This is a genomic window from Enterovibrio litoreus, assembly GCF_045679545.1.
Taxonomy (GTDB): Bacteria; Pseudomonadota; Gammaproteobacteria; order Enterobacterales; family Vibrionaceae; genus Enterovibrio.
In genome coordinates, this window is sequence record NZ_CP166194.1 from 634,385 (window position 1) to 1,557,130 (window position 922,746).

The window sequence follows — 922,746 nt, forward strand, 5'->3', positions numbered from 1 at the left end:
GTAGCTGTACTCTCTATATCCGCATCATTGGTCACTGCTGCAGGGGTGTCTGTTTCTTCTCTCAATATTCTTGTCGTAGCAAAATCGCGTGCCGTTGCTTCACTATCGAACCCCGCCTGCGCAATTGTCGCCGCACCTTCTCGTCCGATCGCTTGGAAACCCCAAGAGCCTGAGCCTGACGCGGTGTTACCCGCAGCTGTCGCTTCTAATTCTTGCGTCGGGTCAAAGTCTTCATTAAGAAGTAATTCTTGAATCGCGGCGATTTCGTCATCAACGCTGAATTCGTCCGTTGATGCAATGTTGGATTCCATTTCACCTACAGGTATTAAACTGCCATCTTCCAATTGAAGAAGCGCTCCCGCACCTAGGGGGAGGATGAGCTCAGTGCCTGACGTTAACTCTGCCAGTTCTGCAACGGGGACTTCTTGTCCGTTAATCTTGACGTGAGGGTTACCGTTTACTGAAACTACTTTTGCAGCCTGCTTGGTGATAATCGAATCCATGAATCTTATTCCTGCAGAAAGATAAATTTAGATGCGTGTTTCTCACGCGATACATCAGTCTCATCCATATTACTATGCAAGACAACAATAAGCACTCGGAGTTGTTACATGAAATGCCAAAAAGGTGACGCAATTTGTAAATATTTTTTCTTTTTTGACGCAAACCATATGGTTGAAAAATGAGCACTTTTTTGGTTAAGTGCGATCGGCTTCGCATTTGTCAGTGTGGTTTACAGCGTGTCTTATTTATCAGATAGTCAATTTGTTGTTGTTTCGATCTTATTTGTTTTAGTGAATTAACTTTTGGCAATATAGATAGGGATTTTATTGAGCAGTCGTTGAGTATGATCGTCAGATCGTACAAAATACCCGCCGATTTGAATTGATGTACAATGCGCGAACGCCTTCAAGATCATTAACCGTATTGTCTAACCCGGAAAAACCTAAGCATGACAAACTCTCCTTTCCAGCAAGAAGTCGACAAGCGCCGTACGTTTGCGATCATTTCGCACCCGGATGCCGGTAAAACTACCATCACTGAAAAAGTGTTGTTGTTCGGAAACGCGCTCCAGAAAGCCGGTACCGTAAAAGGCCGTGGGTCTAACCAGCATGCGAAATCAGACTGGATGGAAATGGAAAAAGAACGTGGTATCTCTGTCACCACCTCGGTCATGCAGTTTCCATATAACAGTTGCCTCGTTAACCTGCTTGATACGCCGGGACACGAAGATTTCTCAGAAGATACTTATCGTACTCTCACCGCGGTTGATTCTTGTCTGATGGTGATCGACGCCGCGAAAGGTGTTGAAGATCGCACCCGTAAGCTAATGGAAGTTACACGTCTTCGTGACACACCTATCGTGACATTCATGAACAAATTGGACCGTGAGATTCGCGACCCAATGGAACTGCTTGATGAAGTAGAAAACGAACTGAAGATCGCTTGTGCACCTATTTCTTGGCCGATCGGCTGTGGTAAAGAATTCAAAGGTGTTTATCACATTCATCGTGATGAGACGATTTTGTACCAATCAGGCCAAGGTCATACCATTCAAGAAACGCGCATTATTAAAGGGCTCGACAATGAAGAGCTTGATGCGGCTGTGGGGAGCGATTTGGCGGCGCAGTTGCGTGATGAGCTTGAGCTCGTTATCGGCGCTTCTCATGAGTTCGATCGCGAGCTTTTCCTGAGCGGTGAACTGACACCGGTATTCTTTGGTACCGCACTCGGTAACTTTGGCGTTGACCACATGCTAGATGGTTTGACTGAGTGGGCACCACGACCACTGTCTCGTCAAACCCATGAGCGTGTTGTCGAGTCTGCTGAAGAGAAGTTCAGCGGATTTGTCTTTAAGATCCAAGCGAACATGGATCCAAAACACCGTGACCGTATTGCGTTTATGCGTATCGTATCTGGCAAATACAGCCAAGGTATGAAGATGAAGCATGTTCGAACCGGCAAAATAGTCTCTATCTCTGATGCTGTGACCTTTATGGCGGGTGATCGCTCTCGCGCCGCTGATGCTTACGCGGGCGACATTATTGGTTTACATAACCACGGTACGATTCAGATTGGTGATACGTTTACACAAGGTGAAGATCTGAAGTTCTCAGGCATCCCTAACTTTGCGCCTGAATTGTTCCGTCGTATCCGTCTGCGTGATCCATTGAAGCAAAAGCAATTGCTCAAAGGTCTGGTTCAATTGTCAGAAGAAGGTGCGGTGCAGGTATTCCGTCCGCTTATCTCAAATGACTTGATCGTGGGTGCAGTCGGTGTGCTTCAGTTTGATGTGGTTGTTGCCCGTCTGAAATCTGAATACAACGTTGAAGCGATTTATGAGCCAATCAACGTTGCCACGGCGCGTTGGGTTGATTGTTCCGATGCGAAGAAACTCGAAGATTTCCAGCGTAAGAACCAAACGAACCTCGCGTTAGATGGTGGTGACAACCTTAGCTACATCGCGCCAACCATGGTGAATTTGAATCTGACGCAAGAGCGCCACCCAGATGTTATCTTCCGCGCAACTCGTGAGCACTAATTCACGCTGATTGCGATTTCGCGATTTTGTTATCTAACGAAAACCGAAAATTGGCATTTGAGTACAAAACTGGCCGTCTATTTAGACGGCTTTTTTGTATGCTAAAAGGATTGGATAAGGATTCTGTATGATAGACACACATTGCCATTTTGATTTTCCGCCCTTTGATGATGAAACGGCGAACTGGGTAAGTCGCAGTGCGGCTGCGGGAGTTCACCATCTTATCGTGCCATCGGTTGCGGTCAGTAACTGGCAGTCCACCGCGAATCTGGCGAATACATTTCCCTCTATATACTTTGCTCTTGGCCTTCATCCTGTTTGGTTGCATGAGCATCATGATGACGACATTGAAAAGCTTGATCACGCATTGTCTTTTGCCCCTAAAGCTTGTGTTGCTGTTGGGGAGTGTGGATTGGACTTTGCTATCGACAATCCACAGCCGGAAAAACAAATAACACAGCTTCGTGCTCAACTCGCATTGGCTGAAAAATATCAATTGCCCGTGATCTTGCATTGCCGAAAAGCGCACAATGAATTGCTACAACTTCTTAACGAATTCCCGCGTGTAAAGGGCGTATTACATGCGTTCAGTGGCAGCGAGCAACTAGGAATGAACTACATTCGTCGTGGTTTTTTGCTAGGAATCGGGGGAACAATTACTTATGAGCGAGCCAATAAAACGCGAAATGCTGTTAAAGCATTGCCGCTTTCAGCCATGGTGTTGGAGACAGATTCGCCAGATATGCCTGTATCCGGATTTCAAGGGGAACCTAATTTACCGGAACGATTGCCATTGATTGCGGCTGCACTGTCTAAATTAAAAGGAGTGGATGTCGAGGAAGTTATTCACACAACATCACGGAATGCGAACGATTGTTTTGCATTCAACAGCTGATCGTCATCGTTTGCCCAATCGTTTGCGTCGTGCATAGGTCACAAAAATAGATCTGCATCACTGTTTCGAGTGAATTGCATCGAAATTTTCATCCAAACCGTGACTCGTGCATTCCTTTGCAACCGATCTCATGAGTATAATCTCGGCCGGAATAACACTCCCAATCTGTCGATACGCCAAGACTTCTTTAGGAACCCATATTATGAGCCTGATTATGAGCATTGTAGGGATGGTTGTACTGCTGCTAATCGCCGTACTTCTGTCTGACAACCGCAAAGCAATCAACCTGCGTACCGTTGGTGGTGCGTTTGCTATCCAGTTCCTCCTGGGTGGATTTATCCTGTTTGTTCCGTGGGGACAAACCTTGTTGAACGGCATGGCTAATGCTGTTCAGAATGTTATCAACTATGGTAAAGATGGCATCGGCTTCCTGTTCGGTAGCCTAGTGAACTTCTCTGTAGATGGCATCGGTTTTATCTTTGCGTTCCAAGTTCTGCCGACCGTTGTTTTCTTCTCAGCGTTGATCAGCGTTCTTTACTACCTAGGCATCATGCAGCTTGTTATCCGCGTATTGGGCGGTGCACTGCGTAAGGTTCTGGGTACGTCTCACGCGGAATCAATGTCAGCAACAGCAAACATCTTTGTTGGCCAAACTGAAGCGCCACTGGTTGTTCGTCCATACGTACCAAAGATGACTCAATCTGAGCTGTTTGCGGTAATGTGTGGTGGTATGGCATCTGTAGCAGGTGGTGTACTCGCTGGTTACGCAGCGATGGGTGTTCCACTTTCTTACCTCATTGCAGCGTCGTTCATGGCAGCACCAGGTGGCCTGTTGTTCGCAAAAATCATCAAGCCTGAAACTGACAAGCCAATTGAACAGTTTGGTACTGATTCAGATGATGCTGACGAAGACAAACCTGCAAACCTTATTGATGCAGCCGCTGGCGGTGCTTCATCTGGTATGCAACTGGCGTTGAACATTGGTGCAATGCTGTTGGCATTCATCGGTCTTATCGCACTGGTTAACGGCATGTTGAGCGGTATCGGTGGCTGGTTCGGCGTTGAAGGTCTGACGCTTGAGTGGGTACTGGGTAAAGTCTTCGCACCACTGGCATTCTTGATTGGTGTTCCATGGGCTGAAGCAGATCTTGCCGGTTCTTTCATCGGTCAGAAGATCGTTGTTAACGAATTCGTTGCTTACCTGAACTTCACGCCAATGATTCCAGATCTGTCTGACAAGACTGTCGCTATCATCTCGTTCGCACTGTGTGGCTTCGCTAACCTATCTTCAGTAGCAATCCTACTGGGTGGCTTGGGTAGCATCGCACCAACACGTCGTCACGACATCGCTCGTTTCGGTATGAAGGCTGTTGCCGCTGGTACGCTATCTAACCTGATGAGTGCAACTATCGCGGGCTTCTTCCTGACGCTGTCGATGATGTAATACGCGCAACGTAAAATTCTGAAAGCCGCCTCCTTGTGAGGCGGCTTTTTTGTGTCTGTCGTTTTTGGCAAAGGGGGGCGAATGCGGGTGGTAAAGGCAAGCTTGCCCTAGCAATAAGACAGGGAAAGCTAGGTTCAATGCATATATTGGACTTATGCTTGAGCTTGCTCGGTATAACATGCCGATTTGGACACTAAGGGCAACAGAGTGTTTTTCAACAGAAACAGGTAACACCTAGTTCTGCCGCCCGAACATTGGTAAAATTGGTGAGCGCTGTCAAAGATTCGATAGGATGATTTCATATATTTTCAACTCTGTTTCATCTAGACAGCGGAATGATGAAATATCACTACTCAACAATCAAAGACCCATCGCGGGTATTGTGGTTGAGTTTGCACCCTCAACGATGACGATGAAGGGTGTGCGGCAACAAGGAATGTTGATTGGCGAACCGATTGCCAAACTTCAAGGAGCCAAGGCCGCTCATCAAATTGTAACGTGCCGATGTGGCCGTGCATTTTGTTACTTGGTTTTGAATATATAGACTGGAGAAAGTCATGAGCGATCTTAAAGCAGCAGCCCTACGTGCCCTTAAATTGATGGATTTGACCACCTTGAACGATGACGACACTGATGCAAAAGTGATCGCGCTGTGTAAGAGTGCAAAGACCCCAGTTGGCAACACTGCTGCTATCTGTATCTACCCACGCTTCATCCCTGTGGCGAAAAAACAACTTCGCGAGCAAGGCACGCCTGAAATTAAAATTGCGACAGTAACCAACTTTCCACACGGTAACGATGATATCGAGATTGCTGTTGCTGAAACCAAAGCAGCTATTGCATATGGTACAGATGAAGTCGACGTGGTTTTCCCATACCGCACACTGATTGCGGGTGACGAGAAAACGGGTTTTGAGCTCGTTAAACAAGTGAAAGAAGCCTGTGGTGATATCACGCTGAAAGTGATCATCGAAACCGGTGAACTGAAAGAAGCGGCATTGATCAAGCGTGCGTCTGAAATCTCTATCGAAGCGGGTGCAGATTTCATCAAAACTTCAACTGGTAAAGTGCCAGTTAACGCGACGCCTGAATCTGCTGAGATCATGCTAACGGTGATTAAAGACATGGGTGTTGCTGAGAAAGTTGGCTTCAAACCCGCTGGCGGCGTGCGCACAGCAGAAGATGCAGCAGAATACTTAGCGATGGCTGATCGCATTCTTGGTGGTGATTGGGCTGACGCGAATCATTACCGTTTCGGTGCATCGAGCTTGCTGGCGAACCTACTTAATACCTTGGGTGAAGGCGAAAAAGCAGCGGAAGGCGGCTACTAAGCCATTCAGTAGGGGAGTGTTCTCGCTCCCCTGATGTTGCAGATCACCAAGATTGCGAGGTCTACTATGTACCTTCCCCAAGAAATTATTAGAAAAAAGCGCGACAACATTGCGCTAACTAATGACGAGATTAATTTCTTCGTTCAAGGCATTGCCAAAGACACGGTATCAGAAGGTCAGATCGCCGCGTTTGCCATGGCGATTTACTTCAATGATATGACCATGAACGAGCGCGTTGCGCTGACATGCGCCATGCGTGATTCTGGCATGGTGATCGATTGGTCACACATGAATTTTGATGGCCCTATCGTCGATAAACACAGTACCGGCGGTGTGGGTGATGTCACCTCATTAATGCTTGGCCCAATGGTGGCAGCATGTGGTGGCTATGTACCGATGATTTCAGGCCGAGGCCTAGGTCATACAGGTGGCACACTGGATAAGCTAGAAGCAATTCCAGGCTACAACATTACCCCAACCAATGATGTGTTTGGTCAGGTAACCAAAACGGCGGGCGTCGCGATTATTGGCCAAACTGGCGATTTAGCGCCGGCGGACAAGCGTGTTTATGCCACCCGAGATGTCACCGCGACGGTTGACAACATTTCGTTGATCACTGCGTCGATTCTGTCGAAGAAACTGGCGGCAGGGCTAGAATCACTGGTGATGGACGTCAAAGTCGGGTCGGGCGCTTTTATGCCGACCTACGAAAAATCTGAAGAACTCGCGAAATCGATTGTTGCTGTGGCCAATGGCGCAGGCACTCGCACCAGTTCATTACTGACAGACATGAACCAAGTGCTGGCATCCAGCGCAGGTAATGCGTTGGAAGTGAAAGAAGCCGTACAGTTTTTAACGGGTGAATATCGCAATCCGCGTTTGTATACCGTGACCATGGCATTGTGTGCAGAAATGCTGATGATCAGTGGTCTTGCGAAAGACAAAAACGACGCGATGAACAAGCTGCAAACCGTGTTAGACAACGGCAAAGCGGCAGAATGCTTCGGCAAAATGGTGGCAGGTCTCGGTGGCCCGTTAGATTTTGTTGAGAACTACAGCAAGTACCTTGCAACAGCAAACGTGATTAAACCTGTGTTTGCTAATACCTCTGGCTTTGTTTCTGCGATGGATACGCGAGCAATTGGTATGGCCGTTGTCGGTTTAGGTGGCGGTCGCCGTGTTGCGAGCGATACTATTGACTACTCAGTGGGCTTCAGTGACGTCATCCGACTTGGAATGCGCGCTGATAGCACCTTGCCACTGGCGGTTGTGCATGCCAATGATGAAGAACAATGGCAACAAGCTGCACGCGCACTTCAGGCTGCCATGGTCGTCTCTGATGAGGCGCCACAAGCGACACCAGAAGTGTACCGTCAGATTGGCCCAGAAGACGTCTAAAGGAGGCGATCATGAAACGCGCGATAATTTTGGTTCTCGATTCTTTTGGGATCGGTGCTTCAGAAGACGCTCATAAATTTGGTGATGTGGGTGCGAATACCCTGGGTTCTATCGCGAAAGCGTGTGCGGCAGGGAATGCAAATAATGAAGATCGCCACGGCCTACTTAATCTGCCGAACCTAAACAAACTGGGCTTGGGCAAAGCCTGTGAAGAAGCGTCTGGTTACTTCCCAGAAGGGCTTGATCAAAACGCCGAAATCATCGGTGCTTATGGTCATGCTCAAGAATTGTCTTCAGGCAAAGATACGCCATCGGGTCACTGGGAGATTGCAGGTGTGCCTGTACTGTTTGATTGGGGCTATTTTAGCGACAAAGAAAACAGCTTCCCGAAAGAACTGACCGATCGCATCCTTGCACGTGCTGGCATTTCTGATTACTTGGGTAACTGCCACGCATCAGGCACGGAAATTCTTGACCGATTAGGCGAAGAACACATGAAGACAGGCTTACCTATCTTCTATACGTCTGCTGACTCCGTGTTCCAAATTGCCGCACATGAAGAGACGTTCGGTTTAGATCGCCTGCTTGAGCTTTGTCAGATTGCGCGCGAAGAGTTAGAAGATTACAACATTGGCCGCGTAATCGCGCGTCCGTTTGTCGGTGAAGGCAAAGGCAAATTTGCACGTACCGGCAACCGCCGTGATTTGTCGGTAGAGCCACCGGCTGCAACTGTTCTTCAGAAACTGGTTGAAGAGAAATCAGGCGAAGTGATTTCTATTGGCAAAATTGCGGATATCTATGCCCACGTTGGCATAACGCAGAAAGTGAAAGCGACAGGTTTAGAAGCTTTGTTTGATGCCACCAAAGATGTGATCAACAAAGCCGGAAACAACAGCATTGTCTTCACCAACTTCGTGGATTTTGACTCACATTACGGCCACCGTCGTAACGTGGCAGGATATGCAGCGGCGCTTGAATATTTTGATGGTCGTCTTCCAGAGATCATCGACATGCTGGATGAAGACGACGTGTTGATCCTGACGGCTGACCACGGTTGCGATCCAACGTGGCCAGGCTCTGATCACACTCGTGAATATATTCCTGTTTTGGTTTATGGCAAAAAAGTGCCAGCGGGCTCATTGGGGCGTCGCGAAACCTTTGCAGATATTGGCCAGACGTTGGCGGAGTACTTCGGTACCTCCGACATGGAATACGGTAAATCATTCTTGTAATACCCCGTTGAACAGCCATCGCAGCGACGCGGTATTCCCACGCTGCGATAGGCATTCGACAGGTTGAATCCCAAATTTGATCAAAAGGAAAATACAAATGGCAACTCCACATATCAATGCCGAAATGGGTGATTTTTCAGATGTTGTTCTGATGCCGGGCGACCCGCTTCGCGCTAAGTACATTGCAGAAACGTTCCTGCAAGACGTTAAGCAAGTTTGCGATGTTCGCAACATGTTTGGTTACACCGGTACTTACAAAGGGCGTAAGATCTCTGTCATGGGCCACGGTATGGGTATCCCATCTTGCTCAATCTACGCGACGGAGTTGATCAAAGATTTCGGCGTGAAGAAAATCATTCGCGTGGGCAGCTGTGGCGCAGTACGTGAAGACGTGAAACTGCGTGAAGTGATCATCGGTGTTGGCGCATCAACAGATGCAAAAATCAACCGTACTCGCTTTAACGGTCACGATTTCGCAGCGATTGCTGACTTTGAAATGACCCGTAACGCAGTCGATGCCGCGAAAGCAAAAGGCATTAATGTTCGTGTAGGTAACATTTTCTCTGCGGATCTTTTCTACTCACCAGAGCCAGAATTCTTCGACACCATGGCGAAGTACGGCATTTTGGGTGTGGAAATGGAAGCGGCGGGTATTTACGGCGTAGCGGCAGAGTTTGGCGCGAAAGCACTGACTATCTGTACCGTGTCTGACCACATCAAAACGGGTGAGCAAACCACATCTGATGAGCGTCAAACCACGTTCAACGAGATGATTGAAATCGCACTAGAATCTGTACTGCTGGGCGATGCTGACGAAGCGTAAATTCTGCTGAGTAACAGAAATGAAAAAGGATGGCTCAGGCCATCCTTTTTGTGTTCTACGTTGTGGCAAGCTTGCTCTTTAGTACCTGCTACCTGCTACCTAATATCGCTTTCGCTCTCTAATCATTGTTCTTCAGCAAAAACGTCGATCGCCACAGATCTTTTCGGTTGGCAAAAGTAAAGATAAGCAATGCCCCTGTTACGATCGCGACCAGAATCATGGCGCGAACCAAATTAATGCTTTGCTCCAGACGATTAGACGCCGCTTTTATCACATCGCCGTGTTCTAGGGTGATGCGAAGAAAGCCCACCACATTACCATTTTCTGCAATAGGCTCAACCAGTTGTAATCGACCAATGCTGGCAACAGACAGTGGTGTATTTAGGCCGGTGAGTTGTTCAAGCGGCATTGCACCCACCGAATTAACCACAAGGTTACCCTTGATATCGTACACCGAGGAATCCAAAATCAAATTCTCACGTTGCAGGTTGGCAACCATACGTTGAAGCCCTTCCATGTCATCGTTGGCGATAGCATCATGAGCGGTCGCAGCAGCTTGGCGCAAGATCACACGAGACAGGGATTCAGTCTGATCATATAGCATCTTATAGTTACGGTTATTTAACTGATTACTGTACATAAAAAGCATCATTACCGTAGCGAAACATGCCACAAGGATGATGAACTGCCACAGTTTTTTTAGGCGTTTTTTATTTATTTGTAGCATATGCCTTCCAAGCAATAGGCGAAGCCATAAAATACTTCGCATCAAAATCAGCGCGCCATCAGTTTGCTGCCCGTGCTCAAAAAATGCAAGTCAGCCCTTGGCTTATCCAAATTCTCACTGACTCAGTATTTTGATGTCACTCGTCGATCGCGCTACTGTGATCATACGCACTCTTTGATATAGTAGTGTGAGTTTTCGAAAAGGAATTTATGCAATGGATGCATTTTCAGCTTATCCGATAAAAAAGCACACCAAACTGTTAAACCGATTTCCGTCTATACGTGGCTTTCGTCCATCTGACTGCCGCCAAGCAGGATGGCTACTGTTTGGTTTACACATCAGCCCGTCTTATCTTGATGATTTCTCGTTTCTCACGGGCGAACGCGTACTTCCAATTGCAGGCTGGACGGTAGGTCCTTATGACGTGTTGCTAATGCGTGGTGAGTTGACACCTGAAATTGTCGCATTGTGTGATGCGCTGTTTCTTGATTGCTCAGCATTGGAAAATATCCCCAACCTTTACGAACCCGGTTTGGCCCTGTTTGATATGGACTCGACTGCTATTCAAATTGAATGCATTGACGAAATAGCCAAACTGGCGGGCGTCGGTGAGCAAGTTTCTGAAGTCACTGAGCGTGCCATGCGTGGCGAGTTAGATTTTGAGCAAAGCTTGCGTCAACGTGTCGCGACACTGAAAGGCACGGACGTATCCGTGCTTGAGCAAGTGCGTGACAATATTCCCTATATGCCAGGCATGCGTCGTCTAACGGCATCTCTTCAGGCTCGAGGCTGGAAAGTGGCGATAGCTTCTGGTGGGTTCACTTGGTTCTCTGACAAACTTAAAAGTGATTTGTCATTGGCCTATGCGGAATCAAACCAATTGGTGATTGAAAACGGCAAGCTGACAGGCGAAGTTGCTGGCACGGTTGTCGATGCGCAGCGAAAAGCGGATATTTTACGCGATCTGGCGGAAAGTTATGAATTGCCGCCATCGAGCACCTTAGCTGTGGGTGATGGGGCGAATGATCTGACCATGATGGCCGCAGCAGGATTGGGTATCGCCTATCATGCTAAACCTAAAGTGCAGCAAGCGGCCCAAGTGGCGATTCGTCATGCTGATCTGGGCGGCGTGATGTGTGTGCTGTCAGCGTCTTTGCTGCCGCAGCGCCTTAGCTGGTAGCGCTGTTTTACCACCTAGGTTGCGAACCAGAACCGCGAAGCCAGAAGTCTAACATTGAGTGTTAGCTTCTGGCTTTCTAGCTTCTAGCTTCTAGCTTCTAGCTTCTCGTTCTTGGCGTGGGGTTTATCACCCTATTTCCAATCGCATCATCACTTCGTCAGTGATGTCGCTCATTTCCCCGTAGACACACAAATCAGCAAATTCACTCTCAAGTTGCGCGGCTCTTTTGGTAGATAGCTTCATCAATTGCTCTGACGTTTCAGTGCTTAGCCATTGGCTGCCATTATCGATAGGCTGCATCCAATTTCGCACCGCAAAAAACTTCCCACGCTTTCTCGCTTGAGAGATGAAAAACTTCCTTTCCTCCGGTGTTTCAAAACTGTCTAACGAACGCGAAGTGACACCGACCACGGCACCATCGGCAATGGTTGCGGCAACATAAAACTCATGTTTTATCTGCTCAAGTCGGTTTCGTTGACGCGCGACGCCACTGGCATACTTAGACAGGTGCTCACCCAATACAGGCGCGAGTGAGATCATACCTGACGCTGCACTTTTGTGCAGAATACGACTAAGCTCGCTACCCGGATAGTTCGTACCCACCCCAGACACTTGAAGCGTTTCACCACGGCGAACAAGGAAGTAGGGCGTGACAGACAAGCGCGTCAGCAGCATTTGATGCATGGCACCGAGCAGCGGGGCATCAGGCAATTTTTCGCTGTCGAGCAGGAGTTTATGCTGGTTGTGTTCAATTAACCGCTGCAAGTAGTGGCTGCGATGCTTACTGTGCCTGTCCTTGAGCAAAGCAAGTTTGACGTTGGTTCTGTCTTCGCTAATTTGAATCACTTTATACGGCACATTTCCCAGCGGCGCGCTTGGATCCACGCGCTTTAAATCAGTAAAGGTGACAGCCACTTCCTGCGATTTGCTGCCAGCAAAAGGGCCGGTCAATAGAATGTTTAACCCATGAGGTGAAAAATCAATGGTTTCACCATGGAGTTCACCGCTGGAGTGATGAATTAAAATGGTGCCCGTTTTATGCTGGTAGCGTGGCTCTTTGCGCTGCGGAGCAAGCACCGAAGGCACGGAATCAATCGCTGAAATAGGATCGCGCGGGTGAACATATTGATTCAGAGATCGAGTGGGGTGTTTCGGCTTGATCGGGATTCGAAAATCGCTATTCACGGTTTCAAGCGTTAAATCCTGAATGGTCGCGATGTGTGTCAGTTCATCAATTTGTTGGATATAGGCTGGAGAAATATCCTGTAAACGCTGGGTATCTTCTTCACTGATTTTTGTCATGGTGATACGTAATACTCGCCATGACGGACGAGCACTGCCCACGTGCCAGAATAAGCGTCGAAGTTCAGGTGTTAGCTCGTTAGGGCAAGCTGAGAAAAAGAAGGTTTTATTGCTGTGCTGATGGCTAAAGCAATACACCAGCGTTTCGCTGTTAGTGAGTCCTTCTAAGGCCAAATGCTGTAATCGATTGGCGGAAAAGAGTTTATCAATCACGGGCAGATTGCGTTCATCATGCCAATAATCCCAAAGCGAACGATTCTGCTCAGTCAATAAGCTATAACGCAATGTATTTCCGCAGAAAAAAAGCGGTAACGACGGGGTTTGCTCGAGGAATATTTGTTCATAACTTCTTGATCGCGTCGATAAGAATTTGTCTTCATTCTCGTTGCGTGAAGCAATGTTCCCAGTTGAACTCTTGGCCTCAATCGCCATTTGGATCGCATCAGAGCTGGTCATGAGGCGTAGGCGTAGTCGCTGAAAACTGTCTTTGTTGAGATTAAGTTCAACCCCGACCACGCGATATTTTAGCCCGCTAAACAGCTCTGGCAACTGGCATTCGTCGCCCAGTTGCGGGAAGTAAATGATCAGTGTTGAGCCTTCGTCATAGCGAAATGATGCAGGTAGCTTTACCTGCATGCCTGAATTAGAAAGGTCGATTGTTGAGCCGTTAACTTCCGTTCCGTCAGGCAGGAATGCTTGAATGCGACTGGAAAGTTGAATGCGATTTTCACTGCGTGATAAGTCATGACCAAAACGCAATGGCACGGCTTCGACGGTATCCAAAGACTCAGACGCACGTGCTCCTCCCTGACGCTGCAACACACGATAGCTGTTCGAGGTGTTGTGCAGTTCGTCCCATAACCCTTGGGTCATCTTTCCTTGATAGACATCGAGGCGACGGTGATACAGGTTGATCGCGACATCATCCAGCCAATGGTTCACGTCGTGGAGGAAATAGCGACGGCATTCGCCCACCACTTTGCCACGCAAGTCAACGGGGCGGCTGCACGCAGACATGAGCTTGCGCACTTCCATTTTAATGATCAAGCGTTCAGAGTTGCTTTCTGTAGGTGTTAGCTTAAACAGCAGTTCATCAAATCCTTCCATCTCATAGAGCGGAAGTAGCTGATCATACAGTGTCTTATCGTGGTCCTTCATCATGGTAAAGTCTGATAGAATCGTGTGTTATTTAACGGCAGGAAAGAGGCATAGTTTACCTTTTTTCGTGTAAGTGTCGCGAAGATATGCATAAACTTGCCTTGTCTCGCACTTCTCTATCTGCATGTGCTATTTCAGGAGAAATCATGTCGAAAGCAAAACGCGCCTATGTTTGTAATGATTGCGGCGCAGACTATCCGCGTTGGCAGGGGCAATGCTCTGCGTGTGGTGCATGGAACACGATTACAGAAGTCCGTTTAGCGGCGTCGCCTCAGGTCGCCCGCACTGAAAAATATGCCGGTTATGCTGGCAAAGCCGACGCACAAGTGCAGACGTTAGCCTCGATTGACCTGCAAGAAGTCCCGCGCTTTAGCAGTGGCTTTAAAGAACTCGATCGTGTGCTTGGCGGCGGTGTTGTGCCCGGAGCCGCCATTTTGATTGGTGGTAGCCCTGGTGCGGGTAAAAGTACCTTATTGCTTCAAACTATGTGTTGGTTAGCCAGCCAAATGCCAACCTTGTATGTGACAGGCGAAGAATCATTACAACAGGTTGCTATGCGTGCTGAACGTTTGGGTTTACCGAAAGATAAGCTGAAAATGCTGTCGGAAACCAACGTCGAAACCATTTGTCAGATTGCACGCCAAGAGCAGCCAAAAATCATGGTCATCGACTCGATTCAGGTAATGCACTGTGCGGATGTGGTGTCTGCACCCGGCAGCGTGGCACAGGTTCGCGAGTCTGCCGCTGCCCTAACCCGCTACGCCAAGCAGCACAATGTGGCGATATTTATGGTCGGTCACGTCACCAAAGACGGTTCATTGGCGGGGCCGAAAGTGCTCGAACACTGTATTGACTGTTCAGTGATGCTTGATGGTTCGAGCGATAGCCGTTTTCGTACTCTTCGTAGCCATAAAAACCGATTTGGTGCCGTGAACGAACTTGGCGTGTTTGCTATGACAGGGCAGGGGCTTCGTGAAGTCAGTAATCCTTCCGCCATTTTCTTGAGCCGCGGCGAAGAGGTGACATCAGGCAGCGCAGTTACTGTGCTGTGGGAAGGCACGCGACCTTTGTTGGTAGAGATTCAGGCATTGGTGGATTACAGCCAATTATCGAACCCTCGTCGTATCGCCGTCGGTCTTGAACAAAACCGCCTAGCGCTATTGCTCGCAGTGCTGCACAAACATGGCGGCTTGCAAATGTCCGATCAAGATGTGTTTGTGAACGTGGTCGGTGGCGTAAAGGCCACAGAAACCAGTGTGGATCTTGCGTTGCTGCTGGCGTTGATTTCCAGTTTTCGTGATCGCCCTTTGCCTCGGGATCTGGTGGTCTTTGGCGAAGTGGGGTTAGCCGGTGAAATACGCCCTGTGCCAAGTGGTCAAGAGCGCTTAATGGAAGCCGCGAAGCATGGATTTACCCGCGCAGTTGTGCCTTCTGCCAACGCACCGAAAAAAGACACGGCGGGGATGAAAGTCTACGGCGTGAACAAGCTATCAGAAGCGCTTGCTGTGTTGGATGAGTTTGATTAATTCTGCTAATCAGCAGAAGCAGAAGCAGAAGCAGAAGCAGAAGCAGAAGCAGAAGCAGAAAACAGAAAACAGAAAAAGGCACATTGCGTGCCTTTTTTCGTTTGGTTTGACAGGGGAGCGATTGCGCTACTTGGTGCTCTCAATCTCGACAGTGTCTGCCACGGCAGAATGATTGGCAGCCGTCACTAGGCTCGATTGCCCCGCCGCATCAGACGCTAATTGAACCTGCGTCGCGGCCATGCTTTCGACGATCTTCACCAAGCTTGCCCACTTCACTTTGTCTTCCTCTTTGAAAAGCGATTCAAAATTGTCAGGCGTCCAAGCGATAAAGCGTTTCGGATTCAGCGCACGGCCTAGAAACCTCACTTCGTAATGAAGGTGCGGGCCTGTTGATAATCCCGTATTGCCAGACCAGCCAATCAAGTCGCCTTTTTTCACAAACTCGCCAGTGTTGACATTGAACTTATCGAGATGGGCGTAAAGCGTCATAAAGCCAAATGCATGATCAATCTTGAGCAAGTTGCCATAGCCAGTCTTGCGACTCGGGCGCTTGTATTCCACCACACCGTCTGCGGGCGCATAAACCGGTGTACCTATGTCAGCGGTTAAATCCAAACCAAGGTGAAACTTTTTGTTTCCTGTCACCGGATGGGTGCGTGAGCCATACCCGGACGAGCGGCGGTAACTTTCAATTGGCTGACCACTTGGGATCAGCCTCAGCATGGTGGCGCGTACGGCAGAGTTGATGACAGCGACATCTAATCGCTCGGTTAGAGGTACTTCGCTGCCGTCTTCTTTTTCGAGTCCTAGCACTTCTTCAACGCTGGAAACACGCTGAGTGAGATAGCTCAGCTCGCTGTCTTTCTCTTCGATGGTCTGTGCGTATTCTTCTTCTTTATTGCTGATCTGCTGCTCAAGTTGCTGACGCTTTTGTTTAAGCGATTCGAGTTGACCCACTAGCGCAGAGCTCTTCTCTGTCATGTTCTTAACGGTCATTTCAGCAGCTGTAGAGCGGTGATTGAGGTAATAGATCGTGGCAATGCTGGCGACAATACCGACCACGAGTGTGAGCAGCAGTGTGAGCAGCACTTTTTTCAGCGAAGGAGAAAGCACAAAGTGGCGAGATCCATTCGCATGTGAAACGGCAATTCGAATGTTGTGTGGCATGGTTACTACTACTTCATGTATCTATGCACGTAATGGCGCTTAGTGTTTAGTTGAGCCAAGCATTGGGTAACGCAAGGCACTGATGAAAAAACGAGGCGCTTGACCAACCCCAGCGCGATGATAGCTCCCTGAGTGCCCCTTTCTTTTAACGGTATTGCTGAGAGCGGTGGCCTCTAGCGGGACAAAACCGAGGGATTATACGGTATCTTTTAGATCTGTCAGTTGTGCTAATTCACGGTGAAGCAAATCATCGTTACCGACGTTCAGTTCTACCAAGCGTTTTAGGTGACTCGCGCTGTCGATATCAATGTGATCAATCTGGAAGCGAAGATAGTCTCCGCCGTCTTGAATTAATTGAAGCTCCATGCAGAGTTCAATGTCGGAGTCATGCAATTTGAAGCTCACGATATAATCCGTTTCGTTGCCAACGCCCCAATCAGAAGGTGTGGAAAGCAGTGCACCTTTCAGAGACAGATCAAGGACGTTAGATGTCCAGTTTTGATCACCCTGCTTAATATTGGCAGGCGTGAGATAGACGACGCGCGAAAACATACGACGTTCTGGCATTTATTAATCCTCAATTCACTTTACACCTAGTGTAGGAGAGACGACGCGATATCTCTACTCTTGCGTTTCTTCTCCGTGATGCGCTGCGCGTCTTATTAACAAGATAGACAAAAGCGCTGGTCATAAACGCAAAAAGGGCCACCGAAGTGACCCTTTGTCTCATTGCAGTTGAATGAGGAGCGCGAATTACTTGGTAACGCGCTTGTACTTCATGCGATGAGGTTGGGCTGCTTGTGCGCCCAAGGTCTGCTTAAGCCAATCGCTGTATTCGTTGTAGTTTCCTTCGAAGAAGTTAACTTTACCTTCATCGCGGTAATCAAGAATATGCGTTGCGATACGGTCAAGGAACCAACGGTCGTGCGAAATAACCATGGCACAGCCAGGGAATTCCAGCAGCGCTTCTTCCAATGCACGCAGAGTTTCTACGTCCAAGTCATTGGTTGGTTCATCCAGCAGCAATACGTTGCCGCCTGATTTCAACAGTTTCGCCAAGTGAACACGGTTACGCTCACCACCTGACAAATCGCCGATGCGTTTTTGCTGATCGCTGCCTTTGAAGTTAAAGCGCGAGCAGTAAGCACGAGCAGGAAGTTCAAAGTTGTGGATACGAATGATTTCCGCGCCTTCAGAGATCTCTTGGTAAACCGTGTTCGTGTCAGTCATGCTGTCACGGAACTGCTCAACAGAGGCCAATTGAACGGTTTCACCCAGTTCAATGGTGCCGCTGTCTGGCTGCTCTGTGCCGCTCAACATTTTGAACAAGGTCGATTTACCAGCACCGTTCGCACCGATGATGCCGACGATGGCACCTTTTGGCACGCTGAACGACAAATCGTCAATCAATACGCGGTCACCAAACGATTTGGTCAGGTTGTTAATTTCGATGACCTTGTCACCCAAACGCAGACCCGGCGGAATGAACAGCTCGTTGGTTTCGTTACGACGTTGGTGTTCAGTGTTGTTCAGCTCTTCAAAGCGCGCCATACGTGCTTTAGATTTCGCCTGACGGCCTTTAGGATTCTGACGAACCCACTCAAGCTCTTTCTCAATGGTCTTTTGACGGGCACTTTCTTGCGACGACTCTTGTTGGAGACGCGCATCTTTTTGCTCGAGCCAAGAGGTGTAGTTACCTTCCCATGGAATACCTTCACCACGGTCAAGTTCTAGAATCCAGCCTGCTGCGTTGTCCAAGAAGTAACGGTCGTGCGTGATAGCCACAACGGTACCGTTGTAATCCACCAAGAAACGTTCCAGCCAGCCCACAGATTCTGCATCCAAGTGGTTGGTTGGTTCGTCAAGAAGCAACATGTCAGGTTTTTCTAGCAATAGACGACAGATAGCGACACGACGACGCTCACCACCAGACAGGTGCTTAATTTTCGCATCCCACTCTGGCAAACGCAGTGCGTCAGCAGCGCGCTCAAGGGCGTTATCAAGATTGTGACCGTCTTTTGCTTGGATCAGAGCTTCAAGTTCGCCTTGCTCTTTTGCCAGGGCATCGAAGTCTGCATCCGGTTCGGCATATGCCGCATAAACCGCATCAAGACGAGACAGTGCGCCAGCAACATCTGCGACCGCTTCTTCCACGGTTTCACGTACGGTTTTATCTTCGTCCAGTTTCGGTTCCTGTGGTAGGTAACCGACTTTGATACCCGGTTGGGCACGTGCTTCACCTTCGATATCGGTATCGATACCTGCCATGATGCGAAGAAGGGTGGATTTACCTGCGCCGTTTAGACCCAATACGCCGATTTTGGCGCCTGGGAAAAAGCACAGAGAGATGTCTTTCAGAATCTGACGCTTCGGTGGCACGATTTTGCCAACGCGCGACATGGTATAAACGTACTCAGCCATTTCTGCTCGCGTTCTCTTGTCACATAAAAGGGATATTCTAACTGCTATACCGAAATATTGTAACAGCCATGCTGCAAAGCAACAGAGTAGGGAACCAAACGCTGAATTTGATTACAAACTATAAGACGATGTTTTCAGTAGTCGTAGGAAGTAGTCGTAGAAAGTAGTCGTAGAAAGTAGACGGTATGTATATGGATGAACGTGAGTCTCCCCAATGCAGATAAGCACGGATCAACATCCCGTTTTGACGTTGCGACGCATTCAGCAACAGTTATTTTGCGGCATATCTCAAATGAGTTTGGTATATATCCTTTTTACAACCCGTGACGCGTTGTACGCCGTAAAATCCGCCCGGCTAGACAGATAGGGTATAAGCTATAAAATCAGGTGCGCCTTGGAGAAGCATTTAATATGCTATCGATAGAAAAATCAATAATTACAAAAGCCTATAAGGGTTCCGTGAAAGACGCTCTGCGTTCAGTACGTTTCGGGCTGATTGCGATACTCAGTGGGTCACTTCCTGCGCAAGCTTTGACGCTAGAAGAGCAGCGTACACGCTATGAAAAAGCTATTTCGGCCATTGAACGTAATGACGTGGAGACATTTTCGACACTCAAATCCGGCCTTAACAGCTATCCGCTGTATCCCTATCTTGATTATCGCGAATTCATGCGTGAATTAAGCTCAGCTGATGTAAAAGACGTTGAAGCATTCGTGGGACGTTATGACGAGTTACCGTTTACCAACACTGTACGTGCTCGCTATTTGAATGTGTTGGCATCGAGAGGGAAATGGGCCGAGTTGATTGCTTTCCAAACCACGGTGCCGCGCGGCGAGAGCTATCAATGTCAGTACTATTATGCCCACAGCCAAGCGGGAGACAAAGCACTGGCGCTTTCCGGAGCAAAGTCGCTGTACTTATCCGGTTCATCTGTTGATAGTGCGTGTGACAAGCTTTTTGATAACTTGCAGGATAAAGGCAAGTTGGATAATGCCCTCGTGTTAGAGCGGATGCTTTTGGCATTTGATAATCGAAACAAAACCTTGCTGACGTATTTGGAAAAGCAACTGACAGATAGCGCCTCGGCAAGTGGTAAGCAAATCATTGCGCTTTACAACAAGCCGCAAGGTGTTGGGGATTTTGCTAAAAAGAGTAAAGTTACACCATTTAATCAGCATTTAACGCGCCTAGCCTTTGAGCGTCTGGCGCGAACTGATGCCGAAGAAGCCGTTGCTCAATTTACCCGCGTAGTGCAAGGGCAGCACTATAAAAAATACGAGCGACAGGAAATCGCTGATTTTCTCGCTAGTCGTCTGATGTCTACCGATGATGCCAAGCTCGCCAAGTGGCGTGATAAATCGCTAAAGCAGTCTACAAACCCATCTTTGTTGGAACGCCGTGTTCGCGTCAGTTTGGTGGAGGCTGATTGGAAAAACGTTGAGCGCTGGTTAAACGTGCTTCCGGAAAAAGATGCACAAAAACTGAAATGGCGATACTGGCATGCTCGCATCGAATTGGAGAAAGGCAATAAAGCGAAAGCCGATAAGCTCTTTGCTGACATGATTGGCGAGCGTAACTTTTACAGCGTTGCCGCGGCCATGCATCTCGACAAACCGATCGATATTCCTTACCAGACCACTTCGCTTAATATTGAGTCCATCAAGCCGTTTCGCCATGCGCTAGATCGTGTCGGTGAACTTTTGGTGCTCGACAAAGTGATAGCCGCTAAGCGCGAATGGCAGAATATTCTTCAACGCGCAGATCTCGAACAAAAAGCCATGTTGGCGGCGTTTGCGTCTGAAAGTAAGTGGTATCACCTTTCTGTGCAGGCAACCATTGCTGGTAAATTGTGGGGGCACCTTGAATATCGCTTCCCTGTCGCTCATCGCTGGTGGTTTGAGTTTTTCAGTAAAGAGCGCGATCTTCCGTTGACCACATTGCTGGCATTGTCGCGTCAGGAAAGCGCCTTTTACACCAACGCGGTATCGCCGGTTGGTGCACGAGGTCTGATGCAGCTCATGCCAGCCACAGCCAAAGAAACCTCACAAAAGCTGGGTTTTCGTTACCTTGGTAAAAGTACACTGAACGATCCTGGAATCAATATCCGTCTCGGCAGTGGGTATCTACGAATGTTGCTCGACCGCTTTGACGAGAATCGAATTTTGGCCTTCGCGGGATACAACGCAGGGCCGCATCGCGTGTCGCGTTGGTTAGATAAATCAGATGGCAACTTAGATGCCATTGCGTTTATTGAAGCCATTCCGTTTAACGAAACCCGTGGCTATGTGCAAAACGTGTTGATGTACGATATCTACTACCGCAAGTTGCTGGGTAAGCCCTTGTACTTATTGAATGAAAGTGAATTGAGCCGACGGTATTAGCGCTTTTAGGTAACACCATGATTGAGCCAATCTCTGGCTGTGCGTAAACTACGCCAGAGTTTTCTCTTCCTGTGAGGCTAGTATGCAAGAGACGCCTGAGTATTCTGACTGGCAAGATGTGCTGGATTTGATTCACAGAGCAATAGATTCAGGGCACGAAGCTGAGCTGCTTAAAATGCTACTGACACAAGATGAACGCACGGCGCTGATTGCGCGTGTGAATATCGTCAATGAGCTGCTAAAAGGTGAAATTAGCCAACGTCAGCTAAGCCAAATGCTAGGTGTGGGCATCGCGACGATCACCCGAGGCTCGAATGAGCTGAAGCAACTTGATGACAGCCAGAAGGCGTGGTTGGGGAAAATATTAGAAAAATAGGACCGAGAGGTCCTATTTTTTTGAGTAAACGTTTCGTTGCTGACTTTTATTCACATGAGCCGCTGTTCAATTCGCGGCCCTTTTAACGGCGAACCAGAAGCATTAAGCCGTGTGTTGATCCGTGGTCGGGTAAAGATCTGGATGCATAAACGGGATCAGCGCCAAGATCAGTGCTTGATGATACACAGAACTGCGGGTGAGCAAGTGCCCCGTTAACATACCAATTGCCCCGCCTTTTTGTTTTACGTTCTGTTCATTGAACATTTCATCCATCACATCACCCAGCTCTTTGCCTTGCGCTAAGGCGGCGAGTGCTTGCGGTGGAAGCGGCACAGAAGCCGAACGCGATTCACCCATTCGATTTGACGATTCAATCACCATCCACGCAAACGTGTACGGGCTGTCTAGCCCCGCTTCTACACCCACGTAAAAGTTGCCATCTATCACTTTTTTGGCGTTATGTACGCGGTTTCTCGCACCCGCTAGCGTCTCTTCACTGGTCATGGGCTGGTCGGCCACATCACTGGACACAGAAATGCCTTCAAACGTCATGTCGTTATCGGGAAAAACGGCGCGAAATGCAGTTTCTACCGCCGCAATCTTGGCAGGGTTGAGCGAAGTGACGATCACTTTTGTCATGGTGCTAATTTCCTCGACTAAGGCGTTTTTTTTGAATTTTTGTTCGAAACTGACTTGTCTGGTCTCGATGGGCTAAACAACCTAAAAGGCAGTGCCAGTAAGCCCGTCAGCCAGACAACATGTTGATCCTCACGATGCGCTTTTATGCCAATGGTCATGCCGTAGTGGCCTTCGTCGGGCTGGGCGCGATAGGTGTGAAAGAGTCTGTCCCAAATCGCCAGATTGAACCCGAAATTTGAATCACTCTCGTAGCGATGAATGGAGTGATGAACACGGTGCATATCTGGTGTGACAACCAACATGCGCACCCAGCGATCAATGGCAGGTGGAATCGCCACATTACTGTGATTAAACAGCGCCATGCCACTAAGAATGACCTCAAACAAAATCACAGCCACAACTGGTGCGCCAAGCAAAGCAATGGCAGTAATCTTGATCACCATCGACAGTAAAATCTCGAGAGGGTGGAAGCGTGCACCCGAAGTGACATCCAGATCTTTGTCAGCATGGTGAACCGCGTGCAAGCGCCACAGCAGTGGGACTTTATGAAACAGGCGGTGTTGGAACCAGATAATGCCATCCAGTGAAATGATGCAGACTAATACGGATAGCCATAGCGGGGCACTAACCTGGTTAAACAGGCCAATGTTTTGGTTGGCACACCACGCAGCAAAGCCTGCTGCCGCCAACGGGAAAATGGCACGAAGGATGACGGTATTTAGGAGCATCAGAGAAATGTTATTGAGCCAGCGTTTTGCTTTGCTCACGGTAAGAAGACGCTTAGGAAAAAGCCATTCGGCGAGCCCCATTGCCGCAAAAATTGAGAAAAATACGAACAGTCGGAAGGTTAATTCTTGCGACTCAATGTATGTCAGCACGTGCGCTCCTGCGATGAATGAACGGTTATCAGCTTATCACACAATACGGTTCTGCATGACGATCAGCGCAACGCTCTTATCAAACAATTGATCTTATAAAAATTGATCTTATAAAAAATCCCCCGTGAAAATAATCGCTAACGAAAAAGAGCGCCTAACAGAGGGAATGCTAGGCGCAAAGTACATGTTGAGAATAACGCCGCTAAGTGAGTTACCAAACACGTTTAATGGTGATTTTCGCGCCGGGGTTAAGGAAGCGATGACGATAGCTCAGCGCGGAAGAGGAAAGCCCTTCATCTTGCGAAAGCACGCCAGGGTGAATACGAATGCGGTTCGCATCATCACGAGCGGCATTGAACCCTTCGCCACCTGCGGCAGGGCCTGGAACTGAACCTTGAGATTCGCTGTTAGCCTCAGTGCCTGCATCCCACACGGGTAAGGTGATAGTCATGCTTTGGCCGGGTTTCAGCTTGCCAAAATCAATCCCTGATTGTGCCACCAATGCATCATTGGTATTGACGAGCATGGAAGCCACAGAGAGATAACGTGTTTTTTGGTTACCCAGTTGCAAGGTAAACGTTTCCGAGGCGCCGGGACCAAGTGGTGCTTTTCCTGACACGGTATCTTCAACGGAACGTTGCTTCTTGTATTTCATAACGTCGCTGTTATCGCCACTTTCGGCGAGTTTTTCTAATGCCACACTCACCGGTTGCCCAACTTCAAATAGATCGAAGTTTTTACGATGGGTTACTAGCGTCACGGGTGACATAGGTTGCGCATCAGTCAGATTTTCCACCGTAACGGTGTACTCTTTTTGCAAAGGACAGCCCGCCAATAGCAGCGCGGTTATCCCAACGAGAGATAAGCGAAACATGGTACGCCCTCCCTTAATAAACCGTGACGGTGATAGTGGCCACCGGATTCAACCAACGATGTTTGGTGCTATCAAAATCACTGATACCGCCTGTAGCGTTAGTGTCGCCAAGATTTCCTGGGTGAATATGAACATTTCCATTTGCTACTTCAGTGTCAACGCCTGTGCCGTTCGTGCCAAAAGTTAAGAAAGGAGGGGTAGGGACATTGGCGGCCAGTTCATCATTGGCTTCCGTGCCGGCATCATAGACATTGGCGTTAATGACATAGGTGCCTTTTTTCTTTGGTATTTTCCAGCTGTCGACACCGATGAATGCATCGTTTGAAGGGAGCAACATAGCGGCAATAGAAAGCACGTCGCCGTGTTGAGTATAAAGACGCGTAGAGGCCGTTTCGCCTGGGGCGAGAATGCCTTCTGCAGGGTTAGCGCTAACGGCTGCGCCTACGCTCAGTGCAATGTCTTCTAATCCACTGATATCGCCACCTTCTGCCATGGCTTCAAGAGCCTCAGAGGCAGGTGTGCCCGTTTGAAACAGATTGGCGTCGTCATTGTGTGCTGCAACGATGAGTGGGGTGAAATAGATGCCGTCTGTTGCGTTGGTGATGCTCACATCAATGTTTGCGGCTTGCGCGGAAAACGCTGCGCCCATTGCGATGGCTAAGAGTAATGGTTTCATGTTTCGCTCCATGTTCAATGAAAGGCTCAATAATGCGTTGAGACTTTCAAAGCATGGCGCGGAAAAGTGGCTAAACCCTCTCGAATTTGTTGCGAAATTCTCACAAAGTCATGTCAATTTACTCAGAGACAAGGTTTGTGCTGCGACGGCTGAACATAGCAGGGAGCAGGGCAACTAAGTCGACAATATCGCGACATCCGACGTTAGGCGTGATTTTTTTTGTTCGCATCTAATTCCACATGGGTGACGACTTGGTTGCGACCTTTTTCCTTGGCAATATACAAAGAAGAATCTGCCGCTTCAATAATGGACTCTACCGAATCAAACTCTGGGAAGGTCGCGACGCCGGCGCTTAAGGTGGCGTAAAAGGTGTCCGAGCCATTGGAGAACGGCGTTTTTGCAAAGGTGACCCGAAATTCATCGATAAGCCTCAAGGCAATGTCGGCGGGCGTATCCGGTAGAATAAGCGCAAACTCTTCGCCACCATAACGGGCGCAAGTATCAGTTTTTCTGAATCGATAATTGAGCAAACGGGCAACGCCTTTGATGACTTTGTCTCCCACGGGGTGACCATATCTGTCGTTAACAGACTTAAAATGGTCGATATCTATCATCACAAAACTTAATGGGGAATGGTGACGACGCGCCCGAGAGAGCTCACGATCAAGGGCGACTTTTAGGTTCGAGTGATTGAGTAACCCTGTGAGGCTATCCCTGTCCATTAAGGCGCTTAATTGACGGAAGCGTTTAGCGCGAATGGAGACTGCTTGCGTTAGGTGCAGATCATTGATGGGTTTGGTAAGGAAGTCATCCGCACCCACTTGTAGCGCTTTCATTTGCAGCTTTAAGTCGGTTTCACCAGAAAGGTACACGATAGGCACATTGGTGTGGGAAGCGTGCTGGCGAATAACACTGGCGGCTTCCACGCCCGAGCAATTGGGCATATACAAATCCATGAGTATCAAATCGGGACTGAATTCGCCGAGTTCATCAAGCAAGTGCTCTGGATCGTCAACAATCAGGGTTTTCATTCCCGCCCCTTGCAGCACAATGGAGTAGTGCTCAGCAAGTATCTGTTCATCTTCAACGATCAGCACACGGTATTGGGCGTTATGACTTTCCCACAAAGAATCTAGCAGACTGAGAATGTCATCATATTCAATCGGCTTATGGAAAAAGGCAAATGCCCCTGCTTTTGCTGCAAGCAGTCGACTGTTCCAGCACTCAGTGCTGCTTAATACTACCAGTGGAATGCCACTGTTTTTACGCCATACTTTGGTGACTTTGTCGAGCAGTTCAAAGTCTTGGATATCAACAATGATCACCGAGGGGGACTCTTTGCTCAACGCTTCTTTTAATGCGTCAGTGCAATCGAATGACAGTACGTCATATTCCAGATATTGCAGCTGTTCGACCATTTCTTGAATGTCACTGAGATCGTCAGCAAGCACATACACCAGTTGCTTGGTTCGCCCCTGTTCGTGAAGCAGTGTGACTTCACCATAGGTCAAATCTTCAGGTCTTTTTGGCTCCATGCGAGCCACATCTTCGATGCTGGCAATGAGCGCATCAATGTCAGTATTTGGCCAAGGGTTTTCTTGGTTCTCATGTGAAGGCTTGAGCAATACTTCGATATCGCGGCCTCGTTCGCCAAGATCAACAAAACCGAGCGTGGTCGCTGTCCCCGCTAACTTGTGCGCTTCAAGCACGAGCTCATCAAGTTCGCCATGGGTCGATTTCTTGTTCGTTTGGATGGCTTGCCATAGCGTCGAAATTCTTTCGATGCGTTTACCGATGCCTTTGGAAAATTTGGCTTGTTGTTCCTGAAATTTTTTTAATTGAGATGGTCTCATAAGCCTTCCCTTGTCATCATGCTTTTAATTTTGCCGGCAAGCGTCATGGGATCAAACGGCTTGCTGATAACACCAATAGCACCGCATTGGTGGTAAGACGCTATCTCCGAAGGCTGAACTTTTGCTGTCATGAAAATGGCCGGCGTCGTACCCAAGTGGGGCAATTTTCGTAAGTTCATCAATGTGGTGGGGCCGTCCATGTCAGGCATCATGACATCCAGCAGCAGCAAGTCTGGGTCAGCAAGGGCGCCCTTCTCCAATGCCTCGTTGCCGGAACTGCACGCAAGTAGGATAAAGCCGTCGTCCTCTAGGGCCATTTCGGCGACATCACGAATGTCTTCGTCATCTTCTACATACAAAACAGTAATTGGCTTGCTCATTACATTGCCTTCTTGGGGAATGTTTTCTTAAGTATAAGACGGACTTCGGATTTGAGTTTGTGGATATTTAATTGCGATTTCTCATGGCATGACGTGATATTGGTCGGCAGGGGTATTTCGGGTTGTGTTTCTGATATCAAAATCACGGGTTTTGCGCTTGCAAAAAGCGCGTAAAGAAATGGTTGGAGTAATTTTTCGTGCCATGTGTTGTCAACAATGACCAATTCGAAGTGTTGCTGCTCCAAAGCCAGTGTGGCGGCTTCAATAGAATGGGCGGTAGACACTTCAGCGATAGCGGTAAGCTCACTGCGTAATGCATGGGTTAGTCCATCGTCATTGCCCACATACAATATCTGAAATTGGGAGATAACTTTCTCTGCATGGACAGCCAGACGTTTTGTTTCGGATGCATCAATCGGCAGCGAAAAGAAAAACGTCGACCCTTCTCCAGGCACTGAGATGAAGTCTAATTCCCCTTTGTGTCCTTCTATAATGGCTTTGGTGATGCTCAGCCCTAAGCCTGTTCCGCCGACCCTGCGTGTGTCTGAACTGTCAGCTTGCGAAAATCGCTCAAAAATGTGTTTGTGGAACTCTGGTGGGATGCCTGTGCCAATATCCGTGACTTCGACGCGATAGAAGGCATCTTGGCGCATGAGTGTCACGGTGACCTGGCTGTTTGCGGGCGAGTATTTGATGGCGTTTGATAACAGGTTCGCCATGACTTGCTGTAACCGCCCTGAATCCGCGTTGATATAGACATCATCAATCTCGTTGATATACACCACAGACACATTGTGCTTTCGAGCGAATCCCTCGTTGTCGTCGACGGAGCGCTGAATGATGGTATTAAGATTAATTCGATTAAAGCTAAAGGTAAGTTGCCCTGATTCCAGCTTTTCGATATCAAGAATATCGTTGATTAATAGGGCAAGCCGCTCACTGTTCCGCAGCGCGATAGTGAGCATTTTTTTACTTTTAACGGGTAACTCATCGCCAAACTTACCCAGCACTAAGCCCAGCGAGCCGCAGATGGATGTCAGTGGTGTTCGCAATTCATGGCTAACGGTTGCGACAAATTCATTCTTAACACTTTGCGCTTTTTTGCGCGCGGTGATGTCTCGAATAACGCCGGTGAACATGCGCTTGCCTAATACCCGCATCTCGCTGACAGAAAGTTCGGCGGAAAATTCAGTGCCATCTTTGCGCTTTGCTATGATTTCACGTCCTATCCCTATAATTTTCGCAGGTTTCCCGCTGATATAGTTGGTCAGAAAGGTATCGTGTTGTCGGGCGAAATCCTGTGGCATAAGCATGTTCACTTTCTTTCCGATCACTTCGTCAGCGTAATACCCAAATAGGCCTTCTGCCGCAGGGTTAAAGGTCGCGATGTGGCCTTTTTCATCAATGGTGATGATGCTATCAACCACGGTATCAACAATCGCAAGGAGTTGGCTCTGGCCTGATTGCCTTTCGGCCTCGATGTTTAATTCACTGGCTGTACTAATTTGCTCCGTGGCTTGGTTAAAAGCATTCACCAGTACTTCTAATTCAGAGGCGGTTTGAGACAGCGCAATAGGATAGGAACCCTCTTCTACTTTTTTAGACAGTTGCGTAATTGGATGCGCCATCTTCCTACCCAATCGACGTGCAATGGCAATGATGGGAAATAGGGATATGAAAGTGAGAATGCTGAAACTGGTGAGCCACGGAGCGATATTGTAAAGCAAGGACATGTATGGCTCTGAAATGGATATTGAAATATCAAATTTATTGAGCATCATGTCTGGCGTAGGAACCATCGAGACAGTGATGGCTTTATCTGGATGGGTTCCGTCCGTAAATTCGACCCTCACGCCCACTCTGAGTGAATAGTAACGGTTAATGTTTTCTAGTGCGGGTGCAACGAGCTCAGATAGGTTTACCCTCGCAATAATGCCGCCTTGTACCGCGCCAAAATACGTAATGGGTTCAATGATGAAAAACGCCCCATGATGAAATTTTATGTCGCCGTTGCCTGTGGCCAGTGTTTCTCTGACAAATGATGATGAATACCACGACGGAGATAGGGAGGATTGGTGCAATTGATTGCCTGCGTAATCAAAAAGTAGCGCATCATCAATAGCGGTGTATTGGGTAAGATCATCCAACGCATAATCAAAATAGAGATTGCTGCCGTTGATGTCGATTAAGCTATTGATTGAAAGCTGGCTTTCGGCGGTTCGTGTGACAGCCAATCGTTGGATCTTGAGTTCTTGTTCCAAAATGTTTAGGCGGGTTAATGCTTGAAGATGTAGGTCTTCGTGCAGTTGTTTATTTATTCGAAACAGCTCCATCACCGTGGTCGCGCCGACCACAAAGAAAAAGAAACTCACCAGCAGTACTAAGATGAGATTAGCAAAACGGTTGGCAATGCTTTTAGTGGCGATCATTCGTTTGCGAACTCTAGAGGATAAAGCGAGCCATTTTGATAGAAGGCGAAGATGTAATCGTCTGACGTTAATGCGTCTTGGTGCCCGTTTTTAAAGGGCTGCTTATACGTTTTCATGACGCCTTCATGTTGTTCCAATTTTGTCATTTCTTGACGGATTTTCTCCATATCTGGCTCACCTGATTGACGAGTTGCTTGTGCCAGCAAGTGCATGAGATCGTAAGCGTGAGCGGTGCCTGAAGGGGCAAAGATATCGCTTGCTGATGTGGTGTTGTATCGCTGGTGGTAACGGTTAGCCAATGACATGACAAGAGGCTTGTCGTTGCCAAGAAAGGAAAAGGTTTGCAGTACACGAAGGTCTATTTTCTCTATCGCGTGGGCTGCCTTCTGAGCAAATTCTGACCCCGTGATCCCCCAATGAGAGATCACGACGGGAGGATCGGGATATGGGATTAATGATGACAGAAATTTTTGGCCTTCAATCGCGTTGCCAACATAAATAATGACTTCTGCGCCTTGCTCGATCAGTCGATTTGTTTTTGATGCAAAATCACCTTCAGCCCAATCAAACCACTCTATGGCGATCGTCGAAACCCCGCGATGTGACATAGCTTCGAGCAGGCCTTCATAGTTGCTTCTTCCCCAGCCATTATTGACCAGCATTAAACCTATGTTGGGAGAAACGTCTAGCGCGCCATCAAGAAGAAATTCTGCCGCATATTCATCTCGAACAGATACGCGAAAAACGAAGTTGGGGTTTCGATTGTTCGCCACAATAGGGGTGGCGGCAGCCCATGGCGCTAACATCAATATTTTTTTCTCATGGATCAGGTCGAGTTCGGCGAGCACCACAGGACTGCTGATCCCGCTAAATACGGCGATAAGATTGGGCAGTTTGGCGAAGGTTTTTATGTTGTCTATACCCCGAGATGGCACCATGGAGTTGTTCCGTGCCACCAGTTTTACTTGTTTACCGAGCAGGCCGCCTTGCGCGTTAATTTCATCCATTGCGAGTTCAATGCCTCTGCGTATCGCGAGTCCAGACAATGCTGCGCTGCCTTGAAGGTCGGCATCTAACGCGACCAATAGTGCCTCAGGGTACATTGACTCCCAATTATCACGCTCTTGCAGCACTTGCTCGACAAGTGTTGTGCCAAACATCATGCGATGGCGTTCGAGGAGGGGCTTGGCGGCTTCTTTCATTTGGTTTATCAGTTCATTAGGTGCTTGAATGACAGTCATTGGGGTGTTTTTCATGTCATCACTAGCCTCTTTTTCTTGGGCGACAAGCGTGAATTGACGTTGTGTTGCTGCTTTTACCGCCTCTAGCAGGGCATCTTGATATTGTGCTGGCAATCCGCTGAAGGACTTTGGGTTCATCATCATGACCAAGGTAAGAAAACCATGGTTTGTCTTTGTTATCTGCAACCCATCCGCGTTGAGGGCAGCGATATTTCTGATGGTCTTTTCTGCCGCATCAATGGCTTTCTTTTCAAAGGCGTTCGACAACTGATTTGAAGCAATAGAAACGCTGGAGCCCCCCCATAATTCAATTTGTTCACGCAAGATCAGGCTTTCCATAATCCTAAAACGTCGGTTATTAAAATCAGCCATCGACACAAGCGGGAAGGTAGTGACGAACTGCTTAAATCCGGCTGGCCAGAATGCAAGCCCTTTCAGGTTGTGACTGTCCAATGTCGCCAATAATGTTCGCCCAGCATTGCTTGCATACACACGGCCTGCAGCCGCCTGATCTTCGAACAGGAAGGGAATGTCAAAAATCTGTATTTCAGGCGTGAGGTGAGACAGCTTGGGGGTTGGCGTAATCACCATATCCAGCTCGCCTTTTTGCACTAGCGCAATCAATTCTCGTTCAGATATTGATGATTCCGCACGCGTGACTTTTATCGTCACCTTGCTTTGTGTTGCCGTGTTGACGAGTGATGCGAGATGCATAGCGGCACTGTATTCAGCACTGTCAGTGGAACTTGTCAAAGCAAGGGTTAATTCACGTGTTTCTGATGATTTTTGAGAAACGATCGGTGAAGTGTCGTTGTTGCGGTCACAGCCACTAAGCAGCCAAATTATTGCGCCAAGTAAGAGAACTTGTTTCATCAAAATTCCTTGATCTCGCGATATCAGTGACCAGCGAGTTTTCCTGTTAAATGACGGGATTGCTCTCTACAAGATTAGAAATTGGATGAGTGTTTCGCCAGTGAGACTTTGAGTTAATGCAGTAAATGAGGGGAGTATCGGTTTAACGATTTTACAATCTGGTGATAAGACACAAACCTGCGGCACTGAGTTTCTGGTCTAGTATGTTAATTAAGTAGTTAGTTAATAGTGGTTTCTTGCCACGCGTTTTTAACATCAGGGGCACCCTATGCTTTATGAACTGAATGCGACATACATGGAATCCATCAAACCGCTTAACAGTTGGGTGAAGTTTGTCAGAGATTTTAACGCTGCGCCTTGGAATTGCCTGCGTGACTCGTCGATAGCGCGCACCTTTGATGCCTCGATGGAGCTGGTGGAGCGCCTGACTGATTGTTATGACGAGCCAGCCTGGGGCTTGGATCATACGGTGATCAACGGCCAAAGCTTGGCGATTCAATACAACGTGATTGCCAACAAACCGTTTTGTAATTTGCTTCATTTTAGACGAAGCAAGGCGCAGCCGAATCAGCCAAAAGTGCTTTTTGTTGCCCCTCTTTCTGGTCATTTCGCCACACTACTTCGCGGCACGATTCGCGAGTTTTTACCCGATCATGACGTGTATGTGACTGACTGGCAAAACGCCCGTGATGTGCCCAATAGTGAAGGTGAATTCCACTTTGATGACTACGTGGATTATCTGATTGAGTTTTTGGAAATGCTGGGCCCCGATACGCATGCGATTGCGGTATGTCAGCCGTGTGTGCCGCTAATGGTGGCTACTGCCCTGATGTCAGAACAAAACAACCCAGCCACACCGTCGAGTATGACGCTAATGGGCGGGCCTATCGATACCCGTATCAATCCCACGGAAGTGAATGATTATGCCAGCGGCAAAGATTTAGAATGGTTTGAATCGAACGTGATTTGTACTGTGCCTGAGCAATATAAAGGCATGGGGCAACTGGTGTATCCGGGTTTTGTTCAGCTTTCTGGCTTTATGTCGATGAACCTTGATTCCCACGTGCAAAAGCACTTTAAGTTCTTTGGTGATTTAGTCAAAGGCGATGGTGACAATGCCGAGTCTCACCGTCAGTTTTACAATGAATATTTGGCTGTGATGGACTTGCCTGCGCATTATTATCTCGACACCATTCGTAAGGTATTCCTTGAGCATAAGTTGCCCAATAAAACCATGACCTATCGTGGCAAGCTCATTGATCTTGATTGCATCACGGAAACGGCGATCCTGACCATAGAAGGCGAATTGGATGACATTACCGGACGCGGCCAAACTGCGGCGGCACTGGATTTGTGCACCAAACTGAGAAAATCTAAAAAAATGCATTATGAGCAAAAAGGCGTCGGTCACTACGGTATTTTTAACGGTCGCCGTTATCGCGAAATGATTGCACCGAAGATCAAAGGGTTCATTAAAAAATACGAGCCGAAGATCGTGAAAGCTGCATAGTCTATTTGCGCCTGTCGAGGTGAAAAAACACTTTTGCCTGAGGCGCGATTTTGTTCCTTCTCAATCGCCGTTATAACAGAAATGGTCATCGGCATTGAAAAGGATAACAACGGATGCTCACAAAATTACTCATCCTTACCAAACAACTCATTTTCATAAAACGCCCTCTTTTTATATTGGCTGCCTTAAGTCTAGTGAGTGTATCAACCGCGTATGCGCATGGACCGTCAAGGCTCAAAGTCTCTGAGTCTGTCACCATCAACGCCCCCGCTGAAAAAGTATGGAAAACCGTGGGAGCGTTTAACAGCCTTGCATGGCTGCCGCCGGTAACCAAGGTGGTAATGGAAAAAGAGCCAGCCAATGAGAAAGGCGCGGTGCGTGTGGTGTATGTCGGCGAGCAAAGTGTCGAAGAGACACTGAAAAAGTTCGATGACCAAGGAATGACGCTTAAATACAAAATCAGCCAAGACAACACGGCGCTGCTTCCTGTGACCAATTACCAATCGACGCTCTCGGTAAAAGCGGATGGCGACAACAGTGTGGTGACATGGAAAGCGGGCTTTTACCGCGGCGATCCAAACAATAACCCACCAGAAAATTTAAATGATGAAACTGCCATTGGTGCGATCACTGGGTTATACAAAGCGGGGTTGGACAATCTCAAAAAGGTGATGGAGCAATAACAAAAAGAAGTGCGGCCGATTCAAATAGCGTTGTTGTTGGCGTAAAAAAGAGGAGACATAAACAAAGAGGAGACCTAAACGTCTCCTCTTTTTGGTGTTAAAACCTGATGCCGCGGTTTAACTGGCGTAGCGAAAATAATCAAGCCCTTCCACTTTGCCAGTCACCTGTTCGGTGATCATCTGTGTCAGCAAATCGCCTGAACCACACGCCATGGTCCAGCCTAAGGTGCCGTGCCCTGTATTGGTGAACAAGTTGCTGTAAGGCGTTTTCCCAATCACAGGCGTGCCGTCTGGTGTCATTGGGCGGAACCCTGTCCAGAACTCGGCTTTTGCAAAATCGCCACTGTGCGGGAAGAGATCTTTCACCACCATCTCAATGGTAGCTTTGCGTTTTTCTGGAATAGCCGGATCAAACCCTGCCAATTCCGCCGTGCCCGCCACGCGAATACGATCATCAAAGCGCGTCAGCGCCACTTTATAAGTTTCATCCATCACGGTAGAAACGGGGGCTTGTGATGCATCGGTAATTGGCACGGTTAGCGAGTATCCTTTAACCGGATAAACCGGAATGTTTACGCCAAGCTTGGCCAAAAACGGGGTAGAGTAGCTGCCCATGGCGACCACGAAGGTGTCGGCTTCTAGCGTGCCTTTGTCTGTCAACACACCCACAATACGTGTGCCTTCACGCTTCACGTCCAGCACTGGCGTATCAAACAAAAACTCGACGCCATGCTGCTTGGCAAGTTCGGTCATTTGTTGACAGAACAGATAACAATCGCCCGTTTCGTCATCAGGCAGATACAAACCACCTTTTAGTTTGTGGCTCACAGCAGTCAGCCCGGGTTCTTGCTTAATACACGCTTCTACCGACATGCGTTGGAAGCGTGTACCACTTTGTTCTAGTAGGGCGATGTCTTTTTCTACCGCATCCACTTGTTTTTGGTTACGGAAGATTTGCAGCGTGCCTTGTTGACGACCTTGATACTGAATGTTGTGTTGTTCACGCAGTTCAATTAGGCACTCACGGCTGTGATTGGCAATGCCCAGCATGCGTGATTTGTTCACTTTGTAGCGGTCGAGCTGGCAGTTGACCAACATTTGACTGGCCCACTTAATCAGTTGTGGGTCTAGCGTGGGTTTCACCTTTAATGGGGCGTGTTCTTCCATCAACCAGCGAATGGCTTTTTGTGGAATACCCGGCGCCGCCCAAGGGGAAGAGTAGCCATAGGAAATTTGCCCAGCATTGGCAAAACTGGTTTCTTCACCGCTGCGTGATTGACGATCAACCACCGTCACTTGATAGCCTGCTTTTTGTAGATACCAAGCACTCATTAAACCGACAACACCACTTCCCAATACCAAGGCTTTCATCTTTTTTCTTCTCCAACTGAAAACAAGGCGAGTGTGTGTTGTTTACAAGGTGCTAACAATCGATATAAATTAATCACAGCGTATAGAAAAACTAAAAGCAGAAAGATGCAGACAATCAAAAGCAACCACTTGGGTGCGTTACTCACGTTTACGGAAATGGCCAAACACACCAGCCTTACCAGCGCTGCCAAGGCGTTATGCCTGACGACAGGGGCGGTTAGCCAGCAATTGTTGCAGCTTGAGCAACAATTGGGCTTTAGCCTGTTTGAGCGTCATTCACGGGGAATTCGCTTAACAGACAAAGGAAAGCAGCTGCTGCAAAGTGTGAGCTTCCATTTAGGAGAAATAGACGCTGAGATCGCTGCGCTTCAGCAATTGCAGGGAAAAAAGCAGGAAGTGCGCCTGAAACTCACCCCGTCGTTTGCCTTCAAATGGCTAGTGCCAAAGCTTGAAAGCTTTCACCAGCAATTTCCGGAGATTCAAATTCAGATCTTTGCCGAAGGCGCACTGGTGAACAGTGACACGCGAGATTTTGATTTGGCGATTGATTACCGCCAGCACCCTTATCGTCATCCCAATGCCGAGCTGTTGCTGGATGAATATTTACTGCCCGTGATGAGCCCAAGGTACCTTGCAAAACACCACTGGCTGTTGGATGACCCATATAGCTCAGAGCATTGGCAAACTGTCACCTTGCTGCACGATGCCATGCCGTGGCAAAACGCCGCACGGGATCATGAGTGGCGATATTGGGCATTAGAGCAAGGGCTTGAGATGCCCACAGATAAAGGCCATTTTTTCAACCGTACTGATATGGCCATGTCTGCTGCCGAAGCCGGTGTCGGGATTGCGATGGCGCGTATTGCGCTCATTGATGACGAGTTGGACACCGAGCGTTTAGTGTCGCCTTTCGCACCGATCAAAGCCAACGCAGGCTATTACTTGATAAACACCACCCAAAATGAAAGCACCGCCTGTTTTGTGGGGTGGTTGAGGGGGCAAATTGGGGAGGGACCGTCAAAGCGCCTTTGACATCAAGGACAGCAACAGCGCACCAATCACGCTCCACATTCCCAAACAATTGAACCACATAAACAATGAAAACTTTGTTGAGGTTGTGGTTACTCTACGACGAATGAGTGGGTAGGCAAGCCAATAGCCAAAGAGGCGTGTTGCAATGTTACTGAAAATCATGCTTGACCAGTCAGCGTGGAGCTTCCGGGGATCTTTTGCTAATTGTTGATCAATGAAAACGATACGTTGCGGATCTCCCAAAGAAACTATTGCACTCATGATGGTTCCGGGAAGAGCCCACAATATGGCGTAGATTGCGAGTAAGCCTGATGCCGCTATTTTTAGCTCTTCAATGTGCATGGGTATCCATTTTTAAGGTCAGAATTAGGGAATAATTCCCAGCAACTTTGCCAAGCAAACAAAAAACGTTGTACCAACCAAACTCCACATTCCCAGGCAATTTATCCACATGAATAGCCTGAATTTTTTAGACCGAGTGGTAGCTCTTTTCTTAATAAATGGATAAGCAATCCAGTAGCCAAATAGTCGTGGGCCAATTGAAGTATACAATTGATATTCAGGCTTTAAATAACCCCTCTCGTCATAATACTTCTTCAGGTTCTTAGCAAGTTGTTTATCAATAAATACAATTCGTTCAACATCACCGAGTGCAACCATGGCACTCATAACCGTTCCAGGAATTGCCCAAATGACTAGATAGCCACCGAAAAGTGCGCTGATGAGCACAATTGCTACTTCGTACCATTCGATTGTGATTTGCTTGTGTCTAACTCAAGATGTGTAAATGTCGAACGAGAAAGGCCAGAAGCATCGTGACCATAAGGCTCCAGAAGCCAACAGAGTTCAACCACATAAATACTTTGTATTTAATTGGCATTGATTGGGCATGCTTTTGAATAAATGGAAAAGTAAAACAATAGGTTATGAAACGGCCGCCAATATTCAAAAAATTCATGTTCTTTAGGTTGCCTTCCTCATCATAAAGCTCGTTTAATTTTCTGCTTAGCTGGCTATCAAGATAAATGATGTGTTTAAAACTCCCCAGAGAAACAACGCAAAAAGAGATAATGCCCGGAATAATCCAAGCGAGAGATAGCGTCCCTACAATGGCAAGCATTAGTATGAGTGTTGAGCCAAAATCCGACATAACTAGAAAATATCCCCAATCCATTCATATGCTAGGTACACAGTATCTCCAGTCGCTTTACCAGCAGTTGAACCAGCTATACCACCAAAGGCTCCTCCTCCCACAACTGCACCGACTGTGGCTATAGCGATTATAGGTGCGGATGTAATGCCGGCAATGCCAATTAATAGCGCCATACCCGCCATAGCGAGATTACCACCAATAACCCCTCCCAAAATACCTGCGCCAAATCCAAAGGTTTCTCTGGTTACAACCCTTCCGCAATTATCAGGGGTGTCTATCGAACAAGCTTCGTAAATATTGTTAATTCCGCTTGCTGCACCTAGGGCAATACTGACATATCCAAGCCCTTTCGATGCGAACATTCCCATGGCTACATTTGCCATGCGCTTGCCCAGATTTGGGACAACGCCTTTCGCGATAATTTCATTGGCATTGTGGATAACCGACTTAGTGGACAGTTTTAAGTTCTTTCGAACTTGCACATAGGCTGGGACTTTGACACTGCCTTTCGAAAGGGCAGCGAAAGACCCATCCAATTTTTTAAATAGAGCAGCTCGCTCGGTGACGAAGGCTCCATAGTTTATCCCACCAACACGGTTTGCCATTGCCACATGCGATACATACAAGCTATTAATTTCCAGTAATATGCCATTAATGTTATCAAGATGCTGTCCAATACCTGCAGCTATAGCCCCAACTCCCAATGAGGCATGCGCGTAAGCATCTGATGGAAGTCCATCTTCCTTAACTGTTTTTAATGTTTCCGACGCATAGTAGTCCAAAAGCTCAAAGTGACGGTTTACGGTAGCCACTGCATCATCCGTCAGTTTGCCCAGCTCTTTACTTGCCGCTTTCGCTTCTTCAATCAGTGCATCAAGACGGCTTCTTTCTTCCTCGGTCTCTGGCTCTGCTGTCGGCAGAACAACAATCTCCCCCTGTCTGGCGGGATTATTCAAATGCTCATTGTATTTCTTGATAAGTTCCTGAATGTCAGTGGGTGTTTCGTCTGAAAACAGGTTGCTCCAGAACTGTTCTAATGGTTGGGTTTCTTCAATCTGGCAATAGCCCAAATCGAACGCCAACTTGGCCTCCCTCCATGTCTTAACATTCACCACGGGCAACCCACTCTCCACCAGACGCGTATTGTTTATCGCTTTTAGTGTCGAGCCCATCAGCAGGCGTTCTTTGTGCTCATAAGTAACATCTGTATGGGTATTGTAAGTTTGTGGCTTGTAAGGTTTCTCGGCGACTGTGGTGGTTTTTATGACAGCAAGCAGGGCTGGTATATCAATCGCGACGCCGTTTTCAGCTAGCCAATCTTCATTGAGGTTATCGAGTTGTTCCCGCGTGATAGGGGAACTAAGGTGCACAAGGTGCTGGTTGGTGACGACTTTGCTGTCGATTTTCCAATAAAGCAGGATAGCGCCTTGATACTTATTCAGCCCAGGCTCAGTGTTGAGTGCGGTATGGGTAGAGCGAGTCGCCTGAAATGCCCAGCGGCCTTCTCCTAAAATCTTGTACTCTTGAACCAGTTTTCCTTCATGGAAGTGGTAGAAATACCCGTCGGTAGGAAAGCCTAAACGCGACCCTAGCTGCATGGCAGGGACAATAGGAATAAACGCTTCCCGAACCGCATCGGTGCCTTTGGGTTTTAACTTCACAGGAGGCTGACTACTCACGCCTTTTTCAGTTGCCGCGACTTTAGCGATGAGCCTGCGGGGCGTGTCATCCGTGGCCTTGGCAGAGAAAATTGTGCCTATTTCAGAAAGCTTGGTCTGCCAACTGACAATACTGGCTTCTTTGGGCGTTTTACCCAATGCAAACTGGCAACCGATTTCACTGGCGAGCACGGCCTCAGTGCAGGCAACCTCAAACAGATACTCATAATCTTGATCAGGTTTTTTTGTTTTTTCTACGGCCTTGGGTTCGGGGGTGTAAGGCACATCAGGGGCGGATTGAGATTCAGAGCCTGAGCGAGAGGTGAAGCCAGACGCTTTGGAGCGAGACACAAACGCCGTTTTTGCCTGTGGTGAAAAGCTAGCTTCAGCAGCAGGGTTAACTTGCCAGACTTTGTCACCATAGGAGGTGTTGGATGCTCTGAGAGCGGGCGTGATCGGCGCGTCGCTTAGCAATACAAATTCGCCGGCTTCAAGTTTCGATTTGAATTTATCTAACGCCATATCCTGCGGCAACACCGCGGCCAGCGCTCTTTCATCTAACGTCGAAAACGCCCCCTCAACCTGACCAAACTCATACGATGCGAGTTCGGACATTTTCACAACCCTGTACGCCACTGATTCTTCCCTGATGATTTTTGTTTGTAGGTTAAATACCGAACAAACGGGGGGATTACAATGACGCGAAACCAAAAGCGAAAGGCAGATCATGCGGGGGCAATTTCTTGCTCGAAATGGGCACTGAATTGCGTATTTGATGTGGGTGATTTGATGGATAGCTGCTCGGCGTTGTAACAAAAAGCCATGATTGGAGGTGTTCGCCATTCTTCACTGATCAAGGCAATTCGATGGCGTATGGATATCGGCCCCTCAATTCAACCCAAACTCAGTAATGAACTTACTTTGAAGGTAGAGATCAGTCGATTGCTTTGACCAACTAGGGTTTTGTTTGAACCAGTCGTCCAGCAACGGCATCACCTGTTTTTCACTCATGCCAGCGCGAACCTCAGATGAATAGAGCAACCGAAGCAACGTGATGTCTAGCGGCGTCATCAGGTTGTTCTTCGAGGCATCGTTAAAAATGGAGGGGAAGACCTTATCTGAATCGTTCGGCAGCCCCATCACCTGAGTGATTTCTTCGACCACGCAGGCAAACAGTTTGCCGCGTTCACGGGCAAGGTCGACAGGAATAACAATCAGCGCCTTTCGGATTTCTGTCTTTGGCGTCACCGAAATATGCGCCATGCAGATCGCGCCATGAAAAGGGAAATTATCCTCTGTCGGCCACAATTCTCGGGTTTCATCCTGCCAACGGCCTTGGCGGGTAAACACCATCCGAATGTTGGCGTCTTCTGGATCATCGACCAGTTTGATGTCATGCCCAGTGGCGCGTGCTAAATCGTTGATCTGAATGGTGGTGAGCATGGTATGAAGCTTGTCATCACCCACGCGGTGATCAATAAAAATCCGTATTGGCTGGTGCCACTTGCGGATGGGGTGGGTTTTATCATCATACTCATTGTTGAGGGCAATAATCTGGAATGCATTTTTCACGTAGGCAGTCTCGTCCCATGCTGCCAGTGTTGGCGCTGCAAATACAACAAACAATAACCCCAAGACCAAATGTCGCACCGCCGCTCTCCATCGCTTGCATTGCTGCGCACCAAACTTAGAACGCACAAGCGTAATGATGGCAACTAAGCGAGAAGGTTTCAATTGTAGGGGGAAAATGACCCGTGGCGATATGTGATAAGGGCTTAATGGCCTGCTGTCTTTGTTCAATGCCACTGCCTTTAGAACCGGCAACCACGGTCGCGTTTTTCTTTGTTAGGCGTACATAAAAGTCCATACAAAGTACAATTGATAAATCACGTATAAACCTGTCTCTTATGAACCGAACTATCCAGTTTTACCATCAACATTCAGAACAGCTGGATAACCAGTATCAGCAAGTGAGCTTTGAACAGGTTCATGACAGTTGGCGATCTTTTTGGCCTGATGGCAGCAATGGCACCTGCAAAGTGCTGGATGTGGGCGCCGGCAATGGCGCGGATGCCACGTGGTTCGCGAACCAAGGCTGTGATGTGTATGCCGTCGAGCCTGCTGATAGCTTTCGGGCAATTGGTGAGTCACGCACGCAATCTCTTCCTACCACTTGGCTTTCAGACACCTTGCCTGAACTGAAAGTGGTGAATCAACTTAGCCTTCGCTTTGACTGTATCTTGCTTTCTGCCGTGTGGATGCACATCGCGCCGAGCGACAGAGAACGCGCATTTCGAAAACTGGCCAACCTGCTAGCACCCAATGGGCGGCTGGTGATCACGCTTCGTCACGGCGGCTTTAATGATGCAAGGCAAGCTCACTCTGTTTCCGTTGAAGAGATTGAGCAGTTCGCCAAAGATCATGCGCTTCAGATAAGGCTGCAAACACCCTTGCAAGCCGATGCGCTGGGCCGTGATGACGTGAAATGGCAAACCGTCGTATTAACCCTGCCGGATGATGGTTCGGGTGATTTGCTCACCGTGCGTCACGTTATCGTCAACGACAGCAAATCAGCCACTTACAAGCTTGCGTTGCTGCGAACCTTACTACGCATTGCCGATGCACATCCCGGCGCGGTCATTGATCGTTCTGATAAGCGTATTGCCATTCCATTGGGCTTGGTCGCACTGTATTGGATGCGCCAGTACAAACGCCTGATTGATACGGACGTGGGTGACGGACAAGGGATTCAACAAAACAGCGACGCCAATAAAGGGCTGGGGTTTGTTAAAGACGAGGGTTGGCACAAATTAAAACACCTGACGCCGGACGATCTTTCTATCGGGGCGTTTTTCACTGGTGAAGATGCACAAGCATTGCAAAAAGCGATGCGGCATACCATAGACACACTCAAAGCGGGGCCCGTCAAATTCACCTATCGTGGTGATATCACCAGACCTTTGTTTGAGATGGAACGCACCAAGGTTCACGCCAAATCCAGCTTTATTATTGACAGTGAGTTTTTGCAAAGCTTCGGGGTATTCACCTTAGAAGAAAGCCTGTGGGATTGCTTGAGGCTTTACGCCAGTTGGATAGAGCCGCTGGTGGTGAACCAGTGGATAGCGGAAATGAAGCGCTATGAGCTAAACCAACGCCGCGCGATTTCACTGCAAACCTATCACGATTGTTTAGCGTGGATAGATGCCAGTCACGATACGCGAGATGTGCGAAAACGCATTGAATTGTTGCGTGAAAACCAGCATCAAATCGTCAGTGTGTGGAGCAATACCAAGCTCAACGACAAATACCATGTCGATCATTGTCTGCCATTTGCGTATTGGCCAAACAATGACCGATGGAACCTGTTCCCTACCACGGAAAAAGAAAACCTCACCAAACTCAATCGTGTGCCATCCAAGCAACGCCTGCAAAAAGCCAAGCCGCTGATCCTCGATTTCTGGCAACTGGCATGGGATGAAGATCTCGCGCAATCGCGTTTCTTCTGTGAAGCCGCGTTGTCGCTGCCCAACATCACGTCAACAGAAAGAGATTTTGAATGCGTGTTTGAAGCCATGAAGCTACAAGTGGCGGGTGTTCAGAGTCGGTTGCTGGTGGGGGAGTGGTGATAGTCGTTTTTTATTTTTGAATAATGCTTAAAGTATTCTCTGTGAAATGTTTTTAACCAATTAAAATGAAACGTTTTTATTATTATTTTCAGGTCGATATACACTGTGTGTTTTGGCCTGTATGAAAGGCAGACTATGAAGCAAAGTGGTATCTACGAGCAGCTCATTACACAACTCATTAATAGCCGTCTGGATCGAGACCGATTCTATGTGGGTGAGCGTGAACTCAATGTCAACGAAGCGTCTGTTTGGCTATCTCGTTTTTTGACCCATATTTTGGATTATGCGATTGGCTCAGTGCCTTCGGGGGACGACCAGTTACAAAAACAGATAGAGCTTTCTAATGATTTGTTGATGTGGTTAAGAGACCAAATCCAAGATAAAGAATTTATCGAAGAAAACTTGCTTGATAGCCAAGGGAAAATACTCACTGCGCTGTATGAGTTAGAAAACCCTATTTCAGCCAATTTGAAGCAGTATGTTGAAAATATCTTTCCGCTTACTGGTCTGACGCAGAGCGAATTGTTCTGTGGTAGCAATGCAGGATTGTCATTGGAATCAGAACTTAAGCGCGAGATCTTGTCGGCAGATAAGATCTATTGGCTGGTGTCGTTTATCAAATGGACAGGTATTCGAATTTTCCGTAAAGAATTAGAAGCGTTTACCGCCAGTGGGCGTGAGCTCAAAATTATTACCACCTCTTACATGGGGGCGACGGATGCCAAAGCGGTTGAGTATCTAGCAAGCCTTCCCAATACCCAGGTCAAACTAAGCTACAACACTGACCGCGAGAGACTCCATGCGAAAAGCTATTTGTTCTTGCGTGATACTGAATATCACACGGGCTACATTGGCTCATCTAATCTGTCTCATTCGGCGCTCACCAATGGCCTTGAGTGGAACCTGAAGATCACCTCGAAAGAAATTCCGCACATTATTAAGAAGTCACTCAGTACGTTTGAAACCTATTGGGCATCGAACGAATTTGAGCTTTTTGATGGTCAAGCAGACAGCGCGGAAAAGTTAAAGCGAGCATTGAAACAGCAAAAATTTGGGAATGACAAAAGTGTGCAGCACTTTTTCGATATCACGCCTTTTCCTCATCAAAAAGACATTCTTGAGCAACTCTTGGTTGAGCGCGAACTGCATCAACGCTATCGGAACCTTGTTGTAGCAGCAACAGGGACGGGAAAAACGCTGATATCTGCTTTTGATTTTGCCCGTTTTATCAAAGACAAACCGAATGCGACGTTTTTGTTTGTTGCGCACAGAGAAGAGATCTTGCGTCAAGCGAGAGAAGCTTACCGAGGTGTGCTGAAAAATAGCGGATTTGGCGAGTTGTGGGTTGGAGGGCAAACACCTGAACATTATCGTCAGCTGTTTGTTTCGATCCAGACGTTGAACAATCAACTCGATTGTCTAAAACTGACATCTGGCTACTACGACTACATAGTGATTGATGAAGTGCATCATATTGCGGCCGCAAGCTACCGAGCTGTGCTTGGTTATTTTGCGCCTTCGATTTTGTTGGGTCTAACTGCAACACCTGAGCGCCATGATGGTGGGGATATACTCAACGATTTTGGCGGTGTGATCGCCGCTGAAATTCGGTTACCGGAAGCCATTAATCGCCGACACCTTTGCCCATTTCAATACTTTGGCATTGATGATGATACGGATCTTCGCAGTATCACGTGGAATCGCGGTCGTTACGATGTTTCGCAGCTAACCAATCTTTATACGCATAACCAAAATCGAGTAGATAAAATTCTCCGTAGTTTGCAGGAGATCGTGACTGAAATTAGCAATATAAAGGCTTTGGCGTTTTGTGTGAGTCGAGATCATGCGAATTACATGGCTCAGCAGTTCCTATTAAAAGGGATTAAAGCGGATGTATTGACCAGTGATAACAGCCATGAACGACAGCAAAAGCAGCAAGCTATTCGCTCTGGTCAAATTAACATTTTGTGTGTGGTTGATATCTTTAATGAAGGTGTCGATATTCCTGAAGTTGATACGTTGCTGTTTTTACGCCCGACAGAAAGTTTAACTATTTTTCTACAGCAACTCGGTCGTGGCTTGCGCTTAGCAGAAGGGAAAGAGTGCTGCACTGTGCTGGATTTTGTTGGTAACTCGCGCCCTGAATATGACTTTGCGAATAAGTTTAGAGCGTTGGTGGGAAAAACAGAGAAAGCCATTTCGGATGAAGTGAAGCTAGGGTTTCCGCATGCTCCTCTTGGTTGTCGTATAGAGCTCACTAAGCGTACACAAGAGATGGTATTGGATAACATCCGCAAAGCCACGTTGACACTCAAAAGACTTGTGGAGCTGATCCGTCAGTATCCGCAGCACTCTTCGCGACCATTAACGCTGAAGAATTTCTTATCTCTTCACCCGCATATTAACTTAAATGAGCTGTATAAACGCGTCAGTTGGACCGAGCTTGTTAATAAAGCCAGTGACAATATAACCTCTGATGAATCATCAATAAAGCTGGTCAAAAAAGCGATACAAAACCGTATTTTGACCTGTGACGATCATTACTACTTGCAGTTCTTACAGCAGCTTTGTCTGAGTAGTTTTAGCTCTGATGAAAGCGAAGATCCGCGAACGCTAATGTGCCACTATGATTTTTGGCAAAAAACGGGGCCTGATTTGGGTTTTCGAACGCTTTCCGAGAGCATGGCGAAACTTAATCAACTGGGGCTCAATCAAGAGTTAGCCGATGTGATCGAGTGGAAGCTGGCACAAACTAAACACGATCAACCAGCGATGCCCTCTTTACCCAACGTTCCACTTCGCCTGCATGCACGCTACGCGCGTGAGCAGATATTGGTAGGCTTTGGCGCAACCACTTTTGAGCATCAACCGCCTTCACGAGAAGGTTTATTTAATATTAAAGATCAGAATATTGAGTTGTTTTTTGTCACCTTAGACAAAAACGAAAAACAGTTTTCTCCAACTACGATGTACCACGATTACGCGATCAATGAGAGCCTATTCCACTGGCAATCACAGAACAGCGCGAGACCTGATCGCGGGCGCGGTAAAGAGTACATAGATCATCGTGAAATCGGTAAGCGCCTCTTTCTTTTTGTGCGAGAACAGACCAAGGACAAATACGGCCGCACTATGGGGTTTGTAAACTACGGGGAAGTGGAATACGTGAGTCATACGGGTTCGCAACCGTTAAGCATCACTTGGAAACTTCAAACGCCAATGCCCAACTTTATGTGGCAACAGGCTGCTAAGCTCGCAGTGGCTTGAGTTGGATGGCAATCGGTTGAATATAACAAAAGCGGGAGTTTCTCTGGCCATAGCTAGAGACTCTTTGCTTTGTTAGTCGTCTGTCAGCCGACTCGCCTTTAGCAACGACTGCTCAAAAATCGCCGTCGAAACATGCGCCGGAAATGCTTCTGGAAGCTGTCGTTTGACCTGCTCGATGGCTGAAGGAAGCTCGTTGGCAAACTCATCCAAGATTGCCTGCATTCTCTGTGTACTAAAGCCCACCTCTTTGGCTGTGGCTAAGAAATGTCGAGCAAAAATCTTATCAAGTTTGTACTTCCTGCCTTTGTTGGCTTTTAGTCCCATGGCTAACTTAAGGGAGCGACGGTGCAGCCCTTTGCCGCCAACACCCTCGTTACTTGTATTTTTTTAGGTTGAAGTTTCACTTTGCAATAGCGCTCTCAACGTATTGGGTGAGGATGGGGTCAACCCCACTTTCAAGCCAAATGGCTTAAATGCCTTGTTCAATATGTCCGTCTTGTAACTGCCTCGATCATTCTCGATATCTGAAAGCGTTTTTCGAGAAATGCCCACCAGTTTGGCGAACACATCTTGCTTCAGCCCCAGTACATTGACCCTAAGTGCTTTCAAGGCTTGCCCCTGAGTTAACTCGCCGAACAATAATTGCTTGATGATCTGGTTGGCGACATGTTTGCGTTCCGCTGCATTCACAGATGTTTTGTGCTTTGAAACCCTTTGAACTGCACGAGAGTTTGAAGCGTTCTTTCGCGTTGCTCCCTCAGTATCCAATTGCACTTTTGAATGCTGTGCTCGGTTGGCTTTAAGGCGAGCGACGGTCGCTTTAGCAGACGCGTTGAGTGCCAATTTTTTTATGCTCATAGAAGCCCCCACTTCGCCAGTTTGTCAGGAATATAATTGAACCCAATGCCTGGTAGTTCGAGAATTTTTTCTGGTACGCCTTTTGCCGTCAGTTTTTCCTTGAGATCAATGCATTGGCTCGCTGTCCCTTGCAGTGCCGAAAGCAAGTTTTCGCTAGGCACTAGGTCTGACAACGTGTTTGCTATTTCCACAAAATCATAGGTTCCGCCAATCTCCAAAGGTGCTTTCCATTTGGTTGTTCTTGGTATGCCTACGGGGTCCGCTTTCATCGGCGCAAAGTCATAAATGGGCGAGAGTTTGATGTCACCCTCTCCTTTGAGAAACGATGTATTACGCCCATGGTTATCGCTATTTCCAAAGAGGATATTGATAAGGTCTCTTTTGACCCATTCGACAACGAATTCCTGAATATCAAAGTGATATCCTTGGTGTGTCACCATGTAACTTTGAGTGATTTTATCGATGAGTGCTCTGATGGTTTCTTCATGATCTAGGGGCACGCCAGCACTTTTACCTAGGATGGAATAGACGGACTCCATGCCAAATCTTTCCGCCTGTCCTTGAGAGTTATGGCCAACATCAAAACGTGGCAACCACAATGACGGGTAGTTAGGTCCTTCTTCCAGACGCATGTGTTCGATTGGGATAGTGTCAAACCCCATCTCTGTAAGCTCATGATAGTAATGAAACTCTGCACGGAGAATATCGCAATCTATGTCACTTTTTGAGCCTCTTGGGTATTTGACTAAGTAGTGCAAATCCCGATTGCTGTTGTCGTCCTGGTAGGGGTCTATCCATATTTTACAATTACTTGGATTATCTTCGATAGAAGCGCGAAGAAGGAGCTTAGGCGCTTCTCCACCTGCACCTGTTGCACCCCCAGCCGCCGCTCCTCTCTGTTGGGCATAATCTAAGAAGTCACTGGCGCGGCTTTTCACATCGTCAACGGAAAAGAAGAGGTTATCGGCAAGCTCAAAACGATCAGGGAGAGAGTCTTTGACTCTCAGATTACCAACTGGAGACAGGGTGCCATACCTCAACAAGACGTAGTCTTGCTCGGTAGCGGGAAGATCTTCAATGTCTAATTGTTTGACCCAGTATTTCCTGCTGGCACCACTGGGCATGATGTCGTCGAGAAACGTCAACCAACCGGGCTCTCCCTTATCATCAAAGAAAAAAGCGACAGGGTGGTTGATGGAGACTGCGTGCAGGTCATCTTTTTCATAATGATCAATGGCATAGTCCTGCAGATAGTCAACAGCGGTCACTTTGTAGTTGTTTTGGTCACTTTCAGGGAATGAAATGATGGCGATATCGCGCCATTGTTCGTTGATAAATGCCTGAATCGTCAGTTGTTCCATCACGAGCACCATAATCAGATTATATGTACAAATTTACTCATAACCTACAATGCAAGCAACTAATGAGTAGTTATGTAGTCATTATATACTTTGATAAATGGTAATGCGTAATTAAATACTCACGGGCTGATGTTTTGGCATTGCTACCTATTCATTTGGGCGTTCACTTAGTCATAATGGTGGTCTATTGATTGCTGATCCTTACGACATTGGCTATTCAGGCGCAAAGCACCGCTTCACCATTTTCAACGACTGCTCAAAAATCGCCGTCGAAACATGCGCCGGAAATGCTTCAGGAAGCTGTCGTTTGACCTGTTCGATGGCTGAAGGAAGCTCGTTGGCAAACTCATCCAAAATCGCCTGCATTCGCTGCGTACTAAATCCCACCTCTTTGGCGGTTGCCAAAAAGTGACGAGCGAAAATTTTCTCGAGTTTATACTTCCTGCCTTTGTTGGCTTTTAGTCTTACGCCATCAGGGATTAGTCCGAAGATCTTCAATACTTGAAAGAGACGTTCTACGACAGATGGTTAGATTTCCCCTGACCCTACATTGATGAATAACGTTACGCGCTGGACTGGAACTAAAAAAAGTTAGCGCACGTTTTTCCTTTCCTAGTAAGTCAGAAACGCCATCAATTCATCCATATTTCCCACCACAATTTGCTGCCCTTGGGGCCTGTTTTTTTGCATGTGTATATCAATGTTGTACGCATCGAGAAGGTATCGGACGAGTGAGGCGTTGGTGGCGATGCTGAGTGTGCCATTGCTCATACCATAATCTTTTTCGATCACGGCTTTTTGCTTTTCGTTGAAACGAAGATCGGGGATAAGCTCGATCGTCACATCCGTATTCCAAAGCGCATCATCTTCCTTACCGTGCGAAGCATTGTCATTGATGTCTGGTACACCATGAATACGACTCAATACAAAATCACGATAGCCATCAGCATGCTCACAATAGGCGCGAACATGCCAGCGAAGCGGTGTGCAAACCAAGGTGTGAGGAGAGATGATACGTTCCACGGTCTCGCCATCTTTTAAAGATGTGTAACAAATATCGACACGTTTTTTCTCTCGAATGGCTTGAACTAAGGGTCGCAGTGCCTCTGGTGAAATATTGCGTGTGACTGGGCGAACCATCGCAGTGTGCTCAAACCCCATATCCAACTCTGCAAATGTCACCGTCATGTCTTCACGACGAGAGAGAATATGAAGGTACTCATCTGCATGACCTGAAGTCAGCTTCGGACTGAAGCAATCGCTAGGCTTGTAGCCTTTGAGGTGCTTGTCGTAAACAAGGTTGCCGGGGGCTATGTCGGCTAAGTAAGAATTGATGTCTTTTGATGCTTGCTGGCGGACGATACCAAAGCTTTGTGTTAAGTGATTGGTGGTTAAGCGCCCCTCCCATAGAGCAACAATTTCAATCACTCGGTATCGCAAGAGTAGGTCCCACCTAATCGGCCACTTTGTCATTCTTCGAGTCCTGTCTAGTTATTTTACATGTTTATGTAATCAGTATTTACCTGTCATTAATGGTGACATAGTATTTTTTGGACAATTTATCGTCAAGTCGGTAGACAGCTGGCAGGGCAAGGAGCATATCGGAGCGTGGGTCATGAGTGCATTACTTGAAACTTATCTAGAGATGGCAGGGCCTGAAACGTGCCAGTTAAAAGACGGATTTTTGGCCATCATTGATGCTCAGACTGGTCTCGGAAAGACGTATCAAGCCACTGAGCTACAACTGGCACACTTGATTGCAGATTCGAAAATAACGCTTATTTACGCCACGAACTTGCGGGTTAACGTGAAGGAAGCGTATGAGGCATTGCTTGAACGCATCGACAGCAAATCGGCGCTTAGTGAGGAGCGAAAAGCAGAGCTGAAACGCAACGTCATTTGGATTCCTGCCCAAGACACTGCCATTGCCGAATTATCGGAGGTCGATTGGGCGACGATATTCGAGGCGCTCGATGTACAACAGCAAAGAGAAGTCAAAACGATACTCGACAAAATCGCGTTGCTAAATCAGGCAAAAAGCGGCAGCAATAATTCGCTGTTTGATCAGGAGCTACGCGATGAACGTAGCAAGGTTTTCACTCTGCTCAAGGCATGTCTAAAAGGCATTGAAATCAAAGACGCAACGTTAAATGATGTTATAGACCGAATATTCCCGGCAAGAAGGATAGATCGGGACAAAACGCAGGTACTCTTTTTAACTACATCAAAGTTGCTCTATCCGTGGCATAGCATTGATAAAAGCTACAGAATTAGTGATTTCCTTGATAACTCACTGTTGATCCTTGATGAGTTTGACCGCCAGCAAAGTGAGTTTTTGACCCACTTAATCAATACCGTCTCTGACTACGACATTATCGCCTTAACACGCAAGTTCTATTCGAGTTTTGACAGTTTCAAAATTCATGGTTCGCCAGAATTTAATGGGGTTGATCAATGTTTTGACCGCTTTCGCAATGCGCTCGTGGAATATAAAGATAAGTGGCATGTTAACTACCGGCCATTCATCACCGCAGCAACGATTCAAAAAGGAAGTGAAAATCAAAACCGGATATTCACGCTCCTCTCTGACAGGATGTCCATTCATGCCATCAACTTTAAGGACGAAGCGTTAAAGTCACAAGTTAACCATGCGCTAGGGAGCCATGAGATTGGTCCTGGCGGCACCGAAAGTGCAATAAAGTTTGTGAACAATGGCGCCCAGCTCGTCAGAACATTCTGCAATGGCATGCTAAGCGCAGTTCTTGCGCTGAAAAAGAACGTAGAGAGCTCTGAGGATTCTAAAACTTATACGACAGAAAATCTGGTGGGAAAAATTCTCAATAACCTGGGCCTGGTGGAGCTTACACCAAGCATCATGTCGTTAATCTCTGCTCGGCTAAGTTTCAAAGTTCAAAAAGAACACAAAGCTTATAGCTTTCACGATAGCGGGTTCGAAATTGCCAATATTGCCAAGTACAGCGACACAGACAATACCGCTAAAGCCTCCACGTTTGATTTGGCGTTAACATCAACAGGCTTACTTGCTCACTGGGTGCTGGCGGGGGCTAGAGTCCTTGGTGTGAGTGCGACCGCCACCAGCCGTACCGCGATCCATAACTTTGATCTTGAGTATCTCAGTGATGTGCTTTCTGACCGTTTAGTTCTCCTCAATCCCGAACAAAAAGCGGCGATACAATCGGAGTATCTCGAAAAGCGCAGATACGAAGAAAACCAGGTCCAGATTCATGTAAAAGGTATTTCTGAGCGTGTGGAGTGGGGAGGGATTGCAGAACTCTATCAAGAGTTTAGAGGGGCACGGTTGCATCCAGTGTTACTTGAAAATGAAATGTGTAAGCTCTTAAACGTGGACATGGGGCAATTAAAGTTCGCCGTTAACAGAGCCAATAAGCTCATCGAATCCATTCGTCAGTTCTCACTGCACCCAAGCAACCGGTATCACTTCTGTATGCTCAATAGAAGCTATAGAAACCGCGAGTTTATGGAGTTTATGGGCTGTGTGGGCGAAAAATACGGTGTCACTATTTTTGAGAACATCAATGCAGCCTCGTTCAGGAACGATCAATTCCAAGCCATATTAAATTTGTTGGAGAGCACCTCGAGAAAAGTCGTGGTAATAACAAACTACCAGGCGACTGGGGCGGGGTTATCGCCTTCGTACACTATGGGTGAAAACCATTCGTTGACTTACGTTGGCCCCAAAGGCGTTGCGCCATTCCAGAACAAAACGGATATTGATTCTATCTATTTAGAACAACCCATGAGTTTGATTGGCAGTCGAATTGGCGAAGACTTGGCGATGAAGGAGCGAGATCTTGCCATTAAAAAGAATATCCACGATGCGTTAATGCTTCACGAAAAAGGCATCGTCGTCGCCAACGAAGTTAAATTGAAACTCAAATCCCTCATTTCAACACGAGTCAATGGCTATGCAGTTGGTGATCTGAGAAGCACTTACAAACAGAGCGAAGATTACCGATATGCGGTTTACCGTTTTATCGAGCAAGCGCTTGGCCGAATGTGCCGTACTGAGTGGAAGCAAAGTGAAATCACCATTATGTATGACGCTGTCACCGATTTTGTTGAAACGCTGGCCAAAGACAACCGCAACCTTTCATATCTGTCGCATGAGTACCAAGCATTGATAGCGGAGATCAAACAGTGCTACAAAGCGATGGAGCATGAAAAGCAACGTATGTCTTACCACCCAAGGGCTTCACGAAATTTCGCGCATATCCAAAGGCTAGTGAGCAGTGTGTATGAACACCAGAACGAAAACGCGATTGGTCAGTACGAGAGATTGCGAACATGGATGCTGAAAAAACCCGCCATGTCGCCATCGCCAACAGGCGAGGAGGTTCGCTACTACATTGATGTGCAGGCGCCTCTGGGCGAGTACCAGTATCAAATCGATTATTCCGAGGAGAAAGGGATCACTGAGATTTTCATTGATCCAGCGGACGAGCCCAGCTTACGAGAAGTGTCTGAGCAGTCGGCCCGTTTGCCATTGCTGATGAAGAACGATCTAGTTGCTGCACATTTCGAAGCGAACGGCTTTGCGACCACATTTGGCGGTGGTCAGTTTGTGTTAGCGCCAGCCATGTTTGATCTCTACATGGGAGCGCTTGGCGAGGAAGCGGTTAGTGCGATCTTGCTGGCTTTTGGTTATGAGATTCAAAAAATGCCAGAGGGATGCGTAGAGTGGTTTGATGGATACATTGAACTAGGAAACCGAATCCTGTTGGTTGACGTCAAACATTGGGATTTAGAACTGGGCTGTTTGGTTCATGACAACTCCTTGCGTAAATGCCAAGCCAAGTTGGAACAAATGAGGGCCAATCCTCCTGCCGAGTTTGCGAACAAACGTCTGCAGGCGTTGTACATCAACACCATCTGGAGCGGAGCCGAGGGGATAAATTCGCGCCAATACGTGAGTGATGGTGAACAGTTTGTCGCGCACGCGAATCCTGATTTAGCGGACGTTATTGAAATCCCGGGGATCATCGATAGTGAATCAGGTGCGAATAACGTTCCTACAATGACCCAATTACTCGAACTATTGAACCAATTTGCGGAGTGAAACAGATGAGCCGAAGTTTAACTACCCTCATTGACCTAACCTTTGATTCTGATGCACTAAGCCAAAAGTACGTGATTTACAAAGCGTCACTGGACAAAAGCAAGGGGTATGCGGGGTACGCTCAGCAACTGAGTATGGTAGAACGCGCGTCTACGCCCAAAGCGCTTATCAAGCATTCAGGCTACTACTGGATATTGCGTGACAAACATGACAACACTAGACCGGAATCGGCAGACATCGCTTTTGAGCGGGTGAAGTTTGAAGATTGTGATCAGTTAATGTTGGGACGCCTCTTTGTGCGTGCTCTCGGGAAAGTGGCGCCGAGTGAGTTTTTTTCAGGGCTTGGGGAGACGTTTCTTTTTGTTGAACCGGATACGTTTTTTGAGCATACCGTCTACAAATGCTTGAAATTTGATCTCAAAGAAAGCGTGCGCTTTAACGCCTTATTCATCTCCATGGATGGAACGACATTTTCGCCGATTGAAACGGCTTACAAGCCAGCGGGCGTTATTGAAAAACAGCCCAAATTTGAGTTCGACATGGAAAGTGGGCTGTTGCGACGCAACCCTAAAGGCAACCTCATTGAGCACAGTCCTGGTAAGAAAAAGTTCACGACTAATGCCATCGATATTTCAGGTCAAGAGCCGATATCGCTGCAAAAGACCAAAACGGGCGCTATTTATCAGTTCGTTGAGTTGATGAACCAGCATTTCTCAGGCTGCTTATCGCTGCAACTAAAACCCATAGAGGCGACTTGGCGAGAGCACTACAAAAAACGCGATGTTGAAAAGGTGTATCAACGTATCTATCAAGTGATTGATGCTGCTGGTGGTTTACAAATTGTGAATGCATCACTGAAAGATGAGGGCGTTGAGAAGCTCAAACAGCAACAATGGCCTGTGAAGGTCGAGTTTGTGGAAGCCGCAGATATCGATGCCAGAAAGCCATTACTCGTGGTTTTAGACACAGCAGAAGACTACGACAAGGCAGGGCTAGCCGATCCTAAATCTGGTTTCTACACTTCGGACAGAGTGACACAAAGTGTCTACAACTCGACGATTGCCACTGTACGCCCAAAAGCGAAAGGCAATGCGCTGAGCCCGATCATTGATGCGTTAGTAAAAGAAATCGCAATCAAACAAGAATGCTTAGAGCGCAAGTTTCTTATTCAGAAATTGAATGGAAACTATTGGTTTGTGGAAAGAGAAGACCCTACGTATGGCAACAAAGATCCGATTTTTCATATCTTAAAATGTAACGACGGTAGCTTTCGGTATGAGCAGCAAGATGAGTATTACTTTGATGATCTCGGTATCGATCCACCTGAAAAGCGACGTTATTTTGAAACGCTGAACTATGTGATCGACATGGCGCAGCAACCCCCTCAAATCTGTACCATTGTTCATGAGAAAATCGCTGCTATTCCGGACGCAGCCCAACTCTTTGACGTACTTGAGCATTTAAAGAGAAGCAACCAGCACGGAATAAGTCGAGAGTTTATCGAGCAGTTCCTCGATGATTCTGCTTATAAACACGATCCAATCCGCGACAAACTGGTGTCCATGATGGAGACGCACCCTTTGCAGGCAGAGTTTTACAAAGAAGACCTCAAAGCTGCCAAAATAGGGTACCGCTCGACCGCAGAGCAAGCACTGATTGATGGCTATTTTGAAGAAACAGAAGTCATGCTCAATTACTCATTGAAAGGAGGGCACAATGAATACCTCGAAGCCTTAACGGGGCATTTCTACGATGCTGAGCATTCAGCGTATTTTGTGGGCAGTGAAAAAGGCGGCTTTAAGTTCAGCCGAGGGCAGTTCAACCACCTGAGATACCTCGACGGACCAGAAGAGTTGAAGCAAGTCTGCTTAGAGCTAACCAAGAGTTATTTCGTCCGTAACAAGCTTGCCACGGTCAAACCTTTCCCGTTTAAGTATTTGTCTGAATGCAAAGACAGGGCGAAGTATGGCAATGATTAGATAGCGAACGGGGTCTTGGCGACGAGCGTCCATTTCGTGCATAAAACAGAGTTTTCTCTATCGGGGAGTTACAATTGGTAACGTGGGAAATGACTTGAGCGAGTGGATGGAAGAGCGTTTGCAAACCAGAGTGGTTGCCATGTGACCAACTAAGCAGAGGCAGTGCACAATGCGCTGCCCAGATCATTGTTCATTCCCCAATTTTCCCATATTCTCTCACCATCAAACTTGTCAATAAAATCAGTTAGGACTAGTGCGCTGAAATGAATGACCAAATTTTAACCTTGAAAGAGGTGGCCACGTACCTAAAGTTGGCTGAAAAAACAGCGTATCGACTGGCGAGTGAAGGGAGGCTACCAGGCTTTAAAGTCGGTGGATCTTGGCGCTTTAAGCTGGAAGATATTCAAGCTTGGATAGAAGAGCAAAAGGCTAAAGTTTGTTGAGAAAACTAGCCAGGTTGAAAACCATTAATTTTCAAGTTCTGAGGTAGAACCTATGTACCAGATTTCTTCTTCATCAAAAGATGAATTGAAAAGATTGGTAGCGCGAGCTTCGAGGGCCGCTGAGTATTGCTCGCATAACCTCGTGCTGGTGGTTTTAGAACAGGAAGTAAGAGTATCGCTGGATAAAGACTCTCAGATTGAAGATGTTGAACTAATCAATGTTTCAAAGTCATTGTCCCAACGCATAGTTTGCCTTTCAGCCAACGAACGTATCAAACGGCTAGATGTCGAGTTTGAGGAAGTTGCACAAGAGTGCAATGAAAATATATGGCTCACAAAACTAGACCTGCTCTTCGAACCATCACTTAAAGCGGATCCCATACTGTTACTGAAATGGCTGTCAAAGTCTCGATCTGTGGTAGCTATTTGGCCTGGTCAAATTTACGAAAAAACGCTGGTATACGCGGAACCAGGCTCTAAAGATTACAGAACATTTTCCTTACAAGAATTAAAAGATATACAGGTTGTAAACGCCTGCAACGGAGTTATCAAATGAAAAAATATGGCGATTTAATTCAGTTTGAGTCAGTCACGGCTAATATCCAATTGAAGAATTCAAGTGACCATGACAAAGCTGTTGGCCTTGTTTCGTCTTATGTCATCTCTGAAAAAATGTCCTCAAAACTCAGTAATATCATTATTGAGCAACTCCAGTATGAAGAGTCTGTAGACAACAAAGCACTTTGGATCGTGGGCAACTACGGCTCTGGTAAATCGCATTTGATGTCAGTGATCTCAGCTGTCGCTGAATTCCCAGATCTTGCTAGCCACATCTCAAATGATTCCGTGCGAGAAGCCGCCGATAAGATTGCAGGCAAGTTCAAAGTAATCCGCTTTGAAATTGGTGCATCTAAAATGGCACTGACAGATATCATCACTCAGAACTTGACTGATGGCTTAGCTGAAATGGGGGTGGAATATGAATTCCCACCGATGACGGAAATTTCATCCAACCATAAGCCTTACTTTGAAGAGATGATGGCCACATTTCACCAGAAGTATCCAGACCATGGCTTACTTTTGGTTTGTGATGAGATGCTGGATTACTTCCGTTCGCGCAATGAACAAGAACTGCCATTAGATATCGCAATTTTGCGCGTCATTGGTGAGGTGATTGACGGTACTCGTTTTCGTTTTATGGCTGGTGTGCAGGAAGCGATATTCGATAGTACGCAACTAGAGTTCCTTTCTAAGGAAGTTAAGCGTATCCGTGACCGTGCTGAACAAGTGCTTATTGCCCGAGAAGATATCAAGTATGTCGTGGCAGAACGCCTTCTTAAGAAAGATGCTCTGCAGCAAGCTTGGATCCGTGATTACCTTCAAAAATTCACACCTTACTACGACAAAATGAACGAACGTCTTGATGAGTTTGTTCGAATGTTCCCTGTGCACCCTGACTACATCAATACGTTTGAGCGAGTGCGGATGGCGGGCCTAGAAAACCGTCAGGTCTTAAAAAGCCTCTCGCGCCAAATGAATGAGCTGATGAAAGAAGATGTGCCCTTGGATATCCCAGGTATTTTTTCTTACGACACATACTGGAATGAGCTCAGCAGTGAGCCAAGTATGAAAACCAATCCTGAAGTCGGACAGGTTATCGAAACGGGTGAGCTGCTGGTTGATCGTATAGACCAAGCTTATCCAACGCCGGGTGAAAAAGAGTTTGCAAAGCGTTTGGTGGCTGGTTTGGCCATACACCGCATGGCCGTTGGCGATATCTATGCTGAAATGGGGGCCACTGCAGCAGAACTCCGAGATTCTCTCTGTTTGTATCTCAAGAACATAGAGATCATGCCTGGTGATAAGAGCAAGAATTTAGAAAATCACATTGTGACGGTTTTGACCAAAATCCGCCGGACAGTGAATGGACAGTTTTTCTCTAAAAACAAAACCAACGATCAGTTCTATCTGGACCTGAAGAAAACCGAAGATTTTGATGCTCATATCGAGGCAAAAGCCGCGACATTAGCGCCAGATAACATCAATTGGGCGTACCGAGCAGCAATGCTCGAAATTCTTGAACAAACGGATACTCAGCAATCAAAGACAGCAATGTGGCAACATGAGCTGAAGTGGTTGGACAAAAATGTAAGTCGACCTGGTTGGCTGTTCCTCGGTTCACCAAATGAACGAGAAACGGCGAAGCCTCAACTGGATTACTACATGTACTTTATCCAGCCAGAGAATCCTCCAAAGTTGAAAAAAGAGTTCGTTCGAGATGATGAAGTTTTATTCGTTCTTAAAAATCGTAGCGAAGAGTTCAATCAATCACTTAAGTACTATGCAGCTTCTGTAGCGCTTCGGGCTCAGGCAACGGGTGGTGCCCAGCAGACATACAAAATCAAAGCTGAAAAGTATCTTGGCGAGATGATCAAGTGGATTCGAGCCAACATCAAAGATGCTTTTGAAGTTCAATACAATGGAACGTCCAAGCCCATCATGGAGTGGCTAAAAGGTGCTACGGTACGTGAGATTACAGGCATTGCTGATAGTGATCACGGAAGTGTGAAGGACATTTTTGAAGCCGTTGCGAGTTTCATTTTAGAAAGTTATTTCCAATCATTGGCTCCACAATATCCAAAGTTCTCTCAGCGGATCACCGAAGATACTATCTCGGGGGCGAGTGGTGATGTACTGAAATACTTGGCTGGTGGTGCGGCAACTAAACGAGCGATCGCTGTGCTTGATGCGCTAGAGCTTCTGGATGGTGACAAGCTAAAACCAAGTAGTTCCCGCTACGCTAAAGCAGTGCTTGATGTTTTGGCCAGCAAAGGCCATGGCCATGTGGTAAACCAAGGTGAACTGCTTGAGAAAGTGCATGCTCGTTTTTACTTTAAGCCGGATCTTTACCGCCTTGAGCCTGAGTGGCTACTGGTCGTGCTCGCCAGTTTAGTCCATGCCGGTGAGCTAGAGTTGGCAGTGCCTGGCAAAGTGATCACAGCCAGTGATACGGATTCCTTGCAGGGGATTGGGTTTAGCACACTGCTCGATTTTAAACACATTCAAGCACCGAAAGATTTCAATGTTTCTTCAATCAAAGCAGTTCTTGCTTTGCTTGGAATGAATGAAGGTCTCGCAACATCCATCCAGCAAGGTGATGAGAATGTTGTTCGTAGTATGGGACAAGCCATTGATGAGTTGGTTAAAGCACTTGTTCAAGATCAACAGGCCGTTAAGCAACGTCTCATGCTTTGGGGAAATCACGTACTCTCTGAAAATGAAGCTATCGTTCTCACTGATCGCTTAGGGAAAACGAAATCATTCTTGGAAACGCTTCAGCGTTTCAACACACCAGGAAAGCTGAAGAACTTCAAAGAAACGGTTGACGTTATTAATGAGCATGAAGAAACCCTGCAAGAGTGGCGAAATTTCAAGCAGCTTTCAGATGTGGTTAGTGTTCTTTCTGGCGATACGCAATACCTGAGCCAGGCTCAGTTGGTGCTAGATGAAAATGATCCTTGGCAAAATGACGTGAAAGTAGCGGCTCAAGAGCTGAGAAATGGGATTGAAGACAAAGCAGCTCGTTTGGAGACGAGCTTTAAACAATCACAGCTATCTAAATTCGAAGCGTTGAAAAAAACGTATAAGAGTCGCTATGTTTCTCTTTACCAAGCCGCCCGCTTAACCGTTGAGCAAGGCAACCAAAAAGCAGCGTTAATCAATGATGAGCGTTTGAATACATTGGAAGTTTTGGCTGGTATCTCCATGCTGCCTGCTGAACAGGTGAAACAGTGGCGCAGCCAGCTAGGTTCTTTGCTGGTAGCAGAATCAATTGATCCTAAAACACTAGATTTAACGCCAAACCCAGTTAACTTTTCGCCAAGGTCTGAAGGACAGCTACCTCCGGCAGCAAACAGATTAGCCGCTCTGGATGATCAGCTCTATGCCATGTTGCTTGAGTGGACCAATAGTTTAAAAACAACGTTGGAGGACCCGTTCCTGCAATTAGAACTGTTGTCTGAATCTCAGCGAAACGAAATTCAAGAGTTTGTTAAATCGGGGCAACTTCCGACGCCAGTCAGTAAAGAGTTTATCGCTGGTGTTAACGAAGCTTTATCAGGCTTAGAAGAAGTAAAAATCACGACAACGGATCTAGTAGCAAGTCTAGGTAAAGGCACACCCCAGACGCTTGATGAAGTAAAAGCACGTTTTGAAAAACTAATTGCCCAGCACTGCCAAGGTAAAGACTTGAGCAAAGTGCGCATCATCATTGAATAACATCGAAGTAAATAATTAACCAGAGGCCCGAGTGACAGCGGGCCTTTCTTAGAGAGTTAACCATGAAACAAGAAAGCCTATTAGGTAACGAGTTTGAATCACATACGTCAGGTCCTGTTGAATGCTTGGGTATGACATTTGAAAATGATGAAGCTCGACGTACTCATTTTACAGTTCTACTGCGTGATAAATTAAAAGATCTAGAATTTAGAGCGATTGAAGGCTTTCCGATTGGCACAGATGAAGCGATTCTTGAACTTTCAGATCCACCATATTATACAGCCTGTCCAAATCCTTGGCTGAATGATTTTGTAGAGCTTTGGGAATCGCAAAAGGCTGATATTGAAGAAAACTATCATCGCGAGCCTTTTGCTGCGGATGTTAGTGAAGGGAAAAATGACCCTATTTATAATGCGCATTCTTACCATACAAAAGTGCCTCATAAGGCGATAATGCGTTACATTCTGCACTATACGAAACCCGGTGATATTGTTTTTGACGGTTTTTGTGGTACTGGGATGACAGGTGTAGCTGCACAGATGTGCGGTGTAAAAGAGGAAGTAATAGCTCTTGGTTACAACGTCTTGAGTAATGGAATAATTCAAAAAAAGGAAACTGACCAAGAAGGTAATGAGACATGGGTTGATTTCTCAGAGTTAGGAGTTCGAAAGGCTATTCTCAATGACTTATCTCCTGCTGCAACTTCTATAGCGAGTAACTTTAATAAGCCAGTTGATATAGAGAAATTTCAACGTGAGGCTAAGGCTATCCATAGTAAAGTTGAAAAAGAGCTTGGTTGGATGTTTGAGACCAATCACAACGATGGTCAGAAAGGTAAGGTCAATTTTACCATATGGTCTGATGTTTTTTCTTGCCCTGAATGCGGTGGAGAAGTTGTTTTTTGGGATGATGCTTTAGATGCATCTATTGCTGGTGTAAAAGACAAGTTCAATTGTAGACATTGTCACTGTGAATTGAATAAGAGAAATTTGGAAAGAGTGTGGGAAAATGTTTACGATCCTTTTCTGAATGAAACTTTGAAGTTTGCGAAGGAAGTTCCGAGCCTAATCAACTACACAGTTAACGGTAAACGCTATGAAAAAAAACCAGATGAAAATGATTTAACAATAATCCGGTCCGTTTTGAATGATTCAAGTTGTGATGAAATTCCAATGGTTTTTTTGCCCGATGGCTACAATTTAAAACAACCTAAAAGATCTCATGGACTTACGCATGTCCATCACTTTTATACGCGCCGGAATCTCAAAGTCCTTGGTAAGTTTTGGCATGAAATAACACAGAGGACGGCATATTGCCCTCACCTAAAATTATGGTTTACGTCTGCGCATGCTTGGGGAACTCGTTTAAATAGGCTTTTAACTTCGAATTATTTTAAAAAACGAGGTGGTGTTATTGGGCAAACTCTGCAAGGAACTCTATACATTAGTTCTTTGTCAGTTGAAACGAATATTATAGAAAGATTCTACTTGAGGATTAAGTCGTCCCCCTTTACTGCAGCATTCTCTGACTCCGTCATAGAAACATCTTCAATGAGTTATAAGTCGATTGAAGACAACAGCCTAGATTATATCTTTGTCGATCCACCTTTTGGTGCAAATATCATGTACTCGGATCTTAATATTTTGTGGGAATCTTGGTTGGGCCCTAGGACGAATATAGAAAAGGAGGCGATTGAAAACTCCACTCAGGGTAAGACATCTGATGACTATAGAGACATTATGTCACAATGTTTTAAAGAGGCTTATAGATTGTTGAAATCAGGGAGGTGGATGACAGTCGAGTTCTCTAACACTAAAGCATCTACATGGAATAACATTCAAACAGCTATATCTGGAGCTGGCTTTGTTATATCGAATGTATCAGCTCTTGAAAAAAAACATAAAGGATTTAAGGCCGTTACAACACCAACAGCAGTTAAACAGGACTTGGTTATCTCTGCGTACAAACCTGATGAGTCGATAGAGCAATGTTTTAAAAATGATGGGGTAGCTCCCAATAGTGTTTGGGACTTTGTTGAACCTCACTTACGCAAGTTGCCGATAATCAGAGATGGATCAATTTCCTTTGTTCCAGAGAGAGAGCCTAGAATTCTTTTCGATAGAATGGTCTCATTTTATGTTCAAAGAGGCCTCCCAGTTCCTTTATCCAGTAGTGATTTTCAAAGTGAGCTAAAGAAAAGGCTTTATGAAAGAAACGGTATGATCTTTCTTTCTGAACAGATTGCTGCATATGAAATAGTTCAATCTAAAAAAAATTATATCATTCAAAGAAGTATATTCGTAGATGATGAAATTTCTGCAATTGACTGGATGCGTCAAGAGCTAAAGGATAAGCCAAAGACTTACTCGGAAATTCACCCATTATTCTTGAATGAACTATCTGGTTGGAAGAAAAACGAATTGTCTCTCGAGCTATCAACATTGCTAGAACAGAACTTCCTTAAATATGATGGTATGGATGAAGTGCCATCACAGATTCACACATATCTATCAACAAACTTTAAAGACATGCGCGGACTGGACAAAAGCGATTCAAAACTCAAAGCTAAGGCTAAAGACCGTTGGTATGTGCCCGATCCAAACAAAGCGGCTGACCTAGAAAAAGTACGTTTACGTGCGTTACTTAAAGAATTTGAAACTTATAAAGCAGAAAAGAAAAAGATCAAACAACCGCGTGCAGAAGCATTGAGAGCTGGCTTTAACAGAGCCTGGGAGGCACAAGTCTTTCAGACGATTTTGGATGTTTCAGCTAAGATCCCACCAGCAGTTCTCCAGGAAGATGAGAAGCTGTTGATGTTCTACGATAATGCATTAACGCTAACCTCTACTGAGGACGATGAGTGGTAAGCTCGATTTAAATTATAATTTTCAAGGAAGAGTGGATACTCTTCCTTTGCTTTATTAAGAAGAGATTTATGAATCAAGAAAGCCTGTTTGGTACTGAAGGCGAGAAAAAACTGCCTGGACCAGTAGAATGTCTGGGGATGATTTTTGAGAGTGATGAGGCTCGTAGAGCTCACTTTAACGAACAATTGCGCGAAAAATTAAAAGATCCAGAATTTAGATCGATAGAAGGTTTTCCTATCGGGACAGACGAAGCGATCTTGGAGCTTTCTGACCCACCATACTACACAGCTTGCCCGAATCCTTGGTTGAACGAGTTTATTGAATTCTGGGAATTAGAAAAAGAAAGCAATAAGGAGGGTATTCGTAAGGAGCCATTCGCAGCCGATGTAAGTGAAGGCAAAAGTGATCCTATTTATAATTCACATCCATATCATACTAAAGTACCGCCAAAAGCAATTCAGCATTATGTAGAACATTATACTTCTCCTGGAGAAATAATTTTAGATTTTACTAGTGGAACTGGAATGACCGGAAGGGCTGTCCAGCAAACATCAGTGAATGATACAGATACACCAAACAGAAAAGCTATTCTCTGCGACCTTTCACCTATTGCAACCTGGATTTCTTATGGCATAAACAACTTATTTAACAAAAGTCAGGCTGATAGCCTTTTTAATTTTTTTGAAGGGTTACTAGAGAAGCTAGATTCGCATTATGTCATCGAATATAAAAGCCAAAAAAGAAAGCTACTATATCTGGTTTGGTCTGATATTTTCATATGTCCAAGTTGTGAAGAAGAGTATGTATTTTGGGATTTAGCCATTAATCAAGATTCAGGGACGATAAATGATACTTATTTTTGTAATCATTGCAGCTCTAAAATAAGTAAAAGTAAATCTTCGGTTTCTACTACAGCAGAGTTTGATTTTGCTTTAGGTGAAGTATCTCATGTTGGTAAAAAAGCACCTGTAATTGCCGTTTTCCAAAATGGCTCCAGAAATGAAAGACATCTCCTATCTACTGAGGATAGAGAGTATTTTTCTAAACTAAACTACCCTGAGATATCCGATGTCCCAAGGGAACGTATTGATAAAGATTTTGATATTTGGTTTGATCGGGATTATCGAAAGTACGGAATATACTCAATAGACAAGTTTTTCACCAATAGAGCGCTATGTATACTTTCTGAATATAAAGAAACTCTTAAAGGAATGGGCTATCCGTTTTATCATTTCGGTATGTGGATGCTGACTGCTGTCATTAGAGATTGTTCTCTGATGACAGGATTAGATATAAAGAAATATTTTCATGGCGGGGGAGGGCCTTTCTCTGGTGGCGTGAAAGGCACCTACTTTATTCCATCTTTGGCAGTTGAGAAAAATGTAGTATTTGCCTTAAGAAACAGAGTGAAAACCATTTCCAAGGCATTTCTAGAAAATGCTAAACCTGTAGATAACTCTATCATCACCACACAATCTGCAAGTGATTTATCAAGAATCCAATCTAGTAGTATAGATTACATATTTGTTGATCCGCCATTTGGTAGCAATTTCATTTACTCAGAGCTCAATCTGATTTCAGAATGTTGGTTAGGTGTGAAAACCCATGATGATAAAGAAGCTGTAATTCATAGAAGAAGAAAGCAATCTAAGACTAACTCAGATTACCAATCGCTTATGAAAGATTGTTTTTCTCAAGCTTATAGATTACTTAAACCTGGTAAATGGATAACGGTAGAATTTTCCAATACAAAGGCTGCAATCTGGAATAGCCTTCAGTCTTCACTTTCAGATGCTGGTTTTATTGTTGCTAGTGTTTCCGCGCTAGATAAAAAGCAAAAAAGCTTTAAAGCCGTAACAACAACCACCGCAGTGAAGCAAGATTTAGTCATATCAGCATATAAGCCAGATGTTGATTTTGAAAGAAAGTTTGATAAAGGTAATTGTTGTGAGGAAAGTGCATGGGAGTTTGTAGAAAACCATCTGAATTACCTTTCAGTTGTTAGGTTTAGTGACGGTGAGTTAACATTTATCCCAGAGAGAGACCCTAGGATCCTGTTTGACCAAGTGATTTCATACTATGTTAGAAATAACTTGAAAGTCCCACTATCTAGCCAACAGTTTCAGTTTGGTCTAACGGAGCGCTTTGTAAGTCGCGACGGAATGGTATTTTCACCTGAACAAATCATCGAGTATGATAAAGCCAGATCTACTTCTCATTCAGTCAAGCAATATTCAATATTCGTAGACGATGAAGCATCAGCGATCGAGTGGATGCGCCAAGAACTAGGAAGCAAGCCGAAAACTTACTCAGAGATCCATCCATTGTTCTTGAACGAGCTCTCTGGTTGGAAGAAAAATGAGTTAGAGCTTGAGCTTTCGACCCTACTTGATCAGAACTTCCTAAAGTATGATGGAAAAGATGATGTCCCATCTCAGATTCATACCTACCTATCTACCAACTTCAAAGATATGCGTGGTTTAGATAAGAGCGATCCTAAACTTGTTGCGAAAGCTAAAGACCGTTGGTATGTGCCAGATCCAAACAAAGCGGCTGACCTAGAAAAAGTACGTTTGCGTGCGTTACTTAAAGAGTTTGAATCGTACAAAGCAGAAAAGAAAAAGATCAAACAACCGCGTGCAGAAGCATTGAGAGCGGGCTTTAACAGTGCCTGGGAGTCACAAGACTTCCAAACAATATTGGATATTTCAGCCAAGATCCCACCAGCAGTTCTTCAGGAAGATGAGAAGTTGCTGATGTTCTACGACAACGCACTTACGCTGACAACCACCGAGGATGATGAGTGGTAATGTCTGCTTTATTACAAGTGGGTGAGTGGGCTTGGAGCCAAGCCCACCAACAACATGTGAAAGTGATAGAAAGCTCTGCCCTGTGGGGGCAGAGCTTTTATCGTGTTTGGCTGCAACAGCAAGATTCTGTTGTGAAGGTTTCAGCCAAAGACTTAACCCAAGCTACAAACATACTCACGCCAAGTGCTTATTACATTACTTACATCGGCGTTGCGGCAAAGATAGCTAATGCACAACAAGAAGATATCTTGCTTGCTCCTGTGGAGTCGAACGTTATACCGCTTCCTCATCAGTTAAAAGCGCTCGATAAAGCCATGTCCCGTAGGCAGGTTCGCTATCTGTTTGCCGATGAGGTCGGCTTGGGTAAAACCATTGAAGCTGGTTTGGTCATGCGTGAACTCAAATTGAGGGGAATGGCGAAACGCATATTGGTTTGTGCGCCTAAAGGGTTGGTGAGTCAGTGGGTGAGTGAAATGCAAACGCACTTCAATGAATCATTTCATTTGCTTTTACCTGGGGAGCAAAAGCCACTCGATGAGAATGATAACATCTGGCTAAAGCACGACTTAGTTGTATGTCCGGTTGACAGTATTAAGCCTATCGAAAACCGAAAAGGTTGGTCTATCAAGCAGCTCCATGAGTACAACAAGCATCGTTTTGATGATCTGCTCGCGGCTGGTTGGGATCTGATTGTTATTGACGAAGCACATCGTTTGGGGGGAAGCACTGAACTTGTTGCTCGTTACAAGTTAGGACAAGGACTTGCTGAGGCATCACCCTATTTACTGCTATTGTCAGCTACACCTCATCAAGGCAAAAGTGATGCTTTCCACCGGTTAATGGCACTGCTAGACAAAGAAGCCTTTCCCGATGTGGGGAGTGTGACAAAAGAACGTGTTCAGCCTTACGTGGTGAGAACTGAAAAACGTATCTCTATTGATGGTAAAGGCCAGCCTCTCTTTAAACCCAGAAAAACGGAATTAATTCCTGTCGCTTGGGGAAGCAAGCATGCACTCCAACGTCATCTATACCAGGAGGTTACAGAGTACGTCAAAGAGGGCTATAACCGCGCCAAAGCAAAAAAGCAGAATGCAATTGGTTTTCTGATGATTCTGATGCAGCGGTTGGTAAGTTCAAGCAGTGCAGCTATCGCAATGACGTTATCTCGTAGGTTGCAAAGCTTAGAAAACACTGTCGTTGAAGACGAATTGCCATTAGTGTTTGCTGATGATTGGGCAGAGCTCGATGGGCAGGCCCAGCTAGATGAGTTGATAGCTAGCACCAAGCAGGCTTTAGAAAATGAAAAAGCCGATGTGCAGAGACTACTGAATATCGCGAATGATTGCGTTTCGAAAGAGAGCGATACTAAAGCCGAAGCGTTAATAGATTGGCTATATAAGCTTCAGCAGGAAGAGCAAGATCCTAATTTAAAAATGTTGGTCTTTACTGAGTTTGTACCAACACAACAAATGCTCTCAAAGTTCTTTCGTGATCGAGGGATCAGTGTAGCCACACTAAATGGCTCAATGGATCTTAGTGAGCGCAAAAAAGCGCAAGCTGATTTTGAACATAGCGCTCGAATACTGATATCTACCGATGCGGGTGGTGAAGGTTTAAACCTTCAGTTTTGCCATGTCATCGTCAATTACGACATTCCGTGGAATCCCATGCGAATGGAGCAGCGTATCGGGCGTGTTGATCGTATTGGGCAAAAGCATACAGTCCGTGCGCTTAACTTTGTGCTTGAAGATTCAGTTGAATATAGAGTTCGTGATGTTTTAGAAAGCAAGTTGCAAATTATTCTCGATGAGTTTGGTGTTGACAAAACGAGTGATGTGCTTGATTCAGCAGAAGCTAACCATTTGTTCGATGAGCTCTTTATGGAATCAATCTCTAACCCAGAGACAATGGACCAAGAGCTGGCAAAAGCACTACAAATAATTCAAAGCGGTGCTCAGGATAAAAAAGCGCAAGATGGACTCTTCTCAGATGGTACACCATTAAACGCCAGTGACTATCAGCAACTTATCAATCATCCATTGCCATTTTGGGTCCAAAAGATGGTTGAGAGCTATCTGGTTGATAAATCCACCCAAGGAGTAGATGCTAAGTTTATTCGCTCTGCGGATGGCACGATTGCAATCACATGGCCTGATGGTGCGGACTGGGACAATGTGACCTTCTCCGGAAAAGAAGCACAGCAAAACAGTGCATTGACCCACGTCACTTTGGAGAACCCTAAAGTGCGAGGATTGAGTACACATCTCCCCATTTGGAATGAGCTGCAAAGCATTCCGGCTATTCACATACCTTCATTGCCTAACGGTGCTACTGGCTTTTGGTCTCTGTGGAGTGTGAGGTTTTCGGGCCAAGATGAACGCCAAATGCAGTATTTTCCTATTTATATCAATTCTGCTGGCCAGTATTTTTCGACTGCTTCAAATCGAATTTGGGATGCGATTTGTACTGATGAGGTACAGGTAGTTGAAAACGATGGGGAAGCCTTTGAAGTCTGCTCTTTAGCGTGTGTTTCGTTGAGAGAAACGGCTGAGAAACAAGGGAAATCTGTATTTGAAGCAATGTGCTCGGCATTCTTAGATGAGTTGGATCAACGCATTGAAAAAGGAGAGTACTCTTTTGCGGCTCGCCGAAATGCGATAGAGCGTATAGGACTGCCAGAAGTGAGGAATTATCGCTTACGCCAACTGGACTCTGAGTATCGTCATTGGCAACTAGAGATAGAACAAAAAAGAGACATATATCCAGAACTAAATTTGCATTTGGCCTTGGAGATAAAGAATTGAAAATGCGCTGGCATGAGAGCCTACTTAATAAGCTAGCAATGAATGAACGGCTTATTTTCGTTATTCATGATCCGTTTGGGCTTTGTTTTGAGCCTGTTATAGCGAAAGAAATTTCAGAGTCTGGTGCCTCATTTTGGGACGCAAATGATCCCATTGCTTTGCGTCTTCTCTTTGAAGAATGGAGCGAAGGAGTGGCACAGAGTGCTCTCATCATTCGTATTAGTGATAAAGACTGCTATCTTCCCTTCGATATCGTTAAACAGGCTAGGCGAGTAGACTTTCATATTGGGCTGCTCATTCCAAGCTTGGATACAGAAGTTCTGAGCCAAATCGAATCAAAGCACTACCAGTACCTGATTGACGTGACAGAAATGTATCGTGTTGGGAAATTGAGTCAGCTTGATAGCTTAGATTTTGTGCTACGACATATTTTTAAAATTGCTCCAGAAGTGATTCAAACTGATGTGGATTTGGTTCGACTTCTGATCCGAAAACACTATTTGGGTACTGAGATGCCCAGCGTTGTTGAGGCCAGGTTGATTTCCCTTTTAGGCATGAAGATGCAGTTTGATAAAAAAGAGTGGAATTTTTCAAAGCTTATCTCTCACCGAGCAGAATTCTTTGCTTTTTTGCAATCTCAATGGCGTCTCTACTTGGACACCCAAGTAATACACAATGAAGTGAGGGAACCAGAAGCCACTTACCCTAGTAATCGTTTAATCGTTCCCTTTGATGATCAAGACATACGTGTATTTGTAGATAACTTGTTCGCAGAAGGGCTTATTAAGGCAGTAGATATTGAAGGGCTACCAAAAGAACATTGGGCTTGGGTCGGTGTTATCTGCAATAGCGAATTCACGGATTTAATCAGGTTTGAGCACCTTCTCTCTAAACTTGAAGCCACCACGAAAACATTAGATAGCGACATTTTTTCTGAGAGCTTCTGGGGCGACGTGTCGCAAGAGCTTGGTACCTTGAATGCAAGCTCCTACCTACTAAATGACAAAAACGCTACTGAACACAAAGACAGGCTACGCCGAGTTAATAATGAGCTGAATACACGGTTTGAATCATGGTTGCTTGACCATTTCGGACGTTTGATAAACATGCCGTCCATTAATCAGCCAAACATGTTGCACAAAGTGCCAGCTTGGATTAATCGACGAGTTCAGAACGGTGAAAAAGTCTGCCTATTGGTGATGGATGGAATGGGCTTTCAACAATGGACAAGGATTAAAGCTTGCCTTGCTGAGTTAGATGATACTCAGTTGGAGGAGTCATATAGCTTTGCTTGGGTACCCACTATTACCTCAATCTCTCGACAGGCACTTTTTTCAGGCAAGCGACCCCAACTCTTTCCAGACTCTTTGCTGGATACCAATAAAGAAGAGGCATTGTGGAGAGCATTTTGGGAAGACCAAGGATTGACGCGCAATCAAGTTTTGTTCAAAAAAACCGTTGAAAAATATGCTGCCATCGAAGACTTCGAAGACCTGTTCCATTCTCCTTCACTTAAAGTGATCGGTTTTGTTATCAACTTTATTGATGACCAAATGCACGGCATGAAGGCGGGGATGTCTGGGCTGAGTGCAGTTCTGGATGATTGGTTAAAAACCTGGTCCTATGCTCAGAAAATTAATAGCTTGCTTGAATCTGGTTTTACCGTAATCGTAACAGCGGACCATGGAAACCAAGAAGCCATTGGTCAAGCATGGGAGCATGAGGGTGTTAAAGCTGAGACCAAAGGGGAAAGGGTTAGACTGTATAGACAACCAGTAGACTATTCGAGCGAAAACGCGAATGTGCTAGAATGGCCGGCTAAGAAGTTTGGTCTACCATCAGACATATACCCGCTTGTTAGTAGAGGCCAGCACGCTTTTATCCAGAAAGGGAAAAAAGTTGTTGGTCATGGTGGGATAAGTCTACATGAAGTTGTAGTGCCATTTGTGACGATTGCGAGAAACCATCATGCCGAAGAGAGTGAATTTTAGCCGACATTTAGAGAAGCATTGGCTTGATCAAGTAGCAATTTGGAGTTCACAAGGGTTCGGAAAGGCTGAGCTAAATGAAAACATTGAACGCATGCTTGAGCCTTATGTGCACTGCAAGGTAAATCGAGGGAAAACTCGAAACCAACTAACGAATATGTGGTTTGATGCCTCGAAAGTCGATGAAAATTGGCAGAAACGAGCGATTGATTTTGTCCAGCAGAACGATGATGTCCCATTTATTCTTCACTGGGGAATGCTCATCGCAAAAAACGTCTTTTTTGCGGACATAGTGAGATTTATTGGTCGAAAGAGTAAGCACAATGATTATTTCACTTATGGGCAAGCTCAGAAGCATATCGCTGAGCTCTATGGTGATACGGAAACAGTGAAAAGAGCACTTCGATCGGTTCTAAAAACTCTCGTTGATTTCCAGATTATTCTTCGCGAGAAAAGTGGCTCTTATAAACCGCAGGTAACAGGTTATGAGATTGAAAAAAAATACAAAAATTGGCTTGTTGTTGGTCTAATGCAAAATCGAGGGACGAGTAGTCGTTCAGTTTTGGATTTGCTAGATGATCTGGTGTGGTTCCCATTTTCTTTTACTTTGTCTGTTAATGAGATCGATCAATCGTTGTTTGAGCTCCATCAGCAGGGGAATGACCTCGTTCTTTTCAGGAAATAGAGAAATTTAAGTGAAATTATCCATCGGTTTTAACCGGCATTTAGAAGCAGATTGGCTCGCACAATCTGCATCATGGGTTTCTAATGGCATCGAAGGGCAAGATTTAAAAGATCGCATCGATTCAATGCTTGAGCCTGCGTTTACCAGTAAAGTCGCGAAAGACAAAACTCGGAATCTCCTATTTGGTGTTTGGAATAAACTGCCTAAGCATGTTTCCAAAGATTTCCAAGATCGAGGAGCGGAACTCTTACTTGACTATAGTGAATGTCATTTGGTCTTTCATTGGGGCATGATGCTAGCCAAGTATCCATTTTTTACGTTTGTGGTCCGCCAAATTGGGCGTTTAACTAAGCTAAATGATACGTTTATGTATTCGCAGCTTGAAGACCGCGTTACAGAACACTTTGGTGATACATCGACTATTAAGCGCAGTATGCAGTTTGTCGTGCGTACGCTTATGAACTTGGGCGTATTGAAGAATCCTAAGCAAGGGGTTTACACCTTAAGCCGCCCCATTGAAATCAGTAGTAGTAAGGTTAAGGGCTGGCTTATGGAGGCTGCTTTGCTATCCGAAAGCTCAACTAGTCGAAGTCTATCAAGTATCAATAATGATAGCGTTTGGTTTCCATTTACAATCTATTTTGATTTGGCGGATGTTCAGGCTAATTCAAAATTGGAAGCGCATATTCAGTCTTCTGACAGCGTGATCTTCTTGTACGGCTAGAGATGTCATAACCAATGCTCAGGAACATTGAGTTCAAATGAGCTTGCAACATACTGAAGCATCGTGATGATTTCACGGTGCTTTTTTTCATCATATGGCTGTCCGTTTCTCTTTTGTTCGACGATGGTTTTGAGTGTGTCCAAATCGAACATACCTAATTTGTAGAAATTTCCCCAGTTTGGCGTTCCGAAAAGGTTATAGATAACCTCGGTGGCGTCTCGTTCGCTGGCAAGTCGCTTTGGCTCATCAATTTTGGCTAATGCCGCTTCGCCTTCATCTTTTGTGTCATAGGTGTTGATAAGTTTCATTTACTTGCCTGAGGATTCTTTTGTGTTCTTTAAAGGCATTAGTTTAAGCACCTGAAACGGACAATAAAAGTAAACTCAGATATATATCACCTCCCCGAAGCAATTAACGTCGAGGTGATTTTATGCAAAAGCAACCTATTAAGTTGATTCGGTTGAAAGAAGTGATGGCAGTAACGGGGCTTTCACGTTCAAGTATCTACAACTATATCAACGACAAGCGATTTCCTGGGCAGGTGTCCCTTGGTTGTCGCTCCGTTGCTTGGGTCGAGAGCGAAATCCATGACTGGCTTGAACAAAAAGTCGCTGAGCGGCGCCATTGAGACAAAAAAGAGAGGGGGCTACGGCTCTCTCTTTTTTTTGTTTTAGATGACTTTTAGCTTGGGAAGGGCTGAGACAGAGAGGCTGCCTTTTGACGCTTCCTCAATATGTCCACTCCACCAGCACATCATCGGAAGACGGCGCTCTAAGTAGTCAGTGCGGTTGTAAGCACTGCGTACTTGGTTATCGTCGACGTGTGCTAGCGCTGCTTCTACCAAGTCTGGATCAAAGCCCTGTTCGTTGAGCGTTGTACTGGCAAGCGAGCGCAAGCCGTGACTAACTAACCTTCCGGCAAATCCCATACGCTTTAACGCCATATTGGCGGTTTGGCTATTACAAGGTTTAGTTGGGTCTCGATCGGAAGGAAACACAAACTCTCGATGACCGCTTATTGGTTTGATGACTTCTAGGAGGGTGAGTGCTTGCTCCGTTAATGGGACACGGTGCTCGCGGCGCTTCTTCATTCTCTCCGCGGGAATGGTCCAAACGTTGTTATCGAGATCTATTTCATCCCATCGTGCACCGGACGCCTCCGCTGGCCGTGTCATGGTGTGCAGTTGCCATTCAATCAAACAACGCGTCGTACGTTTGATGCTGGCGTTGGCAATAGCGGCCATCAGCTCAGGCAGTTCCGCAGGTTCAAGCGCGGCCATGTTCTGTTTGCTGGGCTTTTTGAACGCAGCACTTATGCCTGTTAGCGGGTTTGCATGGACAAAGCCACAGTTAACGGCATAGTTCATCATCTCGTTCATTCGCTGCACAATGCGCTTTAAGGTTTCAAGGCTACCTGAGGCTTCCACCGGCCTTAAAATCTCAATAACAAGCGGGGCAGTCAGTTTGGTAATGGGTACACTGCTAAGCCGCGGAAAAACGTGTTTCTCCAATGAACGCCAAATGTCTTCGGCGTAACCTTCGGTGACCTGGTGCTGTTTAAGCTCAAACCATTGACGGCTAATGTTTTCGACCGTGTGTTCAGTCAGGGCCACTTCTTTGTTTTGCAGTTCGTCGCGGTGTACCTTTGGGTCGATGTCTTGTGCGAGTAAGACTTGGGCTTCAATAACCGCTTTGCGTGCTTGAGAGAGGGAAACAGAAGGGTAAGCGCCGAGGCTTAAGTTGGTGCGTTTGTTGAAGTAGGGGCGTTTGTAATTGAAAAGCCAAAGCTTTGAGCCTGAAGGCTTTATCCTGAGCCGCAGACCATCACCATCAAAGAGAACGTATTCCTTCTCTCTGGGTTTGGCGGCTTTAATTTCCTTATCTGTCAGTTTGGTAGTGACCTTTGCCATAATGGGTACACCTCTCTCGCTTCCTTTTTGCCAGTGTACACCTCAGTGTACCCAAAAATCAAAGCAATAGTTGGACGTTAATGGACCTAAATGGATGGTAGGTTATTGATTTTAATGGTTTACAGGCAAGAAAAAAGACGTCCGAGGACGTCTTTAAATCGCGATTTGGTGGAGCTGGCGGGAGTTGAACCCGCGTCCAAAATCAGTCTAACTAATGGCGCTACATGCTTAGTCTATCTTTATTCTCGGCACCACACTGCGAATAGACACGCTATGTAATGACATACCTAATTTAGTTTTAACGCTTTGGCTATTAGGTGTAAGCCTCCACGCGATTCTGTTTGGGTTTGACTGCCCTTGATCCACGTCCTACAGACAGAGGCTATGGAGGGCAGGCTCTAGCAGGTTATTAAGCTGCTAGTGCGTAGTTTTCGTCGTTTGCGACTATTTTTTTGCGGCTTTTTACGAGGCAAACCGCCCCTCGGCATGCTCCACGAGCCTTCTTGATCCTGTCGAATCCTGAATCAGCCCCGGAATTTTTATGACGCAGATGTTAGCATAAAGCTCTGCTGCGTCAATGTTTATCTGGATGAATGCTTCATGATACGCGCTTTATCGCGTTCCCAATCGCGATCTTTTGAAGCATCACGTTTGTCATGAAGTTTTTTACCTTTTGCCAGACCAACTTTCAGTTTAGCCCATGACTGCTTCCAGTATAGGGATAAAGCAACAAGGGTATAACCTTCACGGTTAACCTTGCCCATCAGTGTGTCTAGTTCACGACGTTTTAGCAATAATTTGCGAATACGCGTAGGGTCAGCCACTACGTGAGTAGAGGCAACATTAAGTGGTGTGATAGTGGCACCCGACATGTAGGCTTCGCCATCTTTGAAAAACACATAGCTTTCAGTGATGTTGACCTTGCCAGCACGTAGGGATTTCACTTCCCAGCCTTGTAGCTCTAGCCCGACTTCAATGTCATCTTGAATGAAGTATTCGTGGCGAGCTTGGCGGTTCTGCGCAATTGTATTGCTGCCCGCTTTATTCTTTGAATTTTTCTTTACCATAATGGCGGCATTATACGTAGTGGTAGTGACGGGCGATATAGTTTTTATAGGAATTTTGTATTCTCGCTAGCGTCGTTCACAGAAAGGACGGTTTAGGTGGCTAAAAGATGGTCTATCGTCTGCATTTTTAAGACGTTTGGGGATAAATACGCTCCGATGATATGATGTGGCATCAGGCAAAGAGGAGATGGTATGCCGCGAATTACCCGTTCTGCACTCGTGCCGTTTAGTGCAGATCAAATGTTTAAGCTTGTGAATGATGTCGAAGCCTATCCTGCGTTTGTGCCGGGTTGCTCTGGGTCGCGTGTGTTAGAAGCTAGCGACAGGGCAATGACAGCGTCGGTGGATGTGGCCAAGGCGGGCATCCGCAAAACCTTCACCACACGTAATGAGTTGGTGGAAGGACAAGCGATTAAAATGGAACTGGTCGATGGCCCGTTCCGCAAGTTGGTCGGTGGCTGGCATTTTACGTCGCTGGATGCGGATGCCTGCAAAATCGAGCTGAATCTGGATTTTGAATTTACCAACAGTTTGGTGGAGATGGCGTTTGGCCGAGTATTTAACGAGTTGGCTGTAAACATGGTGACGGCCTTTACGCAAAGGGCGAGAGTCGTTTATGAGCGATGAAAAGTTGCTGCATATTGAAGTGATTTACGCGTTGCCGAATGAGCAGCGGGTGTTTAAGGCGATTGTGACGCCTGATATGCATGTGGAAGACATTATTCGTCATTCTGGCATTTTGGACGTGTACCCTGAGATTGATCTGAAAAAGAACAAAGTGGGTGTATTTAGTCGCTTAGTGAAGCTAGATGCTTTGGTGCATGATGGCGATCGCATTGAAATCTATCGCCCATTGATGGCTGATCCGAAAGAGATCCGTCGCCGCCGCGCTGAACGCATGAAAGCGGAAGGCAAATCTGACCCTGTGACGGGCGGAAAGCTCAACCCGATGCGAAAGGGGGATTAGCGGGTTTCAACTGACATTCGTCTGAAGACAAAGATATAGATATAGATATAGATATAGATAAACATAGAAAAAAGCGGTGAACATGGTCACCGCTTTTTTGTTCCGTTCTTTTTAGATGAACGAGTTCCAGGCATCTTGCCAAAACGGCGTTCTACCCGGTGCATAGCTTGGGTTTGAGCACCAGCCGGAGTTTGGCCAAGGCTTGCATTGATACAGTTTGTTGTCACTGCCTTTCACGATATCCCCTTCCTGATACGCAAAGCCCGGTTGATACGCTGGGTATTCGCCTGGTGGTGGCGGTGTCACTTCTGGATCTGGATCAGGCGTTGGTTCTGGGTCGCCGCAACTGTTGTCGTCAGTTTGTTTCCAAACGCCCCATTCACCCGTCGTGCCTGGCTCTTCACCTTTGGTCCACCAACCCGCTAACCATACGACATGGTTGTGTGAAACTTTGTCGCCACCTACGTAAATGGTGTGTTTATCCCAGTTGGTGATACAAACCGCACTTGCTTCCACGGTTACGGTACGGGTTAATGAAACCGTTTGACCTTCGCTGTCAGTTACGCGATACGTCAGCAAGTAGCTGCCCGGCGTTTGGGTATCAACGTTGCCGATAACCTCAATCTTGGCGGTAATGTCGCCATCTTCCGCATCAAACGCAGTAACCCTATCGAGCGCATTAAATGCGTCACCTTGTTGCAGAGTGATATCGCTAACGCCTGAAATCGTCGGTGTTTCACCTCGCTCTGTCGTTACTATGCCGGCTTTAAGTTCCAAAGCTGGCTCGGTCACTGTGATGCTATGAAGCAATTGATTGTTACAGTAAAGCTCGGCGCGATAAGGAGATAGAGCACTTTCCACATTGATATGGAAGCGGTTCATCAGGCCTTCTTTGAAACGGCGGTTGTGCAAGTTGTAGGTCTTGGTGCCGCCTTTCTGTGTGAGTACGTCCAACTGGCACGAGGAAACGCTGAAGTTATCGACATACACTGAGCCATAAGCGCCGTGAAGGGCTGGGTAAATGTAACTTGGTAGCGTGTTTTCTGGGTCGTAGTAGCCGACTAGCGTGGTGACAGCAACACCTTGCTTTTCTGGCACGCGGGCAACGGTTTTATCAAGTATGCCGTTATTTACGGCTATCCATTGGCCGGACTCGAAACGGAATGCGTGTTTGTTGCCATTGGACAGCAAAATGGAAGTATCGCCAATGTGGATATGGGAGTTGTAGCCCGCACTGGAGCTAAATACCACGATTTTACCTTCGAAGGCGTTGTCTGCAGGCAGGTAGAAATCACGCGCCCAATGTCCGTTGCCTGTTTGAATGCGAACGGCATTAACGGTCTCGAACAATTCATGAAATTTGCGATTGTCTGGGCCAAACGCTGCGAGCTCATTGTTGCCACTCACGGTAGTCACAGAAAGGTTGAGATCATCGGACAGGTTATTACCCCAAGGCTGCATGGTTTGGGTTTCTTTGTCCCACTTACTGAAACCCGTTGGGGATGAAGGGTCAAAGTTAGCTTTGCTTTCCATAAAGCCCTGAAACACATTCAGCTCGTAAGGGGTGTGAAGTGTGTATTCGTTGCCATTCGGGTGCAATGGCCAACCACCGGCCATGGTTCCCCAGCCAAAGCTGTGGCCTTCGAACGGTTCCGCGCATTGACCTTCATAACACGATGAGCCGTTGTTTCGCCCTTTACTGAGATTGGGGAGGAAGGTGTTGTCGAACAGGTTCCAACCCCAAGTCGCATTGATGTTGGTTGAACGGTTATGCACTGAGCCAGCAAAACCGCCCAGATAGTGCGCTGCTGCGTGTGTGCCAGCGCCAAACTCGTGACCGACTTCATGGCTGAATTCATTGCCCGTTGAGCTAACAACTGACGCCACACCTGCGTAGGAACCCAGCATGCCGTGTGTGATAAGCCCGTTGCTGTAATTGCCGATGGCGTTATTAACGGTAACTTGCGCCGCATGATAGGGCGCACTGATATTCCACACAGAGCTGTTCATCACATCAGCACTGTTTACGCCGTAGTTGGCGCTGTTGATACCCGAAGAGATCAACTCGCGGGCAATACGATAGTGCGAGTCACTGCCGTAAGCATCGGCCACGCTTGGGTCAACATCGACTAATAGGCGACCATCCGGCAACATGATTTCTTCCAGATGGATCGGTGCGTAAGGGTTGACGATAAGTTTGCTGATTTGGATTGACTGGAAGTAATCACGATGCAGTTTCTCATCGGTCATAAAACGGAACTCACCACGTGGTTCAGTTAGCAGACCAACGTCTACCGTGTTGATGATCAGTGTGGTATTTGCACCGATCTTAATGCCTTCCACGACACCTTCACGATCACCATTGCTGAACGTCAGGCTCAAGCCGGGCTTAATGACTTCGGCCGGAAGTACCGTTGTATAAGCGTTGTTACTGTAAGCCAGCTTGCCATAATCAACATCAGATTGCGCGTACCAAAGCCCGCCCACATTGTTATAGGTGATGCGATTGCCTTGGCTGAGGGTGTCAGCGCCATGAGAGTATCGAATGGTTGAATTGTAGCCAGCTTGTGAGGAGAAGGTCACGATCTTTCCATCAAGATCGGCGCCTTCTGGCAGCATAAAGTCATAAGCAAAGTTGCCATTGCTTGTTGCGACTTCAAGCGTGCCATGTTCGGTTAGCAGTGCGCTTAGTTCAGCCTGCCCTTGTGTGCCTGCGATAGCGCTGATGGCGTGCTGTGAAGAGATACGGTGCGCGTAGCTCTCTGGCACAACAATGGTCATGTCTATGTCGATCTGGCCCGTGGGTTTTGGCTGTGCCGAAGGCGGGAGCATGGTTGCTCGGTGTACTTCGCTACCCTGGTGGTTTTTCACGACAACCGTGATCTCTTCGTCTTGGCGAACTTCACGCGTATGGGGTTCGAAAATCACCAGCGTTTTGCGCAACGCGGCAACGTGTGGCTGGCGATCGCCTTCAATGCCATGCACGGTCGGCATAATAACGCTCTGTGCCATGCTGACACTGGCGGCAAGCGTGCCTTGAGTATCGGAAGGGAGGGCCTTTTGATTAAAGTAAACGGTTTGAGCGTTTTGTGTGCTAGCCAGTGCGGCTGGGCTGCAAACACCTGCGAGTAATGCCGTGATCAGGCATGCTAACTGTTTCTTTTTCATCTGCTTGTTATTGATATTAGTGAACGATGGGGCGGGAATATATAGATGGATTAACGCGTGAGTGATGAGAAGGTATCGTTATTTGAAGCAGTCCCACAAATCACAGTGATGAATTGGCAGTGGGGGCAAATCAGCGCCAAATAACCGACAGAATAGGGAAGGGAGACGGCTTTTTGGCGATGCCTAAAAAGGTGCGCAGACAGAAAAAAAAGCCAGATAAAACAAAGTCAGATGAAATAATTTCAGATGAAATAATTTCAGATGAAATAATTTCAGATGAAAAAATGCTAGATAAAAAAGGCTAGATAAAAAAGGCACAACCTTTTCAGATTGCGCTTTTTGTTGAAGGTTCGAGGTTCGAGGTGTTATTCCAGCTTGGTTGTTACATCCGGCACAAAGCTTTGGCTTTCTAATGGCACACGCACGTAGCCCTCTTTGCTGATCTCTGGCAGTTCGATCTTGTCGTAGTGAATTTCCTCGTAAGGAATGCTGGAAATCAGATGGGATATGCAGTTGAGGCGAGCGCGTTTCTTGTTGTCGGCGTCAACCACCCACCAAGGTGATTCTTTGGTGTCTGTATAGGAGAACATACGATCTTTGGCTTCGCTATAAGCCACCCAGCGGCTGCGAGACTCTAAATCCATGGGGCTGAATTTCCAGCGCTTCATTGGCGTATCGATACGTTCTTGGAAGCGTTTTTCTTGTTCTTCATCGGAAACAGAGAACCAATATTTCAGCAAGATAATGCCAGATCGCTGCAGCATGCGCTCGAACTCAGGGCATGTTCGGAAGAACTCTTCATATTCGTCGTCGCTGCAAAACCGCATCACTTTTTCCACCCCAGCACGGTTGTACCAACTGCGGTCAAACAATACGATTTCCCCGGCCGCAGGCAGGTGCGCGACATAACGCTGAAAATACCATTGTGTGCGTTCTCGCTCGTTGGGTTTATCCAATGCGACAATACGGCAAACGCGAGGGTTGAGTTTTTCGGTGATGCGTTTGATCACGCCACCTTTTCCAGCGGCGTCACGCCCTTCAAACACCACCACGACTTTTAGCCCTTGGTGTTTTACCCACTCTTGAAGTTTTACGAGTTCAGTTTGAAGATCGGCCAGCGTGTTTTCGTAGGCTTCTTTTGTGAGTTTGCGTTTTTTGGGTGTGTGATCGGATTTCTCTGTTTTTGCCATTCAGCTGCAACTCCTTATGCGTTGTGAAGCCAAGGAGCTTGAGGTGACGTGCTACTTGGTCTTGTTCACCCTAAGAAGGAAGGGGGATCATTGCAATCCCCCTGCAGGAAAAGTGCGAGCTTGTCTTATTGCAGCGCCAAAACCGTCTGTTTAATGATCTCTGGGTTCGTCACAGTGATAGCGAAGTCACTTTCACCACTGCCCATCGTGGCTTTTTCGTTGCGATAGCTCATTAGCGAAGGGCGAGTCGTTTTTCCTGAAAGGTGAATTTCGTTTGCGCCGGTTTCAGTAATAATACGCTTTGCATTGTCAGGAGAAACGCCAGCGCCAGGCATAATGCTCAGTCGGCCTTGGGTCAGTCTAACCATGTCTTTTAGCGTGTTAATGCCTTCGTCTGCGCGCTTGGCTAGGCCAGAAGTCAGCACGCGTTCGACGCCATGAGTCATCAAGAACTCTAGTGCCTCAAACGGGGCAGAGCAATGGTCGATGGCGCGATGGAAGGTGATACCCATACCAGAAGCGACCTTGATCATGGCTTTTACGGCGACGTCATCGATTTTTCCATCGGCACGCAGAGCCCCAATCACCACACCGTTTAACCCTGCCTGTTTAGCGATATGAATGTCTTCCAGCATGATCTCTATGTCGGCGCTGGAAAACAGGAAATCCCCTTCACGAGGACGAATAATTGCGTACACAGGAATATTAGCAACACGAGCAGCTTGCTTCATGTAACCCGCGCTGGCGGTTAATCCACCTGTGGCTAATGAGCTGCATAGCTCAATACGGCCCGCACCTGCAGTTTGTGCAATAGGAAGAGATTCAAGGCTATCGATACAGACTTCGATCAATACAGACATTACGCATTCCTCTAAAAATGACTGCGAACATCATCAGGGAGTTAGCGAAGAAAGAGAAGCGGGTAGGATGTAAAATTTGGGTAAAAAAAAGGGCCCGGTGGTCCGGGCCTCATTCTATTTTTCGCTGACTTTCGGCTTTACGCTTACGCGTTAGTTAGGGGGAACTGCGTGAAACAGTTAGCCAAAAATATTACAGGTCGTCAGAGTGCTCAGACAAGAACGCTGCAACACCTTTAGGTGATGCGTCCATGCCTGCTTTGCCTTCTTCCCACTGTGCTGGGCAAACTTCACCGTTTTTCTGGTGGAAGTTCAATGCGTCAACCATGCGTAGCATCTCGTCGATGTTACGGCCTAGTGGCAGGTCGTTAACCACTTGGTGACGTACCAGACCATCTTCGTCGATCAGGAAAGAACCACGGAAAGCAACGCCAGCCTCTGGGTGCTCAACGTCGTATGCTTTGCAGATTTCGTGCTTAACGTCAGCAACCAATGGGTATTTCACTTGACCAATACCGCCGTCTTCAACAGCAGTGTTACGCCATGCGTTGTGAGAGAATTGAGAATCGATTGAAACACCGATAACTTCAACGCCTTTCGCTTGGAAGTCAGCGTGGCGCTTGTCAAAAGCGATCAGCTCAGAAGGACATACGAAAGTAAAATCCAGTGGGTAGAAGAAAAGAACCGTTTTCTTACCTTTGGTGAATTCTTTCATGTTGAAGTTATCTACGATTTCACCATTGCCCAGTACTGCTGCTGCAGTAAAATCTGGGGCTTGACGGCCTACTAGTACCATTTCTCAGCTCCTAAAATGTGTGTTGTCAGGCGATAACGCCTTAATTCATCTATGAACAGGACAAACTATAGTGGAACTGTTAGATTGGAAAAAGTGAATTTAATAGATTATTGCAATCGGAAAAATCGATGACAAAATTCCCTTCTCTCAAACAGCTACACTACCTCGTCACACTGCATGAAACGCGTCATTTTGGTGAGGCGGCCAAACAATGTTTCGTTAGTCAGTCTACACTAAGTTCCGGCATTCAGAACTTAGAAGATCTGATCGGCACTCAACTTATTGAGCGCGATAACAAAACGCTGGTTTTCTCCGCCATCGGAGAAGACGTTGTGGTGCGAAGTCGGGAAATTTTGGCGCGCAGCCAAGATCTGATGGAGCTTACTCAAGTGCGTGAGCGACCGATGCAAGGCAAGCTGCGCGTGGGTTGTATTCCGACCATTGCACCGTTTTTGCTGTGTGATTTGGTGCGAGCGGTGAATCAGCATTTTCCAGAGTTGGACTTACTGCTTCGTGAAGACACCACGATTAACCTTTTGGCTGCGCTGAAAAGTGGTGAAATGGATGTGCTGATTTTAGCCTTGCCCGTTGATATTGGCGGCATGGAAAGTCGAGTGGTGGGCGCTGATGCTTTCAAAATGGTACTGAGCAAATCTCAGGCAGAAAAAGTGAATGTACCAATACGCTATGCCGATCTTCCTGATGAATCCGTCTTTTTGCTTGAACGCGAACATTGCCTAACCGATCATGCTGTCTCGGCGTGCCAGTTAACCACCACAGAAAAAATCAATCCGTTCTCAGCAACCAGCTTGCATACATTGGTACAAATGGTTGCCAATGGCCTAGGCTCTACCTTTATTCCCCAGATGGCCATCAATCACGGCTTATTAGATAACCTTGACTTGGTGGTCGTAGAGCCGCCGGGTAGAAAGGCGTATCGTGATATCGGTTTGGTGTGGCGTCCTACATCCAGCCGCAAGCCAACCTTTGAAGCCTTGGCTGATTTGGTTAAAACGCTACTTTAACCGATGCGATAGTGCCGGCTTCATCATATTGCCTCGATCTATGTTTTGTTGGTTTACTTCAGAGGTAAATGATTACGTTAGTTATGTGTTACATGACCTAAAACGATGAAATTACCTCTGACTTTTCAAGATTCTTTACCTCCCATTGCTTTTCCTTATAACTTTGGTTCGTTCCACTAGTTTTTATTCAGTTATTGGACGAATGCTCTGTTAATGGTTTGGTAACTCATTGGCATTCCTGAAATTAAATTAAGTCGGTATCGCGACATAATTTTTTTCAATTATTAAGCACTTAGTGAGAAGTTTTGTTGGGTGTTAATATCTTTCACTTATGTTAACTTTTTGTTATAGAAAGAATTTCTGCAAAATCACGGTTCTGCTGCTACGTTTAAAACAGGCTTGTTTTGTGTTTGGCTTATGATTGTCATTGGTAATTTAATTACGTAAGTCATTACAAAAATGGCACCAAAGGATGAAAAGATCACAAACGGGAGAAGAATCTGAGATTTGTTTTAATTCAGTGTTTTGAGTTAAAACTCTATTTTGTGGTAATTGATTGATTTTAAGGGTTTTAAATCATTTTATACTTAAGTCTAATTCGACTTGAGGTGTTGACGTTCCGCGCTATTTACGTCAGTTTAATTGTGTGTTTCGGCGACATGAAAGAAATCGAAGCAGTGCGGCAATAACTGATATTGTTGTGATTTAGTTACAAATGGAATTGGAGGGCAGTTTATGGATACACATGCACAACAGGCTTCACAGGAACTCTCATGCGTTCCGCCGATCACTCAGCAAGAATCCGATGTTTTGACTGATGATGCGCTTTCATTTCTCCATACTTTGTCTGTACGTTTTGCTGACCGCGTACCGGCCTTATTGGCGGCTCGAGAAACGCGTCAGGCCCAATTTGATGCTGGTGAGCTACCTGATTTCCTTGCCGAAACAGCAAATATTCGTGAAGAGTCTTGGAAAATTCGTGGTATCCCCGAAGATTTGCAAGATCGTCGATTAGAGATCACAGGGCCTCCCGAGCGAAAAATGGTGATCAACGCATTGAACGCCAATGTAAAAGTATTCATGGCGGATTTTGAAGATTCGTTTTCTCCAGCATGGGGGCCGGTACTTCAAGGTCAACGCAACCTGACTGATGCGATTAATCGTACCATTTCCTATGAAAACCCTAGCAACGGTAAGCAGTACGCATTAAGCGAAGACCCAGCGGTACTTATCTGCCGTGTACGTGGCCTGCATTTGAAAGAAAAACACGTATTGCTCGACGGTAAACCTATTCCCGGCGCATTGTTTGATTTCGGTTTGTATTTTTACCGTAATTACAAAGCGCTTTTAGAAAATGGCTCAGGCCCATATTTCTACCTACCTAAGCTGCAGTCGCATAAAGAAGCGGCGTGGTGGAGCGATGTGTTCTGTTTCACTGAAGATCATTTCGAGTTACCGCGTGGCACGATCAAAGCAACCGTGTTGATCGAGACGCTACCCGCTGTGTTCGAAATGGATGAAATCCTCTTCAGCTTAAAAGATCACATTGTGGCGCTGAACTGTGGCCGTTGGGACTACATTTTCAGCTACATAAAAACCTTCCGTAACCATCCTGACCGTGTCTTACCGGACCGTCAGGTGGTCACGATGGAAAAACCGTTTCTTAATGCCTATTCACGCCTGTTGGTGAAGACTTGTCACCGCCGCGGTGCAATGGCAATGGGCGGCATGGCAGCGTTTATTCCATCGAAAGACCCAGAGAAAAACGCGTGGGTATTGGACAAGATTCAATCTGATAAATCGCTCGAAGCGAAGAACGGCCACGACGGTACTTGGGTTGCCCACCCAGGCCTGGCTGATACCGCCAAAGCCGTTTTCGATTCCGCACTTGGCGAGCGTAAGAATCAGCTTGATGTGATGCGTGAACAAGATGCACCGATTACTGCTTCGGAGTTGGTTGCCCCTTGTGATGGCGACCGCACTGAGGAAGGTATGCGTCACAACATTCGTGTGGCGGTGCAATACATCGAAGCATGGATTTCAGGTAATGGCTGTGTGCCCATTTACGGCCTGATGGAAGATGCCGCGACAGCAGAGATCTCACGCGCCTCTATTTGGCAGTGGATCAAGCATCACAAAACACTGAGCAACGGCAAAACCGTGACAGCAGATTTCTTCAGAGATTGCCTAGCAGAAGAAATGTCGGTGCTTAAAGACGAGTTAGGGGAAGACGTATTCAATCAAGGGAAATTCCAGCAGGCCGCCAGTTTGATGGAACAGCTGACGACCAGTGACGAGCTGGCTGATTTCTTAACCTTGTCTGGATACGAATTGCTGGACTAAACCACTTCAAAATTGACTGAAACATTGAGAGAGGGAATCACAATGACTTTGACAAGACAGCAGCAAATTGACGCTTTGAAAACAGATTGGGCTGAGAACCCACGCTGGAAACACGTAAAACGCACCTATACAGCTGAAGAAGTGGTTGCGCTGCGCGGTTCTTTCATCCCTGAGCAGACGATTGCTCAACGTGGTGCCGACAAACTGTGGGAACTGGTGAACGGTTCAGCGAAAAAAGGCTATGTGAATTGCCTTGGCGCACTGACTGGCGGACAAGCGGTCCAACAAGCGAAAGCAGGCATTGAAGCTATCTATTTGTCGGGCTGGCAGGTTGCAGCGGATAACAACACCGCATCAAGCATGTACCCAGACCAATCACTGTACCCCGTTGATTCTGTACCAGCAGTGGTTAAACGTATCAATAACTCGTTCCGTCGCGCTGACCAAATTCAGTGGTCAAAAGGCGGTACGCCTGAAGAGGGTACGGATTACTTCCTGCCTATCGTAGCTGATGCAGAAGCGGGCTTTGGTGGCGTTTTGAATGCTTACGAGCTGATGCGCTCAATGATTGAAGCTGGCGCTGCCGGTGTTCACTTTGAAGATCAGCTGGCGTCAGTGAAAAAATGTGGTCACATGGGGGGTAAGGTGTTGGTTCCTACCCAAGAAGCCGTTCAAAAACTGGTTGCAGCTCGCCTTGCTGCCGACGTTGCAGGCACCACCACCCTTGTGATTGCTCGTACCGATGCGAACGCAGCAGACCTTCTGACGTCTGATTGCGATGAATACGATAAAGACTTCATCGTGGGTGAGCGCACGTCAGAAGGTTTTTACAAAGTGCGCGCGGGTATTGAGCAAGCCATTTCACGTGGCCTGGCCTATGCACCGTATGCTGACTTGATTTGGTGTGAAACAGCTAAACCTGATTTGGAAGAAGCGCGTCAATTTGCGGAAGCAATTCATGCGAAATACCCAGATCAGCTGCTGGCATACAACTGCTCGCCGTCGTTCAACTGGGAGAAAAACCTGGACGCAGACACCATTGCACGCTTCCAGCAAGAGCTGTCAGACATGGGTTATAAGTACCAATTCATCACGCTCGCTGGTATTCATAACATGTGGTACAACATGTTCGAATTGGCTCACGCTTACGCGCAGGGTGAAGGCATGCGCCACTACGTTGAAAAGGTTCAGCGTCCTGAGTTTGAAGCGGCAACGCGCGGTTATACGTTCGTGGCTCACCAACAGGAAGTGGGTACCGGTTACTTCGATACCATGACTAACACGATTCAAGGTGGTAACTCGTCAGTCACAGCATTGACAGGTTCAACCGAAGAAGATCAGTTTTAATTAACGCGTAGACAGCCAATACGTGTTTGTAGAACGAGTCTAAAGAGGCCAATTTAATCGAGCCTCGTAATCCACGCTTTGAGCGACCTTCGGGTCGCTTTTTTTATTCTCTTTTTAACCTTTGTCTTGCATCTTGCATCTTGCATCTCTTTTTTCATCTTCTATTTTTCAAGCTTTTGCGTCTCACTAAACGCTGATGCAGCGTTCAACACTTGGCGGTAAATAGGTGGAAAGGCATCGAGCAATTGATCTTGATGGGCAATCAATACTGCTGCGGTATCGGCAAGTGGGCTCATTCTTGGGCTTCGCGTGGACATGCGCTCTAAAACAAAAGGCAGGGTGTTGATATCCGCGTAGGACTGGATCCAACGCTCTTGCCACATCCTCGAGGACAGAAATGCAAAGCGATCAGGCAGCGGGGAGGGTTCTAAGTCAGACGCTTTTTGGCAGGCAGCTTCTGCTTGTTGAACAAAGCACTCCAAAGGCGTGTCGTGAAAAGCTTCCCATTGGGTGACTAGTGCGTGATCCCAGAAAATATCGAGTGCAATGGCGCTGTATCGATAAAGCTCGGGCGGAAAGAGGGCGCGACAGACCTTTATGTCATCCAGCGCATCAATATAACCATCAACGAAGCGGTGCAGATAAATGCCTTCGACGGTTTCTGGTAAATAGAGACCGTCTGGTTTCCCTCTAACAAAATCCGCCAACAGGTTGCCAAGCAGCTGACTTTTACAGCTTGATGCAACATGCAAGTGCGCAAGATAATTCAATCAGCCTCGCTTGATGAGTGCCTTAACGTCGGCTTGAACACAGTGCTAACGAGTATGACCAGTCATCGCGTCTTTGTCGTGACTAAACATTGCGTTTAGGCGATGTTTTCTTGCATCTCGTCTACCTCCATTGGCTCGGAGTCCTCTTGGATTTCGAGCAAGTTAATGGCAATCGCAACAAAGTCGGTATCTGTAATAATTCCCACCAGCTCGTCATCGTTGACGACAGGCAAGCAACCAATCTTGTGCTGTTGCATAAATAATGCCGCGGATTTCAGCCCAGCGGATGGGGCAACGGTATATAACGAGCGCTGCAGAAAACGAGAGAGAGGCGCCTTCATCGGATCGTTGTTTCCCAGCGATTTTTCAAGGCTAGATGTTTGCGCAGCCAACACATCTCTTTGTGTGACAAGGCCTTGCAATTGATGGGTGTCAGACACAATAGGGATGTGGCGAATACGTTTTGAATCCATCAGGCGCTTTGCGTCATTTATCGTATGCTTAGAAGATAAGGTGATGGGTTCTGGTGTCATCATTTCTTTGACTGTAAGCATATGGCCTCCAAGAAGACATATAAAAATAAGGGGCATATGTCGAATGTAGCCAAATTATGGCGCATGAAAGGTGACCCTAATCAAAGATCTGTTTGACCATGTTTTCGGATTTTCATTGTTGTTCCGTCAGTACATTGCTGTTCCGTCAGTACATTGTTGTTCCGCAAGTAGCAGCAATCAGGCGTGTGCTCCATGTTGACGTATCCCCGAGCATCTAGGGCAGCTTGGGTAAATACACTGTGATGAGGGCTGTTAGAAATGCGTAAACGTTTTGTTCTGACACTTATCTTTTTAATGACCTTTGTTGCCCATAGTGCTGAGCGATCGCCCTATGTGGTAGGTGGTTCAAATGCTGCGATAGCGGATGCGCCGTGGCAGGCATTTGTTCGAATCGGGAATTTATACTGCGGTGGTGTGGTTCTCTCGAACTATTGGATACTCACTGCTGCCCATTGTCTAGACACGGCTGATGAGAACGATTCGTTTGGTTTGGCGTCTGCCAATTCGGTCTCCGTGTACACGGGAACGGCGCAACTCTTTGGTTCGAATTTCGCCAACTACCAATCTAGCGTTGAATCTATCTACGCCAACAGTAGTTATGACAAGAAAACCCTTGCCAATGATATTGCTCTTATCAAGCTTTCATCACCGGTACATGGAAACGCATCAAGTGTTGTGTTGGCGAGCTCTCAGGTTCAATCTGCGGTCGATGCCACGGCTGATTTATCCCAGAAAGACTTGTTGCTAACGGGCTGGGGCTACATAGATACCGGCCGCAGCACGTCGACGACTGCTTTACAAAAAGCGTCGCTATCAACGGTTTCGGACTCATCGTGCGCAACAAGTTGGGGGTCGACAGTCACCAATGTGTCGGGTTACCAGAGCAAATATTTTTGCGCTCAGGATACGGGAAAAGGGGCGTGCAATGGCGACTCTGGCGGCCCTTTGGTTTGGTTTGACCCCTCTCGCGCAGCGGATTCAGATGGCGGTGCAACGCTGGTGGGCATCGTCAGTTTCGGCGTCAATTTCCAATGCGCAGCCGATGCGTTCCCTGATGTGTATACCCAAGTCTCCAATTACATTGACTGGATCAGCAGTTGTCAGGCTGGAAGCTGTGCGAGTAATAGTTCACAGGTGGTGACTGTTTCTTCATCGTCGAGTGGTGGAGGTGGGGAAGTAGGGCTAAGTGCACTGCTTTGGCTCTTCGTAATCACAATTTTCCGCAGATGTTTTCTTCTCGATCTTCTTTGTTCGAACAACCCCAGCGTGCCATTTTAGTGAGCGCTTTCTGATTCGGTTTTCCAAAAACTAGATCTGTGACGCCTCGTCGTGAGTTTTACTTATTGTACACCGCTGTAAAGTCGAGAAAAAGACCGCATGATCGTCCTTGTCAGCTTTTTCTTTGTGCAATCTTGAGATACCGTCTCTTATTGCTCTAAGAAATGTTGGCGAGGAATAACCATGAAAACTTGGCAAAGGAAGGCTGCGTTTGTTTTTTTGACTCTGAGTGCCGCGGGCTCAGTATTTGCGGAAAACACAAAAGATCCAAGGATCATTGGTGGTGATTATGCGTCTATTGCATCGACACCTTGGCAGGCATTTCTTGATATTGGGAATGATGTCAAAGGCTACTTTGCGTGTGGTGGGATCATTATTTCAGAAAGTTACGTACTCACTGCTGCGCACTGCGTCGATGGTTTCTCTACGCGAGATGTAAGAGTCTTCGCTGGATTTGAAGAAATCAGTTTTGCGGGAACGGGCATTGCGGTCGCGAATATTAGTGTTTACGAAGATTATGACAATGAAATGTTTACGGGCGATATTGCGCTCGTTCGATTAGCGGCAGGACTCCCCCCGAATGCTCAACCGATCAAAATTCTTCCACCAGGTAGGCAAGATGAATTAGATCAAGAGTTTGTTGGTGCTGCTCAAGATAATTTATACATCTCAGGGTGGGGTGCAACAGCTACAGGTGGTCGCATCACCGAGGCGTTATTAAAAACAACAATGAATGGCGTCGATGACAATACCTGTAGTTGGACAAATGTATCTGGCGCAGATAGCGGTGAACTTTCAGCCGCTTATGTTTGTGCGGATAAATCATACACTGCGGGAATCTGTTCGGGAGATTCTGGCGGCCCTCTTGTTTGGCAAGATAAAGATTACGCTGGTGATGCAGACCGTGGATACCGAGCTGTCGGCATTGTGAGTTTTTCTAGTAGCCTTTATGGTTGTGGAAGTACAAGTTCTGAAGATGGGTTTACCCAAATTAGCACTTATTTTGACTGGATCAGTAAGAATATGATTGGGGGTTATCAATCACCAAGTCCTTCATTTAGTGAAGATATCTTTGACCTATCTTCACGCTACAATCCGTTTGATAACCCGCCAGTTGAGCCTCAATACCCTTCCGATGATAATGTAGTTCCTCCCGTATCTGGCGGCGGTGGTGGTGGTGCGTTACATTGGCTCGTTGTGCTGTTTTTAAGCGTGTTTGCCTTGCGTAGGCGTTTACATATTTCGTAATACTACTGCTTAATGCGTCAAGTATTTGCTCGCTATACCTTTAGCGAGCAAATGTTTTGTTAGTTGATCTTTTTCTCTCTTTTCTACTTTCCCTTACTTACAACGCTAAGAATTCAGGCTTTTCATCTCGCCATTTACTTTGCCTAATGACCATTTTTTGCTTGCCTGTGACCGATTAACATCGATGCCATCTACGGAATACGCTGCTTGCGTATATCACTTATTGCACCACTTTGGTGCCGATCTTTTATTCTCTTATTTTATTTAACACGCCTGCCTCATATTGGAATCACATGATTGAATTTTGACCATTTAATGCGTGATTCTTCCTCTCTTGCTCGTTACCGTTTCTCAATAATTGTCTATGTGTCTTTTTATTGGGGTGGTAATGATGAAGTGGACATTGTTGAGCGTGTTCATGTCGCTAGCAGGCATGGTGACAAGCAGTCACTTAGCCTTTGCGAATGAGAAAATGCCAGCCATTGTAAAAGGATCAATAATTTCCATTGCTGATGTGCCTTGGCAAGTGCTTGTGACAACGAGTAAAGGAACACTGTGTGGCGGCACCTTGATAACAGCATCGCCTGACGATAAAACAAATTATGTACTGACAGCGGCACATTGTGTGGATGAGAACTTACGCGCATCAGATGTCTCTGTGACGGCTGGTATTGACGATTCCACCATGAGAGGAGAAGCCATTACTGCCTCTGAGTTGTTGATCCATCCTGATTACAATGCAACAAATCTGATTGCAGACATCGCCATATTGCGTGTCAATGGCGTGCTACCTGAACATGCCAAACCCATCGCCTTGGCGGATGCCAACGTGAATGCAAGCGCGGAGCTCGAATTCTCAGCAGGCACACAACAAAACTTATTGGTTTCGGGTTGGGGGAAAACGTCAACAATCGGCTATATAAGCCGATATTTGCAGTCCACCTATTTAGATGGTGTCGCAGACAGGCAATGTCGCTGGGTCATGAATGGTGGCACATATGATTTAACCAAAGCAAATGCCTATGTGTGTGCCAATCAACGCGAAGGGGCGGGGATATGTAACGGTGATTCGGGAGGACCGTTGGTTTGGCAAGATCAAAACCATGCTGGGGACAATGATCGTGGTTATCGGCTAATTGGTGTGGTGAGTTTTCGGCATAAGTATAATGGCTGTGGCGACCCAAATACGGAAGACGGTTTTGTTCAGGTCAGTCATTACGCTGACTGGATACGCTCTTCCATCAAGGGCGGTTATCAACGTCCCTATGAAACGTTTGAACAAGATATTTTTTCGAACTCAGACAGAGTAATCGTACCGCCATCGAACGAAGCCTATCCTGATGCGTCAGATGTTCCGCCGCCTTCAGATATTTCGTCGTCACAAGGGGGAGGAAGCATAAGCGTGCTGTCTGTCATGATGGTGATGATTGTGGCCGTACGTAGGCGTTTTCTCTTTTCATAAATTCTGACAAATTTACGTATCAGATTTTCGGCGAGCAAGCTCCATCTTGCTTGATATTGCAGCGTGTGTCCCTATACTAGCGTGCTGCTGCAGAATGGGGCTTTTTCAATGCAAGTATCCGATTTTCATTTTGACCTTCCAGATTCACTGATCGCACGTTATCCGCAACCGGAGCGCACGGCGAGCCGCTTATTGCAACTGAACGGAAATACCGGTGAACTCAGCCATAAGCAATTCACTGATATCCTCGACCTTGTTGAACCTGGCGATCTCATGGTGTTTAACAACACCCGCGTGATCCCAGCGCGTGTCTTTGGTCGAAAAGCATCAGGCGGCAAGATTGAAGTGCTGGTGGAGCGTGTGCTGGACGAGAAATCGATCCTTGCGCATGTGCGTGCGTCTAAATCCCCGAAGCCTGGCAACCTATTGCTTCTTGGCGAAAATGACGAATTCGAAGCGGAAATGGTAGCGCGACATGATGCACTGTTTGAGATCCGCTTCCATGGTGAGCAAGCTGTGCTGGATATTCTCAACCAAGTCGGCCACATGCCATTACCCCCGTATATTGATCGCCCAGATGAAGATTCTGACAAAGAACGCTACCAGACGGTATACAACCAAAAGCCAGGTGCAGTTGCTGCACCAACAGCTGGCTTGCACTTTGATGAAAAAATACTGGCAGCACTAAAAGAGAAAGGCGTTGAAACCGCTTTTGTGACTTTGCATGTTGGTGCGGGTACATTCCAGCCAGTGCGCGTGGACGATATTAACGATCACATCATGCACTCTGAATACGCAGAAGTACCGCAAGATGTGGTTGATGCTGTGTTGGCGGCAAAAGCGCGTGGTAATCGTGTAATTGCCGTTGGCACGACGTCAGTTCGCTCTCTTGAAAGTGCCGCGCAGCGTGCAAAAAAGGAGGGAACCGACCTCAAGCCTTTTTTTGATGATACGCAAATATTCATCTATCCGGGCTATGAGTGGCAGCTAGTTGATGCACTGGTAACGAATTTCCATTTACCGGAATCAACCTTGATCATGCTGGTATCGTCTTTTGCAGGTTACGATCATGTCATTAATGCCTACCATGAGGCGGTAAAGAATGAATATCGCTTCTTTAGTTATGGCGATGCGATGTTTGTCACGCGTCAGACTGAGGTATAATCGGCGGCTGACGCCAGAATACCGCGTTTGTTGAGAGAAAAACTTGGCAAACACGGACGATAATTTTTGACTGGCTGTCCACTGAATAAGTTGGCAGCCAGTTTTGTCTCTGTGTCTTAGGCACACTTTCGCCAGACTGTTTATCTGGCATTTCGGAGGTATCGTGAAATACGAACTGATTAAAAAAGAAGGTCGCGCACGTCGTGGTCGTTTGATTTTTGAACGTGGTACGGTGGAAACCCCTGCGTTTATGCCTGTTGGCACCTATGGCACCGTAAAAGGGATGACACCAGAAGAAGTGGCTGAAACCGGTGCACAGATCTTGCTAGGTAACACCTTCCACTTGTGGCTTCGTCCTGGTCAAGAAGTGATGCGCGCCCATGGCGATTTGCACGATTTTATGAACTGGCAAGGTCCTATCTTGACCGATTCGGGCGGTTTCCAAGTATTCAGCTTGGGTAAAACGCGCAAAATCACCGAAGAAGGTGTGCATTTTCGTAACCCAGTAAACGGCGATCGCGTGTTTATGGATGCGGAAAAGTCGATGGAAATCCAGTACGACTTGGGTTCAGACGTTGTCATGATTTTTGACGAATGTACGCCATACCCAGCGACTCATGACGAAGCGAAAAAGTCGATGGAAATGAGCTTGCGTTGGGCACAACGTAGCCGTAACCATTTCGATAAAATGGGCAACAAAAATGCTCTATTCGGTATCGTGCAAGGTTCAGTCTATGAAGACTTGCGTGACGTGTCTGTTGAAGGCCTCACCAAGATTGGATTCGATGGCTATGCTGTTGGCGGTTTGGCGGTAGGTGAGCCAAAAGAAGATATGCATCGCGTATTGGAACATACCTGTCCAAAACTGCCTGAAGACAAGCCACGCTACCTGATGGGTGTGGGCAAACCTGAAGATTTGGTTGAAGGCGTGCGCCGTGGTGTAGACATGTTTGACTGCGTGATGCCAACCCGAAATGCGCGTAATGGCCACCTGTTTGTGACTGGAGGTGTGATCAAGATCCGTAATGCGAAGCATAAAAGTGACACAACTACACTGGATCCAGAGTGTGACTGTTACACTTGCCGCAATTACAGCAAGGCGTATTTGTATCACCTTGATCGCTGTAATGAAATTCTTGGCGCTCGTCTCAACACTATCCACAACCTACGCTATTACCAGCGTCTGATGGAGAGTTTGCGTAACGCTATCGACGAAGGTAGATTAGATACCTTCGTGAAAGAATTCTACGAACGCCGTGGCCGCGAAGTGCCACCGTTGAAAGAAGACTAAGAAGTTCTGCCTCTTCGAAAGCTCGCTCTCGGAGAGGTAAAATCGCAACAATATTCAAATTAATACGAGGACGTGACTGAATGTTTATTTCACAAGCTCATGCAGCAGCAGAAGGCGCACCACAGGGTGGCGGTATGCAGCTATTTATTATGCTTGGCCTGTTTGCCGTTATTTTCTACTTCATGATTTACCGTCCGCAGGCAAAACGTGTTAAAGAACACAAAAACCTGATGGCATCTATGGGTAAAGGGGACGAAGTTCTTACTGGTGGTGGCCTAGTTGGCAAAATCACTAAGATTTCCGAAGAAAACGACTTCATCGTTATCGCACTTAACGACAACAACGAAGTAACTATTAAAAAGGATTTTGTGACTGCAGTTCTGCCTAAAGGCACGATTCAGTCGCTGTAACCTGATAACCATAAAGGATCATAGCAGTGCTAAACCGTTATCCTTTGTGGAAGTACATCATGGTGGTGTTGGTCTTATTTGTCGGCGCCCTTTATGCACTTCCCAATATTTACGGTGAAGATCCAGCGGTTCAAATCACCGGGGCGCGTGGCGCCTCGGTTGATGTTTCAACTCTGGATACCGTAAAAACCACCCTCGAAAAAGACAGCATTCCTTATAAGTCTATTGCGCTTGAAAACGGCACAGTACTGGTTCGCTTTTCCGACACCGAAGTTCAAATTGAAGGCCGCGACGCATTAAACAGTGCGCTCAAAGACGACGGTTTGATTATTGCGTTGAACCTTGCCCCAGCCACACCTGATTGGCTCGAAGCGATTGGCGCAAACCCAATGAAATTGGGTTTGGATCTTCGCGGCGGCGTGCATTTCCTGATGGAAGTGGACATGGATGCGGCGATGGAGAAGCTGCTAACTCAGCAGGAAGACACTTTCCGTACCGAATTGCGTGAAGCGAAAATTCGCTATCGTAGTATTCGTGTTGGCAGTAACGACAACATCGAAGTGATGCTGCGTAACGAAGCTGATATGGATCAAGCGGAAACAGAGCTCGCGAAACTGCACCCAGATATGGTGTTTAGCACCGACAGCGCCCGTTTTGCAGTATCAGCGATCTTCACTGAAGCGCGTCTTCAAGAAATTCTTAACTACGCCGTCAATCAGAACATCACGATTCTGCGTAACCGTGTTAACGAATTGGGCGTTGCTGAGCCATTGGTTCAGCGTCAAGGTTCAAGCCGTATTGTGGTTGAGTTGCCAGGTGTTCAAGACACTGCGCGCGCAAAAGAAATCTTGGGTGCAACGGCAACACTGGAGTTCCGCGAAGTGGATGACAGTGCTGATTTAGCCGCGGCAGCAGCGGGTCGTGTACCCCCAGGTAGCGAAGTAAAATACACCCGTGACGGTCGTCCGGCGGTATTGAAAAAACGCGTAATTCTGGGTGGCTCAAGCATTACAGATGCAAGCTCTAGCTTTGATGAATATAGCCGTCCTCAAGTTAACATCTCGCTCGATAGCGACGGTGGTAGCAAGATGGCTGCGTTTAGTAAGAACAACGTCGGCAAATTAATGGCGACAGTGTTTGCTGAATACAAAGACAGTGGCAAGCGTGATGAGAACGGTAAGGTCATCCTGACTAAGCATGAAGAAGTGATTAACCAAGCGACCATTCAAACGGCGCTGGGACGTAACTTCCGTATTACCGGTATCGATTCACAAGCTGAAGCACATAACCTTGCTCTTCTATTGCGTGCAGGTGCATTGATTGCACCAATCTCGATTGTAGAAGAACGCACCATTGGTCCATCGATGGGTCAACAAAACATCGACATGGGTATTAAAGCCTGTTTGTGGGGTTTGGTTGCGGTCATGCTCTTCACCTTGTTTTACTACCGTCGATTTGGCTTATTTGCTAACTGTGCACTGGCGGCAAATATTGTGCTTATCATTGGTGTGATGTCGATGATCCCAGGGGCGACAATGACGCTGCCAGGTATTGCTGGTATCGTCCTAACCGTCGGTATGGCGGTCGATGCTAACGTGCTTATCTTTGAGCGTATCCGTGAAGAATTGCATGAAGGGCGAAACCCTCAACAAGCGATTTCTCAAGGTTATGCGAATGCGTTTAGCACCATTGCCGATGCCAACATCACCACCTTAATCACTGCAATCATTCTGTTTGCTGTGGGCACAGGTGCGGTGAAAGGTTTCGCTGTGACACTGTCTATCGGTATTCTCACTTCAATGTTCACTGCTATTATCGGAACCCGTTGCCTGGTTAACCTGGTATACGGCGGTAAGCGCATTGACAAGTTATCGATTTAAGGGGGCATTAAAATGTTTCAACTTTTAAAACCCGACCTGAATATCGATTTCATGCGTTGGTCTAAGCCGGCCTTTATTTTGTCGGCTCTGATGATTGCAGCGTCTATCTTTAGCTTGTCGACGAAGTGGCTCAATTGGGGTCTCGACTTTACTGGCGGTACGCTGATTGAAGTGGGCTTTGAGAAGCCCGCTGATCTGCAACTGATCCGAGATTCTCTACAAGCTGAAGGCTTTGGCGATGCGATTGTTCAGAATTTTGGTACCTCACGTGATGTGATGGTGCGCCTGCGTCCACGTGAAAACGTGCAAGGCGAGCTGCTAGGTACACAAATCCTTGAGGCAATCAAAAGCGGTACTGGTGAAGTGGTCGAAATGCGCCGCATCGAGTTTGTTGGCCCGAATGTGGGCGACGAGCTGACCGAAGCGGGTGGCTTGGCAATCATTGCATCTTTGCTGTGTATTTTGCTGTATGTCTCTGTTCGTTTTGAATGGCGTCTTGCGGCAGGTGCCGTAACCTCTTTGGCGCATGATGTCATCATTACCTTGGGTATTTTCTCGTTCCTACAAATCGAAGTGGACCTAACCATCGTGGCAGCATTGCTGACGGTAGTGGGGTACTCCTTGAATGATACGATTGTTGTTTATGACCGTATCCGTGAGAACTTCCGAAAAATGCGTAAAGGCGATGCGGCTGAGATCATTAACTCCTCGGTGTCACAGACATTGAGCCGTACTTTGATCACGTCAGGCACAACTTTGTTCGTGGTTATTGCCTTGTTCTTGCAAGGCGGTGCGATGATTCATGGTTTCGCTGCAGCATTGTTGATTGGTATTACCATTGGTACTTACTCTTCTATCTATGTGGCTTCGGCACTGGCGCTCAAATTGGGCATCACCCGCGAGCACCTTCTTCCTCCACCGCCAGTGGATAAAGAAGGCGAAGAGTTCGATACAATGCCTTAACGCATGCCTATGTGGTAACAAAAATGGAGCCGAAAGGCTCCATTTTTTATTCTTTTCCCCAAACAAAAACGGCGTCCCGAAGGACGCCGTTTTTTTATTCAGAACAATCTTATTTCTTCATTGCTTCGTTCGCGTTATCGCGAACTTTCGCCAGCATACCTTTCAGTACTTTCGGGCTAGCAGAGATAATGTTGCCGGTTTGCATGTAATCAGTGCCACCTGCGAAATCTGTGCAAAGTGCACCAGCTTCACGTGCGATCAACTCACCTGCAGCCATGTCCCAAGGTTTCAAGCCAAGCTCGAAGAAGCCGTCGAAACGACCTGCGGCAACATAGCAAAGGTCGAGTGCCGCTGAACCTGTGCGACGGAAGTCTGCACAATCAACAAACAGCGCGCTAACCACTTTCATGAAGCCTTCTGAGTGTTGTTTCGCTTTATAAGGGAAACCTGTCGCCAGAATTGTGCCATTCAAATCTTTAGGGCTGCTAACGCGAAGACGTTTGCTATTTAACTGTGCGCCTGAACCGCGCTGAGCAGAGAACAACTCGTTACGGACTGGATCGTATACACAAGCGACTTCTGTACGGCCTTTAATGCGCAGTGCAATAGAGACAGAGAAGTGAGGAATACCTTTAATGAAGTTAGACGTGCCATCCAGTGGGTCGATGATCCATTGGTAATCAGCATCTTTACCTTTAATCACGCCCGCTTCTTCAGAAACGATGCTGTGGTCAGGGTAAGATTTCTTGATTACATCGATAATAATGTGCTCAGCAGAAGTATCGATATTGGTAACGAAGTCATTAGTGCCTTTTTGAGTGGCTTCTACGTTATCAGGGTTTTCAGCAGATTTAGCGATAAAGTCGCCAGCCTTTCGCGCAGCGCGAATGGCAATGTTTAGCATTGGATGCATACAATTTTTCCCAACGGATGTTAAAGAACGGAAAGCGGCGGCGAGTATATCAGAGCTGGGCTAAAAGGGAAGTGGTGATTTTTTGCGCACCCGCTTTTGTACAACGGTGTAATAAGGGTAAAACAAATACCAGTGTGGTAGAATCGCGCGGCTCAATGCTCAAACACCATTTAGGGTCGTTTGAGCTGAATTTCCCGACGTAATTCAGTGATCGCTAAATGTTAGATAATATTCGAATTGTACTGATTGGCACTACCCACTCTGGCAACATTGGTTCGGCTGCGCGAGCCATGAAAGTGATGGGGTTAAAACACATGGTGCTGGTCGCGCCGGATTGCACCGTCGACGGCCAAGCTATCGCGCTCGCGGCGGGTGCAAGCGATATTGCCAACAATGCACGCATCGTGAATACCATTGAAGAAGCGGTCGCAGATTGTGGTTTGGTTGTAGGCACCAGTGCGCGAAGCCGAACCCTTGAATGGCCAATGCTAGACTCACGTGAGTGCGGTATAAAGGCGATTGAAGAAGCCAGCCAACATCCTGTGGCATTGGTATTCGGCCGCGAACGCACGGGGCTGACGAATGAAGAACTTCAAGCTTGTCATTTCCATGTGGCGATTCCCGCCAACCCTGAATACAGTTCGTTGAACCTCGCCATGGCAGTGCAAACTCTTTGCTACGAAGCGCGCATGGCATGGCTAGACAGCCAAGCCTACCAAGGTGAAGTGAAAGAGCAGCTTTATCCATTGGCTGAAGATCTAGAGCGTTTTTATGTGCATCTTGAGCAGGTATTGAATAAAACAGAATTTATCAACAAAGCACATCCTGGCATGGTGATGACTAAATTACGTCGCCTATTTAACCGCGCACGTCCTGAAAGTCAGGAGCTGAATATTTTGCGTGGCGTGCTTTCTGCTGTTGAAAAAAGTATCAAAAAGACGCAAGAATAACCTTTTTATCTACAGGGCTAAAAGCTTGACTAAAATGGTAGGTTAAATACTTGACCGTTTTAGTCGGGTATGTCAGACTCATTGCATTACTCGCTCACAGGTAGGATGTTATGAGACTGACTTCTAAAGGCAGATATGCCGTTACAGCGATGCTTGATGTCGCGCTGCACTCCGAAATGGGGCCCGTACCTCTGGCTGATATTTCAGAGCGTCAAGGTATATCTTTGTCATATCTTGAGCAGCTTTTCTCGCGTCTTCGCAAGGCTGGACTGGTATCTAGCGTTCGTGGTCCAGGCGGTGGATACCGTCTCGGTGTTAACGCAAATGAGATCGCAGTAGGTATGGTTATCGCTGCGGTTGATGAATCGGTAGATGCAACCAAGTGTCAAGGTAAAGGCGACTGCCAAGGCGGAACTCGCTGCCTGACACACACGCTTTGGCGTGACCTAAGCTCGCGTATTAGCAGCTTTTTGAATGACATAACGCTCGGCGAACTGATGCAAGACAACGAAGTCAAGCAGGTCGCGGGGCGTCAAGACTCCACGCGTGAGTCAACCACTATTGTTAGACACGGTTTAAACGCCAGTGGCAGTGAAAATACAGTCACTATGGGTGTGAATTTTCGCTCGTAACGAGTCGTGCCGGAGTACTTGGAGACACAAATGAAATTGCCAATTTATTTTGACTATTCAGCAACATGCCCAGTAGATCCGCGTGTTGCGGAAGTCATGATGCAACACCTGACGCTAGATGGCGTGTTTGGTAACCCAGCATCTCGCTCGCACCGTTTTGGTTGGCAAGCGGAAGAAGCGGTTGATACGGCACGTGAAAACATTGCGAATTATCTGAATGCTGACCCACGTGAAATTGTATTCACCTCAGGCGCGACAGAATCAGACAACTTAGCGATCAAAGGCATTGCGCACTTCTACGGTAAAAAAGGTAAACATATTATTACCTGCAAAACCGAGCATAAAGCAGTGTTGGATCCTTGTCGTCAGCTAGAGCGCGAAGGTTTTGAAGTCACGTACCTCGAGCCAGAGTCAAACGGCATTGTTGACTTGAACAAACTGGCTGACGCAATGCGTGAAGACACCATTTTGGTTTCTATCATGCATGTGAACAATGAAATTGGCGTGATTCAAGACATCGCAGCCATTGGTGAACTGTGTCGCGAACGCAAAGTGGTCTTCCACGTTGATGCCGCGCAATCAGTTGGCAAACTGCCACTCGATACGCAAGAAATTAAAGTTGATTTGGTATCAATGAGTGCACACAAAGCCTACGGTCCTAAGGGTATCGGCGCATTGTATGTACGTCGTAAGCCACGTATTCGTCTAGAAGCCCAAATGCACGGCGGTGGTCACGAGCGCGGAATGCGTTCAGGTACGCTGCCGACCCACCAAATCGTGGGCATGGGTGAAGCGTTCCGTATTGCAAAAGAAGAGCTTGAGAAAGATCAAGCACATTCATTGGCACTGCGTAACCGTTTCCTTGATGGTGTGAAAGATTTAGAAGCCGTTTACGTGAACGGTGATTTGGAACAGCGTGTTGCCGGTAACTTGAACGTGAGCTTTGCCTTTGTCGAAGGTGAGTCACTGTTAATGGCACTGAAAGATTTGGCTGTGTCTTCGGGTTCTGCATGTACATCTGCAAGCCTTGAACCATCTTATGTTCTACGCGCTTTAGGCCTGAACGATGAGTTGGCACACAGCTCAATTCGTTTCTCTTTTGGTCGTTTTACCACAGAAGAAGAAGTGGACTACGCGATTGAGCAGGTTTTGAAAGCGGTTACCAAGCTTCGTGAAATGTCACCTCTTTGGGACATGTACAAAGAAGGTATTGATTTAAACACCGTTGAGTGGGCACACCACTAATCGGTCAAAGGATATTGAGGAATAGATCATGGCTTACAGCGAAAAAGTAATCGACCATTATGAGAATCCGCGCAACGTGGGCGGGTTTGATAAAAACGACCCAAGTATTGGTAGCGGCATGGTTGGCGCACCCGCATGTGGCGATGTAATGAAGCTGCAAATCAAAGTGAATGATCAAGGCATCATCGAAGATGCGAAGTTCAAGACTTACGGTTGTGGTTCTGCGATTGCATCAAGCTCACTGGTTACTGAGTGGGTTAAAGGTAAATCACTGGACGAAGCGGCAGCGATTAAGAACGCTGAAATTGCAGAAGAGTTAGAATTGCCACCAGTGAAGGTTCACTGCTCAATTCTGGCGGAAGATGCAATCAAAGCTGCTGTTAGCGACTACAAGAAAAAACACGAAGCTTAATACGTAAGAAGGGTTGTTGTATCTATGGCCATTACTATGACAGATGCTGCTGCATCACGCGTTCGCACTTTTCTTGAAAGCCGAGGTAAAGGCATCGGACTTCGTCTAGGTGTACGAACTTCAGGTTGTTCAGGCATGGCTTATATTTTGGAGTTCGTTGATGAGCTTCAAGAAGAAGACCAAGTGTTTGATCACGACGGCGTGAAAGTGATCGTTGATAGCAAGAGCATGCTGTATCTTGAAGGTACTGAGCTCGATTTTGCCAAAGAAGGCTTGAACGAAGGTTTTCAGTTTAACAACCCGAACGTAAGCAGTGAGTGTGGTTGCGGCGAGAGCTTTAACGTTTAACACGTGAGATGACATGAATCATTTCGAACTATTCGGGCTATCATCTCAGTTTGAACTGGATGGTAGCTCTCTTTCTTCGCAGTATCGCGAACTCCAACGACGTTTTCACCCGGACAAATTTGCTACGGCCTCTTCTCAAGAGCGCCTGCTAGCTGTTCAGAAAGCGGCGCAAATCAACGATGCCTATCAGACGCTGCGCGACCCCGTTCGCCGTGCTGAATACCTCCTTTCACTGAATGGGCTAGAGCTGCGCGACGAACAGCAGACAATGCAAGATCCTGAGTTTTTGATGCAGCAAATGGAGCTGCGTGAAGAGCTCGAAGAGATTGCAGACAGCGATGAGCCGGATGTATTGTTGTTTGGCTTTGAGAAACAGGTATCGACACTCCACCAAGCCCTGCTGAGCGAATTGATAGAACAACTCAATAATCAGCATTGGCCAGATGCGGCGGTGACGGTGCGTAAGCTCAAATTCTTAGTCAAACTCAAGCAAGAAATCGAACGAATCGAAGATCGGCTGCTGGGTTAATTCACGGCGCGGTGGCAGATCAGGCTACAGGAACCAACATGGCACTGTTACAAATTGCAGAACCTGGTCAAAGTGCTGCACCGCATGAGCATAAGCTCGCGGTCGGTATCGACCTCGGGACAACCAATACGCTCGTGGCATCTGTTCGCAGTGGCACCGCAACAACCCTTGATGATCTAGATGGTCGTTCACTGATCCCATCAGTGGTGCACTATGGCGATACCGTCACCGTGGGTTACGATGCGCAGGCAATGTCTGAAACAGACAGTGCCAACACGATTATTTCAATCAAACGTATGATGGGGCGCTCACTCTCTGACGTTCAATCACGTTACCCGCATTTACCTTATCAACTGTCTGCGTCTGAAAATGGCTTGCCGTTGATCAATACGCGCTTAGGCGCTAAAAACCCAATCGAAGTGTCCGCAGACATACTACGTGCGGTTAATGCACGAGCGGAAGCGTCACTCGGTGGTGAGCTTGAAGGCGTGGTAATTACCGTTCCTGCCTACTTTGATGATGCGCAGCGTGCGGGCACGAAAGATGCTGCCAAATTGGCCGGTCTTAACGTGCTTCGACTTCTCAATGAACCAACGGCAGCCGCGATTGCTTATGGTCTGGATTCAGGCCAAGAAGGCGTGATCGCGGTTTATGATTTGGGCGGCGGTACCTTTGATATTTCCATTCTTCGCCTGTCAAAAGGCGTGTTTGAAGTCCTAGCGACTGGCGGCGACTCGGCGCTTGGTGGCGATGATTTTGACCACCTTGTAGCAGATTGGATTGCGGCACAAGCAGCCTTTGGTGAATTGTCTGGTGATGATCGCCGTCGATTACTTAATGTGGCGACGGCTACAAAAGTGGCATTGAGTGATAACGCCAGCGCAGATATTGATGTTCTTGGCTGGAAAGGCTCACTGACGCGCGCGCAGTTTGATGATTTGATTGGTGCATTGGTTAAGAAAACCTTACTGTCTTGCCGTCGAGCGTTAAAAGATGCCGGCGTCAGCACCGATGAGGTGCTGGAAGTGGTTATGGTCGGGGGTTCAACGCGCGTACCTTTGGTTCGCGAACAGGTGGGCGAGTTCTTTAGCCGCACTCCACTAACCAGTATTGATCCAGACAAAGTCGTCGCGATTGGCGCAGCAACGCAGGCCGATATTTTGGTGGGCAACAAGCCGGATGGTGAAATGTTGCTACTGGATGTGATTCCCTTGTCGCTGGGTATTGAGACCATGGGTGGCTTGGTAGAGAAAATTATTCCACGCAACACAACCATCCCTGTTGCTCGCGCGCAAGAGTTTACCACGTTCAAAGACGGCCAAACGGGCATGAAAGTCCACGTGGTGCAGGGAGAGCGCGAGATGGTTGACGATTGCCGGTCACTCGCCAATTTTACCCTGAAAGGGATTCCGCCGATGACGGCAGGTGCCGCGCATGTACGTGTGACCTACCAAGTGGATGCTGATGGTTTGTTATCTGTCACGGCGATGGAAAAAAGCACGCAAGTGCAGTCTTCTATTCAGGTTAAACCTTCTTACGGTTTGAGTGATGATGAAGTGGTTAACATGATCAAATCGTCGTTCACCCACGCACAAGAAGACAAAGACGCGCGCTACCTTGCAGAGCAGCGTGTCGAGGCTGATCGTGTGATTGAAGGTCTGCTGGTTGCTATTCAAGCCGATGCTGAAGCGTTACTTACTGAAGACGAGCAAAAAGCCTTGGTTCAAGCGATCGAAGCACTTATCGCTCTGCGTAACGGTGACGATGCCGCTGCAATTGAGCAAGGTATTAAAGATACAGATAAAGCGAGCCAAGAGTTTGCGTCGCGTCGTATGGATAAATCCATTCGCGAAGCATTGGCTGGCCATTCCATTGATGAGGTTTAAACATGCCAAAGATTGTTGTTCTGCCACACCAGGATCTCTGTCCGGAAGGGGCGGTGTTGGAAGCGAAAGCTGGCGAGACAGTGTTAGATGTAGCGCTGCGTAACGGTATCGCGATTGAACATGCTTGTGAGAAATCGTGTGCATGTACTACATGCCATGTGATCATTCGTGAAGGTTTCGACTCTCTGAATGAAAGTGATGAACTGGAAGACGACATGCTGGATAAGGCATGGGGGCTTGAGCCTGAGTCACGCTTAGGTTGTCAGGCGAAAGTTGCCGATCAAGATCTAGTGGTAGAAGTACCTCGATACACCTTGAATCACGCGTCAGAGCACCACTAATTCAACCTTAGGGAGCAGAAGCAATGAGCTTAACATGGATTGACTCTCGCGATATCGCGATTGAGCTTGTCGAAAAATTTCCAGACACGGATCCTAAAACGGTACGTTTTACTGACCTGCACCGTTGGGTGATGGAGCTGGAAGATTTCTCTGATGACCCTAATCACTCCAATGAGAAAATATTGGAGGCGATCATCCTGTGCTGGATGGACGAAATGGATTAATCTTTGGGTATAGCCCTTGTGTTAGTCGTTTAATGCAGGCACATTGATCATATTGAAGCGGGCTAAAGCCCGCTTTGTTTTATCTGATAAAAACATTACAAACTAAAACTATAATCAGTCAAAAAATTAATACGTTTTGCCCGAGATTGGCAAATCGAGTTGAAAAAGGAGTTCAGCATGACTAACAAAATGCGTATCGCGCTTTCCCATGAATCTGCCGCAGAAGTTTGGGGCGCCAATGCCGTTGTTTCTTTTGACCAAAAAGGTGCGACTGTTCATGCTACGGGAGAAGATAGACTCTCTCCAGTACAACAAGCCGCACGTAAGCTTGATTCTCAAGGTATTCGCAAAGTCAGCCTAATCGGGAAAAACTGGGATCTTGAGACCGCGTGGGCATTCTACCAAGGTCTTCGCGGCCCTAAAGCGGGCGTCGAGTTTGAGCCACCTTCACTTGACCAAAAATCACTGAAAGCCTTGAACGATCGCATCACTGCGATTGATTGGGTGTGTCAGATCATCAATGAAACCGCAGAAGAAGTGGGCCCGCAGCAATTAGCTGTGCGTGCTGGCGAATTCATCAAATCACAAGCCCCGAGCCCTGAGCATGTCAGCTATAAAATTTTGTCTGGCGCAGACTTGCTTGAGCATGGTTGGGTAGGCGTACATACCGTAGGCCGTGGCTCTGCCCGTAAACCGGCCATGCTGCAACTGGATTACAACCCAACCGGTGATGAAAACGCGGAAGTGTTCGCCTGTATTGTTGGTAAAGGTATAACGTTCGACTCCGGCGGTTACAGCATTAAGCAATCAAGCTTTATGGATGCGATGAAAGCAGACATGGGCGGTGCGGCGATGGCAACGGGTGGTTTAGGCCTAGCGGTTGCCCAAGGCTTGAACAAGCGCGTGAAGCTCATCTTGTGTTGTGCAGAGAACATGATTTCCAGCAATGCCTACAAATTGGGAGACATCATCACTTACAAGAACGGCGTAACCGTAGAAGTGTTGAACTCTGATGCAGAAGGGCGCTTGGTACTGGCTGATGGCCTTTTGTATGCCAACCAGTTCAATCCAGCACTAACCATTGATTGCGCCACCCTGACTGGCGCAGCGAAAATGGCGCTGGGCAATGATTATCACGCACTGTTTAGCTTTGACCAGTCATTGGCACAACGCTGCTTGACAGCAGCTGATGCGGAGAATGAAGGTATGTGGCAACTGCCGCTGGCTGATTTCCATCGCAACATGTTGCCATCCAGCTTTGCCGATCTGGCTAACGTGGGCGCGGGACAATACTCGCCAGGCGCAAGCACCGCGGCGGCGTTCTTGTCCTACTTCGTGGATGATTACAAAAACGGTTGGATTCACTTGGATTGTTCAGGCACTTACCGTAAAGGTGCGAGCGACAAGTGGGCCGTTGGCGCAACAGGCATGGGTGTGAAGACCTTGTCTCGTATTTTAATGGATGAATCTTCACGATAATTCAAACAAAAGTTCTCTAGAATTATCAACACAGTTAACGGTTCCGCAATGTCAAGGTAGGGTCTGACATTGCGCTCTGGTACGCTACCTTTGACATTACAAGCAGATAACCCGTTTTCTATCTGCTGTCTGAAAATATAATAAGGAAGATAGAATGACTATTGAGCGCACATTTTCAATCGTGAAGCCCGACGCTGTTGAACGCAATCTGATTGGCGCTATCTATCAGCGTGTTGAAGCTGCTGGGCTGCGTGTTATCGCAGCAAAAATGCTTCACTTGAACAAAGAAAAAGCGCAAGGCTTTTACGCAGAGCATGAAGGTAAGCCATTCTTTGACGACTTGGTGGAGTTTATGACATCAGGTCCGGTGATGGTACAAGTGCTGGAAGGCGAGAATGCGATTGCAAACTACCGTGAGCTGATGGGTAAAACTAACCCTGAAGAAGCTGCATGCGGTACGTTACGCGCGGATTATGCTGTTAGCATGCGTTTTAACTCAGTACATGGTTCTGACAGCCCAACTTCTGCCGAGCGCGAGATTGCATATTTTTTCGCCAGCGATGAGATTTGCCCTCGCAAAGCCTAGTCGACTGTGATTGAAAAGAAAAAAGGGAGCATTTGCTCCCTTTTTTGTTTTAAGCGCAAAATACACCTATAAGTAACAGGTGGAATCCGGATCACAAAGCCTGTACAATTTCGCGCCTTGATTTAAGGCTGTAAGCCACTATCAACCCCGTATATAACCTGTTTCACGAGGCAATCTGATGACAACGGAAAAAATCAATCTGCTGGATTTTGATCGGCAAGCACTGCGAGCGTTTTTCGCTGATGAGTTAGGCGAAAAAGCATTTCGTGCTGATCAGATCATGAAGTGGATGTACCATTTTGGTGTTGATGATTTCGATCAGATGAACAACATCAATAAAAAGCTTCGTGAAAAACTGAAAGCGAAATGTGAAATTCGCGCGCCAGAAGTCACGCTTGCTAAGCATTCAAGTGACGGCACGATTAAGTGGGTGATGCGTGTGGGCAACCAAGACGTAGAGACCGTTTATATCCCTGATGAAGACCGTGCGACGCTGTGTGTTTCTTCGCAAGTAGGTTGCGCGCTTGACTGTAAATTCTGCTCAACCGCTCAACAAGGCTTCAACCGTAACCTGAAAGTGTCTGAAATCATCGGTCAGGTATGGCGTGCAGCGAAAGAGATCGGTATTGAAAAAGACACCGGTCGTCGCCCCATTACCAATATCGTCATGATGGGTATGGGCGAGCCATTGCTCAACATGAAAAACCTGGTTCCTTCACTTAACATCATGCTTGATGATCTGGGGTTTGGTCTTTCTAAGCGTCGCGTGACGGTATCCACATCGGGTGTGGTATCCGGTTTGGATCAGATGACAGGTAAAATCGACGTTGCCTTGGCCATCTCTTTGCATGCGCCGAACGATGAGCTTCGCAGCCAGATCATGCCAATCAATGATCGCTATAACATTGACACCTTCTTGGAGTCGGTGCGTCGTTACATAGCATCATCAAATGCTAACCGTGGCCGCGTGACGGTGGAGTATGTGCTCCTTGATCATGTCAATGATGAGATGGACCATGCGCGCCAACTCGCAGAGCTGCTAAAAGATACTCCTGCGAAGATAAACTTGATTCCTTTTAACCCTTATCCTGGGTCACCATACAAGAAGCCGAGTAATTCGCGCATCGATCGCTTTATGAAGACATTGATGCAATATGACTACACGGTCACCGTGCGCAAAACACGAGGCGACGACATTGATGCGGCATGTGGACAACTTGTCGGTGATGTTATTGATCGAACCAAGCGTACGCAAAGCAGACTGAATGCTGAGGAGCAAATTCCTGTAAAATCAGTCTGATCACTAAGACTGATAGGATGAGATGATGGCAAGGACGCTTAGTACACTGTTATTGATGGGATTATTAGCAGGCTGTGTCACAGTAACGGATAAGCAAAGTAACGTTAAGTTTGATAGTATTGACGCTGCTGAATCTCGAATTGCATTGGGCATTGCCTATTTGAATGCAGGCCAGTGGGAGCGTGCGAGGCAAAACCTCGAAATGGCGGTGCAGTTTGCCCCTACTTATTACCGTTCTCTCATCTCGTTTGCTCACTACTTACAGCAAGTAGAAGAGTTTGATCAAGCCGAGCAGCAATACATCACGGCTCTTCGCCACTCTCCTAAAAACGGAGACGTTCAGAATAACTATGGCGTCTTTTTATGTCGTCAAGAACGTTATGATGAAGCGCAAAAGGCATTTGCGAAGGCCATTGCACAGCCGTACTATTACAAGTTGTCTGGAAGCTTTGAAAACGCTGCACTGTGTGCATTGAAAGCGGGTGATACAGAAAGCGCGAAGCTTTGGTTTGCAAAAGCGATTGACCATGAACCGAATCGACCTTTGTCTTCGGTTCAACTTGCGCGACTCGAAATCAAAGATAATCAGTTGAACGATGCTCGTTTACGTTTATTTAAGTTCCATAAACGATATGGTTATCGCCCGGGTTCGCTTTACACGCTGATAGAGCTGGAAAACAAAGCCGAAAGACCTAGTGAAGTGGCAAGGTATGCCAGTTTGTTGGCCAGACAATATCCTGAATCTAACGAATATAGACAGTACTTAGCGAATGAATACTGAACAAAACGAAGAACAAGTGTTAGAGGTAGAGTCGACGCAACCGGGGCGGGTTCTCAAAGACGCCCGTGAAGCGCTGGGGCTTTCCGACCAAGACGTCGCAGATCGTCTACGGCTTCGTGTTTCCGTTATTCGAGAATTAGAAGAAAACTGTTGCGATAACAAACAAATAGCCACGTTTACACGCGGCTACATTCGCTCTTACGCTAAACTGGTTGGCTTGAATGCGGATGATCTTCTTCGCGGGTTTCAGGCCGCACCACAATCGGAAGAGTCTGCACAGAAGATGCAGAGTTTTTCTCGCCAAACGCGTATTGATAAACATGATAGCCGCGTAATGAGCTTAACGTGGGTTATCTTGGCGGTTGTTGTCGGGATCACGACATTTTGGTGGTGGCAGAACCAACAAAATGATCCTTTGATGTCATTGTCTGATGATTTCGTCGCGTTTACTCAATCTGATAGTACCTCAGAGGCCAATGAACAAATCACAGAAACGGAGATAACGTTGATTGCGCCTTCGCAAACAGACACGATCGATGCTTCAGATTCTGAGTTGGTTGAGCCTGAAATCAGCGCGCAAGGCGATGCTTCTGCCACGGATAACAACACAACGAACAACATAACGGCATCGGATTCTGTCGATACTCAACCCGAGGTTGAGACAACCCCTGCGGTAGACCCTGCAACACCTGTTGTCACCGCATCGAATACAGTATCGAACAACGCTGATGTCGCTAATCAAACACCTTCACTTGTCCTTTCATTCAAAGGCGATTGCTGGGTCGATATCCGTGATGCCAGTGGTAAGCGTCTTTTGACTGGCATAAAATCGGCGGGTGAAACTGTTGATCTGTCTGGTCAAGCGCCATTTAAGGTTGTACTGGGCGCTCCCGCCGCAGTGAACCTTGTCTACAACGGCAACAAAGTTGATTTAAGTAGTTACCCTTCTGGACGGGTAGCCCGTTTGAGCCTTCCGAAGTAATTCAGAGTACACCTAATGCATACCGAATCTCCTATTAAACGTCGCCAGTCAACGCGTATTTACGTGGGTAACGTGCCGATCGGCGATGGCGCGCCAATTGCCGTCCAGTCAATGACGAATACCCGAACCACAGATGTCGCTGCGACCGTCGCGCAAATTAATGCGCTGGAAAAAGTCGGTGCCGATATTGTTCGTGTTTCAGTGCCGACCATGGAAGCGGCAGAAGCATTCAAATTGATCCGCGAGCAAACCAACTTACCCTTGGTGGCCGATATCCATTTCGATTACCGCATCGCACTGCGCGTTGCTGAGTATGGTGTGGATTGCCTTCGTATTAACCCTGGCAACATTGGTAATGAGCAACGCATTCGCTCTGTGGTAGACGCCGCTCGTGATAAAAATATTCCAATCCGCATTGGCGTCAACGGCGGATCGTTGGAACGTGAAATCCAAGAGAAATATGGCGAGCCAACACCGGAAGCCTTGGTAGAATCGGCGATGCGACATGTTGATATTTTAGATCGTCTAAATTTCGACCAGTTTAAAGTCAGCGTGAAAGCCTCGGATGTTTTCTTGGCAGTTGAATCTTATCGTCAACTGGCGCGACGCATTGATCAGCCATTGCATTTGGGTATCACCGAAGCTGGTGGCGCCCGTGCGGGTGCAGTGAAATCAGCGGTCGGTTTAGGTATGCTGCTGAGTGAAGGTATTGGTGATACGCTGCGTATTTCACTGGCGGCAGATCCAATTGAAGAAATTAAAGTCGGTTTTGATATATTGAAATCACTGCGCATTCGTTCGCGTGGTGTTAACTTTATCGCTTGCCCAACATGCTCCCGTCAGGAGTTTGATGTGATTGGTACCGTGAATGCGCTAGAGCAGCGTCTGGAAGACGTTGTGGTCCCGATGGATGTGTCCATCATTGGCTGCGTGGTTAACGGTCCTGGCGAAGCTGAGGTTTCTCACATTGGTGTAGCCGGAAGCAATAAGCGCAGTGCTTATTACGATGATGGCATTCGTCAGAAAGAACGTTTTGATAATGACAACCTGATCGATGAGCTGGAAGCGAAGATTCGGGCTAAAGCCTCAATGCTGGACGAAAAAAACCGCATTGACGTAAACACGCAGGAGTAAGCCCAAGGCTTGCTTCAAGACAGAATATAAAAGATCGGTTTCGAGAGTAAACGTGGCGAAAACAATTCAAGCGATTCGAGGCATGAACGACTGCCTCCCAACACAAACTCCACTTTGGCAAAAAGTTGAGGGTACGGTTAAAGACGTGATCAGTGCTTACGGCTACAGCGAAGTGCGCATGCCGATAGTCGAAATGACCAATCTGTTTTGTCGTGCTATCGGTGAAGTCACCGATGTGGTCGAAAAAGAGATGTATACCTTTGAAGATCGCAATGGCGACAGCCTAACCTTGCGTCCTGAAGGGACGGCAAGCTGTGTGCGTGCCGGTATTGAAAACGGTCTGCTGTACAACCAAGAACAACGCCTGTGGTACATGGGCCCAATGTTCCGTCATGAGCGTCCTCAAAAAGGCCGCTACCGTCAGTTCCATCAGTTTGGTGTGGAAGTTTTTGGCCTAAATGGTCCTGACGTTGACGCAGAGTTGATTATGATGACAGCACGTCTGTGGCGTAAGCTGGGTATTCATGAGCATGTTCGTCTTGAGTTGAACTCGATTGGTTCACCTGAAGCGCGCGCGGATTATCGCGAAGCGTTGGTGGACTTTTTGCTGCAACACGAAGCGATCTTGGATGAAGATTGCAAGCGTCGCATGCACACTAACCCATTGCGCGTGCTGGATTCTAAAAATCCAGAAATCCAAGCCGTGCTGACAGATGCACCTAAGCTATCTGCTTACCTAGATGATGAATCAAAACAACATTTTGCTGGTTTGTGTGAACTGTTGGACGCTGCAGGCATCCAATACACAGTCAACGAGAAGTTGGTGCGTGGTCTTGATTACTACAATCGCACTGTTTTCGAGTGGATCACCGAAAGTTTGGGATCTCAAGGTACAGTGTGTGGCGGCGGTCGTTATGATGGTCTGGTTGAACAGTTAGGTGGTAAAGCAACCCCTGCCGTTGGTTTTGCGATGGGCGTTGAACGTCTCGTGCTACTGATGGAAACCCTCGCGCTGCATGAAACTCGCCCTGCTGTTGATGTTTACTTGGTCACGGCAGGCGAAGGGACATTAGCGGCAGGCATGAAACTAGCAGAAGCATTGCGTGAACGCGTGCCAGGCCTACGTGTCATGACTCACTTCGGTGGCGGTAACTTTAAGAAGCAATTTAAACGTGCGGATAAAGTGGGCGCATCGGTCGCATTGGTACTGGGTGAAGACGAAGTTGCCAACAATGTCGTGACATATAAAGATCTTAAAGGTGGCGAACAGCTGACCATTTCTCAGGATGATGTAGCCGACAAACTGGCTCAATTGGTTTAAGAGAGGACTAAACGTGGACGTCTACACCACAGAAGAACAACAAGTCGAAGCGATTAAAACGTGGTGGCGGGAGAACGGCAAAGCCGTTTTCCTCGGCGCAGTGATTGGTTTGGGCGGTCTTTACGGATGGCGCTATTATCAGTCAGAACAAGAAACAAGCCGCGAGCAGGCATCAGAAGCCTACATGCAAGTGGTTGGTGCTTTGGCGGCAGGTGATGCTGAAGCGCAAGAAAAAGCGACTGCTTTCCTTCAGTCTCACGATGGTGCTTACAACGCATTAGTGGCGCTGCAATTGGCGAAATCTTTTGTTGAAACGGGTGAGTTAGCTAAAGCAGCAGAGCAACTGCGCTCAGTGCAAACCGCAAAAGATGACGCTCTGAAAGTCACCGCAACCGTACGTCTCGCACGTATTGAAGCGCAGCAAGGTAACTTCGATGCCGCGCTAAAAGAGCTAGATAGTGTGACAGGTGATAGCTGGAAACCACAGGTTGAAGAGCTTCGTGGTGATATTGAATTGCGCAAAGGTGATGTTAACGCCGCGCGTTCAGCTTATGCAGCATCGATTGCCGCCGCGTCTAACCCTGTTGTTCAAATGAAATTGGACAACCTGCCTCAATAAGGTTTGAGTATGATGCGCAAGGGATGGAAACATGTTGGTGCAGTAGCCTTGCTAGGAACACTGCTTATTGGTTGTGCGGGTGAAGAAGATTCTATCGTCATGGCACCTGTGCCTGTGGTCGAGAGTACGTTTACACCTAAAGCGCTTTGGTCATCCCAAGTGGGTGATGGTGTGGGACGTTATTTCAGCAACCTCACACCTGTCTATGAATATGGCAAAGTGTATGCGGCGGATCGTAATGGTGAAGTGAAAGCCATTGACGGAGAAACCGGAAAAACGCTGTGGATGGTTAACTTAGGTGAAGAAAGGCCTGCGTTGATCTCTGGCGGTGTGACTGCATCGTACAGCAAATTGTATCTAGGTACGGAAACCGGTGACTTGATCGCGTTGGATGAAGAGACGGGCGATCTGGTCTGGCGAATTAACGCTGGCGGCGAAATCTTGTCGAAACCACTAGCGGATGAAAGCCTGATTGTGGTAAATACCAGTCGCGGTGAATTGGCTGCCTTTGATGCTGAAACTGGTGAAGAGCGCTGGCGCATTTCTACCGATGTTCCTAACTTGACGCTGCGCGGTGATAGCTCACCCGTTGCGATTTCAGGTGGTGTGTTTTGGGGAATGGCAAACGGCCGTCTGGGTGCTGCTTTCATTGAAAACGGTAATATCATCTGGCAGCAAACTGTGGCAAGCCCGAAAGGTGCAACAGAGATAGATCGTTTGGTCGATGTTGACGCAACACCTGTGATTTCAGGTTCGTTACTTTATGCAGTTGGTTACAATGGCCAGCTAGTGGCAATCGATTTGCGCTCAGGACGACCTGCGTGGAAACGTACCTATAGTACAACCACGGATTTCTTGGTGGTGGGCAGCTATTTGTTCCTTGTCACCGACAAAGACCACGTGGTCGCTGTTGATGCACGAAGTGGTACCGAGCTTTGGCAAAATCGCGATCTAGAATATCGACAGCTGACAGCACCGGCTGCCATTTCTGGTTATGTTGTTTTGGGTGATGCAGAAGGTTACCTGCATTGGCTAGACCCCGCGACAGGCGAATTTGTCGCGCAACAACAGCTGGATGACAGTGGCTTTGCAGTCGCGCCAGTGAAAGCGGATGACGCTTATATTGTTATCACGCGCGATGGTCGTATTAGTAAGAAGCAAACGCAGTAACATCAAGCGTTTATAAATTATTCGGCTCCTGGACCTCAAGGTTCAGGAGCCGCTGTTATTAATGAATATGAGATTTTAAGAGGTCAGTATGATTCCTGTAGTAGCCCTTGTTGGGCGTCCAAATGTGGGGAAGTCGACACTCTTTAACCGGCTGACAAGGACGCGCGATGCGCTGGTGGCCGATTTTCCGGGTTTGACCAGGGATCGTAAATACGGAAAAGCCATGCTGGGTGAGCATGAGTTCATCGTGGTAGACACTGGTGGTATCGACGGTACCGAAGAAGGTGTTGAAACCAAAATGGCTGAGCAATCATTGGCGGCAATTGAAGAAGCAGACGTCGTATTGTTCATGGTTGATGGCCGTTCAGGTTTGACGGTTGCCGATGAAGCGATTGCACAACACCTTCGCAGCCGTGAAAAGACAACCTTCCTTGTGGTTAACAAAGTCGACGGTATCGACGCTGATGCCGCGAGTGCGGAATTTTGGCAACTGGGCATGAGTAACATGTTCCAAATCGCTGCAGCTCATGGCCGTGGCGTATTGGGCTTGATTGACCGTGCATTAAAGCCATTTGCAGAAGCACTTGCTGAGCAAGAAGCTGGCGAAGCAGGCTTGGTTGATTTGACGGATGAGCACGACCTTGACGAGGAAGACAAAGAGCTGACCGAAGAAGATGCGGAATCAGCATTGGAGCGTCTGCTTAATCGTCCTATCAAGTTCAGCATTATTGGTCGTCCGAACGTAGGTAAATCGACACTGACTAACCGTATTCTTGGTGAAGACCGCGTGGTCGTTTTCGATATGCCGGGTACCACACGTGATTCGATCTACATTCCTATGGAACGTGACGGTCGTGAGTACGTGATCATTGATACTGCCGGTGTTCGTCGTCGTAAGCGTGTGAACGAAAAAGTCGAGAAATTCTCAGTTATTCAAACACTGAAAGCGATTGAAGATGCCAACGTGGTGTTGTTGGTGATTGATGCGCGCGAAAATATTTCAGACCAAGACTTGAGCTTGTTGGGCTTTGCATTGAACGCAGGTCGTTCAATCGTTATCGCCGTGAACAAGTGGGATGGTTTGGACAGTGATGTGAAAGACCGTGTGAAGTCTGAACTTGACCGTCGCCTTGGCTTTGTTGATTTTGCTCGTATCCACTTCATCTCTGCATTGCATGGGACAGGCGTTGGTCACTTGTTTGAGTCAATTCAGGAAGCGTATGAGTCTGCGACCAAGCGTATTAGCACCTCAATGCTTACTCGAATCATGAGTATGGCGCAAGACGATCACCAGCCACCAATGATCCGCGGACGTCGTGTGAAGCTGAAATATGCACACGCAGGGGGTTACAACCCACCCATCATAGTGATTCACGGTAACCAAGTGCGTGAGCTACCTGCTTCGTACAAACGCTACCTGATGAACTACTACCGCAAATCATTGAAAATCATGGGTACGCCAATTCGCATTCAGTTCCAAAATAGCGAAAACCCATTTGAAGGCAAGAAAGAAAACCTGACTATTTCACAGGGTCGCCAACGTAAGCGATTGATGGATATGGTAAAAAATCGCGGTAAGAAGTAATCATATTGCGTAATCAAAAGAACCGACCCTCGTGGTCGGTTTTTTTATGTCGGTTGTTTAGCCGAAACGATGAAGATTGAATGACAGCTCATGTAATTTAGACATGGGCACTATTCTTCCGGCATTCAATGTCGAACGAGGTCATGTATCAGTGCATATGTGGGACAAATTGACGAAATTTGGTGACATTCATGAGTGATCTGTTGCTAAAGTTGCAGTAAAAATAAGATCTTAGTCACGTTTTTAGTGGGGGTAAGCCGGAAATATCGTTCTAGGAGGCTTAGCTGTTTTTTTACTCGGTCATTAAACCATCTTGCTTTTACTAAATTCTTTAAATTTCCATATTTAAAATAAATATTGGAATATTATCCTTTCATAAATCCAAATACAGAACATGTAACTTATGCTTTCGGGAGTTGTATTGATAAATATTCTTTTAGGGGTAGATCGCTGATCGGATCCCATAAACGCTGAGATCTGACGATCTTGATAGGATCCAGCGAGAGGCTGTTCTGTTTGATCTTGAGTTTCAGTTAGAATAGCGCGCAAAAGTGATACGTGAAATGTTGAACAGCGAAAGTGCGATGTGGACAGCTAAGGGGAAATAGTCATGGAAAACAATTGCCCAGATTGTGGCGTGGTGATGTATTGGGAACAGGGGAGCTATCGCTGTGAGCCTTGCAATAAAGTCTTTATAAAACAGGGGTATTGCCAATCCTGTGAGACGCAATTGGAAAAGCTGCAAGCGTGTGGTGCGACGAATTACTTCTGTCATCAATGCAATGAATTAAAGTCACGCTCGAGTGCGAGAATTGTCTTCGAAGCACAAAAAACGGCGTCGTAACGACGCCGTTTAAACGTATGTGGAACAATGAAAAGAGCGATCCTAGATCACGGTGGAGTGGATCTCTCCGCTGGCAAGCGCGGTAATGATCCTATCGCCGGGCTTCACATCACCGTCAGACTTGATCACCTTATTGTTCTCGTCACGTGTTATCGAATATCCGCGCGCCAGTGTGGCCAGTGGGCTCACGGCATCTAAGGTTTCCATCTTCAGCGCCAGTTCATGCTGCTGTTGGCGTAACTGGCGGCGTATGGCTTCCACTAATCGTTGCTGCGTATATCCCAGTTGCGTGCTGAGCCCCGGCAGTTGGTTTGCTGGTGAGAAACGCGCTAATCTCTGGCTGGCTCGGTCTAATCGCTGCGCATCAGTTTGCAGTTTGGTGCGCATGGATTGATACAGGCGACGCTCAAGCTCGTCAAACTGCTGTGCTTGCTGTTGAAGGCGAGCTTGTGGGTGTTGCATTGCCAGTCGGTGTTGCAGACGTGTGAGGCGATCTTGGCTGCGTGAGAGATGCCTGCTGAACACATGTGCCAGCCTATCTGTTCGCTGCGAAAATTGCTGGGCGCGAATAGACGTATCTCTGCTCACTAACTCTGCGGCCGCAGATGGTGTCGGGGCGCGAACGTCTGCGACAAAATCGGCAATGGTCACATCCACTTCATGGCCCACTGCACTCACAATAGGAATACTGCTCGCGGCAATGGTACGCGCCACTATTTCCTCGTTAAAACACCACAAATCTTCTAATGAACCGCCACCGCGCCCAACAATTAGCACATCACATTCATCGCGACTGTTCGCGCGTCCGATCGCCTGCGCAATTTGTATTGCCGCATCTTTACCTTGCACTTGAGTCGGATAGATCACGACAGGCAGGCTTGGGTCACGGCGTTTTAATACGTGCAAAATATCGTGCAGGGCTGCACCGGTTTTTGAGGTGATGATTCCAACGCGTCTTGGTTGTTCAGGGAGTGCTTTTTTCGTGCTAGCCGCAAACAAGCCTTCCGAGGCCAATTGCATTTTTAGCTTTTCAAATTGCTGCTGTAGCATGCCATCGCCTTCAGGCTGCATGCTTTCAACAATGATTTGGTAGTCGCCGCGAGGTTCATACAAGGACAATCTCGCGCGAACCAATACCTGATTACCGTTTGCTGGTTTAAAGGTAACGCGTCGGTTATTGCCTTTGAACATGGCGCATTTAACTTGAGCGCGGCTGTCTTTTAGCGTGAAATACCAGTGACCAGACACAGGGACAGTGAGATTTGAGATCTCGCCAACCAGCCAAACGATACCCATTTCGTTCTCAAGCAGAAGGCGAACTTCAGCGTTTAAACGAGAGACGGTGAAAATATTTTCGTTGGGGCTTGTCATCACCAGTTAGCCTTAAATATCAGCGGGTTTTGGTCATGGTACTGGGGCAAAAAATGAATGCCAAACGATTTCGTGAAAATCTATAGCCAAACGTTTGCGTCATCAGTATAATGCGGCGGCAATATTTAGTCCCCCGTATTTAATTTTGGCGTGAGATATTGCAATGTTACGAATAGCTAAAGAAGCACTAACTTTTGATGATGTATTGCTGGTTCCAGCACATTCCACAGTTCTTCCAAACACTGCCGACTTACGCGCTCAACTGACGAAAACTATTTCATTGAACATCCCTCTGATCTCAGCGGCGATGGACACAGTGACAGAAGCCCGTCTCGCGATTGCGTTAGCTCAGGAAGGCGGTATCGGTTTCATCCACAAAAACATGACCATCGAGCAACAAGCTGAACAAGTTCGTTTAGTGAAGATTTTCGAAGCCGGTGTGGTGTCTAATCCTGTTACTGTGACTCCAGACCAAACTATTGCAGATGTGAAAACACTGACAGAGCGCAACGGTTTTGCGGGTTTCCCTGTGGTGACTGAGACTAACGAGTTGGTCGGTATTATCACGGGTCGTGATGTTCGCTTTGTGACAGATCTGAGCCTGAAAGTGGCCGAAGTGATGACACCCAAAGAGCGTCTCGCAACAGTGAAAGAGGGCGCAAGCCCTGAGCAAGTGCAAAAGCTAATGCAAAAACACCGTGTTGAGAAAGTGCTGGTTGTGAATGATGACCACCACCTAAGCGGTATGATCACTGCAAAAGATTTCCAAAAAGCAGAGCGTAAGCCACATGCATGTAAAGACGAGCAAGGCCGTTTGCGTGTTGGTGCTGCTGTTGGTGCGGGTGCAGGTAACGAAGAACGTGTTGCAGCACTGGTTGAAGCGGGCGTTGACGTACTGCTGATTGATTCTTCTCACGGTCACTCTGAAGGCGTTCTTCAGCGTATTCGTGAAACTCGTGCAGCCTTCCCAGATCTACAAATCATTGGCGGTAACGTCGCAACAGGCTCAGGTGCTCAAGCGCTGATCGATGCTGGCGTTAACGCAGTAAAAGTGGGCATTGGCCCAGGTTCAATCTGTACCACGCGTATTGTAACGGGTGTGGGTGTTCCACAAATCACTGCAATTTCTGATGCAGTGGAAGTGGCTGATAAAAATGGTATTCCTGTTATCGCTGATGGCGGTATCCGTTTCTCAGGCGACATGTGTAAGGCTATCGTGGCTGGCGCATCTTGTGTGATGGTTGGCTCAATGTTAGCAGGTACGGAAGAGTCTCCCGGTGAAGTTGAACTTTACCAAGGCCGTTCATACAAATCATACCGTGGCATGGGTTCATTGGGCGCGATGTCTAAAGGCTCATCTGACCGTTACTTCCAGACAGATAACGCAGCAGACAAGCTTGTCCCTGAAGGGATTGAAGGCCGTGTGGCTTACAAAGGCCGCTTGAAAGAAATTATTCACCAGCAAATGGGTGGCTTGCGCTCTTGTATGGGCCTAACGGGCTCTGCAACGATTGAAACCTTGCGTACCAAAGCAGAGTTTGTCCGTATCACTGGCGCAGGCATGACCGAATCTCATGCACACGACGTGACGATTACCAAAGAAGCGCCTAACTACCGTACTGGCCAGTAATAACGACGATAATTTTTGAAGGGGCTTCATGCCCCTTAATTTGATGACTTTTGAGAAAATCTGAAATGACCAAAAATATTCACGACCAACGCATTCTGATCCTCGACTTCGGTTCACAGTACACGCAGCTTATCGCGCGTCGTATCCGTGAAATTGGTGTGTACTGTGAATTATGGGGTTGGGACGTAGACGAACAGGATATTCGTGACTTCAATCCCGACGGTATCATCTTGTCTGGTGGCCCAGAGAGCGTCACAGAAGCGGGCTCTCCACGTGCCCCTGAGTACGTATTTACTGCAGGTGTGCCTGTTTTGGGTGTGTGCTATGGCATGCAAACCATGTCAGAGCAGCTTGGCGGTAAAGTTTCAGGCTCGACTGAGCGTGAATTTGGCTATGCGAAAGTGGTTCTCGACAACCCTGGCAGCCTGTTCGAAGGCATTGAAGACGCGATCAATGAAGAAGGTCTGGGTGTTCTTGATGTATGGATGAGCCACGGCGACAAAGTGGTCGAAATTCCTTCTGATTTCGTGAAGGTAGCATCGACTGACACTTGCCCATTCGCAGCAATGGCCAATGAAGAAAAGCGCTTCTACGGTGTTCAATTCCACCCAGAAGTGACGCACACTCGCCAAGGCCATCGCATGCTGGAGCGTTTCGTGATGGACATCTGTGGCTGTGAAAAGCTGTGGACGCCAGCGTCAATTATTGACGATGCGATTGCACGTATCAAAGAACAAGTGGGTGATGACGAAGTTATCCTCGGTTTGTCTGGCGGTGTCGATTCTTCCGTAGTTGCAATGCTTATTCACCGTGCCATTGGTGACAAGCTGACGTGTGTATTCGTCGATAACGGCTTGCTTCGTCTTCACGAAGGTGAGCAGGTCATGGAGATGTTTGGTGATCACTTCGGATTGAAGATTGTCCATGTGAAAGCAGAAGATCGTTTCCTTGATGCGCTAGAAGGCATCGCAGATCCAGAAGCCAAGCGCAAGAAAATCGGCCACGTGTTTGTTGATGTTTTCGATGAAGAATCGAAGAAACTGAAAAATGCTAAGTGGCTAGCGCAAGGTACTATCTACCCAGACGTGATCGAATCTGCGGCCTCGAAGACCGGTAAAGCACACGTGATCAAATCTCACCATAACGTTGGCGGTTTGCCTGACGACATGGAAATGGGCTTGGTTGAGCCACTGAAAGAGCTGTTCAAAGACGAAGTACGTAAGATTGGTCTGGAATTGGGCTTGCCGTACAACATGCTTTACCGTCACCCGTTCCCTGGCCCAGGTCTAGGTGTTCGTGTGCTTGGCGAAGTGAAGAAAGAGTACTGTGATTTGCTGCGCCGTGCAGACGCTATCTTCATTGAAGAGCTGCACAAAGCAGACCTTTACAACAAAGTGTCGCAAGCATTCACCGTATTCCTGCCTGTGCGCTCTGTAGGCGTAATGGGTGATGGTCGTAAATACGATTGGGTTGTTTCTCTGCGTGCCGTTGAAACCATCGATTTCATGACCGCGCATTGGGCACACCTGCCATACGATTTCTTGGGTAAGGTATCAAACCGTATCATCAATGAAGTCGACGGCATCAGCCGCGTAGTTTACGACATTTCTGGTAAGCCACCTGCGACGATTGAGTGGGAATAATCTTCCATTAGGAAGTGTCTGGCACTAACAGGCAATAAACCACACCTAAGTCCGCGTAATTGCGGACTTTTTTTGTTTTTAGATTGGTGTTTTTTGGCAATGTCTGGCAACGTCAAGCACGGTTTGACCGTGGTATTTTGGTGGGTATGATTCATCGGTAATACCATGGTTCACGCCTGATACCATGCTGAGTATTTTTAGTAGTGCATGGTATTAAATTTTTATATCTATCTGTTTATTAATGATTAATTTCTAGTTTTTGATGAGTTTTCCAGCATGGTATCAAAGAACAACTAGAGGCCGATTCATGCTCACCGATACCAAGCTCCGCAATCTCAAATCTAAAGACAAACTTTATAAAGTAAATGACCGCGATGGTCTTTACGTAGCCGTTACAGCTGCAGGATCTGTTTCTTTCCGATACAACTATTCAATTAATGGTAGGCAAGAGACCATTACGTTTGGTCGATATGGCGTTGGAGGGATTACCTTAGCAGAAGCGCGTGAGCGGCTTCATGAAGCGAAGAGAATGGTCGTAGATGGGAAATCTCCTGCCAAAGAGAAGGCTCGTGCGAAAGCCAGGACGAAAGGGGCTGAGACGTTTGGTGCATGGGCACAAAAATGGTTACGAGGCTATCAGATGGCCGATTCCACGTGAGACATGCGCCGGTCTGTCTATGCGCGAGAGCTGGAGGGAAAATTTGGTAATCAGAAGCTCACAGAGATCACTCATGAAGACCTGAGAGCTCTGACTGACTCCATTGTGGCTCGAGGCGCACCAGCCACAGCTGTGCATACGCGTGAGATTGTACTCCAGGTTTATCGCTGGGCGATTGAGCGCGGCCAAAAAGTAGATAATCCTGCTGATTTGGTCAGGCCTGCAAGCATTGCTCGATTTGAACCAAGAGATCGCACGCTAACACCAGCTGAGATTGGGCTTATGTACCGCTATATGGAAAAGGTTGGCACAACTCCATCGATTCGTGCTGCGGTAAAGTTGCTTTTGCTGACGATGGTACGCAAAAGCGAACTAACCAATGCAACCTGGAACGAAATTAACTTTAGTGAAGCACTGTGGACGATCCCCAAAGAACGCATGAAACGTCGCAATCCTCACCTGGTATTTTTGTCACGCCAGGCGATGGACATTCTGATCGCCTTGAAGACATTTGCAGGTGGTTCTGACTACATTCTTCCTTCTCGATATGACTCGGATGCACCAATGAGCAGTGCGACGATGAACCGCGTACTGGCGTTGACTTATAAAGCAGCACAGAAAGACGGTCAGTCGCTCAATAAGTTTGGGCCACATGATCTTCGCAGAACCGCAAGCACTCTGCTCCATGAGGCTGGATACAACACGGATTGGATAGAAAAATGACTGGCGCACGAACAGAAAGGGGTGAGGGCAGTTTACAACAAAGCTGAATATCGAGATCAACGCGCAGCAATGTTACAGGACTGGGCTGACATGATTGATGAATGGGCAAATTAGATTATAAAAGGTTTGATTGATATATACGAAAGAACTAGTGTTTAACAATTAAATCTGTAGCAAAAATGATGTGTTAATCCAAAAAATACTTCAATAATCTACTTTTTGATTTTTATTTTATGGCTTAAATAAAAAACCACAACTTTAATGGTATGATTGCTTTTGGTAATTTCTTCATCAGTTTGATCTCATAAGGTTGATTTGAGGATAAATGGAATACTCAGTAAGAAATAGACTTGTCCGTGTGATTAATAAGAGGGACGAGAGTTGTGAACATATTTGATTACACCCGTTACATTCTATCATTGAATGCGGACGAACTTGAGATATTGGTTAGAAAATGGGCAAAGGCTCAGTCAAGTGAGTATCATTCAGTGCATAGGCCTGCTGGAGCAGGTGACCGAGGATGTGATGTAATCGGCTTTTGCTCTCCAGGGAAGTTTGAGGGAGATTGGGATAATTATCAATGTAAGCAATACAATAAAGCCGTCCCTACAGATAAAGGAATGCACGAACTTGGAAAGGTCCTTTATTATTCTTACTTAGGAGAGTTTTCAGCACCTAGAAACTATTACTTTGTTGCACCTAAGGGTATCAATAGAAATTTAAGGAATTGGATTTTAAATCCATCAAAACTTAAGTTTGAATTGATCGAAAAATGGAGTAAGTACTGTGAAGATAGTATTATCGATGGTAAGAAAATATTACTAACATCAGATCTGAAAGATTTTATTTCAAAATATGACTTCTCAAGTGTTAGTATTATTGGAATAGATGATATTGTTGATGACTCGAAGTTTAGAGCAATTTTAGTAGATTTATATGGAGGAGATCTTCCTAGTGCTCCTTCCGGTGAAGTTCCTTTAAGTATCGATGAAAATGAATTTAACTATGTAAATAAAATATTAGATACTTATAGTGACCACGATAAAAAATCATACTCAAAGCCTGAAGAGATCATAGGTCATGAAGATTTTGAAGAAGACTTTACAGAGCAGAGAGAGCGATTCTACAGTGCTGAAGCATTTCGTGTTTTCTATCGGGATAACATGGTAGATGATGTTTTAGAAAACTTCGAGAAAGAAATATTAAAAGGTATAAAACCAGCCCTGAGGCTAGATTATTCAAACTCATTTTACCGAATGTGTAATGTTCTGTCTGAGGCTGGAAAGTTGCAGCCGTCTGGGAAATTAGCCATCCATGGAAAGATTGACGTCAAGCAGGGATACTGTCACCAGTTTGCTAATGAGGATAAGCTAGAGTGGAGGAAGAAATAATGTCTAACTCATACGTTTTTAATAGCCCTCTAGAGGCTGGTGTGCGGACAGTATGTTTTCTAGATTCATATTTTCCTAGAAGTATGGATTTTGATGGATTAATGAAAGTTGATTTTATTATCGTACATTCTGGTGACTTTGGTGGGCCAGATAGTCTGCACCCAAATACCCCAAATAGAAATGGCGAGTATTATTCTCGCAGAGAAAAAGTTAGAACTGGACTCGACCTTATGAAGAAGTTTGGCCTTATTGAGGTTGAGTATACTAAGAATGGTATAGCTTATAAGGCGTCAGAAAATGCCAGTCCTTATCTTGAGTTAATGCGAAGTAACTACTCGTTATCATTGAGACGAATTTCTAACTGGTTAACAGAAGAGATAAATAAAACTGGATTTGAAGAGTTAAATATCACTTTAGTAGATAAGGTTTTTTGATGAATTCTGGAATTAATATTAAAAAAATATTCTTTATAGATGATAACGAAAATGCATCTATAAGCTTTTCCAATCATCTTCATATAGTGCATGGTGCTTCTAATACGGGTAAATCACTTTTAATCGAAGCTATTGATTATATGCTTGGTTCTGAGGGGCTAAAAGAAGTTAAACCTGAGAGTGAAAGGTATAGTGAAGTAGCTATGCAAATTCACTTGAATGGCGAACCTTATACAGTTTTTAGAAAGTGGCCTTCTGATTCTTTTGAGGTCTATCATGACCTTATCGATTCTAAGGATGAAGCTAAATTCTATAGTTATTTTAAACATGGAAAAGAAACAAAGTCAGTGAAAAACATAAGTGACTTTTATCTTTCTGGTTTAAGGAATGTGGAAATCTCATCAAACCTGTATGGTGAGAAGAGCGCTCTATCTATACGTTTACTATCAAGAACATTTTTTTCAAGCGAAGAGAAAATAATTAGCTCAAACTCTCCAATAGTTGCTGGTGATACTAGTGAGGATAGTAAGAACAAAAATGTCTTTAAGTTTCTTTTGACTGGTAGAGATGACTCTAATATAAAAACAGTTGTTCGCGGTAAAGAGTTTAAAAGTGAGAAAAAAGGGCAGTTAGATGTTTTAAATGAAGTTGTAGAAACTTTGAAGTCTGACCTGAGTTTCCCGGACGAAAGCTATGATAGCTTGCAAGAGAGAAAGGTCAAACTAGAAACGTCTATTGATGACCTTAGAAAATCTCTGAGTCAGATTAATAAGTCTCTATCTGGAATAGTAAAGGAAAAGAGAGATACTGCTTTAGAGTTATTTAGTGTTGAAGAAAGAAATAATAATATTAGAACTAATCTAGTGAATTTTGAAACATTAGAGAAAGTATATATAAGTGATATCGAAAGGTTGCGCTCTCAAGAGGAAGCCGCATTTTTATTAGGGATCGGGCATCATGCTCAATGTGAGTTCTGTGGGAACACACCTAAAAACATATGCAAGGATTTGAAGGACGTTGAAAGTCTAGGCAACTTTTCTCAATTAGAAATTGAGAAGATAAAATTAAAGCTGTCTGAGCTTAATGAAACTAGATTGAGGTTGCAATCTCAACTTGATATTTATAACTCAAAGGCTAGTGGTTTGAGATATAAATTAAAGGAGTTGGATGATGAGGTGGAAAAAAGAACCCCTGAGCTTACGATAATTGATGGGGAATTATCGGAGTGTACAAAAGAGAAAAACCTGATTTCAACTGAAATACGGCTACTAGAGCGCATAAGTGTTTTTTATAAGCGACTTCAGGAAACTGAAGTTACAGCAGTGCCTAAAAAGTACAAATCGCCAGACTTCTATCCTGAATCCGATGCTATTGATAATTTCTGTAGAATATATAAGGAAATTTTGGACGAAATTCACTTTCCTGATGTGAGTGAGGTTTCATTTGATTATTCGACATTTGATGTGGTTATCGATGGAAAACCAAGAAGTCTAAATGGTAAAGGAGTTAGAGCTATATTGCACTCAGTTTTTAAGATTGCCCTTCTCCAGCACTGTAAGGAAAAAGGAATTTATCATCCAGGGATTATTATCTTAGATTCTCCTTTAGTTACCTATCGAGATCCATTAAAAAGTAAATATGGAGAACTAGATGCTGATGAGAAACAGTTATCTAACACAAAGGTTAGTTATCATTTCTTAAAGTATTTAAGTGAAAATAATTCTGGTCAATTTATTATTGTTGAAAATATAGACATACCATCTAACCTTACGAGTACTATCGGTGTAGATACATTTTATGGTAAGAATGCTGAAATAGATCAGCGATCTGGCTTGCTCTAAATTTACACATAGTCGGTGTTAGATCTATTTTAATAGGTCTGACACCAATTAAGCCCAATTGGTTTTCAAGTGTTTTCTATTAAACTCTTGTGCTTGGAAAATGTTATTTTTCATAGTCAATAGATTTTAAATGCTTCCCGAACAGAGCCTAGAGCTTTAGAAACGGCCTGGTTTGACAAAGGCTTACCTGTGATTTCACCCAGCTTTATACCTATTTGTTTATTAGACTTGTTTTGCCTACGAAGAACCAGCATGCGTTTTTTATTGTCCGTTAGCCTAGAATCTACCATCTTTCGGGCTAAATTCCGCAGTTCGGGCACATTAGTTGGGTCCAGTGAAGAGTCAAGCATGAAGTAGTAAAAGTACTCATCAATCAATTTATCTCCGGACTTAGCGTTTTGACGGTCTGGATGCGCGATTTGGCGTCGCAGTCTCAAGACTTCTTGCTCAAATTGTTTTGCAGAGCGTTTGGCTTGCTTATATAGAGAATTCCAAGAACCATCATGAAGCTTGGGGCGATGGTTTATACAATAATTCGTACTCAGATCCGGCCGCTTCTTCTTACCTTCTTTTTCATCATTGTTACGCTCATTGTTTTCTCTCTCAATATATCCGTGCTTTGTCCATGTATGCATGAATTGTGAAAACTCTGTTGTGTTTCCACACAATGCACACAGTCGCGTTTTTTTATCCGACTTTAAGTTGATATCAGGCGCTAGTTTTGATCGATTAGGTTTCTTTCCTTCACAAATCATAAACAATGATTTGAGCATATCTTGAGTTGATATGAACAGTATGTCTTGCTCTGTCTGGGAACTCTTATCAACAAAGTCGCGTAAATAAAAATGAATTTGGTCGGCTGCATAACGAAAACCTCTCAACTTGATGAGGTCGCTATAGTGACACTTTTCTCTTGAGATAGGACAAAAGGACAAATACTGGTTTGGAAGGCTGCTCAAATATCCTGATACCACTGGATCAATCACCTGCTTAATCAAGGTTATGATGTTGTGCCTTTTAGACTCTTCCGAGTATGAGCGCCATTTCTCCCTAAAAATGCGAATGGCATTCGCCACGGACTTGTCAGAATTCTCCCATACAGGAATATAAAACTGACCTAGTCTTTCTAACGCATCCTTCTTTGATTCAACTTTTTTCATATCCCACTTTTTTGTCCAATGATTGGTCTAACCTACAGGCAGCTCCAGGCATTATCAACCAAAGAATGTTGAAAAGGAGAGGGTTATGAATCCATCAATGACAAAAAAAACGCTGATAAATCGCAAGACCTTACTCAGCATGGTCCCTTTGTCTGATCGAACCATCTATAACCTCGAACAGCGTGGAGAGTTCCCTCGGCGGATTGTTCTGACAACCCGCAGTGTTGCTTGGGATTTAGCTGAGGTTGAAAACTGGATAGAGGAAAAACGCAGGTCTGCTTTGAAGGCCGTAAGACCTGGTTTTATTTGGTAACCCCTGAGTCACTTTGTCGATGAGAGATGTTATTAACACTCATTCGCGGGTACCAGCCAGTCGCAAGGTTTCCTCGGGTGGGCATTGTAAGGTTCCTATTGAGACGACCGACAGATATGTGGCTATCCAAGAGTCCAGTGCTAAGGATGCAAATGAACTTGGGTTTGTTGCTCGACTTTTGATACAGGCAACCATCCCCCACAGTAAACCAAAATCGAATGAATGGAGCCGTAAGAATGGAAATCTCACGGTGCACATGATGGCACCGTCGTCTGTCGGCTTGCCTTATGGTTGTTATGCTCGTTTGCTGTTGGTCTGGTTGACTACGCAGGCAATAAGAAACAAATCCAGGATGGATAAGGGAGTCATTACACAGCAAGAAGCATACAGGATCGAACTGGGGCACTCCCAGAGAGGTTTTATGGCAGAGCTTGGGTTGATAGGAACTGGCGGTAAAGAGGGGTCTATCGGACGTTTGCGTGACCAGATGAACCGGCTTTTTAAAACCACAATCAGCGCCATTATTACCGAATATAGCGAGGAAGGTGGATATGTTACTCAGAATGACGCTGGAGCTAGGGTCACAGATTTTTGCCATATTTGGTGGAGCACAAACCAGCCTGAGCAAAATTCTTTGTGGGGAGCTTGGGTTGAGCTGTCTCCTAAGTTTTTTCAATTAATAACCGACAAGCCAGTGCCATTGGATATGCGAGTGTTGCGTTTAATTAAACGTTCTCCCATAGCCTTGGATATCTATTGTTGGGCGACATATCGGGTCAGCTATTTGAAGAAGGCCACTGTCATCCCTTGGGGGGCTCTGATGGAGCAAATAGGTACTGGTTATCCTAATACTCGACAAGGTTCCAGAGACTTCAGAAAAAGGTTCCTTGATGGGCTGCAGAAGGTTCAATTTGCTTGGCCGGAGTTAAATGCATCACCCAGCGAAAGAGGGTTGCTTTTAAAGCCTTGTTCTCCTCAGGTGCCTAGATTGATGAAGCGAAAGGTTGAATATGAAATTTAATCGATGGTTGCTATCGGGGGCAGGTGTTTTCGATGTTAGTAAGGCTGGGAATTTGGAAAGTTATCCACGCATGTTCTGTCCCGCTTTTGAGGTGAATTGTGCGCATGTTCTATCCCGGAGTACGCATGTTTTGTCCCGGAAGTGCGCATGTTCTGTCCCGCGGAGTGCTTATAAATTATTTAATAACATGAGGTTACAGAACCCTCCTGTAGTTCTTCCTGTAGTTATACCTATATAAAAATAAATTACCTGTAGTTGAGCGAGTGAAAATGTGGATAACGGGCATTTTCTCTTGGCGTATAGAGGCTCGTTAATGCTTGGGACCGCGAATGGTGAAAGCTCCCAATAGCTCTTTAAAGGTCAGGTTTACACAGCATTAAACAGCTAAATGCGCAGAGATACCGACAAATACTTGAAGAATCACAAAGGAGTACACAGCTTTCCTAGATAAATCCGTCGTTGAAATACCGGGCAGGATAGGTGAAGTAGGCCCACCAACAAGTTGATGGTTCCTACTTCACTGTCACCTTATTCGCACTTCGTGCTCAACGGAATCTTGCTCTGCGAGGCAATCGGCTACCGCCGAAAGGAGAAAGCATGACAGACAAAGTTACTCGAAAATCGAGCCCCCCTATCAAGGTCTATTGCCTGCCTTCGGAGAAGAGAAGTATCGAGCTACAGGCGAAGAAGGCGGGATTAAGTGCAGCTAAATACTTACGAGATGTAGGGCAGGGATATCTGATTACCAGCGTGGTGGACTTTCGTGCAGTGAGAGAGCTCGCACGCATTAATGGAGATTTGGGGCGACTTGGCGGACTGCTGAAGTTGTGGCTTTCAAATGATGCCCGTACTGCGCATTTTGACCACGCAACATTGCGAGCCGTACTGAATATGGTTGAGGAGAATCAGTTAGAGCTGTCATTAGCGATGGCGAATCTTGTTTCACCTCACGGAACTTTAGCGGCTAAATTTTCGAAGGCTAGAAGGTGACTCACTATGAAAAAGGTATTCATTTTAGCGGCTAAAAAAATCGTACTATCGACATCTCTAATTCTTGCACCTATTTCGTCATCTTTTGGAGGCATCCCGGTAATTGATGGCACTAACCTCAGTCAAAACATTCTTAGCACGATTGAAGCCGTCGCTCAGACAGCAAAACAGATCCAGCAGTATCAAACCCAACTACAGCAGAACGAAAACATGCTGCAAAATACGTTAGCCCCAGCTGCATTTATCTGGGATCGTGCCAGTTACACCATGAACCAAATGGTGGAAGCGACGAATACGCTGAGGTATTACCAAAACCGACTTGGTAGCTTGGATGCCTACCTGAGCAAGTTTCACAACGTTTCTTATTACAGAAGTTCTCCCTGTTTTAATGGCTCGGGTGGTTGTACAGCAACAGAAAAATCCCTCATTGAAGAAACTCTCCTTCTATCTTCTCGCAGCCAACATGAAGCCAACCAAGCCGTGATTACAGGCGTTAGCTTACAGTTTGACTCGCTTGCAAGGGATGCCGAAAACCTTGAAAGCCTTCAACTCCAAGCTCAAGGTGCGGACGGACAATTGGCTGCTATTCAGTATGCGAATCAATTCGCCAGTAACCAGGCCAATCAGCTTCTGCAAATTCGGAGCTTGATGGCCGCCCAATACAATGCTGTGGCAACAAAGATGCAAGCTGACGCTGATAGGGATGCCAGGCAAGAGGCCGCCCGTGCAAAGCTGTTTGATTTTGGTTCGCCAACTGATCGCTCTCAAAATCGAGGTTTCTAGCCATGAAACGTTACCCGATACTTGTATCTAAGATTGGTTGCGTGTTCGCTGTGCTGATGAGCTTGGCTGGTTGTGAAGAACAGCCACAATCAACGGATGTCGATTGCAACAATTAAGACAAAACCCAAGAGCAGAGCGAGACTAGAAGCTGTTTATGGGACATGGGTGAACCTACCGATAGAAGCAAAAACAGGGGGTTCTAACTATGTGCAGCATACAATTGAGATTCTTGTTTCTTCTGGCACTGTCTTTCGTTCCTGGGGGCGCCCTCGCTGATATTTCGACCAACGGTGTGCTTGATGAGGTCGCCCATAGATTTTTGACCGAAAGTGCCTCTTGGGCAGACGTCATCACGGATTATGCCACTTGGCTTTTTTGGACGCTTGGAACCATTTCCCTGGTATGGACTGGCGGAACATTGGTACTAAAACAAGCAGATATAAGGGAATTCTTCGCGGAATTTGTACGGTTCATCATCACGTTTGGTTTTTTCTTGTGGCTACTGCGCAATGGCCCTGCAATGGCGAACTCTGTCATTGATTCGCTAAGGATGATTGGTGCTGAAGCCGGAGGGTTGCCAAGAGAACTGACACCCTCAGAACCCATCAGCATTGCGTTCGACATCATTATTAAAGCCGCTGAAGCGTACAGCTTTGCAAGCCCTATCGATAACCTTTCTATTTTCCTCATCACTTTAGCCATTCTTGCTTGCATGGCAGTGGTGGCTGCGAACGTCTTACTGGCTTTGATTTCGGCCTGGATTCTCATTTACGCAGGTGTTTTTGTCCTTGGTTTTGGCGGTTCTAAGTGGACATCAGACATTGCTATTAACTACTTCAAAACCGTTCTCGCGGTTGCCTTGAAGCTGATGACAATGACGCTGTTGATAGGTATCGCCACATCAATAATGGATGGTTTTTATGCCGAACTATCCAATGACGCCCCCATGGACGAGCTGCTGGTCATTTTTGTTGTCTCTTTGGTGTTATTGCTCCTCATTCACTCCATTCCAAATGTTGTAGCTGGGCTTATTCCCCATGGTGGTTCTGCGGTAAATGCAGGGAGTTTTAGTGCCGGTTCATTTATTGGCGGAGCGTTGGCTGGCGGCTCTATGGTAACGGGCGTTGCAGCGGGAGCAGCTATGAGTGCAATGGGCGGTGCTTCGGCTATTCATGCTGCATTTAAAAGCGCACAGTCAGCGGCTTCTCAAGGCAATACGGCGAGTTTCGATGCTGGAAGCTCATCCGATGGAATGGAACAGTCGGAATCTTCCGGTTCGGCATTCGCCGAGGCGTCAGGAAGCTCAGCAGCCGGAGGGTTATCACGAGCAGGACAAATCGCTTTAGGTACGGCAGGAAATCTAGTTAAAGGCATGGGATCAATGGCCAAGAGTAGCGTGTCCGGGACGACGGGTGGCCGACTAGCAGATGCAATTAGAAGTAACTCAGCTCAGCGTAATAGTGATGTAGCCGGCTCTTTAAATGACATTCATGCAGGTGACGAATTCGAAGGAAACAGCATCGGTGAAGCGAGCTGGGTCGACCAGTCAGGTGGTTTTGATTCCCTTTCACCTCAGCAACAAGAGGATGCAAGAGAAGCCCACGGTCAGTGGCAGGCCAGCAACCCCACTCAACACACATCAGACCTACGAAGCTTTGTTTCACGTTCTCAGGAGCGGCAAAGAGAACGTAACGAAGAGATTGCCAGCTTTGTTAATCAAGCGCACGTAACCGAGTGATAAGGAGTAGATGATTATGTTCCTGAACTTCCCACCTCAAAATATCTTTGATTTCATTAATTTTTTCATTTTGATGTTCTTTGTAATGCTCGCGTTTTATCTGTTGGGGCAATGGCTCCACTCCGTATTTGATAAAAGCAAGCTAGAAGGACTTGCTAACAAGCTCACTGGCTATGGAGACGCAATTGCAGACAAGTCATACAAGGACATGAAACAACTAATCAAGATGGTCAGAAAAGTCAGTTATCGGGCATTTGACAAAGACAAGTAAGTAAAAGTGCAGGCCGATGTTGCAGCATCGGCCTGCGATACCACGTAACACCTAATCAGGAGGTGAAACATGACAACGGCGACTATTACAGAAATCCGTACCGCGATCCATCACGCAGCGACTCAGCTTGCAGGCCTTCCTTACGTTGACCAGAAATCAGCAATAGAACTTAGTGAGGTAACAGAATCTATCGTCAACATGTGCACGGTGCTGCGCTATCAGGCCGAGTCAGGGACGTTGAACCCAACAGACTTTAAGCTGGCGAAAAGCATCATAGAGCGGGCTTTAAAGTGACATGTATACGACCAGAGGCAGCATTGGCTGCCTCATTGATTCTATGATGTGTACGACATTCATCAACGTTCACACTACGCACTGCCATAACCATCTGTGAGTCGTCACGCAGGCTCCATAACCTTTCTCTCATGAAGTTTAAATAGTGAGTTAATTTAAAGGCTATCGACTGAAGAAATGCACTTCAAAAACCAGCGGTTATCTATAACAGTTGAGAGTAAAAATATGCATCAGCCACTTATGACGACAGCCATTGGGCCACTGGGAAATAACCACATAGTTACAATAAAAGATGTGCAAAGTGGGCTCGGTTGCAACTGTAGCTGTGCAGATTGCGGAACGCCTTTGGTTGCCAAAAAAGGTGAAAAGAAAGCGCATCACTTCGCTCATGCCCCCAATATCGAAACGGCGCAAAACTGCGAGTGGTCACCAGAAACTGATATTCACTTAATGGCGAAATACATCATCGCGAAGGATAAGAAAGTGCTGCTTCCAATCGGCACTATCGAACCTATTCTTCGATGGTTTGAGCTGGACTCTGTTGTATTGGAAACTCGGGAGGGCACCAGAATTCCAGATGTTATTGCCATATGTGAAGGGGAGAAGCTTCTGATTGAGATAGCTGTTACCCACTATTGTGACAAACAAAAAATCTCTGAACTCAAAGCTCAAAAGCTCAATTGTATCGAGATCGCTATCGATACATATCTCCTTCCTGAAGATGGATTGGTAACCGAAGATTGGGCTCGAAATGTCTTGGAAGATGCTAGTTCGAAATGGCTTTCTTTGTTTTGTTCTGGCGTTTTTGGCGTTCTATGTCATCGAGCAGATGCGGAAAAGCTTATGGCAATAAAAAGTGAGTATATAGGCATTAAACCTTCCATTGATTCGCTGAGGATACAGAAAAGAGAGCTATCCGCTCACGTTTTTCAAATTGAAAAGAAAATTGAAACGCTTTCATCAGAAAGTGCTGAAATTCAGCAAAGAAACAAAAATGCCAGAGAAAAGTACCATAAGCTAAGAGCAGAAATTCACGCAGGCCAGGACGTGATCAATATGATCAAAAACCATAGCGCAGTGATCGATCAAAAGCAGCAAGATGCATGGCGTGAGTTGGATCATTGGAAGCGAAATGCATTAAACGAAATCAATTTGAAAGCAGAGAATGAGCGTGCCGCGATCGTTCGAGAGCGAGAGGCGTTTTCTCAGGAGGTGGCAATCGCAAATCACAAGATGTACGAGAGAGAAGCCAAACTCAGACAAGCCGACAGCATGCTAAAGGAGGCAGAGGAGAAATTGTCAGCTGCCAACTTGAGAGGCAAGGAACTCGATTCTCGCACGACAAGAATAGAAGCATTAGAAGCAGAGCTGGAAAATACTATATCAAGCCGAGCTAATGAGGTCGCACAAACTCGATATAACGCCCTTTGCTATGAAAAGGATAGCTATCTAAAGAGGCTTCTCCGGCAAATAGATGAAGCTAAAAAGGATGGGCAGGAAGCGAAGCGTAAGTACAGCTCATTCAGCTATAAAGCTCAAAAGCTCAAGCTTTAAGGGGCAAGATATCAACTAGAGAGATGTTGAAAGGATTTGGCTATGTTTAAGGTGATTACCGACAAAGATCTCGTTAAGGACATTTTTCAATCGTTTGCATACTTCGTTTTCATTGCAGGTTTGATCAAACTGTCTTTCCCAGTGGCGAGAGAAGATCCATTGTTTTACGGAACTATAATTGGCATCACGATAGGTATTTTATTTGTAGCTGCAGCAGTTTTCGCGATGCTTCATGTGGTCCCAGGTATCGTCGAAAAATACTACGCTGAGTTCAGAGCATCAAAGGTAGAAGAAGGTAGCAAAGATAAACGCGGATATCTTCTCTTCGGCGCTCTATGCTTTCCCTACCTGATCATCGGTTTGGCGATTGTTCATTTAGGCTACCATCAGATGACTCTATGAAGCCCTTTCGATATTAGTGGCATTTAGGTCACCTTAATAATAGTGAAGGCTCCCGCGATTCTTCTAACCCCAATATCGCTTCGATTAATGGAGCACTGAGAAGGTATCTTCAGATTTAAAACATGGGGTTAAGTGGAGTTTTGCTGTCAAGTTGAGACAAGTGCTCGTTAAACACAGCTTCTCATCCTACTGTCAACTTTGGACACACGTTGGGTGTTTTTGTCCAAAGTCGACTGGCAGCTTTGGACAAGGTGTGGCATATTTATACGAAATCAGCCACTGTTAATTGATTTCACATTTAGAGTCGGAGAATTAATGACCCAACAATCTGTCGCGAGTAAGAAGGTATCCCACAACATCTCGCAGATGGTGACTAGTTATGTCAGCCACCTGCACTTGGGGAAGCCGTTTACGCTGGATCAGGTTGCGAGCAAATACAGCCTCTCCCACGATGAACGTCAAACCGCCAGCAAGGCATTGCAACGATTAGTGAGCACTAAGAAAATCGCTCGTTTGACTAATGGTACTTATTACCGTCCTAAAGTTTCCCGTTTCGGCCCTTTGCCGCTTGAGACTGCAGAAGTCGTAAAAGTCGTTACCCGCTCAAAAAAGGCCACGGTTGTTCCTGCGGGTGCTGCAGCGGTCAACCAACTCGGTTTAGACACCCAGTTGCCGATGGTGTCGAGCTATTACGTGTCAGTCAGAACGCGTTGCCAATTGGCCCAAAAGTCAGTGAAATTTGAGTACAAGGAATCACTCCACTACTTTGTGGACCATTTCAAAGTGGCAGACAAAGACGTCAAGAACACGGCCTTGTTGATGTGGAGTGCCCTGTCATATTTGAATTTGCATGGTTCAGAACTGTACGCAACGAAACTGACCCAAAAGTTCAACGAATCGTTTGATAAGCATTCGAAGAAGAAATTTTTTGAAGCGCTACCTCGCTCCATGCATTGGGCAAAGGATTTCTTCCAAGCCAGCACTCACTAGGACACATAAGTAAGTGAACCCTTTTTTTACAGAAAGCGATAGTGGCCGCCGAGAAGCCCTCTTGGCGGCATCTAACATCCATCCCCAGCAACTCCCCGCGTACATCATCGAAAAAGACCTTTACGTCACGTGTATTCTGAGGATTTTGTACGTGGATATCGTGCCAACACTGCTTGACCGATGTAATGATCCTTTTATTTTTAAAGGGGGAACCTCGCTGTCGAAGTGCCATCACTTAATCAACCGGATGTCGGAAGATATCGATCTCTCTTTTTCAATGGAACTGTTCGGCGAAAAAGAAGTGGTTCGTGAGCCTAAACGTGGCCGCGGCAAGATGCAGGACGAAGCAAAAGCGATTGATGACAAGGCCCGTGAGTTTGTGCAAGCGGAGTTGATTAAACCCTTGACAGCGGCCTTGATGGCTTTGGACTCAAGGATAACCCTCGAGATTGAAAGTGAAGAGCCTCTGAACTTGGGAATTCACTATCCTTCAGTGATGGAAGAGGGCAATGCAGTCTTGCGACGCGTGTTGCTTGAGACGGGGAGCCTGTCACAGAATAACCCGGTTTCGACCGTGTCAATCAACCACATGCTTGGCGAGCATATTGACGCTTTTGAGGAAGCTCCGTTTGATGTTGTGGCACTCGATCCCGCACGAACGCTGCTAGAAAAAATGTTTGCTGTGCATTGCAACTTAATGAGCCAAGCCTCCAAGCCTAAGTACGCCAGGCACTTGTACGATATCTTGCAGTTACACAACAAAGACAATAACTGGTGCGAAGATAAGGCACTCATGGATCAATTGGTTGAGTTTTGTGATATTCATTACAGAACCAATAAGGAACAGTGTGATGCTGCGCGAGAGCAGCAACTCTTCCTTGTGCCTGTTGACGATATGTATGATCACTACGAGAAGGACTGGAAAGAAATGGCGGACATGTTCCCCGAAGGCCAGTTACCTTACGTTTTTGAAGACATGCTGGCTGAGATTAAAGTCCTCGAATCCCATGTAAATCAAGTCTACTACGGCAAATAAAACCACGGCCGTATTATCCTTAATACGGCCCTAGTCATTCCCTCAAGGCATTATTTTCGATTGTCAGAGGCATCTTAAGGTAGTTCTCGATTACCTTCGTAATACGGCAAGATGAAACAAATCAATCCGATCTTTACGAATATGTTTGGCGTGGTACAAGATGCTTGATATCCGTACTAAGTCTGAGCTAATCTTGGTTTGTATATCATGACAATGACAAAGCCCGCGAGGTGTTGGCGCACCGTTTGAGCGGGCTTAGTTATTTGTTAAATCTGACTCCGATATTTGGCGATGTGGCATAGCTCTTTAGTAGTGCTTCAGAGGGGGGAAGAATGCATATAGCCGCGTATGAGCTAAAGCTGATCAGTGTGGATATCGCCTAATGTTCTGCTCTGGGGGAGGAATAAAGTTTCATACTGTTGATCTTGTCTGAACTTGGACATCTGAACACATCACTTTTTGTCTTGCCAAAATTGGGTAATCTGATACTTTGAGTATCGGAGCTGATTGCCAAGGCTGTAAGTGACCTAAAAGACAGCAAATCTAACTACCTGCCCATTGCAGTTGATCTTTATTAACCATGCTGGCAAGAGTAGTGATTTAAACACTTACCACTACCTTTAAAGTCCGGCATCGTTAAGAAAGGATTACTCCCATGAGTATTGACCTCTCAAAACTGTGCGCAGATTTCATGCGTCAAAATCATGCCTCCCAATCTACGACAAAACTGAAAGCTTCACATGCTAGAGAGCTTGTTGCTGCTTTTTTTGGGTATAAGAGCCATGCGGCTCTTATGGCCGAGAAGACTTATCCACTGGTTCAGCTAGAAGAGGCATATATATTCATTCCTGACATACCTTTGATGAATGAGAGGCGATCTAGGCTAAATGGCTTGCCAAATGACCTTGGACGCTCAATTGACCTTGCCAAGCTTCTATCAGACATGCTTGCTGATGAAGGGTTAGGTGGTGAATATACTTGGCTCTATGACTCACTAGAAAACTACATTGTCGAAGTCCTACTACCCGATTGCCAATATCTTATAGATGATCAGCTTTCGGGGGCTATGGCTGAAACTAATGCGGAATTTTTCGATAGTCCTTATTACGATGATGTACAAATTGAAGATCGTGGTGATGAACTGGTAGCTATTGCTAAATCCCAGTACAAAGGCAATCCAATGGACGATAAACCATTTTGTGGAGACACTCTTGATATGGTTGTACAGGTTACATTGCCTCGCATAGCTGGCAAGCGTGGTTTTTACGAATACGAGCTTGAAGCTGGAGGCTGCGTCAATGATGATTGGGTAGATCCGGAACTGCGGTATGGTAAACGCTATCAGAGCAGGTTGGCAGAAGAGCTTGGCATAACAGAAGAAGAGCTTGAGTATTTGGAATGGGATACGCTGGAAAACAGCAGTGATGATGGTTTGATCTATGGCTTTGTTTTAACTTTTGCCGAAAGTTGCCCTCGAGAGATATTGGATAAGATCAGAGGGTTATCTGATTCTCTGACTGTCCGCGTTTCAGCCAACGCTTTTGATAGTCCTTATCCGGACGAACCAGAAGAAAATTTGCATTAGGGGGGGGAAGCTCATCCCAACCAATATGGCACCCCACGGGGTGCCTTCTGATGTTTTTTCAGGGGGTTCAAGCCCAAGGCGACGCACAACGGGTAGTGGTTATCTATCGGTTTAAAACCATATTAACTTCTACATTTAATCAATATTATTGGTTTATAGGATCAAACTTATTCCTCTCCCACAGCTGCCTAGGCAAAAGCTGAGCTAAAACGTCAACTTGCAGCAAAAAAACGAAAAAAATCTGAACATGGTATAGATGATGGTATCGCAAACCGGTTCAAATCTAACTTGCTGTAATAAAAGGTGGCTTTCCTCTTATTGATGTTAGAGTGGTAATAATTCCTCTTTGATTGAAATGTGAAAGAGAAAAACGAAAGGCACGCATCGCGTGCCTTTTTTGTATCGATTTTGTCTACCTTTCTGCCATTGTCTCTCAATACCGTGACGCTGTGTCGTCTTACCCTGCCTAATACTCTTCCTTTCCGCCTGAAGTAACGGTTTCTTTGACATTGTTGCTGATCAGGATTCACCTTGTATCCATTGTGTTTATTTGTTGTGTGTAAATTGAGCTGATCTTCTTTTTTTGTGACTTTAATTGATATTAGTGGCTACAAAACTGGGAATAAGTATGTATTTTATTCTGCTCAATAATGATGACGTTGTTTGAATGTAAAAATTTAAAACGCGCAATGCAAACACACACAATTAACCATGGAGCTTTACATGAGTAACCATGCTATGGACAACATTCCAGACGCGCCAAAAAGCGCAATGGACAAGTTTCTCAATGGGATTGAGAAAGCAGGGAACAAAATTCCTGATCCAGCATTACTGTTTTTTTATGGGCTATTAATCGTATGGGGCCTGTCTGCCGTTCTTTCTCAGGTTGATTTTGGCCTGATACACCCAATTTCTGGTCAGGCTGTCGAAATCAACAATCTGCTGACGGGGACTGCGCTAGCCAACTTCCTCGCTAATATGGTCACCACCTTCACCAGCTTTGCCCCTATGGGGATCGTGCTGGTGGCAATGCTGGGTGTGGGCGTGGCAGATGCGTCAGGCTTTATCACCACAGGCCTGAAGAAGATGCTAAACGTTACCCCTAAGAAATTGCTGACTCCGGCACTTATCCTAGTGGCTATCGTGTCGCACACCGCAGCAGATGCGGGCTACGTTCTGGTTATCCCGCTAGGTGGCATTATCTTCCACGCGGCGGGACGTCACCCGTTAGTGGGTATTGCTGCAGCGTTCGCTGGTGTATCAGGTGGTTTCTCAGCAAACTTTGTTCCTGCAGGTATCGACCCACTGTTGGCAGGTTTTACACAGTCTGCTGCGCAAGTATTAGACAAAGACTATGTGGTTAACCCACTGGCAAACATCTACTTTACGGGCCTGTCTTCGATTCTTATTGTCGCGATCGGTTGGTATGTCACTGAAAAAATCATCGAGCCGCGCCTAAGCAAACTGCCTATTGATGAAGATGCAGAAAAAGCCCCTGATCTAGGTAGCTTCAGCGCAATCGAAAGCAAGGCGTTCAATCGTGCAAGTTTTGCGATGTTGACAGGGATTGCGATACTGATTTTTGCACTGCTACCTGAAACATCAGCACTGCGTTCGCCAGAGGGCGAGTTGACGGCATTCTCTGCGCCACTGATGAAGTCGATTGTGCCACTGATCTTCATTCTGTTCGTGATCCCGGGCGTGGTGTACGGACGTGTTGCAGGTACGTTCAAGAAGCAAGGCGACATTATTGTGGCAATGAGCCAGACCATGTCTACCATGGGTAGCTACTTGGTAATGTCTTTCTTCTGTGCGCAGTTCCTTGCGGCATTTAGCCAATCAAACATTGGTACATTGTTGGCGTTAGAAGGTGCAGATCTTCTGAAAACATTGAACATGCCAGGTCAGATGACCATCATTGGTATGATCTTGCTGACAGCGTGTGTGAACTTGTTGATTGGCTCTGCGTCTGCGAAGTGGGCATTGATTGGTCCAATCCTTGTGCCAATGTTGATGGCGTTGGGTATATCCCCTGAGCTGTCACAAGCGGCTTACCGTGTGGGTGACTCTGTTTCTAACATCATTTCTCCGTTGATGGTGTTCTTCCCTCTGGTGGTTGTTTACTGTCAGCGTTACGTGAAGAGCACAGGGATTGGTACCTTGGCTTCAATGATGATGCCTTACTCGATTGCGATGCTGATCGGCTGGAGCATCTTCTTGTTGGCATACTGGGCGCTGGGTATTCCATTGGGTATACAAGCACCGTACACCTACCAGATGTAATAACAGCCTCAGCGATAAACGGTTCGTCGTTTTTTACAATATGCCTAACTTCAAGCCCTGCTTTTTAGCGGGGCTTTTTCTTGCCCGTTGTTCTGTAAAGCACACATCATTGATTTGGTTAAATGCCGACTTGTTAATTTATTGAGCTACAAAATGGCAACATAAACAAAACATAAAGCCATTGATTTCTTTTTTATTGGTTTTTTGTATATAAGCGGTATGTTCTGGATTGTCACCTAATTATCACACTATTGACTAATTGAATGATAACGGGCGAGCTTTGATCGTGACCATTTAAACCATGCTAGTTATTAATGCTTTTTTATCTTATAAATTGGAATTTTACTCTAAAAGAGGCATCTGCTAAGTTCTTGGCGCAAACGAAACATAAAACTCAGCGATAAGGTGGTACGACATGAGTCAAGCTTCACAAGGAGCATCGCAACCGCGTGGTGCAATTGCGTTTATTGAGCGCATAGGTAAGAAAATCCCCGATCCCGTCATCATTTTTATGTTCCTTCTTGTGGCCGCTTTGGCCATTACGGGTCTCATCGGTGGTATGGAATTTCAAACAACCGGTGCCGACGGCTCTCCGGTTGAACACACAGTAAAAAGCATGCTGGCCGCAGAAAATGTGCGTTGGATGTTTGATAACGCTATCTTGAAAAACTGGTTGTCGTTCGGCCACGGTGTCCTAGGCGTTATTCTGGTGGTGATGCTGGGTGTTGGTATTGCCGAGAATTCAGGCCTGCTTAGTGCGGTGATTAAACGTGTTGGCCTGAAGCTGAATGAAAAATGGCTGCCAATGCTACTGGTTTTCCTCGGTATCATGAGTTCGATTGCCACCGATGCAGGTTATCTGGTACTGATCCCGCTAGCGGGTATGCTTTACGCGGGCGTGGGTAAAAACCCACTGATCGGTATGGCTGCAGCATTTGCTGGTGTATCGGCCGGCTTTAGTGCGAACTTGATCCCTGCCACGCCAGTGGATGTCATCATCGGCTTAAATGCACGTGTTTTTGCTGAATCTCAGAATGTGCCATTCGAAACGGCGGCGGGTGAAGCGTTAAACCCAGCCACCATGCACTACTTCTTTATTGTCGCTTCAACGTTCTTGCTTGCTTTCCTTGGTGCATGGGTCACTAAACGCTTTGTTGCACCGCGTCTGGAAAAGATGGATTACGTGCTACCAGAAGATCTGGACCAAAGTGATTTCAGCGTGAGTGAAATCGAGCAAAAAGGCTTGCGTATGGCTGGTCTGGGACTGATTGCGTCACTGGCAGCGATTGTCGCATTGGCAATGGGCCCATTGGCGCCGTACACCAATGAAGCGGGTCGAACGGTTACACCGTACATGAACAATGTAATCTTGTTGATTGCGATGGTGTTTGCGGTAACAGGCATTTGCTTCGGTTACACCACTGGTAAATTCAAATCGCTTCAAGATGTGGTGAATGCCATGGTGAAGCAGATGAACACCTTTGGCTACGTGCTGGTACTGACCTTCTTCAGCCATAACTTCTTGGCGGTATTGAGCTACTCAGGTCTGGGTGTGTATATCACTTACCTTGGCGCAACAGGTTTGATGTCAATGGGGCTGGAGCAATTCCCTGTTCTATTGATTATTGGCTTTGTGATTACGACTGCGCTGATCAACTTGTTTGTGGGTGGTTTGACATCGAAGTGGATGCTACTTGGCCCGATCTTCATTCCAATGCTGTATCAAGTGAACCCAAACATGACGCCGGATCTGGTCTCTGCGGCTTACCGTGTAGCCGACTCTTCGACCAACATCATTACACCAATGATGACCTATGCCGGTGTGATCTTGGCCTTCATGCGTAAGTACAAACCTGACCTGACGTTTGGTGATGTGATTGCAATGATGGTGCCATACTCGGCAGCGTTCCTGACGGTGTGGACTACCATGTTGATTGTGTTCTTTAGCTTCAACATTCCACTGGGCTTCTAACGCTTCCTTTGCATTGCCTCGTCAGAGAAAGAAAAACCGGCCTCGGCCGGTTTTTTTGTTTTCAAATGCGAGATATTCAGCCTTTGAGGTGCTGAGCGTGAAAACGAAGATGGTCATCGATGAAACTGGCAATAAAGTAATAGCTGTGGTCATAACCTTCTTGCATGCGAAGTTCGAGGGGGTAACCCGCTTCTTCAGCCGCGAGCAGTAAATTGCCCGGCTTGAGTTGATCGTGTAAGAACTGATCACCATCACCTTGGTCAATCAGCATCGGTAAATGCTTATCGGCTTTTTTGATCAAAGCGCAGGCATCGTATTCCAGCCATGTTGCCTGATCGTCGCCTAGGTAATTGGTGAACGCTTTCTGTCCCCAAGGCACTGTGGAAGGATTAACAATAGGGCTGAATGCAGATACGGAACGGTACGCATCGCTATTTTTCAGTGCAATCGTTAGCGCGCCATGTCCACCCATGCTGTGGCCTGAAATGGCTTTTACATCGCTGACAGGGAAGTGGCCTTCAATCACGGCAGGCAGTTCTTTCACCACGTAATCGTACATGTAGTAGTAACGGTTCCATGGGGCTTCGGTGGCGTTCAAATAAAACCCTGCACCCACGCCGAAATCATATGCGCCGTCGGGATCATCAGGGATATTGTCACCACGCGGGCTGGTATCGGGCGCGACGATGGCGATGCCAAGTTCAGCGGCTAATTTGTGCGCGCCAGCTTTTTGCATGAAGTTTTCATCAGTACACGTTAAGCCTGACAGCCAATAGAGCACCGGCACTTTGTTTGACTCAGAGGCCTGCGGCGGCAAATAGATAGCGAATCGCATGTTGCAGTGCACGGTACGAGAGGTATGCGTATACTGCTTGTGCCAACCGCCACAGCTACGATTGCTGCTGGTATTTTCAAGACTCATATTGGGCTCCAGTTTGGGCGCACTGCGAGTACGCCCGCGTTGTTGTCACTGTGGAAAGGCTACTTGTCGAAGTGAATGACAGAGCGGATGCTCTTGCCTTCATGCATGAGATCAAATGCTTCGTTGATTTTATCCAGCCCCATGGTGTGGGTGATAAAGTCATCCAGCTTGAATTCTCCCGCCATGTAGCGCTCGACTATTTGTGGTAATTCTGAACGGCCTTTCACCCCACCGAAAGCGGTACCGCGCCAAACACGACCAGTGACAAGCTGGAACGGACGGGTTGAAATTTCTTGGCCCGCGCCTGCCACGCCGATGATCACTGATTCGCCCCAACCTTTGTGGCAGCACTCTAATGCTGAGCGCATTACATTGACGTTACCAATACACTCGAAAGAGTAATCCACGCCGCCGTCAGTCAGTTCAACAATCACTTCTTGGATTGGTTTGTCGTATTTGCTTGGATTGATACAATCGGTCGCGCCAAGTTTCTTCGCCAGTTCGAACTTACTTTCATTGATATCGATGCCCAAAATGCGGCTCGCACCTGCCATGGCTGCACCAATGATCGCTGACAAGCCAATGCCACCAAGACCAAATACCGCCACGGTATCGCCTTTTTGCACTTTGGCTGTGTTGAGTACCGCGCCCATGCCAGTTGTAACACCACAACCGAGCAAGCAGACTTCTTCTAATGGCGCCGTTGGGTTCACTTTTGCCAATGAAATTTCTGGCAATACTGTGTATTCAGAAAACGTAGAACAACCCATGTAGTGGTAGATAGGCTTGCCATCTTTGTAAAAACGCGTGGTGCCGTCTGGCATTAAGCCCTTGCCCTGCGTTTCGCGGATTTTCTGGCACAGGTTGGTTTTGCCAGATTTACAGAATTTACACTCGCCACACTCTGGAGTGTAAAGCGGGATCACATGATCCCCGACCTGAACGCTGGTGACACCTTCACCCACTTGTTCGACGATGCCGCCACCTTCATGGCCTAGAATCGCAGGGAAAATACCTTCAGGATCATCGCCTGACAGAGTGAATGCGTCTGTGTGGCATACGCCAGTCGCAACGATGCGTACCAAGACCTCACCGGCTTTAGGTAGCATGACATCCACTTCTTCGATGCTGAGCGGTTTACCCGCCTCCCAAGCAACTGCTGCGCGAGATTTAATAAATTGTTCCGCCATTGACTCTGTCCTCTATGGGTGTGATCAGTCCTTCTCGACTAACCGTAGGTGATATTTGAAGCGAACATGTGTCCGCTTCTGTGACAACCCTATTTTCACTTTCATTATGTATGTAGTTTAATTGTTCCGTAGATATTGATAATCCATAATCCTAGCAATTAACTTTTACTGGTGTGTAACAATGGCGAGTTGGCAGGGTGTTTCGGAGTTTCTGGCCGTGGTGGAAACCGCCAGTTTTACCAAGGCGGCAAAACGGCTGGGTATTTCGACGGCGCACGTCAGTCGACAAGTTGCACTGCTGGAGGAAAGGCTAAATACGCGTTTGTTTTATCGAACCACTCGCCGCGTGTCGACGACCGAAGAAGGTGACGTCTATTATCAGCACTGTCGCATGGTAGCTGACGCATTAAAAGAAGCGGAAAGTGCGGTGACACAATTGCAAGAGACCCCGAACGGTCACATTAAGCTGACAGCACCCGTCACATATGGGGAAAAAGTGGTGATGCCGCTTCTCCTCAACTTTATGGCAATGTACCCCGACATTCAGATAGACGTTGACCTTACTAACACGCCGCTTGATCTGATTGATTCTGGCTGTGATTTTGCGTTGCGGTTGGGACGGCTAGCCGATTCCTCTATGGTGTGCAAACGGCTTGCGACGCGTAAATTGATTGTGTGTGGCGCACCGAGCTTTCTGTCAAAATTTGGAACACCGCATACGCTGTCAGAACTTCCTCAGTTTAACTGTTTGCTCGGTCAGCATGATTATTGGCGTTTTCGTGAAAATGGAAAAGAGCGCACCGTTCGCGTGAAAGGCAGCCTGCGATGTAACAGCGGCGTGGGTTTGGTCGATGCCGCAACACGAGGCTTAGGGCTGGTGCAATTGCCGGACTATTACCTCAATGATGCGCTGGCATCCGGTGAACTCGTGCGGGTACTCAATGCCTACCAAGACATGGAAGAAGGCATTTGGGCGCTGTTTCCTCATCGTCGTCTACAGCCACTTCGGGTCAAGCTGCTGGTGGAGTTTTTGGCTGAACACCTGATAAAAATAGGGCCGCCAAATGGCGACCCTGTTTAGTATCAATTAATGAACTGAGCCACAACTTTCGTGGCTGTGCACGTCATCAGCAACATCGAATGAGAAACTTCTCGATGTTGGCGCAACCCAACTTTTGCTGTATGTCAGCGGCGACCAGCCACTGCTGAACACCCAGCGATTGCCATTCGACCAGTAAACGTTCGGCAGTTGAGCACATTGTCCCCCCGCATTAACAAAGCCGGTTCCATAGAAACCGCCACGGTTTACCTGACACAAAGGCTGACCATTTTGGTGCATCACAGCCTCGCCACTTAGCGCAGGGTTGTGAATGGACAGCCAATCAAAGGCATTCAGCGCGGATTGAAGTGGCACGCTTGAACCATCTGCGCGGCGGTAAGAAATGTCTTTACCCGCGTCACAGCGCGTATCGTCGCCATCTTGAGTCACATAACCGACGTACTGCTCGCCATCTTCAAACGTGAAGCGGCACAGGTACGGGGTTTCGCTACCCATTGAATACTTCGCCACGTGGGCGCGTTCCAAAAAGTCGAGTTTCTCAAGCGCACTGATGTTCATATCAGGGCCGTTTTGTACCCAGCCTTGAGGCATGTCTGATTGCATCATGAAGTAGTTTTCGACAGGGTACATGTGGCTAGCTGCGCGGTGCTTACGCTTGCCTGCGTCGACTGCCACATGGTGATAGGCTGCATTTTCAGGTTTATAGAACCCGTTAATGTTGTCATCCATGTAAGGCAAATCGCCTTTACGAATATGATAGTTTGCCAGCTGAGTCATCAGCAGCTGCCAGCCATTGCCACCTTGTGCAAAGCTGGTGTGGTGACCGTAACCCGATCCGCGGCCATCAAAACCATGGCCAAACTCGTGGGCAATGATCCCCCAACTGCCGTAATAGTGGGTGTAGAACATCCAGGTGTCGACACCTGTAATGCCAGTGCCGCCCAAACCGCCGCCGATTGAGGTGATGCCCGCATTGACGTTTGGTCGTACCATCAGCGTATCGTAGTAGTACTGGTAATCTTCTGCGGTGAAGTAGCCGTTTGGTCCATCGACCTTACCGGCAGAGCCGTTCATGTTGTGGCCGAAAATGCTTTCGAAATTGAACCACAAATGCTTGAACTCATCTTGAGAGACCATGTAAGCCAGGTTTGTCAGGATGATCAGCCATTCACGCGCGTAAAGACCATTCATCTCACGCCACTTAGCGTCAATGTTCGGCGCAAAGCGAATGTCCCACGTCGGTTTCATGGCTGCCAGTTTTTGCGCGAAGGTATCGGATTGAGAATTGAAACGATAATCGAACAGGGTCTCGTAAGGCTGCGTACTGGTGAACACAGGTTCCAGATCCACAGAGCCACTGTTATCAGCAGTGTTAAATTGACCTGGGCCGAATGCTGATAGCGGCAAGGTGATTTGCGCATAGGCAGGAATGCGGTCAAGCGTGGCGAGAACCACCCAGTGGTCCGTGCCCTCTAGCTTCACTTCCAGGGTCAAGTCGCTAAGCTCGATTGCGGCGTAGTTGGTGATTTGAATCGTATCTCTATCGATGAACGCTGTTTTGACCGGAGAGTTCACTTTTACTGAACGCAAGGCGCGGTCGGTCAGAATATGGTGCGGCTCATCATTGGTCAGAATTTCAGTGATGGAGAAAGGTGCGAGTTCATCAAAGGTCAGTTGCGTGGTGTCAACCTGCTCATTGGGTGTAAACGTCACAGTATTGGTACGCAGCAAATCAAAACGCACTTCGTTAGGCGTTGCTGTGATGAGCTCGTTATCACCAAAATGCAGATCTTTCAGGTTGCCAATGGCTGTGTTGTTAAGCTTTGAGATCACGCGAGTCGGTTGGGTAAACGCGAACCCGTTGGCGATGACATCGTCGATGTTATGCCATTCCACACGACCATTCTGGTTGACGATGAGCTGATCGCCATCTTTGTCGATTTTCAGTATTTTTGACGCAATACGCTGGTCTGCGACAAGTGGAGTGCCTGAAGCGGCCGCTTCTTCTAACTTACGCAAGTCATAAACGTAGAAATTGCGGTTTTCTGTTGCCACCAACAGGAAATCGCCCAACTGGTGCATCTGTACTTTACGGTTGGAGTACTTGCCTTCAAATTGTAGGTAGGCGAAATGCGGCGTGCGATAGTGGTTGTCCGGCGTAACATCGTGTTGGCGGTATACCTTGATGGTACTCGACGCATCTGACACAAACACGTAATCAGCATTTGTCATCACAGATTGAGGGTGCATCAGAGAATGTGTGCCTGAGTATTTGCCTGTTCCCAGACTCATCAGATGTTGGTGTGCATTATCCAGATCAAAAATATCGACACGGTTTGACGAAAGAGAGGCAACGTAAAGGAGATTGTTGTCAATATACAGTTCATTAATGCGGTTATAGGATGAGGTGCTCGAACCATGCGGGATGCCATCAATTTGTCCCAATACCGCACCGGTGCGCGCGTCGAGGATCAGCACGATGCCAGGCGCTGTATCGTGTGTTACGTACAGACGATCCTGATAGCGTTCAACCGCTGAGATAGCCAGATTGGAGATGCCGATAGCGTCACCCGTGATGGTCAGATCGCGCTCAAAATACTGAATATCAGTGGATACGATGTCGCCAGTAGGCGGCGTGGTCCCACTGGTGTCTTCTGACACCCATACCCAAGGTGAATCCCAGCTGTTTTGCGTAATACCCGCTGGCGATTGGCCCTGATCGGCCCACCATTGGGTTTCGTAAATATGGCCGTTGAAAGAGACCTGCTCGCCAGCGGTGTAGTTTTTCATTGGGTTATACAGTTCTGCCGCTGATAGCGATCCCGACAGCAAAAGGGAAAGTGCTAACAATCTTAATTTCATGGTTAAAACCTGCTTATTATTCTCATTATTGAGAGGTGGATTTTGAGGTTAAAACCGTTAAAAACAAATGACATAAATGTTTATTGATAGAGTTGTGAGAGCTTGCTTCAATAATTTTCCTCGCGAATTAACGAGGTTTTTACTCTGAATGATCAACGGGTTTATTTGTGATCTGTGTGTTAAATTTAGATTGCTTGAAAAAGTGCCTAAACGATACGTCGTGGACGTTTTGTCTCTGTGTCGCTGCCCAACTCTGGGTATTTGGGTTTATACTCTCCGCCTTCGATGCCGCTTGTATTAAGTATGGGTATGATTCCAGTGACACAGAGTGATTTAGACCAACAATTTATGCGCCGTGCTATGGCACTGGCTGCCAAAGCAGAAGCCGAAGGGGAAGTACCAGTCGGCGCCCTTGTCGTGCTTAACGGTGAAGTGATTGGCGAAGGTTGGAATCGACTCATTGGTCAACATGATGCCACAGCACATGCAGAAATGATGGCGCTTCGTCAGGCCGGTAAAGTGCGACAAAACTACCGACTGCTAGATGCTGTGCTGTATGTGACGCTGGAGCCTTGTCCTATGTGTGCGAGTGCCATGGTGCATAGTCGCGTAGGTAAGGTTGTTTACGGTGCGCCAGACTACAAAACAGGCGCGGCTGGTAGTGTGATGAATTTGCTGAGCTATGAAGGGGTAAACCACCATGTCGCTTATCAAGGCGGTGTGTTGGAAGAGGAATGCCGAGCTCAGTTGCAGGCATTTTTCCGTCGTCGTCGCGCCGAGAAAAAAGCTGAAAGAGAAGCACGCAAGTACATTCAGGACTCAGCTAAAGATCCAGAGTGAAGCAATTTTTTGCCGAACATGATGGACTAGAAGTTTTCGTCCATCATGGCAAATTCTCGAATAGCGAAGGTGCGTTGACGCCAAAGCACTTTTTTCAAGTTTACGCTGCGCATGCGTTTACGGCGGTTGGACGCTGAGCTTGAATTACGCGCAAAAGTAGACTGCGTTTTTCGTTTACTAGCCAACATAGTTTCCGTTCCTATTTAAACAAAAACGCAGCCAGTGCTGCGTTTTTGTTGCCTCTGACACGTAAGTTATAACCTGCCATTGTGAACACTCTATGACAAGGGCGATCCCCTATTTGTCATCTGCTTCTTGGCCTGAATTTTCTTCTGAGACAGGTTCAAGGACTTCAGTTGGTGTGAATTCCTCCACTTCATCCGGCGCTTCTTCAACATTGATCGTCTGCAAGCCATCAAGATTGTCTGCGAGATCGGCATCAATCGCGAGTGCCTCTTCCTGCTCATAACCCACAATACTTTGATAATAACGACGAATATTCTCTACGTAGCTTAACGCTTCGTAGCCGCGAGCATATCCATAGCGTGTTTGTTGATGATATTGACGTTTGGCGAGTAGTGGTAAACGTTGCTTCACATCGGCCCAGGAATCAGGGTTGCCACCTTGAGATTTTGTCAGGCGACGGGCATCCATCATGTGACCAAAGCCAATATTATAAGAGGCAAGGGCAAACCAAATTTTCTCATTTTCGTTCACACTGTCTGGAACGCGTTGCAGCATTTTGTGTAGATACTCTGCGCCACCCCGAATGCTCTGTTCCGGATCGAGTCTGTTTTTTACACCCACGGATTTTGCGGTGGGTAAGGTCAACATCATCATGCCGCGAACCCCTGTTGGTGATACGGCTCGGGGGTTCCAATGCGATTCTTGATAGGAAAGCGCCGCCAATAAACGCCAATCAAATTGGTCTGCGTATTTTTTAAATAGCGGTTCCCATTTAGGCAATTTGCTGTCGATGGCACGCAGGAAAGCACGGGTATCGACGTAATCAAAGCTGTCGACATGACCGAAGTATTTTTCTTCTAGTGCTGCCAGTTCACCGCTTTGTGTCTTCTTGCCGAAAAATTCAATCATCAACGCATACACGCTGTCGTCTTGTGTCTTCTTCATAAACCAAGCAACGGGTTCGTCTTCGGTCAGCTCCAGTGCCACTGTGATATCAGGGTTAATGCGCTGAATTAAGGCAATATCGACGGAGTCCGCAATGGTGAAGTCGAGCTGACCATCTGCAACCTGCTTTAACAACTCATCATCATCTGTGTCTTTTACGCTTTCCCAAATCATCTCAGGATATTCGCGCTGAACCGCTTGCAAAGTGAGTGCATGGCTTGAATCTTCCACCACGGCAACGCGTGCTCCGTCTTTATTGAGCTCTGACAAGTTACGCGGACGCCAGTGGCCTTTTTTGTAAACCAATTGCTGGCTGACATAATAATATGCAGGGCCAGGGCGAAAATGGTCGAGGCGATCTTTGGTGATGGTCAAGCCAGCCGCAATGATGTCTACGTCGCCACGCTCGAGCGCAGGGAATAGCCCCGAGAGGGTATAAGCGGGTTGCATTTCCAATTGCACACCAAGGCTTTGCGCGAATTGCGAGGCAAGTTCTAAGTCAAGGCCAGTTGGGCCATCGGGGCCGATGTAATAGGACAGTTGGTTGTTCAGTGTGCCTACGCGAAGTACGCCACGGTCACGAATTTTTTCTAATTCAGTTCTGTCATCGTATTTCCATTCACAGCCGGAAAGAAACAGCACTAACAGGGTGCCAACAAGTAGTTGATAGATTCGTTTTACAGCATTCGCGTTCAAAAAGTTATGCTCACTCTTTATTGATTCCCGACTGTTATATCAAAGCTGGCATCCCGCATAAAGTGAAGCAGGATGGGTACCTAAGTTTAGACGCACAATAGTGACAGTTATCGTTGGCGAAAAAAAGTTGCGCAAACGGTTGCGTCAAGTGTTACGTCGCCCACATTTTTCCCCTATAATAGCGCCCCGAACACAAGTGGATGCGCCAGAAGCAACAACAGAAGTGGTATCGACGTAACTCTCCCATCGATTTTACAACATCAAAGTCATGGAGTTAGGTCAATGTCACTTTAATTCACCGCTAACCGAGAGACGTACGCACATGGAAATTTTGCGTGGTTCCCCCGCTCTGTCCGAATTCCGAGTCAATAAACTTCTAGAAAACTGCCAGGCGAATGATTTGCCTGTGACGGGTCTCTATGCAGAGTATATTCATTTTGCCGATGTCAGCACTGCTTTGAGTGCCGATGAGAAGCAAAAGCTGGATCGCCTGCTCACCTACGGGCCAACTATCGCTGAGCACGCGCCTGCGGGCACGCTTATTCTTGTTACCCCTCGCCCTGGTACCATTTCTCCTTGGTCTTCCAAAGCAACAGACATTGCACACAACTGTGGTTTGCATGCGATTAAGCGCTTAGAGCGTGGCACGGCTTACTATGTTGACATGGCCTCTGAGCTGACAGCGGATCAACACAAAGTGCTGGCTGGTTTGCTGCACGATCGCATGATGGAAGTGGTGTTTGCGGATATGGAAGCCGCGTCTGCGCTGTTTTCTGCTGCAACACCTGCGCCAATGAAAGCGGTTGATATCCTTTCTACGGGACGTGAAGCACTGGAAGTGGCCAACGTCGAGTTGGGCCTTGCGCTGGCTGACGATGAAATCGATTATTTGGTGGAAAGCTTTATCAAGTTGGGTCGTAACCCTAACGACATCGAACTGATGATGTTTGCTCAGGCAAACTCAGAGCACTGCCGTCATAAAATATTCAATGCGGATTGGACGATTGATGGTGTTGAGCAGGACAAGAGCCTGTTCAAAATGATCAAGAATACCTATGAGCATAACAGCGACTATGTGTTGTCTGCTTACAAAGACAACGCTGCGGTGATGGAAGGTTCAAACGTTGGACGTTTCTTCCCTAATCCTGAATCACGCCAATATGATTACCATCAGGAAGCCACACACATTCTGATGAAGGTGGAAACACACAACCACCCAACCGCGATTTCTCCTTGGCCGGGCGCAGCAACAGGTTCGGGTGGTGAAATCCGCGATGAAGGCGCAACCGGTATCGGTGGTAAGCCCAAAGCGGGTCTGGTTGGTTTCACTGTGTCTAACTTACGTATCCCAGGTTTTGAACAACCGTGGGAAACGGATTTCGGCAAGCCTAGCCGTATCGTAAATGCACTGGACATCATGCTGGAAGGCCCTTTGGGTGGCGCGGCATTCAATAATGAGTTTGGTCGTCCTAACCTATTGGGTTATTTCCGTACCTACGAAGAAAAAGTCACGTCGCACAACGGTGAAGAAGTGCGTGGTTACCACAAGCCAATCATGATTGCGGGCGGCATGGGTAACATTCGCGACGGGCATGTGCAGAAAAAAGAGATCCCTGTTGGTGCGAAACTTATCGTACTTGGCGGCCCTGCCATGAACATTGGTTTGGGCGGCGGTGCGGCGTCTTCAATGGCGTCTGGTCAGTCAGCGGAAGATTTGGACTTTGCTTCGGTACAGCGTGAAAACCCAGAAATGGAACGTCGCTGTCAGGAAGTGATCGACCGCTGCTGGCAGTTGGGCGACGACAACCCAATTGCATTTATTCATGATGTGGGCGCAGGCGGTATTTCGAATGCGTTGCCTGAACTGGTTGATGACGGCGAGCGCGGTGGTAAATTCCAACTGCGCAATGTACCGAACGATGAGCCGGGCATGAGCCCGCTGGAAATTTGGTGTAATGAATCTCAAGAACGTTATGTTATGGCGGTTGCGCCAGAAAACATGGACGTATTCGATGCGATTTGTCAGCGTGAGCGCGCACCTTACGCTGTGGTGGGTGAAGCGACTGAAGCGCGTCATTTGACCCTTGAAGATGAGCATTTCGACAATACGCCAATCGACATGCCGCTCGACGTGTTGCTTGGCAAACCACCGAAAATGCACCGTGATGTGCAAACACAAAAAGTGGAAGGTAAAGCCATTGATCGTGATGGCATCTCTGTAGAAGAGGCATCACAGCGCGTACTGCGTTTGCCTTCAGTGGCAGAAAAAACCTTCTTGATCACCATTGGTGACCGTACGGTCACGGGTTTGGTGGCGCGAGACCAAATGGTGGGCCCATGGCAGGTGCCTGTGGCGAACTGTGCCGTTACGGCCGCGAGCTATGACACTTATCACGGCGAAGCGATGTCGATGGGTGAGCGCACACCAGTCGCTTTGCTTGATTTCGCTGCATCAGCACGTTTGGCGGTCGCGGAAGCGCTAACCAATATTGCGTGTGCAGATATTGGCGATTTGAAGCGCATTAACTTGTCTGCAAACTGGATGGCTGCAGCTGGTCACCCGGGTGAAGATGCGGGTCTGTATGAAGCCGTTAAAGCGATTGGTGAAGAATTGTGTCCTGCGCTTGATTTGACAATTCCTGTGGGCAAAGACTCTATGTCGATGAAAACCCGCTGGGAGCAAGATGGCGAGCAAAAAGAAAACACCTCACCGTTGTCATTGATTATTACCGCTTTTGGCCGTGTGAACGATGTGCGTAAAACCGTGACGCCGCAGCTTCGCACGGATAAAGGCGAAAGTGCACTGGTGCTGGTTGACCTTGGTCAAGGTCAAAACCGCCTTGGTGCAACAGCACTGGCGCAAGTCTACAAGCAATTGGGTGACAAGCCTGCAGATGTTGACAGCCCGGAGTTGCTAAAAGGTTTCTTCCTTGCCATGCAATCGTTGGTGCGAGACGAGAAACTGCTGGCCTACCACGATCGTGGTGACGGTGGCTTGTATGTCACCTTGGCGGAAATGGCGTTTGCGGGTCACACTGGCGTGGAAGTGGACATCAATACCTTGTCTGCCGATGGCGAATGTAATGACGATCTGGCGGCACTGTTTAACGAAGAGTTGGGTGCCGTTGTTCAGGTTCGCACTGAAGATTTGGATGCAGTTCAATCGACCTTGGCTGCGCACGGCTTAGAAGCGTGTACCCATGTTATTGGTACGCTGAGCGATGAAGATACGGTGCGCATTTGGAATGGTGATGATTTGGTGCTGGAGCAAAACCGCACTGAACTTCGCGCGATTTGGGCGGAAACCACCCACCAGATGCAAGCCATGCGTGACAACCCTACGTGTGCACAACAAGAATTTGATGCCAAGAAAGACGTGACCGATCCTGGTTTGTCTGCCGCACTGACGTTTGATGTGAAAGAAGACATTGCCGCGCCGTTTATTGCGACAGGCGCGCGTCCTCAAATGGCGATTTTACGTGAGCAAGGCGTTAACTCTCATGTTGAAATGGCCGCCGCGTTTGATCGAGCAGGCTTCGATGCCAAAGACGTTCACATGAGCGACATTCTGGGCGGCAAAGTATCTCTTGATGGCTTTAATGGTCTGGTTGCCTGTGGCGGCTTCTCATACGGTGACGTACTGGGCGCAGGCGAAGGTTGGGCGAAATCCATTTTGTTCAACGATGACGCCCGTGATCAGTTCGCTCGCTTCTTCCAGCGTGGAGATTCTTTCTCGCTGGGCGTGTGTAATGGCTGTCAGATGCTATCAAACTTGCAGGAGTTGATCCCTGGTGCCGATTTGTGGCCACGCTTCGTGCGCAATGAATCTGAGCGCTTTGAGGCGCGATTCAGCCTGGTAGAAGTGCAAGAAAACCCATCTCTGTTCCTTGGTGGCATGGCAGGCTCTCGTATGCCGATTGCTGTTTCGCATGGAGAAGGTCGTGTGGAAGTGCGTGATGCCCAGCATCTTGCTGCGATTGAGCAATCTGGCACCGTTGCACTGCGTTATTTAGATAACTTCGGTAGCGTGACTGAAAACTATCCGTCAAACCCGAATGGTTCGCCAAATGGTATTACAGGTTTAACCACCACAGACGGTCGCGTGACGATCATGATGCCGCACCCTGAGCGTGTGTTCCGCACGGTCGCGAACTCATGGCACCCAGATGGCTGGGGCGAAGATAGCCCGTGGATGCGTATGTTCCGCAACGCACGTGTAAAACTGGGTTAACGACATGCAAGCCGTAAAAATGCAAAACTTGTGACACAAGCCGCTACCTTCGAGTAGCGGCTTTTCTATCTGATTGCGCCCAGTATTGGCGAGAGGGTAAAGTGTGGCGGCAAAACATGGAGAGAAGAGCAATGGATAGTGCAATCAGTTTAACGCTAATTCCGACAGGGCAAGCGCCTGACACCCTTCAAGCCCGTTTTCCTGCTTTGGCCAAATTGGCGAGTCCATCAAGTGATCAGGAATTGCCTATGCTGGTGGCGGAGAAAAATGGTGAACCTGTTGCTGTGGCTGTATTACAGCATGAAAAACGTCATAACGGCATTATGGTCAGCAATGCGACTATCACCTTGCTTGAAGTGGATGAGGCATCTCGGCTTCAGGGGATAGGTAAGGCTCTACTTAACGCATTGGAAGCTTATGCCGCGACCGTGACGCATGAATTAAAAGTGGACTGTGGCGCCGTGATTGGTCGCAAGCCCATGCAGGCGTTGTTAGCCAATTCGGGTTACCAACAGCCGTTTGCTTGCGAAGAAGCCAAAACCACCCAATGGAAAAAATCACTGGTTTAACGGACTCATTTTTTTAGTGAAAGCTGCGCGAACTGAACTCGGTAGGGTTACAATTAACAGGTTGATGCTAGCGCTTTAGCGGGTATTTAAAGGGAATGCAAAATGAAAAAAATTGAAGCGATTATCAAACCGTTCAAACTTGACGATGTGCGTGAAGCGTTGGCGGAAGTCGGTATTACAGGTATGACCGTCTCGGAAGTGAAAGGTTTTGGTCGTCAGAAAGGCCACACAGAGCTATACCGCGGTGCAGAATACATGGTGGATTTTCTGCCAAAAGTGAAATTAGAAATCGTTGTGTCTGACGATGCCGCTGATCAGTGTGTTGATACGATTGTTGAAACCGCGCAAACTGGCAAGATTGGTGATGGTAAGATCTTTGTCACCGAAGTGGAGCGCGTTGTGCGTATCCGTACCGGTGAAGAAGACGAAGAGGCGATTTAATCGCACTTTGCATGCGTTAGAGCGTTACACTTGCTATTGAAACAAAAAGACCGCCTGATGGTGGTCTTTTTGTTTTGTGTCTCTATAAGTGGCGATGTCAACCGTGAGTTCAGTAGCACACCACGTAGCGGTCGGGCCTGTGGTTCATGGTGAGGACGAGGTTGAGCACAAACGCGCCTAGCACTGAGCAAAGAAGTAACCATGGTGACACAAAGAAGAATGAGGCGAGTAAAATACAGATATCGATCGCCATTTGTACATTACCCGCGCGAATGCCAAATTTATCCTGACAAATCAGCGCCAACACATTGAACCCGCCCAAACTTGCGTTATGACGAAAAATCATCAGCATGCCGACGCCCATCAACAGGCCGCCAATTAACCCACAGTAGAGCGGAGACAGCCAACCGATGGTAAATACATGGGAAATATGGTCGACAATCAGCGAGACCATGCCGCCTGCAAACACACTGCGCAACGCGAACTGAGTGCCAAAGCGATGCCAGCCCATGATGTAAAAAGGGATGTTGAATAAAAAGTACAGCGTACCAAAGGACAGATCGACAAATTGGGTGACAAGCAAGGCGAGACCCGTTGTGCCGCCAGTGAGTAGCCCTGCTTGCTGAAGAAAATACACACCTTGAGCGACAAGAAATGTGCCAGACAATATGGCAATCATGTCTTCAACGCTGGTGTGTTTGGGCTGTAGGTTCAACGTCTCTACTCCTTAGAGCTGGAAAATGTGGCTTGTCGCGAATGAAGGCGAAAGTGGCGCAACGACATGCAAGACAATATAAAAAGCAGGGCATCTTAATGACTATGCAAAAGGCAGAAAAGAGGGAGAGAAAACTTAGCCTTACGAAAGTGTCAGCGCTTTGTTACGCAGTGTAAAGATCAAAGGTTTACAGTGGCTGGTTTTGGTCAAAATGAATTCAATTCATGACAAGAATGAAAAATGACCATGTTTACTGAGATAAAAAAAATGTGATTGCTACTACCTGTTGCGCAACAAATTTTGTAGAATCGCAGCCATAGAATGGTCATGACGAAAACGTTTGCGTCTGTATGGATACTGGCGTTATTGAATTGGCAGCATTTAACCCATTCTGAGGTTACAACCAGGTTGTCCTGATGGTTTGTTTTAACGAGTCATTTGGTCAACTTGGTTACATTGGGAACAATCTGAGTCAGGAGATACAGATGCTAAAGCGTGACATGAATATTGCTGATTACGATCCGGAACTATTTGCCGCGATCCAAGAAGAAACAGCACGTCAGGAAGAGCACATCGAGCTCATCGCGTCAGAAAACTACACCAGCCCTCGCGTTATGGAAGCGCAAGGTTCCCAACTGACTAACAAGTATGCGGAAGGCTATCCAGGCAAGCGCTACTACGGCGGTTGTGAGTATGTCGACAAAGCAGAAGCATTGGCGATTGACCGTGCGTGTGAACTGTTTGGTGCAGAATACGCAAACGTGCAGCCACACTCAGGTTCACAAGCGAACAGTGCGGTTTACATGGCACTGCTTAACCCAGGTGATACTGTGTTGGGTATGAGCTTGGCACATGGTGGTCACTTGACTCACGGTTCACCAGTAAACTTTTCTGGCAAGCATTACAACGTAATCCCTTACGGTATCGACGAAGCGGGTCAAATCAACTACGACGAAATGGAAGCGCTGGCGCTTGAGCACAAACCTAAGATGATCATCGGTGGTTTTTCTGCTTACTCACAAATCGTAGATTGGGCGCGTATGCGTGAAATCGCGGACAAGGCAGGCGCTTACCTGTTTGTTGATATGGCGCACGTTGCGGGTTTGATTGCAGCGGATGCTTACCCAACGCCAATCCCACACGCACACGTTGTGACGACCACTACGCACAAAACGTTGGCAGGTCCTCGTGGCGGTTTGATCCTGTCTAACGCAGGCGAAGACATGTACAAGAAGTTGAACTCAGCGGTATTCCCTGGTGGTCAGGGTGGCCCATTGATGCATGTTATCGCAGCAAAAGCGGTCGCATTCAAAGAGGCCATGGAGCCTGAGTTCAAAGACTACCAACATCGCGTTGTTGCTAATGCAAAAGCCATGGTTGGTCAGTTCCAAGAGCGCGGTTATAAAATCGTCTCTAACAGCACCGAAAACCACCTGTTCTTGGTTGATCTCATCGACAAAGACATCACAGGTAAAGAAGCAGATGCTGCATTGGGTGCTGCAAACATCACTGTGAACAAAAACAGTGTCCCTAATGACCCACGTAGCCCATTTGTGACCTCGGGTATTCGTGTTGGTACGCCAGCGATCACTCGCCGTGGCTTCACACAAGATGATGCCAAAGCATTGGCAAACTGGATGTGTGATGTACTGGATAACATCAACGATCAGCAAGTGATTGACGCCACAAAAGCGAAAGTGTTGGATATTTGCAAACGCCTTCCTGTTTACGCGTAAGTTATCCGTGATTGAAAAAGCACCTTCGGGTGCTTTTTTTGTGCCTGAAATCCCCGTAACACCGCTTACCCTTGCGATTAAATCGGGTACACTGTTGGTCAATTGTTTGAGGAGGTGAGATGCACTGTCCATTTTGTGGTGCGAATGACACCAAAGTCATTGATTCACGATTGGTCGCAGACGGCCATCAGGTGCGCCGTCGTCGTCAGTGTTTGGCGTGTAGCGAACGTTATACCACGTTTGAAACGGCAGAACTGGTGATGCCGCGTATCATCAAAACCAATGGCAATAGAGAACCGTTTGACGAAGACAAGCTGCGCGGTGGTATTCAGCGCGCACTGGAAAAACGTCCTGTCAGCACTGATGATATCGAAAAAGCCATCAACACGATCAAATCCACCATTCGAGCCACCGGTGAGCGCGAAGTATCGTCAACCATGGTGGGGAATTTGGTGATGGAAGCGTTGAAAGAGCTCGATAAAGTGGCTTATATCCGTTTTGCGTCTGTGTATCACAGCTTTGAAGACATCAGAGACTTCGGCGAAGAAATTGCCCGTCTGGAAAAGTAAGCGGTCACATGTTTTCTATTTTTGATTCTGACATGATGCTGCGTGCTATTGCTTTGGCAAAACGCGGCGTCTATACCACTGCACCTAACCCCAATGTTGGTTGCGTGATCACGCAAGACGATGACATTGTCGGTGAAGGTTTTCATTTTCGGGCGGGTGAACCGCACGCCGAAGTGTATGCTTTGCGCGCTGCCGGTGAAAAAGCCAAAGGCGCGACAGCCTATGTCACGCTTGAGCCTTGCTCGCACCATGGAAGAACGCCGCCTTGTGCCGACGCATTAATTGCTGCCGGCGTTAGCCGCGTGGTGTGCGCCATGGTTGATCCCAATCCGAAGGTCGCAGGGCGTGGTGTTCAGCGAATGCGAGATGCAGGCATTCAAGTGGATGTTGGTTTGATGCAAGCGCAAGCTGAAGCGCTGAATGCGGGATTCATCAAAATGATGAAAACTGGTTTGCCGTATGTGCAGCTCAAACTGGCTGCGAGCCTCGATGGTCGAACGGCGCTATCCAATGGCAAAAGTCAATGGATCACCGGGCCAGAAGCCCGCGCCGATGTGCAGGTGTTTCGTGCACAAGCGGGCGCGATACTTTCAACCAGCCAAACCGTATTGGATGACAATCCTTCTCTCAATGTTCGTTGGGCTCAACTGCCTAGGGGCATTCAAGCTGACTATGATATCAATGCTTTGCGCCAACCTACCCGTGTGATTCTTGATACACAGGGGCGCGTCAAACCGGACGCGCATTTGTTCTCCCTTGATGGTGATATCATTATTCTCACCGCGTCGGCTGACGTGTCTTATCCTAATGAAAACGTTGAAGTGATTTGCGTCCCTAAAGATGAGCATGGGCTCAACCTGAACGCAGCGTTTCGAGCGCTCGCCGCAAAAGGCATTAATCATCTTTGGGTGGAAGCGGGCGCCACTTTGGCAGGCAGCTTGCTCAACGCAGATCTGGTGGATGAGCTTATTCTCTATCAAGCCCCTAAACTGATCGGGCAAGATGGTCGCGCACTGGCGAATTTCGGCGGTTTGACCGCCATGGATCAAGTGCCCTCTTTTGAATTGATGCATGTTAGCCAAATTGGCAATGACGTGCGTCTTCGTATGAAAAAGCAGTAAAGAATCGTATGTTTACAGGAATTATCGAAGCGGTAGGTCGCATCGGAAAAATCACACCAAAAGGCAAAGACATTTCATTGACCGTGGAAAGCGGCGAACTCGACTTGTCTGATGTGAAGTTGGGTGACAGTATTGCCACTAATGGTGTGTGTCTGACCGTGGTCAAGCTCACGGGAAATGGCTATGTTGCTGACCTTTCAATGGAAACGCTTCAGCGAACGGCGTTTGCTACCTATCAAGCTGGTCAGGCAGTGAACCTTGAAAAAGCCATGCTGCCCACCACGCGATTTGGCGGTCACATGGTGTCAGGGCATGTTGATGGCTTGGCGACTGTGGTCTCTCGCACACAATCCGGTCGTGCTATTGAATTTTGGTTAGAAGCCCCTGCAAGTCTTGCTAAATATCTAGCAGAAAAAGGCTCAGTGACCATTGATGGCATTAGTCTTACCATTAATGACGTTGATGGAAATCGCTTTAAGCTGACTATTGTGCCTCATACGGCGCTTGAAACGACCATTGAAGTGTTGCGAGTTGGGCAGCAGGTGAACCTTGAAGTTGATGTCATTGCCCGTTACTTAGAGCGCCTTATGATGGGCGATCGCGCTGCACAACAAGCAGGATCGGGTGGACTTACTATGGCAAAACTTGCCGAATCAGGTTTTCTTCGATAGCGCGTTGAGTGCATTTGCATAGACAAATAACCGCCTAGACAAATAATTGCTTAGATAAGCAATCGCATAGACAAATACTACCGTGCCAATGTGCACTGACTGTAACAGGGAAAGAACAATGCCGATCAGTAGCGCTGCAGAAATTATTGACGATATTCGTCATGGAAAAATGGTCATCTTGATGGATGACGAAGATCGTGAGAACGAAGGCGATCTGATTATCGCCGCGGAAAAAATCTCACCGGAAGCGATCAACTTCATGGCCATGTATGGCCGCGGATTGATTTGTTTGACCATGACCAAAGAACGCTGCCAGCGTCTTGGCTTGCCATTAATGGTTAGCGACAACAATGCGCAGTTTTCTACCGCGTTTACTGTGTCTATTGAAGCCGCGGAAGGCGTCACAACGGGCATTTCTGCGGCAGACCGAGCGCGTACCGTCGATGCTGCGGTTGCACCGAATGCAGTTGCTGCCGACTTGGTGCAACCAGGGCACATTTTCCCATTGATGGCGCAAGATGGTGGTGTGCTGACCCGTGCGGGTCACACGGAAGCAGGCTGTGATTTGGCGCGTTTGGCGGGCTGTTCACCAGCCGCTGTTATTGTTGAAATCCTCAATGAAGACGGCACCATGGCGCGTCGTCCTGATCTGGAAGTGTTCGGTGAAAAGCACGGTATCAAGCTTGGTACGATCGCGGATCTGATTGAATATCGTAACAACAATGAAACCACCATAGAGCGTGTGGCAAAATGTAAGCTGCCGACAGAGTATGGTGAGTTTGATCTGATTACTTACCGTGACACCATTGATAATCAAGTACACTACGCGCTGCTCAAAGGCGAGGTGTCTAATCAACCAACTTTGGTGCGTGTGCATCTTCAAGATACCTTCACTGATCTGCTCCATTCCGATCGTTCGGCGGAAAGAAGTTGGTCGCTGACTGATGCCATGAAACGTATTAATGCCGATGGTGGCGTGTTGGTGATTTTGGGTAAAGAATCGACCTCGGACGCCATTATCAACAAAGTGCGTACCTTTGAAGCGCAAGATAACGGCGATCAGCCAGCGTCTGCAAAATGGCAGGGCACCAGTCGTCGTGTGGGCGTGGGTTCGCAAATTTTGGCGGATTTGGGCGTGACGGAAATGCGTCTGCTTTCATCGGCCAACAAGCGCTATCATGCGTTGTCAGGTTTTGGCCTGAAAGTGGTTGAGTACGTGTGTGACTAAACCATAGCGCAGTAGAAAAAAGTGAGTGCCACAAACAAAAACGCAGCCCTTGCTGCGTTTTTTGATCAATAAAGAATAAGTTTGAAGCCTTCTTGTTGGGCTCGATGCAGGACTCAAGCCAAGAGGGATAAGCGCTGGATGCATTACAGAAAAGTGTGATAGAATCCCGCGGTTTCTAATCCGGATAAAAAAGTCACAGGAAGGCCCATGAAGGTAATCGAAGGTGCATTCGCAGCACCAAATGCTCAAGTTGCTATCGTTATATCTCGTTTCAACAGCTTCATTAACGAAAGTCTGCTGGACGGTGCTATTGATGCGCTGAAGCGTCAGGGCCAAGTTAGCGAAGAAAATATTACTGTAGTACGTTGCCCTGGTGCTTACGAGCTGCCATTAGTGGCGCAACGTGTTGCAAAAAGCGGTCGTTACGACGCAATTATCGCGCTAGGATCTGTGATCCGAGGCGGTACGCCACATTTTGACTATGTGGCCGGAGAATGTAATAAAGGTTTGGCACAAGTAGCACTAGAGTTTGATACTCCAGTTGCTTTCGGCGTGCTAACCGTAGATACCATCGAACAAGCCATCGAACGCGCGGGTACCAAGGCTGGTAATAAAGGGGCAGAGGCTGCACTGAGCGCGCTTGAAATGGTAAATGTCCTGTCCCAAATCGAATCCTAACGGGGGTTATCGTGAAACCAGCCGCACGACGCAATGCGCGTCATTTTGCACTACAAGCCATCTATTCTTGGCAATTGACCAAAGGCAACGTTGCTGATATTGAAGCACAGTTTCTCGCGGCAGATAACTACGAAGAAGAAGAACACCAGGCTGATGAGCCACGTCTTCGTCAACCAGACACAGACGTTGAGTACTTCCGTGATTTGTTCTCGGGCGTAGTCTTGAACTACCAAGAAATGGACAGCAAAATGCGTCCGTACTTGTCTCGTCCGATCCAAGATCTGGATGAGATGGAGCACGCACTGCTGCGTCTTGCTATGTATGAACTGTGCAAGCGCCAAGATGTTCCTTACAAAGTGGTTATCAACGAAGCGATTGAGTTAGCGAAGCGTTTCGGCGCTGAAGACAGCCACAAATTCGTGAACGGGGTACTGGATAAAGCAGTACCTACTCTGCGAAAGAAATAATTAAATAGTAATGACAAGGCCAGCCTCGCTGGCCTTTTTCTTATTCTCGTTTGCTTGGAAAGGAATGATGGCTGGTAACGAATTCGATTTAATAAACCGTTACTTCAAAGCACAGCCGGTCTCAAGAAAAGACGTTGTGCTGGGCATTGGTGATGATGCTGCAGTGATTGCCATGCCTGAGAACAGTCAGCTTGTAGTCACCACAGACACATTGGTGGCGGGGAACCACTTCCTCATTGATGCCGATCCGGTAAAAGTCGCGCACAAAGCCTTGGCGTCGAACTTGAGCGATCTTGCTGCCATGGGCGCAATGCCTGCATGGTGCTCTCTAGCACTGACAATGCCGTCGTCAGACGAGGCATGGCTAAAAGGATTTTGCGAAGGCTTTTATAAGCTCGCGGAATACTATCACGTCCAACTCATTGGTGGAGACACGACCAAAGGCCCTCTGAGTATTTCGATTACGTTGCAAGGCTTTATCCCATCAGGCAAAGCGATTTGTCGCCATGGTGCAAGCGCAGGTGATTGGTTGTACGTCACCGGAACACTCGGTGACAGTGCGGCTGGGCTAGATGTGATCTTGCGTGACAACTCCCCCTCGAACGACATTGAAAACACGCTACTGCATCGTCACTACTATTCGACACCCAGAGTATTAGCGGGACAAGCGCTGCGTGGCATCGCTTCTTCGGCCCTTGATGTTTCTGATGGGTTGATTGCCGATCTCAAGCACATTCTCAAAGCCAGCGATGTCTCTGCCGTGGTCAATGCTGATCAATTGCCGCTATCTGACGAACTGTTACAGTATGCAGGCAGCCCTGAGGCAGCCGCGAAACTGGCATTGTGCAGTGGCGAAGAATACGAGCTTTGCTTTACTGTGCCAGAGAGTCATCGTGGCGCGTTGGATGCGGCACTTGCCCATACCAACACGCCAATTACCTGTATTGGTCAGATCCGTCATGGCGAAGGTTTGAACGTCATGTGGGAAGGAAAACCAGTTGATTGGTCTCTCTCTGGTTGGGACCATTTTTCGGCGTAAGGTTGTAGAAGTAAATGAATAATCCTATCAGTAAAATTCGACTGTCGAACCCTGTTCATCTTCTCGCCACAGGTTTTGGCTCCGGTCTTTCTCCTTGGGTACCCGGCACCATGGGCACCTTGGCTGCTGTTCCTGTTTATCTTTTGATTCTCTGGTTGTCCAGTGCATTACTCCCGGTTGCGATTGTTTTGGGCAGTGCTATCGGCATTTATCTTTGCGGTCGTACATCCCAAGACATGGGGGTGCATGACCACGGCAGCATCGTATGGGATGAGTTCATTGGCTTTTGGATCACCATGTTACTTGTCCCAGTGATGGACTGGCAAACCGTCTTGGCTGGCTTCGTGATTTTCCGTTTCTTTGATATGGTCAAACCTTGGCCTATTAGCTGGTTGGATGAAAAAGTTCACGGCGGTATAGGCATCATGCTCGACGACATTGTGGCCGGTTTGATGTCGATGGTGACCCTTTGGGTAGGACACGCCTATCTGGGCTGGTGGTAAGAAAAAAGCGGTGGTTTGCTTTTAATTTCGTTCAGATAAAAACGGCACACTGATGCCGTTTTTTTCTGCCTATTAACGACGGTTCTTTTTTGTTAGATATGATTGCATTCGCTCGATGCGAGCACGATTGTTGATAACTGAGTCAATGAGAGGATGTAGTTCATCCTTGATTTCAGGACTTTGGTGCCACGTGGGGTCGAGTTTCCACTCATTGACCCAAGAGAGTACCTTGTCAGCGTGAATAGGTCGCGAAATACCATACCCCTGTCCTAATTCACAGCCAAGCCAAAGCAGCAATTGTATTTGTTCTCTTTTTTCCACACCCTCTGCCAGAACCTTTCTGCCAAAGGTGTTCGCCAAGGTGATAATCCCTTCCAAGATGGCCAAATTATCCGTGTTATTGAGCATATCGTGCACAAAGCTCTGATCTATTTTTAGCGTTTCTGCCGGTAATTGTTTTAGGTACGTGAGCGAAGCATAACCTGTGCCGAAATCATCAATCGCAAACGAAACTCCCATGGACTGACAACGTTTGATGATTTCAGAGACGGCCGTGATGTCTTCAAGCGCGCTAGTTTCTAATATTTCTAACTGCAATTGTTTGGGGCTTATATGAGGGAAACGCGCCAGCAAAACGATGAGCTTATCCATAAAGTCAGGCTGCAAAAGCTGGTGTGGCGCTATGTTTACACTGACCTGTGTGATAAACCCTTTTTTTTGCCACTCGGTCAATTGATGAAGAGAGGTTTCTAATACCCAATCACCCACGTCGATAATCAGTCTATGATTTTCGATGGAAGGGATAAAATCGTTTGGCATGAGAATGCCTTGAGTGGGGTGCTGCCAGCGAATCAGGGCTTCTAATCCAATGATCTCGCCCGTTCGAAAGTTGATCTTGGGTTGATAGCATAAGAAAAATTCTGCTTTTGCTAGGCCATAGCCGATTGAACGCAAATGCTCGTTTTGGCTTTTGAGGGCGTGTTCCAACTCAGCGTCGAAGAAGTGGCTGCGCCGCTTTCCATTTAACTTGGCCTGATACATGGCGTAGTCGGCTTGACGGAGAAGCGTGTCAGCATCAACGTCCTCTGCTTGTGGAAAAAGGGTGATACCAAAACTTGCGGATACTTGAACCAAATTGCCATTGGCATTGACGGGCTCAGAGGTTGCGGCAACGAGTCTTGGAAGCAAAGGAGGGCAGTCCTCTGGTGAGTTGAGCCCCGTTAAAACTGCGACAAATTCATCGCCACCAATACGGGCGATTGTGTCGCTATCGCGCATTGAACGTTGCATTCTCTTTGCGATTTCTTGAAGGAGTATGTCGCCAACTTCGTGCCCGTGGGTATCATTCACTGACTTGAATCCGTCAAGATCAAGAAAAATGATCGCCACATATTGCCCATTGCGTTTTGCATGTTTCATGGCACTTTTTAAGCGATCGCCTAACAAAAATCGATTGGGCAACTCGGTGAGCGTATCAAAATGCGCAATTTGTTTCAGTTCGTGCTCGTGTTCTTTGTATGACGTAATATCTGAAAAAACAGCGACATAATTCATGGGCTTATTGTTTTCGTCGAATACGCAACTGATGGTGAGCAGTTCTGGGTATATTTCGCCATTTTTACGGCGATTCCAAAGTTCTCCGCTCCAATGGCCTTTATCGGTCAAGGAATGCCACATCTTCTTGTAAAACTCGGCATCTTGGTGGCCTGAGTGAAGAATGCTCGGCTTTTCACCTCGAACCTCGTCAATGGAATAGCCAGTAATACGAGTGAAAGCGTCATTGACTTCAATGATACGTGATTGACTGTCTGCAATGATGATCCCTTCCCGAGTGTGGGTGAACACCTTTGCCGCTAATCGCAATTTATCCTCGTTTTTTTTATGAGCGGTAATATCTTGATGTGTTCCCAGTATTTTTAGTGGATGTCCATTTTTATCCCATTCCACAACGTTTGCGCGGCCTAACGCGTTAATCCAAACGCCTGTGCGATTTTGTAGTCTGACTTCACAGTCGTAATACTCAATTTCCTTATCAAACAGTTTTTCCATAAGAGCATCAGAGTTAATTCTGTCTTCAGCGTGGATAAACGTCTTCCAATCTTGATTGGGTGGGCCATTGAGCAAGGCGATATCCCATCCCAATATTTCTTGCCATGCGCCGTTGTATTCGATGTGACCTGTTTGGATGTTCCATTCCCATGTGCCTGTTCGTGTTCCATCAATAACGTTCTGTAAGCGAGAATGCTCTAGCTGTAAGGAGTCATGCGAACAACGAATAACATCCAGCATATTGTTCATTGTTTGGCTGAGTGAGGAGAGTTCGTGGTGACCAAAATGAGGAATGTGAGAGAGTGGGATACCACTGGCATCTTGGGTCGCGATGGCTTGCGCGATTTGTTTAATCGGTCGTATGAGTAGGCGTTTGGCAAAATACAGCAACACGCTGAGCAGTAAGATAGCAATAGTGATGCTGGTCAATGTGGTGTGCATTAATTGATGATTTAACTCATCTTGGATAACGTCATCGCTTACATGGAGGGTAACTTTGCCGAGATTTTCGTTCTGTTTGGAAAGAATAGGGGCAGAGACACTAAAGAGGCTCGCTTCAGCATTGTCGTTGAGTGGCATGCCTTGGTGGTAGGGATGAAATTGTTTGTCTTCTGTCCTCACGTAGCCAGTCATGTAGGCTGACTCACCGACAATATCTCCCATCTTGTAATCTTCAATAACAACGGCATGAAATTTCTTGAGTTTTGCTTCCGCATAAATGAGTTTTTCATATTCGTTGATCGAATAGGACGATAAGTAAGGTGCAAGTGTGCTGGTTAACCGCAGAAGACTTTCTTGGGCACTGCCCTCAAGGTCTGCCACGAGTTCATCACGTTGATTGTTGTAAGTGATGAGAGCGGACAGCGTAAATGTACCAATCACAATGAGGCAGACAACGAGTATGAGATGCGTAAAAAGTGATGGTTTACTATCTGTCGATCTGTTCATAGTTGAATGTCTTTCCCTAACACATTTCGTTGAATGTCAGGCAATAACAAAGAGAGATTGGATTGAGACACGGAGAGTACGGGCAATGAAATTGTCTTTTCTACAGATTCTCCATTCAAATGTTTATCTAGGGTTTCTAGTGCCTGCTCTCCCATCAAAAAGGGTTGCTGCATCCCCGCACCCACCAGACGACCGCTGGCGATCATTTTGGTAAATTCGGGCTCAGCATCAAAACAGATCAACAAGATTTCATTTTGCTTTTGTGCTTCTGCGATCGCATCTATCGCGGCTTGGTATTGTTGAGAGGTTTGAAGCCAAATAGCTCTCATGTTTGGGTTTGCTTTAATCAGTGACGCGGCAAAGTCATAGGTTTCTTTATAGGAAAAATCACGCAGCTGGTGAATGTTTGCTGACTTGTAACCTGCAGTCGTTATAGCTTCCAAAAATCCACGGGTTCGTGCGCGGCCATTTTCTCGTTTTTGCGGAATCGCAATGATGCCAACAGTGCCACTTCGCCAACCTTTTTTTTTCATGGTATTGATGAGCATTTGTCCGAGATTAAATGCTCCCCTGAAATTGTCTGACGAAATGTAGCTGATGAAGTCGTTGCTATCAGATCCCACATCGGCAATCACAACGGGGATATTGGCCTGATTGGCGAGTTTGAGCACAGTGACGGCACTCGAGGAATTAACCGGAGACAAAATGATGCCACTGACCTTGTCTCGAATGGCGGCTATCGTGTTTTGTAATTCTTTTTGCCTTGAGTTGTCAGCGCTATAGACAATAACTTGATAGTTTAACGGTTGTGCGCTGCTGTCGATGCCGCGAAGGAGGATATCCCAAAAATGGATGCGACTGTCTGAGACGATATACGCGATTTTTTTTGGGGGCTCGTTGTCCGCAACAGCATGCTGCGAAGACAATGCCATCAAGATAATAACGGTGAAACACTGACGGATTCTTTTCATCGCCATCATAGTTTTTTATCGCACCTAGTGATAAATAATTGATAAAAAGCACTTACTTATATTGGCTAAGTGTAGTTTTAAAAGTGAGACATTGCTTGGAGTTTGCGACGACCAAAATATTATAAGAACGCAGATATGAAAACGGCGCCTGAGCGCCGTTCTTTTGGATGGGTATGTTGAACCATTACGAGGTTGAAATACTATTCGAGGTAGCGGCGAATTTGTGCCTCGATACCTCTTCCGTCAAGTTCCAGTTCTGCATGCAGTTCTTGCTGAGTACCTTGGTGAATGAAGGTATCAGGTAGGCCGATTTGAAGCACAGGTTTGATTTGGCGAGACTTCATCAAATACTCCACCACACCAGAGCCTGCGCCACCGGCAATAGCATTTTCTTCAACGGTCACTAATACATCGTGTGTCGAGACAAGTTCGTCGATCATGGCTTCATCCAATGGCTTCACAAAGCGCATGTCTGCCACGGTTGCATTGAGATTTTCTGCCGCCTCCAGAGCAGCGGGTAGCATGGTGCCAAAACTCAGTATCGCCACCTTTTCACCCTGTCGGCGAAGGACACCTTGACCAATAGGTAATTCGGTCATGACGGCTTCGACGTTCGCTCCACAACCTGTGCCTCGCGGATAACGTACTGCTGACGGCCCTTGGTGTTTGTGGCCTGTGTAAAGCATCTGGCGACACTCGTTTTCGTCGCTTGGTGCCATGATCACCATGTTAGGAATGCAGCGCATAAAGCTCAGATCAAACGCACCTTGGTGAGTTTGGCCATCTGCACCCACTAATCCGCCACGATCGATAGCAAACATCACAGGCAAGTTCATGGTGGCAACGTCGTGGATAAGCTGATCATAACCACGTTGTAAGAAGGTCGAGTAAATGGCAACAACGGGGTGATAGCCACCAATGGCCATGCCTGTGCCTAAGGTAACGGCATGTTGTTCGGCAATAGCGACGTCAAAGTAGCGATCTGGGAATTCTTTGGAAAAGCGCACCATGCCTGAGCCTTCGCGCATGGCGGGAGTGATAGCGAGCAATTTTTCATCTTCTGCGGCCATGTCACATAGCCAGTCGCCAAAGATTTTAGAAAACGTTGGCCCTGACGCCTTGGCTTTGGGCAGTGTGTTTTCGGCAGGGTTGAACTTAGGCACGGCGTGGTAGCCAATCGGATCTTTCTCCGCAGGCTCATAGCCTTTACCTTTTTTGGTCATCACGTGAAGGAACTGCGGGCCTTTCAGTCCACGCATGTTCTTCAATGTTTTAACCAATTCTTCCACATCGTGACCATCTACAGGACCGATGTAGTTAAAGCCGAGTTCTTCGAACAAGGTGCCAGGGACTACCATGCCTTTAAGGTGCTCTTCTGCGCGACGAACCAATTCTTTGATCGGTGGTGCACCAGAAAGCACCTTTTTTCCGCCTTCGCGGATTGAGGTATAGAAATTACCGGATAGCAACTGCGCTAAATGGTTGTTGAGTGCGCCGACGTTTTCAGAAATCGACATCTCATTGTCATTGAGGACAACCAGCATGTCGGGGTGAACATCACCGGCATGGTTCATGGCTTCAAACGCCATGCCTGCGGTAATCGCACCATCACCAATCACACTCACGACCTTGCGCTCACGACCTTCTTTGGCTGCAGCAATGGCAAGGCCTAATGCTGCGCTGATAGACGTAGAGCTGTGGCCGACAGACAACACATCGTATTCACTTTCTTCTCGCCACGGGAAAGGGTGTAACCCGCCTTTTTGGCGAATAGTTGGCATTTTTTCACGGCGACCAGTTAAGATTTTGTGGGGATAGGCTTGATGACCAACATCCCAAATCAAATGGTCAAATGGTGTGTTATAGACGAAATGAAGTGCTACCGTCAGTTCAACCGTGCCCAAGCCAGACGCAAAGTGCCCGCTTGAGTGGCTGACGGAGTTCAACAGATAAGTTCTTAGCTCATCACATAGCGAAGGCAGAATGTCTCGCGGAAGTGTCCGCAGTTCATCGGGCGTATTCGCCAGCGCAAGCGTTGGGTATTTAGCGATATCGAGAGTCATAAATTCGTTTTGGCGCAACGTCATTGCTTTTAATTATTTCGCTCGACAATGTATCGGGCGAACAGCTCCAATTGCTCTGTATTGTAGGGGATCGCATCCAAAGCCTGAAGCGCTTCTTGATACAAAAGCGCGGCTTTTTCTTGCGCCCCTTCAAGACCGAGAAGGGCAGGGTAAGTGCTTTTCTCTGCAGCTAAATCTGAACCCTGTGGTTTTCCAAGTGTTTCAGTGTCACTGATGATATCCAGAATGTCATCTTGCACTTGAAAGGCAAGTCCAATGGCATTTGAAAATGTATCGAGTTGTGTAAGGCAGGCGACCCCTTTTTCACCAGCAGCGTAAGCGCCTAGCCTGACAGCACAGCGTATCAGAGCGCCCGTTTTGTTGCGATGAATAGTTTCTAACGCCGCTAAATCGACTTGTTTGCCTTCAGCAGCTAAATCGAGCGCTTGACCAAGGCACATACCCATTGCACCGGATGCAGTTGCCAATTCTTTGACCATCTGGATGCGGTAAGTGTCACCTTCTGCTGAAAGTTGACCGTCAGCCAGAATACTGAACGCTAACGTTTGTAAGGCATCTCCAGCAAGGATCGCGTTGGCTTCATTGAAGGCAATATGGCAAGTCGCATGGCCACGACGCAGACTGTCATCATCCATGGCGGGCAAATCATCGTGGATCAGTGAATAAGCGTGAATGCATTCAACGGCCGCGGCTGGCGTATCTAATGCATCGTCAGTCAGGCCAAACAACTGACCAGTAACATAGGTGAGATAGGGACGAATACGCTTCCCTCCCATCAATGTGCCGTATTTCATCGCTTGAATGAGCGGCTGATCGGCGTTACCAAGCGCATCAATCCAACGTCCTAACTGGTCATTATTGCGCTTTTGATAATGAAGGAGGGTGGATTTTAAACAGCTGTTACTCATCACGTGCGTCTTCAAAAGTCTCTAGTGGGGCATTGTCGTCTTGCGCCAGAAGGATTTCGACGCGTTGCTCGGCATCAGACAGGGTCTTTTGACCTTGGCGTGCAAGTGAAATGCCTCGCTCGAATTGCTTTAGCGCGGTGTCTAACGGTAAATCACCGTTCTCAAGGCCGTTAACAATCGTATCTAGTTCCTTGAGGGTTTCCTCAAAGGTCATGTTTTCGGGTTTCTTAGTCGCCATGATAATCCTAGATAGTAGGGAATGGCGGAGAAGTTAACTCAGCGCCAGAAAGGGGTCAAACCCTTGAGCGAATTTCTGTGTATCTGGAAGGCATTTCAAGACGATTCTACTCGGCAAGCGAAGAGTGCGGCAAAATTAGAGACGATTTACTCTCGTTTTGCGCGCATTTTTGCCTAATACTGGATATTGGGCTTAAAGTTGCGAACGAAATCTGCATCTTGAGACCAGTTGGGTATAAAATCATTAATACACGCTAAATCTATTTCTGTTGCTGCCGATAAGTTGGTCAGCGCATAGCGTAACGCATACTTCAATATTCACTCTTTTGTCGAAAATTAAGGGGATCGTTCTGTGGATTTGGCGACACTCATAGGACTCATTGGCGCCTTTGCCTTCATCATAATGGCGATGCTACTCGGTGGTACCTTGAGCATGTTTGCCGACGTCCCGTCTGCGCTGATTGTATTTGGCGGTAGTCTTTTCGTTGTCATGATGAAATACCCAATGGGGCAATTTTTTGGGGCATTTAAAATTGCCGGCAAAGCATTCATGTTTAAAGCCGATGATCCAGAAGACCTCATCGCAAAAATTGTTGAAATGGCCGACGCTGCCCGTAAAGGTGGTTTTCTTGCCCTAGAAGAAATGGAAGTGACCAATTCTTTTATGAAGAAAGGCGTCGACATGTTGGTGGATGGACATGATGCAGAGGTGGTGAAAATGACTCTGCAAAAAGACATCGTTATGACAGATGAACGGCATGACGGTGGAGCGCAGTTTTACAGTGCGCTTGCTGACGTTGCACCGGCGATGGGGATGATAGGAACACTGGTTGGTCTGGTCGCCATGCTTTCAAACATGGATGATCCCAAGGCGATCGGTCCCGCAATGGCGGTAGCACTTCTTACAACACTCTATGGTGCGATGCTCGCGAATATGCTCGCGATCCCGATTGCGGACAAATTGCGGTTGCGCAAAGATCAGGAAAAGCTGAATCGTCGTTTAATTATGGACGGTTTGCTTGCGATACAAGATGGGCAAAATCCACGAGTTATCGATGGCTACCTGAAAAACTACCTCAACGAGAAAAAACGCGCCGTTGACGTAGACGCATAAGGAGTCTGGTATGGATGAAGAATGCAAATGTCCCCCCCCAGGCCTACCAGCTTGGATGGGTACGTTCGCGGATTTGATGTCGCTGTTGATGTGCTTTTTCGTACTTCTGCTTTCGTTTTCGGAAATGGACGTACTGAAGTTCAAGCAAATTGCGGGCTCAATGAAATTTGCGTTTGGTGTGCAAAATCTTCTTGAAGTGAAAGACATACCAAAAGGTACGAGTGTTATCGCGCAGGAATTCCGCCCAGGCCGCCCAGAACCGACGCCCATTGAAGTCATCATGCAGCAAACCATCGATATGACGCAGCGTACGCTGGATTTTCAAGATGGGGAGTCTGACAGAGCGGGTGGTTCACAACGTGATTCGGCCACTCTCGATGGTGGCTCAACCGCAACCGATGCCTCGATGCAAGAAGAAGAACAAGACACCGAACAGATGTCGAGCACGGCGCAGATGATGGTGCAAGCCTTGGAACGCGAAGTTGAAGAAGGGGCAATAGAGGTTGAAAACCTTGGTCAGCAGCTCATCATTCGTATTCGTGAAAACGGTGCCTTCCCTGCGGGGTCAGCATTCTTGCAGCCGAAGTTTAGACCTTTGGTGAGGCAAATTGCCGATTTAGTCAAAGATGTGCCTGGCATCGTGCGTGTTTCTGGCCACACAGATGATACGCCGCTAGATTCTGAGCTTTACCGTTCCAACTGGGACTTATCTGCACAGCGTGCGGTATCTGTCGCGCAGGAAATGGAAAAGGTGGAAGGGTTTGACCCGTTACGAATGCGAGTTGAAGGTATGGCTGGCACAACACCCCGTGTCGCGAATGATACACCGCAAAATCGCGCGCAAAATCGCCGAGTGGAGATCGCTGTCATGCAAGGTAAGCCTCGAGAATCTGATGAGATTTCAGCAGACTCACCGGTTCAACCGATACAGGAAAACTAATCTCATCACGACAGTGACATAGAGAAGGCAGTGCGAAGGCGCTGCCTTTTTCGTTTTTAGTAGGTTATTTCGAATACGTTATGCTTGATGTATAATCCGCGCCTTTAACGAAGCTGTAGCGAAACCTGTTATGAAATTTATCGTAAAAATTCACCCTGAGGTGATGGTCAAAAGTGAATCTGTACGGAAGCGCTTCACGAAAATTCTGGAAGGTAACATCCGAAATGTTCTTAAGCGGAAGTCAGTTGCTATGGCGGTATTTAACCGTCGTGACCATATCGAGGTTTCGCTAAAAGACGCTTCCCAACGTGAACTTACATTGTCAGCCCTGACAAGTACGCCGGGCATTCACCACGTACTAGAGGTTGAGCAAACCGAGTTTACTGATCTGCACAATATTTACGAGATCGTCGCTGCAACGGTCAGCCATCAACTGGAAGGCAAGTCGTTCTGTGTGCGTGCCAAGCGTCGTGGTAATCACCCATTTACTTCCATTGAGGTAGAGCGTTACGTAGGTGGTGGCTTGAATCAAGATGTGGAATCTGCGCGCGTTCAGTTGAAAAACCCCGACGTCACCGTTCATCTTGAAGTGGACAAAGAGAACGTCAACGTTGTGCGTGAGCGTTTCAAAGGTTTAGGTGGCTTCCCGCTTGGTACCCAAGAAGATGTGTTGAGTTTGATTTCTGGTGGCTTTGATTCAGGCGTATCAAGCTACTTACACATTAAGCGTGGCAGTAAAGTACATTACTGTTTCTTTAATCTTGGCGGCGCATCTCATGAGATTGGTGTTCAGCAAACGGCTTATTACTTGTGGGAGAAATTTGGTTCTTCTGCAAAAGTGAAGTTTGTTTCTATCAATTTTGAACCTGTAGTGGCTGAGATCTTGGAAAAGGTTGAAGACGGTCAGATGGGCGTTGTGCTTAAACGTATGTTTATGCGTGCGGCATCGATGATGGCGGAGCGAAATGGTATTCAAGCACTGGTGACGGGTGAAGCACTGGGACAAGTCTCTAGTCAGACGCTGACCAACCTTCGACATATCGACAACGTGACAGACACGCTGATCCTTCGTCCTTTGATCAACTGGGACAAAGAAGACATCATCAATATGGCGCGTCAAATTGGCACGGAAGACTTCGCCAAGACCATGCCAGAATACTGTGGTGTGATTTCTCGTAAGCCAACTATCAAGGCTGAAAAAGAGAAACTCGATTTAGAAGAAGCGAACTTTAACTTTGAGATCCTTGAGCAAGTGGTTCGCGAAGCGCGCACCATGGACATTCGTGAGATTGAAAAGCAAAGTAAAGAAAAAGCCCCAGACGTTGAATTGGTTGATGAGATCGCTCATGGTGCTGTGGTGCTAGATATCCGCAGCCCTGAAGAAGAAGAGAACAGCCCGCTGGAGATTGACGGCGTGGAAGTGGCTCACATTCCGTTCTTCAAACTGGCAACCAAGTTTGGCGATTTAGATCAGAGCAAAACCTATTTGCTGTACTGTGACCGTGGCGTAATGAGCCGATTACAGGCGCTTTACTTGCAAGAAAATGGTTATGCGAACGTGAAGGTATATCGCCCTTAAAAGCAGGCGCTAGGGACGAGAAAACCAAAGCCAGCATTTATGCTGGCTTTTTGTTTGTATTATGGGCTTAGGCCCTTGGATTAACTACGCAAACTTCTTGTCATAGTGAAGGCTCGGGATCATCACCATAGGATCGGTAACTTCCTTCGCCTTCTCTTTTCCTGCCAGCACCAACACAATCTCAACGGCAAACTCTAACGCAGTGCCCGGACCTTGGCTGGTGATCAGCTTGTGGTCGTGATCGGTAAACACACGCTTGCTATTACGCTTTTCCGCGTTAATCTGTTCGATAAACGCAGGGTGGCATGCTTTGTGTGCGTCTGGGTATAAGCCATTTTTCTCTAGCACTAGCGCAGGGGCTGCACAGATAGCGGCTACCCATTTTTGATCGCACTGCTGCTGACGGATCATTTCTAATACCAACGCGCTTTCGCCTAAACAGGTTGCGCCACCGACACCACCTGGCACCACAATACAGTCGTACTCTTCGTCTGCCACTTTGACTAATGGTGCGTCTGCAACCAGTTTTACGCCGCGCGAGCAGGTGATGGTGAGGTCACCATTTTCGGCAGCACTGGCGGTGGTCACGTTGAAGCCTGCACGCACCATGACGTCTATCACTGCTACGGCTTCGATTTCTTCGGTGCCGGGCGCAAGGCACACTAATACGCTAGGTGTGGTCATAGGATTGCTCCAAATTCTTAATGGCATGATATAAAACAGTGTTTTCAGGTGTAGCGATACCGTGTAACGCAGCGCGTTCGACAAGATAACCGGTAATGAAATCGATTTCTGATCGTCGCTGGTGGAAAATGTCGCGATTCATCGACGAGTAATTGCTGGCGGTTGCTTGAGCAACGTAAAGGGCTCTGTTAAGCACTTCTTCTCGGCTTATTGCTATTCCCTCTGCATTCATGACAAAGGCAATTTCTTCGCTCAGGGAAATCAGTTGATCCCTATAGTGAGGAAGCAGCAGATCGCCATTCGTTATTTGATGAATGGCGCTTAATGGGTTGATCATACAGTTGATGGCAAGTTTGTGCCAAAGTGCTTGTTCAATGCTCTCATCCCAACAGCAAGGAGCAAGAGCGTGAGAGAATACGTCTGCTAGAAAATCGCAGCGCATACCGAGTGTGTTAAGGCCACCCATTCGCGTCTCACCAATACCCGTATGTTTAACTTCGGTAGCGGTTAGCATCAGGCTACCGTGAGAGGTGGTAGCAAACAGCAAAGGATTGTTACTCACCAAACGCAGCGCAGTGTCAGTGGTTCCCATCCCGTTATGCATCAGTATAACGGGCGTATCGGGATGCAGGTGAGGAAGTATGTGTTGTATGGTGGCTTCGACGTTGAAGGCTTTCACGCAGATCACTATGCAATCACTGTCTTTGAGTAAATCTGGCTGGTTGGCGGAAAATTTGACTGGCTGAGTCTTCTCAAAACTACGCTCAAGCGTGACTTCTTCGTGGCGAGTGACAAGGTGTACTTGATGGCCAGCTTGTTGAAGTTTTAACGCCCACAAAGAACCTACTGCGCCAGCGCCGACAAGGGTAAATCGCATCTTAAACCTACTATTAAAAGTAATGGTAGAAGAATATCATGCTTATCAAAGAGTCCGAATTTCAAGTATAAAAAAAGCACCCAAAGGTGCTTTTTTTAAAATCATTTTGATTACAGGTGCATACCGATGCGGAAGATTGCAGCATCGCCGTAACCGTCTACGCCTAGCTTGTTAGCAAAGTAGCGGTAAGTGAAGCCAGTGTATACGGTGTCAGTGATGTCGTACCAAATGCTAACGCCACCGTTAAGGCCGGTTGAACCATTTTGCGCAACTTTGTATGCATCGTTACGTGCAAATTCAACTTCGTTCCAATTGGTTACCATGAATGGCTGACCCGCGATTTCGAAGTTGTAGCCTGCAGTCCAACCCAGCATACCGCCGTTCATGCCAGAAGCTTCGCCTTTACCAGAAGTCAGATCATGTACACCTACCCATGGTTTGAACCAGTAGTTTTCACCAGCTAGGCCAACAAAGCCAAGACCTAGAACACGGTTTTGCTCACTCATACCAACGCCAGCGCCGTTTTCAGAGTAATCGTAAATTTGACCGTATGCCGTTACGTTACCAGCAATTTTATAGTGCATAGAGAATTTAGCTGCTTGGCTGCGCTCTGAAGATGCGCGATCTACTTTCTCAAACTCGTAGAAACCGTAGATTTCACCCCAAGTGAAGCCTGCGCCACCCTCAGCACCGATGGTTACATGATCGTCACGACCTTCGCTAACATCTAGGCGATCACCGTAACCTTGAGTACCGTTAGTCCACGTCAGGTAGTCAGTGTATACGTTACCGAAACCGTATAGGTATTCCGCTTGTGCAGGGACAGCAACTGCTGCTGCCAGAACGCTCAGTGCTACTACAGATTTACGCATCTTAAGTTCTCTTTACATCGTAAGGAATGAAGTGGCAAAGAAACCGAATGGTTGGACCTCGCCGTTGTGAGCGCCATTCTATGGGAAACTTCAAAAAAGAAAATGCAATGAAACCGCAATCGTTTGCTAATTGTGATTTAGATCTCGTTGAAACGGATTACATAAGAGATAAGTGTTTCAAATCATGACAAAGATAAAAGATTCAACAGTTTTCGGAGGGAAATCCGCGACAATTGTCGCGGATTAAACACATTTAGGCAGGGTTTTGCTTATCAGAGAGAGAATTGAAGTGGTGTCTGAGCCCAATAATCATGGCGAGACTTGGTAACACCATGACCGTGGTGAGGATAAAGAAGAATGACCACGGATTCAGCCATGTAATGTCATGTAGCCACTCAAAGCCTTCTATCCAGTCGACAGTGGCACCACTAAACGATGACAGGGTTGTCCGACCTAAGTTGCCTAGCGATGCGAGCAGAGCATACTGTGTGGCCGAAAAGGCGCGTCCTGTTAGGAAGGTCAAGAAGGAGACAAAAGCAATCGTTGCAAAAGCACTCGTGAAGTTATCAACAATGATAGTGGCGAGGAACAAATCTTCGTTCGGACCAACCTGCGCCATGAGCGCAAACATAAGGTTACTGGCGGCCATGGAAATACCGCCAATCAGTAGGCCTTTCACCACGCCGAAACGAACGTTAATAGCACTACCAATTAAGGTGAAGACCACCATGGCGCCCCAGCCAATGAGCTTGGAATAGTGGCCAATTTGTTCGTTGCTGAAACCGACTTCTTTGTAGAAGACGATCGACATGCGCCCAAGAAATGCCTCACCTATTTTAAACAAGAAGACGAACAACAGCAGAGTGAGCGCAACTTTTACACCGTTTCGGCGAAAGAATTCCGCAAAAGGCTCAATAAGGGTGACGGACAGCCATAGTAGCACTCTGTTTTCACCATGTTTGAGTCGCTTGGCATAACGCGCTTCGGCCTCTGCCTGCAACGCTTCGCGCTCAGAATCAGGCTCCCCGACGAAAAGTGTAAATAGAATCAGCAGTCCAATGAAGACGGCCATGCCGTAGTACACGCCGTTCCAGCCAATACTGTCAGCATTGATGAAGGCGAAGTAACCAGGGAGGCTGTAGCCGGTCCACCATCCAATCACAGCCATGGCGGCAGCTTGTGGCATTTTTGACTTTTCTTGCTCGGTGAAGCTGTCGATACGAAAGGCATCGATGGCGATGTCTTGTGTCGAAGAGGCTAGGGCAATGGTGAGCGCTAATACCGAGGTGAGCCATAAATTAAATGAAGGATCAGTGTTGGCGATAAACAAGGTACACACCAACATGATCGATTGCATGAGCACAATCCAACTGCGGCGCTGACCTAACTTATGGTAAAGATAAGGAAGCTTGATGCGGTCAATAAGCGGTGCCCACATCCAATTAATTGCATAAACCACAAAGATGGAACCAAACAAACCAATCGCTGTTCGAGTGAGGCCTGCATCCTTGAGCCACCCCGACATGTTTGAGCCAATTAAAAGCCAGGGAAAGCCACTTGCACAGCCAAGAAGAAAAACCCATAAGAGTCGGCGATCAAGATAACTGTGAACCGTTTCTCGCCATGTAGGGGATGATGCATGGGACATGTAGTGACGTCCTTGTGAGTAACATAAGTAACGTCATGCTACCGTGCTTCAAGGACGAATGCCACGCGCGTAATCAGGAAATTTTCCCTTATTCATCAGATAACAAGCACATTCTTTTACGCGCCTATTGGCGAAGCGATTACCTCGTAATTCGTCTTCACGTCTCGACTCGATTAAGTACAGCAAGTACCAATAAACAGATTCGTAGTTGTTTTTTGGTGAGCCGCTGGGCATTGAAAGCTTCCACCAGTCAACAAATTGCTGTCGGCATATTTCTTTGAGCTCATCATAAGGTGATTGCCTTAAAATGAAGCGGATGACCTCTGCGGCAAACGCCGGAGCATTGGTACGTATATGCTCATCGGCGAGTGCTAGATTTACATCAGGTTCGGGATTGTCTGCAATGAGTTTTAGCATTCCCTGATTCCTACGACTAATTGTTAATGATAATTTTCTCAATTAGTATAGGTTGCTGAGGAACATCTCGCATACCCGCTTGCGGGATCGTGACGGTTTTCGTGTTCGCCATGTTTTCGATGACGTTGAAACCTTCAATCACTTTACCAAAAACGGTATAACCAAACTTGTTCACTGAGCCATTTAAGTTGCTGTTATTTTGCAAATTAATATAAAACTGTCTGGTTGCCGAATCTGGTGAGGATTTGCGAGCCATGGCAATAGTGCCGCGGTCATTATTTAATCCATTTTTTGATTCGTTAACGACCTCACCATATGTGCTTGGGCGAGGATTAAAATCGGCATCGTAGCCACCACCTTGCACCACAAACCCTTTGATCACACGATGAAACTGGGTATCCACGTAACTGCCGTCTTCGACATAACGTAAAAAGTTCTCAACGGACTTGGGCGCTTTCTCTGGATAGAGCTCAATCTTGAAATTTCCCATGTTGGTTTCTACATCAACGACCGGATTGGCCGCGAATACAGGAAGTGTCAACGTCATTGTTGCCGCGACAACGATCGATTTAATCAAAGTTCGCATTAAAAATTCTCGTTCATAAAGGTCGTTAGTTGTTTGTCTTGAGCAATGTCTTGCAACACAGCTTCTAGCAGACTGTTAAGTGCGATTTCCATATCTTCAACTGACGCACTGGTCGCGCCTTCAGATGTTGATTTACCGGTGTATCGCTTAACAAACTTATTCTCATCAGTTTCGGCAACCAATTGGATTTGTACATTGGTCGTCATAGTGTGTGAAAACACAGAATGCTCCACTTTCACCAAGGCATCTAACAAATCTAAGCGAAGCTTGCCTTTCCCATCGGCAACAACACGATAGCCTTGAGAGTTCAACTGGCGGGTGAGGGCATCTTCCAATACCACACGGACATTTGACGTTGCTTGGATAGGCTGCACATTTTTACGCCCGTTATCGACCACAGCAACAAATTGTGCAGTTCGTAAATCACGGCTTTCTACCGCAACTGACTTATTTTGCACGATAGGCACTGATGAGAGCGAAGGCTGAGGCGCGATAGTCAGCTGAGGTTCTTGAGGTGCTGAGCAGGCGCTCAAGCCAATGACGAGTCCGGAAACAAGCAGAAGTTTTTTCATGAGTAAATGCATCCCTTTATAGTCTGACTATTTATAAGCTTCGACGATAACAAACTTACGGTTGGAAGCAATGACTTGAGCATTGCCAAAAAGACGTTTCAATTTAGTATGATAGCCGAGGTGTCTATTACCAATGACCACAATTCGCCCCTTGGGTTCAAGAACTCGCTGAGCATCACAAAACATTTGCCAAGCAATGTGATCCGTCACCGCTTGTAGTTGATGAAACGGCGGGTTACACAAAACCACATCTGCACTTTCAGGGGGGAACCCATCAAGGCAGTTATTGACCAAACAACGCGTTCTTGTTGGTTCAATACCATGGTTAGCTAAATTGAGCGTGGCAGAAGCTACAGCCATGTGGCTTTCATCGACGGCGGTAATACGCGCTTGAGGATTTAGCTTCGCCGCTTGTATCGCTAAAACGCCGTTTCCACAGCCAAGGTCAATAATGTGTTTGATGCTGTCATCATTAGGCATGTGTTGAAGCATCAAATATGCCGCGATATCGAGGCTCTCTGAAGAAAATACGTTGGCATGATTAACCAGAGACAACTGATAGTCCGCAACATCAAATGAGGTCGTTGCAGGAGGTAACACATCCAACTGCTTCTCTTTGTGGCAGAAAACCAAACGCGCCTTCTTTTTTGCCAGAGAAGTGTGGGTTGTCCCTAAATGCTTTTCGAAGAGTTTTAGTGTTGATGTATGTATGTCTTTGGCTTTCGCGCCTGTGATAGTAGTGAGTTGAGCCTTTTCCTGTTTTGCGATTTGTTGCAATTGCCAAACCAAAAGACGGTTGTTTTTTGGTAGTTTCATCACAACAAGATCGACATCCGCTGGAAGTGCATCCAACGATGACAAACACTGAACGTGCGACAATGAATTATTATTCAGGTTTTGTTCAATACTTTGCTGCGATAGCAAAGAATCGTTAACCGCAGTCACTTGGTAGCCTTTCAGTGAGGCCCAGCAACTGAGCGCACCGAATCCGTCATTCATGATCAGAATATGTGCGCCTGGTTCCAAGTCCAGAGCTTCGATGTGCTCGATGAGGTATTCATCGGCAGCATCCCAAGCTTGTAAGGTTTCATTTTTTTGAAGCGGATAGCGGCGCAATTCCAACGCTATGCCTTCGATTTGTAATGTGGTTTTCATGGGAGGTATCAGCGAAGCGCTTGTGAGAATGAGGTATATTGTCGCAGATGACAGGAATACTGCAATTGTCTTGCAGAGATCGCGTAAAGACAATGCAGAAAAAAAGCCGATATACAAAAGAGGGACGTATGATTGTTCAACAAAACATTGAGCAGAAACTGAACACCACTTTTTCGCCTATCTTTTTAGAAGTGCTTAATGAAAGTAATATGCACAATGTGCCCGCTGGGTCAGAAAGTCACTTCAAAGTGACAATTGTTAGTGCCGACTTTGAAGGGCAACGCTTAATCACAAGGCACCGTGCGGTAAACCAAACACTGGCACATGAGTTGAAAAATGATATCCATGCATTGGCAATTCATACATATACTGAGAGTGAGTGGCATGATTTGAATGGTCATTCACCTAACTCGCCACCTTGTCATGGCGGGTCTTTACACGATAACAAATAACCATTTCGCGATGGGCGGTTAAACAAACGGCCCATTACTGTGCAGTGATACGTTCGACTTAGATGTTCAACTGTTCGACACTATGGCTATGAATTCACGTATGAGAATGGTCGCCAGTAGAATGTTAAGAAATGTAGTGTATTAATCGATTCAGCATTGAGACAGGCTTTCATCGCTAATGTTGATTTTGTAACACTTTTCACACACTACATTTGCATGACATTTTGCGTACCGGCTCATACTTATCACCATCAATTGGCGATACTTTGCTCAGTTGCTGAAAATTCAGGGTGCGTCACGGTGATTGCCGTGGAATAGCATCTTTGGTTGATGATAGAATCCATCGCTTGAAAACTGACCCTGCTCGCTCAATTGTTGCGGGTTGGTGATGAGGAAGTTGCGAAGGTTTGGGGTGTTTATCACCCTACCAGACAGTGGAAAGTCGTGTATTAACTGCGCAATAACAGATTTTTTTCCCGTTAATGTAGTGCAAGTGCGTATGATTACAATAAAAAAGGGCTTGGATATCCCAATTTCAGGGACTCCTGCTCAGGTGATAAATGATGGCGCAGCCATCACAAAAGTCGCCTTGCTAGGCGAAGAGTATGTAGGTATGCGTCCAACGATGCATACTCGTGTTGGGGATGTGGTGAAGAAAGGTCAGATTCTTTTTGAAGATAAAAAGAACGCTGGCGTTAAATTTACTGCACCTGCAGCGGGTACTGTGGTTGAGATAAACCGCGGTGCGAAACGTGTTCTTCAGTCAGTTGTCATCGAAATCGAAGGCAACGAGCAAGTCACTTTCAATAAATATGAAGCCTCTGAAATCGCAGGCCTTGATCGCCAAGTGATCGTTGACCAATTGGTGGAATCTGGTCTGTGGACTGCGCTTCGTACCCGTCCGTTTAGCAAAAACCCTGCGGTTGATGCTAAGCCTTCTGCTGTGTTCGTCACCGCGATGGATACCAATCCTTTGGCAGCAAACCCTGAGCTGATCATTAATGAACAGCAAGAAGCGTTTGTCGCAGGTTTGGATATTCTTTCGCGCTTGACTGACGGCAAGGTTTACGTGTGCAAAGGCGAGTCTAGCCTGCCACGAAGCTCACAGTCCAACGTTGAAGAGCAAGTGTTTAATGGCCCTCATCCAGCTGGTCTGGTGGGTACTCATATTCACTTCCTCCGCCCTGTTGGCGTTGACTTGCAGGTTTGGCACCTGAACTACCAAGACGTTATTGCGTTCGGTAAGCTTTTCCTTGAAGGAGAGCTTTACACAGATCGCGTGATTGCCTTGGCAGGACCGGTGGTTAACAACCCACGTCTTATCCGCACGCAAATCGGTGCGTCAATAAACGAATTGACTAACAGCGAATTGATGCCTGGAGAAATCCGTCTCATTTCTGGTTCCGTACTAAGTGGAACACAAGCTGGCGGTGTTCATGGTTATCTTGGTCGTTTCCACTTACAAGTAAGTGCGTTACGCGAAGGTCGTGAAAAAGAACTGTTTGGCTGGATCGCTCCAGGCAAAAATAAATTCTCAGTAACGCGTGCGTACCTGAGTCAGTTCTTTAAAGGTCAGCTGTTTAACATGACAACTACCACTAACGGTAGTGAGCGTTCAATGGTGCCAATCGGTAACTACGAGCGTGTTATGCCACTGGACATCGAGCCAACACTGTTGCTACGAGATATCTGTGCAGGCGATCTGGACAGCATGGCTCAGCTAGGTGCACTTGAACTGGATCCTGAAGATCTTGCTTTGTGTACATTTGTTTGCCCTGGCAAATACGATTTTGGCCCGATGTTACGTGAGTGCCTTGATCAAATTGAGAAGGAAGGGTAACCGATGGGCCTGAAAAAATTTCTTGAAGATATCGAACCGCATTTCGAACCGGGCGGTAAGCACGAGAAATGGTTTGCGCTTTATGAAGCTGCAGCAACACTGTTTTATACCCCTGGTCTTGTGACCAAGCGTGGTGCTCACGTTCGTGACAGCATCGATCTGAAACGCATCATGATCATGGTGTGGCTGGCTGTATTCCCAGCGATGTTCTTCGGCATGTACAACGCAGGTAACCAGGCTGTCATGGCGCTGAACTCGATGTACGGTGCTGAACAGCTTGTTTCTATTGTTGGCGGCAACTGGCATTACTGGCTAACAGAAATGCTGGGCGGATCGCTCGCGCCGGATGCAGGTTGGGCGAGCAAAATGCTGCTTGGTGCAACTTACTTCCTGCCTATCTACGCAACGGTATTCATCGTTGGTGGTTTCTGGGAAGTGCTGTTCTGTATGGTGCGTAAGCACGAAGTTAATGAAGGTTTCTTTGTTACTTCGATTCTGTTTGCGTTGATCGTTCCACCTACACTTCCTTTGTGGCAAGCAGCCTTGGGTATTACCTTCGGTGTTGTTGTCGCTAAAGAAATTTTTGGTGGTACAGGTCGTAACTTCCTGAACCCTGCGCTTGCTGGTCGTGCATTCCTATTTTTCGCTTACCCAGCTCAAATCTCTGGTGATTTGGTATGGACAGCGGCTGACGGTTTCTCTGGCGCTACGGCTCTAAGCCAATGGGCTGCAGGCGGTCAAGGCGCACTGGTGAACAACGTTTCTGGTAACGCGATTACTTGGATGGATGCTTTCATTGGTAACCTTCCTGGGTCAATCGGTGAAGTCTCGACGCTGGCTATTTTGATTGGTGGCGCAATGATTGTTGCAATGCGAATTGCATCATGGCGCATCATTCTGGGTACCTTGATTGGCCTTGTGGCAACCGCAACGCTATTCAATATCGTCGGCTCTAACACCAACCCAATGTTCAGCATGCCTTGGCACTGGCACTTGGTTCTCGGTGGCTTCGCGTTCGGTATGATGTTCATGGCGACCGACCCCGTTTCAGCGTCTTTCACCAATAAAGCGAAGTGGTGGTATGGCATCTTGATTGGTGCGATGGCAGTCATGATTCGTGTGGTTAACCCAGCGTACCCAGAAGGTATGATGCTGGCTATCCTGTTTGCGAACCTGTTTGCCCCACTGTTCGACAACCTGGTAGTACAGGGCAACATCAAACGGAGACTGGCTCGTGTCAAGCAATAACGATAGCATTAAAAAAACGCTGACCGTAGTTGTCGCGCTGAGCCTTGTTTGTTCAGTTGTGGTTTCTTTTGCAGCGGTGTCTTTGCGTCCACTTCAGCAGGAAAATGCGGTACTTGATGTTCAACGTAACATCTTGTCTGTTGCAGGTATTCCTGTTGGTGCGAGCAAGACTGAAGTTAACCAAGCTTTTGAAAAGTTCATCGTTCCTCGCCTTGTTGATCTTTCAACGGGTGAACTGACGGGTACGGAAGCGGAAGCGGAAGCTTACGACCAACGCATTGCAGCGTCGGATCCTTCCCAATCAGTCAAGCTTGCTGCAGAGCAGGATTTGGCGAAGATTGGTCGTCGCGCTAACTTAGCGAAGGTTTACTTGGTCAAAAATGAGCAAGGCGAAACTGACGAAGTGATTCTTCCAATGCATGGCAATGGCCTGTGGTCAATGATGTATGCTTTTGTTGCTGTTGAAACTGACGGTAACACATTAGGCGGCATCACTTACTACCAGCAAGGCGAAACGCCTGGACTGGGTGGTGAAGTTGAAAACCCACGCTGGCGTTCACAGTTCGAAGGCAAGTTGTTGTTTGACGACAAAGGTCAGCCAGCAATTCGCATCGTTAAAGGTGGCGCACAACCGGGCGACATTCATGGTGTAGATGGATTGTCGGGTGCGACACTGACTTCAAACGGTGTTCAGCACACATTCGACTTCTGGCTCGGTGACAATGGCTTTGGCGCGTTCCTGAAGAAGGTTCAAAAGGGAGAGCTGAACAATGGCTGATACTAAAGAACTGAAAGAGAATCTATGGGCTCCGGTACTTAGCAATAACCCGATTGCCCTTCAGGTTCTGGGTGTGTGTTCTGCGCTTGCAGTCACCACTAAGCTTGAAACTGCATTTGTTATGACGCTAGCTGTTACGTTTGTAACTGCGTTTTCTAACTTGTTTGTTTCGGCTATTCGTCATCACATCCCTAACTCTGTGCGAATTATCGTACAGATGGCGATCATTGCATCGCTGGTCATCGTGGTTGACCAGATCTTGAAAGCTTACGTTTACGATATCTCTAAACAGCTATCTGTATTCGTTGGCCTGATCATCACCAACTGTATCGTTATGGGACGTGCAGAAGCGTATGCAATGAAGTCTGCGCCGCTGCCTTCATTCATTGACGGTATTGGTAATGGTCTTGGCTACGGCTTCGTACTGATCACTGTTGGTTTTTTCCGTGAACTGTTGGGTTCTGGCAAATTGTTCGGTGTGTCTATCCTCCCTCTGACTTCAGAAGGCGGCTGGTATCAACCAAACGGTATGATGTTGCTGGCTCCATCAGCGTTCTTCCTGATCGGCTTTATGATCTGGGTTATACGTGAGTTCAAACCTGAACAAGTAGAAGCGAAGGAGTAAGGACGTAATGGAACATTACATTAGCCTTATGGTTCGTTCGATTTTCATCGAGAACATGGCGCTGTCATTCTTCCTAGGTATGTGTACTTTCTTGGCTGTATCCAAGAAAGTAAAAACATCTTTTGGCCTAGGTGTCGCAGTTATCGTCGTACTGACCATCGCTGTTCCTGTCAATAATCTGGTTTATAACCTCATTTTGAAAGACGGCGCGTTGGCACCAGGCATTGATCTGAGCTTCCTGAACTTTATCACCTTCATCGGTGTTATCGCTGCGTTGGTTCAGATTTTGGAAATGGTCCTAGACCGCTTTTTCCCGCCACTTTACAACGCACTGGGTATCTTCCTTCCGCTTATCACAGTTAACTGTGCGATCTTCGGTGGTGTATCTTTCATGGTTCAGCGTGACTACAATTTCGCAGAATCAGTGGTATACGGCGCGGGGTCGGGAATCGGCTGGATGCTAGCGATCGTTGCGCTGGCAGGTATTCGTGAAAAGATGAAGTATTCTGACGTTCCTCCTGCTTTACGTGGTTTGGGTATTACCTTTATCACTGTAGGTTTGATGGCGTTGGGCTTTATGTCTTTCTCTGGTGTTCAACTGTAAGTCGGGTAAACCGCGATATAAGGATTAGTCAATGGACATTATTCTTGGTGTAGTGATGTTTACTCTTATCGTACTGGTATTGGTTCTGGTGATTCTGTTCGCCAAATCTAAGCTAGTACCTTCAGGTGACATCATCATCTCTGTAAATGGCGATCCCAATTTGGCGATCACCACACAACCAGGTGGTAAGCTGCTAAGTGCACTTGCTGGCGCTGGTGTATTCGTTTCTTCTGCTTGTGGTGGCGGTGGCTCTTGTGGCCAGTGTCGTGTGAAAATTAAATCGGGCGGCGGTGATATTCTGCCAACTGAACTTGATCACATCAGCAAAGGTGAAGCGCGTGAAGGCGAGCGTCTAGCGTGTCAGGTTGCAATGAAAACTGACATGGACATCGAACTTCCGGAAGAAATTTTTGGCGTGAAGAAGTGGGAATGCTCGGTTATCTCTAATGATAACAAAGCAACCTTCATCAAAGAGCTTAAACTGCAAATTCCTGATGGTGAATCAGTGCCTTTCCGTGCGGGTGGTTACATCCAAATCGAAGCACCCGCTCACCACGTTAAGTATGCAGACTTTGACGTACCAGAAGAGTACCGCGAAGACTGGGACAAATTTAACCTGTTCCGTTACGAGTCTAAAGTTAACGAAGATACTATTCGTGCTTACTCAATGGCGAACTACCCAGAAGAATTTGGCATTATCATGCTAAATGTGCGTATTGCTACGCCGCCACCTAACAACCCAAATGTGCCGCCAGGCATCATGTCTTCGTACATTTGGTCTTTGAAAGAAGGCGATAAGTGTACGATTTCTGGCCCGTTCGGTGAGTTCTTTGCGAAAGATACCGATGCAGAAATGGTCTTTGTGGGCGGTGGTGCGGGTATGGCACCAATGCGTTCTCACATTTTTGACCAACTGAAGCGTCTGAACTCTACACGTAAGATGTCATTCTGGTACGGTGCACGTTCTAAGCGTGAAATGTTCTATGTGGAAGATTTTGACGGCCTAGCTGCAGAAAACGAAAACTTCGTTTGGCATTGTGCGTTGTCTGATCCACTGCCAGAAGATAACTGGGAAGGCTACACTGGCTTTATCCATAACGTGTTGTTTGAGAATTATCTTAAAGATCACGATGCCCCAGAAGATTGTGAGTTCTACATGTGTGGACCTCCAATGATGAATGCGGCAGTTATCGGCATGCTGAAAGACCTTGGTGTTGAAGACGAAAACATCCTGCTGGATGATTTCGGTGGCTAATCACCGCTGAGTCAAAAAGATAAATGGCTGGCCTTTGGGTCAGCCATTTTGCATATACATAGATATGAATACACAGATACCAATCTCAGTAGATATTTTCGCGATTCAGCAGTTGGCTGTTTCTACAACTGAGATATGTCGTTATCTCACCGCAAATACATACTGCGATTCGTATTAAGCAGACCTCAATTTCCCATTGTTATCATGGTCTGTATGTCCAATTTCAACCAACCGGATGAAGTAATGAATAAATTCCTGTTGTCTCTCGGTCTTATTGTCAGCAGCATGTTGGTGCTGGTGGGATGTGAGCAAGCGCCAAAGCAAGTTCATCTCACGGGTTCTACCATGGGGACTTATTACTCTGTGAAATACTTACCGGAAGGTAATGTGCCGAGCCAAGATGCTATTCAAGCTGAAATCGATGTTCGCTTGGAGCGCGTAAACGATCAGATGTCGACGTATCGCAAAGACTCTGAGTTAAGTCGTTTTAATCAGCAAAAGGGCAGTGAGCCGTTTTCTGTATCGGATGATACCGCAACCGTAGTCGCAGAAGCTATTCGTCTAAACAAGCTGTCTGGTGGTGCTCTGGATGTCACGGTAGGCCCTTTGGTTAATCTTTGGGGTTTTGGGCCTGAAGGTCGACCTGATCGCGTACCGAGTGATGAACAGGTTGCTGAGCGCAGAGCGATGACTGGTATTGGGTATTTGTCGGTGGAAGGCAACTCACTGGTCAAAACGAACCCTGATCTTTATGTTGATTTGTCATCTATTGCAAAGGGGTTCGGTGTTGATGTGGTAGCTAGCTATTTGGCTGAGCTAGGGATCGAAAACTACTTGGTTGAGATCGGCGGTGAGCTTCAACTCCGTGGGGTTAATGCGGAAGGCGTACCTTGGCGTATCGCGATTGAAAAGCCAAGCACTGACCAGCAAACCGTCCAAGAGATTATCGCACCGGGTGATATGGCGGTGGCTACATCTGGAGATTATCGCAATTACTTTGAAGAAGGTGGTGTGCGTTACTCTCACACCATCGATCCTAAAACCGCTAAGCCAATTAATCATCGTTTGGTATCCGTGACTGTACTGGATAAATCATGCATGACGGCTGATGGCCTTTCGACCGCTTTTACGGTGATGGGACCTGAAGATGCATTGGCGTTGGCCAACAGAGAAAATATTCCAGCATTTTTCATTGTAAAGACGGATAATGGATTTAAAGAGATCGCATCGGATGCGTTTAAACACTATCTAACACGTTAAGGGTAATGAGATGTCTGAGTATCTGATAACGTTTTCGGTTTTCTTGCTAGTGATTGCTGGCATGGCGATCGGCTACATTATTCAACGCAAAACCATCAGTGGAAGCTGTGGTGGTTTGGGGTCGGTTGGCATTGAAAAAGAATGCGATTGCCCAGAGCCTTGTGATGCAAGGCAAAAGCGCGAAGCACGAGCCGCGAAAGCAGCAGAGTGGAAGAAGAATCAAATTATTTAAGACAAGCAAAAACCGCCGCAAGGCGGTTTTTTAATAGACGACGTTATTCCTTCCGTTAGATTTCGCCTTGTATAGGTTGTCATCTGCACACTTGAGCAACTGAGGCACAGACTGCTCTCCGCTTGCAACACCAACGCTAACCGTCACGTGTATCGTCTTGCCATTGTAACTAATACTGGTCTTTTCCAATTGGTCGCGAAGAGCCTCGACCTCGGCATTAAATACATCAATATCGCTGGTGCAAAGTACGACAAACTCTTCTCCGCCAAATCTAGCGGGCAGTGCTGTAGAGAAAGCGGTATTGAGAATTTGCCCAATCGTTTTTAAAGCATGGTCACCGCCACCGTGTCCAAATTCATCGTTGACCTGTTTGAAGTGATCAATATCGATCATGGCAATGCTTTTGAAATTTACTGGGTTTTCGGCAGCAAAATTAAAAAAGTATCGACGATTCCACAAGCCAGTTAACTCGTCGCGATTAGTGAGAAAGTAAAGTTGTTCGTTGGCATCTTGCCTATCCAGTAACGAATGTATGCGGCAGTAAAATTCTTCCTGATTAAATGGCTTGTTGAGATAGTCGTTTGCACCTGCTTTCAAAAATTGGGGCGTCAGATCGGGATTGGTTGACGCAGATAACCCAATAATAGCGACTTGCTCTCGATCCCATTCCATCCGTAAATGTTGTGTTAGCTCTACACCATTCATTAAGGGCATATCGTTGTCAGTGATGACAAGGTCTATCTTCCAACAGTTGTTTATCACCTCGAGTGCTTCGATGCCATTCGATGCGGTATGTACCGTGAGATACTGACGCTCTAGCAATTCAGCCAGGTATTGTGTGATGGCAGGGGAGTCGTCAACGACCAATGCAATTTTATCGATGTTGTTGACTAGACGGTTCAGCAGAGGCGCTAAAAACGCCAATGAGACGGAACTGTCTTTCAGAATGTAATCAACAATGCCCTTTTTCAAAAGCTCATCACGGATGGTCTTGTCTGCGTTTCCGGTGAGAACAATGGCGCGATAACCCGCTTCTAGCACTTCGTCAATCACTTCCCCTTTTGGCGCATCAGGCAGGCAGTAATCTAACACTGCACAGATCAAGGAAGGTTTAGTATCAATAAATGCTAGGGTATCGGTTTTATTGCTGAATATGATGGGCTCAAACCCGGCATCCTCAAGCAAAGCAGAGACGTAGTTTTGAAAAGTCGGGCTGTCATCGACAACAAGCACTTTGCGATTCATTACCATGAGGCACTCTTATTTAATGGGGTTCATTTATGGGGCACATGTTTCCTTTTGATTACTGGTCTAAGTATAGACAAGACTTGGTGAGGAATGGCGAATTGACATCACCATTGGTTACTGTGAATATAAACAGTATTCTGATTGATTCGATAGAGTTCATGAGAAAGATTATCCACGTTGACATGGACTGTTTTTATGCCGCTGTAGAAATGCGAGATAACCCGGCTCTAAGGGATATCCCTCTTGCGATTGGCGGCTCAGAAACACGCAGAGGCGTGATATCGACCTGTAATTACCTTGCACGAAAGTATGGTGTGCGTTCGGCAATGGCAACGGCTCATGCAAAGAAGCTTTGCCCAGACCTCACGGTAGTTCGTGGTGATATGAGCAAATACAAAGCTGTTTCCCACCAAATTAGAACTATTTTTGCACGGTATACCGACAAGATCGAACCTCTCTCTCTTGATGAAGCATACCTTGATGTAAGTGACTGCTCACTATTTAGAGGGTCGGCAACACTGATCGCTGAAGATATTCGGCAGTCCATAAAGCGGGAGCTTGGGTTAACCGCATCAGCAGGTGTTGCTCCGGTAAAATTTATCGCCAAAATCGCATCAGATCTGAATAAACCTGATGGCATTTATGTCATAACACCGGATGAGATTGATGGCTTTGTGAAAACACTGCCACTGGAGAAAATTCCGGGTGTTGGGAAAGTCACCTTGGCTAGATTGCATGAACTGGGTTTGTTCAAGGGGGAAGATATTCAGCAGTTTGATCGAAACTTGCTGCTTCAGCGGTTTGGTAAATTTGGTCATGCGTTATACAACCGTTGTCAGGGCATTGATGACAGAAACATAGAAACTGATCGAGTTCGTAAATCGGTAGGGGTAGAGCGAACCTTGCCTGAAGACATCCGCACCGAAGCTGAGTGCTTGGCGGTGATGGAATCGCTTTATGACGAAATGGAAACACGGTTAAAACGAGTCTGCCCTGATATGGAGATCGCGCGCCAAGGCGTGAAACTGAAGTTTTCAGATTTTCAGTTAACGTCGGTAGAGCACCGTCAATGGCGTTACGATTCTGCTGAATTTCCAGCGCTGATGAAAGAGGCACTTACCAGGCAGCAAGGCAGGGGGGTGCGTTTGATTGGGCTTAGCGTTGGGCTTAAATCAGAAGATAAAGACAAGGCCGCACAATTGAGCTTCGAATGGTAAAAGAGCGCCGATTGGCGCTCTTAGTGTATGAATTAGTGAGTGTTCGGTGTCATTATACTTTCTCTGGAATTGCGCCAAGCATGGCAATCATTTGTTCCCAGAACAAACCAACAGTGGCAATGTTCACTTTCTCGTCAGGCGAATGGGGATACTTAATCGTTGGGCCGAAAGAGATCATATCCATGTCAGGATAAGGCTTTTTGAAAAGTCCACATTCCAAACCCGCGTGGATCACCATGATGTCCGGTACACGGCCATAGATATCTTCATAGATTTTACGGAAGATATGCATGATTTCTGATTCAGGATCTGGCTTCCAGCCCGGGTAAGCGCCTGAAAATTCGACGTTTGCATCAGCAAGTTCACCGAATGAGCGAAGCATGCTTTCTACATAACTGCGGCCGCTATCTCCTAGTGAGCGGATAAGGCACAGTAATGTCATGGTGCTCTCTTCAGTGGTGATCACACCAAGATTCAGCGACGTTTCAACCACACCTTCAATATCATCACTCATGCGGATCACGCCGTTAGGGCAGGCGTTGATCGCAGCGATAACGCGCTTTTGAACACTGGCGGTAAGCGCTTGCTCACTGATGTCGTGATCCGACACAGTGAGGGAGATCGATGATTCCACTGCGCCGAGCTCATCTTTTAGCAATGCTTCAAAATGCGCAAATAGAGACGCCATTTTGTCAGCATTTTCAGAAGGAACGGCAAGGTACGCAAACGCTTCGCGTGGGATAGCATTACGTAATGTGCCACCGCGAAGAGAAAGAAGGCGTAACCCGAGTTCTTCAGCATGTCCCGCCAGAAAACGGCCCAGAAGTTTATTGGCATTCGCGCGACCAGTGTGAATATCCACACCAGAATGTCCGCCTTTTAGCCCTTTGATTTGCAGTGCTTTACCAAGGTAACCTTCACTCAGATCTTCGCGTTCAAGCGTGAAGGTTATCGCGGTGTCAACGCCGCCAGCACAACCCATGTAAATTTCACCTTCCTGCTCGGAGTCAGTGTTCAGCAAAATATCACCGTCTAACCAGCCTTCTTTGAGGCCAAATGCGCCAGTCATGCCTGCTTCTTCGTCGATGGTGAGCAGCACTTCGAGAGGGCCGTGTGCAATATCATTGGCGGCAAGAACAGCAAGACAGGTTGCCATCCCCATACCGTTATCTGCACCAAGTGTTGTGCCATTCGCCGTCACCCATTCGCCATCAATGTAAGGACGAATGGGATCAGTGACGAAGTCATGCTCAGTGCTTTCGTTTTTTTGAGGCACCATGTCTATATGAGCTTGAAGCACTACGCCTTTTCGGTTCTCCATGCCTGACGTTGCCGGTTTTTTGATGATGACATTACCGACATCATCACGACACACAGACAAACCTTCATGGGTTGCCCAATCCACAATGTATTGGGCAAGCTGGTCTTCATGCTTTGAAGGGTGGGGTATAGAACAAATCTTATCGAAAAACTGCCACACAGGTTGTGGCGACAATTGGCTGATCTCTGACACGGGCAATCTCCAGAAAAACACAGAATAAAGAGGCATACAGTGCTGCATGCCAATAAGCTAACAGAATTTGTAGCGGAAAAGTATGCCTTGTTAAATGCATACTGCTGCATTGCGGCTAGAATTCCTGCCAATAATGCTATTTATTTGGTACGGGATGGGATAGAGACGTTGCGGTACATTTAAGGCATAGGTTATGTGTCAAATCCAGGCATCTAACGCTAAGCCCTTATCAGCGATACATGGTCACAAGTTCCCGATCCATTTTTGTAATTAAATTACGAAAGTGATAATTTTGGTCTGTTTATGTGATTCATGTCACTTTTATTGTTGTACTAAAATAACGAAAAGAGTATTATCTCACCGTCTTCTGGATGGGCAGTAAGCCCAAAGACACAGCCATGCGCTAGCATTTGTTTATGGATAAACCCGAAATTATTCGTCTCCACGGAACCGAGCTTTACTAAAGCTGCATTTATTCGATTCGAATTTTTTGAGGTACAAATGATGAAAGGCAACTCTGCGTGTCAATACTGGAATCGTGGTTCTGTATACACCAACAATTTTCGTTATCCGGCAACGTTCGGATACAAAAGCAAGTAATCAATCACTCGCTTGAAAGAAGTATTACCCCGCTCTAACAGATATTTTTCCATTTTTGGAAATCAGATTTTCATCTGGCGCCACTTTTTAGTGGCGTTTTTTTTATCTTAATTTCTCTCCCGCCTACGCTGTCTATCCCGTTGATGGGTCGCAATGAATCTCGCATTTTGACATCACTGGGCTGTATGGCCGTCTCAGATTAATGGTTTGTACATTTATCAATCCAAATTCCTCCCTAATATAGACACCCTAAATCGACGAAATCATCAGGATGATGGTAAGTCGTCTGTTTCGTCAGCGATCGGAGTCTAAGTGATGCAATTCTCACTGGAAATTTCACGAAGTGGCGAGTAAGATCCGCGTCAAATTCCGACGCAAACGTTTTCGTTAAGCGTTTGTGTCACATTGACTGGCATACACACACTTTCCAAGGAACCGAAAGCCATGCTTGAGCGTCTATTTAAGTTAAAAGAGCAAGGTACAGATATACGAACCGAGATCATTGCGGGATTGACCACTTTCCTGACAATGGCTTATATCATTTTTGTAAACCCTGCCATCTTGTCTGAAACAGGCATGGATCGTGGAGCGGTATTTGTTGCCACCTGTTTGGCGGCAGCAATTGGTTGTTTCGTGATGGGTCTTGTTGCTAACTACCCAGTTGCACAGGCACCAGGCATGGGCTTGAACGCCTTCTTTACCTATACCGTTGTATTCCAAATGGGGTATTCGTGGCAGGTCGCTTTGGGTGCGGTATTCCTATCGGGTCTTTGTTTTATTGCCCTAAGCTTGTTTAAAGTACGTGAATGGATTATTCACTCCATCCCTCTTTCTCTTCGAACGGGCATTTCAGCGGGTATTGGTATGTTTTTGGCGCTTATCGCGCTGCAAAACTCTGGCATCGTTGTTGCGCACCCTGCAACCTTAGTGTCTATGGGTGACTTGTCATCGTTTGCTCCAGCGATGGCGGCATTAGGTTTCTTCTTGACAATTGGCTTGGTGAATCGCGGCATTAAAGGCGCGGTGATGATTGCCATCCTAATCGTGACGGGTATTGCTGTTGCTACGGGTAACGTGCAATACGGCGGTATCATGTCTGCGCCACCGAGTATTGCGCCAACCTTTATGCAGATGGATCTATCTGGTGCATTTGAAATTGGCATGATTTCAGTGGTGTTCGCATTTCTTTTCGTCGATCTGTTTGATACTGCTGGCACCTTAGTTGGTGTGGCGCAAAAAGCAGAGCTAATGGATAAAGACGGTAAGCTACCACGCTTGAATCGCGCACTGTTGGCTGATAGTACAGCAACCACAGTAGGCGCGGTGCTGGGTACATCGAATACGACGTCTTATATCGAAAGTGTGTCGGGCGTTGCTGCAGGTGGCCGCACAGGATTGACTGCCGTTGTCGTGGGTATCTTGTTCCTGCTTGCACTGTTCTTTTCACCATTAGCGGGTATGGTGCCAGCGTATGCTACGGCAGGTGCTTTGTTCTATGTTGCGATCCTGATGATGTCTGGTTTGGTCAGCGTTAACTGGCGTGATCTGACAGAAGCGGCACCCGTTGTCGTTGTTTGCTTGATGATGCCTTTGACATATTCCATTGCAAACGGTATCGGTTTGGGCTTTATCTCTTACTGCGCAATCAAAGCGTTTAGTGGTAAAGGACGTGACGTACCTATCAGTATTTGGGTTCTGGCTGCCCTGTTCTTGCTGAAATTCGTTATGTAAGACACAATACGCCGCAATATTTTTTAGTGAGTTAAAAGGCGACCATCGCCTCCGAGGTTTTCTGAAATGAGCAACAAGTTTGTTATCACCTGGGACAACATGCAAATGTATACCCGCCAGTTGGCTGAGAAGCTACTACCTGCTGAGCAGTGGAAAGGCATTATCGCGGTGAGCCGTGGTGGTTTGGTTCCCGCTGCTATTTTGGCGCGTGAGCTGGGTATTCGTCATGTAGATACGGTTTGTATCTCTAGCTATGACCATGATCATCAGCGTGATATGCAAGTAATAAAGAAAGCTGACGGCGATGGCGAAGGTTTTATCGTGGTTGATGATCTCGTTGACACTGGTGGTACTGCGGAAGTGATTCGCAACATGTATCCAAAAGCCAAATTTGTGACCGTCTGTGCGAAACCTGCGGGCAAGCATCTGGTTGATGACTATGTGGTCGATATCGCTCAAGATTGTTGGATTGAGCAACCTTGGGATATGGCAGTGACGTTTGTTGAGCCGGTTGCTAAGCGCTAAAAAAATGACTTATTGAAAAGCCCCGAAAGGGGCTTTTTTTATACCCAAAGTTAGGTAAATTTTGTTCTATATTGTTCTCCCTCGTTGAGATCATGTTTTTATGTTTGCCATGGTTTACACTGGAGCCAGTTGAAATGAATGCTCTGGAGATATTCCGTGAGAGAAACAGAGTCAGAAAACTTATCCGTTAAACTTTTCAAACCCACCAAGCACGCAAAGGAAACGTCCACCATCGTTGGGACGGCAAATGACCCCCTAAGCGACACGGATAGCGTGTTAGATGGTAACAGTCACAATAGTTGGTATCGTGTTCTGCGCCGTCCGCAATGGATATGGCAAGGTGTTGAAGCCATTGAGATGGAAGAAACGCTTGCGCGAATTGCAGCCTCCGATAACACCAGAAGCAATGATAAGCTGCTTGATACCGTAGTGGGTTACCGATCAGGCAACTGGCCCTATGAATGGACTCAGACGGGCACCAGCCATCAAAAAAAGGCGCAGCTCAAAGAGGAGCAAGGCGATAAAAAAGGGGCGTTCATAGATTGGCTGCGCGCTAGTACCTGCTTCAGTATTGCAGGTTATCCGCACTTGAAAGGCGACCCGCTTTCCCAACAGACTGAAATTCTCGCCAATAAAGCGTTTCACTTTGCAATGGAAAAGTCGCCGTTCAAAATTAAGAGCGTGGTGACTAAAGTTGATGGCAAGTCGTTGGAAGGATTTCTTTATCTCCCTCATACTGACGAGCCGCTTCCGACCGTGATTGTCAGTGGCAGTTTAGATAGCCTGCAGACCGATCTCTGGCATCTGTTTGAAACCTATTTCGCGCCTGCAAACATTGCGATGTTGACACTTGATATGCCCTCTGTTGGCAGAAGCAGTGCGTGGAAACTCACTGAAGACAGCAGTCGTTTGCACCAAGCCATGTTGCATGAACTGGAGACTGTGCCTTGGGTCGATCACCATCGCGTCGGTTGTTTGGGGGTTCGATTCGGTGCCAATGCCGCAGTGAGAATGGCGTTTGTTGAGCAAAATCGGATCAAGTCATGTGTTTCGGTGGGCGGCATTCTTCATGCGATGCTAACCGATCCGCAGCGGCTTCAGCATATTCCTCCGATGCATCTCGATACCATTGCTTCTCGCATGGGCAAAGACAGTGCATCTTTTTCGTTACTCACACAACTGCAGGCACTTTCGCTTCGGCATCAAGGTCTACTTAACGGTAGAAAAACTAAGGTACCGATCTTGGCGCTTGGTTTGCAGGGCGATCCTGTGTGTCCAGAATCTGATAATCAACTAGCTGCGCTATATAGTTACGGAGGCAAGGCGAGAACCTTACCAAACAAACCTATTCATGACGGATATCACAGAATAATGCTGGAAGCCATTGAGTGGTTTACAAACACATTGTGATCTAGATCTTTTTAATGTCTTGGGATAAAGACAGAGTAATCAAAGCTCTCTGCCAAAGGACGAATTTTTATCGGTTGCATGTTATACAGTAATTGTTTGCTGTTTAGGCGTTTCCCTTTTAATTAAGGGGTTATAGAAAGTACGGAATGGCTACACAGTCAACTTTTACGCGTCAGCAAACATGCGATTGATAATAACGAGATGAATATTCGCTTTAAGGGAGCTTGCTATGACCGAAGAAACCAAAACCCTATCTCATGGACGTTTGCTGACAAGGTTTGCTCAGCTTGGTCCTTATTTACGTCAAAAAAAATGCTCCGAAGACAGTTACTTTTTTGATTGCCTCTCTGCGTGTGTTAATGCCAAAAAAACACCTGAAAGCCGTGAATTTTGGGGTTGGTGGATGAAGCTAACACCAAAAGAGGGCGGATTTGAGTATTCGTATACTTTTGGGAAATTCAACACGGAAGGCGAATGGCTGGAAGAAAAATTACCGAAAAAGTGTGTGCAGGAAGTTACTGAATCCCTCGATACCTTTTATCAAAAAATTTCGGGTTTTGTTGAGGGTGAGCTGGCGCTTGAAATCACAGCGCTGCCATCGTTGAAGAAACCGAAATTGGGCACTGCGGCATAAAGGCCCTAATTTGTCGATTATCGCGAGACAGTTGCTTTAATCACTTGTTATCTTGGTCTGGGATTGATAAAAGAAAGGCATATTCGCTTTTATGTAGTCAATGTCATGTCAGGCCAAGAAAACGTGTCATCTTCTATTTCTGAATCTGGCGATACCCAAGTTCGCCAGACCATCGTTGTAAAATTGGGAACCAGTGTACTGACTGGTGGCTCAACCAAAATCGATCGCGCTCACCTCGTCGAATTGGTGCGTCAATGTGCCAAGCTTATTCGTCAGGGCCATAAAGTGATTGTCGTCACTTCTGGTGCGATTGCAGCCGGTCGACAACACCTCAATTATCCCGCTCTCCCCAATACTATCGCCAATAAGCAAATGCTGGCGGCGGTAGGGCAAAGCCGTTTAATTCAAGAATGGGAAAGCCTGTTCGCTATTTATGGCATTAATATTGGGCAGATGCTGCTAACGCGTGCAGATCTTGATGATCGCGAACGCTACCTCAACGCTCGCGACATGCTGCAAGCCTTGTTGGATAACCATATCGTTCCCGTCGTGAATGAAAACGATGCTGTCGCGACAGCTGAGATTAAAGTCGGTGACAATGATAATTTGTCAGCGCTGGTGGCGATTCTTGCGGAAGCTGACAAATTACTGCTGCTGACCGATCAACCGGGCTTGTTTACCGCAGATCCGCGCAATAATCCTGACGCTGAACTGATCCGTGAAGTACACACGATCGATGAGACATTACACAAGCTCGCTGGCGGCAGTGTCAGTGGCTTGGGTACTGGCGGCATGGCAACCAAGTTACAGGCCGCAGACGTGGCACGTCGTGCTGGCATTGAAGTCACTATCGCGGCAGGTAGTCGTCCAGAGGTGATTCAACATTTAGTGGAAGGAAAGCCTGCAGGTACGCGTTTCTTGCCGTTGGCATCGCCGCTGGAAAGCCGTAAGCGTTGGATTTTGGCTGGTCCTCCGCCAGCTGGAAACGTCATTATCGATCAAGGCGCAGCGAAAGCGGTGGTTGAACGCCACAGTAGCCTGCTGTCTAAAGGCATTATGGCTGTGGAAGGTTGCTTTGATCGCGGCGCGGTTGCACGTATTTGTGATCAAAATGGTAAGCTATTAGCGCGAGGCATTTGCCGGTATTCAAGCAAAGATTTGAGTGCCATTGCAGGCCGACATAGTCAGGACATTCAAGAAATTCTAGGTTATGCACATGGTGCAGTGGCCGTACATTGCGACGATCTCGTCGTCATTGATTAATAAATTTGGTTAGTGGTATTGCTACTAACGCTATGGATAAGCAATAGAGGCTGACATGAGTCTGCAAACAACCAGTCTACAAACCATGGGACGCGCAGCCAAAGATGCTGCATATGCATTGGCAACGGCACCAACAGCGCAAAAGAACCACGCGCTGGCAGTGATCGCTGATGAACTCGAGGCGAACGCCGCTGCGATTCTAGCGGCTAACGCAAAAGACATCGATGCAGGCAGAGAGGCAGGTTTGCCCGAAGCCATGCTTGATCGTCTATTACTCAACGAATCTCGATTGGCGGGCATTGCCGCTGACGTGCGCAATGTCATTTCCCTGTCTGACCCCGTCGGCAGCGAAATGGATTGTAAAGTGCTGGAAAACGGCATGACGTTGAGCCGTCGTCGCGAGCCCATTGGCGTTATCGGTGTGATTTATGAAGCGCGACCGAATGTGACGATCGATATTGCGTCTCTGTGTCTGAAAACAGGCAATGCGAGCATTCTTCGCGGTGGCCGAGAAACCTTCCATTCAAACGTGGAATTGGTCAAGGTCATTCAAACCGCGCTTGAAAAAGCCAACCTGCCTGCTTCGTCTGTTCAGTACATTGAAAAACCGGATCGTGAACTCGTCGGCGAACTGCTTCGTCTTGACGATTATGTCGACATGATCATTCCTCGTGGTGGCGCGGGCTTGCACAAGATGTGCAAAGAGAACAGCACTATCCCAGTGATCATCGGTGGCTTTGGCATCAGCCATATGTACGTGGATAAAACCGCAGATCTTGATCGCGCATTGGATTTGATCATCAACGCGAAAGCGCAGCGTCCATCAGCGTGTAACGCGCTGGATACCTTACTGGTGAACAAAGACATTGCGGCTGCATTGTTTGAAAAGTTGACGCCACTGCTTAACGACAACAAATTGAAGGTTGTTGCTGAGAAAGCGGCGCTGCCACTGCTGAATGGTGTGGCAGATCTGCACGAAGCGGGCGAGGGTGATTTCGACACGGAATGGTTGAGCTACACGCTAGGTGTGGCATTGGTTGCTGATGTTCACGGCGCACTTGCCCATATGCGTGAGCACAATGCGAGCCACTCAGATGCTATCTTGACCAACGATTTGCTGGCGATGGAAGCTTTCATCAATGGTGCAGGCTCTGCAGCTGTCTACGTGAATGCCTCTACACGCTTCACAGATGGCGCTCAGTTCGGTTTAGGCGCAGAAGTTGCTGTGTCTACCCAGAAACTTCATGCTCGCGGCCCTATGGGCTTAGAGGAGCTGACAACCTACAAATGGGTGGGTAAAGCGGATTACCTGTCTCGCCCATAATCTGGAAGCAGTTTTCGATGAAAAGGCGCTGATTCAGCGCCTTTTTTGTGTCTGGCGCTTGTATATCCCCAAGTTACTTCGGCATACCTCTACCTCTAGGGGAGGTTTAACGCTACGCTATGCCGTGATTGTTTAAATGATGATGACCTTCGATGGATTACGCGACTCTTTCCCGCATTAGCGTTAAACACTTAACCGTGATGCATGTGCTCTTGATGACGCACAGTGTGACGGCGACAGCCAATATTTTGTGTGTCACGCCATCAAGCGTTAGCAAGGCATTGGCGCAGCTTAAAACACAGCTGAACGATGAGCTTTTCTTCCGAACGGGGAATCAACTCGCCCCTACGCAATATGCCTTGAGCATAGGCCCTGCCATCCATAATGTGCTGTCGAACATTAACGGCATATTTCAACAAGGCGAGTTTGCGCCAGAGATCTTCACTGGCACGCTTTCCTTGTCAATGCGCGAAAGCACGTTTGAGCTTTTCGCCCCGCAGATTGGGCACATTTCTCAGCAATTGAGTGATCAGGCTCAGTTGGTGATTTCCACCAAAGAGCAATTCAGTTTTGAGGCGTTACTGAGCGGGAAGATAGATTTTCTTCTGCTGCCCCACGACATCAGTCAGCCACCGACGCACAGCAAGAATTTAGTGTGGAAGGCGATTTTGAGTGATGAAATGGTCTGCTTGATGAATCGCCATCATCCGCTTGCCAAGGGTGAGCTGACGATAGAGAACTACCTGAGTTATCGGCATATTCGTGTGATCGACAAAGACTTGGCGGAACCTTACTTTGAGCAGACACTCACGCAGCGTCATGGTGCGAGAAACATTGCGACCATGGTGGCGGATTTCGGTTCGGCGGCATTAATGTGCCAGCACTCGCCGTATTTGTTTACGTGCTCGAAGCGCTGGGCTGAAACTGCGCTGCAAGGAAAAGGGCTGGTGGCTAAACCCTTGCCGTTTGATTACGGGCAAGTGGCGTATAGCTTGGTGTGGAATACCGTGAGTTTGAACAACCCAGCGTGCCGCTGGCTGCATGATCAACTGGTTGGCGACACGGCAAAGATTTAGGTGTAAATCGTCGGTAATTGCATGGGGCGATTGATCTTCGAAAACAGTAAATCATGAAAGCGGTTCATCTCAGTTTCACTGCATTTCTCCCACGTCAGCGCTTCACCAATCACGCCATGATGTTGAAAAGCGTTTAGGCGGATCTTTACCTCTTTAGGCAGAGTATTGAGGTAATCTCCAACGGCATCGACTTCGGTATCCAAATCGCTTTTTCCCGGTATATGCAGCAAACGCACTTCGTGCAGTTTGTTCTGCGCCGCCAAGTAATCAATGGTGTCGATAACGCGGTGCTTATCTCGACCGACGAGCCATAAATGCGTGTCGGATTGCCAAGCTTTGAGATCAATCATGGCACCATCAAGGTAGGGGGAAACACGCTCCCATCCTGTGCGTGATAGCGAGCCATTGCTGTCGATAAAGCAGGTGAGGTGTGCAAGTTCAGGGTCGGATTTTACCGCTTTGAACAGCGCAATAATGAACGGCAGTTGCAGTGTCGCTTCACCACCTGAAATGGTGATGCCATTGAGGAAAAAATGGTGTTGGCGGATCAACGAGAGCATGTCATCCACACTGCAGCGGACGATTTTCGGGTTGGATTTGTCAGGACACACATCGATGCAAAGATCGCAGTGCGTACACTTATCTGCATGCCAAATAACGCGTTGTGTGCCGTTTTGCTGTGAGGCAATGGAAAGGGCATCGCTTGGACAGCTTTTCACACAATCACCGCAATGGGTGCAGTGATTGATGGTGTGAGGGTTATGGCAAGTGATGCAGTCAAAATTGCAGCCCTGCAAAAACACCACCAAGCGGTTACCCGGCCCATCAACACAAGAGAATGTCAGAATACGACTGACCAGTGCTTCATTTTGCGCAGGCTTCACTGACATTCTCCTTATCTCGCTTTAAGACTTATTTATAAACTGGCGTTGATTCAAAGCTCACGACGCGTGGCGCACGGTTCAGAATACCGGTGTTTTTCGATGCTTCTGCACCCAACCACGTGGTGTTCTTACGTGAACCTTCGTCATCAAACTTCGCGATATCGGACAGTTTGATCATGTAACCTGTGACGCGAACCAAATCGTTTGATGCAACGTTCGCGGTGAACTCACGATAGCCTGAATTGATTGCGCCTTTACACAGGTTGAACATCGCTTCTGGGTTTGATTTTACCGTCTCATCAATCGTCAGAATGTCGCTGATGCCTGAGGTGTAGTGCTTGTGGTGACCCGCAGTTGCATGCACGTAAGTCACTGGGTCTGGTTCAGTACCGTAAGGAATACGCACGCCAGGGGTTGCGTCCAAATCTAGGCTGATACCGCCTTGTGCGTGCAAAAGTGCTTTACCGTTGTAACCATGTTTGACTGGGTTTTCGTCAACCAAAGTCGCCAGTTTCGCGGAAATCGCGTGGCCCAATTCGTTAGCGCTGATGTCGTGACCGTACTTGCCTTGCTTGCCGTCTTTTTCGAACAAGGTATTTACAGCCTCAGCCATGCCGTAGATACCGAACATTGGCGCAAATCGGCTTTCTTCAATCAGTCCTTCAGTCGCAAGGAAGTTGGTGAAGAAGTTCGATGATTCATGCAGGTACGTGCTGCGTACATCCATCAGTTCAACCATCAGTTTGCTGTAGGTTGGCAGAACATGGTTGATGAAGTCGTCGCTGTTGGTTGCTTTGCTTGCCGCTTCTTTTAGGTTCATGCGCACTAGGGTATTTGAACCGCCAGCCAATGGCAGAGAGTTGTAGCAGCTAACAATACCAAATCGCTTATCACCGTATGCGTCCGCGTGCATTGGGTAGTTTGCAATGTGCGGCTTGCTGCATTCACAGATGTTGCTGGTGGCTTGACGAAGCAGATCGTCAGGCGTCACGGCAGGGTCGTACATGAACGTCAGGTTTGGCGCGATTTGTTTTAGTTCAACATCTACGCGCAGGATGGTGCGGCAGATGATGTTGTCAGCAGGGCCGATGTTCGCGTGCATGAAGGCGTCAGGTAGGGTGCGGTCAAGCATTATCCAGAAGCGTTTGATCTTTTGGTAGATCTCTTCTTCGGTCAGTGTGCCCACATACGGCATCAATACGTCATCAAGTTGGCCAACATACACAGGGATGTTGGTCACTGACGGTACGTGATGGTAGATGATGTTCAGCATGTTCAGCGCATCATCAAGGTTTTCCGCTGGCGCAAGTTCTAGGTACTCAGAACCTTGCGACAGGAACTTTGCGTAATCTGGTAGCACGTAACGTGGTTTGAAGGGTGCATGGCCTTCGAACATGTCACAAATCACACCGTCCTTCATCGCTTGCTCGATGCTGTCTGTGATTGACAGGTAAGGCAGGCTAGCTTCTGCTTCTAGCGCAAGAAACTGGTTCTTTTGCTTTGGTGAAAGACTTGGGTTGTTGATGATGTCGTAAAAACGTTGCTGCAGTTCAGATAGGTTGTTGTTCATGGAAAAGACCCTACTTTAATTTGGGTTTATTTTACGGTGGATAAAGGTTTTTCCACTATTGATATGATGAGAAGGCAGTGTTTCCATTTTGGAAATCCGAAATCCGAAATCCGAAATCCGAAATCCGAAATCCGAAATCCGAAATCCGAAATCCGAAATCCGAAATCCGAAATCCGAAATCCGAAATCCGAAATCCGAAATCCGAAATCCATATAAAAAGTCGGTAGCGGCAGAAACAAAAACGCCGAGGCAGTGCTCGGCGTTTTCGTATTTAGATTTGCGTACGCGCTTACTTGATTTCCACGCCCTGTGCTTGCAGGTCTGCATGGTAAGAAGAACGCACGAACGGACCACATGCTGCGTGTGTGAAGCCAAGCTCCAACGCGATGTCACGTAGCTCGTCGAACTCTTCAGGTGGCACGTAACGTTCAACCGGCAAGTGGTGACGGCTTGGGGCAAGGTATTGGCCCAATGTCAGCATGGTCACGCCGTGCTCGCGCAAATCCTTAAGGACTTGGACGATCTCTTCTTTGGTCTCGCCTAAGCCCATCATGACGCCAGATTTGGTTGGCACGTTCGGATGCATTTCACCAAACTTCTTCAGTAACTCCAGCGACCACTTGTAGTTCGCACCTGGACGCGCTTTACGGTAAAGACGCGGCGCAGTTTCAAGGTTGTGGTTGAATACGTCAGGCGGGTTGTCTTTAAGCAACTCAAGCGCTGTATCCATACGACCTCGGAAATCAGGTACCAAGGTTTCGATACGGATTTCTGGGTTCAAAGCACGAATTTCACGGGTACAGTCAGCAAAGTGTTTTGCACCGCCATCACGTAAATCGTCACGGTCAACGGAGGTGACCACCACGTATTTCAGCTTCATGTCGCTGATGGTTTTTGCCAGTTTCGCTGGCTCATTTTCATCAGCTGCGTTTGGACGACCATGGGCAACGTCACAGAATGGGCAGCGGCGAGTACAAATCGCACCCAAAATCATGAACGTGGCTGTGCCGTGGTTGAAACACTCAGCCAAGTTCGGGCAAGACGCTTCTTCACAGACAGAATGCAGATTGTTTTTACGCAATGCAGACTTAATCTCTTGAATACGTTTGCTGTCAGAAGGAAGTTTAATCTTCATCCACTCGGGCTTGCGTAGCATCTCTTTTTTCTCGGTCGGCATGTTTTTGACCGGGATGAGCGCCATTTTGTCTGCATCGCGGTATTTAACGCCGCGTTCCATCTGGATCGGTTTGCTCATAATTGATTGCTTTCTGTTAGGGACTCGACCTGATCATAGTTCAGGTGCGATGTCAGTTTATCTACTAACACAGGGTAGAGCTCAGTCAGTGAAGCTGGCCCCCCTAAATCGACGGTTTGTGTCATTGCCATGCCTGCATAGCCGCAAGGGTTAATACGCAGGAATGGTGATAAATCCATATTGACGTTTAATGCCAATCCGTGGAATGAACAGCCGCGACGGATCCGAAGACCCAGCGAGCAAATTTTGTTGTCACCCACATACACACCTGGTGCGTCAGGTCGTGCATTTGATTCAATACCATAGTGAGCAAGCGTATCGATCACTATGTTTTCTATGCTGGTAACCAGCTCACGTACACCCAGCTTCTTGCGTTTTAAGTCAATCAGGATATACGCAATTTGTTGGCCCGGACCATGATAGGTGACTTGTCCGCCACGGTCACTTTGCACAACAGGAATATCGCCTGTGGCGAGCAAGTGCTCTGCTTTTCCCGCTTGGCCTTGCGTAAACACGGGGTCGTGTTCAACCAGCCAGATCTCATCACAAGTTTCAGCTGTGCGCTCGTCGGTGAAAGCGTGCATGGCTTTCCACGTCGGTTCGTAAGAACGTAATCCAAGTTGTCTGATAATGAGGCGGTTCTGCTGCAAAGTACACCTGCTTGACTAGATAAGGGCTGGAAGTTTAAGGCTACGAGCTCGTCTGTTACGCCATTATAATGACAGACGGCTGAATTAACAGCCGTCTATTTGTAAGGGCATTGTGGAAAAGCATTGTGGTGATCTTGTCTTTGCGTGAGCGCTTACAGAACCATACGAACGATGTCAATATCACCCAGTTCTTTATACAGCGTTTCAACTTGTTCAATAGAAGTGGCTGTAATGGTGACTGAAACGGCATTGTAAGTACCTTTGCCACTTGGCGTCACTTTTGGTGAGTAGTCACCCGGTGCGTGTAGCTGAATGACTTCCAAAACCAGATCTGTGAGTTCTGGTTTGGCGTAGCCCATCACTTTGTAAGTGAAAGTACATGGGAACTCCAGCAGGTCTTTTAGTTTTGGTTGCTCTTGCATTTTCTACTCCAGAATGGGCGTCGAAGTCAGTATTCGGCGGCCGAAATTTTGTGCTTATGATCACGTATTGCGTTGAGGGGAATATTAATCGTCCTGTTATCAGAAAACAAGGTGGGATGTTTTATGCGGGTTCCCTCAACGTGAGGACGTTCGAGTATATATGGGGATGATTGTGAAAATAAAAAGGGCGGTCATTTGACCGCCCTTGGTAGTTCTGCTTGACGCTTAGAACAAGCTCTTGAAGAACATGATGATGTAATCCACCAAGCGACTAAACAAACCGCCTTCTTTCACGTCATTGAGTGCAACCAGTGGGTATTCAGCCACATCTTCGCCGTCAACTTGGTAGAACAACTTACCAACCACATCGCCTTTAGCGATTGGGGCTTCTAAGGTTTGCTCTAGCACAAAGCTGGCTTCTAGATCTTTCGCTTTACCGCGAGGTAGAGTGACATAAGTATCTTCACTCACACCCAGCGCGACTTGATCCGTGTCACCCATCCAAACTTTTTCAGTCACAAAAGTCTCATCGGCTTTGTGTGGTGCAACGGTTTCGAAGAAACGGAAGCCATAGTTCAGTAGCTTCTTGCTTTCTGCTTTACGTGCGTTGGCACTGTTAGTGCCCATCACGACAGCAATCAGGCGCATTTTGCCTTCGGTCGCAGAACTGACGAGGTTGTAACCCGCTTTGTCGGTGTGACCAGTCTTAATGCCATCAACATTCATGCTCTTGTCCCAGAGCAAACCGTTGCGGTTGTATTGGGTAATGCCGTTATAAGAGAACGATTTTTCTTCGTAAATCGCATACTCTTCTGGCACATCGCGGATTAGCGCTTGTCCCAACAGCGCCAAATCATATGGCGTTGAGTAAAGGTTATCATCGTCCAAACCGTGAGAGTTGGTGAAGTTAGAATCGTTCATGCCGAGCGTCTTCGCCCAGCCGTTCATCAAATCAACAAACGAATCTTCAGAACCTGCAACGTGTTCAGCCATGGCGACACACGCATCATTGCCTGATTGGATAATAATACCGCGATTCAGATCTGCCACAGAAACGGTGGTGCCAACCTCGATAAACATCTTGGAGCTGCCAGGGAAATTCTTTGCCCAAGCATTTTTACTGACAACAACTTCGTCTTCGAGGCTGATATTTCCGCGTTCAACTTCCTGACCGATGACATAGCTTGTCATCATCTTGGTCAGGCTTGCTGGGTTTAAACGTTCATAGGCATTGTGTTCAGCGAGCACTTTGCCTGAATTGTAGTCCAGTAACACGTAGCCTTTCGCCGCGATCTGAGGCGCATCAGGGACAACGGACGGTGCAGCAACAGCGGCTGCAGAAGAGGATACGGCAGTCAATAAGACTAAAGAGCGCAACAAAGAAGGTGATTTTTTCATAGATATAAGTACTTACTTGAATATTTCTCTAGTCAAAAGCTGTCGACACTATATCAGATAGGTTGGATGAGTGTCAGACAGGGTTACAACAACTTACTAATTAATGACACTCTATTTCAGAGTCGGTTCAGTCGTAATTGGCTCAACAACGATGAAAGCCTCATTTATCTGGTGTTCTCGCGCAATCATGGCCGCATTTTGCGTTTGGTCGTAGTCATGAAATGGACCTAAGCGCACACGATACACCTTACCCGCCTGACGAATGTCAGTAGGAAGTTCGAACTGTTTGCTAAAACTTTCGGCCGCTTTCTGTGCTTTTGTTTGATCTGAGGTTGCGACCAATTGAACAAAGTAGCGATTGAGTCGCGCACTTTGCCATTCATCGTCTTCCACAGGTTTGTCTACTCTCAGCAAAGTCACTTTGACCGGAGCAGTGCCTGAGGCCAGAACGCCCAACTTAGATGCTGCTGCGTAGCTTAAATCAATCACTCGACCTTCATGGAATGGACCGCGGTCATTGACCCGAACAATGGCTTTTTTACCATTGGCGGTATTTTCTACTTCGACATAGCTCGGCAGTGGCAAGGTTTTGTGGGCTGCCGACATGGAGAACATGTCGTAGATTTCACCATTCGAGGTTTTGTGACCATGGAATTTCTTACCATACCAAGAAGCAATGCCCGTTTCATAGGTAAAGCTCTCAGGGTTCTTGATGACTTCGTAGTTTTGGCCAAGAACCGTGTAATCCTTGTTGCCAGCGCGGCTGTAGGGTTCGTAACGAGGTTGTGCATCTTCGATATGTGCCAACGTTGGTGTTGCTTCCGGCGCTTTGTCTTGCGCAATACTGTAACGCTCGTCGTTTTGAGTTGCGCAGCCAGACAATACGATCGTAAAAAATACGAATAGTTTTTTCATTACAAAGCCTTTGAAAGCATTTTTCTGTGAGTGTGGATAGACATAAGAATCCCGAAGCCTGCCATCAATGTAACCATGGATGTGCCGCCATAACTGACCAGTGGCAGTGGTACACCAACAACCGGCAATATACCGCTAACCATACCAATGTTAACGAATACATAAACAAAGAAACTTAGCACAATACTGCCTGCCATCATGCGCCCGAATGCCGTTTGTGCTCGGCTTGCAAGCATTAAGCCGCGGCCGATCACGAATAGATACAGCATAAGCAGACAAGCCACCCCGACCATGCCCCATTCTTCCGCAATCACGGCAAAGATAAAGTCGGTATGGCGCTCTGGCAAGAACTCCAGTTGCGATTGCGTGCCTTGTAGCCAGCCCTTACCGGTAATACCGCCAGAACCAATGGCTATTTTGGATTGAATAATGTGGTAGCCCGCACCGAGTGGGTCTGACTCAGGATCGAACAATGTGCGTACGCGTGTGCGTTGGTATTCCCGCATGAGGAAGAACCACAACACAGGAATGAATGCAGCAACCAACGCGCCTGCACCAAAGATAATGCGCCAGCGGATCCCCGAAAGAAACAGTACGAAGATCCCCGATGCAGCAATCAGTATTGATGTGCCGAGATCCGGTTGTTTTGCGATGAGTATGGTGGGTACAAAAACCATCACCAAGCCGATAATCAGGTTTCTAAACCTCGGAGGTAGGGGCTCTTTGCCAATAAAACGCGCCACCATTAAAGGCACAGCCAGTTTGATCAGTTCAGAAGGCTGAAAAGTGAGAATACCTAAATCCAGCCAACGTTGCGCCCCTTTGGCTGTTTCGCCGAACAGCAATACGGCAACGAGCATAATGATGCCAGTGACGTAAAGATAGGGCGCCCAGAACTCGTAATGACGCGGTGATATTTGTGCCAGCACAAACATAACAGCGAGCGACAACAGCATACGGAAAACCTGACGTTCCATCATGGCTATGCTTTGTCCGCTGGCACTCCACATGACCAGTAAGCCAAACCCCATGAGAGCGACAATGCCTAGCAACAGCGGTGCATCCAGATGCAGGCGTTCAAATATGGTCTTTTTTTGACCCGTAGAGGCAAACATACTCATTGAACCTGCTCCTCGTTGTTTTTATCTTTACCGAGCAACATGTGATCAAAGATACGGCGAGCAATAGGCGCGCCATTGGTCGAACCACCACCTGCATTTTCTAGCACCATGGAAACAACCACTTGAGGATCATCAAACGGGGCAAAGCCGGTATATAAGGCGTGGTCTCGAAGGTGCTCGGCAATCTCATCCGCATTGTACTCTTCATCTTCTGCCAATCCGAAAACCTGTGCGGTTCCCGATTTACCCCCAGTGATATAAGCGGCATTCGCGAATGACCGACGTGCTGTGCCTTTTTTACCATGGTTAACGAGTCGCATGCCTTCCAGCGCTGCATCCCAGTATTTATCGTTAACATCCGCAATCGGTGGATAAGGCGCGATGGGTTCAATGACCTCTTTGCCTTCTGATTCCGTTTTGAGCAGAAGATGGGGCGGGTGAACAATGCCTCTATTCACTAACACAGTGGTCGCTTTAGCGATCTGCATTGGTGTGGCTGTCCAATAGCCTTGACCGATGCCGACAGGAATAGTGTCACCTTTATACCAAGGTTGCCTGTAGCGTGACATTTTCCATTCTCGGGTTGGCATGTTGGCCTTGCTTTCTTCATGAATGTCGATGCCGGTGTAGTCACCAAATCCGAATTTACTCATCCACTCGGAGAGCTTGTCGATCCCCATGTCATAGGCAATTTGATAGAAGAAAGTGTCCACGGACTCTTCAATCGACTGGACGATATTGACTCTGCCATGCCCCCATGCCAACCAGTCTCGGAAAGGACGAGAAGTGGAATTGGGCAAATGCCAATAGCCTGGGTCGTTTCGTGTGGTGTTGAGAGTGATCGTTTTTTCTTGAAGCGCCGCCACCGCAATAAACGGTTTTATTGTTGAGGCTGGTGGATAGATACCGAGCGTTGCACGGTTCACTAATGGTCGATTTTTGTCTTCAAGTAATCCTCGGTACTCTGGGCCCGATATGCCATGAACAAACAGGTTTGGGTCGTAGCTTGGCGATGAAACCATGGCTAAAACCGACGAGTCTTTTGGATCCAACACCACAACAGCGCCGCGGCGCTCACCAAGAATGCCGCGAATATAGAGCTGCAGATCAACATCAAGGTTGAGCACCAGATCTTTACCTGGCTCAGGCGGCACGTATTTCAATGTGCGGATAATACGGCCACGACTGTTTACTTCCACCTCTTGATAGCCAGCAGTACCATGCAAGACTTCTTCATAGAAGCGTTCAATGCCGAGCTTGCCGATGTCACGTGTGGCCTTGTAATTGGAGCTCATTTCTTCGCGGTCAAGACGCGCGAGGTCCTTGTCGTTGATTTTGGCGACATAGCCCAATACATGCGTTAGTGAATCGCCATAAGGGTAATAGCGCTTGAGGTAGCCTTTGATTTCGACGCCAGGAAATTTGTGCTGATTGGCTGAAAATATTGCAACTTCTTCTTCGGAGAGTTGATTTTTAAGTGCAATCGCATTGAAGCGGCGAGAGCGTTTTTTATCCTTTTCGAATGCGGTGATATCACGATCTGAAATGTCGATCAGTTGTTGCAAACTCGCAATGGTCTCAGGAATGTTTTTCACCTGCTCTGGGGTGATTTCGAGTGCGTAAACAGGGCGGTTTTCTGCCAGTAGTTTGCCGCTTCTATCGAAAATTAGCCCGCGATTAGGCGCAACCGGCACCACTTTGATTCGATTGTCGTTGGAGCGGGTGATGTAATCATCATGATCTTTTACCTGAATGGTATACAGGTTGAGCAAAAGCAGGCCGACTAAAATAACAATACCGCCGAAAGCCACGACAGCTCGGCGGATAAACAAAGAAGACTCGGCATGATGATCGCGTATTGGACTACGCTTGTATCTCATGAACTATTCCCGATGATAAGGGTGATTCGCGGTAATACTCCAAGCGCGATAGAGACTTTCCGCCATCACCACGCGTACCAGTGGGTGTGGAAGTGTCAACGGAGACAAAGACCAACTCTGCTCTGCCGCGGCTTTACACGCAGGTGAAAGCCCTTCTGGGCCGCCAATCAAGATAGAGACATCTCGTGCGTCTAACTTCCAGCTTTCCAGTTGTTCTGCCAATTGCTCTGTGTCCCAGCGCTTTCCTGGAATGTCTAACGTCACGATGCGGTTTCCTTTTGGAACAGCCGCCAACATTGCTTCGCCTTCTTTTTGCAAAATACGCGCAATATCGGCGTTTTTCCCGCGCTTACCCGCGGTAATTTCGACCAGTTCCAGCGGCATATCTTTAGGGAAGCGGCGACTGTATTCTTTGTAGCCTTCTTCGACCCATTTCGGCATCTTGGTGCCAACCGCAATCAGTTGTAATTTCATCGAATCAGTTCCACAGCTTTTCAAGCTCATATAACTGACGCTGCTCGTCTTGCATGATATGTAGCATGACGTCGCCAAGGTCTAGTACAACCCATTCGCCTTCATTTTGTCCTTCCATGCCCAATGAGCGAACGTTGGCAGCGAGTGCTTCATCAGCAACATGCTCAGCAATAGAAGAAACATGACGCTTGGAGTTACCAGTGCAAAGCACCATATAATCTGTGATGCTGCTTTTGTCTCTCACATCAAGAGTCACAATGTCTGCCGCTTTCATATCATCAGCTTTGTCGACAACGAAGTGTTGAAGTTGTTCAGGAAGCAATGTTTTCCCCTTAATATTGGGTGTTTGTCAGTGAGATCTTATCGAGAAAATTATAACACTGACAGTTGGGATTTAAATACGGTGGTTAACAGTGAATAGAGGCAAGGTGCACAGGGTGACCGCACATATCGAGACAAAATGCAGACAGTGCAGGCCATGGCTGGCTGTCAAAGTCGGTTTTAACCATCAATTCAATGTCAGCAAGGTTATTTACCAAGCTCATCAGTCGAGCAAGTGGCAGACGATGTAAGGCCGAGGTTAACGGTGCTCGGCGAGCTTGCCATACACGATAGTGGTCAAAAATCTTATTCAGTCCCATGCCAGACGCGCCGTATTCTTGCATCTTGCAAAGTTGTATCAGTTCTTTTTGGATCACGCGAAGCAAAATCGTGATCTCTACGCCTTCGGCTTCCAGTTGACGAACAATGCGCACAGCGCGTTTTGCCTTGCCATCAATTAAGGCGTCGGTGAGCTGAAACGGTGTGTAGTGATTGTTTCGCGATAGCGCATCTTGCAACCGAGGCAAGGTGAGAGCGCCATCGGGATAGAGCAACTGTAGCTTCATTAAGCTTTGTGACAAGGCGAGAAGATTTCCTTCGTGCCACTGCGCGAGTAATTGTACGGATTCATAGTCTGGCTTTAAGCCCAGCGCATGGCAGCGTGTTTCGACGAAGCGAGGCAGTTGGCGAGCATCAGGGGTATTACACGGCACATAAAGGCCGTTCTTTTGAAACAGCGTGAACCACTTTGCCGACTCTTGCTTTTTGTTAAGGCGTGGACCTTCTAGAATCAACACCAAGTCTTGATGCAATAACGGTTCAAGTTCTTTCAGCGCATTGGCTTGCGCGGTTGTTAATGCGTTTTCAGGTAACGTTAGGACAATAACCTGACGACTAGAAAACAGGCTCAGTGCCTGACAGGTGTCGTAAATATCTTGCCAGTTAAGTTGATTGTCGACCGTGTAGCGGTGCTTTTCATCAAAACCTTGGCGAGCTGCTTCTGCAATAATGCTTTGTTGGGCTTCTTGCTTAAGCAGTGGCTCGTTGCCGAACAGAAGGTAGGTCTGACACAAGCCTTGATGCAGGCGTTGTGTCAGTTGTTCTGGGTAGATCCTCATTCGACGTTTTCACTGTCTGTGGTGAAGCTGGACAAGGGTTTACCACGTGATTCCTCATCCTTGCCGTCAAAGCGTGTTTCGATCGTCAGATCAGCGTTGGTGCTATCAACGCCCTGATAAAGTTCGCGTAGTGCTTTTTCTTCGGCTTCTTCACGCTCATAAGCTTCGATGTGCGCATTCAAACGCGCCAGCTGTCGCATGATTTGCTTGGTCGCTTCGACTCGCATCTCTTGCGCAAGCATTTCCTCTTCCACTGACTTTGCTAATGCAGTGAGTGGGTTATCGAGGTATGTGCGGCTAAGCGACGTGGAAAAACTGTAGTTCCCTTTACCGGGTACAGTCACGGAATAGCTCACGGTGTAAGCAAATTGCTTTTCTGCAACACGGCTGTTTTGGTAAAGAGAAAGCGTACTTTCACCGTAGCTTTCGCCGTTCAAACTCAGGTTTGAGATGGTTTCAGCAGGCGGCACCAGATCGATGTCATAGAGACGAAGCTGTGATTTCATTTCACGGGTTAGTTTGCCGTATTGGTCAAAACTCGTGATAGAAAGCTTCTGGATTTCGTCAGGCAGATTGTAGCTGCCACGAAGTTGGAATCCGCAAGACGCGGTGGCCAAAGCGGCCACCACGACAAGCAGGGTTCGGAGAGAGCGAAAGATCGATGTCACCGAATTCTCCCTGTTTTTATTAGCAAAGATGCGAGCAAACGAGTTAGCAACAGTTAGTTTGCAACAATGTTAACCAGTTTGCCTGGTACGTAGATCACCTTACGAACGGTTTTTCCTTCGATGAATTTCACTACGTGCTCATCGTTTTGTGCCATGGCTTCAACGTCAGCTTTTGCTGCGTCAGCGGCAACGGTGATTTTAGCGCGAAGCTTACCGTTCACTTGAACGATGATAAGTTTCTCGTCTTCAATCATCGCATCGTTGTCGGCAACAGGCCATTGCGCGTGGTCGACATCGCTTTCACCCAGAGCAGTCCACAACTCATTGCTGATGTGCGGTGTGATTGGGTAAAGCATAGCAACGACGGCCTTCAATGCTTCGTCAAGGATTGCGCGATCCGTGTCAGTCTCTTGCGGTGCTTTCGCCAGACGGTTCATCAACTCCATCACAGCAGCAATGGCGGTGTTGAAAGTTTGACGACGGCCAATGTCATCGCTCACTTTGGCGATAGTCTTGTGCACTTCGCGGCGCAGTGTTTTCTGTTCTGCATTGAGTGCAGAGGCATCTAACGCAGATACAGCACCTTTTGACGTGTGCTCAAACACTAACTTCCAGATACGTTTCAGGAAGCGATTTGCCCCTTCAACACCAGATTCTTGCCATTCCAATGTCATGTCGGCAGGGGATGCGAACATCATGAACAAACGCACGGTGTCAGCACCGTACTTGTCCACCATTTCTTGCGGGTCGATACCGTTGTTTTTCGACTTAGACATTTTGGTCATGCCTGAGTGAACAAGATTGTTGCCTTCGGTATCAACGGCGCTAGTGATGCGACCTTTTTCATCACGCTCAACGGTCACTTCCGTTGGAGAAACCCACACTTTCGCGCCTTTCTCGTTGTTGTAGTAATACGCATCAGCCAACACCATGCCTTGGCAAAGGAGTTGTTTGAACGGTTCGTCACTTTCAACCATTCCTGCGTCACGCAGAAGCTTGTGGAAGAAGCGAGAGTACAACAGGTGCATGACGGCGTGTTCAATACCACCTACATACTGGTCAACAGGCAACCAGTAGTTCGCCGCATCTGAATCCAGCATTTGGTCAGCTTTTGGTGAACAGTAACGTGCGTAGTACCAAGAAGACTCCATGAAGGTGTCAAACGTATCGGTTTCACGCAGCGCGGGTTGACCGTTGAACGTCGTTTCTGCCCATGTTTTGTCGGCTTTGATAGGGCTAGTCACGCCATCCATTACCACGTCTTCTGGCAGAAGCACTGGCAGTTGGTCTGCAGGTACTGGGTGTACTTGGCCATCTTCAGTGGTCACCATTGGGATTGGAGAACCCCAGTAACGTTGACGAGAAACACCCCAGTCACGCAGGCGGAAGTTCACTGTTTTGTGTCCTTTGCCTTCTGACTCAAGTTTTGATGCTATCGCGTCAAACGCTTGCTCAAACGTCAAACCGTCGAATTCGCCAGAATTGAACAGAACACCTTTTTCGGTGTACGCAGCTTCTGAAATATCTAGCTCGCTGCCATCTTCTGGTTTGATAACACCGATGATTTCGATGCCATATTTTGTGGCAAATTCGTAGTCGCGCTGGTCGTGACCAGGAACCGCCATGACAGCGCCTGTGCCGTAATCCATCAGAACAAAGTTAGCCACATAGATTGGCACTTCACGGCCGTTAAGTGGGTGGATAGCCTTCAGGCCAGTATCCATGCCTTTTTTCTCCATGGTCGCAAGCTCAGCTTCAGCAACCTTGGTGTTACGGCATTCGTCGATAAACGCAGCTAGCGCTGGGTTTGTCTCTGCAGCTTGCGCAGCAAGAGGGTGGCCTGCTGCGATACCCACGTAGGTAACACCCATCAGAGTGTCAGGACGTGTGGTGTAGACTTCTAGGTCTGAATTGCCGGCAACCTTGAACGACAACTCTACGCCTTCAGAGCGACCAATCCAGTTACGTTGCATGGTTTTCACCATGTCAGGCCAGCCATCAAGCTTGTCTAGATCGTCCAGCAGTTCTTGTGCGTACGCGGTGATTTTGATGAACCACTGTGGAATTTCTTTTTGCTCTACTGGTGTGTCACAACGCCAGCAGCAGCCATCTTCTACTTGTTCGTTCGCCAATACGGTTTGGTCGTTAGGACACCAGTTTACAGAAGAAGTCTTCTTGTAAACCAAGCCTTGGTCGTACAGCTTGGTGAAGAACTCTTGTTCCCAACGGTAGTATTCAGGTGTACAAGTCGCGAATTCGCGGTCCCAATCATAGCCAAAGCCCAGCAGTTTTAGCTGGTTCTTCATGTACTCGATGTTTTCGTAAGTCCATGGTGCTGGCGCTGTCTTATTCTTCACTGCGGCGTTTTCCGCTGGCAGGCCGAACGCATCCCAGCCGATAGGCTGCATCACGTTTTTGCCTTGCAGGCGCTGATAGCGAGCAATTACATCACCGATCGTGTAGTTACGAACGTGACCCATGTGCAGGCGACCACTTGGGTATGGGAACATTGATAGGCAGTAGAACTTTTCTTTGCTAGGGTCTTCTTGAGCAACAAAAGTTTTGTTCTTGTCCCAATCGGCCTGAACCTTAGGCTCTATGTCCTGTGGACGGTATTGCTCTTGCATCGGGTTTTGTTCTTGCATCGATGACATCCGGGAAATATGTGAGATAGGTATAAAATGTACCAAAATAATCGACATAGAATAACTAAAGGTAGAAGGCGCAACAACAGTTGAATGCAGAGGTGACCTATGTCAGAGCAAAAAACGGAGTATAAGTTGCTAACTCAACGAATTAGCGACGCCTTAAAGAACAGCCCTGAGGAGCTTCAACGTTGGGTTGACCTGTCTGAGCGTTATTTTGAAGCTGCGTCAGACATGACCAAAGATGAACTCGCCCTAATTGAAGCGTATTTCAAACGTGATGTTCAGGCGTTCAGTGAGCGCTACAATCAACCCGAAACGGAAGTGGATGATGGTCAGTTGTTCCGCAGTCTCATCGCCAATTCAATATGGCAACAGTTAGCGGAGATTACAGACAAAACGCAACTGGAATGGCGTGAAGTGCTGCAAGATATTCAGCATCATGGTGTGTATTCTGCGGGTGAAGTGGTCGGTTTGGGTATTCTGATTTGCGAGAAGTGTGGCAATCAGACGGAGCATACCCATGTCGGTGTGCTGATCCCATGCATCAAATGTGGCAATAAGCAGTTCAGCCGGAAGCCTTTTCCCGCGTAGATGTGGGGAATAGCAGGACCAGAGAAGGGGCGGGGAAAGAAGGCCCTAGGAGGAGAGGGGCCTAGGACCCAGTACGCAGCTTGCGTCCTATTTTAGCGGTTCGACATTGAATTTTTGTCCTGCGAGTGCCGCTTCTACCATTAGCCCGCCTTTGGCTTGGGTGAAGATAGCTGTGCCGTTAATGTAATACGCCTTAGATTGTGCGTTCCCTGCGCTTGCTGACGTCCCCGTTGTTCCTACATGCGCAGCCGCTCCCTCGGTGAGTGCAGTCGCCGACGCTTGAGCGCCGAGTTCAAAACTGCCCGACATAAAGTTATCAAACGTTTCTTTGTCTTCAAAAAACAGTATTTCGCTAAATGCTTGCCCACCGAACGTCAAACCAATCGACACTTGAATAAGCTCGGCTTGTGCGACGGTATTATTGCCTTGAAAGACCAAGCCTTTGCCATAGGCACCGCCTATCCAGAATCCGCCTTTTCCAACAGATGGAAATACCGCGTAGCCGTAGGCTTTCTCGAAAAACGGTTTTACTTCATTAAACCGGTGGTAATTAGCGAGGGCGGCACGGGTATTGGCAAATAACTCTGGATCGGCTTCGGCTTCGGCCGAGACTGGCGTAATGAAAAGCGAAGAAGAAAGGATCACGGTCAGTGACAAAAATCTGGCTAAAGCGCGCATTTGAATCTCCCTGTGAATCAAAAAAACAAGGCCGAGGATAAACGCTCGGCCTTGATTAAGACATAAGAGGGCAGTGTATGTTCGCTCTTATTATTGAGACTTGTCGCCAGATGATGCGGTTTGACCGCGCGCTAACACAATCAGTGCAACCCCTGACATCAATATCCACACATAAAGCGGCCAATCACCAAAACGGGTATAGGGTGTTTGCCCTCGCGTTGTAGGAACATCGGCACGAAGTACGACGGTTTCAAATTGCGGGATTTGTGCGATCACGTCACCTTGATAACCAATAGCAGCAGTAAGACCTGTATTGGTTGAACGTAGTACGGGTTTACCGTTTTCCAGCGCGCGCATACGCGCAATTTCAAGGTGCTGATGCGGGCCGATAGAGGTGCCAAACCAGGTGTCGTTAGACAGCGTCAAAATGAAATCAGATTCGGGTGTCAGGCTTTGGCGAACTTGATCGCTAAAGGCGATTTCGTAGCAAATCGCAGGCGCAAGTTGATAGCCTTTTGCATCAATGTTCGGCTGCGTATAGTCGCCACGGCTAAACGATGACATGGGCAGGTTAAACAGCGGCGCTAGTGGACGCAAAATGTCAGCAAACGGCACAAACTCACCAAATACCAGCAAATGGTGCTTACTGTAGCTTTGCTGCGCCGGGTAATTGTATCCATCCATGCCGTTGTCACCGAGCGTGATCACGTTATTGTAGAACTGACCGTCTGCGTTTTGATCAAGCACGCCCGTGATGATGGCAGTGTCGTTGTTGATTGCTGCCGAGTCGAGACGGGCAAGAAAATCGGGCATGTCTCGCTCAAGAGCAGGTATGGCTGCCTCTGGCCAGATCACGATATCAGCTCCCCAGTTTTGTCGCGTCATGTCTTGATAGCTCAGTAGCGTTGGCCAACGCTGACTCGGAAGCCATTTCAATTCTTGAGGAACGTTACCTTGGACCATGGCAACATCAACGCTTTCGCCTGTTTCTTGTACCCACGGAGTTTGGCTGGATACTGCGGCAACAATGGCCACCACAAGTGCTGGCAATAGTGCCGAGACTTTACGAACGATGATGGTGTGCGCAATCGATGCTGAAATGATCAGCAGCGCGAGTGTAATGCCCTGTACGCCGAGCAAAGGGGCAAACGCCGAGAGTGGGCCATCAATTTGACTATAACCCGGCCACAGCCACGGGAAGCCTGTTAAGAACCATCCTCGGAACCAATCAATCACGAGCCAAAGTGATGGCGCAAACAGCAGATACGATAACGCGAGGGGCAGACGCGTTCGTCTAAGGATAAATGCGAACAGCGCAGGGAAGAGCGCTAGGTACATCACCAGTAAGCCGATAAGACAAAGCCCGACCGCTGTGGGTAAGCCACCGAATTTTTCGATAACCACGTATACCCAACCTACGCCTGTGCCAAATTGGCCCATACCCCAGCTAAAGCCGATTAACGCAGCACGTTTGGGGGATTGCTCATGAATGAGTAAGAGGAGGGCGACAAGCGAGACCAGCATAGCCGGCCAGAAGGCGTAAGGCGCGAACGCCAGAGTAGCAAGCGCACCAGAAAAAGCGGCCCCGAAGATCCGCATGAATACTTGGGGCCGCTTTAAAGTTTGAATATTTAGCATTTGACGATTAAGCCGTTTCCTCTGCAGTAGTATCGGGGATAGTAACCTGCAATTGGATAACGCGTCGACTGTCAGCTGCAGTGACTTTGAAATGGAAGTTTTCAATGTCCACTTCTTCACCACGTGTTGGCAGGTGACCAAAGCTGGTCATGACCAATCCACCAATGGTGTCGATATCGTCATCATTGAACTGAGAACCAAATTTCTCGTTGAAATCTTCCAGCGTGGTCAGCGCTTTCACCGCGAAGGTGTGCTTGCTGAGCTGGCGGATTTCCTGCTCTTCTTCGTCGTCGTATTCGTCTTCAATATCGCCAACGATTTCTTCAAGAATATCTTCGATAGTCACCACGCCTGAAACGCCGCCGAATTCATCGACAACGATCGCCATGTGATAGCGTTCTTCCTGAAACTCTTTCAGCAATCGGTCAACACGCTTGCTTTCCGGCACTACCACAGCAGGGCGGATCACTTTATCAATGTCGAACGGTTCGCTGTCGGCCATCAGGTAGCGTAGCAAGTCTTTTGCGAGCAGAATGCCTTCAACATGGTCTTTGTCATCGCTGATCACCGGGTAGCGTGAGTGCTGGGCGTCGTTGATAACCGTGATGATCTCTTCGAGAGGTTGTGAGCGTTCGATGGTTACCATCTGCGAACGCGGAATCATGATGTCTCGAATGCGCATTTCAGAAATCTGCATGACGCCTTCGAGCATATCCCGTGTATCGTGATCGATCAGATCGTTCTGTTCCGAATCACGGAATACATCTACCAGTTCCTGACGATCTTTAGGTTCGCCCTGAAAGATCTGTCCTAAACGTTCGAAGAAGGTCTTTCTACTCGGACCTTCAGAGCTTTGTGAGTTGTCTTCGTTCATTGTCTCAATATTTACAACGTTAATTTAGATAAAGTCTGCTGCGTAAGGGTTGTCGAACCCTAACGCATTCATAATAGAAATCTCGAGAGATTCCATTTCTTCTGCTTCTTCATCATCAATATGATCATAACCTAGCAGATGGAGACTGCCGTGTACAACCATGTGTGCCCAATGGGCAAAGAGGTCTTTATTCTGTTCTTTTGCTTCTTTTTCGACTACCTGACGACAGATAACTAAGTCGCCGAGTAGATCCAACTGTACACCAGGAGGTGCTTCAAACGGAAATGACAATACGTTTGTTGGCTTATCCTTACCGCGATAATCGCAGTTAAGGGTTTGACTTTCAAACTCATCCACCACGCGGATGGTCACTTCTGCTTGTTCGCAAAAAGATTTTACTGCCTGTTCAAACCAGTGTTGAAACTGCTCTTCACTCGGCAAATTTTCGGTGTTCTGTGTCGCGATTTGAAGATCGACAAAATACTGCATGTTACTGTTGGTTCTCTTCTGATTGCGCCACCGATAGTGCGGCTTCTCGCTCCTGACGGCGGCGATCTTCTGCGTGTTTACGTGCTTTGGCGTCTTCGGCTTCCCACGCTTCATAAGCAAGAACAATGCGTGCAACCACTGGGTGGCGAACAACATCGTCTGCTTGGAAGAAGTTGAAGCTAATTTCATTTACATCTGCTAACACTTCAATGGCATGACGAAGGCCTGATTTTGCGTTGCGTGGCAAATCTATTTGCGTCACATCACCGGTGATCACCGCGCGGCTGTTAAAACCAATACGGGTTAGGAACATTTTCATTTGCTCCACGGTGGTGTTCTGGCTTTCATCAAGGATGATGAAAGCATCATTAAGTGTGCGACCGCGCATGTAAGCCAGCGGTGCAACTTCAATCACGTTACGTTCAATCAGTTTTTCAACACGCTCGAAACCCAGCATTTCAAATAGGGCGTCGTAAAGTGGGCGAAGATATGGGTCCACTTTTTGGCTCAAATCACCGGGTAAGAAACCCAGTTTTTCGCCTGCTTCAACCGCCGGACGAGTGAGCAAAATACGGCGAATTTCCTGACGCTCTAACGCATCAACTGCCGCAGCAACCGCGAGGTACGTTTTACCTGTTCCCGCAGGGCCAACACCAAACGTAATATCATGCGTCACCATATTGGTGATGTACTGCGCTTGATTCGGTGTGCGTGGCTTGATCACGCCTTTTTTGGTCTTGATGTTGATTTCTTTTCCGTAAGGAATTGAAGACTCAACAGATTGCTCAAGTACGCCATTTTCTTTGATAGCGAGATGAACGTCCTCTGGCTCTAAATCGGGATAGCGATTTTTGACCGGGGCAGTCTCTACATATAGCGTTTTGAGAATCTCAATGGCCGCAGTGGCAGTGTGTGGTTTACCCACAACGGAGAAGTGGTGGCTGCGGTGGTTAATTTCAACACCTAGACGGCGTTCAAGTTGCTTGATATTGTCATCGAAAGGGCCGCATAGGCTGGCTAGGCGTGAGTTATCAGCTGGTTCCAGTGATACTTCTTCGGTAATTATCTTGTTCAATACTATCCTCGCAAACCTGTCCTCAAAAACATTACCGGTGCTTATCATACGCACCGGTAACCATTGATTATCTCCGCCAATGACGGCGCTTGGTAAAGGCGATATGCCTCCGTGCTACTACGGAGTATACACGCCTACGCCAAGATCATCTTCTTTGCGTGTTTTTGCGATCATTTCGGCAGGTGAAACCGCGATACGCAGGTTCATTTCCTTCTCGGTACGAACCAGTTCGCCTCGCAGCGAGTTGGCATGTACAGAAGTGATTTTGACGTCAACAAATTGGCCGATCAAATCCATCGAGCCTGCAAAGTTCACCACTCGGTTATTCTCTGTGCGGCCGCGTAGCTCCATGACGTTTTTACGCGATGGGCCTTCAACAAGAATACGTTGTTCTGTCTCTAGCATTTGGCGCGCAAAGATCATGGTCTGAGCGTTAATCTGTTGTTGAAGCTCTGCTAGGCGATCTTTCTTCACTTGTTCTGGGGTGTCATCCGGCATGTCTGCGGCTGGTGTACCCGGGCGTGGCGAATAGACAAAGCTGAAGCTCATGTCGAAATTGATGTCTCGGATCAGCTTCATTGTTGCTTGAAAATCGGCTTCAGTTTCACCCGGGAAGCCAACAATGAAATCAGAGCTCATTGCGATGTCAGGGCGCACTTCGCGTAACTTGCGGATTTTTGACTTGTATTCAATCGCCGTGTGCGGGCGTTTCATCATCGTCAAAATGCGGTCTGAACCACTTTGAACTGGCAGGTGCAGGTGGCTAACCAGTTCTGGCGTGTCGCGATACACTTCGATGATGTCATCAGTGAATTCAATCGGGTGGCTGGTGGTATAACGAATACGGTCAATACCATCAATCGCAGCAACGTAACGTAGTAGCTCTGCAAACGTACAAATGTCGCCGTCATGCATATCGCCACGGTAAGCGTTGACGTTTTGACCCAGCAGGTTAACTTCACGCACGCCTTGCTCTGCAAGCTGAGCGATTTCGTACAGCACATCATCCAGTGGGCGGCTGACTTCTTCACCGCGTGTGTATGGCACGACGCAGAATGTACAGTACTTGGAACAGCCTTCCATGATTGAAACGAATGCTGTGGCGCCTTCCGCACGCGGCTCTGGCAGGTTGTCAAACTTTTCAATCTCAGGGAAAGAGATGTCCATCACTGGACCGTGGTCTTCGCGAGATTGTTTGATCATCTGTGGCAGACGGTGCAGGGTTTGTGGGCCGAAAATTACGTCAACATAAGGAGCACGTTCACGAATGTGGTCGCCTTCTTGAGTTGCCACACAGCCGCCTACGCCAATCACCAGATCGGGCTTCTGATCTTTCAGGTTTTTCCAGCGCCCCAACTGGTGGAACACTTTTTCCTGAGCCTTTTCGCGAATAGAGCACGTGTTAAGAAGCAGTACATCGGCTTCTTCAGGCACTTCGGTCAGCTCGTAGCCGCCAGCCGCATTAAGTAGATCCGCCATTTTAGATGAATCGTATTCGTTCATCTGGCAGCCCCAGGTTTTGATCAAAAGTTTTTTAGCCATGTAACTTATTGCTCATAGTAATGTTTTACGTGTTTCGGCTGAAAGGTGATGTGTGGTAACGCTGTGTTATAACTGCAACCTCAGCCGAAAAGCATTGTCCAGTTGGTGGCCAAACCGTGAGTATTTCAACGAGGTTTGGGCATAGGGGGCGTATTGTACTGCTTTAGCTAAACTGTGACCAGATCACCTTCTCCCCAATTTTTTTGCAGGATTTACGGGGCGCAGAGGTTTGTAGCAGTCGCAATTGGTGCCGTGACGGGTAAAATGCCCCAAGGACTTAAAGAGATTGTGTTATGAAACAATTCGATATTATCGTCGTCGGTGGCGGTATGGTAGGGGCCGCGGCAGCGCTTGGCCTTGCCAGACAAGGAAAACGCGTCGCCATGGTTGAGCGGACTGCGCCACAGGCTTTTTCGCCACAGCAGCCGATGGACTTGCGTGTGTCGGCGATTTCCCCCGCCTCGGTATCACTGCTCTCGTCGCTCAAGGTGTGGGATTCGGTACTCAAGATGCGTCTGTGCCCGTATCGTCGCCTTGAAACGTGGGAGCATCCTGAATGTCGCATTCGCTTTGATGCGCAAAGCATGGATTTGTCTGAGCTGGGTTTTATCGTTGAAAACCGTGTGCTTCAATTGGCTCTTTGGCAAGCTTGCGAAGCACAAGCCAATCTTGATGTGCAGTGTCCCGCCAATATTGTTGCGATGCGACCAGACAGTGATGGGCATTGTGTCCAATTGGACAATGGCGAGGTGCTGCATGGACGCTGGTTAGTTGGCGCGGATGGCGCGAATTCCCGCGTTCGAGATTATGCCAAGATAGGCGTGACCGCGTGGGACTATCGCCAACATTGCATGTTGATCAACGTGAAAACTGAATTGCCTCAGCAAGATGTCACATGGCAATGGTTTACACCGGATGGGCCGCGCTCCTTCTTGCCACTATCAGGTCATCAAGGCTCGCTAGTATGGTATGACTCGCCCTCACGCATTAAACAACTTGGGGCCATGACGCCACACGCGTTGAAGCAAGAAATTCTGACCCATTTCCCTAAAGAGTTGGGTGACATTGAGGTGCTTCAACACGGGTCGTTTCCGCTCACTCGACGTCACGCACAATCTTACTCGCGCAATCATGTGGTGTTGGTTGGGGATGCGGCGCACACCATCAATCCTTTGGCCGGGCAGGGCGTGAACCTCGGCTTTAAAGATGTCGACGCCTTATTGGATGTGGTTGCGGATGCTGGGGGGGAGTGGCTGAATGGCAATGTGCTGACGGCTTATGAGCGCAAACGTAGGCCCGATAACCTCATCATGCAAACCGGAATGGATATCTTTTATGCCGGGTTTAGCAATGAAATTGGCCCATTGAAATTGTTACGCAACGTGGGATTAAAGTTGGCTGAGAGCAGTGGCCCGATAAAAACACAGGTATTGAAATATGCAATGGGGCTTTAATGCCCCATTTTTGTATTTGCGTATTTTTTAGTGTGCCAGGGAAAACTACGTACCGCAGAAGGTTCTGAGTACACGCTCGTTGGGGGTGGGCGCGGCTTGCAAATCCCGATTGTCGTCACTGACGGTATAGGGTGTTTTCAGCGCCTCACTCAAGCGATGAAAAAGGGTTAAGTCGTCACGCTCCATGGCATCTTCAATGGCTTGCTCTACTTGATGATTTCGCGCAATCAGTGTGGGGTTAGCAAGACGCATTTCTTCAATGGTTTCTTTTGAGTCATTTCTTACAGCGTGCCAATTTGCCAACCACTGCCTACCTTTTTCCCTGTTTGAAAATTTCGACAGCAGTGCTTCCTCTTCATCTTCGCCTTGAGCAATACGTGTCAGCGCGTCAAAGAAATGGGTAAAGTCCATGCTTTCGGTGGCGACCATTGGTAGCGCTTCATTGATGAAATCATCCGCTTCTGGCGTCGATGCCGTGACACCCAGTTTTTGTTTGAGCCCTTGCTCAAAGGCTTGCTGGAACGTGCTGATATAGCGCGTCAGTGGCGCTTGCGCCATCTCAACGGCGGTATCTGAATCACTGTCAAATAGCGGCAAGAATGTCTCAGCAAGGCGCTGCAAATTCCAATAACCGATGTTGGCCTGTTGATCCCAAGCATAACGACCTTCTCGGTCAATCGAACTGAACACTTTGTTCGCTTTGAATTCATCCATAAATGCGCATGGACCGAAGTCGATGGTCTCGCCAACCAACGACATATTGTCAGTATTCATTACGCCATGAATGAAGCCAACTAACATCCACTGTGCGACTAGCGTTGCCTGACGTACGCAGATGGCTTCATACAATGCAGCATATTTATCCTCGCGGTCGGCAACATGAGGGTAGTGATGCGCTATTAGGTGATCCGCTAATGCTTTTACACCGCTTTCGCCCAATTTTGCGTACGCATACTGAAAAGAACCGACACGGATGTGGCTGGTAGCTGTGCGGACTTGAATCGCGCCCGGCACCATTTGGTAATCGCGCATTACCTTATCGCCGGTTGAGATCATCGCTAATGTGCGCGTCGTAGGAATACCTAATCCTGCCATGGCTTCGCTGATGAGGTATTCGCGGATCACGGCACCTCGCGTGGCGCGGCCATCGCCACCACGAGAATAAGGCGTTCGACCAGAACCTTTTAGTTGTACATCAATGTAATGGGCATCTTGAGTTTGGAATTGACCCAACATATGTGCGCGGCCATCACCCAATTGCGGCGAGTAGTGACCAAACTGATGACCGGCATAGCCCATCGCAATAGGATGCTGTTCGGCATAGTCACAATTACCGGCAAGGAAGTTGATGCCATCAGCGCTTTCGAACCACGATGAGGCCAGGCCATATTGTGTCAGTAGTTCGTGATTCAATGCCAGCAGAGAAGGCTGCTCGACGCGCACAGGAGCGACGTCGCTGTATAGGTCATCAGGTAGCGTCAAATAAACCTGATGTTGAATAGGGTTGCTGAGACTGTCGTTTTTGTTCATGTTTTACTGCGTCCCTGTCGTCCAAACTGTTTGATACGCGATCAATGCATGATTTGGATAAGCCTACAGGGATTCAATGCCAATTCAACCACACAGATAAAAAGGGAACCTTGTGGGAGCGAAGAGAAGCAGAGAGTAAAGAAGTAAGAGCAAATATGGTGAGCAAAAGTCGGACGTCAGAAACAAAAAAAGCTCGCGAGAAGCGAGCTTTTAAAGATTGGCTGGGGTACCTGGATTCGAACCAGGGAATGGCGGCATCAAAAGCCGCTGCCTTACCGCTTGGCGATACCCCAATTGCTGTCACGCTAGAAAGCGTGATGCTTAAAGATGGTGCGGAAGGAGAGACTTGAACTCTCACACCTTGCGGCGCCAGAACCTAAATCTGGTGCGTCTACCAATTTCGCCACTTCCGCATTTTTGATCAGTTTTACCTTGTCTGATCGTCTTTATTCTGCCAAAAGCATCAGTAAAGAACAAGAGGATTGGTGCGGAAGGAGAGACTTGAACTCTCACACCTTACGGCGCCAGAACCTAAATCTGGTGCGTCTACCAATTTCGCCACTTCCGCAATCCTAGTCGTTTCAGTTTTTTAGTCTTGTCTGAAACCTTCTATTCAACGTTAAACGTTGAGAGAAACAAGATATATGGTGCGGAAGGAGAGACTTGAACTCTCACACCTTGCGGCGCCAGAACCTAAATCTGGTGCGTCTACCAATTTCGCCACTTCCGCAAATTTTTCAGACTAAAGCTAATGCTTTTGAACACGTGACAGTGTCAGTCTGTTTTGAAAGCCAAACGCCTTCGAATAAATGGTGGCTACGACGGGATTCGAACCTGTGACCCCATCATTATGAGTGATGTGCTCTAACCAACTGAGCTACGTAGCCATCCTGAAAAATGGCTGGGATACCTGGATTCGAACCAGGGAATGGCGGCATCAAAAGCCGCTGCCTTACCGCTTGGCGATATCCCAACAGTTATCACGCTCTAAGGCATGACCTTTTCAATTCTTTTGCTCTTCACAAGAGCAATGGTGCGGAAGGAGAGACTTGAACTCTCACACCTTGCGGCGCCAGAACCTAAATCTGGTGCGTCTACCAATTTCGCCACTTCCGCTCTATATTGCTTGGCACTGAAAACAAAATGGTGGCTACGACGGGATTCGAACCTGTGACCCCATCATTATGAGTGATGTGCTCTAACCAACTGAGCTACGTAGCCATCTTGTTTTCTCTGGGGTATGCCCCAGAGTGCGGGGCGCATTATGCGAATAAGCTAGCTACCCGTCAACCTTTTTTCCTTGGTTTTTTCAGTGATCCGTCGCCTTCGCTGAGATTTTGAGCAAGAAGGAACGTTTTCTTATCTATTCCTGCTAAATGTCGAGAAAGTAAAGGGTGTTAAAAAGAAAAAAGCTGGCAAGAAGCCAGCTTTGGGATTTGTGTAAACGCTGAGAAAAAATCTATACGTTAAAGCGGAAGTGAATAACATCGCCATCTTTGACGATATATTCTTTGCCTTCCAAGCGCCATTTGCCAGCCACTTTTGCGCCAGCTTCGCCGTTGTGCTCGATGAAATCGTTATAGCCAATGATTTCTGCGCGGATGAAGCCCTTTTCGAAGTCAGTGTGGATCTTACCCGCTGCTTGCGGCGCAGTTGCACCCACAGGAATAGTCCATGCACGCACTTCTTTCACGCCTGCAGTGAAGTAGGTTTGCAGGGTTAGCAAGTCGTAGCCCGCACGGATCACGCGGTTCAGACCAGGTTCTTCCAAGCCCATCTCTTCCAAGAATACCGCTGCTTCATCTGCTTCTAGTTCAGACAACTCGCCTTCGATTTCAGCACAAACAGCAACAACTGTAGCGCCTTCTTTTTCAGCGATCGCGTGCACGATGTCTAGGTATGGGTTGTTTTCAAAACCGTCATCGTTAACGTTCGCGATGTACATGGTTGGTTTCATGGTCAGGAAGTTGAGGTAATCAACGGCTGCTTTTTCTTCTTTAGTCAGTTGTACTGAACGCAGCATGTTGCCCTCTTCCAATACTGGAAGCAGCTTCTCAAGCACCGCGATCTCGATTTTCGCGTCGCGATCACCGCCTTTCGCTTTCTTTGCTTGGCGCTGAATGGCACGCTCACACGCTTCCAAATCTGACAGTGCCAGTTCGGTATTGATGACTTCAATGTCGTCAGCAGGGTCTACTTTTCCCGCAACGTGGATGATGTTGTCGTTCTCGAAACAGCGAACCACGTGACCGATCGCGTCAGTTTCACGAATGTTTGCCAGGAATTTGTTACCTAGACCTTCACCTTTTGACGCACCAGCAACTAGACCTGCGATATCTACGAATTCCATCGTGGTTGGCAAAATACGTTGTGGGTTAACGATTTTCGCAAGCGCATCCAGACGCAGATCAGGCACAGGTACCACACCCGTGTTTGGCTCGATAGTACAGAACGGGAAGTTTGCCGCTTCGATACCGGCTTTGGTCAGAGCGTTGAACAGTGTTGATTTACCTACGTTTGGCAGGCCAACGATACCGCATTTAAAACCCATGAGATGGTAACCTTTCGTTAAAAATATTATTGCGCCTTGAATGTATGAAGGCGGTTCTGCGCCTTGGCCAGATCATCTTTCAGCAGAATGTCGATACAGCGAACGGCTTCGTCAACAGCTTGCTCGATTTGGCTTTGTTCATTGGCAGGGGCTTTGGTTAATACAAAACCCGCTACTTTGTCTTTGTGACCGGGATGTCCGATCCCGATGCGAAGACGATAAAACTCTTTGTTGTTGCCCATTTTACTGATGATGTCACGCAGACCATTATGTCCGCCATGACCACCACCTTTTTTGAACTTGGCAACACCCGGCGGCAAGTCTAGCTCATCATGAGCCACCATGATTTCTTCCGGTTTAATTTGGAAGAAATTCGCCAGAGAAGCCACTGATTTACCGGACAGATTCATGAATGTGGTTGGGACCAATAAACGCAGATCCTCGCCACCCACACTGATTCTGGCCGTTAAACCGAAATATTTTTTGTCTTCTTTCAGTTGCACATTATGAATACGTGCTAATTCTTCAACGACCCAAGCCCCCGCATTGTGACGGGTTTTTGCATACTCTGGTCCAGGATTCGCCAGACCCACTAAAAGACGAATTTGGTCGCTCACGGTGAGATTCTCGTTGTAATTATTGTCATCAGTTAGGCTATCAAGATCAGATGACGTCACCCGACCACCGCTAAAGGCGGCATATCCTAACACTATACGCAAGCGACCTCAAAATGATGCCGCAAAGAGATTGCCTTTGGGATGTCAGGTAAAACAAAAACGCCCCGCAAAAGCGAGGCGTTTTTCTCTAACAAGGTGTCGATTAAGAATCGAACATTGCAGAGATTGATTCTTCATTGCTGATGCGGCGAATGGCTTCAGCCAGCATGCCTGACAATGTCAGCTGGGACACTTTACCCGTCGCTTGCATTTCTGCACTCAGCGGGATTGAGTCGGTGACAATCACTTCGTCAATCACAGAATCTTTGATGTTTTGAGGCGCGTTACCTGAGAATACCGCGTGTGTTGCGTAAGCGAATACACGCTTCGCGCCACGGTTTTTCAGTGCTTCTGCTGCTTTGCACAGAGTGCCACCGGTGTCGATCATGTCGTCAACGATGATGCAGTCACGGCCTTCAACATCACCAATCAGGTGCATAACCTGAGACACGTTTGCACGTGGGCGACGTTTATCGATGATAGCGATGTCAGTGTCGTCCAGCAGTTTTGCTGTTGCACGAGCACGTACAACACCGCCGATGTCTGGAGAAACGACCACTGGATCTTCCAGTTTCTTCGCCAGCATATCTTCAAGCAGTACCGGTGTACCGAAGATGTTATCTACGGGTACATCGAAGAAACCTTGGATTTGCTCTGCGTGTAGGTCAACCGTTAAAACGCGGTCAACACCGACGTTAGACAGGAAGTCTGCAATCACTTTGGCAGTGATTGGAACACGCGCAGAACGCACACGGCGATCTTGGCGAGCGTAACCAAAGTAAGGGATCACAGCGGTGATGCGACCAGCAGATGCACGACGCAGTGCATCGATCATCACAACCAATTCCATTAGGTTGTCATTGGTAGGTGCACACGTAGACTGGATAACGAATACGTCGCTACCCCGTACGTTTTCGTTGATTTGTACACACACTTCGCCATCAGAAAAACGGCTAACGGTAGCGTCACCTAGTGACATATATAGGCGATTCGCAATGCGTTGGGCGAGCACAGGCGTTGCATTACCAGCAAACAGCTTCATATCAGGCACGGTGGAAAACCTCGGGGTTGTATCCATTGAGTTTTGTCTGTCTCATTGTTTCTGCGCTTTTAGCGTGGTTAGGAGCGGTGAGGTGTTCACACCACGAGCTACAAAACCAGTGAGCCAGTCGGGCAATTTGTTAAATGTTAAACGGGCGTCATCCTCATTTTCGAACTCCGCGAAAATACAGGCACCTGTTCCTGTCAATCTTGACGGCGCGTATTCTACCAGCCACGAAATGGCCTTATCAACCTTTGGAAACAACTCTCTGACTATCTTTTCGCAATCGTTTTCGTAATTTCCCGCCAATAGCACATTTAATGCACGTTTTGGCGTGTTGCGAGTCAGGTTAGGATGACTAAAAATTTTTGCTGTCGCGATACTAACATCCGGTTTTGCGACCAGATACCATTTTTCTTCAGCGTAGGCGGGTTGGAGTACTTCGCCAACACCTTCTGCAAATGCTGTCACACCGCGCACAAATACCGGGACATCGGCACCCAGCGTCAGTCCTAGCTTTGCGAGTTCATCGTTTGATAGCGCGGTACGCCAAAGGTGGTTCAATGCAACCAGTGTAGTTGCTGCATTGGAAGAACCCCCTCCAAGCCCGCCACCCATGGGAAGAATTTTCTCAACATGAATATGCGCGCCCAGTGCACAGCCTGACTGGGCTTTAAGCAACATGGCTGCGCGATAAATCAGGTTTTCCTCAACGGCGACCCCTTCAATGTCTGGCGAAAGGGTGATTCTGTCTGATTCATTAGGCGTGATACGTAATGTGTCACCATAATCGAGAAATTGAAACAGGGTTTGTAAATCATGGTAGCCGTTTTCGCGCTGGCCTGTGATATACAAAAAAAGATTAAGCTTGGCAGGTGAAGGCCAAGTGCTGGTGCTTGGGCATTTTTCTATTGCTTGTTGAGTCATAGCCGATTGTGTCATTGCGGGTAAATCCACTCCGAAATCACCAGATTCACTTTTTGCACGTTCTGGTTCATTTTAATTTTGGCGGGAAGCAAGCTGTTGGTGTTGGCATCATAGGCACTGTATTCAAGTTGCCAGCCAGGTTGATTGGTGTCAGCCTTGTTTTCACTTAGAAAGGCCAGACGATTGTCGGCGCCCAAGGTGAAATCATTTTGCTCGGTAGGCAGGCCTTTTATCCATTGCGTCATGTCATCAACGGGTAAAGCAATGCCAGTTAGTTTCTGCAATAGGCTAGCGGCATCTCGACCCACGTAGCGCTGCCCTTCATTATCCACCAAAATAGCCATGTTTGGTGTGGCATCGAGCGTAAATAGGGTGGTACCAAGGAAATTGGTTAGCCTCAAAGAGAGTTCGTCGTCTTTTTGTTGCCAGAGGAAATTAGCAGAAACGCGCTGTTCTGGACTGATCAGGGCCACTTTGCCTTTCGCAGTGAAGTTTTTAATTTCTGTAAGCGTGTCTTGATGGGTTTGCCATTCAGTAGAAGGTGCAGGTACAGATGAGCATCCTGAAAGGGCGAGAAAACCCAACATGAAGGTAAGAGCAAGCCTGATAGTGCGAGACATGGTGAAACTCCGTTTGTGCAGCTGTCGCCGATAATTATACAGATAATTGTCGGCAATCATCAGTGGCTTATCCGCGACAGAACAAGAAATTTCCCGTAAACGGGTCCATCATAGATAAAGCTCACCAAGACGTTAAATTTAATGGACGATTAGTTGTTGAAAAAATGGACGAAAATTTTGCTTTGAGGGCGAAATAGTCACACTTCTCACTGTTAGCAGAGATAGGAAACTAATGTTATCTTTTATTCGACGAGCCCATAACGTAAAATCCACGGTTCGGATTTCACCTGGCGCTGTCGGTAACCCTGCTTAATGAGCTTGTTAGTTCTCGGAATTAATCATAAGACCGCTACGGTCGATTTGCGTGAAAAAGTGGCTTTTTCACCGCAACAACTTCGCGATGCGCTACACCAGCTGAAAGAAAAGCAGGTTGTGCAGAGTGGGGTCATTGTATCTACCTGTAACCGAACCGAGATCTACTGCGAGTTAGACCAACCAAGTCCTGGTGCTGTTGTCGATTGGCTTCGTGAATTTCACAGCCTCGACAGTGATGCGTTGCTTCCTTGTTTATACACACATCATGACCAAGCTGCAGCACAGCATTTAATGCGTGTTGCCTGTGGACTAGATTCGCTTGTGTTGGGTGAACCTCAGATCTTAGGCCAAGTGAAACAAGCCTATGCAGATTCTGTTGAACTTAATGCGATCAGTGGCCCATTAGAGCGTCTGTTTCACAAAACTTTTACGGTAGCCAAGCGTGTTCGAACCGAAACTGACATTGGCGGCAATGCTGTTTCTGTTGCGTTTGCGGCTTGCTCACTGGCTCGTCAGATTTTTGAATCATTGGAAGCATCGACCGCGCTATTAGTGGGGGCAGGTGAAACTATCGAGCTTGTTGCCAAGCACTTGTTCGAGCACGAATGTAAAAACATTATCGTGGCAAACAGAACCCGTGAAAGAGCCAAGCCGTTTGAAGACGCTTTTGGGGCAAAAGTGATTTCGTTGGAAGAAATCCCTGAGCACATGCACAAGGCAGATATTGTGATTAGCTCAACGGCCGCTCCATTGCCGATTATCGGTAAAGGAATGGTAGAAAAAGCCTTGAAAGCGCGTCGTCATCAGCCCATGCTGCTGATCGACATTGCAGTGCCACGAGATATTGAAGAAGAGGTGGGCGAGCTGAATGACGCCTATCTGTATACCGTTGATGATTTACATTCGATTGTTGAACGCAATCGAGAACAACGAAAAGCCGCAGCTGTTCAGGCTGAAGCCATTGTTGAAGAAGAAAGCCATGGGTTTATGACCTGGATGCGTTCACGCGACGCCGTGGACAGCATTAAACAATATCGTGCAGATTCTGAAGCACTAAAAAATGAATTGCTTAGTAAAAGCTTACAAGCGCTGGCTAGCGGTGCAGACCCACAAAAAGTGCTGGCTGAACTGAGCAATAAACTGACCAATAAATTGATCCATGCGCCGACTCAGGCCATGCAGGAAGCTGCCAGAAATGGCGACGAGCGTACACTCGACACGCTGCGTCAGAGCTTAGGTTTGGATCCCCTGAAATAGTTGTAAAACTTACTATGAAACCATCTATTCTTGCCAAATTACAAGCGCTCGCTGAGCGTTACGAAGAAGTGCAACATCTACTGGGTGATCCTGGTGTTATCGGTGACCAAAACAAATTCCGAGCCCTGTCCAAAGAGTACAGCCAGCTGGAAGAAGTGACCAAATGCTTCAACTTGTACCTGCAAGCGGAAGAAGACTTGGCTGCGGCTAAAGAAATGGCGGACGAAGACGATGCTGAAATGCGCGAAATGGCGCAAGAAGAAATCAAAACCGCCAAAGCAGAAATCGAACGTTTAGAAGAAGAACTTCAAGTTCTGCTGCTGCCAAAAGATCCTAACGATGACCGTAACTGTTTCTTGGAAATTCGTGCCGGTGCGGGCGGTGACGAAGCGGGTATATTTGCCGGTGACTTGTTCCGCATGTACAGCCGCTTTGCAGAATCAAAAGGCTGGCGTGTTGAAGTCATTAACGCCAATAGCTCTGAGCAGGGCGGTTATAAAGAGATGGTTGCTAAGATCTCTGGTGATGGTGCTTACGGCGTGATGAAGTTTGAATCAGGCGGTCACCGTGTTCAGCGTGTACCTGCAACAGAATCGCAAGGTCGTGTTCACACCTCAGCGTGTACGGTCGCAGTGTTGCCAGAAGTTCCAGAGGCTGAAATCCCTGATATTAACCCTTCGGATTTAAAAATCGACACCTTCCGTTCGTCGGGCGCGGGTGGTCAGCACGTCAACACCACTGATTCTGCTATTCGTATTACTCACTTGCCAACGGGCACAGTGGTGGAATGTCAGGACGAACGTTCACAGCACAAGAACAAAGCCAAAGCGATGTCTGTACTGGCAGCGCGTTTGATTAAAGCGCAAGAAGAGAAACTGGCTGCCGAGCAGGCAAGCACACGACGCAACTTGCTAGGCTCTGGTGACCGATCGGATCGTATCCGCACTTATAACTATCCGCAGAGTCGCGTGTCTGATCACCGTATCAACCTGACGATTTACCGTCTCGATGAAGTGATGGAAGGCGATATGAATTGCTTGATCGAGCCAATCGTTCAGGAATTCCAAGCAGACCAATTGGCGGCGTTGGCTGAACAGCACTAATGCCAATCAGTATCGAACATGCGCTGCGTGATGCGGCGCTTTTGTTAGCCGAACACCAAAGCCCATCACCGAGGATTGACGCCTCGGTGTTGCTTTGTCATGTGCTTGATAAACCGAGCAGCTACTTGTACACCTGGTCGGACAAAGCTTTGTCGGAGCAAGAAACCAAAGACTTTGAAGCACTGATTGAACGCCGCAAATTGGGCGAACCTGTTGCTTACATTATTGGTTATCGCGATTTTTGGTCGTTGCGGCTGAATGTCGAACCCAGCACATTGATCCCTCGTCCAGATACCGAGCGGTTGGTTGAATTGGCTCTAGAGCGATTACCTAAGCGCGAAGGAACAGTGCTAGATCTTGGTACGGGAACGGGTGCTATCGCATTGGCTATCGCAGCTGAGCGCCCCGATATTCAAGTCACGGGTGTGGATTTACGACCTGAAGCGGTGGCACTTGCTCAACGCAATCAGAAAGAAAACCACATTACCAATGCGCAGTTTCTGCAAAGCAGTTGGTTTGGTGCAGTGCCAGCACAAACCTTCACCATGATTGTCAGTAACCCGCCGTATATCGATCCCGAAGACCCGCACCTTTCGCAAGGTGATGTGCGCTTTGAGCCGAAAACGGCATTAATTGCAGATGACCATGGTTTAGCGGATATTCGCCATATTTGCCAGCACAGCCCTCACTATCTTGATCGCGATGGCTGGCTGCTGATTGAGCATGGTTACGATCAAGGTCAAGCGGTGAGAGCATTGTTTACCGAGGCAGGGTTTAGCGATGTTGAAACCCTGCAAGACTATGCGGGGCAAGATCGTGTTACGCTAGGTCGTTCGACGCATTAATCGCTGTTATCCCCCAAGTTCTGCTGACAATGTGAATTGTTGACAGAGAAAACTATCAATAACGAAATAGAGAATTACGGATTATGTACGCTGCATTGAAGCACTCCCACTTTTTGTTTATCGCCTTAAGCGTAAGCCTTTTTATTCTTCGTTTTGCATGGCTCATGATGGGCAGCAAAATGTTACAGAAAAAGTGGGTTAAAATCGTTCCACACATTATTGATACAGGCCTATTGGCAACTGGTGTTGCGCTGATTTTTGTGACGGGCTTTATTCCTTTCACCCCAAGCGCAGTGTGGATGACAGAAAAATTGACCTGTGTATTGGCTTATATTGCGCTGGGCTATGTGGCTCTGCATTATAGTCAGGGCACCTTGTTTAGACTCTTTGCCTTCTTTGGTGCTTTAGGTTGGGTATTTGCCGCCGCTAACTTAGCTATCACCAAAACACCGCAGTTATTGGGGTAATAATGATCGAGTTTACTGATCAGGAATTAGATGCGCTGACGATGGTTGAGGGTGCTTTAGCACTCAATGCCGCTATCGATCCGACCACATCCATGCATTGGGTGCGTGCGGAGCTAGAGCAGCTTGCCAAGGACGCAGAACATCTCTTGGCAGGCGAAATTAACGATGAACTTCGTCTTGAAGGCTTGCTCCGCTTGTTCTACAAGGAGTGGGGTTTCAAAGGCGACTTCGAGCAGTACTTTGCATCCGACAATGCTTTTGTCGAGAAAGTACTGAAGCGTCGTAAAGGCATCCCTGTCAGTCTGGGCGCCATTTTTATCTTCTTTGCCGATCGTCTTGATTTGCCGCTAGAACCTGTTGGTTTTCCGACTCAACTGATTCTGAAAGTAGATTGGCATCATCGTGAAGCGCAGTATATCAACCCGTTTGACGGCGAGTTCTTATCGCCGCGAGTATTGCGCGGTTGGCTGGTGGGTAAAGAAGGATCGATGGCGAAATTGTTGCCAGAACACCTTGAACCTACTGATAACCCAACCTTGATTGGTCGTTGGCTCGCTGTGATCAAAAGTGCGTTACTGCGAGAAGAAAACTATGCCATGGCGTTGCGTTGCAGCGAACTCGCACTGTCTTTTAGCCCTGATGACCCGTATGAAATTCGAGATCGTGGCTATATCTTCCAGCAGTTAAAATGTGACTGGGTAGCCGCAGAAGACTACGAATACTTTATCGCTCAGTGCCCTAACGATCCGGCCGCTGAGCTATTGAAACTGCAGGTCAAAGTATTGACCGCAGAAGCCCCTATTTTCCATTAATCAGGAATGTAGCATGACAGCACAAAAAACAGTTCAGATTGGCGATATAAACGTTGCTAACGACAATCCATTTGTTCTTTTTGCCGGAATGAATGTGTTGGAATCTCGCGATCTTGCCATGCAGATCTGTGAGCATTACGTAGAAGTCACCCAAAAACTGGGCATCCCTTACGTATTCAAAGCGTCATTCGACAAAGCAAACCGTTCATCCGTGCATTCTTATCGCGGTCCTGGCCTCGATGAAGGCATGAAAATCTTCCAAGAGCTGAAAGAAACGTTCGGCGTGAAAGTGATCACCGACGTGCACGAAATTTGGCAGGCTCAACCTGTCGCTGAAGTCGTTGATGTGATCCAGTTGCCTGCATTCCTTGCTCGTCAAACTGATTTGGTTGAAGCATTGGCAAAAACGGGCGCGGTGATTAACGTTAAAAAACCGCAGTTCATGAGTCCAGGCCAAGTGGGTAACATCGTGGACAAGTTTGCTGAATGTGGTAACGATCAAATCATTCTATGTGAACGCGGTTCATGTATGGGCTATGACAACTTGGTTGTTGATATGCTCGGCTTTGACGTAATGAAAAAAGCCAGCAATGGCAGCCCAATCATTTTTGATGTGACGCATTCACTTCAGTGCCGTGATCCACTCGGCGCGGCGTCTGGCGGCCGTCGTTCACAAACGGTTGATTTGGCGCGTGCAGGCTTGGGCACCAAGATTGCGGGTCTGTTTATTGAAGCACACCCAGATCCAGACAACGCGCGTTGTGATGGACCTTCTGCATTGCCATTGGACAAGCTAGAGCCATTCCTGAAGCAAATGAAAGCATTGGATGATCTGGTGAAAAGCTTTGATGATCTAGATATTCGCTAAGGCGTTTATTTCGATAATCGAGCGCTCAAACTCGCGCTCAAACTAATGAAATACAAAAGCCGGCTTGTGCCGGCTTTTTCATGATTTTTCGTGAGATGCATTAATGCGCTGGCATCAATGTGTCTTACAAATGAAAACGAGAAATTTCCGCATTTAACTGTTTAGACAAGTGTGACAGCTCGCTCGCTTGTTGGGTGGCATTGATGGCTTCGTTTGCTAACTCATCAGAAGCCGTGCGCACGGCTTCAGTATTACGCGTGATCTCTGCTGTTACCAAAGATTGCTCTTCTGCCGCAGAGGCAATTTGTGTCGCCATATCACTGATGGTGGAAACCGAGGTCGTGATTTGCGACAAGCTGTCGGTGGCGCTATTCGCATCTTCAACGCTCGTGGTTGCAAGATGACGGCTGCCTTCCATGATCTTAACGGCTGACTGCGTGGTGCTTTGCAGCGTTTCTATGGTGGACTGAATTTCACGGGTTGAATCATGGGTACGCTGGCTTAACACACGAACTTCATCGGCAACAACCGCAAAGCCACGACCTTGTTCACCCGCACGCGCAGCTTCAATCGCTGCATTCAAAGCCAACAGATTCGTTTGCTCTGCAATGTCCTGAATGGTCGACAAAATAGAGTTGATGCTTTGGGTATGCGATTGCAGTTCAGCGATAACAGACGTTGCCGATTCAACTTCTACTGACAAGTTACCAATTGATAGCTGGCTTTGTTTAACCTGGGAAGCCCCTGATTGCGAAGAGCCAACAGCATCTTGCGATAGCTTCGCGGTATTTTCAGCGCTGCCTGCGATCTCCTGTGTTGCCGCTGCCATTTGGTTAATGGCGGTGGCAACCATGTTGATTTCATCTTGCTGACCGCGAATACGTGCACTTCGAATACCAGCTTGATCAGCCGCGTTATTCGCTTGCTCTGACAACGATTCACCCACGTTCTTCAGGTGAGAGACCATGGTGTGCATATTGGCGACAAAGGTATTGAAATTATGGGCAAGTTGACCCACTTCATCGTTGCTATGAGGGGTAAGGCGCTGAGTGAGATCGGCATCACCGCTGGCAATTTCAGCCATTGCCGTCGCTACACGATTGAGATCGCGAAACAGCACGTTCACCAGCCACACTGATAGAACTAATACGATTAGCGTCACGGCGAGACTGGTCAGAATCAGTGTGGTGACGGCTTTGTTGTGCTCAGCCAGTTCCGTTTCCATGTCCATTTCAATACCGATAAACCATTTGGCTTGTGGTAATTGAGTGAAGAAGTAGGCTTTTGGGCTGCCATTGAGCGTGCTTTGTACCAAATCACTGTTCTGCTCGGCTTGACGCACGAGTGACAGATTTAGCGCCGCGTTATATTGGGTAATGGGCTTGCCGTTAAGCGCAGGGTTTTTGTGCGCTATCAAGGCACCACTGTGACTGAACAGCATACCAAATGCGTTTTCACCAAAGTTAAACTGCGACAAATCGCTGACCACTTTGCGAAGGCTAATATCACCACCCACCACACCGGTAAGCTGACCGTTTTTGTAGATCGGCGTGGCTATTGTCACCATGGTTTCGCCTGTCAGTGCGTCACGGTATGGGTCAGTGAAAATCGTTTTGCTTTCTTTGACTGCTGCAAGGTACCAAGGACGCTGTCGAGGATCGATATCGACGTTTGCACCATTGGCCAAAACAAGTGTGCCATTGGTTTGCGCGTAGAATGTCATGGAAAATTTGGCGGATAATTGAAGCATTTCGAGTGCGTTGACTTCATCGCCATGCGGCATGGTTTGAATAAAACCAGACATCGCCACTGCGTGAGTCTCTAGCCAATCGGAGAAGCCCACTTTCGCCACTTGAGACAGGCTTTTGACGCGATACTCAAGACTTTGTTGAGTTTGCGTGGACAGTTGATTAGCCGCCAATAATGAAAGGATCGTTGCCATTGCAATAACGGCAATTAGGCAGGTGCCTATGAGTTTTTGTTTGAGAGTGAGTGTCATCTTACGTTCCTTGCAGCTTACGCGATAATTCATGGGAAGGGCGTTAAGAGCCATTGGTTATTTTTGTTATTGGTATGTCGTGTTGTATCGACTCAGGTCATATTTGCTTTAGCAAAAAGAAGTCATTTTGTGATTTTGTGTCAAATTAAGAAGGAGTGGCGTGGTTTCTTATTCAGACGTTTAGACGGCTATTTATTGACGTGGTGTGCGTTTCCTTTTACTCTGCGCTCAACCTCACAAAAAATATGCAACATGGCGTGACATGACACAGAAGCAATTAGACATTACACCTTCAGCGCTAGCGCTATTGCCTTTAGGGCTTTTTCTGTGCCTTTTCATTGGTACGGGCGTTTATTTCTCCACCCAGAATATTGAATTTGCGTTTTATCAGCTTCCCGCTCCGATAGCGGTGCTGCCAGCCATTATGCTGGCCGTGTTGATGAGTAAAGATAAATTGAACACAGTGATTGGTCAGTTTATCGAAGGCGTATCGCATCGTGATATCACGGCAATGTGTCTGATTTATTTGCTGGCTGGGGCATTCTCTGCAGTCGCAAAAGCCACGGGCGGCGTGGATGCGACGGTTAATTTAGGCTTGGCAATACTCCCTTCTAGTTTCATTCTGCCTGGCTTATTCCTCATTTCTGCATTTATTGCGACATCAATGGGCACCTCCATGGGCACTATCGCCGCGGTTGCTCCTGTTGCATTGGGTATCGCCGATAGCACAGGCATTGATGCCGCGCTGATGGCGGGTGTGGTGCTCAGTGGTGCCATGTTTGGTGACAACCTCTCCATTATTTCTGATACCACTATTGCGGCGACTCGCTCGCAAGGGTGTCAGATGAAAGATAAATTCCGAGAGAACGTGAAAATTGCGGTTCCAGCTGCGCTGGTCACATTGGTGATTTTCTTTTTTGCCAATGAAGTCACACAAGCCCCCGTTGCGGGTAGCATTGATTGGTTGGCAGTATTGCCGTATCTGACCATTCTGGCGTTAGCGGTGTATGGCATCAATGTGTTTGTTGTGCTGACGATTGGCATTGTCTTCGCGGGTATCGTAGGTCTAGTGCAAACCGACGGCTACAGCGTGATGACCTTCAGTCAGGATATCTACGCAGGCTTTGGCAACATGCAGGAAATCTTCCTGTTGTCTTTGCTTATTGGCGGTCTGGCAGAGCTAATGCGCCAGCAGGGGGGCCTTGCTTTCGTCACGGAAAAGCTCAGCAAACTTATCATGTCCCGTGCTGATAAAGCGGCGAAAAAAGGTTCACCGCGTGCGAGTGAGGCAGGGATTGCACTTCTGGTCAGTATGACGAACTTGTGCACGGCCAATAACACCGTCGCCATCATAGTGGCAGGTGGCGTGGCGAAAGAGCTGTCAACGCAACATGATGTGGCACCAAAACGCAGTGCGAGTTTGTTGGATATATTCTCTTGTGTGATTCAAGGCATGTTGCCTTATGGTGCGCAGGCGCTTTTGCTGGGTTCAATTTTTGAATTGTCGCCACTTTCCGTCGTTGGACAATCTTATTACTGCTTCCTTCTGGCGATTTCAGCGGGTTTTGCTATCGCGCGATCAAAGGGGCAGCACACGGCGAAATAATCGCCAGAAACACCCTGTAGCCTCGGCACCATGTCTACCTATGGGGTGTTTTTCAGTGATCTGGATGGCAGTTTGTTGAAAGAACAATGTGATGGTTGATGGATATATTTAGACTGTTTCGTGAAGATGGAAAAAGTCTACATCAATCAAGCTAGAAGCTGGACTTAGCGCCAGCTTTATCGTTCCCAACAAATATAGGTAACACCCATGAAGGATCGCCTTTCTCTCAAGCTAGCCATTAGTGCTGCATTGCTGGCCTCGTTGGCTGGCTGTTCAACCACCACTGAAACCACGGAAGTTGTTCCAGGTTGGCAACCAGACACCACCTATAACGTCACTATTCTTCATACCAATGATAACCACGGTCGCTTCTGGCATAACCGCCACGGTGAGTACGGTATGGCTGCACGTAAGACCCTGATTGATAAACTGCGCGCGGAAGCAGAAGCGCAAGGTTCTTCTGTACTGCTGTTATCTGGTGGTGATATCAATACGGGCGTTCCTGAATCTGACCTGCTTGACGCAGAACCTGATTTCAAAGGCATGACCATGATTGGTTACGACGCAATGGCGTTGGGTAACCACGAATTTGATAACTCACTTGACGTATTAGAAAAGCAAATGCAGTGGGCCGATTTCCCCATGCTGTCTGCGAACATCTACGACAAAGCAACGGGTGAGCGTAAATATCAAGCGTTTGAAATCTTTGAGAAAAATGGCTTGCGCATTGCGGTCATCGGCTTGACAACAGAAGACACCGCGAAGATTGGTAACCCAGAATTTATTGGTGAGTTGGAATTCCGTGACCCGAAAGCAGAAGCGAAAAAGCTGATTGCTGAGTTAGAGAAAACGGAAAAGCCAGACATCATTATCGCGACCACGCACATGGGTCACTATGAAGATGGCAACCGTGGCATCAATGCACCCGGTGACGTAGCGCTAGCACGTTATTTGGACGGCGGCTCACTTGATATGATTGTGGGTGGTCACTCACAAGAGCCTGTTTGTATGGAAGGTCCGAACGTTTACAACAAAACCTTCAAACCAGGTGATGAATGTAAGCCTGACAATCAAAATGGCACTTGGATTGTTCAAGCCCATGAGTGGGGCAAGTACGTCGGTAAGGCTGATTTTGAATTCCGTAACGGCGAATTGAATCTGGTTTCTTACAACTTGATCCCTGTTAACTTGAAGAAAAAAGTCAAAGTTAACGGCGAAAGCAAACGCGTGTTCATTCAGAATGAGATTCCAAAAGACAAAGAAATCTATGACTTCCTGAAGCCTTACCAAGAAAAAGGTCAGGAGCAACTGAACGTTAAGATCGCAGAAACCAACGGTAAGTTGGAAGGTGACCGTAACGTGGTTCGTTTCCAACAGACGAATCTGGGTCGTATGATTGCTGCTGCACACAAAGATCGTGCAAAAGCTGACTTTGCAGTGATGAACTCAGGCGGTGTACGCGATTCTATTGAAGCGGGCGACGTGACTTATAAAGATGTTCTGACTGTTCAGCCATTTGCTAACATGCTGACTTACACAGACATGAGCGGTGCGGAAGTACTGGATTACCTGAACGTGGTAGCAACCAAACCGGTTGATTCTGGTGCTTACGCCCAGTTTTACGGTATTGCAATGACCATTGCGCCAGAAGGCGTGAGTGATGTTGTCATTGGTGGTGAGCCACTGGATACAAATAAAACGTATCGTTTCACTGTGCCAAGCTACAACGCGGCAGGTGGTGATGGTTATCCGAAACTGACGGATCATCCTGGCAACGTCAATACGGGCTTTGTAGATGCAGAAGTGCTTAAAGACTTCTTAGAGAAAAACTCGCCAATCGACGTAAACAAGTATGAGCCAAACGGCGATATCGTTTACAAGTAAACGCACCCGAGTTGAAGCGCGAGTAAATACACGCGCTATGACGCTCTAAACAAAAAGGCACTGGTGACGGTGCCTTTTTTTATGTCATTATCAACGCAGTATTAGTAAGGTCATTCGCCATTAACATGACGTTGGCCTTAGTCACGCTTGAGAGTAATCACTATGACACCGGCCATCACCCTTGCAGAAAAATCTGGCATTCCGTTTAACGTTCATAGCTATGAGCATGATCCTAGTAACACAAACTTTGGTCTTGAGGCGGCATCTGTACTTGGGCAAGATCCTGCTCGTGTATTCAAAACCTTATTGTTTGCCATGAATGGCGATCCCAAAAAGCTTGGCGTCGCCATTGTTCCAGTGGTCGGTCAATTAGACTTAAAAGCGGCTGCTAAAGCGGCGGGGGCGAAAAAGGCAGAAATGGCAAATCCTGATATTGCTGAGAAAACTACGGGTTATGTGGTGGGCGGTATCAGTCCTTTGGGTCAAAAAAAACGCTTACTGACACTTCTTGATGCGAGCGCAGATCAGTTTGAGACGATTTATGTCAGTGCGGGTCGCCGCGGACTAGAAATCGAACTCGCGCCAGCAGATTTGGTGGCACTAACACAAGGAAAGATGGCTGCAATTGGAAAGGAGAGCAAATGATGCGCAAAGAATTACCCGCATTCATACTGATGTGCTTACCATTCTCTGCGGTGGCAGATAAGTCTGAATCAGCACTTCTAGCTTGCTACAAGGCGCACGAAACCCATGTTGAAGTGACGGCTTGCCTTGATAATTATTGGCAGGCTGCACAGGCCGAATTGGACAAAACTGAGGCTGCGCTCAATACGCACTTCGTGAAACTGGATCAAATTTCATCGGTATCTAACGCTGTGGCAGCAGAAAATAAAGCCGTTGCTAGCTTTGAAGTGTGGCGAGAAGAGCAGTGCAAGATGGTCGAAGCCAGCTATGCCTCTGGTACTGGCAGCGGACAAGGTTATCTGAGTTGTATGATTGAACTCACCAATGAGCAGGTTGCTCGTTTAAATGGACTGATGGGTGTGAAGGGGAATGCCGAGTGAGTTTGTCTGTTTGGTTAAGCCTGGTATTGGTCTGCATGTTGGGGGCGATGTCCCCAGGGCCTAGCTTGGTCGTGATGGTTCGCCATAGCCTTGCTGGTGGGCGCTTACACGGTATTGTCGCCGCATGGGCACATGCCTTGGGAGTGGGCTTTTATGCGCTGCTCACCTTGCTGGGTTTGGCCGTTATCTTAAAAGAATCACCAACGGTATTCACGTTTATTACTTATGCAGGGGCGGCGTACCTTGCTTGGTTAGGGATTAAATCGCTACGCGCAAAAGGCGGCGTGGCAGCAAAACTCGAAAAAGGTGAAAAAACCACGCTATTGGAAGCGGCAAGAGATGGCGCAATGATCTCAGTGCTTAATCCAAAACTCGCTTTGTTCTTCTTGGCTTTGTTTAGTCAATTCGTTGCGATTGGCACGGATACCTTCAGCCGATCGGTGATTGTCGTGACGCCGTTCTTGATTGACGGTTTGTGGTACACGCTGGTGGCACTGGTTCTCTCATCTAGCCGCATGCTGGAGAAGCTAAAACAAAACGCAGTGTTGATTGATAAGCTTTGTGGGCTGGTGTTGCTAGGTTTAGCTGCGCGCGTGATTGTGACGCTGTGACCTAAGTTAATTTGCGATATAAGAAAAAGGAGCGACATTCGCTCCTTTTTTGCGTGATTTGTCCAACGAACAAGGGCATTTCTATCCCTTACGGTGCAAATGCCGTTCGCGTGTCTCTAATTTCTTTTCTTGGCTCTTTTTGATCAGCACGTAAACCGCGCCGGCTCCACCTTGATGACGCAGTGCAGAGTGGAAGCATTGCACATCACTGATCTGTTCAAGCCACTGGCACACGTAGCTTTTCATCTGAGCTTGAGGCGTAGAACGTTCACCTTTGCCATGCACAACAATAACAGTACGAATATCCATACGTTGGCATTGCTTAAGAAACTTGAGAATTTCTTCCCGTGCGTCTTTCAGCGTGAACTTGTGAAGATCCAGTCGAGCCTGAATATCATACTTGCCCAAGCGAAGTTTCTTGAACACACCATCCTGAACACCAGCACGCTTGTAAGCAACGGTATCGTCAGGCTTTAGCATCTTGGCATAATCAAGAGAGAGGTACTGCGGATCGCCGTCTGAGAGCCTCTGCGCAGCGAGTTGACGTGCGAGTTGAGCGTCCGAGGGTTTGTGCGGATGACTGGTTCTTTCAATTGTATCGTGATCGATAGGCGCTACATCAGCCATCATTTCCCGAAAAATTTCGGACTCATTATTACCGTTCATAGTCGTTACGGATTGGTGAAGCATCGCTGGAGTATAATTGTAATTTGCGCGTAGGTCTCGTAGATCGTGTCGCGGAAAATGTCCCAATGCACAAAATTGCGGCAAACCGCGTTGCTTACAACACGAAAAAAAAGCCAGCGCACCTTCTATGCTCTGGCGTAAGCAACTAAATATATTTATTCGCTTTTTAAGCGCGATCAGTTAGATTCCGGCTCTTGCAGTGCTTTGTACACAAAGAAACCACCCATGAACGTGATCATGCCAATGGCAACAAAAATGACGATCATTGAGGAGAGGCCAATTGCGTTTCCGAAAAGTAGGTCTAACCAGAAGTCCATTTTTGTGATTCCTATGTCTATGAAAGTTAAGACTAGGTTGCCAATTGGTGAATGATTCATCGATGATCCAGATCAAGTGAATGGTGTGTTAGTGATTCGTGATATTTCAACTGTGCTCAAGGTCGCAAATTGCTTCCGATTGATGATCCTTTGAGCGAACGGTCCGTAACGAACAAAAATCGCGACAAAACACTTGAGTCTCGTACGAGGATGAGTATTATAGCGACCTCTGAGACGCACAACGTCACAGAGTTTGTCGGTGAATAGCGCAGTTTTGTGGCGCATCCGGCTCTTGGGAGTAGCGGACCAGAGGGTGACCCTCTGAGATTACTTCGAAGAAACACAAAAATGTTCGGTAAATAGCGCAGTTTGGTAGCGCATCCGGATCTTGGGAATAGCGGACCAGAGGGTGACCCTCTGAGAGCATCTCAAAAAACGCAAAATCTCGGTGAATAGCGCAGTTTGGTAGCGCATCTGGTTTGGGACCAGAGGGTCGGGGGTTCGAATCCCTCTTCACCGACCACTTTTAGGCAGACAGCCGCCTCTGAGTAATCAGGAAGTGTTGTGATTCGGTGAATAGCGCAGTTTGGTAGCGCATCCGGATCTTGGGAATAGCGGACCAGAGGGTGACCCTCTGAGAGCATCTCAAAAAAACGCAAAATCTCGGTGAATAGCGCAGTTTGGTAGCGCATCTGGTTTGGGACCAGAGGGTCGGGGGTTCGAATCCCTCTTCACCGACCACTACTTTATCATCTTGGGATATCTGAGATGAAATGTCGGTGAGCCAGAGGCTCATGGGTCGGGTACGGAAGGCCGCCCCGTTCGAATCCCTCTTCACCGACCACTTACTTTATCATCTTGGGATATCTGAGATGAAACGTCGGTGAGCCAGAGGCTCATGGGTCGGGTACGGAAGGCCGCCCTTTCGAATCCCTCTTCACCGACCACTTTTAGGCAGACAGCCGCCTCTGAGCAATCAGAAAGCGTTGTGATTCGGTGAATAGCGCAGTTTGGCCGCGCATCCGGATCTTGGGAATAGCGGACCAGAGGGTGACCCTCTGAGAGCATCTCAAAAAAACGCAAAATCTCGGTGAATAGCGCAGTTTGGTAGCGCATCCGGATCTTGGGAATAGCGGACCAGAGGGTGACCCTCTGAGAGCATCTCAAAAAAATAGCAAAATCTCGGTGAATAGCGCAGTTTGGTAGCGCATCTGGTTTGGGACCAGAGGGTCGGGGGTTCGAATCCCTCTTCACCGACCATTTTTTAAGGCCTCGCAGCAATGCGAGGCCTTTTTCGTTTGGTTTGATAAGTCATGCGTGCCGCATGATGGTCGGGTACGGAAGGCCGCCCCGTCCGAATTCCTCTTCACCGACCAAACATTGAAAAGCCTCGCAGAAATGCAGAGGCTTTTTCGTTTTTTGGCTGCTGAGAGTGTAACAAAATCAGAATTGTCACTGCGTTGGAGGGGGTGTTTACGTTAAACTGAATTCACTTTCAGCGCGTATCGCGCCCACGTTGTAAGGACATCTCATGCGCAAGTCATTCATCATCTGGTTCATTCTGCTTTTCGTGGTTTCTATGCTTGTCACAAATGTGGTGGTTAGCGGCTAAGTTTTACGACCCACCTTCTCGCGACAGGAGCGCCGAAATGTCGCAATCGGCTTTTCGGCTTTCAGTTAACGTTTCAATGGTAAACCCTTTGCTTTCGAGCAAAGCAAGTAAGCCCTCTTCGCCATAAAAATGAAGTGCACCGACAACAACCGTGTAAGTGCCATTAGTAAAGCGACCCGTATCACTTAATTGCTGTACCCAATTTTCATTTCTGTCTGTGAATATGACGTGTTCCAGCACACCCGCCTCTTGCATCATGTCATCAACGATTGCCGTCATGGTTTGGCTGTCGCCGCTTTCCCAAGCGCTGAACATGCAAGGTAGTAGTGCTTTCGAGTCTTCCCAGTAGTTCAGGGTGTCTGCGAGCAACGGTAGGCCGTCTTTTCCCATTGAAGCAATCATATCCAGTTGTTCTTGAACCGTTTCAAACGCAATGATTGGGATATCTTTTTTTTGCGCCAGAGAGAGAAAGTGCAGATCGACCCCAAGGGTTGCGTCGAGCCCAAACTGCGCACTTTGCGCCTGTTGAATGGCCATAGCTGCTTGCCATGGCGGCATGTTGTATAAGGCGATTTCGGGTACCCCAATCTCTTGGGCTATCTTAGTCAGACGGCGAAGTTCTTGTTTGTTCAGCAGAGATTTTGTTGTTGCTCCCTGCGGGATATCAAACTGGGTATCTCTAGTCAGATCGGCTTCAACGATTAAGCCTTTGGCGTGTGAGAAAGGGTCGAGAATGCTGCTAGGAAGGGGATAGAAATCAGGTTTGCCCATATGGACAGAACCCATCAACACAAAAGTCAGTTGCCCTTTTTTTGCTTGCCAAACGGTGGGTTCGGCGAGCGAGAAAGTGCAATAAAACAACGAGAAAAGAACGGTGATTACTTTAAGCATTGAGCCTCCATACCGATGAAGTCTAAGTGTGGAGACCCAGTGCAAATAAGTCACTATGCGTTGTTAGTTGTGGCTGTTGAATACCATTGTCATGCCATTTTTTGAGAAACCGATCACGTCATAAGCATCTTTTTGATCACCGTATTCCATGCCCGGTGAGCCCATCGGCATGCCGGGAACAGCAAGGCCCGCAAGCTTAGGCTTTTGTGCTAAGAAGTCTTTCACGTCACTGGCTGGGATGTGGCCTTCAAATACGTAGCCATCAATCACTGTGGTATGGCACGAAGCGAGCTGCGGTTTGATGCCAAACTTTTGCTTGATGGGGTTCATGTTCACATGGTCTTCGGCGGTCATCTCGAAGCCATTGTCTTCCATATGTTTAACCCACTCTTTACAGCAACCGCAATAAGGGGATTTATACGTGATGCCTGCCGCTGCAAAAGAGCTTGCTGAAAGAAGAGCGAGGGAAAAGGCGGCAAGTTTAGGTAGAGTTTTCATGATTATCTCCTCAGTATTTTCAAGATTTTTATCGCCATGCGCACTCAATAAGGGCGCATGGTTAAATGTTTTGTTTTGTTTTATTGTTTGTCTTTCTTGCTAGACAGCCAGAACCACCAAATGATTAAAGCAATCAGACCAATACCAACCAGATTAACCAACATGATGACCTCCTTTGCGAGGCTTAAACCAGCGCAGTCGATTTGCGTTACTCACCACGGTGATGGAAGACAAAGCCATGGCAGCGCCCGCTACCACGGGGCTTAACAATGCGCCGGTGAGGGGGTATAGCACACCTGCTGCAATGGGAATACCCAGAGAATTGTAAACAAATGCGCCAAACAGGTTCTCTTTCATATTACGTAACGTTGCTTTTGACAGTTCTAGCCCATCAGTTGCAGCATCAATGGAATGACGCATCAGGGTCATTTGCGCACTTTCAATCGCAACATCGCTACCGCTGCCAATAGCGATGCCTACTTCGGCTTTCGCAAGCGCAGGCGCGTCGTTAATCCCATCACCTATCATGGCGACTTTACGGCCTTGAGCTTGTAGCGTGATAATGGCGTCGGCTTTGCCATCAGGCAGCACCCCTGCAATCACGTCATCAATGCCTGCAAGTGCCGCGATGGCGTTGGCGGTGTCAGGGTGATCGCCCGTTAACATCACGACCTTGTAGCCCAAACTCTTCATGCGTGCGACGGCACTGACCGAATCATGTCGTAGTGGATCGCTGATGCCAATTAGACCGATCAACCTCGTACCTTGGGCGAGATAAACCGCCGTTTCACCGCGTTTTGCTTGTTTCGCTGCAGCGTCGCTTGCGCTGCTCACGTCCACGCTTTTTTCTTCCATCAGACGCGCATTACCTAACAGGTAAGTGTCACCGTCGATGACAGCTTGAAGTCCTTTGCCAGGAATACCTTCAAATTGGTCGATATTCGACAATGTCAGTGATTTGTTCTTGGCCGCATCGAGTACTGCTTTTGCTAGCGGGTGCTCTGAGCCTTGCTCTAAGCTTGCGGCGAGTTGCAGAACAACATTATCGTCGAGTCCAAAATTTACCAATGACGTGACTTGAGGTTTACCCTCTGTCAGCGTGCCAGTTTTATCCAAAACAACCGTATCGACGCCTGCCGCATGTTGAAGCGCTTCTGCATCACGGATTAACACGCCGAGCTCAGCCGCACGCCCAACGCCTGTGGTGACGGACATGGGCGTTGCTAACCCAAGAGCGCAAGGGCAGGCAATGATGAGCACTGTGGTCGCTGTGACCAGCATGAAGCTGAGTTTTGGATCAGGGCCGAAGTTGTACCAACCCAACGCAGTGAGAATCGCAATGATCATCACAGTTGGGACGAAAATCGACGATACCGTGTCAGCCATTCTTGCTAGGGCAGGCTTACTGCTTTGCGCCTGACGAACAAGATTGATGATGCGTGACAACATGGTGTCGCTGCCAATGCCTGTGGCTTTAAACAACATGCTGCCGTTTTGGTTGACGGTACCCGCATGCAAAGTATCACCGAGCGTTTTTCTTACTGCCAATGGCTCGCCTGTGAGCATGGATTCATCGACAAAGCTATCACCGCTTTCTACGATGCCATCGACAGGAATTTTTGAACCCGGCTTGATGCGAAGCACCATGCCAGCGGTGACGGCAGCCAGTGGCACTTCACGTTCTTGCCCGTTTTCGACAACTAGCGCGTTTTGTGGCTGCAGATCGAGCAGTCGATCCAATGCTTTAGAGGTTGAAGCACGTGCTTTGGCTTCAATGGCATGACCAAGAGTCACCAAGCCAAGGATCATGGCTGTGGCTTCGAAGTAAACATGCCGAGCTTGCTCAGGGAACAGTGTTGGTACGACAACAACAGCAGTCGAATAAAGCCAAGCAGACCCTGTGCCTAGCGCCACCAAGGTGTCCATGGTGGCCCTATGATGACGCGCTGATTTATACGCATCGACAAAGAAATGTTTGCCTGCTGTGCACAGCAAGGCGAACGTCATGACAGCAACAATGCCCCATGCAATTTGGCTGGTAGTGCTGTTAACGGTCATTGAACCACCGAACAGACCCCACGCCATTAGCGGTGCGCCTAATCCTAACGCCAACCATGTATTGCGTTTGTGTTCAGTAAACTGCTGCGCATGCATGGTGGCTTGGCGCTCGCGACGTGTTGTTTCATCTTCACTAAGTTCTGCGCCATATCCAGCGTCTTCAACCGCGTGAATCAGAGCTGCGGCAGGGGCGTGACCGGATACCAGTGCGGTACGCTCGGCCAAATTGACGTTCACGCTATCAACGCCAGCAACGCCTTTTAGTGCTCCCTCAACCGAAGAGACGCAGCTAGCGCAGCTCATGCCTGACAAAATGAATTGTTGTGTCACGTTGTCAGTTATTTGGTTTGTGGCCACGGTATCTTTTACTGACTCAGCATCGATAGACAGTGGTGGTGATTGATCCACTGATTCAGTTTGTGCCTCAGCGTTAGCCTCAGTGCCTGCGATCACTTCGTCTTGCAGATCTGGCACCTGATAGCCCGTTTTTTCGATAATAGCGACAATGCCCGCCCTGTCGATTGTGCCTGTCACTGTCGCTTCTGTTTTGCTCACAACGGCATAAAAAATGGTGTCGCTTTGCTCGAAGGCACTGGTGAGTTTGGCAATGCAGCGTCCACAGCTCAACCCTGCCAATGGCACGGTGAGGGTTTCTCCCACTTGATAGCCTAATGACTCGACCGCTTCGATGACCTCTTTAATCGGCGCATCTGCATTTATCGTCAGGGAGGTTTTGTCAGCGGTGACAGACGTAACCCCTTCAATCGCCTCAACAGCCGCCATGACTTTGCGCGCACAGTTCATACAACTGAGCCCTGCCAGAGGCAGAGTAATCAGCGCCGGTGCTTGTTCTGGCACGGTTGGGTTAGTCAATTTAGTATCAGCCATAGCGATAACCTTGTTGCACATTTGCGTGACTTGCAGTCAGGCATGGTAAGTGTTCATAATGCAGATCATAAACCTTCCATCAACTGTAAGGTCAAGCGTGAATTTGAGACTGGGAGTGATTGATGAAAATAAATGAGGTTGCCCGTTTAACGGGGCTGACAGCGAAGACCATTCGATTCTATGAACAGAAGGGCGTGATCAGCGAACCGGATCGCAGTGATAACGGATATCGCGCCTACAGCGAACGTCATATCAATGAACTGCAGATGATCAAGCGCTCGAGGTTGGTTGGATTTAGCTTGGATGAATGCCAAGCCTTGCTCGATATGTCACGCAACCCTAATCGCCGCAGCGCCGATGTAAAACAAAAAGCGTTAGAAAAAATTGCTGAGATTGACGACAAAATCAAAGAGCTTCAGGCGATGAAAACGTCTTTAAAATCTCTTGCTAGCGCATGTCCTGGAGATGAAAGTGCTTGTTGTCCGATCATTGAGGCCTTGTCTTTGGGCAACGAAACGGATGAGAACGCGGCTGAGAAAACCGAACTTGGGAAATAAAAAAACGCCAGTTGGCGTTTTTTTGGTTTTAACGTTAACGATGAGCGCCAGACATATGCTTAATCAATACAGCAGCGAGTAAAGCTGACGACGATAGCGACTTGCCACCTCATTGCCCTGACCCAGAGCAGCGAGAAGATCCATCATGGTCTTTTTCGCGTCGCCATTGGCACAGTTAAGATCTTTGCGCAATAGACCAATCAAAATCTCCAGCGCTTCTTCTTGTCGGCTAACTTGGCTGTACTGAACAGCAAGTTCATAGGCGACTTCAGCATTGCTTGGGTCTGCTTCATACGCTTGCTCAAGCTCGCGAATTTCCGGCGTATCAGCAGCTTGCTTGTGCAGTTCAACTTTGGCAACGAGTGCTTTGTATTGCGCATCCTGATCTTGCATTAATACGGTCGCAAGAATCGCTTCTGCCGCATCATATTGCTGCGTTTCCACATAACATTCCGTCAAGGCCAACTTATAGGCGCCTGCTTCACTCAGCGTAGCTTCTAGTGCCTTCAATTGCAGCAGCGCTTCTGTGTGGTTACCTTCGGCAATGTGTGCCAGTGCTTGCTTGAATGCCATCTCATCTTGGCTCGGCAGGTGACGCGTCAGCATTTCGCGAATGGTGTCTTCGGTTTGTGGCCCTGCAATACCATCGACAGGTTGTCCATTGCTGAACAGGGCGATGGTTGGCAAAGCACGAACGCCAAACTGTTGCGCCAACATTTGCTGCTGCTCACAATTGAGCAGTGCCAGTGTGAAAGCACCAGCGTATTCATGGGCAAGTTTTTCGATCGCAGGAATGATTTCCGTACTTTCAGGGCTCATTTGTGCCCAAAAGTGGATCAGGACAGGTGTTGTTACTGAATTCTCCAGCACTTGCTGAAAGTTCTGCTCGGTCAGTTCAACAATATAATTCGGTTGCATGATATCGCCTGATTAAAGGAGTAATGCTGTAAAGGTGGGGGGAGGGCGTCGAAAATTCAAGGCATTAGCGCATGAAATTAGTGCTTGATGGCAAAGATGAGAGTTTTCATGGCTATCACTGGCGGGAAATGAAAAAGGCCACTGAAAATCAGTGGCCTTCCTCTTGGCGTTTGTCGATATGAAACGCTGACTTAGAACACAAGCAAAATAGCCAGCGTTACACTCAAACAGAGCCAGTTCAATTGGCTTAAGGACATAGTCCGGCTCCTTGAGGGGAATTATTGTTTTTGTTTTCGTCCCCGTTCACGTCCTGTTCCGACACGCATCACATTGAAGTGGAAGGTAGGGGCAGGTGTTTCACGGTACAGAGTTAAGCCTACTGATCATTTATGACAAAAATATGAACTTGATAAGTTTGTTTTTCAGCATTTTTTTGAAGCAAATCGATAATTGGCCTCCCCTTTAGCCTCCTTTCGCCAACAGACGGTCGAGCATGCGAGCGGGGAGCAACCTTTTACATATCGCCATGTAGTGCGTTGGTTTCGTCACACGGTAACGAATTTTTGCGTTTTGCGCGGTTAACGCGTGCACCAAAGGCGCAATAATAGATTCGGAAGGCAAGGTGTACTTATTGGTTGAATGCTCGCTTTCCATGCGAAATTGTTGAGCGCGGTAATCCTCTTCAAAGCGACTGCTGTTGATATTGATCGCCTGAAAAAACGCATCAAGCGCATTGGCGCGAAAACGGCTGTTGATGGGGCCGGGCTCAATCAAACTGATTTGAATCGGTGTGCCTTTTAGCTCCAATCGCAATGTGTCAGTCCAGCCTTCAATGGCAAATTTACTGGCGTTGTATGCGCCGCGAAACTTCAGCGCAATAAAACCCAGCACAGAGCTATTTTGCACAATACGGCCTTTGCCATTTGCCATCATCATGGGAATAACCGCTTGAGTAAGCGTGTGCCACCCAAAGAAATTGGTTTCAAATTGTTTCCGAAGTGCATCCGTGGGAAGGTCTTCCAATGCGCCGGGCTGGCCATAGGCGCCATTGTTAAATAAACCAAATAGCTTTCCGCCAGTGTGCGTTCTGACTTCTTCAACCGCAGCAAGAATGCTGCCTGTGTCTGCTAGATCGAGCTGAATACAGTGTAATCCTTCCGCTCTTAGCCTTGCCACATCCTCTTCTTTTCTACATGACGCAATCACGTCAAAGCCCTTTTTTGCCAATGCATGGGCGCAAACGTAGCCGATCCCCGTTGAACATCCAGTTATCAAAACGGTATTTGTCATTGTTTTTACTATCCTTGTTTGTTCAGATGAGGAAGAAGTTGTTCGGCCATAAACTCAGCAATCCAAGGTTGGGCAATTTCTTTGGGGTGCAGGCCGTCAGACATCATCCAGCCTTCTGTTAGCACCACCTTCTCCATAAAAAACGGAATGAGTGGGATTTGCATTTCTTTACTTAAGCTTGGATAGATATCGGCAAAGGCCTTGCTGTATCGTTGACCATAGTTAGGTGGGATCTGAATCTGCATGATAGCGACGTTTGCGCCGCTTTCCTGACTGAGGGTGATCAATTTGGCGAGGTTGTTTCGTATTTGTTTGGGTGGAAAGCCACGCAGGCCGTCATTGGCACCCAACTCTATCAATACCCAGTCAGGGGAATGCTGCTCAAGCAAGGCAGGTAATCGGTCTAGGCTGTTGCCACTGGTGTCTCCCGAAATACTGGCATTGATAACACGATTGATAGGGCTAACAGACACAACTTTGGGCTCTAAAAGGCTGGGCCAACTTTTTTCAATGGCCATTTGATAGCCCGCACTCAGGCTGTCGCCCAACACAAGCAGCGTCTGCGCCGCAGCGCTTTGACTCAGAACTAAAAGACAAAAAGAAAGGATGCGAATCATGACAACTCCAGTGATCAGGGCCAGGAATGTTTCTAAAAAGGTGACGACGAATACGCAGTCTCTGACCATTCTGCAGGATGTTTCGCTTCAGGTCGAGCAAGGGGAAAGTATTGCTTTGGTGGGAGTTTCTGGCGCAGGTAAATCAACGCTGATGACACTCCTTGCCGGATTGGACACGCCAAGCACGGGCGAAATCGAACTCTTGGGTAAGCCTCTTAGTCAACTTGATGACGATCAGCGCGCTGCGCTGCGGGCCGAATCGATTGGTTTTGTTTTCCAAAGCTTCTTATTAGTACCTTCATTGACTGCTGTTGAAAACGTATTGCTACCTTGCACCATTCGTGGCGAGGATGAAGACGAAGAGCGCGCCATGGCGTTGCTGAAATCGGTAGGGCTTAATGGCCGTGAAACCCATTTGCCTTCGCAACTTTCGGGCGGTGAGCAACAGCGTGTTGCTATCGCTCGGGCATTCATGACCAAACCACGCGTACTGTTTGCGGATGAACCGACGGGCAACCTCGATCAGCATACTGCTGCCACCGTCATCGATCTGCTGTTTTCTCTTAACCGCGATCACGGCACAACGCTGATTCTTGTCACGCATGATCCATTGCTGGCTGAACGCTGCCACCGAACCTTGCACATTAATGCAGGCGAAATGGTGGGGGCGGCATGAGAAAAAATTTGGTTTGGCGCTGGGCTTGGCGTGAATTGTTTCATGGGCAGCTTTGGCCTGTTGTCGCCGCACTCGCGCTGATTATTGCGTGTGTCTTTGCACTGTCGGCCCTGGCTGGGCGTATTGAGTCTGTTTTAACCCAACAAGGCCGTTCGATGCTGGCGGCCGATCTGGTACTGCGCAGTAATCAACCATTGGCACCAGAGGTACTGACTGCGCTTGACGCCTCGGGCGCAGAAGCCTCCGATCAAACGCGCTTTGGCACCATGGCGTTCAGTGACAGCAATATGCAACTCATTACCGTTAAGGCGGTTGAGAGCAACTATCCGTTGCGTGGGGCGTTGGAGCTTCAAAGCGGCGCCGAGATGCATGACAAGGTTCAGCCGGGCGAGTTGTGGCTGGAAGAGCGTCTGTTCTCGCTATTGAACGTGAAGCGCGGCGATCAGGTTGATGTGGGGGATTTAACCCTTACCGTGTCGGGAATGATCGTTTCTGAACCTGAACTTTCGTTCAATCCGTTTAGTCAAATGCCAGCGGCATTGATGCACCAAAGTGACGTTGAAGCCGCAGGTGTTGTGCGACCCGGCAGTCGAGTGAGTTACCGCTATTTCTTTCGTGGCAGCGACAGCGAGTTAGCAGCGGTAAAATCTGGATATACCCTGACAGACGGGCAGCGATGGATTGATGAAAATGACGGTGATCGCACGGGGGACATGCTTGAGCGCAGTCGCGGGTATTTGTCGTTAACCGTGGTGCTTGTCATCATCATGGCAGCGGCGACTCTGCTGCTAACGTGTCAGCATTACGCGGACAGTCGCACCCAAACATTGGCGATGGTGAAAAGCCTTGGCGCACAGCGAAACTGGGTTCGACGCTGGCTAGCAAGGCAGTTGCTGATGCTGATGGTCATGGCGACCGTGCTGGGATTGGGGATTGGCGCTGCGCTGGAATACTTACTGCGCTTGCCTTTGGCTGATGTGTTGCCATCGCCACTGCCAAGGTATGGCATGTTACCGTGGTTCTTGGGCCCACTGGTGGCCTTGCTCGTCGCATTGCCAGCGTTGGGGATTCCGCTGATCCGCTTGATTGAAGCGCCCGCCATGAGCGTGCTGCAAGAACAAAGCAAAGTGCGAGCAAGAAAGAACCCATGGAGCTGGGCGCTTGCTTCTGTGCCAATCTTGGCTTTGATTGCTTGGTCCTATGACAATCGTTTGTTGTGGTTGGTATTGGCAGCGCTGGTGCTGATGCTTAGCCTGTTAGCCGGACTTGGTGTCATGGTGCTTCGCTTTGCACAAAAACGTGTAAAACGCCCTGCATTCAAACTGGCTTTGAGCCGTATCACGCGAAACCCTGCCTCGAGCGGGGCCCAATTAGGTGCGCTGGCAACATCGTTTATGTTGTTGTCGATTATCTGGCTGCTCAGAACGGATTTGTTAGAGGATTGGCAGCAAACCTTACCTGCTGAAGCACCGAATGTGTTTGCGTTAAATATCGCCAAACAAGAATTGGGAGATTACCTCGCTCGTATTGACGAAAACAACATCGAGCGTTCGGAAGCATACCCAATTATTCGTGGCAGATTGATAGGCAGAAATGGGCAAAACTATGCAGACCTTGAGCCTAACCGCGAAGCGCGAGACGAAGCGCTGCAGCGTGAGCTGAACTTCACGTGGCGAGACACATTGCCCAGCCACAACGAGATATTGGAAGGCAGTTGGCCTAGCCAAGGAGGCGTGTCGGTTGAGCAGGGGATTGCTGAACGTTTAGGCTTGCGCTTGGGTGACGAATTAACCTTTAGCGTCAGCAGTCAAGAATTTACCGCTACCGTGAATTCCATTCGTGATGTGGAATGGCGAAATATGAAGCCAAATTTCTACTTCATTTTTGACCCCGCGCTGGTGGATACCTTGCCCGCAAACTGGTTGATAAGCTTCCGTTTGGAACAAGAGCAAAGCGATATCCTCAATCGCCTAGGGCGGGATTATCCTACAGTGACCTTACTCGATTTGCGCACCATGAGCGGAAGAATCCAGGTGATTTTGAAGCAAATTAGTCTGTCGTTGTCCGTGTTGGCAGGCTTGGCGGTGGTGAGTGGCTTGTTGCTGTTGTTGACCTTGCTGCGCATTACACTGTCAGAGCGACAGCGCGAAATCATGCTTTATCGAACATTGGGCGCGAGCAAAAAGCGTATCAATACCACCTTGTGGGCGGAATACGGCATTATGGCGTTTGTGTCCGGCTGCATGGCGGTGGGCGGTGCTGAGTTAGCGATGGCGGCGCTGTTGAAGTGGGGCGTTGAATTGCCTGTGCGCTTACACCCTGAAGTCTGGTTGACCTTGCCAATACTCGCGGTTGGCTTAGTTTTCCTAACCGTGGCGTGGATGATAAGAGGGCTATTAGAGCCGCTAAAACGTTAGCGTAAAGAAAAACCGAAAATCGAAACCCCAAAAAGGCACGTGAAAGCGTGCCTTTTTGCGTTGGGTCTGTTGAAGGATTATTTGGTTGGTGGGGAGAAACCAGTGGCTCGCTAGCGGAGCAAGTCATCCAATGCCGGTGGCAAGTCCGGATACTCGAAACCAAATCCGAGATTTTCTAATGCGCGAGGCACAGCACGTTGTCCTTCTAAAAGCAGTTGGCCCGCTTCGCCTAACATCAAGGATATCGCTACTTTCGGTGTGAACAGCAGGTGTGGGCGTCGAAGCGTTGATGCCAATGTTTGGCTGAAGGCTTTATTCGTCACAGGGTTTGGCGCTGTGAGGTTAAACGGGCCACGCGCTTGTGCATGCTCAAGCAGGAAAATAATGCCAGCCACCATGTCCTGAATGTGGATCCACGGGAAGTATTGGCTGCCATTTCCAATCGGGCCACCCAGTCCAAGCTGATAGGGCAGCAGCATTTTTTTCAGCGCACCGCCTTCTTTGCTCAGCACAATGCCGGTTCGCAGCAGACAAACGCGGGTTTGATCTGAATCTGCCTTCATCGCGATTTTTTCCCAGTTGGCACAGACTGAGTGAGCAAAATCGGTGGCATCAACCTGGAGAGACTCATCCACGATCTTATCGCCTTGATTGCCGTAGTAACCCACAGCTGAGCCACTGATAAAGGTGTGCGGAGGTGTTTCCGCGGCAAGGATGTGATTCACCAGTTTTTCAGTGATGCCCCAGCGGCTGGTGCAAATAATGCCTTTTTGTTGTTCCGTCCATCGTTTGTCAACAATAGGTTCCCCTGCCAGATTAATGACTGCATCAATGTCATTGAAGTCTGATAGCTCTTCCAGCTCTCCGATCAGGTGAACTCGACTGGGTAATTTTTTCTTGGCTTGCTCTGGTGAGCGGGTAAGAACAGTGACCTGATGATGTTCCAGTTGAGCAATGAGTGCGCGACCAATTAAGCCCGTTCCCCCAGTGACAAGAATGTGCATGGGAATAATCCTTTCGATGAGCGATAAGATTAGTATGCATTCAATCGGTTAAATGATCACTATCTCGCAGAATACAGAAATGATCCTGATACCGATTATTGAGAAAACCTTGTTAACTTTATCACCCTATAGACATTGTGGGATGGCAAATACCTGTACAGTGGCTCAGGGTTATAAAGACAGCATATATTCAAGCATCTTAAGGTTGTTTGAGTCTATTTTCTTATCGTCTTTATTGTTGGTTTGCCGCTCGTACTCGGAAAGCGCTAGTGACCTGAGTATCTTCAAATGGAATGAGTGTGAAGGGATTTACTGCATTGCTCACAGCCATGTTAGGAAGCTTTAAAGATTTGCTGCCTATCATCTTGGTCATTGGTTTTTTTCAGGTCGTCGTCTTGCAGCAACCGTTGCCAGACTGGATTTCAATTGTTGTTGGGCTTGTCCTTGTCGTGATGGGTTTGACGTTCTTCGTTTTTGGTCTCGAAATGGGGTTGTTTCCCATCGGTGAATCCATGGCGCATGCGTTGGCACAAAAAGGCAGTGTGTTCTGGCTCATGGTGTTCGCGTTTTTGTTGGGGTTTGGCACGACGATAGCTGAGCCTGCTCTCACCGCAGTCGCGGCCGAAGCCGCAGAAGTCGCTGCTGAAGGTGGGATGATCCCTCTCACTGAAGAAGCACAGTCTTCCTATGCTAACGGACTTAGACTAACGGTCGCCTTTTCGGTTGGTTTTGCCATCATGCTCGGCGTGTTGCGTATTCTAAAAGGCTGGCCTATTCACCGTATTATCATTGGTGGCTACATGCTGGTGGTGGCGATGACCATGGTTGCGCCGCGCTACATTATTGGTATCGCTTACGATTCAGGCGGTGTCACTACATCAACGATTACCGTGCCGCTTGTGACTGCTTTAGGCGTAGGTTTAGCGACTGTGATCAAAGGGCGGAACCCGATGATTGACGGTTTTGGTCTCATCGCGTTTGCGTCACTCTCCCCCATGATTTTCGTGATGGTGTACGGGATGGTCGCCGTATGAATCTATTCGCATCACTGATCCCTACATTCATCGACACCTTGTTCTCCACCGTCCGAGATGTGTTTCCTATCGTGTGCATCATTTTTGGCTTTCAGTTTGCGGTTTTGCGCAAACCTGTGGTTAACCTAAAGAAAATCATCTTCGGTTTTGTCTACGTTATCTTAGGGCTTTCACTGTTTCTGATGGGGCTTGAAATGGCCTTGTTTCCGCTGGGTGAAGCGATGGCTATTCAGCTTACTGCGCCGGAGTTTTTATACGGTGAAGGGGCGATCATGCCGAACATCGTGGATTGGCAGCATTACTACTGGGTTTACATTTTTGCGGCGGCCATTGGCTTTAGCACCACAGTGGCAGAGCCTTCATTGATTGCAGTTGCCATTAAAGCCTCACAAGTTTCAGGGGGGGCGATCAGTGTCAATGGGCTGCGCTTTTCTGTGGCGCTGGGGGTGTCGATGGGGATTGCGTTGGGGTGTTACCGCATCGTCGCTGGCGATCCTATTCATTACTACATTATTGCGGGCTACGTACTGGTGGTAATTCAGACCTTTTACGCACCGAAATTTATTGTGCCGTTGGCGTATGACTCGGGAGGCGTAACAACCTCAACCGTCACCGTGCCTTTGGTGACGGCGCTGGGTCTTGGCCTTGCTTCCACAGTACCGGGACGAAGCCCGTTAATTGATGGTTTCGGTTTGATTGCCTTTGCTAGCTTATTCCCAATGATCACCGTCATGGGATATGCCCAGTTAACCGAGTGGTCGGCAAAACGCGGATCGGCTCAAAATGAAACGAGGAAACCATAATGCGATTCAAACTAATTGTCGCTTTCATCGAAGATTCAAAAACCGATGCGGTGCTTGATGCGGCGAGACAAGCAGGGGCAACAGGCGCAACCGTGATCAATAACGCCCGCGGGGAAGGGCTGACCAAACAGAAGACCTTTTTTGGTTTAACCCTCGATGTACAGCGCGACGTGTTGCTGTTTGTGGTGGAAGAACATTTGGCGCGAAGCATTTTGGAAACCATTAACGAAGTGGGTGAGTTTGATGCGACGTCTGGCAAAGGAATAGCGGTGCAACTGGATATTGAAGATGCGGTCGGTGTGGCGCATCAGGTGCAAGAATTGAGTAGCGTGATTGGGGATGAACTATGAAAGTAACGAAACGCGTTGGTGACGTGATGAAAGATGATTTCGCGCTGGTGGATGGGTTAATCACAGTCGCCGAAGCCATCCGCATTGCTCGAGACAAACACATTAAAGCCCTCGTAGTGAACAAGCGTGATGAGAATGATGAATACGGTTTGGTGCTGATGAATGACATCGCCAAAAAGGTACTGTCACAAAATCGCTCGCCTGAACGCGTTAATATTTATGAGATCATGACCAAACCCGCGTTGGGCGTTTCGCCAAACATGAACGTGAAATACTGCGCGCGTTTATTTGAACGTTTTGGTATCAGCCGAGCGCCTGTGATTGATAATGGCAAGGTGCTCGGCGTTGTTAGCTACAACAGTATTGTTATGTATGGCATGTTGGCGGACTAGGTTGCTACCCTAGGTAGCGATGAGTTAGGGGCAGTTTTAGCGGTCGCTATGGCCCAAATCTCGATCGGGATCGAACACATCGCGAACGCGCTGTTTCAGTATTTTGGCTTCGGGAAAGCCACCATCGCGTTTGCGCTCCCATATCATTTCGCCGTTGCAGTGGATTTCAAAACGGCCACCGGTGTCAGGGTGAAGGGCCACGCTACTAACCTCTTCGCTGAAGGTGGAAAGCAGTTCTTGCGCCATCCAAGTAGCGCGCAACATCCAGTTGCATTGGCGGCAGTAGTAAATGTCGATGTCCACGTTGTTTATCTTATCCATCATGTTCCTTACCACACACCCCAAAGCAGTTTGATACCGACAGCAAATGTGAGCAGTTCAAACGCGACTTTAATCAGTTGATTGCTGTATTTATCAGCCATATATGCACCGAGATAACCACCCAGCAGTGAACCTGCAAGCAATGCAGGAATCCAAGGCCAATAAATCTCTGCACCTGCCAAAGCCAGTGTTACCGCGCCTAATCCATTCCAAAATAGACCCACGCTCACCAATGTGAGTGCCACCGCTTGTTTGTAATCTAAACCGAACCAACGCACTAAAAACAGCGTGACAAATAAGCCTGTACCAGCGGTCAGCGAGCCGTTGAGTATGCCGATCAGACTCAGCCCTAAGCAGCCTAGTATCATGCCTAGGGTATCGCGGTGTTTGGGTTCAGGTTCGTGTCCCAGCGATTTACGTAAACGCGAATAAACGCCAAGCAGAATAATGAGTCCGCCGAGTAAGCCTTCCGCCCATGGGCCGGGCACAAACAAGATCAGGTTCGCACCTGTTATTACACCCGCCGCGCCAGCCAATACCACATAGAGAGTCAGTGCAGGGTCGAGATTGCCACTTCTCCAGTGTTTGAATGCTGCGCCCAAGCCAAGGGCAACAGACGCCACTTTATGTGTTGCAAGCGCAATAGAAAACGTTAGGCCGAGAAACAACAGAAGCGGAAGCTGTAACAGGCCGGAGCCGCCGCCAGCCAGAGAGGCAAGTGTGTTTGAAATTAGTGAGCCAATAAATAGGCCAAGGGTTGCGAGAATGTCCATATTCGCTCAGTTAACAAGGGATTGATTGGCGCTCGTGATGCCGTTGTTAGGTGTTGATACCATGGCGGGCAAACAGATGCCAGCGCCAATGAAAAGAAAAAGCCTGTGACGAGCACAGGCTTTAGAGGTAGGTCAGAAGCTCGGTGATTACCAGCCTTTCACTACACCACCATCAAACGTTTCCACTGCCGCGTTAAACACCGCATCAGATTGGTACGCTTGCACGAACTGCTGAACATTCTGCGCTTGAACATTATCAGTTCGCGCAACAATCAGGTTCACATACGGAGATTCTTTGTTTTCAACGAAGACACCGTCTTTCTCTGGTGACAGGTTAATCGCACTTGCGTAAGTGGTGTTGATGATCGCCAAAGTTACGTCTTCCAAAGAACGCGGAAGTTGTGCCGCTTCTAGCTCAACAATTTTCAGATCTTTTGGGTTGCTTGTGATATCTAGCACTGTTGCATTCAGACCTGCGGTATCTTCAACTTCAATCAGACCTTGTTGCTCAAGTAAAAGCAAAGAACGGCCAAGGTTGGTTGGGTCGTTCGGCACGGCGATTTGTGCGCCATTTTCGATTTGATCAACTGACGTTACTTTGCTTGAATAACCCGCAATTGGGTAGACCAGTGTGTTGCCAGCAACGGTAAACTTGTAACCACGGTCGCTGATTTGCTGATCCAGATACGGTTTGTGTTGGAACGCATTGGCATCAATTGAGCCTTCTTCCAGTGCCGCATTGGGTGATACGTAGTCAGTGAAGGTAACCAGCTCTACATCCAGCCCGTATTTTTCTTTGGCAACTTTTGCCGCGATTTCAGCAACCTGTTCTTCAGCGCCTGCCATCACACCAATTTTCACTTTGGTCAGATCAACCGCTTCTTCTTGACCACAACCTGTCAGTGCCAGTGCAGAAACCAAGCCCGCAGCCGCAGCCAATTTTTTTAGTGTAAAGTTCATAACGCATCTCCTTAAAAGTTATGTAAATTTCCATTTTTATCAGGTGGGTACCCACCCGTTTTTATCTGTGATCGACTCGCTTCACCAGGTGATCGCCAGCGGATTGAATCAGTTGAACCAAAATAACCAGCATCACCACGGTAATCAGCATGATGGTGCCGTCAAAGCGTTGGTAACCATAGCGAATACCGACGTCGCCCAGACCACCGCCGCCGACAGCCCCCGCCATCGCGGAATAGCTCACCAGCGTCACCAAAGTAATGGTTGCGCCGTTGATAATCCCCGGCAAGGCTTCAGGCAGTAGCACTTTGTGAATAATTTGCAGCGGGGTTGCGCCCATGGCTTGCGCGGCTTCCACAAGGCCAGATGGCACTTCCAGTAATGCGCCTTCAACAAGGCGAGCTATAAAAGGAATCGCACCAACGGTGAGTGGCACAATTGCCGCGCCAGTGCCAATTGAACTGCCGATCACAAAGCGTGTGAACGGGATAATGGCCACCAACAGAATGATGAAAGGGATCGAGCGGCCAATATTCACGACAATGCCGATGACTTTGTTCAGGATTGGGTTTTCCAACAATCCACGCGGTTTGGTCAAATGCAGCAGTACGCCCAGTGGAATACCAAACAAAAAGCCAATGATGCCTGATACGACAACCATGGTGAGAGTTTGACCCAGAGCATCAATCAACAGACCCACAAGTCGTTCGTTGTCCGTGAACCAGCCAGAAATGGCAGCAAGATTAAGCGACATATCCCAGCACCTCGACGTTGATATTGTGATCTTTCAAAAAGGTCAGCGCGTTGTTGACGTTTTCTTCGTCGCCAAAGAACTCCGCCAGCATCAGGCCGAACTTCACGCCACCGGCATAATCCATGTCTGAACTCAAAATGCTGATGTCGATGTTGTATTTGCGCGAAGCCTGACTGATCAGCGGGGCATCCACACTTGCGCCCGTGAATTCAAGACGAACAAGTGGCGGCAACGTGCCCTTGCTTTGCGATTGAAGACGTTCGGCATAATCTTGAGGGATTGATAAATCCAGGGTTGAGCGAATAAAGGTGCGTGCCAGCTCCGTTTTAGGGTGGGCAAAAATATCACCAACTGGCCCTTTTTCAACCAATTCGCCATCACCGATGATTGCGACTTCGTGACAAATACGCTTCACCACATCCATTTCGTGGGTGATCAGCAAAATGGTCAGTCCCAATTTCTGGTTGATGGTCTGAAGCAGATTCAGAATGGAATGGGTGGTGGCAGGATCCAATGCGCTGGTGGCTTCGTCGCACAAAAGCACGTTTGGGTCGCTGGCGAGTGCCCGCGCAATCGCCACGCGTTGCTTTTGACCGCCACTCAGATTCGCCGGATAAGTATCATGTTTGTCTTCAAGGCCAACCAGTTCAAGTAACTGCATCACCTTGGTGTGAATGTGTTGTTGGTTTTTCCCTGCTAGTTCAAGTGGCAGTGCCACGTTGTTAAACACGGTGCGGGAAGAAAGAAGATTGAAGTGCTGGAAAATCATGCCGATTTTCTGGCGCTCTTTAGTGAGTTCGGTTGAAGAAAGGGCCGTGAGATCCACGCCGCCCACAATCACTTGGCCGCTTGTTGGGCGTTCTAGCAAATTCACAATGCGGATCAGGGTGCTTTTTCCTGCACCAGACGCACCAATCACACCAAATATTCTGCCTTGAGGTATGTGAAGGTCAATATCGCGCAGGGCATGAATAGTGTGTGTGCCCTGTTTGAACTCCTTATTAACCTGTTTTATTTCGATCATACGCCTTCCTGGACTAAATCATGTTAATAAATAGTTAAGAATCCAGCTATAACGTTTGGTTTTTAACAATCTTATGGCATTTGATGCTATTGATACTCGAACGGCAAGTCAATAGATATTTTTACGGCTAGACGTCTAAATGTTTGGGTGGCTTTTTTGGGGGAGTTAAGCGCCTGAAAAAAGAGGCAGGTACAAGGTTGTTGTGTGTGAATAGAAGCGACGAGCGACAAAGGGGATGTGCCACTACATCAGGTAAAACATGAAATACACAACATAATCGAGTGTCATATCAATCATGCAGTTTATCAATGCAGGTCATTGTATGACCAACTTCAAACAACCTTGTGTTTGAACTACTTGCTGAACGAGATAATAGGTAAAGTTATTGCAACAACTTATTAACCCATCGCTGATGCGTTCAGACGATACCCGTTGTTTAAGCAGTAACTATTTTTACACGATTTTTTTCTGTGCTGCTTGAGTTTTTTCGCCTTTCGAAGCAAGGAGATTACCAAATGTATAAACGTCGTTCGTTTATTGCCGCCACGGCAGTTGCACTCAGCGTGCTATTGACCGGTTGTGGTGAGCAAAAGCAGGAAGCTAGTGCGCAGGCACAGCCCGTTGAACAAGAGAAAATTACCTGGAAAATGGTCACGACTTGGCCGAAGAACTTCCCAGGTCTAGGTACTGGTGCCAACAATTTGGCAGAACTGATCACTGAAATGAGTGACGGTCGCCTTGAAGTCAAAGTATATGGTGCTGGTGAGTTGGTTGGTGCACTCGACGTGTTTGATGCCGTTTCGCGCGGAACCGCTGAACTGGGTCACGGTGCAGGTTACTACTGGAAAGGTAAAGCGCCAGCAGGGCAGTTCTTTGCAGCGGTTCCTTTTGGTCTGACAGCACAAGAAATGAACGGTTGGATCTACAACGGTGGTGGCCTTGAACTTTGGGCTGAAGCCTATGAACCTTTCGGTATCATTCCTATGCCTGCGGGTAACACCGGTGTGCAAATGGGCGGTTGGTTTAACAAAGAAATCAATACCATTGGCGATCTCGAAGGTCTGAAAATGCGTATTCCTGGCCTTGGCGGTGAAGTGTTGAAACGTGCTGGCGGCACACCGGTATTGCTACCAGGTGGTGAAATTTTCCCATCACTGCAATCTGGCGCCATCGACGCGACTGAGTGGGTGGGTCCATACAATGATCTGGCCTTTGGTTTGCACAAGGCTGCGAAGTACTACTACTACCCAGGTTGGCATGAGCCAGGTACAACGCTGGAAGCGCTGATCAATAAAGACGCATTCGAAAAACTGCCTAAAGATCTGCAATCGATCGTTTTGGGTGCAACGCGCATTGCTAACGCTGACATGCTGGCTGAATTCACCGCACGTAACAATGCGGCACTGGAAAGTCTGGTGGGAGAGCATAAGGTCGCACTTCGCCCGTACCCAGCAGAAGTTCTGAGCCAGTTGCAAGTGCTGGCTGACCAAGTGGTTGCCGAGCAGGCAGAAGTGGATGCGATCAGTAAGAAAGTGTACGACTCTTACAAATCATTCCGCGATCAAGCGATTGATTGGCATGCAATTTCTGAGCAATCCATGCTAAATGCCCGTAACCCGCAATAACCTTTAAGAGGCTGTCTTTGGCAGCCTCTTAGTCTTTTCCATTAAGCCCACAGGCTGAAGTTAGAGTAGTAGTATGGATACCGCCTCTCCTCGTCTTATTGCCCTCATTAAGGGCATCAATCGTTTTAGTGACTGGACAGGACGCATTGTTTCTTGGTTCGTGTTGGCCATCGTGCTGATCACCTTTGTGGTCGTCGTGATGCGCTATTTACTGAACTCAGGGTCGGTGTTTCTGCAAGAATCTGTCCTTTATTTTCACAATTACGTCATCATGCTTGGCGCCGCCTATGCGCTGTTAAAAGGCGCTCATGTTCGCGTTGATATTTTCTATCGCCCTGCGTCTGAAAAGAAAAAAGCCTGGGTCGATCTGCTTGGTTTTTTATTCTTATTGCTTCCAACGTGCGCGTTTATTTTCTATATCGCGTGGGATTACGTGGCTGCCTCATGGCAAATCATGGAAGGCTCACAAGAAGCAGGAGGCGTAGACGCTAAATACCTCTTTAAAACCAGTATTTTATTAATGCCCGCATTGGTGATTTTGCAAGGTATTGCCGAAGCGCTTAAATCCGTACTCACGATTGCAGGACATCAAGACATTGCTAAGCAACTCGACGATCACGACGAGGAGCATGCGCTATGAGTGAATTCCTCGCCTTATTTCTCTTCTTGTTTACCTTTGGCGTGCTATTGGTCGGCTATCCCGTGGCGTTTACGCTCGGTGGTTCAGCGCTATTGTTCGCGTTTATTGGGGCCGTTACAGGGACATTTGACCCAGCTTTTCTCGAAGCCATTCCAAACCGTATTCAAGGCACCTTAGCCAATGAATTGCTGGTGGCGATTCCGCTGTTTGTATTCATGGGAGTCATGCTGGAAAAATCCCGCATTGCTGAAGATTTGCTCGATACCATGGGGCAAGTGTTTGGTGGTTTAGCGGGTGGCCTTGGCATTTCCGTGACGATCGTTGGGATGTTACTGGCTGCCAGTACAGGTATTGTTGGGGCGACCGTGGTGACCATGGGGCTGCTCTCATTGCCCTCGATGATGAAGCGTGGCTACTGCCCGAGGCTGTCTACCGGCATTATTTGTGCTTCTGGAACGCTAGGGCAAATCATTCCACCGTCAATTGTTTTGGTATTGCTGGGGGATGTCATTTCCTCTGCGTATCAACAAGCGCAACTGGATCAGGGGATTTTTTCACCAGAAAGTGTCACCGTGGGTGACTTGTTCTTGGGCGCATTGATCCCTGGCTTCATGCTGGTGGGTATGTACATTCTTTACCTTGTTTTCATTGCCATTACTCAACCTGAGCGTGTGCCGCCTATCCCAGCGGAAGAACGCAAAGTGAGTAAAGAGCTTTGGATGCAGGTATTAACCGTATTGTTCCCGCCGGTGATGTTGATTGTTCTGGTGTTGGGCTCAATATTGGGCGGCATAGCAACGCCAACAGAAGCGGCGTCAGTCGGCTCAGTGGGGGCGATTGTATTGGCCGCCAGTAAAGGCATGTTTAATCTGTCTATTCTTCGTCATGTGCTTCGTAGCACCACTGAAGTGACGGCCATGGTGTTCTTGATCCTCATCGGTGCCTCGCTTTTTGCTTTGGTGTTCCGTGGCTTTGGTGGCGATGACATCGTTAGAGACTTTCTGACAAGTCTTCCTGGTGGTGTGTTTGGTGCGATGGCGCTAGTGATGCTGGTGTTGTTCTTGTTGGGCTTCTTTCTCGACTTCATCGAAATCACGTTCGTGGTTGTGCCGATTGTGGCACCGATCCTGCTCACAATGGGTGTCGACCCGGTGTGGCTGGGTATCATGATTGCGTTGAATTTACAGACATCCTTCCTCACTCCGCCATTTGGTTTCTCCTTGTTTTATCTGCGTGGTGTTGCGCCAGATTCCATCTCTACGACGGATATCTACCGAGGTGTTGCACCATTCATATTGATTCAACTGCTGATGTTGGGCTTGCTTGCCTATTGGCCAACGCTTGCCACATGGCTGCCTGAATTGGTATACGGATAAATTGGTGAGTTTAAAGCCTCTTTTCGAGGCTTTTTTGTCTTGCTAATTACGCTTGACGAAATGACCCTGCTCAGTTTCTACTAAGCGACTTTTTGTTTGCTTTTGTCTGGAGATAACGTGACATCTGCTGTTGATATCGCCATGTTAGCGGTGTTTATACCCACATTTTTCTTTGTTTCAGTGACCCCTGGAATGTGTATGACTTTTGCCATGACGCTCGGCATGAGTATTGGCGTAAGAAAAAGTCTACATATGATGTGGGGGGAGTTGATTGGCGTCGGGCTGGTCTCGTTGGCGTCAGTGGTCGGTGTCGCGGCGATCATGCTCAATTACCCGAGCTTGTTCATGGTGCTCAAGTACGTTGGTGGTGCCTACTTGTTTTATCTGGGCGTTCAGATGTGGCTATCTCGCGGAAAAATGGCCATTCCAGATGATTTATCGGTCAATGGAAACACCTCTCCGTTGTCTTTGGCAATGCAAGGGTTTGTTACCGCCATTGCCAACCCTAAGGGCTGGGCCTTTATGGTGTCTTTGCTGCCGCCATTTATTAACCCCCAAGCAGCGCTTCCTCCTCAGCTAGCGGTGTTGATTGGCATAATCTTGATAACAGAGTTTAGCTGCTTGATGTTATATGCGAGTGGCGGGCGCACGTTACGTCACTTCCTACAAAAAAGCGGCAACGTTCGTATGATGAATCGTATTGCGGGAACCTTGATGATGGCTGTTGGGGTTTGGTTAGCAGTGGGTTAGTCTTTGTAGGTCTCTGCAATTTTAATAAAGTCATTTTTCATATCAAACATCAAATCGACAAGCATGGGATCAAAATGGGTCCCTTTGCCTTCGCGAATGATCTCAAACGCTTCATCGTGCGACATGGCCGATTTGTAAACGCGTTTACTCACCAAAGCATCAAACACATCGGCCACAGCCATTAATCGGGCGCTGAGAGGAATGTCTTCGCCACTCAGGCCTTGCGGGTATCCAGAGCCATCCCATTTTTCGTGGTGACCATAAGAAATCTCTTTTGCCGCGCTCAAGAAGGGATAATGCGCGTCCACTTCCTGCTCTGCCTTTACGATGGCGTCATAACCTAGCTTAGCGTGGGTCTTCATCGTCTCGAATTCTTCAGCCGTGAGCTTGCCTGGTTTTAACAAGATCGCGTCAGGAATCCCCACCTTGCCAATGTCGTGCAGTGGCGCGGTTTTAAATACCATGGTGATGTATTCGGCAGTAACAAGGTCTGGGTATTTTCCACGAAGAAAGAGTTGGTCAGCTAAAATTTTCACGTAGTATTGGGTGCGAATAATGTGGTTGCCCGTTTCCTGATCGCGTGTTTCAGCAAGGCTTGCGAGCGCATTGATGGTGACATCTTGGATAACACTGAGTTCTTTGACACGGCGTTGCACTTCGGCTTCAAGGTACTCATTTTGATCATGTAGAAAATCTTTTGATGCTTTGTTTTCCAAGTGAATCTTGATGCGTGCCATGGTGATCGGCGGGCTCAATGGCTTTTTGATGTAGTCCGCCGCACCCACTGAAAAACCGAATTCTTGGTCTTCAGATTTTGATTTTGACGTCAGGAAGATCACCGGGATATCGCAAGCGCTTTTTTTCGCTTTAATCTGGCGACACACTTCATAGCCGTCCATGCCGGGCATAACGACATCGAGCAGAATAAGGTCGATAGAGAATTTTTCAACGATGGCTAACGCTGTTTGACCATTCGTTGCGGCTTTCACTTCATAGCTGTCTTTAAGCATCTCACTAACGAAAACGAGATTCTCGGGTGTATCGTCAACGACCAGAATGGTGGCGCGTTTTTTCTGCTTACTTTCCGGTGACACCATTTAACGAGATCCTGATTCACTTTTCACTAATTCAATCCTAGGTCTACTCTTAATATTGTTCCAATTATGAATCACATTAATTTAATTCGAGACATGCATTTAGCGTCAAAACAAGGCGCTGATGTACCAGCGAAAGCCTTGTTGGTTTGTTGGCAGCGAGCCAGCGTTGTCTTTGGGTGGCAAAGGTAGGTGTTCGTAGTGATGTCGACACGGGCGGATTGCAATGTTGAAACGATGGAAGCGTGTTGTTTGATACAACGCGCCTTACGCGGATTATGACCAAATTAGTGACCTCAAGTGTTGCATTGTTAGTGGCTACGCCTTTGTCTGTTTTGGGCAAGGAAGAGCATGGGTATTTGTCGGGAGTGAGCCTGCCCCCCGTAGATAAAAGCGTTGTGGCAGATGCAACGAGCATCATTACATTGCTGGTTATCCTTCTTCTGGCTCTTGCTGGGGCGTTAATCTTTAACAGCGTGACCAACAAGCGTGCGCAAGAAGAACTTCGCGAGCAACGACAAGCGCTCAGGCAATTAGAGAAGCAACTACAAATTGCCAAAAAAGCCGCGCAGGCATCGCAGCAGGCCAAGCGTGATTTTCTCTCCAATATGTCCCATGAATTCAGAACACCGCTGAATGCGATTCTAGGTATGTCTCAACTTGCTCTAGATAGCGGCTTAGAATCTAAGCAGCAGCGCTACATACGTCGTGTAGTCACCTCTGCGCACTCTTTGTTGGAAGCCGTCAATGCCACGTTAGATTTTACCAATGTAAAAGCGGGCAACCTCGAGATTGAATGGGTTGAATGTAATGTTGAAACCATCCTCTCTCCGGTGGCGAAAACATTGGGGGAACGCGCAAATGAAAAAGGTATTTTGTTGTGTATCAACGTCGACATGACGATCCCCAAGGTCATTGACGCGGATATCGTTCGCATCACTCAGGTATTAATGGCGATTGGTGACAATGCGATTAAGTTTACTGACGAGGGTGAGGTCACGATCTCTGTTTCCTTGGAGTCGCGTCGCGAAGACGATGTGAAGATCCAATTTGCGGTCAGTGACACCGGGATAGGTATCAAGCGAAAAGATCTCGATCTGTTGTTTCAGCCATTTTCTCAAGCCGATTCATCGGCGTCTCGCTCCAAGGGGGGGAAAGGACTCGGTTTGCCGTTGTCAAAAGAGTTGGTGGCGCTGATGGGCGGCAATATTCACGTGGAAAGTCGGTTTGGTGAAGGAACGATGCTGTCTTTCACGCTGCCTTGTCAGTCTGGCGTGAGGGGAAACACGCGATTGGGTGGTGCATGGTCGCGCGCATTAACGACAAAAAGTGTGTTGGTGATAGCAACCAATACGACCTTGCAAGGCAACATTTGTGACCCACTCGTCTATGCCGGGGCAAACGTTAGTCAATGTCGCAATCTTGCTGAATTAGAAGAGTGTCAAAAAGGAATCGAAAGAGGAAGTTACGCACACATTGTCGTCGATTGGGCTGGTATTAGCGCAGAAATGACGTCGTTATTGACCTCTGTTCTGTGCGGCTTAAAGACATCGCCATCGGTATTGCTGCTCTCTGGTCCCGATCATTGTTTGGATATGCCGGAAACTCGCCCATCCTTTACTTTCAAATGGTTAGCTCTGCCGACGTTACCTTCCGCATTGCTTCGCGCGATTACTGATGAGCACAATATCGTCACGCCAATTAGGCATAGTGCCTATGATCGCGACGCTGAGTTAGAGCTTGAAGACATTCCTGAGTGGGAGTTGATGATACGTGATCGCATGGTACTGCTGGTTGAAGATAACTTGATCAATCAGGAAGTCGCCATTGGTGCCATGGAGTGTTTACCCATCAATGTCCTGGTCGCAAATAATGGCGATGAAGCCATTCAAATACTGAAAGAGCATGCCGTCGATTTGGTATTAATGGACATGCAAATGCCCGTGATTGATGGCGTGACAGCGACAAAAATTATCCGTCGAGAAATGGGGATGACGGATTTACCCATTCTGGCCATGACGGCGAATACCGATGCCCATGATGTGGCGGCCTGTCGGGAAGCGGGCATGAATGAGCACATCGCGAAACCCATTGATTTTGAGTTCTTGAAAGATCGTCTGGTTCATTGGTTGACGGGTCGTGACCCGGCGTCTTCATCTTTTGAGCCTGCTAACGCACACAAGGCATCTTGCTTAGATCAAATAACAGATGTAGGCGATGAAAGTGACAAGACAAGTGCTGAGTGGGAAGCAAAAACGGAACCTGAAAATGACGTTGAATTAACACCAATATCGATACCTGAGCTTGAGCAAGCGCCAGAAACCGAAGCCGCACCTCAACCGCAGCAACAGGATACCGAAGCCGAGAAAACCCGAAGGAGAGCAACAATGGAATACACAGACACCATGTTCGATCTGATGGTGGATAATGTCCCTGGTATCAATCTTGCGGATGGCGTTAAACGCTTGGGGGGCAACAAGGCAAAATACCTCAAAATACTGTCGCTTTTCCTCAACTCTCAAGTGAGCTCTGTGGAGCAATTGCTCACGTCCGATGACAACAGCGAGAAGGGGATTTTGGCGCATTCATGTAAAGGTGCGGGTAGCAACATTGGCGCGGATGACATGGCCGTTATAGCCTCAGCGTTGGAAGATAAATACAACGCGGGTGAGCCAGTACAAGAAAGTGAAGTGTTGGCATTGAAAGCGATGATAACTGCCGCAATTGAAAAGTTTGATGAAATTGCTGCCAGTGCAGAACAAGCGCCAGCACCGCAAGTGGAAGAAGAGATCAAGCCGCTTGATGCTTATCTTGTTGAGCAACTCAATGCGTTGCAGGTTAGCTTGCAAGAGTTTGATATTGAGGTGCAGGACAAGGTGACTGTTTTGGCGAAAGCCCTGCCGCAATGGTGCAACCAGCTTGAGGAGTTCCAGCGTTTGCAAGAGGCGATAGGCCAATTTGATTTTCTGACAGCAGAAGACCATCTGAAAGAACTCAAGAAAAAAACTGGCTAACAGAACGACGGGCAATATTGCGACATAAAAAATATGGCGACAAGAAATGGTGAAATAAAAAAGCCGATGCAAGAAGCATCGGCTTTTTTGTCAAACAAGTTTGGAGACTTATTCAGCGTCTTCTGCTTGTTTCGCTTGAATCGCAGTCAGAGCAACGGTGTAAACGATATCGTCTACCAGTGCGCCGCGAGACAGGTCATTTACCGGCTTACGCATGCCTTGCAGCATAGGACCGATAGAAACCAAATCAGCAGAACGCTGTACCGCTTTGTACGTGGTGTTACCGGTGTTCAGGTCAGGGAAGACGAACACGGTAGCTTTACCCGCAACAGGAGAGTTAGGCGCTTTAGAAGCGGCCACGTTTTCCATGATTGCTGCATCGTACTGCAAAGGACCGTCGATCATAAGATCAGGGCGTTTTGCTTGAGCAAGTTTGGTTGCTTCACGCACTTTATCAACGTCTGCGCCTTTACCTGATTCACCGGTAGAGTAAGAGATCATTGCAACGCGTGGCTCGATACCAAATGCGGCTGCAGAGTCTGCAGATTGGATCGCGATCTCAGCAAGTTGCTCAGCGGTTGGATCCGGGTTGATTGCACAGTCACCGTAAACCAGCACTTGATCAGGCAAAAGCATGAAGAATACTGACGATACGATAGACGCGTTAGGCGCAGTCTTGATAATTTGGAACGGAGGAACGATGGTGTTTGCTGTGGTGTGAACCGCACCAGAAACCAGACCATCAACTTCGCCCGCTTCAAGCATCATAGTGCCAAGGAACACTGAATCTTGTAGCTTCTCGCGAGCCACAACTTCCGTCATGCCTTTTGAACCGCGTAGCTCAACCAAGCGAGCAACGTAGTTTTCACGTACTTCATCAGAGTTGATGATAGTCACGCCAGCGCCAAGCTCAACACCTTGTTGCGCAGCAACGCGACGGATTTCATCAGGGTTACCCAAAAGCACACATTCAGCAATCTTGCGCTCAGCACAGATAGCCGCAGCTTTCACGGTACGTGGCTCATCACCTTCAGGCAGAACGATGCGCTTAGCCGCTTTACGAGCAAGTTCGGTTAGCTGGTAACGGAATGCTGGTGGGCTTAGGCGGCGTGCACGAACAGAACCTTCAGAAAGAGACTCAATCCAGTTGCCGTCGATGTGGCTAGCCACGTGCTCGTTAACGAACTCAACACGCGCTTTGTCGTCTGCAGGCACTTCTAGGCTGAAGCTTTGAAGATTCAAAGACGTCTGCCAAGTGTTACCTTTGGTGGTGAATACTGGCAGGCCAGATTCAAACGCACGCGCACAAAGGCCTTGCAGCTGTTCTGGGATGTTGTAACCGCCAGTTAGCAGCAGCGCACCGATTTCAAGACCATTCATCGCAGACAGACATGCTGCAACGATAACGTCAGGACGGTCTGCAGAAGTTACCAACAGTGAACCTGGACGGAAATGCTCGATCATGTTTGGAATAGAACGTGCACAGAACGTGACGCTCTTAATACGACGCGTTTCGATGTCACCGGCGTTAACGATCTCAGCTTTCAAGTGCTTCGCCAAATCGCTCGCACGTGTTGCAATCAGATCGATGCTCCAAGGCACACAACCCAGCACGCGGATAGGGCTAGAGTTGAAAATCTCCATCACTTCTACGTTGGTAGGTTTCGCCGCGTTTGACTCGTCAAAGATGTCAGACAGATCAGGGCGAGTGCGGCCTTCTTCGTCAACAGGCGCGTTGTGCTTGTTGATGATCAAACCAGAGATGTTCTTGTTCTTCGAACCACCGAAGTTAGACACGGCAACTTCAATGCGCTCGCGAAGCTGCGATGGGTTATCCGTACCTGGCGTCGCCACGAACACGATTTCCGCATCTAGCGTTTTCGCGATCTCGTAGTTCACTTGGTTAGCAAACGGGTGGTTACGAGTTGGTACTAGACCTTCAATAAGCGCAACTTCTGTATCAGCAGTGGCTTCTTTGAAACGTGCGATGATTTCTTCCATCAACACGTCATTTTGGTCAGTACGGATAAGCTCTTCAGCTTTTGCCATGCTTAGCGGCACAGCCACTTTCATGTTGCTGTTTGCTTCGATAATAGTGGTGGTCAGGTCAGGCTGGTTGTCGCCATGACGAGGTTGCGCGATTGGCTTGAAAAACGAAACGCGAACGCCCTTGTGTTCCATCGCACGCAATACGCCTAAGCTAATGCTTGTTAGGCCAACGCCAGCGCCGATTGGAATGAGCATAATAGTACGGGACACGGTTAATTCCTCTTTACTACGTCAGGAGCAAAGCCCGCGCAAGGCAGGCTTTGTGAATGTGTTCAATGTGGCCAATTACTATGCCAAATTGAAACGACTGGTCGCATTGACCAGTCGCAAGTTCACGTCAAATACTGATTAAATACCCGTCAGACGTGCAGTATCTTGAGCGATAACAAGTTCTTCGTTGGTAGAGATAACCATCGCAGGAACACGGCTGCTATCAGAAGTGATAACGCCTTCGCCGCCGAAGCGTGCTTTCAGGTTGCGCGCCTGGTCAACTTCAACGCCCAGAAGACCTAGACGGTTTAGAACTAGCTCACGGATTGGGCCAGAGTTCTCGCCGATACCGCCAGTGAATACGATTGCGTCAAGACGACCGTCAAGACATGCAGTGTAACCTGCTACGTATTTAGCAAGACGGTGACAGAACACGTCCATCGCACGGGTTGCTTCTTCTTTCTGACCGTAGTTGTCTTCAACGAAACGGCAATCAGAAGTCACTTCAGTTAGACCCGCAAGGCCAGACTCTTTGGTTAGCATGTTGTTGATTTCTTCAACGCTGTAACCCAGTGCATCGTGCAGGTGGAAAATGATCGCAGGATCAAGATCACCAGAACGCGTACCCATGACCAGACCTTCAAGCGGCGTCATACCCATTGAAGTGTCTACAGATTTACCGTTTTTGATAGCACATACAGATGCGCCGTTGCCCAGGTGGCAGTTGATGATGTTGAGTTCTTCAACTGGCTTGCCAAGTAGGTTTGCTGCTTCTTGCGCGATGAAGAAGTGAGACGTACCGTGCATGCCGTAACGACGGATACCGTTCTCTTTGTACAGCTTGTATGGCAGAGCGTACAGGTACGCTTCTTCTGGCATAGTTTGGTGGAACGCGGTGTCAAATACTGCAACGTTTTTCAGTTCTGGGAATGCAGCTTTAGCCGCTTCAATACCAACAAGGTGTGCTGGGTTGTGAAGCGGTGCGAAGCTAGACGCATCTTGAATGCCTTTCAGAACGCTGTCACAGATAAGTGCAGATTGCGTGAATTGCTCGCCACCGTGAACAACACGGTGACCAATTGCGCCCAAGTTTTCTGCCAGTTCAGGCTTAGAAGCCAGAATGGTTTCAACGATGAAGCTCAGTGCTTCTTTGTGTGCAGCGCCGTCGCCTAGTTGAGCTTCGTGTTTGCCGTCCAATTTCCACTTAATGCGAGCTTCTGGCAGGTGTAGACACTCAGCCAGACCAGACAGGTGCTCATCACCTGTTTGTGCGTCAATGATAGCGAATTTCAGCGATGAGCTGCCGCAGTTAAGAACAAGAACCAGCTTAGACATTTGATACTACCTATTCGATGTAAAATAGTGTTTGTTAACTAATCGGAGAAGGATAGTAGATAAAAAAGTCACTATTCTTCTCACAAAAGCAATAAGCATAAAATTTGTCGCGGAGTAGATACATCGCTCATCGGTCCCTGATATGCAACGAAAAACGCCAGACAGACTAACCTACAGGCTCACCATCGTTGGTGATTTGTTGCGCTGCCGGTCATCCATTTGGCGTTTCTGTGGTTGCGAGATAATCAAATCCGAGCAACAATTGATTTAGGTCGGCTAAGGATAGCGATACTTGCGGCAGATAACAAAAATTTTTAAGTCATTATTGATTTGAATTAATGTTTATAAACTTTATTTTAAAGCTTGCAGCAGGATTTTAGCTGACAATACAGAGACATCGCTGGGAGGTATGCACCGTATGAGCAATAAATCGATGTGGAACAGTTTTCGTGATGGTCAAAAATACATGACGGAATGGCCAATCCGAAAAGAATTGGCACCGATGTTCCCAGAAAACCGGGTGATTCGAGCAACACAGTTTGCTACCAAAGTGATGCCTGCTGTCGCAGTGATGAGTGTGTTGATGCAAATGGCCTTTAATAACTACGCAGGCTTGCCTCAAGCAATGATCATGGCGTTGTTCGCATTAAGTATGCCACTACAAGGTATGTGGTGGCTGGGAAGACGTCGTGATACACAACTTCCGCCCGCATTGGCGGGGTGGTATCGCGAACTTCACGAGAAAATTGTGAGTGAAGGTGGGGCAATACAACCCATCAAAAGTCGCCCTCGTTACAAAGAGCTGGCGCAAACCTTGAATCGTGCGTTTAAGCAATTAGACAAATCGTCGTTGGAACGCTGGTTTTAACGACTTGATATGACAGTCGTGTAAAACGAAAAACCGCCTCGGGAAACCGAGGCGGTTTTGTTTTTGACAATACCTCATGCGCTATCCCTCTTGTTTATCTCTCGTCGGTTAAACCAAACCCGCAAACGTCACGTAAAACTGGATTAACCATTAACCATTAACCATTAACCATTAACTATGACCCGTAAAGTCAGGTGGTGAGTTAACGCATCAAGCCATTCACTGGTGTGCTCATGACTAACGGTTACACGATAACCCGACGTTGAGTGACGTTTTACGCCAAAACGACGAGGGATAACCGTGGCTATTTCCATTGTGTGGTTAAAGCGCGACTTACGCTTATCTGATCACGAACCTTTGTTACGCGCTGCGCAATCTGGGCTGCCTGTGCTGTTGGTATATTGCTTTGAGCCCATCCTCCTTGATGACCCGCATTACGACGAACGCCACTGGCGTTTTGTTGGCGAGTCCCTGAATGATATGAAAGCGCGCTTACCTAAAGGGGCGCTGTTGGTCTCATCTCAAAACGCGCTAGATACGCTTAAATCGCTCCACCAAACCTTCGGCATTGCACACCTGTTCTCGCATCAAGAAGTCGGCCTTAACAACACCTTTGAGCGCGATAAAGCCGTTAAAGTGTGGTGTGACGTACAGAGTATCAATTGGGAAGAAACCTCGTTTGGTGCCGTCATACGTGGCTTAACCCACCGAAAAACGTGGGACAAACATTGGCAACGCGTCATGCGCGCCCCTCAGGCCGATTGTGATCTATCAAGTATTTCTTGGGTGACAGCAAGGGCTGAAGCGCTGCCTCGCCGCGTGGAAAAATACCTTCAGCCAACCAGCAGTTCTGAGCGCTTTCAAAAAGGCGGTGAAGCAGCAGCATGGCAAACCCTCAATGACTTTTTTGAAGGTCGAGGGAAAGACTATGCCTATTCGTTATCTAGCCCGACGCTCAGCCAAACTCACTGCTCTCGTGTTTCTGCGTATTTAGCGTGGGGGAATCTGAGTCTTCGTCAGGTATACCAAACCGTGCTGAAACATTGGAGCATGGCAGGGTGGCGACGCTCATTGGTTGCTTTTAGCTCGCGTTTGCATTGGCACTGCCACTTTATTCAAAAATTTGAAAGTGAATCCAGTATGGAATTCCAACCGGTAAATCGTGGTTATCTGGCATTGCCTCGCGCCACTGGTGAGGTTGCGCAGCAGCGATTAACCGCATGGAAAGAAGGTAAAACAGGCTTTCCCATGGTGGATGCCTCCATGCGTTGCTTACAAGCGACCGGGTATTTGAATTTCCGTATGCGTGCCATGCTAGTGAGCTTTTTGTGTCACCACCTCGCGCTGGATTGGCGACATGGTGTACAGCATCTCGCACGCGTCTTCCTCGATTTCGAACCCGGTATTCACTACAGCCAATTTCAAATGCAGGCGGGCGTGACGGGGATCAACACCATTCGTATTTATAACCCCGTAAAGCAAGGTGAAGAGAAAGACCCTTATGGCGTGTTTGTGAAAACGTGGCTTCCGGAGTTGGCCGAGGTGCCAGCACCTCTCGTTCACGCCCCTTGGCAGTTGTCGCCCATGGAGCAAATGCTGTACGCCGTGAATATCGGCGAAGATTACCCCGAGCCCATTGTCGACTTGAAGCAAAGCTACGCCGAAGCGCAAGCGCTACTTTGGCGCTGGAGAAAACTGCCCGATGTTCAACGTGAAGCGCATCGATTACTCAAACGACACGTAAGGCCAGATTGATGATATTGGTGGACACTGAATGAAGAAAAAAACGTTACCTTCGAAAACCTGTGCTGTGTGTGAGCGCCCGTTTACGTGGCGCAAGAAATGGGAACGTGTGTGGGATGACGTGAAGTATTGCTCTAAGCGATGTGCGGGAAGCCGAACTCCAAAGAAATCCAGTCAGCAAGAAAATCCTAGCAAGCGAGATAAAAATGACAACGAAAGCCGCTCGATTACGTTTGATTTTGGGTGATCAACTCAATGCCAGTCACTCTTGGTTTCGTGAGCAAGATGACGACACCTTGTATATCATCGCTGAGCTGCACCAAGAAGCCAGCTATGTGCCTCATCATGTACAAAAGGTCTGTGCCTTTTTCGCCGCCATGTCTGCATTCGCGCAGGCGTTGCAACAGGCAGGGCACAGAGTATTGCACCTCACCTTGGACGACACCGCGCCGTTTTCGGATTTACCTGCTTTGCTTACCCACCTCATTGAGCAACATGGTGTGAGTGCATTCGAATACCAATTGCCCGATGAATATCGCTTGAGGCAGCAATTGGCAGACTTTGCCAGCGCGACAAAGGTTGAGGTCTCTGCGGTTGAAACTGAGCATTTTTACTTGTCTGAACAGCAACTCCGTCGTGATTTTCAAACGGGTAAAAAGCACCGTATGGAAGCCTTCTACCGCAAGATGCGTGTACGCTTCAATGTGTTGATGGACGGCGAAAAACCTCAAGGCGGACAATGGAATTTCGATGCGGATAATCGAAACAAACTCAAAGCGAAAGACATCGATGATGTGCCGGAACCACTGCTGTTTGGTCATGATGTTACTGACATTCTTGCGCGCATCGAACGCCACAACATCAAGGTGATTGGAAAGCCTGACTCAAATCTACTGTGGCCGATAACACGCACGCACGCGAACGAATTACTGACTTTTTTCTGCCAGCATTGCTTACCCAGCTTTGGACGCTTCCAAGATGCGATGACTGGGCAGACCGATGAGGAAGGCAAGCGCAAACAATGGAGTCTGTATCACTCAAGGTTGTCGTTTGCGCTAAACAGCAAAATCTTGAGCCCTCAGCATGTGGTGGACGCGGCGATTCATCACTATCACACGCGACCCGATGAAATCAGCTTGGCGCAAGTGGAAGGCTTTGTTCGCCAAATCATCGGTTGGCGCGAGTTCATTCGCGGGATCTATTGGGCGAATATGCCGGAATACGCCACGCTGAATAGTTTGTCCGCGACGCGCGATTTGCCTTCATGGTTTTGGACGGGCAACACCAAAATGGCCTGCATGAAACACGCGATCGAACAATCGCTGGATTACGCCTATGCGCACCATATTCAACGTTTGATGATCACCGGTAATTTCTGCCTGATCAGCGGCATCGAACCCGCTCAAGTGGATGAGTGGTATCTCGGGATTTATATCGATGCGATTGAGTGGGTGGAACTGCCCAACACCCGCGGCATGAGCCAGTTTGCTGATGGCGGCATTGTGGGGTCGAAAGCGTACGCAGCAAGCGGAAATTATGTGAAGAAAATGAGCGATTACTGCGGAAATTGCCATTATCAGGTCTCGAAAATCACCGAAGATGACGCTTGCCCATTGAACGCGCTTTATTGGCATTTTATGGATAAACACCAAGACGATTTTGGCGGTAACCCCAGAACCAAAATGGTGTATGCGAATTGGAATAAGAAATCAGATGAGCAACAAAGAGCGGTGTTGGGCAAGGCGGCTCATAGCCTCAAAAACATCGAGAAATTGTAGTGGCTGAACGTTTTCGATTTGCCTTGAGCTTTGAGCCTTGAATCAGGAACAATCTGGAGCTTTCCGGCGGCTATGGCGCATGGTTCCAATCGCATCCTGCATTTCTTTCTCTGATAGCCATTGCTCGGGCAGTGGGTTGACGACTAATCGATAGTCTTTAACCTCGTTGGGCAGCGGCGCATCTAGGGTTTGTGGTGAGATGATGGCGATGTTGAGGTCGGGGTTTCGCGCCAAAATGCGGCTTGCGATACCCAAGCCATTTTCAACATGGAACGCCCCTGCAATGTGCATCACTTTGTAATTCGGGTTCGTTGCCAAAAATTCGACCATGCTTTCGGCCATGGTGTCGTCCCACGCGATTTGCGCCAGATACTGGTTATTGGTTTTCTCTTCGTTGCCGTGGAACATCACGGACAAGAATTTCTCTTTGTAAGGCGAGGGTTCGCTCGAGAGGGTTTGTGCCACGTAGCGACGTTTCTCCGAAGGCAATGTATCAAGGTAGCCTTCACCCTTAGCGGCGAGGCAACGCACGATCTCTTGCGTGGTGTTGGCGGCAACAACGGGCATGGCATTGGCTTTCGCGATTTCAACCAAAGGTCGATAGTCACTGGCGTAGTTTGGCCACTTTTCAGTTTTCTTCAGTAACGCACTTTCACCAAAATCACCTTGAAGGTAGCCGTCTATCACGCTTTGATCGGGGCGTGAAAATTGCTCCATAGACAGCGCAGTGGCGGGATAACGCGCGGCGAGAGTAGAAAGCAATTGCGCTTGAAATAAGTGAATGCCGGGGTGGGTGTGCCACTCGCCAACCAGTATGACGTCAGCGTCACTCAGCGCGTTAGCCAGCTCATTGAGGGAGTATGGCACGCCATTGGGAGATTCAATGCGGTAGTCGTAAAGCGTGCCCGTGGGGGCTGGGGTTTCTCTAGGCGTAAGCGGGTGGCTACAACCTAAAAGCGTCGCGAGAATGAAGGCGGCGGAGAATGCGCGTATCGACATGAATTCGTGTCCTTGAATATCAGGAGATACGCACCAGTATGACGGAAAACGCGGGCAATTGCCTTGTTGCGTTTCCTTTGTGCTCTATGTGGTCTTTTTAGGCTTTTTTTCGATAAACGCGCAGAGTGAAATCCGCTTCGCAATCAAATTGCTCGCTCTCTTTCAGTGTTTGCCACAACGCGTCTGGCGCGCGCCATGCGAACGGCGTCATTTGAAGCAGGGTGGTGGCGTCTTCACTGTTGAGCGCCATTGGATAAGCGACGCTGTGCTCCGCTTCCAGTTCAAACCCGGGCAGATCTTCCACAGGGACATCATGAAGCTTCACGCCATCATAAATGCCTTCTTTGAGCTGATACAGGTGACGTGGGCCCGGCGTCACGGTCACGACCACGCCGTTATCTTTGATGGTGCGCTGAAGTTCTTCACCGTTACAAGGTGCGTAGATGCGTACCACGGCGTCGAGTTGCGCGTCGGCAAACGGCAGGCGTTGGCTTGAGGCGACCAAAAAATCACATTCAGGGTAGCGTTTCGCCGCATGGCGGATCATCACTTTGGAAATATCCAAACCGACGACCTTTACACCGCCTTGTGCCTTGGTATGACTGAGTGCCTTGGCAAAATGGCTGGTGTAATAGCCTTCACCACAACCGATATCCAATAGCTGACAGTATGCCAGAGCCTGTGTTTGCTCGGCCAATAACCCTGTGAGTAAGTTGCATACTGCATCACGCATGGGCTGATAGTGACCGCCATTAAGAAATTGGCGACGCGCCTGCATCATCTCTTTGTTGTCACCGGGATCTTTTGACCGCTTGTGCTGCACAGGCAAAAGATTCACATAGCCTTCTTTCGCTACATCAAACTGGTGGTTGTTAGTGCATTTGTAAGTACGTTCTTTGAGATATAGCGATTGCTGACACAGCGGACAAAGGTATGACATAGCGATGTTTCGACAAGAATGGATGAGCGGTAAGGATACGGTGGGAGGGCGGGGGGTTCAAGGACTATTAGGAAACGCAGAATAATGGGTAGAGAGTAAGCTGGAGTTTGTGAGTTTGTGAGTTTGTGAGTTTGATATTGAAAGGTGCAATTTCTGCTTGGTCAAATGTTTGGGCGTATACTTGAGTCGAAATAACTCAATATGAGCAAAGCTCAGTATGCGATTTGGCTATTCTGAATTCACTGAAAAAAGCCCGCAATCGCGGGCTTTTTTACGGAAGGTTTATTGATAGATAGCCTGCTCGAAAAACTCTCTTTCAAATTCAGTCATCTTTTCTATCTGAACTCCACTTCTTAACGTAGAACTACACACATCTCTTGGATTGCACTTATTGGCTTGTAAGTTGTTTGCAGCACCCCACCAATTAGACTTTCGGCCCGCTTTTCGTTCCATATAGTCATGTTTATTCGCTACTTGATTAGCTAAAACGCCACAGTCTAAGTCATATTTTTGGGCTACTTGAATGACAGAGTTCTTAAGCCAAGAAATATTACCTTTTGCATTTAAAAAACACTCTTTGACATATTCTTCGGCGTTGAGTCCAAGCAATACTTTTGAAGCAAAGTCATTTGCATCAATCTCCTCTTGGTCATTTCGTCTTTCATCACTAGTTTCACTCAATTCAATGACGGAGAACTCGGGTAACTCCGGACGTTGACTAGCATGATAAAGTTCATGAAGTAAATCGAATGCCCAACGAGATGCATGAGATGTTTTTTGCTTTAACACAACAACATTTCGGTAGTTAATACGCCAAGTTGCACCATGAAATGCTCCTGAATCATTTAGACCAAGAACAATAACACCTTTATCGAAAGCGTAAGCTAACACTGATTCAAAACTGACATCTCCGTAACTTTGAGTAATCTCAGCTCTTACTATCTCAGCATCATCTGGTAAGCTAGAAATAGGTTTTTCAAAGTGTTTGGAAGCTATTTGGGCGATTGTATATGCATATTGACAGTATGCACTCGCATATTGTTGGTTGGCACCTGCTGGCATTTTGAATCTCGCAACAAGGGCACCATCTCTACCAATGGTTAGAGGTTCATCTCCCAAAAGCTGCTCTTTCGTCCAACCAAACACCTGATTAATCCTGTCACATACGCGCTCTATCCAAGATTCATGCTCAAAATTTAACAACTCACGAGGTGCGATTCGTTTCTCAATAAAACTTTTTTCTAGGCCAGCGTCAGCTAACTTGCTAAATAGCAGGTTTTTGGTCCTATTTGATTGAGGGAGAAATACATCTTCTGTAATTTTTAAGTCCAATGCATCAATTACTGATAACAGCGTAGTAAAACTAGCTGAACTATATTCAGTATTCTCGTATCGTTGGATTTGCTGCTCTTTCATTCCAAGCTTTTCGGCTAAATCTTTTTGTGTTAGACCGAGGTAAATTCTTGATCGAATTAGGGCTTTAGGTAGTTTTGCTATATTGTCCACATCGAACACTGCAAACTCGCCGGACAAAAGTTGTTCATATTCTTCAATCTCACTGATCAAATCATCTCGCTGAAAAGTGAGAGCATTGATTTGAGCTTGAACAAGCAAGGGATGTATGTCACCAACATTACTCTCCATAGCTTGGATTGCAGCATCAAACTCTTCCACTTTCCTTTGTGTAAGAGCAAGTTGTTTTGAGTTTTTAATCATTGCTCGTCTCCAATACTGACCGCCACAATTCCTTTTTTGTCGCCTGTATTTTTATCCTCTTGGAAAAAATCGAGAAAACGTTTGCCGCTCGCACCTTCGGGAAGTTCCGCAGGGAAAACGTCGCCGCGATATTTTGCCTCAATTGCATCACGGTCTGAGCGGTTAGCAAGTATGAGGCATGGGTCTAGTCGTGTTGGATCTACCCCTACTACACTCCAAGCCATATCATAGTCGCCCGGAATTTCTTTGTTTGTAACGAAGCTTCCATCAATGTATATCAGCCCACATCCCGCAGTCTGTAAGTTTCTAACCAATAAATTGAGGCCATCTATCAACCATGCTCGCTTTGGGTTGTAGCCAAAACGCTCGATCACTTCCTGCATAGTCGCATAGTGAATGCCTTCAGGAAGGTTTCCTTGATCATTAAACTCTGGAATCATTACCCAACTATATTGTTGTGTTTAAAGTGTATGCTATTTATCATCTTTACGCCATTAAATCAAAATAAACCATTGTGTATTTGGGCTAAGTTACTGTTTTTTTAGTCTCTGTGAGACATGAGGTGGCAAAATTGTGATGGTCAATACACAACCTCATCGTCTAGAAGATTGGACCCAGTCCAATACCTTGACGGGTTCCTAGATGCGCACCAAATATGAATATCCCTAAAGTCAAAACTGGCTGATTAATTGTCATCCACCATTTACAAAAACACCCGCCGAAGCGGGTGTTTTCTCGTATTCGCTGGTGCGAATCGAATTACTTGTTCTTACGATTCGCCGCCCAAACGTAAAGCAAGTCGGTGGCAATGGTTGCCGCGGCAAGAGACGTTAGCTCTGCGTGGTCATAGGCAGGTGCGACTTCGACCACGTCCATGCCAATCAGGTTGATGCCTTGTAATCCTCGGATGACTTTCAGGACTTTGTCCATCGTCATGCCGCCACACACTGGTGTGCCAGTGCCTGGTGCAAAGGAAGGGTCTAAGCAGTCAATGTCGAACGTGAGGTAAACGGGACGATCACCCACGCGCGCTTTGATCGCGTCAACGATTTGGTCTGCTGACCAATCATTGGCTGTGGCTGCATCCACCACTTGATAACCCAGCTTGTGGCTGTGCTCAGTACGAATACCGATTTGAATCGAGCTGTGAGGGTCAATCAGACCTTCTTTAGGCGCATGATAGAACATGGTGCCATGGTCGTATTGGCTGCCCATGTTGTAGGTGTCTGTGTGCGCGTCAAAGTGCACCAGTGCCATTTCTCCGAACTGTTTCGCGTGTGCGCGAAGCAGTGGCAGGGTCACAAAGTGATCGCCGCCAAAGGTGAGCAGTGTTTTGCCTTCCGCCAACAAGCTGGTGGCATGGGCTTCTAAACGCTCACACATTTGCGCCGCGTCGCCGCAATCGAAGACCAAATCGCCACAGTCAGCCATTTTGATTTCTTTGGTCAGGGAGAAATCCCATGGCCAGCGTTTGCTTTCCCAAGCCAAATTGATTGAAGCTTGACGAATAGCACCTGGGCCCATGCGGCTGCCTGAGCGTCCCGTGGTCGCCATATCAAAAGGCACACCCGTGATGATCACGTCAGCGTCGCAACCTTGTGGTTGGAAAACCAAAGGCTGACGGAGGAAACCGAATGCATTGGAATACAGTGAGTAGTCTGGGTGGTTGGCCAGTGTTGCCATTAAAAAATTCCCTATCAAATAAGTATTGCCCGCCGAAACGGGCAACCAAACATTAACGGTTTGAGCGAATATCTTCGAGGTAGGTGTAGCCCTCTAAGCCTTCTGCCAATTCTGCCAGAATTGCATCGTGCTCTTCTTCAGGTAAATGCTCTTTCACCATCTCTTCGTATTGCATTAGGAACAGTGATGGGTCGAGGTGCACATAGCGTAAAACATCGCCCACGCTGTCGCCGCTATCAATGGCTTCGATATCAAAACCACCGTCTTCGCGGCTGCGAACAACAGCGGTATCGGTATCGCCGAACAGGTTGTGCATGTCGCCCAGAATTTCCTGATACGCACCAACAAGGAAGAAGCCCATGCGGTACGGTTCTTCGTCTGACCATGCTGGCACGGCAAGCGTGCTTTCAATGCCTTGACCTTCCACGTACTGATCAACTGCACCATCGGAGTCACAGGTAATATCCAACATCACGGCGCGACGATCTGGCGCTTTGTCCAGATTGCTCAGCGGCAGAATAGGGAAGACTTGGTCGATACCCCATGCGTCAGGCAATGATTGGAACAATGAGAAATTCACAAAGAATTTATCCGCCAAACGCTCGTTCAGCTCGTCCAGTACCGGACGGTGTGCGCGGTTTTTAGGCGACATTCTGCATGATAGCTCGTAGCAAATACGCAGGCTGATTTGTTCTGCCCACGCACGCTCTTCAAAGCTCACCATGCCCATGGCGAATTGCATATGCACTTCAGCCAAATCACTTTGGTTATCGTGATAAATTTCGACCAATGAGCGCTGATCGCCAGACTGACTCAGATCTTTAAACGAATGCCACATGTTGTGCAGGTTTTGCGGCGAGCTTTCATCGGGTGCGAACACTTCTTCACGCTTGTAGCGCTCAACGCCAACCACATCCGTGACCAGTACAGCATGGTGTGCGGTGAGGTTACGGCCGGATTCCGAGATAATGCGCGGCATAGTGATGTCATATTCTTTGCAGACATCGCCAATCACATATACCACGTTGTTGGCGTATTCGCGCAGGCTGTAGTTCATAGAACAGCTGCTTTGGCTGCGGGTGCCTTCGTAATCGATAGCCAAACCGCCGCCTACGTCGACCGTGGTAATGCCAGCGCCCAGTTTATGCAGTTCTGCATATACACGGGCAGCCTCGCCCACACCGGAGCGTACATCGCGAATGTTGGCGATTTGCGAACCTAAGTGGAAGTGCAGCAGTTGCAGTGAATCCAGCATGTCTTGTTCGCGTAGCTTGTCCATCACGGTGAGTACTTGCGAGGCAGATAGACCAAACTTGGACTTCTCGCCGCCGCTTGCTTGCCATTTGCCTTTGCCTTGAGAGGCCAGACGCGCACGCAGGCCAAGACGCGGTTTCACGCCTAGTGCTTTGGCTTCTTCCAACACCACGTCTAATTCGGAAAGCTTTTCAAGCACGATATAGACTTCGTGCCCGAGTTTTTCGCCGATCAGTGCAAGGCGAACGTATTCACGATCTTTGTAGCCGTTACACACAATCACTGAGCTTGCTTGACGCGCCATGGCTAGCACTGCCATGAGTTCTGGCTTGCTGCCCGCCTCAAGGCCCAACTGGCGTTGTTGACGTGCATATTGGCTTTTCAGAATTTCGCTAACCACGGCTTCTTGTTGGTTAACTTTGATTGGGTAAACCAGTAGGTATTCGCCCAAGTAACCATAATCTGCAATGGCATCATTGAAGTTGGCACATAGGCTGTCTACGCGGTGGTGCAAAATTTCTGGGAAACGCACCAATACAGGCAGCGATGCCCCTTTCGCGATAAGCTCATCAGCCAATGTTGACAACCCGACCGCATTGTCTGGGCGTGCCACATTTGGGCGAACAATGACTTCCCCCTGCGCGTCAATATCGAAGTATCCCTGACCCCAATACGGTGTGTTGTAGACATCGCGGGCGTCGTTTATAGACCAATCACTCATGTTCATTCCTCGGCGGTGATTGGGTACAAGCATGAAATATGATTACGGACAAATTCGCGCCTTCACTCGTTGCTTGTACCAAAGAAAATTATCAGATAGCGGTAAACGCAGTCAGAGCTTATTCGGGCATCTGTAGCGAGAGATCGAGAAGCACGGCATCCGCACTTCGTGTTCGCTTCAATGATGCTCTTTTCCTGCGTGCATGCACTGTCAGGGATTGGGGGCGGTTTTGCAGATTAAGTGTAGCTGCGGCGTCGCAAACTGGGGTCAGGATTTTTGCCTGATCAAGCGGTTTTGCGAAAGATTTCATTGCCATTCCTAAAAAGGCCGTGCTGCAGACAGGCACGGTATGACAGATAACGCGGCTGTTTTTGTTAGCAATAATAAGGTTGGATATTGCTACTCAAAAGCCCGTATACACCTCTGGGGTTTTATCGAAACCTAAACGGGTGCGTGGCGATTAGACAATCGTTTTACGCTAGGTGCAAATAAATTAATTTGCACGTCACGAGTAAATGTTCTTATCGAATGGGCGGTGTATTCGGTAGGGCTGATAGCAGGCGGACTCACGCTTGATGACGCGAGGTTACCCTGCAATGTTGAGGTGACATTTGATACAAAAAAGCCGTTCAGAAGAACGGCTTTGCGCGAAATTTTCCAGAATTATGCGTTCACGATCTGGCACAGTTCATTACCACACAAGTGATACTGACGTGGGCAGTTGCGCCATACTTGCAGCATACGCTGATATTTGTCTAGCATCGGCATTTGGCTGTTGAAATGGTGCGAGCCTTTATCGAACTGTGGGTATAGACCTTCCACGTTGGTAAGGAAACGAACATAGTTAACCAAATGCGCTTCAGTGGCAGCATCAAAGCCCCAAAACTGAAGACGACGTTCGTCCACATCACATTCACAGCGAGTGCCGCTTTCCAGCATGCGGAATGATTCTTGAAGTGCGTGGTGCATCTCCATGATATCAATAACTTGACGACATAGTGCTTCAGGCATGTCGCCGAAATCTTTATCCAGTTCGCGCATTTGCAGTGCGTAGCCACGTTCTACAATGGTTTGTAGGCGACGATACTTTTCTGCGTTTTGCGGATCAAGTTGCGACATCAGGGTGTACTGATTAGATAGGATAAGACGCTGAGCGTGGGTCATTTCCATGGTATAGCCTCAAAAGATTAAAATTGGTTATCCAAACAGTCTCTTAATTGTTATATCTGGTGAGCATATTTGGCATTTCATGTGCCACAGATTATCAGTTCGCCAGTTGTGTTTTTTTGATCTCAACACAGGTTAGTTACGGTTTTTTAACTTAAACAAACCGTCGTGATTTTTAGGTGAAAGTTCGATGGCGACAGAGCGTGTGATGGAGCACTCATGGTTTATTGGCAAGGGTTAGGGTGGGCATGTTTACTGCTTGCTCTGTGGTTATGCTGGACGCCATTTGCATGGCAGAAAATGCGGCAAGACAAAGGGTATCAGCACTTGGTTTTTGCCAGCGCTATGGTGTTATTTTGTTTATGGGCGCTGAAAGCGGGGATCAGTGATGGCTTAGATATTCATTTTCTGGGCATGACGGTTCTGACCTTGTGTCATGGCCCTAGAATTGCCGTTTGGATCAGTGTGCTCCCCTTGGCGCTCATGGTGGCCTTTGGCTTGTTGCCATGGCAAGACGTAGGTCTATATGCGGTGACAACCGCTGTGATCCCGGCTTTTGTTAGCTATGGGATATTTTGGCTTTCCTACCAGTACCTAAGCCGTCATTTGTTTATCTATATTTTTATCGCTGGGTTCTTAAACGCGGGGTTTACCATTGTTCTTCATCTTTGTGTTGTATCCGCTGGATATTGGATTTCAGGGCTTCATCCGTGGGGGATCATTGTTGATAATTACCTGACCTTGGCATTGCTAATGTGGTTTCCCGAAGGCTTGCTTAATGGCATGGCGGTGACCTTGCTAGCCGTGTATCGACCACACTGGCTGCGCACGTTTTATGACAGGGAATATCTTTCGCCAGAGCGTTAAATATCAATAGCGTTAAATACCAAGAGCGTTAAATACCAAGAGCGTTAGGTGGGGGTAGGGTGCTCTATTGGTAAGCAAACGTAGATTCTAGAAACAAAAAAAACGGCCAACGCGGCCGTTTCTCATTTTGTATCTACATAGTGATAGTGTTTCTAAAAGAAAATCATCATGGCAGAAAGGTTAGTACATGACCTTGTGGCCGTAACCTTCCAAAATGCTTTTCAGCTTCTCCATGGTTTCTTTCGTTGGTGGTTTCACGTCTTTGAGTTCGTACTCGTAACCCAGCGCTTCCCACTTGTGCTCGCCCAACTGATGGTAAGGCAGCATCTCGATTTTCTCGATATTGTCCATGTCTTTGATGAACTCACCGAGACGATGCACCGAATCTTCATCATCTGTGTAACCTGGAACCACCACATAGCGAATCCAGGTCTTTTGGCCGCGCTGATGCAGGTAGCGGGCAAAATCCAACACACGTTTGTTTGGCACGCCAACAAGATTTTGGTGGATCTCGTCGTTGATTTGCTTCAGATCAAGCATCACCAGATCGGTTGCGTCGAGCACTTCGTCAACCACGTCGGTGTGTTTACGAATATAACCATTGGTATCAAGACAGGTATGAATGTTTTCTGCTTTTGCTGCGCGGAAAAAGTCACGCACGAACTCAGGCTGAAGCATGGCTTCGCCACCTGACGCAGTAACACCGCCGCCCGATGCGTTAATGAAATGACGATAAGTGATCACTTCTTTCATGATTTCTTCGACAGACACTTCACGACCATCATCCAGATCCCATGTATCGCGGTTGTGGCAGTATTTGCAGCGCATTAGGCAACCTTGCAAAAACACGATAAAGCGAATGCCAGGACCATCTACGGTTCCACAAGACTCAAAAGAGTGAATACGGCCCATCACCGACATGAGATTCTCCAAAACTACTGTAAAAAGTAAGGAGTTATATTATACCGAAACCCCTTTCAGATACAGGGGTTCAGCCAGTTTGGTGTAGACATTATTAGTGGCGTGAAGAAAGGGGGTAAGTGATGGATGTTGATGCGAGGGAATGGCGGTTTGTCGCCCTTGTTGGCAAAAGATAAACGCCTTTTCAGGCGTTTATGTCTGGTTATTTTAAATGGTATTGAGCACCGAAGGTGGGCAAAGTGAACGGTGATTTTTCAAGTGCCCCCACAAGGTGTACCAATCGCCTAAACTGTCTGCTGGCATTGGCTTGGCTATAAAAAAGCCTTGAGCATAATCGCACCCCATATCCCGAAGGCCATGCCATGTCTCAATGCATTCCACCCCTTCTGCAACAGAAGCAACGCCGATGCGTCTTGCGATCAAAATACTGGCTTCGACCAGTGCGCTGGCGGTAAGACTGCTTAGCATTGGCAGAACCAAAGACAGCCCCACTTTGAGCGAGTCGAGCGGGAGGAATTCCACTTCTTGTAGCGAACTGTGACCGGTACCAAAATCATCGATGGCAATGCGGAATCCATTGAGAAGCAGGCGTGAAGCTGCCTCTTGCACTTGTCCAATATGGACAAAGTGTTCCGGCTCCATCAACTCAAAGTACATAGTCTCGCAAAGCTCTGGATGGGCATTTCCAAGCTCGATGACTTGGTCGACGAAGTTGAGTTCGATGAGGTTGTTCATTGAAATGTTGACACCCACCGGCCGTCCTTTTAAGCGTTCTTGATTGGCAATGACGGATTGGATAACAGAAAGCGTGAGTTCAGATTCCAAGTTCAACGCTGAAAGTTGTGGTAAGAAATGCCGAGGTAACAGTGTGCCGCGCGTCGGATGGTGAAGGCGCTGAAGTGCTTCACAGGCAATCCATTCTCCGTCGTTCAAACGAACGATGGGTTGAAACCAAGTCTCAAACCGTTTTGTGTTCCACGCTTCAAGTATCTCATCTTCTGTCAGCGGCACCAGATCTTGAGGGAAGTCGGTGTCATGTTCATTGGCGACATTGATGTAGTACTTGAGCAATGGAATGGAGGCAGGCTTGGGAAGGATGCCAAGCACATTGAGGTGAAGGTTTTCACACATGTTTTTTACGGTGTCGAGTATCTTTTGCGATACGGCACTGGTGATCACAATGCAGCCTAAAAAACCTCTTTCTGCCATATTGCTCAGCAGCTTAATGCCATCAATATCGGGCAACTGTAAATCACAAAAAACCAAGTCAGGTTTATGAACGAGAACCTGTTCAAGCGCTTGGCCACCGTCTTCAGCGGTTAGCAGCATGTCATCTCCAGATAATAGCTGCATCAGTTGTCCGGCTATCATGTCTCGTTGAAAAGGATGATCTTCGACAAGCAGTATCTTCATGTTTCCTCACGAGTGCTTCGATCTAGGTGCGCTATCTGTTTGATGGACAAGTTTTCTCTACAGTATGGTTAGCTTTTTGGGAGACGTCGACAGAACGCTGTACGGCCAGCACGGAAGGGAAATAAATATCGCAGAGTACGGGAAGAGAATTGGGGATATAGCGGGGCTATCTGGGGCAGACGCAGGGGAAAGTAGGCATAAAAAAACACCTCCGCATGGGAGGTGTTTTTTGATTCAATCTGACTCTAAAAAATTATAGAGATTCAGTGAAAGTACGTGCGATAACGTCTTTTTGCTGTTCAGCAGTCAGAGAGTTGAAACGCACAGCGTAACCCGATACACGGATAGTCAACTGTGGGTAGTTCTCTGGGTGCTTAACGGCATCTTCCAGTGTTTCACGGTTCAGAACGTTCACGTTCAGGTGTTGACCACCCTCGATGCCTGATTCGTGGTGGAAGTAACCGTCCATTAGACCAGCAAGGTTCGCTTTCTGCGTGTCGCCATCTTTACCCAGTGCGTTAGGCACGATAGAGAAGGTGTAAGAGATACCGTCTTTTGCGTGAGCAAATGGCAGTTTACCTACAGACGTCAGAGATGCTACCGCACCTTTCTCGTCACGACCGTGCATTGGGTTTGCGCCTGGTGCGAATGGTGCACCTGCACGACGACCGTCTGGTGTGTTACCTGTTTTCTTACCGTATACCACGTTTGAAGTGATAGTCAGGATAGATTGAGTAGGCACAGCGTTACGGTACGTTTTCATCTTACGAATTTTGGTCATGAAGCTTTCAACCAATTCACATGCGATGTCATCAACACGTGAATCGTTGTTACCAAATTTCGGATAGTCACCCTCGATGTCGAAATCGATCGCGATGCCGTCTTCGTCACGGATAGGCTTAACGGTTGCGTATTTAATAGCAGACAGTGAGTCAGCTGCAACAGAAAGACCTGCGATGCCACACGCCATGGTGCGGTAAACGTCACGATCGTGAAGCGCCATCAAAGAAGCTTCGTAGCTGTACTTGTCGTGCGAGTAGTGGATAGCGTTCAGTGCGGTCACGTACTGAGTCGCCAGCCAATCCATGAAGCTGTCAAGACCTGCCCAAACTTTATCAAAGTCCAGAACTTCGTCAGTCATAGGCGCTTGCTTAGGACCCACTTGCAGTTTCATTTTCTCGTCAACACCGCCGTTGATTACATACAGCAGCGTTTTAGCAAGGTTTGCACGCGCGCCGAAGAACTGCATGTGCTTACCGATAACCATTGGTGATACACAACAAGCGATAGCGTAGTCATCGTTGTCGAAATCAGGGCGCATCAGGTCATCATTTTCGTACTGAATAGAAGACGTATCGATAGATACCTTCGCACAGAACTTCTTGAAGCCTACAGGCAGTTGCTCAGACCATAGAACAGTGATGTTTGGCTCTGGGCTTGGACCCATGGTGTAAAGCGTGTTCAGGAAGCGGAAGTTAGTACGGCTTACCAGAGTACGACCGTCAACACCCATACCACCCATTGATTCTGTTGCCCAGATTGGGTCACCAGAGAACAGCTCATCGTACTCAGGAGTACGTAGGAAGCGAACCATACGCAGCTTCATCACGAAGTGGTCGATCATTTCCTGTGCTTCAACTTCGGTGATCTTGCCTTCAGCAATATCACGCTCGATGTACACGTCAAGGAACGTAGAGGTACGACCCAGAGACATTGCCGCACCGTTTTGAGATTTAACAGCAGCTAGGTAGCCGAAGTAAACCCACTGAACAGCTTCTTGTGCCGTTGTTGCAGGACCAGAGATGTCACAGCCGTATTTCGCAGCCATTTCTTTCATCTGGATCAGTGCACGGTACTGCTCTTGAATTTCTTCACGCAGTTGCATGGTCATTTGAAGGTCGTCGCCCGCTTCCAGTTTCGCTTGAAGCGAATGGAATTGCTTAGCTTTGTCCTTCATCAGGAAATCAACACCATACAGTGCTACGCGACGGTAATCACCGATGATGCGGCCACGGCCGTAAGCATCTGGAAGACCAGTCAGAACACCAGACTTACGGCAGTTCAGGATATCAGGGGTGTAGATATCGAAAACGCCTTGGTTGTGAGTCTTACGGTATTCAGAGTAAATTTTTGAGATCATTGGGTCTAGCTCGCGGCCGTAAGCCTTGCAAGAACCTTCGATCATACGCACACCGCCGTTAGGGATAAGTGCGCGTTTTAGTGGTGCTTCAGTTTGCAGACCAACAATCTTTTCCAGATCTTGGATAATGTAACCTGCGTCGTGAGCGGTAATGGTAGAAACAACAGAAGTATCGAAGTCTACAGGGGCGTGAGTTGAGTTCTCAAGCTTGATGCCTTCCATGACTTTTTCCCAAAGCTTGTTAGTTGCTTCAGTACCTTCAGTCACTAGGAATGATTCATCGCCCTCATAAGGGGTGTAGTTCTTCTGGATGAAGTCACGAACGTTGACTTCGTTCTGCCATTCGCCTTCAGCGAAACCTTCCCATGCTTTAGCAAATTGCTCAGACATGATGTACCTACCTTTTTAGTAGAAGAAAACAAGCACTTAGCGGTTTGAATACCGCTCCACTGTGGAGGCAGTGGTTAGTGCGCGATCATTAAAAAATGTAAAAGCAAAAACGCTTTATTAAACGAACTTGATTTTACGCTTTCTTAGCCTTGTGTGGATAGTAATTTGGGCAGCCAAAATGACTGCCCAAACCGAGTATTACATTAGCGCTGGAATACCGAACTGATCTTCGAGCATACCAACCGCCAGCATAGCAACCAGACAGATAACTAATACTGAACCTGGAATCACGATACGGTCTACAAAAGAGAGCTTTTTCGCACGCTCTTTGTCACCGATGAGACCATTGTTGTCCAGCAGCATTGCCAGTGCCCATGCAAGCACAGGGTTCGCAACCATGGCAGCAAAGATACAGATACCAGCAGATTGTGAATCTTTAGTTTCACGAATCATCTGAACACCGGCTTCAAGCAATGGCAGGAATACACCAACCAGCAGCGCGATACGCATAACCGGTGGCCATACTGCAACGTCCATTGGGAAACCAAGGATGGCGATAATGATACACAGTGAGCCAAGCAAGATTGCACCCGCTGGAATTGGGCGTTTCGCAATAGCAGCAGGGATCATGTACGTACCCCAAGATGACGTGATGTTACCACCACCCACTGCTGTACCTACGATTTGACGTAGTGAACACGTGGTCATGGTGTCATCAACATCCATCAGAACTTTTTCCGTTTTTCTCGGGTAGTTCAGCTCTTGGAAGATACGGTGACCTAGGAAGTCAGGTGACCACATTGCTACCGCAAGAATGGCAAATGGTAATGATGCAATGAAGTGCTGCAGATTTGGCAGACCCAACATCCAGCCTTGCTCAGTGCTTCCCCACCAGTAAACAGGGTTTAGGTTTGGCAGACCCATTTCGGTTGTGAACGTCAAGTCGAAGCCAGCGCCCAGTGCCAATGCCGTGATTAAGCCCGTTACTGCACAAGCAGGGATCGCTAACCAGCGTTTGCCGATACGCGCTAGTAGTGCGTAAAGGATAACGTTAACGGCCAGAACAACCAGACCGACATAGCCCATGCTGCCTTGAGCAATCGATGCAGATTCTAAGCCTTTGGCCCAAGATTGTATGTCGCTGATTTGGCTCATTGCACCGGTAAAACCAAGGAAGACTAGCAGGCCACCTGCTACACCTTCACTGGTGAGGTTAACCAGTTTTGAACCGCCCTTGAAGTAACTCAACGTCAGGCCAAACACACCAAGAAGTAATGCTAAAGCGAGGGGGTGAGCGCCTGCTAGTGCAATGGTACCGATCAACGGAATCATTGGACCGTGGTTACCGGCAAGGTTTGCACGTGGGTTGATAAAGCCAGAAGCCAAGATACAGAACAGCAGGGCTGGGATAAGCATCTCAACACGTGCTACTTCAATGGCGAATTCTTTACCGAGGTTAATGTGGTCCCAGGCTTGTGTCAGACCGTCAGCCCAAGACATCATTACCGCAGAGTACATCGCGATAATGCCAATAGTACCCGCTAGTGCAGGAACCAAGTCTTCGAGTTCAAAACGGAAGTCACGTCCAGGAAGGTTTAGCTTCCAACGGCGTGGGTTCATGATTTGAAGTTCGTGATCCAGATAATCTGAACGCGTTGCGAACTCCGATGCGGGACGGTGCTTAGCTTGATACTCGCTTTGCGCCTGATCACCGATTTGCTCTGATGGGGCTTGGGTTGACATAAAGTCCTCTACGTACAAAAGCAAACAGAACTGACTACACTCCCCGCATTTCATGCGATGGTTTAATGCTTAATAAGCAGCTAAACCGTGTAAAAGCCGAGAGCCAAAATTCATAACATGAATACTAACAAACCTCTCCTTGGCTAACTTGATTTAGATCATTTTCGTGAAAATAAATTACACGTTGAGCGGGTGAGGATTGGTTAAATAGCATTCAATTGGCGGTATTTACGGCTATTTTTGCCACTTCGAAGGCAAAAGTGAAATAAAATTACCAAAGTGGGTGGGGTGTGTGTGCTACAAAAGTGCGTGTTTCGTCGTGTTTTACAGCGAATGAGAGACGCCAACCAGTGGCGGTGAATGAATTTTAGATGCATGTCACTCTCGCGCGGATAACGCAAGAAACTGGCTCAACAAAAAAACCTTGTTTTGGTGAGAGCGATGAAGGCGGCGTAAAAACGCCCACATTGCGTGATGACAATGTGGGCGCTGAGCGTTTTGGGCGTTAAACGTTTTACAAGCGGGTTAGCCTTGCGCGGCAGCTTTCGCTTTTTGCAGCTTTTGGTAAGACCCTAGCAGCTTTTGGTGTGCGCCAAAGGCCGTGAGTGATGCCTCTGGTGCAGTCAAGCCATGGAAGCGAATGTCGCCGGTGATGGACTGCCAAACCGCTTCTGTCACGCTGTCACCATAGGTAAAGCCAAATGCGCGTCGGTATTCAACCGGGTCACGTTCTTTGTCTTGGGCAAGCTCTAGGCTTGCGACCAGACAGCGCATGAACACAGTGCGCTCTTGGCTGTAAATTGTGGCGTTATAATCCAAGCTCCACACGGCGAAGTCTTGTGCGGATTCCAAATCGCCCATGGCCAATGCCAATAGGCATTTCAGTTCGCCAATGGTGAGTGATTTCCAGACAGTACCCGCGTCGGGTGCAATACCCATCAGTTCACATACCATGTAGCTGTCGTCGAAATCAGCCATTTCTAGCACATCGAACAAAAACTCACAGGCATCATCGCTGTATTCAGTTGCTAGCAGCATGCCAATGGCATCACGTAAATCGGTGCCACGGTTGTTATTACACAGCTGCACTTCTTCCGGTGGGTAAATTTCAGACCAGCCCGGTACGATGATACGACAACAATTCACGCCTAAATGGTCGTAATCGGCAATGTAAGCGTCGGCGTCTTCAGCGTGTAGTTTGGATAGTAACCAATCCACTTCTTCTTGCGACGTTCCTTCAAAGTTCCATTCTGCAAACGCGTAATCTGGCGTGTCTTTAAACATATCCCAAGACACAGTGCCTGATGAATCGATGAAGTGTGTTTCGAGATTATGGTGATCGGCCACATCTTCATCATGGAAAGAAGGTGCTTCGAATACATCCAAATCTTTCAGGCTGCGGCCTTGTAGCAGCTCCGTTACGGTGCGCTCTAGTGCTACTTGGAAGCGAGGGTGTGCGCCCCATGATGTAAAGCAAGTACCGTTATGCGGGTTAAACAAGGTCACGCAAACCACCGGGTAGTTTCCGCCCATTGATGCGTCATACACAACGATTGGGAAACCTTCCGCTTCCATAGCTTCAATGGAGGCTTTAATCGACGGGTAACGATCCAGAACCTCAGCAGGCACTTCTGGCATGCTCAGGCGCTGAGAAATAATGCGGTTTTTAATGGCACGTTCGAACACTTCTGACAGCGCTTGGCTGCGGGCTTCTGTTTGCGTGTTACCCGCAGACATGCCATTCGACACATACAGGTTGCCGATAATGTTCATCGGCACATAAACGGTTTGCTGATCTTTTTGACGAGCAAATGGCAAGGCACAAATACCACGATCTTCATTGCTGGATTGCAGATCGATCAGATCTGAGCAAGTGAGCATTTGCTCAGGGTCGTAGAATGCGCTCATGGGTTCGTCCAGCAGACCCTCTGGTAGGCTGTCGTCATCTGTCAACGGGAACCATTTCTCGTTCGGGTAGTGAACAAATGGTGCGTCAGCGATGTCTTTGCCGAGATAGAAATCGGCATAGAAATAGTTGCATGACAAGCGTTCAAAATATTCCCCCAGTGCAGACGCTAACGCGGCTTTTTTGCTGGCGCCTTTGCCGTTGGTAAAGTTCATCGGTGCATCAATGTCACGAATATGAACGGACCAAACGTTAGGGACAGGGTTTAGCCAGGAAACAGGTTCAACGTTAAAACCCGCAGCGGTTAACTTGGATTCAAAACGATTGATCGACTCTTCCAGTGCGGCATCTTTGCCAGGGATATAGGTTTTCATGGGATTCTCAATCTCATAGAGGGGCTGGGAGTATATACGGATACACAAGCAACCAGAAGGTGCAGGGTTTAGCTCGCATGTGTATTGATCGAAAAATATTGCTACATAGCTGAAAAAATAGACGTTCAGTTAACCAGCAGTTGTCCAATTTACGTTATAGTCGAGATATCAAATCGTTAATGGCTGAGGGATATGAAAGTATTTGGTGTTGGCATCCTCCTATTCAGTGTGATTTTTCCGGTTCAGGCCAGCGATCCTGACTTCTCCAATCACCTGAATCGCATTGAGCAGTTATTGTCACAAGACAAATTCAGCGATGCTGCAAATCTCGCAAAAGCCATTGTGGCAGATAACGAAGAACAAGAAGCGCTGCACCAGCGTCTGCTTGGGTTCATTTATCTCCATGAGGGTAACTATGAACGTGCCTATATTGCTTACACAAAAGCCATTGAATACCGAAAGTTACCCGCCAGTTTGCGTCAGGACACATTGGGTGCATTGGTCTCTTTGTCGATGAAAAGAAACAGAGCAGATTTGGCCGTGAGCTATGGGCGTAGTTACCTCGAAGAATTCCCGCCATTTCAGCCGGTTGAGCAGTTATATACGCGCGCCTTATTCACCGAGAAAAACTACATCGATGCGTTGAAACAGGCCAATGCGATAATTGCGCGTTATGCCGATGTGCCTGAGTTCATTTGGCAGATCAAAGCGCTCAGTGAAGAGCAGCTTAAGCAGCACCGTGCGCTTGTAAACACGACGCGGATCATCCAGCAGAAGTTTGGCGATGATTTTCGCTGGCAGCAGAAGCAAGCCATGGCGTACGCCAGATTGGGCGAAGTGCGCCAGGCGCTTTCAATCTTGAAGTCTGAACAAAAGAAAGGGTCAGCGCTCAGTGAGGCGGATTATCTCGATATGGCGCAATTTGCCAGCATGCTTGGTGAGCCGGAGCAAGCGATAGCCTTTCTTAATCAAGGTATCCAAAAAGAGCAGGTCAGTGCCAGTCGGGACGTGTTAATGCGGAAATTGCAATATCACATGCAGGCGAGCCAATGGTCACAAGCATGGGAAGTGGCTTCTGTGCTGAATAAAGAAGCGCCAGAACTCTACTTGCTTAAAGCACAATCTCGCGTTGCTTCTGAGCTGCAGCGCTGGTCTGATGCCGCCAGGTTGTCGCAACAAGCGATTGATATGGGTGGCCATAGAGATGCGTTCTTATGGGAAATATTGGGTTATAGCGCGATGAAATCCAATCAATTGTCACTGGCACGTAGTGCCTATGAAACGCTGATAGAGCTTGACCCTTCGAGTGATGCAGACGTTTGGCTAAAGACGCTTGATCTGATGACGAAAGAGTCAGCGACCAACAATTGATAACTTGCTGAGTGATTGATTATTTTTCCTCGACGGGCTCAAGTGCCAATAACTGAATGAGACGTGGCCTTTCTGTGTACCAAATTGGCGGAACATTGGGCGTGCCATCAGCATGCCGACGCCAGCCTTTAAATCGCGTGGTGGTGAACTCCACCGTTTCCAGCTTGTAGTAAAGAGGCACAGTGACTTGCTGGGCAGCGATGCGCAAGTGGAGACGGTTAATCACTTCCCGTTGTCCTTCTTGCGTCGTTTCCAATAAAAACGCATCCAGCAGTTCATTGATTTCTTCATCATGAAAATAGTGTTGTGCAAATCGAGGATCATGCGGCGATTGGTACCGACTGTTAAACGCTGCGTTGAGATAACGAAAAGGGGTAACGCCTGAAAAATAATTGGTAATACTCATCCCATAGCGGGCTTCTGCCATTTGGGATGTGTATTGCGAAAAGGGGAGCTCGAGGGTATGAATGTCGATGCCAATCGCCATCAGCATTTCTGCGGCGATATTGGCGGCAGAAGTAAAGTCAGTCCAACCAGATGGCGCGATGAGACTCAGTGAGAACGGTGCGCCGGAAGGTAATTCACGGAACCCATCACCATCGTTATCTTTGAGGCCCAGTTCATCAAGCAGGCGTGCGGCTGTGTTGGGATGAAAGCGAATAAAATAAAGATGCTGCTCTGCCGCTGAATTCTCAATCCAGTTGTCAAATCTAGACTCCAATCCACTGGCAAATGCCGCTTTTTCCCCTTGACCAAATACTGCAATGTCGATGATGAGATCGCGCGCCAAGCTCATGGAAACGGCGCGACGAAATCTGACATCTTGAATAATCTTGCGCGTTTCAAGATCGGGATGATTAAAATTAAAAAGCAAGCTGACAATGGTCGAAGGCTTGTGGTGATAGTGATAGTCAGGGGAATACGACGCGTAATTGCGCTCGATATCAGGAATAAACGCACTTGCCCAGTCAAACTCCCCGTTACTTAAACGGGAAACCAGTTCGTCGTTAGTGCGTACCATAGGGTAGCGAATGCAGTCGATCTTTAGGGCATCTTGTTGCCAATAGTGAGGGTTGCGACACTGTACTATGTTGTTGCTACTAAACGCGCGGATATCGGTAAAAGGACCTGTACCCACTGGGTTGGCATTAAGATGGTAGCGTTTGTCTTTAATATCTTGCCATTGGTGTACTGGGACGATAATCGCCTCTTGCAGTCTCTGGGCAATTTGCGCGTTTGGGCGAGTTAACGAGACGTACACCTCATTTTTACCACGTTTTTCGACACGTTCAATCCACTCACCGAGTGAATTGTAATCCAGTTCTGGCTCATTTTTGAGCAGTGATAAACTGAACACCACATCATCGGAAGAAAAAGGCGTACCGTCAGACCACTGAATGCCTTTTCTTAGCGTCAGTGTAATGCCTTTTAAATCAGGGGACAGGGTGTAGCTTTCCGCCAAGCGATAGTGGACCTGCTCATCTTCAAACACCATTAACGATTCAAAGACAAAATCCTGTGTCGTCGCGAGTTGATCGGGGCGAAATGGGTTGTAGTTACGCACGAAACCGTTCGATAACTCGGGGATGATCGTCAGAGTATGAGGTGCTGCGATGCTTGTAAAAGAGATAAGCGCAAAACACAGAGTCAGCAAGCGAGAAGGCATATTTATCTCGATATTGAAATATAAGAATATTCTACCGAAACACACCCTACACTAACCTTAACGAGCCATCAATGAAATCGATGGCATAGTAAACATTCACACTGGTTATTTATGCACTTAAAATGACTTATTTTTTACTAACTTAAAGGTTAACAAATTGTTGCTGTTGGAACTAATGGGTGTTATTTTCACAGAAACGAGCTTAAGCAGTGAATTATGTTGTAGCACGGCTAAAAATTACAGGATTGTCAATTGAATCGCCGAGCTTACCTTTTTAGTCTTTTATTTTTGCGCTTATGGTTTACAGAAACGCACTGTTTTACAGGCTAAGAACAAGATTCAACGAAAAGCGACGTGCTAATAGAATGACAGGAGTCAAGCGCATGACGGAAGCAGTAGCGCTGCAAATTAAAGACCTACACAAAACGTTCGGTCAACACGAAGTTTTAAAAGGAATTTCGCTGGATGCACATCGTGGCGATGTGATTTCAATTATTGGTTCTTCCGGTTCAGGTAAAAGTACCTTTCTTCGCTGCATCAACCTACTTGAAACACCAACCAGTGGACAGATCTGGGTCAATGGTGAGCTGATAGAAATGAAGAATGGTCGCGGTGTCGATGCCATTCCTGTCAGTGACAAACAAGTTCAACGTATTCGCTCTCGCCTTGCCATGGTTTTCCAAGGGTTCAACCTCTGGTCTCACATGACCGTGATGGAAAATGTTATCGAAGCCCCTATCCATGTTCTTGGTGTATCAAAAGCAGAAGCCATAGAACGCGCAGAAGCTTATCTGCAGCGTGTTGGCCTGTATGAGCGTCGAGATTATTATCCCGGGCATTTATCCGGCGGTCAGCAACAGCGTGCCGCGATTGCACGCGCACTCGCTGTTGAGCCAGAAGCGCTATTATTTGATGAGCCAACCTCAGCACTCGACCCCGAATTGGTTGGTGAGGTACTAAATGTGATGAAAATCCTCGCAGAAGAAGGACGAACTATGCTTGTGGTAACTCACGAGATGGCGTTTGCTCGCGATGTATCCAATCACGTGATGTTCTTGCATCAGGGGCGCGTAGAAGAGCAGGGTCATCCTGAAAAGCTCTTTACCTCGCCTGAGTCAGAGCGTTTAAAACAATTTATTTCTTCAATTTACTAACGCGTATTGACGCATATTCGACAGATGGCAAAGGAATATCCCCATCTGGTTCAAATATCCATAAGGAGACAGAAAGATGAAAAAATGGTTAGTTGCTGTAGCAGTCACTGCTGCACTTGGCGCGACAGCTGTTCAAGCGAAAGAGTGGACAGATGTACGTATCGCTGTGGATGTACCTTATGAACCGTTCGAATACAAAGCACCCGATGGCACGTTGACTGGTTTTGAAGTAGACCTCGGTAACGCAGTGTGTGAAAACGCAAAACTTAACTGTAGCTGGGTTGTGCAAGCATGGGATGGCATCATTCCGGGTCTGCAAGCACGTAAATACGACGTGATCTTCTCGTCAATGTCGATCACTGAAGAGCGTGCGAAGCAAGTGGCATTCTCTGAACCTTACTACAACACCCCAAGCGGCTACTTCGCGCCTAAAGATTCTTCGTTGAATCCAAGTGATGTCGCCTCATTGGCAGGCAAGCGCATTGGTGTTCAACGTGGCACGATCCAAGACAACCATGCCACTGATACTTTCGGCAAAATTGCTGAAATCAAACGTTACACCACCGGCGATGATCTGGTTTTGGATCTGCAAGGCGGTCGTCTTGACTTGGTATTGATTGACTTCCCTGTCGGTGAAGCGGCAATCCTGGGTGCAGAAGACGGCGCTGATTTCAAAACCGTGGGTGAAAACATTCAACTGGGTAATGGTGTTGCTGCTGCATTCCGTCAGCGTGATAAAGGCTTGGTAGAGATCTTCAATGCATCGCTAGCGGAAGTAAAAGCGAACGGTACCTATGACGAGATCATGAACAAGTACTTCAAGTACGACATTAAAATGTAATTCTGCATTGCTGGTCTTAGATGGCACTGAATCTGCGTTAACAGCGCTATCTATTTCCCGCAATTCTGAGTAGGCGGAGTCATCATTGCTCCACTTATTTGCAGGATGCATTGCTGGCTTATCGCTGGCAACAAGGCTCAAAGGGGAGCGTCATGCGCTCCCTTCTACCGATTGGCGAGAATTGAACAAAAATCCATAGAGCGGTAGTTTCGCTATCGGTTTATTCGTGCAGGAGGAAAGGATGTTAGATCTGCATGGTTATGGCCCTTCCATATTTATGGGCGCTATTCTGACCGTTGAGCTGGCGGTGCTTTCAGCGATTATTGCTTTGTTACTAGGACTGGTAACAGCAATGGCTCGTGTCTCTAAAAATCGCTTTGCGCGTGGCGTGGCAACGGTGTATTCCACGGTTGTTCGTGGCGTGCCTGACTTGGTGCTGATGCTACTGATCTTCTTCGGCGTTCAGATCATGCTCAATAACTTCTCTGACTGGCTTTACGATACCTATGAATATGACGTTTTCTTTAACGTCGACGAGTTCACTGCAGGTGTATCAACCATTGGTTTTATCTTTGGTGCATACATGGCTGAGACCTTCCGCGGCGCGTTTCTCGCCGTTGACCGAGGCCAACTTGAAGCCGGAACTGCGTATGGCATGAGCGATTGGATGGTTTTCCGTCGCATTATGTTCCCGCAAATGATGCGTCATGCCTTGCCGGGTATCGGTAACAACTGGCTGGTATTGGTGAAAACAACCGCATTGGTTTCTGTGATTGGCTTGGCCGATATGACCCGTTTAGCCAAAGAAGCGGCGGGCGCGGTGAATGAACCCTTTAAATTCTTTATTCCGGTAGCGATTGTCTACCTGTTGATCACGTCCGTTTCTGAACTAGGCCTTAAAAGACTGGAACGTAAATTCAGTGCTGGTGTGGTAAGAGGCTAAGGAGAGTCGGAATGTTAGAATCACTGTATGCTTTTCTCGATCAAAACGAGATATTCACATCAACCACTATTATTCATTACTGGAGTGGCTTAACCACCACGATTCAGTTGGTGGTGTTATCGCTTTTCCTCGGTCTCATCTTGTCCGTGCCGCTAGCGGTAGCAAGAACCTCAAAGAACCCTTGGATCAACCGTCCTGTTTGGGTCTACGTTTATGTATTCCGCGGCACGCCATTGCTGATCCAGCTTTACCTGATTTACTACGGCGTGGCGAAAATTGAAGGCATCCAGCAATCCATGTTTTGGGCAATTGTTGAAGATGCCTTCTACCCATGTCTATTGGCTTTCGTGTTGAATACTGCAGCTTACACGACTGAGATTCTGCGTGGCGCTATGATGGCGACGCCGAACGGTGAAATTGAAGCGGGCAAAGCGTATGGCATGTCGCCATTTACCATTTTGCGTCGTATCATTTTGCCATCGTCATTCCGTCGCGCTCTGCCAGCCTACAGTAACGAAGTTATCTTTATGCTGCATGCCAGTTCCATTGCGTCGGTTGTGACCATCATTGACCTGACAGGCGCAGCACGAGACATCTACGCGCGTTTTTACGCCCCGTTTGATGCGTTCTTGTTTGTGGCGGCCATTTATCTGTGCTTAACCTTCAGCATTGTTTATGGCTTTAAGCGATTAGAGCATCGCTGGCATAGGCATTTAAGGCCGTTGGAAAGCTAAGAGCAGGGCCTAGTAAACATAGGGTCCTAGGTGCTAGGAAAAGCAGGTCCTAGGAAGAGCAAAAGAACAAAACCCCAAAGCAAAAAAGAAACCGCCATATATCGGCGGTTTTTTTGTGGGCGTTGTAACCCAATGCTCTTCCTAGGATCTTCTCTTCCGCTCTTATCCGAAAGTGGCCCAAATCGGCGCGTGGTCTGACGGCTTTTCAATGCCGCGCAGTTCGTAATCAATCCCCGTATCGACACATTTTGCTGCCAATGACGGCGTTGCAAGAACCACATCAATGCGCAGGCCACGGTTGTCGTCAAAGCCGCGTGAGCGGTAATCAAACCACGAGAACTTGTCATCTGCATCAGGGAACTGCTGACGGAAGGTATCGACAAAGCCCCAGTTCATTAGCGTTGCCAACATTTCACGCTCTTCCGGTTGGAAGGAGCACTTGCCTGTTTTCAACCAGCGCTTACGGTTGACTTCGCCGATGCCGATATCCAAATCGATAGGGCTAATATTGATATCGCCCATCACAATCACATTCTGATCATTCGTGTGATAGTCGTTAAGGTAACTCATCAGGTCTTTGTAGAACTTACGCTTGGCAGGGTACTTGGTTTCATGCGCAATGTTTTCACCCTGCGGGAAGTAGCCGTTCAGCACGGACACTTCACTGCCATCAGCCTGTTTGAAGGTGGCCATAATCATGCGGCGCTGGGCATCTTCATCGTCTGTTGGAAACCCTTTTTGCACCTTAATCGGCTCATCTTTGCATAAGATCGCCACACCATAGTGCGCTTTCTGGCCGTGGAAATAGACTTTGTAACCCATAGCTTCAACGTCTTCCATGGGGAAGGCTTCATCGTGAACTTTGATTTCTTGCAGGCCAATGACATCGGGTTGATGCTTCTCGATCAGTGCTTGAAGTTGGTGAAGACGTGCTCGTAGGCCATTGATATTAAATGAGATGACTTTCATGTCTTTGTTCTACTCTTGTTTTTGTGAAATACGTTGAGCGCGGCTTAGTGTAACTGATTACGGTTAAAATTGATTCTTGGGAAAAGCACAAACTCACGCGTCACAACGCAGATTCTTATATTTGCAACTATGCTGTAGTTAACATTGTTATTGGCAATCAATACGTTGCCTGTATATCTAAATAGATTCTCGTTGAATACGCGTCTTGAGGTCGTTTGGGTATCGTTCAAATAGCAGGAGGATTGCAATGGAAACGCTCAACCTGATCAAAACGGCGACACTCTCATCGGCATTGCTTCTCGTTGCAGGTTGCGGCGAGTACGGCGATTTTTCCACTGAGCAGATTTGCCGCGCAAGTCTTGCCGCGATTAAAGGCAAAAGCCCAACGATTGTTGTCGTCGACAAGAAGACGATAGAAGCTGAAACTGAATTGGATGTCTTTCATATCTCTTATAAGCGCCCAGACGACGGCAAGAAGTGGAGTTATCGCTGCAAAGTAGATAAGAAACGCGCGGTATGGGCACAAGGTGATGGTAGGTGGCGTGATCAGGCTCAAGACCCTACTGTCCGGTTCAATATAGACGGCGATGATATTCAAATCCTTGAAACCTTCCCCGATGGCAGTGCTGCGACCTCAGTGAATTTCAATATCAGCATGTTAGGTGGTAAATCTTAACCTCTCCTTATTTGAGCCTTTCGCTATGAGAGGCTCGATATCAATCTGTTCAATATTTTCGAATAAGTCTGCCAACTTATTACTGCCGACATTGTCGTGTTTGCTCAATACACTGATAGTGATGTGATTGCAGGAGACGAATGATGGGAAAATTAGTAGAAGGCGTATGGCACGACGTGTGGTACGACACCAAAGCGTCCAACGGTAAGTTCGTGCGAGAAGATGCAGGCTTTCGATCTTGGGTAACACCCAATGGTGATGCTGGGCCAACCGGCGAGCCAGGCTTCAGCGCTGAATCGGGTCGCTATCACCTTTACGTGTCGCTAGCCTGTCCTTGGGCACATCGCACCTTGATCTTCCGGAAACTGAAAGGTCTTGAACCACACATTGATGTTTCTATCGTCAGCCCAGACATGCTTGAAAGCGGTTGGGTGTTTGATTCGCCTGAGCCATTGTTCGGCTTTAACTTCATGCATCAAATCTACACTAAGGCAAAATCGCTGTATTCCGGACGCGTGACCGTGCCTGTGCTGTGGGATAAGAAAACCCAAACCATCGTCAGCAATGAATCGTCAGAAATCATCCGTATGTTCAACTCAGCGTTTAATGAATTGACGGGTAATACCGACGATTACTACCCAGAAACGCTTCGCGACGTGGTTGATGAATGGAATGAATTTATCTATCCAAATATCAATAACGGTGTGTATCGCAGTGGATTTGCGACCACACAAGAAGCGTACGAAGAGGCGTTTGATAGCTTGTTTTCTGCGTTGGATAAAGTGGATGCGCATTTGGCGAAAAATCGCTATCTGGCAGGGGACCAAATCACAGAAGCGGATTGGCGATTATTTACCACGTTGGTGCGATTTGACCCAGTGTACGTCGGTCATTTCAAATGCAACCGTCAGCAGATCGCGCAGTACTCAAACCTTTTCGGCTATATGAAAGAGCTGTACCAAGTGGAAGGGGTGGCAGATACGGTTGATATGCACCACATCAAGCGTCATTACTATTACAGCCATGGCGGTATCAATCCAACCCGTGTTGTGCCGAAAGGGCCAGAGCAGGATTTATGGGCACCTCATGGTCGACGTGTCGTTGGTAAGCGTTAAGCTAAAGCGAACAAGCGTAAACCGGCAGAGACCTAAACGAAAAAAGCCAGCTCTGAGAGCTGGCTTTTTAAATGATGGTGGTGGGAGAAGGATTCGAACCTTCGAAGGCGGAGCCGTCAGATTTACAGTCTGATCCCTTTGGCCACTCGGGAATCCCACCACGAGTTTTTCTTTTACATTTTCTATCTTGCGTTGCGTTCTCAATGTTTCCATCAAGCCACAAAGCGAATGATGGTGGTGGGAGAAGGATTCGAACCTTCGAAGGCGGAGCCGTCAGATTTACAGTCTGATCCCTTTGGCCACTCGGGAATCCCACCACGAGTTTTTCTTTTACTTTTTTATCTTACGTTGCGTTCTGATGTTTCCATCAAGCCACAAAGCGAATGATGGTGGTGGGAGAAGGATTCGAACCTTCGAAGGCGGAGCCGTCAGATTTACAGTCTGATCCCTTTGGCCACTCGGGAATCCCACCACGAGTTTTTCTTTTACGTTTTCTATCTTGCGTTGCGTTCTGATGTTTTCATCAATCCACAAAGCGAATAATGGTGGTGGGAGAAGGATTCGAACCTTCGAAGGCGGAGCCGTCAGATTTACAGTCTGATCCCTTTGGCCACTCGGGAATCCCACCACAAGTGCGGGGCGCATATTATCAAACGAAGGGAAGCTGTAAAGCGTTTTTAACCAAAACAACGTGCGTTTGCTGGTTTTTTCGGCGTTGATGCGCGATAGGGGAGGGAATTGTTGAATTTTGCTATGTATTGGCAATCCATTGATGTGTTCTCACAGTAAGCATCTATAACACGCTTTAATTTTTGTAACGCAATAGGCTGTAAATTTTTTCTCTGATTTACATTTCTTTACCGCACGTGAGATAGGCATAGAGTAGACTATCTCGAGTTGTTATTTACGGTTAATAAAATGAAAAATAAACTTCTTTTTACCGCTGTCATTGTCCTTGGTGGCGCGGGTTTCTTTGCTTGGCAAGGTAAAACTGAAGCAGCGGATAGCCCCTCTGGGCGTCCTGCTCGCCCGGCTATTGCTGTTGCGACCGCGCAGGTGGAAGAATACCCGGTTGCTCGCAACCTATCGCTGATTGGAAACCTCAAATCTGAAAACTCTGTGATCATCTCTCCTGAGGTTGGCGGTAAAATTGATGCGATTCATGTGCGTGCAGGGCAGCAAGTGAAAGCTGGCACACCCCTTCTCACGTTGGAAACGGCTAAGACACAAGCGTCCGTGGCCGAAGCGCAAGCCTACTATAAAGACGAACAGCGCAAGTTGGGCGAGTTTGCCAAACTACATAAGCGTGGCGCATTGACCAAAACTGAACTCGACGCACAACAATCAAGCGTCGACATCGCCAAAGCACGTCTAGATGCCGCAAAAGCGGATCTGGATGATCTTCATCTTAAAGCTCCCTTTTCAGGGACGGTCGGGCTGATCGATATTACTCGTGGTCAACTGGTTTCAGCGGGCGAAGCGTTGCTGAACCTCGATGATCTGGCCTTGATGCAACTAGACATCAATGTACCAGAGCAATACCTCAGTGAGCTGAGCAAAGACATTGAAGTGACCGCGCAGACCAAAGCGTGGAAAGGCAAAACCTTTGACGGAAAACTCACCGCAGTTGATTCGCGTATCAACAACGACTCGCTCAACCTGCGTGCCCGTATTGATATCGATAACAGCGACCGTTTGCTGCGCCCTGGAATGATGATGGAAGCCGTGCTCGGTTTTGCCCCAGAAGTGACCACGGTGATCCCCGTTCAGGCCATTGAGTACTCAGGCACAAAACGCTTTGTGTATCTTGTTGATGACCAAGGCATCGCACATCGTACCGAAGTGAAATTGGGTGCGCGTGTCGAAAACAAAGTGACGGTTGAAAACGGCCTTGAGCTTGGCGATCGCATCGTGGTGCAAGGCTTGGTCAGTATGCGTGACGGCACAAAAGTGAATGATCTGACAGCGGCGAAAGCAGCGAAAGACGAGGGCAAATAAATGTGGCTTTCGGATGTCTCTGTTAAGCGACCGGTTGTCGCGATTGTACTGAGTCTGTTGCTGTGTGTGTTTGGTATTGTCTCGTTCAACGATCTGGCTGTGCGTGAGTACCCAGATGTGGATAGCCCGGTGGTATCGGTAACAACCCGTTATAGCGGGGCTGCCGCCAGTATTATGGAAAGCCAAATCACACAAGTATTGGAAGATGAACTTTCCGGTATCAGTGGGATTGATGAAATCACCTCTGTGAGTCGCAACGGCATGTCACGTATTACGGTTGAATTTCATATCGACTGGGATCTGACAGAAGGCGTGAGTGATGTACGTGACGCCGTCGCGCGGGCACAACGTGGTCTTCCTGAAGAAGCCGATGAACCTGTCGTGTCCAAATCCAACGGCTCGGGTGAAGCCTCCATCTACATCAACCTTGCTTCCCCTGAAATGGACAGAACGCAACTGACAGAATACGCACAGCGCGTGCTGGAAGATAAATTCAGTCTGCTGTCGGGCGTGAGTTCTGTTGAGCTATACGGTGCGTTGTACAAAGTGATGTACGTGCGTCTTGACCCTGTTTCAATGGCAGGGCGTGGCGTGACCACAGAAGATATTACTTCGACACTTCGTCGTGAAAACCTCGAAAGTCCGGGCGGTGAAATTCGTAACGACATCACCAAGATGACGGTGCGAACTCAGCGCTTGTATCAAACACCGGAAGATTTCGATTACCTTGTTGTTCGAACCGCAAAAGACGGCACACCGATTTATCTGAAAGATGTGGCTGACGTTTACGTGGGCTCCCAAAACGAAAACGCCACCTACAAGAACAATGGCATCAACAACCTGAGCCTAGGTATTGTTCCGCAATCTGATGCCAACCCGCTAGATGTTGCTATCGGTGTACGCGCGTTGGTTGACGAATTTCAGCAATTCTTGCCTGCAGGAGCGAGCCTGTGGGTGGACTATGACGCCACTATCTTCATTGAACGCTCAATTGATGAGGTTTACAGCACCCTGTTTATAACAGGTGCGCTGGTGATATTGGTGCTGTACATCTTCATTGGGCAGGTACGGGCAACATTGATCCCTGCGGTGACGGTGCCCGTGTCGTTGATCTCAGCGTTTATCGCCGCTTACTTCTTTGGCTTTTCCATTAACCTGCTGACCTTGATGGCGCTTATTCTCGCTATCGGTCTGGTGGTCGATGACGCCATCGTGGTGGTGGAGAACATGTTCCACCATATTGAGAACGGCGAGTCACCGCTGGTCGCCGCCTACAAAGGTACGCGAGAAGTAGGCTTTGCGGTGGTTGCGACCACGGCGGTTCTGGTGATGGTGTTCCTGCCGATATCCTTTATGGACGGTATGGTTGGAAAACTGTTTACTGAATTCTCTGTTTTGCTTGCCATGGCAGTGATTTTTTCCTCCATTGTTGCGTTAACACTGACGCCCGTACTCGGCAGTAAAATCCTTAAAGCCAATGTGAAACGTGGCGCGTTCAACCGCATGGTCGATAATTTCTTTGAGAAGTTCGAGAACGGCTATCGCTCAGCAGTAACCGTCGCTGTAAAAGCGCGCTTTGTGGCGCCGCTGATCATCCTCGCCTGTATCGGCGGCAGTGCTTACCTGATGAAAAACCTGCCTGCGCAATTAGTGCCACAGGAAGACCGTGGCGTGTTGATGGCGTTTGTGAAAGGTGCGGAAGGTACGGCGTATAACCGTATGGTCGGCAATATGGAAGAAATCGAACGCCGTTTGATGCCATTGGTGGATGAAGGCATTCTGACTTCCATTAGTATTCAGGCTCCCGCGTTTGGCGGCATGGCCGGTGACCAGACAGGCTTCGTGATTATGCAGCTCGAAGACTGGGATAACCGTGACCAGACTGCAGCACAGGTGTTGGGCGAAGTGCGAAAAGCGCTGGGCGGTATCCCTGATATTTTTGTGCGTGCATTCATGCCCGGTTTCCGTGGCGGATCCAATGAGCCTGTGCAGCTAGTACTTGGTGGCCCTGATTATCAGGAGCTGAATAAATGGGCGCAGGTGCTGGTGGATGAAGCCAATGCCAGCCCGATATTAGACGGCGCAGATCTGGATTACGCCGAAACCACGCCTGAGCTTGTGGTGAACATAGACCGTCAGCGTGCAGCCGAACTTGGAATTAGTGTGGATGAAGTCTCCAGCACCATGGAAATCATGCTGGGTGGCCGCACTGAGACGACGTTTGTTGACCGTGGTGAAGAGTTCGATGTCTACCTTCGCGGAGACGAATCGCGCTTCAATAGCAAAGACGACATCAGCCAGATTTACATGCGTACCCGCAATGGCGATTTGGTGAGCTTGGACACACTGGCGGAAGTGGAAGAAATTGCGTCCGCGCAAACGCTTCGTCACTTCAACAAGCAAAAGTCGATCACGCTGAAAGCCAACTTGGGTGATGGCTACACCTTGGGCAATGCGCTTGATTTTCTTGATGCCAAAGCCATTGAGTTGCTGCCAGCCGATATTTCTGTCAGCTACTCCGGTGAATCCGCCGAGTTTAAAGACAACCAAAGCAGCATCTTGGTGGTGTTTGGCCTTGCGTTGCTGGTGGCTTACTTGGTGCTTGCCGCGCAGTTTGAGAGCTTTGTGAACCCGCTAGTGGTCATGCTGACTGTACCGATGGGGATCTTCGGTGGCTTTATTGGGCTTTGGCTGACCAATCAAGGGTTAAACATCTATTCCCAAATCGGCATGATCATGTTGATCGGCATGGTGACCAAAAACGGCATCCTGATCGTCGAGTTTGCCAACCAGCTTCGTGACCGAGGTGTGGTGTTTGAACAAGCGATCATCGATGCGTCTGTGCGTCGTCTTCGCCCGATCATGATGACGGCGTTTACCACCATTATCGGTGCGATTCCGTTGATTATTTCGACGGGAGCAGGCTATGAAAGCCGTGTTGCCGTGGGTACGGTGATTTTTGCGGGTATGACGTTCGCGACAGCCGTGACCTTGTTCGTGATTCCGGCCATGTATCGCCTGCTTTCTGTCAAAACCCACTCACCGGGTTATGTTGAAGCGCAGTTGAATGCGGAGCTAGAGAAGATCAAGCCACATCGTCCGGGGCATGGTGAATTCGACACGAATTGATCGCCAGACGCAAGATAGGAGAGGCGAGTTTAGAGAAAAGTAAGCGCGAGTGAGGCTGCATGCCATCACTCGCTTCTCGAAACTTGTCACTTTCGTTTTAAAGCATCCGTTGTTATGTTCTATACACAAGAACACGTTTTACCGATAAACGAAGATTAAGGAAGAAATTCATGTCTGATAAATTGACGCAAGAACAACAAGATCAACTGGATGCCGCAACGTTCCGTCGTTTCCTGTCGCATCTGGATAATAATAAAGATGTTCAGAATATCGACCTGATGATTCTGGCGGATTTTTGTCGTAACTGCTTGAGCAAGTGGTACAAAGCAGAAGCCGATAGCAAAGGCATTGACGTGAGTGACGATGAAGCGCGTGAGCGTGTATACGGCATGCCTTACAGCGAGTGGAAAGCGAACCACCAAACGCCTGCGACCGACGAACAAATGGCTGCGTATAACGAACGTAAAAAGGCAAGAGAAGCAAAATAACGGCGAGTTGATTTAGGCGGCGATTCTTGCAAAGGGGACTTATTCCTATGCAATATCGCCCCCTTACAAACGTATTAGAAAGCGCCTTCTCGGCGCTTTTCTTTTGCCTGTTTCGCGTTAATGCTAGCACTGAGGTATTGAACCGCTTTGGGTTTTATTAACGTCGGGAACCTGACCGCCAAGGCTTTAAGCTTCGGCAATATGGTGTTTTGACAAAATGGCTTGTCAGGTTGACGCCAGAAATAGTGCTGCTGGGTGTTGGGGTTTGGGTAAAACGCCACAAATGGCTTCGCCTGCGTGATCACCGCTTCTGAATATGCTTTCGCTGCAAGGCCAATGGCAAAATCACACTGACCGAGTCGATTGCTTTCCATCGGATAAATGGCGCTAGGGTATTTCTTGCGTGCGCTATGGTTAGCCGTGCTTGAATGGGTGGCGAGATGCACACTGACGATATCTTCAAGACGTGTAATAGATTCATCAATGCGAAACACTGCCGCTTCCACGTATCGCCCGTCCTTTGATTTCACAAAACCTTGTTCAACATCCGAAACGCCGCGTAGAGAGCTAAACACGGCTTCCATACACCAGTAACACGTGCCACTAACTGCAAGATACATGCTTCCTCCTTTGAATTTCGCTATCAATAGAAACCGGACAGTAAGAGGAAAACTTTCATCAGACGTAAACCAAGGCAGACTGCGCTGCCTTGTTTTTTTTGGCTATCTGATTTTTCTTGGCTTAAAACGAGGTTAGGATTTTTCGTTCAACGATGCCATTACCGCCTCTTTGTCTTCGAGGTAGCTGTCTAGCCCTTTTTGGCGTAAATCACAGGCAGGGCAATCACCACAGCCTTTGCCAATTACACCGTTGTAGCAAGTCAGGGTGTTATCACGAACATACTCAAGTTTACTGAACTTGTCTGCCAGCGCCCAGGTTTCCGCTTTATTCAGCCACATGAGTGGCGTGCGGATTTCAAGATCGCGATCCATTCCCAGCACCAGTGATTTGTTCATCGCCTGCACAAAGTCATTACGGCAATCGGGGTAGCCAGAGAAATCGGTCTCACACACACCCGTGATCACGGTTTGTGCGCCCAACTGGTAAGCGTAAATGCCTGCCAGTGTCAGGAACAAAATGTTTCGACCCGGCACAAACGAGTTTGGCAGGCCGTTTTCTTGCAGTTCGTGTGAAACAGGAATGTTGTCACGGGTCAGCGAGCTTATCGCCAACTCATTCAGCAGACCCACATCCATCACCTTGTGTGACGTCGCGCCGAGCGTTTCAGCCACATCACGAGCGACTTCAATTTCTTGTTTGTGGCGTTGACCATAATCGAAGGTAATACAATGCACTTCGTCAAACTCAGACAGCGCCTGAATCAGGCAGGTTGTTGAATCCTGACCGCCACTAAAGACGACAACCGCTTTTTTCATGGGTAAACCTTTAACCGTTTGTAGATAGTTTCTTAGGTGCGGAGTTTAGCGCAGAAGGGAGAGGAGCTCTATGCATGAGCTGTATAAATCGATTTGACAAGTAGGATGTTTAGCGCGTTATCGATTAGGTATTGCTTGGTTGAATATCCCCTTGAGCGGAGCCAGATCTAAATGTACACCAGCAATATTTGCTTCAACCCACTGCTGTTGGTTAATCTCCGGCCAAGTGATGTCATACCCAATATCAAAAAGCATTTCTTCGAAAAAAAACCTTAGCGTTCGTCCATTTCCTTCTCTGAATGGATGCAAAAGATTAAGCTCACAAAAAAGATCTGCAACCGCGTCAATGAGTTGTTCACGGTGTGTGATTGTTTGTAACGAAGGGATTTTGATAAAAAGTTTGTTTGCTTCTGGCACTATTCGAGTGAAGGTGCAAAACCTTGTATTTCCTTTGGAGATATCTACATCTCTTAGTTGACCTGCCCATTTGTACACATCTTGGAATAGGTGATAGTGGAGGTGGCTCAGGTGGGCGAGATCAAACCTTTCTATCGATTTTTTTTTACTTTGATAGGTTCGATAGCGTTCAGCAGTGAATTCAGATTCAGCTTCTGCCAAGTCGTCAAAATCTCTGATGTTAAGTAGGTTTATCAGAACATCAGAATCTGCGTAGCAATATTTGTCTTGTGCTACGCCATATTTATCTCGCATACGCTTGTTTCAATTCTTCAATTGAACGATTCTTGTTAGTTTTATTAAGTGATAAGCCTTCATAAGCAAGGCTGGTTTTAAAGTTTTCAATTTTTGGTTTGAATTGCGTTTGATTTTCAGATGGTGCTTTCGAACACGTTTTCGTCATGTAGCCTCCCACTTTGCAATTAGGTCAATTATAAAGCAAAAAAGCACAGTCTGTCATCAATGTGGCTTTGATGCAGACTATGCACATATTGGGTTATCTAGTTAGCGCAATACAGGGAAACAATATGCTTATTACCCGCCAAACTTCTGCAAATACGCCAGCGTTGGCGCAACATCACCGATATTTGCTTCTACCCATGCTTCATCGAAATAGGTATCAAGATAGCGATCGCCGCTGTCGCACAACAGGGTGACGATTGAGCCTTTCTCGCCGCGCGCTTGCATCTCTTCAGCCAGTTTCAACGCGCCGAACAGGTTGGTGCCTGTCGATGCGCCTGCTTTGCGGCCGAGGATGCCTTCCAGCCAATGAACGGTTGCCACACTGTCGGCATCAGCAATGGTTTCCATGCGATCAATCACGCCGGGAATAAAGCTCGGTTCAACGCGCGGGCGACCAATGCCTTCAATCTTTCCGCCGCGATCGAGCGTCAGGGAACAATCGCCCGTTTTGTAGTATTCGTGGAATACCGAGTTTTCAGGGTCAACCGCCAGCAATTGGGTTTCATGGCAACGGTAGCGAATGAAACGACCAATAGTGGCCGATGTACCGCCAGTGCCCGGGCTCATCACAATCCAGCTGGGTACAGGGTAACGCTCGAATTTCATTTGACCGAAAATGCTGTTAGCGATGTTGTTATTACTACGCCAGTCGGTTGCGCGCTCGGCATAGGTGAACTGATCCATGTAATGGCCGTTCAACTCTTTTGCTAAGCGACGGGATTCCGCATAAATCGCATCAGAGCGATCCACAAAATGCGCTTCGCCGCCGTAGAACTGAATCTGTTCGATTTTCTTTTTCGCCGTGGTGCGTGGCACAACCGCAATAAAGCGCAGGCCAAGCAAGCGGGCAAAATAGGCTTCAGAAATGGCCGTGCTGCCTGATGACGATTCGATAACCGTAGTGCCTTCTTTAATCCAACCATTACACAAACCGTAGAGAAAAAGTGAGCGTGCAAGGCGGTGTTTCAGGCTACCTGTCGGGTGGGTGCTTTCGTCTTTAAGGTAGATATCAATATCGCTGAAATAGGGTAAATCCAGCTTGATCAAGTGGGTGTCGGCTGAGCGCTGGAAATCCGCTTCTATTTTACGAATTGCCTCGCAAACCCAGTGAGACGAAGTGGCGGTGCTAACGGTGTCGGTCATCATTGGTCAAACTCTTACTGCATAGTTGATACCTAAACTATAAGCGCTTGTTAAGAGTAATGTTTTGCCATTTACCGTTTTTAAATCGCCTTCGATGGTAAATAATTCTATTATTAGTGCCAATGTGGAAAATTTTTCTCCTATTGCGTTATGTGGAGAATGATTAACCTTAAATTGTGCAAAAACGGTAAACCATCAATGGCTATTTCTTTAGATAATGTTGATCGTCAACTGCTGGATTGGTTGCAACAAGATGCGTCTTTGTCGCTGGCTGATTTGGCAGAAAAGGTCAACCTCACTACGACCCCTTGCTGGAAGCGGCTAAAACGCCTCGAAGAATCCGGTGTGCTGCGAAAGCGCGTGGCCTTGTTAGACCCACTCGCGTTGGGGCTGTCATTCACCGCGTTTGTGCATATCAAAACCTCTGATCATTCAGAAAACTGGTATCGCAAGTTTGTAGATGTCGTGACACCTTTTCCAGAGGTGATGGAATGTTACCGCATGGCAGGGGAGTATGATTACATGATGAAGGTGCAAGTCGCCGACATGGCGGCGTTTGACCAGTTCTACAAAAAGCTGGTTAACAGTATGGATGGCCTGACAAACGTCACCTCCACTTTTGCCATGGAGCCACTGAAGTACACCACAGCATTGCCAATTTGACGTTTCACTTTATATGAACATAAAAAACATAAAAAACATGAGAAATAAAAGTCATCGCGCACGGGAGGATGGATGCGCATTTTTGTTGAGCTAGGTTGGTACTTCCGGCAAGCGTGGAAGCGCTATGTCGGTGCCATTGTCATTTTTGTTTTCGTCGCGACATTTGAACTGATCCCACCGAAAGCGATCGGTTGGCTGGTGGACGGTGTCATGGCTGGAGATATCACCCGCGAGCACATGTTAATGGCGCTTGGCGCTGTCGTCTTGCTGTGGGTGCTGGTTTATGTACTGCGCATTATTTGGCGCGTTTGGCTGTTTGGCGCGGCGGCAGGGCTAGGGACTGTGCTGCGCGATAAGTTATACCGTCACTTCACCACTCATTCGCCGCGCTTTTTCGAACGCTATCGCACTGGCGATCTCATGGCGCGTTCCACCAATGACGTAAAAGCCGTGGTGATGACGGCGGGTGAAGGTGTGCTCACGTTAGCAGATTCGGTGATCACGGGTTTGGCGGTATTGATCGTGATGACCACCACCATCAGTTGGGAGCTTACCCTACTGGCGCTCGCGCCAATGCCTGTTATGGCGTTTATGGTGAACCGATTTGGTACGCAGCTGCATCATCGTTTCTCAGCGTCACAAGCCGCGTTTTCTGATTTGTCTGATGAAACCCAATCCTCGCTCAATGGCATTCGCATGATCCGCGCGTTTGGCTTGGAATCTCAGCAAATTGCGCGTTTTAACAAGGTCGCCGATGACACGGGCGAGAAAAACATGGCGGTGGCGAAAGTTGACGCCATGTTTGATCCGGTGATTTTTGTCACCATCGGCACCTCATTCTTCTGTTCCATTACAGGCGGTGGTTACATGGTCGCCAATGGTATGTTGACGCTGGGTGAGTTGACCGCGTTTACCCTCTATCAAGGCTTGATGATCTGGCCGATGTTAGCGGTCGCATGGCTGTTCAATATCATCGAACGTGGTGCGGCTGCGTGGAAGCGTATCAAAGAAGTGTTGGATGAAACCTCAGAGCTGCAAGACGGTGAGGTGGCCCTGCCTGATGCACCACAAACACTGTCTATTACGCTCGATCAGTTTACGTGGCGCGGGCATGATGTACCGGCACTGCGTGATATCGCCATCGACCTGCATGCAGGAAAAATGCTCGGTATTGCCGGGCCAGTCGGCAGCGGAAAATCGACCTTGCTCTCATTGATACTGCGCTTTGAAGATCCGATTCAAGGCAAGGTGGAATATGGCGGCACGAGTTTACGTGAGTTTAAGATTGGCGAGTGGCGCAGCAAGTTGGCTGTGGTCACCCAAACCCCATTTTTGTTCTCGCGTTCCATTGCTGACAACATTGCACTGGGCAAACCAGATGCGACACGCGAAGAGATCCGCGCGGCGGCAAGGCTTGCGTGTATTGATGAGGATATTGTCCAGTTCCGCGAAGGCTATGAAACCCTCGTCGGTGAGAAAGGCATTACCCTATCTGGCGGTCAAAAACAGCGCATTTCGATAGCGCGAGCCTTGTTGCTTGATGCGGAAATTCTGATCTTGGATGATGCGTTGTCGGCGGTGGATGGTCGCACCGAACATCACATTTTGAAAAACCTGCACGATCGCGCCCAGCACCAAACTACGATCGTGATTGCGCACCGACTGTCGGCACTGGAAGCCGCCGATGAGATCATCGTGTTGCAAAAAGGGCATATCGAGGAGCGCGGCACACATAGAGAGCTGGTGGCAGCGAATGGCTGGTACGCCGAAATGCAGCACTATCAGCAACTTGAACAAGCGCTGGAGGAATCACTATGAGTAAACGTGACGTCTTAGCGCGACTGCTGCGTTACTTGCTGGATGATAAAATAGGTTTCGCTATCGCCGCCGCATTGTTGCTGGTTGCCGCTATAGCGGATGTCAGTGGCCCTTGGCTGATACGCATCTTCCTTGATGACTACCTCGCGAAATCCTATTTCCCGCCCATGGTGTTGTGGGGGCTGGCGATAGGCTACATTGGTGCCACGGTACTTTCTGCGGCACTGCATTACAGCTATGGCCTGCGGTTCAGCCGCATCGCGATCAGCATCGTGCAGACCATTCGAAAAACGGTCTATGCCAGCATCATCAACCAACCATTGTCGGCGTTTGATTATGTGCCAGCGGGCAAGTTGGTTTCGCGCGTCACGAACGATACTGAGTCCCTCAAAGAGCTCTATGTGCAAGTGATTGCCAGCTTCTTGAAAAGCATTGCGCTGATTTCTGCCATGTTGGTTGCTATGTATTTACTCAGCCCAATCCTTACCATAGTGGTCGCTATTTTGCTGCCATCCGTGGTGTTCGTGATGTACTACTATCAGCACCGCTCGTCGCCAGCGTATCGTGATTCGCGTGACCTGCTCACTGATATTAATAGCGTGATGAGTGAGTCGGTTCAGGGCATGAGCTTGATCCAGTTAATGGGGCAAGAACAGCGCTTTTCTGAACGCTTTGCGTCGCTCACAGATCAACACCTCAAAACAGAGGTGAAGATCGTCAAAATCAACGGTATTTTCCTGCGTCCATTGATTGATCTCATGTCCGGTATTGCATTGCTTTCATTGGCAGCAATATTTGGTTGGCAAGGCAGTGAAGTGATTGGCGTGGGGGTTCTGTATGCCTTTATCAGCTACCTTGGGCGCGTCACAGAGCCCTTGATTGAATTGATGCAGCGTTTGTCTTTGCTGCAACAAGCCATCATGGCAGGTGAGCGATTGTTTGAATTGATGGATGCCAAACCGCATCAATACGGCAGTGATGACGCACCGATTGAAAACGGCGATATCGAGATTTCAAACCTCACTTTCAGTTACGACGGCAAAACCACGGTATTGAGCGAGATTAGTGCCTCCGTAAAGGAAGGCGGATTCCTCGCGCTTGTTGGCCACACGGGCAGCGGAAAAAGCACACTCGCTTCGCTGATGATGGGCTTTTACCCCGTGCAATCGGGCGAGATAAAACTCGGTGGACGTTCTATTTCATCGCTGACGCAAAACGCGATGCGATCGGGCATTGCCATGGTGCAACAAGATCCGCATGTGTTGTCCGCCTCATTTCGTGAAAACGTCACGTTAGGGCGCGATGTGACGGACGAAGCAATATGGCAAGCGCTGGAGCAGGTCGACTTGGCGGACTACGTGCAGCACCTCCCATCGGGACTAGATACCGCTATCGGTACGGGTGATGTCACCTTGTCGGCAGGGCAGAAACAGTTGTTAGCCTTGGCTCGCGTGCTGGTGGAGCGGCCACGTATTTTGATTTTGGATGAAGCCACCGCCAACATAGATTCCGGCACAGAGGAGCGCGTGCAGCAAGCGCTGTCGTCGCTTCGTCATACCATGACCATCGTGGTGATCGCGCACCGACTCTCAACAATTTCCGATGCAGATAAGATTCTGGTGCTGCATCGCGGCCACGTAGAAGAGCAAGGCAATCATCAGCAGTTGTTGGCTAACAAAGGGCGATATTGGCAGATGTATCAGTTACAACAGACGAAAGCGCATCTGGTGGAGCTGGAGCAAATTGCCAGTGGTGAAGCGGAAAGCGCGGAATAACGCGATTTTCGCTAGTCATAAAAGATAAGCTTAAAAGTGGCACAACGTTCGCGTGCACAGAGAACTATACCCAAAGTACTGAGATTGAAGTACAGAAACGAAAGTACAGAAACGGAAGTGCAGAGAGATAAGCACTAACATCGAAGTGCTTTGGGTATCACGCTATCGGAGTGCCACATATGAAAACAAAACTTGCCTTGTTGTTGATGGCGCTACCACTGTTTGTTTTTTCGACAGCAGAGGCGGCAGAAGATCTCGATGAAATGAACAACCCAGACGGCATACCACCCATGACGTTACAACCTGATCCCTTTCCCAAACCCGCGTTAGAGCCGGGAAATGCTGAATTGCCGCAAGCTGTGACCGACTATCAACTCCAGCAAGACGAGCAGCAGCCGTACTTACATAGCGAACAAATGCAGAATTTGGAAAATCAGGATGGTTCGGAAATGTCGGACTATCAGAAAGAAAACCTGTCGCTTGAATAGCAGCGGTCGAGAGCAACGGATGTTTCTACTCAGGGTGTTGTTCTTTTCTTAACGGCGATCTCTTTCTAAGAGGCCATCTTTGAAAATAACAATGGCCAGCATTTCTGCTGGCCATGTTAAGTTTTTAGCGTTTGGCTTGGATGCGTTCAGTTTGCCCTGTTCATTGGGGATCAGGGCAGGACAACCAGATTGGCGTGACTTAACTCGTGCGCTTGCGCAGCAATCCTTCTTGTACTGCTGATGCCACCAATTCGCCGTTCTGGTTATAGATACAGCCACGAACCAAGGCGCGAGAACCGCTGGCAGATGGGCTGTCGATAGCAAACAGCAACCACTCATCCATACGGAATTCACGGTGGAACCACATGGCGTGATCAATGGTCGCCATTTTCAATCCCGGCGACATCAACGTGACACCGTGTGGTTGCAATGCCGTGACCAAAAAGCCCCAGTCAGAGGCATAACCCAGCAGATATTGGTGAATACGGAGATCGTCCGCCATCTTGCCGTTCGCGCGTATCCACAAATACTGCTTTGCTTCGTGGACTTCGGGCGCAAGTGGGTTCACCACCACTACAGGACGCACCTCAATAGGGCGTTCTCCACCAAAAGTATCAATGATGGGTTTTGGTAAATGCTCAGCAATAGAAGCGACCAATTCTCTTTCTGACAACAAGCCCTCAGGGCCGGGTACGTTAGGCATGGTGAACTGATGCTCAAAGCCCGGCTCATTAAGGTGATAAGAGGCCGTTAAGTAGAAAATCGGCTTGCCTTTTTGTACCGCTTTCACGCGACGAGTGGAGAAACTTTGGCCGTCTCGAAGGTTTTCAACATCGTAGATAATGGGCTTTTCAGGATCGCCAGGGCGAAGGAAGTAGCTATGAAAAGAGTGAACGAAACGATCGCTCTCAACTGTACCTTTTGCCGCAGAAAGCGCCTGTCCGATAACTTGACCACCATAAACTTGAGGTAAGCCAAGGTCTTCGCTTTGCCCTCTGTATAAGCCTTCATCGAGCTGTTCGAGGTTAAGTAATGATAACAGTGCGTCAAGTTGTGTACTCATAGTGCTCCTAGCAGAACATAACGGGATGAATTCAAATGAGTTGACAGAAAAATGACAGAATTCTCTCAATCTCCGCATATTTCCGAACTTTTTATTGGATTATGCTTCTAATTAGTCACTGAATATTATTCCAGTCTGTGATCTCAAATCCACAATTGTTGAGAGGACAAACCTCTCGTGGTGTTAAACTGTTGTTATTACTGTCAATAACATTGTCGCCTTGGAGTGCATGCAATGAAAAAAGCGTTTTATGGTTTCTTCTTGGCGCTTGTCGCTGTGGTCTTTACCGCGTGTAGCGGCTTCACTAAGGAACCCGATATGGCGACAGTTAACGGTGACGTTTATTACCTACAACGCATCGCGCTTCCTGATAACGCTAAGCTGACGGTGACGCTTGCGGACGTGTCACATGCTGATGCGCCAATGGAAGTGATTAGCAGCCAATCTTATATGACAGAAGGGCAGCAAGTCCCATTGCCATTTAGTCTAAGTTATTCACCATCAGAAATTAAACCGGGTCACACGTATACCGTGAGTGCGCGTATCGAAGTAGATGGTCAATTACTGTTTATTAGCGATACCGCGAACCCAGTGATTAATGACCCCGCGAAAACGCAGAACGTCAGCATTCAGGTGGTGAGCGCGGTTCGCTGATCATTTACGACGTGATCAGAATAACAGAGGGGAGCTTAGCTCCCCTTTTTTCATGCCGTTGTCATCATCTTTTTTCGATCAAGGCTCAAGCCAGCCTGCAACGGTTTGGATGGGATCGCCTCCGCCTTGCGGTGTTAGCCAGACCGCGATAGCCGACGGTGTTTCTTCTGTGTTCTCATCCAACACGAACTGCCAATGTCGCTGACCAGTTTTGGCGTCAAAATCCACTACCACAAATTCATGTTCAAGGGTTTTCCCTCGGTTCTCGCCACGTTTCACTTTCGTGGTGACGTCCATTGCCAATAAAGCAAAATTCGCATTCAGCCGTTCATTGCCGCCATATTCCACTCGCAGCGTGTTTCCGTTTATCGACGCTTTTAATGTGGATGCCGCTGGGCCATTGGTGTAAGGCACAGATTGACGAGCAAAAAAGCCTCGCCATTCTTGGTCGTTAATAAACCAGCCGGGGGTGTAAACGCCACTGGCACCACTTTGCGACACTTTCTGGCGCTGACGCTGACTAAAATCAGGTTTGGAGAAGCGATCCGGCCAGCCGATGTAATTCCAGTAATCGACATGGAACGCCATAGGGATCACCTGTGTCCACAACCCATCGCTGGCTTTCAGTTGATTGAGCGCGGCTTCTGCGGGTGGACAACTGCTGCACCCTTCTGACGTGAACAGCTCCACCACAGTGGCAGGTGAGCCGCTATTTTCAAAGCTTTGGGCAAGCGCAGGCAATGTTGTGCCCATGGAGATGGATAAGAGCAATAAGCGCCCGATTCGCATAGCAGCATCCTGCATCGTGAGGTTACTCGCGTGAGTGGGGGGTATATTCAAAGACCTTAATAACCCCTTTTTGCTTTCATCAAGACAGGAATGATTGCTCGCACAGAATAAACAGACGCAAACTAAGACCAGAGAGAAACAAGAGAAGAGAGAAACAAGAGAAGAGAAAGAGAGAGGGGGTAAGCCATGACAACATCAGAAGACGGCTACATTGTTGTGTTAACCACGTTTGCCAACGAGCATATCGGCAAGCGAATCATCGAATCGTTACTAGAGAAAAAACTGGCCGCTTGTGTTCAAGTGATGCCGATTCAAAGTTACTACCATTGGCAAGGCAAAATCGCCGAAGATGCCGAAAAGCAAGTGATGATCAAAACGCAAAAATCGCTCTACAAAAAGATAGAGTTAGAGATATGCCGTTTGCATGATTACGACGTGCCGGAGATCATCCAACTGCCAATTGAGCAAGGGCTAGAAGCGTATCTAGGATGGATAACCGAGAGTTGCGATCAGGAAACGAATTAAAAGTTAAAAGCTAAAAGCCCAAGACATTTCATCAGCGCGTTTGCTTCTCAAGCTGGCAACCCATCCCAGCGAAAACGTCGCAACGAGACTGTGCCGTTATCTTTTACCTCAACGCCGTCATCCAGCAGTTTTTCGCGTTGACGATCGAAGCGTTCACCAATCATCGAAATTTTGCCTTGCCCATTGATTACCCGAAACCAAGGTAGACGACTATCTTTGGGTAAGGAGCCTAATAACTTGCCAACATGACGCGCATGTCTCGGGAAGCCCGCCATTTTTGCGACATCACCGTAAGTTGTTACTTTTCCTTGGGGTATCTGTATCAAGACCGCATAGATCTGATCGTCAAAATTAGGCATATTGATATCGAGCACAATGAAAAAAGAAAAGGGTTATTGCTCGCCATCATATCAATTGTGAACAGAAATTGTGGATAGGAAAGCAGCAGATTCTCTTCGCTGCGAAGATAACTCTCAAGGACAAGCAGAAACAAAGACAACCCACCAAGATGATATTGGTTCGATGTCAGCATAAGGCGCAAGGAGGTGCGGTTATGTGGTATGCGACAATGTTAATGGTCACCGCCGCTGTCATGGTTATTGGAGCGGCACTCTCCGCCGCCATTGCCGACGGCAACATTCCGCTGATTGCTTTCGCAATCCCAGCGCTGTTTTTTATTGGTTCGGGCGGCATTGCTGTCTGGTTACTTGCCATTGGGCTTATCGGTTTTGGCGCACTTATGCCATACCAACCTATTGCCATCTCGTTAAGCCTTTGGATGATCCTGCCCGCACTCGTGCTCATCACGGGAGAGCGGCGCAACTGGCAAGTATCACTGCTGGTTATTTCTGTGGTGATTGCCATGGAATGCGGCGTATTAGCCTTGCAAGGGGATCAAAAACTCGGCGGCGCCATGAGCTACACCTTGCTGCAAATCTTATGCGTGATCACCGTCTGGGTGTCTGCGTACTTCTGGAAGCCAGTAAAAAACCTGAGCTGGTGGCCAGTGCTTTTGATTTTGGCCTTGCTGGCAGGTGGCTGGTTACAGGCTGCATTACTCGCGTTTTGTGGCAGTGTGTTAGCGATAACATTACAAGAATTACAACGTGTTGGCGGTGAAGCTCGGGGCGACAAACTTAGCGTGATCTTACCGGCCATTGCTTTTGCTACCATCGTTGTTTTCCCGCAATTTAGCGTGCCTAACCCCGTGTTCGTCGCGTGGCTGTTGTCACTGACTATTGCATGGTTAGGCGATTACTTGCTCAACGCGGAAAACGAAGAAGAGTAGGGCGGGCAAAAACTCACCAGTTGAACAACGATAGCCAGATAAGCCCTTGCAATGGGCTTAGGGTTCACACATAATGCGCTCGAACCAACGGTTTCTTTCATAAGAAATTGTTCGGTAAAAGAATCTATGGAGGCCTCCTTGGTCCTCCCGCAACACTATCTTGTGTAATGGGTCAGATCCGGAAGGAAGCAGCCCCCGCTTGGGACGTGTGTGCCGGGATGTGGCTGGGGAGGCTTCCACCCTTCTAGCGTTCTTGTTTCTGACACCATAAGTCTGCAAATTAGCACCATAAGCCTGCAAATTGACACCATAAGATTGCACAACTACAGTTATTTGTAATAAAACAACATGCGGTAAAAGCCCATGTATCGTCGCAATCTCAAACACTCTCGCGTAAAAAACCTCTTTAAATTCGCAAGTATAAAGAACAATTCAGTGCTTACTGTCGAGTCAGCTCTTGAGTTCGATAGCTGCTTTCACCTCGAATATTGCAAAGAAATCGTTAGTTTCGAAGCGCAGCCCGAAGGTTTTTACTATCCCTTTTTGGGAAAAAGGTTGCCTTACACGCCTGACTTTAAGGTTCGCTATGCCGATGGCCGTGATGCATTTCTTGAAATAAAGCCTTTAAGCAAGATTGAAGGTGATGAGTTCCGACAGAAATTCATTGCTAAAATGGAGATGGCGAAGTCGTTAAATTGTCCTCTCTCCCTCGTTACAGATAACCAAATCAGAGTTAACCCTGTCCTTTATAATCTAAAATTGTTGCACCGCTATACAGGTATTGTTGGCGTAAATGTCATTCAGGCACAGTTGCTAAAGGTGGTGAGAGCAAGTGGGTTAGTCTCCATCAACGACCTATCACAACGGATTCATGTCCCTAGTGGAGAGTTAAAAGCCAACGCTCTGGCGTTAATTTCACGTGGGCAATTGCAGGCAGAACTGAACAAAGAGAAATTTGGTATGCACAGCGTGGTGTGGGTTGGAGCATGAACTCCAGCGATTGCGACAATAGCCTACCACTGTTCAGCAATGAATTTTCGCCGTCATCGAGTTCGGAAAATAGACCAAATAGTTCCCCATCCAAAGAACCACAAAAGCTGATAGAAAGAGATCTTGATAGCTATCCTGCACACCTGAAAGAAGAAGCCATCAAACGCTTTCGGCTACTCGCCTTTATCAATAAAAACCTCAATGGTGGCTGGACACCTAAAAACCTTAACCCGCTCATCCAGCAGCATTTTGAAGAAACAGGCCAATCAGACCCACCAAAAAGCCGAGTAGTGTGCGATTGGCGGAAAAGCTATGAATTGTCGGGTGGAAAGATCACAGCGTTGGTTCCAAAGCATCATCGAAAAGGTAATTACGAATTAAAAAATACCGGTGATGGCGCAATTTTTCATGATGCGCTGGAGCGATTCTTAAACGCTCGTAGACCTTCAATGACAACGGCCTATGAATATTACAAAGATCAGGTGTTGCTCAACAATGAAGGAGTAGTGGAAGGAACAATAAAGCCACTGTCCTATTCTGGCTTCAAAAAACGCATTAAGCAGCTTCCTCCCTATCAAGTCGCTGTCGCAAGGCATGGCAAATTCATGGCAGATCAGTGGTATGGACATTTCAGTGCGCACAAACCACCTACTCGCATTCTAGAGAAAGTTGAGATTGACCATACACCTCTCGATCTGATTTTGATTGATGATGAGCTTCTTGTTCCGCTCGGTCGCCCGTACTTAACGTTACTCGTTGATGTGTTCAGTTCCTGCATTGTCGGCTTTCATCTTGGCTATAGAGCACCAAGTTATGACTCAGTGAGTAAAGCCATTATTCACGCAACAAAGCCAAAGGATTACCTTGATAACATCGCGAGTGATTTCCAAAACGACTGGCCGTGCAGCGGAAAAATCGAGACGTTAGTTGTCGATAATGGCGCAGAGTTTTGGAGTGAGAGCCTTGAGCAAGCATGCTTAGAATCGGGTATTAATATTCAATTTAACCCTGTTAGAAAGCCGTGGCTCAAGCCATTCATCGAACGGCTTTTCGGTACTATCAATAAGAAATTTCTCGACCCTTTCCCTGGTAAGACATTCTCGAACGTATTGGAAAAAGAAGAGTACAACCCAGAGAAAGACGCGGTGATACGCTTCTCTACGTTCATTGAGTTATTTCATCGTTGGATAATTGATGTATACCATCAAGATTCAGATTCTCGACACTCCCGTATTCCGGCCAAGTTGTGGCAGCAAGGTTATGATGACTTTCCTCCACTTGCGATGACGCAAGAGGATATCGACAAACTCACTGTTGTTATGGGAGTGAAATGGCAGCCGACACTTACTCGGCTCGGTTTCAAAATCAAGCATCTGCGATACGATTCACCTGATTTGTCTGAGTATCGAAAGCGATACCCTCAAACCGAAAGCAGCCGCAAGAAATTGGTCAAAATTGACCCTGATGACATCTCCCGAATCTTTGTTTATCTCGAAGAATTAGAAGGGTATTTGGAAGTGCCTTGCGAAGATCCAATTGGCTATACCAAGAACCTTTCATGGCACCATCACCAAGTCATTTCTCACGCTCATCATAAATTCATTGAAGGCAGTGTTGATGTGCTGAGCCTAGCGAAAGCGCGACAGGCGATTCACCAAAGAGTGCTTCAAGATCAGGAAACTTTCCAATTAATACCCAGCAAAAAGAAACGAATGAAAGGGCAGCGAAAGTTAGCCGAGTTCTCGGGCGTTGGCAGTGAAGGGAAAGCGAGTGTCGCGTTACCTAATCCTGAAAAAGCTGACGCTAGCCAAAAAGAAAAGGGTCAGACGCTGTTTGACAATTGGGATGACATGATCAGCGACTTAGATGGGTATTAACGTGAAGCGCATGACGGAAGAGCAAAGCATCAAACTCAAAGCCTTCTGGGATTGCTTTGTTGAATATCCGCTGCTGAAAGAAATCATGAGTGATTTCGATAGGTTGAGAGAAAATCGACTGCTTGGTGGTGATCAGCAATGCATGTTACTGACGGGTGATACTGGCTGCGGCAAGTCCCACCTTATTCGTCATTATCAAAGCCGACTTCAATCTGACCCCATCAGTAAGTTTGATTCTTTGCCAGTGCTGGTCAGCCGCATCCCAAGTAAGTTCACGCTGGAAGAAACGGTTTTGCAACTGCTCAAAGATCTTGGGCAATTCGGAACCACCGCCAGAGGTCGTTCAAGGATCACGACGGATTCCAGCCTGACTTACTCGCTTGTCGAGCTGCTTAAAGTGAAGCAAGTAGAACTCATTATTATCAATGAATTCCAAGAGCTTATCGAATTCAAATCAGTAGAGAAGCGACAAGCGATTGCGAATCGCTTCAAATACATCTCAGAGGAAGCTGGCGTACCTATCATTCTTGTCGGTATGCCGTGGGCTGAGATGATAGCTGAAGAGCCTCAGTGGTCGTCTAGGTTAGTTACCCGCCGATCTATTCCTTACTTTAAGCTTTCGGAAGACCCCATTCACTTCATTCAGTTTCTAAAAGGCTTGGCTAAGAAAATGCCGTTTGATACTCCACCAAAGCTAGAAGCCAAACAGATTTCCGTTGGACTATTTGCGGCGAGCAGAGGCGAAATGAGAGCGTTACGGCATTTGATAAACGATGCAGTGAAAGACGCGGTGTTTGACGGAGAGCGTGAGTTTGACATGCAGCGACTGCGAAATTCTTACGCGAAGCTTAACTCGAAAAAGCTGAACCCGTTTGATATTCCTTTCAATGAGCTGAGACTTTCTGAAATTGAACGATACTCAGGTTACAACCCCAAAGCATTGAGCAGTGACGAGGCTTTGACCGACAGGGTGTTCAGCAAAAACATTCCAATAAAAGAGCTTCTAAAGAAAAAGGCGTAGTGCTGGTCTTTTAAACCTAAGTAATCCTTAGTACATTTGTTGACGTGATACTAAGAGAATCTTAGTTACTTATCCTAAGTAGCTGAAGATTTATGGAATCACCTTTCCCAACTAGACTGCGTGCTGCGCGTAAAGCCGCAGGTATGACTCAACAACAGTTAGGCATAAATCTCGGTATGGATCCCAACACAGCCAGTGCGCGCCTCAATCAGTATGAAAAAGGTAAGCATGCACCAGATTACCAAACAGCCAAGAGACTCGCTGATGAGCTTGGTGTGCCTGTTGCTTACTTGTATTGTGACGATGATATGTTGGCTGCTTTGCTACTAGCAGCATCTAAACTCTCCCCAAATAAACAGCAGGAGCTGCTGGATAAAATTCGGGCAGACTTCTGATCATTGCCTGCTAGAGTTGAAAAATTTGATGGCTTAAAATTGGACATTTCTAAGTTAGCGGTTTTGTGCATCAAGCAGATGTTGGATTAGATCAAGTATTGCAAGCGCGTTTTTGCTGGCTTAAATACTCGGTCCGATTTCGCTACGTCGGCACGGTCCTAGTGAGCACGGCAACCACAATAAAGAACAGGCTAGCACCGTAAACACGGGGCTAGCCATATCAATAATGCCGAATGTAACGCATCACTTTGATTGTTTTGTTAGGGCTTGACTGTTTTGGAGAGGTCAATGAAGTCTCTTGCTCCCGGCTTAAAGCCTAAAAGACAGTCAAACATGTCTTCCGTTGGCTCTGGTAACTTATCGCGAGAAAGAGACTTTCGAGTGTCATTAACTAATCTTGCTCTAGTTAAAAATTGACTACTTTTTCCGCATTTCTTTTTCATCATTTAAAAACCTAATGATATCCGTATCAGTAATGTCGTCCTTACAATATGCTGTAATTCTTCTCGGCTCTGACGAACCTGTTTTACGATAAGCTTTTGATTTCCTTTCATTACATACACTTATCGTCTTAGTGACACCATCAACATTTGACTCCCATACTTGGTGAGTCTCAGTTGGTTTATACTCCCAGTGTAGTATGGAACCATCAATATCAGCAAGTGCGTTTACTACTTCAATAGCTGATCCAAAGCGATCTCCTGGATTAACTTTTAAGCATTTATTTATGGTTCGTTGTAATTTTGTAGGTATGTGCAATGGATATGCTTCACGATCTGGAAACTTACCCGATATTACATCTTGACCAAACTGCGGGCCTGTCTGGTAAACAGAAAATTGTTCATCAAAAGCTTGATCACCTACGCACATTCTGTACATAGTCAAACCAACTTGATAGATATCAAACCTATTGTCAAACTCACATTCTCGATTTCCAAATACCTCTGGAGGAAATTGCTTAACGTATAACTTAGGTTGTTTCGCTACACCTTCTTTATCCATAACTTTTGTCAATCCGAAATCTGCCAGCAATGCTTCATTGCGATTGGAAATCAGAACATTATCAGGCTTAATATCAAAATGAATTAATCCTTTCGAATGAACATTATGTAAGCCGTTAAGAATATGTGTTGAATAACGAATAATTTCCTTTGTCGTTAAAAACCTTGTCGACATAAGGCGCTTAAGTGAACCATTTTTATAATATGGTGACGCCACATATATTTTTTTAGCATCTTCACAGGCGTAACTAACCTGTACAACATATGGATGGCTACTACGATATAAAGTTCTGGCTTCTGAAAAATAATCAGCAGCAGAGAAGTTATCGTTTTTCTCGACTTCTTTTATGACCATTTCAGCATCGAGATATTCATCATGAACACGATAAACTTTTGAGTTTTGTCCTTCTTGCCCAATCTCTTCAATCTTTTTAAAAGATACTTGTGCTTTCTGATATGGATACATTATGCTAAAGCCCCCATTGCAACTAATGCAGCCTCTCTTGCATTATTATTTTTTAGCAACTCCCAGTGACCTAACAATTCATAACCATTACTACCTTTAATAATCAATTCTAACTGCTTAGGTTTCATATTTAATCTAGATGCAATAGATGTTTTTCTACCTGTGAAATACTTGTTAACACTACTGCTAGCAAACGCCTCTTGTATGACACCTTCTATATGAAGCCTAGTTACATCTAAGTTTTGAGAATTACTCTCAGCTATTCTTATGCCAGCAATACTTATTGTATACTCTCTTAAAATATCCAAAACGCAGCTTCTTATATATTTCAACTTTTCAGGAAAATCCAGTGCTGCTGGAACTTTAATGCATTCATTATTGATGATTGTAAAGTTATCTCCTTCACAGTTAATAACAACAAATGTTGTTTTTTTTGGTTCAACCCTAATCCCAAGAATTTTCATTTAATTACGTCCATTTTATTTTTATCTTAACGCGGTTTGAAAGCCCTAACGCCAAACTCTCGCGAATCCCCTCATAATTTCTCGCAAAAACAATGAGTAGATGCGCGACATTCAAATTCTACAGCAAACTCTTGAAGACCAATGCCCTGACATTCACAAAAAACGACTTAGATCTCTTATAGTTGCCACCCCAAAAGTGTCCTCAATGGTGCTGATTTAACCTTAACCAAACTTGGCAGAAAACTTGAAACTGTAATGATCTCTTCAGGAGCTATTTTAAGTTGAAGATCAGACAAACATCGGTCCCTGATACCCACTCAACTTTTTACCCAAATATCAAACTCACCTAAGCGGAGAAGAACCGCTCACGTATAGAAAAATATCAACATCTTGTTCTCCAGAAAATTGGGAGCGAAGCGAGTAATTTTCCCGAGTTCAACAACCTGCTAGGCCTTTTCGTTAGTAATGACTTTATCATATCCTCCTTCAGGCCGGTGTATGCGGGCTTCAAAACCTGAACTAGCCGACTTTGTTTCGTTAAGAAACTGCATTAACTCAATTAATTTTAATTGAGCTTCTACCGGATCGGAATCATCATTCAACGGTCTTGTTTCAGTAAAGAAAAGAATGAAATCTTGCCCGAATTTGTCATAGCCACATTTCATGATAGCCGCTGACATTCCTCGGTTTTCTGTTTGAAAGGAGCAGCTTAGTGCATTGCCCCACGCTTCCATTTGTGAATGCTCACAAAAACCAGACATTAGAAAACATATAACCGCATCTTCAAATCTATCTTCATGCGTCAAACTAATTGCTAGATGGAACCAAACTTCTCCGCACAGCACATCCTTCTCTTTTAAATGAGAAATAAAACTCTCTTCATCACCCCTAATTAGTGATTCTATATCATACTCTCCACGAAAAGGGGTCTGTTCTTCAACGCCTAATGTTTCAACGATCGCTTGTAAGCAAATACTTTTCAGGTGCCATTCAGAATCAAAGTTATCAGTATCATCAATTTCAAAGTAACGATGAAATTCATTAAGTGATTTTCTAAAGTTGCCTGAATACATCAAAGAGTCGGCATATAGACCAAGCACATGTAGACTAAACTCTGCATCAATTGATGCTTTATAAAACTTAGACGAGTAGCGGTAACGCTTAAGTAAGAAAAGACAACTAGCCACTTCTGATAGCCAATAGCTTCTCTCTTTATATCCTTGAAAAAGCTTGGCAGCGTTATTGTAGTGTTTTAAGGCATCTTTAAGTTTGTCGCCTGTTGCTCTCAATATATTGGCATGGTTATATTCGACGACTGCTGCTATTTCATTTATGTCTCTCTTCTGCAATGAGTCACTAATTTGGGAAAGTGATTTAGACAACAGACTTTTATCCGAAGCCTTTATAGATCCATAACATTTAATGATTGACATTAAAGCGGCCTGTGCTGCATTTATTCCTTCGTTTTTACTGAATAAATCTTCCGTTAGTTCTAATGCCTGTTCATGTTGTCTGGCTTGAATAAGACCTGCAATAACTGCCGATATCACTTTTATGTCATGCTTTAGCGTCGATGCTTTGATGTTATCTGAAAGCAAGCGTCCAGCTTCAACCCTGTAGCCTCTGAAAAACAAACCTAGGCCGATTGCTACAAAAATGTCACTCGTAATGTTATCCCGAAGTTTTTCGCTCAAACCATCTTTAAAGTGCAAGCATGATCCAGTTCTATTTGCTAGAACAACATGTAACTTCTCACTATCAAAGATAACGTAGCTCGGAGGTTTTTCATTATTGTTTGGTGAAAAACTAATATCTAGAATGTCATTGTAATTATCCGACATGCTCATAATTTGAGCGGTCAGCTTTGCTGCTTCTGATGCTAAAGGGAAATCAGGTGTAAAAAACATTGGCAGCGAAATCGGAAAAGGGTACTTGTTTCCTGTTAAGGATAAGTATTCATTTAGCTCTGACTCTATAGATTTTTCGCGCCCTTCAAACCAGGCATTTGATTCATCGAAATTAAAAGCCAAGCTGTTTTCAGTTGTGGATTCCCAATAAGGGTCAAAAGAATGAAACCATCTAGTATAAATTTTCTTGCTTACAGCTAAATACCTAACAACCAAAACGGGTAAGTTTAGACTGTCAAAGTAATTTGCCTTTTCCACCGGCAGTCGCAACTTTAGTGCTTTGTTTAAATTATCTTCGTCAGTAGCTTTAAGCTGAAGCAAAAACTTTCGACCCGTTGCGAAACCCTTATCGTCAAATATTTCAACTTCACCATCGATACCATAATCATCTGTTGGGGTTCTGTATACCCAAGTAGATGGCAATTTGGACTGAAGTTCTCTTACCGATTCAGTTTCTAGCTGATGGTTGCGATGTCTTTTAGGGAGTTTCATTCTAAATCCATTAATTTTGATAATCCGGAAGCCTTACACTTTATGAATCGACAGGCTGCTTTTCTAGTAGCTTCTCACCTGATGATGTCCTTATAACCACCTAAATTATCACATAAAAATAAGCAACCACCACAAATCTCCGTTGGAAAAATGAGAAGGTTCAGATTTCTGACATACCTTCCCTGAAACTTTACTAAGTTGATAATTCAATGTAGCTAAGCCGTGTTTAACCGATAATAACGAGTTCGTTCGAAAGATCTGACTTTTGGCGCTTCCGTACTTTTTAACGTCATGTACGAGATAAGCTGATCATAGCGACAGTGTTTTTGAATCAAATGTCAATATGCAAATTCCCGTTATAATTTTTTCTAATGCAAATTTGCTGACAATAGAAGCTAGGAGTATTGATGAAACTCATTTAGGGGCAGAAATGTGTCAGAGCAGATCGGTTTGACACGCTTTGGTGGTGTTTTAACCAGTATCTCAATTTGTGGTAAGTTGTGGTAAATCATTTACCACAACTTACCACAAACCATTTTGGGCAGATCCGTTCCTGCGCCCTTATGGGAAAATCGTCGAGTAAGCAGCTATCTAGAGTCTCATAGCGAGATTTGGCATCATAGGTTTCTCAAAAATGATCCAACTTTGCTCGCTAGAGTGGCCACTCTTTACTAAGAAATCCTTAGTGTGTGGCGTGTATGTCTAAGCTTTCAGTCAGAATTGAACATCGGATAGATGAGTCCCTCGAAGGTTACCTCCTTCGTCTAAGTCAAGCTAACTACTTTGAATTATATCAGTTACTTAGTCGCGCTGTTAAAGACTGGCTTTATCAGCATGACGAAGAGGCTTTTGGGGCATTCCCGCTTCAGTTGAAGACGGTAAACGTATATCACGCTGTGCAAAGCAGCGGGTTTCGTGTTCGTGCTCTTCGTTTGCTCGACAATCTAGCCGATACACAACTACCCCTGTTACAGCTTGCCTTACTTGGCTCCAGCACTCGCTTTTGTTTCTCGCATTCATCCGTATTTCGGCAGGGAACTCATATACCTCTTTGCTTTGTGAGAAAGAATGGAGTGCCAATATGCCCCGAATGCTTAAAGGAAGATGCGTATATTCCTCAAGTCTGGCACTTCACTCCTTACACTGCATGCCACAAACATCAACTGGACTTGATTGATACATGCCCTAGTTGTGGCGCATTGATTGACTACTGCACCAGTGAAAGCATCACTGAGTGTGAGTGTGGTTTTGACCTTAGAAATGCACCTACCATTAAAGCAGGAAAACCTCGTAACGCGTTGAGCTGTTTGATGGCAGGTGAACTGGATAGCCTCAATGACTGCGTACTTGAACAATGCAATCAATCTACTCGCCTTGGGGCGTTGCTCTGGTATCACTTGGAGTTTGTTGGGCAACTAGAGCCTGATAACACCGTTAATGTCGATGGTCTCTATAATGCCATTGAGTTTTTCAACCAATGGCCGAAGTCACTCCATTCTGCGATGAATGAGAGGTTGTATGTGTGGGATTCAGCCCGTTACACCGAATACAACCACACGTCGTTTAGAAAGGTCTTCGGTGATGTATTGCTTCATGCCAGCAGCTTGCCTTCAAGACAGCTTTCAGAGAACTTTGTGCTTCGTGAAGTGGTGGGGTACTTGTCTAACCTGATTGAGCAAAACCCTAAGACAAAGAAAGCCAATGTTGGCGATACTCTTTTGACACTGGCGGAAACGTCGGCGCTTCTCTCAACAAGCTATGAGCAGGTAGACAGGCTCTACCAAGAAGGTTTTCTCAAACTCGCTTACAGGCCACATCAACAAACGACCATTCCACCACATAAACCTGCATTCAGGCTTCGCAATGTTATTGAGCTAGGCATTGCGAGAATGCAGACCGATCTTGCCAGCGATGTTTATCTTCCAGCGTGGTGATGATGAAAACACTGAGTGAAGCAGTTAAGAGTGATGAACCCGATGTTGCACTCCGTATGGCGTTCGCCGCTTATTCGGGATTGGTTGAAGTAACAGGAGAGGAAACTCTCGCACTCATCGTTTTACTGAATCTGACGCTAAAGCGCGTTGAGGTTGAATCACTGACTTCTCGTTCTTCAGCAAAAGCACTGCTGCAAGACGATGATCATGTATCGTCATGTATTCAGGAAGTTCGCTGGCTTCATTCTCACAACGTTAAATATCCTGATACGCGAGTCCAAGCGCAAAGAGTGCTTTGTGATGCGTTACCTCTTAATGGTGAGGCATTGAGTAGTGCGCATTGTGAACGTCGGTTAGGGTGGTCTCATAACTCTTCGATGGTGAACAAAGCCAAGCTATTTTGTGCGAGTTTTATTTGGGAAGGAGAGTCGACCTGTTTGGCCGAGTGTGTGGTTCGCAATCAAGGAGTTTGGCGAAAAGCGTTTCGAGGTTTGGGTGTCACTAAACCTCAGTTCGATAGTTGGCGGGATCTGCTGAACCAGGCCATGAACACGGATCGTTTCCCTACAGAAGTGAGTGACTATTCCAAGCAAGTCCGTTTTCCTTGGAGTAATGATTATTTAGCCGTAACGCCTGTTGTTTCGTGTGCTGTGCAAGCTCAGATCCAGCAGCTTCATACACAAAGAATTGGCCGATTTAGAACGATAACGCATGGACACCCCGCGAGTGTTGGCGATCTTACGTCATCAAAAGGCGGGAACGTCTCGGTGCTCAATTATCCATTGTTCATTTCGCAGTATAAACGGAGAACGCTTAGCCAAAGCCGAGCGTTGAAGGTAGCGTCTGGTAAACCTGTTTTCAACATTGGTGCGGTGTTAAACAAACGTTTTATGGGCGTTTTGCATAGCCTGACGCATCTGGAAAAGGAGCTGACACTTCGGCAACGTCGGAGGCACCGCGTTGCATTGGTTCGTCAGTTACGGCGAGGTCTTGCTGATTGGCTTCTTCCCATCATGGAGTGGCGGGACAGCGTCCAGAATGATGCCGATAATGAAATCATAGCAACGGAACCAGAGCGCTCACTACTTAATATGCCATTGGCTGACAACCGCAAATTGCTACGTTTAGTGAATCAACGTTTTCATGAGACGTTGCAAAGTGCAGGGTTTAGCAAATCAGAATATGCCTATCACCCTAAATTGCTAGAACCGGTATCAAACCAACTACGATGGATTCTAAATGGTCTTGGTGAAAAAAATGATGCTAAGGAAACATCTTCGATAGACGTTATCCATCTCGAAAACCTTCGAGTGTTCGATGCGTTATCTTTGGCAAATCCCTACTTGGTTGGCATTCCGTCGCTGACCGCGCTTTGGGGTTTTGTGCATGCTTATGAACGAAAGCTCAAAAGCTTACTTGATCACAGGGTAGGGTTCACTGGTGTTGCTTGGCATATACGGGAGTATTCAGCAGTGTCTGGATTGAAATTGCCAGGACTGACACTAGAAAGAAAGCGGAGCGATCATTTAAAGCGAACGGGCATCATCGAATCGACACACTGCGACGTAGTGATGGATTTAGTGATACGCGTTAACCCTGATTGTTTGGCACATGAGTCTCGTGATGAATTAGTCGAATTGGTAAAGGCTGCACTGCCATCCCGTTTCGCTGGCGGGACGCTGCAACCGCCGTCGCTCTATGAATCGAAAGATTGGTGTTCACTGCGCTCGTCTCAGTCCCTATATCAACGTGTTTCCCGATTACCAGCAGCAGGTCGATGGGTTTGCCCCTCTGTAACTACTCCCAAATCTTTTGAGGGTCTCTGCGAACTTGCCGAGTTAGATAAGGATTTGAAGCCTGTTATGGTGGGCTATCAATTGCTAGAAGAACCCACAGAACGACCAAATAGTGTTTCTCCTGGCCACGCCTACGCAGAGCCATTGATAGGGCTTTGCGTTTGTAAATCTCCCATAGATATTCGCCTTAAAGGTGAGAAATATTTCAATGCGATCTGTTTTTGGAAAATGGATGTCGTTGGCGGTTCTATCCTAATGCGAAGAGCATAAGGGGGAATCATGGAACTCTGCACTCAGCTTTCTTACCAAGGTTCTCTGCGGCCAAGTAAGGGCGTGTTTTTCTACGAAGAAGCAGATGGCACGATGAAGCCTTTGCCCATTGACCAAGATGCAATTGTCGGCCAGAAATGCAGTTACGCTGAAGCTTACCAACCAAGCGGTTCACCCAAGAATCTGCAACCTCAGGACTTAGCATTCGGAAACCCCGTTCGCAGAGAATCGTGTTACGTCCCCCCGACGGTAAACAAAATTGTTTGCCGTTTCTCTTTGCGCGTTGAAGCAAACTCTTTGAGCCCTTTCGTTTGTAACAGTCATAGTGTGGGTGAAGTACTTCGTGGTCTAGCTGCTGCTTATCAAAGAGCGGGTGGGTATGACGTGTTAGCGCGGAGGTATTGTAAAAACCTGCTGCTAGGCCAATGGCTCTGGCGAAATCAACGAAGCATGGGTCTCGCGATAGCTGTAACCACATCTGCGGGTAGCGAATACAGAATCGATAATGTTCTTCATCTTGATTGGCATGAGCCTTGGCAGAATGATTCCCAAAAAGTGCTGAACGGTTTGACCGGAGAACTGGCGGCGGCCTTGTCTGGTGAACAGCCATTTTGGTTTGCCGATATCAAAGCGAACGTTTCAGCCTCGTTCATGCAAGAAATCTTTCCGAGCCAAATGTTCAGTGACTCTAAAGACGGTTCCAACCTTGGTCGTGAATACGCAAAGGTAAGAAGTGGAGATGGTCAGATTTGGCCAAGCCTGAATGCTGAGAAAATAGGAGCCGCAATTCAGCTAATTGATGATTGGTGGGCTGATGAAGCGGATAAGCGTTTACGGGTGCATGAATACGGAGGCGATAAAGAATACCTTATTGCTCACCGTATCCCTTCAAGTGGGATTGACGCATACAGTCTACTGAAGAGTGTCGATGAGAAAGCAGCACTGTTAGAAGGCTTGAAAAGTAGCGATGAGATCCCCTCGGATGTCCACTACCTGATGGCCATTTTGGTTAAAGGCGGTTTGTTCCAGAAGTCGAGGTCGGCGTGAAGCGTTATTACTTCGTGATCACTTATTTGCCAGAGCAGGCTAGCCAAGAGATTTTGGCGGGGCGATGTATTTCAACCCTGCATGACTTCTTAGTTTTTCACCACATTGGTGGTATTGGGGTTGGGTTTCCCAGATGGACAGAGCAAAGCCTCGGCAATCAAATCATGTTTTGCTCTTCCAATCTGCAGCGGTTGAGTCAGCTTCATCAAACTCAGTATTTCACAATGATGCTTGCTCAAGGGCTGTTTGCTGTCTCTGATGTAGAGCCAGTGCCTGCAGATACCGCAGAGGTTCGGTTTTACCGAAACCAGGGCATTGCCAAGCTGTTTACAGGCGAGAAAAGAAGACGGCTTGAGAGAGCAAAAAGGCGAGCAGCAGAGCGTGGTGAAGTATTTGATCCCGAGAGGATAGGAAGCAATCAGCCGATTGGATTGTTTCATCGAATACTCATGGATAGCCAGAGTACCCAACAACGATTTGTGCTGCATGTCCAAAAGGAAAAGGCCGCTGAAGTTTCTGATGCAGAGTTTAATGGCTATGGACTGGCAACCAATCAATCGTATCGAGGAACAGTGCCCGATATTCGTATTGTGATTTAACCCTTTTTATTCTTGGTATGTTTATGGCTATTAAAATCATAGGGTTACGGAGCGTTCGTCAAAAAGAGGTTAATTGGCACGAATGAGCTAATCGACTGATTCAATTGCAAATATAGCCGTTTGATAATGGTGTCCTGCCGTACAGGTAGCTGAGAAAAATATTCCGGTTAAGTTTTCCAAATATACGGCGTGTCCTGCCGTACAGGTAGCTGAGAAAGTTCGCAAGTACGCGCACGTATTCACAGAGAGGTGTCCTGCCGTACAGGTAGCTGAGAAATGTGCTTGAGGTAGCCAGAATCGCTGAATTAAGTGTCCTGCCGTACAGGTAGCTGAGAAAATGCCGGGACTTGATAGGTGTCGGCGGTCAGTGTGTCCTGCCGCAAAGGCGGTTGAGATAAGATCAGGAAGTTAGCAACCCACTCTTGGAACCTAAACCTGCCGCAAGGCAGAGATGGAAAAGCGACATACCAGAAATTTTTGGTTTGTTTGAAACAATGGAAACCCCATAGGTTTCCTCGCAGCGTGACTGTATGTAATTGGTCAGAGCCGGAAGGCAGCAGCCAGCATGCAGATAGCGGGTGCCGAGGGTTGGCTTGTGGGGTTTCCACCTACATAGGTTCGTAAAAGGGACGTGTAGAGTAACTAAATACGACATAGAAATGATACCTAGGTACATAAATATCTTGATCTTTTAGCTGATATTCAGATTATATGTATGTCAATGCATACAACCTGAGGAAAATGTAGAACTTGGTAGATATCATAAGATTTAAAGAGCTTGGTAGATTTTACAATAAAGTCGATATCGAAGAAGTTCTTCACGGGAATAAAATATCGAATTTTAGTGCGCACGAAGAAAATTTCATTGAAATACAGATAGATAAAGACTGCCGTTTTTTGGCTGATGCTCAGCTAAAGTTGTTATGCTTGTGTCACCACCTTGTAAATCAAGGGGCGGATTTGTCGCTTGTATTTCTTGGCGGAAAATGCCGCTGCTTCACATTCATGGATAGGTGTGGTTTTCTTCTTCATCTTCCCACCTCAGTCACCGTAACCCCAACAAAACCCAGCTCAAGAGAAGCCGCTTCTATTCGTTTTCAAGGGCAATCGGTGAACCTACACGAAATTCGAGCCGTAGACCCCGTCGTTAGTCGCAACAACAGACCAATTCCCGGTCAAATGACGGATGCCCTCAGTGAACTACTTAAAACAGATTGTGAAAAATTTTTAACCGATATTCAGACAGTTATTTGTGAATTTTGCGATAATGTTAGCCAGCATAGTCAGTCACAATCTCCGGGGTTTGTGTATATGCATCACTATCCGACAACACAAAAAATATACATAGTCATTGCGGATGTGGGGGTTGGTCTGCTCAATAGTTTGAGGCAGGGGTTGCAAGAACGAAATGATATTTTCAAGGATAGTAGCGACGAAACTCTCTTGTTAGAAATGTTCAACAATGGCTTGAGCCGAAAGAATGACCAAAGAGGATCTGGGCTAAACCGGATGGCTGAAATTGCCATAAAATACAATGGTTCGCTTCATCTTAGGTTAGATAAGTGTTTAGTCGACCTAACCCCTGTTGGAAACGAGTTTGCATCTGCACACTTTAAACCTTGCGCTGATATGGCAGGAACGCACATATCCTTTTCATTCGAAGTTCCAAAAATTTAAGTATTTCTTGCCAAAAAAGGAACATTCTGCTTCAATAAAAAACATGAAACAGATAATTTCTCGTATAAAACTTGTAGATTTTATGGACTTCGATGCCAACCCAGACGGGACAAAAGACGGTTGGGGTGTCGAAGATGGCCAACTTGTAGCAAAGGGAATAGCTGAATTTATCGCATGGAAAACTGAGGTGGATATCTTTGATATCTCACTCGAAGGTGTTAGAAGAATTGATGCTTCTTTCCCAAGAGAAGCGTTTCTTCGTCAAGCACTGGAACATGTTGGAAAGAAAGGCTTCTTTATTTCTCATGTTGCGAATGAAGTGCTTTTGGATAATATTCGAGCGGGAGCCGATAAGCTGTCATTTCCAGTTCATGCAGAATGTAATGGCTTTTGGGAATTGCTTGGACCTAAGCCAAAACGTACGCAGCAAGCCTTGTATGATTTTGTAATGGATAAAGGCTGGGTAGCGGCATCTGACATTGCTGAATCTCTAGATTTAAAGATCAATAATGCTAGTAATAAACTAAAAGAGCTTGTTACTTCGGGACTGTTGATGCGCAAAGAAGGTATTGCTGAGTCAGGCGGTGTGGAGTACTACTACTTTCCGTTAAAGAAGCAATAAATCTCGTTCACAAAAAACATTGACACAGAAGTGTTTTTGGTGTTATTATATAAGTAGAGCTCGTGATTTAGAGCTCTAATAAAGTGATTTGGTTCATTTTATTTTATGAACCGGAGTTGGCCTTAGGGCCACATAAAAGACTTTAGGTTCATAATTTTATGTGAACGAGGCGCATGAAGAAGCTCTTTAAGAGTTTTCTTCTTAGTTGAGTGTTCATTAAAAATAATGAATGAGAAATCATGAGAAATCATGAGAATCAAGAGGAGGTGAATAGAACAAGAGAGGACTAAGCAGATCTAAGAAGGCAATTTAAATCGTTAACTATAGAGAGATAAAAAATGTTGAAAAATAACAAAGATGTGCACGTTTGTTCGTACGTAAGACGCAGGAAGGGCAAACTAGAGTATGTGATTTCCCACTGGCGCTCTTCACCAGGATGCAAAAATGTGGACTAGAGACAAGAAATCCCCATTCTTTTGAAATGAGGACTTCTAAGGCTTAGGTGAAGCAACTCGTCAACCGAGCCACAAACCCTTAGCGATACTTTGTTTTGGCGAATTGAGTATAGCGCTAGCCCTTGGGTTTGCCAAGAACTGAGTTGCCAAATTGATTTTGGTGGTGGTATGGAAAAACGAAAACCTGCACCTAGAGGCTTTAAATGGGTATTTTGTCGTTATAGACGAGTTAAAAACTCAAAAAAGCTTCTAGATGCTCGTGATTACGGCTACGACACGTGGTGTTTTCTTGTGCGTTCAGGTGCTTAAAGGCTATCAGGGCTGTTTCTTCAGCCCTGTCACTTGATAAAACTAACAATGGCTTCCTGCGTGGAAGTAGAGAGCATTTTAACTATTTAATGTGAAACAATGAAAATGGAGAGCAATGGATGAATGCCGACTTTTTTTCGGGGCTGGACTCATGGGCATTGATGGTGATAGCCGTAATGGTAGCTATTGCAGCATGGTTAAAAAAAGATAGGGCTTCGTTGTGGGTATGGGCCCTGTTTGGCGCTGGGCTGGTTGCCATAGCAGTAATGACTTATGTCATCACCGCTAATATGGATGGATCCGTTTTTAGTCACCCTTGGATAATAGTGTCATCTGTGGTTTTTTTAACTATTGGTGGGAGATTCATTGGCGAATGGCTGACAGTTGATGCGAAAGCAGATGCAAAGAAAAAAGAGTCTGCTGAAGCTCAGAAGTCTGAGAGCAGCTCATCTCTTCAGAATAATTGGAAGCAATGTACAACAGAGCAGGGTGAAGCCTACTGGGTGCGTTATATAAGCGACGCAGTTTCATTTCGAGCTTATCCAAGCCGCGGATATGTCACAGCAGATGGTGTGGATGGGCGGATTTCCATAGCTGGCAGTTGGGAAGACCAAATTGAGCGAGATCGTATCTCTAATGTCATAGGCTCAATTTATGCTGATTTATCAGAAAAAGTAATGGTCAGATAAGGTAGTGTGTACCTGCAAGAGTTCTGGCAGGTACATAAAGAACCACTCATAGGCTAGGTGGTTGATACATAAGATAAAGTCCTTATTTGTAACTTTCTTTCTTGGTGATTTTGATTTGGTTCGAAGAAAACTAATTTGCAAATTTATGGTGTTAGACCTTGCAAACTTATGGTGTCGCAAATCTCCTAACCCATTGATCTAACGTTACAGCTTTGAAGCTTTATGGTATTGGCAACAGTTCTGCTTTTAAAATCAAAAAATAAATCACGCCAAGCTTGAGTTTACTTAAGTTGCTCGTTTCGCTTCATCCTCAATACGTTAGCGTTTCTATTGATTCATTCCCCCGTAAAAAAAGATTTTTCATTGCCATGACTTGGTGACTTATTGCGCTGTCAGAAAAGCGGGATCTTGCTTGTAAGACGAAAAGCGCTAAAATGAATACTGTATATATAAACAGTATATTTAATGAACATTATCCCTATTTTTGCAAGCGCAGGTATCACTGGCTTTGAATCTCCGGCAGGGGATTACCGTCAGCTGCCACTAAGCCTCGATGAGCTGCTTGTTGAGCATCCTAGCGCCACCTTCATTGGTAAGGCGTCAGGTGACTCTATGCAAGGGGTTGGCATATTCGATGGCGATATTTTGATCGTAGATCGGCACGTTAACGCTAGGGATGGTGACGTGATTGTGGCGAACCTAAATGGCGAGTTTATCTGCAAATTGCTAGATGTCACCCGTCGGCTCTTGCTATCCGCCAACGATAGTTACTCCTCGGTACCCATCACGCAGCACGATACCTTCTCGATTGAGGGTGTGGTCGTGCGCTCCATACGTTGCCATCGCCAGAGTCCATTGCTGTGTTCGCGTTAGTTGATGCCAACTCCTTTTACTGTAGCGCCGAGCAGGTATTCAGACCTGACTGGCGAGGCAAGCCGGTTATTGTTCTATCAAATAACGATGGTTGTGTCGTTGCAGCAAACCGACAGGCAAAGGAAGCAGGCATTGAAAAGTTCAAACCCTACTTTCAGGTTCGCCAGCAATGCGAACAAAAAGGCGTGATTGTTTGCTCGTCAAACTACGAACTCTACGGCGATTTGTCAGACCGGATGATGCAAGTGATAGGGCGTTTCGCGCCTGAACAGCATATCTACTCTATTGATGAGTCGTTCCTTTCATTCCACCGCTGCCGCGCCATTCCAAACTTGAGTGACCATGCTCAAGCACTTCGTCGTGCGGTTTGGAAAGAATGCAGATTGCCCGTATGCGTTGGCGTGGGAACAACGTTAACGCTCGCCAAAGCGGCGAATCATGCCGCGAAAAAGATATCGGGCTACAAGGGGGTGTGTGTTTTGGACAATGAGCAGGAACGCGTGGCGGTGCTTTCCCGAATGGATGTCGGCGATATTTGGGGGATTGGACGACGGATCACGGAGAGATTGAAACGTCAGGGCATTAACACCGCTCTTCAGTTATCTCGGCAGGTGCCAGCCTTGATGCGCAGAGAGTTTAGCATTGAAATGGAGCGCACCATCCGAGAATTGAATGGCGAGGTTTGCAAAGGGTGGGACGTCGCAAGGGCGGATAAACAGCAAATCTTTTCGACTCGCTCAATGGGGGAGCGGATTGTGGAAGAGGAATGCTTACGCCAAGCGCTTTGTAAGCACGCAGGCATTGCCGCAGCCAAGCTTCGCGAGCAAGGTTCAGTCTGTTCGACCTTGATGGTATTCGCAGGTAATTCCCCTAATGACGACAGCCCTAAAAGCTTTAAGCAAATCCATCGGTTCGCGTTCCCGTGTGATGATACCGCCGTTATCACCAGTGCTGTTTCTGCCTTGGTGCCCTATTTGTTCCGTGAAGGAGTCAGGTACTACAAGGTTGGGGTGGGGTTGATTGAGTTAGCCAACGGCAAACACGTTCAGCCGGACATGTTTAACAGCCAGCCTGGTAATGCAAAACTGATGAAAGCGTTTGATGGTTTGAACCAGCGCTACGGCAGCGAAGCGATCTTTATGGCAGCGCAAGGCATATCGCCAAAGTGGGGAATGCGGCGCGAGTTCTTGTCGCCCCAGTACACAACGCGATGGGGAGATCTGCCAGTAATCAGTTGCTGATGGTCTTCTTCGAAGTCACACGAACGAGGCATCCGAAAGGCGAACAGAATAAGGCAAATGGTGGTCATTGAATCGAAGGGGAAGCGGAGAAATAGACACACAGCGACGGGCTTGCTCAACACCCGAATAAAGTGTCTGTTGCAGCTTAGAGACCTCTGGCTGCCCGATTATGCTTTTTTTGATTTACTATCACGAACAATGCAAATAATCCCACCGATAACAGCACTCGCTATGCATATTTGATGAAGCGTAGCCGTGCTCACCATGCCATGAAACGGATTGTCATCAAATAAGGGATAAAATGGTGAAACATCAACATGCATTATTGAGTCAATAAAAACATGACTATATGTTCCTAGAAAGGCGCTTAGAAATGCAGTTTTCCACTTTATTGGAAGAAAGCGCTGCCACCGAATAATAGCCAACCCAACTTCACTCAGATACTTCCCCGTTATTGCTGATAACAAACCCAGCAAAGCAGCACCGGCAATTGTGTGACTCCAACCATGCAACTCTCCAGAGCCACTCAGCATCACAACTAAAGGCTGAATATCCATGACTATTTGAGACCAGCCAAAAACAGTCAACGAAAAACTTGCACTAGCCACTGATTTCAAAACTAACGCAGGCCCCATATGCAAAGGTGTAAATGGCATATTTACTCTCTCAACTAATCCTTAAGTCACCAAAAAGCATAACGTCATGATAATGGGCGTTTACTAGCTAAAACTGATTGTCCACCGGATAACCCCTCTCAACAACAGCGCCAAACCGACTTCGTGAACCTTATCGAAACCCACTATTGGATTCCCTTCCCACAGAACGCGTAACACGGTGTTGCCTGAGTTTAAAACGTTCATTTGTTGTCCTTACGCGCTTAGGGCGATGGAGGTTAATAACGGGATATTGAAAGAGGGGGCAATGTTCGAAAAGTGTATTTAAACGCAAACACAAAAGGCGACTTGTTGTGGAGAAGTCAATACGTGGTGTGTGGGTATGCCTGCAGATAAATACTTGGAATGGAAAAATGGCCAACCAAATTGGCCAGCCCTTTCTGTTGGAAGTGATTACTTACTTTTTTGCTGCCTATTACTCATAGTCTGAGGCGTAAGTTTCTTCATACGTGTGCGAGTAAAGTTCAAACAGGTTACCGAACGGGTCTTCGAGGTAAACCATTTGGGCAGGTTTGCTGTCATCTTCTGGATGATAACGCATGATGTCCATTCTTACTTTGCCGCCAAACTGCTCGGTTCTTTCGATAACACCTTCAAAATCGTCAGTTTGTAGGCAGAAATGGAAAATGCCGATTCGTTTAAAATCAACCTCGTGGCGCTCTTCGCGCTCTTTCATTTCAAATAGCTCAACACCAATACCATCTGAAGTAACGAGGTGCGCGATGTTGAAGCCTTTAAAGCCTTCACCAAATACGGCAATACACATTCTGCCAATGGCGGTCTCGCGCTCTTCTTCGACTTTGGTGTTTCCCATCACCACGTTGAGGCCAAGCGCTTTGGTGTAAAATTCAACGGCTTTGTCCATGTCGCCAACCATGATACCAATGTGATTCATTTTCATAATGTGCTCTCAATTCGTTTGATTAAGGTGTTTCTTGTTTCGATGGGATGAGTATATGGCGGCTGAGGTGTGGGTAAAAATTATCAATAATTATTAAATTAATAATTTTAATTTATAAGCGGTCGCTTGGTGCATGTTGCGTTGACATAGGGGTTGACGTTAAGCATCAGCTTATTTGTGTCTTCCCCTTCGCTTTGATATGCAATAGAGGCGGAGTTTAGCCACAAAAAGTAAGTAATGGTAATGTACCTTTTGAAAATCTTATCCTCCCGCTTTAGCTTATTGTTCTGTCTCTAAACTTTGAGCCAATTTGGGAAATTAAAGCGAACTATACTTACGCAATATTGCTCGGTTTATGAAGGTTTACACTGACAGTGTCATTCTTTTTTGTTGTCTCCCTTTTCTTGTTTATTCTTGGCTATCTTGCACAGACAACCGGGCTTTGTATGGTGCGGGGCGTTAATGAAGCGCTGGACAAGCGCCCGCAATTTCTTTTATCAATCTTGCTCAGTGGTGTGTTGGGCTGGGTGTCTTTCTTCGTCGCTGATCTGCTTACGATTGATGTATCGTTTAAGGTTTATGAGGTGCAATGGACTGCCTTTTTTGGCGGTGTGATTTTTGGTCTTGGTGCGGCACTGAATTCAGGTTGCGGTGTGTCAACAATCAGCAAGCTTTCCCGCGGCGATACCTTGATGATCGCCACTGTGTTTGGGTGGCTTATTGGTTGGTTTTTGCTGACTGGCTTTTCTGGATATTTTCCTTCTCGTGTTGCCTCAATCCCTTCTAGTGCGCATTTCATGGTGCTCATGATTCTTTCACTGTTGGTGATTGTGGGGGGGACTTTTGTTCGTATGATGAATACGCGTTTGTGGCTCAGTATGCTGATGATAGGGTTAATGGCTAGCCTGACGTTTCTCTATGAACCTAAATGGACACCGAGTAGCTATTTATTTGATATGAGTTCCTCATTTTGGCAAGTAGATGCGGCCCGTTGGCCTTCGACAGAACGTACCCTATTTTTGGTTGCTTTGGTCGGAGGGATGGTGGCAGCAGCCCTGAAAACACGCTCGTTTCATTGGAAGGTGAAAGGGATGTCTGCGTACGGATATCATCTTATTGCGGGAGTGATGATGGGAAGTGGGGCATCTATCGCGGGGGGCGGGAATGACAGTCAATTGATGCTTTCTCTTCCTGCGTTTTCTCCTCATGGTTTTGTTTCTGTCTTGAGTATGCTGCTTGGCATTGTATTGGGCATTAAGCTGCCACGGTTACTTAAATAATCGTGTTTTCTGCTTCTCTTCATTCGCCATCATTGATTGATTAAAAGCCAAAAGAAAAGGGCTGCTTAAAATAGTCAGCCCTTGATGGTGGAAACGATTATTTAGGTCCGTTTCAGATCGACAACTCTACGCGATGGCGTTTTCTAAAATCTCGCGGCTTTTCTCTAGGGTAATGGCTTGGTTTTCGCCCAATGCAGTCATACCGTGTTTGGCAAGCTGCTCCATGACGGCGTTAATGGCTGTTTCTTTGTCTGTGCCGTGCGCGGTGAATTGAGTTTCTAAACCAAGCTGACGATAGAAAGCTTCAATGGCATCAATGGTGCGTTCTGCCAAATCTTCGCTGTCGGTGAGGCCAAATACGTTGCGGCCCATTTGTTCGAGCTTGGCACGTTTGCTTTCGATTTGGTTACGCAGCAACGAAGGCTGAACAATGGTCAGAGATCGGGCGTGGTCGACATTCCACAGGGCAGTGAACTCATGGCCTATCATGTGCGTTGCCCAATCATGCAATACACCGCTACCAATCAAACCAAACAGCGCTTGGTTAGCACTCCACATCAGGTTGGCGCGCCATGCGTCGTTGTCACGCTCATCAAATTGCTCGCCTAAGGTTTTTAGTGTGCGCAATAGGGTTTCTGCGTAGCCATCTTGCACCATGGCACCAGTTGGACGGGTGATGTATTGCTCACAGGTGTGAACCCATGCATCTGCAATACCGTTCGCAAGTTGGCGCTCTGGTAGGGTTTTCATCACGTCAGGGTCGAGTACGGCAAATTGCGGGCGAACGCTTGGGTGCATGAAGGGCAGTTTGTCTTGGGTTTCTGCTTTGGTGATCACGGCTGCCGGGTTTGACTCTGAACCTGTCGCTGGCAGCGTCAGGATTGCACCAATCGGCAAGGCAGTTTCAATGGTGTATTGACCAGTAAGAATGTCCCAGCCATCGCCTGCGTAGTGTGCGGCAGCAGCAACGTATTTTGAGCCATCCACCACCGAGCCGCCACCCACGGCCAAAATAAAGTCGATGTTTTCTTGCTTGGCAATCGCGACAGCTTTGTCCAAGGTTTCTTTGGTTGGATTTGGCTCAACGCCTGAGAATTCGAGCCAAGTATGACCGTTAAGCGCCTTGCTCACTTGATCGTAAACGCCATTTTTTTTGATTGACCCACCGCCATAAATCACCAGCACGTTGCTTTGCGCTGGAATCGCGCTTGTAATGGCAGCAATTTGGCCTTGGCCAAAGTGAATTTGTGTTGGATTTGAATACGTAAACTGCATTAGAGAGCCTCATGCGTTTTGTGGCGTTTCGCCAGATGAATATGCTGTGATCATAGTCGTGCCATTGTTGGCAGCGATAGAAAATTCCTCGCGATTGTTTGCCTATTTGTACGGAGTACAGAGGAAAATGCGCGTTAGAGAATGAGGTACGACGTATAGGGGAAAGGCGGATCAGTCCTGCGCGAGCTTTATTCTGATATCAATCTGAATCTTAGTCTCGATCTTGTTGATGGATGTTAAGCAGAATTGAAGGCAAGAATGGGCTGACTTAGTAGCCCATGAACTTATCAATCAGTTTTTCAAGTTTGTCTTCAAACAAGGCTTCAAAGTTGTCCAAATTCTGATCGAGGCGTTCAAGGTATTGCTCGGCTTGTTTACGCGTCATCATTTTTCCCATCACAGTGAACTGTATTTCTGGGAGGGATTTGTCGTTTCTCGGCACCACATTCAGCGTCACACTGTCACTGTTCAGCGCTAGCATGTCTTGCTTGATGTATTGGCAGAAGTCATCAATTTTACTCGCCCCTTGTGGCCCTAAACAGCCGGGTTCGAGTCGACAAAGTATGTTCAATTTCATTTCTTCTGAAAGCAAAGCGGCAATTCCCATGTCGATATTATAAAAAAATAATAACCCACAATTTGAATATGCGCCCCATTGAGTGTGTTGTTAGTTGGTGTTGAGAGATGGCGTTATCTATTGGTATATAGCAGGTTTATCCTTGGCAGGCTCCGTCAAGCCTCAGTTTTTGGGCGAGATTGGCCGCATGCGTGCGACGGTGGAGAGGGGTGGCTCTGTGACTATCGATTGGGAAAAAGTGTGAGTTCTGTTACACTTCTGGCCTCTCCAGTAAGTCGTGTTGACTACACTGGATTACCTAAGACTAGGATTTGCTTTGACCAATAATGATATTCTGCGTCGCATTCGTTACGCCTTCGATTTTAAAGATAAAGCAGTGATCGAAATTTTCGCACTTGCTGATGTGGTTGTAACCAAAGAGCAAGTGATTGCTTGGCTGAAAAAAGATGAAGATGAAGCGTTCGTAAAAATGAACGCTGTTGAACTGTCTTCATTCTTGAATGGCCTGATCAACTTGAAGCGCGGCAAACGCGAAGGCGAACAGCCAAAACCTGAAGCACGTTTGAGCAATAACATGGTGTTCCAAAAGCTGCGTATTGCGTTGAACCTTAAAGCCGAAGATATTTTAGACATCTTGGCGCTGGTGAACTTCAACATTAGTAAGCATGAACTGAGTGCGTTTTTCCGCAAGCCGGACAACAAGCATTACCGTGAATGTAAAGATCAGATTCTGCGCAATTTCTTGACGGGTGTTCAGCGTCAATTGCGTCCAGACGACGTGACCGAATATTCTGAATAATCGCGTCATGTCTTAATGTGCTGAGTGCGGTGTGTTGATTAACATGCAATGACATTTGGTACAAAACATAGCCCGACTTGTTCGGGCTTTGTTGTATCTGGGATTTGGCTTTTCTTGGACGGCTGACCTAGATTGCCAGCCTAGCGCGATGGCTTCGCTTAATTAGCTTTGGGCTTAAATTGCTTGATGCTGCGTTTTGTGTTGCTGCGACGGTTGGCTTTTTTGTCTCGCGGGGCGCGTTTACGTTCACCAGTCGTGGCGGCTTCTGCGGGTTTGTCGGTCACAGGAAAACCGTCTAGTTCATTCAGGGCAAGTTCGCGGCCTGTGAGTTGACGAATCGCTGCTAGCGCGTCTTGCTCACCGTGGCATACCAATGACAAAGCAAGGCCATTTTCGCCCGCGCGTGCGGTGCGTCCGACGCGGTGGACGTAAACGGGGGCATTCGGTGGCAAGTCGGCGTTGATCACCACGGGTAGTGCATCAATATGAATACCGCGAGAGAGCAGATCGGTCGAGACCAGCACGGTGATCTTTCCTGCTTTAAAATCGGCCAGTGTGCTTTCGCGCGCGGTTTGATCTTTGTCACCGTGTAACGCGGCAACGGACACCCCCGCTTTTATCAATTTCTTTGCCAGTGCGTCGGCGGCATTGCGTTCACTCACGAACACTAACACTTGTTGCCAGTTGTGTTGCTTGATCAAGGCGATCAGTGCTTGTGCTTTACTGCCTTTGTTCACTAAATACAGGCGCTCTTCGATGTCTTCGACCACGCTGTTTTTCTCATGCGCTTCAATGCGCACGGGTTTGAAAAGCAGTGCCATGGCGGCTGATTCCAGTTCAGCAGGCAAGGTGGCAGAGAACAACAAGGTTTGACGTTTGGCGGGCATGGCAGCAATGAGTCGCTGCACATCCGGCCAGAAGCCCATTTCTAGCAAGCGGTCGGCTTCATCCAGCACCAAGTGCTTAACCTTGTTAAGTGTCACGATGTTTTGGTGAATAAAATCCAGTAAGCGGCCTGGCGTTGCAACCAAAAGCTGTGGTGCGGCGTTTAGCTCAGCAATTTGTAATGCAGGCTCAACACCGCCACACAACATGACGGTTTTAATGCCCATTGGCGTGGCGATTTCTTGCAGTGCAGCGTTAACCTGTGCGGCAAGTTCACGGGTTGGTACAAGCACCACACCTTGCACAGAAGCACCTTGAATGCCTGAGTTGTCTTTCTCTATGCGCTGAAGCAGGGGCAAACCAAACGCGAGCGTTTTGCCGCTGCCCGTTTGTGCCATGGCAAGCAAATCGCTTCCAGCCAACGCCGCGGGAATCGCTTGGTTTTGGATCCGAGTTGGTGAAGAAAGGCGGCTTGGCAGCGCATTGAGCACGGCAGGGGTAAGGTTCAGCGCAGTAAAAGTCATGGGCATTCACGGTTAGAGGTTCAAGGCGCGAAGTCTATCAGCCTGTAAGCAGAAGTCTATCTGCTGGCAACGAGAAATGTTATTAGAAAGCGATTCATGAATTTGGCACGAGCGCAGCAATATTGCGGCATTTGAGCCCAGTAGCTTGTTTATTCGATATCTTCTTGTTTGTGTTCGTTGTTAGGTTTTGTGTGTATTGTTGAAAACATAAATTGCTCAAAAAAATAGCCCTTGAAAAATGCAGGGAAAGGAGAGATTATCCGCGCCTTTCGTGTTTCTTACTCAGTGCTATCGGCTATGAACTTTACTCAGTTTGATTCGTTACCCCCTCCTCAGATTGCTGAAAGAGCGGCGGAAATTGGTGTTGCTAAGGCAACGAAAGATCCGGCGAAATCTTTCCTTCTGGCAATTTCTGCCGGTATTCATATCGGTATCGCGTTTATCTTTTACACCACTGTCACCACGGGTGCAGGCGACTTGCCTTGGGGCATGACACGCTTTGTCGGCGGGCTGGCATTTAGTTTAGGGCTTATCCTAGTGATCATTACCGGTGGCGAGCTTTTCACAAGTTCAGTACTCACTTTGGTGGCGCGAGCCAGTGGTAAGATCACCTGGAAAGCCTTATTCAAAAACTGGGCGGTGGTGTACGCGGGTAATCTGGTGGGTGCGGTGCTTTTGGTGATATGTATGCTGATTGCTAAGCAGTACATGTTTGATAGTGGGCAAGTCGGCATTAATGCCATGAAGATTGCCGAGCACAAGCTTCATCATGGCTTCTTCCAAGCAGTTGCACTGGGGATTATGTGTAATGTGCTGGTGTGTATCGCGGTGTGGATGACATACAGCGGCCGAACATTGACGGATAAGATCGTGGTGATGATTTTGCCTGTGGCAATGTTCGTGTCAGCCGGTTTTGAGCACTGTATCGCTAACATGTTTCAAGTGCCAATGGCGATTGGGATCAAGTTCTTTGCGCCAGAGTCGTTTTGGCAGATGACGGGCACGACAGCGGCCGATTTCTCTGACCTGAGTATGATGACGTTCGTGATCAACAATCTTGTGCCTGTGACGCTGGGGAACATTATCGGTGGCGGTTTGTTTGTCGGTATGTGGTATTGGATGATCTATCTGCGCGATTAATGCCGCAGGCGCTAAATAGATTCACACGCGCAGGCGCTAAACAGAAAAAAGGGTAAGGCCAATGGCAAATGCCACTGGCCTTTTTTGTTGCTCGAAGGTCGAGGTCGAAGCGACAAAATTGAAGATAGGAGGTTCTTTAGTTAGTCGAACCGCTATCGTCTTTTTGCATTTGGCACTCTGGCGCTTCTGACCCTTCAGGACAATTTTCTGTGCTGGTGTCAGTGGCTAACGCCATGCCCGAAAATAAAACCGCCATCGCTAACATCATTGTTTTGAACATATTCATAGGTTGTTCTCCTTTTCCTTTAGAGTCTTGGGTTAAAAAGTTTTTGCTGCAGCCAGTACACTTTGGTTCAAAAGATCGGGCGCTATGTTAGGGTTCGGTAATGGTTGTGTTAGGCGGAATGCGAGTCCAATAAAGTGGACATGCGTTGATAAAATGTCAGAAGTGAGATGCGCTTTCCCAAGCAGAATTTGGAAGCGCGGATCTATTTTTGGGGATGTAAGGATCGTTGTTAGAAAGAGAAATTTACAGAGAAAAAACGCAGAAATATAAACTTAAAATAGCGCGTTGATGTTAACCCGCGAATTGCCACATGGTCAGTGGCAATCAAGCGATGATGCGGTTAGCGTGAATAAGTGTTGGTAGTGCAGCGATCAGGTCTCAATCGACACATCCTTGATGGGGGTGCTGCAGCAGCTAAGAATGTAACCTTCCTCTATTTCTTCATCACTGATCCCGCCGTTATGTTCCATGTTCACTTCACCGGAAAGCAAGCGAACTTTGCATGAGCCACACATGCCCATGCCACAGGCTTTTGGCACATAAATGCCAAGTTTTGCGCTGGCAGCGTGAATGGTTTCGTTATCGCTTAATGTCACAGACATGCCTTCATCAATAAACTCAACGGCAAAGCCATTGGCTGGCAGCTCGTCAGCAATTTGCGCCAATTCTGCCGATTCTTCTGCATCTTCAATTGCATCAGCAGGTGTCGCGCCAAAGCTCTCTTCATGATACCGGCTCATGTCATAACCAAGATCAATCAGCATGGTGCGCACAGCACGCATGTAAGGCTCAGGGCCACAGCAGTAGACTTCGCGCTGTAATACGTCAGAGGCAATCAATAGCAGCAGCTCTTTGGTCAAAAAACCGCGATAGCCGTGCCAGCTTTCTCCGATGTCATAGCGTTCGCAAATGATGCTGAGTTCGAAGTTATCAATGCGCGAAGCAATGAGTTCCAACTCTTTAAGAAAAATGATGTCTTTGGGGGTTTGGGCGCTGTGGACAAACTTCATGTTTACTGCGCCGTTGGTGTCATACCACCATCGTGCCATCGACATGACGGGGGTGATCCCCACACCGCCAGAGAGAAATAAGGCTTTTTCGGTAGGGTGATCGATACAGTTAAAATTGCCGATTGGGCCATGCACGGCGACTTCGTCATCCACCCGCAAGTTATCGTGTAGCCAATTAGAGACCTGACCGTTTTTGACTCGTTTAACGGTGATGGAAAAGCTGTAAGGCACGGCGGGGGACGATGACATGGTGTAGCTGCGCATGATCTGCTGATCATCAATATTGAGCTCAAGGGTGACAAACTGCCCCGGTTTGAAGAAGAAAAGCATGGGAGATTGGCTGGCAAAACAGAAGGTTTTGACGTCGTGGGTTTCTTGAATCACTTTTACGCAGCGAACAAGGTGGCGTCCATTGACCCATGTTTGCGTATTTACCGGGTTGAGACTGTTTTCAGCGCCAGCGTCCAGTTCACTCATGCCTTTATCCCTAATCAGTTAACGCAACGTATTGTCTCTAAGTGATAAACCCGAGCATCTTGAGGTCGCTCGGGTATAGATGATTTTGTTTGGCTTTCCCGTTTGTGAATTACGCAAACACGACGCTGACATATCTGAATTCACCACGGTTAGCCTAAGTTTTCTTTTAGCCGCTCGCAGTACCAATTCACGAAATTGATCACCCCAAACTCAAAGGTTTTGGAATAAGGGCCGGGCTGGTAGGCGACGGAGTTGACGCCCCGTTGGTTATTTTCCGCCAGTGATCTGTCTTGGGCGTTGGTGGCTGTCCACACTTTGGCAAGATTTTCAGGGTCGTAATCCACGCCTTCTACAGCGTCTTTGTGCACGAGCCAGCGAGTGACAACACGGGTCTCTTGGGGGCTCACAGGAATGACCTGAAACGCGATCAGGTGGTCACCCATACCGTGGTTCCAAGAATTGGGCAGGTGCAGAATACGCAGTGCGCCAAGATCTGGTGAGGTAATGCGTCCCATGAGTTTTTTGCTGGCAACCTTGCCGTCTAACGTCATGGAATGGGTACCTGCTTTCAGAGGGGTTCTGACTAATCGACTGCGGTTGTTGTAGGTGCCTCGAAATAGGTACGGAATGTCTAGCGTGTCCCAGAATGCTTGTTTTTCGGCGACTAGCGCTTTGAATTCTGGTGTAGAGCGAGGGTCGTTGTTGTCATCCCATTCCAGCAGCGAAGCGAGTAACTCGGGGTGTGAGCCATCACAGTGATAACACTCACGGTTGTTTTCAACCACCAGTTTCCAATTGGCTTTTTCGATGATCTCGCTTTGTACCGCGATTTTGGTGTTTTCCATGCCATGCGGTTCAAGGTAGAGGTTCAGGTCATCGAGAAACTCTTGAATCGGCGGTGGGTTGTCTGCCAAGCAGACAAAGATATAACCACCGGCTGAAGCACAATGTACGGGATGAAGAGAGAACTGTGATTTATCAAAATCGTCGCCCATGTCCGAGCCAGCGTAAACCAAGCTCCCATCAAGATCGTATGCCCATTGGTGATAAGAACACACCAGCTTGGGCGATTTCCCGCGTTGAGTCAGACACAGTTTAGAACCACGATGGCGACAGACATTGTGAAAAGCGGTGATTTCATTGTTGTTGTCGCGCAGAATCACAATGGGGTTATCACCGAGTTCTAGCGTGATGAAACTGCCTTTCTTTGGCAGTTCACAGGACATACCTGCGAAAATCCATTCCTTGCCAAAAATCTCTTCCATGTCGATGCGGAACAGTTCAGGACTGGTGTAGAAGGGTTGTTCTAACGTGTAGTCGGGAATACGCCGCTCGAGCATGGTTTTTACCATTTCTCTGTTGATTGGCGTTGTGTCGATATTTTTCACAGGCAGATGACTCATGGCCCTTTCCTTACTTCCAACCGTCCCAAAACCTTCTGCCGTCTCAAACTGTGGTCGACCGTATTTGGTGTCGAACGTCTTGGGTCAGGCCATAGCGACGGGCATTGGTCAGATAATGCCGTGATTCAAATAGGGGTATTTATGTAATTACGACCTGTTTTGCGCCGTTTTACGACGGCGAAGGAGCTAGGTGACGACATCAACAACTCGCAAAGACGCAGGTCTGTACTCGACGTGATGATATGGCGATAGGCTTTGAATCCAGTATCTTGAGGTTTTTTGGGTATAAAACCCGCCATCAAATAAATACTTTTTGTATTTCAATAGAGAGTGAAATTGGTTTCAGTGAATCGCATGTTTTGAGTGAAGGTATAGATATTAATATTTCAGTCATTTATGTCGCATTTATACAATCTGTGTCTTTAAATACTTCGATTTGTTCATTTTAAATTTCCGAAATAAGCGAATGGGATCAAGATCAATGTTAATGAATTGTTATATTTATTTCACTGTTCTAGGCTGTTCGAAACCAATAAAAAAGGATGGTTTGAAATGAAGAGATTCATCGCAATGCTCTCACTCGCTGCTGCAACGTTTTCTGTTTCTACTTTTGCCGCGATTGGCCAGCATCCCGTCGTTCTTGTGCATGGGCTGCAACCCGCACAATTGCAAGCAAGACCAGACGCGACAGAGGTTCGTGCTGATGGAGAAGTCTATTGGCAGGCGTACTGGCTAACCCATGCGGATATGCGTATCGATTGGCCTTCTCATGAAAGAGTCGCAGGCAAAATCGCCAGTGATTATGCATGGCCAAAATTAAAACAACTTGCACAAAGTAATACCTGTGTGAACGGTTGTATTTTTGTCACCCATTCAACGGGAGATCTCGTCACCCGTTATATTTTAGATAATCAAGAAAACTGGCTTTTAAACGAAGGCTTAACACCATTAAATATTATTTCCACGTTTGATTTCGCTGGCGCGGGCGGCGGTTCAGAGCTTGCTGACCTGGCGGTAAATATTGCTGAAGGAGGCGGCGTTTTAAACGCATCGCTGAGATTGGCTATCTCACTTTGGCTCGGAGATATACCCAACTCCAACAATGTTGGTGTGTTGAATGATCTAAAAGTATCGAATGCTCGTCAAATCGCCCCATTTCCTGATGGACGCGTGCCAAGGGTTCGTTTTGTCGGTGATGCTTCTGAATACTTGGGATTAACCTCGCCTTTCCTACCGGGGCATGACGATGGTGTGGTGTCGTCTCACTCAACTTGCGGTGCAAGCCGCGCTGGCAGCTTTGGCAGTTGTTCAAGATCGGTGGCGTTTGATGGCAAGGTGGCATATCAATCTAATGGGGTTTCTAGCTTTATGCCGCGCCACTACCCTATGTTGATGGGCAGCGGTTATGCTCACGGTGAATTGATTGGTGACCGCCATCAAGGCAAAGTGACAACAGCACGTAACAGTGCAGTATTAGCTAATGGTCAGTCAATTTCTGTCTCCACGCAGGATAAATGGTCGTGGTGGAACTGGGCAACGTACCGCTATGTGAATGGCTCAGATGACAGCACCATGTCTGAACTGGTTGCGGATTTGCTTTGATAGCGCGTTGGCTTAGCGTTAAAGCATGAGAGCAATGAAGATGCAGTATGAAGAAGATACGGCATGAAGAAGATACAGTATGAAAAAAAGGGGGGGGGCTGACCCCCTTATTTGTATAAACAAGGATTGTCAATGAAACGACGTTGGATTGTGGTGGCTCTAGTGAGTATTGGTGCCGGTGTTTTTGGGTTTGCAGGTACGCAAGACGCACCGCCACAAAGCATGGATTTGATGCCAACGAAAAAGAGCGAAGAAAAACGCCCTTCCATGGTGTTGGCAGATGCGGGGTCAAGCACCATTAAACGCGAGGTTTCACCTGTTGAACATCGCGAGCCAGCTGATGAGAACGTCGTTGTACCAGAAGCTATGTCCGCGCAGTTTTCCCGCATTGCTCAAACCTTTGAAACCGAACTGAATTACCCGCCGTATTCTCAGCCTATTGTTGATTTGGCTAGCCCTTACCTGACGCCGAATCATTTTTCCGTGGTGGAAATGCCCGTTCTAGATGGCAAGCACTCTGCAGCGCTGGTGGTCGACAAATATCGTTATTTCTACCCAGAGCCTATCGCGTTTCAGGTAAAAAGTGGCGTGCCTGTTGAGGGCATGCAGTTTTCTTTGATCGATATCGACTCACGAGAAATCGTGGCGACCGGCAACAGTGACAACGCACAAGGGAAACTGACAGCAAAAGAGGATTGGCCAGCCAATGTGCGCCTTCGCGTGAAGGTGCAATTTGATGGCGGTGAAGATGTATTAACCGCGGATGTGAATTATCAAAACCCCGTGGCTTATGTTCTTGGTGCACAACCCGCTTATGTGCAAGGTGCGGACTGGGTGATCCCGCTGGACATTGATGCTAAGCAAGCCGGCTTATATCGCGTGCGCGCCAATCTTTATCGAGAAGACGGACCTCCTGTCGCGGTGTTAACCAGCAAGCAACGGTTAACCGAAGGCGAGAGTACGATTGATGTAAAAGCGCATCAATCGGTGTTTGGTAGTGAACGCGGCGACTACCAACTTCGTGACATTCAAGTGGAGCGCATGTCGGGGTTTCCTGGTGAAGAAACGCGCTATGGCGTGTCGAATGTTTCGGTGATTGAACTAGGCCCTTTCAATGCCAATAGTCTGTCACAAGAGTCTTATCAGCCGTCGGATCAAGAACGTCAACAGCTGCTATTTTTGAAAAGTTTGGCGGGAGAAATCTAGCAGTGTCATTGCGCTAATCATCCCGAGGTTGCCCTGAGTGAGTTGCTTGGGTCAGCGATTTGACGTCACATAGGCTCAAACCCGCTCATTCTGTGTGATTCTTTACATCTGTCCGCAAATCTTTCCAGTCTATTTGGTTGTTACATCGCTTGTTTCATAGCGATTTCATATCAACAGTGATATATATCGCGCTCTTTTTATTTTGCCTACTTTTATTGACGTCTCAGTCACTAACTATCTGCTTCATTGAGAGTTATCAATGTTGTTGTTTGGTGGGGGAAATGGACAACTTTTTGGTCATTTGCTGAGTGCAGCAGTTATTTTGAAGGTTTTCGGAATCAATGAAGCTAGATAAACAGGATGCGGTGTATTACCTCGTTTTGCTTTGCGTGCCGATGTTTTTTTGTGTCTCAGTAGGATTGTATTTGTCCAAACTGACGATTGATCAAAATGCCGAAGAATTTGGCGCGTTTTATCTGCAAACCTTGGACCGTAGGTTGGCCATGCTTTCTACCCAGGTCAGCATGGCGTTGGGCGAGCCAGAGTCTTGTGAGGTCACCCACGAGAGAATGGCGTTATGGCCAAACGTGGAACACTATGCAACGGTCAGAAATGGCGAAATACTCTGTCGCTCTAATCGGTTTTTTGATTGGGCTGATGAAGCACTTGTCGCCAGAAAGCTAGAGCCAGGTATGCATACATATCGCAAGGTGAGGCCGGATGGCAGTGCAGAGGTTGTTCTGGTGCTTACTACCGATGAAGTAGAAGGTAACCAAGGTTTTGTGGTGCTGACCCGCCAGGCGTTTCATGACTACCTGAATCTGGCTCCTTCCCCACGCTATGCCAAGATGACGCTTTGGGTGGGTGATGTGCCAATGGTGGGAGTGCACAATGCCGATGAGGTGTCGACTAATGTGGTTGTTTCCGAAAAGCATCATATGAAATTTGGCACAACGACTTCTGATTCTTACATTCGTAAAATCATGGCGATGTTTGTCCTATCGAGTATATCGATAGGGTTGTTTTTCTCTTTGCTCGCGCATTTTCTGATACGTTCACTTGCGCCGCGTTTTTCGCTCATCGAAGACATTAAACGTGGTTTGGAACGCAATGAGTTCTATTTGCAGTATCAGCCTATCTATGACAAAGACAATTCGCAGCATGGCTTTGAAGCCTTGGCGCGTTGGCAACACCCAAAAATGGGAAGCGTGAGCCCAGAGATTTTTATTCCCGAAATCGAAAAACAGCAATTGAGTATGTTGTTTACGCGATATGTGTTTGAGCAGGTAGTCCAAGATATGGCCAGTTTGAAGTTATCACGGCCTTATCATTTGGGCGTCAACGTGCCGCCTGCGTTTATGTGTAGCGACGAATTGGAAGAGACACTAAAAATCGCGATAGATGCTTTTAAACGCGTGAATCTTTCACTCACGTTAGAAGTGACCGAGCGGCAACTGTTAGATGAGCAAGCCATTGTTCAAATCAATGCGGTGCGTGATATGGGCGTTCGCGTGGCGATTGATGATTTCGGAGTCGGGCATACCTCTTTGTCTATGTTGCAGCGGCTTAAGTTTGACTACCTAAAAATAGACAAATGCTTTGTGGATACAGTGGGGGTGGATTCCATTAACGCCCCCGTGCTTGAGTCAATCATCGAACTTGCTCACCGCTTAAACATCGACATTGTGGCGGAAGGGGTAGAAAACGAAGAACAAGCGGCGTTTTTGGCGGACCGAGGCTGCGAATACCAGCAAGGCTTCTTCCATGATAGACCCTTGTCGATTGAGGCCGTAAAAAGTCGATTGAACACTGTTCAGAATAATGAACGTAATACTCAGCTTAATATTGAGCCGTATGCTGAGCTTTCTCTTTGATCAAGTATCTTAACGTTGCTCGAGCATGCCCGTGTCACCTCAAGTCTCAATACTCACGTTTCACTGAGAACTATTGGTTAGATGCTAAAAATATAAGCTATTCTTTTTAATGGTATTAACAGTAAGAGTGAGTATGGCGTTTGGAGGCGGTAAAGCAGATTGAACCTATTTGTATGAATCGCCAGTGGCGAGCAGGTCTGATCAGAACCGAAATGTTCTGGACAGATCTTCTCGTTGATGAAAAATTTTCTGACGAATCAGGCAGTATGAGTCAGTACGTGGTGGATTACCGTGCGAATTTAAAAAGCCATATGCGTCATCAGCTTGTTCAGCCAAGAGTTTTCTTACTTGGTCTTCGAGATAAGGTTCGTTTTAATCATTTCAAACGCCCAAGCTATAACTTTTTTACGAAAAAGGTGAAATTCTATCTGCTGGTGGGAGCCGAGTCTAAACCGGTTTCAATCACCGTCAAACTGGCGGATTTTTTCTTCAATGATTTGCCCAAGCCTAAGATTATCCTTGAACCGCATTTTGTGACCCTGCTAAGAAATGAATCTGACAATGTGACCTTATCAGTACATGACTTCCTTTCTACCGTGGGAGTCAACCTTGGTCGAAGTTGTGATGTCGTCGCGACCGGATGTAGCCCGTCACCCTATTGGGGAGAAGAGATCGATGAGGTGGTAGCGTTAGCTGCGTTCACGCTTGAAGCTAAGCAACACATCACAAAAGGGAAAGACTTGTTGGTGTATTTGAATGAGTACCAGCTTGATGCGGATTACATCTCCGGCGTTAACTTTGTGTCGGACCTTAGTGTTGACCCTGTGAATGGCGTTGAACAAGAATCCGAGAAGCTTGAAGCGGCGGCTAAGACGTTAGGTGGCGAATCGGCAAGCTCGAAAGAAGAGGGTGCGGCAGAAGCGACTGCGGCAAATCCGTCACAGCTATTGATGTTGGCGCGTTGTTTTTCTCTGTACTTCCTTGGGTTGGATAAGCAAAAATCCGTGCCAATCAAAAACGCGAACAACAACCTTTCTCGATTTATGCAGCGCGAAGCAATGACGCGAATTTGGGTCGATCACGGCTATGAGTCGGACGGCGAGTATTTGCGTTTAGGATCAGAGGAAGTCAAACACTCACCGAACCATGTGTTTTCGATGACACACAAGGACGGTGAGGTATCTGTTGATCGGCAGAGTGACTAAAGCAAACGTCGTTTCCCATAAGCGCTGATGCTGAACACAAGCGAATAAACGAATAGCTAACCGAAACGATAGAAATCATACAAACTGTGGCTGATATTCCTGTAAGGCTTTCTCTAGCATTGCCACGCCGCGTGGCAGATTCGCCTCTCCATCCAACCCTTGAATCGTCGAACCTAACGCGTGAATAGTGCGGAAAATATTGTGCACGCGACACTGTTCGCCCATTTGTCCGATACGGACAATATCTAACCCAAATGAACCTGATATTTCGACTTTAAAATCGTTCGAAATGCGTGCAAGAATTGTTTTTTGATCAATCCCCTTCGGAACATGAATGCCCACCACAGAGTTCAAGCGTGATGCTTTGTCGGCATACAACGACAGTCCTAATCCTTCAATGCCTGCTTGCAGTGCTAATGAGCAACGCAAATGACGGTCGAAACGGCCAGGCAAGGTTTCTTCACAGACCAGACGCAATGCTTCATGAATCGCCATGATGCCGGAAACCGGCGCTGTGTAGTGATAAGAGCTTTGATACCAGAATTTGTCCGCCAGTTTAGCGTCCAAACACCAGTGGCGCAGCGTGTCTTGGCGCGAGGTGATTTTGTCCCATGCTTGTTCAGAAAACGCGACTAAGGAAACCCCGGGAATGCAGCTTAGGCCTTTTTGTCCGCCCGTGATAACGGCATCAACACCCCACTCATCCATGTACAGTGGCATTGTGCTCAGGGTACAGACGGCATCAACAATCACCAGACAGCCTGCTGCTTTGGCCGCGCGGCAAATCTCAGGTAAGGCACTGTTGCACACAGTGTTTGACGTTTCACCCTGCACAATGGTGAGCACTTTTGGCGAGCATTTGGCGATAGCTTGTTCAACCAATAAGGGATCTGCCGCTTTGCCTTCTTCAATGACAAAACGCGTGACATTGCCTTCTACACGTTCAGACATTTCGGATAAGCGGGTACTGAAGAATCCGTTACACACAGACAAGACGTTATCGCCCGGTGCAACCAAGTTGGCAACCGCCATTTCCATCGCGGCAGAGCCGGGGCCTGCCACACCCAAAATGTGTGATGATTCTGTTTGGAAAACGTAGCGCGACATGGCTTTTACCTGCTCGATAATGCGAGACATGGTTTCACCAAGGTGGTTGATCACGATCCCATTGGCGGCGGCCACTTTGGCAGGAATTGGCACTGGGCCCGCACCCATCATTAAAAGAGGTTCGTCCGGCAAGATGCTGTCTAATGATTCTACGATTGGGGCGGAAATGCGCACGCAATAACTCCTGTAAGGTGGTGACGTCCAATGTCTCGATGTCTCGATGCCTCGATGTTTTTCGGGTTTTGGGCATCAGCTATCAGCGCATCTTAGAACAGCGAGTGATTGATTACTATGCGCGTAATGACTTTATCTTCCCGATCTCGTTCAAGAAGCGTACTGAGCGAGTGTGGAGGGTTACTCCACGAAACAACGGTTGAATCACCGCTATTTGGCGGGAAGCGTGGCGACAAACGTCATCGCCAGATCAATCCATTGCCGCAGAACGGTGTCATCCACCGCGTGCTCATCGACAAAAATCAATCCAGACATTTTGCGTCCACCGAGTTCCATGGCTGAAGCACCGGGCCGTGACAATGCCTCTACTTCATTAGCTTTTCCGACTCTGAACATGAAGCGGCCTTTATCCGCACCGCCTAGCATGTTCCCTTGATAGAGAAAGCAAACGCCGCCCATCATGCGTTTGTCTGTGATGCCTTCTTGATCTGCTACCGCCAAACGAAAACGTTGTGTGAGTGCTTCGTCGTATGCCATCAGTTCATCCTGTTCTATGAGTTAGCGTGGCTTACTTAGCTATCTTGGTTATCTTAGTTTCTTGATTTTCTTAGTTTAATGAGGCGTAAAGAAGATAAACGGCGGGGATAATCATAGACGTAAACGTCAGTGTCATTCCCACTGCGCGCCCTAGCGTTGCGCCAGAGTCTGTGAACACTAAGGAATGGTAGTGAATTAAACGCCCTGCCAGTAAGCACGTCCCCGCGATAATAAGCCAAATTTGTGCCATGCCAGTCAGTTCGGCAACAGTGATAGCAATGAGTGTGATGGGGACGGTTTCAACAAAGTTTCCGTGTCCTCGAATTTTTCGCATCAGGTTGGTGTCATCATCCCAGCCGAAGTTGATGTGGCTCGCTAACCGCCGAAGCCCAACCGCAAAGGTAATAGGAACCTGAATCGCGACACACAGCGCGATGATAATAGGGGCAATGTTCAATAAATTCATAGTGATGTCTCATTTTATGCGTCGGTGTTATTAAGCGTATTTCTACTTTGTGTTTAATGCCCCCCCCCAAAAAAAAGCGCTTTACTCTGGGAGGAGGGGAGCACACGGATCAGTGCGCCATATCGACGAGTTCTGACACTTCTAACGTGCCGCCAATCGAAAGGAAGGGACAGGTTTTCGCCATAGAGATGGCTTCCTCCATATCGCTCGCCCCAATGATGGTGAACCCAGACATGGCGATTTGACTGCCGTGAGAGATTTCACCATTAGGCGTTATTCGCACCGTGGCTTTTAACGGGTTGGCAGGGCTGATTGCACGTTCACCTATTTCGTTTAGCCACGCTTGATACTCGGCGAAATGCTGCTTGCCTGCTTCCGGGGTGGTAGGGCGATTCCCGCCTAAATAAGTCAGTAAGAATTTAGCCATTCTCGTTCCTCGTTTTGCTTGCCTGTTTTAGCGCTGTGGGCTGGCATGACTAAGCGTTGCTTTTGTCGTATTTGATCAACGCCAATTTCGCCCCTTGAGGGTCCTTGAATATGGCAAGACGGCCAACAGACGGAATATCAGAAGGGGGCATGATTTGCGTGCCGCCAAGAGAAAGGGCTTTTTCATATCGCGCATCCACATCATCGACCGTGATGTAAACCAGCCAGCCTGGTTCGTTATCGGGAAAGGGTTTGAAGCCGCCAACACCGGATTCGTTCACCGCAATAATGGGGTAGGTAGAGCCGTTTAGCATGGGGTGTTCCATGATCTGCCATCCCAATACGTCCTGATAAAATTGGCGCGCCGCTGCAAAATCTTCACTGCAATGCTCAATCCAGCTGGGTGCACCGTGGGTCAGTTGTGGTGAACTGTCTTGTGTTGTATTTGGTGTGTTGTTTTGTTGGTCATTTGATGTACTCATCACATTCTCCTTTTGTTGAGTTCGTAAGGAGGACGTTTGAGCAGAGCGTATCCGGACAGCAAAAGTGAAAAAAATTAAAAATTTTCCTCAGTGCATCAGGTCTTGGGATAAATTACTGATTTCATTTTGAATATAGTCAGCTTCCCACGGCTGCGTAGTGAGTGCGAAGGCCTGTTCGAATGCCGATATCGCCTGTGCATTATCGTTCATCATTTTAAAAAGGTGCGCGCGGGTAGCATGGAAATACTGATATTCGTGGAGTGCGTTTGCCAATAAGGTCGTTGCTTCAAGTGCGCGTTCTGGGCCTTCCACATAGGCGAGGGCGGCAGCACGATTGAGTGCCACAATCGGTGACGGGGTGAGTGATAACAGTGCATCATAAACGCATAAAATTGCGTGCCAATTGGTTTCTTCCCAACTTGGGGCACGGCAATGCTCTGCGGCAATTCGTGCTTGTAGGCGATAGTAGCCCGCAGCTTGGTCGCCTTGCGATAGCAGTCTCGTCGCTTCTAAGATCATGGTGCGATCCCATTGTTGTCTATCTTGTTGCTCCAAGGGGATCGGTTTGGCATTGATGAGGCGCGCATCTCGGCGTGATTGTTGAAATAACATGAGCGCTAGCAAGCCCTTAATTTCTGAGTCTGTGGGTAGAAGGCTATGCAGCGCGCGAGTCAGGGTGATGGCTTGGTCACTGATGCTGAGTTTGTCCCGTTCTGGACTAGAAATAGCGCTGTAGCCCTCGTTAAACATCAAGTACAACATGCTTTTTACGGCCTTGGATCTTGTGCTGTCGAGAAACGGTGCATCAGAGGAAAGGGCATGGCGACTGACATTGTGCTTGGCTCTGGCGAGACGTTTTTCCATCGCACTCACTGAGACCACAAAGGCTTTGGCGAGCGCGTGAGCCGTCATTCCAGCTAACACGTTTAACGCCAAACAAATTTGTTGCTCTTTGCTGAGCATTGGGTCGCTGCACACGAAAAACAAATGCAGTGTGTCGCTTTGATACAGCATATCTTCTGCTGATTGGTGTGATGCCGTCAGTGTTGATGCGTCGCTGCTTTCAAGGTGAGGTCGATGAGTAGATTGATGACTATGGCGTCGAAAGGTGTCGGTCATGGCGTTTTTGGCGACCACAAACAGCCATGCTTCTGGGTTATCTGGCACGCCTTGTTGTGGCCAAAGTGATAAGGCGCGCATCATGGCATCTTGCACGGCATCTTCTGCCAAGGCGATATCGTGATAACGCTTGACCAAAGCGCCAAGGACTTTGGGGCGCGCTGCCAGGTAGATAGCGCCTATGTCGGGCGTGTTTGTCATATTTTTCGGCTCAGTGTCGACACCATCCGACTGGGCGCACTTCCACGCGATGATGGCGCAGAGGCAGTGATTTCGCATAACCAATGGCGTCAGCTTGGGCGTCACAATCTAACAAATAGAGCCCCAGAAATTGTTCTTTGGTATCCGCGAAGGGTCCATCGGTCACTAGTGGTGCGCCGTCATCGTCTGATGACACGGTGACAGCTGTTTCTGTCCAATCTAAGCGCGCAGAGGCCACAAATTCGCCTTTTTCGACCGTGGCATCTTGGAGTTGGCGGTGCAATATCAACATTTCCTCTTCCTGCTCAGGCGTTAATTGCTTGTTGATGTTTTCTTTGCCGTAAATCAGCAACGCAAATTTCATGAACACACTCCCTGTCATTATTCATTCTAAGTTTAGAACTACATTTTTGAATAACCGTCTGATGTTTAGGATTTATTGCGTTAACGCTTTATGAGATTGGTTGCATTCTCTTGGATAGAACACGTGTCAAAACGGCGGCGGATTACACTAAAGGAAATGAACCAATACGCAGTTGAAAAGCGGTGGGAGGCCAGATGTTTGAGCTTTGGTTGGATGTGGCATTAGGCGCGTTGTGGGGTTTTTGGCTCGTTATGTACCTTGATAGGTTTTACAACAAGCAAGTGGCCGCTATTTATCTTTGCGTGTTTGTTTTTGTACAAAAGAGCTTCAAAGCGAATCGTACGTTGGCCTCTTTCATTAACCTTTTTTTGCTTTGCCTTTTCTTAATGAGTGCGTCTGCGGCGTTTGGCAGTGTGGTGCAGAGTTGGGGCTTGTTTGTTTTTGGCTGGTGTTTGGGGTTCGGTGTTTACTCTCTTTGCTTTTCATTGCCCAAAGCTGCCACTCGTCGCAGAGCATGACTTAGTGAAGCAATTTCCCTTGTTTTACCGATTTAGGGTCATAACTCGTCCAATAGGTATCGAAAGTTGGCAATTTAGGGCTTTTCACCTTGACCAAGGCTAGGTTTTGCACGATAACGCAAGTAGATGATATTACCTTGATATAGCGCTGATATGGATACTGATTTACTACGCACCTTTTTGGAAGTCAATAAGACCCGTCACTTTGGTAAAGCCGCGACAAACCTGTATTTGACGCAGTCTGCAGTGAGTTTTCGCATCCGTCAGCTTGAAATCAAACTTGGCACGCCGGTTTTCACCCGTAAACGTGGTGACTTGCGTTTAACAACTGCGGGTGAGCGTTTTGTGCCTTATGCTGAAAATATCCTTCAAACATGGGGACGTGCGCGCCAAGATGTTGCACTAACGGGATCGTACCAGCAACAACTGACGGTGGGCGCAACCTCGCTGATCTGGGAACTGGAAACGAGCAGTGATTGGCTTGAGCGCGTGCAAACGGTGCAACCTGAATGGGCATTGCGTACCGAATCATTAAACCGCCAGCAAATTTCTAATGCCTTATTGGAAAAGCTGGTGGACGTGGTGCTAACCAGTGAGCCGCCTAAACTGGCTGATCTGCAACAGTTACGCCTAACCAGCTTTGAGCTGGTGCTTGTGTCGAGCGAGTCCGATCAAAATATGGAAAGCATTGCGGAATTACCCCTAGTGTATTTGGATTGGGGAACACGCTTTGGTGTTGAGCATAGCCGTATCCCGGCACTGCAACGTACGCCTGTGCTTCACAGCCATGGTTGCCAACCTGCACTGAAGTTTCTACTTAATCGCGGTGGAGTGGGTTTTCTTCCTTCATCGGTGGCTCAGCCATGGATCGAAGCGGGTGAGCTGCATATGGTTAATGACAGTCCATCAATGGCAGGCGAGCTATTTATGGTCTGGTTATCGAACAATGACAAGAATGCCGATATCGAGGAACTTGTTGCGGCTTTATCCGAAAACGAATAGGCACTCATTTTTAGACCTTGCGTATGCCTTACTTGGGATATGCAAGGTTTCCTCATAGACTTTCGAATACTTACCTACTTACCTACTTACCTACTTACCTACTTACCTACTTACCTACTTACTTACTTCCTTCCTGACGTTTCGTTGCTTCTAATTTGTCTTTATATCTGGGCGGCATGGATACTTCACGTCCTCTCTATTCTTTGGCTGAATAATGGCCCATCACCTGATTGTTTTTTAACCTTTCCATGCTGGGGGAACGTGTTTTTTTGACGCTTTCGGCAGCTATTTGACGCGTAGTTACCATGCTGAAAAAGAATAGGGGAAAATGAGAATTTCATGTGGAGTTTTGGTGACTTAAGTCACATAATGCGCCGGATTTTGATACCTTGGCACACGAAATACTTCAGGTTTAAACGACACATGTCCCTTAACAATATTTCCATTCGATACCAAATTCTGATCCCCATTTGTATTCTGGTTCTCAGTGTTTTCACGGTTCTTATTTTCGCCAAAAGCGAAATGGAATCCTCCATGATTGCGACGAGTAATACTGCTCGTCAAGCAGGGGCCGACAAAGATAGAGTAGCCAGTCTTTCAGACATCGCATGGGCCATGCGCGTAGAAGCTGTCTATGGCATTTACGACCAAGCAAGAACAAAGGACATGGAGAAAAACGTTTCACGTCTTGGTAAAGACGCGTTCGATATTACTCGTGCTATGGCACAAACGGCTGTATTGCGTGAGTCGGTGCAGCAGGTGGAAAGAAGTATGGGTGAATACGTTCGCTATACCAGCAACACAGCAAAACCGACTATTGAAGCGTATTTTGAGAACAAGGTTGATTCATCGCGCTATAACGCCATGGTGAATGAATATCGCCGTATGGGCAGTGACATGATGAATGACATTGCTGAGTTATCTGCCTTTATCAATCCTTTGATTGAGAACGATATTCAGGCATCCGACCAAGACGCTGAGCAGACTATCATGATGACGAGTGGTGTGCTTTTCGCTGCCATTCTTGTCGCGATGATGATTGGTTGGTGGCTGTCGGGAGTGATTGCTAAGCCTCTCGCTATTTTGCAAGATGTGATGCGCAAATTGGCCACGGGTGATTTGAACGTGCGAGCCAACGATGAAGGTTCTAATGAACTCGCGCGTCTTGGCCAAGATACGAACAAAACCATTGATCAACTTCGTCACACGGTAAAAATGCTTGTTAGCATCAGTGATGAAGTGGCGGCTGCGTCGACTGAGCTGGCTGCGGTGATGACGCAATCAGCGGACAATGCAAAGCAAGAGCAAGGCGAGATTGAACAAGTTGCCTCAGCGGTGACAGAGCTTTCTAGCACGGCTGACAATGTGTCTGATAATGCGGTGAATGCTGACCATGCGGCGCGTCAGACTGACGAACTGGCATCACAAGGCTTAGCAATCTTCGAGCAAAGTTCGCAAGCTGCGGTGCAAATGGCAGAATCCATCGAGAACACGGCAACCGTCGTCTCGTCTTTGCGTGAGCAATCAGATCGTATCAGCCATGTGGTTGAAGTGATTCGTGGGATTTCAGAACAAACGAACCTACTGGCATTGAATGCGGCGATTGAAGCAGCGCGTGCGGGTCACTCTGGGCGCGGCTTTGCGGTGGTTGCAGATGAAGTGCGTATGCTGGCAGCAAGAACAGAAGAATCGACCAAAGAAATTCAGCAAATCATCGAAGGGTTGCAAGGGCAGTCTTCTCAGGCTGGTGAAAGCATGGGGATGTGTATGGATGTCCTTGCTCGCACGCAGGCACTGAGTCAGCAAGCCAATGATGCATTGAATGGTATTACGCAGTCTGTAGCGCAAATCACGGATATGAATACTTTGGTCGCGACAGCGGCAGAGCAACAGTCAGCAGTGACGCAGGATATCAACCGTAATATCACTAACATGTCTGGCATCATTACGCAGAATGTTGCAGGTATCAGCCAAAGTGCGCAGGCCAGCCATGAGTTGTCTCGACTGGCTGAAAACCAAAAGCATGAACTGGCATTCTTCCGCTTGTAATGGCGAAATGACGACGCTTTGAAATGCTAAAGCGAAGCCGCCCAATGATGATGGGCGGCTTTTTTATGCAACGGCTTTTTTGATCAGCGCAATGACGGTTTGATAGCGCTGAGGTAGGTTCCGATAGCGCTTTTGTGCAAGATATACGGGTTGATAAACCGGGTGGGGCAATGAAAGACAAGAAAGCTTGCTGCTTTCGATAAAGTTATCAATGACACCTTCTGGCAATACGGTAAAACCTAGACCTTGAGAAACGGGCAGTAAGATCTGCGCCAATTGATTCACATAGCCACGTTCACGAAATCCGTCCAACCCGCGATAGTGCTTGGGGTAGTTTTTGGACAACACCAGATCAGCATAATGGCTCGCATCCGGGTGCTGAATATAGCCCAGTTGGCAAAGGGCATCATAATCTTGCGAGTCTATGTTGCTCTGTGATGGCACGACCAAACATAACGATTCTTTCCCAACAAGCGTTTCTTCAATCGAGGGGTGGGCGATAGTCTGCGTGCTGATACCGATGTCGATAAGGTTATCCATCAGCAAAGTGTGAATGCGAGAGGCGGGCGCGGCTTCAAGATGCACGGACAACTCAGGGTGCTGTTGCTGATGGGTGAGCAGAAGTGGGTAGAGTTTCATCGCCATGGCACCAGAGCAGGCAATCCGTATTGGACCTTGATGAGGATTGTCTTCTTTTAGTTGGGCCAGAAATGCTTCTTTGAGCTGCTTTTGTGATGCAATGTAGTCTGAGAGCATTGTTCCAGCTTGGCTAAGTTCAAACTGTTTGCCCTCGCGAAATATCAACGTTTCCCCGAGCGCATCTTCCAGCTTTTTTATGTGCTGACTCACGCCTGGCTGCGTCATAAAAAGACATTCGGCCGTTTTAGTAAAGCTTTTGGTTTTGGCCAACGTCTCAAACGTGGTCAGCCATTTTGGGTTCAACATGCTTTTTCATAAATAATGATTATTAAAATGATGATAATCGATAATATCGTCTCGTCAAATTGTCGTTAAACAACCGGATTAGACGGCACGGTATTGACGAATTTCTACCGACACATCGAGCTGAAAGCATCTTTTAAGTGGATTTCATTTTTCCCGCCTAGACCCCGCCGTACAACAACTGAACAGATAAATGTCCACCTTGTTTACTCCGTGTAATCGGTGTGTTGCTGTTAGCATTAAAATGTGTGACGTGTCGCATATTTGGGGCTTTATCCCGTATTCTGGATGTATCTCAAATTGTAGATCCGCTGTTAATCTCTTTGCGCTTTGTATGTGACAAGCACGTAAATCAAGAAATGGAGTATTCAATAATGAATGCAGAAAAAAACAAAATGTCCCTGACCACACGTGTTTTGGTGGGTATGGTCATGGGTATTGCGACCGGATTTGCGATTCGCTTTCTTTTCGCGGACGAAGGGCTTGTTAACGAGTATATCGTTAATGGCCTTTTTGACGTCGGCGGACAAATCTTTGTTGCCAGCTTAAAGATGCTGGTTGTGCCTTTGGTATTTGTCTCGCTGGTCTGCGGAACGAGTGCATTGAAAGACATTGCGACTCTGGGACGTTTGGGCGGTAAAACCTTGATGTTCTACCTTGGCACTACTGCGCTTGCGATTACCATGGCGATGAGTCTTGCGTTGTTATTTGGCCCAGGCAAAGGGGCGGATCTCACCGCAGCATCTAGCTTTAGTGCAGCAGAAGCGCCAACCTTAGGCCAAGTGATTGTGGGCATGTTCCCAACGAACCCAATCAGCTCTATGGCACAGGGTAATACGCTGCAAATCATTATTTTCGCAGTGTTGTTCGGTATCGCGATCAGTGCATCTGGCAAACCGGGTGAACGCATAGCGGCATTTTTCCGCGATATGAATGAAGTGATCCTTAAGCTAGTCGCACTTCTCATGAACCTTGCACCTTATGGTGTGTTCTGTTTGATGGCGAAATTGTTTACCACGTTGGGGCTGTCAGCCATCATGAGTTTGGCTGAGTACTTCTTCGTGTTGGCAGGTGCGCTTATTTTGCATGCCTTGGTCACCTACACCACTTTACTGAAGGTATTTGCAGGTCTAAATCCAATCATCTTCCTCAAGAAGATGGAAGACGCGATTATGTTTGCGTTCTCGACTGCGTCTTCAAATGCCACCATTCCAGTGACGATGGAAACCGCGACGCGCCGTATGGGCGCAGACAACAAAATTGCCTCATTCACGATCCCGCTGGGTGCGACCATTAACATGGACGGCACAGCGATGATGCAGGGTGTGGCGACGGTCTTTATCGCACAAGCATTCAACGTTGACTTGACGATGATGGATTACCTGACAGTGATCTTGACGGCGACACTGGCATCGATTGGTACCGCTGGTGTACCGGGTGTGGGCTTGGTGATGCTAGCGATGGTATTGAATCAGGTGGGTCTGCCACTAGAAGGTATTGCGCTGATCATGGGTGTTGACCGTTTGCTGGATATGATTCGCACTGCGGTTAATATTACTGGTGACTGTGCGGTGACGTGTATTGTGGCGAAAAGTGAAGATTCCTTGGATCTGGCGCGCTACAACGACATGAAAGCGGGCGAAGAAGACGAGAAAATCGTGTTTAAACCCTCTATTCAGTAAACCCAGTTAAAATAAGACTAACGCCAGCGAAAGCTGGCGTTTTTGTTTTCAGGGAAGACGGGTTTCTCTTTGCTGCAACGAGAGTGCGGGATTATTCAGCAGTCAGATGATATTGCCTCTATCTGATAGGTCACCCGTTCCCGCTGAACAAGCTAGGTGAATTTGTTCGCGTACTCGCTAACTGCTTATTTTTATTGTGAATATATTCCCACGACATTCCCGTTGTGAATGAATTATATTCATATCATCAGCTTGGTGATTTGTATTCGGTAATTCGATTGAAATGACGATTTATTTTCGTTTTACCCATCAATGACTAACAACGATAGTTATCCATTAATTCAAATAGTTGCTGGTGCTTTTTTGTACTGGCCAATGGAAAATGGAGTTGTCGTTGTGAGTGATAAAAGCCACGATGAATTGATGTCACCAGACGGTGCTGTGACACCTATCGATACTGACTATCAGATAGGTCAAGATAACATTGCATTGAATATCGGCCCGTTTGGTTTGGATATTCATAACCGCGTGTTCGTGATTTCCGGTTCTATGGTGGCATTGTTTGTTGTCATCACCCTTCTGTTTCGACAGTCAGTCGGCCCGCTATTTAGTGAATTGAGAAATACACTCACCGCTCAGCTTGATTGGTTCTTCATTGGCGCAGGTAACGTGTTTGTTATCTTGTGTCTTCTTCTCGTTGTCAGCCCGCTTGGACGCGTGCGTCTTGGTGGTACAGAAGCAAAACCTGATTACACCTATGTGGGTTGGTTCTCGATGCTGTTTGCCGCAGGCATGGGTATTGGCCTGATGTTCTATGGTGTATCAGAGCCGCTTTCTCACTACGCTGCGTCAATGGGTGGGGTTGTTGAAGGCGCGAATGGTTTGCGTACTGACTGGTCACCGTTAGGTGGCGCAATGGGTAACGCAGAAGCGGCGAAAGATCTGGGAATGGCAGCGACAATTTACCACTGGGGCCTGCACCCATGGGCGATCTACGCACTGCTGGCTTTGTCTCTTGCGCTGTTCTCGTTCAACAAAGGTTTGCCACTGACCATGCGTTCAGTGTTTTACCCCATCTTTGGTGAGCGTATTTGGGGCTGGCCTGGCCACATCATTGATATCACGGCAGTGGTAGCAACGTTGTTTGGTTTGGCAACGTCGTTGGGCTTTGGTGCTTCACAGGCTGCTGCGGGTTTGAACTACCTGTTTGGCATTCCAGACGGCACGCCAACGCAAATTGTGTTGATCATCGGTATTACCGGTCTTGCGTTGAGTTCTGTGGTTGCGGGGTTGGATGCGGGCGTGAAACGTCTTTCTGAATTCAACATGCTGATGGCCACGTTACTGATGGTATTCGTGATTGCGGTAGGCCCAACGTTGTCGATCTTTAGCAACCTGGTTTCAAACATGGGTGCTTATTTCGAGAATCTACCAGCACTATCAATGCCATTCGGTCGTGAAGATGCGAACTATTCTCAGGGTTGGACTGCGTTTTACTGGGCGTGGTGGATGTCTTGGTCTCCGTTCGTCGGTATGTTTATTGCGCGTGTATCTCGTGGTCGAACCGTGCGCGAATTCATCATCTGTGTATTGTTGATCCCAACGTCTGTGTGTGTGATGTGGATGACTGCATTCGGTACAACGGCGATCGAGCAACTTCAAGATGGTTACCGTGCGGTGGTTGACGCCGAACTGCCACTGCAATTGTTCAGCATGCTGGATGGCTTGCCGCTGTCAGGCATTACTTCCATGATTGGTATCATTCTGGTTGTGGTGTTCTTTGTCACCTCGTCTGACTCAGGCTCATTGGTTATTGATACCATCTCTGCGGGTGGTAAAGTCGATTCACCAGTACCACAGCGTATTTTTTGGTGTTCGTTTGTCGGTCTGGTGGCGATTTCATTGTTGCTGGGTGGCGGCCTGTCCGCGCTTCAAGCCATGGTGGTATCAACCGGTTTACCTTTCTGTATTGTTCTGTTGCTCTGCGCCTTCTCATTGGTGAAAGGGCTAATGTCAGAACCACGTACGTAATACCTCTAAAATCCGGGCGGAAACGTCCGGATTTTTTGTGTTTATCCCAGAGTGTCCTGACAAGGGCACTCTGGGATACCTGCGACACCTGATTTTTGTATCTTGACACATTGATGGTTTTTATCCTGACACATTGACTGATTTAAGACTGTTAGAGACGCATTTGCATAACTTGCTTAGCAGGCGAAAAGATAAAACTATTGTTCGAACTTGATGTAACAAATGCTTAGGGTTCAATGGTTATATTCGTCTGTGAACTGCCTGATAGTTGCTACACATGGCTAGAAATGAAGCGGAAAGCGGCAATTGCTTCGATGCAGATCTTACTATTGAAGCATTGAACACTAAGGATGTGTTAAAGTGTTCGGTCTGCCAGTGAGCGTTTAATATGCCTGATGTCGACAGATGTCCTGATTAGATCTTCTTCCTGCATATTCAACGCCATTGACTGTATAACTCGCAAAATGGACAAAGGAGTTTACTGTGAGCGATAAAAGTCATGAAGAGTTAATGAAACCTGATGGTGACGTTAACCCCATCGATACTGACTATCAGGTGGGTCAAGACAACATAGCACTTAAAATTGGCCCGCTCGGGCTGGACATTCACAACCGCGTATTCCTTATTTCTGGACTCTCTATCGCGTTGTTTGTCTTTGTTACCTTGGCTTTCCAAAAAGACGTTGCACCAGTGTTTGGCGATATTCGCGGCTGGTTGACCTCAAATCTTGACTGGTTCTTTATCACTGCGGGCGACATTTTTGTTGTTGTTTGCTTATTCTTGATTGTGAGTCCACTGGGCAAAGTTCGCCTGGGTGGTACTGAAGCGACACCGGATTACACCTATCCAGGTTGGTTCTCCATGCTGTTTGCAGCAGGTATGGGTATCGGCTTGATGTTCTATGGTGTGTCAGAGCCGCTTTCTCACTATGCCTCATCATTTGGTGGAACATCGATTGAAAATGGCGTGAGAACCGACTGGGCACCGCTAGGTGGTGCTGCGGGTGATGCAAGCGCCGCGGCGGATTTGGCCATGGCTGCCACCATCTATCACTGGGGTCTTCACCCTTGGGCGATTTATGCCATTTTGGCTTTAGGCCTTGCTCTGTTCTCGTTTAACAAGGGCTTGCCACTCACCATGCGTTCTGTGTTTTACCCACTTTTCGGTGAGCGAGTTTGGGGCTGGACGGGTCATATTATTGATATATTGGCCGTGGTTGCAACGCTGTTTGGTTTGGCCACGTCCCTTGGTTTTGGTGCGTCTCAGGCTGCGGCGGGGTTGAACTTCCTATTCGGTATTCCGCTGGGAACAACCACAGAAATCCTTCTGGTGATATTTATCACGGGACTTGCGTTAGTGTCGGTTGCTGCCGGGCTTGATGCGGGCGTGAAGCGCTTGTCTGAAATCAACATGATGTTGGCCATCGCGTTGTTGTCTTTCGTGATTTTGATGGGGCCAACCGTCGGTATTCTGACGGGTTTCTTCGGTAACCTAGTGTCCTATATTGAATATCTCCCCGCGCTTTCTATGCCGTTTGGTCGAGAAGATGCCAACTTCTCGCAAGGTTGGACGGCATTCTATTGGGCGTGGTGGATTTCATGGTCCCCGTTTGTCGGTATGTTCATCGCACGTGTATCGCGTGGTCGTACGGTGCGTGAATTCATCGTGTGTGTGTTGCTGATCCCATCTACCGCTTGTGTACTTTGGATGACAGCATTTGGTGGCACCGCGATCAGCCAAGTGGTCAACGACGGTTACATGGCAGTCACGGAATCGGCATTGCCACTGCAATTGTTCTCTATGCTTGATGCGCTGCCACTGGCACAGGTCACCTCGTTCATCGGTATTATTCTGGTGGTGGTGTTCTTTGTGACCTCTTCGGATTCCGGTTCGCTGGTGATTGATACTATTTCAGCAGGCGGTAAAGTGGATGCACCTATGCCACAGCGCTTGTTCTGGTGTACGTTCGAAGGTCTGGTTGCCATTGTGCTTCTGCTCGGGGGGGGCTTGGTCGCCTTGCAGGCCATGGCGGTATCAACGGGCTTCCCGTTCACCATTGTTTTATTGGTTGCTTGTGTGTCAACGATAAAGGGCTTGATGTCTGAGCCCCGAGGTTAGTCACTCTGGCAAGTGTAAGCAACGGGGCAGGCGATGAGTCTGCCCCGTTTCGTCTGGCTAAATGGGCGCTGAATTCGGCCCCAAGAGATTGAGAATTAATGGAAGCGGAACAAATAGAAATCGCAGCGTTTCTCAAACAACATGCACCGTTCAATGAACTGCCGGAAGAGGTGGTCGATGATGTCGCCAAACAGGTTGAAATTGCCTACTTCCGTGCAGGGACACAGCTTTACGAGTATGGCGTACCCATCAACGATTTATGCGTGGTGAGAAGTGGCGTGCTCGAGATTTATCGCCGAAACGGTGAGCTATTTAATCGCTTGTCTGAAGGTGGGATCTTCGGTCAATGGGGGCTGTTGATGAACCGCAGGGTTCGTTATGCGGCCAAGGCCATTGAAGATAGCTTGGTGTATTTTATTCCTGATACGGTGTTTGACGATCTCTTCGAACGCTTCGAAGTGTTTTCAGATTTCATGGAAACGGAAGACACCACGCGTTTGCGTCAGGCGGTTGAAAGCCACAATGACAGCAATGATCTCACCACATCAAAAGTCAGCTCTTTGATTCTTCGCGACCCTGTGACGGTGGAGTGTGAAGCGACGATTCAACAAGCGGCGAGAATCATGACAGATGAAGGTGTTTCTTCGTTGCTGGTCATGACCACTGATACCGACGAAGACGATAAGGAAACCACGCGCGTGGTGGGTATTATTACGGATCGCGATTTGCGCTCTCGTGTTATTGCCTTGGGTTTGCCTTATGAAACACAGGTTTCAGAGATTCTAACCCCGCAGCTGATCACCCTTGATCACAATGCCTATGTATTTGAAGCCATGCTGGCGATGCTGAGAAACAACCTGCATCATTTGCCGATTCTTCGTCACCAAAAGCCAGTCGGTGTTATCGCGCTGTCTGACATTGTTCGTTACGAGTCCCAAAGCAGCTTGGTGATCGTCAGCAGCATTTATCGCCAGCAAACCGTTGATGACTTAGAAGCCATTTCGAAAGGTGTGCCTGCGTGTTTCTCTCGCATGGTCTCTGAAGATGCTAACTCGCACATGATTGGTTCGGCGATGGCGGTAATTGGGCGCAGTTTTAAGCAGCGATTGCTGGAGCTAGGTGAAGAAGAGTTTGGCCCGCCACCAGTGCCTTATTGTTTCTTGGCGCTAGGTTCGATGGCGCGTGATGAGCAACTGATTGTGACAGACCAAGATAACGCCATGATCTTGGATGACAAATACGATCCGAAAGAACATGATGCGTATTTTGCCAACTTGGCGAAGTTTGTGAGTGATGGCCTTGCACGCTGTGGTTACAGCTATTGTACCGGTAACATTATGGCGACCAATCCAGAGTGGCGTAAAACGCGCACCGAATGGGAAGCATGTTTTGCAGACTGGATTGATCACCCCAATCCGAAATCTCTGCTGAACAGCAGTATCTTCTTCGATCTCGACGGCGTTTATGGTGCAACCAATTGGGCGGAAACGCTCAAGGCCTTCATCGGCCGTCGTGCGCGCCGCAATAATCGCTTCTTGGCGTGCATGGCGCGCAATGCATTGAACCGCACGCCGCCATTGGGTTTCTTCAAGAACTTCGTGATGGAACAAGACGGTCGCCACAAGAATTCCATGAACCTGAAACGACGTGGCACTGCGCCACTGGCGGATTTGATCCGTGTGCATGCGTTGGCGGTAGACTCTCGTTCCCAGAATTCTTTTGAACGCCTTGATGACATCATTGAAGCAGGCATTCTGCCAAAAGGCCGTGGTGAAGATATTCGCGATGCGATGGAGTTTATTTCCACCGTGCGTATTCGTCATCAGGCGTTAGATATCGAAGCGGATATTGAGCCTGATAACAATATAGAGCCGGATAATTTGTCTGACTTTGAACGCCGTAACCTGAAAGATGCATTCCAAATCATGAGCAATGCGCAGAAGTTTTTGAAATATCGCTATCAACCGAATCGCAGCAACTAGGAGGCATTATGTTGTACCTTGCACCTCCGAAGAAAGCGCCGCATTTGCATGGCGGCCCTGATTGGCCAACGCTGATCGAGCGGTTAAAACAAAAAGCGACCGTGCCGTTGTTGAAGCGGTTTTACGAGTCCACCAATATCAACGGTGACATGCCGCTTTCTGAGGTGGAGTTTGTAGCCCTCGATCTGGAGACGACGGGGCTTGATCCGGCAAAAAGCGAAATTATCAGCGTGGGGTTAGTGCCTTTTACCTTGTCACGTATTCATTGCCGTGACGCGAAACATTGGATAGTGAAGCCCCGCAAAGCGTTGCATGAAGAGTCGGTCGTGTTTCATGGTATTACCCATTCGGATGTCAGCGACGCGCCGGATTTGCGCCGTATTCTTGAAGAAGTGCTCGCCTCATTAGAAGGCAAGATTGTGGTGGTGCATTATCGTCGCATTGAGCGTGAATTTATTGATTCGGCTATCAAGCAACGATTGGGCGAGGGGTTACTGTTCCCTGTGATTGATACACTGGAAATAGAATCGTGGTTTTATCGCAAACCAAGGCACAAGTTTTGGTCGTGTTTACTGCGTAAGCCGTTGACATCTATCCGTTTGGCAGACAGCAGGCGTCGCTACAATTTGCCCTTCTATCAAGGGCACAATGCTTTGGTTGATGCGATTGCGACAGCTGAGTTGTTACAAGCGCAAGTGGCACACCGTTTTAGCCCAGATTATCCGTTAAAGGCACTTTGGCGATAAAGCGAGGTCTCGACAATACAGGGAATCTTGCATGCTTTCGTGCATGGGTTTGCCTAAGTTCACGTTTTTTCCAATTCGATCTCTCGGATTTAGGCGTTCAACACTAGTGTCACTTTCCCTGTGTTAGAGTCAACGTATCCCTCCACTGTGGGGAGTCGGTATCTGTCAATTCAGATGCACACATTCGCTGCCGACAAAGGATGGCAAGATGATTGAAGATAACAAAGTCGTAAAAATTGATTACACGGTAAAAGACGAATCAGGCCAAATCATTGATTCTTCAGAAGGAAAAGAGCCGTTAGCGTATCTGCACGGCACGGGCAACATTATTCCAGGTCTGGAAAATGCATTGACCGGCAAAGCGGAAGGCGATGCGTTTAGCGCTGAAGTGCAACCTGAAGATGCTTACGGCCCGCGTAACGACGCGATGATCCAAACTGTAGAGAAAAGCGTGTTTCAAGGCGTTGAGGAAATAGAGGTCGGTATGATCTTTAATGCTCAAGGCCCACAAGGAGACATCCAAGTCACTATCGCTGACATCAATGGTGACCAAGTGACTATTGATGGTAACCACCCATTAGCGGGTTTGGTGCTGCATTTTGAAGGTGTGGTGCGTGAAGTGCGTGACGCGACGCCTGAAGAAATCGATCACGGTCACGTGCACTAAGGTGTGATTGACCTGTCACCGTATAGGTGAGAAGAAGCGAGCTTAAACGGCTCGCTTTTTTTGTTTTCTGGGTGTGAGCTTTTATCGCTTATCGCTTATCGCTTATCGCTTATCGCTTATCGCTTATCGCTTATCGCTTATCGCTTATCGCTTATCGCTTATCGCTTCGGGTCTTCTGTCCTTTCCAACAATCCATCAAAGAGAAATGCCTCATCAAAATGTCGTTCACCGACAAAGGCAATGGCATGCTGCCCTTGTTGGCGCATAGCGCCGGGTGAGCGAACCCCAAACGGCCATAAAAACCATTCTTCTCCTCTTGCGCTTTCCGTGATGACACCGTGGCGATTGAACGGACTCATCATACTTCCCGTTTTTGTTTTCAACGTCATTAATGTGGCTAGGGGACTAGCTTCAAGCCTAATCGTGGCGGGGATGTTATCGGTAAAACTCACCTGATTGACCATGTGCTCGCCACCGGTCAATGACACATGAAGACGAGAAGATGAGCTAGGTTGAGGAAGGTGGTTCTCAATCGGTCGTTCATCATCGCTTTGCTTGAATTGCAGTGTCGGCTTGAGGGCATACACCATATGGAAGCAACCACATTGATGGATAGAATCGAAGATCAGTGGCGAGCCGTCCGTGTCTAAGGTCAGACGAAGGTTAATCGCATCCAGTGGGCCAGCGTAAGGGTCAAATGCGCCTTTTGCGGTTCTTGCAGGAAACCAAAGCACGTAATTGAGTTGAGGCAAAATATCACCATCAAATCGCGTATAGCTGATGCCTCGGTAGATCATGGGAACTTGGGTATTTACGAAGGGCGTGTTTGCGTCGTCCAATCCAAGTGCGCCGACTAAGTCATCTTGCGTGAGGGTTTCTACCGTCACGACAGGGGAATAGTGGTTCAAAAGCTGCTCCGCTTGCCTATCATTCAGCACGGGCCAACCCAGAGAGGAAGATTGGCCTGCACTTTGGACGAGGCGCGACCGTTGCTGTTGCGTTAAACGCGGTGATGACGCTTGTGGGTGTTCACCGTAGCTGTATGGATGTGCCAAATGGCGACCAAACGCGCTGCGTATATGGTCTTGCTCTTGTTTGATTCTTGGCTCCGCCACCATTCGTGCAATGGGGTAGGCACCTAGCACGCGTTTCCAATGTTGATACGCGGTGGGCAACATTGGTGGGTTATCACGAATGGTTTGCCAGAAGTCGTCGTTGTCAGCGCTGTCATTGGTGAGTGCCTGCTGACATTGTGTCAATGCCGCATGTTGTTTTGGCTGGATATGGGGCGATAACACCATGGCCATGGTGAGCTGTTGCTGACCAAGCTCAGAAACATAGCTAAGCCATTCGGCTCGCGAAGCGTCAGTGTTGAGTTGGTTTGCAAAAGAAGCACTGATGCGATCAAAAGCAAGGTGGGGGAATTGCGGGTCTAAATGATAAGGCAACAGGTAGTCGCGCGTGTCATCAATTTCCTGATAAAAGCGCTGCAATGTCTGTTCGCAATGCGCTGATCCTTCGTCAATCATTGATGGCTGTGGTGATGAGACACAGCCCGATAAGCTGAGCAGCAAAAATAAGAAGACGGACAAGGATCTCAGCATTGGTTCTCCAGATTGAGGTAATGTTTTCTTTCTTATCAGGAAGTGTGCGCAATTAAGCGAGAAAAATGAAAACAGAAAAGCAAAAAATGCTAAGTGGCGAGCTTTATCTTGCCAGTGACCCTGAGCTGGTGGCAGATAAAATGCGCTGCCGAGAAGCCATGCGCCGATTTAATCAAAGCTTACCAGAAAGCGACGAGTGGAAATCGGCCAAGCGCGATCTCTTGCCCAATGCTGCCGAAAACGTGTATATCGAGCCGCCATTTTTCTGCGATTACGGCATTCACACTGACATCGGTGAGAATGTGTTTATGAATTTCAATTGCACGATTTTGGATGTCGCACCTGTTCGCATTGGCAACCGTGTGATGATGGCAAATAACGTGCAATTGCTGACCGCGACACACCCACTTGATGTGGCGCGTAGGGTCTTTGATCTGGAAGAGTACGGGTTGCCTATCACCATTGGTGATAATGTGTGGCTGGGTGGCAGTGTGATTGTATTGCCGGGCGTGACGATTGGTAAGAACTGCGTGATTGGCGCGGGTAGCGTAGTCACGAAAGACGTTCCTGCAAACAGTGTGGCTGTGGGTAACCCTGCGCGTGTCGTGCGTGAACTAACAGAAGACGAAGTGGCAGAGCGCCATTCACGTTAAGTCAGCGCTTCTAACTCGGTAAGCACATCAATCGCGAATTGATTGGTGCCACCGCAAATATCTCGGTCGGCTTTGAATTGGCCGCACACGGCAGGGCGATCTGGTTGGCCGAATATCTTGCACAGGTTATTGTCACCAAGCTGAATACAGCGTTCACCCGCTGGTTTGCCGTTTGGCATGCCCGGAATGGCCGATGAAATGCTTGGTGCAATACAACATGCCCCACAGCCTAAACGGCAACTCATTTCTTGCTCTTTCATCCGATGCGCCCAACACTCAGTGACAATAAGGCGCGCACATTATCATTCAACGCATGTTTAGGCAAAGGCGGCTTATAACCGCTTGATAATTGGTTTTCCTTTGTTCGTTACGCCGCGAGAGCGGGGATAGTCCTTGAACTTTTTGGGCTGGGTGGTATAACGGGCGCCTCTTGGTTTTATCTCAATATCAACGGTACACATAAACATGACGACACCTTTCTGGGAACAAAAAACACTGACTGACATGACGGATGCGGAGTGGGAATCACTGTGTGACGGTTGCGGAAAGTGCTGTCTTCATAAGTTGATTGATGAAGACACCGAAGAGCTTTACTACACCAATATCGCGTGTAGCTTGCTGAACGACAAAACGTGCTCATGCAAAGACTATGCAAACCGCTTTAGCTACGACGAAGATTGCTTGAAATTGTCACGTGACAAAATCGAGGAGTTTTACTGGCTGCCAGATACCTGCGCATATCGCTTGTTGGCCGAAGATAAGCCACTGCCAGCGTGGCACCCATTAATCACGGGCTCGAAAGATGCTATGCATGCCGCCGATGAGTCTGTACGTGAGAAAGTGGTTTACGAAATCGACGTGATTGACTGGGAAGACCACATTCTGAACCACCCGAGACGAGGCAAGTAAGCGTGAAGCTTGTTCTTGGTCCAATGGAAGGCGTGCTTGATGCTTTGATGCGTCAAATGCTCACCGAAATTAACGGTTACGACATGTGCGTGACCGAGTTTGTCCGTATTGTTGATGCTTTGCTTCCGCCGCGTGTCTATCACCGTATGTGTCCGGAGCTTGAAGCGGGCGGTAAAACATTATCAGGGACACCCGTTCGTGTGCAATTGCTGGGTCAATCTCCGCAATACATGGCGGAGAATGCTGCGCAAGTGGTTGAACTGGGTTCGGCAGGCGTGGACATTAACTTTGGTTGCCCATCCAAAACCGTGAATGGTAGTAAAGGCGGGGCTGCGTTGCTTAAAGAGCCTGAGTTACTGTTTCAAGTGGTGAAAGCCGTTCGTAATGCCGTTCCTGCGGGCAACGTTGTCAGCGCCAAGGTACGTTTGGGGTTTGATGATTGCTCATCTTACCGTGAGATCGTTGATGCGGTGCAATTGGCAGGCGCGGATGAAATCGTGGTGCATGGCCGCAGTAAAGCCGATGCCTATAAGCCGGGCACAGTACGCTGGGATTTGATTGGTGACATCACCAAGCGTTTGCGCATTCCTGTGACTGCCAACGGTGATATTTGGAATCAGGAAGACGCGTTGCGCTGTCAGGCCGTAACGGGCTGCGATACCCTGATGGTGTGCCGTGGTGCGTTGAACGTGCCAAATTTAGGCGCGCATATCAAACATGGTGAAACCATGATGTCATGGCATGCCGTGTTAGCGTTGTTGGTGCGGTACTCTGAATTTGAAATTCGTGGCGACAAAGGCTTGTACTACCCTAACCGTGTGAAGCAATGGTTTCGCTACTTGCAAGTTCAATACCCGCAATCCAATGCGCTCTTTACTGAAATTCGTCAGCTAAAAGACAAACAGCAAATCCTCAATATCATCACTAAAGCACTGCATGATGTTGAAAAACAGATTGCGCGCCATGGTGAAGAGGTTGTGTTGGCCTGATTGGTCATTGCGGATCGTCAGTGATCCAATATCGCGAAATGAAAAAGGCAGACAAGACGTCTGCCTTTTTGCTTTTGTATACGAGCTACTTTGGTGTTCGAGTCAATATTGATTAAGAACACGACTTGGAAGAATGCGTCGATCTATTCGACCGGGCCAGTCTTCTTCTGACAATACAGTGATCATGGCACGAGCGACTCGAACGGCTTCTACAGGCTCTAAATTCGCCAAAGGGCCGGCAAGGAAAGGGGAAAACAGCGGCACAATGCGTTGAAGCATTTGTTCATCTTTTCTTGGTGATTCTCGCTCACCAAGCAATGGGCCTGGACGCGCCACCAAGAAACGTTCAAACCCCATTTCAGACACGGTACGCTCCATCTTGCCTTTGCATCTCAGGTAGTGCGAGGGAGACCAGGGGTGGCTAAACAGACTAGATACAACGGCGAGATGTTTAACGCCCATCACTGCCATCATTCGCGCTACTTTCACAACTAGCTGATAATCAACCGCTTCCAATGCTTCTTTTGAGCCAGCTTGCTGCTTGGTAGTGCCCAAAGCAATGTAACCTTGAAGCGGAACAGGCCACTGCGGTTGCCAATGCGTAACGGACAAATCTGGGCTTTGGTGAACGATGATTTTTTCCGACACTTGAGCGATGGGTCTGCGCGTCACCACATGAATATGTGTGACGTTTGGGTCACCAAGTAGTTGATGGAGTAGTTCGTCACCGACTAAGCCTGTGGCTCCAGCCAGAATGACACTTCGAGACGATGGCAAAAGTATATCCTTCCGTATTCAGTCGCCGCTAAGGCTACCACGGTTTGTATCGAATAATTCAATACGTTGGGTGCAATTTGATGCGATTGACGCAGTTTTTCGGGTGATGACCCATGGGTATACCTAAACAACCCCCAAGATGCTTGTACTGCAAGATTGGCTGAATACTTATTCTGGTTGGTATTGCTCTTGGAAAACCTAGTGACTAGACAAAACCTAGTTGCTGCGCGTTGATAGGCAATACCGCTCATTCATCCATGGCGTGATAGCAATCGCCATATCGGGTATTATTCCCACTTTCAATTTTCGAGAACCGCAATGACAACAATGGTTGAACTGCATGATGGCTGGGATGGTATGCCTGCCACGTTTATTGAAGGGGCGCTGCTTGCAGCAAACCTGTCGCCTGCTCCGCTAGATCCTGTTGTATGGCTGCCTATCTTGCAAACAGGCGGTGTCGATGAAGATAATGTCGAGTCTCTTACCGTCGAGCAAAAACGAAGCATCATGCTGCGTTTTGAGCAACAGTATGTAGCGTTGATGAAGCATGAATATGCGTTGCCAGAGTCACTGTCTTTAGACGATGCACGAAATGATGAGCATCAAGCATTTGCTGAAGGCTTTCTAGCAGTATGGCCTCACATTGAACCTGCATGGCGCGAAGTTAAGGTGTCAGACGGCAGTCGTCGTATGTTGTCAGCATTGATGACAACCATGTTGTTCCTGCACGATGAAGAAGGAACGCTGGCGCAAATGGAAGAGGCGGGTCTTGCTTCGCTGCCATCGCCAGAAAAATATTACCAGCAACTGCCACTGATGATTAACGAAGTCGCGCTTGCTGCTGACGACGTTCAGCAAGGCTCAGGAGCACGTGCCGTTAACCCGTATAAGTCTGTTGGACGCAACGACCCTTGCCCGTGTGGTAGCGGTAAAAAATTCAAGAAGTGTTGCGGTAACAAGTGATGACAGAGACGCCACCTATCCTGGTTGTTGCGGGAGTGATAAAAAACGGCGACCGTGTATTGATCACTCAACGGCATGATCAAGGTGATGAGTTAGGGCTTTGGGAGTTTCCTGGCGGCAAAGTTGAAGCGGGTGAAACAGATCAAGAAGCGCTGGCTAGAGAGTTGAATGAGGAATTGGATGTCGAGGTTGCAGTAGGCGGATTTCTGCTGGAAACCCTATATCATTACCCCAATAAATCAATTTTACTTCGTAGCTATCTTTGCGAATCATTCGTTGGCGATATTACGCTGCACTGTCATCAAGCAATGGCATGGGTGTCGTTCAATGCGTTGAGTCAGTATACGTTCAGTGGTGCCGATCAGCCGCTGGTGAAGTATCTTCAAGAGACTTATCAAAAGCAGCAACAACAGCAAGAACAGCAACAAGAACAGCAACAACAGTAACCTGTTTAGTTTGCTTGGCGTTTGGTTAGCATAGACAACAAAAATCCCAGCAGAAGCTGGGATTTTTCGTTTGGTATTTGTCATCGAATTGCTTAGAACAGACGACGTTCGCGGCGCTTACCGAAGAATTGAGCAAGAATGACTACGGCAAACACAATCAATATTGCGCCAAAGATAACGACTAACCATTGAGGCATGGTCAAGGTTAAGAATTCCCATACTATCTTGCTGCAGTCACCGCTAGCTTCAAACATCCACGGGACCCACTGATTTAGCGGCGCCCATGAAGGGAAGGAAACAAAGATGTCGCAGGTTGCACCAAACAGGTCGTTCGGATCGGGGAACTGATAGCCGACATGTTCAATCGACAGTTTTAGACCCCATCCAGCGGACACGCCCCAAGTGGTGAGTGCTATCCAGCGAAACAGGCCATTTTGTGGCGCAATCATGCCAATGAGGCCGGCTCCAACAATACCCATCATGGCGACGCGTTCATAAATACACATGACACAGGGCGCTAGATTCATGATGTGCTGAAAGTAGAGGGCACAGGCTTCAAATGCCAGCGCAGATAACATCAGCAAAAACCATGCTCCGCGTCCGCGAGATATTTCATTGAAGAAGGACAACATAGGTTACAAATCCGTTTTAAAACAAAAAGCCCCACCTAATTGTGGGACTTCGATATTCAAAAGCTTATTGGAAAGAAAATCAATCTTTAATGGCCAGTACTGACAGCACCAACAGCATCAACTGCACCCACAGTGATCCAACCTACAGAGTGGAACCACTCAGTCATTGGAATCAGTAACAGTTCGATACCCGCAAGGCCAACCAATCCCATCACTATGGTGTACGGCAACGCCATGTACACCATCTTACCGTATGACAAACGAAGCAAAGGAGCCAGTGTTGATGTTAATAAGAACAAGAAAGCCGCTTGACCATTTGGTGTTGCTACTGAAGGTAGGTTAGTCCCTGTGTTGATAGCCACAGCCAACAGCTCAAACTGTTCGCGAGAAATCATGCCGTCCATTAGCGCAGCTTTCACTTCGTTTATGTAAACGGTTCCTACGAACACATTATCTGACACCATAGAAAGCAAACCGTTCGCAACATAGAACATGGTTAGCTGTGCGCCACCTTCCAATTGCAGTACAGCCGTGATAACTGGGGTAAATAGATGCTGGTCAACGATAACCGCAACCACGGCAAAGAAAACAGCAAGTAGTGCGGTAAACGGTAGTGCTTCTTCAAAGGCTTTACCGATGTGGTGCTCGTCAATGACGCCGGTCAAAGAGGTTGCCAAAATAATCACGGTCAATCCAATAAGGCCAACGGCTGCAAGGTGCATGGCAAGAGCAATCACCAAGAAGACAGCAATCAGTGCTTGGGCAACAAGCTTTGCAACGTCGATGTTGGTGCGTTTTGCGCGCTCGGCCGCATCGAACTCCATCAGAATGTTGCGCACGTTTTCTGGCAGCTTTGTGCCGTAGTCAAATAAGCGGAACTTCTCGACAAGAAAACATGTAGCAAGACCACACACAAGCACAGGCAGCGTGACGGGTAACATACGGATGATGAATTCACCAAACTGCCAGCCCGCTTTTTCAGCAATGATCAGGTTTTGCGGCTCGCCGACCATGGTCATTACCCCGCCGAGTGCAGTACCTACACCTGCGTGCATCAACAGGCTGCGAAGAAACGCGCGGTATCTTTCAAGGTCATCACGACTCAAATCATCGCGAAGGTGATCATCGGAAGTGTGGTCGTTATCGGGTGATCCACCCGAGGCGACGCGGTGATAGATAGAGTAAAAGCCAACCGCGACACTGATAATAACGGCGATAACCGTCAAGGCATCTAAGAACGCAGAAAGTAGTGCTGCAGCGGCGCAAAAAGCGAGAGAGAGCAAAGACTTCGACCGAATACCAAGCAATATTTTGGTAAACATAAACAGCAGTAGCTGTTTCATGAAATAGATGCCTGCAACCATGAAAATCAGCAGAAGCAGCACTTCAAAGTTGGCTACCAGTTCATGTTTCACCGTTTCGGCGCTCGTCATCCCAATGGCTACGGCTTCAATCGCCAGCAAGCCACCAGGTTGGAGTGGGTAGCATTTCAGTGCCATCGCCAACGTGAAAATAAATTCTACAACGAGCAGCCAACCAGCAATAAACGGGTCGATTGCGAAAACGATAGGGTTGATAATCAAAAACGCGATAATCGCCGCTTTGTACCAGTCGGGTGCTTTACCGAGAAAATTCTTGATAAAAGCTTTCCTGAGCGTAATGGCCATGTCTTTGTCTCTGTTCTTATAGAAAAAGCAAATATTCTTGGGGGCTTGAAATGAAGGTGTAAACAAGCTGTTGCTGTTTGTGATGGTTCAGGTGTTTTCGTCGTTTTAAGTGCACGACAGTTAGTAAGAAAACAGAAAGCCATTAACTTGGCTAAAAACACCATTGAAACTCATCGCATAGGCAAACTCGGAGCACACGATACAGCGACTTTCCAAACAGTCAACAATCCTTTGCATGTTAATTAAATTACTGGAGTATGTTACGAAAAAACGCGACGCGACCCCGGTTGACTTGAAATGTTTGGTAACATTTTGGCGCGCTTATTTTATGCGTGAGTCTGGTTGTATACAGTGATGCGGATCAAGATTAGTCAGTAGCTTGGCGATAAGCATGCATTTAATCAGGTGTTTAGCCGAAACAGAGACATATTTGTTTTGTTATGGATATCAATTTGTTCAGCAAATGAAAGAAAACGCGGTAATAGTCTTTGCACGCTGCTCGCTGCAAATGATTTGATATCAAGACGTTTAGACGCATGGAGTGAAAGACCTAAAGGAATTTGGGTATCTGTGATGTATAGCTGCAATTGACTGTCAAAAGCGCGTAAACGAGACCACTGATAGGTTTCTAGGTTGTGACCATCAGTGGTATGATGAGTTATTAATCAAGATAAGAAGCAACTTGGAAACAACAATAAATGGTTATTAAGGCGGACAGCCCGGCAACGTTTGCTGAGAAATATATTATCGAGAGCATTTGGAATAATCATTTTCCGCAAGGCTCAATCCTTCCTGCTGAGCGCGAGCTGTCAGAACTGATTGGTGTTACCCGGACCACGCTTCGCGAAGTGCTTCAACGTTTGGCTCGTGACGGTTGGTTGACCATTCAACATGGTAAACCGACGCGAGTGAATGACTACATGAACACATCTGGTTTAAGTATCTTAGATACCTTGGTGACACTTGAAGGCGAAGATGTACATGGCGTGCTAGAAAATCTTCTCGCAGCGCGAACGGATATTGGCGGCGTCTACATGCGCTACGCTGTCAAAGGTGATTCGCAAGCGTGTACAGCATTGGTCGAAAAAGTGATCAGCCGCTGCGAAGAGCTGTTGGCGAGCGAAAGCTTTGCTAGCTTCATTGAAACAGTGGAAGAAAAAGCCGCCATTCAACAAGATGTGAAAAAAATCTTCGATTCTTTCGGCAAAGTCGACACCGAGGTGTGTGAGGCGGTATGTCGTGGGCGCGCATTTAACTATTTTGACTACATGTTGTTCCAAGGCATGGCACAGCTTTCAGGCAACAAAGTGTATGTACTGACCATGAATGGCATGCGTAAGATTTACTCGCGTGTTGGTGGTTACTACTTCATGGACAAGCGTGCTTGTGAACTGGCGCTTAAGTTCTACCGTGATTTATTAAGCATCACCGTTGAAGGTCGTCATGGCGATGTGGCTGATCGCGTTAAGCAATATGGCCGCGAAAGTGGTGCGATGTGGTTTGTTAACCGCGATACCATTGCGAAACTGATGGAACAAGAAGAAGCGTAATGTGCTGAGTTCAGCGTCGAGCTTCGAGAATGCGAGATTCGAGCTGCAGAATCAAAAAAACCGCCAACCGGCGGTTTTTTGTTTTGTGAATGGCATTGAAGTAGTTAGCGTCTCTAGTCTCTAGCTACCCGGAATAAAGTCAGGGTCAAACTGTGGTCTTTTCGGACAGGTAGAGATGATTTTACTTTTTCCGTCCGGCAATTCTTCCTCTAGTACCACTTCAAAGCCCCACAGACGGTGCACATGCTTGAGTACCTCTTCATGTGAATCACCGAGAGGGATACGATTGTGAGGCACGTAGCGAAGCGTTAACGCGCGATTTCCACGCAAGTCTACATCCCACACCTGAATGTTTGGTTCATGGTTGCTCAGATTGTATTGCGCTGAAAGCTTTTCTCGGAGTTGACGGTAGCCTTCCTCGTTGTGAATGCCGGTCACCTCGATGAAATTCTGTCTGTCATCATCGTTGATGGCAAAAAACTTCATGTCGCGCATCACTTTTGGTGACAAGAACTGGCTGATGAAACTCTCGTCTTTAAAGTTATGCATGGCGAAATGCATGGTTTCTAGCCACTCTGAGCCTGCAATTTCGGGGAACCAGTGTTTATCTTCCTCGGTGGGCTCTTCGCAGATGCGGCGAATGTCTTTGAACATAGCAAACCCAAGCGCATAGGGGTTGATACCGCTATAGTATTTGCTGTTGTAGGGTGGCTGCGCCACCACGTTGGTGTGGCTGTGCAGAAACTCCATGATAAAGCGGTCTGAGACTAAGCCTTCATCGTAGAGATGATTCAAGATGGTATAGTGCCAATACGTCGCCCAACCTTCATTCATCACCTGCGTTTGCTTTTGTGGATAGAAATACTGGCTGACTTTACGCACGATACGCACAATTTCACGTTGCCAAGGCTCGAGCAGGGGGGAGTGCTTCTCGAAGAAATAAAGAATGTTTTCTTGTGGCTCAGACGGAAAGCGCTCAATGGATTTCTCATGGACCTTTGCACTAGTAGGAATGGTGCGCCAAAGCTCATTGACTTGAGTTTGCAAGTAATCTTCACGCGCTTTTTGGCGCGCTTTTTCTTCAGCCATCGAGATCTTTTGTGGGCGCTTATAGCGATCAACGCCGTAGTTCATTAACGCGTGGCAGGAGTCGAGCAGTTTCTCAACGTCATCGACACCGTACTTCTCTTCACAATCGCTGATGTATTTTTTAGCAAACAACAAGTAATCAATAATTGAACCTGCGTCGGTCCACGTCTGGAACAGGTAATTCCCTTTGAAGAAGGAGTTATGACCATAGCAGGCATGTGCCATGACCAAGGCTTGCATGGTGATGGTGTTTTCTTCCATCAAGTACGCAATACAAGGGTCGGAATTGATCACGATTTCGTAAGCCAGACCCATATGGCCATGCTTATAACCGCGCTCTGTTTCGATAAACTTTTTACCGAATGACCAATGACTGTAGTTAATTGGCATGCCCACGCTCGAGTAGGCATCCATCATTTGTTCCGCGGTGATAATTTCTATCTGGTTCGCGTAGGTGTCTAACTTGTAATGTTCAGCCACCCGTTTTATTTCGGTGTGGTATTGGTCCAGCAGATCAAATGTCCAGTCTGGACCATCGCTGAGCGTCTTCTTTTTGTTTTTAGCTGCGACTGCCATGGAAGTCCTCCTTGGATCTCAAACTGAAAGAGAAGAGAGGTAAGCGTTAGCTTACCTGTTTCTTAAATAGCTCCCGGAAGACGGGGAATATGTCGTCAGCGGTGCGAATGTTTTGCATAGCAAAGTTTTCGTATTTTTCATCCAGTGTTTCATACTCACGCCACAAGGTTTGGTGAGCACGACGCGTGATTTCGATGTAGGCATAATATCGCGTCACAGGAAGCAGTTGCGTTTGCAATAGTTCGCGACAACCCGGTGAGTCATCAGCCCAGTTATCGCCATCGGAGGCTTGTGCAGCATACACATTCCATTCGTTGGAGGGATAACGCTCTTTCACAATGTCGTTCATCAGGCGAAGGGCGCTTGAAACAATGGTGCCCCCTGTTTCTTGAGAGTAGAAAAACTCATGTTCATCCACTTCTTTGGCTTGTGTGTGGTGGCGAATAAACACCACTTCGACGTTTTTGTAAGTGCGTGTTAGGAAGAGATAAAGCAAGATGTAGAATCGTTTGGCGATATCTTTGGTTGCTTGATCCATTGAACCGGACACATCCATTAAACAGAACATAACGGCCTGACTGCTAGGCTGTGGTCGCTTCTCGTAGTTTTTAAATCTAAGGTCAAACGTATCAATGAACGGAACCGCCGCGATTTTCCCTTTGAGTGCGTCGATCTCTTCTTGAATGCGCTTCTCTTCCAATGGTTGAGCTGGCTCTGTGTGTTGCAGCGCTTCAAGTGCCGCTTCAAGTTCACGCAGCGCTCTGCGTTTGCCTGCGCTCATTGCTGTGCGCCTTGCAAGCGAGTTCTGCAACGAACGTACAATCGCAATGTTTGCCGGAACGCCACTGGATTTAAAGCCAGAACGGTGTGATTTGTATTCGACTAGTTGCGTCATCTGATTCTTTTTCAGATTCGGCAGTTCGAGATCTTCAAACAACAAATCAAGGTATTCATCTTTGGAAATTTGGAATACAAAATCGTCCTGACCTTCACCGTCAGCGCTTGCTTGTCCTTCCCCAGCGCCACCTCCTGCACCACCACCGGGTGGGCGTTCAATGCGGTCGCCAGGAATAAACTGGTCGTTGCCAGGGTGGACAGCATCACGCTGTCCTCCTTTGCCTTGTCGGAATGTTGGCTCTCGGATGTCACGAGAAGGGATAGTGATGCTTTCACCACTGTCCACATCAGTGATTGAGCGTTGATTAACGGCATCAGCAATCGACTCTTTAATTTGTCGCTTGTGACGCCTTAAAAAACGCTGGCGATTCACTGTACTCTTGTTCTTTCCGTTGAGCCTTCGATCTATGAAATGCCCCATAAGCCCCCCGTATTTCGTTACTTCATTAACAGCCTGATTACGAAGACTTACGCACGCGCAGGTACCATTCAGACAAGAGTCGTACTTGCTTACGGGTGTAACCTTTTTCCATCATCCGAGCCACAAAGTCGTCGTGTTTCTTCTGCTCTTCGTTTGAGGTTTTCGCGTTGAAGGAAATCACCGGCAATAGCTCTTCGGTGTTTGAGAACATTTTCTTCTCAATAACAGTGCGGAGCTTCTCGTAGCTGGTCCAGCCTGGGTTTTTGCCTTCGTTATTCGCACGAGCACGAAGCACGAAGTTAACGATTTCATTTCGGAAATCTTTTGGATTACTGATGCCCGCAGGTTTTTCAATTTTTTCTAATTCGCTGTTCAACGCAGAGCGATCAAACAGTTGGCCCGTATCTGGGTCGCGATATTCCTGATCTTGAATCCAGAAGTCAGCATAGGTGACGTAACGGTCAAAAATGTTCTGGCCGTATTCTGAATACGATTCGAGATAGGCGGTCTGGATCTCTTTGCCGATGAATTCGACATATTTAGGGATCAGGTACCCTTTCAGATGCTCGAGGTATTTCTCTGCAATGTCTTGTGGGAACTGCTCACGTTCAATTTGTTGCTCAAGAACATAGAACAAATGAACAGGGTTGGCAGCGACTTCTGAGTGGTCGAAGTTGAATACACGAGAGAGGATTTTAAACGCAAAACGCGTTGAAAGTCCGTTCATGCCTTCGTCGACGCCCGCGTAGTCTCGGTACTCTTGATAAGACTTGGCTTTGGGGTCCGTATCTTTCAAGGTTTCGCCGTCGTACACACGCATTTTCGAGAAAATGCTTGAGTTTTCAGGCTCTTTTAAGCGAGATAGAACACTGAATCTTGCCAGAATATCTAGCGTGCTCGGTGAGCAAGGTGCCGCAGATAATTCACTGTTTTGCAGTAGCTTGTCGTAGATTTTCATCTCTTCCGACACGCGTAAGCAGTATGGCACTTTCACAATGTATACACGGTCTAGGAAGGCTTCGTTGTTTTTGTTGTTACGGAATGTCTGCCACTCAGATTCGTTGGAGTGAGCGAGGATCATGCCGTCAAATGGCAATGCAGAGAGGCCTTCGGTCCCGTTGTAGTTACCTTCCTGCGTCGCAGTGAGGAGCGGGTGAAGCACTTTGATTGGTGCTTTGAACATTTCTACAAATTCCATCAGGCCTTGGTTGGCCTTACACAATGCGCCGGAATAGCTGTACGCATCGGGGTCATCTTGAGAGAAATGCTCGAGTTGGCGAATATCGACTTTGCCGACCAGCGACGATATATCTTGGTTGTTCTCATCGCCAGGCTCGGTTTTAGCAACGCCGACTTGATCAAGAATAGAAGGGCGTACTTTTACCACTCTAAACTTGCTAATGTCACCGCCGAATTCGTGCAGGCGTTTTGCCGCCCATGGTGACATGATGGAGCGTAAGCAACGTTGTGATATGCCATATTCACTTTCAAGCAAGGCACCATCTTCGACAACGTCGAACAAACAGAAAGGGTGGTCGTTAACCGGGCTGCGCTCGCCGTTAGCGGTTAAGATGTAAATAGGCACTTTCTGCATCAGGCTTTTTAGTTTTTCTGCCAGTGATGATTTACCACCACCAACAGGGCCAAGCAGATAAAGAATCTGTTTGCGTTCTTCTAGTCCTTGGGCTGCGTGTTTGAGATAGGAGACGATTTGTTCTATCGCTTCTTCCATCCCGTAGAAATCTTCAAAGGTCTTGTATCGCGAGATAACGCGGTTAGAGAAAAGCCGGCTCAAACGAGGATCGTGAGCGGTATCGATCATTTCTGGCTCACCAATAGCCATTAACAATCTTTCTGCTGCGTTCGAATAAACACTGCGATCTTCCCGGCAAAGGTCCAGAAACTCCTGAAGGCTCAGCTCTTCGTCTTTAGATTCTTCGTAGCGCTGACGATAGTGGTCGAAAATACTCATGGTCCTGCCCCCTAAATCTTGCAGTTAACAATAAGAAAGGATATCGGCGCAGTTGCTTTCATATCCTCACCCTATTAAGACTAGTAGCAACTGATCAATTTGCGTGGTTGAATTGCTTGTTTTTTCGATATTTTTCCCTTTTGTGATAAGGCCTTGTATTCAGACTGTAACTTTTTAGCGGCGCTGAACTTTTCAATACGAAGTGAATCACGCAACGGATTGATACACCGAGTGTAAATCCCTTAGCGGCGCTGAGATGCAGGGTTTAGCGCTTTCATAACGTTGAATCTGACAAGGAAGGTGATGGAATACCGAAGGGAAATTAACGCAATTGAAAGTAAAAAAGCCGAAACTGAGAAAGGTTCCGGCCTGACGCAAGGTTGCAATTATGACAAGTTACTGAGCTGAAACGACTGTCGATAGCGTATGTGATTCGCCAGCGTTTAGCACGACACTTCGGTCATACACGGCTGATTCGACACACACCATGGTTTGATAGCTATCATCTGCCATATCACCCATGCTGGCAGATAACGCCTTCCAAGGGTTCCAGACAACCACAGCATTGTGCCCTTGATTAGTCACCGCTAAGCGACGCTGAAAACTTGGGTCTTCCACCATCACTGTCTCGTTTGCGTGGGTATAAATACGATCAACTTCTTGATTAAATCTGGTATGGCCTGAACTTGGCTTACGGACTCCGCCCTCGATGTATTCATTGCCCAGTTCTGACACAGTGGTTTCGGTAATATCACCAATATTCAGATAGGTATGAAGCGCACCACCAATCTGTATTGGTGTGTCTCCGGTGTTGGTGCTGATCAGGCTAACTTTTAGCGTGTTAGTCACTTCAATCAGTAACTCTGCGTGGAAAGCATGGGGCCAAACAGCGCGCGTATCCGCTGTATCCGTCAACGTAAGACTGATGATCACACCGTCTTCATTTTCTCTGTGCTCATTCAATGTCCATTCACTGCTTCGTGCGAAACCGTGTGATGGTTCTGCAGCTTTGCCAAACCAAGGCCAACAAACAGGAATGCCGCCGCGAATGGCTTTTGAGCCACTCAGATCGGCTTTTTCGCTCATCCAAATGGTTTCTTTTTTTCCTGATGGCTGAAAGCTAAGTACATGTGCGCCGAAAAGAGAAATTGCGGCTGTTGCTTTTGGGTGGACAACACGAACCACTTTGATGCCGTCAAGTTCGCAAACGGTAACATAGTCAGAGAGTACAGCCGTAGTTGGGAACTGATTAACGTCCATGAAATGTGCCTTCTGATGTGAAATTTAGATACAAAAAAGGCGGCTAATAAGCCGCCTTTTGTCACTCATGCCTTAAAGGCAATCCGGAATGATTACTTAGAAATGTGAGCAATCAGATCCAGAACTTTGTTTGAGTAACCGATTTCGTTGTCGTACCAAGATACAACTTTAACGAATTTGTCAGTTAGAGCAACACCAGCTTTAGCATCGAAAACTGAAGTTTGAACTTCACCGATGAAGTCTTGTGAAACAACTTCGTCTTCAGTGTAGCCAAGAACGCCAGCCATTTCGCCTTCTGAAGCTGCTTTCATCGCTGCACAGATTGCTTCGTAAGTAGCAGAGTTCTTCAGGTTAACAGTCAAGTCAACAACAGAAACGTTTGCAGTTGGTACGCGGAAAGCCATACCAGTCAGTTTGCCGTTCAGTTCTGGAAGAACTACGCCTACTGCTTTAGCTGCACCAGTTGATGATGGGATGATGTTCTGAGAAGCACCACGACCGCCACGCCAGTCTTTCGCAGAAGGACCGTCAACAGTTTTCTGAGTTGCTGTTGTTGCGTGAACAGTAGTCATCAGGCCAGATTCAATACCGAAGTTATCGTTCAGTACTTTAGCGATTGGCGCTAGGCAGTTAGTCGTACAAGAAGCGTTAGAAACGATGTCTTGGCCCGCGTAAGTGTTTTGGTTAACACCCATTACGAACATTGGGGTCGCATCTTTAGAAGGACCAGTCAGAACAACTTTCTTCGCGCCTGCAGTGATGTGCTGACGAGCAGTTTCATCAGTCAGGAAGATACCTGTAGCTTCTGCTACAACATCAACGCCTACTGCGTCCCACTGAAGTTCGGTTGGGTTACGTTCTGCAGTTACGCGAACAGTTTTACCGTTAACAACCAGGTTACCGTCTACAACTTCTACAGTACCGTTGAAACGGCCGTGAGTTGAGTCGTACTTCAACATGTACGCCATGTATTCTACGTCGATCAGGTCATTGATCGCGACAACTTCGATGTCGTTACGCTCAACAGATGCACGGAAAACAAAACGGCCGATACGGCCAAAACCGTTAATACCTACTTTGATAGTCATTACGTTGCTCCACAACTTTGATATCTAGTGAAAAATGAAACTGGTAGTAAAATTACAGAATCGGTATCACCCATGCAAGCAAAAAACCCATCTAAATTGCTTAAAATCAAAAAATAGTACGGATTATTTTTACACCACCCAAACATTTTTTTGGTGTATTACAGCTAATGTTGAAATTAATGTGCCACTTACTGCTAACTATGTTTGGGTACATGGTTGTCTATCATTGCTTATGTTCAAAGAAAAAGTATGGAAAAAAAGAACGCTGCACTGCGTGCGAATTTTGAGAATTAAACAGAGTTTCAATCGTGGTTTCTTATGCCGTTGCTTATGTGGTTAAAAGTTAAGTAGAACTGATCAAAAAATGAAATTGAGTGCACAAAACATTCTGGGTTTCTTTTTGTAGCACGCCATTCCCATTAGGTTTGCAGCACTAGTATGTGGAAGTTGTGATGTAGTCAGCGATGCTTAGGGTTCAAACTGGTACTGAGCACAATTTAAAGGTAAGAAAAGAGCGAATGTTCAAGTAAGCATTAGGATGCATCTTCATCCTGATATTATTTGAGTAAGAAACAGCAAACTCCCAGACAAGAGGACGTAATGACAACGCATTCTGATGAGAAGTGGAAAGAGAATCTTTCTGATGATGCCTATAAGGTCTGCAGATTGGGCCACACTGAACCTCCGTTTAGTGGTGCTTTGCTTCATAACCATAAGAGTGGCTCGTATCACTGCGTGTGTTGTGACGCTTTGTTATTTGATTCCAACACCAAGTTTGATTCGGGCTGCGGTTGGCCGAGCTTTGATCAGGCGGTAGCAGGTGCTGTTCGATACATAGAAGACACAAGCCACGGTATGATCAGAACAGAAATTCGCTGTGTGAATTGTGATAGCCACCTTGGGCACGTGTTTGACGACGGTCCAACGGATACTGGTCAGCGTTACTGCGTGAATTCCGTGTCAATGGCATTTGAAGAATCAGGTCAGTAGCAGGAGTGATATTTGTGATGGAGCTTCCGCTGAATGGGTGACGGCTCTAAGCAAATATTGTTTCTAGGCAAAGACAGTCTTTAAACGAATAGAGTCTTCAAAAGAACAGTGCCTTTAAACGGCATTAGATCTCAATGAAAAAGCGTGCAGCCAGCACGCTTTTTGGTTTTTTCTGAGGTTTGAATGGTGGTGTTCTATTTTGTGCCTGTAAGAGGGGGCAGTCCATCAAGCTGCTTCAACATGCTGCCATCGAAATCACCGCTTTTGATCGAGGAGGCGATATCATCGGAAATGTCTGCGATGAGTGCGCGTCTTTCGTCGATCATGGGATAAAGCAATTTGATCTGCGCGTCTTTTGCTATTGAAAGACCCAACTCACTGCCTACCAATGCCCACATGTATGCCTCATCCAATTTTCCGAGCGAATGGTTGGCCGTAGCGAGGGATTTCACGACATCTGGAATTGTTTTTTCCATGGTCATTCCGCCTCGCCCATCATAAAAGGTGAGTGATTTCATCAGCAGGTTAATCGTGTGGGCTTTGTCTTTATCAACATAGTAGGACGCGAGGCCGAGCTGCATTTCTGGCGTATCGAGGTATTCGGTTTCCTCTAATTTGAGGAATTGCTCAAGCGCATCTTTGTCACCTTGCGTCCAGCGATAGTAGATGATGGAGGGCTGGTAAGAGCTTTTTAATGCTTGTTCTAACAGCTCAATCGAGTCGTAAGCATGGAAAAGCGCGTCAGTACGTTGGGTTTTTTTTGATTTCAACGTTGTGGTTTCGATTTGCGCGACTAGCTCCATACATTTTGCGTATTTTTTTGTCAGCAGTAACTCGTCAAATTTATTCAGATCGGAAGGTTTCTTCACAACATCAAAACGCATCCAAATGAGATCGGTGCGTTCATGGCGACATTGGCCATCTCCAGTATTTAGCTTGTTACAAATCTGAGGATAATTTTCGCAAAGCTGCACGGTGCTGCGGTTGCTTTCAAAGCATCCTGAAATCAGTAGTGTAGTCATTGCTACGATGGCAACTTTCAATGCCAATAGGGTCGGGCCTGTATTCATGACGGTGCGGCTCTTTAAATTCTGTCTCTCATTCGAATCGAGTGACTTATAACATAAACGTCTTCCTTCAGTTTATTATCATTTCCAGAGTTTTGCGTGAGTCCACAGAGATAAAAAAGACCAGCACGATGGCTGGCCTGAATAGTTAAGAGGAAATATTACACAATATCGGTACCTAGATAGGTGATCGAATCTGCATCTGTCCATATGGTTATCTGATCATTGGAATAGATGTCATTGAAAACGTAGGCTTGTAAATCAGCCACTTGCGCCGCAGAAAGACCCATTTTCGCAATCATTGTGGGGGTAATATCTGCGTTTGAGGTCGCTGCCGCATCATATTGCCAATCAGCACCCGTAAGGTTAAGGGTGTCATCACCATTGCCTAGCCATGCAACAAAACCTTGCCAGTCATCACCTGACGTAGTGTCTGATTGAGCATCGATTTCATGTGCACTGATCGTCACCGTTTGATTTGCACTATCGCCAATCACGGCTTCAATACCGGCGATCACATTGCCTTCTATGCTGGGATCGGCTTGATAGCTAGCCCCTGTAAAATCAGCATGTTGTGCACCCGTGATCACTAAGGTGTCAAATCCCGATGAAGCGTCATACATGTGCTTATTGATTTGATTGCCATTCGCCAATGTTTTGATTTGCCCCTGGAAATCATTTTCGTCGAAGATCAGTGTATCTGAACCAATACTGCCAATTAAGGTGTCTTGACCTGCTTGCCCGTCAAGATAGTTATCTGCGCTAAACCAACCGGCAAACAGGTAGTCGTTGCCCTCTCCGCCAAGTAACGTATTGGTCCCAAGATTGCCGTAGATTTCGTCATCGCCATCACCGCCGTCTAAGTAATCGTTACCCGCGCCGCCGCGAAGAATATCATTGCCGTGTTGGCCATAAAGAATATCGTTGCCCGCATTGCCTCGAAGGTCGTCGTGGCCGTCGTTGCCATATATCTCATCGTTACCCGCGCCGCCATAAACAAGATCATCACCGCTCTCCGCATCAATGTAGTCATTGCCTTGGTCACCACGAATATTGTCGTTGCCCGAGCCGCCCCAGACTTCGTCATCGCCTTCGCCAGCTTGGATAGTGTCGTTTCCATCCTGTCCTTCGACGTAATCGTCGCCGCTACCCGCTAATAAGGTGTCATCATCACGGCCACCCCACAATTCATCGTCGCCTGCGCCGCCTTCTAACTTATCTTTGCCGTTTTGTCCGTAGAGTTTGTCGTTGCCGATTCCACCGTGGAGGTGATCGTCACCATTATTTCCCCACGCTGAGTCATCGCCATCACCACAAGAAATGATGTCATGGCCATCACCGCCAACGATGCTGTCGTTTCCACCTTCACCGAAAAGTTGGTCATCGCCTTCGTAACCATACAAAGCGTCATCGCCATGCGTGGACGCATCACTGTTGATTTCTTTGACTTGAATAGTAACGTCGGCAGTGGAAATGTTTGTATCTACGGCATTAAGGTCGAGAGGCCGCCATTCAAAACCTGAAAGCTGGCTGGATGGAAAAGTGAAGAACACCAGCGTGACTCCACCAGCAGTATTGATGTCAATGGCTGATCCACGTTCAGCAAGATTTGCGTAATCAACAATGACGCTTTTACTGATCACGTTTCCACTGGCATCAAGAATGGCGTAGCCCAAGCTTTTTTCGTCAGTGAGGGCGAAATTGAACTGTGTGAGTGAGACAGAAACAAAGGTGTCACTTTGTAAGCTATAGCTGCCGTCGGCATTGGGCGTAAGATCTTGAATTTCAGACGCAGATGAGTCTCCGTAAGCCGTATCATTGCCAGCATAGCCACGAAGCGTATCTTCACCCAAAAGGCCGTAGAGGATGTCATCGTCAGTTGTGCCGACAAGGTTGTCAGACGTATTACCGCCAGTGATGGTGGCCATGTTATTACCTTAGTGTTGAGCTCTTGGGATAAAATAAGTGCGCTACAGCGGCACGAAAAAATGAGGGGTTAAGGTTAAGTTCGGATAAATGAATGTGGGATGAAAGAGTGGTGCCATTATTTGTATCGATTCAGTGCCACACTACGCATTTAACCCGCTCACTGTAGTGAAGGTGGCAAAAACGTTGGACTTGCTCAAGCAAGTGAATGCGCATTCATTATAAAATCAGTAGTATTAGGGGCATCAAATTGCATAACCCAGTACCAAAGTATGGTAAAGGAATGTATTAATACATGATAAAAGACTGGTCTTGTTGTTGACGTCATTTTTGCCGAATTGTTTTAAACGCCTTCGATATGGTATAGATATCGATACATCTTGCGCTAAAAATATAAACAGATAAACATAAGGGATACTCATGGATATTGAGCAGTTGTTGTCCAGCATTACACCTGAAGCTTATGAACGTTTGAGCTACGCCGTTGAAACAGGAAAATGGCCTGAAGGGACACCTTTATCGCAAGAGCAACGTGACCATGCGATGCAGGTTGTTATGCTTTACCAATCTCGTCATAACACCGAACCGCAGCATATGACGGTGGCGGCAGGCGGTGAGATCACGATGAAATCGAAATCTGCCATGAAGCGAGATTTTGCGAAGAATCAGGAAACGATTGTTCAGAAAAGTGTGAATGATGATTAGCAGTATTGTTTGAAATGAAAAACGGCACATGTGCCGTTTTTTTGGGTTAAATTTTTGTCTGGTATTACAAAGACAGTTCACCGCGCAAATCTTGCTGCAGCAAGTTGCGAATTTTTTCCATTGGAAGATCCTGACTTAACAAGAAGTGCAGCTTCGCCAGTGCAGCCTCTGGTGTCATATCATAGCCACTCAAAACCCCCGCCTCTGCAAGCGCACAACCCGTGGCATAACCGCCCATGTTCACTTTTCCGGCAAGACATTGGGTAAGATTAAGCACCACAACACCGCGTTCGGTTGCTTCGCTTAATAATCCAAGTAGTTCTTTGTTCTGCGGGGCATTGCCCACACCAAAGGTCAGCAAGATCATTGCATTCACTGGCTGTTTCAGCGCATTTCGGATCACATCTGGCGAAATACCTGGGTACATCATAATGATGGCAACAGGCTGTTCGGTAATGGTGTGAACCTTGAAAGCACCTTCTGGCTTTTTATCAATTTCTGCGCCGTGCAGTTGGATGTTGATCCCTGCATCTACCAGTGGTGGCAGGTTAGGAGAGGTAAACGCGTTGAAGCCATCTGCGTGAGATTTGGTGCTTCGATTACCACGTAGCAATTGGTTGTTGAAAAACAAGGTGACTTCGTTGATCGGGTAGTTGGCCGCGATGTGCAGCGCATTCAGCAGGTTTGCCTGTCCATCTGAGCGCAATTCTGCCAACGGGATTTGTGAGCCTGTCACAATGACGGGTTTATCAAGATTCTCCAGCATGAATGACAATGCTGAGGCCGTATAAGCCATGGTGTCAGTGCCGTGAAGGATCACGAAGCCATCATAGTTATCGTAATTATCACGAATGTCATCAGCAATGCGCTGCCATTCAGCGGGCGTCATATCGGCTGAATCAATGAGTGGGATATACTCATGAATGGTGAATTCTGGCATCTCTGGACGATGGAATTCCGGCATCTGCTTAAGTTGCTGCTGCATAAAACCAGAGACGGGAATGTAACCCTGTTCGGATTTCAGCATGCCGATTGTGCCGCCAGTATAGGCGATATATATATGTTTTCTTTCCATCTTCACAAATTCAATGTTGCCTAGGTCGTGGTCGCATTATACGTATCGAATGCATTAAAAAAACCCCGGCACTTGCCGGGGAGTTCTCAGTTCTCGTAATAACTGCAATTTGGACAAAGCGCATATTGTCCGTTTGGATCATTAAAGTTATTAAGGTTGTTTATTTCAGTCGCTGCTGTATTGGCAAAATGTTGCACTGCTGATGGAAGCCTAATATTTGCACCAATATCGAGCTTCACCATGGTTTGACTGATCATGTCATAGATGAACTGTTGAGCTGGCGTTAGCGGTTCTTCTAACCAATTCAATGAATAGTCATCGATTTGTGCCAATTCAGCAGCAACGGCGATAGCATCATCAAAGTCACCGAGTTGATCAACTAAACCGCGCTTCATGGCATCGTAACCTGTCCACACCCGGCCTTGTGCAATTTGGTCGACATCTTCGATGGACAGATTACGTTGGCTGGCAACCAGACCAATAAAGCGTTGATAGCCGTTTTCAATGCCAAGCTGCATGATGTTCGCAACGCCTTCAGGCAGCGCTCGTGTGACGCCGACCCCGGCAAACGGTGTGGTACCAATACCATCGTTGTACACGCCGTATTTGGCGAGTGCATCTTCAAAGGTGGTTAAGATGCCAAAGATGCCGATTGAACCTGTGATGGTGGTCGGCTGCGCCAGAATGCGATTGGCGCTGGTGGAAATCCAATAGCCACCGGACGCTGCCACACTGGACATAGAAACAACCACAGGTTTACCTGCTTCTTTCAACGCTTCCACTTCATTGCGGATAACTTCGGATGCAAATGCACTGCCTCCTGGACTATCTACGCGAAGCACCACAGCTTTTACCGCGGCATTGAGGCGAGCATCTCGAAGTAGGCTCGCGGTCGTGTCTCCACCCACTGTGCCTTCAGATTCAAAGCCATCAACAATCGCACCACTGGCGACGACGACTGCGATTTGATCCGCTTTTGGCAACGTGAACTTGAGCGGTGAATAATCATATACGCTGACATAGTTGAAGCTATCTTCACCGTCGCTACCAAATGCCTCAGCAAGCTTGGTGCGAATTTGCTGGCGTGTCAGCAGTTCATCAACCAAACCGAGTCGCTGTGACAATTGAGCGAAATCACCGTTTACCGCTTTTAATTCATCAAGCAGGGTTTGTGTGTCGGGCGATAGTTTTTCAACGCTCAATTCTCGATTTGACGCGACGTCTTCAACATAGGCACCCCAAAGCTGATTCAGCCAGACGGAACTCGCTTCGCGCGCTTCTTCAGACATTTCAGTGCGTGTATAAGGCTCAACAAACGATTTGTAAGTGCCTACACGAAATACATGCGTAGTGATGTCTAGCTTATCGAGTAAATCTTTGAAATACAGGTTGAATGAGCCATAGCCGCGCAGGAGCACAGCACCATCAGGCGCCATGTAAATCTTGTCTGCATAGCTGGCAAGATAGTATTGACTTTGGTTGTAGTGACCACCAATCGCCACAACAGGCTTGCCCGTTGCTTTGAATTCGTTAATCGCTTTTGCGATATAACGCAACTTGGTCAGACTGGTTTCAGACATGTCCGAGAGGCTCAGTACCATGCCATTGATGTTGTCATCTTTTGCGGCATCGCGAATTTGCTCAACAATATCGAAGAGGACATTTTCGAACTCAACTTGCTGACCAAAAAGGTTGCGAGTAGCAAAATCGTAAGGATCAATTCTGCGCTGCTTCTCGACGATAGGCCCCGATATATCAAGCAAAAGCGCTTGTACCGGTTGCTCTTTGGGTTGCTGCGAGGTGACGTGATCATCTGTCACTACGTAGTAAACCAGAACAATGGCGGCGATGAAAAACAGGTTTAATACCAACTGACGTGCGAAACCTAGAATCTTCCAACACCATTTCAAGAGAGTGCCGAAGAATTTAAAAAGCGTTTTCATTTGTTTACCCAGCTTCTTTCCATGTCTGTAATCGTAACTAATCCTGTTTAGATAACCTAGCTTTGATTTATGTTGTAAAAATGTAAACAAACGTTTGAAACTTCTGTTTGACGGGTTTATGGTTATCTAATCAGAATAACAATACGATGGAAGCGTAGAATGAACTTGCCGTACCCTCACTTACTCGCGCCACTGGATCTTGGTTTTACGCAGTTAAAGAACCGCGTACTGATGGGATCAATGCACACTGGTTTAGAAGAATCGAACGATGGTTTTAAAAAGCTAGCAGCCTTCTACGCTGAACGGGCAAAAGGGGGGGTTGGCTTGATTGTGACGGGCGGTTTTTCGCCCAATTTCCGAGGTCGATTGCATCCGCTCAGTGCACAGTTTAGCAGTGGGAGAGCAGCTCGCGCCCATCGAACCATTACTGATGCAGTGCATGAGAATGGCGGAAAAATAGCGCTGCAATTGCTTCATGCTGGTCGTTATGCCATGCATCCCTTTGCCTTGAGCGCTTCTGCAACCAAAGCCCCTATTTCTAAGTTTGCGCCGTCCGCGATGAGCGAACGACAGATCTTAAATACCATCAAGGATTTTGCGAAAAGTGCTGAACTGGCACGCGAAGCAGGCTATGACGGTATTGAGATCATGGGTTCGGAAGGCTATCTGATCAATCAATTTATTTGTGCACGTTCCAATACCCGTTATGACGGCTGGGGTGGCAGCTATCAAAACCGTGTGCGCTTTCCTATCGAAATTGTCAAAGCCGTGCGTGAACGAGTAGGGCGTGACTTCATTATTATTTTCCGTCTCTCCATGCTTGATCTGGTGGAGCAAGGCAGTACGCATGATGAAGTGGTTGAACTTGCCAAAGCGCTGGAGGCAGCAGGCGTCACGATTCTTAACACGGGTATTGGTTGGCACGAAGCGCGCATCCCTACTATTGCAACGCAAGTGCCGCGAGCAGCGTTTAGTTGGGTCACAGAGCGCTTAAAAGGGGAGGTGTCTATTCCTCTCGTATCGTGCAACCGCATTAATACCCCAGAGGTGGCCGAAAATATCTTATCAAGCGGTCAAGCTGATATGGTCTCAATGGCGCGTCCTTTCTTGGCAGATGCGGCATTTGTTAACAAGGCCGAGCAAGACAAAGCGGACGATATCAATACGTGTATTGCGTGTAATCAGGCATGTCTTGACCATGTCTTCAAAGGCAAGCGCGCCAGTTGTTTGGTGAACCCGCAAGCATGCTACGAAACGGAACTGGTGATTTCCCCTGCGGTCAACAAACGACGCGTTGCCGTGGTTGGCGGCGGCATGGCGGGTATGTCTTGCGCCGTGACAGCAGCTGAACGTGGATTCGACGTTGTCTTGTTTGAGAAGAGTGCCGTGTTGGGTGGTCAATTCAATTTGGCGATGCAAATTCCCGGCAAAGAAGAATTCAAAGAATCCATTCGCTATTTCACCCGCAAGGTTGAGCAATTCAATATTGACGTACGACTTAACCAAGCCGTTGATGCCGATATGCTGAATGATTTTGACGAGATCGTTATTGCAACGGGCGTGAAACCGCGAATGCCTGCCATTTTAGGCATTGATCATCCAAAAGCCATTGATTACCAAACGCTCATTCGTGACAAGCCTCAACTGGGCGATCGCATTGCCGTGATCGGCGCTGGCGGGATCGGGATTGACGTGGCAACCATGATCACCGAACCCAAAGATCATACTCTCGAAGATTGGCTGAAAGATTGGGGCATAGACCAAACCCTGTCTCATGAAGGCGGATTGCTGCCACAGCCTCACTATGTTGCTCAGCGCCAAGTCTGGTTGCTGCAACGTAAGCCGGGCAAAGTAGGTAAGGGGCCAGGTAAAACGACGGGCTGGATTCACCGTCGAACGCTTGAAAAGCGTGGCGTGGAGCTAATGGGTGGCGTCAGCTATGAAAAAATTGATGATGCAGGCCTGCACATTACATTAGAAGGTCAGCATCATATCTTGCCTGCGGATCAGGTGATCATTTGTGCAGGCCAAGAATCAGTCACTGATTTGGCAACGCAATTGGAAAAACAGGGTAAGAAAGCACACATCATTGGTGGTGCAGAAAGAGCGGGTGAACTGGATGCAAAACGTGCTATCCGTCAAGGTGTTGAACTTGGAATAGCCCTTTAATCGCATCGAATCTTAATCCACAAAACCCGGAGGGAGTTGTTCTTTCGGGTTTGTGTTATTTTTAGGGGCTACAAACATTATTTTTGATTAGTCACTGGAACCTTCATGGACGCATTACACTTACTCACTCAACGTCGATCCATTCCTCGTTTGTCCGCCCCCGCTCCGGAAGGGGATGCGCTTGAAAACATGCTGGCTGCCGGCCTTCGTGCCCCCGATCATGGCGCATTGACACCGTGGGAGTTTGTGGTTGCGACAGGCGAAGGTTTAGATAAGCTTTCTGCCATCCTTAAGCGTGCTGCTCAAGCTGACAATGAAGAAGATGCCGTGGTAGAAAAGGCCGCGAACTCGCCTTTTCGCGCACCCATGGTGATTATCGTGATCGCGCGTACTAAGCCGCATGATAAGGTCCCCTTGATTGAGCAGCATATTTCTGCAGGTTGCGCTGCGCAGGCCATGCAAATGGCTGCGGTCGCACAGGGCTATCAAGGCTTTTGGCGCACCGGAAAATGGGCTTATCATTCTGTCGTGCGTGAAGCCTTTAGTGTGACGGGGGATGACGAGATTGTCGGTTTCTTGTATGTGGGCACGCCAGATTGCACGCCTGCCAACGCACCTAAGCGCGATACGAGTAAATACGTCTCTTACCTCTGATTCATCGCGTTTTCCCAACAACAATTAACTGGATAAATATCCAGTTAATTGTTGTTAAGCCTCTTTGATTTCGCTAAATTGTCGGCAATAGATTGATTAATTTGGTTTCTCATGGCCCGACTCTTTATTGCCGAAAAGCCCAGCCTCGGTCGCGCAATTGTTGCAGCGCTGCCTAAGCCACACAAAAATCACGAAGGTTATGTTCAGGCCGCCAATGGCGACACTGTCACATGGTGTATTGGCCATTTGCTTGAACAAGCAGAGCCAGATGCCTATGACGAAAAATACAAAGTCTGGCGATTAGATGACCTACCGATACTCCCTGAACCTTGGATTCTAAAACCGCGCAAATCGGCGGCGAAGCAACTGTCTGTCGTCAAAAAGCTGCTCAAGCAATTTAACGATATTATTCACGCAGGTGACCCAGATAGAGAAGGGCAGTTGCTGGTGGATGAAGTGTTTAGCTTCGCTAAGTTGCCTGAAGCCAAAAAACAGCGGATCCAACGGCTACTGATCAACGACCTTAACGTCTCTGCCGTTAAAAAAGCGTTATCAGCCATGCGCAGTAACCTCGACTTTGTTCCGCTTTCTGTGTCAGCACTGGCTCGCTCTCGTGCGGATTGGTTGTATGGCATGAATATGTCTCGTGCATACACATTGCTGGGTAAGCAGGCCGGGTATCAGGGTGTGTTGTCTGTAGGGCGCGTGCAAACCCCAGTGCTTGGTTTGGTCGTGCGTCGTGACAGAGAAATCGCGGCATTTGTCCCGAAACCTTTTTATCAGCTTGATGCGGTCATCCCTTATCAGGGCAGTGACATTTTTGCGCGTTGGCAGCCGAGTGAGTCCTGTCAGCCGTGGCAAGATGAAGAAGGCCGTGTATTGTCGCGCAAATTAGTCGAAAACGTTGCGCAACGTATCGCCAATCAACCCGCAACAGTTGTCTCGTCTGAACGTAAAGGCACCAAACAGCCGCCACCATTGCCTTATAGCCTATCAGCGTTGCAAATTGATGCGGCCAAACGCTTCACCATGAGTGCGTCGGATGTGCTGGCTTGTTGTCAGTCTTTGTATGAAAAACATAAAGTGATCACCTACCCGCGCTCCGATAGCCGCTATTTACCCAAAGATCATTTGAAAGAGGCGGCTTCGGTGACCACTGCGATTGGCAATACTGTGTCTTCGCTAAGCGATGCAGTGAAAAACGCCAACTTATCACTGAAGTCCAAAGCGTGGAACGACAGCAAGGTTGAAGCGCACCATGCGATTATTCCAACAGGGAAAAGCAGCAATGCACTAAGTGGTAGAGAGCGTGATGTTTATGAGCTGATCGCGCGCCAATACTTAATGCAATTTTATCCTGCGGCGGAATATGTGGAAGCCAAACTCGATTTCGATATCGCTGGAGGGAATTTTGTTGCGAAAGGAAAGCAACTGACGTTACCTGGTTGGCGCGCGCTGTTAACGCGAGATAACGTCGCGCAAAAAGAAGACATAGAAAGCCAAGTACCTCCGCTTGAAAAAGGCACTGTGCTGATTTGCTCGCGTGGAGAAATAAAAGATTGCATGACAGAGCCGCCAAGGCATTTTACCGAAGCGACATTACTGCAAGCGATGACGGGTATTGCACGCTTTGTCAAAGAAGCTTCGTTGAAGAAAATACTTAGGGATACTGATGGGCTTGGTACGGAAGCAACCCGTGCTGGCATACTCGAACTGCTATTTAAACGCAGTCTGCTGTCTCGCGAGGGCAAGCAAATCAGAGCAACGGCATCGGCATGTGGTCTTATCGACGCCTTGCCTGAAAAAGCGGCTTACCCTGATATGACAGCACATTGGGAGCGTCAGCTTCAAGATATGGCAGAAAAGAAAGGGTCTTATCAGCCGTTTATGTCAGCGCTGGAGTCTGAATTGCTGGATTTAATGAATGTAGTAAGAAATGGCCCAACACCAGAAAGCCTTCGCTCGCTGCCGTCTCAGCCCAATCCATTCAAAAAGCGACGAGGAAACGGCGGCGCAAGTCGCAAACGTTATAAAACAAAAGCCTGATTTTTTCCGCAGCTTTTCGCCTCGTAAAGAGCAACGTCGGCGTCAATGAACAATTGCTGCTGACTGTTGTCCTTCTCTGGAATGCAGGTTTTCCCGCCGATGCTGACGGTTACATAGGTGGCAACGGGTGAATCATCGTGTGGGATCTGCAACGATCTGATGGCTTCTAAAGCGCGCTCTGCAATCGCTTTCGCATTTTCCCCGTCACTTCCAGGTAACAGAAAGACAAATTCTTCACCGCCAAAGCGCGCAAGGAGAGAGCCGGCTCGTTGCTCAACTTGACTCAACGTAGCCGCGACTTTTGCCAAACATTGGTCGCCTAATGAGTGACCATACAAATCGTTGTATTGTTTAAAGTGGTCAATATCGACTATCAAAATCGAAAGCGGCGTTTGATAACGCATTGCTCTTCGCCATTCTTCTTCGAGTTTTTCATCGAGCATGCGACGGTTAGGGATCTTGGTCAGACTATCTTCACGGGATATTTGGTTTAGGCGTTTGTTCACTTTTTCTAGCTGTGCAGTGCGATCGGCTACGCGTTGTTCAAGCGATAAGTTGAGTGCCTTTAAGTCATCTTGTGCATGACGCTGAATGAGGTGTTGTGACATGGTCACACCCAAGAGTTTTAATAACTCTCCGTGATAACTCTTAAGAGGCGTATGCGTTATCAAGTTATCGCAGGCTATCCAGCCGATTGGCTCGTCACCATCCCAAAGTGAAATGGTGGCGTTCCAGCCCCTGCCGACTTCAATGCTGTCGTGAAAAAGGGGAGCGCCTTCATTAATTGTGATGTGTTGCTTTTTATCGAGCGTTGTTTTGGCGTGATAGTGCTCGTGAATAGCGGTACTGTACCACTGCTCGTTCGTCACCGTGCCGTTAATGTCAGTACCGTAGGTGCCGCGCATTAACCCCGTGTGGCTGTTGAGTAGAAAGATAGCCATTCGGTCAAAATCGAGGGCATGAATACATTCGTAGACCGCAGTGTGGAGCATATTATCGAGAGAATGAGAGTGCCACAAACGAAGAGAAATCTTATGTAGGATGTGTAACTGTTCGAGCAACCCTTTTTGTGAACATACTTCGTTGATACGTTTCTGTTCTGTTTTCTGATGATTCGCCTTTTCTCGTAAGTAGGCATGGTGTTGAAGGTGGCTATCTAGTGCGCCTGAAATAAGAAGTGAAAGCATCTCAAGAGCATGGCGGTTAATCTCGAAGGAGCGAGGTGTTTTTATCAGCAAGTATCCATAGCTGTTTCCTCTGACTTTGAGAGGAAGCAATTGATTGAACACGTCATCATGACGGCAATCACTTTCGGATGTGAGAAGGTTCGTCAGCAATACATCATCGCTATCGCTGATAGGGAGAAGAGGAGAATAAAGCTGGAAGCTCCTTGGTCTGATATCTGCCAATTGTTGCCAACAAGAATGGTCTTCATCTTTAATGAGTAGCTGACATTGTGCATCGGTGAATTGCTTCGTGAATGCGTGACCAAGAGCCAGACAAAAATCGTTGAGATCTTTCTGTGGACAAATAGCTTCACCTACCTTGAGGCAAAATGCGTAATCCAGAGCATTCATGCCCTACGACTCCCTTAGTGACTGACGAAAAATGTGATTTTGCTTCTAATATTTTTCGGCCAGTATGACAGTAATTCGCACCATAAAGAGCTGAATCTCTGCCATCTTCGACTGACGTCACAGCTGGCAGTTTCATGTTGTGAGTTGGGTAAAACCTTTTTTGTTGAAAAGAGTAGCTGCTTGAATTCTATGTGGAAAATCTGACTGTAGGGTCAAGATGTGTATGCGAAAATGCAGCCGACTAATGTCATTAGAAACAAGAACCATTTTAAGGTGTTGGGGTTGGCTTTAATGGCAAACTTCACCGCCAGCCATGCTCCCGCCATTGAACCCATCGCGAGCAGTAACCCTGGTAGCCATAGGATTAAATCTTGCCAGATAAAAATAATGAGAGAGACAGAAGTGAAAGCGAGTGTGCAGACCAGTTTTAGCGCATTCCCGCGCACGAGATCGTAGCGTAAGGTTCCGCATAAGGCAGCCAGTAACACGAAACCCACTCCCGCTTGTACAAAGCCGCCATAGAATCCTGCAATACTTAACCCTATCCATGAAGCGGGCGTGTCTTTGACTAAGCGAAAGGATTCATCAGTATCAGGGTTAACCATGCTCGGTCTTACAAGCATGATGAGGGCCATGAGCAGCATGGTTCCGAGTAACACCGGCTTGATAATACTAGAAGGCAGCCATGCTGCCGCAGACGCCCCGGCAAGGCCGCCAATCAATGTAGGAATGAGTATTGGGATAAGATCGGTTTGTTCAAGTCGCTTGTGGTGACGAAAACCGGCTACACCCGAAACACTTTGCATGAGTACACCCACGCGGTTGGTGGCATTGGCCACTTCGGCGGGCATGCCTAAGACAATGAGTGCGGGAATGGTTAAATTTGAGCCACCGCCAGCAAGCGTATTAATGATTCCAGCGATAAATCCAAGAACGACAAGCAGCACGCCAAACGCGAAAGAGACTTCCATATCTTCAATCCAAGGTGATAGGTCTACAAGGTGGTAGGTCCAATAGACCCGAAGTAATGGTTTTAAATCCTAGCTTGGATACTAACCGATACCTGTTAAAGTGACTAAAACCAATAAAGTGACTAAAACGAAAAAGCCCGCAGCAACATGCTGCGGGCTTTTTTGAAAAAATGGTCGGTCTGAGAGGATTTGAACCTCCGACCCCTGACACCCCATGACAGTGCGCTACCAAGCTGCGCTACAGACCGACACTAGAAAGTCATGGTACGAACACATGATCTTAGTGTCAATCGACTTTCTGCATTTAATTGGCCTATTTCAAGCATTTGGAACAAATAAGGCAGCCACTCGGGCTGCCTTATGCATCAGTTTTCTTCTGGGTGGTAAAACCGTTTCAGTTCATGCATGACTTGCATAAGAACAGATAGCTGAGGTTTACCTTCAGGCTGTAGTTTGTAATTACTGTCATAAATTCGGTAATTGCCAAACTTATCAACCACGGTTGTTTTATCTGGTTGAACGACCACGATATCACGGCTATCACCCGCAATGACCCATCTGCGCGGCTTATCTGCTAATTCGAACAAGTTACGTCCGCTAGTATAAAATTCAGCAGGACTGTCTGTCGCAAGCATAGATTCCATAAGCGTTGGCACGATGTCCAAGTGTGAACTGTAAGCACTCACTTCACGAGGCGCTTGACTCGGCCAATGAACAACCAAGGGGACTTGTAACTGATACTTACTGTAGTTGGTGTTGGCCCCCCAACTGTTTGAACCCGTTTCATTGAATTCAGTGCCGTGATTAGACGTAATCATGACCACGGTATTATCAAGCTGACCATTTTGTTCCAGCGTATCAAAAAGCTCACCCAATAAACCATCAACATAATACGCTGCGTTGTTATAACTGTTTTTCAGCACTAACGCAGTGTGATCGCCAACACTGGCAAGTTCATTGTCGAGTGAAGGCTGAAAAGGACGGTCATAATCGCCACCTTGTTCATATTCGATGACGCTTTTTAGCTCAAGATAGGCAAACCAAGGTTTGGTATTGTCACCTTGCTTAATCCACGTATCTAGGTTTTCTGTTGCCATGTGGTCAGCGACCCAAGCCTCGTCAGAGATAATTTCCGTTGAGTCTTCTAGGTACTTGCCAAAAATACTCTGGTAATAGATTGGATTGTCGAAGCTGTCTGCACTGAACAAGCCAAAGCGATAGCCTTTTCTATCCAGCGTATCGATGAGCACTGGGCTTAGGCCTTCGGTGCGAGCGCTTTGGGCGTAGCTGCCGGGAAGGCCATAAAATAGACCGAAAATTCCTGCCATTGCATCATTGCTGGAGCTGTAATGATGGGAGAATGTCACATTATCTTTGCCAAATTGGCTTAGGTTAGGCATCACAACCGGGTCGAGCATGTCTGCACGTAGCCCATCAATCATCACAATCAGGAGATTTTGCTTGTAGCTGGACGCATCCGCAGAAAATGAGAGTGTTTCCAGCGGGTAGCGAATAACGTCACTTTCTTGACTACCGAGTTCGTCGCGACGACGTTGATATTCCTGACGGTCAAGCAAGCCATATTTTTCCATGAAGGTTTTCGCCGTCATAGGATAAGAAATAGGGAAATTAGCGCGTTGCGCGGTCACTGGGCTGTATAAAAAGGCATCTGCCCAGATGTGGATCAAGTGGCTTCCTAGGAAGCAAACGGCAAACACGGTGGCAATCGGCACACCCACTCGCTTGCGAGAAAGCTTGCGCAGTTTGCGCCAGACCCATTCCGACATGGCTATTTCAAGGAGGAAAATAGCGGGCACGACAATAAATAAATATTGCCACTGGGCATTCATGTCAGTTTTTTCGCCGCTCAGCAGCAGTTCCCACACCAGCGGGTTGAGGTGAAGGTGTAGGGTTTCGAAGGCGTAAATATCCATCAGCAGAATTGTCATACCTGCTGTGGCAACGAGAACGGCAAACAGCCTCATTAACCGTTGTGACGGAATGAGGAAGCTTGCCGGGAAAATCACCAATATGTAAATAGCGAAAACAAGAAAACCGAAGTGGCCAATCCAGGTCAGCAACTGATAGGTCTGTCCGATCAATGTCTCGGGCCAACCGGATTGCACTATGTAGCGCGTTCCCAGCAACATGGCCGCAATAATATTGAAGAAGCTAAACCAGTGTCCCCAGCTAATCAGCTGTGACACTTTGTCCTTGTACGTATTTCCGCTGTCTACCATAAAGGCCAATTATTCTCTTTATTTTACTGGGCGTATATTTTCGACGCGCTCTTATTACTCTGTATCGATAGAAGACAGCAGAGCTTGAGCAAATTTTTCCGCAATCACTTTTCGCTGTGCGGCTGGCAGGTTGTTATTCATCAGATTAGTCGCAATGTTGCCAACCACCATCAGTGAAAGATCAGTCGAAGCTTTGTGCTTTTCAAGAACATTGACCACATCAGCCAGGATCTGTTCAACGTTTTTATCTTGATATTTAGAAGTAACAGGCATAGAAACTCTTGTCTTGTGTCAGGAGAAGCCGCGTATAATACCCCACACTCTAGTCTGACTTAAAATGTTTTCAATTATGAGCCTCACGCTTTCAAACGTTATTCTTCATCAACTTAAAAAAGATGGCGAAGATTCCTTGGTCGTGCACCTGAGAGATCAGATGCTAACTCATTCACCTTCAACGGAAAATTTGGTCAGCGAAATTCATCGTGTGTATAACGCTAAAGCCGGGAAAGGTTTTGGGCAGTTTGCTGAAGAGAGTGATTTTGCCAGCTGGTTGAGAGCATGCCGTAAGCAAGAACTCGATTTTCAGTCATTTTCATCGCAATCTGCAGAGCGATTAAAAACCGAATTGTCAAAATATCCTTTTGCAGATGAAGGGGTACTGGTGATTGCGGAATACCGCTCTCTGGCAACAGAGTACCTGTTCATTGGTTTGTTAGAATCGAAAGCCAGCATGAAAGTCACGGACGATCTCGAGATCAGTTCTACCGATTACCTCGATGTTGCCAAAATGGACATCGCTGCGCGTATCGATTTGTCGACATGGGAAACGGATGCACAGTCCAATCGTTACCTGACATTTATTAAGGGGCGTGTCGGGCGCAAAGTGGCTGACTTCTTCCTTGATTTCATGCAGGCGGAAGTGGGCATGGACACCAAGCAGCAAAACCTTGTTTTGCTGCAAGCGGTCGAAGACTACTGCGCAGATTCACGCTTAGAAAAAGAAGAAAAGCAAGAATACCGAAAGCAAGTTTACGATTATTGCAATGGTCAGCTTCAATCTGGTGATGAAGTGGTGGTCAAAGAGCTGGCGAGTGAACTGCCAAAAAATGATCAGGGTGTTGATTTTTACCAATTCGCCACTGAGCAGGGTTATGAGCTTGAAGAGAGCTTTCCTGCTGATAGAACTTCAATGCGCAAGCTCACCAAATTCGTTGGCGGCGGCGGTGGCTTGTCGATCAATTTTGAAAGTATGTTACTTGGCGAACGTATTTTCTACGATCAAGAGACAGACACGCTGACCATCAAAGGTACCCCTCCAAATCTCCGAGACCAGCTAATGCGTCGCTTGAACGTCGAAGATTAACTCCCGCCGAACAATCATCTTCGTATTACTACGTCATACGCCTTTTTCGTCATCTTCTTTGCGAAAAAGGCGTATGTGCTACCATACAACTTTCGATTAATATGTTTGCAAAATAAGACAAACTACCTAATTTTAAGTAAATACTGTAAAAGTATCACTTTGCCTCGCATAGCGTGCGTGCTAAATGTTGCGTGATAAGTGCGTAGGCCTTTGAGCTCATTAGGGTTGAATTCCAGAACAAGGATCGCCAGTGACATCGCTTCCTTTGCTGTCCCAATTAAATCAAAAGCTTTCTTTTAACGGCCGTCGACGCACGCTGAAGCAGTGGTTGTCTTTACTTCTGTGGGGCGGGTTTATTGTGTCTTTTTGCTATGCCTTGTTTGTGTATTCAGATATGAAGCATACGAAAGACCATGCCTCGCACATTGTGAAATTGAACAATGCCGCGCAGCAGTTGCGCCAAACTGTTTCGGCCGCCATGTTAAATCAGGACAAAGAGCGTAAGAATCTTGAACAAGAAGTTCAACACTTTCGGTATTTGTTACTTCGTACTAAATCGCACACGATTGAAGATAATTGGGACGATATTCAACAGACATTGTTAGAAGCGGATGCGTTTGTTGAAGATGTCGATAACCTACTTGCATCAATTTATGCTGTATCCAGAGTCACTGCACAGCTCAAACAGTTGTTAGATGATCGCGCTTCTCCTGCGCTGACGTCTTTATATCAATCAGTGAGTAGCTACTTATTGTTCGAGCTTCATGGCTTTAATGATGGGACGCAGACTGACCGTGTTGTGCGTTTTAATCGTTATCTCAAAGAGATTGAAAATGAGCTGACGCGATTAGAATCCAACGTTGAACATGTGCAGCTGTATACGCTGTACACAAGCTTAGAGCGTATAAATCGTCAGCTTGAAAGTGTCGATGCGGTGATTAATCACAAGTTTGTTCGCTCAATGGCTCAGCAACAAACGTATTGGACGACGCAGGTTTTAATGTTGCTCGATAACACGATTTCAGCGTTGCTTTTGGCCTTTACCATGCTGCTGGCTCAGGTCATGCTCCGATATAACCTTGAGCATGAACAGACTGAAAAACCTCGTTTGAAAAGCGTGGAGAAGGAAAACAGACATATTGATAAGGCCAGATCATTTCAGTTTGTTGAACCGTCAGAACCGCTTTTTGATGTGACTATTTTGCAAGAGCAACTAGAGGAAGACATGGAAGCCATTGAGTCGGTGCTCACCATGTTTGTTGCCGAACACCAAGGTGACGGTCACGCCCTAGAAAAGCACATAGAAATGGGCGAACTCGCTCGAGCGCGATCGCTGATGCACAACCTTAAAGGTGTATCCGGCAATATTGGTGCAATCGCGTTGCAAGAATACTGCACTGACGCTGATGCAACATTGAAAGAAGGGCAGTTAATCGAACTTGCTTCAGTGAAGCAATTTCAAAAGCTGTTGAGCCTCACTATTCAAGCTGTTTTAAAAGAGATGGAACAGTCTCATAAAACCACTGTGTCTTGAGGAGTGAATGTGCTTGTAAAAGATCTACCTTGGTACAAAACAATGAGTGTCAAAGCCCTTTGGATCGTGGCGTTGATGTTGACCGTGGTGGTTATCACCATTGTTTATGTGCTGGAAACAACCGGTGACAGCATGGTACGTGACAGTGCCAATCAGCGAGTTGAAGCGCAGGTTGAAACGGTGGCTCAAAGTTTGGGGCAGTTATCAAATAACGTAGAGACTATCGCGTTGTCTTTGGCTAACACCTTGTCCCTTGATGATAGCGAAGCGGAGATAGAGAAAAAACTCTCTGCCATGCTCACCAATAAGAACATCAAACGCATAGTTGCCAGTGGTGGCTTTTGGCCTGAACCCTATCTTTATGATGAAAAACGCTCAAAAGCGTCCGTTTTTATTGCATTCAATGAAGATGGCACGTATTCGCGCATAGAAGATTATAATCAGCCCTCTGCAGCGCCTTACCAAGTCGCGGAATGGTATGCCCCCGCTCGATTATCCAAAGAAGAAACGTATTGGTCGAGAGCGTATATCGACCCTTATACCAATGAGCCAATGGTGAGTTGTAGCGTACCTATTTTCCACCAAAATAAGTTTGCTGGGGTCGTGACGATTGATGTCCGCTTGGCCGAGTTGCAGGCGTTTTTGACTCGAAGTGGGCAAAAGTTGGGGGGCTACATGGTCATGTTTGATCGAAGCGGTCGAATCATGTCTTACCCTGAGGCACTGTCTGGCGATTATCGAGAGCCGTTGCCGAGCGTGCGAGAAATTGCTAATACGCAACCTGATTTTTCAGAGTTAGCCTTGGTAATAAGCCTTGCCACACAAGGTGAGCGCTTGGTGATTCAAAGTAATCCGAATTTGCAAGAGATGGCCAAATCCATTGTTTCGTCGTCTCCTGATATTGATCTAGGGTACGCGCTCTCTGTTGCCGCCGAATTGACGCCAAATTCAAAAGTTTTTCAGCCGACGGAGCGTTTGTTTATACATCGTCTCGAACGTGATCCTATCTTACACGAAGCCACCTTGGTTTTCGGGCGGACACTGCCAGATACAGATTGGTTGCTGGTTGGCGCATTACCCGAGCGCTTGCTGCTGGTTGAGGCGACAAAGCTTAAAAATGATCTCTTTTCCGCGATGGTGCTTGTGGCCATTTTGCTTGTGTGTATGGCCTATCTTGCTATCCACCTGCAAATTGTTCGTCCGATGGCGAGGGTGCGAAGTGCGCTTATCGGTCAACGAGGTGACGTGCCTTTTGCGCCCATTAATTATACTCAGCAAGATGAGCTAGGTATGCTGGTTAAGGAGTTCAATCAGCTCAGCACTAACTTGGTCGAAACACGTGAACGAGCTGTTGAAGCCGCACGCGCTAAGCAGTTGTTTCTTGCCAATATCAGCCATGAAATCCGAACGCCCATGAATGGCATACTGGGCGCGGCTTCTCTGATGCAGGATGAGCCTATGTCAGCCAAGCAAGCTGAATACCTCTCTGTTATTTCTCACTCATCTCGTGGCTTGATGTCGCTCATCAACAACATTTTGGATTTCAGTAAGATGGAATCGAATCATCTCAAGCTGGAAGAAGCACCGTTCGATCTTGAACAGGTGGGCAGCTATATTCGAGATCTCATGCTGCCGACCATCATTAATAAGCCCCAATTGGTGTTTGATTTCTCTTACGATGAAGCTTGTCCAAGACGATTCCTTGGTGATGCACACCGCATTGAGCAAATTATGCTCAACCTGGTGTCCAACGCGCTTAAGTTTACTGAGAATGGGCTTGTAAGCCTGAAGGTCACGGTTAACAAACAGGCTGGGCGATACACTGGCGTTAATATTCGTGTATCAGATACGGGTGTTGGCATTCCTGCGGATAAATACAGTGTCATCTTTGATGAATTTCAGCAGGCGGATACATCGACCACACGCCGATATGGCGGCTCAGGACTTGGTCTTGCGATCACCAAACAACTGGTTGATTTGATGGGAGGAGAGATTTCTGTCACCAGTGAAGTGGGGAGAGGCAGCCAATTTAGTATCATGTTACCGCTGCAAATTGAAAAAGATAGTGTTGAGAAAAAAGGGCGAGAACTGCTCAAACAACACAATGATGCATTCTTTGGTAAGCACTGTTTATTGGTGGAAGACAATGCAATCAACCTCATGATTGCCGAAAAGATGCTCATGAAATTTGGTTTTTCTGTGGACAGGGCAACCGATGGCCGCGCGGCGTTAGAAAAGACCAAGACGCAAGGCTACGACATTATCTTTATGGATATTCAGATGCCTCTAATGGATGGCTTGGAAGCCACGAGACAGATTCGCTCATCTGACAGTTTTAATCGTCAAACACCCATTGTGGCAATGACTGCAAATGTGCTTAAAGACGATATTTGGCGTTGCATCAGTAATGGTATGCAAGGACACATCGGAAAGCCGCTACGAGAAAATGACATCTATACCGCATGCATTAAGGCGTTATCGATGGAAGTCGAAGTGCAACAATCATAGCTTGGCGATATTTTCAGCGGACGTACCCACTAAAGGTTGATCCGCGTCAAAGGTTTTTGTCGGTACCTAGGGAGAATAGCGCGCCTATGAAAACTGTATCGAACGCGCCCCCGAAACGTCGCCAACCTGTTTGGCTTGTTCGCGCAATGGCGTCCTTATATTGCAAACGTATACACCGTGGTAGTCATCTTTGTCCGCAGTGTACGGCTTTAATCGCATTTGAAGAGCAGCGTGCAATGCAGTGCTGCAATGAGGGTAATGGCTCGTCATGTAAAGAATGCAATCGGCAATGCTATCCAGATGCCACTCGTTTGGAGATCAATCACATCGTGCGTTGGGCTGAGCCAAAAATGCGCTTGCGCAGACCGTTGATGGTGGCGCGAAATTACGTCGCTGCACTGTTTAATTAACGCTTTTATTCGAGCGGCCCCAATACATTTTTTCCGCAATATTATTCCTCGTTTTTTCGCTAATGATTAACCAATGGGTGGATTTTCACCCATTTCCACTTTTTCACCTCTCAGTTTTGTTTTCTTCTTGTTAATTAATTGTTTCAATTTGTGTGCTTGCCTGCGTCCTCCACTAAACATATAGGGAGTTATTAAATCGCGTGCCGTATTTGGCACTGCTGACACAAGGAAAGAGGACACGGTATGAAAAAGCTAAAAACGATGTTTTCAGCGTTAGCGCTCTGTGCTGGAATGACGGCATTTGCGCATGCTGCACCTGAAACCATCAAATTTTCGCATGTGGTTGCAGAAAATACCCCGAAAGGACAGATGGCGCTGAAGTTCCGCGATTTAGTTGCAGAGCGTATTGGCGACAAATATGTGGTTGAAGTTTATCCAAACTCACAGCTTTTTGGTGACGGGAAAGAAATGGAGGCCCTGTTGCTTGGAGACGTTCATTTTATTGCACCTTCTTTGTCCAAGTTCTCCAAGTACACGAAACAACTGCAAGTGTATGATCTCCCATTTCTGTTCAAAGACATGGAAGCCGTGGATCGCTTCCAACAAAGCGAAGCCGGGCAGCAATTGCTAGAATCTGTGAAAAGCAAAGGTCTGATTGGACTGGGTTATTTACACAATGGCTTAAAGCAGCTGTCTGCTAATGACCCACTGCGCGTTCCTAGCGATGCTGATGGTAAAAAGTTCCGCATTATGAGTTCAGATGTTTTGGCAGCTCAGTTTGAAGCTGTTGATGCCGTACCACTGAAAAAGCCTTTTTCTGAAGTGTTTACCCTCCTGCAAACTCGCGCCATCGATGGGCAGGAAAACACCTGGTCAAATATCTACTCGAAGAAATTTTTCGAAGTTCAGCCATACATCACCGAATCAAACCACGGTGTGTTGGATTACATGATCACCACCTCGACTGAGTTTTGGATGACGATGCCTGATGAAGATCGTGCTGTGCTGAAAAAAGCGCTGGCAGAAGCGGTCGCTCATGGCAATGCGATTGCCAATGATAAAGCGATGGAAGACCGCCAGAAAATTTTGGAATCAGGTCGCAGCGAGATTATTACGTTATCTGATGGTGAACGTCAGCAATGGGTAGAAGTGATGAAACCCGTATGGACTGAGTTCCAAGGTGAAATCGGTGAGGACATCATCCAAGCCGCAGTGGCATCTAACCAGTAAGTGATATTTCCCAGCCCCGCAAAAGGGGCTGGTTTTTATCTTGGGAGTAGAAAATGGTTCGGTTATTACACCGTTTTGAAGAGGCGGGCATTGGTCTCTTGTTGGTGACAATGACACTGTTAGTGTTTTTTGAAGTGATACTGCGATTCTTCTTCAATGAAGGATTGCTCTGGGCGCAAGAATTGACGCTCTACCTTTCAGCATGGCTTGTACTCATGGGCGCTTCGTGGGGACTGCGTGAAGGCGCGCACATTGGCGTGGATGCTGCCATCAAACACTTTCCACCTGCGCTGCAAAAAACAATCACCTTGGTGGCACTCGCGTTGTGTTTGGTTTACTGCGGTTTGTTTCTTTATGGCTCTTGGATTTACCTCAGCAAGATGAAGATGATTGGCATTGAAATGGAAGACATGCCCATCGAGAAATGGAAAGCGATGTCATGCTTGGTGTTTGGCTTTGGTTTGTTAGCACTTCGCGTTTGCACTATCGCTTACGAAGTCTGGACAGGAAATCGTCAAGGATTTGGTTTGTTTGATGAAGCCAAAGAGAGTATGCATTTGGCAGAAGAACTGGCCGGTGAAATAGAAGATAAAGAGAAAGAGGAGCGCAACAAATGACCATTGCTGCATTGTTTGGCATGCTCTTTCTGTGCATGTTCATGGGAATGCCTATTGCGATTGCATTGGGTTTATCGAGCGTCACGACCATTCTTTTATTTTCCAATGACTCATTGGCATCGATTGCACTAAAACTGTTCGAAGCGACCAGTGAGCACTACACCTTATTGGCAATCCCATTCTTTATCCTTTCTTCTGCCTTTTTGTCTACGGGTGGTGTTGCTCGCCGATTGATTAACTTCGCTATTGATTGTGTGGGTCATATCCGTGGTGGTCTTGCCATGGCATCCGTCATGGCATGTATGCTGTTTGCTGCGGTATCGGGCAGTTCTCCAGCGACGGTGGCTGCGATTGGCTCTATTGTCATCGTGGGCATGGTGAAAGCGGGCTATCCCAAAGCATTCGCTGCGGGTGTGATTGCCAACGCAGGGACGCTAGGTATTCTAATACCACCTTCAATTGTTATGTTGGTATACGCAGCAGCCACGGAAGTGTCGGCATCACGTATGTTCATGGCGGGCTTTATCCCCGGTTTGATGATGGGCGGGATCTTGATGGTGGCGATCTACATCGTTGCCATCGTGAAAGGGTTGCCTTCTCAACCATTTCCGGGCGTGATGTCGTTGGTTAATTCAGGGCTTCGTGCGCTGGGCGGTTTAATGTTGATTATTATCGTCCTTGGGTCAATCTATGGCGGTGTTGCCAGCCCAACAGAGGCGGCCTCTGTGGCTGCGGTGTACGCATGGCTGGTCAGTGTCTGGGGTTATCGCGATATTGGTCCGCTCAAAGCCAAACCTTGGCGCAACGAGGGTGAAGCTACCGTCAGCATGTTACTGCGTAATTTCGCTTTGTTGCCCTTGGTGATGGTGCGTTCTTTCACTGACAAAGAAGTGAGCAATGTGGTGCGTGATGCGTCGAAAGTCAGCATTATGCTGCTATTCATCATTGCTAATGCCATGTTGTTTGCGCATGTACTGACGACAGAGCGTATTCCTCACAGCATTGCTGAAACCATTGTTGCATGGGGCTTACCTGCGTGGGGCTTTCTCATTGTGGTGAACATTCTGCTGCTGATCGCCGGTAACTTTATGGAGCCATCAGCCATCTTGCTGATCATGGCACCGATTTTGTTCCCGATTGCGATGCAGCTAGGTATCGACCCTATTCACTTGGGCATCATCATGGTGGTGAATATGGAGATAGGGATGCTGACGCCTCCCGTGGGGTTAAACCTCTTTGTCACGGCAGGTATCACAGGGGAGAGCATGGGCTGGGCCATTAAAGCGGCGCTACCATGGTTAAGCTTACTGCTGTTCTTCCTGATACTGATCACTTACATTCCGGATATATCCTTGTTCTTGCCAAACTACCTTGATTCATTGCGTGGGTATAAATCCTAAGTAGGGATTGGCGTTGGAATGATAATGAAAAGGGCGCTGATCTTCAGCGCCCTTTTTGTTTGTGAGGTTGCAAGTTTTAGTGACCGAACTTGTTTAACGAGCCAGTTTGGTGATGACAGACTTAAGCAACTGAATACGTGGTTCGATAGACGCTAAATCTAAATACTCAGCATCACTGTGGAAGCCCGCACCGATAGGGCCCAAACCATCAAGGGTCGGCACGCCCAACACGGCGGTTAGGTTTGCGTCTGATCCGCCCCCGACTTCTTGCCAAGTGATATCGATACCCAGATCCTTGCCGGTTTCTTCGATGATCGCCATCAGAGCTTCTGTTTTGCTTGTTGGTGCCATCGCTGGCTTGGTCGCTTCACGAACTAAAGATACGGTAACGCCCTCAACAAACGGCGTTTCCGTCAATGCACGGATTTTGCTATCCACTTGCGCATACTCGTCGTTATCCCAGAAACGGACGTCAACCACGGCTTCTGCGTGTTGTGGAACAATGTTCGCACCGTCGCCACCATTAACGACACCCACGTTTAGGGTGGTGCCTGATTCGAAATTCGTCATCGCGTTCAAGGCAAGGATCCAATGCGCCATTTCAGTGATTGCACTGCGGCCATTTTGTGGCTCATTCCCAGCGTGAGCGGCTTTACCGTGGAACGTCATTCTGTAACGCGCCATGCCTTTACGTGCTTTCACTAGCGAACCATCGGCGCGCGCGGCTTCAGCAACTAACACATGGTGTGCATTTTTTGCTACTGACTTTAACCACGCCTCAGAATGCAGCGAGCCAATTTCTTCATCTGGATTCATGCAAACGCAAATGGACAGTTTATCTTTGACACTTGGTTCGAGGTTGCGAAGGGCATAAACCACGTTGAGCAGGCCGGATTTCATATCGGATACGCCTGGGCCGTATGCACGGTTTTCATCGTTGCTCATTGGGCGTTCAGCCGCTGTGCCAACTGGGAAAACGGTATCCAGATGACCAATTAGCATGACATCAATGTGCTCAGCATCCGGTTTGTTGCGGATTTCTAGTCCAGTACCCGCGATGCCACAATCCACACGTTTGATGTGCCACCCCCCCATGTCCTCGTACTTTGCCGCCATTAGGTTGGCGACAACGTCAATACCTTCGACGGTGAGTGTGCCGCAATCCACGTTGATCAGTGGGCGCAGTTCATCGAGGTAAGTGTTCAAAGAAAAATTCATAACAACTCCAGCGTTCCGTTCAGAAAAGCAACGCCGAGCCCTTGGTACTTTGTCCTCAAGCGAGGAGAGTGGAAGGTGCTCAGCGTGGAAGAAAGACAATTAAACCAGGATATTCATGACCATCATTGCGCCCAATGCATTGATCACCGAAATCAGGATCATCACTGGGATGTAACGGCCTTCCGTGCCAATCGGACCAAGGATTCGGCCAAGGTATTGAACTTGTGAACCCATCAAGTAGATAGCAGGAGCAAGAATCGCGATGTGTTGACCATTCAAAATACCTTGGTCGAACAGGCTGATCACCACGCCCACAGCGCCGCCCATTGACATCCATGCGCCGATAAGTACCGCCGCCGCTTCACCCGGTAAGCCAAAAACCGCCATGATTGGCGAAAACACGGTGCCCATGAGATCCAATGCGCCCGTGATTTGAAGCGCTTTAATGATCACAAAGGCCATCAAAACGTTAGGTACCGTAGACATGGTAGCGATGGTCCAACCTTTCTTGGCACCTTCGACAAAAATATCCGTCACCATTGGTTTTTTCACTTCGCTCATTATGCTTTCTCCTCGGTCATGGCGACTGTGTTGGTTTTGTCTTCTTTGCCTTCAGTGATATTGAGATAAACACGGAACAAGTTTGCGCCAACAAACTTAAAGACAAACATCACAGCAACAGCCAAACCGATTGAAGATGTTACCGCCAAAGAACCATCCATGAGCGTTAACGTGAATAGCACTGCACCGGAGGAGAAGAAGTTAACGATGGTTGCGCCTGCAGAAAACTGGAACATGGTGAAAACATCAGTTTCTCGCTTGGTCAGGTGGCCTTCATCTTTCAGCTGGCGAGTCATTGCTGCGCCTGCATCGGTACTTTGTAAAGACGCAATCAGTGCGAGACCCGAGTTACCAGGAATGCCCATCAGCGGGCGAAGAAGTGGTGTTAGCAGTTTGCGTGCCGCATCAAGCGCACCGTAGTGTTCCAACACGTTGATCATGCCCAAGGCAAACATCACGGTAGGAATCAGTGTTAGAGCGAACAGGAAGCCATCACGCGCGCCGCTGCCGCCTTTGCCTCGCATGGACGTGGTCGCGGCCTGAATACCGTCTGCAGTTTCATTAACGCCGTAAACAACGCTACCGAACGATCCGTTCAGTGTGGTGAAGTCAAAAACGCCATACCATTCGTTAGATTGAAGTAGTCCGGAAAAGAAAACGACGGCAAAGGCGAGAGCAATGAAACTGCCAATGGTAACTTTGCGGTCCTGTTGGTCAGGTTGCGACATAATGGATCCCTAAAATGTAAAATTAATCACCCTGATTGTGCTTAAGTGCGGGCAGGGAAAATTGATTGGCATCAACCCAAATGAAATAAATGAATCGAAAGTCGTGCTTTTGCATGAATGTGAGGCATTGGTCTATTTTTACGTTAACAAAGATGGGGTTAGTGGTTGCGGGTAGATGGCAATTCTGAGTTTGTTGGATTAACAGTTCAATTATTTGGTGTGAATGGCGTGTAACAATAAAACCATGTGATCTGGAAAGAGGCTTGATGGTCAGTAATCTGAATGCTGAATGCTGAATGCTGAATGCTGAATGCTGAATGCACTAAAGCACTAAAGCACGAAACTAGGCAGAAGAAAGCGAAGTGGAAATCAAGAAAAAAGTAAGACGCAAAAAAGGTGCGTCATGCACCTTCTTTGCGTTAAGTAGTGGGGGGCTTTATGCCAGTGGTCCGTGACTAGCTCGCTGAAGCAACCGTTGCTAGGCGCTCGTTACTTTCAGTGTTTTTCTGAGCCGGCTGCTTTTCGCAAGGGTCAACAAACCAACCCATGTATGAAGTCAGAATGGTCACTAAAATACAAACAAAGCTGAGCCACATAAATGGGGCGTAAGACAGTGTTGCGACGCCCAAAATGCTCGCCATATAAATGCCGTTATCACTCCAAGGCACCATGCCAGACGTTAAGGTGCCGCCAAACTCCGCATTTCGCGACAGGTTCTTACGTTGATAGCCCAAGCGGTCATAATTTTTCGCGCAGATTTTTGGTGTCAGGATTAAAGACACATACATGGCAGAGCCAAATACGTTGCCCAAAAATGCGGTTCCGATCGTCGATGTTGCCAAGCTGCCCGCTGAGTTCACCTTGCTCTCAAACACTTTCGCGATGGTCTCCAACACGCCCACTTTGTCCAGCAAACCACCGAAGCCAAGGCCAAAGATGATCACGGCGACTGAGCCAAGCATGGATTCCATGCCGCCACGATTAAGAATCGAATCAATAAAGCTCACGCCCGATTCAATCGAGAACGGTGCCCACGCCGTGTTGATGGCGGTCAGCGGTGCCATATCTTGCACCACAATCGCCCACACAATACCTAGCACTGAACCGAGTGTAATAACAGGGAACGAAGGTAAACGAAGCGCAAGCAATACCAGCACGATAGCAACGGGAACAAAGCTTAGCGGAGTAATGACAAATTGTTTCTCCATCGCGATGATCACGTCGTTGACCTGCGCCATGTCTACATTGCCTGCATAGTGAAGGCCGAGAGCCGTAAACAAAATACCGGTAATGATGTAGCTGATCAGCGCGATAGGTAGCATGCCTTTGATGTGTTCCATCACTTCAACGCCTGACATTGACGATGCAAGGATCACTGAATCTGACAGTGGCGAGAGTTTGTCACCAAAGTAGCAACCAGAAAGCACAGCACCAGCTGTCACCGGGGCTGGTACACCAAGCCCTTGTCCGATCCCCATCATGGCAATACCCGCCGTACCCGCAGCGCCCCACGATGTACCTGTCGCCAGTGCAGTCAAGGAGCAAATGATCATGGTGGCAGCAAGGAAAATGGACGGATGAATCGCATTCAAGCCGTAGTAAATGATGGTAGGAACAATGCCGCCGGCAATCCATGTACCGACAAGCGCACCTACAGCGAGCAAGATCAGCACTGCCCCAAGGCCATTCGCTATGCCCTGTGTGGCTGCCTTTTCTAGGTCTTTGTAATCGTGTCCCAGCTTGATGCCAAGGCCAATAATGATGAACCAGCCAATGTATAGTGCCAGTTGGATAGGCAAATCAAGCTTTGCCGTGAAAGAGAATGCCAGTAAGAGAAACAAACCAAGTGAAGTAAAAACTTGGAATAACGAAGGGAGTTTCGCCGTGTACTTTTGCATATTTCAAACCTTATATGTCGAGCCCAGTGGCTCCTGCCGGTGAAATATCCATATTGGGGCTGTCGTGACTGCCTTCCTGGCGGCGCAACGTACTTTATCGAAACAAGGATGAAGAGGTGAACAAGTATTTTGTTTTATGTGACCTGAGCGCTTAGCGTGTTATTTTTCATGGTTTACTGTGTGAATTGGTCGGTTTTTTGTTATTTAAATTGCAACTTTTCTGTTTTGTGTATGTGTTGCAAGTGTGTGATTTTTTGTTTCTCATCGATTTTATGTGCTTATTATATGTCCTATTTTGGATTTATATGGCCACTACTGTTGCTATATGGAGTGATAAATCCTGATTTTTAAGCTGGTGGCTGTGATGGCTTTTAGAAAACCTCAAGAAATAGGCGGTTGATCACAATTTTTTATTCAGTGGCGAAAAAAATCATGAATGTCTTGGCTGTCGTCACGATCGCCTTGATTTGCCTCGCCGAGTTAGGCAAAAAGATGCAGTTTTTGCTTGTTATTTGGGGCGTTAATTTTCAAGATAGGGCGAGAAGATTATAACAAGGAGTGTGAGAGCGAATGAAAAGAGTAGGTTTAGTCGGCTGGCGCGGCATGGTCGGTTCAGTGCTGATGCAGCGCATGGTAGAAGAACGTGATTTCGATGTGATCGAGCCTGTTTTCTACAGCACCTCTCAAGTTGGTATTCCAGCACCGAATTACGGGAAAGATGCGGGTTTGCTGGAAGATGCATTTAATATCGAGAGTTTGAAAACGCTCGATATCGTGATTACCTGCCAAGGTGGTAGCTACACTGAGGCCGTGTATCCGAAGCTTCTGGCTGCAGGATGGAAAGGTTACTGGATTGATGCAGCATCAACCCTGCGCATGAAAGAAGACAGCATCATTACGCTTGATCCGGTCAACTTTAAGCAAATTCAAGAAGGCATCCACAAAGGCACTAAGACCTATGTGGGCGGCAACTGTACCGTTAGCTTGATGCTGATGGCGGTTGGTGGTCTTTACCAAGAAGGTCTGGTTGAGTGGATGACGGCGCAAACGTATCAGGCAGCGTCTGGTGCGGGTGCGAAAAACATGCGCGAACTGATCAGCCAGATGGGCGTCGTTAACGACTCTGTTGGCCTTGAATTAGCAAACCCTTCAACGTCTATTTTGGACATCGACCGTAAAGTGGCTGAAACACTGCGTTCTTCTAGCTTCCCTACCGCTGAGTTTGGTGCGCCACTTGCGGGCTCATTGATTCCATGGATCGATGTGAAGCGTGAAAACGGTCAGAGCAAGGAAGAGTGGAAAGGCACGGTTGAAACCAACAAGATTCTTGGCATTCAAGATAATCCAGTACCGATTGATGGTACTTGTGTGCGTATCGGTGCCATGCGTTGTCACAGCCAAGCGTTGACCTTGAAGCTTAAGAAAAACGTGCCGTTGGATGAAATTGAAAGCATCATCGCATCGCATAATGATTGGGTGAAAGTGATCCCGAACGAGCGTGATATTACCGTTCAAGAACTGTCTCCAGCGAAAGTGACGGGTACCTTGTCTGTTCCTGTTGGTCGCCTTCGTAAGATGACCATGGGCGATGACTTCCTCAACGCGTTTACCGTGGGTGATCAGCTATTGTGGGGTGCGGCAGAACCGCTTCGCCGTACACTGCGTATCATTTTGTCAGAAGTGGCGTAAGCGCATCTCGCAAAAATCACAGGTTTGTAAATAATCAAAACAATGCCGCTGTTTGTCAGCGGCTTTTTTGTATCTGTTATTTGGGATAGAAACAATCACGTTGAATTTTGGGCAAAAAAATACCCCGCCGAGGCGAGGTATTATCATCTTTCACACATGGTGAACGGAGAATTAAGCAGCCAGGTTCTGTGCTACGAATTCCCAGTTAACCAGTGCCCAGAATGCATTCATGTAGTCTGGACGTAGGTTGCGGTAATCGATGTAGTAAGCGTGTTCCCACAGGTCAACGGTCAGCAGAGGAGTCACACCTTCTTCAGTCAGAGGCGTCGCTGCGTTTGACGTGTTAACGATGTCCAAAGAACCGTCTGCTTTCTTCACCAACCAAGTCCAAGAAGAACCGAAGTTGTTGATTGCAGAATCAGTGAATTTCGCTTTGAATTCTTCAAAAGAACCGAATGCTTTTGCGATTGCGTCAGCAACATCACCTGTTGGCTCACCGCCGCCATTTGGGCTTAGGCAATGCCAGTAGAAGGTGTGGTTCCAGATTTGAGCTGCGTTGTTGAAAACGCCACCGGTAGAAGTCTTGATGATCTCTTCCAGAGATTTGCTCTCAAGCTCAGTGCCTTCAACTAGGCCGTTTAGCTTAACAACGTAAGTGTTGTGGTGTTTACCGTGGTGGTATTCCAGAGTCTCTTGAGAAATGTGTGGTTCTAGCGCGTTTTTCTCGTAAGGAAGAGCTGGTAGTTGAAATGCCATTACTCGATTCTCCATGATGGCGGGGTTTCCCCCTGACATTATTGCTTCCTGTAGATTTGTCTTACACTGTAGGAGTGTTACCTATAGGTGGACGTATCTACTTATAGACTGACTGCGAAACAGTTTAGCAAGTTTTTACTTTATTAAAAGAAGAATTTTAAAAAAAGCGACTGAATTTGACCCTATAGATTTTAGGCGTTTTTTTCCAACCCTTTCCCAGTTAGAATCAGGGTAATCATCACACTTGGTGTTCGAGGAAGTAATGGAAACGATTGATAAAATTAAACAGCAGATTGAAGAAAATACCATCCTGCTATACATGAAAGGCTCACCTAAGCTGCCTAGCTGTGGTTTTTCTTCTCAAGCTAGCCAAGCGCTGATGGCGTGTGGTGAAAAATTCGCTTACGTCGATATTCTGCAAAACCCTGATATCCGTGCTGAGCTGCCAATCTACGCACAGTGGCCAACTTTCCCACAACTGTGGATTGAAGGTGAGTTGATTGGTGGTTGTGACATCATTCTGGAAATGTTCCAGAAAGGCGAACTTCAGCCGTTGATCAAAAACGCGACTGCACGTCGTGACACAGAAGAAAACAACTAGGCTGTTTGCTTAGCCTGTGAATGATGTATTAACGTTAAAAAGCCGCTTCATGAAGCGGCTTTTTTGTGTTTGTTTGCTCGACTATTGAGACCTAAAGCGTCATAGCTGCTAACCAGCCAAACGCAATCAATGGCAAGTTGTAGTGAATAAAGGTAGGCACAACTGTATCCCAAATGTGTTCATGCTGTCCGTCGGCGTTGAGGCCTGATGTTGGGCCTAGCGTGGAATCTGATGCAGGAGAACCCGCATCACCCAGCGCAGCAGCCGTGCCAACGAGAGCAATAGTCGCCATTGGTGAGAAGCCAAACGCCAGTGCTAATGGGACGTAAATGGTGGCAATGATGGGAATGGTGGAAAACGACGAACCAATCCCCATGGTCACCAGCAAGCCAACCACTAACATTAGCAATGCTGCCAGCGGCTTGTTGTCACCAATCGCGCCAGACAGCGACGCCACCAAGGTTTCAACCCCGCCCGTCGCTTTCATCACTGCCGCAAAGCCTGCTGCTGAAATCATAATAAAACCAATCATGGCCATCATATGAACGCCGCGGGTAAACACATCGTGGGTGTCTTTCCACTTAATCACGCCACCAAAGGTGAACACCATAAAGCCAGCCAGTGCACCCACAATCATTGAGCCAGTATAAAGTTGCACGCTTAATGCAGCTGCAATAGCGAGAACAGCAATAACGATGTTCTGCGGTTTGAATGCGATTTTTTCTGGTTCTGCTGCCAGAATTTTCTCTTCCGAGTACTGGCGTGGTTTGCGGTAGCTGATAAAAGTGGCTACCAGCACACCAAACAGCATGCCTGCAGCGGGCAGCAGCATAGCCTGCGGTACTTGGCTACCGACAACATCTAATCCGTTGTCGTGCAGGTTTTTCAGCAAAATATTGTTGAGGAAAATACCGCCAAAGCCAATAGGCAACACCATGTACGGCGTGATCAAACCAAAAGTGAGAACACAAGCAACTAGGCGGCGATCCAGATTCAGTTTGGCAAACACATGCAGCAATGGTGGGATAACAATAGGGATAAATGCGATATGGACAGGGATGACATTTTGAGAGGAAATAGCCAGTAGCGCCAGAGCGACCAATACCATGTATTTCAGCGCACTGGATGCTGAGGCATTGTCTTTTCCATGGAATCTCCGAATTACGCCACGCGCGAGTAGATCGGTAATACCAGAGCGGCTCAACGCCACGGCAAATGCACCTAACATGGCGTAACTTAGCGCAATCGTCGCGCCACCGCCCAAACCGCCTTCAAAGGCTGAAATGGTATCAGTAAGCGAAAGGCCACTGACTAGGCCGCCAAGAATGGCGCTAAAGGTTAACGCGACAACGACATTCACGCGCATCAGCGCCAATGCCAGCATCACGCAAACGGAAATGACAACTGGATTCATGATTTCTTATCCCTACTTCTTGCTCAACCCGAGCCAATATTTGTCCCAAAAAAACGAAGGTCACAGTTTGCGGAATTTTTTGAGGTTGTCGAGGGGAAATTGGATGGCTAGAGAAATAAAAAGGCCAGCGGGTGCTGGCCTTGTGGATAGCATTCAATTCAGATGTTATTCGAGTACGCTATTATCCGAGACAACGAAGTTTTCTAGAAAACCACTCACGAACTGCACAAGTTGGGATTGCATCTCAGTGGAATGACCAAGATCACTGAGATCGTCTTTCTGCGGTGCAATGACTGAGCTATGTTCGCCAATCTCATTGAACTTCGTGAAGTTACGTCCACCGATGGTGGCAGTAGCTGCGTTCGTTACCTCATTAAGCCCCAACGTTGTGGCTAATGGGATAGTTCCCGCAAAAGGTGCATTTGCTACCGAGTTTGGAACAGTATCGTCATTCTTCACCTGTTGCATGTAGATGGGCAGGCCATTCAGTACATTTGTATCTGTAGCATCGTTCAGGTTGACGAGATTCAATGGGTCCACTGTATCCAGCACGGTTTGTGCGGCATAGGCGAATTGACTGAGTACAGTCGATTTTTTAGCGTCAGGTACTCCCGCAGTCACAGTATTTGAAATTAATGGGCCGAAAGAATCAGAGCCAAGTAACAAGTTCACAATTTGCCCACCCGTATTTGCCGCTGCGATTCGCGTGAACTTAAACAATGAATCTCCAGTTGGGCTGCCCAACGTATTGTTTGCCGTTGCAACTGTACCGAAACCCGTAATACCACCCAGTGAGTGACCAAACAAAGAAGGGTTCGTGGCCGTTGTGTCGCCTAGCTGTGCGAGTGGTGTATCTACAAATAATCCAGCACCCTGTGAAATAGTTACAGCTGCACGCAAGCCCAAATTGTCAAGGATACTTTGGCGCAAGTTGTCACGCCCAACTGGCAAATAAGCCAAGTTGAGGTAGTTCGTTGGGTCAACATTCGCTGAACGGGTTTCGTCTAAGCTACGTTCGCCATGAATAGGTTGGTCAATCGCCAGTACAGCAATGTTTTTCCCTAACGACTTAGCGGCGTTAATGATATTAGCTGAAAAAGCATAGGCATTTTCTTTGGTAGATGTAATCCCATGTTGATAAATGACCAACTCCATCGCACCGGTAGGTGATGTCGGAGTAAATAAAATAAACGGCACATCCTCCAGAGATTTCACCTGCGGAATCGGGCTGAATCGGGTAATGATGCGCTCTGAATCCAATTGCTTACCTGAGCTGTCTTGCAGTGTGAGACCAACGAGCTTGAGTTGTTCACTCTTGTCGTCTGCAAGTTTTGACACATCGATACCAGCTTCTACTAGTTGCTGGGTGACAGTGCTTGCATTGCTGTTATCGCCTAAAGCGTTTGAAATCACCGCCAAGCTTGGCATGCCAGATTCAAAGGGTGTTTTATTCCATGTGGATGCATCTTTCTCTAGGAAATAAGGCAGTTTAACCGTGCCCTTGCTTACGGTGATTGAATCAGGCACATAGTAACCTAACAGCAGAGACGTTGCAGTCCCGTCCGGGTCTATGTATTTAGCGAAGTTTGAATCGGTTTGCATTGCTGCAGCATAGTCTTGTCCTGATGCTGGCACAGACATCAAGTATGCTTGTGACAGGTCAGCGTTGTTAGGGTTAGCCGAGCCTTTCCAAATTGCATTGAAATTACCTTGACCAGCACCCGTTGCGATAGCTGCTTTTGTCGCATATAAGGTGTCTCCTACCGATTGGGTTGAGAACCAGGAGCTGTAAACGATGTCTTCTGGTTGAACACCAAGCGCGGAAAATAGGGTATTCACCCCTTGAGTAACTGCACTCGCAGGTTTCAGCGTATCAACAAGTGTAGGGTTTGATTTGGACACAAGGGTGGCGTAAGAGCGGGTCATTCCTACGCTGTTCCCATTAATATCCGTGAAGGCATCGGTAATGACGAAAGCATACTCTGAAGAGGGTTCGAGTGGCTGAGTGAATACCACAACTGCATTATCAGAGTTTGAGTCTGTAACAACGTTAAAGTCTATTCCTAGTGCAAGGACTCTATCAACACTCGGGTTTTCTTCAGTCAATTTCTTGGTCAGTTTGACGATGTGAATACCCGTTGTGGCATAGCCATCCGCTAAGCCTGCCCCTTTGAAGGACAAAACCATTGGCATAGAAACTGGCCAGCCATCCATTGTTCCCATTGCAGCAGCAGGGTTTGATAGCTCGTTGTTACCTTCTGTAGGGATGTCTAACGTACCATCTTTTTGGTTCATCAGGACAAAGCTTGGACCTGGAATACTGGCATCAGCACCTGCAAGTTGGAAGTTCACTAGCGTTGGCGCATTCAGACTGTTCTGGATATAGTCTTCATAAGTACCTTGAGGTTCGCCACCACTTAGTGATGATTCACCACCGCATGCTGTCAGCCCAATGACCGACGCGAGAGCAAGTACAACAGTCTTCTTGTTCATCATTATTCCCTTGTTCATTATCATTCTCCCTGACTGCTTTAGAAGCTGTAGTTTGCTTGAAGCGCGCCAATGTACGCAGCACCTTTCGCTGAGAATTCTCGCTCACCTGCGCGACTGGTTTCAGTAAAGGTTCCTGATTTGCTGGCAATGTAAGTGATACCCGCATCGAAAGTCAGGCTCGGAGAGTATTTATAGGTCGCACCAGCTGAATACCAGTAGCGATCCGAATCTGGAATGCTGAGTGTTGACTTGCCTGCTTTTTCATCAAAAGCAAATCCAGCACGGACTGTCCAGTCGTTGGATATGTCATATGTCGTTCCGAGAGACCAGCGGAATACGCTCTGGTAATCTTCTTTTTTCTCGAAACAAACGCCTTGAACACCGTCTGATGCACACTGTGAACCTGTAGCTTTAAGCTCAGTAAAAGAGCTCCATTGGCTCCACATTACGCTGTAGTGAATGGCTAAATCATCACGAAGTTGGTGAAAACCAGAAAATTCAGCAACAGCGGGAAGAGGCACTGAAAGATCGCCAGTAACAACATTACCTTTAGTTCCTGTCACTGAACCTTGGTGGTCGGTAAAGTCACCTTCAAACTCCAACTCGACTTTGGAGCGGTAGGCAAAGCCAAAACGGTTGTCTTTGTCTAACTCGTAGAGTGCACCAACATTCCAGCCATATCCCCAAGTATCGCCTTCCATGCTGATGAGTTTTGCACCGCGATCATCGATATTAAAAGAGTCTGTCAGTACACCTACATGCCTATTGAGTTCGGCCATTGCGTACACAATGTTGATGCCACCGCCAATGCTTAGCTGTTCACTGACTCGGTAAGCAACAGAAGGGTTTAGATTAACGCTGACTAAGGAGGTGTCACCGGCAAGATCGCCCGTTTCGAAAGCATCAGGATAGTCAGTCGCTACACCGTAAACAGTGTACAAACCCATTCCCCAAGACCATTTGTCATTGATAGGGCTTACATAATAAGAAGCGGGCACCAGTTGCATAGGCGCAACATCAGACGCTTTTTGACCGCTTGTAGTATTAGTGATATCAATTTCTGGGTTGACGACATGCAAAGCTCCCGACACTTGGCTTTCTTCAAACATCGTCATTTGTGCTGGGTTTCGCCCGATTACAGAGGCGTTGTCGGCAATCGCGGCTTCACCTGCATAAGCTCTTCCTAGCCCACTAGCAGAATGCTCGGATACCTGAAAACCCGCACTCCAAGCACTAGGGGCAGCGAGTGCGACAGCGATAGCTATCGCGCTTCTTGATAATTTTTTTGACATACAGCCTCTCATCCAAATTGAGCCTTTGATTGTTTTTTAATCAAAATCCAAATATTTTCAATAAGTTGAAAAAACGTTGCAGCTTAAAGCATGCGCCAGTTCAAGCTGGTCGGATCTTTGTGTGGATTAATATGTCATGTTGTCGATAAATGTTAAATACCTGTTAAAGACTGTATTTATGTATGGAAAATCACACACCTATGTCTGAATTTAAAACTCGTGTTTTAAGTAAAAGCACTAAAATTGAAATAGTGCAGCTGAGTGCTTTAGTTTTAGGTATTTACAATTTGAAATAAATTGAGTGCAAAGCGAACGATTGTTTGAAAGAGAGCAGTTTCGGTAAAATCGTCGAGTCACAAGGGGAGAGACAAGATTCTGCTTTTGTGACAGGCAACAAAAAAAAGCCGATTATGAAAATCGGCTTTTTCTTATATTTAAAACAAATGGTTAGAATGTGTAATTGGCACTAATTGAGTAAATGTACGCATCACCGCCAGCTTGGAAATTGTATGTTGCAACACTCTCAGACTCTGATCCTGTGACAGTGTCCCCATTAAGGTAGGCGAAGCCGCCGTCAATGGTTAATGAATCCGTGGCTTTATATGTTGCACCCAAGGTATACCAGTTGCGATCAGTATCCGGAATACTCATTGTTCGATATTCATCTTTAACTGGGCTTTCATCAATTGCAAATCCAGCGCGTAACGTCCACATTTCATTTAGATAATGCGTCGCACCGATAGCGTATCGCCAGCTATCTTCCCATTTTTCTTCTTTGAGTAAGCACACTCCTGCGCCATCGGTGCTGCTACATGAAGCACTCGTAGCTCTAAGCTCTTCGAAGCTGCTCCAACCTGTGCGCATTACACTGTATGAAATTGCCCATTTGGGAACGATTTTGTGATAACCAGAAAATTCAAAAATGTCTGGTAAGTTGAGTTCGAGTTCACCGGGTACGCTTGCCCCCGTGACTAGGCTGGCTGGATTAGACGTTCCTTTGTAATCACCTTCTAAAGTGATATCAACTTTAGAACGATAGCCAAAGCCCACTCTGTTGTTTTCATTGAATTGCCATAACGCACCAACATTCCAACCAAATCCCCAGCCATTACCTTCCAGACTAGTGACTTCTGTGGTGGCAGAAGGAACGGTTAGCCCAGCACCTGCCAATACGGGCTGAAGTGAACCGGCGTTGCGCGTTAACGTTGCATCGGCGTAAACGGCATTTAAACCCACACCCAAGCTCAACTGCTGATTTACTTCGTAGGCGAAGTTAGCATTGAAATCAACCGTAGCGAGTTCACTTTTACCAGCACCAGGACCCGCGATCGCATCTGTCGGATATTCCGTAGCCAAACCAAAGTTTGAAAAAACAGACATGCCGATTGCCATCTTGTCATTAAGAGGGCGTACATAGTGGGCATTTGGAACCAAAGCGTCAGGCGCTACGCCAGAATAATTCTGAGACCCTGTTTGTGCCGGAGGATTAGAGATTGCGAGTGAACTGCTTGTCACTGTGGTATCCACATCCGGCTGTATAAACGACAAACCACCAGAAACCTGTGCGGAGTCAAACATGGTCATCGCGGCAGGGTTACGTGCTGCTACGGCGGCGTTATCTGCAATTGCGGCTTCACCAGCAAATGCACGGCCAAGGCCACTTGCAGAGTGCTCACTGATTTGGAAGCCAGCGCCGTGTGCTTGAAATGCTGCCAAAGCAACGGCGGTTGAAAGTAGGGTGCGTTTAGTTATTGGTTTCATCTAGTTTTGCCTCTTGATCACTGCCTTGTATGTTCCTCGCTTCTTTTTTTGCGTTATTTCGCAAAAATGATTGAGCGAGTTAGTCAAAAAGAGTATAGGCACAAGATTGAAAATGTAGCTGGTTTGTTATCAATAGTTTGCGCGAGATCTAATCAGAATATTGAGAGGATTTTGGATTGATTCAAACTTTTGTTTGAATTTTTTGTTTGAATTTTTTGCAGGGATGGCGGCCTGCCTTATATTTTAAGCGGTTCCGCCATTTGTTTGTTGATGTCTAATCTATTTGTTCATCAGTGGCTTGTTCGGATTCTGCTTCGACTTCAAAAACAGGCCAGCCGCCTAATTTCTTCCATCTGTTAACAATCTCACAAAACAGCTCTGCGGTGCGCTCTGTATCATAAAGCGCTGAATGCGCTTCGCGGTTGTCAAAGGCAACACCTGCGGTTTTACACGCTTTTGCGAGCACTGTTTGACCGAGTGCCAACCCACTTAATGCTGCTGTATCGAAAGTTGCAAACGGGTGGAATGGGTTGCGTTTAAGGAGAGAGCGTCTAGAGGCTTCCATCACGAAGCTGTGATCGAAGTTCGCGTTGTGCGCAACGATGATTGAACGCTGACACCCAGAGGCTTTCTGTTCTTTGCGGACGAGCTTAAAGATTTCCTTTAGCGCATGCTCTTCGCTAACCGCGCCGCGAAGCGGGCTGAAGGGGTCACGAATGCCATTGAACTCAAGCGCTTCTTTGACAAGGTTTGCGCCTTCGAAAGGAGTAACATGAAAATGAATTGTTTTATCAGGAGACAGCCAACCATCGTCGTCCATTTTTAAGGTTACTGCACAGATTTCAAGTAAAGCGTCTGTGTTTGAGTTAAACCCAGCGGTTTCGACGTCGATAACGACAGGAAAGTATCCGCGGAATCGTGCTCTTAGCGTGTTAAGGTTGGTTTCTTGAGTCATGTCTCTTGCAACTAATAAAAATCAGGCGAGCATTATGGCAGAAGCGCGGGGTATTTTCATTTCTACTTTGGGCTCTCCGGATTAAAATAAACCCTAAAGATATGGCGTCACTTACCGATATGGTAAACAGCACCATTCCTCTATCAGTCACCACGAGAAACAGGAAACTGCCCTGCCATGAAGAGAGAAAATACCTCTCCACTGCTGACATTTTTCATTGCTGCAAGCATGTTGCCGCTGTCGGTTAATGCGAGCAAATTCTATGGTGCGAAGCCACTTGAGTCCCAATGGCAAGTCACCGTTGATACGCCGATTGAATGCCGAATAGAACATATGATCCCAAATTATGGGATGGCGACATTTACTTCGCGCGCGAGCAAGAAGATCAATCTGGACTTTGAGCTTGAAATGCGTCGCCCAATGGGACAAACAGAAAATGTCTCTTTGGTATCCATGCCTGCGGTTTGGCGGCCTGGTGAAGCCGCTGAGTATATCGACCGTCTTCGCTTTTTTAAGCAGTTTGACGGATATGTTGATGGCCAGACTGCTTGGGGAATGCTGGCAGAGTTAGAAGGTGGGCGCTTTCCAACTTTTAGTTTTCAGGAATGGCAAAGTCGCGGGAAACGTGTAGACGTTGCGCTATCCGCAGTATCTTTCCAGCAACCTTATAACGAATTTAGTCGCTGTATTGCTCGCTTATTACCGTATTCGTTTGAAGACATTGCATTTACGGTGCTTCATTACAATGATAACGGCGATGAGTTGAATAAGCCGTCGATGGCAAAATTGGCACAAATCGCTGAATTTGTTCGATACAGCCCAGATATCGACTTGGTGTTGATGGCCACATATACCGATGGTCGTGGCGCAAAGGCGGCGAATCAGCGTATGTCTGAAGTCAGAGCCAAGAATCTGGAAGAATATTTCATGTCGTTGGGCTTGCCAAAAGATCGTATTCAAGTCGAGGCATTTGGTGAGCGCAGGCCGATTGCAGATAACGATAGTCCAATTGGTCGAAATAAGAACCGTCGTGTTGTTATCTCGCTGGGGCGTTCCATTATCTAACTTGTGGCAATGTTAAATTCATACTGAAAGCCCCGCGTGAAAACGTCGGGGCTTTTTGCATATTGAGCGCGACTATGTCGAGTGCTCATTTACGTTACGGCGGCGGTTTCAGTCTTTTCTTTAGGGGTAATCATCGCAAGTAATGCTTGTTCGTCAACGGTATCTTGTTGTGATTGTGGCAAGAAAGCTTCCGCATAGCGCAGATAGATTTTCTGTTCGATAAACAAGCGGAACAGCTTGGGATCGACGTGTTTGTCTTTTGCCATAAAGGCTAATATCTTCATGGCCTCACTGAGTGTTTTGGCTTTTTTATAAGGCCGATCACTGGCAGTGAGTGCTTCAAATATATCTGCGATTGCCATTATACGCGCATCGACAGACAGGTTGGTTTCATCTAAGCCGTAGGGGTAACCTTTGCCATCGAGTTTCTCGTGGTGACCGCCTGCTATCTCTGGCACGCGTTCTAGGTGTGTAGGATAGGGGAGTCTTCTTAGCATTTTAATGGTCTGAATAATATGGTCATTAATAATAAAACGTTCTTCATTGGTTAACGTACCGCGCTGAATAGACAGGTTGTGCAATTCGCCGCGATTGTACTGAAGGTCGGGAACGGGCAGCTTGAACTCCCAGTTCTCAAAGGTGTCGAGTTGCTGGGATAGCCAAGGGATTTGGTGCTCAAGCTTGTTTGACAGAACATGCTCTTTGCAAGGCAATGTTCGATCTTTTCTGCGTTGACGGCGATCTTCCTCTTCCCACGACAAACCCTGCATGTCGTCGATGGTGCGATACCAGGTTCTTGATGCGATCTCTTCTAGGCGAGTGACATTTTTACTGTCCATAAACTCGTCGCCTAAGTTGTGTTTGGCAATGAAAGCAAAATCGTCATCCAATGCTTTGTGCTCATCGCGAAGCCAGTGATCTAAGGCTGTGACATCTTCTCCCTCACTGCGCCGTTTCCAGTAGCTGATTTCTGCATCACGCTTCAACACTTCAAAGCGGGTGCGAATTTCATGAATGCGGTTGTAAATGGTTTCAAGCTTGGTGGCCTTGTCGACGACATATTCTGGCGTTGTCACTTTGCCACAATCGTGAAGCCAAGCCGCGAAATACAATGCCTCTTGGCTTTGTTCGTCCAGTGTGAAATCTGCGAAGTGTTTAGTATCTTTACTTGCTGCGTCTGCCAACATAAACGTGAGTTCTGGTACACGTTGGCAATGTCCGCCAGTGTAGGGGGATTTGGTATCAATCGCAGATGCCATGAGCTCGACAAAAGATTTGAACAAGTGTTTTTGAGCTGCCACGCGATCCCAGTTTTCTTTTATTAAGGATGCGAAGCCTAAAAACTGCGTCATGAAATGAATTTTTTCTTCCTGATGTTCAGGGATGTGATGGTTAAAACCGAGTAATACATAGCCCACGCTTTCGCTTTCACGGTTGTTCAGCGGTAAAAGCCAAACGCGCTTTAGATCGGCGGGGAATAAGCCTCTCTGGATGTCTGTGGATGAAGGCGTGAAGCTGAAGAATTGTTGGCATTCGAGCGCACTGGAAATTTCAGGTGACTCGGTGAGTATCTCTGCAATATTAATGGCTTTATCACTCGCATTTTCAGGGTATCGGGCGGTGAGTGATAATGATGTGTGATCGTCAGTTGATCGTGTCCACATGAGCACAAAATCCGCACCGGATGCGTGATGACAATGCGAGACAATGTCATTGAGCAGCGAATTGAAATTTGAACTGTTTGATACGCGATGCAAGGTGTCTAAAAATCCACTAATGGTATCCGCCATGACACCGATGGATTCGGAAAGCGTTCTCACTTCTGCAATGGCGGATGTTGGCAGTGTGATATTCGAAAAATCCAAATTACGGATTTTCTTGGTTTCTTCCCCTAATGCTTTTAGTGGTTTGGCTATTTGAGTGGATGCCCAGAGCACCATTAGCGTTCCCAATAAAAGTACCAGTGCACTGATAGCGATCTGATTGTTTCGTGCATTCAATGCGCTACCAATCAATTGATCTTCGGGAATAGCTTTTGCAAGCCACAGCCCTTTTCCGCCAGCGAAAGTAATATGAACAAGGCTTAACGTCCATGTTTGGTCGGTATGCTCGACATTGCGGGTCAGTTCTTTTAGCTCAGGTGCTGCGTAAAGGTCATTCAATGGTGATCTCGCCAACGATAACAGCAGTTGATCGGGCGATGCAGCATCAGCGTGAGAAAGAAATCCATTGTGGGCAATGATGTTCTTGTTGTGATCCAGCAATAGAAGCTGTGCATCTGCAGAGTCGGTGAGTGAGGACAGAAAGTTTGATAATGACGCTAATGTAATGTCTGCAGCGATGACGCCTTTATTATTGGCAAGTTGACGCGAGAGGGTAATGCCCATGCGTTGTATAAAGAAATAAAAGTAGGGGTCAGTAATGTGAATACTGCCGTCACTGGGTGCCACTTTGTACCAAGGTCTTGTGGTAGGTAAATAATCAATCTTATTTACATTTCCGCCAATGTAGCCAAGGTTTGCATCATAGTAGGTGCGCTCTTGTTGACCGTTGGCTTTGTTAACGTCCACCATAATGTGGCTGTTTTGTGGTGTCGAAAATTGTTGGCGCATGAAAGGCGCGGTGGTTGAACGCACAAACGCGGATTGCTCATCGGGATAGCCAAGATAAATTGACAACACATCGGGGTTTTTTTGCATGATGGCATCGATGGTTGCTAGCCACATTCTGTTGTTGGCAGTGCTAGGCTCTTGACCAAAGTTGGATACCGCCAGCATGTCTAAAGATGTGGTGACTGGAGCAACAAGCCTTTGAAATGATTGTTTTATCTGCTCTGCATTTTGTTCTGTTCGCTCGAGCGCCAATTGTTGATTTAGCGCCTTTGAGTTTTGGTAACTCAATACGATCAGAAGGACGGAAAGAACAGAAACAACGACAAAGAAAATGCCGGCAATATGTATCTGAAGCGTATAGCGGCGCTCAATCATATTTTATTGTCTTAAAAGTGAGATATAAAATAGAGCGTATCAGAACATTTATCGTGCAGAGCAGTTTCATTTAATCGTTTGAATTACATCACGTAATGATGAAATTGAAATGATGCTTTGTCGCTATGGTGAAGATGCCTGCGATGCACTGAAAAGGAGACAGGAGGAATAGCGGAGAGCGGGGAGACAGGAAGGAGATGGCAGGGCCACACCCGTCATGCGATGTGGTATGGCCCATTATACCCAGCACCTTGCGGTTGTTTGGGTATATGGCGGTAGATTAGTCGCCTAGACCAGCTGATGCACTTTTGTTTTGGATGAGCTCAATTTTGTAGCCATCAGGGTCTTCGACGAATGCGATTTCTGTTGAACCGCCTTTTACTGGGCCTGGCTCGCGCGTGATGTTTGCGCCTGCAGCACGCAGTGCATCACAGGTTGCGTAGATGTCATCGACGCCAATCGCGATATGACCAAATGCAGAACCATGTTCGTACTCGGTAGTGCCCCAGTTGTAGGTCAGCTCAATCACTGCGCCTGTTGACTCATCGCCATATCCAACGAAAGCCAATGTGTATTCGTACTGCTCATTTTCATTTTTACGCAGTAGTTGCATGCCCATGACGTCGGTGTAGAAAGCGATCGAACGATCCAAATCGCCAACGCGGATCATGGTATGAAGAATACGACCGTTGCTCATGTTGCTCTCCTTTAAATTAAATGCGGCGCCAGTGTATCAGCTTGATTTGTCTTGAATAGCATCTGAATCTGTCTTGTGCGCTGTAAATATCGATGTGTACATTGGTTTTCTAACGATGTTATTCGTCGGGATAAACCTTGTCCTTGAATTCACATAAATCTTCAATGATGCAGCTGCCACAGCGTGGCTTTCGGGCTACGCAGGTATAACGACCATGCAGAATAAGCCAATGATGTACATCGACTTTGAACTCTTTTGGTACAACCTTGAGTAGTTTTTCTTCTACTTGGTCGACATTCTTACCCATAGCAAATTTGGTTCGGTTGGACACTCGGAAAATATGGGTATCTACCGCAATGGTTGGCCAACCAAATGCAGTATTAAGCACTACGTTTGCCGTTTTTCGACCTACACCTGGAAGCGCCTCAAGCGCTTCGCGATTCTCAGGGATTTCGCCACCGTGTTGCTCGACCAAAATCTTGCAGGTTTTGATGACGTTTTCAGCTTTGGAATTGAATAACCCAATCGTCTTGATGTACTCCTTCACGCCATCGACGCCCAGATCCAATATCGCCTGAGGGGTATTTGCGATGGGATAGAGTTTATCCGTGGCCTTATTTACACTCACATCCGTCGCTTGCGCCGAGAGTAAGACGGCAATCAAAAGTTCAAACGGCGAACGCCATTTTAATTCTGTTTCTGGATGCGGGTTTTCTGCGCGAAGGCGTTCCAGTATCTCAACACGTTTTTGGTTATTCATTCTTCATCCGATGAAATTGGGTTGTTAGTCGGCAGACGTAATACGTACGCGCTCGATAACGGCTTTCTCTTTGGGTTGTTTCTTTTCTTGTCTAGCATCAATCACATTCTTTGCCGCGATCAAGAAGCCAACGGTTAAAAATGCACCTGGCGGCAACATGGCGAGCAAGAAAGGACTGTCAAAGTGGAACACTTCAATACGAAGCCCTGCAGCCCAATTGCCAAGGAGACGGTCTGCACCGTCAAACAAAGTGCCATTGCCCATTAGCTCGCGGATTGCACCTAAAACAACGAGGGCAGCAGTCATGCCCATGCCCATCCAGAAACCATCTAGCACCGAAGGGAGGGGCGCATTTTTTGATGCAAAAGCTTCTGCGCGACCAATGATGATGCAGTTGGTGACGATGAGGGGAATAAAGATACCCAGCGACTGATATAGGCCGAAAGCGTAGGCGTTCATGAGTAGTTGAACGCAAGTTACCAAGGAGGCAATAATCATCACGAAGATAGGAATACGGACTTCTTTGGGTACCCATTCGCGCACTAAGGAGACGATAAGGTTCGAGCCGACCATAACCAACAATGTGGCAATTCCCAGCCCCAGTGCATTGGTGACAGTGGCAGAAACGGCCAGCAGGGGACAAAGCCCAAGCAGTTGAACGATGGCTGGGTTGTTTAGCCATAATCCATTTTTCATTAGTTCGCGGTTTTGACTCATGATGCATCTCCACAATCAAGCGGCTGACGAGCAATGGTGTCTATGTTTTGCATGGCATACCACGCAGCCTTTCTCGCTGCGTTAACCACGGCGCGAGGTGTAATAGTCGCCCCAGTGAATTGATCAAACTGACCGCCATCTTTGTAAACGGCCCAACGTTTGTCGTCTGCACCTTCAAGGGGTTTACCACTAAAAGACAGCACCCAATCAGACACGTTGAGATCAATCTTGTCGCCCAGCCCCGGTGTTTCTGCGTGCTTAAGTACACGAACACCCAGTACGGCATTGTTGGTATCAATACCCACTAATACTTTGATTGCGCCGTTATAGCCATCGGGGGCAATGGCTTCGATGGCTAAAGCGGTTGGTTTACCATCTTTAGTGGCAACGTAAACGGGCATCGGTGCATCCGTTCCTAGAACGGGATTTGTCACGAGAGTACATTGTCGTGCCAAGGCGTTGTTATGAAGATCTTTGGGGATCACTTGATTCAGCACTTGTAACAATTGCAGACGTTCTTGTTCCGCAATAGTGTCTTTCGTCAGTGTGTTTGTTATGGCGACCAAGCCAGTTGAAAGCAAAGCCGCGAGAGCGAGAATCGCTCCGTTATTTCGCATTGCGCGGATCATTTGCTTTCCTTCCTGTAACCGTAGGCAGTCGGCTTGGTGTAGTAGTCAATCAACGGCACGCACATGTTTGCGATCAAAACGGCAAATGCGACGCCATCAGGGAAGCCACCGAAGGTGCGAATCAAATACACCAGTGCGCCAATCATTGCGCCAAAAACCAATCGGCCTTTTGGGGTGGTGGACGCGGAAACAGGATCGGTGGCAATGAAGAATGCCCCTAACATGGTTGCGCCGGAAAACAGATGTAATAGCGGTGATACGACAGCGTCGGGACTGATGGCGTATCCGATTAAACTGAAAACCAACAAGGTGGTTAGCATTGCCGTTGGGATTTGCCATTGAATCACTTTCAGCTTTAGCAGCGCTAATCCACCGAGGAGGAATGCTACATTCACCCAGCCCCAACCAAGTCCTGCAAAGGTGCCAAAAACAGGGTTTAACACCGCTTCGGATACGGTATTTCCGGCGAGTAACGCTGTTTTTACGGTATCTAATGGGGTTGCCATGGTCGTGCCATCAATGGCCACACGCAATTGATTGACGCTAAATCCGTCGGAGCTTAAGCCTGTGAAAATGCTGGAGGCACTATCTACGAAACCAAGCGGTTGCGCCAATAGGGACGAAGGTGGAAGCCAAGTTGTCATTTGAACAGGGAACGAGATCAGCAGGACGACATACGCAACCATGGCTGGATTGAATAGGTTTTGCCCCAGCCCGCCATAGAGGTGCTTTGCGATAACAATGGCGAATAAGCTACCAATGACCGCAATCCACCACGGCGCGAAGGGAGGGATAGAAACGCCAATCAACATACCGGTGAGTAGCGCCGAATTATCCTGTAAATAGCGTTTAACCGGACGTTGACGAAGTGCAACGATGGCTGCCTCTGCAAGAATAGCGGTAACAGACGCAATGGTAACTTGAAATAGAACGCCCCAACCAAAAAAATAACACAGTGCTGCGATACCTGGAACGGCGCACAAAAACACCATCATCATAATATCGCTGGTGCTTTTGCGGTTGTGGCTATGTGGACTACTGGCAATAAAAAAGGCCACGGTTACTCATCCTCGTCATTAATTTTGTTCTGCGCTGCTTTGCGCGCTTTAGCGCGAGCAATGGCAGCGGCAACGGCGGCTTTCTTTGGATCGATGTCAGCATCCGCTTCGTTTTCTGCAGCTGCGTCTTGAGCAGGTGCTTCAACGTCAGCCTGTTGTGCAGCCTTGCGCGCTTTGGCGCGAGCAATGGCAGCGGCAACGGCGGCTTTCTTTGGATCGACGTCAGCATCCGTTTCGTTTTCTGCAGGTGCGTCTTGAGCAGGTGCTTCAACGTCAACCTGTTGTGCAGCCTTGCGCGCTTTAGCGCGAGCAATGGCAGCGGCAACGGCAGCTTTCTTTGGATCGATGTCAGCATCCGTTTCGTTTTCTGCAGGTGCGTCTTGAGCAGGTGCTTCAACGTCAGCCTGTTGTGCAGCCTTGCGCGCTTTGGCGCGAGCAATGGCAGCGGCAACGGCGGCTTTCTTTGGATCGACGTCAGCATCCGTTTCGTTTTCTGCAGGTGCGTCTTGAGCAGGTGCTTCAACGTCAACCTGTTGTGCAGCCTTGCGCGCTTTAGCGCGAGCAATGGCAGCGGCAACGGCAGCTTTCTTTGGATCGATGTCAGCATCCGTTTCGTTTTCTGCAGGTGCGTCTTGAGCAGGTGCTTCAACGTCAGCCTGTTGTGCGGCCTTGCGCGCTTTAGCGCGAGCAATGGCAGCGGCAACGGCATCTTTCTTTTCAGTATCCGCAGAGGAGTCGTCAGCGCCTTTTGCGGGGCTAATACTTTCCATTTGCGCTTTGCGTTCACGCGCCTGACGTTTACGCTCTTCACGCAATAGTTTCATTTCGCTGTTGTCAGGTTCACTTTGACCTTGCGATGCCGCTTCCGCTTGCTTAGCTTTTGCTCTGGCAATCGCTGCGGCGACAGCAGGTTTAACGGCGGTTGCTGCGCTGTCTGCCTCAGACTTGGCTTTCACGCGCGCAATCGCTGCAGCAATGGCGTCTCCGTCACCGGATTTCTCCATGGCTTTACGGCGATTTTCGGCTGCTTTTTTATGGCGTTCCTCGCGCTGCTGTTTTTCACGCTCCATGCGCGCTTTTTTCGCTTCAAAGCGCTCACGAGCGCGTTCGGCTGCCACTTTTTCTGCATCGCGGGTACGAATTTCAGCTTTTGCTTGTCGATAGTATTGAACCAGGGGTATTTCGCTGGGGCAGACATAAGCACAAGCGCCGCATTCAATACAGTCAAACAGATCGTACTCTTGGCACTTGTCGAAATCTTGGTCTTTGGCATACCACTGCAACTGTTGTGGCAACAAAGACGCAGGGCAAACCTCGGCACATGCGCTGCAACGGATACAGGCCATCTCACCCTTGGATGGGGCGATTTCACGCCGGCTTGGCACCAAAACACAGTTGGTTACCTTGGTGACGGGCACGTCTGCATGTGGGACGGTATAGCCCATCATTGGGCCGCCAATAATCAGGCGTTCCAATTTTTGATCAGCTTGATAGCCATGCTTTTCAAGCAAGAAACGAACAGGTGTACCCAGTAGCGCCCATCGGTTTCGCTGTTCACGCAAGGTATTGCCTGTCAGCGTTACGACACGCTCGATCAGTGGTTCACCATCTATTACTGCGCGTTTAATCGCGAAGACAGTTCCTACGTTTTGCATCATCACGCCAATAGCGGCAGGGATAGATTTCGCGGGAACTTCCTTTCCGGTGATCAGTTTGATCAATTGCTTTTCACCGCCGGACGGATATTTGGTCGGCACGACCTGTACGAGAATGTCAGATTTACCGACGATAGCCGCTTTGAGTGCGGCTACCGCTTCTGGCTTATTGTCTTCTAGCGCAAGCACAGTCAATTTAGGGCTGACGATGCGTTGAAGCACTTCAACGCCTTGGATGATTTCGTCTGCGTACTCTTGCATCAAACGGTCATCAGCCGTGATGTAAGGCTCGCACTCTGCACCGTTGATAATCAGTACTTCTGTGCGAGCGAGCGCGGTTTGCAGCTTTCTTGCTGCTGGGAAACCCGCGCCACCCATGCCAGCGATGCCCATCATGCGTATATGGTCGATCAATGTTTCTGGCAAGGCTGTGTGGAAATCAGACATGCTGACTTTGTCGCCCCATTTATCTTCAAAATCTGGGCGAATCACGATACAGGTTTCTGATAGACCTGAAGCGTGTGCAATGGTGCGAGGTTCAATGGCGATAACGTCTCCTGACGTTGGTGCATGAACGGGGCAGCATTGCAGTATGTCCGATTTGGTCAACGGCTGGCCTTTCAAAACCCTATCGCCAACAGCCACTAACAGCTGACCTGTTGTGCCGATGTGTTGCTTCAGCGGCAAAACGATCTCGCTTGGGATTTCAGCGGCAAGAATGCTGAATTCACTCGATTGGCGTTTGTTTTCTGGTGGGTGGATACCACCGTGGAAATCCCAGACCTGACCGTGCTTTATTTCTTCGATAAGGGCGATCATGCTTGCTTAACCCCCTCGTCGTTTTTGTCAGTCTCGCTCGGGAGCTGGACAACGGGGATCTGCTCCAGTTGCCATTTCCATGTTTCAGGCGTTGTTTTCAAAGGGATCATTACAATACAGTCAGTCGGGCAAGGTGCAACACACAAGTCACACCCTGTGCACTCATCTTTAATGATGGTGTGCATGGCTTTTGTGCTGCCAATAATGGCATCAACAGGGCAGGCTTGGATGCATTTGGTGCAGCCAATACAGTCGTCTTCGATAATGAAGGCAACGGTTTTCACATTCTCTTCTTCGTGCGCAGATTCTGTTGCTTCTACGCCCATCAAATCAGCGAGTTTTTCGATCGTTGCTTGACCGCCCGGAGGGCACTTGTTGATGGTATCACCATTGGCAATGGCTTCAGCGTAAGGGCGACAACCCGGATAACCACATTGACCGCACTGTGTTTGCGGCAAAATAGCATCGATCTGTTCAACGATTGGATCGGCTTCTACTTTGAAGCGAATAGACGCAAACCCAAGCAAAATACCAAAAATAGCGGCAAGTACGGCAATAGCCAGTACCGCGATAAGAATTCCGGTCATTACAGTTTCACCAAACCAGTAAAGCCCATAAATGCCAGCGACATGAGGCCAGCGGTGATCATTGCAATGGAAGCGCCACGAAATGGGCTAGGCACATCGGCGGCGGCTATGCGTTCACGCATGGCGGCGAACAAAATCAACACTAATGAGAAGCCAGCGGCAGCACCAAAGCCATAAATGATCGACTCAATAAAGTTATGTCTTTCATTGATGTTAAGTAGAGCAACACCCAGAACGGCACAGTTGGTCGTGATGAGAGGCAGGAAAATGCCCAGCAAACGATAGAGCGTTGGGCTGGTTTTATGTACGACCATTTCTGTGAATTGCACAACAACGGCGATCACAAGAATAAAGCTCAGGGTACGCAGATACTCTAAGCCTAACGGTGCCAATATATAGGTTTCGACCAAATAGGCGCTTACTGACGCGAGAGTCAGCACAAAGGTGGTCGCAAGCCCCATCCCAATTGCGGTTTCAAGTTTCTTTGACACACCCATAAATGGGCACAAGCCAAGAAACTTAACCAACACAAAGTTGTTCACAAGGACAGTGCCGACAAGAAGCAACAAATACTCAGTCATGCCATTCTTCGAAAATTTATAAAGATCTTTGTATTATCGGCGTTTGAGGCCGCTATAACAACAGATAGGCAGAAGGGTTTTTCATCAAAAGGGGAGTAATGAACGATCTTTGTGCGAAATGCCCCTTTGTTTTACATGCAAGTAAACGATTAATAACAGTTAGGTAGGGGATTTTTAAAACCCAAACGAAAAAGGCCTCGTCTTTCGTCGGGGACGCCTAGTTAAGGCCTTCGTAAGGTGGCTCCTCCTGCAAGACTTATCGAGGACGCCTAGTTGGCGCAGCCTAGGCTTGCAACAAATCACGCAGTGAAATTCCCAAACGAAAAAGGCCTCTGTAGTGGTCAACTCATTCCGGACAGTAAATTAGGCCGATTTTCAGCTTTTGCAGGTGGAAGACCACCGTTATAACTATGCGGTCTCTTCCAGTTGTAATAGCTCATCAGGTAATGGCTGATATCTTTGGATGCCTCAGCGAAAGATGCATAGCCTGTTGCTGGTATCCATTCAGATTTTAGACTTCTAAATAGCCTTTCCATCGGAGCGTTGTCCCAACAGTTGCCACGGCGACTCATGCTTTGTGTCATCCGATACCGCCACAGGTGTTGTCGAAACTGGCGGCTGCCGTATTGAGACCCCTGATCCGAATGGAACATCACGCCACTTGGTTTTCCTCGTTGCTCATACGCCATCGACAACGCTTTTGTAACCAATGCCGCATCAGGACTGTCAGACATGGCCCAACCGACAACCCGTCTGCGATACAGGTCAATGACAACGGCAAGATAGCACCAACGTTGACCCGCCCATATATAGGTAATATCACCGCACCAGACTTGATCTGGGGCTGCGACACTGAACTGACGATCAAGCTGATTGGGAATATCAAGCCGTTCAATCGAGGCTTGCTTATAGTTATGTGAGCCGGGTTGCTTACTGATGAGTTGTGCCTCTTTCATCAATCGGCGAACCTTGAATCGGCCAATCTTATGTCCGAGATCAGTCATCATGTCGACCAGAGTGCGACTACCCGCAGAGCTTCTGCTCAGCGTAAACAGTCGGTTGATCTCGCTACGAAGATGCAAACGTTCAGCATCAATATCATGGCGCCGTTGGCAATGCTCATAGTAAGTCGACGTAGCAATATCTAACACAGCACAAACCAATTCTACCGGTTCTTGCTCTCTCAATTGGTCTATCAGCGCGTACGTTCGAGTTCGTCCGACATCAAGAGAGCAGTAGCCTTTTTTAGAATGGATTTTTCTCGTTCAAGTCGATGGATCCTTGCCTCTAACTCTTGGATTTTCTGCTGCTCTGGCGTTAAGGCTTTGGAAACTGGCGTACTACCTCCGCGCTCTTGTTCAAGTTGTGTGACCCAGCGTCTGAGTCCCGTTTCACCGACGTTTAATGAGCGGCTAGCCTCAGCAATTGAATACCCTTGGTCAAGTACCAAACAGGCTGCTTCCAGTTTAAATTCAGCGGAGAATGAACGACGTTGTCTTGTCATGGAACACCTCTTTCTTTAGTGGTGACTTTACCACCTTAAATGGTGTCCGGGATCATTAAACCACTACACTCGTCTTTCGTCGGGGACGCCTAGTTAAGGCCTTCGTAAGGTGGCTCCTCCTGCAAGACTTATCGAGGACGCCTAGTAGGCGCAGCCTAGGCTTGCAACAAATCACGCAGTGAAATTCCCAAACGAAAAAGACCTCGTCTTTCGTCGGGGACGCCTAGTTAAGGCCTTCGTAAGGTGGCTCCTCCTGCAAGACTTATCGAGGACGCCTAGTTGGCGCAGCCTAGGCTTGCAACGAATCACGCAGTGAAATTCCGAAACGAAAAAGGCCTCGTCTTTCGACAAGGCCTTCGTAATGTGGCTCCCCCTGCAAGACTTGAACTTGCGACATACGGATTAACAGTCCGCCGTTCTACCGACTGAACTAAGGGGGAACAGATTTTTGCGGCTTGCGACAAATCGCGAAGCGATTATCCCAGCCTAATAACACCTCATCATTCGACAAGACATTAGAAAGTGGCTCCCCCTGCAAGACTTAACGGGGCCGCCTAGGCTTGCGACAAATCGCGAAGCGATTATCCCAACCTAATAACACCTCATCATTTGACAAGGCATTAGAAAGTGGCTCCCCCTGCAAGACTTGAACTTGCGACATACGGATTAACAGTCCGCCGTTCTACCGACTGAACTAAGGGGGAACAGATTTTTGCGGCTTGTGACAAATCGCGAAGCGATTATCCCAGCCTAATAACACCTCATCATTATGACAAGACATTAGAAAGTGGCTCCCCCTGCAAGACTTAACGGGGCCGCCTAGGCTTGCGACAAATCGCGAAGCGATTATCCCAACCTAATAACACCTCATCATTATGACAAGACATTAGAAAGTGGCTCCCCCTGCAAGACTTGAACTTGCGACATACGGATTAACAGTCCGCCGTTCTACCGACTGAACTAAGGGGGAACAGATTTTTGCGGCTTGCGACAAATCGTGAAGCGATTATCCCAGCCTAATAACACCTCATCAATCGACAAGACATTAGAAATTTGGCTCCCCCTGCAAGACTTAACGGGGCCGCCTAGGCTTGCGACAAATCGCGAAGCGATTATCCCAGCCTAATAACATCTCATCAATCGACAAGACATTAGAAATTTGGCTCCCCCTGCAAGACTTAACGGGGCCGCCTAGGCTTGCGACAAATCGCGAAGCGATCATCCCAGCCCAATAACATCTCATCATTCGACAAGACATTAGAAATTTGGCTCCCCCTGCAAGACTTGAACTTGCGACATACGGATTAACAGTCCGCCGTTCTACCGACTGAACTAAGGGGGAATCTCTCAAAGCGGGGCGAATCTTAGCTATCGTCTGTTGGGCTGTCAACCTCTCAAACACTAGAAAATGACGATTTTAAATCATCTGTTTAATGCGCGATCAAAGTTGGCTGCTTTTTTGTTCTGTCGGGTAAATATGCATCAAACTTAGGCTTGGATCAGTGATGGTTTAACAAATTTTCTAATGGCGTTGGCAAGGGGTTTTATTTTTTCAGCCTTACTGCATTCAAAGGTAAAGAAAAGCACATGACTTAGATTGGTCAAAAAACAATCAGTGCATGGATTGCCGACGCGCTTAGGGTTTCCATATTGAGTGGGTTGTCGCTTTCTATAGGTTTAAAAACTTTGTGATGCACCTCTCATTGGTGTTTTTGTTGTGGGATCGGTCGATTAAGGAAGGATTCATTCAAAAATACATTGACATTCCTAAGTGCTTTTAGTGATTGCTTTCGCAAAGGTTACCCACAAAATCTGTGGATAAGTGTGTTAATCAACACTTTTATCCCCATTAGAGGATCCACCTTGAGGTTGAAATACAGGGTTTATTGAATTCTGCTGGGGAAAATTAATCAAACAACAGTGTGTTGAGGTATTTGTTGGTGGTATATCCATTTTTCGACGCGGAATTGAGTTGTACACATACAACAGCCACATTAGAGTTTCAAAAATGCGCACATTTTTCGGTATCGTGTTTGCGATGGGTCGGGAAATGAGACAAGCTGACAGAAGCAACAACTATCAAAAGGAAGAGATTGTGGACGCTTTACCCAAATTGGATTTAAAAGGGAAAGTTAGCGACATGGAGTGGCAACGCCGTGTTGATCTAGCTGCTTGCTATCGATTGGTCGCTCATATGGGATGGGATGACCTGATTTATACTCACCTTTCTCTTCGCATTCCTGATACTGATACCTACTTAGTGAATGCTTTCGGTGTTGCTTTTGATGAAGTGACCGCCTCGAATCTTGTGAAGGTGGATTTAGACGGCAATATTCTCGATGACTCGCCGTTTACTATTAACCCTGCGGGGTTCACGATTCACAGTGCTATTCACGAAGTGCGACACGATGCCCATTGCGTTATTCATCTTCACACTAACGAAACCATCGCGGTAGCGACACAAAAGGAAGGCTTGCAGTCACTCAGCCAATATTCGATGTTTTCACTTCCTTCATTGTCTTATCACGGCTATGAAGGGCTTGCAGTCAATGATGCGGAGCGTAAGCGTCTTCAAAGTGACCTTGGTAGTACCAATCACATGCTTTTGGTTAATCACGGCGGTTTAACGCTTGGGCCAACGGTGGGTGATGCCTTTATGCGTTTCTATGATATGCAACGTGCTTGTGAGGTGCAGTTGATGTTGCAGGCAGCAGGCAAAGACACCATCGCGGTGCCCAAATCAATTCAAGATAATATCTTCGCTCAAGCCAACGTGGTGCATTCCGGCGCGACGGGAGGTCAAAAGGCGTGGCCTTCTTTATTGCGCAAAGCATGGCGACTCGACCCGAGTTTTATGGAGTAAACGCCTCTCCCCGAGCGGAAGGTAGAAAGCGATAACCCTATTGGAGTACAAGGATGAAAGTAACATCAGTTGAAGTGTTTGATATTCATTGCCCGGATCGTACAACGTGGAATCCGGTGTTTGTGCGAATTCACACGGATGAAGGGATCAGCGGTGTCGGTGAAGCGGGTCTTGCTTACGACTTAGGCCATAGCGCTGCCGCGCACATGGTGAAAGAAATGGCAGAGGCCTTTCTGATTGGCCATGATCCTTTCCAAACTGAAATGCTATGGTCACGTATGTTACGTGAGAGCTTTTGGGGTCTAGGTGGCGGCCCTGTGGTGTATGCCGCGATGAGTGCGATTGATACGGCGCTTTGGGATATTAAAGGCAAGGCGCTTAATGTGCCTGTTTACCAATTGCTGGGTGGCAAGGTCAACGACAAGTTGCGTACCTATGCTTCTCAGTTGCAGTTTGACTGGGACAAAGATTTTAAGGCGCTTTCTCAGCCTGAGGAATATGCGGAAGCGGCGTTAAAAGCCATCGCGGAAGGATATGATGCGGTGAAGGTTGATCCCATCATGTATGACAAAGATGGCAACACCTATTACGAGCGCACCAAAATTATTTCCCGCGGTGAAATGAAGCTGTATCGCGCGCGCATGAAAGCGATTCGTGAAGCTGTTGGCGATGAAGTGGATATCATTTTTGAATGCCACAGTTTGCCGGGTGCGACAACGGCTATTCAACTGGGCGAGATTGCCGAAGAGTTTGACTGCATGTATTACGAAGAGCCCGTCAACTACCTCAACCATTCTTTGCACGCAAAAGTAGCGGACAAAGTGAAGGTGCCGATTGCTGGTGGTGAACGTTTATATAACCGCTGGGGTGTGAGACCGTATCTGGAAGACCAAAGCATTGATGTTTTGCAACCTGATATCGGCTTATGCGGTGGTTTCACTGAAACCAAGAAGGTGTGTGATTATGCGGATATCTTTGATGTACGTATTCAAGCGCATGTTTGCGGGGGCCCCGTTGCGACTGCTGCCTCATTGCACTTAGAAACGGCGATTCCTAACTTCTTGATCCACGAGCATCATACTTACGCGATCAAGGCGTGGAACCGTGAATTGTGTCTTCAAGATCCACAGCCTGTGAATGGCTTCTTCCAAGTATCAGAAGAGCCTGGTCTTGGCATTGAACTGAATGATGAAGTGGTCAAGCGTTCACCGCATATGATCATCAAGTAATTCTGCTTCGCATGATGAAAGTAAAACAACCCGCCAAAATGCGGGTTGTTTGTTTTTGCACGAAATTCATCGACAGGGAATTGCAGGGGGATATCAAAAGCCATAGAAGTGACGCGCATTCTCATTGCAGAGCTTTGCCAGCAAAGCCTCCGAGTAAGGAAGCGATAGGTAAGCGTGCCATAGCTCGTCATAACTTGCTCTAAACAGCGTCAGTGGAAAATTGCTCGCCAGCATGATTCTGTCTTCGCCAAATAGCGCGACTAACGCAGTCAGCCGATCTTGTATCACAGTGATAGGGTAGTGGCGGTCTGACATTTCCCAACCAGATGCCTTGACCGACAGCGAAGGCAATACAGCCAAGGCCTTCATGTTTTCGTCCCATTCCAACTGCTTTTTCGATGATGGAAAACCAGCATGGTTTAACGCCAAGCGCAGGCTAGGTAAGGCGTTGGACATTCGAATGAATGCGTTAACGGCTTCTGTATCTTGCGCATCGAATTGCGCCTCGAAAATCAGCTTCGCGTCAGCAATCTGCTTCAAGTTAGTCTGTACTGCGTCCATGGCGAGCAAAGTGACAGCATCGCTGTCCAAAATATGCCGCACACCGACCAAGCTTTGGTATTGCCCAAGTTTAGCTAATTGATTTGCAAAGGCATTTGGCGGCAAGGTTAAGTCGACACATCCAATGCTTTTAAATGGTAGAGAGCAGGTGCTTTCTAACCATGCAATTTCTCTCCAGGGCGCGTCATTATCAAACCCCGCTTCAACATGAACGAACCCAGTGAGTTGACGAGGCGCAGATAGCCTCAAATCAGCATCAGAAAAATCACGCTGGATCGTCGCCTTATCAGGCCAATGCGGCGCGTTACCCGCACGAAGCCAGCCATATTTCCCAAGCGAAAGATCGAACAGATGCAAGTGAGGATCAATGATCTGCATCGTTATTGCGCCGTGTAGCCGCCATCAACGGCATGTAAGCTGCCGGTAATGAAACTGGCTTTGTCGCTGGCCAAGAACACGACAAGGTTTGCGATTTCTTCAGGCTGAGCAATACGACCGAGTGGCTGAAGGTTCCCTTCTTCTTTATGTATTTCGTTTTTATCAGCGCCAGAGCGAGCACAATAGTTGTCGATGGCTCTGTGATAGAGCGGGGTTTCCGTTGTACCCGCGCAGACAGCATTGGCGCGAATATTGTATTTGGCGTAATCCAGCGCGGTGGTTTTTGCCATGGAAGCAATAGCATGCTTACTGAGGTTGTATGCAAAGGAGTTGGTCTTTGCGATGGTGCATTGATCGGAACCCAGCAAAACAATGCTGCCTTTGTTGGCCGCTTTCATGGTTGGCAAGCAAGCGCGAATAGCATGGTATGCGCCTTTTACATTGATAGAGAAGACGCGGTCTAAGTCAGCTTCGCTGGTGTTTTCAATGGTTGAGCTAAAATGAATGCCAGCATTGCATACCAGTGCATCAATAGTGGCTTCTTGCGTGGCCACTTTCTCAATGGCACGGTTCACGGCGTTAGGGTCGGTAACATCACATTCCACCCAATGTCCTGATGGCCCTTGTTGAAGGTCCAAACTATACGCGGTGTAACCTTCTGCGATGAAGCCCTCAACCACTGCACGGCCAATACCTGCTGACCCACCTGTAATTACTGCCACTTTGTTCATTTTATTCCTCAATGCTGAGTGGAAACCGCTACGCATTGTTTCCATTGCTTATGACAGAGATGATCAGCGGCTTACCCAAGGATGTCAACTGACTCAAGGTCTTGCCATGGGTAAAAGAAAGTGAAGGAAATGGGTTTGTCAGCGCTTTGTCAGTTGACTTAGTTCAGCCAGAGCGGAAAATGAACGGTTCGAGTTACTAGCCACGGATGCGTCATGGGTAAAACCTTTAACTTACATTCTCCTTTTAAACCTGCGGGTGATCAGCCTGCTGCTATCAATCAATTGCTAGAAGGTTTGGATTCGGGAATTGCGCACCAAACCTTGCTCGGTGTGACTGGCTCAGGCAAAACTTACACCATGGCCAATGTGATCGCCCAAACGGGGCGACCTACGATGATCCTTGCGCCCAACAAAACGCTGGCGGCTCAACTCTATGGGGAAATGAAAGAATTTTTCCCAGAGAACGCAGTTGAGTATTTCGTTTCTTATTACGATTACTACCAGCCAGAGGCTTATGTTCCTTCGACGGACACCTTCATAGAAAAAGATGCGTCGATTAATGAGCATGTAGAGCAAATGCGCCTGTCTGCCACTAAAGCGTTGTTGGAAAGGCGAGATGTGGTCATCGTTGCATCAGTCTCAGCCATCTATGGTCTTGGTGACCCAAACTCGTACCTCAAAATGATGCTCCACTTACGTCGTGGCGACATGATTGATCAACGCGCTATTTTACGACGTCTTGCAGAGATCCAATATAGCCGAAACGATCAGGCGTTTACCCGCGGTACGTTCCGTGTTCGAGGGGAAGTCATTGATGTTTACCCTGCGGAATCTGATCGCGACGCGATTCGCGTTGAGTTGTTTGATGGTGAAGTGGAATGCATCAGCGTGTTCGATCCGTTGACTGGGGCTATTTCTGAACGCGATTTGCCGCGTTGTACCATCTACCCTAAAACGCATTACGTCACGCCGCGTGAGCGCATTATGGAAGCCATCGAACACATCAAAGTTGAGTTGGTTGATCGTAAAAAAGTGCTGCTCGAAAACAATAAATTGATTGAAGAGCAGCGAATTTCGCAGCGTACCTTGTTTGATCTCGAAATGATGCAAGAGTTGGGGTATTGCTCCGGTATTGAAAACTACTCGCGCTATCTCAGTGGTCGCAATGATGGTGAGCCGCCTCCGACCTTATTTGATTATTTACCCGCTGATGGCCTTTTGATCATTGACGAGTCTCACGTCACGGTGCCGCAAATTGGCGCTATGTATAAAGGGGACCGATCGCGTAAAGAGAACCTTGTAGAATACGGGTTTAGATTGCCGTCAGCACTTGATAACCGCCCAATGAAGTTTGATGAGTTTGAATCCATCGCACCACAGACGGTTTATGTGTCAGCGACGCCAAGTGCGTATGAAATTGACAAGTCAGATGGGGAAGTTGCTGAACAAGTTGTCAGGCCGACAGGGTTGTTAGACCCTGAGATAGAAGTCCGTCCGGTTGCGACGCAAGTGGACGATCTTCTGTCTGAAATTCGCATCAGAGAAGCCATACAAGAACGCGTATTGGTGACAACATTGACGAAGCGTATGGCGGAAGATTTGACGGAATACCTGGAAGAGCACGGGGTACGTGTGAGGTATTTGCACTCTGACATCGATACAGTGGAACGTATCGAGATCATTCGCGATCTGAGGCTTGGTAAGTTCGATGTGTTAGTCGGCATTAACTTGTTGCGTGAAGGCTTAGATATGCCAGAAGTGTCGCTGGTGGCCATTTTGGATGCGGATAAAGAAGGCTTCTTGCGTTCAGAACGATCGCTTATTCAAACAATTGGTCGTGCAGCACGTAATCTAAATGGTAAGGCGATACTCTATGGCGATAAAATCACGGGTTCTATGCGTCGCGCTATCGATGAGACAGAGCGGCGTCGTGAAAAGCAGCAAGCTTACAATGTTGAGCATGGCATTGTGCCGCAGAAGCTCAATAAGAAAGTGGCTGATATCATGGAAATCGGTGGTAAGCGCAAGCCAAGAGTGTCATCTTCGCTGAAAGCCGTTGCAGAAGAAGACGCGGCTTACGCGAGCAAGTCACCGCAGCAAATTGAGGCGCGTATTCAGAAGCTTGAAGCGCAAATGTATGAAGCAGCTCAAAACCTAGAGTTTGAAACCGCAGCGGGTCTTCGTGATGAAATATCAACGTTGCGAACCTTGTTCATTCAAAACAGCTAAAAAAAAAGCCAACCGTAAAAAGTCGGTTGGCTGTCTTGTTTCAGTGAACGAAGAGCTCACAAACAACGTCAGTTGGCTAGGTGACCCAGAAGGGTCGTATTATTAAAAGCATTTACCGTGCCAACTTTTATTGATGCGTGATAGCGTATTCTTTCTTGATTCAGCGTAGTGTAATTGCAATTTCTTTTGCAAAATGCAATGCAAAACGCATGTGTTTTGCACTGTTATTAAAATTGAGCGTTATACTTGGAACAGAATTTTCAATTTCAAGAACATTTTTTGGGGATTTATGGCGAGGGTTCAATGCTAGATTCTGGCGCCAAAAAACGCGTACTGATGGTGGAAGACACCGCATCAGTGGCTGCATTATATAAGTCCTATCTCAACCCATTGGATGTTGATGTTGAGATAGCAAGCACAGGCCAACAAGCGCTTGACTATTTTTCTTCAGGGCACACATTCTCACTGATCTTGCTGGATCTGCGTTTGCCGGATATTTCTGGTTTTGACGTGCTTTCGGAGATCAGAAAGCATCAACCTGAGATCCCTGTTGTTATTATGACAGCGCATGGCTCAATTGATGCTGCGGTTGAAGCATTGCGTTATGGTGCGAGCGATTTTCTTATCAAGCCATGTGAAGCCGATCTTCTTCGGGTTACTGTCAATAACGCGCTGAAACCAAAGAGTAAAACGAGCGGGCAGACGCCAGAAGGCTCATACTATGGCTTCATAGGCCACAGTGTGCCAATGCAAGCGGTATATCGTGTTATCGACTCAGCGGCACCAAGTAAGGCGACAGTGTTCATCACCGGTGAAAGCGGCACAGGTAAAGAAGTGTGTGCTGAGGCGGTACATGCGGCAAGTTCTCGTGCCAAAAAGCCTTTTGTTGCCATCAACTGTGCGGCAATTCCAAAAGACTTGATCGAGAGCGAGCTGTTTGGTCACATGAAAGGTGCCTTTACTGGTGCGGCTTCAGAGCGTGAAGGCGCGGCAGAATTGGCGGATGGCGGAACCTTGTTTCTTGATGAAATCTGCGAGATGGATTTAGATCTTCAATCTAAACTACTGCGTTTTATCCAAACGGGTACCTTCCAAAAAGTAGGCTCCTCGAAAGTTAAACAAGTTGATGTCCGCTTTATCTGTGCGACGAACCGAGACCCTTGGGTTGAGGTGACAAAAGGTAATTTCAGAGAAGATCTCTACTACCGTTTGCATGTTATTCCTTTGGGATTGCCACCACTGCGTGAGCGTGGTGATGATGTTGTTGATATTGCTGAATCGCTATTGCTGATGTTTGCAATGGAGGAAGGCAAAGACTTTCGTTCATTCAGCGAGGGCGTTATCCAGCGTCTCCTCAGTTATGAATGGCCGGGTAATGTCCGCCAGTTACAGAATGTCATTCGTAATATTGTCGTATTGCACAACGGGCGAGAAGTCACAGAACAAATGCTTCCGCCTCCGCTTTCACTTGTTTCTGGTGTCAAAATTGCATCTAGCACTCCAATAAGAAGTGCTCAGACAGCAGTCGAGCAGATGAGTGATGGTGGTTTCCCTGCTGCAACAGCGATGTTGAAGCAAGGCGTCACGAGTAAATCTGATATCGAACCCCTATGGTTGGTTGAGAAAAGAGCAATACAAATTGCGATTGATGCCTGCGATGGCAACATCCCTCAAGCCGCTGGTCTACTCGAGGTTAGTCCATCTACCATCTATCGTAAGCTGCAGAGTTGGCAAGAATCACAATAAAAGGAATATGCATATGGCGTCCATGGTGAATCATGAAACGCTGCGGCGGCTAGCAGTTGAAGTAGGCGAAGAGACGGTATCTTCGCTTCTGGTGGTGTTTAGCGATGAGTTAAGCCGTTATTCAGATGAGTTGTCTGAAACGCCCAGCGTGATGCAGGTACGCGAAATTAGCCATGCAATCAAAAGCAGTGCAGCGAGCTTTGGTGCTGATGAATTGGCAGAGCTTGCTCGTGAATGTGAATCACGCGTTAAATTGGGCCAAGATTCATGGGTTCACGAGCAGCTTCCGCGTTTGACTTCTATGCTCCAAGGCACCGCTTCGCAATATAAAGCGTTAGCTGTCCAACAAGATCTTTTTGATCGATAGAGACAATTTGTCTCTATCGTGTCGCCACTGGTGGTTGGCGGACGCCATGTCCTCAACCACCTGCTGATACCCCTTATCGACGTTGTCATCAATATCTGGGCCAAGAACTAGGTCAATGGTTCGCCCACCCATTGAGCGTTCACACCATGTCAGCATTGTCTGCAGAGACATTGAGCCAGCCGGTCCAGCTTCTTTTCCTAGATTGCGTACAAACACCACTTTCGCGTTCGTCTGCTTTAGCGCTCGACTGATTTCAGGCAGCAAGAGCGGTGGCATGATACTGGTGAGGAAACTGCCAGGGCCAAGTATGACTAGATCCGCCTCGTTAATGGCCGATACGGCTTCTTTTGTTGCTGGGACAACAGGTTCGAGCATTAATCTCGCTGGTGGCTCTGGCAAATCATCAACATCGGTTTCGCCTGAAATCACTTGTCCTGATCGGGTTTGTGCGGCGAGATCTGCTGGATGTTCAGACATGGGCACAATGTTGGTGGACACTTTTAACATGTCACGAATGAGGTTGATGGCTTCAAGTGGTCGAATGGACAGGTTATCCAATGCCGTGAGCATTAGGTTTCCCAGATTATGACCGTCTAACTCACCGTTCCCTCTGAATCGATATTCGAAAATCATCGAGCCAATAGAAGGCTCAGTAATTAACTGATTAATACAGTTTCGTGTGTCCCCCCAAGCTATACCACCTTGACAGGCGCGTATCCTGCCCGTTGATCCGCCATTATCTGTGGTGGTAACGATGCCAGTGACATCTTCACCGTATTCACTTAGCGCGGATAACATGCGTCCTAGACCATGCCCACCGCCGATCGCTACGATTGTTGGTTTTGTTTTATTCTTCGTCATCGCTTGAAATAATTCTCTATTGTCTACAGCAATAGTAAGGCATGGATCGTAAAAGCGTCACATTCTTCTGTGTTTGATTAATTATTTTGAATTTTTGATCACGTAACGCGTAAAAAAAAGCCAGAACGTGTCTGGTCTTTTCTGTCGGATGTCTTGAAAACAGTGTTTTTCTTAGTGGGGGTCTTTCATCAAACTCAGCAGGTATTCAGCGGTATCGCTGCATGAGTTCGCTGCCATTAACACTTGCTTCTCACTGGCAGGTATCGGCAAAAGTTCAAGCCAACGTTGACACAACCAGCTTAGATTTTCGAAATTGGGGGCTTTGTGCAACGAGCTCAGTTCTGGGTAACGTTCAAACATGATCTGCAAACGTTCTGCTAAAGGAGCGGCGTCATTGCTAACCGCGCGTTCAGGCCACTTGGGTAGAGCTTGGCACTGGGCTTCGATAACCCCTGAGTCATTTTCTTTGATACTGTCGATCACAAAGCTTTCGTGGCCGCAAACAGTAATGGTTAATGCGCCATCTTCGTTAGCCATATTGAAATCTTCAATTGTCACTCTTGTGCCGATCCCTGCCCCAATCGGGCTGGTTTCATCCATGCAAACGCCAATGTCCAACCCGTTTTGCATGGCATATTTCACTGTTTTCAATTGTTCCCCTGGCACCACACGAAGTGGAAGTCGTCCAGAAGGTAAGATATGGCGGTTGTTAAACAGGATTGGTAGTGTAATTGCCATCGTGAGCTCCCGGTCATATGCAGCGCGCTTTTATGTATTGGCTTTGTGCCTCTACGCTGCTCATTATTTTTAATATCGGAACTGCTTAGATACCCGTGTCTTTCAATCCATAGTGCAAATTCAATGCCCACACGACAAACACTGTTTTTAAGCATAGCATCGCTGATAATTTGCAAATTGCATTTCAAAATTGCGAATTTTTGAAATCAAAATGCTAACGATTCTCTGATGCCATACTCTATAGAGTGTAAGCTCACTTTCACGACAATGATCGATAAAGTGGTTATCTCTTTTGAAGAGACACAAGAATTGTCACTGCATAGATTGAGAACAGATTGTGCTTTATGGTTGTGTGTTGGGTCTGTTTGTGTTTTGAGACGGTAAGCATTTAGTTATCAAGCCATCGCTTCAAAGCAAAATTGGAGGTCATTCCTTGTTACCGAATGACATAGTTTGCTAAATTAACGAGTAATGCTTGAGGTGGCACATGAAATGCCCCTCGCACGTAAATAACTCCGAAGCCTAGTTCGCTAAGTTCACCTGAATAAGGGGATTAGGCCGTGACAGTATGTCACCAGGGCGGTCATAGAAATGTGCCCGTCTCCCGTATTTGGAAAGGTGTTTTTGTGGCTGTTCAATTTCAAGATTCTTTCGATCGCAAATTTTACTATTTGCGATTGTCTATTACTGATGTCTGTAACTTTCGGTGTACCTATTGTTTGCCGAATGGATACAAACCCAATCAGAAGAATTCAGGCTTTCTTTCCCTTGGCGAGCTGCGTCGAGTGGTTGCGGCGTTCGCGGATTGTGGAACGTCCAAGGTTCGTATAACCGGTGGCGAGCCGTCTTTGCGAAAAGATTTTACTGACATCATTGCCATGATTGCTGAGCAAGATGGCATCGAAAAAGTGGCGATGACGACAAACGGCTATCGTTTGGCGAAAAATGCTCAGGAATGGCGTGATGCAGGCCTGACTAACATTAATGTCAGCATTGATAGCTTAGATCCTCGCATGTTTCATCAAATCACGGGTGAGAACAAATTTCACCAAGTGATGAAAGGGCTTGATGCCGCTTTCGATGCTGGTTTTGAGCAAGTGAAGGTGAACGCGGTTCTGCTCAAAGATCTCAACAGTGGTGAACTGCCAAGCTTCTTAAGCTGGATAAAGGATAAGCCCATTCAGTTGCGATTTATCGAGTTGATGCAAACGGGCGATATGGACTCTTTGTTCGAGCGACATCATCAATCAGGTGTGTCTATTCGCAACCATCTGATTGCGAATGGCTGGATAATGAAAGTTCGTGAACAAAGCGACGGGCCTGCTGAAGTCTATTGTCATTCCGATTACGTTGGTGAGATTGGCCTCATCATGCCTTACAAGAAAGATTTCTGTCATTCATGCAATCGCCTACGTGTTTCAGCGTTGGGCAAGCTTCATATGTGCCTGTTTGGCGACTATGGCGTTGAGTTGCGTGATTTGTTGCAAGACAATTCGCAGGAAGCAGAATTGATTGCACGCATTCAAGGCCAACTTGCTAACAAAAAACAAAGCCATTTTCTTGACCAGGGGCACACGGGCATGACCCCGCACCTGGCATCCATTGGCGGCTAACGCTGTCTTAGAATTATTTCGTTGAGGTTCAAATTTTATGGGTCACGCTGTTACTGAATTTACACCGGCTAAGATTGCGGTTCTGACTGTTTCAGATACTCGTACCGAGGAAAATGACACATCGGGTCAATTCCTGGCGGATGCGTTAAAAGAAGCCGGGCATACATTGGCTGATAAGAAAATCGTTATTGATGACATTTATCAAATTCGTTCAATCGTGTCGCAGTGGATCGCTGATCAAAATGTACAGGCCATCATGATCACTGGCGGTACAGGTTTTACATCTCGCGATAGCACGCCAGAAGCCATCAAGCCGCTTTTCGATAAAGAAGTCGAAGGTTTTGGCGAGTTGTTCCGCGCTATTTCTTTTCAAGAAATAGGAACATCCACCATCCAATCTCGCGCCATTGCAGGTTTTGCCAACCATACGGTGATTTTTGGTATGCCAGGGTCAACGGGCGCTTGCCGCACGGGTTGGAATGGCATTATCAAGCAGCAACTTGATGCAAGCCACCGTCCTTGTAACTTCATGCCGCATTTGGGCCAATAAACCATGACTGGATTTACACATATTAACGCGTCGGGCGAAGCCAACATGGTGGATGTGTCTGACAAATCGGAAACAGTGCGAGAAGCACGAGCTGAAGCTTATGTCGATATGGCGCAAGCCACTCTCGAGCTCATCGTGTCTGGTAAGCACCACAAAGGCGATGTATTTGCTACGGCGCGAATTGCTGGCATTCAAGCGGCGAAGCGCACATGGGATTTGATTCCGCTTTGTCATCCATTGATGCTTTCGAAAGTAGAAGTGTCATTGGAAGCGTTACCGGAAACATCACAGGTACGCATTGAATCGTTGTGTAAATTGACAGGTAAAACGGGCGTGGAAATGGAAGCATTGACTGCGGCTTCTGTGGCGGCGTTGACCATTTACGATATGTGTAAAGCGGTGCAAAAAGACATGGTTATTGGGCAAGTACGTTTGCTTGAGAAAACCGGCGGTAAATCAGGACACTTTAAGGTGGAACAATGATCCAAGTGCTTTTCTTTGCTCAGGTTAAAGAACTGGTGGGAACCGGATCCTTAGCACTTGATGAGGAGTTCTCTTCTGCTGAAGATATTCGCCAATATCTTGCGGCGAAAGGAGACAAGTGGTCATTAGCGTTAGAGTCTGGAAAGTTGCTGGTGGCAATCAATCAAACTATTTCTGATTTGTCATCTCCAGTAAAAGACGGTGATGAGGTTGCTTTTTTCCCACCGGTTACAGGGGGCTAAGCGTGATTTCTGTTCAGCAAGAAGATTTCTCACTCGCCGAGGAATATCAGCGTCTCAATAGTAGTGACAGTGATGGCGCTATCGTGACCTTTATTGGCAAAGTGCGCGACATGAACCTCGGTGACAATGTCACTGGATTGACGCTCGAGCATTATCCGGGAATGACAGAAAAGTCGCTGAACGAGATTGTGCTTCAAGCGAAACAACGCTGGCCTTTGACACATGTGCGTGTGATCCACCGTGTTGGCGCATTGAATATTGGCGATCAGATCGTTTTTGTTGGCGTGACCAGTGCTCACCGTAACGCAGCGTTTGAAGCGTGTGAGTTCATCATGGACTATTTGAAAACACGCGCGCCTTTTTGGAAGAAAGAGCGTTTGAGTGATGATGAGCGCTGGGTGGAAGCGCGCAAAAGTGATGATGCGGCTGCCGATCGTTGGTAGGGCTTAATGCCGGGCTTATAAGCGCGCCTAATAAGACAGACAAAAATAAAGGGATGCAGATGCATCCCTTTTTACGTTTAGATGTTAGCGCTATGGACTACGCGAAGAGATTAGCCGCAGTTTGCTGCACCCAGTTCCTTCCATACGCCCCAAGGCCCAGTTGTGCCTGGCTCTTCATTGGTTGTCCACCACTTGGCCGAGTACTCTTTGCCATTGCGAGTCACAACATCACCAGAAGTGTAGATTACGCCTTCAGACCATCCGTTCGGACAATTCACGATAGGCTCATCTTTTGCAACAACAACAGATACGCTAGCACTGTCAGTGAGTTTTCCATCAGATACAGTTACTGAGAAAGTTAATGTCGTATCGACGGAATAGCTGTCTGCAGTAAATGTCAGGCTTGAACCGTTTTGAGTCGCTTGAACACCCGCTGGCACATCCCATGTGTAGGTGAGTGCGTCGTTATTCGCATCACTTGACCCACTAGCATCAACCAAGACAACATCACCTGCTTTCGCTGACGATTGTGCAGTAACGACTGCTACAGGCGCCTCGTTAGTTGGTTCTGTAACGCCTTGTGCTTTTGCCACCACTGTTACAGCGTCAGCAGCGGTAGCGCCGTCGTTGTCAGTCACTGTCAGTGTGAACACAAACAATGTATCAGCCGTTACTGCTGGAATATCAGCAGAAGCAGAAACCGCGCTTGCGTCAGTCAGTGAAACCGTTGGGCCGCTGGTTTGTTTCCAACTGTAGGCGACAACCTGACCATCTACATCTGAAGATGCAGAACCATTCAGAGTGACCGAACCAGCATTGTTTACGGTAACATCGACGCCAGCGTTAGCGACGGGAGCTTTGTTACGTGGTGGCTGTGTGGCACCGTTAGCAAGCGACTCTTGCATTGCATTAAGAATATCGCCGTTATCCGCGTCGATTTCCCAAGCAAATAGACCTGCGAAGTTGTTTTGACGAACATATGCGCCTTTCGCCATCACGGAGCGTTTATTGTCATAAGTCACTAGGTCACCGTTTGATGGATCCCAAGCCCAAGGTGCTTCAGCCTGCTCGTCATAACCCAAAACAACACCAGCTTTGTTTTCAAACTTGGTAACGACATCTTTGTAGTCAATAACACCCGCTTCCCAAGAGCCTGCGACTTTACCATTACCAACACCTGTCATAGGGTTAGTTGGATCAGACATGCTAGCTTCGGTCACTCCTGTCCAGCCGCGGCCGTACATGGCGGCACCAACGACCAGTTTCTCTGCAGGTACACCTTTTGCCAATAGGAGGTCAATACCGTTTGCAGTGGTATAAGCTGGGCCTTTACGTGGCTTGCCTTCAGCATCTACGCCTTTACCCGCACACTCGTCAGCTGACATGTGGCTGCCACAGTACAGTGCTGCTTGATGGCCAACTACGTTGTTCCAACCGCCGTAGTAGTCATAGGTCATGGCAAAGATGTAGTCCATGTAAGGTACAGCATCGACGTAGTTCACATCTTCAATCTTATCGTAACCGACACCGACTGCAGATGTTAGCTCGTAAGTACGGCCTGTTTCAGCTGTCAGCTCATCCAACATGGCGCGAAGTTCTTGCATGAGGACAGCATAGGTATCGCCATCTTTTGCCGGATCGCCAAGGTTAGGGTTAGCGCCAGAACCGCCTGGGTACTCCCAGTCAATGTCTACACCATCGTAGAATTTCCACGTTTGAAGAAAGCGCTTAACCGAAGCAACGAATTTGTCACGTTTGGTTTTGTCGCCAAATTCATAGAATGGGTCAGACAGTGTCCAACCACCAATAGAAGGCAGGATTTTAAGATCAGGGTAACGCTGTTTCAGCGCCATGATCTGACCATACGTGCCTTTGTATGATGAAGAGTAGCTTTGTCCCGATTGCGGGTGTGGCATTTGCACTGCGGCCCATGGATCGTGTATCACGACTTCGTAGTCAGGCAAGCCAGCACAAGCGCGGTTAAGCGCTGCAAGAGGGCCATCGTCAAGAGAAGGGTTGTTACCACAAATTGGAACGAAGCCATAAATGATGTGTGTAAGATTTTGTGCCGGGATTTTATCAACCGCAAATTTACGACCGTAAACGCCCCATTCGACGAAGTATGCACCGACCACAGTGTCTGGAGGCGTCGTGTAGTTGCCGTTGTTTGGATCAACGTTCATTGGGAGAGGATCTAGGTGACTACCGTCCGTGTCGGCTACAACGATTTGCTTAGGCGCGCTTTGAGAACACGCTTGGGCTGGCCCAGTACCGCTGCATAGTTCAACCACCATGTCGTACTTGCCGCCCTTGGCAACTTGAAGTACGGCAGATTCTTTTTGACTTGCAGAAGGTGTGACGCTCGCTTCATACACAACTTCGCCGTTTAGCAGTACACGCCACGACTCTGCGGGGTCGCCGGACCAACGGTCCCAAGAAACAGGGACCTCGGCAAAAGGTTTCACTTTAACGAGATCTTTGTATGCCGTGGCGGCGTCGTTCACTTCAATGATGGCGAAATTGGTTTCACCCCATCCAATGATCGGTGCACCGGGTGCAGCTATGACAGGGGCTGATATTGCCCCAGCCACGGAGGCGGCAAGCAGCCCCTTTAGAAAAGCCGTTTTGTTCATCTTTATATACCTCGAAAATTTATTGCGAGAATTAACTATTCAGCGCATGAATGTGAGTCAATCTTCGTTAACCCTATTCAGATATTTGTTCTTAAAGACAAATTAGGCAAAATTGATGAGAGATCTTTTAGAGGTAGAAGCGATATCCTGATAACACTCCCGTTACATTGCGGTTATTTTTTCTACAGCAAGTCACACTTATTGTTCTTTGTGAAGTAAGTGGCAGCTATCTCAATATGCAGGAATGTGGAATGTATAAAACAAAAAAATGGCCTCTCAGATGAGAGGCCATTCATTAAAGTGATTTGTTGTGATTCAGCGGTTTACTTTTGCTTTTTCTTCGCTTGCTGGTTTTTGTTTCCCAGCAGGAATATAGCCATGTCGTACGCGAGAACACAGAGGTCTAGATTGTGAGCCAGCGGGTCTCATTGATGATCGTCTCTTTAGTTATTTGTTGGTCATAATGTGTATTGCGCTACTGCATGCACCTCTGTGCCGAAAAATCGAATCGTTACATGGGTACAGAGATATACTGCGCAAAAATTAAGACTTTCACAATTGAATCTGCGTCACATTTACAGTCGGAATGAATAAATTCTAACCAGCATTTTTTTTATTCCATATTGTTATTAAAATGTCCGAATAGACACTTTCCTTGTGTAAACAAGAGCATGATGTGGTTGGGGTCTCATTGTGTCAAAACTGCATCAGGCACTCCCTTGAGCTTTGCTACACTTTTTATACCCAAGCAACTTCAAGGTGCTTGTTCTGCGACAAATTCGCATATGCACAAGCTGTATCTGTGCCTGAGCGGTAATATCAATCAGGAGGATTCCAATGGGACATAGACGTATCAGCAACAAAAAAATGAAGCAAATGATGCACGATATTATGCCGGACGATGCACAACAGGCTAAAGACGATTCGCTTGTTGAAGGGAAAGCAGCCAAGAGCCGAGATCAGGCTCCTATCAAACTTGAACATGAGCAAAAATAATACGGCAGCATAGTCTCGCATTAGTCTTCGTGACTACTAGCAATTGATATAGAAAAGCCAGCGGGCACATCGCTGGCTTTTTTGTGTCTGCGTATTAATTGTATTTTCATGATTTAATTACATAAAACAGCGAATTGAAAACATTAAGAAAATGTAAATTGTCGTCCAACATCCCATAATAAAGGCGAATAACTATACCTGTAGCCTAATCCCCCTTTATTGTTAGTGGTTATTTATTCGTTTTTATTGGATTAATAATCAGTTATATATATCTAAACTACCGCAGATAATCGAATTATGTTGTGAAAGTTACCGTTAACAACCAATTTAAATGCTTATAAATTGTCCTTTTAGGGTTTTTTGTGCAATTTTCCACTTTCTACTGACTCAACATTGAAGTATCCGTTCAACTGCATTCATAGATGTGGTTTAAAGTGCTGGTTTTGGTTTGTTTGTTAGATGCATGTGACTTTTTTTTCCTATTTTGTGGCAAATTAATTTGATGCTTGGTAATGTTCCAAGCAATTCTCCGCCGTTTACTCAAGTTTTGATGTGAATTGAGACTTGGTTTTTTTCTCGATTTAAGCGTGCCGGAGAGTGTCATGGATGCAAGCAAAGGATAAATTGGAGTATCTGCATGTATAAGAACAAAATCACTCAGGCGTTATTACTTGGCGCTGGTCTAACGGTTTCCGCTACCTCTTTCACTGCAACAGCTGTTGAAGTGCCAGCGGGCACAAAACTCGCTCCTGTTCAAGAACTGGTTCGCGGTAACGGTACTGAAGTTGCCTCGCTTGACCCGCATAAAGTAGAAGGTGTGCCAGAAGCTCACGTTTTGCGTGATTTGATGGAAGGTCTAGTTATTCAAGATGCTGTCGGCAATACCATCCCAGGTGTTGCAGAATCTTGGTCAACGGATGACAACCAGACCTTCACATTTAAAATCCGCAAAGATGCAAAGTGGTCAAATGGCGACCCTGTTACCGCTTATGACTTCGAATACAGTTTTAAGCGCGCGGTAGATCCAAATACAGCATCGCCTTACGCGTGGTATATCGAAAAAACCCAGATGAAGGGTGCGAAAGATATTATTGCTGCGAAAAAGCCAGTTGAAGAACTGGGTGTTAAGGCGGTCGATGCCCAAACGCTCGTTGTTGAAACTGAAGTGCCTCTTCCTTATTTCGTGAAGATGATGGCGCACACCACCATGTATCCTGTACACAAAGCGACGGCAGAAAAATTTGGTGATGCGTGGACTAAACCTGAAAACTTTGTGAGCAACGGTGCTTATCAGCTAACTGACTGGGTTGTTAACGAAAAAATTGTCTTGTCGCGTAACGAAAATTACTGGGACAACAAAGACACGGCTATCGATAAAGTTACCTTCCTGCCGATCGAAAACCAAAATGCGGAAATGAACCGTTTCCTTTCTGGTGAAATAAACATTACTTATGAAGTGCCGAATGAGCAGTTCCGTCGCTTGAAGAAAGAATATCCGCAAAATGTGGTTGTTTCGCCGAACCTATGTACTTATTACTACGGCTTTAATACCCAAAAAGCGCCGTTTGATGATGCACGCGTTCGTAAAGCGCTGTCTTACTCAATCGATCGCGATATTGTTTCCAATGCAATTTGGGGGCAAGGCCAAACACCTGCATATGCTCTGACTCACAGTGGTATTACTGGTTTCACACCTGATGCACCAGAATATGCTGGTATGACTCAGAAGCAACGTGTTGAAAAAGCGAAAGAGCTTTTGACAGAAGCTGGTTTTGGTAAGGGTAACCCACTTGATTTTACCCTGCTTTACAACACCAGTGAAAACCACAAGAAAACGGCTGTTGCGATTCAGTCCATGTGGAAAAAATCGCTGGGTAATTTTGTGAACGTGACCTTGGAAAACCAAGAGTGGAAAACGTACTTAGACAACAGTAAGCAGGGCAACTTTGATGTGCGTCGTGCAGGCTGGTGTGCTGACTATAACGAAGCGTCATCTTTCCTTGCGATAGCAAAAACTGATAACGGCTCGAATGATCAGAAGTACTCCAGTGCCATTTTTGATAAAGCCATGAACGATGCTGTCAATCTAGCCAAAACGGAAGCTGAGCGTAATGGTTATTACGCAATCGCTGAAGCTCAATTGGCGAAAGACATGCCAATTGCTCCTATTTTCCAATATGTTCAGCCTCGCTTGGTTGCAACAAATGTAGGTGGCTATCCAGACAAGAACCCTCAAGACAATATCTACACCAAAGATATGTTCATTATCGCAGAATAATAACAGGGTCGTTCCATGCGTCTGTGGGCTCTCCACAGGCGCATGTGTTTTTAAGCATATGTGGGATGCTTTATGTTTAGATTGATTTTTACTCGTACGTTAGAAGCAATACCAACCTTGCTGGTATTGATCACGATTTCGTTTTTCTTGATGCGTTTTGCACCAGGAAACCCTTTCTCCTCTGAAAAGACGCTGCCTCCGCAGGTCATGGAAAACATCAATGCAAAATACGGACTTGATAAGCCCGTATTTGAGCAATACACCACGTATTTAGGGAATATTCTGCAAGGCGATTTTGGCCCTTCATTCAAATATAAAGATTATACAGTGAATGAGTTGGTTGCTACGGCCTTGCCTGTTTCAGCAAAAGTGGGCTTCTATGCGTTTCTTCTGACTGTAGTCGTTGGTGTGACTATCGGCACCATTGCTGCGCTGCGGCAAAACAGTTGGGTCGATTATCTCATCATGTCTACGTCCATGTTTGGCGTGGTGTTGCCTTCCTTTGTTTTGGCGCCCGTGCTGATTTATATCTTTTCTATCGGATTGGGTTGGTTCCCCGCTGGTGGCTGGAATGGCGGCGCCATTGAATTCATGATCCTGCCAATCCTTGCGATGTCTTTTCTTTATATCGCCACCTTTGCCCGTATTACACGTGGCAGCATGATCGAAACCTTGAACAGTAATTTTATCCGTACTGCAAAAGCCAAGGGCTTGAGCATGAGCTACATCGTGGTGAAGCATGCGCTACGTCCTGCAATGCTGCCAGTGGTGTCTTACATGGGCCCAGCATTTGTCGGCATCATTACGGGTTCTGTTGTTATTGAAACCATTTTCGGTCTTCCTGGCATTGGTAAGTTGTTTGTTAACGCCGCCTTCAACCGTGACTATTCATTGGTGATGGGCGTGACCATTCTGATTGGTACGCTGTTTATCATATTTAACGCCATTGTGGATATTTTGCTGGCGTGGCTAGACCCGAAGATTCGTTATTGAGGTTTGAATTATGCTGTTAAAAAGAGAAGAAAATAACGAAGCTATCGACAACTTTTCTGCCCAACTTGAAGTAGAAGGTCGCAGCTTGTGGCAAGACGCGCGTATTCGTTTTATGCGCAATAAAGCGGCAATGACGAGTCTGGCGATTTTGGCATGTATCACCTTGTGGGTGATTGTGGGTCCATTTTTCGCAACCTATGCATTTGATGATACGGATTGGTATGCCATGCATGCCGCGCCGTCATTGGGCCCCGAAGGGCACATTTTTGGTACGGACGCATTAGGCCGTGATATTTATGTGCGTACGCTAGTTGGTGGCCAAATCTCCTTGATGGTTGGTTTGATGGGCGCCTTTGTTGCAGTACTGATTGGTACCGTTTACGGTGCTGCTTCTGGTTATATTGGTGGTCGTACAGACCGCGTCATGATGCGTATTCTGGAAATCTTGAACGCAATTCCATTTATGTTCTTGGTGATCGTTCTCGTGACGTTTTTTGGTCGAAACATCGTGCTGATCTTTGTTGCCATTGGTGCGATAGCTTGGCTAGACATGGCGCGTATTGTTCGTGGACAGACGTTGAGCTTGCGTAACAAAGAGTTTATTGAAGCGGCCCATGTCTGTGGTGTTAGCACGCGCAACATTATCCTCCGTCATATCATTCCGAACGTGCTAGGTATCGTTGCCGTTTATTCAACGCTGCTTATCCCAAGTATGATTTTGATTGAATCCTTCCTCAGCTTCTTGGGCTTGGGTGTACAAGAGCCAATGACAAGTTGGGGTGCATTGCTGCAAGAAGGTTCTCAAACCATGGAACTGGCTATTTGGCAGTTGGCATTCCCAACCCTGTTCATGGTAACCACACTGTTGTGTTTCAACTATGTGGGTGATGGTCTGCGTGACGCGCTAGATCCTAAGGATCGATAAGGAGGAAGTATGAGCCTATTAGATGTTAAAGATCTACGTGTAGAATTCAAAACCCAAGATGGTTCTGTTACCGCAGTTAACGACCTGAACTTTTCACTCGAGCGTGGCGAAACGCTGGGCATTGTGGGTGAATCTGGGTCTGGTAAAAGTCAGACTGTGTTTGCGATCATGGGTCTGCTTGCGAAAAACGGTGTTATTAAAGGCAGCGCAAAATTTGAAGGAAATGAAATTCTTAATCTGCCAGAAAAAGCACTGAACAAGATTCGTGCTGAGCAGATTGCGATGATTTTCCAAGATCCCATGACGTCGCTTAATCCGTATATGAAAGTCAGCGATCAGCTGATGGAAGTATTGATGCACCATAAGGGCATGGGTAAAACAGAAGCATTTGAAGAATCTGTTCGCATGCTGGAAGCGGTGAAAATCCCTGAAGCACGCAAACGTATTACCATGTATCCTCACGAGTTTTCCGGCGGCATGCGCCAGCGTGTGATGATTGCGATGGCGTTGCTATGTCGTCCAAAGCTGTTGATTGCCGATGAACCGACAACGGCGTTGGACGTGACGGTTCAGGCACAGATCATGGATTTGCTCAACGAGCTGAAATCAGAGTTCAACACCGCGATTATCATGATCACGCACGATCTGGGTGTGGTTGCGGGTTCGTGTGACAAAGTGCTGGTGATGTACGCGGGGCGTACCATGGAGTACGGCAACGTGGATGAGATTTTCTACAAGCCAAGTCACCCCTATACCGAGGGCTTGTTAAGAGCTATTCCTCGCTTGGATGTGGAAGGCGATGTGCTGCCAACCATTCCTGGTAATCCACCAAACTTATTGAAACTGCCACCAGGCTGTCCGTATCAAGATCGCTGTCATCGTGTTTCTACTCGCTGTAAGAGTGAGTCACCGATTCTGACGCCATTTGCTGACGGTCGTCTTCGTGCGTGTTTTTCTGATCAGGGGACGTGGTAATGGGTGTGATGGACAAAAAACTACTGCTTGATATTGAAGACCTCAAAGTGCATTTCAATATTGCATCAAAATCGCTGTTACCTTGGGCCAAGCCTTCTGTTCTGAAAGCGGTCGATGGTGTGAACATAAAACTGTACGAAGGGGAGACTCTTGGTGTGGTTGGCGAATCTGGTTGCGGAAAATCAACCTTTGCACGCGCTGTCATCGGTTTGGTGGAAGCCACAGAAGGCCAAGTTGTGTGGTTGGGGCAAGACCTGACCAAGCTGGGCGGCAATGATTTGCGTGAAAAGCGCAAAGAAATTCAAATGATCTTCCAAGATCCATTGGCCTCACTGAATCCACGTATGACTATCGGTGACATTATTGCTGAGCCGCTGAAAACTTTCTATCCAGAGTTATCCAAGGATGAAGTGAAGCAGCAAGTCCAAGCGATGATGACGCGCGTAGGCTTACTGCCCAACGTGATTAACCGCTACCCGCATGAATTTTCAGGTGGTCAGTGTCAGCGTATTGGTATTGCACGCGCGCTGATATTGAAACCTAAATTGGTTATTTGTGATGAGCCGGTATCCGCGCTGGATGTGTCGATTCAGGCGCAAGTGGTGAACCTGCTGAAAGAACTGCAACAAGAGATGGGCCTGAGCCTAATCTTCATTGCGCATGACTTGTCAGTGGTGAAACACATTTCTGATCGCGTTTTAGTGATGTATTTGGGCAATGCTGTTGAGTTGGCAGAAGGCAAATCACTGTTTGATAACCCTCAGCACCCGTATACACGTGCATTGATGTCAGCGGTGCCGGTGCCTGACCCAATCAAAGAGCGCAACAAAAAAATCCAGCTGTTGGAGGGGGAATTACCCTCGCCAATGAATCCGCCATCAGGGTGTGTATTTCGAACGCGTTGCCCGCAAGCAACAGACGCATGTGCGCAAACAAAGCCAATGCTAAAAGGCTCGGATTATCACGCCGTGTCTTGTTTGCAGGTTCATTTATAACGTTTGACCTGAACAAATAACTAACCCACAAAAAAAGCCTTCCAACTGGAAGGCTTTGTTTTTATGTCTATTTAGCCGTGTTTAAGCTTGTGGGTACCAGTAACCTTGATTGCACAGGTCAAGCAAAAGGGCAAGGAGGGCAGGGTTGCTCGCCAGCTCGCCCAAGTCTTCGCCGGAAAACGCTTCCTGATCGCAAAGAAGTCGTGCCGCTGCTTCACAGCCTTCTGGTAATTCAATGGATTCACCATTGATAAACACTACCGACAAATCATTCTCGTGATACAAGGCTTTCATGCCAGACACTTTTTCTAGCACCATGTTATCTTCGATGAATTGGAACAGCTCATCTGCTTGCCAAGGTGGCTCTGCCGCCATGATGTCCAGTTCGTGGCGAGACTGGCTTAATTGCTCACCTAACCAGCGCGCTTTGATTTTTGGGTCGTTAATCAGCTTCATGAGCATGTCATTCAGCGCCTCAGATTCAGACGTTGGGATCATGCCGTGCTCATCACGAGTTTGTAGGTTCGGGTCATAGAAGTGGACGTCACCCAACTCATTGGTCAACACATAGTCCGCAAGACCACTTAGCAGTTCTTGTTTCTTCGGTGAGCGATAGCCGATTGAGTAGCTCATCGAGACATCAATGGTATTCCCTTCATGCGGGAAGCCCGGCGGGATATACAGAATATCGCCCGGCTCTAAAATCTCATCGATGATCGGGTCAAAGCCTTCGATTTGGCGCAAACCTGAATCATGGTTGGCATCTTTGTACTCGCCTTTTTCACCGACACGCCAGCGGCGCTTACCCATGCCTTGAGTAATGAACACATCATATTGGTCGATATGCGGGCCCACGCCACCATTTGGCATAGAGAGACAAATCATTACATCGTCAAACAACCAGTTTGGTAGCACACGGAATGGCTGAGCCAATTCGCGAAGCCCCGGATGCCAGTGGTTAGCCGCTTGAACGATCAACTGTGAGTGCGTGTCAGGAAAATCGTCAAAGCTTTCGAATGGGCCGTGCTGCGCTTTCCAATTGCCATCCAGATTCGTCACAAAGCGAGAATCGATTTCTTCTTCCATTGCCAGACCTGCTAGTTCATCAGGGCTAATGGGATCTTCAAAGTCGATAAAGCCGTTTTTGATCACAACCGGCTGTTTGTGCCAGTAGGTGGTAAGAAATTCGTTTAAGTCAAAATTTAGCTGATACATAGGATGTGCGCATTTTCTTTAAGTTAGGGGGGAGTATATACCCAAGCGCTTATGCGGGGCAGGATAGCGACAAAATAAAAAGCCCGCCAAAATAGCGGGCTTCTCTACAAGGGTGCTTAATTACAGCTGATCAGTCAGCTTAATCGCTTCACCAATGTAGTTGGCAGGTGTCATTTTCTTCAGACGAACTTTTTCTTCTTCTGGAAGATCAAGGCCATCAATGAATGAACGCATGCCTTCGCCGTCTACACGCTTACCGCGAGTCAGCTCTTTAAGTTTTTCGTATGGCTTTTCAATGCCGTAACGACGCATCACGGTTTGTACTGGCTCTGCCAATACTTCCCAGTTTTTGTCGAGTTCAGCTTCTAGCGCCGCTTGGTTAACTTCCAGCTTGCTGATGCCTTTTAAGGTAGAAGTGTATGCAATGATGGCATAGCCGACACCCACACCAAGGTTACGCAAAACGGTAGAGTCCGTTAGGTCGCGCTGCCAGCGAGAGATTGGCAGTTTCTGTGCCAAATGGCCAAATACAGCGTTGGCTAGGCCCAAGTTACCTTCAGAGTTTTCAAAGTCGATTGGGTTCACTTTGTGCGGCATGGTCGAAGAACCAATTTCGCCAGCAATGGTTTTTTGCTTGAAGTGACCCAGTGCGATGTAGCCCCAAACGTCACGGTCGAAATCGATCAGAATGGTGTTGAAACGCGCAACAGCATCAAACAGTTCAGCAATGTAATCGTGTGGTTCGATTTGTGTGGTGTAAGGGTTCCACGTCACGCCTAACGATTCAGTGATGAACTCTTCGCTGAATTTGTGCCAATCAACATCAGGGTAAGCTGACAGGTGAGCATTGTAATTACCCACTGCGCCGTTGATCTTCGCCAGAATCTCAACGTTTTCGATTTGCTTGTACTGACGCTCCATACGGTATGCAACGTTTGCCATCTCTTTACCCATGGTAGAAGGAGAGGCAGGTTGACCGTGAGTACGAGAAAGAAGCGGTATGTCGCGATATTCAACAGCTAGCGCTTTGATTGCATCAATCACATTGCGGATTTCTGGCAATAGCACTTGCTCGCGTGCTTCTTTCAGCATCAGAGCGTGAGACGTGTTGTTGATGTCTTCTGAGGTACACGCAAAGTGAATGAATTCATTCACTGCATGTAATTCGGCATTGTCAGCCACTTTTTCTTTCAGGAAATACTCAACCGCTTTTACGTCGTGGTTGGTGGTGCGCTCAATCTCTTTGATACGCATCGCATCGGCTTCGCTAAATTCTGCCGCGATTTTGTCCAGAATAGCGTTTGCTTCTGGGCTAAATGCCGGTACTTCCTTGATAGCATCTGTCGCTGCCAGTTTTTGCAACCAACGAACTTCGACGATTGTGCGGTACTTCAATAAGCCAAACTCACTGAAGATTGAACGCAACGCAATCGTTTTCGTTCCGTAACGGCCATCCACCGGTGAAACAGCTGTCAGTGCTGACAGTTCCATGGTCTCTCTCCTGAATTATTATTACGAATTTCGGGCTAAGATGATTTTGGCCTGCTCAATCATTTGTTTGCGGCCAAAGATAAGATGACGGCGTTTGCCGCCGACCTGACGCCACAACACGGCGCTGCGGATCCCAGAAAGCAGCAGGGCACGAACTTTATGCTGCACACCGGTTTGCTGCAATTGAGCGGGATTGCCAGTGACTTGGATACGAGGGCCTAAAGGGCTGATCGTATCAAGATACACACTGGCAAGATTGCTGATCATTTGATCATCAAGCAGGTCGAAATGTTGCACCTGACGCTGGATGTTTTCTAAGCGGTCAGACAGCTGTGCAAGGCTATCGCGACGGCCAGATAGCTTGCGCTCCAGCGCGAGCAGGTTAATGAGATAACGCGTAAGCTCGCTGCCACCAGGGCTATTATCGAGCTCGCTTATAAGGGTGTTTAAACCCACTGTGAGGTTTTCTTCACTGCCGAAAACCTCCAGTGTTGAAGCAGGGTTAGTGACAATAATACTCTTCAAGCTGGCGCTGAGTGCATCTGGGTCACAGCTACCTGTGCGCGATATTTCCTGCACCAGTTTGACGGATTGACAGATACTTGCGAACGCGATGGTTCGATCAAATAAAGTATTAGCCACTGACGATTGCTCCTTAAATTCGCTGCTCGATGATGCCACCACCTAGGCAAACATCACCGGAATAAAATACCGCGGATTGACCTGGTGTGACCGCTGCTTGCGGTTCATCAAAGATAACTTTGATTTGGTCTCCATCAATGGGCTCGATGGTACATGATATGTCTTGCTGGCGGTATCGCGTTTTTACGGTGCACTTCAATGGTTCGGTCATCGTTTTACGATCGACCCAATGCAGTTGACCGGCGATCAGGCCTGCTGAAAATAGACGAGGGTGATCATGGCCTTGTGCAACAATCAGCACGTTACGCTCTACGTCTTTATCGACGACATACCAAGCGGCTTCTAGGCCACCACCGCCTTTCTGACCACCAATGTGCAAGCCTTTTCGCTGACCTAATGTGTGATACATCAAACCTTGGTGCTCGCCGATAGCTTGCCCTTCAGTGGTTTCGATAACACCCGGTTGCGCGGGCAGATATTTCGCCAAGAAATCAGTAAATTTGCGCTCACCGATGAAGCAAATACCGGTTGAATCTTTTTTCTTTGCGGTGATCAGGCCTTGCTCTTCCGCAATGCGGCGTACTTCTGGTTTTTCCAGTTCGCCAACTGGAAACAGGCTGCGCGCAACTTGTTCGTGGCTCAACGTGTATAAGAAGTAGCTTTGGTCTTTATTGTTATCGACGCCACGGAGCATCTGAACCGTTTCGCCTTCCTGTGTAGGGAAGGTCCGGCGCACATAGTGACCCATTGCAATGTAATCAGCCTCAAGCACTTCATCGGCAAATTCCAAGAAGGCTTTGAATTTGATTTCTTTGTTACAAAGAATGTCTGGGTTTGGCGTGCGCCCGGCTTTGTATTCAGTCAGGAAGTGCTCAAAGACGTTATCCCAGTATTCAGCTGCAAAGTTGATGGTGTGCATCTCAATACCAAGCTTGTCACAAACGGCCTGTGCATCGGCCAGATCTTCCGCTGCCGAGCAGTACTCGTCGTTATCGTCTTCTTCCCAGTTTTTCATGAAAAGGCCTTCTACCTGATAGCCTTGTTGCTTCAGTAAATAGGCGGACACTGAGGAGTCGACGCCGCCGGACATACCGACAATAACTTTTTTGCTGCTGTTATCTGACATGACGAAATTTCTAGCTCCAATTAAATCGGTGGCAGAGTTTACCAGAATCCTTTACGCGGTTACAGATGGGATGTTAGTCACAGTTTCACTCGCGCGAAGGCGGTGAAACTTCTCGCCATTCACCAGGTTGCAGACCTTCAACGGTCCATCCTGCCATTTGATGACGCACCAAGCGTAACGTCGGGTGTCCAATGGCTGCTGTCATGCGACGAACCTGACGGTTTCGCCCTTCTTCTAATGTGATAGCGAGCCAAGTGGTCGGCACAGACGGGCGATGACGAATAGGCGGATTTCGCGGCCAAATCGCAGGCTCGTCCATCACTTCAACGCCTGCTGGCAACGTCCAACCGTCATTGAGTTCTACGCCCTCTCGAAGCTGTGCGATTGCTTCATCTGAGGGGACACCTTCTACCTGCACCCAGTAGATCTTGGGCGACTTGGATTTTGGCTGAGTCAGGCGAGCTTGTAAGATGCCGTCATTGGTCAGTACAAGCAGGCCTTCGCTGTCTTTGTCCAAGCGGCCAGCGGCATAAACATCTTTGACCGGAATAAAGTCCGCTAAAGTTGAATCATCGGGCTCGCCAGTGAACTGTGTCAGGGTGTTGAAAGGTTTATTAAATAGTATGACCTTTGTTGGCCCCTTAGGCTTTGCAGGTTTATCGGACCGACGGCGTGAAGTGCGTCGGAAATTAGGGTTTGAAGCGGACTTGTTCGCGCTTCTTTTCGATGTAGTTTTAAACGTCATGAAGTACTGTCAATCAGGTCTGGTAACAAATGAGACCTCCGTATTATACATGGAATAATGTGATTGGCGTGTTGCGGGATTTACAGTATTCTTTTGCTCGCATGTTATACCAAACAGAACAATTACCTGACGTGCTACATCAGACTGTTAGCTCAATCTCAGCCTGTTGGGGAAATCGAAGCACGACGGCAAATTGTTCTGTTTGGTGAGCGCTAAATAGAAAATGGACGCTAGGAGAATTAAATGGAAAGCAAAGTAGTCGTACCAGCAGGTGAGAAAATTGCAGTTGAAAACGGCAAGTTAGTCGTTCCTAACAATCCGGTTATCCCTTACATTGAGGGTGACGGTATTGGTATTGATGTTAGCCCTGCAATGATCAAAGTTGTTGATGCGGCAGTAGAAAAAGCTTACGGCGGTGACCGTAAGATCTCCTGGATGGAAATCTACACGGGTGAGAAGTCAACCCAGGTTTACGGTGAAGACCAGTGGTTGCCGACTGAAACACTGGATTTTATTCGTGATTACAAAGTATCAATCAAAGGTCCATTGACTACGCCTGTTGGCGGCGGTATTCGTTCATTGAACGTTGCCTTGCGTCAAGAGCTTGACCTATACATTTGTGCTCGCCCTGTTCGTTACTTTGCTGGCGTACCAAGCCCTGTGAAGCAACCTGAATTGACTGACATGGTTATTTACCGTGAAAACTCAGAAGACATTTACGCAGGCGTTGAGTTTAAAGCGGGCACGGCAGAAGCTGATAAAGTTATCAAATTCTTGAAAGAAGAAATGGGTGCAACGAAAATCCGTTTTGACGAAGAGTGTGGTATCGGTATCAAGCCTGTTTCTGAGCAAGGCACGAAACGTCTTGTTCGCGCAGCGATTCAATACACCATCGATAACGATCGTGACTCAATGACGCTGGTTCATAAAGGCAACATCATGAAGTTCACCGAAGGTGCCTTCAAAGATTGGGGCTATGAAGTCGCGAAAGAAGAGTTCGGTGCAGAGTTGTTGGACGGTGGTCCATGGATGACGCTGAAAAATCCAAACACTGGCAAAGAGATCATCATTAAAGATGTGATTGCTGATGCGTTCCTACAACAAATTCTTCTGCGCCCAGCAGAGTATGACGTTATTGCAACCATGAACTTGAACGGCGACTACATCTCTGATGCACTTGCTGCTCAAGTTGGCGGTATCGGTATCGCCCCTGGTGCAAACATCGGTGATGGCATTGCGCTGTTCGAAGCGACTCACGGCACTGCGCCTAAGTACGCAGGACAGGACAAAGTGAACCCAGGTTCTCTTATCCTTTCAGCTGAAATGATGCTTCGCCACATGGGTTGGACTGAAGCGGCTGACCTAATCATCAGCTCAATGGAAAAGGCGATCAGCAACAAAACTGTGACCTATGACTTTGAGCGTCTGATGGACGGTGCAACACTGCGTAAGTGTTCTGAGTTCGCACAAGACATGATCGATCAAATGTAATTCATCATTTATTGATGTTTGACGCGATTAGACAAAAACCCAGCTTCGGCTGGGTTTTTTTGTGTCTATAACAGATCAAGATCAAAGTACCGGATATAGAGTCTTTTCTTTCGTTCTATGTGTGGCTGAAAGGGGGGGATAGCGAGATTCAACCGAAAAGCGACCAATGAAGAGCAAGGAAGATTTGGATTTAGGTCAGGTCAGGACGATACACAAATAAAAAGAGCGAACTTGAGTTCGCTCTTTAAATGTCGACCTTCGGGCAGCAAAAAGATTGTAGCAACACTATTTTATTTTAGGGCTTCGTTTTCTACTGGAACAATTTCACTCGCGTGATAGCCTTTGGGACCCTCTTGCACTTCATAATTCACTGTTTGACCAGCTTTCAAAGTGCGATATCCATCCATTTGGATTGTTGAGTAGTGCGCGAAAATATCACCGTCACCCTCATCAGGGCAGATAAAACCAAACCCTTTAGCATTGTTAAACCATTTAACTGTACCAGTTGCCATGCGAAACATCCCTCTTGCATTCAAATTGCATAACTATGAGTAAAACCAACATTTGCAATCATGTTACTCACGTAATTGATGCTGTATGTTTTTACTTCAATTCACACTCTAGTAGAAAGATTTAGACAGTCAAGCGTCTGAACGTCTATATAACAACATTTTAATAAAAATAACCAGCGATGTGACGGAAGGATGATATGAGTATCATTTTGGCTGAGTGTGTTTCATTATTGCGCGAAGATCTTGTAGTTGATACTTTGGGTTGAGAGAATAATTTACAAAGTCATCAGTTGTAAACGTATTCTTGGAGTGATTGGTGTACGTGGAGGGGGAGTTTAATCGTATGAAAAATATGAGCTTGCAATCGAAAATGCGCTTTAGTGAATTAATAAATAAATACACTAACTTTGACATATTCCGTGAGTGAATAAATTATCCTGAAACGTTAGCTGAGAAAATTAACTTTATATTCTTCGAGACATTTTTAACATTTTGAGACGTCGAAATATGATGTGGTCTGTATGGAATTTCTTACATCACGGTTAGGTGCGCTGTTGTAGTGCTGTTGTGGATTAAATGTGAATCGCAAAATTTGCAATATGGGCATTGTCGCCTCATATTGGGTGAAACAAGGTGAAATTCAGTGAGAGGGTTCGAGCAACATAGCATTGTTATGGTTGCTGGAATACAATCTGTGGATTACGTTTTAAGTAGTGGTAGCAAATCTTGTGTTTGATATCTCAATCTACAAACCTGACGTATAAAACCTTGTTTTGTAAAGAACACTTGAGCTACCTTAAAGATTGTAAGCAGTTATGAGCAAAAAGTACGAATGGATAGTTCCGGATTCTGATGTAAAAGAAGCGGAAGAAACCAAAGTAAAGCCGCCATCCTTATATAAAGTGATGTTGAATAATGATGATTACACCCCCATGGAGTTTGTTGTAGAAGTGTTACAGCGTTTTTTCACCATGGATATAGAGAAAGCAACACAAGTGATGCTAGCTGTTCATTACGAAGGAAAGGCTGTTTGTGGCGTTTACAGTGCGGAAGTTGCCGAGATGAAAGTCGCCCAGGTAATGATGTACGCAAAAGAACATCAACACCCATTGTTGTGCACAATGGAGAAAGCCTAAGAAAGGAGAACTTGGTTTTCTCCGGCACACCATAATGTGGTTTTTGAGGGAGGTGCCTTATGCTAAATAAAGAACTCGAAGCAAGCCTTAATGGGGCTTTTGCAAGAGCACGTGAAAAACGTCATGAGTTTATGACAGTGGAACATTTGCTATTGGCGCTTCTGGAAAATGTCGCTGCTCGCGAAGCATTGCTTGCGTGCCGCGCTGACCTTGATGCTTTGCGTAAAGAGCTAGAAGCATTCATTGAACAAACAACACCGCTCATCCCTGTTGATGACGATAATCGAGAAACTCAGCCTACTCTGAGCTTCCAGCGCGTGCTTCAGCGTGCTGTCTTCCATGTTCAATCTTCCGGCCGAAGCGAAGTGAGTGGCGCGAATGTGCTGGTTGCTATCTTTAGTGAGCAAGAGTCCCATGCGGCCTATTTGCTCAAGAAAAACGATATCAGCCGACTTGATGTCGTTAATTACATTTCTCATGGCACCACTAAATCTTCTAGCAGCGATGATGAATTGCCAGGTGCTGATTTGTCATCAGAAGAAGCGTCTGTTGAAGGTGGTGAGGAGCGTCTTGAAAATTTCGCGACCAATCTCAACCAACTTGCCCGTGTGGGCGGTATTGACCCATTGATTGGTCGAGACAAAGAACTTGAGCGAACGATTCAAGTGCTTTGTCGTCGCCGTAAAAATAACCCGCTACTCGTCGGTGAAGCTGGCGTGGGTAAAACGGCTATTGCAGAGGGGCTAGCTTGGCGCATTGTTGAAGGTGAAGTGCCTGAGATTATCCAAAACTGCGTGATTTACTCTCTGGATATCGGTTCTTTGCTGGCGGGCACAAAATACCGCGGCGACTTCGAGAAGCGTTTCAAAGGCATTTTGAAGCAGCTTGAAAAAGAAGAACACGCGGTACTATTTATTGACGAAATCCATACCATTATTGGTGCAGGCGCTGCATCCGGTGGTCAGGTGGACGCGGCAAACCTCATCAAGCCGTTGCTTTCCAGCGGTAAACTTCGTTGTATCGGTTCGACTACTTATCAGGAATACAGCAGTATTTTTGAAAAAGAACGCGCGCTTGCACGTCGTTTCCAAAAAATTGATGTGATTGAGCCATCGCTGGATGACACCACCAAAATATTGATGGGTCTGAAACCGAAATATGAAGCTCACCACGAAGTGCGCTACACAAGCAAGGCGATTCGTGCCGCGGTTGAGCTGTCTGCGAAATACATTAATGACCGTCATTTGCCTGATAAAGCCATCGACGTGATAGATGAAGCGGGGGCGCGTTGTCGTTTAGCGCCGGCGAACAAGCGTAAGAAAACGGTTGGTGTGGGCGACATCGAATCCATGATCGCCAGAATGGCACGTATCCCGGAAAAATCGATTTCTTCCTCGGATCGTGAAGTACTTCAGTCTCTCGAACAGAAGCTGAAGATGCTGGTGTTTGGTCAAGATGATGCCATTGGTGCGCTGTGTGAAGCCATTAAGCTAAGTCGTGCTGGTCTAGGCGCTGAAAACAAACCTGTGGGTTCGTTCCTGTTTGCTGGCCCGACAGGGGTAGGCAAAACCGAAGTGACAGTCCAACTGGCTCGCGCCATGGGTATTGAACTTCAGCGTTTTGATATGTCTGAGTATATGGAGCGCCATACTGTCAGCCGACTGATTGGTGCCCCCCCTGGCTATGTAGGCTATGACCAAGGCGGTTTATTGACCGATGCCGTCATTAAGCATCCACACAGTGTTGTGCTTCTTGATGAAATTGAGAAAGCGCACCCTGACGTGTTTAACTTACTTTTGCAGGTGATGGATAACGGTACGCTGACAGACAATAATGGTCGTAAAGCGGATTTTCGTAATGTCATATTGGTGATGACCACCAACGCGGGCGTTACCGAAACGGTTCGTAAATCGATAGGTCTGATTCAGCAAGATCATAGCCTTGATGCGATGGCTGAGATCAAGAAAATGTTCTCACCTGAGTTCCGCAACCGTCTCGATAACATCATCTGGTTCAACCATCTTGATAAAGAAGTCATTCTTCAAGTTGTTGATAAGTTTGTTGTTGAACTTCAGGCGCAATTGGATGTTCGCGGCGTGTCTTTAGAAGTCACGGATAAGGCGAAACTCTGGTTGGCTGAGAAAGGCTATGACAAGTCAATGGGCGCACGCCCAATGGCTAGAGTGATGCAAGAGCACGTTAAGAAAAATCTGGCCAATGAATTGTTGTTCGGATGTCTCGTCAATGGTGGCACGGTGAAGGTGGGTGTGAAAAGCGATGCACTGACATTTAGCTTCAGCGATGAGATGGAACCTGCCTAATACGAGGTCGTTTTACAGATTACACATATGACAAAACCCGGCCAGAGAGCCGGGTTTTTCGTGTTCGCGAGACGTGAGGATTAGCGCGCGCGGAAGATAATGCGTCCTTTCGACAGGTCGTAAGGTGTCATTTCTACGGTAACTTTGTCACCGGTAAGGATACGGATGTAGTTCTTGCGCATCTTACCAGAGATGTGAGCAGTTACTACGTGGCCGTTCTCTAGTTCTACGCGAAACATGGTGTTTGGCAGGGTGTCCAGTACGGTACCTTGCAATTCAATTACGTCTTCTTTTGCCATTTAATCCTCTTAGGCTATCACTCAGCCATTTTTTGACTGGCAGATAATGCCTTGATTCGTTAAGTCTGTAAAGTTCAGGGCCGAAATTTTACCCCTTTGCTCTCTGACTGACCAGTAAAAATCAGCTATCGGTTAAGGTTTACGCTAAATACTTTTTCTTTTTGATGCCAAGTTGGGGTTTTATTGGGCAGATGCTGTGGATACGCTTTCTTCTATCTACGGGAATTGCTGCCATTGCCCCGCAATGAAGCGCTGGTGAGGCTTGAATCTTTGCTTGTAACACATGGCGTCGCATTCATCTATCTGAAAACCCAAGTAAAGCCAAGGTGTCCTGTTCTTCTTTGCCGCATTGATTTGTGCAAGTACACACAATGATCCCAGTGACCACGGATGGTCTGGGTCAAAAAAGCTGTAGATAGCGCTGTAACCGTGTTCCAGAACATCCGTGACAGCGATAGCGATTAACGTCCCTTGGTCAAAAAGGTGAAGGAATTTTGAGTCTTGCCAGTCACTCAGAACAAAAGACAGAAAATCATGTTTGTTTGCAGGATACATAGAGCCATGCTGATGACGTTTATTGATGTAGCGTTCGTACAATGAAAACCATTCGTCATCCAGGGTATCTTGTAGACGAACATCCATCCGCGACAGTTGGTTAAGCTGGCGTTTCTGGCTTTTGGTCGGCGTGAAACCAAACGTGTCAACCCTCAGCGACTGGCAAGCACTGCAGTTAGCGCAGTGAGGGCGGTAGATGTTGCCACCACTGCGTCTGAAGCCTGATTGAATGAGAGCATTGTAGCCAGTCATATTGTGCAATTCAGGGTCTACGACAACCGCAATGGATTCTTTTTTTTCAGGCAGATAGGGGCAAGAGGATGGCGCCATAACCCCAACACGAAATGATCGTTTTACCATGGTGTTATTGTCCATTGAGATCACCATTAATCCACTGGGACTGAAAAAGCGTGGCATCAATAATGCGATGCTTGTGCTGGTTAAGTTGTTGGATGAAATCTGAACGTGGCATTGGCTGAGCGCCTAACGATGCCAGATGTTCGGTCATCATTTGGCAATCAATTAGCATGCCGCCATGTCGTTTGAAGTGTTCACAGAAATACCAGAGTGCCGTCTTAGATGCGTTGGTTTGAAGTGAGAACATCGACTCGCCACAAAATAGTCCACCGACTGCCACGCCATACAAACCACCGACCAATGTATCGCCTTGCCAGACCTCAACACTGTGAGCGCCACCGAGGCGATGCAGCTTTTTATATGCTTCGCGCATCTCGTGGGTTATCCATACTTGGTGCTCGCCCCGGATTAATGCGCATTGCTTTATCACCTCATCAAATCGATGATTTATCGAAACACGAAAGCTTTGTTTACGCGCGAATTTTCTTAAGCTTTTATTAGGCACGAAAGTGGCTGGGTCGATAACGGCGCGTTCTGAGGGTGACCACCAAAGGTAGGGATCGTTGTCACCAAACCAAGGAAAGATCCCATGCTCATAGGCCGCTCTAAGGCGCTGTGGCGACAAATCACCACCAATGGCGAGAAGACCATCAGGATCGTCGAGTGCGCTGCTCACAGGAGGGAAGAGCTCCGGGTCGTGTTCATCTAATGGTGGCAAATAAATGGTCATAGTAAGTCGGGTTCCTGTAAACGGGTCGATGCTTTAGGTTCATGCGCCTGTTGTAAAAAAGGGAGCCGAAGCTCCCTTAAGTATACAAAACTGCGCGCATTACTGAATGCGTTGGAGCAGGTTAGTGTACCGTCCACCCGCGGCTTTCAAGGTTTGATGGTCGCCTTGTTCAATAATGCGGCCTTCGTCCATTAAACACACAGTGTCCATGTTTTTGAGGCCTACCAGACGGTGGGTGATAAACAGAACCGTTTTGTCTTTTGCATGCTCAAGAAGCAACGCTAGGATCTGCTGCTCGGTTTTGACATCAAGCCCCTCGGTCGGCTCATCAAGCAGCAAAATGGGCGCATCGCGCAACAGTGCTCGCGCTATCCCTAAGCGACGACGTTCACCGCCCGACAGTTGTCGGCCACCGTCACCTAGCCAAGCGTCCAACCCCGGGCCTTCTAACAAATCGGAAAGCCCGACTTGTTCAACAACAGCAATCAGTTCTTCGTCTGTTGCCGACGGCTTTGCCATCGAGAGGTTATTGCGAAGTGCGCCATTAAAGATATCGACACGTTGACTGACAACTGCAATAGATGCCCTCAGCGCGGACTCACGCCACGTAGTCAATGATTGACCATCGATGCTCACCGAGCCTTGTGATGGGTCCCATGAGCGCGTGAGGAGCTGCAACAGGGTAGATTTGCCACAGCCTGTGCGACCAAGCAGTGCGACTTTCTGTCCGGCTTTGATGGTTAGCGAAACAGCGTTCACTGCAGGATTATCTGCACCTTGGTAGGTGTAGCTGACATTGTTGAAGCAAATATCACCTTTAGCCGTATTGTTGTAACCCATCGGGTCGAATTGGGTTTCGGGCGTTGCTTCAATGATTTCGTTCAATCGCTTCGCGGAGGTCATGGTTTGGCTTAAATACTGGAATGCACCTGCAACAGGCATCATCAGCTCAAAGCTTGCCATGGTGGTAAAGGCCACCATAGCCACCATTGGGTTAGGCAATTGCCCTCCCACACCATCAGCTGCTATCCAAAGCATTAAGACTAAGGTTAATCCGTTAGCAGCAAGTAATATGCCGTTTGCTAAGCCCGTGACACCCGCCATTTGACGTTGTGCACCCAGTAGGCGTTTTTCGGCATCATGCGCGCGTTCGCGAAACCTATCGGCTGCGCCAAAGATTTGCAGTTCAGCGTGCCCTTGAAGCCAATCCACTAGTGAGATTCGAAGCTCAGACTTTGCACGTGTGACTTCTTCACCATGTGGACCACCAAGGCGATAAAACACCACAGGTAGAATGAGCATGAGTGAAAGAAGAATCGCTCCGAGTGTGAGGCCAAGCGTTGGATCAAACCAGTAGAGAAAACCACTGACACCCAAGATGCCAAGTACGCCAACAAACAATGGGCTGATAAGACGAAGATAGACGTGATCCATGGCATCGACATCAGCAACCAAACGGTTGAGGATGTCGGCGTCACGTAAGTTGCCTACTTTGCCGGGGATCAGTGGTGTCAGTTTTTCGAAGAAGAAGATACGAAGATCTGCTAACAGTTTAAATGTCGCATTGTGGCTAACCACACGTTCGCCCCATCTTCCTGCGGTACGTGCAATTGAAAACCCTCGCACACCCGCAGCAGGTAGCATGTAGTTAAAATGACTTGCGGCTGCAAGCCCTGCCACTGCAGAGGCTGCAATAAACCACCCTGAAAGAGTCAGTAGGCTGATGGCGGATGCCAAGGTTGCAAACGAAAGCAGCATGCCCAAAGACAAGCCAAACCAATGCTTTTTATAGAGTTTAAGAAACGGAATGAGATCACGCATCAAGGTCACTCCTGTCAACGGCTTGGATCATTTCAGCAAATGTCCCTTCGTGCTTAAGTGTCTCAAATGGCCCTTGTTGCACCAACTTGCCTTTGTGCATCACTAATATGTTATCTGTTGTACCAAGCTGATCAATACGGTGGCTCACCAGTAAGGTCGTGGTGTCTTTTGTCGCTTTGTTTAAGCTGTCCATGACCAATCGCTCGCTCGATGCATCCAGACTCGCGGTGGGTTCATCCAATAGCCAGAACTGGCCATCTTGTAGCAGCGCTCGTGCCACGGCAATCCGTTGCGCTTGCCCAACAGATAAACCGCTAGCGCGATCACCGACTCGGTGCGAATAGCCTTGATCGAGGCGAGCGATAAACTCTTCAGCGTGGGCGTCTTGTGCTGCTTGTTGGATCTGCTCATCAGTCGCTAATGGCGCAGGGAGACCGATATTGTCTTTGACACTGCCATGGAAGAGTTGAGGGTTTTGTCCCACCCAGCTTATTTGTTTACGCCAGTGCGCCAAATCAGCCTGGTGAAGCTCAACACCGTTTATTTGCAAACTACCGCGATAAGGTAAAAAGCCGAGAAGGGTATTGATGAGGCTGGTTTTACCAGCACCGCTTTGACCGACTAGCGCCACATGTTCGCCTGATTTTATTTCAAAGGTCAGCGGGCCTGCCAGTACCACACCGTCAGGGCTTAACACTTCAAGGTCAGTGGCTTTGATAGTTACCGTATCTGCGGGTATTTTCGCTGTGCCTGATGCTTGATGTTCTGGCTGAGCATCAAGAAAATTCACAATAGACTCTGCCGCACCAATGGCTTGCGCTTTCGCGTGGTAATAGGTACCCAAATCGCGCAAAGGTTGATAAAACTCGGGGGCGAGAACCAAAACGAACACGCCAATAAACAGAGAAATGCCTAAACCATAGTGACCGAAATTCAACTCGCCAATGTAGCTAAAGCCAAAATAAACAGCGGTGATCGCAATCGAGAGTGAGGTAAAGAATTCTAAGACAGCGGATGACAGAAACGCTAAGCGCAACACTTCCATGGTGCGTTTGCGAAAGTCTTCAGATGCTACTTTCAGGTGTTTACTTTCGGCGTCGGCTTGATCAAACAGGCGAATCGTCGCTAGGCCTCTGAGGCGGTCATAAAAATGGCCGGATAGTCGTTGTAGTGCCTTGAAGTTGCGTCTGTTCGCATCAGCGGCACCCATACCGACCAATGCCATGAAAAAGGGCACCAATGGCGCGGTGAGCAAAAAGATAAGCCCTGCAGCCCAATTAAGAGGGAAAACAACCAGCAAGATGACAAAAGGTATGAGGCCAGCAATTGCCATTTGCGGTAAGTAACGCGCGAAGAAGTCTTGCATCTCTTCGACTTGCTCTAGCACCAAACTTGCCCAAGAACCTGCTGGTTTGCCTTGTATGGTCGCTGGGCCCAATGTTTGAAGCTTATCCAAAATAAGGTGGCGAACGTGAAGACGAACGGCTTCCCCAGCGCGGTAGCCTGCTTGCTCTTTTCCCCAACTACAGGCGGCACGGAGACAAACAATAATGGCTAATCCGATGAATGAAAGCCAAATGTCCGATTTGTCCGCTTTCTCTATGATGAGTTCGTGAAGAATGTTGGCGAGCAATGCAGCTTGGGCGATCAAAAACAGACCAGACAGAAATGCCAAGCCAATCGCTGCGATGAGCCAGGTTTTGCCAAGCTTGCTTTGCCCTTTGAGCCACTGGACAAGCGAGCGTTGTTTCTTTTTATCCATACTACTTCTTGGTTTTATTATTCCACGGCACCTGAGCATGACTTCAGTGATGAAATCTCAATGGTTGCCTTGGAGTAAAGGAAGGCTAAATTGGCAAAAATATAGGCCCATAAATGGGCCTAAAAACGCGAATTACTTATTGCTTTCTAACGCATCAAGGAAACGCTCTGCATCCAGTGCCGCCATGCAACCTGTACCGGCAGAAGTGATGGCTTGGCGATAGATGTGATCCATTACGTCACCTGCTGCGAACACACCCTCAACGCTGGTTTGGGTGGCGTTGCCTTCAAGGCCTGATTGCACTTTGATGTAGCCATTGTGCATGTCCAGTTGGCCTTCAAAGATGCTGGTGTTTGGCTTGTGACCAATAGCCACGAATAAGCCCATCACTTCCAGATCTTCTGTTGCGTCAGATTGGGTTTCTTTGATGCGAACGCCAGTGACACCCATATCGTCACCCAGTACTTCGTCAAGGACACGATCGGTGTGCAGAACAACGTTACCGTTCTCCACTTTATCCATTAGACGGCTAACCAAGATCTTTTCGGCGCGGAAAGTATCACGACGGTGGATCAGGTGCACTTCAGATGCAATGTTAGACAGGTACAGGGCTTCTTCTACTGCTGTGTTACCGCCACCAATGACAGCCACTTTTTGATTGCGATAGAAGAAACCGTCACAGGTTGCACATGCGGAAACGCCACGGCCCTTGAAGTTTTCTTCAGACTCCATACCTAAGTATTGAGCAGAAGCGCCGGTGGCAATGATCAGCGCATCACAGGTGTATTCAGCACTGTCGCCTTTTAGGCGAAAAGGACGCTGAGTCAGATCGGTTTCATTGATGTGATCGAAAATAATCTCAGTATCAAATTTTTCTGCATGCTCTTTCATGCGCTCCATCAGAGCGGGGCCGGTCAGACCCTCTGCATCACCCGGCCAGTTCTCGACCTCTGTGGTGGTCGTCAACTGACCGCCCTGTTGCATCCCTGTCACCATGACTGGCTTAAGGTTGGCGCGAGCAGCATAGACTGCAGCGGTGTAACCTGCAGGGCCTGAACCTAGGATAAGAAGGCTTGAATGCTTTACGTTGCTCATTATTTCTCCGGATGGATTGAGTGTTATGTAATGAGGGAGATTGTAGGGAAAATGTGTTGCTAAAGAAAGAGCACCTTGCGGTGCCCTTCATGGAATTGTGTTATCTCGTATTACGTCGTGTTCAAACGAGGTTTACGACAGCGCTGCCCTTGCATCGATATAATCGAGATTGAAAGCATCTGCTACTTCTTTAATCGTGACTTGACCATTGATCACGTTTAAGCCTTTCAGTAAGCCATCGTCACTGAGTAATGCGTCGCGATACCCCATATTTGCGAGCTTCACAATATACGGCAATGTCGCGTTGTTCAGAGCAAAAGTAGAGGTACGTGCCACAGCGCCAGGCATGTTTGCGACGCAGTAGTGCACCACATCATCAACGATATAAGTCGGGTCGGCGTGAGTGGTGGCATGTGAGGTTTCAAAACAACCACCTTGGTCAATGGCGACATCGACAACGGCAGAGCCGGGCTTCATTTTCGCTATATGTTCTGCGGTGACCAATTTTGGTGCTGCTGCACCGGGAATTAACACTGCTCCGATGACCAAATCTGCGGCGAGAACGTGTTTTTCAAGAATTTCTTCTGTTGAATAGAGTACTTTCGCGCGCCCTTGAAACTCTTCATCTAGCGCTCTCAGTGTATCAATGTTGCGATCTAAGATGGAAACATCGGCGCGCATACCCACAGCCATACGTGCTGCATTAGAGCCCACGACACCACCACCTAAGACCACAATTTTCGCGGGTTCTACGCCTGGCACGCCACCTAGAAGCATGCCTGCGCCGCCGCGAGATTTTTCCAAAGCCTGTGCGCCAGCCTGAATAGACATTCGGCCAGCGACTTCCGACATCGGCGCCAAAAGTGGCAATCTACCTTTAGAATCTGTTACGGTTTCATAGGCTATACAGACAGCTTTGCTCTTGATAAGGTCTTGTGTCTGTGGAAAATCTGGTGCAAGGTGCAAATAGGTAAACAAAATTTGCCCTTCGCGAAGCAAGGCACGTTCAACGGCCTGCGGCTCTTTAACTTTGACAATCATTTCAGCAGTGGCAAACACTTCTTCTGCACTTGGAAGAATAGAAGCACCAGCATTGATATAATCATCATCGCTAAAGCCAATGCCCATGCCTGCCTGTGACTGGATGTACACAGCATGGCCACGGGACACTAGCTCGCGAACGCTGGCTGGGACCATGCCGACACGATATTCGTGGTTCTTAATCTCTTTAGGTACACCAATGATCATCCTGATTCCTCGCTTCGATGTAGAGTTATTGGCTGTTGTTTTGTAGTATTGTTGTATTTAGAGCTAGTATAGTTCGCGAAAAGACGGATTTGATGCTAAATATATAACTTATGTTAATAAAAATGGCATTTAACATTGCAAGGACGTAAAAAGGTGGAATAAAAAATGGTTGACGCCAAAAAGAAACCCTCCAAGGAATTGGATCGCATTGACAGAAATATCCTTAACGAGCTTCAGAAAGATGGTCGCGTTTCAAACGTCGAGCTGTCTAAGCGAGTAGGACTGTCGCCAACCCCTTGTCTTGAGCGCGTTCGTCGCCTAGAGAGACAAGGTTATATCAGTGGTTATACAGCATTGTTGAACCCTCAGTTCCTCGATGCATCTCTGCTGGTATTTGTAGAGATCACGCTTAACCGTGGCGCACCGGATGTGTTCGAACAGTTCAACAAGGCCGTTCAGCAGCTCGAAGATATCCAGGAGTGTCATTTGGTATCGGGTGATTTCGACTATTTGCTGAAAACTCGTGTATCAGACATGTCGGCGTATCGCAAACTCTTGGGCGAGACGTTACTTCGTCTGCCGGGTGTGAATGACACGCGTACTTATGTCGTCATGGAAGAAGTGAAGCAAACTAACCATTTGGTCATCAAAACGCGTTAAAAAGCTCACATCCCTCGAACAAAGAGGGCTGACATTAGTGTTATATTCGATAAACCGAGTAGCTTGCTGCTCGGTTTGTTTTTTTGTTTGGTGTACACTTTTGAAAAAGTAACGGCATTGAGAGGGTAAACGAAGCATTTTCCCCATTCATGCCCTCGGCATATAACGTAAAATGATAAAGCCATCGCGTCCATTTTGGGGCTTAAATTTTGAAAGATAGGTGATAATGGAGTTTTTCTTGCGTCAGGAGCAGAAACAGACAGACACCTCACGTCGTTTAAACGGAAAACAACGTTTAAAAGAAAGCGCACTGATTCTCGCGCTCTTGTCTGCTGTGTTCATGTTGGTGTCCCTTCTTAGTTACGATTCCTCTGATCCTTCATGGTCACAAACCGCTTGGGATGGGCCTGTACAAAATGCAGCTGGCAGTGCAGGTGCGTGGGTAGCGGATACCTTTTTCTTTGCGTTGGGCACACTGGCGTACCCGATGCCTTTCTTGTTACTTCTGGGCGGTTGGGTCGTGTTTCGTCGTCGCGGTGACTCTGAGCCACTTAACTACACCATATTGGCCACTAAAATTTTGGGTGTTGCTCTGCTGCTGCTCACGAGTACCGCATTGGCTGACCTGAACTTCGATGATTTCTGGTATTTTTCTTCTGGTGGCGTTGTTGGTGACGTACTGACCGCGCTCTCTCTGCCGTTGTTTAATGTCTTGGGTACCACATTAATATTGATGTTTTTGTGGGCAGCGGGTTTTACGCTGTTTACCGGTATATCATGGCTGACCATTGTCGATACACTGGGGGAAAGCGCCCTTTGTGGTGTCACTTGGGTTGTGAATCATATTCGTGGTGATAAACCACAAACCCTCGGTGCAACAGTTGATACGTCAGATATAGACTCGTCTGATCCACTCTTTGCTGCAACAGTAAACGGTGACGAAAACCGCGAGTTGGCAGACATTGCCGCCTTGAGCAAAGTGCAACGTGTGAATGACGCGCTTGATGCTAATGCGAGTGGCCGAATGCCTGTTATACATTCACCTGCGCCAGCGTTTTTTGAGCGCAAAGAGCCTAGCATCAGGATGGAACCTAACCTTGATGTTGAGATTGCGCCTGCACCCGCTCCCGTTTTTGAACATGCGCCAGACAATCGAGTTGGCGATATTGATGCTGATATCGATGTTGTTGGTCATGACCACATCGACATTGGCTTGGCGGAAACGACGCAGCCTAATGGTGACATCGACATATTGATGGAGGATAAGCCTTCTTCAATTGTATCGATTGATGAAACGCCGCCATTTGATATTGATGAATACGCACCTAAGACTACCGCGACAGATGACCCTTCGGTTGAACTGGACATCGATCTTGATGATGCACCGCGCCATGAGATCGCTATCGGCAACACAGATGGTCTATCAGAACTAGATCGCGCGCAAGCAACGTCCGTCATTCCTGATGATGAAGACCCATTCCAACAGACCATTCGTGAGGCGCAGAAGAACGCGGCGGGTGCTTTGCACCCATTCTTGGTCAAAGATGAGCCGAACTTGCCTAAACCGAAAGAGCCTTTGCCGACGATTGATTTGTTGGATCCGCCGCGCAACACCGCCACGCGTGCATCAGACGAAGAGCTTCAGTACCAAGCACGTCTTATTGAAACACGTTTGGAAGAGTACAAAATCAAAGTGACCGTGATGGGGATTTTCCCTGGCCCTGTCATCACACGCTTTGAATTGGAACTCGCGCCAGGCGTCAAAGTTAGCCGTATCATGGGGCTGTCAAAAGACATTGCCCGATCTCTGTCTACCAGCGCTGTGCGTGTGGTCGATGTTATTCCGGGTAAGCCATACATTGGCCTAGAATTGCCGAATTCGAGCCGCGAAACCGTGTTCATGTCTGATGTGGTTGCCAGCGAGCGTTTCCAATCATCGAAGTCACCGTTATCTGTCGTATTGGGTAAAGACATTGCAGGTGAAGCCATTGTCACCGACCTTGCCAAAGCACCGCATATGCTGGTGGCGGGTACCACAGGTTCAGGTAAGTCAGTGGGTGTGAACGTAATGATCGTCAGCATGCTCTATAAAGCTGGCCCTGAAGACGTACGTTTCATCATGATTGACCCCAAAATGCTCGAGTTGTCCGTTTATGAAGGGATCCCGCACCTACTGACCGAAGTGGTGACAGACATGAAAGACGCAGGCAACGCGCTGCGTTGGTGTGTGGCAGAGATGGAGCGTCGCTACAAACTCATGTCCATGCTCGGTGTCAGAAATATCGGCGGCTTCAACGAAAAAATCAAAGAAGCTGCAGAAGCAAATCATCCTATTCCTGATCCGTTATGGAGTCCGGGTGATAGCATGGATGAAACTGCCCCGTCATTGGAAAAACTGCCGTATATCGTTGTGATCGTCGATGAATTTGCCGATTTGATGATGGTCGTTGGTAAAAAAGTGGAAGAATTGATTGCACGACTGGCGCAAAAGGCGCGTGCAGCGGGTATTCACCTCGTGCTCGCTACACAGCGTCCGTCTGTTGATGTCATTACTGGCCTTATCAAAGCGAATATTCCCACGCGTATGGCCTTTACGGTATCAACCAAGACTGACTCTCGCACCATTCTTGACCAAGGTGGTGCTGAATCCTTGCTTGGCATGGGTGACATGCTCTTTATGCCAAACGGCTCGAACCATCCTGCACGTGTTCATGGTGCCTTTGTTAATGACGATGAAGTTCACCGTGTCGTGAGTAACTGGAAAGCACGAGGAAAACCGCAATACATCACCGATATTACTAACGGCGATCAAGGTGCGGAAGGCTTGTTGCCCGGAGAAGCGGGAGAGGCAGCCGACGGCGAAGAATTGGATCAACTGTTTGATCAGGTGGTTGAATTTGTGACTGAATCTCGTCGTGCGTCAGTCTCAGGCGTACAGCGCCGATTTAAAATTGGCTATAACCGAGCCGCACGAATTGTAGAACAACTGGAAGTACAGGGTATCGTCAGTGCTCCAGGCCATAACTCGAATCGAGAGGTGTTGGCTCCGCCACCGCCACCAAGAGATTGATTGGATAAAATAGAATGAAAAAGATGTTGATGTCTTTGCTGCTGGTTGCGCCAGCAGTGTTTGCTACACCTCAGCAAGAATTGAACACGCGACTCGCAAAACTGAATAGCTTCACAGCCAGCTTTGAACAGACAGTCACCAGCCCTGAGGGAGAGGTGATCAGTGAAGGTGAAGGAAAACTCGCCATGAAGCGCCCTAATTTGTTCAACTGGGAAACGGTGCTTCCTGACGAGAACCTGCTGGTTTCAGACGGGAAAACCCTGTGGTATTACAGCCCATTTATCGAGCAAGTCACGGCCATGTGGCTGGACGATGCAACCTCACAAACCCCGTTTGTGCTGCTGACGCGCAATGATCCAAAAGACTGGAATAATTACAACGTGAAGCAAGACGGAGACACCTTCGTGTTGTCACCAAAGCAAGCCAGCAATTTGGGTGAATTTATTGTGGATGTGCGTCCTGATGGTCGCATTAGCGAGTTTGCAGTTGTTGAGCAAGACGGCCAAACCAGCCGCTTTGCGCTTGAAAATGTCAAAAATGTATCGCCAAGCGCGTCGCTTTTCCGCTTTACGGTTCCTGAAGGCGTAGAGCTGGACGACCAACGCCAATAATCCCGATAGGCGGTGGCTTTACCTTCGCCACTAGACCCCAGGCACGTATTCACTATTGCACAAGGTGTTTGACTTAGTCATGCTACGTGAACACCTTGCATCCCCTAACCGAGAGTCCTGTTTGTGAGTAATTTCAGTCTGGAATTTGCGGACGATTTTCGCCCCCTCGCAGCCCGTATGCGGCCGACTAACCTTTCCGAGTACATCGGTCAAAAACACCTGTTAAGTGAAGGCAAGCCTCTGCGTCGCGCACTCGAAAGTGGGCAGCTTCATTCCATGATTTTATGGGGCCCACCTGGCACGGGTAAAACCACGTTAGCGGAAGTCGCGGCAGGTTATGCTGATGCTGAAATCGAGCGTGTTTCTGCAGTGACCTCTGGGGTGAAAGACATTCGCATAGCGATTGATAAAGCGAAAGAAAGCAAGTTAGTTGGGCGCAGAACCATTTTGTTTGTTGACGAAGTGCATCGCTTCAACAAAAGCCAGCAAGATGCATTCCTGCCGCACATTGAAGATGGCACTGTCACTTTCATCGGAGCAACCACGGAAAATCCTTCCTTTGAACTAAACAACGCGTTGCTCTCAAGGGCACGGGTTTACAAGCTCAAGTCATTAGACAAAGACGATATTCTAGAGGTCATTGAGCAAGCGCTAACGGATAAAACCCGCGGTCTTGGCAATGAAAAACTGAATTTCCCCTCTGATGTCAAAGCGCAGTTAGCCAACTTTACCTCTGGCGATGCCAGAATGACGCTGAACTATCTCGAAATGCTGTCGGACATGGCAGAAACGGATAACAAAGGCGAGAAGCGCATTACGCTAGAACTGCTGGCCGAAGTGGCAGGAGAGAAAGTTGCTAGGTTCGATAATAAAGGCGATCTTTGGTACGACTTGATCTCGGCGTTTCATAAATCTGTGCGCGGGTCGGATCCTGATGCCGCACTTTATTGGTATGCGCGGATTATCACAGCGGGTGGAGACCCTTTGTATGTGGCTAGACGTTTGTTGGCAATTGCCTCTGAAGACGTAGGAAATGCTGATCCAAGAGCGATGCAAATCGCCATCAGTGCGTGGGATTGCTTTACGCGTGTGGGCCCATCGGAAGGAGAGCGAGCCATCGCTCAGGCTGCAGTTTATTTGGCCTGCGCACCGAAAAGCAATGCAGTATATACCGCATGGAAACAAGCGCTTCGTGATGCCAAAATGCACCCTGATTTTGAAGTCCCCGATCATTTACGCAATGCCCCGACTGAGTTGATGAAGGGGTTGGGCTACGGCGAAGGGTATCGATATGCCCATGATGAGCCAAATGCGTATGCGGCTGGGGAGAGCTATTTCCCTGAAGAAATGAAAGGCACGCGATACTACCAACCAGTAAATCGTGGGCTTGAAATTAAAATCGCCGAGAAGTTAGCATTTCTTGAGCACTTAGATGTAAATAGCCCGCAAAAACGCTAGGAAAAAGAGGGTATTTTGGGTATTGTTTAAGCCAATTAATACCCTCTATTTTTGATGGAAATTTCATCAGTCAGCGGGCATAAACCTTTCATATTGGCGTTGTCATATTAGTGCGTGGCAGCGTTAAGTCTTTTTCAGGCACTGTTAGATAACGATTCACAGGATTAACATGCTGGATTCTAAACTACTTCGTACCGAGTTGGACGCAACCGCTGAAAAGCTAGCGCGTCGTGGCTTTAAGCTTGACGTTGAAACACTTCGCGACTTAGAAGAAAAGCGTAAATCGCTACAAGTTCGCACAGAAGAACTGCAGGCTGAGCGCAATTCACGTTCCAAGTCCATTGGTCAGGCGAAGGCGAAAGGCGAAGACATCCAGCCTTTGCTGGCAGAAGTTGAAAACTTAGGCGACGCGCTGAACACAGCAAAAGCAGAATTGGCTGAACTTCAAAACGAACTGAATGCGATCGTGCAATCTGTTCCAAACGTTGCAGATGATGCTGTCCCTGTAGGTAAAGACGAATCTGAAAACGTTGAGATTTCCGTTTGGGGTGAACCTAAAACATACGACTTTGAAGTGAAAGACCACGTTGATCTTGGCGAAATGTCTGGTGGCCTTGATTTCGCAAGCGCAGTCAAACTGTCTGGTTCTCGTTTCATCGTGATGAAAGGCCAAATGGCGCGCATGCACCGTGCAATTGCACAATTCATGTTGGACCTTCATACCACTGAGCATGGCTACACCGAAATGTATGTGCCGTACTTAGTGAATGCAGACAGCTTGTTCGGTACCGGTCAGCTACCAAAATTTGGTGAAGACCTATTCCATACTCAGCCTGCAACAGAAGAAGGCGTTGGCATGTCGTTGATCCCGACTGCTGAAGTGCCGCTGACTAACATGGTACGCGATACCATTGTTGACGAAGCCGACTTGCCAATTTGCATGACAGCCCACACGCCATGTTTCCGCTCAGAAGCAGGTTCATATGGTCGTGATACACGCGGTTTGATCCGCATGCACCAATTCGACAAAGTTGAATTGGTACAAATCGTCAAGCCAGAAGATTCAATGGCGGCACTGGAAGAACTAACGGGTCATGCCGAAAAAGTCCTTCAGTTACTCAACCTGCCTTACCGTAAAGTGATCCTATGTACGGGTGATATGGGCTTTGGTGCTGCGAAGACATACGATCTAGAAGTGTGGGTTCCTGCTCAAAATACGTACCGTGAAATATCTTCATGTTCAAACATGACAGATTTCCAAGCGCGCCGTATGCAAGCTCGCTTCCGTCGTAAAGGGGCGAACAAACCAGAGTTGCTTCATACACTGAATGGCTCAGGTCTTGCTGTTGGTCGTACAATGGTAGCGATTCTTGAAAACTATCAATTGGAAGACGGCCGCATTGAAGTGCCAGAAGCACTGCGCCCTTATATGGGTGGCTTGACGCATATTGGCTGATTGTTACAGCAATTAAAAACCGGCATATTACTGCCGGTTTTTTTATGCCTATATTTTTCCATTCAACGTAGTGCATATTTGGCGGAGAAATACTCTCTTTTTCCACGCAATTACATGTTATGTAAATTAGATTTTAATCAATTCCCCACTGTGCGTGGGACTTAACTAATTGAAAAAAAACAATTATCACTTCACCTTCAATGCAAGTCATAAATTAGACGCAACCTTTTCATTTCATTCCCAATTATTGGGCTAATATTATTTATTAGAGATATGTATCATTCACAAAAAGGTAGCGTTGTATGCGAGTCAACAATCCAGTAACAGACAAGGAAGTCCGCTTTCCTGCTGATTACAACCTGCTCTCTACCACCGACACGCGCGGTATCATCAAATACGTAAGTAAAGAGTTTTGCGAAGTCGCTGGCTATACCCAAGACGAGTTGATTGGGCAACCCCATAACATGGTTCGACATCCATCAATGCCGCCAGCGGCATTCCAGAATATGTGGGACTACATCAAAAACGGTCGGTCATGGATGGGCATGGTGAAAAACCGCGCCAAAAACGGTGACCACTACTGGGTTAACGCTTTTGCATCACCGATTAAACAAAATGGTCAGATCGTCGAATTTCAGTCTGTCCGTATGGTGCCAGACCGCAAAGCGGTTGAACGTGCAGAAAAAGTGTACCCACTCCTGTTAGCGGGCAAAACGCCATCAGCATTGAAAATGCCGCGCACGCGCCTTTGGCAGCGTGCCGTAATGTGGTTTGTTCCTGGTGCTGTTCTAGCGGGTGCTGCGGGTTTCTTTGCAGGCTTTGCAGCGTCGGTTGCCGTCCAATTGCTATTCTCTATTGTCGCTATTTTTATGTTGACTCGCCGATTAGAAAGTGTCACCAAATTAGCTAAAGATGCTTATGACAACCCACTTATGGAATATCTCTACAACGGTGCCATCGATGATGTGTCTGAAATAGAGCTTGCACTAAAAATGCGTGCAGCAGAGTTGAATGCTGTGGTTGGTCGAATTATGGACGGCAGTGACCAAGTTCTTGATGCGGCAAATACCGCGAAAAATAATGGTCAGAGAACGGCAGATAATCTAGATAAGCAGAATGCAGAAACGGACCAAATAGCCGCGGCTATTAATGAAATGTCCGCCACTGCGAACGACATGTCAGGAAACACCCAAAGTGCTTCCGACGCTGCGACTGAAGCGCAAGATGCGACGCTTGCGGGTATGGAAACGGTGGGTAAAACCGTCGATGCCATCCAGAATCTGTCGAAGCAGCTCAGTTCCGCTTCAAGTGTTATTTCTGAATTAGAAGCACATGGTAAACGGATTGGTGCGGTTTCAGATGTTATTCAAGGTATTGCGGAGCAGACAAACTTGCTGGCACTGAATGCTGCGATTGAAGCCGCACGTGCCGGTGAGCAGGGTCGAGGGTTTGCGGTGGTTGCAGATGAAGTTCGAGCATTGGCTCAGCGAACTCAAGAATCAACGTCTGAGATACAAGATGTTATCTCGAAAATCCAAAACGGTACTCAACAGGCTGTGGACGCGATGGCGCGAGGCACGACGCTATCAGAAGAGTGCGTTGCTAGCGCAGAACAGGCAGGGGATGTGCTTCGTCGCTCGCAAGAGCTGGTGACTGATATCAATGACCGTAACCATCAAATAGCGACGGCAGTACAAGAGCAGGCTGCAGTGTCTAATGAAATGAATGGCAACATTCAATCAGTGTCTGAACTGTCGCAGGAAACCATCAGTATTGCGCGAGAATCGGTGCTCGAAGCGCAGCAGTTGTTTGATGCCTTGGGCGATCAGAAACGACTGGTGATGCAGTTCCGTCGCACTTCCTAGCGCGGATAGTGACACATATAAAGGCCAGCTTTTGCTGGCCTTCTGTTTTTGGGTTGTCCCGTTCCTAAAAGGTTGATTCCCTCACAAAGGCTAACCTTGATTGAGGCGCTTTTTAGGCCGTTTGACGGGGGCTTGGCAGCGCGTGCTGAATGTTCTTAGCTTCCTGCATTTTATTAACGAGCACGTCATCAGTGCGAATAGTCAGTTCTCGATCAAAAAGGTGAAGCAAGATAACGCTGAGGTCTTGACTGATTTTGATCAAAGAGGAGACGGGTACATCACCTTCTTCTGAACGAATGACTGAATCAAAACGACTTTCGACGCGGTCAAATGCGAGTGACGCTTCTGCACTCGAAATGAGCGACAGTTGATAAAGGCGCTTTTGAAGAATTCGACTTTGTAAACTGACAGATTGCCAAGAAGCGGTTTTACCCTCCATCAAGCGCATAGTCGCTTGCTCAAAGCGCAATTGGGACTCTTTCGTATCAATCCACGTTTGCCAAAACGCCTGGTATTCTTCATACATAGCATCATGTTTACTTTCGGCGATATATGAACGGGCAATTTCGTCGATGATATAGATAAGATGGTCAGACGTGCGATGATGTATTGCATACCAGCCTGCTTTTGATTGGTTTGGCAAAGAGGATATTGCCTGCTCCATGCGCGCGCTTAGCACGCGAAAAAGTGGGCGCTGTGGGTTATTGCATGATGTTTGCAATTCTTCACAAAACTCGAGGATTTCATCTCTTGCTTTAGACGCTTGCGGTGACTGAGGGCAGCGTACATAGCGCGTATTATGTTCGTGAAGCATCCACAATAAAGAACGAAGACTGCTTATTTGTGAACGGTAGTGTTGGCGACGGGTTTCCTTTGTACTCGAGACACTTTTGCCAAGCTGTACTAACCAAGTTGGAGTGATTGCGCGTAATAGTGACATATCTTTTTCCTCACATTCAGAGCCTGAACAGGTATTGCAGGAGATATGCCAACAGTTGAGTTTAATAAAAACAATGAGTTAAATTTTTCGCGGTTGTCATGTGTACATCACTGAAGCATTGTTGAACCAATACGGTGCAATACGTGAGTGAGAAAGTGGGCAGATCGGTTTGTGAGGTTATTCGGGTATAGGGCGCGTTGTTCTTATTCCCAAATCAAGCGATATGACAGATAAAAAGAGGGAGCCAAATTGGCCCCCTCTTTGTTTTTGTGTTGTATTCGTGACAAATAACTGTGTGATTACATCACACGCATGCCAGCTTGTGCGCCTTCGTGTGGTTCAAGTAACCACAAGTCTTTACCACCCGGACCAGCGGCCAGAATCATACCTTCGGACATACCGAACTTCATTTTGCGTGGCTTGAGGTTAGCAACGACGACAGTGTATTTTCCGACCAAATCTTCAGGGTTATAAGCCGATTTGATACCAGAGAATACTTGGCGTGTCTCACCACCGAGGTCAAGTTGGAATTTCAGCAACTTATCCGCTTTAGGCACAGATTCACACGAGATGATTTTCGCGATGCGAAGGTCAACTTTCGCAAAATCATCAAACTCGATTTCAGACGCGATTGGCTCGTCTACTAGGGGGCTTTTTGCTTTTGCAGCGTCTGCTTTTTCCGCGAGCGCTTTCTCTGCTGCAGCATCTTCTTTTGACGTCTCTACCATGGCTTCAACGTGTTTAGGATCGATACGGCTGAACAGTGCTTTGAACGGGCTAACGGTATGGTCAGTCAGCGGTTGCGCGATGCCTTCCCACGTTAGCGTTTCATTCAAGAATGCTTCAGTACGTAACGCCAGTTCAGGCATAACGGGTTTCAGGTATGCCATGAGCACACGGAACAAGTTAATACCCATTGAGCAGATCGCTTGAAGCTCGGCATCTTTGCCTTCTTCTTTCGCAACAACCCAAGGTGCTTTCTCATCAACGTATTGGTTCGCTTTGTCTGCCAGCGCCATGATCTCGCGGATAGCTCGGCTAAATTCACGTTTCTCGTACAGTTCGCCAATACGTTCTGCTGCGCCAGCAAATTCTGCGTAAAGCTCAGGCTCAGCACATTCAGCAGATAACTTACCGTCGAAACGCTTAGCGATGAAACCTGCATTACGAGAGGCAAGGTTAACCACTTTGTTGACGATGTCTGAGTTTACACGCTGAACAAAGTCGTCCAGATTCAAATCAAGGTCATCAATGCGGTTGTTGAGCTTAGCCGTATAGTAGTAACGCAAGCACTCTGGATCCAAATGTTTCAAATAGGTGCTCGCTTTCACGAACGTTCCTTTTGATTTAGACATTTTAGCGCCATTGACCGTGACGTAACCGTGAACAAACACATTGGTTGGTTTACGGAATCCAGCGCCTTCAAGCATCGCAGGCCAGAATAGGCTGTGGAAATAGACAATATCTTTACCGATGAAGTGATACAGCTCAGTGGTGCTGTCTTTCTTCCAGTACTCGTCAAAATCAACATGGCTATTTTTGTCACAATAGTTCTTGAATGAACCCATATAGCCAATTGGTGCGTCTAGCCAAACGTAAAAATATTTACCCGGCTCACCTGGAATTTCAAAACCGAAGTAAGGGGCATCGCGAGAAATATCCCACTGCTGCAGACCCGTTTCGAACCACTCAGCCATTTTGTTCGCGGTTTCGTCTTGCAACGCACCCGATGTCGTCCAAGCTTTTAGCATGTCTTCGAACTGTGGAAGGTCAAAGAAGAAATGCACAGAGTCTTTCATAACAGGTGTTGCGCCGCTAACCGCTGATTTTGGGTTGATCAAATCGGTTGGGCTGTAGGTTTCACCGCAGTTGTCGCAGTTGTCACCATACTGGTCTTCTGCGCCACATTTCGGGCAGGTGCCTTTGACGAAACGGTCAGGCAAGAACATTTCTTTTTCAGGATCGAAAAGTTGCGAAATGGTACGACTGTTGATGAAACCGTTGTTTTTCAGCTGAGTATAGATGTACGAAGCCAGCTCACGGTTTTCGTCACTGTGAGTGCTATGGTAGTTGTCAAAGCTAATGTCAAAGCCGGCGAAATCTGCTTCATGCTCTTTCTGCATCGCCGCAATCATGGCTTCCGGTTCAATGCCCAACTGCTGTGCTTTCAGCATGATAGGGGTTCCGTGCGCATCGTCGGCACAAATGAAGTTGACAATGTTGCCACGTAGGCGCTGATAACGCACCCATACATCTGCCTGAATATGCTCAAGCATATGACCCAAATGAATGGAGCCATTCGCGTAAGGCAGGGCACAGGTAACCAGAATTTTACGTTGGTTTGCAGCCATAATTTAGTTAGTTCGCTTTTGATAAATGAATCGAAAGAATGGCGCAAATATTACCTGATACACGTTGGAATGCCTAGCCTACATTGAGTTTGTCGCCGTCTGGAGGGTGGTTTTAGTGCGGCGGATCGAAGGTGGATTGGCGAGATGAAAACCGTGCGATTTGGTTTGAATTTCATTAGGCTAGCAATAAGGACGCATGCGCGACACTTCGAATGCTGAAAAACGACGGCCATGAATGGTGTTCGTCACATTAATAGAGAGAGGGATATGTCAGACGTCATTACTTTGCTTAACCAGTTTCAACACCCCGCTTTGATCCCTGACTGGGCGAGTCATCCCGGCATTGTGACCGAATCCAAGCAAGGTGAAGTGAGCATCACTTTTCCCTTTGCGGCCAAAGATCTCATGGTTGAAATAGATGCTTGGTTAGGCGCACAAAAAGCCAATGGATACGCGGTCCCTGCAATCTCTATTCAACAGCGCGTCGTTCCGCTGAAGGCTGGTGAAAAATCACCAATAAAGGGCGTCAAGAATCTCATTGTCGTGAGTTCTGCAAAAGGCGGAGTGGGGAAATCGACGACCTCCGTGAACCTTGCTTTGGCACTGAGCGCACAGGGTGCAAAAGTCGGTCTTCTGGATGCAGATATTTACGGCCCGTCTGTGCCGATAATGCTTGGGACAAAGGGGAAGCAGCCCGTCACGCTTGATGGCAAGAATATGGAACCTGTAGAAGCGCACGGTTTGTTTAGCAATTCTATTGGCTATCTTGTGCCCGACGAAAACGCCATGGTGTGGCGTGGCCCTATGGCATCTAAAGCGTTCGCGCAGTTGGTGAATGAAACTCGTTGGCCTGATTTGGATTATCTGGTGGTGGATATGCCACCGGGAACAGGCGATATTGCGCTAAGTATGGCGCAGCAATTCCCTATCACGGGGGCTGTGGTGGTGACAACGCCTCAGGATCTGGCATTAGCGGATGCGATTAAAGGCGTGACCATGTTCGATAAAGTGGCCGTGCCGGTGCTCGGTGTTATCGAGAACATGAGTTATCACATTTGTAGCCAATGCGGGCATCACGAAGCGATATTTGGTCAGGGTGGTGCAGAGAAAATGGCGAAGAGCCTCGATTTGTCGATTCTCGCGCAAATACCATTGCACATGAGCATTCGCGAAGACATTGATGCTGGCTGCCCAACTGTGGCTTCGAAGCCTGAGAGTGAGCACGCTGCGGTATATCGTCAATTGGCGCTGAGAATCGCTTGTCATCTTTATTGGAGCGGTGAACCCATCGCAGAGCAGATCTCAATTACCACCCTGAAGGATTAGGTGGCGCTCTGCGAATAAAGAGTGAATTGATGCGCAAAGCCAATGAACCTTGATGAAACATTGCTCAGTTTGCTTTTATTTGAGAGTTTCATCACATATTTAGATGGCGCGAGCGCATCCAACTCCCTATAATCAGGCGGTTTATTTCTCGCCAAACTTCCGGGTATTCGTATATGAGTGACAACAACCAATGTGTCATTATCGGTATTGCAGGCGCATCTGCATCCGGTAAAAGTCTGATCGCCAGCACTATTTATAAGGAATTAAGGGAAAAAGTCGGCGATCATCAGATCGGTGTTATCACGGAAGATCGCTACTATCGCGACCAAAGTCACCTAAGCATGGAAGATCGCGTTAAAACTAACTACGACCATCCTCAAGCGCTGGACCATGACTTGCTTTGCAAGCACCTCCAAGCCCTGATGGAAGGCAAGGCGGTGGAAGTACCGCAATACAGCTATGCAGAGCATACGCGCATGGAAGCAACCACCACGTTGACGCCTAAGAAAGTGATCATCTTGGAAGGTATTTTATTGCTGACAGATCCTCGTCTTCGTGAACTGATGCACGCGAGCATCTTTATGGATACCCCACTAGACATTTGTTTGCTCCGCCGTGTTAAGCGTGACGTTGCTGAACGTGGTCGCACTATGGAATCTGTGCTGGCTCAGTATCAGAAGACAGTCCGCCCAATGTTCATGCAGTTCATTGAGCCATCTAAACAGTACGCGGACATTATTGTCCCGCGCGGTGGTAAGAACCGCATCGCGATTGATGTGCTAAAAGCACACATTGCAAAACTGCTAAAATCATAATCAACAAGAAGCCGGCGAAGTCCGGCTTTTTGCTATCTGTTACTTAGATAAACTGAATAACACGACTCTGCGTCAATGCTCCGGACAAATGTGACTTTAAGTGAATCGTCTGGGTATTCAACAGATAGAATTCATCGAGTTCTCACATCCTGCTGCCCTGCAGTGCCCCTCCAATCGTAAATGACAAAAGTGAACCACCAAGATCAGCTAGGCTCTGTGGCTCAATGGCTTCAATAAGATTGATTTTACGTGTTTTATCATGCGAAAAAGCGGAAACGAGAATATGTGATGCAGCATTTTGCTTCATAATTCGTTAGGCTTTTACTGTTATCTAAAATGCATCTCACAAGGAACTGATTGTCATCATGAAAAAGCTTCTCTACATCCTGCTAGGACTGGTGCTATTGGTGGTGGTAGCGATAGGCGTGCTTGTTGCTGTCATTAACCCCAATGATTTTAAGCCACTGATTGCTGACGAAGTCAAAAAAGCCACGGGTCGGGAGCTGGTGATCGATGGCGATATCAGCTGGCGCTTCTGGCCAAGCTTGGGTTTATCGGTTGAAAAACTGGCTTTCAAAAACCCACAAGGCTTTGCGGAGCCTGATATGTTGAAACTCGATCGTGCGGATATGTCAGTTGCCGTGATGCCACTTATGTCCGACACACTCGATATTGGCGTGGTTAGTCTGTATGGCGCACATGTATTCATTCAAACGTTGCCGAATGGCAAAAGTAACCTCGATGGCTTAGCGGGTGAAGAACAACCGGCGCAAAATGGCTCTGACACTGCCGCTAACGAGCCAGCATCTTCACCTTCTTCTGAGCCAGCCAAAGACAGTGGCACTGCAAACGCGTGGACCATCGCTATCGGTGGTTTAGATTTGGTTGATGCCAGCGCCGTTGTGCGAGATGACCAAACCCATGCGGTGAGTGAAATCAGCAAGCTAAACCTAAACATCGGCAAACTGGCGACCGGCCTTTGGGTCCCCGTCGAGTTTAATGTCGTTGGTAAACAAAACGCGATGGCATTCACCGCCAAGGGCAGCACCGAAGCCCTGCTAGAGAAAGTTTTGATGGACTCTCAGCTTCGCCAGCTTTCCCTCTCAGCAACCCTCCAAGATACGAGCATGAAACTGGACAGCATATCGCTGACTGCTGACCAAGTTGCTTTAGCAATACCAGCGGCTATTGAGTTCTCGGCCAAAGGTCAGGCTAATGACTTGGTGTTTGATACATCAGGCAAGGTGTCTGTGACGGTTGATAAGGACATCGACATTATTCGTGCTTCTGGCATCAATATTACGACGACACTGAATGGAAAATCCTTACCACGGCCAGAAATGAAGGTTGGGCTAAAAGGTGACGCCGTTTTTGACAACAAAGCACAAAAATTAACCCTAAGCCAATTGGTTGCCAATCTAGATGAACTGGTGGTAGATGGGAATGCGTCGGTTGCTCTAGCGGATATCCCAGCGGTTCGATTTGACCTTCGTAGTCCTAAAATCGATGTCGATGCTTTCCTTGGAAACCAGCAAGCGGCTAAGCCTGCTGAGTCAAAAACAAGCGCGCCGGCAGGTTCTGGTTCGGGCGAACAATCACCAGCAGGACAGAAAGCACCATTGAGTGATGTTGAACCTGATCTTTCCGCCCTGAAAGGGTTGGATGTCGCGGGCAAAATTACGATTGGCCAGTTTGTGGCCAACAATGTCAAAGTCAGCGATGTGGTGACGACATTTGCTGTGAATCGCGGCAAAGTGAATTTGAGCCAATTTGACGCCAAGCTTTACGGCGGCACGGTGGCGGCACAGGGGTCATTGGACGCAACGGTGACACCCGCTCGCTATCGCGTCACGAAAGGTATCAAAAACGTCGATGTTCAGCCATTGCTGATGGATGCTGCCAATCAAGACATTCTATCTGGTCGAGGCAATATTGATGTTAACGTCAATGGTGCTGGTCTATCTGAAAAACGCCTTCGCACAGGGATTACAGGGACTGTAGCGATTAACTTTGAGGATGGCTCAATTGACGGTATCAACATTCCTGAAATGATCCGAGAAGCCAAAGCAGCGTTGAAAGGTCAGCGAGCAGAATACGTTGAGGAAACCCGAAAAACAGATTTCAGCGGATTAACCGCCACATTCAATCTTGGCAACGGCATCGCATCAACACGGAACATGAAGATGGAAGCACCCGCCTTGCGTATCCGCAGTGAAGGACAGACAAACTTAATCAAAGAAAGTCTTGATTTTGAAGTGTTTGTTTCGGTAGTCGGCACCAGTAAAGGGCAGGGCGGCAAAGATGTCGACGAGCTAAAAGATGTCACCATTCCGGTTAAAATCGGCGGCACGTGGCAAGCGCCTAGTTACAATCTTGATGTTAAAGCGCTGCTGACCAGTAACAAAGTGCTGGAAGACAAAGTCCGCAAAGAAGCTGAACGCGGTTTGGAAAAATTGCTGGGAGACAAAGCTGGCGATGACAAAGTAAAACAGGCTGCTGACAAGTTACTGAAAGGGCTGTTTAACTAAAACCGCTAAGATTCACAAATCAATAAAAAGCCGCCTAGTGAAGTGACCCCGTAAAGTTGGACATTTCTGTTAAGCGGCTTTTTCATACCTGATTGCTATCTTCGAGCGTGGGTATTTAGCTGCTTAAGCTTTTTGCTTCTTACTGCTTTTTTCTTTTTTAAGCATGTCTTGAAGCGCTTTGAGCAGATCAACGGCAGAAAGGATGCCTACCAACTCGTCGGTTTTATCCAGCACGGGGAGTGCACCAACATTGTGTTCTAATACTGCTTGATTGGCTTTAGACAGCGTTTCATACGTTCTGCATGTAATGACATCTTTAATCATCACATCCCCCACAGTCAGGTCGTCTGAAAGCAGGTAGGGGTGCTCAATATCAGGTGCCTCATCAGCCCAATTTGGACGGCGCAATTGTCGATCACTGATTATGCCAACCAGTTGCTTGTCCTGTGTGACAGGTAAATGACGAATGTCGCTATCTCTCATAAGAAAGTAAGCTTCGCGCACGCCCATCTCTGCGCTAACGGTGATCAGTTTTCGTGTCATGTAATCCGAAACTTTTCCTGGCATCGTATTGAATCCTCCTTATGGTTGTTCTTATCAACCTACAGAAAGTGATGTGAAGTTGTTGAGAGCCGTAACGCAGAACTTATACCTGAGCCTCTCTAGGTTGATCGAACATTAGGTTGATCGAGATTACGTGGCGGAAACAATAATTAACGCTTTGATCACAAGGAATGACTTTCACTATCGGCAGGGATCGCTAGAATCGTGGGTTCTGTTCCCGACAATCAAAACAACAAGGAATATCAGCGGAAATGGATTCAATTTCTCAAGCAGCCCTAGGCGCTGCAGTTGCAGGGTTAGTCGCAGGTAAACGCTGCACACCAAAAGTACTGATCGCTGGCGCGGCACTGGGTACACTCCCCGATCTGGATGTGGTACTCGACTATGGTGATCCCATCTCCAACATGATCAAGCATCGTGGTTTTAGTCACTCTTTGTTTGTGCTGTTTCCATTTGCTCTGTTGCTCACTCTTATTTGGAAACGATTTTTCGCCGCTTCATGGCCGTTTGTTCAATTGTTGACGCTAATTACGGCGGCCTTGGTGACTCATCCGCTACTGGATTCTTTTACCTCTTACGGTACGCAACTGTTTTGGCCGTTAGACGTCGCGCCTGTGGCGATTTCCAGTATGTTTATCATTGATCCCCTCTATACCTTGCCACTGCTTATTCCCGTGTTAGCCGCTTTTATCTGGCGAAGCCGGGCTGCCAAGCTGTGTGGTGCGGGCTTAGCGCTATCAAGCCTTTACTTGATGTGGTCGCTGGTTGCGCTTGGCCAAATCCAAGATCGCGTGGAAGAGAATCTCGCGGGTACTCATCTGGAAGGTCAGCCTGTGTTTATTTCACCGACCCCGTTCAATACCGTGTTGTGGCGTCTTGTTGTGCTTGATGACGACAAATACTGGGAAGGCTTAACGTCATTGCGTGATGAAGACCCAACCATTGATTGGTTACCAATGGTTCGCGGCGAATGGCCATTCCCGAGCGAGCCAGAGTTGCTGACACAATTTAATGCCTTTACCCGTGGCTTTGTGCAGTTTAGGCAAGAGGGGAATGCGCTGACAGCGACAGACCTTCGCTTGGGTATGGCGATGTATCATCCTTTCCGGTTTGTGATGGCAGAAAAGAGTGATCAACAAGTGTGGCAGCTGGTCGCGCCAGAACAGTTAGACCCTGGTCCGTTGTTGCCGAGACAAATTCCTGCGCTTTGGATGCGATTGTTAGGTGTGCAGAGTATTGATGCGTTGCTGTGTAATGAATTTGACTGCTACCGTGACGACGAAACGGTGCTGGACAATTCATAGCGAACTGTTCGTGCCGCATACCTCTGCGTAAGCTCAGTTTGTTTGCAAACAAAGTCGCGACGTGAGTAACATCTTGTCACTAAGAAGAAAACGCCCCACAGAATTTGCGGGGCGTTTTGGTTGGCGGGTTACCAGTCGATACCCTTGCGTACTTTTACGCCGGAATCAAAAGCGTGTTTTACATTGCGTACTTCTGACACCGTGTCTGCCATGTCAGTTAGCGTTCGGTGTGCCGCTCTGCCTGTGATAACCACAGACTGCTCGCTAGGACGGTTCTCCAGCGCCTCGACCACTTCATCAAGGTTGATGTAGCCATACGTGACCATGTAGGTCATCTCATCAAGCAAGACCACGTCGTAGCTTGGGTCAGCCAGCATGCGCTTACACTCGGCCCATATTTCTTGAGCAACGCGCGTGTCGTTTTCTTTATCTTGGGTATCCCACGTAAACCCAGTCGCCATCACATGGAACTCGACACCACATTTTTGTAGCAGGTTACGCTCACCACATTCCCACGTACCCTTAATAAATTGTGCAACGCCACATTTCTGCCCATGTCCAGTCGCACGGGTGACCACGCCAAAACCTGAAGTCGATTTGCCTTTGCCGTTACCGGTAATCACCAGCAGCAAGCCCTTTTCTATTTGTGCAGCAGCAACACGCTCGTCCACTTTTTCTTTCACTTTTTGTTGTCGGGCTTTATAACGCTCGTCGCTCATTCCGCAGTCCTTTCTTACATCGTTGGTTTTTCAGTAGGCTCACCAGTATGAGCCACCTAGAAATTTGGATCACAACATAACAAACCTCACCATATTTGGAAGTGTTGACATTGTGTCGTTGCAAAAGATTTCTCATGCACCTGAACGCTTTGCTTTTTATCTTCGTACAGAAAACAAACAACTAAGATTAAGTGTGGGCTCGCACGGAGGATAGAGAAATGAAACGACTAGCACTGGTGATATTGGGATTATCGTTTAATGCGTTTGCAGGTCAGAGTATTGATTATCAATCTGACGGTATGGATTTGGAGGGCTACTATGCGAAAGCAGTCGGAACGGCAAAAGGTTCGGTGATTCTTATTCACGATTGGGATGGCTTGACAGAATATGAGCAAAAGCGCGCAAATATGCTGTCTGAGATGGGCTACAACGCATTTGCGGTTGATCTATATGGCAAGGGAAACCGCCCAGTTGATACCAATGCCAAAAAGGCAGAAACGGGCAAGTTATACAACGACCGAGACAAAATGCGCGCCCTTATTTTGGCAGGGATAGACAAAGCACGTGAAATGGGGGTGGACGATGTTGTGGTTGCTGGCTATTGCTTCGGTGGTGCTGCCACGCTTGAACTGGCGCGATCCGGTAAAGCTGAAGGCGTGAACGGCTATGCGACATTTCACGGCGGCTTAAAAACGCCTGCTCAACAAAGCTACCCTGAAAACACGGCGCCTATTTTTATTGCGCATGGTGGTGCTGACTCCGGTATTCCCATGACAGATGTTGCTGACCTGTCTGTACAGTTGGAAACAGCGAAAGTACCGTATTTGATTGAAGTCTATTCCGGTGCACCACACGCCTTCACTGTATTTGATTCGCCGCGTTATCGTGACGTCGCTGATACGCGATCATGGGCGTCCTTTGGCACATTCTTGGATCAAAATTTCTGATATCAGATTCTGACCTGCTTTGCGCTCCGTTCCTTCATTCGTTAGAGTGGTTGCAACGTGATGAAGGAATGGAGATCTAATGTCTGTAAGCAATGATAATAAACCGAAAATTCTCGTCGTCTGTATGGGCAATATTTGTCGTTCGCCTACTGGAGAAGCTGTTTTAAGAGCCAAAGCGGCGGCTCGCGGTTTGGATGTGATTGTTGACTCTGCAGGGACGATTGGGTATCACACGGGCGCAAAGCCAGATTCTCGTAGTCGAGAAGCGGGAGAGGCGAGGGGCTATGACTTCTCCGGCATGTCCTCTCGTAAAGTAGAAGTCGCGGACTTTGAGCGCTTTGATTTGATTCTTGCTGCTGACAAAGCCAATCTGGCGGATCTCATTGATATATGCCCATCTGAATACCGTCAAAAAGTGTCGCTATTTCTCAGTCACGGAGCCGGTGAGTTTGATGAAATTCCCGATCCTTATTTTGGTGGAAAACACGGGTTCGAACGCGCGTTGGATTTAATCGAACAAGCGAGCGACAGTCTTCTCGATCAATTTGAATAGTGTCCTGTGCACTTATTCACTGAATTTGCATTTTAAGCCCGTGAAATACGGGCTTTTTTGTGCCTGACCTAGTCAAGAAAAGCGAATTATTTGCCATAAATAGAGCATTTTGAGGGTATGCAGCTTGTTTAAAATAGTTGGCTCTTATAAATTTAGGATCTAAAGCGAATGTCTTTGTGTGAGGTAAGGGATTGAAACTTCAACAGCTCAAATATCTAAAAGCGATAAAGGACAACAATTTAAATGTGTCCGCTGCATCGCAGTCGATGTTCACGACGCAACCAGGTGTGAGTAAACAAGTCGGGTTGCTAGAAAAAGAATTGGGTGTTCGGATTTTTGAGAGACGAGGCAAAAACTTAAGCGGCGTCACGCCAATTGGTGAGCGCATTCTTGAGCAAGTTGAGCGTATGCTGGCACTTGAACAAAAAATAAAGGCGCTTGCCAACGAGCATCTTGATCCGAGCGTTGGTACGCTGAACATTTATACCACGCACACCATTGCACGTTATTTGCTGCCAAACAGTGTTTCTTACTTCACGCAAAAGTACCCCAATATCAATTTCCATTTGCATCCCACGCTGCCATTGCAAACCAAAGGAATCATTAGTAAAGGTCATTCAGACTTTTCCATCGTCGCTCATGATGTGGGTGCGGATAATGATTTGATTGTTTTACCCGCATACCTTTGGACGCTAGGGCTGGTGGTGCCAGATGAGCACCCTCTGGCTCACGTCAGCAAGCCGACGTTGAAGCAATTGGCAGAATATCCGATCCTGAGTTATGAACCTGGCTCAACCGGGCGTAGAACCCAAGATGAAGCCTTTGGTCGCCTTGGTATTTCACCAAACTACTTTATGACAGTGATGGATGCAGATGTGATCAAGCGCTATGTTCAGCTTGGTTTTGGTATTGGTATCGTTTCCACGTTAGCGGCGCGAGACATCGAAAATACCGGGCTGACATACATCAACCTTGATCATTTGTTTGAGCCATCGAGCGCATGGATCTGTTTTTCAAAAGACATTTTGCTGCAAAATTATATGTATGATTTCTTGTTATCGTTCTCGCCGCACTTAACCAAAACACTGATGGAAAGCGTTTTGATGCAAAATAGCAGCGAGAAGGTAGACAAATTATTTGAAGGCCTTGAATTACCCGTTTACTGAGAACAGAAAATTTGGCTGTGAAAGGCTTGTCAGTCGTTATCGTTAGCGAACAGAGCGTCGATAACAAAACAGTCATTTCAAGAAACAAAAAACGCCAGCGGTTAGACGCTGGCGTTTTTTATTAGATAGTCAGGAAACGACTATTGGGTGAAGAACCTTAATTTTCTGAGCTATCACCTGTGCTTGAATCCGTTGTATCGCTATTTGGCAGTGTACGGATGATCCGTCCCTTGTTGTTATTGAGTTCAGGGTGATCGACCAACAAATGCTTGGTGATCTTGGGTGGAACAGACTCATTCTCAGGATGGTGGTGATGGAAAATCGGCGTCCGGGGTCGATAAACATGCGGCGGTCGCTCGCCTTCTATGACAGTGTCAGGAATTCGCTTTCCAATGATCACTTCAATTGCCGTCATTGGGTCGGATTCCACTTCAACCATTTCACTGACGTCTACCTCTTCTGTGGCATGTGCCAGCATGACACCACCCATCAAAAATATCGTCAATCCAAACGTGGTTAAACGAGTCGAAGTCTTCGTGAGGTTTGCAATATCAAACATGATTCATCTCCTAGGCGACTGAGCCACTTTTGGTGTCGCGTGCGGCAATGAAACCATAGAAAATGTAACCCAGTAGCGTCAAAATCGCGCCATAGAATACGGCAGATTGACCACAGGCATACACGCCGTAAATACTGTAAAGCACCGCAAAAGTACCGATAGCCGCCCCAGTTTTGTATTCTTTGGCACTCAGATTTTGCTTACGCAAAATGACTTCAAGACCCGTGAGTGACAAAATGTAAGGCACCATGTTAATAAACACGGCCAGATTGAGCAGGATATTGAACTGACTGACCAAGTTTGGCGAGATGGTCATAATGGCGAGCAAAAGCTCCAACCCAAGCATGATAAGCATGCCTTTAATTGGCGCATTTGACTTGGTGACTTCACCAAACACTTTCGGGAAAAGACGAATATCAGCCGCCGCTTTTGATACTTGGGCATTCGTAAATTGCCAGCCAAGCAATGAACCGATACATGCAATGACCGCTAACGCAGTAATAACTTGTCCGACGGTTTCATTGAACATGTAGGTATAGACAAGGCCAAACGGTGCATCAGATTTCGCCAGTTCTTCATTGGGAATAATGCCCTGAATCACCGACGTTGATGCGATGTACACAATGGCCGTAAAGCTGGTTGCCAGCATACAGGCTAAGGGGACGTTTTTTTCGGGGTTTTCCACCGCTCCTGAGTTGGCCCCCGCAGATTCAATACCCAAGAAGGCCCAAAGCGTTAGTGCAATACCGGATGATATGGCGGTGACGGTAGTATCTTGGTGAGGGTTCCACGCTTCTGCAAATACCTCGGGTTTAAACCAAAACCAACCTGCGATGGAGAGCCCCACCACGGGAATAATGATCCCCCAAACGGTGACGGCAGAGATTTGACCAGTGAGTTTCGGACCCCAAAAGTTAGCGACCATAGTGACAACAAGGATGCCCACTACAGCAATAAAAGTGTGGTAAGGGGTGGTTTTAATCCAAGGGAAGAAAGGAACGAGATAACCAGCAGCAGATACGGCAATGGCCACGGCACTGATTACTAAGCATACATAGTAAGTGTATGACGCAATGAAGAAAGCGGATTTTCCGTGCGCTTCATCGGCATATGCAGACATCCCCCCATCTCGATTACAGTACATGCCGCACTTAGCAAAGGCATAAGCGATACACATTGCGCCTATTGCCGTCACGATCCACGATAACAGTGATATGGCCCCAGTTTGGGCCAGACTGGCCGGCAGCATGATGATGCCTGACCCCATCATATTGACGGTCACAATGGTTGTGAGACCGACCAATCCCATTTTATTTTTTTCAGATGCCATGCTAATTCTCCGCCTCGTGATTTTTTGGTGCGAAATACGGTAACGCCCAATCTTCTAACTATTTTTCGAACGGCCACTCCATTGCTGCGTTAACGAGAACTGAGTTAGAAGCCATGTGAAAAACGTGATTACCGTCGAATTGAAAATAGATGTTGTCACCATGACAAATTGATTCTTTTACAAGACAGATCTGCGATAAAACGATTGGGAGGATAATTTCTCTTCGGATCGTTCAGGTTCAATCGCGTGCTAGATTTCTGAACTGACCATGTCCAAAAAGCTGTTATTCACCTTTTTACTTAAAATGTCTATTTTGCGACTTTGTCTTATCCCGCGCTCTTCTATGTTGAAGGTGGCTTATTTGCATTTGAGCCACTCTTCTTCATGTACATTGCCGGAGCAGGGCTATGAAAACCTATGGAAAGAAATTTAACGTATTGATTTTAGAAGAAGCCCACAGAGAGGGTGTCGTCGGCAATGCCATTGAAAGGCTGATTGCTGAACTCGAAAATAGTGGCAGCCGGGTTATGGTTGCGAACAGTTTCGATGATTGCTATTCCATGATTAATTCCAATACAGCGCTAGATTGTCTCATGCTGACTTCGGCCATGAGCGGCTCTCAAAGCGAAGAAAATGAGCGTTTCTATGTTCTCATCGAAAAGTTAAATAAAAGACAGCAAAACGTCCCGGTTTTCTTGCTAGCAGAACGCAAAAAAATCACCCTGCATGTCACGCGTGAGATGATGGAAAACGTGGACGAATTTGCGTGGATTCTAGAAGACACGCCAGATTTCATAGCAGGCCGTGCCGTTGCTGCCATGACACGTTATCGTGCGCAACTCCTGCCGCCGCTGATGGCGGCATTGATGAACTACGACGATATTCATGAGTATTCATGGGCTGCTCCAGGTCACCAAGGTGGGGTTGGTTTCACTAAAACCCCTGCGGGTCAGCGGTTTTATAATTACTACGGTGAGGGTCTGTTCCGTACTGATATGGGGATCGAGCGCGGCAGCTTGGGTTCATTGTTAGACCACACTGGTGCATTCGGAGAAAGTGAGCGTTATGCCGCGCGCGTGTTTGGTGCGCATCAATCGTATTCGTTGGTCACAGGGACTTCTGGCTCTAACCGCACCATTATGTCTGCCTGTATGAAGGCAAATGACTTGGTAATTTGTGACCGTAACTGCCACAAATCTATCGAGCAGGGACTGATGCTATCGGGTGCGCGACCTGTCTATCTGGTTCCAACACGTAACCGTTACGGCATTATTGGCCCTATCTTTCCAGACCAACTGTCGAAGAGTGTGTTACAACAACGCGCAAAATCAGAACCATTGACGAAAGATTATGCCGATCAGCGCGCAGTCTATGCGGTATTGACCAACTGTACTTATGATGGCCTTTGTTACAATGCGAAAAAGGCGCAGGACATTCTCGCTGAGAGTAGTGATCGCATTCACTTTGATGAAGCTTGGTATGGTTATGCCCGCTTCAACCCTATTTACGAAGATCACTTCGCCATGCGTGGTGACCCTGTGGAAGACCCTGATGGGCCAACGGTGTTTGCAACGCACTCAACCCACAAACTTCTGAATGCCTTATCTCAGGCCTCCTTCCTCCATGTCCGAAACGGTAAAGGCGCGATCAGTTTTGAACGCTTCAATCAGGCGTACATGATGCATGCAACGACCTCGCCCTTGTATGCAATCTGTGCCTCGAATGATATTGCTGTTTCTATGATGGATGGCAATCGTGGTCATTCTCTGACATTGGAAGTGATACGCGAAGCGGTAGATTTCCGTCAGGCAATGGGGCGGCTAAACCGTGAATTTAATGATAGTGGCGACTGGTTCTTCAAACCGTGGAATGCGGAAACGGTCAAAGATCCTGAATCAGGTCAAAGCTATGCCTTTGAAGATGCGCCAGCCGATTTGCTGTGCGAAAGCCAGGATGCATGGGTAATGCATCCAAATGACAACTGGCATGGTTTCAAAGATATGCCTGCCGATTGGTGCATGCTCGATCCGATCAAGGTCAGTATTCTGGCACCCGGTATGGGCGATGATGGTCACTTGCTTGATGCCGGCGTACCTGCGGCATTGGTGACTCTGTATCTCGGAAGGTTTGGCATTGTGCCAACGCGTACTACAGACTTCCAAGTGATGTTCCTGTTCTCTATGGGGATCACTAAAGGTAAGTGGGCCACCTTGGTCAACACCTTGATGGCATTCAAACGCCATTACGATGACAACACCCGACTTGAAGAAGCACTGCCAGATCTGGTTGCTGCTTTCCCTGATTTTTACGGCGATTTGGGCTTGAAAGATCTTGGGGACAAGATCTTCGGCTACCTCAAACAACATAATCCTGGTGAAGTGCTCAATGCGGCGTATGAGACGTTGCCAGAAGCCATCATGACTCCCCATGCTGCATTTGAAGCGATTGTGGCAGATAACGTGGAAATGGTGCCATCCTCTCAATTGGTTGGACGCGTTGCCGCGAACGCGGTTATTCCGTACCCACCGGGGATCCCAATGTTGATGTCGGGCGAGAGCTTCGGTGACGAAAACAGTCCGCAAATCAAATACCTTAAGAGTCTAGAAGTATGGGATGAAGAATTCCCAGGCTTTGAAAAAGAAACAGAAGGTACTGAGTTGCACGACGGCATTTATCACGTGATGTGTGTGAAAAATGTTTAACAGGGATTGATCTGACAAAAAATGAAAAAGGCCTGATGGAGACATCAGGCCTTTTTTTACGCACACCCTGCAAAAGGGGCGTGGTGTCTATTGCATCATTATGAGCAGGCGATACGGATAAACAACTGTGCGCCAATTAACAAGAAATCGTCATCCACGTAGTAAGGGTTCGCGTGCAGGTAGTTGCAAATTCCCGCTTCTTTGTTGCCGCTTCCTAGGAAGAACATGGCACCTTTTTGATTTTCTGCTGCGTTCACCATCAGGCTGAAATCTTCTGATCCCGTCATTGGATTGCCGTTCGGGTCAAGACGATCCGTTGGCACCGTTTCACGAGCCGCATCAACAACACGTTGATACGCTTCAGGGTGGTTAATCACTGCAGGGTAGCCTTCGCATTCCATGGTGGTTTTAAAACCGCGGATTTCGCTTTCTTTTACGATGCTATCGAAGCTGTCTTTTAGGATCTGATCGGTTTCTGCATCCATAGCTCGGATGGTGCCGCGTGCTTGAGCATGGTCAGGAATCGCGTTTGGAATACTACCACCATTGAACATGCCACAACCAAACACCGCAGGGCTGAATGGGTTGGTGCGTTTCGCAACAATGTAATCCATGTCCATGATGATGCGGCTCGCTTCGCGGATAGCATCTAGCCCTTTTTGCGGCGTTGAACCATGTGCCGATACACCGTGAACATCCAAGGTCCATGCTGAACCATAAGAAGACATGATGCCGTTGTTGATTTTGACCATGCCGTATTCAAGCGCCGCATCGTTGTGCAAAGCATACACTTCGGACACGCCGTTCATGCAGCCCAGCTCAACCATCTTGCTTGCGCCTGGAACGCGCATGTCTTCTTCCGCCATTTGGAACACAAAGCGTACGTTGTGCTTCAGCGAATCCTTGTTTTCTGACAAGTATTTAGCCGTGGTCAAGATGATTGCCATGTGCGTGTCGTGGCCACAATTATGTGAACGGCCTTCATGCTGAGAGCGGTAGTCGTTCTCTGTCATGTCGTCCATTTCCAATGCATCCATGTCAGCACGGAAAGCCACTCGACCCAAGTTCTCGTCGATAGTTAGGTCAGCAATAAAGCCAGTAAAACCTTCGTACGTGGTTAGGGCATAGCCTAGCTCTGTCATCAGTGCTTGGCAGTAAGCCGTGGTTTTAAATTCTTGGCCTGATGCTTCTGGGATCTGGTGCAAATCACGGCGAGTGTTCACGCTGAAAGCATGTAGTTCGAGTAGTTTGCCGTCTAGATTAAATTGGCTGTATTTCGCTGACATTAGATGATTCCTTTCATTTGGAAGCCGATTTGGGCAATCATTGATGCGCCAAAGAAACAGCTGGTGGCAACGATGAGGAAGATGACAATAACCTTCCAAGACATCTTCTTCAGTTCTTCCATCTGTCCGCCTACTGACAGGCCAGCGAATGCTAGCAATGGCACACACACTGATAGGAATTGGATCTTACCGATTGACTCAAGGAAGTAAGTGCGGATAACGGTGTCAGGCAGACAGATTAAAATGCCGATAATGGTTGCGTAGGCAAAAGTAGGTAGCGAAGAGGGAATAAATTTCTTCGCCACGAGTGACAAAAAGACAATCACAGACATGGCAATAAAGCTGTTTACCATTTCTACTGGTGCCGTGCCGTTAGTCAGGAACTGGGTAAATCCGGCTAGTACAATCGCGAGAGAAACCAGCTTCATATCATTAAGAATGGCGTTCATGGCTTATTTACCTTTGTTGCAAATTTTGTAAACGAACTCAGCAAGTGGCAGACCCAAGAAGGTCAGCGACAGTGCGCCAAGTACAGAAGAAAGCAGGTTAGAAGCGGCGGCAATACTCAGTACTTGCTTCGCCATTTCAGGCTCAAGGCCTGACACTAGTGCGCCTGATGCGGCACTCAGCATTGAGCCACTGCCCACGCCTGAGCCAGCGGCCAGTGCGAGCGGGTGAAGACCTGTCAGTGGTGCAATACTGCCTAGTACGCTGAACCACAAAGTACCGATAACCGAACCACACAAGTAGATAGCCAATACGCCAACATACTCAGGGCTACCTGTGCCAAATTTACCTTGAACCACGGCAATCGATGGCTCGCGGCTGATGGATGAACATGCGCCAATGGTCTTACGGCCAAAGCCGAATTTCACTGCTAGTGGTACGGCGATAAGAATGGGAAGTAGGTTACCCAGCTCTTGGAAAAGAAGAGGGACACCTGCATCGATGATCATGTCTAGGTTAGGGATGATCATTCCCGCATATTGTGTGCCAAGAACGAGCAAACAGTAGCCAACCATTTTGCCGCAGAAGCCTTCTTCTTTGGCAGTGAACACCTTGCCCCATACTTTGATTTTTGTTTTGGTCCAATTTACCGATAGCAACATGCCAAGCATCACGGCAAACAGCATAGGGAGTATGGAAATGGTGGCGAATCCCATGTCAATTTTTTGGGTGCCGATAACAAACTGAGAAACGAAAATCAGCGCCGATACGGCGATAACACTTGTCATTACAACGCGAGCTTGACCGCTCTTGTTTTCTTCTGTGTTCATAGGTCTTCATCATTAAAAGTGGAAGTCGAAGCGGATTATAGAGAGCCCGGAAAAGCTAAACGTGAATGAGATCAATTGTTGCTATGGGTAATTAGATGAAAACTAAATATCTTATTCCCATATGGAATTAAGGGTTATTGGCAGGTAAAAAGACGATGACTTAGGTGTGTGTTGTGTTGGCTTTTAGCGCCTAAATGCAACAGTGGTAACCCGCTGATACCTTACTGCAACAAGCGTCAGTCAGTGCGATGCTTACCTGATGGAGACGAAAAACCCGACGCAAAGGTCGGGTTATAGGTCGTCGCTACTTTGGTTTCTTTTGGACGCTATTGAACCACAGGAGAGCAGTTACATGCCGCGTTAGACACAGACTTGGTGCTGTTTCTTTGCGGCAAATACCAGCTTTCTAGGCCTTTTTGCAATTGATTGGCAGCCTGTGCGGGTGACATTTGTCCCGCCATGACGCCGACCGACGTTTCCCAAATCTCCAGCTCCAAGTTTGGCTCTCCACGCGATAGCACTTGTGCGGAGTTACGAATGGTGGAGTCACACTTATCGCGCCACGACAGCATTTCTTGTGCAATAGGGTCTTTCACATCAAAAAAGTGGTTAGAGAGTGAGAAGAATCCCGAAATTTCATTGGTCAGAAGCTCGGCAAATTCAGCGGTGGTCATCCATTTCAGGAACAGTTCTGCCGCCTCTGGATTCTTCGATTTCGAGTATATCCCCATACCTAAATCTGTGTGATCGCTGAAATAACAAGCATCTCCTTTCTTTTCAACAGGCGGTGGAAACACACCCATGTCAATCTTGCCGGCGAAGGTCATGATGTCCCAAGATCCAGCAGGGTAGATAGCAGCTTTGCCGCTTGCAAATGCCGCGGAGGAATCGGCATAGCTGCGCTGGTCAAAATCTTCACCCATGTACTTGGCCCATTTAGCCAGCTCACTCAGGGTTTGACGATAAGGCTTGCTGTCCATTCGCTCTTTGCCTGTGAGCAGAGCATCACGCCCATCTTCGCCTTTCCAGTAGGTGGGACCAATGTTTTGAAAGCCCATGGTGGCGGCTTCCCATTTGTCTTTTGTTCCCATAGCCAGTGGCAAATACCCTGCTCGTTTGGCCTTTTCTAGTGACCAGTAGAAGTCAGCATTGGTGGCAGGTACATTTAGACCAAGTTCTTTGAAAATATCTTTATTGTAGAAAAAACCATGGATAACGGATGCCATCGGCAAACAGAAAGTCTGGGCACCAGAATCGGTTTGCCATGGTGCAAGGGCAAAACTCGGAAAGTTTTCCATGCCTTCCATTTCGGTCACTTCTTTCAGTAGGCCACGTTGAAACAGTGCTTGCGATCCATCAAATGGGCGACAAGCAATCAAGTCACCTGCAGCACCCTGCTCAAAGCGTTGCTCCATGTCACCATTCCACTTTGACGCATCCATATCATCAGGTGAGCGATACTCAACCTTGATGGTCGGATAATGCTTGTTGAAAGCAGGGATGATTTTCTCGTTCCAAACTTTGTCGTCGCTGCGCCAAGAATCAATCACCAATGTGGTCTGAGCATGTGCAAATGACGTTACCGCAAGTCCTAAGGCTGCGAGAGATAGTTTTACTGCATGTTTCATTCTCAAATCCTTAAACGCGGAAGTTCGATATCAGGTTTTGCTGATCCTGAGCCAGGTTGGCTAAGGACTCGCTGCTTGATGCTGATGCACGGGCATCTTTTTCTGCTTCATATGCAACGTGAGCAATGCCATTAATGTGCTCGGCGACTTCATGACTGACTTTGATTTGCTCTTCGGTTGCTTGGGCGACGTGGACGGCCATGTCTTGAATCGCTTCCATACGCGCAACAATATCTTGCAGGGTTTCGTCAGTGAGTCGCGTTTGGGTTAAACAATCGTCCATCTGCTTCTGGCTGGTACTCATGGTCTCTGCCATACGTGACGCATTGCCCTGCAGGTTGTTGATCATTTGCTGAATTTCTTCCGTGGACTGCTGTGTACGAGTTGCCAGCGCACGCACTTCATCGGCAACCACCGCAAAACCTCGGCCGTGAGAGCCTGCTCGTGCTGCTTCAATGGCGGCATTCAGAGCAAGCAAATTGGTTTGTTCGGCAATATCTTGAATGACATGCAAGATAGAACCAATGTTGTTGGAGTATTGGTTCAACTGTTGGGTATTAGATACCGCTTCGTCAATGTTGCTAGAAAGCTGTTCGGTGAGCTGGCGACTTAGAGAGACTTGTGATCGGCCGCTATTTGCTGTCTGGTTGGTGTTTTCGACTTCAGCGACGGTGAGTTCTGTTGAGCGAGCGATCTCTTTGGCGCTAACCTCCATCTCGGAAATCGCTGCCGCCACTTGGTCGGTGCGTGATTTCTGGTCTTCTACGCGAGTCATCGCAGTGTCACTGACACTGGCTGCGCGGCTGGCTTCGTTGAGTAAGTGCTGTGCACCATCGCCAAATTTCGCCAAGGTACGTGACATGGTGTCTGCAAGCATGTCGATAGAGCGGCTTAATTCGCCGAACTCGTCGCTGGCGTGATAGTTCGCACGCGTACGCATGTCGCCATCGGTCATTCGGCTTAGGACGTTGGTGATAAGCGCAAGCGGCTTTTGGATACTACGCGTTGTGCTAACACCGACCCAAAGGCTGATCGCTGCGGCGATAGACGTCATCACAATAATATACAGTAGCGCTTCACTCACTGCGGTCTCAGCATCATCACGACTGGTTTGCGCCAACTGGTGTGCAAAGTCTGCGTAGGCTTGCAGGCGCGATTGAATATCATCCATTTGTGCATCAGTTCGTGCGATTTCCTCTTGAAGCTGCGCATTGATGCGTTGCTGGCGAGCCATGACATCAAGTACACCATTTTCTGCCAACGTCAGAGCTTCTACTTTTTTCAAATTTCGCGAATAACGGGCTTTGACATCGGCTTCGACAGAGATGCGCTCAAGGCGCTTAAATGCGATTTCGATATCTTTCGAAAGGGCGTCACGAAGTTGATTAAGATCGGTATCTTGATTGGCACGGCGAAGCAATTTCATGTCGCGAGCAATACCACTGGTGATGAGTTCAGCACGGTTATGCAGTGAGCGTTTTACAGCCGCTTTTTGCAGTAACAGGTTCGCAGCCCATTGATACGTGTCTTCTAAGCGAAGAAATTGCAGATCTAACGCTTGGCGTTGATCAACCAGCGTATTCGATTGTTTTTGTAGGTCGATGAGCTTATGAGCTTGTTCGAAGTAGCGGGTTGAAGCCTGATGAATGGCATTAACCTGTCTGCGTTCGTCTTCATGCTGCACATTTTGCTGGGCTTGGCTGAGCGTTTGAAAGAAACGTTGTTGTTGGCGTTCAAGCAGGCGATCAATGCTGTCGGCACTGGTCGGGTCGTTTTGAAACGTTCTAATCAGTAGGCTAGTTCGCATCAATTGGGTGATCAAATCTCCTGATGCAACAACCATAGGGGTGGATTGGTTGGTAATTTGTTCGACTTTTCCTTGCAAGGTTTTAGCGTTGAACAAACTAATGCTGCTAAGTAGTGCCATTAACACAAACATTAAGGCAAAACCTGCGATGGTTCTTTGTACGACGGACAACTTCATTGTTCTCTCACTCTACAGCAGTCTTTAAACAGAAAGACTAAAAGTCATGCTAGCCTTTAATTTCACACTCAAAATAAACCCATGAGGGAAATCTATAAAAGCCAGCGATTTTGACATCAATGAGAGTTATCGGCACCTCATATTCACTTCTTTAGCGATAAAATGCGCAATTTTGCACGAATATTTCATGTCGTGAATTAATTATGGAGTGAGTATACCAATGAGTGCGTTAGGCATTGAAGAATGTGAAGGGGAGTGCGGTGCGTTTTAACAAAAAAAAGCCCCTGAGGGCTTTTTCTTTAACGATGGTGGTCAAATTACCATTTTTTCTTCGGTGCAAACAGCTCATCCAACTCTTTATTTTCATCGTTTTTAGGTCTGTTGGCCTCGTGTCCTTTGCTCAGTGCTGCGTTTACTTCTTCAAGCATGGCAGAAAGACTTTCTTTGGCTGATTGGCAATAAGGGTCGCTTTTGGTGCTTACTACATCAAGTGCTTTTTTCAGCAATTGTTGTGCGGTTCCCATCTGACCTTTGATCTTAGCGTCGTTTACGCGCTTGAGCACGTTCTCGATGTTAATCTTCATTTGCATTTGTTCCAAGCGAGAATTTTCCGCGACAAATGCTTGTGTTGGAAGCCGTCCCTTGGTGTGTTCTGCTTTGATAACTGCTCTTAAACGTTTGACCAATTTGAGCATCGAGATCGCTTCACGATCACTGTCTGGAACACGAAAAGAAGTAGACTCTTTGTTTTGATAGGTTTGTTTAATTTGATTCACTTGCGCTTGAACATCTGCGATACGCTGTGTAAGCGATCGATCATTCTTGTCGATGTCGTGCATCGTTTTTAAAGCGTCAAGTATCTTCTGGTTTAGGCATACCAGAAGCGTGCCGCTATAAGGCAAATTGTGAGCATTACCGATCAACTCTTCAGTGGCATCAATAACTGCAATATATTTTGCCATTTCCTGGCGTTTTGATGACTCTACACGTTGACGCTGCTGGGCCATGATGTTGTAGCCAACAATGAGACCGAGCAGGATGACACATAAGCCAACCACTAAGGCGATATTCATAAGTGAGCGTCGATAATCCCTGTTAAAACTAAGACGGCCTAAGATACACGATCTGCTAGTATGGTCATAGTTTGTTAGTACTATTTTCGATCTTAGCTAAATTCTGGCTTGTCGTATCTCTTTTCTCTGATTTAGTGCGTTTCAGTGCACGTTTATTTGCAAAGCTATCATTACAGTATTGGGTGTTTTTATCTGAATAAATGTCAGTGACAGCGCGGCCAATTTGGGCGCTAAGTAGTGGTTATGCATGTTAGCGCTTCGCCTGTCCGTCAATTCACGCTATAACCTCTTTATACATCATTGATACTTGCTGCAACGTTATGAAATTACAACAACTTAAATACATCGTCGAAGTGGTTAATCACGATCTGAATGTTTCGTCTACGGCGGAAAGTTTATACACTTCGCAACCTGGTATCAGTAAACAAATTCGCGCGTTGGAAGACGAATTGGGTGTGCAGATATTTGGTCGAAGTGGCAAGCATTTAACGAAACTGACGCCAGCAGGTGAACAGATCGTTGAGATCGCGAGAGACATTCTGTCTCGCGTGGATAGTATCAAGTCTGTTGCTCACGAATACACGACCCCCGACAAAGGCAAACTCAATATCGCGACCACCCATACTCAGGCAAGATATGCGTTGCCTGATGTGATATCTCGTTTTGTGAAGCGCTACCCGAACGTCTCTTTACACATGCATCAAGGTGCGCCGAGCCAGATTGCGGATTTGGTGTTGAAAGGTAAGTCGGATTTTGCCATTGCGACAGAGGCTTCTCATCTCTATGAAGATCTGGTCATGTTGCCTTGTTACCATTGGACGCGTTCATTAATTGTCAGAAAAGATCATCCACTCGCACAGCGCTCGTCTGTGACTATTCACGATATTGCACGTTTTCCATTGGTCACCTATGTCTTTGGTTTTACAGGACGATCTAGTCTTGATAGTGCGTTCAATAACGCAAAGCTGAAGCCTAATATTGTGTTTACGGCGACCGATGCAGATGTCATTAAAACGTATGTTCGCCTTGGGATTGGCATTGGGGTGATGGCGAGTATGGCCTATGACAAAGATCTGGATGAGGATTTGGTTGCTATTGATGCCAGTCATATCTTTGATGCCAGTACGACGAAGATTGGCTTTAGACGTGGCACGGTATTGCGCAACTACATGTATGACTTTATCGAGAGTTTTGCCCCGCACCTTGACAGAAATACCATAGACACGGCCATGCAGATTAAAAACCCTTGTGAATTAGATAACTTCTTCAGACGGTTCGAGCTTCCCATCAGATAGCGTTGGGTTCCTGTTTTCGGTATATACTTCTGCTGCTTTTTCGGTGTTTTACACCGTTTGTATCAGCCGATAGTGGGAACTTACCTTGCCTCAATCCTTAACCTTGCTCAACGAGCATTTTTCGCAGTTCGATACCTTGCTTGAACGTCATGTTACGTTTTGGCAGGGAATGCCTTTTGATTGCCTAGATTTACCTTGGAGAACTGCGTATCCCGCATTATGTGAATGGTTAGATTCGCTGAGTCTGGAAGCACTGCAAGCGTATAAAGCATCCCCGGAAACATTAGCAGAGGCCGTGAAAACATGGCTACCTGAAGCGCAACAACTTGTCGCGCTATGTGAAACCAATGTTAATCAAGCAGAACGGTATCAAACCGACATATGCCATGAGTCGGAGGCCAACTACGACAGCCATCTTGCTACAGGGATACCTGGTCGAAAATGGGCTCAAATAACGGCGTTTAACCGTGCAATATCGCTTTCTCATCAAGGTTCGTGGTTGGAATGGTGTGCAGGGAAGGGCTATCTAGGTCGTGTGCTTTCGGCCTGTCGACAGGCGAAGGTCACCAGTTTGGAATGGCAGCCAGCGTTGTGCCAAGACGGTCAAGCTTATGCCGACCAGCATCAGCTTTCGATGCATTTCGTTAATGGTGATGCGTTCGCGCCTGAAAGCGAAGCCTTGGTGAGTCGTTGCGATCATGCGGTGGCGTTGCACGCCTGTGGTGATTTGCACGTGACACTGTTGCGTCACGGCGTGGTGGCCAAACCCCAAAGTCTCACGGTTTCTCCTTGCTGCTATCACCTTATTCGTGATTCTCATTACCAACCCTTGTCTGTTTTGGCAAAGCAGTCATCATTGTCTTTGTCTCGGCATGACTTAAAGCTGCCATTGCAAGAAACCGTCACTGCAGGGCAAACGGTGCGAAACAAACGTATTGTTGAAGTGAGCTTTCGCTTGGGCTTTGACAGCTTGCAGCGCGCGCTAGGCCATAGTGATAGTTACCTGCCAGTGCCTAATGTGCAAAAGTCTCTGTTAAGCGAAGGCTTTGAGGCATTTTGCCATTGGGCTGCGGATAAAAAAGGGATTTCCATTCCCGACAACACTGACTTTGCGGCTTACCTCAGACAAGGGGAAACAAGGTTTCTGACTGTCGAGAAAATGGAAACACTACGTACGTTGTTTCGACGGGCATTGGAAATGTGGTTGGTGCTCGATAGGGCTATTTACATGAGCGAAAATGGTTTTGACGTTGAGATATCCACCTTTTGCGCGCGTGAACTGACGCCGAGAAATCTTCTAATCAAAGCGACAAGGAAGGCTAAATGGAACTGAGCTATGAGCAGCTCATCATGGTCATGTTTGCGCTTGGGCTGGGGGCATTTGTTCAAAGTCTGATTGGCTTTGGGCTTGCCATTGTTGGCGCGCCACTTCTCATGTTGATTGAACCTTCATTGGTGCCTGCGACTGTCACCTTAGTGACCTTGTTCCTTGCCATGGTCAATACATGGCAGTATCGCCGCCAGCTATCATTAAGGGGCATTGGCTGGGCATTCGTTGGGCGCGTCCCTGGCACTTTTGTGGCAGGTGCATTGCTTATCTATCTGTCGATTAACGCGTTGGAAATCATCATGGGATTGGCAGTTCTTTTTGCCGTTGTTGCCAGTGTGTTCAAATTTTCCGTTGAGCCTAACAATAAAAATATGTTTTGGGCAGGTTTTGCGGCGGCAGTGATGGGGACAACAACCAGTATTGGTGGCCCCCCCATGGCATTGGTGCTGCAAAAAATGGATATCGTCAAACTGCGTGCAAACTTGGCGGGGTATTTCATATTTAGCTGCGCGATTTCACTCGGTGTACAGGGAATGACGGGCTATTTCGATTGGTGGCATCTCAAAGTGGGTCTTCTGTCTTTGCCCGTGGTGTTTCTCTCCTCATGGTTGGCGCTGAAAGTCGCCCCGCGTGTTCGAGCAGAGTGGGTAAGGTATGGCTTGCTGATTCTTTGCTCGTTTGCGGGTGTCACGACGTTTATTCGCGGTTTTTCCTGAGCAAAAAAATAGCCGACATCGTGCCGGCTATTTTTTAATTCCTTCTGCTCGATACGCGGTATCAAGCTTTGGTTCTGCTCTTCAATTCTGTTATTAAAACTTTAAGCTGACCTGCATACCAATAAACTGGCTGTCATAAGGTGCACCAGCATCTGCGGCATACCTTGCGGCTTCTTGGTTATTGAACCATGGGTCGTAATTCATGCGTACGTCAGTGTCACCCTGCCACCAATCCGTTACCCAGTGATGAATATGACCGACAGGGTTGAGGAAGAACAAGCTAACGCCACCGAGTGTGTCAGAGCCTAGAACTTCGCCGCCATCAGCAACAATGTCTTGTTCAGTGAGATACATCCATTCACCCACCGCAGCGCCAAACAGAGGCGTAACAATGATGTCCTGAATTGAAGGGACCTCTGCAAAGCTCTCTACGCCATATTCCCAGAAAAATGTCGACATGGTGAATGAATACAAGAATGACTCGAACTCATTAAAGCCAGAGTGACGCGCCGCCGTGTAGTAAACACCGCCAAAGTACGGGTGCATTACATAGTTCAAGTAGTGATCATCTTTGTCCCACACTGGACCTGCAGACACGTTGTCCCACCATTTGCTGGCAAGGTTACTAAAGTCGCGATCCTCTGCTGTCCAGTTGGTCACGCTTTCAGGCAGGAATGTCATTAAGCCCACTGTCGCGACACTCAAACCTAGAATGGTATAGGTTTGTCCCATCAGATAATCCCAGTCTTTCTCTGGCGCGGTAGACAGATACTTGGGTAAGCGATGAGCAGGCGCTTCGTTAAAACGAAGCGCATTGTCTTCTGGTTGTGTTTGTGCGTCGTTCAATGCAAGCGCATCAAAGCCATAGTTGCTTGAGTAGTTATAAGCTTGCTGTTCGAAATTGATGGTAGATGCATCAAAAGCAAAGGCCGATTGGGCACAAAACAGAGCGGCCGCAGCCACGGTTGAGCGATAGCGCACGTAGGATCTCCCACACAACAAAATGCCAAACCTTTCAGCAAGCAGTTGTGCTACTGAGGTCTGGCAGAAAAAGTGTTTAGCAATAAGGTGTTATTCAGTCAGTGTTAAGCGATATACGTCCATAATAACAACACCGATACGGAAGGCATTTAACCGATACCGCGTACCAATTGTGAGGCACTGAGAATTAAGCCGCTAATCATAGCAATGGAAAGGGCTATATTTCCACCAAAAACTTGATCGGTGTCGCATTTAGCTTCTGGTTAAGTGTTTCTATTGCGCCTGAAATGGGAAGTCTGACGAGAGAATCAGCCAAATTTCAGTTCGACCAGCGGGTTTGAGGCATGAAGATCCTAATGAAGAAAACGGTATATTAAGATTCAGGCTAATAAAGGATATCGCTAGTTGCGATAGCGGTAAGTGTCTGGGCATAATGGATTTACGTCATGGCATACAAGGAGATATCGGTGGGACAGAGCAAACTTCGGGTCGCAATGTTAAGTACTGGCGAGGAAGTGCTGCACGGTGATATCACCGATACTAATGCAGCTTGGTTATCGAGACGCTGTTTTGAGGAAGGCTTTGCATTACATCGTCGCGTCACCGTCGGTGATGCGGTAGACGATATCGCCATTGAATTGGTTCGGTGTAGCCAAGTTTCCGATGTGGTGATCGTGAATGGTGGCCTTGGGCCAACCACGGATGATCTCACCACTGAAGCCATGGCGATGGCGATGAATGTTGACCTTGAGCTAAATAATCATTGGTTAACCGAGCTTAAAGAGCGGTTTGAAAAAAATGGCAAATCGATGCCGAAAAGCAACATTAAGCAGGCAATGCTACCTGAAGGTGCCGAGTTGGTTGACAACCCAGTGGGCAGCGCATGTGGATTTGCGGCAACCCTTAATGATTGTCTGTTCTTCTTCACGCCGGGTGTGCCGAGTGAATTCAAGCATATGTTTGAGAATGAAATTGTACCGAGGCTTCAGGTGCGATTCCCCAATACCACAAAGCAAGAAATTCAACGTCTATACACCTTCGGTTTTTCTGAGTCCCTTCTTAACGACAAGTTAGAAGCCCTCGCGTTACCCGATGATTTTGAGTTGGGATACCGCTCTTCGTTACCTTTTATTGAGGTAAAGTTGTTTTCGCCCCGCCAGCACTCTGATATTTCGCTGATCACCGATGCTATTCGCGGAGTGTTGGGCGACCGCTTAGTGGGTGATGGTGTACCCATGCTGGAATCTGTCGGTAGCCTGTTGTCGCAGTCGAATACCAGTATTGCGGTGGCAGAAAAGTTCTCTGGCGGATTTCTAGCTAATTGGTTAAATCAAGGTGAGCGGACCAAAGAGGCATTTGTGCAGGGATGGGTGTTGAGTGAATCAACCCTGATTACTGATGGCGAGTACAATCCTCTCGCTGCGGTGTTAGCCATGGCGACAGCGTCTCGTGAAAATGCCGGTGTGAACATTGGACTAGCTTGCGGAGACATGGAGGCTGGTCGTGTTGCTTTGGGGCTTTCTGCACCGGATGGTGATTGGGGCATCATAGTGAAACCGCGTCGTTCTCAGAGTAATGAGAACTTTCGCTGTTACACCGCAACCATGCTGCTCGATATGCTCAGGCGTTATCTGTCGGGACAGAACATGTTTGCTGACATTGCGTCTCTGGTCACGCTCGAATCGCTGCATATACCTGTCGACGCTGACGACACGCATTGAGGTCACTTGCGGCCGATTGTGATAAAAACGCCTGACAATTCAATGTCAGGCATTTTTTGACCGACTAAAAGCCGTTACGATGCGTACAAATTGAGGTTCAGCGTTTTGGCAACCTGCGCGATCATCCGCTGCGCCCGAACACTATTGCCTGACTCATCGAGTGGCGGCGAGAAGGCGGCAATCCCCAGCTTGCCGGGAGCAACAGCCAGCAAGCCACCACCTACGCCACTTTTACCGGGCATACCCACTTCAAACGCCCAATCGCCAGAATAGTCATAAAGACCTTCCATTGTCATTTCTGCTAAAACAGGTGCAACGTTTCTCGCCGAGACAACTTGTTCACCTGATATTGGGTTCTTACCGCGATTGGCCAATGTTGCACTTAGCACCGCAAGATCTTTGCACGTGACCAAGGTTGAGCATTGGCGAGTGTACACATCGCAGGCTTCCATCGGGTCACAGAAACAGTTACCTGCAGCGTACAAGATCCATGCAATACCACGGTTGTGAAAGTTGGTGGTTTGCTCCGATTCATTGATGTCATCGGACAGCACGATATGCCCCGCAGTGATCCGTCGCTGCATATCCAGAATCCGTGCCCATCGTTTTTCAGGATCCGAAGCGGTGAGCAGGCTGACAGTTGCCATCGCGCCCGCGTTGACTAAAGGTGACAATGGTTTGTCTTGATGCTCGCAAAGTGCCACAACAGAGTTGAATGGCAGCCCTGTAGGTTCAGCACCAATTTTTTCACGCACCATTTCTGGGCCAACATCTTCCATCAACAATGCCAATGTTGGGACCTTTGAGATCGATTCAATCGCAAAAGCATAATCACTGTCGCCGGCCTGATAAATGTCACCGTCAGCAGTCACGATAACCAGCGCTGCAAGATCTGACGGCACGGATGCGAGATAGGGGATATAACTGGCATTTTCGCCGCCGGGTAGCGCACGAAATTGGGCGTAGGTGTCATCGACCAGCGCTTGCAAAACTTCTGCGGAAGGTAGTGCGCTCATGATGCTTCTCCTTTGCCTTCGCGATGCACTGCCGTGACAGCTTCAGTATGTGTGTCTGAGTGGTTTTTGAGGCCAGGATGCACACCCTCAATCTGCCAAGTAAACGGTGCAAAATCAGAGTTTTCATCTCGCCAATGTGGTTTGCGAATGGCATAGATAACAAAAGGAATCGCAATGAAGAGCACACTCAATCCCACCAAAATCGACATGAATACCGTAGGGCTACCGACGGCTATTTGGCTGGGTGGAATAAAGCTGAACGCAAAAGCGATAGCAGAACTGGTGAAACCGATACCCGCGAAAAGGTACAAGCCTTTTTTACCGCCAGGAACATTGTAAGGGCGAGGGCGGTTGGGTTGACTGAAACGCAGATAAATGGCGGCGGAAAACATCAGCATATAGAGCGTAAGATAAATGACCGCAGCCAATTGGCTGAGTATTTGGTAGGCCGCTTCAACGGAAGGCAACACAACAAAGGTTATCGCAAGGAAACTGACAATAATGCCTTGAACCAGCAGGATATGTGTCGCCATGCCGTTTTTGTTGGTTTCCTGCCAAAACCGCGGCATGTAACCTGCTTTGGCGACTTCCAGCAAGCCCGTTGATGGTCCAGCTACCCAAGTCACAATGCCCGCTAGCACACCAATGGCAAGGCATATCGCCATGATTGGCCCCAAGAAGCTGAGCCCTGCCCAGCGGAACATATCAAAATAAGCTACGAGCAAACTTTGTGTAAGGTTGATATCCGTGTTGGGGATTACAAAGGCAATCGCCAGTGTGCCTAGGACAAAGATAACCACAGTACCTAGTGCGGCGATACCAATGGCTATAGGATACGATCGCGTTGGGTTGTCCAGATCTTTGACGTGAATGGCATTCATCTCCATACCTGCGTAAAACAGGAAAATACTGGCTGCGAGCACCACGTTATTGAACTTGGAAAAATCGGGAATAACGTCTTTCCACGCCATGTCAATTTGGATTTTCTCTCCGCTAAACAGAAAAGCAAAGCCGAGTAAAATGAGGATGATTGCAGGAATGATGGTGCCGATGATCCCGCCCCATTTAGACAGCAATGTGAAGGCTGAAACACCACGAAACGCGATAAAAGTGGCAAACCAATAGATAGCCAGCACGATGGCCAGAACAAAGAATTTATTTTGTGACAAGGCTGCATCAAAGGTTTGATCGGGGCCGATGAAGGCCAGTGATACAGCACCAAAGGTGAGCGCAGTCGGGAACCACACACACACCTGCACAAACAGCAAGAACATGGCCATAAAGGCGAGTTTTGGGCCAAAGGCTTCACCCACCCAACGGAAAATCCCGCCTTTTTCTGGCCAGCCCGTCGCGAGTTCTGCTGCGACCAAAGAGACTGGTATGAGGAAGAATACGGCGGCAAATACATAGTAAAAAACGGAACTGAGGCCATATTCAGCTTCGGCTGGCAAGCCACGTAAACTGACCACAGCCACAATATTCATGATGGCAAAGGTAAAAACACTGATCTTGCCAACAGCTGAGGCACTGACTTTTTTATTCATCTTTTAATCCTTAGAGATGAAGGCCACGGTTTATTTGTGGCCTTTGGACTAAATTGAACGATTCATCGACGCGGTGATGCACAGTATCAACCGTGATGGAACGAAGAAGTCGTACCCGATTTCGCTTGCGGGTACTGTTTGAAGTAATCGATACACCGCTTAAGGTCTTCTAGCAGCATCGAAACCATATCTAAGCTAACGCCATGACGGATCATAATGCGCTGTATGACGGTATCTTGGCGGTTGCTTGGTAGGGGATAAGAAGCAATTTGCCATCCTCGCATCCGCATGCGATCTGACAAGTCATAGAGGGTAAAGCCCCAATCGCCTTCTTTGAGGCTGTAGCTTAAAGCGGGTAACCCGCCGCGGCCATTATAGAAAATATCGAAAGGACCAATTTTGGCAATTTCATCAGCTAGCCATTGTGCTGTGCTGAAGCACGATTCGTGAATGCCTTTGTAGCCTTCAAAACCAAGACGCAAAAAGTTGTAATACTGTGCAACGATTTGACCACCCGGACGCGAGAAGTTGAGCGCGAATGTTGGCATATGTCCGCCAAGGTAATCGACATCAAACACGAGTTCTTCAGGAAGATGCGCTTTATCTCGCCATACCACCCAGCCCACACCTAACGGAGCCAATCCGTATTTATGGCCAGAGCTGTTGATTGAAACCACGCGGGGCAAGCGAAAATCCCATTTCAACTCGGGCGTGACGAATGGCGCAATAAAGCCGCCTGAAGCGCCATCAACGTGAATGGGCACATCGAGTCCGGTCTGCGCTTGAAGTTCATCGAGTTTTTGTGAAATGATTTCTACCGGCTCATACACACAGGTGTAGGTCACACCGAGTGTAGGCACCACACCTATCGTGTTTTCATCCACGTATTGCGAGAGCTTGTCTGGGTTCATGCCCACTTCATCGCCGTCGAGTGGGATTTCACGCATTTCCACATCAAAGTAGCGGGCAAACTTATGCCAGCAGATTTGTACAGGGCCGCAGACAATATTGGGTTTATCTGTCGCAAGACCTAAAGCTTCGCGTTTTTTGCGCCAATTCCATTTCATGGCAAGGCCACCCAGCATGGCCGCTTCTGACGAACCGGTCGTGGAGCAGCCCACCGTGGTTTCGCTTTCTGGGCTATTCCAAAGTTTGGCGAGAATATGCACACAGCGAGATTCAATCTCTGCGGTCTGTGGATACTCATCTTTATCGATCATGTTCTTATCGATACACGCATCCATCAGGTCATGAACACTGGGCTCCATCCAAGTCGAACAAAAGGTAGCGAGGTTTTGCCTTGCATTCCCATCCATTAAAAGCTCATCTCGTAGTAGTTGTGCTATCAACTCGGGAGACTGACTTTCTGTTGGCAGAGAGTGCTTGGGCAGTTGGGTTCGAGAAAGAGCCTCTTCGTAAATATCCTCAGTTTGAGTGTCATTTTTTTTGGTGAAGTGCAATCCCATTTTGTGTCTCCTGACGCGCTGGAAATAGTTGAGAACAGGCGTTCCCTGACGAACAATTTCGCCCAGCTATCAGTATTGGAAAGGCAGAGAAAAATAAGTGACTAATAAATGAGATGATTGCAGTAAAAAAGACGGTTTTTTGGACAGATAAATGCAGACTGTGATCTTCTATCAATGTAGTAGCGCGAAGAGTCGGGAGATTAGCGTGAGATCAGTGGTTAAAATTGCAGACAATGTCTCTTGACGATGGGAGTGAAAAAAAAGCCGCAGAACCTGAATAAGCGTTTTGCGGCTTTTTGGCAACAAGATGCGCGATGGCATCTTGTTGAAACGATGAATCAATTAAAAAAGGTTTGGTAAGAACATCACTAGTCCTTCCCAGTAAGTCAAAATCATCAATACCGTCAGTAGTGCTGCCAGTAACGGCGCTACTTCTCGCACGAAATCAACCATCCTTACACGAAGAATCGAGCAAACGGTAAACATCATTGAACCGAATGGTGGAGTGACACCACCAATCATGATATTGACGATGACAATGATACCGAAATGAACCGGATTCACGCCAAGGTTCAGGACTGCTGGCAATAACAAGGGTGTCAGGATGATCATTGCTGCGCCACCTTCAATGAACATACCAACAATGATCAACAGAATGTTGATGATGAGCAGCAATACGGCTTTGTTATCTGTCAGGCCAATGAGCATAGACGCGACGTCTTGAGGAATTTGCTCCAACGTCATGTAATAGCCAAAGACCATTGCACCGATGATGATGAACATGACGCTGCTGGTGCCCTGAATCGTTTCGCGCAAAATAGCCGCAAAGTGATGGATCTTTAACTCGCGATAGATAGCAAAACCGATAATGGTACAGAGCAATACCGCAATAGCGCCCGCTTCGGTGGGCGTGAAAAGACCAAAGCGCATGCCTAAAATGATGCCAAACGGGATCAGCAATGCAGGTATCGCTTTGCCGAAGTAGCCGAGCCTTTCTTTCGCGCTCGCAGGGTGCTCCCGTGAAGGCTTGTATTTACGTTTTTTAGAGATGAAAGCAATCGTGATCATCAAAGCCGCTGCCATCATAAACGCAGGCACATATCCAGCGATAAACATGGAATGCACGGACACGTTGGCAAGCAAAGCAAAAATAATCAGGTTAATCCCCGGCGGTATGACAGGGCTTATACTCGAGGATGCGGCAGTGACAGCAGCAGTAAACGGTAGGTCATAGCCACGCTTTGTCATCTCAGGGGCAAGGATCTTTGACTGCATGGCCGCATCCGCATTGGCGGAGCCTGAAATGCCGCCCATCAAGGTACTCAGCAACACATTCACATGTGCTAATCCACCGACTTTATGCCCGATCAGTGAGTCTGCAAATGCCAGTAGATTTCGGCTTATTCCTGCATAGTTCATGATTGATCCAACCATGATAAAGAAAGGGATAGCAAGAAGTGGGAAAGAAGAAACCGTAGAAATAAACCGCTGCATGACCAAACTTACGGGGATAGAGTCATTGATGAATAGGAAGTAAAACATCGATGAAGCGATCAAGGAAAAGGCAATAGGTATATTGAGAAGAAATAAAACAAATAAAAGAATAATAGGTATATAGATATCCACAGCAGCCACCTATTGCGCTTTGTTGAGCGCGTCATTATCTGACGGCTTCAAATCATCGATGATGAATCTGATGGTGTGAAACGCCATCAAAGAGAAGCAGACGACAAGAACGCTGTTAATTGGAAAATAAGACATGCCCATCACTGGCGTGACCTTTGTCGAAAGCATGGTGTAGCTGACGCTGAGGTAGGCCATGGTCACGTTGAGTGCCAATAGGAAAAACGAGATAAAAAGTCTGAAATATCGCTGTCCACTCTGGGGGATGAAGGTCAAAATCACATCGACTCCCATATGCAGCTTATGTTTGTAGCAAGAGCTTATGCCGAAGTAGACGGACCACGTAAAGCAGATCACTGAAAGCTCTTCACTCCAAGGCACAACAAATCCAAAGCAATAGCGAAGAACAACATTGATGATAACCACCACAACTGTGATGGAAATGGCGATTGAGGCCAAGATTTCTTCGAAGTTAGCGAGAAACCGCATGGTGACTCCAAGACAGTAAGGCTGAAAAGATCTAGCCCCAGCCTAAGATGTGCTGGGGCGGAGGTTAGAGGCTTACTTAGCAGCACGGATTTTTTCCAATTCTGCGTTGATGGTGCCGTGAACACCTTCGCTCCATGCAGGGAATTGGTTATAGACATCAGCGGTTAGCTTGTTGAACGCAGCCGTATCCACGTCGTTAAACGTCACACCCTGTTCTTTAAGCTTTTGCTCATACTCGGCGTCAAGCTTCACCAATTGTTCGGTGTTTGATACTGCCCCAGCATTGATTTCTTCCATCACGATTTTTTGTTGCTCTGCGGTCAGCTTGTCCCAAACGCTTGGTGAGATGTAAAGACCGACAGTACCGAGGAAGTGGCCCGTTTTAGACATGTTCTTGGCCACTTCATAAATCTTGGTCGAGTACATGGTCAGGATCGAGCCTTCCAAACCGTCAACCACGCCTTGCTGAACGCCTGCGTAGGTTTCTGGGAACGGCAATGCGGCTGGAGATGCGCCCATTGAAGATAGGGTGTTAATGAAAAGCTGGCTGCCTGGAACGCGAATGCGCATGCCTGCCATATCTTCAGGGCTTTTGATTTCTTTGTTGGTGATCATGTGGCGGAAACCAAAGATGTAATCCGCGCTTAGCACTTTAATGCCTTTCTTCTCGACTTCTTCAGTTAACTTCGCAACGTAGTCGGTGTCCATCATCGCAAGGTATTCATCGTAAGAGGTATAAAGCATTGGCCCTGCTAGTGCTGCGAAATCAGGGACGTAATCACCGAGGTAGCTCAAGTCTTCAACAGCAATCCAGTTTGCGCCGTTAACGACTTGCTCAAGGTTATCTTTGTATACAGGGAGTTGACCGCCTGGGAAAACTTTGATGTTTACGCCGCCATCAGTGCGTTCTTTGATCTTATCAGCAACTTTAATCAACTCTTGAGTGAGGAGTTCATTTTGGGTGAAAACGAGACTCATGTTGATCTTCACTGGGTCGTTATCACTGGCGAGCGCTGCAGTCGACGCCATACCAAACCCAAACAAGGTTGTGGCAGAAAGTACGGTTCCGAGTAATAGCTTTTTCATTTCAATCCTTCCCTTCTTTATTGGTGAAAGTCCACTTTCTCTCATTGATTTTATATGCAACCGCGATGTTTGTTGCGAAAATGTAATGAACCATGGTGAAAGATATAGTAATTGGAGCGGCTTTCACATGAACATCTGTGTGTTCATTCGAACGCTGTGATCGTCGTAGCAAAGCCAGATGGAAAGCGCTTTCTCTAGCGGGGGTTCTTTGTTTATAAGGGGTTGGTGAGGCTATTTCAGTTGTCTCAGTTTGTTTTCAAATGAACATTTTTGAAACGGGCACTGTGGTTATTTGCACCAACATGTTGCATCGGTAGTACCTGAAAATGTATGTTCAGGCATTTTTAAGTCAGTCGTATGAAGAGATGTGTGTGGAGAGCGTATTTTACGAGAGAGTATAACGAAGAACGGATTGTCGTTGATGGTGTGGGGCAATTTCGCTTTTACTTGAACTTGATTCGCTTTTACTTGAACTTGAATAGTATATTTGTGTAGTTAATGAAGTGATGCCGCGAAAGCGAGTTTAGAGATTCGCGGCTTTTTTAGCGACCAACGAAACGTGGTAATCAAATTCTAGATCCACGCTTTCGAGCGGCGTTGAGCGGCAAGTTAGGATCTCACCTGCAGCAAGGTATGCCATGGCATCTTCTTGAACAACCTCACCTTTGTCCAACTTGCAACGACATGCGCCACAAACCCCATTTCGACATTGAAATTCAGGTTGTAAACCGGCCTGCTCGATTTGCTCAAGTAGTGGCTGGTGGGTATTTCCCACCAGCGTTTGGCCATTCACTGTAATAGTGATTTGACTCATAGTTCAAAGTCACCCAAATCGTCCATATCGACATCATTGTCGATTTGGCCAACCAGATAAGAGCTGATTTCAGCTTCTTGCGGGGCAACTTGCACGTTGTCAGAAGAAAGCCATGCATTAATCCAAGGGATTGGATTTTGCGATGCACCAGGGTAAGCGCTTTTAAGGCCGACTGCTGCCATGCGAAGATTGGTGATGTACTCGACGTACTGACAAAGAATGTCTTTGTTCAAGCCAATCATCGAACCGTCTTTGAATAGGTATTCTGCCCATTCTTTTTCTTGCTCGGCGGCTTCTTTGAATAGATCGAAGCACTCTTGCTCACATTCTTTTGCGATCTCCGCCATTTCAGGGTCATCATCACCGCTGCGAAGAATGTTCAGCATGTGTTGAGTACTGGTCAAATGCAAAGACTCATCACGCGCGATCAGCTTTATGATTTTGGCATTACCTTCCATCAGTTCACGCTCTGCGAATGCAAATGAACAGGCGAAACTGACGTAGAAGCGAATGGCTTCAAGTGCGTTAACGGACATCAAGCATACGTACAGTTTTTTCTTCAGCTCACGCAGTGACACCACTACTTTCTCGCCGTTGACTGTGTGTTCGCCTTCACCCAAACGATGGTAGTCGCTGGTGGCTTGAATCAAATCATCGTAATACTTTGCGATGTCATTCGCGCGTTTAATGATTTGCTCGTTGGCAACGATGTCATCAAATACTACAGATGGGTTGTTAACAATGTTACGAATGATGTGAGTGTAAGAGCGTGAATGAATGGTCTCAGAGAAAGACCAAGTTTCAATCCACGTTTCGAGCTCAGGAAGCGAAACCAAAGGCAGCAAGGCCACATTAGGGCTGCGACCTTGGATTGAATCCAGCAAGGTTTGATATTTCAAGTTACTGATGAAAATGTGCTTTTCGTGATCAGGCAACTTGTTGTAGTCGATGCGATCGCCCGAGACATCAACTTCCTCTGGGCGCCAGAAGAAGGAAAGCTGCTTCTCAATCAGTCTTTCGAAAATTTCATACTTCTGTTGATCGTAGCGGGCTACGTTAACAGGCTGACCAAAGAACATCGGTTCTTTGAGTGCATTATTGTTGTTTTTTGAAAAAGTGCTGTAAGCCATTGCTTTCAATATACCGTGTTGAATGGAACTTCAAAGAGGGAGCATCAGCTCCCTCTCGTTTGGGTATTAGATTTTACAAGCGCCGCCTGCACAATCATCGTCTTGTGCGGCTAAATCTTGTTGCGCATCATCCGCACCGTCTCGGGTGTTGTGATAATACAGGGTTTTCACGCCCAATTTGTACGCTGAAAGTAGATCTTTCAACAGCAGCTTCATCGGTGTTTTACCGCCAGCTTGTTTGCTTGGGTCGTAGTTGGTGTTGGCTGAAATCGCTTGGTCAACAAACTTCTGCATGATACCAACCAATTGCAAATAACCGTCGTTGGATTCGATGTTCCAAAGCAGCTCATAGTTATCTTTGTACTTGTCAAACTCAGGCACGACTTGCTTCAAGATGCCATCTTTCGATGCTTTGATAGAAACAAAACCGCGTGGTGGTTCAATACCATTGGTCGCATTTGAAATCTGTGAAGAGGTTTCTGACGGCATTAATGCTGACAGTGTTGAGTTGCGAAGGCCATGCTCAACGATTTCACTGCGCAAGGTTTCCCAATCGTAGTGAAGTGGTTCTTCACACACTTTGTCCAAATCGCGCTTGTAGGTGTCAATAGGCAGCACACCTTGCGAATAGGTGGTTTCATTAAACGATGGGCAAGCGCCTTTTTCTTTTGCTAGACCGACAGAGGCTTTCAGCAGGTAGTACTGAATCGCTTCAAAGGTGCGGTGCGTTAAGCCGTTCGCGCTGCCGTCAGAGTAACGCACGCCATTTTTCGCCAGATAGTATGCAAAGTTAATCACACCTACACCGAGTGTACGGCGGTTCATGGTGGCTTTACGCGCTGCAGGCAATGGATAGTCTTGGTAATCCAGCAGAGAATCCAGAGCGCGGATAGTCAAATCTGCAAGCTCTTCGAGCTCGTCTAATTGCTTAATCGCACCAAGGTTAAAGGCAGAAAGCGTACAAAGTGCGATTTCACCGTTGTCGTCTTCTACATTTGTCAGTGGTTTGGTTGGTAGTGCAATTTCCAAACAGAGGTTTGACTGACGAATCGGTGCCACTTTCGGGTCGAACGGGCTGTGCGTATTACAGTGGTCAACGTTCTGGATGTAGATACGACCTGTTGATGCGCGCTCTTGCATCATTAGGGAGAACAGTTCAACCGCTTTGACGGTTTCACGTTTAATGGATGCATCTTGTTCGTATTGAACGTATAGACGCTCGAATGCTTCTTGATCCGCAAAGAATGCATCGTATAGACCTGGCACGTCTGATGGCGAGAACAACGAAATGTTTTCACCTTTGATCAGGCGGGTGTACATCAGCTTGTTGATTTGTACGCCGTAATCCATGTGACGAACACGGTTTTCTTCTACGCCACGGTTATTCTTCAGAACCAGCAGGTTTTCAACTTCACGGTGCCACATTGGGTAAAATAATGTGGCTGCACCACCGCGCACCCCGCCTTGTGAACAACATTTAACCGCTGTTTGGAAATACTTGTAAAACGGGATACAACCCGTGTGGAACGCTTCACCACCACGAATTGGGCTGCCGAGCGCACGAATACGACCAGCATTAATGCCGATACCTGCTCGCTGGCTAACATAACGCACGATCGCACTGGCCGTGGCGTTGATAGAGTCTAGGCTGTCATCACACTCAATCAGAACGCATGAGCTGAACTGACGGGTTGGTGTGCGAACGCCTGACATGATCGGTGTTGGCAGTGAGATTTTGAACAGCGATACCGCGTCGTAGAAACGACGGATGTAATCCAATCGCGTTTCTTTCGGGTAATTGGCGAAAAGGCATGCCGCGACCATGATGTACAAAAACTGTGCGCTTTCGTAGATTTCACCAGTAACACGGTTTTGTACCAAATATTTACCTTCCAACTGCTTAACTGCAGCGTAGGAGAAGTTCATATCACGCCAGTGGTCGATGTAACCGTCAAGTACGTTCAGTTCTTCTTCTGTGTAGTCTTCGAGGATATGGTTGTCATACTTACCCATGTCGACCATTTTGCGGATATGTTCAACCAGTTTCGGAGGCTCAAACTGCCCGTAGGCCTTTTTGCGCAGGTGGAAGATGGCAAGGCGAGCTGCAAGATACTGGTAGTCAGGTGTTTGCTCAGAGATCAGATCCGCTGCTGCTTTAATGATGGTCTCATGGATGTCTTCAGTTTTTATACCGTCGTAAAATTGGATGTGAGAACGGAGTTCGACTTGTGATACAGAGACATTGTCTAGACCTTTAGCTGCCCACTCTATGACGCGGTGGATTTTATCTAGATCAATATTTTCCTTTGCGCCACTGCGCTTTTGGACGGTAATTTGTTGGTTCATTTATCTCGTTCCCGGTATTTCCTTGCCTGAAGACGTATTTTTGCAAGATTTCACAAATTGCAAGGTAGATTTGTGATCAATATTAAACTAATGGCGTACGCGCTCAAACACTATATGTAGGGGGTACGCCTGACTTGAGTAACAAGATAGTGGTGGGAGGAGGATATTGCAAGTTAGCGAAATAGGAGGGTCTGTGGATATCTTGGGGATGAAGATATCTATGTTAGTGCTCACTAACTGTTTTGTCCTATAAGTTGCAATGGCATAGAGAAATGCAACGATTTTTAAGGTGGGGGAAAGCAAATAAAAAAAATATAATTCTTGCCTAGCAGTACAAACAGTGTTTCATCTTAACCACCTGAAAAGTGGCTATTTTATGTTCTTACTGCTTGTGACAAGGATCAGAATAATGACAGAACATCTACAGCTTTGTTAAAAATAAGATCTGCATCCCACTCGACCGGGTTTTGCTCTGCGCCAATGTAACCCCAAGCCGCCACCGCTGAATACATACCTGCCGCTTTAGCGGCCACAATGTCGTTTTCAATATCACCCACATATAAACACTGTGATGGCAGTACAGAAATTAAGCCTGCGGCGTAGATCAGTGGGTCAGGATGTGGTTTCGCTCGGCTGAGCGTGTCGGCACACACGAGTGCTTGTGTTTGTTCGAGTTCGGGAAAGTAGGGGAGTAACATTGAAGTAAGAAAGCCTGGCTTATTCGTGACGATGCCCCATGGGATATTGCGTGCTGACAGTTGCGCAACCAGATCAATCACACCCTCGTAAAGCTTGGTGTCAGTGCAAATACTTTTCTCATAGTGGTCAAGAAACGACAGCAGGAGAGTGTCAATCTCTCTACCCTCTAGAGAGTCTCCAAACCCTGCACGTAATAGGCCGCGGGCCCCGTGACTGGTGTTAGCTTGAATTTGTGCGTCATTTAAAGGAGGAAGACCGTAGTCACACAGGACACAGTTAGCGGCATTTGCCATATCGGGCGCGGTATCAAGTAGAGTGCCATCCAAATCAAATAATACGGCTTTGATCGTTCCTTTCATCGATTCATCCTTTAATCGCTGATCGCTACTTACAAATTAGGGAAGTCAATTCCCGAACAAAAAAAACGCCCGGTTATTCCGGGCTATGAGTATGAACGATGTAATTGACGTCTACATTACGCGGTGAGAGCCAGTATTTGTCTGTCAACGGATTGTAGTGCAGGCCCGTCATATGCTGCTCATTCAGCGGGGTAGCATCAATCATGTTCAGCAGTTCTGAGGGTTTAATGAATTTGTTGTGGTCGTGAGTTCCCTTCGGCACGATTCTCATTAGGTGTTCTGCACCGACGATGGCAAATAACCATGATTTGGTATTCCGATTTAGCGTCGAGAAAAACACATGGCCGCCCGGCTTCACCATTTTCGCGCATGCTGCAATTACGGAAGCCGGATCAGGAACATGCTCAAGCATCTCCATGCAGGTGACAATGTCATAGTGACCTGCATTCGTCTCTGCATGTTCTTCAGCCGTTGACTGAATATAAGATAACGTTGTGCCTGTTTCTAAGGCATGTAAGCGCGCCACAGTCAGGGGCTCTTTACCCATATCTAGGCCAGTTACGTCAGCACCTTCACGCGCCATGCTTTCTGCTAGAATGCCACCACCACAACCGACATCTAGTATTTTCTTACCAAAGATGCCACCACTGCGCTCAATCACGTAATTAAGACGAAGAGGGTTGATTTGGTGAAGCGGTTTAAATTCACCGTCTAGATCCCACCAACGGGAAGCCATGTCTTCAAATTTTTTGATTTCGGCCGGGTCGACATTGAGCTGAGTCGTCATTGCGCAGTTATCCCTAAATTTTTTTTGCATTATAACCGCATTATAGAGATTAAAAACATCAACTAAGAAACGCAGATAAAGAAACTCGGAGAAGGTGCGAGATTGAAGAAAGGAGATAGAAAACCGGAGGCGGTCACCCCCGGAGATAATGTTGAAAGATCGCTAATTTCTCGGTAAGAAAGTTATGCTGCGTTGGTGACAGCAACAGCTGCCAATAAAGCCAACAAAGTGTATTTACCGATAATTATTGCCATACCCACCGCATTGATTGCTTGATGTAACATAGCGTCTCCTTGCTAACACTCAATTGTGTTAGCACCTATCTTTCCTTACTCACTGAAGGGATATTGAGAGGCACTTCCCACTCTTATTTTCTTTCTTTTATTACATAATAAATCGTGACCTGACGAATGTTGATCGCGTCCAATCCCAAATTAGCCTCATAACAGAAAAAAATACGCCTACGCTTCTGTGAGCGATTCTCATAAATTTTTCTAGCTCTACCTTGTTAGCGAGCGTTTTTTCGCCCTGTCGTGCGTTAGAGCGCCAGATTAAGAGTATTTCGTGATTTATCTCGGGTTTAGGCTGTGACTCTTGGTCTGTTTTTATGGTATTCTCACCGTCTTGCACGTAGTCATTTTTGACATACTTACCTGAGGGATATTGGCTCCATGAGCGATCTTGCTAAAGAGATCACGCCCGTCAACATTGAAGATGAACTGAAAAGTTCTTACCTCGACTATGCGATGTCCGTTATCGTTGGTCGTGCGCTTCCTGACGTGCGTGATGGTCTGAAGCCAGTACACCGTCGCGTTCTTTTCGCGATGAATGTACTAGGCAACGACTGGAACAAAGCATATAAAAAATCTGCCCGTGTTGTTGGCGATGTGATCGGTAAATACCACCCACACGGTGACAGCGCTGTTTATGACACTATCGTCCGTATGGCACAGCCTTTCTCGCTGCGTTACATGCTGGTTGATGGACAAGGCAACTTCGGTTCTATTGACGGCGATTCAGCGGCGGCAATGCGTTATACCGAAGTTCGCATGTCAAAAATTGCCCACGAACTGCTGGCTGATCTGGATAAAGACACTGTCGATTACGTTCCAAACTACGACGGTACAGAACAAATTCCAGAAGTGATGCCAACGCGTGTTCCAAACTTGCTGGTAAACGGCTCGTCTGGTATCGCAGTAGGTATGGCGACCAATATTCCTCCGCATAACCTGACAGAAGTGGTTAACGGTTGTTTGGCATATATTGAGAATGAAGACATCAGCATTGAAGAGCTGATGACGCACATTCCGGGTCCCGACTTCCCAACGGCAGCAATGATCAATGGCCGTAAAGGCATTGAAGATGCGTACCGTACCGGTCGCGGCAAGATTTACCTGCGCTCTCGCGCCGAAATCGAAGTCGAGAAGAACGGTAAAGAAACCATCATTGTTTCTGAAATCCCTTATCAAGTGAACAAAGCACGTTTGATCGAGAAGATCGCCGAGCTGGTTAAAGATAAGAAGATTGAAGGCATCAGTGCGCTACGCGATGAGTCTGATAAAGACGGCATGCGTATCGTGATTGAATGTAAACGTGATGCAGTCGGTGAGGTCATCCTCAACAACCTTTACTCACAAACGCAATTGCAAACCTCTTTTGGTATCAACATGGTTGCGCTGGACAATAACCAGCCACGCCTGTTTGGCCTGAAAGATATGCTGAAGTGTTTCGTGAACCACCGCCGTGAAGTGGTGACACGTCGTACTATTTACGAACTGCGCAAAGCGCGTGATCGTGCACATATCTTGGAAGGTTTGGCGATTGCTCTTGCGAACATCGATGAAATCATCGAAATGATTCGTAACGCACAAACACCGGCTATCGCCCGTGAACAACTGCAACTACGCGGTTGGGAGCTAGGCACTGTAGCAGTAATGCTTGAAGCGGCTGGCGTTGATGCGGCACGTCCTGAATGGCTTGAAGAAGAGTTTGGTGTTCGTGATGGAAAATACTTCCTGACTGAACAACAAGCACAAGCGATTTTGGATCTGCGTCTGCACAAGTTGACCGGTCTTGAGCATGAAAAGATCCTGGATGAATACAAAGAGCTGCTGACACTCATCGGCGAGCTAATGTTCATCCTGTCTAACCCTGATCGTTTGATGGAAGTCATCCGTGAAGAGCTTGAAGCAATTCGTGATGGATACGGTGACGAGCGTCGTACTGAAATCACTGCAGCAAGCCACGACATTGATATCGAAGATCTGATCAATCAAGAAGACGTTGTGGTGACTCTTTCCCATGAAGGCTATGTGAAGTATCAGGTTCTGTCTGATTACGAAGCGCAGCGTCGTGGTGGTAAAGGTAAGTCAGCAACGCGTATGAAAGAAGAAGACTACATTGAGCGTCTTCTGGTCGCGAATACCCATGACACCATTTTGTGCTTCTCTAGCCGTGGTCGCATGTACTGGCTGAAAGTCTATCAATTACCGCTCGCATCACGTACTGCACGTGGTAAGCCAATTGTTAACCTTCTGCCTCTTGAACCGAATGAACGCATTACTGCGATTCTGCCTGTTAAAGAATACTCAGAAGACAAGTTCGTCTTCATGGCAACCGGCGACGGTACTGTGAAGAAAACACCGTTGACTGATTTCAGCCGTCCACGTAGCGCAGGTATCATTGCTGTGAACCTTCGTGAAGGTGACTCGCTCATCGGTGTTGATATCACTGATGGTACGCGTGATATCATGCTGTTCTCTTCGTATGGCAAGGTTGTTCGTTTCTACGAAAGCCCTGTTTATGATGAAGAAGGCAACGCGAAAGGTGGTGTTCGTGGTATGGGCCGTACAGCGGCCGGTGTTCGCGGCATTAAGCTGGCGGAAGGCGATAAAGTGGTTTCACTTATCGTGCCGAAGAACGAAGGCGACGTGCTAACTGTCACTGAAAATGGTTACGGTAAGCGTACTGAGCTTGGCCAATACCCAGCGAAGAGCCGTGCAACACAAGGTGTTGTTTCTATCAAGGTTTCTGAGCGTAACGGTTGTGTGGTTGGTGCCGTACAGGTCACCGAAGGCGATGAGTTCATGATGATCACCAATGCAGGTACGCTGGTTCGTACTCGTGTTGCTGAAGTCAGCCAAGTGGGCCGAAACACCCAAGGCGTCACGCTTATCCGCACCAGTGAAGGTGAGAAAGTGGTTGGTCTACAACGCATCGATGAGCCAGAAGAAGAATTGATTCTGGATGAAAACGGTGAAGTGGTTGAGCAAGCACCTGTTGAAGCCTCAGAAGAAACTTCTGAAGAAGCGTCAGCAGAAGCACCAACAGACAAACCTGAAGACGAAGGCACTGACGAGGAATAATCCTTCCTTTCATGTCCCGTTATAGAAAAACGCAGCTTAGGCTGCGTTTTTTTTATCTCCTTTATAAAGTTCAAGGAAAGTTGCGCATATTTCCCGTTCCAATCGCTTAGAAAAGGTGATAAAACAAAACGAATACGATTTCTTTGTGGCTTTCTTTCGTGCCTGATACAGGGCGCAGTCGGCGGAAGGATCATCCGGCTCACGCAGAAAGTCATTATTTAGCGATTAAACGCAGGAGCATTGATAAATCATGGAAAAGGTACACAACTTCTCAGCGGGCCCAGCAATGTTGCCACAAGCCGTTCTTAAAAAAGTTCAGGCTGAATTAATCGATTGGAATGGCACGGGCTCCTCGGTGATGGAAATTTCCCACCGCGGCAAACCGTTTCTCGCGGTTGTCGATGAGGCTGAGAAAAACCTTCGTGAATTGCTGTCCATTCCTGACAACTACCATGTCCTTTACTGTCAAGGTGGTGCACGCGCTCAGTTTGCTGCAGTACCGATGAACTTGTTGGGTAATCACACGATTGCAGATTACGTTGATGGTGGTTATTGGGCAGCGAGTGCAGTTAAAGAAGCGAAAAAATACTGTACCCCGCATATCGTGAATGTGCTGACAGAAATTGATGGCAAACGTGCGGTTATGCCAGCTAAAGACTGGAAACTGAGCAATGACGCGGCGTTTGTGCATTTTTGCCCCAATGAAACGATCGACGGCATTGAAATTCGAGATCTTCCAGAGACCGATAAGCCTATCGTAGCTGACATGTCTTCGACCATTTTGTCGCGTCCAATCGATGTGTCTAAATACGGCGTAATTTATGCTGGTGCGCAGAAGAACATTGGCCCTGCTGGGATAACCTTAGTGATTGTTCGTGATGATTTGTTGGGTCGCGCAAAAGAATTTTTGCCAAATGTACTTAACTACAAAACGCTGGCTGAAAAAGACTCCATGTTCAATACACCGCCAACGTTTGGTTGGTATCTGGCGGGTGAAGTCTATAAATGGCTGAAAGAGCAGGGCGGTCTTGAGGTGATGCAGGCGAAAAACGAAGAGAAAGCGGCGTTGCTTTACGACTGCATTGATTCGTCTGACTTCTACGTGAACCAAATCCACCCAGATAATCGCTCATTGATGAATGTGCCATTCCAACTGGTTAACCCTGAATTGGATGAAGCATTTCTTGCCGAGTCTGATGCGCGTGGCTTGAAAGCGTTGAAGGGACACCGTGATGTTGGTGGCATGCGAGCATCTATTTACAATGCAATGTCATTGGAAGGTGTTCAAGCCTTGGTTGCTTTCATGAAAGAGTTTGAAGCGAAAAACGTCTAATTCTCTGTTTTTATTGTGATGCCTGCGATGAATTCAACAGACCGCCCAATGTGGCGGTTTTTTTTCGCCTTTTTATTGAGTGGTTTCGGCTGGGCTCAACAGAGCACGTTTGAGTTTTGCTTTTACTGATCGCCAATGAGTCACGGGCAGCGCAGGGGCTTTTTCGGCCAAATAGCGTTGGCTTTCTGGTGTCAATGTCACCTCACCACCATGGGCCAGGTAAATCCCACTTGGATTAAGGGCGAAAATTTTGGCTAATGATTGGCGATATTGATTTGGGAAAAACACCGGGAAGGGGGGGATGTAACGGCCTTTTACTGTCACCATCAGATCAGCGACATACACTTTGTTGCTCGGAAGGTGAAGCAATGAAAGGTCTCTGTCTGTGTGTCCTGGTGTGTGCAGGACTTGCCAATCTGTAAATACAGGCAGAATTTCACCATCAGCGACGTAATGGTCGGCAGTTAACTTTCGGGAGTATCGAACCCGTTTCGCGGGTTTTCCTTTGCGTTTTGCCATCCACTTAGCCAATAGCATGTCACTCCAGAACATCAAAATGCCGTCGAGTCCTTGATACCACTGTCCTTTAGTGAGACTTGCAACGATTCTGGCACCGGTGATCTCGCGAAGGCGATGTGCGCCGCCGGCGTGGTCAGGATGCATGTGTGTCACGACAATGATTTTGAGATCACTCAGTGGGCGGCGAAGAGTCTGTGTAATAAAACGTGCGACCACACCAATATCTGCGCGGCTACAACCATCCAGCAGCAACAACTTATCTTCATATTCAGCAAGATAAATAGATTGAATATAGCCATCCAACTGATGGAGGGTTTTCATCACGATCACTTGGCTCTCCTTTCTCATCCGACCACTCTGAGTATACCGACTGTTTTTGGTTAATGTTTGTTTTGTTTCTAGTTTGTTAAATGCGCTTATTCTGTAGGCATACACGCCATTCGCCATACGCAAACGATTGCTTTTCTCTTTTCCCTCTATAAAATGGCGCGCAAATCACCCCACAATCGTCACTTAACTATCTGACAGCACTGAGTAACAGCAATCACAGGGCATATTGTTAGGTAACTTTTTCGCCCATTCAGCGCGACGAAGTAAGTACATTTACAGCAGGTAATGAAATGAGTCTTTCTCCAAACTCGGATAATGTTCGTCCTTCAGAGCTGATTTATCGTCTTGATGATCGTCCACCTCTTCCACAGACCCTTTTTGCCGCAGTGCAGCACTTACTTGCCATGTTTGTTGCGGTCGTCACTCCGTCATTGATCATTTGTCAGGCATTGGGTTTGCCTGCCTCGGACACCAACACCATTGTCAGCATGTCTTTATTCGCGTCTGGTTTGGCGTCGCTTATTCAAATTCGTACGATTGGCCCGCTAGGTTCGGGGTTGTTGTCTATTCAGGGAACCAGTTTTAACTTCTTGGGGCCCATTATCGGTGCGGGTCTTGCGATGAAAGCGGGCGGTGCAGACACTGAAACCATGATGGCAGCCATCTTTGGCACCATCATGATTGCGTCATTAACGGAAGTCTTCCTGTCGCGCGTCATCGAGCATGCTCAGCGGGTGATCACGCCACTGGTGTCAGGAATCGTTGTGACGCTTATCGGCCTGACATTGATTCAAGTTGGTCTAACATCCATGGGCGGTGGTTATGCAGCGATTGAGAATGGCACGTTTGGGGAGTTGAGGAATCTATTGCTTGCGGGCTCAGTGTTAGCAGTCATCGTCTTGCTTAATCGCATCAACAATCCTTATTTGCGTATGTCCTCGATTGTGATCGCCATGACGGTAGGAACATTAATCGCGTTTGCGCTGGGTATGATCAACACCGCGCCAACACAAGATATCGCTTGGGTTGCTATCCCTCAGCCGATGCAATATGGCCTGTCATTCGATTTCACCTTGCTTGTTCCCTTGGTGATCGTGTTTTTGGTGACGTCACTAGAAGCCATTGGGGATATCACTGCCACGTCTGAAACGTCAGAGCAGCCAGTGTCTGGTCCGATCTACATGAAGCGCATCAAAGGTGGCGTGCTAGCTGATGGCGTTAACTCTGCGTTGGCGGCGGTGTTGAATAGTTTTCCAAATTCAACGTTTAGCCAAAACAACGGCATCATTCAACTTACTGGTGTGGCAAGTCGCTACATCGGTTACTTCGTCGCGGGTATGTTGGTAATTCTTGGCTTGCTTCCGGGCGTTGCAACGCTTGTTCAATTGATCCCAGAGCCTGTTCTGGGCGGTGCCACGATTGTGATGTTTGGTACGATTGCCGCGTCAGGCATTCGCATCATTTCTCGTTGTGATTTGAATCGTCGAGCCATTCTTATCATGGCGTTGTCTTTCTCCATGGGATTAGGAATTGCACAAAAACCAGAAATCCTTCAATTCATGCCAGATTGGATTCGTAATATCCTTTCTTCGGGAATGGCGGCGGGTGGTTTGACAGCCATCATTCTTAATCTTGTCTTGCCAATCGAAGACAAGGAAGAAGAGAAAAAACAAGCGTTGCAGGAAGTGAGGTAAAACATATCCGAATAAAAGAAAGGGTAGTGACCGCGAGATATCGGTGGCTACCTTTTCTGCTTTTCCCTCTATGCTCACTCCTGACATCTGCTTCTATCTGCCGTCTTCTTTCGCTGTTGCGCCATGATGCTAGTGCGATGAAATTTACCCGCTTCTCACTTTTTCGTTTCAGTCTCTATACTGAGAAATTGGAGGTGCCGTTATGTCAAATCGCTCTGATTCTGCGCGCATTAAAGATGCAGATACTGTTTCCGAATTATCCTCTTCAACCGTTGACGACAACAATCATCATGCAACTTGCCGATATCGTGATCCAGATGGCGAGAAACACAGCTGTCACGAGCCAGCAGAAGAGTCAGGTTTTTGCTTTTGGCATGATGAGAATTTGTCGAAAGAAGTGTCAGGCGTTAAAGAAAAGCTCGAAGCGTATGCCAAAAGTGGCGGGCAACTGAGAGGGATAATTGTTAAACGGGCAGACCTTCAAGATATAAATCTCGTAAGGCACGGCCCTGGTGGAGGCTATGATCTTAGTCACGCTAATTTCTATCGCTCAAACATGACCTGTGCCCACCTGTTTAATGCCAAGTTTGATCACGGTAGTTTGATGAAGGCAGACTTGCATGATGCCAACATTCATTGTGCCAGCTTTATCAATTGCAACTTGCTTGGCGTGAAGCTGACAGACACAAAAATTGACAACATTAAAGTGGGCCATACCCTTCAACAAGAAGCGGAAGGGCGGCGCGCAGAAAAGCGCAATGACATGGAAACAGCGCTGGACCTATACGAACAATCAGAGGAAATTTACCGCGATTTGCGTAAGGCGTCAGAGGCTCACGGTATATTCACCATGGCAGGCTATTTCTTGCAAAAAGAGCTCACCATGCGGCGCTACCAAATGCCGTATTTTTCTACCCAACGCGCTATGTCGAAAACGGTGGATCTGTTTTGTGGCTATGGGGAAAGCCCTATTCGGGTTGTTTTCTTTTCACTCGCACTCATTTTGATCAGTGCCATGCTGTATTTTGTAACGGGTATTCAGTTTTCAGGTGAACCCGTCGGGTATTCAGCTGAACAAGGGCTTAGCGGTAATCTGCAGGCGTTTGCAGAGTGCCTCTATTACAGTGTGGTGACTTTTACGACACTCGGTTATGGCGACTATATCCCTATTGGAATGTCGCGATTAGTGGCTGCAACAGAAGCATTCACTGGTAGTTTTACTATTGCCCTATTTGTTGTTGTATTTGTGAAGAAAATGACGCGTTAAATGCTTAAAGACAAAAATAGAACAAAGACTATCTGAATGCAGTAGGGGCTAGCCGAAGCGCTGCTTTTTCGTTACTCTCGGGTTACGAAAAATTAAGGATCCCAAGTAGTTCAGATGGAGCAATTGACGTTACAACCTATTTCTAAAATTAACGGTGAAGTGAACCTTCCTGGTTCAAAAAGTGTGTCAAACCGCGCTTTGCTGTTAGCCGCGCTTGCAAAAGGCACAACACGCTTAACTAATTTGCTCGATAGCGATGATATTCGCCACATGCTCAACGCATTGGCAAAGCTGGGTGTCACCTATCGTTTGTCTGATGATAAAACAGTCTGCGAAGTTGAAGGTCTCGGTGGTGCGTTTCAAACATCTGAACCGATTGAGTTGTTTCTTGGCAACGCAGGCACGGCAATGCGTCCGTTGGCCGCCGCACTGTGTTTAGGCAAAGGCGAGTACGTGCTTACTGGCGAGCCTCGTATGAAAGAGCGCCCAATCGGCCATTTAGTGGATGCGCTTCGTGATGTCGGTGCTGATGTTACCTACCTTGAAAATCAAAATTATCCGCCATTAAAAATCATTAGCGCCGATATTGCAGGTGGTTCGGTAGAAATTGATGGCACGATTTCGAGCCAGTTCTTGACGGCATTTTTGATGACAGCACCGCTGTTTAGTGGTGATACTGAAATTCGTATTAAAGGCGATTTGGTGTCTAAACCGTATATCGATATTACGCTGCACATCATGTCGCAGTTTGGTATTTCGGTTGAGCACGATAACTACCAAGTCTTCTTTGTTAAAGGAAACCAAACCTATACCGCACCGGGTGAGTTTCTTGTTGAGGGTGATGCCTCTTCTGCATCCTATTTCCTTGCCGCTGCCGCAATTAAAGGCGGTGAAGTGAAAGTGACGGGTATTGGTAGCAAAAGTATTCAAGGTGATGTGCAGTTTGCTGATGCGCTAGCAGCAATGGGGGCAGAGATTGAGTGGGGCGATGATTACGTGATTGCTCGACGTGGTGAACTGAACGCGGTTGATCTCGACTTTAACCATATTCCAGATGCTGCCATGACCATCGCGACAGCCGCACTGTTTGCCAAAGGGACAACAGCCATTCGTAACGTTTACAACTGGCGCGTGAAGGAAACTGACCGCCTTTCCGCGATGGCGACAGAGCTTCGTAAAGTGGGTGCGGAAGTGGAAGAGGGTGAAGACTACATCATCATTACTCCTCCGGAGCAGTTAAATCACGCAGCTATTGATACGTATGATGACCACCGTATGGCAATGTGTTTTTCATTGGTCGCGTTAAGCGACACGCCAGTCACAATCAACGATCCAAAGTGCACATCGAAAACGTTTCCTGACTACTTCGATAAATTGGAATCACTGGCGGAAAGATAACGTCACAGTGCAAGCATATAGATAGCAGGCCGGAAAATCTCCGGCCTGTTTTTTTTGGCCGTAATTCCCTATAATACGCCCCGATTCCTCAGCGCATCTTACCGTTCGGTGATTCAACCACCGTCTGCCTTTAATGATGTTCTGATCGTAAACGATTTGGAGAAGTGTATGTCTACCCTCGCGCCCGTAATTACTGTTGATGGTCCAAGTGGTGCCGGAAAGGGGACCCTTTGCATGCTGATAGCGGCAAAGCTGGGCTGGCATTTGCTCGACTCTGGCGCGATTTATCGTGTTCTTGCGTTGGCTGCTATTCACCACGGTGTTGACCCTGAATCTGAAGATGCACTAGTGCCTCTTGCTGCACATCTTGACGTGCAATTCAAAGCTGAAGGTGATTTGGTTAAAGTGATCCTAGAAGGCGAAGATGTTTCGAGTGAACTTCGCAAAGAGGAAACTGGCATGGCAGCCTCTAAAGTTGCAGCGCTGCCACGCGTTCGCGAGGCCTTGTTGCGCCGTCAACGCGCATTTGCCGACGCACCTGGATTGGTTGCTGATGGCCGAGACATGGGAACGGTGGTTTTTCCAAAAGCAGAAGTGAAAATTTTCCTTGATGCAAGCGCTGAAGAGCGCGCTAATCGCCGCATGAACCAGTTGCAACTAAAGGGGTTAGATGTTAACTTTGACCGCCTTTTGAACGAAATTCAGGAACGTGATGATCGAGATCGCAACCGCGCAGTCGCGCCATTACGTCCCGCGGACGATGCACTTTTGCTAGATTCCACCTCTCTCAACATTGAGCAGGTGCTTGAGCAAGCATTGTCCTATATTGAAAGTAAATTTACCGTTACTTCCTGAAGTAGCGGCAAAGCCGTTGGTCGCAAGGATGATGACCGACATTAATATCAACCCCACGAGGTAGGATACCCGTGGACGTTTAATTAATTGAAGACCAAATTAATGACTGAATCTTTTGCTTCACTCTTTGAAGAATCGCTAAAAACGATTGAAACTCGTCCAGGTGCCATCGTTAAAGGTACTGTTGTAGCTATCGCGAACGGTTACGTTCTTGTTGATGCTGGCCTGAAATCAGAGTCTTCTATCCCTGCAGAGCAATTCAAAAACGCTGCTGGCGAGCTAGAAATCGAAGTTGGTGCTGAAGTTGACGTAGCTCTAGACGCTATCGAAGATGGCTTCGGTGAGACTCAACTGTCTCGCGAAAAAGCGAAACGTCACGAAGCTTGGATCCAACTTGAGAAAGCTTACGAAGAAGCTGAAACTGTTATCGGTGTTATCAACGGTAAAGTTAAAGGCGGTTTCACTGTAGAGCTTAACGGCATCCGTGCGTTCCTACCTGGTTCACTGGTTGACGTTCGTCCAGTACGTGACACTGCTCACCTGGAAGGCAAAGAGCTGGAGTTCAAAGTTATCAAGCTAGACCAGAAGCGCAACAACGTTGTTGTTTCTCGTCGTGCTGTTATCGAATCTGAAAACAGCGTTGAGCGTGATGAACTGCTTGCTTCTCTGCAAGAAGGTATGGAAGTTAAAGGTATCGTTAAGAACCTGACTGACTACGGCGCGTTCGTAGATCTAGGCGGTGTTGACGGCCTGCTTCACATCACTGACATGGCTTGGAAACGCGTTAAACACCCATCAGAAATCGTTAACGTTGGTGACGAGATCCTGGTTAAAGTTCTTAAGTTTGACCGTGACCGCACTCGCGTATCACTAGGCCTTAAGCAGCTTGGCGAAGATCCATGGGTAGCAATCGCTAACCGTTACCCAGAAGGTCACAAACTGACTGGTCGTGTAACTAACCTGACTGATTACGGCTGCTTCGTAGAAATCGAAGAAGGCGTTGAAGGTCTAGTACACGTTTCTGAAATGGACTGGACTAACAAAAACATTCACCCATCTAAAGTTGTTAACGTGGGTGACGAAGTTGAAGTTATGGTTCTGGACATCGACGAAGAGCGTCGCCGTATCAGCCTGGGTCTGAAACAATGTAAGAACAACCCATGGCAAGTATTTGCAGAAATGCAAAACAAAGGCGATCGCGTAACTGGTAAGATCAAGTCAATCACTGACTTCGGTATCTTCATCGGTCTTGACGGCGGTATCGACGGCCTAGTTCACCTGTCTGACATTTCTTGGAATGTTGCAGGCGAAGACGCTGTTCGCGACTTCAAGAAAGGCGACGAGATCTCTGCAGTAGTTCTTCAGGTTGATGCTGAGCGTGAGCGTATCTCACTTGGCGTTAAGCAAATGGAAGAAGACCCGTTCAACAACTACCTGGCTGACATCAAGAAAGGTACTATTGTTAAGGGTAAAGTAACTGCAGTTGACGCTAAAGGCGCAACCGTTGAGTTGATCGAAGGCGTTGAAGGTTACCTACGTGCTTCTGAAGCATCACGTGACCGCGTTGAAGATGCAACTCTAGTTCTTGCTGTTGGCGACGAAGTTGAAGCGAAGTACACCGGTGTTGACCGTAAGAACCGCGTAATCAACTTGTCTGTTCGTGCGAAAGACGAAGCAGAAGAGCAAGAAGCTATGGCTACACTGAACAAAACTGATGAAGCAGCGTTCGGTAATGCAATGGCAGATGCTTTCAAAGCTGCGAAAAGCGAATAATTAATGTGAACTGAGGGGGAAAATTTCCCTCTCTACAGTTATACTGTTGAGAAACATACTAAAAGCGGGGTGTACATGACCAAGTCTGAGCTAATCGAAAGGCTATGTAGTCAACAAACCCATCTTTCTGCCAAACAGGTAGAAGATGCCATCAAGGAAATCCTTGAGCACATGGCCACTACACTTGAGTCTGGTGACAGAATCGAGATTCGTGGTTTTGGTAGTTTCTCTTTGCATTATCGCGCTCCTCGCGTTGGACGCAATCCAAAGACAGGCGATAAGGTTGAGTTGGACGGTAAATACGTTCCTCACTTTAAACCGGGCAAGGAGCTTCGTGACCGAGTTAATCTATAAGATTGATTCGCTTTCGAACAAAAAACGGCATGCGTTAAGTGTGCCGTTTTTTTTATGTCTATTACAATGGTCTGACAAGCCAAATTACTGCATAATCACAGGTATACCCAAGCCACTTTTGAACAACATATCTTTAGGTGGCTTGGGTATACTAGTCCAGCATGCAAGACTGGCGTTAAACGCCTTCGTCTTATAGGTTGTTGGAAATAATAGAGAGGGAGTGACTGTGAAGATTATTGGTATCGTTTTACTCGTCCTGTGTTTTCTAATCACACTTGCCCTTGGTGCGCAAAATCAGGAAGTGGTTCACTTCAATTATCTGGTAGCACAGGGCGAGTTCAGATTGTCTTTACTTCTGGGCGTTGTATTTGGCACTGGGTTTGCGCTCGGATGGCTGATTTGCGGTATGCTTTACCTTAAAGCGAAAATGTCTGCCGCCATGCTCAAGAAGCAAGTAAACAAACAGCGTCAGGAATTAGACAAACTGCGAATCGACCCAGTTAAGGAATAATCGTACATGCTTGAGCTGTTGTTTCTGTTGCTGCCAATCGCCGCTGGTTACGGTTGGTATATGGGCAATAGGAATGCTCGTCATCGTAAACAGGATCAGTCTCATCATCTATCGAGACAATATGTCGCGGGTTTAAACCTACTTCTGTCTGATCAGTCAGACAAAGCCGTCGACCTATTTATAGAACTGCTCCAAGTCGATAACGAGACGATTGATACCCACTTAGCACTCGGTAATCTTTTCCGCTCCCGCGGCGAAGTTGACCGAGCTATTCGCATTCACCAAAATCTCATCGCACGTCCAAACCTTACTCTTGATCAACGTAATCTCGCTCTGCAACAACTCGCCAAAGACTATATGGTGGCTGGCTTTTTTGACCGAGCCGAGAAAATTTTTCATCAGTTGATTGAAGAACCTGATTACAAACAGTTTGCCTTGCAACAGCTACTCGCTATTTATCAGCAAACCCGAGAGTGGGATAAAGCCATCGATATCGCGAGTCGTTTGGTCAAGTCTGGAAAGACAAAACTTAAGCGTGATATTTCACACTTCTACTGTGAGCTTGCAATGCAGTCGCTGGCTGAAAGTGATGAGAAAACCACAAGGCAACTGCTGCGCAAAGCGTTATCGACTGATAAAGGGTGTGTCCGCGCTTCGTTAATGCTGGCGCGCATTGATATAGAAAACAAAGATTATAAAGATGCGACAAAGGGGCTTGAGCATGTGCTTGAACAAGACCCTGATTTTGTCAGCGAAGCATTGCCTTTATTAGAGCAGTGCTACCAACACATGGACAAAGAAATGTCGTTGGTGCGCTTTCTGAAAAATTGTATTGAGAAAAACACTGGCGCATCGGCGGAACTGATGATGTCCGATATTATCAGTGACCATGAAAACCCGGCCATGGCGCAAAGTTTTTTAACACGCCAATTGACCAAGAACCCGACCATGAAGGGCTTCCATAAACTCATGGAGCTTCATGTCGAGCAAGCGGAAGAAGGGCGAGCGAAAATCAGCCTAACGACCCTCAAGCACTTGGTAGAGGAACAGTTAAAAGTGAAGCCGCATTACCGTTGTAGGAAATGCGGTTTCTCGACCCATTCTTTGTATTGGCATTGTCCATCATGCAAAGGATGGGGCTCGATAAAACCCATCAGAGGTCTAGACGGAGAATAATTGGAAATGCAGGATCCAAAAGTTATTGTTGCATTAGATTACCCAAACATTGATCAGGCGCTTGCGTTTGTTGATCGTATTGAGCCAGGTAGTTGTCACCTGAAAGTGGGTAAAGAGATGTTCACCCTTTACGGTCCTGACTATGTGCGCAAACTGCATGAGCGTGGTCATACCGTTTTTCTGGATCTGAAATTTCACGATATTCCAAATACTTGTGCACGTGCAGTGGCAGCGGCCGCTGAGCTTGGTGTATGGATGGTGAACGTTCACGCAAGCGGCGGTGAACGTATGATGGTTGCAGCGCGAGAAGCGCTAGAACCATATGGTAAAGACAAGCCATTGCTGATTGGCGTAACCGTGTTGACTAGCATGGAGCAAAGCGATCTAGCCGGTATTGGCATCAGCCGTGAGCCACAAGAACATGTTTTGTCACTGGCAACGCTCACTCGCAATAGCGGTCTCGACGGTGTTGTGTGTTCGGCACACGAATCAAGCATGTTGAAAGCAGCCCTGGGGCAAGATTTTAAACTGGTGACTCCAGGTATTCGACCTGCAGGCAGTGATGCGGGTGATCAGCGCCGTATTATGACCCCTGTGGAAGCAGTGGGTGCTGGTTCAGATTACTTGGTGATTGGTCGTCCTATCACGCAAGCCGCCAATCCTTCAGCGGTGCTGGCTGAGATCAATGCATCGTTGGCGTAATAGCCTGTAGATATAGTGTTTATCTTCACTATTCGCGCTTGGGGAGACACCCATCTAACGCATTGAAAAAAGACGTTGAATACAGACGTTGAATACAAAGAAAAAGAGCGACCATATTGGTCGCTCTTTTTGCTTTAAGCCGTGTTGTAACGTGACCGCCTGTCGAGCGTTGGGGCAGTAAAATGGCTTTCAATCAAGCGTTGCGTCAGCGCATGCTGAGGTTCAGAAAACACGGTTTGCGTGCTGCCAGATTCCACCACTTCCCCGTTTTGCATCACCATCACTTTATCAGCGACATGCTTAACCACCCCCATGTGCTGAGACACATAAATGTAAGACAAGCCCATTAGTTCCTGCAGTTCGAGAAGCAGATTAAGGATCTGGGAGCGCATGGACATATCTAATCCATTCAAGGCTTCATCAGCAACAATCACGCAGGGCTGTAGGATCAATGCACGCGCTAACGAGATGCGTTGTTTTTGGCCTGTTGCGAGCATTTGTGGATAAAAATACGCATGCTCGGGAAGCAGGCCCACCTGACGCAGAGTATCTACTACACGGCGTTCACGCTCTTGCGGCGTCATGTTGGTGTTTCGCTTCAACGGGCTTTCCAAAATCTGACCAATCTGATTACGTGGATTGAGCGAGGTATTGGGATCTTGGAAAATCATGCGGATCAGTTTGCAACGTGTTTTGTAATCGTTCGGTCTCAGCACTTCACCATTCACACGCACGTCACCGCCAGATGGCATAACGACGCCAGCCAACATTTTAGCAAGAGTAGACTTACCCGAACCGTTTTCGCCAATCAGCGCTAACGTTTCACCCGCATCCAATGAAAAGGAAACGGGTTTAACCGCTTCAATCACACGTTTGGTAAACAGCCCAGTGCGATATTGATAATCTTTTCTTAAGCCTTCAACTTCAAGCAGTGCGGTCATGCTTTTTGACTTCCATATTGAGGGGGAAATGACAGGCAAACTTGTGATTTTTCACCTTGCGAGTACGCGGTACTTCGACGCACTTACGCTGCGCATAAGGACATCGTGGTCCCAGTCGGCAACCTATTGGCAAATGCTGCAACGGGGGAATAGAGCCGGGCAATGCCGCAAGCTTACTCTTGTGTGGTATATCTTTGCTAAAGTCTGGCATCGCGCGAAGCAAGGCATCGGTGTAAGGATGATGCGGCGTCTCAATGATTTGTTTTCGCCCTGCGGATTCGACTGATTGGCCACAATACATCACCGTGATGCGGTCAGCCCACTGTGTCACGGTTGTTAGGTCATGACTGATCAACAAAATGGTAGTGTTGGCGATCTGATTCGTTCGACTGAGCAAGCGGAAAATCTGAGCCTGAGTGATTGGATCCAAATCGGCTGTCGGTTCATCCGCAATCAAAAGGCGAGGGCGGTTAGCGATCGCCATAGCAATCATGACTTTTTGGCATTCGCCGTCGGTCAATTCATAGGGGTAGCTTTTCATCACACGCTTGTGATCTTTAATGCCCACTTTGTGTAACAGCGCGACAGATTGCTGCTTACGCCAAGAGAGACGCTGCCACCAACTGCCGCTAAATGAGCTAGAAGGAATCGCCTCTTCAAGTTGATAACCCACCTCTTCTGACGGATCGAGACACGTGGATGGCTCTTGGAAAATCATCGCAATGTCTTTGCCGACCAAATGGCGGCGTTCGCGTGCGGGTAGCGAAAGCAAATCAATATTACCCAAGCGCATGCGGTCTGCGCTGACTCGCCAATTGTCTTTGGTTACGCCACAAATGGCTTTCGCCACCAAGCTTTTTCCTGAACCAGACTCACCCACCAGACCGCGAATTTCGCCTTCATTGATGGTCAGACTCATGCGGTCTACCGCTTTAACGGGGCCTTGAGGCGTATCAATCTCAATGGTCAGGTGTCGAATATCTAACAGCGGCATTACTCTGTCCCCGCGTTTATTGCCTGACTGACGCCATCACCCACAAGGTTGACTACCAGTACGCTTATCATAATTGCAAGACCGGGCAGCGTCACTGTCCACGGCGACGTAAAGACCAGCTCAATAGAATCACCGAGCATGGCTCCCCATTCTGGAGAAGGTGCTTGTGCGCCCAACCCGAGAAAGCCTAAGGCCGCAATATCCAAAATGGCAACAGATACTGCTCGCGTAAACTCTGTGTTTAATACGACAAGAATATTCGGCAGTACGGAATGATAGAGCAGATAGAAGCTATTCGCGCCATCAAGGCGTGCAGCCAAAATGTATTCTTTTTCCATCTCAGCATGCACGGCGGTATAGACAGCACGAATAAAACGAGGGATTAATGCCAGCCATACTGCCAGCAAAATATTCATTTCTCCCGGCCCCTTGAATGCCACCACAATGATAGCCAGCAACAGCGATGGGATAGACAGTACGGTATCAAGCAAGTGATTAAGGAAGCTGGATTTTAGTCCCGAGGTCATCCCCGCCAAAATGCCAATCAACACGCCCAACACACCTGCAGCCAATGCCACTAAGATGGCGTAGCCGAAGGTTAAGCGAGAGCCCGCGATAAGACGCGATAGCATATCTCGTGTTAAATCATCGGTTCCCAAAAAGTAATCAACCGTCCCTTTGGTATCCCAAGAGGGAGGAAGCAGGAGGTGTCCTGTTTGAAACTGCGGGTCATAAGGCGATATCCAAGGTGCAAGTATCGTAATAAGGAGCAGTAAGCACAAACACCAGAAGCCAAACACGGCGAGGGTGTTTTCACGGAATGCCTTCCAAGAACGCTCAAATTGCGTGGAAATATGCTGTTCAAGGTAAACGCTATTTGAGGGCATACCATTCCTTCCTTGCAAGAGGACTAATTGCGGCGCCCGCTAAGTCAGAGAATATGTTGGCAAGTAACACGACACTACCAACTGCCAGCACACCAGCCTGCACTGTTACGTAGTCCTGGAAGCTAAGCGCATTGAGCAACCACGTTCCGATACCAGGCCAGTTGAAGATTGATTCGGTAATGATAGCGAACGTCATCATGGTGGAGATTTGAATACCAAATTTGGGAATGATTGGCGGCAGCGCGTTTTTAAGCACATGACGCATCACGATTTCTGACTTCGATAAGCCTTTTGTAGCTGCGGCTTTGATGTAGTTTTGGCTCATTACATCCGCCACGGAGTCGCGCAAAAGCTTGATGATTTCCGTAGTAGGTGCAACCGCCAACACCAAGGTCGGCATGATCAGGTGCCGGATAATATCTTCAATGGCCTGACTGCGCTGAGGGTGGTTGGAGAGCAACACATCCACCAATGCGAAACCCGTGACCGTTGGGATTTCAAACAGCAGGTTATAACGGCCCGAAACGGGCAGCCAGCCAAGGTATAGCGAGAACACCATGATCATCAAGATGGCCATCCAGAAGATAGGCATGGAAAACGTCAGTAATGTAATCGATGAAATCATCACATCAGCCACAGAGCCGCGTCGGATACCAGCAAGCGTCCCAAAAGGAATGCCTATAATGAGCGCCAGCAAAAAGGCGAAGAAGCAAAGCTCCATGGTGGCGGGGAACACTCGCGCCAATGATTCAGTGACGGGTAAACCATTCGCTGCAACACCAAGGTTTCCTTGCATCAATTGACGGACGTACTGCAGCCAGCCGGTCCAGAATTCTTGTTGGTTGTATATGGAAAAAGCATCCAAGCGAACGATGTTGTAGCCGATAAAAGTCAGTATCAAAAGCGTGATGATGAACAAATTGAGCCGGCGTATTGCGTAGATCAACATAGATCACTGGCTCCTAGAAACATTGGCAAAAGATTTGTCTCCGAAAGGACTAAGAGTAACGCCCTGCAATCTGGCATTTCGTGCCTGATAATGAACGCCGTGCGCGAGAGGGATAAGTGGCATGCGATCTTTAAGGATATCCTGAGCTTGTAAATAAAGTGCTCGGCGCTCTTCACGAACATCGGTAGCGATGGCGGAATCTAAAAAGCGATCAAAATAGCGGTTACACCAATTCGAAAGATTCCAACCCGTGAATTTGGCATTGCAAGACAGAAGAGGACGAAGAAAATTATCAGGATCACCGTTGTCCGCTATCCACCCTGTCAATACCATGTCTAAATCATTTGGATCTTGCCTTAGCTGCTTACGGTTAATGTCTTCCTGCGCGATGATATTGACTGTAATGCCAATTGCAGCAAGATTCGATTGAATAAGTTCCGCGGCTTTTCTCGGACTTGGATTGTAGGACTTGGGCGTGAGCGGGACTAAAAGATCGACCGAAAAACCATGACGATAGCCCGCTTTAGCCATTAGACCGAGCGCGAGCTGTGGGTCGAACGCAGTCGTACTTTCACTGTCATAAGCCCAAGACATGGGTGGAAGCATACCCGTGGCTGTTGTACCCGTGCCGTAATAAACCGATTGGATGAGCGCGTCGCGGTTGATCGCTAAGCTTATTGCTTGGCGCACTTCAAGCTCTGATAACGCAGGATGTCGTGTGTTTAGCGCCAGAAAAGCAACGTTCATGCCCGTTTGTGACGCGAGAACAAAATCAGGGTTTTGCTCGATAACGGACAGTTGGCTGGCGATTGGGGACGACAGCACATCGCATTCGCGTGTGATCAGCTTGGTAAACGTACCTGTTCCGCGTGTGCTGATATCGAAAGCGATTTGCTCCATGGGAGCCGCACCATTCCAATAGCCCCAATGGCGTTTTAAGCGAATAAGGCGATGTGGCTGATAATCGTCCAAAAAGAATGCACCTGAACCGATAGGATGCGTATCAATGCGTTCCGGCGTGCCCGAGGTCAACAGATGCTTGGCGTACTCTGCTGAATGAATAACAGCATACGTTGTGGCGAGCGTTGAAAGAAACGACACATCCGGTCGAGACAAGGTAAAACGCACCTGGTAGTTACCGATGGCGACCACATCTTCGACAAGGCCACGGAAGTCCATACTGTCAAACCAAGGATATTCCCCGCCAGAGACCTTGTTAAAAGGGTGGTTGGGGTCAATCAGCCTTTCGAAACTGAATACCACATCTTCTGCGGTCAGACCACGGTGCGGAATAAACCAATCGGTGACCTGAAATGTCGCACTTTTTCTCAGATTGAAAGTGTATTCCTTGCCGTCTGGACTCACCTCCCAACTTTGCGCAAGCATAGGAATAGGCTGGTAAGTGATGGGGTCCAATTGCAATAGACGATCGAAAATTTGGCTAGAAAGGGCGTCAGCGGTTAAGCCACCGTCGGTTAGCTGCGGATTGAATGTGTTTGGCTGACCCGGACCACAATAGATAAACCCGCGGTTTCGCGCAGAGTTGTCTGAGAACGGATCTTCACATCCTGCCAGAAGGAGAATGGTTACGCTTGCAATCAGCAAGCGACTTAGCGCGCTCATAAGCCAATGATTAGGTAATAAAGTTAAGATGTTAATTTACCACTGAAGCAACAAAGTCACCAAGTGACGGTGCAATTTAGGGGATGATTTCAGAACAACAAGCTGAAAACTTAGTCAGAATCGATGTTTTCATCACCAACTAGATTGTATTTTCGCAATAGTCCTCTCACTTGATGGTAGCTTAACCCCAGCAACTCTGCGGCACGTCTTTGATTGAACTTGGCATGTGCCATCGCAAATTCAACGATTTCTTTTTCTTGGTCTTGTTGCCACTGTCGTAAATCCATGGGCAATACAAATTGAGGCGTTGTTTTCACTTCTGCCGTCGGCGTTGCAGCCCAAGGCGCTTTGTAAGGGTCAAGAAGTATGGCATCGACAGGACTGTCCTCGTCCGCATGACGATAAATTGCACGCTCAACCACATTCTTTAGCTCGCGCACGTTCCCTGGCCAATGGTAGTCGTTGAGTGCTTGTATTGCGCCAGCGGTAAAACCAGAAAAATAGCGATAACCGAGTTCTCGGCACATCTTCAACGCGTAGTATTCCGCTAACAATAAAATGTCGCCGTGACGTTCACGAAGCGGGGGAAGGTGGATCACATCAAACGCGAGTCGATCGAGCAGATCAGCGCGAAATTGCCCGTCAGCGGCCAGTTGTGGCAGGTTCTCGTTGGTGGCGCAAATAAGCCTGACATCAGCACTTAACATATCGCTGCCACCAACACGTTCATACTCGCCGTATTCAATCACACGTAGCAGTTTTTCTTGTACCCCAAGCGGTGATGTTGCCAGTTCATCCAAAAACAGCGTGCCGCCTTCAGCGCGTTCAAAGCGCCCTTTGTGGCGACCTTTGGCACCGCTGAATGAACCTGCTTCATGGCCAAACAACTCTGAGTCAATCAAGCCTTCGCTCAGTGCCGCGCAGTTTAGGCTCACCAAGGGGCCATCCCAACGTCGTGACAAATAATGAAGACGTTTCGCAATCAGCTCTTTACCTGTTCCTCGTTCACCTAGCAGCAGCACAGGTCTGTTCAATGGCGCGATTCGAGAGACATGATCGAGCACTGAGAGGAAGTGGTCAGACTCGCCGATAAGGTTGTCAGGCTTTTGCATGGCTAAATTTACCAACTGTTAGTTTATTTCATCATACGCTTATCGCTGTATAATTCATTATATTCTTTAAGTGGCTGAATATTATAAATAATAAAAGTTGGCACGTTGTTTGATATGTACATTACCAAATGAGGTATTCCCTCAATCGGTAGGCGCAAAGAGCGCATTCGGAAAAAGGAGCATCACAATGGGTATTTTCTCTCGCTTTGCAGACATCGTTAACGCTAATGTCAATTCACTGTTGGACAAGGCAGAAGATCCGCAGAAAATGGTTCGCCTGATCATTCAAGAGATGGAAGACACGTTAGTTGAAGTTCGCACATCATCTGCGCGTGCATTGGCTGACAAAAAAGAATTAGCGCGTAAGATTGACGGCATCGAACGTCAAATGACAGATTGGCAGGAAAAAGCGACACTGGCGTTGCAGAAATCTCGTGAAGATCTGGCTCGTGCCGCGTTAATTGAAAAACAGAAAGTGCACGATATCTTGCTGACTCTTAAAGAAGAGTTCCATTTGGTAGAAGAGACCATTGGAAAGCTGGGCAACGAAGTCGCAGAACTGGAAACCAAACTGAGCGAAACCCGTGCGCGTCAACAAGCGTTGGTTATTCGCCGCGAAACCGCAGGAAAACGTCGCGATGTACGTCGTCAACTAGACACCGGCCGCACAGATGAAGCGCTGGCAAAGTTTGAGCAGTACGAGCGCCGTATTGATGAGCTGGAAGCGGAAGCAGACAGTTACAGCATCGGCAAAGGTAAGCATCTCGAAGACGAATTTGCTGACTTACAAGCGCAAGATGAAATTGAAAAAGAACTCGCTCGCATGAAAGCGGAACTCAAGGACAAAGAATAAAACCTAACAAGGTAAGGAGTTGGCATGTCAATGGCGTTTTTATCCATCCCATTGGTGGTGTTTCTGGTTTTTGTGGCACCCCTATGGCTGTGGCTCCATTACCGCAGCAAGCGTCAAGTGGGTCAAGGCTTGAGTGGTGATGAGTACGAGCAGTTACAAGCACTGGCAGATCGCGCTGAAGCGCTGCAAGACCGCATTCATTCATTAGAGAGAATTCTTGATGAAGAAGCACCAAATTGGAGACATAAAGAATGAGCAAAACGTTGTATCGTGATCCTGTAAACGGGAAAATCGGCGGCGTTTGTGCAGGTATCGCCGATTACTTGGGTGTTGAGATTTGGTTGGTAAGGATTATTACCGTGTCGGCTTTTCTGATTGGGCTAGGCTTTTTCGTGATTGTGGCATACATTGCTGCGACGTTGATTCTCGAAAAAATGCCGCCAGAAGAAGCAAAGAAAACTCACCATTTCCGAGAGCATCAGGTCAAACAAAAACCTTGGCAACAAGGGAAATCAGCGAGTCACTTACTGGCCGATATTGATCAGGAAATGATGCAGATGGAGCAAGGCGTCGCCAAAATGGAAGCCTATGTTACCTCTAGCGAATTCGATCTCAATCGCCAGTTTAAAAAGCTCTAAATTTTTAAGCTGTTATCCTCATCCCTCGCTCTAATAGCGGGGGATTTCTTGTTATAAGAGGAGCTACTGCTGTCCATGAAATCCGTAAAAAGTCATGTCAATAAATGGGTGAGCCGTGGGCTTGACCGTCATGTGCGCCTTGCTGTGACGGGGCTCTCCCGAGCGGGTAAAACAGCCTTTATCACCTCGCTTATTAATCAATTGCTTCACAGTGCCACGAATCCCCGCATGCCGCTTTTTCAGCCCGTGAGAGAAGGGCGTGTTCTTGGCGCACGTCGGGTTCAACAAACGCAGTTACACATTCCAGCGTTTGATTACGATCAGGGCATACAAGCATTGCGTTCGCAGCCACCTCGTTGGCCGTCGCCAACACGCGATGTGAGCGAAATTCGATTAGCCATTCGTTATCGTCCTGATAGCGGCGCAATGAAATTGCTGCAAGAAACGGCAACCTTGTATGTGGATATTGTGGACTATCCGGGCGAATGGTTGTTGGACTTACCACTGCTTTCCATGAGCTTTGATGAGTGGTCGAGAAAACAATCCGGCATTTTAATCGGCAAACGCAAAGCGCTCGCAGAAGATTGGCTTGCGTCAATAGAAACGTTTGACCCGCTGGCAGACGCAGATGAAGCGCTTATTGCGCAATTGTCTGAAAAGTTCACCGACTATTTGCATGCCTGCAAAGACGAAGCGGGCTTGCACTGGGTGCAACCCGGCAGATTTGTGCTGCCCGGTGAATATGCAGGTGCACCTGTGTTGCAGTTTTTCCCTTTGGTGAGTGAAAAATATGGCGAGAGTCAGTTGGCGAAAGCTTCTCCAAACAGCAACTATGCAATACTGAAGCAACGCTACGATTATTACTGTCAGCACATCATAAAAGGCTTCTATCAAGAACACTTTTCAAAAGTGGATAGGCAAATTGTGCTGGTCGATACATTGCAGCCCCTAAACGCGGGACCTGAGTCGTTCAATGACATGCGTCTGGCGTTAGAGCAGCTGATGCAGAGCTTTCGTTATGGCAAAAGTGGACTGCTGCGCCGTCTCTTTGCACCGAGCATCGACAAGATCCTGTTCGCCGCGACCAAAGCAGATCATGTGACGCCAGATCAGCATCCAAATCTTGTGTCCTTGTTGCAGCAGCTTATTCATGAAGCTTGGCAAACTGCGGCATTTGAAGGCATTGATATGGACTGCATCAGCTTAGCGTCGATTCAGGCAACGGAGCCTGGGATGGTCGATCACAAAGGCGAAACCGTGGCTGCGCTTCGCGGCACACTGGAAAGTGGTGAGCCAATGCTAATGTATCCCGGGGATGTGCCTCCGCGATTACCAAGCGATGCATTCTGGCAAAACAACCAGTTTGAATTTAGACAGTTCAGGCCCATGCCCAACGATGTTGATGAGCCTTTGCCTCACATTCGGGTGGATAAAGCATTGCAGTATTTACTGGGTGACAAACTCAGATAAAGGGACGAGATGAACGATTATAAAAAAGCGATTGTGTTTGAAGACACAGAAAAACCAAAAGAAGACGCACCAGAATTAACGGCACAGCGTCAGTTTGATGCAGATGCGGCTAAGTTCTCCGTTGCGCCCATTGAAGAAGAAGCCGACGCAGAGCAAAGGCTTGAAGCCGCGCTAAAGCCCAAAAAAAAGCGCTGGGGAATGCGTGTGTTAGCGGCGACAGGTATTGGTCTTGTTTGTTGGCAAACCGTTGATAGTGTTTGGACAGCCGTTCAAAGTGGTGATTGGTTAACCGTGGGTTGGAGCGGCTTTGTCGCAGGTATCGCCGCGTTTGGTGTGGCTGCCCTTGGTCGAGAATTCATGGCATTGCGACGTTTGAAAGGGCGACAAGACGAACGTGAACACGTACTCGCTATCATTGACGCTGATGGAATTGGCAAAGCCAAAAGTATGTGTGAAAAACTCGCCAAACAAGCGCATACAGAAATGACAGCGGGTTATGACAAGTGGCAAAACTCGCTGGCTGCCACACACAACGACAAAGAAGTGTTTGAGCTTTACGACCAAATGGTCGTGACCGAGCAAGATACGCGCGCGAAGAAAATGGTCACCAAATACGCATCTGAAGCCGCGGTGATGGTGGCATTAAGCCCTTTGGCGATTGCCGATATGTTGCTGGTGGCATGGCGTAATTTCCGCCTGCTTGAGCAAATATCTTCCGTGTATGGTGTCAAACTCGGGTATTGGTCTCGTATTCGTTTGCTGCGCTTGGTGTTGGCGAATATGGCATTTGCAGGTGCTAGTGAAGCAATGACTGATATTGGTACCGATCTGCTTTCTGTTGATTTGGCCGGTAAGTTATCTGCGCGTGCTGCGCAGGGGTTAGGAGTGGGTTTACTGACAGCGCGACTCGGCTACAAAGCCATGGCCGTGATGCGTCCATTACCTTACATCGGCACGAAAGCGCCAACATTATCAGATATGCGTAAGCAACTGCTTGGAAGGCTGGCGTCAGGTAATAAGAGTGCTGGCAATAATCGCTAAGCGGCTACCGCAGTCGCTGACCAAGCAGCCAGCTAAGCGGGTCACTAAGCAGCGCGAAATTGAAAGATGACGCGCAAAAGAAGTTGGATCGCCATTCATAAGGGGCAGTGGTAACACTGTCCCTTTTTTTCATTCCGCTCCCTCCCATTTTATCCTCACGTTTTACACTGTGCCGCTTGACTCATAAAGGCTTCAGGCGCAAACTTCAAAAACTGTCAACAATTCCTGACACTTTGTACGCGGGTTTAATCCGACGCGCAGTGACTTTGAATTTACGCACCCTTCACATCAACACGGTCGAGATTGACACCTAGATATATTGGACGATATCGACCTCATTGCTAGCAGGACATCACCGTGAGACTACAGGTCTTTTGCGAAGATCGACTTGGCTTAACCCGCGAGTTACTCGACATTCTGGCCAGACGCAGTATTGATTTGCGAGGCATCGAGATCGACCAAGTCGGGATCATTTATCTAAATTGCCCCGAAATAGAGTTCGACGAGTTTAGGCAGTTAATGTCAGAAATTCGTCTGATAAGCGGCGTGACTGATGTACGAAAAATTCAGTTTCTACCCGCTGAGCGTGAACATCGTGAGCTACGCGCCTTGCTCGAAACCCTAAGCGATCCCGTGTTTTCCGTTAACCTCAACGGCAAAGTCGATATGGCGAACAAAGCTGCGTTTCGTCTGATGGATTGTAAAGAGTCCGATCTTATCGGTGAAGTAGCGAACAACCTGTTTCCTGATTTCAATTTTACCCATTGGCTGGAACGCGACAACGCAGGGCAAGTGTGCCGTCAAGTTGTGATTTCAGGTATGGATTACCTGATGGAAGTGATGCCCGTGTATGTCACTGACAGCGAGGACAATGACGTACTTGCCAGTGCAGTTATTCAGCTAAAACAAGTGTCGATGAGTCACTTGCCAACCACGCTGTATCGTACAGCCGGTGAACATGGCTTCGAGCATTTGGTCGGTCAATCGAGCAAGTTCCGCGCCCTTGTTAATCAGGCCAAGAAATTTGCAATGCTTGATGCGCCCTTGCTTATTCAGGGTGAAACAGGCACAGGCAAAGAGTTGTTAGCGAAAGCATGCCATCAGCGCTCGCATCGCGCCGAGCAGCCATTTCTTCTCGTGAACTGCGTGTCGATGCCTGATGATGCGGCCGAAACCGAACTTTTTGGTTGTGCGCCTGGTTTGGATCATGATGGTAAAAAAGGCCAATTTGAGCAGGCCGATGGCGGCACCGTGTTCCTCTATGAAGTAGGGGAAATGAGCCCGCATTTGCAAATCAAGCTGCTGCGCTTTATGCAAGACGGTACCTTCCGCCGCGTTGGGGAAGAGCGTGAAATCAAAGTCGACGTTCGCGTGATCTGCTCGACACAAAAGAACCTAGCAGAACGTGTTGCTGCGGGTCAGTTTAGAGAAGATTTGTTCTATCGACTCAATGTACTTTCGCTTAACGTTCCGCCGCTTCGCGAGCGTCCTTCAGACATACAGCCTTTGGCAGAATTGTTCCTCAATCAATTCTCGGCTGAACTGGGGCAAGAAAAGCCAATGCTTCAGCAAGGCGTGCCAGAGTTTCTAACGCAATATTCGTGGCCGGGAAATATTCGCCAGCTGCGAAATGTTTTATTCCGCGCGATGACACAAATAGAAGACGGTTGTTTGACCAAAGACGACATTCAATTGCCAGAAACTGAACAAGCAGCGTTTTTGACAGAAGAGACAATGGAAGGCTCGCTAGATGACATTATGAAGCGCTATGAGTCAGGCATTTTGTCGAATCTGTACCGTAGTTACCCGTCCACACGTAAGCTGGCAAAACGACTGAACGTGTCGCATACGGCGGTGGCGAACAAATTGCGTGAATACGCGATTGGTAAAAAACCGTAAGAAATGAAAAGGGATAAAGCGGCTAATTTGCCGCTTTTTCTTCGAGAGCAAGCAGCTTCTGTTTGATCTCTAGCCCATAACGATAACCTGTCAGCTTACCGTCACTGCCAATCACACGATGGCAAGGTACGATAAGTGGAATGGGGTTGACATTGTTGGCCATTCCCACGGCACGGTAAGCGAGTGGGTTGCCTATGTCCTCAGCGATTTCTCCGTAGGTTCTTGTTTCACCGTAGGGTATACGCCTTAAGGCTTGCCAGACTTGGTGTTGAAATTCGGTGCCTTCTGGGGCAAGCGGAATATCGAATTGGGTGCGCTTACCATAAAGAAATTCAAGCAGTTGTTTTTTATACGGTTCGATCTGTGAGGGTGAGTGTTTCCACTCAAGGCTTTGCTCGAAGGGGTGATGAAGACATAGCGAGAGTTGCCTAAGTCCGGATTCATCTGCCAACATGTGGATTTTCCCCAATGGGGAATCAAAGCTATCGTAGTACATAGGTCCAACACAAAAATTAGACAGGAGGCGAGTTGTCAGTCGAAATTATAAACCCTTTCCCCAGTTTGAGCGTTGATAATCTTGTCGTCCGGGCGATACAAAAGAGCGATGTCGCAAGAGTGGTTCGATATTTTCAGGTGAATCGTACATTTCTGTCGCCTTGGGAACCGCTGAGACCTGATGGCTTTTTCACCTATGAAGGATGGGAAAGGCGCGTTATTCAACTCACCGAGTTGCAACGACATGGGCTGGCTTACTATTTCCTGATCTTTGAAAAAGGCAGTGAAGATGTCGCGGGTGTGATCACGTATAACAACATTATGCAGTTTCCTTTTCACGCCTGTAATGTTGGCTATTCGTTGGCAGAATCATCACAGGGAAAAGGGTTGATGCGTCGGTCATTAAAAATCACCAATCAATGGCTGTTTGATAATCTCAATCTGCACCGCATTATGGCCTCTTACATGCCGAGGAATAAGCGAAGTGAAGCGGTATTGCTGGGGGCGGGGTTTACCAAAGAAGGTGAAGCCAAAGATTATTTGTTGATCAACGGTCAGTGGGAAGACCATATTTTGACGTCTGTTATCAACCCTGATTGGGTGGCATCGATCAATGAATAAGGCTGAGTCATAACTTGTTTTGATTCTTACAAAATACCGAATCCATAAAATAAGAAGCCCCGCCAAGTCGCGGGGCTTTTTGTTGTTATTTTCTAGCTTCTAGCTTCTAGCTTCTAGCTTCTAGCTTCTAGCTCTTAGGTCACAGTAATCAAACGCATTGTGTTGGTTGCGCCAACATAACCCATCACATCACCTTGTGTGAAAATCACGACATCCCATGGTTTTAGGAAGCCTTGCTCTTTCAGCAATGTGATTGCTCTGTGCGCGACATCTGGGCCTGCGCCGGTATCGCTTTTGAAATAGATTGGCGTTACACCGCGATAAAGTGCCGCGCGACGCAGTGTTGCTTCATGTTGTGACAGTGCAAAAATCGGTTTGCCCGAACTGATACGAGACATCATCAACGCGGTTTTGCCGGATTCTGTCAGTGATACCATCGCTTTTACCTTTGGCATATGGTTTGCCGCGTACATGCTTGCCATCGACACCGTTTCTTCAATCAGTTCGAACTCTTTGTTGAGTCGGTGATTGGACACGTTGATAGACGGCATTTTTTCCGCACCAATGCACACTTCGGCCATGGCTTTAACTGTTTCTAATGGATAATCCCCCGCGGCGGTTTCTGCAGACAACATAACCGCATCTGTGCCATCAAGAACCGCATTCGCCACGTCCATCACTTCAGCGCGTGTCGGCATCGGAGATTTGATCATCGATTCCATCATTTGTGTTGCTGTAATTACGCAGCGGTTGAGGGCACGTGCACGGCGGATTAATTTTTTCTGTACACCCACTAATTCGGGGTCGCCAATTTCTACCCCAAGATCGCCTCGCGCCACCATCACCACATCGGACGCTTCGATAATGTCATCAATGTTTTCGTCAGTGGCGACGGTTTCTGCACGTTCCACTTTCGCCACTAAGCGCGCATCCAAGCCGGCATCGCGCGCTAAAGAGCGGGCAAGACGCATATCTTCGCCGTTACGAGGGAAGGAAATAGCGAGGTAATCCACACCGATTGCCGCCGCGGTTAAGATGTCTTTTTTGTCTTTGTCGGTCAACGCAGGGGCAGAAAGGCCACCGCCTTTTTTGTTGATGCCTTTATTGTTAGAAAGCGGGCCACCCACGGTGACATCGGTATGTACACAAGTACCTTCAACCGAAACCACTTTGAGTTGCACGCGACCATCGTCAAGAAGCAACAGATCTCCTGGGCCCACATCTTTTGGCAAATCTTTATAATCAAGACCCACGCGCTCTTTATCGCCTTTACCTGCCGGTAAATCACTGTCGAGGATAAAACGATCGCCAATCGCGAGATGTATCTTTCCGTCTGCGAACGTGGAAACGCGAATTTTAGGCCCTTGCAAGTCACCGAGAATACCAATGTGTGTGCCGAGTTTTTTCGCGATGGCACGCACTTGGTTAGCGCGCTCAATATGATCTTCTGCACTGCCGTGCGAAAAATTCATCCGCACGACGTTAGCGCCGCTTGCGATAAGCGCTTCTAACACACCTTCTTTGTCCGTCGCAGGTCCTAAAGTTGTTACGATTTTTGTCCGTCGCATTGGGTCAGTCATGAAAGTCCCCTGAAGATATGATTGTTATTATTGATATGGGCAAGAGCTATTGATAGTTGAGTCTATAAAACAAGTGTAGCTGAGAGAGTGACAGAGAAAGAAAAAGGGCAGACATTCTGTCTACCCTTTCAATTGCCTACGCCGTTTTAGGTCAACGCTTCTTTGTTGAAGCGAGAATCCTTAATCGCTTCTTTTACGCGTTTTAGGTTTTCTCTGAATCCTGGCCCGCGGCGTAATGTGAAGCCTGTTGCTAAGACATCGATCACCGTCATTTGCACCACACGGCTCGCCATTGGCATATAGATGTCCGTGTCTTCTGGCACATCTAGCGTAATAGTGAGCGAGCAGACTCTGTCTAGGGGGGAGTTCTTCTCTGTGATGCCGATAACCGTCGCGCCGTTCTCTTTTGCCAATGTTGCTACGTCAACCAATGACTTGGTGCGTCCCGTGTGGGAAATCACAACCACAACATCGCCATCGCTACAGTTAATGCAGCTCATGCGTTGCATGACAATGTCATTGAAACAAACAATGGGAATGTTGAAACGGAAGAATTTATTTTGCGCATCGTGTGCAACAGACGCTGACGCACCCAAACCAAAGAAAGATATCTTTTTAGCTTGCGTCAACAAATCAACCGCGCGATTGATTTGTAGGGTATCGATGCTGTTTTTCGCGACATCCAGACACGCCATGGTCGATTCGAAGATCTTGGCGGTATACGCGTCAGCACTGTCGTGTTCTTCGACATTGCGGTTAACGTAAGGAGTGCCATTAGCGAGGCTTTGCGCAAGGTGAAGTTTAAAGTCAGGAAAGCCCTTCGTATCGAGACGACGACAAAAGCGATTAACTGTCGGTTCGCTGACATCTGCCATTTTTGCCAGAGTAGCAATGCTCGAATGGATAGCCGTTTGAGGCGAAGCGATAATAACCTCGGCCACTTTTCGTTCCGACTTACTAAAATTTTCGATATTTTTTTGTATTTTTTCTAGCGTGTTCATCAGATTACCGCGTGGCTTCCGCTGTCTAAATTATCAGCAAGTGTTGTCGACATGTTTAGTCGTTCGTCGCTGACCTCTTGGTTGAAATAAATCTAAGTTCAACAATGTTATAGTTGAGTCTAACGGGTACATTCACTGAAAGACATTTTAACCAAGAATTGACGTTAAAAAATTTGTATTCATTCACGCTTTTAGTTGCTTAATTACACGAAAGCGGAGTTTTTTTTCATCGTTCATGCGTTACATTCCGATCTTGTGGCACGTGTTCACTGGTTTTTTCCTATATATGAAAACAGATTACAGGGACTTTCTATGCCGAAACCATATAAAACAGTATCAGTATGCGGGTGTGGTTGGCTCGGTTTGGCACTGGCAGAAAAACTCAACAAAGATGGCGTTCAAATTACGGGAAGCAAACGCACTACAGAGGCGGCTTTTGAACTGTCAAAAAAGGGCATTCACGGTGTGATTTTTGATATTTATGATCAAAACCGGAATAGTGGGGAAAATAGCGAAGCGGATGCTTCTTCACTTTTTGGTAGCGATGTCTTTGTTGCCAACATACCACCGGGCAGACGTACGTTTGATCGCTCCGAGTTTGTCTCCGCCATGAAATCTATGATTGATCGCGCCAAAGCGGGCGGCACGCAACAATTTATTCTTATCAGCACCACGTCGGTATACGGAAAAGCCCAAGGCCAAATCTCAGAAGATAGCGCGTGTGAGCCGGATACAGGATCGGGTAGGGCTCATCGGGAAATCGAGCGCTATGTCTTCACGCAGTTTCCAAATGGCGGTGTGATATTAAGGCTTTCGGGGTTGGTTGGTGCGTCTAGGCACCCCGCAAAGCACATGGCAGGCCGAACCGGTATTACCGGTGGCAAAGATCCCGTTAACTTAATCCATCGAGACGATTGTATTCAGGCTATTTCAGCCATCATAGAGAAGCAACTTGGCGGTGAAACGCTGCACTTAAGTGCGACAGACCATCCTACGCGCAGTGATTTCTATCGATGGGCGGCGCAGGAAATGGGGTTACCACAACCCGAGTTTGTCGAAGATGGCGGTGAAGGGAAGTGGATATCACCTGAATATACAATTAAGCGTTTAGGTTTGACGCTGCGCTATCCAACCCCTTATGACATGCCGGTACCCGTCATCGAGAGTTAGAACACCTTTCAACATGCCGGCCTGTTTGTTGATTTCGTTTGGTAACTAACTTGTCTGCTAGCTATCGGCAATATGGTGCTCGACAGGCGGGATAGAACAGATAAAAAAAGCCCGCTTCATAGGAAGCGGGCAACAAATATGTCTATAAGCAGGAGTAAGAAAAAGCAGCAGTATTTAGTGATAAGTTGAAATTCATGTGCGGCGGCCAGCAATACATTTGAAGGCACTTATCATCTATCTACAGGTATTCAGACGCTGTGCATTTCAATAAGTTCAAAAAAAGTGAAAATTTTTCACTCTTATTTTTTACCCCTCTACTGCTGGCCTCTAAAGTCTTTCAGATAAAGCCTGTCAGTACTTGATGGTCGTCTGTTTTGAATAATGCCAAACAAACCCCCGGACGAAAAAAAGCCCGCTATCAATAATTGATGCGGGCCTAGAAGATCACAAATTCTAAAAAAAAGCAGTGGCATTATATGTGACCTGAGGAAGTTGGCTTTGTTCCCATCAAACGGCATTTTTTTCTCAAAAATGAGCGATTTTTGCTCTGTTTTTTCTTTAATCTCATATTAAACATGGAGTTACTGCCAGGTATTTTTTGATGCGAGCAAGATTGATGTGCAGATAAATGTTTTGGGGTTGTTATTAATGCTAACGAGATGTAAAGTTAAACAGTTGTTTAATACAGGTGAGTGAATATGGCAGGGAAAGGCGAAACTAAAGGCAAAATCCTTGATGCTGCGGAGCAACTTTTTGCAGAACACGGGTTTAAAGACACCTCTCTTCGCACGATCACGAGCAAGGCTGGGGTGAATCTCGCATCGGTTAATTATCACTTTGGCGACAAAAAATCTTTGGTTCGCGCCGTGTTAGCGCGTTATCTCGAAGAGTTTATGCCTTTGCTTGAACAAGAACTCAAACAGCTGGTGGTGAAAGACAATATCTCAATGGAAGATGTCTTCGCGTGTACGAAGAAGCCTTTGTTAGGGCTAGATACGTTTCGCCGTCACGGCGCGTCAGTCTTTATGCAGCTCATCGGTCGAGGCTACACCGATGTTCAAGGTCACTTGCGTTGGTTCATCACAACCCGTTACGACAGTGTTCTCAAACTGTTCACGCAAGCTGTTATGCAGGCAAACCCGTCTCTTAAACCAGAACATGTATTTTGGCGACTGCACTTCACCTTAGGTGCGGTGATTTTTACCATGGCTTCAAACGTGGCCTTGAGTGAAATCGCGGAAAACGATTTTGGCCACAATGTATCGACAGAAGACATTGTGGACAGACTGATCCCTTACTTGGCTGCTGGCGTAGATGCTCCAGCAGGTAAGGAATTATCACTTGTACCGAGCGATTCATCGCGCAGTGCAGGGTAAGAAAACAATAAGAATAAAAAAACATTAACGTCTGACGAAACAAAAGGATCTGAATCATGAGCTCTCAACCATCACTAAGAAGACGCTATCTCAGCGACCCTGCATTTAAGTTTTTTAAGAAAGTTCTGCCACCGCTTTCGATCACGGAACGAGAAGCCATGGAAGCGGGTAGTGTTTGGTGGGACGGCGAACTGTTTGCCGGTAATCCAGACTGGAGCAAACTGCTGCACTACCCCAAGCCACGTCTCTCGTCAGACGAGCAAGACTTCATTGATAACCAGCTAGAAACCCTGCTTGGCATGCTGGACGACTTCGACATCGTTCAAGCACGCAAAGATTTGCCACCTGAAGTCTGGGAATTCATGAAAAGAGAAAAATTCTTCTCACTCATTATTCCTAAAGAATTTGGCGGTTTGGCGTTTTCTGCCTATGCAAACTCAACCATCGTTTCGCGCATCGCAACCCGCAGCTTGAGTGCGGCAGTGACGGTCATGGTTCCTAACTCTTTGGGCCCGGGGGAGCTGTTGACTCACTACGGCACAGAAGATCAGAAAAACTACTGGTTGCCACGTTTGGCAAACGGCGACGATGTGCCTTGTTTCGCACTGACAGGCCCAGAAGCGGGCTCTGATGCAGGCTCAATCCCAGACATGGGTGTGGTTTGCATGGGTGAATTTGAAGGCAAAGAAGTGTTAGGTATTAGCCTGACATGGAACAAGCGCTATATCACCTTGGCACCCGTCGCAACGGTATTAGGCTTGGCGTTCAAGCTCCAAGATCCTGACGGTTTGCTTGGCGAAGATGCATCATTGGGGATTACGTGTGCATTGATCCCTGCTGACCACAAAGGCGTTGAAATCGGCGAACGCCATAACCCACTCGGTCTTTCATTTATGAATGGCCCTACTCGTGGTCAAGATGTCTTTATTCCTATGGAATGGGTGATCGGTGGGCAAGATTATGTTGGCAAAGGCTGGCGTATGCTGGTGGAATGTTTGTCAGCAGGTCGTGGTATTTCATTACCTGCACTTGGTACGGCTGTGGGCCACTTAACGGCACGCACCACAGGCGCCTATGCGTATGTGCGCAAACAGTTCGGTATGCATATTGGTAAATTTGAAGGCGTCGCAGAAGCGATGGGGCGCATTGGCGGTTACACCTACATGCTCGAAGCGGCGCGTACACTGACAACGACATCACTGGATATGAAAGAGAAGCCGGGCATTGTCACGGCCATCGCCAAATATCACATGACAGAGTTGGCGCGCACCATCTTGAATGATTCAATGGATATTCATGCCGGACGCGCAATCCAATTGGGGCCAATGAACTATATCGGCCACCACTACTTCGGGATGCCTGTTGCTATCACGGTAGAAGGTGCAAATATCCTCACGCGCAACTTGATGATCTTCGGTCAGGGCGCAACACGATGCCATCCGTATGTCCTTCAGGAAATGGAAGCGGCGGCCAACCCCGATACTGCGAAAGGCGCAGAAGAGTTCGATGGTTTGCTAATGAAGCACATTGGTTTCGCAACCAAAAACGTGTTGAAAGCCGTAACCAATGCGTTTACCCGTTCACGTTTTAACGGTTCACCAGTGTCTGGTGAAACGGCTGACTATTATCGTCAACTATCACGCATGAGCCGTGCGCTGGCTGTTACCGCAGACGTATCCATGCTGTCACTGGGTGGCGAACTGAAACGTCGTGAAATGTTGTCTGCACGTTTGGGGGATGTACTCAGCCATCTTTATTTGGCGTCTGCAGTATTGAAGCGATTTGAAGATGAAGGTCGTCAGCAAGCTGATTTGCCGTTCGTTCACTACTCGCTACAACATTGCTTGCACCAGTGTGCTAACGCATTTGATGGCGCGTTTAACAACTTCCCTCGCAAAGGCGTGGGTCGCACGCTAAGAACCTTATTGTTCCCCATTGGCCTGCACTACGATGCGCCATCAGATGTTGTGGCAAATCAAATTGCAGACCTATTGATGACGCCGGGCGCACATCGTGAACGCTTAACGCACCTTTGTTATGTGGGCACGAAAGAAAGCGACCCAATCGCGATTATGGAAAGGGCATTCGACGCCATGCAGGGTATCAAACCGCTCGAGAAGAAACTGGCTGTCGCTGCGAAAAAAGGTCAGTTACCTGCTAAGGGCATTTTGGCCGAACGTTTGGAGAAAGCCCTGGAACTCAATGTGCTAACTAAAGACGAAGTCGAGCAAATCAAACAGGCTGATGCGCTGCGCTCCAAAGCCATTCAGGTTGATAACTTTGACCCGTCTTGGTTTGCCGATACGACGAAATCTTCTGCGTCTCGTAGCAAAAAAGGAAAAGCGGCTTAACATCCGATCTTGTCCACAAAAACGCCGCAATTGCGGCGTTTTTTTTCGTCAACACCTCCAACCACTGGCTGAATCCCGCCTTTTGCAACAAAAACGAGTGCTAAAACAAGATGAAGTATTTATCCTAAGCCCATCTTTGAAAGGAACATTGAATATGATCATCAAACCGAAAATTCGCGGATTTATCTGTACGACCACTCATCCAGTAGGGTGTGAGGCCAACGTAAAAGAGCAAATCGAATACACCAAGGCTCAAGGTCCTATCGCAAATGCACCAAAACGTGTGTTGGTAGTAGGTTCATCTAGTGGCTATGGCCTGTCATCGCGCATCACTGCTGCGTTTGGCGGCGGTGCAGCGACCATCGGTGTGTTTTTCGAAAAGCCGGGCACAGAGAAAAAGCCAGGTACAGCAGGTTGGTACAACACTGCCGCATTCGACAAATTCGCTAAAGCAGAAGGCCTGTACTCAAAGAGTCTGAACGGTGATGCTTTCTCTGACGAAGCCAAAAAGAAAACCATCGAGCTGATTAAAGAAGACCTTGGTCAGATTGATATGGTGGTTTACTCACTGGCATCGCCAGTCCGTAAGCTGCCAAAAACCGGTGAAGTGGTGCGCTCTTCACTGAAACCAATCGGTGAGGTATATACCTCAACAGCGGTTGATACCAACAAAGATGAAATCATCTCAGCCACGGTTGAACCTGCGACTGAAGAAGAAATCAAAGACACCATTACCGTGATGGGCGGTGAAGATTGGGAACTGTGGATCAAAGCATTGGGTGATGCTGGTGTGTTGGCAGACGGCTGCAAAACCGTTGCTTACAGCTACATCGGCACCGAGCTGACGTGGCCAATCTATTGGGATGGCGCATTAGGTCGTGCGAAGATGGATCTTGACCGTGCAGCCGCTGCACTGAACGAGAAACTGTCTGCGACCGGTGGCAGTGCGAACGTTGCTGTACTGAAGAGTGTCGTAACACAAGCGTCTTCAGCAATTCCCGTGATGCCTCTGTACATTGCGATGGTATTTAAGAAAATGCGTGAAGAAGGCGTACACGAAGGGTGTATCGAGCAAATCTATCGCATGTTCAGCCAACGCCTGTACAAAGCAGATGGAACAGCACCAGAAGTCGATGACAAAAACCGTCTGCGTTTGGACGACTGGGAACTGCGTGATGACATTCAGCAGTACTGTCGTGAGCTATGGCCTCAAATCACTACAGAGAACCTGAAAGAGCTCACAGACTACGTTGAGTACAAAGAAGAGTTCCTGAAACTGTTTGGCTTCGGTATCGAAGGTGTGGATTACGACGCTGACGTCAACACAGAAATCGATTTTGATGTACAAGCTATCTAACGAACAGCGGAACACGCGCTAGTTTGTTATTGAAAAGCCAGCAAAACCTTGCTGGCTTTTTTGTGCCTGTCACCTTGAGACCACGTCCTATAAGAAGTGTGTGGAAAATTACCAGAAAAAATTGCTAAAAATTTGATCAATGTGGCTGATATTTATCATATTTGCTCAATAAGAAAGCAAACGAACTAAAACCATTAAATTAATGCGTGACAGCCTCAAAAAGTTAGGTAGAATGCGGCCCATACCAACGAGGAAGACAACTTCCCCAATGAGTATGAACCCTAGGGTTGGGAAACAAAGGCGCGTTGGCAGAGTGGCTATGCAGCGGATTGCAAATCCGTGTACCTCGGTTCGACTCCGGGACGCGCCTCCATATTGCGACACTAGCTCAGCTGGTAGAGCGCAACCTTGCCAAGGTTGAGGTCACGAGTTCGAACCTCGTGTGTCGCTCCAAATTTAAAGCTTTCGATTCGTCGGAAGTGAAACACGCAAGAAACCCTTGCCAAGGTTGAGGTCACGCCTAATCCTTGAAGATCGGGAACCTCGTGTGTCGCTCCAAATTTTGTCTTCTGACACGTCGGGAGATAATGCTCTGAAGAAGAGTAAGTTTACGCCGTACTTTGAACGGTTAATCGGACGCGGGATGGAGCAGTCTGGTAGCTCGTCGGGCTCATAACCCGAAGGTCGTTGGTTCAAATCCGGCTCCCGCAACCACTTTTAATCAAACGTTGAAAAACGGTTGATAATGCGACACTAGCTCAGCTGGTAGAGCGCAACCTTGCCAAGGTTGAGGTCACGAGTTCGAACCTCGTGTGTCGCTCCAATTAACACCTTTCGATTCGTCGGAAGTGTAATAAGCAAGACCATTTGCTTGTTACGAAAGACAATTTGTAGATGGTGACCTATCATCGCAATCAAGAATTGCGTGCCCTGGTGGTGGAATTGGTAGACACAAGGGATTTAAAATCCCTCGACGTTCGCGTTGTGCCGGTTCAAGTCCGGCCCGGGGCACCATCAATAACGACGGCTTACAAGCTTACGCTTGTGAGCCGTTTTTATTTGGCAAAGATTAGGTAATATCATTTGGTAATATGATTGGGGTTTAGGCTCGGTACTCTTTGAGCTTTCCTGTCGCATGTTGCCACCTGCGCCTCGGTCTTGTGACCGGAAAACATCTGCTTCTCTCTCGAACTGCCTTCGTAATATGAAATCGATTTAGCCTTCAAAGCGTGAAAGGTAAAATCTAAATCCGACCCTGTCACCGGGGGCTGTTTTCCCCTGCTGAATCCAAATACCATCTTCCAGTAACTGTTGGCGCGTTAGAGACAACACATCTTGTTGTCGTGCTCCACAAAGGTCGCTGATCTCCACTGCGGCTTTCACAAAAGGGCTGGCACAGCCATAAACGGCTTTGCGATACGGCGGATGCGTTGGCCCTGTTGATGTAAACGCGTATATCCACTCGTTGCTCCTGATTGATCGTAATCCGCCGATTTATCAATGAAACGAACAGACGTCCTGTCTCAGGTGGGTCAATGTTAAATCGGCGTGAGTGGGTCATTTTTACATCGACGGTAACCTGTTGGCTCTGAATCGACCAAAGGTGGCCTATGAAGCAGATCAATCTTGTTTTAAGTGAACTCTCAAACCGTGGTGCACTCAGACCTAACGACTTGCTCTGTATTGTTTATGCCCCTTTTCTTGTTTCGTCAGACAAACACATTAATCAAACCAAGCAAGATTTGACTTACTTTTTCTCATATTTATATTGCGTCAATTGATTCTAAGTAATAAATAGAGGTGGTTGAAAATTGGCTAGTAATGTTGATTTGGTGGCCGTGAGTACTGATATCCACCGCCAAATGTAACTTTCTCCAGACTCTGCGCTTTCCGTCAGTACCATGCTTCATGGCCTTCCATTCGCTTTCGCCAAAGCCCTTGAGGCTAGTTCTATAGAATTCCATAACAAAGCCCATGCAGGTAGTCGTACCCTACGACTAATGTCTAACTATATGAGACTACTTGTGTTTTCTCGTTTGGTATAAGGTACTAGCAACTAAATTTCAAGGGTTCATAAAATTCAGTCATCGAGTTCTTGTAGCAGAAAATATATAGACGACTACTCGCTTAATCTTCGCTTAGTGAGTAAATAACGCTGGTTGGAAAAACACACCTTAGAGTGTGAACGAAAGGAATCACAATGAGCAGCACTTTAGAGTCCCTACATATACGAACAGATAAACCTCAAGCCAATGAAGATGAACTCACTTATGAACAACAGCATAAACCAAGATCGGAATTTGAGTCCCGAGAACAATATTTAGAGCACGAGTTGCAAATTATGGCGCCTAAACGCTGGCGTCCCAATTTGCCGTTTAAAGATTATCGATTTGAGATAGAAGATACCATTCCAGCGATGGCCGCGACCATTGGTAAAGTTGTAATGGTGGGAGCCATTGCAGCAACCTTTGCCGGTGCGCTAGGGCTGAATGAAGGATTTATATTAGAAAATGTTCGTTATGAACTACTGATCGCCTCTGTTTTCATCATTCTTTTCTCAGGCTTTCTATTGCCGACCGCAAACCTCGCGGGTACACACGGCCCACTCATCCCTTTAATTCCTATCGTCGTTGCAGCAGGCGGGCACCCAATGGCGTTTGGCTTGCTGATTGGCGCTTTTGGCATACTGTTAGCCATCAGTAAAGGTGGCAGCATGTTGGCCAACCTCACCAGTAAAGGTGTGTGTGGCGGCTTATTGCTCTACCTTGGCTTTGTTGGAACCGCTTCTCAAGTTAAAAAGCTGTTCGCTTGGGCGGAGGGAATCGGAATGAGCCACATCGCTTTTGTCGTGATCTTTTGCACCATTATTCTGTATGCGTTATTGGAACATTTCCGTAAACGTTGGCTAGCCGTCCCTCTTAGTTGCTTGCTGGGTGGTACGTTAGCTTTCGCCATGGGTGCGCCGTTCTCTTTCCAAACCGAGCCAGGTTTACCCAACATGAACCCAATGTATTGGTGGGGAGAAAATACAGGCTGGATGCTAGGCCTACCTACGATTGAACATTTCATGGTGGTGTTACCGTTTGCGATTCTAGCTGTGGCGATGTGGTCGCCAGATTTCTTAGGACATCAAGTATTTCAAAAAATCAGCTATCCAGAACGTACCGAAAAAGTACATATGAACATTGACGATACCATGACCACCGCTTCAATTCGTCAAACGTTTGGTTCTCTGCTCGGTGGCACAAACTTTACGTCTTCATGGGGGACTTATATCGTACCGGCAGCGATCGCTAAGCGTCCTATTCCTGCTGGCGCTTTGCTCACGGCTCTGTTCTGTATCATCGCCGCCATTTGGGGTTACCCGATGGATTTAGCTATTTGGCAACCTGTACTTTGTGTCGCGCTCATTGTTGGGGTATTTGTGCCATTGCTAGAAGCTGGAATGGAAATGACGCGTGAAGGTAAAACCACACAGTCGGCTGCGATTGTTGTATTTTCTTCGGCGCTCGTTAACCCTGCATTTGGTTGGGCTCTCACCATGCTGTTGGATAACTTAGGCTTAGTCGGTTGTAAGGAACGTAGCAGTGAGCTTAGTAAAATGAGCCGCTGGGTGTTGCCTGGCATTATGTTTATCGTGCTAAGTGGTGTGATGGCATTGGTTGGTTTACTTCCGGGGATACCGGCGATTATCCCAAGTTTTCGTTAATCTTTGAATAAGTGCTTTAAATCAGCAGCTAAGACAGTCTAGCATTTGCGTAGATAGGCTCATAATGCGAGTTTATGGTTTGAAGGTGCTTTTTTTAGCCTGATAGAAACGGTTTAGTTCAGTAACTCTAAACCGTTTCTGCCCCAAAGTGAGTTAGCCTCAATTTCATCGCTATATTCTGAAGACTCCTTTTACCTTATTTTTTGTAATCCAAGTTATGACAAAGATAAAAATATAATTAAAATCAATAAGTAGAATCATTCTGGAATACAAAGAATTGTCGTTGAAGGACATCCTAGGTGTTGAGCTAACTGTTGTGGCGATCTGGAGATAGTGTTTATGAAACAAGGTCATATATCTGATGAGGTATGGAACAAGCTCTCAGCTGATGATAAAGGCTCATTGGAGGCAATCAGACATCACTTTATAAAGCACTCAAAATGCTCAGATCAACTTTCAAACATTCTCGAGCTTGTTGACAGATCTTATGAGGCTATGGGTAGTAGGTTTAGAAATCGAGTTAATAAATCGGTACATGAGTATGGTAGGTATGTTGGTGAACTTGATGGTGTATTCGTGATTATTCAAGATGCCGTTCATGCTTACCATAGCTCAAACTTATTTCCAGAAACTTCTGGTGACGCTTTAAGTCAGCACAAGTTTTACAGAAACCAAAGGTCCAAAGCCACAAAGTTCTCTGAAGACGCATTTGACAAACTTGAACGTGTTGTCAATTGGCTTTCGCATAGTGCCACAACGATCCATGAGCAAGAAGAACTTGTTCAATTAAAGAAAGACCTTAATAACATCGAACATGTTCTTGAGCATCATTTTATGAGGACAAACTTAGCTGAACGGAGTCCGTCTAGGGCTGAGAGCTTTGTTTTATCGGTATGCAATCATCTTGTCTGGGAAGCAAACATAAAGCCTACAAAACCACTATACCCTTCCGGCGAAAAAACCCCGTTATTACGCTTTATCGAAGTGTTTTTCCCTCTAGAAGGTCAAGCAGTTTTGTCTAGTATTTATGAGAAGCAAAAAAGGTGCCCTGAGGAAAATAGAATTGGAGCAAAATTTACTCCCGTAGATAGGGGGCAAAATTGAACACATTCGACCTTTGAATTACTCACTATTCCCATCTGGGCGCATTCGTTAAGTTATTGCCAACGTTAGTTAGTTCAGGAGAATACTATGAGTGAATTAATAGAGTTGATTCTAGCTTTGGCGACATTAATAGGTTGTATCGCGCAGTTGATTAAAGTAACCAAGTCGTAAGTCATGAAAACGCATTTAGTAATGGTTAAATGACACTTCCCCTGCCATTAGGAATCGTTCTCTTATGGCTGCGCCAGCAGCCAATGCTCCCGAACAACAAAGTCGTCTACTTCGTTTTTCCCAAACTCAACTTATCTGAAAGGCATGACTTAGAGCACCAACTCTGAGCCATTTCTGTCCCTAAACTAGTCTCAGGCCGCTCCCCTATGTCTCAACCTGCCATTGGACAACTATGATTTGAGATAACATAGATAACATAGATATCAGGATGGGATTGATGCTGATTGAATGGCTCATCTTATGGTTCGCTGAAGGGGGATCTCACAATGGACTCATTTTCATCTGCCAGTTGATATTTAAACCAAATATCTTGGTGATTTAAACAATTAAAAATAAATTAACTTTTATTTATCAAGTTCTTTCGAAAAGATCAAATTACCAATGTCGAGCGTAACGCGTTGTGCCGGTTCAAGTCCGGCCCGGGCACCATACATAACAACGGCTCACACGCTTATGCCTGTGAGCCGTTGTTATTTTCTAATTATTACCGGTAAAGCCTATTGCAAATAGGTGGACTCGTTGGCTTTTTCTACCTCAGACAAAAACAAATTCAACAGTTCTGTGCCTTTCTCGCCATGGGTTTCTTTAATGTACTCAATCACGCCGGGTTGCGTGGCGTCGCTCATTTTCTGACGCTCTGACGCTGGGGATCCTGTGGCACAGAATTAACCGTGATCCCGATCGCGAATTGCCCAATGTGTGATAGTTTCTAACATCAATAAAAGAGAAATTTCAATAAGCTGTTGTTTTATTGTGGTTATTTAATTTTCACTGTGTTGGCAGGGTGCAAAAGGTGTTTGAAAAGTAACATGGGTGGAATGCCAGAAAACATGGTGAAGACAAGATATTTAGGGTCTTGTGCAGATAGAAAGTAACACCGCGTTAGGTGGTGATGTTTGTGAAGGAAGTGTGATTGCGATCAATCAGACTAAGAGGGTGTGAAGGGGGGGCTTGGCGGCAATTTGTCGTAAATGTAGGGGCGATGGCATCGCGACATTCAACCAAAGAAAAGGGCGCATTGCGCCCTTTGAAATCTGATTCACTGGTTAGTGATAAGCTAAACCGACATTAACGGCCAAGCAAAAACTAGAACCAAGCAAATACTAAAACTAAGCAAATACTAAAAATACGTATCTAGCCATTTGGTGACAATGCCCGCTTCTTCTTCAACGCCTATATAGCGCCATTTGTCGAACGTTAGGCAAGGGTGCGACGTTGAAAAGGCGATGACATCACCGACTTTCAAGGCGCCTGTTTGTTCAAACTCGACAAAAAGGTGTTGGTCCATGATGTTAGTGCTGACTAGCGATGGAAGCGGATGTTGTTCGCCATCTCGGTAAAGCCTGACTGCGCGAGGTAGCCCTGCATCAAAAGCGGCGTCACGTTTACCTAAACCAATGATGGCCTTGCCGGTTTCTGGAACAGAAATGACGTGGGCGTAAAGCGCTAATGCTGAAATTAAATCACTGCCAATACGACAGGCCGTACTCGTATCACGTTGAGATCTCGCCATAACCGCGTTCTGCGCGTCTTGGTATATGCCGTCGTCGTGAATGAGGTAGCAACCCGGTCGGATAATGGTTGTCAGAGCCTGGGTGTTGGCAAACTCTTCTGCCACCACGTCGTACCATGCGGAGCCTGCACCCGTAACAATCGGTTTATCGAGATCAGATAAATCTATCAACGACTCGGTAAGCGCGACAGCGCCTTTCACAAACGATCTAACTAAGTGTTCAGCGTTATCTTCTCCGTGATCGCCATGAATCACACCTTCATAAAACTCAACACCCGCAAAGCGTAAGTGGGTCGCCTTGGCGATGTCTTCTGCCAACGCTTTTACTTGCTGGTGACTGCGGCAGCCGCAGCGGCCTCCAGCGACACCCAGTTCAACCAAAAGCGGGACGGTTAATTGCCGACGTGACGCCGCCTCTTGCCATTGTTCGACCAAATATTGGCTATCCACGCAGGGGTAGATGTCTATGCCTTTGTGTTCAAGGAGATCCAATACGGCGTTGATGTTCGCTAATCCCACGATTTGGTTAGGAATGATAATGCGTTTTGCGCCTGCTTCCGCAGCAACCTGAGCCTGTGCAGGACTTGCTACAGATATTCCCCAAGCACCTTGTTCTAACTGCATGTTGAACAACTGTGGTGACATGGTGGTTTTGCCGTGGGGGCAAAGGTTCACGCCGCTCTGATCGGAGAAGTTTTGCATCCATTGCGCGTTATGAATCAAGGCTGATTCAGACACGACAGCAGCAGGCAGTGGTAAGTCAGATAGTAAGGAATATTGACCGTCTGGTTTGAGGGTCAATGGCACACCTTTCGCCCCCAGTTCAAATGGAAAGGAGTCCGTTGGGTGATAATAACTATCAAATTTCACTTCTTTGTCCGACATGACTTGATGCTCCTAACATGCAATGGATTACGCGTGGAATAGGGGTTTGGAATACTATACAATGATTCCCATGTTGGAAACTATCAAACAAATCAAGTCTAAATGTGCGCGTTATCACTTTATCGCCACACTCGACTCGCTACGATAATGCAAGAGGTAATCGGAATGACGATGGAAGTAGATATTCTTTCTCAAATTTCACAACGGTTTGATGCTTTGCGAGACGCTGAAAAGAAAGTCGCTAAATGTGTCATGGACAATTTAGCGGGCGCGGCAAGTTCAAGCATTACTGAGCTTGCGGAAGAAGCGCAAGTGAGTGAAGCGACGATTACACGTTTTGCCAAAGCCGTCGGCTGTAAAAACGTGCGCGATTTGAAAATGAAATTAGCGCAATCTTTGGCGGTCGGGCAACGATTTATCAATGAACCTGTTGAGCAGACAGGCGTTCACGGCGTGTATGAATCCATCAAACAATCCATGGATTTGAACCGAAAGCTGTTGGATGAAAAAGACATTGAAACTGCCGTCAATTGGCTACACAACGCTCGGCAGATCATCGGTATTGGCATGGGCGGCGGCTCCACCATGGTTGCGCAAGAATTGCAGTTTCGTTTGTTCCGTTTAGGTTACGCCGTGTCGACATATCACGATGGGTTGTTGACGCGCATGGTAGCGGCAACCGCAGACAGCAGCGATGTGATGGTTATTTTGTCGGTGACCGGTTACACCCCTGGCGTTTTGGATGTCGCGCAATTAGCCAAACAATATGGTTTGAAGGTGATTGCAATAACCCAAGCACAATCGCCGTTGGCTGAAATCAGTGATTTGACCTTGCCGATAGCCACGCAGGAAACCGATTTTATTTATAAACCTTCCGCATCCCGCTACGCGATGTTGGCCTTGGTTGATGTATTAGCGATGCAATTGGCAGTGACACATAAGCGCCGTTCTCGTGACCGATTAAGAAGATTAAAACTTGCCTTGGATTCTTACCGAGGCGGGGGCGACAGACAGCCTCTAGGAGATTAACCCTCAACAATGAGATCGTTATGAGATACGACATGCTAATTGCTGGAGCCACCGTCATTGATGGTCTAGATAGCGAGCCTTTCCAAGCTGACGTGGCAGTGATTGATGATGTCATCGTCGCAGTGGGTCAATTGAATGCGTCTGACGCTGACACTGTCGTCGATGCAAAAGGATTGGTGCTGAGCCCCGGCTTTATTGATGTCCATACTCATGATGATACCAATGTCATCAGAATGCCCGAATGCCTGCCGAAGATATCTCAAGGCGTGACAACCACCATTGTTGGCAATTGCGGTATTAGCGCGTCACCTGCGGTGCTTCATAACGCACCACCTGATCCAATGAATCTGCTCGGCGAGCAACAAGATTTTCAATACCCTACCTTTGCAAGTTATGCGGCCGCAGTGCGAGAAGCGCAGCCAGCGGTCAATGTTGCCGCGCTGGTGGGGCATACGACATTGCGAAACAATGTTATGGACGACCTGTATCGCACGGCTACGCAAGACGAAATTGCCGTGATGCGAGCACAGCTAACACAAGCACTTGATGATGGCGCGTTAGGCTTAAGCACCGGCTTGGCGTACGCCAGTGCAAAATCGTGTGATGAAGCGGAAGTTCTGTCGTTAAGCGAAGCACTCACCCAAGCCAATGCCATCTATACCACGCACATGCGAACAGAGTTTGAAGGCATTTTGGATGCCATGGATGAAGCATTTCGGGTGGGGCAGCGCGCGAAAGTCCCTGTGGTTATCTCCCATTTAAAATGTGCGGGAGCAGGCAACTGGGGAAGGACGACGGAAGTGCTGGAAAAGATGGATTACACCCGAAAGTCACAAGACATTGGCTGTGATTGCTACCCCTACACGGCAAGCTCTTCCACGTTAGATTTAAACCAGGTCACCGATGAATTTCCGATTTTCATCACCTGGTCGAAACACCATCCCACACTTGCCGGACGCATGCTCTCTGACATTGCTGACGAGCTTAACGTGAGCCTCATGGAAGCGGCAAAGTCCCTTCAACCTGCGGGGGCGGTATACCACAATATGGATGCGCAGGATGTTGAGCGCGTGCTTCAATATCCGCTCACCATGATAGGGTCTGACGGATTGCCGAACGACCCACATCCCCATCCTCGCTTGTGGGGAGCATTTCCGCGAGTCTTGGGTTACTACAGCCGTGACCGCGGCTTATTTCCCCTCAAGACAGCGATTTACAAGATGACAGGGTTATCGGCAAAGCGTTTTAATTTGGCGAGACGAGGCGAAATCAAAATCGGTCACTATGCCGACCTGGTGCTGTTCAATCCAGAAACTGTCAATGACAGCGCCAGCTTTCAAAAGCCTATTCAGGCCGCCACCGGCATTCACACCGTGTGGGTCAACGGGAAAATCAGTTATCAACAATCTATTGGTGTTCAGGGAAGGCATGGTCGATTTTTATCAAGAAATGACGCCAAACTGCCCGATGATAACGCCGACACTCATTCAGTAATGGAGACACACTCATGACAATCAAACGATATGGTGCCGAAGGCGGTACGGGTACTGGCGGGCAACATTTACCTTTTTCTCGTGCAACTGAAGCAGGCGGCTTTTTGTATGTGTCGGGTCAAACGCCAATGATTGACGGAGAAGTGGTGGAAGGTGGCGTGGTTGAGCAGTCGCGTTTGGCGATTCAAAACTGCGTCGACATCATGGAAGAAGCAGGATATGGCCTTGCTGACGTGGTGCATGTGAAAGTGGTACTGACAGATTCTCGCTACTTCCAGTCGTTCAATAAAGTCTTTAAAGAGTTTTTTGGCGAGCACCCACCTGCCCGTATTTGTATGGTGTGTGATTTGGTGGTGGACGTGAAAGTAGAAGTCGATGTGACGTGTTATCGCGCGGATCGCGTTTAACGTTTGTTTGGCATGACAGAGTGAATTGAGACGAAAATGGATACCTATCAGGTCGCTTTAGTAGGTGAATGCATGGTAGAGCTCAGTGGGCTTCCGTTGACGCGAACCTATGGTGGCGACACCCTTAACACCGCGCTTTACCTCAGCCGATTACTCTCTGAGTCAAAGGTGAACATTCGCTATGCGACGGGTTTGGGGGATGATTCGATCAGTGAGGAAATGCTCGCGCATTGGCAAAGCGAAGGCATTAATACGCAGCTGGTCTCTCGTATTTCTGGAAAAATGCCGGGGCTGTATTTGGTCGAAACTGACGCCGACGGTGAGCGAAAATTTCATTATTGGCGCAATGACAGCGCAGCGAAACATTGCTTTGATGGGGTTTCTCCTCTCGAGCATTTTGTCCAAGAAACGGGTTTGGATCTCTTGTACTTCAGCGGCATTAGCATCGCTATTTTGCCCGCAGAGAGCCGTCGGAAATTACTCGCCCTGATCCAAAAAGCCAAACAGCAAGGCACCACGATAGTCTTCGATAACAACTACAGACCGCGCTTGTGGCCTGATGGCGACGTAAAAAAGTGGTACGCAGATTGTTTGCGCTTAACCGACCTAGCCTTGATAACCGAAGATGACGACTTGGCCATATGGGGAGACATCGATATTGAGCAGCGTTGCCGTGAGTTTGGCTGCCAAGAAGTGGTGATTAAGCGAGGTGCCCAGCCGTGTACGGTGATCTGCGGTTTACAACAAGCCCAAGCCAGCCACGTTCATGTGGCGGGAGAGCGGGTCGAGAATGTCGTGGATACCTGTGCGGCAGGGGATTCTTTCGCTGCGGGTTATCTCGCTGGGTATATTAATCAGTGGCCTATTGAAGAACGCGTGGCATTGGCCCATCAGCTTGCCTCAACCGTCATCCAATACCCTGGCGCGGTGATCCCCCAAACGGCTATGCCGATATTAAAGCTGCTATACCCAAAATGAAGCCGTCAGCGACAACCTAATAGCGGCCACATTGATTTAACGTTAACTGGAATGATTTAGGAGCCTCCCATGAGCCAAGCGACGAGTGAGAATATTTTTAGCCAAGTGGCGAAACACAAAATTGTGCCCGTGATTCAAATTGATGACATTAACCATGCGAAGCCGTTAGCGGATGCCTTGGTGGAAAATGGACTGCCGGTCGCAGAAGTGACGTTTCGCACGGATGTCGCTGCGCAAGCCATTAAGATCATGCGAGAAAGCCACCCCACTCTGCTGGTGGGCGCGGGAACCGTGTTAACCACAAAGCAAGCCGACGCAGCATTGGCCGCAGGGGCGATGTTTGCCGTGGCGCCGGGGCTAAACCCGAACATCGTCAAGTATTGTCAGAAAATCGGTTTGCCGATGGTGTCAGGGATAAACAACCCGAGCCAAATTGAGCAAGCGCTAGAGCTTGGCATGACCTTTGTGAAGTTTTTCCCCGCCGAGGCATCAGGTGGTATCGCCATGGTGAAAGCGCTGTTAGCGCCTTACCGAGATATCCAAATGATGCCAACAGGGGGGATAAGCCCTGCAAATGTAAAGGACTATTTAAGTATTGACCGCGTTGCGTGTTGCGGTGGTACGTGGATGGTACCCGGCCAACTCATGAAACAAGGTGATTGGGCAGCACTAAGTCACTTGATACGAGAAGCGGTTGCGCTTGTTGAATAGGGCTTATACCCAAGCATCTTGAGGTTGTTTGGGTATATTGTTTTTTTTCGTTGTTCGTTCTCGTTTAATCGCTTTCGTTTATTCGTCGCCAGAACGAGTACTCCAATCAGAAGGGCAAGAAATAATCTCCAACTTACGGATTTCTTGCCCTCGCAGCGATCAAAAATCGGCCAATGTTCCCTTTTGGTTTTGGTTTTGGTTTTGGGTTGCTACCTTGGCGATTAAAGCCGCATCGCATCTGGTTTCCAAGTGCACCTTGTTGCGCTGTTGTTTGATTTTTTATCATTGAGTTAAAAAATTCGCTTGTGTTCAAAAAATAGCTTTGTTATTTTTCGCAACAATCTCGAACATCGCGCTTTTCGAGACACACGCGACACCGTGTTTAACGCCTTGGTTTGACACCCATGTTTTGCATGCAGTTGTCGCAAGTAGGTACTAGAGAGTGGTTCTCTGGTAGAAGGGCATTAATAGTGCAGTCCGGCCTAAGGAAGGCTTGGTGCATATTGAGGAACCCAACTGTGATTAAGTCATATACTCATTTCAGCTTCGTCTTACCCAACTGCAGTATTATTACTGAGCCTTGAACATTCTCGTCATTTGAGACGCATTTCTATCGCCTGAGCTTTTTATCACGACATGATCGTGACGCTTTGCGTAACTGAATCTGCGTTTCGAAACACACTTTGGTTTCCGATGACGACGCATGATGCGTTGATCACGGGTATTTCCCGAATTTTTCGGGGGTGTGCGCGACCTACATTCTGACGTTTTCTTTCCTCATCGCTTATAAACAGTGCTTGGGAATCGTGTGCGTCGATTAAACAGAATGCAGGAAGTGGAACATGGAAGATCAAGAAAAATGATTAGCTTCACCACTGACATCCAAGACACAAAAGCAACCCAAAACGTGCCCGTTTTAGACGGTTTACATGATCTTACGCCTGACGAGCTTTTGCTGAGTCAGGAACATTATGAATCCGAGGTTCGCTCTTACCCGCGTCGATTACCTCTCGCCATTGCAAAAGCATCAGGCGTGATGGTGGAAGACAGTCGCGGTCAGGTCTATATCGACTGCCTCGCTGGTGCGGGCACGTTGGCATTGGGGTATAACCACCCTGAAATCAATCAAGCACTGATTGAACAGCTTAATGCCGGTATTCCTTACCAAACGCTCGATATCACGACGCCTGCTAAAGATCACTTTATCCGTGAGTTGATGGCATTCTTGCCACAAGACTTTGCTGAAAACGCCAAAATTCAATTCTGTGGCCCTTCGGGTGCAGATGCCGTGGAAGCGGCGATTAAATTGGCGAAGCAAACCACGGGTCGCAATACCATGGCTGCGTTTCATGGTGCATACCATGGCATGACAAACGGCACCATGGCGCTAATGGGCAACCTCGGTACCAAAGCGCGCCGTCAAGGTCTGATGGCAGATGTTCACTTCCTGCCTTTCCCCTATAGCCTTCGCTGCCCGTTTGGTTTGCATGGCGAGCAGGGTGCTCGACAAGGTTTGCGCTATATCGAGCGTATGTTGGCCGATGACGAAAGTGGTGTGCAGAAACCTGCGGCCATTATCGTTGAGCCTGTTCAAGGCGAAGGCGGGGTTATTCCTGCCCCTGCATTCTGGCTACAAGAACTGCGTCGTATCACTGAAGAACACGGCATCTTGCTGATTTTTGATGAAATTCAGTGTGGCATCGGCAAAACCGGCACGCATTTCGCGTTTGAAGAAGCGGGCGTCACACCGGATATCTTGTGTCTGTCAAAAGCGGTCGGTGGTGGTCTGCCGATGTCGTTATTGGTGTTCAACAAATCTATCGATACATGGAAGCCGGGCGAGCACACGGGCACATTCCGTGGCAATCAACTAGCCATGGTTTCTGGCGCGAAAGCGATGGAAATTATTCGTCGTGACAACTTGGCGCAAAAAGCGGCTGTCACGGGTGAATACCTACGCCGCGGTTTGGAAAAAATTGCTGAGAAAACCAGCTGTATCGCTGAAGTACGTGGCAAAGGCTTGATGTTAGGCCTTGAGATTTGTGATCCTGAAGGCAACAAAAACACATTCGGTGAGCCACTAGCTGCACCTGAGCTCACCATTGCTATCCAACGTGCAGCCCTCGAGCGCGGCCTGATCATCGAAAAAGGCGGACGCGAAGGGTCAGTGCTGCGATTCCTGCCGCCAATTATCATCACGTTCGAACAAATCGACTTTGTATTGAAAGCGCTGCAAGACGCGATTGAATCTTTGGTTGAGCCGAAGCCCATTGTTCAGCCTGCGGATACGCTTCAAGCAAACTGGCGTGATCACTTTATCCATGTGGGTAAAGATGGTGCAGACGGTTTCGAAGCTGCGATGAACCAAAGCACGCAAGCGTTGAAGAAGCTGTTTGAATCGACTGAGTCTCCGTATTCAGGCATCGATCCTACCGTGCTGCATTCGCAAATTCGTCGCGCGCAGCTAGGCGAGAACCCTCAGCCTCTTGCTAACGTGATTGAAGAAACCAGCGAGCTGATTGGTAAGAACTCTATCATTGTTCAGCATCCTCATTGCATTGCGCACCTTCATACCCCGCCAATGTTGCCAGCTGTGGCGGCAGAAGCCTTTATCACTGCGTTGAACCAGTCAATGGACTCGTGGGATCAAGCCAGTGCTGCAACTTTTGTTGAGCAAGAAGTCACGGATTGGCTGTGCCAGCGCTTTGGTTTTGATGACAAAGCCGATGGCGTGTTCACCAGTGGCGGCACACAAAGCAACTTGATGGGCTTGTTGATGGCGCGTGACCACATTATCAACACCATCAGTGGTCATAACGTGCAGAAAGACGGCTTGCCAGATTATGCCGATAAGCTGCGTGTGGTGTGCTCGAAGAACTCTCATTTCACCATGCAAAAATCAGCGTCGTTACTGGGCTTAGGTGAGCACGCAGTTGTCTGTGTCGACACTTACAGCGATGGCACGATCAGCATTGAATCTGCTGAAGAAGCGATTACTGCGCTGAAAGCGGAAGGTCTGATCCCATTTGCGATCACCGGGACAGCGGGAACCACGGATCATGGCGCGGTAGATGACTTGGACGATGTGGCTGACTTGGCACAAAAACATGGTATGTGGATGCACGTTGATGCGGCCTATGGCGGTGCGTTGATGCTTAGCCGCCACCATGCACGTTTGGAAGGCATAGAACGTGCGGATTCCGTAACCATTGATTTCCACAAAATGTTCTTCCAGCCAATCAGCTGTGGCGCTGTTCTGCTTAAAGACAAAAATCACTTTGGTTTCATTCGCCATCATGCGAATTACCTCAACCGTGAAGAAGACGTACTGCCAAACTTGGTCGACAAGTCCATTGCAACGACACGCCGCTTCGACGCGCTGAAAGTGTGGATGACGCTGCAAAACGTGGGCCCGCAGGCAATCGGCTCTATGGTTGATCACCTGTTGAACCAAACGCAGCGTGTTGCGGATATGGTCAACAACCGCTCAAACTTCGAGTTATTGGCTGCACCTTGTTTGTCGACAGTATTGTTCCGTTACAAGGGCACGAATGAAGGCATGGATTTGGATGCGCTGAACAAGCAAATTCGTCTGGATGCCCTCGTGCAAGGGAAAGCCGTTGTCGGTGAAACCGTGGTTAATGGAAATGTCGCGCTGAAATTTACCCTGCTCAACCCATGCCTGTCTTTGACAGATCTCGAGCAGTTAGTGACTGAATTAGAAAGCCTTGCAGACGAAATTGTTAAGCAAGCTGGTGTTTGATTTTACGTTCAATGTTGATTTGGAACGTACAGTTTTAGAAGGGATTTAAAATGGCTATTTTACAAATTGGTGCAGGTGGCGTTGGTTGGGTTATTGCACACAAAGCGGCACAAAATAACGATGTATTTGGTGATATTACTATCGCATCTCGCACAGTGAGCAAGTGCGACGCCATCATTGCGTCCATAAAAGGCCGTCACAACCTTAAAGACGAGAGCCGTAAACTGGAATCTCGCGCAGTAAATGCAGATGACGTTGAGGCGCTGGTGGCGCTGATCAAAGACGTTCAACCTGATCTGGTGATTAACGCAGGCCCTCCTTGGGTGAACGTGGCGATCATGGAAGCGTGTTACCAAACGAAAGTGTCGTACCTTGATACGTCTGTTGCTGTGGATCTTTGCTCTGAAGGGCAAGAAGTCCCAGAAGCGTATGACCCACAATGGGCGTTTCGTGAAAAATTCGAACAAGCAGGCATCACAGGTATTCTAGGTGCGGGCTTTGATCCGGGCGTGGTGAGCGTATTCGCAGCCTACGCAGTGAAGCATTTGTTCGATGAGATTGACACCATCGATGTGATGGATGTGAACGCAGGCGATCACGGTAAGAAATTCGCGACCAACTTTGACCCTGAAACCAACATGCTCGAAATTCAGGGCGATTCGTTTTATTGGGAAAACGAAGAGTGGAAAAAAGTGCCTTGCCACACTCGTATGATGGAGTTCGATTTCCCACTGGTGGGCAGCCACAAAGTTTACTCCATGGCACATGATGAAGTGCGTTCGCTGAAAGAATTTATTCCGGCTAAGCGCATTGAGTTTTGGATGGGCTTTGGCGATCGTTACCTGAACTACTTCAATTGTATGCGTGATATTGGTCTGCTGAGTCCAAACCCGATCACCTTGCAAGATGGCACTGTGGTTGAGCCACTGAAAGTGCTTAAGGCACTATTGCCTGACCCGACGTCACTTGCACCGGGCTACACAGGAAAAACCTGTATCGCGACGTGGGTGCAGGGCACAAAAGATGGTAAAGCACGTAGCGTATTGATTTACAACAATGCGGATCACGAAGTGGCGTACAAAGATGTTGAGCATCAAGCCATTGCTTATACCACTGGCGTGCCGGCGATCACTGCTGCGTTGCTTTATTTCAAGGGGGCATGGAAGGGCGAAGGCGTGTTCAACATGGAGCAACTTGACCCTGACCCATTCTTGGAATTGATGCCATCCATTGGCCTAGATTGGGCAGTGGAAGAGCTGACGCCGTCTGAGCCTGTTATCAATATCTTGAAGTAACGCAAGCTATCGAGCTCGCTTGTTTCTGACAGGCGGGCTTTTTTATTGACGATCTGGTTCTATCGAGTAGCGACATGAATACTGCACAATTAAAAACCCCGTATTTTCTGATTGATGAAAATAAGCTGATCAAAAACCTCGAAATTGCGAAGCAGTTGAAAGCCCTTTCTGGTGTGAAGCTGGTGTTAGCGCTGAAATGTTTCTCGACGTGGGGTGTTTTCGACATCATCAAACCTTATCTTGATGGCACCACCAGTAGCGGTCCGTTTGAGGTCAAACTCGGCCATGAAAAATTTGGTGGCGAAACACACGCTTATAGCGTGGGTTACAGCGAAGATGATGTGCGTGAAGTGGCGGATATCTGCGACAAAATGATTTTCAACAGCCAATCTCAACTGACGGCGTATCGTCACCTTGTTGAAGGCAAAGCGTCGTTAGGGCTGCGTTTGAATCCCGGTGTGAGTTACGCCGGACAAGACTTGGCAAATCCGGCGCGAAAATTCTCTCGCTTAGGTGTGCATGCCGATCAAATTGATCCTGAAATTTTCGCGTCACTGAACGGCGTGATGTTCCACATGAATTGTGAGAACAAAGATGTGGATGCCTTTGTTGCTTTGCTTGATGCAATCTCTGACAAATTCGGCAGCTATCTTGATGCGCTGGAATGGGTGAGCTTAGGCGGTGGCGTGTTTTTCACCTGGCCAGGTTATGACATTGAAAAGTTAGCCGCTGCGTTAAAAGCCTTTGGCGAGCGCCACGGAGTGCAGTTGTATTTAGAGCCGGGTGAAGCAATTATCACCCAAACCACCGATTTAGTAGTAACGGTGGTCGATATCGTTGAAAACGACATGAAAACCGCCATCGTTGATAGTGCAACCGAAGCGCACCGCTTAGATACCTTGATATACAACGAACCGGCATCTATCGGGGAAGCGAGCGAGAACGGTGAGCACACGTATGTGATTGGTAGCTGCTCGTGTTTGGCCGGAGATCAGTTTTGTGTGGCAAACTTTGACGAGCCATTGAAGATTGGACAACGTCTGCATATTCTCGACAGTGCAGGGTACACCATGGTCAAACTCAACTGGTTCAACGGGCTTCGCATGCCGTCGGTGTACTGTCAACGTAGTGGCGGTGATATTCAGCTTCTGAATGAATTTGATTATCAAGATTTCAAACGCACCTTGTCGCAGTGGTCTGTGCATTGAGTTGTTTGCCGATGAGCAGGTAAACAAGGAGTGGATGAGTCACTAACAGAAAGAAGGAGCGATTATCGCTCCTTCTTTTTTGAACTCAGTCAGAGTGTTGTGACATGTTCTTGGTGTTTATCCTCACATTCAAATATAAATGTAGCGAAATCGTGAAAATATCAGGATGAGGATAGAAACATGGATACGTTACTGTTTGTCACTATCATTGTGGCGGTTGTTGTTGGTGCAAGAACACTGAAAAGCTATTTGGCGTATAAAGCGCAACTGCGAAAGTTCGAATTAAATCATAGTAAAAATGTACAAGGGGATCTGGCCGCAGAAGTCTCCGCCTTGAAATCGCGCGTTGAAGTGCTTGAAAAGTTAGTGACTGACAAAAGCTACACGCTGGACAAACAAATTCGCGCATTGTGATATTTGATACACGTCATCTACCACGAAATCTTATGTAAGTATTTGAACCAATTCTCAGTTTTAAATCTTGCTGACGTGTATGAAAAATAGGGCATAATGGTGCATTTATTGACATCACCTTGTTTCACTTCAAAAAATAACACTACAACGAATCACTCCCTATCAAAATTTAGCTAAGTCGCATCCAGTCTTACATTTCTGCAAATGATATGTGTCGAGTTGACATTCAACTCGTGCATATAGTTGTGTCGGCTGCGTTGAATATAAAAGCACTCATGCGTTATTTTCGATATTTATTTCGATAGCGACGGTAAAAAAAGAGTGCACCCAATGTCGTTGTGATTCGCAAAGCGTTAGCACCGATAGCGACAGCCTTGCCAATAATTTTGATAAGGAAATTCAGAGATGAAACACACGGCTTTGTTTACCGCGCTATTAGGTACGAGCTTTATGGCTCATACCGCCCTCGCAATGACCCCTCAACCGGACCCGGATAATGCGGCCGGATATATCGTTTCGCAATCGGAAATAGCCGCTGCCGAAGCGGCACAAACGTCAGACCCTATGTATGCTATATGGTCAAAGGCGCTCGAAACGCGCCCCAATGCGATTGTCGAAGCGATCGACGAAGGATTTGCAACCAACCCTGGCAATGTAAAGCGTGTTGAGCGTGTATTCCCACGATCGGATTGGGACTTCCTAACCCATATGGCCGCGCCTGAGTACACATACACGCGTTTCCTTCGCGCCATTGGTAAGTTCCCCGCGTTTTGTGGTGAGTACACCGATGGACGAGATTCTGATGCTATTTGTAAAAAATCCATCATCACCGCATTTGCGCATTTCGCACAAGAAACGGGCGGGCACATTGCGAAAGACAACCTCTGGGATAACCCGTTAGCACTTGAAGAATGGCAACAAGCGCTTGTGCATGTTCGTGAAATGGGCTGGTCAGAAGGTCAGGAAGGTTACACCACAGGGTGTGGTCAGAATGATTGGCAGAACAAACGCTGGCCATGTGTAGCGGGTGAAGGGTATTTCGGTCGCGGTGCGAAACAGCTTTCTTATCACTTTAACTACGGCGCATTTTCTGAAGTGATGTATGGCGGTGATGCCACTAAGCTACTGAATGAACCAGCATTGGTTGCTGATTCTTGGCTGAATCTGGCTTCTGCTATTTGGTTTTTCCTTACACCACAAGCGCCAAAGCCGGCCATGTTGCATGTGATTGATCGGACGTGGAAACCTTCACAGCGCGAGCTTGATGCGGGTATTGGTTATGGCTTTGGTACCACAATCAACATCATCAATGGCGGTATTGAATGTGGTGAGCAAAACAAAAACAAAGGCCAGCCCGTTAACCGAATTCGCTATTGGGAAGGGCTTGCCGCGCACTATGAAATCCCTATTGAAGCAGACGAAACGAACACTTGTTGGCAGCAATTGCCGTTTGGTAGCTTGAACCTTCAAGGTGCGACGGATGTGCTGTATACAAACTGGGATGGTAACTGGAAGTATTATTCAGATCGTCCTGGAGGGTCTTCGTTTGAGTGTGAATTGGTCGGTTACCAAACAGCTTACTCTGCGCTAGAAAAAGGTGACTACGAAAAATGTGTAACCAACTTCTATGGTTCCCATGCGGGTTGGCCAACCATTCGTGTTGTCCCTGATGCCGATATGACAAATCCAGGCGGTGGCACGGATAATGGCAATGGCGGAACACCTCCTGAGCTTAACGGCTGGAATGAAGCCGAGGTGTACAACACAGGCGATCAAGTTGTCGTTAGTGGTGTGACTTACGAAGCCAAGTACTGGAACCAAGGCGTGAACCCGGCAACGGCTGGGCAATGGGGTCCATGGAAAGTGGTATCAAGCCAAGTGAGCCCGCCAGTGACAGAGCCAACGCCACCAGTGACAGAGCCAACGCCACCAGTGACGGAGCCGACGCCACCAGTGACAGAGCCAACACCACCAGTGACAGAGCCAACGCCACCAGTGACGGAGCCAACACCACCAGTGACACCAAACCCCGATGCATGGAAAGCCGATAAGGTATACGTTGCGGGTGACCAAGTGACTGTAGATGGTGTGCGTTACCAGGCGAAATATTGGACGCAGGGTGACAACCCAGCAGCCAACAAACAATGGGGTCCTTGGAAGAAGGCATAATCACGAAAACTGAGTAGAAACAAGCCGCGCATTTATAGAGAGTGTGCGGTTTTTTCTTATTTATCTTGTGGTTAGGTTTGAGTTTTTGAAATGCGAGTGCGCAGAGGATGGGTTTTCATGGGTGTAATCTTACAAAAGATACCACAAAAATTTCTTAAATATCAGACTTGTTAATAAAGTTTCTATTCCTATAATGCTGAAAACCGGAGCGTCTGCAAACGCTCCGGTTTTTTTGTGCCTGCTCATCGGTGAATGTTTGCACTATCTGCAAATAGTGCGCATTCATGAGCAATGTCCGAAAGGGCAGCGTCTTAATAGTTAAGGAAAAGACACATGCGTATCGAACAAGACTTGAAGTTGGGTTTCAAAGATGTACTGTTTCGCCCGAAACGTTCTAACCTTAAAAGCCGCTCTCAAGTTGAATTAACCCGAAATTTTACATTCAAGCACAGTGGTCGTCAATGGTCTGGTGTACCAGTTATTGCTGCGAACATGGATTCAGTCGGCTCATTCAAAATGGGTAAGGTGCTTGCTGAGCATGGTTGTATGACGGCAATTCACAAGCATTACACCGTTGAAGACTGGGCGGATTTCGTTGCTGGTGCTGATACGAAGACCCTAAACAACGTGATGGTGTCTACCGGTACGTCTGACGCTGATTTTGAAAAAACGCAAAAAATCATGGCAATGTCTGAAGAGCTGATCTTCATCTGTATCGACATTGCCAATGGCTACTCTGAGCATCTTGTTGAATACGTTGAGCGTGTTCGTTCCGCATTTCCTGACAAGGTGATCAGCGCAGGCAACGTTGTGACTGGCGATATGGTTGAAGAGCTGATTCTTGCTGGCGCAGACATTGTGAAAGTGGGTATTGGCCCAGGTTCAGTCTGTACCACTCGCGTGAAAACTGGCGTAGGTTACCCGCAGCTTTCTGCAATTATTGAATGTGCGGATGCAGCACACGGCCTAGGTGGTCGTATCATCGGTGACGGTGGTTGTTCATGTGCTGGTGACGTATCAAAAGCGTTCGGTGGCGGCGCTGATTTCGTGATGCTTGGCGGTATGCTAGCAGGCCATGAAGAAAGTGGCGGTGAAGTGATTGAACAAGACGGTAAGCCGTTCATGAAGTTCTACGGTATGTCTTCTGAAAGCGCGATGGCGAAACACTCGGGCGGCGTTGCAAAATACCGCGCGGCAGAAGGTAAAACCGTACTGCTGCCATTCCGTGGCACAGTGAATGACACCATTTCTGACATTCTTGGCGGTGTACGTTCTACTTGTACTTATGTTGGCGCAGCGCAGCTTAAAGAGCTAACAAAACGCACGACGTTTATTCGTGTACAAGAACAAGAAAACAACGTGTTCGGCAAAGAGTAATCTTCGCTGAAAAAAAGGCTTGTAAAAAACCGTACGTTGGTTGTATCTACAGTGTTTGTAAAAACAACCATACATAGCATGCGGTGGTTGTACAAGCAATAAACAAACGCCACGCAGTCGCGTGGCGTTTTTGCTCGTTTTACGCTTCTCATTTTTACTTATTTGAGCCCTTTAATCGCAGCCTGTTTTGATGCCGTTATGTTGGCACTATTCAGCGTCAGCGCGCTTAAATCGTCGTGAAATCGAACATATCAGCAGCGATATTGCCAGCATCGAATTGTTTCAAGGTAATGATGGTATTGCCCCCATCGAACGTAAGTACGGTGGAAGCACCAACTTGTTGAGCGTTTACTTGGCTGAAATGCGTCGCCAATGTGCTATCAATCTCAAGGGTGTCTGCTGATTGGTTGAAATCCTGAATGGTGTCGTGTCCATTGTTATTACGGAACACGAAGGTATCGAAGCCAGAGCCGCCGATGAGATAGTCATTCCCGCTGTGACCCCAAATCCGATCGTTACCATCTTGGCCTGAAAGGGTATCGTTACCCAAGCCACCCATCAAAGTGTCGTTTCCGAAGCCACCCCAAAGGGTGTCGTTGCCATCATGACCGGCAAGATAATCATCCCCAGCATTGCCACCGAGAGTGTCGTCGCCACCGCCACCATAAACGATGTCGTTGCCATCACCACCCCAAACGCTATCATTTCCCTCATTGCCATTTAACGTATCGTCGCCGAGTCCACCACGCAAAATGTCATCACCAGTCCCACCAACGATTGTGTCGATACCATCGCCGCCATCAATTTCATCGTTGTCGTCTCCGCCATTGAGGTTGTCGTCGCCATCTCCGCCAAACATACGGTCATTTCCTTGGCCGCCACGAAGAGTATCATTGCCTTCGCCGCCAGACATCCAGTCATCGCCTCCAGCACCGGCAAAGTTATCGTTGCCTTGGTTTCCTTTTATGATATCTGCGCCCCAGCCGCCGTCGCCGTAGTCATCACCGTAGCCGCCTTGAATGAAGTCATCGCCATAACCTCCCCAGATACCATCATTGCCATGACCGCCTTGAATGTTGTCGTCCCCGTTGTCACCTTTGATGATGTCGTTGTCATCACCTCCGTGGATACGATCATCGCCATCACCACCGAGTATCATGTCTTCGCCGGAGTCACCGAATAGTTTGTCGTCGCCAGCGCCGCCATTGATGTTGTCATTGCCACCATTGCCATGGAGGTAATCATTGTCATCACCGCCATCAATGGTGTCATCACCCAAACCGCCATCAATATAATCAGCACCGATGCCGCCTGAAAGGGTGTCATTGCCGCCATTGCCGTAGATTTCGTCGGCACCAGAACCGCCATTAATGACGTCATCGCCTTCACAGTGATCAATGTTATAAAGCGTGACATTGTCAATCAGGGCGCCAAATCCATCTGCAGCGCCATGTCCACTAAAGCTGACTGTGATACTTGAGGTGTTTTGAGGTATCGATACCTGACCGTCGAACGTTTGGTAGATATCAATGTTTAATTCATTGTTGATTGATTTAGTAAACAGCTTATTGCCGTCCTGATCGGTAATCTCAATGGTGAAACCACTGGTCTTGTTGTCACCGTCTTTAATTCGGCTTGCATAATCAAACGAAAGATTGAAAGTGGCATCACTGCTTGCTGTTAGGTAGGCAACATTGACGGTTTGCTCAATAGATTCACCGGCAAGGTCAACTTCCATGACGGTATTTGTCTCTGCATTGTGTGGAGAACCAACCGTAGTACCTTGCTGCATTTCTACGAGACCCCCATTAGATGAGCTCCAGCCAACCAGTTCTGTGTCGTCGAGTAAGGCCCACTCATTGCCAGCGTTGCTGCCCCAAGCTTCAAAGTTACCGTTGACCAACAAGTTTGGAGAATCACCATAAATGAGGTCATTGCCAGCGCCGCCTTCAATTTCGTCGTCGTGACAACCACCAGAAATTGTGTCGTTGCCCTCACCACCGTTTACGATATCGTTGTCATCGCCAGCCCAAAGGTCATCATCGCCAGCTCCTCCAACAAGTGTGTCATCGCCAGTGAAGCCTTCTAGCTTATCGTTGCCTTCTCCGCCATGAAGGTAATCGTTTCCAGCCTGGCCAAGCAGCATGTCATCGCCAGCATCCCCGTACATGGTGTCATCACCATCGCCACCGAGCTGGGTATCATTGCCAACGCCACCGTGTTGGATGTCGTTACCATCTTGCCCCCAAAGCCAGTCGTCGCCTTCGCCGCCATTTTGGGTATCGTTACCATTGCCACCCCAAAGGATGTCATTGCCGGCGTCGCCGTTTAACGTATCGTCCCCTTCGTCGCCAAAGAGAATGTCATTGTCATCGCCGCCAAAAAGAACATCGTTGCCGTCACCACCCAGCAATTTGTCTTCTCCGGCACCGCCATAGAGTTGGTCATTACCTTCTTGGCCGAAAAGCACATCGTTGCCAATACCGCCGTCAAGAAAGTCGTCATCAAGACCGCCTTCTAGTCTATCGTTACCTTCATCGCCATACAGGAAATCTGCGCCAAAGCCACCACGAAGATGATCGTCACCTTCTCCGCCATGGAGTTCATCAGAGTGATCTCCACCAATGACAGTGTCATTACCAGCCCCACCGTCAACGTAGTCGGTATCACCGTCAGCGCGAATGAAATCATCGCCGTCGTGGCCATAAATTTCATCCTGTCCTGCTGTGCCAATGATCGTGTCGTTACCGGAAGTGCCATTAATTATAGTTGCCATGTCATAGAGTCCTTTTAAATGGAATTTTAAGGGCTGAGATCCTTTAAAGTCTTACCCTTTTTTTATGTCATCGCGCTGATGAAGGCGTAGGTCGATAAAAGCGTATAAAGTTTGACCGGTCAACAGTGCCAGTTGGCTGATAACTGAGGGCTCTGGTTAGTCTTGGTGTAAAAGTTTAATAAAAGGATGGGGTTGTTCGATGATGGCGAAAGAATGCGAGTTTGGGCTAGAGATGACGTCATATTGCGAAAAATATAACGCGTTATAGAACAGTACATTAGAAAGTGCTCATTTACTTCTTGGGTTAGTCGACGACTAAATGTTTGAGATCTATCTGTTAAGTATGAAATTTGTATGGTTTGAAGATAAGTACGCTTGGGAAACACCAAATGTATAAAGTCACATACAATATTTTGGTATAGATATGCAGGAGATAATCATGAGTGTTTTAATCATGTATTGTTTTATCGGGAGTAGCATAGGGAGAGTGGGATGGCAGAGTGCGAACAACTCATCAACGTACTAAAAAAGCAATTGAAGCTACGTGGAGTGACTTATCTGGACGTCGCCAATGTGTTGGATTTGAGCGAAGGCTCAGTGAAACGATTGTTTGCCAATGGTGGTAGCTTGAGTTTGGAACGGTTGAGCGCAGTGTGTCGTTTGATCAACATGGAAATGGCTGAATTGTTTAGATTGACGTCTGAAGAGACGAAGAGTCTAACAACATTGACGTGGAAACAAGAAGAAGAGTTAGTCGCCGACAAGGCCTTGTTGCTGGTGGCTGTTTGTATTATCAATGGCTATCGGTTCGATCAAATATTGGCGCAGTATAATTTGCCTGAGACATTGCTTATCCAAAAATTAGCACATCTCGATCGCTTGAAACTGATTGAGCTTTTGCCAGGGAACCGCATCAAGTTGCTAATAGCCCCTTCGTTTTCATGGATAGCAGGTGGGCCCATTCAGCAATTCTTTCAGCAGCAGGTAATACGTGCATTTTTTCAGTCTCACTTCTCTGGTGAAGACGAAAAGCTGGTGATGTCGACGGGATTAATGTCTTTACCCACCAATTATAAATTTCAGCAGCGAATTCAGCGTTTAGTCAGTGAATTTTATGAATCTTGCAATCATGACAGCGAATTGACGATGAATGAGCGCCACGGCACGTCGATGGTGGTGGCGATAAGACGTTGGACATTCCCATTGTTTGACGAATTTGAAGTCGACGAGGGAGTATCGCCTGAATTGACCAAATAGTGTCATCATACGTGACGGAGAGTGACACATAACGTCACTTTGTTGATGGTACTTTCGTGCCTTCCTCTCTTATTGCAAGCTTCTGAAAACAGAGAGACAGACTCTCATTGGAAGCGATGCAAAGGAGGCACACGATGCTGAATCGACCGCAAGTATCTACAGCTTTACATTCTAAGAGTTTACATATTATTGGCATGGTTATTCTGACCATGGTCATTGGCTGGTTTTCTCCCGTGGCTAAGGCCAGTGGCTTGTTAAAGCCTATTAATAGCAGTTATCAAGCACTGAAAATCCAATCTCATCATGTGGATGTCGTTATCGAAGACGGCTATGCCACAACGTCAATCGAACAAGAATTCTTCAACCCAAACAATGATGCACTTGAAGCGCACTATTCTTTCCCTGTTCCCCAGCAGGCGGTTGTGGGGGAGTTTATCTATTGGATAGATGGCAAACCGGTGATTGCAGAAGCGATTGCCAAAGATAAAGCCACAGAAATCTATCAAGACCAAAAAGCGCAGGGTCGCGCTACGGCAATCACAGAAAAAGACGAATACAAAACGTTCGAAATGCGGGTATTCCCGGTGTTACCTCAGCAAAGTGTCAAAGTAAAACTGGTGTATCTGCAAGATGCGTTGCTCGATCATGGCGTTGGACGGTATGTCTACCCGATGGAAGAGGGTGGTGTTGACGAGGAAAAAGCTAGCTTTTGGACGCGTAACAATGCGGTCGAGCAGGATTTTTCGTTTAATGTCACGCTGAAATCTGGGTATCCCGTTGACGGTGTGCGTTTGCCTTCGCACCCCAACGCCGCACTCACACAAGAAGCGTTAGGTGAGCACACGATTTGGAAGGCACAAGTGGCCAATCAATCTGCAGCCGTGCTCGAAGAGGAAAGCGCTACTTCATCACAAACTGCGTCTGTGTACCGTTTGGATCAAGACATCGTCTTTTACTGGCGCTTACAAGATGGCTTGCCGGGTCGATTGGACTTGGTGGCGCACCGTGACCCTGCTTCATCTCAGCGCGGCACGGTAAAGCTAACTTTCACGCCAGGAGATGATTTAGTCCCTGTTACTCAGGGGCGAGATTGGGTGTTTGTGTTAGATAAGTCTGGCTCGATGAGCGGGAAGTATTCAACCTTGGTAGAGGGTGTACGCCAAGGGCTAGATAGGCTGCCACAAGAAGACCGATTCCGCGTGCTAATGTTTGACAACACGACTAATGATCTCACAAAGGGTTTTGTGTCAGCGACAAAAGCCAATGCAGAGCAGGCTTTAAAAGCGATTGAGAGGGTTGAACCTGACAATGGAACCAATCTTTATGAAGGTTTACATGCAGCGTTGAAAAACCTGGATCATGATCGTCCAACAGGTGTGGTGTTGGTGACTGATGGCGTGGCTAACGTAGGCGTGACGGAAAAACGTCAGTTCTTTACGTTGATGGAAAAACATGACGTTCGACTGTTCACTTTCATTATGGGAAACAGCGCCAATACGCCGCTGCTTGTGCCGATGACAAAGCTATCGAATGGCATTGCCACCTCGGTGTCGAATGCTGACGACATTATCGGCCATTTAATGAGTGTCACCAGCAAGTTGACACATCAGGCTTACCGCAATATTGAGTTGGATATTGACGGAGTAAAGGTTAGTGACATTACGCCAGAGCGAATCAGTAGCCTGTACCGAGGTGAGCAGTTGGTAGTGTTCGGCCATTACTTTAAGGCAGGCACGGCGAAAGTGACATTGAGCATGGATGTTGGTGGTGAAACGCGACGCTACATCACTAAGGTTACATTGCCAGAGACGGCGTTACGCAATCCTGAACTGGAAAGAATGTGGGCGTTCTCTGCTATTCGTGATTTGCAGGCGCAGATGGATTACCTAGAGCAAAAAGATGGCGATAAAGAACAAGCCATTGAAGACATCGCCTTGGAATATGGATTGCTGACCGACTACACCTCGCTGCTGGTGGTTGAGGAACAGGTCTTCCAAGAACTGGGTCTTGACCGAAACAATCGCGCCCGTGTTACCGCTGAGCAGTTGGCTCGTGAAAAGCGTAGTGCTGGGAATGTTCAACCGACACGGGCAGATTCTAGTCAGCCTATGTTTAGCCAACCGACCCCGACACACTCCGGTGGAAGTAGTGGCGGCGGTAGCGTTAACTGGATGATATTTGTTGGGCTGGCATTCGTGTGGGGAAGCCGACGTGTGATGGTGAAAAAAGAAAGCGAATAGCGCTAATGGATTGAAAGTAAAAGACAAGGCTGACTGGTTTAGCCTTGTCGTTTTTGTTTGTTGTGTGTGCACATGCAGGGGAACGTAGAAGGGGGTGCGTTACCCTGTCATGTGGCTTGCAACGGCATGACGGCAGTATTGACACCGGTGAAGAATTTTCATGCAAACAAAATCAAAATAAGTCTTTACAATAGCCCTGACTAGCGTAATATTGCCCTCGCTCTGTAAGTCAGAGTTATTAATAAAGCGTAAAGTAAAAGTAAAACCTCAGATTTCGTTACACTAGTTGTTGTTCTCTGTGTTTCCCTTAGCTTCATCGTCACATTAAATAATTCCAGCACAGTGCATCGCATTATTGCGAATATTTTATGAATTCAAATATAAGGGACACAAAATGTCTAACAAAACAACTGGTCTAGTAAAGTGGTTTAACGAAGATAAAGGTTTCGGTTTCATCACTCAAGACAACGGCGGTGCTGACGTATTCGTTCACTTCCGTGCAATCGCTTCTGAAGGCTTCAAGACTCTGTCTGAAGGCCAAAAAGTATCTTTCGAAGTTGAGCAAGGCCAAAAAGGCCCACAAGCTGCTAACGTAGTAGCTCTGTAATTTCGAAAGACAGCGCAAATGGCCATGCCATTTGCGCTACTTTTTTATCTGCACTACCAAAAATCTTCGAAATACCCTCCTGTAAATATCTTGCTCCAATCCTTCTATCTCCAAACTAAATCCTAAATTTTCTTTGTTTTAACATCCGATTTTCATCATTTGTTCATCAAGCCTGTTTCTATTTTTTCATAAAAAAACATTGGCTTGTGTTTCACGTATTTACACGGCGAACCATGCACTGTTAGGTTAAGCTCAGGCCACCATCCATCACTAAGGTGTGACCAACCACATAGCTTGCTTGTTCAGAACTCAGCCACAAGATGGCATTGGCTATTTCTTCTGGAATGGCAAATCGCCCATTGGGCACTTGTTTGGATACGGTTTCCTTTAATGCCGCGCCCATGTCGGCTTTATGTTCTTCCCATCGTGGTGTCCATGTTACCCCTGGCGCGACAGCGTTGACTCGAATTCCATTGCGTATCGCTTCTACCGCCACTGATCGTGTTAGACCTTCTATGCCGTGTTTTGTTGCCGAATACATGGCGGCATTTGGGGTAGGGCGAATCCCATTGACTGAGCTGACATTAACGATGGCACTCCCTTCGGGCATCAGATTGAGTTCATAGCGAAGACACAGAGCATGTAACCAGAAATCCCCAATCATAGTGCTATAAAGTGCATCGATCGGCACACTGGCGAAATCACCACGAGATTCAAGCTGCGGCGCCGCATTGTTGACGGCCACATCTAAATGACCGTAATTTTCTCTGATGTAGCCAAAGAAACGATCAACTTGCTGAACGTCTTTGAGATCAACCGGTAAATAGTCGATGGAAGATAGCTGAGGATGGCGAGCCAATACTTTGTTCCATTTTTCCTCGTTACGAGAGCAGGTAATGACTTTAAAGCCAGCTTGATGAAAGGCAAGAACGGTGTGAAGGCCAATACCGCTGCTGCCTCCGGTGACAAGGACAATTTTCATGCGCGCTCCGTTTGGAGTGAAAGGGCGCTTGGCTAGCGGTGCGTGAAAATATCATCCAGCATCAACTTCTTCGTTCCGCGGATTTTTCTCTGTTCTTCATGGTCGTCGTAAAACTGCTGCTCGCCAAGCATTGAAAGAATGTCGAAGAAGTAGTGAATGCTACCTCTTTGATTATTCATTGTTTTAAGCATAGCATCGCAGAAAATTTCTGGGTCAGTATGGGTCAAGTTAGAGGCAATTTTGCCAATCTGTTGGCAACAATATACGGTGCGAGGTTTGTCTAATGTGTGCGCGTAGTTGATGCAGTCTGTCCATTTCTCGCCACGAAGTGCAGCCCAAATGCGGTTCGCGACTTGTAAGCGCGTTTCTAGTGATGTATTGGCCAAAGATCTGACGAAAAAAGCATGTTTTGCTTGAGCTATTTTTCGGTTCATTCGTTCGGACTTTGTGTAAGCACGAGTGAGCATGGGCATGGAGATAAAATAGAGCAGTAACGTGACACTGAGTGTCGCGATGAAGAAGATATCGTCCGTCAACCCGAAATAATAACAGGATATTATGGTGATCACGGCAAATAGCAGAAATGCCATAGAGATGCTCAAACGAGCATACCACTTTGACGTGGCGATAAAATCCGGCGCTTTTTGGCTTAGCGTTTGAAACGAGATATCGCCAAATTCTAAGTCAGGATATTCAGGGACAGGGAATTGTTCCTGATGCATAACAACTCTCCACCAATGTGCTCGCTATAGGTAACACCATACCAATTTGGGAAAACTTGTCGTTAATTCATATCAAGAAAACGTAAGATAATTGTGCAAATTCCGTAACTTATTTGGGTGAGTCATGGTTCACCATTTTGTTATTGATGGTGTGGCTATTGGCCGATTAGCTGAGTATTTAAGGCTGGTTTAATCACTACCGTTTTGTTTGACCCACCCCTGTTCAAATGCATATTTCACCAATCCAGCGGTTGATGTGACCCCGAGTTTCTTTTTGACACGAAGACGATGGGTTTCGACAGTTCTCACGCTGATATCCAGCTCTCTGGCAATGGTTTTATTGCAGGCACCATTGGCGATGAGGATCAGTACGTCTTTTTCTCGGGGGGTGGGAAGGTTGTCATCGTGGTCTTTGTTCTCGAGTTCGCTCATGCTTTCCATGAGGGTTTCCGATACTCCTGCACTGAAATAAGAACCGCCATTGGCGATGATATCGAGGGCTTGTACCAATTCTTGCGACGATACGTCTTTTAACACATAGCCTTTCGCCCCGCCTCGCATGGCGTTCATGATGTATTCTTTGTTGTTATGCATACTGAGGATCACCACTTTGATCTCAGGCGCTTTGTCTCTTAAAACCGATAGCACTTCGAGCCCCGATTTCTTGGGCATTGAAATGTCTGTGAGCAAGATATCCGGCTTCAAAGACAGGGCTTTTTCTATGGCAGAATTACCGTCATTCGCGGCACCTAAAATGCTGAACTGAGGTTGCTTGGACAGTCGTTCTATCAGTCCATCCTGAAGCAGTACATGATCATCTGCGAGTAAAAGCGTGGTCATTGGTTCTCTCCTTGTAGCATTGCCACTGCTGATCCCTTAGCTGTTATTTTTCACTTAACTTAATGTGCAATGGGGAGCGTGGCCCTGACTTCAGTGCCTTGGTTGTTCAAGCTGCTAATCGAAAAAGTGCCTTCCAAATTCTCAATGCGCTCGCGCATATTTTTTAATCCCATCGACTGGGAATAATGGTTCAGCTTGTGCTCATCAAACCCAACTCCGTCATCGGCAATGGTTAACACAATGTCACTTTCCTCTTGTTGGAGGATAATGTCGACGGCCTTCGCATGTGCATGTTTTTCAGCGTTATGCAGTGCTTCTTGCGCTACTCGATAGAGGGCGATTTCAGCAGATTTTGATACGTCGGTCATGTTGAGATGATGCTCGAAAATAACATGCATCGATGAACGTTCAGTGACTTCTTTTGCCAGATCTTCCAACGCGGCCAGCAAGCCCAAATCATCCAACAGGGCAGGGCGTAAATCCTTCGAAATACGTCTAAGTTCTCTGACGGCTTCATTGAGTGTGGCTTGCCCAAGCGCGACATTGTGATTTCGTTCGTCATTGGTTTTCGCGTCTTTAATGTTATCGAGCCTGTATTTCACCGAGACCAGAATTTGGTTGATACCATCATGTAATTCACGGGCAACACGAGTCCTCTCTTCTTCTTGAGATTCAATCAGCTGTCGGTTCAAGACTTGAAGCTTTTTATCGGCCATTTCTCGCGCACTGATGTGAATGCTGGTGGCAAGGCTTGCCATAATGCCGATGGTGATAGTCAGGGCGATACCCAGGCCAATGAAGGTTTTGCTGATAGTCTCATCGATTTTCCCATGTATGGATGCTACTTGCGTGTCGATATCATCAATGTAAACACCCGTGCCGACCATCCAACCCCATTTATCCAATCCGATGGCGTAACTCAGTTTTTTAACTTGTTCTTTTCGCGAAGGTTTATGCCAATAGTAATCGACAAACCCTCCGCCTTGTTGCGCAGCAAGAATGAGCGCCTGAAGCAACTTGAACCCGCGGTTATCTTCGACATCCCATATGTTTTGACCGACCATTTCAGGTTGATAAGGCAACACGAGATTAGTGCCATCATAGGTGTAAGCGAAGAAATACCCGTCTTCGCCGAAAGTGAGGCTATTCAAAATATCGATGACTGCTTGCTTTGCGCCATCATCATTTTCGTTAGCGGTGTCATAAATTGGCGCAATAGAGGCGCGAGCCAGTTCAACGTATTTGAGTAGCTCTTGTTTCTTGGACAATAAGGTCTCAGAGCGGATCAGATTAGCCTGATTCTTAGACAGCGCGTCAGATTGGATCACCACCAACCCAATAATTAGCCCAAACATCAACAGTAACGGCAGCATCGCCAAAATTAGGATTTTGATCCGAATGGGGGCGTTCATGCCTAATAACTTCGTCAACATAATTCCGTTTGTTGTTAGGTTTCTACTCGATTACGTGAAAATACGTATGCCTACTACGCAATGCTATGGACAGTAAGTCCGTTTTCTAACTGATATTTTTTTCTAAGTGGCAGAGATAGGCTAGATGGTAACAAACTATTAACAGTCTCAATGTGCTCTAAACCTCAACCAGAAAAGCAGCAACGCAATACATTCGAAACAGTGATGCTGCGCACCAAGGAGTGGACAATGAATAAGCCTCTTTCGACGACTTTAAAAGCACTTGCTATCGCAACACTTTGTGTTTCAGGTTCTGCCTTGGCAGACAAAGTGTTGTTAAAAACACCTATTGCGTTTGGTACGCACTTACCTGCATTGGGCACCCCGATTAAGTGGGTCTCTGAACGTATTCAACCTGTCACTGGAAACACCATCAAAATGAAAGTGTATGAGCCGGGCAAACTGGTTGCACCGCTTGAAATTCTTGATGCAGTTTCCAGTGGTAAAGTGAATTCTGGCTACGCGACCGCAGGATATTGGCAAGGCAAAATGCCGGCAGCAGCGCTGTTCTCGGCTGTGCCTTTTGGCCCTGAAGCGCCAGAATATATGGCATGGTTGTTTTACGGGAACGGAATGAAGCTTTATCAAGGCATGTATGATGAAGCGGGTTATAACGTGAAAGTGCTGCCTTGTGCCATTATCTCGCCAGAAACCTCTGGTTGGTTTAAAAAGCCAATCGAGAAGCCGGAAGATTTAAAAGGGCTGACCATGCGTTTCTTCGGCCTTGGCGGTCAGGTCATGGAAAAACTGGGTGTGGGTACGGTTCAGTTGCCTGGCGGTGAGATTTTCGGTGCGCTAGAGAAAGGGGCTATTGATGCCAGTGAGTTCTCCCAGCCAGCGATTGATCAACGTTTAGGTTTCCAAAAGATCGTCAAATATAACTACTTCCCGGGCTGGCACCAACAAGCCACGGTCTTTGAGCTTTTGATCAACAAAGACACATGGAACAAGATGGATGAAGATCAGCAGTCAGCACTGGAAACACTGTGTTTGGCATCAATGACCAACTCTATCGCAGAAGGCGAATCTATGCAGTTTGAAGCGATGCAGAAAGCGCAAGAGCAAGGCGTAGAGCTTCGTTACTGGAATGATGACATGCTGAACCTGTTCCAAACCACATGGCTTGACGTGGTGGAAGAACAAAAAGCAGATCCTTACTTCAACAAGGTATGGAAGGACATGTCTGACTTCCGTCAGAACTACCAAATTTGGGAATCAAAAGCTTTCCTTCCCCGCAATTAATACGTTTATGGCTCGGGCAGCAGGACGCTGCCCGATTATTCGTGGTTAACTTGGGTGAAGGAGCAAGTTATGACCCAGCCTTCTCACTCACTTCCTGCCTCACCGCTTGCAGACAGCATTGAACAAGTCGTTCGGATCGTCGGACGGACGTTTGCTTGGAGCTATCTGTTATTGATTGCGGTAATCATCACGCAGGTGGTGCTTCGTAAAGTTTTCAACAATGGCCAGATTGCATTGGAAGAGCTGCAATGGCATCTCTATGCCATTGGTGTCTTGTTCGGGTTGTCTTATGCCGAAATCACCGGCACTCATGTGAGAGTCGATATCTTCTATCACCGCTTTTCGGTAAGAAAGAAAGCGTGGATTGAAATCATCACCGTTCTGTTTTTTGTTTGGCCGTTTACGTACGTCATTTTCATTCATTCACTCGACTTTGTGTATGAAGCATGGCGAGTGAGCGAACGTTCCAATGCGCCCTCTGGTTTGCCATGGCGTTGGCTCATTAAATCGGCCATTCCATTTAGTATTGCACTGCTAGCGTTTGCCAGTTTGGCTCGACTACTTCGTGCTGTTGCGGTGTTGCGTCAGGGAGGCTCGCATGGAAGCGAATGAAATTCTGATTCTGGCGATGTTCGGCAGCTTTATCTTGCTACTTTTTGTCGGTATCCCTGTTGCTTGGGTGCTCGGTGGCGTAGGTGTTGCCTTTGCCATTATCGGTTATTACAGCGACCTGTATCTTGATACGTGGACAGGGTTAGATTTCACCACAATAGGCTTGGTCGTTAACCGTCTATTCAAAATCATGGACAACTGGATCTTGGTGGCGCTTCCCATGTTTATTTTCATGGGTAACATGCTGGACAGATCTGGCGTCGCTGACCGGCTAATGCAAGCGATGCAGGCATTGTTTGGCCGTGTTCGCGGGGGGCTGGCAATCACTGTGATGGCGATTGGTATCATACTCGCCGCTTCAACGGGGATCATTGGTGCGTCAGTGGTTTTGTTGGCAACCATGTCCTTACCCGCAATGATGAAGCAAGGCTACAGTTTACCTTTGGCGCTGGGTACCGTGGCTTCTGCTGGCACACTAGGGATCTTGCTGCCGCCTTCCATCATGCTTGTGATCATGGCCGATCAACTGGGTTTGTCTGTGGGTGACTTGTTCATGGGGGCAATGTTCCCCGGCCTGATGCTTGGTGCAATTTACATTGTTTATCTGCTCCTGATCGGTGTTTTTAAGCCGCAAGCAGCACCGCTACCAGAAAACGCAAAGCCTGCTGATTGGGGCGTCATCAAGGACGTCGCCAAAGCGATTGTACCGACATTTGCACTGATCATTGCGGTGTTGGGTTCGATTTTCGCCGGTATTGCGACGCCGACAGAGGCCTCCGGCGTGGGGGCATTTGGGGCGATTTTGCTTGCGGTCTATTACAAGCGTTTCTCTTTGGCCGTCTTGAAAGACGTATTGCTCGATAGCTACAAAACCACGGCGTATATTTTCGCGATATTTATCGGCGCAACGTGTTTTGCATTGGTGCTTCGTGAATTGGGTGGGGATGAGTTCATTGAGCAAGCGTTTGAAGCCTTGCCCTTTGGCCCATATGGTATTGTTGCTTTTATTCTGCTGGTCATCTTCCTACTGGGTTTCTTTCTCGATTGGATTGAGATCACCTTGATTGTGTTGCCATTGCTGGCGCCAGTTGTAATGGGACTTGATTTGGATATTGGCACGTATCCAGGGTTGGACAATGCCGAGTTGGTTTGGTTTGTGATGCTGGTGGCAATGGCACTGCAAACAAGCTTTTTGACACCGCCTGTTGGGTTCGCCTTGTTCTACTTAAAAGGGGTATGTCCGCCAGAAGTGAGGCTGATAGACATTTATAAAGGCGTTGTGCCGTTTATTATCCTTCAGCTTATTGCCTTAGTGGTTCTGGTGGTGTGGCCAAACCTAATTCTATGGTTGCCATCCATCGCTTATGGGTAATCTTCTTATGGGTCATCTGCTGATGGGGGATAGCCTTATCATCACCCACTGAAAAATTCAGTAGGCCATTAAGAAATCAATAAGCAGCAAAAAAAGAAGAGGCCGACATCATGTCGGCCTCTGTTTTGTTTAGTGTTTAGTTATTTTAAGGGCAGCGTTGATTAGTCTTCGCTTCGCAGTGCTTCGAGTTGTTTGTACGCTTCGTGGAGCACGGTGCCTGACTTGAACTTACCTTTTAATTCTAACTTGCCTGCTGGCATTCCCGTGAACAATTCGATGGCTTCACTCACATGGTCGATGGCATAGATATGGAACTTACCTTTTTCGACCGCATGGATAATGTCTTTGCGCAGCATTAAGTTGTGCACGTTTGAACGCGGTATGATCACGCCTTGCGTCGCTTTCGGGCCTTTGATGGTACACACATCAAAAAAACCTTCGATCTTCTCGTTCACGCCACCAATGGGCTGTGATTGGCCAAACTGGTTCATGGAGCCTGTAATGGCCAAATCCTGTCGCAATGGTACGCCAGAAATGGCCGAAATCACCGCGCAGAACTCCGCCATGGATGCACTGTCACCATCAACGCCACCGTACGATTGCTCAAAGGTGATGCGTGTGGTCAGCGGGATCTTTGCGGTTTTACCTAATAGTGATGAAAGGTAAGCCGTGAGGATCATGACCCCTTTTGAGTGAAGGTTGCCACCAAGCTTAACGCTTCTCTCAATGTCTAATACATCTCCTTCACCAAACGACGTTGTGGCGGTAATTCGGTTTGGTGCGCCAAAGCTAAAATCGTTGGTGGAAAGCACGGAAAGGGCGTTGACTTGGCCGACTTTGGTGCCTTTCGTGTCTATCAGCGTTGTGCCTGTTGAGAAGCCTTCCATCACATAGTCGCGTAAACGGCTGACACGCATATCACGACTCGCCAGTGCTTTTTCGACATGCGAAGCACGGATCAGGTTTGAGTTGCCACTGCGTGCTTGATAGTTAGATTCGCGCAGTAAATTGGCGATGTCTGAGGAGTGCAGAGACAGTTTGTCTTGATCGCCGGATTGTCGTGAACTGTGCTCAATAATTCGACCAATCGCCCCTTGATCGCAGTGTAACAAGCTGTTGTCATGGCAAATGCTGGAAATAAACTTGGCGTATTTCAATTCGCTGTCATCGTTTCGCTGCATATCATCTTCAAAGTCTGCCGTGACACGAAACAGTTCACTGAACTCGGGGTCGTATTGCTGCAGTAGTGCGTACGTTTTGTAGTCACCGAACAGGATGATTTTGACATTCAAAGGAACAGGCTCTGGTTCAAGCGAGATAGTTCCGCTCAAGGTCACTTCTCGTTCCAATGAACTCATGCTGGCTTTGCGTGAACTGAGGGCGCGCTTTAAACCATCCCAAACATAAGGGCGCTCCAGCACTTTTACTGCATCGATAAGCAATACACCGCCATTCGCGCGGTGGATGCTTCCTGGGCGGATCAGAGAGAAGTCGGTGAATACCGTACCTTTGTAGGTGGCATTTTCTACGTACCCGAAAATATTGTGATAAGTCGGGCTGTCTTCAACAATGACAGGTGGCACGTCTTCATCCTGTGCGACCAATACATTAACCTGATAACGACGAGGGAGCTTTTTGTCCAATGCTGCGTAGGCGAGTGCAGCCTGTTCTTCACTTTCTTGTAAGAAAATATCGAGGTTGTCGACGATATCGCTTTGCATTGCCTTGAGGTATTTCTTTACCTGTGGCAAATCTTGATAGGTTTCACTTATTTTCTTGAATACATGAGAGACCACGTCCGTGGCAACTTCTTCATCCAGTTTTAGTTGTTTCTCGGCGAACTGTTCTTCCCATTCGGTCAGCTTACGCACTAACCCGCGAAGCTGTACTTCCAGTTCTCGGATAACGGTATCAAACTGTGCTTGCTCTTTTTCTGGCAATGCATCAAAGGTTTCTTCTGTGTGCGGTTCTTCGCCATTTAGCGCAATGAACTGATAATCACCGGTGGTCGTGATCGAAAGGCTGACGTTTTGCGCTTTCGCACCTTCACTTAACTCTTCAAGCGCACCTTCTTGCTGTTCAGCTAAACGGTTTTTGAGAATGTCGGCTCGGGAGTAATACATTTCGTTGTCGAAGGCCATGGGCAGAGAATTGCTCAGTCGAGCCATCAACTTCTCAATGTCTTTCTTGAGCTTTAGCCCTCTGCCTGCAGGTAATTGCAGCACACTTGGCATGCGCGAATCCTGAAAATTAGCGACATAACACCAATCGTAAACAGGGTGGCTATATTGCCAATGACGTCCTAAATAACGCATGACCATGGTGCGTTTGCCAAGACCATTTTGGCCTACGGCATAGATGTTGTAGCCCTTTTCTTGAATTGACATCGCGAACTCAACGGCTTGACGTGCTCGATCTTGGCCGACGATTTCGTCTAAAGGCTCAAGATGCTTAGTTGAAGAAACGTTGAGTCTGTTGAGCTGTGAAGTGCGATAGAGCTTGTCACTGGTTAATGGTGAGTGTGTCATAGCGCTCTCCTTACACTGATTTCTTGGTATAGAACCAGTGTAGCGCTGTTAACTTACTGATTTTGAGATAAAGAAGCGGGGAAGTGTTGGCAATGTGGGCTGGCGCACTTTATTCAACTGTATTAGGTGAACAAGTGCGCGAAAAGTGTTCAGGTCAAGGGTGTTGAAGGGGATCTGTTGGACACTTTGGGTATAGAAAGTTAGTGAGCTGTCCAGCCGCCATCGATCGCAATGGCTTGTGCTGTGATGTTCTTAGCGCTTGGTGAGCTGAGAAACAAGGCTGTATCGGCCAACTCACTGAGCGCGATAAAGGCCTTTTTAGGCATAGGCTTAAGCATGACGGTGTTAATGACTTCTTCTTCGCTGATTTGATGATTTTTAGCCTGTGCAAGAATTTGGTTTTCAACCAATGGCGTTTTGACATAGGAAGGGCACAGCGTATTGATGGTGACGTCATGATCTGCACTTTCAAGGGCGATCGTTTTCGAAAAACCGAGCAAGCCGTGTTTGGCCGACACATATGCCGATTTGTAGGGGGAGGCGACCAGGCTGTGAATCGAGCCTACGTTGATAATCCGGCCAAAGTTTTGTTGATACATTTGCGGTAAAAAAGCCTTGGTTAACATCGCTGGACCAGTGAGCAAAATGTCGATAATCAGTCGCCACTTATCTTCCGGAAACGACTCCAATGCTGATACAAACTGAATGCCTGCGTTGTTAATTAGTATGTCGACAGGCTCCCCGGCGCGATCTGGTGCACTCGCAATCTGCTCTGAATTGGTTACATCAAGCGTTATACCGTGCACGGGCACATCAAATTGACGCTTGAGCGCATCAACCGCTTCGTTTAGTGCGTCAGTGTTGATATCAGAAAGAGTGACGCGGTAACCCGCCTGTGCAAATCCTTGTGCCATGCCAAAACCAATGCCACTTGCACCACCTGTGATAAAAACGTGTTTAGTCGTCATCCGTGTTCTCCATAACCTAGGTCTCTATTTAAACTAAGCGCGAGTCACGAAAGCGTCAATCCGCAGTAGTACGCAATAGCGGCAGTAATCATAGGGGTGATTGCAACTAATGTGCTTTATTGGGTCTAAGTTTATTAAATAGTGACACAATGCCAACAACAATCACGCCAGCAATAACCCCAATAAGGCCATGCAGTAAGGTCGGAAGCACGGCAGAAATGATGTTCCCTAATGACGGGATTAACGCGGTTTCGCGCGCAGCATCGCTGATCCACTCAGACAGAAGATGCACACCATGCGTTAGAATGCCGCCACCGACCAAAAACATAGCAACGGTGCCCACGATGGAGAGGGCCTTCATTAAGATGGGCGCGAACCCTAACAAGCCGCGACCTATCGCTTGGATAATTACGCCGCTTTTTTTGCTCAGGTATAAGCCTGCGTCGTCGATTTTGACGATGATTGCCACCAAGCCATACACACCAAAGGTGATGATGAAGGCGACCCCAAACAGTGTGATGACTTGGGTGAGAAAGGTACTTTCTGATACAACGCCCAGAGTGATGACGATAATTTCGGCCGATAAAATGAAATCGGTGCGAATGGCACCTTTCACCTTTTGCGCTTCATACTCGGCGGCGTTTAATGTAGCGGTGTTGAAATCTGTATTATCCTCTTGCTGTTGGGCTTTTCCCGCGTCCCCATCTTTCTGATGGAAAAATGTGTGGATGATTTTTTCTGCACCTTCAAAGCAAAGAAATAGACCACCTATCATCAACAGCGGTGTGATAAGCCATGGAGCAACGGCACTGATTGCGAGAGCGGCAGGCACTAAAATGAGCTTATTGAGGAGGGAGCCCTTGGCAACCGCCCAAACCACAGGCAGTTCTCGGTCTGCTTTCACACCGGAGACTTGCTCGGCATTCAAAGCCAAATCGTCACCCAATACGCCAGCAGTTTTCTTGGCGGCCATCTTGCTCATGAGTGCGACGTCATCAAGGATGGTTGCAATGTCATCGAGCAAAGTAAGCAGGCTAGCTCCAGCCATGGGGTCTCCTCATTACATATGATTAGAGGCGGGAAACCGCCTCTATTTGTTGTCACTGGTTTGGGTATACGTTGTTATCGCATCGAGCGCGTTACAATTGCTGCTCGATGGCTGATAGCAGTTTGTCGATATCTGCCTTTGTTACGTCTTTGTGAGTCACAAAACGCATCGCTTTATGCGCTGGCGACACAAGAATACCGTGTTCTTTCAGTTGGCTCGCAATGGCATGAATATCAATGTGAGACGCAACATCAGCATAGACAATGTTCGTCTGCACGGGATAAATAAAGGTATTGAAACCTTGGATAGCCCCTAAATTTTCCGACAGGTATCGTGCGTTGTCATGGTCATCTTTGAGACGTTCAACGTTTTCAGTCAAAGCAATCATGCCCGCCGCAGCAAGAATGCCCGCTTGGCGCATACCGCCACCGACCATTTTGCGCAGACGGCGCGCGCGCTGAATGTAATCTGCATCACCCAACAAAAGGGAACCGATTGGTGCACCGAGTCCTTTAGATAGGCAGATGGTCATAGAATCGAAATGTTGACTGATTTCTTTGATGTCGACTTCAAGAGCAACAGAGGCGTTATAAACGCGAGCACCGTCCAAATGCAGTTTAAGGCTGTGCGTGTTGGCAAACTCACGTGCTTGTGCCAAATAGCTTATCGGAAGCACTTTTCCGCCGATGGTGTTTTCAAGGCTGAGCAATTTGGTTCGTGCGAAGTGAACGTCGTCAGGCTTAACGGCGGCGGCCAGTTTTTCAAAGCAAAGTGTCCCATCTTTGTTGTTTTCGATAGGCTGAGGCTGCACAGAGCCCAGCACTGCTGCGCCACCTGCTTCATATTTGTAATTGTGTGCTTGTTGCCCACACAGATATTCGTCACCACGATCACAGTGTGCGAGAATACCGAGCAAGTTGGCTTGTGTGCCAGAAGACGTAAAAACCGCAGATTCGAAACCATGTCGTTCTGCTGCCCAACGTTCTAATTCGTTGACCGTCGGGTCATCACCATAAACGTCGTCACCCACTGGTGCATTTGCCATGGCATCACGCATTTTTTGGTCCGGTTGGGTTACTGTATCTGAGCGAAAATCAATCATTCCAAACTATCCTGATTACAACTATGATCGAACGAACAGACTACTCCTGATCATTCAAAAAGTAATTACAAAACATAGCGAATTTCGCCCACGTCTATATGTTGAGCCATCCAACATTTGATGATGAAAGGCGCAATGGAAGGCACTAAAAGGAACAAATATGGAGATGTCGTGGCTATTTATCTCGCTTGCGTGTTTGGTAACAGGTTTCTCTAAATTCTCCATTGGAGGACTAGGGCTGATTATTCTTCCCCTCATGATGCTGGCTTTTCCTGGGCCGGAAGCGCTCGGTGTGATTGTTCCGCTCTACCTGCTCACGGACTTAGTCGCTGTGATGACCTATCGACAGAATGTGAATTGGAGCGTATTGGCAAAGCTGGTGCCGTTTGGTGCATTGGGTGTCCTTGTCGGGACCATTGTGCTGGGTAGCATTGATTCGAGCACCTTCATGACCATGCTTGGCGTGCTTATTTTTTCCTTGCTTGGTCTGTCACTTTGGCTTGATTACCATCCGTTACCGATATTCTCCCATCGATATGCCGCAGGTGTTGCTGGTGGCCTTTGTGGATTTGTCGGTGTGCTTGCCAATGCAGCTGGACCATTGATGGGGTTGTTTTTGCTTGAGCAGAAAATGGAAAAACACGCTTACGTTGCCACCCGTGTTTGGGCGTTTTTGACGCTGAATATACTCAAGATGGCGGGTTTGGTCAGCCTTGGCTTGGTGAACATGGAAACCTTGGAAGCCAGTGCGGTTGGTTTGCCTGCTTTGTTTGTCGGTATGTTCATTGGGTACAAAGTCTTTGCGAAGATTTCAGCAGATCAGTTAAAAGTCATTGTTCGATGTGCTATCTCATTGAGCGCGGCGCATCTGCTTTTCTTCAAGTCTCGATAAGTCTTTAATTACCCAATCCAAATAGACAAAAACCGCAGTTTTATCTGCGGTTTTTGGTCAACATTACGAATGCTGTGTCACTAGCTTTTCAGTTGTTGCCAGTAGCGGTTGTAAATTTGAACCGCGTCACCAACGTCATTGGTGAACTCACCTTTTTCAACATCGATATCAAGCGGGAAAATCACATTGTTTTCTGTGTATTCTGCAGAGAGTTTTTCTTTGGCTCGTTTACTTGGGGCAGGGTAGCCAAGCTCTTCGACCATAGCCGCTTGGTTTTCAGGGCGGTAAAGGAAGTCGATGAACTGATGAGCCAGATCGATCTTCTCCGCACCTTTTGGAATGATGAAATTGTCCATCCACAAAATTGAGCCTTCTGCGGGATAAATGAATTCAATGTTATCCATCTCGGCTTGTGCCAAATAGGCGTTACCATTCCACTGCTGACCAATGCCTACCTCACCCGTTACAAATGGAACGTGTGGCGCATCAGAGTTGTAAACCACAACATTTGGGCGAAGCGCTTTCAGCATTTCGTAAGCTTCTTTGATTTCCGCTTCGTTGGTGGTGTTGATGCTGTAGCCTTTGGCTTTTAGCGCCATACCAAATACGTCACGCACGTCATCAAGTAACATAATTTGGCCAGCAAACTCTGGTTTCCACAAATCTGACCATTGGGTCACTTTACTGCCGTCAACGATATCACCGTTGTAGCTGATGCCGGTTACGCCCCAAATGTAGGGCAGCGAATAGTCATTGTTCTTGTCAAACGGTTGGCTCATTAGGCCAGGGATAATGTCTTTAACATGTGGGATTTTCGATTTATCGATTTTCGCCAACATGCCTTCATTGCTCATACGTTCAATAAAGTACGTCGATGCGAATGCAAGATCGTAGCCTTTACCGTCAAGCAATTTCAGCTTGGTATACATGGATTCGTTATTTTCAAACGTTGAGTAGTTAACCCTAACACTGTATTCCTTTTCGAAAGCCGCGATGACTTCCATGGGCATGTATTCCGCCCAGTTGTAAATGTTAAGTACTTCATTGTTTGCAGAAACGCCGAAAGAAACCGTTGCGGTAAGTGCGATGCTCGCCGCTTTCACCCCTTTAAGATTTAGGTTCATTGTGTTTATCCTTGTGTGGCTATACCAAGCCGAAATTTGAACGGGCATCATCAAAACTATTGTTATCTGTGTCAATGAAAAATCAGATTAAAAAGTAACAATTTCTGATTGTTACTGATGGGACTAAATATCCTTGCTAGTGATGGGGAGTAGTGCGATTATTCGCCGTCTTTTTTTCGACTCAGGCAGGATTTAGTCACAAGATGGCGACAGAAAACGGGTATATCGACAGCTACTACCAAGCGACGGCAAATGTATTGCCAGAACAGCCGACATTAACCAACGACATTCAAGCGGATGTTTGCATTATTGGTGGTGGGCTGACAGGCACAAATGCGGCAATTGAACTTCGTAAGAAGGGAATGAGCGTCGTTGTGTTAGAAGGTCAACGCATTGCATTTGGTGGCTCTGGTCGCAATGGAGGGCAAGCGCTGGTGGGTTACTGCCTAGGTTTGCGAGAAGTTGATGAAACCTACGGCCCTGAATGGGGTAAGCAGCTGTGGGATCTGTCTGTTGAATCTATCGATATTATTCGTGAGCGTATCCAAGAATTCAATATCGATTGTGACTTTCAACAAGGCTATATCGAACTGGCGTTGAACAAAGGTCAAGAAGAAGAGCTGAAGTCGTGGCATGCGCTTAAGCAAGGTCGTTATAACTACCCTGTCGCACAGTGGTGGGATACGGACAAAATCGAGCAAGTGGCAAACACGCGTCGATATCTTGGTGGACTCTTTGACCCAAATAGTGGGCACGTTCATACGTTAAATTACACTCTTGGCCTTGCACAGGCAGCTATCTCTGCGGGCGCAGAAATTTATGAAAACAGCCCCGTCATCAAGATTGAAAAAGGGTCAGGCATTAATACGGTTAAAACCGCCACGGGTAGTGTAAAAGCCAAACAGGTTTTGCTTGCCTGCAATGCCTACCTCAATGGTTTGAATCGCAAAGCGCAATCTAAAGTCTTGCCAGTTGCTTCTTATATCGCTGTGACTGAACCGCTTGGCGATCGTCAACCTATCACCAACAAGATGGCAATGTCGGATCTGAATAACTGCCTCGACTACCTTCGCCCAACGGCTGATGGTCGTATTTTGTTTGGTGGTGTGAACCATCCATTTAATGGTGAATATCCTGACAGCCAAGAGCGTTTGCGCCAGCGCATGCTAAAAGTGTTCCCGCAATTGTCTGACGTGAAAATGGAATACCATTGGGGCGGCTTGTTCGCTGTGACGCGCAGCTACATGCCTGAAATCACACATCTGGGTAACGATATATATACTGCCCATGGTTACACTGGTCACGGTGTAGGTTTAACTAATATTGCTGGGCGTGTTGTTGCAGAAGCAATGGCGGGTCAAGCAGGGCGTTTTGATGTTTTCTCTCGCATCAAACAAGGCTGGATTCCGACGCCAGAAGTGCTGCGTAAGCCTGCGCTTGCGATGGCAATCTGGAAATCGAAACTGGAAGACGCGCTCGCGAAGTAATTTTCGGCTTGTGTTGAATTTTGTGATGTATATATGAAGGGAAGCGTTGCTTCCCTTTTTCAATGGGGTAAGACAGCTGGCTCAATTTGAGCGGCGGCCCATAAGACAATCGATAGGCTGCGTTGAAACGTTAGATTCGGCTTGGCTGTTGCGGTTTCTTTTCGCTACAGTACTGGGTCGCAGTAAGGTGAGCGATAGACGAAATGTATCAGAACTATCTATTTGAACAGACTGGTTGGATTTCATTGCCCGATGGCGCTCTATACTGGCAGCCTCGTTTCATCGAAGAACACGAAGCCAGTGCGCTGTTTGATGTATTAAGCCAAAAGTTGCCTTGGCAACAACTCCCAATAAAAATGTATGGGCGCGAAGTGCTGCAACCTCGGTTACAGGCGTGGTTTGGTGATTGTAGCTATACCTATTCGGGTCTTATTCTTTCTCCTGCGAGTTTGCCCCCGTTTCTCGAACAATTGAAATCCAGATGCGAACAGGTATCCGGTACTGTGTTTAACTCGGTATTGGCAAATCTCTATCGCAATGGTCAAGACTATATGGGATGGCATCAAGACAACGAGCCAGAGCTAGGGCCAACACCAAGTATTGCTTCGCTTACGTTTGGAGAAAGTCGCCGCTTTGTATTGAAACATATTCATACGGGAGAAAAGCGGGAGTTTGAATTAGGATCAGGCTCCTTGCTCATAATGGCAGGTAAAACTCAGAGTTATTGGCAGCATACGCTCCCGAAAACCGCGAAAATGAAAGGCCCTAGAATTAATCTCACCTTCCGCAATATTATTTAGTCGGCCAAATACAGCCCAATAAAGGCTCGAAATGGTTGATTTATGTCGCCTTTGCCGTGATTTTGAGCGAACGAACTTTTTTTTATCAAATAGTGTTGACTAGATCACGTGAATCCGTAGAATGCCCACCCATACCGCAGCGGGAAGAAATTTCCAGATGCGAATGGACAAAGGCGCGTTGGCAGAGTGGCTATGCAGCGGATTGCAAATCCGTGTACCTCGGTTCGACTCCGGGACGCGCCTCCATATTGAAACTTTCGAGTTATCGGGAGTTTGAAAAGTTCACATCGTACTTTGAACGATTAATCGGACGCGGGATGGAGCAGTCTGGTAGCTCGTCGGGCTCATAACCCGAAGGTCGTTGGTTCAAATCCAGCTCCCGCAACCACATTTCGTTATCCGGTTTTGGCCGTGTAACAATGCGACACTAGCTCAGCTGGTAGAGCGCAACCTTGCCAAGGTTGAGGTCACGAGTTCGAACCTCGTGTGTCGCTCCAAGTTCTTGTTAACGACTTTGTCGGTAACAAAAAAGTCCACACCGTACTTTGAACGGTCAATCGGACGCGGGATGGAGCAGTCTGGTAGCTCGTCGGGCTCATAACCCGAAGGTCGTTGGTTCAAATCCGGCTCCCGCAACCACATTTCGTTACTCGGTTTTTGCTGTGTAACAATGCGACACTAGCTCAGCTGGTAGAGCGCAACCTTGCCAAGGTTGAGGTCACGAGTTCGAACCTCGTGTGTCGCTCCAAATTTACACCTTTCGAGTCGTCGAAAGTGCAACACGCAAGGCACCTTGCCAAGGTTGAGGTCACGCCTAAGCCTTGAAGATCGGGAACCTCGTGTGTCGCTCCAAATTTTCATTGTCGATGTTATCGAGAGTGAAGCCATGTTAGACATGGCAAGTTGACATCGTACTTTGAACGATTAATCGGACGCGGGATGGAGCAGTCTGGTAGCTCGTCGGGCTCATAACCCGAAGGTCGTTGGTTCAAATCCAGCTCCCGCAACCACATTTAGTCAAACGTTGAAAAACGGTTGATATTGCGACACTAGCTCAGCTGGTAGAGCGCAACCTTGCCAAGGTTGAGGTCACGAGTTCGAACCTCGTGTGTCGCTCCAAATTCTTCTTTTGTGATGAAAGATGAAGCTCTCACGGAGAGCAAGCCTACATCGTGCTTTGAACGATTAATCGGACGCGGGATGGAGCAGTCTGGTAGCTCGTCGGGCTCATAACCCGAAGGTCGTTGGTTCAAATCCAGCTCCCGCAACCAAATTCAAGCTCGGAGGTTATAGCAAGTTTTTGTCATAACCCTCAGGCCGTTGCAAAGGGTTTGCCCGTTCAAATCCGGCTCCCGCAACCACATTTCGTTATTCGGTTTTGGCCGTGTAACAATGCGACACTAGCTCAGCTGGTAGAGCGCAACCTTGCCAAGGTTGAGGTCATCGGTTCGAACCCGATGTGTCGCTCCAAATTCTTCTTTTGTGATGAAAGATGAAGCTCTCACGGAGAGCAAGCCTACATCGTGCTTTGAACGGTTAATCGGACGCGGGATGGAGCAGTCTGGTAGCTCGTCGGGCTCATAACCCGAAGGTCGTTGGTTCAAATCCAGCTCCCGCAACCACATTTAATCAAACGTTGAAAAACGGTTGATACTGCGACACTAGCTCAGCTGGTAGAGCGCAACCTTGCCAAGGTTGAGGTCATCGGTTCGAACCCGATGTGTCGCTCCAAATTCTTCTTTTGTGATGAAAGATGAAGCTCTCACGGAGAGCAAGCCTACATCGTGCTTTGAACGATTAATCGGACGCGGGATGGAGCAGTCTGGTAGCTCGTCGGGCTCATAACCCGAAGGTCGTTGGTTCAAATCCAGCTCCCGCAACCACTTTCGAAAAGCCTGACTGCAAAGTCAGGTTTTTTTCGTTTATGGAAGTTATCATCATAACCCTCAGGCCGTTGCAAAGGGTTTGCCCGTTCAAATCGCACTCCTGTAACCAAATTCAAAAGCCCAGTCATTTGACTGGGCTTTTTTGCATTCTACACAAATGAAAAAACCGATGAAAATTAGCCAGAATATTTAGTGTTGAATTTATATTTGCTTTTTATACATATAAAGTCAGAAATCGCTTAGCGCTAAGTGTTCAAATATTGCACGGTTATCTTGTGGTTTGTATATTAATAGTAAGAATTTCAAAATCATCGCTTTATTTTCCGCACATTTAAGTTTGTAACCTCGTTAATATTCGGAAATGTTTTTTTCTACTTTAGATGTTTATTTTGAGATTTGCGTCTGAATAGCAATCGGAAACCAATGATCCTGATTAGCATTGTCTGTACTTGTTAAGTAGTACGAGGGCGTGCATTGCTTCAAAAATGCTTTTTTCTTTATTCGTTGCGAAATAAGAGTGAAAAGCTTGCTCAGGGATGAGTTAGATCTGAATTAAATTCAGAAGCAATTTCAAGGATGATATTTATGCAAAAATCACAATTATCGTGTATTTGCGGTTTGGTGGTCTTATCGACTTTTCCGTTTACTGCTTTTGCCGAGGCCCCTGAGGAATCAGCTTGGGGTGGAAGAGCGGTTGTTTACTATAGTCAAAATGGTTTTGATAAAGATGACTATCGCTCTGTTAGATCGCTAAATTGGAGCGCAACGGCGAATTATAAATTTTCTGAAAAGTACAGTGGTTATTTAACGACTGGCGGCTATCGCGCATACGAAGATGAAACAGGAGATTTTTTAACCGATACCGCCTTCGGCTTATCTCGATCTTCTCTTTTAGCGTTTGGTGAGACGGGTAAGGTTGGTGCAAGGCTCCAATTTACTCTCCCTACCTCGGAGTTTTCTCGTAAAGATAAACTTCAAACTGGTGTAAGAATTGACACACCAGTAAGTGCAAAAGTGGCGGGATTCGACCTCTATTTGTCACCCCGATACAGAAAAAATTTCCATGAATATAAAACAACAGTGAATGGAAAAGTGCTGACAGAGAATATTGTCTCTGTCGTCGGCAATGTTGGTTATGGCTTAGGTGATGCCTATTTTGAAGGCACGTTAATTGGCGGTACGTCCTGGACATATCAAGGCAACCGTCGTGATTGGACATATGTAGGAGAAATAAAGGCAAGTTATAGCCTGACAGATTATTTGTCTGCGGCATTATCGGCGTCAAACTCTGGTGCTTATTACGATGCAGAGCGAGGTACCCTCGGAAACATCGACCTCTTCGATGAAAAAGAAGCGACCTACACAGCTTCTCTTACATTCTCATTCTAAAAAGGACTTTGGTATGAAACTAAACAGACTATTTTTGTCTGCATCCATTGCTGCTGCTCTGGCAGGATGTGGGGCAGATGACCAAGCTTATGACACGCTGGCTAAACCGGAAAGTCTAACTTCAAAATCGGCGATCAAGACAGATCAGGTATACCTGTACATGCCATCTATGGCGAAGGCTCCTAAATACGCTGTATCAATGGCTCCATTTATGCAGGGTCAAGAGAAATTGGTCACTTTATCATTCGAGTACAGCGATCAAACCGATGAAAAGGGAGATCTGCAAGTTCGCATGCTCAGCCCTGATGTGATCAGTCAAGGCGAGATTGACCAAGGTGAACTGGGTCGATGGTTTGACACCCAGTCTTCAGAGCGTCCTGTTCTGGAAATACCGGTAAAGTTTGTAGACTATCAATGTAAAGAAGATAGTTATGGTGATTGCACTAACACTGAAGAAAAAGTTAACAATGACGAAGTGCCAATCGGAGATCGCCGCTTCATCGTTCCAGAATTCGAAAAAGTGGTTGTTCAAGAAAACACTTGGAATGAACTATTTTCTTTTGCCAGTGGGTGTTATACCAAAGTAGGTACCACTAAGCTCGCCACGGACAGTCAGAGTGATTGGAAAGGTTATGAAGTTACTGAGGACGGTGTGATCAACTTTGAAGTAGAAACAACCTTCAAAGTTGCCAATAACTGGCGCTGTATGATCAATGGGCTGGTTCAATCTGGCTTTGATATGAGCGATCTGTCATTTACGGTTTCGAACTTCTATTCTCTTGTCCCTCTTGACTTGGTTCGTTCAAAAACTTACGAACCAATCGTTTATATGAAGGGTGACGAAGATACATTTGGTTTCTTCGCTAGCGAAGTTGGGCGCCCGGACCCTTCATACGTAGGTGGTGAGTTTGACCAAGGGTTCGAATACCTACATCGCTTCAACCCTGATCTCGAATATGTTGACTATCACCTGTCTGACAGCTTTATCCAAAATGAAGAAACACTTTTCTTCAAACGCGTGACACAAGATGTTGTAGATCGTATCAATCCACAGCTTGAAAAAGTTGGCGCTCCACAGATTCGTTTACATGAGCCTTCTGGGAAGCAGTCTGGTGACCTTCGATACAATGTAGTCAACTTGATCGATGAACCTTTAGAAAATGGTCTGGCGGGCTATGGTCCTTCAGCAGTGAACCCTGTTACTGGTGAAATTGTCCATGCGCATGTGAACCAGTACTCTGGTGTGCTTCGCTCTATTTCTTACTGGCTTTGGGATCGTATCGTTGATGATTACAACGCTGGCAGAGTAGAGCAGGTTGTTGTGACTACTACTGGCCCAGTTCAAGCACCTGTGATCTCTTCCGCAAATCAGTCTGATGTTGCGGCTTCAATTGTCAGCGAAAAAAGCATTGATGCCGAAGAAATTAATCAATTTGACCTGACAAGCAACTACAAAGAGCCAGCATTAAAAACCGAGTCTTTCCAAGAACTAATCCTTGCTGTACAGGAAGAACTTTTGGTAGTTGAAGATGAAGCGACATATGAGGATATGGCGGCTCTGCAAGCGCTAGAAACACGCTTGTGGCAGGAAAATAATATGTACCCTGTGTCTTCGCTGCGTTCAGGAGCAACTTTCAAGGCTCTTCCGACAACGATTGGTGGCATGACCTTCAATTGGAAGTCTGACGAATTGTGGAACGGCACTGTTGGCGAAGCCGGTAACTTGAAAAAATGGTCAGAGCTTGATGAAGCAAAGCAAGAAGAGCTTAGCCTGTTCTTAGTGGGTGTTTTCTATGCTAAGACCCTTGTCCACGAATTTGGTCACAACTTTGGCCTGCGCCATAACTTCAAAGGCAGTAATGATGCGCCAAACTATTTCGATAGTTCGGAGTTAGCACAGCACGGCCTGAAGACGGTTCCTGGTTATTCATCGATCATGGATTACAATCCATCTTTGTTGAACGCGCTGCCAGTATTTGGACCGTATGATCTTGCAGCCCTTCGATTTGGCTATAAGCGAGAGGTAGAAGCCGAAAAAGTTTCAGTTGACAATGGTGTCCAAACTAGCGAAAGCGTATTCCTAAACACGTCATCTTACGACCGAGAGTTGCGCAATGCTGTCCTTGACCCATATACGCAGCCAGCTGACTTGGTTAGCGATGGTGTTATCAAAGGGATAGCAGCTGACAATCTATCAACACCATTACGTAGTTACGAGTATTGTACTGATGGCAATGTTAGTTTGAATGATAACTGTAACAGACACGATGAAGGTCGCAACCGTTCGGAAATCATGGACTTTAAACTCGAGAGCTATGATGACCGTTACTACGCACGTACCGTTCGTGGAATGTCAGATAACTTCTCTGAAAGTACTGCGATGTCATATGCACTTCGCCGTATTACACAGTTCAACGATTGGCGTAATTCGCTCCACATTTACGATTTGTACCAGAACAATGTATTTACCAACCCACTCTCTGATATCCAGATGTTAGGGTTGCCAGTTGCCAACACTGCGTTCTGTGCAAGTGACGCGAATGCGACTCAGTGGCCATTTGCGGTATTCTGTGGTGCGCCTTTAGCTGTTGATAAAGCGCGAGATAAGCTGGTTAATATTCTTCTGACTCCGGATCATACGTGTGAACTGGAAGATGCAACGGGGAATATTTCATATCGTAAGCTGGCGGATATCATCGGAAATTACTCTGACAGAATGAATTTCCCAGTGAACTACGTTCCTACGTCATGTTATGACGAGACTGTAACAACAACCTTGGGATCAGGCCTCACAGTTGTTGGTGAAGTTGGAAAATATCTCAACAGCGGCAAGGCACCTCGCCCTGCACCTGTAAATAATTACTCTAACTACATTGATTACATCGGTCATTGGCCAGACAAGCTGGCAGCAGCAGCGACTTTGACTAAACGAATTGGCGATCGTCGCTCCACAGATCGTTCAACGAAAATGCTGTTAGAACTACCAGAGACGACTGCTTTGGTTGATGGTTTCTTCCAATACTATCCGAAAGGCGACTTCCTGTTAGATTCTATTATCCTCGGCACTGAAACACTGTATGTGAACTTCAAAGACGAGAATGGTGCTCATCACAAAGCTAAAGGAGACTTCAAAGCATTTAGTTGGGATGAAACTCTTGAGCGTATGCCGCTTTACGGAAGCTTCTCTGTCCGTAAGTACTACGGTTTACCTCACTTTGAGGAAACGCCTCTTAACCGAGCGATCCTGAATGCGATGGTGATGAGAGCGGTAGTGGAAAATGTTGATGCAAGAGACACTGCTTTTGCTCGCTCAATTTCTATGCGAAGTGAGCGTCCAACAAGCGATGAGGTTCGTACCTTCGTAAGATCGAACGGGCTAACTTATTTTGCAGATGCTTCAAACACCTACGCTTGGAACATGATTCAGTTTACCAACGAGTTTAAAGCGATGCTTGCAGCTCAAAGTGCTGGAACAGATCTGGCGACGGTCGAAGTAACGACATTCACACTAGAAGATTTCAACGATCCAGAGACCTTTGCTGAATTGGGCCACCAATATCAGTACCAGCTGGCTTCTCTTGAAAATCTTCCTGTCTTCGACAGTGTTTGGGATTACTTAGTGAAGAACGCTATTAACTAAACCCAAGTTTCGTATACATTAATTCAAAAGCGTTGGGCGCTAAGTCCAACGCTTTTTTGCTTTTTAGTGTACTGTTCAAAGGTAGAAATAATTACAATGTCAAAACCGTAACTAAGCATTGAACAGGCGATTTATGTCAGGAAACTCTACTTCGATACTCGACCGCACAGACATCGAAATTCTCCGCATTCTTCAAGCTAATGGCCGTTTACCCGTTGTGGAACTGGCTAAGCGCGTCAACCTCACCACCACACCCTGCTCAGAGCGTGTTAAGAGATTAGAAAGGGAAGGGTATATTGCGGGCTATCATGCGGACATTTCCGCTGAGAAACTTGGCTTAGATGTTGTTGTCTTCATCCACATGCGCTTAGACCAAACCAACCTGTCTATCTTTGATAAATTCGCGAAATCGGCGTTGCTAATCCCAGAGATCGAAGAATGTTACTCCTTATCGGGAGACTTCGATGCCATGGTCAAAGTACGTGTTAAGAATATTAAGGCTTATCAGAAGTTTATGTCCAACCGCATCATTCAGCTCCCTGGTGTGATTCAAACGCGAAGTGAAATTGTGATTGCCGAGTACAAACGAAGCGCGGGGATTAATCCTGAACTAATTTCTTTGTCTTGAATGGGATACGTTAAGACAAAGTGACGGGCAATATCTGTGCCTCATGGTAATTATTCCTGTATTTTTTCATTATGGTAGGTAATTTCCCCGAAGCGGGTGGGAATTTTTGTCTCATTTAGGTAACTTCCCCGCGATTCCCTGACTAAAATAAACCTCATAACAATAATGTTAATAAAATGTTGAGGTGTTTTATGGTCGCACCCATTCTGAGAGATACGATCAACTCTCAAGCTCAAGCGGTTCACACAACCAACGCTGTTGTGATGGTGCCGCCAATTGATTTTAAATTTAATACAGAAACCAGTGCTGACAATGAATTCCAAAAGTCATTGGCGCTGTCTGACGCTCAGGTGCGTGGTAAAGCACTGCAGGAATTCAATCAAATGGTTGAGGTACTACGAGGTCATGGCGTTAACGTGACTGTGATGAACTATTCACCAAGCGAAGGTGAAACGCCCGATGCTGTTTTTCCAAATAATTGGTTTTCAACCCTACCAAATGGCGATCTGTATTTATTCCCAATGGCATGTGAAAACCGCCGTCGGGAAGTACGTCCTGAAACACTAACGGCAGCGCTTGAAGCTTCAGGATTTAAAACGCCATCAGTGCGCGAAATTGGCAATCTGAGCGCCCCCAGTAAGTTTCTTGAAAGCACTGGCGTGATGATCATGGATCACACAAACTCAACGGTTTACGCAGCCCTTTCGGTCCGATGCGATCGAACATTACTTCAAGAATACGCCGGTCGAGCGGGGTTTCGAGATGTGATTTTCTTTGATACCCAAATGTCATCAGGGGCACCTGTCTATCACACGAATGTGATGATGGCGGTGGGTGAGGGTTTTGCCGTGATCTGTGATGAAATTATTGAAGAGTTTGAACGTCGCCGTGTGCTTGGGTCGCTAAAAAAGACCAAAGATGTGGTCTCGATTACTGAAGAGCAAATGGGACATTTCTGCGGCAATATACTTCAGTTGCGAAGCGATAAAGGAGAGCGATTGATCGCGATGTCACTGTCAGCCTATAACGCATTTACATTAGAACAAAAGCGAGTTCTGCGTAAGCACGGAAAACTGGTGCCAATAGACGTGTCCACCATTGAAACCATAGGTGGCGGCAGCGTTAGGTGCATGCTCGCCGAGAATTTCCTTCCTCAATAGAGCCGCATTGCGGCTTTTTTCTTTTCGTTCAATCCTCTGCGTGACCGACATCCCGTTTGCAAGTTGCACAATTGGGTATTCGTCTTATTCTTAAGAGAGTGTGTAACAAACAACAATACGTTATTTAGCGCAAAAGGGGTTTTCCAAACCTCTTTAGAGGGAGCAATGTTATGTCCGAAAGACGATACCGTCTTATTACCCGAAGCGATTTCGACGGGTTAGTGTGTGCGGTGTTACTCAAACATATTGATCTGATCGACGAGATCAAGTTTGTACACCCAAAGGATATGCAAGACGGTGTAATAGAAATCAACGAGTACGATATCACGACTAATCTGCCTTACAACGCCAATGCTCACCTCTGTATCGATCATCATGCCTCAGAGCTCCTTCGCAATCATGACCTCAATGCAAACTACATCATCGACGCTGATGCGCCTTCTGCTGCTCGTGTTGTGTGGAAGCACTTTGGCGGTGAAAACACCTTCCCAAGCGAATGGGACGAGATGATGGAAGAGGTGGATAAGGGCGATTCCGCCCAATACACCAAAGACGAAGTGTTGTATCCCAAAGAGTGGGGTTTGTTGAACTTCATCATGGATGCACGAACGGGTTTGGGTCGTTTCCGAGAGTTTCGTATCTCAAACTACGAACTCATGATGGAATTGATCGATCATTGCCGAGATAAGTCAATCTCAGAGATCATGGAGCTTCCTGACGTTAAAGAACGCGTCGACGTCTATTTTAGCCACAGAGAAAAGTTTCAGGAGCAGCTTCGTCGCTGTGCCTCGGTATGTGGCAATCTAGTGATTCTTGATCTTCGTTACGAAGACCCGATTTGGGCGGGGAATCGCTTCGAGATTTATGCCGTGTTCCCACAGTGCAACATTTCAGTCCATGTTCTTTGGGGTTTGAAAAAGCAAAACACGGTATTTGCCTGTGGAAAGTCAATATTTGATCGCTCATCGACAACGAATATTGGTGAGCTGATGTTGAATTACAATGGCGGTGGGCATGAAAATGCTGGGACTTGCCAAGTGCCCAATGAGAATGCTGCGCGAGTACAAGACGAGCTGATTGTGAAAATTAATCAAGACGGATAAAAGCGACGGTTTTCTTTCAACCACACAGGCTCTTTTCAGAGTCTGTGTGGTATTCATCATCACGCCACTGAAAACTTAGGCGTTAGCGGTACTCGATCAAAAGAAACACCTTTCCAGCCAGTCACTAAAAAGTTACGAATATTCTGGTGATCGCTACCGCTAGGGTGACCGAGAACATCCTCTCTGTAATATCGACCGAAACATGCCAGCACTGATCGCTCATCAATCCCGTGCAACTTACCAAAAGCAAGAATCTTGCATGAACCAGAATTTTGCCCAGCTTTGTTAGTTAAGTTTCCATTAACAAATTGGCTTGGAGAGAAGTCATACAAGCCATCTATGACCGCCATTGTGTCTTCAAACTCGATGAGTTCAGGCGTGTTGGCGAGTTTGAGTAGAAAAGTGTTAAGCTGCATTTTTATCCTAATTATTATTAAGCATGACGTGTTTGTATACGCACTATTAAAGCCATAATTTGGCTTTGACATTGGTTCATTTGCGCGAAAAACTGTACTTGATATGTATATTATTATCACTTCTATCAGGATGAGAGTGCAAAAGGAAGGGCTGGCGCGAGGAATCCTTACAACTCGTCATTTCAGGTGCAGTAGGTTTGATGAGGTTTATTGATGACTTTCTATGTAGATAGTCATTGATTGATAAAACTTGCGGTTATAATCGCCAAATTGCTCTTAAAATCATCGAACGGGCAAAATGATAGAAAAATCAGTTTACAGCCGTGTGAGCGACCGTTAATATTCGCGCCAACAACGGAGAGATGGCTGAGTGGTTTAAAGCACCGGTCTTGAAAACCGGCGAGGGTTTATAGCCCTCCTAGGGTTCAAATCCCTATCTCTCCGCCAAATTTAGATTAAGCCCGCCTGCTCTGACAACAAAGAGTGAGCGGGCTTTTTCGTATTCCGAAATAGAAAAAACCGCTAGGTACTGCTTATTGCAATTTGGTCGTTGCATACCTGCTGTCAGTCGATAAATTTGTTGCCAATTGAAAGCAGTCAAAAACGTTACAGCGTTTGCACATATTGCTTTGGCGTCAATCCAAACACATCTTTGAAACGACTGGCAAAACGCACCTCAGATTGATACCCACAAGCGAGTGCGATATTGAGCTGAGTGCGTGATTTTTGCATCAAAGAAAGGGCATATACCATCCTGATGTTAGTGAGCACTTGCCTAAAGGAGGTCTCTTCAGAGGCAAGCTTACGTTTCAGTGTGGCAGGGCTCATGGAAAAGTGCGTAGCAACCGTATCTATGCTGTGCGGATCGCCAGGATTGAGGCTGAGATAACTTGCGAGTCGCTCTCTCACTGACCCTTCTTTACTTGGAAACAGAAGGTGCAGGGATCCTGCGGCTTTTAGCTCGGCATAGAATCCATGCATGAATTGACGCTGAGTCTCAATCGACAAGTTTTTCTCTGCCATCTCGTAGAGCGTCTCGAAACAGTAAGCGAGTTGTGGCGTCACGCTGACGCGTGGTTCGCTATTGACAGCGTTTGATGCTGAAGCTGCGCTGCTCGATACATCTTCTAGCCATTCAGAGGGCGGTGATTCTAGGAAGGTGAGGGTGCGGGAATAAAATGTGGTCTGTGCCGGTTCATTCACAAACGTGAGAGAATGACTGGCGGGCACAACCAGCCAGTCTTCTTGCGCGTAATGACGAGGATTATCCTGCCACCAGAGCTTTTTGTAGCCCCGGTTCACCCAGATAATAGTTGGCGCGTAAATCAACACATTGCGAAGCGGCTGCGAAGTCACACCGCGAAACTGCCCCGCCTGCACCAAAGTCTTCGTCATTCGCACTCCCCCTTTTTGCTTTTACTTATTCGCTTACATAGGTTGCAGTGAGTGTCGCTTTGTCCAGTGCCGATGCATTTAGCATGTAGCCAATCAGGGCATTGGACGGGTTATCTGGCAGTTCAAGCTTTTCAGTTGGTAGTGCCCAAACTGTAAACTGATACCGGTGCATGCCATGACCTTTTGGTGGGCAAGCGCCGCCAAAACCGATTGCGCCATAATCGTTCCCCATTTCTCGGCCGTCTTTCAGTTTACCCGATACGCCGCGTTCAACGCTTTGTTGCGATGATGGAATATCTAATGCGACCCAGTGCCACCATCCGCTGCCTGTCGGGGCGTCGGGATCATAGGCAGTAATGGCAAAGCTTTTTGTCCCTTTCGGTGCATCTTTCCAGCTCAGTTGTGGTGACAGGTTATCACCTGTGCAGCCAAACCCTTGAAAGGCGAAGGTATCGGCCATTCGCGCTCCTTCTTGGATATCATTGCTGGTTAATGTCAGTGCGTGGCTGCCAAATGATATGGCGGCAAGCAGTGGGATTAAAATTGTGGTCTTCATGGTGGCTCTCCTTTGCAATTTGTGAGAGCAAGAATACCAATAACGGCTAAGCAGTGATGTACACAAAAGCTCAAATGTAATCTAAGTTGCGTTATTTTGAGCTTTTGTGTTTTCGGTTGCCAATATATATTGCGATGGCAAACGTAGGGATGGGCTTTATTGGTTTGTCACTCAATGGCTTCAACTGCCAATCGATTCAATGGCGACGACTATTCAGGTTCTCACCTGACCCTCACAACCACCCTTTCTTTTTAAAGTACAGCAGTGGCGCGAAGCCTGACGCAACCATCAACCCGAGCGCGAAGGGATAGCCGTAATGCCAAGAGAGCAGAGGCATGTTTTCAAAGTTCATGCCATAGATGCTGGCGATCACGGTAGGGGGAAGGAAGACCACAGCGGCTATCGAGAAGATCTTGATGATCTGGTTTTGTTCAATGTTAATGAAGCCTTGCGTCGAGTCCATCAAGAAATTGATCTTGTCGAACAAAAAGGTGGTGTGAGAGAGCAGGGCGTCGATGTCTCGCACGATTTCATTCATATCTTCGCGGTGTTCGCCGCGTGATTGTAAATGACGAAGTAAAAAGGAAATGGCGCGTTGGGTGTCCATCAGACACAAGCGGACTTTCCCGTTGCTGTCTTCTTGTCTCGCCAATTGGCTAATGCACTCTTCCAAGTCTGAATCTTCCTCTTCCAGCACGGCATGGCTGATTTTTTCCAGTTCGCCGTGGAGGTCTTCCAGCATATCGGCGTGGTTTTCGACTTTCTGCTCCAGCATGGTTAGCAGCAAGGTTTCTATGTCTTTGCAGCGTATTTGCCCGCGTCGAGCACGAAGTCGCATTAAGCGAAAATCAGCGATATCACCATCTCGAATGGTGATCAAACGCTTGCTCTGCAAAATGCAGGCGACGGACACTGTGTTGTGCTTCCCTTCGCTTTTGGCCAGAAACAAAGAGTGAACATGCAGACCACGTCGGTCTACAAAAAAGCGGGCTGATGACTCAATCTCATCCACATCATCAGATTCTGGCAACTCAATTTTTAGCAATGAACTCACCACCTCCCTTTCATGTTCGGATGGGTCGTGAGCATCAATCCAAGCCGCCTTGGCGATGAGTTGGTTCATGTTTTCAAAGTCATAAGCATGAATTTCGGTGATCACACCTGATTCAATGGTAAAGAAACGCAGCATATCAACCCCTTATCTCATGCGAAAAACGCCGCCAATTTAGCGGTAAAGCCGCTATTCAAAAGAAAGCGTATTTTAATTAGTGTGTGTTCATAACGTTGAGAGTTTCAAGATAGACAGGTCTGCGCGGTATGACCGTCACAGCCAAAAGACAACAAAGTACAGCGCAACAATGCACAACAGGGCACGCTTCCAGTGCGTGGTATTTAACGCAGCGTGAAAGCGTGTTTTGCTGGAACCGCGATCACCTACTTCAGATCATTTTTCTGCATCAGTTCGTCTTGCACGCCTTTTAGCGTCATTTCATCCATGATGAAATTAATCGTATTCAGCATACGTTGTTCACCTTTAGGAATAAGATACCCGAACTGGCTGCGGGTGAATGGGTCGTCGCATCGTGAAGCGTCAAGGCGCTCATCAGTGACCTCGTAGAAAACGCCTTCTGGTGTTTCCGTGACCATCACATCCACATCGCCAGCGGCTACTGCCTTGGGAACGTCTAAGTTGTTTTTAAACTTGACGACGGTGGCGTTGGGCAGGTTGTCCTCGGCGAATTTTTCATTTGTGCCACCAATGTTGACCCCCACGCGAACAGCGGGCTTGTTGACCTCTTCCAAGCTGTCAAACTGCTCGACCTTCCCATCTGCGACCAAGAAGCACTTGCCAAAGACCATGTAGCCCTGAGTTTGCTCTGCCGCCAATTGGCGAGACATGCGACGCGTAATACCACCCATGGCGATGTCGTATTTGTCTTCTTGCAGGTTGCTTACCAACCCTTTCCACGTGGTGGGAACAATTTCAAGTTTCACCCCTAATTGGTCTGCCACATGTTGTGCTACATCGATGTCATAGCCAGAATAGGTGGTACCATCAAAGTACGAAAAGGGCTTGTAGTCGCCCGTCGTGCCAACGCGAATGACGCCCGCTTCTTGAATATCCTCCAATTGATCCGCTTGCGCGAACGCAGACAGTGCCATGGAGGCAATCAGTAACATTTTTTTCATTGCGTATCCCTTGCAGTGATTGGTGTCACTTTGAGCCTAACAGTAATCAATGCAGTCAAGGGTCAAACTATTGAGAGCACAGGTAAGTCGTAGCGGGAAAGGGGGAAATAACAGGGCTGTCGTATCAGTATGTGTGATGAGAGCAAATGGTCAATGCCGAAAAGTAACAAAATTAGTGACGCTGTCACGATCAGTTAACATTAGGTTCAACTGAGAAAGATGGCGTGTTCGCAAACGGTCTAGAGCCATGTACCTTCGACGATACTAGAAGCAATGGCTGAATTCGTTTTCATTTGCTTGCAGTGTCTGGGCTAACTAGACAAACTAACCTCGATACAGCAAATTCATAACCATAACCATAACCATAACCATAACCATAACGGGAAGGAATAGAGATGTTTAGTCATGTAATGATTGGCGCCAATGACATGGAAAAATCAAAAGCTTTCTATGATGCAACGATGGTTGTGTTGGGATATTCAGAAGGTGTGATTGACGAAAAAGGTCGCTGTTTTTACTTAAACCAAAATGGCGTGCTGGGCATTACTAAGCCGATCAATGGCGAGCCAGCAACCCACGGTAACGGTATGACCATTGGTTTTAAGGCTAGTAGCCCTGAGCAAGTGGATGCGTGGCATGCAGCAGGTATTGCACATGGTGGTGCGCTATGTGAAGAGCCTCCGGGTATTCGGTCTAACGGCGTGCGTAGCTTGTATTTGGCATATTTGCGCGATCCGTCAGGCAACAAAATTTGCGCGACTCATTTCGTTAATTGATTTGAAAGCGGGCACGATGATCTTGTTGGGCTGCCCCATCTCATGCGGCAGCCCAACGTGTTATTAGCGCGGGTGGCTTGCTCGCTCAGCGGTAATTTTGATCACCTCAACCACCACGTCACTGGCTGCTTTTAATGACGTTACCGGCAGATATTCGTATATAGAATGGAAGTTGTGTGCGCCAGTAAAAATGTTCGGGCACGGTAAGCCTTTTTGGGATAACACCGCGCCATCGTAGCCACCGCGCATAGGAATGGCGATCATGTTTATGTTATTTCGCGCGTACGCTTCTTTGGCGATATCAATGGGGAAGCTGGCGTCACCTTCTAAACTGTTGGCCACGTTTTCATAGCGATCTGCCAAGTGGATAGACACCGAAGCGTCGCCCCAAAGTGTCACGCAGTTATTTGTCAGTGTCTGCAAAAACGCCATGCGATCACGATAGCCTTGCTGAGTGAAATCACGAATATCTAGCTTCAACACCGTTTTCGCACTGTTGCCAGACATCTCTTTTACCCAGTAATAGCCTTCACGCCCTTCGGTATATTGCGGTGCTTCTCCAGCTGGCAACATGCTGATGAATTGATGAGCCATTAACAGTGAATTCTTGAGTTTGCCTTTGGCAGACATAGGGTGAGCAGATTGGCCGGTAAAGGTGACAATAGCATCACCCGCATTCCAGTTTTCATGCACGAATTCACCAATACCACAGCAATCTAAGGTGTAGCCGAAATCAGCGCCAAAGGTTTCCACATCAAATGCTTTTGCGCCACGCAAGCCTTGTTCTTCGTCAGGCAAAAAGGCGACTTTCACGTCACCATGCAAGATCTCTGTATTGCTTTGAAGTGTTTGAAGGGCATGCATGATGGCGGCAATCGCGGCTTTGTCGTCAGCGCCTAAAAGACTGGTTCCATCGGTCACTAAAATGTCGTCGCCAACGTAATTATTCAACTCCGGAAAATCTGATTGTTTCAACGCAATGCCGAGATCGGCGTTGAGGCAAATGTCGCCGCCGTGATAGGAAACCACTTGGGCGCGGGTGTCATTTTTTTGTTCAGCGCTGGTATCAAGATGCGCGAAGAAGGAAACCGTCGGAACGTGCTGATTGCCTGTCAAATTTGCCGGTATGTTTGATGGCAGCGTAGCGGTCAAAATGGCGGTATCACGAAGGACAATATCTTTCATGCCCAGCGCGTCAAGTTCATCGGCAAGCAGACGTGCCAAAACCATTTGCCCTTCTGACGAGGGCATAATACCAGCTGCGCCATTTTCTCTGTTCGTGGTGGTGTTAATGCGGGTGTACTGTAGGAAACGGTCAACTATTTTCATGGTTAACTCCGACTTGTGTCTGAAGATCTAGTAGAAATTGGCCGAGCGAATCGTCATGCATTAAAGACGAAGTCGCTCAGCCTAAATGGGGTTGTAGCGAATCCCTGCAGGGCTAAATACGGCGTGCTACACCAACAGTTGTGAGCAAATCAGAACAGTAATTAGGCCGCCAACCATTGGGATAATGGTTCGTTTCGCCAGCTCAATCGGTGACACGTTTGCTACGCCGGCACACGCGATCACAACGCCAGCAACCGGAGAGGCTGAACGCATCAAACCTGCGGCTAGCTGCATAGGTAGGGCGACATGCGCGACGGTCGTGCCCACCTGAGCCGCAACGTCTGGCGCAAGGTTTGAGAAGCTAAAGAAAGAGGCATTGCCTGAACCTGAAAGCATGGTGACAAGTACAATGATTGTTACAAGAACCAATACCATGGCGAGGTAACCCAAACCTAGGTTCGCAGCACTGCCTAATAGCATGTCTATAAAGCCAATAGCAGTGAGACCCACCACGAAAACCTGCGCAGAAATAATCAGGCTGACGACGCTTGAGAATACATTGCCCATGCCTTCCAAGTAGACTTTAAGTGATGCGGCGACTTGTTTGCCATCGCGGGTATAAATGAAATCGCACACCATGGCGACAAATAGCGAGATAAACATCGCAGTGACCACATCCATACGAATAGACGTAATGGCAAATTTACTGAATGTTAATAACAGCATAAGAGGCAAAACAGGAAGAATTGCAAACCATGCTGGCGCTTCACGTTGCTCTTTCGCTTCAAGGTTAAACTCGTGAGTGATGCCTTTTTCAGCATCTTTCTTATCGAAATAGCGCTGACTAAAGAAATGAAGTGCCGCAATCACCAGCATGGCAACCATGGCGACAGGGAATTGATAACTTGCGAAGTAAGTTGCCACATCAATACCTGATACTTCTGCTGCCTTGTTGGCTGCAGAAGATGCTGGGCCCAAGTCCAAACAGCCTGTTGTTGCCACCACAGCCGCTGCCGCAGCAGGGTTACAGCCGACCCCGACCAACACTGGATACATTGCGACCAGCAGCAATAGCGCGAGACCCGTTGCGCTAGGAATAAAGATATTGATTAACTGACCAATGATGTAAGCCAGTGCAAGCACCAAGTATGGATTCTTTATGTAAGACAGTGGCTTAGTTGCAATCTGAACCATGGCATTAGCGGCACCAATGTGGCCCATGTATTTTGAGAAACCACCCACGGCCATTATGATTAAGCCTAGCTTCGCGAGGGTTGACGACGAGATCACCTTAATCACTTCAAAGAAATCAACAACGATTGACCCTGTTGGCGTGCCACCTTTTGGTAGGAAATCGGTTGTGCCATTGAATACGCCCAAGGCAATCATTAGCAGACCAGCGAGAAATAGTACGGCCTGCGTGTTGTACTTTTTAATAATAAAGTACCCAACACCGAAAATTATCGGTAAGGCTAATAACGTAATCATTTAAAACCTCATTTCTTACAGAAAAACGTGAAACTCTTTGGAAAAGAGCGAAATATAAAAATGGAACGAAATTGGGGCGATATTCAGGCGAGAATGTTCACCTGGTTTTATACAATAAAAACAGTCGAATTATTTTAATTTTCAAGGTGAAAAGTTAATGCTATTTTTTTTGGCTAGTGGATTTTATCTGTTGGCACTGGATATAAACACCCGGAATTCTTCAAATAATTCATCCATACGTTTAAAACGATTATTCTTCTCCTGTTGGCAAGAGAGTCCCTTAATAAAGGCTTCTATCAATGCAAATCCCGCCGTGCGGTTATTGAAAAATCCGGTACTGGCGCTTTCAACGACAAACTGAATATCGCAATAAGCCACAATGGGATTGACCGCTTGGTCGGTAACGAAAATGACGCGACCCCCATGTTCGTGAAACCACTTCACAAGCTGAATCGTGGTGTTGGCAAAACGGTGGTAGGAGATCGCCAACAAGGTATCTTCTTCGGTCACATCAACCAATTGATGAGGTAGGGTGGCGATGTCGGCTTTCAACCAAACGACATCCTTACGTAAGTACCGTGCTAACAAATAGAAATAGTTGGCGAGTGCCTCCGATGATGCGCTGCCAATCACGTACAATTTACCCAATGGGTTTTGCATGTAATCAATGGCGACATTGAAATCAGGTTCAGACAGAGTCGAGACGCTTTTAGCCATATTTGACATCACTTCTTCGTAGTGTGATGCCAACAAAGCAGGGCTGGAGTCAGAAGGTTGCGCGCTTTCATAGCGCTCGACAGGCGTTGTTAGGGTGAGCGCAAGTTCATCAGAAACGTGTTTTTTGAATGCTAAATAGCCGCTGTATCCAAGTCGCTGAAGAAAACGCCCCAGCGTGGCTTTACCAATGCCAATTTGCTTACATAACTCGTCGATTTTTGCGAACGGCAGCATGGTGTAGTGCTTCATAAAATACTGCGCAATCCGGACCTCTGCCGGTGTTAGCGTACCCATGTTATTCACTGTGTCGATGAAGGTTTTTCTGTCCATGGGGATTTTTTCCCAAATCCTTAATCTATGGGACATATTTCCACTCGACCTAGGGGAATTCAAGGGAAAGGCCAATTCCCACACAAAAAATGTGATTAATGTGGGTTATTGTTCCAAGACAAGCGCTGATAACCAAGAATCACCCTAAAACATGATTTAAATCTATTAAGTAAGCATGATTTGGCGATATGTCTGACTCGGTCTGTTCTGTTTGGGATTATCTGCTGATTCTGTGAAAGGGTGTATTAAGCGGGTGTATCGAAAGAAAAGATGGCGTTCTAATTCGGTTTTTTTCGCGATTTTGTCATGTTCAATCTCGCCGTCCAGTGAAATAATGCGGCCGCCTTTCTCTTTCCTTTTTTGTTGGTGCTGAATGTTGCCCGAAAGACGTGCTTCTTTGATTTTGTTGTTTGCTACTGTGTTGGCTGCTTGGGGTTGGATCTTCTCGAAAGAAGCGATTCAAGGTATGCCGGCATTTGGTTTTATCGGTTTACGTTTTATTCTGGCATCGTTGTGTATCCTCCCATTTTGTTTTCAGAAACTAAAAGTGGTGGACAGGGGCGATCTAACGCGCGCCGCAGGTGTGGGTAGCGTGCTGGCGTGTGCAATTCTATTTTGGATTTTCGCCATGTCTGTCAGCACGTCGCTGGGGGAAGGGGCGTTTATTATGAGCCTTTCTATGCTGATTGTGCCGCCTGTCGCATGGCTACTATTTAAGCAAGCGCCGCCGCGAATCTTTTGGTTTTCTATGCCCATTGCCGTGGTGGGTTTGGCGTTGCTGTCACTGGGTGGCGTGGGTTGGCAGTTGTCGCCGAGTCAGGTTTGGTTCTTGCTTGCGGCGCTGTTTCTTGCGGTTCACTTTAATCTAAACAATCGCTATGCACAGCGCATTCCGACCTTGGTGCTGACGTGCGTTCAGCTGTTTTCAACGGGTGTGATTGCCACTATTGTTTCATTGCTAACTGAAACATGGCCAGAAACCATTGCCCCTTCAATTTGGGGCTGGTTTGCCTTGAGTGTGCTGGTGGCGACAAGCCTTCGTTACTTGATGCAAACCTTGGGGCAAAAGGGCGCGAGCGCTGCGAATGCTGCCATCATCATGATCCTAGAACCCGTGTGGACGGTGATCCTGAGCGTGGTGTGGTACCACGAATCAATGCCTGCGCATAAAATTGCAGGTTGTTCCCTGATTTTACTCTCGCTGTTGGTTTATCGCGGCACCAAACCGTTGCGGGATTTGCTGCGTAAAAGGCATTAATTGCAAGAGCAAGTAGCAGGCGAGAGCAATCTCGCCTTTTTGAACCGCAGCCAATATCCAAGCATTACGGCAAGAATCTCTTCCGTGTTCCATAAAGGAAATAGTCCGTTTGGGACGTGGTTACTTTGAAAATCGATAGCGACTGGTGCTTCGAAGCGAGGGGCGGGCGGTATAAGACCAGGCGACTATCCCCGCCGATCATGACGGACAGACCTTATGCAGTTAGAGTACGTTGGTTACATAGCTTTCTTGTGGTCCATGACAAAAATCAGTACGCCTACCCGAGGGGTAGGCGTATAACTATAAGGCGAAACCGGTTTGCTTCAGCGTAAGTTGATTTCAGGCGACGTGCTGATGTCAGCCCACCACATTACGCGATTTTGAATCGACTGATCAATTGGTTCAAATCTTCCACTTTGCCTTCCAAAGCCAAAATGCTCGACGCACTTTGTTTTGCTTGAGAAAGAGACTGAGTAGAAATGTCGCTGATTGACGTAATGTCAGAGGCGATTTCACGCGTTACGGCGGTTTGCTCTTCTGCCGCAGTGGCGATTGAGCTGATCATGCTCTGTACTCTGGCTGCACCTGACACAATGTCATCCAGTGCTTTCACCGCACCATCACTTTGAGAGACGCCTAATTCCACCAACTGATGGTTCTCTTGGGTACGAGATACCGCGTCTTGCGTTCCTGCTTGAATAGCCTGAACAATCTGCGCCACTTCATGCGTGGCTTTTGAGGTGCGCTCCGCCAGTGCACGAACTTCGTCAGCAACGACGGCAAAGCCTCGACCAAATTCACCAGCACGCGCTGCTTCAATCGCTGCATTAAGCGCCAGAAGATTCGTCTGCTCTGCGATGCTGCTGATCACCTTGATAACATGACCAATCTCTTCGCTATGCGAGCCTAATTGATGCATGGTGTTTGACATATCTTGCATCTGAATCGACACCTGCTGAATGCTGCCAACCATATCATTGATTACCTGACGGCCGTCAACGGCATGCAATTCGGATTTCTTTGCTTCATCAAATGTTAATGTACCTTGGTGAGCAACTTCAGAAATGGTGAGACTGAGTTCTTCGGCAGCGGTTGCAATCATCGCGGCTTTATCTGACTGACTTGACGCTCCAGATACCACGTTGTCGCCCAATGACGACAATTCAGCAGCCGATTGACGAACGTCATTAGACACACTTGATATCGCGCTAATGAGTTCTATCAGTGATTGTTGCATGGTATTGATGGATACCGCGAGGCTCGACAATTCGTCCCCCGTATTGTCTTCGATAGCATTGCTAGACAGCTCACCTTTTGCGATGCGATTAGCCGTTTCATCCAGTAAAGTCAGGCGGTTGGTAATAGAAGACGACAGCAAGTATGCAATCACACAAGAAAGTAAAATTGCGACACCCGAGATTGCGGCGTTCATGGTTTTGATGTCGTCAAAATTCTTCATCAATGAATCAAAGGATGCGTCCATTTGCGCACTTTCGATCGCTGCGCTTTTATCTAGAATATCCTCAATAGGCTGAAGATGTTCTTCATAGAGGTTATGAAGGGCGGGTATCAAGATTTCAATGTTGGGATTGTCAGTCAACTGAGACGCAATTTCGCGCTCAAATGCGCTTTGGAATGCGTGCATTTTCTCGCTAACACGCTCTAGTGTTTGGTAGTCCGAGCTGCCGCGATCCTCTGATTGCATAGCGCGGGACGCAATGTTTTGAAACTCGTTACCGTTACTCTCTAGAGACTCTTTCGCGCCTTGCACACCAGTGACAACGCCAATGCTATCTCTGTAAACGTCGCCAGCCTCATCGATCAATATGAGATAAGACAAAACCTCTGGGACATCATCGGTTCGGATTTCGGTCACTTCGTTCTTTAAACTGGTCACTTCAAACCAAACCAATAGAACCATGGCGACCATGAGGGCCACAATGCCTCCAAACCCCAAATACAACTTCTGTCGGACTGACAATTTCACAGGCATATGTTTTCCCTAATGCATTGAATAATAAACCGTACATCGTATCGGCTGGAATACCTGATAATTGAGTGATTTTTTTTGATTTTTTTAAATAGGTTGTGTGAAATTCTGCAATGGTTGCAAACAGCATTGAAAGATCATTTCCCGCAGCCAAAATAGTAGGCACCGGTGTGAGGCGGAGGAAATGTTATACCCACGCACCTTGAGGCTGTTTGGGTATTCAAACAGTAGAGCAGATTTCGTCAAGTTTGGTATATCTCGCTATAAGGGGATGAGAGATGCGATAAATCTCCGTGGCTATTTTGAATACGGTTTAACGAGTTTGAATTTGAATATTGGACAAGCGTGCCCGCTCGTTAAGCGTGCGGGCACGTTGGTTTGTGTTATGCGATGATTTCACAGCCTGTGACGAAATCAATGTAGTCACTCTTGAACTGACCACAGAAGTTTTGTAACTGAATCTCTGTGCCATCCGCAAAGTTCAGTGTCACGGTGTGTGACGTTTGCGTGATGTTGATTTGGCTTAGTGACGCCGCCAATGACGTGTCGATTTGGAGAGTGTCATGCCAGCCATTGAAGTCGGTGATAATGTCTTTGCCATCGCCTTGGCAGAAGTAGAAAACATCGTCGCCACAGTTGCCTTTAAGAATGTCATCACCTGCGCCACCAACGATATAATCGTTACCCCAGCCGCCATCGATGTTGTCGTTGCCACACCCGCCATCGAGATCGTCCTCACCACAACCGCCATCCAACTTGTCGTCCCCGCAATTGCCAAACAGTGCGTCGTTTTCACCATGGCCCCAAAGTTCATCGTTGCCTGCGCCACCGATAAGCTTATCGTTGCCCGCTTCACCAAACAGCTTGTCATTACCATCGCCGCCTAAAAGCAAGTCTTGACCCCAACCTCCCCACAGTGAATCGCTGTGATTGCCGCCACTTAGCAAGTCGTTGTCACTACCGCCGAACAACTCATCGCAACCGTCGCCGCCGTAAAGCTCGTCAGCACCGTAATAACCCACCAGTTTATCGTCACCAGCGTTACCTTCTAATACATCGTTGCCACAGCCGCCATCGACGTAATCATCGCCTTCGCCGCCAGACATTTGGTCGTAACCATCTCCGCCCCACATTGTGTCATTTCCTTCACCGCCGAGCATGGTGTCATTGCCCCAATGCCCATCCATGTGGTCGCTGCCTTCGCCACCATACATGGTGTCGTCACCGTGCCAGCCAACGAGCTTGTCATCACCACAACCACCAGAGAGGTAATCATTACCATCGCCGCCGTCGACATAATCGTTACCGTCGCCACCTTCAAGTTGATCATGACCTTGGCCACCCCAAAGATGATCGTTTCCAGAGCCGCCTGAAAGATAGTCGTTTCCTTGTTCGCCTTTTAGGGTGTCGTTACCATTACCGCCGTACAATTGGTCATTGTCGTGGCCGCCGTAAAGCGTGTCACATCCCCAGCCGCCATAAATGGTGTCACACCCAAAGCCACCATAAAGCTTATCGTTACCGTACCCACCATCAACCCAATCTTCGCCGTAACCCCCTTTGATATAGTCATGGTCGAAACTGCCGATGATTTTGTCATCACCATTTCCGCCATCAATTAGACACTCATTCCCGTACGCTTCTATGTAGTCATTGCCGTCTTTTCCGTATATCCAACCAACGTGATGGCTGCTGATGATGGTGTCGCCCAATGACGTTCCTGTAATTGTTGTCATTATCTTTTCCTTATAAAGGGTGTCTTGATGTTGTAGTGATGCTCAATGAGCCATCAGGACTATAGCGGCGTAAATCATTGATTCAGTGTTTCGGATTCAAGAATGATCTCATTGAAATACATCGAGTTTTTAAATTCTCAGCAATAAAATAGCAGGTGTTATGGATGGGTTTTGTTATCTAAAGATTCAGTCAAAATTTGCCGATGTAAGCCGTACGTTTAACGATAGCAAAAGACAAGTGGTTGGCATATTTAGAGTGCCTAAGAACATTGACATAGCAAAGCAAAGCTATGGTCACCTGCGATAAGGTGACCATGAATAAAAAGGAAGTGTTTGTTTGCAAAGGAGATGGCGACGAATCGGTATTAGAACTTACCACCATTGACCCATTCATGTTTTGGCGGTACGACTTCTTCATTGATCCATAGCTCGACAATTTTTCCGCTTTCCAATCGGAAGATGTCGAAACGCGCGGTTTCGATACCGCCTTTTATGACTCGGCTGTAGGTCACCACAACGTTGCCTTGCCCGATCAGTTTAAAGACTTGATCGTAACTGCCAATGCACTGTTCAAGTGATGCGACATCTGAGCCCTGGTGAGTCACTAAAGAAGCGGTGTCGACGAAGGCGTTCAGCTTGTCAGCCTGTCCCAATACCATGACGTCGCACATGAATTCGCGAACACGCGTTTTGTTGGCTTCTGTGGCGTCTTCATCTTCAATACCAATGTGACCATTGAGCTGATTAACATCGTCGGATTCGTTACCTTCATAGGCGGATATGACATCCCAATGCTCGATGATTTTGTCGTTGCTGTCGGTATCGAAAAGGTCCGTTGTTACCCACTTTGCTTCACCGTTATTGATGTCTTGGAACACCTGAGCAAAAACATATTGTCCGTCGACGACAGAGCGGATAACACGAATGTCTCTGACAGGGCAACGTAGAAGGAAAGATTCAAAAAATTCAACGAAACCTTCAATGCCATTTTTGACCCCCGTGCTGTGCTGAATGTAACGGTCGCCGGTGTATTGAGTGACGGCTTGGCGAGCATTGCCATCACGAATGCCTTCCATGTACAAATTTATCGCGTTTTGCAGTTTTTGGTTCATGTTGTATTCCTTCTTTGGAGCTACGCGCAACCAAAGGCGAAGCGCCGAGGTTATGGGGAGAACGAGAACAGTCAAATAGAGGGATTTGACTCTATCATTTGTGGCAACGCATTCGTTCTCAAATGATAGACGAGACATGAAGCAAATCGGTGGGGGCAGGAGGCGACCGGACCCTATGAGTCACCGCGCTCCTGTACGAATGGTGGTCAGCTCCAGCGGTCTTGGCGTTTAACTTCATCGCTGAAGTTCGAGGAGAAGGCTTTCATTTTTCCTTTGAGTAGCCTTTTTCTGCCATCCGGTGTGCGGGTATATATCAGTTCTGACAGGCTGACGTTCTTGCACCAAGATTTGTAGAAAATCATCGCGGTGTCTTTCTTGGCACCAAACCTAAGCGGAACCGCATGATAATCATCTCGCGTCATTCCGAGGAATTTCCCTTCTCGAATTACCAAATATCTTGGGTTATCAATCGGTGCGAGAATTTCGTGTAGGTAGTCTGCAAACAGGGAAGATTCATAGAAGGTGCAACCTGACAGCGACAAGAAGAAAGCGCCATCATGGGTTTTTATGACGTTGACTTTCATTTGCCGAATCGATGTTTCGACAAAGCCAGCCTGACAAAGTGCTTCGGCTAGCGCAACGCCAATTTGCTTTAGCGCACCGTCAACAGGCAAGTAACGGAGTACGACTTTAAGCGTAAAAATTGTTTTCGGCAGCTTGTAAATCATAGTACCAGCGATAACCAAGGCCAAAACCGGCAGTATCATTGAGGGGGAATGTTTCAAGGTGCTCATCGCAGCCAGTATCCCGCTAGTGATTGCACCAGCGAGTTGAATCGCCAAATAGCCGAAAGATCGCTTGAGTAGATAGCCACGAATGGCAGGCAGCTTGTTGGTTTTGACTGATGGAACCACTCGGGCGGTTTCTTCCAAAGAAAGCGCCTGATGCCAGCGCGTCGCAACAATCCCTATTTTGTGAAAACGACGCGTCATTTGGCGGTTATTGGCGGTAATCGGCGAAGCCATTTCGACATTCATAGGCGAATCAATGGCTGTTGCTTTCATGCGGTCAAAACCGCTTTCAATGGTCAGCGCTTTTTCGGAGAGTCCGACAAAGGTTTCAAAGCGTTGTTTGAGGCTGTAAAAATCGGACCAGCCAGCAAAAGATTTGGCATTGATGGCAGCCAAATGCCATATAGCGCTAATTTTGTCTTTGTTGGCGGGGTCAATGCGAATGGCGCGTCCACGCATTTGGTTGGTGAGTATGAATGAGCCCACTGAGCTTGCGAGGATCAGTGAATTTATGGCGGGGGCATCCCAACCTTCACCAAGCAGTGATCGTGTGCCAATCAGCACTTTGATGTCACCATTCATCAACAAGGCAGTAAAAGCCCCCGTTAATTGATTGAGTGGCGCAGAGACTTTTTGGTATTGCTGTTGGCTTCCCATTGGTTCAGTCTTGACGTTTTTGCTACTGATATGGGTGAGCAAAGCGGGTAGCAAGGCCGTTGGAATAATACTTAAACGGCCTGTTAATAGTGCAATTTGACCAGATACGGGAGATGACGTGGTGATGGCTTTGAATATTGGCCATGCCCCTAGGTTGACTTCGCCGGTGTCCATTCCTGATGCAAGGGCTTCGTCTCGGATGTAATCCGTTAAAATCACTTGGCGAAGGTCATTGCCGCGTTGTTTGAGCTCGAGCTGGTGGATCTCGCAACAACCTTCAATTTTTGAGGCGCTTAATGACAGAGATCGTTCAATTCGTCTTGAACGCTCTAACGAAAGTTCACGTTTGTTGAGCAACTCAGAGGTATTCAGTTGTTTCTTTAACTGCTCAACAAACTGTAGGCGTTCGTTTTCGTGCTGGTAGGTTTTTGAAAATAGCAGCGCCGCAATCAACACTTGCCAATTATGCCTCCCTAGTTCGGGAATGTCGTCATGCCTGAGGTCGAGCAACTGCATGAGTTTTTGATTATCAGGACGTTGTTTTGCTTTCATAAAGCTGAGGATCGCAATGGCGATCTCAGGCTCTTTGATCAACGCTTGTTCAATGTCGTCTTGGTGTAACCAAGGATGAGATAAAACCGCGCTTTCAAAAGCCTCACTCGCAATCAATGTATGGCAGAGTGTGGATACACGCTGGTCATATTCCTCAACTTGCTGCTGTTCTGATGACGTGGCATTACACGCCCACAGGTAATCTTGATGCGCGCATAACGTGCCCGCTTTGACGAGTTCGGGGACGGAAATTTCTTCATCAATTGGGCCGCAAAGCTTCTCATATCTCGCCCATTCATGGCCTTGCGAATCGTAAGGCGGGGTGGCGGTGAGTGACACCAATGTGATGTTGGGGAAATGTTCGCAGACTTTTTCTAATGCTCGCCACCATTCGTTTCTTAAATGGTGGGCTTCATCAAGGATAAGCAGTTCAATGTTGTGTTGCTCAAGCAGTTGAATGAAGCTGTTTAGTTCATCGTCTTTCAATCCGTTGTCATTTTCTAGTTGCTCGGCTTCGTCGTTCTCTTCGCCATTTAACGCATCTGCTCCCAGCGCGTCAGCAATGTTGACATGTAGCGCTTGATAGGTGATGGATGTAAGGGTTTTCGGATGGTGAATCGATCGACTCACCCAATCGAGGGATTGCGCATCATCAGTGGCGCAAAAATCTTTAAGTCTGTCTATCCATTGATCGCGAATGATGCGTGTTGGTGAAAGCACCAATGTTGGTTTTCTGAGGATGCGAAACACTTCGAGACCGAGCGTCGTTTTTCCTGCACCGGGAGCGGCGACGATATGCAGACGTTTGTCACTAAGGTGTTCATGTACCGCGTTAAGTACGCGGTGTTGATAGGGACGCCACGGATAGCAAAACGTCATGGTATCAAATGGCATGTATCATCCTTTTTTCTGCATCCTATCCTTCGCAAAGCGATGCTTTAGTAAAAGCCTCGTTTTCGTGAGTACCACGTTTTGATCTGTCGCATTCAGCCGAATGAGCTCAAAGCAGTGCGTGAAATGTTACCTGAATGCCGTTGATTTCTCAGCTTTCATCCTCTCAAAAGCTGCGTTCACTCTCTGGTAACTTGCACTGCCGCACAGTTAAGATCTGCCAGACAAAGAAAAGGCGACCGTGATATCGGCCGCCTTTGCGTGTTGGGAAAACATAAACCGTTGCGTTATCGCGCCGGTATTACATCTCCAGCTTGATATTTCTCACTCGGTAAATCACACCCGCTTGGGAAGCATCCCATTCCGCGAGTGTGGCGAAGGGTTTGTTCACTTTGGTGATGTCTAACGCGCCCGTATTGAGTTCCGACACTGGCACAGAGACTTGATGCCATTGACCTGTTGCTAGGTTGCCAATGGGGTAATCGTTACCCGAACCCGTAGGGGATTCCATTTTCACCACGACGGCGTCACTTTGTGTTTCACCGGGGCTCGCTGGCGAACCGTAACTTTCGATATAAATCTCGAAGGTCAGGTTGCCAGACGTGAAGTTAATCAAGTTCTGCGTTTTCCCCTGTACTAAGGCAACGCCTTTGAAAAACTCTGGGCTGGCAGCGTCATAAGTCACAGTGAATTCATGGGTGTCATCAGACGGGTCATTCCCCGTGAGAACAAGGTGATCTTCAATGTTGGCCCATGTATCTGTTCTGGCTTGCCATGTTACAAGGTTCGGCTCCCAGATCTCCCACACATCAACGGTGTCGCCTTGCAATGGTGGCAGTGTCGGCGCTTTAAGTGCATCGCAACTGATGGCATCGTCGGCAGGGTCCACACTGTGCGGCACATAGCGGATCTCACCGAGGTTAAATTCCACGGCTTCATCGGCGTAGATCAGGAATGACGTATTCAGAATAGAGAATGCCATGCCTTCGTCGGCGAAACACTGAAGCGGAATTTTGATTGTGGTCCACTGAGTTTCATCTTGCGCTGTTGGCGCAGGAAGCACTTTGTTGATTGCCACTTGCCCTAAACATGGCCATTCACAATGCGTTGCGAGCACCATGCTTTGCGGCGCTTGTGATTTCATGTCGATATCAAACTGCAAGGTCGCATCAGCATTGAGGTAACTTTGCTTATCGACAACCTGTTGCAGCGGTGTTTGCATATACACCTGCGCAGGCGCTTCACCCGTGAATTTCACATTGATCGCATCTTGTTGATGCAGATGATCAATCGGTGTTGTAGTGATCGAACCAATGCTGGTGGGTGTGCCATTGGAGATCGTGACACCGACCCAACCGTTTGACGAACCGGCAATGCGCGGCACAAATTCATCGGACGCGGAACGACCGTAAATTTCGAGGTTAGTGGTTGCCATACCGTCGTCTGGTGCATCAAGGCCACAGCCATATTCACGCGGGTCGAGCGGCAAGTTGTCGAGATCAGTCTTGAGTTTACTGCTCTTTTTCTTGTTGTAGGACAGGCCATAACCGTAAGCGAACAAGGGCGCATGTTCGCCTTCAATGTCTTGCTCCATCTCTGGTGTTTCATAATTCATCAGATTGGGCGCTTTACGGTTGATGGTGGTTGCGCATTTTGTATTCGGCCAGGAGAAAGAGAGACGACCGCGAAAATCCGATTTGTCTTCGCCAAATAACACATCTGTAATGCCGCCAGCTTCCGTACCCGGTAGCCAAGCGGCGACGAAGGCATCAGAGTGGTTGATCTCTTCGTTCACATATAAAGGGCGACCAGAATAGAACACGGAAACCACTTTGAAGCCTTTTTCTTTTAGCGATTTGATCAAACGAAGATCAGCGCCATAAGACGATTTCAAGGTGGCGTATTCGAGTGTTTTGGTGGGGTTGATGTCTCCAAACATTTCGGCATACGGGTCTTCACCCATAACCACCACGGCAATCGCGTTTTCAGGTGCGGCATTCGCGTCGGTATACACATTTTCCTGACCCACTTGTTGCTGCATCGCCATTAGCATGGTCGTTGCACCAGGGAAGTCATCTTCGAGGGTGTTTTCTGTGCCTTGCCACGTCAGTGACCAGCCGCCAGTTTGTTTCTGAATGTTGTGCGCGGCACTGCCCACCACCAAGTAAGGCTGGTTATCAGACAGTGGCAGAATCTTGCTGTTGTTTTTCAGTAATACCAAAGATTGGCTGACGGCTTTGCGCGCCAATTCGCGGTGCGCATCAGAGCCAAGAACATCTTGTTTACCTGCAAGACGACGAAGTGATGGCTGTGGTTTTTCCCACAAGTTAGCACGCATTTTGACGCGAAGAATACGGGTGACCGCATCGTCGATACGAGACATAGGAATGGTGCCATCGTTAACTTGTGCAATCACATTGCGGTAAAACGCTTGCCAGTCTTTGCGGGCGGTAACCATAAAAATGTCATTGCCCGCGAGAACAGCTTGTGGGCAGTTGCCGGCAGTACAGCCGTTGATTTCGCTGTGGCCGTTCCAGTCTGTCACCACTAAGCCATCAAAGCCCATTTTGTCTTTCAGGACGTCATTAACAATGTACTTACTGCCATGAAGCTTCTTGTTGTAGTTATCTGTACCCATCACGTCGTAGTTGGCATCATCGTTCCATGAGTTGAACGACGTCATCACCACTTGTGCGCCTGCATCAAGGCCTGAAAAGTAACCCGTTGCGTGAATATTTCGCAGGTATTCTTCGGTGTATTGGTTCTTGCCTCGGTCAACACCGTTGCTGGTGCCGCCATCGCCCAGCCAGTGCTTCACGTTAGAAATAACATGTGTTTCGCTTTTCAGGCCACTTGCGCCACCTTGTAAGCCTTCCACCATTTTTCCTGCGTACTGATAGATAATTTCAGGATCTTCAGAATAGCCTTCATACACACGTCCCCAGCGGTAATCTCGAGGGGCGGCAACGGTCGGGGCGAATGTCCAATCAAGACCTGTTGCGGCCACTTCTTGCGCTGTGGCTTGGCCAATTTGCTTAATAAGTTTGGGGTTGTTCGCTGCGCCAAGACCGATGTTATGGGGGAAAACAGTGGCTCTGAAGACGTTGTTATGACCGTGGACCGCATCGGTTGCCCACATAAATGGAATACGAAATCCGCGATCGGCATAGGCATCTTCGAGGGCGAGGTAATATTTGTCGGCTTCGTCTGCCCAGTCTTGTGCTGTGGCGTATTTGTTGCCATTAGGCCATGCGCCGCCGCCATTAAGAATCGAACCAATCTTGTATTCTTTAGCTTCCGAAGGCGTCACGCTGCGAAGGTCAGGCTGGATCATTTGGCCAACTTTTTCTTCTAGCGTCATTTGCGCAAGAATTTCCGAGACACGGCTTTCAATTTCCGGGTCTTTGGGAATCGCACTATTTATTTGTGGCCAGTCTGGGAAGTAAGGCACTTTTGATTCTAAAAAGCAGCCAGACAGAATGGCCAATGAAGTCATTCCTGACACGATGATTTTTCCTTTGAGCATATTGCCCCTCCGAGGGTTCTCATTTGTCTTTCGACTGTGTACTCAATACTCAAGCAGATAGGAAAGCGCTTTCTTATCTGGCTGAATATATCCCTCGAGTACGTCGTTTGTTCTGCAGTGCGTGTCAATGCGATGCGCCAGAACTCTGGACAAATGGTAGGGCAAATTCATACATTAAACAGAGTGAAAGTGCGAAACATCTTAGCGTATTTGCTCCGCGAAACACTTTCTCAATAAGGGGAATTCCAGTGTTAAGTAATGCATAAGAAATGAATAAGAAATGAATAAAAATTTATCATCAATGGAATGACTGGCGAAGTGAGATGCAAAAATAAGGAATAGAAAAATACAGAATGAAAAAAAGAAGCCCAACAGAATGTTGAAACTTCTTTGCTCTTAAGGTGTTAGTTAGCCTGTCAGTTAAAGGAGACTGGCAGGCAAGAAATATTGATCAGTTAAATGCGCGAGCAAACCTGCCGCTGCACGTCACCGCGTAATCACCCACGAACGCAGGAATAAACACAGATTCACCTTTTTGCAGTGTCACGGTTTCGCCATTGGCGTGAGAAACGGTCAATGGGGCGTCAATCGCGAACAAAATTTCTGCGCTGGTGGTCTGGAGCGTTTCGTCCTCGGTGTCTTGATAAACGCCGAAGTTAAAATCAGGCACTGGAATTGGGTAAAGCTGTGCTTTGCCGCTGATTTCTGGCGCAAGGAGAATGGTGTCTTTCGGCATTGGTACGCAGCGGGTGCAAGCAATCAACTCGGCCACGTCCATATGCTTTGGTGTTAAGCCAGCGCGCAACACGTTGTCTGAGTTCGCCATGATCTCCAGCCCTGTGCCTTTGATGTACGCATGAGGCGTACATGCATGCAGAAACATGGCTTCACCTGGCGCTAAGGTCAGGGTGTTCAGAATCAACGGTGAGAACAATCCAATGTCGCCTGGGTATTGCTCAGATAACATCAGGATCAAAGCAAACAATTCATCGGACTGATTTGCCTCTGCGTAGGTCAGAAGTGCGTTTACGACCGCGTCTTTTTGTTCACCTTGCAATGACAGCAGCGCTTCGAAAAATGCACTTAGACCTTCTTCGTTTTGGTTGGCATTGAGTGTGTTAACTAACAGAGAAAGCTCATCAATATCCAGTTTGTGGAAGAAGGCTAAAATCTCCGCATAGTCACGGAAGCCATTCATTGCCGTGTATGACGTTAGCGCATAAACCAGTTCAGGCTTGTGGTTAGGATCTTTGTAGTTACGAATGCCAGCAGAAAGCGGGATCCCGGCGGCTTCTTCTTTGGCAAAGCCCGCTTCCGCTTGCGCTTTGCTTGGGTGAACTTGCACAGAGAGGGCTTTTTCTGCGCACAGAACTTTGAACAAATAAGGCAGTTCCCCAAATGTTTCAGCGGTTTTCGCGCCGATCACGGCTGACATGTCACGGTTAATGAAATCCGAAAGCAGAGTTTCTTTTCCATCAATCGTGATTTTTGAGCAGCCATTGGGATGCGCGCCCATCCAGATTTCTGCTTGTGGTTTGTTGTCTGGGTTAGCGATATCAAAAAGCGCATTCAGCGAGGTATAGCTGCCCCATGCGTAGTCCTGGATCACGTTGTTCAATGGGTAAAAATAAGCAGTCATTTTTCTTCTTCGAGCCTTAATTCAACTGGCGGAAAGTTTACCAGAAGTGAAACGAGGGGTTGATGTGCAAGCGCAAAAAAATCGCTCCCTACTTGAGAGGGAGCGAGAGGTTCTTTGATTATGCAGCAGTCACCGTCGTGCGGTCTTGTTGTGCTTTTGCTTGACGCATCTTCTTCAGTGAAACGGCAACCAGAGCAGTCACAATGGCACCTGCGGCCATACAGGCAAGGGCAAGTACCGGTTTGTTCATTGCACCCAGTAGGGCAACCACTGGACCACCGTGAGCAACACTGTTGGTAATGCCGAAGGAGAATGCCATCACTGCGGCAACCATTGAGCCGACTACGTTCGCTGGGATAACAGACATTGGGTCTTGCGCCGCGAATGGAATCGCACCTTCAGAGATACCCACCAGACCCATCGCACCAGAGGCTTTACCTGCTTCAATTTCAGAGTCTTCAAAGATGTTGAACTTACGACCAATCACGGTTGCGAGCGCCATACCGAGCGGTGCAACAGGGATAGCACAGGCCATCGCCCCCATAAATTGAGTTTGACCGCTGGCAATCATGCCGACTGAGAACAAGAAGGCCACTTTGTTGAATGGACCACCCATATCAAAGCCTGCCATGCCACCAAGAACGATACCAAGCAGGATCACGTTACCAGAACTCATGTTAGTCAGCATGGTGTTCAAGCCTTCCATCAAACCCGCAATTGGCGCGCCGATAACGAAGATGAACAAACTCGCAATGAACAAGCTGCCGGTAATTGGGGCGATCATGATAGGAACGAGAGGCTGAATGAACTTGTGATAGTTGCGTGTTGCCACCCATTTCACGAAGTAACCAACCAACAGACCTGCAACGATAGCACCGATAAAGCCTGTACCTGCTTCTGCACCGTAGAACGAACCGTTGTTGGCAATCCAGCCGCCAATCAAGCCCGGCGCCAAACCAGGACGGTCAGCAATGGCATACGCGATGTAACCGGACAAGATAGGGATCATCAAGGTGAAGGCCACGACACCCACATCAAGCACTTTGTTCCAAAGGCTGCCGGCGGGTATCGCCATGCCTGCTTCAGTGGGTTGACCGCCAATAGCCAGTGCAAGAGCAATCAATAGACCACCTGTCACAACGAATGGGATCATGTGAGACACGCCATTCATCAAGTAACGGTACAAATCAGAGCGGGCTTGAGCGGCTTTGCTTTCGCCTGAGTTCGCGCTGGTATCGTCAGCTGATGCCACATATTTTGGCGCTTCAAGTGCTTGGTTGATCAAGCCTTTGGCGTCTTTAATTGGTGCTTTAACGCCGGTTTTGATCAGGCGTTTACCCGCAAAGCGTGCCATGTCGACTTGCTTGTCGCAGCTGACAATAATCGCTTCAGCGCGAGCAATTTCTTCGGCGGTTGGACTGTTTTTTACGCCAATCGAGCCGTTGGTTTCGACCTTCATTTCATAACCCAGTGCTGCTGCGCCTTTTTCTAGCGCTTCGGCTGCAAGGTAGGTGTGCGCCACGCCAGCAGGGCAACCCGTGACGCCAATCAATAAACCTTTGTTCGCTTCAGGTGACTCTTCTTGGGCTTTTTTCTCTAGCAGCAAGGCAAGTGCTTGCTCTGGGTTTTTAGCTTGCATGAATTGGTCGATAAAACCGTCTTCAATCAGTTTCGAAGAGAGTTCAGCCAGCACTTCAATATGGTGATTTGCGCCGCCATCAGGTGATGCAATCATGAAAAAGAGTTTGGATGGCTGACCGTCTTCTGCGCCGTATTCAATGCCTTGGCGGCTGATACCGATGGCAACAGCAGGTTCAATCACAGCGGCACTTTTCGCGTGAGGAAGCGCAACGCCGTCTTCAAATCCGGTGTTACCCAGTTCTTCTCGTGCATAGATATCGGCAAGAAACTGCTGCTTGTCGTTGACTCTGCCTTGAGCATGAAGCAGTTCGATCATTTCGATAAACACTGCGTCTTTGGTTGTCGCACTCAGGTTCAGGCAAATCAGATTTTCATTGATTAGCTTAGTAATCATGAAGTCACCCCTAAATGAATTGTTCTGATGATGGCGTTAGCCGATGAGACTATTTTCTGATGAATACCCCTGTATCAGATAGAGGAGAGAAAAGGCATTTGCTGGATATTTGTAACATCGAATTCAAGCTGTGATCTTATTCTCATTAAGAGATGATGTGAATTATGTGAGTTATTTTTACATTAAATATGTAAATACAATAAGTTATTGATGGTTTTCAATGTCCGTATTAGTCAGTAAATTCCCGTGATGACTGATTTTGCTAGAAATAAGTAACGCTTGATCTAACGTGGTGACGCATTTTTTGTTGAGCTGGTTCACGCTATTGAGTCATTACTTAGGGAATGGTTAGCGGCACTGACAGTGAGGCAGCATAATCGCCGCGTTATTGGTGTGGGTACGAGAGGAAAAGATGAGCCAGGTTTTTCATCTGCTTTTGGAAAATGTGTTATCAGAGCGTGAGCACTTCAATCGAATTTGGTTTGCGAGTGATCAAGTCACGCCACCGCCATTCAGCTATCAGGTGAATTTTCCACGTTTGGAGTTGGTGATCAGCGGGGAGTATCTCAACCAACTTGAAAACCCAGACAAGACCATTGGGGAAGTGCAACTGTTGGCGGGTGATGCGTTATTTGTGCCACCCAATAGTTGGAACAAACCCAACTGGGACACTGATTGCTCGGTGTTAAGCTTGCTGTTTGGTCAGCGACAGCTTGGGTTTAGTCTTGTGAGCAAAGCCAAAAATCAGCCCGGCTTTTATGATGTGCAGAAATTCAGTATTCAAACCCGTACCGGGCACGCCATCGATCATATCCTCGGTGCGTTAAATACTCTGGCGACAGAACCTGTTCGCAAGCCAATGGATGAACACTTGCTGCATGCGCTTCTGAGTTATTGTCAGCAAATGCTGGCCACGCCGATGGCGGGAACACGCAACCGCGTGGAAGATCTCTATCAAGGTATTTGTATCTACATTCAGGAAAACTTTCACCGTCAGGTCACCCGAGAATCCATTGCGCAGCGCTTTAACATGACGCCAAACCATCTATCACGTTTGTTTCGTCAACAAGGGCATATGCGAATGGCGGATTACATTACGTGGGTGAGGATTGATCGCGCTAAATTTATGCTCAAGCGTTACGATTTTCGTTTGAACGAGGTGGCTACGCGTTGCGGTTTTCAGGATGTGAACTATTTTTATCGCGTCTTTAAATCGAAAACGGGCATGACGCCGTCAGAGTATCGTGGGGCGAATTAGTGATTCAATGGGCTAGCGAAACGGCACATTGAGTGCATTTAAAATCAAGAGTTCGAGAATATCTGCACTGTTGTTTTCGGTCAGATACGCGCAGAAATCTTCTTCAAGAAGTTGTTGAGAAAAGCCAGAAAACGCCACGATGTGCTCCCGAACGGGTGGCGTGGGGAGCATTAATCCAATCACACAAGAGACGTCGCCACGTTGTGATGCCCAGTTAAGCGGCGCGTCCGTGGTCGCTATCATCAAATGGGCGTGGTTTACCTCAGGGGTGATGACATGGGGCAAAGCAATGCCATATCCCATACAGGTCGAAGAAACACTTTCCCGTTTATATAAGGCATCAAACAACGTTTCCTGATCACAGCTCTCGTGCTTGGCGACCATCAAACTAAACTGAGCCAGCATGCCATGTTTGTCGAGTTCAGTGTTTAAGAGTCGATGGATCACGCAATCGAACGGCAGTGATTGATAGTCAGAAGCTGTGATGGGCGTGGAGGATTTTCCGCCAGAAACGAGCGCTGCGTTTTCATCAATGAAATCGGTCAGCACCATAGAGGCGAGCTCGGCGTCATTGCCTTCAATCTGTAGCTGACACAAATCTCCCGGCAAGGCACTAAGACTGAGAATATGCATGGGTTGTTCGGCGTTCGCGAAATTGCGCTGTGATAAGTTCACAAACACAGTGACTGAGCGAAAATGCCCCGCCAAGGTTTTTAAGCGGTTTAGCCTCCATGCTGGCAGTCCTTCTTCGCCAACAAAGAAGGTGATCCGTCGGGTGATCATAAACCTTTGCAACGCTCCAACACAGAAAGTGGGTCGGTTAAGACTTCTTCGATGGTCACACAGTGAATTTTGCAGCCAGAAAATCGAGCCCGATCTTCAATCTCGATATCTGACGCGATCAGCACCACGTCGGCGCGGGCAATATCTTGAATGCTCAGTGGGTTTTCGATGCCCATGGCACCTTGCGTTTCAACATTGATGGTGATGCCCGATTGCTGCGCGGCTTTTTTAAGCTCGGCGGCGGCCATGTATGTGTGGGCGATGCCTGTAGGACAGGCGGTAATGGCGACTATCTTCATGATGATGACTTCGGCGTTCTTTTAGTGAAAAGTAAAAAGTGACTAAAACAAAAGGGCACGAATTGTCGTCGAAGAAATCCTTTTCGTCAGTGACTTAGCCCACGTTGTTATAACGATCTTCATGGCGTATAGGCGATTCGGGCGATTTACCAAAAGGACAATGCCGGCATCCGTTGCCACAACATGTGCCTCTTTTTAAGTGGTACCACGCTGAAAACACCATAAAGCCATTTTCCATGGTGTAATCGAGCCCTTCGATGAGATTGGTATCACTGGCGTAAGGCTTGGCAAGACGGATCAGTTCGTTGGTGCTGTAGGTTTGATACACCTCGTCTAACTCCTTGTTTACCTTCTTCGCTAAACAAGCCGCACAAAGGCAAGACAGATCATTGCTGTCGCTCGTCGGAACGATGTTTGGAAACTGCATACACCAGCAGCTGCCGGAGTTAGCCGTGCAAGAAAGTGCGTCTCCGCACTCAGGACAAAAGCTCATGATTACTACGTGGTTTTGGAAAAGAGCGACATTGTAACGCAAGACGCCGCCATCATCTTGTCCCAGTTGCCGCATTTCTCTCTTCACCAATCCGCATGCTTTTCATGTTTCTAGGTTGGCGACTTTCCTTGATGTCACTGGCTTTACGTTAACGTTTGGTTAACAAAAAAGCGGTAATGAGTCAATATTGAGACAATGTGGTTTTTCGATTCAGGATATATCTATGCCCTGTTATGAAAGTTCCTGACATTAGTCCCTTAATTTGGTTAATTTTTAAGCTGATCTCACTTCTATATTGTGCAGTGAATGGAATATCACTCCATAGTGACTAATTATTCAAAGATCGCTAAATCAGCGCACGCTGATTTCCATTAAGCAAGACAAAAAGAAAGGGGTTTCATGACTGTAATTTATACATAGTCATGGAGGCAATATGGTAAACACAGCAACGGCAGGTGATGGAAAAATGAGCCTCACCGCCAAGGTTATTATCGGTTTGGTCGCCGGTATTATTCTTGGGTTAGCAATTAATATTCTTGGGTTGAATCCAGCTGGTGGGTTTGTAGACACTTATATTACAAACGGTTTGTTCCACATCGTGGGCAAAATGTTTGTTAATGCGTTAAAAATGATGGTTGTTCCGCTCGTCCTTTTCTCTTTGATTTGTGGCGTATGCGGGATTGGCGATATAAAAATGCTGGGGCGTGTGGGCAGTAAGTCTTTTGGACTTTACTTGTTAACAACGGCCCTTGCGATTGCCATAGCGATTACGGTTTCGTCACTGAGCGGGATCGGCGCAGGCATGAACATGGTCTCGGATGTGACTTTCACCGGCAAAGAAGCGCCGCCACTGTCACAAGTCTTGATTGATATCATTCCAAACAACCCTGTCAGTGCACTGTCTGAAGGTGAAATGCTTCAAATCATCTTCTTCGCCATTTTGATGGGCGTGTGTATTTTGATGGTCGGCAAGCCAGCCAAAAAGGTTGTTGAGCTGATTGAAGTTCTCAACGAAGTGATGATGAAGATGGTTACCGTCATCATGGAAATCGCGCCTTACGCAGTTTTCTGTTTGATTGCAAAAGCCATGGCAAGCCTAGGTTTGGCACTCTTTGCAGAATTGATCGGCTATGTGGTCGTGTTGATCGGCGTCTTGCTGCTTCACCTCTTTGTAGTTTTGCCGATGTTCCTCAAAGTGTTCACGGGTTTGAGTGTTGGAACTTTCATGAAGAAAGTGCGCAGCATGCAAGTATTCGCATTCAGTACTGCAAGCTCTAACGCCACTATCCCTGTAACACTGCGTACAGTGACAGAGCGTTTAGGTGTGAAGAACTCCGTCGGTTCATTTACTGTGCCTTTCGGTGCCACCATTAACATGGATGGTACGGCCATCATGCAAGGTGTCGCGACCGTGTTCATCGCGAACATTTATGGCGTTGACCTTGGTATTGGTGGCTACCTCACCGTGATCGTGATGGCTGTATTGGCCTCTATCGGTACTGCGGGTGTGCCTGGCGTTGGCTTGATCATGCTGTCTATGGTCTTTGCGCAAGTAGGCTTGCCACTGGAAGGCATCGGCTTGATCTTGGGCGTTGACCGCCTGCTGGACATGGTACGTACCGCCGTTAACGTAACGGGTGATGCGACCGTGAGCTGTATTGTCGCGAAAAGCGAAGGCAAGCTTGATGAATCAATCTTCAACGATCCTAATGCAGGTGCGATCTTGGACGTGGAAATCGACCACGATGCTGAGAAAGAACTGGCAGATGCGGCCAAAGGCTAACTAAAAAGGTTTTGGCTTAATCGTTGAAAAGGGCGCCATAAGGCGCTCTTTTTTTGTCTGTCACTCTAAGCACGGCATGTTTAGTCGTGAGGTTGACACCATCTTGGTGTAACAAACCCCAACCAAACCGCCAAAAGAGCCACAGTCATGGTGCTCGCAATGAGTATTTCGATGCTTGAATTTGATATCTGACTAACGAAATACAAACCCGCTGCCAGTGCTACCATACCTGCCAACGCCACCAAAAATCCTTTCCATCCCATGGGGGTGTTTGTCTGCCCTTTGAACTGTTGGTTTGTGATGGCCAGCGTGCCTGCGAACGTCAGCGAAAACGCGGCACAATAAAGAAATGTGGGTTGGATTTGGGTCAGTGCAAAGGGAACAATCAATGCCCCCAAGACTAACCAAAAACGTGTGGTGAGTATGCTAGCGGTTAACCTCTGCGCGCCAAGCACAGCCAGTGCTCCCAACACCGCTCCCGCCAATACGTCCGTGACGTAATGCACGCCAAGATAAACGCGGCTAAGTGCAACAAGCACGGCAGGGATCAACCAAACGGCCACTGTGACCTTCCTTGCATGATTTAGCCATGTGTAAATCAACCCCCAGATCGCAAAGGCGGTGGCTGTGTGTCCACTCGGAAAAGCAAAGCCAGATGCCGAAGCCAGTTGCAGTTCGGGAAAAAGATAGAAAGGACGCGGTACAGCAAAAAACAGTTTGCCGAACGCAACCACAACAGTGACTGCAACAGTCACGAACAACAGTTGTGCTAAGCGTTTTAATCCGCCCGTCGCCAAGGCAACAGGGATCAGCAAAAAGAACAATACGCCGCTACCAAGTGCCGATGCATAATCAAGAAAAACGCTCACCGTCTTAGCGAGTGAGCTAGGTAATGCGTCAATGGCTTGCTGAAAATCTCGATTGAGACTGGCATTCCACGTATTAAAAGGCGAGGAGAGTCTGCTGAAATCATCAAACAATTGTATGGGGCTAGGGGAGGCCAAAGGCACCAAAGCTGGAAACATCTCTACCTGTTCTGGAAAGCGAGCGTTATCGAGCATCTCTTGATTGGGCTTCATCAGATACACCGCGCGTACCTCCCGACCAAAATGTTCCGCTTGCCAAGCCGCCACCCGCGCTTTATCCGTGTCAGTTTTCAGTACAGGTATGGGGCTAGTTGCACGGCAGTCGAACAATATGGCGTTATTCATCCGTGCTAATTCACCAACGGCTTCAACAGGCACACCTGTTTCTTCCAGTGTTTCGCGAATGGCTGCATCAGCAGGGTTATCACTATCGACATAGCCCCCTGGGATAGAAATACGGTTATTGAGAATATCGCGAGTCACCAAAATTCTTCCTTGCTCATCCGACACAAGGCAAGCTGCCCCTTTTATCGTTTCATCCATGTTTTGGGCAAATGATGGAGTCTGCGTGATAAGAAAGAAAAAAAAGGCGAGAAAGTATCTTTGCATCTGATTGCTCAAGGATCGTTGTTGAGGCAACTATTGTAGCGGAGTGCAGGATTAGGACGTTGTTTTTTGACACTTATCGAGAAAAACTTGTTCGCTTTGCTGGCTTTTTGAGCGTTCAGTAAGTTTGTGACAGAAAAGGGGTTTACACACATTACGTTGGGAAGTAATATTCGCGCCAACAACGGAGAGATGGCTGAGTGGTTTAAAGCACCGGTCTTGAAAACCGGCGAGGGTTTATAGCCCTCCTAGGGTTCAAATCCCTATCTCTCCGCCAAATTCTAGAAGTTGGGTTTTAAAGCCGGATTTCATACAGAATTGGAGCGGTAGTTCAGTTGGTTAGAATACCGGCCTGTCACGCCGGGGGTCGCGGGTTCGAGTCCCGTCCGCTCCGCCAACACAACGAAGCCTCGCTAGAAATAGCGGGGCTTTTTTGTATGTGTTGAATTCGGGTGTGGGACTCTCACTAGCCTGCGGCTTGAGTCCCGCTGGTGCGCCAGCCCGGCCGTTCCGCCAACACAACGAAGCCTCGCTAGAAATAGCGGGGCTTTTTTGTATGTGTTGAATTCGGGTGTGGGACTCTCACTAGCCTGCGGCTTGAGTCCCGCTGGTGCGCCAGCCCGGCCGTTCCGCCAACACAACGAAGCCTCAGCAGAAATGCTGGGGCTTTTTTGTATACTAATCGGTAGCAAGATTGTCTTAGCTTAATTTTATATAAATTATCCGCGCCTGATAGCTTTGACGCAGTTACGTGTAGTGGTTCACGGCAAGCATCACTCAGTGCGCGACCTTGGCTTTCAGCCATTGGTTGAGCTAGGCGTTTTGTTTCCTCATCACTTAATCGTTTCAAAGTGAAACTTGTATTCACGCACACCCTCTATGTGAACACCTTTTTCTCTCAACTCAAGGTATTGCTGAATCTTAACGGTTCTGAAATCCATCGCTTTCAGCGCAAGGATAATCCGCAGTTCATCCATTGAACGTGACTTAGCTTCAGAGCTACACGTACCGCAGACAACATGAGACTTCTGTTTAAATCCAATCTGATTAAGCCAGTTCAGCTCTTTGGGTTCTTTACGGGCACCACAAAAATAGCAGCGATTGTCTTGTTGCAATGCAGCTTCTTCCCTTAGTGCTTTAGGGGTGGGGGATGGGGCAGTGTTTGTTTTCTTACTACCACTGAACATAGAGAACTGAACAACTTTGGACATTGGGATGACTCTTATTGATCAAGGGATAACGCATATAACTGAACATTATTGTCCAAAAGCGATTTAGGGCAAGCACTCAACAGCGTTTTTGTCCCAAAGAGCACCGAGAGCTTGAAGGAATGCTTCTGACTGTTGCTCTTCTTCTTATGGTTAAAAGGCTATCACGCATTTTTACCCAGCACAGTGACGCCAATGCCTGCCAGTAATAGCACACAGCCAAGTAACTGCTGGGGAGTGGGGATGACTTTCTGAAAAAATAGCGTCAGAACAATGCCGAACAAAGTAGAAAAACCCGCCGCCATGAGCACCAGTGAAACATACGGGAATTTTTGTGCGCCACTGCCGTAATAAACGGAAAAGCCGACACTGCCGATATACATAAATGGGATGGCGAGCAGGCAAATTTTCGCTGCCGACATCAAAACGTTTGATGCATCAAGGTAACGGACACTGATCATGTTAACCAGTTGGATACAAAGCGTGGCTACTGCGAGCGTGCCGCTAAGTTTAAGAATGTGCATGAAGTATTGCCTGTGCTTGTGTAAACGCAGACAGAAACGGTCTCCTGATGCACTGTCTGAAAGGTCAAGGTAAGTCATGTTACCTAAGAGCTGGCGATTCTATATGAATGGTTGATTTTTGGCCATATGAATCACGCGAGAAAGTGCGGATAAGCGATGTAAACGATATCAAACAGAGGGATTAAAAAAAGCACAAAGTCACTGTCACTTTGTGCTTTTTTGGTTCGAGTTTTGCTAAACGTTTAAAGACTCGGACTCTTAAACACCAGCATCTTGTCTCGTGTCATGTCATGCATGGAATATTGAATGCCACCTAAGCCCACACCCGAAGAATCTCGACCGCCGAAGGGCATCCAATCCACACGAAATGCCGTGTGGTCGTTCACCATGACGGCGGTTGCGTTAAGCCTTTGCGTGAGATAAAGCGCATTGTCTAAGTCATTGGTAAATACGGCGGCTTGGAATGCAAAGGGCAGGGAATTGGCGCGTCTTATGGCATCGTCTTTATTGCCATAGGAATATACACAAATGACGGGGCCGAAAATTTCCATTTGAGAAACGCGCACGTTTTCAGGTGGGTTGAGCAGCACGGTTGGTGCGTAGCAAGTATCTGAGATGCGCTTGCCCCCGCTTAACAGTTCTGCGCCAGCTTCAATGGCCTCCTGAACCCAATCGTCAACGCGATCGACCTCTCTAGGAAGTATCAACGGGCCGATTTCCGTATTAGGATTCAGCGGATCGCCCACTTTCATTTTCTCGCCCGCCTCAGCAATCTTGATGGCTAATTCTCGGCAAAACGATTGATGGGCATAGACACGTTGAACAGATACACACACTTGTCCGGCATGGTAAAAGCCTCCCTTTGCAAGGCTAGGAACCACTTCTTCTATATTGGCGCTGGTATCAACAATCACAGGCGCAGCGCCGCCGTGTTCAAGTGCGCAGCGCGTACCCGGGGCCAGTTGCGATCGCAGCGACCAACCGACCTTCGATGAGCCAATGAAAGACAAAAAGTTGATGCGCGGATCCGTCACCAGCTTACTTGCGGCTTCATTCTCACACACTATGGCCTGACACCACCCTTTGGGTAATCCTGCTTCGTGGAGTATTTCTACTAAACGAAGACAAGAAAGGGGCGTGGTGAGTGCCGGCTTGATAATCACCGGACAGCCCACTGCCAACGCGGGGATCACCTGATGCACAATCAAATTGAGCGGATGATTAAAAGCGCTGATAGAAGACACGACGCCAATCGGTTCGCGAATCGTAAAGGCAAGTCGATTCACCGATGCCGCCGTTTGGCCCATGGGGATCTGCTCGCCCTTGATCTGAGGAATGTGTTCAATGGCCAGTTTTACGCCGTTGATTGCCCGTAACACTTCAACTTTTGAATCGGTGTAGGGTTTTCCCCCTTCCTCTGCGGCAAGGCGAGTAAGTAACTCAACCTGAGATGAGATAATCTCAACCACTCGCTCGAGGATCTCAATACGCTGATGTGGCGCAAGCCATGCTTGTCTGTCTTCAAACAGGCCATGTGCGGTGGCAATGGCGGTTTCAACGTCATTGGTGCTTTGTAGAGGAATGGAACGGATCAGCCCACCATCAAATGGGCGATAAACATTGAGTTCTGCCATGGAAATCCCGTCTCCGTAGTTAACTGATCGAGCGACTTTCTTTGATCAACACATTCAATATCGAGTGGTTGAGTGAATAGTCGACCGGAAGATCAATCACATGAACGCCTTTCGAATTTAATGCCGTTTTGAGTATCGACTGAAACTCATCATGGCTATCAGGGCGATGCCCAATGGCCCCAAAGCTGTTGGCATATTTGACGAAATCAGGGTTACCAAAATCTAGCCCGTAGTTGTCAAAGTTCATGCCTTCTTGTTTCCATTTGATCATACCGTAGGCGCTGTCATTCAAGATGATAACGACCATGTCCAACCCCATACGCACGGCGGTTTCGATCTCTTGCGAGTTCATCATGAAGCCGCCATCCCCATTTACGGAGACCACTTTTTTGTCAGGATTAAGCTGTTTTGCCACCATCGCCGAAGGTAAGCCAGCACCCATGGTTGCCAGTGCATTATCGAGCAGCAAAGTGTTATTGGAATGGCATAGATAGTTGCGCGCAAACCAGATTTTATAGACGCCGTTATCCAGCGTAACAATGTCTTCATCATCTAACTGATCACGGATAACTTTGACCAGTCTCTGCGGCAACATCGGGAAGCGGCGGTCTTCAAAGTACTTGGTAGTGCGCTCGTCCACGTTTTGTTTTACGCGCCCGAAGAAGCCCATGTCTTGTTCGAGTTTGCCGACTTTCTCTGTCAGTCGATTCACAGAAGAACAGATGTCACCCACCACGTTGACTTGCGGGAAGTAGACTTCATCGGTACGTGCCGCAAAGAAATTCACATGAATGACTTTGGTGCCGCCTTTTTCCATAAAGAAAGGGGGCTTCTCAATCACGTCATGGCCGACGTTGATGATGAGGTCGGCTTTCTCGATAGCGCAGTGAAGAAAGTCATGGCTAGAAAGTGCAGCTGTGCCAATGAAGCGTTCATGACGTTCGTCGACAACACCCTTACCCATTTGGGTATTGAAGAAGTAGATACCTGTGTCGTCGATGAATTTTTTCAGTGCCAAGCTAGAGCGTTTACGATTTGCGCCCGCGCCGATCAGTAGCAAAGGCATTTTGGCTTTTTTGATCATTTCAGCGGCTTGATCAACACACTGATGATTTGCGTCTGGACGGCGGTGGTGGACGACATCAAAGATCGAAGCGCCAGACTCTTCTTCCGCGATATCCTCTGGCAATTCTAAATAGCCAGCGCCAGGGCGTTCCTCTGAACAAAGGCGGAATGCCTCACGCACCATGGCAGGCACGTTGTTTCCATCGACTATTTGTTCTGAATATTTGGTGATGGGCTTCATAAGATTGACGACATCGATAATCTGAAAACGGCCTTGCTTACTTTTCCTGATGGGTTTTTGCCCACCTAGCATCACCATTGGCATCGCGCCCAACTGCGCATACGCCGCCGACGTGACGAAGTTGGTTGCTCCTGGGCCAAGTGTCGAAAGACAAACGCCAGGTTTACCGGTTAAGCGCCCATAAGTGGCAGCCATGAACCCAGCAGCTTGCTCGTGCCGAGTTAGGACAAGTTTGATGTCGGAGGCTTTGAGTGAATTGAGGAAATCGAGGTTTTCTTCGCCGGGAATACCGTAGATATATTCCACACCTTCGTTTTCTAGCGCTTTAACAAACAGATCAGATGTTTTCATAAAAGGGTTCTCGTATCTCGTCTCGTTAGCATGGGGCCAGGTACGCGCAACAAGGTTGTCGGCAGATCCAAGAACAGCACTGCTAACAGCAGATGCGAGAACCGTCGTTCCTCGGTAAAACAAAAATGATTTACCTATCAATAGCGCATGGCTTTTTGATCAGTGTAGTCACATAGTTGAGAAACTGGTCAGTAAGCTGAAAGGAATGATTCGCACGAAGCGCTATTTGAGTAGCTAAATGACCAAGCACACCGTGAGATCACGATGAAATCGACTGTTTCGTTCAAAAAAGCCGCACTTGGACGAGTTGAAGCAGAAAAGGACTTTACAGAATTTCGTTTCGCCCTTAATATTCGCCCCGCTCACGGAGAGATGGCTGAGTGGTTTAAAGCACCGGTCTTGAAAACCGGCGAGGGTTTATAGCCCTCCTAGGGTTCAAATCCCTATTTCTCCGCCAAATTAGATTAAGCCCGCTCAGTGAGCGGGCTTTTTCGTATCTGGAATAAGCATTTATAAATAGGGATGCAGAATCCTAGGCTTGGGTTCAGCCGAGCGAAGCGAGACAACGTAGCCCCGACGAAGTCGGAAAGGCGACGGCCCGAAGGGCAAGGGAGCGCAGCGACCGAGTAAATTCCGCTATATCACGATCTGGCTCCGCCAAATTAGAAAAGGCCGCTGCTCTTGCGAAAGATACAGCGGCCTTTTTGCATTCAAGCGATGGTGAAGCTAACTCATTTCCTTACTGATCCATCGTTCGCAAGGGTACAAAAAAGAGCTTATCAGCCGACATTTTTAGGTCATCTATGCGTTTTATATGGGTAACAGCCCAAAGCAAGCATCCTTGAGGCAAGTTAAGTAGCGCACGGGTTTGAGTGAATAGAATACCGTCATCAAAAGCAGGCGTAATATTGGTTGCGTGTCCTTGCCATGCAGTGAGTACCGTCTCCATGTCCACGTCGGGCACGACCAAAGAAAGCCGCTCTGGTTCGACGTCTTTAATGACTTCCAAGTATATTTTGCAACCATCCTCCTGTTGCTCTACCCAAAACTTGTGAGGGATTGATTGGTCATTCCAACTCAATGGTTTGATTTGTGACATTTTTGCTCCTAAACAGGCAGTGAAGCAACGCAGCCTGATGATTGAGGGAAATTGATGACTCGCAATCTAACGATGACGAACAGTGATAACGTTAGGGGTTGGTAACTAGGAAACTTGGCTGGTGCTTTGTATGGCTTGTTGAGACGAATGCAGGCGATAAATCGTCAATATATTGGTGATGATAAAGGCGGATTCAACAATTGTTCCTCCAATTGAACCTAGCCAAAGATTGTGTGCGAGCCAGCATGAAGAGTTGAACAAGATCAGAGAGCGCAACACGATGCCACTCTGTGTGAACAATGCCCACGTCGCAACGGTTGACCCAACCACTGCCATCAATTCAAAAATGTGCGAAATATTGCTGACAGTCATCGCCCACATCAGAGCAATGAAAAACCACATGACGATGCGAGAGCGGGTTTTGGCGGAAGCAAAGCTGCGTACTCCGTTAATGGCGACACCCGTTGCGGCGACTGCTGCGCCCATGAGGGCAAAGTGAAGACTCATGACGAAACAAAATGCCATCATCTGATAGCGAAATCGTAAATCGTCTTTTTGCCAAAATGCCGAAATACCCACCAGACAGGCGACGCCGCCAACCCACTGCGTGAACCACATTTCCATGTTGTTTCTCCATCTTTCTGCAAAAAAACGGCCCTGATATCTAGGGCCGTTTAGTTCGCCGAATAGGCTCAGTTCACCAATGCCGCTGCTTCACGAGTTAGGCGAGCTAGCTCATCCCAGTTGCCTTCTTCGATCAGCTTTTTATCAACCATCCATGTACCGCCGCAGGCCACGACGCGAGGAATAGCGAGGTAGTCATTCACGTTGGCTGGGTTAATGCCACCTGTAGGCATCAGCTCTACGTTGGTGTAAGGCGCCAGCAGCGATTTCACCATGTTGATACCGCCTGATGCTTCTGCAGGGAAGAACTTGAGCAGGGTGAGACCCATTTCTAGTGCAGCTTCGACGGTGCTTGGGTTGTTCACGCCAGGGACGATATCGATACCAATTTCCTGGCAAGCTCTCACGGTATTTGGGTTAAATCCAGGGGAAACGACGAAGGTAGCACCGGCTTCTTTTGCCGCGATGGCTTGTTCGCGGTTCAACACAGTACCCGCGCCAATCAGCATGTCCGGTTGCGACGCACGTAGCAGGCGAATTGCTTCGACAGCGGCGTCGGAACGGAAGGTGATTTCAGCAGCAGGCAAGCCATTTTCTGCTAACACTTTACCCAAAGGAATAATGTCTTCAGCGTTGTCGATAGCGATAACAGGGATAACTTTCAGGGCTTTCAGTTGTTCTTTAATGCTAGGCATTGGTAATCCTTAAATGGGCTTGATAGCTAATTGAGTGAGTTCTTTTGCGATGATGGCGCCACGATGTTGAATGACGACACCCGCCATGGCGTTGCCGCGCTGGCAGGCCGATATAAGGTCGGTATCTGCTAGGTAGGCAGACAGAAATCCACCATTAAATGAGTCGCCTGCAGAAGTGGTATCAACAACTTCAGCGACGGGATGAGTTGGCACGGCCCGTGGAGCCGAAGCCGCGCCGGAATCTTTAATTAAGCAGCCATCTTCGCCTAGTTTGACGATGCACTTAGTGACACCAAGCGATGTGAGGCGCTCAATAGTCTGCTCAGGTGATGTGTCTCCCCAAAGGAGTTGTTCATCATCAAAAGTGACCAATGCAACATCCGTTAGTTGATACATCGATTGGTATGCATTCTTGACTGTGTGATTGTTATCTTGCGGCCACAACGCGGGGCGGAAGTTGCTATCAAAGGCAATTTCGACGCCTTGGGCTTTAAGTTCTGCCAACAAATGCAGCAAGGCAATGCGATCTTCGCTAGGCAAAATAGCTAGCGTAATCCCACTCAAAAACACCATATCAACGTCGATTAACGCGTGTTTGATCGTGTCAAATTTCGGATGTTGAAGCAGGTATCGCGCAGCAGATTGGCTGCGCCAGTACAAGAACGTTCGTTCACCTTGATCATCCAATTGGATCAGGTAAAGCCCCGGCGTACGTGTTTCGTCGTGAAGCACCAATTCAGTGGAGATACCTTCTTGTTGCCATCGGGTGAGCATTCCTTTGCTGATAGCGTCAGTGCCCAATGCCGTCACGTAAGAGACTTTGATGTCATCTGGATTGTTATTGGCGTCGCTGCCACGTCGTAAATACACAGCTGCATTGAGCGTGTCGCCGCCGAACGTTTGATGCATAGACCCGAAGGGTTTTCCATTCAGCTCAATCATGCACTCACCAATAATGGCGATGTGTTTCATCAGTTAAACCCTCTCTTCAAAATAACGTTTGGCGTTGCCAAAGCAGATGTTTTCAATCATAGGGCCAAGCAGTGACATATCATTTGGTGCTTCGCCATTCTCGACCCAGCGACCGACCATGTCACACAATATGCGGCGGAAATATTCGTGACGGGTGTATGACAAGAAACTGCGAGAGTCTGTCAACATGCCAACAAACTGGCTAAGAAGACCAAGTGAAGAAAGCTGTTCCATTTGACGCTGCATGCCGTCTTTTTGATCGTTGAACCACCAACCCGAGCCAAATTGAACTTTGCCTGCGATGCCACCACCTTGGAAGTTACCAATCATGGTGGCCATCATTTCGTTGTCTCGTGGGTTTAGGCAGTAAAGAATCGTGCGCGGCAGTTCGTTACTTTGGTCCATCTCGTCCAATAGGTGAGCTAACTCAAACGCGAAGGTTGCATCGCCAATCGAGTCAAAGCCGGCATCTGCACCCAAACGTTGGAACATGCGCGTGTTGTTATTACGTTGTGCACCGATATGAAGCTGCATGACCCAGCCCATTTTTCCGTAACGCTTGCCCAGCCATACTTGAACGGCGGTCGAAAACTGCGCGTATTCTTGTTCTGTTAGCACTTCACCGGCAAGACGACGTGTCAGAAGGGTATTTAAATCAGCTTCGCTCGGGATTGGCGCGTAGCGAACCACTTCGATCCCGTGGTCTGCTGCGCGACAACCGTGTGCGTCAAAGTGAGCCAAGCGCTTATCTAAGGCAATCAGTAGATCGTCGAAACAACGAATGTTTACATCAGCGACTTCGCCCAGTTTTTGCAGGTAATCAGCAAACGCATCCAGTTCGATTTTGAATGCTTTATCTGGACGCCAGCTTGGTAACACTTGAACATCAAACGTGGTGTCGGCTGAAATTGTTTTGTGGTGTTCTAAGGAATCAATAGGGTCGTCGGTTGTGCCCGCCATCACCACATTCATCTGCTTCATGATGCCGCGAGCAGAGAATTCAGGCGTTGATAACAGCGCATTGCAGTGATGCCATATTTGGTCAGCCGTGTTTGGGTCAAATAGCGTGCTTGTGATGCCAAACGGACGGCGAAGTTCGAGATGAGTCCAGTGGTATAGGGGATTGCCGACGGTCTGAGGGACAGTTTTTGCCCATGCCATAAATTTGTCTTTGTCGCTGGCATCACCAGTGATTAAGCGCTCATCAATCCCCGCCGAGCGCATACCACGCCACTTATAATGATCACCTTCAAGCCAAATTTTACTGATGTTTTCGAATTGGCGGTCTTTTGCAACTTCCGCCGGATTGAGATGGCAGTGAAAGTCATAAATTGGCTGATGGCTCGCGTGTTCGTGGTAAAGACGACGGGCGGTTTCGTTTGAAAGTAGGAAGTCATCACACAGGAAATTCTTCATAGCAAATGTCTCTTACAATGCTGCAACGGTAGCGCGAGCGCCATGATCAATCAGAGATTGATAAGCGGTGCTGACTGCGTCAACCACATATGGATTCTCGCCCAGTTCGGCAGGGAAGATCGCTTCGATGTTAAGCAAAGCGGGCACGACAGAAGGACTTTGACCGTGTTGGTCACAAATAGCGCGCAAGGTTTCAGCCATTGGGTCACGAACATCGATTTCGTTGCCTTGTTCATCCACGCCAGACACATAGCGCATCCAGCCGGCAATGGCCGTTGCTAGCCAAGAGAATGAAGAGCCTTGTGAAAGGTGGAACTGCAAGCTTCCCGCCATACGTTGCGGGATCTTCTGGCTACCATCCATCGCGATTTGCCACGTTTTGTGTTTCAAGCTTGGGTTGGTGAAACGGTTGATAAGTAGCGTGGCGTAGCCCTCTAAATCAGTGTCTTCCGGCATAGTCAAAGACGGTGCTTGAGCCTGCATCATCATGTTGAATGCTGCTTTTCGATAACCTTCGTCGGTCATGGTGTCAGAGATATGTGCATAACCACCGAGGTAACCCAAATAGGCTAAGAAAGAGTGGCTGCCATTGAGCATGCGCAGCTTCATTTCTTCATAAGGCACCACGTCTGCCACGAACTGAGCGCCAGCCATATTCCAATTTGGACGACCTGCAACAAAGTTGTCTTCAATGACCCATTGACGGAACGGTTCACAGGCAATGGCACAAGGGTCTTCACATCCAAGTAGTTCAGAGATTTCAGCCAGCGTTTCTTCAGTCGCGGCGGGAACGATGCGGTCAACCATGGTGCATGGGAACGTTACGTGAGTTTCAATCCAAGCCGCGAGCTCTGGGTCAAGCAATTGAGCGAACTCAAGAATGGCAGCCTTTGCAACATGCCCGTTCTCTTGCACGTTATCGCAAGACATAACAGTGAATGGAGACAAGCCACGCTCACGACGCAGTAGTAGCGCTTGAACGATGTAACCCAGTGCTGATTTTGGCTCAGTAGGGTTTGCAAGGTCGGCAACGACCAGTGGGTTGTTCTTGTCGAGTGTCCCTGTTGCTGGGTCTGCACAGTAGCCTTTCTCTGTGATAGTCATGGATACGATAGCGACTTGAGGCTCTGCCATCTTCTCTAAGACTGCTTGAATACCATCGAGGCTAGGGTGCAGTGATTCGGTTACTGAACCAATCACTTTTACAGTGGTTGAATCTGCCCCTTTTTCTGCCACGGTGTAAAGATGGTCTTGTGCGCGAAGTGATTCGATCAACGCTTCACCGCCAAATAAATTGACCTCACAAATGCCCCAGTCGCAACCGGTTCTATTGAGCATTTCGTTGGTGATTAACGCTTGGTGCGCTCGATGAAAAGCGCCAAAGCCTAAGTGAACAATACGGCTCTTCAGTACAGATCGGTCGTAGTCGGGGAGCTGCACATAGTCGTTGAGCATTGAGTTATAGATGGTTTTCATGATGGTGTCCTATATAACCGATCAGTGATTGTTATTGATTTTACTGAGCCATATTGATGCGAAAATCTGTATTGGTAGACCAATAATTGCGGTTTTATTGCTTCAATTTAGCATCATGTTTTCAAGATTAATCGGAGTATAAAACAGGGGTTTGGGCTTGATAGTGAGTATGATCACATTTGCTTTGGTTGACCAATATTGTGCTGTTATCTGTGATTTTGGTCAATCAATTGTAGTCATTCTGATATATGAGTCGAAAGCGACTGTCACTGTGCCTTTACGGATACGTAGCACTAATCGGTGAATGGAATGAAAGAGTATGTAAAAAACTTGTTGTAAAAAAGCAGGTTATGATGTGTTTCTCTTCTGAGTAGGCTAACGATATAGTCGATGAGTGAGAGTATGAATAGACAAAAATCCTAGGGTTTTCATGGCTTAGTGCGTATCTCCACCTCCTTCTAACACCCGTAATTACACGTCGATGTAATTGAAAAACCTCTCTTAATCTCAGATGTTCATCACAGAACAGATGTTGGCAAACCAAAATTAAATTTTATTGTAGGTTTGGTCAACCAATTGATCATTCTCAATTGCCTCAAGTCGATTGATTGATTAAAAACATTCCCATGTTGTCGATTTCAACAAACAAACGCTCCTAAAACGAGAAATAGAGGATTTTATGGAACAGACGTGGCGATGGTATGGGGACTCCGACCCAGTAGGCTTATCTGATATCAAACAAGCGGGCGCGACGGGCATTGTTACGGCGCTTCATCATATCCCTAACGGTCAGGTTTGGCCGGTGGCGGAAATATTGAAACGCAAAGAAACCATCGAAAAAATGGGCATGACTTGGTCTGTTGTTGAAAGCATCCCTGTGCATGAAGAAATTAAAACCCGCTCGGGTAACTACAACGAATGGATTGAGAATTACAAGCAAAGCATTATCAATCTAGCGGAATGTGGCATTGACACTGTGTGCTACAACTTCATGCCAGTATTAGATTGGACACGTACTGATCTTGAGTTTGAAATGAGTGATGGTTCTAAGGCTCTGCGCTTTGACCACATCGCTTTTGCCGCATTTGAACTCTTTATACTGAAACGTCCTGGTGCAGAAAAAGAATATAGCGAAGAAGAAATCGCACAAGCTAACCATTACTTCAACGCAATGTCTGAAGCAGATTTAAGCAAGCTTACTTCTAATATCATCGCGGGATTACCAGGGGCGGAAGAAGGCTACACGCTAGAAGACTTCCAGTGCCAACTTGACCGCTACCAAGACATTACCAAAGACATTTTGCGTGAAAATATGGCTGCTTTCTTGCGAGAGTTAGTGCCTGTTTGTGAGCAATATGGACTAAAACTGGCAGTGCACCCGGACGATCCACCGCGTCCAATTTTGGGCCTACCGCGAATTGTGTCAACCATTGAGGACATCGATTGGTTGACCGAAGCTGTGCCAAGCATGATGAACGGCATCACCATGTGTACCGGTTCTTACGGTGTTCGCGGCGATAATGATTTAGTGAATATGATCAATAAACATGGCGATCGTATTTACTTCACACACCTGCGGTCAACACAACGTGAAGAAAACCAATCAAGTTTTCATGAAGCGGCTCACCTAGAAGGTGACGTCGATATGTTCGAGGTTGTTAAAGCACTCATTACTCAGGAAGAGAAACGTATTGCTAAAGGCGATATGCGCTCTATTCCAATGAGACCCGATCATGGACATCAAATGATTGATGACCTGAAGAAAAAAACCAACCCAGGCTATTCCTGTATCGGTCGACTAAAAGGACTCGCAGAAGTCCGCGGCTTAGAACTAGGGATTAAACGCGCCTATTTTAATAAATAAACAGTAATAGAGCTTAATGATTAGGGTGGCTAAATGTCTTGGTCGCCCAGCCAAATTCAATAACATGGAAAAATAAAAATGAAGATGTTAACGCTACGAAATAAAGTGGGGTACATGTTTGGTGACATAGGTAACAATATGTCATTTGCTATGTCATCCACATTCTTACTCGCGTTTTATGTTGATGTTATTGGTATATCTGCCGCTGCAGTAGGTACTTTGTTTCTATTAGCCAGGATTTGGGACGGAATCAACGACCCAATGATGGGTACTATCGCTGAGCTGAGGTACGCTAAATTAAATAATCCTTCAGCGGATAAATTTAGACCATTTATAAAGTGGGGGTCGTTTACTTTAGCGGCTTCAGCAATACTCATGTTTATTGTTCCAGACTCATTATCAGATGGGCAAAAATTAGCTTGGGTTTACCTAACATATATTACATGGGGTATGTGTTATACGATCTGTAATATCAGTTACGGTTCTCTAGCCAGTTCAATGACGCAAGATGCAGCGGAACAAGCCAGCTTATCAACATTCAGAACGCTAGGCGCGATTGTTGGTTCAACCATGGTTAAGTTTGTAGTTCCAATCATGTTAACCCTATTTGCTGATGATATCGGTAAAGGCTATTTGTTTGCGATGGCGGTACTCGGTTTATTTGGTATTACCTGCCACATGATTGCTGTTTTCAATACTAAAGAAAACATCAAACCAGAACCAGCGCCTATGACGCCGTTCACACAGCAAATTAAATCTCTTGCTTCGAATCGTCCTTTAATTGCTGTGAGTTTAGCCGGACTTTGCTGCCTAACTGCGCTTTACGGTGTCGGTGCGACTCTTATCTTCTGGATTAAGAGCAACATGGACAATGCACTCGAAATCTTAGCGTATACGGGCATTATCGACCTTGGTGCAATGATTGTGATTCTGCTTGTTACGCCGAAATTAACTGCTCGTTTTGGTGTGCGTAACATCATCATGATGTGCTCATTGATGACAGTTTTGCTATGCGTGGTGGGTTACTTCTACGTTGAAACCCCAATGCAATATCTCGCTTTCTACACATCAGAAAAACTGTTCAGTATGTTTACTGTCGCGATTATGTGGTGCCTGGTTTCTGACTGTATCGAATACAACCAATATAAGTGTGGCAAGCGTGAAGCTGGCGTTATTTACGCGTCTTACTCCCTGTCTCGTAAAGTGGCTGGCGCGTTAGCGGGTGCGTTAGCAGGTGTGGGTATCGGTGTTATTGGCTATGACCCGTCACTTGCCACTCAGACCATGGAAACACAAAACGGCTTGCACGCGATGATCTTCCTACTGCCTGCCATCGCATCCATTGCCATGTTCTTAATCTTCAAATTTATGTGGAATATCACTCCTGAAAAACGTGAACAAATGGTTTTACACAACCAAGCAATGATGAAGCTTGGTGCTGACGCAAAATAATAAAAAACGTAACCCAAATGAAGTTGTTACTTATAAATATTCAAAACCATAACGTGAAACAGAAAGGTATCTTATGAAGTGCAAGAAATTCAATGTAGGGCTTTTAGTATCTGCTATTGCATTGGCGCTATCTGGTGGAGCGATGGCATCAGAAAGTCAATCAGGAGCCACTTCTGATGAACTAGAGCAAGATTTACGTGTTCGTTTGCGCAATGAGTTACGTATGGCAGATCGCCCAAGTGCTTGTGGCAGTGATCCTGATGCTCAAGATTGTAAGTACGGAAACGTAGAAGCTTGGGTTCAAGGTGTCATGGTTGACTATGAAACATCTAACCTAAGCAGTTGGTTTGATGTAGAAGCCTATTCCTACTCGATCCACAAACTCATGAGTGTGGCTGACGATGCAACATCGCGTGCATATCTAGATGCAAACGATGAATCATTCAATTTGCTTGGTGGCTCTGTCAATCTTAAACCTGTCGAAGGACTTGAAATTAAGTTAGGTCGCTGGGGAACCGATTACGCTTATGGTTCGATGGATCATATCGTGCCATTGTTGGAGTATTCATCAGTTCGAACCATGCCATCGATGAAAGAGGGTGGCTTAGTTCATTACGAAGCAACCGATACACTGGACTTTTATGGTGCAGTGACAACAAAAACAGCGGGTGGGTTTGATACCGCTTGGAAAGATGACGCAGTCAACGGAAAACATACACCGCGTTATCATATTGGTGTCGTGTATGACGCGCCAATGTATGCCGCATCATTTGGTGCCCGCTTTCAAGAAGATGACACTTATCAATTACAAAGCAACTTAGATTATGCGTTTGTCACTGATAGCGACTTATTTGTGAAGTTCGACGGTCGTATTTTCTATGGACAAACAATCGGTTACACAAAAGAAAACCAATTAAATGATGTAGAGAACACTTATGTCGCTTCGACGCAAATAACTATTGCCAAAGGTCAGGTTTTTGGTGTGGCTAGCTTTGGTCAAGTCGGTGACAAGATTACAGGATCTTCAATCGATACCGATATTGTATTTCCATTTGATATGTCAATTGCACGGAATGGACACAATACGACATCTTGGCAAGTTGGTGGCGGCTACAACTTCAATGAAAACTGGTCTTCAGGATTATTCATCGTTAAGACTGATGGTGATTTAGATTCATACGAAACAACCGTAGTAGATGGTATTGGTGCTAACTTGACAATTTCCCATAAATTTACTTCTGGCCAACTTAAAGGATTAAAGTCATCACTTGTTCTTAACAAGGCCGAAGAGGATCAAACAGGAGAAAAGGCAGGTCAGCTTGATTATTATGATATTAAGTTTTCTGCGCAATATGATTTTAACTTCTTTCAGTAGTCCCATGCTGATACTTGTTTGAATGCTTTTTAATCACTAATTTTTTTAATTTATTTTTTTATTAATAATGGTGATTTAGGTCACTAACCAAATTTTAAAATAAGTTATTTTAATCAAAAATTACTATATAAAAGGAATAAAAATGTCTGTATTCATGTACCCACTAGATAATGAAAAGCGCCGTGTAATTTCACTTGATGGTATTTGGAAATTTAAGTTTGATACCCAAGGTGTAGGTCGTAACGAAAATTGGAAAGATGGTCTTACCGACACCATCGAAATGGTTGTTCCAAGCTCTTACAACGACATTTTCACCGAAGCTGCAAAACGAGATTTCTGTGGTGATGTTTGGTATCAAACAGACTTTTATATTCCTTCTGAATTCGAAGCACTGGATACACTGATTCGATTTGGCTCAGCAACACATCGTGCCACGGTTTTTGTAAACGGTGTAGAGCTTGTGTCACATGAGGGCGGTTTCACGCCTTTTGGTGGCAACTTAAATGACGTCGCTAAGTTTGGTCAGAAAAACACGGTTGTTGTCGTTGTTAACAACGAACTATCTAAGGTAACAATCCCTGTTGGTTCAGTGAAGACACATGACAACGGCGTGAAAGAATGTACGCCTGCATTCGACTTCTTTAACTACGCAGGTATCCATTCGTCAGTTCGTTTGGTTGCAGTGCCTAAAACACGTGTTAATGACATCACTGTTGTCACCGGCTTCGAAGGGACAACCGGTACCGTGGAATATGCGATTGAGTCTGCACTTAATGCTGGTCAGGAGATCCGTGTATCTCTACTAAATGCAGAGAGTGAAGTTGTCGCTACCGCGAATGGTCAGCAAGGGTCGCTAACCATTGAGAATGTGATTCTTTGGCAACCGCGTAAAGGTTACCTGTACGACCTTGTCGCGACGATTGTTGAGGGTGAAGAACTTGTCGACATCTACACGCTACCTGTCGGTGTTCGTACGGTGAAAGTTGAAGGAACTAAATTCCTAATCAATAACGAACCATTTTACTTCAAAGGGTTTGGTCACCACATCGATGCACACACCATTGGCCGTGGTCACAGCGACATTATGAACCTACGCGATCTTGAGTGTTTAGACTGGATCCACGCTAACTCTTTGCGTACTTCGCATTACCCTTACCCAGAAGAGTTCATGCAACTTGCTGACCGTCGTGGCTTAGTAATCATCGACGAAGTCTCGCACGTTGGTGCTTGGAACATGACAGATGTTTCTCAAGCGGGTATGGGTGGTTCCAATGCCGTTCCTGTTAAGCACTTCGACCGTGAAGATGTGCAAACTGAAGGTATGGTCAATCACAAAGATGCGATTACTAAGCTAATCGCGCGTGATAAGAACCACCCTTGTGTTGTTATGTGGTCGCTCTCGAACGAACCTGATTCATCTCAAGAATCATCCGAAGCTTACTTCAAAGAAATCTTTGCGTTTGCTCGTGATGGCTTAGATGCACAAGACCGCCCGATGACAATGGTTAACTTTATGCTGGCTGCTTACGGCAACTGTAAAGCTTCTCAGTTTGCAGATGTTGTCTGTTTAAACCGCTACTACGGTTGGTACGTGACTAACGGTGCTGACTTGCCAAATGCGGGTGATCAATTCGCAAAAGAACTTGCTGGCTGGGCGACGGAAGGCAAACCAATCATCATCACTGAATTCGGTGCCGACACGGTTTCAGGCTTCCACGCTCTGCCATCGACAATGTTCACTGAAGAGTATTACAACGAGTACTTAGACCAGAACTTTGCGGCATTTGATAGCTGTGACGCAGTCGTTGGTGAGCACTGCTGGAATATGCATGACTTTAATACTGGCCAAGGCATTATTCGTGTTAACGGCAACAAGAAGGGTGCGTTTACTCGTGACCGTCAACCTAAGATGGCAGCACACCACTTGCGCGCTCGTTGGGGTGTAGTTAAAGACTTCAACCAAAAATAATTAAGCGATACGAATACAAAGAGCGGTCATATGGCCGCTCTTTTTGTATGACGAATTGAACAACTTCGTCTCCTGCTTCATGCATGTCGTTTTTTGGGTATAACCTCCATTTTTTAACTTGGAAAACTAACGTGAACGAAATATTTTCACATTCTCAGATTCTTGGTTATTTGGCATTATCTAGCGCGATAATAGCGATGCTACAAACAAATGATATCAAGTTGAAAGTTTGGATGACCATAGGTTATATATTGTTGGCATCTCACTACGTCATGTTAAGTTCGATGGTCACAGCAAGTACTCTCATGGTTGGGATTGTAAGAAATGTTGTCTCTATTAGGTATAGTTCTTTGTGGGTGGCATTGATATTCGCAGCAATCTATTCAATTGTTGGTATTTCACTCATGTCAAAACCCATTGATATGCTTCCTGTCATTGGGGCGGTTATCAATACAATGGCCATTGTTACTCTTAAAGGGATTAAGATGCGCATTGTGTTGATTTTTTCATGTTTCTTTGGGATTTCAAATGCAGTAATCATTGGGTCAATCGGCGGCATTGCTATCGAAAGCATTCTGTTGTTTTTAGGTGTAATTACTGCATATCGAATGATGAAATCAGAGCGCTTAGTATCATCTCCAAGCTAAGCTCGGGTGATCACGACCGCGAGTCACAATAAATCACGGGGTAGGAAAAGGCGCTAGTTGAGTAAAATTGGTTGATAGGAATGCATCGAGTCATTTTCATTTTGTGAGATTTAAATCAAATAAAAACAACACCTTAAGGTTTGCCGGTGGAATTGGGTTGACCAATTTTCATTGGTCGTTATGATGGTTCGAGAAAGCAAATGGATAAAGTACAAGTATTGTCATGAAACCTTTTGAACCCAAAAGACCTTACCAAGAGATAGGTCTAATACTAAGAAACGAACTTAGCGATGGCCAATATAAGGTCGGTGATAGGTTGCCTCCTGAGCGTGATATTGCAGAACGTCTCGATGTCAGTCGCACTGTAGTGCGTGAAGCTATCATCATGTTAGAGCTAGACAACTTAGTTGAAGTTAAGAAAGGCTCTGGCGTGTATATCCTGAATATTCCAAGTGCCTCTAACTTGCATGATAATCAGGTGAGTGATGAAGCGGGTCCGTTTGAAATGCTACAGGCTCGTCAATTGTTGGAAAGCAATATTGCCGAGTTTGCAGCCACTCAAGTCACTCCCAGTGATATTGTGAAGATGCGTGCTGCGCTCGAATTAGAGCGAAGTGAATTGTCTTGCGGTATCACGGGATACAGTGGTGATGAAGAGTTCCACATGTCTATCGCTGCTGCGACGCAAAACTCTGTGCTGGTGGATATGCTGAAGCAGTCTTGGGATCGACGTGAGCAAAGCCCTATGTGGAAAAAGCTTCATTCACGTATCAGCACTCAAGACTACCGCGATGAATGGTTAGACGATCACGCTCGGATTCTAGCAGCCATGCAGAGGAAAGACCCTATTGCTGCAAAGAGTGCTATGTGGCAACACCTTGAAAACGTGAAACAAAGGCTGATTGAACTGTCGGATATTGATGATCCTAACTTTGATGGCTATCTGTTTAGCTCCAACCCTGTCGTGATCATGGGTGGGGAGTAACACTCTTTAACTACCCAAAACAGTGAATAATGAAGCCGTGCAAACATCTTAATCTTTTCGATGTTTTCGCGGCTTCTTTGTTTTTGGCTGAAAAACGGCAGTGTTTTCTGTTCGCCCTTCTTACCTCTCCTTCCTATTTGTTATTCAATGCGTAGATGCTTCGATTTCGGCTTATAGAGAAATTGTGGATAGTTGCGTCATGCCCTAGGAATGAAGCACATTCACGTTGGTCTAGCCATCTATACTGCGTTGGTTATCAACGTATTGAGGGTTGGGTTTGAGCATTCTCAGGCAGTTTTGGCGTCGTTTGGTTTCAGTGTGGGTCTATATTCGACACATTCTCGTGGCGATGGTGGTTTTCACCAACGGCGCGATTATCTTCCTGTCGGTGTGGGGGGCATCTGCTAACGTTCTTGATGTTTTTAATATCAAAAGCTTCACGGGCATCAATTGGTCTGATGTGGCCAACGGGCCTTGGTTTTTGCTCGGCATATTCCTTATGCTTAATGCGTTCGGCTTGCTCTTTCGCGCGCGCATTGCGTGGGCGGTTAGCCTCATACTGCTATTGATTGTTCTCGCATTTACTTGGCACTTCTTCCCGCATATTGGTAAGCATTTCTATTGGAGTGCGGGTGCGCTTGTATTGCTGATGGTGTGCAGCAAAGACTTCAATCACTCCAGTGCCACCGCAGGTGGTATCGCCGCACTCATCAGCTTCATCGCTTTACTCTTTTATTCCACCTACGGTGCTTTGTATTTTGGTGGTGGTTATCACCCGCCAATCCACGACTTGATGACGGCCTTTTATTTCTCCATGGTTACCATGACCACGGTGGGGTATGGCGACATTATTCCCATGACAGAAAGCGCTCGGTTATTCACTGTTTCAGTCATCATTGCCGGGATCACGGTATTTGCCACTTCATTGACCACTGTGTTTGGCCCGCTTATCTGGGGCGGATTAAACAAGCTTGTAAAAGGGACTCCCAAGAAAATGAACAGAAAGAATCACTACATTGTTTGCGGCGTTTCGGTGTTGGCGCTGAGTACCATTTCTCAACTTAAACGGCGGAACTTTGATGTCACCGTGCTGACGGCGGAAGACGAAGAAAGATTTCCGCAAATCGAGCAACGGTTGGGCGGTAAGCTGGATATATTATCTGGCGATTGCACCGATAACACCTTGCTGAAAACGGCGGGTGTCGATCAATGTCATGCGGTGTTGGCGTTAACCGACGATGATGCCACCAACGCATTCATTGTGTTGTCTGTTAAAGAGTTAAACCCTGACACTCGCACTGTGGTCGCGGTGAATGATGCAAAGAACATGAGCAAGGTGAAACAAGTAAAAGCGGATGTATTGTTGTCGCCGCAGTTGTTTGGCAGTGAAGTGTTGGCAAGTATTTTGTCTGGTGAAGCGCTCGACAACGAAAAATTACTCAACATGCTACTGCGCTCAGGGCAAGGCTTGGTGAAAGACAAAGCGGACACCTCCAACAACGACGAAGCCAATGAAAGCGGTGGAAAGAACCCCGTTTCATAAGGTGCAACTAACGTGAGTCAGCCTCATCCCGAGTGCTTTTTTTGACTCCAAATGGTATGCGCTGCCAGTGTGACAACGATGATCCCTGCGCCGAGTGCTACCGCGGGGGCGGGTGCTTCGCCGAGGAAAAGCCAAACAAGCAAAGGGCCGAACAACACTTCGAGCAGTAGTATCAGGCTGGCTTCTGCGGCAGGCAAATAGCGCGGGCCAATGTTGATCAATAGGAATGAACACGGTAATACCACGCCGCAGAGCAACACGATATAAAGGTCTTTTATCGGAGGGAGTGAGAAAGGTTTCGCGCCAGCGAGAAAGGCAACCACTGCGGTGAATATCCCTGAGTAAATCAAGAATACCGTGGCATAGCGGGCGTGTGTTTTACGCAGCATGATCAGATACACCGACATTGAAATCGCCGTCACCATCGCCAAAGAGTCCCCTTCCAACTCGGCGGGGTTGGGCTGATAGCCAAACACCAGCCATATCCCTCCCACGGAAATGATAATGGCGATAATCGTCGATCGACTGAGCTTCTCTCCCAAAAAGAAAAAACCGAGCACGGCGGTGATCAAAGGCGCGGTATTGGTGATAACCAGCGTGCTGGTCACTTCGGTATGATCGAGTGAAAAAACAAAACAGATCGTGGATGCCGAAAATAACACTGAGGTCAGTAGGGTACTGATTTTCGGTCGAAATAGATGTTCTTTTAGAACCTGTTTATCCATTTTCCACTGTGCCAAAAAGAACACGATGGCGGGCAGCAGCCCTCGCCAGAAAATTAACGTCCATTCATCGCTGTCAATGAGGCGCACCAACAAGCTGTCGAAACTGAGAATCATTACCCCAAGCATGGTGAAAAGACGGCCTCTGCTTTCACCTTGGAAGCGATTGAATAGGCTTGAAATCAAAGTCATTGTTGCTCACTGTTTGAATTGTCAGGTTGTTGGTTGTCGATATCAGGTCTGCGCCAGCCAATAAGCAGACTAAAGAATGCTGCGGCTGCCAGCGTGAGACATTCTAACCAGAGCTTTTCAAGAATCATCTCGCCGATAAAGGTGGCAAATATCGCCGTCATGAAAACAAACCCCAGGGCGATAATTAAGGGGTTGGCATGGCATTCTTTTCGTCTGCGCCAACACACGATAAAAACAGCGATATAGCAGGCCAGAAACGTTGCACTGGCGACGTTGGCAATGGAAGACAAATCGAAGAAATTGGTGAGCACAATGACAATGGCGATCAGGCTGTAAAAGCCTCGGGTTCCGCCAGCAAAAGAGTGGATACGAAATATCTGCGGCAAGATCCCGCTACTCCCCATTCGCTTAGAGACATTGAGCATGGAGAAGATGTTCGCGACGATAGAAGAAGCGGTAGCAAACAAAGCCGCGAGCGAAACTAAAATGAAGCCCCAATTACCTAAAATTGGCTCCGCAGCTTGTGCCACCGCCGTGTCGGTGTATTTCACCAAATCCTCAGGTGCAACATTCCCTAGTACCACCAATGCCAGCACGACATAGAGCGCCATGACAACGCCGACCGCGAGCATGAAAGCGCGTGGCATGGTTTTTTCAGGATCACTGACATCGGCCGCAGCGGTTGCCATCATGCCGAACCCTGAGTAAGCAAAAAACGCGAGCCCAATACTGGAAAACATCATCGAAGGGGCGACATTGTTATGCACTTCAAGCATGACGGGTTTGATGGTAACGGCGCCAACGACGATGAAAAGGGCGAGAATGCTGAGTTTTATCGCCACAAGGAACATTTCAATGCGTCCCACCGCTTTAGATCCCATGAGATTAACGATGGTGAGGAGGATCATAATGCCGGTGGCATAAACATTCACCCAGCCGCTGTGATCTGGCTGATGAACAACGCGCGCAGCATAGGCACCAAAGGCTTTCGCAACAAGTGCGAGGGTGAGTACAAGGGTAATGAGGTACAAGCAGGCTAATGCGCGTTCGATTCGTGGTGAACCCATACCGAGCGCGAAGAAATCTGTCACACCGCCGCGGGAGGGAAATTTAGCGCAAAGTCTGGCGTATGAGTAACCGGAGAAAAGCGCGGCGATGCCAGCTAACACAAACACAATCCACGTCTCTCCGCGCACATTAACAGCAATTTGACCGAGCAGTGCAAACACCCCCGCGCCAACCATAGAACCAATGCCCAACGCGACAACACCCCATAGACTGATGTGACGGTGGTGCGAAGAGGTGGGGTCTGCCATTAAAGCTCCCTACAGTTGGCGAGTGATACCAATTGGAATAAAAAAACACAAAGTAACTAGCACGATAGTTCACCGGAATAGGTGGCGTTGCCGCGTATGTGTGACAAAAGGAAGGAATTTGTTGGCGTCGAAAAGTAGCTCGAAGAGAGAGGATAGCGGATTCCGCCCACTATTGCCGTGGGCGGAACAACAGGGTCAGTTTCCTGTTAAGCCTATCGCCTCTTTAAGTACTTTGAGGTAACGACGACTGATCGGAATGGTGAAATCGCTGGTGGTGATGACTTCTGCCAACCCGTTTTCCAGCAACGTAATCTCGCGAATATGCTGAACATTGACCAAATACTGGCGATGACAACGCAGCAGCGGCGTTTTCTCTTCCAGCGTTTTTAATGTCAGTTGCGTGCTGGCGGTTTGTGTTGCCGAGCGCACATGCACGCCGCTGAGATCGGAATACACGCTTTCAACGTGATGGGTTGGAATAAGCAGGATGCGGTTATGGCCCACGCACGGAATTTGCGCTAAACATTCGCTGGCAATAGCGGATACATTTTGCTGAAGCGTATCCTTTTGTGCATTTCGCACCAGCTTCTGCAAGGTTTTGACCAAGCGCTGAGGTTCGACGGGTTTGAGCAGATAATCAAATGCGTTGTCTTCAAACGCCTGAATGGCGTATTGATCGTAAGCGGTGACAAAAACCACGTAAGGCATATTGTCAGGGTCGAGCATAGAAAGCAGATCTAGCCCTGTGACTTGTGGCATTTGAATATCCACAAATACCACATCGGGGCGCAGTTCATTGATTTTTTTCAGCCCAATAATGGCATTTGGTGCTTCCCCAACCACGGTAATATCACCGGATTCTTTGAGAAGTTCAGTCAATTCTTCTCGGGCGAATTGTTCGTCGTCAATAACGAGTGCCGTTAACATCCTATTTATGCACCTTTGTTCATTTCTGCGGCCGGAATGATAAACGTCATTCGGGTAAATTGGTCACGCTCGCAGTCGATTTTTAGCTGTGAGTCACGTCCGAACTGGTTTTCTAGCCTTTTTGTCACGATTTCTAGCCCCAATCCCTGATGATTGTTGGCGGGAGGCTGGTAACAGCCTGCATTGTCTTCTACCGTAATGGCAAAACCTAGCGGTGTGTTTTGGCTGTAAACCCGCACCTGTCCGCCTTCCAGTCGTGTTGAAATACCATGCTTGATGGCATTTTCAACCAGAGGTTGCAGAGTGAAACTGGGGATCTGAATATCCAGCAGGGCGTCATCAATCGAAATGTCGACATTGAGCCTGTCAGTGAAGCGCGCTTTCTCGATGCTGAGGTAAGCGTTAACGTGCTCCAATTCTTCGCGCAATGAGACCGTGTTGATGTTCTGTTTGAGGTTGCTTCGGAAAAACTGCGATAGATTCTGGATCAGCTCACGTGCTTTATCAGGGTCGCGGCGAATCACGGCGCTAATGGTATTGAGCGCATTAAACAAAAAATGTGGATTCACTTGGGCTTGTAGCAGCTTGATTTCAGCCTGCGTTAGCAATGACTTTTGCTGCAAGTAACCACTAAACAGAATTTGGCTTGAAAGCAGTTGGGCAATGCCTTCTGCCATCGACATATTGATGGTGGAAAACAGCTTATGCTTGCGCTCATAAAGCTTGATCGTGCCAACCACATCATCGCCAGAACGCAGTGGGATTATCAGGGCAGAGCCCAGTTTGCAATCTGGAGACAACGAGCATTGGTAAGGATGCTCTTTGCCATCGAGATAGATAATGACGTCTTTGCTCATGGCATCTAGGGTGCTTTGTGATGAAATCTTGGTGTCGGGCACATGGTGATCGTCACCCACGCCGACAAACGCGAGAATCTTTTCTTTGTCGGTAATCGCCACCGCGCCGACTTGGGTCTCTTCATAAATGATGCGGGCGATTTTGTTGGCGCTGTCTTGATTGAAGCCTTGGTGCAGAATGCCAACACTGCGTTTTGCAATGGTCAGTGCGCGGCGTGAGAAGGTAGCGGAATATTTCTCGAAGATGGTTTTCCTGTCTTGCAGGATGCTCATAAACAAGGCTGCACCTAACGAGTTGGCAATGATCATCGGGGCCGCAATGGCAGAAACTAGGGCGTAGGCTTGATCAAACGGTTTGGCAACAAGCAACAATATGGACATCTGGACAATTTCGGCCACAAAGGTAATGCCAAACACCACCGCAGGATTGAAAAGCAGACTGACACGATGACGCTTCACCAAATACACGTGGAGCATGCCGCCAATTAAGCCTTCTGCCGTCGTCGAAATAGCACAGGCCACATCGGTGAAACCACCAAGCGTATAGCGGTGAATGCCGCCGGTAAGGCCAACAAAAAAGCCCACCACAGGCCCGCCGAATAAGCCGCCCATCACTGCACCAATCGCGCGAGTATTGGCAATAGCATCGTCAATGTGAAGACCAAAGTAAGTGCCGAGAATACAAAAGCCAGAAAAGAGAACGTAACAAATAAGACGATGGCTTAAGCGAGAAGAAATGTTGAGCAAGGGCAGAATGATAGGGGTTTTGCTGAGCATGTACGCCAGCACCAAATACACACACATTTGCTGCAAGAGCGAAAGAACCAGTTCCATGGTGAGCCTTCTTATTTTGGTTTGTCTGTATTGTACTCAGGCTTGGCTTGCAAACAACAAGAGCCTGACAATGCAGGCTCTTGATTTAACGTTATTTCGGCAGTTCTGTTTAACCGCTTTACGCTGTTTTGGTGACGACTTCGGTCTCTTCTTCGTCAGCTAAGTCAATGTCGCCTTTACCTTTCGACTTCTTAATCACATAGCCCGTCACGAACAAGGTAAACACGATGCCTGCGGTCGTGGAGATGTTCATTGGTAAACCAAAGCCCAGTGCGTTGTTGTTGAGAATGAAAGTCGCACACACTGTGGTCATGAACATGGCTGGCACCGTCGCGATCCAATGCAGTTTGTTATGGCGAAGCAAGTAAGCAGAAGCTGTCCAAAGCATCATCACTGCCGTGGTTTGGTTAGCAAAGCCGAAGTAGCGCCAGATAATCCCGAAATCCACTTGTGTTAACACGCCACCAAGCACAAACAGAGGCAGCGCCATTAACAGACGATTGCGCAGTGTTTTCTGTTCCATGTTGAAGTATTCAGCCAAAATCAAGCGGCTAGAGCGGAACGCCGTGTCACCAGAAGTGATTGGCAAAATAACCACACCCAGGAAGGCAAGAATACCGCCAAACACACCCAGCAGACCAAAAGATGCACCGTAAACCACATTGCCAGGGCCACCGTTTGCTACCGCGTCTTGCAGTGATTCAAGTGAACCGAAGAACGACAAGGCAATTGCACACCAAATCAGCGCGATGATGCCTTCACCAATCATTGCCCCGTAGAACACAAAGCGGCCGTTCTTCTCATTTTCCATGCAGCGTGCCATCAATGGTGACTGGGTAGCATGGAAGCCAGAGATAGCGCCACAAGCGATGGTGATAAATAGCGCAGGCCAAAGCGGCATGTCATTCGGATTTAAATTGGAGAACATGTCTTTGACTTCAAAGCTGCCCATCACAGTGTGCTCGTCTGACAAGCCAATCGCTGTCATCAAACCCACGGACATGAAAATCAGCAGCGCACCAAAGAACGGATAGAAGCGACCGATGATTTTATCAACCGGCACAATCGTCGCAATGATGTAGTAAGCAAAGATAATAACAACCATGGTGGTCATGCTAACGGTCAGGCTAGTTTGGTCGTTGATCAGGTTTGTAATCATGCCCGCAGGCGCTGAAACAAAGACCACACCGACCAAAAGCAAAAGAACAATGGCAAAGATGTTCATAAAATGTTTTGCGCCATTGCCCAAGTAGCGGCCTGTGATGGTAGGAACAGATGCGCCGCCATTACGAACAGAAAGCATGCCTGAGAAATAATCGTGTACCGCACCTGCGAAGACACAACCCACCACAATCCACAACATGGCTGCGGGGCCATAAAGCGCACCCATGATAGGGCCGAAGATTGGCCCCACACCTGCGATATTTAAAAGCTGAACCAGATACACCTTAGGGGTAGACATTGGAACAAAGTCGACACCGTCGGTTTTGGTGTGAGCGGGGGTTTTACGCTGTTCGTTGATACCAAATACTTTTTCAACAAACGCACCGTAAATAAAGTAGCCACCGATTAACGCGGCAACGCAGGTGAGAAACCAAACCATGACAATCATCCTTATTGAATTAATTCACGCTGCCAACAATAGGCTTCGATGAGCAAGGATGCATTTGGTGAATGGGTGAGTGGTGTTATGGCGTGCTGAGTGGTCGATATGGCCAGTGAGTGGTTTGAGGCAAATTAAGAGGTCTAGTGGGATCAACGTGTTCAATGTGAAACATTCAGGGCAGTGTTAAACAATAAGGCTACACAACCAAGTGCGTAGCCTTATTACTTCAGAACGCTACATACTCATTCCCATTCCCGCATTGGCTTTTTTGCCCACTTTGTAGTACCAAATTGAAAGCGGGATAAAAATCAGGTTCATGATGGTGGTGAAATTCAGGCCGAAACCGTCTTGGATCAGCGGTCTGAGGGTTTCACTCGAAACCGCGACACCAAACCCGGAGAAAATGGCATCAATACACAACCCCGTAAATAAAATCGCTACAAAGAGCAGTCCCACCATCCATTTGGTGGGGCGAGTACCATAGTATTTTTGGTACACCCGCATCATGGGAATGGTCAGCACATCTGCCAAAATAAAACCGATAACCCCTCCGAATGAAATACCGCCATGCCAAAGCGCTGCCGCCAACAGCAAATTACCGACTGAGCAGACATACGCGATCATGGCGACGAAAATACCAATAATCACATCAAGGAAGGAATGCAGCCATGCAGGCATATTCACATCGCTGCTGATAAACAAAGCGCGCCAACCGTCAAGCGGCACAATGGCGATAAGCACTGAAGAGACCATCACACCAATTAAGATCTCCTTGCCAATCATCGCCAGATCCATGTGAAAGAATCCCGCGGACTTGCTGATTTTCGCCATGGTGGGAGATAACGGGGCTTTGGGCTGCATGGAATCCATATCCATGTGCTCGTGGCCTTCGTGCTTCATGTTAGACATATCCATGCCGCAGTCGCTTTCTTCATGTTTGTCAGCGGGCTTGTTCATGTCCATGTGTTCATGACCTTCGTGCTTCATGTTAGACATATCCATGCCGCAGTCGCTTTCTTCATGTTTGTCAGCGGGCTTGCCCATGTCCATGTGTTCATGACCTTCGTGCTTCATGGCCGACATATCCATGCCGCAGTCGCTTTCTTCATGTTTGTCAGCGGGCTTGTCCATGTCCATGTGTTCATGGCCTTCATGCTTCATGGCCGACATATCCATGCCGCAGTCGCTCATGGTTGCTGGTACTTCGCTGGATTTTGGTTTTTGGTCGGCCTCTAATTTCTGACGTAGCTCTGCTTCGACATCTTTTGGGAAAAAGCGTCCAAACAAGAAGGCGACGGTCATGATCAGAATTAACCCACCAATGATTTCCCCCCAAAAGAATGTCCAACCGAGCAAGGCAACCAAGACGATGAACATTTCCACGATAAGGTTGGTACTGGAGACAAGAAAAGCCATTGCATTGGCGATGGTGGATTTTTTAATCATCAAGGTGTGGGAAAGCGAAGCTGCGGCATAAGAGCAGGACGATGAAACAACACCAAGCAAGGTGGTGAAGGCGAGGCTTTTTACGCTAGTGCTACCCAAGTGCTTGGCGACGGTTTCCACTGGAAGCCAATTGCGAATAAAGGAAGAAAGAATTAAACCAAACGCCAGTGGCCAATATATTTGCCACACCATGTTGAAGAACACATCAATGAAATGAAAGATAACATTCGAATTTTCGCCGTTCATCAGTGCTTTCCGTCTATTTGCCAATTGGAATTAAGGGTAGTGGACGCCGTGACAACCACGTGTATCACAAAAGATTCTCTATCAACAAAAGTAACAGCCCGCTAATTACGCGGGCTGCTTTAACGACGTGAGCGAAGAAATTGGGCGGTTATTCGCCGTCTTCTTCTGGTCCCATGACAATGGTGACAGGGCCATAGTAGTGATGATGGTGGTGAGTCGTACGATGGTGGTGGTGAGTGCCTTTGTGGGTATCGACACCACCGTGAAGGTGATGACCATGGCTAGGCTCATGGTCACGATATTCCATATGGTCTTTATTGTGCTTGTGCTCTACGTCGTCACCATAGGCATGTTCCATGGTTTCATGCGTGGATACTTTTGTTTTTTGTTTTGCCATGGCTGTTCTCCTTCGAAGAAATTCACCAAGAAGTCTGGCATGCATCCGCCATTCTTGAAGGGTTAATCGCGTGTCAATGCTGAGATCAACACGAGGAAGGCGAGCTAACACGTCAGACAAATGGGATGTGCGTGATATGGCGTCAAACCATGAGTTTGCTTGATATGGCGTGAAACACGACACACTATTGGGTTAAATGGGATGAAATGGGTTTATACGCTGAGGTGAAGGTTTACACTTGGATTTAATCACCGAGGAGAGTGCCTTTTGACTAAACCGAGTAAAACCAAAACCAGTTTCTATCGCCGTTTATTGGTGTCACATCTTATTGACCAGGGGGTGAATACTGTGCCTGCCATCATCAAAGAAACGGGGATGCCAAGACGCACTGCACAAGATACGATTGACGCCCTAGAAGAACTCGACATTGATGTGCAATTTGTCGGTGCAAACAAAAACGGTGGTTATGAAATTAGAGATTGGGGCGCAGTAAACAAAGATTGGGTCGCCAAAAATGAAAGCAGAATCCGTGAAGCGTTGGATTACCCGCAGGCTGGTGAGTAGTTGTCATATCCTGTGCGTGCAGATGTGATTCGATGCGCCAAGAAGAACCTTAACGAAAAACGTGCCGACAAATGAAGGTTAGCGGCACGTTTTTCTGGTTGATAAGCTAAGTTGATTGATAAGCTAAGTTGGTTGATAAACGAAGCATGCCTATCAAGGCGCGAGTGCTTTCAACTTAGCTATATCAACAGGTTTGCTGTAGTCAACGGTCGACAAACCAAAACCATTTAGCTGCAAAAAATCATTTAGAACACCGTTATAATCGGAAATCTGTGTGAAATTCTCCGGCGTCATTTGTGCAAGCAGTGCGTCGACTTCTTCTTGCACATCTGGCTGAAGTTCCCAGTCATCCAATCGGATAAGTCCTTCACCGTCTCTGTCTGCTCGATCGTTCCATTTGCGATAGAACAGACGATCCATTTGCTCAATGCAGCCTTCGTGTAAGCCTTTGGCCTTCATCACTTTGTACAGTGCTAACAGATATGGGGTTAGCCCTGGAATAAACACGCTGGCCTTAGTGACAAGTGCCTTGCACACGGCGATGTCGGCTTGTCCATGGAGGGGGGAAAGCAGGGTGTCGATTTCATGTCGGGTCTGATGAAGATGCGTTTTCGCTAAACCCAGCGTACCTTTGTGGTAAATCGCATGGGTGTGTTCTGGGCCGATGTAGGAGTAGGCGACGGTGCGACCGTTTTCCGCCAACAAATCGTTCTGAGCAAGAAACTGCATCCAACTTAACCAGTCTTCACCGCCCATCACTTTTACGGTGTCGTTGATCTCTTGTTTGCTCGCGGGAGGGAGAGTGACGCTATTTAAGCTATTCTTTTCAAAATCAATAGAATAGCCCTCCACAGATTCGCCGACAGGTTTAATTGATGAGCGCCAAAAATCGCCCGTTTCTGGGTTGGGGCGTAAGCCAGCCGCCAATGAATAGACCACCAGATCAACCTTACCACCAAATTGGGTACGTATGGCGTCTGCTACCGTCTGGCGCGTGTTTTCTGAGAACGCATCACCAATAATATTTGACGTGGTTCGGCCCGCTTCGAGAGCGGCCTCTTTGACAAAAATATTGTTATACCATCCCGCGCTGCCAATGCCTTTGTCTGACATGCCGCGTTCGAACGACACGCCAATGGTTGAGGCATTCGCAGGGCCAAACGTTAGCGCAATGCGAGAAGCCAGCCCAAACCCAGATGACGCACCAAGGATCAGGACATTTTTGGGTAAATCTGTAGTGCGAGCTTTTTGTTGCTGAGCGTTAGAAATTTGTTCTTCAATGGCCGCTTTACACCCCATTGGATGGCAACTGCGCGCAACAACGCCCTGAATCTGAGGCTGGATAATCATAGTTAGATTCTTTCTGCTAAATAGGCTTCGTAGTCAGGAATTTCGACTTGTACTTCATCGGTCATCATTGGTGAAGAGATCAGATAACGAGCCGTGGCGCGGTTAATGGCGACGGGAATATTCCACACGGCGGCAATACGAAGTAATGCTTTGACATCAGGATCGTGTGGTACTGAGCTGAGTGGGTCCCAAAAGAACACCAACACATCAATTTTCTTTTCACAGATCATCGCACCAAGTTGCTGGTCACCGCCCATTGGGCCACTCATTAACGACGTGATATCAAGGCCAGTTTCGCGACTTAAAATAGTACCCGTGGTTCCTGTGGCATAAAGCTGATGCTTGGAAAGCGCATCTCTGTTTTCCTGCACCCAACGCAAAAGGTCTCCCTTGCAGTGGTCATGCGCAACCAGCGCGATTTGTTTACTTTTGCTGACAGTACGATTGGTTGACTTCATTGTGGTTTTCTTACTCACTGTTAGAGGGTGAAGGCTCATTTTGGTTACTTTGGCTGGTTTGAGCGACACGATAATCATCATTTCCAGACATTGATCGTCAAATGCAGGATATCGTTTCTTTCAAGTGGCTGATTGTGACATCTCTCGTTGGGTTAATCACTTGAATATGCTAACGCGATAAGAGTGGGCTACTCGTTGCGATAAGGTAAATACTTTTCCACGTCAGAAGCATGGGTTAACCAATGTATGACAAAGGAGGCAACCTCATCGGCATTGTTGAGGTCTAGCAACGTGATGTTTTCTTGAGTGAGCGATGGAAGCGCTTCATTGCTAGCGACGGCAATGATGTTGCTGTCATGGTGACATAGCATTGGTTTGCCGTGAGCTGGCCTGTGCACTTCCACTTTGGTCAGTACCGCATCGCGAAACCCCTCAACCAGAACAATATCGAGGCGAGAGTGATCTAACTGATGAAGGCATTCTTGCAAAGAGGGCTCCCTGTCTGCATTGTTGTGATACTCGAAAAAAAGCATGTGACGTTTTGACGTTGCCAAAAGCAATTGATCGCTGCCGGCATAGCGAAGGCGATAGCTGTCTTTGCGCGGCGAGTCTGGCTCGATGTCATGATGGCTATGTTTTAATAGCCCCACGCGCAGGCTGGCTGCTTTTAATTGTGGTATAACTGCTTCAAGTAATGTGGTTTTTCCCGAGCCGCTGAAACCAGCAAAGCCCAAAACAGGGGTGGCAGGAAAAGTCGGTTGGTTGCATTGCATGATGTTAGCGCCTACTTTCTAAAAAGTGATAAAGACTAAAATAATCCTGGTTACTTACTACATTATTACGTGCACAGTGACGTAGACACACTACAGTTAGCGTTGGCATTCCTGCCGTTGCATATTAAAGCTAAATTCGAAGAGAGTCTGGTCGGCAGCATCACGTGACGAGGCGCAGGGCAAAGCATGGATGAACCCGTTGCGCAGTCGCAGCCAAACCACATTCTTGAACTCTATCGAAAACACTAAATTATCACGGAGCGATAATATGTGGGTTACCCTCGATTTTGAAGCGTCTGGTTTAACAGAAGCTTCATACCCGATAGAAGTGGGCTACAGTTTGCCCGATGGCGCAAGCGTTAGCCTACTTATCAACCCAGCGTCTTCTCCTGAATCATGGCAGTATTGGGATGACTATGCGGAGATTGAAATACATGGCGTTAGCCGTGAGTATTTGAAAATACATGGCTTGTCTGTGTTTGATGTTTGTACACATTTGAACAACACCTTGTGCTATTTCGACGACGTGCTGTGTGATAGCCAATGGGATTTGTTCTGGCTTGGACGATTGTACAAAGCCGCTCACATGCGTCCGACATTTACGTTGACGGAAGTTGGGCATTGGCTACAACGTCATGATGGTATTGATAGACAAGATTTTTTGAGTGCATTGGCGTCGCTCGGGCCTGCGCCGCATCGGGCAGAAGCAGATGCTAAATACATTCGAGAAGCGTTATCTATGGTGTTGAATCGTCAAAGCTGTTCGTAAGTAAGTCGGAGTGCGTTACCCTTAGTCTTCTAAATGCTGAGATAAGATTAGAGTCAAATGGTAACGCCTCAACCCACGCTTCCCATACTTCGATTCGCGACATTTAATGTTGCGATGTCTGCCGATCAACCCGATCAAATGTTCAGTTCACTAAGACGTGCCGACAATGCGCGATTCAATCGGCTCGCTGCTATTATTCAGTGCTGCCAAGCGGATGTGTTGCTGCTCTGTGAGTTTGATCATCACGGGGAAGGCGGAGACGATGGCATGTTGGCGTACTTTCAAGCCAATTATTTGAATCAACCGCAATATGGGCAACGCCCCATCACCTATCCATATCACTACCTGCCTCCAACCAATACAGGTTTGCCGTTATTCGACGGCGAAGACATTGCTCATGCGCCTGAGCGTGCCCAAGGCTTTGGGCGACACCATGGCCAATATGGTTTCGTTTTACTGAGTAAATACCCGTTGGACATAGAAAACGCACGCACTTGGCAGTCCTTTCTGTGGCAGAACCTGCCCAACAACCGCATGCCGAAAGAGTATTTCGAAACCAGTGTGCGAGAAAGACTGCGTTTGTCCTCTAAAAATCATGTCGCGATCCCCGTGATTGTTGGTGAAGACACCATTCATGTTGTGGCTTGTCATCCCACGCCCCCTGTTTTTGATGGTGCTGAAAAGCGAAACCTCAAACGCAATGCTGATGAACTTCGCTTGCTACACGATATTCTCCGAAACAAATCCTATTTGGTTGATGACCAAGGCAAAGCGGGTGGTTTGGCAGAAGGTGTGTCTTTTGTAGTGATGGGGGATTTGAATGCCGATCCACGTAACGGAGAGGGTGACAAAAAAATGATTTCTCGGTTACTCGCCGATGCCAATGTTCAATCTGAACTTGTGCCCAAAAGTGAGGGTGCGGCGCATTTTGTTCGAGGGCGGCATATTCAAAACGTTAGCCAAGCCACCCATCAACGTGGCCTGCGTCTTGATTACGTTCTGCCGTCTAAGGACTTACGCGTAAAAGAAACCGGGGTGTTTTGGCCTGTACCTGATGCGCCTCTTATTTCTCTGCTGACGGATAGTGCGGGTAAGCTGCGTGCCTCTGTATCATCCGATCACCGTTTGGTGTGGGCTGATATTTGCCTGCGCTAACGTGTGTTATTGGCACATTTTCGGTCAAAAATTAAGGCGGTGTGTGAAAGCGTTCAAGATTCCATCGCTTTGCAGACGATAACATTCTGAGCATTGTGACTTGAATGTTAACGTGGAGGCGTATTTATGGATCTCTTCAATAGATGGATGGAGTAGCAAGGATGAAAACGATCACTACATTGGCAACGGCGATAACCTTGGGCCTGATGTCCGCATCAGCGTCAGCCGCGGCATTCAAACCTTCTGTGATTTTTGACATGGGTGGTAAGTTCGATAAGTCGTTCAACCAAGCCGCCTACACCGGCGCAGAAGCATTCAAAGCGGAAACAGGTGTTAGCTATGGTGAATTTGAGATCACCAACGAAGCACAGCGTGAGCAAGCCATGTTGCGTATGGCACAGCGTGGCTTTAGTCCCATTGTTGCGGTTGGTTTTCAGCAAGCACCTATTGTAGAAAAAGTGGCGAAGCAATTCCCTAAAACCCAATTTGTCATTATTGATGCAGTGGTTGATCTCCCCAACGTGCGTTCTGTTGTGTTTAAAGAACACGAAGGCTCGTTCCTTGTCGGCGCATTGGCTGTGATGAAAAGTGAAAGCGACAAAGTCGGTTTCATTGGCGGTATGGATATTCCACTGATCCGTAAGTTTGCTTGTGGTTATGAGCAAGGCGCGAAATTCCAAGCGGCAGATGCGGATGTTGTGCAAAACATGACGGGCTCAACCCCTGCGGCTTGGAATAACCCAACCAAAGGTGCTGAGCTAGCAAAATCGCAGTTCGATAAAGGCGTGGACGTGGTATACGCTGCAGCGGGCGGTACCGGTGTTGGTGTTTATCAAGCCGCAGTTGATGAAGGTAAATACGCTGTTGGCGTTGATTCCAACCAAAACTATCTGCACCCAGGTGTGATGCTGACCTCTATGGTTAAGCGCGTTGATGTGGCGGTTCAAGATGCGTTCAATGATGCGCAAAATGGCGAGTTCACACCTGGCCTGCAAGCACTTGGCCTGAAAGAAGGCGGTGTTGACTGGGCATTAGACGAGTACAACAAAGATCTGGTAACGCCTGAAATGGAAGCGCGTGTTAAGCAGATCCGTGACGATATCATTGCTGGCAAAATCGTGGTTCACGACTACTTCAGCACAGATTCTTGCGAGTATTAATTTAGCGACCTCATTCGCCCCCTGATCTCTTTATGTCTGTCAGGGGGCGTTTTGTATCGCTAGCCTTCGTTGTACCTTCTTATATCAATCGGATTAAGTTAGCGGTCATAAATTTGCTTAGGAAAAATCGTCAAGAGCAAGGAAGAGAGTGAAGTAAGTAGTTATTCTGCCGAGAAAATCTCTGACGCCGCCATTGACGTTTTTAACCAGCAAGAATGATTGAATACTTATTTTGGTCGGTATTAATTGCCAAGGAGCAGGCATGGCAAACCCCGCAATAGAACTGCGCGATATCAACAAACGCTTTGGCGCAGTCCACGCAAATAAAGACATCGACCTCAAAGTGATGCCCGGCACGATTCACGGCATTGTTGGGGAAAACGGTGCAGGGAAATCGACCCTGATGTCGATTCTTTACGGTTTCTATCAAGCCGATTCAGGCACCATCGAAGTGGATGGTTCTCTCGTTAATATCAAAGACTCCCAAGACGCGATCTCTCATGGCATCGGTATGGTGCATCAACATTTTATGTTGGTGGAAACCTTCTCTGTACTCGAAAACGTGATGCTTGGGGCTGAAGGCCACAGCCTTTTGAATGTGGCGTCAAGCAATGTGCGAAAGGCACTAAAGAAAATTGAAAGTGATTACGGCTTAACCGTCAACCCAGATGCCATTGTGGGTGAGTTAGCGGTAGGCATTCAGCAACGGGTTGAAATTTTAAAGGCGCTGTATCGCGGCGCGCGCATACTTATTCTGGATGAACCCACGGGTGTGCTGACACCGCAGGAAATTGAACAGTTCTTCGAGATCCTCAACACCCTAAAATCACAGGGTGTGACCATCATAATGATCACCCATAAGCTCAAAGAAATCATGGCTATCACCGACTCTGTGTCTGTCATGCGTCAAGGTGCCATGGTTGCACACCGTGCGACGTCAGAGACCAGTGTCGAAGAGTTGGCGGAGCTTATGGTGGGTCGAAAAGTCTTACTTCGCGTTGATAAAGGTGAAGCCACGCCGGGAGAAGAGCGTCTTCTGGTCAAAAACGTTTCCTGGAAAGACAACCGTGGCGTTAAGCGACTCAAACACCTTAATTTTAGCTTGCGAGCGGGTGAAATCCTTGGCGTCGCCGGCGTGTCGGGTAATGGTCAGTCAGAGTTGCTGGCCGTGTTGTCTGGCGTAACGACGCCGCAAGAAGGCACGATGACACTAAAAACAGGAAAGGGGGAGCAAACTTTCACCCCGAAAACCAAGCGAGATGCAGGCTTAATGCGTCAACTTAGCGTGGGGCACATTCCTGAAGACCGTATTCGCCAAGGCTTGGTCAAAGCCATGCCGGCATCAGAAAGTGCGATCTTGGGTTTTCAGCATGATTTGGCCTACGGCAAAGGGCTGCTCAATCCAACTGCGATTGATGCGGCAACGCGCGAAATGATGGAGAAATACGACGTTCGCCCCGCAGACCCTCATCTCAAATCTGCCAATTTCTCAGGTGGCAACCAACAGAAGTTGATTATTGCCCGTGAAATGCTCCGTGAACCGGATGTGCTGCTTGTCGGTCAGCCGACACGTGGCGTCGATATCGGAGCGATAGAATTTATTCATCGCAACTTGATTGCCGCGCGTGATGCAGGGGCCGCCATATTGTTGGTGTCGACAGAACTAGAGGAAATCATGTCCTTGTCTGATCGCATCATTGTATTGGCCGATGGGGAAATCACCGGTGACGTGATAGCGAAAGACACCGATGAACGTGAGCTTGGCATGTTAATGGCGAATGCCGCGCAAGAGGAGGGTGCAGCATGAGTATGCCTCAACAAAGTGCACCTGTGTGGGTGAAAATATTTCTCGTTCCAGCTTTACAACTGACCATGGCATTGGTGATTTCAAGCTTGGTGGTTTTGTTAGTGGGTGAAAGCCCAACCGCAGCGTTCAGTGTGATGATCCAAGGGGCAACCAACTTAGAGTACGGCGGCTTGAGTAACACCTTGTACTACGCGACCAACTTTGTGTTCACAGGCTTAGCTGTGGCTGTCGCGTTTCATGCGGGGTTGTTTAATATCGGTGGTGAAGGCCAAGCCTATATCGCAGGGTTAGGCATCGGTATTTTGATGCTGGTGCTGGATGATGTGTTATCCATGTGGCTGATGGCGCCGCTGGCCATCATTATCGCAGCAGCGTTTGGCGCATTGTGGGGCGCGATCCCAGGCTATCTTCAAGCCAAACGCGGTTCGCATATCGTCGTCACTACCATCATGTTTAACTTCATTGCATTCTCGGTGATGGGTTACGCGCTGGTGGAGCATATTGCTAAATATGGTGGTAACTCGACGGATTCGCGTTATTTCAACCCAGAAGCCGTGTTCCCAAAACTGTATGAACTCGCCGCAAGTTATGGTTTTGAGTTGCCGTTTTCACTGTTGAACCCCTCCATTTTGCTCGCGTTAGTCGTGGCGTACTTAGTGTGGTTATTGTTGTTTAGAACGCGATTGGGGTATGCCATCCGTGTGGTTGGGCACAATGCGGAAGCCGCAGAATATGCGGGTATTGATGCCAAGAAAATCATTATCATTGCGATGACGATTTCAGGCGCGTTGGCGGGTTTAATGGCGGTCAATGAAGTCTTTGGTGCGCAAAATAGACTGATACTGAATTTCACTGGCGGCTTTGGCTTTATCGGTATTGCCGTTGCGTTGATGGGGCGGAATCACCCGATTGGCATCTTGGTTGCTGCGTTATTGTTCGGCGCGCTATACCAAGGCGGCACGGAGTTGCAGTTCGAAATGCCAAGCTTGAACCCTGAGCTGATCATGGTGATTCAAGGGTTGGTGATTTTCTTTACAGGTGCGTTGGACAGGCTCATTCGTAAACCGGTTGAAGGCTTCTTTATGCGTCGTGCGTCTAGCCGAGAGGAGGCAGCCAATGGAACTGTTTAATTGGATTTTGTCCTCTGCGGACTCCACGCTTCGATTGGCCGTGCCGCTAATTTTCGCGGCCATGGCTGGTATTTTTTCCGAGCGCGCGGGCGTTGTGGATATTGGCCTTGAGGGCAAGATGCTGTTTTCAGCCTTTGTGGCGGCAGCGGTATCTTACGTGACGGGGAACCCGTGGTTAGGCCTGACGGCGGCTATATTGGCATCCATGATGCTGGCTCTGATCCACGGCTATGCGTCGATTACGCAAAAAGGTGATCAGATCATTTCTGGCCTTGCTGTGAACTTCTTTGCCTCGGGTATGACTATTACATTGGGCCACGCGTGGTTTGAGCGTGGCGGTCAAACGCCTTCGTTAGGCAGCGAACAACGCTTTTTGCCTGCTCAACTTCCCGGAGCTGAATGGCTTGGTGATGTCGTGCCCGTGCTTGGGCCGTTTTATCGTGATGTTGTATCAGGCCACAATGTGCTGGTGTATCTGGCGTTTGTTGCGGTAATCGTGACATGGTGGGTATTGTTCAGAACCCGTTTTGGGCTGCGTCTTCGTGCGGTGGGTGAAGAACCTAATGCCATTGATACTGCCGGTATTTCGGTGACCTGGCTGCGTTATCGCGCCGTATTGATTGCAGGCATTTTATGTGGCTTGGCCGGGGCTTATCTGTCGACGGCGCAAAATGCGGCATTCGGCAAAGAGATGACTGCGGGGCAGGGTTATATTGCGCTGGCGGCGGTTATTTTTGGTAAATGGCAACCACGAAACGCGCTATTGGCCTGCTTGTTGTTTGGCTTCTTGTCAGCGCTAGAAACGCGAATGCAAGGTGTGGATATTCCGTTTGTGGGTGTATTGCCAACACAAGTGTTCTCTGCGTTGCCCTATGTGTTAACCGTGGTATTGCTGGCAGGATTTATCGGCAAAGCCGTTGCGCCAAAATCTATCGGGCGCCCTTACGAGAAAGAGCGCTAACGTTTACTTAGCTTTATTTATATGGCTTTGGTTATTTTAGGTTTGGTTTAATTGGGTCGACTTAGGTCAAATTGAAGCAAAAACGCCACCGAAAGGGTGGCGTTTTGTTCAGACACCAGCAATAAAGCGGGTGCGACGACAAAGCGGACTTGCGTTATGCGTTGCCCGCAGTCGTTGGTAGAACGCGTTTAAGAATATCGGCCAGTGTCACGACACCCACCATTTTTCCATCCTTGCTGACTACCGCCAATTGGACACTGGCTTTGCGCATGCGAGCAAGTGCTTCATATATCGGCATTTTTGAGTCAAGCACATATGCGTTACGCGCAACCTCTCGAGCGGGTTTGTCTGTCGGTTCCAGCAACGTATCGCGCACATGAACCACCAGTGGTTTAAGGCCGCTTTTTCCAAACACCAGAATTCGTAGATGCCCTGATGCCATCGCAGCGGCACGCACATCTGCAACTGTGGCGTTTTTATCAACATGCGCCATCACCTGACCTTCCGTCACCAAGGTTTCAACAGGGATTGAGCTTAGATCAATAAGACCTGACAGCTGTCGCTGAATATTCGGTTTCAGCGTGCCTGTCTTGCCAGAATGCTCAACCAGTTGGCGAATGGTGTCCACGTCTTGCCCACCGACAGCCGCGCTTTCAACGGGTTCAACGCCAGACGCTTTTACCAGTCGGTTGGCAATGCTGTTTATCGCTTTCAGTAGTGGACGCAGTGGCCAAACGTAGGCTCTAGCAGCTATACCAATGGCAAGTACCGACTTTTCTGGGTGAGCAATGGACCAAGATTTCGGCGCCATTTCGCCTACCACCAAGTGCAGGAACGTGACAACAAACAGCGCAAAACCGAAGGCAGCGCCATCAGCTGCCCATGCGGGCAAGCCCATGGCTAGAAACACAGGGCCAACCCAATGATCGACCGCAGGCTTGGTCACTGCACCGAGCGCAAATGTACAGAAGGTAATACCGAGTTGAGCACCCGCCAACATTAGCGTCAGGTCGTTCATACCACGTAACGCGGCTCTCGCCGATGCACTCTCTACTGCCATTTCTTCAAGACGATGGCGACGTGCGCCCATCAAAGAAAACTCAATAATGACGAAAAAGCCACTCAACACAATTAGGGCAAGTGTCACGATAGTGACGATCAAGGGATCGGTCATTGTTGACTCTCCACGACGTGTTCTTCTACCAGTTTCACTCTCACCTCTGTGGGTACGTGTCGCTCGATACGCAACACCTCAATCTCAAGATGTCGCATGATCGGTTCACCAGAAGCGAGCTCTGAAGGGTCAATAGGAAGCGCAATATTCACCGTCTCTCCCTCGGCAGGAAGAGCACCTCGCTCAGCAATCAAGATGCCGGCGATGGTTTCTACATCTCCCCGTGGTAAGTCATAACCAATTGCACGTTCTACTTCGTCTACGTGAACATCACCTTCCATCAACCAGACATTGTCGCCTTTAGAAACCACAGCATCGGCGGTATCGGCGTCGTGCTCGTCGGTGATTTCGCCCACAATTTCCATGGCCAAATCTTCGATTGTTAACACGCCCGCAAAACCACCGTATTCGTCAATAACACACGCCAGTTGATTGGTAGAAGTCACAAGCTGGTCAAGTGCATTCGGCAGTCGCATCAGTGTTGGTAGCACAGTAGCAGGGCGCATCACGGATTCTACGGTGTCGTCAGCGTGGCCGGCTTCGATACGCGCCAGTACGTCAGGGAGATGAACCACACCTACAGGTGCGTCATCGTCGTTCACTACGGGATAGCGGGTATGTGCTTGCGCCATCAGCGAAACGAGTTCAGTCAATGTGGTTTCTGGTTCAACCCAATCCACTTGCGATCGGGGCACCATGGCGTGTTCCACGTCGCGCTCTGGGAAATCAAGAATGCGATCCATCATTAGTGACAGCTCCACGGGTAGATCACCACTATCGCGTGAATTGGCGATAATGTGGTGTAGATCCTCTTCTGAAGCGCTCATGTCGAGATCGTGCACTGGCTCAATGCGCACTGCGCGAAGCAGCAGGTTGGCAGATTTGTCGAAGAAGCTGATGAACCAACCAAACACTGACATGTAAATCAACGTGGATCGAGACATCATGCGGGACATTGGTTCAGCGTTCGCAATCGCAAGGTTTTTCGGATACAGCTCACCGAAAATCATTTGAACAACCATGGCAACAATCAGGGTGATAATTGTGCCGATAGCGATACCTGCTTCAAGCGACAAGCCAAATCCTTGCAATAAAATCCCCATAGATTTTCCCACAAGAGGTTCCGCAGCAAAGCCCAGAACCAAGCCTGTCACTGTGATGCCCAACTGTGCACCGGACAACATAAAACTGGTACGTTTTGTAATTTTCAAAGCGCGCTTTGCGGCTTGATCGCCAGTGGCTGCTAGGGTAGCGAGTCTCGCTCTATCAACAGCCATATAAGCAAATTCTTGTGCAACGAAATAACCGTTTGCCACAATAATGGCCAAAAGAAGTAAAATGCCGAAAAGTAGGGTAAGAAGGGGCTCAATCATGATTGTGTCCTCCCTTGGTAACATAAAGCCAGTAAGGGTGTACACAATCGACTAGAGTTGGGGTCCACAAAATGTTCCTAACGTAATAACAGGACGCGCAGTATATTTCCGAGACAATCATTTAGTCTAGCCAATAGTCATGCAATTACTTGCTAACAAAGTGAGACAGAGTGATCAAACGAGCGCTGCCACTTCAGAAAGTGCACCACTTTAGCGCCATATCGAATGCTTTCTGAGTGTTAGCAGGTCTAATCACGTTACCGTCTGTTACAAAATATCATTGCTAAAAGCATGGTTTAAGAGCACCACTAGCGCGATGACAATGCTAGATATCTGCGCAGCTCCCCGAAACGTGAATGGGCTACTTATCAATTTTCGCAGATGCTTTTTTTCCAACAAAATAGCCGACACAAAAAATCGCGAGAAAAACGATAATCGCGAGCACGTAAGCCAGGCTTTCAGGCGCGCCTAAGCCAAATGCAAACGCAAAGCTAATGCCAAAAAAGGCTTCTTTTAGCCATTCAGTTGCGGGTGAGTTGGTGCTTAAGCCGAGCATGGCAATGAAAAGTAGTAGGGCGAGGAGGCCGACTTTCAGGCCGATTAGAGTGGAACGTTGCATACAAGCTCCCGTTAGGAAAAACGGGCGCTAGTATACGCGATTTCAATCAGCACACGAAAGATGGCTTACTTTATTGCATGGGTAATAAATCGGCGAATGTCGTCGTTATCACTTGGCATCAAAAATGACGGTGTAACCAAATCGGGGGGAAGGAAAATTCCTTTCTCGACCAAGCGATTAATTTGTGGCAAATGCATGAGTGCCGTTTTTCCGCACAGCAAATTGAGAAAGTCTTTCTCTTGCTCGAAAGCGTTCAGCACTTCATGAAACCCTTTGAGATATAAACAGTCTTTGGTAAAACCGCCACCACGGAAAACACGCGCAGTTATCGTAAAGGCCATGTTTTTATCGACGTCATATTCTTCTTTTAGCATCGTGAAAGTATGGCGGAATGACTTATCTTTGATCATGGATTCAACAGCGAGCACGCGAAGCGCCAGTACTTTCAGACGTTTGATAGAGAGATGGCCCGCGAGATATTCACTGAGAATCGCCATGCCTTCTTGCGTCATAGTATTCACAGGGCAACCGAGTGAAAGGACTTTTAACGGCTGTTTACGGCCATTCAATGTTGTCACCAAATGCACGCCAAGCTCGTGATGCGCTAATGCATGCGCTTCAATTTCTGGCACATTCGCCGTGCTGTTTATTTTCACTGAGGTGCCAGAAACTAAGGCATTGGCAATCATATTGTCATCGATCACCAAGTTATATTCGTAACCTTCTTTCTGCGCGAAGTTTTCCATAATGGATTGAATGCCTTTGGCATCAATCATCTTCTCTTCGTCTTCTTCTGAGTCAGGTAAATGAAGGATAAACGTGGCATTGCGAATGTCTTTTTCTGTCGGCTCGCCAAAATAGCGTAGAGAATTGTAAAGAAAATCCTGACTCCCTATGGTTTGCAACTGATCAATTTTATCGACATAGGAAATAATCACATCTTCATAGATTTTTTGAAGGTCAGGATCTTCAATGTTCTCGATTGGAAGATTAAACAGTCGGCGTTTTAGCTGGAAGGAATTCCCCGCGCTTTCACGGTAAACAAACGAAGGCTCAACAGAATAGTGCCGCTTAAAAAACTCGGTTTTCTGCTGTTTGTAATTGAGAGGGCTGACGGCATTGAGTATTTCAATTCCACTGACCAAAGAAAACAGAGTCTCGTCTACTTTCTTTGCGAAGCGCAGAGTGTCTGCGTCGTTTTCTAGTGCGCGTCCTGTATCCAAATTCAATCCCTTATTTAACGAATGTGTTCAACTTTTATCATCAGGAAAAATGACCACACAAGCAGTATGCTTCTGTTTTCCAAATCCGACAATCTGATTTAGAGCGCTTTTTCCGACAGGGACAAATGCAGCGTTAACAGCATCTTCTGGGTGTTCAACCAGCGGGTCATGAAAATAGAAAAAGTGCTCATTCATACCACTGAGAACAATCCAATGCGGCTCTTTTAATCCGTTGAATCGATAGGTACTGATCAACAGCAATACACACGCTCGCTTTTCCAGCCAGCGCTCCATTTGTTCGACTGTCGGTGGGGATTCGCGAACGGTAATATTCGCCTCCTCTATCTGGCTCATGAAATCTTCATGCACAAGTTCAATCACGGATTTCTTAACGGGATCTCGTACCGATTGAATAAATGGAATGCCGCTGGAATGCGACCAAAGCTCGACATCAAATCCGCGTCTTTTGGCGGCAAGTGCTAACCCTTGTCCACTGCAACCGCCATGACCTGCGGCCATAAATATGGTGGTGGCCTCACGCCAAAGCTGCACTTCTTTTTTGCGTGTGGGTGGAATGGGGTGGCCAAGCGCTGCAAAACTCATCAGTAAACAGGCTGCGCCGCAGGTAAAAGGCAGTGTTTGAATGTACAAAGGCATAGGGAGTTTTTGACTTGGCCCAGGCGTGCCAAGTCTTTTTTGCATACGCAGCCCATCTGCTAAATCATCATAGTAATGAATAAGCGTTTTCAATGGCTTAAACCCATGTTTTTCATAGAGTTTAATTGCTGATAAATTATCTTCCCTAACTTCAAGTCTTAGCGTAATGTATCCGCGATCAACGGCGCTTTTTTCACAAAGCGTTAGGAGTTGATTGGCGATACCCTGACCACGGTAGTGTGATGAGACAGCAATGGAATATAGCCTAGCAAGTTGCGTGGCTTGGTTAAAAAGCAACAGCGAATAACCAGCGAGGCCATTGTCGTCTGATGCGACCAATAACAGGCTGTGTTCAGATTGAATAAACCGCTTCATTTGACGGCGACTGACTTTGTCGCTGCTAAACACTTGAGACTCTAGGTGGTGTAAATCATCGAGATCGGAAAGAAGAGCTTTGCGAAACAGCATTGAAGCCTCAAAAGTGGCGTTACTATTCGGGTATTAAAGAGTAAAAACGGATTAATCTCTACTGGAATTTGAGAAATGGCAAACATACTTATCGTGACAGATGAAACCCAAGATTGGAGACAGTATTTCCCATCTGAAAAGGTTGTAACGGTAAATGAATATCTGGCGCCCGGTGCATTTACCGACGCTAAAAATACGCAAGTGATCAATCTCTGTAAATCGTATGGTTACATGAGCAGTGGTTACTATTGCTCTTTGATGGCAGAAGCTCGTGGACATCGCGTTATCCCGCGTGTCATGACCATCAATGACCTGAATCAGCAGTACATGTTGAATTTGCGTCAATCTGACTTTGATCGCCATTTCAAAGATCAGGACAAAATAACGGCAAAAGTTTATTTTGGTCGGACTCCTATCGCTGGGCTTGAAAAAGTAGCGCATCAGGTGTTTGAGAAATTCATGATTCCAGTGCTAAATGCAGAATTTGTCCGAATGAGTGGCAAATGGCAGTTGGCAAAACTCGAAGCATGTCCATTCCAAACCTTGGATGATAAAGAACAAGACTTTTTTGCAGAGTCACTTGAGCTGTTCTCGCAGAAGGTTTGGCGTAGCAGCAAAAAAAATAAAAAATACCGCTATGACATCGCGATCTTGCTCGACCCTGAAGAAAAGATGCCACCCTCTGATCCCAAGGCCATTCGCCGTTTTCAACGTGCTGCGGTTCGACTTGGCATTAATATGGAAGTGATTGGGCCGCAGGATTTAGCCAGATTGGGCGAGTTTGATGGATTGTTCATTCGTGCAACCACAAACATTGCGAACTTCACGTATAAGTTTGCAAAGGCGGCTGAAAACCTTGGCCTTATTGTGATGGATGATCCTGAATCCATAATGAAATGCACCAACAAGGTCTTTCTTAACGAGCTGTTATCCCTGAATAAAGTGCCAACGCCGAAAAGCCTGATCTTAAGAAATGGTGTTGACACCTTGTTTGATGAAGCAATGGCAACGATTGGATTACCTATGGTACTGAAAGTACCTGATGGCGCGTTTTCAGTCGGCGTTGTTAAAGTGAAAACTCAGGAAGAGTTGATCGAGCAAAGCGCAAAGCTGTTTGAAAAAAGTGCGCTTATATTGGCTCAGGAGTTTTTACCGACCGATTTTGATTGGCGGATTGGTGTTCTCAACAGACAGCCTATTTTTGCTTGTAAGTACATGATGAGCCGTGGGCATTGGCAAATCTATCAGCATCACAACAGTGGCAGGGTGACCTCGGGTGGCTTTGAAACCGTCGATTTAAAACACGCGCCAAAGTGTGTGGTTGATGCGGCGGTTAAAGCGGCCAATTTGATCGGTTCTGGGATCTATGGTGTTGATGTCAAAGAAGTGAATGACCGAGCTTACGTGATTGAAGTGAACGACAACCCAAGTATCGACCATACGGTTGAAGATGGTTTTCTTGGTGACCTTCTCTATGACCGTATCGTGACCGAGTTCTTGCGACGCATTCAAATGCGAGGCATGTAGTTTTCGGGTAAAACTCATGCGTTAGATTGAACAAGGTAGGTGCAAACCTACCTTTTTACGTTCTGGTTTCGTGTTGGTGATTCCCGCGCTATAAGCACTGCGCCAGTTGTCCTTTCTTGGTAGCTGCCATCACGCATCCACGCTCACTGTCAGACGCTGATTTGCACTGACCCATGAGCTCACCGGCTGACGGGGCCATGGCTCCCAGCACTTTTTGCGCATGGCTAACCACGTTACTGCATTGGCTTTCTGGAACGGGATCGTAGTCTGAGCATGCGGTTAGACCGAACGCGAATAGGGCAATAAATGAGGTTTTTACAGCAAGTGTGGTCAATGACATGTGTCCTTCCTTTAGTCAGTATGCTTACAGCTAAGGGTAGGAGAGGAGTCTCATAAATGCGAAACCCTGAGTGTGTTCGATAAAAAACGGGTGCGAATAGCACCCGCTTCTCGCTTTCACTGAATGTTGTGTTTCAGTTATTCGCCAATAAATCCCCCGGTTTGGTGCTGCCAAAGCTGCGCATAAATACCGCCACGGGTAATCAACTCTTGGTGTGTCCCTTCTTCTGCAATTTCGCCTTTATCGAGCACGATTAATCTGTCCATCGCGGCGATAGTTGATAAGCGGTGTGCAATGGCAATCACGGTTTTGCCTTGCATCAGTTCATACAGGCTCTCCTGAATGGCCGACTCGACTTCTGAATCTAACGCAGAGGTGGCTTCGTCCAAGATCAGAACAGGTGCATCTTTTAGCAACACACGAGAAATCGCGACACGCTGACGTTGACCGCCCGACAGTTTCACACCACGCTCACCGACTTGAGAGTCATATCCGTGATTACCGTGTGTGTCGTTCAGTTGTTCGATGAAATCATGCGCATGCGCTTTTTTACTTGCGCTTAGCATGGCTTCTTCGTTGGCATCTGGGTTGCCGTATAAAATGTTGTCACGAATAGAGCGATGTAACAGCGAGGTGTCCTGTGTCACCATGCCAATGTTGGCGCGCAATGAGTCTTGAGTGACAGCCGAGATATTTTGTCCATCGATTCTGATCTCGCCTTTTTCTACGTCGTGAAAACGCATCAACAGGTTAACCATGGTGGATTTTCCTGCTCCAGAACGCCCTACCAGACCGACTTTTTCACCTGGTTTGATGGTGAGGTTTAATTTCTCAATCACGCCTTTGCTTTCACCGTAATGGAAGCTCACATCATTGAAAGTAATCTCGCCTTTCGGCACGGTAAGGACCGGGGCATTCGGCGCATCCGTCACGTCAACGGGCTTCGCTAGCGTGGCCATGCCATCAACGACTGTTCCTATATTTTCAAACAGCGCGCCGATTTCCCACATGATCCACTTGGACATGCCATTGATTCGCAGAGCAAGGCTGACAGCGATAGCTATGGCGCCCACGGTGATAGAGGAATCAAGCCACAACCAAATCGAAATGGCACTGATGGCAAACACCAATGCGTAGTTGATGATCTCAACCGCGATGTTAAAGCCCGTCGCCAAACGCATTTGACGATGAACCGTATCGAGGAAGGTCTCCATACCTTCTTCGGCGTAGGCGGTTTCTCTGTCTGTGTGAGAGAAGAGTTTGACGGTTGAAATGTTGGTGTAACTGTCGACAATGCGTCCCGTCATGAGGGAGCGCGCATCGGCCTGTTCGGTGGAGACGGCTTTGAGTCGTGGCACGAAATACATCTGAATGCCAATGTATGCGGCCAGCCAAATTAGTAGCGGGATCATTAAGCGGATGTCTGCCTGTCCCACCATGACCAGCATGGTGGTGAAGTAAACGGCGATATACACCGCGACATCGAGCAATTTCATCACGGTTTCGCGAATCGACAGGGCGGTTTGCATCACTTTAGTGGCAATGCGTCCAGCGAAATCGTTTTGGTAGAACCCGATGCTTTGCTTTAGCAAGTATCGGTGTGCCAGCCAGCGGATCGACATGGGGTAATTGCCAAGCAATGATTGGTGCAAAACGAGTGAATGCAAGGAGACCAGCAATGGCATGACAACAAGAACCAATATGCCCATCCAAATTAGCGTATTGCCTTCTTGTGCCAGAAAGGTGGTTTTGTCTTGGTGGGTCAGCCAATCAACCAATTGGCCCATAAAGCCAAACAAAGACACCTCTGCAATCGCAATCAGTGCCGTAAGCAATGACATGGCGACAAGCGGCCTTTCAAAACCTTTGGTGTAGTGACGGCAAAAGGCGAGCAACGTCTTCGGTGGCTGTTCGGGTTCTGATGGCGGAAAAGCCGTAGTTATACGCTCAAAGAGTTTGTAGATCATGAAACCTTCGGGAAACAAAAAATGGTCAGACGATAGGAAGTTATCGGCAGAAGTCCGCTATATGATACGACTGTGCGCCGAAGAATAGCACCCCAATTGTATGAATATTCGTTCAGTTTAAGATTCACCTCCCTTAACTAAGCGTTTAACGATACAAAGGAAAATGGTCGCGGTGTTGGGGTGAACGTTTAGCGAAGTGCTGCGAGGCAAAGAAAAAGCCGGCTAGAAGCAGCCGGCTTGGGTTAGTTTTTTATGTGGTTACATGGTCGTGTGGGTATTAACCACAAACTTTAGACCAGCTACCATCACTTCCCGGTGCTGATGCTGTCCACCAGTTGGCTTGGTAAACTTTACCGCCATTAACGACCTTGTCGCCAGCGGCAGCATGGCTTGGATTACCCTGCCAGTCAGTTTGTGGTAAATCAGGGTAAACAGTTAGCCCCGTTGTATCACAGTTGCCTGGCTCAGGGTTGGTTGGATCAGTCGGGCCAACAGGGCCTGATAGATCAGCCAGAGGCAGGTCGCTGTATTCAAAGGCAAACGCATAATCCACACCGTTGATGTTCACTGTGTAGTTAGCAGGGCCTGAGATTGGCAGGTAGTAAACCATGTCCAATTCATAGGTCGCGCCAGCAGGCAGTGCTTTCCATGCAGGTAGCGAGAAGGCGACGCGGTGCATAGTACCTTCCAGACCACCGATGTTGTTTGACTTAGTGTGACCAGACGAAATCACTTTCAAGCCGCCACCAGACTGATCTTTTGCGTTATCAGGGGCAGAAGTCGGAATGTCGAATTGGAATTCCGTGCCACCTGGAATATCAGTCCCCGTGTTGTTGGTGAAAGTGATCTTCGGATTGATTGGGTAGTTTTGGTCACCCACTTTAAAGCCACCTACGCTCACTGCGATATCGACCGCCTGGGTCGGCATCGCTGTCTCTGACAGCTTGTTGCCGTAAGGCGTGGCAGCTGCAAACTTGTCGTAGATTGCTTTGGTCATGGTGTTACCCATGTGGTATTCGCCGTTACCCGTCTTACAAGCGTTTTCGCTTGCATCAACAACCTCGGTACGGTTGCCGTTAGCATCTAGCTGGTAACACGCATAGTCACCTGCCAATTCCCAGAACATGATACCGCCGATACCTTTGTCGATAACGTAGTCAGATTTCACGCTGACAGACGCTTCGTCTTCCGTTGACAGGAATACACCTTTTTCTGCGTTCCACAACCACGGTGCAACTGCAACGGCGTCATAGTTACGCTCGTAGGTGCCTTTTAGCACGTCTTGTGGATCGTTGGCTGGGTCTAGCTTATAAGCAGAGGCGTATGAACCGAAGATACCGTTTTCGAGGTTTTTCGCGTGCCACATTGGGTTAGAGCCGGCACCCATTTCGTTGCCTTTTGGATCGGTGTCGTGCCACATGTTGTCGATACCAATCGCGCCGTGACCACAGTTGTTCTTCTCACCTTCACCAGTGCCTGGTTGACACTCAGCTTGGTTTGGAAGCGCAGCTTTACCCCACAGACCGTTTTCACCGCCAGTGACACCTTGCCAACCACGGGTGTAGTAAGGAACACCGATGTTGATACGACCTGCCGGCATTGAACCGCGGAAGTAGTGGTATGCCCAGTCAGTGTTCAGGTAACCGATACCGCCATACTGGCTGGTGCCGTAAACATTCCAAGCAGCAAGCTCGGAGTCTTTACCTGTGTCGAACAGTGCGGCATTGTGACCAACGTGGTCGTTCCATGCACCGTGTAGATCGTAAGTCATGATGTTGACGTAATCGAGGTACTTAGTGACATCAAAGGTTTCCATGCCGCGCAGTAAGTAGCCAGAAGATGGCGCTGCGATAGTTAGCATGTAATGTTGACCGTCTTGCGCAGAAGCGATATCGACTTTCTCACGAAGAACACGCATCAACTCTTGATAAGACGCCCACAGGTAAGCACGACGTGGTTCCATGAAGTCTTTGTCGTATGGGTTGCCTGCACCTGCCATAGAGGTTGGGTACTCATAGTCGATATCCAGACCATCGAACTTGTATTGACGCATCATCTCAACAGCAGAATCCGCAAACTTCTGGATGCCCGCATGGTTGATTGAACCATCCGCGTTGGTTGTCATGGTGTAGAAACCACCGTCAGCAACACGGTTGCCGTCGTTAGCGAAGTGACCGCCAGTTTCAGCCCAACCACCAATAGAAATCAGTGTCTTAACGTCATGTTTCTTCTTGTACGTTGCCAGAGCACCGAAGTGGCCTTTGAAGCCCAATGCAGGATCGATTTCAACGTCAGGCCATTCTCTGCCAACTGCGGCGTTGCTTGGATCGTTGACATCACCGACGTTCACTTTACCGTCCGCACCAATGCTCACGAACGCGTAGTTGATGTGGGTGAGCTCTTCCCAAGGGATGTCTTTAACCAGATATGCGGCTTGTGGGTCATCACCTGAACGCCAGCTGGTGAAGTAACCGATAATACGACGAGGGTGGTCGGCACCCATGTCTTCACGGCCTTCAGCGTCGTAAACGGTACAGTAAGGTACGTTCACACCTGGAGTTTGGTACATACCCTCTGGACGACAGTTAGACACGGTTGGCGTGCCTGTCACGTTGACGCTCACGAGAGCGGAGTCTGTTGATGCGCCTTTGTCATCGGTGGCTTTCGCGTAGATAGACACGTTTCCGACTTTGTCAGCAGTCCAATCAAATGTAAACGGAGCTGCGTTTTTAGAGCCAAGTAGCTGGCCGGCTGCATAGAAATCAACCTTCGCGACAGTGCCATCTGCATCGGCGGCATCCGCAGTGAGTGTGACTACGGCACCTTGGTCAACGGCTGTTGCAGAAGCGGCAACAGAGACGGTTGGTGCTTCATTGCCCGGTTCAACGGTACCCGCTTCCACGGTAACGCTAAGCGCAGTTGATACAGTGCTAGCACCTTTATCATCTGTAGCTTTAACCGTGATCGTGTGGGCGCCTTCAGCGGCAGTCCAATTCACTGAATAGGGAGAAGAAGTATCTGAACCGACTGATGCGCCATCAACAAAGAATTCGACTTTAGTCACAGAGCCATCAGCATCTGCTGCGGCAGCACTTAGTGCGACCACGTCGCCGCTGGTGATTTTATCGGTTGCAGTTGGAGAAACCAGCGATGCGCTTGGGGCTTGGTTTTCTGGTGGAGTGACTACGCCGCCAGTGTCGCACTGGTCGATCTTTTTCCACTCTTGATAAGCGCCAGATGAGGTGGCAGGGCTGTTACCCATTGTCCACCAGTTCGCTTTATAGACATGGTTATCTTGCTGAACGGTAGAGCCGCCGCCATAAGCGACATTGTCTTGCCATTTTTGAATATTGGAGCAATCGGTTGCTGCTTGCGCGTTGAAAGCAAACATACACGCGACGGCGACTGCCGACAGCGTGAAGCCCGTGCTCTTGCGTTTCACATCCATGGAATTACCTCGAAAAAGTTATCTAGTTATTGATCTATTTGTAATTAACGCGACTTAAATCGCGCAATAAATAAAGTAGTGGAGTTGCAATTGTGAGACACGGCTGTTTTCGTCAGATTTAGATCTTTAGTCAGTATCTGAATAAAAAAGCTTTTCGCTTCTGGCGGCGATTCACAGTTTCAACTGACATACATTCATCAAATTCATGAAATTTGTGCGGTGAATAAATGAACATAAATACCGTATGGTAGACCAATGTCTAATCAGGATTGTTGACAATCTGTGTTGATATATCGTCTTATAACGACTAAAAATTAACTTGTAGCGAAATTTTGTCGACAATGTGATGGGTTATGCGAGTGAGTATTAAAACGTAATGTCGACACCAAAGGAATTGCACGATGAAAGATGTCACCAAATCTGAAGGGATCACTGAATGGCTTATCGAGGCCATTGTCAGTGGAAAGTTTGCGTCGGGCAGCAAAATATCAGAACCCGAATTGTCGCGTGAGCTCGGGGTGAGTCGCGGTCCACTGCGAGAAGCCATGATGCGCTTGGAATCGATGGGCTTGGTTGAGCGCGTGCCTCATGTTGGTGCTCGTGTTGTGGCAATCAGCGCTGCACAGCTTTCAGATATTTATGCAGTACGCGAAGCCTTAGAGGGCATGGCGATTCGTCAAGCTTGCCAACACATTACAGCGCAAGAGATTGAGGCGTTAAAAAAGCTACTTCATCGTCACCAGCAGCATATCGATGATGTTGATGGCGCGACCTATTTTCATCAGCAGGGTGATTTTGATTTTCACTATCGCATTATCCAAGCCAGCCGAAACGACAAATTAATCAGCTTGCTGTGTGACGAACTCTATCATTTGGTTCGCATGTATCGCACGCAGTCAACGCGCACTCAGTCACGCCCAGAACGTGCATTGGATGAGCACGTTCAGATTCTAAATGCATTAGAAGAAAGAGATGCAGATCTGGCAGAAATGCTGATGCGAAGACACATAAAACGAAGCGGCGATCTGGCAGCGAAGCAACTTAATTCAGACAGGGAGAAAGCCTCATGAGCGCAGGGAAAAAATTCCGCGACGCAGTAGCAAATAGCAGGCCGTTACAAGTGATGGGCACCATTAACGCCTATACCGCGATGTTAGCGGAGCAAACGGGTCATCAGGCAATTTATCTGTCCGGTGGTGGCGTCGCAAACGCCTCGTTTGGTTTACCTGACTTGGGGATCACCACGCTTAACGATGTGTTGGAAGATGCGCGACGCATTACGGATGCATCAAGCCTGCCACTGCTGGTGGACATCGACACAGGTTTTGGTGGGGCATTTAGTATTGCCCGTACCGTTCGTGAAATGGAGCGGGCAGGTGTGGCGGCGGTGCATATTGAAGATCAGGTTTCACAAAAGCGCTGCGGGCATCGACCAAACAAAGCCATTGTGAGCCAAGCTGAGATGATTGATCGCGTTAAAGCGGCTGTCGATGCGAGAACTGACTCGAACTTCGTCATTATGGCACGTACTGATGCGCTAGCGGTTGAGGGGATAGACTCTGCTTTAGAGCGCGCGCAAGCCTGTGTTGAAGCGGGTGCAGACATGATTTTCCCAGAAGCGATTAATACGCTCGATCAATACAAGATTTTCACTCAAGCGTTGAATGTTCCCGTGCTGGCAAACATTACCGAATTTGGTCAAACACCGTTGTTTTCGGTCAGTGAATTGGACGAAGTCGGGGTTGATCTCGTGCTTTACCCGCTCTCAGCATTTCGTGCCATGAATCAGGCGGCACTTAACGTCTATCAGCAAGTGAAAACGGATGGTCATCAACGTAATGTTGTCGACACGATGCAGACTCGCGAAGAATTGTATCACTACCTCGGTTACCACAATTACGAGCAACAACTCGACAAGTTATTTGCCGAGAAAGAATGAGTTCATTTTGAAATAGAAACGCTGCAACAGAAAGCTTGAAGCACAAAGATAGACACAGAAGTTGAAGTAGAAAAAGCAGTAGGGAAACACATAAAAACAATAAATTAGTCAACGACAAGGAGCATATCATGGCGGACAAAAACAAACCGTTAAGTGGAGAGGGATTACGTGGTCAGAGTGCGGGCAGCACGGCCTTGTGTACCGTCGGAAAATCCGGCACGGGATTGACCTACCGAGGCTATGACATTACGGACCTTGCTAACCACGCGGAGTTTGAGGAAGTCGCGTATCTCTTATTAAAAGGCAAATTGCCGAATGCGCAAGAACTGAACGGTTACAAGCAAACTCTGATCGCCAAGAGGGGCTTGCCTTCCGCACTGTGTAGCGTGTTAGAAAACATTCCTGCTGATGCTCACCCAATGGATGTTATGCGCACAGGTTGCTCGATGCTGGGTAATCTGGATACAGAATTAGATTTCTCTGAGCAGTCAGATAAATCAGACACCATTCTCGCTCACCTTCCCGCCATTATTTGTTACTGGTATCGCTTCTCACATGATGGCGTGCGCATTGATACAGCGGCGAGCAATCAAGACAGCATTTCGGGCTATTTCCTCGATATGTTGTCTGACGAGGCGCCGTCTGAGCTGCATATCCGCGTCATGCATTGCTCGTTAGTTTTGTACGCTGAACATGAATTCAATGCGTCCACCTTTGCAGCGCGAGTCTGTGCTTCTACTTTATCGGATATTCACTCATGCGTTACCGCTGCCATAGGCACGTTGCGCGGGCCATTGCATGGCGGCGCAAACGAAGCGGCCATGGCGATGATTGAGAACTGGAGCACGCCTGATCAAGCTGAAGCGGCGTTGATGCAGATGCTCGCAAAAAAAGAAAAAATCATGGGATTTGGACACGCGATATACCGTGAATCCGACCCAAGAAACGCGCTGATCAAAGCATGGTCAAAGCAGTTGTCTGAGTCCTCTTCTGAAGCAGCATTGTACGACGTGTCTGAGCGCGTAGAACAGGTAATGAAGCGAGAAAAAGACTTGTTCCCCAATGCCGATTTTTTCCATGCATCGGCGTATCACTTCATGGGGATACCCACCAAGTTATTTACGCCTATTTTCGTGATGAGCCGCGTCACAGGCTGGTGCGCTCACGTGTTTGAGCAGCGCGAGAACAACCGAATTATTAGACCAAGTGCGGACTATGTTGGGCCAGAGCATCAAGACTGGTTGCCAATCGAAAAACGCCAATAACTGATTAAGGAAAGGAATCTAAACATGTCAATGAATGTCGATGTAAACCAGCGTCCAGCGCCTGATGAACTGCTACAAACTATTGCTGATTATGTGTGCGAAAAAGAGATCACTTCAGCAGAGGCCTACAACACGGCGCGTAACTGTTTGATGGACACATTAGGATGCGGCCTGTTGGCGTTACGTTTTCCAGAATGTACCAAACACATGGGGCCGCTCGTACCTGGAACAACCGTCAGAAATGGTGCACGCGTACCGGGCACTTCTCATGAGCTCGACCCCATCACAGCAGCATTCAATATTGGCTGCATGATTCGCTGGCTGGATTTTAATGACACTTGGCTGGCGGCAGAATGGGGACACCCATCCGATAACCTTGGCGGTATTCTTGCGACGGCAGATTATTTGAGCCGTATTGCGGTATCAGAAGGCAAGCCTGCTTTAACGATGCAAGACGTACTCACGGCGATGATTAAAGCCCATGAAATTCAAGGTGTGTTGGCACTGGAAAATAGCTACAACCGTGTCGGGCTTGATCACGTGTTATTGGTGCGTGTTGCGTCGACAGGAGTGGTCACACGTATGTTGGGTGGCAACCGCGATCAAGTCATTGATGCATTGTCACAAGCCTGGGTGGATGGTTGTTCGCTGCGTACTTATCGTCATGCGCCGAATGCTGGCTCACGTAAATCTTGGGCGGCAGGTGATGCAACGTCTCGCGCAGTTCGATTGGCGATGATCACCATGAAGGGGGAGATGGGATTGCCATCCGTGCTGACTGCTGAGAAATGGGGCTTCTATGATGTCTTGTTCAAAGGTGAATCATTCCAAGTGAATCAACCGTTTGATGCTTACGTGATGGAAAATGTGTTGTTCAAGATCTCTTTCCCGGCGGAGTTCCATGCGCAAACGGCGGTGGAATGTGCTGTGACATTGCACCCACAAGTAGCCAATCGCCTTGATGACATTGAGCGCATTGAAGTGACCACGCATGAGTCTGCCATTCGCATCATTTCAAAGGTAGGTGACTTAGCCAACCCTGCAGACCGTGACCACTGCTTGCAATACATGATTGCAGTGCCTTTGATTCACGGTGACTTGGTGGCCGAGCATTACGAAGACAGCTTCCATCGCGGTGATAGCCGTATTGATGCGCTGCGCGAGAAAATGACCATTATTGAAGACAAGCGCTATAGCGAAGATTACCTCGATGCCGACAAACGCTCGATTGCGAATGCGATTCAGATTTTCTTCAATGATGGAACGTCGACCGAAAGAGTTGAAGTTGAATACCCGATTGGTCATCGTCGTCGCCGAGAAGAAGGTATCCCAGTGTTAGAAGGTAAATTCAAGCGTAACCTTCTCACGCGTTTCCCTTCGGCACAGGCAGAGAAAATTTATGCGCTTTGTTTAGATCAAGACACCTTGATGAAAACGCCGGTAAATACCTTTATGGAGATGTTTACCATTAATTAGTGTTTCATCAACAAGCCAACATAAGGTTTGAGAAACAGCAGTTACTTGGCAGCAAGCAACGACATCTGTTTGCTGCCAAGCTTTTTACCTCGTTGAGCGCCATTGGTGCATCAAAATGTGGGTAGAAAAGCAAAACCTCAGCAAGAGGCAAGGAGCATGACAATGTCAGCCTATCAAAACGCCTATCAGCAATCCGTCGCCAGCCCAGATACCTTCTGGTTGCAACAAGCAAAGAATATTCAGTGGTTCACGCCACCTACGATTGCACTTGAAAGTGACGCCAATGGCATCGAACGTTGGTTTCCTGATGGACAACTCAACACCGCGTATTTGGCGCTAGACTATCACGTTGAAAATGGGAGAGGGGATCAAACAGCCCTGATTTACGATTCTCCTGTTACGGGAAAAAAAGCCCAATACAGCTATGAGGTGCTTCGTGACCAAGTGGCCAAATGTGCCGGTATGCTGGCTGAACTTGGAGTCACTAAAGGCGATCGTGTTGTTATCTACATGCCAATGATCCCACAGGCTGCCATTTCCATGTTGGCGTGTGCGCGATTGGGGGCGATCCACTCTGTTGTGTTTGGCGGTTTTGCGCCGAATGAACTCGCTGTTCGCTTGGAAGATGCCGAACCCAAAGTTTTGCTAACGGCCTCGTGCGGCATCGAAGTGTGTAAGGTGATCCCATACAAACCCATGGTTGATCAAGCGGTGATGGACAGCCGTTGGAAACCTGAAAAAGTGGTGGTGTATCAGCGACCGGAGCAGCCAGCATCGCTTGAGCATGAACGTGACGCCGATTGGGCGACTTTGTTTGAACGCGCAACACCGCATGACTGTGTGCCAGTATCCTCGACCGATCCGTTGTACATTCTCTATACCTCGGGCACGACAGGCAAGCCCAAGGGCGTAGTGCGCGACAATGGTGGTCATGCTGTGGCCATGAAGTACTCCATGTCGACCGTGTATAACGTTCAGCCGGGCGACGTATTTTGGGCCGCGTCAGACGTGGGCTGGGTGGTGGGGCACTCCTACATTGTTTATGCGCCGCTGATTCATGGCTGTACCACCATCATGTTTGAAGGAAAACCAGTACGAACGCCTGATCCGGCTGCGTTTTGGCGCGTGTGTGATGAATACCATGTCTCTGTGCTGTTTTCAGCCCCAACAGCCTTTCGCGCCATCAAAAAGGAAGATCCAGAAGGTAAGCTAATTGCCGATTATCCTATGGTATCGCTTCGCACCATATTCATGGCCGGCGAACGATTAGATCCGCCGACGCTAGAATGGGTAGAAATGCACACAGGCCGACCTGTGATTGACCATTGGTGGCAAACCGAAACAGGGTGGGCGATTTCTTGCAATCCTATTGGCTTGGAGAGTTTTATCACCAAACCGGGGTCGTCAACCAAGCCTACGCCTGGATTTAACGTGCAGATCCTCAATGAGCTTGGCGAACCTGCTCAGCCGAATCAACAAGGCTATATTGCCATCAAACGACCTTTGCCACCCAGTTGCTTGTCGACAGTATGGCGCAACCATGATCGCTTCGAATCGGGTTATTTACAGCAGTTCTCTGGCTACTACGTATCAGGGGATGGTGGTTATATGGACGAAGAAGGTTACCTGTTCGTCATGGGCCGTATTGATGACGTGATAAATGTTTCAGGTCACCGTCTATCCACGGGTGAAATGGAAGAAGTCGTGGGTGCGCACGAAGCGGTTGCAGAATGTGCCGTGGTGGGGATTTATGATGAAATCAAAGGTCAGTTACCGCTAGGGCTGGTGGTACTCAAAGACGGTTACTATTCGAATGATGGCGATATAGAAAAAGCCTTGGTGGCGAAAGTACGCAGCGAGATTGGCCCGGTTGCTTGTTTTAACCGCGCTATCATTGTTGATCGTTTACCCAAAACACGTTCAGGTAAAATTTTGCGTCGTATTATTCGCCAAATCGCGGATGGTGAGAGTTACGTTGTACCGTCTACGATTGATGATCCATCCAGTCTCGATGACATCAGCCAGCTCTTATCGGGGCACTAAACGATGAAAATGTCATTCTTGTAATGCAATGCGATACGCGTTTTCAGCGCGAGAAAAAATAAGGCCACCTGCTGGGTGGCCTTATTTCTATTGTGCGTTTATGTAGGCTTTAAATCGCGCTTTTGCTTCGGGACTTGCCTTCTGGAACCAGTAGTGGAGTTGATAGTCGATTTCGTCAATCGATTCACCACTCAACACCACTTTGGCACCACGTGATGCAGGTGTTGACGCCGTCGTTGAAGGCGTCGCCGTCAACTGCAATGAAGCTGGCTTATCGGTTTGGTTGAAGCGCGAAAGCTCCGCCAAATAATCGCGGCTTAACTGGAAGCCGTTTTTCATCAGCTTGTTTTGTTCAAACGCAATGGGCGAATTTGTGTCATCAACAAGTTGAAAGTTTGGATTCTCGTTAAACGCGCGAGCTTGACGTTTGTTTTTGTGTTTGGGGAAAGCAAAGTACACATCTTTGTCATTTGCATCAAATGTCACAATCAGCACATCAGACTTGATGAATGTGATGTCTTTTCCTTCCTCGAAGCTTTCCACATAGCGAAACGCAAGTTGTTGTGTTCCGTTATCTAACGTAATGGGTTCTTGCTTGCCAAACATGGAAGACTTATGCGATTGACCGTTGTAAGCCAAAAGCTCAACGTTGTTGTTAACGTGAAGTGTGACTTCCGCTGCCACTGACAGTGGAAGCAGCATCGAAAATAACGACGTGAGAAATAAATGTTTTCTCATTGTGATCCCTCAAAAATGAAAATGGGCCCACGCAAAAGTGGTGGGCCAAATGGTCATCGTTGCGCTTGGTAACAGAACAGGCCAGGCTATTTTACGTAACAGGCAAAGCCTTTCAGGTAGAAACCTTCTGGGTAAGCGCTATCCAGCGGGTGATCGGCCGCTTGTTCGAAACGCTCAATAAACTGAACTTGACGATGGGCATCAAGCGCGGCGTCAGCAATGATTTTTTGGAACAGGGCGTTGTCCATCAATCCTGAGCAAGAATAGGTGAGAAGCGTACCTCCCGGTTTCAGGATTTGTATGGCTAACATGTTGATATCTTTATAGCCACGACAAGCGCCATTGAGCTGTGATTTTGATTCGGCAAACTTAGGCGGATCCATGATAACCACGTCAAATAGCTCGCCACTGTCACGATATTCACGCAGCAGTTTAAACACGTCAGCATTCACAAACTGTGCTTTTGACAGATCATAGCCGTTCAATTCAGCATTGGCTTTTGCAATGTCCAAAGCTGGCTGGGAGACATCGACATTGATCACTTCTGATGCGCCGCCTTTCAGGGCATAAAGGCCAAAACCACCGGTGTAACAGAAACAGTTCAATACACGTTTTCCGTTGATGTATTTTACTGCCGCTTCGCGGCTATCACGCTGATCTAAGTAAAAGCCGGTTTTGTGACCGCCGACGATATCAACGCTGATTTTCACGCCGTTTTCTTCGATTACCAAAGAAGCGGGTGGCATGTCGCCATGCAGAACGCCTGTGCGCTCTTTCAGGCCCTCTTTCTTGCGCACGGATACATCTGAACGTTCGTAGACGCTGCACTCAGGGTAAAGCGCTACAAGCGCATCAATCAGGTTTTGTTTCTGTGCTTCTGCGCCAGCACTGAGTAGCTGGCAAACCATGAAGTTCTCATATCGGTCAATGGTGATGCCTGGTAAGCCGTCAGACTCAGCAGCAATCAAACGGTAGCCCGTTAGGCCATCTCGCGCAGCCAATGTGTCACGAAGACCTTGCGCTTCTTGAAGGCGTTTTTTAAAAAATTCGACGTTGATTTCTTCTTGTTCAAATGACCAGACGCGAACACGGATCTGAGAATTAGGAGAAAATGCACCACGCGCTAGCCATTGGCCTTGATGATCATAAACATCCACTGTTTGACCGAGTTCGGGTTTACCCTCTACGCGTTGAATGCCACGAGAGAAAATCCATGGGTGGCGACGGCGTAGTGACTTTTCACGGCCTTTCACCAGATAAACAGACGGATTCATTGGTTTTTCCTAAATTCAGATGTCTGACTCACTGCAACAGCATACAGCGGCCTATAAATTGGGTGTGTATTGTCAGAGAAGAAGGGCAAGAATGCAAACAGCCGCAGGCTTTGCGGCTGTTTTTTAGCAAAGTTATTCGGTACGCAAGCCGTCGACAAGTGATGTCAGGCTGGTTGATTGCTTTTTCAGATCGCTCACGTCTTTCGTCGTCTGTTGGATCATCTCGCTTACTTGCCATGCTTGTTGGCGCACGCGCTCAACGTCAGACGAAATAGTACCCGCTACGCTACCTTGTTGATTGGCTGCGGTGGCAATTTCAGTGCTTCGGTCAGTAATGCGCTGGCTGCGTTCAGAAATGCTGCCAATTTCTAGATCGATATTCTGCATCAGGGATTCACTTGCTGCGGCATTATCGACAGTGCCTTGCATGACACCTCGAAGGTGTGCAGTGTTGCTTTCAAGATCTTGAATCATGCGCTGGATTTCAACGGTCGCTTGTTGTGTTCGACCTGCCAGAGTGCGGACTTCATCGGCGACAACGGCAAAACCACGGCCTTGTTCGCCAGCTCGAGCCGCTTCGATGGCAGCGTTCAACGCAAGTAGATTGGTCTGTTCAGAAATCGCGCTGATAGTCGCCACCATGCTGCCGATTTCATGGGAGTTTTGCTCCAATGAAGAAACCGCCTTCGATGCGGCTTCAATTTCTGCACTCAACGCTTGAATGGCATGTAGGGTTTGGTTGACTTGCTGACGGCTTTGCTTCGACGCTTGACCCGCTACCATCATCTCGCCTGACGTTTCTTCCGCGTGCGTAGCAACATCACGAATAGAACCAGCCATTTCTTCCGTCGCACTGGCTAATGAATCAAGGTAGGTGCGTTGTTCGGTAGAAAGGCTTTCACTCTCTGTGCTGCGTTTACCCAAATCGTTAGAAAGCTGGCTCATTAAGCTAGAGGCATTCTTAATTGCTTTCACTAGACTGTGCTCGCGATCAGCAACTTTGTCGACAGTGGTCGCGATGATGCTGAATTCATCTCTAACAGGGAAGAAATTCATGCGGCTGGTGAGGTCGCCATCCAGCATGCGCTGAAGCGAAGTATTCATGGTGTACATTGCGCCGCCGATAAAGCTTGATACATAGTGCAATGCCATCAACCCAAGAATGAACAACACCAACATAACGCCCAGCGAAGCTAGGCTGATGTGAGACCAAAAGCTATTGTCTCGCACGTTGTATATGGTTGAAGAGGATTCTCCCCATGCATTGCTAGACTGAGTCGCACTGATACCTGAAGAAGCGATGATTGAAGCCGCTTCATTGGCGCTGACATTGTAGTGAGACAGCACTGCATTGAGTGCTGCGCTATGTTTGTCTTGAGTGGTGGCAAGCTGTGATGTTGCCGCTGAATGAAATACAACACCGGTAGCAATGGTCAGCGAAAAAATAATGGCATAAAGGACAGCAAATTTTTCCTTTAGGCTAAGGCGAATGAGGTATTGGTCAATCCAACGGAAGGGCGTTTCTTTCATCTTGAATAATTCCTTGTCAATTGCACAAGTCTCAAAGTACTTGATAGAACCAAATCGCCTCAATCGTGAGGTTTCATCGCTTGCGCTGTTACTGATATTTTACACTGTTGCGTACTGTAATAACCAATAACAGGAGTGTGACATATGCCTCAAATATGCATCAAGGCGACGATCTCTGGTCGCGTTCAGGGCGTTGGGTTCAGGTATCACACCGCGCACGAGGGTTTGAAATTGTCTTTGACGGGTTTTGCACGTAATGAAGACGATGGCACTGTGACTGTGCTGATGTGCGGAGAAGAGAAAAATGTGAATGCGCTTTTGGCGTGGTTAGAGCATGGGCCCCAGACGGCCAATGTGACAGGAGTGACTCAATATTCTGTTGATTGGCAAGCCATAGATGGCTTTTCTATTCGGTAAACACCGGCTCGTCGCGCTTATGTTGGCTCGGTTTTCGTTCATTTGACGAGCTTAAAATGAAAAAGAGGCGCTGATTAGCGCCTCTTTTCTAAATGCATTTCACCGGTTTAGGAAGACCAGCAAGCTTGGTGGCTTGTTTTGCCGGCCCCTTAGGAAACAGCTTATAAAGGTAGCGGCTGTTGCCTTTTTCTGGGCCGTACTTCTTCTCCATGGATTTTACCAGCATGCGAACAGCAGGAGAGGTGTTGAACTCTTTATAAAACTCCTGCACAAAGTAAACCACTTCCCAGTGCGCTTCAGTCAGCGTGATGTTTTCTTGTTCAGCAAGAAGCGGTACTAGCGCTTCATCCCATTCAGAGAAATTCTTCAAATAGCCTTGGGCATCGGTTTCAATTTGTTTGCCGTTTAATTCCAACATGGATTACCTCGTGTTTCGAACGCGCAAAGCATATCGGCTTGTTCGAGCGGCTTCAAGTTGATGTGATATTCAAATTTCAATGAAAAGCACAATTCAAAGCCCTGCGAACGGCAAGTTCTTCACCGTTTACTTGGCCAGATTGGTGCTATTCATGAGGGGCCGAAAAGAAGTCAGGAAGAGCCGAAAAGAAGTAAGGAAGAGCAGAAAAGAAAAAAGCTCCCGAAGGAGCTTTTTAAGAATCATGTTAATACTGTTCGATTAATCGTCGCCGCCAAAAATGCCAAGCAGTTGCAGTAGGCTCAGGAACAGGTTGTAAATTGATACATACAAACCAACAGTAGCCGAGATGTAGTTTGTTTCACCACCACGAATGATTGACTGGGTGGTTAGCAAAATTACGCCTGTTGAAAACAGGACAAACACACCACTAAGCGCCACGGAAATCATCGGCATTTGCAGGAAGATGTTCGCTATCATGCCCACGATGATCACCACAAAACCTGCCATCAACATGCCGTTAAGGAACGACAGATCACGTTTGGTCGTCAGTGCGTAAGCAGAACACGCCATGAAGGTCAGCGCAGTGCCGCCCAATGCAGGAGCGATAGCCCAACCCAGGCCAGCACCTACATACATGTTAAGAATCGGACCTAATGTGTAACCCATGAATCCGGTTAACGCGAAAGTCAGCACGAGACCCATTGAGTTGTTTTTATTCTTTTCTGTTAGGAAAAGTAAGCCGTAAAAACCAACCAAAGTAATGATTATGCCAGGGTATGGCATGTTCATCGCCATTGAAACACCAGCGACAATCGCAGACCAGACTAAGGTCAGTGACAATAGGAAATAGGTGTTGCGTAACACCCTGTTGGTTGCTAACTGGCTCTCTTGCGAGTACTCGCGAGCAACAAAACGATCATTCATAGCTTTCTCCCGATGGGGTACAAACATATATTTCTATACGACAGTTATTGCGCCTTTGGCTCAAAATTTCAAGTCACAATTGTCGTATTGCTGATAATAAAACAGCTTAGCCGTTGAGAATACTAATATATCCCGCCAGCTAAGCCTGTTTGATCTTGTAACTGAATGTTAACAGGTGGTTAACCCGAAGAACTGCGCTCTTTTTTAGTGATGCAGGATCTGACTCAAGAACAACTGAGTTCGGTCAGATTGCGGATTATTGAAGAATTCCTCAGGAACATTTTCTTCAATGATTTCGCCAGCATCCATAAAGATAACGCGATCAGCAACTTCTTTTGCAAAGCCCATTTCATGCGTTACACATAACATGGTCATGCCTTCTTCCGCTAACTCTACCATTACATCCAATACTTCGCGCACCATTTCTGGGTCAAGTGCTGACGTCGGTTCATCGAAAAGCATCACATTTGGGTTCATGCACAACGAACGTGCAATGGCGACGCGCTGTTGCTGACCACCAGAAAGCTGGCCGGGGTACTTGTCGGCTTGCTCTGGGATCTTTACGCGTTCAAGGAACTTCATCGCGACTTTTTCCGCTTCGTCCTTGGGCATTTTCTTCACCCAAATTGGCGCTAGCGTGCAATTCTCTAACACTGTCAGGTGCGGGAAGAGGTTAAAGTGTTGAAAACACATGCCCACTTCCTTTCTCACCAATTCAATGTTTTTCAAATCGTCTGTTAGCTCGGTACCACCAACGATAATTGAGCCTTGCTGATGCTCTTCAAGGCGGTTTATACAGCGAATCATCGTTGATTTACCTGACCCAGAAGGGCCACAGATTACGATCTTTTCGCCTTTTGAAACCGAAAGATTTATGTTTTTCAGCACGTGAAACTGACCGTACCATTTGTTCACATCGGTCAGTTGGATAACAGGGGCGTCTTGTTGCGTCATAATACTATCCTTGTTCTCTATCGCTTGTGACCAGTGTGGAGTTTGTTTTCAAGATAAATACTGTAACGGGACATGCCGAAACAGAAAATCCAGAACACCAATGCCACAAACACATAGCTTTCCGTTGCGAAACCAAGCCAATTCGGGTCAGTATTCGCGGCCTGACCAATACCCAGCACGTCAAACATACCGATGATCAGTACGAGGCTGGTGTCTTTGAACAGACCAATAAATGTATTCACAATCGAAGGAATGGTGATTTTCAATGCCTGAGGCAGAATGATGAATCCCATTTTCTTCCAATAGCTGAGACCCAATGCATCAGCAGCTTCATACTGGCCTTTTGGAATGGCTTGCAAACCACCACGAACCACTTCTGCCATGTAGGCAGCCGAGAACATGACCACACCGATCAAGGCGCGAACGAGCTTGTTGGTTTCCGATTCGCCAGCCATGAACAATGGCAGCATGACCGATGCCATGAACAAAACCGTGATCAAAGGAACACCACGCCACACTTCGATATACACAGTACACAAACTGCGAATGATCGGCATGTCAGAGCGTCGACCTAATGCCAACATCACGCCAATAGGCAGTGAAACCACAATACCAACGATGGCAATGATCATGGTGATAAGCAGCCCACCCCACAGGTGAGTTTCCACCTTAGGCAAGCCCGCGACATCACCGAAAATCAAGAAAACAGCCATGAGCGGGAAAGCAACGATAAACAGCAGCAGAATCCAACCGCGTTTTGGCGTGCGTTCGTAGATCAACAGACCAGTAACAATAGCCAAAATCGCATAGAAAAGCTGAGGACGCCAAAGCTCTTCTTGTGGGTAGAAACCAAACATAAACTGGTCAAAACGCACGTTGATAAACACCCAACATGCGCCTTCGCGGGAACAATCGTCGCGCGATGTGCCGATCCAGTCTGCATTAATGAAAGCCCACTCAACAACGGCCCATAATCCCTTGATAGCAAGAATTGCCAAAATCACGGTCATGACTGAGTTGAGAGGCGATGAAAATAAGTTTTTGCGCATCCAGCCTACCGCGCCGACCGTATTAGGTGGCGGCGGCAAATCTGGTTGAAACTCATGTTTTGCCATGGGTTACCTCTCTACCAGTGCGACTTTAGCGTTGTAGATATTCATTAACAGTGAAGTCAACAAACTCAACGTAAGATAAACACCCATCGTCATTGCAATAATCTCAATGGCTTGCCCCGTTTGGTTGAGCGTTGTGCCAGCAAATACAGAGACCAAATCGGGATAGCCTATAGCCATCGCCAACGAAGAGTTCTTCGTCAGGTTTAGGTATTGACTGGTGAGTGGTGGAATGATGATTCGCATAGCTTGTGGGATGACAACCAAGCGAAGCGTTCTGTTGCGAGGCAGACCCAACGCCATCGCAGCTTCTGTTTGCCCATGACTGACGGCGTTTATACCCGAACGCACAATCTCTGCGATAAATGACGCCGTATATATAGACAGCGCGAGCGTGAGTGCCGCCAGTTCAGGGATAATTGAGAAGCCACCTCGGAAGTTGAACCCTTTCAGTTCAGGATATTCCAGTGATACCGGCATACCTGCAACAAAGAAAGCGAGCAGAGGTAAACCGATGATCGCAGCAATAGATATCAAAAATACTGGCGTTTGTTCGCCTGTTTTTTCTTGTTTCTTTTTCGCAAAACGCGCTAAGCCAAAACTGAATACTAAGGCGGAGACAAGCGCAATGAAAATCCACATCGAACCTTCTTCAAAAACGGGACGGGTAAAAAACAAACCACGAACGTTTAAAAAGACAGAATCGCCAAAACTTAAGCTTTGTCGCGGAGACGGCAGCGCTTGTAACACTGCGAAGTACCAGAAAAAGATTTGAAGCAGAAGGGGAATGTTTCGGAAGATTTCGATGTAAATCGCGGCAAAGCGATTCAACAACCAGTTTCTTGAAAGCCTCGCAATACCCACAAGAAAACCCAAAATGGTCGCGAATACTATGCCAAGAATGGAAACCAAGCCAGTATTCAATAAGCCGATGAAAAACGTACGGCCATAAGAGTACGTTTCATCGTACTCAATCAGTGTTAACCCGATACCAAACCCCGCCTCTTGGCTTAAAAAGCCAAACCCTGTTGCAATGCCGCGCGCGTCCAGGTTTGTCAGCGCATTGTTTACAATGTTGTAAACAAAAAGCACCAAAGCACCAATCGCGATCGCTTGAAAAACTACAGAGCGAAACGTTGGATTGTATATAAGGCTTTGCTTTTTCTCAGGGCGAGGGGCCGATGAGCTAAGCATATTATCTTTAGATGCCATACAACCGCACCTCTATCCTTATCACGTTGAAATAAGGGGCACAGATGCTGTGCCCCACAAGTGCTGAGTAGTGAACTACCTAATTAACGGATAGGTGGTGCGTAGAGGATACCGCCATCATTCCAAAGTGCGTTTACGCCACGTTGGATATTCAGTGGTGAGCCTGTGCCTACAGTGCGTTGGAAGCTTTCATCATAGTTACCAACTTGCTTGATCACTTGGTAACCCCAATCGTCATTCAGACCTAGACCCTGACCTTTAGGGCCATCTTGTCCAAGAATACGACGGATATTTGGATCTTTAGATTTCAGCATTTCATCGGCATTGGCAGAAGTGATACCAAACTCTTCAGCATTGATCATGGTGTTTAACGTCCACTTAGCAATGTTGAACCAGTTGTCATCACCTTGGCGTACAACTGGGCCCAGAGGCTCTTTAGAAATGATTTCTGGTAGTACAACCGCACTATCTGGATTTGCCAGTTTGATACGTGACGCATAAAGGCCAGATTGGTCAGTCGTCAAGGTGTCACAGCGGCCAGATTCAAAACCTTTAACCGTCGCGTCATACGTATCGTAAACAACAGGTTTGAACGAGATGCCGTTTGCACGGAAATAATCAGACAGGTTTAGTTCAGTTGTTGTACCCGATTGGACACAAACTGAAGCACCATCCAGTTCAAGCGCGCTGCTCAGGCCGAGGTCTTTTTTCACCATGAAACCTTGGCCGTCGTAGTAGTTAACGCCAACGAAGTTCAGACCTAGGGTACCGTCGCGTTGTAGTGTCCACGTTGTATTACGTGAAAGCACATCGATTTCGCCAGATTGCAGAGCAGTGAAACGCTCTTTCGCTGTTAACGGAACATATTTAACCTTGCTCTTGTCACCCAGAACGGCTGCCGCCATCGCCTGACAGAACTCAACATCAATACCTTCCCATTGTCCTTCAGCATTTGGGTTAGAAAAGCCTGGAAGACCAGTACTGACACCACAGCTCACAACGCCTGCTTTTTTTACTTTATCTAAGGTGCTTTCACCTTCGGCACTTGCGGTGCCAGAAAAAAGCAGTGCGGAGACAACTGCAAGTCCAAATGTCGACTTTTTAGAAACCATACCTATCAATCCTTTATTGGTTATAACGGGTTGTTACTCATGGACGAGGTTCATTTAAGGCAATCAGCCCAAAAGTGATGAGAATCTCGCAAAACCATTCTGAAACTTTTATTAACACAAAGTTAACAACCACAGTATAGGATCAGAAATCTTGGCTGCAAATTGAACAAGTAAGAGGTGTGACCCATGCAATGATCTTAGCTAAAATGCTGCGTTTTTTGATGAGAAATGTGAAGATGCGCTTTTTGTAACACGTTGTTTTTATGCGACTCATGCAGTATCTATGTTAATGAATATGCAACCTGCCGCTACATTGACTTCTTCTAATTGTTTCTGACTGTTTCTCAATGACCAGAATACTATGTCTATTTTGATTAGATGTTTATGCATATCAAAATTGAGCAAGCGAATAGATCATTGATAACTGGTCGAATGTGAATCACCCTTTGAACGTCATATGCGCATAGTGGCTTAAGTGTGCTCGTTTGAACAAAAATGCATAATTAGTGGGTTTACAAAGCGCGTTCCGAACATTAATATACGCACCAATCACGGAGAGATGGCTGAGTGGTTTAAAGCACCGGTCTTGAAAACCGGCGAGGGTTTATAGCCCTCCTAGGGTTCAAATCCCTATCTCTCCGCCAAATTTAGATTAAGCCCGCTCATTGAGCGGGCTTTTTCGTATTTGAAATAAGCCAGTGGAGATAGGGATGCTGAAGCCTTGGTATGGGGGGACGTCTAGTTCTCAGCCGAGCGAAGCGACCGAGTAAACCCCAATTTCGCCGCCAAATATAGAAAAAGCCGCTGAGTTAATCCTCAGCGGCTTCAATGTTTAAATTACAGCACCCAAATCAGTCGATAGACACTGGGCCTTGTAGCTCTTTCAGGATCATTTTCTGAATATCGATGCCAAGCGTCATCACGATCAGGCTCCAGTTCAGAAATGGCAACGAACCTTGTGAAATTCCGTGTGCAAAGTTAGTGGCATTCCAGTGAAAAACCTCTGATAGCTTTTCTGTGGTCAGCGCTTCGTAGTTGTCGTTATCGATCAGGTTGCTGAATTGCTCGCTGGTCGGACACACGAATTTATCATTCGGTCTGAAAGCAGTGGGTTTGAAGTAAGAAAGAACCTTTCTCACGTTAACTTCAATCACTTCACCATCGCTTTGGATGTTCGGTTTTCCAGCGAGTGCGCACAGGAAACACCAGCATGGGTAAGGAATGGATGACACATTGTCCGGTTCGTTTTTATAACGCGCCGTCCATGCATTCACATTCTTTTGCTGAATGCCTGTTACGCTAACCAATTGATTTGAATCGTAGCCGTTGTCTTTCAGTAGGTTAATCACCTCTGCAACTTCTGAAACAAAAGGCTTTGTCCATTTACTGTAAGGTGCGAGTGTTGTATCTCTGATCATGATTGATTATAAATCTTCTTTTTAAACAGCCGCTTAGGCTATTTTCTTGTAACGTTACCCGAGATCATACGTGTTCAGGTCGATAAGTCTACTGTTATCGGCGCGATGGACATCACCCAACACATCCCAATCAAACCAAGTGCCAATACTTCTACTGATACGCAAACACTTTCTTGGTGACGATCGTCAGTTGCACAAATTGCCTCGCCATTTCTCGATTGAGCCACAGATAGCCAAAATAGCTAATATCTCGACTGTCTCCCATCGGGTGTGCAATGGTGTCTGGGGAGAGGTTTAAAATGTGGATATCTTCGACCCTCATAGCGGTAACGTCTTTATTCTCTATCTGATGGGCGAGATCCTCGAAATGTTTGGTCAGCGCATACTGGGTTTCGATAAGCCCGTCCATTTCGCTGATTTCATCTTTACCTTGTTGGCCATCCCACTGGGTGCTGATCAGGGCTTCAAGTTCGGCGTAGAGTCGCTTTTCAATCAGCAATATGGAATTGAGAACGTTCTTGTTAATGCCGGATTCTTTGAGCGCGTGAGGCAGTATGCTTTGTTGTTGATCAACAAGCGCGTTGAGTTTGTCGGCATGCGCAGGTTCAAAAATGCCTTGTTTCGCGTCTTCGATGTGTTGGATGTAGTACCGGTTAAACTCTTGCAGGAATTTTTCGAGTAAGAAAATGAATTGATCTGTGGCTCTTGAAGGAAAGATATACAAACTCACCAGAACAGCCACGACGCCAGCCCAGAGCACGTTCATGATCCGCCAGCCAGCGGCTTCAAAATCTGCAGGGCCACCACCTGCAACGATAACAATGGTAATGCCCGCCATTAATGCCGCGTAGGCGTAACGTTCTTGAGTGAAGTACATTGCGCCGATGAGCAAAGCGAAAAACACGAAATGATGTATCCAGTGATATTGCGGGGGGATAAGAAACAATGCGAGGCCAATCAGACCTCCAGCAATCGTGCCTAATACGCGTTGTCTGGCTTTGGAAAGTACACCACCCACAAAGGGAATTGTCCCCAATATTGTCACGGCGGTGATTAACGCCCAATAGCCGTAGGGCACATCGAAAACACGGACGACAAGTAAGATGAAGCTCATGACAATGGTGACTCTGACCATGTAGAGCAGACGGGCGTGTTGCAGGGCAAAAGTGGGGTATTGCGTCATCATAGCGCCAAGCTTGGTTTTTAATGCTTTAAGCATATCTAACGAGGCATGGCGAGTATGACGAAAAGTGCGACAAACAAAAAGCTAACAAGGATTACAGGTGAAATCGCCCGAAAGCCATGGAGAACTAGCCGCTCCCACGCTCAGTGACGGGGGAGAGGCGTCTTTTCGTTCTTTATTCAAGAATGATATGCGGCAAGTAACGTGACAAATCTTGAGTGATCAGCGAAGCATCTTCGCGTATCGAAATGCCAGCGGCTTTGTCGTCAACCAGCCAACTTCCGATCAATGTATAGTTGTCACCAAATTTTGGTAGCGGATGATAAGCCTGAACAATCATACCTTCCTCACCGTATGGGCCATCAACCGCCATGGTTTCTTTACCATCTCGGAAAATAGATATGTTTGCGCCTTCTCGGGAAAAGAGTGGCTTAACAACGAAGTTACTGAGGCTTTTACGAGCAGGGTCGTCAGCAAAGTAAGACGCGAGCAGGTTAGGGTGATTGGGGAATAACTTCCAAAGCATGGGAAGAAGCGCTTTGTTAGAAATCACGCTCTTCCACATCGGCTCCATCCAGTTGACTTTGGCCGTATCCAAGTGTTTTTCATATTCTTCGTCGAACATAAATTCCCAAGGATACAGCTTGAACATCCAGTCAATGACTCTGTCTTGGCTATCGGTAAATAGCCCATGGGCATCAACACCAATGTCTTCGACAAAAACGAAGGCTGACGACAGCCCCGCCTCTTTCGCGCAATCTTCCATATATTGCACGGTTCCTCGATCCTCTTCTGTGTCACGACAGCAAGAAAAATGCAGGGTTTTTCCGGGGAATTGACGTCCCAACTCTCTGAAGCGTGCAATCAAAAGGTCTTGTAGCAAGTTGAACTGATCGGCATCTCGGCGGATCTTGCCACTGTTGACCATTTCTTCTAACCAAACCCATTGCCAAAAACCTGTTTCGAATACCGAGGTTGGGGTGTCTGCATTGTTTTCATAAAGCTTGGCGTGGCCACTGCCGTTGTAGGCAAGATCAAGCCTTGAATAAAGTGAAGGCTCACGTGCCGTCCAAGAATCCAAGATCCCTTGCCAACGTGTTTGTGGGATCTGAAACCGTTTTAGCCAGTATTCGTCTTTGACAACATGATCGACGACGTCCAAACACATTTGGTGCAGTTCTTCTGTAGGCGCTTCAATGTCTTGTTCTATTTGTTTCAAGGTGAACTGGTAGTAGGCGGATTCATCCCAATACGGTTCGCCATACATGGTGTGAAAGCCAAACCCGTATTCATCTGCGAGCTTTTTCCAATTTGGGCGAGGGGTACTGCTAACTCTAAACATCAACGAGATCCATAAGTTGTTGGTGTTGGTTAATACGCGAGTTCGAGAACGCGAAAGAGAAAAGTAACGAGAGATAGAGTTGGGTAAAGTTCATACTAAGTCAGGTTAAGCGTTGCTCACCAGCGTAGGCATGACCAACAGCGTAGGCATGACCAACAGCGTAGGCATGACCAACAGTATCGCCGTGGCCAACAAACTCGCTTTGGCCACGGACCTAAAGAGTCGTGTTAACCGCCCCAACTTTTGCTGCTAGAGCGGCTCCAGCTAGATTTTGCCGCAACTTTAGAACCAAAGCCGCCACGAGAGATCGTTTTGGTGACGGCAGGTTTCTGTTTGAGGTGATCTTTGGGGACGTAGACCTTTGAGTATTTGCTTTTCTTACCGTAGGAGTAGCCGTCAGAAGAGACCCAGCCGCCATAGTATGGACTACCCGGGAAAGTTGAGCTGAACATAGGTTGTTGGTAATAAGGTCGGTTATTGATGGCTCGTCCAAACATGAATCCGGCCATTGCTGGCATGAACCAATTATTCTGTGGTGCACGGACACAATTCTCGTAGCCGAACTCGCTGGCACAGTCTTCCTGGGAATTGTATTTCGGTGCTGTGCTGGCGGCCTCATTCACGGCATCTTGATAGGCCGCGCGGCATTCGCTGCTGTATCCTGGGTTGTCGTTAACACAGTCATCAACATTGGCATAGATGTTCATTTCTTTGCCGTTATCACTGCACCCTGACACCAGCACAATGGCGGCGACAGTCACGCTGGGTACTGCGGGTCGCCAGCTTTTGCGCATACGTGGTTTTATGACCTGTTGGCTTCTTTTCATGTCAACATCTCCTAGTAGGTCATACAAGCGGCGTTAAGCAGGCCAATGGAGATGGACATCGAACCCATAACAATCCCAGCGGGGATCTCATTATTTTGGATACGTTCAACCAGTTTTGGCATGAAGCCGTATCTGACAATCAAAAAGGCAAGAATTTGGGCGACAAGTGCCACGACACCCCAAATGGCAAAGTCCAAGAGGTTAACCGAATTACTCGCAGCACTGGCGATGGCTAAGCTGTATCCGATAAAAGCACCTGACAGTGTAAGAGCGGCAGCGATATTATTTTCTTCTTTTAGTAACTGCCATTCGTCATAAGGTGTTATGCGGATGTAGACGAACTTGAAGATCATCAAAAATAAAATCGACAAGCCAAGATAGAGAGCAAATGAGCCTAGGCTTGCCAATGAAAGTGCGAATTGAGACATAAGAGTTCCTTTCTGAAAGTGATGAATGGCGGTGGGATTAGCCCGCCACGGTAAAGTCGGTAGGAGAGAGATGAATACCCGTGCTTATGACAACAGCATGTTCAGCACGCCCACCAGAAATGACTTCCTCGCCCGAGACGAGCAAGGATTCGAAGATATCTTCGCCGGCTTCGCGCTCATAAACCATGATGAATTGGTCGGTTGTGGATATGCTTCCATCTTCGGCCCACGTCTTTTCTGTCATCGCAACAGGCTTTGTGTTGTCCCAGACTTTCTCGTAAGTCATGCCATCGAGTTGCCAATGTGGTTGGACAATTTTATTGTTTATCCAATCATTCCACGCTGCGTCGGTATCGACAGGTTTAGATTCGTAAAAATAGAACAGTTTTACTTCGCTCACATCGGCGTCACTGGTGCCAGATTGCAATACCTGAAAGTACCCGTCGTCATCGGTATAGAACCTGACCAATCGAGTTTGAGCATCCAGTTTGACTTCACCGACGGCTTTGATTATTTGAGTGCGTGAAGCCTGCTCAATGGCTAGAACTGGTTCCATCAGTCGAAACTTCAGGTCGTCGAGTTCAATCGCGCCACCCAATCGTAACCCGAGCACTTCAGGGGCGCTGTCTTCTGGTGGGGGAGTTACTTTGTTCTTCTTCAACCAACTAAACATATACAGTTCCGATAGTCAGGGTACATAAATGGGTGAACGTATCACCCATTTAGCAATTGATTGCTACTACTCTGCAAAGCGAGGCTACTGATAGTCATCATTGTATGTAAGCCAAGAGGTGACTGAACGGCTTGGACAGTCACCGTCGCAAAGTAGCTAAAGAGGCATAGCCTTCCTTGGTGAGGGCTATTTCTTCCCTAAAATACGAGCAAGTTCGTCTTCTGCAGATGCACTTTGACTTCCCGTGATACCTGCTTCGGACAGTTTTTTATCAAGGCTACTGCCCGATTGTTCTTGTTCGAGTTCTGTCGCGGCTTCGAATTGTGCTTGGCGCTCTTGCTGGCGATTTTTGATTCGCTCCAGCGATTCAACCGCAGTGTGCATTTTTGCGTTCGCACCTAAGTTTGTGTTCGACACCGCGGCCTGGGCACGCTGAACTGATTCATTCGCCTTAACCACATCCACTTGTTGCTCGAGTTGACGCAATTTATCTTTGGCCTGAGCAATGTTGGTTTTTAGCGATTTTTCTGATTGCGTGAACTGTTGCAGATAGATGTTCTCGGCATCTTGTTCGTTACGAAGTGTGGCGACGCGAGTCGCGCATTCGAGCGCCAGATCTTGCTGGCCCTTTTCCATGGCGGCACGTGCGTGTCCTTCATATTCGGCAATGCTGCTTTCAAAGCCTGCGACTTTTTGAGCGGAGAGTTTGCGCTTAGCAATAATCCCTACCAGTGCATTGTCTGAGCGTCGCAACTCTTCTTTTGCATCACGGATTTCTTGATCCAAAATACGTAATGCTTGATTGTCAGCAACCGCTTCTGCTGCTTCGGTTGCGCCACCTTTAATCGCCGTAAATAGCTTTTTCCATACGCTCATCGTGGTGCTTCCTTATAGGTAATCTTGGTACAGTTCGAGAAAGGCTTCGACATTACGAAACAGTGTGGCCACTTCAATCACGACAGTCTCTGCTTTTGATTGTGATGACAGTGATCCAAATGCGGCGTAATAGCTGTGTCCGCCGATTTCGTTTATGCCGATAGTGCTAAGAGGAAACATTTTGTGGGTGCGCAGTATGGTGTCATTTAAACCTGAAACGTCTTTTACTGCGTCTTGCGGGAATAGCAGTGCTTCAACAAGAATTTGCTCTCCGGCAACGGCCATAAATGCTTCGATACCATCCTCATTGGTTAAACATAAGGACTCTCCAGCGTCAGCGACACGCCAACCATCATGTTCAGCTAGCAGTGTTTGCAGATCGTTGAGTTGCCAGGTCATAGTGTTCCCTCTAATTTGGCTCGACGCTGAGCGCCAAAATAATAAAGATGCAGTAACCCACTGTTTATTAGTAGGCCTTGTCTTTAGTCGTCATCCTGATTCACCTGAAAACGACGTTACCCATTGCTTTAGGTGGATTTTTAGTCAATGCGTGTGGCGGAATTCCGACATGACATCAATTAGTAACATGTAAGTGGCTAAGAATAAACCAAACTAGACCGCTAACAAAGATCAACTCAGGGTATGCATTCTTAGTTTCTCAGAAACTGAACGTGTAACATGTTGAATACACGATGAAAGCGATAAAACGCGAAGAATTGTTTTGTTTACTCGCTGAAAATCCTGATATTGGTAAGACTTGTGATGAAATCAGAGATGGCTACCGAAAGTTTCCACAAGGAAGCCATGTTATTTTCTATCAACAAATTGGTAGCCAAAATATCCAGATCATCAGAATTTTGCATAAGAGTATGGATGTAAATGTAGTCACTGGCGTGTGACTTCGTTTTTCGTTGGCTTAGATAACATTGTTAAGAAAATCACACTAGGCAGATACGCAAATCTGCACAATAAAAAAGTTTTTTAACTAAAGAACGGAAACCTGCATATCGTCTTAAAACACCGTGATTTCTCACCTCATAAACGCCTCGGTGCTTTAATTTCTTCAGTCTAATCATCACAAGCCACTATCCGCAACTAACCCCAATGCTATCGCAATCCGGTTCTAAGTTTCCGACAAGCAACATGAATTTGACGTGGCTATGAAAAGATGTGCAAAAAAGACACCTCGAAAGGGGGAAGGGAACAGCGGTGCATTACCGCTCTCCCAGGCAGGGAGAACGGTAACAAGCGAGTATTAGCCAATGATGCTCAATGTAGCTTGTAAGATAATCAGATTGACGATGTCGATGAAAAACGCGCCAACAATCGGTACGACCATAAAGGCTTGTGGTGAAGGACCAAAGCGATTCACTACCGAGCCCATGTTCATCACGGCGGTCGGGGTTGCGCCTAGGCCAAACCCACAGTGTCCGCTGGCTATCACGGCGGCGTCGTAGTTTCTTCCCATCACGTGAAACGTGACAAAGTATGCGAACACGGCCAATACACATGATTGCACCAGCAAGATGACCAAGAAAGGAATTGCAAGGTCAAGTATGTTCCAAAGCTTGAGGCTCATGAGCGTCATGGCTAGGAACAGGGCGAGTGACACGGTACCGAGGATATCAACAGTTTCCATATCTACTTTTTTGACTTTGGATACTTCCAGCAAGTTGGTGATCACCACGCCAATGAAGAGCGCATAGACAAAGTCTGGGATCATGAGCCAGCTGATCTCGAAGCCGCGCACCCACTGCTCAAGGTATTTCGCGCCTGTCACACAAATTAACAGCACGAAGAGGGTTTCAATAACCGTTTTGGCGGTAACTTTGTCCTGCTCGTTTTCGTCATATGTGACCAGTTCAGGGAACTGTTCATGCGTGTTGTGGGTATTTCCATATTCAGATTTCAGGCGATTTTTATCGATCAAGCGCTGTGCAACTGGGCTGCCAATAATACCGCCGACAATGAGACCAAAGGTTGCAGATGCCATCGCAATCTCTAGTACGTTCTCAATACCATACATCTCTTGGAAGGTTTGTGCCCATGCTGCGCCTGTACCGTGCCCCCCTGAAAGGGTAATCGAGCCGGCAATCAGCCCCATTAAGGGGTCAAGCCCTAGCGTGCTGGCTAACGACACACCAATGGTGTTTTGTACCACGATATATAAAGAGGCAACACCCAAAAAAATCGAGACTTTTACGCCACCTTTGATGAGTTGGGTGTAGTTTGCGGCAAGGCCGACAGTAGCAAAAAACAACAACATAAAGGTTTTTTTAAGCGGCAGGTCAAAACTGAGTGCAATGCCATTTAGGTGCAAGACAGTAATAACGGATGCGATAACTAACCCACCAACAATGGGCTCAGGGATGTTGAACTGCTTTAGAAAGGGAAGCCTAGCATTAATAAAATGGCCAAGAAACAGCACGAAAATGGCGATAAGAAAAGACTCAAGGACGCCGACTGAAATTAGTTGATTCATATAGCCTCTGTGACCTCATCATCCTCCTTAATGCATGAGATTCTTCTTCTAAAATGACTTGAGTTCGCTAAATATCCGGTGTGAGCGTTGGCCTCCAAGGCACGACAACAAACGGGATACACTCATTTTGGGGGCGACGTTATCTCATATTACGTGACCAAACGCAGCATTCAACTGAGAAAATATTCAATTTTGCAGGTGTTTTAACCACTTTTGGGCCGATGTCGCCGAAAAATCAACCAGCCGCTTCCCGTTGCCCAAAAAGCTTATTCAGGAGTTGAAGCGGCAATGACTGCGAAGACAGCAATGTGGAATTAGGCTTAGAATTCGCTGATTGCTGGCTTAATATTCTGGCAGTGGAATCGCGTAACACGGCACATCAAGTCATCCTTGTTACGCGAAATCAGACCGTCAGTGTTGGTGCGGAATCAATCCGGCAATCATAAAGGTATGTGTCGCTAGCGCCTGACATTTTCTAGACGCCGCGCAACTGTTGTCGGCAATGGCGGCTTGTTGGGTATAAATCACTTCCCCTTCTTTGATCGTCGACAGCACGGTAACATCTGCCAGTTCTAGCGGGTTAATCTCTAATGGATTGTCCGACAGCAAGACCAAGTCCGCGACTTTACCGGTTTCAATCGAACCTTTGGTGTTCTCTTCGAAATGCTGATACGCCGCCCAAATGGTTTGTGCTTTTAGCGCTGTCATCGACGAAACTCGTTGGTCTTTGCCCAAAATACGACCACTTCGCGTGATTCGATTGACCGTTGCAGAGTAAACGCGCATCGAATTAGGAAATGCTACTGGCGCATCGTGGTGAGAGGTGAATATCATGTCGCGATCCAATGCCCAGCCGGTGGGTGAAATATTTTCAGCTCGCTCATCGCCGAGTACAGATTGTGCATGCCAATCACCCCAATAGAAGGTGTGCATGGGGAAGAAAGAGGGCATCACGTTGAGTTCTTTAAACGACTGCACCTGATCTTCCCGGGCGGTTTGCGCGTGAATCGCAACAAAGCGTCGCTCGCCTTCACCATATTTCTTCGTCGCGTTTTTAACGGCGCGGATATATTGGTCGATGGCAGCATCACCGTTAGCGTGCGTGAGCAGTTGCCAGCCGTTTTCCATCGCCATGCCGACATATTTTTCCGCTTCTTCGTCTGACATGATCGGGTAGCCTTCATAACCCGCCTTCTGACCTTCAGGCGGGATAAGATAGGGTTTGGTCAGCCATGCGGTTTTGCCTTGTGGCGAACCATCTAGCGTCAGTTTGACGCCGCCCACACGGAAACCATTGTTGTAACTTTGGCTGAGGTAAGGCGGTTTCATGATCTCGGTGCCGAGCTGAATATCTGTGTAGGCCACCACGTCCAGCAGCAGTTTCTTTTTCTGCGCAATGTCGTACATGGTTTTGACGCTGTCCGTCATGGTGCGACCTTCTTGTGCCGTGGTGTAGCCATATTTGGCGTACAACTCCATGCCTGCCTGAAACAGCAATTCGTTCTCGTCGGGGCTGATTTGCGTGAAGAGTGGGATCAAGGCGCCAAAAAACGCAGATTCTTCTAGTACGCCATTCGGCACGTCGCTATCAGGCATTCGACGAATCACACCGCCGGGCGGGTTCTTGCTGCTGGCGGTGAATCCAAGCATATCGAGTGCTTTGCTGTTCAATACCGCGAGGTGTCCTGATTGATGAATGATCAGAATGGGAACGTCTTTTGATACGGCGTCTAAGTCATAGCGGGTCGGGTGGAGTTGTTCTTTGAGTTGCGAATCGTCATACCCGAAACCAATGATGAAATCTTGCGCCTTGTTGGTGGGAATTTCAGCCCATTGACGAAGTGCGTTTTGCAGGCTGGGAATATCAGTCACAGGGCCATCGGGCGGAGAAAGCAAATTAGCAGATACGGCCTGAAGACCTGTGTTCATGACATGACCATGTGCATCAATAAACCCCGGTATCATGGTGATACCTTTAAGATCGACGACTTTGGTGCGTTTATCTGCGAGTTTTAGCACCTCTTCGTTGTTACCAACGGCCAGAATTTTGCCGTCGAGGATGGCCACGGCACTTGCATCAGGCTGTTTATCGTTGACGGTGATGACCTGAGCGTTATGGTAAATCGTATCGGCAAAGGGCATTGATGGGCTTTCAGCAAGCGCGGAAAAAGAGGCGGCGAGTGCCGTCAGCGTAAACAACGAGGCTTTCATGGGAGCTCCTTGATAGGTGGAAAGCGGGTGATGCCCGCTTATCATCTCTAGTCTATGCCGTGAGCCACCCAAAAGTCGTCTAGATTTTGATGCAATGTCTGACGCGCATCTTTCTCCAAGAAAGCCGCGTTTATTGCATTTCGCGTCAGTTGTACCAATTGTGCTTTGCTGGGGGAAAGTGCTTGATTGAGGGCGAGAAAATTGTCATTCATGTAGCCGCCAAAAAACGCGGGATCGTCAGAATTCACCGTCACGCAAAGCCCTTTGTTCAGCAGGTCGAGAATGTTGTGATCTTCCATGCGGTCAAACACGCGCAATTTGATATTTGATAGCGGACACACAGTAAGCGGCATTTGGGTGTCAGCCAGTTCTTTGACCAACTCAGGGTCTTGCACACATTGCACACCGTGATCGACACGGCTGACATGAAGCAAAGATATGGCATCACGAATATTACTGGCCGGGCCTTCTTCGCCTGCGTGTGCGACGGTTTTCAGCCCCAATGCTCTCGCTTCATTGAATACGCGGGTAAATTTGGCCGGCGGGTGGCCTAGTTCTGAGGAATCGAGTCCAATCCCTTTTAAGCGATGGAGGTGTGGCTTTGCATGCTCCAATGTGTCAAAGGCGGCTTCTTCAGAAAGGTGGCGTAAAAAGCACATAATGAGTTGGCTGCTAATACCGAGTTCTTTTTCACCTTGCCGCAACGCATGGTAAATACCGTTGATCACGGTATCAAAATCGATGCCACGGGCGGTATGCGTTTGCGGGTCAAAAAAGATTTCCGTGTGCATCACGTTGTCGGCTTTGCAACGCAGTAAATATGACCAGGTGAGATCAAAGAAGTCGCGCTCCGTGATTAACACATTGGCGCCTTGATAGTAGATATCGAGAAAAGACTGCAAATTGTGAAAGTGGTAAGCATCGCGTGCGTCTTCAATCGACGCATAAGGCAGTGTGATGCCGTTTCGTTCTGCCAATTCGAACATGAGGTCTGGCTCGAGTGTGCCTTCAATATGCAGGTGCAGTTCAACCTTGGGTAAGCGACGAATAAAGTCTTCCATAGTTCTCTCCCTCTCATGAAGCAAATTCATACCAATCCGTTTGCCATACAGTATAGTCGTTGTTGGATTTTCTGACTGATAGGTCAATTTTTTCAATAATGAAATCATTAATTTGATTGTGAAGAGCTCTTTGGTTACTTCACGGGTTGCTCCGTCACGGCTGACACCAATTGGTGTTGAAATTGCCTCGGTGCTTGCCCGACATGGCGGGTAAAAAATCGAGAGAAATAGCCAGGGTCTTTAAAGCCTAAGGTATAGCCAATCTCCTTCGCAGACAGTTGGGTAAACAATAATAATCGTTTGGCTTCGTCGATCAGCCGTTCATGAACAATGGCCAGTGCCTGCTGATCCGCGCTGCGCTGGCAGATTCGATTAAGCTGCCCTTGGCTCAAACCCAACTGATCGGCATAGCGTTTGACGCTCCAATGTTCGTTGTAATGGCTATCAACTAAAGCAACAAAGCGCTCAAAAATCGCGGTTTTGGTATCGGTAACTTGTCGCTGTTCATGGTTAACAACGGAACGGCTGAGCAAGATGAATAAGATCTTGAGGTATGCCCCAATCATCGACGATTGTCCCATCGCGCTACCTTGATATTCCCCTAGTAATCGCTCTCCAAGCGTTTTGATCTCGATAGCCTCTCGTGCGCATGTTGCAGAAATAGTCTGAGGTTCACGAAACAGTGTCGAGAGTGCTTGGCGCTCAGAATCATTGAACAAGCTCAACATAAAAGGCTGAGAAATCGACAGAATAAAACCCGTCACGCCCGGCTGGTGGACGAAACCATGCACTTCTTTGGCGGGAATAGAAAGTACGCAGCTTCCTTGATATTCAGCGCTGGCATCGCGAATTTGTGCATGCATGGAACCGGAGTCGAGCAACATCAATTGGTGCAGATTGTCATGACGATGAGGGTGGATTTCCCAGTTGTGTTTAGGCAGTGATTGCTCAAGCCGCGCGATATGCATGTAGTCCGGCGCATTGTCGGGCAACGCTTCGCCATACAGGAAATAGTGGGGGATGTTCGACATCACACTCGTGCCTCACAAGACAGTAATGTTAAAAATGTACAACAAAATGTAAAGAAGTTGAATTTATTGCGATCAGGTTCGCGTCTATTCTGTGTGCTCACCCAATGCAAAGGATAGTGAGTGATGCAGTCAATCCCTTACATGCAAATTCGAGGCGGCAGTTCAAAAGGACTTTATTTCCTTGCCAGCGATCTGCCCAGTGATAAAGCTAAGCGTAGCCAAGTCATCCTTGATGCAGTGGGACGTGACACGAGGCAAATTGATGGCTTAGGTGGCGCGCATCCTTTAACAAGCAAGGTCGCGATTGTGTCACCGTCGCAGCATGCAGACTGCGATGTGGATTATCTCTTCATGCAGGTTGTGGTGGGTGAAGACCGTGTCGATACCTCGCCAAATTGCGGCAACATTTTAGCGGGCGTCGGTGCGTTTGCGATTGAATCTGGCTTGATTGAAGCAAAGACCGAGGTCACGACGGTGCGAGTGCATATGCTCAACAGTGGCAATCGCTGTGACCTTGATATTCAAACCCCAGAAGGACGCGTGCTATACGAAGGTGATGCCGTTATTGATGGCGTACCCGGCACTGCCGCCCCCGTTATCTGCAACTACCAAGATATTGCAGGCTCAATCACTGGAGCGCTGCTTCCCACCGGCCGAGTTCGAGATACCTTTGCAGGCGTTGAGGTCACATGCATCGACAATGGCATGCCCGTGGTGGTGCTTCGCGCGCAAGATCTGGGTATCAGCGGCTATGAATCGGTTGATGCACTTAACGCGCACGAGACATTAAAAGCCAAGCTTGAGGTGATTCGTCTTGCCGCAGGCAGTGCGATGAATCTGGGCGATGTGACTGACAAAGTCGTGCCAAAAATGTGCCTGATCGCACCGCCACAACATGACGGCCATGTCTCTACACGCACCTTTATTCCCCAAGTGTGTCACTCGTCAATCGGCGTATTGGGCGCAGTATCCGTTGCCACGGCGTGTGCTTTGGCAGGCAGCATGGGTAACGACATCGCCTCTATTCCTGATGGGCAAATCAAACGCCTTTCCGTCGAACACCCATCCGGCGAATTTTCCATGACGCTGACCTTTGATGAGCATGGCAACGTCACCAAAGCCGGATTGCTAAGAACAGCCAGATTACTTGCCAAAGGCGAGTTGTATGTGCCCGAACTTACCCCGACAGCACGAGGAGTCATGGAATGACTAAACCCAGTTGTATGCCACCGGATAACAACACGCGCACACCGCGATTTGTCGCCCCGCCCAATGCCTGCGATGCCCATTGCCATGTGTTTGGCCCACATGCGCAATTCCCATACGCCGAAACGGCGACGTATTGGCCGCCTGATGCGGGCAAAGATGCGCTAAAGCGTGTTCATGACACGCTGGGTATTTCCCGTGCTGTGTTGGTGCAAGCAAGCTGCCACGGGCGAGATAACCGCGCCATGATGGACGCGATTGCGACCAGTAACGGCGCTTATCGTGGCGTGTGCATGGCTGACGACACGTTTACCGACAATGATTTTCAGGATCTTCATGAAGGGGGCGTTCGCGGTATTCGCTTCAATTTCGTGACCCACCTTGGTGGCGCACCCAACCTAGAAATGATGGAAAGGGTATTGAAGCGTGTGAAGCCGTTTGGTTGGCATTTGGTGATTCACGTCAACGCAGAAGACATTATTCGCTACGAAGCATTCTTCAACCGCTTCGACATGGACATCGTGGTTGATCACATGGGGCGCGTGCCAACCTCTGAAAGTGTCGGTCAAAAGGCGTATCAAATTCTTCTTGATTTTATGCAGCGTGATAACTGGTGGGTCAAAGTGTGCGGCTCTGAGCGCATCGCGATTGCGCCACCTTTTTATGATGCTGTGCCATATGCACAAGGGCTAGTGGAAGTCGCCCCTGATCGCATTCTATGGGGCACGGATTACCCGCATCCAAACATCAAAAAGCACATGCCAAATGATGCGGATTTGTTGGATCTCGTGCCATTGATTGCGCGTGACGAAGCCACGCAGAAGAAGATTTTGGTGGATAACCCAGCACGTCTCTACGGTTTTGACGAGTAAGGAAAGCAGTATGTCTATGAGAACAATCCAAGGCGTCGCCGTTCGACACATTGAACGAGCTGACAAGGCGGTATTGGAAGGGCTCGCCGAATGCGGAAGCGCGACTGTGCATGAAGCCCAAGCGCGCACAGGCAACCTTAACCCTAACCTGCGTCCTATTTATTCTGGTGCGCAAATCGCGGGCAGTGCCGTGACGGTGTTGGCACAACCTGGCGACAACTGGATGGTGCACGTGGCGATTGAGTTGTGTCAGCCCGGCGATGTGCTGGTGATCGCAACCACCTCACCGTGTACAGACGGCTATTTCGGTGATTTGTTAGCAACCTCTGCCCAAGCGCGTGGCGTGCAAGGGCTGATCATCGACGCGGGTGTGCGTGACACCAAAGATCTAACAGAAATGAAATTCCCCGTGTGGTCAAAAGCCGTGTCTATCAAAGGTACAGTGAAAGCGACATTGGGGTCGGTGAACGTGCCCGTGGTTTGTGGCAATCAACCGATTTATGCCGGCGATGTGATTGTGGCAGATGACGATGGCGTGTGTGTGGTGCCGAGAGACCATGCAGGAACGGTTTTAGCCGCCGCAAAAGCACGTGTGGCGTTAGAAGAAGAAAAACGACAAATGCTTGAGAGCGGCATTTTGGGGTTAGACATGTACAACATGCGGCCTAAGTTGGAACAAGCCGGCTTTCGCTATGTAGATGGTTTGGAGGATTTGGAATGAGCAAGGATACGCTGATTATTGATTGTCATGGTCACTACACCACAGCACCGAATGCGCTGGGTGAATACCGTGATCAACAGAAAGCTGAACTGGCAACCGATCCTCTGTTCGATCACGTCAAAGGCGTGGTGAGCATTTCTGATGACCAAATCCGAGACAGCCTTGAAGGTGCGCAACTGAAACTGCAAAACGAGCGCGGCACGGACGTGACCATTTTCTCGCCGCGTGCAAGTTGGATGGGGCATCACATTGGCAATCAGACCACCAGTAAATATTGGACTGAGCATTGTAATGAGCTGATTTATCGCATCACAGAACTGTATCCACAGAATTTCATTGGCGCAGCGCAATTACCGCAATCGCCCGAGGCCGACTTAACTGCGAGTGCAGCAGAACTTGAGCGATGCGTGAAAGAGTTTGGGTTTGTCGGCTGTAATTTAAGCCCTGACCCTTCAGGGGGCTACTGGACCGCACCGCCGCTGGATGATGAGTTCTACTACCCCATTTACGAAAAAATGTGCGAGCTAGATGTGCCTGCCATGATTCATGTGAGTGGCTGTTGTCACCCGTGTTTCCACACCACGGGCTCTCATTATCTCGGCTCAGACACCACGGCATTCCAACAGCTGATGATGTCAAAAACCTTGTTTGAAGACTTCCCTGAATTGAAGTTTATCGTGCCCCATGGTGGCGGCGCTGTGCCATATCATTGGGGACGTTTCCGTGGTCTGTGCGACATGTTCGGCTTGCCAGCACTAAATGACATCATGGAAAAAAATATCTTCTTTGATACTTGTGTCTACCACCAAGAAGGTATCGATTTGCTGCTTGAAGTCGTGCCAACGGAAAACATTCTGTTTGCCTCTGAGATGATTGGCGCGGTGCGTGGGATAGACTCGCAAACGGGTCACTTCTTTGACGACACCAAACGCTATATCGATGGTTCTAAACTTAGCGATGAAGATAAAGCGAAGATTTTCAATGGAAATACGCGTCGAGTATTCTCTCGATTAGATGCCAGACTGAAAGAAGTCGGTTTGATTTAATGTGCGATATTTGAGCGTTATTTGAGCGTTATTTAAGGAGTGAATAATGCGTGAAAAAAGAGATTACGACGACATTCCCGGCACCTACGTGTTTGATGGTCAAAAATCGCGCCAAGGGTATCACCTCAACATGTTTTGCATGTCGCTAAACAAAGCTGAAAATCGTGATGTGTTTCGTGAGAACGAAGCAGATTATCTCGACAAGTACCCCATGACAGAGGCACAGCGCACGGCTGTGTTAGCGCGAGATTGGCTGGGTATGCTGCGGTTGGGGGGGAACATCTATTACACCTTTAAGCTCGCCATTTTTGATGGTTTGACTATGCAAGATGCAGGTGCAGGCATGTCGGGCAATGGCATGACAGTGGATGATTTTCGTCAAATGATGCTGTCGGGTGGCCGTTCAATCGAAGGAAATCGCAGCAAAGCGGAATGGGCGGAATATTACGCGCGTCCGGAAAACAAGGATGAAGCAAATGGCTAAAGTGGTTGCAGGGATTGGCACATCGCATATTCCATTGATTGGCGCGGCAATGGATAGCGGCAATATGCATGGCGAGTATTGGCAGCGCTTCGTGAACGGCATTCAGGTCGCCCGCGATTGGATGGAAACGGTCAAACCCGATGTGTGTTTGATTGTATTTAATGACCATGCATCTGCCTTTTCGCTTGAGTCTGTCGCGACATTTTCAATTGGTGTCGCCCCAGAGTTTCACCCTGCTGATGAAGGGTACGGCCCGCGTCAAGTGCCTTCCTGCATAGGACACAGTGAATTTGCATGGCACATTGCGGAATCGTTGATCCTTGATGAGTTCGACATGACCATCGTCAATCAGATGGATGTGGATCATGGCCTCACCGTGCCCCTGTCTGTGATGTATGGGCAGCCGAGTGAGTGGCCGTGTAAAGTCATCCCGCTGGCGGTCAACGTGGTGCAATATCCTCAACCCACGGGCAACCGTTGTTTCAATCTGGGCAAAGCGATTCGTAAAGCGGTGGAATCCTTTCCTGACGATATCACTGTCGCCATTTTTGGGACGGGCGGGTTATCACATCAGCTGCAAGGCGAACGCGCGGGGCTGATTAATACCGAATATGACTGCAACTGGCTCGACAAAATGGTCGAAGACCCAATGGCAGTGAAAGACATTTCCCACACCGAATATATTCGTGAAGCCGGATCAGAAGGTATCGAGGCCATCATGTGGCTTGTTATGCGCGGCGCGATGGATGAAAAGGTTGATGAAGTCTATCGATTTACTCACGCCCCAGTGTCGAACTCCCATTATGGTTTGACATTGTTAGAAAATAAGTGTGACAGGGTCACATCTGATGTGCTCGCATTCAAGGAGTGAAGAATGAAAATAGTCATGGTGGGTGAGGGCGCATTTGGACACAAGCACCTCGATGCGTTGAAAAATATTGATGATGTGGAAGTGGTCTCAATTGCGGGTGGGGTGGAAGAAAGCACCCGCGAGACCGCAGAAAAATACGGCATACCGCATTGGACGCTAGACCTTCAAGAAGCCTTGTCGCAAGCGGGTGTTGAAGCGGCCATTATCACATCGCCTACCCCGATTCACGCCGCGCAGGCCATTGATGTGATGGAAGCAGGCATGCATGTGATGATCGAAATCCCGATGGCTGATTCTTTGGCTGATGCCGAATCGATTTGCACGGTGCAACGTGCCACCGGGTTGGTCGCGATGGCAGGGCACACTCGCCGTTTCAATCCGAGCCATCAATACTTGAACAAGAAATTTCGCGCAGGTGAACTGACGATTCAGCAAATGGATGTGCAGACTTATTTCTTTCGACGCCAGAATCTCAATGCCTTAGGACAACCACGCAGTTGGACGGATCATCTGTTGTGGCACCATGCGTGTCATACGGTGGATTTATTTGCCTATCAAACGGGCGAAGAGATTGTGCAAGTGCAAGCCATGGAAGGGCCAAAGCACCCAGAGCTAGGTATTGCGATGGACATGAGCATAGGGTTGAAAACGGCGTCTGGTGCTTTGTGTACGCTGTCTTTGTCGTTCAACAACGATGGCCCTCTCGGCACGTTCTTTCGTTATATTTGCGATAACGGCACCTACATGGCGCGATATGACGATTTGGTTGATGGACGCGAGAATCCGATTGATGTCAGCACCGTTGATGTGTCGATGAATGGCATTGAGTTGCAGGACAGAGAGTTCATTGCCGCCATTCGTGAAGGGCGCGAACCTAATGCCAGTGTGCACCAAGCGTTGGCAGCAATGAAAGTGCTGGATAGAATTGAACAAGTGCTGGGACACTAGCTTGCAACGGGTCAATAATATTAATTCAGTAACCAGCATTTGATTTATTAAATCGCCACTGACGTTAAATTGCTATTGACGCTTAATCACAGCGAAGGGGAATGACATTACATGGAAAAGCGCAGCATTGGTTCGCTAAGCGTGTCAACGATTGGGTTGGGCTGTATGAGCATGTCTCATGGCTATGGCCCAAGCGATGAAAAAACGTCGATTCAGTTACTTAATGAAGCGCTCGATGTGGGCTATGACTTCCTCGATACCGCCACCATGTACGGGGGCGGTAGAAACGAAGAACTGTTGGCAAAAGCGTTAAAAACACGCCGTCAGGAATACGTACTGGCGAGTAAATGTGCCTTGTTTTCCAAAGATGGCAAGCCGACGATTGACGGCAGGGCAGAGACTATCAAAGCGCAGTGTGAAGCCAGCCTGCAACGGTTAAAAACGGAAGTCATTGATCTTTACTACTTGCATCGACTCGACCCAAAAGTGCCGATTGAAGAAAGCGTGGGCGCCTTAGCGAATTTGGTCCGCGAAGGGAAAATCCGTGAAATTGGGTTGTCTGAAGTCTCCGCAGATACTTTGCGTCGCGCGCACGACATTCATCCCATTGCGGCGGTGCAATCTGAATATTCCCTATGGACACGTCTACCAGAAATTAAAATGCTCGATGTGTGTGAAAGCTTAGGAACCACCTTTGTGCCATTTTCGCCCCTTGGTCGTCAATTTTTGACGGGTAAAGCCCAAGAAGCGTCGTGTTTAACAGAGGGAGATATTCGCACCAGCAATGCGCGTCCGCGGTTTGAAGCAGACGCGTTTGCCCAAAACAGTAAACTGCTCGAACCGCTTAGAGAAGTGGCGCAAGAATTCAACTGCTCGTTGGCACAGCTGGCGTTAGCGTGGATTATTGCGTTACCAAACCGAGCAGGTAAGCAAACGCTCATACCGATTCCTGGCACCAAACATATTGCGTACATGCGTGAAAATATCGCGGCAATGAATGTGAACTTACCGCTTGATGTGGCTGAATATGTGTCGAGCTTGATTGACGATGATAAGGTCATAGGCACGCGTTACAACGACAGGCAAATGAAAGTCATGGATTCTGAGCGAGACAGAAACTAAGGCGTGATGTGTTGGCAGTGGCAGTGCTACAAAAGATTTGAACCTAAAAGCCGTCTGAATGCAGACGGCTTTGTCGTTTTGGTAAGCTTGATGACTGAACTTGAAGAGCAACTTGTCAATCTATCAACCTGCTTGCCCATCAGCCGATAAATTTACCAACAAAGTTCGTAATATTGCTAAAGCTTGCGCCAGCCATCACCACCACAATCAGTGCGCCCATGACCGACAAATACATAGGGTGTTTATAGTCACCCACAATGTCTTTACGGCGTGTTGCAGCAAGAACGAATCCCAATACCACAGGCAGGATAATGCTGTTGACCAAACCGGCCAGCATCAGCAGTAAGATAGGCATGTTCATCAATACCGTGCCCACACTGGTAATGATAATGAAACCGATGCACCAGATTTTCTCGTTACGCGCGACAACGGGGAAAAGGGTTTTAATCAGTGAAATCGCCATGTAGGAATTACCCACCACAGAAGTGATAGAGGCAACAAACAGCACCAGACCGAAGATGAAGTAGCCGACGTCCCCAGCACCTTGACGGAAGGCATCAGCAGCAGGGTTTGAAGTATCCAGTACCGCGCCCGCAGCAATCACACCAAACACCGCGAAGAACAGCAGAATACGAATCACCACCGCAATCGAAATACCTGCCCATGCGGCGGTTTTAATCGCGGCTGCGTTTTCTTTACCTTGCAGGCCGATGTCGACCAAGCGCTGTGCGCCAGTGTAGTAACCGCCAACTGCACCACCGACGATGGTCAGGGTTGGCAGTAGTAAGCTTCCGATGTCACTTGGCATGACAGCAGCGGCGAGGGTTTCGCCGATTGGTGGCAGACTGGTCATGGCGACGTAAGCGATCAACACAATCATGAACAGGCCCAGATAACGCGCCATCTGGTCCATGCGCTTCGAGGCGTTATGAACCACAAACAACAAACAACCGACCACGCCCGTGAACAACGCGCCCCATGTTGTGTCTACGCCAGTGAGGACATTGATGCCCAATGCCGCGCCGCTGACATTACCAAAGTTAAACGCCACGGCGCCAAGCGCGAGCAAAATGCCGATGAAGTAACCTGCACCCGGTGCAATTTTGTTGGCGATATCTTGAATACGCAGACCAGACACACCCACGATGCGCCAAAGGTTCATCACAATACCGAAGGTGATAAACATCGATGCGAATACAGGAAACGCCATGTCGATTTTATAGATATTGGTAAAAACAGCGGTTTGGGTTAGAAAGCCGGGGCCAACAGACGTTGTCGCCATCAAAAATGCGACGCTAAGAATAGCTTTGTTTTGCCAGGATTGAGTGTTTGAAGCGTGTGTTTGAGTGGTCATGCCGAGTCCCGTTTTTTGTTGTCTCTCTCTTTATAAAAATAGAAAGACAACTGACCGAGATCAGCTGATATGAGGCGACTAAGCCTCTGAAAAGACAGCCCGCAGCGGGACTTCTCTTGCTGGGCGCGGATACTAGAGATTCGCGATTCTCAAGTCAATCTTTAAATCACTTATTCGTTGTAGGCTTAATCTGAGTGGCGGTTTTTTGTGCAATCAGTGGGGTGAGGGAAACATTCATGAAGCAGTGCTCAAATGTTTCGCTATTGTAGGCGTGGTGGTGGTAAAGCGTGGTTTTGGTAACGACGGGTTTTGATAAAGGATAGTTTTGGTGACGAGTCGTTTTGGTAACTGGTAACGAATAGCAATAATGTGACGTTTGAAAGAGTGAGGCGAGTACACACTCTAATGATGTCGATTGAAACAGAGGAGTGTTAATTATCAACGCATATAACATACTAAAACCACTGGCCGTTTTGCTCGCCGCTGTGGTTTCATTCTCCGCGAATGCCGAATCAAATCTGTCAGCTAACAGTTGCGACATTGATGTCGCTGATTTGAATATGCGGTATGACAACCGCATGGATTATCAGAACAAAAATACCCCCACGGATTTTTTCTTGCTGATGTTTTCAAACTCGCCAAGTTTTTGTCAAAACATGAAACGCAAAGGTAGCGAAAGTAGCGTGCCGTTTCAGTGTGATTCTTCTAATCAATTCGGTTGGGTCGTTCATGGGCTTTGGGGCGAATCAGAACAGGCTTACAGAAAGGGCGATAACCGTGGTCATCCGCGCTTCTGCAAAGGAGATCTCAAACCTTTACCGCTAGCGACCATTAAGCCTTATTTGTGCATGAGCCCCGGCACTAAGTTACTACAGGGGCAATGGGAGAAGCACGGCGCGTGTGATTTTGAAACCCCAGAAGCTTATTTTGATAAAACCTTGGAGTTGGCGGAACAGTTCACCTTGCCGCCTGCATCACTGAATCCCAAAAAAGCCATTCGTTGGATGAGAGACAATAACCCAGCGTTGAAACATGTTTGGCTGCATCAGACACGTCATGAGTTTGGAATCTGCTTTAACAAGGATTTCAACGTCATGTCTTGCCCCAAAAAACGCTAGGTTTTCGCAGGATCTTGTTTGAGGTTGTCATCGTGCGCTTTGTTGATAGAAGCAATCAGCGCGTTGATTTCCTCAGCTTCTTCCGCCGTGGAACCCTCTAACAAGCTTTCAAGCACCAAGTTGTTTATCCGCGCCTTGCGAAGCATGAACAAATCATGCAGTGAATAGGCGATTTCCAAACGGCGTTTCGGGAATTGGGCGATCAAGTGTCGGATCATCTCGCCGGAACGTTTGGGGTAAGCGAGTACCATGTTCTTCGCCACGTCGTTAGCGTTCAACTCTGAGCCTTGCAACGCAAGTTTGATCAGTAGCCCTGGGTCTGTGGGGTTTTGCCCCAAGGCCGCCAGCAGGAGTTTCAGCTCTGGGTTAGTGGTGTTGGTGTCTTTAAAGTCCAGCATGGGGTCAAAATCTGTCGAAGCAATCGGTTGGACACTGACTTTGAACTGGTTGGTAGAGGGCATTTTTTCAGTGCGGACATAAAGCTTCCTGATCATCAGGAATGCAAACACAAAAACATGAACCGTGATGATGTAGTAATAGAGCCAAACCACACTAAACTCGCTCATCAAAGAACTGGCGATAATCGGCCCGATAACACCGCCGGCCCCCAACAATATTTGCATAGTGCTGGTAACGGGCATCGCTTCTTTTGGGTCGATGTGGTCAAACACTTGCGTGACGGCTAACGGAAACAATGCCACACCAGAACCACCGGAAATCCAGAAAAGGACGGCTAATACCTCTATGGGATAGGGATGGAAATTGTCGAGCACGATCAAGCTGTTGCTTATCACTCCCATCACCATCAGCCCTGATGCGATGACGCGTTTGTCATACCTGTCCGCTAACCATCCTGTGGGAAACTGCGTAAGCAACCCGCCCATTTGATACGAACCCAAAATAAGCGACAACCAAATGCCGGAAATTCCTTTGCTATAAGCGTATAGCGAAATGAGCGATACGCTTGACGCGTTAATTAAACCCGCACAAAAACACGAAAGTGTGCCCGAGGGGGAGTAATTCCAGAGTTTCTTTAAGGTAATCGGTGTGCTTCTCGCCGGTAATTCAGGCGCGGGTAGTCGGCTCATGGACATAATGATGAGCGAGAAACACAGAAAAACAGAGATTAAGCCAAACAAACGCGGATCTTGTTCGTTGAACATTCCGAATAGGAAAGGCGCTGTGCCAAAACCGATCGCAAAACAGATCTGATATGTGCCGTAAACGCGCCCTCGATTGCTTCGGTCACTTAAAACGTTGAGCCAGCTTTCCAGCGTGATGAATGAAGTCACATAGCAAAAACCGGCGATCATCCGAAGTGCGCCAGTGAGCCAAATGTCCGTTGTGTAACTGTGGATCACTGACACGATCGACAGCATCGCCGCCATGGATGCAAATGCGCGAATATGTCCCGCCCGCAGCACAGCACGTGAACCAAAGAGCCCAGCACAAATCGCGCCCACCGCAAACATACTCATGGCGAGACCAATGTTTGAGGTTTCGTAGCCACTTTCTTTCATGCGAATAGGCAGCATGATGAAGAAAAGGTTGTGGCTGATGGCAAAGCCAAAAATGGTAAAAAGTATCGGCCGAATGCGCCAAAATATATTTTTTTTCATATCCGTATGTCGTTTGATTCTTCCAAATTAAGCGTAGGTTGTATTTCTCGATACAACTGTCAATTAGACACAGTGAGAGGCGTGCATTCCGTGCGTTTGAATCGTTACTGATTGGGCGGATGTATCGTTTGAAATACTAACATTAGATGTCGCTGGCCCTTAGCCTCGCTGGGGGGCAATGCCTTGAACTCTTGTCTTTCTGACAGCATTCTTATTAATGGAATGACAATAACTTAGGTGGCAATAGTTTTGCTTTCTCGGCCTAGAGTTTAATTTTAGCTTATGAGTGATTATTAGCGTTTTTCGGATGGTTTTTTGTTTTTTAACTTGGTAGGGTCAATTTTGAGTTATCTTGATTAAATCCAAACGCGTTTGATTGATTTGGTGTGTCCGTTAAATAAGGCGAATTGATGGTTAACATAGAAAAACTAATACCAGAACATAAAAGCCAAGTACGTAAGATTTCACTTAGTGAAGAACAAGCGAAATATACCGCACTGCCGAAAGAATTTCTTGCTGATGACAGCGAAAACACCGAACGTTTTGTCGTTATGCTTGATGGTTGTGTTGTAGGGTATTTTAAAATTGAGCGGGCATTTCCCACTCAACTCGATGCATGTGAAGATAATGCTATTGGGCTTAGAAAATTTGCAATTGATGTAAATCAGCAAGGGAAAGGATTGGGGAAAGCAGCGGTCTTATTACTGGGGAAGACGGCCAAGGAACATTTCCCAGAATCAGACTGGTTGTACTTGACAGTGAACTGTAAAAATACAGTTGCATATCAGTGTTATCTGAAAGGGGGCTTTGAAGACACACATGAGCGATATCTTGGTGGGCCCAATGGCCCTCAGCACATTATGAGACTTGGGATCTAACACCAGAAAACACGTAAAGTGAATGTCTATTCAGTCTTATGTTTATATTTTCTGTTGATCATTTCTCTTGGCTGGTTAACATGGCTTTGTTGGTTAACATACATTTACTGGTTGAAATTAATTTCTTGTATTAATAAATATTCTGATTTTAAAGTCCTCTCATTCTCTTTCATTATCTTACATTGGATATTTCGAATTGAGATATCGTCTCTTTAATGAAGCATCTAATTCCATTTGACACTGATTATCTTTCCTTTAATAAACTGTGATCCTGTTTCCGTTAGCAAATATTTACATTTACATTGTGTGGAAGAATATAGCCCTGAGTGTTTGACTGAAATTGTCAAATAAAAAGGACGACATCTATGAAGACATTCAATGTTAGTGGTAAAAGTCTGTTGGTCGTGGCAATGAGTGCCGCATTGCTGACGGGTTTTGCTGGCTGTGAAGACCCACGCTGGGTTGCAAACAAAGTCAGTAAGTCAATCAAGGAAAAAAATCTGGTTGATCATCTTGAGGCCATGGAAGCGGCAGCCGTTCCAACGCCTGACGGCGGTTCAACAACGCGTGCGGCTGGGACTGAGGGTTACGCCAATTCCGCCGAATACATCAAAGCCACGCTGGAAGCGAATGGCTACGACGTGACATTCCAACCCTTCGATTTTCGAAGCTGGTCGGAACAAGATGGCACAACCCTGAGTGTAAATGGGCAAGCGCTGGTTCATGTTCGTGATGCAACGGATGATATTCCGGCTGATTATGCTGCCATGTCTTATTCTGGTGGTTCTGACGGTGCATTGAGCGCCGACATTGCCTTTGTGACGCCCGATTTTGACTTTGAATCCCCAGATTATGATGACACTGATGGGTGTGAAGCCAGCGACTTTGATGGCGTTGATGTCACCGGAAAAGTGGCGGTTATCCAACGTGGTGGTTGTACCTTTGATGCGAAAGTCGTCAATGCTGAAAACGCGGGTGCGGTTGGTGTTATCGTGTTCAACCAAGGTAACAATGATGGGCGCAAAGCCGTGGTCAATGGCACTTTGGGCAGTGACAGTGAAGCGACGATACCTGCCTTTGGTGCGCGCTATGATCTCGGTAAAGCTTGGTATGACCTCGCGCAATCGGATACGGTCGCCGCGGCATTGAATATCGGCGTGGAAGACGAAGTGGTGGTCACGCAAAACCTGCTGGCTGAAACCCAAAAAGGGAACCCCGATCAGATCGTGATGTTGGGCGCACACTTAGATTCGGTGCCAGAAGGGCCGGGTATTAATGATAACGGCTCAGGCAGCGCGGGGATCTTGGAATATGCCATTCGCCTTCAGAAAAAAATGAAACAACTGCCTGTTAACCAAAAGAACAAGGTACGTTTCGCTTGGTGGGCGGCAGAAGAAGCAGGCTTAATTGGCTCTGAGTATTACACCAACGAAGTGTTAGGCGGTTATTACAACGATGCGCAAGCGCAAATCATGGAGGAAGTGGGGGTTACCGATCCCGCAGAGCTCACTGATGCACAGCGTGATTTGGTGGAGGCGCGGTATCTTGAAATCAACCCGATCAAGATGTACCTCAACTTCGACATGATCGGCTCACCTAACTACGTGTTTGGTGTGATGGATGGCGATTTGTCTGACACCAAAGACAGCCCAGACAATGCATACCCAGGTGACTTTGAGCCACCAGAAGGAACGTCGCACATCGAAGGTCTGTTCAACGAGTTCTTTACTGATAAAGATGAATCCACCGTGCCGCAGGCCTTGTCGAAACGCTCAGATTACTCGGGCTTCGCCGATTGGGGCGTCGCATTTGGTGGTCTGTTCACCGGTGCTGAGCAAATCAAGTCTGCAGAAGAAGCCGAGCAATTCGGCGGTGAGGTGGATGTGGCTTATGACAAGTGTTACCACCAAGCCTGTGATGACCTCAATAACGTGAGCAACAAGGCGTTAAGAGTGAACTCGAAAGCACTGGCCTATGTGGCAACCTTCTATGCAATGAGTGACGATCTTTATGCGGATGGACGCGAGGAAGAGCCTGAGCAGCGTACACTGCTACGTTCATTCTCGGTGCAAGAATCTAGCAACCAACATCGCATTGGCGAGAGAATCAAATCTGCCTCGCGTGAAGTGGCGGATCATGGTCACTTCCACGGCGATTTCGACCAAGATCGTGAATAGTCAGCAGATAGCCTGATTCGCGTTAGTTAATGCATTAGTTAATGCATTAGAGTGAATACAGTAAAGCCGATTAAGAAGTAAACCTAAAACCTAAAACCAAGGGAGCCAAATGGCTCCCTTTTCGATTTTCTATGTATTTGTCCCAAAACGAGATTATTTAGCCATTTCTCCTGCTTGCATGGCGAGGCGCATTTGGCTGTTGGCGGCACCGAACCCTTGGTATCCATTGCGTTGAACGATCTCGAAACAGAATCTGCCTGCAAACAAAGTGGTATAGAGTTGGTAGAAACTGCCGTTTTCATCTTCGTCATACAAGATATTAAAGCGCTTGAGCTTGGCAATAGTTTCATCCGACAGGGCGAATCGTGCCGCTAAATCGTCGTAGTAATTCACCGTTGCTGGCAAGGTCGCTGTTTGTTGGGCATCCATAAACGCGGCTGTCGCGAAAATATCTGGGGTGGACAGCGCAATATGGTTCACGCCCGTGCCTGCGTATTGGTCAAGAATCCGGCTCGACACGGTTCGCGAGGCTTGGCTGCTGTTTAAGGTAAAGCTCACACCGCGATCAGGCGTTTGTAGGGCTTGGCTTCGAATCAAACCACCAGGATCGGTGACATTCACGGTTGGCATGGTTCGCATGCTGAACATGGAACGAAACACCAACACGGAATGGAGCATTTCTTCATAACTCATCGACAGCGCAATGTGATCGACTTTGTTCAAAAATGCTTGTGGTTCTGCTTCACTGTGCCACTGAAACTCTCGCTCCCAATGGGCGGGTTTTTCTGAGCTATCCACCATGTAAAGTAAGCTTTCACCTGGGCCATAAATGGCAGGAATGCCGTGAGTGTCGGTATTGGGGTTGCCATAAACGGGGGTGAATTCGAGTTTTTGGGCGCGCTCCACCATGTCTTTCACGTTATCGCAGGTCATGCCGACTGCGCACACTGAAACACCGTGATGCTGGTGGAAGTTCTGTGCAAAGCTATCTGGCTCCATGTTCATCACCAGATTGATCTTGCCTTGGCGCCACAATTCAACGTGTTTCTTTTTATGGGTTGCAGCATGTCTGAAGCCGAGTTGAGAAAGTCGTTTAGTGAGGCGTTGTTTCTCTTTGTCGTTCAGTGCAAACTCAATGAATTCGATGTCGCTCGGTGGCGAAACTGCGGGAATAGACGTGGCACTCACGTCGGGTGTTTTTTCCGCTGCATGGTTGGCGAACACTAATGAACGATAACCATCACGCGCTGTTTTCTCTGCTGATCCCGCACGAAACTGGTCGTTGAATATTTCCAGCGAGAAAGGGCCGTCATAGCCGGTGGCATGCATGTTGGTAACGAACTTATCAAGTGGCAGATCGCCTTGGCCAGGGAAGCAGCGATAATGTCGGCTCCAGCTTAGGTGATCCATTGACAAACTTGGCGCGTCGGCAACTTGCACTAAGAATATTCTGTCACCGGGAATATTGAGCATGGTGTCAAGCTCAGTTTGTCGCGAGAAAATGTGGAAAGTATCTAAGCACAGGCCCACATTTTTGTGGTTGGCACGACGCACGATTTCCCACGAATCGCGATAGTCATAGACGTATTTCCCCCATGCCAGCGCTTCATAAGCAATCCGCATATTACGCTTTGCTGCGCGCTCGCCTAACTCATGAAAATCATCGGCTGCTCGTTGTATACCGCCCAAAGCATGCGGTGATGTATTGCTGCAGACCATTAACAGATCAGTACCCAACGCTTCCATTAGGTCAAATTTTCGCTCAGCGCGATCAAAGGCTTTTTGGCGATAAGGAGCAGGTAAGCCTTCAAAGTCTCGAAAGGGCTGATAGGTCACCACTTCTAAACCGTGATCGTCTAACATACGGCGGATTTCTTTCACAGAACCGTTGTGGGTGATCAGATCACTTTCAAAAATTTCGATGCCACGAAAGCCGGCTTTTGCGATCGCTTCAATACGCTCACGAAAAGTGCCGGATAAACACACGGTTGCAATGGAGTAGATCATGCCTCGTCCCCGTATGTCGCCATGAGTCCATCAATGGCCAGTGCATAACCTTTTACGCCAAACCCAACAACAATGCCTGCTGCAACGGGGGAAAGATAAGAATGATGACGAAATTCCTCACGGGCATGGACATTGGAAATATGAATTTCAATGACGGGGACTTGTGCGCCCTTAATAGCATCTTGTAAGGCCACTGATGTATGGGTGAACGCACCAGCATTAAACACCACGCCGATGATGTCACCGTTTGCGATTTTTCTTCCCGCATCATGCATAGCATCAATCAGAACGCCTTCATGGTTGCTTTGCATAAACTCAATCGCCACGCCGTGTTTTTGAGCGGCGTCGTGGCAGAGTGCTTCGACATCAGCGAGCGTTGTGTTGCCGTACAGGCCGGGTTCACGTTGGCCTAACAAGTTGAGATTGGGGCCATTCATTACCAGTATTGATTTCATCATTGACTTCCTTGTTCAATCGAAAATATTACCCAATATCATCGATATATACGGTTCTTCCTGTTTTTACGGCCTCTAAAACGGCTTCGGTGACACGAAGGTTCTGAAGTCCATCTCGTACTGTTACCAAGGGTTTTTCTTGCTTGCGTATCACTCGACAAAAATGATTAAGCTGCTCAACCAAAGGATCTTTGCGCTCAAGGGGAATGATGTCGCTAGTAAAGGGTTTCCACCAAGAACGATCAGCTTTTATCGGATAATATTTAAGGCGCATGGTAGGCACTGAAATAGAGCCGTCAGTGCCTGCAATGTGGTAACAATTTTCATCAGTGCTCGTGGCGTACGCTTTGTTTTCTTGCGAGGTTTGCTCCCAGCTAGAGCCAGAAGCTGCCGTGTCGGAGAGTAAAAATGTCCCCAATGCGCCATTGGCAAAGCTGAGGTTAATCGACACCGTGTCTTCCACATCAAAGTTGCGGCGACGGTTTGATGCCATGGCCTGCACAGCCACTATCTCGCCGCATAAATAGCGAAGGTTGCCAATTTCATGGATCAAATTAATCAGAATAGGGCCGCCGCCTTCTTTGGTGCGCCAGGGGGCGGCGTCAAAGTAATCATCGGGTTTACAGAACAGAGCGCAACCTTGTACGGCGACCAAAGCGCCCAGCACGTCGGAGTCAATCAGCTCTCGTGTCCGCTTGATGATGGGGCTGTGCATACGGTGGTGCCCAACTAATAGGGTGTCCCAAATACCGGGAGAGCGCATTGCAATGTTGAGTAATTCCGTCGCTTCTGCCACTGAATGTGCCACGGGCTTTTCAATCAAGACGGGAACCTTGTATTCCATGCACACTTTGGTTTGCTCGACATGCATGTTGTTAGGGGTGGCTAGGATGACGCCATCAATATGCAAAGCAGAAAGCATGTCGTTCAGATCAGAGAAGTGCGGTACGCCGCAATTTTTTGCGAGTTCAATGCTGGCTTCAAAAGGGTCAACAATGGCTGCAAGTTGACAGGCTTCGCTACTTTGGATGAGCTGAATGTGATTTTTCCCGATCAGACCCGCGCCAACAACAGCAAGGTTTAATGGTTCCATGTAGGGCAAATATCCTTCTTTGTTGATAGTGATTGGAGATTATTTTCAACACGCGATTTTGGCTTACGAGAGCTTTTAGCCTTGATCGTCAAACTCACGCAAGCGCTCAACAAACCCACCTAAGTGTGATTCCAATGCGTGAACACAGGCTGGAAGGTCACGATTTAGTGCGGCCTCTAATATCACCTGGTGTTCGTCAATAATATGTGTGCCTCGAAAGCCGTTAGTGCGCAGTTCCATCATCACAAACTGGCGAAACTGGTCATAAATTTGGCGATGGTAATGCATGTGAAGCTCAGAATTGCAGGCGCCAATCAATGCCGCATGGAACTCATAGTCACAGCGATGCCACATCATGAAGTTGTCTTCAATGTTGTTGCGCATTTTGCTCTCTACATGCTCAAGCTTGTGGTGGGCAGCAACAAGATTGCTTTCCCATTCCATGTCGCCATTGACAAAAGATTGCTCTGCGCCATTGGATTCAAGAAGAATGCGAAGCCGCGTGAGCTCTTCCATCTTTTTGGTTGAGAAGCTAGCGACATGAAACCCTTTTTGCCCTTCAGCCATCACCAAGCCATCACTGGCTAATCGCGTTAGGCATTCGCGTAATAAGTTCACACCGCTGCCATAGCGTGTTTTTAGCGACTCCATACGCAAACGGCTTCCGGGTTTATAGTCGCCTCTTAACAAATCTGTTCTTAACGTTTCATAGAGGTTCATTGCCTCTGGCCTCACACGTTGGATTAATCTACATCCACATTCTCGTCCTAATAAAACGAAGAATATGTCTCATTTTCATGAATTCACTATAAGTCAAAAAATATCCCTCAAAATGAAAAATAGGTGATGTTTTAACAAATGAGACACATTTGGGTAACAACGGATTAATCGGATCGTCTACGCTATGTTCATGTTAAACGGTGCGCTGATTTTTTGACCAAGGGGGTCATTAAGCAAACCAATGCTGGGTACTTGAATCACAAGTGCCTGTACAAAGGAGTGGTGTATGAAATTGTTGTCCAGATCCTCGGCTAACTGGCTGAGCAACGTCACGAAAGCAACAACATTGGCGATTGCGATGTTATCTGTAACGGCTGCTGGTGCTGCGGATATGAAGTTGCGCTTATCAGCGCCAAGTTCAGAAACTGACCAACGTGCGATTGCGTTGACGGAAGTGTTTGGGCCAGGCGTCGCGAGTTTCGCGGAGTTTGAACCGCATTGGAATGCTTCGTTGTTTAAGCAAGGGACTGAGCTGGAAGCGATTGCTCGTGGCAACCTTGATATGGCGATGGCGTCGGCGCAAGAATTGGCTGAATTCATTCCTGCTTTCTCGATTTTCACGGCGGGTTACATGCATCGTGACGCTGATCATCAGGTCGCGGTATTCAACTCAGAGGCGATGGACCCACTGAAAGAAGAAGTGGAAGACCTGCTGGGCGTGAAGCTACTTAGTGTGATTTACCTGGGCCGTCGTCAGTTGAATCTTCGTACTGAAGACGAAGTGCAAACACCGGCAGATCTGGCGGGCGTGAAACTGCGTATGCCGGGTTCTGATGCATGGCAGTTCCTGGGTAAAGCGTTGGGCGCAAACCCAACACCCATGGCTTTTACCGAAGTTTATACTGCGTTGCAAACTGGCGCGGTTGACGGTCAAGACAATCCATTACCAACAGACAAGGATGCCAAGTTCTATGAAGTGACCAAGCAGATTGTATTGACGAATCACTTGGTGGATTTGAACTACCTCGCGGTCTCGAAAAAAGTGTGGGATAGCTTAACGCCTGAGCAACAAACCCAAATGCAAAAAGCGGCCGATGATGCGGCGGCATATGGGCGCAAAAACCAATTGGCATTGGAAGCGGAGCTGGTGGATTTCTTCCGTGAGCAAGGTCTGAAAGTGTATGAGCCAAATTTAGAAGCCTTCCGTTCACACGTTCAAAAAGCGTACCTTGAGTCTGAGTTTTCTGAAAGCTGGCCGGAAGGCATGGTGGAAAACATCAACAACCTGTGAGGGTAACGCGTGAAAACTATTCTGCTTTGGTTTCAGCGAATAGCAGATGGGGTTGCGGTCACTATGTTGGCCGCAATGTTCCTGATTTTTTGTGCGCAAATATTCTCCCGATATGTCCTTAATGCTCCCATTGGCTGGTCTTCAGAGCTTCTTTTGACGCTTTGGCTGTGGGTGATTTTTTGGACGGGCGCATTTTGTTTGCGTAACAAGGATCATATTCGCTTTGATCTTCTCTTTTTAAGTGTTCCGGGAAAGGTACAACGTATTTTTCTTATCTTGTCTGCAATCGGCATCATCATCGGTTTCGGGATTAGCTTTCTGCCGACATGGGACTACATCACTTTCTATAAGATCAAAAAGAGCGCGATCTTAAAATGGCGCCTCGACTATGTATTCAGCATTTACGGGGTATTTCTGGGCGTCATTATTCTCCGCTACGGGATTGCACTGATTCAGTATTTGAATCCGAACTACAAGGTGCAAGACGATGACAAGGATGAGCAGGTGGAAGAATGAGTTTGGCGTTAACACTGTGCTTGGTCACTGTATTACTTTTGGCTGCATTCGGCACGCCGGTATCATTTTCAATGATCATTGGTGCCATCGTTTATCTCTTGGTGAGCGGTCAAGATTTAGCACTGGCTGGTGAGCAGATTATTCAAGGTTTCTACAACAGTTTTATTCTGTTAGCGGTTCCTTTGTTTATTGCCGCAGCAAATATCATGAATGCGGGCAGTATTACTGATCGATTGCTTCAATTTTGTGTGGCCATGGTGGGGCATTTTCGAGGTGGGCTGGGTCACGTCAACATCGTGTCTAGTTTGATTTTTTCAGGCATGTCGGGTTCTGCGGTTGCCGATGCGGCGGGAGTAGGGCGCGTTATCATTAACATGATGACCAAAGATGGGCGCTATCCGCCGGCTTATGCCGCAGCGGTGACAGCGGCTTCTGCTACCATTGGGCCCATTATCCCGCCGTCGATCCCGATGGTGATTTATGCCTTGGTATCGGACACTTCGATTGGTTATCTGTTTATTGCGGGCTTAGTTCCTGGGTTGCTGATGGGTGTGGTTTTGATGGGTATGAACACCTATATGGCCACCAAAATGAACATTGCTAGGGAGCCTAGAACACCGACAAAAGACATTCCAGGGATCACTTTTCGGGCGCTACCGACGCTATTAATGCCGGGCATTCTGTTGTTTGGTATTTATGGTGGCGTGACAACGCCAACAGAAGCGGCAGCAGTTGCAGCAGCGTATGCGTTGATTCTCGCTGCGGTTGTATATCGTTCTATTAGTTTAAAGCAGCTTTATGCCGCATTGAAAGAAAGTGCGTATTCATCTGCTTCTGTGGGCTTGGTGATTGGCTCAGCGCTGATCTTCAACTACATCATAGCGACAGAGAATGTCCCAACGGCGATTGCGGAACTGATTAGTCAGGCCAATTTGTCACCCCTCGAATTTTTGTTGTTGGTGAATTTTATCTATCTGCTGCTGGGCTTTTTGTTGGATGCCACGACAGTGATTCTGGTGATTGTGCCCTTGTTTATCCCCGCATGTCGGGAATTAGGAATTGATCTTGTTCACTTTGGTGTCGTGACCATTGTTAACCTTATGATTGGTCTAATCACGCCGCCTTATGGGGTATTGTTGTTTGTGATTAATGGCACAACCAAGATCCCTCTCGCGGGCATTATCAAGCAGGTGATTCCGTTTATCTGCGTGCTTCTGGTGGCCTTGCTTATCATGATATTGACGCCAGATCTGGTGCTGTGGATCCCGCGGATGATGGGCTACCAAGGTTAGTGTTAATGAGCTAGCGATAGTACGTGTCTTGCGAAGACACTGCACGGAAACATGAAAAGAAAATGCCAGTCAATTTCACTGACTGGCATTCTAGCTTCCTCGATAGGTTGAATAGCCATAGGGAGAAACAAGCAAGGGAACATGAAAGTGTTTTGTGGCATCTGAAATACCAAACCGAATCACGATTTCATCAAGAAAAGGGATAGTTTCAAGAGGGGTATTCGTTGAACGAAAGTATGCCGCAGTTGAAAACACGAGTTGATAGAGGCCGGAAGTGCAGGACTCATCGATTAGCAGAGGCGCATCTGTTCTGCCATCGGCATTGGTGATTGTGGTTGTCAGAGGTTCAAGACCATCGTCGCCGATTCGATAGAGTGAAACCTTAACGCCCTTCGCTGGCACACCTTTCGCGGTATCGAGAACATGTGTCGTTAGTTTTCCCATGTTTTATCACCTTCGTTTCTTACTTCGACCGAAATACCGAAACCATCTCAATACGTCTATCTCTATGTCAAAATTCCCTGAAACAGGTGCTGCACATTTGTTCGCACCTATTAAAAACTTAGCATTCCGTAAGGCATTTTTCTAACGTGTCACTGAATAAAATGTAAGCAAAAAAGAGCATAGCATGTTCGTTTTTGTGTTTTGTTTGTTGACGCACAGATTGGCAAGTCAGTTTATTACGGCAGCTAACTTTGTGGCATTAAGGATGGATTGTGCAGTGGAGAAGGAGTTGGCACAGACTAGGGCCAACCCCTAAAGAGATTACGCGGGTTGCAGTGAAGCGCGAACCAATGGTTTGTCATTGATTGGCAGATGAAGCAGCGCAGCGGCAATCGCTAGCACAACCGTTGCCCACCAAATTGGCGTATACGAACCGTAGTAGTCGTATATGCGTCCGCCCGCCCATGCACCTAAGAAGCTGCCGATTTGGTGCGTAAAGAACACTAAGCCGTATAGGGTCGACATATAGCGTGAGCCGAAGATTTGTCTGACTAGGCCAGAGGTTAACGGCACTGTGCCTAACCAGCAAAAACCGATAGCCGCGCCAAATACGATGGCGGTTTCAGTTGTCAGCGGCAGCATCACAAACAGGGACAGCACCACAGCACGCATCAAATACAGGCTCGTCATCACATAGCGCTTATTAAATCTGTCTCCCATCACACCCCAAAAATAGGAGCCGAAAATGTTAAAGATACCCACATAAGCCAAGGCCATCGCCGCGGTATTGCCCGGCAACCCTTTGTCCGCAATGTAGCTAGGCAAGTGGGTAGCGATAAACATCACCTGAAAACCGCACACAAAAAAGCCCGCATGGATAAACCAGTAACCCGGATGGCGAAACGCCTCTGCCAGCGCTTCACGTAAGGTTTGTGTGTCTGCGGTGGTTTGCACTTGTCCTTGTGTCGATGTGCTTTTCATGAAGGTCGAGAAAGCGATCATCACAGTACAAAGCACGGCGAACACTTGCATGGCGGTTTGCCAATCGTAGTTTGCCAGTAAGCTTTGTGCACCTGGGATCACGGCGAACATACCGAATGAACCCGCGGCTGTCGTCAAGCCGAAGGCTTTTGCGGTGTGTTCTGCGGGGACGACTTTCGCCACTGCACCTAATACGATCACATAGCTGGTTGCGCTCAAGCCAAGACCGACCAAGACACCAATAGACAAGAACAAAACGCCGGAGCTGGTGGCGATAGATGTGAGATACAAACCAAGTGCGTAGGCAACCCCACCTAAGGCGACAATGCGTTTAGCGCCGAAGCGATCTGCTGCCATTCCGATAAAGGGTTGGAACATGCCAAACATGAGGTTTTGTAAGGCAATGGCAAGGCTAAAAAATTCACGTCCTGATTGGAACGTGTCGCTGATTGGCATCATGAAAATGCCAAATGACTGCCTGATCCCTAGGCTGATAATCAAAATCCCTATCCCCAGCCATACCATTAGTGGGAACCGGAAAATACTCATAGGTGTACCTTAAAATTGAAAACAAAAAGAGGGTGTTATTAAAAGCGTTTGTTATTGAACGCAATTGCTCAGCTTACTCTGTCGATTCCATGTGGTGTCGTTGGTGACAGCCCCCATCCACGGCATAATCTGAGAGCGCACGTTGTAATGGGGCACAATGATGAACACCGATCAGGGTAATAATCAGCACGGCTAGCCAACGCGCTAACTGAGCGGAAAGTGATTGCGAGTTCATGATGTTCTCTAGTGATATAGATATCGAAAGGCGCGTAGGGTAGTTCTATCGAAACTATGAAGCAAATGAATTGAACGCAAAAAGGTCATGCGTTTTATGCATGGCGATCGAATGAATGGAATGAGGAATGGTGGAGCGTTCTGAAGATTGGCGCACACTGATTGCTCAGCCCTTGGGGTGTTGAAGTCAAGGTGCGTCGAAATCAACACGCTTATTCATAAGTGTTTGCCTGCAAGTGATAATCACGGTAATAAAACTGCGTTTTTTGTGAATGGTTATTTGCAGTGTCGCGTCGCAGCCAATGCTATCTTTGGTTGGCTTCAAAGAAAGCAGACCAGAAATAATTATTGCTATGTGATTGAATTAGCATGTCTTTGTGATTCTTGTCACAAATTTTCGGTGTTGATGTGTTCCCGAATCTCTCGATTCTCATTGATTGAATAGTGATTGATGTCACGAACCAAAACTCATTTTTGCAATGCTAGATTGCATTTTTGGGGGTTTAAAAAAATCGAAATCGGAGAAGAATACGCCACATCGAATAGAGCGATGTTTTCAAAGAACCTGTGTTTTCAAAGAACCTGTGTTTTCAAAGAACCTGTCTTTTCAATGAACCAGTGTTTTATAAGAACCCATGCTTCTAAGAAACCATGTTGTTGTCTAAACGATTTAATGAATATGCTTTTCTCTAAAAGGGCATATTCATTAGTGGATGTATTCGCATGATCTAAGACTTGTGTGAATATTGCTGTAGTAAGAGCACATTCGTTATTTCTGATTATCACCAATATCAAAATGCCGCCCTTAAATGTGTTCAAGTTAAATAAATAACGTTGAACACATACAGTCGCCATGGATCTGGCCGCCTGAAAGTAATCTATTAATCTGTCTCGTCTGAATTAAGGGTTTAAGTAATGTCTTCAGATGCCAATAGTAAAAAAATGGGATTGGTGGGTTTAACCGTTCTCGTTGCAGTAAATATGATGGGCTCGGGTATTATTATGTTGCCTGCGAGCTTGGCACAAGTCGGCACCATTTCTCTGCTTTCTTGGGTGATCACCGCCCTGGGTGCAATGTGTATTGCGTACACCTTTGCGAAATGTGGCGCGATTTGTAAGCGTTCTGGTGGTATGTCAGCGTATTCCGAAGAAGCGCACGGGAAATCGTCCTTCTTTATTGCTTCCTATACCTATTACGTTTGTCTTGTTATTAGCTGTGTCGCGATTGCAGTTTCAGCGGTTGGCTATATCAAACCCTTCATGCCATGGCTTGATACGCCAATGCACACCTTCTTTGGTGTGGTAGCCATTCTTATCGTGACCATGCTAGCGAACTTTGGTGGCCCTAAAATCACCGGACAGATTTCATCACTCACCGTGTGGGGCATTATCCTTCCTGTATTAGGGTTGTCAGTGCTTGGCTGGTGGTGGTTTGATCCACAAACCTTCATCTCTGCATGGAACCCACACCATGATACCACCATGCATTCCGTGTCCTCGGGTATCGCACTGACATTATGGGCATTTTTGGGTATTGAATCAGCGGGGGCGAACTCAGACGCAGTTGAAAACCCTGAGCGTAATGTGCCCCTTGCTGTTCTGTTTGGTACAGGCTTCGCGGCGGTGGTATACATCCTTTCCACTACGGTGATCCAAGGCATTATCCCTAACGCAGAGCTGGCAAATTCAACCGCACCGTTCGGTCTTGTGTTTAGCCATATGTTCAACCCAACCGTCGGTAATATCGTCACCATTGCAGCGGTTATTGCGTGTATTGGTTCACTACTTGGTTGGCAGTTCACCAATGCGCAGGTATCAAAATCTGCCGCTGAAGAAGGCCTGTTCCCTAAAATTTTCGCGAAAACCAACAAAGCGGGTGCGCCAATCTTGGGCATGCTCATTATGTTGGCGGCAGAGCTGTTACTTGCACTGATGACCATCTCTCCAAACTTGGTCAGTCAATTCAACGCATTGCTCAACCTTGCGGTGTTCGTGAACATGGTGCCTTACATCCTTTCCATGACGGGTCTGGAAGTGATGCTTCGCAAAAACAAGGTCACACCTGCCCAATACAAGCTGGGTGCGACAGTCGGTACGCTTGGCGTGATTTACAGCATCTATGGTGTGTATGCCTGTGGCGCGGAAGCCGTATTCGGCGGCACTATATTGACTCTGTTCGGTTATATTTTCTACGGCTTTATCGCAGCACGCGATGTTAATGATGAAGAGAGAAAATCCAACGTTATCGAAAAAGAAGTCAACGCGTAAAGAGAATAGTATTGTCAATTTGCATCAATGACTAAGTATTAAATAGTTGGCCTCATTTTCCCTCCAGTTATTGGGGCTGACTATTTCCATTTTTAAAGTAAACACCTCGAATTAATTTTCATTTATTGCTCCTAGAGTAAGTGAGTGAGAATTAATTACGGTAGGAAGAATATATTTGTGCTGGTCACACGATTAGCTTAACCCAGAATTAACGTTATCACTCTGCCTGACTTATATGTGTTTTATACACGAGCCATCCAAAGCGTGACGCTGAAATATACCTTGTAGAATAGGCAATTATTATGAGCAACTACGTCAGCAAAATGCGCACTCTGGTTGTAGAGCCGCAAAACATTGATCCAAGCAGTTACGCTGCACGCACCACCCAATCTTTGATTACAGAGCTGCATGAACGCACTGTCGAAATTGTCACAGCAAATTCTTATGAAGATGCAAAGGCTGTTATTCTTGCATCACACATCGATAGCCTTGTACTGACACTTGATAAATCAGAAGAGCAAATCCTTCATTCAAACGAAGAAATTGAACTGCTAAACACGCTCAAAGATCGTCAGTCAGAAGTGCCTGTCTTCTTGCTTGCAGAGCGTGCCCGTACTTCGATTCTTGCGAACCGCAAACTGATGGAACGTGTGGATGAGTGTTACTCCGTACTGGAAGACACCGCTGATTTCGTTGCAGGTCGTATTGTTGCTGCCATGAAGCGCTACCGTGAGCATGTATTGCCACCATTGATGAAAGCAATGATGCAATACAACGACATTCACGAATATTCATGGTCTGCGCCAGGTCACCAAGGTGGCATTGGTTTTACCAAAACTCCTGCGGGTAATCAGTTCTATCAATTCTACGGTGAGAACCTGTTCCGCTCAGACATGGGCATTGAACGCGCAGCGTTAGGTTCATTGTTGGACCACACTGGCGCATTTAAAGACAGCGAAGAAGAAGCATCAAAAATCTTCGGTGCGCACCAATCGTATTCAGGCATTGTGGGTACATCAGGTTCTAACCGCACCATCATGCAAGCATGTTTGAAAGACGATGACATTGCGATTATCGACCGCAATTGCCACAAATCTATCGAACAAGGCTTGATCCTGACAGGTGCTCGACCTGTGTACATGGCACCAAGCCGCAACTGCTACGGCATCATTGGCCCCATCAGCCAAGCGACCATGTCAGCAGCGTCTATCAAACAAAAAATTGAAGACGGCAAACTGACCAAAGAGTACGCGGGTAAATCACCACGCTACGCGGTTGTGACCAACTGTACCTATGACGGCCTTTGTTACAACTCAGAACGTGCAGAAGCATTGCTGTCTGAAAGCTCTCACCGTATTCATATGGACGAAGCGTGGTTTGGTTATGCTCGATTCAACCCTGTGTACAAAGGTCACTTTGCCATGCGTGGTAATGCCGACGAACACAAAGGCCCAACCGTGTTTGCAACCCATTCAACCCACAAACTGTTGAATGCCTTGTCTCAAGCGTCCTACATTCATGTGCGTAACGGCGAAGATGCTATCGACTTCGATCGCTTCAACCAAGCGTACATGATGCACACCTCCACATCACCGCTTTACGCGATCTGTGCGTCTAACGACGTGGCAGCAAACATGATGAAAGGGGAGAGCGGTTTATCGCTGACGAATGAAGTGATCCGCGAAGCGGTTATCTTCCGTCAAAGCGTGCGTAAACTGTTCAATGATTACACCACCGATGGTGATTGGTTCTTCAAGCCTTGGAATGCGGAAGTTGTTACGGACACCAACGGCGAGAAAGTGAAATTTGAAGATGCATCGATCGAATCACTCACGACAGTGCAAGACAACTGGGTACTGCACCCAGAAGACAAATGGCATGGCTTCGATCACATGGACGACAACTGGTGCATGCTGGACCCAATCAAAGTGAGTTTGCTAACACCAGGCTTGGATGATGCAGGCCAGTTCCTTGAAAAAGGTGTACCAGCGGCATTGGTAAGCGCTTATCTTGGTCGTTTTGGTATTGTGCCAACCCGTACGACAGATTTCCAAGTGATGTTCCTGTTCTCAATGGGTATCACGAAAGGTAAACGCGATACGCTGATCAACACCTTGTTGTCGTTCAAACGTCACTACGATGCAAACGTGCCGTTGGAAACCATGCTGCCAGAGTTGGTAGAAAGTGCGCCAGAGATCTACAAAGGCTTGGGCTTGCGTGATTTGGGTGACCGCATGTTCCAATACCTTGTGCGTCATAATCCTGCGCAAGTATTGAACGAAGCCTATTCAACCTTGCCAGAAGTGGAACTGAAGCCACGCACGGCTTATCACCACATTGTGGCAAACGAAGTGGAATTGGTGCCTTCAGACAAACTGGAAGGTCGCGTTGCGGCGCACTCTGTGATCCCTTACCCACCAGGTATTCCAATGCTGATGGGGGGTGAGAATTTCGGCAATGAAAGCAGCCCGCAAATTCAGTACCTGAAAGCCTTAGAAGCATGGGATGACGAGTTCCCTGGTTTTGAACATGAAACCGAAGGGGCTGAAAAAGAACACGGTAAATACCATGTGCTTTGCATCAAATCTGACGCGCTGTAAGTGACATCAACAAAAACGCCTTCCCTTTGGGGAAGGCATTTTTTTGGGTCTATCTGCGTACCTGAAAGGGTTCAGAGTGCAGGACACCATGTATAAACCGTGTTGATATCGGTGGCTGGCATTTTCAGCACTTTGTTGCTGCCGCGTATCTCATTTTGTTTTAGCGCTGCATTAATGGTTTCGCTGGCAGGCAATTCAGCATGAGACAAGATTTGAGCGATGGTGTCCTGTGGCTGTTTGACGAAATCTTCATAGTGGATAGTGATCATGTCGATATCCAACTCTTGTGCTTCTTGCTTGGTGGTCTGCATTAACTTGTTCAATTGAAATGCCGTACCAGCAACAGCGTGATCGCGCAGCATGTCGTATTGCGCGAGTTCTTGAAGAGAGTAGGCACCACGCCACCAAAGCAAATGCCGACCTTGATATTCCCACTGTTCACTCGAGATCATGGAATGAACCGTGGATGCGGGGTCACGCATAACATTGACGAATTTGGCATCGGGGAAAATGCTGTGTAAAAAACACAATCTCGAAGGTCCGGTAAAACGCAGTGCGAGCTGTGCTTTTCGGGAAAGGATTAGGCGCTTTTCCAACACATCTTTTATGGTGCTGATTTCAAGGGGTGTAGCATGCTTTCCGCGCAGAAATCCACGATCAAAGTCTATGTCGTCTCGGGTTGCATCATCCCAAAATGAGATAGCTTCTGATGGAACCGGTGAACATTGCTTGGCCATCTCACTAAGAAGAGAAGAGCGGTTTACCGCAAGATTGCGCCATTCTGATGCATGCCGAAAAAGCCGATGTTGCCAATCAGATTTTGGGTGTTTCTCAAAGTTGTTATCGAGCCAACAAAGGTCATGGTGATGAAAAACAAGATCAGAGATTAAGGTCACCCCGGAGCGAGGTGGGCCGACAAAAATTAATGGCTGACTTAACACGGATGTAGTGTTGTTCATGCTTACGCTCCTTCAACGGGTTAAGTAAGAAGGAGCAATTTGGATGCCAGTGATCTAAATCAACACAATCAACGGCTTATTACTGAATGTTGTGCGGCATGGCAACTTGGGTTGCAAATTGAAAATGAGAAACCGCTTATTGCGTCTGGCGTTCAACGAACGTAAACATGAGATCAATGACATGATCGCGATCGCCGCCGCCATGTTCATGTATCGATTGAATGGCATTGTCGACGGTGTTGTCGCCGGCTTTTTCTCGTAGTCGCTCCACCAGTTGAATGAGAAAGTCGGGGGTGAATTCCGGATGGCACTGCATGGTGAGAATGTGATTGTGCTTTTTTGTTATCGCAATTGGACAAAATTCAGAGCCAGCAATAACATCAAATTCTGGAGCAGGAGCGTGCACCTGGTCTTGGTGACACGCGATCAGATTCAGCGCTGTAGGCAGTGTGCTATTGATGCCATTTTGCTCGAGGCGCATACGTTCGATGGGATACACGCCCATTCCCCAGCCTTTGTTGGACTTGTCAGCCATGCCGCCTAGGGCTTGGTGAATGAGCTGGTGGCCAAAGCAAACGCCGAGCAGAGGGCGTTTCATCTCATCACAGCGTTTTACAAACTCACTGACAGATTGAATCCACGGGTCTTCATCATAGACGCCCCATTTGCTGCCTGTGACTAGCCAAATATCGCAATCATCTAGGTTATTTGGATATTCTTGTTCAAAGCAACGATATGTGATGTAGCCGCTGATCGCGCTACCCTGAAAAAGGCGTTTGAACGCATCGTCGTAGTGGCCATATGTAGGAATGGACTCAGGGTAGTGATCGTCGCACAACAGAATACCTAGTTTCATAACCTAATCGGCGCTCCTTGCTCGTTAAGGTGTATTTAGAAGAGTTAAATGTAAGACAACGCTCATTTATGTCTTTTGAGCATAAAAGCGTGTACTGAATACTGGATATGCAAAGATTCACCAAAACAATGATTTTGCATTGTAACCATTTGTCATAGATGGTTTTTTTGTGTGCCAGGTTTTAGCAAGACCAATTTTAACGACTCCGCTGGTTAATTAGTGACTAATTGGCGCTAAAAACATGCTCTCTTACACATAATCAAAGTGTTCGGTCTTTTATTGTTAGGTTAAACTCAAGTAAGATGCAGCACATAGTCGAGCGTCATACTGACGCATGGCGAGCCAAAATCATAGTGGAGAAACAAGCTTGATTAGTGTTTTCCTTGTAGATGATCACGAACTGGTTCGCACAGGGATACGTCGTCTTCTCGAAGATGAACGTGGTGTAAAAGTGGTAGGGGAAGCCGAGAGCGGTGAGGAAGCAGTCAAGTGGTGTCGTAGCAATCATGCTGACATTATCTTGATGGACATGAACATGCCTGGTATTGGTGGTTTAGAAGCGACGCGGAAGCTCCTTCGTTATAACCCCGATGCTAAGATTATTGTTCTTACCATTCATACTGAAAACCCATTTCCGACCAAAGTCATGCAGGCTGGCGCCGCAGGCTACCTGACCAAAGGGGCAGGGGCGAATGAAATGGTGAACGCGATTCGCGCAGTGAACAGCGGTCAACGCTACATTTCGCCTGAAATCGCGCAACAGATGGCTTTGAGTCAATTTACACCTGATGCAGAAAACCCATTTAAGAATCTGTCTGAGCGAGAGCTTCAGATCATGATGATGATTACAAAAGGGCAGAAGGTGACGGATATTTCGGAGCAATTGAATCTTAGCCCTAAAACGGTGAATAGTTACCGATACCGCTTGTTTAGTAAGTTGGGTATTAATGGTGACGTTGAACTGACCCATTTGGCGATTCGCCATGGTATGCTTGACACAGAAGCTCTTTAACGAAAACTCTTCGCTGTGTTTGATGCCAAAAATTTCTTAAAAACCGTCTCAGACAAACCGGGCGTCTATCGAATGATGGACGTTTCTGGTGAGATCATTTATGTCGGTAAAGCGAAGTCGCTCAAAAAGCGACTTTCTAGCTATTTTCGCACCAATGTGGCGGGAGAAAAGACCCGTGCATTGGTGAAAAATATCGCCAATGTAGATGTGACGATTACCCACAGCGAAACCGAAGCGCTCATTCTTGAGCACAATCTCATTAAGCAGCACTTACCGCGATACAACGTGTTGCTGCGAGACGATAAGTCATATCCTTATATCTTCTTGTCCGCCAGTAAGCATCCTCGCTTGTCGATTCACCGTGGCGCGAAAAAGCGCAAAGGTGAGTATTTTGGCCCGTTTCCTGATGCTGGTGCTGTCAGACAAAGTCTTTATCTTCTGCAGAAAATCTTCCCCGTTCGTCAATGTGAAGACTCGGTATACGCCAACCGTTCGCGGCCGTGTTTGATGTATCAAATTGGTCGATGTGCCGGTCCTTGTGTCAGCGGCATTATTTCAGATGATGACTATGCGGAACTGGTGAATTTCACCCGCTTGTTTTTACTTGGTAAAGATAGGCAAGTGATCGCGTCGTTAGTGGAAAAAATGGAGGCCGCTAGCAAAGCACTCGCCTTTGAAAAAGCGGCGGAATATCGTGATCAAATTCAAGCACTTCGCCGTGTGCAAGAACAACAGTTCGTCTCGCAAAATAGTGAAGATGACTTGGATGCGATTGGTGTGTCGATTGAAAACGGCATTGCGTGTATTCACGTGCTGTTTTTGCGTCAAGGCAAGGTACTGGGTAGTCGAAGTTATTTTCCGAAGATGCCCGCGAACACGGATATCAATGAATTGGTATCGAGTTTTGTCAGTCAGTTTTACTTCAATCAGGCCGAAGGGCGCACCATTCCAACCAGTATTCTCGTGGGTCAGGACTTGGGTGATGAGCTGGACTCGCTGGCGACGGCGTTGTCAGAAATTGCTGGCCGGAAAGTGCACTTGCAAAGTAAGCCTCGTGGTGCGCGTGCTCGCTTCCTCAAGCTGGCACAAACCAATGCAGCCACGGCGTTAACCACCAAGATCAACCAGAAGATGACGATACATAATCGTTTTTCTGTGCTGGCGGATGCGTTAAACCTCGAGCCAATAAAGCGGATGGAGTGTTTTGATATCAGCCACACCATGGGTGAGCAAACCGTCGCGTCTTGCGTGGTGTTCAATCAAGATGGCCCTGTTAAGCAGGAATACCGACGTTACAACATAACAGGCATCACTGGCGGTGATGATTACGCGGCGATGGCACAGGTGCTTGAGCGTCGTTACAGTAAACAAACTGACCCTGATAAGATCCCTGATATTATTCTCATTGATGGTGGCAAAGGACAGCTAAATAAAGCCTGGGAGGTGGTTAAGCCGCTTTTAGACGAGTGGCCAAGGCATCCGCTCTTGTTGGGCGTTGCAAAAGGCACCACACGTCGCCCAGGGCTCGAGACGTTGATAAAGGTCAGCGGTGAAGAGTTTTCTATGCCGTCGGATTCTCCTGCGCTGCATCTGATTCAACATATTCGTGATGAAAGTCATAACCATGCGATTTCAGGTCACAGAGCCAGGCGCGCGAAAGTGCGAAAAAGCAGTGTGTTGCAAGAAATTGAAGGTGTTGGGCCCAAGCGAAGACAAGCTTTGCTCAAATACTTAGGCGGAATTCAGGAACTTAAGCGTGCATCTGTTGAAGAAATAGCCAAAGTGCCCGGAATTAGCCGTGTTTTGGCAGAGAAGATTCATTCGTCATTGCAACAGCAGTGACTTTCAAGCACCATAACGCCGACACTCACAAATCATTACAAGTATGCGACTGAATATCCCCATTATCCTGACTCTAATACGCATCGCATTAATTCCTGTTTTTGTAGTCGCGTTTTATTTACCTTACGAGTGGTCGGCGTTTGCCGCGGCGCTTATTTTTGTTATTGCAGGCTTCACAGATTGGCTTGATGGCTTTCTGGCGCGCACGTTAGATCAAACCACGCGTTTTGGTGCGTTTCTCGACCCTGTCGCGGATAAGGTGATGGTCGCGATTGCGCTGGTTCTCATCGCAGAACATTATCACTCGGTATGGGTGACGATACCTGCGGCGACCATGATTGCGCGAGAAGTGATTATTTCCGCATTGCGAGAATGGATGGCGGAGCTGGGTAAACGTGCCAGTGTTGCTGTTTCGTGGGTGGGTAAGTTTAAGACCGCTGCTCAGATGTTCGCGCTGACCATGCTGCTTTGGCATGACAACCAAATCATTACCTACATTGGTTATGCGGCGCTTTATGTCGCAACAGGTCTGACGTATTGGTCGATGTACCAGTATCTGCTGGCCGCGAAAGATGATTTGCTGAACGCAGATTAAGCGGCAGCTTAAAAACTCGTTGATAGAATACTTAAAAAGGCCGCATGTAGATGCGGCCTTTTTCGATATTACCCTAGGCACTTGTTAGCACTTGTTAGGCGCCGGCAGCCATATTTTAGGATCCCGAACGGAATCCCTATCCTTTTCTATCCATTATCGATGCTTTGGAAACGATAGAACAAACGCTGCACCTTCGAGCTCTGACGTATTGACGGTGATTGTCCCTTCATAACTTTGGACAATGTCATTGCACACCGCAAGACCAATGCCTGTACCCGGGTTCAACTGATCTGCACGCACGCCGCGCTGAAAAATGGAATCGCGATACGCATCAGAGACACCAGGGCCATCGTCTTCAATGATAAGCATGTCGTTGTTGGCGGTCTCCATGCTGCGAATCCGAACTTGGCTGATGCAATATCGGAACGCATTTTCGAGCAAGTTACCTAATAATTCCGTGAGATCGGCTTTGTTTAGCGGTAGAGACGGTATCCCTGAAAAATCGGTGGTGACAGTGACAGGTTTATCACCGTAAATCTTGGCAAACATGCCTGTCAGGCTATCGACTTGAGGCTGCAATAACGTGCTTTCTTTGATCAGTCCTTGTTGTCCTAACAGTGCTCGTTTAAGTTGATATTGCACCATGTCGTCCATTTGGCTGACTTGTTCGATGATGCGTTTGCTCATGGTGTCTCGGTTAAGCGTATTGTCATCGAGTAGCGCATTGGTGGCGGCGAGGCGACTTTTTAAGCTGTGTGCAAGGTCATCCATGGCGTGACGATAGCGAAGTGTCTGCTCTTTGCGTAGTGTGATCATTCGGTTTAGCGCTTCAGTCACATCTTCGAGCTCAGAAGGATAGTCCTGGTCGAGTTTTTCCCGTCTTGATTCGGCGATTTCATGCAGCTCGTCAGTCAGCTTGCGCAATGGTTTGAAACTCCAGTAAGACGCGGCATAGAGCAATCCTGTGGCGCCAAAAAATAGCAAAGCCACATAGAACCACGTTTTCTGCTTTAGTGCCGCGAGGCTACTCAGCTGAGCAGAAACTTCACGCAATATAAAGAAACGCTTGCTGTTGTTGTCAACGGAGTCTGAAATGAAGTGAACCACATAAGGCTGGTCGCGATAGGTGATAAGGCCGGACTCACTCATGTCACTCGGAATGTGGGTGCAGACATCATCCATGCCTTCCTGCTTCGCCTCGGACGACATCCAGAAAATGTGTTGGTCTTTCTCGCAGATAAAAGCGAGATAGTGTGACTGAACATTTTTTGCCGACGAAGCTTCCGATGGATGGTTCTTATCGAGCTCTAAAACTTTATCTCGTCGCAGCTCACTGAAAATGTTTGGCACTGCGGAGACCAAGTCGGCGGAATAGATGGCGATGTAGCTATTGGTATAAAGCTGGTTGAGTAACAACCCAAACGCCACGGAAAATACCAGAATAATGGCGATAGATGTGGAGATGACCCGTTTGTGAATGGGGGGGGTTATTTTGGTGGTCATATTGCCAAATATTTTCACGGTTAGCCTATCTGCGCATCGAACATGTACCCTTGACCACGGATCGTCGAAATGGGGTTTTCTTGTCCAGCTTGTGTGAGCTTTTTACGTACACGGCTCATCATCACTTCAATGGTGTTGGGGTCGCCTACCTGATCTTGATAAAGCACGTCGAGCAGTCGCTGCTTAGAAACCACTTGGCGGTTGTGACGTACCATATATTCGAGTAAATCGTACTCGAAGGCCGTCAAATCGAGAGGCGTTTCGTCGACGGTCACTTTCTTTGCCAGTAAATCCATGACGATTTTATCTGCTTTGATTTCAGGTTTGATAAAACCCGCACTGCGACGCACGAGTGCGTTCAAACGCGCAACCAATTCTTCTTTCTGGAAGGGTTTGACGAGGTAATCGTCCCCGCCAGCGTCTAGCGCTGAAACTTTGTCTTGCCAGTTTGCGCGGCCAGTCAGTACAAGAATCGGCATGCGAATGCCCGCATGGCGGATGTCTTTGATCAAGCTGATGCCGTCACGGTCAGGTAATCCAAGATCAACAATAGCGATATCGTTTGGGAAATCTTTGGCCATGTAAAGGCCTTCGGTTGCCGTGGCGGCGCAGTGTGCTTGATTGCCAAGCGCTTGCAATTCCACTTTTAAGTGATGACTCAACAGGGGATCATCTTCAACAATCAGGATACGCATAATGAAATACCTTTTTTGTGTAGAGGCATGGCGAGTAAATGAAGTCGATAATGTGTATAAAAAGGGATTCTAAAGATTCAGCGAACAGTGTAACGCCGTTCGCTGAATCTTAGCTGACTCATTGGATGAGAATGCGAGCAGATTAGGTGAGGATAACGAGCAAGGTACCCGCAAAGGTCAATAGGACGTTGGCAATGGCATACGTACCTGCATAGCCCAGCGCCGGAATTGTACTGCGAGCGTGTTGGTTGATCATGTCCATGGCAGGGGCACAGGTTCGCGCACCAATGATGGCGCCAAACAGCAGAGCACGGTTCATTTTAAGGATATATGCGCCGACCAAATAGGCGAGGATCACCGGAATAACACTGACGGCGAATGCCCCAACCATAATCGTCAAACCCATTTGTTGGAGGTATTCCCAAAGGTTGCCACCTGCACTCAGACCCACCCCGACCATAAATGTCATCAGGCCAAGCTCTTTCACCATATTGATTGCACCTTGCGGCACGTAACCAAATGTTGGGTGGTTGGCGCGCAGGAAGCCCAACAAAATTCCCGCAATCAATAAGCCAGATGCGTTACCCAGCCCTAACGTCATTTGGCCGAAGGTCATGGTGACAAGGCCGAAAATCAACCCAAAGATGAAGAATGAGCAGAACGCCAACATGTCTGAGACTTGGCTGTGGATGGAGATAAAACCGATGCGTTCCGCAAGGCCCATCACACGGCGTTTTTCACCACTGACCTGCAACACATCGCCTTTTGCGAGCAAGATGTTGTGGTCCATTGGCATTTCAATTTGCGCACGCACGACACGGTTCAAGAAACAACCGTATTCTGACAGGTTCAGATCTGAGAGGCGTTTGCCGATAATGGCGTCGTTCTTCACCACAATTTCTTCTTCAACGACGCGAAGGTCGAGTAAATCGCGGTCGAATACTTCTTTACCGTTTCTGAAAGAAGGGTCAAGACGCGCATGGCTGTCTGGGTAACCCACGAGTGCGATTTCATCGCCTTCTTGCAAAATGGCATCGCCATCAGGGTTCGCCAGTATGCCATTGCGTCGAATGCGCTCGATGTAACAACCTGTTTGTCGGTATATACCGAGTTCACGCAGATTGCGACCATCTACCCAGTTAATCAGTTCGGGGCCGACACGGTACGCACGAATAATGGGCAAATACACTTTACGTTGAGACGAACCACCCAAACCGCGTTCCATAGCAATTTGCTGCGCTGAATGCTCAAGGTTTTCTTTTTGTAATTTGGGCATGAGGTTGGCGAGCAGGATCAGGCTGACCAAACCAACAAGATAGGCGAGGGCATAGCCAACACTGAGGTTGTCGATCATAGAAGCAATTTCTTGCGGTGAATAGTTCACACCCGCAAGCCCCGCGTTTAGAGCGTCTTTTGCCCCTACTAATACGGGCGTTGCTGTCAGCGCGCCAGCCATCATGCCTGTCGCGATGCTGCTATCTAAGCCAAATTGATATCGCATTAATAGCGTAATGCCGATTGATGCACTCAGCACAGTCAGCGCGAGCACTAAATAGGATTTACCATCACGGAAAAAGATCCCAAAAAAGTTGGGGCCTGCTTCAATGCCCACGCAAAAGATAAACAGCATAAAGCCGATGTTTAATGCTTCAGGGCTAAAAGAGAATCCGGCATGCCCAAAGCTTAGTGCTGTGACCAGCACACCGATGGAATTGCCAAATTGAAAGCTGCCAATACGAATTTTTCCGATGGCAAGACCAATCGCCAGTACGACGAAGAGAAGAAGTATATCGTTTTGAACGAGCAGATTGTTGACGTCTATGTTCACTGAACCATTGTCCGCAGCGGGAAGAAGGGAAATTTCTTGGCGGGCATTATACGCATTTGCGACCAAATGTAATTTAAAGTTGTGAGAAAAATGGCATTTTATTTCAGGTGTTCGTGTTCATTTCAGTACAATCTAGTGAGATAGAGGGTTTTTGGCGTTATTTTATTGATTTAAAATAACAAAAAGCCAGCACTTGGCTGGCTTCTTGGCAGAGCAGAACGCTGTATTTTAGTCGTACAGGCCTAGGTTTGCTTTCGCGTAAGCTTCGAATTCAGTGAAACCGCCTACGTGATCTTGATCAACAAAGATTTGTGGTACCGTTTCTACAGGCTTGCCGACGGTTTGCTCTAGGTCAGCTTTGCTGATGCCTTCTGCGTGGATGTCTACATAGCGGTAGTTAAAGTCATCACGCTGTTCTTTTAGCTTGTCTGCGAGATCTTTTGCGCGCACACAGAATGGGCAACCAGGACGACCAAAAATAACGACGAACATAATCTACGATCCTATTGTTTATTAATTTTTAGTGATGGTGCCAAGCACATCCATGCGGCTTCATCATCTGACTTTTGCAAACTATGCCTGATGCGATTGTAAGATAAAAGAAGGTTTTAACTTTTAATCTCATCGGAAAAAGCTATCAATGCGTTTTTGACGGCCATATTAAGAGAAACGTGATACAACCGGATCAGAATGATATTTAGCCTTACTACAAGGAATGAGAGTATGAATGCTGTTGTACAGACGCTTTTAGCCCACCGCTCGATTCGTAAATTCGAGAGTACACCTATTTCAGATGAACAGCGTCGTACGATCATTGATTGTGCACGCGCTGCATCGACGTCGAGTTTCATTCAGTGCACCAGTATTATTCGCGTCCTAGATAAAGATAAGCGTCGCCTACTTGCGGAGTATGCGGGCAATCAACCTTATGTTGCTGAAGCGGCGGAGTTCTTTGTTTTTTGTGCGGATTACCACCGCCATTTGCAAATTAAGCCAGATGCAAAAGTCGGATTTACCGAGCAAACCTTGATTGGGGCGGTGGACACGGCACTAATGGCGCAAAATGCGCTGGTTGCTGCTGAATCGATGGGGTTAGGGGGCGTTTACATTGGCGGCCTTCGCAACAACCCAGAGAAGGTGAGCAATCTACTCAAACTCCCTGAACAGGTCGTGCCCTTGTTTGGGCTGTGTTTAGGCTATCCGGCGCAAGACCCCGAGGTTAAGCCGCGTTTACCGACTGAGTTGATTTTTCATGAAGATGAATATCAGCCGTTGAATAAAGCATGTTTAGCCGAATACGACGATGTTGTGCGTGAATACTACCTAACGCGTACAGGCGGTAACAAAACGATGAGCTGGAGTGAGCAGATTTCAGCCACGCTGGACAAAGAATCGCGACCATTTATGCGTGATTTTTTGCATAGTAAAGGCTTCAACATAAAGTAGTTTTTTTAACGCCACTTCTTGATAACTTTATGTGCGAATGGCGTTAACATGTGTCTGTATGTAACAAAATATTTCATCACTCTTTGCTTTAATTATAATGGCTTAGAGTGATTTCTCTTCTCCCTTCTAATGCAACTAGGTTACATTTATTGCTCGCTTTTTCATCGCGTACAAAACTTTTTTCGCGTTAAACAAAAGTAGATTTTGATCACGCTCTGAATCCCTGATAGACTCCGCGCGCTTTGGTCGTTCTCACTTGATTTGAGAAATACCAAAAATAATTTATGGAACTGAACCCGCATACTCTAGATCTCTCATCAGGTCACAAGATTCGGTTGGTTTGGTTGTTCTTGTAGGTGACGCAGCGAGGTCTTGGACTTTGGGTTTTTCCAGCGACACCTCTTACTCGTGATTTTATTGAGTCGTAACATGAAAAAACTGAACAAAGCTTCGGGCGTTCTTGCTGCCGGTTTCTTTATCAATATGTGTATCGGCATCCTGTATGCATGGTCTGTTTTCAAGCAGTCTTTGGTAGAGCAGGGCTGGTCAAACGCTGATGCATCAATGCCTTACACCGTCGCAACCATCTGTTTTGCTATTTCTTTGCTGGTGGCGGGTAACCTTCAAGACCGTATGGGTCCACGTAAAGTGTTGATCTTGGGTACGGTTATGGTGGGTATCGGTATGATCGTTTCTAGCTTTGCTACTACCCCGATGACACTGCTGTTGAGCTTTGGTGTTATCACGGGTTGTGGTATCGGTTTCGGTTACGCATGTCTTGCGCCAGCTGCAATGAAGTGGTTCCACCCGTCTAAGAAAGGGTTGGTTAACGGCCTTATCGCTGCAGGTTTCGGCTTGGCTGCGGTTTACCTAGCACCGCTTACGTCTATGCTGATCACCAACTATGGCGTGAACACCAGCTTCTTGATTTTGGGTGTTGGTATTTTGGTTCTTGCTGTGCCACTGGCTTGTACCATTAACAACCCACCTGCTGACTATGTACCTGAAGCACCTGTTGGCTATGTGGCTAAGAAAGGCGCTGGCGAGTCAGACATGAAATGGCGCGCAATGCTGAAAACACCTCAGTTTTACTCATTGTGGCTGATGTACGCACTGGCGTCTTCTGCGGGTCTAATGGTTATTGGTAACATTACCTCTATTGCTATTAACCAATCAGATTTGACGCAAGTTGCTTTCCTGGTCGTTGTTCTGTCTATCTTCAACTCGGGTGGCCGTGTAGCGGCTGGTATGCTGTCTGATAAGATTGGCGGCCTGAAAACGCTGATGTTGGCCTTCATCATGCAAGGCATCAACATGATGATGTTTGCAACTTACAACACCGAGTTCACGTTAATGATTGGCGCGGCGGTTGCGGGCGTAGGTTACGGTACTTTGCTAGCGGTATTCCCATCAATCACTGCTGATTACTACGGTCTGAAAAACTACGGTGGTAACTATGGCGTGCTTTACACCGCTTGGGGTGTGAGTGGCTTCATTGGTCCTGTTGTTGCTGCAACTGCGGTAGACATGACCGGTAACTACGTGATGGCTTACACTGTTTGTGCTGTCATGCTGGGTGTTGCGGTTGTTCTTTCTCTGGTGACTAAGCCAGTAAAAGCAATGGCAACTGACGCACAAAACATCACTGCTTAATCCTAAATATAAGCCCTTCTGAAGCCCGCATGATGCGGGCTTTTTGCATTTCTTTTGTCTCAAAATTGATACCAAATCTATGCGTTGAGTTTCATTGCAGGTTATTTTTTGAACGCATTTCCTGTTTTTTTTAACTTACTTTTATTTTTAGTGACGATGCCCATTACCGAGCAGTCTGGCGTTTACCCGGTTGTGCTTTCCGGCGTCAAAAAAAGTCCTTAAGGACTTTCGATATCTTTCTATTCTATGTATTCAGGAAGACACTATGAAAAAGCAAGTGCAAACCTTATTAGCAGCCAGTATTTCCCTTTCTTTTGCTCCCATCGTACTCGCGGAAACGCCAGTGACTATGTATGACTTCAAAGAGGCGACTTCGGCGTATGAAGACGCCTATATCGATGCGCAGTTCAATATGCGTGGCGGTAATCAGGATCAAACCAGTTACGACGGTTACTTGAACCTGGACTACGAGCAGGTCTTTGACTCGCCGGATCGCACTACCAAGGTCGATTTTGTTGGTACTGGATCGAGGGTTCGTGGCCCTAACACCGGAGACGAAAGTGTATCTAACTATCAGGCATTGGCAGCGTTAACCAATGACATGTATTTCCAACCCAATAGCAGCGGTTCTTTTTGGTATGGCAAAGGTGAGGTTGGGGCGCAAAAAGGTATGGTTGACCCCTTCAGTAAACTGACTGTTGGTTTTGGCTATGGTCGGGTGGTAAATGCAACGCCAATGGCGAAATCAATCCGATTAGTTGAAGCGCTGCAAGAGCGTGGCATTTTGGGCTCGATGGATAAAGATACCTACATTGCGGTTGCTGACGTAATTTCCCGTGAAGAGGAATACATTAGTCGGTATGGCCTAGATGACTATCTGGAGTACTGGATCCAGGATATTGATGCCATCTTAGGCAATGTGGGGGCCCGAGGGGCAATCCGCTCTTACGACGTGCTCGAGAATGAGCGAATCTCTACGCGTAAATATGGCTGGTTGGTCCGTGCGGGTGTAGGTGCAGTTATCTCTAACTATGATGGATCAGACAGTAAGCCTGTGCTTGAAGTGGGGGGAGAGTACCATCTACCTATCAATAACCTGCTTCAATTCTCTGACGAGGCCATTTTCACCGCTATTTTGGATGACAATGATAACGGCTATGTGTTTAACAACGATATGTCACTGACATATGAACTGTCAGACAATATCGATTGGGAAAACGGCTGGTTGCTTACCCACGCAGAATACGATCAAAGTAACGATATCACTACCAATACAGTCGCCTCGACGTTTCGTTACTACATTTCCAACTCTCTGAGTCTATCGCTGACGGGTTTATTGGAAGATACGGAAGACAATATCGACAACAATGGAAACGATGATATCGACCGCGCTTTGCTGTTCGGCCTGACTTTCCGCCTCAAGTAGTTCCATTTTTAGCCCTTCTCAAAGAAGGGCTTTTTTGCTCCCCAATGTCATCTATTGTTCCAATTTAGGCTCAGCATTGAGACGAAATGAGAATTCGTTTTTGCCTTGTTTAGGGGTGTAATAAAACGCTGTTCTAAATCTATGTTTCTAACCTCCTGATAAAAAACGCTGTTTTCTATGTGGGCATCTTTTGTTGCTTCAATTGCATGTCGTTTTGGTTTCAGCTTGATAGAAAACAGTGTTTGATTGTTGAACCCGCATTGGCTAGGTTGTGTTCACCACCGAATACCAGGAGGGTATTAACATGCATTCAGTGGATTCAACCTGTGTGAACAGTGAGCGTGAACAAATAGCCAAGATTCAGGCGGGGCATCCCTTAGCCCGCAACTACTTTGACCAACTGGTCGCTTGCTATTTGTCACCATTACATCGTCGATGCATGGCTTGGTTGGGGTGTCCTTATGATGCGGATGACGTATTGCAGGAAACCTTAGTGCGGAGTTACCGCTACATCCATGCCTATCGCGGCGAAGCAGCATTCAGAAGCTGGCTATATGCAATTGCAGACAACCAGTGCAGAAGCTATTTAAAAAAACGCGCTACTCATGCACAGCGCTTTGTCTCTGACGAGACACAAGAAGAAGCGGGTAGCGAAGAAAAGTGTCCGGTGACAACAGAAGATGGCATTTCACAGACAGTGAAATCGTTAGCGAAAACGGCGCAGGAAATTCTTGTACTGCGGTTTGAGCATGACTTGTCGTTGGAAGAAATCAGCAATGTGTTAGGGCTGGGGTTAAGTGCAACAAAAATGCGTTTATACCGAGCGATTGATGCGGCTGAGAAACATGTCGTTAGAGAAGAGGGGCTGCTCGCGATTGCATGAGAGTCGATTTATAGCCGAGTAACTTCAACATGCGGGTGATTCTGTATATCGAGGTCACTCGGGCATATAAAGCGAAAGACATGAAACGTTGACCATTAATAAAAGAAAACCGCCAAATTGGCGGTTTTCTTGTTTCAGTCTGCCTAGCGATGCACGCGTTGGCAGCTCTGAGCGCGTTAGCAAATCACTTTAATGGCTAGACCGCCTTGAGACGTTTCGCGGTATTTCGCGTTCATGTCTTTACCGGTTTCCAGCATGGTTTCGATAACCTTGTCCAATGAAACGCGCGGCTCAGACGAACGGCGAAGTGCCATACGCGTTGAGTTGATCGCTTTCATTGCCGCAATGCCGTTACGTTCGATACAAGGAACCTGTACCTGACCAGCAACTGGGTCGCACGTTAGGCCAAGGTTGTGTTCCATGCCGATTTCAGCCGCGATACACACTTGTTGTGCGCTACCGCCCATCAGTTCAGCCAGACCTGCAGCAGCCATAGAACAGGCAACACCCACTTCACCCTGACAGCCAACTTCTGCACCTGAAATAGACGCGTTTTGCTTGTAAAGGCCGCCAATCGCGCCAGTTACCGCAAAGTAACGGATGTATTCACGTGGGCCAACGTTTTGGATGAACTTGTCGTAGTACGCCAAAACCGCAGGAATGATACCGCAGGCGCCGTTTGTTGGTGCAGTGACGACACGGCCGCCGGCTGCGTTTTCTTCGTTAACCGCAAACGCAAACATGTTTACCCAGTCAACCACTGCCATTGGATCGTTTGAAAACTTCTCAGATGAGATAAGCTGCTGGCGCAGTGCTGCAGCACGACGAGGTACACGTAGAGGGCCCGGCAATACGCCTTCGTTGCTCATGCCGCGATCTAGACATTCACGCATAGTGCGCCAAATGTTGCCGAAATAGGTTTGGATTTCTTCTTCAGAATGCATGGCACGCATATTAGCCATGACAACCGCACTGATCGATAGACCTGTTTCTTTACAATGGTTCAGCAGCTCTTCTGCGCTGTTGAAATCGTAAGGAACTTTGATTTTGTTTTCGTCTTCTTTACCGAAGTTCTCTTCATCAACGATGAAACCACCGCCGATTGAGTAATACGTTTTGGTGTAGATTTTCTCTTCGCCGTTCCACGCATGAATTTGCATGCCGTTTTCGTGCATTGGCAAATTAGTGCGGTGGAAGTTCATGCCGCCTTCGCGCGGGAAATCCACGGTGTGGCAATGCATGCCAACAGGTAAACGTTCGGTTTCTTCAACGCGAGCGATAAAGCCAGGGATGCTGTCGATATCTACATGCTCAGGTGTGTTGCCCGCCAAACCCATGATGATTGCAACATCGGTGTGGTGGCCTTTACCTGTAAGAGAAAGTGAACCATAGACATCAACGGTAATTTTGGTTGTATCGCGAAGTTTTTCAATGCTGCGCAAATCGTCGATGAAAGATTTACCGGCTTTCATTGGGCCGACAGTGTGAGAGCTTGAAGGGCCTACACCGATTTTGAAGATGTCAAAAACGCTGATCATTAGTCATACCTCAGTCAATGTCCGCTTTTACTGATTGCGAACATTTGGATTTAGTTTTTCGTCTATCCATCCATGGAGGTGACATTCTGCTGAGCCGACAATGTATCCGTGGCTCAGGAAAGAAACGGAAAAAGAGCAAGATGCATGAGAAGCATCCTGCTCTTTCAATTCGCGCATTCTACACGATTTATTACGATACGAAACTGTACATAATCGCTGAAATCGCTACTAGACCCATGAAGGTCACGAAGATGTTGCTCGCCTTGCCACCGAACTTCTGCATGGCGGGTACTTTCTTGATTGCGTACATCGGCATGATGAACAGAATCGTTGCGATGATTGGGCCACCCAGTGACTCGATCATGCCTAGAATACTTGGGTTGACGGTCGCGACAATCCAGCTAGTGATGATAACGAATGCCACGGTGAACATGTCGATTTTCTTCAAGTTCACGGTCTTGTTACGTGAACGCAGTTGCTTGATGATAAGACCGTTCAGACCTTCACGAGCACCCATGTAGTGACCGAAGAAAGAAGACACGATAGCAACGAATGCAACGATTGGACCCAAGTAAGAAATGAATGGGCTGTCGTGCTTGTTCGCTAGGTAAGACAGAACCGCGAGGTTTTGCGCTTTAGCTTCTGCAAGGTCAGCAGGCGTTAGGCTAAGTACACAAGAGAACACGAATAGCATCACGAAGCCAAGCAGCATGCCTGACGTGCGAACCAGAATTTGTTTTGCTTTACGCTCTGCGTCATCACCGTAGTTACGTGTTTGCGCCATAGAGAAAGCTGAAATCGCTGGGCTGTGGTTAAACGCGAAGACCAATACAGGAATAGAAATCCAGATAGTCGTCATGAAGTCACCCGCTGAAGGCACTTGCTGCAGTGCAGACATGTTCCAATCAGGAATAAGGTAAACAGACATGAACAGTAGAATAGTCACTAGTGGGTAAACCAAGAACTGAGTGACTTTCAACATTAGTTTCTCACCTGCCAACATGACAGACATCATGCCAAGGATAAGAACGATAGAAAGCACGACACGTGGAATGGATTCCATGCCTAGCTGGTTAACCATGAAAGAGTCAACCGTGTTGGTAATACCAACGCCGTAAATCAGAACGATTGGGTAAATCGCAAAAAAGTAAAGGAGAGTGATAAGTTTACCCGCTGTCGCCCCGAAGTGTTCTTCAACCACTTCAGTGATGTCGCTACCTGGTTTTTTAGAAGACAGTACAAAACGTGCCAAACCACGGTGAGCCAGATAAGTCATTGGACCTACCAGAATCGCGAGTGCAACCAGCGGCCAGAATCCGTTTAAGCCTGCATTGATTGGAAGAAATAGGATACCTGCACCTACAGCTGTTCCGAACAGAGATAGCATCCAAGTTGTGTCTTGCGCTGACCACTTCATTTTGTCTGCGCTGGAAGTTACGGTGGATTGAGTTTGCATCATTTAATCACCAAAAAAATACGAAACGGATCTGAAACTGGCGCTTATTATTTACATTTTTGCAGTTCATAAAGTGATGAGGATCACTTTTTGTGGCAATAATAATTCGTGCAACGAATTTTATTGATCTCGACCCGTTTACATTTTTTATGGTTTAAAAAGACTGTTTAATACTCTAAAAAAAAGTTTATTTGATAAAAATTAGTTTAGAGAAAGTTGCTTGCTGAGTGCATGTAGGATTTGAGCGGTAACCCCCCAGATGAGGTGTTCTTGATAGCTCATGGCATAGATATCGTAGCTGTTGCCACGAACGAGGAAGGGTTGTTTGCGAATCGCATTCCGTCTCATAAATTGAGCGAGTGGCACTTCAAAGAGCGTGTCGACTTCGTTGATATCGATGATTGCATCGTAGTTTGGGTCCACAAACGCGATAACCGGAGTGACAAGATAGCCGCTGACTGTTGGCAACGGCGCAAGACAGCCGAGAAGGTCATTGCGATCCGTGCTGACGCCGATCTCTTCTTCCATTTCTCGAATCGCTGTTTCGACGATGTCGCTATCAAAATTTTCGACTTTTCCACCTGGGAAGCTAATTTGCCCAGGGTGATGCTTTAAATGTGTTGCGCGCTTGGTGAGCAGTACATGCAACTCTCCGTTTCTTTCTGCCAAAGCAATCATGACAGCGGCAGGACGCAATTTAGTTTTGGCTTGGCGTTTCATGGCATCGGTAGCGCGCTTTATCACGCGATCGTCATAGTGACAACCAGGGCTTAAACTAAAGCGCTGAACGAGCCAGTGGCGAGAAAAAGGACGCATGGGGTTTTGGCGAGTGCGTGACTCCAAAACGGCAGAGTGACTCAAGATGTTTGTGTTACGCGTCCTTACTGCTTTGTCCATGTGTCCCTTTCCAAGTATTTACGAAGCGAGCGTCGGTAATATTTTGCTTAGCTTGTCTAATGTTTCTTGGTATTCCGACGCGGCTTCACTGTCTGCAACAACGCCACCGCCTGCCCATGAATAGATGTGTTGTTTGTGGCAGACCAATGTTCGAATGGTGATGCTGGTATCCATCGTACCGCAACGGCTGATGTAGCCGATACTCCCACAATAAATACTACGACGATGCGGTTCCAATTCTTCAATGATTTCCATCGCACGCACTTTAGGCGCACCTGTGATAGAACCGCCGGGAAAACAGGCCCTGAGCAAATCTGTGGCATTTTTATCTGTCGAGAGCCTTCCTGTTACGGTACTGACCATGTGGTGAACGGCTGGAAATGTCTCAATATCAAAAAGTTTAGGCACATTTACTGAACCTGGCGAGGCGACGCGGCCAATATCATTGCGAAGCAGGTCAACGATCATCAGGTTTTCCGCGCGATCTTTCTCTGCATTCAGTAGGCATTGAATGTTTTCGGCGTCAATTTCCGAGTTGTCACTGCGCGGGCGTGTGCCTTTGATCGGCTTGGTTTCAATGTTCTGACCATGCAGTTGCAGGAAGCGTTCAGGCGACACAGACAAAATGGCGCAGTCTTCCATGCGGATAAACCCAGAAAACGGGGCGCCATTGATCTGTGCAAGACGTTGGTAGGCGTCCCACTCACTGCCGTGGTAGGGCGCTTCAAAGCGTTGCGCTAAATTTATCTGGTAGCAATCGCCCGATTGCAGATATGCCTGAACGCGATCGAACTTGCCAGCGTAAGTTTGAGGCGTCATGTTCGCTTCCCACTCACCGTCTAGTTCAAAAGGTGGTGTATTGGGCGCCTGTTGTTGGTAGAGCCATGTCAGGCGTTGTTCACCTTCGGGCTGTATGACAACGATCTTCTTTTCTTGGTGGTCAGCAATGATTGCCCAGTCATAAATGCCGATCGCCAAATCGGGAATATCAATATCACGAGTTGCAACTGTAGGAAGCGTTTCGATCTGACGACCTAAATCATAACTAAAGTAACCCAATGCTCCGCCTAAAAACGGCCATGGTGCGATGGGCGCCAACGTGGGGAGCAGAGATGCTTGTAACGCATGGAGTTCTTCAAAGGGGTCGGTTTCACTGGCTGAGGTACGCCCGTCACGATAGCGAATTTGGTTAATTCCATTTTCACTACAGAGGGTAGCAATGGGGTCGGCGACCAGTATATCAAATCGATTGTCGGGATGTGACTGCGCGGCAGACTGCAACAGCATGGACCACGGTAAGTGTTCGATTCGAGAAAAGAGTGACGTGAGCGCTGTCGGTGAGTACTCAAGAAACTGCAAAGCAATAGGCGTTCGTCTGGATTCAGTCATTTTCGTGTTTTTGTGATCGGCATTGATGCGTCAATTGGCGCTGATTGAGTCGTAAGAGTATCATATTCGCGGGGTTTATACTCACGTCGCCAACAGACCGATTGAGCATTAAGCGCCATGTGGAAAGCAGTACATATGTATATTTTTGGGCATGAAGCCCAAGTTAAGCGTGATTGATTTTAATGGATACAAGCAGGTTGCTGAACGAAAAGCAGCCTACGCTTTGATAATACGAACGCTCTACTGGAAGCACTGTTTAGTACGCAGCAATAAGCAAGCAAACAGCGCCAAGGAATCATAACAATTAAAGAGGCAACTATGACCGTCATTCGTAAGGAAGACGTTATCGACAGTGTCGCTGACGCCCTGCAGTACATTTCTTACTATCACCCAATTGATTTTGTTCAAGCCCTTGAAAAGGCCTACAACAAAGAGCAAAGCCAAGCAGCTAAAGACGCCATCGCGCAAATTCTTATTAACTCGCGCATGTCTGCAGAGGGTAAGCGTCCTATTTGTCAGGACACAGGGATCGTGACGTGTTTTGTGAACATTGGTATGAATGTTCAGTGGGAAGGCGACATGACCGTGCAGCAAATGGTCGATGAAGGCGTACGCCGTGCTTACAACAACCCGGATAACCCATTGCGTGCGTCTGTGGTTGCAGACCCTGCGGGCAAACGCGTGAACACCAAAGACAACACGCCAGCGGTTGTGCACATCAACATGGTGCCGGGCAACACGGTAGAAATTCAAATTGCAGCCAAAGGCGGCGGTTCAGAAAACAAAACGAAAATGGTGATGCTAAACCCTTCTGACGATGTGGCGGCGTGGGTTGAGAAGACCTTGCCAACCATGGGTGCAGGCTGGTGTCCACCGGGTATGCTGGGCATAGGTATTGGCGGTACCGCTGAGAAAGCGGCGGTACTGGCAAAAGAATCGTTGATGGAACACATTGATATTCAAGAGCTTATCGACCGTGGCCCGCAAAATGCCGAAGAGGAGCTACGTTTAGATATTTTCAACCGAGTAAACAAGCTTGGGATCGGCGCACAGGGCCTTGGTGGCTTGACCACTGTGGTTGATGTAAAGATCAAAACCGCGCCAACGCATGCTGCCTCTAAGCCAGTTTGTTTGATCCCGAACTGTGCGGCAACGCGCCACGTGCATTTCACGCTTGATGGCTCAGGCCCTGCGGAATTGGTGCCGCCAAAGTTGGAAGAGTGGCCAGAAGTGACGTGGGAAGTAGGCGAAAATGTGCGTCGTGTGAACCTAGACAATATCACTAAAGATGACATCCAAGAGTGGAAAACCGGCGAAACCGTGCTTCTGTCTGGCAAGATCTTAACCGGTCGTGATGCGGCGCATAAACGTATTCAAGAGATGTTGAACAACGGTGAAGGCCTGCCAGATGGGGTAGATTTCAACGGTCGCTTTATTTATTACGTCGGCCCTGTTGATGCTGTCGGTGACGAAGCGGTAGGCCCTGCAGGCCCAACAACGTCAACGCGCATGGATAAGTTCACCGAGATGATGTTAGGTGACACTGGTCTAATGGGCATGATCGGCAAAGCCGAGCGTGGCCCTGCGACGGTCGAATCTATTAAACAGCACAAAGCGGTGTATTTGATGGCTGTCGGTGGTGCGGCTTATTTGGTGGCAAAAGCCATTAAGAAGGCGCGCGTGGTGGCGTTTGAAGATTTGGGTATGGAAGCCATTTACGAGTTTGACGTGGAAGACATGCCAGTGACCGTAGCGGTTGATTCACGCGGTGACAACGCGCACCAAATTGGTCCAGACACGTGGAAAGTAAAAATTGCTGAAATGGATGGCTAATACCATCAATTTATAGTGTTAAAGCCGCAGCCCAGTGCTGCGGTTTTTATTTGCTGGGATAAAAGACCCACAAAACAGGGCCATTCGAAGTGTCTTTTCTTTTAGACGTGACCTGCAAAAAACACTTTCCTGCCCTCCATTTTGACTCACATGGCGATAACATTAATCTTCAATTTAAATGCCCAGTACTGAAGCGCTCTTTAGGGGCGGTAGCGTGGTTAACTGTGAGGCAATATTCGAGAAAGTGGGCTAGTCACACCTTGCGCACCATTTTGTAGGATATGCGTATAGATTTGTGTGGTTCGAACATCCGAGTGGCCTAGTTGGGCTTGGACAGTACGAATATCTGCCCCTGATTGCAGCAAGTGTGTCGCGAATGAATGCCTTAACGTGTGTGGCGAGACATGTTTTTTGATGTCAGCCAATTTGGTGGTTGATCTCACGGCGCGTTGAATTTGCTTTTCGTCAATATGATGGCGACGCACAAGGCCGCTTTCTGGGTCTTCACTGAGTTTTTGCGAAGGAAACAGATATTGCCACGGCAGTGATCGAGATTGAGTTTGGTATTTTTCCCTGAGTCGATGGGGCATCCAAACACCAGAGAAACTCGGATTTCTATTATCAATACTTAGTACGTAATCGACGTGTTGAATTTGGGCACGAAGGGCATTGAATAGCTCGGGCGCGAGTGTAACGACGCGGTTCTTGCCGCCTTTACCATCGATAACTTTGATGCAGCGAAAATCAAAATCGACATCTTTTACGCGCAGACGCACTGATTCCATTAGGCGTAACCCGCTACCATACATCAGTGAGCAGGCGAGGTGGTGCTTGGGCGGGCAGCAATCTAAAAAGCGTTGTATTTCGCTGTGTGTGAGCACTTCAGGAAGCTTTTGCTTTTTTTGGCTTGATACGAAATTCAGCTTCAGTGACAGCGGGCTATCAAGGATTTCTTTGTAAAGAAAGACCAACGCATTTAACGCCAACGCTTGTGTGTTTGCCGCGACATCTTTTTTGTTCACCAGATCATTGAGGAATTCCTCGACTTCTTTATCGCCCATTGTTGAAGGGTGACGCATTTGATGAAACCTGATGTAAGTTGAGATCCAATGAAGGTACGCTTGTATGGTCCGCTTCGCATAGCGTTGAACGTACATTTTCTCGCTGATCATTTGAAGAAATGGCGATGTCATTGTTGGTTAGCTGCCTTTTGGATACTGTGAATGCATCCAGTTTAGCCAATGTTGGTGCATAATATTCACCCACACCGTTTTGGGGTGATTTCACTTGGCAATTATGAGATGTGAACGATAAGATATTTGAAAACAATATGTTGCTCACTAAGAGAAAGTGGGCGTCCGTTATTATGGGACACATCGGGGTGTTTAAATGCACCACTTTGATGTCTATTAAAATGTTAGCTGCCTGTTCTTTCTTGATGTACTTAGTACGAAGTTTGGTAGCTAAACCTGCTTTTCATAGCAGGTGGTTTAAATGGGTCTGACTTTAGATTTCAAATCGTCTGTTGGTTAAAGTGTTTGTTTTATCGGTTGAAGCGCAGAATTCAAATCAAAGGGCTTTTTCTTGGTGGTTCATTCAAGTCATTTGGTTTGTGTTTAAGCCATTCTTCTTGTTCAAAAGGGTGGTTGGCGGCAAGCCGCGCAAAATCGAATCTTGCGCTAACAAGGCTATCAACAGGACGCAATTTCGGTTCGGTGTTTTTCAAAGCATCGTGAATACAATGGTTTAAGTGACATTTGGCGGTTTGATATGCGCCTGTTATCGCGACGTTATACGCTGTAATTTTACTTACATGTAAGCAGCGACTTTGAGCGCCAAACCACGGCGGTTTTCTCAACATAAAAGCGGTTCGCTGTTGGATCGCCGCTCACCATTGAAAGTGTTGCAAACAAGCCTTCGGTTACCAGACAAAATTGAACATTGCGCAGGCTGTTTGCAATGGTTCTGGTCGAGGTTAGGCTAGTCGGCAAAGTACGTCGTCATTACATAACAATGTCTTCAAGGTGGACGAAAAACGCACCCGCAATTTCTGTTAAATCAATTTATGGTGTTTAAGGTGGCTTTTTAGCATGAAACTAGCGTTTTTCGCCCCTTAAAACGACGTTATACGCTGTAATTTCACTTACACGTAAGCAGCGACTTTGAGCGCCAAACCACAGTGGTTTTCTCAACAAAAAAGCGGTTTGGTTTTGGATCGCCGCTCACCATTGAAAGTGTTGCAAACAAGCCATCAATGGCGAGAAAAGACCAAGCATCCCAAGGGCTGCTTGCAAAGGCGAGTAGCGAGGTTCGGCTATTCAAACAGATTGGGTGGCAGCTTTATAACAAAGGTTTTCAAGGCGGACGCAAAACATTCCCGCAAATTTTGTTAAATCAATTTATGGCATTTACGGTGGCTTTTTTGCATGAAGCTAATGTTTTTCGCCCCTTAAAACGACGTTAGCCGCCTGTTCTTTCTTGATGTACTTAGTAAGAAGTTTGGTAGCTAAACCTGCTTTTCATAGCAGGTGGTTTAAAAGGGTCTGACTCTAAATTTCAAATCGTCTGCTGGTTAAAGTGTTTGTTTTATCGGTTGAAGCGCAGAATTCAAATCAAAGGGCTTTTTCTTGGTGGTTCATTCAAGTCATTTGGTTTGTGTTTGAGCCATTCTTCTTGTTCAAAAGGGTGGTTGGCGGCAAGCCGCGCACAATCGAATCTTGCGCTAACAAGGCTATCAACAGGACGCAATTTCGGTTCGGTGTTTTTCAAAATATCGTGAATACAATGGTTTAAGCGGTATTTGGCGGTTTGATATGCGCCTGTTATCGCGACGTTAGCCGCCTGTTCTTTCTTGATGTACTTGGTATGAAGTTTGGTGGCTAAACCTGCTTTTCATAGCAGGTGGTTTAAATGGGTCTGACTTTACATTTCAAATCGCTTCTTGGTTAAAGTGTTTGTTTTATCGGTTGAAGTGAAGAATTCAAATCAAAGGGCTTTTTCTTGGTGGTTCGCTCAAGTCATTTGGTTTGTGTTTAAGTCATTCTTCTTGTTCAAAAGGGTGGTTGGCGGCAAGCCGCGCACAATCGAATCTTGCGCTAACAAGGCTATCAACAGGACGCAATTTCGGTTCGGTGTTTTTCAAAACATCGTGAATACAATGGTTTAAGTGGTATTGGGCGATTTGATATGCGCCTGTTATCGCGACGTTAGCTGCCTGTTCTTTCTTGATGTACTTAATACGAAGTTTGGTAGCTAAACCTGCTTTTCATAGCAGGTGGTTTAAATGGGTTTGACTTTAGATTTCAAATCGTCTGTTGGTTAAAGTGTATGTTTTATCGGTTGAAGCGCAGAATTTAAATCAAAGGGCTTTTTCTTGGTGGTTCGCTCAAGTCATTTGCTTGTGTTAAAGTCATTCTTCTTGTTTAAAAGGGTGGTTGGCGGCAAGCCGCGCACAATCGAATCTTGCGCTAACAAGGCTATCAACAGGACGCAATTTCGGTTCGGTGTTTTTCAAAACATCGTGAATACAATGGTTTAAGCGGTATTGGGCGGTTTGATATGCGCCTGTTATCGCGACGTTAAAACTCAAAGGTAGAATTCAGTGGAATTAATACTTAAATCAGGAACATCTATAGCAAGCTCACTAGCTAAGTCATTTGCTTCAAATGTTATAGAAAGATGGACTAAGCAGCGAGCAGAGAAGTTTTTTGAAGCATTTCAAGCAAAAATTATTGAATGTAGATTATTAGGTGACAATCAAATTGAAATAGCACAAGAAATAGATTCTATCATTTCCACTGAAATAGGAAGTGAAGTGGTATTTGATGCTTATCGAAGTGTTAGTTTATCAAAATCCAAGATTATAGGACCAAGAATCATTGGTTTGTTAACGGCGGAGATTTGTTTAGAGAAGCGACTTTCTGATGAATTTGAAGAATTGTATTTTGCTGTAGCTGAATCGTTAAGTGATGTCGAAATCATAAACGTTACAAGTGTTATAGAAAGTTGGCTCGAATTATCTCGTGCAGAAAAAAAGAAAGGTTATTTAACCCACACGGCATATGTAGAAAGAGATGAGTTAATTTATGTACTAGAACACCAAGAGTCTGATACAACATTCGGTGATTCAAATGAAATTGATTTAAATATTGGAAACCTTGATTTTGAGTTTTGTTCGGGATTGGAAAAATTTAAGAATTTAGGCTTGTTAACTCCTCGAGTAATACAATCATCATATAGCTTTAAAGAAGATAGTGAACGACATATTGATTATGATGGTACGATTCAAGCTACGATAAAGACAATAGTTTTCCCTTTAATGTATAGACGGATAATTAGCCTAATGTCAGAAATGTCCAGTGGTGTTGAGTTTTAACAAACGCTTCAAGAGGGACAGCCAACGCGTGGCATTTTTACTATGCGTTGGTTTTTGTGGTTACGGTGTTATGCAGAAAGTTAGTAGTAGCGTTGGCTGCCCCTTAAGCGGGCGTTAGCCGCCTGTTCTTTCTTGATGTACTTGGTATGAAGTTTGGTAGCTAAACCGGCTTTTCATAGCAGGTGGTTTAAATGGGTCTGGCTTTAGATTTTTAATCGGTTGTTGGTTAAAGTGTTTGTTTTATCGGTTGAAGCGCAGAATTTAAGTCAAAGGGCTTTTTCTTGGTTGTTCACTCAAGCTATTTGGCTTGGGTTTAAGTCATTCTTCTTGTTCAACAAGGGGGGATGGCGGCAAGCCGCGAACAATCGAATCTTGCGCTAACAAGGCTATCAACAGGACGCAATTTCGGTTCGGTGTTTTTCAAAACATCGTGAATACGATGGTTTAAGCGGTTTTGGACGGTTTGATATGCGCCTGTTATCGCGACGTTATGGCTAAGAGGTAATATGAAGAAGTCTATTGTCCCTGAGCAATTCAAACACTACTACGACGATTGGCACTTTTCACCGGCAATTGAAGCAGATGGAACGGTTTATCTATCCGGCGTTACTGCTGCTAGAAAAGATAAACCAATCAGCATTGATCCCCAAGAGCAGTTCCACGATGCGTTTTATAAACTAGGTGTATATCTCGATGCCGCAGGGCTAACTTACGATGACATTCTTGAAATGACCACATTCCACATTGACTTAAAGGCGCACATTGAGGTGTTTTCAAAAGTCAAAGACGAGTATGTGAAAGCTCCATATCCAGCGTGGTCTGCTATAGGAGTATCTGAGTTCATTCCAGAAAATGCCTTGGTAGAAATGCGTATTGTGGCAAAAAGATAATTTCGCCCGCCATAACAAGAGCATGAACGGGACGTTTACTCGTGGCGCATTTTATCAAAAGCGGTGATTTAACTGTTTCAATCAGTTTGGGCTAGTAAACGCCCGTTATGCTAACGTTATACGCTGTAATTTTGCTTACATGTAAGCAGCGACTTTGAGCGCCAAACCACGGCGGTTTTCTCAACATAAAAGCGGTTCGCTGTTGGATCGCCGCTCACCATTGAAAGTGTTGCAAACAAGCCATCAATGGCCAGAAAAGACCAAGCATCCCAAGGGCTGCTTGCAAAGGCGAGTAGCGAGGTGTGGCTATTCAAACAGATTGGGTGGCAGCTTTATAACAAAGGTTTTCAAGGCGGACGCAAAACATTCCCGCAAATTTTGTTATATCAATTTATGGCGTTTACGGTGGCTTTCTTGCGTGAAGCTAATGTTTTTCGCCCCTTAAAACGACGTTATGTACTGGTATTTGAACGTACACGTTAGTCAGTCATTTGAAGCGAAAACGGTCTTTGCTTGGTTAGCATTTTTGGGGTTCTTTGTCGGATCGCCTGTTGGCCATGAAGTCACGCAAACAAGCCTTCGGTTGTCAGCCCAAATTGAACATTGAGCAGGCTGTTTGCAAGGGTGCTTGTCGAGGTTGGGCTAGTCGGCAAAGTACGTCGTCATTACATAACAATGTCTTCAAGGTGGACGAAAAACGCACCCGCAATTTTTGTTAAATCAAATTATGGCGTTTAAGGTGGCTTTTTAGCATGAAACTAGCGTTTTTCGCCCCTTAAAACGAAGTTAGCTGCCTGTTCTTTCTTGATGTACTTGGTATGAAGTTTGGTAGCTAAACCGGCTTTTCATAGCAGTTGGTTTAAATGGGTCTGACTCTAAATTTCAAATCGTCTGCTGGTTAAAGTGTTTGTTTTATCGGTTGAAGTGCAGAATTCAAATCAAAGGGCTTTTTCTTGGTGCTTCACTCAAGTCATTTGGTTTGTGTTTAAGTCATTCTTCTTGTTCAAAAGGGTGGTTGGCGGCAAGCCGCGCACAATCGAATCTTGCGCTAACAAGGCTATCAACAGGACGCAATTTCGGTTCGGTGTTTTTAAAAACATCGTGAATACAATGGTTTAAGCGGTGTTGGGCGGTTTGATATGCGCCTGTTATCGCGACGTTAGCATTCAAAAAAGGAAACCATCTACCCAATATGAAACTAGAACAAATCACGAAACAAAATATATATAAAGTCATCAAGTTAAGCTTAAGTGAACAACAACAAAAATTCGTTTCAACGAACGCATTTTCAATGGCGGAATCGGCGGTAAACCCAGACTATCGACCTAGGGCAGCAGTGGTAGAAGGTGAAGTGGTTGGATTCGCAATGTATACGGAGTGGGTCAATGCAGTGTGGATGAAAGAGCAAAAACCTAATGAATATTATATACCTAGGATAATGATAGATAAGTCGTATCAAGGTAAAGGCTATGGACGATCACTAATGAACTTGCTCTTAGATGAAATAAAAGAGAAAAACCCTAGAGCTATTCATATCGTCTATTGCGCAAAAAACACTGCTGCAAAGAGTCTATACGATAGTTTAGGATTTGTTGAGTATGGTAAAGACGACTGCGGTGACATACTGGCGAGAATCCAACTTTGACGTGATCGGCTTCATGCTAACAAGCGAATGAACGAGGGACGTTTACTCGTGGCGCATTTTTTCAAAGAAACGCTGTGATTTAGGCATTTCAATAAGTTTGGGCTAGTAAACGCCCGTTATTCGAACGTTAGCTGCCTGTTCTTTCTTGATGTACTTGGTACGAAGTTTGGTAGCTAAACCTGCTTTTCATAGCAGGTGGTTTAAATGGGTCTGACTTTAGATTTCAAATTGTCTGTTGGTTACAGTGTTTGTTTTATCGGTTGAAGTGAAGAATTCAAATCAAAGGGCTTTTTCTTGGTGGTTCACTCAAGTCATTTGGTTTGTGTTTAAGTCATTCTTTTTGTTCAAAAGGGTGGTTGGCGGCAAGCCGCGAACAATCGAATCTTGCGCTAACAAGGCTATCAACAGGACGCAATTTCGGTTCGGTGTTTTTCAAAACATCGTGAATACAATGGTTTAAGCGATATTGGGCGATTTGATATGCGCCTGTTATCGCGACGTTAGGCGAATAGGTAAAGTTTTAGCTAGGGAGTGCAAATGTATAAAGGAAGCTGTTTGTGTGGCTCTATCCAACTGTCATTGAGTGGTGGAGTTACCGATATTATTCATTGCCATTGTTCCTTGTGTCGTAAGGCTAGCGGAAGTGCCTATGCCACCAATGGTTTCATTGACGCTGAAGATTTAAAGTTAATTGATAACGATAATACTCTTACTTTTTATGAAAGCAGTGAGGGTAAACGTAAGTACTTTTGTAAAACTTGCGGAAGTCCAATCTATAGTTCCAACTCTCAATCTCCGAAAAGGTTTCGCCTTCGTCTAGGCATCTTGGATTCCGATATATCGGAACGACCTATTTCTCATAACTTTGTTACTTCAAAGGCTAATTGGGACGACTTAGATGCTGAACTACCTCGTAGTGAAAAGCACGAAGTTGGGCGAAAGTAGGCGCTGTAAAAATCGCCTAACAAGCAATTTAAGCAGACTGTCAACGCTTGGCATTTTCAACTCGGTTTAGCTTCAGTGATTTAGGTGGTAAATTTGAGTGTATTGGTAGCGTTGTCAGCTACTTAATTGGGCGTTAGGTTTACGAAGAGAAAAGCGTAATTATTGGGGAAAAGATTTGGGGATTTCTCTCGCCATTTGTTTACGGATTTCAGCAAATCAGTTTGGTCTGTCCAAGTTATCAAGTTTCTTTAATTCTTTCCCATGTCAATGTTCGTGGGTTGCTTCATTGAGTTTTCGTGTTGGTCGGTTGAGAATTTCTCTGGCTCAAAGGCGCTTTGGTTTTCTCAATCGAATGAATAAGTTGCTTGTTTTAAGTTACTCGCATTTGGCTATTAAATTGAGTAAAAGGTTTGGGTTTCATTCATCACAATGCGGTAATCTAGTGATTCTTTGCCAAGCAAGTCAATGCGAAATAGTAATACCTAACAAAAAATTCAAGCCTGACTACCAACGCGTGGCTTCATCAGTTTCAATGAGTTTTGTGATTACGGTGCATTGCTGAAAATGGCATTGTGCGTTGGTAGCAGCTTAATTTGGCGTTAGGTTACTTCACGGAAAGGAGTAACTGATGTTTAAAGTTGAATACACTCTTGATGGTCAGAGTGATGATTTTGAATTGGCAGCTTTGAATGGCATTGATTCATTGGAGCTTGCTCATGGCCCAGAGCGGATATCTGACAATCTTGCTTATGAATTGTTGATGGGGGCGGTTTCACATCTGGAACTAAACTGTAACAGCGAAGAGTTCCGAGACACGCCTAAAGACCTTGCATTAAAACTTGGTTTCACAAAGTTACTGGGTTTCTTTGAAGATAAAGTGATATTTGTAATCAACGCATAAATATCATTCAAAAGGCGCTGTAATCAAATCTCAGCGTCTTTATTGGATTTTGGCTTGTTGGTTATAGCAAATCGTCTTGGGCTTCTCTGTGAGCCTAAATAGTTGCTTAAATTAGTTAGTTTCTGTTTGTTCACCGTATCAATGTATTTATTGTAATCAAATTCACGTTGCACTGTTCTAACTTGTTTCTCGACTGTGTATCTATCGAGTACCTTGTTAAGCAATTTCAAATCAAGTTCAGCATTCGTTAGAATTTGAATGTAACCGACAGTTCCGTATCTTCGCTGAAACTTTAATCTCAACACCCAAATCATGGTTATTTGTTCAAATGCAGCACTGACAGGTTTTTTAATCTTCTGCATTAAAACATTGAACTCAATGGCCTCATCAAAGTTGTTGAAGAAGATAGCGACCTGATGGGTTGGCTGGATAGTTTTGATGTGATTAATCAGCTTTCGTTTAGTCTTGTTGTTGGTTGATTCAGTCATGTATTACCCTATTGAGAATCACATCCCTCTATATCCTTATAACTACTAACCGAAATGTGACGTAATCGAAATAGTTTAATCTACATAACCCATTGATTTTATGCATCATACCGACAGTGATTTCACTTGCATAAAGTCTGTGAAAGAGAAAGAAACGGATAGTAGTGCGGTGGAAATCACGTTCAGATTAACTAATTGACCTAACAATGTAATCAATCGGACGCTTTGTCGGTGCGGCAGTTTTTTAACGTATTGTGAATACAAGGTTTAAGTTGTTTGGGTGGTTTGATAAGCGCCCATTATTACGACGTTATATGCTGGTAATTAAACGTACACGTTAGCCAGTAAATTGAAGTTAAAACCGCTTCTGTTTGTTCATGAAAATTGGGTTTCTTTGGCGGGTCGCCGTTTGGCTCAAAAGTCATGCAAACAAGCCATCAATTGCCAGTGTAAAATCAAAACATCGAGCAGGCTGTTCGCAATATTTCTATCCAGGTGCGGCTTGTCGGCAAGGGAAGTCGCCATCATCTAACAAGGCTATAAACAGGGACGCTTTGTCAATGCGGCAGCTTTTCAAAGTGTTGTGAATACAAAGGATTAAAGCAGTTTGGGCGGTTTGATAAGCGCCCGTTATTGCAACGTTAGCCACCTGTTCTTACTTAATGTACTTAGTTCGAGGTTTGGATAGCCAAATCTGCTTTCTATAGCCGCAGGTTGTTATCGAGTTTTCTCATCAAACAGCGCCAGTGAGTTCGGTTGTTTTTTATATTACGCGCACCGAAACATCCGTTGTTTGTGTCCATTGTCTAAACCTTCACTGCCCAATTTGAATTCACAGCCAAGCTGTTGTTTCTTGGTTATTTAAACGAGAAGTACTTTCGAAATTGAGTGCTGTAGTTTGGTTCTAGAGGGAGTTGGCGGCAAGCCGCGAAAGCGCGAATTTGGGGCTAACAAGGTCTTAAAGGTGGACGAACAACGCTCGGCAATTTTTTGTTAAATTAACTTATGGCGTTTAAGGTGGCATTTTTGCATGCAGTTAGCGTTTTTCGCCCCTTAAAACGGCGTTATACGCTGTAATTTTACTTACATGTAAGCAGCAAATTTGAACCACAAATCACGGTGGTTTTCTCAACAAAAAAGCGGTTTGGTTTTGGATCGCCGCTCACCATCGAAAGTGTTGCAAACAAGCCATTAATGGCCAGAAAAGACCAAGCATCCCAAGGGCTGCTTGCAAAGGCGAGTAGCGAGGTGTGGCTATTCAAACAGATTGGTTGGCAGCTTTATAACAAAGGTTTTCAAGGCGGACGCAAAACATCTCCGCAAATTTTGTTATATCAATTTATGGCGTTTACGGTGGCTTTCTTGCGTGAAGTGAATGTTTTACGCCGCTTAAAACGACGTTAGCCACCTGTTCTTACTTAATGTACTTAGTTCGAGGTTTGGATAGCCAAATCTGCTTTCTATAGCCGGTGGTTGTTATCGAGTTTGTTCATCAAACATCGTCAGTGAGTTCGGTTCTTTTTCACATTACGCGCACCGAAATATCCGTTGTTTGTGTCCAGTGTCCAAACCTTCATTGCCCAATTTGAATTCACAGCCAAGCTGTTGTTTCTTGGTTGCTGAAAATAGAAGTAATTTCAACGTCGAGTGCTGTGGTTCGGTTCTAGAGGGCGTTGGCGGCAAGCCGCGACAGTGCGAAGCTAGGGCTAACAAGGTCTTGAAGGTGGACGAAAAAACGCTCGGCAATTTTTGTTAAATGAATTTATGGTGTTTAAGGTGGCAATTTTGCATGAAGTTTGCGTTTTTCGCCCCTTAAAACGGCGTTATGTTTACAAGGAGTATGATGAAAAAGGACAAATTTGCTCGAAAGCTTACAAAACTAGATGATCGTGCATATATACGGAGATGTATGTGGCCTGATTTAGATGTAAGGATAGAAAAAGAGTTTAAGACCTTTCAGAAAGAGTCTCTAGCTGCTTTTGGTGACGTGTACCTGACTCAATTGAAACAACGAAAAAAATACAGAAATTCAAACTTATTAAGTAGTCAGTTCCATAATGCAACATACGTAAAATTCGGTAGTAGAAGTCTAGGTATAGCTAAAATTCCAAATGAAAATAAGGAACCTTTGGCGATATGTAGTGAACGAAATGCGCAACTTTATTACACTCAAGGCTCAATTGGAGATGTTTTAGTAGTGCTTTCTCCGTACACCTCAGAGATCTACTGTAGTGGTTTAATGATCCCGGACACCATTTAAGGTGGTAAAGTCACCACTAAAGAAAGAGGTGTTCCATGACAAGACAACGTCGTTCATTCTCCGCTGAATTTAAACTGGAAGCAGCCTGTTTGGTACTTGACCAAGGGTATTCAATTGCTGAGGCTAGCCGCTCATTAAACGTCGGTGAAACGGGACTCAGACGCTGGGTCACACAACTTGAACAAGAGCGCGGAGGTAGTACGCCAGTTTCCAAAGCCTTAACGCCAGAGCAGCAGAAAATCCAAGAGTTAGAGGCAAGGATCCATCGACTTGAACGAGAAAAATCCATTCTAAAAAAGGCTACTGCTCTCTTGATGTCGGACGAACTCGAACGTACGCGCTGATAGACCAATTGAGAGAGCAAGAACCGGTAGAATTGGTTTGTGCTGTGTTAGATATTGCTACGTCGACTTACTATGAGCATTGCCAACGGCGCCATGATATTGATGCTGAACGTTTGCATCTTCGTAGCGAGATCAACCGACTGTTTACGCTGAGCAGAAGCTCTGCGGGTAGTCGCACTCTGGTCGACATGATGACTGATCTCGGACATAAGATTGGCCGATTCAAGGTTCGCCGATTGATGAAAGAGGCACAACTCATCAGTAAGCAACCCGGCTCACATAACTATAAGCAAGCCTCGATTGAACGGCTTGATATTCCCAATCAGCTTGATCGTCAGTTCAGTGTCGCAGCCCCAGATCAAGTCTGGTGCGGTGATATTACCTATATATGGGCGGGTCAACGTTGGTGCTATCTTGCCGTTGTCATTGACCTGTATCGCAGACGGGTTGTCGGTTGGGCCATGTCTGACAGTCCTGATGCGGCATTGGTTACAAAAGCGTTGTCGATGGCGTATGAGCAACGAGGAAAACCAAGTGGCGTGATGTTCCATTCGGATCAGGGGTCTCAATACGGCAGCCGCCAGTTTCGACAACACCTGTGGCGGTATCGGATGACACAAAGCATGAGTCGCCGTGGCAACTGTTGGGACAACGCTCCGATGGAAAGGCTATTTAGAAGTCTAAAATCTGAATGGATACCAGCAACAGGCTATGCATCTTTCGCTGAGGCATCCAAAGATATCAGCCATTACCTGATGAGCTATTACAACTGGAAGAGACCGCATAGTTATAACGGTGGTCTTCCACCTGCAAAAGCTGAAAATCGGCCTAATTTACTGTCCGGAATGAGTTGACCACTACATACAATGTTCACGAAAAGAATATTGTCATTGCTAGATATAAACAACCTGTAGACATATCGCCTAGGTTGATTAATAAGCATCTAAAGGTTTTCAAAAAATATGCTTTGGCCTCGAGTCATGCCTCTACTGGGTTATTATCGCCATACCTTTTTAGGCGTTGGCTACAGTTAAAAGATTTCAGGTACAAAGACAACAATAGAGCAGAACTGATACTTGTTATTGAAAGGGTTATTTTGGTCTCGCTTGCTGCAATTAGTGCTTGGTTGGCAAAATAAACATAACAAGCAATTTAAGAGGGATTCACAACGCTTGGCATTTTTGCTTCTACATCAAATTTAGTGTTTATGGCACAATCTTTTAGGTTGGGTGGTAGCGTTGTTCACCCCTTAATTGGGCGTTAGCCACCTGTTCTTACTTAATGTACTTAGTTCGAGGTTTGGATAGCCAAATCTGCTTTCTATAGCCGGTGGTTGTTATCGAGTTTGTTCATCAAACATCGTCAGTGAGTTCGGTTCTTTTTCACATTACGCGCACCGAAATATCCGTTGTTTGTGTCCAGTGTCCAAACCTTCATTGCCCAATTTGAATTCACAGCCAAGCTGTTGTTTCTTGGTTGCTGAAAATAGAAGTAATTTCAACGTCGAGTGCTGTGGTTCGGTTCTAGAGGGCGTTGGCGGCAAGCCGCGACAGTGCGAAGCTAGGGCTAACAAGGTCTTGAAGGTGGACGAAAAAACGCTCGGCAATTTTTGTTAAATGAATTTATGGTGTTTAAGGTGGCAATTTTGCATGAAGTTTGCGTTTTTCGCCCCTTAAAACGGCGTTATAGCGTGAGTATTCGAGATTCTGTGATATGGAAGTATATAGAAAAGTAAAACAAACTAAATTCAAGAAACCTAATCTACGCGGTCTCCTCACTCTGCATGACAATGGTACTGTTGCCGTAAGCCAAGATCATAAAGAGTTGTTTTGCGGCCTAGATTACATAGAAGTCGATAGTTACTATGAAATTCGCAAGCCAACGACCTCAGATATGACTTTAATCTGGGATCGGCTTTTTGAGGCCAAGCCATAACAAGGTCATGAACGGGACACCTTGCCAATCTCGAAGCGTTTAGAAAGTGGTGCGAATGCATGGGTTTGGTCAGGTTTAGTGCGGGCAAGTGCCCGTTATCACAGCGTTATCCGTCAATTCTTCACATTGTTTATTTTGCGATGTTTGGCAAGCTAGTTTCTCTCTTCGTCGCAGGCTGTTTAAATCCAAAAGCCTCATCAAAGCAATCCCAAACTCGATGCAAAATCATGTGGCTATCTTTGCTAAGTTGAATTCAACGCCTGTGGTTTTATCGAGCGATTTTATCTTTAAGGCGTCAGTTGAATTCACAAAACGGCGCGTTCGTTGGGTGTTGGCGGCAAAGCCGCGATAGTATGAAAAATCAGCGGCTAACAAGGTCATGAACGGGACACCTTGCCAATCTCGAAGCGGTTAGGAAGTGGTGTGAATACATTGGTTTGGTGAGGTTTAGTGCGGGCAAGTGCCCGTTATCACAACGTTAGCTGCCTGTTCTTTCTTGATGTACTTAGTACGAAGTTTGGTAGCTAAATCTGCTTTTCATAGCAGGTGGTTTAAATGGGTCTGACTCTAAATTTCAAATCGTCTGCTGGTTAAAGTGTTTGTTTTATCGGTTGAAGCGCAGAATTCAAATCAAAGGGCTTTTTCTTGGTGGTTCATTCAAGTCATTTGGTTTGTGTTTAAGTCATTCTTCTTGTTTAAAAGGGTGGTTGGCGGCAAGCCGCGCACAATCGAATCTTGCGCTAACAAGGCTATCAACAGGACGCAATTTCGGTTCGGTGTTTTTCAAAACATTGTGAATACAATGGTTTAAGCGGTTTTGGACGGTTTGATATGCGCCTGTTATCGCGACGTTAGCCGCCTATGCCAATTGAATGTACTCAGTCCGAGGTTTGGATAGCTACATCCGCTTTTCATAGCCGGTGGTTGTTATCGGGTTTGTTCATCAAACAAGTTCTGTGAATTTGGTTGTTTTTCACGTTACACGTATTGAAGCATCGGTTGTTTGTGTCCATTGCCCAAACCTTCGTTGCCAGATTTGAATTCTTAGCCAGGTTGTTGTTTCTTGGTTGTATAAACAAGCAGACGTGTCGAAATCCCGTGTGGTGGTTTGGTTCTAGAGCGGGGTGGCGGCAAGCCGCGAAAGGCCGGAGCCAACGGCTAACAAAAAGCTCAAGCGGACGCTTAAAACTCGCGCAATTTTTTCAAACAGGCTTTCGTGATTTCGGAAGCAAATTCTAGCTGGGTTAAGCGCCGCTTAGCTAGGCGTTATACGCTGTAATTTTGCTTACATGTAAGCAGCGATTTTGAGCGCCAAACCACAGTAGTTTTCTCAACAAAAAAGCGGTTTGGTTTTGGATCGCCGCCCACCATTGAAAGTGTTGCAAACAAGCCATCAATGGCCAGAAAAGACCAAGCATCCCAAGGGCTGCTTGCAAAGGCAAAAAGCGAGGTTCGGCTATTCAAACAGATTGGGTGGCAGCTTTATAACAAAGGTTTTCAAGGCGGACGCAAAACATTCCCGCAAATTTTGTTATATCAATTTATGGTGTTTACGGTGGCTTATTTGCGTGAAGCCAATGTTTTTCGCCCCTTAAAACGACGTTATACGCTGTAATTTTACTTACATGTAAGCAGCGACTTTTAGCGCCAAACCACTGCGGTTTTCTCAAAAAAAAAAGCGGTTTGGTTTTGGATCGCCGCTCACCATTGAAAGTGTTGCAAACAAGCCATCAATGGCCAGAAAAGACCAAGCATCCCAAGGGCTGCTTGCAAAGGCAAAAGGCGAGGTTCGGCTATTCAAAAAACTTGGGTGGCAGCTTTATAACAAAGGTTTTCAAGGCGGACGCAAAACATTCCCGCAAATTTTGTTATATCAATTTATGGCGTTTACGGTGGCTTTCTTGCGTGAAGTGAATGTTTTACGCCGCTTAAAACGACGTTATAACGCTTTATCTTTTTGCGTGTATTCAGTTCCAAGCTTGGCAAGCTAAACCAGTTTTCCATAGCAGGCGGTTTAAAATGGTTTGGCTTTGACTTGTCGCCAGGCAGTTTGGTTAAAGTGTCTAATTCTCAGGCTTCAGCATTGAGTTCAAACGAAAAGGCTTTTTCTTGGTGGTTTTGCGAAGCTGTTTCGTTTGGATTTAAGTCAAAATGTCTTGTTTGGAAAGTGGTTGGCGGCAAGCCGCGAACATACATATTGAGCGTATAACAAGGCAATAAACGTGGACGCTTTGTCACTGCGGCAGCTTTTCGAAGTGTTGTGAATACAAGGGATTAAAGCAGTTTTGGGTGGTTTGATAAGCGCCCGTTATTGCAACGTTAGCTGCCTGTTCTTTCTTGATGTACTTGGTACGAAGTTTGGTAGCTAAACCTGCTTTTCATAGCAGGTGGTTAAAATGGGTCTGACTTTACATTTCAAATCGTCTGTTGGTTAAAGTGTTTGTTTTATCGGTCGAAGCGCAGAATTCAAATCAAAGGGCTTTTTCTTGGTGGTTCACTCACGTCATTTGGTTTGTGTTTAAGTCATTCTTCTTGTTCAAAAGGGTGGTTGGCGGCAAGCCGCGCACAATCGAATCTTGCGCTAACAAGGCTATCAACAGGACGCAATTTCGGTTCGGTGTTTTTCAAAATATCGTGAATACAATGGCTTAAGTGATATTTGGTGGTTTGATATGCGCCTGTTATCGCGACGTTAGCCGCCTGTTCTTTCTTGATGTACTTGGTATGAAGTTTGGTAGCTAAACCGGCTTTTCATAGCAGGTGGTCTAAATGGGTCTGGCTTTAGATTTTTAATCGGTTGTTGGTTAAAGTGTTTGTTTTATCTGTTGAAGTGCAGAATTCAAATCAAAGGGCTTTTTCTTGGTGGTTCACTCAAGTCATTTGGTTTGTGTTTAAGTCATTCTTCTTGTTCAAAAGGGTGGTTGGCGGCAAGCCGCGCACAATCGAATCTTGCGCTAACAAGACTATCAACAGGACGCAATTTCGGTTCGGTGTTTTTTAAAACATCGTGAATACAATGGTTTAAGCGATTTTGGGTGGTTTGATATGCGCCTGTTATCGCGACGTTATACGCTGTAATTTTACTTACATGTAAGCAGCGACTTTTAGCGCCAAACCACTGCGGTTTTCTCAACAAAAAAAGCGGTTTGGTTTTGGATCGCCGCTCACCATTGAAAGTGTTGCAAACAAGCCATCAATGGCCAGAAAAGACCAAGCATCCCAAGGGCTGCTTGCAAAGGCAAAAGGCGAGGTTCGGCTATTCAAAAAACTTGGGTGGCAGCTTTATAACAAAGGTTTTCAAGGCGGACGCAAAACATTCCCGCAAATTTTGTTATATCAATTTATGGCGTTTACGGTGGCTTTCTTGCGTGAAGTGAATGTTTTACGCCGCTTAAAACGACGTTATACGCTGTAATTTTACTTACACGTAAGCTGTGACTTTGAGCGCCAAACCACTGCGGTTTTCTCAACAAAAAAGCGGTTTGGTTTTGGATCGCCGCTCACCATTGAAAGTGTTGCAAACAAGCCATCAATGGCCAGAAAAGACCAAGCATCCCAAGGGCTGCTTGCAAAGGCAAAAGGCGAGGTTCGGCTATTCAAAAAACTTGGGTGGCAGCTTTATAACAAAGGTTTTCAAGGCGGACGCAAAACATTCCCGCAAATTTTGTTATATCAATTTATGGCGTTTACGGTGGCTTTCTTGCGTGAAGTGAATGTTTTACGCCGCTTAAAACGACGTTATACGCTGTAATTCTACTTACACGTAAGCTGTGACTTTGAGCGCCAAACCACTGCGGTTTTCTCAACAAAAAAGCGGTTTGGTTTTGGATCGCCGCTCACCATTGAAAGTGTTGCAAACAAGCCATCAATGGCCAGAAAAGACCAAGCATCCCAAGGGCTGCTTGCAAAGGCAAAAGGCGAGGTTCGGCTATTCAAACAGATTGGGTGGCAGCTTTATAACAAAGGTTTTCAAGGCGGACGCAAAACATTCCCGCAAATTTTGTTAAATCAATTTTTGGCGTTTAAGGTGGCTTTCTTGCATGAAGCTAATGTTTTTCGCCGCTTAAAACGACGTTATACAAAAAAGGAGAGTGTATTGAGTTTGGTTGAATTAAATCTTGAGCATTTGCCTCTTCAAAAGAAACTTGTTGAGTCAGTGTGCTCTGCATTTTATCCGGAGCGAGATGTGGTCGCAGCTGTCCTACTAGGCTCATTGGCTTCGGGAGCTGGGGACCGAGTTTCCGATGCTGACATCCTTATTTTTACGAAAAGTGAATTCCACAAGTCTGCTTCTCTTAGCTTTTCTCGTTTTGAGTCGGGTAAGGATATCTTTTTCAGCTTCGGCGATTTTCATGACTCCAATGAAAATGGGTATTTTAAAAAGTATATATTCAACGATATGACTAGTGCAGAAATACACTGTTTAGATGTATCAGAGGACTTTGGTATTTCCCAACCATTTAAAATATTGTTCGATAAATCTGGCATTGTTGAGGGGAGGCTTACCGACGAACCACCACCCAGACATGAGGATTTCCCAGCTTACTATCGAGGAGACGCTGGTCTGATCTGGGAATTGTTTGATTGCATAAAGTGGCTTAGCAGAAACGACATAGAATTAGCTAAAAATCACATCAAGAAACTGTCTGCTGCGATGGAAGCTTTTGTATAACAGGGGCTTCAAGGGGACTAAAAACATAGGATCATTTTTTAGTCTTTTCAAATTTGGGTGCTTAAGGTGGTTGTTTAGCGTGAATCGTGTGTTTTTAACCCCTTAAGCCGACGTTAGCTGCCTGTTCTTTTTTTTGTACTTAGTACGAAGTTTGGTAGCTAAACCTGCTTTTCATAGCAGGTGGTTTAAATGGGTCTGACTTGAAATTTCAAATCGTCTGTTGGTTAAAGTGTTTGTTTTATCGGTTGAGGCGCAGAATTCAGGTCAAAGGGCTTTTTCTTGGTGGTTCACTCAAGTCATTTGGTTTGTGTTTAAGTCATTCTTTTTGTTCAAAAGGGTGGTTGGCGGCAAGCCGCGCACAATCGAATCTTGCGCTAACAAGGCTATCAACAGGACGCAATTTCGGTTCGGTGTTTTTCAAAATATCGTGAATACAATGGTTTAAGTGGTATTGGGCGGTTTGATATGCGCCTGTTATCGCGACGTTATGTACTGGTATTTGAACGTACACGTTAGTCAGTCATTTGAAGCGAAAACGGTCTTTGCTTGGTTAGCATTTTTGGGGTTCTTTGTCGGATCGCCTGTTGGCCATGAAGTCATGCAAACAAGCCTTCGGTTGTCAGCCCAAATTGAACATTGAGCAGGCTGTTTGCAAGGGTGCTTGTCGAGGTTGGGCTAGTCGGCAAAGTACGTCGTCATTACATAACAATGTCTTCAAGGTGGACGAAAAACGCACCCGCAATGTTTGTTAAATCAAATTATGGCGTTTAAGGTGGCTTTATGGCGTGAAGCTAGCGTTTTTCGCCCCTTAAAACGATGTTATGGCTCAAGGAGAAATATGTTAGTAGAACATGCTGTAGATTTGGGTGAGTTTGTAACCGAGCTCCAAAGTGAGACTGATCGTGGATTACCTTTGGTTGGCGCTGCTCTCATTGATGAAAAGCTGTCAAAAACATTGGAGTCATTTTTCGTTGGAGGGAAGTCGAGCAAAAATTTACTCTTTGGTGCTAATGCACCCATTGGGGACTTATCTTCTCGCGTTGAATTATGCCTTTCGCTCGGATTAATAGACCAATTTGAATATCAAGAGATTCAAATAATTCGCAAAATACGTAATCAATTTGCCCATCTTCGACATGGACTCACTTTTGACGATGAGAAAATAAAAGGTTTGTGTACTAGCCTAAAGTCTCCTTTACCTGATGGTATGCCGAATGAGCGGAAAACACCAAGGTTTCGGCTTATTAACGCGATTGTATGCATTGTTCTAAGGTTGTTTTATCGTCCAGAGTGGGTTGCTAAAGAACAAAGAGTCCCAAAAAAGTGGGTACCAGACTCTACTTGGTACAACACCAATGACACTCCGCCACCAGAGAATGCAGGTTTTGTTGGGTTAGTCAGCAAGTCGCTGTGAGTTGCGCCATAACAAACTGTTCAAGAGGGATTCGCAACGCGTGGCACTTTTACTATGCGGTGGTTTTAGTGTTTAAGGTGGAATGCAGCGGCTTCGGTATTGCGTTGCTCACGCCCTTAACAGGGCGTTATGTTTCACTATAAATTCAGTGGCTTAAAAGTCCTTTTAGCTATTCTTTGTCCCTCTAGCAGTCCGTTCCGAATAGACTCAGCAAATCGGTATTATCGCCTTAAATTCATGAATTTTTCAGCCCGTAAAACATACTAAAATTCGTGGGTTGCTTCATTGTCAGGTCGAGCCGGTTGGATTCAAGTTTCTCTGGCTTAAAGGCGCTTTGAGGTTCATTGCCAAGCCACATCCTACCTTGGCAGTAGTCTCGGCAATTAGCCATTATTCTGCGCTTTGGTTGGAAAGAGAGGGCGCTTGTTGGAGTTTTGTCGGGTTGCCCCATTGGGCAGGGAAGTGCTCATACTTGTTTTGTGTTGGTCGCACTTGGTGGTCAAGTTGGCTCTTGCCTTGTGTTTTAGTTCAGAAAACCAGTTGAAAATTGTAGTTCTTTCTCAAATAAATCATGCGTTTGTGGTAAAACATAACAAACAATTTAAGAGGGATTCCCCACGCTTGGCATTTTTGGTTTGGATTTGGTTCAGTGTTTACGGTGTCCAAATTTAGTGTCGTGGTTGCGTGGCTCACCCCTTAATTGGGCGTTATATACTTTATTGGAATATTGAACTTTATGGATGATAGCTCAGCAACTTGGCGTCAATACTACGAAAAATCATTGTTACGCCCCCACAATTCGCGCACTGAAATCGCAATTGAGTTGAATCAGTCTGGACTGCAAACCGCTGTCGATTGCGGTTGTGGAACGGGAAGTGAGATAGCGTATCTAGAGCAGCAAGGTTATCAGGTGTATGGCTTTGATATTAACCCAGACTCTGTTGCGATATGTTCTGAAAGGTTTAGTTCAAAACCACTGGTTAAACTTTCAGAGTGTTCATTTGAGTCTTTCAAATATCCTTCTGCTGGTATAGTGATAGCAAACTCAAGTTTGTTCTTTGCTGACCCGCTAGAGTTTAAAAATACATGGCGTAAAATTGCCTCTTCTATTGCGGTTGGTGGTGTCTTTGTCGGCGATTTTATGGGGCCTAGAGATAGTTGGGCAACGAATTATCGTTTACCTACGGCGCCGTTGAGTAAAAAACAAGTTGAGCTCTTGTTTAAAGAGTTTGAAATAGTCAGTTTCAAAGAGCGTGATGAGCCTGGCGCAACAAGGATTGGATATCCTAAGCATTGGCATATCTTTTCAGTGATTGCCGTAAAACGTACATAACAAGGCGTTCAAGAGGGATTCATGCCGCGTGGCATTTTTAGTATGCGGTGAGTTTTGGTGGTGAAAGTGGTCTGCGGAAAGTTGGTTTATGCGGCATTCACCCCTTAACGCAGCGTTAGCTGCCTGTTCTTTCTTGATGTACTTAGTACGAAGTTTGGTAGCTAAACCTGCTTTTCATAGCAGGTGGTTTAAATGGGTCTGGCTTTAGATTTTTAATCGGTTGTTGGTTAAAGTGTTTGTTTTATCGGTTGAAGCGCAGAATTCAAATCAAAAGGCTTTTTCTTGGTGGTTCATTCAAGTCATTTGGTTTGTGTTTAAGCCATTCTTCTTGTTCAAAAGGGTGGTTGGCGGCAAGCCGCGAACAATCGAATCTTGCGCTAACAAGGCTATCAACAGGACGCAATTTCGGTTCGGTATTTTTCAAAATATCGTGAATACAATGGTTTAAGTGATGTTGGGCGGTTTGATATGCGCCTGTTATCGCGACGTTAGCCGCCTGTTCTTTCTTGATGTACTTAGTACGAAGTTTGGTGGCTAAACCTGCTTTTCATAGCAGGTGGTTTAAATGGGTCTGACTTTACATTTCAAATCGCTTCTTGGTTAAAGTGTTTGTTTTATCGGTTGAAGTGAAGAATTCAAATCAAAGGGCTTTTTCTTGGTGGTTAACTCAAGTCATTTGGTTTGTGTTTAATTCATTCTTTTTGTTCAAAAGGGTGGTTGGCGGCAAGCCGCGAACAATCGAATCTTGTGCTAACAAGGCTATCAACAGGACGCAATTTCGGTTCGGTGTTTTTACAATATCGTGAATACAATGGTTTAAGCGATATTAGGCGGTTTGATATGCGCCTGTTATCGCGACGTTATGTACTAAGGAGGCAGGATGCCAAAAACGTATTCCGGTTCATGTCACTGTGGTCTCATTAAATTCGAAGTTTTAGCCGATATTGACCATCTTCGAGAGTGTAATTGTTCCATCTGTATCCGTAGAGGTGCGCTAAATTTTAGAGTGCCAGAAGAGAATTTGACGGTTCTAACTTCCCTCGAAAATGCAGTTTTATACCAATGGGGCAGTGAGACCGCAGAAGACTACTTTTGCCCTAAATGCGGTATTCTGCCATTTCGTAAACCTAGCCAATTGACCAAAGCTGAAATCGAGGCTGGCAAAGTCCCATTTACTGGTTGGGCTGTAAATGCCCGTTGTCTTAGTGGGTTAAATATCAGTGAAATTCCGGTCGTAAAAATAGATGGAGCATCCCTTTGAGCACGTACATAACAAAGCGTTTAAGACGGATTCCCAACGCAAGGCGTTTTCGGCTTACTTTGAGTTAAGTGTTTATGTCACAATGCTTTAGGTAGGGTGGAAGCGTTGCTCACCACTTAACGCGGCGTTATGTTCTATTGGAGTTTTTATGCTGAGAGTCGAGCTAACAAGAGATAGTGTATGCATGGGAGATGACTGCGATGCTCCTCACTTCTTAAAACTAGAATTGCCGGAAACCTCAACTATTCAAAGCTTAGTTGATGCCATTGATGCTCGCTCTTATCTGGCGAAAGTGGGTGGTTTCGAACATCAATGGATACTCTTAGCTAACAATGAAGAAGCCGTTCGTTTGAAAGACAATGACCTTGAAAACCCAGTAAAAGGGGCGGTAAGTCTGCCTTCTCTTGCTTTAAACGGAGTGCTCAAGGTTCATTTCAAATATTTAAGCTCACGAACATAACAAGAACCTAAAGCTGGACGCTTAAACCTCCCGCAGTTTTTTCAAACGGCCTCTGTGATTCAGGTGGTTGATTTTTAGATAATTAAGCGCCGCTTAGGTTGGCGTTAGCCGCCTGTTCTTTCTTGATGTACTTAGTACGAAGTTTGGTAGCTAAACCGGCTTTTCATAGCAGGTGGTTTAAATGGGTCTGGCTTTAGATTTTTAATCGGTTGTTGGTTAAAGTGTTTGTTTTATCGGTTGGAGCGCAGAATTCAAATCAAAGGGCTTTTTCTTGGTGGTTCACTCAAGTCATTTGGTTTGTGTTTAAGCCATTCTTCTTGTTCAAAAGGGTGGTTGGCGGCAAGCCGCGCACAATCGAATCTTGCGCTAACAAGGCTATCAACAGGACGCAATTTCGGTTCGGTGTTTTTCAAAGCATCGTGAATACAATGGTTTAAGCGATATTGGGCGGTTTGATATGCGCCTGTTATCGCGACGTTAGCCGCCTGTTCTTTCTTGATGTACTTAGTAAGAAGTTTGGTAGCTAAACCTGCTTTTCATAGCAGGTGGTTTAAAAGGGTCTGACTCTAAATTTCAAATCGTCTGCTGGTTAAAGTGTTTGTTTTATCGGTTGAAGCGCAAAATTCAAATCAAAGGGCTTTTTCTTGGTGGTTAACTCAAGTCATTTGGTTTGTGTTTAAGTCATTCTTTTTGTTCAAAAGGGTGGTTGGCGGCAAGCCGCGAACAATCGAATCTTGCGCTAACAAGGCTATCAACAGGACGTAATTTCGGTTCGGTGTTTTTCAAAACATCGTGAATACAATGGTTTAAGCGGTATTGAGCGGTTTGATATGCGCCTGTTATCGCGACGTTAGCCGCCTGTTCTTTCTTGATGTACTTAGTAAGAAGTTTGGTAGCTAAACCTGCTTTTCATAGCAGGTGGTTTAAATGGGTCTGACTTCAAATTTCAAATCGTCTGCTGGTTAAAGTGTTTGTTTTATCGGTTGAAGCGCAAAATTCAAATCAAAGGGCTTTTTCTTGGTGCTTCACTCAAGTCATTTGGTTTGTGTTTAAGCCATTCTTCTTGTTCAAAAGGGTGGTTGGCGGCAAGCCGCGCACAATCGAATCTTGCGCTAACAAGGCTATCAACAGGACGCAATTTCGGTTCGGTGTTTTTCAAAATATCGTGAATACAATGGTTTAAGTGATATTTGGCGGTTTGATATGCGCCTGTTATCGCGACGTTATACGCTGTAATTTTACTTACATGTAAGCAGCGACTTTGAGCACCAAACCACAGTGGTTTTCTCAACAAAAAAGCGGTTTGGTTTTGGATCGCCGCTCACCATTGAAAGTGTTGCAAACAAGCCATCAATGGCCAGAAAAGACCAAGCATCCCAAGGGCTGCTTGCAAAGGCAAAAGGTGAGATTCGGCTATTCAAACAGATTGGGTGGCAGCTTTATAACAAAGGTTTTCAAGGCGGACGCAAAACATTCCCGCAAATTTTGTTATATCAACTTATGGCGTTTATGGTGGCTTTACTACGTGAAGCTAATGTTTTTCGCCGCTTAAAACGACGTTAGCCGCCTGTTCTTTCTTCATGTACTTGGTACGAAGTTTGGTAGCTAAACTGGCTTTTCATAGCAGGTGGTTTAAATGGGTCTGACTTTAGATTTCAAATCGTCTGTTGGTTAAAGTGTTTGTTTTATCGGTTGAAGCGCGGAATTCAAATCAAAGGGATTTTTCTTGGTTGTTCACTCAAGTCATTTGGTTTGTGTTTAAGTCATTCTTCTTGTTTAAAAGGGTGGTTTGGCGGCAAGCCGCGCACAATCGAATCTTGCGCTAACAAGGCTATCACACGACCATCGAGAGCGATAGAGGCGCGTAAAGTCATATAGCGAAGCTGCTCTCTCACATTAGACCAATCAACCAAAATCACAGGGCAAGGATTCGCGCGGGCAATAAGGTGGGCATGCCATTTATAGATATCGTCTTTTTCACGGTGCAACTGTGCATTGCCCAGCAATCGGTCGACACGCTTGATGGCATGTTTAGCGGTGGTCCTAACGTGGAGCGAGCGACCAAGTTTTGTGAGCGCAAGATCAGCGCCATCGAGAGAGGATTGAGTCGCAAGTAGCAGAGAATGAAGCCGTTTTTTATGAATAGTGGGACACTGATTAGTTAAAGTATCTTGTAGAATTTGAATATCGCGCATCGTCCATCCCTTTTGGTGGAATGTGGTTTTTGGTGAAATTCATTAGATCAAAAGGGTAGATGTGCGTCCTTCTCATTGTTTAGAAAAGAGATTTTGAGGGGATTCGCTAGATGCAGGCGTTAGCCGTCATGGAGCTTGCTATACTTAAAGTGATAGAATAGTATCACTTTAGTATTCCTTTGGAGCAGCTCTCATGAAAGTAGAACTAGTTACATCACTCAAACGCCAAGCAACAAAGATCCTTGCCGAACTCCACGACACTAAAGAACCAGTGTTAATTACCGAGCATGGTAAGCCATCGGCATATCTGGTTGATGTTGATGATTACGAGTTTATGCAAAATCGTTTGGCGATTCTGGAGGGGATTGCACGAGGTGAACGTGCATTAGCTGACGGTAAAGTGGTGAGTCACGATGAAGCCAAGGACAAAATGTCAAAATGGCTGAAATAATCTGGACTGAGCCAGCGCTATCCGACCTCAATGATATCGCTGAATACATCGCACTTGAAAATATCGTAGCTGCAAAACAGTGGGTTCAAGCGATCTTTTCTAAAGTCGAGCGCTTAGAGGCTTTCCCTGCATCGGGTCGCATTCCGCCTGAACTAGCACATCTAGGTTATCGTGAAGTTGTAGTTAATCCGTGCCGTTTTTTCTATAAACAAGACGGCGACAAAGTATTGATTCTGTTTGTTATGCGTGCTGAGAGAGACTTGCGTAAGTTCCTATTGAGCAAGCAATAACTTTTGGGAATGAGCGGCTAACAAACGACTATGGAGTCAATGATTGATTTTTGCATTGTTTTCATCCCACAAAACGCCATCCCTGAGCATAGAATTTAAGATAACAACCATCTTTCTCACACAGGCAATGATGGCGACTTTTTTGGGTTTTCCAGCCTCCAATACGCGCGTATAGGTCGCTTTGAAAACGGGATTGTCCATACAAATAAGAATAAAGTGTCGCGCAGCCGACACTTTATTCGGGTGTTGAACAAGCCCGACGCCTCTTTATTCAGTAAAATGCTCGGATGAGAAGAGGACGGATCTATGCCCGTCACTTTTTGTCAGGACGAGCGTAGCCATGAAGTTAATAGACAACCATTTACTTCAGTGATTTACGTTAACAGTGCGTGTGTTTCTCGGTTCGTCCTCCACTGAGCCATTGCCAGACAAAATGGAACATCAATTGGGCTGTTTACAATGGTACTTGCCGAGGTATGGCTAGTCGGCAAAGAGCCTTCTCATGACTGTTGGGGTGAAGGTGTAGATAGAACAAATGTTGAAAGAAATAGCGCAATAATTGTAATACTGAGCTTGTTACAGTTTTGGTAATAATGAGGTGACTTAGTCAATATGCGTAAAACCGATAAAAAAACAGATAAGCAGATTAGGGAAATGCTGACCAATGTGTGTAACACAGCACTTCAAGAATTGGCGGGATTTCAGTGGTTAACGCATTTGGTGGATTATTCAAATTTCCCTAAAAGCCTGAAGGTGATCTGTGTATTCGATACAAACAGTAGCCTAAATGAGTTTGAGCAGAGCAACCATTTTCAACGCTTCAATGCTCTGATTCAAAGTAGTCTGATTCGTGCTGGCATTAATCTTGATGTCCGCTCTATTTCATATGATACGGAAGAGAATTGCAGTAGAGATAACAACGGCAGATGGACAGATAGGCTCTGAATATTAGCCATTTGTTAGCTAGAAAAGGTTGCTTGCTGCTAGGAATTAAATAATATTATTTTTCATTAACTTATCTCCACTGATGCTGTTGATTGACGAATTTCGATATATAAGCTCGATTTTGGAGTATTATGCCGTAATTGAGTTGTACGAAGATGTCTATGACTATTCCTGTTAAAAACGTCGATCCCACTGAAGTATCCTGTTCAAACTGCAAAGCATGTTGCTGTCGCTTGGAGGTCATGATCATTACTGACACGGGCGTTCCGGAAAAACATATCGCTTATGATAAGTGGGGCGGTGAAACCATGTTGCGGTTAGATGATGGTTGGTGTTCTGCTCTAGACCGTGAAACCTTCATGTGCACGATTTATGAAAATCGCCCTTGGATCTGTCGAGAGTTTGAAATGGGTTCTTGGGAGTGCAGAGACGAAAGAGCGGACTTAGATTCCATTTAGTCGAATTCACCACTTCATGATTCATCGAAAAAATGGGCAGAACAATCTGCCCACTTTAATATATTTATTAGTCGTGATTTTAAGCGTAGTAATTAGCCAAACAAGCCTTGCATGACCAATTTAGGCGTGCGGTCTTCTTTGAACAATCCCCAGTGCTTCTCGGGCTCTTCTGGGTGTGCATCGCCTTTCCAAGGCTCATCGAACGCTTCAAACACGAAGGTCAAAATCTTCTCTTCGCGTGTCCACTCTAACAGTTGATCGTAATAAGCAGCTTGAAGTTCCTCTGATGCATTCCATGCATCAATACCACGGCCATTCGAGGCAGTCGCCCAACCTGCTTCAGTAATGATTACTGGCGTGTCAGGGTAGCGGTTTGCGACCGAAAAGTAGTTGTCTTTCGTGTACTCAAGTGCTTCATCGATGGTTTTGTATTCCCAAACCGGATAGGTGTGCAGGGAGATGAAATCCAACTCTGCGACCAGTTCATCCAGTTTGTATGTCCAAGGAACATAGTTCTCGCAGAAAGTAACAGGCTGTGAAATCGCGGATTTAACACGCTTTACGTGTTCAACCAGTTTCTCTACTGAAATCAAATGATCTGTCCACTCAACACTTGCTTCATTGCCCACTGATACGTAACCCACGGTATCGGGGTAGGCGTTAGCGAGATCGATCAATCGCTCAATCTCTTGCTTATTGGCTTCACGGTTTGCTTCCAGCGTTTCTTCGCTAAATTGTGCACCCCAAGGGCAATCGGGATTGTTCATTTCAGCGGCGACATCAGCGCCGAGCATGACTTTAAAATCCAGACCTTCATTTTGAATAACATCTAACACTAAGCGTGCATGTGTACTGCAGTCATAAAGGCGCAGGGCAGACCAGTGTTTTGAGAGAATTAACAAGTCTTCCTTCACTTGGTTATACGACGGGTAAATCCCTTCGCGCGGGTTTTGCCCTTCACGATATCCTGAGTAACAAATAGCGTTTCTGTATTCCATAGCATTTTACCTTTTTTCTTATTGCTTATAGTTAGATAGAACAAGACGATTCGGAGAATGCATTGATTAAGCGTTGTACTTAAAATTGCCGTCTTTGTCCCAAAGTCCCCAATAGGCACCGACCGCACCTTCGTCTTCTACTTTCCATGCTTCGTCAAAAGAGGAGAAATAGAACACTTCAATGTTTTCTTGCTCTGCCCAAGCAAAGGTGTCGATGAAGTATTTCAGGGCATTTGTTTCTGATGGGATAGCACCACGTTCGGCAACGCCTTCATTTGGCCAGCCCGTTTCAGAAACGATGACGCGTTTACCTTTACCGGCACGCATTGCGCGGTGATACATTTCTTTCATGTAAGGTACGGCAAATTCTTGCGGACAACCTTCCCAGAATGGGTAGCAGTTGGTCATCACCACCTGACACACGTCTGTAACACGTGGGTGGTTTTCAAACAGGAAGTAGGCGTCTACGTATCCCACTTCGACATCAGGCAGGGCTGCTTTTGCGCGTTCGATGTAGTCGATCAAATCGTCTTCGGACAAATCGCCACGTAACAGCACTTCGTTGCCGATCGCAAGAACATCAACATGCCCGGCTTTTGCCACTTCGATTGCGTTGGCAAATTCAATTTCATTCTTTTCTTTGTCGTGATCAATCCATACGCCGACCATGGTTTTTAGGCCATATTGCTTGGCGATTTTAGGAATGTTTTCGTGTCCTTCGGTGCAGGAGAATGAACGCACCCAATTCACATGGGGAACAATGATTTTCAATCGTTCGTGAATCTGCGCTTCGCTGATTTCAGATCCCGGTCCTTGCCCATCGATGTATGGACTGAATGAGATACCGTGAATTTTGTTATCCACGATCTGGCGCGTTTTCTTTTTCAACTCAGGTAACCCGTCGCCGCTGTGATACGAAAGGTTGGAGATTCTGCTGGACACTGTCTAACTCCCTTTGGATATTGCTATCCTGATGTCAATGCCACCTTATTTTTCAGCGGCTTATATGTTCTTGGATGCGTGATTTACTTCTTGATTGGAGTGCAACTGAGTGCATTCCCCATCAAAAAGAAAGCGCTTTCTTTTTGATTTTTGCCAGAAGATGCTCATAACACAACCAACAATATTGCGAATGTAAACATGGATCACATTTGTTGTTTTTGCTTTGCCGCCATTTCCCACTAAGTGCTTAGATGCATATGTCTATTCAACAATTGTTATAAAACAGGCAGTTAACGACACAGCGGCAATCATGGATGTCATGGAGAAGAGCGGGTTGAAAGTGATCTGAGACCAGAGAGTGTCGTTGCATAGTTAGCTGACCGAAATGATGAGGTGTCTATACAGAAGTGTGCATGGTGAAGGTAGACATTGTACGTATTTGCCCATCGTGTGGGAGAAGAGACAAGAGGTGCGATTTTCAGAAAGAAAATTCACGTAAGTTAGGACGGTCAAATAAAGAATTTTGGGAAAAGAGGGGGAACCTAGCGGGCATGTTTCCATGCCCGCTAGAGAGCTTACACCGTAAATTTATGAACCAATTCGTTCTGGCTAACGGCTTGCTTATCGAGCCTTTCGCTGGCAACAGCGACGTTTTGCATTGCGCTGTAACTGCTATCAGCGATAAAGCTGATGTGTTCAACGTTACGCGCGATATCGGCAGACGTGGTGCGCTGCTCAGTTGCTGCTTGCGCAATTTGGCTGCTCATGTCGCTAATCATCATGATGATGGCTTCAATTTCTTCCATCGCGGAGTTCGCATCAGACGCTTGTGTCACGCTGTGGCTCATTTCGTTCACACATTCCTGCATCACGGCGACGGCTTGGCTCGATTGGGTTTGGAGCTTGCTAATCATTTCTTCAATTTCCGAAGTGGAATCTGATGTGCGTTTGGCGAGTACACGAACTTCATCAGCAACAACAGCAAAACCGCGTCCTTGTTCGCCAGCACGTGCCGCCTCAATAGCAGCATTAAGGGCCAGCAAGTTAGTTTGGTCTGCAATGTTGCTTATCACATCCAAAATGGTTTCGATGTTGGCGGTCATTTCTTGCAAAGAAGAAACCACGTTCACCGAATCATCCAAGCGAGTTGAAAGCTGGTGTGTTGTACTGATACTACGCGTCATGATCTCTCGACCTTTCGCTGCAGCATCACTGACTTCCATCACCTTATCCATGGTTTGCTGAGCGCTGCTTGCTACATCCTGCACGGAATGTTCCATTTGTGTCATAGCGGCAGCAACCGCTGTGGTTTGCTGACGTTGTTCATTAAGCTGCGTTTTGGCGGTTTGGGTGGTGGATTGGTTTTCTGCGGCCACTTGTGCTTGATCTTCTGCAGCGTCTCGAAGCTGTTTGAGAATACCTTGAAGGTTTGCTGCCAAGGTGTTTATGTGGTCGGCAAGCTGTCCAAACTCATTGTGTTCTTTCACTTCAATGCGTTTTGTCATATCACCATCTGTAATGGCTTCCAGCACAGCCAAGGTGCTGCTGAGTGGCTTACGAACGCTACGGGCAATGTGCCAGCCAATAAAGAAGGTAATGGCTAGAATCAATACACCAATGAAGAGGGTTTGCCGCACACCATTTTGGAACGAGGTATTGGCGTGATCGATAGAGGCTAGCATCACGTCATCCGCTTGTTGACGGAACTGATCCAAGATCGACATGGCTTTATCCACTTCCAGCGCCAGATTACTGATGTTGTCGTAAAGCTCGTTGGTGGCGACTAGATATGCATAGTGTTGGTCTAACACGCCACCTTCACGGCTAACGTCATAGGTGAATGCATCGAGGTCTTTCTGAAACTTATCTTTTAAATCAGGAAGTTGAGATGTGAGTGATTTAAACGAATAGTTTAGTTGCTTCACACTGCGTGTATTGCCTGAAATCGCCTTAGTGACATCGTCTAGGCTGTTACTTGCAAGGGCATCTGAGGTATGAGTTTCAGTTTCTTGTAATTTCTTGAAGTACGTTTTTGAAATGATCTTGAGGGTGGTTGAGCCATTGTTTGCGACAAAATCTTGCATACCGAGGGCAAGGGCTGTGTTCATACGTTGGAATTGACGCGCGGCTTTGACCCCGTTCTCTTTCGCGGTTTGTTGACGATGGAAGTTGGCCATTGCCAGTGAAGCTTCAGAAAAATAGCGTTTTTCGATCTCACGCAACGCTTCGAGTTGGTCGCCCATTCCCTGTTGGCTCGAGGTTGCTTCATAGAGGTTGCTTATGGCGATATCGAATTTTTGTCGGGCGGCTTCGAATTTGTCGAGCACGTCTTGGTTTGAGTTTTGATTGCTGCGGGTCAAGTAGTCTTTAAAGACTTTGTCTGCAGCAAGCAAGCTGACGCTCGCTTCATTAGACATCGATACCAAGGGGAGGGCTTTGGAGGTAACAACCTCGAGTTGCTCGTGAATATTTTGAGAACTGTTGAGGTTTAATGTGTTGGTTGCAACTAAGCTGACGGCAAGCACAGCAAACCCTGTATACATTCGACGAATGACAGAACTCTGTCGTTTTTTAGCCATTTTTTTTCCTCCCACTAGCCACGGGCTAATGTCTCCCAGAAATGCAGCCCAAAATCACGGGCTACTAAAGTGTTGCAACAGAAGTGATTGATGCTCGCTAACCAAGCTTCCGTCATGACAAAAAGTCTATTGATGATTTCTAACACATCGGTTTTCTTATCATCCGCAAGTATTTCAAAAACTTTATGATTAAAGTCGCATGGCATTTCGAGTCTTTGAAGTGAGACGCAAATTTATTGAGAATGTGGTTAATAAGTAACTCATGATTGATAAGTGCAGGCAGATATGAACCCTCGAATCGGACTGCTTTGTAACGAAGAGTGAAAATCGTGACAAGAGACCTTATTGATTGGGATAAAAACACTGTTCATTATTGCTCAATGTGTTGGTCTCTAGCATACTTACACCTTCATGAAATCATTCATTTTGGAGCTGCCCGTGGCTGAAGAAACCATTTTCAGTAAAATTATCCGTAAGGAAATCCCAGCCGATATCGTTTATCAGGATGATCTCGTCACTGCTTTTCGAGACATTAATCCTCGCGCACCAACCCATATGCTTATCATCCCAAACAAGTTGATCCCCACTGTGAATGATATTGAAGCTGATGATGAAGCGGCAATGGGGCGCATGTTTACTGTGGCTCGCAAATTAGCAGAAGAAGAAGGCATTGCTGAAAACGGCTATCGCCTGATCATGAACTGTAATAATCACGGTGGTCAGGAGGTGTATCACATTCACATGCACCTGCTTGGTGGCCGTCCACTGGGGCCGTTGCTTCTCGGGTAATGACTCAGCGAATTTTCCAAGCCCTAGCTGAACGGTGTAGGGCTTTTACCTCTTTGAATAAAAAGAAGTTATTGGTCGGCCTACTCAGTGTTGGGATAGTTGGTTGTGCCAATTTGTCAGTCCAAGGCTTATTCAGTCATTACTCTGCGGCTTTGCAACAAACCCATTCGCTTGCTGCAAAGGGGGAGTTTGTACAAGCACTAGAAACCTTGCCTGAATCCGTTGATGGCGATCTATTAGATGGTATGGAGCGCGGTCGTCTGGCATTTCTCGCGGGAGATATTGCCCAAAGTGCTGCCGGGTTTGAGAAAGCGGATAGGGCAGCCAAAGAGCAGCAACAGCAGGCTGTTATTCAGGTATCAGAAGGTTTTAATCAGGCAGGGGCGCTGTTGACCAATGACAACATGTTGACTTATTTACCTGCTGATTATGAGCTTGGTTTCTTGCACCTGTATAGGATGCTCGGGTACTTGCAGCAGGGAGATTTAACCGCCGCGTTGGTGGAAGCTCGTCGAGCGAATCAAGTACAAGAAGAAGCCCGTAAGCTTAGAGAGTCAGAACTGAAAAATGCCACTGTCTCGGCGCAGAAAAATGGTATTTCTGACAACGTAGGGGCGGTACTCTCTCGTTATCCTGATGCAGGCGCTATGCTGGGCGCGGTGCAAAATGGTTATCTCTTCTATTTGTCTGCACTATTGTATGAGGCTGAAGGTAATCTTAATAGTGCCTTCATTGACTACAGCCGTGCACTGGCTGTCGCGCCAGACAACCAATTTGTTGCCAAAGGAGCTATGCGTGTTGCCTTCAAGCAGGGGCGTAAAAACGATCTCGACCTACTTGAACAACGTTTTGGGAAGTACCAGCGCCCATTGAATAGCCAAGCCCAGCTGGTGGTGATCAATGAGCAAGGGATAGTCAATGCGCGTCAGGCATGGCGTTTGCCGATTTGGTTCTACGACCGACACGGCAACCTAGAAAGCTATAGCTTGGCACTTCCGTATTACACTTCATTTAGTGCTAGGCCTCAGACGTCATTTCGTATCGATGGATCTGATGTTGTGCCGGAAGCGTTGGTTAACGTGAATGCCATGGCACAACAAGCGTTGAATGAAGCTATGCCCGCCATGAGCGTTCGGCAGATTTTGCGGGTTGTGGCGAAAAACGAAATGCGTAAGTCTTTGTCTGAAACAGACGAAAGTGGTGTTGGCAATGTGGTTGCTAACATTTTCAATGTGTTGAGTGAGCAACCGGATACGCGAAGTTGGCAAACCTTGCCAGAAAGCGTCGGTGTTTACAGCGAGATGCTTTCGGCAGGTCAGCATGTCATTACTGTTGATGGTCAATCCATCGAAGTGGCGCTCCAGCCGGGCAAAACGACCTTATTGTGGCAGTCCCGACAGGGTGGAAAAGTGATTCATTGGCAGGGAATTCTAGGAGGAATATGATGCGATATGCAGTAATACTGCTTTCGGCAGCGTTAGTTTTGTCAGGGTGTGCAGCGAATACATCTGGGATCAGCATAGACAGCAGTAACCAGAATGTGGTGCTGGGTAACGCTGTGCTGGGTAAATCATTGGAGTTTGGCAATGCCAAAACCAGTGAAGTGAATGAACGTTTATTGGCACAAGTTATCGTGACCAATAAGAGCGATGACGTCCAAAATCTTCAGTACCGCTTCAACTGGTACGATGCACAAGGTTTGGAAGTCGATAGCGGTAAATCGCCGTGGCGTCAGTTCACCCTCTACGGTGGTGATTCGGTCACACTGCAAGGTGTGGCGCTCAATCCAGAGGCGAAGAATTTTCGCGTATCACTGCGTAACGTGCAGTAATGCGTCCATTAATCAAATTGACAGGTAAGTAGAATGAATAAAAGCGTGATTGCGCTGATGGGTGTCGCACTCATCATGGGCGGGTGTTCACAAAAGGTGAGCTACGGTGATGCACAAGAAGTGGAAACAACCACCATTGAGTTTGGTTCGACGGATCTGCAAAAGATTGCCGTAGAAATGACAGACAGCATGTTAACGTCTGGTGCGGTTGCTGCGATTACGCGTGATAGCAGACCGATTGTGTTTGTTGAATCCATCAAAAATAAAACTGCTGAGCACATTGATACTGAGTCCATCACTGATTCCATCAGCACCCGTATGCTGAAGTCAGGCAAATTCCGCTTTGTTGACATGACCCGTGTTGAAGCCGTTCGCGAGCAGCTTGATTTCCAAAACAACGATGCGTTGGTGAATCCTGGTACGGCGATTCAGTTCGGTAAAATGGTCGGTGCCCAGTACATGCTGTATGGCAACCTATCAAGCATAAACAAGAACGCCGGCAGCGACCAAGATGTTTACTATAAGATGACCATGCGTTTGATGGATCTTGAGTCTGGCTTGATCGAATGGGCTGACGAAACTGAAATCCGCAAAAAGCAGTCAAAGTCTTTGATTGGGTGGTAGCCCTTGTCGCTTTGCGCTGAACATGAAAAGGCCGCAGTCATTGAAAGACTGCGGCCTGATTTTATTATTAAAGAGGCAGAATTCCTTGATGGCGGCCTCAGTAACCGTTGTATGAAACTTTCCGCATCAGATGGGCGGCAGTTTGTTTGGCGGCCAAACAGCCATGCCACCAAGGCATTTGGTTTGAGCCGTCAGGATGAGCATGATGCTTTGTTGATTGCATCCGCAAGTGGGCTTGCCGCATCGCCCGTCGCGCTGTATTCGGATGGTTTGCTTAATACGTGGGTAGAAGGCGAGGTGCTGGATAGCATTGATCTGGATTCAATCGCATTGTTGCAGGCAAAGGTGCATGATCTCCCGCTGCTAGCCAATCAATTCGACCCCTTTGCCAAAGCTCTTCACTACTTTAGTCGCCTTTCCTGCACGTCGATTTCAGACGACATAAAGACTATTCATAGCCACTTTCAGCGGCATGCATTCAAAAGTGACCTCTCCTTGACGACCTGTCATTTCGATTTGGGCTATTACAATTTGATTAAGTGCCCCGATGGTGAGTTAAACATTATTGATTGGGAATACGCGGCATTAGGCGATCCTGCTCTAGATTTAGTGATGACCTCACTCGCAAATGGTGTGGAACTTGAAACCTTGGTGAATCGGTATTGTCGAATACGACGTATAGATAACGTTGAACAGTGGCAAGAAACCTGTGCTCGATGGCTGCCCGTGGCGCACTACCTTGGTGCACTGTGGTTTTTATTGGGTTATCAATTGTATGGTGAACCCATTTATCTAGAGAGAGCGCTGCGGTTTACCTCTGTATTAAAAGAGAATTTGTCATAGTCAACGCGCACGAGAAGGAGATAGGTCGACATGAAGCACCTACGTCGTCAGATTAGAACGCTGTTTATGGCTGCTTTTGTTGTGTTTTCTCTTGCGGCTTGTACGAATCAATTTGCCTATAACACCTTGCCGTTTTGGATTGATTATTACCTATCCGACTATGTTGACATGACACCTTCTCAACAAGCACAACTCGAACGCGATCTTGACGCTTTTCATGAATGGCACCGCAAGACCGAACTGCCTCAAATTCAGGCCTTGTTGAATCAACTTGAACGCGATACAGCAAAGCCGTTGTCTTATTCTCAGCTAGGGGCTTACCACAAGCTTGTAAACGAGAGAATCAGGGGCTCTGTCGAAGGGCTAACCCCAGCATTGGTCAACCTTATCCGTTCACTGAATGATAAACAGGCTGCGCAGTGGATTGAGACGATGAACGAGAGGATTGACGAAGGCATCGAGAAAGCGAACAAGGGAACATTGGAAGACCAAAGAGAGCGTCGGCAAGGGCGGTTAATTGAACGTGCGGAGTTTTGGATTGATAAGGTCAATAACAAGCAGCAAGCGCAGTTACTCGAAATGGCGACGTATCAGATTGAAATGCGCCCTGTGTTTTACGGCATTCGCGACGAGCTGGTGGCCGAGTTAACGGGGATACTAAATAACCGCCAAGCGCCGGATTTGGCACAGCAAATCAATGCCTATTTCTCACGATTGATCAGTTTCCAAAGCGATGCCTATCACAACGACATGGCGATCTATCTTGCGAGGCGCTATGAATTGCTCCAGCGTCTCGATCGCCACCTTAGCAACAAACAGCGGAAAGCGTTAAGAACTAAACTGGCTTCCTACAGTGACGACATTACCAGCGTGACGGAGTAACGTTCGGAATTTTTGCCGCTGATCTGCATTTTTATTGACCCTCTCGAGGCTTTACTGCTTAACCTTAACTAATGTGTGTGATTACATGATAGATTGTGATATCACCATGTACAGACTAAGAAGAACTGGCGTTAGCCATACGAGTGTGAGAGGGAGTTTCAGTGATTATCTATCTTCATGGCTTTGATTCTACGAGCCCAGGAAACCACGAAAAGGTCATGCAGTTACAGTTTATCGACCCAGACGTTCGTTTCATTAGCTACAGCACACTTCATCCAAAACACGATATGCAGCACCTTCTCAAAGAAGTGAGCAAACACATCGAACTTTCTGACGACAAGCATCCATTGATATGCGGTGTGGGCCTTGGTGGCTATTGGTCTGAACGTATTGGTTTTCTCAGTGGTTTAAAGCAGGTTATGTTTAACCCGAATCTGTTCCCGCAAGAGAATATGGAAGGTCGAATTGATAGGCCGGAAGAGTACGCCGATATTGGCACAAAGTGCATTGAAGATTTCCGCGTTAAAAATGCGGGTCGGTGTTTAGTGGTCTTGTCGAAAAACGATGAACTCCTCGATAATTCGCGTTCAGCAGACATGCTGAGCCCGTATTATGAAGTGGTTTGGGATGACGTACAGGGACACAAATTCAAGAGCATTTCCCATCACCTTCAGGCGATGAAAGCGTTTAAAGAGCAGGCTTAACTCAAACGTTTGCTCATCCACCATACATGCAAAGGGCATTAGTTGTTAACACTGATGCCTTTTTTGTTTTTCTAGCGGTATCCAACCTCGATAATCCCGCCTCGATTGCGTGTTTTCGCTGCATTTGAGTTAGATTCGCACATATAAAAATTGATTGAGATCAAGTGACCTGTATAATGCATCGAGAAAATAGTTCGTGACGCTGAGCGCAAAAAATCAAAAACAAATAGCGCGAGTACAGAACCAAAATGAATGATAAATCTGTCACTCAGAACATCTCACGACCAACATTTTACCTCACCTCCTACATGCATCTTTTCTTTCATCACGCGTCCGTGACGCGGGGTGTAGCACAATTTTTTCGTATTAAAATCATGGTGAGGAAGTAATCGTGACCAAAATTATTGTAGTCGGTGGCGGTGCCGGGGGCCTGGAGTTGGCAACCAAACTAGGGCGCACACTTGGACGTAAGGGACGAGCCAAGGTCACTCTTGTCGATCGTAAATCGAGCCATCTGTGGAAGCCTTTGTTGCACGAAGTGGCGACAGGTTCTTTGGATGAAGGCGTGGATGCAATCAGCTATCGTGCACATGCTAGAAACCATTACTTTGACTTTCAGTTAGGTAGTTTGGCTAACATCGATCGTGAAAACAAAACCATTCAATTGGCGGCGTTACACGACGAGCAAGATGGCGAATTGCTGATGCCTGAGCGCGAACTGAGTTACGACATCCTTGTGATGGCGATTGGTTCTACGTCGAATGACTTCAACACAGAGGGCGTTCGTGATCATTGTATTTTCCTCGATAGCCCAGAACAAGCACGTCGTTTCCGTAACGAAATGAACAACGAGTTCCTTAAACTTCACGCTAAATCTGGCAACGGCACGGTTGATATCGCGATTGTTGGTGGTGGCGCGACAGGTGTTGAGCTGTCTGCTGAACTTCATAACGCAATCAAAGAGCTGCACAATTACGGCTTCCAAGATTTAGACAGTTCGAAGTTGAACGTCACTTTGGTGGAAGCGGGTGAGCGAATTCTTCCTGCTTTACCACCGCGTATTTCTGGCGCGGCGCAACAAGAGCTGATTAAACTGGGTGTCAATGTGCGTACCGCGACCATGGTTGTTAAAGCTGAAGAAGATGGCTTGACGACAAAAGATGGCGATAAGATCTCTGCGCAGATCATGGTTTGGGCTGCCGGAATTAAAGCGCCAGACTTCCTCAAAGACATCGCTGGGCTTGAAACCAATCGTGTTAATCAGTTGGTGGTCAAGCCAACACTGCAAACCACCCGTGACGACGATATCTTCGTGCTAGGTGACTGTGCTGCTTGTGAGCAACCAGATGGCACCATGGTGCCACCTCGCGCCCAGTCTGCGCACCAAATGGCGAGCCGTTGTTTCTCCAACATCGTCGCGAAGGTAACGGATCGTGAGCTAAAGCCATATGTCTATAAAGACCATGGCTCTTTGGTCTCACTCAGCCGCTTTTCTACTGTGGGTAGCTTGATGGGTAACTTGACGCGTGGCTCGATGATGGTTGAAGGCCGTTTGGCGCGTGTGGTATACATTTCGTTGTACCGAATGCACCAAATTGCGCTTCATGGGGTATTCAAAACCGGTTTGATGATGCTGGTAAGCCGCATTAACCGTGTGCTTCGTCCGTCATTGAAGCTGCATTAGCCTTTAAGGTTTAGTGCGCTCGTCGAAATCGAAAAAAGCTGCTAATGGCAGCTTTTTTTGATCAGAACAGAGTTGGAATGTCTTTGAACTAAAAATTCATATCAGATGGTATCAAGCTATAAACCAGCCCTTCTTTAGGCACACCGTCATACATATAGCGATTTCTCGCTTTGCATTCGTATGTGGCACCTAATTTCTCTGCTATTCGAATGCTCGCTTGGTTATTGGGATCCATCACGAGTTCTAATCGTGTTAGCAACAGGTGACTGAAGGCGAGGGTGGCGGCTATTTCTGAGGCTTCATTGGCGTAGCCTCGTCCTTGATAAGGCGTTGCAATCCAATAGCCCAGATTCGCCATGTTGGCGACATTGTCTATGCTCGAAATGTAAATGCAGCCGACGAGATCGCCGGTTTCTAATTCGAACGCCGCTAACTCAAAACTGCTGCCCGTTAACCAGCCTTGACGGCTTCTGTTTATCCACGCTTCTGCATCTAAGTCATCAAACCCTTCATGGCACCAATCAAGCCAATGGCCAACCGTATCCGCAGATTGGCTAATGGCATTGCGAAGCGCAATTACATCCATTCGATTGAGAGAGCGTAAAAGAAGGCGCTCAGTTTGAAATTCTAAGTTAGCTTGCATTGTGTTTATCGCAGTTATGTAGAATGAGTGGTTATACCAAGTAAAGCAGAGACGGGGCAGCATAGATTGATATGCTAAAACAACGCCCTCACAAGAGGGCGTTGTTAATAGGTTTACTCGGCGCGAGTGACTTGAATAATCAGCCCCATGAGCGGGTGATCGAGGTAGTGAATTTCTCCACTGCGCATTCTGCGTTTTTGTTCGAAGGCATAAGGCTTAAGGTACTTTTCAACCGCGTAAGTGCGCTCGAGTTTCTTTAAGCCGGCGAACGATTTTGTGTCACCCGTTTCGGTGATTTGTGTGCCATCAGCCATGATGTCGTCCAACTCGGTTTCAGTTTGGTTTGCTAACGGTGCAGTGACTTCGTTGACATCTTGAAGGACTTTTCGCTCGCCGGGTTCACGCAGCACAAGATCGGTTTCAATGAACAGATAGTGCTGAACGTAAACACGTATAAAGCCATCGAGCTCATACATAGAGCCGCTTTGCTTATCATTGGCCGCATAGCCTGACGCGTTGTTTAGCGGCGCATCTTTGGCCGTGCCATCGGTGTAGTAATCATCGCCATAGTTTTTGCCGGCGGTAAAACGTAATTTTGGCATGGCATTCTTGCTGCCGTCATTCTGACGCCAAGCGGCATGCAATAGGGGTTTAAAGCCTGCATGATTCGCTAAACGGTTATATTCCGCATTCAGCTTCCAATCACTCTTTGGTAGCAATCGTATCCCTTTCGATGACAGTGTGGCCGAATCGTACACAGAAATGGCATTGGAGAGATTGATATTCGGTTGCGAATCAGGCCAATTTTCCTGAACGTTATCAGGGCTCTGGTTGCGTTTAAATACAATCACCTCAACGTCAAACCAACGTTCTGCGAGTGATGGCCAGCTAATGGTGCACAGCAGCAGGAAAATTAGCTTTTTCAAAGCATTACTCCGTTAATTACATCTTGTCGCCTGTTCTCAGGCGACCAATAGGTTTTCAGCAAATTGATTCAGCAGCGTCTCGACAAACTCAACCCGCTCTCGGCGATCAGTTAGTGATTCGACAATTTTGAGCTTGGTTGGGCCATCGAATCGATATCGAGTTGGGTGCGATTGTAACAGACCCACCAGGAAGCCGGGATCAATTTGGGCGTTTTGGTTAAACTCGATCACACCACCTCGGTCGTGAGCATCGATCTTACGTACACCTAGTTTCGCTGCATCCAGTTTAATCTGTTGCACCTTGAGCAGATTCGACGCTGCATCGGGTAACAAGCCAAAACGGTCGATGAGCTCTACGCGCAACTCTTCAATTTCTTCCTGAGATTTGGTGCCCGCAATACGCTTATACAGTGAAAGTCGGGTATTGATATCAGGAATATAACTGTCAGGCAACAGGGCAGGTAAACGCAATTCAACATCGGTTTGCTGGTTGAGAAGGTCTTCCAAAGAAGGCTCTTTGCCTTCTTTCAGAGCTTCGACGGCCTGTTCCAGCATTTCCATATAGAGGGTGAAACCCACAGAGTGGATTTGTCCGCTTTGTTCTTCACCGAGCAATTCCCCTGCGCCGCGAATTTCTAAATCATGGGTTGCTAGTGTGAAACCTGCGCCCAGATCTTCCAATGACGCAATGGCTTCAAGGCGCTTAACGGCATCTTTGGTCATGCGTTTTGGATGTGGCGTAAGCAGGTAGGCATAAGCTTGATGATGCGAGCGGCCCACGCGTCCACGCAATTGGTGTAACTGCGCAAGGCCGAGACGGTCAGCGCGATCCATCAAAATGGTGTTAGCGGTTGGTACGTCAATACCCGTTTCAATAATGGTGGTACACACCAAGACATTGAAACGTTGATGGTAGAAGTCTGACATGATGCGTTCGAGTTCGCGTTCACGCATTTGCCCATGGGCAACGGTAATTCGTGCTTCGGGCACGAGTTCGGCTAACTCGTCAGCGGTTTTTTCTATGCTGTCGACATCGTTGTGAAGGAAGTAAACCTGACCGCCGCGCATAATTTCGCGCAAAATGGATTCTCTAATGGTTGCACTATCACGTTCACGAACAAAGGTTTTGATCGCCAGTCGGCGCGAAGGCGGTGTCGCGATGATCGACAGATCTCGCATGCCACTCATGGCCATATTCAGTGTGCGAGGGATCGGCGTTGCGGTGAGGGTTAAGATATCAACATCCGCGCGCATTGCTTTCACTTTTTCTTTTTGACGCACACCAAATCGGTGTTCTTCATCGACAATCAGCAAACCTAAATCGTGATATTTCACATCACTTTGCAGCAGTTTGTGTGTGCCGATTAGAATATCAACTTTGCCTTCTGCACAATCTGCCATGATCGCTTTTTGTTCTTTGGCCGATTTAAAGCGAGAAAGCACTTCAACGCGCACAGGCTGGTTGGCAAAGCGATCGCGGAAGTTCTCAAAATGCTGTTGAGCGAGCAGGGTGGTCGGCACGAGAATGGCGACTTGTTTGGCGTTATTGACGGCGAGGAAGGTGGCTCGCATTGCCACTTCGGTTTTACCAAAGCCCACATCACCGCAAACCAATCGATCCATGGCTAACGGTTGGCACATGTCGGATAGCACGGCATTGATGGCTTGCGCTTGGTCCTGTGTCTCTTCGAATGGGAAGCTTGAGCAAAAATCCAAATAGGCTTCACGGTCATGTTTAAATGCAAAACCGGGCTTGGTGGCTCGTTGTGCGTAAACGTCGAGCAATTCAGCTGCTACATCTCGGACTTTTTCAGCGGCTTTCTTGCGCGCTTTTTCCCATACGTCGCCACCAAGGCGATGCAATGGAGCGGTTTCTTCTGCGCCACCACTGTAGCGGCTAATTAAATGCAGTGACGCGACGGGGACATAGAGCTTCGCGCCTTGCTGATATTCCAGCGTGACATATTCAGTTTCAATACCGCCCGCTTCGAGTGTTTGTAACCCTAAGTAGCGCCCCACACCATGTTCAAGATGCACCACGGGCTGTCCGATCTGCAATTCAGCCAGGTTTCGGATCATGGTGTCGCTATTGGAACTGGCTTTCTTGTCGCCACGGCGGCGTTGTTGAATAACGCGCTCACCCAACAGATTACTTTCACAAATCAATGCAAAGGCCGGGCTGTCAGCCACAAAGCCGATTTCGGCGGGCCCAACGATCATGGCGTGAGACGTTGGCGCATTGAGTGCATCGTCTAATGTGGAGCAGACCAGTGGGCGAATTTTGATCCGCGCCAGAAGGTCGAGCATGGCTTCACGACGTCCTTCCGTTTCCACTGAGAAAACAATCTTCCCTTTGAAATCTTCGGTGAACTTACGCAGCGCGCCCAGTGGCTCTTTGAGTTGCTGATTAACAGTCAATTCAGGCAGTAGTTGCACGGGGGCATTCAGTCGACCCGCTTTTTGCTCCGTCGTGCTGATTTCCAGCTTGATACGTGGGTAGGCTTTAAATGCACCAAACAGCTCATCAACGTTTTGCCAAAGCTCAATCGGCGGAAGCAATGGGCGCAAAGGGTCTACACGACGTTGATCGAAACGATACTCTGCATCACTTAGAAACTGCTTGGTTGCCGCTTCTATGTCACCTTTCGTCAGCAGCAAGGTCTCATCGGGTAGATAATTAAATAGGGTTTCAGTGTGGTCGAAAAAAAGCGGCTGCCAATATTCGATACCTGCCGGCCATGTTTTTTTACTGACTTGCTGATAAATCGATTCTGGCTCGCGTCGCGCTTCAAAACGCTCTCGCCAACGCACGCGAAATTGTTCAACCGCATCGTCGTCTGTTGGAAACTCATGTGCGGGTAAGAGATTAATGTGCTCAAGTTCTTGGGTGGAACGTTGGTTCTCGGGGTCGAATTCTCGAATCGTATCTATTTCATCATCAAAGAAATCGATGCGATAAGGTTGGGTAGAGCCCATCGGGAACAGATCAAGAATAGAGCCGCGACTTGCGTATTCGCCGTGCTGCATCACTTGGTCTACGTGACGATAGCCAGAAAGCTCCAGCTTGTAGCGCAATTTTTCCAGTGAAAGCACATCGCCTTTTTTCACCATGAGTGCGTGCTGAACCAAGAATGAACGTGGCATAACACGTTGTAACAGGGTGGAAACAGGAATGATCAATATGCCAGAAGTTTGCTGGGACAGTTGATACAGCCTAGCGATACGATCTGAGATGATGTCTTGATGCGGCGAGAAATTATCATATGGCAGCGTTTCCCAATCCGGGAACACGTGGCATGTTTGCTCAGTGAATTGCTGGATTTCTGGCTGTAGTCTGAGTGCCGTTTGATTATCTGGCACAACGAGCAGCATGAATCTGCGCTGTTTCTCAGCCAAATTGGCAATGGTTAAAGGCAGTGAAGCGCCAAGAAGGTTGGCAATAACACGTGTGTCACCTGCTTTGGTTGGTGCAGGTAAATCAAAGAGAGCGTTGTCTGTCATGAGTTTGGGGCTTAATTATCTCGTTCTAATGCGCGCTGTCGGAGGAGTTTCTGCTGCTGGTGCAGTGCAGCACGGATCAGCACATCTCTGTCTTCTTCTTGAAGGCGAATATATTTCATGCCCACGGCGTATTTACCATTTTTTTCTTTGCAACCATAGACGCTACCGTAGCAGTAAATGGCTGAGGGTGGGTTCTCAAGAAAGAGTTTCAAGCGAATATGTTGGCCTTTGTGAAAGGCTTTTTTGGCAATAAACGTTAGGCCGCTGGCACCGAAAGTTTCGGTTTGATAACGCACTTTAGGGTTATCTTGCTGAGCAAGCATAAAACCGAGTAGCAAATTGATTTTTTCATTCTGGGCGATAAGAAATTTACCCAACGCTTGACCATTATCTTGATGCAATGCGTGAATTTCTTTCTCTACACTACTGTCGATATCGCCACACTGGCTGGCGATGCGAAACGCAACGGGGATTTCACGACCAAACTCTACCTCAGAAGGCACCTGCTCCCCGTCACCTAATTCCTCAACATTGATTTTTAGGTGCGCGTGCACAGAAAAGTATTCGTCCTGACTCATCATGTATCCTAATGCGTTGTAATCTGTTGATTATACCCAAACTCACTCATTATGCATGTTTCTAAGTGAATAAGGTGCTTTCCTAGTTGAAGAGATAAAATCGGTTGTTTCGTATGATTTTTCTCGTTTGCAGCGCTCTCATAGTATGGCCATTTTGAGGCTGGAGGCACGTTGATGCCTCTTTCATACGAGCGGATAGCATAGAAGGTGTCAGAAGAATGGAACGATTTGTCTGAAAAAGCGCCTAACCGCGGGTTGAACGTCGGCGTTTCATGGCAATCCGCTGACCTAAAAGGTATTCTTGCTTCTTATTTACCGTTGAAATTGAACAGTCTGCTGAGCGTTTATGCGTGAGTATCCCCTAAGTAAGCAGACTGAATCACTCGTTGAGAATTCACTATATGTTTCACCCACTATCGGTGTTTATTGGCTTGCGTTATCTTCGCGGGCGTTCAGGTGACAAGTTTGGGCGGTTTGTGTCGTACATGTCGACCGCGGGCATCACCATTGGTGTGATGGCATTGATCACTGTGCTATCCGTGATGAATGGGTTTGAAGGGCAGTTAAAACACCGTATTTTGGGTGTGATTCCACAAGCGATCATTTCGGGCGACACGCAGTTAGCGCCGGATGTTAATACCATTTCGAACTGGGAAAGTGTCACCGACACAGCACCAATCGTTAGTACGGATGCTGTTGTTCAAAGCCCTGTTTCAATCGGAGCGGGGCGGTTGCTAGGTGTCGATCCTAATAGCCCCGAGCCTATTCGAGAGTTCATGGTGCGTGGGTCGTTCGATCAGCTACTTCCGGGCAGTTATCACTTGGTGCTGGGTCGCAAGATAGCACGAGACCTCAACGTGTCAGTCGGCGATAAAGTGCGAGTGATGATCACAAGTGCCAGTCAGTTTACGCCTGTGGGGCGCATACCCTCGCAACGTAATTTTACGGTTTCGGGCATCTACGATACAGCCACAGATGTTGATGGACAGTTGATGTTCGCTAACTTGAATGATGTGGCGAGATTGATGCGCCTTCCCCGCTCGCAACCTACTGATCTCCGTCTTTTCATCACAGACCCTTTTGACGTGCCGACTTTAAAGCAAGTGGCAGAAACCATGGGTTATGAATGGTCAGATTGGCGAGAGCTACGCGGCGAGCTATTTCAAGCGGTGAAGATGGAAAAAAACATGATGGGATTGATGCTTAGTCTGATCATCTTGGTGGCAGCATTCAACATCATTTCTGCGTTGATCATGGTGGTGATGGAAAAGCAATCTGAGGTCGCCATATTGAAAACACAGGGGATGACCCAGAAAAACATCGTGGCGCTTTTCGTGGTACAGGGCGCAAGCAGTGGCGTGATTGGCGCCATGCTCGGTGGTTTGTCCGGCACGCTGTTGGCCATCAACATCAATGAAATTATGCACCTTTTTAATGTTAGCTTGCTGGGTAACGGAATAGCACTGCCTGTTGTTGTGAAACCCGAACAGATTTTATCTGTTGTCTTGGGCGCGATTGTGCTCAGTCTTCTTGCTACTTTGTTTCCGTCATTTAAGGCGGCTTCTGTTCGTCCAGCTGAGGCGCTTCGCTATGAGTAATGCATTGTTAACCTGTTCAAACGTCGTTAAAACCTATCAAGAAGGCGAGTTGAATACGAAAGTATTGAAAGGCGTCTCTTTCTCGATTGATAAAGGCGAGTTGGTAGCGATCCTTGGCGCGTCTGGCTCGGGTAAAAGCACCTTGCTCCACATTCTGGGCGCATTAGATACCTTAACCGAAGGCACGGTACATTTTGAGGGGAAAGATCTGATCAAGATGCGTGCGTCTGATCAAGCCACTTTGCGTAATCGTCATATTGGTTTTATTTACCAATTCCACCATCTTCTCGCAGATTTTACCGCGCTGGAAAACGTTGCCATGCCGCTAATGATTGGTGGAGAAAAGCCTGCCGAAGCAAAGCGCCGCGCATTGGAAATTCTGGAAGCGGTGAGCATGGCACATCGCGCAGAGCACAGACCTTCTGAGCTATCTGGCGGTGAACGTCAACGCGTCGCCATCGCACGCGCCGTGGTCAATCGTCCTGCCTTGGTATTGGCGGATGAACCGACGGGTAACCTCGATCATAAAACGGCATTGGATATTTATGATTTGATGCGCCAGTTAAATCGTGAATTTAATACGGCATTCTTGGTGGTCACGCACGACAAAGAATTGGCAAGCAAGATGGACAGGCAGTTATCGATGTTGGATGGCCAGTTCGTTGAGCAACAAGCGTCAGAGGCCGTCGCACAATGATTGAACCGTTAGCGCTGTTTATTGGGCGTCGATTCAGCAAAGCGAAGCGTCGCAATAAGCTGGTGTCGTTTATTTCCGTCTCTTCCATGATGGGTATCTCGGTCGGGGTGATGGTCATTATTATTGGACTGTCAGCCATGAACGGCTTTGAGCGTGAGTTAAACAATCGCGTTTTATCCGTGATCCCACACGCGCAGCTTGAGGGCGTTGATACTCCGGTTAAGGCATGGAAAGAAATGCAAGATACGGCTGTCGCCAACCCTCGCGTCGTGGCTGGTGCGCCTTATGTCACTTTGACGGCATTGCTGGAAAAAGGGGCGAATCTTAAGCCAGTTCAACTTCGCGGCATAGACTCATCACAAGAGGCTAACGTCAGCAGTATTAAAGACTATGTGCTCGGTGATGGCTGGTCATCACTCACACCCGGCAGCAACTCTGTGGTGCTGGGCAAGGGCATTGCTGATGCCTTGGATGTCAAAGAGGGTGACTGGATAACCGCTTTGGTGCCTTCGCCTGATCCTGATCTCAAGCTGCGTGCGCCAAAACGCATTCGCCTTCAAGTTTCAGGGATTCTGAGTTTGGGTGGACAGGTCGATCATGGGTTGGCTTTGATCCCGATTCAAGATGCACAGGAGTATCTTGGTATGGGTGAAGCAGTGTCAGGCGTGGCATTGAAACTGAGCGACCCTTTGGATGCCAGAAGCATTGTGCGCGAAGTTGGCCAAACCCTGAAAGAGTATGTGTACCTCAAGAACTGGACCCAAGAATACGGTTTTTTATATCGCGATATTCAAATGGTACGGGTCATTATGTATCTTGTGATGGTGCTGGTGATTGGTGTGGCCTGTTTCAACATTGTCTCGACGCTTATGATGGCGGTGAAAGACCGCGCAGCAGACGTGGCTGTGTTGCGTACCATGGGCGCAAAAGATGGATTGATTCGCTCCATTTTCATTTGGCATGGTCTGCTTTCGGGTCTGTTTGGTAGCCTGATAGGCTCGGTGGCAGGGTGTTTGATTGCCCTGAATCTCACCACTATCGTGGGCGGCATCGAGCGCTTAACGGGGCAGGACTTTCTCTCCGGTGATATCTACTTTGTGGATTTTCTCCCGACCGAGCTTCACTTCAGCGATGTGTTGATGGTGTCTACGACGGCAGTCGTATTGAGCTTGTTGGCGACCTGGTATCCCGCTCAGCGCGCTTGCAAACTACAACCTGCATCTGTATTGAGTGCGCGGTAGCGTGAACGTCGTCGGTTGTGCACACATTCTCACTGATTACTTAGTCGATATCCCATTGATATATCATCTAGTTACAGTTAGCAGATGTCACAGCGTCTGATCTGTCGCAGCCAATGAATAATTAAAAAAATACCCCGCTAATGCGGGGTATTTTTGTCTGTAAAGCCGAATGACAACTGAGTAGTGCTTTTAGCACCTAATCGGAGAAGCTACTCGGGTATATCTCGATTCTTTCTCTTTAGTGCTTTGATTTTAGGCAAACGCAAACGGCGTTTTTGCCAGCTGCGAACCACGGAGTAACGCCAAAGTCCTTGGACACCAAAATAACCAATGATGGCAAAGAAGATACCACACACGAAACAACCGAGTAGGAATGGAGGGCCGATCTGATTCATTTGACTGAGCAGAAAATCCCACGTCAGTTCAAAATGAAAATGAAGCTCTGGGGTTCCCAGCAACCAAGCGCCAACCTTGTACGAACCGTAGAAAATCACAGGCATGGTGACGGGGTTAGTGATCCAAACCAATGCAATCGACAGAGGCAAGTTAACCCCAAACATGATGGCAAGACCTGCCGCCATGATCATTTGGCTGGGAAGGGGAACAAAAGCCATAAAAAGGCCTACGGCGAATGCACCGGATGCAGAGCGTCGATTCAAACACCAAAGGTTCGGGTCATAGAGCAGGTTGCCGAAGACCGCGAGCGCCTTTTGCTTGCGAATCACGTCGTGTCTGGGGAGAAACTTTTTAAATATTTTTCTTGGCATAGATCTTCATTTCACACGGAATCGACACCAGCATGAAAGTATTGCTTGGTATCGTGGTGGCTATAGTCACGCTCAAATGGTGGCCAGACATTCCAGAAATTAGCACCATGGTGGTTGCCTGTTTCATTGTTCTTGTCGTGTTGCTCGCCCTAAGAAAGCACGTTTCCGTGTTTTTCATTGGTCTCACCCTTGGCTGTCTAGTGGCATCCAGCTCTGCGGCACTGTTTAAATATAAAACCATTTCCGCTCTGACAGTGGCTCAGAATACTACCATAGCAGGAAAAGTTGGCAGTCTTTTTACCGCGGAAAAACAGCAAACAAGTGTAATCTTTGATGTCGACACGGTGAATGGACGCAAACTAACCAATTTTGAGACATTTCGGGTGCGACTCTATTGGCGAAGTGACGACCCATTGAAGCAAGGTCAACGCTGGGAGATAACAGCAAGATTGCGAGAGCCTTATGGACGGCTCAACGAAGCGGGCTTTGACGCTGAAACCTACTTTTTATCACGTCACATTCATGCGAAAGGCTCCGTACTTACCGCAAAGATCATAGACGATACTGCCTCATATCGGCAGCGACTATTTGAAAAAGTCCAGATTGAGCTAAGCGATTTGCCTTCTTCACGATATCTGGTGGCATTGGCTTTTGGTGAGCGCTCATTGCTCCAACGCGCTGATTGGACTCAGCTTCGTGATACTGGGCTTGCACATCTGTTGGCTATCTCTGGCCTTCATATTGGACTCGCTTTCTTTTTTGGTGACAGGGTCACAAGAATCATCCTTCCGCTTATCCATCGACATGACAAAGGGTTGTGGTTGCCCGCTTTGGTGGGGCTGCTGTGTGCATTAGGTTATGCCTGGATGGCCGGGTTTACCATGACGGCACAGCGCGCGTTGATTGCTTTGGCAACCTTTTCATTAATTCGTCAGACCGGGTTTAGTGTCAGTCCTTTTAACACCTTTTTGATTGTATTGTCGGTGGTGTTGGTCGCCGATCCGTTATCAATTTTCTCGGCAAGTTTTTGGCTCTCTTTTGGGGCAGTATTTGTGCTTTGTGTGATGTCCTTGATTGGCGAAAAAAGGGAAGATAGAGAAGAGATAGGCGACATTCATGAAGGAAACAACGACAGCGCGATTGAGGCGTTGTGGACATCGCTTACGCGCTACTTTCGTTTACTGTGGCGTATGCAGTGTTTTCTGACTCTCGGTATGTTGCCCTTTATGTGGGCATGGTTTGGCGGCGTGAGTGTTACTGCTATTATTTACAACCTCTTCGCCGTACCACTTATCAGTTTGGTCACTGTTCCGCTCATCTTGTTGGCTTTGCTGCTTTCGCCGTTTATGTCTGCGACTTGGCTTTGGGCGGCGGCTGATCTTTCTTTGTTTCCACTGTTATTCTCGTTAGAGACCTTTGCGTCGGGTTGGTTGGATATCGGCCGTATTTCTTGGCTATGGCTGGTGGTTTTTATTCTATTTGTGGTGCTTGCCGCGACGCTGAATGTAAAACGCTCCTCGCTGCTATTGTCCGTTGTCTTCATCGTCCTATTCACGTGGGGAAATGGCGCAAAGCAAAGCGCTGATTGGCGAGTCGAAGTGCTGGATGTGGGTCATGGGTTAGCCGTGCTAGTCGAGAAGGATGGTGAAGCGATCTTGTATGACACAGGTGCGGCATGGGAATCTGGCAGCATTGCAGAAAGTGTGGTTCATCCAGTACTGCAGTCGCGAGGAAGTGAATTGACGGGATTGATACTCAGCCATCGTGATAACGATCATGCAGGAGGATCCGAATGGGTGGTGACAGAGCTGGCACCCCAATGGGTGAGATCCAGTGAAAATAATCCTGCGTTTCTGTCTTGTCAGCGCGGAGAAAGATGGCGTTGGAAAGAACTCTATTTTGACGTGCTGTATCCGCGGATGCTGGCGGATGAAGCGAGAAATCCTGATTCCTGTGTTATTCGCGTCACCGATGGTGTCAATACGGTTTTACTGACGGGGGATTTGCCTGACGAAGGCGAGGCGTATTTGGTTGAGCAAAATGATGATTTGAATGCTCAAGTCCTGATTGTTCCACACCATGGCAGCAAAACGTCATCCTCTGCTTTGTTTATTGATCACGTTGACCCGAGCGTTGCTATTGCGTCTACGGGTCGATATACCCCCTGGAATTTGCCTAACCCTGAGGTTGTTGCGCGCTATAAAGAACGCAACATTGCGTGGTATGAAACGGGAAAGCATGGTCAGGTGAGCGTTTATTTTTCCAACAAGGGGTGGCGCGTTCTTAGCCATCGTCTTGATCTGGAGCCATATTGGTACCGCAAGATGTTTGGACGCCCTAAAAGAAAAGAGTAGAATGCCCGCTAATTGCAGAAATATAAGCAAATAAAATGTCAAATTACCAAGATAAATCCACTCGGGAAACCTTCAAAGCGCTGTGGCCCTACATTGCCAATTACAAACTAGGGTTGGTGGTTGCCATTATCGCGTTGGTGATCAACGCGGCCAGTGACACGCTCATGCTCTCAATGATAAAGCCACTATTGGATGAAGGCTTTACCTACGACAGCGTAGAGGGCGATTTCCTCAAAATGATGCCATTTTATCTTGTCGGTTTAATGCTCATTCGGGGCATGTCTAGCTTTGTGTCTGCCTATGGCCTCTCATGGGTATCCGGAAACGTCGTGATGGTGATGCGCCGCCGTATGTTTAACCATTTTATGCAGATGCCAGTAAGTTTTTTTGATAAAGAATCTTCCGGTGCCTTGCTGTCTCGCATTACCTATGATTCTGAACAAGTTGCTAACGCCACAAGTGGCGCATTGGTTAGCCTTGTTCGTGAAGGCGCATCCATCATCGGTCTGATGACCTTGATGTTCTACTATAGCTGGGAACTCTCCGCAATCTTGCTGATTATTGCCCCCGTGGTCGCCTGGGCGATTGGCTTCGTGTCAAAACGCTTCCGTAAAATTTCATCTAACATGCAAGACGCCATGGGGTCAGTGACGTCATCCGCAGAGCAAATGCTGAAAGGCCACAAAGTGGTATTGAGCTTTGGCGGTCAGGAAGTCGAAAAAGCACGCTTTGAAAACGTCAGCAACGGAATGCGCCAGCAAACCATGAAACTGGTCTCAGCGCAGGCGATTGCTAACCCTGTGATTCAGCTTATTGCCTCCTTTGCGTTGGTTGCGGTATTGATGCTGGCCAACACCGATGCCATTCGCTCAGAACTGACTGCGGGTACTTTTGCCGTTGTGTTTGGTGCCATGTTTGGCTTGATGCGACCTTTGAAAGCATTGACCAATGTGACGTCTCAGTTCCAACGCGGCATGGCTGCATGTAATAGTTTGTTTGAATTGATGGAAATGGAGACCGAAAAAGACAACGGTACCCATGAAGTGGATCGTGTGAAAGGTGACATCAAGGTCAAAGACGTGGTGTTTACCTACCCAACGAAAGACACCCCAGCATTGAATCACGTGAGTTTTGAACTCGCGGCCGGAAAAACGCTGGCACTGGTGGGGCGCTCCGGTTCAGGTAAAAGCACCATCGCCAATTTGCTGACCCGTTTTTATGACATTGATAGTGGTGAAATCACGATTGATGACGTGCGCATTGAAGATTACACCCTTAACAACCTCCGTCGGCAGGTTGCGATCGTTTCTCAGAATGTTCACCTGTTTAACGACACCATTGCCAATAACATCGCTTATGCAGCGGAAGAGGAATACACGCGCGAAGAGATTGAACGCGCAGCAGAGCTTGCTTACGCCAGTGACTTCATTAAAAACATGGAGCATGGTTTTGACACTGTCATTGGTGAAAATGGCGTGAGCTTATCTGGCGGTCAACGTCAGCGTATTGCGATTGCGCGCGCCTTGTTGCGTGATGCGCCTGTTCTGATTCTTGATGAGGCCACATCAGCGCTGGATACCGAATCAGAGCGAGCAATTCAAGCGGCATTGGATGAGTTGCAAAAAGATCGCACCGTATTGGTCATTGCACACCGTTTGTCGACGATTGAAAACGCAGACGAAATTTTGGTTGTCGATGAAGGCGAAATTGTCGAACGTGGCAACCACGCAGCACTGATGGAAAAAGACGGCGCGTATGCGCAGCTCTATCGTATCCAATTCGGAGAATAACGCTTGGCGGGTTTGGTCGAAAAAATTTGGTTTGAAAACCACCCGCTAGGATGGATTGGCGCCCCATTGCTGTGGCCGCTGAGCAAAGTGTTTGGTGTGATTGCTCGTCAGCGTCGCAAAGCATTCCTTGATGATAGCAATGGGGCATATAAAGCCCCTGTACCTGTGATCGTAGTGGGTAACATCACAGTCGGTGGCAATGGGAAAACCCCTGTTGTTATCTGGCTGGTGGAGCAACTCAAAGCGCTGGGAATGAACCCTGGTGTGGTGTCTCGTGGTTACGGCGGCAATGCCGAACATTATCCGCTTGTACTCAATGAGATGACGAGCACAGATACTGCAGGTGATGAGCCCGTGTTGATTTATCAACGCACTGGCGTACCGGTTGCTATTTCGCCTGTTCGCAGTGACGCCGTTAAAGCCCTATTGCCGCTCGGCGTGGATATTGTCATCACTGACGATGGGCTCCAACACTATAAGCTGGCAAGAGACATCGAATTCGTGGTTGTCGATGGCGAGCGCCGCTTCGGTAATGGCCACTATATGCCATTGGGTCCGTTGCGAGAGCAGCCCGATCGTTTAGACGCAGTGGATTTTGTGATTTGTAATGGCCAAAATGTTCATTTAGGTGAAATTGCTATGACGCTTGAGCCGAGCGAGTTGGTGAACCTGAAAACGGGTCAGCGGATTTTAGCCGGCAGCATCAATAATGCGGTGGCGATGGCAGGTATCGGTAATCCACAGCGATTTTTTAATACGCTCAATGAATTAGGCTTAACCCCCGTTCATTGTGAGCCGTTCGCCGACCACAAAGCTTTTGAGTTTGATCAACTCGCGGCGTTAGCGCAGAAAGGCGAGCATTTACTGATGACAGAAAAAGACGCTGTCAAATGCCGCGCAATGCTGCAACAGCACCCTGAAATTGAGAATTGGTGGTATTTACCCGTTGATGCGAGTTTCAATGCGGATGATACTGCCAACGTCATAAATACCATTAAGAAAGTGAAGGATGGATATGGATCACCGACTGCTTGAAATCGTAGCTTGCCCATCGTGCAAGGGAAAGCTTAACTACAACAAAGAAAAGAACGAGTTGGTTTGTAAGTTTGACCGTTTGGCGTATCCGATCCGCGATGGCATTCCTGTCATGCTGACGACAGAAGCGCGCGAGATGTCATCTGACGAGGTTAAGCAATGAAATTTACCGTGGTGATCCCTGCTCGGTATGCGTCCAGTCGTTTGCCTGCAAAACCGTTGGTAGATATTGGTGGCAAACCCATGATCCAATGGGTTTACGAGCAAGCCATGAAGTCGGGGGCAGACAAGGTCATTATCGCCACCGATGATCAGCGTATTGTGGATGCTGCAAATGCCTTCGGGGCAGAAGTATGCATGACACGCGAAGATCACCAATCGGGTACCGAGCGTCTTGCTGAAGTTATCGAAAAGTACAATCTTGATGCTAATGAAATCATTATCAATGTGCAGGGTGATGAGCCACTGATCCCGCCGAGTGTGATTCGTCAGGTGGCGGAGAACCTCGCGAAAAGCGAAGCGCCGATGGCTACGCTGGCCGTCAACATTGATCATGCTGATGAAGTGTTCAATCCTAATGCCGTGAAAGTGGTGACGGATAAAGACGGCTATGCCTTGTATTTCAGCCGTGCGACGATTCCATGGGATCGCGATAACTTCGCCAAAGCTCCGGCTGAAATTCACCATAATCTGAAGCGCCACATTGGAATTTATGGTTACCGTGCAGGGTTTATTAATACTTACATAAACTGGGCACCAAGCCCGATCGAGCACATTGAATGCCTAGAGCAACTACGTGTGCTTTGGTACGGTGAGAAAATCCATGTGGATGTCGCGATTGAAGTGCCGCCTGCAGGGGTGGATACACAGGAAGACCTTGAAGTTGTGCGACAGTTGGTTAGCAATTTATAAGTGAGTTTCACTGTGAGCCGTATAAAAAAAGCTGCCATCGGGCAGCTTTTTTTATACGTGCGTTGTCGACAAAATGCTTGCCAGAGCATCCATGGTTAAGTCGAAGGTACGATGTTATTCAGCTCAGCGTCTGAGACGGGTTCCACTGTCTCAATTGGCATTGGAGAGGTAACAGGGTCAGCTTGAAACACCGCTTCTTGCTGTGCCACTTTATCGCGAAGACGTTGCCAAAGTTGCCCTAAGCGCTCATGCCAGAAACGTTCAAACTGCTCAAGATACTGCGCGCGAGGGCTATATTTGATCCATGGTTGCTGAATCTCTTTTTGTGCCATGTAGTTCGTTGGTGCTGGAATAGGATTTAGTCCTGCACTTTGGAAATCATAAAGCGCGCGAGGCATATGACTTGCGGAAGTGACCAGCACGAGATTGCTCTTCCCTACCACAGATGCCGCCTGAAAAGCTTCTTCCCACGTATCCTTAGCGGTTTCCAGCAAAAGGATATTGTTCTTATTCACACCCATCGCCATCGCTACGCGAGCCAGCATACGAGCATGACTCACCTCATAACCGCCATCATAGCCAGATAAGATCAGTTTTGAGGTTGGGTACATAAAGTGAATACGAATACCTTCCACCAAGCGCATCAATGCCACACGTGACAATTCTGACGTGGGAGGAATCTCATCATCTACAACATGTCCGTGTCCCAGCACCATGACGTAATCGACAGGTTCTTTTGGGGGCAAAAATTGGGTGTATTGTCTTTCAAGCTTCATTAACAACGATGAAGATAACGGCTGAAAAGACACCACACCAATTAACAGCAGTGAAACGAAAACCAAGAACGAGCCAAACCCTTTACGCTGCGTGAACCAAATCAAAAAAAGGCCAAAAAATCCGATAAGCAGTAGTGCAGGCAAGGGCATCAGTAAAGTTGATACGAGTTTTTTTAGTTCAAACATGAAATGTCGCCCGAAATATAGTCAAACAGGGGCTAATAAGTACATCAAACCTTTATTAACGGCAGTCTTGTGCGAAAATAACCCCCTTACTGAATATGATAACGAAGGCGCTGTGACTGAGGATAGAAATTTCGACGACATTGCCCACAAATTTGTTAAAAACATTTACGGTTCCGGCAAGGGAGAAATCCGCCAAGCCGTTGTTTGGCAAGATCTCGAATCAATTTTAAGACGACTGGGTGAATCCAAACCACTGGACATTTTGGATGCCGGAGGCGGGTTGGCGCAGCTTTCGCAGCAAATTGCACATCGCGGCCACCACGTCACCTTGTGTGATCTTTCTTCACAGATGCTCGAGTTGGCGGAAAAAGATATCGATGCGGCAGGGCTTCTAACGCACTATCGCTTCGTTCATGCGCCCGTGCAGGAAATCGCACAGCATATGGATGAAAAAGCGGATCTGGTGCTTTTTCATGCTGTGATGGAATGGTTGGCTGACCCGCACGAAGCACTCAATGTCATACTTTCGCAAGTAAAGCCTGGTGGCATTGCGTCAGTGATGTTCTACAACCAAAATGGCCTACTGTTCAAAAATTTGATTTGCGGCAACCTCACCCACGTGGAGGAAGGAATGCCGCATAGAAAACGCTTCAAACTACAGCCTCAAAAAGGTCTTCCACCGGAAGATGTTTATCAATGGATAGAAGAAGCTGGCTTTAATATTTTGGGAAAAAGTGGTGTACGCACGTTCCATGACTATATGAAAGACACAAGAATGGGCGAATACACCTTTGAACAGGTTGTGGCGATGGAGCAAAAACTCTGCCGTCAGGAACCTTTTATATCGTTAGGTCGCTACATCCATGTTTGGGCGCAGAGACCTCTCGATAAATAATTAGAAAATAGACAACAAGGATTACGGATGAGCGAATTCTCTCAGACTGTTCCTGAGTTGGTCGGTTGGGTGAAACAGAATGACTTCTCTCTCAATCTGCCGCCGGAACGGCTGGCATTTCTCCTTGCCGTTGCTGTATTAAGCAGCGAGCGATATGAGGAGGAGCTAGGGGAAGGGGAACTTGTCGATGCATTCCGCATTGTGAGTGACCAATTCGATCAAGCTAGCGAAACGATTGCCTTTCGCGCGAACAATGCCATTAACGATTTGGTGCGTAGTCGCCTGATCAGTCGCTTTACCAGCGAACTGACAGACGGTGCGAGCATCTATCGTCTTACACCGCTTGCGCTGGGTATCAGCGATTATTATGCGCGTCATCGCGAATACAGCTCATTGAAGCTGTCTATTCAGCTTTCAATGGTTGCAGACGAGATCGACAAAGCCCTGTCGGCTGCATCAGAAGATGGCGATGCCGACTTTTGGCGTAAAAATGTTTATGGCGTACTCAAGTATTCTGTGGCCGAAATTTTCGACCGTATCGACTTGAATCAACGCATCATGGACGAACAGCAGCAGAAAGTGAAAAACGATATTGCTGAGCTGTTAAACCAAGACTGGCAAGCCGCCATTGCAAACTGTGAGCAATTGCTGAATGAAACCTCCAGCACCCTGCGTGAACTGCAAGACACCTTGCAATCTGCGGGTGACCAATTGCAAACCCAGCTTCTGAATATCCAGGAACAAGTGCTCGGTCGCGACGATCTCGATTTCGTTGATGCCATGCTCTACAACCTGCAAATGAAGCTAGACCGCATTATTAACTGGGGCCAGCAAGCGATTGACCTGTGGATCGGTTACGACCGCCACGTACACAAATTTATTCGTAATGCCATCGACATGGACAAGAACCGCGCGTTTAGCCAGCGTTTACGTCAGTCGGTGACAGAATACTTCGATAGCCCGTGGTTCCTGACCTATGCGGATGCTGAGCGCCTACGTGATATGCGTGATGAGGCGTTAGTGCTTCGTGATGACGAAGTGATGGGCGAAATGCCCGCAGAGGTCGAGTTTGAAGAACTCACTGTGGTTAGCGACCAATTGGGCGATCAAATCGGTGACATGTTATCTCGCCATCGTACGACAGGCGAAGGCATCGATTTGGGCGTTGTTTTGAAAAACTATCTGGCTCAACACCCACAAGCACGCCATTTTGATTTGGCTCGAATCGTGATTAATCAGGCCGTACGCCTGGGTTATTCACAATCTGATCTAAACGCGATCCAACCGGATTGGCAGGCAATTAACGAATATGGAGCCAAGGTACAAGCGAATGTCATCGATAAATATTGAAGAATTTATGCCAGAGGAACTGGCGAAAGCGATTGCCAATCCTTTGTTTCCTGCATTGGATAGCACGCTGCGTGCTGGCCGCCATATTGCCAGCGAAGATTTGGATAACCACGCTTACCTGATTGAGTTTGAAATACCGCTGCAGCATTTTTATCAGCGCTACAACGCTGAATTAGTGCGTGCGCCAGAAGGCTTTTTCTACCTGCGTCCTCGTTCTACTTCATTGATAGGTCGGAGTGTTCTGTCTGAGCTAGACATGCTGGTGGGTAAAGTATTGTGCTTCCTTTACCTGAGCCCTGAACGTTTGGCGCAGGAAGGTATTTTCACCACCCAAGAGTTGTTTGATGAGCTCCTCAGCTTGGCAGATGAGAAAAAACTGATGAAGTTGGTGACATTGCGCGCCAGCGGTTCAGACCTTGATCGTGACAAGTTGTATGACAAGGTGAAAACAGCACTGCGTCGTCTTCGTCGCCTCGGCATGATTGTGCCAATTGGTGAGAACGGAAAATTCCGCGTTAGTGAAGCCACATTCCGCTTTGGTGCAGACGTACGTTCTGGCGATGATGCTCGTGAAGCGCAATTGCGTTTGATTCGAGATGGTGAAGCCGTTGTTCACTTGCAAGAACATGCGCAGTCGAGCCTGCTCAATGATGAAGAGAACGATGAGTTTGAAGTCGACGAATCAACAATCGATGATCAGGAGGTTCAAGCATGATCCAGCGCGGTAAATTTCAATCGCTGACCATGGTCAACTGGAACGGCTTCTTTGCCCGCACCTTTGACATTGATAATCTGGTCACCACGCTGTCAGGGGGGAACGGTGCCGGTAAATCGACCACGATGGCCGCATTTATCACAGCCATGATCCCAGACCAAAGCCTGCTTCACTTCCGTAACACCACGGAAGCGGGCAGTTCAACGGCGTCTCGTGATAAAGGCTTACACGGCAAACTCAAACCGGGTGCCTGTTACGCAGCGCTTGATGTGGTGAACTCACGTAATCAACGCGTTCTGTTTGGTGTGCGTTTGCAGCAAGTAGCGGGTCGTGACAAAAAGGTCGACATCAAACCTTTCATCATTCAAGGCTTGCCTTCGCACGTTAAGCCAACCGATATTTTGATTGAGAACGTGTCTGCTAATCAGGTGCGTGTACGCCAGTTAAACGACGTTAAAGATTCGTTAGCAGAATACGAAACCGCGCACTACAAAGCGTTTGCGTCTGTGACCGATTACCACGCGCAAATGTTTGAGCTTGGCGCATTGCCGAAAAAGCTGCGTAATCAAACCGATCGTTCTAAGTTCTATCGCCTGATTGAAGCCTCGCTTTATGGTGGTATTTCAAGTGCGATCACCAAATCACTACGTGATTACCTGTTGCCGCAAAACGGTGGTGTGAAGAAAGCCTTCCAAGACATGGAAGTGGCGCTTCGCGAAAACCGCATGACGCTAGAAGCGATCAAGCTGACGCAACGTGACCGTGATTTGTTCAAGCACCTGATCACTGAATCGACCAACTATGTGGCGTCTGACTACATGCGTCATGCCAACGAGCGTCGTAAGAAACTCGAACTGGCATTGCAACGTCGTGGTGAGCTACTGGGCTCTCGTCGTCAGCTTAATGATTTTCAAGGCACGTTTGGTCGCATGACCGATGAACTTGATGTGTTAACAGACGGTCAAGCTCACCTAGAGCAAGATTATCAAGCGGCGTCTGATCACCTGCAATTGGTTCAGACAGCCGTTCGCCAACAAGAGAAAGTTGAGCGCTACCAAGAAGATTTGGAAGAGCTTGCGGTTCGTCTTGAAGAACAAATGATGGTGGTGGAAGAAGCCACTGAACAACTGACGATCGCCGAAGAGCAAGCCCATCTCAGCGAAGAAGAAGTTGATAGCCTAAAAACGCAACTGGCGGATTATCAACAAGCGCTGGATATGCAGCAAACCCGTGCGCTTCAGTATCAACAGGCCGTTAAAGCGCTCGAGAAAGCGCAAGATTTGACGGGCAATGATGCACTTGAACAGCACAATGCCGCTGAAATACTGGGTGCACTTAAAGCCGACGAAGAAACGCAAACCAGCGAACTTCTTAGCTTGAAGCACAAGCTGGATTTGTCATCGGCGGCAGCAAAACAATTTGAACGTGGTTTAGCACTGGTACGCAGCATAGCGGGTGATGTGTCACGTCAAAATGCGGGTACCAAAGCGCGTGAAGTGATCACAAAAGGCCGTGAGTTTGCAAACCTTGCTAACAATACCGATCAGTTGAGCGCACAGCATCGCGACCTTGAGCGTCAAATGCGTAGCTTCCAGCAGGCAAAAACACTATCTGAACAGTATCAGCGTCAGTTTAATACGGTAGTTGAGTCAGAAGAGTTGGCCGAGTTGGAAATGGCGCGTCAGCAAGCGCGTCTAGAGACAGCCGAAGAAGCGGTTGGCGAGCAAGCAGAAAAAGTACGTGAACTGCAACGAAACGAAAACGAAATTAACGTTAAAGTTGCTGATTTCGAAAAAGTCGCGCCTGCATGGATCGCAGCGCAAGAAGCATTAGAAAAGCTTGCGGATCAGTCTGGCGAAACCTTATACGACAACCAAGCCGTTCTCGACACCATGCAAAAAGTGATGGTGAAAGAGCGTCAAACATTGGATACCCGCGACAAGCTGGCTGGTGAGAAACAAGCACTAGAAGCGGAAATTGAGCGTTTGGCACAACCGGGTGGCAGCGGCGATGCGCGTTTGCAATCACTGGCCGACACCTTGGGTGGTACGCTGCTTTCTGAGATTTACGATGACATCACGATGGAAGATGCGCCGTACTTTTCTGCGTTGTACGGCCCGGCGCGTCACGCCATTGTGGTTCCTGATCTGAAAGGCATTAAAGAAAAACTGGTCGATATCGATGATTGCCCAGATGATCTGTATGTAATTGAAGGTGAAGCCGATGGCTTCGACGATAACGTGTTTGATGCGGATGAGATGGAAGGCGCGGTTTGCGTTCATCTTAATGACCGCCAGCTTCGCTATTCTCGTTTCCCGAAAGTGCCTTTGTTTGGTCGCGCTGCGCGTGAACATCGCCTAGAGAATCTGCGCGAGAAGCGTGAAGAGTTGGTAGAAGACTACGCAAAAGCCTCGTTTGATGCGCAGAAGCTACAACGCTTGACCCAAAGTTTTAACCAGTTCGTTTCTCACCACATGAACGTGGCGTTTAACGAAGATCCAGAAGCCGCATTGAAGGCATTGCGCGAACAACGCAACAGCGTTCAGCGTCAATTAGGTCAACTGCGTGATAACGAACAACAGGTTCGTAGTCAGCTAACCGGTGCAAAAGACGCCATCGCGCTGCTGAACAAGCTTCAGCATGTGGTGAATGCACTGGAAGACGAAACGATTGAAGCGCGTCTTGAAGAAGTGGTTTTGCGTTTGTCGCAAGCGGACGAAGCGCGTCAATTTACGCGTGAACACGGTAAAGCGTTGGCTGAGCTAGAGCCGCTAGTGTCGGCACTGGACGCTGACCCAGAACAATTTGATGCACTGAATCAATCGTATTTGCAGGCTGATCAGGCGTTGCAACTTCTTAAGAAAAAGCTGTTTGCACTGTCTGATTTGGTCGAGCGTCGTCATCACTTCGGTTACCAAGATGCCGTCGCACTGCTTGATAAGAGCAGTGAGCTGAATGAACAGCTGAAAGCGAAATTGATTGATGCTGAACGTGCGCGTACCCGTTCACGTGAACACGTTAAACAGGTTCGCGATCAAGTTAACCAATACAACCAACTGCTAGCATCACTGAAAAGCTCGCACCAAGCCAAGCAAGAAACAGTGGCAGAATTCAAACGCGAATTGGTTGAGCTTGGTGTTCGCGCCGATGTTGAAGCAGAAGAGCGTGCCCGCATTCGTCGTGACGAATTGAACGCGCAACTGTCTCAGTCTCGTCAGCGTAAGAGTGAACTTGAAAAGGGTCTCACTTCTATTGAACTGGAAATGAGGTCGCTGCTCAAAACGCTGAAGAAAGTGAGTAAAGAGTATTCTGACTTGCGTACTTTCGTGGTTAACGCGAAAGCGGGTTGGGTGGAAGTGCTTAAAATTGCGCGTAGCAGCGGCGTTGAAAAGCAACTTAACCGCCGTGAAATGGCCTACATGTCAGCTGATGAACTGCGTTCATTGTCAGATAAATCACTCGGTGCGTTGCGTCTCGCCGTTTCTGACAATGAAACACTGCGTGATGCGTTGCGTGCGTCAGAAGACATGGCACGTCCTGAGCGAAAAGTGTTGTTCTACGTGGCGGTTTATCAGCATCTTCGTGAGCGCATTCGCCACGACATTATCCGAACAGACGATCCTGTCGAAGCGATCGAAGAAATGGAAGTGGAACTAGGTCGCCTTACTGAAGAACTGACACAACGTGAGAAACGCTTGGCGATCAGCTCTGAATCGGTGGCGAACATTATTCGTAAAACCATTCAGCGTGAACAGAACCGCATTCGTTTGTTGAACCAAGGTTTGTCGAACATTGGTTTTGGTCAGGTTAAGGGTGTACGTCTTAACGTTTCCATTCGTGATACTCACGCACAACTCCTTGCTGGATTGGCCGAAAATGCCGAGCAGCACCAAGACTTGTTCGGCAACAACCGTCTGACCTTCTCAGAGGCGATGGCGAAGTTGTTCCAACGTTTGAACCCACATATCGATATGGGTCAGCGTTCGCCGCAGATCTTGGGCGAAGAACTGTTGGATTACCGCAACTATCTGGAGCTAGGCATTGAAGTTAACCGTGGCACTGACGGTTGGTTACGTGCTGAATCCGGTGCGTTGTCGACCGGTGAAGCGATTGGTACGGGTCAGGCCATCTTGCTGATGGTTGTGCAGAGCTGGGAAGAAGAATCACGCCGCCTGCGCGGTAAAGATGTTATCCCATGTCGTTTGCTGTTCCTTGATGAAGCAGCACGTTTGGATGCGAAGTCTATCTCGACCTTGTTCGAGCTATGTCATCGTCTAGACATGCAATTACTAATTGCGGCACCTGAGAATATCAGCCCAGAGCAAGGCACAACCTACAAGCTAGTGCGTAAGATCTTTAATGATAAAGAACACGTGCATGTTGTTGGTCTGCGTGGTTTTGGTGAGGCCTCTAAGTTGAACTCGCCAATACAGGAAACCTTAGAAGCGGTTGAATAGACCGCGAAAAATCAAAAAGGCCAGCATTGATGCTGGCCTTTTTTTGTTTCGTTCGAACTAGGCAATTTTAAACATACCAATCTGCTCAGTCAGCTTGTGCGCCTGTTCGTTAATGCTATGCGCCGTGGTATCGGTGTCGTGAGTTCGGTCAGACACGGATTCTGCAGAGCGCGCGATATTGTTAACGTTCATTGTGATTTCTTCCGTGACCGTAGATTGCTCATTCGCTGCGGTAGCGATTTGTGTATTCATATCATTGATATCGGTCACCATGCTGGCAATTTGATCTAGCATTTCATTGTTCTTGTCACAGTTCTCAACACTGCTGGCAACAAACTGATTCGCGCCGCTGATGCCAGTCACCACCTTGCTGGTTTCTTTTTGTAGTGATTCGACTTTTGCGCGTATCTCTTCGGTTGATGTTTGGGTGCGAATAGCCAACGAACGTACCTCGTCCGCAACAACGGCGAAACCACGACCTTGTTCGCCAGCACGTGCAGCTTCAATAGCGGCATTCAATGCGAGTAGGTTAGTCTGCTCGGCAATTCCCTGAATAACATCGAGCACAGAGCCAATGGAGTCGCTTTCTGCCGACAGCTGCTGCATCGACGCTGTTGCGTCACCCATGCGGCTAGAAAGCTGTGAAATCGCATCCACTAACTGTTGTCCCACATCGGCACTTTGGCGAACAGACTGCACGACATTTTCTGACGACGCGGAAGCACTATTAGCGAAATTCGCGACTTCGGATATCGATGCGCTCATTTCTGTCGCGGCAGTGGCGACCTGATTAGAGTTAGCAGATTGATGATCGACTTCACTTCTCATGGCATCAATATTATTTTTGATGTTCTCTGACGCGGTGCCAAGTGCTTTAACGGTGGAATCTGCCCCCTTGATCACCCCGAGGAAATCTTCCAACATGTTATTCATTGAATGGGACAGTTGAGCAATCTCATCTTTCCCTTTGGCATTCAATCTAACGGTTAAATCGTGGGTTTCTGCAATATGTGAAATGCGAGAAGTGAGTTCGCTAATGGGTTTGCTGATGCTGTTGGCGACAAACCACGCGATGATGAATGACAACACGATTAATGCTGCACCAATGGCAAACGCCACTTGCTGTAAATACGCCCTCAAAGAAGTGACATCAGATAGTGCTTCTGCCGCTTCCATTTCTGCTACCAACGCCCACTGTTTTCCGAGAATAGAAACAGAACGATAAGCAGCAAACACGTTTTTTCCTGCATGGTTGATACCCATGACGAACCCTGTTTCACCATTCAGCGCTGCAGTAGTGTGTTCAGATTGAATGCGCTGTTGACCCGATGATGACTCGGTCAAATTAATACGTTCAACAATAGCGGAAGGGATACCTGTAGCGCGAAGCATGTCTAAATAGCCTTGCTTGTCTTCTACCAGCATGCGGGCTTGAGAGCGAATGAGATTATCAGGGCCAACAATAAAGGTCTCACCTGTGTTCCCCATGCCATCTTCAATCCATTCGCCCTTGTAGGTCATGATTGCATTGATGCTGTCTATCGGCATTTGGAAAATTAACACACCTAAGGTGGTGCCATTTTGTACCACGGGTGTGCCAATAAAGGATGCTGGGCTGTCATAAGAAGGGTAGTAGGGAGCAAAGTCGATAAAGCTGAATGCGCCTTTTTCTAACTCTTTTGCGCTGGTAAAGGCTTCGGCTAAACCTGTGTCACTGTATGGGCCATCAATCAGATTGGTTGCGTAATCGAGTTCTTTGAAAACGGAATAGACGACATTGCCTGAGTTATCTACCAAGAAAATATCGTAGTACCCAAAAGATTCGAGGAAAGTGCGGTAGTTGCCGTGATATACATCGTGCACGTCACTGTAGGTGGTGCCATCTGCCGCTTTATCAAGCAAGTGCTTATTGCCTAAAGGATGCTCATTGATGCCGATGTAGGCTTGTTGGAGCAATTGTCCGTTTAAGCCAATGCCTTCGAGTCTTTGAAGCGCATTTGCCGCTGCACCATTGGTTTCAGAAAAGGTGGCGCCGAATTCATCTACGTAATAGTTTTTTAGTTTTTCCGCTTGATTGGGGGTTAACAGCGCTTCAGTTGACACGCTTTGGAAGGTTTTCGAAAATTGATTTATCGCGTTTTCAGTCATCGTCGAATTAGCGAGATTTGTTAACTGTTTGGCAATGGTATCGAAGTAGCGCTCTATCTCGGTTTTTTTAACCTCGCGAGCAGACATCAATTGGTTTTTAACTTGGAATCTCAATGCATCGCTGGATGTTTGACTGGCTATCGTCGTAAGTAAAACTGCAGTTAATACAACGGCTGCCGCACTCATGGCGACAAAAGCGACTTTTATTTTGGTAGAGATCTTCATGTTGCACTGCTCCCAAAAAAAGAAACATATGATTCAAATATGACATCTCTAATTGTAGGGAATTTTCATCCTTATATTGTTGATTGATCGTTTTTTCTCACAATGTACATTTAACATTATGAATTTGCGGATAAATATTTATATCAGTAAGCGTGTTGTGATTGCAAAATTAGAATCAAAATGGGAAAACAGTGTGAAATGTCAGTTATTTAAGGCTTTTTGTCTGCTTTATTGGTGTCGGGTCGCGTGTCATACCCAAGTATATTGAGTGAGTTTCACAGGGAATGAGGCACGTTTGGGTGTACGTGCCTGAAATACCAAACCATCTTGAGGTTGTTTGGGTATGTATAAAACGGAAGAAATAATGAACATGAAGCGGAATGACATTATTGATGATGTGTTGATTTCTCTAATATTGCCACAGAGTAATATTGCTCGAACTTATAGCCAGCATCTGTTAACAATCCCACTTGCTTGAAGCCAAACTTCTCATGTAAGCGCAGAGAGGCAGGATTAGGGAGAGTAATGACCGAATAAGCGCGACGTATCGCCGATGCGTCCATCTTCGCAAGTAAGGCGGTCATGAGTTCAGATCCTAACCCTTTAGCGCGGTACTCGTGGTCGAGATAAATGGTAATTTCGCTGCTGATCTTATACGCCAGTTTCTCTCGGAACTCACCATTATAAGCAAACCCGATCACTTCGCCTTCAGGGCTTTCTTTGACCAATACGTGGTAATACCCATCGCTATTTGTCAGTTTCTCAAACCACAAAAATCGGCGTTCTGGTGTCCAAGTGTCGTAATCAAACGTAATGGCAGTTTCCAACACATAGTGGTTGTAAATCGCGTTGATTGCATCCAAATCGGAAATGGTCGCGTTTCTTATTGTCACCCTGTTACTCCCTTAACATTCTTCAAGCGCAAGTTTTACGGCCGCTGCTGCGTGTAACTCTGTTGTGTCATAAAGCGGCATTGAGGTGTGTTTTTGCTGCACTAACAAGCCAATTTCGGTGCAACCTAGAATGACTGCCTCTACACCGTGTGTTTTGAGGTCGTCAATGATAGATAAGTATTGCTTGCGAGAGTGTGCCGTTACCTTTCCTTGGCAAAGTTCTTGGTAGATGATCTCGTGAACAATGTCTTGGTGCCATTCTGGCGGCACAGTGACTTGAATCCCTTTCGCGATGAGTCGATCTTTATAAAAGGGCTGTGACATCGTAAATCGTGTGCCAAGCAGTCCGACGTGATTAATACCGTCGATTTTTAACCTGTCCGCGGTAGCGTCAGCAATGTGCAGTAAGGGAACAGTTATGGCTTCTTGCACGGCAGGCGCTACTTTGTGCATGGTGTTGGTGCCAATCATGACAAAATCTGCACCAGCGGTTTCCAGTTTCTGCGCTTCTTTCACCAAAATCTGAGCGGAAGCGTCCCAATCGCCAGCGCGTTGGAGTGCCTCAATTTCCGCGAAGTCGACACTGCTTAGTATTATTTTCGACGAATGATGGCCACCCAATGTCTCCTTGGTCATCTGATTTAGGAGTCGATAATAGGTTGCGGTCGACTCCCAACTCATGCCGCCTATCAAACCAATTGTTTTCATTTTGCGCGTCCCTATGTTCTGTTCTGGCGAACTCTTTCGATTCCTTGCTCGAGTGTGATTATGAAGCTCACACTTCGTAGTAAATACCATATAACTTACGAAAAGACACTGATAGTCTGCGAGACATGTCAGATGGCATTTTTCTCGACAATACGTATTTTTTTGGACCTAGACTTGTAGGTCAATGTAGGAGTGTTCAGTGTGGCGAAAATGGAAAGGGTAGTGATTGCACCAAATGGGCCAGAGTTTTCTGCGCTGGTTCAGGGTTACTGGCGTTTGGCTGAATGGAACATGTCAGCGCAAGAAAGACTCACGTTCATTAAGCAACACTTAGACATGGGCATTACCACTGTCGATCACGCTGATATCTATGGTGACTATCGTTGTGAGGCTTTGTTTGGGGAGGCGTTAAAACTGGAACCAAGTCTACGCGATAAGATGGAAATCGTGTCTAAGTGCGACATTCATTTGGTCAGCAAATCGGCGCCCGAGCGTAAGATTAATCACTATGACACCAGTGAATCCCACATTACCCAGTCTGTGAACAATAGCTTGTCACGTCTCGGTGTAGAAAGTCTCGACGTACTACTTATTCACCGTCCTGATTGTTTAATGGATGCCGATGAAGTGGCTGAAACGTTTGAAAAGCTACACCTTGCTGGCAAAGTGAAACACTTTGGTGTGTCTAATTTCACGCCAAGTCAATTCTCATTGCTTCAATCGCGCTTAGATAAACCTTTGGTCACGAACCAAGTTGAAATCAACCCTATCAACGTTGACGTCGCCCATGATGGCACTTTGGATTTAATGCAGCAGTTGCGGGTAAGGCCAATGGCATGGTCTTGTTTGGCAGGCGGGGATATTTTCCATTCCAATTCAGAGCAGGCCGTTCGCTTGAGAGAGACGTTGAGTGAGATAGCTCAAGAATTGGATGCCACGCTAGAGCAGGTGATCTATGCATTTGTTCATCGCTTACCTAGCAAGCCATTGCCAATCGTAGGGTCTGGTAAAATTGAGCGAGTGAAATCGGCGCTGGAAGCGATGTCTTTGGCGCCGAGTCGTGAACAGTGGTATCGGGTTTGGGTCGCCAGCAAAGGGTTTGGTGTGCCATAAACGCTGGAAGAGATTGCGCCGATATATTGCATTGATATATTGCATTGATAGATGGCGATGGATTGATTCGTGATTATGCGGAACAATCAGTGTTTAGCTTAAAGGGCTTAGCTGCTTGTTCCATTGGTCGCAAGAGTTGCTCCAACACCTTTTAACCAGCTGCTGTACCAGCTACCCAAGCTTTCAACGGGCTTGGGCCGACAAATCAAAAAGCCTTGTAGCAAAATGCCGGGGTATCTGGAATAGAGATAGTCCAGATCTTCAAAATGTTCTATACCTTCAGCGACCAAATCCACATCAAATGAATTAGTGATTTCTGCCAGTGATTGAACGATCACTTGACTGAATTGATCTTGATGGATGTGATTGATCAGTGTTCTATCAATTTTGACTTCCGTAAAAGGCAAACTGCGTAGCTGTTGAATATTGGTGAAGCCGGTGCCGAAATCATCCATCGACAATCCATAGCCTTTGATGCGAAGTCTATTGAGTGACTCCATCTGTTCGGACGTTTTGAGTGCGTATTCTTCTGTAATTTCCAGTACCACCCGTGTCTTATCTATCCCTCTTGCTTCAAAGAGATTTTCGAGGCGGTTGGGGATCTCTAAGTCGGCCAATTGCTGCGCAGACAAATTAATGCTGATTTTGACCTTGTCACCGAATATCTCTGACAGCTTTGACATATCTTTGGCGGTCGTTTCGGCCAATTGCATGGTCATTAAATCCATCAAATCATGTTTGATGGCGGTGGGAATGAAGCGACCAGGCAGCACGGCATCTGTTTCGCCTGGAAGTCGAATGCGTGCGAGGACTTCGAGGCTTTCGACGCGGTTATTTAGAGGGTTCAATTTAGGCTGATAGTAGGGTATGACTTGGTGGCGCATGATGCAGTTGAGCAACTCTTCTTTGCGCATTTTTTTAAATTTGGTAAATCGGCGTTCTTCGATTTGGTCCATTCTGTCAATAATCAGCTGCAAAGCTTCTACTTTTAACGGCTTGGACACGTTACCAAGCAGACAGATAAACTGTTGGCGAGCAACTTCCGCCGCGAGTTCAATAATCCGCACATCCAGATCAGAAATAATGCAAACGCCACCTTTGAAACTCATATTGCCGAGCTCTCGGATCACGCCCATTCCATCGATGTCTGGCATGTTTAGGTCGGTGAGCACAATGTCATATTTAGTGGGAAAATGCCGTAACTCATCAATCGCTTCGACCGACGATGAAAAGCGAGTGACATGTTTGTACCCAAGATCGTTCAACATGTTCTCCACCACCTCCAAGATGGCGAAAGAGTCGTCAACGACCAAAATACGTCTGTCTTTGTTCATCTCTTGTCCCACTAACAAATGTCTCAATATTAAAACTAGATGCTTCCTATCAATTTTCCATCTATTGCTGGTGTGAAAAACAAAACAGAGTGTGTTTGAATGCAGTTTCTTTCGATCTTTGATGCGGTTAGAGTGCTCACGATATTGGATAAGAATTCTAACCGCTGTGGATGTTTTTCTGATTTTTTTGAAATGGCCGATTTCGGCGAGAGATATTCGTTAGCGCGATTATTATGGTCATACGATATATACCCAAACAACCTTAAGATCAGGATACATCATGGAAATGAACCGTAAAGACGCTTTCGACTTAGTGCTACTAGCAGCACTTTGGGGTGGCTCCTTTATACTTATTCGCTACGCAGTGCCATCCTTTGGTCCCTTTGCGCTCATTTTGGTTCGGGTTGGCTTAGCGTCTTTACTCCTTTTGCCCTTTCTCATCCTCAAAGGCCAATTGGGAGTATTTAAACAGCATTGGTTTCATGCTTGCGCTGTTGGGCTATTTAGTTCAGCGGTTCCTTTCTTGCTTTTTGCTTACGCTATGATGAGCGTCTCTGGCAGTTTTGCATCGATTGTGAATGCGGGAACGCCGATATGGGGAGCAATTATTGCCTATTTTTGGCTAGGCGAATCCATGACAAAAAACCGTGTGCTTGGCCTATTAATGGGCGTAGTTGGTGTTGTGATCTTGGTGTGGGGTAAGCTCGATTTCAGTGCGCAAGGCTTAGGTTGGCCAGTTCTCGCAGTGCTGGGGGCAACGCTGATGTATGGTATCTCCGCAAGCTACACGAAACGCTTTTTGACGGGAGTTCCTCCTCTTGTCACCGCGACGGGCAGCCAACTGGGTTCGACCGTGGTGCTGTTGCCTTTAGGAATTCTGTTTTGGCCTGAAACCATGCCCAATACCGCGGGGTGGATTTCTGCGATGGTGTTGGGCTTTGCCTCAACAGGTTTTGCATACGTCCTGTTTTTCCGCTTAATCAGCCGCGTAGGCCCTGCGAATACCATTACAGTGACGTTTCTCATTCCATTGTTTGCTTCAATCTGGGGAGCAATGTTCCTTGATGAAACCATGACAGCAAGAATGCTGTTGGGTGCGTTGGCGATTTTCTCGGGTACGGCGCTTGCAACTGGGATGCTGAAAGGGAGAAAAACCGGGAAAAGTGTTTAGAGATGAAATGGTTGAAGTGATAACGGTGAGAAGCGGAAGCATGAACGGCTAGGCAGGAAAAACAGAACAGAAAAGCAGAAAAGCAGAAAAGCAAAGAGCCCATATAGTGGGCTCTTTTTTGCTTTTTTGTCCCTTAGATTACAGGAACTGCGCTTATTCGGACTTTTCTGACTCTGCCGTGGTGAGCGAAGACACTTCCAACAGAGGTGCAGCATCAATGCTGTCTGCGTTCATCATTGAAGAAATACGTTGTACCGAAGAAATCAGCAAGGACTGTTCCCACTCATCTAACGATTGAAAGTGAGAAATGAAGCTTTCTTGCAATGGCTTTGGTGCTTGTTCAAGCGCTTTTTCACCTTCAGGCGTGAGGTGGGCGTGCACTTTTCGCTTATCTAGATTGCTTCTGACGCGCACGATAAGGTTACGGCTGGCAAGACGATCGAGAATCGTTGTCGCGGTGGCTTGGCTCATATTGGTGTGATTCGACAATTGGCGAATGGTGACCTCATCCAAGTCATGAATTGCTCGCATCAGCACAAGTTGTGGGCCTGTCAATCCAGCGACTTTGTTGAGTTTCCGTGAATGCAGGTCGATGGCTCGAATAATTTGCCTAAGCGCAACCAGTACCTCTTCGTGCTTCTCCATCGAAGCGTCTCCTTAAAAACTGCAGCAGAGTGTGAAATTCCGCGAAATTATCTGTGTAAAAAGTAAATATTAAAAGGTTTTTTCAACAACATTACATGCAGCAAACCAAAGATGCGAAGTTGGGATGTCATTGAATCCACTTTGATGCCGAAATGATGAACACGAACCATTTTTGAACGTGTTAATTATCTGTTAATGCATATCCAAATGATATTTTTTCTCATTATCATTTGAATTCAATCATTGATGAGTGTAATAATCGCTCTCATTCGCAATAACTTGTTACATTTCAATTTATCAAGGATAGATCATGACACCGTCATCACGGGCATTTGCCTTTTCCGTATGTTCACTTTCATTTGCATCATTCAGTATCGCGGCGGCCACGCCTGAAAAAGTCGTTCAACATTATGCTGATATGGCGCATGCGGTTTACAGTGATTCCCACATAACCGCCATTCAGCTTGATGCTGCTATCGACGCGCTCATTGAACACCCCTCAGCTCAGACTCTAGCGACCACAAAATTGGCATGGCTTGCGGCACGTGTACCTTATCAGCAGTCTGAAGTGTTTCGTTTTGGCAATGCCATTGTGGATGAGTGGGAAGGGCAGCTAAATGCTTGGCCGTTGGATGAAGGGCTGATCGATTACGTTGCACAGGATTATCAGTATGAGCTAGGTAATGACGGTGCTGTGGCGAACATTGTGGCGAATGATTCACTTCGCATTGGCAATGACGTGCTGGATGTAAAACAGATAACGCCAGAACTCATTGGGTCATTGAATGAATTGGGTGGCTCTGAAGCCAATGTGGCGTCGGGTTATCACGCCATTGAGTTTTTACTGTGGGGACAAGATCTTAACGGCACAAAGAGCGGGGCAGGTGAGCGTGCTTATACGGATTTTGCCTACGGAGAGTCATGCACTAATGGTAACTGTGACCGTCGCAGAGCGTATTTGAAGGCGGCGTCACAATTGCTGATCACAGATTTGGCGTGGATGGAAAATCAGTGGGCGGAGGGGATTTCTAATAACTATCGTCAAACACTGCTGAGTGAGAGCAGTGAAAATGGACTTCGCAAAATGTTGTTTGGCATGGGTTCACTCTCATTAGGAGAATTGGCGGGTGAGCGCATGAAAGTCGCGTTAGAAGCGAATTCTACGGAAGACGAGCATGATTGTTTTTCTGATAACACCCACAACTCTCATTACTACAACGAGCAAGGCATTTATAACGTTTTCACGGGGACCTACTCTCGTGCTGACGGCTCAACCCTGAATGGCCCATCCTTGTTTGACATGATCAAGCAATCCCATCCTGATGAAGCGGCAGCTATTCACGCTGACTTCGATTTTGCCCGTCGCGCCGTGTTTAAGTTGGTGGAATCAGCAGAAGTGGACAATGTACATTTTGACCAACTGATAGCCGCTAATAACACGGCTGGGCATCAAATGATCAATGATGCGATTGCCGCGCTAGTGCAGCAAACCCGTGGTATTGAGTCCATCGCTGGCTTGCTAAAGATTAGCAATTTAAACCCAGACAGCGCTGATCATCAGTTTTAGTAAAGCCAATTAGGGCGTCGCCAACACAAAGTATCTGTTGTGTTGGCGGCGCGCTTATTTGTATGGATTGTAGTGATGAAATATTCGGTTTTACTTCTCGCTTTCGTGGCTTTTTCGGCATTCCCTTTTTTGTCCGATGCCAGTTCGATTAAAACGGGCGGCGATACCACAACAAACAAACAAGGCGCGAATGCGTTCTCTCAACCTGCTGCTAATTTACCAATCACTGAGCGCATTGATTTCAGCGTCGGTAACAGCTTTTTTCGTAATCCTTGGGTGAGTTCTCCTGCTTCCACAGATGCAAGAGATGGGCTAGGTCCTTTATTTAATACCAACGGATGCCAAAACTGCCATATCAAAGATGGTCGCGGACACCTGCCGCAACCAGGCGATCAGAATGCGGTTTCCTTATTGATTCGCTTGAGTATTCCGGCAATCACCGAGGCGCAGAAAAAACAGCTGATCTTGACCGGAAACATCCCGGAACCTGTTTATGGCGGTCAGCTTCAAGATTTCGCGCTTTCTGGGGAAAAGCCAGAAGGCCGTATTGAGGTTGACTACGAATACCACACCGAAACCTTTAAAGATGGTCATGTCGTCACATTGCGTAAGCCAATAATTCGTATTCAAGATTTAAACTTCGGCGACATGCACCCAGACACCGAAATGTCGGCTCGCATTGCACCGCCGATGATTGGCTTGGGCTTGCTGGAATCCATTCCCGATGCCACGCTGCTGGATATGGCTGCAGCGCAACAAAATGCCGGTGAAGGTGTGTCTGGCAGACCTAATTACGTTTGGGATGTGAAGCAAGCAAAGACGGTGATCGGACGTTTTGGTTGGAAAGCGGGTCAACCGTCTTTAATGCAACAAAATGCCGCTGCATTCAATGGTGATTTAGGGTTAACCAGTGCCATGTTTCCAAAAGAAAACTGCTCACCGTCGCAAGATCTTTGTGATCGGCTACCCAATGGTGGCGAGCCAGAAGTCAGTGAGAAAATCCTCAATTTCGTCGAGTTCTACTCCCAACACCTTGCCGTACCCATGCGCCGTAATATTGATGATCCGCGTGTCATTGAAGGAGGGGCGCTGTTTGAGCATGCAGGTTGCGCGAGCTGCCACCAATCTTCCTTAAAAACGGGCGATCGAAAAGACAGGCCAGCCCTGAGTCATCAGCTCATTCATCCTTACACCGATTTGTTGTTGCACGATATGGGAGAAGGCTTGGCAGATAATCGCGGAGAGTTCATCGCCAATGGTCGCGAATGGCGAACAGCGCCGCTTTGGGGTCTTGGTTATACCGCAGAAGTCAACGGTCATACCGAGTATTTGCACGATGGTCGAGCAAGAAATGAAATGGAAGCGATTCTTTGGCATGGCGGTGAAGCGCAATCTAGCAAGCAAGCGGTATTAGGGTTTAACGCACAACAGCGGGACGCCTTGATTGCGTTTCTCAAGTCGTTGTAGGAACAAATAATGAAGAACCTAATAGTAAACGGATGCAATGCTTTAGCCAGGCAAGGTTTGGTTCTAGTGACGCTGTCACTTGTTGCCGGCTGTGACGGCAATGAGAAAGCGGACGCATCGCCAAATTTGCTTTGGAATTTGCAGAAGCAGTCGGCATTGGCGTTTGCGTTGCATGCTAAGAAGCTCGAATCTGATGTCACAACCTTGTGTGTAGACATAACAGCAGAAGCGCTAACGACCAGTCAGATGCAATGGACGGAGACGATGAAAGCCTGGCAGCCGCTTGCGGGTTCCAATTTCGGTAACGAAGCCGCCATGTCGTTAAGCTGGAAAATCCAGTTCTATCCAGACAAGAAAAACACCACTGGACGGCAACTTACGCAGCTTCTTGATAACGCCAGTGATGTCACGCCTGAGAGTCTGGCGGATAGCAGTGTGGCTGTTCAGGGGCTGGGCGCGTTGGAGTGGTTGCTGTTCGATAAAGCGAATGTTTCTGCTTTGGCAGCCCGTTGCGGCGTGATTCAAGCGGTAGCGTCACGTTTGAAGCAATCGGCCATTGAAATGGAAGCGATTTGGCAAGCAAACCCTTGGGAGACAGCCTCTCAAGAGCAGCGTGATAAAGATAGTATCAACGTGTTGGCGGGGCAGTTAGACGCAACCATCAAGAGTCTGTCCCTCCCGATGGGTAAACCGGGGTTTCCAAAACCGTATCAAGCGCAGGCATGGCGATCTTCACAATCATTGGCTTTATTGAGGTCCAGCATTGAGGCACTGAATACACGTTATGTACTCACGCTCGAATCGGTACTTCGCAATAAGGGACACCATGAACTTGCTGATAGATTGACCAAGCATTGGCAGGTGGCACGTGATAGCGTGCCGGACGGTGATGGTATGAATCCCATTTTGAGCCGCCACGATGGCTATCGCCAGTTGATGACGCTAGCGAATAATTTGGAGTATCTCAAGATTGCGCTGGCGGATGAAGCGGCACCTGCACTGGGCATGGTGGTTGGCTTCAATGCAACCGATGGTGATTAATGTATGCCCTCAAATACTGAAAAATCCGCGAGAGTAAGCCAAAAACGTCGGAGGGTGATGCTGTCGGCGCTTGGCGTGATGGCAACGGGAAGCATAGCGGGCGGGCTTACTGTTCGTGGAACGTCAACAGCACAATCCTCGCCCGCGTATATTGGCTGTGCTCGGCAAAGCGATGGGCAATTCGCCGTCACAGCTGTTAATAATATGGGTGAGGTGTGTTACACCTCGCCGCTTCCAGAGCGAGGGCATGGGCTGGTGGTTGATCCTCTTACTCGGTTCGCTTTTGTGTTCGCTCGTCGACCTGGAGCCTTTATCCGTGTGCTATCTGCCGATACAGGGCAAGCTCGCTCAACGTATCACGCCGATCCCAATCGATATTTCTATGGTCATGGTGATGTGCTGGGCAATACTTTGTTTACCACGGAAGGCGTTTTGGGGTCGAGCGAAGGTGTTATTGGCGTCTATCAAATCCTGCCTGATGGTTCGCTCAAAAAAGAACGTGAAATAACAGGATTTGGAATCGGGCCACATGAAATCAAAGTGGTAAACGGGACGAAGCTTGCCGTTGCAGTTGGGGGAATTCGCACTGATAATCGAACCGCGACAAACCTTGATACCATGTCTCCATCGCTGGTGTTAATCGACATTTCAACGCAGCGTATTGTCGAAAAGCATCAACTGCCAGATAACCAACTTAGCATTCGTCATCTTGCTGTTAGTCCTGCTCAGGACGTGGTGATTGCGCAGCAATATCAAGGCGACCCTGACAACATTTCACCTTTATTGGCGATAAGACGAAATAACGGTGACTTTACCGCACTAAAAGCGGGTACTGAACACTGGACGCGTTTTCAGCAGTACATTGGCAGTGTGGCATGTACGGGGTCGCAGGTTATCGCCACTTCGCCTCGTGGAAATTGCTTTGGAATATGGGACTTAGAAACGGGTGAGCTTCAGGCGCTCTCTTCATTGATGGATGCCTCTGGTGCGTCAGCGCAACCGGAAGGCTTCGCGATCAGTGCGGGAACGGGAGGAGTGGTAATACAAAAACCGAGAAAAAGTATTACTTTTCAGACATCTGAGGTGGCTTGGGATAATCATTGGGTCATGCTTTAGAATGATATTTTTCTAACCCTTTGTTTTTCTAGAATCATAAAAAATCAGCTAACGAAAGCCGCGTCCTTTGCCATACTAAGATCTCAAATGAGAGGTAGCGCATGTTTTCAGCTAGTACGCTTTTAAAGACATTTTGTGCGACAGCATTGGTTCCTACATGCTTGTGGGCTTCGTCTTTATGGGCATCAGAATCTTCTGATATAAAACAAAGTCCGTCTTTGGCGGCAATCACTTGGGTAAAACAAGCAGAGTCAGATGTTGGACTGGTTTCTTACACCGATGAACTTGCGAATATCTACGAGTACTTTTCCTTTTCACCTATCTGGCATGACTATCGCGCAAAAGATGAGCTTGAAACACAGATCAATATCATCTCTCTTGCTGGCCTAAGTGAAGATTTCGAATGGCGTGCGGTTGCGCTGAGAGAGTTAAGAAACAGCGGTGATTGGCGTGCTTACGATGTGTTTGCAACGGACAGCCTGCTTGCATTGATTAGCTATATCGAAGCGATCCCAGAAAACGGTAAAAGCTGGTTCTTTGGCACTGACATCTCGGAGCCTCTTCCTTCGCCAACCTTGACGCAAACTAACAATATCATTGCCTCGGCGGGTCGAAATAAGCTTTATGATTTCGTTTTTGAGCTGCGCCCTAGTACCTCTCAGTACAAGCAAATGGCAAAGGCTATTGTCAAACTTCAGGATGATGAACAAACCTATTGGCCGAAGTTTATTCAGCGTGGGCTCATTCGTCCCGGTGACAAGCTGGATGATGCCGATAGTTTGATTACAAACCTTGAGCGTCAAGGTGTGTTGAGTGTTACTGACGCGCAACGCTTGAAAATCGAACAAGTCAGTTTTTATAACTCGGTCATGTCGGAAGCGGTGAAGCGCTTTCAAGCGCGCCATGGCTTAAAAGAAGATGGCGTGATTGGGGATAAAACCCGCCGTTGGATGAATAAATCTGTCAACAGTCGTATTCAAATCCTCGCGTTGAATATGGAACGCTTGCGCTTGTGGCCCACTGAGCGCCAAAAAATCATTCTGGTGAACATTCCAAATTATGAAATGGAACTGTGGATTGACAGCGAAATGATCCTCGAAAGCAAAGTGGTGGTCGGCCGACCGAGCCGACGTACTCCTTTGTTTGATTCTCGCTTAGACTCCGTCGTGTTTAACCCAAGCTGGAATGTTCCTGTCACTATTATGCGGAAAGACATTCTGCCTAAGGTCCGTCAAGACAATGAGTATTTGGCGAAGCACAGCTACACAGTGCTAAGCAGTTGGGTGAATGGTAGCGTGATCGCTCCCGAAGACATTGATTGGGAAAACGTCACAGAGAGAAACTTCCCTTATCGTTTGCAGCAGTCTCCCGGTAACTTCAATGCGCTTGGCCGTTACAAATTCAACACGCCCAATGGCAATGCGATTTATCTTCACGATACGCCAGCCAAAAGCTTGTTCAACAAAGAAAGCCGCGCATTTAGTTCGGGCTGTATTCGGGTTCAAAAAGCCGAGACATTAGCGCAAGTGCTATTGAATCGCTCAGGGCTTGAGTTTGGTGACTATGACTATTACCGTCGTATCCCTGAAACCAAGTGGGTATCACTGAGACAAAAAATTGCGGTGCATACAATTTATCAAACTGCATGGGTGAACGATGATGGTGAAGTGCAGTTCCGCAATGACGTTTATCACTATGATGCGCGTCCAAAACGCAACGCGCAGCCATCAGCATCATTGACCGCAAATAACCACTTACTTGGCCACTGATACAATCCCGTATAACGGCGTAGGTCAGTGAGACCTAGTGCACAATTACACATTTTTACACTTTGCTGACAAAGAGATAAATCGATTTTAAATCAGTATGAAGCGGTTGATTTTACAGCGATATGCTCATTTTAGAGACACTTGTCCGTTTGATTCCTTCTCTCTCTCCCGTTAGATTCCTGAATGTTTAAAGCGCTCTGAACTGCGAATTAAAGCAGAGAGCGACTCTTTTTGACGTTTTATTTCGGGAATAGTTGGTTTTTATGAACGGTTTGAATACCCAACGTCGCCGCTTCTTGCTGGGTGGTGCGGCGTGTGTTGTGGCGGCAGTGCTGCCTAAAACTGCAATCGCTCTGCCTTTTTCGTCTGGCGAAAAACGTACATTGGCAATGACAAGCATAAACACCGGTGAGTACTTAGATGTTTGTTACTTTAACGGCAAAAAGTATCTTGAAGACGAATTGAAAGAACTGAACAATTTATGTCGTGATCACCGTAGGAATGTCTCTACGGATATGGACAAAAAGCTATACGATCAACTGACCGCCATTTATAAGAAGGTTGGCGCGAAGAATCCGATCACCATGGTGTCTGGTTATCGCTCACCTGCGACCAATGAAATGTTGCGTAAAAGCGGTGGTGGTCAAGCGAAGAAAAGCTATCACATGACGGGTCAGGCTATCGATTTCTATATCGAAGGTGTGCCATTGGCTGACATACGCAATGCGGCGCGATCGCTTAAAGCGGGCGGCGTCGGGTATTACCCAAACAGTGGGTTTGTTCACATTGATACTGGTCCAGTAAGAACCTGGTAGTTCATGCTTGTGAAACAAGTCGGTTTGAGCATACATAGATAGAAAAGGCGCTACTTTCGAGTTAGCGCCTTTTTTTGAGCGTATTTTCACGGTGACTTTTTCAAATCGCGCACGCTTTGCAAAACAGCCAAAATCGAATGTAGAGAGGTACGAATAGCCGCTTTCTGATGACAGAAGTCGGCTGTTAGTCGTGCATAAGTGCCTAGTTAAGGGGCCGGTAATTGCGAGGCGAATACGACGAGAGCGTGAAAATACGCGGGTGAGCGTGGTATGCTTTGGGCGTTTTCGCATTTATACGGATTGTATTATGGCTTTGAAGTTCGAGATCGTCCCTGTTACTGCTTTTCAGCAAAACTGTTCAATTGTTTGGTGTGACAAAACCAACGAAGCTGCGTTGGTTGATCCGGGTGGTGATGTGGCTAAATTGATTGCCAAAGTTGATGAATTGGGCGTAAAAGTCACCAAGGTTTTGCTTACCCATGGTCATCTTGATCATGTCGGTGGAACTGTTGATATTGCAGACGCTTATAAAGTGCCAGTGATTGGCCCAGAAAAACAGGATGCGTTTTGGCTGCAGGGATTACCAAAGCAAAGTGAAATGTTTGGTTTTACGCGCACTGAGTCATTTGAACCTGATCAGTGGTTAAATGATGGTGACAGCGTGACCATTGGCGACAGCACATTGAATGTGATTCACACACCTGGACACACACCGGGTCATGTGGTGCTTGTGAGTGATGAAGATCGTTTGGCATGGGTTGGGGATGTGTTGTTCAACGGCAGTATTGGTCGGACGGATTTCCCGAAAGGCGATCACGCGACACTGATCAGTTCCATTAAAGACAAACTGTTCCCGCTGGGCAATGACATTCGTTTCATTCCGGGTCATGGTCCAACATCTACCTTTGGTGTTGAACGTCAGCAGAACCCTTACGTCGCAGACAATATGCCTATCTGGTAGAAAACGATGTTCTAAGAAAGCGGCGTTCTAAGAAATTAAAAAGGCAGGGGTTAGTTTTCTTTGTCTGTCGTATCTGCGGGTATTCTGCCCGCAGATGCCAAATACTGTCTTGTTAAACCCACAAAATCTTCCAATGGCCTGTCCAATAAATCTTCGCTCACGAAAACATCAAAACCCAGTAGTTCACGGGTATATTTCATTCTATTTGCCAGCATTGCTACCAAGCCTTTATAAACTTTTCCGCTCGCACCTACATAGGGCGTATCGTCAAACATCATGTCTTCAAGTTTTGTGTTGGGGGTTGATTCTGATCGCCGATAGGCCACCAACAACAAACTGCGCTGCTCCATAATAATGTGGCTAGCGAGTCGAAAGCTGATGCCATCAAGCAAGGGTTCGTAGCTTTTAAGCCGAATGCCAACCCAAGGCATAGGTTGATGCCAACCATCTTTTGAAATAGTGGGGATCCCGATTTCGCGAATATCGTGCCATCTGACGCTCCATCCACCTTTTGGCGTGTGATGTTGGAGATGCATGTCGGACAGAGAGAACGACAACCGTTGTTGGTCAATAATGTGCGAAATATAGATACCGAGGCCACCGATCATGCATAAGCCGAGTAAAGCAGGGACAAGATTCACCTGGGGGTTGAGGATCACCAACGTTAGCACGATCATTACCATCACGATGACTGCGATGGAAAAATAGCGACCAAGATGTTCATGGGGAGGATAAATCAGCAATTGTTTCTTCACCTTTTTGTGCTTCCTCCTATCGATACATTATCAAAGCATAGTGCGATCACATCACGTGCGATTCGTTAACATAACATGCGATTTATACAGGCATGTAGTCAAGATGCGTTGTGTGGAATTCAAACAAAAAGACAAAGACTTTCCGACACTTGGCTCAACTTTTGGTCTAAAACACGGTTAGCGCTATAAAACTCATCTGGATTTTGGTATAAAACGCGCTTTGTTTTTCACCCTGCTGAATTCAGGGGATGCTTAAAGCAGTGCATCGGAGTAGGACGATTTAATGAAAATCTCTCATAAGCGTAAAGTTCAAGGCAAACTTCAAAAACACATTAAAGCAGTGAAGTCTGCTTCAGTGGCGTCTTTGAAAAAAGATAAGCCAGTGAAAGTCGTCGCAGCGGCAAAGCCAGTCGTTAAACCAAAAACCGACGCCGCGCCAACAGTGGTTGCTAGCGCTTCGCTGACGCCAAAACAACAGCAAATTCTCGACATCGTTCGTCAGAATGCTGAGGGTATCAACCCTAAAGGCATTGGTTTGTCTGCGGGTCAGGAAGAAGCCAAGGCGGCATCTTGGGCGTCTGCGGGTCTTAAGAAGCTGGCCGAGGAAGGTGTGGTTGAACGCCTGCAAATGGGTAGCAAAGTGCTCTACAAAGCACTGTAATCCTCTCAGCATTTCGCGAGTTTTAGAGCCAGCCTTTGAGCTGGTTTTTTTGTAGTCAAAAATGACCAAAATTTAAACGCGTGTTACGGCTGTGTAGCCAATATTGATTGGAATCCTAGACACTGAAAATGAAAGCCTGATCTACGCCAAACTTCTAAAAAATTTGCGAGACCAATCTCGAAAACTGCATGCGGTGGGTGGTATTTTGAGTATTACTCAACTGATTTCACTCTTTTGAATATGCAGATCGTTGGGGGTATTCGGGGGCAATACGAAGCAGTAGGATTTGCGATGACAGGATATTTGGGCGGCACGGATAATCAAACCAACACGGTCGTTAACTTCGATTATACCCACTTCCTTTGTGAGTCTAGTCGAGAACACTGGACATTCTTTCAAGCCATGATGGTGCAAGTTGCGCGTTGGCGTCGCCGAAGCGCGAATGTGCTAAACGACGCCGATTATCGTTTTCCAAGTGAGGCATTCACGGTTGTGGTGAGTGATTCTCTGTCATCGCTTTATAGTGATGTTTCAAACCTGATCACTTTGATTGAAGAAGCTAAGATACAACATATTCGAGCACTGAATATCATGCTTCCGTATCCGCTTGATGAGAATGAACTGAACAAAATCCGCCAAAAAACACAGGTAGAGATCGTTCAGTTCCAAGAAGAGCGAGACATGCTGCAAGTTACACTATGAGTCGCTGCCACAAACAGAACCTTTTTCTGTCAATAGGCGCTATAACGTCACTCCCTTGACCAGCAGATATACAGCAACGCCGCCCGCTGCAATGACCAGTGCCAACAGAATCCTATTTCTTCCTTCAAAGGCGGCGCAGCCTGCTTCACGCTTCGCGTACATATAAAATGCGATGCCAGGAAGATACAAAAGAGCCGCCAGCAAGAGATGATGTAAGCCAGAAGCATAAAGTAACCACACGCCATAAACCGTCGCCAGTGTTGATATGATCCGCACTCTCGTGCTACTCAACTCCGAGTAAGACAGTTTTAACAAGTAGCTGCCAACCAGCAAATAGGGTACCAAGATCATTTCCGACGCGATGGTAAGCAAATCATCGTACCCGCCACCAATGAGATACATGAAGATTAAGCAAAATTGCACCACGGAGCTGGTTAACCAAAGTGAGCGGGTCGGTGCACCATTGCTGTTTGTTTCAGCAAAACATTTTGGGAACATGCCTTCTTTTGCCGCTGAATAAGGGGTTTCAGTGGCGAGTAAAGTCCAACTTAGATATGCACCACATACTGAGATTATCAATCCTGATCCAATAATCACAACGCCAACTTTACCCACCAATGCTTCAAGGATTTTTGCAGTAGAAGGGTTAGGATATTTGGCGAGTTCGGGCGTTGATACGACGCCCATGGCAAGCAGTGTAACCGAAACATATAAAAATAAGCAGGTGAGTAAACCCAAGATAGTTGCACGGCCTACATCCTTGCGGTTTTGAGCACGGCTGGACACCACAACCGCGCCTTCTACGCCGATAAATACCCACACGGTGATAAGCATGGTTTGTTTCACTTGGTCAAACAAACTGGGTTCATTGGCGATGAGCTTGCCACTGAAATCAAACGTAAATGTTTGCCACTTGAAAGCAATGAGCGCTGCGACAATGAATATCATGATGGGAATAAGTTTAGCGATGGTGGTGACATAATTGACGATGGCTGCGGTTTGCACGCCACGTAACACTAAAGTGTGAACCAGCCAGATGAGTATTGATGATAAACCGATAGAGAGCAGTGTGTTGCCATTGCCAAACAAGGTTAACGAACTGGTGTCGAAGAAAAGACCTAAGGTACTGAATACAATGACCAAATACGACACATTTGCCACAGCGGCGCTGAGCCAATAACCCCACGCCGAGAAGAAGCCACACAAATCGCCAAACCCGGCTTGGGCATAACCAAATACACCACCAGTAACTTCAGGCTTGTTCACGGTGAGTTCTTGAAACGTCAGCGCTAAGCAAACCATGCCAAAACCCGTGATCGCCCAGCCTAAGGTCACCGCTGCAGGGCTTGCAATGGCTGCCATATTCTGTGGCAAGCTAAATACACCTGCGCCAATCATTGAGCCAATCACTAGCGCCGTTAGCGCTTTTAAATCCAGTTTATTGCTCAAAATAATGCCCACAAAATCCACTTAAGAAGTGGGTCAGTATAGTTAAGAACGCATAGGGTATATTTGTTCAGAAATGGGATTAATGGTTGCTAAATTTCTTGGATGCGATTGAACAATCACAAGATGTATAGAAAAAGAACAGGTTTCGCGGCATTGAGTACGTTTAATGAACCAAATACCGCGAGGCAGAGATTTTTCGGTCAGTTCTTAGTGCAGGTGTTCAGACAATCCACTGATCACGAAACCTTGTGCAAACATAGTTTGCGTCGAATGATGCAGTGCTTCGGTATGCATTGAAGCTTGTTCAAAATCGTGAAGATCACCAAAGCCAATAACAGCAGCTGATGTGTCTGATTCCATCGCCTTATGCATGAGGGCAGCAGCATCATAAGTGGCTGTCGGTCTTGCGATACGAATTTGGGATGTTTGAATGCCAGCCTGTTGGAAAAGGGAGAAACAAAGGTTAGAAGGCGGTGCAATCAAGGTGATCCATTTATGGCTGGTGCTTAGTGTTTTCAGTAAGCGAAGCAGGTAAGCCAATTCACTCATATTGTTTTGATATACGCAAACTGACACGAGATTTCCCAACATCGTATTGTTGGACGACAGGGTGTTTGAGATGGCTTCATGGTAACTCCTGCTGCCGGCCGCAATACGTGCGTAATGTTGGCGAACCGCAGATCGAGAAAGGTCTGAATGAGATACTGAATGAGGCGTTGCATAGGATTGTTTCATCTCAAAGTCCTGTTTATATATCCAATACTGTATGTGTATACAGTAGTTATAAATTAGTCAAAAAACAATAGGAATAACGAAAACATCGAGACGCTGATCACGAATATTGACGATTTGGACATGATAAAAATGAGTTTATGTGGGTCGATGGCGTTGTTAAAATCGACACACAATCGAAATACATAATGAGATCTGAATATGGATCAGGAATTTTGGCATAGTCGCTGGGCAGAGAATCGCATCGGTTTTCACCTGACGGATACGAACCCTGTGTTAACCAAGTATTGGTCTGCGCTGAACCCAAAGCGTGAAGAAGCGGTATTTGTCCCTCTGTGCGGAAAATCGGTGGATCTTGGCTGGCTAGCAACCCAGCACAATGATGTTGTTGGTGTGGAGTTGAGTGAGATTGCCGTACGTGCATTTTTCTCCGAGCACCTCTACACGCCCCTTGTTACCGCGATCAGCCCAATCATGAAACTCTATCAGTTTGATGAGGTTTCCATATATAGCGGCGATTACTTCACCGCACCATTGGATACTTATCCGCTGATTTACGATCGTGCAGCATTGATTGCTATGCCTCAAAGTATGCGAAAGCGATATGTCGATAGGCTTATTTCGTTACTGCAACCGGGTGGCAGAATCTTGTTGGTGACCCTTGATTACCCACAAGATCAAATGGACGGCCCTCCTTTTAGCGTAACCGCAGAAGAAGTGATGTCACTGTTTGACGGCTATAAAATGACGAAGTTAGCACGAGACGAAAACACGGCTCGTCCACCGAAAGGGCAGCCGGCAACGCATTTTGTTGAAGAGGTGTGGTTGATCGAGTCGGTGTAAAATGGAAACACGTTTTCTGCACCCTCGTGCAACGCGTGTTCGTCTCCAAAAAAAGCAGCCACCCATTAGGTGGCTGCTTAGTTTTAATCATGCATATCTGAGCGATTTGCTCGTATGAGGCATTTAGAAATCAATCTTAATGGAAGACGCGGCAGTGATAGCTTTGTTTACCGCGACGTCTGTATCTGATCCTCTTGCCAGAGCCACGCCAAGGCGACGGCGGCCGTCGATGTCAGGCTTACCAAAAAGACGAACTTGCGTATCAGGGTAGCGAAGCGCTTCTGTGAGACCACTAAAACTGATATTGCTAGATGTGCCTTCACCCAACACCACAGCAGAAGCGGAAGGGCCATACAAGTTAATGGCATGAATAGGCAAACCCAAAAACGCACGCACATGAAGTGCAAACTCAGAAAGGTCTTGCGAAATCAGCGTCACCATACCGGTATCGTGTGGGCGAGGTGACACCTCACTGAACAGCACTTCATCTCCTTTTACAAAAAGCTCAACACCAAACAAGCCATAGCCGCCTAGCGCAGCCACGACTTTTTTCGCCAATGCTTCTGCAGCCTGACGTGCCTTATCACTCATGGCTTGTGGCTGCCATGATTCGCGGTAGTCGCCGTCTTCTTGGCGATGGCCAATGGGCGCACAGAAATGGATGCCGTCTGTGGCACTGATGGTCAGCAGGGTGATTTCATAATCAAAGTCGACAAAGCCTTCGACAATCACGCGTCCACGTCCTGCGCGACCGCCTTCTTGTGCATAGGCCCATGCTTTCTCAATGTCAGCCGCTGTTTTCACCACGCTCTGTCCTTTGCCGGATGAGCTCATGACAGGTTTTACGACACATGGCATACCAACCGATTCAATCGCAGCGTGAAATGCCTGTGACGTGTCAGCAAAGGCATAGGGAGAGGTGGCGACGCCAAGCTCTTCGGCGGCAAGGCGGCGAATGCCTTCACGGTTCATGGTGAGCTGAGTTGCGCGAGCGGTAGGGATGATGTTCACACCTGTTTTTTCAAGCTCAACGAGGCGATCAGTGGCAATCGCCTCGATTTCAGGCACCACGTAATCTGGTTTTTCTTGTGCAATGATGGCCGCGAGAGCATCACCATCGAGCATATCGACAACATGGCTACGATGTGCAACCTGCATGGCGGGTGCATCTGCGTAACGGTCGCACGCGATGACTTCAATGCCGAGACGTTGGCACTCAATAGCGACTTCTTTACCTAGCTCACCAGAGCCCAACAGCAGGACGCGTGTAGCGCCCGGACGAGTGGCTGTTCCAATCATGATTATCTTCCATCAATGCAATTAACTGCTGATGATTTTACCTTAAGCAAACGTTTGCGCAAGCGTTTGCCCTTGTGTTCTTAAAGGTTTTAGGAAGATTGAACCAAGTGAACGGTTGATGGGTGAGGAGCGATTGAGGGAGGTGACTTAGGCATACCGATTTGCAGTGAATTGGGCCGATAGAAGTTGAACCGCCACCGAAAAAGGCGGCGGTTCTTGAAACTAACTATTTCTGCCTTTTCGTGTTTCCCAATGGGTGATAAAGAACACAGCAGCGACGATGATGGCAGCGCCGAGCCACAGGCGACCCGGTGGCACCCAGCCAAAGACCAAAAAGCCAAACAACACATTCAAAGGCAGTTTGGCATTGTCAAAAGGCTGAACGAATGACGCATCCGCAGCGGCATACGCTTTGGCAATAGCCCATTGAGCAACAGCAGTCAGCAGGCCTGCACCAAGCAACATTAGCCACACCATTTCTCCTTTTGGCATTGTCCAATCTGGAATCGCTAGCAAGATGTTAAACGGCGTGATAAGCAATAGCAGGTAAACCACCATGGTGGTGGGTGAGTCGTTGTGGGAGAGTTTTTTTACCATCAAAGAGTATGTGGCCCAGAAGAAGGCAGCACCGACCGGTAGCATGGTTGCCCAGCTAAAATCGTCTGACCATGGCTCAAGAATGATCATTGCCCCTACAAAACCACTGAGTGTGGCAAGCCAACGGGCAGGGCCAACACGCTCACCTAAGAACAAGCCTGAACCAATTGTGGCAAACAGCGGGGAGGTCATCAGCAATGCAATGCCTTGCCAAATCGGCACGGGATAGGCGAGTGCCCAAAGCCAAAGTTGGATACCAATGACTGAGAAAAACACGCGCAAGCAGTGCATGCCGAGATGATCGGTTTTAAGTGCTTGGCGAATCCCCATGCTTCTGAGCCAAGGGATCATGACAATCAGTGCGATGAAGTACTGAACAAAGGCAACCGTGGTGGAAGGGAGTTGCATTTTGAAGCTGACGTATTGCGCTAGGCTGTTGATCATCGCAAAGCAAACGCCAGCGGTGAGCATCCAAGTGGCGCCAAGAATGGGATTGTGAGATTGGCTCATGCGTTTACAGAAATTAGGAAAAGTGACGTGATAGTAGCGAACTTTTTCAGCCGGGTATAACGAAAACGCCGGCGATACCCGGCGTTTTGCAATGTTATGACGATAAACACACCAACTGGGCGTTAAATGGCCAGATAACCCAAAGGGATGTCAGGATTTAGGGCTTCTAAAACCGCTTGGGTGTCTTGCAAGTGGCTGATCACCGCATTGGCTCTTTCTACTAAAACAACGTCTTGGATGTCTTTCAATGCGACATCGGCCAAGTTCATGGCAATGAGCGCAACTTGAAGCGGAGGAAGGCTAGGGTTGAATGCGGCATTTTCTGCGTACATGCCTGAGAATACGTTTCCATGAATGTCTCGAATCGCTGCACCGCTTAAATTGTGGGAATACGGGGCATGGCTGCGATTGGTTGCGCTAACAGCAGCCTGAATCAGTGCATCATCTTCTTCAGCTGTCAGGCCATGATTGACAGGCACCAGTAATGGTTGCTCGATACCGAGATCAATCGGGCCAAACGGCTCAGGCAGGTATTCATGCAATAACTTGGCGTCGCGATCGGGCAGTTGAATGTTTAGCGTATCTGCGCCATTGATTTCATTCATGAACTGGCGGCAGTGCCCGCAAGGACTGTAATTGATGGTGATGTCTTTAAGCGAAGATTCACCCTTCAACCAAGCATGGCTGATAGCGGATTGTTCGGCGTGAACGGATTGGTTTAATTGTACACCTTCAAATTCCATGTTCGCACCGAAGTAGAGACGACCTGAAGCGCCACGTGCTATTGCGCCAACATAGAATTTGGAAATTGGGGCAATTGAATAGGCCGCAGCAACAGGCAGCAAGGCAACCCGCAGATCTTTATCTGCCAGGCCTGACACTTCAAGCAAGTTTTCATATTCTTGTTCGCTGATCGTCGCATCAAACTCTGGAGAGGCACAGAGTTGTTCCATGGCCTCTTTTAGCGGTGAGGAAAGCGTGGCAATCGCCTCTTGAATGCTAACTCGCATGTTTGCTCCAAGTGTTGTTGTATGGGGACTCATTTTACGAGCAAACTCAGACCATTTAACGTGATCATTGTCACTTTAATGATGCAATTAACTTAGTTATTACATAATTATAAGTGACCTCACATGAATTCGATTTCATTTGATACAGGTCATCATTGAACTACAATTAACAAATAACTCAATGACATAGAACACGAAGGGGGCAAGAATCGTCGTCATGATCCCGCATATCACTAATGCCAGTGAACTTAAGGCCCCTTCTTGGTAGTGCGTTTCTGCCGCTTTTGCTGTGCCTATGGCATGAGAAACTGCGCCAATGGACAGGCCTCGTGCAAGAGAGGATTTAATTTTCATCATGTTAAGCAAGGGGTAGCCGATCAGCGCACCGAAAAGCCCTGCGACGACAACTAGGGCCGCAGTTACTGCTGGGATGCCACCGATGTGTTGTGCTGTGCTGAGTGCAAATGGCGTAGAGATGGATTTCGGCAAGACGGAAGCCGCAATCTGTAAATTCCCTCCTGCTAATAACGCAAAAGCCGACCCGAGTGTCATCGAGAGCAAACTCGCGGCAAGACATGCGAGCAATATAATTTTCCAATGACGTTTGATCACGTGCATCTGCTCATACAGTGGATACGCCAGTGCAATCACCGCAGGGCCAAGCATGAAATTGATGATTTTGTTCTGATCAAAATATTCTTTGTAGGTATTGCCTGAATAAATCACCATTGGCATCAGCACAAGCAAGCTGATCAGCAAGGGATTAAAAATAGGATGACGCAGCTTTAAGGCGATATGACGGGCGATGAAGTACACCACAATGGTTGCTAAAAGCCACATTAGTTCTCATCTCCATGATACGTATCGAGAGTCTTAGCTACGATAATAAGCACAACGACCGAGCTCAATATTGTGGCGCCTAATAACGGCATTGAATCGCTGATCAATAAGTGAAAATGATCCATTAGCCCCATGCTGGCAGGGATAAAAAACAAGGGCATGATGGTGATAAGCACTGTGCAAGCATCTTTGACCCAGCGACCAGGTATGATGCCGGTTGTCAGGCTCACAAAAAGCAGCAGCATGCTAATGACACTGCTGGGTATGGGAAGATGTAGCAGTTGGGTCAATAAATTACCCACTAGGGTATAGAGCGCAATGAGTGCGAAGCCGAGAAGATATTTCACGTCGAAGCCCCTGAAAGAAAGTCGTGAGACTATTCTAGTCTGAGCGCTGCATGAAAATCTTGTTCAAAACGCAGTAATTGCCGTCATTGCACACTAGTTAGGCAAGATGGACGGTGTTACATCAGATAGACAATCGTAGCAGCCGCCCCAAGCACTGATAAAATCACCCCAGTCACGATGGGCATCAGATTACGCTTTGCCTGCACTTCTTGAACGGGCTCATCAATGTGGATGTCGAGAGGGTCAGGCTCTGAAGGATTTGGAACCGTTTCAGCTTGTCGTTGATACGTTTTTTGCGGTAAAGCGACGCGATAACCGTGATCGCCTACCACATCGAGCGGAAGCACCTTTTCACCATGGCGATAAGACTTGGCAAGCAGCGAACAAAGGCTATTTTGGTGCTGAGAAAATGAAGAATCTGGCAACGATGTTGATGCATAGAGAACGCGTGCAGAAAGCACCTCGCCCGCATGGTAACAAAGCATTTCCAGCAAACGACACTCTTCATAGGTGAGCATGCTTACTGTCCGGTCTTGCCAATACAAGGAACGGCTTTCTGGCTCGAAATCGACATCAGAAAAGCGGTAGCACCGACTGTTTACCTTCGTGACCATTGTGTCATCCACCTCACTATCTCTTATAAGAAAAGTGTGGACTCAAATCACAAAATTTCAAATGTAACACCCCTGTTTCTTTAGGGGTGTATAGCGCACGTCACACGGTATTGATGAAAGGGTCGCGAGAAACACTAAGATACAAGCGATTCGACATAGTGATAAACGGATTTCAAAACCGCTAATTTTTTTGTGTCGCTCTGATGTTCCTCCACCAGATCTTCTAATCTTGCCATGTATTCAGGCAAATGCGTTTCGAAATAGTCGCGGCGATGAAGGTGCCATTTCTTTTGTTCGGTGTCAGTCAGTGTCCAAGAAAAATTTCGTGCACGGTAACGAAACAGCAGCGGATGAATTCGCTTGTCGGCGACGTTGATTTCAAGAGCAGCAAGATTTTCAGGTTTGGTTTGACGAATGATATCCATGGTGGAGCGATCAGACGGTGAGAAGAAGCCATCATAGAGCGCAGCATCGATGTTGTTACTATCCCCGTACTCTCGCTTTTCAGCGTAAAGCTCGATCAGTTTTTCTCTTATTTGAGGTTGCGCCTGAAGTTTCTTTAGGTTGTCCAAACAAGACTGACGATCAATGCCAAGCCTAGCGGCATCTTCTGGGCGCAAGGTTTTTGCCTCAGCCAGCACCGGGCATTTGTTAATATGGATGAGTTTGATGGGAGCCGGTAACTCATCAGGTGCCAGATCAGCACGTTTTGTATAGAGGCGCTCACGAAGTGCGTCAGCGTCTAAATCAAACAATGGCGAGGGATCGAGCGCCAGATCAATGGCAATAACGGCGTTTTTGTTATCAGGGTGCCACGCAACAGGAACAACCCAACTTGTATTGCCACGTTCAGTGCCAAACATGCCCGAAACATGCACCAGCGGTTTCATGGCAACGATGTCGATCAGTGCGGTTAGTTTGTTTTTATTGCGATGTGCATAAAGGTAGTCAAACAAGCGTGGCTGGGCGTGCTTGAACTTCTTCGCCATTTCGATGGTGGCAATGACATCGGCCATTGCATCGTGTGCATTGGCATGTTCAATGCCATTGGCGACGGAAAGGTGCTCTAACTTAAAGCTGGTGAAACCCTCGGCGTTGACTGGCCACTCTATGCCATCAGGGCGAAGTGCAAACGCGGCGCGCATGGCATCCAATAAATCCCAACGTGAGTTACCGTTTTGCCAACTCCATCCGTAAGGGTCAAAGAAGTTACGGTAAAGCGTGTAGCGTGAGACTTCATCATCAAATCGAATATTGTTATAGCCGACAGAGCACGTTCCCGGCAGGGAGAGTTGCTCATGGATTTTGGCGATGAATTCTGGCTCAGGAAGACCTCGGCTGACAGCGACTTGAGGCGTAATGCCGGTGATCAAGCACGCCTCTGGCTGAGGCAAATAGTCATTGGGTGGCTGACAATAAATCACCAACGGTTCACCAATGATATTGAAGTCTTTATCTGTTCGTACGCCTGCAAACTGACAAGGTCGATCGAGAGCAGGGCTAATGCCAAAGGTTTCGTAATCAAAGAAGAAAAAAGTCGGTTCGTTGGTGTGTGCCACGTTGGTATCCAAGGGTTTGAAAGACGTGGGGATGTTACCGCAAAATTGGTGAGAAATCTTGCAATGGGAAAGAAAAGGGCCGGATGCGCAGGCCCTGAATGACGTTCATCTGACTGTTCGTCTTTGATTTGGTCAGCATCACCGTATGGCTCATAACGCGGTAACATCGATGAATGGAAAGCGGTTGTTGTCCGTTCTACTGGAAATATAGCGATAAATATCGAATTCAACATTAAGGGAAGAAAATGAAAATCACGCCGCTGTCTGAGCATATTGGCGCCAGCATTGATGATGTAAGTCTGGCCAATTGTAGTGAGAATGAGTTTGCGCAAATCTATCAGGCATTCTTAACTCACAAAGTGATCTTTTTTCGCAAACAGTACCTTTCACCGCAGCAACAGCTTGAGCTAGCAGCGCGTTTTGGCGAATTGGAAGCACCACACCCATTCTTCCCTCATGTCGAGGGCTTCCCTCAAGTCAGCGTTATCGAAACCACACGCGGAAATCCGTCTTTCTGAGCTTCGCTTAGCGAGACGTGAGCACTTTGATCTGGTCAATGATGTTTGGACGGTACCGCCAGAACTGAGCAAGATGGGGAACACCATTCGCAGGCCAATCCCGAAAGACATCAAGCCGATGCTCGAACGCCTGATGCACATCTATGATGATTACCTTTTCCCAGGTGCCTCACTCAATAAACCCATCACCATTTCAGCTGCGAACCGATACATTCGCCGTTTGCGCGATGCTTTACCCCTTTACCATTGGCGAACGCATGATTTCAGACGCAGCATTTCTACTGTGTGTTCGGAACTTGGCACCATGCCACACGTGACGGAGAAAATGTTGGGGCATGAATTGGGCGGAATTATGACTGTGTACAACAAACACGACTGGTCGAAAGAACAGAAAGAAGCGTATGAGCTATATTCTGATGCACTGTTGGAGCAGGTTAGGAAGGAGTTAGAACATGCCATTGAAAGAAAGGATTAATTTCAATGGTATCTAAGTATTTGGTTGCAATAGAAGTTTTGATATGGAAAAGCTATCAATGTCATTTTGGGGTAAGAGAGACAAGAACGCTTTGGTGCCAAAGCATAACCTAGGATCACTAACCTATTGACTTATATCGACTAAAGTAATCGTTGTTGGTAAACTTCGGCCAACATATCTAATTGCTGGAGAACACATGAAAGATTATATGAATCAGCTCGATAAAGAGACGCGGAAGGTAGATTTTGATTCATTTGATATCTCTGTTAAAGAATTGATTTCTATGGCAAATGAATCAATCATTAACATTGCTCCAGAATACCAACGACAGTTTCGCTGGCCTGAAGACAACCAGTCTAAACTTGTAGAATCAGTATTGTTGGGGATACCTATCCCAAACCTTTTTATGGCTGCAAACAGAGATGGTTCTTGGGAGTTGATAGATGGAGTTCAGCGGCTAAATTCCTTAATTCATTTTTGTGGTACCGTTGAACAAATTGAACGCTTCGGGCTCGACAAACCACTCAAGTTGAAAGGTTTAGATATCCTTACTGAGTTTAATGGAACGACGTTTAATGATCTTCCTCATTCTCTCCGCCTGAAGTTCAATTTACGGCCTCTAAAAGTTACAACGCTTAGTGATAAAAGTGACCTCAAAGTACGCTTTGACCTTTTTGAAAGGCTGAATACTGGTGGAATTAAGCTAACACCACAAGAAATTCGAGCTTGTGTATTTAGGGGACAGTTTAATGATTTTGTAGTCGAGCTCGCTAAGAACGAAGATTTCAATAAAGTTGTTAATGTTTCGTCGACAAAATCAAAAGATGGGACGAAAGAAGAGCTTGTTCTAAAGTTTTTAGCCTACAAAACCAGACGAGATGAATTTAAGCATAGCGTAGAGACTTTTTTGAATGATTTTATGGCTGAGTCTTCAGCGCATTTTAACTATAAAAAGTACAGAGAGTTGTTTGAAAAGACATTTGAATCGCTACGCGAAGTCTTACCTGACGGTATTAAACGGGGGAATAAAGGCAGCACGCCTCAAGTCCTTTTTGAAGCGATTGCAGTCGGTGCGGCAGATGCAATTGAAGAAGGGATAGACATTACCAATGCAAATGTTGCCGACTGGATTGATGATGACGAGTTACGTCGATTAACGACAGGAGCGACAAACTCAGGTCCTCGATTGCGCGAAAGAATACAATATTGCTACGTTAGGTTCGTAGGCAATGTTTGAAGATATTGATTCTGGCGTTATGAGTCGCTTGAGACAATTCGACTCAATAATTGAGTATTTGGCAGATGATTCTCATTCAGAAGATACAAAGAACTCTGATTTTTACCGAGCACAGAAAGGCTTATTGTTCGTCGTAATATATGCTGCCGTTGAGTATTCAATTACACAGTCTGTGACGAGAACTTTAGAAATTGTTGGTCAACAAAGAGCACCAGCCAGTCGTTTCAAGAGTTCTTTGCTGTGCTCATTATTCGATTCGCATTTTAAAGCGATTAGAGAATGTGGTTCTGCCAAAGAGTGGGAAAACCGACACAAACTTGTTCTTGCGGTAACTGGGGATAATGAAGTGACTAATGTAGATACTTCGGTTTTTCCATCAGGGGGTTCTATGAATATATCTATCAAACAGCTAGAGAATGTTTGGATGTTCTTTCAGCTAGTAGGTAATCCCCTCCCTGATGGAGTTCAACATTTTGTACTGGCGGAAGTTAAAGAACACCGCAATGCAATAGCTCACGGAAGAGAGACAGCAATAACGATAGGTCGAAGATATAACGTTACGCAGTTAAGAGAGAAAGCAGAGAGCATAAAGCTCTTGTGCCTTCACATCACGTCCACGTTTGCGTCGTATTGTGATGGGCAAGGCTATTTTATGGCTGATACCGTGGCATAAGGGATTGAATTGCAATAGTGTGAGGTTAAGCAAAGGTAGTATGTCTGACAAAGTGAAGCCGATATACTGCCATTGATTTCAAATGCTCGGCTTTGCAGTTACATTCTACCCCTTGTCCTTAATTATAAGCTCAGAAGCAAGGTGATAGGAGTTCTAACATTTAAACCCACCTTCATACTGAACCCACTCCATTACTGCTTCTCTTAACCAACGCAATGGCGACTTGCTGATCGGCTCTGGAAAGTTGAGGTTCTTGCGGCAGGCGATGATGGTCGTTCTCTTCTTACTAAAAAATTCCAACACCTCTTGGTGGCACATGATCGCGTTTGAAGATTCAGGGTACTTAGCAGCATCGTAAATCTTCTTCTCGTCTTGCTTTGGGGCAAGAAAGGAAGGTGGGATATATGAGAACTGGTAGCTGCTGGTTAACCTGTTTCACACCTGTCTCGACTGAAATTAGATCCTCACTTTCCTTATTTAGATCAATTTTCTACGTCAATTCTCAAATAAATCCAAGCGGATGATAGTAAGTCATGCAAAATCACGCCCAAATCACACCCATCGACCCGCGATTGGCTCAAATCGCACGTCTATTGCCTCATCAGATCAACGCGGTGAGGCTCAGCAAAACGCAACTGAAAGTGCTCAATGCAATTCGATGTGGCGAGCACGTGACACCGGAACAAATCTCGAACCGTTGCGATCTTTCCCAATCGTTCTCGAGCACATTGTTGAAGCGTCTATTTGATAAAGACTATTTGAAGCGGGATCAATACGCCATTCAAGGCGGTGGTGTGGGGTATCACTACCGAAAGAGCGGCAGTGTATACAGCTAGGTCATCAGAGGTTGCGTGTTGATGTTGGGGTGATTGCGCCTGAGAGCGCTGTCATTGCCTGAACTATCATTGGCTCAGTTCTTCCCGTGCATTTATCCCGCGAGGGTAAATAGGTTCTTCTGGAACGTTTTCACCAGCAAACGAGGGCGACCCTCGGGTTATAAAAATTTTTGGGGTCGCCTAGTCATCACCAACAGCTTGAAATTCTTCGAAGAAAGCTACCGCTAACTCTGATAGCGTTATGCGTAACGTAATGTTTTAAAATAGGAACCAGATGAAGACAGGTACTACGCTTGCGTATCGAGATGATGAGCTAAGTAATTTGCTTCGGAGAGCAGAAGCATTAGTTGAAAATGGTAATATCGAAGGGCTTCGCGATCTGCAGCGAATTGTTTGGAGGCAACTGCAGAGTAAGTTCATGTTGCAACCTTACTTAGTTAGTGATCATTCCTCTTGGGACTCCATCAATCATCATGACTTCCAATTCGTTTGCTTGGAGACATCTATCAGCGATTTGCTCATGCGTGTCGATTTCGCTTTTGTTGACCTAAGCTCTGACCCTGTGATCACTAGTCCGTGGCATCCACAAAGAATCACACGCAATTTGGGGATGATCGGTGATGGTATGCCTTGTGGCCCGTTTGAAGAATCTTCCAATCACTCAGTAAATTATTATTGGCCTTTAAATGTGGCTTTAGTGACGGGAGGAAATCATTCGATTGCTCAAGGAATTCTGCGCGGGCAAGGAAGAATAAAGGTGGAAGATTGCTTCGATTTAACGCCAATCATCGAACAAGTTTACTTTAATGGTGTTGAGTGGGTTGTGTTTTGCTCAGGTCAACAACTGGGGCAACCTAGGTTCAAAGAGATTGGTTGGGCCTGGGAGTTAGGAAGAATCTTAATGAAACACTCCACTCTAGAACTACGGCAAACAGGATAACTATTTGTAAGACGAGTTGCGTCTAAATTGCGTCTCTTTTTCTTTCATTGTTTCGTAAAGTAATTTTATATCAGATACTTAAATTGCAACTTTCGTAATCAAAGAAGAAAAAAGTCGGTTCGTTGGTGTGTGCCACGTTGGTATCCAAGGGTTTGAAAGACGTGGGGATGTTACCGCAAAATTGGTGAGAAATCTTGCAATGGGAAAGAAAAGGGCCGGATGCGCAGGCCCTAAATGACGTTCATCTGACCGTTCGTCTTTGATTTGGTCAGCATCAGCGTATGGGTCATAACGCGGTATCATCGATGAATGGAAAGCGGTTGTTGTCCGTTCTACTGGAAATATAGCGATAAATATCGAAATCAACATTAAGGGAAGAAAATGAAAATCACGCCGCTGTCTGAGCATATTGGCGCCAGCATTGATGATGTCAGTCTGGCCAATTGTAGTGAGAATGAGTTTGCGCAAATCTATCAGGCTTTCTTAACTCACAAAGTGATCTTTTTTCGCAAACAGTACCTTTCACCGCAGCAACAGCTTGAGCTAGCAGCGCGTTTTGGCGAATTGGAAGCACCACACCCATTCTTCCCTCATGTCGAGGGCTTCCCTCAAGTCAGCGTTATCGAAACCACACGCGGAAATCCGCCTGGTAAGAGCTACTGGCACACAGACATGACGTGGCAAAAAGCGCCACCCAAATGCTCTGTACTTAGTGCGCAACATCTTCCTGATATTGGAGGGGACACCATTTGGCTTTCCATGGAGGCCGTCTACCAATCACTTCCTGATGTGTTGAAACAATCATTACAAGGTAAAACAGCCACGCATGCTGTTCATGGTTTTGCGGGTAGCCGGTTTGATGAAGTGAGTTCGCAGGGTGTGAGCAAAGTAGACAGCATTTCGAGTGAGATCAGAGATGTACACCATCCATTGGTCACAACGCATCCGGAAACCGGACATCCCTGTCTTTACATCAATGAGCAATTTTGCCAACGCATCGACGATGAAGACTTAGAAAAGGGTGAAGCATTATTGTCGTCTCTATTTTCATACAGTCACGCTGAAGAATTTCAGGTACGTTTCCGTTGGCAAACAGGAAGTATCGCCATTTGGGATAATCGCTGTACTCAACATTTCGCTGTTACTGATTATGGTGACGAACCAAGAAAATTGCATCGTGTTGTCGTAAAGGGCGACGAGCCTCAGGCTTTCTGCCCTTTGTGAACACATTGAACCAATAAGCGCACTCATGGAGCATGTTTTGTCTTATTGACCCTTGGAAAAATAGCGTAAATCTTGGGCTATAGTTAATCAAAAAATACCCGAAGTTTGTTGGCGACGTTCACTATTTTTTTGGTTAGCAAGGACAAACAAATGGCTTGGTTAGACAACGCTAGGATCCTCGCGATTCTGGCAGTCGTGATGCTGCATGTCGCAGCTGACTTTGTATTTGATGCGCAATTGGGTAGTACGTTGTGGTGGATAGGAAATGTGTATGACAGTGCTGTTAGGTGGTGTGTCCCCGTCTTTGTCATGATAAGTGGCGCATTACTGCTTGATCCTTCCAAAACTGAGTCACTTCAAGAATTCTACAAGAAACGCGTTTCCAGGCTGTTAGTACCACTTGTTTTTTGGACGGCGGTATATCTCGGCTGGCAGCTTGTAAAAGGTGTGATCAAAAATCAGCCTGAGTCTTTATCGACACTGCTCCTCAGTGTATTGAACGGCACACCCTACTATCACATGTGGTTTCTCTACATGATCGTTGGTCTGTATCTGTTTACGCCTTTCTTTCGTATGGTCGTTATGCAGGCATCTGAAAATGCCCTGTGGGTGTTAGTGGTTGCGGGAATGTCGTTGGCGGCCATCAACGCTGGCGTGGAAAAGCTGAATGGGCAAGAAGCGGGCTTATTTATCAATTGGTTTTTGTTGTATGTACCGTATTTCTTTTTAGGGTATTTATTACGACAAACAGAGCGTTATCCGTCGTTTCGCCTGATCATTGGGGTGTTTTTTGCCGCATTTGTTATGACAGCGTTAGGCTTTTACTTTTTGGCGTGGGTTTCAAGCGTAAAAATTGGGCTCTATTTCTACGATTACTTGAGTATTTCGGTTATTCCGATGTCAGTCAGTATGATGTTTATCTTCAAGCGAAAAAGCCAACCGCTTTGGAATCCACATGTCACCAAGGTGCTCGCATCGTTGACGCTTGGTGTGTACCTCATCCACCCCATGGTGCTTGAAATTCTCAATTTTGTTGGGGTGGGGGCGATGTCTTTCTCTCCATTGATTTCAATTCCTATTGTCACTTTTGTTGTCTATCTCCTCGCTTTGTTTGCGGCGTGGGTGATGTCTCAATTGCCTCTATTCCGACGTTGTATTTGATGGGCTACTGATATTGCCTTGTTAGAAAGCACTTTGAGGTGCTCGGGCAAAACACCTCGATTTCTTAGTTAGATATTCTGATCGTTAGCTTATTTCTAGTGGTTGGTTCTTAATGATGACGAGGTGTAGCTTCTGGTTGTTCATGTTTCTATTCATAGCGAGTTATTTTCCTCAAGTAGCCAGTATCTAGCTTCAATCCGATATTTCCCTTTTGACTTATATGGTTAATTTTGTCAATTGAAGTATTGAAGGCATTCACGAGCTTAGAGGTTTGGGGTAAATATGCGAGTGCGATGAGAGAATATGCATTTTGACTTGATTTTTCAAAATGTAACCAACTGAATCATAAGTATAAATAATGTTAAAAGTGTTGAAATGCGACTGGACCAAGCATTTCGGCTATTTATTTTACCTGCCTGTATGAATAGCAAACAATCCACTGTCGACTTTGTATAAAACATATGTTTAACATTGCAAGCATATGCGCAATTTTCAACTGCATTTAGTTTTGGGGCTAATAAAACCCGCTTTATTGCGCATGATTCTTGGGTAATGGAATTGCCCCAGCAGCATACAAAGGAACTGATAACATGAAAAAAACAATCCTCGCGTTGGCGATGGCTGCGCCACTCGCGCTTTCGGCTGCATCAGCAAGTGCTGAAACCTTGAAGATCGGCATGTCTCAATACCCTGAAGGCTTGCACCCTATACTCGTATCAAATGTTGCGGCTTCTTACATACTAAGTACTGCGCATCGTGGCACGGTAATCTATGGTAAAGACTGGTTGTTACAATGTAACGCCTGTGTCGAAGTACCAAGCTTTGAAAATGGACTCGCAGAGCGCATTGAGTTAGATGATGGTGGTGAAGGTATTAAAATGACCGTCACTATTCCTGACGATCTATTCTGGGGTGACGGGGTGCCTGTCACCACGAAAGACATCAAGCTAGGTTACGACATTGAAACCGATGAGCGTGTTGGCAACCCCGGTTTGCAAGAAGCAAAAACCATGGAAAAACTGGTTTTGCTTGATGATAAAAACTTCGAAGTTTATCTGAACAAAATCACCTTCAAATATAACACCTTCATTCCAACGCCGATGCCAGCTCATGTGGAAGGCGACTTGTATAGCAAAGATCCAAATAGCTACTCAAAAACCACCAAATATGCAACAGAGCCAACTAACCCAGGGCTTTACTACGGTCCGTTTGTTATTTCGAAAGTAAACGCAGGCAGCTTTATTACGGCTGAAAAGAACCCGCATTGGAAAGGAAAAGCGCCAGCGATCGACGAAATTATCTTTAAAGCGGTAGAAAACACCTCTGCGCTTGAAGCGCACCTTCTGTCTGGCTCAGTGGATTACTTGCCGGGAGAGCTAGGATTATCGCTTGACCAAGTGCTTCAACTTGAAAAGCGCCACGGCGATAAGTTCAATGTTCACTATGAGCCGGGCCTGCTTTACGAACACCTAGATACCACCATGGATAATCCACACCTGGCCAAGAAAGAAGTACGCCAAGCTCTTCTTTATGGTGCGAACCGTCAACAGCTAGTTGATAAATTGTTTGCGGGCAAACAGCCTGTTGCCGATACCAACGTGAGCCCTCGTGACACGACCTTTTTTGCAGACGTTAAACGCTACGAATACAACCCTGAAAAAGCCAAGCAGTTGTTGAAAGAAGCGGGTTACACCATGAAAAAAGGTGTCATGGTTGATGGCGATGGGAATGAACTCCAAATCGAATTGATGACAACGGCAGGTAACAAAACACGTGAGTTAGTCCAGCAAGTGCTGCAATCACAGTGGAAACAGATTGGTGTGAAGGTCAACATCAACAACCAGCCAGCACGCGTGTACTTTGGTGAAACGCTGAACAAGCGTAAACACAAAGGTCTAGCAATGTTTGCATGGTACTCCTCACCAGAGAGCCCGCCGCGTACGACGCTGCTTTCAACCAATGTTCCAACCGAAGAGAATGGTTGGTCTGGCCAAAACTACATTGGCTATAAGAACCCAGCAATGGATGAGTTACTGAATAAAGTCGAAGCGGAACTGGATACCGAAAAGCGTAAGAAGATTTTCCATGAAATTCAGAACATTTACGCGGAAGATTTGCCAGCGCTGCCATTGTATTTCCGAGCAGATAGCTTTGTGATGCCGAAATGGCTAGAAGGTGTGACGCCGACGGGTCATATGTTCCCATCAACCAACTGGGTTGAAGAGTGGTACACCACTAAGAAGTAGGAGCCGTGAATGGAACAGACGATACTCGATGTTCGTCGTCTGCGGGTAGCCTTTAAAGGCTACCCTGCGGTTAACGATATCAGCTTTCATATTAAAAAAGGCGAGATTCTTGGTGTTGTGGGTGAATCAGGCTGTGGCAAAAGCCTTGCTGCGCTGACACTCATGGGGCTTCAACCCAATGTCATGAAGGCCAGTGGTGAAGTGGTCTTTCGCGGTGAAAATCTGCTAAGCAACAGTGATGCGGATTGGCGAAAAGTACGCGGTGAAGGCATCGCGATGATCTTTCAAGAGCCCATGACTGCGCTAAACCCCGTCGTGACAGTCGGAAACCAAATTGCGGAAATGTTCCAGCTTCACCGTGGTAGCAATAAAGCCGAGTCAAAAGAACGTGCGATAGAGATGTTGGAAAGGGTACACATTCCCGATCCGGTTCGACGTGCAAACGCCTACCCACATGAACTCTCCGGTGGGATGCGACAGCGCGTAATGATTGCCATGGCACTGGCATGTGAACCGGAACTCATTATTGCCGACGAACCGACAACGGCTTTGGATGTAACGGTTCAGGCGCAGGTTCTCGATCTTCTTGAAGAGCTTCGAGATACCACGGGCACAGCGGTTCAATTCATCAGTCATAATTTGGGCGTTGTCTCTCAGCTCGCTGAGCGGGTCATCGTGATGTATGCGGGCCGCATTGTCGAGCAAGCAACGGCGGAAGAGTTGTTTGCCAACCCTCAACACCCGTATACCCAAGGATTGTTAGCCACATTGCCAAAAATTGGCGGCGCACGTGACGTGTTACCTGCGATCCCTGGGGCAGTCCCGCCCCTCGATCTGCGTGGCAATGGATGCCCGTTTGCAGATCGTTGCGGAAAAGCAACGCCAACGTGTGTCTCCACCATGCCTGAAACGGTTGAACTAAACGCCGTACACACAGTGGCGTGTCATCATATCTAAGGACGGACTCATGACATTATTAAAACTAGACAATGTCTGTCAGCGTTACCCCATTGGACAAAAGGGGTGGTTAGGGAAACCAGCGCAAGAATTGAAAGCAGTGAATAACATCTCCCTCTCTCTAGAGGAAGGGGAAACCATTGCGATTGTTGGCGAATCGGGCTGTGGAAAATCCACACTTGGGCGCATGGTTGCGCTACTCGAACACCCCGTCGAAGGGACGGTTGAACTAGCAGGTGTTAAAACGGCGGGTCTGAGAGGCGAGGAGTTAAAAGCCCTTCGTCGTAAGCTGGGCCTCGTATTTCAAGACCCTTATTCGGCACTCAACCCGCGAATGCCAGTTTCTGAACTGGTCGGTGAGCCGCTTGAGGTTTACAACGTGGGCGATAAAGCCTCACGCAAAGCGAAAGTGATTGATGCACTGATTGCCGTCGGTTTGAGTGAAGATGCACTCGACCGATATCCTCATGAGTTTTCTGGTGGGCAGCGTCAGCGTATCTGTATTGCTCGCGCTTTGGTGCTTGAGCCTTCGTTGATCATTGCCGATGAGCCGCTTTCAGCACTCGATGTGTCTGTGCAAAGCCAAGTTTTAAACTTGTTTGCTGAGTTGCAGCGTGAACGTCAATTGTCTTTCTTCTTCATCAGTCACGATATGGCAGTGGTAGATTACCTCGCCGATACCATTGTGGTGATGTACCTGGGACAAATTGTTGAGCAAGCACCGCGCGATGCATTCTTTGCCAATCCTGCGCACCCATACAGTCAAGCGTTGCTGGCTGCTGTGCCAGAAGTCGGAAGAGGGAAGCGTCGGAAAGGGTTGTCACTGCAAGGTGATGTGCCAAGCCCAATCAGTCCACCGAGTGGTTGCGCATTTCACCCTCGCTGTGCGAAAGCGACAGACAAGTGCAAAACAGAAGCACCTATCGCGTCGCTATACGGCGGAGACAGCAAACACATTGTTGCGTGTCACTTTCCCAGTGAAGTGATTGACGCGAAAAAGTTTGATTGCAAGGAGGCCACGGCATGATGCAGTTCGTTATTGGCCGGGCATTACAAAGCGTATTTGTTCTGTTTTTGGTCTCATTTGTTTCTTACGCACTTATTGGTCTGATGCCCGGAGACCCGATTGATTTAATGGCAACGTCTGATCCGAATATGACAGCGGAAGATGTTGCCATGCTAAAAGCCCTTCAAGGCTTGGATCAGCCGTTGGTTCAACGATATTGGAACTGGCTGGTTGCCGCGCTGCAGGGGGATTTTGGGTACTCTCGTCTGTATTATCAACCCGCGGAAGATGTGTTGATCCCAGCGGTGTGGAATACCGTCAAATTGGTTGGCATTGCGACAGCTTTGTCTTTGCTTATCGCTATTCCTGTTGGCGTTATAGCGGCACTAAAACACCGCACATGGGTTGACTATGTGATTAGTTTTGGCGCGTTTGTGGGTTTCTCAACTCCTGCATTTTGGTTGGCGCTAATGCTGATCCTTGTCTTTTCCGTCACACTTGGATGGCTACCTGCTGGTGGCACGGGTGAGGCAGAAGGCGGTGGTTTTTGGGTGGAACTGCAACACCTTATCCTTCCCGTTATCTCGTTGACCGTGTTGAATGTGGCGAGCCATTCTCGTTATGTTCGCGGCACCATGCTTGAAGTGATGCGTCAGGACTACATTCGGACTGCGATTGCAAAAGGGGCATCTAAAACGCGCGTTATTTTTCACCACGCACTGCGTAATGCGATGATCCCGCTTGTCACCATTATTGCGTTGGATATTGGCTTCCTGTTGTCTGGCGCGTTGATTACTGAAACCGTGTTTGCGTGGCCGGGCATGGGTAAGCTTATCTTCGACGCTATCATGGGCAATGACTACAATCTGGCGTTGCTTGGATTGATGGTGATTACCTTTACAGCGCTATTGGGCAATTTGCTTGCAGATATCGCTTACGCGAAATTGGACCCTCGGATCAGTCTGACAAAAGGAGCGTCAGCATGACACAAGACATGACAAATGCTGCTCCTGTAGCAGTAACAAAACGACAAGCATCCTCGCCATGGATGTTGGTATGGCATCGTTTCTGTAAACACAAAGCGGGGTTGGTAAGCGGCGTGTTTATCATCTTGCTGGCCATTCTTTGTTTTAGTGCGCCACTGCTTGCAAGCTGGTTCGGGCATGATCCCTTTGAAGTAGACTTCTTTGCGCGCTTTGAACCCGCGAGTGATACCCACTGGTTGGGCGCTGATGAGTTGGGCCGAGATGTATTCCTTCGCCTGCTTTATGGTGGTCAAGTCTCGCTATCCGTTGGTGCGGTTGCGGCTTTGATGACAGCCGTATTGGGTACCTTGGTGGGCGTGTTTGCCGGTTACTTCGGCGGCAAGTTGGACGCCGTGTTAATGCGAATTGCTGACTTTACGTTGTCGCTTCCAACATTGCCTCTGATGATCGTGATGGCTGCCGTTGACCTGAGTAAGTTGGGCTTACCTGAAAGCTGGGCGCAAGGCGAGAATGCGAGCTTCATTCGTATTATTGTGATTGTCGCTTTGTTCGGTTGGCCAACCACCGCACGTTTGGTGCGTTCTGGAACGCTATCCCTTCGTGAGCGTGATTATGTGAAAGCGGCCGTAGGCTATGGCGCTTCACCTTGGCGAATCATTCGCCGTCACGTTCTGCCAAACGTACTATCGCCGGTGATCATCGCGACTACCATGGCATTGGGTGGGGTGATTTTGCTGGAAAGTGCGCTGTCATTTTTAGGCTTAGGCATTCAACCGCCGATGCCTTCATGGGGCAACATGCTGCAAAATGCACAAGAAGTGATCTGGCAATCTCCTGGGTTGGCCATTTACCCTGGGATCGCCATCTTGGTGACGGTAATGGCTTTCAACTTTTTAGGTGATGCGCTCCAAGATGCGCTTGATCCAAAGTCGGGTAACTAAATTACGTCAGGGATTCGATTCACCTACCTATAAAAAAACCAGCTATTGCTGGTTTTTTTATTTATTTTCAATGAATTAATAGTAATTCAATTGTCCAAAATCACTTCATGGCTTCGTCTTATTCTCTTGCTATCTTACGCACGCAAAGAGTCTTCTTTTCAATTTAACTTAAACATGTAAAAATTATGCATGTTTAAGTTGAATTGTCAGGCAGGTCTAACTCATGATGCTCAATATCGTCGATAAGCAAAAAGAAGAACGCATTCCTCCCGTTCTTCGTTTAGGTTTCCGGCCCTTTTTTCTTTTAGCAGGGATCTACGCCGTACTAACTATTTCAGTGTGGGTGTGGTTATTCACAACGGGAAGCGCTTCGCCGCTGAATGTTCCCGCCATGTGGTGGCATGCCCATGAAATGCTGTTTGGTTTTGCCATGGCAATTGTTGTCGGTTTTCTGCTAACCGCGGTACAAACGTGGACGGGCGTAAAAGGCACGTCGGGAGTCAAGCTCGCGTTTATTGTCATGCTGTGGTTAGCAGCGAGAATCCTGTTTTGGACTGATACGCCTTTGTCAGTGATAGCGATTGTGGATACCGCATTCCTTGCAATGACGGGCTGGGAGGTGGGTTATCGTGTGGTTATGACGAAACGCTGGCGTAACCTGTTCTTTATTCCCATGCTGCTCGTTGCAGCCAGTGCAAACCTTGCAAGTTATGCCACTGTGAAAGGCATGCCGCCTTTTTCTGCCAATGCGCTTTGGCAAGCGATGCTATGGTGGTTCATGATTCTCATTTCCATTATGGGTGGGCGCGTGATTCCGTTTTTCACCGCTAAACGTTTCCAACTTGAAGCACCCAAGCCCATGTTATGGTTAGAGGTATTGGCGATTCTTCCTCTTGTCATGCTCGCTGTTATCTCTTTCTTCCCATTAGTGCCAGCTTGGTTCATCGCATCATTGCTATGGGTTAGCGGTGTAGCACAACTTGTCCGTTTATATCGCTGGCAGGGCATCAAAACACACAGTGAACCGCTGGTTTGGTCGTTGCATCTGTTTTATCTGGCTTTACCTATTGGCTTAATCGCGAAGGTCGTCTTTCTCGGCAATGCATGGGTTTCACACTCGTTAATACATATATTTGCGATGGGAACACTGGCGGGTGTTGTTCTCGCAATGATTGCTCGTGTGAGTATGGGCCATACAGGTCGTGCAATTTACAAAGGCCCATTGTTTACATTTGCCTATTTGGCGCTGGCATTGGCGACGTTAGTACGTGTTGTTGGGGCTGCGCTTTGGCCTGAATATTTTCAAATATGGGTTGTTATCGCCAGTATTGGTTGGTGCCTAGCATTTGGTGGCTTTGTTATTTGCTTTGGCCCCATGTTGATTAAGGTGAGGATTGACGGTCATCCAGGATAAAAACGATTGAAAAAACGGCGACACGCCAATGTTCTGTGGCACGTCGCACTGCAATTATCAGTAGTTACGTCATACTAACGATAACGTTATCAAGGAGTAGCTAGTGTGTGCAGATGGTTGGCGTATCAAGGGAAACCGTGTTTTTTAGATGAAATGCTGCATCAGCCGAATCATTCGCTGGTGATGCAGAGCATGGAAGCATCAAAAGCGGTGACGGCGGTTAACGCTGATGGCTTTGGCGCAGCGTGGTATGGCGAAAAACCGACGCCTGCTTTGTATCGAGAAGTATTGCCAGCATGGTCGGATGCGAATCTTCGTTCTCTTGCGCAGCACACCAAGTCTCATCGCTTTATGGCGCATGTTCGCGCCTCGACAGGGGCCAATACGTCACGCGAAAACTGCCATCCGTTTAACGTTAAGAACTGGTTGTTTATGCACAACGGCCAGATCCCCGATTTTGAATTAATGCGCTACAAGTTAGAGCGTCAATTGGATGAAGCTTGTTATTTGAAACGTAAAGGGACCACGGACAGTGAACTGATCTTTTTACTGCTAATGCAGTACGGTCTTGAACGATGCCCCAAGACGGCGCTGGTGCGAGTAATAAAAGACATTGAAGCGGAAATGCGGACAAAAGGCATTGACCAGCCATTCAAGGCTGCATTGTGTATCAGTGATGGAAAGCAATTTTGGGCGCTGCGATATGCCACCTTTGGCGCCCCACCTACCATGTTTTATAAAATGCTCGATAGTGGCGTGGTGCTTGCGTCAGAGCCTTTTGAGGTGGAAATGGAAGGGTGGAATGGTGTACC

782 protein-coding genes, 42 tRNA genes, 4 other RNA genes, 9 pseudogenes and 1 riboswitch (2 of these 838 only partly in view) are annotated in these 922,746 nt (G+C 47.3%); of the genes and pseudogenes, 451 read left to right on the forward strand and 386 right to left on the reverse strand.

Translation table 11 applies throughout. The features are described from left to right. Positions 1-503, reverse strand: the start of a protein-coding gene (locus AB8599_RS02700) for an immunoglobulin-like domain-containing protein (RefSeq protein ID WP_407332274.1). The gene continues 16,990 nt to the left of window position 1, outside the view; 503 of the gene's 17,493 nt are visible here — the first part of the coding sequence; the start codon lies at positions 501-503; the stop codon falls past the left edge of the window. A gap of 449 nt (positions 504-952) precedes the next feature. Here AB8599_RS02700 and prfC point away from each other — a divergent pair, with 449 nt between their 5' ends. The 7 genes from prfC (at position 953) to deoD (ending at position 9,665) form a co-directional block, all read left to right on the forward strand. Then, the gene (gene prfC / locus AB8599_RS02705; RefSeq protein WP_407332275.1) at positions 953-2,542 is read left to right on the forward strand and encodes a peptide chain release factor 3; all 1,590 of its coding nucleotides are present in this window, start codon (positions 953-955) and stop codon (positions 2,540-2,542) included. A gap of 127 nt (positions 2,543-2,669) precedes the next feature. After that, positions 2,670-3,437, forward strand: coding sequence for a TatD family hydrolase (locus tag AB8599_RS02710; RefSeq protein WP_407332276.1), 768 nt, complete (start codon positions 2,670-2,672; stop codon positions 3,435-3,437). A gap of 202 nt (positions 3,438-3,639) precedes the next feature. Next, positions 3,640-4,881, forward strand: a complete 1,242-nt coding sequence (locus tag AB8599_RS02715; RefSeq protein WP_407332277.1) for a NupC/NupG family nucleoside CNT transporter — start codon at positions 3,640-3,642, stop codon at positions 4,879-4,881. A 557-nt stretch (positions 4,882-5,438) separates the two neighbouring features. After that, positions 5,439-6,212: a deoxyribose-phosphate aldolase gene (deoC, locus tag AB8599_RS02720; protein ID WP_407332278.1), complete on the forward strand. Its 774-nt coding sequence runs from the start codon at positions 5,439-5,441 to the stop codon at positions 6,210-6,212. Between the two features lie 66 nt (positions 6,213-6,278). After that, the gene (deoA, locus tag AB8599_RS02725; RefSeq protein WP_407332279.1) at positions 6,279-7,610 is read left to right on the forward strand and encodes a thymidine phosphorylase; all 1,332 of its coding nucleotides are present in this window, start codon (positions 6,279-6,281) and stop codon (positions 7,608-7,610) included. 11 nt (positions 7,611-7,621) lie between these two features. After that, on the forward strand, positions 7,622-8,842 hold the full coding sequence (locus tag AB8599_RS02730; RefSeq protein WP_407332280.1) for a phosphopentomutase: 1,221 nt from the start codon (positions 7,622-7,624) through the stop codon (positions 8,840-8,842). A 97-nt stretch (positions 8,843-8,939) separates the two neighbouring features. Then, positions 8,940-9,665 carry a purine-nucleoside phosphorylase gene (deoD, locus tag AB8599_RS02735; RefSeq protein ID WP_407332281.1) on the forward strand — a complete coding sequence of 242 codons (726 nt, stop codon included), beginning with the start codon at positions 8,940-8,942 and terminating at the stop codon, positions 9,663-9,665. A gap of 118 nt (positions 9,666-9,783) precedes the next feature. On the opposite strand, the gene AB8599_RS02740 is transcribed toward deoD, so the two are convergent. Then, on the reverse strand, positions 9,784-10,392 hold the full coding sequence (locus AB8599_RS02740) for a YtjB family periplasmic protein (protein WP_407332282.1): 609 nt from the start codon (positions 10,390-10,392) through the stop codon (positions 9,784-9,786). 214 nt (positions 10,393-10,606) lie between these two features. On the opposite strand from AB8599_RS02740, the gene serB reads away from it, so the two are divergent. Beyond that, positions 10,607-11,572 (forward strand): phosphoserine phosphatase, encoded by a 966-nt coding sequence (gene serB, locus AB8599_RS02745; RefSeq protein WP_407332283.1) that lies wholly within the window; start codon positions 10,607-10,609, stop codon positions 11,570-11,572. A gap of 126 nt (positions 11,573-11,698) precedes the next feature. Here serB and AB8599_RS02750 read toward each other — a convergent pair whose 3' ends face one another. Next, positions 11,699-14,035 carry a PilZ domain-containing protein gene (locus tag AB8599_RS02750; protein WP_407332284.1) on the reverse strand — a complete coding sequence of 779 codons (2,337 nt, stop codon included), beginning with the start codon at positions 14,033-14,035 and terminating at the stop codon, positions 11,699-11,701. Between the two features lie 143 nt (positions 14,036-14,178). On the opposite strand from AB8599_RS02750, the gene radA reads away from it, so the two are divergent. Then, the gene (gene radA / locus AB8599_RS02755) at positions 14,179-15,558 is read left to right on the forward strand and encodes a DNA repair protein RadA (protein ID WP_407332285.1); all 1,380 of its coding nucleotides are present in this window, start codon (positions 14,179-14,181) and stop codon (positions 15,556-15,558) included. A gap of 126 nt (positions 15,559-15,684) precedes the next feature. Here radA and AB8599_RS02760 read toward each other — a convergent pair whose 3' ends face one another. The 3 genes from AB8599_RS02760 to ettA all read right to left on the reverse strand — a co-directional run bounded on the left by AB8599_RS02760 (position 15,685) and on the right by ettA (position 19,146). Continuing rightward, positions 15,685-16,725, reverse strand: a complete 1,041-nt coding sequence (locus tag AB8599_RS02760) for a peptidoglycan DD-metalloendopeptidase family protein (RefSeq protein ID WP_407332286.1) — start codon at positions 16,723-16,725, stop codon at positions 15,685-15,687. A 195-nt stretch (positions 16,726-16,920) separates the two neighbouring features. Then, positions 16,921-17,292 (reverse strand): PilZ domain-containing protein, encoded by a 372-nt coding sequence (locus AB8599_RS02765; protein ID WP_407332287.1) that lies wholly within the window; start codon positions 17,290-17,292, stop codon positions 16,921-16,923. Between the two features lie 186 nt (positions 17,293-17,478). Then, a complete protein-coding gene (ettA, locus tag AB8599_RS02770) occupies positions 17,479-19,146 on the reverse strand; it encodes an energy-dependent translational throttle protein EttA (RefSeq protein ID WP_407332288.1) in 1,668 nt (555 codons plus the stop codon). A gap of 411 nt (positions 19,147-19,557) precedes the next feature. Between ettA and sltY the strand changes: the two genes are divergently transcribed. Both sltY and trpR read left to right on the forward strand, forming a co-directional pair. After that, positions 19,558-21,528, forward strand: coding sequence for a murein transglycosylase (sltY, locus tag AB8599_RS02775; RefSeq protein ID WP_407332289.1), 1,971 nt, complete (start codon positions 19,558-19,560; stop codon positions 21,526-21,528). Between the two features lie 82 nt (positions 21,529-21,610). Then, positions 21,611-21,904, forward strand: coding sequence for a trp operon repressor (gene trpR / locus AB8599_RS02780; RefSeq protein ID WP_407332290.1), 294 nt, complete (start codon positions 21,611-21,613; stop codon positions 21,902-21,904). A 102-nt stretch (positions 21,905-22,006) separates the two neighbouring features. Here the strand turns inward: trpR and yjjX are convergent, their stop codons facing one another. From yjjX to dctP, 8 genes are all read right to left on the reverse strand, one after another. Beyond that, the gene (gene yjjX / locus AB8599_RS02785; protein ID WP_407332291.1) at positions 22,007-22,543 is read right to left on the reverse strand and encodes an inosine/xanthosine triphosphatase; all 537 of its coding nucleotides are present in this window, start codon (positions 22,541-22,543) and stop codon (positions 22,007-22,009) included. A gap of 17 nt (positions 22,544-22,560) precedes the next feature. After that, positions 22,561-23,421 (reverse strand): sterol desaturase family protein, encoded by an 861-nt coding sequence (locus AB8599_RS02790; RefSeq protein WP_407332292.1) that lies wholly within the window; start codon positions 23,419-23,421, stop codon positions 22,561-22,563. A gap of 211 nt (positions 23,422-23,632) precedes the next feature. Further along, entirely contained in the window at positions 23,633-24,295 is a 663-nt protein-coding gene (locus AB8599_RS02795; protein ID WP_407332293.1) for a spondin domain-containing protein, read from the reverse strand. Between the two features lie 13 nt (positions 24,296-24,308). Further along, positions 24,309-24,971, reverse strand: a complete 663-nt coding sequence (locus AB8599_RS02800; protein WP_407332294.1) for a spondin domain-containing protein — start codon at positions 24,969-24,971, stop codon at positions 24,309-24,311. A 203-nt stretch (positions 24,972-25,174) separates the two neighbouring features. Next, positions 25,175-26,824: a diguanylate cyclase gene (locus tag AB8599_RS02805; RefSeq protein WP_407332295.1), complete on the reverse strand. Its 1,650-nt coding sequence runs from the start codon at positions 26,822-26,824 to the stop codon at positions 25,175-25,177. Beyond that, positions 26,821-27,204: a response regulator gene (locus AB8599_RS02810; RefSeq protein WP_407332296.1), complete on the reverse strand. Its 384-nt coding sequence runs from the start codon at positions 27,202-27,204 to the stop codon at positions 26,821-26,823. Before AB8599_RS02810 ends, AB8599_RS02805 begins: the two co-directional genes overlap by 4 nt. Then, positions 27,204-29,633 carry an ATP-binding protein gene (locus AB8599_RS02815; protein WP_407332297.1) on the reverse strand — a complete coding sequence of 810 codons (2,430 nt, stop codon included), beginning with the start codon at positions 29,631-29,633 and terminating at the stop codon, positions 27,204-27,206. Before AB8599_RS02815 ends, AB8599_RS02810 begins: the two co-directional genes overlap by 1 nt. Then, positions 29,630-31,747 carry a TRAP transporter substrate-binding protein DctP gene (gene dctP, locus AB8599_RS02820; RefSeq protein WP_407332298.1) on the reverse strand — a complete coding sequence of 706 codons (2,118 nt, stop codon included), beginning with the start codon at positions 31,745-31,747 and terminating at the stop codon, positions 29,630-29,632. The genes AB8599_RS02815 and dctP overlap by 4 nt, the downstream gene beginning before the upstream one ends. 268 nt (positions 31,748-32,015) lie before the next feature. Between dctP and AB8599_RS02825 the strand changes: the two genes are divergently transcribed. Continuing rightward, entirely contained in the window at positions 32,016-33,257 is a 1,242-nt protein-coding gene (locus tag AB8599_RS02825; protein ID WP_407332299.1) for a polyhydroxyalkanoate depolymerase, read from the forward strand. A gap of 113 nt (positions 33,258-33,370) precedes the next feature. After that, positions 33,371-33,940 (forward strand): SRPBCC family protein, encoded by a 570-nt coding sequence (locus AB8599_RS02830; RefSeq protein ID WP_407332300.1) that lies wholly within the window; start codon positions 33,371-33,373, stop codon positions 33,938-33,940. A gap of 117 nt (positions 33,941-34,057) precedes the next feature. Here the strand turns inward: AB8599_RS02830 and AB8599_RS02835 are convergent, their stop codons facing one another. Continuing rightward, positions 34,058-35,311, reverse strand: coding sequence for a D-amino acid dehydrogenase (locus tag AB8599_RS02835; protein WP_407332301.1), 1,254 nt, complete (start codon positions 35,309-35,311; stop codon positions 34,058-34,060). Between the two features lie 105 nt (positions 35,312-35,416). Between AB8599_RS02835 and AB8599_RS02840 the strand changes: the two genes are divergently transcribed. Then, entirely contained in the window at positions 35,417-36,343 is a 927-nt protein-coding gene (locus tag AB8599_RS02840; protein WP_407332302.1) for a LysR substrate-binding domain-containing protein, read from the forward strand. Here AB8599_RS02840 and AB8599_RS02845 read toward each other — a convergent pair. The 5 genes from AB8599_RS02845 to AB8599_RS02865 all read right to left on the reverse strand — a co-directional run bounded on the left by AB8599_RS02845 (position 36,329) and on the right by AB8599_RS02865 (position 40,804). Then, a complete protein-coding gene (locus AB8599_RS02845) occupies positions 36,329-36,685 on the reverse strand; it encodes a hypothetical protein (RefSeq protein WP_017004619.1) in 357 nt (118 codons plus the stop codon). The two genes, AB8599_RS02840 and AB8599_RS02845, sit on opposite strands and share 15 nt — an antisense overlap. Before the next feature lie 24 nt (positions 36,686-36,709). Further along, complete coding sequence (locus AB8599_RS02850; protein WP_407333163.1) at positions 36,710-37,096, reverse strand: hypothetical protein; 387 nt, start codon at positions 37,094-37,096, stop codon at positions 36,710-36,712. Positions 37,097-37,112: 16 nt separating this feature from the next. Then, positions 37,113-37,493 carry a hypothetical protein gene (locus AB8599_RS02855; RefSeq protein WP_407332303.1) on the reverse strand — a complete coding sequence of 127 codons (381 nt, stop codon included), beginning with the start codon at positions 37,491-37,493 and terminating at the stop codon, positions 37,113-37,115. A gap of 2 nt (positions 37,494-37,495) precedes the next feature. Beyond that, on the reverse strand, positions 37,496-39,769 hold the full coding sequence (locus AB8599_RS02860; protein WP_407332304.1) for a hypothetical protein: 2,274 nt from the start codon (positions 39,767-39,769) through the stop codon (positions 37,496-37,498). A 273-nt stretch (positions 39,770-40,042) separates the two neighbouring features. After that, positions 40,043-40,804, reverse strand: a complete 762-nt coding sequence (locus AB8599_RS02865) for a DUF2927 domain-containing protein (protein WP_407332305.1) — start codon at positions 40,802-40,804, stop codon at positions 40,043-40,045. A 257-nt stretch (positions 40,805-41,061) separates the two neighbouring features. Here AB8599_RS02865 and AB8599_RS02870 point away from each other — a divergent pair, with 257 nt between their 5' ends. Together AB8599_RS02870 and AB8599_RS02875 are read left to right on the forward strand one after the other, a co-directional pair. Further along, entirely contained in the window at positions 41,062-42,780 is a 1,719-nt protein-coding gene (locus AB8599_RS02870) for a class I SAM-dependent methyltransferase (RefSeq protein ID WP_407332306.1), read from the forward strand. A 135-nt stretch (positions 42,781-42,915) separates the two neighbouring features. Next, positions 42,916-46,047 carry a DUF3427 domain-containing protein gene (locus tag AB8599_RS02875; RefSeq protein WP_407332307.1) on the forward strand — a complete coding sequence of 1,044 codons (3,132 nt, stop codon included), beginning with the start codon at positions 42,916-42,918 and terminating at the stop codon, positions 46,045-46,047. A 72-nt stretch (positions 46,048-46,119) separates the two neighbouring features. Here AB8599_RS02875 and AB8599_RS02880 read toward each other — a convergent pair whose 3' ends face one another. The 5 genes from AB8599_RS02880 to AB8599_RS02900 form a co-directional block, all read right to left on the reverse strand. After that, positions 46,120-46,371, reverse strand: coding sequence for a hypothetical protein (locus AB8599_RS02880; protein WP_407332308.1), 252 nt, complete (start codon positions 46,369-46,371; stop codon positions 46,120-46,122). A 63-nt stretch (positions 46,372-46,434) separates the two neighbouring features. Next, positions 46,435-46,905, reverse strand: a complete 471-nt coding sequence (locus AB8599_RS02885) for a helix-turn-helix transcriptional regulator (RefSeq protein ID WP_407332309.1) — start codon at positions 46,903-46,905, stop codon at positions 46,435-46,437. Then, positions 46,902-48,266: a type II toxin-antitoxin system HipA family toxin gene (locus AB8599_RS02890; protein WP_407332310.1), complete on the reverse strand. Its 1,365-nt coding sequence runs from the start codon at positions 48,264-48,266 to the stop codon at positions 46,902-46,904. Before AB8599_RS02890 ends, AB8599_RS02885 begins: the two co-directional genes overlap by 4 nt. 213 nt (positions 48,267-48,479) lie before the next feature. Further along, complete coding sequence (locus AB8599_RS02895) at positions 48,480-48,764, reverse strand: hypothetical protein (RefSeq protein ID WP_407332311.1); 285 nt, start codon at positions 48,762-48,764, stop codon at positions 48,480-48,482. Positions 48,765-48,878: 114 nt separating this feature from the next. Continuing rightward, entirely contained in the window at positions 48,879-49,739 is an 861-nt protein-coding gene (locus AB8599_RS02900) for a helix-turn-helix transcriptional regulator (RefSeq protein WP_407332312.1), read from the reverse strand. A 142-nt stretch (positions 49,740-49,881) separates the two neighbouring features. Here AB8599_RS02900 and AB8599_RS02905 point away from each other — a divergent pair, with 142 nt between their 5' ends. From AB8599_RS02905 to AB8599_RS02955, 11 genes are all read left to right on the forward strand, one after another. Then, positions 49,882-53,364 carry a hypothetical protein gene (locus AB8599_RS02905; protein ID WP_407332313.1) on the forward strand — a complete coding sequence of 1,161 codons (3,483 nt, stop codon included), beginning with the start codon at positions 49,882-49,884 and terminating at the stop codon, positions 53,362-53,364. 5 nt (positions 53,365-53,369) lie between these two features. Continuing rightward, positions 53,370-55,343 (forward strand): hypothetical protein, encoded by a 1,974-nt coding sequence (locus tag AB8599_RS02910; RefSeq protein ID WP_407332314.1) that lies wholly within the window; start codon positions 53,370-53,372, stop codon positions 55,341-55,343. Between the two features lie 263 nt (positions 55,344-55,606). Further along, positions 55,607-55,786 carry a methylation-associated defense system helix-turn-helix domain-containing protein MAD1 gene (mads1, locus tag AB8599_RS02915; RefSeq protein WP_407332315.1) on the forward strand — a complete coding sequence of 60 codons (180 nt, stop codon included), beginning with the start codon at positions 55,607-55,609 and terminating at the stop codon, positions 55,784-55,786. Positions 55,787-55,838: 52 nt separating this feature from the next. Then, a complete protein-coding gene (gene brxF, locus AB8599_RS02920; RefSeq protein WP_407332316.1) occupies positions 55,839-56,342 on the forward strand; it encodes a BREX-3 system P-loop-containing protein BrxF in 504 nt (167 codons plus the stop codon). Beyond that, positions 56,339-60,064 carry a DUF6079 family protein gene (locus AB8599_RS02925; RefSeq protein WP_407332317.1) on the forward strand — a complete coding sequence of 1,242 codons (3,726 nt, stop codon included), beginning with the start codon at positions 56,339-56,341 and terminating at the stop codon, positions 60,062-60,064. Before brxF ends, AB8599_RS02925 begins: the two co-directional genes overlap by 4 nt. A gap of 62 nt (positions 60,065-60,126) precedes the next feature. Next, positions 60,127-62,931, forward strand: a complete 2,805-nt coding sequence (locus tag AB8599_RS02930; RefSeq protein ID WP_407332318.1) for a DNA methyltransferase — start codon at positions 60,127-60,129, stop codon at positions 62,929-62,931. Between the two features lie 68 nt (positions 62,932-62,999). Next, positions 63,000-65,741 carry a DNA methyltransferase gene (locus AB8599_RS02935; protein ID WP_407332319.1) on the forward strand — a complete coding sequence of 914 codons (2,742 nt, stop codon included), beginning with the start codon at positions 63,000-63,002 and terminating at the stop codon, positions 65,739-65,741. After that, positions 65,741-68,545, forward strand: coding sequence for a DEAD/DEAH box helicase (locus AB8599_RS02940; RefSeq protein ID WP_407332320.1), 2,805 nt, complete (start codon positions 65,741-65,743; stop codon positions 68,543-68,545). Before AB8599_RS02935 ends, AB8599_RS02940 begins: the two co-directional genes overlap by 1 nt. A gap of 2 nt (positions 68,546-68,547) precedes the next feature. Beyond that, positions 68,548-70,536 (forward strand): BREX-3 system phosphatase PglZ, encoded by a 1,989-nt coding sequence (pglZ, locus tag AB8599_RS02945; protein ID WP_407332321.1) that lies wholly within the window; start codon positions 68,548-68,550, stop codon positions 70,534-70,536. Beyond that, entirely contained in the window at positions 70,514-71,218 is a 705-nt protein-coding gene (locus AB8599_RS02950; RefSeq protein WP_407332322.1) for a hypothetical protein, read from the forward strand. The genes pglZ and AB8599_RS02950 overlap by 23 nt, the downstream gene beginning before the upstream one ends. A 10-nt stretch (positions 71,219-71,228) precedes the next feature. Further along, entirely contained in the window at positions 71,229-71,942 is a 714-nt protein-coding gene (locus tag AB8599_RS02955) for a hypothetical protein (RefSeq protein ID WP_407332323.1), read from the forward strand. A 5-nt stretch (positions 71,943-71,947) separates the two neighbouring features. Here AB8599_RS02955 and AB8599_RS02960 read toward each other — a convergent pair whose 3' ends face one another. Continuing rightward, positions 71,948-72,250 carry a hypothetical protein gene (locus tag AB8599_RS02960; protein WP_407332324.1) on the reverse strand — a complete coding sequence of 101 codons (303 nt, stop codon included), beginning with the start codon at positions 72,248-72,250 and terminating at the stop codon, positions 71,948-71,950. A gap of 122 nt (positions 72,251-72,372) precedes the next feature. Between AB8599_RS02960 and AB8599_RS02965 the strand changes: the two genes are divergently transcribed. Continuing rightward, positions 72,373-72,570, forward strand: a complete 198-nt coding sequence (locus AB8599_RS02965) for a helix-turn-helix transcriptional regulator (protein WP_407332325.1) — start codon at positions 72,373-72,375, stop codon at positions 72,568-72,570. A gap of 42 nt (positions 72,571-72,612) precedes the next feature. On the opposite strand, the gene AB8599_RS02970 is transcribed toward AB8599_RS02965, so the two are convergent. The 3 genes from AB8599_RS02970 to smpB form a co-directional block, all read right to left on the reverse strand. Next, positions 72,613-73,851 (reverse strand): integrase domain-containing protein, encoded by a 1,239-nt coding sequence (locus tag AB8599_RS02970; protein ID WP_407332326.1) that lies wholly within the window; start codon positions 73,849-73,851, stop codon positions 72,613-72,615. Between the two features lie 166 nt (positions 73,852-74,017). Next, positions 74,018-74,383, reverse strand: a transfer-messenger RNA (tmRNA) gene (ssrA, locus tag AB8599_RS02975). Between the two features lie 49 nt (positions 74,384-74,432). Continuing rightward, entirely contained in the window at positions 74,433-74,918 is a 486-nt protein-coding gene (smpB, locus tag AB8599_RS02980; protein ID WP_407332327.1) for an SsrA-binding protein SmpB, read from the reverse strand. A 192-nt stretch (positions 74,919-75,110) separates the two neighbouring features. On the opposite strand from smpB, the gene AB8599_RS02985 reads away from it, so the two are divergent. Next, positions 75,111-75,545, forward strand: a complete 435-nt coding sequence (locus tag AB8599_RS02985) for an SRPBCC family protein (RefSeq protein WP_407332328.1) — start codon at positions 75,111-75,113, stop codon at positions 75,543-75,545. Continuing rightward, complete coding sequence (locus AB8599_RS02990) at positions 75,535-75,885, forward strand: RnfH family protein (protein ID WP_407332329.1); 351 nt, start codon at positions 75,535-75,537, stop codon at positions 75,883-75,885. Before AB8599_RS02985 ends, AB8599_RS02990 begins: the two co-directional genes overlap by 11 nt. A 111-nt stretch (positions 75,886-75,996) precedes the next feature. Here the strand turns inward: AB8599_RS02990 and AB8599_RS02995 are convergent, their stop codons facing one another. Then, entirely contained in the window at positions 75,997-79,053 is a 3,057-nt protein-coding gene (locus tag AB8599_RS02995) for a M66 family metalloprotease (RefSeq protein ID WP_407332330.1), read from the reverse strand. Positions 79,054-79,172: 119 nt separating this feature from the next. Here AB8599_RS02995 and AB8599_RS03000 point away from each other — a divergent pair, with 119 nt between their 5' ends. Continuing rightward, the gene (locus tag AB8599_RS03000) at positions 79,173-79,358 is read left to right on the forward strand and encodes a hypothetical protein (protein WP_407332331.1); all 186 of its coding nucleotides are present in this window, start codon (positions 79,173-79,175) and stop codon (positions 79,356-79,358) included. A gap of 60 nt (positions 79,359-79,418) precedes the next feature. Here AB8599_RS03000 and ppk2 read toward each other — a convergent pair whose 3' ends face one another. The 3 genes from ppk2 to AB8599_RS03015 all read right to left on the reverse strand — a co-directional run bounded on the left by ppk2 (position 79,419) and on the right by AB8599_RS03015 (position 81,896). Next, the gene (gene ppk2, locus AB8599_RS03005; RefSeq protein WP_407332332.1) at positions 79,419-80,243 is read right to left on the reverse strand and encodes a polyphosphate kinase 2; all 825 of its coding nucleotides are present in this window, start codon (positions 80,241-80,243) and stop codon (positions 79,419-79,421) included. Positions 80,244-80,368: 125 nt separating this feature from the next. Continuing rightward, positions 80,369-81,103 (reverse strand): copper homeostasis protein CutC, encoded by a 735-nt coding sequence (locus AB8599_RS03010; RefSeq protein WP_407332333.1) that lies wholly within the window; start codon positions 81,101-81,103, stop codon positions 80,369-80,371. Positions 81,104-81,293: 190 nt separating this feature from the next. Then, on the reverse strand, positions 81,294-81,896 hold the full coding sequence (locus tag AB8599_RS03015; protein ID WP_407332334.1) for a peroxiredoxin C: 603 nt from the start codon (positions 81,894-81,896) through the stop codon (positions 81,294-81,296). 128 nt (positions 81,897-82,024) lie between these two features. Here AB8599_RS03015 and AB8599_RS03020 point away from each other — a divergent pair, with 128 nt between their 5' ends. The 3 genes from AB8599_RS03020 to aceA all read left to right on the forward strand — a co-directional run bounded on the left by AB8599_RS03020 (position 82,025) and on the right by aceA (position 86,611). After that, complete coding sequence (locus tag AB8599_RS03020; protein ID WP_407332335.1) at positions 82,025-82,921, forward strand: hydrogen peroxide-inducible genes activator; 897 nt, start codon at positions 82,025-82,027, stop codon at positions 82,919-82,921. Positions 82,922-83,656: 735 nt separating this feature from the next. After that, positions 83,657-85,264 (forward strand): malate synthase A, encoded by a 1,608-nt coding sequence (aceB, locus tag AB8599_RS03025; protein ID WP_407332336.1) that lies wholly within the window; start codon positions 83,657-83,659, stop codon positions 85,262-85,264. Between the two features lie 42 nt (positions 85,265-85,306). Continuing rightward, positions 85,307-86,611 carry an isocitrate lyase gene (aceA, locus tag AB8599_RS03030; protein WP_407332337.1) on the forward strand — a complete coding sequence of 435 codons (1,305 nt, stop codon included), beginning with the start codon at positions 85,307-85,309 and terminating at the stop codon, positions 86,609-86,611. Positions 86,612-86,772: 161 nt separating this feature from the next. Here the strand turns inward: aceA and AB8599_RS03035 are convergent, their stop codons facing one another. Then, positions 86,773-87,381, reverse strand: coding sequence for an ACP phosphodiesterase (locus tag AB8599_RS03035; RefSeq protein WP_407332338.1), 609 nt, complete (start codon positions 87,379-87,381; stop codon positions 86,773-86,775). A 95-nt stretch (positions 87,382-87,476) separates the two neighbouring features. Next, complete coding sequence (locus AB8599_RS03040) at positions 87,477-87,935, reverse strand: CBS domain-containing protein (protein WP_407332339.1); 459 nt, start codon at positions 87,933-87,935, stop codon at positions 87,477-87,479. 258 nt (positions 87,936-88,193) lie between these two features. Between AB8599_RS03040 and AB8599_RS03045 the strand changes: the two genes are divergently transcribed. The 8 genes from AB8599_RS03045 (at position 88,194) to secF (ending at position 97,631) form a co-directional block, all read left to right on the forward strand. Next, positions 88,194-89,213, forward strand: a complete 1,020-nt coding sequence (locus AB8599_RS03045; RefSeq protein WP_407332340.1) for a serine protease — start codon at positions 88,194-88,196, stop codon at positions 89,211-89,213. 183 nt (positions 89,214-89,396) lie between these two features. Then, the gene (locus tag AB8599_RS03050) at positions 89,397-90,461 is read left to right on the forward strand and encodes a S1 family peptidase (protein WP_407332341.1); all 1,065 of its coding nucleotides are present in this window, start codon (positions 89,397-89,399) and stop codon (positions 90,459-90,461) included. 388 nt (positions 90,462-90,849) lie between these two features. Continuing rightward, a complete protein-coding gene (locus tag AB8599_RS03055) occupies positions 90,850-91,923 on the forward strand; it encodes a S1 family peptidase (protein WP_407332342.1) in 1,074 nt (357 codons plus the stop codon). Positions 91,924-92,031: 108 nt separating this feature from the next. After that, complete coding sequence (gene queA / locus AB8599_RS03060; protein ID WP_407332343.1) at positions 92,032-93,087, forward strand: tRNA preQ1(34) S-adenosylmethionine ribosyltransferase-isomerase QueA; 1,056 nt, start codon at positions 92,032-92,034, stop codon at positions 93,085-93,087. Between the two features lie 163 nt (positions 93,088-93,250). Next, positions 93,251-94,378, forward strand: coding sequence for a tRNA guanosine(34) transglycosylase Tgt (tgt, locus tag AB8599_RS03065; protein WP_407332344.1), 1,128 nt, complete (start codon positions 93,251-93,253; stop codon positions 94,376-94,378). Between the two features lie 80 nt (positions 94,379-94,458). Beyond that, positions 94,459-94,788: a preprotein translocase subunit YajC gene (gene yajC, locus AB8599_RS03070; RefSeq protein ID WP_407332345.1), complete on the forward strand. Its 330-nt coding sequence runs from the start codon at positions 94,459-94,461 to the stop codon at positions 94,786-94,788. A 26-nt stretch (positions 94,789-94,814) separates the two neighbouring features. Further along, a complete protein-coding gene (gene secD, locus AB8599_RS03075) occupies positions 94,815-96,668 on the forward strand; it encodes a protein translocase subunit SecD (protein ID WP_407332346.1) in 1,854 nt (617 codons plus the stop codon). A gap of 12 nt (positions 96,669-96,680) precedes the next feature. Beyond that, complete coding sequence (gene secF, locus AB8599_RS03080; protein ID WP_407332347.1) at positions 96,681-97,631, forward strand: protein translocase subunit SecF; 951 nt, start codon at positions 96,681-96,683, stop codon at positions 97,629-97,631. Positions 97,632-97,740: 109 nt separating this feature from the next. Here the strand turns inward: secF and suhB are convergent, their stop codons facing one another. After that, positions 97,741-98,544, reverse strand: a complete 804-nt coding sequence (gene suhB, locus AB8599_RS03085) for an inositol-1-monophosphatase (protein ID WP_407332348.1) — start codon at positions 98,542-98,544, stop codon at positions 97,741-97,743. A gap of 218 nt (positions 98,545-98,762) precedes the next feature. Here suhB and trmJ point away from each other — a divergent pair, with 218 nt between their 5' ends. The 20 genes from trmJ (at position 98,763) to AB8599_RS03185 (ending at position 116,912) form a co-directional block, all read left to right on the forward strand. Beyond that, positions 98,763-99,494, forward strand: a complete 732-nt coding sequence (gene trmJ / locus AB8599_RS03090; RefSeq protein WP_407332349.1) for a tRNA (cytosine(32)/uridine(32)-2'-O)-methyltransferase TrmJ — start codon at positions 98,763-98,765, stop codon at positions 99,492-99,494. 110 nt (positions 99,495-99,604) lie between these two features. Next, positions 99,605-100,126 carry a Fe-S cluster assembly transcriptional regulator IscR gene (gene iscR, locus AB8599_RS03095; protein ID WP_407332350.1) on the forward strand — a complete coding sequence of 174 codons (522 nt, stop codon included), beginning with the start codon at positions 99,605-99,607 and terminating at the stop codon, positions 100,124-100,126. Between the two features lie 30 nt (positions 100,127-100,156). Then, positions 100,157-101,371 carry an IscS subfamily cysteine desulfurase gene (locus tag AB8599_RS03100; protein WP_407332351.1) on the forward strand — a complete coding sequence of 405 codons (1,215 nt, stop codon included), beginning with the start codon at positions 100,157-100,159 and terminating at the stop codon, positions 101,369-101,371. Positions 101,372-101,399: 28 nt separating this feature from the next. Next, positions 101,400-101,783: a Fe-S cluster assembly scaffold IscU gene (gene iscU / locus AB8599_RS03105; protein WP_407332352.1), complete on the forward strand. Its 384-nt coding sequence runs from the start codon at positions 101,400-101,402 to the stop codon at positions 101,781-101,783. A gap of 24 nt (positions 101,784-101,807) precedes the next feature. Then, a complete protein-coding gene (gene iscA, locus AB8599_RS03110; protein ID WP_407332353.1) occupies positions 101,808-102,131 on the forward strand; it encodes an iron-sulfur cluster assembly protein IscA in 324 nt (107 codons plus the stop codon). A gap of 13 nt (positions 102,132-102,144) precedes the next feature. Continuing rightward, on the forward strand, positions 102,145-102,660 hold the full coding sequence (hscB, locus tag AB8599_RS03115) for a co-chaperone HscB (protein WP_407332354.1): 516 nt from the start codon (positions 102,145-102,147) through the stop codon (positions 102,658-102,660). A gap of 38 nt (positions 102,661-102,698) precedes the next feature. Beyond that, positions 102,699-104,546, forward strand: coding sequence for a Fe-S protein assembly chaperone HscA (gene hscA, locus AB8599_RS03120; protein WP_407332355.1), 1,848 nt, complete (start codon positions 102,699-102,701; stop codon positions 104,544-104,546). 2 nt (positions 104,547-104,548) lie between these two features. Beyond that, positions 104,549-104,887, forward strand: coding sequence for an ISC system 2Fe-2S type ferredoxin (gene fdx, locus AB8599_RS03125; RefSeq protein ID WP_407332356.1), 339 nt, complete (start codon positions 104,549-104,551; stop codon positions 104,885-104,887). A gap of 23 nt (positions 104,888-104,910) precedes the next feature. Next, entirely contained in the window at positions 104,911-105,111 is a 201-nt protein-coding gene (gene iscX / locus AB8599_RS03130) for a Fe-S cluster assembly protein IscX (protein WP_407332357.1), read from the forward strand. Positions 105,112-105,288: 177 nt separating this feature from the next. After that, positions 105,289-106,590: an aminopeptidase PepB gene (gene pepB, locus AB8599_RS03135; protein ID WP_407332358.1), complete on the forward strand. Its 1,302-nt coding sequence runs from the start codon at positions 105,289-105,291 to the stop codon at positions 106,588-106,590. Between the two features lie 154 nt (positions 106,591-106,744). Continuing rightward, complete coding sequence (ndk, locus tag AB8599_RS03140) at positions 106,745-107,176, forward strand: nucleoside-diphosphate kinase (protein ID WP_407332359.1); 432 nt, start codon at positions 106,745-106,747, stop codon at positions 107,174-107,176. 178 nt (positions 107,177-107,354) lie between these two features. After that, positions 107,355-108,476 carry a bifunctional tRNA (adenosine(37)-C2)-methyltransferase TrmG/ribosomal RNA large subunit methyltransferase RlmN gene (locus tag AB8599_RS03145; RefSeq protein WP_407332360.1) on the forward strand — a complete coding sequence of 374 codons (1,122 nt, stop codon included), beginning with the start codon at positions 107,355-107,357 and terminating at the stop codon, positions 108,474-108,476. Between the two features lie 25 nt (positions 108,477-108,501). Continuing rightward, the gene (pilW, locus tag AB8599_RS03150; RefSeq protein ID WP_407332361.1) at positions 108,502-109,257 is read left to right on the forward strand and encodes a type IV pilus biogenesis/stability protein PilW; all 756 of its coding nucleotides are present in this window, start codon (positions 108,502-108,504) and stop codon (positions 109,255-109,257) included. Then, positions 109,247-110,239 carry a cytoskeleton protein RodZ gene (rodZ, locus tag AB8599_RS03155; protein ID WP_407332362.1) on the forward strand — a complete coding sequence of 331 codons (993 nt, stop codon included), beginning with the start codon at positions 109,247-109,249 and terminating at the stop codon, positions 110,237-110,239. The genes pilW and rodZ overlap by 11 nt, the downstream gene beginning before the upstream one ends. A gap of 15 nt (positions 110,240-110,254) precedes the next feature. Next, on the forward strand, positions 110,255-111,373 hold the full coding sequence (gene ispG / locus AB8599_RS03160; protein WP_407332363.1) for a flavodoxin-dependent (E)-4-hydroxy-3-methylbut-2-enyl-diphosphate synthase: 1,119 nt from the start codon (positions 110,255-110,257) through the stop codon (positions 111,371-111,373). A gap of 52 nt (positions 111,374-111,425) precedes the next feature. Further along, complete coding sequence (gene hisS, locus AB8599_RS03165; RefSeq protein WP_407332364.1) at positions 111,426-112,694, forward strand: histidine--tRNA ligase; 1,269 nt, start codon at positions 111,426-111,428, stop codon at positions 112,692-112,694. 13 nt (positions 112,695-112,707) lie between these two features. Then, positions 112,708-113,313 carry a YfgM family protein gene (locus AB8599_RS03170; protein ID WP_407332365.1) on the forward strand — a complete coding sequence of 202 codons (606 nt, stop codon included), beginning with the start codon at positions 112,708-112,710 and terminating at the stop codon, positions 113,311-113,313. A 9-nt stretch (positions 113,314-113,322) separates the two neighbouring features. Continuing rightward, entirely contained in the window at positions 113,323-114,483 is a 1,161-nt protein-coding gene (bamB, locus tag AB8599_RS03175) for an outer membrane protein assembly factor BamB (RefSeq protein ID WP_407332366.1), read from the forward strand. Between the two features lie 88 nt (positions 114,484-114,571). Then, positions 114,572-116,068 (forward strand): ribosome biogenesis GTPase Der, encoded by a 1,497-nt coding sequence (gene der, locus AB8599_RS03180; RefSeq protein WP_407332367.1) that lies wholly within the window; start codon positions 114,572-114,574, stop codon positions 116,066-116,068. A gap of 610 nt (positions 116,069-116,678) precedes the next feature. After that, the gene (locus tag AB8599_RS03185) at positions 116,679-116,912 is read left to right on the forward strand and encodes a zinc ribbon domain-containing protein (protein WP_407332368.1); all 234 of its coding nucleotides are present in this window, start codon (positions 116,679-116,681) and stop codon (positions 116,910-116,912) included. A gap of 42 nt (positions 116,913-116,954) precedes the next feature. Here the strand turns inward: AB8599_RS03185 and xseA are convergent, their stop codons facing one another. Next, positions 116,955-118,283 carry an exodeoxyribonuclease VII large subunit gene (gene xseA, locus AB8599_RS03190; protein WP_407332369.1) on the reverse strand — a complete coding sequence of 443 codons (1,329 nt, stop codon included), beginning with the start codon at positions 118,281-118,283 and terminating at the stop codon, positions 116,955-116,957. Between the two features lie 163 nt (positions 118,284-118,446). Here xseA and guaB point away from each other — a divergent pair, with 163 nt between their 5' ends. From guaB to AB8599_RS03220, 6 genes and pseudogenes are all read left to right on the forward strand, one after another. Then, entirely contained in the window at positions 118,447-119,913 is a 1,467-nt protein-coding gene (gene guaB / locus AB8599_RS03195) for an IMP dehydrogenase (RefSeq protein WP_407332370.1), read from the forward strand. Between the two features lie 65 nt (positions 119,914-119,978). Next, positions 119,979-121,556 carry a glutamine-hydrolyzing GMP synthase gene (gene guaA, locus AB8599_RS03200; protein WP_407332371.1) on the forward strand — a complete coding sequence of 526 codons (1,578 nt, stop codon included), beginning with the start codon at positions 119,979-119,981 and terminating at the stop codon, positions 121,554-121,556. A 307-nt stretch (positions 121,557-121,863) separates the two neighbouring features. After that, a pseudogene (locus AB8599_RS03205) lies at positions 121,864-123,051 on the forward strand (tyrosine-type recombinase/integrase). Between the two features lie 269 nt (positions 123,052-123,320). Beyond that, positions 123,321-124,328, forward strand: coding sequence for an ABC-three component system protein (locus AB8599_RS03210; protein WP_407332372.1), 1,008 nt, complete (start codon positions 123,321-123,323; stop codon positions 124,326-124,328). Further along, positions 124,328-124,762, forward strand: a complete 435-nt coding sequence (locus AB8599_RS03215; RefSeq protein WP_407332373.1) for an ABC-three component system middle component 2 — start codon at positions 124,328-124,330, stop codon at positions 124,760-124,762. The genes AB8599_RS03210 and AB8599_RS03215 overlap by 1 nt, the downstream gene beginning before the upstream one ends. Beyond that, the gene (locus AB8599_RS03220) at positions 124,762-126,603 is read left to right on the forward strand and encodes a hypothetical protein (protein ID WP_407332374.1); all 1,842 of its coding nucleotides are present in this window, start codon (positions 124,762-124,764) and stop codon (positions 126,601-126,603) included. Before AB8599_RS03215 ends, AB8599_RS03220 begins: the two co-directional genes overlap by 1 nt. Before the next feature lie 116 nt (positions 126,604-126,719). Here AB8599_RS03220 and AB8599_RS03225 read toward each other — a convergent pair whose 3' ends face one another. Further along, entirely contained in the window at positions 126,720-127,763 is a 1,044-nt protein-coding gene (locus AB8599_RS03225; RefSeq protein ID WP_407332375.1) for a transcriptional regulator, read from the reverse strand. Between the two features lie 85 nt (positions 127,764-127,848). Here AB8599_RS03225 and AB8599_RS03230 point away from each other — a divergent pair, with 85 nt between their 5' ends. From AB8599_RS03230 to AB8599_RS03295, 14 genes and pseudogenes are all read left to right on the forward strand, one after another. After that, positions 127,849-128,076 (forward strand): helix-turn-helix transcriptional regulator, encoded by a 228-nt coding sequence (locus tag AB8599_RS03230; protein ID WP_407332376.1) that lies wholly within the window; start codon positions 127,849-127,851, stop codon positions 128,074-128,076. Positions 128,077-128,194: 118 nt separating this feature from the next. Continuing rightward, positions 128,195-129,097, forward strand: a complete 903-nt coding sequence (locus AB8599_RS03235; RefSeq protein WP_407332377.1) for a replication protein RepA — start codon at positions 128,195-128,197, stop codon at positions 129,095-129,097. Between the two features lie 597 nt (positions 129,098-129,694). Next, complete coding sequence (traJ, locus tag AB8599_RS03240; RefSeq protein WP_407332378.1) at positions 129,695-130,087, forward strand: conjugal transfer transcriptional regulator TraJ; 393 nt, start codon at positions 129,695-129,697, stop codon at positions 130,085-130,087. Between the two features lie 6 nt (positions 130,088-130,093). After that, on the forward strand, positions 130,094-130,870 hold the full coding sequence (gene trbJ / locus AB8599_RS03245) for a P-type conjugative transfer protein TrbJ (protein ID WP_407332379.1): 777 nt from the start codon (positions 130,094-130,096) through the stop codon (positions 130,868-130,870). A 205-nt stretch (positions 130,871-131,075) separates the two neighbouring features. Beyond that, positions 131,076-132,356: pseudogene (trbL, locus tag AB8599_RS03250) on the forward strand (P-type conjugative transfer protein TrbL); the annotation flags it as partial. 268 nt (positions 132,357-132,624) lie between these two features. Then, positions 132,625-132,879 carry a hypothetical protein gene (locus tag AB8599_RS03255; protein ID WP_407332380.1) on the forward strand — a complete coding sequence of 85 codons (255 nt, stop codon included), beginning with the start codon at positions 132,625-132,627 and terminating at the stop codon, positions 132,877-132,879. A gap of 69 nt (positions 132,880-132,948) precedes the next feature. Further along, positions 132,949-133,173, forward strand: a complete 225-nt coding sequence (locus AB8599_RS03260; protein WP_407332381.1) for a type I toxin-antitoxin system ptaRNA1 family toxin — start codon at positions 132,949-132,951, stop codon at positions 133,171-133,173. A gap of 225 nt (positions 133,174-133,398) precedes the next feature. Continuing rightward, positions 133,399-134,727 carry a competence protein CoiA family protein gene (locus AB8599_RS03265; protein ID WP_407332382.1) on the forward strand — a complete coding sequence of 443 codons (1,329 nt, stop codon included), beginning with the start codon at positions 133,399-133,401 and terminating at the stop codon, positions 134,725-134,727. Between the two features lie 42 nt (positions 134,728-134,769). Then, a complete protein-coding gene (locus AB8599_RS03270; RefSeq protein ID WP_407332383.1) occupies positions 134,770-135,129 on the forward strand; it encodes a hypothetical protein in 360 nt (119 codons plus the stop codon). A 315-nt stretch (positions 135,130-135,444) separates the two neighbouring features. Beyond that, positions 135,445-136,119 carry a DUF6088 family protein gene (locus AB8599_RS03275; RefSeq protein ID WP_407332384.1) on the forward strand — a complete coding sequence of 225 codons (675 nt, stop codon included), beginning with the start codon at positions 135,445-135,447 and terminating at the stop codon, positions 136,117-136,119. Between the two features lie 151 nt (positions 136,120-136,270). Beyond that, entirely contained in the window at positions 136,271-137,155 is an 885-nt protein-coding gene (locus tag AB8599_RS03280) for a nucleotidyl transferase AbiEii/AbiGii toxin family protein (protein WP_407332385.1), read from the forward strand. Between the two features lie 655 nt (positions 137,156-137,810). Beyond that, positions 137,811-138,740 carry a hypothetical protein gene (locus AB8599_RS03285; protein ID WP_407332386.1) on the forward strand — a complete coding sequence of 310 codons (930 nt, stop codon included), beginning with the start codon at positions 137,811-137,813 and terminating at the stop codon, positions 138,738-138,740. 723 nt (positions 138,741-139,463) lie between these two features. Next, positions 139,464-141,023, forward strand: coding sequence for an AbgT family transporter (locus AB8599_RS03290; RefSeq protein WP_407332387.1), 1,560 nt, complete (start codon positions 139,464-139,466; stop codon positions 141,021-141,023). A 415-nt stretch (positions 141,024-141,438) separates the two neighbouring features. Beyond that, entirely contained in the window at positions 141,439-142,995 is a 1,557-nt protein-coding gene (locus tag AB8599_RS03295; protein WP_407332388.1) for an AbgT family transporter, read from the forward strand. 76 nt (positions 142,996-143,071) lie between these two features. On the opposite strand, the gene fghA is transcribed toward AB8599_RS03295, so the two are convergent. Both fghA and AB8599_RS03305 read right to left on the reverse strand, forming a co-directional pair. After that, entirely contained in the window at positions 143,072-143,917 is an 846-nt protein-coding gene (gene fghA / locus AB8599_RS03300) for an S-formylglutathione hydrolase (RefSeq protein WP_407332389.1), read from the reverse strand. A 59-nt stretch (positions 143,918-143,976) separates the two neighbouring features. Then, positions 143,977-145,107 (reverse strand): S-(hydroxymethyl)glutathione dehydrogenase/class III alcohol dehydrogenase, encoded by a 1,131-nt coding sequence (locus tag AB8599_RS03305; RefSeq protein WP_407332390.1) that lies wholly within the window; start codon positions 145,105-145,107, stop codon positions 143,977-143,979. 181 nt (positions 145,108-145,288) lie between these two features. On the opposite strand from AB8599_RS03305, the gene AB8599_RS03310 reads away from it, so the two are divergent. After that, positions 145,289-146,188 (forward strand): LysR family transcriptional regulator, encoded by a 900-nt coding sequence (locus tag AB8599_RS03310; RefSeq protein ID WP_407332391.1) that lies wholly within the window; start codon positions 145,289-145,291, stop codon positions 146,186-146,188. A gap of 6 nt (positions 146,189-146,194) precedes the next feature. Here the strand turns inward: AB8599_RS03310 and AB8599_RS03315 are convergent, their stop codons facing one another. Next, entirely contained in the window at positions 146,195-149,029 is a 2,835-nt protein-coding gene (locus AB8599_RS03315; RefSeq protein ID WP_407332392.1) for a hypothetical protein, read from the reverse strand. Between the two features lie 309 nt (positions 149,030-149,338). Here AB8599_RS03315 and tadA point away from each other — a divergent pair, with 309 nt between their 5' ends. Further along, the gene (gene tadA / locus AB8599_RS03320; protein WP_407332393.1) at positions 149,339-149,869 is read left to right on the forward strand and encodes a tRNA adenosine(34) deaminase TadA; all 531 of its coding nucleotides are present in this window, start codon (positions 149,339-149,341) and stop codon (positions 149,867-149,869) included. Positions 149,870-149,895: 26 nt separating this feature from the next. On the opposite strand, the gene AB8599_RS03325 is transcribed toward tadA, so the two are convergent. Next, positions 149,896-150,057, reverse strand: a complete 162-nt coding sequence (locus AB8599_RS03325) for a hypothetical protein (RefSeq protein WP_407332394.1) — start codon at positions 150,055-150,057, stop codon at positions 149,896-149,898. A 109-nt stretch (positions 150,058-150,166) separates the two neighbouring features. Then, positions 150,167-151,696: a membrane-bound lytic murein transglycosylase MltF gene (gene mltF, locus AB8599_RS03330; protein WP_407332395.1), complete on the reverse strand. Its 1,530-nt coding sequence runs from the start codon at positions 151,694-151,696 to the stop codon at positions 150,167-150,169. Positions 151,697-152,018: 322 nt separating this feature from the next. Between mltF and purL the strand changes: the two genes are divergently transcribed. The 3 genes from purL (at position 152,019) to glnB (ending at position 156,937) form a co-directional block, all read left to right on the forward strand. Then, complete coding sequence (gene purL / locus AB8599_RS03335; RefSeq protein ID WP_407332396.1) at positions 152,019-155,927, forward strand: phosphoribosylformylglycinamidine synthase; 3,909 nt, start codon at positions 152,019-152,021, stop codon at positions 155,925-155,927. A 131-nt stretch (positions 155,928-156,058) separates the two neighbouring features. Continuing rightward, positions 156,059-156,496, forward strand: coding sequence for a GNAT family N-acetyltransferase (locus AB8599_RS03340; protein ID WP_407332397.1), 438 nt, complete (start codon positions 156,059-156,061; stop codon positions 156,494-156,496). 102 nt (positions 156,497-156,598) lie between these two features. Then, positions 156,599-156,937, forward strand: coding sequence for a nitrogen regulatory protein P-II (glnB, locus tag AB8599_RS03345; RefSeq protein ID WP_407332398.1), 339 nt, complete (start codon positions 156,599-156,601; stop codon positions 156,935-156,937). Between the two features lie 109 nt (positions 156,938-157,046). Here the strand turns inward: glnB and AB8599_RS03350 are convergent, their stop codons facing one another. Beyond that, on the reverse strand, positions 157,047-157,652 hold the full coding sequence (locus AB8599_RS03350; RefSeq protein WP_407332399.1) for a YitT family protein: 606 nt from the start codon (positions 157,650-157,652) through the stop codon (positions 157,047-157,049). Between the two features lie 485 nt (positions 157,653-158,137). Between AB8599_RS03350 and glyA the strand changes: the two genes are divergently transcribed. The 9 genes from glyA to pgpA all read left to right on the forward strand — a co-directional run bounded on the left by glyA (position 158,138) and on the right by pgpA (position 165,664). Next, on the forward strand, positions 158,138-159,388 hold the full coding sequence (glyA, locus tag AB8599_RS03355) for a serine hydroxymethyltransferase (RefSeq protein WP_407332400.1): 1,251 nt from the start codon (positions 158,138-158,140) through the stop codon (positions 159,386-159,388). A gap of 119 nt (positions 159,389-159,507) precedes the next feature. Next, positions 159,508-159,957 (forward strand): transcriptional regulator NrdR, encoded by a 450-nt coding sequence (nrdR, locus tag AB8599_RS03360; protein ID WP_016959727.1) that lies wholly within the window; start codon positions 159,508-159,510, stop codon positions 159,955-159,957. Between the two features lie 8 nt (positions 159,958-159,965). After that, positions 159,966-161,078 carry a bifunctional diaminohydroxyphosphoribosylaminopyrimidine deaminase/5-amino-6-(5-phosphoribosylamino)uracil reductase RibD gene (ribD, locus tag AB8599_RS03365; RefSeq protein ID WP_407332401.1) on the forward strand — a complete coding sequence of 371 codons (1,113 nt, stop codon included), beginning with the start codon at positions 159,966-159,968 and terminating at the stop codon, positions 161,076-161,078. 8 nt (positions 161,079-161,086) lie between these two features. Then, on the forward strand, positions 161,087-161,749 hold the full coding sequence (locus tag AB8599_RS03370; RefSeq protein ID WP_407332402.1) for a riboflavin synthase: 663 nt from the start codon (positions 161,087-161,089) through the stop codon (positions 161,747-161,749). A gap of 118 nt (positions 161,750-161,867) precedes the next feature. Then, positions 161,868-162,977, forward strand: a complete 1,110-nt coding sequence (ribBA, locus tag AB8599_RS03375) for a bifunctional 3,4-dihydroxy-2-butanone-4-phosphate synthase/GTP cyclohydrolase II (protein WP_394210910.1) — start codon at positions 161,868-161,870, stop codon at positions 162,975-162,977. A gap of 207 nt (positions 162,978-163,184) precedes the next feature. Continuing rightward, positions 163,185-163,655, forward strand: a complete 471-nt coding sequence (gene ribE / locus AB8599_RS03380; RefSeq protein ID WP_016959723.1) for a 6,7-dimethyl-8-ribityllumazine synthase — start codon at positions 163,185-163,187, stop codon at positions 163,653-163,655. After that, on the forward strand, positions 163,649-164,122 hold the full coding sequence (gene nusB / locus AB8599_RS03385; RefSeq protein ID WP_371732996.1) for a transcription antitermination factor NusB: 474 nt from the start codon (positions 163,649-163,651) through the stop codon (positions 164,120-164,122). Before ribE ends, nusB begins: the two co-directional genes overlap by 7 nt. Before the next feature lie 67 nt (positions 164,123-164,189). Then, the gene (gene thiL, locus AB8599_RS03390; protein WP_407332403.1) at positions 164,190-165,161 is read left to right on the forward strand and encodes a thiamine-phosphate kinase; all 972 of its coding nucleotides are present in this window, start codon (positions 164,190-164,192) and stop codon (positions 165,159-165,161) included. A gap of 14 nt (positions 165,162-165,175) precedes the next feature. Then, the gene (gene pgpA, locus AB8599_RS03395) at positions 165,176-165,664 is read left to right on the forward strand and encodes a phosphatidylglycerophosphatase A (RefSeq protein ID WP_407332404.1); all 489 of its coding nucleotides are present in this window, start codon (positions 165,176-165,178) and stop codon (positions 165,662-165,664) included. 72 nt (positions 165,665-165,736) lie between these two features. Here the strand turns inward: pgpA and AB8599_RS03400 are convergent, their stop codons facing one another. The 6 genes from AB8599_RS03400 to AB8599_RS03425 form a co-directional block, all read right to left on the reverse strand. Further along, a complete protein-coding gene (locus tag AB8599_RS03400; RefSeq protein WP_407332405.1) occupies positions 165,737-168,661 on the reverse strand; it encodes an EAL domain-containing protein in 2,925 nt (974 codons plus the stop codon). Continuing rightward, positions 168,658-169,632, reverse strand: a complete 975-nt coding sequence (locus AB8599_RS03405; protein WP_407332406.1) for a substrate-binding domain-containing protein — start codon at positions 169,630-169,632, stop codon at positions 168,658-168,660. Before AB8599_RS03405 ends, AB8599_RS03400 begins: the two co-directional genes overlap by 4 nt. A 200-nt stretch (positions 169,633-169,832) precedes the next feature. Further along, positions 169,833-171,695: a 1-deoxy-D-xylulose-5-phosphate synthase gene (gene dxs / locus AB8599_RS03410; protein ID WP_407333164.1), complete on the reverse strand. Its 1,863-nt coding sequence runs from the start codon at positions 171,693-171,695 to the stop codon at positions 169,833-169,835. Between the two features lie 29 nt (positions 171,696-171,724). Next, entirely contained in the window at positions 171,725-172,624 is a 900-nt protein-coding gene (gene ispA, locus AB8599_RS03415) for a (2E,6E)-farnesyl diphosphate synthase (RefSeq protein WP_407332407.1), read from the reverse strand. Further along, positions 172,617-172,862, reverse strand: coding sequence for an exodeoxyribonuclease VII small subunit (gene xseB, locus AB8599_RS03420; RefSeq protein ID WP_407332408.1), 246 nt, complete (start codon positions 172,860-172,862; stop codon positions 172,617-172,619). Before xseB ends, ispA begins: the two co-directional genes overlap by 8 nt. A gap of 173 nt (positions 172,863-173,035) precedes the next feature. Then, positions 173,036-173,176 (reverse strand): hypothetical protein, encoded by a 141-nt coding sequence (locus AB8599_RS03425; protein WP_407332409.1) that lies wholly within the window; start codon positions 173,174-173,176, stop codon positions 173,036-173,038. Positions 173,177-173,213: 37 nt separating this feature from the next. Here AB8599_RS03425 and pomA point away from each other — a divergent pair, with 37 nt between their 5' ends. The 3 genes from pomA (at position 173,214) to thiI (ending at position 176,494) form a co-directional block, all read left to right on the forward strand. Continuing rightward, positions 173,214-173,975, forward strand: a complete 762-nt coding sequence (pomA, locus tag AB8599_RS03430; RefSeq protein WP_407332410.1) for a flagellar motor protein PomA — start codon at positions 173,214-173,216, stop codon at positions 173,973-173,975. Positions 173,976-174,030: 55 nt separating this feature from the next. Beyond that, the gene (locus tag AB8599_RS03435) at positions 174,031-174,915 is read left to right on the forward strand and encodes a flagellar motor protein MotB (protein WP_407333165.1); all 885 of its coding nucleotides are present in this window, start codon (positions 174,031-174,033) and stop codon (positions 174,913-174,915) included. Positions 174,916-175,045: 130 nt separating this feature from the next. After that, a complete protein-coding gene (gene thiI, locus AB8599_RS03440; RefSeq protein WP_407332411.1) occupies positions 175,046-176,494 on the forward strand; it encodes a tRNA uracil 4-sulfurtransferase ThiI in 1,449 nt (482 codons plus the stop codon). Positions 176,495-176,578: 84 nt separating this feature from the next. On the opposite strand, the gene AB8599_RS03445 is transcribed toward thiI, so the two are convergent. From AB8599_RS03445 to AB8599_RS03480, 8 genes are all read right to left on the reverse strand, one after another. Then, positions 176,579-177,178: a DJ-1 family glyoxalase III gene (locus AB8599_RS03445; protein WP_407332412.1), complete on the reverse strand. Its 600-nt coding sequence runs from the start codon at positions 177,176-177,178 to the stop codon at positions 176,579-176,581. Next, on the reverse strand, positions 177,165-178,055 hold the full coding sequence (locus AB8599_RS03450) for a ketopantoate reductase family protein (protein ID WP_407332413.1): 891 nt from the start codon (positions 178,053-178,055) through the stop codon (positions 177,165-177,167). Before AB8599_RS03450 ends, AB8599_RS03445 begins: the two co-directional genes overlap by 14 nt. 110 nt (positions 178,056-178,165) lie before the next feature. Then, on the reverse strand, positions 178,166-178,927 hold the full coding sequence (locus AB8599_RS03455) for an outer membrane protein OmpK (protein ID WP_407332414.1): 762 nt from the start codon (positions 178,925-178,927) through the stop codon (positions 178,166-178,168). A 253-nt stretch (positions 178,928-179,180) separates the two neighbouring features. After that, positions 179,181-180,575, reverse strand: coding sequence for an AmpG family muropeptide MFS transporter (locus AB8599_RS03460; protein WP_407332415.1), 1,395 nt, complete (start codon positions 180,573-180,575; stop codon positions 179,181-179,183). Positions 180,576-180,623: 48 nt separating this feature from the next. Beyond that, positions 180,624-180,992 (reverse strand): hypothetical protein, encoded by a 369-nt coding sequence (locus AB8599_RS03465; protein WP_407332416.1) that lies wholly within the window; start codon positions 180,990-180,992, stop codon positions 180,624-180,626. Between the two features lie 16 nt (positions 180,993-181,008). Further along, the gene (locus AB8599_RS03470; protein ID WP_407332417.1) at positions 181,009-181,578 is read right to left on the reverse strand and encodes a peptidylprolyl isomerase; all 570 of its coding nucleotides are present in this window, start codon (positions 181,576-181,578) and stop codon (positions 181,009-181,011) included. Next, positions 181,578-182,150 carry a YajG family lipoprotein gene (locus AB8599_RS03475; protein WP_407332418.1) on the reverse strand — a complete coding sequence of 191 codons (573 nt, stop codon included), beginning with the start codon at positions 182,148-182,150 and terminating at the stop codon, positions 181,578-181,580. The genes AB8599_RS03470 and AB8599_RS03475 overlap by 1 nt, the downstream gene beginning before the upstream one ends. Before the next feature lie 27 nt (positions 182,151-182,177). Then, positions 182,178-183,305, reverse strand: a complete 1,128-nt coding sequence (locus AB8599_RS03480) for a methyltransferase (RefSeq protein WP_407332419.1) — start codon at positions 183,303-183,305, stop codon at positions 182,178-182,180. 128 nt (positions 183,306-183,433) lie between these two features. On the opposite strand from AB8599_RS03480, the gene bolA reads away from it, so the two are divergent. From bolA to nqrM, 9 genes are all read left to right on the forward strand, one after another. After that, on the forward strand, positions 183,434-183,757 hold the full coding sequence (gene bolA, locus AB8599_RS03485; RefSeq protein WP_407332420.1) for a transcriptional regulator BolA: 324 nt from the start codon (positions 183,434-183,436) through the stop codon (positions 183,755-183,757). 499 nt (positions 183,758-184,256) lie between these two features. Further along, a complete protein-coding gene (locus AB8599_RS03490; RefSeq protein WP_407332421.1) occupies positions 184,257-185,597 on the forward strand; it encodes a Na(+)-translocating NADH-quinone reductase subunit A in 1,341 nt (446 codons plus the stop codon). Positions 185,598-185,600: 3 nt separating this feature from the next. After that, positions 185,601-186,845: an NADH:ubiquinone reductase (Na(+)-transporting) subunit B gene (locus AB8599_RS03495; protein WP_407332422.1), complete on the forward strand. Its 1,245-nt coding sequence runs from the start codon at positions 185,601-185,603 to the stop codon at positions 186,843-186,845. Next, a complete protein-coding gene (locus AB8599_RS03500; protein ID WP_407332423.1) occupies positions 186,832-187,623 on the forward strand; it encodes a Na(+)-translocating NADH-quinone reductase subunit C in 792 nt (263 codons plus the stop codon). The genes AB8599_RS03495 and AB8599_RS03500 overlap by 14 nt, the downstream gene beginning before the upstream one ends. Further along, complete coding sequence (locus tag AB8599_RS03505) at positions 187,616-188,248, forward strand: NADH:ubiquinone reductase (Na(+)-transporting) subunit D (protein ID WP_407332424.1); 633 nt, start codon at positions 187,616-187,618, stop codon at positions 188,246-188,248. The genes AB8599_RS03500 and AB8599_RS03505 overlap by 8 nt, the downstream gene beginning before the upstream one ends. A 7-nt stretch (positions 188,249-188,255) precedes the next feature. Continuing rightward, positions 188,256-188,852 carry an NADH:ubiquinone reductase (Na(+)-transporting) subunit E gene (gene nqrE / locus AB8599_RS03510; RefSeq protein WP_016959698.1) on the forward strand — a complete coding sequence of 199 codons (597 nt, stop codon included), beginning with the start codon at positions 188,256-188,258 and terminating at the stop codon, positions 188,850-188,852. 31 nt (positions 188,853-188,883) lie between these two features. After that, positions 188,884-190,107 (forward strand): NADH:ubiquinone reductase (Na(+)-transporting) subunit F, encoded by a 1,224-nt coding sequence (nqrF, locus tag AB8599_RS03515; protein WP_407332425.1) that lies wholly within the window; start codon positions 188,884-188,886, stop codon positions 190,105-190,107. Positions 190,108-190,350: 243 nt separating this feature from the next. Next, positions 190,351-191,367: an FAD:protein FMN transferase gene (locus AB8599_RS03520; RefSeq protein WP_407332426.1), complete on the forward strand. Its 1,017-nt coding sequence runs from the start codon at positions 190,351-190,353 to the stop codon at positions 191,365-191,367. A gap of 10 nt (positions 191,368-191,377) precedes the next feature. Further along, positions 191,378-191,599 carry a (Na+)-NQR maturation NqrM gene (gene nqrM, locus AB8599_RS03525; RefSeq protein WP_016959695.1) on the forward strand — a complete coding sequence of 74 codons (222 nt, stop codon included), beginning with the start codon at positions 191,378-191,380 and terminating at the stop codon, positions 191,597-191,599. Positions 191,600-191,629: 30 nt separating this feature from the next. On the opposite strand, the gene AB8599_RS03530 is transcribed toward nqrM, so the two are convergent. Beyond that, positions 191,630-192,850, reverse strand: coding sequence for a diguanylate cyclase (locus AB8599_RS03530; protein WP_407332427.1), 1,221 nt, complete (start codon positions 192,848-192,850; stop codon positions 191,630-191,632). Positions 192,851-193,005: 155 nt separating this feature from the next. Here AB8599_RS03530 and dinB point away from each other — a divergent pair, with 155 nt between their 5' ends. Then, positions 193,006-194,064 carry a DNA polymerase IV gene (gene dinB, locus AB8599_RS03535; protein WP_407332428.1) on the forward strand — a complete coding sequence of 353 codons (1,059 nt, stop codon included), beginning with the start codon at positions 193,006-193,008 and terminating at the stop codon, positions 194,062-194,064. 52 nt (positions 194,065-194,116) lie between these two features. Here dinB and AB8599_RS03540 read toward each other — a convergent pair whose 3' ends face one another. Continuing rightward, entirely contained in the window at positions 194,117-195,577 is a 1,461-nt protein-coding gene (locus tag AB8599_RS03540; protein WP_407332429.1) for an aminoacyl-histidine dipeptidase, read from the reverse strand. A gap of 1,044 nt (positions 195,578-196,621) precedes the next feature. On the opposite strand from AB8599_RS03540, the gene AB8599_RS03545 reads away from it, so the two are divergent. The 7 genes from AB8599_RS03545 (at position 196,622) to AB8599_RS03575 (ending at position 204,140) form a co-directional block, all read left to right on the forward strand. Continuing rightward, a complete protein-coding gene (locus tag AB8599_RS03545; RefSeq protein ID WP_407332430.1) occupies positions 196,622-197,908 on the forward strand; it encodes an NCS2 family permease in 1,287 nt (428 codons plus the stop codon). Between the two features lie 66 nt (positions 197,909-197,974). Then, positions 197,975-198,433 (forward strand): xanthine phosphoribosyltransferase, encoded by a 459-nt coding sequence (gene gpt / locus AB8599_RS03550; RefSeq protein WP_407332431.1) that lies wholly within the window; start codon positions 197,975-197,977, stop codon positions 198,431-198,433. A gap of 156 nt (positions 198,434-198,589) precedes the next feature. Further along, on the forward strand, positions 198,590-199,843 hold the full coding sequence (frsA, locus tag AB8599_RS03555; protein WP_407332432.1) for an esterase FrsA: 1,254 nt from the start codon (positions 198,590-198,592) through the stop codon (positions 199,841-199,843). A gap of 229 nt (positions 199,844-200,072) precedes the next feature. Then, entirely contained in the window at positions 200,073-200,477 is a 405-nt protein-coding gene (crl, locus tag AB8599_RS03560) for a sigma factor-binding protein Crl (RefSeq protein ID WP_407332433.1), read from the forward strand. Between the two features lie 105 nt (positions 200,478-200,582). Continuing rightward, entirely contained in the window at positions 200,583-201,740 is a 1,158-nt protein-coding gene (gene proB, locus AB8599_RS03565; RefSeq protein WP_407332434.1) for a glutamate 5-kinase, read from the forward strand. A gap of 55 nt (positions 201,741-201,795) precedes the next feature. Then, positions 201,796-203,064, forward strand: a complete 1,269-nt coding sequence (locus AB8599_RS03570; protein ID WP_407332435.1) for a glutamate-5-semialdehyde dehydrogenase — start codon at positions 201,796-201,798, stop codon at positions 203,062-203,064. Positions 203,065-203,216: 152 nt separating this feature from the next. Beyond that, complete coding sequence (locus tag AB8599_RS03575; protein ID WP_407332436.1) at positions 203,217-204,140, forward strand: LysR family transcriptional regulator; 924 nt, start codon at positions 203,217-203,219, stop codon at positions 204,138-204,140. Here the strand turns inward: AB8599_RS03575 and AB8599_RS03580 are convergent. The 14 genes from AB8599_RS03580 to leuS form a co-directional block, all read right to left on the reverse strand. Further along, a complete protein-coding gene (locus AB8599_RS03580) occupies positions 204,137-205,030 on the reverse strand; it encodes a YjjW family glycine radical enzyme activase (RefSeq protein WP_407332437.1) in 894 nt (297 codons plus the stop codon). The genes AB8599_RS03575 and AB8599_RS03580 overlap by 4 nt on opposite strands. Before the next feature lie 22 nt (positions 205,031-205,052). After that, complete coding sequence (locus AB8599_RS03585) at positions 205,053-206,594, reverse strand: YjjI family glycine radical enzyme (protein ID WP_407332438.1); 1,542 nt, start codon at positions 206,592-206,594, stop codon at positions 205,053-205,055. 289 nt (positions 206,595-206,883) lie between these two features. Further along, the gene (gene lipA, locus AB8599_RS03590) at positions 206,884-207,849 is read right to left on the reverse strand and encodes a lipoyl synthase (RefSeq protein WP_274163547.1); all 966 of its coding nucleotides are present in this window, start codon (positions 207,847-207,849) and stop codon (positions 206,884-206,886) included. Then, positions 207,846-208,499: a lipoyl(octanoyl) transferase LipB gene (lipB, locus tag AB8599_RS03595; RefSeq protein WP_407332439.1), complete on the reverse strand. Its 654-nt coding sequence runs from the start codon at positions 208,497-208,499 to the stop codon at positions 207,846-207,848. Before lipB ends, lipA begins: the two co-directional genes overlap by 4 nt. Before the next feature lie 152 nt (positions 208,500-208,651). Then, positions 208,652-208,921 (reverse strand): DUF493 family protein YbeD, encoded by a 270-nt coding sequence (ybeD, locus tag AB8599_RS03600; protein WP_407332440.1) that lies wholly within the window; start codon positions 208,919-208,921, stop codon positions 208,652-208,654. 225 nt (positions 208,922-209,146) lie between these two features. Then, positions 209,147-210,319: a serine hydrolase gene (locus AB8599_RS03605; protein ID WP_407332441.1), complete on the reverse strand. Its 1,173-nt coding sequence runs from the start codon at positions 210,317-210,319 to the stop codon at positions 209,147-209,149. A gap of 111 nt (positions 210,320-210,430) precedes the next feature. Next, a complete protein-coding gene (locus AB8599_RS03610) occupies positions 210,431-211,234 on the reverse strand; it encodes a septal ring lytic transglycosylase RlpA family protein (RefSeq protein ID WP_407332442.1) in 804 nt (267 codons plus the stop codon). Further along, positions 211,234-212,355, reverse strand: a complete 1,122-nt coding sequence (gene mrdB, locus AB8599_RS03615; protein WP_407332443.1) for a peptidoglycan glycosyltransferase MrdB — start codon at positions 212,353-212,355, stop codon at positions 211,234-211,236. Before mrdB ends, AB8599_RS03610 begins: the two co-directional genes overlap by 1 nt. Further along, a complete protein-coding gene (gene mrdA / locus AB8599_RS03620) occupies positions 212,352-214,235 on the reverse strand; it encodes a penicillin-binding protein 2 (protein WP_407332444.1) in 1,884 nt (627 codons plus the stop codon). The genes mrdB and mrdA overlap by 4 nt, the downstream gene beginning before the upstream one ends. 3 nt (positions 214,236-214,238) lie before the next feature. Next, complete coding sequence (rlmH, locus tag AB8599_RS03625; protein WP_407332445.1) at positions 214,239-214,709, reverse strand: 23S rRNA (pseudouridine(1915)-N(3))-methyltransferase RlmH; 471 nt, start codon at positions 214,707-214,709, stop codon at positions 214,239-214,241. A 4-nt stretch (positions 214,710-214,713) separates the two neighbouring features. Then, positions 214,714-215,031: a ribosome silencing factor gene (rsfS, locus tag AB8599_RS03630; RefSeq protein WP_407332446.1), complete on the reverse strand. Its 318-nt coding sequence runs from the start codon at positions 215,029-215,031 to the stop codon at positions 214,714-214,716. Between the two features lie 85 nt (positions 215,032-215,116). Continuing rightward, on the reverse strand, positions 215,117-216,148 hold the full coding sequence (holA, locus tag AB8599_RS03635; protein WP_407332447.1) for a DNA polymerase III subunit delta: 1,032 nt from the start codon (positions 216,146-216,148) through the stop codon (positions 215,117-215,119). Beyond that, positions 216,145-216,816 carry an LPS assembly lipoprotein LptE gene (gene lptE / locus AB8599_RS03640; RefSeq protein ID WP_407332448.1) on the reverse strand — a complete coding sequence of 224 codons (672 nt, stop codon included), beginning with the start codon at positions 216,814-216,816 and terminating at the stop codon, positions 216,145-216,147. The genes holA and lptE overlap by 4 nt, the downstream gene beginning before the upstream one ends. A gap of 53 nt (positions 216,817-216,869) precedes the next feature. Further along, positions 216,870-219,443 (reverse strand): leucine--tRNA ligase, encoded by a 2,574-nt coding sequence (gene leuS / locus AB8599_RS03645; protein ID WP_407333166.1) that lies wholly within the window; start codon positions 219,441-219,443, stop codon positions 216,870-216,872. Between the two features lie 126 nt (positions 219,444-219,569). On the opposite strand from leuS, the gene AB8599_RS03650 reads away from it, so the two are divergent. After that, entirely contained in the window at positions 219,570-220,055 is a 486-nt protein-coding gene (locus AB8599_RS03650; protein ID WP_407332449.1) for a zinc ribbon-containing protein, read from the forward strand. An 87-nt stretch (positions 220,056-220,142) separates the two neighbouring features. Here the strand turns inward: AB8599_RS03650 and AB8599_RS03655 are convergent, their stop codons facing one another. The 6 genes from AB8599_RS03655 to miaB form a co-directional block, all read right to left on the reverse strand. Further along, on the reverse strand, positions 220,143-220,733 hold the full coding sequence (locus AB8599_RS03655; protein WP_407332450.1) for a YSC84-related protein: 591 nt from the start codon (positions 220,731-220,733) through the stop codon (positions 220,143-220,145). 90 nt (positions 220,734-220,823) lie between these two features. Further along, complete coding sequence (gene lnt / locus AB8599_RS03660; protein WP_407332451.1) at positions 220,824-222,371, reverse strand: apolipoprotein N-acyltransferase; 1,548 nt, start codon at positions 222,369-222,371, stop codon at positions 220,824-220,826. Positions 222,372-222,378: 7 nt separating this feature from the next. Continuing rightward, positions 222,379-223,245 carry a CNNM family magnesium/cobalt transport protein CorC gene (corC, locus tag AB8599_RS03665; RefSeq protein ID WP_407332452.1) on the reverse strand — a complete coding sequence of 289 codons (867 nt, stop codon included), beginning with the start codon at positions 223,243-223,245 and terminating at the stop codon, positions 222,379-222,381. Positions 223,246-223,269: 24 nt separating this feature from the next. Further along, positions 223,270-223,734: an rRNA maturation RNase YbeY gene (gene ybeY / locus AB8599_RS03670; protein WP_407332453.1), complete on the reverse strand. Its 465-nt coding sequence runs from the start codon at positions 223,732-223,734 to the stop codon at positions 223,270-223,272. A 1-nt stretch (position 223,735) separates the two neighbouring features. Beyond that, entirely contained in the window at positions 223,736-224,857 is a 1,122-nt protein-coding gene (locus tag AB8599_RS03675) for a PhoH family protein (protein ID WP_407333167.1), read from the reverse strand. A gap of 69 nt (positions 224,858-224,926) precedes the next feature. Then, positions 224,927-226,351, reverse strand: coding sequence for a tRNA (N6-isopentenyl adenosine(37)-C2)-methylthiotransferase MiaB (miaB, locus tag AB8599_RS03680; RefSeq protein ID WP_407332454.1), 1,425 nt, complete (start codon positions 226,349-226,351; stop codon positions 224,927-224,929). A gap of 293 nt (positions 226,352-226,644) precedes the next feature. Here miaB and AB8599_RS03685 point away from each other — a divergent pair, with 293 nt between their 5' ends. Further along, entirely contained in the window at positions 226,645-227,805 is a 1,161-nt protein-coding gene (locus tag AB8599_RS03685; RefSeq protein WP_407332455.1) for a 2-octaprenyl-3-methyl-6-methoxy-1,4-benzoquinol hydroxylase, read from the forward strand. Between the two features lie 45 nt (positions 227,806-227,850). Here the strand turns inward: AB8599_RS03685 and AB8599_RS03690 are convergent, their stop codons facing one another. The 14 genes from AB8599_RS03690 to lolB all read right to left on the reverse strand — a co-directional run bounded on the left by AB8599_RS03690 (position 227,851) and on the right by lolB (position 235,191). After that, positions 227,851-229,335, reverse strand: coding sequence for a protein adenylyltransferase SelO (locus AB8599_RS03690; protein WP_407332456.1), 1,485 nt, complete (start codon positions 229,333-229,335; stop codon positions 227,851-227,853). 218 nt (positions 229,336-229,553) lie between these two features. Beyond that, positions 229,554-229,628: transfer RNA gene (locus AB8599_RS03695), tRNA-Gln, on the reverse strand. 35 nt (positions 229,629-229,663) lie between these two features. Beyond that, positions 229,664-229,748 (reverse strand) — tRNA-Leu (locus tag AB8599_RS03700). A 70-nt stretch (positions 229,749-229,818) separates the two neighbouring features. Further along, positions 229,819-229,903 (reverse strand) — tRNA-Leu (locus tag AB8599_RS03705). Between the two features lie 77 nt (positions 229,904-229,980). Beyond that, a tRNA-Leu gene (locus AB8599_RS03710) sits at positions 229,981-230,065 on the reverse strand. 80 nt (positions 230,066-230,145) lie between these two features. Next, positions 230,146-230,222: transfer RNA gene (locus tag AB8599_RS03715), tRNA-Met, on the reverse strand. An 11-nt stretch (positions 230,223-230,233) separates the two neighbouring features. Next, positions 230,234-230,308: transfer RNA gene (locus tag AB8599_RS03720), tRNA-Gln, on the reverse strand. A gap of 58 nt (positions 230,309-230,366) precedes the next feature. Next, a tRNA-Leu gene (locus AB8599_RS03725) sits at positions 230,367-230,451 on the reverse strand. Between the two features lie 28 nt (positions 230,452-230,479). Next, a tRNA-Met gene (locus AB8599_RS03730) sits at positions 230,480-230,556 on the reverse strand. A gap of 238 nt (positions 230,557-230,794) precedes the next feature. Further along, positions 230,795-231,886 carry a redox-regulated ATPase YchF gene (gene ychF / locus AB8599_RS03735; RefSeq protein ID WP_407332457.1) on the reverse strand — a complete coding sequence of 364 codons (1,092 nt, stop codon included), beginning with the start codon at positions 231,884-231,886 and terminating at the stop codon, positions 230,795-230,797. A gap of 26 nt (positions 231,887-231,912) precedes the next feature. After that, a complete protein-coding gene (gene pth / locus AB8599_RS03740; protein WP_407333168.1) occupies positions 231,913-232,503 on the reverse strand; it encodes an aminoacyl-tRNA hydrolase in 591 nt (196 codons plus the stop codon). Between the two features lie 202 nt (positions 232,504-232,705). Beyond that, positions 232,706-233,653 (reverse strand): ribose-phosphate pyrophosphokinase, encoded by a 948-nt coding sequence (locus AB8599_RS03745; RefSeq protein ID WP_026024034.1) that lies wholly within the window; start codon positions 233,651-233,653, stop codon positions 232,706-232,708. A 42-nt stretch (positions 233,654-233,695) separates the two neighbouring features. Then, positions 233,696-234,571 (reverse strand): 4-(cytidine 5'-diphospho)-2-C-methyl-D-erythritol kinase, encoded by an 876-nt coding sequence (gene ispE / locus AB8599_RS03750; protein WP_407333169.1) that lies wholly within the window; start codon positions 234,569-234,571, stop codon positions 233,696-233,698. An 11-nt stretch (positions 234,572-234,582) separates the two neighbouring features. Then, positions 234,583-235,191: a lipoprotein insertase outer membrane protein LolB gene (gene lolB, locus AB8599_RS03755; protein ID WP_407332458.1), complete on the reverse strand. Its 609-nt coding sequence runs from the start codon at positions 235,189-235,191 to the stop codon at positions 234,583-234,585. Between the two features lie 312 nt (positions 235,192-235,503). Here lolB and hemA point away from each other — a divergent pair, with 312 nt between their 5' ends. The 6 genes from hemA (at position 235,504) to kdsA (ending at position 240,858) form a co-directional block, all read left to right on the forward strand. Next, positions 235,504-236,763: a glutamyl-tRNA reductase gene (hemA, locus tag AB8599_RS03760; protein ID WP_407332459.1), complete on the forward strand. Its 1,260-nt coding sequence runs from the start codon at positions 235,504-235,506 to the stop codon at positions 236,761-236,763. Positions 236,764-236,777: 14 nt separating this feature from the next. Further along, positions 236,778-237,866, forward strand: a complete 1,089-nt coding sequence (gene prfA / locus AB8599_RS03765; protein WP_407332460.1) for a peptide chain release factor 1 — start codon at positions 236,778-236,780, stop codon at positions 237,864-237,866. After that, on the forward strand, positions 237,866-238,711 hold the full coding sequence (gene prmC, locus AB8599_RS03770) for a peptide chain release factor N(5)-glutamine methyltransferase (protein WP_407332461.1): 846 nt from the start codon (positions 237,866-237,868) through the stop codon (positions 238,709-238,711). The genes prfA and prmC overlap by 1 nt, the downstream gene beginning before the upstream one ends. Positions 238,712-238,794: 83 nt before the next feature. After that, the gene (locus tag AB8599_RS03775; RefSeq protein ID WP_407332462.1) at positions 238,795-239,178 is read left to right on the forward strand and encodes a SirB2 family protein; all 384 of its coding nucleotides are present in this window, start codon (positions 238,795-238,797) and stop codon (positions 239,176-239,178) included. 2 nt (positions 239,179-239,180) lie between these two features. Further along, positions 239,181-239,990: a SirB1 family protein gene (locus AB8599_RS03780; protein ID WP_407332463.1), complete on the forward strand. Its 810-nt coding sequence runs from the start codon at positions 239,181-239,183 to the stop codon at positions 239,988-239,990. Between the two features lie 13 nt (positions 239,991-240,003). Then, the gene (kdsA, locus tag AB8599_RS03785; RefSeq protein ID WP_407332464.1) at positions 240,004-240,858 is read left to right on the forward strand and encodes a 3-deoxy-8-phosphooctulonate synthase; all 855 of its coding nucleotides are present in this window, start codon (positions 240,004-240,006) and stop codon (positions 240,856-240,858) included. Between the two features lie 124 nt (positions 240,859-240,982). On the opposite strand, the gene AB8599_RS03790 is transcribed toward kdsA, so the two are convergent. Continuing rightward, positions 240,983-242,857, reverse strand: a complete 1,875-nt coding sequence (locus AB8599_RS03790) for a methyl-accepting chemotaxis protein (protein WP_407332465.1) — start codon at positions 242,855-242,857, stop codon at positions 240,983-240,985. Between the two features lie 313 nt (positions 242,858-243,170). Then, the gene (locus AB8599_RS03795) at positions 243,171-243,353 is read right to left on the reverse strand and encodes a hypothetical protein (protein WP_407332466.1); all 183 of its coding nucleotides are present in this window, start codon (positions 243,351-243,353) and stop codon (positions 243,171-243,173) included. Between AB8599_RS03795 and AB8599_RS03800 the strand changes: the two genes are divergently transcribed. The 5 genes from AB8599_RS03800 (at position 243,297) to AB8599_RS03820 (ending at position 248,022) form a co-directional block, all read left to right on the forward strand. Then, entirely contained in the window at positions 243,297-244,463 is a 1,167-nt protein-coding gene (locus AB8599_RS03800; RefSeq protein ID WP_407332467.1) for a Na+/H+ antiporter NhaC family protein, read from the forward strand. The two genes, AB8599_RS03795 and AB8599_RS03800, sit on opposite strands and share 57 nt — an antisense overlap. 207 nt (positions 244,464-244,670) lie before the next feature. Continuing rightward, on the forward strand, positions 244,671-246,347 hold the full coding sequence (gene ushA, locus AB8599_RS03805) for a bifunctional UDP-sugar hydrolase/5'-nucleotidase UshA (protein WP_407332468.1): 1,677 nt from the start codon (positions 244,671-244,673) through the stop codon (positions 246,345-246,347). A gap of 162 nt (positions 246,348-246,509) precedes the next feature. After that, positions 246,510-246,992 carry a Cys-tRNA(Pro) deacylase gene (gene ybaK, locus AB8599_RS03810; protein ID WP_407332469.1) on the forward strand — a complete coding sequence of 161 codons (483 nt, stop codon included), beginning with the start codon at positions 246,510-246,512 and terminating at the stop codon, positions 246,990-246,992. Further along, on the forward strand, positions 246,989-247,411 hold the full coding sequence (locus tag AB8599_RS03815; protein WP_407332470.1) for a lysozyme inhibitor LprI family protein: 423 nt from the start codon (positions 246,989-246,991) through the stop codon (positions 247,409-247,411). The genes ybaK and AB8599_RS03815 overlap by 4 nt, the downstream gene beginning before the upstream one ends. After that, positions 247,408-248,022, forward strand: coding sequence for a LysE family translocator (locus AB8599_RS03820; RefSeq protein WP_407332471.1), 615 nt, complete (start codon positions 247,408-247,410; stop codon positions 248,020-248,022). The genes AB8599_RS03815 and AB8599_RS03820 overlap by 4 nt, the downstream gene beginning before the upstream one ends. An 81-nt stretch (positions 248,023-248,103) precedes the next feature. Here AB8599_RS03820 and smrA read toward each other — a convergent pair whose 3' ends face one another. Both smrA and AB8599_RS03830 read right to left on the reverse strand, forming a co-directional pair. Continuing rightward, positions 248,104-248,688: a DNA endonuclease SmrA gene (gene smrA, locus AB8599_RS03825; RefSeq protein ID WP_407332472.1), complete on the reverse strand. Its 585-nt coding sequence runs from the start codon at positions 248,686-248,688 to the stop codon at positions 248,104-248,106. A 197-nt stretch (positions 248,689-248,885) separates the two neighbouring features. Further along, positions 248,886-249,026 (reverse strand): DUF3149 domain-containing protein, encoded by a 141-nt coding sequence (locus AB8599_RS03830; RefSeq protein ID WP_407332473.1) that lies wholly within the window; start codon positions 249,024-249,026, stop codon positions 248,886-248,888. A 446-nt stretch (positions 249,027-249,472) separates the two neighbouring features. Between AB8599_RS03830 and AB8599_RS03835 the strand changes: the two genes are divergently transcribed. From AB8599_RS03835 to AB8599_RS03845, 3 genes are all read left to right on the forward strand, one after another. Beyond that, positions 249,473-249,549, forward strand: a tRNA-Pro gene (locus AB8599_RS03835). Positions 249,550-249,690: 141 nt separating this feature from the next. Next, a tRNA-Pro gene (locus AB8599_RS03840) sits at positions 249,691-249,767 on the forward strand. A gap of 442 nt (positions 249,768-250,209) precedes the next feature. Continuing rightward, positions 250,210-250,286, forward strand: a tRNA-Pro gene (locus tag AB8599_RS03845). 355 nt (positions 250,287-250,641) lie between these two features. On the opposite strand, the gene AB8599_RS03850 is transcribed toward AB8599_RS03845, so the two are convergent. From AB8599_RS03850 to AB8599_RS03860, 3 genes are all read right to left on the reverse strand, one after another. Continuing rightward, on the reverse strand, positions 250,642-251,529 hold the full coding sequence (locus AB8599_RS03850; RefSeq protein WP_407332474.1) for a TraB/GumN family protein: 888 nt from the start codon (positions 251,527-251,529) through the stop codon (positions 250,642-250,644). Between the two features lie 63 nt (positions 251,530-251,592). Further along, positions 251,593-252,027, reverse strand: a complete 435-nt coding sequence (locus AB8599_RS03855; protein WP_407332475.1) for a DUF411 domain-containing protein — start codon at positions 252,025-252,027, stop codon at positions 251,593-251,595. 153 nt (positions 252,028-252,180) lie between these two features. Further along, positions 252,181-254,973, reverse strand: coding sequence for a heavy metal translocating P-type ATPase (locus AB8599_RS03860; protein ID WP_407332476.1), 2,793 nt, complete (start codon positions 254,971-254,973; stop codon positions 252,181-252,183). 122 nt (positions 254,974-255,095) lie between these two features. On the opposite strand from AB8599_RS03860, the gene cueR reads away from it, so the two are divergent. Further along, entirely contained in the window at positions 255,096-255,530 is a 435-nt protein-coding gene (gene cueR, locus AB8599_RS03865; protein WP_407332477.1) for a Cu(I)-responsive transcriptional regulator, read from the forward strand. Between the two features lie 63 nt (positions 255,531-255,593). Here the strand turns inward: cueR and AB8599_RS03870 are convergent, their stop codons facing one another. From AB8599_RS03870 to tesA, 3 genes are all read right to left on the reverse strand, one after another. Next, positions 255,594-256,448 (reverse strand): co-chaperone YbbN, encoded by an 855-nt coding sequence (locus AB8599_RS03870; RefSeq protein WP_407332478.1) that lies wholly within the window; start codon positions 256,446-256,448, stop codon positions 255,594-255,596. A 462-nt stretch (positions 256,449-256,910) separates the two neighbouring features. Further along, a complete protein-coding gene (locus AB8599_RS03875; RefSeq protein WP_407332479.1) occupies positions 256,911-257,738 on the reverse strand; it encodes an SDR family oxidoreductase in 828 nt (275 codons plus the stop codon). Between the two features lie 8 nt (positions 257,739-257,746). Further along, positions 257,747-258,355: a multifunctional acyl-CoA thioesterase I/protease I/lysophospholipase L1 gene (gene tesA, locus AB8599_RS03880; RefSeq protein WP_407332480.1), complete on the reverse strand. Its 609-nt coding sequence runs from the start codon at positions 258,353-258,355 to the stop codon at positions 257,747-257,749. On the opposite strand from tesA, the gene AB8599_RS03885 reads away from it, so the two are divergent. Further along, positions 258,354-259,031, forward strand: a complete 678-nt coding sequence (locus AB8599_RS03885; protein ID WP_407332481.1) for an ABC transporter ATP-binding protein — start codon at positions 258,354-258,356, stop codon at positions 259,029-259,031. The genes tesA and AB8599_RS03885 overlap by 2 nt on opposite strands. Next, positions 259,028-261,448 carry an ABC transporter permease gene (locus tag AB8599_RS03890; protein WP_407332482.1) on the forward strand — a complete coding sequence of 807 codons (2,421 nt, stop codon included), beginning with the start codon at positions 259,028-259,030 and terminating at the stop codon, positions 261,446-261,448. The genes AB8599_RS03885 and AB8599_RS03890 overlap by 4 nt, the downstream gene beginning before the upstream one ends. A 110-nt stretch (positions 261,449-261,558) precedes the next feature. On the opposite strand, the gene AB8599_RS03895 is transcribed toward AB8599_RS03890, so the two are convergent. Further along, complete coding sequence (locus AB8599_RS03895) at positions 261,559-262,452, reverse strand: TIGR01777 family oxidoreductase (protein WP_407332483.1); 894 nt, start codon at positions 262,450-262,452, stop codon at positions 261,559-261,561. A 299-nt stretch (positions 262,453-262,751) separates the two neighbouring features. On the opposite strand from AB8599_RS03895, the gene AB8599_RS03900 reads away from it, so the two are divergent. The 4 genes from AB8599_RS03900 to AB8599_RS03915 are packed head-to-tail and all read left to right on the forward strand — an operon-like array spanning position 262,752 to position 265,031. Then, a complete protein-coding gene (locus AB8599_RS03900; RefSeq protein ID WP_407332484.1) occupies positions 262,752-263,486 on the forward strand; it encodes a DUF1538 family protein in 735 nt (244 codons plus the stop codon). Next, the gene (locus AB8599_RS03905) at positions 263,483-264,289 is read left to right on the forward strand and encodes a DUF1538 domain-containing protein (protein ID WP_407332485.1); all 807 of its coding nucleotides are present in this window, start codon (positions 263,483-263,485) and stop codon (positions 264,287-264,289) included. The genes AB8599_RS03900 and AB8599_RS03905 overlap by 4 nt, the downstream gene beginning before the upstream one ends. After that, positions 264,289-264,639: a P-II family nitrogen regulator gene (locus AB8599_RS03910; RefSeq protein WP_407332486.1), complete on the forward strand. Its 351-nt coding sequence runs from the start codon at positions 264,289-264,291 to the stop codon at positions 264,637-264,639. Before AB8599_RS03905 ends, AB8599_RS03910 begins: the two co-directional genes overlap by 1 nt. After that, positions 264,636-265,031: a CBS domain-containing protein gene (locus tag AB8599_RS03915; RefSeq protein WP_407332487.1), complete on the forward strand. Its 396-nt coding sequence runs from the start codon at positions 264,636-264,638 to the stop codon at positions 265,029-265,031. Before AB8599_RS03910 ends, AB8599_RS03915 begins: the two co-directional genes overlap by 4 nt. A gap of 36 nt (positions 265,032-265,067) precedes the next feature. On the opposite strand, the gene AB8599_RS03920 is transcribed toward AB8599_RS03915, so the two are convergent. From AB8599_RS03920 to metN, 5 genes are all read right to left on the reverse strand, one after another. After that, positions 265,068-265,352: a SelT/SelW/SelH family protein gene (locus AB8599_RS03920; protein WP_407332488.1), complete on the reverse strand. Its 285-nt coding sequence runs from the start codon at positions 265,350-265,352 to the stop codon at positions 265,068-265,070. Between the two features lie 8 nt (positions 265,353-265,360). Continuing rightward, positions 265,361-266,125, reverse strand: a complete 765-nt coding sequence (locus AB8599_RS03925) for a sulfite exporter TauE/SafE family protein (RefSeq protein ID WP_407332489.1) — start codon at positions 266,123-266,125, stop codon at positions 265,361-265,363. A 147-nt stretch (positions 266,126-266,272) separates the two neighbouring features. Continuing rightward, positions 266,273-267,085 carry a MetQ/NlpA family lipoprotein gene (locus AB8599_RS03930; RefSeq protein WP_407332490.1) on the reverse strand — a complete coding sequence of 271 codons (813 nt, stop codon included), beginning with the start codon at positions 267,083-267,085 and terminating at the stop codon, positions 266,273-266,275. A 61-nt stretch (positions 267,086-267,146) separates the two neighbouring features. Continuing rightward, a complete protein-coding gene (locus AB8599_RS03935; protein WP_407332491.1) occupies positions 267,147-267,839 on the reverse strand; it encodes a methionine ABC transporter permease in 693 nt (230 codons plus the stop codon). Continuing rightward, entirely contained in the window at positions 267,829-268,863 is a 1,035-nt protein-coding gene (metN, locus tag AB8599_RS03940; protein ID WP_407332492.1) for a methionine ABC transporter ATP-binding protein MetN, read from the reverse strand. The genes AB8599_RS03935 and metN overlap by 11 nt, the downstream gene beginning before the upstream one ends. Positions 268,864-269,378: 515 nt before the next feature. On the opposite strand from metN, the gene AB8599_RS03945 reads away from it, so the two are divergent. From AB8599_RS03945 to AB8599_RS03960, 4 genes are all read left to right on the forward strand, one after another. Continuing rightward, the gene (locus tag AB8599_RS03945) at positions 269,379-270,488 is read left to right on the forward strand and encodes a TRAP transporter substrate-binding protein (RefSeq protein WP_407332493.1); all 1,110 of its coding nucleotides are present in this window, start codon (positions 269,379-269,381) and stop codon (positions 270,486-270,488) included. Positions 270,489-270,561: 73 nt separating this feature from the next. Beyond that, positions 270,562-271,128 carry a TRAP transporter small permease subunit gene (locus AB8599_RS03950; protein WP_407332494.1) on the forward strand — a complete coding sequence of 189 codons (567 nt, stop codon included), beginning with the start codon at positions 270,562-270,564 and terminating at the stop codon, positions 271,126-271,128. Next, the gene (locus tag AB8599_RS03955) at positions 271,125-272,504 is read left to right on the forward strand and encodes a TRAP transporter large permease subunit (protein WP_407332495.1); all 1,380 of its coding nucleotides are present in this window, start codon (positions 271,125-271,127) and stop codon (positions 272,502-272,504) included. Before AB8599_RS03950 ends, AB8599_RS03955 begins: the two co-directional genes overlap by 4 nt. A gap of 141 nt (positions 272,505-272,645) precedes the next feature. Next, the gene (locus tag AB8599_RS03960; RefSeq protein ID WP_407333170.1) at positions 272,646-273,254 is read left to right on the forward strand and encodes a LysE family translocator; all 609 of its coding nucleotides are present in this window, start codon (positions 272,646-272,648) and stop codon (positions 273,252-273,254) included. On the opposite strand, the gene AB8599_RS03965 is transcribed toward AB8599_RS03960, so the two are convergent. Continuing rightward, complete coding sequence (locus tag AB8599_RS03965; RefSeq protein ID WP_407332496.1) at positions 273,251-274,351, reverse strand: two-component system response regulator; 1,101 nt, start codon at positions 274,349-274,351, stop codon at positions 273,251-273,253. The two genes, AB8599_RS03960 and AB8599_RS03965, sit on opposite strands and share 4 nt — an antisense overlap. 275 nt (positions 274,352-274,626) lie before the next feature. On the opposite strand from AB8599_RS03965, the gene AB8599_RS03970 reads away from it, so the two are divergent. Further along, complete coding sequence (locus AB8599_RS03970; protein WP_407333171.1) at positions 274,627-277,362, forward strand: ATP-binding protein; 2,736 nt, start codon at positions 274,627-274,629, stop codon at positions 277,360-277,362. A gap of 108 nt (positions 277,363-277,470) precedes the next feature. On the opposite strand, the gene pta is transcribed toward AB8599_RS03970, so the two are convergent. Together pta and AB8599_RS03980 are read right to left on the reverse strand one after the other, a co-directional pair. Beyond that, positions 277,471-279,606 carry a phosphate acetyltransferase gene (gene pta, locus AB8599_RS03975; RefSeq protein WP_407333172.1) on the reverse strand — a complete coding sequence of 712 codons (2,136 nt, stop codon included), beginning with the start codon at positions 279,604-279,606 and terminating at the stop codon, positions 277,471-277,473. A 153-nt stretch (positions 279,607-279,759) separates the two neighbouring features. Continuing rightward, positions 279,760-280,956: an acetate kinase gene (locus tag AB8599_RS03980; RefSeq protein WP_407332497.1), complete on the reverse strand. Its 1,197-nt coding sequence runs from the start codon at positions 280,954-280,956 to the stop codon at positions 279,760-279,762. Between the two features lie 418 nt (positions 280,957-281,374). On the opposite strand from AB8599_RS03980, the gene yfbV reads away from it, so the two are divergent. The 4 genes from yfbV (at position 281,375) to AB8599_RS04000 (ending at position 285,345) form a co-directional block, all read left to right on the forward strand. Further along, positions 281,375-281,824 carry a terminus macrodomain insulation protein YfbV gene (gene yfbV / locus AB8599_RS03985; protein ID WP_407332498.1) on the forward strand — a complete coding sequence of 150 codons (450 nt, stop codon included), beginning with the start codon at positions 281,375-281,377 and terminating at the stop codon, positions 281,822-281,824. 300 nt (positions 281,825-282,124) lie between these two features. Next, positions 282,125-283,579, forward strand: a complete 1,455-nt coding sequence (locus tag AB8599_RS03990; RefSeq protein ID WP_407332499.1) for an FAD-binding domain-containing protein — start codon at positions 282,125-282,127, stop codon at positions 283,577-283,579. Between the two features lie 19 nt (positions 283,580-283,598). Next, a complete protein-coding gene (locus AB8599_RS03995) occupies positions 283,599-283,814 on the forward strand; it encodes a DUF2256 domain-containing protein (RefSeq protein WP_407332500.1) in 216 nt (71 codons plus the stop codon). Next, positions 283,774-285,345, forward strand: a complete 1,572-nt coding sequence (locus tag AB8599_RS04000; RefSeq protein WP_407332501.1) for a cryptochrome/photolyase family protein — start codon at positions 283,774-283,776, stop codon at positions 285,343-285,345. The genes AB8599_RS03995 and AB8599_RS04000 overlap by 41 nt, the downstream gene beginning before the upstream one ends. A 42-nt stretch (positions 285,346-285,387) precedes the next feature. Here the strand turns inward: AB8599_RS04000 and AB8599_RS04005 are convergent, their stop codons facing one another. From AB8599_RS04005 to AB8599_RS04040, 8 genes are all read right to left on the reverse strand, one after another. Beyond that, positions 285,388-286,344: a ChaN family lipoprotein gene (locus AB8599_RS04005; RefSeq protein ID WP_407332502.1), complete on the reverse strand. Its 957-nt coding sequence runs from the start codon at positions 286,342-286,344 to the stop codon at positions 285,388-285,390. 97 nt (positions 286,345-286,441) lie between these two features. After that, positions 286,442-287,284: a 23S rRNA (guanine(745)-N(1))-methyltransferase gene (gene rlmA / locus AB8599_RS04010; RefSeq protein ID WP_407332503.1), complete on the reverse strand. Its 843-nt coding sequence runs from the start codon at positions 287,282-287,284 to the stop codon at positions 286,442-286,444. Between the two features lie 282 nt (positions 287,285-287,566). Next, positions 287,567-289,000, reverse strand: a complete 1,434-nt coding sequence (locus AB8599_RS04015) for a helix-turn-helix transcriptional regulator (RefSeq protein WP_407332504.1) — start codon at positions 288,998-289,000, stop codon at positions 287,567-287,569. Continuing rightward, on the reverse strand, positions 288,997-289,440 hold the full coding sequence (locus tag AB8599_RS04020) for a DUF6932 family protein (RefSeq protein ID WP_407332505.1): 444 nt from the start codon (positions 289,438-289,440) through the stop codon (positions 288,997-288,999). Before AB8599_RS04020 ends, AB8599_RS04015 begins: the two co-directional genes overlap by 4 nt. Before the next feature lie 319 nt (positions 289,441-289,759). Continuing rightward, a complete protein-coding gene (speB, locus tag AB8599_RS04025) occupies positions 289,760-290,683 on the reverse strand; it encodes an agmatinase (protein ID WP_407332506.1) in 924 nt (307 codons plus the stop codon). A gap of 52 nt (positions 290,684-290,735) precedes the next feature. Next, entirely contained in the window at positions 290,736-292,658 is a 1,923-nt protein-coding gene (gene speA, locus AB8599_RS04030; protein ID WP_407332507.1) for a biosynthetic arginine decarboxylase, read from the reverse strand. Between the two features lie 118 nt (positions 292,659-292,776). Next, entirely contained in the window at positions 292,777-292,968 is a 192-nt protein-coding gene (locus tag AB8599_RS04035; protein ID WP_407332508.1) for a hypothetical protein, read from the reverse strand. A 353-nt stretch (positions 292,969-293,321) separates the two neighbouring features. Next, the gene (locus AB8599_RS04040; protein ID WP_407332509.1) at positions 293,322-293,828 is read right to left on the reverse strand and encodes a YfbU family protein; all 507 of its coding nucleotides are present in this window, start codon (positions 293,826-293,828) and stop codon (positions 293,322-293,324) included. Positions 293,829-294,044: 216 nt separating this feature from the next. Here AB8599_RS04040 and AB8599_RS04045 point away from each other — a divergent pair, with 216 nt between their 5' ends. After that, complete coding sequence (locus AB8599_RS04045; protein WP_407332510.1) at positions 294,045-294,692, forward strand: energy-coupling factor ABC transporter permease; 648 nt, start codon at positions 294,045-294,047, stop codon at positions 294,690-294,692. 180 nt (positions 294,693-294,872) lie between these two features. Here the strand turns inward: AB8599_RS04045 and pflA are convergent, their stop codons facing one another. The 4 genes from pflA to AB8599_RS04065 all read right to left on the reverse strand — a co-directional run bounded on the left by pflA (position 294,873) and on the right by AB8599_RS04065 (position 301,299). Beyond that, positions 294,873-295,613: a pyruvate formate lyase 1-activating protein gene (gene pflA, locus AB8599_RS04050; RefSeq protein WP_407332511.1), complete on the reverse strand. Its 741-nt coding sequence runs from the start codon at positions 295,611-295,613 to the stop codon at positions 294,873-294,875. A 207-nt stretch (positions 295,614-295,820) separates the two neighbouring features. After that, positions 295,821-297,026, reverse strand: a complete 1,206-nt coding sequence (locus AB8599_RS04055; RefSeq protein WP_407332512.1) for an EAL domain-containing protein — start codon at positions 297,024-297,026, stop codon at positions 295,821-295,823. Positions 297,027-297,279: 253 nt separating this feature from the next. Then, positions 297,280-299,556, reverse strand: coding sequence for a formate C-acetyltransferase (pflB, locus tag AB8599_RS04060; protein WP_407332513.1), 2,277 nt, complete (start codon positions 299,554-299,556; stop codon positions 297,280-297,282). A 198-nt stretch (positions 299,557-299,754) separates the two neighbouring features. Then, on the reverse strand, positions 299,755-301,299 hold the full coding sequence (locus tag AB8599_RS04065; RefSeq protein WP_407332514.1) for a DUF3360 family protein: 1,545 nt from the start codon (positions 301,297-301,299) through the stop codon (positions 299,755-299,757). Between the two features lie 371 nt (positions 301,300-301,670). On the opposite strand from AB8599_RS04065, the gene AB8599_RS04070 reads away from it, so the two are divergent. Further along, complete coding sequence (locus AB8599_RS04070; protein ID WP_407332515.1) at positions 301,671-301,808, forward strand: hypothetical protein; 138 nt, start codon at positions 301,671-301,673, stop codon at positions 301,806-301,808. Between the two features lie 16 nt (positions 301,809-301,824). Here AB8599_RS04070 and ycaO read toward each other — a convergent pair whose 3' ends face one another. Then, positions 301,825-303,579, reverse strand: coding sequence for a 30S ribosomal protein S12 methylthiotransferase accessory factor YcaO (gene ycaO, locus AB8599_RS04075; RefSeq protein WP_407332516.1), 1,755 nt, complete (start codon positions 303,577-303,579; stop codon positions 301,825-301,827). A 192-nt stretch (positions 303,580-303,771) separates the two neighbouring features. On the opposite strand from ycaO, the gene AB8599_RS04080 reads away from it, so the two are divergent. Then, entirely contained in the window at positions 303,772-304,950 is a 1,179-nt protein-coding gene (locus AB8599_RS04080; RefSeq protein ID WP_407332517.1) for a tetratricopeptide repeat protein, read from the forward strand. Between the two features lie 19 nt (positions 304,951-304,969). Here the strand turns inward: AB8599_RS04080 and AB8599_RS04085 are convergent, their stop codons facing one another. Next, the gene (locus tag AB8599_RS04085; RefSeq protein WP_407332518.1) at positions 304,970-306,616 is read right to left on the reverse strand and encodes an ABC transporter substrate-binding protein; all 1,647 of its coding nucleotides are present in this window, start codon (positions 306,614-306,616) and stop codon (positions 304,970-304,972) included. A 383-nt stretch (positions 306,617-306,999) separates the two neighbouring features. Here AB8599_RS04085 and AB8599_RS04090 point away from each other — a divergent pair, with 383 nt between their 5' ends. The 4 genes from AB8599_RS04090 to AB8599_RS04105 all read left to right on the forward strand — a co-directional run bounded on the left by AB8599_RS04090 (position 307,000) and on the right by AB8599_RS04105 (position 310,288). After that, positions 307,000-307,770 carry an ABC transporter ATP-binding protein gene (locus tag AB8599_RS04090; RefSeq protein ID WP_407332519.1) on the forward strand — a complete coding sequence of 257 codons (771 nt, stop codon included), beginning with the start codon at positions 307,000-307,002 and terminating at the stop codon, positions 307,768-307,770. 76 nt (positions 307,771-307,846) lie between these two features. Then, entirely contained in the window at positions 307,847-308,611 is a 765-nt protein-coding gene (locus tag AB8599_RS04095; RefSeq protein ID WP_407332520.1) for a transporter substrate-binding domain-containing protein, read from the forward strand. Between the two features lie 241 nt (positions 308,612-308,852). Next, positions 308,853-309,554 (forward strand): ABC transporter permease, encoded by a 702-nt coding sequence (locus AB8599_RS04100; RefSeq protein ID WP_016958490.1) that lies wholly within the window; start codon positions 308,853-308,855, stop codon positions 309,552-309,554. Between the two features lie 11 nt (positions 309,555-309,565). After that, positions 309,566-310,288 (forward strand): ABC transporter permease, encoded by a 723-nt coding sequence (locus tag AB8599_RS04105; RefSeq protein ID WP_407332521.1) that lies wholly within the window; start codon positions 309,566-309,568, stop codon positions 310,286-310,288. A 162-nt stretch (positions 310,289-310,450) separates the two neighbouring features. On the opposite strand, the gene xthA is transcribed toward AB8599_RS04105, so the two are convergent. Continuing rightward, positions 310,451-311,257 carry an exodeoxyribonuclease III gene (gene xthA / locus AB8599_RS04110; RefSeq protein ID WP_407332522.1) on the reverse strand — a complete coding sequence of 269 codons (807 nt, stop codon included), beginning with the start codon at positions 311,255-311,257 and terminating at the stop codon, positions 310,451-310,453. A 247-nt stretch (positions 311,258-311,504) separates the two neighbouring features. Between xthA and AB8599_RS04115 the strand changes: the two genes are divergently transcribed. Both AB8599_RS04115 and AB8599_RS04120 read left to right on the forward strand, forming a co-directional pair. Further along, positions 311,505-311,933, forward strand: coding sequence for a hypothetical protein (locus AB8599_RS04115; protein WP_407332523.1), 429 nt, complete (start codon positions 311,505-311,507; stop codon positions 311,931-311,933). Between the two features lie 143 nt (positions 311,934-312,076). After that, positions 312,077-313,048 (forward strand): glutathione S-transferase family protein, encoded by a 972-nt coding sequence (locus AB8599_RS04120; protein ID WP_407332524.1) that lies wholly within the window; start codon positions 312,077-312,079, stop codon positions 313,046-313,048. A gap of 75 nt (positions 313,049-313,123) precedes the next feature. Here AB8599_RS04120 and AB8599_RS04125 read toward each other — a convergent pair. The 4 genes from AB8599_RS04125 to AB8599_RS04140 form a co-directional block, all read right to left on the reverse strand. Then, positions 313,124-313,208, reverse strand: a tRNA-Tyr gene (locus AB8599_RS04125). 72 nt (positions 313,209-313,280) lie between these two features. Continuing rightward, a tRNA-Tyr gene (locus tag AB8599_RS04130) sits at positions 313,281-313,365 on the reverse strand. 70 nt (positions 313,366-313,435) lie between these two features. Further along, positions 313,436-313,520 (reverse strand) — tRNA-Tyr (locus tag AB8599_RS04135). A gap of 71 nt (positions 313,521-313,591) precedes the next feature. Then, positions 313,592-313,676, reverse strand: a tRNA-Tyr gene (locus tag AB8599_RS04140). Positions 313,677-313,966: 290 nt separating this feature from the next. Between AB8599_RS04140 and AB8599_RS04145 the strand changes: the two genes are divergently transcribed. From AB8599_RS04145 to AB8599_RS04155, 3 genes are all read left to right on the forward strand, one after another. Beyond that, a complete protein-coding gene (locus AB8599_RS04145) occupies positions 313,967-315,046 on the forward strand; it encodes an efflux RND transporter periplasmic adaptor subunit (protein ID WP_407332525.1) in 1,080 nt (359 codons plus the stop codon). Further along, the gene (locus tag AB8599_RS04150) at positions 315,047-318,175 is read left to right on the forward strand and encodes a multidrug efflux RND transporter permease subunit (protein ID WP_407332526.1); all 3,129 of its coding nucleotides are present in this window, start codon (positions 315,047-315,049) and stop codon (positions 318,173-318,175) included. A gap of 170 nt (positions 318,176-318,345) precedes the next feature. Beyond that, positions 318,346-318,663: a DUF1244 domain-containing protein gene (locus tag AB8599_RS04155; protein WP_407332527.1), complete on the forward strand. Its 318-nt coding sequence runs from the start codon at positions 318,346-318,348 to the stop codon at positions 318,661-318,663. 74 nt (positions 318,664-318,737) lie between these two features. Here the strand turns inward: AB8599_RS04155 and AB8599_RS04160 are convergent, their stop codons facing one another. The 5 genes from AB8599_RS04160 to AB8599_RS04180 form a co-directional block, all read right to left on the reverse strand. Next, positions 318,738-319,283, reverse strand: a complete 546-nt coding sequence (locus AB8599_RS04160) for a peptide-methionine (S)-S-oxide reductase (protein ID WP_407332528.1) — start codon at positions 319,281-319,283, stop codon at positions 318,738-318,740. 132 nt (positions 319,284-319,415) lie between these two features. After that, positions 319,416-320,099, reverse strand: coding sequence for a 7-cyano-7-deazaguanine synthase QueC (gene queC, locus AB8599_RS04165; RefSeq protein ID WP_407332529.1), 684 nt, complete (start codon positions 320,097-320,099; stop codon positions 319,416-319,418). Positions 320,100-320,216: 117 nt separating this feature from the next. Continuing rightward, positions 320,217-320,810, reverse strand: a complete 594-nt coding sequence (locus tag AB8599_RS04170) for a Fic/DOC family protein (RefSeq protein ID WP_407332530.1) — start codon at positions 320,808-320,810, stop codon at positions 320,217-320,219. Further along, the gene (locus tag AB8599_RS04175; RefSeq protein WP_016958479.1) at positions 320,800-320,958 is read right to left on the reverse strand and encodes a hypothetical protein; all 159 of its coding nucleotides are present in this window, start codon (positions 320,956-320,958) and stop codon (positions 320,800-320,802) included. Before AB8599_RS04175 ends, AB8599_RS04170 begins: the two co-directional genes overlap by 11 nt. Positions 320,959-321,089: 131 nt before the next feature. After that, on the reverse strand, positions 321,090-322,163 hold the full coding sequence (locus tag AB8599_RS04180; protein WP_407332531.1) for a PLP-dependent cysteine synthase family protein: 1,074 nt from the start codon (positions 322,161-322,163) through the stop codon (positions 321,090-321,092). 195 nt (positions 322,164-322,358) lie between these two features. On the opposite strand from AB8599_RS04180, the gene AB8599_RS04185 reads away from it, so the two are divergent. From AB8599_RS04185 to AB8599_RS04200, 4 genes are all read left to right on the forward strand, one after another. Next, the gene (locus tag AB8599_RS04185; RefSeq protein WP_407332532.1) at positions 322,359-322,823 is read left to right on the forward strand and encodes an Lrp/AsnC family transcriptional regulator; all 465 of its coding nucleotides are present in this window, start codon (positions 322,359-322,361) and stop codon (positions 322,821-322,823) included. 72 nt (positions 322,824-322,895) lie between these two features. Beyond that, a complete protein-coding gene (locus AB8599_RS04190; protein ID WP_407332533.1) occupies positions 322,896-324,641 on the forward strand; it encodes an ABC transporter transmembrane domain-containing protein in 1,746 nt (581 codons plus the stop codon). Continuing rightward, positions 324,638-326,416: an ABC transporter transmembrane domain-containing protein gene (locus AB8599_RS04195; RefSeq protein ID WP_407332534.1), complete on the forward strand. Its 1,779-nt coding sequence runs from the start codon at positions 324,638-324,640 to the stop codon at positions 326,414-326,416. Before AB8599_RS04190 ends, AB8599_RS04195 begins: the two co-directional genes overlap by 4 nt. Positions 326,417-326,595: 179 nt before the next feature. Further along, positions 326,596-326,904, forward strand: a complete 309-nt coding sequence (locus AB8599_RS04200; protein WP_407332535.1) for a hypothetical protein — start codon at positions 326,596-326,598, stop codon at positions 326,902-326,904. A 199-nt stretch (positions 326,905-327,103) separates the two neighbouring features. Here the strand turns inward: AB8599_RS04200 and tesB are convergent, their stop codons facing one another. Then, positions 327,104-327,967: an acyl-CoA thioesterase II gene (tesB, locus tag AB8599_RS04205; protein WP_407332536.1), complete on the reverse strand. Its 864-nt coding sequence runs from the start codon at positions 327,965-327,967 to the stop codon at positions 327,104-327,106. A 234-nt stretch (positions 327,968-328,201) separates the two neighbouring features. Here tesB and AB8599_RS04210 point away from each other — a divergent pair, with 234 nt between their 5' ends. Continuing rightward, positions 328,202-328,621, forward strand: a complete 420-nt coding sequence (locus tag AB8599_RS04210) for a YbaY family lipoprotein (protein WP_407332537.1) — start codon at positions 328,202-328,204, stop codon at positions 328,619-328,621. A gap of 78 nt (positions 328,622-328,699) precedes the next feature. Here the strand turns inward: AB8599_RS04210 and AB8599_RS04215 are convergent, their stop codons facing one another. Continuing rightward, positions 328,700-329,410 (reverse strand): DUF1223 domain-containing protein, encoded by a 711-nt coding sequence (locus AB8599_RS04215; RefSeq protein ID WP_407332538.1) that lies wholly within the window; start codon positions 329,408-329,410, stop codon positions 328,700-328,702. Positions 329,411-329,596: 186 nt separating this feature from the next. Here AB8599_RS04215 and cutA point away from each other — a divergent pair, with 186 nt between their 5' ends. Further along, on the forward strand, positions 329,597-329,935 hold the full coding sequence (cutA, locus tag AB8599_RS04220; RefSeq protein ID WP_407332539.1) for a divalent-cation tolerance protein CutA: 339 nt from the start codon (positions 329,597-329,599) through the stop codon (positions 329,933-329,935). A gap of 47 nt (positions 329,936-329,982) precedes the next feature. On the opposite strand, the gene AB8599_RS04225 is transcribed toward cutA, so the two are convergent. Beyond that, positions 329,983-330,294 (reverse strand): MGMT family protein, encoded by a 312-nt coding sequence (locus AB8599_RS04225; protein ID WP_407332540.1) that lies wholly within the window; start codon positions 330,292-330,294, stop codon positions 329,983-329,985. A gap of 194 nt (positions 330,295-330,488) precedes the next feature. Here AB8599_RS04225 and AB8599_RS04230 point away from each other — a divergent pair, with 194 nt between their 5' ends. From AB8599_RS04230 to AB8599_RS04255, 6 genes are all read left to right on the forward strand, one after another. Beyond that, complete coding sequence (locus AB8599_RS04230; RefSeq protein WP_407332541.1) at positions 330,489-331,223, forward strand: hypothetical protein; 735 nt, start codon at positions 330,489-330,491, stop codon at positions 331,221-331,223. A gap of 136 nt (positions 331,224-331,359) precedes the next feature. Continuing rightward, positions 331,360-331,456, forward strand: an RNA gene (gene ffs / locus AB8599_RS04235) — signal recognition particle sRNA small type. 130 nt (positions 331,457-331,586) lie between these two features. Further along, positions 331,587-332,213, forward strand: a complete 627-nt coding sequence (locus AB8599_RS04240; RefSeq protein ID WP_407332542.1) for a Tn7 transposase TnsA N-terminal domain-containing protein — start codon at positions 331,587-331,589, stop codon at positions 332,211-332,213. After that, positions 332,210-334,090: a transposase gene (locus AB8599_RS04245; protein ID WP_407332543.1), complete on the forward strand. Its 1,881-nt coding sequence runs from the start codon at positions 332,210-332,212 to the stop codon at positions 334,088-334,090. Before AB8599_RS04240 ends, AB8599_RS04245 begins: the two co-directional genes overlap by 4 nt. Beyond that, a complete protein-coding gene (locus AB8599_RS04250; protein WP_407332544.1) occupies positions 334,080-335,111 on the forward strand; it encodes a TniB family NTP-binding protein in 1,032 nt (343 codons plus the stop codon). The genes AB8599_RS04245 and AB8599_RS04250 overlap by 11 nt, the downstream gene beginning before the upstream one ends. 92 nt (positions 335,112-335,203) lie before the next feature. Beyond that, a complete protein-coding gene (locus AB8599_RS04255) occupies positions 335,204-335,506 on the forward strand; it encodes a helix-turn-helix domain-containing protein (protein ID WP_407332545.1) in 303 nt (100 codons plus the stop codon). A 417-nt stretch (positions 335,507-335,923) separates the two neighbouring features. Here AB8599_RS04255 and AB8599_RS04260 read toward each other — a convergent pair whose 3' ends face one another. Beyond that, a complete protein-coding gene (locus AB8599_RS04260) occupies positions 335,924-336,973 on the reverse strand; it encodes a serine/threonine-protein kinase (protein WP_407332546.1) in 1,050 nt (349 codons plus the stop codon). Next, the gene (locus tag AB8599_RS04265) at positions 336,973-337,437 is read right to left on the reverse strand and encodes a hypothetical protein (protein WP_407332547.1); all 465 of its coding nucleotides are present in this window, start codon (positions 337,435-337,437) and stop codon (positions 336,973-336,975) included. The genes AB8599_RS04260 and AB8599_RS04265 overlap by 1 nt, the downstream gene beginning before the upstream one ends. Positions 337,438-337,537: 100 nt before the next feature. Here AB8599_RS04265 and AB8599_RS04270 point away from each other — a divergent pair. After that, positions 337,538-337,683 (forward strand): annotated as a pseudogene (locus AB8599_RS04270) (transposase); the annotation flags it as partial. Between the two features lie 200 nt (positions 337,684-337,883). Here AB8599_RS04270 and AB8599_RS04275 read toward each other — a convergent pair. Beyond that, complete coding sequence (locus AB8599_RS04275) at positions 337,884-339,836, reverse strand: DUF4365 domain-containing protein (protein ID WP_407332548.1); 1,953 nt, start codon at positions 339,834-339,836, stop codon at positions 337,884-337,886. 698 nt (positions 339,837-340,534) lie between these two features. Here AB8599_RS04275 and AB8599_RS04280 point away from each other — a divergent pair. The 10 genes from AB8599_RS04280 (at position 340,535) to AB8599_RS04325 (ending at position 351,348) form a co-directional block, all read left to right on the forward strand. Then, on the forward strand, positions 340,535-341,770 hold the full coding sequence (locus AB8599_RS04280) for a TniQ family protein (protein WP_407332549.1): 1,236 nt from the start codon (positions 340,535-340,537) through the stop codon (positions 341,768-341,770). A 2-nt stretch (positions 341,771-341,772) separates the two neighbouring features. Further along, positions 341,773-343,836 carry a type I-F CRISPR-associated protein Csy2 gene (locus AB8599_RS04285; RefSeq protein WP_407332550.1) on the forward strand — a complete coding sequence of 688 codons (2,064 nt, stop codon included), beginning with the start codon at positions 341,773-341,775 and terminating at the stop codon, positions 343,834-343,836. A gap of 9 nt (positions 343,837-343,845) precedes the next feature. Next, positions 343,846-344,883 (forward strand): type I-F CRISPR-associated protein Csy3, encoded by a 1,038-nt coding sequence (csy3, locus tag AB8599_RS04290; RefSeq protein ID WP_407332551.1) that lies wholly within the window; start codon positions 343,846-343,848, stop codon positions 344,881-344,883. Then, the gene (gene cas6f, locus AB8599_RS04295; RefSeq protein ID WP_407332552.1) at positions 344,880-345,482 is read left to right on the forward strand and encodes a type I-F CRISPR-associated endoribonuclease Cas6/Csy4; all 603 of its coding nucleotides are present in this window, start codon (positions 344,880-344,882) and stop codon (positions 345,480-345,482) included. Before csy3 ends, cas6f begins: the two co-directional genes overlap by 4 nt. A gap of 504 nt (positions 345,483-345,986) precedes the next feature. Beyond that, an RNA gene (gene ffs, locus AB8599_RS04300) (signal recognition particle sRNA small type) lies at positions 345,987-346,083 on the forward strand. A gap of 149 nt (positions 346,084-346,232) precedes the next feature. Next, positions 346,233-347,159, forward strand: a complete 927-nt coding sequence (locus tag AB8599_RS04305) for a hypothetical protein (protein WP_407332553.1) — start codon at positions 346,233-346,235, stop codon at positions 347,157-347,159. 43 nt (positions 347,160-347,202) lie between these two features. Next, positions 347,203-347,781 (forward strand): hypothetical protein, encoded by a 579-nt coding sequence (locus tag AB8599_RS04310; protein ID WP_407332554.1) that lies wholly within the window; start codon positions 347,203-347,205, stop codon positions 347,779-347,781. An 883-nt stretch (positions 347,782-348,664) separates the two neighbouring features. Continuing rightward, complete coding sequence (locus AB8599_RS04315; RefSeq protein ID WP_407332555.1) at positions 348,665-349,234, forward strand: hypothetical protein; 570 nt, start codon at positions 348,665-348,667, stop codon at positions 349,232-349,234. Positions 349,235-349,699: 465 nt separating this feature from the next. Further along, entirely contained in the window at positions 349,700-350,107 is a 408-nt protein-coding gene (umuD, locus tag AB8599_RS04320; protein ID WP_407332556.1) for a translesion error-prone DNA polymerase V autoproteolytic subunit, read from the forward strand. After that, positions 350,095-351,348, forward strand: a complete 1,254-nt coding sequence (locus tag AB8599_RS04325) for a Y-family DNA polymerase (RefSeq protein ID WP_407332557.1) — start codon at positions 350,095-350,097, stop codon at positions 351,346-351,348. The genes umuD and AB8599_RS04325 overlap by 13 nt, the downstream gene beginning before the upstream one ends. A gap of 167 nt (positions 351,349-351,515) precedes the next feature. Here AB8599_RS04325 and AB8599_RS04330 read toward each other — a convergent pair whose 3' ends face one another. The 3 genes from AB8599_RS04330 to AB8599_RS04340 form a co-directional block, all read right to left on the reverse strand. Then, entirely contained in the window at positions 351,516-352,004 is a 489-nt protein-coding gene (locus tag AB8599_RS04330; protein ID WP_407332558.1) for a hypothetical protein, read from the reverse strand. Positions 352,005-352,067: 63 nt separating this feature from the next. Then, positions 352,068-352,208, reverse strand: a complete 141-nt coding sequence (locus AB8599_RS04335; RefSeq protein WP_407332559.1) for a hypothetical protein — start codon at positions 352,206-352,208, stop codon at positions 352,068-352,070. Between the two features lie 229 nt (positions 352,209-352,437). Continuing rightward, positions 352,438-352,923, reverse strand: coding sequence for a VOC family protein (locus AB8599_RS04340; protein ID WP_407332560.1), 486 nt, complete (start codon positions 352,921-352,923; stop codon positions 352,438-352,440). Positions 352,924-353,297: 374 nt separating this feature from the next. Between AB8599_RS04340 and AB8599_RS04345 the strand changes: the two genes are divergently transcribed. Continuing rightward, positions 353,298-354,203: a YeeE/YedE thiosulfate transporter family protein gene (locus tag AB8599_RS04345; protein WP_407332561.1), complete on the forward strand. Its 906-nt coding sequence runs from the start codon at positions 353,298-353,300 to the stop codon at positions 354,201-354,203. Between the two features lie 126 nt (positions 354,204-354,329). On the opposite strand, the gene AB8599_RS04350 is transcribed toward AB8599_RS04345, so the two are convergent. After that, on the reverse strand, positions 354,330-355,478 hold the full coding sequence (locus AB8599_RS04350; protein ID WP_407332562.1) for an iron-containing alcohol dehydrogenase: 1,149 nt from the start codon (positions 355,476-355,478) through the stop codon (positions 354,330-354,332). Between the two features lie 268 nt (positions 355,479-355,746). After that, positions 355,747-356,055 carry a hypothetical protein gene (locus tag AB8599_RS04355; RefSeq protein WP_407332563.1) on the reverse strand — a complete coding sequence of 103 codons (309 nt, stop codon included), beginning with the start codon at positions 356,053-356,055 and terminating at the stop codon, positions 355,747-355,749. Between the two features lie 316 nt (positions 356,056-356,371). Between AB8599_RS04355 and AB8599_RS04360 the strand changes: the two genes are divergently transcribed. After that, positions 356,372-356,854 carry a DUF1456 family protein gene (locus tag AB8599_RS04360; RefSeq protein ID WP_407332564.1) on the forward strand — a complete coding sequence of 161 codons (483 nt, stop codon included), beginning with the start codon at positions 356,372-356,374 and terminating at the stop codon, positions 356,852-356,854. A 158-nt stretch (positions 356,855-357,012) separates the two neighbouring features. On the opposite strand, the gene AB8599_RS04365 is transcribed toward AB8599_RS04360, so the two are convergent. Then, entirely contained in the window at positions 357,013-358,263 is a 1,251-nt protein-coding gene (locus tag AB8599_RS04365) for a DEAD/DEAH box helicase (RefSeq protein ID WP_407332565.1), read from the reverse strand. A 297-nt stretch (positions 358,264-358,560) separates the two neighbouring features. Between AB8599_RS04365 and focA the strand changes: the two genes are divergently transcribed. Continuing rightward, entirely contained in the window at positions 358,561-359,403 is an 843-nt protein-coding gene (gene focA, locus AB8599_RS04370) for a formate transporter FocA (protein WP_407333173.1), read from the forward strand. Positions 359,404-359,539: 136 nt separating this feature from the next. Here focA and AB8599_RS04375 read toward each other — a convergent pair whose 3' ends face one another. From AB8599_RS04375 to AB8599_RS04385, 3 genes are all read right to left on the reverse strand, one after another. Then, a complete protein-coding gene (locus AB8599_RS04375; protein ID WP_407332566.1) occupies positions 359,540-359,689 on the reverse strand; it encodes a hypothetical protein in 150 nt (49 codons plus the stop codon). A 371-nt stretch (positions 359,690-360,060) separates the two neighbouring features. Further along, positions 360,061-361,176 carry an FAD-binding oxidoreductase gene (locus AB8599_RS04380; protein ID WP_407332567.1) on the reverse strand — a complete coding sequence of 372 codons (1,116 nt, stop codon included), beginning with the start codon at positions 361,174-361,176 and terminating at the stop codon, positions 360,061-360,063. A 149-nt stretch (positions 361,177-361,325) separates the two neighbouring features. Next, the gene (locus AB8599_RS04385) at positions 361,326-362,579 is read right to left on the reverse strand and encodes an aromatic ring-hydroxylating oxygenase subunit alpha (RefSeq protein ID WP_407332568.1); all 1,254 of its coding nucleotides are present in this window, start codon (positions 362,577-362,579) and stop codon (positions 361,326-361,328) included. A gap of 552 nt (positions 362,580-363,131) precedes the next feature. Between AB8599_RS04385 and AB8599_RS04390 the strand changes: the two genes are divergently transcribed. From AB8599_RS04390 to AB8599_RS04405, 4 genes are all read left to right on the forward strand, one after another. Continuing rightward, positions 363,132-364,181, forward strand: a complete 1,050-nt coding sequence (locus AB8599_RS04390; protein ID WP_407332569.1) for a hypothetical protein — start codon at positions 363,132-363,134, stop codon at positions 364,179-364,181. A 132-nt stretch (positions 364,182-364,313) separates the two neighbouring features. Further along, positions 364,314-365,387, forward strand: coding sequence for a hypothetical protein (locus AB8599_RS04395; protein WP_407332570.1), 1,074 nt, complete (start codon positions 364,314-364,316; stop codon positions 365,385-365,387). A 341-nt stretch (positions 365,388-365,728) separates the two neighbouring features. After that, positions 365,729-367,261 carry an EAL domain-containing protein gene (locus tag AB8599_RS04400; RefSeq protein ID WP_407332571.1) on the forward strand — a complete coding sequence of 511 codons (1,533 nt, stop codon included), beginning with the start codon at positions 365,729-365,731 and terminating at the stop codon, positions 367,259-367,261. 173 nt (positions 367,262-367,434) lie between these two features. Beyond that, complete coding sequence (locus tag AB8599_RS04405; RefSeq protein WP_407332572.1) at positions 367,435-368,466, forward strand: hypothetical protein; 1,032 nt, start codon at positions 367,435-367,437, stop codon at positions 368,464-368,466. 75 nt (positions 368,467-368,541) lie between these two features. Here the strand turns inward: AB8599_RS04405 and AB8599_RS04410 are convergent, their stop codons facing one another. The 7 genes from AB8599_RS04410 to AB8599_RS04440 all read right to left on the reverse strand — a co-directional run bounded on the left by AB8599_RS04410 (position 368,542) and on the right by AB8599_RS04440 (position 373,342). After that, positions 368,542-369,747: a pyridoxal-phosphate-dependent aminotransferase family protein gene (locus tag AB8599_RS04410; protein WP_407332573.1), complete on the reverse strand. Its 1,206-nt coding sequence runs from the start codon at positions 369,745-369,747 to the stop codon at positions 368,542-368,544. A gap of 210 nt (positions 369,748-369,957) precedes the next feature. Next, a complete protein-coding gene (locus AB8599_RS04415; protein WP_407332574.1) occupies positions 369,958-370,284 on the reverse strand; it encodes a TfoX/Sxy family protein in 327 nt (108 codons plus the stop codon). A 70-nt stretch (positions 370,285-370,354) separates the two neighbouring features. Then, on the reverse strand, positions 370,355-370,750 hold the full coding sequence (locus AB8599_RS04420; RefSeq protein ID WP_407332575.1) for an MAPEG family protein: 396 nt from the start codon (positions 370,748-370,750) through the stop codon (positions 370,355-370,357). Between the two features lie 109 nt (positions 370,751-370,859). Continuing rightward, the gene (locus AB8599_RS04425; protein ID WP_407332576.1) at positions 370,860-371,177 is read right to left on the reverse strand and encodes a hypothetical protein; all 318 of its coding nucleotides are present in this window, start codon (positions 371,175-371,177) and stop codon (positions 370,860-370,862) included. 49 nt (positions 371,178-371,226) lie between these two features. Further along, a complete protein-coding gene (locus AB8599_RS04430; RefSeq protein WP_407332577.1) occupies positions 371,227-371,658 on the reverse strand; it encodes a VOC family protein in 432 nt (143 codons plus the stop codon). An 87-nt stretch (positions 371,659-371,745) separates the two neighbouring features. Continuing rightward, positions 371,746-372,978 carry an RNA polymerase sigma factor gene (locus AB8599_RS04435; protein ID WP_407332578.1) on the reverse strand — a complete coding sequence of 411 codons (1,233 nt, stop codon included), beginning with the start codon at positions 372,976-372,978 and terminating at the stop codon, positions 371,746-371,748. 10 nt (positions 372,979-372,988) lie between these two features. Then, positions 372,989-373,342 carry a YciI family protein gene (locus AB8599_RS04440; protein ID WP_407332579.1) on the reverse strand — a complete coding sequence of 118 codons (354 nt, stop codon included), beginning with the start codon at positions 373,340-373,342 and terminating at the stop codon, positions 372,989-372,991. 194 nt (positions 373,343-373,536) lie between these two features. On the opposite strand from AB8599_RS04440, the gene AB8599_RS04445 reads away from it, so the two are divergent. From AB8599_RS04445 to AB8599_RS04455, 3 genes are all read left to right on the forward strand, one after another. After that, on the forward strand, positions 373,537-373,860 hold the full coding sequence (locus AB8599_RS04445; protein ID WP_407332580.1) for a hypothetical protein: 324 nt from the start codon (positions 373,537-373,539) through the stop codon (positions 373,858-373,860). Between the two features lie 153 nt (positions 373,861-374,013). Next, positions 374,014-374,862 (forward strand): HTH-type transcriptional regulator HdfR, encoded by an 849-nt coding sequence (gene hdfR / locus AB8599_RS04450; protein WP_407332581.1) that lies wholly within the window; start codon positions 374,014-374,016, stop codon positions 374,860-374,862. A 423-nt stretch (positions 374,863-375,285) separates the two neighbouring features. Then, a complete protein-coding gene (locus AB8599_RS04455; RefSeq protein WP_407332582.1) occupies positions 375,286-376,911 on the forward strand; it encodes a methyl-accepting chemotaxis protein in 1,626 nt (541 codons plus the stop codon). A 63-nt stretch (positions 376,912-376,974) separates the two neighbouring features. Here the strand turns inward: AB8599_RS04455 and AB8599_RS04460 are convergent, their stop codons facing one another. Continuing rightward, positions 376,975-377,856, reverse strand: coding sequence for a LysR family transcriptional regulator (locus AB8599_RS04460; protein ID WP_407332583.1), 882 nt, complete (start codon positions 377,854-377,856; stop codon positions 376,975-376,977). Between the two features lie 371 nt (positions 377,857-378,227). Between AB8599_RS04460 and AB8599_RS04465 the strand changes: the two genes are divergently transcribed. The 6 genes from AB8599_RS04465 to AB8599_RS04490 all read left to right on the forward strand — a co-directional run bounded on the left by AB8599_RS04465 (position 378,228) and on the right by AB8599_RS04490 (position 387,079). Beyond that, positions 378,228-379,535 carry a dicarboxylate/amino acid:cation symporter gene (locus AB8599_RS04465; protein WP_407332584.1) on the forward strand — a complete coding sequence of 436 codons (1,308 nt, stop codon included), beginning with the start codon at positions 378,228-378,230 and terminating at the stop codon, positions 379,533-379,535. Positions 379,536-379,931: 396 nt separating this feature from the next. Then, entirely contained in the window at positions 379,932-381,566 is a 1,635-nt protein-coding gene (locus AB8599_RS04470) for a BCCT family transporter (protein ID WP_407332585.1), read from the forward strand. 510 nt (positions 381,567-382,076) lie between these two features. Then, positions 382,077-383,684 carry a BCCT family transporter gene (locus tag AB8599_RS04475; RefSeq protein ID WP_407333174.1) on the forward strand — a complete coding sequence of 536 codons (1,608 nt, stop codon included), beginning with the start codon at positions 382,077-382,079 and terminating at the stop codon, positions 383,682-383,684. Positions 383,685-383,782: 98 nt separating this feature from the next. After that, positions 383,783-385,666, forward strand: coding sequence for a DUF294 nucleotidyltransferase-like domain-containing protein (locus AB8599_RS04480; RefSeq protein WP_407332586.1), 1,884 nt, complete (start codon positions 383,783-383,785; stop codon positions 385,664-385,666). Between the two features lie 8 nt (positions 385,667-385,674). Next, the gene (locus AB8599_RS04485; RefSeq protein ID WP_407332587.1) at positions 385,675-386,412 is read left to right on the forward strand and encodes a 3'-5' exonuclease; all 738 of its coding nucleotides are present in this window, start codon (positions 385,675-385,677) and stop codon (positions 386,410-386,412) included. 208 nt (positions 386,413-386,620) lie between these two features. Continuing rightward, entirely contained in the window at positions 386,621-387,079 is a 459-nt protein-coding gene (locus AB8599_RS04490; protein WP_407332588.1) for a peptidylprolyl isomerase, read from the forward strand. Positions 387,080-387,237: 158 nt separating this feature from the next. Here the strand turns inward: AB8599_RS04490 and AB8599_RS04495 are convergent, their stop codons facing one another. After that, complete coding sequence (locus AB8599_RS04495; protein ID WP_407332589.1) at positions 387,238-388,683, reverse strand: hypothetical protein; 1,446 nt, start codon at positions 388,681-388,683, stop codon at positions 387,238-387,240. 65 nt (positions 388,684-388,748) lie between these two features. Between AB8599_RS04495 and AB8599_RS04500 the strand changes: the two genes are divergently transcribed. Next, a complete protein-coding gene (locus AB8599_RS04500; protein ID WP_407332590.1) occupies positions 388,749-389,336 on the forward strand; it encodes a sugar O-acetyltransferase in 588 nt (195 codons plus the stop codon). Here the strand turns inward: AB8599_RS04500 and AB8599_RS04505 are convergent. Further along, positions 389,333-389,596 (reverse strand): YkgJ family cysteine cluster protein, encoded by a 264-nt coding sequence (locus AB8599_RS04505; RefSeq protein ID WP_407332591.1) that lies wholly within the window; start codon positions 389,594-389,596, stop codon positions 389,333-389,335. The genes AB8599_RS04500 and AB8599_RS04505 overlap by 4 nt on opposite strands. Before the next feature lie 205 nt (positions 389,597-389,801). Here AB8599_RS04505 and AB8599_RS04510 point away from each other — a divergent pair, with 205 nt between their 5' ends. Both AB8599_RS04510 and dusC read left to right on the forward strand, forming a co-directional pair. Continuing rightward, the gene (locus AB8599_RS04510) at positions 389,802-390,245 is read left to right on the forward strand and encodes a YcgN family cysteine cluster protein (RefSeq protein ID WP_407332592.1); all 444 of its coding nucleotides are present in this window, start codon (positions 389,802-389,804) and stop codon (positions 390,243-390,245) included. 2 nt (positions 390,246-390,247) lie between these two features. Continuing rightward, complete coding sequence (dusC, locus tag AB8599_RS04515) at positions 390,248-391,234, forward strand: tRNA dihydrouridine(16) synthase DusC (protein ID WP_407332593.1); 987 nt, start codon at positions 390,248-390,250, stop codon at positions 391,232-391,234. 102 nt (positions 391,235-391,336) lie between these two features. Here the strand turns inward: dusC and AB8599_RS04520 are convergent, their stop codons facing one another. Further along, the gene (locus tag AB8599_RS04520) at positions 391,337-392,011 is read right to left on the reverse strand and encodes an oxidoreductase (protein ID WP_407332594.1); all 675 of its coding nucleotides are present in this window, start codon (positions 392,009-392,011) and stop codon (positions 391,337-391,339) included. Positions 392,012-392,329: 318 nt separating this feature from the next. On the opposite strand from AB8599_RS04520, the gene AB8599_RS04525 reads away from it, so the two are divergent. Together AB8599_RS04525 and AB8599_RS04530 are read left to right on the forward strand one after the other, a co-directional pair. Then, a complete protein-coding gene (locus tag AB8599_RS04525; protein ID WP_407332595.1) occupies positions 392,330-392,974 on the forward strand; it encodes a YecA family protein in 645 nt (214 codons plus the stop codon). Then, a complete protein-coding gene (locus tag AB8599_RS04530) occupies positions 392,974-393,420 on the forward strand; it encodes a (deoxy)nucleoside triphosphate pyrophosphohydrolase (protein WP_407332596.1) in 447 nt (148 codons plus the stop codon). The genes AB8599_RS04525 and AB8599_RS04530 overlap by 1 nt, the downstream gene beginning before the upstream one ends. Positions 393,421-393,512: 92 nt before the next feature. Here the strand turns inward: AB8599_RS04530 and dsbB are convergent, their stop codons facing one another. Both dsbB and nhaB read right to left on the reverse strand, forming a co-directional pair. Beyond that, a complete protein-coding gene (gene dsbB / locus AB8599_RS04535; protein ID WP_407332597.1) occupies positions 393,513-394,052 on the reverse strand; it encodes a disulfide bond formation protein DsbB in 540 nt (179 codons plus the stop codon). An 86-nt stretch (positions 394,053-394,138) separates the two neighbouring features. Continuing rightward, the gene (gene nhaB / locus AB8599_RS04540; protein ID WP_407332598.1) at positions 394,139-395,719 is read right to left on the reverse strand and encodes a Na(+)/H(+) antiporter NhaB; all 1,581 of its coding nucleotides are present in this window, start codon (positions 395,717-395,719) and stop codon (positions 394,139-394,141) included. A gap of 698 nt (positions 395,720-396,417) precedes the next feature. On the opposite strand from nhaB, the gene fadR reads away from it, so the two are divergent. Beyond that, a complete protein-coding gene (gene fadR, locus AB8599_RS04545; protein ID WP_407332599.1) occupies positions 396,418-397,269 on the forward strand; it encodes a fatty acid metabolism transcriptional regulator FadR in 852 nt (283 codons plus the stop codon). Between the two features lie 120 nt (positions 397,270-397,389). Here fadR and AB8599_RS04550 read toward each other — a convergent pair whose 3' ends face one another. The 5 genes from AB8599_RS04550 to gap form a co-directional block, all read right to left on the reverse strand. After that, the gene (locus AB8599_RS04550) at positions 397,390-398,934 is read right to left on the reverse strand and encodes a SpoVR family protein (RefSeq protein WP_407332600.1); all 1,545 of its coding nucleotides are present in this window, start codon (positions 398,932-398,934) and stop codon (positions 397,390-397,392) included. Between the two features lie 46 nt (positions 398,935-398,980). After that, the gene (locus AB8599_RS04555) at positions 398,981-400,252 is read right to left on the reverse strand and encodes a YeaH/YhbH family protein (protein ID WP_407332601.1); all 1,272 of its coding nucleotides are present in this window, start codon (positions 400,250-400,252) and stop codon (positions 398,981-398,983) included. 37 nt (positions 400,253-400,289) lie between these two features. After that, entirely contained in the window at positions 400,290-402,224 is a 1,935-nt protein-coding gene (locus tag AB8599_RS04560; protein WP_407332602.1) for a PrkA family serine protein kinase, read from the reverse strand. Positions 402,225-402,620: 396 nt separating this feature from the next. After that, a complete protein-coding gene (locus AB8599_RS04565; RefSeq protein WP_407332603.1) occupies positions 402,621-403,484 on the reverse strand; it encodes a D-hexose-6-phosphate mutarotase in 864 nt (287 codons plus the stop codon). Positions 403,485-403,576: 92 nt separating this feature from the next. Beyond that, positions 403,577-404,572, reverse strand: coding sequence for a type I glyceraldehyde-3-phosphate dehydrogenase (gap, locus tag AB8599_RS04570; protein WP_407332604.1), 996 nt, complete (start codon positions 404,570-404,572; stop codon positions 403,577-403,579). 600 nt (positions 404,573-405,172) lie between these two features. Between gap and msrB the strand changes: the two genes are divergently transcribed. After that, positions 405,173-405,562 carry a peptide-methionine (R)-S-oxide reductase MsrB gene (gene msrB, locus AB8599_RS04575; RefSeq protein WP_407332605.1) on the forward strand — a complete coding sequence of 130 codons (390 nt, stop codon included), beginning with the start codon at positions 405,173-405,175 and terminating at the stop codon, positions 405,560-405,562. Positions 405,563-405,756: 194 nt separating this feature from the next. Here the strand turns inward: msrB and AB8599_RS04580 are convergent, their stop codons facing one another. Then, positions 405,757-406,632, reverse strand: a complete 876-nt coding sequence (locus AB8599_RS04580; protein WP_407332606.1) for a DUF2989 domain-containing protein — start codon at positions 406,630-406,632, stop codon at positions 405,757-405,759. Positions 406,633-406,790: 158 nt separating this feature from the next. Continuing rightward, positions 406,791-408,557 carry a calcium-binding protein gene (locus AB8599_RS04585; RefSeq protein WP_407332607.1) on the reverse strand — a complete coding sequence of 589 codons (1,767 nt, stop codon included), beginning with the start codon at positions 408,555-408,557 and terminating at the stop codon, positions 406,791-406,793. Positions 408,558-408,975: 418 nt separating this feature from the next. On the opposite strand from AB8599_RS04585, the gene AB8599_RS04590 reads away from it, so the two are divergent. Then, positions 408,976-409,260, forward strand: a complete 285-nt coding sequence (locus AB8599_RS04590) for a YeaC family protein (RefSeq protein ID WP_407332608.1) — start codon at positions 408,976-408,978, stop codon at positions 409,258-409,260. 64 nt (positions 409,261-409,324) lie between these two features. Here AB8599_RS04590 and ansA read toward each other — a convergent pair whose 3' ends face one another. After that, entirely contained in the window at positions 409,325-410,335 is a 1,011-nt protein-coding gene (gene ansA, locus AB8599_RS04595) for an asparaginase (RefSeq protein WP_407332609.1), read from the reverse strand. An 86-nt stretch (positions 410,336-410,421) separates the two neighbouring features. Next, complete coding sequence (gene sppA / locus AB8599_RS04600; RefSeq protein ID WP_407332611.1) at positions 410,422-412,278, reverse strand: signal peptide peptidase SppA; 1,857 nt, start codon at positions 412,276-412,278, stop codon at positions 410,422-410,424. 159 nt (positions 412,279-412,437) lie between these two features. Between sppA and AB8599_RS04605 the strand changes: the two genes are divergently transcribed. The 3 genes from AB8599_RS04605 to AB8599_RS04615 all read left to right on the forward strand — a co-directional run bounded on the left by AB8599_RS04605 (position 412,438) and on the right by AB8599_RS04615 (position 417,147). Continuing rightward, positions 412,438-414,447 carry an FAD-dependent oxidoreductase gene (locus AB8599_RS04605; protein WP_407332612.1) on the forward strand — a complete coding sequence of 670 codons (2,010 nt, stop codon included), beginning with the start codon at positions 412,438-412,440 and terminating at the stop codon, positions 414,445-414,447. Between the two features lie 105 nt (positions 414,448-414,552). Further along, entirely contained in the window at positions 414,553-415,101 is a 549-nt protein-coding gene (locus tag AB8599_RS04610) for an NAD(P)H nitroreductase (protein ID WP_407332613.1), read from the forward strand. Positions 415,102-415,212: 111 nt separating this feature from the next. After that, positions 415,213-417,147 (forward strand): DNA topoisomerase III, encoded by a 1,935-nt coding sequence (locus AB8599_RS04615; RefSeq protein WP_407332614.1) that lies wholly within the window; start codon positions 415,213-415,215, stop codon positions 417,145-417,147. Here AB8599_RS04615 and AB8599_RS04620 read toward each other — a convergent pair. The 5 genes from AB8599_RS04620 to AB8599_RS04640 all read right to left on the reverse strand — a co-directional run bounded on the left by AB8599_RS04620 (position 417,129) and on the right by AB8599_RS04640 (position 422,208). Beyond that, positions 417,129-418,724, reverse strand: a complete 1,596-nt coding sequence (locus tag AB8599_RS04620; RefSeq protein ID WP_407332615.1) for a GGDEF domain-containing protein — start codon at positions 418,722-418,724, stop codon at positions 417,129-417,131. The genes AB8599_RS04615 and AB8599_RS04620 overlap by 19 nt on opposite strands. A 212-nt stretch (positions 418,725-418,936) precedes the next feature. Then, positions 418,937-419,695 carry a sulfite exporter TauE/SafE family protein gene (locus AB8599_RS04625; RefSeq protein ID WP_407332616.1) on the reverse strand — a complete coding sequence of 253 codons (759 nt, stop codon included), beginning with the start codon at positions 419,693-419,695 and terminating at the stop codon, positions 418,937-418,939. Positions 419,696-419,866: 171 nt separating this feature from the next. After that, positions 419,867-419,943: transfer RNA gene (locus AB8599_RS04630), tRNA-Pro, on the reverse strand. A gap of 117 nt (positions 419,944-420,060) precedes the next feature. After that, the gene (locus AB8599_RS04635; RefSeq protein WP_407333175.1) at positions 420,061-421,935 is read right to left on the reverse strand and encodes a DUF3413 domain-containing protein; all 1,875 of its coding nucleotides are present in this window, start codon (positions 421,933-421,935) and stop codon (positions 420,061-420,063) included. 54 nt (positions 421,936-421,989) lie between these two features. Continuing rightward, the gene (locus AB8599_RS04640; protein ID WP_407332617.1) at positions 421,990-422,208 is read right to left on the reverse strand and encodes a YejL family protein; all 219 of its coding nucleotides are present in this window, start codon (positions 422,206-422,208) and stop codon (positions 421,990-421,992) included. Positions 422,209-422,284: 76 nt separating this feature from the next. Here AB8599_RS04640 and yejK point away from each other — a divergent pair, with 76 nt between their 5' ends. The 7 genes from yejK (at position 422,285) to AB8599_RS04675 (ending at position 430,997) form a co-directional block, all read left to right on the forward strand. Then, positions 422,285-423,298 (forward strand): nucleoid-associated protein YejK, encoded by a 1,014-nt coding sequence (yejK, locus tag AB8599_RS04645; RefSeq protein WP_407332618.1) that lies wholly within the window; start codon positions 422,285-422,287, stop codon positions 423,296-423,298. A gap of 250 nt (positions 423,299-423,548) precedes the next feature. Then, on the forward strand, positions 423,549-424,832 hold the full coding sequence (locus AB8599_RS04650) for an Hpt domain-containing protein (protein ID WP_407332619.1): 1,284 nt from the start codon (positions 423,549-423,551) through the stop codon (positions 424,830-424,832). Between the two features lie 42 nt (positions 424,833-424,874). Beyond that, positions 424,875-427,340 carry an ATP-binding protein gene (locus AB8599_RS04655; RefSeq protein WP_407333176.1) on the forward strand — a complete coding sequence of 822 codons (2,466 nt, stop codon included), beginning with the start codon at positions 424,875-424,877 and terminating at the stop codon, positions 427,338-427,340. Positions 427,341-427,486: 146 nt separating this feature from the next. Continuing rightward, the gene (locus AB8599_RS04660) at positions 427,487-427,750 is read left to right on the forward strand and encodes a nitrous oxide-stimulated promoter family protein (RefSeq protein WP_407333177.1); all 264 of its coding nucleotides are present in this window, start codon (positions 427,487-427,489) and stop codon (positions 427,748-427,750) included. 243 nt (positions 427,751-427,993) lie between these two features. Beyond that, entirely contained in the window at positions 427,994-428,980 is a 987-nt protein-coding gene (locus tag AB8599_RS04665; protein ID WP_407332620.1) for a TRAP transporter substrate-binding protein, read from the forward strand. 53 nt (positions 428,981-429,033) lie between these two features. Further along, entirely contained in the window at positions 429,034-429,597 is a 564-nt protein-coding gene (locus tag AB8599_RS04670) for a TRAP transporter small permease (RefSeq protein ID WP_407332621.1), read from the forward strand. Then, a complete protein-coding gene (locus AB8599_RS04675) occupies positions 429,594-430,997 on the forward strand; it encodes a TRAP transporter large permease (RefSeq protein WP_407332622.1) in 1,404 nt (467 codons plus the stop codon). Before AB8599_RS04670 ends, AB8599_RS04675 begins: the two co-directional genes overlap by 4 nt. Positions 430,998-431,090: 93 nt before the next feature. Here the strand turns inward: AB8599_RS04675 and AB8599_RS04680 are convergent, their stop codons facing one another. The 4 genes from AB8599_RS04680 to nhaC all read right to left on the reverse strand — a co-directional run bounded on the left by AB8599_RS04680 (position 431,091) and on the right by nhaC (position 435,402). Then, entirely contained in the window at positions 431,091-432,215 is a 1,125-nt protein-coding gene (locus AB8599_RS04680) for a M20 family metallopeptidase (protein WP_407332623.1), read from the reverse strand. A gap of 99 nt (positions 432,216-432,314) precedes the next feature. Then, a complete protein-coding gene (locus AB8599_RS04685; RefSeq protein WP_407332624.1) occupies positions 432,315-432,776 on the reverse strand; it encodes a YjiG family protein in 462 nt (153 codons plus the stop codon). Then, a complete protein-coding gene (locus tag AB8599_RS04690) occupies positions 432,776-433,504 on the reverse strand; it encodes a nucleoside recognition domain-containing protein (RefSeq protein WP_407332625.1) in 729 nt (242 codons plus the stop codon). Before AB8599_RS04690 ends, AB8599_RS04685 begins: the two co-directional genes overlap by 1 nt. A gap of 455 nt (positions 433,505-433,959) precedes the next feature. Then, complete coding sequence (gene nhaC / locus AB8599_RS04695) at positions 433,960-435,402, reverse strand: Na+/H+ antiporter NhaC (protein ID WP_407332626.1); 1,443 nt, start codon at positions 435,400-435,402, stop codon at positions 433,960-433,962. Positions 435,403-435,972: 570 nt separating this feature from the next. Between nhaC and asd the strand changes: the two genes are divergently transcribed. Next, complete coding sequence (gene asd / locus AB8599_RS04700) at positions 435,973-437,091, forward strand: aspartate-semialdehyde dehydrogenase (RefSeq protein ID WP_407332627.1); 1,119 nt, start codon at positions 435,973-435,975, stop codon at positions 437,089-437,091. A gap of 171 nt (positions 437,092-437,262) precedes the next feature. Here asd and sodB read toward each other — a convergent pair whose 3' ends face one another. Then, positions 437,263-437,847, reverse strand: coding sequence for a superoxide dismutase [Fe] (sodB, locus tag AB8599_RS04705; RefSeq protein ID WP_407332628.1), 585 nt, complete (start codon positions 437,845-437,847; stop codon positions 437,263-437,265). A 262-nt stretch (positions 437,848-438,109) separates the two neighbouring features. On the opposite strand from sodB, the gene AB8599_RS04710 reads away from it, so the two are divergent. Then, the gene (locus tag AB8599_RS04710; RefSeq protein WP_407332629.1) at positions 438,110-438,448 is read left to right on the forward strand and encodes a Grx4 family monothiol glutaredoxin; all 339 of its coding nucleotides are present in this window, start codon (positions 438,110-438,112) and stop codon (positions 438,446-438,448) included. 91 nt (positions 438,449-438,539) lie between these two features. Here the strand turns inward: AB8599_RS04710 and AB8599_RS04715 are convergent, their stop codons facing one another. The 5 genes from AB8599_RS04715 to rnt all read right to left on the reverse strand — a co-directional run bounded on the left by AB8599_RS04715 (position 438,540) and on the right by rnt (position 446,363). After that, positions 438,540-439,862, reverse strand: a complete 1,323-nt coding sequence (locus AB8599_RS04715) for a Na+/H+ antiporter family protein (RefSeq protein ID WP_407332630.1) — start codon at positions 439,860-439,862, stop codon at positions 438,540-438,542. A 165-nt stretch (positions 439,863-440,027) separates the two neighbouring features. Further along, on the reverse strand, positions 440,028-442,355 hold the full coding sequence (locus AB8599_RS04720) for a VolA/Pla-1 family phospholipase (protein ID WP_407332631.1): 2,328 nt from the start codon (positions 442,353-442,355) through the stop codon (positions 440,028-440,030). 38 nt (positions 442,356-442,393) lie between these two features. Then, complete coding sequence (locus tag AB8599_RS04725; RefSeq protein ID WP_407332632.1) at positions 442,394-443,647, reverse strand: outer membrane protein transport protein; 1,254 nt, start codon at positions 443,645-443,647, stop codon at positions 442,394-442,396. A gap of 447 nt (positions 443,648-444,094) precedes the next feature. Continuing rightward, on the reverse strand, positions 444,095-445,408 hold the full coding sequence (locus tag AB8599_RS04730) for an outer membrane protein transport protein (RefSeq protein WP_407332633.1): 1,314 nt from the start codon (positions 445,406-445,408) through the stop codon (positions 444,095-444,097). A 274-nt stretch (positions 445,409-445,682) separates the two neighbouring features. Continuing rightward, entirely contained in the window at positions 445,683-446,363 is a 681-nt protein-coding gene (rnt, locus tag AB8599_RS04735; protein ID WP_407332634.1) for a ribonuclease T, read from the reverse strand. Between the two features lie 228 nt (positions 446,364-446,591). Between rnt and motY the strand changes: the two genes are divergently transcribed. After that, positions 446,592-447,428, forward strand: a complete 837-nt coding sequence (gene motY, locus AB8599_RS04740) for a flagellar protein MotY (RefSeq protein ID WP_407333178.1) — start codon at positions 446,592-446,594, stop codon at positions 447,426-447,428. Positions 447,429-447,517: 89 nt separating this feature from the next. Here the strand turns inward: motY and AB8599_RS04745 are convergent, their stop codons facing one another. The 14 genes from AB8599_RS04745 to AB8599_RS04810 form a co-directional block, all read right to left on the reverse strand. After that, entirely contained in the window at positions 447,518-450,415 is a 2,898-nt protein-coding gene (locus tag AB8599_RS04745; RefSeq protein ID WP_407332635.1) for an HD domain-containing phosphohydrolase, read from the reverse strand. A 280-nt stretch (positions 450,416-450,695) separates the two neighbouring features. Next, positions 450,696-451,112: a lactoylglutathione lyase gene (gene gloA, locus AB8599_RS04750; RefSeq protein WP_017006688.1), complete on the reverse strand. Its 417-nt coding sequence runs from the start codon at positions 451,110-451,112 to the stop codon at positions 450,696-450,698. Between the two features lie 118 nt (positions 451,113-451,230). Next, entirely contained in the window at positions 451,231-451,872 is a 642-nt protein-coding gene (gene nth / locus AB8599_RS04755) for an endonuclease III (RefSeq protein ID WP_407332636.1), read from the reverse strand. A gap of 24 nt (positions 451,873-451,896) precedes the next feature. Next, positions 451,897-452,589: an electron transport complex subunit E gene (locus tag AB8599_RS04760; protein ID WP_407332637.1), complete on the reverse strand. Its 693-nt coding sequence runs from the start codon at positions 452,587-452,589 to the stop codon at positions 451,897-451,899. Continuing rightward, positions 452,586-453,218: an electron transport complex subunit RsxG gene (rsxG, locus tag AB8599_RS04765; protein ID WP_407332638.1), complete on the reverse strand. Its 633-nt coding sequence runs from the start codon at positions 453,216-453,218 to the stop codon at positions 452,586-452,588. The genes AB8599_RS04760 and rsxG overlap by 4 nt, the downstream gene beginning before the upstream one ends. After that, a complete protein-coding gene (gene rsxD / locus AB8599_RS04770; protein WP_407332639.1) occupies positions 453,215-454,276 on the reverse strand; it encodes an electron transport complex subunit RsxD in 1,062 nt (353 codons plus the stop codon). Before rsxD ends, rsxG begins: the two co-directional genes overlap by 4 nt. A gap of 2 nt (positions 454,277-454,278) precedes the next feature. Continuing rightward, a complete protein-coding gene (gene rsxC / locus AB8599_RS04775; protein ID WP_407332640.1) occupies positions 454,279-456,750 on the reverse strand; it encodes an electron transport complex subunit RsxC in 2,472 nt (823 codons plus the stop codon). Next, positions 456,747-457,337, reverse strand: coding sequence for an electron transport complex subunit RsxB (rsxB, locus tag AB8599_RS04780; RefSeq protein WP_407332641.1), 591 nt, complete (start codon positions 457,335-457,337; stop codon positions 456,747-456,749). The genes rsxC and rsxB overlap by 4 nt, the downstream gene beginning before the upstream one ends. Continuing rightward, positions 457,337-457,918 (reverse strand): electron transport complex subunit RsxA, encoded by a 582-nt coding sequence (gene rsxA / locus AB8599_RS04785; RefSeq protein WP_016958374.1) that lies wholly within the window; start codon positions 457,916-457,918, stop codon positions 457,337-457,339. The genes rsxB and rsxA overlap by 1 nt, the downstream gene beginning before the upstream one ends. Before the next feature lie 341 nt (positions 457,919-458,259). Beyond that, a protein-coding gene (locus tag AB8599_RS04790; protein ID WP_407332108.1) for an IS3 family transposase occupies positions 458,260-459,422 on the reverse strand; the annotation gives its coding sequence in 2 pieces (ribosomal slippage) (positions 458,260-459,167 and positions 459,167-459,422; 1,164 coding nt in all). 364 nt (positions 459,423-459,786) lie between these two features. After that, positions 459,787-459,862, reverse strand: a tRNA-Asn gene (locus tag AB8599_RS04795). 188 nt (positions 459,863-460,050) lie between these two features. Continuing rightward, positions 460,051-460,126: transfer RNA gene (locus AB8599_RS04800), tRNA-Asn, on the reverse strand. Positions 460,127-460,316: 190 nt separating this feature from the next. Then, positions 460,317-460,392, reverse strand: a tRNA-Asn gene (locus tag AB8599_RS04805). Positions 460,393-460,688: 296 nt separating this feature from the next. Continuing rightward, positions 460,689-460,764: transfer RNA gene (locus AB8599_RS04810), tRNA-Asn, on the reverse strand. A 753-nt stretch (positions 460,765-461,517) separates the two neighbouring features. Between AB8599_RS04810 and AB8599_RS04815 the strand changes: the two genes are divergently transcribed. Together AB8599_RS04815 and AB8599_RS04820 are read left to right on the forward strand one after the other, a co-directional pair. Continuing rightward, positions 461,518-462,285 carry a class II aldolase/adducin family protein gene (locus AB8599_RS04815; protein WP_407333179.1) on the forward strand — a complete coding sequence of 256 codons (768 nt, stop codon included), beginning with the start codon at positions 461,518-461,520 and terminating at the stop codon, positions 462,283-462,285. Positions 462,286-462,338: 53 nt separating this feature from the next. After that, positions 462,339-463,514 (forward strand): mandelate racemase/muconate lactonizing enzyme family protein, encoded by a 1,176-nt coding sequence (locus AB8599_RS04820; protein WP_407332642.1) that lies wholly within the window; start codon positions 462,339-462,341, stop codon positions 463,512-463,514. Between the two features lie 93 nt (positions 463,515-463,607). Here the strand turns inward: AB8599_RS04820 and AB8599_RS04825 are convergent, their stop codons facing one another. Together AB8599_RS04825 and AB8599_RS04830 are read right to left on the reverse strand one after the other, a co-directional pair. Then, positions 463,608-464,453 carry an amidohydrolase family protein gene (locus AB8599_RS04825; protein WP_407332643.1) on the reverse strand — a complete coding sequence of 282 codons (846 nt, stop codon included), beginning with the start codon at positions 464,451-464,453 and terminating at the stop codon, positions 463,608-463,610. Between the two features lie 2 nt (positions 464,454-464,455). Further along, positions 464,456-465,184: an SDR family NAD(P)-dependent oxidoreductase gene (locus AB8599_RS04830; protein ID WP_407332644.1), complete on the reverse strand. Its 729-nt coding sequence runs from the start codon at positions 465,182-465,184 to the stop codon at positions 464,456-464,458. Between the two features lie 213 nt (positions 465,185-465,397). Here AB8599_RS04830 and uvrB point away from each other — a divergent pair, with 213 nt between their 5' ends. The 3 genes from uvrB to AB8599_RS04845 all read left to right on the forward strand — a co-directional run bounded on the left by uvrB (position 465,398) and on the right by AB8599_RS04845 (position 469,526). After that, entirely contained in the window at positions 465,398-467,413 is a 2,016-nt protein-coding gene (uvrB, locus tag AB8599_RS04835) for an excinuclease ABC subunit UvrB (RefSeq protein WP_407332645.1), read from the forward strand. A gap of 303 nt (positions 467,414-467,716) precedes the next feature. After that, positions 467,717-469,159, forward strand: coding sequence for a quorum-sensing sigma-54 dependent transcriptional regulator LuxO (gene luxO / locus AB8599_RS04840; protein WP_407332646.1), 1,443 nt, complete (start codon positions 467,717-467,719; stop codon positions 469,157-469,159). 13 nt (positions 469,160-469,172) lie between these two features. Beyond that, positions 469,173-469,526: an Hpt domain-containing protein gene (locus AB8599_RS04845; RefSeq protein ID WP_407332647.1), complete on the forward strand. Its 354-nt coding sequence runs from the start codon at positions 469,173-469,175 to the stop codon at positions 469,524-469,526. Here AB8599_RS04845 and yvcK read toward each other — a convergent pair. Both yvcK and AB8599_RS04855 read right to left on the reverse strand, forming a co-directional pair. Further along, the gene (yvcK, locus tag AB8599_RS04850) at positions 469,494-470,387 is read right to left on the reverse strand and encodes a uridine diphosphate-N-acetylglucosamine-binding protein YvcK (RefSeq protein WP_407332648.1); all 894 of its coding nucleotides are present in this window, start codon (positions 470,385-470,387) and stop codon (positions 469,494-469,496) included. The two genes, AB8599_RS04845 and yvcK, sit on opposite strands and share 33 nt — an antisense overlap. Before the next feature lie 171 nt (positions 470,388-470,558). Beyond that, positions 470,559-471,125, reverse strand: coding sequence for an LON peptidase substrate-binding domain-containing protein (locus AB8599_RS04855; RefSeq protein ID WP_407332649.1), 567 nt, complete (start codon positions 471,123-471,125; stop codon positions 470,559-470,561). 501 nt (positions 471,126-471,626) lie between these two features. Continuing rightward, a riboswitch (molybdenum cofactor riboswitch) is annotated at positions 471,627-471,762 on the forward strand. Here AB8599_RS04855 and moaA point away from each other — a divergent pair. From moaA to moaE, 5 genes are all read left to right on the forward strand, one after another. Beyond that, a complete protein-coding gene (moaA, locus tag AB8599_RS04860; RefSeq protein WP_407332650.1) occupies positions 471,752-472,738 on the forward strand; it encodes a GTP 3',8-cyclase MoaA in 987 nt (328 codons plus the stop codon). Its footprint overlaps the riboswitch before it by 11 nt. Positions 472,739-472,775: 37 nt before the next feature. Continuing rightward, on the forward strand, positions 472,776-473,288 hold the full coding sequence (gene moaB, locus AB8599_RS04865) for a molybdenum cofactor biosynthesis protein B (protein WP_407332651.1): 513 nt from the start codon (positions 472,776-472,778) through the stop codon (positions 473,286-473,288). 3 nt (positions 473,289-473,291) lie between these two features. Next, entirely contained in the window at positions 473,292-473,771 is a 480-nt protein-coding gene (gene moaC / locus AB8599_RS04870) for a cyclic pyranopterin monophosphate synthase MoaC (RefSeq protein ID WP_407332652.1), read from the forward strand. Continuing rightward, entirely contained in the window at positions 473,768-474,013 is a 246-nt protein-coding gene (gene moaD / locus AB8599_RS04875; RefSeq protein ID WP_407332653.1) for a molybdopterin synthase sulfur carrier subunit, read from the forward strand. Before moaC ends, moaD begins: the two co-directional genes overlap by 4 nt. Positions 474,014-474,015: 2 nt before the next feature. Continuing rightward, entirely contained in the window at positions 474,016-474,456 is a 441-nt protein-coding gene (gene moaE / locus AB8599_RS04880; RefSeq protein WP_407332654.1) for a molybdopterin synthase catalytic subunit MoaE, read from the forward strand. 110 nt (positions 474,457-474,566) lie between these two features. Here moaE and AB8599_RS04885 read toward each other — a convergent pair whose 3' ends face one another. Beyond that, positions 474,567-477,089 carry a glycosyl hydrolase family 18 protein gene (locus AB8599_RS04885; protein ID WP_407332655.1) on the reverse strand — a complete coding sequence of 841 codons (2,523 nt, stop codon included), beginning with the start codon at positions 477,087-477,089 and terminating at the stop codon, positions 474,567-474,569. Between the two features lie 837 nt (positions 477,090-477,926). Between AB8599_RS04885 and AB8599_RS04890 the strand changes: the two genes are divergently transcribed. The 6 genes from AB8599_RS04890 to oppF all read left to right on the forward strand — a co-directional run bounded on the left by AB8599_RS04890 (position 477,927) and on the right by oppF (position 484,251). Then, the gene (locus AB8599_RS04890; RefSeq protein ID WP_407332656.1) at positions 477,927-478,085 is read left to right on the forward strand and encodes a hypothetical protein; all 159 of its coding nucleotides are present in this window, start codon (positions 477,927-477,929) and stop codon (positions 478,083-478,085) included. 637 nt (positions 478,086-478,722) lie between these two features. Next, positions 478,723-480,363, forward strand: a complete 1,641-nt coding sequence (locus AB8599_RS04895; protein ID WP_407332657.1) for an ABC transporter substrate-binding protein — start codon at positions 478,723-478,725, stop codon at positions 480,361-480,363. 72 nt (positions 480,364-480,435) lie between these two features. After that, entirely contained in the window at positions 480,436-481,356 is a 921-nt protein-coding gene (gene oppB, locus AB8599_RS04900; RefSeq protein ID WP_407332658.1) for an oligopeptide ABC transporter permease OppB, read from the forward strand. A 13-nt stretch (positions 481,357-481,369) separates the two neighbouring features. Beyond that, a complete protein-coding gene (gene oppC, locus AB8599_RS04905) occupies positions 481,370-482,281 on the forward strand; it encodes an oligopeptide ABC transporter permease OppC (protein WP_407333180.1) in 912 nt (303 codons plus the stop codon). A 9-nt stretch (positions 482,282-482,290) separates the two neighbouring features. After that, positions 482,291-483,256 carry an ABC transporter ATP-binding protein gene (locus AB8599_RS04910; protein ID WP_407332659.1) on the forward strand — a complete coding sequence of 322 codons (966 nt, stop codon included), beginning with the start codon at positions 482,291-482,293 and terminating at the stop codon, positions 483,254-483,256. Continuing rightward, entirely contained in the window at positions 483,256-484,251 is a 996-nt protein-coding gene (oppF, locus tag AB8599_RS04915) for a murein tripeptide/oligopeptide ABC transporter ATP binding protein OppF (RefSeq protein WP_407332660.1), read from the forward strand. Before AB8599_RS04910 ends, oppF begins: the two co-directional genes overlap by 1 nt. A gap of 81 nt (positions 484,252-484,332) precedes the next feature. Here the strand turns inward: oppF and AB8599_RS04920 are convergent, their stop codons facing one another. From AB8599_RS04920 to AB8599_RS04940, 5 genes are all read right to left on the reverse strand, one after another. Beyond that, positions 484,333-485,466, reverse strand: coding sequence for a JmjC domain-containing protein (locus tag AB8599_RS04920; RefSeq protein ID WP_407332661.1), 1,134 nt, complete (start codon positions 485,464-485,466; stop codon positions 484,333-484,335). Between the two features lie 120 nt (positions 485,467-485,586). Next, complete coding sequence (gene purB / locus AB8599_RS04925) at positions 485,587-486,957, reverse strand: adenylosuccinate lyase (protein WP_407332662.1); 1,371 nt, start codon at positions 486,955-486,957, stop codon at positions 485,587-485,589. A gap of 21 nt (positions 486,958-486,978) precedes the next feature. Beyond that, positions 486,979-487,599 (reverse strand): high frequency lysogenization protein HflD, encoded by a 621-nt coding sequence (hflD, locus tag AB8599_RS04930; RefSeq protein WP_407332663.1) that lies wholly within the window; start codon positions 487,597-487,599, stop codon positions 486,979-486,981. 13 nt (positions 487,600-487,612) lie between these two features. Continuing rightward, on the reverse strand, positions 487,613-488,725 hold the full coding sequence (mnmA, locus tag AB8599_RS04935) for a tRNA 2-thiouridine(34) synthase MnmA (protein WP_407332664.1): 1,113 nt from the start codon (positions 488,723-488,725) through the stop codon (positions 487,613-487,615). An 85-nt stretch (positions 488,726-488,810) separates the two neighbouring features. Beyond that, positions 488,811-489,470 (reverse strand): pseudouridine synthase, encoded by a 660-nt coding sequence (locus AB8599_RS04940; RefSeq protein ID WP_407332665.1) that lies wholly within the window; start codon positions 489,468-489,470, stop codon positions 488,811-488,813. Positions 489,471-489,713: 243 nt separating this feature from the next. Between AB8599_RS04940 and icd the strand changes: the two genes are divergently transcribed. Next, the gene (gene icd / locus AB8599_RS04945) at positions 489,714-490,961 is read left to right on the forward strand and encodes an NADP-dependent isocitrate dehydrogenase (protein ID WP_407332666.1); all 1,248 of its coding nucleotides are present in this window, start codon (positions 489,714-489,716) and stop codon (positions 490,959-490,961) included. A 290-nt stretch (positions 490,962-491,251) separates the two neighbouring features. Here icd and cspD read toward each other — a convergent pair whose 3' ends face one another. Next, the gene (gene cspD, locus AB8599_RS04950) at positions 491,252-491,473 is read right to left on the reverse strand and encodes a cold shock domain-containing protein CspD (RefSeq protein WP_016961514.1); all 222 of its coding nucleotides are present in this window, start codon (positions 491,471-491,473) and stop codon (positions 491,252-491,254) included. 815 nt (positions 491,474-492,288) lie between these two features. Between cspD and clpS the strand changes: the two genes are divergently transcribed. Further along, positions 492,289-492,609: an ATP-dependent Clp protease adapter ClpS gene (clpS, locus tag AB8599_RS04955; protein ID WP_407332667.1), complete on the forward strand. Its 321-nt coding sequence runs from the start codon at positions 492,289-492,291 to the stop codon at positions 492,607-492,609. A 59-nt stretch (positions 492,610-492,668) separates the two neighbouring features. Beyond that, entirely contained in the window at positions 492,669-494,930 is a 2,262-nt protein-coding gene (gene clpA, locus AB8599_RS04960; protein ID WP_407332668.1) for an ATP-dependent Clp protease ATP-binding subunit ClpA, read from the forward strand. 80 nt (positions 494,931-495,010) lie between these two features. Here clpA and infA read toward each other — a convergent pair whose 3' ends face one another. From infA to ald, 7 genes are all read right to left on the reverse strand, one after another. Beyond that, positions 495,011-495,229, reverse strand: coding sequence for a translation initiation factor IF-1 (infA, locus tag AB8599_RS04965; protein WP_016961517.1), 219 nt, complete (start codon positions 495,227-495,229; stop codon positions 495,011-495,013). A gap of 216 nt (positions 495,230-495,445) precedes the next feature. Beyond that, positions 495,446-496,159, reverse strand: a complete 714-nt coding sequence (locus tag AB8599_RS04970; RefSeq protein ID WP_407332669.1) for an arginyltransferase — start codon at positions 496,157-496,159, stop codon at positions 495,446-495,448. Continuing rightward, positions 496,149-496,871 (reverse strand): leucyl/phenylalanyl-tRNA--protein transferase, encoded by a 723-nt coding sequence (gene aat / locus AB8599_RS04975; protein WP_407332670.1) that lies wholly within the window; start codon positions 496,869-496,871, stop codon positions 496,149-496,151. The genes AB8599_RS04970 and aat overlap by 11 nt, the downstream gene beginning before the upstream one ends. Positions 496,872-496,970: 99 nt before the next feature. Further along, a complete protein-coding gene (gene cydC / locus AB8599_RS04980; RefSeq protein WP_407332671.1) occupies positions 496,971-498,692 on the reverse strand; it encodes a heme ABC transporter ATP-binding protein/permease CydC in 1,722 nt (573 codons plus the stop codon). Next, positions 498,685-500,454 (reverse strand): heme ABC transporter permease/ATP-binding protein CydD, encoded by a 1,770-nt coding sequence (cydD, locus tag AB8599_RS04985; protein WP_407332672.1) that lies wholly within the window; start codon positions 500,452-500,454, stop codon positions 498,685-498,687. Before cydD ends, cydC begins: the two co-directional genes overlap by 8 nt. Before the next feature lie 132 nt (positions 500,455-500,586). Next, the gene (gene trxB, locus AB8599_RS04990) at positions 500,587-501,549 is read right to left on the reverse strand and encodes a thioredoxin-disulfide reductase (RefSeq protein ID WP_407332673.1); all 963 of its coding nucleotides are present in this window, start codon (positions 501,547-501,549) and stop codon (positions 500,587-500,589) included. Positions 501,550-501,681: 132 nt separating this feature from the next. Continuing rightward, positions 501,682-502,797: an alanine dehydrogenase gene (gene ald, locus AB8599_RS04995; protein WP_407332674.1), complete on the reverse strand. Its 1,116-nt coding sequence runs from the start codon at positions 502,795-502,797 to the stop codon at positions 501,682-501,684. Positions 502,798-502,962: 165 nt separating this feature from the next. On the opposite strand from ald, the gene lrp reads away from it, so the two are divergent. From lrp to AB8599_RS05025, 6 genes are all read left to right on the forward strand, one after another. Then, complete coding sequence (lrp, locus tag AB8599_RS05000) at positions 502,963-503,457, forward strand: leucine-responsive transcriptional regulator Lrp (RefSeq protein WP_016961524.1); 495 nt, start codon at positions 502,963-502,965, stop codon at positions 503,455-503,457. A 226-nt stretch (positions 503,458-503,683) separates the two neighbouring features. Continuing rightward, positions 503,684-506,527 carry a DNA translocase FtsK 4TM domain-containing protein gene (locus AB8599_RS05005; protein ID WP_407332675.1) on the forward strand — a complete coding sequence of 948 codons (2,844 nt, stop codon included), beginning with the start codon at positions 503,684-503,686 and terminating at the stop codon, positions 506,525-506,527. 14 nt (positions 506,528-506,541) lie between these two features. Continuing rightward, complete coding sequence (gene lolA / locus AB8599_RS05010; protein WP_407332676.1) at positions 506,542-507,138, forward strand: outer membrane lipoprotein chaperone LolA; 597 nt, start codon at positions 506,542-506,544, stop codon at positions 507,136-507,138. Positions 507,139-507,261: 123 nt separating this feature from the next. Further along, positions 507,262-508,596, forward strand: a complete 1,335-nt coding sequence (locus tag AB8599_RS05015) for a replication-associated recombination protein A (RefSeq protein ID WP_407332677.1) — start codon at positions 507,262-507,264, stop codon at positions 508,594-508,596. 169 nt (positions 508,597-508,765) lie between these two features. Next, positions 508,766-510,052 (forward strand): serine--tRNA ligase, encoded by a 1,287-nt coding sequence (gene serS / locus AB8599_RS05020; protein WP_407332678.1) that lies wholly within the window; start codon positions 508,766-508,768, stop codon positions 510,050-510,052. Positions 510,053-510,354: 302 nt separating this feature from the next. Continuing rightward, entirely contained in the window at positions 510,355-511,917 is a 1,563-nt protein-coding gene (locus tag AB8599_RS05025; RefSeq protein WP_407332679.1) for a PAS domain-containing methyl-accepting chemotaxis protein, read from the forward strand. Positions 511,918-512,029: 112 nt separating this feature from the next. Here AB8599_RS05025 and AB8599_RS05030 read toward each other — a convergent pair whose 3' ends face one another. Both AB8599_RS05030 and metG read right to left on the reverse strand, forming a co-directional pair. Continuing rightward, the gene (locus AB8599_RS05030; RefSeq protein ID WP_407332680.1) at positions 512,030-512,857 is read right to left on the reverse strand and encodes a hypothetical protein; all 828 of its coding nucleotides are present in this window, start codon (positions 512,855-512,857) and stop codon (positions 512,030-512,032) included. Between the two features lie 299 nt (positions 512,858-513,156). Then, the gene (metG, locus tag AB8599_RS05035) at positions 513,157-515,208 is read right to left on the reverse strand and encodes a methionine--tRNA ligase (RefSeq protein ID WP_407332681.1); all 2,052 of its coding nucleotides are present in this window, start codon (positions 515,206-515,208) and stop codon (positions 513,157-513,159) included. Between the two features lie 267 nt (positions 515,209-515,475). Here metG and apbC point away from each other — a divergent pair, with 267 nt between their 5' ends. The 3 genes from apbC to AB8599_RS05050 all read left to right on the forward strand — a co-directional run bounded on the left by apbC (position 515,476) and on the right by AB8599_RS05050 (position 519,877). After that, a complete protein-coding gene (gene apbC / locus AB8599_RS05040; protein ID WP_407332682.1) occupies positions 515,476-516,534 on the forward strand; it encodes an iron-sulfur cluster carrier protein ApbC in 1,059 nt (352 codons plus the stop codon). 173 nt (positions 516,535-516,707) lie between these two features. Then, on the forward strand, positions 516,708-517,349 hold the full coding sequence (gene udk / locus AB8599_RS05045) for a uridine kinase (RefSeq protein WP_407332683.1): 642 nt from the start codon (positions 516,708-516,710) through the stop codon (positions 517,347-517,349). A 365-nt stretch (positions 517,350-517,714) separates the two neighbouring features. Beyond that, on the forward strand, positions 517,715-519,877 hold the full coding sequence (locus AB8599_RS05050) for an AsmA family protein (RefSeq protein WP_407332684.1): 2,163 nt from the start codon (positions 517,715-517,717) through the stop codon (positions 519,875-519,877). A 123-nt stretch (positions 519,878-520,000) separates the two neighbouring features. On the opposite strand, the gene AB8599_RS05055 is transcribed toward AB8599_RS05050, so the two are convergent. Beyond that, a complete protein-coding gene (locus AB8599_RS05055; protein WP_407332685.1) occupies positions 520,001-520,444 on the reverse strand; it encodes a CBS domain-containing protein in 444 nt (147 codons plus the stop codon). Positions 520,445-520,692: 248 nt separating this feature from the next. Between AB8599_RS05055 and AB8599_RS05060 the strand changes: the two genes are divergently transcribed. Continuing rightward, complete coding sequence (locus AB8599_RS05060; RefSeq protein ID WP_407332686.1) at positions 520,693-521,745, forward strand: metal-dependent hydrolase; 1,053 nt, start codon at positions 520,693-520,695, stop codon at positions 521,743-521,745. Positions 521,746-521,873: 128 nt separating this feature from the next. Here AB8599_RS05060 and cobO read toward each other — a convergent pair whose 3' ends face one another. After that, positions 521,874-522,464, reverse strand: a complete 591-nt coding sequence (gene cobO, locus AB8599_RS05065; RefSeq protein ID WP_407332687.1) for a cob(I)yrinic acid a,c-diamide adenosyltransferase — start codon at positions 522,462-522,464, stop codon at positions 521,874-521,876. Positions 522,465-522,682: 218 nt separating this feature from the next. Here cobO and AB8599_RS05070 point away from each other — a divergent pair, with 218 nt between their 5' ends. The 3 genes from AB8599_RS05070 (at position 522,683) to AB8599_RS05080 (ending at position 525,130) form a co-directional block, all read left to right on the forward strand. Beyond that, positions 522,683-523,411 carry a dienelactone hydrolase family protein gene (locus AB8599_RS05070; RefSeq protein ID WP_407332688.1) on the forward strand — a complete coding sequence of 243 codons (729 nt, stop codon included), beginning with the start codon at positions 522,683-522,685 and terminating at the stop codon, positions 523,409-523,411. A gap of 79 nt (positions 523,412-523,490) precedes the next feature. Then, positions 523,491-523,964, forward strand: coding sequence for a low molecular weight protein-tyrosine-phosphatase (locus tag AB8599_RS05075; protein ID WP_407332689.1), 474 nt, complete (start codon positions 523,491-523,493; stop codon positions 523,962-523,964). A 191-nt stretch (positions 523,965-524,155) separates the two neighbouring features. Then, the gene (locus tag AB8599_RS05080; RefSeq protein WP_407332690.1) at positions 524,156-525,130 is read left to right on the forward strand and encodes a LysR substrate-binding domain-containing protein; all 975 of its coding nucleotides are present in this window, start codon (positions 524,156-524,158) and stop codon (positions 525,128-525,130) included. Positions 525,131-525,287: 157 nt separating this feature from the next. Here AB8599_RS05080 and AB8599_RS05085 read toward each other — a convergent pair whose 3' ends face one another. Together AB8599_RS05085 and potE (AB8599_RS05090) are read right to left on the reverse strand one after the other, a co-directional pair. Continuing rightward, positions 525,288-525,689 carry a hypothetical protein gene (locus tag AB8599_RS05085; protein ID WP_407332691.1) on the reverse strand — a complete coding sequence of 134 codons (402 nt, stop codon included), beginning with the start codon at positions 525,687-525,689 and terminating at the stop codon, positions 525,288-525,290. Positions 525,690-525,699: 10 nt separating this feature from the next. Next, positions 525,700-527,019 (reverse strand): putrescine-ornithine antiporter, encoded by a 1,320-nt coding sequence (gene potE / locus AB8599_RS05090; RefSeq protein ID WP_407332692.1) that lies wholly within the window; start codon positions 527,017-527,019, stop codon positions 525,700-525,702. A gap of 407 nt (positions 527,020-527,426) precedes the next feature. Here potE (AB8599_RS05090) and adiA (AB8599_RS05095) point away from each other — a divergent pair, with 407 nt between their 5' ends. After that, entirely contained in the window at positions 527,427-529,721 is a 2,295-nt protein-coding gene (adiA, locus tag AB8599_RS05095; protein ID WP_407332693.1) for an arginine decarboxylase, read from the forward strand. 98 nt (positions 529,722-529,819) lie between these two features. Here adiA (AB8599_RS05095) and AB8599_RS05100 read toward each other — a convergent pair whose 3' ends face one another. The 6 genes from AB8599_RS05100 to AB8599_RS05125 form a co-directional block, all read right to left on the reverse strand. Beyond that, positions 529,820-531,007, reverse strand: coding sequence for a M20 family metallopeptidase (locus AB8599_RS05100; protein WP_407332694.1), 1,188 nt, complete (start codon positions 531,005-531,007; stop codon positions 529,820-529,822). After that, positions 531,007-531,456 carry a hypothetical protein gene (locus tag AB8599_RS05105; protein WP_407332695.1) on the reverse strand — a complete coding sequence of 150 codons (450 nt, stop codon included), beginning with the start codon at positions 531,454-531,456 and terminating at the stop codon, positions 531,007-531,009. Before AB8599_RS05105 ends, AB8599_RS05100 begins: the two co-directional genes overlap by 1 nt. Before the next feature lie 3 nt (positions 531,457-531,459). Then, entirely contained in the window at positions 531,460-532,284 is an 825-nt protein-coding gene (locus AB8599_RS05110; RefSeq protein ID WP_407332696.1) for a DUF3100 domain-containing protein, read from the reverse strand. 326 nt (positions 532,285-532,610) lie between these two features. Beyond that, positions 532,611-533,912, reverse strand: a complete 1,302-nt coding sequence (locus AB8599_RS05115; RefSeq protein WP_407332697.1) for an ABC transporter substrate-binding protein — start codon at positions 533,910-533,912, stop codon at positions 532,611-532,613. Between the two features lie 10 nt (positions 533,913-533,922). After that, positions 533,923-535,896 (reverse strand): methyl-accepting chemotaxis protein, encoded by a 1,974-nt coding sequence (locus AB8599_RS05120; RefSeq protein ID WP_407332698.1) that lies wholly within the window; start codon positions 535,894-535,896, stop codon positions 533,923-533,925. 317 nt (positions 535,897-536,213) lie between these two features. Next, positions 536,214-536,969: a DNA repair protein gene (locus AB8599_RS05125; protein ID WP_407332699.1), complete on the reverse strand. Its 756-nt coding sequence runs from the start codon at positions 536,967-536,969 to the stop codon at positions 536,214-536,216. A gap of 320 nt (positions 536,970-537,289) precedes the next feature. Between AB8599_RS05125 and cysB the strand changes: the two genes are divergently transcribed. The 3 genes from cysB to AB8599_RS05140 all read left to right on the forward strand — a co-directional run bounded on the left by cysB (position 537,290) and on the right by AB8599_RS05140 (position 540,310). After that, positions 537,290-538,264 carry an HTH-type transcriptional regulator CysB gene (cysB, locus tag AB8599_RS05130; RefSeq protein ID WP_407332700.1) on the forward strand — a complete coding sequence of 325 codons (975 nt, stop codon included), beginning with the start codon at positions 537,290-537,292 and terminating at the stop codon, positions 538,262-538,264. A 169-nt stretch (positions 538,265-538,433) separates the two neighbouring features. Beyond that, complete coding sequence (locus tag AB8599_RS05135; protein WP_407333181.1) at positions 538,434-539,597, forward strand: methyltransferase; 1,164 nt, start codon at positions 538,434-538,436, stop codon at positions 539,595-539,597. Next, positions 539,588-540,310 carry a sulfite exporter TauE/SafE family protein gene (locus AB8599_RS05140; protein WP_407332701.1) on the forward strand — a complete coding sequence of 241 codons (723 nt, stop codon included), beginning with the start codon at positions 539,588-539,590 and terminating at the stop codon, positions 540,308-540,310. The genes AB8599_RS05135 and AB8599_RS05140 overlap by 10 nt, the downstream gene beginning before the upstream one ends. Positions 540,311-540,403: 93 nt before the next feature. On the opposite strand, the gene AB8599_RS05145 is transcribed toward AB8599_RS05140, so the two are convergent. Continuing rightward, positions 540,404-541,291, reverse strand: coding sequence for a DUF3943 domain-containing protein (locus tag AB8599_RS05145; protein ID WP_407332702.1), 888 nt, complete (start codon positions 541,289-541,291; stop codon positions 540,404-540,406). A gap of 467 nt (positions 541,292-541,758) precedes the next feature. On the opposite strand from AB8599_RS05145, the gene AB8599_RS05150 reads away from it, so the two are divergent. Continuing rightward, positions 541,759-543,012 carry a CinA family nicotinamide mononucleotide deamidase-related protein gene (locus AB8599_RS05150; RefSeq protein ID WP_407332703.1) on the forward strand — a complete coding sequence of 418 codons (1,254 nt, stop codon included), beginning with the start codon at positions 541,759-541,761 and terminating at the stop codon, positions 543,010-543,012. 74 nt (positions 543,013-543,086) lie between these two features. Here the strand turns inward: AB8599_RS05150 and glsA are convergent, their stop codons facing one another. From glsA to ubiG, 11 genes are all read right to left on the reverse strand, one after another. Further along, a complete protein-coding gene (glsA, locus tag AB8599_RS05155) occupies positions 543,087-544,028 on the reverse strand; it encodes a glutaminase A (RefSeq protein WP_407332704.1) in 942 nt (313 codons plus the stop codon). Then, positions 544,025-545,572, reverse strand: coding sequence for a putative glutamine/gamma-aminobutyrate antiporter GadC (gadC, locus tag AB8599_RS05160; RefSeq protein ID WP_407332705.1), 1,548 nt, complete (start codon positions 545,570-545,572; stop codon positions 544,025-544,027). Before gadC ends, glsA begins: the two co-directional genes overlap by 4 nt. 86 nt (positions 545,573-545,658) lie before the next feature. Beyond that, positions 545,659-547,038 carry a glutamate decarboxylase gene (locus tag AB8599_RS05165; protein WP_407332706.1) on the reverse strand — a complete coding sequence of 460 codons (1,380 nt, stop codon included), beginning with the start codon at positions 547,036-547,038 and terminating at the stop codon, positions 545,659-545,661. Positions 547,039-547,380: 342 nt separating this feature from the next. Next, a complete protein-coding gene (locus tag AB8599_RS05170; RefSeq protein ID WP_407332707.1) occupies positions 547,381-548,664 on the reverse strand; it encodes a TRAP transporter large permease in 1,284 nt (427 codons plus the stop codon). Between the two features lie 9 nt (positions 548,665-548,673). Continuing rightward, a complete protein-coding gene (locus tag AB8599_RS05175; RefSeq protein ID WP_407332708.1) occupies positions 548,674-549,150 on the reverse strand; it encodes a TRAP transporter small permease in 477 nt (158 codons plus the stop codon). Positions 549,151-549,222: 72 nt separating this feature from the next. Further along, on the reverse strand, positions 549,223-550,236 hold the full coding sequence (locus AB8599_RS05180) for a C4-dicarboxylate TRAP transporter substrate-binding protein (RefSeq protein WP_407332709.1): 1,014 nt from the start codon (positions 550,234-550,236) through the stop codon (positions 549,223-549,225). Positions 550,237-550,759: 523 nt separating this feature from the next. Next, positions 550,760-551,050: a 2Fe-2S iron-sulfur cluster-binding protein gene (locus AB8599_RS05185; protein ID WP_407332710.1), complete on the reverse strand. Its 291-nt coding sequence runs from the start codon at positions 551,048-551,050 to the stop codon at positions 550,760-550,762. Next, the gene (nrdB, locus tag AB8599_RS05190) at positions 551,047-552,180 is read right to left on the reverse strand and encodes a class Ia ribonucleoside-diphosphate reductase subunit beta (RefSeq protein ID WP_407332711.1); all 1,134 of its coding nucleotides are present in this window, start codon (positions 552,178-552,180) and stop codon (positions 551,047-551,049) included. Before nrdB ends, AB8599_RS05185 begins: the two co-directional genes overlap by 4 nt. Before the next feature lie 66 nt (positions 552,181-552,246). Then, complete coding sequence (gene nrdA, locus AB8599_RS05195) at positions 552,247-554,526, reverse strand: class 1a ribonucleoside-diphosphate reductase subunit alpha (protein ID WP_407332712.1); 2,280 nt, start codon at positions 554,524-554,526, stop codon at positions 552,247-552,249. A 401-nt stretch (positions 554,527-554,927) separates the two neighbouring features. Continuing rightward, positions 554,928-555,584, reverse strand: a complete 657-nt coding sequence (locus AB8599_RS05200) for an HAD family hydrolase (protein WP_407332713.1) — start codon at positions 555,582-555,584, stop codon at positions 554,928-554,930. 73 nt (positions 555,585-555,657) lie between these two features. Next, positions 555,658-556,371: a bifunctional 2-polyprenyl-6-hydroxyphenol methylase/3-demethylubiquinol 3-O-methyltransferase UbiG gene (gene ubiG / locus AB8599_RS05205; protein WP_407332714.1), complete on the reverse strand. Its 714-nt coding sequence runs from the start codon at positions 556,369-556,371 to the stop codon at positions 555,658-555,660. A gap of 671 nt (positions 556,372-557,042) precedes the next feature. On the opposite strand from ubiG, the gene gyrA reads away from it, so the two are divergent. Beyond that, entirely contained in the window at positions 557,043-559,736 is a 2,694-nt protein-coding gene (gene gyrA / locus AB8599_RS05210; protein WP_407332715.1) for a DNA topoisomerase (ATP-hydrolyzing) subunit A, read from the forward strand. 250 nt (positions 559,737-559,986) lie between these two features. After that, positions 559,987-561,069, forward strand: coding sequence for a 3-phosphoserine/phosphohydroxythreonine transaminase (gene serC, locus AB8599_RS05215; RefSeq protein WP_407332716.1), 1,083 nt, complete (start codon positions 559,987-559,989; stop codon positions 561,067-561,069). Between the two features lie 72 nt (positions 561,070-561,141). Here the strand turns inward: serC and AB8599_RS05220 are convergent, their stop codons facing one another. After that, positions 561,142-561,909 (reverse strand): MBL fold metallo-hydrolase, encoded by a 768-nt coding sequence (locus AB8599_RS05220; RefSeq protein WP_407333182.1) that lies wholly within the window; start codon positions 561,907-561,909, stop codon positions 561,142-561,144. Positions 561,910-562,208: 299 nt separating this feature from the next. Between AB8599_RS05220 and AB8599_RS05225 the strand changes: the two genes are divergently transcribed. The 9 genes from AB8599_RS05225 (at position 562,209) to pyrF (ending at position 571,648) form a co-directional block, all read left to right on the forward strand. Beyond that, a complete protein-coding gene (locus AB8599_RS05225) occupies positions 562,209-563,612 on the forward strand; it encodes a uracil-xanthine permease family protein (RefSeq protein WP_407332717.1) in 1,404 nt (467 codons plus the stop codon). A 202-nt stretch (positions 563,613-563,814) separates the two neighbouring features. Then, positions 563,815-564,879: an ion channel gene (locus AB8599_RS05230; RefSeq protein WP_407332718.1), complete on the forward strand. Its 1,065-nt coding sequence runs from the start codon at positions 563,815-563,817 to the stop codon at positions 564,877-564,879. Between the two features lie 114 nt (positions 564,880-564,993). Next, complete coding sequence (gene aroA, locus AB8599_RS05235; protein ID WP_407332719.1) at positions 564,994-566,277, forward strand: 3-phosphoshikimate 1-carboxyvinyltransferase; 1,284 nt, start codon at positions 564,994-564,996, stop codon at positions 566,275-566,277. 168 nt (positions 566,278-566,445) lie between these two features. Further along, a complete protein-coding gene (gene cmk, locus AB8599_RS05240) occupies positions 566,446-567,132 on the forward strand; it encodes a (d)CMP kinase (RefSeq protein WP_407332720.1) in 687 nt (228 codons plus the stop codon). Positions 567,133-567,234: 102 nt separating this feature from the next. Next, positions 567,235-568,905: a 30S ribosomal protein S1 gene (rpsA, locus tag AB8599_RS05245; protein ID WP_407332721.1), complete on the forward strand. Its 1,671-nt coding sequence runs from the start codon at positions 567,235-567,237 to the stop codon at positions 568,903-568,905. 75 nt (positions 568,906-568,980) lie between these two features. Then, the gene (gene ihfB / locus AB8599_RS05250) at positions 568,981-569,259 is read left to right on the forward strand and encodes an integration host factor subunit beta (RefSeq protein ID WP_407332722.1); all 279 of its coding nucleotides are present in this window, start codon (positions 568,981-568,983) and stop codon (positions 569,257-569,259) included. A gap of 226 nt (positions 569,260-569,485) precedes the next feature. Further along, positions 569,486-569,770, forward strand: coding sequence for a LapA family protein (locus tag AB8599_RS05255; RefSeq protein WP_407332723.1), 285 nt, complete (start codon positions 569,486-569,488; stop codon positions 569,768-569,770). 6 nt (positions 569,771-569,776) lie between these two features. Continuing rightward, positions 569,777-570,946, forward strand: a complete 1,170-nt coding sequence (lapB, locus tag AB8599_RS05260) for a lipopolysaccharide assembly protein LapB (protein WP_407332724.1) — start codon at positions 569,777-569,779, stop codon at positions 570,944-570,946. A gap of 6 nt (positions 570,947-570,952) precedes the next feature. Next, positions 570,953-571,648 carry an orotidine-5'-phosphate decarboxylase gene (gene pyrF, locus AB8599_RS05265; RefSeq protein ID WP_407332725.1) on the forward strand — a complete coding sequence of 232 codons (696 nt, stop codon included), beginning with the start codon at positions 570,953-570,955 and terminating at the stop codon, positions 571,646-571,648. Between the two features lie 134 nt (positions 571,649-571,782). Here the strand turns inward: pyrF and AB8599_RS05270 are convergent, their stop codons facing one another. The 6 genes from AB8599_RS05270 to pspF all read right to left on the reverse strand — a co-directional run bounded on the left by AB8599_RS05270 (position 571,783) and on the right by pspF (position 578,154). Next, entirely contained in the window at positions 571,783-572,589 is an 807-nt protein-coding gene (locus AB8599_RS05270; RefSeq protein WP_407332726.1) for an ATP-binding cassette domain-containing protein, read from the reverse strand. Beyond that, a complete protein-coding gene (locus tag AB8599_RS05275; protein WP_407332727.1) occupies positions 572,573-573,583 on the reverse strand; it encodes an oligopeptide/dipeptide ABC transporter ATP-binding protein in 1,011 nt (336 codons plus the stop codon). Before AB8599_RS05275 ends, AB8599_RS05270 begins: the two co-directional genes overlap by 17 nt. Beyond that, entirely contained in the window at positions 573,583-574,470 is an 888-nt protein-coding gene (gene sapC, locus AB8599_RS05280) for a putrescine export ABC transporter permease SapC (RefSeq protein ID WP_407332728.1), read from the reverse strand. Before sapC ends, AB8599_RS05275 begins: the two co-directional genes overlap by 1 nt. Then, positions 574,457-575,419, reverse strand: a complete 963-nt coding sequence (locus AB8599_RS05285) for an ABC transporter permease (protein WP_407332729.1) — start codon at positions 575,417-575,419, stop codon at positions 574,457-574,459. The genes sapC and AB8599_RS05285 overlap by 14 nt, the downstream gene beginning before the upstream one ends. 3 nt (positions 575,420-575,422) lie before the next feature. Beyond that, a complete protein-coding gene (sapA, locus tag AB8599_RS05290) occupies positions 575,423-577,042 on the reverse strand; it encodes an ABC transporter substrate-binding protein SapA (protein ID WP_407332730.1) in 1,620 nt (539 codons plus the stop codon). Positions 577,043-577,152: 110 nt separating this feature from the next. Next, on the reverse strand, positions 577,153-578,154 hold the full coding sequence (gene pspF, locus AB8599_RS05295; protein ID WP_407332731.1) for a phage shock protein operon transcriptional activator: 1,002 nt from the start codon (positions 578,152-578,154) through the stop codon (positions 577,153-577,155). A gap of 187 nt (positions 578,155-578,341) precedes the next feature. Between pspF and pspA the strand changes: the two genes are divergently transcribed. From pspA to tyrR, 6 genes are all read left to right on the forward strand, one after another. Next, positions 578,342-579,007 carry a phage shock protein PspA gene (gene pspA / locus AB8599_RS05300; protein WP_407332732.1) on the forward strand — a complete coding sequence of 222 codons (666 nt, stop codon included), beginning with the start codon at positions 578,342-578,344 and terminating at the stop codon, positions 579,005-579,007. A 24-nt stretch (positions 579,008-579,031) separates the two neighbouring features. Beyond that, entirely contained in the window at positions 579,032-579,262 is a 231-nt protein-coding gene (gene pspB / locus AB8599_RS05305) for an envelope stress response membrane protein PspB (protein ID WP_407332733.1), read from the forward strand. Continuing rightward, positions 579,259-579,645 (forward strand): envelope stress response membrane protein PspC, encoded by a 387-nt coding sequence (gene pspC, locus AB8599_RS05310; RefSeq protein WP_407332734.1) that lies wholly within the window; start codon positions 579,259-579,261, stop codon positions 579,643-579,645. The genes pspB and pspC overlap by 4 nt, the downstream gene beginning before the upstream one ends. Before the next feature lie 75 nt (positions 579,646-579,720). Next, positions 579,721-581,115, forward strand: coding sequence for a YcjX family protein (locus AB8599_RS05315; protein ID WP_407332735.1), 1,395 nt, complete (start codon positions 579,721-579,723; stop codon positions 581,113-581,115). A gap of 9 nt (positions 581,116-581,124) precedes the next feature. After that, positions 581,125-582,156 carry a YcjF family protein gene (locus AB8599_RS05320; RefSeq protein ID WP_407332736.1) on the forward strand — a complete coding sequence of 344 codons (1,032 nt, stop codon included), beginning with the start codon at positions 581,125-581,127 and terminating at the stop codon, positions 582,154-582,156. Positions 582,157-582,513: 357 nt separating this feature from the next. Next, complete coding sequence (gene tyrR, locus AB8599_RS05325) at positions 582,514-584,055, forward strand: transcriptional regulator TyrR (protein ID WP_407332737.1); 1,542 nt, start codon at positions 582,514-582,516, stop codon at positions 584,053-584,055. A 22-nt stretch (positions 584,056-584,077) separates the two neighbouring features. Here the strand turns inward: tyrR and AB8599_RS05330 are convergent, their stop codons facing one another. Continuing rightward, positions 584,078-584,509: a methylated-DNA--[protein]-cysteine S-methyltransferase gene (locus AB8599_RS05330; RefSeq protein WP_407332738.1), complete on the reverse strand. Its 432-nt coding sequence runs from the start codon at positions 584,507-584,509 to the stop codon at positions 584,078-584,080. 74 nt (positions 584,510-584,583) lie between these two features. Between AB8599_RS05330 and rimJ the strand changes: the two genes are divergently transcribed. Further along, positions 584,584-585,171, forward strand: a complete 588-nt coding sequence (gene rimJ / locus AB8599_RS05335) for a ribosomal protein S5-alanine N-acetyltransferase (RefSeq protein WP_407332739.1) — start codon at positions 584,584-584,586, stop codon at positions 585,169-585,171. 134 nt (positions 585,172-585,305) lie between these two features. Here rimJ and pyk read toward each other — a convergent pair whose 3' ends face one another. Beyond that, positions 585,306-586,751, reverse strand: a complete 1,446-nt coding sequence (gene pyk, locus AB8599_RS05340; protein ID WP_407332740.1) for a pyruvate kinase — start codon at positions 586,749-586,751, stop codon at positions 585,306-585,308. A gap of 146 nt (positions 586,752-586,897) precedes the next feature. Continuing rightward, the gene (locus tag AB8599_RS05345; protein WP_407332741.1) at positions 586,898-587,752 is read right to left on the reverse strand and encodes a MurR/RpiR family transcriptional regulator; all 855 of its coding nucleotides are present in this window, start codon (positions 587,750-587,752) and stop codon (positions 586,898-586,900) included. 312 nt (positions 587,753-588,064) lie between these two features. Here AB8599_RS05345 and AB8599_RS05350 point away from each other — a divergent pair, with 312 nt between their 5' ends. The 9 genes from AB8599_RS05350 (at position 588,065) to AB8599_RS05390 (ending at position 595,020) form a co-directional block, all read left to right on the forward strand. Beyond that, the gene (locus AB8599_RS05350; protein ID WP_407332742.1) at positions 588,065-588,922 is read left to right on the forward strand and encodes an NAD-dependent epimerase/dehydratase family protein; all 858 of its coding nucleotides are present in this window, start codon (positions 588,065-588,067) and stop codon (positions 588,920-588,922) included. A gap of 698 nt (positions 588,923-589,620) precedes the next feature. Further along, on the forward strand, positions 589,621-590,298 hold the full coding sequence (locus AB8599_RS05355; protein WP_407332743.1) for a TetR/AcrR family transcriptional regulator: 678 nt from the start codon (positions 589,621-589,623) through the stop codon (positions 590,296-590,298). A 56-nt stretch (positions 590,299-590,354) separates the two neighbouring features. Next, on the forward strand, positions 590,355-592,649 hold the full coding sequence (locus AB8599_RS05360) for an acyl-CoA dehydrogenase (protein WP_407332744.1): 2,295 nt from the start codon (positions 590,355-590,357) through the stop codon (positions 592,647-592,649). Positions 592,650-592,803: 154 nt separating this feature from the next. Further along, a complete protein-coding gene (gene fabV, locus AB8599_RS05365) occupies positions 592,804-594,006 on the forward strand; it encodes an enoyl-ACP reductase FabV (RefSeq protein WP_407332745.1) in 1,203 nt (400 codons plus the stop codon). Positions 594,007-594,305: 299 nt separating this feature from the next. Then, positions 594,306-594,379, forward strand: a tRNA-Cys gene (locus tag AB8599_RS05370). A gap of 4 nt (positions 594,380-594,383) precedes the next feature. Further along, positions 594,384-594,459: transfer RNA gene (locus tag AB8599_RS05375), tRNA-Gly, on the forward strand. Between the two features lie 184 nt (positions 594,460-594,643). Further along, positions 594,644-594,720: transfer RNA gene (locus AB8599_RS05380), tRNA-Met, on the forward strand. Positions 594,721-594,753: 33 nt separating this feature from the next. Beyond that, positions 594,754-594,829 (forward strand) — tRNA-Gly (locus AB8599_RS05385). Positions 594,830-594,933: 104 nt separating this feature from the next. Beyond that, positions 594,934-595,020: transfer RNA gene (locus AB8599_RS05390), tRNA-Leu, on the forward strand. A gap of 824 nt (positions 595,021-595,844) precedes the next feature. Here AB8599_RS05390 and AB8599_RS05395 read toward each other — a convergent pair. Continuing rightward, positions 595,845-595,955: pseudogene (locus tag AB8599_RS05395) on the reverse strand (IS5/IS1182 family transposase); the annotation flags it as partial. Positions 595,956-596,206: 251 nt separating this feature from the next. Here AB8599_RS05395 and AB8599_RS05400 point away from each other — a divergent pair. Both AB8599_RS05400 and AB8599_RS05405 read left to right on the forward strand, forming a co-directional pair. After that, on the forward strand, positions 596,207-597,715 hold the full coding sequence (locus tag AB8599_RS05400; RefSeq protein WP_407332746.1) for a DUF3360 domain-containing protein: 1,509 nt from the start codon (positions 596,207-596,209) through the stop codon (positions 597,713-597,715). 339 nt (positions 597,716-598,054) lie between these two features. Continuing rightward, the gene (locus AB8599_RS05405) at positions 598,055-598,819 is read left to right on the forward strand and encodes a hypothetical protein (protein WP_407332747.1); all 765 of its coding nucleotides are present in this window, start codon (positions 598,055-598,057) and stop codon (positions 598,817-598,819) included. Between the two features lie 728 nt (positions 598,820-599,547). On the opposite strand, the gene AB8599_RS05410 is transcribed toward AB8599_RS05405, so the two are convergent. Both AB8599_RS05410 and AB8599_RS05415 read right to left on the reverse strand, forming a co-directional pair. Continuing rightward, positions 599,548-599,676: a hypothetical protein gene (locus AB8599_RS05410; RefSeq protein WP_407332748.1), complete on the reverse strand. Its 129-nt coding sequence runs from the start codon at positions 599,674-599,676 to the stop codon at positions 599,548-599,550. Positions 599,677-600,170: 494 nt separating this feature from the next. After that, on the reverse strand, positions 600,171-601,448 hold the full coding sequence (locus tag AB8599_RS05415) for an amino acid deaminase (RefSeq protein ID WP_407332749.1): 1,278 nt from the start codon (positions 601,446-601,448) through the stop codon (positions 600,171-600,173). A gap of 165 nt (positions 601,449-601,613) precedes the next feature. Here AB8599_RS05415 and AB8599_RS05420 point away from each other — a divergent pair, with 165 nt between their 5' ends. The 11 genes from AB8599_RS05420 to AB8599_RS05470 all read left to right on the forward strand — a co-directional run bounded on the left by AB8599_RS05420 (position 601,614) and on the right by AB8599_RS05470 (position 616,292). Continuing rightward, positions 601,614-602,477, forward strand: a complete 864-nt coding sequence (locus tag AB8599_RS05420) for a MurR/RpiR family transcriptional regulator (RefSeq protein ID WP_026024061.1) — start codon at positions 601,614-601,616, stop codon at positions 602,475-602,477. Positions 602,478-602,497: 20 nt separating this feature from the next. Next, on the forward strand, positions 602,498-603,988 hold the full coding sequence (locus AB8599_RS05425) for an amidohydrolase family protein (RefSeq protein WP_407332750.1): 1,491 nt from the start codon (positions 602,498-602,500) through the stop codon (positions 603,986-603,988). Beyond that, positions 603,985-604,377, forward strand: a complete 393-nt coding sequence (locus AB8599_RS05430; RefSeq protein ID WP_407332751.1) for a RidA family protein — start codon at positions 603,985-603,987, stop codon at positions 604,375-604,377. The genes AB8599_RS05425 and AB8599_RS05430 overlap by 4 nt, the downstream gene beginning before the upstream one ends. A 36-nt stretch (positions 604,378-604,413) precedes the next feature. Beyond that, positions 604,414-605,355, forward strand: a complete 942-nt coding sequence (locus AB8599_RS05435; protein WP_407332752.1) for a sugar kinase — start codon at positions 604,414-604,416, stop codon at positions 605,353-605,355. A gap of 69 nt (positions 605,356-605,424) precedes the next feature. Then, positions 605,425-606,066: a bifunctional 4-hydroxy-2-oxoglutarate aldolase/2-dehydro-3-deoxy-phosphogluconate aldolase gene (locus AB8599_RS05440; RefSeq protein WP_407332753.1), complete on the forward strand. Its 642-nt coding sequence runs from the start codon at positions 605,425-605,427 to the stop codon at positions 606,064-606,066. Positions 606,067-606,925: 859 nt separating this feature from the next. Beyond that, positions 606,926-609,829 carry a pyridoxal phosphate-dependent class III aminotransferase gene (locus tag AB8599_RS05445; RefSeq protein WP_407332754.1) on the forward strand — a complete coding sequence of 968 codons (2,904 nt, stop codon included), beginning with the start codon at positions 606,926-606,928 and terminating at the stop codon, positions 609,827-609,829. Between the two features lie 50 nt (positions 609,830-609,879). Continuing rightward, the gene (locus tag AB8599_RS05450; protein WP_407332755.1) at positions 609,880-611,124 is read left to right on the forward strand and encodes a carboxynorspermidine synthase; all 1,245 of its coding nucleotides are present in this window, start codon (positions 609,880-609,882) and stop codon (positions 611,122-611,124) included. A 74-nt stretch (positions 611,125-611,198) separates the two neighbouring features. Continuing rightward, a complete protein-coding gene (gene nspC, locus AB8599_RS05455; RefSeq protein ID WP_407332756.1) occupies positions 611,199-612,332 on the forward strand; it encodes a carboxynorspermidine decarboxylase in 1,134 nt (377 codons plus the stop codon). A 180-nt stretch (positions 612,333-612,512) separates the two neighbouring features. After that, positions 612,513-612,746: a hypothetical protein gene (locus AB8599_RS05460; RefSeq protein ID WP_407332757.1), complete on the forward strand. Its 234-nt coding sequence runs from the start codon at positions 612,513-612,515 to the stop codon at positions 612,744-612,746. Positions 612,747-613,151: 405 nt separating this feature from the next. Continuing rightward, positions 613,152-614,915, forward strand: coding sequence for a chitinase (locus tag AB8599_RS05465; RefSeq protein WP_407332758.1), 1,764 nt, complete (start codon positions 613,152-613,154; stop codon positions 614,913-614,915). Between the two features lie 333 nt (positions 614,916-615,248). Beyond that, entirely contained in the window at positions 615,249-616,292 is a 1,044-nt protein-coding gene (locus tag AB8599_RS05470) for a GMP reductase (RefSeq protein WP_407332759.1), read from the forward strand. A 226-nt stretch (positions 616,293-616,518) separates the two neighbouring features. Here the strand turns inward: AB8599_RS05470 and AB8599_RS05475 are convergent, their stop codons facing one another. Further along, the gene (locus AB8599_RS05475) at positions 616,519-619,068 is read right to left on the reverse strand and encodes a calcium-binding protein (protein WP_407332760.1); all 2,550 of its coding nucleotides are present in this window, start codon (positions 619,066-619,068) and stop codon (positions 616,519-616,521) included. Positions 619,069-619,560: 492 nt separating this feature from the next. On the opposite strand from AB8599_RS05475, the gene AB8599_RS05480 reads away from it, so the two are divergent. The 3 genes from AB8599_RS05480 (at position 619,561) to AB8599_RS05490 (ending at position 623,172) form a co-directional block, all read left to right on the forward strand. Further along, complete coding sequence (locus AB8599_RS05480) at positions 619,561-620,325, forward strand: helix-turn-helix domain-containing protein (RefSeq protein ID WP_407332761.1); 765 nt, start codon at positions 619,561-619,563, stop codon at positions 620,323-620,325. A 134-nt stretch (positions 620,326-620,459) separates the two neighbouring features. Continuing rightward, complete coding sequence (locus AB8599_RS05485) at positions 620,460-622,565, forward strand: VIT and vWA domain-containing protein (protein ID WP_407332762.1); 2,106 nt, start codon at positions 620,460-620,462, stop codon at positions 622,563-622,565. A 394-nt stretch (positions 622,566-622,959) separates the two neighbouring features. Then, a complete protein-coding gene (locus AB8599_RS05490; protein ID WP_016958898.1) occupies positions 622,960-623,172 on the forward strand; it encodes a cold-shock protein in 213 nt (70 codons plus the stop codon). Between the two features lie 241 nt (positions 623,173-623,413). On the opposite strand, the gene AB8599_RS05495 is transcribed toward AB8599_RS05490, so the two are convergent. The 4 genes from AB8599_RS05495 to AB8599_RS05510 form a co-directional block, all read right to left on the reverse strand. Then, a complete protein-coding gene (locus tag AB8599_RS05495; protein WP_407332763.1) occupies positions 623,414-624,154 on the reverse strand; it encodes an SDR family NAD(P)-dependent oxidoreductase in 741 nt (246 codons plus the stop codon). 32 nt (positions 624,155-624,186) lie between these two features. Next, positions 624,187-624,876, reverse strand: a complete 690-nt coding sequence (locus AB8599_RS05500; protein ID WP_407332764.1) for a hypothetical protein — start codon at positions 624,874-624,876, stop codon at positions 624,187-624,189. Positions 624,877-625,065: 189 nt separating this feature from the next. Beyond that, complete coding sequence (locus tag AB8599_RS05505) at positions 625,066-625,716, reverse strand: response regulator (RefSeq protein ID WP_407332765.1); 651 nt, start codon at positions 625,714-625,716, stop codon at positions 625,066-625,068. Between the two features lie 59 nt (positions 625,717-625,775). Continuing rightward, the gene (locus AB8599_RS05510) at positions 625,776-627,149 is read right to left on the reverse strand and encodes a cache domain-containing protein (protein WP_407332766.1); all 1,374 of its coding nucleotides are present in this window, start codon (positions 627,147-627,149) and stop codon (positions 625,776-625,778) included. A 228-nt stretch (positions 627,150-627,377) separates the two neighbouring features. Here AB8599_RS05510 and AB8599_RS05515 point away from each other — a divergent pair, with 228 nt between their 5' ends. The 3 genes from AB8599_RS05515 (at position 627,378) to AB8599_RS05525 (ending at position 630,414) form a co-directional block, all read left to right on the forward strand. Then, positions 627,378-628,430, forward strand: a complete 1,053-nt coding sequence (locus AB8599_RS05515) for a TRAP transporter substrate-binding protein (RefSeq protein ID WP_407332767.1) — start codon at positions 627,378-627,380, stop codon at positions 628,428-628,430. Positions 628,431-628,499: 69 nt separating this feature from the next. Next, positions 628,500-629,042 (forward strand): TRAP transporter small permease subunit, encoded by a 543-nt coding sequence (locus AB8599_RS05520; protein ID WP_407332768.1) that lies wholly within the window; start codon positions 628,500-628,502, stop codon positions 629,040-629,042. Continuing rightward, a complete protein-coding gene (locus AB8599_RS05525; protein WP_407332769.1) occupies positions 629,029-630,414 on the forward strand; it encodes a TRAP transporter large permease subunit in 1,386 nt (461 codons plus the stop codon). Before AB8599_RS05520 ends, AB8599_RS05525 begins: the two co-directional genes overlap by 14 nt. 161 nt (positions 630,415-630,575) lie before the next feature. On the opposite strand, the gene AB8599_RS05530 is transcribed toward AB8599_RS05525, so the two are convergent. The 4 genes from AB8599_RS05530 to ltaE form a co-directional block, all read right to left on the reverse strand. Next, positions 630,576-632,942, reverse strand: coding sequence for a Lon protease family protein (locus tag AB8599_RS05530; RefSeq protein WP_407332770.1), 2,367 nt, complete (start codon positions 632,940-632,942; stop codon positions 630,576-630,578). Between the two features lie 200 nt (positions 632,943-633,142). Next, positions 633,143-633,910, reverse strand: a complete 768-nt coding sequence (locus AB8599_RS05535; protein WP_407332771.1) for a 3-hydroxybutyrate dehydrogenase — start codon at positions 633,908-633,910, stop codon at positions 633,143-633,145. A 106-nt stretch (positions 633,911-634,016) separates the two neighbouring features. Continuing rightward, positions 634,017-634,958 carry a DUF808 domain-containing protein gene (locus AB8599_RS05540; RefSeq protein ID WP_407332772.1) on the reverse strand — a complete coding sequence of 314 codons (942 nt, stop codon included), beginning with the start codon at positions 634,956-634,958 and terminating at the stop codon, positions 634,017-634,019. 91 nt (positions 634,959-635,049) lie between these two features. After that, positions 635,050-636,060 (reverse strand): low-specificity L-threonine aldolase, encoded by a 1,011-nt coding sequence (gene ltaE, locus AB8599_RS05545; protein ID WP_407332773.1) that lies wholly within the window; start codon positions 636,058-636,060, stop codon positions 635,050-635,052. Positions 636,061-636,220: 160 nt separating this feature from the next. Here ltaE and AB8599_RS05550 point away from each other — a divergent pair, with 160 nt between their 5' ends. Next, the gene (locus AB8599_RS05550; protein ID WP_407332774.1) at positions 636,221-636,952 is read left to right on the forward strand and encodes a sulfite exporter TauE/SafE family protein; all 732 of its coding nucleotides are present in this window, start codon (positions 636,221-636,223) and stop codon (positions 636,950-636,952) included. A gap of 80 nt (positions 636,953-637,032) precedes the next feature. Here AB8599_RS05550 and AB8599_RS05555 read toward each other — a convergent pair whose 3' ends face one another. Then, positions 637,033-638,076: a PotD/PotF family extracellular solute-binding protein gene (locus AB8599_RS05555; RefSeq protein WP_407332775.1), complete on the reverse strand. Its 1,044-nt coding sequence runs from the start codon at positions 638,074-638,076 to the stop codon at positions 637,033-637,035. 203 nt (positions 638,077-638,279) lie between these two features. Between AB8599_RS05555 and AB8599_RS05560 the strand changes: the two genes are divergently transcribed. The 19 genes from AB8599_RS05560 to AB8599_RS05650 all read left to right on the forward strand — a co-directional run bounded on the left by AB8599_RS05560 (position 638,280) and on the right by AB8599_RS05650 (position 650,169). Further along, positions 638,280-639,563: an NAD(P)/FAD-dependent oxidoreductase gene (locus tag AB8599_RS05560; RefSeq protein WP_407332776.1), complete on the forward strand. Its 1,284-nt coding sequence runs from the start codon at positions 638,280-638,282 to the stop codon at positions 639,561-639,563. A 203-nt stretch (positions 639,564-639,766) separates the two neighbouring features. Then, positions 639,767-640,363 carry an alpha-ketoglutarate-dependent dioxygenase AlkB family protein gene (locus AB8599_RS05565; RefSeq protein WP_407332777.1) on the forward strand — a complete coding sequence of 199 codons (597 nt, stop codon included), beginning with the start codon at positions 639,767-639,769 and terminating at the stop codon, positions 640,361-640,363. A gap of 172 nt (positions 640,364-640,535) precedes the next feature. Then, positions 640,536-640,609: transfer RNA gene (locus AB8599_RS05570), tRNA-Cys, on the forward strand. 65 nt (positions 640,610-640,674) lie between these two features. Next, positions 640,675-640,751: transfer RNA gene (locus AB8599_RS05575), tRNA-Met, on the forward strand. A 33-nt stretch (positions 640,752-640,784) separates the two neighbouring features. Then, a tRNA-Gly gene (locus tag AB8599_RS05580) sits at positions 640,785-640,860 on the forward strand. Between the two features lie 65 nt (positions 640,861-640,925). Next, positions 640,926-641,002: transfer RNA gene (locus AB8599_RS05585), tRNA-Met, on the forward strand. Between the two features lie 33 nt (positions 641,003-641,035). Further along, positions 641,036-641,111: transfer RNA gene (locus tag AB8599_RS05590), tRNA-Gly, on the forward strand. Between the two features lie 185 nt (positions 641,112-641,296). Next, positions 641,297-641,373 (forward strand) — tRNA-Met (locus AB8599_RS05595). Positions 641,374-641,406: 33 nt separating this feature from the next. After that, positions 641,407-641,482, forward strand: a tRNA-Gly gene (locus AB8599_RS05600). Between the two features lie 75 nt (positions 641,483-641,557). After that, positions 641,558-641,634: transfer RNA gene (locus AB8599_RS05605), tRNA-Met, on the forward strand. Positions 641,635-641,757: 123 nt separating this feature from the next. Beyond that, positions 641,758-641,833, forward strand: a tRNA-Gly gene (locus tag AB8599_RS05610). A gap of 75 nt (positions 641,834-641,908) precedes the next feature. After that, positions 641,909-641,985, forward strand: a tRNA-Met gene (locus AB8599_RS05615). 33 nt (positions 641,986-642,018) lie between these two features. Continuing rightward, positions 642,019-642,094, forward strand: a tRNA-Gly gene (locus AB8599_RS05620). A 75-nt stretch (positions 642,095-642,169) separates the two neighbouring features. Then, positions 642,170-642,246, forward strand: a tRNA-Met gene (locus AB8599_RS05625). Between the two features lie 588 nt (positions 642,247-642,834). After that, entirely contained in the window at positions 642,835-643,638 is an 804-nt protein-coding gene (locus tag AB8599_RS05630; RefSeq protein ID WP_407332778.1) for a hypothetical protein, read from the forward strand. Between the two features lie 13 nt (positions 643,639-643,651). Then, positions 643,652-647,278 carry a zinc-dependent metalloprotease gene (locus tag AB8599_RS05635; protein WP_407333183.1) on the forward strand — a complete coding sequence of 1,209 codons (3,627 nt, stop codon included), beginning with the start codon at positions 643,652-643,654 and terminating at the stop codon, positions 647,276-647,278. A 133-nt stretch (positions 647,279-647,411) separates the two neighbouring features. Next, positions 647,412-647,906 carry an Lrp/AsnC family transcriptional regulator gene (locus AB8599_RS05640; protein WP_407332779.1) on the forward strand — a complete coding sequence of 165 codons (495 nt, stop codon included), beginning with the start codon at positions 647,412-647,414 and terminating at the stop codon, positions 647,904-647,906. 191 nt (positions 647,907-648,097) lie between these two features. Beyond that, entirely contained in the window at positions 648,098-649,066 is a 969-nt protein-coding gene (locus tag AB8599_RS05645; protein WP_407332780.1) for an arginine deiminase-related protein, read from the forward strand. Positions 649,067-649,236: 170 nt separating this feature from the next. Beyond that, positions 649,237-650,169: an exopolyphosphatase gene (locus AB8599_RS05650; protein ID WP_407332781.1), complete on the forward strand. Its 933-nt coding sequence runs from the start codon at positions 649,237-649,239 to the stop codon at positions 650,167-650,169. Between the two features lie 59 nt (positions 650,170-650,228). Here AB8599_RS05650 and AB8599_RS05655 read toward each other — a convergent pair whose 3' ends face one another. Beyond that, positions 650,229-650,585 carry a HopJ type III effector protein gene (locus AB8599_RS05655; protein WP_407332782.1) on the reverse strand — a complete coding sequence of 119 codons (357 nt, stop codon included), beginning with the start codon at positions 650,583-650,585 and terminating at the stop codon, positions 650,229-650,231. A gap of 356 nt (positions 650,586-650,941) precedes the next feature. On the opposite strand from AB8599_RS05655, the gene AB8599_RS05660 reads away from it, so the two are divergent. Further along, positions 650,942-651,032: transfer RNA gene (locus AB8599_RS05660), tRNA-Ser, on the forward strand. A 159-nt stretch (positions 651,033-651,191) separates the two neighbouring features. Here AB8599_RS05660 and AB8599_RS05665 read toward each other — a convergent pair. The 4 genes from AB8599_RS05665 to AB8599_RS05680 form a co-directional block, all read right to left on the reverse strand. Then, the gene (locus AB8599_RS05665; RefSeq protein ID WP_407332783.1) at positions 651,192-651,980 is read right to left on the reverse strand and encodes a helix-turn-helix transcriptional regulator; all 789 of its coding nucleotides are present in this window, start codon (positions 651,978-651,980) and stop codon (positions 651,192-651,194) included. A 25-nt stretch (positions 651,981-652,005) separates the two neighbouring features. Next, positions 652,006-652,536, reverse strand: a complete 531-nt coding sequence (locus AB8599_RS05670) for a YbhB/YbcL family Raf kinase inhibitor-like protein (RefSeq protein ID WP_407332784.1) — start codon at positions 652,534-652,536, stop codon at positions 652,006-652,008. Between the two features lie 232 nt (positions 652,537-652,768). After that, the gene (corA, locus tag AB8599_RS05675) at positions 652,769-653,725 is read right to left on the reverse strand and encodes a magnesium/cobalt transporter CorA (RefSeq protein WP_407332785.1); all 957 of its coding nucleotides are present in this window, start codon (positions 653,723-653,725) and stop codon (positions 652,769-652,771) included. Positions 653,726-653,970: 245 nt separating this feature from the next. After that, positions 653,971-654,726 (reverse strand): transporter substrate-binding domain-containing protein, encoded by a 756-nt coding sequence (locus AB8599_RS05680; protein ID WP_407332786.1) that lies wholly within the window; start codon positions 654,724-654,726, stop codon positions 653,971-653,973. Positions 654,727-655,121: 395 nt separating this feature from the next. On the opposite strand from AB8599_RS05680, the gene AB8599_RS05685 reads away from it, so the two are divergent. Next, positions 655,122-655,502, forward strand: a complete 381-nt coding sequence (locus AB8599_RS05685) for a VOC family protein (RefSeq protein WP_407332787.1) — start codon at positions 655,122-655,124, stop codon at positions 655,500-655,502. A 63-nt stretch (positions 655,503-655,565) separates the two neighbouring features. On the opposite strand, the gene pepT is transcribed toward AB8599_RS05685, so the two are convergent. From pepT to AB8599_RS05700, 3 genes are all read right to left on the reverse strand, one after another. Beyond that, the gene (pepT, locus tag AB8599_RS05690; RefSeq protein WP_407332788.1) at positions 655,566-656,831 is read right to left on the reverse strand and encodes a peptidase T; all 1,266 of its coding nucleotides are present in this window, start codon (positions 656,829-656,831) and stop codon (positions 655,566-655,568) included. Between the two features lie 126 nt (positions 656,832-656,957). Continuing rightward, a complete protein-coding gene (gene dcuC / locus AB8599_RS05695; RefSeq protein ID WP_407332789.1) occupies positions 656,958-658,319 on the reverse strand; it encodes a C4-dicarboxylate transporter DcuC in 1,362 nt (453 codons plus the stop codon). A 183-nt stretch (positions 658,320-658,502) separates the two neighbouring features. Then, entirely contained in the window at positions 658,503-659,366 is an 864-nt protein-coding gene (locus AB8599_RS05700; RefSeq protein WP_407332790.1) for a MurR/RpiR family transcriptional regulator, read from the reverse strand. 373 nt (positions 659,367-659,739) lie between these two features. On the opposite strand from AB8599_RS05700, the gene AB8599_RS05705 reads away from it, so the two are divergent. After that, positions 659,740-660,624, forward strand: coding sequence for a DMT family transporter (locus AB8599_RS05705; protein ID WP_407332791.1), 885 nt, complete (start codon positions 659,740-659,742; stop codon positions 660,622-660,624). Positions 660,625-660,994: 370 nt separating this feature from the next. Here AB8599_RS05705 and AB8599_RS05710 read toward each other — a convergent pair whose 3' ends face one another. From AB8599_RS05710 to AB8599_RS05745, 8 genes are all read right to left on the reverse strand, one after another. Then, positions 660,995-662,611 (reverse strand): methyl-accepting chemotaxis protein, encoded by a 1,617-nt coding sequence (locus tag AB8599_RS05710; RefSeq protein ID WP_407332792.1) that lies wholly within the window; start codon positions 662,609-662,611, stop codon positions 660,995-660,997. After that, positions 662,523-662,744 (reverse strand): hypothetical protein, encoded by a 222-nt coding sequence (locus AB8599_RS05715; RefSeq protein ID WP_407333247.1) that lies wholly within the window; start codon positions 662,742-662,744, stop codon positions 662,523-662,525. The genes AB8599_RS05710 and AB8599_RS05715 overlap by 89 nt, the downstream gene beginning before the upstream one ends. 253 nt (positions 662,745-662,997) lie before the next feature. Then, on the reverse strand, positions 662,998-664,350 hold the full coding sequence (locus AB8599_RS05720) for a calcium-binding protein (RefSeq protein WP_407332793.1): 1,353 nt from the start codon (positions 664,348-664,350) through the stop codon (positions 662,998-663,000). A gap of 365 nt (positions 664,351-664,715) precedes the next feature. Further along, complete coding sequence (locus tag AB8599_RS05725; RefSeq protein ID WP_407332794.1) at positions 664,716-665,462, reverse strand: hypothetical protein; 747 nt, start codon at positions 665,460-665,462, stop codon at positions 664,716-664,718. A 206-nt stretch (positions 665,463-665,668) separates the two neighbouring features. Beyond that, complete coding sequence (locus AB8599_RS05730; RefSeq protein WP_407332795.1) at positions 665,669-668,356, reverse strand: DEAD/DEAH box helicase family protein; 2,688 nt, start codon at positions 668,354-668,356, stop codon at positions 665,669-665,671. Positions 668,357-668,654: 298 nt separating this feature from the next. Then, on the reverse strand, positions 668,655-671,879 hold the full coding sequence (locus tag AB8599_RS05735; RefSeq protein WP_407332796.1) for a glycoside hydrolase family 3 N-terminal domain-containing protein: 3,225 nt from the start codon (positions 671,877-671,879) through the stop codon (positions 668,655-668,657). Positions 671,880-672,330: 451 nt separating this feature from the next. Continuing rightward, positions 672,331-673,518 carry a mannose-6-phosphate isomerase, class I gene (gene manA / locus AB8599_RS05740; protein WP_407332797.1) on the reverse strand — a complete coding sequence of 396 codons (1,188 nt, stop codon included), beginning with the start codon at positions 673,516-673,518 and terminating at the stop codon, positions 672,331-672,333. A gap of 118 nt (positions 673,519-673,636) precedes the next feature. Next, positions 673,637-675,553 carry a fructose-specific PTS transporter subunit EIIC gene (locus AB8599_RS05745; RefSeq protein WP_407332798.1) on the reverse strand — a complete coding sequence of 639 codons (1,917 nt, stop codon included), beginning with the start codon at positions 675,551-675,553 and terminating at the stop codon, positions 673,637-673,639. A 412-nt stretch (positions 675,554-675,965) separates the two neighbouring features. Here AB8599_RS05745 and AB8599_RS05750 point away from each other — a divergent pair, with 412 nt between their 5' ends. Next, complete coding sequence (locus tag AB8599_RS05750) at positions 675,966-676,811, forward strand: helix-turn-helix transcriptional regulator (RefSeq protein WP_407332799.1); 846 nt, start codon at positions 675,966-675,968, stop codon at positions 676,809-676,811. 12 nt (positions 676,812-676,823) lie between these two features. On the opposite strand, the gene AB8599_RS05755 is transcribed toward AB8599_RS05750, so the two are convergent. From AB8599_RS05755 to AB8599_RS05765, 3 genes are all read right to left on the reverse strand, one after another. Continuing rightward, positions 676,824-677,594 carry a PTS sugar transporter subunit IIA gene (locus tag AB8599_RS05755; protein ID WP_407332800.1) on the reverse strand — a complete coding sequence of 257 codons (771 nt, stop codon included), beginning with the start codon at positions 677,592-677,594 and terminating at the stop codon, positions 676,824-676,826. Next, positions 677,591-677,893, reverse strand: coding sequence for a PTS fructose transporter subunit IIB (locus AB8599_RS05760; RefSeq protein WP_407332801.1), 303 nt, complete (start codon positions 677,891-677,893; stop codon positions 677,591-677,593). The genes AB8599_RS05755 and AB8599_RS05760 overlap by 4 nt, the downstream gene beginning before the upstream one ends. 94 nt (positions 677,894-677,987) lie before the next feature. Beyond that, entirely contained in the window at positions 677,988-678,461 is a 474-nt protein-coding gene (locus AB8599_RS05765; RefSeq protein WP_407332802.1) for a cysteine-rich CWC family protein, read from the reverse strand. 358 nt (positions 678,462-678,819) lie between these two features. Between AB8599_RS05765 and AB8599_RS05770 the strand changes: the two genes are divergently transcribed. Continuing rightward, a complete protein-coding gene (locus AB8599_RS05770) occupies positions 678,820-680,169 on the forward strand; it encodes a dicarboxylate/amino acid:cation symporter (protein ID WP_407332803.1) in 1,350 nt (449 codons plus the stop codon). Positions 680,170-680,249: 80 nt separating this feature from the next. On the opposite strand, the gene AB8599_RS05775 is transcribed toward AB8599_RS05770, so the two are convergent. Continuing rightward, on the reverse strand, positions 680,250-681,518 hold the full coding sequence (locus tag AB8599_RS05775) for a bifunctional NUDIX hydrolase/phosphatase PAP2 family protein (protein WP_407332804.1): 1,269 nt from the start codon (positions 681,516-681,518) through the stop codon (positions 680,250-680,252). 309 nt (positions 681,519-681,827) lie between these two features. Between AB8599_RS05775 and AB8599_RS05780 the strand changes: the two genes are divergently transcribed. Both AB8599_RS05780 and AB8599_RS05785 read left to right on the forward strand, forming a co-directional pair. After that, positions 681,828-681,918 (forward strand) — tRNA-Ser (locus tag AB8599_RS05780). A gap of 43 nt (positions 681,919-681,961) precedes the next feature. Continuing rightward, positions 681,962-682,038: transfer RNA gene (locus AB8599_RS05785), tRNA-Asp, on the forward strand. Positions 682,039-682,311: 273 nt separating this feature from the next. On the opposite strand, the pseudogene AB8599_RS05790 reads toward AB8599_RS05785, so the two are convergent. The 5 genes and pseudogenes from AB8599_RS05790 to AB8599_RS05810 form a co-directional block, all read right to left on the reverse strand. Continuing rightward, a pseudogene (locus AB8599_RS05790) lies at positions 682,312-682,395 on the reverse strand (type II toxin-antitoxin system mRNA interferase toxin, RelE/StbE family); the annotation flags it as partial. A 79-nt stretch (positions 682,396-682,474) separates the two neighbouring features. After that, entirely contained in the window at positions 682,475-682,852 is a 378-nt protein-coding gene (locus tag AB8599_RS05795) for a hypothetical protein (protein WP_407332805.1), read from the reverse strand. A 161-nt stretch (positions 682,853-683,013) separates the two neighbouring features. Further along, positions 683,014-683,373 (reverse strand): hypothetical protein, encoded by a 360-nt coding sequence (locus AB8599_RS05800; RefSeq protein ID WP_016959207.1) that lies wholly within the window; start codon positions 683,371-683,373, stop codon positions 683,014-683,016. Between the two features lie 242 nt (positions 683,374-683,615). Then, a complete protein-coding gene (locus AB8599_RS05805) occupies positions 683,616-685,007 on the reverse strand; it encodes an aldehyde dehydrogenase family protein (protein WP_407332806.1) in 1,392 nt (463 codons plus the stop codon). Positions 685,008-685,026: 19 nt separating this feature from the next. Further along, positions 685,027-686,664: an acetolactate synthase large subunit gene (locus tag AB8599_RS05810; RefSeq protein WP_407332807.1), complete on the reverse strand. Its 1,638-nt coding sequence runs from the start codon at positions 686,662-686,664 to the stop codon at positions 685,027-685,029. A 366-nt stretch (positions 686,665-687,030) separates the two neighbouring features. Here AB8599_RS05810 and AB8599_RS05815 point away from each other — a divergent pair. Both AB8599_RS05815 and AB8599_RS05820 read left to right on the forward strand, forming a co-directional pair. After that, positions 687,031-687,121, forward strand: a tRNA-Ser gene (locus tag AB8599_RS05815). Between the two features lie 44 nt (positions 687,122-687,165). After that, a non-coding RNA gene (locus AB8599_RS05820) (RtT sRNA) lies at positions 687,166-687,311 on the forward strand. Positions 687,312-687,403: 92 nt separating this feature from the next. On the opposite strand, the gene AB8599_RS05825 is transcribed toward AB8599_RS05820, so the two are convergent. The 6 genes from AB8599_RS05825 to AB8599_RS05850 all read right to left on the reverse strand — a co-directional run bounded on the left by AB8599_RS05825 (position 687,404) and on the right by AB8599_RS05850 (position 692,946). Next, positions 687,404-687,763: a hypothetical protein gene (locus tag AB8599_RS05825; protein WP_407332808.1), complete on the reverse strand. Its 360-nt coding sequence runs from the start codon at positions 687,761-687,763 to the stop codon at positions 687,404-687,406. A gap of 105 nt (positions 687,764-687,868) precedes the next feature. Beyond that, positions 687,869-688,387 carry a YgjV family protein gene (locus AB8599_RS05830; RefSeq protein ID WP_407332809.1) on the reverse strand — a complete coding sequence of 173 codons (519 nt, stop codon included), beginning with the start codon at positions 688,385-688,387 and terminating at the stop codon, positions 687,869-687,871. 68 nt (positions 688,388-688,455) lie between these two features. Next, a complete protein-coding gene (locus tag AB8599_RS05835; protein ID WP_274166290.1) occupies positions 688,456-689,082 on the reverse strand; it encodes a bifunctional 4-hydroxy-2-oxoglutarate aldolase/2-dehydro-3-deoxy-phosphogluconate aldolase in 627 nt (208 codons plus the stop codon). A gap of 9 nt (positions 689,083-689,091) precedes the next feature. Then, positions 689,092-690,054 (reverse strand): sugar kinase, encoded by a 963-nt coding sequence (locus tag AB8599_RS05840; protein WP_407332810.1) that lies wholly within the window; start codon positions 690,052-690,054, stop codon positions 689,092-689,094. 3 nt (positions 690,055-690,057) lie between these two features. Further along, on the reverse strand, positions 690,058-691,470 hold the full coding sequence (uxaC, locus tag AB8599_RS05845) for a glucuronate isomerase (protein WP_407332811.1): 1,413 nt from the start codon (positions 691,468-691,470) through the stop codon (positions 690,058-690,060). 12 nt (positions 691,471-691,482) lie between these two features. Next, a complete protein-coding gene (locus tag AB8599_RS05850; RefSeq protein WP_394211882.1) occupies positions 691,483-692,946 on the reverse strand; it encodes a fructuronate reductase in 1,464 nt (487 codons plus the stop codon). A 679-nt stretch (positions 692,947-693,625) separates the two neighbouring features. Between AB8599_RS05850 and uxuA the strand changes: the two genes are divergently transcribed. From uxuA to kch, 7 genes are all read left to right on the forward strand, one after another. After that, positions 693,626-694,810, forward strand: a complete 1,185-nt coding sequence (gene uxuA, locus AB8599_RS05855; protein ID WP_407332812.1) for a mannonate dehydratase — start codon at positions 693,626-693,628, stop codon at positions 694,808-694,810. A gap of 78 nt (positions 694,811-694,888) precedes the next feature. Then, complete coding sequence (locus AB8599_RS05860) at positions 694,889-696,262, forward strand: glycoside-pentoside-hexuronide (GPH):cation symporter (protein WP_407332813.1); 1,374 nt, start codon at positions 694,889-694,891, stop codon at positions 696,260-696,262. Positions 696,263-696,335: 73 nt separating this feature from the next. After that, complete coding sequence (locus AB8599_RS05865) at positions 696,336-697,637, forward strand: OprD family outer membrane porin (protein WP_407332814.1); 1,302 nt, start codon at positions 696,336-696,338, stop codon at positions 697,635-697,637. A gap of 142 nt (positions 697,638-697,779) precedes the next feature. After that, entirely contained in the window at positions 697,780-699,606 is a 1,827-nt protein-coding gene (uidA, locus tag AB8599_RS05870) for a beta-glucuronidase (protein ID WP_407332815.1), read from the forward strand. A 131-nt stretch (positions 699,607-699,737) separates the two neighbouring features. Beyond that, positions 699,738-700,253 (forward strand): YgjV family protein, encoded by a 516-nt coding sequence (locus AB8599_RS05875; RefSeq protein ID WP_407332816.1) that lies wholly within the window; start codon positions 699,738-699,740, stop codon positions 700,251-700,253. 223 nt (positions 700,254-700,476) lie between these two features. Beyond that, positions 700,477-701,238, forward strand: coding sequence for an FCD domain-containing protein (locus AB8599_RS05880; protein ID WP_407332817.1), 762 nt, complete (start codon positions 700,477-700,479; stop codon positions 701,236-701,238). A gap of 277 nt (positions 701,239-701,515) precedes the next feature. Then, entirely contained in the window at positions 701,516-702,781 is a 1,266-nt protein-coding gene (kch, locus tag AB8599_RS05885) for a voltage-gated potassium channel protein (RefSeq protein ID WP_407332818.1), read from the forward strand. 23 nt (positions 702,782-702,804) lie between these two features. On the opposite strand, the gene AB8599_RS05890 is transcribed toward kch, so the two are convergent. The 7 genes from AB8599_RS05890 to AB8599_RS05920 all read right to left on the reverse strand — a co-directional run bounded on the left by AB8599_RS05890 (position 702,805) and on the right by AB8599_RS05920 (position 711,324). Then, positions 702,805-703,695 carry a DMT family transporter gene (locus AB8599_RS05890; RefSeq protein ID WP_407332819.1) on the reverse strand — a complete coding sequence of 297 codons (891 nt, stop codon included), beginning with the start codon at positions 703,693-703,695 and terminating at the stop codon, positions 702,805-702,807. After that, a complete protein-coding gene (locus tag AB8599_RS05895) occupies positions 703,692-705,011 on the reverse strand; it encodes an APC family permease (protein WP_407332820.1) in 1,320 nt (439 codons plus the stop codon). The genes AB8599_RS05890 and AB8599_RS05895 overlap by 4 nt, the downstream gene beginning before the upstream one ends. A gap of 195 nt (positions 705,012-705,206) precedes the next feature. Beyond that, positions 705,207-705,938, reverse strand: a complete 732-nt coding sequence (gene btsR / locus AB8599_RS05900; RefSeq protein WP_407332821.1) for a two-component system response regulator BtsR — start codon at positions 705,936-705,938, stop codon at positions 705,207-705,209. A gap of 5 nt (positions 705,939-705,943) precedes the next feature. Beyond that, entirely contained in the window at positions 705,944-707,629 is a 1,686-nt protein-coding gene (locus AB8599_RS05905; RefSeq protein ID WP_407332822.1) for a LytS/YhcK type 5TM receptor domain-containing protein, read from the reverse strand. 118 nt (positions 707,630-707,747) lie between these two features. Next, positions 707,748-709,232: a carbon starvation protein A gene (locus tag AB8599_RS05910; RefSeq protein ID WP_407332823.1), complete on the reverse strand. Its 1,485-nt coding sequence runs from the start codon at positions 709,230-709,232 to the stop codon at positions 707,748-707,750. A gap of 237 nt (positions 709,233-709,469) precedes the next feature. Beyond that, complete coding sequence (locus AB8599_RS05915; protein WP_407332825.1) at positions 709,470-710,927, reverse strand: permease; 1,458 nt, start codon at positions 710,925-710,927, stop codon at positions 709,470-709,472. A 148-nt stretch (positions 710,928-711,075) separates the two neighbouring features. After that, complete coding sequence (locus AB8599_RS05920; protein ID WP_407332826.1) at positions 711,076-711,324, reverse strand: hypothetical protein; 249 nt, start codon at positions 711,322-711,324, stop codon at positions 711,076-711,078. Positions 711,325-711,591: 267 nt separating this feature from the next. Here AB8599_RS05920 and AB8599_RS05925 point away from each other — a divergent pair, with 267 nt between their 5' ends. Next, positions 711,592-711,888: a helix-turn-helix domain-containing protein gene (locus tag AB8599_RS05925; protein WP_407332827.1), complete on the forward strand. Its 297-nt coding sequence runs from the start codon at positions 711,592-711,594 to the stop codon at positions 711,886-711,888. 153 nt (positions 711,889-712,041) lie between these two features. On the opposite strand, the gene fabV (AB8599_RS05930) is transcribed toward AB8599_RS05925, so the two are convergent. From fabV (AB8599_RS05930) to mobB, 3 genes are all read right to left on the reverse strand, one after another. After that, the gene (gene fabV / locus AB8599_RS05930; protein WP_407332828.1) at positions 712,042-713,238 is read right to left on the reverse strand and encodes an enoyl-ACP reductase FabV; all 1,197 of its coding nucleotides are present in this window, start codon (positions 713,236-713,238) and stop codon (positions 712,042-712,044) included. Between the two features lie 2 nt (positions 713,239-713,240). After that, positions 713,241-713,696 carry a methylglyoxal synthase gene (locus tag AB8599_RS05935; RefSeq protein ID WP_407333184.1) on the reverse strand — a complete coding sequence of 152 codons (456 nt, stop codon included), beginning with the start codon at positions 713,694-713,696 and terminating at the stop codon, positions 713,241-713,243. 188 nt (positions 713,697-713,884) lie between these two features. Next, complete coding sequence (gene mobB / locus AB8599_RS05940; RefSeq protein ID WP_407332829.1) at positions 713,885-714,469, reverse strand: molybdopterin-guanine dinucleotide biosynthesis protein B; 585 nt, start codon at positions 714,467-714,469, stop codon at positions 713,885-713,887. Positions 714,470-714,737: 268 nt separating this feature from the next. Here mobB and AB8599_RS05945 point away from each other — a divergent pair, with 268 nt between their 5' ends. The 6 genes from AB8599_RS05945 to AB8599_RS05970 all read left to right on the forward strand — a co-directional run bounded on the left by AB8599_RS05945 (position 714,738) and on the right by AB8599_RS05970 (position 721,451). Continuing rightward, positions 714,738-715,238 (forward strand): hypothetical protein, encoded by a 501-nt coding sequence (locus tag AB8599_RS05945; RefSeq protein WP_407332830.1) that lies wholly within the window; start codon positions 714,738-714,740, stop codon positions 715,236-715,238. Between the two features lie 57 nt (positions 715,239-715,295). Beyond that, complete coding sequence (locus AB8599_RS05950; protein WP_407332831.1) at positions 715,296-716,393, forward strand: endonuclease/exonuclease/phosphatase family protein; 1,098 nt, start codon at positions 715,296-715,298, stop codon at positions 716,391-716,393. Between the two features lie 161 nt (positions 716,394-716,554). Next, positions 716,555-717,553 (forward strand): BMP family protein, encoded by a 999-nt coding sequence (locus tag AB8599_RS05955; protein WP_407332832.1) that lies wholly within the window; start codon positions 716,555-716,557, stop codon positions 717,551-717,553. Positions 717,554-717,815: 262 nt separating this feature from the next. Further along, positions 717,816-719,360, forward strand: a complete 1,545-nt coding sequence (locus AB8599_RS05960; RefSeq protein WP_407332833.1) for an ABC transporter ATP-binding protein — start codon at positions 717,816-717,818, stop codon at positions 719,358-719,360. Next, the gene (locus AB8599_RS05965) at positions 719,357-720,490 is read left to right on the forward strand and encodes an ABC transporter permease (protein ID WP_407332834.1); all 1,134 of its coding nucleotides are present in this window, start codon (positions 719,357-719,359) and stop codon (positions 720,488-720,490) included. Before AB8599_RS05960 ends, AB8599_RS05965 begins: the two co-directional genes overlap by 4 nt. Next, positions 720,477-721,451: an ABC transporter permease gene (locus AB8599_RS05970; RefSeq protein ID WP_407332835.1), complete on the forward strand. Its 975-nt coding sequence runs from the start codon at positions 720,477-720,479 to the stop codon at positions 721,449-721,451. The genes AB8599_RS05965 and AB8599_RS05970 overlap by 14 nt, the downstream gene beginning before the upstream one ends. A gap of 154 nt (positions 721,452-721,605) precedes the next feature. Here AB8599_RS05970 and AB8599_RS05975 read toward each other — a convergent pair whose 3' ends face one another. The 5 genes from AB8599_RS05975 to AB8599_RS05995 all read right to left on the reverse strand — a co-directional run bounded on the left by AB8599_RS05975 (position 721,606) and on the right by AB8599_RS05995 (position 726,965). Continuing rightward, on the reverse strand, positions 721,606-722,625 hold the full coding sequence (locus AB8599_RS05975) for a CNNM domain-containing protein (protein WP_407332836.1): 1,020 nt from the start codon (positions 722,623-722,625) through the stop codon (positions 721,606-721,608). After that, positions 722,622-723,998: a hemolysin family protein gene (locus AB8599_RS05980; protein WP_407332837.1), complete on the reverse strand. Its 1,377-nt coding sequence runs from the start codon at positions 723,996-723,998 to the stop codon at positions 722,622-722,624. Before AB8599_RS05980 ends, AB8599_RS05975 begins: the two co-directional genes overlap by 4 nt. Before the next feature lie 361 nt (positions 723,999-724,359). Beyond that, complete coding sequence (locus AB8599_RS05985) at positions 724,360-724,617, reverse strand: hypothetical protein (RefSeq protein ID WP_407332838.1); 258 nt, start codon at positions 724,615-724,617, stop codon at positions 724,360-724,362. A 65-nt stretch (positions 724,618-724,682) separates the two neighbouring features. After that, on the reverse strand, positions 724,683-725,840 hold the full coding sequence (locus tag AB8599_RS05990; protein ID WP_407332839.1) for a flavohemoglobin expression-modulating QEGLA motif protein: 1,158 nt from the start codon (positions 725,838-725,840) through the stop codon (positions 724,683-724,685). Between the two features lie 27 nt (positions 725,841-725,867). Continuing rightward, positions 725,868-726,965 carry a peptidase C39 family protein gene (locus tag AB8599_RS05995; RefSeq protein WP_407332840.1) on the reverse strand — a complete coding sequence of 366 codons (1,098 nt, stop codon included), beginning with the start codon at positions 726,963-726,965 and terminating at the stop codon, positions 725,868-725,870. 75 nt (positions 726,966-727,040) lie between these two features. Here AB8599_RS05995 and AB8599_RS06000 point away from each other — a divergent pair, with 75 nt between their 5' ends. After that, positions 727,041-728,492 carry a RimK family protein gene (locus tag AB8599_RS06000; protein WP_407332841.1) on the forward strand — a complete coding sequence of 484 codons (1,452 nt, stop codon included), beginning with the start codon at positions 727,041-727,043 and terminating at the stop codon, positions 728,490-728,492. A gap of 88 nt (positions 728,493-728,580) precedes the next feature. On the opposite strand, the gene AB8599_RS06005 is transcribed toward AB8599_RS06000, so the two are convergent. From AB8599_RS06005 to AB8599_RS06015, 3 genes are all read right to left on the reverse strand, one after another. Next, on the reverse strand, positions 728,581-728,832 hold the full coding sequence (locus AB8599_RS06005; RefSeq protein ID WP_407332842.1) for a hypothetical protein: 252 nt from the start codon (positions 728,830-728,832) through the stop codon (positions 728,581-728,583). Between the two features lie 137 nt (positions 728,833-728,969). Next, positions 728,970-730,799, reverse strand: coding sequence for an ABC transporter ATP-binding protein (locus AB8599_RS06010; protein ID WP_407332843.1), 1,830 nt, complete (start codon positions 730,797-730,799; stop codon positions 728,970-728,972). Positions 730,800-731,076: 277 nt separating this feature from the next. Then, positions 731,077-734,247 carry a chitinase C-terminal domain-containing protein gene (locus AB8599_RS06015; protein ID WP_407332844.1) on the reverse strand — a complete coding sequence of 1,057 codons (3,171 nt, stop codon included), beginning with the start codon at positions 734,245-734,247 and terminating at the stop codon, positions 731,077-731,079. Between the two features lie 401 nt (positions 734,248-734,648). On the opposite strand from AB8599_RS06015, the gene AB8599_RS06020 reads away from it, so the two are divergent. From AB8599_RS06020 to AB8599_RS06040, 5 genes are all read left to right on the forward strand, one after another. Further along, positions 734,649-735,317 carry a GntR family transcriptional regulator gene (locus tag AB8599_RS06020; RefSeq protein ID WP_407332845.1) on the forward strand — a complete coding sequence of 223 codons (669 nt, stop codon included), beginning with the start codon at positions 734,649-734,651 and terminating at the stop codon, positions 735,315-735,317. Further along, the gene (prpB, locus tag AB8599_RS06025) at positions 735,314-736,186 is read left to right on the forward strand and encodes a methylisocitrate lyase (protein ID WP_407332846.1); all 873 of its coding nucleotides are present in this window, start codon (positions 735,314-735,316) and stop codon (positions 736,184-736,186) included. Before AB8599_RS06020 ends, prpB begins: the two co-directional genes overlap by 4 nt. 128 nt (positions 736,187-736,314) lie before the next feature. Then, entirely contained in the window at positions 736,315-737,451 is a 1,137-nt protein-coding gene (gene prpC / locus AB8599_RS06030; protein ID WP_407332847.1) for a 2-methylcitrate synthase, read from the forward strand. 24 nt (positions 737,452-737,475) lie between these two features. Next, positions 737,476-738,927 carry a bifunctional 2-methylcitrate dehydratase/aconitate hydratase gene (locus AB8599_RS06035; protein ID WP_407332848.1) on the forward strand — a complete coding sequence of 484 codons (1,452 nt, stop codon included), beginning with the start codon at positions 737,476-737,478 and terminating at the stop codon, positions 738,925-738,927. Between the two features lie 162 nt (positions 738,928-739,089). Further along, complete coding sequence (locus AB8599_RS06040) at positions 739,090-740,970, forward strand: propionyl-CoA synthetase (protein ID WP_407332849.1); 1,881 nt, start codon at positions 739,090-739,092, stop codon at positions 740,968-740,970. 87 nt (positions 740,971-741,057) lie between these two features. Here the strand turns inward: AB8599_RS06040 and AB8599_RS06045 are convergent, their stop codons facing one another. The 3 genes from AB8599_RS06045 to AB8599_RS06055 form a co-directional block, all read right to left on the reverse strand. Further along, a complete protein-coding gene (locus tag AB8599_RS06045; RefSeq protein WP_407332850.1) occupies positions 741,058-741,708 on the reverse strand; it encodes a DUF2057 family protein in 651 nt (216 codons plus the stop codon). A gap of 86 nt (positions 741,709-741,794) precedes the next feature. Further along, on the reverse strand, positions 741,795-742,982 hold the full coding sequence (locus AB8599_RS06050; protein ID WP_407332851.1) for a class I SAM-dependent methyltransferase: 1,188 nt from the start codon (positions 742,980-742,982) through the stop codon (positions 741,795-741,797). 132 nt (positions 742,983-743,114) lie between these two features. Next, entirely contained in the window at positions 743,115-744,512 is a 1,398-nt protein-coding gene (locus tag AB8599_RS06055; RefSeq protein ID WP_407332852.1) for a methyl-accepting chemotaxis protein, read from the reverse strand. A gap of 144 nt (positions 744,513-744,656) precedes the next feature. On the opposite strand from AB8599_RS06055, the gene yccX reads away from it, so the two are divergent. Then, positions 744,657-744,929, forward strand: a complete 273-nt coding sequence (yccX, locus tag AB8599_RS06060) for an acylphosphatase (protein ID WP_407332853.1) — start codon at positions 744,657-744,659, stop codon at positions 744,927-744,929. Between the two features lie 88 nt (positions 744,930-745,017). On the opposite strand, the gene AB8599_RS06065 is transcribed toward yccX, so the two are convergent. From AB8599_RS06065 to AB8599_RS06090, 6 genes are all read right to left on the reverse strand, one after another. Continuing rightward, positions 745,018-745,347 (reverse strand): TusE/DsrC/DsvC family sulfur relay protein, encoded by a 330-nt coding sequence (locus tag AB8599_RS06065; RefSeq protein ID WP_407332854.1) that lies wholly within the window; start codon positions 745,345-745,347, stop codon positions 745,018-745,020. Positions 745,348-745,605: 258 nt separating this feature from the next. Next, on the reverse strand, positions 745,606-746,271 hold the full coding sequence (locus AB8599_RS06070) for a Bax inhibitor-1/YccA family protein (RefSeq protein WP_407332855.1): 666 nt from the start codon (positions 746,269-746,271) through the stop codon (positions 745,606-745,608). 204 nt (positions 746,272-746,475) lie between these two features. Continuing rightward, positions 746,476-747,225 carry an amino acid ABC transporter ATP-binding protein gene (locus AB8599_RS06075; RefSeq protein ID WP_407332856.1) on the reverse strand — a complete coding sequence of 250 codons (750 nt, stop codon included), beginning with the start codon at positions 747,223-747,225 and terminating at the stop codon, positions 746,476-746,478. A gap of 17 nt (positions 747,226-747,242) precedes the next feature. Beyond that, positions 747,243-748,340 (reverse strand): amino acid ABC transporter permease, encoded by a 1,098-nt coding sequence (locus AB8599_RS06080; RefSeq protein ID WP_407332857.1) that lies wholly within the window; start codon positions 748,338-748,340, stop codon positions 747,243-747,245. Positions 748,341-748,343: 3 nt separating this feature from the next. Then, a complete protein-coding gene (locus AB8599_RS06085; RefSeq protein WP_407332858.1) occupies positions 748,344-749,549 on the reverse strand; it encodes an amino acid ABC transporter permease in 1,206 nt (401 codons plus the stop codon). A gap of 83 nt (positions 749,550-749,632) precedes the next feature. Continuing rightward, positions 749,633-750,661: an amino acid ABC transporter substrate-binding protein gene (locus AB8599_RS06090; protein WP_407332859.1), complete on the reverse strand. Its 1,029-nt coding sequence runs from the start codon at positions 750,659-750,661 to the stop codon at positions 749,633-749,635. A gap of 553 nt (positions 750,662-751,214) precedes the next feature. On the opposite strand from AB8599_RS06090, the gene AB8599_RS06095 reads away from it, so the two are divergent. Then, positions 751,215-751,305, forward strand: a tRNA-Ser gene (locus AB8599_RS06095). Positions 751,306-751,512: 207 nt separating this feature from the next. Here the strand turns inward: AB8599_RS06095 and AB8599_RS06100 are convergent. The 8 genes from AB8599_RS06100 to AB8599_RS06135 form a co-directional block, all read right to left on the reverse strand. After that, positions 751,513-752,079 carry a hypothetical protein gene (locus tag AB8599_RS06100; RefSeq protein WP_407332860.1) on the reverse strand — a complete coding sequence of 189 codons (567 nt, stop codon included), beginning with the start codon at positions 752,077-752,079 and terminating at the stop codon, positions 751,513-751,515. A gap of 151 nt (positions 752,080-752,230) precedes the next feature. Continuing rightward, entirely contained in the window at positions 752,231-753,298 is a 1,068-nt protein-coding gene (locus AB8599_RS06105) for an FUSC family protein (protein ID WP_407332861.1), read from the reverse strand. 139 nt (positions 753,299-753,437) lie between these two features. Beyond that, on the reverse strand, positions 753,438-754,604 hold the full coding sequence (locus tag AB8599_RS06110) for a glutathionylspermidine synthase family protein (RefSeq protein ID WP_407332862.1): 1,167 nt from the start codon (positions 754,602-754,604) through the stop codon (positions 753,438-753,440). Positions 754,605-754,831: 227 nt separating this feature from the next. Next, entirely contained in the window at positions 754,832-755,431 is a 600-nt protein-coding gene (locus AB8599_RS06115) for a DUF1190 domain-containing protein (RefSeq protein WP_407332863.1), read from the reverse strand. 11 nt (positions 755,432-755,442) lie between these two features. After that, complete coding sequence (locus tag AB8599_RS06120; RefSeq protein WP_407332864.1) at positions 755,443-755,859, reverse strand: DUF350 domain-containing protein; 417 nt, start codon at positions 755,857-755,859, stop codon at positions 755,443-755,445. Positions 755,860-755,896: 37 nt separating this feature from the next. Continuing rightward, positions 755,897-756,532 (reverse strand): YjfK family protein, encoded by a 636-nt coding sequence (locus tag AB8599_RS06125; RefSeq protein ID WP_407332865.1) that lies wholly within the window; start codon positions 756,530-756,532, stop codon positions 755,897-755,899. 186 nt (positions 756,533-756,718) lie between these two features. After that, a complete protein-coding gene (locus tag AB8599_RS06130) occupies positions 756,719-757,408 on the reverse strand; it encodes a PspA/IM30 family protein (RefSeq protein ID WP_407332866.1) in 690 nt (229 codons plus the stop codon). 12 nt (positions 757,409-757,420) lie between these two features. After that, positions 757,421-757,807: a DUF2170 family protein gene (locus AB8599_RS06135; RefSeq protein WP_407332867.1), complete on the reverse strand. Its 387-nt coding sequence runs from the start codon at positions 757,805-757,807 to the stop codon at positions 757,421-757,423. A 311-nt stretch (positions 757,808-758,118) separates the two neighbouring features. On the opposite strand from AB8599_RS06135, the pseudogene AB8599_RS06140 reads away from it, so the two are divergent. Further along, positions 758,119-758,307: pseudogene (locus AB8599_RS06140) on the forward strand (type II toxin-antitoxin system RelE/ParE family toxin); the annotation flags it as partial. Between the two features lie 356 nt (positions 758,308-758,663). Here AB8599_RS06140 and gltS read toward each other — a convergent pair. The 4 genes from gltS to AB8599_RS06160 all read right to left on the reverse strand — a co-directional run bounded on the left by gltS (position 758,664) and on the right by AB8599_RS06160 (position 764,193). Next, positions 758,664-759,890, reverse strand: a complete 1,227-nt coding sequence (gltS, locus tag AB8599_RS06145) for a sodium/glutamate symporter (RefSeq protein ID WP_407332868.1) — start codon at positions 759,888-759,890, stop codon at positions 758,664-758,666. A 411-nt stretch (positions 759,891-760,301) separates the two neighbouring features. After that, positions 760,302-762,101 (reverse strand): amidohydrolase, encoded by a 1,800-nt coding sequence (locus AB8599_RS06150; protein ID WP_407332869.1) that lies wholly within the window; start codon positions 762,099-762,101, stop codon positions 760,302-760,304. Between the two features lie 47 nt (positions 762,102-762,148). Continuing rightward, positions 762,149-763,162 (reverse strand): adenosine deaminase, encoded by a 1,014-nt coding sequence (locus AB8599_RS06155; protein WP_407332870.1) that lies wholly within the window; start codon positions 763,160-763,162, stop codon positions 762,149-762,151. Between the two features lie 134 nt (positions 763,163-763,296). Further along, positions 763,297-764,193, reverse strand: coding sequence for a helix-turn-helix domain-containing protein (locus tag AB8599_RS06160; protein WP_407332871.1), 897 nt, complete (start codon positions 764,191-764,193; stop codon positions 763,297-763,299). Between the two features lie 123 nt (positions 764,194-764,316). Here AB8599_RS06160 and AB8599_RS06165 point away from each other — a divergent pair, with 123 nt between their 5' ends. The 8 genes from AB8599_RS06165 (at position 764,317) to AB8599_RS06200 (ending at position 771,463) form a co-directional block, all read left to right on the forward strand. Then, positions 764,317-765,402, forward strand: a complete 1,086-nt coding sequence (locus AB8599_RS06165) for a 4-oxalomesaconate tautomerase (RefSeq protein WP_407333185.1) — start codon at positions 764,317-764,319, stop codon at positions 765,400-765,402. Further along, the gene (locus AB8599_RS06170) at positions 765,399-766,271 is read left to right on the forward strand and encodes an amidohydrolase family protein (RefSeq protein WP_407332872.1); all 873 of its coding nucleotides are present in this window, start codon (positions 765,399-765,401) and stop codon (positions 766,269-766,271) included. Before AB8599_RS06165 ends, AB8599_RS06170 begins: the two co-directional genes overlap by 4 nt. Positions 766,272-766,281: 10 nt before the next feature. Continuing rightward, entirely contained in the window at positions 766,282-766,992 is a 711-nt protein-coding gene (locus AB8599_RS06175) for a 4-carboxy-4-hydroxy-2-oxoadipate aldolase/oxaloacetate decarboxylase (RefSeq protein ID WP_407332873.1), read from the forward strand. Beyond that, complete coding sequence (locus tag AB8599_RS06180) at positions 766,989-768,038, forward strand: amidohydrolase family protein (RefSeq protein WP_407332874.1); 1,050 nt, start codon at positions 766,989-766,991, stop codon at positions 768,036-768,038. Before AB8599_RS06175 ends, AB8599_RS06180 begins: the two co-directional genes overlap by 4 nt. Positions 768,039-768,084: 46 nt before the next feature. Further along, entirely contained in the window at positions 768,085-768,522 is a 438-nt protein-coding gene (gene ligA / locus AB8599_RS06185) for a protocatechuate 4,5-dioxygenase subunit alpha (RefSeq protein WP_407332875.1), read from the forward strand. Continuing rightward, the gene (locus tag AB8599_RS06190) at positions 768,515-769,393 is read left to right on the forward strand and encodes a class III extradiol dioxygenase subunit beta (RefSeq protein ID WP_407332876.1); all 879 of its coding nucleotides are present in this window, start codon (positions 768,515-768,517) and stop codon (positions 769,391-769,393) included. The genes ligA and AB8599_RS06190 overlap by 8 nt, the downstream gene beginning before the upstream one ends. Positions 769,394-769,396: 3 nt before the next feature. Beyond that, positions 769,397-770,341 (forward strand): Gfo/Idh/MocA family oxidoreductase, encoded by a 945-nt coding sequence (locus AB8599_RS06195; protein ID WP_407332877.1) that lies wholly within the window; start codon positions 769,397-769,399, stop codon positions 770,339-770,341. A 111-nt stretch (positions 770,342-770,452) separates the two neighbouring features. After that, entirely contained in the window at positions 770,453-771,463 is a 1,011-nt protein-coding gene (locus AB8599_RS06200) for an aldo/keto reductase (protein ID WP_407332878.1), read from the forward strand. A 139-nt stretch (positions 771,464-771,602) separates the two neighbouring features. Here AB8599_RS06200 and AB8599_RS06205 read toward each other — a convergent pair whose 3' ends face one another. After that, complete coding sequence (locus AB8599_RS06205; RefSeq protein WP_407332879.1) at positions 771,603-772,817, reverse strand: NRAMP family divalent metal transporter; 1,215 nt, start codon at positions 772,815-772,817, stop codon at positions 771,603-771,605. Between the two features lie 428 nt (positions 772,818-773,245). Between AB8599_RS06205 and AB8599_RS06210 the strand changes: the two genes are divergently transcribed. Then, positions 773,246-773,935 carry a ribonuclease T2 family protein gene (locus AB8599_RS06210; RefSeq protein WP_407332880.1) on the forward strand — a complete coding sequence of 230 codons (690 nt, stop codon included), beginning with the start codon at positions 773,246-773,248 and terminating at the stop codon, positions 773,933-773,935. Here the strand turns inward: AB8599_RS06210 and AB8599_RS06215 are convergent. Beyond that, the gene (locus AB8599_RS06215) at positions 773,932-775,554 is read right to left on the reverse strand and encodes an MFS transporter (protein ID WP_407332881.1); all 1,623 of its coding nucleotides are present in this window, start codon (positions 775,552-775,554) and stop codon (positions 773,932-773,934) included. The genes AB8599_RS06210 and AB8599_RS06215 overlap by 4 nt on opposite strands. 410 nt (positions 775,555-775,964) lie before the next feature. Here AB8599_RS06215 and AB8599_RS06220 point away from each other — a divergent pair, with 410 nt between their 5' ends. Both AB8599_RS06220 and AB8599_RS06225 read left to right on the forward strand, forming a co-directional pair. Next, positions 775,965-776,432 (forward strand): GNAT family N-acetyltransferase, encoded by a 468-nt coding sequence (locus AB8599_RS06220; protein WP_407332882.1) that lies wholly within the window; start codon positions 775,965-775,967, stop codon positions 776,430-776,432. A gap of 365 nt (positions 776,433-776,797) precedes the next feature. After that, positions 776,798-778,609 carry a M28 family metallopeptidase gene (locus AB8599_RS06225; RefSeq protein ID WP_407332883.1) on the forward strand — a complete coding sequence of 604 codons (1,812 nt, stop codon included), beginning with the start codon at positions 776,798-776,800 and terminating at the stop codon, positions 778,607-778,609. A gap of 153 nt (positions 778,610-778,762) precedes the next feature. Here AB8599_RS06225 and AB8599_RS06230 read toward each other — a convergent pair whose 3' ends face one another. The 4 genes from AB8599_RS06230 to AB8599_RS06245 form a co-directional block, all read right to left on the reverse strand. Further along, positions 778,763-780,616 carry a bifunctional sugar phosphate isomerase/epimerase/4-hydroxyphenylpyruvate dioxygenase family protein gene (locus AB8599_RS06230; protein ID WP_407332884.1) on the reverse strand — a complete coding sequence of 618 codons (1,854 nt, stop codon included), beginning with the start codon at positions 780,614-780,616 and terminating at the stop codon, positions 778,763-778,765. Next, entirely contained in the window at positions 780,613-781,071 is a 459-nt protein-coding gene (gene aroQ, locus AB8599_RS06235) for a type II 3-dehydroquinate dehydratase (protein ID WP_407332885.1), read from the reverse strand. The genes AB8599_RS06230 and aroQ overlap by 4 nt, the downstream gene beginning before the upstream one ends. Positions 781,072-781,099: 28 nt before the next feature. Next, positions 781,100-782,164, reverse strand: a complete 1,065-nt coding sequence (locus AB8599_RS06240) for a Gfo/Idh/MocA family protein (RefSeq protein WP_407332886.1) — start codon at positions 782,162-782,164, stop codon at positions 781,100-781,102. A gap of 75 nt (positions 782,165-782,239) precedes the next feature. After that, positions 782,240-782,884 (reverse strand): GntR family transcriptional regulator, encoded by a 645-nt coding sequence (locus AB8599_RS06245; RefSeq protein WP_407332887.1) that lies wholly within the window; start codon positions 782,882-782,884, stop codon positions 782,240-782,242. Between the two features lie 286 nt (positions 782,885-783,170). Here AB8599_RS06245 and AB8599_RS06250 point away from each other — a divergent pair, with 286 nt between their 5' ends. Genes AB8599_RS06250 through AB8599_RS06260 form a run of 3 tightly spaced genes read left to right on the forward strand, consistent with a single transcriptional unit; the run spans position 783,171 to position 785,983 of the window. After that, entirely contained in the window at positions 783,171-784,175 is a 1,005-nt protein-coding gene (locus AB8599_RS06250) for a sialic acid TRAP transporter substrate-binding protein SiaP (protein WP_407332888.1), read from the forward strand. A gap of 9 nt (positions 784,176-784,184) precedes the next feature. Beyond that, positions 784,185-784,691 carry a TRAP transporter small permease gene (locus tag AB8599_RS06255; RefSeq protein ID WP_407332889.1) on the forward strand — a complete coding sequence of 169 codons (507 nt, stop codon included), beginning with the start codon at positions 784,185-784,187 and terminating at the stop codon, positions 784,689-784,691. After that, positions 784,688-785,983 (forward strand): TRAP transporter large permease, encoded by a 1,296-nt coding sequence (locus AB8599_RS06260; RefSeq protein WP_407332890.1) that lies wholly within the window; start codon positions 784,688-784,690, stop codon positions 785,981-785,983. The genes AB8599_RS06255 and AB8599_RS06260 overlap by 4 nt, the downstream gene beginning before the upstream one ends. A 90-nt stretch (positions 785,984-786,073) precedes the next feature. Here the strand turns inward: AB8599_RS06260 and uraH are convergent, their stop codons facing one another. The 3 genes from uraH to AB8599_RS06275 form a co-directional block, all read right to left on the reverse strand. Continuing rightward, positions 786,074-786,427, reverse strand: coding sequence for a hydroxyisourate hydrolase (uraH, locus tag AB8599_RS06265; RefSeq protein ID WP_407332891.1), 354 nt, complete (start codon positions 786,425-786,427; stop codon positions 786,074-786,076). A gap of 321 nt (positions 786,428-786,748) precedes the next feature. Then, positions 786,749-787,957, reverse strand: a complete 1,209-nt coding sequence (locus AB8599_RS06270) for an MFS transporter (RefSeq protein WP_407332892.1) — start codon at positions 787,955-787,957, stop codon at positions 786,749-786,751. Between the two features lie 73 nt (positions 787,958-788,030). Next, complete coding sequence (locus AB8599_RS06275; protein ID WP_407332893.1) at positions 788,031-788,192, reverse strand: hypothetical protein; 162 nt, start codon at positions 788,190-788,192, stop codon at positions 788,031-788,033. A 914-nt stretch (positions 788,193-789,106) separates the two neighbouring features. On the opposite strand from AB8599_RS06275, the gene potE (AB8599_RS06280) reads away from it, so the two are divergent. Both potE (AB8599_RS06280) and adiA (AB8599_RS06285) read left to right on the forward strand, forming a co-directional pair. After that, a complete protein-coding gene (potE, locus tag AB8599_RS06280; protein WP_407332894.1) occupies positions 789,107-790,459 on the forward strand; it encodes a putrescine-ornithine antiporter in 1,353 nt (450 codons plus the stop codon). A 302-nt stretch (positions 790,460-790,761) separates the two neighbouring features. Beyond that, the gene (gene adiA / locus AB8599_RS06285) at positions 790,762-793,059 is read left to right on the forward strand and encodes an arginine decarboxylase (protein WP_407332895.1); all 2,298 of its coding nucleotides are present in this window, start codon (positions 790,762-790,764) and stop codon (positions 793,057-793,059) included. A 71-nt stretch (positions 793,060-793,130) separates the two neighbouring features. On the opposite strand, the gene AB8599_RS06290 is transcribed toward adiA (AB8599_RS06285), so the two are convergent. Together AB8599_RS06290 and AB8599_RS06295 are read right to left on the reverse strand one after the other, a co-directional pair. Next, positions 793,131-794,018, reverse strand: a complete 888-nt coding sequence (locus tag AB8599_RS06290; protein WP_407332896.1) for a sulfotransferase family protein — start codon at positions 794,016-794,018, stop codon at positions 793,131-793,133. 136 nt (positions 794,019-794,154) lie between these two features. Next, complete coding sequence (locus tag AB8599_RS06295) at positions 794,155-794,874, reverse strand: glutamine amidotransferase-related protein (protein WP_407332897.1); 720 nt, start codon at positions 794,872-794,874, stop codon at positions 794,155-794,157. A 367-nt stretch (positions 794,875-795,241) separates the two neighbouring features. Between AB8599_RS06295 and uvrY the strand changes: the two genes are divergently transcribed. From uvrY to pgsA, 3 genes are all read left to right on the forward strand, one after another. Continuing rightward, positions 795,242-795,886 (forward strand): UvrY/SirA/GacA family response regulator transcription factor, encoded by a 645-nt coding sequence (uvrY, locus tag AB8599_RS06300; RefSeq protein WP_028023394.1) that lies wholly within the window; start codon positions 795,242-795,244, stop codon positions 795,884-795,886. Positions 795,887-795,958: 72 nt separating this feature from the next. Then, complete coding sequence (gene uvrC / locus AB8599_RS06305) at positions 795,959-797,728, forward strand: excinuclease ABC subunit UvrC (RefSeq protein WP_407333186.1); 1,770 nt, start codon at positions 795,959-795,961, stop codon at positions 797,726-797,728. 43 nt (positions 797,729-797,771) lie between these two features. Next, positions 797,772-798,323, forward strand: coding sequence for a CDP-diacylglycerol--glycerol-3-phosphate 3-phosphatidyltransferase (pgsA, locus tag AB8599_RS06310; protein ID WP_407332898.1), 552 nt, complete (start codon positions 797,772-797,774; stop codon positions 798,321-798,323). A 153-nt stretch (positions 798,324-798,476) separates the two neighbouring features. Here pgsA and AB8599_RS06315 read toward each other — a convergent pair whose 3' ends face one another. From AB8599_RS06315 to AB8599_RS06330, 4 genes are all read right to left on the reverse strand, one after another. After that, complete coding sequence (locus AB8599_RS06315; protein WP_407332899.1) at positions 798,477-799,826, reverse strand: ATP-binding protein; 1,350 nt, start codon at positions 799,824-799,826, stop codon at positions 798,477-798,479. Positions 799,827-799,846: 20 nt separating this feature from the next. Further along, positions 799,847-800,521, reverse strand: a complete 675-nt coding sequence (locus tag AB8599_RS06320) for a response regulator (RefSeq protein WP_407332900.1) — start codon at positions 800,519-800,521, stop codon at positions 799,847-799,849. Positions 800,522-800,663: 142 nt separating this feature from the next. Next, positions 800,664-802,349, reverse strand: a complete 1,686-nt coding sequence (locus AB8599_RS06325; RefSeq protein WP_407332901.1) for an aspartate:alanine antiporter — start codon at positions 802,347-802,349, stop codon at positions 800,664-800,666. A gap of 228 nt (positions 802,350-802,577) precedes the next feature. Then, positions 802,578-802,841, reverse strand: coding sequence for a GrxA family glutaredoxin (locus tag AB8599_RS06330; RefSeq protein WP_407332902.1), 264 nt, complete (start codon positions 802,839-802,841; stop codon positions 802,578-802,580). Positions 802,842-803,072: 231 nt separating this feature from the next. Between AB8599_RS06330 and nfsA the strand changes: the two genes are divergently transcribed. From nfsA to AB8599_RS06350, 4 genes are all read left to right on the forward strand, one after another. Further along, positions 803,073-803,795 carry an oxygen-insensitive NADPH nitroreductase gene (nfsA, locus tag AB8599_RS06335; protein WP_407332903.1) on the forward strand — a complete coding sequence of 241 codons (723 nt, stop codon included), beginning with the start codon at positions 803,073-803,075 and terminating at the stop codon, positions 803,793-803,795. 429 nt (positions 803,796-804,224) lie between these two features. Then, a complete protein-coding gene (locus AB8599_RS06340; protein ID WP_407332904.1) occupies positions 804,225-805,448 on the forward strand; it encodes an OFA family MFS transporter in 1,224 nt (407 codons plus the stop codon). Between the two features lie 265 nt (positions 805,449-805,713). Then, the gene (locus AB8599_RS06345) at positions 805,714-806,874 is read left to right on the forward strand and encodes a hypothetical protein (RefSeq protein ID WP_407332905.1); all 1,161 of its coding nucleotides are present in this window, start codon (positions 805,714-805,716) and stop codon (positions 806,872-806,874) included. A gap of 304 nt (positions 806,875-807,178) precedes the next feature. Further along, the gene (locus tag AB8599_RS06350; protein WP_407332906.1) at positions 807,179-807,757 is read left to right on the forward strand and encodes an RNA polymerase sigma factor; all 579 of its coding nucleotides are present in this window, start codon (positions 807,179-807,181) and stop codon (positions 807,755-807,757) included. A gap of 176 nt (positions 807,758-807,933) precedes the next feature. Here AB8599_RS06350 and AB8599_RS06355 read toward each other — a convergent pair whose 3' ends face one another. The 4 genes from AB8599_RS06355 to pabB all read right to left on the reverse strand — a co-directional run bounded on the left by AB8599_RS06355 (position 807,934) and on the right by pabB (position 813,037). Then, complete coding sequence (locus AB8599_RS06355; RefSeq protein WP_407332907.1) at positions 807,934-809,295, reverse strand: L-serine ammonia-lyase; 1,362 nt, start codon at positions 809,293-809,295, stop codon at positions 807,934-807,936. Between the two features lie 190 nt (positions 809,296-809,485). Next, complete coding sequence (locus AB8599_RS06360; RefSeq protein WP_407333187.1) at positions 809,486-810,751, reverse strand: serine/threonine transporter; 1,266 nt, start codon at positions 810,749-810,751, stop codon at positions 809,486-809,488. Positions 810,752-810,952: 201 nt separating this feature from the next. Further along, on the reverse strand, positions 810,953-811,648 hold the full coding sequence (locus AB8599_RS06365; RefSeq protein ID WP_407332908.1) for a CoA pyrophosphatase: 696 nt from the start codon (positions 811,646-811,648) through the stop codon (positions 810,953-810,955). An 18-nt stretch (positions 811,649-811,666) separates the two neighbouring features. Beyond that, positions 811,667-813,037: an aminodeoxychorismate synthase component I gene (gene pabB, locus AB8599_RS06370; protein ID WP_407332909.1), complete on the reverse strand. Its 1,371-nt coding sequence runs from the start codon at positions 813,035-813,037 to the stop codon at positions 811,667-811,669. A 318-nt stretch (positions 813,038-813,355) separates the two neighbouring features. Here pabB and AB8599_RS06375 point away from each other — a divergent pair, with 318 nt between their 5' ends. After that, positions 813,356-814,870, forward strand: coding sequence for a fumarate hydratase (locus AB8599_RS06375; RefSeq protein ID WP_407332910.1), 1,515 nt, complete (start codon positions 813,356-813,358; stop codon positions 814,868-814,870). Positions 814,871-815,088: 218 nt separating this feature from the next. Here AB8599_RS06375 and AB8599_RS06380 read toward each other — a convergent pair whose 3' ends face one another. Beyond that, on the reverse strand, positions 815,089-816,063 hold the full coding sequence (locus AB8599_RS06380) for an integron integrase (protein ID WP_407332911.1): 975 nt from the start codon (positions 816,061-816,063) through the stop codon (positions 815,089-815,091). A gap of 1,061 nt (positions 816,064-817,124) precedes the next feature. On the opposite strand from AB8599_RS06380, the gene AB8599_RS06385 reads away from it, so the two are divergent. The 7 genes from AB8599_RS06385 (at position 817,125) to AB8599_RS06415 (ending at position 823,626) form a co-directional block, all read left to right on the forward strand. Beyond that, positions 817,125-817,334 carry a hypothetical protein gene (locus AB8599_RS06385; RefSeq protein ID WP_407332912.1) on the forward strand — a complete coding sequence of 70 codons (210 nt, stop codon included), beginning with the start codon at positions 817,125-817,127 and terminating at the stop codon, positions 817,332-817,334. 1,137 nt (positions 817,335-818,471) lie between these two features. After that, positions 818,472-819,245 (forward strand): hypothetical protein, encoded by a 774-nt coding sequence (locus AB8599_RS06390; protein ID WP_407332913.1) that lies wholly within the window; start codon positions 818,472-818,474, stop codon positions 819,243-819,245. Positions 819,246-819,751: 506 nt separating this feature from the next. Then, positions 819,752-820,135 carry a RidA family protein gene (locus AB8599_RS06395; RefSeq protein ID WP_407332914.1) on the forward strand — a complete coding sequence of 128 codons (384 nt, stop codon included), beginning with the start codon at positions 819,752-819,754 and terminating at the stop codon, positions 820,133-820,135. A gap of 246 nt (positions 820,136-820,381) precedes the next feature. Continuing rightward, positions 820,382-820,618, forward strand: a complete 237-nt coding sequence (locus tag AB8599_RS06400; protein ID WP_407332915.1) for a hypothetical protein — start codon at positions 820,382-820,384, stop codon at positions 820,616-820,618. Between the two features lie 709 nt (positions 820,619-821,327). Next, positions 821,328-821,780, forward strand: coding sequence for a GNAT family N-acetyltransferase (locus AB8599_RS06405; RefSeq protein WP_407332916.1), 453 nt, complete (start codon positions 821,328-821,330; stop codon positions 821,778-821,780). A gap of 537 nt (positions 821,781-822,317) precedes the next feature. After that, entirely contained in the window at positions 822,318-822,725 is a 408-nt protein-coding gene (locus AB8599_RS06410) for a GFA family protein (protein ID WP_113797140.1), read from the forward strand. Positions 822,726-823,353: 628 nt separating this feature from the next. Next, positions 823,354-823,626 (forward strand): hypothetical protein, encoded by a 273-nt coding sequence (locus AB8599_RS06415; RefSeq protein ID WP_407332917.1) that lies wholly within the window; start codon positions 823,354-823,356, stop codon positions 823,624-823,626. A 23-nt stretch (positions 823,627-823,649) separates the two neighbouring features. Here the strand turns inward: AB8599_RS06415 and AB8599_RS06420 are convergent, their stop codons facing one another. Then, positions 823,650-824,114: a hypothetical protein gene (locus AB8599_RS06420; protein ID WP_407332919.1), complete on the reverse strand. Its 465-nt coding sequence runs from the start codon at positions 824,112-824,114 to the stop codon at positions 823,650-823,652. A 1,194-nt stretch (positions 824,115-825,308) separates the two neighbouring features. Here AB8599_RS06420 and AB8599_RS06425 point away from each other — a divergent pair. The 3 genes from AB8599_RS06425 (at position 825,309) to AB8599_RS06435 (ending at position 827,572) form a co-directional block, all read left to right on the forward strand. Then, positions 825,309-825,518 (forward strand): hypothetical protein, encoded by a 210-nt coding sequence (locus tag AB8599_RS06425; RefSeq protein ID WP_407332920.1) that lies wholly within the window; start codon positions 825,309-825,311, stop codon positions 825,516-825,518. A gap of 439 nt (positions 825,519-825,957) precedes the next feature. Beyond that, a complete protein-coding gene (locus tag AB8599_RS06430; RefSeq protein ID WP_407332921.1) occupies positions 825,958-826,374 on the forward strand; it encodes a hypothetical protein in 417 nt (138 codons plus the stop codon). A 35-nt stretch (positions 826,375-826,409) separates the two neighbouring features. After that, a protein-coding gene (locus tag AB8599_RS06435) for an IS3 family transposase (protein ID WP_407332108.1) occupies positions 826,410-827,572 on the forward strand; the annotation gives its coding sequence in 2 pieces (ribosomal slippage) (positions 826,410-826,665 and positions 826,665-827,572; 1,164 coding nt in all). Between the two features lie 1,306 nt (positions 827,573-828,878). On the opposite strand, the gene AB8599_RS06440 is transcribed toward AB8599_RS06435, so the two are convergent. Then, on the reverse strand, positions 828,879-829,034 hold the full coding sequence (locus AB8599_RS06440; RefSeq protein ID WP_407332923.1) for a hypothetical protein: 156 nt from the start codon (positions 829,032-829,034) through the stop codon (positions 828,879-828,881). A 1,015-nt stretch (positions 829,035-830,049) separates the two neighbouring features. On the opposite strand from AB8599_RS06440, the gene AB8599_RS06445 reads away from it, so the two are divergent. The 10 genes from AB8599_RS06445 to AB8599_RS06490 all read left to right on the forward strand — a co-directional run bounded on the left by AB8599_RS06445 (position 830,050) and on the right by AB8599_RS06490 (position 839,356). Continuing rightward, positions 830,050-830,268: a hypothetical protein gene (locus AB8599_RS06445; protein WP_407332924.1), complete on the forward strand. Its 219-nt coding sequence runs from the start codon at positions 830,050-830,052 to the stop codon at positions 830,266-830,268. A gap of 118 nt (positions 830,269-830,386) precedes the next feature. Then, entirely contained in the window at positions 830,387-830,644 is a 258-nt protein-coding gene (locus AB8599_RS06450) for a hypothetical protein (RefSeq protein WP_407332925.1), read from the forward strand. Positions 830,645-831,849: 1,205 nt separating this feature from the next. After that, on the forward strand, positions 831,850-832,068 hold the full coding sequence (locus AB8599_RS06455) for a hypothetical protein (protein WP_407332926.1): 219 nt from the start codon (positions 831,850-831,852) through the stop codon (positions 832,066-832,068). Between the two features lie 117 nt (positions 832,069-832,185). Beyond that, positions 832,186-832,404 carry a hypothetical protein gene (locus AB8599_RS06460; RefSeq protein ID WP_407332926.1) on the forward strand — a complete coding sequence of 73 codons (219 nt, stop codon included), beginning with the start codon at positions 832,186-832,188 and terminating at the stop codon, positions 832,402-832,404. A 345-nt stretch (positions 832,405-832,749) separates the two neighbouring features. Beyond that, positions 832,750-833,325 carry a nucleotidyltransferase domain-containing protein gene (locus AB8599_RS06465; RefSeq protein WP_407333188.1) on the forward strand — a complete coding sequence of 192 codons (576 nt, stop codon included), beginning with the start codon at positions 832,750-832,752 and terminating at the stop codon, positions 833,323-833,325. 838 nt (positions 833,326-834,163) lie between these two features. Continuing rightward, positions 834,164-834,739 carry an MltR family transcriptional regulator gene (locus tag AB8599_RS06470; RefSeq protein ID WP_080497340.1) on the forward strand — a complete coding sequence of 192 codons (576 nt, stop codon included), beginning with the start codon at positions 834,164-834,166 and terminating at the stop codon, positions 834,737-834,739. Between the two features lie 736 nt (positions 834,740-835,475). Further along, complete coding sequence (locus tag AB8599_RS06475) at positions 835,476-836,072, forward strand: methyltransferase domain-containing protein (protein ID WP_013571707.1); 597 nt, start codon at positions 835,476-835,478, stop codon at positions 836,070-836,072. Between the two features lie 880 nt (positions 836,073-836,952). Then, complete coding sequence (locus AB8599_RS06480; protein ID WP_193269682.1) at positions 836,953-837,333, forward strand: GFA family protein; 381 nt, start codon at positions 836,953-836,955, stop codon at positions 837,331-837,333. A gap of 148 nt (positions 837,334-837,481) precedes the next feature. After that, the gene (locus AB8599_RS06485; protein ID WP_407332927.1) at positions 837,482-837,793 is read left to right on the forward strand and encodes a hypothetical protein; all 312 of its coding nucleotides are present in this window, start codon (positions 837,482-837,484) and stop codon (positions 837,791-837,793) included. Between the two features lie 1,353 nt (positions 837,794-839,146). After that, a complete protein-coding gene (locus tag AB8599_RS06490) occupies positions 839,147-839,356 on the forward strand; it encodes a hypothetical protein (protein ID WP_407332928.1) in 210 nt (69 codons plus the stop codon). Between the two features lie 263 nt (positions 839,357-839,619). Here AB8599_RS06490 and AB8599_RS06495 read toward each other — a convergent pair. Beyond that, a pseudogene (locus tag AB8599_RS06495) lies at positions 839,620-839,988 on the reverse strand (transposase); the annotation flags it as partial. Positions 839,989-840,181: 193 nt separating this feature from the next. Here AB8599_RS06495 and AB8599_RS06500 point away from each other — a divergent pair. Together AB8599_RS06500 and AB8599_RS06505 are read left to right on the forward strand one after the other, a co-directional pair. Further along, positions 840,182-840,439, forward strand: coding sequence for a type II toxin-antitoxin system Phd/YefM family antitoxin (locus AB8599_RS06500; RefSeq protein WP_407332929.1), 258 nt, complete (start codon positions 840,182-840,184; stop codon positions 840,437-840,439). Then, positions 840,427-840,729 carry a type II toxin-antitoxin system RelE/ParE family toxin gene (locus AB8599_RS06505; RefSeq protein WP_407332930.1) on the forward strand — a complete coding sequence of 101 codons (303 nt, stop codon included), beginning with the start codon at positions 840,427-840,429 and terminating at the stop codon, positions 840,727-840,729. The genes AB8599_RS06500 and AB8599_RS06505 overlap by 13 nt, the downstream gene beginning before the upstream one ends. Before the next feature lie 36 nt (positions 840,730-840,765). On the opposite strand, the pseudogene AB8599_RS06510 reads toward AB8599_RS06505, so the two are convergent. Beyond that, positions 840,766-840,924: pseudogene (locus AB8599_RS06510) on the reverse strand (IS110 family transposase); the annotation flags it as partial. A 417-nt stretch (positions 840,925-841,341) separates the two neighbouring features. Between AB8599_RS06510 and AB8599_RS06515 the strand changes: the two are divergent. Together AB8599_RS06515 and AB8599_RS06520 are read left to right on the forward strand one after the other, a co-directional pair. After that, on the forward strand, positions 841,342-841,674 hold the full coding sequence (locus AB8599_RS06515; protein ID WP_407332931.1) for a Fis family transcriptional regulator: 333 nt from the start codon (positions 841,342-841,344) through the stop codon (positions 841,672-841,674). Between the two features lie 161 nt (positions 841,675-841,835). After that, positions 841,836-842,132: a YkgJ family cysteine cluster protein gene (locus AB8599_RS06520; RefSeq protein ID WP_407332932.1), complete on the forward strand. Its 297-nt coding sequence runs from the start codon at positions 841,836-841,838 to the stop codon at positions 842,130-842,132. 92 nt (positions 842,133-842,224) lie between these two features. Here AB8599_RS06520 and AB8599_RS06525 read toward each other — a convergent pair whose 3' ends face one another. From AB8599_RS06525 to AB8599_RS06535, 3 genes are all read right to left on the reverse strand, one after another. Beyond that, the gene (locus AB8599_RS06525) at positions 842,225-843,130 is read right to left on the reverse strand and encodes a glycosyl hydrolase family 17 protein (RefSeq protein WP_407332933.1); all 906 of its coding nucleotides are present in this window, start codon (positions 843,128-843,130) and stop codon (positions 842,225-842,227) included. A 66-nt stretch (positions 843,131-843,196) separates the two neighbouring features. Next, positions 843,197-844,072: a glycosyl hydrolase family 17 protein gene (locus AB8599_RS06530; RefSeq protein ID WP_407332934.1), complete on the reverse strand. Its 876-nt coding sequence runs from the start codon at positions 844,070-844,072 to the stop codon at positions 843,197-843,199. A gap of 575 nt (positions 844,073-844,647) precedes the next feature. Next, positions 844,648-846,651, reverse strand: a complete 2,004-nt coding sequence (locus AB8599_RS06535; protein ID WP_407332935.1) for a methyl-accepting chemotaxis protein — start codon at positions 846,649-846,651, stop codon at positions 844,648-844,650. A 438-nt stretch (positions 846,652-847,089) separates the two neighbouring features. Between AB8599_RS06535 and hinT the strand changes: the two genes are divergently transcribed. The 8 genes from hinT to AB8599_RS06575 all read left to right on the forward strand — a co-directional run bounded on the left by hinT (position 847,090) and on the right by AB8599_RS06575 (position 854,008). After that, the gene (gene hinT, locus AB8599_RS06540; RefSeq protein WP_407332936.1) at positions 847,090-847,440 is read left to right on the forward strand and encodes a purine nucleoside phosphoramidase; all 351 of its coding nucleotides are present in this window, start codon (positions 847,090-847,092) and stop codon (positions 847,438-847,440) included. Continuing rightward, on the forward strand, positions 847,440-848,885 hold the full coding sequence (locus AB8599_RS06545; RefSeq protein WP_407332937.1) for a COG3014 family protein: 1,446 nt from the start codon (positions 847,440-847,442) through the stop codon (positions 848,883-848,885). Before hinT ends, AB8599_RS06545 begins: the two co-directional genes overlap by 1 nt. After that, the gene (locus AB8599_RS06550; protein WP_407332938.1) at positions 848,885-849,271 is read left to right on the forward strand and encodes a YcfL family protein; all 387 of its coding nucleotides are present in this window, start codon (positions 848,885-848,887) and stop codon (positions 849,269-849,271) included. The genes AB8599_RS06545 and AB8599_RS06550 overlap by 1 nt, the downstream gene beginning before the upstream one ends. A 33-nt stretch (positions 849,272-849,304) precedes the next feature. Continuing rightward, on the forward strand, positions 849,305-849,895 hold the full coding sequence (gene lpoB, locus AB8599_RS06555) for a penicillin-binding protein activator LpoB (protein ID WP_407332939.1): 591 nt from the start codon (positions 849,305-849,307) through the stop codon (positions 849,893-849,895). 111 nt (positions 849,896-850,006) lie between these two features. Beyond that, complete coding sequence (locus tag AB8599_RS06560) at positions 850,007-850,738, forward strand: phosphotransferase (protein ID WP_407332940.1); 732 nt, start codon at positions 850,007-850,009, stop codon at positions 850,736-850,738. A 30-nt stretch (positions 850,739-850,768) separates the two neighbouring features. After that, entirely contained in the window at positions 850,769-851,620 is an 852-nt protein-coding gene (locus AB8599_RS06565; protein ID WP_407332941.1) for a DUF6279 family lipoprotein, read from the forward strand. Between the two features lie 161 nt (positions 851,621-851,781). Next, positions 851,782-852,324 (forward strand): alpha/beta hydrolase YcfP, encoded by a 543-nt coding sequence (gene ycfP, locus AB8599_RS06570; protein WP_407332942.1) that lies wholly within the window; start codon positions 851,782-851,784, stop codon positions 852,322-852,324. Between the two features lie 391 nt (positions 852,325-852,715). Beyond that, positions 852,716-854,008, forward strand: coding sequence for an NAD(P)/FAD-dependent oxidoreductase (locus AB8599_RS06575; protein ID WP_407332943.1), 1,293 nt, complete (start codon positions 852,716-852,718; stop codon positions 854,006-854,008). Positions 854,009-854,096: 88 nt separating this feature from the next. Here AB8599_RS06575 and AB8599_RS06580 read toward each other — a convergent pair whose 3' ends face one another. The 4 genes from AB8599_RS06580 to AB8599_RS06595 all read right to left on the reverse strand — a co-directional run bounded on the left by AB8599_RS06580 (position 854,097) and on the right by AB8599_RS06595 (position 859,656). Further along, positions 854,097-854,651 carry a GNAT family N-acetyltransferase gene (locus tag AB8599_RS06580; RefSeq protein ID WP_407332944.1) on the reverse strand — a complete coding sequence of 185 codons (555 nt, stop codon included), beginning with the start codon at positions 854,649-854,651 and terminating at the stop codon, positions 854,097-854,099. Between the two features lie 113 nt (positions 854,652-854,764). Beyond that, complete coding sequence (locus AB8599_RS06585; RefSeq protein ID WP_407332945.1) at positions 854,765-855,577, reverse strand: peptidoglycan binding protein CsiV; 813 nt, start codon at positions 855,575-855,577, stop codon at positions 854,765-854,767. A gap of 36 nt (positions 855,578-855,613) precedes the next feature. Continuing rightward, positions 855,614-859,078, reverse strand: coding sequence for a transcription-repair coupling factor (gene mfd, locus AB8599_RS06590; protein WP_407332946.1), 3,465 nt, complete (start codon positions 859,076-859,078; stop codon positions 855,614-855,616). 11 nt (positions 859,079-859,089) lie between these two features. Further along, positions 859,090-859,656 carry a PilZ domain-containing protein gene (locus AB8599_RS06595; protein ID WP_407332947.1) on the reverse strand — a complete coding sequence of 189 codons (567 nt, stop codon included), beginning with the start codon at positions 859,654-859,656 and terminating at the stop codon, positions 859,090-859,092. A gap of 207 nt (positions 859,657-859,863) precedes the next feature. Between AB8599_RS06595 and AB8599_RS06600 the strand changes: the two genes are divergently transcribed. From AB8599_RS06600 to lolE, 4 genes are read left to right on the forward strand one after another with little or no spacing between them, the layout of a single operon-like run. Further along, complete coding sequence (locus AB8599_RS06600; protein WP_407332948.1) at positions 859,864-860,010, forward strand: hypothetical protein; 147 nt, start codon at positions 859,864-859,866, stop codon at positions 860,008-860,010. Positions 860,011-860,057: 47 nt separating this feature from the next. Further along, a complete protein-coding gene (gene lolC, locus AB8599_RS06605; protein ID WP_407332949.1) occupies positions 860,058-861,254 on the forward strand; it encodes a lipoprotein-releasing ABC transporter permease subunit LolC in 1,197 nt (398 codons plus the stop codon). Next, positions 861,247-861,951, forward strand: coding sequence for a lipoprotein-releasing ABC transporter ATP-binding protein LolD (gene lolD / locus AB8599_RS06610; RefSeq protein WP_407332950.1), 705 nt, complete (start codon positions 861,247-861,249; stop codon positions 861,949-861,951). The genes lolC and lolD overlap by 8 nt, the downstream gene beginning before the upstream one ends. Further along, on the forward strand, positions 861,948-863,192 hold the full coding sequence (lolE, locus tag AB8599_RS06615; RefSeq protein ID WP_407332951.1) for a lipoprotein-releasing ABC transporter permease subunit LolE: 1,245 nt from the start codon (positions 861,948-861,950) through the stop codon (positions 863,190-863,192). Before lolD ends, lolE begins: the two co-directional genes overlap by 4 nt. A 209-nt stretch (positions 863,193-863,401) precedes the next feature. Here lolE and AB8599_RS06620 read toward each other — a convergent pair whose 3' ends face one another. After that, on the reverse strand, positions 863,402-863,959 hold the full coding sequence (locus tag AB8599_RS06620; RefSeq protein ID WP_407332952.1) for a DUF2062 domain-containing protein: 558 nt from the start codon (positions 863,957-863,959) through the stop codon (positions 863,402-863,404). A gap of 32 nt (positions 863,960-863,991) precedes the next feature. Here AB8599_RS06620 and AB8599_RS06625 point away from each other — a divergent pair, with 32 nt between their 5' ends. Genes AB8599_RS06625 through kdsB form a run of 5 tightly spaced genes read left to right on the forward strand, consistent with a single transcriptional unit; the run spans position 863,992 to position 870,050 of the window. Beyond that, positions 863,992-866,313 (forward strand): DNA internalization-related competence protein ComEC/Rec2, encoded by a 2,322-nt coding sequence (locus AB8599_RS06625; RefSeq protein ID WP_407332953.1) that lies wholly within the window; start codon positions 863,992-863,994, stop codon positions 866,311-866,313. 35 nt (positions 866,314-866,348) lie between these two features. Next, complete coding sequence (msbA, locus tag AB8599_RS06630) at positions 866,349-868,103, forward strand: lipid A ABC transporter ATP-binding protein/permease MsbA (protein WP_407332955.1); 1,755 nt, start codon at positions 866,349-866,351, stop codon at positions 868,101-868,103. 3 nt (positions 868,104-868,106) lie between these two features. Then, positions 868,107-869,138 (forward strand): tetraacyldisaccharide 4'-kinase, encoded by a 1,032-nt coding sequence (gene lpxK / locus AB8599_RS06635; RefSeq protein WP_407332956.1) that lies wholly within the window; start codon positions 868,107-868,109, stop codon positions 869,136-869,138. After that, complete coding sequence (locus AB8599_RS06640; RefSeq protein WP_407332957.1) at positions 869,119-869,301, forward strand: Trm112 family protein; 183 nt, start codon at positions 869,119-869,121, stop codon at positions 869,299-869,301. The genes lpxK and AB8599_RS06640 overlap by 20 nt, the downstream gene beginning before the upstream one ends. Beyond that, complete coding sequence (gene kdsB / locus AB8599_RS06645) at positions 869,298-870,050, forward strand: 3-deoxy-manno-octulosonate cytidylyltransferase (RefSeq protein ID WP_407332958.1); 753 nt, start codon at positions 869,298-869,300, stop codon at positions 870,048-870,050. Before AB8599_RS06640 ends, kdsB begins: the two co-directional genes overlap by 4 nt. A 95-nt stretch (positions 870,051-870,145) precedes the next feature. Here kdsB and elyC read toward each other — a convergent pair whose 3' ends face one another. Beyond that, a complete protein-coding gene (gene elyC / locus AB8599_RS06650) occupies positions 870,146-871,012 on the reverse strand; it encodes an envelope biogenesis factor ElyC (protein WP_407332959.1) in 867 nt (288 codons plus the stop codon). A gap of 112 nt (positions 871,013-871,124) precedes the next feature. Here elyC and cmoM point away from each other — a divergent pair, with 112 nt between their 5' ends. The 4 genes from cmoM to mukB are packed head-to-tail and all read left to right on the forward strand — an operon-like array spanning position 871,125 to position 878,429. Next, positions 871,125-871,907, forward strand: a complete 783-nt coding sequence (cmoM, locus tag AB8599_RS06655) for a tRNA uridine 5-oxyacetic acid(34) methyltransferase CmoM (RefSeq protein ID WP_407333189.1) — start codon at positions 871,125-871,127, stop codon at positions 871,905-871,907. A gap of 27 nt (positions 871,908-871,934) precedes the next feature. Next, positions 871,935-873,257, forward strand: coding sequence for a chromosome partition protein MukF (gene mukF / locus AB8599_RS06660; protein ID WP_407332960.1), 1,323 nt, complete (start codon positions 871,935-871,937; stop codon positions 873,255-873,257). Beyond that, the gene (mukE, locus tag AB8599_RS06665; protein ID WP_407332961.1) at positions 873,238-873,972 is read left to right on the forward strand and encodes a chromosome partition protein MukE; all 735 of its coding nucleotides are present in this window, start codon (positions 873,238-873,240) and stop codon (positions 873,970-873,972) included. The genes mukF and mukE overlap by 20 nt, the downstream gene beginning before the upstream one ends. Continuing rightward, positions 873,969-878,429 carry a chromosome partition protein MukB gene (mukB, locus tag AB8599_RS06670; RefSeq protein ID WP_407332962.1) on the forward strand — a complete coding sequence of 1,487 codons (4,461 nt, stop codon included), beginning with the start codon at positions 873,969-873,971 and terminating at the stop codon, positions 878,427-878,429. The genes mukE and mukB overlap by 4 nt, the downstream gene beginning before the upstream one ends. Before the next feature lie 57 nt (positions 878,430-878,486). Here mukB and AB8599_RS06675 read toward each other — a convergent pair whose 3' ends face one another. From AB8599_RS06675 to AB8599_RS06685, 3 genes are all read right to left on the reverse strand, one after another. Beyond that, positions 878,487-880,802, reverse strand: a complete 2,316-nt coding sequence (locus AB8599_RS06675; RefSeq protein ID WP_407332963.1) for a methyl-accepting chemotaxis protein — start codon at positions 880,800-880,802, stop codon at positions 878,487-878,489. Positions 880,803-881,188: 386 nt separating this feature from the next. Further along, positions 881,189-881,695 carry a GNAT family N-acetyltransferase gene (locus tag AB8599_RS06680; protein ID WP_407332964.1) on the reverse strand — a complete coding sequence of 169 codons (507 nt, stop codon included), beginning with the start codon at positions 881,693-881,695 and terminating at the stop codon, positions 881,189-881,191. Positions 881,696-881,707: 12 nt separating this feature from the next. Continuing rightward, the gene (locus AB8599_RS06685) at positions 881,708-882,403 is read right to left on the reverse strand and encodes an aspartate/glutamate racemase family protein (RefSeq protein WP_407332965.1); all 696 of its coding nucleotides are present in this window, start codon (positions 882,401-882,403) and stop codon (positions 881,708-881,710) included. Between the two features lie 210 nt (positions 882,404-882,613). Here AB8599_RS06685 and AB8599_RS06690 point away from each other — a divergent pair, with 210 nt between their 5' ends. Then, positions 882,614-883,516, forward strand: a complete 903-nt coding sequence (locus AB8599_RS06690; RefSeq protein WP_407333190.1) for an aldo/keto reductase family oxidoreductase — start codon at positions 882,614-882,616, stop codon at positions 883,514-883,516. 107 nt (positions 883,517-883,623) lie between these two features. Here AB8599_RS06690 and AB8599_RS06695 read toward each other — a convergent pair whose 3' ends face one another. After that, the gene (locus tag AB8599_RS06695) at positions 883,624-884,850 is read right to left on the reverse strand and encodes an EAL domain-containing protein (RefSeq protein ID WP_407332966.1); all 1,227 of its coding nucleotides are present in this window, start codon (positions 884,848-884,850) and stop codon (positions 883,624-883,626) included. A 280-nt stretch (positions 884,851-885,130) separates the two neighbouring features. On the opposite strand from AB8599_RS06695, the gene AB8599_RS06700 reads away from it, so the two are divergent. After that, complete coding sequence (locus AB8599_RS06700; protein ID WP_407332967.1) at positions 885,131-886,021, forward strand: DMT family transporter; 891 nt, start codon at positions 885,131-885,133, stop codon at positions 886,019-886,021. 153 nt (positions 886,022-886,174) lie between these two features. Here AB8599_RS06700 and AB8599_RS06705 read toward each other — a convergent pair whose 3' ends face one another. Continuing rightward, positions 886,175-886,666 (reverse strand): MarR family winged helix-turn-helix transcriptional regulator, encoded by a 492-nt coding sequence (locus AB8599_RS06705; RefSeq protein ID WP_407332968.1) that lies wholly within the window; start codon positions 886,664-886,666, stop codon positions 886,175-886,177. 310 nt (positions 886,667-886,976) lie between these two features. Between AB8599_RS06705 and AB8599_RS06710 the strand changes: the two genes are divergently transcribed. The 7 genes from AB8599_RS06710 to AB8599_RS06740 all read left to right on the forward strand — a co-directional run bounded on the left by AB8599_RS06710 (position 886,977) and on the right by AB8599_RS06740 (position 895,402). After that, a complete protein-coding gene (locus AB8599_RS06710; protein WP_407332969.1) occupies positions 886,977-888,233 on the forward strand; it encodes an imelysin family protein in 1,257 nt (418 codons plus the stop codon). Between the two features lie 75 nt (positions 888,234-888,308). Further along, positions 888,309-889,700, forward strand: a complete 1,392-nt coding sequence (locus AB8599_RS06715) for a di-heme oxidoredictase family protein (RefSeq protein WP_407332970.1) — start codon at positions 888,309-888,311, stop codon at positions 889,698-889,700. 9 nt (positions 889,701-889,709) lie between these two features. Continuing rightward, positions 889,710-890,741, forward strand: coding sequence for an imelysin family protein (locus AB8599_RS06720; RefSeq protein WP_407332971.1), 1,032 nt, complete (start codon positions 889,710-889,712; stop codon positions 890,739-890,741). 3 nt (positions 890,742-890,744) lie between these two features. After that, positions 890,745-891,857, forward strand: a complete 1,113-nt coding sequence (locus AB8599_RS06725; protein ID WP_407332972.1) for a DUF1513 domain-containing protein — start codon at positions 890,745-890,747, stop codon at positions 891,855-891,857. 101 nt (positions 891,858-891,958) lie between these two features. Then, positions 891,959-893,626 (forward strand): murein L,D-transpeptidase, encoded by a 1,668-nt coding sequence (locus AB8599_RS06730; protein ID WP_407332973.1) that lies wholly within the window; start codon positions 891,959-891,961, stop codon positions 893,624-893,626. 263 nt (positions 893,627-893,889) lie between these two features. Further along, on the forward strand, positions 893,890-894,441 hold the full coding sequence (locus AB8599_RS06735; protein WP_407332974.1) for a DUF882 domain-containing protein: 552 nt from the start codon (positions 893,890-893,892) through the stop codon (positions 894,439-894,441). 307 nt (positions 894,442-894,748) lie between these two features. Beyond that, the gene (locus AB8599_RS06740; protein WP_407332975.1) at positions 894,749-895,402 is read left to right on the forward strand and encodes an MBL fold metallo-hydrolase; all 654 of its coding nucleotides are present in this window, start codon (positions 894,749-894,751) and stop codon (positions 895,400-895,402) included. 50 nt (positions 895,403-895,452) lie between these two features. On the opposite strand, the gene AB8599_RS06745 is transcribed toward AB8599_RS06740, so the two are convergent. Beyond that, on the reverse strand, positions 895,453-896,157 hold the full coding sequence (locus tag AB8599_RS06745) for a DUF2982 domain-containing protein (RefSeq protein WP_407332976.1): 705 nt from the start codon (positions 896,155-896,157) through the stop codon (positions 895,453-895,455). A gap of 283 nt (positions 896,158-896,440) precedes the next feature. On the opposite strand from AB8599_RS06745, the gene AB8599_RS06750 reads away from it, so the two are divergent. After that, positions 896,441-896,818, forward strand: a complete 378-nt coding sequence (locus tag AB8599_RS06750; RefSeq protein ID WP_407332977.1) for a MarR family transcriptional regulator — start codon at positions 896,441-896,443, stop codon at positions 896,816-896,818. A 291-nt stretch (positions 896,819-897,109) separates the two neighbouring features. Then, entirely contained in the window at positions 897,110-897,520 is a 411-nt protein-coding gene (locus AB8599_RS06755; RefSeq protein ID WP_407332978.1) for a hypothetical protein, read from the forward strand. Positions 897,521-897,559: 39 nt separating this feature from the next. On the opposite strand, the gene AB8599_RS06760 is transcribed toward AB8599_RS06755, so the two are convergent. Both AB8599_RS06760 and AB8599_RS06765 read right to left on the reverse strand, forming a co-directional pair. After that, a complete protein-coding gene (locus AB8599_RS06760) occupies positions 897,560-898,969 on the reverse strand; it encodes a basic amino acid/polyamine antiporter (protein WP_407332979.1) in 1,410 nt (469 codons plus the stop codon). A gap of 207 nt (positions 898,970-899,176) precedes the next feature. Next, the gene (locus AB8599_RS06765; protein ID WP_407332980.1) at positions 899,177-899,704 is read right to left on the reverse strand and encodes a hypothetical protein; all 528 of its coding nucleotides are present in this window, start codon (positions 899,702-899,704) and stop codon (positions 899,177-899,179) included. A 198-nt stretch (positions 899,705-899,902) separates the two neighbouring features. Between AB8599_RS06765 and AB8599_RS06770 the strand changes: the two genes are divergently transcribed. Then, positions 899,903-900,544, forward strand: coding sequence for a thiopurine S-methyltransferase (locus tag AB8599_RS06770; RefSeq protein WP_407332981.1), 642 nt, complete (start codon positions 899,903-899,905; stop codon positions 900,542-900,544). Positions 900,545-900,667: 123 nt separating this feature from the next. Here AB8599_RS06770 and purT read toward each other — a convergent pair whose 3' ends face one another. From purT to sbcB, 7 genes are all read right to left on the reverse strand, one after another. Further along, positions 900,668-901,843, reverse strand: a complete 1,176-nt coding sequence (purT, locus tag AB8599_RS06775) for a formate-dependent phosphoribosylglycinamide formyltransferase (RefSeq protein ID WP_407332982.1) — start codon at positions 901,841-901,843, stop codon at positions 900,668-900,670. Between the two features lie 222 nt (positions 901,844-902,065). Beyond that, positions 902,066-902,950: a DMT family transporter gene (locus AB8599_RS06780; RefSeq protein WP_407332983.1), complete on the reverse strand. Its 885-nt coding sequence runs from the start codon at positions 902,948-902,950 to the stop codon at positions 902,066-902,068. A 122-nt stretch (positions 902,951-903,072) separates the two neighbouring features. Further along, entirely contained in the window at positions 903,073-903,960 is an 888-nt protein-coding gene (gene cdd, locus AB8599_RS06785) for a cytidine deaminase (protein ID WP_407332984.1), read from the reverse strand. Between the two features lie 135 nt (positions 903,961-904,095). Further along, the gene (locus AB8599_RS06790) at positions 904,096-904,800 is read right to left on the reverse strand and encodes an LrgB family protein (RefSeq protein ID WP_407332985.1); all 705 of its coding nucleotides are present in this window, start codon (positions 904,798-904,800) and stop codon (positions 904,096-904,098) included. Beyond that, a complete protein-coding gene (locus AB8599_RS06795; RefSeq protein ID WP_407332986.1) occupies positions 904,800-905,147 on the reverse strand; it encodes a CidA/LrgA family protein in 348 nt (115 codons plus the stop codon). Before AB8599_RS06795 ends, AB8599_RS06790 begins: the two co-directional genes overlap by 1 nt. A gap of 116 nt (positions 905,148-905,263) precedes the next feature. Further along, complete coding sequence (locus tag AB8599_RS06800; RefSeq protein ID WP_407332987.1) at positions 905,264-905,773, reverse strand: hypothetical protein; 510 nt, start codon at positions 905,771-905,773, stop codon at positions 905,264-905,266. A 122-nt stretch (positions 905,774-905,895) separates the two neighbouring features. Continuing rightward, positions 905,896-907,320 (reverse strand): exodeoxyribonuclease I, encoded by a 1,425-nt coding sequence (sbcB, locus tag AB8599_RS06805; protein WP_407332988.1) that lies wholly within the window; start codon positions 907,318-907,320, stop codon positions 905,896-905,898. Between the two features lie 245 nt (positions 907,321-907,565). Here sbcB and AB8599_RS06810 point away from each other — a divergent pair. From AB8599_RS06810 to AB8599_RS06880, 15 genes and pseudogenes are all read left to right on the forward strand, one after another. Next, positions 907,566-907,826: pseudogene (locus AB8599_RS06810) on the forward strand (TauD/TfdA family dioxygenase); the annotation flags it as partial. Beyond that, positions 907,777-908,313 carry a tyrosine-type recombinase/integrase gene (locus AB8599_RS06815; RefSeq protein ID WP_407332989.1) on the forward strand — a complete coding sequence of 179 codons (537 nt, stop codon included), beginning with the start codon at positions 907,777-907,779 and terminating at the stop codon, positions 908,311-908,313. The pseudogene AB8599_RS06810 and the gene AB8599_RS06815, both read left to right, overlap by 50 nt. A 196-nt stretch (positions 908,314-908,509) precedes the next feature. Then, positions 908,510-909,550, forward strand: coding sequence for a DUF262 domain-containing protein (locus tag AB8599_RS06820; protein WP_407332990.1), 1,041 nt, complete (start codon positions 908,510-908,512; stop codon positions 909,548-909,550). Continuing rightward, on the forward strand, positions 909,543-910,223 hold the full coding sequence (locus tag AB8599_RS06825; RefSeq protein ID WP_407332991.1) for a hypothetical protein: 681 nt from the start codon (positions 909,543-909,545) through the stop codon (positions 910,221-910,223). The genes AB8599_RS06820 and AB8599_RS06825 overlap by 8 nt, the downstream gene beginning before the upstream one ends. Positions 910,224-910,756: 533 nt before the next feature. Further along, positions 910,757-911,059 carry a MarR family transcriptional regulator gene (locus AB8599_RS06830; protein ID WP_407332992.1) on the forward strand — a complete coding sequence of 101 codons (303 nt, stop codon included), beginning with the start codon at positions 910,757-910,759 and terminating at the stop codon, positions 911,057-911,059. Between the two features lie 274 nt (positions 911,060-911,333). Next, a complete protein-coding gene (locus AB8599_RS06835; protein WP_407332993.1) occupies positions 911,334-911,999 on the forward strand; it encodes a DUF6710 family protein in 666 nt (221 codons plus the stop codon). A 381-nt stretch (positions 912,000-912,380) separates the two neighbouring features. Beyond that, entirely contained in the window at positions 912,381-913,223 is an 843-nt protein-coding gene (locus AB8599_RS06840; RefSeq protein ID WP_407332994.1) for a TauD/TfdA dioxygenase family protein, read from the forward strand. Between the two features lie 150 nt (positions 913,224-913,373). Further along, positions 913,374-914,384: an acyltransferase gene (locus AB8599_RS06845; RefSeq protein ID WP_407332995.1), complete on the forward strand. Its 1,011-nt coding sequence runs from the start codon at positions 913,374-913,376 to the stop codon at positions 914,382-914,384. 590 nt (positions 914,385-914,974) lie between these two features. After that, positions 914,975-916,630, forward strand: coding sequence for a peptide ABC transporter substrate-binding protein (locus AB8599_RS06850; RefSeq protein WP_407332996.1), 1,656 nt, complete (start codon positions 914,975-914,977; stop codon positions 916,628-916,630). Between the two features lie 9 nt (positions 916,631-916,639). Continuing rightward, positions 916,640-917,587, forward strand: a complete 948-nt coding sequence (locus AB8599_RS06855; protein ID WP_407332997.1) for an ABC transporter ATP-binding protein — start codon at positions 916,640-916,642, stop codon at positions 917,585-917,587. A 10-nt stretch (positions 917,588-917,597) separates the two neighbouring features. Then, positions 917,598-918,614, forward strand: coding sequence for an ABC transporter ATP-binding protein (locus AB8599_RS06860; protein WP_407332998.1), 1,017 nt, complete (start codon positions 917,598-917,600; stop codon positions 918,612-918,614). After that, the gene (locus AB8599_RS06865) at positions 918,611-919,579 is read left to right on the forward strand and encodes an ABC transporter permease (protein WP_407332999.1); all 969 of its coding nucleotides are present in this window, start codon (positions 918,611-918,613) and stop codon (positions 919,577-919,579) included. Before AB8599_RS06860 ends, AB8599_RS06865 begins: the two co-directional genes overlap by 4 nt. After that, entirely contained in the window at positions 919,576-920,520 is a 945-nt protein-coding gene (locus AB8599_RS06870; protein WP_407333000.1) for an ABC transporter permease, read from the forward strand. Before AB8599_RS06865 ends, AB8599_RS06870 begins: the two co-directional genes overlap by 4 nt. A gap of 226 nt (positions 920,521-920,746) precedes the next feature. Then, entirely contained in the window at positions 920,747-921,934 is a 1,188-nt protein-coding gene (locus AB8599_RS06875) for an NnrS family protein (protein WP_407333191.1), read from the forward strand. A 105-nt stretch (positions 921,935-922,039) separates the two neighbouring features. Next, on the forward strand, positions 922,040-922,746 hold the 5' portion of the coding sequence (locus AB8599_RS06880) for a class II glutamine amidotransferase (protein WP_407333001.1). The gene runs 73 nt beyond the window's last position; the window shows 707 of its 780 coding nt (coding positions 1-707); its start codon is at positions 922,040-922,042; its stop codon lies beyond the right edge, outside the window.

Bases quoted from the DNA above. Each gene is read 5' to 3' on its own strand.
- prfC (WP_407332275.1), top strand. From the start codon at position 953: ATGACAAACTCTCCTTTCCAGCAAGAAGTCGACAAGCGCCGTACGTTT.
- AB8599_RS02710 (WP_407332276.1), top strand. From the start codon at position 2,670: ATGATAGACACACATTGCCATTTTGATTTTCCGCCCTTTGATGATGAA.
- AB8599_RS02715 (WP_407332277.1), top strand. From the start codon at position 3,640: ATGAGCCTGATTATGAGCATTGTAGGGATGGTTGTACTGCTGCTAATC.
- deoC (WP_407332278.1), top strand. From the start codon at position 5,439: ATGAGCGATCTTAAAGCAGCAGCCCTACGTGCCCTTAAATTGATGGAT.
- deoA (WP_407332279.1), top strand. From the start codon at position 6,279: ATGTACCTTCCCCAAGAAATTATTAGAAAAAAGCGCGACAACATTGCG.
- AB8599_RS02730 (WP_407332280.1), top strand. From the start codon at position 7,622: ATGAAACGCGCGATAATTTTGGTTCTCGATTCTTTTGGGATCGGTGCT.
- deoD (WP_407332281.1), top strand. From the start codon at position 8,940: ATGGCAACTCCACATATCAATGCCGAAATGGGTGATTTTTCAGATGTT.
- AB8599_RS02740 (WP_407332282.1), bottom strand. From the start codon at position 10,392: ATGCTACAAATAAATAAAAAACGCCTAAAAAAACTGTGGCAGTTCATC.
- serB (WP_407332283.1), top strand. From the start codon at position 10,607: ATGGATGCATTTTCAGCTTATCCGATAAAAAAGCACACCAAACTGTTA.
- AB8599_RS02750 (WP_407332284.1), bottom strand. From the start codon at position 14,035: ATGATGAAGGACCACGATAAGACACTGTATGATCAGCTACTTCCGCTC.
- radA (WP_407332285.1), top strand. From the start codon at position 14,179: ATGTCGAAAGCAAAACGCGCCTATGTTTGTAATGATTGCGGCGCAGAC.
- AB8599_RS02760 (WP_407332286.1), bottom strand. From the start codon at position 16,725: ATGCCACACAACATTCGAATTGCCGTTTCACATGCGAATGGATCTCGC.
- AB8599_RS02765 (WP_407332287.1), bottom strand. From the start codon at position 17,292: ATGCCAGAACGTCGTATGTTTTCGCGCGTCGTCTATCTCACGCCTGCC.
- ettA (WP_407332288.1), bottom strand. From the start codon at position 19,146: ATGGCTGAGTACGTTTATACCATGTCGCGCGTTGGCAAAATCGTGCCA.
- sltY (WP_407332289.1), top strand. From the start codon at position 19,558: ATGCTATCGATAGAAAAATCAATAATTACAAAAGCCTATAAGGGTTCC.
- trpR (WP_407332290.1), top strand. From the start codon at position 21,611: ATGCAAGAGACGCCTGAGTATTCTGACTGGCAAGATGTGCTGGATTTG.
- yjjX (WP_407332291.1), bottom strand. From the start codon at position 22,543: ATGACAAAAGTGATCGTCACTTCGCTCAACCCTGCCAAGATTGCGGCG.
- AB8599_RS02795 (WP_407332293.1), bottom strand. From the start codon at position 24,295: ATGTTTCGCTTATCTCTCGTTGGGATAACCGCGCTGCTATTGGCGGGC.
- AB8599_RS02800 (WP_407332294.1), bottom strand. From the start codon at position 24,971: ATGAAACCATTACTCTTAGCCATCGCAATGGGCGCAGCGTTTTCCGCG.
- AB8599_RS02805 (WP_407332295.1), bottom strand. From the start codon at position 26,824: ATGAGACCATCTCAATTAAAAAAATTTCAGGAACAACAAGCCAAATTT.
- AB8599_RS02810 (WP_407332296.1), bottom strand. From the start codon at position 27,204: ATGAGCAAGCCAATTACTGTTTTGTATGTAGAAGATGACGAAGACATT.
- AB8599_RS02815 (WP_407332297.1), bottom strand. From the start codon at position 29,633: ATGATCGCCACTAAAAGCATTGCCAACCGTTTTGCTAATCTCATCTTA.
- dctP (WP_407332298.1), bottom strand. From the start codon at position 31,747: ATGAAACAAGTTCTCTTACTTGGCGCAATAATTTGGCTGCTTAGTGGC.
- AB8599_RS02825 (WP_407332299.1), top strand. From the start codon at position 32,016: ATGCTTTATGAACTGAATGCGACATACATGGAATCCATCAAACCGCTT.
- AB8599_RS02830 (WP_407332300.1), top strand. From the start codon at position 33,371: ATGCTCACAAAATTACTCATCCTTACCAAACAACTCATTTTCATAAAA.
- AB8599_RS02835 (WP_407332301.1), bottom strand. From the start codon at position 35,311: ATGAAAGCCTTGGTATTGGGAAGTGGTGTTGTCGGTTTAATGAGTGCT.
- AB8599_RS02840 (WP_407332302.1), top strand. From the start codon at position 35,417: ATGCAGACAATCAAAAGCAACCACTTGGGTGCGTTACTCACGTTTACG.
- AB8599_RS02845 (WP_017004619.1), bottom strand. From the start codon at position 36,685: ATGCACATTGAAGAGCTAAAAATAGCGGCATCAGGCTTACTCGCAATC.
- AB8599_RS02855 (WP_407332303.1), bottom strand. From the start codon at position 37,493: ATGTCGGATTTTGGCTCAACACTCATACTAATGCTTGCCATTGTAGGG.
- AB8599_RS02860 (WP_407332304.1), bottom strand. From the start codon at position 39,769: ATGTCCGAACTCGCATCGTATGAGTTTGGTCAGGTTGAGGGGGCGTTT.
- AB8599_RS02870 (WP_407332306.1), top strand. From the start codon at position 41,062: ATGAACCGAACTATCCAGTTTTACCATCAACATTCAGAACAGCTGGAT.
- AB8599_RS02875 (WP_407332307.1), top strand. From the start codon at position 42,916: ATGAAGCAAAGTGGTATCTACGAGCAGCTCATTACACAACTCATTAAT.
- AB8599_RS02880 (WP_407332308.1), bottom strand. From the start codon at position 46,371: ATGGGACTAAAAGCCAACAAAGGCAGGAAGTACAAACTTGATAAGATT.
- AB8599_RS02885 (WP_407332309.1), bottom strand. From the start codon at position 46,905: ATGAGCATAAAAAAATTGGCACTCAACGCGTCTGCTAAAGCGACCGTC.
- AB8599_RS02890 (WP_407332310.1), bottom strand. From the start codon at position 48,266: ATGGAACAACTGACGATTCAGGCATTTATCAACGAACAATGGCGCGAT.
- AB8599_RS02900 (WP_407332312.1), bottom strand. From the start codon at position 49,739: ATGACAAAGTGGCCGATTAGGTGGGACCTACTCTTGCGATACCGAGTG.
- AB8599_RS02905 (WP_407332313.1), top strand. From the start codon at position 49,882: ATGAGTGCATTACTTGAAACTTATCTAGAGATGGCAGGGCCTGAAACG.
- AB8599_RS02910 (WP_407332314.1), top strand. From the start codon at position 53,370: ATGAGCCGAAGTTTAACTACCCTCATTGACCTAACCTTTGATTCTGAT.
- mads1 (WP_407332315.1), top strand. From the start codon at position 55,607: ATGAATGACCAAATTTTAACCTTGAAAGAGGTGGCCACGTACCTAAAG.
- brxF (WP_407332316.1), top strand. From the start codon at position 55,839: ATGTACCAGATTTCTTCTTCATCAAAAGATGAATTGAAAAGATTGGTA.
- AB8599_RS02925 (WP_407332317.1), top strand. From the start codon at position 56,339: ATGAAAAAATATGGCGATTTAATTCAGTTTGAGTCAGTCACGGCTAAT.
- AB8599_RS02930 (WP_407332318.1), top strand. From the start codon at position 60,127: ATGAAACAAGAAAGCCTATTAGGTAACGAGTTTGAATCACATACGTCA.
- AB8599_RS02935 (WP_407332319.1), top strand. From the start codon at position 63,000: ATGAATCAAGAAAGCCTGTTTGGTACTGAAGGCGAGAAAAAACTGCCT.
- AB8599_RS02940 (WP_407332320.1), top strand. From the start codon at position 65,741: ATGTCTGCTTTATTACAAGTGGGTGAGTGGGCTTGGAGCCAAGCCCAC.
- pglZ (WP_407332321.1), top strand. From the start codon at position 68,548: ATGCGCTGGCATGAGAGCCTACTTAATAAGCTAGCAATGAATGAACGG.
- AB8599_RS02950 (WP_407332322.1), top strand. From the start codon at position 70,514: ATGCCGAAGAGAGTGAATTTTAGCCGACATTTAGAGAAGCATTGGCTT.
- AB8599_RS02960 (WP_407332324.1), bottom strand. From the start codon at position 72,250: ATGAAACTTATCAACACCTATGACACAAAAGATGAAGGCGAAGCGGCA.
- AB8599_RS02965 (WP_407332325.1), top strand. From the start codon at position 72,373: ATGCAAAAGCAACCTATTAAGTTGATTCGGTTGAAAGAAGTGATGGCA.
- AB8599_RS02970 (WP_407332326.1), bottom strand. From the start codon at position 73,851: ATGGCAAAGGTCACTACCAAACTGACAGATAAGGAAATTAAAGCCGCC.
- smpB (WP_407332327.1), bottom strand. From the start codon at position 74,918: ATGGTAAAGAAAAATTCAAAGAATAAAGCGGGCAGCAATACAATTGCG.
- AB8599_RS02985 (WP_407332328.1), top strand. From the start codon at position 75,111: ATGCCGCGAATTACCCGTTCTGCACTCGTGCCGTTTAGTGCAGATCAA.
- AB8599_RS02990 (WP_407332329.1), top strand. From the start codon at position 75,535: ATGAGCGATGAAAAGTTGCTGCATATTGAAGTGATTTACGCGTTGCCG.
- AB8599_RS02995 (WP_407332330.1), bottom strand. From the start codon at position 79,053: ATGAAAAAGAAACAGTTAGCATGCCTGATCACGGCATTACTCGCAGGT.
- ppk2 (WP_407332332.1), bottom strand. From the start codon at position 80,243: ATGGCAAAAACAGAGAAATCCGATCACACACCCAAAAAACGCAAACTC.
- AB8599_RS03010 (WP_407332333.1), bottom strand. From the start codon at position 81,103: ATGTCTGTATTGATCGAAGTCTGTATCGATAGCCTTGAATCTCTTCCT.
- AB8599_RS03015 (WP_407332334.1), bottom strand. From the start codon at position 81,896: ATGGTACTAGTAGGCCGTCAAGCCCCAGATTTTACTGCAGCAGCAGTA.
- AB8599_RS03020 (WP_407332335.1), top strand. From the start codon at position 82,025: ATGACAAAATTCCCTTCTCTCAAACAGCTACACTACCTCGTCACACTG.
- aceB (WP_407332336.1), top strand. From the start codon at position 83,657: ATGGATACACATGCACAACAGGCTTCACAGGAACTCTCATGCGTTCCG.
- aceA (WP_407332337.1), top strand. From the start codon at position 85,307: ATGACTTTGACAAGACAGCAGCAAATTGACGCTTTGAAAACAGATTGG.
- AB8599_RS03040 (WP_407332339.1), bottom strand. From the start codon at position 87,935: ATGCTTACAGTCAAAGAAATGATGACACCAGAACCCATCACCTTATCT.
- AB8599_RS03045 (WP_407332340.1), top strand. From the start codon at position 88,194: ATGCGTAAACGTTTTGTTCTGACACTTATCTTTTTAATGACCTTTGTT.
- AB8599_RS03050 (WP_407332341.1), top strand. From the start codon at position 89,397: ATGAAAACTTGGCAAAGGAAGGCTGCGTTTGTTTTTTTGACTCTGAGT.
- AB8599_RS03055 (WP_407332342.1), top strand. From the start codon at position 90,850: ATGATGAAGTGGACATTGTTGAGCGTGTTCATGTCGCTAGCAGGCATG.
- queA (WP_407332343.1), top strand. From the start codon at position 92,032: ATGCAAGTATCCGATTTTCATTTTGACCTTCCAGATTCACTGATCGCA.
- yajC (WP_407332345.1), top strand. From the start codon at position 94,459: ATGTTTATTTCACAAGCTCATGCAGCAGCAGAAGGCGCACCACAGGGT.
- secF (WP_407332347.1), top strand. From the start codon at position 96,681: ATGTTTCAACTTTTAAAACCCGACCTGAATATCGATTTCATGCGTTGG.
- suhB (WP_407332348.1), bottom strand. From the start codon at position 98,544: ATGCATCCAATGCTAAACATTGCCATTCGCGCTGCGCGAAAGGCTGGC.
- trmJ (WP_407332349.1), top strand. From the start codon at position 98,763: ATGTTAGATAATATTCGAATTGTACTGATTGGCACTACCCACTCTGGC.
- iscR (WP_407332350.1), top strand. From the start codon at position 99,605: ATGAGACTGACTTCTAAAGGCAGATATGCCGTTACAGCGATGCTTGAT.
- AB8599_RS03100 (WP_407332351.1), top strand. From the start codon at position 100,157: ATGAAATTGCCAATTTATTTTGACTATTCAGCAACATGCCCAGTAGAT.
- iscU (WP_407332352.1), top strand. From the start codon at position 101,400: ATGGCTTACAGCGAAAAAGTAATCGACCATTATGAGAATCCGCGCAAC.
- iscA (WP_407332353.1), top strand. From the start codon at position 101,808: ATGGCCATTACTATGACAGATGCTGCTGCATCACGCGTTCGCACTTTT.
- hscB (WP_407332354.1), top strand. From the start codon at position 102,145: ATGAATCATTTCGAACTATTCGGGCTATCATCTCAGTTTGAACTGGAT.
- hscA (WP_407332355.1), top strand. From the start codon at position 102,699: ATGGCACTGTTACAAATTGCAGAACCTGGTCAAAGTGCTGCACCGCAT.
- fdx (WP_407332356.1), top strand. From the start codon at position 104,549: ATGCCAAAGATTGTTGTTCTGCCACACCAGGATCTCTGTCCGGAAGGG.
- iscX (WP_407332357.1), top strand. From the start codon at position 104,911: ATGAGCTTAACATGGATTGACTCTCGCGATATCGCGATTGAGCTTGTC.
- pepB (WP_407332358.1), top strand. From the start codon at position 105,289: ATGACTAACAAAATGCGTATCGCGCTTTCCCATGAATCTGCCGCAGAA.
- ndk (WP_407332359.1), top strand. From the start codon at position 106,745: ATGACTATTGAGCGCACATTTTCAATCGTGAAGCCCGACGCTGTTGAA.
- AB8599_RS03145 (WP_407332360.1), top strand. From the start codon at position 107,355: ATGACAACGGAAAAAATCAATCTGCTGGATTTTGATCGGCAAGCACTG.
- pilW (WP_407332361.1), top strand. From the start codon at position 108,502: ATGGCAAGGACGCTTAGTACACTGTTATTGATGGGATTATTAGCAGGC.
- rodZ (WP_407332362.1), top strand. From the start codon at position 109,247: ATGAATACTGAACAAAACGAAGAACAAGTGTTAGAGGTAGAGTCGACG.
- ispG (WP_407332363.1), top strand. From the start codon at position 110,255: ATGCATACCGAATCTCCTATTAAACGTCGCCAGTCAACGCGTATTTAC.
- bamB (WP_407332366.1), top strand. From the start codon at position 113,323: ATGATGCGCAAGGGATGGAAACATGTTGGTGCAGTAGCCTTGCTAGGA.
- der (WP_407332367.1), top strand. From the start codon at position 114,572: ATGATTCCTGTAGTAGCCCTTGTTGGGCGTCCAAATGTGGGGAAGTCG.
- AB8599_RS03185 (WP_407332368.1), top strand. From the start codon at position 116,679: ATGGAAAACAATTGCCCAGATTGTGGCGTGGTGATGTATTGGGAACAG.
- xseA (WP_407332369.1), bottom strand. From the start codon at position 118,283: ATGACAAGCCCCAACGAAAATATTTTCACCGTCTCTCGTTTAAACGCT.
- guaB (WP_407332370.1), top strand. From the start codon at position 118,447: ATGTTACGAATAGCTAAAGAAGCACTAACTTTTGATGATGTATTGCTG.
- guaA (WP_407332371.1), top strand. From the start codon at position 119,979: ATGACCAAAAATATTCACGACCAACGCATTCTGATCCTCGACTTCGGT.
- AB8599_RS03215 (WP_407332373.1), top strand. From the start codon at position 124,328: ATGTCTAACTCATACGTTTTTAATAGCCCTCTAGAGGCTGGTGTGCGG.
- AB8599_RS03220 (WP_407332374.1), top strand. From the start codon at position 124,762: ATGAATTCTGGAATTAATATTAAAAAAATATTCTTTATAGATGATAAC.
- AB8599_RS03225 (WP_407332375.1), bottom strand. From the start codon at position 127,763: ATGAAAAAAGTTGAATCAAAGAAGGATGCGTTAGAAAGACTAGGTCAG.
- AB8599_RS03230 (WP_407332376.1), top strand. From the start codon at position 127,849: ATGAATCCATCAATGACAAAAAAAACGCTGATAAATCGCAAGACCTTA.
- traJ (WP_407332378.1), top strand. From the start codon at position 129,695: ATGACAGACAAAGTTACTCGAAAATCGAGCCCCCCTATCAAGGTCTAT.
- trbJ (WP_407332379.1), top strand. From the start codon at position 130,094: ATGAAAAAGGTATTCATTTTAGCGGCTAAAAAAATCGTACTATCGACA.
- AB8599_RS03255 (WP_407332380.1), top strand. From the start codon at position 132,625: ATGTTCCTGAACTTCCCACCTCAAAATATCTTTGATTTCATTAATTTT.
- AB8599_RS03260 (WP_407332381.1), top strand. From the start codon at position 132,949: ATGACAACGGCGACTATTACAGAAATCCGTACCGCGATCCATCACGCA.
- AB8599_RS03265 (WP_407332382.1), top strand. From the start codon at position 133,399: ATGCATCAGCCACTTATGACGACAGCCATTGGGCCACTGGGAAATAAC.
- AB8599_RS03270 (WP_407332383.1), top strand. From the start codon at position 134,770: ATGTTTAAGGTGATTACCGACAAAGATCTCGTTAAGGACATTTTTCAA.
- AB8599_RS03275 (WP_407332384.1), top strand. From the start codon at position 135,445: ATGACCCAACAATCTGTCGCGAGTAAGAAGGTATCCCACAACATCTCG.
- AB8599_RS03285 (WP_407332386.1), top strand. From the start codon at position 137,811: ATGAGTATTGACCTCTCAAAACTGTGCGCAGATTTCATGCGTCAAAAT.
- AB8599_RS03290 (WP_407332387.1), top strand. From the start codon at position 139,464: ATGAGTAACCATGCTATGGACAACATTCCAGACGCGCCAAAAAGCGCA.
- AB8599_RS03295 (WP_407332388.1), top strand. From the start codon at position 141,439: ATGAGTCAAGCTTCACAAGGAGCATCGCAACCGCGTGGTGCAATTGCG.
- fghA (WP_407332389.1), bottom strand. From the start codon at position 143,917: ATGAGTCTTGAAAATACCAGCAGCAATCGTAGCTGTGGCGGTTGGCAC.
- AB8599_RS03305 (WP_407332390.1), bottom strand. From the start codon at position 145,107: ATGGCGGAACAATTTATTAAATCTCGCGCAGCAGTTGCTTGGGAGGCG.
- AB8599_RS03310 (WP_407332391.1), top strand. From the start codon at position 145,289: ATGGCGAGTTGGCAGGGTGTTTCGGAGTTTCTGGCCGTGGTGGAAACC.
- AB8599_RS03315 (WP_407332392.1), bottom strand. From the start codon at position 149,029: ATGAAATTAAGATTGTTAGCACTTTCCCTTTTGCTGTCGGGATCGCTA.
- tadA (WP_407332393.1), top strand. From the start codon at position 149,339: ATGATTCCAGTGACACAGAGTGATTTAGACCAACAATTTATGCGCCGT.
- AB8599_RS03325 (WP_407332394.1), bottom strand. From the start codon at position 150,057: ATGTTGGCTAGTAAACGAAAAACGCAGTCTACTTTTGCGCGTAATTCA.
- purL (WP_407332396.1), top strand. From the start codon at position 152,019: ATGGAAATTTTGCGTGGTTCCCCCGCTCTGTCCGAATTCCGAGTCAAT.
- AB8599_RS03340 (WP_407332397.1), top strand. From the start codon at position 156,059: ATGGATAGTGCAATCAGTTTAACGCTAATTCCGACAGGGCAAGCGCCT.
- glnB (WP_407332398.1), top strand. From the start codon at position 156,599: ATGAAAAAAATTGAAGCGATTATCAAACCGTTCAAACTTGACGATGTG.
- glyA (WP_407332400.1), top strand. From the start codon at position 158,138: ATGCTAAAGCGTGACATGAATATTGCTGATTACGATCCGGAACTATTT.
- nrdR (WP_016959727.1), top strand. From the start codon at position 159,508: ATGCACTGTCCATTTTGTGGTGCGAATGACACCAAAGTCATTGATTCA.
- ribD (WP_407332401.1), top strand. From the start codon at position 159,966: ATGTTTTCTATTTTTGATTCTGACATGATGCTGCGTGCTATTGCTTTG.
- AB8599_RS03370 (WP_407332402.1), top strand. From the start codon at position 161,087: ATGTTTACAGGAATTATCGAAGCGGTAGGTCGCATCGGAAAAATCACA.
- ribBA (WP_394210910.1), top strand. From the start codon at position 161,868: ATGCCGATCAGTAGCGCTGCAGAAATTATTGACGATATTCGTCATGGA.
- ribE (WP_016959723.1), top strand. From the start codon at position 163,185: ATGAAGGTAATCGAAGGTGCATTCGCAGCACCAAATGCTCAAGTTGCT.
- thiL (WP_407332403.1), top strand. From the start codon at position 164,190: ATGGCTGGTAACGAATTCGATTTAATAAACCGTTACTTCAAAGCACAG.
- pgpA (WP_407332404.1), top strand. From the start codon at position 165,176: ATGAATAATCCTATCAGTAAAATTCGACTGTCGAACCCTGTTCATCTT.
- AB8599_RS03400 (WP_407332405.1), bottom strand. From the start codon at position 168,661: ATGAACAGATCGACAGATAGTAAACCATCACTTTTTACGCATCTCATA.
- AB8599_RS03405 (WP_407332406.1), bottom strand. From the start codon at position 169,632: ATGAAAAGAATCCGTCAGTGTTTCACCGTTATTATCTTGATGGCATTG.
- dxs (WP_407333164.1), bottom strand. From the start codon at position 171,695: ATGACTCTCGATATCGCTAAATACCCAACGCTTGCGCTGGCGAATACG.
- ispA (WP_407332407.1), bottom strand. From the start codon at position 172,624: ATGAGTAACAGCTGTTTAAAATCCACCCTCCTTCATTATCAAAAGCGC.
- xseB (WP_407332408.1), bottom strand. From the start codon at position 172,862: ATGGCGACTAAGAAACCCGAAAACATGACCTTTGAGGAAACCCTCAAG.
- AB8599_RS03435 (WP_407333165.1), top strand. From the start codon at position 174,031: ATGGGTACGTTCGCGGATTTGATGTCGCTGTTGATGTGCTTTTTCGTA.
- thiI (WP_407332411.1), top strand. From the start codon at position 175,046: ATGAAATTTATCGTAAAAATTCACCCTGAGGTGATGGTCAAAAGTGAA.
- AB8599_RS03445 (WP_407332412.1), bottom strand. From the start codon at position 177,178: ATGACCACACCTAGCGTATTAGTGTGCCTTGCGCCCGGCACCGAAGAA.
- AB8599_RS03450 (WP_407332413.1), bottom strand. From the start codon at position 178,055: ATGCGATTTACCCTTGTCGGCGCTGGCGCAGTAGGTTCTTTGTGGGCG.
- AB8599_RS03455 (WP_407332414.1), bottom strand. From the start codon at position 178,927: ATGCGTAAATCTGTAGTAGCACTGAGCGTTCTGGCAGCAGCAGTTGCT.
- AB8599_RS03460 (WP_407332415.1), bottom strand. From the start codon at position 180,575: ATGTCCCATGCATCATCCCCTACATGGCGAGAAACGGTTCACAGTTAT.
- AB8599_RS03465 (WP_407332416.1), bottom strand. From the start codon at position 180,992: ATGCTAAAACTCATTGCAGACAATCCCGAACCTGATGTAAATCTAGCA.
- AB8599_RS03470 (WP_407332417.1), bottom strand. From the start codon at position 181,578: ATGCGAACTTTGATTAAATCGATCGTTGTCGCGGCAACAATGACGTTG.
- AB8599_RS03475 (WP_407332418.1), bottom strand. From the start codon at position 182,150: ATGAAAAAACTTCTGCTTGTTTCCGGACTCGTCATTGGCTTGAGCGCC.
- AB8599_RS03480 (WP_407332419.1), bottom strand. From the start codon at position 183,305: ATGAAAACCACATTACAAATCGAAGGCATAGCGTTGGAATTGCGCCGC.
- bolA (WP_407332420.1), top strand. From the start codon at position 183,434: ATGATTGTTCAACAAAACATTGAGCAGAAACTGAACACCACTTTTTCG.
- AB8599_RS03490 (WP_407332421.1), top strand. From the start codon at position 184,257: ATGATTACAATAAAAAAGGGCTTGGATATCCCAATTTCAGGGACTCCT.
- AB8599_RS03495 (WP_407332422.1), top strand. From the start codon at position 185,601: ATGGGCCTGAAAAAATTTCTTGAAGATATCGAACCGCATTTCGAACCG.
- AB8599_RS03505 (WP_407332424.1), top strand. From the start codon at position 187,616: ATGGCTGATACTAAAGAACTGAAAGAGAATCTATGGGCTCCGGTACTT.
- nqrE (WP_016959698.1), top strand. From the start codon at position 188,256: ATGGAACATTACATTAGCCTTATGGTTCGTTCGATTTTCATCGAGAAC.
- nqrF (WP_407332425.1), top strand. From the start codon at position 188,884: ATGGACATTATTCTTGGTGTAGTGATGTTTACTCTTATCGTACTGGTA.
- AB8599_RS03520 (WP_407332426.1), top strand. From the start codon at position 190,351: ATGAATAAATTCCTGTTGTCTCTCGGTCTTATTGTCAGCAGCATGTTG.
- nqrM (WP_016959695.1), top strand. From the start codon at position 191,378: ATGTCTGAGTATCTGATAACGTTTTCGGTTTTCTTGCTAGTGATTGCT.
- AB8599_RS03530 (WP_407332427.1), bottom strand. From the start codon at position 192,850: ATGGTAATGAATCGCAAAGTGCTTGTTGTCGATGACAGCCCGACTTTT.
- dinB (WP_407332428.1), top strand. From the start codon at position 193,006: ATGAGAAAGATTATCCACGTTGACATGGACTGTTTTTATGCCGCTGTA.
- AB8599_RS03545 (WP_407332430.1), top strand. From the start codon at position 196,622: ATGCTTGAGCGTCTATTTAAGTTAAAAGAGCAAGGTACAGATATACGA.
- gpt (WP_407332431.1), top strand. From the start codon at position 197,975: ATGAGCAACAAGTTTGTTATCACCTGGGACAACATGCAAATGTATACC.
- crl (WP_407332433.1), top strand. From the start codon at position 200,073: ATGACCGAAGAAACCAAAACCCTATCTCATGGACGTTTGCTGACAAGG.
- proB (WP_407332434.1), top strand. From the start codon at position 200,583: ATGTCAGGCCAAGAAAACGTGTCATCTTCTATTTCTGAATCTGGCGAT.
- AB8599_RS03570 (WP_407332435.1), top strand. From the start codon at position 201,796: ATGAGTCTGCAAACAACCAGTCTACAAACCATGGGACGCGCAGCCAAA.
- AB8599_RS03575 (WP_407332436.1), top strand. From the start codon at position 203,217: ATGGATTACGCGACTCTTTCCCGCATTAGCGTTAAACACTTAACCGTG.
- AB8599_RS03580 (WP_407332437.1), bottom strand. From the start codon at position 205,030: ATGTCAGTGAAGCCTGCGCAAAATGAAGCACTGGTCAGTCGTATTCTG.
- AB8599_RS03585 (WP_407332438.1), bottom strand. From the start codon at position 206,594: ATGAACAACAACCTATCTGAACTGCAGCAACGTTTTTACGACATCATC.
- lipA (WP_274163547.1), bottom strand. From the start codon at position 207,849: ATGAGCAAACCGATCCAGATGGAACGCGGCGTTAAATACCGCGATGCA.
- ybeD (WP_407332440.1), bottom strand. From the start codon at position 208,921: ATGCAAGAGCAACCAAAACTAAAAGACCTGCTGGAGTTCCCATGTACT.
- AB8599_RS03605 (WP_407332441.1), bottom strand. From the start codon at position 210,319: ATGAAAAAATCACCTTCTTTGTTGCGCTCTTTAGTCTTATTGACTGCC.
- AB8599_RS03610 (WP_407332442.1), bottom strand. From the start codon at position 211,234: ATGAAAAAACTATTCGTATTTTTTACGATCGTATTGTCTGGCTGCGCA.
- mrdB (WP_407332443.1), bottom strand. From the start codon at position 212,355: ATGAGTATGTTTGCCTCTACGGGTCAAAAAAAGACCATATTTGAACGC.
- mrdA (WP_407332444.1), bottom strand. From the start codon at position 214,235: ATGAGATACAAGCGTAGTCCAATACGCGATCATCATGCCGAGTCTTCT.
- rlmH (WP_407332445.1), bottom strand. From the start codon at position 214,709: ATGAAATTACAACTGATTGCGGTTGGCACCAAGATGCCGAAATGGGTC.
- holA (WP_407332447.1), bottom strand. From the start codon at position 216,148: ATGAGGATCTACCCAGAACAACTGACACAACGCCTGCATCAAGGCTTG.
- leuS (WP_407333166.1), bottom strand. From the start codon at position 219,443: ATGCAAGAGCAATACCGTCCACAGGACATAGAGCCTAAGGTTCAGGCC.
- AB8599_RS03650 (WP_407332449.1), top strand. From the start codon at position 219,570: ATGTCAGAGCAAAAAACGGAGTATAAGTTGCTAACTCAACGAATTAGC.
- AB8599_RS03655 (WP_407332450.1), bottom strand. From the start codon at position 220,733: ATGCGCGCTTTAGCCAGATTTTTGTCACTGACCGTGATCCTTTCTTCT.
- lnt (WP_407332451.1), bottom strand. From the start codon at position 222,371: ATGCTAAATATTCAAACTTTAAAGCGGCCCCAAGTATTCATGCGGATC.
- corC (WP_407332452.1), bottom strand. From the start codon at position 223,245: ATGAACGAAGACAACTCACAAAGCTCTGAAGGTCCGAGTAGAAAGACC.
- ybeY (WP_407332453.1), bottom strand. From the start codon at position 223,734: ATGCAGTATTTTGTCGATCTTCAAATCGCGACACAGAACACCGAAAAT.
- AB8599_RS03675 (WP_407333167.1), bottom strand. From the start codon at position 224,857: ATGATAAGCACCGGTAATGTTTTTGAGGACAGGTTTGCGAGGATAGTA.
- miaB (WP_407332454.1), bottom strand. From the start codon at position 226,351: ATGGCTAAAAAACTTTTGATCAAAACCTGGGGCTGCCAGATGAACGAA.
- AB8599_RS03685 (WP_407332455.1), top strand. From the start codon at position 226,645: ATGAAACAATTCGATATTATCGTCGTCGGTGGCGGTATGGTAGGGGCC.
- AB8599_RS03690 (WP_407332456.1), bottom strand. From the start codon at position 229,335: ATGAACAAAAACGACAGTCTCAGCAACCCTATTCAACATCAGGTTTAT.
- ychF (WP_407332457.1), bottom strand. From the start codon at position 231,886: ATGGGTTTTAAATGCGGTATCGTTGGCCTGCCAAACGTAGGTAAATCA.
- ispE (WP_407333169.1), bottom strand. From the start codon at position 234,571: ATGACTCAACAAGCAATAGAAAAATGCCCAAGCACCAGCACTTGGCCT.
- lolB (WP_407332458.1), bottom strand. From the start codon at position 235,191: ATGTCTCGCACTATCAGGCTTGCTCTTACCTTCATGTTGGGTTTTCTC.
- hemA (WP_407332459.1), top strand. From the start codon at position 235,504: ATGAGCTTGTTAGTTCTCGGAATTAATCATAAGACCGCTACGGTCGAT.
- prfA (WP_407332460.1), top strand. From the start codon at position 236,778: ATGAAACCATCTATTCTTGCCAAATTACAAGCGCTCGCTGAGCGTTAC.
- prmC (WP_407332461.1), top strand. From the start codon at position 237,866: ATGCCAATCAGTATCGAACATGCGCTGCGTGATGCGGCGCTTTTGTTA.
- AB8599_RS03775 (WP_407332462.1), top strand. From the start codon at position 238,795: ATGTACGCTGCATTGAAGCACTCCCACTTTTTGTTTATCGCCTTAAGC.
- AB8599_RS03780 (WP_407332463.1), top strand. From the start codon at position 239,181: ATGATCGAGTTTACTGATCAGGAATTAGATGCGCTGACGATGGTTGAG.
- kdsA (WP_407332464.1), top strand. From the start codon at position 240,004: ATGACAGCACAAAAAACAGTTCAGATTGGCGATATAAACGTTGCTAAC.
- AB8599_RS03790 (WP_407332465.1), bottom strand. From the start codon at position 242,857: ATGACACTCACTCTCAAACAAAAACTCATAGGCACCTGCCTAATTGCC.
- AB8599_RS03800 (WP_407332467.1), top strand. From the start codon at position 243,297: ATGAGTAAAGATAAATTGAACACAGTGATTGGTCAGTTTATCGAAGGC.
- AB8599_RS03795 (WP_407332466.1), bottom strand. From the start codon at position 243,353: ATGCGATACGCCTTCGATAAACTGACCAATCACTGTGTTCAATTTATC.
- ushA (WP_407332468.1), top strand. From the start codon at position 244,671: ATGAAGGATCGCCTTTCTCTCAAGCTAGCCATTAGTGCTGCATTGCTG.
- ybaK (WP_407332469.1), top strand. From the start codon at position 246,510: ATGACACCGGCCATCACCCTTGCAGAAAAATCTGGCATTCCGTTTAAC.
- AB8599_RS03815 (WP_407332470.1), top strand. From the start codon at position 246,989: ATGATGCGCAAAGAATTACCCGCATTCATACTGATGTGCTTACCATTC.
- smrA (WP_407332472.1), bottom strand. From the start codon at position 248,688: ATGAACGGTAATAATGAGTCCGAAATTTTTCGGGAAATGATGGCTGAT.
- AB8599_RS03830 (WP_407332473.1), bottom strand. From the start codon at position 249,026: ATGGACTTCTGGTTAGACCTACTTTTCGGAAACGCAATTGGCCTCTCC.
- AB8599_RS03850 (WP_407332474.1), bottom strand. From the start codon at position 251,529: ATGCTTAAAGTAATCACCGTTCTTTTCTCGTTGTTTTATTGCACTTTC.
- AB8599_RS03855 (WP_407332475.1), bottom strand. From the start codon at position 252,027: ATGAAAACTCTACCTAAACTTGCCGCCTTTTCCCTCGCTCTTCTTTCA.
- AB8599_RS03860 (WP_407332476.1), bottom strand. From the start codon at position 254,973: ATGGCTGATACTAAATTGACTAACCCAACCGTGCCAGAACAAGCACCG.
- cueR (WP_407332477.1), top strand. From the start codon at position 255,096: ATGAAAATAAATGAGGTTGCCCGTTTAACGGGGCTGACAGCGAAGACC.
- AB8599_RS03870 (WP_407332478.1), bottom strand. From the start codon at position 256,448: ATGCAACCGAATTATATTGTTGAACTGACCGAGCAGAACTTTCAGCAA.
- AB8599_RS03875 (WP_407332479.1), bottom strand. From the start codon at position 257,738: ATGACAAATACCGTTTTGATAACTGGATGTTCAACGGGGATCGGCTAC.
- AB8599_RS03885 (WP_407332481.1), top strand. From the start codon at position 258,354: ATGACAACTCCAGTGATCAGGGCCAGGAATGTTTCTAAAAAGGTGACG.
- tesA (WP_407332480.1), bottom strand. From the start codon at position 258,355: ATGATTCGCATCCTTTCTTTTTGTCTTTTAGTTCTGAGTCAAAGCGCT.
- AB8599_RS03890 (WP_407332482.1), top strand. From the start codon at position 259,028: ATGAGAAAAAATTTGGTTTGGCGCTGGGCTTGGCGTGAATTGTTTCAT.
- AB8599_RS03895 (WP_407332483.1), bottom strand. From the start codon at position 262,452: ATGCACATTCTTGTCACTGGGGGAACGGGCTTAATTGGTCGCGCACTC.
- AB8599_RS03905 (WP_407332485.1), top strand. From the start codon at position 263,483: ATGAATCTATTCGCATCACTGATCCCTACATTCATCGACACCTTGTTC.
- AB8599_RS03910 (WP_407332486.1), top strand. From the start codon at position 264,289: ATGCGATTCAAACTAATTGTCGCTTTCATCGAAGATTCAAAAACCGAT.
- AB8599_RS03915 (WP_407332487.1), top strand. From the start codon at position 264,636: ATGAAAGTAACGAAACGCGTTGGTGACGTGATGAAAGATGATTTCGCG.
- AB8599_RS03920 (WP_407332488.1), bottom strand. From the start codon at position 265,352: ATGGATAAGATAAACAACGTGGACATCGACATTTACTACTGCCGCCAA.
- AB8599_RS03925 (WP_407332489.1), bottom strand. From the start codon at position 266,125: ATGGACATTCTCGCAACCCTTGGCCTATTTATTGGCTCACTAATTTCA.
- AB8599_RS03930 (WP_407332490.1), bottom strand. From the start codon at position 267,085: ATGAACTTTACACTAAAAAAATTGGCTGCGGCTGCGGGCTTGGTTTCT.
- AB8599_RS03935 (WP_407332491.1), bottom strand. From the start codon at position 267,839: ATGTCGCTTAATCTTGCTGCCATTTCTGGCTGGTTCACGGACAACGAA.
- metN (WP_407332492.1), bottom strand. From the start codon at position 268,863: ATGATCGAAATAAAACAGGTTAATAAGGAGTTCAAACAGGGCACACAC.
- AB8599_RS03945 (WP_407332493.1), top strand. From the start codon at position 269,379: ATGTATAAACGTCGTTCGTTTATTGCCGCCACGGCAGTTGCACTCAGC.
- AB8599_RS03950 (WP_407332494.1), top strand. From the start codon at position 270,562: ATGGATACCGCCTCTCCTCGTCTTATTGCCCTCATTAAGGGCATCAAT.
- AB8599_RS03955 (WP_407332495.1), top strand. From the start codon at position 271,125: ATGAGTGAATTCCTCGCCTTATTTCTCTTCTTGTTTACCTTTGGCGTG.
- AB8599_RS03960 (WP_407333170.1), top strand. From the start codon at position 272,646: ATGTTAGCGGTGTTTATACCCACATTTTTCTTTGTTTCAGTGACCCCT.
- AB8599_RS03965 (WP_407332496.1), bottom strand. From the start codon at position 274,351: ATGGTGTCACCGGAAAGTAAGCAGAAAAAACGCGCCACCATTCTGGTC.
- AB8599_RS03970 (WP_407333171.1), top strand. From the start codon at position 274,627: ATGACCAAATTAGTGACCTCAAGTGTTGCATTGTTAGTGGCTACGCCT.
- pta (WP_407333172.1), bottom strand. From the start codon at position 279,606: ATGCTCATTCCAATCGGCGCTGGCGTTGGCCTAACAAGCATTAGCTTA.
- AB8599_RS03980 (WP_407332497.1), bottom strand. From the start codon at position 280,956: ATGTCTAAGCTGGTTCTTGTTCTTAACTGCGGCAGCTCATCGCTGAAA.
- yfbV (WP_407332498.1), top strand. From the start codon at position 281,375: ATGAGCAATAAATCGATGTGGAACAGTTTTCGTGATGGTCAAAAATAC.
- AB8599_RS03995 (WP_407332500.1), top strand. From the start codon at position 283,599: ATGAAGAAAAAAACGTTACCTTCGAAAACCTGTGCTGTGTGTGAGCGC.
- AB8599_RS04000 (WP_407332501.1), top strand. From the start codon at position 283,774: ATGACAACGAAAGCCGCTCGATTACGTTTGATTTTGGGTGATCAACTC.
- AB8599_RS04005 (WP_407332502.1), bottom strand. From the start codon at position 286,344: ATGTCGATACGCGCATTCTCCGCCGCCTTCATTCTCGCGACGCTTTTA.
- rlmA (WP_407332503.1), bottom strand. From the start codon at position 287,284: ATGTCATACCTTTGTCCGCTGTGTCAGCAATCGCTATATCTCAAAGAA.
- AB8599_RS04015 (WP_407332504.1), bottom strand. From the start codon at position 289,000: ATGATTAAAAACTCAAAACAACTTGCTCTTACACAAAGGAAAGTGGAA.
- AB8599_RS04020 (WP_407332505.1), bottom strand. From the start codon at position 289,440: ATGATTCCAGAGTTTAATGATCAAGGAAACCTTCCTGAAGGCATTCAC.
- speB (WP_407332506.1), bottom strand. From the start codon at position 290,683: ATGGCAACACTGGCCAACCACCCAGACTACTCACTGTATTCCAATGCA.
- speA (WP_407332507.1), bottom strand. From the start codon at position 292,658: ATGAGTGATTGGTCTATAAACGACGCCCGCGATGTCTACAACACACCG.
- AB8599_RS04035 (WP_407332508.1), bottom strand. From the start codon at position 292,968: ATGAAATCTTTCGCAAAACCGCTTGATCAGGCAAAAATCCTGACCCCA.
- AB8599_RS04040 (WP_407332509.1), bottom strand. From the start codon at position 293,828: ATGGAAATGACCCACGCTCAGCGTCTTATCCTATCTAATCAGTACACC.
- AB8599_RS04045 (WP_407332510.1), top strand. From the start codon at position 294,045: ATGGTTTATTGGCAAGGGTTAGGGTGGGCATGTTTACTGCTTGCTCTG.
- pflA (WP_407332511.1), bottom strand. From the start codon at position 295,613: ATGTCGGTGATGGGCCGTATTCACTCTTTTGAGTCTTGTGGAACCGTA.
- AB8599_RS04055 (WP_407332512.1), bottom strand. From the start codon at position 297,026: ATGAAGATACTGCTTGTCGAAGATCATCCTTTTCAACGAGACATGATA.
- pflB (WP_407332513.1), bottom strand. From the start codon at position 299,556: ATGTCTGAGCAATTTGCTAAAGCATGGGAAGGTTTCGCTGAAGGCGAA.
- AB8599_RS04065 (WP_407332514.1), bottom strand. From the start codon at position 301,299: ATGTCAACCCAAGCCCCATCAGAGCAAATCGGTGATCAGGCGCAAAGC.
- AB8599_RS04070 (WP_407332515.1), top strand. From the start codon at position 301,671: ATGCATGTCACTCTCGCGCGGATAACGCAAGAAACTGGCTCAACAAAA.
- ycaO (WP_407332516.1), bottom strand. From the start codon at position 303,579: ATGAAAACCTATATCCCTGGCAAAGATGCCGCACTGGAAGAGTCGATC.
- AB8599_RS04080 (WP_407332517.1), top strand. From the start codon at position 303,772: ATGAAAGTATTTGGTGTTGGCATCCTCCTATTCAGTGTGATTTTTCCG.
- AB8599_RS04085 (WP_407332518.1), bottom strand. From the start codon at position 306,616: ATGCCTTCTCGCTTGCTGACTCTGTGTTTTGCGCTTATCTCTTTTACA.
- AB8599_RS04090 (WP_407332519.1), top strand. From the start codon at position 307,000: ATGACGGAAGCAGTAGCGCTGCAAATTAAAGACCTACACAAAACGTTC.
- AB8599_RS04095 (WP_407332520.1), top strand. From the start codon at position 307,847: ATGAAAAAATGGTTAGTTGCTGTAGCAGTCACTGCTGCACTTGGCGCG.
- AB8599_RS04100 (WP_016958490.1), top strand. From the start codon at position 308,853: ATGTTAGATCTGCATGGTTATGGCCCTTCCATATTTATGGGCGCTATT.
- AB8599_RS04105 (WP_407332521.1), top strand. From the start codon at position 309,566: ATGTTAGAATCACTGTATGCTTTTCTCGATCAAAACGAGATATTCACA.
- xthA (WP_407332522.1), bottom strand. From the start codon at position 311,257: ATGAAAGTCATCTCATTTAATATCAATGGCCTACGAGCACGTCTTCAC.
- AB8599_RS04115 (WP_407332523.1), top strand. From the start codon at position 311,505: ATGGAAACGCTCAACCTGATCAAAACGGCGACACTCTCATCGGCATTG.
- AB8599_RS04120 (WP_407332524.1), top strand. From the start codon at position 312,077: ATGGGAAAATTAGTAGAAGGCGTATGGCACGACGTGTGGTACGACACC.
- AB8599_RS04145 (WP_407332525.1), top strand. From the start codon at position 313,967: ATGAAAAATAAACTTCTTTTTACCGCTGTCATTGTCCTTGGTGGCGCG.
- AB8599_RS04150 (WP_407332526.1), top strand. From the start codon at position 315,047: ATGTGGCTTTCGGATGTCTCTGTTAAGCGACCGGTTGTCGCGATTGTA.
- AB8599_RS04155 (WP_407332527.1), top strand. From the start codon at position 318,346: ATGTCTGATAAATTGACGCAAGAACAACAAGATCAACTGGATGCCGCA.
- AB8599_RS04160 (WP_407332528.1), bottom strand. From the start codon at position 319,283: ATGTATCTTGCAGTTAGTGGCACGTGTTACTGGTGTATGGAAGCCGTG.
- queC (WP_407332529.1), bottom strand. From the start codon at position 320,099: ATGAAAAAAGCGGTTGTCGTCTTTAGTGGCGGTCAGGATTCAACAACC.
- AB8599_RS04170 (WP_407332530.1), bottom strand. From the start codon at position 320,810: ATGCGAGATAAATATGGCGTAGCACAAGACAAATATTGCTACGCAGAT.
- AB8599_RS04175 (WP_016958479.1), bottom strand. From the start codon at position 320,958: ATGACGAAAACGTGTTCGAAAGCACCATCTGAAAATCAAACGCAATTC.
- AB8599_RS04180 (WP_407332531.1), bottom strand. From the start codon at position 322,163: ATGATGACCGACACCGTTAGCACCGCCACTTCGTCTCACTGGGTTTGC.
- AB8599_RS04185 (WP_407332532.1), top strand. From the start codon at position 322,359: ATGGCTATTTCTTTAGATAATGTTGATCGTCAACTGCTGGATTGGTTG.
- AB8599_RS04190 (WP_407332533.1), top strand. From the start codon at position 322,896: ATGCGCATTTTTGTTGAGCTAGGTTGGTACTTCCGGCAAGCGTGGAAG.
- AB8599_RS04195 (WP_407332534.1), top strand. From the start codon at position 324,638: ATGAGTAAACGTGACGTCTTAGCGCGACTGCTGCGTTACTTGCTGGAT.
- AB8599_RS04200 (WP_407332535.1), top strand. From the start codon at position 326,596: ATGAAAACAAAACTTGCCTTGTTGTTGATGGCGCTACCACTGTTTGTT.
- tesB (WP_407332536.1), bottom strand. From the start codon at position 327,967: ATGAGTACACAACTTGACGCACTGTTATCATTACTTAACCTCGAACAG.
- AB8599_RS04210 (WP_407332537.1), top strand. From the start codon at position 328,202: ATGAAAAAAGCGTTTTATGGTTTCTTCTTGGCGCTTGTCGCTGTGGTC.
- AB8599_RS04215 (WP_407332538.1), bottom strand. From the start codon at position 329,410: ATGCGAATCGGGCGCTTATTGCTCTTATCCATCTCCATGGGCACAACA.
- cutA (WP_407332539.1), top strand. From the start codon at position 329,597: ATGACAACATCAGAAGACGGCTACATTGTTGTGTTAACCACGTTTGCC.
- AB8599_RS04225 (WP_407332540.1), bottom strand. From the start codon at position 330,294: ATGCCTAATTTTGACGATCAGATCTATGCGGTCTTGATACAGATACCC.
- AB8599_RS04230 (WP_407332541.1), top strand. From the start codon at position 330,489: ATGTGGTATGCGACAATGTTAATGGTCACCGCCGCTGTCATGGTTATT.
- AB8599_RS04240 (WP_407332542.1), top strand. From the start codon at position 331,587: ATGTATCGTCGCAATCTCAAACACTCTCGCGTAAAAAACCTCTTTAAA.
- AB8599_RS04245 (WP_407332543.1), top strand. From the start codon at position 332,210: ATGAACTCCAGCGATTGCGACAATAGCCTACCACTGTTCAGCAATGAA.
- AB8599_RS04250 (WP_407332544.1), top strand. From the start codon at position 334,080: ATGGGTATTAACGTGAAGCGCATGACGGAAGAGCAAAGCATCAAACTC.
- AB8599_RS04255 (WP_407332545.1), top strand. From the start codon at position 335,204: ATGGAATCACCTTTCCCAACTAGACTGCGTGCTGCGCGTAAAGCCGCA.
- AB8599_RS04260 (WP_407332546.1), bottom strand. From the start codon at position 336,973: ATGTATCCATATCAGAAAGCACAAGTATCTTTTAAAAAGATTGAAGAG.
- AB8599_RS04265 (WP_407332547.1), bottom strand. From the start codon at position 337,437: ATGAAAATTCTTGGGATTAGGGTTGAACCAAAAAAAACAACATTTGTT.
- AB8599_RS04275 (WP_407332548.1), bottom strand. From the start codon at position 339,836: ATGAAACTCCCTAAAAGACATCGCAACCATCAGCTAGAAACTGAATCG.
- AB8599_RS04280 (WP_407332549.1), top strand. From the start codon at position 340,535: ATGTCTAAGCTTTCAGTCAGAATTGAACATCGGATAGATGAGTCCCTC.
- AB8599_RS04285 (WP_407332550.1), top strand. From the start codon at position 341,773: ATGAAAACACTGAGTGAAGCAGTTAAGAGTGATGAACCCGATGTTGCA.
- csy3 (WP_407332551.1), top strand. From the start codon at position 343,846: ATGGAACTCTGCACTCAGCTTTCTTACCAAGGTTCTCTGCGGCCAAGT.
- AB8599_RS04310 (WP_407332554.1), top strand. From the start codon at position 347,203: ATGAAACAGATAATTTCTCGTATAAAACTTGTAGATTTTATGGACTTC.
- AB8599_RS04315 (WP_407332555.1), top strand. From the start codon at position 348,665: ATGAATGCCGACTTTTTTTCGGGGCTGGACTCATGGGCATTGATGGTG.
- umuD (WP_407332556.1), top strand. From the start codon at position 349,700: ATGAACATTATCCCTATTTTTGCAAGCGCAGGTATCACTGGCTTTGAA.
- AB8599_RS04330 (WP_407332558.1), bottom strand. From the start codon at position 352,004: ATGCCATTTACACCTTTGCATATGGGGCCTGCGTTAGTTTTGAAATCA.
- AB8599_RS04335 (WP_407332559.1), bottom strand. From the start codon at position 352,208: ATGAACGTTTTAAACTCAGGCAACACCGTGTTACGCGTTCTGTGGGAA.
- AB8599_RS04340 (WP_407332560.1), bottom strand. From the start codon at position 352,923: ATGAAAATGAATCACATTGGTATCATGGTTGGCGACATGGACAAAGCC.
- AB8599_RS04350 (WP_407332562.1), bottom strand. From the start codon at position 355,478: ATGCAGTTTACGTATTCAAATCCAACACAAATTCACTTTGGCCAAGGC.
- AB8599_RS04355 (WP_407332563.1), bottom strand. From the start codon at position 356,055: ATGAAATTGAACATACTTTGTCGACTCGAACCCGGCTGTTTAGGGCCA.
- AB8599_RS04365 (WP_407332565.1), bottom strand. From the start codon at position 358,263: ATGACTTTTACTGCGCTGAACCTTACCCCTGCCGTGCTCAATGCGCTG.
- focA (WP_407333173.1), top strand. From the start codon at position 358,561: ATGAACTTTACTCAGTTTGATTCGTTACCCCCTCCTCAGATTGCTGAA.
- AB8599_RS04375 (WP_407332566.1), bottom strand. From the start codon at position 359,689: ATGAATATGTTCAAAACAATGATGTTAGCGATGGCGGTTTTATTTTCG.
- AB8599_RS04380 (WP_407332567.1), bottom strand. From the start codon at position 361,176: ATGAGTGAACTGGACGCTGGCGCTGAAAACAGTCTCAACCCGGTAAAT.
- AB8599_RS04385 (WP_407332568.1), bottom strand. From the start codon at position 362,579: ATGAGTCATCTGCCTGTGAAAAATATCGACACAACGCCAATCAACAGA.
- AB8599_RS04390 (WP_407332569.1), top strand. From the start codon at position 363,132: ATGAAGAGATTCATCGCAATGCTCTCACTCGCTGCTGCAACGTTTTCT.
- AB8599_RS04395 (WP_407332570.1), top strand. From the start codon at position 364,314: ATGAAACGACGTTGGATTGTGGTGGCTCTAGTGAGTATTGGTGCCGGT.
- AB8599_RS04400 (WP_407332571.1), top strand. From the start codon at position 365,729: ATGAAGCTAGATAAACAGGATGCGGTGTATTACCTCGTTTTGCTTTGC.
- AB8599_RS04405 (WP_407332572.1), top strand. From the start codon at position 367,435: ATGAATCGCCAGTGGCGAGCAGGTCTGATCAGAACCGAAATGTTCTGG.
- AB8599_RS04415 (WP_407332574.1), bottom strand. From the start codon at position 370,284: ATGGCATACGACGAAGCACTCACACAACGTTTTCGTTTGGCGGTAGCA.
- AB8599_RS04420 (WP_407332575.1), bottom strand. From the start codon at position 370,750: ATGAATTTATTGAACATTGCCCCTATTATCATCGCGCTGTGTGTCGCG.
- AB8599_RS04425 (WP_407332576.1), bottom strand. From the start codon at position 371,177: ATGGCTAAATTCTTACTGACTTATTTAGGCGGGAATCGCCCTACCACC.
- AB8599_RS04430 (WP_407332577.1), bottom strand. From the start codon at position 371,658: ATGAGTACATCAAATGACCAACAAAACAACACACCAAATACAACACAA.
- AB8599_RS04435 (WP_407332578.1), bottom strand. From the start codon at position 372,978: ATGACAAACACGCCCGACATAGGCGCTATCTACCTGGCAGCGCGCCCC.
- AB8599_RS04440 (WP_407332579.1), bottom strand. From the start codon at position 373,342: ATGAAATTTGCGTTGCTGATTTACGGCAAAGAAAACATCAACAAGCAA.
- AB8599_RS04445 (WP_407332580.1), top strand. From the start codon at position 373,537: ATGTTTGAGCTTTGGTTGGATGTGGCATTAGGCGCGTTGTGGGGTTTT.
- hdfR (WP_407332581.1), top strand. From the start codon at position 374,014: ATGGATACTGATTTACTACGCACCTTTTTGGAAGTCAATAAGACCCGT.
- AB8599_RS04455 (WP_407332582.1), top strand. From the start codon at position 375,286: ATGTCCCTTAACAATATTTCCATTCGATACCAAATTCTGATCCCCATT.
- AB8599_RS04460 (WP_407332583.1), bottom strand. From the start codon at position 377,856: ATGTTGAACCCAAAATGGCTGACCACGTTTGAGACGTTGGCCAAAACC.
- AB8599_RS04465 (WP_407332584.1), top strand. From the start codon at position 378,228: ATGAATGCAGAAAAAAACAAAATGTCCCTGACCACACGTGTTTTGGTG.
- AB8599_RS04475 (WP_407333174.1), top strand. From the start codon at position 382,077: ATGAAACCTGATGGTGACGTTAACCCCATCGATACTGACTATCAGGTG.
- AB8599_RS04480 (WP_407332586.1), top strand. From the start codon at position 383,783: ATGGAAGCGGAACAAATAGAAATCGCAGCGTTTCTCAAACAACATGCA.
- AB8599_RS04485 (WP_407332587.1), top strand. From the start codon at position 385,675: ATGTTGTACCTTGCACCTCCGAAGAAAGCGCCGCATTTGCATGGCGGC.
- AB8599_RS04490 (WP_407332588.1), top strand. From the start codon at position 386,621: ATGATTGAAGATAACAAAGTCGTAAAAATTGATTACACGGTAAAAGAC.
- AB8599_RS04495 (WP_407332589.1), bottom strand. From the start codon at position 388,683: ATGCTGAGATCCTTGTCCGTCTTCTTATTTTTGCTGCTCAGCTTATCG.
- AB8599_RS04500 (WP_407332590.1), top strand. From the start codon at position 388,749: ATGAAAACAGAAAAGCAAAAAATGCTAAGTGGCGAGCTTTATCTTGCC.
- AB8599_RS04505 (WP_407332591.1), bottom strand. From the start codon at position 389,596: ATGAAAGAGCAAGAAATGAGTTGCCGTTTAGGCTGTGGGGCATGTTGT.
- AB8599_RS04510 (WP_407332592.1), top strand. From the start codon at position 389,802: ATGACGACACCTTTCTGGGAACAAAAAACACTGACTGACATGACGGAT.
- AB8599_RS04525 (WP_407332595.1), top strand. From the start codon at position 392,330: ATGACAACAATGGTTGAACTGCATGATGGCTGGGATGGTATGCCTGCC.
- AB8599_RS04530 (WP_407332596.1), top strand. From the start codon at position 392,974: ATGACAGAGACGCCACCTATCCTGGTTGTTGCGGGAGTGATAAAAAAC.
- dsbB (WP_407332597.1), bottom strand. From the start codon at position 394,052: ATGTTGTCCTTCTTCAATGAAATATCTCGCGGACGCGGAGCATGGTTT.
- nhaB (WP_407332598.1), bottom strand. From the start codon at position 395,719: ATGGCCATTACGCTCAGGAAAGCTTTTATCAAGAATTTTCTCGGTAAA.
- fadR (WP_407332599.1), top strand. From the start codon at position 396,418: ATGGTTATTAAGGCGGACAGCCCGGCAACGTTTGCTGAGAAATATATT.
- AB8599_RS04550 (WP_407332600.1), bottom strand. From the start codon at position 398,934: ATGGCAGTCGCAGCTAAAAACAAAAAGAAGACGCTCAGCGATGGTCCA.
- AB8599_RS04555 (WP_407332601.1), bottom strand. From the start codon at position 400,252: ATGGGGCATTTCATAGATCGAAGGCTCAACGGAAAGAACAAGAGTACA.
- AB8599_RS04560 (WP_407332602.1), bottom strand. From the start codon at position 402,224: ATGAGTATTTTCGACCACTATCGTCAGCGCTACGAAGAATCTAAAGAC.
- AB8599_RS04565 (WP_407332603.1), bottom strand. From the start codon at position 403,484: ATGGACGTTAATCAGTTCCCAACTACGGCTGTACTCTCTGACTATGTT.
- gap (WP_407332604.1), bottom strand. From the start codon at position 404,572: ATGACTATCAAAGTAGGTATTAACGGTTTTGGCCGTATCGGCCGTTTT.
- msrB (WP_407332605.1), top strand. From the start codon at position 405,173: ATGACAACGCATTCTGATGAGAAGTGGAAAGAGAATCTTTCTGATGAT.
- AB8599_RS04580 (WP_407332606.1), bottom strand. From the start codon at position 406,632: ATGAATACAGGCCCGACCCTATTGGCATTGAAAGTTGCCATCGTAGCA.
- AB8599_RS04585 (WP_407332607.1), bottom strand. From the start codon at position 408,557: ATGGCCACCATCACTGGCGGTAATACGTCTGACAACCTTGTCGGCACA.
- AB8599_RS04590 (WP_407332608.1), top strand. From the start codon at position 408,976: ATGGATATTGAGCAGTTGTTGTCCAGCATTACACCTGAAGCTTATGAA.
- ansA (WP_407332609.1), bottom strand. From the start codon at position 410,335: ATGGAAAGAAAACATATATATATCGCCTATACTGGCGGCACAATCGGC.
- sppA (WP_407332611.1), bottom strand. From the start codon at position 412,278: ATGAAAACGCTTTTTAAATTCTTCGGCACTCTCTTGAAATGGTGTTGG.
- AB8599_RS04605 (WP_407332612.1), top strand. From the start codon at position 412,438: ATGAACTTGCCGTACCCTCACTTACTCGCGCCACTGGATCTTGGTTTT.
- AB8599_RS04610 (WP_407332613.1), top strand. From the start codon at position 414,553: ATGGACGCATTACACTTACTCACTCAACGTCGATCCATTCCTCGTTTG.
- AB8599_RS04615 (WP_407332614.1), top strand. From the start codon at position 415,213: ATGGCCCGACTCTTTATTGCCGAAAAGCCCAGCCTCGGTCGCGCAATT.
- AB8599_RS04620 (WP_407332615.1), bottom strand. From the start codon at position 418,724: ATGAATGCTCTGGATTACGCATTTTGCCTCAAGGTAGGTGAAGCTATT.
- AB8599_RS04625 (WP_407332616.1), bottom strand. From the start codon at position 419,695: ATGGAAGTCTCTTTCGCGTTTGGCGTGCTGCTTGTCGTTCTTGGATTT.
- AB8599_RS04635 (WP_407333175.1), bottom strand. From the start codon at position 421,935: ATGGTAGACAGCGGAAATACGTACAAGGACAAAGTGTCACAGCTGATT.
- AB8599_RS04640 (WP_407332617.1), bottom strand. From the start codon at position 422,208: ATGCCTGTTACTTCTAAATATCAAGATAAAAACGTTGAACAGATCCTG.
- yejK (WP_407332618.1), top strand. From the start codon at position 422,285: ATGAGCCTCACGCTTTCAAACGTTATTCTTCATCAACTTAAAAAAGAT.
- AB8599_RS04655 (WP_407333176.1), top strand. From the start codon at position 424,875: ATGAGTGTCAAAGCCCTTTGGATCGTGGCGTTGATGTTGACCGTGGTG.
- AB8599_RS04660 (WP_407333177.1), top strand. From the start codon at position 427,487: ATGGCGTCCTTATATTGCAAACGTATACACCGTGGTAGTCATCTTTGT.
- AB8599_RS04665 (WP_407332620.1), top strand. From the start codon at position 427,994: ATGAAAAAGCTAAAAACGATGTTTTCAGCGTTAGCGCTCTGTGCTGGA.
- AB8599_RS04670 (WP_407332621.1), top strand. From the start codon at position 429,034: ATGGTTCGGTTATTACACCGTTTTGAAGAGGCGGGCATTGGTCTCTTG.
- AB8599_RS04675 (WP_407332622.1), top strand. From the start codon at position 429,594: ATGACCATTGCTGCATTGTTTGGCATGCTCTTTCTGTGCATGTTCATG.
- AB8599_RS04680 (WP_407332623.1), bottom strand. From the start codon at position 432,215: ATGAATTTTTCTTTGAACACTTACCTCGATGAACTGCGCCCACTGATC.
- AB8599_RS04685 (WP_407332624.1), bottom strand. From the start codon at position 432,776: ATGAGCGAAGTGAAAAAACCAATGGTGACGGATATTTTTGTCGAAGGT.
- AB8599_RS04690 (WP_407332625.1), bottom strand. From the start codon at position 433,504: ATGTCGCAACCTGACCAACAGGACCGCAAAGTTACCATTGGCAGTTTC.
- nhaC (WP_407332626.1), bottom strand. From the start codon at position 435,402: ATGCAAAAGTACACGGCGAAACTCCCTTCGTTATTCCAAGTTTTTACT.
- asd (WP_407332627.1), top strand. From the start codon at position 435,973: ATGAAAAGAGTAGGTTTAGTCGGCTGGCGCGGCATGGTCGGTTCAGTG.
- sodB (WP_407332628.1), bottom strand. From the start codon at position 437,847: ATGGCATTTCAACTACCAGCTCTTCCTTACGAGAAAAACGCGCTAGAA.
- AB8599_RS04710 (WP_407332629.1), top strand. From the start codon at position 438,110: ATGGAAACGATTGATAAAATTAAACAGCAGATTGAAGAAAATACCATC.
- AB8599_RS04715 (WP_407332630.1), bottom strand. From the start codon at position 439,862: ATGAATCCAGTTGTCATTTCCGTTTGCGTGATGCTGGCATTGGCGCTG.
- AB8599_RS04720 (WP_407332631.1), bottom strand. From the start codon at position 442,355: ATGAACAAGAAGACTGTTGTACTTGCTCTCGCGTCGGTCATTGGGCTG.
- AB8599_RS04725 (WP_407332632.1), bottom strand. From the start codon at position 443,647: ATGTCAAAAAAATTATCAAGAAGCGCGATAGCTATCGCTGTCGCACTC.
- AB8599_RS04730 (WP_407332633.1), bottom strand. From the start codon at position 445,408: ATGAAACCAATAACTAAACGCACCCTACTTTCAACCGCCGTTGCTTTG.
- rnt (WP_407332634.1), bottom strand. From the start codon at position 446,363: ATGACTCAAGAAACCAACCTTAACACGCTAAGAGCACGATTCCGCGGA.
- motY (WP_407333178.1), top strand. From the start codon at position 446,592: ATGTTGCCGCTGTCGGTTAATGCGAGCAAATTCTATGGTGCGAAGCCA.
- AB8599_RS04745 (WP_407332635.1), bottom strand. From the start codon at position 450,415: ATGATTGAGCGCCGCTATACGCTTCAGATACATATTGCCGGCATTTTC.
- gloA (WP_017006688.1), bottom strand. From the start codon at position 451,112: ATGAGCAACGGTCGTATTCTTCATACCATGATCCGCGTTGGCGATTTG.
- nth (WP_407332636.1), bottom strand. From the start codon at position 451,872: ATGAATAACCAAAAACGTGTTGAGATACTGGAACGCCTTCGCGCAGAA.
- AB8599_RS04760 (WP_407332637.1), bottom strand. From the start codon at position 452,589: ATGAGTCAAAACCGCGAACTAATGAAAAATGGATTATGGCTAAACAAC.
- rsxG (WP_407332638.1), bottom strand. From the start codon at position 453,218: ATGATCCGCGCAATGCGAAATAACGGAGCGATTCTCGCTCTCGCGGCT.
- rsxC (WP_407332640.1), bottom strand. From the start codon at position 456,750: ATGATCGCCCTTATCGAAGAAATAAAGCACGGTCAGGTCTGGGATTTC.
- rsxB (WP_407332641.1), bottom strand. From the start codon at position 457,337: ATGACCGGAATTCTTATCGCGGTACTGGCTATTGCCGTACTTGCCGCT.
- rsxA (WP_016958374.1), bottom strand. From the start codon at position 457,918: ATGACTGAGTATTTGTTGCTTCTTGTCGGCACTGTCCTTGTGAACAAC.
- AB8599_RS04820 (WP_407332642.1), top strand. From the start codon at position 462,339: ATGAAAGTAACATCAGTTGAAGTGTTTGATATTCATTGCCCGGATCGT.
- AB8599_RS04825 (WP_407332643.1), bottom strand. From the start codon at position 464,453: ATGCAGATCATTGATCCTCACTTGCATCTGTTCGATCTTTCGCTTGGG.
- AB8599_RS04830 (WP_407332644.1), bottom strand. From the start codon at position 465,184: ATGAACAAAGTGGCAGTAATTACAGGTGGGTCAGCAGGTATTGGCCGT.
- uvrB (WP_407332645.1), top strand. From the start codon at position 465,398: ATGGGTAAAACCTTTAACTTACATTCTCCTTTTAAACCTGCGGGTGAT.
- luxO (WP_407332646.1), top strand. From the start codon at position 467,717: ATGCTAGATTCTGGCGCCAAAAAACGCGTACTGATGGTGGAAGACACC.
- AB8599_RS04845 (WP_407332647.1), top strand. From the start codon at position 469,173: ATGGCGTCCATGGTGAATCATGAAACGCTGCGGCGGCTAGCAGTTGAA.
- yvcK (WP_407332648.1), bottom strand. From the start codon at position 470,387: ATGACGAAGAATAAAACAAAACCAACAATCGTAGCGATCGGCGGTGGG.
- AB8599_RS04855 (WP_407332649.1), bottom strand. From the start codon at position 471,125: ATGGCAATTACACTACCAATCCTGTTTAACAACCGCCATATCTTACCT.
- moaB (WP_407332651.1), top strand. From the start codon at position 472,776: ATGGGTCACGCTGTTACTGAATTTACACCGGCTAAGATTGCGGTTCTG.
- moaC (WP_407332652.1), top strand. From the start codon at position 473,292: ATGACTGGATTTACACATATTAACGCGTCGGGCGAAGCCAACATGGTG.
- moaD (WP_407332653.1), top strand. From the start codon at position 473,768: ATGATCCAAGTGCTTTTCTTTGCTCAGGTTAAAGAACTGGTGGGAACC.
- AB8599_RS04885 (WP_407332655.1), bottom strand. From the start codon at position 477,089: ATGAACAAAACGGCTTTTCTAAAGGGGCTGCTTGCCGCCTCCGTGGCT.
- AB8599_RS04890 (WP_407332656.1), top strand. From the start codon at position 477,927: ATGGGACATAGACGTATCAGCAACAAAAAAATGAAGCAAATGATGCAC.
- AB8599_RS04895 (WP_407332657.1), top strand. From the start codon at position 478,723: ATGTATAAGAACAAAATCACTCAGGCGTTATTACTTGGCGCTGGTCTA.
- oppB (WP_407332658.1), top strand. From the start codon at position 480,436: ATGTTTAGATTGATTTTTACTCGTACGTTAGAAGCAATACCAACCTTG.
- AB8599_RS04910 (WP_407332659.1), top strand. From the start codon at position 482,291: ATGAGCCTATTAGATGTTAAAGATCTACGTGTAGAATTCAAAACCCAA.
- oppF (WP_407332660.1), top strand. From the start codon at position 483,256: ATGGGTGTGATGGACAAAAAACTACTGCTTGATATTGAAGACCTCAAA.
- AB8599_RS04920 (WP_407332661.1), bottom strand. From the start codon at position 485,466: ATGTATCAGCTAAATTTTGACTTAAACGAATTTCTTACCACCTACTGG.
- purB (WP_407332662.1), bottom strand. From the start codon at position 486,957: ATGGAACTGTCAGCACTGACAGCTGTTTCACCGGTGGATGGCCGTTAC.
- mnmA (WP_407332664.1), bottom strand. From the start codon at position 488,725: ATGTCAGATAACAGCAGCAAAAAAGTTATTGTCGGTATGTCCGGCGGC.
- AB8599_RS04940 (WP_407332665.1), bottom strand. From the start codon at position 489,470: ATGACGTTTAAAACTACATCGAAAAGAAGCGCGAACAAGTCCGCTTCA.
- icd (WP_407332666.1), top strand. From the start codon at position 489,714: ATGGAAAGCAAAGTAGTCGTACCAGCAGGTGAGAAAATTGCAGTTGAA.
- cspD (WP_016961514.1), bottom strand. From the start codon at position 491,473: ATGGCAACTGGTACAGTTAAATGGTTTAACAATGCTAAAGGGTTTGGT.
- clpS (WP_407332667.1), top strand. From the start codon at position 492,289: ATGAGCAAAAAGTACGAATGGATAGTTCCGGATTCTGATGTAAAAGAA.
- clpA (WP_407332668.1), top strand. From the start codon at position 492,669: ATGCTAAATAAAGAACTCGAAGCAAGCCTTAATGGGGCTTTTGCAAGA.
- infA (WP_016961517.1), bottom strand. From the start codon at position 495,229: ATGGCAAAAGAAGACGTAATTGAATTGCAAGGTACCGTACTGGACACC.
- AB8599_RS04970 (WP_407332669.1), bottom strand. From the start codon at position 496,159: ATGGACAATAACACCATGGTAAAACGATCATTTCGTGTTGGGGTTATG.
- aat (WP_407332670.1), bottom strand. From the start codon at position 496,871: ATGACCATTTATTTGCCACCATTAGATGAACACGACCCGGAGCTCTTC.
- cydC (WP_407332671.1), bottom strand. From the start codon at position 498,692: ATGCGTGATCTCATTCCGTTTCTTAAACTCTATAAAAAGCATTGGTTT.
- cydD (WP_407332672.1), bottom strand. From the start codon at position 500,454: ATGGATAAAAAGAAACAACGCTCGCTTGTCCAGTGGCTCAAAGGGCAA.
- trxB (WP_407332673.1), bottom strand. From the start codon at position 501,549: ATGAGCAACGTAAAGCATTCAAGCCTTCTTATCCTAGGTTCAGGCCCT.
- ald (WP_407332674.1), bottom strand. From the start codon at position 502,797: ATGATCATTGGTGTACCTAAAGAGATTAAGAACCACGAATATCGTGTC.
- lrp (WP_016961524.1), top strand. From the start codon at position 502,963: ATGGTTGACGCCAAAAAGAAACCCTCCAAGGAATTGGATCGCATTGAC.
- AB8599_RS05005 (WP_407332675.1), top strand. From the start codon at position 503,684: ATGGAGTTTTTCTTGCGTCAGGAGCAGAAACAGACAGACACCTCACGT.
- lolA (WP_407332676.1), top strand. From the start codon at position 506,542: ATGAAAAAGATGTTGATGTCTTTGCTGCTGGTTGCGCCAGCAGTGTTT.
- serS (WP_407332678.1), top strand. From the start codon at position 508,766: ATGCTGGATTCTAAACTACTTCGTACCGAGTTGGACGCAACCGCTGAA.
- AB8599_RS05025 (WP_407332679.1), top strand. From the start codon at position 510,355: ATGCGAGTCAACAATCCAGTAACAGACAAGGAAGTCCGCTTTCCTGCT.
- AB8599_RS05030 (WP_407332680.1), bottom strand. From the start codon at position 512,857: ATGTCACTATTACGCGCAATCACTCCAACTTGGTTAGTACAGCTTGGC.
- metG (WP_407332681.1), bottom strand. From the start codon at position 515,208: ATGGCTGCAAACCAACGTAAAATTCTGGTTACCTGTGCCCTGCCTTAC.
- apbC (WP_407332682.1), top strand. From the start codon at position 515,476: ATGTCAGACGTCATTACTTTGCTTAACCAGTTTCAACACCCCGCTTTG.
- udk (WP_407332683.1), top strand. From the start codon at position 516,708: ATGAGTGACAACAACCAATGTGTCATTATCGGTATTGCAGGCGCATCT.
- AB8599_RS05050 (WP_407332684.1), top strand. From the start codon at position 517,715: ATGAAAAAGCTTCTCTACATCCTGCTAGGACTGGTGCTATTGGTGGTG.
- AB8599_RS05055 (WP_407332685.1), bottom strand. From the start codon at position 520,444: ATGCCAGGAAAAGTTTCGGATTACATGACACGAAAACTGATCACCGTT.
- AB8599_RS05060 (WP_407332686.1), top strand. From the start codon at position 520,693: ATGGATTCAATTTCTCAAGCAGCCCTAGGCGCTGCAGTTGCAGGGTTA.
- cobO (WP_407332687.1), bottom strand. From the start codon at position 522,464: ATGAGCGACGAGCGTTATAAAGCCCGACAACAAAAAGTGAAAGAAAAA.
- AB8599_RS05070 (WP_407332688.1), top strand. From the start codon at position 522,683: ATGAAACGACTAGCACTGGTGATATTGGGATTATCGTTTAATGCGTTT.
- AB8599_RS05075 (WP_407332689.1), top strand. From the start codon at position 523,491: ATGTCTGTAAGCAATGATAATAAACCGAAAATTCTCGTCGTCTGTATG.
- AB8599_RS05085 (WP_407332691.1), bottom strand. From the start codon at position 525,689: ATGTTTGATATTGCAAACCTCACGAAGACTTCGACTCGTTTAACCACG.
- potE (WP_407332692.1), bottom strand. From the start codon at position 527,019: ATGGCATCTGAAAAAAATAAAATGGGATTGGTCGGTCTCACAACCATT.
- adiA (WP_407332693.1), top strand. From the start codon at position 527,427: ATGAAAACCTATGGAAAGAAATTTAACGTATTGATTTTAGAAGAAGCC.
- AB8599_RS05100 (WP_407332694.1), bottom strand. From the start codon at position 531,007: ATGTCAGCGAAATACAGCCAATTTAATCTAGACGGCAAACTACTCGAA.
- AB8599_RS05105 (WP_407332695.1), bottom strand. From the start codon at position 531,456: ATGAACGCCATTCTTAATGATATGAAGCTGGTTTCTCTCGCGATTGTA.
- AB8599_RS05110 (WP_407332696.1), bottom strand. From the start codon at position 532,284: ATGAACACAGAAGAAAACAAGAGCGGTCAAGCTCGCGTTGTAATGACA.
- AB8599_RS05115 (WP_407332697.1), bottom strand. From the start codon at position 533,912: ATGAAACATGCAGTAAAACTATCTCTCGCAGCCTTAGGACTTGCGGTA.
- AB8599_RS05120 (WP_407332698.1), bottom strand. From the start codon at position 535,896: ATGAAGTTGTCCGTCGTACAAAGAACCATCGCAGGTTTTGCCTTAATG.
- AB8599_RS05125 (WP_407332699.1), bottom strand. From the start codon at position 536,969: ATGAATATCGCCTTAGTGGTTGGCTTATGTGTCATCCTGCTCGGTCTC.
- cysB (WP_407332700.1), top strand. From the start codon at position 537,290: ATGAAATTACAACAACTTAAATACATCGTCGAAGTGGTTAATCACGAT.
- AB8599_RS05135 (WP_407333181.1), top strand. From the start codon at position 538,434: ATGCCTTTTGATTGCCTAGATTTACCTTGGAGAACTGCGTATCCCGCA.
- AB8599_RS05140 (WP_407332701.1), top strand. From the start codon at position 539,588: ATGGAACTGAGCTATGAGCAGCTCATCATGGTCATGTTTGCGCTTGGG.
- glsA (WP_407332704.1), bottom strand. From the start codon at position 544,028: ATGAGCGCACTACCTTCCGCAGAAGTTTTGCAAGCGCTGGTCGATGAC.
- gadC (WP_407332705.1), bottom strand. From the start codon at position 545,572: ATGAATAAAAAAGTCAGTGCCTCAGCTGTTGGCAAGATCAGTGTTTTT.
- AB8599_RS05165 (WP_407332706.1), bottom strand. From the start codon at position 547,038: ATGGGATTGCACTTCACCAAAAAAAATGACACTCAAACTGAGGATATT.
- AB8599_RS05175 (WP_407332708.1), bottom strand. From the start codon at position 549,150: ATGCGGTTTCTCGCTAACTTCGAAGAAATCTTGGCCTCAATCGCCATT.
- AB8599_RS05180 (WP_407332709.1), bottom strand. From the start codon at position 550,236: ATGAAAAAGCTATTACTCGGAACCGTACTTTCTGCCACAACCTTGTTT.
- AB8599_RS05185 (WP_407332710.1), bottom strand. From the start codon at position 551,050: ATGAGTCAAATCACTATTACAGTGAATGGCCAAACGCTGGTGGGAAAT.
- nrdB (WP_407332711.1), bottom strand. From the start codon at position 552,180: ATGGCTTACAGCACTTTTTCAAAAAACAACAATAATGCACTCAAAGAA.
- nrdA (WP_407332712.1), bottom strand. From the start codon at position 554,526: ATGAACCAACAAATTACCGTCCAAAAGCGCAGTGGCGCAAAGGAAAAT.
- AB8599_RS05200 (WP_407332713.1), bottom strand. From the start codon at position 555,584: ATGAAAGGAACGATCAAAGCCGTATTATTTGATTTGGATGGCACTCTA.
- ubiG (WP_407332714.1), bottom strand. From the start codon at position 556,371: ATGACGACTCAGCTCAATGTCGACCCGGCCGAAATCAAAAAATTTGAA.
- gyrA (WP_407332715.1), top strand. From the start codon at position 557,043: ATGAGCGATCTTGCTAAAGAGATCACGCCCGTCAACATTGAAGATGAA.
- serC (WP_407332716.1), top strand. From the start codon at position 559,987: ATGGAAAAGGTACACAACTTCTCAGCGGGCCCAGCAATGTTGCCACAA.
- AB8599_RS05220 (WP_407333182.1), bottom strand. From the start codon at position 561,909: ATGAAAACCCTCCATCAGTTGGATGGCTATATTCAATCTATTTATCTT.
- AB8599_RS05225 (WP_407332717.1), top strand. From the start codon at position 562,209: ATGAGTCTTTCTCCAAACTCGGATAATGTTCGTCCTTCAGAGCTGATT.
- AB8599_RS05230 (WP_407332718.1), top strand. From the start codon at position 563,815: ATGTCAAATCGCTCTGATTCTGCGCGCATTAAAGATGCAGATACTGTT.
- aroA (WP_407332719.1), top strand. From the start codon at position 564,994: ATGGAGCAATTGACGTTACAACCTATTTCTAAAATTAACGGTGAAGTG.
- cmk (WP_407332720.1), top strand. From the start codon at position 566,446: ATGTCTACCCTCGCGCCCGTAATTACTGTTGATGGTCCAAGTGGTGCC.
- rpsA (WP_407332721.1), top strand. From the start codon at position 567,235: ATGACTGAATCTTTTGCTTCACTCTTTGAAGAATCGCTAAAAACGATT.
- ihfB (WP_407332722.1), top strand. From the start codon at position 568,981: ATGACCAAGTCTGAGCTAATCGAAAGGCTATGTAGTCAACAAACCCAT.
- lapB (WP_407332724.1), top strand. From the start codon at position 569,777: ATGCTTGAGCTGTTGTTTCTGTTGCTGCCAATCGCCGCTGGTTACGGT.
- pyrF (WP_407332725.1), top strand. From the start codon at position 570,953: ATGCAGGATCCAAAAGTTATTGTTGCATTAGATTACCCAAACATTGAT.
- AB8599_RS05270 (WP_407332726.1), bottom strand. From the start codon at position 572,589: ATGACCGCACTGCTTGAAGTTGAAGGCTTAAGAAAAGATTATCAATAT.
- AB8599_RS05275 (WP_407332727.1), bottom strand. From the start codon at position 573,583: ATGCCGCTGTTAGATATTCGACACCTGACCATTGAGATTGATACGCCT.
- sapC (WP_407332728.1), bottom strand. From the start codon at position 574,470: ATGCCCTCAAATAGCGTTTACCTTGAACAGCATATTTCCACGCAATTT.
- AB8599_RS05285 (WP_407332729.1), bottom strand. From the start codon at position 575,419: ATGTTGATCTACGCAATACGCCGGCTCAATTTGTTCATCATCACGCTT.
- sapA (WP_407332730.1), bottom strand. From the start codon at position 577,042: ATGAGCGCGCTAAGTCGCTTGCTGATTGCAAGCGTAACCATTCTCCTT.
- pspF (WP_407332731.1), bottom strand. From the start codon at position 578,154: ATGCAAAAGCCTGACAACCTTATCGGCGAGTCTGACCACTTCCTCTCA.
- pspA (WP_407332732.1), top strand. From the start codon at position 578,342: ATGGGTATTTTCTCTCGCTTTGCAGACATCGTTAACGCTAATGTCAAT.
- pspB (WP_407332733.1), top strand. From the start codon at position 579,032: ATGTCAATGGCGTTTTTATCCATCCCATTGGTGGTGTTTCTGGTTTTT.
- pspC (WP_407332734.1), top strand. From the start codon at position 579,259: ATGAGCAAAACGTTGTATCGTGATCCTGTAAACGGGAAAATCGGCGGC.
- AB8599_RS05315 (WP_407332735.1), top strand. From the start codon at position 579,721: ATGAAATCCGTAAAAAGTCATGTCAATAAATGGGTGAGCCGTGGGCTT.
- AB8599_RS05320 (WP_407332736.1), top strand. From the start codon at position 581,125: ATGAACGATTATAAAAAAGCGATTGTGTTTGAAGACACAGAAAAACCA.
- AB8599_RS05330 (WP_407332738.1), bottom strand. From the start codon at position 584,509: ATGTTGGCAGATGAATCCGGACTTAGGCAACTCTCGCTATGTCTTCAT.
- pyk (WP_407332740.1), bottom strand. From the start codon at position 586,751: ATGACTGACCCAATGCGACGGACAAAAATCGTAACAACTTTAGGACCT.
- AB8599_RS05345 (WP_407332741.1), bottom strand. From the start codon at position 587,752: ATGAACACGCTAGAAAAAATACAAAAAAATATCGAAAATTTTAGTAAG.
- AB8599_RS05350 (WP_407332742.1), top strand. From the start codon at position 588,065: ATGCCGAAACCATATAAAACAGTATCAGTATGCGGGTGTGGTTGGCTC.
- AB8599_RS05355 (WP_407332743.1), top strand. From the start codon at position 589,621: ATGGCAGGGAAAGGCGAAACTAAAGGCAAAATCCTTGATGCTGCGGAG.
- AB8599_RS05360 (WP_407332744.1), top strand. From the start codon at position 590,355: ATGAGCTCTCAACCATCACTAAGAAGACGCTATCTCAGCGACCCTGCA.
- fabV (WP_407332745.1), top strand. From the start codon at position 592,804: ATGATCATCAAACCGAAAATTCGCGGATTTATCTGTACGACCACTCAT.
- AB8599_RS05400 (WP_407332746.1), top strand. From the start codon at position 596,207: ATGAGCAGCACTTTAGAGTCCCTACATATACGAACAGATAAACCTCAA.
- AB8599_RS05405 (WP_407332747.1), top strand. From the start codon at position 598,055: ATGAAACAAGGTCATATATCTGATGAGGTATGGAACAAGCTCTCAGCT.
- AB8599_RS05410 (WP_407332748.1), bottom strand. From the start codon at position 599,676: ATGAGCGACGCCACGCAACCCGGCGTGATTGAGTACATTAAAGAAACC.
- AB8599_RS05415 (WP_407332749.1), bottom strand. From the start codon at position 601,448: ATGTCGGACAAAGAAGTGAAATTTGATAGTTATTATCACCCAACGGAC.
- AB8599_RS05420 (WP_026024061.1), top strand. From the start codon at position 601,614: ATGACGATGGAAGTAGATATTCTTTCTCAAATTTCACAACGGTTTGAT.
- AB8599_RS05425 (WP_407332750.1), top strand. From the start codon at position 602,498: ATGAGATACGACATGCTAATTGCTGGAGCCACCGTCATTGATGGTCTA.
- AB8599_RS05430 (WP_407332751.1), top strand. From the start codon at position 603,985: ATGACAATCAAACGATATGGTGCCGAAGGCGGTACGGGTACTGGCGGG.
- AB8599_RS05435 (WP_407332752.1), top strand. From the start codon at position 604,414: ATGGATACCTATCAGGTCGCTTTAGTAGGTGAATGCATGGTAGAGCTC.
- AB8599_RS05440 (WP_407332753.1), top strand. From the start codon at position 605,425: ATGAGCCAAGCGACGAGTGAGAATATTTTTAGCCAAGTGGCGAAACAC.
- AB8599_RS05445 (WP_407332754.1), top strand. From the start codon at position 606,926: ATGATTAGCTTCACCACTGACATCCAAGACACAAAAGCAACCCAAAAC.
- AB8599_RS05450 (WP_407332755.1), top strand. From the start codon at position 609,880: ATGGCTATTTTACAAATTGGTGCAGGTGGCGTTGGTTGGGTTATTGCA.
- nspC (WP_407332756.1), top strand. From the start codon at position 611,199: ATGAATACTGCACAATTAAAAACCCCGTATTTTCTGATTGATGAAAAT.
- AB8599_RS05460 (WP_407332757.1), top strand. From the start codon at position 612,513: ATGGATACGTTACTGTTTGTCACTATCATTGTGGCGGTTGTTGTTGGT.
- AB8599_RS05465 (WP_407332758.1), top strand. From the start codon at position 613,152: ATGAAACACACGGCTTTGTTTACCGCGCTATTAGGTACGAGCTTTATG.
- AB8599_RS05470 (WP_407332759.1), top strand. From the start codon at position 615,249: ATGCGTATCGAACAAGACTTGAAGTTGGGTTTCAAAGATGTACTGTTT.
- AB8599_RS05475 (WP_407332760.1), bottom strand. From the start codon at position 619,068: ATGGCAACTATAATTAATGGCACTTCCGGTAACGACACGATCATTGGC.
- AB8599_RS05480 (WP_407332761.1), top strand. From the start codon at position 619,561: ATGGCAGAGTGCGAACAACTCATCAACGTACTAAAAAAGCAATTGAAG.
- AB8599_RS05485 (WP_407332762.1), top strand. From the start codon at position 620,460: ATGCTGAATCGACCGCAAGTATCTACAGCTTTACATTCTAAGAGTTTA.
- AB8599_RS05490 (WP_016958898.1), top strand. From the start codon at position 622,960: ATGTCTAACAAAACAACTGGTCTAGTAAAGTGGTTTAACGAAGATAAA.
- AB8599_RS05495 (WP_407332763.1), bottom strand. From the start codon at position 624,154: ATGAAAATTGTCCTTGTCACCGGAGGCAGCAGCGGTATTGGCCTTCAC.
- AB8599_RS05500 (WP_407332764.1), bottom strand. From the start codon at position 624,876: ATGCATCAGGAACAATTCCCTGTCCCTGAATATCCTGACTTAGAATTT.
- AB8599_RS05505 (WP_407332765.1), bottom strand. From the start codon at position 625,716: ATGACCACGCTTTTACTCGCAGATGATCATGTACTGCTTCAGGATGGA.
- AB8599_RS05510 (WP_407332766.1), bottom strand. From the start codon at position 627,149: ATGTTGACGAAGTTATTAGGCATGAACGCCCCCATTCGGATCAAAATC.
- AB8599_RS05515 (WP_407332767.1), top strand. From the start codon at position 627,378: ATGAATAAGCCTCTTTCGACGACTTTAAAAGCACTTGCTATCGCAACA.
- AB8599_RS05520 (WP_407332768.1), top strand. From the start codon at position 628,500: ATGACCCAGCCTTCTCACTCACTTCCTGCCTCACCGCTTGCAGACAGC.
- AB8599_RS05525 (WP_407332769.1), top strand. From the start codon at position 629,029: ATGGAAGCGAATGAAATTCTGATTCTGGCGATGTTCGGCAGCTTTATC.
- AB8599_RS05530 (WP_407332770.1), bottom strand. From the start codon at position 632,942: ATGACACACTCACCATTAACCAGTGACAAGCTCTATCGCACTTCACAG.
- AB8599_RS05535 (WP_407332771.1), bottom strand. From the start codon at position 633,910: ATGACGACTAAACACGTTTTTATCACAGGTGGTGCAAGTGGCATTGGT.
- AB8599_RS05540 (WP_407332772.1), bottom strand. From the start codon at position 634,958: ATGGCTGGAGCTAGCCTGCTTACTTTGCTCGATGACATTGCAACCATC.
- ltaE (WP_407332773.1), bottom strand. From the start codon at position 636,060: ATGATTGATTTTCGCTCAGATACAGTAACCCAACCGGACCAAAAAATG.
- AB8599_RS05550 (WP_407332774.1), top strand. From the start codon at position 636,221: ATGGAGATGTCGTGGCTATTTATCTCGCTTGCGTGTTTGGTAACAGGT.
- AB8599_RS05555 (WP_407332775.1), bottom strand. From the start codon at position 638,076: ATGAACCTAAATCTTAAAGGGGTGAAAGCGGCGAGCATCGCACTTACC.
- AB8599_RS05560 (WP_407332776.1), top strand. From the start codon at position 638,280: ATGGCGACAGAAAACGGGTATATCGACAGCTACTACCAAGCGACGGCA.
- AB8599_RS05565 (WP_407332777.1), top strand. From the start codon at position 639,767: ATGTATCAGAACTATCTATTTGAACAGACTGGTTGGATTTCATTGCCC.
- AB8599_RS05630 (WP_407332778.1), top strand. From the start codon at position 642,835: ATGCAAAAATCACAATTATCGTGTATTTGCGGTTTGGTGGTCTTATCG.
- AB8599_RS05635 (WP_407333183.1), top strand. From the start codon at position 643,652: ATGAAACTAAACAGACTATTTTTGTCTGCATCCATTGCTGCTGCTCTG.
- AB8599_RS05640 (WP_407332779.1), top strand. From the start codon at position 647,412: ATGTCAGGAAACTCTACTTCGATACTCGACCGCACAGACATCGAAATT.
- AB8599_RS05645 (WP_407332780.1), top strand. From the start codon at position 648,098: ATGGTCGCACCCATTCTGAGAGATACGATCAACTCTCAAGCTCAAGCG.
- AB8599_RS05650 (WP_407332781.1), top strand. From the start codon at position 649,237: ATGTCCGAAAGACGATACCGTCTTATTACCCGAAGCGATTTCGACGGG.
- AB8599_RS05655 (WP_407332782.1), bottom strand. From the start codon at position 650,585: ATGCAGCTTAACACTTTTCTACTCAAACTCGCCAACACGCCTGAACTC.
- AB8599_RS05665 (WP_407332783.1), bottom strand. From the start codon at position 651,980: ATGACGAAGACTTTGGTGCAGGCGGGGCAGTTTCGCGGTGTGACTTCG.
- AB8599_RS05670 (WP_407332784.1), bottom strand. From the start codon at position 652,536: ATGAAGACCACAATTTTAATCCCACTGCTTGCCGCCATATCATTTGGC.
- corA (WP_407332785.1), bottom strand. From the start codon at position 653,725: ATGCTGCGTTTCTTTACCATTGAATCAGGTGTGATCACCGAAATTCAT.
- AB8599_RS05680 (WP_407332786.1), bottom strand. From the start codon at position 654,726: ATGAAAAAAATGTTACTGATTGCCTCCATGGCACTGTCTGCGTTCGCG.
- AB8599_RS05685 (WP_407332787.1), top strand. From the start codon at position 655,122: ATGTTTAGTCATGTAATGATTGGCGCCAATGACATGGAAAAATCAAAA.
- pepT (WP_407332788.1), bottom strand. From the start codon at position 656,831: ATGAAAATAGTTGACCGTTTCCTACAGTACACCCGCATTAACACCACC.
- dcuC (WP_407332789.1), bottom strand. From the start codon at position 658,319: ATGATTACGTTATTAGCCTTACCGATAATTTTCGGTGTTGGGTACTTT.
- AB8599_RS05700 (WP_407332790.1), bottom strand. From the start codon at position 659,366: ATGGACAGAAAAACCTTCATCGACACAGTGAATAACATGGGTACGCTA.
- AB8599_RS05705 (WP_407332791.1), top strand. From the start codon at position 659,740: ATGTTGCCCGAAAGACGTGCTTCTTTGATTTTGTTGTTTGCTACTGTG.
- AB8599_RS05715 (WP_407333247.1), bottom strand. From the start codon at position 662,744: ATGCTGTTTGCAACCATTGCAGAATTTCACACAACCTATTTAAAAAAA.
- AB8599_RS05720 (WP_407332793.1), bottom strand. From the start codon at position 664,350: ATGACAACAATTACAGGAACGTCATTGGGCGACACCATCATCAGCAGC.
- AB8599_RS05725 (WP_407332794.1), bottom strand. From the start codon at position 665,462: ATGAACCAAAAACTGCAAAACGCGATAAATTTGTACATGGAAGGCATT.
- AB8599_RS05730 (WP_407332795.1), bottom strand. From the start codon at position 668,356: ATGCCATTTGATACCATGACGTTTTGCTATCCGTGGCGTCCCTATCAA.
- AB8599_RS05735 (WP_407332796.1), bottom strand. From the start codon at position 671,879: ATGCTCAAAGGAAAAATCATCGTGTCAGGAATGACTTCATTGGCCATT.
- manA (WP_407332797.1), bottom strand. From the start codon at position 673,518: ATGACTGCTTATTTTTACCCATTGAACAACGTGATCCAGGACTACGCA.
- AB8599_RS05745 (WP_407332798.1), bottom strand. From the start codon at position 675,553: ATGATTACTAAGCTAATCAATGAAAATCTGATTTGCCTGAACCTGAGT.
- AB8599_RS05750 (WP_407332799.1), top strand. From the start codon at position 675,966: ATGAGCCAGGTTTTTCATCTGCTTTTGGAAAATGTGTTATCAGAGCGT.
- AB8599_RS05755 (WP_407332800.1), bottom strand. From the start codon at position 677,594: ATGATCACCCGACGGATCACCTTCTTTGTTGGCGAAGAAGGACTGCCA.
- AB8599_RS05760 (WP_407332801.1), bottom strand. From the start codon at position 677,893: ATGAAGATAGTCGCCATTACCGCCTGTCCTACAGGCATCGCCCACACA.
- AB8599_RS05765 (WP_407332802.1), bottom strand. From the start codon at position 678,461: ATGCGGCAACTGGGACAAGATGATGGCGGCGTCTTGCGTTACAATGTC.
- AB8599_RS05770 (WP_407332803.1), top strand. From the start codon at position 678,820: ATGGTAAACACAGCAACGGCAGGTGATGGAAAAATGAGCCTCACCGCC.
- AB8599_RS05795 (WP_407332805.1), bottom strand. From the start codon at position 682,852: ATGTCCAAAGTTGTTCAGTTCTCTATGTTCAGTGGTAGTAAGAAAACA.
- AB8599_RS05800 (WP_016959207.1), bottom strand. From the start codon at position 683,373: ATGCACATTCTTAAACTTAGCGGCACGCTCGCAGTAGCCACGCTTTGT.
- AB8599_RS05805 (WP_407332806.1), bottom strand. From the start codon at position 685,007: ATGGCAGAACTCAATGTTTATCGCCCATTTGATGGTGGGCTGATCCGT.
- AB8599_RS05810 (WP_407332807.1), bottom strand. From the start codon at position 686,664: ATGAAAACATCTGATCTGTTTGTTAAAGCGCTAGAAAACGAAGGTGTG.
- AB8599_RS05825 (WP_407332808.1), bottom strand. From the start codon at position 687,763: ATGTCACAAATCAAACCATTGAGTTGGAATGACCAATCAATCCCTCAC.
- AB8599_RS05830 (WP_407332809.1), bottom strand. From the start codon at position 688,387: ATGGAAATGTGGTTCACGCAGTGGGTTGGCGGCGTCGCCTGTCTGGTG.
- AB8599_RS05835 (WP_274166290.1), bottom strand. From the start codon at position 689,082: ATGCCTAGCATTAAAGAACAACTGAAAGCCCTGAAAGTTATCCCTGTT.
- AB8599_RS05840 (WP_407332810.1), bottom strand. From the start codon at position 690,054: ATGAAACACATCGCCATTATTGGTGAGTGCATGATTGAGCTGAATGGA.
- uxaC (WP_407332811.1), bottom strand. From the start codon at position 691,470: ATGAAGAATTTCCTGTGTGATGACTTCCTACTTTCAAACGAAACCGCC.
- AB8599_RS05850 (WP_394211882.1), bottom strand. From the start codon at position 692,946: ATGAAAACCATCTATAACTCAATGCTCAACGACTATGTGCAGCTCCCC.
- uxuA (WP_407332812.1), top strand. From the start codon at position 693,626: ATGGAACAGACGTGGCGATGGTATGGGGACTCCGACCCAGTAGGCTTA.
- AB8599_RS05860 (WP_407332813.1), top strand. From the start codon at position 694,889: ATGAAGATGTTAACGCTACGAAATAAAGTGGGGTACATGTTTGGTGAC.
- AB8599_RS05865 (WP_407332814.1), top strand. From the start codon at position 696,336: ATGAAGTGCAAGAAATTCAATGTAGGGCTTTTAGTATCTGCTATTGCA.
- uidA (WP_407332815.1), top strand. From the start codon at position 697,780: ATGTCTGTATTCATGTACCCACTAGATAATGAAAAGCGCCGTGTAATT.
- AB8599_RS05880 (WP_407332817.1), top strand. From the start codon at position 700,477: ATGAAACCTTTTGAACCCAAAAGACCTTACCAAGAGATAGGTCTAATA.
- AB8599_RS05890 (WP_407332819.1), bottom strand. From the start codon at position 703,695: ATGACTTTGATTTCAAGCCTATTCAATCGCTTCCAAGGTGAAAGCAGA.
- AB8599_RS05895 (WP_407332820.1), bottom strand. From the start codon at position 705,011: ATGGCAGACCCCACCTCTTCGCACCACCGTCACATCAGTCTATGGGGT.
- btsR (WP_407332821.1), bottom strand. From the start codon at position 705,938: ATGTTAACGGCACTCGTTATTGACGACGAACAATTCGCCCGAGAAGAA.
- AB8599_RS05905 (WP_407332822.1), bottom strand. From the start codon at position 707,629: ATGGAACTGGTTCTTTCGCTCTTGCAGCAAATGTGTGTGTATTTGGTG.
- AB8599_RS05910 (WP_407332823.1), bottom strand. From the start codon at position 709,232: ATGGTTTGGTTTCTCACCTGCGTTGCCGCGTTAATCGGTGGCTACTTT.
- AB8599_RS05915 (WP_407332825.1), bottom strand. From the start codon at position 710,927: ATGAACGGCGAAAATTCGAATGTTATCTTTCATTTCATTGATGTGTTC.
- AB8599_RS05920 (WP_407332826.1), bottom strand. From the start codon at position 711,324: ATGGCAAAACAAAAAACAAAAGTATCCACGCATGAAACCATGGAACAT.
- fabV (WP_407332828.1), bottom strand. From the start codon at position 713,238: ATGATTATCCAGCCTCAGATTCAGGGCGTTGTTGCGCGCAGTTGCCAT.
- AB8599_RS05935 (WP_407333184.1), bottom strand. From the start codon at position 713,696: ATGAAGTCAACCAATCGTACTGTCAGCAAAAGTAAACAAATCGCGCTG.
- mobB (WP_407332829.1), bottom strand. From the start codon at position 714,469: ATGCAATGCAACCAACCGACTTTTCCTGCCACCCCTGTTTTGGGCTTT.
- AB8599_RS05945 (WP_407332830.1), top strand. From the start codon at position 714,738: ATGTGGGTTACCCTCGATTTTGAAGCGTCTGGTTTAACAGAAGCTTCA.
- AB8599_RS05950 (WP_407332831.1), top strand. From the start codon at position 715,296: ATGGTAACGCCTCAACCCACGCTTCCCATACTTCGATTCGCGACATTT.
- AB8599_RS05955 (WP_407332832.1), top strand. From the start codon at position 716,555: ATGAAAACGATCACTACATTGGCAACGGCGATAACCTTGGGCCTGATG.
- AB8599_RS05960 (WP_407332833.1), top strand. From the start codon at position 717,816: ATGGCAAACCCCGCAATAGAACTGCGCGATATCAACAAACGCTTTGGC.
- AB8599_RS05965 (WP_407332834.1), top strand. From the start codon at position 719,357: ATGAGTATGCCTCAACAAAGTGCACCTGTGTGGGTGAAAATATTTCTC.
- AB8599_RS05970 (WP_407332835.1), top strand. From the start codon at position 720,477: ATGGAACTGTTTAATTGGATTTTGTCCTCTGCGGACTCCACGCTTCGA.
- AB8599_RS05975 (WP_407332836.1), bottom strand. From the start codon at position 722,625: ATGACCGATCCCTTGATCGTCACTATCGTGACACTTGCCCTAATTGTG.
- AB8599_RS05980 (WP_407332837.1), bottom strand. From the start codon at position 723,998: ATGATTGAGCCCCTTCTTACCCTACTTTTCGGCATTTTACTTCTTTTG.
- AB8599_RS05985 (WP_407332838.1), bottom strand. From the start codon at position 724,617: ATGCAACGTTCCACTCTAATCGGCCTGAAAGTCGGCCTCCTCGCCCTA.
- AB8599_RS05995 (WP_407332840.1), bottom strand. From the start codon at position 726,965: ATGCTGTTTCGCAAAGCTCTTCTTTCCGATCTCGATGATTTACACCAC.
- AB8599_RS06000 (WP_407332841.1), top strand. From the start codon at position 727,041: ATGGCAAACATACTTATCGTGACAGATGAAACCCAAGATTGGAGACAG.
- AB8599_RS06005 (WP_407332842.1), bottom strand. From the start codon at position 728,832: ATGTCATTGACCACACTTGCTGTAAAAACCTCATTTATTGCCCTATTC.
- AB8599_RS06010 (WP_407332843.1), bottom strand. From the start codon at position 730,799: ATGATCTACAAACTCTTTGAGCGTATAACTACGGCTTTTCCGCCATCA.
- AB8599_RS06015 (WP_407332844.1), bottom strand. From the start codon at position 734,247: ATGGATGTGAAACGCAAGAGCACGGGCTTCACGCTGTCGGCAGTCGCC.
- AB8599_RS06020 (WP_407332845.1), top strand. From the start codon at position 734,649: ATGAAAGATGTCACCAAATCTGAAGGGATCACTGAATGGCTTATCGAG.
- prpB (WP_407332846.1), top strand. From the start codon at position 735,314: ATGAGCGCAGGGAAAAAATTCCGCGACGCAGTAGCAAATAGCAGGCCG.
- prpC (WP_407332847.1), top strand. From the start codon at position 736,315: ATGGCGGACAAAAACAAACCGTTAAGTGGAGAGGGATTACGTGGTCAG.
- AB8599_RS06035 (WP_407332848.1), top strand. From the start codon at position 737,476: ATGTCAATGAATGTCGATGTAAACCAGCGTCCAGCGCCTGATGAACTG.
- AB8599_RS06040 (WP_407332849.1), top strand. From the start codon at position 739,090: ATGTCAGCCTATCAAAACGCCTATCAGCAATCCGTCGCCAGCCCAGAT.
- AB8599_RS06045 (WP_407332850.1), bottom strand. From the start codon at position 741,708: ATGAGAAAACATTTATTTCTCACGTCGTTATTTTCGATGCTGCTTCCA.
- AB8599_RS06050 (WP_407332851.1), bottom strand. From the start codon at position 742,982: ATGAATCCGTCTGTTTATCTGGTGAAAGGCCGTGAAAAGTCACTACGC.
- AB8599_RS06055 (WP_407332852.1), bottom strand. From the start codon at position 744,512: ATGAAAGAAACGCCCTTCCGTTGGATTGACCAATACCTCATTCGCCTT.
- yccX (WP_407332853.1), top strand. From the start codon at position 744,657: ATGCCTCAAATATGCATCAAGGCGACGATCTCTGGTCGCGTTCAGGGC.
- AB8599_RS06065 (WP_407332854.1), bottom strand. From the start codon at position 745,347: ATGTTGGAATTAAACGGCAAACAAATTGAAACCGATGCCCAAGGCTAT.
- AB8599_RS06070 (WP_407332855.1), bottom strand. From the start codon at position 746,271: ATGAATGATCGTTTTGTTGCTCGCGAGTACTCGCAAGAGAGCCAGTTA.
- AB8599_RS06075 (WP_407332856.1), bottom strand. From the start codon at position 747,225: ATGACGCAACAAGACGCCCCTGTTATCCAACTGACCGATGTGAACAAA.
- AB8599_RS06080 (WP_407332857.1), bottom strand. From the start codon at position 748,340: ATGGCAAAACATGAGTTTCAACCAGATTTGCCGCCGCCACCTAATACG.
- AB8599_RS06085 (WP_407332858.1), bottom strand. From the start codon at position 749,549: ATGGCATCTAAAGATAATATGCTTAGCTCATCGGCCCCTCGCCCTGAG.
- AB8599_RS06090 (WP_407332859.1), bottom strand. From the start codon at position 750,661: ATGGTTTCTAAAAAGTCGACATTTGGACTTGCAGTTGTCTCCGCACTG.
- AB8599_RS06100 (WP_407332860.1), bottom strand. From the start codon at position 752,079: ATGATCAGAGATACAACACTCGCACCTTACAGTAAATGGACAAAGCCT.
- AB8599_RS06105 (WP_407332861.1), bottom strand. From the start codon at position 753,298: ATGCTTAAAGCATTAAAAACCAAGCTTGGCGCTATGATGACGCAATAC.
- AB8599_RS06110 (WP_407332862.1), bottom strand. From the start codon at position 754,604: ATGTTTAGAGTTAGCAGTACCCCTCGCCCAAATTGGAAAAAGCTCGCA.
- AB8599_RS06115 (WP_407332863.1), bottom strand. From the start codon at position 755,431: ATGAAAAGAAGCCAACAGGTCATAAAACCACGTATGCGCAAAAGCTGG.
- AB8599_RS06120 (WP_407332864.1), bottom strand. From the start codon at position 755,859: ATGTCTCAATTCGCACTTTCATTGGCAAGCCTAGGCTCATTTGCTCTC.
- AB8599_RS06125 (WP_407332865.1), bottom strand. From the start codon at position 756,532: ATGTTTAGTTGGTTGAAGAAGAACAAAGTAACTCCCCCACCAGAAGAC.
- AB8599_RS06130 (WP_407332866.1), bottom strand. From the start codon at position 757,408: ATGAGCGTATGGAAAAAGCTATTTACGGCGATTAAAGGTGGCGCAACC.
- AB8599_RS06135 (WP_407332867.1), bottom strand. From the start codon at position 757,807: ATGACCTGGCAACTCAACGATCTGCAAACACTGCTAGCTGAACATGAT.
- gltS (WP_407332868.1), bottom strand. From the start codon at position 759,890: ATGAATCAACTAATTTCAGTCGGCGTCCTTGAGTCTTTTCTTATCGCC.
- AB8599_RS06150 (WP_407332869.1), bottom strand. From the start codon at position 762,101: ATGAAAGCCTCGTTGTTTACGCTGACGGCACTCGCCGCCTCTTTTTCC.
- AB8599_RS06155 (WP_407332870.1), bottom strand. From the start codon at position 763,162: ATGGAAGACTTTATTCGTCGCTTACCCAAGGTTGAACTGCACCTGCAT.
- AB8599_RS06160 (WP_407332871.1), bottom strand. From the start codon at position 764,193: ATGTCGAACATCCCCCACTATTTCCTGTATGGCGAAGCGTTGCCCGAC.
- AB8599_RS06165 (WP_407333185.1), top strand. From the start codon at position 764,317: ATGCAGTCAATCCCTTACATGCAAATTCGAGGCGGCAGTTCAAAAGGA.
- AB8599_RS06170 (WP_407332872.1), top strand. From the start codon at position 765,399: ATGACTAAACCCAGTTGTATGCCACCGGATAACAACACGCGCACACCG.
- AB8599_RS06175 (WP_407332873.1), top strand. From the start codon at position 766,282: ATGTCTATGAGAACAATCCAAGGCGTCGCCGTTCGACACATTGAACGA.
- AB8599_RS06180 (WP_407332874.1), top strand. From the start codon at position 766,989: ATGAGCAAGGATACGCTGATTATTGATTGTCATGGTCACTACACCACA.
- ligA (WP_407332875.1), top strand. From the start codon at position 768,085: ATGCGTGAAAAAAGAGATTACGACGACATTCCCGGCACCTACGTGTTT.
- AB8599_RS06190 (WP_407332876.1), top strand. From the start codon at position 768,515: ATGGCTAAAGTGGTTGCAGGGATTGGCACATCGCATATTCCATTGATT.
- AB8599_RS06195 (WP_407332877.1), top strand. From the start codon at position 769,397: ATGAAAATAGTCATGGTGGGTGAGGGCGCATTTGGACACAAGCACCTC.
- AB8599_RS06200 (WP_407332878.1), top strand. From the start codon at position 770,453: ATGGAAAAGCGCAGCATTGGTTCGCTAAGCGTGTCAACGATTGGGTTG.
- AB8599_RS06205 (WP_407332879.1), bottom strand. From the start codon at position 772,817: ATGACCACTCAAACACACGCTTCAAACACTCAATCCTGGCAAAACAAA.
- AB8599_RS06215 (WP_407332881.1), bottom strand. From the start codon at position 775,554: ATGAAAAAAAATATATTTTGGCGCATTCGGCCGATACTTTTTACCATT.
- AB8599_RS06220 (WP_407332882.1), top strand. From the start codon at position 775,965: ATGGTTAACATAGAAAAACTAATACCAGAACATAAAAGCCAAGTACGT.
- AB8599_RS06225 (WP_407332883.1), top strand. From the start codon at position 776,798: ATGAAGACATTCAATGTTAGTGGTAAAAGTCTGTTGGTCGTGGCAATG.
- AB8599_RS06230 (WP_407332884.1), bottom strand. From the start codon at position 780,616: ATGATCTACTCCATTGCAACCGTGTGTTTATCCGGCACTTTTCGTGAG.
- aroQ (WP_407332885.1), bottom strand. From the start codon at position 781,071: ATGAAATCAATACTGGTAATGAATGGCCCCAATCTCAACTTGTTAGGC.
- AB8599_RS06240 (WP_407332886.1), bottom strand. From the start codon at position 782,164: ATGGAACCATTAAACCTTGCTGTTGTTGGCGCGGGTCTGATCGGGAAA.
- AB8599_RS06245 (WP_407332887.1), bottom strand. From the start codon at position 782,884: ATGAACCTCTATGAAACGTTAAGAACAGATTTGTTAAGAGGCGACTAT.
- AB8599_RS06250 (WP_407332888.1), top strand. From the start codon at position 783,171: ATGAAATTGTTGTCCAGATCCTCGGCTAACTGGCTGAGCAACGTCACG.
- AB8599_RS06260 (WP_407332890.1), top strand. From the start codon at position 784,688: ATGAGTTTGGCGTTAACACTGTGCTTGGTCACTGTATTACTTTTGGCT.
- uraH (WP_407332891.1), bottom strand. From the start codon at position 786,427: ATGGGAAAACTAACGACACATGTTCTCGATACCGCGAAAGGTGTGCCA.
- AB8599_RS06270 (WP_407332892.1), bottom strand. From the start codon at position 787,957: ATGAGTATTTTCCGGTTCCCACTAATGGTATGGCTGGGGATAGGGATT.
- AB8599_RS06275 (WP_407332893.1), bottom strand. From the start codon at position 788,192: ATGAACTCGCAATCACTTTCCGCTCAGTTAGCGCGTTGGCTAGCCGTG.
- potE (WP_407332894.1), top strand. From the start codon at position 789,107: ATGTCTTCAGATGCCAATAGTAAAAAAATGGGATTGGTGGGTTTAACC.
- adiA (WP_407332895.1), top strand. From the start codon at position 790,762: ATGAGCAACTACGTCAGCAAAATGCGCACTCTGGTTGTAGAGCCGCAA.
- AB8599_RS06290 (WP_407332896.1), bottom strand. From the start codon at position 794,018: ATGAACAACACTACATCCGTGTTAAGTCAGCCATTAATTTTTGTCGGC.
- AB8599_RS06295 (WP_407332897.1), bottom strand. From the start codon at position 794,874: ATGAAACTAGGTATTCTGTTGTGCGACGATCACTACCCTGAGTCCATT.
- uvrC (WP_407333186.1), top strand. From the start codon at position 795,959: ATGATGGACGTTTCTGGTGAGATCATTTATGTCGGTAAAGCGAAGTCG.
- pgsA (WP_407332898.1), top strand. From the start codon at position 797,772: ATGCGACTGAATATCCCCATTATCCTGACTCTAATACGCATCGCATTA.
- AB8599_RS06315 (WP_407332899.1), bottom strand. From the start codon at position 799,826: ATGACCACCAAAATAACCCCCCCCATTCACAAACGGGTCATCTCCACA.
- AB8599_RS06320 (WP_407332900.1), bottom strand. From the start codon at position 800,521: ATGCGTATCCTGATTGTTGAAGATGATCCCCTGTTGAGTCATCACTTA.
- AB8599_RS06330 (WP_407332902.1), bottom strand. From the start codon at position 802,841: ATGTTCGTCGTTATTTTTGGTCGTCCTGGTTGCCCATTCTGTGTGCGC.
- nfsA (WP_407332903.1), top strand. From the start codon at position 803,073: ATGAATGCTGTTGTACAGACGCTTTTAGCCCACCGCTCGATTCGTAAA.
- AB8599_RS06340 (WP_407332904.1), top strand. From the start codon at position 804,225: ATGAAAAAACTGAACAAAGCTTCGGGCGTTCTTGCTGCCGGTTTCTTT.
- AB8599_RS06345 (WP_407332905.1), top strand. From the start codon at position 805,714: ATGAAAAAGCAAGTGCAAACCTTATTAGCAGCCAGTATTTCCCTTTCT.
- AB8599_RS06350 (WP_407332906.1), top strand. From the start codon at position 807,179: ATGCATTCAGTGGATTCAACCTGTGTGAACAGTGAGCGTGAACAAATA.
- AB8599_RS06355 (WP_407332907.1), bottom strand. From the start codon at position 809,295: ATGATCAGCGTTTTTGACATCTTCAAAATCGGTGTAGGCCCTTCAAGC.
- AB8599_RS06360 (WP_407333187.1), bottom strand. From the start codon at position 810,751: ATGCAAACTCAATCCACCGTAACTTCCAGCGCAGACAAAATGAAGTGG.
- AB8599_RS06365 (WP_407332908.1), bottom strand. From the start codon at position 811,648: ATGGACAAAGCAGTAAGGACGCGTAACACAAACATCTTGAGTCACTCT.
- pabB (WP_407332909.1), bottom strand. From the start codon at position 813,037: ATGACTGAATCCAGACGAACGCCTATTGCTTTGCAGTTTCTTGAGTAC.
- AB8599_RS06375 (WP_407332910.1), top strand. From the start codon at position 813,356: ATGACCGTCATTCGTAAGGAAGACGTTATCGACAGTGTCGCTGACGCC.
- AB8599_RS06380 (WP_407332911.1), bottom strand. From the start codon at position 816,063: ATGACATCGCCATTTCTTCAAATGATCAGCGAGAAAATGTACGTTCAA.
- AB8599_RS06385 (WP_407332912.1), top strand. From the start codon at position 817,125: ATGGCGAGAAAAGACCAAGCATCCCAAGGGCTGCTTGCAAAGGCGAGT.
- AB8599_RS06395 (WP_407332914.1), top strand. From the start codon at position 819,752: ATGAAGAAGTCTATTGTCCCTGAGCAATTCAAACACTACTACGACGAT.
- AB8599_RS06400 (WP_407332915.1), top strand. From the start codon at position 820,382: ATGGCCAGAAAAGACCAAGCATCCCAAGGGCTGCTTGCAAAGGCGAGT.
- AB8599_RS06405 (WP_407332916.1), top strand. From the start codon at position 821,328: ATGAAACTAGAACAAATCACGAAACAAAATATATATAAAGTCATCAAG.
- AB8599_RS06410 (WP_113797140.1), top strand. From the start codon at position 822,318: ATGTATAAAGGAAGCTGTTTGTGTGGCTCTATCCAACTGTCATTGAGT.
- AB8599_RS06415 (WP_407332917.1), top strand. From the start codon at position 823,354: ATGTTTAAAGTTGAATACACTCTTGATGGTCAGAGTGATGATTTTGAA.
- AB8599_RS06420 (WP_407332919.1), bottom strand. From the start codon at position 824,114: ATGACTGAATCAACCAACAACAAGACTAAACGAAAGCTGATTAATCAC.
- AB8599_RS06425 (WP_407332920.1), top strand. From the start codon at position 825,309: ATGGCCAGAAAAGACCAAGCATCCCAAGGGCTGCTTGCAAAGGCGAGT.
- AB8599_RS06430 (WP_407332921.1), top strand. From the start codon at position 825,958: ATGAAAAAGGACAAATTTGCTCGAAAGCTTACAAAACTAGATGATCGT.
- AB8599_RS06440 (WP_407332923.1), bottom strand. From the start codon at position 829,034: ATGACCTTGTTAGCCGCTGATTTTTCATACTATCGCGGCTTTGCCGCC.
- AB8599_RS06445 (WP_407332924.1), top strand. From the start codon at position 830,050: ATGGCCAGAAAAGACCAAGCATCCCAAGGGCTGCTTGCAAAGGCAAAA.
- AB8599_RS06450 (WP_407332925.1), top strand. From the start codon at position 830,387: ATGGCCAGAAAAGACCAAGCATCCCAAGGGCTGCTTGCAAAGGCAAAA.
- AB8599_RS06455 (WP_407332926.1), top strand. From the start codon at position 831,850: ATGGCCAGAAAAGACCAAGCATCCCAAGGGCTGCTTGCAAAGGCAAAA.
- AB8599_RS06460 (WP_407332926.1), top strand. From the start codon at position 832,186: ATGGCCAGAAAAGACCAAGCATCCCAAGGGCTGCTTGCAAAGGCAAAA.
- AB8599_RS06470 (WP_080497340.1), top strand. From the start codon at position 834,164: ATGTTAGTAGAACATGCTGTAGATTTGGGTGAGTTTGTAACCGAGCTC.
- AB8599_RS06475 (WP_013571707.1), top strand. From the start codon at position 835,476: ATGGATGATAGCTCAGCAACTTGGCGTCAATACTACGAAAAATCATTG.
- AB8599_RS06480 (WP_193269682.1), top strand. From the start codon at position 836,953: ATGCCAAAAACGTATTCCGGTTCATGTCACTGTGGTCTCATTAAATTC.
- AB8599_RS06485 (WP_407332927.1), top strand. From the start codon at position 837,482: ATGCTGAGAGTCGAGCTAACAAGAGATAGTGTATGCATGGGAGATGAC.
- AB8599_RS06490 (WP_407332928.1), top strand. From the start codon at position 839,147: ATGGCCAGAAAAGACCAAGCATCCCAAGGGCTGCTTGCAAAGGCAAAA.
- AB8599_RS06500 (WP_407332929.1), top strand. From the start codon at position 840,182: ATGAAAGTAGAACTAGTTACATCACTCAAACGCCAAGCAACAAAGATC.
- AB8599_RS06505 (WP_407332930.1), top strand. From the start codon at position 840,427: ATGGCTGAAATAATCTGGACTGAGCCAGCGCTATCCGACCTCAATGAT.
- AB8599_RS06515 (WP_407332931.1), top strand. From the start codon at position 841,342: ATGCGTAAAACCGATAAAAAAACAGATAAGCAGATTAGGGAAATGCTG.
- AB8599_RS06520 (WP_407332932.1), top strand. From the start codon at position 841,836: ATGACTATTCCTGTTAAAAACGTCGATCCCACTGAAGTATCCTGTTCA.
- AB8599_RS06525 (WP_407332933.1), bottom strand. From the start codon at position 843,130: ATGGAATACAGAAACGCTATTTGTTACTCAGGATATCGTGAAGGGCAA.
- AB8599_RS06535 (WP_407332935.1), bottom strand. From the start codon at position 846,651: ATGGCTAAAAAACGACAGAGTTCTGTCATTCGTCGAATGTATACAGGG.
- AB8599_RS06545 (WP_407332937.1), top strand. From the start codon at position 847,440: ATGACTCAGCGAATTTTCCAAGCCCTAGCTGAACGGTGTAGGGCTTTT.
- AB8599_RS06550 (WP_407332938.1), top strand. From the start codon at position 848,885: ATGCGATATGCAGTAATACTGCTTTCGGCAGCGTTAGTTTTGTCAGGG.
- lpoB (WP_407332939.1), top strand. From the start codon at position 849,305: ATGAATAAAAGCGTGATTGCGCTGATGGGTGTCGCACTCATCATGGGC.
- AB8599_RS06560 (WP_407332940.1), top strand. From the start codon at position 850,007: ATGAAACTTTCCGCATCAGATGGGCGGCAGTTTGTTTGGCGGCCAAAC.
- AB8599_RS06565 (WP_407332941.1), top strand. From the start codon at position 850,769: ATGAAGCACCTACGTCGTCAGATTAGAACGCTGTTTATGGCTGCTTTT.
- AB8599_RS06580 (WP_407332944.1), bottom strand. From the start codon at position 854,651: ATGCAAGCTAACTTAGAATTTCAAACTGAGCGCCTTCTTTTACGCTCT.
- mfd (WP_407332946.1), bottom strand. From the start codon at position 859,078: ATGACAGACAACGCTCTCTTTGATTTACCTGCACCAACCAAAGCAGGT.
- AB8599_RS06595 (WP_407332947.1), bottom strand. From the start codon at position 859,656: ATGAGTCAGGACGAATACTTTTCTGTGCACGCGCACCTAAAAATCAAT.
- lolC (WP_407332949.1), top strand. From the start codon at position 860,058: ATGTTTCACCCACTATCGGTGTTTATTGGCTTGCGTTATCTTCGCGGG.
- lolD (WP_407332950.1), top strand. From the start codon at position 861,247: ATGAGTAATGCATTGTTAACCTGTTCAAACGTCGTTAAAACCTATCAA.
- lolE (WP_407332951.1), top strand. From the start codon at position 861,948: ATGATTGAACCGTTAGCGCTGTTTATTGGGCGTCGATTCAGCAAAGCG.
- AB8599_RS06620 (WP_407332952.1), bottom strand. From the start codon at position 863,959: ATGCCAAGAAAAATATTTAAAAAGTTTCTCCCCAGACACGACGTGATT.
- AB8599_RS06625 (WP_407332953.1), top strand. From the start codon at position 863,992: ATGAAAGTATTGCTTGGTATCGTGGTGGCTATAGTCACGCTCAAATGG.
- msbA (WP_407332955.1), top strand. From the start codon at position 866,349: ATGTCAAATTACCAAGATAAATCCACTCGGGAAACCTTCAAAGCGCTG.
- AB8599_RS06640 (WP_407332957.1), top strand. From the start codon at position 869,119: ATGGATCACCGACTGCTTGAAATCGTAGCTTGCCCATCGTGCAAGGGA.
- kdsB (WP_407332958.1), top strand. From the start codon at position 869,298: ATGAAATTTACCGTGGTGATCCCTGCTCGGTATGCGTCCAGTCGTTTG.
- elyC (WP_407332959.1), bottom strand. From the start codon at position 871,012: ATGTTTGAACTAAAAAAACTCGTATCAACTTTACTGATGCCCTTGCCT.
- mukF (WP_407332960.1), top strand. From the start codon at position 871,935: ATGAGCGAATTCTCTCAGACTGTTCCTGAGTTGGTCGGTTGGGTGAAA.
- mukE (WP_407332961.1), top strand. From the start codon at position 873,238: ATGTCATCGATAAATATTGAAGAATTTATGCCAGAGGAACTGGCGAAA.
- mukB (WP_407332962.1), top strand. From the start codon at position 873,969: ATGATCCAGCGCGGTAAATTTCAATCGCTGACCATGGTCAACTGGAAC.
- AB8599_RS06675 (WP_407332963.1), bottom strand. From the start codon at position 880,802: ATGAAGATCTCTACCAAAATAAAAGTCGCTTTTGTCGCCATGAGTGCG.
- AB8599_RS06685 (WP_407332965.1), bottom strand. From the start codon at position 882,403: ATGAAAACAATTGGTTTGATAGGCGGCATGAGTTGGGAGTCGACCGCA.
- AB8599_RS06690 (WP_407333190.1), top strand. From the start codon at position 882,614: ATGGAAAGGGTAGTGATTGCACCAAATGGGCCAGAGTTTTCTGCGCTG.
- AB8599_RS06695 (WP_407332966.1), bottom strand. From the start codon at position 884,850: ATGAACAAAGACAGACGTATTTTGGTCGTTGACGACTCTTTCGCCATC.
- AB8599_RS06700 (WP_407332967.1), top strand. From the start codon at position 885,131: ATGGAAATGAACCGTAAAGACGCTTTCGACTTAGTGCTACTAGCAGCA.
- AB8599_RS06705 (WP_407332968.1), bottom strand. From the start codon at position 886,666: ATGGAGAAGCACGAAGAGGTACTGGTTGCGCTTAGGCAAATTATTCGA.
- AB8599_RS06710 (WP_407332969.1), top strand. From the start codon at position 886,977: ATGACACCGTCATCACGGGCATTTGCCTTTTCCGTATGTTCACTTTCA.
- AB8599_RS06715 (WP_407332970.1), top strand. From the start codon at position 888,309: ATGAAATATTCGGTTTTACTTCTCGCTTTCGTGGCTTTTTCGGCATTC.
- AB8599_RS06720 (WP_407332971.1), top strand. From the start codon at position 889,710: ATGAAGAACCTAATAGTAAACGGATGCAATGCTTTAGCCAGGCAAGGT.
- AB8599_RS06725 (WP_407332972.1), top strand. From the start codon at position 890,745: ATGCCCTCAAATACTGAAAAATCCGCGAGAGTAAGCCAAAAACGTCGG.
- AB8599_RS06730 (WP_407332973.1), top strand. From the start codon at position 891,959: ATGTTTTCAGCTAGTACGCTTTTAAAGACATTTTGTGCGACAGCATTG.
- AB8599_RS06735 (WP_407332974.1), top strand. From the start codon at position 893,890: ATGAACGGTTTGAATACCCAACGTCGCCGCTTCTTGCTGGGTGGTGCG.
- AB8599_RS06740 (WP_407332975.1), top strand. From the start codon at position 894,749: ATGGCTTTGAAGTTCGAGATCGTCCCTGTTACTGCTTTTCAGCAAAAC.
- AB8599_RS06750 (WP_407332977.1), top strand. From the start codon at position 896,441: ATGAAAATCTCTCATAAGCGTAAAGTTCAAGGCAAACTTCAAAAACAC.
- AB8599_RS06755 (WP_407332978.1), top strand. From the start codon at position 897,110: ATGACAGGATATTTGGGCGGCACGGATAATCAAACCAACACGGTCGTT.
- AB8599_RS06765 (WP_407332980.1), bottom strand. From the start codon at position 899,704: ATGAAACAATCCTATGCAACGCCTCATTCAGTATCTCATTCAGACCTT.
- AB8599_RS06770 (WP_407332981.1), top strand. From the start codon at position 899,903: ATGGATCAGGAATTTTGGCATAGTCGCTGGGCAGAGAATCGCATCGGT.
- purT (WP_407332982.1), bottom strand. From the start codon at position 901,843: ATGATTGGAACAGCCACTCGTCCGGGCGCTACACGCGTCCTGCTGTTG.
- AB8599_RS06780 (WP_407332983.1), bottom strand. From the start codon at position 902,950: ATGAGCCAATCTCACAATCCCATTCTTGGCGCCACTTGGATGCTCACC.
- cdd (WP_407332984.1), bottom strand. From the start codon at position 903,960: ATGCGAGTTAGCATTCAAGAGGCGATTGCCACGCTTTCCTCACCGCTA.
- AB8599_RS06790 (WP_407332985.1), bottom strand. From the start codon at position 904,800: ATGTGGCTTTTAGCAACCATTGTGGTGTACTTCATCGCCCGTCATATC.
- AB8599_RS06815 (WP_407332989.1), top strand. From the start codon at position 907,777: ATGTCGAGGGCTTCCCTCAAGTCAGCGTTATCGAAACCACACGCGGAA.
- AB8599_RS06820 (WP_407332990.1), top strand. From the start codon at position 908,510: ATGAAAGATTATATGAATCAGCTCGATAAAGAGACGCGGAAGGTAGAT.
- AB8599_RS06825 (WP_407332991.1), top strand. From the start codon at position 909,543: ATGTTTGAAGATATTGATTCTGGCGTTATGAGTCGCTTGAGACAATTC.
- AB8599_RS06830 (WP_407332992.1), top strand. From the start codon at position 910,757: ATGCAAAATCACGCCCAAATCACACCCATCGACCCGCGATTGGCTCAA.
- AB8599_RS06835 (WP_407332993.1), top strand. From the start codon at position 911,334: ATGAAGACAGGTACTACGCTTGCGTATCGAGATGATGAGCTAAGTAAT.
- AB8599_RS06840 (WP_407332994.1), top strand. From the start codon at position 912,381: ATGAAAATCACGCCGCTGTCTGAGCATATTGGCGCCAGCATTGATGAT.
- AB8599_RS06845 (WP_407332995.1), top strand. From the start codon at position 913,374: ATGGCTTGGTTAGACAACGCTAGGATCCTCGCGATTCTGGCAGTCGTG.
- AB8599_RS06850 (WP_407332996.1), top strand. From the start codon at position 914,975: ATGAAAAAAACAATCCTCGCGTTGGCGATGGCTGCGCCACTCGCGCTT.
- AB8599_RS06855 (WP_407332997.1), top strand. From the start codon at position 916,640: ATGGAACAGACGATACTCGATGTTCGTCGTCTGCGGGTAGCCTTTAAA.
- AB8599_RS06860 (WP_407332998.1), top strand. From the start codon at position 917,598: ATGACATTATTAAAACTAGACAATGTCTGTCAGCGTTACCCCATTGGA.
- AB8599_RS06865 (WP_407332999.1), top strand. From the start codon at position 918,611: ATGATGCAGTTCGTTATTGGCCGGGCATTACAAAGCGTATTTGTTCTG.
- AB8599_RS06870 (WP_407333000.1), top strand. From the start codon at position 919,576: ATGACACAAGACATGACAAATGCTGCTCCTGTAGCAGTAACAAAACGA.
- AB8599_RS06875 (WP_407333191.1), top strand. From the start codon at position 920,747: ATGCTCAATATCGTCGATAAGCAAAAAGAAGAACGCATTCCTCCCGTT.